This is a genomic window from Mycolicibacterium litorale (assembly GCF_010731695.1).
Lineage (GTDB): Bacteria > Actinomycetota > Actinomycetes > Mycobacteriales > Mycobacteriaceae > Mycobacterium > Mycobacterium litorale.
Window position 1 is genome coordinate 800,169 of the sequence record NZ_AP022586.1, and the last position, 922,746, is coordinate 1,722,914.

Consider the following 922,746-nt stretch of genomic DNA (forward strand, 5'->3'; position numbering starts at 1 on the left):
GGCGCGGTTCGGCGGCATGATCGGATTCGTCGACGGCACCATTCATCACCAGGACATCCGGCGCGCGCTGCACCGGCCGCGCACCGTCCCGGCCGACCGGCTGGCGCGGATCCTGCCGCTGATACCCGGCAATCCGCGACTCGGTGCGGGCCGGCGCATCAAGGGCTTGCGGCTACGGGCCACCGACGTCGACTGGAGCCACGGCGCCGGACCCGAGGTGGCCGGGCCCGGCGAGGCCCTGCTGATGGCGATGGCCGGCCGCCCGGCCGCGCTCGCGGACCTGTCCGGTCCCGGCAGAGATGTTCTCGCGCAACGGCTCTGACGCTCGGCGCGCTCGCCGCGTCAGCCGACGCGGCCGGTGACCGGCGGCAGGTCCTTGAGCGTCACGATGCCCGGCGGTGCGGCGACCACCGCGGGCACCGCGTTGGTCACCGGCATGGCGGTGTAGATCATCCCGAGGCCCATGAATCCCGGTTCGGTCCAGTCTCGCGGCGGCAGGCAGTGCAACACCGTGCGCATGTTGGGTACGCCGAACACCTGGATGACGTGGCCGTGCTCGAGCGGTTTCGGCGGGGTGACGTGGTCGCCCATGATCCAGTTGAATCCGACGCTGACGACGTTGCGGTCACCGGCCCAGCCGCGGTGGTAGCCGTACACGCCCGCGACGGTGCCCGCCGGGATCTGCATGAAACCCAGGTCGGTGTCGCCTGTGGCCGTGCTGAATTCAACATCGAAGGTCATACGGTCGAGCGTCGCGCCGATCGCGTCGGCCATCATCGCCGCGGACTCGGCGAAGACCTCGCTCTCCCGGCGGACGCTTTCGGCCAGTCCCGGCGTGTCGGGATCCTGCGAGAACCCCATCGCGGTCTGGGTGCCTGCCGACTCATAGGTCGAGCAGTCCACTGACTCGGTGATGCGGATCTCGTCGACACGCTCACAGGCACCGGACAGCACCATCCCGACCATGTTCGTCATGCCTGGATGGGCACCGCTGCCGAAGATCGTGGATCTGCCCGTCTCGCAGGCCTTCCGGATGCGGTCGAGGTCTTCCGGCGACTGCTTGCCACCGGTGATCCACGCCGCGCTGGAGCACACGTTGATCCCGGCCTCGAGCAGTCGGGTCAGCTCGTCGATGTCCGGCCACAGCGGGTTGTAACAGCAGGCGTCGGGCCGCAGCGCCACCAGCGCGTCGATGTCGTCGGTGGCGGTGACTCCGGTCGGTTCCGGCCAGCCCGCGAGATCGGCCGCGTCGACCCCGACCTTGGCGGCGCCGTGCGCGTAGACGCCCACCAGTTCCATATCGTCGCGGCCGATGATCGCGTGCAGCGACCGCTTGCCGATGTTGCCGGTGGTCCACTGGATCACGCGCAGCGGCCTGGTGGGTGTCGTCATAGGCGAGCCTCCTCGTCGAGTCTGCGATTCGCTCCTAGACACTAGGGGTGATGACGATCCGATCCTTCACTTTCACACCGGACGACGGTGTTCCTCCCGCCGTGGCCCCGTTCGCCCACGCCACCGCCGCGGCCCAGACGCTCTACGTGACCGGCCAGATGCCGACGGACCGCACCGGCGATGTCGTCGGCACGAGCATCCAGGAGCAGACCGATCAGGTGCTGCGAAACTTGTTGCGGGTCACCGAACTCTGCGGCGGTGGGCTGGACGACGTGGTCTCGGTCCGGGCGTACCTGCTCGACTGGACGGAGTACGCGGCGTTCAACACCGCCTACGCCGCGTGGTTCCCTGACCGGCTGCCGTCGCGGACGTGTGTCGGAGTCACCGGTCTGGCGGTCGGCGCCCGCGTGGAACTCGACTGGACGTGCTGGCGCGCCGACGGCTGGGGTCGCTGACAGTTCTCCACAGCGCCGCGTCTGTGCACAGCCACACCCGCTGGAGCGGCGATCGCGGCTGAGTCGACGGAGGGCGTCCCTACCGTCGGGCACATGCGGACCGAAGAGCCGGCCGAGCGGCTGCACCGACGACTCGGCGCCGAAGAGGAGCCCGACCAGAACGAGGCGCGACCCGACACCGCGCTGTCCCGGTGGCTGCCCGACACCGCCACACCCGATCGGCCGGGCTGGCTGGCGACCGTGCGCGCCGATCCGGGCCGTGCCGGCGTCGTCGGGCTCGCCGTCGTGGGCGTGCTCGCCGTACTGGTCACCGTGTTCACCCTGTGGCGTGACGACCCGCCACCGGTGGTGGCGGCGAAACTGCCCGAGGTCGAGATGGTGTCGTCGGCGGCGCCGAAGCCGGGGCCACCCGGACCGGACCAGCCGGTGGTGGTCAGCGTCGTCGGGCTGGTTCACCGGCCCGGATTGGTCACGCTCGCCGCGGGAGCCCGCATCGCCGACGCGCTGGAAGCCGCGGGGGGAGCGGTCGACGGTGCCGATCTGATCGGGCTGAACATGGCCCGAAGGCTGACCGACGGGGAACAGATCATCGTCGGGATCGCGCCCGCCCCGGGCCAGCCGGCCACCATGGGCAGCTCGACGACGGGCGCCGACGCCACCGGCGCGGCACCGTCTGATTCATCCGGTTCCGCGCCGGCCGAGAAGACCGGATCGCCGGGTGAGCCGGTGAACCTCAACACCGCGACCGTCGAACAGCTCGACACGCTGCCGGGTGTCGGGCCGGTGACCGCCGCGGCGATCGTCGCATGGAGGGACGCCAACGGTCCGTTCGGCAGCGTCGACCAACTCGGTGAGGTCGACGGCATCGGGCCGGCGAGGCTGGCCAGACTCCGTGAGCTGGTTTATGTGTGACCGACGACGCGGCGCCGCTCGATCTGCGGCTGGTGCCCGCGGCCGCGACCGCGTGGGCGGTGACCGCGGCAGGTATCCAGTGGCACCTCGCCGCCGCGATCCTGGTGCTGCTGGCAGGTGTCGCCGTGACGGCTGCGGCAGCGGTGTGGGGCAGCGGCGAGGCGACAACGACCGACGCGCTGCGGGTGGCCGCTGCGGGGTTGGCGGCGGTCTCGGTGGTGGGTGCGGCGTTCGCGGTGGCGGTGAGCGCACGCGCCGACCAGCTGCGTCACCACCCGATCGCCGCGCTTCACGGGGCGACGGCGGCGGTGACCGTCACCCCGAGCGACAGCCCGCGACCAGTCGGCGGCGCACGGCTGATGTTCCGCGCCGTCCTGCACGACGTGGACGGGCGGGCCATGGGCGGCAGGGTCGTCGTGTTCGCGTCGGTAGCGGGTTTCTCGGACGTGAGCGCAGGCCGCCCGGCCGCGTTCCGCGCGCGGATCGGCAGGCCGATGCGGAGAGACCTCACGGTGGCGGTGCTGTCGGCGACCGACGAGGCGGTGGTGGGCGAGGCGGCACCGGTGCACCGGACGGCCCAGCAGATCCGCACCGACTTCACCGACGCCGCGCGAGGGGTGCTGCCGGTCGACCAGGCCGCGATGCTGCCCGCACTCGTGCTCGGCGACACCGCGGCGGTGCCGGCTCAGACCACTGCGGACTTCCGGGCGGCCGGGCTGGCCCACCTGACCGCGGTGTCGGGGGCCAACGTGACCATCGTGTGCGGTGCCGTGCTGCTCAGCGCGGCGGTGCTGGGCCCGCGGGCCGCGGTCGCGCTGGCGGGCCTGGCGCTGGTCGCGTTCGTGGTGGTCGTGCAACCGTCGGCGAGTGTGTTGCGGGCCGCGGTGATGGGTGCCATCGCGTTGGTCGCGATGGTCACACACCGCCGCAGACAGGCGATTCCCGCACTGGCGGCCAGCGTGCTGGTCCTGCTGATCGCCGCGCCGGAATTGGCTGTCGACGCCGGCTTCGCGCTGTCGGTTGCGGCGACGGCCGGGCTGGTCGTGATCGCGCCGGTGTGGTCGCGGCGGCTGTGCGCGCGGGGCTGGCCCAAACCGCTCGCCGACGCTGTGAGCATCGCGTTGGCGGCGCAACTGGTGACCGCACCGTTGGTGGCGGGCATCTCGGGCAGTGTCAGCCTCGTGTCGGTATTGGCGAATGTGGGTGTCGCACCGGTCATTCCGCCGATCACCGTGATCGGCACCGCCGCCGCGGCGTTGTGCCCGCTGTGGCCGGCGGGTGCCGGACTGCTGATCCGGTTCACCGGGCCACAGCTGTGGTGGCTGATGAGCGTGGCCGAACGGGCGGCCGCGGTGCCCGGCTCATCCGTGCCGGTGCCCTCCGGATGGGCCGGGGTGGGGTCGGTGGCGCTGGGTGGGATCGGGCTCGTGGTGCTGTGGCGGTGGCGGTGGGCGCGGATCGCCGCGGGGGCGGTGGTGCTCGGTCTGGTGGCCTGGTCGCTGTCCGGCCACGCCGCGCTCGGCGGTGTCGGCGCGGCGTGACACCATTCTCGGGTGAGCCAACAGGTCGCAGCCCTCCATCTGGTCCTGGGTGACGAGGAACTTCTCGTCGAGCGCGCGGTCGCCGCCGTCCTCAAGAGCGCGCGCAAACTCGCCGGCACCGACGATGTGCCGGTCAACCGGTTGCGCGCCGGGGAGGTGAGCACCAGCGAACTCGCCGAACTGCTCAGCCCGTCGCTGTTCTCCGACGAACGAGTGGTCGTGCTCGATTCGGCCGCGGAGGCGGGAAAGGACGCGGCAGCGCTGATCGCCACGGCGGCCGCCGACCTGCCGCCGGGCACGATGCTCGTCGTGGCCCACTCGGGCGGGGGCCGCGCCAAGGCGCTGGCCGATCAGCTCAAGAAACTCGGCGCCGAAGTGCATCCGTGCGCCAAGATCGTCAAGGCCGCGGACCGCGCGGATTTCGTGCGCAAAGAGTTCCGTTCGCACAAGGTGAAGGTCACCGACGACACCGTCACCGCGGTGCTCGACGCGGTGGGTTCCGACATCCGCGAACTGGCGGCGGCGTGCTCGCAGTTGGTGGCCGACACCGCGGGCGAGGTGAGTGCGGCGGCGGTGCGCCGGTACCACTCCGGCAAGGCTGAGGTGAAGGGCTTCGACATCGCCGACAAGGCGGTGACCGGCGACGTCGCGGGCGCGGCCGAGGCGCTGCGGTGGGCGATGCTCAGCGGTGAGCCGCAGGTGGTGCTGGCCGACGCGCTGGCCGAGGCGGTGCACACCATCGCCCGGGTGGGCCCGCTGTCGGGTGATCCCTACCGGCTGGCCGGTGAGCTGGGTATGCCGCCGTGGCGGGTGCAGAAGGCGCAGAAGCAGTCGCGGCGGTGGACGCGGGCGTCGGTCGCGGAGGCCATGCGGCTGGTCGCAGCACTCAACGCAGACGTCAAGGGCGCAGCGGCCGATGCCGATTACGCCCTCGAGTCAGCGGTGCGCAGAGTCGCCGAACTGGCGGCCGACTAGCGGGGAGACGTGCTCAGAGCTTGTTGAGCGCGACCGCGAGCGCCGACTTCTTGTTGGCGGCCTGGTTCTTGTGGATGACGCCCTTGCTGGCGGCCTTGTCGAGCTTGCGGCTGGTCGAGGCGAGCAGTTCGGCGGCCTTGTCCTTGTCGCCGGCGTCCAGCGCCTCACGGAACCCGCGCACCGCGGTGCGCAGCGAGGACTTCACGGACTGGTTGCGCAGCCGCCGACGCTCGTTGGTGCGGATGCGCTTTTCCTGCGACTTGATGTTGGCCACGTTTAGAGCTGTCCTTTAGATCTCGGGTGGATGGTGCAAAGTCTTCGGCCGCGCCGACCGGCGGGCAGCGACTGCTCAGGTTACCAGCGCAGCAGCGGATCGACCAAAGTGAGCCCCGCTGATCTGCCGGAACCCCAGGCGTGGGGCAAAGTGTGGGGTGTGAGCCTTCGCACCCTGCCGACCGAGTCTTCTCAATCCTCCCGATCCTCCCGCCCGAACGGCGCCCGGACCAAGAAGCACGAGGGGATCTTCGCCGGTTACAACAGTGTCGGTGGCTACGACCAGGCCTTCGACGAGATGTTCGATCAGCAGGGCAACGTGCGCGGCCCCTACAAGGGCATTCTCAAGGAGCTCGCCCCGTCGGACGCCTCTGACCTGCAGGCTCGCGCGGACGCCCTGGACCGCGCGCTGGTCAACCAGGGCATCACGTTCTCGCTGTCCGGGCAGGAGCGACCGCTGCCGCTCGACCTCGTGCCCCGGGTCATCTCGGCCGCCGAATGGACCCGGTTGGAACGTGGCATCACCCAGCGCGTGCGCGCGCTCGAGGCGTACCTCGACGACATCTACGGCGAGCAGCACATCCTGCGCGACGGCGTCATCCCGCGCCGGTTGGTCACGTCCTGCGAGCACTTCCACCGTGAGGCTGCCGGCATCAACCCGCCCAACGGTGTGCGCATCCACGTCGCGGGTATCGATTTGATCCGCGACGATCAGGGCAATTTCCGTGTCCTCGAGGACAACCTGCGGTCCCCGTCCGGGGTGTCATATGTGATGGAGAACCGCCGCACGATGGCGCGGGTGTTCCCCAACCTGTTCGCCACCCACCGGGTGCGGGCGGTCGGTGACTACGCGTCGCACCTGCTGCGGGCGCTGCGCAACGCCGCCGCGTCCAACGTGGCCGATCCGACGGTCGTGGTGCTCACGCCGGGGGTCTACAACTCGGCGTACTTCGAACATTCGCTGCTGGCGCGCCAGATGGGCGTCGAACTCGTCGAGGGCCGCGACCTGTTCTGCCGCGACAACACCGTCTACATGCGCACGACGGGCGGTGAGCGGCAGGTCGACGTGATCTACCGCCGCATCGACGACGCATACCTCGATCCCATGCAGTTCCGCCCCGATTCGGTGCTCGGCGTGGCCGGACTGCTCAACGCCGCACGGGCCGGGAACGTCGTGATCTCCAGTGCGGTGGGCAACGGGGTCGGTGACGACAAACTCGTCTACACCTATGTGCCGACGATCATCGAGTACTACCTGGGCGAGAAACCGCTGCTCGCGAACGTCGACACCTTCCGGTGCTGGCTCGACGAGGAGCGCGAAGAGGTGCTCGACCGCATCGACGAGCTGGTCATCAAACCCGTGGAGGGCTCGGGCGGCTACGGCATCGTCTTCGGTTCCGACGCCTCGGAGAAGGAGCTCACCACGATCTGCAAGAAGATCCGCAACGACCCGCGCGGGTGGATCGCCCAGCCGGTGATGCAGTTGTCGACCGTGCCGACCCGGATCGGTGGCAAGCTGGCGCCCCGCCACGTCGACCTGCGGCCGTTCGCCGTCAACGACGGTGACGACGTGTGGGTGCTGCCCGGTGGCCTCACCCGCGTCGCGCTGCCCGAGGGGTCGCTGGTGGTCAACTCCAGTCAGGGCGGCGGGTCGAAGGACACCTGGGTGCTGGCGTCGCGCACCTCGGTCGCCGACCGGGAGCTCGCCGCCGCCGAGGTGGTGCGTTCGCTACCCAAGCAGGCCAAGGCCACGAAGACGGAGAAGGATGCGGACTCCCAGACAGCCGAACAGCTGCAACAGCAGCAGCAGCAGCAGTGAGGCGGTGAGGTAGTGATGCTGGCACGCAACGCCGAATCGCTGTACTGGATCGGCCGCTACGTCGAGCGGGCCGACGACACCGCGCGCATCCTCGACGTCACGGTGCACCAACTGCTCGAGGACTCCAGCGTCGACCCCGACCAGGCGTCGCGGACGCTGCTGCGGGTGCTCGGGATGGAAGCGCCCGACCACGCGCTCGACGTGTGGTCGCTCACCGACCTCGTCGCGTTCACCCGCGACGGTGTGGGCGCCACCTCGATCGTCGACGCGATCTCCGCGGCGCGGGAGAACGCCCGCGGCGCACGGGAAGTCACCTCGACCGAGATCTGGGAGTGCCTCAACACGACCTACAACGCGCTCGCCGAACGCGAACGCGCCGCCAGGCGCCTCGGGCCGCACGAGTTCCTCTCGTATGTGGAGGGTCGCGCGGCGATGTTCGCCGGGCTGGCGGATTCCACGCTCAGCCGCGACGACGGCTACCGGTTCATGGTGCTGGGCCGCGCGATCGAACGCGTCGACATGACCGTGCGACTGCTGCTCTCGCGGGTCGGCGACAGCGCGTCGTCGCCGGCGTGGGTCACGCTGTTGCGCTCCGCCGGTGCGCACGACACGTACCTGCGCACCTATCGCGGTGCGCTCGACGCCGCCCGCGTCGTCGAGTTCATGCTGTTGGACCGGCTGTTCCCGCGGTCGGTCTTCTACTCGCTGCGGCTGGCCGAGCACAACCTCGACGAGCTGCTCAACCGTCCGCACAACCGGCTGGGCGCCACCGCCGAGCCGCAGCGCCTGCTGGGCCGGGCGCGCAGCGAGCTGGAGTTCATGCAGCCCGGTGTCCTGCTCGAGTCGCTCGAACAGCGGCTGGCCGGCCTGCAGAAGATGTGCAGCGACCTCGGAGAAGCGTTGGCGCTGCAGTTCTTTCACGTCGCGCCGTGGGTGGCCTGGACTGACGCCGGCCGCAATTCGCTGGTCATCGAGGAAGGGGAGATCTGACAATGTGGCGGATGCGGGTGGTGCACGCGACGGGCTATGCCTACAAGTCGCCGGTCACCGCGTCGTTCAACGAGGCGAGGCTGACGCCGCGGTCGGACAATCGGCAGAACGTGATCCTCAACCGGATCGAGACGGCGCCTGCCACCCGGCAGTACCGCTACGTCGACTACTGGGGTACGGCGGTCACGGCGTTCGACCTGCACGCACCGCACACCGAACTCGAGGTGACGGCGTCGTCGGTCGTCGAGACCGACGTCGGGGAGCATCCCGCGGAGACGGTGACGTGGGAGGACCTGCGCTCCGAGGCGGTCATCGACCGGTTCGACGAGGTGCTCACCCCAACCGACTACACGCCGCAGAGCAAGAGGATCGCGCGGGTGGGGGAGCGCATCGCGAAATACCACGACCCGTACGAGGCGGTGACCGCCGCGGCCAACTGGGTGCACAGCGAACTCGACTACGTCACCGGCAAGACCGGGGTGTACTCGTCGGGACTCGACGCGCTGCGCGCGGGCAAGGGCGTGTGCCAGGACTTCACGCACCTCTCGCTGATCCTGTTGCGCAGCATGGGAATCCCTGCGCGCTACGTGTCCGGTTATCTACACCCCAGGCAGAAGGCCGGGGTCGGTGACACCGTCGAAGGCGAGAGCCACGCGTGGATCCAGGCGTGGACGGGTGGCTGGTGGAATTACGACCCGACCAACGACGTCGACATCAACGAGCAGTACATCAGCGTGGGCGTCGGGCGCGACTACTCCGACGTGTCGCCGCTCAAGGGCATCTACTCCGGTGAGGGGTCGACCGACCTCGACGTCGTCGTGGAGATCACCCGCCTGGCCTGACGCACACCCCGGGGTGCACCTCGACGCGGTGGAGGTCGTCGCCGAGTTCGACCTGGCGAGGGAACACGGCGGCCGCCCGCGCCCGCCAGTCCTCCTCCTGGCCGGGAGCGATGCCCGGCACGTAGTGGGTCAGCACGAGGATGCCCACGCGGGCGCGCTCCGCGGTGGCGGCGGCCTGCTCGACCGACGAGTGGTAGTCGCAGATATCACGGAAGCGCTGCTGGGGCATCAGCTCGACGAGGTCCTTGCGAATCACGGTGTGCACCAATGCGCCTGCACCAGCGGCGAGCGCATCGAGGCTCTCGCACGGCACGGTGTCCCCGGCCAGCACGACCGACGCGCCGTCGTGTTCGATCCGGAATCCGATGGTGGGGGCGACGGGCCGGTGATCGGTCGGCGCCACCCGGATCTGCACGGCGTCGTGGTCCCACACCGGGCCGTCGGTGACCTCACGCACCTCGACCGGCGGAGGTGCGGTCAGGTCGGCGTGGTGGGCGATGCGGTAGCCGATGTCGTGGCCGAACGCCGTGAGCGTCGCCTCGACGACCTCGGCGGTGCCGGGCGGGCCGATGACCGGGAGCGGCACCTGCTCGGTGAACGTCGTCACCCATCGCGTGATCAGCAGATCGCCGAGGTCGGCGATGTGGTCGCTGTGCAGATGCGTCAACAGCAGTGCGGTCAACCCGTTGGCGCCGATTCCGGCCGCGGCCATCCGCTGCTGCACTCCGCGTCCGCAGTCGACGAGGAAGGCCTGACCCCCGGCCCGCACCAGCGTCGACGGTCCGGCCCGCCGCGGATCGGGGATGGGACTGCCGGTTCCCAGGAGGGTCACCTCGATCATGGGCTCATGGGTACTCCACCCGGCCGCGGTCGGGAAGCGATTCCGCTATTCCGTCGACAGCAAAACCGATCTAGCCTGGTGTGAGCCGAATCACAACAGCGGGAGGCGGCGATGCGGATAGCGGACGTGCTGCGCGGCAAGGGTTCGGCGGTGGCCACCATCACGGAGACGACGACGGTCACCGGCCTGCTCGCGGAGCTGGCCACCCACAACATCGGGGCCATGGTGGTCGTGGGTCCCGACGGGATGGTCGGCATGGTCTCCGAACGCGATGTGGTGCGCCAGCTCCAGGTGCGCGGCGCCGACTTGCTGCGCATGCCCGTGTCGGAGATCATGACCGGCGTCGTGGTGACCTGTACGCCGAACGATCCGGTCGACGACCTGGCGGCGCTGATGACCAACAACCGCGTCCGGCACGTGCCGGTGCTCGAGAACGGCCGACTGGCCGGCATCGTGAGCATCGGCGACGTGGTCAAGACCCGGATGGAGCAGTTGCAGGCGGAGCAGGAACAGCTGCAGGCCTACATCACCGGCGGCTGAGTCACCGCGCGGCGCTGACGGGTTCGTCCGCCGGGTCGAGCAGGGTGTTGTCGCCGAACGCACCGCGGTAGGCCGCGGCCGGATGGTTGTCCGGCAATCGATCTCCGCGCCCGAGCAGTTTGTGGCGCAGTGTCCCCGACTTGTCGGTGGCGATCAGGCCCCGCTCGCGCAGCGTGGGGAACAGCCGGTCGGCCACCTCGGTGAATGTCCCCGGCACCGTGGCGTGGTAGACGTTGATGCCGTCCACACCGGCCTCCCGCCACTCCTCGAGGAGATCGGCGATCTCCTCGGCGGTGCCGACGACACGGTTCGCCCCCTCCAGCACCCAGGCGAGGTCGCGGATCGTCGGTTCGGCATTACCCGACGCCTCGGCCGCCCACCGCGCGAAACCCTGCACACCGGTGAATTCACCGAGTTCGCTCAGCGGCGTCTCCAGCGGGAACCGGCCCGCGTCCACGCCCGCATCGCCGAGCGCGTGCAGCGCGACCCCTTCGAGGTCGAGGTACCGCTTGATCTCGTCGTTGCGGCGGACCGCCTCACGGTGGGTGTCGCCGATCACGAACGACAGCCCCTGCGCGAACGTGATGTCCGCGGGATCGCGACCGTTCTCGACGGCCAGCGCCCTGGTCTCGGACGTCAGGGCATGCGCCGCAGCGGGATTCGGGCTGCTGATGTACACCCCTTCGGCGTTGCGCGCGGAGAACAGCTGCCCGGCCGGTGAGGCGCCTGCCTGGAACAGCACCGGCGTGCGTTGCGGCGACGGCGAGGTGAAGTGCGGACCCTCCACCCGGTAGCGCTTGCCGACGTGGTTGATGCGATGGATCTTGGCCGGGTCGGAGTGCACGCCGCGGGCCTTGTCCTGCACGAGTGCGCTCTCGTCCCATGAGCCCTCCCACAGCTTGAAGACGACATCGAGGTACTCGTAGGCCCATTCGTAGCGTTCGTCGTGGCCGAGAGTGCCGTCATGGCCGAAGCTGCGGAACATGTTCTCGTTGAAGCTGGTCACGATGTTCCACCCGAGCCGGCCCTCGGTGTAGTGGTCCAGCGAGGACATCCGCCGCGCGAAATTGAACGGATGGTCCTGAACGATGGAGCTGGTGAAGACGATGCCCAGCGTTTCGGTCACCGTGGCCAGCGCCGAGGCGAGCACCGACGGATCGTTGACCGGCACCTGGATCCCGCCCTCGACGGCCTTGCGCCAGTTGCCGTTCCACGGCGCCCGCAATCCGAACACGTCGGCGAAGAACAACAGGTCGTACCCGGCCTTCTCGACGGTCGTGGCCAGAGAGGTCCAGTGCCGTAGTGAGTTGAACTCGTGGTTGTGGGCACTCGGATCGCGCCACAGTCCGTGCAGGACGTGCGATGCGGTGTTCATCACGAACGCCGAGAAGTAGAGCGGCTTGCTCATGAGATCGGTCCCAGGGTGTCGCGGATCAGCTTGTTGTCGGTGGTCTCGAGGAACTCGGCGATCTTCGGGTCCTTGAAGGTCGCGATCAGTTTCTGCACGTTGGGATCGTCGAGGTGGCGGTTGCTGACCACCAGTCCGCCCTCGCTGCCCGCGGGTGCGGGATGGCGGGCCAGGATCTGCTCCTCGGTCAGCCCGGCGGCGTACACGTCGGAGATGTGCACGACGACCGCGTCGACGTCGGCGAGGCTGCGGGCGAGCTGGCCGATCGGCACCTGCACGAACCGGTAGTTCTTGGGATTCGTCGCGATGTCCCCGAGCTGCGGCAGCCCGGCCACCGTGTCCTTACCGGGTTTCAGCGTGATCTGGCCGGCCTCGGCCAGGTCGAGCAGCGCGATGGCCTGTCCGGCTGGGTCGTCGCGCAGCGCGATCCGCGCGCCGTCGGGCAGCTGCTCCCAGCTGCGGTAGCGGTCGGAGTAGGTGGCCTGGTCCCACGTGAAGGTCGGTGCGGCAAGGGTGAGTTCGAAACCGTTGGCGGCGATCGCGTCGTTGAGGAACGGCTGGTGTTCGAAGAAGTTGCCCGCGACGTTGCCGGCGTCCACGGCGCGGTTGATCTCGATGAGGTTGTCGATCTGGACGGGTTCGATCGTGATCCCGTGCGACGGTGCGATGTTGTCGGCGATGTAGCCCAGCAGGTTCTCGGCGGCGATGTCGGTGCTCCACGTCGCGACCTTGAGGTTGGGACCGAACGGCTTGTCCTCGTTGGACACGTTGGCGTAGACGATGCCGCCGGTGACGGCGGCGACCGCGACGATCGCGCCGGCGATCCACGGCCACCGTCTGCGCTTCTTGATCTCGAGGTCGATGCCGGGTCCGGCGGGCGAACTGGTGTGGCTGGTCATGGGTTTCCTTTCAGCGGGTGAGGGCCTTGACGACGCGGTCGCCGGTGAACTGGACGATCTGAACCGTGATGATCAGCGACACAGCGGTGGCGATCATGATGTTGTCGTCGAATCGGTTGTAGCCGTAGGTGATTGCGAGGTTGCCCACGCCGCCTGCGCCGATCGATCCGGCGATGGCGGAGTACTCGATCATCGCGATGGTGTTGACGGTGAGCGCTCCGGCGAGGCCGGGCAGCGCCTCGGAGAGCTGTACGGTCCTGATGACCTGCAGCGTGGATCCGCCTGAGACGAGTCCCATGTCGGCGACATCGGGCCGCACCTCGCGCAGCGCGTTCTGGACGAGCCGGGCGAAGAACGGGACCCCGGCGACGGTCATCGGCACGATCGCCGCCTGGATGCCGATCGTGGTGCCGACGATGAACCGCGTGACGGGGATGATCGCGGCCATGAGGATCAGGAACGGAAGGGACCGCCCGATGTTCACGGCCGTGTTGAGCACCGCGAAGATCCGCGCGTTGGGGTAGAGCCCGAGTTCGGAGGTGTTGTGCAGCGTGATGCCGACCGGGATGCCGATCGCCACCACCAGCGCCATCGTGATGCCGACCATCAGCCAGGTCTCGCCGTAGGCGGGCAGCAACAGATCGGGCACGTCGGCCCACGGCGTGTTGAAGTCCTCGGCGGCGAGGTAGGTCATGCCGCCGCCTTCCGCGCGGTCGCCGAAATCCGCACGTGCAGCCCGCGGTCGGTGAGGTACTCGGCGAATCCCGTTGGAGCGCCGGGGGAGATGGCCAGCACGGCGCGGCCCACCGCCACCCCGCGGATCGCCTCCACACTGGCGCTGAGCACGCTGACCTGGGCGTCTGAGATGCCCGGGACCGACTGGATCGAGGTGAGCCAGTCCAACGGCACGTCGCGCGAGGCGTAGGACACCTCCCAGACCTCGCCGTCACCGAGCAGCGGCACGCTGGGCCGTTCGGGCAGCAGTTCCCGCGCCAGCGCCGAACCGGGATCGAGGATGACGTCGGTGACCGAGCCGCTCTCGACGATGCGACCGTTGTCGATGCGGGCCACCGAGTCCGCGATCTCGCGGACCACCTCCATCTCGTGGGTGATCAGGATGATCGAGAGGCCGAACTCCTCGCGGAGGTGGCTGAGCAGCGCGAGGATCGAGCGCGTGGTGGCCGGGTCGAGACCCGAGGTCGCCTCGTCGGAGAGCAGGACCGACGGTCCGAGCGCGAGCGCGCGGGCGATGCCCACCCGCTGACGCTGGCCGCCCGACAGCTGCGCGGGGTGGTAGTGGCTGCGATCGGCGAGGCCGACGCGGTCGAGCAGTTCGGCGACCCGCTTGGTCACGGAATCATCAGTGGCGCGCAGGTATTCGAGCGGCAGCGCGATGTTCTGCGCGACCGTGCGCCTGCGCAGCAGTGGTGCGGTCTGGAAGATGACGCCGATCTTGCGCCGCGCCGCGATCAACTCGGCGCCATCGAGCCGGGTGAAGTCCTTGCCGTCCACGCGGACGGATCCGCTGGTGGGCCGTTCCAGGAAGCTCACGCACCGCGACAGCGTGCTCTTGCCCGCACCGCTGGGTCCGACGACGGCGAGGATCTCACCGGCGGCGACGGACAACGAGATGTCGTCGAGCACGGTGCGGTCGCCGAACCTCTTGGTCAGGTTCTCGATCTCGATCATGGGGGCTCGCTGGTCTTCTGGGGCAGTCGGCGCTGCACGGGTGGGTGAGGCGGAGAAGTGCGCCGGCGACCGGCGCGGGCAGACAGGCGCAAAACGTACGCAGTTTCGCGACCGCCGTACACGCTCCGGATCGCCGTGATCTGAATGACGTTGTGCTCACCCTGATTTGAACCGGTAGCCGCGATGTTGCCGAACGCGGCCGCTGCGGCATGACCATGTGCGATGGTGGGCGGGTGGTTGCTGTCGAGGTCCGTCCCGGGCGCAGACCGGATGTCCGAGTGCTGTCCGAGGTGCTCGGGCGCGCCTTCTACGACGATCCGGTGATGACGTGGGTGCTGCCCGACGATGCGGCGCGCGCCCGCGGTCTCGAGCGCATGTTCGCCACCATGACGCGCCACCACTTTCTGCGCGGCGGCGGCGTCGAAGTGGCTTCCGCCGGTGCGGGCCTGGGCGCGGCTGCCCTGTGGGATCCGCCCGGCCGATGGAAGCAGACGCGTCTCGAGGAGTTCCTGATGATGCCGGCGTTCATCCGCGCCTTCGGCAACCGGGTGGGCCACGGGCAGCAAGTCGCCGAGTTGATGAAGGAGCACCACCCTGAAGAGCCGCACTGGTACCTGGCGATCATCGGCAGCGATCCGACCGTGCGAGGCGGCGGGTACGGGCAGGCGTTGATGCGCTCACGGCTCGACCGCTGCGACGCCGAGTACGCGCCGGCGTACCTGGAGTCCAGCAATCCCGACAACATTCCGTACTACGAGCGGTTCGGCTTCGAGGTCACTGGGGAGTTGAAAGTGCCGAACGGCGGCCCGTCGCTGTGGCCCATGTGGCGGCGGCCACGGTGACGCGATAGCTCCAGAGGGGTGACTCAGCTCCAGGAGTACTCGGCGCGCAGCCGGGTGGCGACCGCCTCGAACCGTTCGCGGTCGAGGATCGCGCCTTCGCGGCGGATGCCCTCCTCGGGGACGTCGAGCACCCGGTCCAGCCGCACCCAGCTGACCCGCCCGTCGTAGTCCCAGCTGCCCGCGCCGATCGTGACCCAGTTCCGGTCGTCGTGGTGGTGGTCCTGGCTGGATAGCATCAGCCCCAGCAGCATCCGGCGGTCGCGGCCGACGACCAGCACCGGGCGGTCCTTGCCGCGGCTCGGGTCGTCCTCGTAGGCCACCCAGGTCCACACGATCTCGCCCGGATCGGCGCGCCCGTCGAGATCGGGCGCGTAGACGATCTTGCGGGCGCGGTGCGCGGTCGGGACGCTGTTCCGCGTGACCGGGCGGCCCGCGGCGATGGCCGGCGCGGACGCGGTGGAGGCGCCGGCCAGCGCCGACAGACCCACCCCGAGGCCGATCTTCAGACCCTGTTGGATGCCCTGCTGCACGGTGCGCGGCCGGTTCTCGGACTGCTGGAGCTGGCGGATCACCTTCGGTGCCTCCTGGAACACAAGCTTCTCCGCCAACCGCTGAAACGTCTTCCATTGCGACGCCATGTTTTCGAGCATAGGTGAGGACGGCCGGGCGCGATTGTGCCGTGAGGCACCTCGGTCGATACCCTTGAGGTGCGCACACGTGCCCCGTTTCGACGTTTACCAGGAGATTCCCATCAGCAGCTTCGCCGACCAGACCTTCACCGCGCCGGCGCAGATTCGGAACTTCTGCATCATCGCCCACATCGACCACGGCAAGTCGACGCTGGCCGACCGGATGCTGCAGCTGACCGGCGTCGTCGCCGACCGTGACATGCGTGCGCAGTACCTGGACCGCATGGACATCGAGCGCGAACGCGGCATCACCATCAAGGCGCAGAACGTGCGCTTGCCGTGGACGGTCAATGGCGAAGAATTCGTCCTGCATCTCATCGACACCCCCGGCCACGTCGACTTCACCTACGAGGTGTCCCGCGCGCTGGAGGCCTGCGAAGGCGCGGTTCTGCTGGTCGACGCCGCCCAGGGCATCGAGGCCCAGACGCTGGCCAACCTGTATCTGGCGCTGGACCGCGATCTGACCATCATCCCGGTGCTCAACAAGATCGACCTGCCCGCCGCCGACCCGGACCGCTACGCCGGTGAGATCGCCCACATCATCGGCTGCGAACCGTCCGACGTGCTTCGCGTATCCGGTAAGACCGGTGCCGGGGTGACCGAACTGCTCGACGAGGTGGTCCGCCAGATCCCGGCCCCCACCGGTGACGCCGACGCCCCCACCCGCGCGATGATCTTCGATTCGGTCTACGACATCTACCGCGGCGTGGTCACCTACGTCCGCGTCGTCGACGGCAAGATCACCCCCCGCGAGCGCATCGCGATGATGTCGACCGGGGCCACCCACGAACTGCTCGAGGTCGGCATCGTCTCCCCGGAGCCCAAGGCGTCGGCGGGGCTCGGCGTCGGTGAGGTGGGTTACCTCATCACCGGCGTGAAAGACGTCCGCCAGTCGAAGGTCGGTGACACCGTCACGACCGCCCGCAAGGGCGCCACCGAAGCGCTCACCGGATACCGCGAGCCCAAGCCGATGGTGTACTCCGGGCTCTACCCGGTCGACGGCTCGGACTACCCGGTGCTGCGCGACGCGCTGGACAAACTGCAGCTCAACGACGCCGCCCTGACCTACGAGCCCGAGACGTCGGTGGCGCTGGGCTTCGGCTTCCGCTGCGGATTCCTCGGCCTGCTGCACATGGAGATCACCCGCGAACGCCTCGAGCGGGAGTTCAACCTCGACCTGATCTCCACCTCGCCGAACGTCGTCTACCGCGTCGTGCAGGACGACGGCACCGAATTGGTCGTCACCAACCCGTCGGACTGGCCCGAAGGCAAGGTCCGCACGGTCTTCGAGCCCGTCGTGAAGACGACGGTGATCGCACCCAGCGAATTCATCGGCACGATCATGGAGTTGTGCCAGTCCCGTCGCGGCGAGCTCGGCGGCATGGACTACCTGTCGCCCGAGCGGGTGGAGCTGCGCTACACCATGCCGCTCGGCGAGATCATCTTCGACTTCTTCGACTCGCTGAAGTCGCGCACCCGCGGCTACGCCAGCCTCGACTACGAGGAGGCGGGCGAGCAGGAGGCGGCGCTGGTCAAGGTCGACATCCTGCTGCAGGGCGAGGCCGTCGACGCGTTCAGCGCGATCGTGCACAAAGACAGCGCGGCCGCCTACGGCAACAAGATGACCACCAAACTCAAGGAACTCATTCCGCGCCAGCAGTTCGAGGTGCCGGTGCAGGCGGCGATCGGCTCGAAGATCATCGCCCGCGAGAACATCCGCGCCATCCGCAAGGACGTGCTCTCCAAGTGCTACGGCGGTGACATCACCCGCAAGCGCAAGCTGCTCGAGAAGCAGAAGGAAGGCAAAAAGCGGATGAAGACCATCGGCCGGGTCGACGTGCCGCAGGAGGCGTTCGTGGCGGCCTTGTCGACCGACGCGGCCGGGGACAAACCCAAGAAGTAGGCCGAACGGTCGCAGGCGCGACGCTCGCGTGCTAGAGAAAAGCATGCGCACACCACGCCTGGCTCCGGTCCTGGCCGCGACGTGCGTGTTCGCCGCCGGTTGCTCGGCGACCGTCGACGGTGTGGCGGTCGAGCAGGCGCCTGCCGCCGCGCCCGGGCCGGCGCGGGCGCTCGAGGTCGTGCTGCCCACCACCGACGAACTGTCCGACGCCCTGGGCATCGCCCCCACCGGGCTGATGGGCCAACTCGTCGCGGGCGGGGCCGACACCCTGCTGCGCGGCGTCGACCGGGCCGAGGCCACCCCGGTGGAATGCGTCAGCACCACCTACCGGCTGCAGGAGGCCGTCTACGGCGCCAGCTCGGTGCGGTCGGTGGCCAGCAGGTCATGGGCGGCCGGAACCGTCGACGGCCCCGCCCTGAGCGGCTTCTTCGGCGTCGTGCAACTGGCCTCGGCCGACGAAGCGCAGGCGTTCTTCGCCGCCGCGGCGCAGGACTGGCGGGACTGCGACGGCCGGACGATGGTGCTGCAGCGGGGCGGGACGGCCGCCGGTGAACAGAGCCGTATCACCGATGTGCGCGTCGACGGACCGGTGGTGTCGGCGGTCGTCGTCCACGAGGCAGCGGGCAGCGGGATGCCGATTCAGCGGGCGCTCGGCGTGGCGGGTGACTCGATCGTCGACGTCGAGGTCACCGACATCGCCGGCGCGAGAGCCGGTGGCGCGGGCGGTGCGGTCGACGTCGCCGCGCTGATGCTCGAGAAACTGACCGGCTGACGGCAGGCGGGGGGATATGCGCACGGGCCGGATCGCGGCGGTCGCACTGGTTGCGGTGGCGCTGCTGGCCGGCTGTGCGAACACGGTGTCGGGCACGGCCGTTCGGCCGGCGGACATCGTGCCTGCGGACGTGCCGCCGCTGTCGGACACCCATCTGGCCGAGGTGCTGCTGACCATCGGCGAGCTCAACGGCATCGTTGGGTCCACCCGGATGACGATCACCAGCGATGTGGAGGAGATGACCGATCACTCCGGTGCCGTGTCGGATCCGGCCTGCCTCGGCGCGATGTTCGGCGCCGAGGAGCCCGTCTACGCCGACAGCGACTGGACGACGATGCGCGACCAGGTGGCGCGCGAGCCCGGTGAGGGCAACGAGCACTGGGTGGAGCAGACTGCGGTGCTCTACCCGTCCGAACGCGAGGCGCGACGGTTCTTCGACAGCGCCCGCGCGATGTGGGATACCTGTTCGGGCATCGAATTGACTGTCGACGACGGCGTGGTGCACTCGGTGTGGGACATGGAGTCGGTGATCGCCGACGGATCCCTCCTGACGCAGATGTCGGTCCAGCGGGACGCCGACGGCTGGGCCTGCCAGCACGCGCTGTCGGCGGTGTCGAATCTGACCGTCGAGGCGTGGGCGTGTGCGTTCACCCTCGCCGACGAAGCGGCCACCATGGCGACCGAGATGGTGGCCAACGCCGCCGAGGCGGTCCGCTAACCCGGCGCACCCGACGGGGTGGTCGGCGCGCGTCCATGGTCGCGATGCAGACCCGGGATGAGCATCGGCACGCGGCTCCGGTAGGTGCGGTATTCGTCGCCCAACTCCTCGACCAGATCGTGCTCCTCGAAGCGCAGCGCGACCATGATGTAGGCCGTGGTGGCGACGGCGAAGAGCAGGTGGCCGGCGGACATGGTCGGCGCCGCCCAGAACGCGACGATGAAGCCGAGCATGATCGGGTGGCGCACCACCCGGTAGAGCAGCAGCGTCTGGAACTTCAGGCCGGTGTACGGCTGACCCCGCCAACCCAGATACACCTGTCGTAGACCGAACAGGTCGAAGTGGTTGATCATGAACGTGGACGCGAGCACCGTCGCCCAGCCGGCCCAGAACGCGACCCACAGCATGAACCGCCCGGGCGCCCACGAGACGTCCCAGACGGTTTGGGGCATGGTCCGCCATTGCCAGAACAGCAGCAACAACAGCAGACTCGCGACGAGCACGAAGGTGCTGCGCTCGATCACCGGCGGCACCCAACGTGTCCACCGCCGCTTGAACGCGGGGCGCGCCATGACGCTGTGCTGCACGGCGAACAACCCGAGCAACACCAGGTTCACGACGACCGCTTGGCCGATCGGCGCCTCGACTCCGTGGTCGACGGTGCGCGGCACCCCGAAGTCGCCGACGAAGCCGATCGCGTACAGGAATGCGGCGAGGAACACCACATAGCTGACGATGCCGTATGCAGCGGCGAGGATCCGACTCATGATGCCCTCCCGGATTGCTGTGTCCGCGACGGCGTGACCGGCGCCCAAGGCGGCCGCATCTTCGGTGGAAAGGCGTGCCGGAGTGGAGAATCGCGCTTCGCTCCGGCCGGTACGGGGATCCGCGGTATCGGCGGCGGGCGAGATCACGTCTCGTGGCGGCCGTGGTGGCCACACGTCAACGGTAGACCGTCCGCCGGAGGTCGGGAAGCCCCGAAAGCTAGGCCGTCGGGACCCGCCGGGCGCCGCGGATCAGATCGCCCCAGACGGTGAACGCCTCGGCGTGGTCGGCCGAGGACGATCCGGCCGCCAGCGCCACCAAACCGGTTGCCACGCGACTCAATCCGAGACCCGTCTCCTTCACCACGGCGACCAGTTCGTCGAACGCCTGGCGTTCGGTGCAGCCGCGCAGGCCCACCAGGATGCCGATCGCGATGTCGATGACCCGGCGCGACGTCGCGTCCGTGATCCGGTTGTCCATGCTCTTCCCCTTACTGACAGCACCATCGTGCTGGGCCGGCGCTGCGTTTGACAAGACATCGATACACCGTGAATCTGACGCCGAGCTGAACGTTTCCTACGTCGGCGCGTTGGCGGGGACGAACACTCCGGAACTGTCGGCCTCCTCCTCGGCACGGATGACGTGGACCACCGCGTTGATCAACGCCAGGTGGGTGAACGCCTGCGGGAAGTTGCCGAGGTGGCGACCGGTGCGGGGCTCGATCTCCTCGGCGTAGAGATGCAGCGAACTGGCGAACGACAGCAACCGTTCACACAGGCGTTTGGCACGGCTGACCTCGCCGATCTCCACCAGCGCCGAGACCAGCCAGAACGAGCAGATCGTGAATGTGCCCTCCTCGCCGGCCAGTCCGTCGTCGGTCTCCTCGACGCGGTAGCGCAGCACCAGCCCGTCCTCGGTGAGTTCGTCGGCGATCGCCAGCACCGTGGCCCGCACCCGCGGATCGTCCGGCGGCAGGAAGCGCACCAGCGGCACCAGCAGCAGCGAGGCGTCCAGCGCGTCGTGGCCGTACCGCTGGGTGAACACGCCCCGGTCGTCGACGCCGTGGGCCAGGATGTCGGCCTTGATCTCATCGGCGATGTCGCGCCACTGCTGGGCGTAACTCTTCTCGCCCTCCAGCTCGGCGAGTTTCGCGCCGCGGTCCAACGCCACCCAGCACATCACCTTCGACGAGGTGAAGTGCTGCGGTTCGCCGCGCACCTCCCAGATGCCGCGGTCGGGTTCCTTCCAGTGCTTGATGGCCTCTTCGACCTGGTTCTTGAGCACCGGCCACAGCGCCTCGGGGATCTGCTCGCGCGACTTGGTGTGCAGGTACACCGAATCGAGCATGGTGCCCCAGATGTCGTGCTGCATCTGGTTGTAGGCGCCGTTGCCGATCCGGACCGGCCGCGCGCCGTCGTATCCCGAGAGGTGGTGCAGTTCCTCCTCGACCAGGCTGCGTTCACCACCGACGCCGTACATCACCTGCAGCGGGTGGCGTTCACCGTTGTTGGCGCCCGACACGTCGGCGATGAAGGCGAAGAAGTCGTCGGCCTCGCGGTCCAGGCCCAGCGTGTAGAGGCCCCACAGGGCGAACGTCGAATCGCGCACCCAGGCGTAGCGGTAATCCCAATTGCGTTCGCCCTGAGGGGTTTCCGGCAACGAGGTGGTGCTCGCCGCCAGCAGTGCGCCGGTCGGGGAGTAGGTCAGGCCCTTGAGGGTGAGCGCGCTGCGCTGCAGGTACGCCCGCCACGGGTGGTCGGGGAAGTCGCCGACGTTGATCCACTGCCGCCACGCCTCGCTGGTCTGCCACATCTTGTCGGCGGCCTCGTCGTAGTTCTGCGGCGCCGGGTGCTTCGACCAGGACAGCGCGACGAACACGTTGTCGCCCTCTTTGAGCCGGGTGCGCGCCCTGGCCTCGCGGCCTTCCAGCCCGATCCGCAGGTTGGTGGTGAGCCGCAGTGTCGGGTGTGAATCGGCGTCGCGGTTGGCCCGCGCGATCGCCTCGCCGTAGGCCGGACCCGAGTACTCCCACTCGGCGCTGACCCGGTGGTAGTCGAAGGACGGCTCGCAGTTCATCACCAGCTCGACCGTGCCGCTGACGCAACGCACGGTGCGCAGCAGGATGTGCTCGGCATCCCAGTCCATCGGCGTGCGGCGGTGCGTGCGGGAGCGCGCTTCCAGATCGTGCCAGGGGCCCATCACGAGCGCATCGCGCACGATCAGCCACCCGGTGTGGGTCTGCCAGGTGGTCTCGAGGATCAGGCTGCCCGGCAGGTAGCGCCGCGCCGCGGGCACCGTCACGCCGTACGGGCCGAGCCGGAAGTGACCGGCGCCGCGGTCGAGGATCGCGCCGAACACGCTCGGCGAGTCCGGGCGCGGCACGCACAACCACTCCACGGACCCGGCCGAGGAGATCAGGCACGTGTTCTCGCAGTCGGACAGGAAGCCGTAGTCGGCGATCGGGGGGAAGGGGTTCCGCAGACCGCCCGTCGGCGAGTACGGCACCGGCGCCGTCACCGTCAACGGGGTGTCGGGCAGATAGGCGGGCTGACCGATCGGCGCCGCCTCGTCGGTGGGCTCGGTGTGTTGCAGAACCATGCCCGTCATCATCGGCTGCCGACCTGGTCGGCGTCTACTCAAACCGCCCGCCGGACATTGCTGAACCCGAGGCAGGCAAGGGTGGGGCCGGCCGATCGCATAGTCTGGCGCGGTGGACGCATTCCTGAGTTGGTGGGACGGCGTCGAGCTCTGGCTGACCGGTCTTGGCTTCGTCGCGCAGACGGCCGTGGTGATGCCGGTGGCCTTGCTGCTGGCCTACGGTGTGGCGGTGATCCTCGACGGTGCGCTGGCCGCGGGTGTCCGTGTGCTGCGGCGCGCCCGCCACGACGGGCCGGAATCGTCATGACCGGCATGCCCCGCTCGCGGGTGACCTTGATCCTCGTCGTCCTGGTCCTGCTGGTCATCGTCGCGTGGCTGATGACTCGCTGACCGCTCGGTATCGATGACGTCCTGGGCACTTGCGCTGAGCCGTCGATCCGCCTCTGTTATTCTTCGCGCCATGCATCCGGCGTCCGGCAACAACGAGTGCCACATCTTGGCGCTCATTGCCGTGGGTCCCTGCGCGGTTGCTGACGTTCACTGTTGTCGCTGAATCCACCCGTTACGCGGTTGGGGTTCGGCGACGGCTTTCTCGATGTGCGCCTTTTCGTTGCCGCCAGCGTGTGACGGGACATGTCCTGTACTCGACGGAAAACAACCGAAAGGCCATCGATGCTCAGCTCAGTCAAGACCCCCACACGCTGGCGGGCCGCCGCGGCGCTCGCCGCGACGGCGTCCCTGCTCGCGGCCTGTGGGGGTGGTGCCAGCGACGTCGCGGGTGAGGACGGCGGTTCAGCCGCGGAGACCACGCTGACCCTCGTCGCCTACGCCGTTCCGGAGCCGGGCTGGGCGAAGGTCATCCCGGCCTTCGCGGCGACCGAGGAGGGCAAGGGTGTCGGCGTCACCGCGTCCTACGGCGCATCCGGCGACCAGTCCCGCGGCGTCGACTCGGGTAAACCCGCCGACGTGGTCAACTTCTCGGTCGAACCCGACATCACCCGCCTGGTGAAGTCCGGCAAGGTCAGCGAGGACTGGAACAGCAACGCCACCAAGGGAATCCCGTTCGGCTCGGTGGTCAGCCTGATGGTCCGCGAGGGCAACCCCAAGGGCATCCGCGGATGGGACGACCTGCTCAAGCCGGGCGTCGAGGTCATCACCCCCAGCCCGCTGAGCTCCGGTTCGGCGAAGTGGAACCTGCTCGCCCCGTACGCGGTGAAGAGTGACGGCGGCAAGAACCCGCAGGCCGGCCTCGACTACGTCAACAAGCTGGTGAGCGAGCACATCAAGCTGCGGCCCGGCTCCGGGCGCGAGGCCACCGACGTCTTCCTGCAGGGCAGCGGCGACGTGCTGCTGGCCTACGAGAACGAGGCGATCAACTCGCGCCGCCTGGGCCACAAATTCGACTACTTCAACCCCCCGCAGACGTTCAAGATCGAGAACCCGGTCGCGGTGGTCAGCTCCAGCCGGCATCTGGAGCAGGCGAAGGCGTTCGTGAACTTCCAGTACACCCCCGAGGCGCAGAAGCTGTGGGCCGAGGCCGGGTTCCGTCCCGTCGACCCCGCGGTCGCCGAGGAGTTCGCCGATGAGTTCCCCGCCCCGGAGAAGCTGTGGACGATCGCCGACCTGGGCGGCTGGCAGAAGGTCGACAGCGAGCTGTTCAACAAGGACACCGGGTCGATCACCAAGATCTACACCCAGGCCACTGGATGATCACTGCCGTCGACGGCGACACCGCCCGGGCGCCGGGCGGTCTCGCCCGGCGCCGCGGTACGGCGTCCCTTCGGGTCGGGGTCGCGACCATCTGGCTGAGCGTCATCGTGCTCCTGCCGCTGGCCGCGATCCTGTGGCAGTCCGTGGGCGGTGGTTGGGAGGCGTTCTACCGCGCCGTCACCGGCAACGCCGCACTCGAGTCGTTCCGTGTGACGCTGACCATCTCGGTCGGGGTGACGGTGATCAACGCCGTGTTCGGGCTGTTGGTGGCGTGGGTGCTGACCCGCGACGACTTCCCGGGCAAGCGGCTGGTCGATGCGGTCATCGATCTGCCGTTCGCGCTGCCGACGATCGTCGCGAGCCTGGTCATGCTGGCGCTCTACGGGCCGGCGAGCCCGGTCGACCTGCATCTGCAGCACACCAAATGGGGCGTCGGGATCGCGCTGCTGTTCGTGACGCTGCCGTTCGTGGTGCGCTCCGTGCAGCCGGTGTTGCTGGAGCTGGACAGGGAGGTCGAGGAGGCGGCCGCGTCGCTGGGGGCCAACAACTGGACCATCCTGACCAAGATCATCCTGCCCGCGCTGCTGCCGTCGCTGCTGTCGGGTGCGGGGCTGGCGTTCTCCCGCGCCATCGGCGAGTTCGGCTCCGTGGTGCTGATCGGCGGCGCGGTCCCTGGCGAGACCGAGGTGTCCTCACAGTGGATCCGCACGCTGATCGAGAACGACGACCGCACCGGGGCAGCCGCGATCTCCATTGTGCTGCTGCTGATCTCGTTCGTCGTGTTGTTGATCCTGCGCGCGCTCGGGGCGCGGGCAGCCAAGCGAGAAGAGATCGTGGGGTGAGCGCGAGATGACACTGTCGCCGGCGACGCGCTATGCGCTGCGCTTCGTCGCCCTGGCCTACATCCTGGTGCTGGTGGTGGTGCCGGTCGGTCTGATCCTGTGGCGGACCTTCTCACCCGGGCTGGGTGCGTTCATCGAATCGATCGGCACGCCCGCCGCGATCAGCGCACTGCAGCTGTCGCTGCTCGTGGTGGCGATCGTGGTGCCGCTCAATGTGTTGTTCGGCGTGCCGACCGCACTGGTGCTGGCGCGCAACAAGTTCCGCGGCAAGAGCGCGTTGCAGGCCGTCATCGACCTGCCGTTCGCGGTCTCGCCGGTGGTGGTGGGCGTCGCGCTGATCCTGCTGTGGGGTTCGGCGGGGGTCTTCGGCTTCGTGGAGAACAACCTCGGCTTCCAGATCATCTTCGGGCTGCCGGGCATCGTGCTGGCCAGCATCTTCGTCACCGTGCCGTTCGTCATCCGCGAGGTCGAACCGGTGCTGCACGAGATCGGCACCGACCAGGAAGAGGCCGCCTCGACCCTGGGCTCGCAGTGGTGGCAGACGTTCTGGCGGATCACGCTGCCGTCGATCCGCTGGGGTCTGACGTATGGCGTGGTGCTGACCATCGCCCGCACACTAGGTGAGTACGGCGCCGTCATCATGGTGTCGTCGAACCTGCCCGGTACCTCACAGACGCTGACGCTGCTGGTGTCCGACCGCTACAACCGGGGCGCCGAATACGGCGCCTACGCCGTATCGACGCTGCTCATGGGAGTCGCGGTGATCGTCCTGGTCTTCCAGGTGGTCCTCGACGCCCGTCGGGCCAGACAACACAACTGAGTCCCGGACAGCCCCGAGGCCGACAAGGAAGCGAACATGACAGACGCGATCATCGTGCGCCGCGCCAACAAGCACTACGGCGACTTCGCGGCGCTGGACAACATCGATTTCGAGGTTCCCGCCGGTTCGCTCACCGCCCTGCTCGGGCCCAGTGGTTCGGGCAAGTCGACGCTGCTGCGGGCGATCGCCGGTCTGGACCACCCCGACACCGGCACCATCACGATCAACGGCCGCGACGTCACCAACGTCCCGCCGCAGCACCGCGGGATCGGCTTCGTGTTCCAGCACTACGCCGCGTTCAAGCACCTGTCGGTGCGTGACAACGTCGCGTTCGGGTTGAAGATCCGCAAACGCCCGAAAGCCGAGATCAAGGAGAAGGTCGACAACCTGCTCGAGGTGGTCGGGCTCGCCGGGTTCCAGAATCGCTACCCCAACCAGCTCTCCGGTGGTCAGCGTCAGCGCATGGCGCTGGCCCGCGCGCTGGCGGTGGACCCCCAGGTGCTGTTGCTCGACGAGCCGTTCGGCGCGCTCGACGCGAAGGTGCGCGAGGATCTGCGGGCGTGGCTGCGCCGGCTGCACGACGAAGTGCACGTCACGACCGTGCTGGTCACCCACGACCAGGCCGAGGCGCTCGACGTGGCCGACCGTATCGCCGTGCTGAACAAGGGCCGCATCGAGCAGGTCGGCTCGCCGACCGAGGTGTACGACACCCCGGCCAACGCGTTCGTGATGTCGTTCCTGGGTGCGGTGTCCTCCCTCAACGGCACGCTGGTGCGTCCGCACGACATCCGCGTCGGCCGCAACCCGGAGCTGCCGATCTACGAGAGCGACTCGGTTCAGGCGACCGGCGTGGTCAAGGCCACGATCGACCGCGTGGTGGTGCTGGGCTTCGAGGTGCGCCTGGAGCTGACCAACGCCGCGACGCATGCGCCGTTCACCGCGCAGATCACCCGCGGCGACGCCGAGGCGCTGGGGCTGCGTGAGGGCGAGACGGTCTACGTGCGGGCCACCCGGGTGCCGGCAATCCCCGGCGGCGCCGCGTTGCCGAAGGCCGACGAGGACGAGTCGCTGACCAACGCGTGAGCCGTCAGGCCGCTGGATGTACCCAGGGCTAGGGCTGATCCCCATCGCTGTAACATCCGGCAGCGCCGCCCACCTCGTCGAGCACGAGCGTCTCGGTGGTCTCCGCGTAGCCGGGTTCCGCGTCTGCTCCGGTCTCGGTCATGTATGTGGTGTCGAGGCCAGGGTCGGTCGCGACCTGGTATTCGGCGGGCGTGCCGTCGACCACGATGTCATCAGCCCCGTCATCGATGAAGATGTTGCTTGACGCATCGGTCGATGACGACGACAGATCGACGCCCAGCGTTTCGCTCTCCACCGCGACCGTCTCCGATGCGGTCCACCGCTCCACTTCGTTGCCGTCCGCGTCCGTGCCGTATTCATAGGCGATACGCGCTGTGCCACTCACGTGGTCGGCTTCGTCGCCCAGGGTGCCGGACACCTCGTCATGCAGGATGATGCGTTCGCCGTCGGGTCCCCAGGTGTACGCGACTCCCTGTTCGGATGCCACGTCGACGACCTCGTCTCCGTCGACCTCGATGCTCGCTTCGGTGCTGTGCCGAATACCGATCGTGGATTGTCCGTCAACCAAGGAGAAGTCAACGTCGTTGCCGCTCATCACCGAACCTTCGACCGCGTCGTCGATATCCGCCGACAACCCGCTGCTTGTTCCGGCCGTCGCCTTGAAGCCGTGGTCGCCCAGGTCCTCATATCCGGCGCGATATTCGACACCCACCGGAACTCCGTCGATGACCGCCTGCGCTCCGTACTGCCCCTGCACCCGGAAACCGTCATCCGTTTCGCTGTACCGACCCTCCCAGGAAATGCCTGCTTCATCCAGGCCCACCTTGACGTCTGCGGTCAAACCGAAGTGTCCCTCGTCGTCGTTGCCGGCGTGAGCTTTCACGCTTCCGAAGGGGCCCGCTGAGAACGTGGTGTCGAATGCGCCGTTCTCGTCGACATCGACGTCGACGTGCGGCACCATCGAATAAGCGCTTTCGGCGAGATCGGCGGCAAGTCCGATCGGATCCGCTTCGGCGCGGTGAGCAAGGTCATCGACGTACTGCTCCGCGGCGTCATAGGTGGCGTCGACCGCTTCCGCGGCCGTGGCGTAGGCGGCTTGCGCCCCCTCCGCCACGGCATCGAAGACATCCACGAGGACATCGGAATCGCCTTGGATTCCTCCTGATCCCGGGTCGATGGGCTCCTCGTTGTCGGCGAAGATTCTCATGGCACTACTCCCAACTCGGACACTCAGTCCGATTCGCTGCTGCGATTGACGACCGGACACAGCCCGGTTGCACCAGCGTGAGCGGGGGGCGACGCCGTCGGTTGAGTAGCCGACTACTCGAACGCGAATTGCTCGGTGTGGCAAGGGGAGAGGCTAGGGCTTTCCCCTAGCGCCCGAGTGGCATGCACGGACCTAGCATGGGCCTGCGCCGCAATCAGCACTTCGCCTGCAAGGAAGAGCAATGGCTGTATCCGCAAGTCTGGGAACCGCACCGACCACCGAGGTCGAACACGCCGATGGCTCGACGACAACCGTCAGCGTCACACCGACCGGAGAGGTGTATCGAGCGGTTCGCTTCATCGCCGACGACGGTGCAAAGGTGTCGATCGGCTCCGACGGTGCCGGCGAGGTGACCGAAATCCACACGTACTCTGACGGTCGGGTCTACACGGAGATTACGCACGACGACGGCACCTCGTTCGCGACCGACCATCGACCAGGCAAGGACCAGTCCGACGAGACGATCAGCAGGCATCGCGACGGTTCCGTGCACACATCACGTACCGACGTGGAGCACAACGATCTTGCCCAGATCACCACGACGACGACTACGCATCCCGGTGGTGTCGACACGTTGGTCGTCACGGCGGTGCACGGCCCTGCCGGCGACCATGTCATTCGCGAATTCGAGGCTGCCGACGGTACTCGTGAGGTTCGAACGGAGTTTCCCGACGGCCAGTGGCAGGAGATCAGGACCCTCCCCGATGGATCCTCATCGAGCACCACGTTCGTCCTCGATGCCCACGGCGGTTCGAGCACAATCGAAGTGGATGCCTCGGGTGCGCAAACAGTGGTCACCCAGGAATTCGACCCGGCGACAAACACGACCACCACGACCACCCGATCACCCGACGGACACGCCGAAACTGTGCTCGACCGGGCATATGTCAAACCGGACGGCAGCAGGTTCAGCGAGCACGTCGCGGCCGACGGCACCAGAACCACTCGGCTGGAACGGCTCGACGGATCGAGCGACGAGACGACGCTGCACACCGACGGGACCACCGAGACCGCGCAGCGGGTCCTCTACCCCGACGGGAGTTCGATGCATGAAGTGGTGCACGCAGACGGTACGCGGGAGTCGACGTTGATGGTGCCGCGGCCTGACGGGTCCACCGAGACGGTCTTCAACGCATCCGACGGCACCACCGTACGGATGCGCCTGGCCGAAGACGGTAGCGTCGACAGGCACATTCACCGGGAGGACGGCTCGTCGGAGCGCACCATCCTGGGCCCGGAAGGAATGGGCACAAAGACCATCACGGCTGCCGACGGGTCGACGATGGTGCTGGACCAGTGGATCGATCCGGTGCTGACTGTGGACAGATCCCTGGTGCCCGACGATCTCACCACGACCGGCGCTGTCGACGACGCTCCTTTCGCTGACGACCCGCTGGTCCTCTGTGACCCCGGCGACTTGCCGATCCCGGATGATCTGACCCCCGTCGTGCTGGACCGTCCGCTCACCTCCGACGGCATCAATGCGGGCCCGGTCGTGAGCGATGCCTGGGAAGGACCGTTCGATGAGGCCCCTGCGCCGCATCCAGAAGCGACCAATGTGGAGCCGGACTTCAGCGTGGACGTACTCAAGATGTGCGAAGAGCCCATCGAGACGAATGAGATGAGCGACCTCGGCTACGAGCAGCCCGTGTACGAAACCACTTGCCAGGATGGGCCAGACGGGGCGGCGGTCGACTGCCTCGATCAACCTGTGGTGGGCTGACACGTCACCATCGATGAAGCACGGAGGTGTGCGAGATGACAGATCCTGCGGGTGTCGGAATCGATCTGAGCGATGCGTCGGCGGCGCGATCGACCTACGACGCGTCGAGCGGACTCACCCGAACGCTTGATTCTCATTCTGGCGTCACGCGGCACTACGACCCGCTGACCGGACTGATGAAAACCTTTGACCCCGTTGATGGGAGCCTTACCACGCTGGATACCGTGACCGGCACGTTGACGATCACCACTCACGACGAGGTGACCGGCGTGACCACGACCATCATTCCTGCCACCGGTGAGACGCGCGTGTACGACCCGGCCAGTGGCCAGGTCACGCTGACAGACATGGTCCTGGGACGCACCACAATCCACGATCCGGTACTCGGAGAGACGTCCGTCTACGATCACGCCAGCGGTGAATTGGCGGTCCACAACCAGTACACCGGTGCGACGACGACGTATGACTCTGCCGGCGACGTCACCGCCATGCGGTCGGTATCGCAAGACTATCTCGACACCGATCCGGCTCCCGCCGATGTGGACGGCGACTTCCACATGGGCGGCCAGTCGCTGCAGAACGAGCATTCGACTCCTGCGACTTCGGCCTGGCCCGCTATGGACGGATCTGCCGGCGGATCCGAATCGGAAGACGTTGATGCGCAACCCATGTGGAGGGATGATTTCAACGGGCCGTCAGACGGCGAGCTAACCGTCGATTGGTCGGACGACGGCTTCCAGTGGCCCGAATCCCACCATGATGCCACCGTGCCCGACGGTACCGAGGTCGCCTTCGACACTGCGATCCCGTTTGCGCCCGACCCACCACAGGACGGAGCAGCGGAGGCGCACTTCGATCCGCTCTCCGAATCAGCAGCAGCCGACGACATGTTCGACGAGTACGCGTACGCGGCGCCACCCGACGACTTCTCGGTGGACGACCTCCTGGACCCTGGGCGGTAGACACGAGTGCTGAAGTGCACCCGGCCCGGTGGATCCGGCTACCGGTCGTTCCGCTCGAGCGCGTGCAGACGCGAGATCAACTCGCTGCGTGAATCCGTACCCATCACGCGCTTGATCTTCGCGACGTGGTATTCGACGGTTTTCGGGGAGATGAACAGGCGCTCACCCACTCCCTTGTACGTCAGCCCCGCGACAAGCAGAGCTGCGACCTCCCGCTGACGATCGCTCAACGTGTGCATATCCGCGGTGACATGTGCGGGGACGACGGTCGAGTCGCTGCCGGGTGCCGGTTGTCCGGCGACCCGCGCAAGATGGAGGAGCTCCGCCGACATTCGATTGTCGGCGCACCGGAGGGCGGCTCGCGAAGCGAGGTTGGCCGCATCCCAGCCGTGCCCGAAGGACTGAAGCCCGGTGACGGCCATAGTAAGTTCAGCCATGTCCAGCTCAGCGTTGAGTGCCCGCACCCACGCCCGACCCGCTGCCGCCAGCGCAGCAGCGTACTCACTCTGTTCGGCGGCCGCGCGCAGTGCCCGGGCGTGCCGGGTCACGTCGCTCGGTGAATCCGATCGGATGGCGACCGTCAGTCCGTACCAATGCATCGCACACGTCCAGAACGGTGGACCGCCCAAGCTGTCAGTGAGTGCAAAGGCGTCGTCGACGAGGTGCCGTACCAAGCCGGCCTCTCCCACTCGTGAAGCGCCCGCCCACAACTCGCCGACCGGAAGCAGACTCAGCAGGTCCACCGAGTAGTCGTCGATACTTTCCCGTGCCTGGGCCAGCGCGATGTGTAGCTGCCCTACATCAGCGCGTCTGCGTGCCAGGCCGACATGGAGAGCATCAACGAAGAAGCGTTCGCGCGAAGGCAGGTCCCGTCCGCCGACCGCGGCCAGCTCGCAACCGGCCACCTCCAGGTGGCCCTCGAGCATCATCGTCCACGCCATCAAGAGGCGAAGCCGTACACTGACCGGCGCAGAGTCCGACCCGCTGTCGAGAGCCCGTCGAAGCACCGTACGCGCCTTGCGGAGGTCACCGACGTGCAACGCCGCGATCGCCGTCACTGCTGCGACGTCATCGGGTGTGACCACTCGAGTGCTTGACCCATCGAGCACCGTCAAAGAGCGGCTGAACAAGTTCAGTGTCGCCGGCCCGGGCTGTCGCAAAGACGTCAGTAGTGCCTGTGCGAGCAATCGGTGGCCGCTGACGTCGGCGGTCGGAGGCCTTGTGCCAGGGGACTCTGCCATCGCCGTCGCCGCCTTCGCGTCACCGGCACAGACGAGAAGCATTGCGGCGATTGCACCGTCCTCGCCGACCCGTTGCGGACCGAGCCAGGTGTACAGATCCGCCCCTCGCTTGAGCAGTCCCCGGGCGCACCAGGTACTGGCCGCAACCCGCGCGGCTGTGGTCACATCGGTGGACGTTGAGTCCTCGAGGGCTACCTCGGCCAATCGGAGTGCATCGTCGAAGCGGCCGATCCGGAAGGCGGCATCGGCCCGTTCGACGAGCAGGTCGCCGTCTGACGGGGCGGCGTCGATCGCCGCGCGGTAGTAGCGCTCCGCCAAACGAGGTCGACCTCCGACCTGCCGTACCGCCTCCGCCAGTAGTGCTCGGCACAGGTGGGTGTCGCGCACACCGCACTCCGCGAGATTCGCGGCTAACTCGGGGTCCAGGTGCTTCTCCTCGCCGCGTGCGCGGTAGTAGCGCTCAGCCAGCGCCGCCACCTGCGGGTGACCCAGCGCTCCGGTGACCTCGGCCGCAACTATGCGCGCCAAGTCGGTACCTGGGTGCAGCAGACCACAGTTGGTGGCCTCGTCGTAGATGGCGCACACCTGTCCGTCACCGAGTTGCAGGACTTCGCCGAGCTTCACCTCGTCCGGATCGGCGCCGAAGTTGCTGAGCGCGATGACGCGCACGACGTCGCGACCCAATCGAAGCAGCTTGTCGGCGACCGCATCTCGGACGGCTGCGGTGGCGCGTTGGGCGACGTCGCCGTGCAACCGAGGATTGGCCCGGCGGAGGCACGGCTCGACGAGATAGGACAGCCCGTCGGTGAGTGCTGAGACGGTGGACGCGAACTCGGCGGATACGGGTGCGCCGAAAAGTGCTCGCGCCGAGGCCGCCACGCCGAGTTCATCCAGGGCCGAGAGGTCCACTGTGCGGCCGACTGCCTCGAAGGTCTTCATCAACGCTGCAAGCTCGGGATATTGATACCTCGGTTGAACGGTGATCACGAGGGTGAGTTCCTCGTGATAAGCGAGGTCGGTCAGCCGGTGCAGATCGGACGGCGGGAGCAGGTGAGCGTCGTCGATCAGCAGTGCGGAGTGGCCCGCAGGATCGAACCGCCGCAGTGAATCGGCGGTCGCCACCTGTGCGGAGCGGAGTACGTGCCGGATGGCCGCGACCAAAGCGCTCTTCCCGGTGCCGCCGCCGCCGCGAACCAATACGCGCTCGGCCGCATGCGGACGTCCGGCAACGGTGCGGTACAGCGCGTAGGCGGGCGCGGCGCCCGCGACGACCGCGGGCACGGCCGCGATGGGCGACGACGTCATGGCACACTGTCCGGTGAGGGATCGGATGTTGTTGGTTGAGAAATTTCCTGTGGCACAACGGAACTCGTCTGATTGTTTGTCTCCTGCGGAGACGGCGGCGTGGTGGTCGGTGGGCTGCTCGTGGTACTGGAGCTCGGCGGCGTCGTCGTCAGGCACACGCCGTCCACCACCTCACCCGGCGGCGGGCACTCGATCACCGGCGGTTGGCATACCCCATCGATGAGCTCGTTCGGCGGTTCGCACACCGGTGGCGTCACGCAGACGCCATCGACGATCTGACTGGGCGGTTCACACGGCGCTGCGATCGGGACGCACGTTCCGTTCTCGGCTTTGGTGCCCGACGGGCACTGCTTCGGTGTAGCGGTCACGCCATCGCCGCCTGAGGTCACCTCCGAGTTCTGAGTGGTGGTCGTGATGGTCGTCGTGGGCGGTGTCGTCGTTGTCGACGTAATGGTGTTCGACGTGTTCTCCGCAGGGCCCACGAACATCGTGGCGAGCAAGCCCACGAGGAAGAACGCTGCGACCGCGGTGGTGATGAGCAGGGGGATCGACTTGCGGCTACTGCGGTTGCGCGGACGTGTGGTGTGCGTCGACGCGGGTTGACGTTCTGAGGTCCTGAAGGGTGGTGGCGGCGGCGGGAATGAGCCACTTGCTGCGCCTGTGGGACCCGGGTTCGGTCGAGGCCGAACCTGAGGCGCGGGCGTACCGGCGGTTCCTGAGGGATCGAGCCGCTCGATCACAGGACCTTGCGGACGCGTGAGCGGCGGATGCGCGTGCTGCCGGTTGGCCACAGGTGGCATCTCGGGTGGTGGTGTCGGCGGTGGCGATGCCGCCCGCAGCAGTGGCGGCTGCGCCGACATCGCGCCGAGCACCGATGTGAGTGCTGGATCCTGGTCTCTCAGTATCGGTACCCGGAATCGTGACGACAGGAATTCCGCGACCAGAGGGATCGCCCCGCCACCGCCCGACAGTACGATCGCCGACAGCGAACGTCGATCGATACCGTTGACCCTCAGCAGCTCCTCGACCAATTCGGCGCTGTGTTCGATCGGCTGACGGATGAGTTCCTGCAGCTCTGAACGGACCAGTCGAATCCCGTCAGCGAAACCGGCAAGGTCCACGTCGATGACCGTGGCCGTCTCCGTCGACAACGTCTCCTTGGCGATGCGGCACTGGTCTCGCAGATCGCCGAGTTGGCGCACCACCCCGCTGTCATCCAGATCGAGGTCGGCGGCCGATTCCTCGACCAGCGCCAGTACGTGCCGCAGGATCGCGTAATCCGCTTGCGCGACCCCGAAGTCGGTGTTGCGCACGGTGGGGCCGATCGGTGCCAGCGTGCGCGCATCGGCCAGGGACAAGCTCAGCCCGTTGCCGCCAAGGTCGTAGACGGCCAAGGGCCCGCCACTGGGAACGCCGCGCATCTGCCGCGTGCGCGCCAGGACGGCCAATATCTCAGGCACCAGTTTGGCGTGGCCAAGGCCAGCCCTCCGCAGTGCCGACCCAAACGCGTTGACAGCATTGGAGTCCCAGTGACTGGGGTGGCAGATCGCGATGTCCGGCCTACCCTCGACTGCCCCAGAGGAGTACCGCACGAGGTACTCGATTGCGAGGGCCACCAAGTCTGCCCCGCGACGCGGCGTCCCATCGGAGGCGACGACTTCGACCGGGTCATCGACCCGGTCCACGAAACCTGCGACCTCAACGTCGGCGGGCACACCGAACACCCCCGGCGCGCGCAGTTCGGGCCCTTGTCCGGACCGCCAGACGAGCACCGCCTGCCGGCGTACCGCGTTCACTGGCTGAGACTGCGCCGCTGACGTATCGGTGACTGCTGCGAAGATCTCCGACCCGACCTTCATGCTCAACGACGCCATGCCCCTACCCCCTGCCGGGTGTCCCAAGTGCTGATGCGCCCATTGAAGGCCAGGGTGGCTGGGACTCATCGAGTAGTGGACTACTCGAAATTCCCCAACAACGCACGGCAGGACCTAGGCGACCTCCAAGGGCCTATAGGGCGGGACTGCGGTCAAGACCGGAGCGGGCGCGCCGCCGCGGCGGCTGTGCGCCCGTCAGACGAGGGGGCCGCTAGGGCTTTTTCCTCGTCCCCTTGCGTGGATGCGCGACCCACCATGACCTCACAAGGAGGAGAGGACCCGTCATGCCGAGCAGCGAATCACCCACGGCGACCCCGAGCGCCGAGCCGACCACGACGCCCGCGAATGATGCGACGGCGCCACCGGAGGTCACACCTGACCCGGTGGCCACTGATGCCCAGCCCGTCGAGCCCGCCGCAGGCGAGGCAACCGATACCGCCCAGGGAACCACTACCGATGCCGCCGATCACGAGGGAACGGCAGTACTACCCGACGATCCGATGCCGACCTGGCAGTCGGAAACGGAACCCGACACCGGGGTCACCACCCACACCAACCGGGAAACCGGTGAGACCGAGACTTTCGATCCGGCGACGGGTGAGACAACCGCGTACGACCCGGCGACCGGCACCACGACCGTCACGTCCACTGATTCGGTGTCGGGCGTCGTCACCACTGTCGATGACTCGGGACTGCGTACGTCCATCGACAATTCGACGGGGATCACGACCACCTACGATCCAGCGACGAACGCCACGACGGTGTCGTACACCGACGCCGTCACAGGGGTCACCACCACCACCGATCCCGCCACGGGTTTCCGTACCACGAGTGATCCGGCGACCGGTGAGACAACCACTCATGACCCGCGGACGGGAATCGACACCACGATCGATGACGACACAGGCATCCGCACCACTTACGACCCGAACACCGGCGTGACGACGACTTACGACGCGGCCACGGGCGCTGTGACTCTGTCGACCACCGATGCCGCAACAGGACTCGTGACCACTGTCGATGCGGTGACCGGTATCCGCACCACGGTCGACCCCGCGACAAATGAGACCTCGACGTACGATCCGTCGACTGGGCACACGCTCACGACCACCACGGACTCGGAGACGGGCACGGTGACCACGGTCAACGACGTGACGGGCGAACAGACCATCGCCGCTACGGATCCCGAGACCGGAATTCAGACAGTGGTGAACCTCGACACCGGCGTCACGGTGACGACCGACCCCGCCAACGACCTCGTCACGACCTTCGACCCGGCAACGGGTGAAACGACAGCCGTCGCCGTCGAGGGCCTCACGGCGGCCGGCGACGCCAGCGTTACCGTCGGCCACGTGACCACGGATTCCTACTACGATCCGGAAACCGGGGCGGCCGGTGTCTCCATGGAGGGACACCTCCTGCATGGAAGGGTCGAAGGCGAAGTCGGTCTGGGTGGGGTCGGGACGGCTTACGGTGCCGCGGAAGCCGTTGTGGGCGAGGTAAAGGCACACGCCGCATGGGATCCGGAGACGGGCGCTTCCGCGTCAGCCTCAGCCGTCAGCGCGCGAGTCAACGCCGAGGCCGGCATCGATACGGTGCTGGGAGGTGCAGGGGTAGCTGCGGAGGCAGAGGGGCCGGGGGCCTCAGCGTCGGCGTCGATCGGCGACACGACCGGCTTCTCCGTCGGAGCCTCGGTGGGAGAGGTGGGTGTCGGAGTGGCGACCGACATCGCCGGCCTGGATCTCGAGGTGGGTGCGGAAGTAGGGCTCAAGGCCGAGCTGGGCGTCGAGTTCGGGGACAGTACCCACATCGACTTACCTTTGCTTTCGGTCGATGTGCCGACGCCCGTCGTCGGGGTCGCGCTCGGAGCTGCGATGGACCTCGTCACCGACCCGGTGGGGACCGTCACCGATGCCGCACAGGACGTCTATGCCTTCGGGAGCGACGTCGTCGACGTAGTCGGCGATGCGGGCGGCGCCGTGATCGACGTGGGCGGCGCAGTCGGGGGAGTGGCCGAGGATGCGATCGGCGCCGTAGCGACCGTCGTCGAGGATGCGGGCGGTGCAGCTATCAGTGTGGTCGAGGACGTCGGCGGCGCGATCGGCGGCGTCCTCGACGACATCTTCTGACGCGGATGACGACCATCGGTCGCGAGCTGAGCAATTTCCTCAGCCGGCTGCTCGGCGATGAGGACGCCGCGCAGCGCTACCTCCTCGACCCGGAGGCCGCGCTGGCTGATGCCGGGCTGTCAGCCGTGACGGCGTCCGAAATCATCGCGGCAACAGAAGCTTTCGAGGAGAGTATCCGCCGGACTCATGGCGACGAGAATGGCGAGCGATCACCGAATCGACACCCGCGGGTGGCAACCACATCACCAGGCAGCGGCGACACGATCCGAAACCTGTTGCTCCACAAGTACACCAGCGGCAACGCCTACCACAACATCCTGTCCGAAGGCGGCCTCAGCGATGAGTTCGGGCCTTCAGACCATGAGCGAAGGGCCAGTTCATGAACGAGCACAGCGAGCCGGCGGAGCCGGTAACTGCTACCCCCCTTGATCCGAACGAGGTCGCGTCGCGTGCCGCCGCAGCGCAGGCTATCGCTCGTCGGGCCGCGGCCGCCCACCATGCTGCTGTCCAAGCGCGGGCGACCAAGGCCCCACGTCCAGCCGACGCCACGTCCACGCCTGCGCCGGCGGCCGTGTCGAGCGCGCCGGCGTCGTCACCAGTCGGAGCCGGCCGACCAAAACCGCCTCCGACTGTGCCCGCCGCACCCAAACCGGTCAGCGAAGCGGTCAGTCGCCATATGACCGAGGCGCGTGCGGCACTCCCGGCGATGATGAAGCATCTGTGCGAGCTCGCCGAATCGGCCCGTCGGGAGGACCTCATTAGGAGCCTGGAAGCCACAAAACGCCGTTCGGCAGAGACGGCCATTCGCGTCTCATTCGTCGGCTTGCGTCGAAAAGGTAAGAGCCATCTGATCAATTCGTTGATCACTTCCGACGTGTGTGCGGTCGGTGAAGCCGGCGGCACCAAGGTGGTCACGGTCATACGGCATGCCGAGGTACCAAGCGCCCGACTGCTTGTCGAGCAGCCGGGTGAAGCAGAGCCGAGGACATTGCCCCTGCCCCTCACCGAATTGAGTTCCGACCTCGCCGCATCCAGCTATGCCGACGGCCGGACTGTCATCGCGGCTGACATCGGAGTGAAGAGTTCCATCCTCGCCGCGAACCTGGCGCTCACAGATACGCCGGGTTTCGGGGGACGCGGACAGCCGCACTCCGTCCATGTTCTCAACGAGGTCGCCGCATCCGATGCCGCAGTATTCGTCACCGACGCCAGTCAGGAGTTCACGCAGCCCGAGCTCCGCTTCCTGCGCAATGTGCGCGAACTCTGTCCGACCACCGTGATCGCGATGACGAAAACAGACCTCTACCCCGACTGGCGACGCATCGTCGATGCGGACGAGAGTCACCTGGCGCGAAGTGGACTGGAATGCAGGATCATTCCGCTGTCGTCCACCTTGAGGGGACACGCCGTTCGGCTCGGAGACAAGAGCTTGAACTCAGAGTCCGGCTTCCCGGAGCTGATGCAGTTCCTCCGAACCGGGGTGCTGGCGGACGCATCCACACGGCGGATCGCCCGGGTCATCTCGGATTTCGACACCATCGCCCAGCATCTGACACTGCCCTTGGAGGCCGAGCTCAACGCCATGCGCGATCCCGAGTTCCGTGAGCGCATGACGAGCGAACTCAAGTCGCGTAAGGAACTCTCCGATTCGAGAGCGAAGACCGCATCCTTGTGGCAGCAGACACTCGCCGACGGTATCGCCGACCTCACCGCCGAGGTGGACCACGACCTGAAGCACCGAATGCGCCTGATAGGCAAAGAAGCTGAAGTATTGATCAACGAATCGGATCCGGACAAGAAATGGCCGCAGCTCACCGATTGGGTGCACGAACAGGTGGGCAACGCCGTCGCGGACAACTTCGTATGGGCATTCGAGTCGGCCCAGGCCCTCGCGGAAAAAGTCGCCACCTCATTCGCCGAGGACGGTGAGCGCCTGGACCTCCCTGCGCTGGACGCGATCTGCGGCGGCGTAGTGATCGATCCCGAACTGACCGTGGGTCGGCTGAGCGCATCGAAGGCCTCCACCCTGCAGAAAGTCCTGGTGGCGGTTCGTGGTGGATACAGCGGCTCGATGATGGTGGGAATGGGCACCCAGATGGCTTTCGGCATGGCCAGCATGAACCCAATCGCGCTCGGCGCCGGAGTACTGCTCGGCGGCCAATCCTATCGAGAGGACCGCAACAACCGACTCACGCGCCGGCGCGCAGAGGCCCAGGCCAACGTCCGCAAGTACATCGATGAGATCTCCTTCCACGTCGGCAAGTTGTCGCGAGACCGGCTCCGTAACGTACAGCGCATCCTGCGTGATCATTTCCGATCGATCGCCGAGCAGGAGATTGCCTCGTTGCAAGAGTCGGTCAAGGCGGCGCACGATGCGGCGAATCTTGAACTCGGTGAACGGGAGAAGAAGGCCGCCGCCGCCGAGAAGAAACTTGCGGTACTCAAGAAGTGCCGCGAACAGGCCAGCCGGCTTCGAGTCGCCGGTGTCGTGCCGGCAAGCCGATGACAACGGCCGCGCCGATCGCCCGGCTGGAGCGGGTCATCGCCGACGCTCGGCAGATCTACGCCGGTCACCGCGAACTCGTCGAACGGCTGGATGCGTGCGCGGTTCGTCTCGAACAGCCGTTGCGCATCGCGGTCGCCGGGGCCATCAAGGCAGGCAAGTCGACGCTGCTCAATGCTCTCGTGGGCGAAGACATCGCCCCTACCGACGCGACAGAGTGCACTCGCGTGGTCACCTGGTTCCGCCACGGAGCCAAGCCGGCGGTCACCGCGACGGACGGACGCGGACACGCGACAGATATACCGGTTCGTAGGCGCGGCGGCGGGCTCACGTTCGACCTGGGACAACTGACCGCCCGCGACGTCGACCGTATCGACGTGGAGTGGCCGACCGCCCGGCTGGTGCAGACCACGCTGATCGACACTCCGGGCACCACGTCCCTCTCGACAGAGGTATCCGCCCGCACGCTGGATCTGCTGATCCCCGACGAAGGGAACTCCGCCGCCGACGCAGTGATCTACCTGTTCCGGTCTCTCGACGAGTCCGATCTCGACTTTCTGAGGCAGATCAGCGGGAATGTCGCCGGAGGAGCCGGACCCCTCGGCGTGATCGGAGTGGTTTCACGAGCAGACGAGCTCGGCGTCGGCCGCGTCGACGCCATGCACTCCGCACGTCAGATCGCCAAACAATTCACGCGCGAACTCGAGTTGACCGGCTTGTGTCAGACTGCGGTGCCGGTGGCCGGGTTGGTGGCCTTCACGGCGAAGACGTTGCGTCAGCACGAGTACAACGATCTCCGCGAGCTGTCGGCTGTCGCGCCCGACCAACTAGAACTGGCTCTGCTGTCCGCCGACCGCTTCGTCCGGACCGAGACGCTGCCCACCGACTGCGAGGCTCGCGCGCAGCTCATTCGTCGGCTCGGCCCGTTCGGTATCCGGATCGCGCTGACGTGCCTACGGGCCGGCGCCCCTGATTGCCAGACGCTCGTCGACGACCTCCTGTACCGCAGCGGGGTTACCGAACTGGAGCACGTCATCGATGTGCACTTCGGGCAGCGGGCCGACGATCTGAAGGCGCACAACGCGGCTCGGACTCTCAAAGACATGTTCGCCGCCCATCCAGCGACTGCGGCCGCCCCCTTGGTCAAGGCGGTTGATGAGCTCGTTGCGAATGTGCACGGCTTCCAGGAGTTGCGGCTGCTCGCCAAACTCCGGTCCACGCCTACGACACTTCGGGACGTGGAACTCACCGATATTCGGCGGATCCTGGGCAGCTATGGAACCGAGCCTGCCCAACGCCTCGACATCGATGCCTTCGCGGTGACGGGCGTCGGGATGGACCATGCCCTCGGCGAGGTCAACCGTTGGCGCGCCAAGGCGCGCCACCCCATGACCGATCAGTTCACGGCAGGCGCCTGCATGGTCGCCGCGCGCAGTGCCGAGCATGTCTTGGCCCGACTCCGGGACAGCGCAGCGGTCGGCCGCGCGTCAGGCATGTGAGGCCGCCTCGCCGGGCAGCAACCGGTGCAGCAGATCGGTCAGCGTGAGCAACCCTCGCCCTCCCGCGCCGTCGACCACCACGAGGTGGCTGCGCGTCTCCCGCATGGTGCGCAGCGCTTCGTAGACCGGCGTCTCCTCGGCCATCGTGAGCACCGGACGCATGAGCGTGCGCGCGGTGCCGGACCCCGGAAGGCTGTCGCGGACGTGCACGACGCCCACGGTGGTCGCGCCGTCGCGCACCAGCAGGCGCAGATGGCCGGTGGCGTGGGCGGTCCGCTGGATCTCCGCCGGTGTGGCGTCGGCCCGCACGTAGCTGTGATCCGCACTGCGACGGGCCACCTGCCCGACGGTCAGCGCCTCGAGTTCCAGTGCGCTGGTGAGGTTGGCGTGGTAGCGCTCGTCGAGGGTGCCGACCGTGGCCGAGTGCTCGACCAGTTGCCGCAGCGCGTCGGGATCCTGCGTGTCGGCCAACTCGTCCACCGGGATGACCCCGACTCGGCGCAGACACCAGTTGGCCACCTGGTTGAGGCCGCGCAACAGCGGGCGGGTGACGAACATGAACGCGCGCATCGGCATCGCCAGCAGCGTCGCCGAGCGTTCGGGGTGCGCGATGGCCCACGACTTCGGCGCCATCTCGCCGACGACGAGGTGCAGGAACGTGACGATCACCAACGCCAGGACGAAGCCGCCCGCGTCGGCGGCCCACGTCGGCGCGCCGAGGTCGCCCAACAGCGGTGTGATCGCATGGTGCACAGCGGGTTTGGTCACGGCACCGAGCATCAGCGTGCAGACCGTGATGCCGAGCTGGGCACCGGCCAGCAGCACCGAGAGCTCGCCGGCGCTGCGCAGTGCGGCCCTGGCCGCGGCGCTGGTGGCGGCCGCGTCCTCGAGCCGGTTGCGCCGCGCGGCGATCAGCGCGAACTCGACGGCGACGAAGAACGCGCTCATGCCGATCAGCGCGACGGTGATCGCCGCGACGACCCACGGGCTACTCATCGTCGCTTTCCTCGGACGCCGTGTCGACGGTGACGAACACGCTCGACGGCACTCGCCGCTCGACCGCCCGCACCTCGGCGACGATCCGCCGCATCGGCGGGGGACCGTCGTGCACCAGATCCGCGGTGTCGGTGGGCAATTCGATCTCGACGGTGTCGCCCGGCGCGGGCAACCCGCCGGCCTGCGCAATGACCATGCCTGCGACCGTCTCGTAGTCGCCGGCGGGCAGCGTGAGCTCGAGGGTGCGTTCGGCCTCGTCGAGAGGTAGGTCGCCGGCCAGCAGCCAGCCGCCGTCGCGGGCGATGACGTCCGCCGTCGATTCGGTGTCGTGTTCGTCGTCGATCTCGCCGACCAGTTCCTCGGCGAGGTCCTCGACCGTGACGATGCCGGCGAAGCCGCCGTATTCGTCGATGACGATCGCCATCTCGTCGCCGGCCTGCGCGAGTTCCCGCACCACGTCGGGCAGTGGGAGTGTCTCCGGCACGACCACGGCTGGGCGGCAACGGTTTCCGGCGGTACCGGTGGATCCCAAGTCCGGGCCGAGCAGGTCGTGCAGATCGATGACGCCGACGACGTCGTCCGGGCCGGAACCGGTGACGGGATAACGGGTGTGGCCGTGGGCCATCCGCTCCAGCACCTCGGACACCGCCTCGTCGGCGGCCACGACGTCGACGCGGGAGCGCGGGATCATCGCGTGTTCGGCGTTGCTGGTCGGGAAGTCGAGGATCCGGTCGAGCAGCGCCGAGAGATCCTTCGGGATCTCACCCGCCTCCCGCGACGCGGCGACGATGTGCTCGAGGTCGCGGGGTGTCGCGGAATGCTCGACGTCGTGCACCGGCTCGATGCGCAGCAGTCGCAGCAGCATGTTCGACGACTGGTCGAACAACCAGATCAGCCAGCCGAACAGCTTGAGGTACAGCGTCGTCGACAACGCCAGCCAGCGGGCCAGGGGTTCGGGCCGGGCGATGGCGAGGTTCTTCGGGAACAGCTCCCCGAACACCATCTGCACCACGGTCGACACCGCGATCGCGGCCACGCCGCCGATCCCGACCGCCACCACGGTGGGCAGGCCCGCGCCGCCGAGCACCACCTCGAGGCCCTGCCCGATCAGCGGTTCGGCGACGTAGCCGACGAGCAGGCCGGTGACGGTGATCCCCAGCTGGGCGCCCGACAGCATGAACGACGTGCGGCGGGTGACGGCCAGTGCACGGGCCGAGGCGTTGTCACCCGCTTCGGCGCGGGCCTTGAGCCTGGACCGGTCGACGGCCATGTAGGCGAATTCCTGGGCGACGAAGTATCCGGTCAACGCGGTGATCGCCAGGACGACGAAAAAACCGACAAGAATTCCGAGCACGGCGGTCAACATGTGACCGCCATGGGTCTATGGGGTTGCATCGGTCCTAACTCGGTGGGAGGGCGGAAAACGTTCCGTCGCCGTCCACAGTACCGAAGCCGGCAGAGTGCGGAATGTGTCGTGCGGGCGCGGGTGCGGTCAGGCCGCTGCGCGCGTCCCGGTGACCTCGTCGAAACGGTCGAGGACCGTGGCCGCCACCAGGTTGTGCGAGCCCAGCGGTCCCGTCATCGAAATGCCCTCGTGCGCAGAGTAATCCGCGACGCGGTCGGTGATGCGGCCGTGCGCGAGGAACCACGGCACGATGACCAGCCGCCGGGCGCCGGACCGTCGTAACGCGGCGGCGGTGTCGGCCAGGTTCGCATGCGGGCCGGTGGCGAACGCCACGCGCGACCCGGCCCACCGGGTGCCGTCCGCCAGTGCCGACGCGACCGTCGACGTCCTGGCATTGGCGGCCGCTCGCGACGAGCCGACCGCGACGGCGATCACGCCGAGACGGTCGTCGTAGGGCGACACCCCGGCCTCGGCCAGTCGCAACCGGGCCACGGTCAGCAGCGCGGGATCCTCGCCCAGCACACCGGCGGTGCGTACGGGCCGTCCCACCGCGTCGATCACCGCGGGGATGTCGACCCGCGCGTGGTAGGCGTCGGCGAGCAGGAACGGCACCACAGTGGCGTGACGGGTCTGCGCCAGCACGTCGGGCAGCGCCGGTTCGGTCTTCTCGAGGAACGCGGCGCGCACGTCGAGCCACGGACGCAGCCGTCGAATGCGGCCGGCCACCGCGTGGGTGACCGCCGCCGACCGGGGATCGACGCTGCCGTGCGCCGTCAGGACGAGGCTCGGCGGGCAGGAGCGAAGCGACCCGGGGATGTGTGCGGTCAAGACTGGTGCAGCCCGCATTCGATCTTGCCGGTGCCTGCCCAGCGCCCGCTACGCGGATCGGCGCCCTCGATCGGCTTGGCCGTGCACGGTGCGCACCCGATCGACGGGTAGCCCTCGTCGACCAGCGGGTTGACCAGCACGCCGTTGGCGTCGATGTAGGCCTGCATCTCCTCGTCCGACCACGCCGCGATCGGGTTGATCTTCACCAGCCCGAACGCCTTGTCCCAGCTGATCAGGGGAGCGTTGGCGCGGGTCGGCGCCTCGACGCGGCGGATACCGGTGACCCACGCCGAATAGCCGCGCAGCGCCTTGGTCAGCGGCTCGACCTTGCGCAGCCGGCAGCATTCGTTGGGCTCGCGGGCGAACAGGTCCTTGCCGAGCAGCGCGTCCTGCTCGGCGACCGTCCGCTCCGGGGTGACGTTGACGACGTTGACGTCGTACACCGACTCCACCGCGTCGCGGGTGCCGATGGTCTCGGCGAAGTGGTAACCGGTGTCGAGGAACAGGACGTCCACACCGGGCCGCACCTTCGAGGCCATGTCGACCAGCACCGCGTCCTGCATGTTGGACGCCACCACGTAGTTGCCCCGGAAGTTCTCGTCGGCCCAGCGCAGCAGGTCCCACGCGCTCGCGTCGGGTCCGAGTTCGGCCGCACCGCGTTCGGCCAGCTGCTGCAGGTCGATGTCAGAGAGCAGGTCAGTCATTCGTCTACCTCAAATCCGCTTCGTCGGCACGTAGTGCCCAGGTAGCGAAACGCTCTCCGTGCTCGCGTTGTTTCACGAAGTTGCGAACCACCCGCTCGATGTAGTCCCCGAGTTCGGTGGCGAGCACCTTGTGCTGGCGCAGCTTGCGCCCGAAGCCGCTGTCCAGACCGAGGCTGCCGCCCAGGTGGACCTGGAATCCCTCCTCGGGACCGTTGCCCTCGTCGACCATCTGGCCCTTGAACCCGATGTCGGCGACCTGGATACGGGCGCACGAGTTCGGGCAGCCGTTGATGTTGATCGTCACCGGCACGTCGAGCTGGGCGTTGATGTCCTCGAGACGCTTCTCGAGTTCGGGCACCAGCACCTGGGAACGGCTCCGCGTCTCGGCGAAGCTCAACTTGCAGAACTCGATGCCCGTGCAGGCCATCAGGTTGCGCCGCCAGTGCGACGGCGTCGAGGGCAGGCCCAACGCGTCCAGGCCCGCGCGCAGCTCGTCGAGCTTGTCGTCGGGCACGTCGAGCACGATCAGCTTCTGGTACGGCGTGAAGCGGATGCGGTCGGAGCCGGCGGCCTCGGCGAGGTCGGCCACCTTCTGCAGGATGGTGCCCGAGACGCGGCCGGCGATCGGTGCGACGCCGACGGCGTTGAGGCCGTTCTTGAGCCGTTGCACGCCGACGTGGTCGATCGGCCGGGTCACCGGTTCGGGCGCCGGGCCGTCGATCATCGGACGCTTGAGGTACTCGTTCTCGAGGACCTCGCGGAACCTCTCGACGCCCCAGTCCTTGATCAGGAACTTCAGCCGTGCCTTCGACCGCAGGCGCCGGTAGCCGTAGTCGCGGAAGACGCTGACGACGCCCTCCCAGACGTCGGGCACCTCGTCGAGCGGGACCCAGGCCCCGACGCGCTGGCCCAGCATCGGGTTGGTGGACAGGCCGCCGCCGACCCACAGGTCGAAGCCGGGCCCGTGCTCCGGATGCTCGACGCCGATGAACGCGACGTCGTTGACCTCGTGGACCACGTCCTGCAGACCCGAGATCGCGGTCTTGAACTTGCGCGGCAGATTCGAGTACTCGGGCTTGCCGATGTAGCGCTTGACGATCTCGTTGACCGCCGGCGTGCCGTCGATCACCTCGTCGAGCGACTCTCCGGCCAGCGGGGATCCGAGCACCACGCGGGGGCAGTCGCCGCACGCCTCGGTGGTCTGCAGGCCGACCTCGTCGAGCCGACGCCAGATCTCCGGCATGTTCTTGACGTCGATCCAGTGGTACTGGACGTTCTGCCGGTCGGAGATGTCGGCGGTGTCGCGGGCGAACTCGGTCGAGATCTGGCCCAGCGTGCGCACCGCCGCCGAGGTCAGCGCGCCGCCGTCGCTGCGGACCCGCAGCATGAAGTACTCGTCTTCGAGCATGTCGGTGTTCTCGTCACCGGTCCACGTGCCGTCGAAGCCGGGCTTGCGTTGCGTGTAGAGGCCCCACCAGCGGAACCGGCCGCGCAGATCACCCTTGTCGATGGACTCGAAGCCACCCTGGGCGTAGATGTTCTCGATGCGCTCCCGCACGTTGAGCGGGTTGTCGTCCTTCTTGGACTGTTCGTTGGCGTTGAGCGGCTCGCGGTACCCGAGCGCCCACTGACCTTCGCCGCGGGGACGCTTGACGGGCTTGGCGGGACGAGGCTTGGCCTGGGCCGGAGTCTCGGTCATGGAGGTTGGCTCCTTCTCGGAGCCGGCGTTGGGACCGCGCGCTGTCACCGGTGGGCTGACCGGCGGCGCAGATCCGGCGGCCAGCTGAAGATAGTGGTTGGGCTGGGTCCTAGATCAGGCGCGTCAAGGCAAACAGCGACAGGTACACACACGCTTGAAGTCGACATGCCGGCGTGCCACCAACGCGATGCGAGTGCGAAGGGTCGGGACGACGGTCACGCGGCCATTCTGCCACGGACGGCCGCACATGCCCTAACCGGCCTATATTTGCGCTCGCGGTGAGCAAAACTCCGCGCAGGCCGTCGGAGGCGCGTCTGGGACGATGGCGAGTATGAGCATCCGAACCGCCCCCGTGCGCGCGCCCGGACTGGCCGCCACTCCCGGGCGGCCGTTCGGCCTCTACATCCACGTGCCGTTCTGTGCGACGCGGTGCGGGTACTGCGACTTCAACACCTACACGCCCGCCGAGTCCGGCGGTGCGAACCCCGACGGCTGGCTGGTCGCGATGCGGCGGGAACTCGCGCTGGCCGCCCGCACGCTGGGGTCGGCGCCGCCGGTGCAGACCGTGTTCGTCGGGGGCGGCACGCCGTCGCTGCTGGGCGGTGCGGGTCTGCGCGCGGTGCTCGACGCGGTACGCGACCACTTCGAATTGGCGCCCGGCGCCGAGGTCACCACCGAGGCCAACCCCGAATCGTCGGGACCCGAGCTGTTCGACGCGCTGCGCGACGCCGGCTACACCCGGGTGTCGCTGGGCATGCAGTCGATCGCCCGGCACGTGCTGACGGTGCTCGACCGGCTGCACTCACCGGGGCGCGCGCTGGCCGCCGCCGGGGAGGCGCGGGCTGCCGGATTCGACCACGTCAACCTCGACCTCATCTACGGCACGCCGGGGGAGACCGACGACGATCTGCGCCGGTCGGTCGACGCCGCCGTCGAGGCCGGGGTCGACCACGTCTCGGCTTACGCGCTGGTGGTCGAGGACGGGACGGCGCTGGCCCGCCGGGTGCGGCGCGGTGAGGTCGCCGCACCGGACGACGACGTGCTGGCGGCGCGCTATGAACTGCTCGACGCTCGGCTCGCCGAGGCCGGGCTCGGCTGGTACGAGGTGTCGAACTGGGCGAGGCCCGGCGGCGAGTGCCGGCACAACCTCGGCTACTGGGCGGGCGGTGAATGGTGGGGCGCCGGTCCTGGCGCGCACGGCTTCCTCGGTGAGACCCGGTGGTGGAACGTGAAGCATCCGAACGCCTACGCGGCCGTACTCGCCGAGGGCGAGCTTCCGGTCGCCGACTTCGAGGTTCTCGACGCCGCCGCGCGCCACACCGAGGACGTGATGCTGCGCGTGCGGCTCCGCAGCGGGTTACCGCTGGACATGCTCGCCGCCGACGAACGGGGCCGCGTTCAGGCAGTGGTCGCCGACGGGCTCGCCGTGGTCGTCGGCTCCCGGCTGATCCTCACCGATCGCGGCCGGTTGCTGGCCGACGGTGTGGTGCGCACGCTGCTCGCCGACTAGACCCGGAGGTGGTCGCCCCTGATCGGCCCGGCTGTGTCACTATTGTCCGCATGGCCAGGTACTTAGGCAAGGCTAACCAGACTGTCTGGGCGTCCACAAGGGTTCGTTGAGGTGGCAAACACCGACTCCGCGAACCAGCCTGCGCCCGAACCCGTCGCCATCGTCGGCATCGGCTGCCGGCTGGCCGGCGACATCACCACCCCGGCGGACTTCTGGACCTTCCTCCTCGACGGCGGCAGCCATGTGCGCGAGGTACCCGCCGAGCGCTGGGAGCCCTACCTGCGGCGCGATCCGCGCAACGCCGCGGTGTTGCGCGAGACGACGCCGTGGGGCACCTTCCTCGACGATCTCGCCGGCTTCGACGCCGAGTTCTTCGGCGTCTCACCGCGCGAAGCGGAACTGATGGACCCCCAGCAGCGGCTCGCACTCGAAGTCTCCTGGGAGGCACTGGAACACGCCGGCGTGCCGCCACGCTCACTCGCAGGTGGCGACACCGCCGTGCTGATGGGCGTGAACTCCGACGACTACGGCAAGCTCATCATGGAGGACCTGCCGGGCATCGAGGCGTGGACCGGGATCGGCACCTCGCTGTGCGGCATCGCCAACCGCGTCTCGCATCTCCTCGACCTGCGTGGCCCGAGCGTGGCGCTCGACGCGGCGTGCGCGGCCTCCCTGGTCGCCGTGCACCAGGCGTGTCAACTGCTGCGGGCGGGGGAGACGTCGCTGGCGTTGGCCGGCGGTGTCAGCGCGCTGATCGGACCCGGCCTGACCCGGGTGCTCGACCAGGCCGGCGCCACCGCTCCCGACGGACGCTGCAAGAGTTTCGACGCCGCCGCCGACGGCTACGGGCGCGGCGAGGGCGCCGCGGTCGTGGTGCTCAAACGGCTCGCCGACGCGCTGCGCGACGGCGACCGGGTGATCGCTGTCGTGCGCGGTGGCGCCGTGGCGCAGGACGGCCGCACCGTCGGCATCATGTCGCCCAACGGCGAGGCCCAGGCCGACCTGTTCCGTCACACCTGCGAGATCTCCGGGATCCCGCCCGCCACAGTCGAATTCGTAGAGGCGCACGGGACCGGCACGCCTACCGGTGATCCCGTCGAGCTCAACGCGCTCGCCGCCGTCTACGGCGCCGGCCGCGCCGGTGGCGAGGCCTGCCGCGTGGGATCGGTCAAACCCAACACCGGTCATCTCGAGGGCGGGGCCGGTGTGGTCGGCCTGATCAAGGCGGCGATGGCGCTGCAGCACGAGGTCATCCCGCCGACCGCGGGCGTTCGTGCGCTCACCCCGGCCGTGGACTGGTCGACCAGTGGACTGCGGGTCCCCACCGAGGTCGAGGCCTGGCCGCGCCGTGACGGCAGCCCGCGCCGCGCTGCGGTGTGCAGCTACGGATACGGCGGCACCATCGCCCACGTCCTGCTCGAGGAGGCGCCGCGCCACGTCGCGTCCTCGGCGCCCGACGGATCTGCGCCCACGGTGGTTCCGCTGTCCGCGCGGTCATCGGCGCGGCTGGCCCGCGAGGCCACCGCGCTCGCCGAGTATGTTCGGCGACAGCCTGTTTCGCTGAGCGAGGTCGCCGCGACGCTGTGGACCCGACGGTCACACGAACCGGTCCGGGCCGCTGCGGTGGCGCGCGACAGCGACGAGTTCGTGGCCGCCCTCGATGCGCTCGCCGACGACCGCCGGACACCGTCGGTGGTCACCGGCAGCGTCCTGCCCGGCGCGGCCGACGGTGCGGTGTGGGTGTTCTCCGGTCACGGCTCGCACTGGTCCGGTATGGGGCGCGAATTGCTCGACGGCGAACCGGCCTTCGCCGCCGTCATCGACGCGGTGGAACCGGTGTTCGCCGCCGAACTCGGATTCTCCCCGCGGGCCGCACTGCGCACCGGTGAGCTCGGCGGCACCGACCGCGTGCAGGCACTGACGTTCGCGATGCAGGTCGGATTGGCCGCGGTGTTGCGCGAGCGCGGGGTACGCCCGGCCGCCGTGATCGGCCACTCCGTCGGCGAGGTCGCCGCCAACGTGGTGGCCGGCGTCTTCGACCTGACCCACGGCGCCGCCGTGGCCTGCTACCGCGCGCGTGGCTTCCGCGCGGTCGCGGGCGCTGGCGCGATGGCCCTGGTCCGGCTGCCGTTCACCGAGGCCGAACGGCGCCTCGGTGACCGTGCCGATGTGGTGGCGGCGATCAGCGCGTCACCGGAGTCGACGGTCATCTCGGGAACCGTCGCCGCGGTCGAGGAGATGTCGGCGCGGTGGGCCGACGAGGGGCTGATGGTGCGCCGGGTGAACACCGACGTGGCGTTCCACAGCCCCGCCATGGACACGCTGACCGCTGAACTCGCCCGTCTCACCGCGGAATTGGCACCGTCACGGCCCGCCGCGGTGCCGCTCTACAGCACCGCACTGCCCGATCCGCGATCGACCGCCCCGCGTGATCCGGACTACTGGGTGGCCAACCTGCGCGGCCGGGTGCGCTTCGCCGAGGCCGTCACCGCCGCCGCCGAGGACGGCCACCGGTTGTTCCTCGAGGTGTCCGCACACCCCGTGGTGGCGCACTCCGTTGCGGAGACGTTGAGTCATCTCGGGATTCGCGACCACGCGGTGGTGCCCGTGCTGCGCCGTGAGCAGCCGGAGCGACCCGCCGTCGCCGCCGCCGTCGGCTCGCTGTACTGCCACGGCGCACCGGTCGAGCCGGGGGTTACCGCTGAAACGCCCTGGGCGACAGATCTTCCCGGCACCCAGTGGATGCACCGGCGGCATTGGCGCACACCCACCGCGCCGCCGGGCGGCCGCGGGGTGCACGAACCCGACACCCACACGCTGCTCGGCGGTCTGATGGAGGTGACCGGCGCCGTGCCCGCCCGGGTGTGGCAGACACGCCTGGACTTCTCGACGCGCCCCTATCCCGGCGACCACCCGGTGCAGGGCACCGAGATCGTGCCCGCGGCGGTGCTGCTCAACACGTTCCTCACCGCCGCCGGAACCGATCTGGCCGACGTGCGGCTGCGCACGCCGGTGCCGCCCGGCCGGGCCAGGGACATCCAGGTGGTCTCCCAGGATCGTTCGCTCGCCCTGGCGTCCCGGCTCGTCGACGACGACGAGGCCGGCGCGGCCGACCAGGGCGCCGGCTGGCTGACGCACTGCACGGCGCTGGCCGCGCCCGGCGACGACGTGGTGCTGACCGTCCTCGACGAGGACGAGATCCGTTCACGCTGCACCGAGGCACTGCCGCCGACTTTCGTCGTCGACACACTCGCGACGCTCGGGGTGGCGGCCATGGGGTTCGGCTGGCAGGTGCTCGAACTGCACCGTGGTGACGGCGAACTCTTCGCACGGGTCGCGGCCGACGCCGACGGTTCGACACCGGCGACGTGGGCGGGACTGCTCGACGCGGCGACATCGGCGGCGTCCACGATCTTCGACGGCCCGCCGCGGCTGCGGATGCCCGCCCGGATCGAACACGTACACGTCCACGACAAACCGCCCGCGGTCGCGCTGTTGCACGTGCGACGCCGCTCCGCCGGCACCGTCACCGACGTCGTGCTCGCCGAGGAGTCCGGCGCGATCTCCGTGTCGCTGACGGGTATGGCGTTCGAGGAACTCGAGAACCCCAGCGGCCGCGACACCGTCCGCCTGCTTCACCATGTGGCGTGGCACCCGGTCGACTGGCCGGACACCGCGCCGCCGAGCGACGTGACCGTGGTCGGCGGCGACGAGGCGACCGTCGCGTTCGTCACCCGGGACCTGGCCGAAGCGGGCGTTGCGCACCGAACCGTGCCCAACGCAACGGAACTGGGCGACCTGACGGCCGGATCGGTAGTGCTCCTGCTGCCCCGCACCGACGAGGCGCCGCAAGCCTGCGCCGAATTCGTGCTGCGCACACTTCAGCACCTCGACGCGTCCGCACGCCGGGCCCGCCTGTGGGTGCTCACCTCTGAAGTGCACGAGGGGATCAACCCCGCCCACGCGCCGCTGTGGGGGATGGCCCGGGTGGCCGCCGCGGAACACCCGCAGCTGTGGGGCGGTGTGCTCGACGTGGCCGGTGACCGGTTACCGGTGCGGGCGCTGAGCGCACTGGCCGGACACGGTGTGGTGGTGGTGCGCGACGGGGTCGCGTATGCCGCGCGGCTCGCGCACGCCGGCGCCGGTGAGGCCGCACCGATGCAGTGCTCGCCGGGCGGTACCTACCTGATCACCGGCGGCACCGGCGTCCTGGGACTGCGGTTGGCGCAGCGCCTGGCCGATCTCGGCGCACGGCGGCTGGTGCTGGTGTCGCGGTCGGGGATTCCCGACCGCAGCGACTGGCCGGCGCACGCCGACCGCGAGGCCGTCGCCGTGGTGTCCGCACTCGAACAGCGCGGCGTCTCGGTGCGGGTGGCCGCCGTCGACGTCGGGGCACCCGGGGCCGTGACGGCGCTGCGGTCCGCCCTCGCGGATCTACCGCCTGTGCGTGGCGTCATCCACGCGGCCGGTGTGGAAGCCGGTGCGCTGCTTGCCAATACGACACCGGAGGATATCGGCGCGGCGATGCGGCCCAAGGTGGACGGCATGGCGGCGCTGCACGAGCTCTTCGCGCCGGGCGAGTTGGACTGGATGGTGCTGTTCTCGTCGTGCGGTTACCTCGCCGGCTTCCCGGGCCAAGGCGCGTACGCGTGCGGCAACGCCTACCTCGACGCGTTCGCCCGCCACCGCCGCCGCCTCGGCGACCGGACCACCAGCGTGGCGTGGACGGCGTGGCGCGGTATGGGCATGGGGTCGGCCTCCGGCTTCGTCGCCGCTCAACTCGACGCGCTCGGCATGGGCACCGTCGGGGTCGACGACGCGATGCGGGCGCTGGACTCGGCGCTGCGCGACGACGACGCCAACGTGGTGGTGCTACCGGTGCTGCCCGCCGCGGCGGCGGTGCCGATCCTCGCCGACGTCGCGCCCACCAGTGAGGAGGATGCCGCCGTGGGCCCCGTCGTCGAGGACCGTGGCGACATGGACGTCGCGGAGTGGTCGGCGCAGCAGGTGCTCACCGCGGTCGCGGCCGAACTCGGCTGCGCCACCGAGGATGTCGACCCCCGCCTGCCACTGGTGGAGATCGGCGTCGACTCGATCATGACCGTCGCGCTGCGGCGGCAGCTGGAGAAGCAGACCGGGCTGACCCTGCCGCCGACGCTGCTGTGGGAGTACCCCACGGCGGCGGCGGTATCGGAGCGGATCGCCGAACTGCTTATAGCCGAGGACGATTCGGCCGCTTAGTTGCTGGTGCGGTGGCGACGATCTGCGGTGCTCAAGCCGCCCGATTTTGCGGGGGTGCGGGGCCCCCGGGTTCACCGGCGTTGTCGGCAAATCGGGTCGGCGAGCCCGGCTCCACGGGCCGCGTCTCGTCGACGTCGGCCAGTGACGTGGTGGCGTCCGCCGTGCGTAGGGTCTCGCCGGTCTCGTCTGCCACCGGTGCAGCGGTCCCCTCCCTTTCGCCGATGTCGGCTTCGTCAGCCGGTTCCGCCGATGCACCGTGCACGTCGGGATCGTCGGGTGGGGCGAGGAGGCGTTCGGGTTGGTGGTAGTAGTTCAGCCGGGCTTGGCCGGTCTCCAGCCGTGGTGGGGGGATCCATTCCACCTCGTGCTGGTCGTTCATGCGGGTGGTCCACCCGTTGTCCTGGTCGACGTTGCGGTTGTCGGGCCCGCAGGCCAGGCCGAGTTCGTCGACGTTGGTGTTGCCGCCGTCAGCCCAGTCGGTGTCCACGTGATGGGCTTGGCATCCGTAGGCGCCGATGGTGCAGCCAGGTTTGGTGCATCCGCCGTCGCGCGCGATCAGCATGATGCGCTGCGCCGGGGAGGCGATTCGTTTGGCGCGGAACAGGTCGAGGGCTGATCCGGTCGCGCGGTCGAACACCGCGAGGTAGTGGTTGGCGTGGCCGGCCATCCGGATCACGTCGGCGATCGGCACGACGGTGCCGCCACCGGTGGTGCCGACCCCGGCGCGCGACTCGAGGTCTTGCAGGGTGGTGCGGATGATGACCGAGACCGGCAACCCGTTGAGGTGTCCGAGTTCGCCGCTCATCAGGGCGATGCGCCCGATCGCGAGCATCGCGTCGTGTTGACGCTGGGCCAGGGTGCGGTGGTCGTTGTCGATCTGAGCCTGTGACGGTGTGCCCGAGGTGCAGGGTTGGGGATCGTCGGGATTGCACATCCCTGGTGCGGCGTATTTGGCGAAGATCGCCTCCCATACCGCCCATGCTTCCGGAGTCAGACTTGCGCTCAGATCGACCATGCCGTCATCGCGCTGTTTGTGCTTGGTGACCCCGCGCTTGCGGGCGCGTTCGGTGTCATCGGGCTCGGGGCCGTCCTGGTCGAGCAGGAACAGCGTGAGGTCGGCCGCGTCCTTGAGTTCCTTCGGACCGACACCGACCGCGGTGCGGACCAGGGTGACCTCGAACTGCTCGCGGGTGGCGGTGTCCACCCATCCCCGGAGCTTGTCGACGGCCTTGCGGATGACCTCGACGTGCTCACCGTTGATCAGTCCCAGCGACTGTGCTGTCGCCGTCGCGGGCAGCAACGGTGGCAGCGAGGGACCGGTCAACGCTTGACGCGGCGCCAACAACGCCGCTTCGGTGAGTCGTCGGTTGGCCTCAGTGCCCGAGATCCGCCAGCGGACCATCAGCACCTCTTTCCAGGATTTGGCGCCCATCTGCTGCGGCGTCGCCTCGGATTGCAGGCGGGCCAGCAGGCGGTGGCTCATCGTGGGCAGCCGGCACCACAGGGTTTCGAGATCATCCAGCGCGGCAACGAGGTCGGGGCGGGTCAGCAAGTCGACATCACAGGCGGCCACCGCCTCGAAGGCGGCACGCAGCGCGGTCACCGCGGCCTGGAGGTCGTTGCCCGACATACTTCGAACATACATTCGACCACCGACAAACTGACCGCTGCGGGTTAGCGGCAGCTGAGGACCCGATCCGACAGGCGGAACGGACATGCGCATCACGCTGGTGGACCCGAAGATTCCTTGACCACGTCGATGCGCTCGGTTGCGTCGCGGACCCAGCACGAACCCTATGTGTGCCCTGGCTTTCGGAGCCGATCCTCACCGCGACCGACGCCGCCCAGGACACCATTGCGGGCATCGCGGGATACATCACCGCAGCGAATCGGTCTCGGTGGCCACGCTGGTCGTGTCGGCAGCGCTCAGTCCGCTCGAATGCGCGGTGTTCGTGTCGACGTAGGTGTTCGCTTCTGGCCGAGCGGCATCGGGAATGCGCCGACATCGCATTACGCCTCGGTGTCAGACCCATCCCCCAGACTTCGGCACATGGGCAAGAGCAACCGCGAGAAGCGGATGGCCAAACAGAGGCGCCGGCGCCGGTCGGCCGCTCAGCATGAGCATCGCCGGTCGAACTCCGAACCGAACCCGTCCGATTCGGAGCGGGGCCGGGCACAGATTCTCGAGAACCTGATCATCGCCTTGAGCGCGGCCGCGGTCGGTTCCGCTCCGTGGCGCGTTGCTGAGCTCCTGGAGCAGCATCGCGGCTTCGAGCGTGAACTCGACATCGCTGCCGACCTTGTCGTGCAGGAAGCGATCGATGCGGCGTGGCAGAACGGGTGGTCGCCGACGGACCTGCACGAGGTGGCGCGCCGCAGGGTCAACGCAGCCGCCGTGAGGTACCTCGACGAGGCGATCGTGTTGGAGTCGCAGCGGTACTCTGCACCGACGCTGCACCCGCGCTGGCGTGCTGAACTCGCCGCGATCACGACACGAACCGCGCCGACCGCACCGCAGATGTGGCGTTGGGCCGCTAGGAATTCCGTCGACGAGCGTGCGGTGGTGACGGTGGTCCTCGAGGTGTTACACCTGTTGGTCACGATCCCGCCCCTCCAGCGGGTGCTTCCATTGCCCGGAGAGCACCGCCACGTGTCCGGCGCGGGGACGGAGGTCGACGAGAAGATGCTCGCCCGCGTCCGCGCCCTGCTGGCCAAGGCCGAGGCCACTGAGTATCCGGACGAAGCAGAGGCGCTCTCATCCAAGGCGCAGGCGCTCATGGTGCGTCATTCGTTGAAGGAGGCGGTCGCCGATCACGGCAAGGGGCGCGCGTCAGTCGCCGCGGCGCGCAGGATCTGGGTAGACAATCCCTATGTGGCGGCCAAGGTCGCCCTGGTACAGGCTGTCGCACAGGCCAATCGGTGCCGCGCCGTCTGGATCAAGAACCTGGGGTGCGTCGTCGCCGTCGGTTCGGAGACTGACCTGGACATGTTCGATTTGCTCACCACTTCGCTGCTGGTGCAGGCCAACCGGGCGATACTCGTTGCCGGACGCCTCCACGGCGTCCGGGGGCAGACGCGCACCAAGTCGTTCCGGCTGGCCTTCCTCGTCGCCTACGCAGCTCGCATCGGTGAGCGGCTCGCCGCCGCCAGTTCGTCGGCCACCGCCGAAATGCAGCGGGACGAACGGCTGCTGCCCGTGCTGGCGGCCCGCACCCGCGCGGCGGACGAGGCCTTCGCCCGCCTGTTTCCGACGGCTGTGGGAACCCCGCTGGTGGCCTACGACCCCGTCGGCACGGACGCCGGGCGCGCGGCGGCGGACACGGCCGTGCTGTACGTCCGCGATGCGATCGCGAGTTAGGTGCCAGCGAAACAAAGGGTGAGGTGATGACGTCCCACGAACCGAATGCCGTCCCAGTCCTCACACGCGTCCATGTCAGGCATCGTGTCGACACGACATCAGCCGTCGATGTGCACAGGTGGTTCGGCGAAGTTCGGATCCGCGGGCGGCCGGCCGAGGCTCATCGGTTGGCAATGCTTGACAGGCGCAAGATAAGAGGAGGCGCCGCGGGGCACCCACTGCGCGACCACCAGGCAGCGTTCCCACGTGCCGTCCGGCTGGACGGGCCCATCGCATCTGCCGAGGGTAGGGCCGCCATACAGACAGCCGGCCGCGGCCTGGGGGGCCGCGGTGAGCAACCCCACGGCCATCACCGTCGCCGCCAACACTCCGACGATGCAGCGCTTCATGGTGGTCTCCCGCCAGCCGATGGAACGACGCTACCTCCTGTATCGGGCGATCGGCGGGTCTTTGCCCGATGAGTACCGCCGTCCGGCGCAGTCCGTCTGGTGTGGGCAGACTCACCCATGGCTTCAACGTTTCGGTAGACGGATACATCGCCGACGCCCAAGGCAACATCGACTGGTCCGTTCCGAGCGAGGAACTGCACCAGCACTGTAACGACTTCGAGCCGCCGACCGAGACCCTGACGCCACCCCGTTCATCGTCGACTTCGCTCGTGGCCGGCGCGACGCCGGCCGGGCCGATCGTGCAGGCTGGGGCTGATCGCTCCTTCCCGGGTGGCACGGTCCTACTGCGCTAAGAACCGATCACTCACTCAACTGAGTGACGATCTTCTTCTTGTCGACCTTGCCCACCGCGGTCAACGGCAGCGACGGCATCGGCACCAGCACGTCGGGCCGGGCGTGGGTGGACGCCCCGCGCTCGTCGAGGAACGCGTTCAATTCGGCCAGGGTGAGCGGCTTGCCGCGGAAAACCACTGCGGCACAGATCTTCTCGCCCAGATAGTCGTCGGGCAGCGCGACCGCCGCGGCGGAGTAGATCCCCGGGTGGGTGAGCAGGTGGTCCTCCAGGTCGGTCGCCGAGACGGTCTCGCCGCCTCGGTGGATCACGTCCTTGATCCGCCCGGTGACCTCGACGTTGCCGGCCAGCGGACCCTCGGCGAAGATCCGGACCCGGTCGCCGGTCCGGTAGAAGCCGTCGGGGCTGAACGAGCGCGCGTTGGCCTCGTCGGCGCGGTAGTAGCCGTTGAGCGTGTACGGCCCGCGCACCAGCAGTTCGCCCTCCTCGCCGGGCGCGACCTCGGCACCGGACTCGTCGACCACCCGCATCTCGTCGTGCGGCGACACCGGCCGGCCCTGGGTGTGCACCACGACGTCGACCGGATCGCCCGGGCGGGTGAAGTTCAGCATGCCCTCGGCCATCCCGAAGATCTGGGACAGGCCGGGGCTCAACCGGTCGAGGATGAACCGGGCCTCCTCGGGGCTCATCCGCGATCCGCCCACCTGGACCAGGCGCAGCGACGTCGGCAGCACCGGCTCCCAGTCACAGGCCTGCGCCCACAACTTGCCCAGCGCGTTCACCAGCCCGGTGACCGTCACCTTGTGCTTGTCGATGAGCGCGAACGCCGCCTCCGGGCTCGGATCGGCGGTGAACACCGTGGTCGCCGCGACGGTCATGGCGCCCAGCATGCCGGGGCACGCGAGCGGGAAGTTGTGACCGGCGGGCAGCGCCACCAGATAGACGTCGTCGGACGTGAAGTGGCATGCCTCGGCACTCGACACCGCGGTGTATACGTAGTCGTCGTGGGTGCGGGGGATCAGCTTGGGCAGACCGGTCGTCCCACCCGAGACCAGCAGCAGTGCGGGGGCGGAGGTGTCGACCGGTCCGCGCTGGGGCGGCTGTCCTCCGCCGTCGATCAGTGTCGACCAGGACTGGAACGGGCCCGGATCGCCGTCGACGACGACGTGCCGCAGGGCGGGGCGGTCCGCCACGAGTTGGGCAGCCATTTCGCGATAGTCGAATCCGCCCACGGCGTCGGGGATCACCATGGCGACCGCGCCGCTGACGTCGGCGAAATGGCCCAGTTCGGCGGTGCGATGGCCCGGCAGGCACATCACCGGGACCGCGCCCGCCCGGATCAGCCCGAAGAACGCGACCGCGAACCGCACAGAGTTGGGTAGCTGGAGCAGCACTCGGTCCCCGGGCCGGATGCCGAGCCCGGCGATCGCCGCCGCGGCCCTGTCGGCGCGAGCCGCCAATTCGGCGTAGGTGAGGGACCCGTCGACGTCGACGACCGCCGGGTGATGGGGCCGCCGCTCGGCCGCGTCGATCAGTAGGGACTCCAGCGGACGCCCGGTCCAATAGCCCGCTCGCCGGTACTCCTCGGCGCGGTCTTCGGGGAACGGCACGAAGCCTTCGACGAGGTCGCTCTGTACGTGCTGGAATCCGGTGCTCATGGCGCGGAATGGGCCCCTCTGGGTAGGAGTGTTCGACTCCTTGAATATAGGATAGCCTTCCTGAAGTTAGGGCAGCCTACGTTGACTTGGAGGAAACGCGGTGGAGGCCGTTGTGACGAGCTCACAGTCCGTACGCGCCGAGGTTGCAGAACTTCTCGGTATCGACGAATCCGAACTTGATCCGAACGCCGATCTCATCGCTTCCGGCCTCGACTCCATCCGCATGATGTCACTGTCCGGCCGCTGGCGGAAACAGGGCATCGACGTGCGGTTCGCGGCGATGGCGGCAAACCCCACGGTGGCGGCGTGGGCCGAACTCGTCGGGGCACACACCGCCGCGCCCGAACCCCGAACGCCGCAGGCCCAGACCGCCGCGCAGGACCCCGACGCGCCGTTCCCGCTCGCACCGATCCAGCACGCCCTGTGGGTGGGCCGCAACGAACTCACCGAACTCGGCGGGGTCGCCGCCCACCTCTACGTCGAATTCGACGGACACGGTGTCGATCCCGAGCGGCTGAGCGCGGCGGCCGCCGCGCTGGCGAGGCGCCACCCCATGCTGCGGGTCGAGATCCTCGGCGACGGTATGCAGCGCATCAGCGACCGCACCCTGCCGGTCAAACTGGCCGACCTGCGGGACCTCGACGTCGCTGCCGCCGAGGCGCAGCTCGAGGTCATCCGCGACGCCAAATCCCACCAGCTCCTCGAGGGTGAGGTGCTCGAACTGGCGCTGACGCTGCTGCCCGGCGGACGCACCCGGCTGCACGTCGACCTCGACATGCAGGCCGCGGACGCCGTGAGCTACCGCAACTTCATGGCCGATCTCGCCGCGCTCTACCGCGGTGTGCAGTTGCCCGACCTGCAGTACACCTACCGCGAATACCGCAGTGCGCTCACGGCGACGCCGCCGCCCACCGCCGACGAGGACCGCGCGTGGTGGACCGAGCGCCTGCCCGACCTGCCCGAACCGCCTGCGCTGCCGCTGGTTCCGCGCGCCGAACAGCGCAACCCGCGCCGCGGCACCCGGCGCTGGCAGTTCCTCGACGCCCGTACCCGCGACGGCCTCTACGCGGCCGCGCGCAAACGCGGTATCACCCCGGCGATGGCGTTCGCCGCGTCCTACGCCGGGACGCTGGCCCGCTGGTCGACCAGCCGGCACTTCCTTCTCAACCTGCCGATGTTCGGCCGCGAACCGTTCCACCCCGACGTCGACAGACTGGTCGGCGACTTCTCGTCCTCGCTGATGCTCGACGTCGACTTCACCGACGCGCACACCCCGGCGCAGCGTGCGCGGGTGATGCAGGACGCGCTGCACACCTCGGCGAGCCACTCCACCTACTCGGGGCTCTCGGTGCTGCGAGACCTCAGCCGCCACAACGGCACCCCCACGCTGGCGCCGTTCGTGTTCACCAGCGCGCTCGGGCTCGGCGACCTGTTCGCCGGCGATGTCACCGACCAGTTCGGTACACCCGTCTGGCACATCTCCCAGGGGCCGCAGGTGCTGCTGGACTCGCAGGTCACTCCGTTCGACGGAGGGCTGCTCGTCAACTGGGACGTGCGCGAGGAGGCGTTCCGCCCCGGTGTCATCGACGCGATGTTCGCCCATCAGCTCGCCGAACTCGAGCGGCTCGCCACCGACGACGCGGCATGGGACGCCGTCGATCCGCCCGCGGTGCCGCCCGCCCAGCTCGCGGTGCGCGACGCGCTCACCACGACCGCCGAGCGCAGCGCCGAAGCCCTGCACGACGGCTTCTTCCGCACTGCGGCAGCCACTCCCGACGCGACGGCGGTGATCAGCTCCGCGGGCACCCTCACCTACGCCGAACTGCGCGAGCAGGTGCTGGCTGTCACCGGGGCCCTGCAGGTCGCCGGCATCAAAGCGGGGGACACCGTCGCGGTGATGGGCCCCAAGTGCGCCGACCAGGTCACCGCGCTGGTGGCCATCCACGCCGCGGGCGCGGTGTACGTGCCGATCGGCGCCGACCAGCCCGCCGACCGCGCGGAGAGCATCGTGCGGACCGCCGGGGTGCGGATGGCCCTGGCATGTGGGGAGCCGCCGACCTTCCTGCCCGCGCTGACCATCGCCGAAGCGGTGCGCGTCGGATCGCGGGCGAACGGCGTCAGCCCCGCGACGATCGCGCCCGACGAGGTCGCCTACGTCCTGTTCACCTCCGGTTCGACGGGTGAGCCCAAGGGGGTCGAGGTCACCCACGCCGCCGCGATGAACACCCTCGAATTCATCAACGACCACTTCGGAATCGGCCCCGCCGACCGCTGCCTGGCGCTGTCCACGCTCGAAGGCGACCTCTCGGTGCTCGACATCTTCGGGATGCTGCGCGCCGGCGGCTCACTCGTCGTGGTCGACGAGGCGCAGCGCCGCGACCCCGACAGCTGGGTGCGGATGATCAACGAACACCGGGTCAGCGTGCTGCACTTCATGCCGGGGTGGTTGGAGATGCTGCTCGGGGTCGGCGCCTCGCTGCCCTCGGTGCGTGTCGTGCCCACCGGCGGCGACTGGGTACGCACTGAGATGGTCCGCGAATTCCGCAGGGCCGCACCGAACGTGCGATTCGCTGGTCTGGGCGGTGCCACCGAGACCGCGACGCACAACACGATCTGCGAGCCCGGCGAACTGCCTGCGCAGTGGTCGGCCGTTCCGTTCGGCCGCCCGCTGCCCAACAACGTCTGCCGCGTCGTCGCGGCCGACGGCGCGGACTGCCCGGACTGGGTGCCCGGCGAACTGTGGGTGGGCGGCCGTGGCATCGCCCGCGGCTACCGGGGCCGCCCCGACCTGACCGCCGAACGCTTCGTCGTCCACGACGGCCGAACGTGGTACCGCACCGGCGATCTCGTCCGCTACCTGCCGGACGGGCAGATCGACTTCGTCGGCCGCGCCGACCACCGCGTCAAGATCAGCGGATACCGGATCGAACTCGGCGAGGTCGAAGCCGCACTGCGGCGCGTCACCGGAGTCGACGGGGCGGTGGCCGCCGTACTGGCGGCCCCTGGCGACGGCCGTAGCCAGCAGCTCGCGGCCGTCGTGCGCCCCTCGGACCCCCGGTTGACGGTCGAGGATGTGACCCGCCGGTTGGTCGAATTCGTACCGCCGCACATGGTTCCGAGCCACCTCACGCTCGCCGAGGCGATCCCGTTCACGGTGGGCGGCAAGATCGACCGCAAGGCCGTCGCCACGGTGCTCACCCAGAGCATGGCCGAGCGCGCCCACGACGGGTCGTCGACCTACCGCGCGCCTGCCACCGCGCTGGAGCGGGCGCTGGCCGACATCGTCGCGACCGTGCTGGACCGCGACAGCGTCGGGGCCGACGACGACTTCTTCGAACTCGGTGGCGATTCAGTGCTGGCCACCCAGACCGTGGCGCGGATCCGGGAGTGGCTCGACGCGCCGGACGTCATGGTCACCGACATCTTCGCCGCCCGCAACGTCGGCGCCCTGGCACGCCGGCTCGTCGAGAACGAGTCGGGCGGCGACCGCCTCGAAGGTGTCGCCGAGCTCTACCTCGAAGTCGCCGACATGAACTCCGCCGACGTGGCCTCGGCGCTCGATTCGACGTCGGCGCAGGCTCGATGACGGCGCAGCAGCTCGAATTCGCGCCGTGGGTGAAACGCTTCCCCGCGGCGGGTGGTTCCGCGGCGGTCGTGTTCCCCCACGCGGGCGGTGCGGCCGCAGCGTACCGCGGGCTGGCGAAAGCGTTCTCGGACACCGGAATCGACAGCTACATCGTGCAGTACCCGCAGCGCGCGGACCGGTTGCGCCATCCCGCGGCGGCGGGCATCGGTGAGTTGGCGGCCGAGCTGTTCGAGGCCGGTCCGTGGGACCGGGTCGGCCCGCTCGATCTGTTCGGGCACTGCATGGGCGCGGTCGTGGCGTTCGAGTTCGCGCGGGTCGCCGAACGCCACGGTGTCGCCGTGCGCACGCTGTGGGCGTCGGCCGGTCAGGCCCCGTCGACGGTCGCCGAGGCGGCGCCGTTGCCGAGCACCGACCGCGACGTGCTCGCCGACATGGTCGACCTCGGCGGCACCGACCCGCGACTGCTCGAAGACGAGGACTTCGTCGAACTGCTCGTGATGGCCGTGCGCGCCGACTACCGGGCATTGAGCGGATACCGCTGCGGGGTCGACGAGCAGATCGCCGCCGACATCCACGCGCTGCGCGGTGACCGCGACCACCGGATCAGCCGGGAATGGTCGCAGCGCTGGGCGTTGCACACCACCGGACGGTTCACGCTGTCGACGTTCGAGGGCGGCCACTTCTACCTCAACGAACACCTGGACGCGGTCGCGGCACTGGTGAGCGGCGGATGACGGCGAGGGACCGCGCCGCCGCCGAGGACCCCGTCGTCATCGTCGGTATGGCGGTGGAGGCACCCGGCGGGATCGACACACCCGAGGACTACTGGACGCTGCTCTCCGAGCAGCGCGAAGCACTTGGCCCCTTTCCCACCGACCGCGGCTGGTCGCTGCGTGAGCTGTTCGCGGGATCGCGGCGCGAGGGGTTCAAGCCCATCCAGGATCTCGGCGGGTTCCTCACCACCGCAGCGCAATTCGATCCCGAGTTCTTCGGCATCTCGCCGCGCGAGGCCGTGGCGATGGACCCGCAGCAGCGGGTGGCGCTGCGCCTGGCGTGGCGTGCGCTCGAGAACAGCGGCATCAACCCCGACGATCTCGCCGGCCACGACGTCGGCTGCTATCTCGGGGCCTCGGCCCTCGAGTACGGGCCTGCACTGACCGAGTTCTCCCACCACAGCGGTCACCTGATCACCGGTACCTCGCTGGGTGTCATCTCCGGGCGCATCGCGTACACCCTGGACCTGGCCGGACCCGCCGTCACCGTCGACACGTCGTGCTCCTCGGCGCTGTCCGCGTTCCACCTCGCGGTCCAGGCGCTGCGCGCCGGCGACTGCGACGTCGCGCTCACCGGCGGCGTGTGCGTGATGGGCACACCCGGGTACTTCGTCGAGTTCTCCAAGCAGCATGCCCTGTCCGACGACGGCCACTGCCGGCCCTACAGCGCACACGCCAGCGGCACCGTATGGGCGGAGGGCGCCGGAGTGTTCGTCCTGCAACGCAGATCGGGTGCGGTGCGGGACGGCCGGGAGATCCTCGCCGAGGTGCGCGCCAGCTGCGTGAACTCCGACGGCCGCACTGTGGGCCTGACCGCGCCGAGCGAGCGGGCCCAGACCCGCCTGTTCGGCCGGGCGATCGAACAGGCCGGGGTGTCACCCGACGACGTCGGCGTGGTCGAAGGCCACGGCACCGGAACGCGGCTCGGCGACCGCACCGAACTGCACTCGCTGGCGGCCACCTACGGTGTCGGAACCACGGGTCGGGGGCCGCTGCTCGGATCGGTGAAGTCCAACATCGGGCACACCCAGGCGGCCGCCGGCGCCCTCGGACTGGCCAAGGTGCTCGTCGCCGCCGACCGCGCGACCATCCCGCCCACCCTGCACGCCGACGAACCGAGCGGCGAGATCGACTGGGACGCCACCACGCTGCGGTTGGCGGACAAATTGACACCGTGGCCGGCCCGCGACGGGGAACGCGTGGGCGCGGTCTCCGCGTTCGGCATGAGCGGCACCAACACCCACCTCGTCGTGGCGGTACCGGACCGGCCCCGGGAAGCGAAGTGAGCAGGCCGAACCGGTGGCCCGACGGTCGGACCCCGGTGGTGTTGAGCGCGCATGCCGCTGATCTGCTCACCGCCGACGCCCGCGCCGTCCTGGGGCACCTCGAGCGCCACCCGGACGTCTCGGTCGACGCCGTGGCCGGTCAGTTGGTGACCACCCGCCGCATGCGGCGGCACCGCGCGGTGGTGCGAGCGGCGGACCGCAACGAACTGGCCGCGGGCCTGCGTGCAGTCGTCGACGGCGCCGAACACCCGCTTGTGGCCCGCAGCGCCGAGGGTTCCGCCTCGCGCCTGGCGTTCGTGTTCCCCGGCCAGGGCACCCAGTGGCCGTCGATGGGCGCCCAGGCCTACCGCGAACTCGACGAGTACCGCGCGGCGGTCGATGCCTGCGCCGAGGCGTTCCTCGCGGCGGGGGCCGCGTCCCCGCTGCGCTACCTCACGACATCCGATGACCCGGCCACGTTCTCCGAGACCGAGATCGAAGGCGCCCAATTCGTCCACGCCGTCGCGCTGGCGCGGGTCTGGCGGTCGTTCGGGGTGCTGCCCGACCTCACCGTCGGGCACAGCCTCGGTGAGATCGGCGCCGCCCACGTCGCCGGCGCGATGACCCTGCAGGACGCGGTGTCGGTGGTGGTCGCCCGCGCCGGCGTCGTGGACCGGCTACCCGGCGACTACGCCGTGGCGGTACTCGGCGTCGATCCCGACACCGCCCGGCGGGTCATCGCCGCGACCCCGGGCTGGCTCGAGCTGTCGGTCGTGAACGCGTCCACGTCGGTGGCCGTCTCCGGTGACCGGCAGGCGGTCTCGGCGGCCGTCGTCCGCGTGCGCGAGCAGGGCCGGTTCGCGCGCGAGATCACCGTCGGCTTCCCCGTGCACACCAGCATCCTCGAACCGCTGCGCGACGATCTGCTGCGCCACCTGCCGCAGTCCGCGTTCGCCGACACGCCGGTGCAGTTCATCGGCGGCGCCACCGGTGACGTCGTCCCGGCGGGCACCTCGTTCGGCGACTACTGGTACGGGAACCTGCGCAACATGGTCCGCTTCGACCGCGCGTTCGCCGCCGCATTGCGTTGCGGTGCACGAATTTTCGTCGAGATGTCACCGCATCCCCAGCTGCTGTTCGCGATGGGCGACATCCTCGGCGACGCCACCGCCACACTCGTCGGCTCCGGCAGGCGCGACGCACCGATCACCGAATCCCTCGCGGCGAACCTGGCCACCGCCGCGGTCGCCGACCCGGGCCACCCCTGGCGGGACGTCATCGGCCGCAGTTCGCACCGGCTGTCCGGCTTCCCGAACGCGCCGATGCGGGCCACCCCGATGTGGGCGGTGTCCGAACCGCTTCCCGCCGTCACCGATCTGACCGTCGCCCGTGAGGTGTGGCAGCCGGTGGGCGCAGACCCCGCGCCCGCCCGGACGGCGCCCCTCGGGGTCGCCATCGTCGACCTCGATGCCGCCGGTGCGCTCGGTGAACGCCTGCGGGCCGCCGCCGACCGCCACCCCGGCGTGGTGCTGACGACGCCGGACGCCGCGGAGGTGATGGTGGTCGCCGCACCGCACCATGGCACCGCCGATGCCGGTGCCGCCGTCGCAGCGCTCACCGGCCTGGTCGGCGAAGGAGCGCTGCGGTACCCGGCCTCGGCCGGGCCGCGGTGCCGCGACATATGGCTGGTCACCGTGGCCGGTGAAGAGGTTCAGGCGGGTGAGCCGGTGGACATGCCCGCGGCCGCCCTGGCCGCGATGCATCGCAGTCTCGGCCTGGAACATCCCGAGTTGGGCTTCCACCACCTCGACGTGTCGGCCGACACCCCCTTCGACACCACGCTGATCGACACCCTGCTCGCCGGTGCGGGGGAGTTGGCGCTGCGGAACACCGGCGCGGCGACGACTCTGCACCGGCGCACCATGAGCGACGTGACCGTCGCGCCGGCGTGGCCGCTGGAGTCCGGCGTGCTCGACAACGTGGTGATCACCGGCGGGGCAGGCGCGATCGGCCTGCACTACGCCCACCACCTCGCCAAGCGGGGGGCGCGGCGCATCGTGCTGCTCAGCCGCCGAGCCGTCGATCCGGCGGTGTTGACGCGGTTGGCCGCACCGCACGGCGCCGAGGTGCTGTCGGTGCCGTGCGACCTCACCGACCGCGCGAGCGTCGCCGCGGCCGCCGCCGGGGCGGGCGACGCGTCGCTGCTGATCCACGCCGCGGGTGCGGCGAGCTTCGCCCCCGGTGCCCGCCTCGACGCGGCGGACGCCGCGAACACGTTCGGCGCCAAGGTCATCGGCCTGGCGCACCTGACCGAGCTGTGGCCGCTGCGCCACGACGCCGGCATTCTGCTGTGCTCCTCGGTGTCGGGTCTGTGGGGTGGCCGCGGCCACGCCGTGTACTCGGCCGCCAACCGGATGCTCGACGCGATGGCGGGGCGGCTGCGCGCGAACGGCCTGCGCGCGGTGGCCATCCGGTGGGGACTGTGGCAGTCCGACGGCGCCTCGGGCATCGTCGACGCGACCGAGACGGCCCGCATCGAACGGTCTGGGCTGCGGCCGATGGCTCCGGAGCAGGCGATCGAAGCCAGCCTGTGTGACCACGCGGTGGACCCGTTGGTCCTCTCCGCCGACATGCACCGGATGCGGATGTTCTTCGGCAGCGCCGAACCAGTTCGCGTGCAATCGGTCTCGGTGACGGCCACCGCGGAGGCGGTCGACACCACCGACGCCGTGCGCGGTGAACTCGCCGCCGTCCTCAGCATCACCGATCCGGGCGCGATCGACCTCGACGCCTCGCTTTTCGACCTCGGCGTCGACTCGCTCCTCGCGCTCGACCTCCGTAAGCGATTCAGACGTGCCATCGGCCGCACCGTTCCGCTCGCCACCCTGTTGGGCGGCATCACCGGCAGCGAACTGGTCGCCGAGCTCGACGAGAAAGTAGAGACTCAGCGTGACTGACACCACCGGACCACGGCTGGACGCCGACGCGCGCCTGGAACTGCTGCGCCGCAGGCTCGCCGAGCGCGGGCTCTCGTCGCAGACCGCCGCGGAATCGCCGACCCGGGAACTGTCCGAGGGTCAGCTGCGGATGTGGTTCGTCCAGGCCGCCGACCCGTCGGGAGCCCTGCTCAACATCTGCCTGTCCTACCGCATCCGCGGCGACGTCGACCTCGCCGCGCTGCGCGGCGCACTCGACGCCGTGGCGCGCCGCCACCCGATCCTGCGCACCACCTATACCGCCGACGACACCGGCGAACCCCGCCCCACCGTGCACGCCGACCTGCGGCCGGGGTGGGCCGAACACGACCTGACCGCACTGGCGAGTCAATCGGAACAGGCGCAGCGGCTCCGCCTCGAGGTGCTCGCACAGCGGGAGTTCGCCGCGCCGTTCGACCTGTCCACCGATGCGCCGCTGCGGATCACCATGGTGCGCACCGGCGCCCGGGAACACGTCATGCTGCTGGTCGCCCACCACATCGCGTGGGACGACGGGTCATGGGAGGTGTTCTTCGCCGACCTCACCCGCGCCTACGCCGGCGAGGACCTGGGGGAGGAGCTCACCGCGCACGTCCCGGCCGGGCCCCGCGACGCCGCCGCCGACCTCGACTACTGGCGCACGGTCATGGCCGACCCGCCCGAACCCCTCGAACTGCCCGGGCCGACCGGTTCGGCGGTGCCGACGAACTGGCGTTCGGCGCGCACCAGCGTGGCGCTCGGCGTCGACACCGTCCGGCGCGTCACCGACCTGGCGCGCGAGACGGGCTGCACCCCGTACGCGGTGCTGCTCGCGGCGTTCGGCGCCCTGATCCACCGGTACACCCACACCGACGACTTCCTGGTTGCGACCCCGGTGCTCAACCGCGGCGCAGGCACGCAGAACCGCATCGGCTACTACGGCAACACCGTGGCGATGCGGCTGCGGCCGCAGTCGTCGATGTCGTTCCGCGACATGCTCGGGCATGCGCGCGACACCGCCCTGGGCGCATTCGCCCACCAGGGCGTCAACCTCGACCGGGTGGTCCGCGAGCTCAACCCCGACCGCCGGCACGGCACCGAGCGGATGACCCGGGTCAGCTTCGGTTTCCGCGGGCCCGACCGGTTCGGGTTCACCCCGCCCGGCGTGCAGTGTGAGCGGGCCGACCTACGCAGCCACCTCACCCAGCTCCCGCTGGGCGTCATGGTCGAATTCGACGCCGACCCGACCGGGGGCGGCGCGGTCGTCGAGGTCGAGCATCTGGTCGAGATCATCGAACCGGCGCTGGCCCGGCAGCTGCTGGACCACTTCGTCGTCCTGCTCGACAGCGCGCTGGAAGCGCCGCACACCGCGCTGTCCCGCCTGCAGTTGATGGGCGCCGCCGACACCGCCTGGCTACACGAGGTGGCCCGCGGCGAGCGGTTCGACACCCCGCCCCGCACGCTGCCCGACGTGATCGCCGCCCAGGTGGATCGGACGCCGGACGCCGTCGCCGTCGCCTACGAGGGCAGGCACTACTCGTACCGCGAGATCAACGCCGCCGCCAACCGGGTCGCCCACTGGCTCATCGGCCAGGGCATCGGCGCGGAGGACCGCGTCGCGGTGCTGCTCGACAAGTCGCCCGAACTCATCGTCACCGCACTCGGAGTGGTGAAGGCCGGTGCGGTGTACGTGCCGGTCGACCCCACCTACCCCGAGGACCGGCTGACGTTCATCCTCGGCGACTGCGATGCGAAGGTCGTGCTGCGCGAACCGCTCGGCGCTCTCGACGACCAGCGGGACGACGACCCGACCGACGCCGACCGGGTGCGGCCGCTGCGGCCGGAGAACACCGCGTACCTGATCTACACCTCGGGCACCACCGGACTGCCCAAGGGCGTCCCGGTACCGCACCGCCCGGTCGCGGAGTACTTCGTCTGGTTCAAGGACGACTACCAGGTCGACGGCAACGACCGCCTGCTTCAGGTCGCCTCACCGAGTTTCGATGTCTCGATCGCCGAGATCTTCGGCATGCTGGCGTGCGGCGCCCGCATCGTCGTCCACCGGCCGGGCGGGCTCAACGACATCGGCTACCTCACCGAGCTGCTGCGCGAAGAAGGCATCACCGCAATGCATTTCGTGCCCTCGCTGCTGGGACTGTTCCTGTCGCTACCCGGGGTCAACCAGTGGCGCACCCTGCAGCGGGTGCCGATCGGCGGTGAACCGCTGCCCGGCGAGGTGGCCGACAAGTTCCACGCCACCTTCGACGCGCTGCTGCACAACTTCTACGGACCGACCGAGACGGTGATCAACGCCAGCCGGTACAAGGTCGAAGGCAAACAGGGCACCCGGATCGTGCCGATCGGCCGTCCGAAGATCAACACGCAGATGCATCTGCTCGACGACGCACTGCAGCCGGTACCCGTCGGCGCCATCGGCGAGATCTACATCGGCGGAAGCCATGTCGCGCACGGCTACCACCGAAGGCCCGGCTTGACCGCCGAACGTTTCGTGGCCGACCCGTTCACACCGGGCGGCCGGCTCTACCGGTCGGGCGACCTGGCCCGCCGCAACGCCGACGGTGACATCGAATTCGTCGGGCGCGCCGACGAACAGGTCAAGATCCGCGGTTTCCGCATCGAGCTCGGCGACGTGGCGGCCGCGATCTCGGTGGATCCCAGCGTCGGCCGGGCCGTCGTCGTGGTGAGCGACCTGCCGGGGCTGGGCAAGAGCCTGGTGGGCTACCTGACCCCGGTCAGTGGTGAGGACCGCGATTCGGTGGCGGTCGACCGCATCCGCGCACGGGTGGCCGCCGCGCTGCCCGAGTACATGGTGCCCGCCGCCTATGTCGTGATCGACGACATCCCGATCACCACACACGGCAAGATCGACCGGACCGCGCTGCCGCAACCGGAGCTCACCTCGACCACCGAATTCCGCGAACCGGCGACCGACACCGAACGTGAACTCGCCCGGCTGTTCGGCGAGCTGCTCGACCGCGGCGGCGACATCGGCGCCGACGACTCGTTCTTCGACCTCGGCGGCCACTCGCTGCTGGCGACGAAACTCGTTGCCGCCGTGCGCACCACGTTCGGTGTGGACATCGGAGTGCAGGAGGTGTTCGAACTCGCCACGGTGGCGCAGATCGCCGGACACATCGACACCCTGCGCGCGGGCGACGGCGGCCCGGCGCGGCCGCGTCTGGTGCCGCTGCACCTGGACGGGCCCGCACCGCTGTCGTCGGCGCAGCTGCGGTCCTGGTTCGCCTACCGCGTCGACGGGCCCAGCGTGGTCAACAACATCCCGTTCGCCGCGCGGCTGAGCGGGCCGTGCGATGTCGACGCACTGATGGCCGCGGTCGGTGACGTCATCAACCGCCACGAGATCCTGCGCACTGTCTACCGCGAGATCGACGGCGTGCCCTACCAGGTCGTCCTGGCGCCGGAGCCGGTGACCGTGCGCCGCGCCCGCGGTGACGGGGAGGAGTGGCTGCGCGCCGAACTCGACCGCGAACGCGGCCACGTGTTCGACCTCGAACGCGACCGGCCGATCCGCCCCGCGCTCCTGAGCGTGCCTGGCGGTCACGTGCTGTCGGTGGTCATGCACCACATCGCCGGCGACCACTGGTCGGCCACCGTGCTGTTCTCCGATCTGCTCACCGCCTATCGCGCCCGGACGTCCGGTGCGGCCCCGGCCTGGGCGCCGCTGCCCCTGCAGTACGCCGACTTCGGCGCCTGGCAGTCGGCGCTGCTCGCCGACGACGCGGGTATCGCCGGACCCCAGCGCGACTACTGGACCGAACAGCTCGCCGGGCTGCCCGAGGAGACCGGGCTGCGGCCGGACTTCCCGCGGCCGCCGGTGCCCAGCGGCCTCGCCGAGGCGGTCGAATTCCACATCGACGGCGCCACGAGGGACAAGCTGGCGGTGCTGTGCCGGGAACTCGGGGTCACCGAGTTCATGCTGCTGCAGGCCGCGGTGGCCGTGGTGCTGCACAAGGCCGGCGGCGGTCCCGACGTCCCGCTCGGCACACCGGTGGCCGGCCGCAACGAACCCGAACTCGACCAGCTCGTCGGGTTCTTCATCAACATCCTGGTGCTGCGCAACGACCTTCGCGGCAACCCCACGCTACGGGAGGTGTGCCGGCGGGCCCGCGAGATGGCGCTCGCGGCGTACGCCAACCAGGACCTGCCGTTCGATCAGGTCGTCGACGCGGTCAGCCCGGTGCGCACACTGGCCCGCAACCCCCTGTTCAGCGTTGTGGTCCACGTCCGCGAACAACTTCCTGAGAACCGGGTGATCGACCACGGGCCCGACGGCGACACGACGGTCACCGTGCTCGAGCCCACGTTCGACGCCGCGCACGCGGACCTGTCGCTGAACTTCTTCGCCTACGAGAACGGCGGGGGCTACCGGGGCCACGTCATCTATCGCCCCGAGCTGTACACCCGCGAGACCGCGCAGCGGTTCGTCGGCTGGCTCGGCCGGGTGGTGACGGCCTTCGCCGAGCAGCCCGACCTCACCGTCGGCGAAATCGAGATCGGTGCGCCCGGCGAGCAGCGGCGCATCCTCGAAGAATGGGGTGGCGGAGGCGTTTTCGTGCTCGATCAGGCACTGCGGCCGGTGCCGGTCGGCGTGGTCGGCGACGTCTACACCGCGGGCGGTCCGCTGGCCGCCGCGCACTGGAACTCCGCCGCGCTGACCGCGACCCGGCTCGTCGCCCACCCGTACGGCACGCAACCCGGGGCGCGGCTGCACCGCACCGGGGACCAGGCACGGTGGAGCGCCGACGGGGTGCTCGAACTGGTCGGCTCGGATACGGCGAGAGCCGAGCGGGGGAGCGAACCGGCGGTCCATACCGCGGGCCAGTCCGGTGAACCGCCCACCACCGACACCGAACGCGCACTCGCGACACTGCTGGGCGAGGTGCTCGATGTCGAGGTCACCGGACGCTACGACGACTTCTTCAGCCTGGGTGGGGACAGCATCCTCGCCGTGCAGCTGGCCGCACGTGCCCGCGACGCGGGACTGAAACTGACCGCGCGGATGGTGTTCGAACAGCCCACGCTGCACGACCTCGCCGCCGCGGTCGACACGGCGGGGGCGGCCACCGGCACCGCGGGCGACGCGGACACCGCCCACGCACCGATGAGCGCCTCCGGCCTGTCCCCGGACGAGCTCGCGGCGCTGACGGCGTCGTGGAGCGCATCGCGGGAGGACGCACCGTGACGCAGACCGAGACGGCCGCCAATGCCATCGAGGACGTGCTGGCGCTGAGCCCGCTGCAGCAGGGGCTCTACTCGATGACAGTGCTCGCCGGCACCGAGGCTACCGACGGCGATCCGTATGTGATCGCGATGGCCGCCGACGTCACCGGAACGCTCGACACCGCGTTGCTGCGCGACTGTGCGGCGACGATGCTGACCCGGCACCCGAACCTGCGGGCCAGCTTCTTCCGCGGCGACCTGCCCAGGCCCGTCCAGGTGATCCCCGCCCGCGTCGACCTCCCGTGGCAGCAGGTGTCGGTGCAGACCACCGAGGAGGCGGCCGGCCTCGAGGAGCGTGAACGCCGGCGGCCCTTCGACCTGGAACACGGGCCGGTGATCCGCTTCCTGCTGATCGAGATGCCGGGGCCGCGTTGGCGATTCGTGATCGTCGCCCACCACATCGTGATCGACGGCTGGTCGCTTCCGCTGTTCGTCGGCGAACTCATGGCCCTCTACCGCGCGGGTGGCGACCCGGCCGCGCTCGGCGCACCACCGCGGCCGTACCGCGACTACATCGGCTGGCTCGCCGGCCGCGACCAGGCCGCCAGCCGCACGCTGTGGCGCGAGCACCTCGCCGGCCTGGACGGTCCGACGCTGCTGACCCCGGCGTTGTCGGCCGTGGAACCTCCCCCGGGGCTGCCGGGACGCACCGAGGTGCGGCTGGACGCGGCCGCCACCCACCGGCTGGTCGAGGCGGCCCGGTCGCGCGGCGTCACCGTCAACACGCTGGTGCAGCTGGCCTGGGCGGCGATGCTCTCGGTCTTCACGGACCGCCGCGACGTGACGTTCGGGATGACGGTGTCCGGGCGGCCGGGCGAACTCGCCGGAGTCGAGACCATGGTGGGGCTGTTCATCAACACCGTGCCGTTGCGCGTCCGACTGGATCCCACCGAACCCGTTGGCGCGCAGTGCCTGTCACTTCAGCGCACCGCTGCCGCCCTGCGCGACCACAGCTACCTCGCGCACGCCGAGTTGCGCGCACTGGCGGGGGTCGGCGAGATGTTCGACTCCCTGCTGGTCTACGAGAACTTCCCGCCCGGCGGCCTGGTCGGCGGCGACCATCGATTCGAGGCCGACGGCGCCACTTTCGTCCCCGCCGCGCTGGAGAGCCTGTCGCACTTCCCGGTCACCATCGCCGCGCACATGGCCGACGAGCAGCTGACCGTGCTGGTGGAGACGCTCGAGGGCGCCCTCGGCGCGCTCACCCCGCACGGCGTCGGGCAGTGCCTGCTCGACACCGTGCAGCGGTTGATCACGTTCTGGGACCGGCCTCTTCGCGAGGTGAGCATCGCCTCCGGCCAGACCCCCACCCCGGTGGAGCCGGCGGCACCGACCTTCGCCCCGGGCGTGCACACCGCGTTCACCGAGGCGGCGCGCCGTACGCCCGACGCCGTCGCGCTCAGCTGGGAGGGCGGCGCGCTTCGCTACCGCGAGGTCGACGCCGCCGCCGACCGGCTGGCCGCCGCCCTGGCCGCGCGCGGCGTCGGCGCGGAAACACCGGTGGCCGTGACACTTTCACGCGGGCCGGACTACGCCATCGCGATGCTCGCGATCCTCAAGGCGGGCGGCATGATCGTCCCGCTCGATCCGGCGATGGCCGGTGAGCGCATCGGCGAGATCCTCCGGCAGACCGGCGCACCCGTCGTGGTCGACGATGCGCTGCTGGGCAGTGTCGGTGCGCCCGACGCGTCGTGGTCACCGGCGGCGGTCATCCCCGGCCAGGCCGCCTACACCGTGTTCACCTCCGGCACCACCGGACTCCCCAAGGGTGTGATCGGCACCCACGACGCGGTGCTGGCCTACGGCGACGACCACGCCCGTCATGTGCTGCGCCCGGCCGCCCGACGCCTGGGCCGCCCGTTGCGCATCGCCCACGCCTGGTCGTTCACGTTCGACGCCGCGTGGCAGCCGCTGGTCGCGCTGTTCGAAGGCCATGCGGTGCACATCATCGGAGACGACGTGCAGCGTGACGCCGAGGCGCTGGTCGCCAGCATCGAGCGGCACGGCATCGACATGATCGACACCACGCCGTCGATGTTCGCCCAGCTCAAGGCATTCGGGCTGCTGTCGCGCGTCCCGCTGGCGGTGCTGGCCCTCGGCGGCGAAGCGGTGGGCAGCGGGACGTGGCGGTTCATCCGCGAGGAGTGCGCACGCACCGGGATGTCCGCGTACAACTGCTACGGCCCGACGGAGACCACCGTGGAGGCCGTCGTCGCCGCGTTCACCGAGCACCCGGAGTCGGTGATCGGACTGCCCACCCGCCACACCCGCGCCTACGTGCTCGACGCGTGGCTCCGCCCCGTGCCCGACGGGGTCGCGGGGGAGCTGTACCTGTCCGGCGCCCAGCTGACCCGGGGCTATCTGAACCGCGCCGGCGAGACGTCGGGGCGGTTCGTCGCCGACCCGTTCCAGGCGGGCAGCCGGATGTACCGCACCGGCGACGTGGTGCGGCGCGACCGCACCGGCGCGCTGCAGTACCTCGGCCGCAGCGACGATCAGGTCAAGATCCGCGGATTCCGCGTCGAACCCGGTGAGGTGTGCGCGGTGCTGCAGACCCACCCCGCGGTGCGGGCCGCCCATGTCGCCGTAAGGAGCCATCCCAGCGGCCCACGGTTGATGGCGTACGCCGCCACCGGGGGCGCCGCCGTGCAGGTCGCCGAGCTGCGCCGCGTGCTCAGCACCCGGCTGCCCCGCTACCTCGTCCCGCACCACATCGCGGTCGTCGACGAGCTCCCGTTGACCCCGCACGGCAAGATCGACGACGCGGTGCTGGCCGCCCACGACGCGGTCGCAACGGGACCGGCGGCCGCCCCGGAGACCCCGACGGAGGCGGCGCTGGCCGAAGCGGTCGCCGAACTGCTCGGCACCGCGGCCGTGGACGTGAGCGCGGATCTGCTCACGCTCGGAATGGACAGCATCGTGGCGCTGTCAGTGGTGCAGGCGGCCCGAAGGCGCGGCGTCGCGTTGCGGGCCCGGCTGATGCTCGAGTGCGGCTCGATCCGCGAACTCGCCGCGGCGATCGACGCCGAGGCGGACACCGAAGTCGACCGCCAGGAGCCGGAAGACGCGTCGGCCGAACCGATCCCGGTGCTGGCCAACGTGCACTGGCTCTACGAATACGGCGATCCGCGCCGGCTCGCGCAGACCGAGGCCATCCCGCTGCCCGACGGCATCACCGCCGACGCGCTGCGCACACTGCTGCAGGCGGTCGTTGACGGTCACGAGGTGCTTCGCACCCGCTTCGACCGCGCGACGATGACGCTCGTGCCGTCCACGGACGGCACGCGCGACGACCTGCTGACCGAGGTGGCCGTCAGCGGTGACCTCACGCTCGCGGTGGCCCAGCACACCGAGACCGCTGTGCAGGATCTCGATCCAGAGCGCGGCCGGCTGTGGTCGGCGGTCTGGCTGCGGCCGGCACAGGGCCCCGGTGTACTGGTGGTGACCGCGCACGTACTGGCGATCGATCCGGCGTCGTGGCGGGTCGTGGTCGGGGAACTCGACGCGGGCTGGCACGCCGTGAGCGCCGGGCGCGCGCCGGTGCCGACACGTGAACACACCACCTACCGGCAGTGGTCGGCGCGCCTGCACGAGCGCGCGCACGCCCTCGACACCGAGGACTTCTGGCGGGCCCAACTCGACGGCGACGACCCGGAACTCGGCTCGCGCCGGGTGCGGCCGGACACCGACCGCGCCCGCGACCTGTCGGTCAGCGTCGCGGTCACCGACCCGGACGTCACCGCGCGATTGATCGCCGCATCGGAGGCCACGCCTTCGCTGCTGGCCGCGGCCGCCGCACGCACCGTGACGGCCTGGCGCCGGCATCGCGGACAACCCACACCGCCGCCGCTGCTGGCGTTGGAGACCCACGGCCGCGCCGACGGGGCCGTCAGCGACAGCGCCGACACCGGCGACACCGTCGGGCTGCTGAGCGCGATCTATCCCGTCCGTGTCGACCCGGAGGCCGGGCCGGTCGAGATCCCCGGGCACGGAATCGATTTCGGGTTGCTGCGGTACCTGCGGCCCGACACCTCGACACGCCTGTCGGCCTACCGGGAACCGCAGATCCTGCTGAACTACCTGGGCCGCGCCGACGTCGGTGGCAGCGGTGCGTTCAGCATGGACCGCGAGCTGCTGACGGCGGTCTCGGTGCTGCCCGAACCCGAACTGGCCGTACGCCACGAGCTGACCGTGATGGCCGCCGTCCTCGGCGAGGGCGGCGCGCCCGTCCTGGCCACGCAGTGGCGGACACTGCCCGACGTGCTGTCCGCCGACGAGGTCGCCATCCTGCAGTCCCTGTGGCAGGACGCGCTCCGAGAGGTTGCCCCATGACCGCCACACTGGCCGTGATCGGCGCCGGGCCGAAGGCCGTCGCCGTCGCCGCGAAGGCCGCAGAACTACGCAACATGGGCGTCGACGCGCCCGAGGTGGTGGTCGTCGAACGCAGCGGCGTCGGCGCGAACTGGACGGCCAGCGGTGGCTGGACCGACGGTCAGCACCGGCTGGGCACCAGCCCGGAGAAGGACATCGGTTTCCCGTACCGCTCGGCACTGGTACCCCGGCGCAACGCCGAACTCGACGAGCGGATGACCCGCCACAGCTGGCAGGCCTACCTGATCGCCACCTCGCAGTTCGCCGAGTGGATCGACCGCGGCAGGCCCGCGCCGAACCACCACAGGTGGGCGGCCTACCTACGGTGGGTCGCCGACGCGATCGGGATGAACCTCGTGCACGGTGAGGTGGAGCGCATCTCGGTCGGCGGCCGCGGTTGGGAGCTGCACACCCGGGATTCCACCGTCGCCGCCGACGGCGTCCTGATCACCGGACCGGGGCAGGCCGAGCGGACGTTGCTGCCGGGTCATCCGCGGGTGATGTCGATCGCCGACTTCTGGCGGCGGGCCGCCGCGCACGAGCTCATCGTCGCCGAACGCGTCGCGATGATCGGCGGCGGCGAGACCGCGGCCTCGATGCTCAATGAGCTCTTCCGCCACCGCATTTCGACGATCACCGTGATCTCCCCGCAGGTCACCCTGTTCACCCGGGGGGAGGGGTTCTTCGAGAACACCCTGTTCTCCGACCCCACCGGGTGGACGAGCCTGACGCTTGCCGAGCGCCGCGACGCCATGTTCCGCACCGACCGCGGCGTGTTCTCCGCCCGCGTGCAGGAGGCGCTGCTCGCCGACGACCGCATCCGCCACCTCCGCGGCCGCGTCGCGCACGCCGTTCCGCGCGACGGCCGGATCCGGCTGACCCTGCACACCGACCGCGCGGGCGAGCGGGTGGAGACCGTGCACGGCTTCGACCTGGTGATCGACGGCCAGGGCGCCGATCCACTGTGGTTCATGCCGCTGCTCGGCCAGGACGCGCGCGATCTGCTCGAGCTCGGACTGGGCGGTCCGCTGACCGGTGAGCTGCTGCAGGAGTCGATCGGCCACGACCTCGCCGTCGCGGGGGTCACCCCGAAACTGTTCCTGCCGGGCCTGGCCGGACTCAATCAGGGCCCCGGGTTCCCCAACCTCAGCTGCCTCGGCCTGCTGTCCGACCGCGTCCTCGGCGCGGATCTCGGCGTGGCCGCAGACAACACGAACAGGAGAAGCATTGAGCACCAACCCATTCGATGACGACAACGGCAACTTCTACGTCTTGGTGAACGAGGAGGAGCAGCACAGTCTGTGGCCCACGTTCGCCGACGTGCCCGCGGGCTGGCGCATCGTGTTCGGCGAGGCCACCCGCGCGGACTGCCTGGCCTACGTCGAGGAGAACTGGACCGATCTGCGCCCGCGCAGCCTGCGCGAAGCCATGGCCTCCGAGTGAGTCGGCCCACGCGTTAATTTTGCGCTGGCGAGCGTCAGCAAACTGATCATGCGGGCGCTCGACGCGAAGCGCTCAGGGGTCCGGCCCCGCGGCGGGTTTGGCGTGCGCAGATGATCTTGACTTCACCGTAACTTCTCTGATGTATCGTCTTCACGGTCGCTTGCGATCCGGCAGTTTCGCGAATCCGCAGCAAAAGTGAGGTACTAAGCCTGGCTGAATAAGGTTAGGCGACCCTATTGCGTCTTAGTGAAATCTCAGTTAGCGTCCGTGCGCGCCCTCAGTGGCGGCTACCCACTTTTAAGGAGATTTCGTGCAACTAGCCCTTCGTCCCGCCGCGTCATGCCCCGAGCCGCAGATGGCTCTGGCACACACCGCGCCGCGCCCCAACAAGTTGCTGCTCGCAAGCGTCGCGATGGTGGGCGCCGGCGCGATGGCCGTCACCCCCGTGGCGCCGAGTGTCTCGGACATCCAGCAGCGCGCCTACGAGATGACGGCGGACGCCAACCCGATTCTCGCGAATCCGGTTGCGGTGTGGGAGGACAACTTCGCGAACGCGTTCACCAACTTCGAGGCACTCGCGGCGTCGCTCACCGATCAGCCGTTCCCGATCCTGAGCCAGATCATCGAGAACCTCTCCACCTACGCGGACACCATCATCGGCGCGCCGGCACCGGCAGACGCACCGCCGCGGCAGCGTGGCACCGGCATCCTCGGCGCCATCCAGGGCATCGAGCGCACGGGCACCCTCTTCGAGACCCGGCTCGCCGCTGCCCAGGAATACCTCGCGTCGGGTGACATCACCGCCGCCTGGGCCGAGATCGAGAGTGCGCTGCTGATCGGCTACGAGAACATCGGCATCCCGCTGCTCGCGCCCCTGAGCATCCCCGGAGACATGCTGCAGAACGCCGCCGACGTGTGGGATTCGCTCTTCACCCGCGGCAACGCGGTGGCCATCACCCGGGGTCTGCTCGCTCCGCCGATCACCTTGAGCTTCGCGCTGGCCAACATCGCCGAGACGGTGTCCAAGGCCGTCGAGAACGGTGACTACGAAGCGGCGCTCACCGCACTGGTGAACGCTCCCGGCATCGCGACCGGCGCGTTCCTCAACGGGTACCGGCCGGTGCTGACGTACGACGAGGACGGCAACCCGCTCACCTACGCCACCGAAGCGTTCCAGGGTGTGTTCTCGCCGCTCGGCACCATCGACCAGTTCCTGGTCCGGCTGCCCCGCGCGATCGCGGCCGCTCTCGCCCCGCCCGTGACCGCCTCGACCGCCTCGACCGCCAAGGTCGTCACCCTCGACCTCCCGGCGGGTGAGGAAGCGACGGAGCCCGCTCTGGCCGCCATCGAGGCCGCCGATTCCGCGACGGCAGGCAAGGCCGGACTCGTCAACGTCGAGGTCGTTGCCGACGAGAAGGTGCCCGCCGCCGAGGCACCGGTCACCGCCGGCGACGTCGTGCTGGAGGAGGGTGCCGAGGTTGCTCCCGCAAAGGACGTCAAGGACGTCCGCGACCCGTTCAAGGCCGTCAGCGACCAGGTGGCCGCGGCAGTCAAGAACGCGCAGGACGGCTTCAAGAACGCCGTGACCGGCGGTCGCCACGCCAGCAACAAGGAAGCGACGAAGAGCGAGTCGGATTCGACGCCGAAGCACGCCAAGGACTCCGAGTCCGACTCGGAGAAGGCCGATTCGAAGACTGATGCGAAGGCCGATTCGAAGGCCGATCCGAAGTCGGACGCCACGTCCGATTCCGGATCCAGCGCCAAGTCCGGCGCCGCCGAGTAACACCCCGCAACGAGCCGGGCCCCCTCCCTTCGGAGGGGGCCCGATCTCGTCACGGGGCGGCTAGATCTGCTGGGAGTACGGCACGTCCATGTCGTAGAGCCGGGCATGGAGCACGGTGCGGTTCCGCAGCGCCGAGCGGACCGCGCGGTGTAGGCCGTCCTCCAGGTAGATCACGCCCTGCCAGCGCACCGCGTGCGGGAAGAGGTCGCCGTAGAAGGTGGAGTCCTCCGAGAGCAGCCGGTCGAGTGCCAGCACCGTCGTGGTGGTCACGATCTCGTCCAGCCGGATCTGCCGAGGCGGGATCCGCGACCACTCGCGATAACTCAGACCGTGCTCGGGGTAAGGCTTCCCGTCGCGAACACCCTTGAAGATCATCGACGCGCCTTCGGTAGCTCTGCCCCCTCCACGAGGAAGGTTAGCCGAGCGAGCGCCGCAGGGTAGGCATGCCTACCACCCACGATGGGTAACACAGCCGCTGAGCACCGTAAACTGGATACGAACTGCGCTGTGGTCCCGCGGGAGAGGTAGGTGAACAGAATGAGTAGTGCCGACGACCGTCGCTTCGAGGTACTGCGTGCCATCGTCGCCGACTTCGTCGCCACCAAGGAGCCGATCGGATCCAAGTCTCTCGTGGAGCGCCACAATCTCGGGGTGTCCAGTGCGACCGTCCGCAACGACATGGCCGTGCTGGAGGCCGAGGGTTACATCACCCAGCCGCACACCAGCTCCGGCCGGGTGCCCACCGAGAAGGGGTACCGCGAATTCGTCGATCGCCTCGACGACGTCAAACCGTTGTCGTCGGCGGAGCGGCGCGCGATCCTCAAATTCCTCGACAGCGGCGTCGATCTCGACGATGTGCTGCGCCGGGCGGTGCGGCTGCTGGCGCAGCTGACCCGCCAGGTCGCGATCGTCCAGTACCCGACGCTGTCGACCTCCACCGTGCGCCATCTCGAGGTGGTGGCACTCACGCCGGCGCGGCTGCTGCTGGTGGTCATCACCGACACCGGGCGCGTCGACCAGCGCATCGTCGAACTCGGCGACGCCATCGACGAACACGAGCTGGCGACCCTGCGCGATCTGCTCGGCCAGGCGCTGGACGGTAAGCGGCTGTCCGCGGCGTCGGTGGCGGTCTCCGACCTGGCCTCGCACCTCACCGGCAGCCCCGGGATGTCGCACCGGCTGGCCGATGCCGTCGGCCGGTCGGCCACGATCCTGGTCGAGACGCTGGTCGAACACACCGAGGAGCGGCTGCTCCTCGGCGGGACCGCGAACCTGACCCGCGCCACCGCCGACTTCGGCGGCTCGCTGCGCTCGGTCCTCGAAGCCCTCGAGGAACAGGTGGTGGTGCTGCGATTGCTCGCCGCCCAGCAGGAGGCGGGCAAGGTCACCGTGCGGATCGGGCACGAGACCGAGGCCGAACAGATGGCCGGGACGTCGGTGGTCACCACCGCGTACGGCAGTTCGGGCAAGGTCTACGGCGGAATGGGTGTGGTCGGGCCCACTCGTATGGACTATCCGGGAACTATCGCCAATGTCGCGGCGGTTGCTCTCTACATCGGCGAAGTCTTAGGCAGCCGGTAACACCGGCACGGAAACCGCCGGGAAGTCACCGGCAACTGAAAGGTCAAGCGTGGCACGCGATTATTACGGCCTGCTCGGGGTGAGCAAGGGTGCGAGCGATCAGGAGATCAAACGCGCCTACCGCAAGCTCGCCCGCGAGTTGCACCCCGACGTCAATCCCGACGAGGAGGCCCAGGCCCGGTTCAAGGAGATCAGCGCCGCCTACGAGGTGCTCTCCGATCCGGAGAAGCGGCGCATCGTCGACCTCGGCGGTGACCCGCTGGAGAGCGCGGGCGCCTCGGCGAACGGATTCGGCGGCGGATTCGGTGGTCTCGGTGACGTGTTCGAGGCGTTCTTCGGCGGCGGCGCGACCTCGCGCGGCCCGATCGGCCGGGTCCGGCCCGGCTCCGACTCGCTGCTGCGGATGCGACTCGACCTGGCGGAGTGCGCCACCGGTGTGACCAAGCAGGTCACCGTCGACACCGCGGTGCTGTGCGACCTGTGCCACGGCAAGGGCACCCACGGCAACTCGACGCCGGTGGCCTGCGACACGTGCGGCGGGCGCGGCGAGATCCAGACGGTGCAGCGCTCGCTGCTCGGTCAGGTGATGACGACCCGTCCGTGCCCGGTGTGCGGCGGTGTCGGCGAGGTGATCCCGGATCCGTGTCACCGCTGCGGCGGGGACGGCCGCGTCCGCGCCCGGCGTGAGATCAGCGTCAAGATCCCGGCCGGTGTCGGCGACGGGATGCGCGTGCGGCTCGCCGCGCAGGGCGAGGTCGGCCCCGGCGGCGGTCCGGCCGGCGACCTGTACGTCGAGGTGCACGAGAAACCGCACGACGTGTTCGTGCGCGACGGCGACGACCTGCACTGCACGGTGTCGGTGCCGATGGTCGACGCCGCGCTGGGCACCACTGTCAGCGTCGACGACATCCTCGGCGGGCCCATCGAGCTAACCATCGCGGCCGGCACCCAGCCCGGCGCAGTGACGACGCTTCGCGGCCACGGGATGCCGCATCTGCGCTCGGGGGTCCGTGGCGACCTGCACGCCCACATCGACGTCGTGGTGCCGTCCCGGCTCGACCACACCGACATCGAACTGTTGCGCCAGCTCAAGGAGCACCGCAGCCGCGACGTCGCCGAGGTCCGCACCAGCAGCTCACCGGCCTCGTCGAACGCCGGCGGGCTGTTCAGTCGGCTTCGCGAGACGTTCACCGGTCGCTGACCTTGAGCCGGCCGCTCTTCTACGTCGACGCGGTCCCGGAGCCCGGCCATCTCGTCGTCGTCGACGGCGACGAGGGTTTCCACGCGTCCAACGTCCGGCGCACCCGGCCCGGTGAACACCTGGACCTCGGCGACGGCGCGGGCGCGGTGGCGCACTGCGTGGTCGAGGAGGCCGCCAAGGGCAGATTGACCGCCCGGGTGCTGGACCGTCGGACCGTCGCGGCGCCCACCCCGGCGGTGACCGTCGTGCAGGCCATTCCCAAATCGGAGCGCTCGGAGCTCGCGGTGGAGTTGGCCACCGAGGCCGGCGCGGACGCGGTGGTCGCCTGGCACGCCGCGCGGTGTGTGGCCCGCTGGGACGGACCGAAGGTCGACAAGGGGTTGCGGCGCTGGCGGTCGGTGGCCCGGTCGGCGGCGCGCCAGTCGCGGCGCGCGCACATCCCGCCGGTCGACGGTGTGGTGACGACGGGCGAGCTGGTCGGCCGGGTGACCTCGGCGGTGGCCGACGGCGCGGCGGTGCTGGTGCTGCACGAATCGGCGACCGCGCCGCTCACCGAGCTTTCACTGGCTGCGGCGGCATCGGTGATGCTGATCGTCGGGCCCGAGGGCGGTATCGCAGACGACGAGATCGAGGCGCTGGCCGCGGCGGGGGCCAACGCGGTCCGGCTGGGTCCGACGGTGCTGCGCACCTCCACTGCGGCGGCGGTCGGCCTGGGCGCCCTAGGCGTGCTGACGCCGCGCTGGCAGTGACATCGTGAACGCCGCGCACACCTGCCACGCCAGGATCGGGTAGACGCTCGCGCGTTCCCACACCGGTGCGGGTAGCACCTCGACGCCGGCCCACGCCTGCGCGACCAGCACGGTGAGGCTGACGAGCCCGGCGCCGCCGAGCAGCCGGGAGATGCGCCGATAGCGAACCCCGCGGTGCAGCGACGCGCCGGCCACCGCGGCCGCATTGCCGCCCACGATGGCCAGCGCCGCGCCGACCAGGTGCAATGCGCCGTCACCGGCGTGCACGGTTGCGACGAGGACGTTGCCCACCGCGTTGGCCGCCGCGAAGGCCAGCAGCAGGGGGCGCCGCAGGCCCGCCGCCAGGACCGCACCCAGCAGGAACAGACCGCCCTGGACAGCGAACGCGACGTTCATCGGCGCCGCGAGAGGCTGACCGGGCACGCCGAGATCGCTGATGTAGTCGGAGGCGTAGCTGTAGGACGGCCGGTAGGCCGCGGCGGCGAGCGCCTCGGCCGTCAGGTAGACCGCCGCGCCCAGGATCCAGGCGGTCGCGGCGGCGCGGGGTCGAGGGGTCATCGGCGCCCACCAGGTTAACCATTGGGGCGGTGTCGTACCCGGCGGTAGACTGGGACCAGCAACGACACCGCCGTCGGGTCGAACAGCGCGCCAGAACAGACACAGAAAGCAGGCAGAAAGCAGCACGTGACGCCCCGCGAAACGAACGCTGACTCGTCCGGGTCTTCGCCGGCCTCCACCCCGGCTCCGACCTCCAGAACGGGCCCATCCAGCACCGGCGCCCCGGTACGCAGCAGCATCGATGTTCCGCCCGACCTCGTGATGGGCCTGCTCGGCTCGGCTGACGAGAATCTGCGCGCACTGGAGAAGCTGCTGTCCGCGGACCTCCACGCGCGCGGCAACGCGCTCACCCTGACCGGTGAACCCGCCGATGTCGCACTCGCCGAACGCGTGGTCTCCGAGCTGATCGCGATCGCCGCGGGCGGCCAGACGCTGACCCCGGAGACGATCCGGCACAGCGTCGCCATGCTCACCGGCACCGGCAACGAATCGCCCGCCGAGGTGCTGACCCTCGACATCCTGTCGCGGCGCGGGAAGACGATCCGCCCGAAGACGCTGAACCAGAAGCACTACGTCGACGCCATCGACCAGCACACCATCGTGTTCGGGATCGGTCCGGCCGGCACCGGCAAGACCTACCTGGCCATGGCCAAGGCGGTCAGCGCACTGCAGACCAAACAGGTCAGCCGCATCATCCTCACCCGCCCCGCCGTGGAAGCCGGTGAGCGCCTCGGCTTCCTGCCCGGCACGCTGAGCGAGAAGATCGACCCCTACCTGCGGCCGCTCTACGACGCGCTGCACGACATGATGGACCCCGAGCTCATCCCGAAACTGATGAGCGCCGGGGTCATCGAGGTCGCACCGCTGGCGTACATGCGGGGTAGGACGATCTCGGACGCCTTCATCATCCTCGACGAGGCGCAGAACACCACCGCCGAGCAGATGAAGATGTTCCTGACCCGCCTGGGCTTCAACTCGAAGATCGTCGTCACCGGTGACATCACGCAGATGGACCTGCCCGGCGGCGCCGAGTCGGGGCTGCGGGCGGCGATGCGCATCCTCGACAACATCGACGACATCCATTTCGCCGAGCTCACCAGCGCCGACGTGGTCCGGCACCGCCTGGTCGGCGAGATCGTCGACGCCTACGCCCGGTTCGAGGAGCCCGCACAGCTCAACCGGGCCCAGCGGCGGGCGTCCAACGGCCGGCCCCGGCGGTAGCGCGCATGAGCATCGAGGTGTCCAACGAATCGGGCATCGACGTCTCCGAAGAGGAGTTGATCAGCGTCGCCCGATTCGTCATCGACAAGATGAACGTCAACCCGGCCGCCGAGCTGTCCATGGTGCTGCTCGACACGTCGGCGATGGCCGATCTGCACATGCGGTGGATGGACCTGCCCGGGCCCACCGACGTGATGAGCTTCCCGATGGACGAGCTCGAACCCGGCGGCCGCCCCGACGCGCCCGAACCCGGTCCCGCCATGCTCGGCGACATCGTGCTGTGCCCGGAGTTCGCCGCAAAACAGGCCGAGACCGCAGGACATTCGCTCGGCCACGAACTGGCGTTGCTGACCGTGCACGGCGTGCTGCACCTGCTGGGCTACGACCACGCCGAACCCGACGAGGAGAAAGAGATGTTCGGGTTGCAGCGTGAACTCCTCGAGGGATGGGTGGCCGACCAGGTCGAGGCCTACCACGTCGACCGCCAGACCGAGCGGGACCGGCGGCTGCTGGACAAGTCCCGGTACTTCGACGAATGAGCGGACTACCGCAGCTCATCGGAGTCATCGCCCTCGTCGCCTTCGGTGGGTTGTTCGCGGCGATCGACGCCGCCCTGAGCACCGTGTCGATGGCCCGCGTCGAGGAACTCGTGCGCGACGAACGTCCGGGCGCGGTCCGGTTGTCGCGGGTGATGAACGAACGCCCCCGCTACATCAACCTCATCGTGCTCCTGCGGATCAGCTGCGAGGTGACCGCCACGGTGCTGTTGGCCGCCTACCTGGACGGCCACCTCGGTGTCAGCTGGGGACTGACCGCGGCCGCCGGCATCATGGTGGTCGCCAGCTTCGTCGCCGTCGGCGTCGGACCGCGCACCGTGGGGCGGCAGAACGCCTATCCCATCGCGCTGTACACCGCGCTTCCGTTGCAGGCGATCTCGGTGCTGCTCACCCCGATCAGCCGCCTGCTGGTGTTGATCGGCAACGCGCTCACGCCGGGTCGCGGCTTCCGTAACGGTCCGTTCGCCTCCGAGATCGAGCTGCGTGAGGTCGTCGACCTCGCGCAGCAGCGCGGGGTGGTGGCCGACGACGAACGCCGCATGATCCAGTCGGTGTTCGAACTCGGCGATACCGCGGCGCGCGAGGTGATGGTGCCGCGCACCGAGATGGTGTGGATCGAAAGTGACAAGACAGCCGGCCAAGCCACCTCCCTGGCGGTACGCAGCGGGCACTCCCGCATCCCCGTCATCGGGGAGAACGTCGATGACGTGGTCGGCGTGGTGTACCTCAAAGACCTTGTGCAGCAGACGTACTACTCCGTCAACGGCGGCCGCGACACCACCGTCGTGCAGGTGATGCGCCCCGCGGTGTTCGTCCCGGACTCCAAACCGCTCGACGAACTGCTGCGCGAGATGCAGCGCGACCGCTACCACATGGCGCTGCTGGTCGACGAGTACGGCGCCATCGCCGGGCTGGTGACCATCGAAGACGTGCTCGAGGAGATCGTCGGTGAAATCGCCGACGAGTACGACACCGACGAGGTGGCGCCCGTCGAGGAGCTGGGCAACCGGGAGTACCGGGTGTCGGCGCGGCTGCCGATCGAAGATCTCCGCGAGCTGTACGACATCGAGTTCGCCGAAGATCTCGACGTCGACACCGTCGGCGGTCTGGTGGCCTACGAACTGGGCCGCGTTCCGCTGCCGGGCGCCGAGGTCACCTGGGACGGCCTGCGCCTCAAGGCCGAAGGCGGCCCCGACCACCGCGGCCGGGTCCGGATCGGCACCGTGCTGATCAGCCCCACCGAACCCGAACCCGACGACGACGAAACCGAGGAACGCGGTGACTGAACTCGACCCCGAGGACACCAAACTCGTGGTGCTGGCCCGCGGCGCGATGGCGCGCGCGGAGGCCGGCAGCGGCGCGGCCGTGCGCGACCTCGACGGCCGCACCTACGCTGGCGCGCCCGTGGGTCTGTCCGCGTTGTCGCTGACCGCCCTGCAGGCCGCGGTCGCCGCGGCGGTGTCGAGCGGAGCCGCGGGTCTGGAGGCGGCGGTGCTGGTCGGCGGTTCGCCCGACGATGCCGGGGTGGCCGCGGTGCGTGAGTTGTCCGCCGACGCCGCGGTGATCGTCACCGACCGCGCGGGGACGGTCGTGTGAGCGAGTTCCGTTCGGGATTCGTGTGTTTCGTCGGAAGGCCGAACACCGGTAAGTCGACGCTGACCAACGCGCTCGTCGGCGCGAAGGTGGCGATCACGTCGAACCGGCCGCAGACCACGCGGCACACCATCCGCGGCATCGTGCACCGCGACGACTTCCAGATCATCCTCGTCGACACGCCCGGACTGCACCGGCCGCGGACGCTGCTTGGTCAACGGCTCAACGATCTCGTGAAAACCACCTACTCCGAGGTCGACGTGATCGGCCTGTGCATCCCCGCCGACGAGGCGATCGGGCCGGGGGACCGGTGGATCCTCGAGCAGATCCGCGCCGTCGCGCCGAGGACCACGCTCATCGCGATCGTCACCAAGATCGACAAGGTGCCCAGAGACCGGGTCGCCGCCCAGCTCGTCGCGGTCAGCGAACTGGTCGGCCCGGAGGCCGAGATCGTCCCCGTGTCCGCGACCGCCGGTGAACAACTCGACGTGCTGACCCGTGTGCTGGCCGACAAGCTACCGCCCGGCCCGGCGTTCTACCCCGACGGCGAACTGACCGACGAGCCCGAGGAAACGCTGATGGCCGAACTCATCCGAGAGGCCGCGCTCGAGGGGGTGCGCGACGAACTGCCGCACTCACTGGCCGTGGTCATCGACGAGGTCAACCCGCGCGAAGGCCGTGACGACCTGATTGACGTCCACGCCATCCTCTACGTCGAACGCGACAGCCAGAAGGGCATCGTGATCGGCAAGGGCGGGGCGCGGCTGCGTGAAGTCGGCACCGCCGCCCGCACGCAGATCGAGAAGCTGCTCGGGACGAAGGTCTACCTCGACCTGCGGGTCAAGATCGCCAAGAACTGGCAGCGCGACCCCAAACAGCTTGGCCGGCTGGGTTTTTAGGGAGACGGGGCCCACCACGCCGGGGGTTGGCGTGTCACCCAGCCGTTGATCGCCTCGAGTTCGGCGGCCAGCGAGATCAGAAGTGGCTCGCTGGCTTCGGGCCCCATCAGCTGGACACCGATCGGCAGCCCGTCCGAGGTGAAGCCGGCGGGCACGCTGATCGACGGCCAGCCCAGCAGATTCCACGGCCACGTCACCGGGCACGCCTTGATCATCGCGCGGTCGGTGGACAGTCCGCCGCGCCCGTCGAAGTCGTGCACCGGTGGTGCGGGCAGTGCCGTGGTGGGCGCCAGCACCACGTCGGCGATGTTGAACACCCAGCCGATGCGCCGCTGCGCCGCGGCCTCCTTGGCTCGCGCCTTGCGCAGCACGTGTTCGCTCAACAGTCGGCCGGTGCGCAGGTTGGCCTTCGTGCGCTTGTCGAAGACGACGTCGTGTCCCAGCCGGTCCGCCCAGTCGAGCAGCCCGGATGTGGAGCGCGACAGGAAGTTCCACGACATGCCGACGGTGTAGTCGGGGTCGGCGGGCTTCACGGTGTGGCCGAGTTCCTGCAGTTGGCCGGCCACGGTGTGCATGGCGGCGCGGATCTCGGGGTGCAGCTTGGCCCTGAACAGGGTGAACGGGAACTTCGTGGACATCCCGATCCGCAGCGGGCCGGGGGCGCGTCCGACGTAGTCCGACACCCGGACCGGTTCCGGCCGGTGCAGGTCGCCCGGTGCGTTGCCCGACGCGGCGTCGAGGACGAGTGCGGCGTCGGCGACGGTGCGTGCGAGCACGCCGTTGACGGTGATGCCGTTGAACGCCTCGGGCAGCGGCCAGGTGGAGATGCGGCCCCGCTGCGGTTTGATGCCGACGAGGTGACACCAGGCGGCGGGGATCCGCACGCTGCCCGCACCGTCGGAGCCGATCGCCGCGGTGACCAGACCGGCGGCCACGGCCGCGGCGCTGCCGCCCGACGAGCCGCCGGGGGTGTGGTCGCGCGACCACGGATTGCGGGTGTGGCCGAACGCGGGCCCACTGGTGAACGGCCACTGGCCGAGTTCGCAGGTGTTGGTCTTACCGACGATCACCGCACCGGCGGCGCGCAGCCGGCGCACCACCTCGGCGTCCTCGCGGGCCGGGCGGATGTTGCCGTCGGCACCGAAGCGGGTGGGCACCCCGGCGATGTCCACGTCGTCCTTCACCGCGATCGGAATCCCCAGCAGCGGGCGCTCGATGCCAGCGGCTCGTTCGCGGTCGGCGCGGGCCGCGTCGGCCGTCGCCTGTTCGGCCAGCACCACCCGAAAAGCGTTGAGGGAGGGTTGGCTGGCGGTGATGGCGTCCAGCGATCGGCGCACCAGTTCGGCAGCAGTGACCGCACCGCTGGCCAGCTCATACAGCTGGTCGGTCAGGGTGGGGAAGGCGGTGCGGGGCGGGCGGGAGAACGGCGAGTCGAGCATCACTGCCGAGAGTAATCGGCGTGCTTGGCGGCCTCTGTCACAGTGCGGTGAGAGACTCTACGGATGCGGCTGTATCGGGACCGCGCCGTCGTGCTGCGCCAACACAAGCTGGGTGAAGCCGACCGGATCGTCACCCTGCTGACCCGCGACCACGGGCTGGTCCGCGCGGTCGCCAAAGGGGTGCGCCGTACCCGCAGCAAGTTCGGTGCGCGGCTGGAACCGTTCGCCCACATCGACGTCCAGCTCCATCCCGGCCGCAACCTCGACATCGTCACCCAGGTGCAGGCGATCGACGCGTTCGCCTCCGACATCGTCAGCGACTACGGCCGCTACACGTCGGCGTGCGCGGTGCTCGAGACCGCCGAACGCCTCGCCGGTGAGGAGCGGGCCCCGATGCCCGCGCTGCACCGGCTGACCGTCGGCGCTTTGCGCGCGGTCGCCGACGGCAGCCGGCCGCGTGAGCTGGTGCTGGACGCGTACCTGTTGCGCGCCATGGGAATCGCGGGCTGGGCGCCGGCGCTGACCGAATGCGCCCGCTGCGCCACTCCCGGCCCGCACCGGGCGTTCCACGTCGCGGCAGGCGGCAGCGTGTGCGTGCACTGCCGGCCGTCGGGGTCGGTGACCCCGCCACAGGCGGTGCTGGACCTGATGTCGGCGCTGCACGACGGCGACTGGTCGGCCGCCGAGGCGTCGACGTCGTCGCACCGCAGCCAGGCCAGTGGTCTGGTGGCCGCGCATCTGCAGTGGCACCTGGAACGACAGTTACGGACATTGCCGCTGGTGGAGCGCGTCTACCGGGTCGATCATGCGGTCGCTGACCACCGGGTTTCACTGTTGCGGCAGGATATGCACCGTGGTGACGAACCGGGTGACCAGCTCGCGGCGGGGAGCTGAGCGAAAGAAGTCGCAATTCCCGCAGCTCGACCCACCGGCCGACGACTACCCGACCTTCCCCGACAAGTCGACGTGGCCGGTGGTGTTCCCCGAGCTGCCGCGCAATACCAACGGCAGGTTCGCCCGCCCGCCGCAACACACCAGCAAGGCCGCCGCGCCCAAGATTCCCGCCGACCAGGTGCCGCAGCACGTCGCGGTGGTGATGGACGGCAACGGCCGCTGGGCCACCCAGCGCGGTCTGCACCGCACCGAGGGTCACAAGATGGGCGAGGCGGTGCTCATCGACATCACCTGCGGGGCCATCGAAATCGGCATCAAACACCTGACGGTGTACGCGTTCTCCACCGAGAACTGGAAGCGCAGCACCGAAGAGGTGCGCTTCCTGATGGGGTTCAACCGTGAGGTGGTGCGCCGCCGCCGCGAGAACCTCAACGACATGGGCGTGCGGATGCGCTGGGTCGGGTCGCGGCCGCGGATGTGGCGCAGCGTGAGCAAGGAGTTCGACATCGCCGAGGAGATGACCGTCGACAACGACGTCATCACCATCAACTACTGCGTGAACTACGGCGGGCGCACCGAGATCGTCGAGGCCGCGCGTCAGCTCGCGCAGGGAGCCGTCGACGGCACGGTGAACCCCAGCCGGATCACCGAGGCGGCGTTCGCCAAACACCTGCACCGGCCCGACATCCCCGACGTCGACCTGTTCATCCGCACCTCGGGGGAGCAGCGGGCGAGCAACTTCCTGCTCTGGCAGTCCGCGTACGCCGAGTACGTCTTCCAGGACAAGTTGTGGCCGGATTACGACCGCCGCGACCTGTGGGCGGCGTGCGAGGAGTACGTCAGCCGCAACCGAAGGTTCGGGCGCGCCTGATGGACCTGCAGCCGCGGTTGGCCGCCGTGCTCGACGGATTCGTCGACGCGGTGAGTCGCGAACCCGACGGCGCGCTCACGGTGCGCCACGACGGGACGATCGCGTCGCTGCGGGTGGTCGAGATCGCCGAGGGCCTCGACCTGGTGTCGCTCACCCAGATCTTGGCGTGGGATCTGCCGCTGGACGCCAAACTGCGCACCGCGGTCGCCGACCATGCCCACGGCACGCTGCTGGGCACGGTGTCGCTGGCGGCCAAGAGCAGCCCGAAGGAGATCGCGGCGGGTGCGAAGCGGAACTCGAAGAAGGCCGCTGATGTGCTGCTGCGCTACAACTTCCCCGCGGCCGGGCTGTCGGACGAGGCGCTGCGCACGCTGATCCTGCTGGTGCTCAGTGCCGGGGCGGACATCCGCCGCGACCTAACGGGCTGAGCCGACCGCGCAGTCCCCGCACACCCCGAAGATCTCGATGGTGTGGCTGACGTCGGAGAACCCGTGTTCGCGGGCGATGTCGGCGGCCCACGTCTCCACCTGACCGCCCTGGATCTCGACGGTGGCCCCGCAGGTCCGGCACACCAGGTGGTGGTGGTGGTCGGCCGAGCACCGGCGGTAGACCGACTCGCCGGTGTCGGTGCGCAGGGTGTCGACCAGTCCGGCCTCGGCCATCGACTGCAGGGTGCGGTAGACCGTCGTCAGCCCGATGCCCTCACCGCGCTGTTTGAGCGCGTCGTGCAGTTCCTGGGCGGAGCGGAAGTCGTCGAGTTGTTCGAGCAGTTCGGCGATCGCGGCCCGCTGCCGGGTCGCGCGGACCGGTGCCGGGCTCACCGCGTGTCCTCGGCGGCGTGCGCGACGGCGTCGGTGACGATGTGCACCAGATGCGCGTCGACGAGGCGGTACAGCACCTCCCGGCCCGAGCGCTCACTGGCCACGACGCCCGCCTGTTTGAGGATGCGTAGATGCTGGCTGACCAGCGGTTGCGGCACGCCGAGCGCGTCGACGAGTTCGTGCACACAGCGCGCCGAATGCTGCAGGTGCAGCACGATCGCGATGCGCACCGGCGCGGCCAGGGCACGCAGCAACTCACCGGCGGTGTCGAGGACCTCGCGGGTCGGCAGTTCCGGCAGGGGTGCGGTGCCGTGCTCGTGGGAGTCCGGCGGCGCGGTTCTGGAAACCATTTTCATTATGGCTGCCACCATACATGCATCGATCTGCATGTCAACGGCTGCCGACGCGGTGGCGTTCGGCGATCTGAGCGCCCACTACGCTGTTGCACCGTGGCTCCATCTTCTTCGATCATCGACACCGTTGCGAACCTGGCGAAACGCCGCGGCCTCGTCTTCCAGTCCGGCGAGATCTACGGCGGCACGAAGTCGGCGTGGGACTACGGTCCGCTCGGGGTGGAGCTCAAGGAGAACATCAAGCGGCAGTGGTGGCGTTCGGTGGTCACCGGCCGCGACGACGTCGTCGGTCTGGACAGCGCGATCATCCTGCCCCGCGAGGTGTGGGTGGCCTCCGGTCACGTCGAGGTCTTCAACGACCCGCTCGTCGAATGCCTGAACTGCCACAAGCGACACCGGCAGGACCACATGCAGGAGGCGTACGCGGAGCGGAAGGCGTCCAAAGGAGATGACGCAGTCGATCCGGATTCCGTCCCGATGGACGAGATCACCTGCCCGGACTGCGGCACCAAGGGCCAGTGGACCGAACCGCGCGACTTCAACATGATGCTCAAGACCTACCTCGGCCCGATCGAGACCGAGGAGGGGCTGCACTACCTGCGGCCCGAGACCGCACAGGGCATCTTCGTCAACTTCGCCAACGTGGTGACCACCGCCCGCAAGAAGCCGCCGTTCGGGATCGGCCAGATCGGCAAGAGCTTCCGCAACGAGATCACGCCGGGCAACTTCATCTTCCGCACCCGCGAGTTCGAGCAGATGGAGATGGAGTTCTTCGTCGAGCCGTCGACCGCCAAGGAGTGGCACCAGTACTGGATCGACACCCGCCTGCAGTGGTACGTCGACCTCGGTATCGACCGCGACAACCTGCGGCTCTACGAGCACCCGAAGGAGAAGCTGTCGCACTACTCGGACCGCACGGTCGACATCGAGTACAAGTTCGGCTTCGCCGGCAACCCGTGGGGTGAGCTCGAAGGGGTGGCCAACCGCACCGACTTCGACCTGTCCACGCATTCGAAGCACTCGGGCACCGACCTGTCGTTCTACGACCAGGCCAGCGACACCCGCTACACGCCGTACGTGATCGAGCCCGCGGCCGGCCTCACCCGCTCGCTGATGGCGTTCCTGGTCGACGCCTACACCGAGGACGAGGCGCCCAACGCCAAGGGCGGCGTCGACAAGCGCACGGTGCTGCGGCTCGATCCGCGACTCGCGCCGGTCAAGGCGGCCGTGCTGCCGCTGTCGCGCCACGCCGACCTGTCACCGAAGGCCCGCGACCTCGCCGCCGAGCTGCGGCGGTCCTGGAACGTCGAGTTCGACGACGCCGGTGCGATCGGCCGGCGCTACCGCCGCCAGGACGAGATCGGCACGCCGTACTGCATCACCGTGGACTTCGACTCGCTGGAGGATCACGCCGTGACCATCCGTGAGCGCGACACGATGACCCAGGATCGCATCGGGATCGACGCGGTCAGCGACTACCTGGCGGTGCGGCTCAAGGGCTGCTAGGAGCGGCTGTCAGAAGCGGCCGCCGCCGCCGAGCATCCCGCCGCCTCCGCCACCGGACCCGCCGAAGGAACCCGGGCCGAACCCGCCGCCGCCGAACCCGCCGCCCCCGAAGCCGCCGCGCATGCCGCCGCTGAGGATGTTGCCGATCAGGATGCCGCCGATCATCGCGCCCATGTTGCCGCCGCCGCCCCCGCCGTAGCGGCCCATGTAGGCCTGCTGCGCGTACTGGACGTCGGCGTTGGCCAACTGCTGGGCCTGGGCGGCCAGCATGGCCGCACCGTTCGCATGCGCGATCGCCGCGGCGGGGTCGGTCGAGCGCTTGGCGTCCGCCGCGCTGATCTGGCGTACCGCCTCGGCCAGCCGGGTCCGGGCCTCGGGCCCGATGCTGCCGCGGCGGGTGTCGATGAAGTCCGACACCGAACGCACCCGGGAGCGGGCCACGAACAGCGCCTCCTCGAGCGCCCGGTTCAAGCGGTCGGCGGCTTCGCGCTCCTGTTCGACGGCGGCCAGCAGGCGGTCGAGGTCGGCGTCGGCCTCCGTCAGGTGGGTGAAGGCGCCGAGCGGGTCGGTGGCGCCGGATCGCTGCGCGGTGGCGACGGCCCCCGCGGCGGCGTCGCGTGCGGCTTCGAGCTGGGCGCCCTGCGGGACGTTGCCGCCGGCCAGCAGCTCACCGGCCTGCCGGATGCCGGCCTGGGTGTCCTCGATCACCGCGGGCAGCCGGTTCGCCGCGCGCCGGATGTCGGTGGCGGCGCTGTCGACCGCGTCGAGCAGCGAATCGGCCTGGCTCAGCGACGATTCCGCAGCGCGCACCGCATCGACGAGTTCGGACTGCGCACCGGCGACCGGCCGGGCGGCCAGTTCCCGGCCGCGGGTGATGTTCTGGTCGGCGAAGGTCAGCAGTTCTCCGGCCGCGTCGACGTTGCCCGCGACCGAGGTCAGCGCGGCCGCGTCGAACTCGGTGTGCAGCGCGGCCAGCTTCTGGCGAGCCGGTTCGATGCGCGCGGTGATGTCGACGACGCGCTGGGTCAGACCGTCCAGCCGCGACGGCGCGTTGATCACGAGCTCGCGCAGGTTCTCGAAGGCCTCGGTCTGCGCGTCGAGTTCGCGGTCGGCCTTCGCCGCGGAGACGATCACGCGGGTCAGCAGGTCGCGGCGCTGGGCCGGTGTCTCGGGGATCGCGTCGTCGAGCTGGTGGCGCACGGTGAACGCTTGGGCGAGTGTCTGTTTGGCGTTCTCGACGGCGCGGGTGAACGGTTCGGTGCGTTCGTCGCCGAACTCCTCGACGGCCAGTGCCAGCTCGTTGCTGCTGGTGCGCACGGCGTTGTCCACCTCGACGACCATCGACTTGGACAGTTCGTCGAGGGCGTCGAGCGACACCGACGCCAGCGCGTTGGGATCGCTCGGATCGACCTGGCGGGCGCGCTCGATCTCGGCCGCGCGCCGCCGCCGGCGCCGTCGTCGCGCCCACACCCACAGGAGCAGCACGGCCACCGCGATCACGCCCAGCGCGATCAGCATCCCGCCCCAGGCGATCGTTCGGGGTGCGGCCGCGTTGTTCAGCCCGTCGGCCGCGGCCACCGCGCCGCCCGCCCAGTCGCTGTCGCGCAGCGCCGGCTCGACCTGGTTGCGCCGCACCTCGTCGACCTCCGCGGCGGTCAGGTCCGAGACCGTCGAGGGCACCTGCAGCGCGTACGCGCGGTCGACGGTCGCGACGGCCAGCAGCGCGTCGAAGCTGCCCAGGTCGCTGATCTGCATGGTGCTGCGCGCCCAGTTGACCGCACCCTGGCCCGAGAAGTCGTCGACGAACACCACCCACAGCCGGATCTTGCGGTCGGTGTAGAGGCGGTCCACCGCCTCCTGGACCTGCCCGCGCTGCGCCGCGCTCAGCACACCGGCCTGGTCGGTGACGTAGCCGGGCAACCGGAACGGCGGTTCGGCGGCGGTCACCGGTGCGAGCAGGACCCCCGCCGTCAGGACGGTGGCCAACAGGGCGAGCAGTCGCGTGATGCGCATGGTCGTCAATGTAGTGCCGCACACAGCACGACCTGGATCAGACGGGCGGACGGTGCTGGCAGACTGTGCCTCGGTGAACCCACGACCGCAGGCCGGCTACGACGAGTTCGACCGCCAACGACTGGTGGCCGAACCGGCGAAGAGTGCCGTCCTCCCGGGCACGGGGACCGAGCACCGCACCGATTTCGCGCGCGACCGCGCCCGCGTGCTGCACTGTGCCGCGCTGCGCCGGCTCGCCGACAAGACCCAGGTGGTCGGCCCGCGCGAGGGGGACAACCCACGCACCCGGCTGACCCATTCGCTCGAGGTGGCCCAGATCGGCCGCGGCATGGCCGTCGGCCTTGGCTGCGACCCCGACCTGGTCGACCTCGCCGGGCTTGCCCACGACATCGGCCACCCGCCGTACGGGCACAACGGCGAACGCGCGCTCAACGACATCGCCAAATCCTTCGGCGGCTTCGAGGGCAACGCGCAGAACTTCCGCATCCTCACCCGTATCGAGCCCAAAGTGCTTGACCCGCAGGGCCGGAGCGCGGGGCTCAACCTGACCCGGGCGGCGCTGGACGCGGTGACCAAGTATCCGTGGCAGCGCGGCGACCGGACCAAGTTCGGCTTCTACGACGACGACGCCATCGCGGCCGACTGGGTCCGCGACGGCGCCCCGCCCGAACGGCCCTGCCTGGAAGCCCAGGTGATGGACTGGGCCGACGACGTCGCCTACTCGGTGCACGACGTGGAGGACGGCGTCGTCTCGGGGCGCATCGACCTGCGGGTGCTGGCCGACGACGATGCGGCGGCCTCGCTGGCGCGCCTCGGCGCCGACGCCTTCCCCTCGCTCGCGCCCGATGATCTGCTGGCCGCCGCCGAACGGCTCTCGGAGATGCCGGTGGTGGCCGAGGTGGGCAAGTACGACGGCACGCTGACCGCCTCGGTGGCGCTCAAACGGATGACCAGTGAACTGGTCGGCCGGTTCGCCAACGCGGCGATCACCGCGACGCGGGCCGTCGCCGGCGACGGCCCGCTGCGGCGCTTCGACACCGAACTGGCCGTGCCCACGCTGGTGCGTGCCGAGGTGGCGGTGCTGAAGATGCTGGCGCTGCAGTTCATCATGTCCGACCACGGCCACCTACGGGTCCAGGCCGATCAGCGGACCCGCATCCACGAGGTGGCGCTGATCCTGTGGGGGCAGGCGCCGGGCAGCCTCGATCCGTTGTTCGCGCCGCAGTTCGCGGCCGCCGAGGACGACGGCACCCGGTTGCGCGTGGTGATCGATCAGATCGCGTCGTACACCGAGGGACGGTTGGAACGAGTGCACGAGGCGCGCTCGCCCAGACCACTAGACTGACCCGGTGGCCGGGCGGATTGCAGATCGCGACATCGCGGCCATTCGTGAGCGCGTGCGTATCGAGGACGTCGTCGGCGACTACGTGCAGTTGCGCCGGGCCGGGGCCGATTCACTCAAGGGGCTGTGCCCGTTCCACGACGAGAAGTCGCCGTCGTTCCACGTCCGCCCCAACCACGGCCACTTCCACTGCTTCGGCTGCGGTGAGGGCGGCGACGTGTACGCGTTCGTCCAGAAGATCGAGCACGTCAGCTTCGTCGAATCGGTGGAGTTGCTCGCCGACCGCATCGGCTACACCGTCACCTACACCGGGGCGTCGAACACCAACGTGCAGCGTGACCGGGGCAGCCGCAGCCGGCTGATCGCCGCCAACGCCGCCGCGAGTGAGTTCTACGCCGAGGCGCTGTCCTCCGACGAGGCGGCGCCGGCCCGCCAGTACCTGATCGACCGCAATTTCGACGCGCAGGCGGCCGCGCGGTTCGGCTGCGGGTTCGCCCCGTCCGGCTGGGACAAGCTCACCAAACACCTGCTGCGCAAGGGATTCGAGTTCAAGGAGCTCGAGGCTGCCGGGCTGTCCCGCGAGGGCAAGCGGGGGCCGATGGACCGTTTCCACCGCAGGTTGCTGTGGCCGATCCGGGCCGCCGGGGGAGAGGTCATCGGGTTCGGCGCGCGGCGTATCTTCGACGACGATCCGATGGAGGCCAAGTACGTCAACACCCCCGAGACAGTGCTGTACAAGAAGTCCTCGGTGCTGTTCGGGCTCGATCTGGCCAAACGCGATATCGCCAAGGGGCATCAGGCCGTCGTGGTCGAGGGCTACACCGACGTGATGGCGATGCACCTGTCCGGGGTGACGACGGCGGTCGCGTCCTGTGGCACCGCATTCGGCGACGAGCACCTGTCGATGCTGCGGCGACTCATGATGGACGACAACTTCTTCCGCGGCGAGCTGATCTACGTCTTCGACGGCGACGCGGCGGGCCGGGCGGCCGCGATCAAGGCGTTCGAGGGTGAACAGAACCTGGCCGGGCAGTCGTTCGTCGCGGTGGCTGCAGAAGAGAAATTGGCCGGGATGGATCCGTGTGACATCCGGCTTCATTTCGGTGACGGGGCGCTGCGCGACCTGGTGGCGCGGCGAACGCCGTTGTTCGAGTTCGCGATCCGCACGGCGCTGGCCGAACACGACCTGGACAGCGCCGAGGGCCGGGTGAACGCGCTGCGCCGCTGCGTGCCGATGGTGGCGCGGATCAAGGAGCCGATGCTGCGCGACGAGTACGCGCGCCGGCTCGCCGGCTGGGTCGGCTGGGCCGACGACGCCCAGGTGCTGACGCGGGTCCGCGAGGAGGCCCAGAAGCGTGGTCTGCCCGAGCGCGGGGGGCGCCGCCGCACGGCGGGGGAGCAGCCGCAGCCGCGACGGGCGCGCGCGCCGGAGGGCGTGCGGCCGGACCCGGCCGATCCGACGCTGTGGCCGCAGCGTGAGGCGCTCAAGTCGGCGCTGCAGTATCCGGCGTTGTCGGGTCCGGTCTTCGACGCGCTGACCGTCGAGAGCTTCACCCATCCCGGGTACCAGGCCGTGCGCGCGGCGATCGAGGCGGCGGGCGGCGCGTCGGCCGGCGTCTCGGGTTCCCAGTGGATCGAGGTGGTGCGCGAGCACACCGGCAGCCCGCAGGCGGCCAACCTGGTCAACGAGCTCAGCGTCGAGGCGATCCGCGTCGAGGACGACGAGAAGCTGCCCCGGTATGTGGGCGGGGTGCTGGCCCGGCTGCAGGAGGTGTGGGTGGGCCGCCAGATCGCCGAGGTGAAGTCGAAGCTGCAGCGGATGTCGCCGGTGGACCAGGGCGACGAGTACCACGCGCTGTTCGGCGACCTGGTGGCGATGGAGGCATACCGCCGCAGCCTGCTCGAACAGGCCAGCGGCGACGACATGACTGCGTGAGGGCGTGTAACGCGATATGGTGAGCGCGCTATACACCCGTTGGGGGAACGGCGAGGGAAGGCAGCTTCTGTGGCAACCATGATTCGGATCCGGCGCTCCGTCGCGATCGGCGCATTCGCCGCGGCCGCGGTGGCCGCGCCGGTGGCCGCCGCGCTGACCTCCGCCCCTGAGCAGGCAACGCAGGCCGGTCCCGCGTGCCTGGCATGGTTCGGCAACAAGGACGACGGCAAGTGCCTGTCCTACTCGAACGGCAACGGCGTTGCCGTCGGGACACCCGAGGTCGCTTTCGGCGGAAACGGGATCGGGATCAGCACGGGTCCACTGCTGCCCGGCACGACCATCGACCGGGGCATCGGCAACTAGCCGTCCCCGCGCCTCACTTCTCGGTCTGCGCCTCGGGGTGCAGCACCGTGGTCTTCTCGTCGATCGGCGTCAGCGTGGTCAGCTGCGGATCCGGCGACACTCGCTCGGCGATCTTGCGTCGGGACGTATCGATGACCGCTCTGGCGGCCGGGCTGCTGGTCACCGCGCGATACGTGCCCGCGATCTGCTCGTAGCGGCGCCGGCCTGCCTTGGTGCCCAACACATATCCGACGGCCATCACGGCCACATACCCGATCACGAAGGCCCTTCCACTCGACGGTGCGTGCCTCCCATCCTGCCTCATGTCGGGCGGTTCACGCCGGGCCGGGGAGCGCGTTGGCGGCGGCGCCGGTCCATAGGCTAGAGTCATCCCTCGGTCCGCGCGGAAAGCTCACGCGGACAACCGCAGTCCCCTGTAGCTCAATTGGCAGAGCATTCGGCTGTTAACCGAAGGGTTGCTGGTTCGAGTCCAGCCGGGGGAGCCCATCACACGCCGGGAAGCCGGCGTGTGCTCACCGCCCGTTTCAGGCGGTGGTGTCCCGGGCGCCCATCCGCAGATGTTCGATGTGATAGATCGCCTCGTCCAGTAACTGCGCGACGTGGGTGTCGTAGAGCCGGTAGACGATGTTGCGGCCGGACCGATCGCCGGTGACCAGCCCGAGCGCGCGCAGCAGCCGCAGCTGATGCGAGACCGCGGGCTGTTCCATCCCGACCGCGGCGGACAGGTCGGTGACCGTGCACGGTGACTGACGCAGCCGCGTCAGGATCAGCAGTCGATTGGGCGAGGCGAGCGCCTGCAGCGTCTCGGCGACCTTCAGGGCCGACGCCGCGTCGAGCGTCGCGGGTGGCGTTGCCCGGCCCTCGACGCCATGTCCCATAAGCAGTCATTCAAGCACAGCCGCCGACGAGGATATGACACATGTAGAGTTCTACATGTATATATCTGTACATCCCGTTCCCGTCGGCAGAAGAGGCAGCGATGACCCTGACCACGTTCGCACCGCCCGGCGACGTCGCTGTGACACGAGCTCGGCGACCGCTCAGCGGGCTGTGGTCGGTGGCGTCGGTGCGCTGGGCGGCGCTGGCGCTGGCGTTGTTCTCGGGCGGGCTGGCCGCACAGCTGGCCGGCGCGCCGCCGCCGGTGTGGTGGACCCTCTACCTGGCCTGCTACGCCGCGGGCGGCTGGGCGCCGGCGTGGGAGGGGCTGCAGGCGCTGCGCGCCAGGAACCTCGACGTGGACCTGCTCATGGTGGTGGCCGCGATCGGCGCCGCCTCGATCGGGCAGATCTTCGACGGGGCGCTGCTGATCATCATCTTCGCCACCTCGGGCGCGCTCGAGGACGTGGCGACCAGGCGCACGCAGGACTCGGTCAACGGGCTGCTCGACCTGGCGCCGGAGCGGGCGGTGATCGTCGACACCGACGGTGCCGAGCGCACCGTGCTCGCCCGGGACGTGCGCGCGGGGGACGTGGTGGTGGTGCGGCCCGGCGAGCGGGTCTCGGCCGACGGCGTCGTGGTGGGCGGCGCATCCGACGTGGACCAGTCGTCGATCACCGGCGAACCGCTGCCGGTCGCCAAGAACGTCGACGACGAGGTCTTCGCGGGCACCCTCAACGGGTCCGGTGCACTGCGCATCTCGGTGACCCGCGACGCCTCGGAGACGGTGGTGGCCCGCATCGTCGCCCTGGTCGCCGAGGCGTCGGCGACCAAGGCTCAGACGCAGTTGTTCATCGAGAAGGTCGAGCAGCGGTACTCGGTGGTGGTCGTGGCGGCGACCCTGGCGCTGTTCGCGATCCCGCTCCTCGCGGGGGCGGACCTGCAGTCGACGCTGCTGCGCGCGATGACGTTCATGATCGTTGCGTCGCCGTGTGCGGTGGTGCTCGCGACCATGCCGCCCCTGCTGTGCGCCATCGCCAACGCCGGGCGCCACGGCGTCCTCGTGAAGTCGGCGGTGGCGATGGAACGCCTGGCGGACACCACCACCGTCGCGCTGGACAAGACGGGCACCCTGACGACCGGCAGCCCGCAACTCACCGGCATCGTCGCCCTGCGGCCCGACCGGATGGGGGCCGACGCTGTCCTCGCGCTCGCCGCCGGCGCGGAGACCGGCAGCGAGCACCCACTCGGGCGCGCCGTCGTCGCCGCCGCCCGCGAACGCGGGCTGACCATCGGGGCCGCCGAGGACTTCCACGCGCTGCCGGGCAGGGGGGTCCGTGCCCGCGTCGGCGACCGGCGCGTCGAGGTCGCGAGCCCAAAGGGGTTGTCCGGACAGCGGATTGCGGCCGTGACCGCGGCCGAGGCGCGCGGCGGCACCGCGGTCCTCGTCGTGGTCGACGGCGAACCCGCCGGCGTCATGGAACTGCACGACCGCACACGACCGGACGCCGCGGCGGCCGTGCAGGCGATGGCGGCGATGACCAACGCCGGCCCCGTCCTGCTCACCGGTGACAACCGAGCGGCCGCGACCCACCTCGGCGGGACCGTCGGCATCGACGACGTCCGTGCCGAACTGCTGCCCGAGGACAAGGTCGGTGCGGTGGCCGCGCTTCAACGCGACGGGCAGCGCGTCCTGGTCGTCGGCGACGGGGTGAACGACGCACCGGCGATGGCGGCGGCGGACGTCGCCGTCGCGATGGGCCGATCCGGTGCCGACCTCACCCTCGACACCGCCGACGTGGTCACGGTGCGCGACGATCTCGCGGCCATCCCGGCAGTCATCGCCCTGGCCCGGCGGGCCCGCCGGATCGTCAAGGCCAACCTCGTCATCGCCGCCAGCGCCATCTGCGTGCTCGTCGTCTGGGACCTCTTCGGACACCTGCCGTTACCGCTCGGCGTGGCCGGACACGAGGGTTCGACGATCCTTGTCGCGCTGAACGGCTTACGGCTGCTGACGAATCGGGCGTGGCGGCGCGCCGCGATGCCTCAGAGGCCCAGCGGCGGCTGACCCGGGCCCTGGCCCCGCTGCGGCTGGCCGGCCTGCTGCTGTTTGGCAGCCTGCGCCAGTGCGCTCATGATCGGGTTGGCGGCCGCGACCATCTGGCGCCGCTCCTCGTCGGACATCTCGTAGAACGCCCACACCCCCCAGGCGGCGGGGCGGACGTAGAGCGTCACTTCCTGGCGGTTCGCGCCGAAGACGGCGGGCACCGGGACGACCCGGTCCAGCGTCGCGGCGCTGGACATCTCCTCGGCCAGCTTCTGCCTGTCGGCCGACTCGGCCAGCTCATACATCAGCGACTGGCCGAGCTTGCTGGGCGGTCCTTGCATCGCCAGGAACCACGCCATCGGTACTCCTTCGATCGGGGATGTGTCGTGCGTCAGCGTAGGAGATCGGCCGAGGGCACGGATGCGTAGGCTCGACACATGCGGCTGGTCCTGGCAGTGCTCGTGTCCGCAGGTCTCCTCACGGCGGGATGCGGGTGGAGTCCGCCCGGTGCGGCGCCCCCGAAGCCCGATACGTGCACACCGGCGGACGGGCCGACCCCCGACACCGTGCAGCGGGCGATCAGCGGGACGCCACCGGCCGCGCCCGGGGCCACCTGGACCGAGGTGGCCAACGGGCACACCTCCGACTGCCGGTTGTACTGGGTGCAGATCGGTCCGACGGCCCCGCAGCCCGACAGCCCACAGCAGGTGCTCTTCTTCTCCGGCAACACCCCACTGGGCCCGGCCACCCCGGAGCCGCGGCCGTACATCTCGGTGCTGACCGGCGGTGAAGACACGGTGCAGGTGCAGTACCAGTGGCGACAGGGCGACGAAGCTCCCTGCTGCCCAACAGGTATCGGCACGGTGCGGTTCCGCGTCGGGCAGGACGGCAAGCTCGAGGCCGTCGACCCGATCCCGAACAGCTAGGCGGGCTCCGGCGACAGCAGCTCCTTCGGGTCCATCATCGCCGCGTACCGCAGCTGCTCGGGAACCCCGAAGCCGTCGACGAGCAACTCCGCGTACGGCCGCAGCGAGCGGCAGCGCTCGTTGATGCCGCGGGTGACGGCCTTGGCGCGTTCGGTGGACAGGAAGCGGTGCTCGATGAACCACGCCTTGTCGCCTTCGATCACCGTCAGCGCGAACAGGTCGCAGACCATGCCGAGGATGCGCTTGGCCTCCTCGTCCGGGCAGGCGTCGATGCCGGCGACGAACGCCTCGAGGACGATTCGGTCGATGTGGGCCTGCGCGGTGTGCAGCACGTGGTCCTGCACGGAGTTGAACGCGTCGAACGCCGACATCTCCTTGGACTTGCTCTGCAAGCGGCGGGCCACCGAGGACAGCAGGTACTCCTCGCGGTCCTCGAACATCTGGACCTGGGTGCCGCGGTTGAACAGGCTGCCCTCTTCCTCGTTGTCCTGGCGGGTGTCGAGGATGGTCTGCATGATGGTCTCTGCCGCAGTGCGTTTCATCACGCGGGTGCCGACGGTGTTGGCGGCGAAGCGCACCCACTCGACCGGGCTCATACCCTTGACGTCGTCGGCGTAGGCGGTCAGCAGCTCCTTGGCCACCAGCTGCGTCAGCACGTGGTTGTCACCCTCGAACGTGGTGAACACGTCGATGTCGCCACGCAGACCGATCAGCCGATTCTCGGCGAGATAGCCTGCGCCGCCGCAGGCTTCGCGCGCCTCCTGGATCGAGCGGCTGGCGTGCCAGGTGTTGGCCGCCTTGAGGCCCGCCGCACGCGCCTCGAGTTCGCGCTGCTCTTCGGCGTCCGGATCGTCGGCGGTCTGCAGCTCGTGACACTTCGCGACCAGCTCGTTCTGCGCGAACTGCAGCGCATACGAACGGGCGATCAGGGGCAGCAACCGGCGCTGGTGGACCAGGTAGTCCATGATCAGCACCTCATCGCCGTCGGGCGCCGCGAACTGCTTGCGCTGCAACGCATATCGGGTGGCGATGTCCAGGGCGACGCGGGCCGCCGCGGCGCCGCTGCCGCCGACGGTGACGCGGCCGCGGATCAGGGTGCCCAGCATCGTGAAGAAGCGCCGGTTGGGGTTGTCGATCGGCGAGGTGTAGGTGCCGTCCTCGCTGACGTCGCCGTAGCGGTTGAGCAGGTTCTCCCGCGGCACCCGGACGTTGTCGAACACGATGCGGCCGTTGTCGACACCGGGCAGGCCGCCCTTGTAGTCGCAGTCGCTCGTGGTGACCCCGGGCAGGTCGTTGCCGTCCTCGTCGCGGATCGGGACCAGCACGCAGTGCACACCGTGGTGCACGGGCTCGCCGTCCACGTGGGTGATCAGCTGCGCGAAGACCGCGGCCATCCGCGCGGTCTGCGCCGCACCGCCGATGTAGTCCTTGCGGGCGGTCGGGGTGGGGGAGTTGACGACGAACTCCTGGGTGGCCGGATCGTAGGTGGCCGTGGTCTCCAGGGACTGCACGTCGCTGCCGTGACCGGTCTCGGTCATGGCGAAACAGCCGAGCAGATCGCAGTCGATGATCCGCCGGACGTACTGTTCGTGGTGGCGCTCGGTGCCCAGGTTCTCGACCGCGCCGCCGAACAGGCCCCACTGCACGCCGGCCTTGACCATCAGCGAGAGATCGCTCATCGCCAGCATCTCGATCTGGGTGATCGCGGCGCCCACGTCACCGTTGCCGCCGTGCTCCTTGGCGAAGCCGTCCTCTGCGGCGCCCATCGCCGCCATGATCCGCAACTGTTCGTTGACCTTCGTGCGGGCGATGACGGTGTTGGGGGTGTAATGCGGTTTGAAGACCTCGTCGGACAGCCTGTCCCGCATGGCGTTCTTCACGTCGCGCCAACGGCCGTCGAGGGCGTTGCGCAGATGCTCCGCAGTGGTGGTCATACCTGACGGTAACCCGCTATCCATTCCACGAAACTGTGATGTGACAAACCCAGGTCAACCTATGTTGTCCGGGCCGCGCGCCGGGGCGTTGAATCGAGTCATGACCCAGGAGGACCGGCCCGCAGGCGTCCGGACGTGGCGGCCGCACGAATTCGACCATCGGCACGGTGACGTCAGCGGCGGCTGGCTGCGTGCCGCCACCTTCGGTGCGATGGACGGCCTGGTGTCCAACACCGCGCTGATCGCCGGCATCGGGGCGGCCGCCGATGCGCACGCGGTGATCGTCGGCGGATTCGCCGGGCTGGTCGCAGGCGCGTTCTCCATGGCGCTGGGCGAGTACACCTCGGTGCGCACCGCCAACGAGCAGATCGAGTCGGAGGTCTCGGTGGAGCGGCGCGCCTTCCGGATGCATCCGCAGGCCGAGCGCGCCGAGCTGGTCGACATGCTGATGAACATGGGTTTGGCGCGCCCCACCGCCGAACAGGCCACCGAGGAGATCCACCGCGACGAGAAGCGCGCCGTGAACTTCCACCTCGTCCAGGAGATCGGTGTCGACCCCGACGAGAAGCCATCGCCCTACATCGCGGCGATCTCGTCGTTCCTGATGTTCGCGATCGGCGCGCTCATCCCGCTCCTGCCGTACGTCCTGGGCTTCGAATCCCTGTGGGCGGGGCTGCTGTGCGGTGGCCTCGGGCTGATGGTCGCCGGTGGGGTCGCCTCACGGTTCACCCGTAAACCGCTGTGGTCGGCGTCGGCCCGCCAGTTGGTGCTCGGCGCGCTGGCGATCGCCGCGACCTACGGAGTGGGTTTGCTGATCGGCACCACTGTCACCTGAACCTAGGTCTCGCTGCCGACCGTCACCGCGCGCGCCTCGTCGGTGCGCTCGGACAGTTCGTCTTCCTCGACGTCGATGCCGCGCAGGTGTTTCCGGCTGAGCGCGAGGACACCGGCGGCGGCAAGCACCGCGGCGGCGCCGACCCAGTACGGCAGGTGCACGTTGATCTGTTCGCCCAGCACGCCGGCCAGCCACGGCGCGACCGCCGCGCCGCCGAACCGCAGGAAGCTGTACGCCGCCGAGGCCACCGCCCGCTCGACCGGGGCAGCCTTCATCACCGTCTCGGTGATCAGCGTGTTGTTGACCCCGATGAACAGGCCGGCGACCACCACGCACGTCGCGAGGACGGCCTTGCTGTCGGTGCCGATGGCCATGACGACCAGCGTCGCGGTCATCGCCAGCAGGTTGACGATCAGCGTGGGCACGGTGCCGAACCGGTGCTGCAGCCGCGGTGCGGCGACCACGGAGGTGAACGCCAGTGCCACACCCCAGCCGAAGAAGATGAACCCGATCTGCTGTGCTGACATGTCGAGCGGGAAGGGCGTGAACGCCAACAGCGTGAAGAAACCGAAGTTGTACAGCAGCGCGGTCACCGAGACGCCGAGTAGACCGCGGTGGCGCAGCGCGCGGAACGGGTCGGCCAGCGTGGTGGGGCGCGCCGCCCGCGGTGTGGCGGGCAGCAGGATCGCGGTGACAACCACCCCGACGATCATCAGGGCGGAGACGCCGAAAAACGGTCCGCGCCAGGAGATCTCACCGAGCAGGCCGCCGACGAGAGGGCCGACCGCGATACCGAGGCCGAGCGCTGCCTCGTAGAGGATGATCGCCTGGGCCACCGATCCGCGCGCGGAGCTGACGATCGTCGCCAGCGCGGTCGCGATGAACAGCGCGTTGCCCAGCCCCCACAGCGCGCGCCAGCCGACGATCTCCATGACCGTGCCGCTCATCCCGGCCAGGCCGGCGCCGGCGATGATCACCACCAGGCCGAGCAGCAGTGTGCGTTTGGGGCCGATGCGGCTGGACACCACGCCGGTGATCAGCATGGCCACGCCCATCACGGCCATGTAGCTGGTGAACAGCAGTGACACCTGGGACGGTGAGGCGTGCAGGTTGTCGGCGATCGGCTTGAGGATCGGATCGACCAGGCCGATGCCCATGAACGCCACGACGGAGGCGAAGGCAACGGCCCAGACGGCTTTGGGTTGACGCCACATCGGTGGGCGACTCCTGTCTGTCAGCTGTCGGATTGGGCGAGCAACCGCTTGATGACGTCGACGGCGGCGGCGAGCGTCTGGCGGTCTTCGGCAGAGAGTTGCTCCAGGCGCGGGTTGATCGCGGCGGCGCGGTCGATGCGCGCCTGGGTCAGCACTTTTCTGCCTTCCTCGGTGATGCGGATCAGCACCGCCCGAGCGTCGATCGGGTCGGTGGTCCGCGTGACCAGACCCGCGTCTTCGAGCCGGCGCACCTGCGTGGTCATGGTCGGTTGCGAACAGTGGTCGAGGGCGGCAAGGTCGGAGATGCGCGCCTCACCGCGGTCCTCGACGGTCGACAGCAACCGCGCCTGGGCCCAGGGCAGCGGCAACCGCGTGCGCTGGGTGGCCAACCGGTTGAGCCGGGCGACGACGGCGAGCAGATCGGCCCCGAGATCGGCCTCGCGGTGGTCGCCGCTCGCCGCTGCGGTTTCCTGGGTGGCAGGTGGGGTCATGGCGTCCATAATACATAGTTATCCTATGTAGTCGAGCGGTCGGCGCCGCGGGGGACGTAGGTCCGGCGCGGCCGACTGGCAGAATCGGGTGATGACCGCAACCCGGACGCCGAGCACCCCTCGACGCGCCGGATCGTTGCAGCCCGGAGAACTCGCGCAGGCCTCGGTGATGGCGGCACTGTGTGCGGCCACGGCCATCATCGCCGTCGTCGTCCCGTTCGCGGCGGCGTTGTCCCTGCTCGGGACGGTGCCGATGGGGCTGCTGGCCTACCGCTACCGGCTGCGGGTGCTGGTGGCCGCCACGGTCGCGGGGGCCACCATCGCGTTCCTCATCGCCGGCATGGGCGGCATGATGTCGGTGATCGATTGCGCCTACATCGGCGGGCTGACCGGCATCGTCAAGCGGCGCGGCCGCGGGACACCCACCGTGTTCGTCGCGGCCCTGGTCGCCGGAACCGCGTTCGGTGCGGCGGCCGTCGCCGCACTGGCCGTGCTGTCGCGGCTGCGCAACCTGATCTTCGATTCGCTGACCGCGAACATCAACGGCGTCGCGGCGATCCTGTCGCGCATCCCCAGCATGGAGGGCACGGCCGACCAGCTCAAACGCGACTTCGCGACCGCACTGGACTACTGGCCGCTGGTCATCGGCGGGTCCGGGATCCTCAGCATCACGATGGTCACGCTGATCGGGTGGTGGGCGCTGTCGCGGGTGCTCGGCCGGCTGGTCAGCATCCCGGACGTGCACAAGCTCGAGGCGTCCGCGGAGAAGGGGCCCGTCGCGCCCGTCCCGACCGAACTGCGCGACGTGCGCTTCCGCTATCCCAACACCGATCAGGACGCGTTGGGTCCGGTGTCGCTGGCCGTCGAACCCGGCGAACACGTCGCGATCACCGGCGCCAACGGTTCGGGGAAGACGACGTTGATGCTGGTGCTGGCCGGCCGCGAACCGACCGCGGGCGTCGTCGAGCGGCCGGGCGCGGTAGGGCTGGGGCGCCTCGGCGGTACCGCGGTGGTCATGCAGCACCCGGAGAGCCAGGTGCTGGGCACCCGCGTCGCCGACGACGTCGTCTGGGGTCTGCCGCCGGGCACCGCCACCGACGTCCCGACCCTGCTGTCCGAAGTCGGACTCGACGGGATGGAGGAGCGCGACACCGGCGGACTGTCGGGCGGCGAACTCCAGCGGCTCGCCGTCGCGGCCGCCCTGGCGCGCCGACCGGCGCTGCTGATCGCCGACGAGGTGACCAGCATGGTCGACCAGCAGAGCCGCGAGGGACTGATCCAGGTCCTGTCCGGGCTGACCCAACACCACGACATGTCGCTGGTGCACATCACGCACTACAACGACGAGGCGAACGTCGCCGACCGCACCATCAACCTGACCGGCAACGGCGGCGCGGCGGACAACGCCGACATGGTCGAGACCACCGACGCCCCGATCGGCACCACACCCGTCGCCGACACCAACGCCGCCCCGGTCCTCGAACTGGTCGGCGTCGGACACGAGTACGGCAGCGGCACCCCGTGGGCCAAGACCGCGCTGTCGGACATCTCCTTCTCGGTGCCCGAAGGTGACGGCCTGCTCATCCACGGGCTCAACGGATCCGGGAAGTCGACGCTGGCCTGGATCATGGCCGGGCTGACCGTGCCCACCACCGGCAGCTGCCTGCTCGACGGCCAGCCCGTCTCCGATCAGGTCGGCGCCGTCGCGATCTCGTTCCAGGCGGCCCGTCTGCAGCTGATGCGAAGCCACGTCGACCGGGAGATCGCCTCGGTGGCCGGGTTCTCCCATCACGACCACGACCGCGTGCTGCAGGCACTGGCGACGGTGGGGCTGGATCCGACGATGGCCTCGCGGCGGATCGACCAGCTCAGCGGCGGCCAGATGCGCCGTGTCGTGCTCGCCGGTCTGCTGGCCCGCTCACCGCGCGCGCTGATCCTCGACGAACCGCTGGCCGGCCTCGACGCCGCCAGTCAGCGCGGTTTGCTGCGGCTGATCACCGATCTGCGGCGCAACGCCGGGTTGACCGTGGTGGTCATCTCCCACGACTTCACCGGGCTCGAAGAGCTCTGCCCACGCACGCTGCACCTCAGTGACGGGGTCCTGGCACCCGCATCGGCCACCGCGGGAGGGCTGTCGTGACCGCCCCCGCCCGCAAGACCCGCCGCCCGGTGGTGCTGCTGCGTCCGGTCCCCGGACGCTCGGTCATCCATGACCTGTGGGCGGGCACCAAGCTGATCGCGGTCGCCGCGATCGGGGTGTTGCTCACCTTCTATCCGGGCTGGGTGCCCATCGCGGCAGTCGGGCTACTGGTGGTGGTGGCCGCGCGGTTGGCGCACATCCCGCGCGGGGCGTTGCCGTCGATCCCGGGGTGGCTGTGGGGTCTGCTGTTCCTGGGCGGCCTGACGGCGACCTTCGGCGGCGGGGATCCCGTCGTGGCCCTGGGTTCGGTCGAGGTCGGCCTCGGCGGACTGTTCAACTTCCTGCGCATCACCACGCTGTCGATCGTGCTGCTCGGTCTCGGCGCGATGGTCTCGTGGACCACCAACGTGGCCGAGATCGCGCCCGCCGTCGCCAAACTGGGCCGCCCGCTGCGGGCGGTGCGGATCCCGATCGACGACTGGGCGGTGGCGATCGCGTTGGCGCTGCGCGCGTTCCCGATGCTCATCGACGAGTTCGCGACGCTCTACGCCGCGCGGCGACTACGGCCCAAACAGCATCTGTCCAGCCGCAAGGCGCGGCGGCGCCGGTGGCTGATCGAGATCGTCGACCTGCTGGCCGCGGCCGTGACGGTCGCGCTGCGCCGGGCCGACGAGATGGGCGATGCGATCACCGCGCGCGGCGGCACCGGCCAGATCTCGGCGGCGCCGTCGGGTCCGAAGGCGCGCGACTGGATCACGCTGGCCGTCATCGTCGTGGTGTGCGGCGCGGCGCTGGCGGTGGAACTGACGGTGCTGCCGACGAGTTCGGCGCCCACCTGATCGACGCGGCCACGCCGGGACGCCACTACGGTGGAGGCCGTGACAGCGCCCCGACGAGTTGACGCCGACTTTCTCGCCCTGCCACGACAGCACCTGGCCGACGCCGCGTTGTCGGCTGCGCTAACGGCCGGGGCCACCTACGCGGATCTGCGGGTCCACGCGATCACCAGTGAACTCGTGCAGTTGCGCGACGGCGAACTGGAAACCGCCGTCATCGACCGGGAGATCGGGCTGGCGGTGCGGGTGATCGTCGACGGCACATGGGGGTTCGCCTCGCACGCCGAACTCGACCCGACGGTCGCCGCCGAGACCGCGCGCCGAGCGGTGCGGGTCGCGACCACGCTGGCCCCGCTCAACGCCGAACGCATCGAACTGGCGCCCGAACCGGTCTACCGCGACGTCACCTGGGTGTCGGACTACCGCGTCGACCCGTTCACGGTGCCCGCCGCGGAGAAGATCGCCGCGCTCGGCGAATACTCGGGCAGGCTGCTGGCCGCCGACGGCGTCGACCACGTGTCGGCCGGTCTGCACACCGCCAAGGAGCAGACGTTCTACGCCGACAGCTTCGGCTCGTCGATCACCCAGCAGCGGGTCCGGGTGCTGCCGACGCTGGAGGCCGTCGCCGTCGACACCGCCGCGGGCACGTTCGAGACCATGCGCACCCTTGCGCCGCCGACCGCGCGCGGGTGGGAGGTCGTCGCCGGCGACGAGGTGTGGGACTGGACCGCCGAACTCGCCCAGCTGCCGTCGCTGCTGGCCGAGAAGACCAAGGCGCCCAGCGTGGTCGCGGGGCCGACCGATCTGGTGATCGACCCCTCCAACCTGTGGCTGACGATCCACGAATCCGTCGGCCACGCCACCGAATACGATCGCGCGATCGGCTACGAGGCCGCCTATGCGGGCACGTCGTTCGCGACCCCCGACAAGCTCGGCACCATGCGATACGGGTCGCCGGTGATGAACGTCACCGCCGACCGCACCGTCGAACACGGCCTGGCGTCAATCGGTTTCGACGACGAGGGAGTGCGCGCGCAGAGCTGGGACCTGGTGCGCGACGGCGTGTTCGTCGGCTATCAACTCGACCGGGTGTTCGCCCCGCGCCTCGGGGTGGCCCGCTCCAACGGGTGTTCGTACGCCGATTCGCCGCACCACGTACCGATCCAGCGGATGGCCAACGTGTCCCTGCAGCCGGCGGCCGAGGACGTCAGCACCGAGGACCTCATCGCCCGCGTCGAGGACGGCCTCTACATCGTCGGTGACAAGAGTTGGTCGATCGACATGCAGCGCTACAACTTCCAGTTCACCGGTCAGCGGTTCTTCCGGATCCGCGACGGCCGCCTCGACGGTCAGGTGCGCGACGTGGCGTATCAGGCGACGACGACGGAGTTCTGGGGTGCGCTCGAAGCCGTCGGTGGCCCGTCGACGTGGCGGCTCGGCGGCGCGTTCAACTGCGGGAAGGCTCAACCCGGGCAGGTCGCCGCGGTCAGCCACGGTTGCCCCTCGGCACTGTTCCGGGGCATCAACGTGCTCAACACCCGTGAGGAGGCAGGCCGGTGATCGGGCCGCAGGAGGTCGTGGACACGGTGCTCACCGAGGCGGCACGCCGGGGCCGGGCCGACGAGACGATCGTGCTCGTCACCGACCGCGCCGACGCGTCGCTGCGGTGGGCGGGCAATTCGATGACCACCAACGCAGAGTCGGTCAGCCGCAGCACCACGGTGATCTCGATCGTGCGCAGGGGCGACAGCGCGCACGTCGGGTCGGTGCGCTCCAGTGAGGTGGAACCGGCCGCGATCGCCGCGTTGGTCGCCGCGTCGCAGGACGCCGCGGTGGCCGCGCCCGAGGCCCGCGACAGCGCGCCGCCGCTGCCGGCGACCCAGACGCCGCAGGATTGGGAACTGCCGGTGCCGGTCACCGGTGCGGAGGTGTTCGCCTCCGTCGCAGGAAGTCTCGCGCGCGGGTTCCGCGGTGAGGACGCGCTCTACGGGTTCGCCCGGCACGTGCTGGAGACGACGTTCGTCGCGACGTCGACGGGTCTGCGCCGGCGCTACACCGAGCCGACCGGATCGGTGGAGATCAACGCCAAGCGCAACGGGGCGAGTGCGTGGGCGGGGATCAGCACCCCCGACTTCGCCGACGTGCCAACCGATTCCATGCTCGACGACCTGTCGATGCGGCTGGGGTGGGCGCAACGGACGGTCGAATTGCCCGCGGGGCGTTACGAGACCATCATGCCGCCGTCGACCGTAGCCGACATGATGATCTACCTGACGTGGACGATGGACGGCCGCGGCGCACAGGAGGGCCGCACCGCGTTGTCAGCGCCGGGCGGCACCCGGGTGGGGGAGATGCTGACCGATCTGCCGCTGACCCTGTACAGCGATCCGGCGGCCCCCGGGCTGGCGTGTACGCCCTTCGTGGCGGCGGCGACGTCATCGGAGCGGGTGTCGGTGTTCGACAACGGGATGGACATCGACCGCGTGGACTGGTTGCGCGACGGTGTGGTCAACGCGCTGGCCTACCCGCGGGCTGCGGCCGCGGAGTTCGGGCAACCGGTCGCGGTACCGGCCGGGAACCTGTTGATGACCGGCGGCACCGCGGAGCTGGCCGACATGATCGCCGCCACCGAGCGCGGGCTGCTGTTGACCACGCTGTGGTACATCCGGGAGGTCGACCCCACGGTGCTGCTGCTGACCGGCCTGACCCGCGACGGGGTGTACCTCATCGAAGACGGCGAGGTGACCGCGGCGGTGAACAACTTCAGGTTCAACGAGAGCCCGCTGGACCTGCTGCGGCGCGCCACCGAAGCCGGGGCGAGCGAGGTGACGCTGCCGCGGGAGTGGGGCGACTGGGCCACCCGGGCGGTGATGCCGACGTTGCGGATTCCCGACTTCCACATGTCTTCGGTGAGTCAGGCGCAATAATCCGAGGGTGTCGGTAGATGCGGTGTTCGGCCAGCTGTCCGCGCTGGTGGCGATGTCGTCGGGGGATCAGCGCCTCGACGCGGTGATCCGGTTGACGTGCGGGCGGGCGGTGCAGCTGCCGCCGCTGCCCGTCGAGGCCGACTTGTTCGACGGGAAGTCGGACGTCGAGTCGGTGGTGGCGGCGTTCGCCGAGCAGTTCGCCACCGACGTCACGGGCATCGGGGAGAATCAGCGCAAGCGGTTCATGACCGCGTTGGGAGACAAGGCTTTTCGGGTGGCCGCCGCGGTCTTCGTCGCGGACTTCGTGCCCCGGGTGGGGGCCGGTCTCGACGCGCTCGGGCTGGGTCACCCCGGCCGTGACGTGCCGACCGCGTGGGACCACGAGACCGACCCTGCGCAGGTGCTGCTGGGTGAGTTCGTCCCCGCCGTCGCCCGGCTGCACGCACTGGACCCGCTGACGACGGAGGTGGTGCGGTTGCGGGGCGCGATCGCCCACAACTGCCGGCTGTGCAAGTCCCTGCGGGAGGAGCACGCCCTCGACGCGGGCGGATCGGAACCGCTGTACGCCGAGATCCAGGACTTCGAGCACTCGGAGCAGCTGAGCGCCGGACACAAGGCCGCGCTGCGCTACGTCGACGCGCTGATCTGGACCCCGTCGGCGATCTCGACGGAGGTGGCGCGCGGGGTGCGCAAGTGCTTCTCCGAGGATCAGTCCATCGAGTTGACGCTGGACGTCATGCGCAACGCCACCAACAAGATCGCCGTCGCGTTCGGTGCCGATACCCCCAGGGTGGCTTCGGGCACGGAGCGGTACCTGGTGAACGACGACGGGCAGACGGTGTTCGCCGAAACGGTGTGACGAGCGTGGCGCACCGGCAGTTCGAGGCGTACGGACCGTCGTATTGGGGCGCCATCGCACTGTTCGTGGTGGGTGCGGTGTTCTCGGTGTGGTTGGGGCGCAGGCAGAACGAGGCCCAGTCGCGTCGATTCGGGCGGATCGTCGGTGCGTTGACGGCGGTGATCTACGCGTCGGTGCTGATCTACTCGCTGGTGCCGCCGACAGTCGAGCGCTCGGTGCCGTTGCGGTTGACCGACATGGCGACGGTGGCGGCGGCGTGCGCGCTGTGGTCGCAGCGGCATTGGGCGTTCGCGCTGACCTACTACTGGGGTCTGGTACTCAGTGCGCAGGCGTTGATCTCGCCGGTGCTGGTCGGACCCGATTTCCCGCACTACTCGTTTCTCGCCTTCTGGGCGATTCATCTGCTGGTGGTGTGGGCGGCGATCTATCTGACGTGGGGGCGGGGGATGCGGCCGGGCTGGCACAGCCTGCGCCTCGTGGTGGTCGTGACCGCGGTGTGGGCGGTGGTGACCTTCGTGTTCAATCGGATCGCGGACACCAATTACGGGTTCCTCAACGGCAAGCCGGCGACCGCAAGCCTGCTGGACGTACTGGGTCCGTGGCCGGTCTACATCTTCACGGCGACGGCGTTGATCGTCGCCGTGTGGGTGCTGATGACGCTGCCGTGGGTGTCGTGGGACGATGGTCCCCGCGTTCGACGCGCCAGGGGCGGTAGCTCAGTCGGTTAGAGCCGTGGACTCATAATCCATTGGTCGCGGGTTCGAGCCCCGCCCGCCCCACTTCAGAGGTGTATTGCGTCGGGTGATGCTGGACTTTTCTATGTCGGGTGATGCCTGACAGTGTTTCGGCTGATGCTTGACAGTTGCTTCGGTTGATCCTTGACACTCCCTGAATGAGGGAGTTGAGCGTGGCCCAGCGCAGAAAGTTTGGGGTTCTAAGAGCGACTTCTGTGCTCTAGCTAACGTTCTCGCTACTTGGCGCCTAGTTGAAATTGATCGGCGTAAAGCCGCTCGCGTCGGTGTACGTGGGCGGCAGCCAGCCGGGTTCGCCCGGCACCACCGTCGCCGGTGTAACTGGGTACTTCACCTTCTCGAAAACCTTCTCGTTCTGCCAGTAGCCGCCGCTAGTGGTGCACGTGTAGGTGCCGCAGCTCGTACTGACCGGCACCTGATGCGCTGGTATCCAGACCATGCGGAATCGCACCCAGCTTCCATCTGGCTGAATTGGTCCGTCGCAGATACTGCGCGTTTGGGTTCCGAGAAACCCCCAAGGGATGCTTTCGCAGCCGAGTTGCACATCGGCATTTGCCTGTGGAGCCCAGGAGATCCCCACATAAGCTGAGATGGTGATACCCAGAGCTAATTTCCGCTTCATCGTTCTGCCCCCTTAACTGGGAATGTAGCGGAATTCGTACGCAATTGGCAACGGTGATAATTACGGATGGAGTGCGGATGGTGCCAGTGTTCCCTATGTTGCTGATGTTGTTAGCCCGAGTTCGGAGGGGTGACTTTCGGCACCGGCCGAAGCAGAGCCTGTGACCGGAGCGGCCGACCTTGCCGGAGGCGTACCAATAACGTGGGCGTTCGTCCTCATGATCGTCGACGGCCCGGTTGAGGCAACCTGGGTTGCCTCGAACTTCGTTCACGCTCGGCTTGGACGGATCGCGTGGCCCGGATTTGTCGGTGCCTCCTGCAAGGATGGTGTCATGTCCTCGAGCGCACCATCTTTCGTCCCCAGCGCGCCCCGCGCTGCGCGGCTCGAGGTGTTGTTCGAGAAGTTGGAGGAGTTGGCCGGCCAACGCAACGCCATTGACGGACAGATCGTGGAGATCGCTGCCGAGATCGACCGCGACGGCTTGTGTGGGATGACCGGCGCCCGCTCGGTGGCGGCGTTGATCGCCTGGAAGACCGGGTCCTCGTCGAAGAACGGCCACACGATCGCCGCGGTGGCCCAACGGCTCGCGGAATTCCCGCGCTGCGCCGCGGCTCTTCGCGAGGGCCGGCTGTCACTCGATCAGGTCGGGGTCATCGCCGAACACGCCGGCGCGGGCTCCGATGCGCACTACGCGGAGCTGGCCGCCAACGCTTCAGTCAGCCAGCTGCGCACCGCGATCAAACTCGAACCCAAACCCAAACCCAAACCAACACCCAACCCCGACGCGGACGACGAACCCGCACCCGACCCCGACGACGAACCCGAGCCCGAGCCGGAGCAGCGCGGGTCGATCACCGCGACCACCGACGACGAATTCACCTGCTGGACCATCAAACTGCCGCATATTGAAGCCGCGGCATTCGAGGCCGCGCTGCAGTCCCACCACGACGGGCTGATCGCGCAGTGGAAACGCGACCACGGTGACAGCCCGGCCGCGGACCGGCCCCCGATGCCCACCCGCATCGATGCCTTCAACGCCCTGGTCGAGGCCGGCTGGGATGCCGAAGCCACCCGCCGCCCCCACAGCCACCGCACCACCGTCGTCGTGCATGTCGATGTCAAAGACCGCATCGCCGCCCTGCATGTGGGGCCGCTGCTCTCGGACGCCGACCGCCGCTACCTGGGCTGTGACGCCACCGCCGAAGTGTGGTTCGAACGCGACGGAGCCGTCATCGGCGCCGGACGCACCACCCGGCTGATCAACTGCCGGCTGCGGCGCGCGCTCGAACACCGCCACCGCACCTGCGCGATGCCCGGCTGTGAGGCCACCCGCGGGCTGCACGCCCACCACATCGTGCACTGGGAAGACGGCGGACCCACCGATCTGGACAACCTCGTGCTGCTGTGCCCCTACCATCACCGGCTGCACCACCGCGGCATCATCACCATCACCGGACCCGCAACCAGCCTCACCGTCACCGACAGCACCGGCCGACAACTCCGATCCGGATCGCTGGCCCGCCCACCCAACCAACCCCCGCCCACAAGCGCGCCCTACCGCGGACCCAGCGGAGAACGCGCCGACTGGTGGTGGTACACACCCTTCCAACCCCCACCACAAGCGACCAACTGAACGGGCTGTCGCAGAAGACCTTTCGGGCGCTACCCGCCGGAACTGCATCGTGCGAACGTCACGTCCGGCAACGTGTCTGGCCGAATTGCGCGTGCTGATAGCCGGCGTCGTCAGCTCTCGCAGCCGGTTCCGTTGCCGTCGCGATCGAGGTCGTAGATGTCGTCGCCCACGACGGTCACGGGACCCGAGACGTAGGACGGACCGTTACCGCTGCCGCCTGCGCAGTCGACGTCGCTGTCCACTGGAACGCACGGGCCCGAGTAGTTGGGGTCGCACTGACTCTGCTGCAGCGGGAAGGGGTCGGCACTAGCTGCCGGAGCGAAGGTGAGCGCCGCGGCGAAGCCAATTGTCAGCGCTGTCAATTTTGCCACGGTCGCAGATGCTAGCGCATCGCGTGCGACGCGCCGCCCCCGCGCCGCCCCCCGCGGCAGTCAGCCCATCGCGATCAGTTCGAGCTGGATGTTGTCGGGGTCCCGGAACACCACGGTCGAATAGGGGAGCGGCTGCGTCTCGTCGACGACGCCCGTATGAGCCACGCCGAGCTCGTCGAGCCATTCCGTCCACGCCACCAGCGCCTCGCGTCCCGCCACCCCGAACGACACGTGATCCAACCCCGTGCGTGCCTCGTCGAACGGCTCGCCGCGGTTACCGGTGTTGGTGTGCAGCCCGAAGATCAGACCCGACTGCGGCTCGGGCAGCAACACGGCGTAGCCGGTCTCCTCCCGCCCGTAGTGGGGGATGGTGATGTCCAGTCGCTCCGTCCGGAACACCCGCTGATACCACGCGATGCTCGCGTCGAGGTCGGTCACCGTCAGCGAAACATGGTGGACGCCGCTGAAACTCGGGGAATCGCTCACCGAAGGTCTCCTCACCCGGTGGCGCGCAATCGGGCATGACACCGGACCGGCTGGCCACCGGTGATGCGCCCACGTCCAGCCTCTTCACAGTAGGCCCCTCCGTCGTGACCGGCTTCGCGATTGCCGTCTTTGCTTCGGCTGCTTTCACACCGGCACCCGCTGCCACAGATCGTTGAAGGCGATGGCGTCGAAGAACGCCGAGGCTCTGACGATCTGATCGCCTTCCAGGGTGAGGAACCAGGCATAGGTGTTGCGGTAGGGAATGCCGTCGCGTGCCACGCCCGCGGCGTCGAAGAGGACGATCACCGTGTCGCGGTCGGCGAAGATGTCGCGGATGGTCGGGACCAGTCGTTGTGACATCCGGGCGTTGAACGGCCGGATGACGTTGGTCAGGAAGTCTTCCTTGTCGACGTAGACGCGGGATGCGACGGAGTTGCCGACGATCTCCCATCTCGCATGATCGGCGAGTGAGTCATAGGGACTTCCCGTGCCGGCGCTCCAGGCGTCGAAGCCGGCCCTGACGGTGGCGAGATTGCGGAATGCGACGTCGTCGAGTGGTTGCGCCATTGCTTTTCCTACCGCATGTGTCATGAGAACGATCCAGGTGAGTGAGATGGCCGTGAGTAGATGAAGAAATCGTGTGCGGGAAAACATTTTCCGGAGTCGCTGTCAGTCGTAGACGATGACGGCTCGGCCCAGGACCTCGCCTTGCGCGATCGACTCGAGCGTCTCGTTCACATCCTCGAATCTCACGCGTGTCACGGAGTGCTTGATCTGGCCAGCCGTGGCCAGCGCCAGCACCTCGGTCAGGTCGTTGTAGTTGCCCCAGAACGATCCGAAGTAGGTGTACTCGCGCGCCACCAGAGGAAACAGCGGGACGTCGATGCGGTTGCCGATCAACCCGACCGAGGCCACCGCGCCCTCGGTCGCCAGAAGCGAAAAGGCCAGTCGGATCGCTTCTTCGGAGCCCGCACACTCGATCACCGCGTCGAGTTCGGGCCGTCCGGTCAGGGCCTCGAGTTCCCCGCGGACCGCGTCGGCGTCCTTGTCGCGCACGTTGATCGCATGGTCGGCACCGTTCTCCAGCGCGATCTTGAGCTTCTCGTCGCTGCGAGCGAAGGCGACCACGTCAGCGCCGCCGCCCAACAGTTTCGCGTACTGGGCGCCGTAACTGCCCAGCCCCCCGATCCCGCTGACGGCGAGCGTTCGCCCGGCGCCCAGCAGACCGGCCGCCCGCAGTTTCTTCAGACCACGGTATGGCGTCAGTCCCGCGTCGGTCAGCGGTGCCAGATTGTCGGGTGTCAGATCGCCGCGTCCCGGCACCTTGATCAGGTACCGGTAGTTGACCGGCATGTACTCCTGGTACCCGCCGTGCCGGCCGAACCCGGCCCAGACACCGTGGGCGCACAATTGCTCGTTGCCTTCGTGGCACTGGCGGCAGGCGCCGTCACCCCAGCTGCCGAAGACGACGACCTGGTCACCCTCGGAGAGCCCGGCCGATTTCGGCACCGCCGAACCCACACCGTCGACCCAACCCGCGACCTCGTGTCCGGGTGTGATCGGGAAATCCATGTCGAGCCCGTTGTCGAAGTAGCCGTCGATCAGCTGGAAGTCGGTGCGGCACATCCCCGCTCCGCCGACCCTGACCAGGACTTCCTCGGGGCCCGGGTTGGGCACGTCGATCTCCTCGAGGCGGAGGGGCTGCTTGTATCCGTACATGCGGGCGGCACGCATCTTCATGGAGTTCTCCTGTCCAGGCCGGTGGTCACCAGGAATCGTCGACGGACCAAGGCGGTGTTCGCATCCGCCACTGGACAGTCCGATGAGCGGGCTACCTGGCGTGGATGTCGCGCAGCGCGCCGTCGAGCTGGCTGCGCGAGCGGATACCCAGCTTCGCGAACACCTTGCCGAGGTGGTACTTCACGGTGTGAGCGCTGATGAACAGTCGCGCGCCGATCTCCGGGTTGGACAACCCGTCCCGGGCGAGGCGGGCGATCTGGACCTCCTGCGCGGTCAGCTCCGCGACGGACGGCCGCGCGCTTCGGCGCCTCGCCTTCTCTCCGGTCGCCAGCAGTTCACGCCGGGCGCGCTCGGCGAACGCCTCCATACCGATCGACTCGAAGAGGTCGAGGGCGGCGCGCAGCTGCGCACGGGCGTCGACCCGGCGGCGTTGTCGCCGTAGCCATTCTCCGTACAACAGATGGGCGCGGCCGAGGTCAGGTCGCAGACCCGCTCTGGCGAGACGATCCACAGCCTCGACGTACGCGCTTTCGGCGGCGTCGTCGCCGCTCGTCACGGCCCGTGACCGCGCCTCGACGCCGAGGCTCCAATCGGTACCGCTCGGTGTGGTCGACTCGGCCAAGCGGTCCAGGGCGGCCGATGCGACGGCGGTTTCTCCGAGACGTGTCGCGGCCTCGACGAGTTCGGTCAGCGCCCACCACGACGCCCCGCCGTCACCTCGGTAGGACGCGGCGTACGCAGCGGCCTCCCGTGCCGCCCGGTAATCACAGCGGGAGTTCGCCGCAACGGCTTTCGCCCATGCGATCACGGTCAGGCCGTGACCTTCACCTCGCCGATGCGCGTCGAGGCGCGCTTCGGCGCTGAGCGCCTCCAGTTCGGCGTGCCGACCGCGCCACGCCGTCAGGGCGATCTCACTGTAGGGAGTCAGGTTCTTGCCCATGGCGTCGATGGCGGCGCGCATTTCCTCCGTGGTTCGGGCCGCCTCGTCGAACTTTCCGGTGAACAGCAGCGGCAGGAAACGGCAACTCAGCGCCAGGGGGAGATGGCTCACGGCGCCGGCGTCGCGCACGAGCTGCACAAACCGTGCCGACAGCGAGATGTGCCGGTCCATGTCCCAGATGCGCGCGGATGCGAAGCAGGCCAGCACCATCCAGCGGAGTTCCTCCTCGGGGCTCATCCCTCGGCCATAGACCCGCAACGCCTCGGCAACAGTGGGCAACCCTTCGCCGAAGCCGTCGTCGTACAGGGTGGCTATGCCGTCGAGCAGCAGATCGCACGCCCGCGGTGAGCGCAGTCCGCGGGTCACCGCGCGGGCGGCTTCCGACACCTCCACCACGCCGCCGTCTACGGCGAGACGGCCCGCGAACAGCGCCGCGGCGAGCGCATCGAGGTAGGTCTCGCGCGCCAGCGCCGCGTCGACGGTCTCCAGGCGGCGCGCGGCGCACAGCAGCAGGGGCGCGGCATCGTTGCCGTGGTTGCCGATTGACGCGAGTTGAGCGCGAACCAGGTCGACCCGGGCCCGCTGCAAGCCGCTCAGCGGTGCGTTGTCGGCCGCTGTCAGCAGGTCCCGCGCTCGGTCCAGCTGGCCGGCCTGAACCATGGCCGACGCGGCTGCGATCGCCAGGTCGCAGCGGCGGGCCGAATCGAGTGTCAGGGTGGAGGCGCGCTCGAGGAACGCCGCCGCCGCCGAGAAACCGCCTCGCGCCTGTGCCCGGCCGGCCGAGCGCTCCAATTCACCCGCCACCTCCTCGTCCGGGCCGACCACCGCCTGGCCGAGGTGCCATGCCCGAGAATCCGGATCGGCCGCGGCGTCGGTCACCCGGGCGAGGGCGCCGTGGATGCGGCGCCGGTCGGAGAGAGGAACGCAGCGGTAGGCAGTCGAGCGGATGAGAGGGTGGCGGAAGCGCACCCTCGTGCCGATCTCGACGAGTCCCGCGTCCATCGCGGGCTCCGCGACATCCGGGTCGAGTCCGAGCACGTCGGCTGCCGACCACAACAGCGCGGGATCGCCGGCCGGCTCGGCAGCGGCCAACGCCAGCAGTCGACGCGTCGCCGGAGGCAGACTCTCGATCTGACGCCTGAAGTTGCCTTCCAGGCTGTGCGTGAATGTTGCTGGCGGCAGGCCGAATCCGCCCGCAAGGTCCGCTGAGGAAAGGGTCCGGGGTACTTCCAGCAGTGCCAAGGGGTTCCCGCGCGCCTCGGCGATGATCCGGTCGCGCACCCGAGCGTCCAACGGGCCGTCGAGAACGGCGGACAACAACGTTCGGGAGTCGTCGTCGCGCAGGCGTCCGAGGGGCAGCGTCGGCAGATCCCGAAGATCCTCACCGAAGTTTCGGGTCGCCAAGACGATGCCGAGCGATTCGGCGCCGAGCCTGCGGGCGACGAACCCCATGATCCGCGACGACGCTTGGTCGAGCCATTGCTGGTCGTCGACGAGCAGCACGAGTCCGCGATGCTGCGCGGCCTCCGACAGCAGGTTGAGGACTGCGAGCCCGACGAGGAATGGATCCGGCGTGGGTCCGTCACGTTCCCCCAGGGCTGTGCACAGCGCATCCCGTTGCGGCGCAACGATCCTGCTCATCTGATCCGAGATGGTGGCGCACAGCCGGTGCAGCGCCGAGAATGCGAACTCCATCTCCGATTCGATGCCCGCGATCCGGACCACGCGACAGCCCGTGGCCCGGTCCGCCGCCTCGTCGAGCAGGGCCGTCTTACCGATGCCGGCCTCCCCGCACACGACCAGCACCCGACTCTCGCCGGAACGCACCGCCGCGAGCAGGTCATCGATCTCGCGGCACTCGTCGCGTCGGCCGACTAGTTCCACCATGCCTCCTGGCTTGGGCGTGGGGTATCACCGGTGGTGAGCCATTGCGGACGCTACCCGCCGCGCGCCGGAGGTGTGCGCCTTCGCGCTCACTGTGTGGGGCGGAGCACCACGATTCCCGGGATCGTGCGGACGTAGTCGGACAGCGGTTCGTCGACCACCTTGTTGTTGGCCCGCAACGACGACGCATTGCGGATGACGGGTCCGTCCGGCGCGTCGACGAAGATCCCGACATGGGTGACGTCGAGGCCACCGTCCTCGGCGTAGGCCCCGATGTAGTCACCGGTCTGCAGTCCGCCGACCACGGTGTCGTCGATCGTTTCGCTCGGGATGTAGGTGACCTCCCGCGGCACCTCGGGCAGTCCGGGCAGAAACACCCCGCCGTCGTCTTTCCGGTTGAGCCGCTTGGCTACCGAGACCGATTCCGCGCCGAGGTCGGCGGTGACGTCGGTGGCGATCGGCGGCGTCGCGGCCGCCCAGTCGGTGAAGAAGTGCTTGCGGTGACGGAATCCGACGAGGCCGTCCTTGTACCGAACCTCGATCAGACGGTCGATGAACTGCTCACGGTCGTCGGCGCGTTTGAGGGCTTCGACGTAGTCGACGTAGGTGAAGCAGTCGACCGCCTCGAGGTCGACGACGAGCTCCTCGGGCTGCACCGCCGACCCGACGAGGGTGTTCGCCCGGTACGGCACGCCGAGGAACTGCCGCGAGACGATGTCCGACTTCTCCGGAACCTGTTCGTCGGCAGCGGAATTGCGTGCGGCGAGCAGCCTGTGCAGTACCTGCTCGCTGCGGCCGGCCACTCGGACGACCGGTGGCACGCGCGGATGGGCGGCCAGGTATTCGGCGACCGGGATGGGGCGGTCGGCGGAGTAGCCGACGGGCAGGACCACCTCACCCGCCGTCGAGTTGTAGTAGACGTCCCAGCGGTAGTAACCGGCGAACGCGGCAGGATCGCGGGCGAGCACCGCGGCGTAGTCGCTGACCGCGCGCACGTATTCGTTGGAGTTGTTGTAGCGCCACAGTGCGGCATCGGGGTTGCGGGCGAAATTGTTGGCGGCGAGGTAGCGGCCCGCGGCCATGATGCTGTCGTGCGGTGAGCGGATGTCGCCGCCGGCGCCGTAGGCGGCGAACGTCCCGGGCATGAATTGCATCGGGCCCTGAGCGCCCGCGGTACTCACGCCCGCGATGCGGCCGAACGCCGTCTCGACCATGTTGATCGCCGCCAGATAGTTCCAGCCGACACCGAAGGCCTTCTCCGCCTTGCGGTAGTAGCCCAGCAGCTCGTCGGCGGGCGGCGGCGCGGTGATCCGCCACGCCGGCAGGGTGGCTTTCGCGTCGCCTCGGCTCAACGAGGTCAGCTGCCGGCGCGCGCTGACATTGCGGTCGTAGATCTCCAGCAGTGGCTGCGGGATCCGTGGCCGGGCGATCGGGTCCCATTCCGGGTGGTGGCCGAGAGCGCGGTAGGCCAGCTGCTGGCGTCGCGCCGCCGCCAGCACCGTCGCCTCCGGTGCCGAGGGATCACGCAGGGCGCGTTCGTCGGCGACCAGGTCGTCGGCGATCTGTGCTGGGTTCGACGCGACCCGCAGCGTCGGCGGGACCGGGCGTGGCGGGGCGGGAGAGGGTGCGGCCGCGGCCGGCGGTGCTGTCGGCGCCGCCGGTTCGGCGGATGCCGAGCAGCCGACGGTCAACGCGATGACGGCGAGCAGCGTCGGCGCGGCTCGGCGCATACCTCGGACGTGGTGGTGCAGTCTCACTCGTGTTCACTTCCCGCGGTCACCTGTATCCGCCGCGACGAGCCCCCGCCGGCGGATGCCCCACACCCCGGTGGCCAGCAGCAGGATGACGCTGGCGACGGTGATGGCGGGCAGGCCGAATTCGGTGATGAGCGGCACGGACAGCGCCGTGATGAGCCCGCCGCCGAAGATCGGCTCGTAGGCCAGTTGCTTGTATCCGTAATCGTTGGCCGTGCTCGTGCGGCGGGCGGGGTCGACCATGTCCGCGAGCACGAAGCCGGTCGCGACATTACCCTGCGACTGGCCGAAGTCGGAACGCACGAGCCAGCCGACGGCGAACATGACGCCGAGGATCACCACCGCCAGGCCGACCGTCTGTGCGTCGGTGAGGCGGTCGATCATCGGAGCGTGTCCTCGGTGTGAGCCGGCACCACCAGCACGTCGCATCGCGCCTCCCGCATGACGTGCTGCGCGACGCTGCCCAGGAACGCATACGACACCGGCGATCGCGCGCCCGTGCCGACGACGATGAGGTCGACCGAACGGGACCGGCTGAGCTCGGCCAGTCGAGTCGGCGGGTCCCCGGGCGTGACGACGACTTCTCGCGGGCGCGGCGTCAGCGTCTCGCTCAACCGCGAAACCAGTTCGCGCTCTTGCTCGACGGTGACATCGCGCAGCTCGTCGAGCTGATCGTCGCCCACACCGGACATGCGCATCAGGCTCTCGCCGACGACGGTGCAGGCGTGCACCGCGATGTGCTCGGCGGTGGGGGTGAGCGCGCAGCCGAACCGCGCCGCGTCGGCCGAGTCCGGCGTGGTGTCGACCGCCAGGATGACCCGGCGATACGGCCCCTCGACGGGCCGTTTCGCGATCAGCACCGCTGCCGGGGACATCCGCACCACGTTCTCGGTGGTGGTGCCGAGGAAGATCTCGGTGAGGCGGCGCTGGCCGCCGGCGCCGATCACCACCAGATCGGCCCGGCGCTGGGCCGCTTCGTCGGTGATCTCGACCGCCGCCCTTCCGCGGCGGACCGTGACAGCGGCGGTGTCGGCGCCGACCATTGCGCCGAGCTGAGTGTGGACCGCGGCGCGCGCAATTTCGGTGAGGTCGGCCCTCGTCCCGGCCTCGAGTACGTGCAGGGCGGTCAGTTCGGCGCCGTGCTCACCGGCCAGTCGGGCTGCCCGGGTGACCGCCACCGCGGCGGGTGCGGACAGATCCGTCGCCGCGAGGACATGACTCGGCGCTGCGGTCGCCACGGCCATCGGGTCCCCACCTCCGATCATCGGCGACGATACGCAGAGATCGACATTGACGACCGCGCATTGCGGTGTTCGCGGCCACCTTTTGTCCCACCTGTCACATAAGTCCCAGATTTCACGTTTATCACAGGAGTATCACGGCAAGTCTCTTTGTCGAGGGCAACCTCGCAACGCAAATGGACCGGCCGAAAAGGACTCCCCATGAACACCGTCCTCTATATCAACCCCAAGGGCGTGGTTTACGAAACCCGCGCCTTCAGCAAAGCGGATATCGCTGACCTGGTGAGCGATTACGGATTGGAAAGTCTCTCCAGCGCCGACCGGCAGTTCGACTTCTGGTTCACCCCCTCCACCCGGCGCTGCCAGCGCCGAATCAACCGCAGCGCCACCGGGCTGCTGTTGTCCGCGACGGCGTTCACTGCGAGGAATGTGCCGCTTCTGCGCGGTGGCGTGGTCGTCGCAACCCACGATTCGGACGGCGACCTCGACGGCCTGAGCTGGGAGCAGCTGGATCAGCTGGCACGACTGAGCCGCTCGTTGACCAGCCGCGACCATCGCGTACTCACCCGGCGGTCCAATCGCGCCGACGGGCGTATGCAGCGCCGTCCGGCAACCCCGGTCGGGACGCCCGTGGCGATCGCGGAGCACCGCGAATCCGTCCGGCATTGAGTTGCGCGAAGACACGCGATTCGCCATCCCGGCGAATGGCGTCACCCGGATTGTGAGTGCCGGACAACTCAGCCCCGTGACCTTGTCGGGTTTCGGCTAACCCCGCGGCGGACATCTCCTGCACCATGGAATCGGCCGTTGATCGAGATGGGGATCGATTCCAGGGAGGTGGGTGATGCGCGTCGAACCTCCCGCGGTCGATCGGCACGACGACGGGTGGGAGACCTTCCGGATTGGGTTGCCCCGGTGGCCGTGGGTGCTGCGGCTGTTCAACCGTGCCCCGCTGGTGCGGACTGTCGACCGGCTCGAGGCGACCGTGGTGGCGCTGACCGTCGCGGTCGCCCTGCTCGCCGTGCCGGTGGCTGCCGCCATCGGGACCGCCGTGCACGACTCGCGCAGCGCCCACTACGCCCAAGAAGCTGATACCCGCCATCACGTGACGGCGGCGATCACCGACGTGCCCGACACCCCGCCGTTCTCGCGGACCGGGACGATCATGGTTCCGATCGAGTGGTGGGACGACGGCATCCAGCGGACCGGGACCGCCCAGGTGCACGCGACCGTGGAAGAGGGCGACACCGTCGACCTCTGGGTCGATGCCGACGGCGTCGAGGCGTCCGCACCCGCACCGGCGTCGCGGGCCGCCGTCGAGGCAGTGACGGCCGCCGTCGCGATCTGGGTCAGCGTCGCCGCAGGTGTGGCGATCCTGGCCACGATCGTCCAGCTGGCGTGCGACCGGATCCGGTTCGCGGAGTGGCAGCACGACCTCGACAGCATGGCGGGTAACGGGGGCGGCCACACCAACAGCCACCCCTGAGCGGGCGCGCCGCGCCGGGTGAACCACTACCGGGACTTGTCACCGCCCTTCGGTAGGGTTCCCGCGTGACTTCGAGCCTGACCGTCAGATCCGTAAACGCCCGTCTCGCTGAGGAACTCGCCGTCGGTGAGGGGCAGGTCGCTGCCGCCGTCCGGTTGCTCGACGAAGGCGCGACCGTGCCGTTCATCGCGCGGTACCGCAAAGAGGTCACCGGCAGCCTCGACGACGCCCAGCTGCGCACGCTCGAAGAGCGCCTGACCTACCTGCGCGAGCTCGACGACCGGCGGGCCGCGGTGCTCGCGTCCATCGACGAGCAGGGCAAGCTGACCGATGACCTGCGGGCCGCGCTGCTCGCCGCCGACACCAAGTCGCGGGTCGAGGACATCTATCTGCCGTACAAGCCCAAGCGGCGCACCAAGGCGCAGATCGCCCGTGAGGCGGGTCTCGAACCCCTCGCCGATCGCCTGCTGGCCGATCCCACCGTGGTCCCCGAGGAGCTGGCGGCGCAGTACCTCACCGACGGTGTGCCCGATGCCGCGGCAGCGCTCGACGGGGCCCGCCACATCTTGATCGAACGCGCCGCCGAGGACGCCGACCTCGTCGGCGCCGTGCGCGAGAAGTTCTGGTCCGACGGGGCCCTGCGCACCTCACCCCGGTCGGAAGATGTCGCGAAGACCCCGGCGGGGCAGAAGTTCCGCGACTACTTCGAGTACTCCGAACCGCTCCAGAACATGCCCTCGCACCGGGTGCTGGCCGTCATGCGGGGCGAGAAGGAAGAGGTGCTCTCGCTGAACTTCGACGGCGGTGAGGACGAGGTCTACCTCGCGATGGTCGCGCGGACGCTGGGCATCGACATGACGTCGACGGCCCCTGCCACCCCGTGGCTGGGGACCACCGTGCGACTGGCGTGGCGCGTCAAGCTGATGGTCTCCGCCGCCGTCGCCGCCCGGGTGCGGCTGCGGCAGCGCGCCGAGGAGGACGCGGTCGCGGTGTTCGCCCGAAACCTCAAGGACCTGCTGCTCGCCGCGCCCGCCGGGACCCGCACCACCCTGGGGCTCGATCCAGGGTTCCGCACCGGCGTCAAGGTCGCGGTCGTCGACGGCACCGGCAAGGTCGTCGACACGTGCGCGATCTTCCCGCATCAGCCGCAGAAGCAATGGGATCAGGCCAAGGCCACGCTCGCCGCGCTGGTCGCACGCCACGGCGTCGAACTGATCGCCGTCGGCAACGGAACCGCCTCGCGCGAAACCGACGCGCTGGCAGCCGAATTGATCGCCGATATCGCCGCCGCGGGCGCCAAGGCGCCGGTGAAGGCGATGGTCAGCGAGGCCGGGGCGTCGGTGTATTCCGCATCGGCCTACGCCGCGCACGAACTGCCGCATCTCGACGTGACGTTGCGGGGGGCGGTCTCCATCGCCCGCCGGCTGCAGGATCCGCTCGCCGAACTCGTGAAGATCGAGCCGAAGTCGATCGGGGTCGGCCAGTACCAGCACGACGTGACGCCGGGAACGCTCGCGCGCAGCCTCGACGCCGTCGTCGAGGACGCCGTCAACGCGGTCGGGGTCGACTTGAACACCGCGTCGGTGCCGCTGCTGTCGCGGGTCTCCGGGGTCACCGACACCCTCGCCGAGGCGATCGTCGCCCACCGCGAGAAGACAGGCCCGTTCCGCAACCGCACATCGCTTCTCGACGTTCCGCGCCTCGGCCCCAAGGCTTTCGAACAGTGCGCCGGCTTCCTGCGGATCACCGGCGGCGACGATCCGCTGGACGCCTCGGGCGTGCACCCCGAGGCCTATCCGGTGGTGCGGCGCATCCTGGACCGCTCCGGGGTCACCCTGGCCGAGATCATCGGCAACGAACGGCAACTGCGCTCACTCGAACCGGCCGAGTTCGCCGACGACCGGTTTGGTATCCCGACCGTCAGCGACATCCTCGCCGAACTCGAGAAGCCGGGACGCGATCCGCGCCCGGCGTTCTCGACGGCGACGTTCGCCGCCGGGGTGGAGAAGGTGGCCGACCTCAAGGTGGGCATGGTCCTCGAAGGGGTGGTCACCAACGTGGCGGCATTCGGTGCGTTCGTCGACGTGGGCGTCCACCAGGACGGGCTCGTCCACGTCTCGGCGATGGCCGACCGCTTCGTATCCGACCCGCATGAGGTGGTGAAATCCGGGCAGGTCGTGCGGGTGAAGGTCGTCGACGTCGATGTCGACCGCCAGCGGATCGGGCTGAGCCTGCGCCTCAAGGACACCCCGCAGCGCGACAAGGCCACACCGCGCCGTGACGCCGGCCCCCAGCGCCCGCAGCAGAAGCGAACCCCGCAGCGCGAGGGCGGCCGGCGCGACAACGGCCGTCGCGACAACGGCCGTCGCGAGAAGGCGCCGTCGGGGTCGATGGCCCAGGCGCTGCGCGACGCCGGTTTCGGCCGGTAGCGCCGCCGCGGGCTAGCGCCGAGCGAGCGCCCTCGTCGACGCCGGTCTGCGGCGCACCCGCTGCGGCCACCAGAACCACGGGCCCAGCAGCGCCGCGATCGAGGGCGTCATGAACGCGCGGATCACCAGGGTGTCGAACAGCAGGCCAAGGCCGATCGTCGTACCGATCTGGGCGGCGACGGTCAGTTCGCTGACGACCATCGACATCATCGTGAACGCGAACACCAGACCGGCGGCGGTCACCACCGAACCGGTGCCGCCCATCGCGCGGATGATCCCGGTGTTGATGCCCGCGGGGAGTTCCTCTTTGAGGCGCGCCACCAGGAGCAGGTTGTAATCGGCGCCGACGGCCAGCAGGATGATGACGGCCATCGCCATCACCATGAAGTGCAGCTCGATACCGAACAGGTGCTGCCACACCAACACCGACAACCCGAACGACGCACCGAGCGACAGGACCACGGTGCCCACGATCACCGCCGCGGCCACCAGAGCCCGGGTCAGGATCAGCATGATGATGAAAATCAGTGACAGCGCGGCAATCCCGGCGATCAGCAGATCCCAGTCGTTGCCTTCCTGCATGTCCTTGAACGCCGCCGCGGTACCGCCGATGTAGATTCGCGAACCCTCCAGCGGCGTGCCCTTGATGGCCTCCTTGGTGGCGGTCTTGATGGCGTCGATGCGGTCGATGCCCTCCACCGTCAGGGGGTCACCCTCGTGGGAGATGATGAACCGGACCGCTTTGCCGTTCGGCGAGATGAAGCTCTCCATCCCGCGTTTGAAGTCCGCGTTCTCGAAGATCTCCGGCGGCAGGTAGAACGTGTCGTCGTTCATCGCGTCGTTGAAGGCGTCGGCCATCGCCGTCGAGTCCACATCCATCGCAGCCTGCTGCTCCAACAGGCCCGACTGAGTGGAGTGCATCGACAGGATCGTCGAGCGCGCGTTCTCCAGGGTCTGAATCGTCTGCGGCATCAGCTCGAGCAGCTGCGGCATCAACGCGTCGAGCCGCTCCATGTCCGGGATGATGGCCTGGAAGTCCGCGGTCATGGTGTCGACACCGTCGAGGGCGTCGAATATCGACCGCATCGACCAACACACCGGGATGTTGAAGCAGTGCGGCTCCCAGTAGAAGTAGTTGCGGATAGGCCGGAAGAAGTCGTCGAAGTTGGAGATGCTGTCCCGCAACTCGGCGATCTTGACGGACAGTTCTTTGGACTTGTCGACCAGGTTGTGCGTGGTCGCGCTCATCTCCTGCATCAACCCGATCATCTCGGTCATCGTGTCGATGGACTTCTGTGTCTCGCCGGCTTGCGCCAGCATGGTCTCCGTCATCTCCTGCAGATACGGCCGGGTCATCGTCTGCATCACCCCGCCGAGGCTCATCTGCGCCGGGATCGTGGTGTTCTCCAGCGGCTTGCCCTGGGGCCGGGTGATCGCCTGGACGCTGCCGACGCCCTCCACGCGAAAGACCGCCTTCGCGATCTTGTCGATGACCAGGAAGTCGGCCGGGTTGCGCAGATCGCGGTCGGTCTCCACGAGCAGCAGTTCCGGGTTCATCCGGGCGACGGAGAAGTGCCGCTCGGCGGCCGCGAAACCCTCCATCGCGGGCAGGTCGTCGGGCAGATAGTTGCGGTCGTTGTAGTTGGTCTTGTAGCCGGGCAGGGTGAGCAGTCCGATCAGCGACGCCGCGATCGTCAGCAGCAGGATGGGCCCTGGCCAGCGGACCACCGCGGTGCCGAGGCGGCGCCAGCCGCGAATCCGCATCGCGCGCTTGGGTTCCAGTAGGCCGAACCGGGTCGCCACGGTGATCATCGCCGGCCCCAGCGTGAGTGCGACCAGCACGGCGACCGTCATGCCTACGGCCAACGGGATGCCCAGCGACTGGAAGTAGGGCAGCCGGGTGAAGCTCAGGCAGAACGTCGCGCCGGCGATCGTCATACCGGAGCCGAGGACCACGTGCGCGGTGCCACCGAACATCGTGTAGTACGCCGACTCCCGGTCTTCGCCGGCGCTGCGCGCTTCCTGATAGCGGCCGATCAGGAAGATCGCGTAGTCGGTGGCCGCCGCAATCGCCAGCGCGACCAGCAGTGTGGTCGCGAACGTCGACAAGCCGATCAGGTCGTGGTAGCCGAGGAATGCGACCACGCCGCGCGCCGAGGTCAACCCGAGCAGCACCATGCCCAGGACCAGCAGCACCGTGGCGATCGACCGGTAGACGATCAGCAGCACCACGATGATGACGGCGAACGTCACCATCTCGATGACCCGCACACTGCGGTCGCCGGCGATCTGCTGGTCGGCGGCCAGCGCGGAGCCGCCGGTGACGTACACCTTGACCCCGGGCGGGGGAGACAGGCCGGTCACGACGTCCTGTACGGCCTTCACCGATTCGTTGGCCAGCGCCTCTCCCTGGTTGCCGGCGAGGTAGAGCTGGACGTAGGCGGACTTGCCGTCGGTGCTCAGGGCACCCGCTTCGGTCAGCGGGTCGCCCCAGAAGTCCTGGATGTGTTCGACGTGCCTGGTGTCGGCCTCGAGCCGGTCGACCATGTCGTTGTAGAAGCGGTGGGCCTCGTCGCCCAGCCGTTCCTCGCCCTCCAGCACGATCATGACCGAGCTGTCGGATTCGAACTCCTCGAAGACCTCGCCGGCGCGGGTCATCGCGATCACCGACGGAGCTTCTTCGGGCGCCATCGACACCGACCGCATCTGGCTGACGACCTCGAGCTGCGGAACGGTGAGCGACAGCACCGCCACCAGCAGAATCCAGCCGAGGATGATCGGGACCGCGAACCGCCGGATCCATTTCGCCGGGCCCGTGCGCGGCGCGGCCTTCGGCGTGGGGTCTGACGGGGGACCGAGGCGGCGCCCAGCCTCAACGTGCGAGTTGGGCAACTTCTGGCAATCCTCCGTGCGACGTGGTGTCGCCCATGTTGATAGCAGATCGCGAACGATTTCAGTGGCCTCCCTCCGCGGCGGGCGGGGCGGCCACTGTGGGATGTCCCACGAATCCACCGCGGGGTATCCGGGAACACTGGTGTCACCGGTCCGCCCCTCGCCCCGGCGCCCGGTACGGTCGGGACGGACTGAAAGGATCTCTTCTGATGGCCACCCCGCACGGCGGCTCGCGTCTCGGTACCCGGTTCGGCCCGTACGAACTCCGGTCCCTGATCGGAGTCGGCGGGATGGGCGAGGTGTACCGCGCCTACGACACGGTCAAGGGCCGCATGGTCGCGCTGAAACTGCTGCGCGCGGAGATGGCCGCCGATCCGGGCTTCCAGGAACGCTTCCGCCGCGAGTCACGCGTCGCGGCGCGTCTGCAGGAACCGCACGTCATCCCCGTGCACGACTTCGGCGACATCGGCGGTGTCCTCTACATCGACATGCGCCTGGTCGAAGGCGCCAGCCTCAAGGACGAACTGCGCGCCAACGGGCCGCTCGACGCCAAACGCGCGGCCTCGATCGTCGCCCAGGTCGCGGCCGCGCTGGACGCCGCGCACGCCGACGGGCTGGTGCACCGCGACATCAAACCGGAGAACGTCCTACTCAACCCGGACGACTTCGCCTACCTCGTCGACTTCGGCATCGCCCACACCGGAGGTGACCCCGGGGTCACGTCCACCGGGATGATCGTCGGGTCGTCGGCGTACATGGCGCCCGAACGCTTCAGCGGCGGACCCGTCGGCCCGCCGGCCGACGTCTACTCGCTGACCTGTCTGCTCTACGAATGCCTCACGGCCAGAGCGCCCTTCGAAACCGGCGACCTGGGGCAGCTGATGAGCGCCCACATGTTCGCCCCGCCGCCGCGGCCGAGCATCATGCGCCGCGGGGTCAGCCGTGCGTTCGACGACGTCATCGCCCGTGGGATGGCCAAACAACCGGGGGACAGGTTCGCCTCGGCCGGTGAGCTGGCGAAGGCGGCGACCGCGGCGGCGATGCTGCCCGCCGCGGCCGCAGGCGCCGTCATCGCCCCGGCATCGCCACCGCCGAGCACACGCCAGTTCTCGTCGGTGTTCGCCAACCCCGCCGCCACCGGCTACACCCCGTATCCGCCTCCGGCGCCGCCGCGACCGGCGGCCGAGGCGCCGGCCAAGAAGAACACCGCGCAGGTGGCGTTGATCGCGGCGATCATCGTGATGTTCGGGGTGGCCGCCGTGCTGGCCGCGATCCTCGCCTTCACTGGGCAGGACAGCGCGCCGACCGCCCGCACCACGCTCACCCCGACGACCGCGCCCTACGACGAGAGCGTGCCGACCACCACGCGGACCACCACGCCGACGACCACCACGACCACGCCGTCCACCACGACCACGACGAGCACCACCCCGTCGACGTCCACCACCGGGCGCGCCCCCGAGGGCGTGACCGGTGCGGACGCGCAGGGATTCGTCGGCCACTACGCCCGCTGCGATTCCGGCGGCTCGCCGGCGGCGATGGTGCGCACCGCGCAGTCATTGGCGATCGTGTGCCGTGACGATGACGACAACTACTACTACCGTGGTGAGCGTCTCAGCGACGGCGCGACGATCCAGTTGGACGGTGCGAGCCCAGCGGGCGGCGGATACGACGCCGTCGATCCGTCCAGTGGTGCCCGGTACGAAGTTCGGCCCGACCGGCTCACCATCGTGAGCAACGGCCGGGCCGATACGTCAGAACGCGTTCTGGAGTACTACGCGGACTGAGAGCCGACTAGTGCGGACTAGTTCTTCGCCGCGCGCTCCTGCTGACGCTTCTCCTTCTCGGTCTCCGCGAGATCCTCGACACGGTCGGCCTGCGCCCGCTTGGCGGCCGCGGCGCCGGCCTTGTCGGCGGCATCGTCAAGCTTCTCCTGAGCCATCTTCTCGACGCTCTTCTCGGTCGCCTTGATGACGGCCTCTTCCTGGCGGCGGGCGTTCTCGGCGGACTTCACGCGCTGCGCGGCCACCTGATCGGCCTGCTCCTTGGCGTCAGCGGCCCGCTTCTGCGCGTTCTGCACGGCGTTCTGCTTGCGCTCGGACGCCGTTTGGCGCGCCTCCTTGATCTCGCGCTGCCGGTCCTGCTCGGCCTGCTCCTGCTCACGCTTGGCCTGCTCGCGGGTCTGCTTCAGTTCCGCGTCGGCCTGCTCGGCCACCTGGGTGGCGGTCTCGTCGAGCTGAGCCGCCCGGCGCAGGGCCTCACTGCGTTCGATCAGCGCCGCACCGCGCTGCTCCACGTCGGGAGCGCTGAGCGCGTTGCCGACCGCGAGGTCGAGCATGCCGAGCGAGCGCTCGTACAGCAGCCGGGCCGGCGCCTCGGAATCGAGGCGCGCGACCACGCGCTCCTCGATCACCTGCAGCGGGAAGCGGGCGATCTGGTACTGGAATCGCAGTACCGCGAACGGGAAAGTGGTGATCTTCATCGATTACTCCTGGGTCGTCTATCGCTGTTCGGGGACGTCGGCGTCGGCGGCGAGCTGGTCGGCCTCGGCCCGGATGCGCTCGGCCTCGGCCTTCGCGCTCGCGGCCGCCTCGGCGGCTTCCGCACGCTCATCGGCGGCCTCGGCGACCTCGGCGGCTGCCGAGACCTTCTCGGCGCGAGCTTCGGCCTCGGCCTGCTCGACCTTGCGCTGGGCCTCGGTCTCGGCCTGCGACGCGTCACGCGCCGCACGCTGTGCCGCGGCCTGTTCGGCGTGCCGCTTCTGTGCGGCCTGGTCGGCGCGGGCCTCGCGCTCGGCGGCAGCGGTCTCGGCGTTCACGGCGATGCGCTCCTGCGCACCTTCCCGCCGGGCCTCGGCCACCTCCTGGCGAGCCTGTTCGGCCTCGGCCTCGGCGACCGCCTCGACCGCGTTGGCGTCCTTGCGCTCCTTGGCCTGCGTCTGTTCCAGCTGTCCCTCGGCGGTCAGCGAGTCGTTACCGGTCACGGCGCCGACGACCTCTTTCGCCTTGCCCTTGACCGAGTCGATGAGGCCCTTGCGAGCCTGGTCGGACTTGTTGTTCTCAGTCATCAATTCCCCTCAGTAGGTATCGCGAGGAGCATTCCCGGCCTGCTGGCGATCAACACGTCGATGTGTCCTGGGCCACTCTCTGGGTTTTCGCCGAGCCACGCCCGCCCTGGTTAACGGGCCGCAACGCCCCGTAAAACAGCGGGGTTAGGAAATTGCAAAGCGGGGTAAGATCAGCGTCGAAGCTGTGAACAGCCTAAACAGCTTGGCGTGCGGAGGACAGCGAACATGTATACCAATGAATTTCCTGAGGAAACCCTTCGAAACAACTTTGAACATTGGTTGTGTGAAGCGATCCGCACCGGTGTCCGCAACGGGCACCTGCAACCCCTCACGCCGCTGACCACCCAGACCTGGCAGTTGATCGACGAGGTCGCCGACGCCGCCGCTGCGGTCGGTGGACAGTCCGCGCACGTCGCCCGCCTCCAGGACGTGGTCCTCGCGGCCCGTGACCAGTTCGCCCGTCAACTCGACGGAAGCCACCGCGCACCCGAGATGCTGCTCGGCCAGGTCGCCAGCTAGCCCGGAACTTCGCAAACGACAGTGCAGACGGTGATCCGCCGTCTGCACTGTCGATGTCTGTCCGCGCCGTATCCGGCAAACAATCTCGGGACGGTCACGAAGCCGTTGCGGTTCCCTCGCTGACCGCCTGACATACCTCAGGGGCCACTACTGTCACAGTGGTATCTCGCCGCGCGCGACGGGCCCGAAAGGTGTGACATGCCGGCCATTCGACGACTGGCAGCGCTGACCATCGCGTCGACGACCGCGGCCTCGCTGGTCCTGCCGCTGGCGACCAGTGCGCCCGCCGCCGCCGATCCCTGTTCGGTCCCCGTGGCCGCCGCACCGTCGGCGCGCAGTGCCACTCCCGGCGCCAACCCGGGCGTCGCGCTGCCGCGGTTCCCGGTCCTACACCTGCCGATCGGCCGCAAGCCGGCGCCGAAGACCACCCCCGCCGAGGCCGCGCAGGCCGACGCGGCCGTCGCCCCCGAGACCCAGGCGCGGGCGGCGGCCGCCCCCGCCGCGTCCGGAGCGACCGTCGTCGACACGATCGTCGGCCCGGCGTCGGACTCCTACCAGCGGTTCGGCATCTCCGGCGCCGACCTCGGGATCATGTGGGACAACGGCCAGTCCGGTACCCAACGCCAGGTGCTGATCGCCTTCGGTGACACCTTCGGCAACTGCACCCTGCCCGACCAGGAATGGCGCAAGAACACGCTGTTCCGCAGTTCGACCAAGAACCCTGCCGACGGGCTGAACGTCCCGAGCCCCGTCCCCGGCGACCGGTACGGCGGCTCGCCGGCCAACGCCGACCGACCGAACTTCTCCCGGCAGGTCATCCAGAGCCTCAACCTCGCCGCCACCGAGGTCACCGTCATCCCCACGGCCGGCATCTCCGTCGGCACCCGCCAGTACGTCAACTTCATGTCGGTCAGCCAGTGGGGTGCGCCCGGCCAGTGGTCGACGAACTTCTCGGCGGTCGCGGTCTCCGACGACAACGGGGAGACCTGGACGGTGCCGCGCACCAGCATCCGCCCCAGCTGGTTCAACACGGTGCCGGGCGTGCAGTTCGTCTGGGGCGACCAGAACTTCCAGATGGGCGCCTACGTGCGCCACAGCGGCTACGTCTACGCCTACGGCACCGGTGCCGGACGCGGCGGCATGCCGTTCCTGTCCCGCGTCGCCGAGAACGCCGTCGCGGACAAATCCGCCTATGAGTACTACACCCCGTTCGGCTGGCTGAAGGGATTCCCGTTCCTGGCCATCCAGGTGGTCTGGGCGCCCGGCAGCGAGATGTCGGTCGCCTGGAACGAGCACCTCGAGAAATTCGTGATGCTCTACACCAACACCGCGAGCAACGTGGTGATGCGCACGGCCGACAAACCCGAGGGCCCGTGGAGTTCGGCCAAGACGATCGTGACCTCCGCGGCGGTACCCGGCGGCATCTACGCCCCGTACATCCACCCGTGGTCGACGGGCAACGACCTGTACTTCACGCTGTCACGCTGGTCGGACTACAGCACGCTGCTCATGCACACGACGCTCGGTTAGACGTGCACATCGCGCAGCCCGACCGCGTTGCGCAGGCCCGAGCAGTTGTAACAGCCCACGCAGCCAACGCAATTCGCGCAGCGAGCGCATCCGAGGCAGCCGACGCACCGGACGCAGGCGAAGCAGCCGGCACACGCCAGGCAGGCGCTCATCGCGAACGACAGTGCCACCAGCGCACTTCCGGCGACCGCGGCGCTGTTGACCGTCGCGAGTGAGCCGCTGATCCCGGCGCTGTTGACGGTGCCCATCGACCCCGACACGCCGGCGCTTCTCAGGGTCGCCACCGATCCGGCCACGCCCGCGCTGTCGCGGGTCGCCTTCGACCGCACCACACCGCGGCGCCGATTCATCCGGCCGTCTTCCCGTTGTCGACCAGGTACACCGCGCCGTGCACCGCCGCGGCGTCGTCACTGGCGAGGAACGCGATGGTCTTGGCGACGTCGGCGACGTCCATCATCCCGCGGGGCGCGGCGATGCGCATGATCAGGTTCCAGTCCGCCTGTTCGGGTGCGGCGAACTCCGTCGTCTGCGGCGTGACCATGCCACCCGGGCAGATGGCGTTGACGCGCAACCGATCTGCGGTGAACTCGATGGCCAGCGCCCGCGTCAGCCCGACCAGCCCGTGTTTGGCCGCACAGTAGCCCGCCGAGTACACCTCGCCCTCGATACCGGCGATGGAGGCGACGTTGACGATGTTGCCGCCGGTCTCGAGCAGGTGCGGCAGCGCCGCGCGGCAGAGGTAGAACGGCCCGTTGAGGTTGACGGCGAGGTCGCGGTCCCAGTCGTCGTCCGACATCGACGGCGTGTGACGCATCTGGTGGTAACCGGCGATGTTGGCCAGCACGTCGAGCCTGCCGAACTCGGCGACGCAGTCGTCGACGGCGCGGCGGCAGGCCTCGGGTGAGGTGATGTCGACCGACGCGAAGGACCCGCCGGGCACGTCGGCGAACACCTCGGTCATCCGGTCGGCGTCCCGGGAGATCCCGAACACCGTCGCACCGCGCTCGGCGAACAGCTTCGCCGTCGCCGCACCCAAACCGGACGACGCGCCGGTCACCAGCGCCACCTTGCCGCTCAGCTGTGTCACGGCAACGACTGTCTCACGCCGAGGCGCGCGGCCGGGCGGGAGGCACCGCCGCCAGCAGATCCCGCGTGTAGGGCTGCTCGGGCGCGGCGAACAGCTCCGCGGCCGGGCGGTGCTCGACCGCGGCCCCGTCGCGCATCACCAGGACGTCATGGCTCATCCGCTGGATGACCGCGAGGTCGTGGCCGATGAACAGATAGGTCAGCTCGAGATCGCGCTGCAGGCGGGTGAGCAGGTCGAGCACCTTCGACTGCACCGAGACGTCAAGGGAGGCCGTGGATTCGTCGAGGATGAGCAGGTCCGGTTCGGTTGCCAGTGCCCGTGCGATGCTGACCCGTTGGCGCTGACCGCCGGACAGTTCGTGCGGGTACCGTGACGCGAACTCCGCGGGCAGTCCGACGAGGTCGAGCAGTTCGGCGACCCGCGCCCGGCGGCCGTCCCGCCCGTCCACCAGCTTGTGCACGGCCAGCGGTTCCCCGATCGCAGCACCCACCCGCATCCGGGAGTTGAGCGACGAGAACGGATCCTGGAACACCAGGCTGATCCGCCGCCGCAGCCGCTTCTCGTCGGCGCCGCGAACCCCGAACACGTCGACGCCGTCGAGCGTCGCGGTCCCGGCGTGGGGTGCCACCAGACCGGTCAGCGCAGCGGCCACCGTCGACTTGCCGGACCCGGACTCGCCGACCAGGCCGAGGGTGGTGCCACGACGGATCCCGAACGAAAGGTCCTGCACCGCATGCACCGTCGAACGGCCGGTCGGTCCGGACACGTCGAAGCGCACGTCGAGGCCGTCGACCTGCAGCAGGACAGGGGAGTCCGGATCGGCGGGTGGGGGACCGTCACCGCCGACGAGGGGGCGGGCCGCCAGCAGCTCGCGGGTGTATTCGTGGCGCGGCCGGTCGAAGACGTCGAGTACCGGAGCCTGCTCCACGGCGCTTCCGTGCTGCAGCACGGTGACGTCGTCGGCGACCTGTCCGATCACGCCGAGGTCGTGGCTGATCCACACGACCGCGGTGCCGAAGTCGCGCTGCAGGTCTCGCACCAACTCGACGATCTGCGCCTGGGTGGTGACGTCGAGCGCGGTGGTCGGTTCGTCGGCGATGAGCAGTTCGGGGTCACACGCCAGCGCGATCGCGATCATCACGCGCTGACGCTGACCGCCCGACAGCTGGTGCGGGTAAGAGTCCAACCGGCGCTGGGCCTCGGGCAGACCGACGGCGGTGAGCAGTTCCAGGGCACGGCCCCGCGCCTGCCGCCGCGTCATGTTCCGGTGCGCTTCCAGCGATTCGGTGATCTGACGTTCCAGCGTCAGCAGCGGATTGAGCGACGTGCCCGGATCCTGGAACACGAACCCGATCCGCCCGCCGTGCACGGTGCGCAGCGTGCGCGCCGACGCGTCGACGAGCTCGATCGGCGGCGCTCCGCCGAGCAGGCTGGACCCGCTGATCCGCGCCCCCGGTGCGTCGAGCAGACCCGTTGCGGCCAGCACGGTGATCGACTTCCCGGACCCGGACTCACCGACGATGCCGAGGGTCTTCTCGCGCTCGACGGAGAACGAGATGTCGCGCACGATGTCGCGGCGCCCGATCCGCACGGCCAGATCGGCGACCTCGAGGACGGGTCCGGTCATTGCTTTCTCCGCGCCTCGATCATGGTGCGCTGCTTGGGGTCCAGCACATCTCGCATCCCGTCGCCGAGCAGGTTGAACGCCAGCACGATCACGAAGATCGCCGCGCCGGGGAACACCGCCATCCACCACGCCAGCGTCACGAAACCCTGCGAGTCGAAGATCATCCGGCCCAGCGACGGCTGCGGCGGCTGGATGCCGAGCCCGAGGAACGACAGCGCGGCCTCGGAGAGGATCGCGAACGCCAGCGAGATCGAGGTCTGCACGATCAGCGGTCCCGAGATGTTCGGCAGCACATGGCGGGTCAGGATGTAGAGGTGGCCGGTGCCCATCGTCCGCGACACCGCCACATAGGGTTCGACCCGGACCGACAGTGTGCTCGCTCGGGAGACGCGGGCGAAGATCGGGGTGTAGACGATGCCGATGGCAAGGATCGTCGTGGTCACCCCCGGCCCGAGGATCGCCACCACCGCCAGCGCGAGCAGCAGCACCGGGAACGCGAACATCACGTCGACGATGCGCATGAACACCGTGTCGAGCCAGCCGCCGCGGTAGCCCGCGACCACCCCGATCGTCACCCCGACGACCACCGCGAACGCCACACTGATGACCGCGACCCGCATGGAGGCCTGGATGGCGACCAGCACGCGGGAGAACACGTCGCGCCCCAGTTCGTCGGTGCCGAGCCAGTGCGCGCCGCTGGGGGACTGCAGCGCATTCGGCACGTCGATGTCGTTGACGCCGTAGGGGATCAGCCAGGTGGCGAACGCGGATATGACGATCACCACGGCGAGGACGAGCGCGCTGACCACGGTGACGGGATTGCCGAGCAGCAGTCGCCACCCCGGAACTCGCGTCGCGGTGTTGGTCTCGTCGGCCGGGGCGGTCATGACAGCCGGATCCTCGGGTCGACGACGGCGTACAGCACGTCCACGATCAGGTTGATGAGAAGGAACAGCGCGGCCATCAACAGCACGGCGCCCTGGATGACGGGATAGTCGCGGGCGGCCACGGCGTTGTAGACCAGCCTGCCCAGGCCGGGCCAGGCGAACACCACCTCGACGACGATGACCCCGCCCAGGATCGTGGCGAGCTGGATGCCGGTGATGGTGAGAACCGGGATCAGCGCGTTGCGCACGGTGTGGCGCGCGGTGACCACGCGCGGCGGAAGACCCTTGGACCGGGCGGTGCGCACATATCCGGTCGAGGCCACTTCGAGCACCGCCGAGCGGATGTAGCGGGTCATGATCGCCGCCGCGACCACCCCGACGGTCAGTCCGGGCAGGATGATGTGGCGCAGCCACCCGGCCGGATCGTCGAACAGCGGCCGGTAGCCCGACGTCGGCAGCCATCCGAGCGTCGACGAGAACAGCGCGATCAGCAGGATACCGAGCCAGAAGTCGGGGATCGACACGCCGAACTGACTGGTGATCCGCACGATCGCGTCGCTGGCCCGGCCCTCGTGCAGCGCCGAGTAGATCCCCGCGGGCACCGCGATGAGCATCGCGAACACGATGCCGACCAGACCCAGCGACACCGTCGCGGGCAACCGGTCGAGCAGGGTGGCGGTGACCGGGTCGCCGTTGCGGAAGCTCACCCCGAGGTCACCGGTGAGCGCATTGCCCAGATAGCTGAAGAACTGCACGATCAGCGGCCGGTCCAGCCCGCTGGCCGACCGCAGCGCCTCATACGCCTCGGGCGTGTAGCGGGTCCCCAGCGCGATCCGCACCGGATCGCCGGGTACCAGCTGCACCAGCGCGAACACCACGATCAGCACACCGATCAGCACCACCAGCGAGTAGGCGACCCGCCGGGCGAGGAAGCGCACGACGGGGTGGGCGGCCAGGGTTCTCACGAGGATTCGTCCTCACCGAGGACCGCGCTGCGGAACCGGACCGCGCCGTCGCGGCGGGCCTCGTACCCGGACAGCGCGGGGGTCCAGGCCTGGATGACCGACGGGTTGTAGAGGTAGATGTAGCTGACCTCGTCGGCGATGCGGGTGGCCGCCTTCGCGTAGCCGTCCCGGCGGGCCTCGCGGTTGGTCTCGACCCGGCCGGCGTCGAGCAGCCGGTCCACCTCGGGGTCGGAGAACTTCTGGGCGTTGCTGGTGCCGTTGGTGTGGTGCTGGGCGTAGTAAAAGTCGTCGGGGTCGATGTTGCCCAGCCAGCCCATCATCAGCATGTCGAAGTTGCCGTTGTTCTGTTCGTCGAGCCAGGTGGCGAAGTCGACGGTGCGGATGTCGACGGTGATGCCCAGCGGGGCGAGGTTGTCGGCGATGATCTGTGCGGCGGTGACGGTTTCCGGGTACTCGCTGGTGACCAGCATGTCGAGTTTCCCCGGTTTCGCATTCGCCTCGGCCAACAGGCTTTTCGCCTTGTCGACGTCGTAGGAGTAGGTGTCGTACGGCGTGTACCAGGGGTTGCCCTCGGGGATCGCGAGCTGGTTGCGCGCTGCGGTGCCGTAGCTCGTCGCCGCCACGATGGCTTCGCGGTCGATACCGTAGGCGATCGCCCGGCGCACCCGCACGTCGTTCCACGGCGGCCGGGCCTCGTTGAGCGCCAGATACCAGTAGTCGTTGCTGGGCGTGACGGCCAGCCGCAGCGATTCGTCGTCGCGCAACTGCGAGACACGCTGCGGCGGGACCGAATCCGTCCAGTCCACCTCACCGGCCTGCAGTGCCGAGAGCGCCGTCGACGGTTCGGAGATGAAGCGGAACGTCACCCCGGAGATCCGCGGCGCCCCGTCCCAGTAGGACGGGTTGGCGCGCAACGTGATCAAGTCGCCGCTGGTGGCACCGGCGAACGAGAACGGCCCGGTGCCGACGGGATGGGTGGCGATGCGTCCGCTCTCGACGTTGGCCCGCGACACGATCGCCATCCCCTTGAAGCCGCCGAGGTTGGTCAGCAGGTTGGGGGTGGGCTTGTCGACGGTGATGCGCACGGTGGCCGGATCGACCGCCGTGATGTCGGTGACCGCGGCGAACTTGTCGACGTTGGTCAGCTCCTCGTCGATGATGCGGCGGTACGAGTAGACGACGTCGTCGGCGGTGAACGGCGACCCGTCGTGGAAGGTGACGCCGCGGCGCAGGTGGAACGTCCACACCCGCTGGTCGGGGCTGACCTCCCACGACTCGGCCAGCGCCGGGCGCATCTCCAGGTTCGCGTCGGGTTCCACGAGGGTGTCGAAGACGTTCTCGAGCACCTCGAACGAGAAGTACGCGCTGGTCTTGTGCGGGTCGAGCTGATCGGGTTCGCCCGCGATCGCGGCGACCAGGTTGCCCGATGCGGCGTCACCCAGGTCGACCCGCTCGCCGGTGGAGCACCCCGTCATCGCCAGCAGCAGCGCCGCGGTCAGCGCGAGGCAGGCAGCCAGCACCGCGTCACGCCGCATCACGACCACCTCAAGATCAACCGGGCATCTGGACGCTTCGTACCCCCTACAGTCGTGTCCGCAAACGTTTCGAACCGCTGACGAGCCGGGCGGCGGACTGCCATACTGACCGCGATGACGACCCTCACTCGAGTGATAGCCGCCGCGGTGCTGGCGCTCGGCGCTGCGGTCGGTGCGGCCGGCCCCGCCCAGGCCGAGCAGCAGATTCTCGAAGGCGTCTACACCTACACCCAGGCCGACGGTTTGCGCGGTGAGGTGACGATCTTCCCGTCCTGCGTGCCCACCGTCGGCGATCTACGGGAACCGCTGTACCTGCCGGTGGCCTGCCGGCTGTGGGTGCAGGCGTTCACCGGCGTCCAGGGCGGCCAGGCCAGGGTGACCAACGGCGTGTGGACGTACACCACCGCGGTCAAGGACGGCCTCAAATGCCCGGACGGCAGCCTCGGGCCGATCGTCGAGACCTACGAGATCAACACGGACACGATGTCCGGGACCCGCACCACCACCAACGTCCCGGCCTGCAACGGGGCCATGCCGGCCAACATGATCAAGACGCCGTTCACACTCGCCTATGTGCGGCCGCTGGACACTCCGGTCGATCGGTACCCGTTGATCTGCGAGCCGGGCGGGCTGCGGCGCTGCTTCTAGCGCTCAGGCGGTGAAGCCGCCGTCGACATTCCAGTTGGCCCCGGTGATGTAGCTGGCGTCCGGTCCGGCCAGGTAGCTCACCACGCCGGCCACGTCGGATGTGTGGCCGTAATGCCCGACGGCGATGAGTTGGGTTGCCGCCTCGGCGAATTCCCCGTGCTCGGGGTTCATGTCCGTCGCGATCGGACCGGGCTGGACGTTGTTGATCGTGATACCGCGCGGCCCCAGCTCGCGGGCGAGCCCGCGCGTCAGCCCGGCCACCGCGGCCTTGGTCATCGAGTACACCGACAGGCCGGGCGACGGGACCCGCTCGGCGTTGATGCTGCCGATGTTGATGATGCGCCCGCCGTCACCCAAATGCGGGACCGCGCACTGGATCGCCACGAACACCCCACGGACGTTGACCGCCACCAGCCGGTCGAACTCGTCGAGCGGGACCGATTCGACCGCGCCGAAGCTCGCCACTCCGGCGTTGTTGACCAGGATGTCGAGGCCGCCGAGGCGGGTGACCGTCTCGTCGACCGCCGAGGCGATCTGCCCGGCATCCGCACTGTCCGCCCGGATCGGCAACGCCAGGCCGCCGCCACGGGACACGTCGACGACGACCTTGTCCGCATCGGCCACCGACGACCCGTAGGTGAACGCCACCGCAGCCCCGTCGAAGGCCAGTCGCCGCACGATCTCCGCACCGATGCCGCGCGACCCGCCGGTCACCAGTGCCCGCCGCCCGGCCAGCGGGCCGCCGTTCGCTGTCGTCATGCCACCCGAATGTAGCCGCCGCGGCGCCCGCGCGCCCTAAGGTGAACCCAAGTCGACGGAAGGCGGCGCATGACCAAACGGATCGTGGTGTGGGGCACCGGCTTCGTCGGCAAGATGGTGATCGCCGAGATCGACCGGCACCCGCTGTTCGAACTCGTCGGCGTCGGGGTGAGCGACCCGCACAAGGTGGGCCGCGACGCGGGGGAGATCTGCGGGCTCGGCCGCCCGCTCGGCGTCACCGCCACCGACGACATCGACGCGCTCATCGCGCTGCGCCCCGACGCACTGGTGCACTTCGGGCCCACCGCCGCGCACGCCGACGCCAACATCGCGCTGATCACCCGGTTCCTGCGCGCCGGGATCGACGTGTGCTCGACGGCGATGACGCCGTGGGTGTGGCCGACCATGCACCTCAACCCGCCCGAATGGATCGTGCCGGTGACCGAGGCATGCGAGCTCGGGGAGTCGTCGTGCTTCACCACCGGTATCGACCCCGGCTTCGCCAACGACCTGTTCCCGATGACGCTCATGGGCGTGTGCGCCGAGGTCAAGCGCGTGCGCGCCGCCGAACTGCTCGACTACACCAACTACACCGGTGACTACGAGAACGAGATGGGCATCGGCAGGCCACCCGGGCACCGGGCGCTGCTCGAGACCCCCGACATCCTTGTGTTCGCTTGGGGTGCAACGGTTCCCATGATCGCGCACGCGGCGGGGATCATGCTCGACGAGATCACCACCACCTACGACAAGTGGGTGACGCCCACGGACCGCAAGAGCGCGAAGGGGGTCATCGAGGCGGGCAACGTCGCGGCCGTCCGGTTCACCATCAACGGCGTCTACCGGGGCGAGACGCGCATCCAACTCGAACACGTCAACCGCATCGGCAACGACGCGGCCCCCGACTGGCCGTCGGGCACCGAGAACGACGTCTACCGCGTCGAGATCGACGGCACCCCCAGCATCGTGCAGGAGACCGCGTTCCGGTTCACCGATGGCTCGGGACGCGACGCCGCCGCGGCGGGATGTCTGGCCACCGGGATGCGCGCGCTCAACGCCGTACCCGCCGTCAACGACCTGCGCCCGGGCTGGGTGACCGCCCTGGACTTACCGCTGATCGCCGGGGCAGGCACAATTCGCTGATGCCAGACGGGATAGGACTGTCGCTCGGAGCGACCGCGATGGCGGCCGTGGTGGTGGGCCGCGCCGCGGTGCGGCGCACACCGGTGCTCACGCTGTTCGGCCACCGTCCGCCCGAGGTCGGCCTGCCCGGCGAGAATCCCCGACTCGACGAGCCCGGCCTGGTCGTCACCGACTTCGTCGACCGGGTGGGGGATCCGGTCGCGATCCTGGCCGCCGACGGGACCAGTCATCGCGGGGAGGCGCTGACGGCCGACGCGCTGCGGGCCCTGCTCTATGCGCTGACCCGTGGCCGCGAGCCCGTCGACCCGATCGCGGTGAGCCACCCCGCCCATTGGCATGACGGCGCGGTCGAGGCGCTGCGCACCGCGCTCGCCGAGGTGCCGGAGTTCGGGCGCTCGGTCCCGGTGCTGCCCGATGCGGTGGCGACGCTGACCGCGTTGCGGGACGAGCCCGGGCTGCCGACCCGCGGCGTGATCGCGCTGTGCGACTTCGGCGGATCCGGCACCAGCATCACGCTGGCCGACGCCGCCGACGGCCTGCGGCCGATCGCCCCCACCGTGCGGCACCTCGACCTGTCCGGGGACGTGATCGACCAGGCGCTGCTCACCCACGTCGTCGCCGGCCTGTCGGCCGCGGGGACGGTGGATGTGTCGGGCACCTCGGCGATCGGCTCGCTGACCCGGCTGCGCGGTGCGTGCCGCGGCGCCAAGGAGCGGCTGTCCACCGAGACCGTGACGGCGCTGACCGCCGAGCTGCCCGGGCACAGTGGCGAGGTCCGGCTCACCCGCGCCGAACTCGACGACATCGTGCGCACACCGCTCGCGGACTTCGTGGCGGTCCTGCGCGGCAGCCTGGAGCGGGCCGGTGTCCGGCCGGGCGACCTGGCCGCGGTCGCCACCGCAGGCGGCGGTGCGCGCATCCCGATCATCACCACCACGCTGTCGGAGAACTTCCGCGTCCCGGTGGTCACCAGCCGGCGACCGGAACTCGCCGCGGCGATCGGCGCGGGACTGACCGCAGTCCGCGGACCCGACGACGACGCGCACACCGCGCTCGCCGCGGCCGCACCGCTGACGGCCGCCGCGCCCGTCGTCGACGACACCGCGCAGTCCAGCACGTTCCGCGCGCTGGCGTGGTCGGACGCCGACGACGTCCCCGACATCGCCCCCGCCGCCTACGACACCGAGCCGGCCGGCGATGCGGACGTGCGGCCGAAGTTCCTGTTCGGCCCGCCCGACGGGGCCGACGACAGGCGGCCCGCGACGGTGCCGTGGTACCGGCGCCCGCCGGTGGCGCTCGGGCTCGGGGCGGCCGCGGTGCTCGCGGCGCTGGTGGCGGCGGTGGTGCTCGTCAACCGCGACGACGACGCCCCGTCCTCCACGGAGCCGACCACCACCACGGTGACGACGACGGAAGCGCCCGCGCCGGCGGCGCCACCGCCCGTCGACACGCCCGCCCCGCAGGCGCCGGCACCCGAAACGGTCCGGCAGACCGCGCCGCCGCCCGCGACGCAAGCGCCACCGCCGCCGGCCCCCGAGGCGCCGCCGCCCCCGCCCGCGGAGCCACCGGCGACCACCCCGCCGCCGGCCACCACCCCGCCGCCGGCCACGACTCAGCCGCCGGTCACGACCACACAGCCACCGCCGCTGATCCCGACGCTGCCGTACACGACGATCCCCGGCCTGCCGTTCGTGCCCGCCCCGCCCGGCTTCGGCGGGTAGTCAGCCGCGGCGCACGCCCGTCACCGCCGAGCGGGGCAGGCGGCCGGCCCGCGAATGGCCGCTCATCCGGTCGCCGTCGACGACGACGTCGAAGTCGAGGTGCAGCCGCATCGGTCGCGTCACCGACTGACGCCACGTCACCCGCTGTCCGCCGACGGTGATGTCCTCCAGGGGTACGGTCTCGCTCGTCGAGGTGGCGCTGCCGCGCAGCGCTCCGCCGTCGTCGACGAAATCGTATGTGGCGGTGATGGATCCGATCGGCGTCTTGATCCGCACGTCCCATTGGCCGACGATCCCCATCACACCGCCTCCGGGACGCGGCCGCGGTTGCTCCACACCGTTCCGCGCCGCTCGTAGGCGAACAGAGATTCGACCGCGGCGGCGATCTGCGGCCCGTAGGTTCGCTCGAGCAGGTGCAGTGCCAGATCGAGTCCCGAGGTCACCCCCGCCCCGCTGACCACGTCTCCGTCGTCGACCACCCGGGCGGGGACCGCATGCACACCGGTCGCCTCGAGCACGGCCATACCGAGGTGGTGGGTGACCGCGTACCTGCCCTCCAGGAGACCGGCCATCGCCAGCGCGAGCGAACCGCCGCACACCGTGGCCACCGTGACCTGCGGATGGGCGAGGGCTCGCCGGATGAGCGGGATCGCCGCGGTTTCGCCGAAGCGGGCCAGCAGTACAGGAATCGTCACGTCGCCGTCGTCGGGATCGCCTTCGACCGGGCCCGCCGCGCCCGGCACGATCACGAACCCCGGTGTCTGCGGGTCCAATCGGGAGGTCGCCTGCAACACCAGTCCGCGACTGCCGCTGATCACCGGCCGCGGGCCCTCCGCGGCGACGAGCTCGACGGCCAGCTCACCCCCGACGGCGTCGCTGCCGGCGACGAGCACTTCGAACGGGGCGATGACGTCGAGCGGGTCGAACCCGTCGAACAGCACGATCTGGGCCTTCATGCCGATCAGCGTGCCGGGTGCGCGACGGCGACGGCAGTGGCCAGATCGCCATTGTGCGCCGACATCTTGCCAGCAGGACTGCTACTGTGCGGCCATGCACACCGTCGCGGTCCTGGCCGTGCCCGACACCATCGCGTTCGACCTCGCCACCGCCGTCGAGGTGTTCGGCCGCACCCGAAAGCCCGACGGCACACCGGGTTACGACGTGCGGGTGTGCGCCACCGCCCCGCAGGTCGACGCCGGACCGCTGCGTATCGCCACCGACCACGGCATCGACGCACTGGCCGGGGCGGACACGATCGTGGTGCCCGGTGTCAACGACATCGACACGCCCGCACCGGCGGCCGTGGTCGAGGCGTTGCGCACCGCCTACGCGGCGGGCGCCCGGATCGCCTCGATCTGCACCGGCGCCTTCACCGTGGCCGCCGCCGGACTGCTCGACGGCAGGCGGGCCACCACGCACTGGCTGGCCGCCGACGCATTCCGCGCCGCGTACCCTGCCGTGCGCCTCGATCCCGACGTCCTCTACGTCGACGAGGGTCAGGTGCTCACCTCCGCCGGTGCGTCGGCCGGCCTGGATCTGTGCCTGCACATGGTGGCCCGCGACCACGGCGCCGCCGTCGCCGCCGACTCCGCCCGCATGGCGGTCGCGCCGTTGCACCGCAGTGGCGGTCAGGCGCAGTTCATCCTGCGCAACCGGGCGGCCGCCGGACCGCTGGCCGAACGCACGGAACTCGACGCCGTGCTGGCCTGGCTCGAACAGCACGCCCACCGAGACCTCACGCTCGCCGACATCGCGCAGTACGCGTCGATGAGCGTGCGCACGCTGAACCGGCGCTTCCAGGCGGAGACCGGCCAGACCCCGATGCAGTGGGTGACCGGGGTGCGCGTCCGGCACGCCCAGCAGCTGTTGGAGACCACCAACTACGGTGTCGAACGCGTCGGCCGCGAGGTGGGGTTCACCTCGCCCGCGAACTTCCGCGAACAGTTCCGACGGCTGACCGGCGTAGCACCGTTGAGCTACCGCAACACTTTTCGCGAACGCCTCGCCGGCTGATCACCGGATCTTCGGCCGCTTGTGCAGCACCAGATGGGCCAGCGGGATCTGCGTGCCCTCTGGAGCGGCGGCCATCCGCGCGGCGATGCCCGCCTCGAGCCCGTCGGCGAACTGCCGGGCGCGCGGATCACCGGGCGCGACCTCGAGCGCCCCGACCATCGTGGCGAACACCGACGCCCGCGCGAACTGCGCCCAGTTGCGGCCGAAAGCCCTGGCGTCCTTGTCCGCCCGATACTGGCCGAAGAACCGGTCCTCACCGTCGAACACGTCGAGGTGCTCGATCTCCAGGCGTTCGAACCGACCCGAGGGGGCGAACGGCGCCATGAACTCCGCGGCGCGCCGGCCCACGGTGGGGATCGTCATGCGCCGCAGTTCGTCCTCGCGCACCAGCCCCGCCCCGGCGAGTTCGGCCAGCGCATCGGTCATCGCGGCCAGCAGCGGCCGGTACCCGTACTCACCGTCCTCGCCGATGCCCATGGTCATCACCACCAGCCGCCCGCCCGGGCACAGTTCGCGACCCCGGAACGCGATGAACTCGTGCCAGTCGTGGGCCGCCTGGCGGGCGTAGGCGGCGCGCACGGACGCGTCGGTGGTGTGGGCCACCAGGAGATGGTCGGGCACCGGGGTCGGGACCCGGCTCAGCCACTGCACCGCATAGGAACTCCAACCGAGCGTGATGCTGTTGGACGGCAGGATCTGCGAGTAGAACGACCGCCCGACCGCGGACGCGAACGCCGCGGCGTCCTTGCGCAGATACGAATCGGGGTCCTCGGTCAGCGTGCGGAACATCGCGGTGAAGTCGTTCTCGGGCACGTCGGTGTGGGCCACCAGCACCGAATGCTCACGCGTCGTGCGGGTGCGCAGCACTTTGAGCGCCGCGCAGATCGGCAGCAGCGAGTTGTGCCCGGTCGCCGCACCGTAGTCGGCGATCGCGATCGGCTGCGGGGCGTGCGGCAGCGGCACCACCCTGGCGGCCTGCTCGAACAGCGCGATCGCCGGCCGCAGCCCCGCGGCCTGCAGCCGTGACGCCTCCGTGTAGTAGCCGCTGTCCTTCGGCTGCGGGCGAACCACCACACTGGACTCGGGCACGGGCGGATTTCCTTCGAACGCAGACGACGCTATTCACCGAGTGTGCGCCCCTCGCGAGATTTCCGCTCGGAAGTCGCAGGAGGCGCACGTTCGGCGGAGTCGGTCAGTGCCCCCGGGCGACCCAGTCGTCGTAGTGGACGATCTCGTCGCCGATGGTGGTGGTGTCACCGTGTCCGGTGTAGACGGCGGTTTCACCGGGCAGCACCCCGAGGCGCCCGGAGATGGATTCCAGGATGGTGGGGAAGTCGGAGTAGGAGCGGCCGGTGGCGCCGGGTCCGCCCTGGAACAGGGTGTCCCCGGAGAACACCGCGTTCAGCTCGGGGGCGTACCAGCAGACCGAGCCGGGGGAGTGCCCCGGGGTGTGCAGGGCGCGCAGTTCGATGCCGCCGGCGCGCAGGGTGGCCCCGTCCTCGACGGTGCGGAACGGCTTGCCCGGGTGCGTCATCTGCCACAGCATGTCGTCGGCGGGGTGCAGCAGCACCGGCGCGTCGAGGGCCTGGCCGAGTTCGGGCGCCACGGTGATGTGGTCGTTGTGGCCGTGGGTGCAGACCACCGCGACGACATTGCGGCCGCCGACGGCCATCACGATCGGGGCGGCGTCGTGCGCGGCGTCGAACACCACCACATCGGTGTCGTCGCCGACGATCCAGATGTTGTTGTCGACCTCCCAGGACCCCCCGTCGAGTTCGAAGACCCCGGAGGTGACGACCCGCTCGATATTGCTCATCAGTGCTCTCCGTTCTTCGCGCGAGCGCTCATCAGTGCTCTCCGTTCTTCGCGCGAGCGCTCATCACAACACCACCACGGAGCGCAGCACCTCACCGGCATGCATCTTGTGGAAGGCGTCCTCGATGCCGTCGAGCCCGATGCGTTCGGAGACGAACTTCTCCAGCGGCAACCGGCCCTGGCGGTACAGGGAGATCAGGGTGGGGAAGTCGCGTTCGGGCAGGCAATCGCCGTACCAACTGGATTTCAGGGCGCCGCCGCGGGAGAAGAAGTCCACCAGCGGCATCTCCAGCGTCATGTCCGGGGTGGGAACCCCGACGAGCACGACGGTGCCGGCCAGGTCGCGGGCGTAGAAGGCCTGCTTCCAGGTTTCGGGGCGTCCGACCGCGTCGATGACCACGTCGGTGCCGAACCCGTCGGTGAGGTCCTGGATGGTGGCGACGACGTCGAGATCGCGGGCGTTGATGGTGTGGGTGGCGCCGAAGTCGCGGGCCCACTCCAGTTTCCGGTTGTCGGTGTCGACGGCGATGATCTTCTTCGCCCCGACCAGGGCGGCGCCGGCGATCGCGGCGTCGCCGACCCCGCCGCAGCCGATGACCGCGACGGTGTCGTCGCGAGTGATCGCCCCGGTGTTGATCGCGGCGCCGATGCCGGCCATCACCCCGCAGCCCAGCAGGCCGGCCACCGCCGGGTCGGCCTCGGGGTCGACCTTCGTGCACTGGCCCTCGTGGACGAGGGTCTTGTCCGCGAACGCCCCGATCCCCAGCGCGGGGGTGAGTTCGGTGCCGTCGGTCAGCGTCATCTTCTGGGCGGCGTTGTGGGTGTCGAAACACAGATGCGGGCGGCCGCGTTTGCAGGCCCGGCACTGCCCGCACACCGCCCGCCAGTTCAGGACGACGAAATCGCCGGGGGCCACGTTGGTGACCCCCTCGCCGACGGATTCGACGGTGCCGGCGGCCTCATGGCCGAGCAGAAACGGGTACTCGTCGTTGATGCCGCCCTCGCGGTAGGTCAGATCGGTATGACACACCCCGCACGCGATCACGTCGACGACCACCTCGCCGGGACCCGGATCGGGGATCACGATGTCGACCACTTCCACCGGCTGCTTCTTCGAGCGGGAGATCACGCCGCGCACTGTCTGACTCATGCCTACAACCTAATGCCTCGAGTCCGTCGACGAATCCCGCCGGCCTGGCGAAACCCCTGATCGAACCGGCCGGCTCGCTCTACCGTTGAACGGAGCGAGATGAACACGATCACGGATGCCCAGACCGGGCTGCTGGCCTCGGCGCGCGCGGCCCACGCGCGTCGCGACTGGCACGGCGCCTACGCGGATTTCGTACGGGCCAACACGATCGCGGCGCTGCACACCGACGATCTCGACGCCCTCTCGGTGGCCGCGTGGCGCATCGGCGAGGCGAAGGAAGCGGTGCGCATCGCCGAGCGGGTCTTCGCCCAGCTGGTGCGCAGCGATCCGAACGCCGCGGCGCGCAAGGCCGTCGAGCTGGCGCTGGCGTGGCTCACCCGCGGTGACCTCAACATCGCGGCCGGCTGGATGAACCGCGCGAGGCGACTGCTCGACGGTGTTCCGGAGAACTCGACCCACGGTTATCTCACCTACCTGGACGCGGTGGTCGCCGTACTGAGCGACGACTTCGACACGCTGGGCCGGCTCGTCGGGGAGCTGCGGGCGATGAGCGGCCGCCTCGACGTGCCCGCGCTGACCGCGCTGGCGATGGTCGCCGAGGCGATCGAGGCGGTGTACGCCGGCCGGATGGCGTACGCGGGCGGACTGCTCGACGAGGTGATGCTGCCGCTGCTGGCCGACGACGTGCCGATCGACTGGGCCGGTGACATCTACTGCATCGTGCTGCACGTCTGCCACAAGGTGGCCGACCTGCCGCGCATGCGGGCGTGGGTGCACTCCATGGAACGGTGGTGCGCCACGGCCGGTTCGGACACCTACGGCGGGGTGTGCGATGTGCACCGGCTGCAGGTGCGTGCCGCGACCGACGATTACGCGACGCTCGAGAACGAGTTGGCCGTCGCCAGCCAGATGCTCGAGAGTGTCAACTCCTGGGCCGCCGGCGAAGGCTTCTATCAACTCGGGGAGGTGCGCCGGCTGCGCGGCGACGCCGACGGCGCACTGACCGCCTACGCGAGGGCCCGCGCCTCGGGTGTCGACCCGCAGCCCGGGGAGGCGCTGCTGCGCTGCAGCCGGGGGGAGAGCCAGGCGGCGTGGACCGCGCTGCACGTCGCGCTGACCGGCGCCGGTCGGCTCGACCGGATGCGGCTGCTGCGGGCTGCGGTCGAGATCGCTTTGGCCCGTGGTCAATTCGACGACGCCGAGCGCTACTGCCGGGAACTCGAGGAGGGCGCGGCACGGTTCGGCACCGCCGGCTTCCGCGGGTGGGCGGCCCATGCCCGCGGCGCGGTCGATGTCCGGCAGGGCCGGTACGCCGAGGCGCTCGAGCGCCTCGCCGCCGCGCTGCGCGAGTACCGCACCCAGCAGTCCCGCTATGAGGCCGCCGAAGTGTACGAGTGGATGGCACTGGCCCACCGCGCGTCGGGGGACGAGGCCGCCGCGGCCGCAGATTCCGCGACGGCCGAGAGCATCTACGCGCAGCTGGGTGTCGAGTCCACGGCGATGTGCGGCAACCCCTCACCGGGCGGGCTCACCAAGCGCGAGCTCGACATCCTGCGCCGCATCGCCGCCGACGGTGCGAGCAACCGCCAACTGGCACAACAGATGTTCATCAGCGAGAAGACCGTCGGCCGCCATCTGGCCAACATCTACCTCAAGCTTCAGGTGTCCTCGCGCGCCGCGGCGGTGGCCTGGGCGCATCAGCACAACATCGTGTAGACGCCTCCGGGGCGAAATACATCGTTTTCCCGATCCGGCGCTCCCGCCCGGCGCCTAGCGTTCCAGCCATGACCACCGTTGACGACACCACCTCGGCCGAGCAGTTCGCAGAACGCATCGTCGGCGCGCTCGACAGCGCGAGCCTGACGATCCTGCTGTCCATCGGACACCAGACCGGTCTGTTCGACACCATGGCTGAACTTCCGCCCGCCACCAGCGTCCAGATCGCCGACGCCGCAGGGCTCGACGAACGCTACGTGCGTGAGTGGCTCGGCGGGATCGCCGCCGCCCGCGTCGTGGATTACGACGCCACGGCGCAGACTTTCGCGCTGCCGCGCAGCCACGCCGCCGTCCTCACCCGCGCGGCGGGTCCGGAAAACCTCGCGCGGGTCGCCCAGTTCATCCCCCTGCTCGGTGAGGTCGAACAGAAGATCCTCGACTGCTTCCGGCACGGCGGGGGACTGCCCTACAGCGCGTATCCGCGATTCCACACCCTGATGGCCGAGGAGAGCGGCGAGGTCTTCGACGCCGCGCTCGTCGATGCGATCCTGCCGATGGCGGACGGTCTCCCGGAGCGGCTTCGCGCCGGCGTCGACGTCGCCGACATCGGTTGCGGCAGCGGGCACGCGATCAACGTGATGGCGCAGGCGTTCCCGGCCAGCCGGTTCACCGGCATCGACTTCTCCGACCAGGGACTGGGCACCGGCCGCGCCGAGGCGCAGCGCCTCGGCCTGCAGAACGCGCGGTTCGTCGCCGAGGACGTCGCCACGCTGGAGGTGACCGACGCCTACGACGTCATCACCGTGTTCGACGCGATCCACGACCAGGCGCAGCCGGCCCGGGTGCTGGCCAACATCCATCGCGCGCTGCGGCCCGGCGGGGTGTTCCTGATGGTCGACATCAAGGCCTCCAGCCGGCTCGAGGAGAACATCGGGGTGCCGATGGCGCCGTACCTCTACACCGTGTCGACCATGCACTGCATGAGCGTGTCGCTCGGCCTGGACGGCGCCGGGCTTGGCACCTGCTGGGGCCGCGAACTCGCCACCTCGATGCTGGCCGACGCCGGCTTCACCGATGTCGACGTGCGGGAGATCGAGTCGGATCCGCTGAACTTCTACTACGTCTGCCGCAAGTAACATCTGCCCGATGGGCGTGCTGGACGTGATCGCGGACTGGCCGGTCGACACCGCCGCCGCGGCGGTGGTCGGGTCCGACGGGGTGCTGGCCGAACACGGTGACCTCCGGCACCGCTTCCGGCTCGCGTCGGTGACCAAACCGCTGGCCGCGCGCGCCGCGCAGATCGCCGTCGAGGAAGGTGTGGTCGAACTCGCCACCGAGGCCGGGCCGCCCGGGTCCACCGTGCGGCACCTGCTCGCGCACACGTCGGGGCTGTCGATGAACTCCGACGAGACGATGTGCGAGCCCGGCGAACGCCGCGTCTACTCCAATTACGGGTTCGGGGTGCTCGCCGAGACGATCGAGCGGGCGGCGGGCATCGAGTTCGGCCGATATCTCGCCGAGGCGGTGTTCGAGCCACTCGGCATGGGCGACAGCACGCTGGACGGGGGTGCGCAGGCCGCCGGGTACGGCGCGTACTCGACCGTCGCCGATCTGGCGGCTTTCGCCGCCGACCTGTTGCGGCCGCAGTTGGTCTCGCAGGAGATGCACGACGAGGCGATCACCGTCCAGTTCCCGGGCGTCGACGGGGTGCTGCCGGGCTTCGGCGTGCAGCGCCCGAACGACTGGGGGCTGGGCTTCGAGATCCGCGACGACAAATCTCCGCACTGGACCGGGTCGAGCAACTCGAAGCGCACTTTCGGGCATTTCGGCCAGTCAGGGACGTTTTTGTGGGTGGATCCGGACGCCGGCCTGGCGCTCGTCGGACTCGCCGACCGCGATTTCGGCGACTGGGCGTACGAGCGCTGGCCGACGATCTCTGATGGAGTCCTGAGAGAATTCGGGGCACACTAGCGCAACACAGGCCTCACAAGGCACAATAAACACGCACGACACAGTTGTAATTCGGTTTCGCCAGGCCGCTTGGGGAAGACGTCCCTCGTGGAACCGAAGGAGCAGCTATGCGTGCGTCGAACCAGTTCGCCGACGCGACGACAGGCGTGGTGTACGTGCACGCCTCGCCCGCGGCGGTGTGCCCACATGTCGAGTGGGCGTTGTCGTCGACCCTGTCGGCGCGCGCCAACTTGAAGTGGACCCCGCAGCCCGCCATGCCCGGGCAGCTTCGTGCTGTCACGAACTGGGTGGGCCCGGTGGGGACCGGGGCGCAGCTGGCGAACGCGCTGCGGTCCTGGTCGGTGCTGCGGTTCGAGGTCACCGAGGATCCGAGCCCGGGAGTCGACGGGCACCGCTGGTGCCACACCCCGCAGCTGGGTCTGTGGAGCGGTCCGATGAGCGCCAACGGCGACATCATGGTGACCGAGATGCGGTTGCGCGCACTGATGGCCTCGGGTGCCGACGTGCTGGCCGCCGAACTCGACACCGTGCTCGGCACGGCGTGGGACGAGGCCCTGGAGCCCTACCGGGACGGTGGCGCGGGCGCCGAGGTCAGCTGGCTGTCGCGCGGAGTCGGGTAGCCGACGGGCGCGAGCGTGCGCAAACTGCCACTTGCCGGCGGCGTGTCGCGGAGCAGACACGCACGCTCGCGTTATGAGGCGGGGACCAGGATCTTCAGCGCGCGCGGCACCGCTGAGACGGTGACGGGCAGCGGGCACGCGAAGTCGCCGTCGGCGTAGGCGTTGATGCCGGGACAGTCCACCTCGATGACGCGGGCGCGGGCGGTGGTCACCTCGTCGAGGTCGACGTGCGTGCCCTTGAACACCGTGGGGAACAACCGGACCAGCCGGGTGCGCGAGGCGGAATGCACCATCGTGACGTCGAGCAGCCCGTCGCCGTGGTCGGCGTTCGGGCAGATCCGCATCCCGCCGCCGTAGGTCCGGGTGTTGCCGAAGGCGGCGAGCGTGAGCTCGGTGCGCACCTCGTCGCCGTCGTCGAAGCGCAGCCGGAAGGGCAGCAGCCGCAGCTTCGACAGCTCGGCCACCATCGCGACGTTGTAGCGCATCCGGCCGTGCGGCCAGCGCATCCGGTTGGTGCGGTCGCTGACCAGGGAATCGAACCCGGCCGCCATCACCGTGCCGAACCACTTGTGCCCGCCTGCCGCGTCGTCGATGCGGCCGAGGTCGACGGTCTCGGTGTGCCCGTCGACGACCACATCGGCCGCCGCCTCGGGATCGCCTGTGGGCAGGCGGTATTCGCGGGCGTGGTCGTTGCCGGTGCCCGCGGGCACGATGCCCAGCGGGACGTCGCCGCGGGCCAGGGACTGCAGCGCCAGCGAGATCACCCCGTCACCCCCGACGACGACCAGCGCATCGGTCCCGCCGGCCAGCGCGTCGTCGACCAGGCGACGCGCGTGCGCGGCGTCGGTGCCGACGATCGCGCAGACATCGACCCCGCGCTGCTGGAAGCGGGCGACCGCGCGCTCGGCGGCGTGCGGTGCGTTGCCGTGGCCCGACAACGGATTCGTCAGCACCGTGACGTGGCCGATCGTCACTTGCCGGGTCATGGAATCAGCTTGCCCGGGTTCAGGATTCCGGCCGGGTCGACCGCCGCCTTGACCGCGCGCAGGATCTCGGCGCCGAGGTCGCCGATCTCGTCGCGCATCCAGGGCCGGTGATCGGCGCCCACCGCATGGTGGTGGGTGATGGTGCCGCCCGCACGCACGATCGCCTGTGACGCCGCGGCTTTGGCGGTGCGCCACTGCTCGATCGGGTTGCCGCGCTGGGCGGCGACGACGGTGAAGTACAGCGACGCGCCGGTCGGATACACGTGCGAGATATGACACAGCACCAGCGCCGAGGTCCCCGACGCGGTGAGCGCATCGGTGAGCGCCTGGGTGACCGCGGCTTTGAGGGCCGGGATGTTCGACCACGTGGTCGCCGTCTCGAGTGTCTCGCACAGCGCGCCGGCGGACAGCAGCGAATCACGCAGATACGGCGCCCCGAACCGCCCGTGCTCCCACGCCTTGGCGGGTTCCTCGCCCAGCGAGGCGCCGCCGTGTGCCAGCAGCAGCGCACGGGTCTCGGCGTGCCTGCTCTCGGCGTGGGCGGCGGTGCCCTCGAACACCGTCACCGCCAGACATCCGCCGGTGATGGTCTGTTCGCCGATGGTTTCGGTGGTGGCGAGGTTGACGGCGGTCTCGGCCTCGTCGGACAGCCGGATCACCGTCGGCCCGCTGCCGGTCTGGGTCACCGCGCGCAAAGCCGTTGCGCCCGTGGCGAAGTCGGGGAACGACCAGGCCTCGTAGCGCGTGACCTCGGGGATCGGGTGCACCCGCAGCCGCACCCGGGTGATGACACCGAACACGCCCTCCGAGCCGACGAGCAGCTGACGCAGGTCCGGACCGGCCGCCGACGCCGGGGCGCGGCCGACGTCCAGGACGCCGGCGGGGGTGACGGCACGCACCCCGCGCACCATGTCGTCGAAGCGGCCGTAGCCGGCCGAATCCTGCCCCGACGACCGCGTCGCGGCGAATCCGCCGATCGTGGCGTAACAGAAGCTCTGCGGGAAATGGCCGAGGGAGAAGCCCTGTTCGCCCAGGAGGCGTTCGGCGTCCGGCCCGGTGACGCCCGCGCCGAGTTCGGCCTCGCCGGAGACCTCGTCGAGCCAGTGCAGCGCGTCGAGCCGGCGCAGATCGAGCGAAACCACGGCCGCGAAGTCGCCGCGGATCGGATCGAGCCCACCCACCACGCTGGTGCCCCCGCCGAACGGCACCACGGCGATCCCGTGCACGCCGCAATATCGCAGGATCTCGGCGATCTGGCCCTCGTCGGCCGGGATCAGCACCGCGTCCGGTGCGTCCTGCCGGGCGGGGTCCCGCCGGCGCAGCAGGTCGAGCGTGGACTTGCCGCCGGCGTGCAGGAGCCGGCCGACGTCGTCGACCAGGCAGTACCGCTCGCCGACGATGCCGGCCAACGCCGCGTGGTCGTCGCGGGAGAGCGCCGACGGGCGGACGGTCACGTCCTCGACGCCGAGCGGCGCCGTCTCCCCTCGGACTCCCCGGGTGACGCCGAGTGCCTGTTCGAGAAGTGACCGGATGCCGTCGGACAGCGGTTTGGCGGCGGCCGCGTCCCCCCAGGCATCCCACTTCATGGGGGGAAGGAGGTCGGCGGGATGGTCGGATCGGCCTGACATGCGTTACAGTATTACACATGGTGTCAATCCGTAAGGATGCTCCGCGGTCGGTGGAGGAGCGCATCCTCGACGCCGCCGCGGCGTGCGTCGTGGCGTACGGGGTCAATCGGGTGACGCTCGCCGAGATCGCCCGCCGCGCGCGAGTGAGCCGACCCACCATCTACCGCCGCTGGCGCGACACCGACGCGGTTCTCGCCGCCCTGCTGACCGCCCGCATCGCCGGCGTGCTCGATGCCGCCCCCGGGGACGGGGTCGGCCGCCGATCGCTGGTCGACCGGATCGTGCGGGTGGGGGAGAAGCTGCGCAACGACGAGATCGTGATGTCGGTGATCCACAGCGCCCCGGAACTGGCGATGGTCTACATCACCGAACGGCTCGGCACCAGCCAGCAGATCCTCATCGACGCGCTGGCAGGCGAGATCAGGAGCGCCCAGGACGACGGCAGCGTCCGCCCCGGGGAGCCCCGCCAACTCGCGGCGATGTGCCTGCTGATCACCCAGTCCACGATCCAGTCCGCGCAGATGGTGGCCCCGCTGCTCGACGCCGAGAGCCTCTCGGCCGAACTCGCGCACTCGCTGAACGGATACCTGCGCCCGTGACCGCCACCTCCGAGGCGGCCCGCCGCGCGGCGCTGAACGCGGCCCGCCGCAGGGCGGAACTGGAAGCCCTCGCCGCCGGCGCCGCCATCGACGTCGTGGTGATCGGCGGCGGCATCACCGGCACCGGTATCGCACTGGACGCCGCGAGCCGCGGCCTGTCGGTGGTGCTGGTCGAGAAACACGATCTCGCGTTCGGCACCAGCCGCTGGAGCTCCAAACTCGTCCACGGCGGGTTGCGCTACCTTGCCAGCGGCAACGTCGGGATCGCCAGGCGCAGCGCGATCGAACGCGGAATCCTGATGACCCGCAACGCTCCTCACCTCGTATCCGCGATGCCACAGCTGGTGCCCCTGCTGCCCGAGATGGGCTCCTCGGCGCGGGCGCTGGTCCGCGCCGGCTTCCTCGCCGGCGACGGGCTGCGCCGGTTGGCGGGTACGCCCGCCTCGACGCTGCCCCGCTCACGCCGGGTCACCGCGCAGCGCGCCGCCCACCTCGTCCCCGCCGTCCGCCGCGACGGGCTCGACGGCGCGTTCCTCGCCTACGACGGTCAGCTGATCGACGACGCCCGGCTGGTGACCGCGGTCGCCCGCACCGCCGCCCAGCACGGCGCACGCATCCTCACCCGGGTCGGCGCCTCACACGCCACGGCCACCTCGGTCCGGCTCACCGACCGGTGCAGTGGCGACTCCTTCGACGTCACGGCCCGCGCGGTGGTCAACGCCGCGGGCGTGTGGGCCGCCGACGTCGACGACACGCTGCGCCTGCGGCCCTCGCGCGGCACACACCTGGTGTTCGACGCCGCCGCCTTCGGCCACCCAGCCGCCGCGCTGACCATCCCGATTCCCGGTGCGCTCAACCGCTTCGTCTTCGCGATGCCCGAACAACTCGGCCGGGTCTACCTGGGACTGACCGACGAGGCGGCGCCCGGGCCGATACCCGATGTGCCCCAACCGAGTCCGCAGGAGGTCGCCTTCCTGCTCGACACCGTCAACACCGCGCTCGAGACGGCGCTGACCGAGGCCGACGTGCTGGGCGCCTACGCCGGGCTGCGCCCGTTGATCGACACCGGCGGGGGCAGCACAGCCGACCTCTCGCGCGACCACGCCGTCACCGAATCGCCGTCGGGCGTGATCAGTGTGATCGGCGGCAAACTCACCGAGTACCGGTTCATGGCGCAGGACGTCCTCGACCGGGCGATCGCGCTGCGCGGCCTGTCCGCCGGACCCTGCCGCACCCGCAACCTGCCGTTGGTGGGGGCGCCGGCCAACCCGGTGTCGACGCTGCGCGCGCAGGCCGAACTGCCCGGCTCACTGGTCGCCCGCTACGGCGCCGAGGCGCCCCACGTGCTCGCCCAGGCTCGCTGCGAGCGGCCGACCGCGCCGGTGGCCGAGGGGATCGACGTCACCCGCGCCGAATTCGAGTACGCGGTCTCCCACGAGGGCGCGATGACCGTGGGGGACATCCTCGACCGCCGCACCCGCATCGGGCTCGTCGCCGCCGATCGCGAGCGGGCGCTGCCCGCGGCCGAGGAGTTCGTCGCCCCACTCGACTGAGTGACTCAGCTCACATCTGGGTACTCGTCGCTGATGACAGCAGCACCCACCCTCAAGAAGGCGCTGAATCAGCGCCAACTGCGGATGATCGCGATCGGCGGGGTCATCGGCGCCGGACTCTTCGTGGGGTCCGGAGTGGTGATCGCCGATACCGGTCCCGGCTCCTTCATCACCTACGCGATGAGCGGTGTGCTCATCATCATGGTGATGCGGATGCTCGCCGAGATGGCGGTGGCCAATCCGTCCACCGGTTCGTTCGCCGACTACTCGCGCAACGCGCTGGGCAACTGGGCGGGGTTCTCCGTCGGCTGGCTCTACTGGTACTTCTGGGTCATCGTGGTCGGATTCGAGGCGATCGCCGGCGCCAAGATCATCCAGTACTGGGTCGACGTCCCGCTGTGGGCGTCCGCGCTGGTCTTCATGATCCTGATGACGGCGACCAACCTGTTCTCCGTGAAGTCCTATGGCGAATTCGAGTTCTGGTTCGCCGGCATCAAGGTCGCCGCCATCCTGGCGTTCATCGCGCTCGGCGCGCTCTTCGTGCTGGGGTTGTGGCCGGGCAAGGACGCCGACTTCTCGAACCTCACCGACCACGGCGGCTTCATGCCGATGGGCTTCAGCGTGATCACCGTGGGGATCGTGACGGTGATCTTCTCGATGGTGGGCGCCGAGATCGCGACGATCGCCGCCGCGGAGTCCGCCGATCCCGAACGGGCGGTCGCCAAGGCCGCGAACTCGGTGATCGTGCGCATCCTGCTGTTCTACGTGGGGTCGGCGCTGCTGCTGGTCACGATCCTTCCGTGGAACGACGAGGGCATCGCCGCATCGCCGTTCGTCGCGGCGTTCACCGAGATGGGCATCCCCTACGCCGACCACGTGATGAACGCCGTGGTGCTCACGGCCGTGCTGAGCTGTCTGAATTCCGGCATGTACACCGCGTCGCGGATGCTCTTCGTCCTCGCAGCGCGGCGGGAGGCGCCACCGCAACTGGTGCGGGTGACCCGCAGGGGAGTGCCGGCCATCGCCATCCTCGCGTCGTCGGTGGTCGGTTTCCTGTGCGTGATCGCCGCGGCGGTCTCGCCGGACACGATCTTCGCGTTCCTGCTCAACTCCAGCGGCGCGATCATCCTGTTCGTCTACCTGCTGATCGCGGTCTCGGAGATCGTATTGCGCCGCCGCACACCGGATTCCCGGCTGAAGGTGAAGATGTGGCTGTTCCCGGTGCTGTCGGTGCTGACCGCCCTGGGCATCGTGGCGATCCTGGTGCAGATGTTCATCGACGACGCGCTGCGCTCGCAGCTGGTGCTGAGCCTGTTGTCGTGGGCGGTGGTGCTGCTGCTCTACTTCGCGAACAAGATGTTCCTCAAGCGGCGGCCGACCGCCCCGGACGTCTCCGGCACGGGGAAGCCGCACCGCGTGGTGGTGCTGGCCAACCAGACCGTGGACTCCGCCGAGCTGCTCGAGGAACTGCACCGCATCGGCGTGGACCGCGAGACCACCTTCTACGTCGTGGTGCCGGTCAGCCCGATCGAGACCGGGACGGCGGCCACCCACGGTCCCCTCGACGTCGAGGAGGCCACCCAGCGAGCCGCGTCGGAACGCCTCGAACACACGCTGGAAACGTTGCGCGGCCACGATTTCAGCGCTGAGGGAAGACTCGGGGACTACCGGCCGCTGCGGGCGCTGTCCGAGGCCGTCGAGGAGTTCGAGCCCGACCAGATCGTGGTCTCGACACTGCCGCCCGAACAGTCGGTGTGGCAACGCTTCGACGTCGTCGACCGCGCCCGCGCACAACACAAGGTGCCCGTGACCCACGTGGTCGCCACCACGGTCGAAGCCGCCCCCACACCATGACGATCGTCGCCGGGTTCAGCGCCAGCCGCCAGGGCAGTGCACCGCTGCACCTGGCCGCCGAACTCGCCCGGTGCACGTTCGACCGGATCATCGCCGCGGCGATCGTGGAGCGGCCGTGGCCGCCTCGCGACGACCCGGTCGAGAAGGAGTACCTGCACTACCTCACCCTGCAGGTGCGCACGTCGCTCGAGCGGGTGGTCGGGGAGATGTCCGGCGACGTGGAGACCTCGGTGGTCGTCCACAAGTCGGCATCGGTCCCGGAGGGCCTGACCGAACTGGCGACCCACCACCGCGCCGAAGCGGTCGTCGTGGGTTCCTCCTCCTCGGGTCTGCTCGGCCGTGTCGCCCTGGGCAGCGTCACCGACCGCCTCGTGCACACCGCGGCGGTCCCGGTGGCGATCGCCCCGCGCGGTTATCCGACGAGCCGCGAGCCGATCCGCCGCCTGACCGTCGCCTACGGCGGACACGCCGACGCCGTCCGATTGATCGAGACCGCGGTCGAGCTCGCCGTGCGGTGGTCGGTGCGGCTGCGCATCGCGTCGTTCTCGGTGCGCCCGGTCGCGGTGTTCGGCGGGTCCTTCGAACCGTCCGCCGAGTCCCTGGTCGTCGAACAGTGGTCGAAGCGCACCGAAGAAGAGGTGACCAGACAGCTCGACGACATCCGCGCCCGCATCGCCACCCCGGACGTCGACGTCGTCGTCGGCGTATCCCACGACTGGCGCGAAGCGGTCGAGAACGTGGCCTGGGAGCCCGGCGATCTGCTGCTGCTGGGATCGGGTGCGGCGGGGCCGAGCGCTCAGGTGTTCCTCGGCTCGGCTGCGGCAAAGATCCTGCGGCACAGCCCCGTTCCGGTGATGATCGTCCCGAAGCGCTGACTCTGGGCTAGGACGCCATCGCGTCGTACAACCGCGCGATGTCGGCCGGTGCCACGTCGACCTGGCACTGCTGCCGCAAGGCCCGCAGCGGTTGTGCGATCCGCTGCAGGTCGGCCCATTCCTGCGGGTGGGCGACGAAGTAATTCCGGATGGCGGCCTCGCCTCCGGCTCCCTGCCCGCCGGCATTGGTCACGGCGTCGTTCGCGCCGGGATGGCTGCTCAGGTATTGGCCGGTCTGCGCGGAGACGGTGCCCAGCGCGCTGCTCAGTGCCGCTGCGGTGCACTGGGGCTGGGCGGCGGCCGTCGGCAGGGCGATGGTGGCGGCGGCGAGTCCCAGGAGAGCCCCGCCCACGACTGCGCCCCCGAATCCGCGGCGCACGGCGATGCCAGGTGTGTACATAATCGAACCCCTCGATCTTGGTGGTGACCTCTCCCCGACACCACTGGCCACGCTACGCCCAACGCGGCCCGCTTCTGGGCAGACGAGAAAATCCCCGGCACGCCAAACGGCGGCCGGGGATCTCTGCGGGGGTGTTCTGCGCGGTCTGCCTACAGCGGGATGTTCTTGTGACGGCCGCGACGGGCGGGTGCCTCAGCGAGCGCCTGGGTCAGCTTGCTGCGAGTGTGGGCCGGGTCGATCTTCTCGTCCACCACGCCGATCTCGATCGCGGAATCCACCCCGCCGGCGATGCGCTCGTGCTCGGCGGCCAGTTCCTCGTGCAGCGCCTCGCGGTCTTCGGGGGCGGCGGCGGCCAGCTTCTTCTTGTGCAGGATGCCGACGGCGGCCTTGGCACCCATGACCGCGACCTCGGCGTCCGGCCAGGCGAACACCTTCGTCGCACCCAACGACCGCGAGTTCATCGCGATGTAGGCGCCGCCGTAGATCTTGCGGGTGACCAGCGTGACGCGCGGGACGGTGGCCTCACCGAACGCGTGCAGCAGCTTGGCGCCGCGGCGCACCACGCCGCCCCATTCCTGGTCGACGCCGGGCAGGTACCCGGGCACGTCGACCACGACGACCAGCGGGATGCCGAACGCGTCGCACAGTCGCACGAAACGTGCTGCTTTCTCGGCGCTTTCGGAGTTCAGGCAGCCGCCGAGGCGCAGCGGGTTGTTGGCCAGCACGCCGACGGTGCGCCCGGACAGCCGGCCGAGACCGACCACCATCGACGGCGCCCACTTGCCCTGGAACTCCTCGAACGGCACACCGTCGTCGAGCAGCGCGGTGATCAGCGGGTGCACGTCGTAGGCGCGCCGTGCCGACGCCGGCAGCAGCGCCGCGAGGTCGCTGTCCTGGGCCTCGGCCTTGGTGCGGTCGAAATGACCCTGCTGGCAGAACAACCCGACGAGGCGGCGGCCGCGCTCGTAGGCGTCGAGCTCGTCGTTGGCGACGATGTGGCAGACACCGGACTTCTTGTGGTGCGCTTCGGGGCCGCCGAGCGAGACCATGTCGACGTCCTCGCCGGTCACGCTGCGCACCACGTCGGGCCCGGTGACGAAGACCTTGCTGTCGGGGGCCATCACGATGACGTCGGTCAGCGCGGGACCGTATGCGGCGCCGCCTGCGGCGAAGCCGACCACCACAGAGATCTGGGGGATGTAGCCGGAGGCCCGGATCATGGCCTCGAACACCAGGCCGACCGCGTGCAGTGCCTTTACGCCCTCGGCGAGGCGGGCACCGCCGGAGTGCCAGATCCCGATGATCGGGCTCTGCTCCTCGATCGCGGTGTCGTAGGCGTTGACGATGTGGCGGCAGCCCTCGACGCCCATGGCGCCACCCATCACGGTCCCGTCGGTGCAGAACGCGACGCTGCGCACGCCGTTGACCGTGCCTGCCGCGGCGAGAACGCCGGAGCGGTCGCGCTCGTGCAGCAGCTCGACGGTGCCGTCGTCGAAGAACGTCTTCAGCCGCAGCAGGGGGTCGCGCGGGTCGAGCGATTCGTCGACAGCCTCGGGGGCCATGATCGTCATCTAAATCCTCCTAGTGCCCGTTCCGATGTCAGCTGACTGTCGAGAAGCTGTGTGTGTCAGTACTTCCCGAAAGCGAGCGCGACGTTGTGCCCACCGAATCCGAACGAATTGTTGATGGCGTACTGGTAGTTACCGGGCCGGGGAGAGCCTGCGACCACGTCGAGGTCGATCTCCGGATCCAGGTTCTTCAGGTTGAGGGTGGGCGGGATGACGCCGTTCTTGAGCGCCAGCACCGTCAGGATCGATTCGACCGCGCCGACGGCGCCGACCGAGTGGCCGAGCGCACCCTTGGGCGCGTAGACCGCGGGCTTGTGGCCGCCCATCGCCCTGTTGATCGCCTTGCCCTCGGCGACGTCGCCGACACTGGTGCCGGTGGCGTGCGCGTTGACGTGGTCGATGTCGGACGGTTGCAGACCGGCCTGCTGGATGGCGCGGGTCATCGCCCATCCCGCCTGCTCACCGTTGGGGTCCGGCGCCACGATGTGGTAGCCGTCCGAGGTGACGCTCGCGCCCATGATGCGGGCGAGGATGTTCGCGCCCCGCGCCTTGGCGTGCTCCTCGGTTTCGATGACCATGAGCGCGCCGGCCTCGCCGAACACGAAGCCGTTGCGGTCCTTGTCGAATGGGCGGCAGGCGCCCGCCGGATCGTCGTTGGTGGTCGACAGCACGATCCGCATCTGCGCGAATCCGGCGATCGGCACGGCCTCGATCCGGGTCTCGACACCACCGCAGATCGCGATGTCGGCTTCGCCCAGCACGATGTTGCGCCATGCCTGGGCGATGCCTTCCGAACCGGAGGCGCAGGCCGAGACCGGGGTGATGACCCCGGCCCGGGCCTTGCGCTCCAGACCCACCGCGGCAGCGGCCGCGTTGGGCATGTACATCTGCACGGCCAGCGGAGAGACCGCCTTGAGCCCCTTGGCCCGCATGCCGTCGTAGCTGAACACGAGTTCCTCGGTGGAACCCATGCCGGTGCCGATCGACACCATCAGCCGGCGCGGATCGACCTCGGGATTTCCGGCGTTGTCCCAGACCCGCCGGCCCAGCACCGTCGACATCTTCTGCAGGTACGACAGCCGACGCAGCTCGACGCGCGTCAGCTCACTGTCGAAGTCCTCCAGCAGATGGCCACCGATCTTGACCGGCAGGTCGTACTCCTCGACGAACGGATCGTCGAGTCGGCGGATTCCGCTCTGGCCGTCGAGGAGACGCTGCCAGGTGGTCTCCGCGTCGGTAGCCAACGCGGTGGTCATGGCAACACCAGTGACCACCACGTTGGGGAAGCCGTTCCCCGTAGCCAACCGTGCCATTACTGCTCCGTTGATCCTTCCGTGGGCCGTGCGTTACTCAGTAACGACCGAACGCCAAGGCCACATTGTGGCCGCCGAACCCGAACGAGTTGTTGATGGCGTACTTGTAGTCGCCATACCGTGGCTCGCCCGCAACGACATCGAGATCGATCTCGGGATCCGGCGTCTCGTAGTTCAGTGTCGGCGGAATGACGCCGTCACGGAGGGCGAGCACCGTCAGGATCGACTCGAGCGCACCCACCGCGCCGATGGAGTGGCCGAGCGCCGACTTCGGCGCGTAGACCGCAGCGTGCTCCACACCGGCGGCACGGATGGCGTTGGCCTCGGCCGTGTCACCGATCGGGGTGGCGGTGGCGTGGGCGTTGACATGGTTGATGTCCTTGGGTTCGAGCCCCGCGGTCTCCATGGCACGCTTCATCGCCTGACCGGCACGCAGACCGTCGGCCGCCGGAGCGACCATGTGGAACGCATCGCTGGTGATACCCGCGCCCATCAGACGCGCCAGCGGCTTGGCCCCACGGGCCAAGGCATGCTCCTCGGTCTCGATGATCATCATCGCGCCGGCCTCACCGAACACGAAGCCGTCCCGGTTCTTGTCGAACGGGCGGGACGCGCCGGCGGGATCGTCATTGCGGGTCGACATGGCGCGCATCATCGAGAACGCCGCGATCGGCAGCGCCTCGATGCCGCCTTCCACGCCGCCGACGACGGCGAAGTCCGCGTCACCCATAACGATCTGGCGCCAACCGTGGGCGATCGCCTCGGACCCCGACGAGCACGCCGACACCGGGGTGATGACCCCGGCGCGGGCGCCCAGTTCGAGACCGGCGACGGCCGCCGCACCGTTGGGCATGATCATCTGCACTGCGAGCGGGGACACCTTGCGGGGTCCGCCCTCGTTCATCGCGTCGTAGGTCTCGACGATCTTCTCGCCGCCGCCCAGACCCGTGCCGATGATCACGGCGAACCGGTCCGGATCGACCTCGGGCTTACCCGCGGTCTCCCAGAGCCGGCCGGAGAGCAGCTTCGACATGCGCTGCACGTAGGACATACGACGCATGTCGATGCGGGTCATGTGGTCGTCGACGTTGTCGACCAGATGACCGCCGATCCGCACGGGCAGGTCCCACTTGGTGACGAACTCGTCCTCGAGAACGCGGATGCCGCTCTCGCCAGCCAGCAGGCCCTTCCACGTGCTCTCGATGTCCGCGGCGAGCGACGTGGTGGCCTCGACGGCGGTCACCACGACGCTCGGGAAACCGCCGTTAGCAGTGGAAGGCCTGGTCACTGCGAGAACTTATCGCGCAGCGCGGCGGCAGCCTCGGGGTTCTCTTCCTCGAGCTTCTGGATGTAGGCGACCACGTCGCCCACGGTGCGCAGACCGGCGAGGTCCTCGTCGGGGATCTTCACGCCGTACTTGTCCTCGGTCTGCACCGCGATCTCCACCATCGACAGCGAGTCGATGTCCAGGTCGTCGACGAACGACTTCTCCGGGGTGACCTCGGACGGCTCGATACCGGTGACCTCTTCGATGATCTCGGCGAGGCCGGCGATGATTTCTTCCTGAGTGGCGGGCACGGTGGCTCCTTCTATATGGGTGGTGAACACGCCTCCGCGAAAGCGGAGAACTTCTCGGATTCAACGATCGATATGCGGTTGTCCCGGCGGGTTACAGCGAGGTGAGCCCGTCCAGGTCAGCGGGGGACTTGACGGCGTGCGTCGGCACCCCCCGGAGTTCGCGTTTGGCGATGCCGACGAGTGTGCCCGCGGGCGGGAATTCCACGATCGCGGCATTCTCGGCGTTCTCGAAGCGCTGCCGCATCGTTGCGGTGCAGAGATCCCAGCGCACGGGTCGGGTCAGCTGGGCGACGAGCTTGTCGATCGCGTCCGCCGCCGAGGCTACCGGCTGTCCGTCGGCGTTCGACAGCAGCGTCGCGGTCGGCTCGGCGGTGGCCACGGCGCGCGCGGCGGCCTCGTAGCCCTCGAGCGCGGAGGCCATGTAGGCGGTGTGGAAGGCTCCCGCGGTGGCCAGCTTGCGGACGCGGGCCTTGGCCGGCGGATCCTCGGCGAGCTTGTCCAACGCGGACACCGCACCGGCCGCGACGATCTGGCCGGCGGCGTTGCGGTTGGCCGGCACCAGGTCGAGCGCCTCGAGACGGGCGAGCACCTCGGCCTCGTCACCGCCGAGGACGGCGGCCATGCCGGTCGGCTCCAGCGCGCAGGCCTTGGCCATCTCGGCGCCGCGGGTGGCGGCCAGCTTGATCGCGTCGTCGGCGGAGATGACGCCGGCGATGGCGTAGGCGGCGATCTCACCGACGGAGTGGCCGGCGACGACGACGTCGGTGCCGCCGAAGAGGGCGCGTCGGGCGGATTCCTCGTGGGCCAGCAGCGTCGCGGCCACGACGAGCGGCTGGGTCACCGCGGTGTCGGTGATCTCCTCGGCGTCGGCGGTGGTGCCCAGCCGGGCGAGGTCCAGGCCGCTGATCTGTGACCATGTCGCCAGGCGCTCGGCGGCGCCGGGAAGCTGCAGCCACGGCTCGAGCATCCCGGGCGTCTGAGAACCCTGGCCGGGCGCGAGCAGCGCGATCTGGGTATGCGATTGAGGCACGTCTCTAAGAGAACACTGTGAAGTCGACTTCGCGCCGTGTAAGAGATTATGAACCTCGTCTTATGTTTTTGTAGCTACTCCACAAAACGGCATGTGATGCGACTCCACCGAGACCGCCCCGCGACATGTCATACCGTCCGGTAGAAGATCGGACTGGGCGGCCGCACCGCCGGGACCTGCGCCGATGACCCCCCGGACCGGCTGGACTGGGCGATTTGGCGGTGGAGCCGGCCGACGGTCGAGGCCACCCGCAGGACGTACGCGTCGCGGGGCAGCGTGGGGTCGCGACCGGTGAAGTCGGCGATGCGTTTCAGCCGGTACCGCACGGTATTTGGATGAACGAACAATTGACGTGCACACGCCTCGATGGCGCCGCCGGCGTCCAGGTAGGCGTCGAGCGTCTCGCTCAGCGCCGGACCGGCGTCGCCCAGGGGGCGCATCACCTCCGCCTCCAGCGCCGCGATGGCGGTCGCGTCGCCGAGCAGGGCGCGTTCGGGCAGCAGTTCGCGGGCCGAGACCGGCCGCGGGGCACCGCTCCAGCCGGCCACCGCGTTCATCCCCGCGATGGCCTCGGTCGCGGACAAGTGGGCCGCCGACAGCGTCGGCGCGGTGGGCCCGACGACCACCGGCCCGTCGGCGAACACCGCCAGCAGCTCCTTGAGGAAGCGGTCGGTGGCCGACAGCGGACCGGAGACGATCGCCACCAGCCAGGTGCCGTGGACGTCGGACAGCGCCGCCCGGTCGTTGCGGGTCACCACATCGCGGACGTCGTCGGACGCCAGGTCGATGCGGTCGGGGTGGGGCAGCCCGACGATCACGGTGGCCGGCGCGGTGGCGTCCCAGTTGAGCGTGGCCGCCTGGGACTGCAGTTCCGGGCCGACGTCCCCGCGGACCACCGCGTCGACGACGTTGGCCTCCATCCGGGTATCCCACGCGCCGCGTGCCTCGGCCGCATCGGCGTAGGCCGAGGCCGCGGCGAACGCCAGGTCGCGGCTGTACCGCAGGATGCCCGCGGTCAGCGCCGTGACCTGTTCGTCGGAACGGGCCAGCAGCGGGACCGCCTCCTCGAAGAACTCCATCGTGGTGCGCACCATCTCCACCGTCTGGCGCAGCGCGATGCGGCGCGTCAGATCCTGCGGGACGACCTCGAAGGCCTGCGCGGTGTAGCTGACGTTGCTCTGCGGATTGCGCATCCACTCGACGAAGTTGACCACCGCCGTCTGCACCACCAAGTGCACGCTGGCGCGCTGGGAGGCCTCCAGCCCGGCGAAGAACGGCAACCGGTCCTGCATCGAGGCCACCGCTTCGGTGGCCAACCGCCCGGAGTACTGCTTCAACCGGCGCAGGACGGAGTCCGGCACCGTCTGCAGCACCTCGACCGTCGACGCCGGCGGGACGTACCGATTGTCAGGCATCCCTAAAAGCTACGCCAAGAATCTGGCGGAACTCTCCAAGCCCGCCCCCGGGGGATGCTCAGGCCACCCCCGGATCCGAGGTCTGCTCCGGCGCCGCCAGCACATCGTCGATCTCGTAGCGGCGGGCCGCCTCGACGGCCACCGAGATGTCGATGTTGCCGTCGCGGGCCAGCCCCTCGAGCACCGCCACCACGATCGATTCGGCGTCGGTGTTGAAGTAGCGGCGCGCGGCGGGCCGCGTGTCGGAGAACCCGAAGCCGTCGGTGCCCAGCGTGATGTAGGTGCCCGGCACCCACGGCCGGATCTGCTCGGGCACCGCCCTCATCCAGTCCGAGACCGCCACGACCGGTCCGGCCGCATCGGCCAGCGCCTGGGTGACGTACGGCGTGCCCGCCGGCTGGTCCGGGTGGCGCAGCAGTTGCTTCTCGACCGCGACACCGTCGCGGTTGAGCTCGTTCCAGCTGGTCACCGACCACACGTCGGCCGCGACGTCCCACTCCTCGGCCAGCAGTTCGGCCGCCTTGAGCGCTGAGGGCATCGCCACGCCGGACACCAGGATCTGCGCGGTGTTCGACTTCTTCTCCGCGGCGGCCCGGTACCGGTAGATCCCACGCAGCAGACCCTCGACGTCGAGGTCCTCCGGCTGTGCGGGCTGGACGTAGGGCTCGTTGTAGATGGTGATGTAGAAGTAGACGTTCTCCGGGTTCTCGCCGTACATCCGGTGCAGACCGCTCTCGATGATGTGCGCGATCTCGTAGGCGAACGCCGGGTCGTAGGCCACCACCGCCGGGTTGGTCGACGCCAGCAGCAGCGAGTGGCCGTCGGCGTGCTGCAGACCCTCACCGACCAGCGTGGTGCGCCCGGCCGTCGCACCCAGCACGAAGCCGCGCGCCATCTGATCGGCGGCCGCCCAGAAGCTGTCACCCGTGCGCTGGAACCCGAACATCGAATAGAAGATGTAGATCGGGATCATCGGCTCGTTGTGCGTGGCGTACGACGTGCCCGCGGCGATGAACGTGCCGACCGAACCGGCCTCGTTGATCCCCTCGTGCAGGATCTGGCCGACGTCGCTCTCCCGGTAGGCCAGCATCAGTTCGGCGTCGACGGAGGTGTACAGCTGCCCGTTGCGGTTGTAGATCTTGAGGTTCGGGAACCACGAGTCCATCCCGAACGTGCGGGCCTCGTCGGGGATGATCGGCACGATGCGGTGACCGATGTTCTTGTCGCGCAGGATCTCCTTGAACGTGCGGACCGTCGCCATCGTGGTGGCGACCTCCTGCTTGCCCGAACCCTTCTTGAGCGCCTTGTAGGCGTCGCTCGCCGGCAGGGTGAGCGCCCTGGACTTGGTGCGGCGTTCCGGCACGAAACCGCCCAGCGCCCGCCTGCGGTCGAGCATGTAGCGGATCTCGGGCGCCTCCGGCCCCGGGTGATAGTACGGGGGCAGGTAGGGGTTCTCCTCGAGGGCGCTGTCGCTGACCGGGATTCGCTGCGCGTCGCGGAAGTCCTTGAGATCCTGCAGCGCAAGCTTTTTCATCTGATGGGTGGCGTTGCGGCCCTCGAAGTGCTTGCCCAGCGTGTAGCCCTTGATGGTCTTGGCGAGGATGACCGTCGGCTGGCCCTTGTGCTCCATCGCGGCGCGGTAGGCCGCGTAGACCTTGCGGTAGTCGTGCCCGCCGCGCTTGAGGTTCCAGATCTCGGCGTCGGACATGTTCTGCACCAGCGCCTTGGTGCGCGGGTCGCGGCCGAAGAAGTGGTCGCGCACGTAGCCGCCGTCGTTGGCCTTGTAGGTCTGGTAGTCACCGTCGGGCGTGGTGTTCATCAGGTTGACCAACGCGCCGTCGCGGTCGGCGTGCAGCAGCGCATCCCACTCGCGGCCCCACACCACCTTGATGACGTTCCAGCCGGCGCCGCGGAAGAACGACTCCAGCTCCTGGATGATCTTGCCGTTGCCGCGCACCGGGCCGTCGAGGCGCTGCAGGTTGCAGTTGATGACGAACGTCAGGTTGTCCAGCGCCTCGTTGGCCGCCACCTGAATCAGGCCGCGGCTCTCCGGCTCGTCCATCTCACCGTCGCCGAGGAACGCCCACACGTGCTGATCGGAGGTGTCCTTGATGCCGCGGTCGTGCAGATAGTGGTTGAACCGGGCCTGGTAGATCGCGTTCATCGGGCCCAGGCCCATCGACACCGTGGGGAACTCCCAGAAGTCCGGCATCAGGCGCGGGTGCGGGTAGGACGGGATCCCGCCGCCCGGATGGCTGTGCTCCTGGCGGAAGCCGTCGAGCTGGTCGGCGGTCAGCCGGCCCTCGAGGTAGGCGCGGGCGTAGATGCCGGGGGAGGCGTGTCCCTGGATGAACACCTGGTCGCCGCCGCCGGAGTGGCTCTTGCCCCGGAAGAAGTGGTTGAAGCCGACCTCGTACAGCGCGGCCGAGGAGGCGTAGGTCGAAATGTGGCCGCCCACACCGACTCCCGGGCGCTGCGCGCGGTGCACCATGATCGCGGCGTTCCACCGGATCCATGCCCGGTAGCGGCGCTCGACGTCCTCGTCGCCGGGGAACCACGGCTCGAGTTCGGTCGGGATCGTGTTCACATAGTCGGTCGACGTGAGCGCGGGTATCGCCACCCGTTGCTCGCCGGAGCGCTCGAGCAACCGCAACAGCAGATAGCGGGCGCGAGCCGGGCCGGAACGTTCGAGCAGCTGGTCGAAGGACTCCAGCCACTCGCCGGTCTCATCCGGGTCGATATCGGGCAGATACGATGCAACACCCTCTCGAATCACCCGGACACGGTCGTGTTCGGCTGCAGTAGAGGAGTTTTGGGCCAGATCCTGGCGCACGAACTCGGTGGTCAACTTCCGCTCCTTGTCAGGCGGTATCGGTACGTCACACCCGTGGGGAGTTTGTGACCCCTCACGCGCGCGACACCTCCATCCTTCCCTCATCGCGTCGCGGCCGCACTGCTGGGGGTGGGTGTCCCAATGAACCCGCGATCCGGCCCGTGTACCGGTAACGTCTGCAGATCGTGCTGATCGGTGGACGGCGCCGGGGGAGGCGACTGCAGGCGGTTGCCCGGATCCTCGGCGCGCTGGCCGCGGCCGCCATGATCATCGTCGGCTGCACCTCCGTGACCTCGGGCAACGGCCAGGTCGACCGCGAGGCCGCGCCGGTCTACCGCGCCTCGGTGTCGGCCTCGATCGAGGAGTCGATCGCGCAGTCGAGCGCCCGGGAGTCCAAACGCCAGGAGTCGCTGACCACCGCGGCCATCCACACCTCGTGCGAGGACCTGAGCAGTTCCAGCGTGGACGCGATCAACGCGGTCAACGCCTACGTCGACGCGGTCAACGAGAACACCGCTGAGGTGGCGGCGCGTGCCGGACCGGCCGTCGACTCGCTCAACATCAGCGCCGACCTGGTCAGCACCGGGATCTCCGATGTGCTCTCACCCGAACTGCGCGATGCGCTGAACGCCTGGGTGGGGGCGGCCCGCGATGTCGCAGGCACGATCACCCGCGATGCCGGGCCCGACGAATTCAACGCCGCGGTGACCCGGCTGAACGATTCCAGGGAGGTCGCGCTCGAACTGTGCGACGCGTCATATTGACGAACCGGGGCAGCGGCCGCACGTAACCAGTGGGGCACGTGCAACGATAGGGCTCTACAGAATCTCGACTCGGGCACCTGGCCGGATGACGGACAGCGGGCAGAAGGAGGACCGACGGTGGTCGCGGCGGCAGACGCCCCGAACTACGCCCAACGACTGGGCATCGAAAACGATCAGGTTGTGCAGGAACTGGGCTGGGACGAGGACGTCGACGACGACATCCGGGCCGATATCGAGGACGCGTGCGGCGGTGAGCTGCTCGACGAGGACGCCGATGAGGTCATCGACGTCGTGCTGATGTGGTGGCGCGACGACGACGGTGACCTGGTGGACGCGCTGATGGACGCCATCACCCCGTTGGCCGACGACGGCGTGATCTGGGTGGTGACCCCGAAGACCGGCAAACCCGGGCACGTGCAGCCGGCGGACATCGCCGAGTCGGCGCCCACTGCGGGTCTGATGCAGACGTCGTCGGCGAATCTCGGTGACTGGATCGCCAGCCGGCTGGTGCAGCCCAAGTCGAAGGCCGCGGGGCGCAGGTGATCGAGGCAGGCGCCGAGGCGCCCGACTTCACGCTCAAGGACCAGAACGGTCAACCCGTCACGCTGAGCGGCTTTCGCGGCGAGAAGAACGTGTTGCTGGTGTTCTTCCCGCTCGCGTTCACCGGCATCTGCCAGGGTGAGCTCGACGAGATCCGGGACAACCTGCCCAGCTACGAGAACGACGACACGGTGACGCTGGCGATCTCCGTCGGCCCGCCGCCCACCCACAAGGTGTGGGCCACCCAGAGCGGGTTCACGTTCCCGGTGCTGTCGGACTTCTGGCCGCACGGCGCGGTCGCCCAGGCCTACGGGGTGTTCAACGCCGACGCGGGCATCGCCAACCGGGGCACCTTCGTGGTGGACCGGTCGGGCATCGTGCGGTTCTCGGAGATGAAGGGGCCCGGCGAGGCGCGCGATCAGGCGCTGTGGACCGACGCCCTGGCGGCGCTGCGCTCGCCCTGAGGCGATTTCCGCCTGCGGCGCGCCGCCAGGTAGCCTGCCCGGCAACGGGGCGTGTAGCTCAGTGGTAGAGCTCTGGTTTTACACACCAGCGGTCGGCGGTTCGATACCGTCCACGCCCACCATCGCTCGCGACCGGACCTACTGCGCCGCCGCGGACTGCTTCGTGCCGTACACCCGTTCCATCAGTGCGGTGTCGCCGTAGATCTCCACGCGTACGGTTTTGCCGTCGCGCACGGTGAACACATCGGCGTCCTTGCTCCGTTCACCGGCGACCGAGATGTCGGTCAACGCGATGACTGTGTCCCCGTCGGCGATCAGCCGTGTCGCCCGGACATCCAAGTCCTTCTCGGCCATCTTGGCCAGGTAGGCGCCGACCTCACCCTTGCCGTGATAGGTGCCGCTGATCGTGCTGTTGCCCGGATGCACCCATTCGACGTTGTCGTCGAAGAGGCTCATGACGGTCTCGATGTCGCCGGACGCGAAGGCGTCGTAACCCTTCTTGATGACCTCGATGTTCTGTTCCTGTTCCGACATGGCCGTACCCTTTCGTGCCTTCCCATGGAATGGCTGTGCTGGCCGGGCCGGATACAGGAGGCGGTCAGACCAACGCCGCCACGTCGATTGTCGACCTGTCGCGGCGACGACGGAAGGGTGCGGACCGCAGGTAATCGGTGTTATGAGCGCTTTCAATGAAGTTGTGCCGCAACGGCTGACGGGACGGCTAACGGGACGGCGGTGCGAAGAACTCGAGCGCCACCCCGTCCGGGTCACGGAAACTCAGCCCCGACCCGTAGGCGGCATCGACGATACCGCCGTGCGAGACGCCGAGCTCGTCGAGGCGGCCCACCCACTGCTCGAGTTCGGCCCGGTCGGCGCAGCCGAACCCGACATGGTCGAGGCCCGGCTCCAATTCGCTGAAATCCGTTTCGCCGGCGCGCCGGTCGTGCTGATGGATGCCGAACAGCGTGCCGTCGCCGAACGCCCACACCAGGTGGTGGAAACCGGCGTCGGTGTGCTCGTCGAGCACGGGTTCGGTGCCGAACAGTGCGCGGTACCACGGTCCGCTCACCTGAAGGTCACGCACCGTGACGGCGACGTGGTTGATTCCGTTGACGTTCATGGCTCCACCTTCGTCCCGTCATGGGGGTCGACTTCGAGAAAACACCGTGTGAGACGCTCCCGGGGTGATTTCGCCGAATCCGCGCGCCCGCGCCGCCGGAATCGCCGTCGGCATGCTGGCCGATGCCCTGCTGGGTGATCCCCGCCGCGGCCATCCGGTGGCCGGGTTCGGCCGCGCCGCAGCGACGTTGGAGCGCATCGGATACGCCGACTCCCGGTGGGCCGGGACGGCGCACACCGGTGTCCTGCTCACCGCGCTGGCGGTCGGGGGAATCGCCGCCGAACAGGCCGCGGCCCGCCGCGGTCCGGCGGCCACCGCCGCGCTCACCGCCGCCGCCACGTTCGTCGCCGCTGGGGGCACGTCGCTGTGCCGGGTCGGCGCGCACCTGTCGGATCTGCTCGAGGACGCCGACATCGAGGCCGGCCGCGCACTGCTGCCGTCACTGTGCGGGCGCGATCCGTCCGTACTCGACGCCGAAGGGCTGACCCGCGCGGCCGCGGAATCCATCGCCGAGAACACTTCCGACGCTCAGGTGGCGCCCATGGTGTGGGCGGCCATCGCCGGCGTTCCCGGCCTGCTGGTGTACCGCGGGGCGAACACCCTGGACGCGATGATCGGCAACCGATCCCCGCGCTACCTCCGCTTCGGCTGGGCCGCAGCGAGATTCGACGACGTACTGAACTACCTGCCGGCCCGGGTGACCGGTGCGCTCACGGCGCTCTGCGCACCGCTGGTGGGCGGGTCACCGGCCGCCGTGCTGCGGGCGTGGCGCCGCGACGCCCGCAGGCATCCCAGCCCGAACGCGGGGGTGGCCGAGGCCGCGTTCGCCGGTGCGCTCGGGGTGCGGCTGGGCGGACCGACGCAGTACGCCCACGAATTGGAGATCCGGCCGACGCTGGGCGACGGACGGGGCCCCGTCGTGGGTGATCTGCGGCGCGCGGTGCGGCTCTCGCGTGCGGTGCAGATCGCGGCCGCGGTGCTGGCGGTCGCGGTCAGCGCCGCCGGCCGTAGCGGTCGGCGAGCTTGTCCTCGGGCGTCGCGGGTGCCTTGGAATCGGCGGCGGCGTCCGCGGCGGCCTTGTCGCGTCGGCGCTGGCGGATCTCGGCGTAGATGAAGTAGCCCAGGCCGATCGGGGCGATGATGCCGAACGCGATCCACTGGATCCCGTACGACAGGAACGGGCCCGCGTCCAGATGGGGTAGCCCGATGACGCCGAGCCCGCCCGGCTGATCCTCGACGAGCTGCAGATAGGAACCGGCCAGCGGGACGCCGGTCACGGCCGAGATCTGTCCGGGGTTGATCGCGTACACCTGCGGAATGCCGTTCTCCCGCAACGGCTCCTTGCCCGGCGGGACGGGTTCGGCGTCGCGCAGCCGCGCGGTGATGGTCACGGTCTCGGTGGGGGCCGGCTCGATCGGCGGCACGTCGGTGCCCCGTTCGGGTTTGACGTAGCCACGGTCCACCAGCACGGTCGGGCCGCCGTCGACGGCGAACGGCACCAGCACCTCGTACGCCGGGTCGCCGTCGATCACCCGCAGCCGCGCCAGCACCTGCGCCTGCGGCAGGTACCGCCCGGTCGCGGTGACCCGCTGCCACTGTTCGTCCGGTGCGGCCGAATCCTGCCGGGGGAGCACGTCGGTCACCGGCACGGGTTCGGCGGTCACCGAGCGCGCGATCTGGTCGTTCTCCCGGGAGGTCTTGGTGTTCTTCCCCAGCTGCCACGGCGCCAGCACGGTGAAGCACAGGTAGGCGAAGGCGAGCACCACCACGAACAGCGCGAGCCACGCCGGCCGCAACAGGAACGCCCAGCGCTTCATCAGCTCGCGAGCCCCCGTGTCGCGAGTTGTTCGTCCACCCAGTCGTGCAGGCCCGGCAGTGCCGCTTCGATCACGGCGAAGACGTCCTCGAAGTCGTCCTGGGTGCCGTAATACGGATCCTCGACGTCCAGTGGGTGCGCCGCGGAGCGCGGATCGAACGAGCGCAGCATGCGCAGCCGCCCCGCCGGCACGCCCAGTTCGGTCAGCATCCGCACGTGGTTGCGGCCCAGCGCGACGACGAGATCGGCGGACAGGTGGTCGTCGTCGACCTGGGCGGCCTCGTGGGTGGTGGGGTAGCCGTGGGCGCGCAGCACGTGGACGGCGCGCGCGTCGGCGGGGTCACCGGCATGCCAGCCGCCCGTCCCCGCGCTGCTCACCCGTACCGCCCCGGACAGTCCGCGTTCGGCGATCTGGTGGGCGAACATCTTCTCGGCCATCGGGGAGCGGCAGATGTTGCCGGAGCAGACGAACGTGATGTGCAGCGGGCCCGACTCAGACACCGAGCACCTCCCGCAGGTCGGCCACCGTCTCGACGTGCGCGAGCACCGGCATCGGGCCGGGTTCGGCGAAGTCGGCGCGGCCGTAACCCCAGCCGACCACCACGGTGTCGATGCCGTGGGCGGCGGCGCCCTCGACGTCGTGGCGCCGGTCGCCGACCATCACCACCCGGTCGGGCAGCGGTTCGAGGCGGGCCAGCGCGGACGCGACGACGTCGGCCTTGGCCGCGCGGGTGCCGTCCGGGCTGGCGCCGGCGATGACCTCGAAGAAGCCGTCGAGGCCGAAGTGGGCCAGGATGCGCTGCGCCGTCGGTTCGGCCTTCGACGTGGCCACCGCGAGGCGGACGCCCGCGGACTGTAGGTCGGTCAGCAGGGCGGGGATGCCGTCGAACGTGCGGTTCATCGACCAGCCGCGGGAGGTGTAGTCGGCCCGGTAGGCCGCGATCGCCTCGTCGGCCCGCTCGCCCAGACCGAGCGAGCGCAGCGTGTGGTGCATGGGCGGACCGACGATGCGGCTGACGAGGTCGCCGTCGGGCACCGGCGCCCCGACCTCGCCCAGCGCATGCCGGAAGCTGGCCACGATGCCCTGCGCCGAATCGGTCAGCGTGCCGTCGAGGTCGAACAACACCAGCTGCGGGCGGGTGGCGGTGGAACGGTCCAGCGTGTCGGTCACAGGTCCATTCTCCCCGACGTCCCGGGGTCGTTCGGCTTCGCGTCCCGTACGGCGCACTACTGTCGTGCTGTGCCACGTCTCGCGCCGCAGGCGACCAGGTACCACGGCGACCAGGCCGTGCGGCCCGGCATGCTCGACTTCGCCGTCAACGTGCGCGCGGGTGGGCCGCCGTCGTGGCTGGTCGAGCGCCTGGCCGACCGGCTGACCGACCTGGGCAGTTACCCGTCGGCCGCCGACGAGCGCCGCGCGGTGCAGGCGGTGGCCGCCCGGCACGGACGCGCCGAGGACGAGGTCGCGCTGCTGGCCGGCGGGGCCGAAGGATTCGCGCTGCTGGCCTGTCTGCAGCCCCGGCTGGCCGCGCTGATCGCGCCGTCGTTCACCGAACCGGACGCCGTGTTCGCCGCGGCCGGGGTGCCCGTCGCGCACGTGGTGCTCGACCCGCCGTTCGGCCTTGCCGGCGCACAGGTCCCCGCCGACGCCGACCTCGTGGTCGTCGGCAACCCCACCAACCCCACCGCGGTGCTGCACACCCGGGCGGAGATCCTCGCGTTGCGCAGGCCCGGTCGCCTCGTGGTGGTCGACGAGGCATTCGCCGACGCGGTTCCGGGCGAGCCGCAATCGCTGGCCGCCGACGCCCCGCCGGACGTGCTCGTGCTGCGCAGCCTGACCAAGACGTGGGCGCTGGCCGGGCTGCGGGTCGGCTACGCGCTCGGCGCACCCGAGGCCGTGGCGCGGCTGACGTCGCAACGGGCCCACTGGGCGCTGGGCACCCTGCAACTCGAGGCGCTGGCCGCATGCAACGCCCCATCGGCGGTGCGCGACGCCGAGGCGGGGGCCCACCGGCTGGCCGCACTGCGGGTCGAGATGGTGGCCGGCCTGACCGCTATCGGTGTCGAGTGCGTGCCCGGTGCCGCGCCGTTCGTGCTGTTCGCCGTGCCGGATGCGGAGTTGGTCCGAAAGCGATTGGCAGGTAGGGGGATCGCGGTGCGACGGTGTGACACGTTCGTCGGCCTGGACGGTGAGTACCTGCGGGCGGCGGTGCGCGCGGAGTGGCCGGTGCTCGTCGAGGCGCTGGCGGAGGCGATGCGATGAGCGTGCTGCTGCGAGACGTGATCGACGTCCTCGACGACGCCTACCCACCGCGGCTGGCCGAGGACTGGGATTCGGTCGGGCTGGTCTGCGGCGATCCGGACGAACCCGTCGAATCGGTGACCGTCGCGGTGGACCCGACCGAGGCCGTCATCGCGCAGGTACCGGAGCGGGGTCTGCTGGTGGCCCACCACCCGCTGCTGTTGCGCGGTGTGGACACCGTCGCGGCGAGCACCCCGAAGGGGGCGCTCGTGCACTCGTTGATCCGCACCGGCCGAGCGCTGTTCACCGCCCACACCAACGCCGACTCCGCCTCGCCCGGGGTGTCGGACGCGCTGGCCGCGGCGCTCGGCATCACCGTCGAGGAGGTGCTCTCGCCGGTGGCCGCCGACACCGAACTGGACAAGTGGGTGGTGTACGTCCCCGCCGAGAACGCCGACGCCGTGCGGGAGGCCATGTTCGGTGCGGGCGGCGGCCAGATCGGCGACTACTCGCACTGCAGCTGGAGCGCGTCGGGCACCGGGCAGTTCCTGCCGCACGAGGGCGCCTCGCCCGCCATCGGCAGCGTCGGGTCGGTGGAACACGTCGCCGAGGAGCGGGTCGAGGTGATCGCCCCTGCGGCGCGCCGCCGGGACCTGCTCGCCGCCGTGCGCGGCGCGCATCCCTACGAGGAGCCCGCGTTCGACATCTTCAGCATCGCGCCGATCCCCGGCGACGTGGGCATCGGCCGTATCGGCTCGTTGTCGACGCCGGAACCGTTGTCGCAGTTCGTCTCCCGCGTCAACGCCGCGCTGCCCGCCACGTCGTGGGGGGTACGGGCGGCCGGTGACCCGGCGACGAGGGTGTCGCGGGTCGCCGTGTGCGGCGGCGCGGGGGACTCGCTGCTTGCTACGGTGTCCCGCGCCGACGTGCAGGCGTACGTGACGGCCGATCTGCGCCACCATCCCGCCGACGAACACCGGCGGGCATCGCCGGTGGCGCTGGTCGACGTCGCCCACTGGGCCAGCGAGTTCCCGTGGTGCGAACAGGCCGCCGGCGTGCTGCGGGCGCACTTCTCCGAGGCGTTACCGGTGCGGGTCTGCGACCTGCGCACCGATCCATGGAACCTAGGAACTGGTAGGGAAACACGTGAAAGCTGATGTCTGGCAGCAACATTCGTTGCTGCAGCTGGCCGAGGTGGATGCCGGGCTGGCGCGAGTCGAGCACCGGGTGAAGAAGTTGCCCGAACAGGAGGAACTCGACCGGATCCGCGCCGAACACGGTGCGGCCGGTGACCGGGTGGCCACGCTCGGCATCGCGATCGAAGACCTCGACGACCAGGTGACGAAGTTCGAATCCGAGATCGAGGGCGTCCGTCAGCGCGAAGACCGCGACCGCGCGCTGCTGCAGGGCGGCAGCGTCGCGGCCAAACAGGTCGCAGAACTGCAGCACGAACTCGAAACGCTCGAACGCCGTCAGGCGAGCCTGGAGGATTCGCTGCTCGAGGTCATGGAGCGCCGCGAGGAACTCACCGCCCAGCGCGCCGACGCAGTGGCGCGCGTCGACGAGTTGCAGGTCACGCTGACGGCCGCCCAGCACGCACTGGCCGAGGCGGTGGCCGAGCTCGACCGGGCGCGGCAGGAACACCTGACCCGGCGCGACGAGCTGCTCGCGACGTTGCAGCCCGACCTGGTCGCGCTCTACGAACGCCAACGCGCCCGCGGCGGTCCCGGCGCCGGGCAGCTGCAGGGCCGCCGGTGCGGCGCCTGCCGGCTCGAGATCGACCGGGGCGAGATGGCCCGGATCACCGCCGCCCCCGACGACGAGGTGCTGCGCTGCCCCGAGTGCAACGCGATCCTGGTGCGCGCGGAGGGATTCAAGAAATGAAGGTGATCGTCGAGGCCGACGGGGGTTCGCGCGGCAACCCCGGCCCGGCGGGCTACGGGTCGGTGGTCTGGTCGGCCGACCGGTCCTCGGTGCTCGCCGAGAGCAAGCAGTCGATCGGCCGGGCCACCAACAACGTCGCCGAATACCGCGGGTTGATCGCCGGTCTCGAGGAGGCCGCCAACGTCGGCGCCACCGAGGTCGCGGTATCCATGGACTCCAAGCTGGTCGTCGAGCAGATGGCGGGCCGCTGGAAGGTCAAGCACCCCGATCTGGTTCCGCTGCACGAGCAGGCGCGGTCCCTGGCGCGGCGGTTCGACCGGGTGACCTACGCCTGGATTCCCCGGGCCCGCAACGCCCACGCCGACCGGTTGGCCAACGAGGCGATGGACGCCGCGGCGGGTATCGAATCCGCGCCCCGCAGCGCCCCAACGGTCGCGCCGACCGAGACACCGGCCTCGCCGGCCGGCTGGACCGGTGCGCGAGGGGCGCCGACGCGCTTCCTGCTGCTGCGCCACGGCCAGACCGAACTGTCGGTCGAGCGCCGGTATTCGGGGCGGGGTAACCCGGCGCTGACCGAACTGGGCCGCAGGCAGGCCGAGGCCGCGGCCGCCCACCTCGCGCAGCGGGGCGGGATCGACGCCGTCGTCAGCTCACCCCTGCAGCGCGCGTACGACACCGCGGCCGCGGCCGCCAAGGCGCTCGGACTCGACGTCGCGGTCGACGAGGACCTGATCGAAACGGACTTCGGCACGTGGGAAGGATTGACGTTCGGGGAGGCGGCCCAACGTGATCCGGACATCCATGCGCGCTGGTTGAGTGACACCAGCGTGGAACCGCCCGGCGGGGAGAGCTTCGACGCCGTCGCCCACCGGGTCCGGCGGGCGCGTAACCGCATCATCGCCGAGCACGGTGCCTCGACGGTGCTGGTGGTGTCCCATGTGACACCGATCAAGACGATGCTGCGGCTGGCGCTCAACGCCGGTGAAGGGATCCTCTACCGGCTGCACCTCGACCTCGCCTCACTGAGCATCGCGGAGTTCTACCCCGACGGCGGCTCGTCGGTGCGGCTGGTGAACCAGACGGCGTACCTCTAGGTGTGCAGGTGAACGCGCTCACCGTGGGGGCCGAAGATCACGATCGCCTCCACCGGGCCGTCGACCACCCCGAACCAGTGCGGGGTCCACGTCGAGAACTCAACGGCCTCACCGGGTTCGACGGTGAAGTCGCGCTCCCCGAGGATCAGGCGCAGCCGGCCCGAGAGCACGTACATCCAGTCCTGACCCTCGTGCACCGGTAGCTCGGCGGGTGGTTTGCGCCGCCGCGCGCTGACTCTGATCTTGAACGCGTGCAGCCCGCCCGGCGAACCCTGACGGCTCAACGGCCAGTACGTCACGCCGTGACGGGTGTGCGAATCGGCATGTACGCGAGGGTCTTCGGCCTCCGGCGGCCGCAGCAGTTCGTCGGTGCTGACCGCCAGCGCGGCGGCCAGGCGGGGGAGGTGGTCGAGCGCCAACCGCCGCTTGCCCGATTCCAGCCGGCTCAGCGTCGACACGTCGATGGCCGATCTGGCCGCCACCTCCTCGAGGGTGAACCCGCGCTGCCTGCGCAGTTCGCGCAACCGCTTGCGGACCCGCTCGTCGACGCGGTCCTCCGAGGAGCCATTTGCCTGCATGGCAAAACAGCTTGGCACTTGGGCGGTGTCCGGGGCAACCTCGGGGGCATGGACAACGTATGGGACTGTGTGATCGTCGGGGGCGGGGCCGCGGGCCTGAGCGCCGCGCTGGTGCTGGGCCGGGCGCGCCGCCGCACCCTGGTGGTGGATGCCGGCGAGCAGAGCAACGCCGTGGCACACGGCATCGGGGGACTGCTCGGCCACGACGGGCGGCCGCCTGCGGAGCTGTACGCCGCCGGTCGGCGCGAACTGCAGAACTACCCCGTCGTCGTGCGCTCGGGCGACGTGACGTCGGTGCGGCGCGGGGACGTGTTCACCGTCGAACTCGCCGACGGCACCGTCGAGCAGGCGCGGCGCATCGTGCTCGCCACCGGGATGCAGTACCGGCTGCCGGAGCTGCCCGGCCTCGCACCGCTGTGGGGGACATCGGTGTTCCACTGCCCGTTCTGTCACGGGTGGGAGGTGCGCGACGCCCCCGTCGCGGTGCTCGCCGAGGGTGCCCGCGCGGTGCACGCCGCGCTGCTGTTGCGCGGATGGACCGACGACATCGTGCTGCTCACCGGGGATCTCGGTGAGCAGCGGGCGCTGATCGAAGCCGCGGGCGTGCGCATCGACCCCCGACCGGTCGCGGAGGTGCGCGGCACCGGCGACGGTCTCGAAATCGTCTTCTCCGACGGTGCCGTGCTGCCGCGCCGCGGACTGATGGTCGCGCCGTCGGTGTGTCAGCGCTCGGCACTCGCCGAGCAGTTGGGTGTGCAGTTCGGGGAGCCGAATCCGCTGTCGGCCGAGGCGGTCTGGGTCGACGAGTTCGGCCGCACGTCGGTGCGGGGAGTGTTCGCGGCCGGGGACGTCACCGTCCAGCTGCCTCAGGTGGCCGCGGCGGTCGCGGCCGGGTCGAAGGTGGCCGCTGCGGTGGTACAGAGTCTGCTCGCCGACGAGTTCGGATTGCCGGTTCCGGCATGGAAGGAGGACGTGAATGTCTGAGACGGTGGACTTCTGGGAGCAGCACTACGGTGCGAAGGACCGGGTGTGGAGCGGCCGGGTCAATGCGCGGCTCGCCGAGATCGTCGAACCACTCGCACCGGGGCGCGCGCTCGACCTCGGCTGCGGTGAGGGCGCCGACGCGATCTGGCTGGCCCGCCGCGGTTGGCAGGTGGTGGGCGTCGATGTCTCACCGACCGCGTTGCGCCGGGCCACCGAGGACGCCGCGGCGGCCGGTGTGGGCCAGCGCATCCGGTTCGAACAGCACGACCTCGCCGAGACGTTCCCGCAGGGCGAATTCGATCTGGTGTCGGCGCAGTTCTTCCACTCGCCGCTGGACGTCGACCGCACCGCGGCGCTACGCCGCGCGGCGGACGCGGTGGCCCAAGGCGGGCTCCTGCTGATCGTCGATCACGGGTCCGCCCCGCCGTGGGGGTGGAAGGACGGTCACGAACACCACCTGCCGTCGGCGCAGGACGTGGTGGACGGGCTGGCGCCGGAGCCCGGGCGCTGGGAGCGGTTGCGGGTGGAGGCGGTCGAGCGCGAGGCGACCGGGCCCGAGGGTCAGGTGGCGACGATCTCGGACAACGTCATCCTGCTGCGGCGGCTCGGCTGACGGTCCGCCGCGGCTCACCGCCAGCGGTCACGCCCCGTCGGAACCGGAACCCGTTGCGCGCGTACGGGTTGGGTGTAGGCGTGCGGGGACACGCGCGGCGGCGCCGTCGCGGCCCGGCGGCGCCGGCTCTCTTCGTCGATGCCGTCCGACAGCCGGCCGAGATAGCCGATCAGGACCGCGACGTCGCCGTCGTCCCAGCGGCTCAGCACCGATTCCAGCCCGGCGATGTTCGTCGACCGCTGATGCTCGAAGATCGCGCGGCCGCGCGGGGTCAGCACGAAGCGCGGCGGGGCGGCGTGATCGGCGGTCGGCACCCGGCCGACGAGGCCGTCGCGGATCAGCGCCGTCAGCCGCTCCTCGACCGGCCGCGTGGGACTGTCGAGGGCGCGGGCGAGTTCGGCCATTGTCATCGGATTCGACCCGCCCAGGTAGGCGGCGATCACGTAATCGCCACGATCCAGTCGCTTGGGCATCGACGGGATCTCCAGACCCACCGCGGCCTGGCGGCCGAGCGCGGTCATCACGTTCTCCAGGCGCTGGGCACGCCGATGCAGCGGCGCCGGGGCCAGCACCGGTTCGATGACCGACGGCGCCGGCGCGGGAGCCGCGGTGGGGATGGCGGCGGCGATGAGGGCGGCGGCAGCCGCGGCGCCCGCCGCGATCAGCAGCGCCGTCCGGAATCCCGAGAGGGACGGGATGGCGTGGCCGGCGAACTCCACGGTCATCTGCACCAGTACCGCGCTCATCACCGCACTCGACACCGACGTGCCAAGGGAACGGGCCAGTGAATTGATGCCGTTGGCGGCAGCGGTTTCCGAGACCGGGACCGCGCCGTTGATCAACGTGGGGAGTGCGGCGAACGCGAATCCGACACCGACGCTGACGACGACGCTGAACGTCAGCACCCCGGCCGGGCTGCCGAGCAGCTGGGTCCCGCCGAGATAGCCGGCCGCGATCACGACGGCGCCGACGGTGAGCGCGAACCGCGGTCCGCGGGCGGCGATGATCCGCGCCGCGATCGGGGCCGAGGCCATCATCGCCAGACCGCCGGGCGCCATCCACAACCCGGCCGCCACCATGCTCTGCCCCAGCCCGTAACCGGTCGCGCTGGGCATCTGGAGCAGCTGCGGACCGATCAGCGACATCCCGAACATGCCGAAGCCGACCGCGATCGAGGCCACATTGGTCAGCAGCACCGGTGCCTTGAGCGTGGTGCGGATGTCGACCAGAGGCGTGGACGCCCGGGTCTGCCACCACCCGAACGCGCCGAGGACGGCGACCGACCCGGCCAGCAGACCGAGCGTGCCGGGACTCGTCCAACCCCAGCTGGAGCCCTTCGAGATGGGCAGGAGCAGCATCAGCAGGCCCGCGGCGAGGCCGACCGCACCCAATACGTCGAAGCGGCCCATGTGCGCGGACGGGACGATGTCGGGGACGAGGGTCGCGAAGATCAGGCAGCAGCCCAGGCCGAGGGCGGCAGCAGACCAGAACAGCGCATGCCAGCTGAGGTGCTCGGCGATCACCGCCGACAGCGGCAGGCCGAGTGCGCCGCCCACCCCGAGCGAGGCGCTCACCATACCCATTGCGGCGCCGACACGTTCGGCCGGAAGCGAGGCGCGCAGCACGCTGATGCCGAGCGGGATCACCGGGGCGCCGAAGCCCTGCAGGGCGCGGCCGATGATCAGCGGCACCAGGGTACTGGTGAGCGCGGCGACGACCGAGCCGACGGTCAGCAGCGCCGCACAGGCGACCAGAACCCGTTTGGCGCCGAACATATCGCCGAGACGGCCGAACACGGGTGTGGCAACCGCACCCGTGAGCAGGGTGGCCGTGACCGCCCACGAGGCGTTGGCCGACGAGGTGTTCAGCAGAGCGGGCAATTGGGGGACCAGAGGGATGACCAGGGTCTGCATGAGGGAGACGCTGGTGCCCGCGGCGGCCAGCGCCGCGATCAGCAGTCCGCCGCCGCGGGGCGACGCCGGGCGCTCCACCAATTGGTTAGCCATTCAAAGAATGATAATTGCTTAGTGGAACTATGCAAAATCGTCGGGCTCGCTGTCGGGCCCGTCACGCGTTGCGCGCGAGCCGCTTTCCGCCGGTGTGCCCGGTGAGGATGACCGCAAGGACGAAGGGGGTCAGCGCTGCGCACAGCAGAACCGTCGTGCCGGTGATACCGACGGCGTCGCCGAACACCAGCATCATCCCGAGCGACGCCACCATGTTGCTGCCGGCGTGCAGCATCGCGCCCGGCCACACCGACGCCGTCTCCGACCACAGCCACCCGATGAGGAACTCGAGCAGGATGCTCAGCGGGAGCCACAGCAGCATTCCCCACAGGGCGTCCGACACCGGCGCGTCGCCACCGAAGTAGCCGACCCAGGGCAGCGGCCAGTGCCACACCCCCCACACCAGACCTGTGAGGAACGTCGTCAGGATCGGGCGGCCGGGAACCAGGCGGTCGCGCAGATAGGCCGTCCAGCCGTACTCCTCACCCCAGAAGATCGGGGACAGCGCGACGCAGACGACCGGGCCCGCGGCCAGGTACAGCCACGACGACGCGCCCACCTCCATCGATCGCGGCGTCCACAGGCCCGTCGCGGCGGCGATGAGCACGGCGAGAAGCAGCACCCCCCAGGGGATGGTGACCGCCGCCGCGTAGTGCCACCACGAGCCGCTCAGGTTCAGACGCAGCCCCGATTCACCGAAGCCCTGCCGGGTGATCCACCGGCGCACCACGCAGGCGGCCAGTGCGGGAACGAACGCCGCGGTGAGTAGCTGGGTGACGGGATCGTCCAGCGACCCGCCCGCCAGATACACGGCGAACCAGGGCAGCCAGGCGCAGCCGAACGCCAGGATCAGGAACCAGCGGACCCCGCGGCGCCGCTGATCGGCAGGCTCGGCCCAGGCACTGAGCGCGGGGTGCTGTTCTCGGACGTCGGGAGGAGGGGGCACCCGTACATCATCGCCGCCAGAACAGGTGGTGGGTCACCCCGCTCGGACTCGGCACCACTTCGTGGTGGAAGCGGTCGTCCAATTCGTCGGGCGATTCCCACAGCCGCACGCCGCGGCCGATCCGCACGTCGGAGACCGCCACGTGCAGGGTGTCGACGAGGCCGGCGGCGAGGAACTCCCGGATCACCGTGGCGCCGCCGCCCAGCCGGACGTCCTTGCCGTCGGCGGCTTCGCGGGCCTGCGCCAGCACGGTGACCGGGTCGCCGTCGACGAAGTGGAACGTGGTGTCGGACAGGGTGAACGACGGCCGCGGATGGTGAGTCATGACGAACACGGGGGTGTGGAACGGCGGTTCGTCACCCCACCAGCCCTGCCAGTCGTGGTCCTGCCACGGGCCGCGCTGGGGGCCGAACTTGTTGCGGCCCATGATCTCGGCGCCGATGCGATGGGTGAAGTCGCGGGTGAAGTAGTCGTCGAGACCGCGGCTGCCGCCCGGGTCGGTGCGGTTGGGCCAGCTGGCGGTGGCGCCGGCCCAGGCGAACATGTCGCCCGGGTCGGCGTCGCCGAAGGGTCGTTCGAGGCTCTGATTCTCGCCGGCGCCGAAGCCGTCCCGCGAGACGGTGAAGTTCTGGACTCTCAGCAGTTGCATCACGTCAGTCTGACTCCGCGGACCGACGAATCTCATCGGCCGGGGCACGGGCAACGCCGCCAGGGCTATGTGACCGGCGCGTCGGCCAGCTGCGTCACGCGCACGCTGTTGCCCGAGGGGTCGCGGAACCCGGAGTCGATACCGTACGGCATCTGGTGCGGCGCCTCGGTGAACTCGACTCCGCGGGCGGACAACTCCTCGTACGTGCGCTGGCAGTCGTCGGTGGTGAGGAAGATCGTGCCGGCGAAACCCTTAGCGGTCAGGTCCAGCACCTGCCGGCGGGTGGCCTCGTCCATCACGGGTGGGCCGGGGACGGCCATCAGGACGATCGAGACGTCGTCCTGGCCGGGCGGGCCGACGGTCAGCCAACGGAACAGGCCGTCGACGTCGGGAAGCGAAACATCCTGTCGCACTTCCATTCCGACCTTCGTGGTCCAGAACTCGAGTGCGACCTGCTGGTCGTGAACCCACAGATGGGTGGTGGCGATCTTCATGACAGTGACGCTACGACTGGACCGGGCGTGCCGTCTTCTCCCCGCGTGCTGTCTTCACCCGGCTGTCGGCCGGCGGCCGGGTGTCGCGCATGAGGATGCACGACGGCACCCGGGCGTACACGGCCGCGGGCGGCAGGCTGGCCCGGTACGCGGCCGGCGGCAACCCGTAGACCCGGGCGAAGCTGGTGGTGAACGAGCCGACGCTCTGCAACCCGACCATCGCGCAGATGTCGGCGACCGAGCGGTCGGTGAAGCGCAGCAGCGCGGCGGCGCGTTCGAGGCGGCGGGTCTGCAGATAGGCCCGCGGGGACTCCCCGAAGGTGCGGGTGAACATGCGGCTGAAGTGCGCCCGCGACAGGCCGGCGGCAGCCGCCAGGTCGTCGACGGTGATCGGATCCGCGTACCGGGCGTCGACGAGGTCACGGGCCCGCTGCAGATAGCGGGCCGGCGGCACCTGCGGCATGCACATAAGGGTACGGTGATCTGCGCGGACGAGTTGGCCGGGCGGCCGCGGACCGGAAACGGTTCGAGGAAAGTCCGGACTTCACAGAGCAGGGTGATTGCTAACGGCAATCCGAGGTGACTCGCGGGAAAGTGCCACAGAAAACAGACCGCCACCGCTGGGCTTCCGGGCACGGCGGCGGTAAGGGTGAAACGGTGCGGTAAGAGCGCACCAGCACCCCGGGTGACCGGGGTGGCTCGGCAAACCCCACCCGAAGCAAGGCCAAGTAGGCCGCACCCGGTGCGGCTGCGCAGGCGTTCGAGGGCTGCTCGCCCGAGCCTGCGGGTAGGCCGCTCGAGGCACCCGGCAACGGAGTGTCCAGATGGATGGTCGCCGCCGCGTCGTCAGCAATGACGGCGCGGAACAGAATCCGGCTTACAGGCCAGCTCGTCCGCCCGTCACTTGCCCTTGGCCCCGGCCTTGCGCACCGCCTTGTCGAGTTTGCGCAGCGCCTCATCCAGCTGCTCGCGTGCCCGGTCGGCGACCTCCACCTCCAGCTGGTAGAGCAACCCGTAGGTGAAGGTGTCCTCACCGGCGGCGTGGGCGGCCTCGGCCTGCTGGGTCAGATGCGTGCGGCTGACCACGCTGTCCTGGTGGTCGCCCAGCAGCGACTGGATCGTCTTGGCCCGTTCCGAGACCTTGCCCGCGCCGGTGGCCGACGCGGTGTAGCGAAGTCGCTTGGCGCCCTTGCGGATCCGGTGCAGTGCCTCGTCGTGCTCGGCGTCCTCCGCCGCCGCGGCCGCCCGCTTGGCCGCTTTGCGGACCCGCTTGTAGGCGGAGTCGATCGAGGTCGGCGCCGGTTCGTCACCCGGCCGGGCGGGAGGCGGTTCGGCGGCCACCAGCCCCTCGAGCGCGTCGAGCAGACGGAAGTACCGCTGCGAACGCATCGCGATCAGCGACCGGCGCAGTCCCGACTGGTACCGCTTCTTCGCGCCGTCCACCAGCCGTTTGCGCACGGGCCCGCGCACCAGTTCGGGCGGCAACCCGTCGAGCGCCTTCTCGTATTTCTCGGCGAGCACCTCGGCGTCCCGGGCCACCCCGAGCACGGCGGCCAGCTGCCGCAGCTCGTCGAGTACCCACGCGTCGTCGGAGATGCCGAACACGCCGCCTGCGGACTGCAGCAGGCTGCGGATCTTGCGCGTCGTCACCCGCATCTGGTGCACCGAGTCGTACACGTCCGCCCGCACCGCACGGTCCCACGTCACCAACTGCTCGACCTGTTCGGCGACCGCCTGGTGCACCGGGTCGTCGGCACGGGTGCGCACCTCGTCGTCGGTCTGGCCGGTGTCGAGCACCCTGCCGAGCTTCGATCCGTGCCCGGCGGGTGACGCCCCCGCGTCGAGCACCCGGTTCGCCAACCGGTCGAGCAGCGCGGCGTCACCGTCGCCGACAAGTTCCAGCTCCCACTCGCGCCAGCGCTGTTCGTCACCGCCCTCGGCGGACGCCGTCACCTCGTCGTCGCAGAATTCGGCCACCGCGTCACCGTCGGGGCCGTGGAGCAGGTCGACCGTGCGCTGGGTGCTGATCCGCGCGACGGGCGCCAGAGGACGGTCACGCACGATCGCCAGCACGACGTCGCGCAACTCCTCGGGTACCTCCCACTCGTCGGAGTCCCCGAGCGGGGCGCGGACCTCGGTGCGCGCGTCGGGGCCCGCGGGGAGTTTGAGGTGCCAGCCGGCGTCGGTTCCGCCGGTGCGGCGGCGCAACGTGATCCGGTGGGCGGCGAGGTCGCGTCCCGGCGTGTCGAAGTACACCGCGTCCAGGTGCTGGACGGGCAACCGCTCGACGCGCGCGATCGCGCTGAGCCCGTCGAAGGACGGGGAGACGGTCGACGGCACGCCGTCCGATCCCGGGACGTCGAACTTGCGCTCCACCTCGGTGTGCCGGGAGGTCTTGGACTTACCTGCCATGTTCACCTTCGCTGATCAGTGGGGGACACACAGCCTGCCACATCGAGGTGAACGGCCCCGGATCCCGCGGATCGCTACAGTCCACGGGTGAGCGAATACCAGGCAGTGACGTTCGAACAGTCCGGTGCGGTGGCCCGCATCGTGTTGAACCGCCCGGAGGCGGCGAACGGGATGAACGACACCATGACCGCCGAACTGGCCGACGTCGCGGCACGCTGCGACACCCCGGCGACCAAGGCGGTGGTGCTCACCGGCGCCGGCCGCTTCTTCTGTGCCGGAGGCGATCTCAAGGCGTTCGCGGCCGCGTCGTCGCGTGGGCGCTTCATCAAGGGCGTGGCCGACGATCTGCACCGGGCGATCTCGACGTTCGCCCGCATGGACGCCGTCCTGGTCACCGCCGTCAACGGCGCGGCGGCAGGCGCCGGGTTCAGCCTCGCCGTGGCAGGCGATCTGGTGCTCGCCGCCGAGTCGGCGTCGTTCACGATGGCCTACACCAAGGTCGGGCTGAGCCCGGACGGCAGCGCGTCCTATCACCTGCCGCGACTGGTCGGGTTGCGCCGCGCCCAGGACCTCATGCTCACCAACCGCACCCTGCCTGCCGCGCAGGCCCTCGAGTGGGGACTGGTCACCGACGTGGTGGCCGACGCCGAACTCGGCGACCGCGCAACCGCGCTGGCCGAGCAGGTGGCCGCCGGTTCGGCGCCCTCGCACGGTGCGGTGAAGACCCTGCTGGCGGCCTCGTCGAAGAACGGCCTCGAAGAGCAGATGGAACTCGAGGGCCGGTTGATCGCGCAGCGCGCCGACTCCGCCGACGGCCGGGAAGGCGTCGACGCGTTCCTCGGCAAGCGGCGCGCGAACTTCGGCTAGAAGCTGTGCTCTTCGGCCGGGAACACCCCGGCCGCCACCTCGTCGGCGTACTGCGTTGCCGCACGGCGTAATTCGCCGCCGACATCGCCGAAGCGCTTGACGAACTTCGCCGTCCTGCCGGAGGTGAGGCCGGCCATGTCCTGCCACACCAGCACCTGGCCGTCGCAATTGGGGCCGGCCCCGATGCCGATGGTCGGGATGGTCAGCTTGCCGGTGATCTGGGTGGCCAGTTCGGCGGGCACCATCTCCATCACGACCGAGAACGCACCGGCCTCCTGGACGGCGATCGCGTCGGCGATGGTCTGATCGGCCGCGTCGCCGCGGCCCTGGACCTTGAAGCCGCCGAGACCGTTGACGCTCTGCGGGGTGAATCCGATGTGCGCCATGACCGGAATGCCCGCCGCGGTCAGCGTCGCGATCTGCTCGGCGACGCGTTCACCACCCTCGAGTTTCACCCCATGCGCACCGGTCTCCTTGAGGAAGCGGGTGGCCGTGGCGAGCGCCTGGGCCGGACCCGCCTCGTAGCTGCCGAACGGCAGGTCGGCCACGACCAGCGCGTGCGGGGCGCCGCGGACCACGCCGCGGACCAGTGGAATGAGTTCGTCGACCGTGACCGGCACGGTGGTGTCGTAGCCGTAGACGACGTTGGCGGCCGAATCGCCCACCAGCAGCACCGGGATCCCGGCGTCGTCGAATGCGCGGGCGGTCGAGAAGTCGTAGGCGGTGAGCATCGCCCACTTGTGGCCTTCGGCCTTCCACTTCTGCAGGTGGGTGGTGCGAACCTTGACGCGCGGCTTGTCGGCGGACTGATCGGACGCAGCGCCGTAGACACTCTGTTCAGACATCGTTGTCCCTCGTGGTGGTCGGGTAGATCCTCGAGGCCCGTCCGGGTCCCCGGGTTCGTCTGACGCCACAAGTGTGCCACCGCGGCCCACGCGGGTGAACACGGTGTTGAGTGGATTTCCTCACACCGGCGTGACGGCCACCTACGCTGAGCCCATGCAACGGCTCAGCGGGCTCGACGCCAGCTTCCTGTACCTCGAAACCGCTCAACAGCCACTGCACGTGTGCTCGATCCTCGAGCTCGACACCTCGACCATGCCCGGCGGGTACACGTTCCCCAAACTCCGTGAGGCGCTGTGCCGCCGGATCGATTCGCTGCCGCAGTTCCGCGAGAAGCTCGCCGACAACCGGTTCAACCTCGACCATCCGGTGTGGGTGGACGACAAGGACTTCGACGTCGACCGCCACCTGCACCGCATCGGGCTGCCCGCGCCCGGCGGCCGGGAGGAGCTCGCGGAGATCATCGGCCACATCGCGTCGCTGCCGCTCGACCGCGCCCGGCCGCTGTGGGAGAAGTGGGTCATCGAGGGCATCGACGGCACCGACGCCCGCGACGGGGGACCGCTGGTGGTGGTGACCAAGGTGCACCACGCCGCCGTCGACGGGGTGACGGGCGCGAGCCTGATGTCGCAGCTGTGCAGCACCGAACCCGACGCACCCGACCCCGAACCGGTCGCCGGGGTCGGCGGCGGGAACCAAGTGGAGATCGCGGTCAACGGCGCGATCAAATTCGCCACCCGGCCGCTCAAACTCGTCAACGCGCTGCCGGTCACGGTCAACACGGTGCTCGACACCGTCAAGCGGGCGCGGGCCGGGCTGTCGATGGCTCCGCCGTTCGTCGCGCCGCAGACACCGTTCAACGCCAACGTCACCAGCCACCGCAACATCGCGTTCACCCAGCTCGACCTCGACGACGTCAAGGCGGTCAAGAACCACTTCGGCGTCAAGCTCAACGACGTGGTGATGGCGCTGGTGTCCGGTGTGCTCCGGAAATTCCTCGCCGACCGGGGCCAGTTGCCCGACAGCACGCTGATCGCCGCGGTGCCGGTGTCGGTGCACGACAAATCCGACCGGCCCGGCCGCAACCAGGTGTCGGCGATGTTCTCCCGGCTCGAAACCCACATCGAGGACCCGGTCGAACGGATCAAGGCCATATCCGAAGCCAACTCCGTTGCCAAACAACACAATTCGGCGATCGGCGCCACGCTGCTGCAGGACTGGACGCAATTCGCCGCGCCCGCGGTGTTCGGCACCGCGATGCGCGTCTACGCCGCCAGCCGCCTGTCCGGGGCCCGCCCGGTGCTCAACCTCGTCGTCTCGAACGTGCCGGGGCCGCAGGTCCCGCTGTACTACCTCGGCAGCGAGGTCAAGGCGATGTATCCGATCGGCCCGATCTTCCACGGCTCCGGGCTCAACATCACCGTGATGTCGCTCAACGGCAAACTCGACGTGGGAATCGTGTCCTGCCCCGAGCTGATCCCCGACCTGTGGGACCTCGCCGACGACTTCGCCGCCGCACTCGAGGAGCTGCTCGACGCGACCCGGTGAACCGGCGCTCGCCGGGGCCGACGGCAGTTCATGGCAGCATGTGGTGCCATGAGGCTTCGGATCGGGGTCGCGGCGACCGTCATCGCACTGCCGCTCGTCGCGGGGTGCAGCAACCTGGTCGACGGTCGCGCGGTCATCGCGGTCCCTCGCCCGGGCACCCCGATCCAGTGGGCGCCGTGTCAGGCCGGTGCGCCGTCGGACGAATCGCGCATCCCGGCGGGCGCGGAATGCGGGCTGCTGTCGGTGCCCGTCGACTACGCCAAACCCGACGGTGACGTGGCGCGGCTCGCGATGATCCGGTTCAAGGCCACCGGAGACAAGATCGGCTCGCTGGTCATCAACCCCGGCGGCCCCGGCGAATCCGGTGTCGAGGCGGCCGCGTCGATGCTGTCGACCATGCCGCCGTCGGTGCGCGAACGCTTCGACGTCGTCGGGTTCGACCCGCGCGGGGTCGCGTCGTCGACGCCCGCGGTGTGGTGCAACTCCGACGCCGACAACGACCGGCAGCGCGCCGAACCCCAGGTCGACTACTCGCCCGAAGGCGTCGAGTACATCGAGAACGAGACCAAGGAATTCATCCAGCGCTGCGTCGACAAGTCCGGCAAAGAGTTCCTCGCCAACGTCGGCACGGTGAATGTCGCCAAGGATCTCGACGCCATGCGGGAAGCGCTCGGCGACGAGAAGCTGACCTACCTCGGCTACTCGTACGGCACCCGCATCGGCGCCACCTACGCCGAGAACTTCCCCGACAAGGTGCGCGCGATGATCCTCGACGGCGCGGTCGACCCCAACGCCGACCCGCTCGAGGCCGACATCCGCCAGGCCGCCGCATTCCAGACCGCGTTCAACGACTACGCCGCCGACTGCGCCAAACAGCCGGACTGCCCGCTGGGCACCGATCCGGCGAAGGCCGTCGAGGTCTACCAGAGCATGGTCGACCCGCTGGTCGACGAGCCCGCCAAGACCGACGACCCCCGCGGCCTGAGCTACAGCGACGCGATCGTCGGCACCATCCAGACGCTGTACTCACCGAACCTGTGGCGGTATCTCACCCAGGGCCTCACCGAGCTCAAGGCCGGACGCGGCGACACCATGCTGGCGCTGGCCGATCTGTACATGCGCCGAGATGCCCAGGGCCACTACAACAATTCGACCGACGCCCGGGTGGCGGTCAACTGTGTCGACCGGCCCGCGGTGACCGACCGCGAGAAGATCGTCGAGCAGGACCGCCGACTGCGCGAAGTCGCGCCGTTCATGAGCTACGGCGAATTCACCGGCCACGCCCCGCTCAGCACGTGTGCGTTCTGGCCGGTGCCGCCGACCAGCGAACCGCACGAGATCAACGTCAGCGGGCTGCCGCCGATCCTGGTGGTGTCGACCACCAACGACCCCGCCACGCCGTACCAGGCGGGCGTCGACCTCGCCCGCCAGCTCGGCGGCACCATGCTGACCTTCGAGGGCACCCAGCACACCGTGGTCTTCCAGGGCAACGCCTGCGTCGACGACATCGCCGCCAAGTACCTGATCGACGTCGTCGTCCCGCCGGCGGACACCCGTTGCCGCTGAACCTGATCACAGCCCGGTCACCTTTGCCCGCGGGCGGCGCCTGGCCGCCGCCGGCCGTGCGACCATGATCGCCATGTGGCGGGTAGGGCGGCGGTCGATGGCGGCTGCGTGGGCGACTGCGGTGGTGCTGGCGGTCGTCTCCGGCGGAGCCGCCGCCCCGGCCTCGGCCACGCCGGAGGGTGACGCCACCCAGCGCTACGGGCAGCCGCCGGTGTGGGGGAGCTGCCAGCAGATCGTCGCCGATCCGGGGCGGATCCCCACCGCCCAGTGCGGCACCGTGTCGGTGCCGGTGAACTACGACCAGCCCGACGGCGCCCAGGCGCAGCTCGCGGTCATCCGGGTCCCGGCCACCGGCGACCGTCTCGGCGTGCTCATGGTCAACCCGGGCGGGCCGGGCGCCTCGGCGGTCGACACCGTCGCCGGGATGGGTGTCGCGCTGGCCGATACCGAGATCGGCCGCCGCTTCGACCTGGTGGGCTTCGATCCGCGCGGGGTCGGGCACTCCACCCCGCAGCTGCGCTGCCGCACCGACGCCGAGTTCGACGCCTACCGCCGCGAACCGATGGTCGACTACAGCCCCGCCGGTGTCGCGCACATCGAGGGCCTCTACCGCGGGCTCGCCCAGCAGTGCCTCAACCGGATGGGCGCGGACTTCCTGGCCAATGTGGGCACCGCGGCCGCCGCAAGGGACATGGACGTGGTGCGCGCGGCCCTCGGGGAGAACCAGCTCAACTACCTCGGCTTCTCCTACGGCACCGAGCTGGGTGCCGCCTACGCCGAACGCTATCCGGACCGGGTGCGCACGATGGTGCTCGACGGCGCCGTCGACCCCAGCCTGGATCCCGTCGACGAATCCGTCGCGCAGCAGGCCGGGTTCCAGCGGGCGTTCGACACCTACGCCGCGGACTGCGCCAAGTCGGCGGGCTGCCCGCTGGGAACCGACCCCGCCCAGTTCGTCGCCCGCTACCACCAGCTCGTCGACCCGCTGGTGGCCCGACCCGCGTTCACCTCCGATCCCCGCGGGCTGAGCTACCAGGACGCGCTCACCGGCACCGGCAACGCGCTGTACAGCCCGCGGTTCTGGCCGTACCTGACCAGCGGCCTGCTCGGCCTGGCCCGCGGGACCGACGCCGGTGACCTGCTCACGCTCGCCGACGAGTACCAGCGCCGCGACGCCGCCGGTCACTACCAGAACCGCCAGGACGCCTTCACCGCGATCCGCTGTGTGGACGCGCCGTATCCGACCGACCCGGCGGTGTGGGTGCAGGCCGATCAACGCTTCCGGCAGGCGGCGCCGTTCCTGTCCTACGGCCAGTTCACCGGATTCGCGCCGCGCGACGTGTGTGCGCTGTGGCCGGTGCCCGCGACGTCGGCGCCGCGCCCCGCGACGAACCCGGGACCAGGCAAGGTCGTGGTGGTGTCCACCACCGGCGATCCGGCCACCCCGTACGAGGCCGGTGTCGCGCTGGCCCGCCAGATGGGCGCCTCGCTGGTCACCTTCCAGGGCAAGCAGCACACCGTGGTGTTCAACGGCGACGCCTGCGTGGACACGGCCGTGGTGCGGTTCCTGGTCGACGGCGCCGTGCCGCCGAACGGTCTGCAGTGCTAGTTCTAGCAGCCGTGTAACACAGAATTAACAGCCGGAACCTACGCTCGCGGTCATGGATCGCCAGAAGGAATTCGTGCTCCGCACGCTGGAAGAACGCGACATCCGCTTCGTCCGCCTGTGGTTCACGGACGTCCTCGGTTACCTCAAGTCCGTGGCGATCGCGCCCGCCGAACTCGAGGGCGCCTTCGAGGAGGGCATCGGCTTCGACGGTTCGTCGATCGAGGGCTTCGCGCGCGTCTCGGAAGCCGATATGGTGGCCCGCCCCGATCCGTCGACCTTCCAGGTGCTGCCGTGGGCGGACGGCTCCGGTAAGCACCACTCGGCCCGGATGTTCTGCGACATCACGATGCCCGACGGTTCGCCGTCGTGGGCGGATTCGCGCCACGTGCTGCGCCGCCAACTCGCCAAGGCCAGCGATCTGGGGTTCTCCTGCTACGTGCACCCGGAGATCGAGTTCTTCCTCCTCAAGCCCGGCCCGGACGACGGCACCCCGCCGGTCCCGGCCGACAACGGCGGCTACTTCGACCAGGCCGTGCACGATTCGGCCCCCAACTTCCGCCGCCACGCCATCGACGCGCTCGAGCAGATGGGCATCTCGGTCGAGTTCAGCCATCACGAGGGCGCCCCCGGCCAGCAGGAGATCGACCTGCGCTACGCCGACGCGCTGTCGATGGCCGACAACGTGATGACGTTCCGTTACGTCGTCAAGGAGGTCGCGCTCGGTGACGGCGTGCGGGCCTCGTTCATGCCCAAACCGTTCGCCGAGCACCCCGGTTCGGCGATGCACACCCACATGAGCCTGTTCGAGGGCGACACCAACGCCTTTCACAGCCCGGACGACCCGCTGCAGCTCTCCGATGTCGCCAAATCGTTCATCGCCGGCATCCTCGAACACGCCCAGGAGATCAGCGCCGTCACCAACCAGTGGGTGAACTCCTACAAGCGGCTGGTGCACGGCGGCGAGGCGCCGACCGCGGCGTCCTGGGGGGCGGCCAACCGCTCGGCGCTGGTGCGGGTGCCGATGTACACCCCGCGCAAGGCGTCGTCGCGCCGCATCGAGGTGCGCAGCCCAGACTCGGCCTGCAACCCGTACCTGACGTTCGCGGTGCTGCTGGCCGCCGGACTGCGCGGGGTGGAGAAGGGTTACGTGCTGGCCCCGCAGGCCGAGGACAACGTGTGGAGCCTGACGCCGGAGGAGCGCCGTGCGATGGGCTACAAGGAGCTGCCGAGCAGCCTGGGCGTGGCCCTGTCGGAGATGGAGAACTCCGAGTTGGTCGCCGAAGCGTTGGGGGAACACGTCTTCGACTACTTCCTGCGCAACAAGCGCGCGGAGTGGGAGACCTACCGCAGCCACGTCACCCCGTACGAGCTGCAGGCCTACCTGTCGCTGTGAGCCGGGCGCGGTAACGTCAGCAGCGTGGCGAAACCGTCGACCGAACGCTCCAGGCTGCCCAGTGCCGGGCGCCTGGGACTGGTCGAGAAGCAGGCCCCCGCGCATCTGGACCGGCTGGGCTGGACCACCGACCGCCACGTCGAACTGCTGTGGTCGCTGTCGCGCGCCCCGGACGCCGACAGCGCACTGCACACGATGGTGCGCCTCGCCGACGCGCTCGGTGACGGCTGGGACGAACTCAACCAATCGCTGCTGACCGACAAACCCTTGCGCGGACGGCTGTTCGCGGTGCTGGGCTCGTCGCTGGCGCTCGGTGACCACGTCGTGGCCCACCCGGAGACCTGGCGGCTGCTCGCAGGCAAGGTGGGACTGCCGACGGCCGCGGCGCTGCGCGAGGACTTCGTGGCGCTCGCCCGTTCCGCCGCCGACCCCGCGACCGCGATGCTGCCGCTGCGCAAGCTGTACCGCGACCGGCTGCTGGTGCTGGCCGCCCTCGACACCGCGCCCACGGTGGAGAACGAACCGGTGCTGCCGTTCGCGACGGTCGGCCAGCACCTGTCGGACCTGGCCGACGCCGCGCTGGCCAGTGCGCTCGAGGTGGCGATGAGCTCGGTGTGCGGGGACGGGGAACGGCCCCGGCTGGCCGTCGTCGCGATGGGCAAATGCGGTGCGCGCGAACTGAATTACGTCAGTGACGTCGACGTCATCTTTGTAGTGGGGGAGGCCGCCGAGTCCGACATCCGCACCACCACCCGGGTGGCCGGTGAGCTGATGCGCTTCGCCGGCGACGCGTTCTTCGAGGTCGACGCGGCGCTGCGCCCGGAGGGCAAGCACGGCCAGTTGGTCCGCACGCTGGAATCGCATGTGGCGTACTACCAGCGCTGGGCCAAGACGTGGGAATTCCAGGCGCTGATGAAGGCGCGGCCGGCCGCCGGTGACGCGGAACTGGGCCGCCAGTACATCGAGGCGCTCTCGCCGATGGTCTGGACCGCCTGCGAGCGTGAGGATTTCGTGCCCGAGGTGCAGGCGATGCGGCGCCGGGTCGAGGAGCTCGTGCCGGCAGGCGTGCGGGCGCGGGAACTCAAACTCGGCACCGGCGGCCTGCGCGACGTGGAGTTCGCCGTGCAGCTACTGCAGCTCGTGCACGGCCGCAACGACGAGTCGCTGCACGTGGCGTCGACCGTCGACGCGCTGGCCGCGCTCGGAGCGGGCGGGTACGTCGGCCGCGACGACGCCGCCAACCTGACCGCCTCCTACGAGTTCCTGCGGCTGCTCGAACACCGGCTGCAGCTGCAGCGGCTCAAACGCACCCACATGCTGCCCGAAACCGACGACGACGAGGCGCTGCGGTGGCTGGCCCGTGCCGCGCACGTGCGTCCCGACGGCCAGCGCGACGCCCTCGGCGTCCTGCGCGAGGAGCTCAAACGGCAGAGCCTGCGGGTGTCGCGGCTGCACGCCAAGCTCTTCTACCAGCCGCTGCTGGAATCGGTGGGGCAGCCGGCGCTGGGTATCGAGCCGGGGATGAGTACTGCCGCGGCCGAACGTCAGCTCGCCGCACTGGGTTACGAGGGCCCGCAGAGCGCGCTGACCCATCTGGCCGCGCTGACCGGGGAGGGCGGGCGGCGAGGGCGCGTCCAGCGGGTGCTGCTGCCGACACTGCTGGACTGGCTCTCCGACACCCCCGACCCCGACGCGGGTCTGCTGTCCTACCGCCGGATCAGCGAGGCGCTGGCCGAACAGCGTTGGTATCTGGGCACATTGCGCGACGAGGGTGCGGTCGCCAAACGGTTGATGCGGGTGCTCGGCACGTCGGCCTACGTGCCCGACCTGTTGATGCGCGCCCCCGAGGTCATCCAGCTCTACGCCGACGGGCCCAACGGACCGAAACTGCTCGACACCGAACCCGAGGCGATGGCCCGCGGACTGGTGGCCTCGGCCGGCAGGCACGCCGACCCGGTCCGGGCCATCGCGGCGGCGCGCACGCTGCGGCGCCGCGAACTCGCGCGCATCGCCTCGGCCGACCTGCTGGGCATGCTCGAGGTGACCGAGGTGTGCCGGGCGCTGACGGCGCTGTGGGTCGCGGTGCTGCAGGCCGCGCTGGACGCAGTGATGCGCGCCAACGCCCCCGCCGACGGCGCACCGGCCCGCATCGCGGTGATCGGCATGGGCCGGCTCGGCGGCGGCGAACTCGGCTACGGCTCGGACGCCGACGTGATGTTCGTCTGCGAACCGTGCCGCGGCGCAGAGGAATCCGTCGCGGTGAAGTGGGCGGTCGGCATCGCCGAGCGGGTGCGCTCGCTGCTGGGCACGCCGAGCGCCGACCCGCCGCTGGAGGTGGACACCGGGCTGCGGCCCGAGGGGCGCAACGGCCCGCTCGTCCGCACCCTGGCCTCTTACGAGGCGTACTACACGCAGTGGGCGCAGCCGTGGGAGGTTCAGGCGCTGCTGCGCGCGCACCGCGTGGCCGGTGACCTCGAGCTCGGCGAACGCTTCCTGCTGATGGCCGACAGAACGCGGTATCCGGCGGGCGGCGTCTCCGCCGAGGCCGTGCAGGAGATCCGGCGCATCAAAGCGCGTGTCGACGCCGAGCGGCTGCCCCGCGGCGCGGATCCGAACACCCACACCAAGCTGGGCCGCGGCGGCCTGGCCGACATCGAATGGACCGTGCAGCTGATGCAGCTGCGGTTCGCGCACAAGGTGCCTGCCCTGCACTGCACGTCGACGCTGGAGGCGCTCAACGCGATCGGGGCCGCCGAGCTCATCGCCGAGGGGGACATCGACCTGCTGCGGCAGGCGTGGCTGACCGCGACGCGGGCCCGCAACGCGCTGGTGCTGGTGCGGGGCAAACCCACCGACCAGCTGCCCGGGCCGGGGCGGATGCTCAACGCGGTCGCGGTGGCCGCGGGCTGGGACAACGACGACGGCGGCGAATTCCTCGACAACTACCTGCGGGTGACGCGCCGGGCGAAGACGGTGGTGCGCAAGGTGTTCGGTGGCTGAGGCGGGCGCAGGGCCGGAATGGCCGTTCGACGTGGTCAGTGGCGACGAGTACGCCCGGCTGAGCGCGCTCTACGAACCGCTGACCCAGGCGATCCGCGATCTCGTCGACGCCGGGGTGCGCACCGGCGTGGACGGCGAGACCATCGCCGCGGCGCAAGCGGCGATCGAGGAGGTCACCCGGACGCTGAACGGGCGTCGGCACGACCGCACTCACACGCTGCGCCACGCCGACACCGGGCGGCCGCTGGCTTGGGCGAATCCGGCTGTGGGACTGCGCAATGCGATCGCGCCGCCGATGCGCATCGACCGCACCGACGACGACCGGTGGGTCAGCGACTTCACGCTCGGCGCCGCTTACGAGGGGCCGCCGAACCTGGTGCACGGCGGGATCTGCGCGCTGGTGCTCGACCACCTGCTCGGCGAGGCCGCCAGCGACGGGCTGACCAAACCGTTGTTCACCGGCACGATCACGCTGCGCTATCTGCGCGGCACCCCGCTGGGGCCGCTTCACGCCGAGGCGTGGATCGACCGCACCGACGGCATCAAGACCTTCGCGCGCGGTGTGCTCCGCGACGCCGAGGGCGTGACCGTCGAAGCGGACGGCATCTTCATCATGCCGGCCTGGGCGCGTGACGCCGGATGAAGTACTACGTCAGCCCGGCGTTCGTGGAGACCAGCGAGATCGTCGACATCGCCCGTGCTGCAGACGAACTCGGATACGACGGTCTCGGTGTGCCGGACCACGTGGTGAACCTCGAGACGCTGCAGACGCCGTATCCGTACACCCGTGACGGGCAGCGGCGCTGGGAGCCCTTCACCCACTGGCCCGACCCGTGGGTGCTCGTGGGCGCGCTCGCGCAGGTCACCTCGCGGCTGCGGTTCGTCACCACGGTGTACGTGCCCGCGATGCGCGACCCGTACTCGGCAGCCAAGGCGATCGGCACCGCGGCCTACCTCGCCGGCGGCCGGGTGGAACTCGGCATCGGCGTCGGGTGGTGCGAGGACGAGTTCCGGTTGATGGGGCAGCGGTTCGACCGGCGCGGCAGACGCACCGACGAGATGCTCGACCTGTTCCGGGCGCTGTGGCAGCCGGGCTGGACCGAGTTCGACGGCGAGTTCTACCCGACGCCGCGCCTGGAGATGGAACCCACTCCGCCGCACATCCCGGTCTACGTCGGCGGCCTGTCCGACGTCGCGCTGCGCCGCGCCGCACGCAACGACGGCTGGATCGGCGATCTCATCACCACCGACCGGGCGATCGCGGTAGCCGGCCGGCTGCGTGAACTCCGCGCGGAGGCCGGGCTTTCCGTCGACGACTTCACGATCCTCACGCCGCTGACCGATGCCCTCGTGCGCGCCGACTACGACCGGGCCGAAGCCGCCGGTGTCACCCACATCCTGACCATGCCGTGGATGTTCTACACCGGCGCGAACGCGTCGCTGGCCGAGAAGATCGACGGGATGAAGCGGTTCCGCGAGGATCTCGGACTGGACCGTGCGTAGCGGAACGCGTGCGGCTCAGCCGATGTCGGTTTCGTCGCGCGTCTCTTTCGCCTCGTCGGACGGCGCGTCCGCGGCTGTGGCGCTTCGCCTCGTGAGGTACTCGAGGATGCCGGTGATGTCGAGGATCCGCTCGAAGTAGGTCGGCCGGTTGTCGAGGTGCAGGTCGATGCCCGCACCGGATGTCCGGCGCTCGATGAGCAGCAGTCCCGACAGGCCCACGGAATCGCAGAACGCCAGGTCGGCGCAGTCCAACCGCAGTTCGCGAAGATCCCGATGGGTGTCGAGCAATCGCGTTGCGGTGTCGACGAACGCGTCGGTGGTCTCGGAGTCGAGCTCACCGTCGATGGTGACGGTGGCCGACCGGCGTGCGGTGTCGACGGAGAAGGTGAGGTTCATGCGCTTGTTTCCATGTCGGCGGCCATGCGGTCCAGGGCGATCAGTGCTGCGGTCAAGAGACGTTGGGTGCGGGGGAATTCAGCCAGCTGACCCTGCAGCGACTCCAGCGCGGGGTGCAGCGAGGTGGCCGGTACCCCGCGGGCGGCGAGGATCTCGGCGGTCCACGTGATGAACCCCGTGAAGAGTTCGTCGTCGTCGATGTAGAGGGCGGTGGCGAGGAAGTCGACGATGTGGGCGATGTCCTCGGCGGTGTGCTGGCGCTGCTGTTGGGTGTAGGTCTGCATCGCCGGGAAGCGGGTCTCCACTTCGGTCACGGTGGCCTTGACCAGTTGCGGGGCGGTTCTGCTGACCATCGTGTACTCCTGGTCGCCCAGGTGCGGCAGATCGTCGACGGGACGGTGTGCCGGGGGTCGGTCCCCGCGGGTCACCCCGCGGCTGAGGCAGTCGGCGGCGGCGCGGGCGTCGGCTCCCCAGGCGTCGGCGCCCAACAGGCCGGCGTAGCGCCCGTCCGGTCCGAAGGCGGCGCCGCCGGCCAGGACGGGGACGCCTGCGGCCTGGCAGGCGGTGATCGCGGCATGCGCGGTGGGCAGTCCGGTCGGGATCGAACACGACAGCGCCACGGCGACGGGACCGTTCTGGTGCAGATGCGCGACCAGGTGCGGCGTGGGGACCTGGGCGCCGAGGAAGTCGACGTGCCAGCCGCGCAGCCGCAGCACTTCGGTGAGCAGTCGGGCGGGCAGCGCATGCCATTCGCCGTCGACGCACGCCACCGTGACCCGGCCGAGGTTGGGCCGCGGCGCGCTCGCGGGGTGGTAGGCCAGGGCCGCGATGACCCGGTCGTTGATCGCGGTGGCGGCGTGTTCCTCGGCGACGGTGATCCGGTTGGCGGCCCATTCGGTCCCGACGCGGCGCTGAACCGGCGCTATGACGTCGAGCAGCACGTCTTCGGCTGTCACGTCGGCGTCGATCGCGTCGAAAACCGCTGCGGTCGCGGAGTATTCGTCGCCGGCGAGGACGGCGGTCCACAGCCGCTCCCGCGCGGCGGGGATGGCGACGGTCATGCGGTGTACCTCCCCGCGGTGTGGCCGTCGACCGCGCTCAGGTGCGTGCGGCGTGGTGCGGCGATGGCGACGACGGCGATGTCGTCGTGCTCGCGGCGGTTCACCCACTGCGTCGCGACCATCATGATCCGTTCGACGACGGCCTCCGCGGGCATCCCGACGCACTGTTCCAGGACGGTCGAGAGCCGCTGCTCCCCGAACATGTCGGTGCCCAGCGGTCCGCCCCACGCCTCGGTCACACCGTCGGTGTAGAGGACGCAGGTCTCGCCCGGCGCGAGGACCGTCTCGAAGGTGCGGGCTTGGATCTGTTCCAGCACACCGAGCAGCTGACCGCGGGTGTCGGCCTCTTCGACCCGTCCGTCGCTGCGCACGATCAACGGCGGGCAGTGCCCGGCGCTGGTCAGCCGCAACACCACCTGCCCGTCCCGGCGGGCGACGGACGCCAGCACCACGGTGGCGAAGCGCGTGCGTTCGGCCGAGAGCAGGGCGCTGTTGAGCAGCCGCAGCACTCCGCGGTGGTCCTGCGCCAGCGGCGCGAGCGCCTGCAGCGTGTTGCGGATCTTGCCGGTCAGCACCGCGGCCTCCAGACCCTTGCCGCACACGTCGCCCAGGACGACCAACGTGTCCTGCTCGGGGGTGGCGCCGGGGTGCACGTCGTAGAAGTCGCCGCCGACGACCTGATGGTCCTCCGAGGCGCGATAGCCGCCAGCCAGTTCGAACCCGTGCAGGCGGCGCAGTTGCGGCGGGATGAGATCGCGCATCAGCGTGCGGGTGATCGCGGACTGTTCGGCGTACAGCCCCGCCGCGGACAGCGCCGCACCGGCGCGTGCGGCGAACAGTCGCGCGGACAGCTCGTCGTCCTCACCGAAGACCGGCTCGGTCGCCCGTCGCATCAGCACCAGTGCGCCGGCGGGCACGCCGAGGCCGGGAAGCGGCGTGATCAGCACGGACCCGACCGAGCCCTCGAAGGTGTCCGGGAGGAGCCATTCGGGCAGCGCGGCCGGGTCGAGCCAGCGGGACGGCACCGGCGGGAAGCCGCGCAGCGCCTCGCTGAGACCCGCCACCGTCGCGGGGTCGGCGTCGACCCGGCGCTGTTGGGTCGCACCGCGATCACCACACATGACTGGCAGCCGGTTGGCGTTGACCGGGGCGATCACGGCGGCCGCGTCGGCCAGGTGCCGGGTGGCCAGCTGGACGGTCGCGGTCATACAGCGGTCGACGTTGAGCGTCGCCATGAGCACCGCGGACGCCTCGTCGAGGAACGAGGTGCGGGCCTGCTCGCGGGTCAGGGAGCGCCGCGTGTCCCGCAGTTCGCGGCCGGTGTCCTCGAGCAGCCACCACGCCACGTCCCCGTCGAGCACGGTGGGCCGAGCGTCGAAGGTTCTTCCGTCCACCGTGCCCGATGCGATCGTGGCCTCGACATCAGACGTACCGAGACGGTGCGTGAGGTCCCGGTGCGCACGCGACAACCACGTGGGCACGGTCCCGGCCAACTCCGAACCGGGCACCGCCGACGGCAGCAACGCCTGCGCGGACACGCTCACCGCGCGGACGACCCCGTCGCTGGTCACCACGATGACCGGGTGCGGAACCGAGGACCACGCGGCGTCGGAACCCACGGCCACGCCGCTGGGTCCGTCCCCGCCCATGCAGCCTCCTCAACGGGGCCATCGGACGCGACGTCACCATGTCATGGACATGAGGTCCCGTCGACGAAGCTACCGTGCGCAGCGTCTACGGGCCAGCTAGTAGCGCGGCCTGCGGAAGCGGCTGAGCAATCCACCGCGGCGGACCGGCTGACCGGTCGCATAGCCGGCCGGTGCTGCGGTGCCGGTCACGACACGGTTCGGCGCGACCCCGCCGGCCCCGCCGGCCCCGCCGACCCGGCTGCGGCGACGGGCGTCGATCGACCAGGCGCCTGCGCCCAGCGCGGCGATCGCGAGGAAGCCGAAGCAGTACAGCAGCGCGGGTTCGCCGCCGTTGCCGCCGACGCCCTGGTCGTACGGCCAGAAACCGTTCGGCAGGTGCTGCCACAGGTAGGCCACCGCCATCTCACCGGATGCGATGAAGGCAGCGATGCGGGTGAACAGCCCGATCGTGATCAGGATGCCGGCGACGAACTCGATGAGCCCGGCCCACCAGAACGGCCAGGTGCCGACCGGGACGGCCTGGCCGAGCGGCCATCCGAACAGTTTCATCGCGCCGTGCAGGGTGAATGCCAGCCCGAAGACGATGCGGAACAGACTCAGGATGGGGGAGGAGTAGCTTGCCAGCCGAGCGTCGAAGTTGGTAGCCATGGGGACACGCTACGCGGATCGGTCCAGGATTTTCACAGCTCCAGCAGCACTGTTACCGGACCGTCGTTGACCAGTTCCACAGTCATGTGCGCGCCGAAAACTCCCGTTTCCACGACGGCGCCCAGCCCGCGCAGCGCCTCGCAGAACGCCACGACCAACGGTTCGGCGACCGGCCGCGGCGCCGCGGCGTTCCACGACGGCCGGCGGCCCTTCACGGTGTTGGCGTAGAGCGTGAACTGACTGACCACCAGGATCGGCGCGGCTTCCTCGGCGGCCGATCGTTCACCGTCCAAAATCCTGAGCTGCCAGAGCTTTTCGGCCATCTTGCGGGCGATGGCGGGGTCGTCGCTGTGCGTGACGCCGACCAGTGCGAGCAGACCCTGGTGTGTGGGTGCGATGGCGCCCACCACCTCACCGTCGACGGTCACGCTCGCCGAGGACACCCGCTGCACGAGTACACGCATGCGCCCCATCCAACGCGAAAGGGCCGGGCGGTCCCCGGTGAGGGGAGCCACCCGGCCCTTTCAGCCGACTAGACGTCGCGTCGGCGAGCCGACTACACGTCGCGTCGGCGAGCCGACTACACGTCGCGTCGGCGAGCCGACTACACGTCGCGTCGGCGAGCCGACTACACGTCGAAGTAGAGCGCGACCTCGTACGGGTGAGGACGGATCTGGATCGGCATGATCTCGTTCTCCCGCTTGTAGGAGATCCAGGTCTCGATCAGATCCTCGGTGAACACGCCGCCCTCGGTGAGGTACTCGTGGTCCTCTTCGAGGCGGTCGATCACCGCCGACAGCGAGGTCGGGGCCTGCGGGATGCTGGCGGCCTCGTCCGGCGGCAGCTCGTAGAGGTCCTTGTCGACCGGGGCCTGCGGCTCGATCTTGCGCTTGATGCCGTCGATCCCGGCCATCAGCATCGCCGCGAACGCCAGGTACGGGTTGCCCGAGCTGTCCGGGCAACGGAACTCGAGGCGCTTGGCCTTCGGGTTGTTGCCGGTGATCGGGATACGCACACAGGCGGAGCGGTTGCGCTGGCTGTAGACCAGGTTGATCGGGGCCTCGTAGCCCGGCACCAGACGCTTGTAGGAGTTCACCGTCGGGTTGGTGAACGCCAGCAGCGACGGGGCGTGGTGCAGGATGCCGCCGATGTAGTGGCGCGCCGTGTCGGACAGGCCCGCGTAGCCGGACTCGTCGTGGAACAGCGGCTGGCCGTCCTTCCACAGCGACTGGTGGGCGTGCATACCGGAGCCGTTGTCACCGAACAGCGGCTTGGGCATGAACGTGACGGTCTTGCCCTCCTGCCACGCGGTGTTCTTGATGATGTACTTGAACAGCAGCACGTCATCGGCCGCATGCAGCAGCGTGTTGAACTTGTAGTTGATCTCGGCCTGACCGGCGGTGCCCACCTCGTGGTGACCACGCTCGAGCACGAAGCCCGCGTTGATCAGGTTGGTGGCCATCTTGTCGCGCAGGTCGACGTAGTGGTCGTAGGGGGCGACGGGGAAGTAGCCACCCTTGGGGCGCACCTTGTAGCCGCGGTTGGGGCTGCCGTCGGCCTCGAAGGGCTCACCGCTGTTCCACCAGCCGGACTCGGAGTCGACCTCGTAGAAGGTGCCGTTCATCTTCGAGTCGAAGGTCACCGAGTCGAAGATGTAGAACTCGGCCTCGGCACCGAAGTAGCAGGTGTCGGCGATGCCGGTGCTGATCAGGTAGTTCTCCGCCTTGCGCGCCACGTTGCGGGGGTCGCGGGAGTAGGCCTCGCGCGTGAACGGGTCGTGCACGAAGAAGTTCATGTTGAGCGTCTTGGCGTGCCGGAACGGGTCGATGCGCGCCGTCGCGGGGTCGGGCAGCAGCATCATGTCGGACTCGTGGATCGATTGGAAGCCGCGGACAGACGAGCCGTCGAACGCCAGGCCGTCTTCGAAAACGCTCTCGTCGAACGCCGAAGCCGGGATCGAGAAGTGCTGGACGACGCCGGGGAGATCGCAGAATCGAATGTCGACGTATTCGACGGATTCGTCCTTGATCTGCTTGATGATGTCGTCGGCCGTCTTATCTGCCACTTAGTTATCTCCTTTACTGGTAACCCGCGCGTTGACGCTATGGACACGATGTTGCACGGTCGTCAACCGCATGTTGCGCCGAAGTTACGGCGGAGCATCACACCCGGGTTCGCGGTGGGCACGGCGGGCCCGCCTATCCTGACAGTATGGCCCGCGCGCTCGGGTCCTGGTTGTCCGGTCCGGAGTCGAATCGCGGACCCGGCGGCCCGGGCCAACCACCGAATGAATATCCGGGTCACCGGCTCGGTCTACCCGACACGGGCCCCGGATCGATCGCCTGGTTCGGCCGGCGGGTGGCCGCGATGCTGGTCGACTGGTTCATCGCCTACGGCCTGGCCGCGCTGGCGATGACCGTCGGGCTGATCTCCATGGGTGTGATGTCGACGGCCATCCTAGTGACCTGGTTCGTGCTCGGCGCGGTGTCGGTGCGGCTGTTCGGCTTCACCCCGGGTCAATACGCGCTCGGCCTGATGGTGGTGTCGGTGGACGACCGCCAACACGTCGGGTTCGGCCGTGCGGTGGTGCGTGGACTGCTGATCGCGCTGGTGATCCCGGCGCTGTTCACCGACGCCGATCTGCGCGGTCTGCACGACCTCGCGACCAAGACCGCCGTCGTGCGGCGCTGAACGTGAGGTTGTGCTCGAGGATCCGCGCAGAACTCGCGCACGAGCTCACGTTCGGCGGGCATCGGCCAGCGCGGCCTCCGTGCGACCGACGATGACCGCCCGCCGGTAGCGAAGCATCTCGGCGTTGACGTGGACGATGCGCCAGCCCAGTGCCGCCAGCCTGGCCCGCCGCTCGAGGTCGCGGTCCCGGACGCGGGGGTCGGTCCAGTGTTGCGGCCCGTCGTATTCGACGCCGACCTTCCATCGCGGATAACCCATGTCGATGCGGGCCACGAAGTCGTGGTGGTCGTAGACCTCGATCTGCGTATGGGTCGGTCGCATGCCGGCGGCGGTCAGGACCAACCGCGTGCGGGTCTCCTGCGGGGACTCCGCCCCGGCATCCGATAGCACCAGGGCCTGGCGGAGCTGCACGATGCCGCGGGCACCCCGATGACGATCGGCGATCGCCTCGACGTCGTCGGCCCGCAGCCGAGTCGCCTGCCTGAGCGCATCGAGTCGCACCACCGCGGTCGTCACCCCCTTGCGGCGGCCGAGGTCGAACGCCGTCCGCGCAGGTGTCGTCGTGGGAATGCCCCGCGCGAGGCAGATCTCGTCGTCGGTCAGCGTGTCGTTGTGCAGCAGGATGTTCCCGGTCTTGTGCCGACTCGGCTGGTTGAGCTCGGCGGGCAGCGTCGCGTCGATCCACTTCGTCCCGTGCAGCGCCGCGGCCGACAGACCGGCGACGGTGGCACGCCTTCCCGACCAGAGCCACGCGCCGACCGCCTTGTCGACCGGCGTCACCGCCTGCCCCTTCGGTACGTACACGTTGCGGAACAGCGCATCGTGGCGCGTCGCCAGCTGATATCGCGTGACGACTCCGGCCGCCAAGGCCTCGGTGCCGAGAAAGGGCCACTGCACTCCGATAGGACGGCGTCACCGCCCGCGGCGGTTCCGCTCGATCGAATGTGAGGTTGTGCTCGAGGATCCGCGCAGAACTCGCGCACGAGCTCACGTTCGGCGTCAGACTTCGTGCCGGATCTGACCGTTCATCATCGTCATCGCCACCGTGGTGCGGTGGATGTCGTGCGGGTCGATCTCGAAGATGTTCTGGTCGAGGACGATCAGATCGGCGCGCTTGCCGACCTCCACCGAGCCGACCAAGGCGTCCAGCCGGATCTGGTAGGCGGCGCCCAACGTGTTCGCGTGCACCGCCTCGGCCACCGACAGCTTCTGGTCGGCGGGTTCGAGCACCGGCGCGCCGGCTTCGCCGACGAGTTGACGGGTCACGCCCACCTGGATCGAGTCGAGCGGCTTGTAGGTGGAAAAGTATCCGGCCGCCGGCCAATCCGTGCCCAGGGAGATGCGCCCACCGGACTTCAGCACCGCCTGCGGCCGGTACATCAGTTCCTTGCGCGGCGACCCGTAGCGCGCCCCCATGTTCTCGATCGTGTCCGGGTCGGCCGACATCCAGTTCGCCGAGAACTGCGCAACGACGCCGAGTTCGCCGAAGCGGGGGTTGTCGCTGTCCTCGACGAACACCAGGTGGGCGACGGCGTGGCGGCGGTCGCGCGGGGGATTCGCGGCGATCGCGCGTTCGATGCCGTCGAGTGCGACGCGCGCGGTGCGTTCCCCGCAGGCGTGCACGTGCACGTCGTAGCCAGCGGCGTCCACCGCGCCGATGAGCTGGTGCCACTGCTCCTCGGTCAACGGCGACCCGCCGGTCGAGTCGGGTCTGTCGGCGTAGGGCTCGACCAGCCACGCGGTGTATCCGCCCTGCGTGCCGTCCCCGACGATCTTGACGACGTCGACCGATACGAGATCGCCGGACACCTCGCGCCGGATCGCGGTGAGCGCGTCGACCGCGCCGTCGACCGGTGCGGACCGCACCGAATACGACGCGACGACGCGGAACGGCAGCTCACCGCGCTGCTCGACGTCGGTGTAGAGGCGCAGCAGCGCGGCCTGATCGTCTCCGATGGGTGGCACGCCGGCGTCGAACACCGAGGTGATTCCCGCGGCGGACGCCTTCGGCAGCCAGCCCTCCATCAGCGTGCCCATGGTGTCGGGGGAGATCGGCTCGACGGCGTTGACGAGGCTGAGCACCGCGTTCACCTCGAGGATGTAGCCGGTCGGATCGCCGTTCGCGTCGCGGGCGTAGTAGCTGAAACCCGGTATCGGATCGGGGGTGTCGCGTGTGACGCCCGCCATCTCCAGCGCCTTGCTGTTGGCCCACAGGCTGTGCCCGTCGATGGCGAAGAAGAACGCGGGCCGGTCGGGCAGGATGCGGTCGAGGTCGGCGCGGGTCGGTCCGTCGGGTCCGAACATGTCGACGCGCCAACCGAATCCACGGACCGCGCCGGCCGGGTTGTCCTTCGCGTAGGCCTCGATCGCGCCCAGCGCATCGCCGAGCGTCGGCAGCTGCAGATCGACGCCCGAGGTGAGGAACGCGCCGAGGAACGGATGGGTGTGGCCCTCGACGAAACCCGGCATCAACAGCCGCCCGTTCAGGTCGACCACCCGGGTCGCAGGTCCGGCGAGCGCCATCGCACCCGCCTCGTCGCCGACGTGTGTGATGGTGTCGCCCTTGACCGCGACGGCCTGCGCCCACGGCTGGGGGCCCGCCACGGTGTAGACCCGGCCGTTGCGGAACACGACGTCCGCGCGGTCGTCCCCGGCGCCCGTTGCGGTGTCGGGGGTGGGGGACTGCGACGGACCGGTGGTGCACGCGCTCGCCGCGGTCACCGCGACCACCGTCGCGGCGGCCCGCAACACCGTCCGCCGGGTCGCCCGGCCACCGAACGACGCGAAGTGCGGCGCCCACTCACACGCAGTGCACATCCGCGGAAGTATGGCGGGTGGCTGCGCGGATGAGGCTGCGGCGCGCCGCTACCGCCTGCGCACCGTGCGCTGGACGCCGCGCATCTTGGCCTGAGCCGGCATCGGGCCCTTCGGCATCGCGGCCGGACCGATCTTGGTGCCCAGCGCGACCAGTCGCGACTCGAGGGCGTCCATCTGCTTGACGGTGATGTTCGCGGGAAGCTTGTTGAGGTGGCGTTCCAGCTTGGACAGCGGCACCTCACCCTCGCCGTTGCCGACGACGACGTCGTAGATCGGCGTGTCGCCGATGAGCCGCGCGGTGCGCTTCTTCTCCTGGGCGAGCAGCGGCTTGACCCGGCCGGGGTTGCCCTCGCCGACGAAGATCACGCCGGGACGGCCGATCACCCGGTGGACGGCGTCGAAGTTGCCGGTCGCGGCCACCCCGGGCGTCACCCGCCACCGCCCGCGCAGGTTGTCCAGCGCCCATGCGGCCGCACCGGTCTGCCCCTCGGCCTTGCGGTACACCGACTTCTGCGCCCGCCGGCCGAAGATGATGAACGCCACCAGCACGCCGAGCACCACGCCCAGCGGGATCAGCGTGTACATCGCGAACCCGCCCGCGAGGACGCCGATCGTCACCGACACCGCCACGATGACGACGAACGCGCCGATCATGTACGGCAGCAGCCGCTTGTCCTCTTTGCGCTGGATCTGGAACGCCTGCCACAGCTGGCTGCGACGCTGCTTGGACGCGGCCTTGCGGGCGGCCTTCGCCTCGGCCTTGGCGGCCTTGTTGGCGGCGGGTTTGCGGGTCTTCGCCATGAGTCTCAGGATACGGGTGGGGCGGCGGCCGGTTTCAACCGCGCGGCCTGCGCGTACAGCCGTCCGGCGCGGTAAGACGACCGCACCAGCGGACCGGCCAGCACGCCGGCGAATCCGAGCCCTTCGGCGTACTGCGCGAACTCGACGAATTCCTCGGGTCGCACCCAGCGTTCGACCGGGTGGTGACGCGGCGACGGCCGCAGGTACTGGGTGATCGTGACGATGTCGCAGCCCGCCTCGTGCAGGTCGGCCAGCGCGATGCGCACCTCGTCGGGGGTCTCGCCCATGCCGAGGATCAGGTTGCTCTTGGTGACCAGGCCGAAGTCGCGTGCCGCGGTCAGCACGCCGAGGCTGCGCTCGTACCGGAACGCCGGGCGAATCCGCTTGAAGATGCGCGGCACCGTTTCGACGTTGTGCGCCAACACTTCCGGACGCGATTCGAAGACCTCGGCGAGCTGGGCGGGGTCGCCGTTGAAGTCGGGGATCAACAGTTCCACGCCGGTGTTGGGGTTGAGCCGCTTGATCTCGCGCACCGTCTCCGCGTAGAGCCAGGCGCCGCCGTCGGGCAGATCGTCGCGTGCCACGCCGGTGACGGTCGAGTACCGCAGGCCCATCGCCTGGACGCTCTCGGCGACCCGGCGCGGTTCGTCCCGGTCGAGTTCTTCTGGCTTACCGGTGTCGATCTGGCAGAAGTCGCAGCGGCGGGTGCACTGCTCTCCGCCGATCAGGAACGTCGCCTCGCGGTCCTCCCAGCATTCGAAGATGTTGGGGCACCCGGCTTCTTCGCACACCGTGTGCAGGCCCTCGCGCTTGACCAGCGATTTGAGTTCTCTGTACTCCGGGCCCATTTTGGCGCGGGTCTTGATCCACGGGGGTTTGCGCTCGATGGGCGTCTGGGCGTTGCGGACCTCCAGGCGCAGCAGCTTGCGACCCTCAGGCGGCGTGACTGTCACTGTGTCGATGCTACGCCCGCGACGGCGCCGGCAGCGACCGGCAGGCGGCCGTCGAGTGCGTCACACACCTGCTCGGCGACGGCGTCGGTGACGTCGGCGACCGTGACGCGCCGGCCCAGTTCGGCGGTCAGCGACGTCACCCCGGCGTCGGCGATCCCGCACGGCACGATGGTTGAGAACGCCGACAGTTCGCAGTCGCAGTTCAGCGCGAAGCCGTGCAGGGTGGTACCCCGCGACACCCGGATGCCGATCGCCCCGACCTTGCGCGCCGGGCGCAGGGCGTCGGCGGGCAGCCACACCCCGGAGCGGCCGTCGACCCGGCCGGCCTCCAGTCCGAGGTCGGTGCACACCCGGATCAGCGCTTCCTCGATGCGGCGCACGAAGTTCACCACGTCGAGCGGTTCGGCGAGCCCGACGATCGGATAGCCGACCAGCTGTCCGGGGCCGTGCCAGGTGATCTTGCCGCCGCGGTCGGTGTCCACCACCGGCGTGCCGTCCACCGGACGCTCATGCGGCTCGGTGCGTCGGCCCGCCGTGTAGACCGACGGGTGCTGGAGCAGCAGCAGCGTGTCCCGGCCGCCCGCGACGCGCGCGTCGACGAGTGCGCGCTGCCGGTCCCACGCCTCGAGGTAGTCGACGGTGCCCAGCCGTTGGACGTCGACGGGTTCGGCCGACGACCTGATCGAAATCGCCATGAACTCGACGCTACCCGTCAGGCGTCTCGCGGGCCGGTGGCGTACGCGAGCGCCTCGCCGACGGTGTTGTGGTGGAACACGAAGCCGGCCCGCTCCAGTGCTGCGGGGATCGCGCGCTGCCCGCCGAGCAGCCCTTCGTCGGCGAACTCGCCGAGCAGCGTGCGCAACGCGAAGCCCGGCACCATCAGCGCGGTGGGCCGGTTCACCGCACGCCCGAGCGCGGTGGTGAACTCCGCGTTCGTCACCGGCGCCGGACCGGTCACGTTCAGCGGTCCCGACAGGTCGTCGTGGGCGACCGCGAACAGCGTCGCGCGCACCTGATCCTCGAGGCTGATCCACGGCATGTACTGCCTGCCGTTGCCCAGCCGCGCGCCCAAGCCCAGGCTGAACAGCGGCTTGATGCGTCCCAGGACGCCCCCGGAGGGCGAGAGCACCAGACCGGTGCGCAGCAGCACGACCCGGGCCCCGCCCGCGGCGGCCGGGGCCGTCGCGTCCTCCCAGTCGACGCAGAGCTGCGCGAGGAACCCGTCGCCCGCGGGCGCGGACTCGTCGGTGACCCGGCCGCGGGTGTCGCCGTAGTAGCCGACGGCGCTGGCGTTCACCAGCACCGGGACGCCGGCGTCGGCCACCGCGTTGGCCAGCACCTCGGTGGGGGTGATGCGGCTGTCGCGCAGGCTCTGCTTGAACGCACCCGACCAGCGCCGCTGACCGACGTTGACGCCGCACAGGTTGATCACGGCGTCCACCCCGCGCAACGCCCCGGCGTCGAACTCACCGGTGTCGGGATTCCAGTACAGCTCGTCGGCGTTCGACGGTGCCCTCCGCACGATCCGCACCACCCGGCGGTCGGCGGAGCGCAACGCGGAGACCAGCGCCGAACCGATGAGCCCCGAGGACCCCGCTATCGCGATGACGGCATCAGTCACTGCGGCTAGAGCCCCAGATCCGCCTCGAACGCACCCTCTTCGAGCCGCCGCTTGATCGTGGTGAGGAAGCGACCGGCGTCCGCGCCGTCGATGAGCCGGTGGTCATACGTCAGCGGCAGGTAGCAGACCGACCGCACACCGATGGACTCGTTGCCGAACTCGTCGACGATCACCCGCGGCCGCTTGACGATCGCGCCCGTGCCGAGCATCGCCGCCTGCGGCGGGACCAGGATCGGCGTGTCGAACAGCGCGCCCTGGCTGCCGATGTTCGTGATCGTGAACGTGCCACCGGACAGTTCGTCGGGTTTGAGGTCACCGGACCGGGCGCGCGCCGCGATGTCGGAGATCGCCCGGGCCAGCCCGCCCAGCGACAGGTCGCCGGCGTTCTTGATGACGGGGGAGAGCAGACCCTGTTCGGTGTCGACCGCGAAGCCGAGGTGCTCGGCGTCGTAGTAGGTGATCTCCTTGGAGTCCTCGTTGTAGCTCGCGTTGACGTTCGGGTGCATCTTCAGCGCGTCGATGACGGCGCGGGCGATGAACGGCAGGTAGGTGAGGTTCACCCCCTCGCGCTCGGCGAAGCCGGCCTTGGCCTTGGCGCGCAGTGCCACGATCTTGGTCATGTCGACTTCGTGGGTCTGCGTCAACTGCGCTGTGGCCTGCAAGGATTCGCGCGTCTTCTTCGCCGTCAGCTGACGGATGCGGGTGGCCTTCTGCGTGGTGCCGCGCAGGTGTGCCAGCGGCGCGTCGGCGGCGTTGGCGTTCGCCGGGGCCATCGCCGCGGCCGGCGCCTTGCCGGGTGCCTCGGCGGCGTCCTCGGTGTCGGACTTCGGCGCCTTCTTGGCCTCCGCGGCGGCGAGGACGTCCTGCTTGCGGACGCGTCCGCCCACCCCGGTGCCCTTCACGGTGCTCAGGTCGACGTCGTGTTCGGCGGCCAGCTTGCGCACCAGCGGGGTGACATAGGGGCCGCTGCCGTCGGACGGCTCGGCCTCCTGCTTCGGTTCGGGCTTGGATTCCTGCTTGGGCTCGGGCTTGGGCTCGGGTTTCGATTCCTGCTTGGGCTTCGGCTCGGGTTTCGACTCCTGCTTGGGCTCCGGTTCTGGCTCGGGTTCCGGCTCCGGTTCGGGTTCCGGCTCGGGCTCGGGCTCGGGTTCGGGCTCGGGCTCGCTGTCGGCCTGATCGGCGTCGCCGATCTTCGCGAGCTCGCCGCCGACCTCGACCGTGTCGTCCTCCTCGGCGATGATCTCGAGCAGCGTGCCCGCCACCGGCGACGGGATCTCCGTGTCCACCTTGTCGGTCGACACCTCCAGCAGCGGCTCGTCGACCTCGACACTGTCGCCGACCTTCTTCAGCCAGCGGGTGACGGTGCCCTCGGTGACGGACTCACCGAGCTCGGGCATCTTCACCGGCGTCGCCGAACCCGACGACTTCGGCTTCGACTCCTTCTTCGGCTCCGGTTCGGGCTCCGGTTCGCTCTCGGACTCGTCGGCGGCCGGCTCTTCCGCGGGCTCTTCCGCGGGCTCCTCCGCGGGCTGGTCGTCGGAGGACTCGTCGGAGGAGTCGTCGGAATCGCCCGAATCCTCGCCGCCCTCACCGATCACCGCCAGCTCGCCGCCGACCTCGACCGTGTCGTCCTCCTGGGCCACGATCTTCTGCAGCACACCGGAGGCCGGCGACGGGATCTCGGTGTCGACCTTGTCGGTCGAGACCTCGAGTAGGGGCTCGTCCTGCTCGACGGTGTCACCCTCTTGTTTGAGCCAGCGGGTGACGGTGCCCTCGGTGACGCTTTCACCGAGTGCGGGCATCTGGACAGAGACGGCCATGTGTGTTGGCTCCTTCGAACGATCAGTCGCAGGGGTGGGCGAACGTCACAAGTCATCCTTCCACGTTCGCCCCCGGCTTTCGCCGAGAGACTCGGCAACAGATCGCTCTGGCACTATCGAAAGGGGTCTGACGAGAGCCGAGGGAGACGGTGGGACTGTTCGACAAGCTGCGCGCCCGGCGCTCCGCGCGCGCCGACGGCCGCGATCCCGCGGCGGACCTGCGCTACCTGCAGCAATGGGTGGCCGAACATCGCGGCGTCGAGGCCTATGTCGAACCGAAGACCACGGTCACCGACGTGACGGTGGTGCTGGTCGCCGCCGACGGCGAGTGGACGCGGCGGCGCGCCGGGGGTGACGCCGGGGCCCGGCGGCTGTCCGACCGGCTCAAGATCCCGGTCTACGACGTGCAGAAAGTGGGCTATCCGCAGCGCATGCGCGATTATGACGCCCGACGGCGCATCGAACGCAAACGCGCCGCCCGCCGCGAACTCGAAGGGTGACACCGCCATGCCCCCTGCAATATCCCAAGCCACGCCCCGACCCGCCCCCCGCTTCGTCGACAGCACCGACGGCGTCCGCGTCGCGGTCTACGAGGAGGGCAACACCGACGGACCGACGCTGATCCTCGTGCACGGCTGGCCGGACTCACATGTGGTCTGGGACAGCGTCGTCGCCGAACTCGCCGACCGGTTCCACCTCGTGCGCTACGACAACCGCGGCGTCAGCCCGACCTCGGCGCCGAAACGCGCGTCGGCCTACACGACCGCGCGCTACGCCGACGACTTCGCCGCGGTCGCCGACGCCGTCGCCCCGGGCCGGCAGGTGCATGTGGTGGCTCACGACTGGGGCTCGACGGGGATGTGGGAGTACCTGTCCCGGCCCGAGGCGGCCGCGCGTGTCGCGTCGTTCACCTCGCTGTCGGGCCCGAGCGTGGACCACGTCTTCCGATACGTGCTGGACGGGCTCAAGCGGCCCTACCGGCTGCGCCGTCTCGGCCGCGCGCTGAACCAGTTCGCCCGGCTGAGCTACATGATCTTCCTGTCCATCCCGCTCATCGCCCCGATCTCGGTGCGCGCGTTCATCGCCGAGGGGCTCCGGCAGTTCCAGCGCTTCGGCGAGGGCATCCCGGCCGAGCGGCTGCTGCACTCCCGCACCTACCCGGCCGACGCCGCCCGCAGCGTGAAGGTCTACCGCGCCAACTACTTTCCGTCGCTGCTGTCCGCACGCTCCGCCCGCACCGTCGACGTCCCGGTCCAGCTGATCGTCAACACCCGCGACGCGTTCATCCGGCCCTATGTGTACGACGAGATCGACCAGTGGGTGCCGACGCTGTGGCGCCGCGAACTGCGCGCCGGCCACTGGTCGCCGATGTCGCATGCACCCGTGATCGCCCGCGCCGTCGCCGAACTCGTCGAGCACATCGACGGACGGCCCGCGACCCGGGAGCTGCGCCGGGCCCGCGTCGGGGTGCCGCGCGACCACTTCACGGACATGCTGGTGTCGGTCACCGGGGCGGGCAGCGGCATCGGACGTGAGACGGCGCTGGCGTTCGCGCGCGAAGGCGCCGAACTGGTGGTCAGCGACATCGACGAGGCCAGTGCGAAGGAGACCGCGAACGCGATCCAAGCGCGCGGCGGCATCGCCCACGCGTACGCGCTCGACGTGTCCGACGCCGACGCGGTCGAGCGGTTCGCCGACGAGGTGTGCGCCACCCACGGCCTGCCCGACATCGTGGTCAACAACGCGGGTGTCGGTCAGGCCGGGCGGTTCCTGGACACACCGCGCGACCAGTGGGACCGGGTGCTCGACGTGAACCTCGGCGGGGTGGTCAACGGCTGCCGCGCCTTCGCACGCCGGCTCGTCGAGCGCGGCACCGGTGGGCACATCGTCAACGTCGCCTCGATGGCGTCCTACGCGCCGCTGCAGTCGCTGAACGCCTACTGCACGTCGAAGGCCGCGGTGTACATGTTCTCCGACTGTCTGCGTGCCGAACTCGACGACGCGGGCATCGGCCTCACGACGATCTGCCCGAGCACCGTCAACACCAACATCGTGCGCGACACCCGCATCCACGCCCCGGCCGACCGCAGCGGCGACGTCGCCGGGCGGCGCGGTCAGCTGCAGAAGATGTTCGCGATGCGCCGCTACGGCCCGGACAAGGCGGCCAAGGCGATCGTCGCCGCGGTCAAGGCCAACAAGGCGATCCGCCCGGTGATGCCGGAGGCGTACTTCGTCTACGGCGTATCCCGGGTGCTGCCGCAGGCGCTGCGCAGCACCGCTCGCGGCCGCGTGCTCTAGCCGCTCGCGGCCGCGTGCTCTAGCCGCTCGCGGCTATGTCCTCGAGGACCGCGAACATCGTCCGCGTCGGCACCCCGGTGCCGCCCTTGGGGGTGTAACCCCACGGGCCGCCGGAGTTGTACGCCGGGGCCGCGACGTCGATGTGCGCCCACTCGACCCCGTCGGCGACGAACTCGCGCAGGTAGGTGCCCGCGACCAGCATGCCGGCGTAGCGCGAGCCGCTCACGTTGGCGAGGTCGGCGACCGTCGACTTGAGGTCGTCGCGCAGTTCCTCGGGCAGGGGCATCGCCCACGCGTTCTCGCCCACCTGCTGCGACAGCGTCGCCACCCGGTCGCGGAACGCGTCGCTGCCCATCACACCCGGGGTGCGCGCACCGAGCGCGACGGTCTGGGCGCCGGTCAGCGTCGAGGTCTCGATCAGGTAGTCGGGGCCGTCCTCGCAGGCCCGCACGATCGCGTCGGCCAGGATCAACCGGCCCTCGGCGTCGGTGTTGAGCACCTCCACGGTGGTGCCGCCGTACTGGGTGAGCACGTCACCGGGGCGCTGTGCGGTGGCCGACGGCATGTTCTCGGCCATCGGCACCGTGGCGATCACGTCGAGCGGCAGGTTCTGCTTCGCGGCCAGCACGACGGTGGCGATCACCGCGGCGGCGCCGCCCATGTCGGAGGTCATGTGGTGCATGTTGGCGGCCGGCTTGATCGAGATCCCGCCGGTGTCGAAGGTGATGCCCTTGCCGACGAGTGCGACTGTCTTTTTGGGGGCCTTGCCTCGCTGCTTGGCGCCCTTGTGGGTGAGCCGCACCAGCCGCGGCGGGCGTGAGGAACCCTTGCCGACCCCGACGATGCCGCCGTAGCCGTTCTTCGCCAGCGCCTTGTCGTCGAGGATCTCGACGCTCAGCCCGGCCGCCTCGCCCAAAGCCTTTGCGCGCTTGGCGAACTCGTCGGGGTACAGGTGGCTGGGCGGGGTGTTGACGAAATCCCGCGCAGTCGCGACCGCCGTCGCGATATCGGTGGCGCGCTGCGCGGCGTCACGGGCGCGGGCCTTCGGCTCCTGCGACAGCGCGGTGATCGCGCGCAGCCCGCCGTCCTTGGGCGCGGTCTTGTCGCTGCGGAACTCGGTGAAGCGGTAGGCGCCGAGGATCAGCCCCTCGATCGCCGCCTCGAGATCCAGTGCCGACAGCGTGGTCAGCACCGCCGCCACCTTGTCGAGGGAGCGGGCCGCGTTGCCGGCCACCCGGCGCACGGTGTCGGCGGGCCACTCCTCGCGGTCCTTGCCCAGGCCGATCGTCAGCACGCTCGCCACCGGCAGTGAGGCCACCACCAGGCGGTGGGTCTGACCTTCACCGCCGGTCGCGCCGAGCGCTTTGAGCGCCGACTCGATCTCGTCGACCGCGTCGCCGTCGAGGAACGGTGCCGCGGCGAGCACCGCCGCCGCGTCGTCGCGCGTGACGACCGGCACGATGAGCACGGCCTCGCCCACACCGCGGCGCGGGATGGAGGAACTGACGGTGACGATGGGGGCCTGGTAGCCGGGATCGGAGCTCACGAGAATCCACCCTAAGGTGTCAAGCGTGAGCGAACCTCTCCACGGCCCCCTGGAAGACCGGCACCGCGAGCACGGAGCGTCCTTCGCCGAGTTCGGCGGTTGGTTGATGCCGGTGTCCTACGCCGGCACGGTCAGCGAGCACACCTCGACCCGCACCGCGGTGGGGTTGTTCGACGTCAGCCACCTGGGCAAGGCGCTGGTGCGGGGACCGGGAGCGGCGGCCTACGTCAACTCCGCGCTCACCAACGACCTCAACCGGATCGGACCCGGCAAGGCGCAATACACGTTGTGCTGCAACGATTCCGGCGGAGTGATCGACGACCTGATCGCCTACTACGTCTCCGACGACGAGATCTTCCTGGTGCCCAATGCCGCGAACACCGCCGCGGTGGTGGCCGCGCTGGCCGACCGCGCGCCCGACGGGGTGACCGTCACCGACGAGCACCGCTCGTACGCCGTGCTGGCGGTGCAGGGGCCGAAGTCCGCCGAGGTGCTCGGTGCGCTGGGGCTGCCCACCGACATGGACTACATGGGTTACGCCGACGCCGACTTCAACGGCGTGGTCGTGCGGGTGTGCCGCACCGGCTACACCGGGGAGCAGGGATACGAACTGCTGCCCGCATGGGACGACGCCCCGGTGGTGTTCGACGCGCTGGTGGCCGCGGTGCGCGACGCCGGCGGTGAACTCGCCGGCCTCGGTGCCCGCGACACGCTGCGCACCGAGATGGGCTACCCGCTGCACGGTCATGAGCTGTCGCCGGAGATCTCGCCGCTGCAGGCGCGGTGCGGGTGGGCGGTCGGATGGCGCAAGGACGCGTTCTGGGGCCGCGACGCGCTGCTGGCCGAGAAGGAGGCCGGCCCCACGCGGCTGCTGCGCGGGCTGCGCGCGGTCGGGCGGGGGGTGCTGCGGCCGGACCTGACCGTCTTCGACGGCGATGACGCGGTCGGCGTGACGACGTCGGGGACGTTCTCGCCGAGCCTCAAGGTCGGCATCGCGCTGGCGCTGATCGACACCGCTGCCGACGTCGCCGACGGCACCCGCGTGGAGGTCGATGTGCGTGGCCGGCGCGTCGAGTGCGAGGTGGTGCGTCCGCCGTTTGTTGCGGCGAAAACCCGCTAGTCACCGGAGATACAATTCCTTCCATGACTGACGGCCCCCTTTCGTTCACCGTTCACCGCAACGCGGAACCGGCGACCGGCGAGGTACGGGCCGGCATCCTGGCCAACCCGGGCTTCGGTCGATTCCACACCGACCACATGGTGTCGATCGACTACACCGCCGACGCCGGCTGGCACAACGCTGCGGTGCTGCCCTACGGCCCGATCCAACTCGACCCGTCGGCGGTCGTGCTGCACTACGCGCAGGAGATCTTCGAAGGGCTCAAGGCGTACCGGTGGGCCGACGGGTCGATCGTGTCGTTCCGTCCGGAGTCGAACGCCGCCCGGCTGCGGTCCTCGGCCCGGCGGCTGGCCATCCCGGAACTGCCCGACGAGGTGTTCCTCGAATCGCTACGCCAGTTGATCGCCGTCGACGAGCAGTGGGTGCCGCCGGCCGGCGGCGAGGAGTCGCTGTACCTACGGCCGTTCGTGATCGCCACCGAACCGGGGCTGGGCGTCCGCCCGGCCAACGAGTACCGCTATCTATTGATCGGGTCGCCGGCGGGCGCGTACTTCCCGCGGGGGATCAAGCCGGTCAGTGTGTGGCTGTCGCACGAGTACGTGCGGGCCAGCCCGGGCGGCACCGGTGCGGCGAAGTTCGGCGGGAACTACGCGGCGTCGCTGCTCGCGCAGGCGCAGGCCACCGAACACGGCTGCGACCAGGTGGTGTGGCTGGACGCGATCGAACGCCGCTACGTCGAGGAGATGGGCGGTATGAATCTCTTCTTCGTGTTCGGCAGCGGCGGTTCGGCGCGGCTGGTGACACCTGAGCTGAGCGGTTCGCTGCTGCCCGGCATCACGCGGGATTCGTTGCTGCAGTTGGCCACCGACGCGGGTTTCGCTGTCGAGGAACGCAAGATCGACGTCGACGAGTGGCAGAAGAAGGCCGCTGCGGGGGAAATCAGCGAGGTCTTCGCGTGCGGCACCGCCGCGGTCATCACGCCGGTCAGCCACGTCAAGCACAACGACGGCGAGTTCACGATCGCCGACGGTGAGCCCGGCGAGGTCACGATGGCGCTGCGCGACACGCTCACCGGAATCCAGCGCGGCACCTTCGCCGACACCCACGGCTGGATGTCGCGGCTGAATTAGCGGCGCTGCGACAACCTCGACGGCTACCGGATCACCACACCCACGGCGACCAGCGTCGTCGTCAGCTCGATCGCGGCACCCAGCACGTCGCCGGTGATCCCGCCGAACCGGCGCACGCAGTGCCGCACCAGCAGCGCCGCCACCGCCACGGCGAGCACCACCACCAGCGGACCCTGCCACGCGCGGTCGGTGGCCGGAACCGACAGTGCCGCCACCGCGGTCACCCACACCGCCGGCACCCACACCGGTTGCGTGCCCGCCACGCTGCCGCCGAGCGCACTGCCCGCGGCGGCGGGAACGCCGCGCCGGCACGCCACCAGCGCCGCCACCCGGCCCGCCGTCACCGTCGCGACCACCGCGGCCGCACCCGCCCATCCGCCGGGCAGCAGCGAGAACGCGAGCGCCTGCGCGCCGACGGCCACCACCACCGCGGCCACACCGAACGGGCCCGCCGTCCCGTCGCGCATCACCTGCAGGGCGCGCTCCGGCGGGCCGTAACAGCCCAGGCCGTCGACGGTGTCGGACAGCCCGTCGATGTGCATACCGCGGGTCGCGAGCAGCAACACCGCGACCGCCAGCAGACCCGCGAGCGCACTGTGCGGGCCGAACGCCCACGACCCCGCCCACAGCACTGCGGCGGCGAGCGCGCCGAGCACCACCCCGACGCCCGGCAACGCGGTCAGGACGCCGCGGCCCAGCGTGCCGGTGCGCGCGGCAGGTACCGGCAGTACGGTTCCGAAGGCGAAAGCCCCTGCCAGCGAACGGATCACGACGAGACGCCGGCCTCGTCGAACGTGGCCATACCGGCCAGTGCGGCCACCGCGGCACGCACCACGGGCAGCGCGACCGCCGCGCCCGTCCCCTCGCCGAGGCGCATGTCCAGGTCGAGGATCGGCGTCAGGCCGAGGCTGTCGAGGGCGAGTGTGTGTCCGGGTTCGGGGGAGCGGTGCCCGGCCTGCCACCACTGCCGCGCACCCGGTGCGAGCCGGTCGGCCACCAGCGCGGCCGCGGTCACCACGAGCCCGTCGAGCAGTAGTGGGGTGCGACGCACCGCGGCCTGCGCGCAGAAGCCGGCCATCGCCGCCAGATCGGCGCCGCCGCAGACCCGCAGCAGCGCAACGGGATCCGCCGCCACGGCCCGCGCCCGGTACATGGCGTCGCGGACCGCTGCGGTCTTGCGCCCCCAGCCCGCGTCGTCGATGCCGGTGCCTCGCCCCACCACGACGACGGGTTCGGAGTTGGTCAGGATCGCGATCAAAGCCGTTGCCGCCGTGGTGTTTCCGATGCCCATATCGCCGGCGATCAGCAGGTCTGCGCCGGAGTCCACCTCGTCGTCGGCGAGCCGGCGGCCCGCCGCGAGCGCCGCGTCGGTCTCCGCGTCGCTCAGCGCGTCCTCGACCGCGATGTTGCCGCTGCCGCGCCGCACCTTGACCGCGCCGATCGCCGGCGAGAGCGGTTCGGCGCAGTCCACCGCCACGTCGGCGACCCGGACCCCGGCGCCGGCCACCTCGGCCAGCGCGTTGATCGCCGCTCCACCGGCGGAGATGTTCGCGACCATCTGCGCGGTCACCTCGGGCGGGTACGCCGACACCCCGGACGCGGCGACACCGTGGTCACCGGCGAACACCACCACCCGCGGCCGGAGGAACTGGCGGGGCGGGCAGACGCCCTGGCAGGCCGACACCCACACCGAGAGTTCCTCCAGCCGGCCGAGCGCACCCGCCGGCTTGGTGAGCCGGTCCTGACGGGCCCGCGCCTCGGCCGCAGCACCCGCGTCCGGTGGCACCACATCGGCGAATCCGGTGACGGCGAAGTTCACGACGGCTCCTTCACGCTGATCGGCTGGCCCGCGACGATCAGCACCACCCGCTCGCAGGTGGCGGCCAACCGCTGGTTGAGCACACCGAGTTCGTCGGCGAACCGGCGCCCCGCCGCGGTCCCCGGCACCACGGTCAACCCGACCTCGGGGCTGACCAGCGCAAGGGGAGCGGTGAACGCGTCCACCGCTGCCACGAGGTCATCGACGGAGCCGCTCACCGAACCGCCGGTCCACGCACCGCAGCGGTCCATCTCCGCGGTCAGCCAGCCACCGATGTCGTCGACCAGCGTCGGCAGCGCCGGACCGGAACGCAGCGCCCCCGGCACATCCGTCGTCTCCGCGGTCACCCAGTCACCCGGCCTGCGCGCACGATGGGCGGCGACCCGCCGCGACCACTCGTCGTCGCCGCCGGGGGGTGCCCCGGTGGCCACGTAGCGGACGGCGCCCGCCGCGGCGATCTCCGCCTCGGCCCACTGCGATTTACCCGAGCGGATCCCGCCGAGGACCAGTGTGCGCACCGTCGCTGGTCGCTCAGGCGACTTTGGCGCCGCGCTCGACCTGCGGCCGCGGTGCGCGCATCCGGCGCAGCTGCGAGGCCCGGCTGGCCGCGTAGAAGCCCAGCTTCCAACCCGTCTCGGTGTTGTCCGGGAACTTCTCGTCGACCATGCGGTTGACCTTGCGGCCCACGATGAAGCCGTCGATGATCATGATCAGCACCAGTACGAGCATCGCCGGCGACAGCAGCCGCTGCACCTCGATCGACGGCACGGCGAGCATCACGAAGATCAGCGCCAGCGCGGCGGGCATGAACAGCCCGAGCACATTGCGCCGCGAATCGACCACATCGCGTACGTACCGTCGCACCGGGCCCTTGTCGCGGGGGAGCAGGTAGGCGTCGTCGCCGGCCATCATCTTCTCGCGGCGCTCCGCCATCGAGGCGCGGCGTTCGATCTTCTCGGCCTTGCGCTCTTCCTTGCTCAGTTTGGGCCCGCGCAGTTCCTTGCGGCGTTTGCGCGCTTCGGCGGCCGTCAGCGGTGCGGGCGCCACCGGCCCGCGGCGCTTGGCGGCGTCGCGTTTGGGGGTCGGCCTGCCCTTCGGCGCGGTCCTGCGCTCCCTGCTGTCCGGCCCGGGGACGGAACTCGCCGGCGAATCGGCCACGGCGGCGTCCTCGGGTTGCTCGTCATCGCTTCTCCGGCCCAGCAGTTTCACACCGTCAGATTACTTGCCGGTCGACGGGCCGCGGGCCGGCGGGAGTCACCTCGGGAATAGCGCCGAAGCAAGGTACCGTTGAGGTAGTGGACCGCCAGCGGGTTTCGCCGTGCGGTCCCCCGAAACCACAGCAGGGATGCAAAGGGAGAGCAATGACTGTTCAGGACGAGTCGGCGACCGCCACCGCAACCCACGGTGTGCTGCTCACCGACGCCGCGGCCGCCAAGGCGAAGGCCCTGCTCGACCAGGAGGGCCGTGACGACCTGGCGCTGCGCATCGCCGTGCAGCCGGGCGGATGCGCCGGCCTGCGTTACAACCTGTTCTTCGACGACCGGACGCTCGACGGCGACCTGACCGGTGACTTCGGCGGCGTCACGCTGACCGTCGACCGGATGAGCGCCCCCTACGTGCAGGGCGCCACGATCGACTTCGTCGACACCATCGAGAAGCAGGGCTTCACGATCGACAACCCGAACGCCACCGGCTCCTGCGCCTGCGGCGACTCGTTCAACTGATCGTTCAACTGACGGTCTAGTACTGGCTGCCGGTGCGCAGCAGGTACGAGCAGACCAGCACGTCGTTGTTGCGGATGAGCAGCTGGGCGACCGCCTGCTCCTCCTCGTTGGGGGGCTGCTGCCCGCGGGCTGAGCCGCGGGCAGGCGCCACGCGCATCGTGAACAGCACCTGTGCCTGATTGGCCGACCACGGCACGATCGTGTCGATCGACGTCACCTCGGCGCGGCTGAACTGCTTGCGGAACGCGTCGCCGGCCAGACCGGCCAGCGCCAGATCGGACCGCTTCTCCTTCACCGCGTCGAACAGCCCGCACAGCGCATGCCGCGCGATCTGCTCGTCATCGCCGTTGGCCAACGCATCGAGATATCCCTGGATGGCCGTGCGGGCCGCCGCGTCGCTGAGCGGTCCGGAGGTCCGCGGTTCACCGCTGTCGCGGCTCGCGACGACGACCACGGCCACCAGCGCCGCCACCACCAGCGCCGCGAGCAGCGCCCACAGCAGCCGTTTGCGGCCCCGCTTCGGATACTGCACCGGCGGCGGCAGCATGCCCGGATATGCCGCAGGCACCTGGCCCGGATAAGGTTGCGGTGCACCTTGCTGCGGCGGAAGCGGTTGCTGGGGATAGGGCTCCGGATACGGGTACGGACCAGCCATCAAGAATGTCGCTCCAAGGAATTGTGAGATCAGATCGCCTGGCTACAGTGACCGCGCGGGCACTTGTACGCAGGTTAGCGCACCATCGGTGTGCCGCCCGGGGGACGACGGGTCCCAGGCCCGGCCGCTAGGGTGTGTAGTCGAGTTAACGAAACGAAGGGTGACATTTCGTGACCATTGCGGTGACCGGGTCCATTGCGACCGACCATCTGATGCGATTCCCGGGCCGCTTCGCCGACCAGTTGCTGGCCGAACACCTGCAGAAGGTGTCGCTGAGCTTCCTCGTCGACGACCTGGTCATCCACCGCGGCGGCGTCGCCGGGAACATGGCCTACGCCATGGGCGTCCTCGGCGGAGCGCCCATCCTCGTCGGTGCGGTCGGCAAGGACTTCGACGAGTACCGCGGCTGGCTGACGGCGCACGGCGTGGACTGCGACAGCGTGCTGGTCTCCGAGACCGCCTACACCGCACGTTTCGTCTGCACCACCGACGACGACATGGCGCAGCTCGCGTCGTTCTACCCGGGCGCGATGTCCGAATCGCGCAACCTCAAGCTGGCCGACGTGGTCGCCCGCACCGGCAAGCCGGACCTGGTGATCATCGGCGCCAACGACCCTGACGCGATGTTCCTGCTCACCGAGGAGTGCCGGACCCTGGGCCTGGCGTTCGCCGCCGACCCCAGCCAGCAGCTGGCCCGGTTGTCGGGCGAGGAGATCCGCAAACTGATCGACGGCGCCACCTACCTGTTCACCAACGACTACGAGTGGGACCTGCTGCTGCAGAAGTCCGGCTGGTCGGAGGCAGAGGTCATGCAGCAGATCCAGCTGCGCGTCACCACACTCGGCGAGAAGGGTGTCGATCTGGTCGGCCGCGACGGCACCTTTGTCCACGTCGATGTGGTTCCGGAGACCCACAAGGAAGACCCGACGGGCATCGGCGACGCGTTCCGCGCCGGATTCCTCACCGGCCGCAGCGCGGGGCTGAGCCTCGAGCGCGCCGCGCAGCTGGCCTCGCTCGTCGCGACGCTCGTCCTCGAAGCGCCCGGCCCGCAGGAGTGGACCTGGGACAAGGACGCCGGTCTGGCCCGCCTGTCCGACGCCTACGGCGCCGACGCCGCCAAGGACATCGCCGAGGCGCTCGCCTAGAGCCGAAGCGCTTCTCTAGAGCTGGACGGGATAGTGCGGCTCGCTGATCTGCGGGGTGACCCGACCCTCGATGAAGATCGCATGCCACAGCATGAAGATCAGCACGGTCCACAACCGGCGGCTGTGATCGCTGACCCCGGTGCGGTGCTCGTCGAGCATCGTGCGCACCGCGTCGGCGTCGATCAGGTCGCCGGTCTGTGCGGCCGCCACCGTCTCGTAGGCCCATTCCAGCAGTTCGCCGGCGCGCAACCAGTGCCGGATCGGCACCGGGAAGCCCAGCTTGGGCCGGTTGAGCACATGCGCGGGCACCACCGGTTCCAGCGCACGGCGCAGCGCGAACTTGGTGGTGGCCCTGGTGATCTTCTGTTCCAGCGGCAACCGCGACGCCACCGCGAACACCTCGGGATCGAGGAACGGCACCCGCAGCTCCAGTGAGTTGGCCATGGTCATCTTGTCGGCCTTGACCAGGATGTCGCCGCGCAGCCAGGTGAACAGGTCGATGTGCTGCATGCGCGCCACCGGATCCCAGCCGTCGGACTCCCGATAGAGCGCCGCGGTGACGTCGGTGTGCGTCCAGTCGGGGGAGAAGCGCCGCAGCACGGCCCGCAGTTGTTCGTCGGAGAAGCTGCGCGCGTTGCCGTAGTAGCGCTCCTCGAGGGTCTGCGACCCGCGGTGCAGCAGGCTCTTGCCGCGCATCCCCTCCGGCAGCGGAGCCGACGCCCGGCGTAGTGAGCGGCGCACCGGGCGGGGCAGATAGTCGAATGCGCGCAGCGACAGCGGCTCGCGGTAGATGGTGTAGCCGCCGAACAGCTCGTCGGCGCCCTCGCCCGAGAGCACCACCTTGACGTGCTTACGCGCTTCGCGGGCGATGAAGTACAGCGGCACCAGCGCCGGATCGGCCACCGGCTCGTCCAGGTACCAGACGATGGCGGGCAGCGCCTCGACGAACTCGGCCTGGCTGACGACCTTGGTGACGTGGCGGGCGCCGATCGCCTCCGCGGACGCGACCGCGACGTCGACCTCGGAGAAACCCTCGCGCTCGAAGCCGGTGGTGAACGTGATGAGCCGCGGGTTGTGCCGCATCGCGAGCGCGGCGATCGCCGTCGAGTCGATACCGCCCGAGAGGAAGGCGCCGACCGTGACGTCGGCGCGCATGTGCTTGGCGACGGAGTCCTCGAGGACCGCGGTGATCTCGTCGTAGCGGGCCTGCTCGGCGCCTGGAGCCGAACCGGCGCGAAAAGGCACCGCGTCGAAGCGCGGGGTGAAGTAGCGGGTCACCACCGGCGCCTGGCCCGGGCGCATCCGCAGGTAACTGCCGGACTCCAGCCGGCGCACACCGCGCTGCAGCGTCTCGGGTTCGGGGACGTACTGCAGGACGGTGTAGTGCTGTACGGCGCGGTCGTCGATGCCGGTGTCGAATCCGAGCTCGCCGGCCACCGCGAGCAGGCACTTCTTCTCGCTGCCGACCGCGGTGCCGCCGGGGCCGGTCGCGAGGTAGAGCGGTTTGATGCCGAACGGGTCGCGGGCGCAGAGCAGTTCTCCCTCGACGGTGTCCCACAGCGCGAACGCGAACATGCCGCGCAGGCGGGACAGCGCGGCCGGACCCCAGTGGTGGTAGGCGGCGATGATCGCCTCGCCGTCGCCGTCGGTGGCGAATTCGGCGCCGTGGCTCTCGGCCAGCTCGCGGCGCAGCTCGAGGTAGTTGTAGATCTCGCCGTTGAACACCAGGACGTAGCGATGCGGCGTCTCGGGCGGCCCCCAGCGCAGCGGCTGGTGGCTGTGCGCGATGTCGATGATCGACAACCGGTTGAAGCCCAACACGATGCCCGGGTCCGCGGTGTCGTCAGACCAGGTTCCCGGTTCGTCGGGCCCTCGGTGACGCATCAGCTCAGCAGCCCCCGAAACCGCGCCGACCAGCGCGGGGGAGGGCTGCGCGGACGGGTCTTTCAGGAACGCCAGCAGTCCGCACACGGCGCCAAGTATGCCCAATGCGTCGGCGATCGAGCACGACGGCACACAAAGGTCGGGTGTGTCGAGACCGCCACCCGGGCGTGGTCTACGCTGCGTAGTATTCAACGGTGGCATGGACCGCGCAGCGGTCGGCTTAGCGGACTCTAGGAGGCGCCAACGTGACCCCTCGCGGGCTGAAGGCGGTGGCACGAAAAGCCGCACTGGTGGTGGTTCTGGGTGCCACTGCACTGGTGCTGAGCGGCTGCAGCTGGTCAGACGTGCTCGGTCTGGGCTGGCCGAAGGGCATCACGCCCGAGGCGCATCTCAACCGGGAACTGTGGATCGGCTCGATGATCGCCGCGCTCGTCGTGGGCGGCATCGTCTACGTGCTGATCTTCTGGACCAGCGCGTTCCACCGTAAGAAGGCGTCCGACACGGAGCTGCCACGTCAGTTCGGCTACAACATGCCGCTGGAGTTGGCGCTGACGGTCATCCCGTTCCTCATCATCTCGGTGCTGTTCTACTTCACCGTCGTGGTCCAGGAGCAGATGCTGGCCAAGGAGGACAACCCCGAGGTCGTCGTCGACGTGACGGCGTTCCAGTGGAACTGGAAGTTCGGCTACAACAAGGTCAATTTCAGCGACGGCACCGTCGCCTACGACGGCGCCGACGACGAGCGCAGCGCCGCGGTCGCCTCCCGCCCGGGTGGCGAGGGAGCCGGGGCGACCGGCGAGGAGGAGACCGCCCACACCGAACACGGTGCGATCGCGGGCCAGAACCCCGAGGACCGCAGCTACCTGGCGTACGACAAGGTCGAGACGCTGGGGACCAGCACCGAGATCCCGGTTCTGGTGCTGCCGGCCGGCAAGCGCATCGAGTTCCGCATCGCCTCCGCCGACGTCGTGCACGGCTTCTGGGTGCCGGAGTTCCTGTTCAAGCGGGACGTGCTGCCGAACCCGCAGCAGAACAACTCCGACAACATCTTCCAGATCAGCGAGATCATGGAGACCGGGGCGTTCGTCGGGCGGTGCACCGAGATGTGCGGCACGTACCACGCGATGATGAACTTCGAGGTCCGCGTGGTCGAGCCCAACGACTTCAAGGCGTACATGGACCAGCGCATCGCGGGGAAGACCAACGCCGAGGCGCTGATCGCCATCAACCAGTCACCCACCGCCGTCACCACCCGGCCGTTCGACACGCGGCGCGGCGAGATGGCCCCGCAAGCGAGCAGGTAGGACTTCGCGATGCATATCGAAGCCAGGTTGTTCGAATTCCTGACCGCGTTCTTCGCGCTGTCGGCCATCGTGTACGCCACGCTGACCGCGATGTTCGGCGGCGGCGGCGTCGAGTGGGCTGGTACCACCGCGCTGGTGCTGACCACCGGACTGACGCTGATCACCGGCACGTTCTTCCGCTTCGTGGCCCGGCGTCTCGATACTCGGCCCGAGGACTACGAGGACGCCGAGATCAGCGACGGCGCCGGGGAACTCGGGTTCTTCGCGCCGCACAGCTGGTGGCCGATCCTGATCGCGATGGCCTTCTCCACCGCAGCGGTGGGCGCCGCGCTGTGGCTGCCCTGGTTGATCGTCGCGGGCATCGTGTTCGTGCTCGCCGCGGCCGGCGGCCTGGTCTTCGAGTACCACTGGGGTCCCGAGAAGCACTGACCCACGGGTCACGGCGGGAAGATCACAAATCGGGTAACACTGACCGGCGAACCGCCTGTGACGGTCGCCGGTCACCCGTCGTTGGGTAGTGTTGCCGAGGCGCGGTGAGCCGTTGAGGCCGCATGCCCGCGCCGGTGACGCAGTCGAGAAGGATAGGCGTAGATGAGCGGGCCGAACCCCCCAGGGCCGGACTCGCCGGGACCGGAGCAGCCCGAACGGGAGGGCGGCAGGCACTCGGCACCCGACGACGCGACCGAAGAGGTCGGCGCCGTCGACGAACCGGCACCCGTCACAGGTCAGACGGAGTCCTACGCGCAGGCGTACTCCGCGCCGGAATCCGAACAGTTCAGCAGCGGTCCCTACGTGCCCGCCGACGCCGGGCTGTACGACTACGACAGCTACGAACCGGTGTCGGACCTCGTCGAGGAGCAGGCCCCACCGCGCTGGCCGTGGGTGGTCGGTGTCACCGCGATCATCGCCGCGATCTCGCTGGTCGTGTCGGTGGCGCTGCTGGTCACCCAGACCGACACCGACCAGCTGGCCGACCCGTCGACGACCACCACCACAACGCCGCCGGTGCAGGACGAGATCACCACGACCACACCGCCGCCACCCCCGCCTCCGCCGACGACGACCGAACCACCGCCGCCTCCGCCGCCGCCGGAGACGGTGACGGTCACCGAGCCGCCGCCTCCGCCCCCGCCCCCGCCGACCGAGGCGCCGCCGCCGGCGCCGGAGACGACGACACCGCCGCCCCCACCGCCGCCGACCACCACCACACCGGCCGGCCCGCGGCAGGTGACGTACTCGGTGACCGGGACGAAGGCGCCCGGGGACATCATCACCGTCACCTACGTCGACGCGTCCGGACGCCGCCGCACCCAGCGCAACGTGTACATCCCGTGGTCGCTGACCGTCACCCCGATCTCGCAGTCCGAGGTGGGGTCGGTCCAGGCCTCGAGCCTGTTCCTGGTCAGCAGGCTGAACTGTTCGATCACGACGAGCGACGGAACGGTGTTGTCCTCCAACACCGGCAACGCCGCACAGACGAGCTGCTGATGACCTACAGCGACACGGCCCCCGCCCGTACCGGTGCGGCGGCCGAGAAACTCAACCGGATCCTGCTCGGGGTCTGCGCGGCCGTCTGGCTCGCCGTGCTGGGCACCGCGGTGGCGGCGATCGTGGCGCTCGCCGAACTCGGCCGCAGCCGGCCCGCCGTCTCGTCCGACGGCGACACGCCCTGGCTGCTGTACACCGTGATCGGAGTGTCGGCGGTCGTCATCATCGGAGCGGTGCCGCTGCTGCTGCGGGCCCGGCGGACGGCGCAGAGCGAGCCCGCCTCGGTGGTGCTCACCCGCGAGAGGGCAACGCCCGCAAGCGAACCGGCGACCGAGAAGATGCGCGCGGTCAGCACCGTCGCGCAGCCGGTGCCCAGCAGGCTGTCGCCAGGCGAACCGGGAGGCGCGATCGACCGGCTCTGGCTGCAGTGCGCACTGGTGCTCGGCATCGCGATGGGTGTCGCGAACATCGCGATCGGCGCCGCCACCTATCTGATGGCGGTGGGCAACGACACGATCTCCTGGGTGCTCTACGGGGTGGCCGCCGTGGTCACGCTGGCGATGCCAGTTGCGCCCTGGTGGTATCTGCGCGAGCTGCGCGCACTGCTCGAACCGTCGGTCTGACGAGGCGCTGGGCGCGGGTTGCGCCGAGCGAGCGTGCGTCGCGCGTGAGGCTGAAGCTATGCAGCGGAAGTGTGAGTGGTCGCCAGCGTGAGTTCAGTCTCGCGGCAGACCCAGGACGCCGGTGGGGGAGGGGAGCGGTCCGGACCACCGCGCAGCCGTCTCACACAAACACACACACACACAACGAAACGGCCGCCGCGACCTCCGGGTGGGAGGAACGCGGCGGCCGTCTCGTGTCGAACTAGTGGTGGCCGTTCGAGCCGTTGCCGTCGCTGTGCCCGTTCGAGGACCCGTTCGCGTCCTGCCGCTCGCGAAGAGCGGTGAGCGCGCGGCGGTGTGAGGCGTGCGAAGCCTCGGTCAGCGCCTCGTGTTCGACGAGCGGATCGGCGAACAGGAAGCTGCCGCTGCCCGGAGCGCCACCGGAGCCGAGCTTGTTCATCCGCTTCGGCAGCGGAGCACCCTGGTACTCCAGCGGAATCGGATGGCCGTGCTCGTCGACCGGTCCGAGCGGCTGGTGCAGCTCGATGTACGCACCGTGCGGCAGCCGCTTGATGATGCCGGTCTCGATACCGTGCTCGAGCACCTCGCGGTCGCTGCGCTGCAACGACACCGCCCACCGGTAGGTGACGTAGTAGACGATCACCGGCAGAACCACCATGCCGATGCGCCCGATCCACGTCGTCGCATTCAGCGAGATGTGGAACTTGAGCGCGATGATGTCGTTCATGCAGGCGAACGTCAGCAGGATGTAGAACGCGATCGCCATCGCGCCGATCGCGGTGCGGACCGGAGCGTCACGCGGGCGCTGCAACAAGTTGTGGTGGGCGTCGTCCCCGGTCAACTTCTTCTCCAGGAACGGATACACCGTCAGCAACCCGAGGATCAGACCCATCAGCACCGCGATCCACACCGGCTGCGGGATCGTGTAGTTGCCGATGTAGAACTCCCACGCCGGCCACAAGCGGATCAGGCCGTCCGTCCACATCATGTAGAAGTCCGGCTGGCTGCCCGCGGAGACCTGAGACGGCTTGTACGGGCCCAGCACCCAGATCGGGTTGATCTGCAGCAGACCGCCCATCAGGCCGAGGATGCCGACCGTGACGGCGAAGAACGCACCGGACTTCACGGCGAACACCGGCATGACGCGCACGCCGACGACGTTCTTTTCGGTACGACCGGGGCCGGGGAACTGCGTGTGCTTCTGGAACCACACGAGCGCCAGGTGGGCAGCGATGAGCGCGAGCATGATGCCCGGGATCAGCAGGATGTGCAGTGCGTAGAGCCGCGGGATGATGATCGTGCCGGGGAAGTCGCCGCCGAACAGCGCCCAGTGCATCCAGGTGCCGACCACCGGGATGCCCATCGTGATGCCGGACAGGGCGGCCCGCAGGCCGGTGCCCGAGAGCAGGTCGTCGGGCAGCGAGTAGCCGAAGAAGCCCTCGAACATGGCCAGGATCAGCAGCAGCGAGCCGATGACCCAGTTGGCCTCGCGCGGCCGGCGGAATGCGCCGGTGAAGAAGATGCGGGCGAGGTGGACCATGATCGACGCCGCGAAAAGCAGTGCGGCCCAGTGGTGGATCTGACGGACGAACAGCCCGCCACGGATCTCGAAGCTGATGTCGAGCGCTGAGGCGTAGGCCCGCGACATCTCGACACCGCGCAACGGCTGGTACACGCCGTCGTAGACGACCTCTGCCATCGACGGGTCGAAGAACAGGGTCAGCCAGACGCCGGTGATCAGCAGGATGATGAAGCTGTACAAGGCGATCTCACCCAGCAGGAACGACCAGTGGGTGGGGAAGACCTTGTTCAGCTGCCGACGGACCGCCGCCGAGGGGTGGTAGCGCGAATCGATCGCGTCACCCTGTGCGGCGAGCCTGGCGGCCACCTTGGAACCACTCTGTGCACTCATGATGTCTTCCGTTCCCAGAATGCCGGCCCGACGGGTTCGATGAAGTCGCCGTTGGCGACCAGGTACCCGTCCTGGTCAATGGTGATGGGCAACTGCGCGAGGGCGCGCGCAGCCGGACCGAATATGGGTTTCGCGAAATGCAGCGCATCGAACTGCGACTGGTGGCACGGGCACAGGATGCGGTGGGTCTGCTGTTCATACAGCGACGACGGGCAACCCAGGTGCGAGCAGATCTTCGTGTAGGCGAAGAACTCACCGAAGTTGAAGCTCTCCTGACCCTTGCGCTTGACCACCTTCGCCATGTCCTCGGCGCGGAAACGGATGAGCATCACGGGATTCCGCACGCCCATCAGGATCTCGGTGTTCTTGTGGCTCGACTCGACGGTGGTGCCGTCACCGTCGGATTCCCGCCACGGGTACACCGTCTCCATACCGCCGGCGTCGAGATCCTCCGGGCGCATCTTCGCGAAAGTGCTGCCGTGCCCGGTGTTTCCGGTCGCCCGAGCCAGGTAGATGGTCTCGCCCTGGAACCGCGGGGTCCACCCGGAGGTCCACAGCACGGCCTTGGGGCCTTCAGCGGTCGGCACGACCGGCTTCCACGGGTTCTTGATCAGGCCGCCGATGAACGCCACCGCCGTGCCGAGGCCGAACGCGCCGAGCCCGACGCCGAGCGACAGACCGATCATCTTGCGGCGCCGGATCGTCGAACCCTCGAGCGAATCACCCAGCAGCGCGGTGACGGTCTTGCGCTGGATCTCGGGGGACCGGCCGTCGTGGCGGTCCTGGATCGAGATCTCCTCGGGGATGAACCGCTTCTGGTAGAGCACCGCGCCGATACCGATCGCGAGGATCGACAACCCGAAGAGCAAGCCGTACAGCGGGGTCGCCAGCGAGTACAGGAACTCACCCTCGGAGCCGTAGGGCTGGTACTCCCACGGCCAGAACAGGAACACGACCAGAAGTGCCAGCCCGGCCACGCCGCCGATCAGCAGCCACGCCGCGACCGAACGCTCCGCACGTTTCTCGGCGCGGGTGCCGGGAACCGGCCAGCGCGGCTCCTTGAAGACGGTTTCGACGCCGTCGAGCTTGCCGCCGAGTTCGACGAGTTCCTCACGCGACATCGTCGCCAATTCGGCATCGGTGGGCTGGCCCGGCACGCCGGCGTGGCCGGGTGCGTCGGTGCCCTTCGGTGCGTCACCGGGCGTGTTGGCGGCCGCCCGACGCTCGTCGTCGCTCAGTTCGTCATTCATCCGTTCGTCACTCACGCCCGTGCCCCGATCCAGAGAGCCGCACCGATGACGGCCACCATGCCGATGATCCACGCCGCCATACCCTCGGACGTCGGGCCGAAGCCACCGAGGCCGTACCCGCCGGGGGGCGGGGTCTCGCGGGATTCCTCGACGTAGGCGACGATGTCCCGCTTCTCCTCCGGGCTGAGCTGACGATCCGAGAACTTGGGCATGTTCTGCGGGCCGGTCTGCATCGCGGTGTAGATCTGCGCCGGCGACGCCTCGAGCTCGGGGGCGTACTTACCCGACGACAGGGCGCCGCCCCGGCCGGTGAAGTTGTGGCACGACGCGCAGTTCAAGCGGAACAGGTCGCCACCGCGGGCGACGTTGTCGCCGATCAGCGACTGGCTGGCGATCTCGCCGTTCTCGTCGCGGGGGACGACCGGGCCGCCGCCGTTGGCCTGCACGTAGGCGCCGAGGGCGTCGATCTGCGCCTCGTCGAAGTCGGCCGGCTTGTCCGGCGCCTGGGCTTCGTTGCGCCGTGCGGGCATGCGGCCGGTCGAGACCTGGAAGTACACCGCCGCCTCGCCGACACCGACCAGGCTGGGCCCGCGGTCCGCCACACCCTGCAGGTTGCTGCCGTGGCAGCTCACGCAGGACAGGTCGTAGAGCTCCTTGCCGGTGCGCAGCAGCGCCGACTGGGACTCGTCTGCGACCGCGACCTGCGGTGCGGGCGTCAGCGTGGCGGCGACGCCACCTGCGACGCCAAGTCCGGCCAGCAGCAGCACCGCTGCCGACAGGCGCCGGCGGAACCGTCGGCGGGACTTGCTGGTCATCGAACCCCTTCTCATCGGCTTGCGGATCATCGAACGAAGTAGATGACGGCGAACAGCGCGATCCACACGATGTCGACGAAGTGCCAGTAGTACGACACGACGATCGCCGCGGTGGCCTGTGCCGGCGTGAACTTGCTCATCTTGGTGCGGGCGAGCAGGAACAGGAAGGCGACCAGACCGCCGATCACGTGCAGCCCGTGGAAGCCGGTGGCCAGGTAGAACACCGAGCCGTAGGCGCTGCCGGGGATCGTGGTGCCGTGCTCCACCAGGTGCAGGTACTCGTAGCCCTGGCCGAGCACGAAGAACAGGCCCATCAGGAAGGTGAGGACGTACCAGCGGCGCAGGCCGAAGACGTCACCGCGCTCGGCGGCGAACACACCCATCTGGCAGGTGAACGACGAAGCGATCAGCACCAGCGTGACGGGGACCGCCAGCGCGAGGTTCAGTTCCGTCGGCGGGGGCGGCCACTCGCCGCCTGCCTGGGCACGTGCGGTGAAGTACATCGCGAACAGACCAGCAAAGAACATCAGCTCGCTGGAAAGCCACACGATGGTGCCGACACTGACCATATTCGGCCTGTTCAGCGAATGCACGCGCGAGGTGATCGCGGTTCCCGAGGTCCCTACAGCACTCGTCACACATGAAGTATGACGCTTTGTAGTTGTCGAACTCCACCCGGGTCGCCTATTCGTCACATGTGTCGTTGGGAACGACCGGGCGGTGCTTTGGGAAGTTCCCAGCGCCGTGGGAACATCTGCGCGTGACTGATACTCCCACGTGGCCGCAGATCTTGGGGCGGTTGACCACCGGACAGAACCTGGCGACCGGTCAGGCCGGTTGGGCGATGGACCAGATCATGACCGGCGTGGCCACTCCGGCGCAGATCGCCGGCTTCGCGGTGGCGATGAAGCTCAAGCGGCCGACGCCCGCGGAGGTCACCGAATTGGCCGACACGATGCTGCGGCACGCCCGCCGGGTGCCCACCGACCGGATCGGCACCGAGACCGTCGACATCGTCGGCACCGGCGGCGACGGCTGCAACACCGTGAACCTGTCGACGATGGCGGCGATCGTGGTGGCCGCCAGCGGTGTTCCGGTGGTGAAGCACGGCAACCGCGCCGCGTCGTCGCTGTCCGGCGGCGCCGACACACTCGAGGCGCTCGGCGCCCGCATCGACCTCGGCCCGGACGACGTCGTGCGCTGCGTGGCCGAGACCGGGATCGGCTTCGCGTTCGCACCGCACTTCCACCCGTCCTACCGGCACGCCTCGGCGGTGCGCCGCGAGCTCGGGGTGCCCACGGTGTTCAACCTGCTCGGGCCGTTGACGAACCCGGCGGGTCCGCGGGCGGGGCTGATCGGCTGCGCCTGGGGTGAGCTGGCCGAGGTGATGGCCGGTGTGTTCGCCTCCCGCAATTCGAGCGTGCTGGTGGTGCACGGCGACGACGGACTCGACGAGTTGACGACCACGACGACGAGCACGATCTGGCGGGTGCAGGCCGGCACGGTCGAGCGGTTGACGTTCGACCCGGCCGCCTTCGGCTTCCAGCGGGCCGACCTGGCCGAACTGGTCGGCGGCGACGCCGAACACAACGCGGCGGAGGTCCGCGCCGTCCTCGGCGGCGCCAAGGGCGCGGTGCGCGATGCGGTGATCCTCAACGCCGCGGGCGCCATGGTCGCCCACGCCGGGCTATCCAGCGACGCCAAATGGGTGCCCGCCTGGGAGACCGGTCTGGCCCGCGCCACCGAGGCGATCGACTCCGGCGCGGCCGAACAGCTGCTCGCGCGTTGGGTGCGGTTCACTCAGAAGCTCTGACGGGTCGAGCTGTTCGGCGGCCAGCCGTGCCGAGCGGGCGGTGTCCGCCCACTCCAGCCAGCGGCCCGCCGCGCCGATCGGTGAGGCGTAGCCGGGATCGCACCGCACGATGCGCACCCCGGGTTGGGCCAGCCAGCGGGCGATGAGCCCGGTCTCCTCGACCAGTGCGCCGCCCAGCGGCGCCGGCTCGGGCAGCACGGTCTGCGCGGCGGCGGTCAGCGCGTCGACGACCGGCATCGGCGGCACGCCGCGCCGGGCACAGCCCGCAGCGGCGAGGCGCCCGTGACGGACGATGGCGAGGTCCCACCCGCCGCTGCCGTCCGGCCGGGCCGCGACCAACTCGGTCTGTTCGGCCAGCGAGCGCAGCCGCTGTCCGCGCCACAGCACCTCGATGCCCATGGCGGCGTGGTCGCGCAGCCGCGCGGCGGTCTCGTAGCGGTTGACCGCGGCCAGTGCCGCTATCCCGTCGATCACCGCGGACAGCGCCGAGTCGTCGCGGCCCTCGATGAGGTCGGCGGCGCGGCGTGGGGCGGGTGCGTACGCCGCCGCGTCGATGTCGCGCGGCGCCGGACACGGCGACAGTTCGCGTTCCGGGCAGGCCGGACCGTGCCTGGCCGCGCGGGCCAGGCGGGTGGCGCAGGTGCGCACCCCGGTGAACCGGGCGAGCAGTTCGGCGGTCTGCACGGCGTCGGCGCGGGCCCGGAACGGTCCGACCGCCGACCCGTGGCGCGGGGCGCGCACCACCGAGAAGCGCGGGAACGGCTCGTCGGTCAGCACGATCCACCACCAGCGCTGCGGGAACTTCGACCGCCGGTTGTACGGCGGCGCGTGGGCGGCCAGCAGGCGCAGCTCCCGCACCCCCGCCTCGAGGTCGTGGGCGCATTCGACGTGGTCGACGCGCGTGGCCAGCGACGCCATCTCCTTCATCCGCGTCCGTGGATCGGCTCCGCTGAAGTACTGCCCGACGCGGCGGCGCAGGTCGACGGCGGTGCCGACGTAGAGCACCTCGTCGCCGGGGCCGCGGAACAGGTACACCCCGGGCCGGTGGGGCAGACCTTCGGCGAGCCTGCGGTTGCGGCGCTGTGCCGGTGTCACGTCGGGCAGGTAGGCGCGCAGGTCGGTATAGCTGTGCACGCCCTGGTTGCCGATCCGCTCGATGAGCCCGTGCAGGACGTCCACCGTGGCCCGGGCGTCGTCGAGTGCGCGGTGCGTGGGCGTCGTCTTTGCGCGGAACAGCTGGGCCAGGGCGGACAACCGCACGCTGGGGGCCTCGTCGCGGGTGAGCACCCGGCGCGCGAGCTTGACCGTGCACAGCACCGGCGGCCGCGGCCAGGTCAGTTGGCACTGTTCGGCGGCCGCCCGCAGGAAGCCGATGTCGAAGCCGGCGTTGTGCGCCACCAGCACTGAGCCGCGGGCGAATTCGAGAAAGGCGGGCAGTACCGATTCGATACGCGGAGCGGCGCACACCATCGCGGTGGTGATCCCGGTCAGCGCGACGATCTGCGGCGGGATCGCCCGGCCGGGGTCGACCAGCGTCGCGAGCTCGCCGAGCACCTCACCGCCGCGGACCTTCACCGCACCGATCTCGGTGATCGCGTCGGGCCGGTCACCGGTGGCCCGGCCGCCGGTGGTCTCCAGGTCCACCACGACGAACGTGGTGTCCTTCAGCGACAACGCCTCCATGTCGAATGTCAGCTGTTCGGCCGGTTGTCCGGCACCGGCGCTGCGCTGACCCATGCGAGAAACGTAGGGAACCGCACCGACAGCGCGACGGTGCCACGCGGAGGCGGCGGTCTGTCGGTGGCCGTCGCTAGCGTGCGGGCAACACCGATTGAGAGGACGGCCAGATGGCACACGGCAACCACCCGCGCGGAGCGGATCCGGGCGCGGACGCGGACACGGTCATCATCGATTGCGACGACTGCGCGGTCCGCGGACCGGGATGTCAGGACTGTGTCGTCAGTGTGCTGCTCGGGGTTCCCGAGACGTTGCTCGTCGACGAGCGTCGCGCCCTGGAAGTGCTGGCCGAGGCCGGATTGGCCCCGAGGTTGCGCCTTGTTCCGATTCACCGGCAAAACAATTCGGGCGTTGCCTGAACCCCCTCCCGCGAAACGGCGGGAAGAAAAACACCCTCGACACCTGTTAAATTTGGCTCTCCTGTTGGACAAGCCCGATGCCGTTTCGTAACCTGTCTGAGACCTTCGAGCAGTTCGAGGCGGCTCGTTACGCCAGTTAAAGGACGCAAATCTTGAGGCTCGTTCGCGCGCAGTGGGGCATCCGTGTTCTTAAGCGACCCGCCGTCGGTGCGATAGCAGCGCTGGCCGTGTTCTCCTCCGTGCTGGCCGGCAATGCGCTGGCCGATCCGGCCGACGACGCACTGGCAAAGCTCAACGAGCTGTCGCGGCAGGCCGAGCAGACGACCGAGGCCATGCATTCCGCGCAGCTCGACCTCAACGACAAGCTGGCCGCGCAGCAGGCCGCCGAAGCCAGGCACGCGGCCGACCTCGCCGCTGCCGAGGAGGCCAAGGCCCAATTGGCGACGTTCCAGTCTGCGGTGAACAAGGTGGCCGCGACCCAGTACATGGGTGGCCGCACCGACGGCATGAGCGCCATCCTGACAGCAAACTCCCCGCAGCAGTTCATCGACCAGCTCTCGGTGCAGCGGGTGATGGCCGGCGAGATGGCCGCCCGCATGGCGGGCTTCCGTGATGTCAGTGCCCGCGCCGCCGCCGCGGAGGTGGCGTCCGCGAAGTCCGCGTCCGACGCCAAGACCGCCGCCGAGCAGGCCGCCCAGGTCCGCGCCGACCTGCAGAACAAGCAGAGCCGGCTGCAGACCCAGATCGCCGTCGTGAAGTCCCAGTACGAGGCGCTCACCCCGAATCAGCGCGAGGCGCTGGCCGCGCTGCCGCCCGCGCCTCCCGTGCCCGCGCCGGTTCCGGTCGCGGTGCCGCCCGCCAACGATCCCGGTGTGCTCGCGGCCCCGCCGGGGGCGATTCCGCCCGGTGACATCGCCCCGCCTGCTCCGAGCGGGCCCGGCCGCGCCGTCGCCGTCCAGGCCGCGCTGAGCCGGATCGGTTCCCCGTACTCGTGGGGCGCCTCCGGCCCCAGCTCGTTCGACTGCTCCGGGCTCGTGATGTGGGCCTTCCAGCAGGAGGGCATCTCGTTGCCGCATTCCAGCCAGGCGCTGGCCCGCGGCGGACAGCCGGTGTCGATGGACCAGATGCAGCCCGGTGACCTCGTCACCTATTACTCGGACGCTTCGCACGTCGGCATCTACATCGGTGACGGCATGATGGTGCACGCGTCGACCTACGGCACCCCGGTGCGTGTCGCCCCGGTGAACAACGCGCCGATCCACAACGTCCGTCGTTACTGAGTCCGCCGTCATCACCTCCGCCGTCAGGCCACGGCGGGTGCTGCTGGCCCTGCTGTTGGCCGAGTTCCTCGCCGGCGTCATGCTGCTCAACCGGTCCGAACCGCCGGCGCAAGTCCCGCTCGCCACGATCGTCGACCAGCCCGCCGCTACCGGGCCGGCCAGCACCACGATGCAGCTGCCCGGCGGCAGGCACGCGCAGCTGATCGCACTCGGTGGCGCGCACAGCGCTCCGCTGCTGAACCGGATCGCCGCCGAGTTGCCCGCCGCGGCCGACGCGGTGAGTCGCTTCTGGGGTCCGGACTGGCGCCGGGAGATCGTGATCGTCGCGACGGCGTCCGACCGGCAGTTCGCGGCGCTCGCGGGCGGCGGAGCCGACATCGCCGCCGCGACCACCGCCGAGCGCATCGTCTTCGCTCCCGGTTCGGCAGGCATGAGCGACGAGGCCCTGCGAATCGTGGTGCGCCACGAACTGTTCCACCACGCGGTGCGGGACGACACCGCAGCCGACGCGCCCCGCTGGCTGACCGAAGGCGTCGCCGACTACATCGCCCGACCGGCCGACGCGGCCGCCGCTGCGGACGCCGCGACCGGCCTGCCGTCCGACCGCGACCTCGACACCCCCGGCCCCACCCGGGCGCAGGCATACGACCGGGCCTGGCGGTTCGCCTCCTACGTCGCCGACCGGTACGGCCCGCCCCGGTTGCGGGCGCTGTATGTCCAGGCCTGCGGCCCCGGACATTCCGATGTGGCGACCGCGGTACGCGACACCCTGGGTGCCGACCTGGACGAGGTGCTGGCCGACTGGCGGCACTGGCCGCAGGGTTAACCTGAGCGCGATGTCCCGGGTCCTGCTGGTCACCAACGACTTTCCGCCGCGCGCCGGCGGCATCCAGAATTACCTCGAGGCGTTCGTCGACCACGTCGTGGCGGCCGGGGCACACCAGGTGACCGTCTACGCGCCTGCGTGGAAGAACGCCGCGGACTATGACCGGGCGGCCGGATACGAGGTGATCCGGCATCCCGGCACGCTGATGCTGCCCGAACCGTCGGTGGCCGGCCGGATGCGCGGGCTCATCGCCGGCCACGACATCGACACGGTGTGGTTCGGTGCGGCCGCCCCGCTCGCGCTGCTCAGCCCGATCGCCCGGCGCGCGGGTGCGGACCGGGTCATCGCCAGCACGCACGGCCACGAGGTCGGCTGGTCGATGCTGCCGGTGGCGCGAACGGCGTTGCGTCGCATCGGCGATGACACCGACGTGGTCACGTTCGTCAGCCGATACACGCGCGGCCGGTTCGCCGCGGCGTTCGGGCCGCACGCGGCGCTGGAGCACCTACCGCCCGGCGTGGACACCGACCGGTTCGCGCCCGATCCGAACGCGCGAGGGGAACTGCGGGCCCGCTACGGCCTGGGAGAGCGTCCGGTCGTGGTGTGCCTGTCCCGGCTGGTGCCCCGCAAGGGACAGGACATGCTGATCCGGGCACTGCCTGCGATCCGGCGGCGGGTGCCGGACGCGGTGCTGATGATCGTCGGCGGCGGGCCCTACCGCACGACCCTGCAGCGGCTGGCCCAGCAGCAGGGCGTCAGTGAGCACGTGCGGTTCACCGGCGGCGTCCCCGGGGACGAACTGCCCGCCCACCATGCATTGGCAGACGTGTTCGCAATGCCGTGCCGCACCCGGGGCGCAGGCCTGGACGTCGAAGGGCTCGGCATCGTGTACCTCGAGGCGTCGGCGACCGGGGTGCCCGTCGTGGCGGGCCGCTCCGGCGGCGCACCGGAGACCGTGCGCGACGGGGAGACCGGGTTCGTCGTCGACGGCACCGACGTCGGCGCCGTCGCGACCGCGGTGGGCGACTTGCTGGCCGAGCCCGCCCGCGCCGCCGCGATGGGCGAGGCGGGCCGGAGGTGGGCGCTGGAGAACTGGCAGTGGCCCACCCGCGCCGCGCGGCTGTCCGAACTGCTCTGACGATCTCTCACAAGTACGGGGTCGCCGGCTCCTCCGCATCGAGGAGGGCGGCGGCCCGCAGCGCCAGCCACAGCGTGGCCACCGCATCGGTCTCGGCGAGGTCGAGCCCGGTCAGGTCCGCGATGCGCTTGATCCGGTACAGCACGGTCTGGCGGTGCACGCACAGCGCCGTGGCGGTCAGCTGCAAGGACCGCTGGTTACGCAGGTAGGCGTCGAGCGTCGCGACCAGATTCGACTGATGCTGGTCGTCGTATGCGCGCAGCGGCGCGAGGACGCGGTCGACGAGGGCCTGCGCATCGCCGACGTTCGACAGGCCCAGCCACGGCTCCTCGCTGCCGTACCCCGAGACCGCGATGTCGCGGCGACTGGCGAGTGAGAGCGCCCACGACGCCTCGCGGACCGCCTCCGGGAACCGGCTGATCGAGCCGAGCAGCGCGCTGATCCCGATGCGCGCCGAGGGCCCCAGCGCCCGCGACAGCACGGCCTCGAAGCCCGACCGGTCGGGCACCAACGCGTAGAGCAGTCCTTCCCGCAACGTGCAGAGGTAGGGAAGGTCATTGCGCCACAACGCATTGTGGATGGTGAGCGCGCGCGCTTCGTCGCTGCGGCGTGCCGCGACCAGGACGGCGTCCGCGGGGTCGAGGCGCAGTTCGCCGAGCCGGGATTCGACCGCGTGCCGGTCGATGCGGTTCTCGAGCAGCCGTTCCAGGAGCGCGGCGCGTTCGCGTCGTTCGTGTTCGAGCGCCAGCTGCACTTCCGACAATGCGAGGCTTATCGCGGTTGCTGTGTGCTGCAATCGGATCGGATCCACCCGGTCGCCGTCGCGCGGGATCACCACCAGCGCCGCCTCGGGGTGGCGCTGGATGTCGGTGAGCATCGCCGGCTGCGCACCCGCGCCGGACAGTCCGTACACGCCGGCCGCCACGTTGGTGGAGTGCTCCGACAACTCGACGACCGCATCGCGCAGATCCGGGTCGAGCGACGGTGTCTGCGGGAACCACGGATCACCGGTACGCCGGTCGCAGACGTGCAGTTCGCAACCCAGCTCGCGGGCCAGCGTGGCGACCAGATCAGCTGGGGGAGAAGCGCTTCCGATGTGACGGCGCAGCACGTCGTAGATCCGCACGGTGCGCGACAGCCGGCTGGACTGGTCGACCAGCGTCGCCTCGGCGACCGCCCGCGAGATCGCCACGAACGGCAACGGGTAGCGGATCCGCAGGACGGGGAACCCCAACCGGTCGCTGCGGCGGGTGAACCGCTGCGTCAGTCGCGGGCAGTACATCTTCTCGCCGATCGCCAGTCCCGCGACCCCGGACTCGTCGAGCTTGGTCAGCAGTGTCTCCTGCTCGGCGGCCGTCTTCGGGAACGACAGCCCGTTGGTCATCAGCAGCTCCCCACCGGTGATCCATCGCCACGGTTCGGGCAGGTCGGAGGTGTGCGTCCAGGACACCGGCCGGCCGAGCCCGGTCCCGCCCGACAGCACCTCGAGGCCGAGGTGCGGCATCTCGAGGAGGTCACCGACGGTGAGCGCCACATGCGGCCCCTTTGTGCAGGTGCTCAAACCCCATGCGCGGATTGTGTCAAGTGTCGACTCGACACGCAGGGGCGACGGCCGCACGCTGGGGCGATGCCACCCTCAGCGAACGTGAGCTCGTGACCGATACGTCGGGCCCCGTGGGCGCCGTGCCGGCCACCGAGGTGCCCCGCTACGCCGGGAAGGGCACCTTTGCCCGCATCGCGAACATCGGAGAGGTCAGCGACTACGACATCGCCATCCTGGGTGTGCCGTTCGACGGCGGCACCTCGTACCGGCCCGGTGCCCGGTTCGGCCCGATGGGGGTGCGTCAGGCCGCCCGCACGCTGCGCCCCGGCTACCACGTGGAACTCGGTGTCGCCCCGCTGGAACGGGTGCAGGTCGTTGACGCCGGCGACGTCACCGTCACGCCCTACGACATCGCCGAGGCGTGCCGGCAGATCCAGAACCACGCCTCGGACATCCTCGGCGGCGGGGGCCGCCGGATCGTGTCGATCGGCGGCGACCACACCATCGCCCTGCCCAATCTGCGGGCGCTGCACGCCGTGCACGGCCCGGTGGCGCTGGTGCACTTCGACGCCCACCTCGACACCTGGGACACCTATTTCAACGCCCCGGTCACGCACGGCACGATCTTCCGGCGCGCGTTCGAAGAGGGTCTGCTGGTCGAGGACCACTCGATCCACGTCGGCATCCGGGGTCCGATCTACGACCGGTTCGATCTGCGCGACGACGCCGAGATGGGCTTCAAGATCATCCGTGCGGGCGACCTCGACGTCATCGGCATCGACGCCGCGGTGGACACCGTGCGCCGCCGCGTCGGTGACGTTCCCGTCTACCTGTCGATCGACATCGACGTGCTCGACCCGGCGTTCGCCCCCGGCACCGGCACCCCGGAATCCGGCGGGCTCACCGCCCGGGAACTGCTGCGGATGCTGCGCCGGTTGCACGGGCTCGACATCGTCGGCGGTGACGTGGTCGAGGTGGCCCCCGCCTACGACCATGCCGAGATCACCTGCGTGGCAGCGGCCACCGTGGTGTTCGACCTGGTGTCGCTGATGGTGAGCAGCGGCTAACGGGCGTAGAGCGCCTCGATGTCGGCGGCGAACTTCTCCACGACCACCTTGCGCTTGACCTTCAGCGTCGGGGTCAGCTCGCCGGTGTCCTCGGTGAAGTCCACCGGCAGGATGCGGAACTTGCGAATCGCCTCGGCCTTCGACACCGCCTGATTGGCCTGCTTGACCGCGGTGTCGATCTCGGCCATCAGGTCGGGGTCGGTGGCGAGGTCGCCGACCGACGCACCGCTGTCCTTGCCGTTGCGCTGCTTCCAGCCCTCGAACGCCTCGGGATCGATGGTGATCAGCGCGCCGACGAACGGCCGGGCATCGCCGACCGCCATCGCCTGGCTGATCAGCGGATGGGCCCGCAGCTGATCCTCCAGGATCGCCGGAGCGACGTTCTTGCCGCCGGCGGTCACGATGATCTCCTTCTTGCGCCCGATGATCGTGAGGAAACCGTCGCCGTCGATGGCGCCCAGGTCCCCGGTGTGGAACCAGCCGTCGGTGAAGACCTTCGCGGTCTCCTCCTCGTTGTGCCAGTAGCCGCCGAACACCACGCCACCCTTGACCAGCAGCTCGTCGTCGTCATCGAGCCGCATGCTGTTGCCCGGCAGCAACTTCCCGACCGAACCGATCTTGATGTCATCGACGCGGTTGACGGTGATCGCGGCGCTGGTCTCGGTCAGCCCGTAGCCCTCGTAGATGGTCAGGCCGACGCCACGGTAGAAGTGGCCGAGGCGGGCGCCGAGCGGAGCCCCGCCCGAAATCGCGGCACGGCAGTCGCCGCCCAGTGCCGCACGCAGCTTGCCGTAGACGAGCCGGTCGAACACCGCGTGCTTGGCACGGAGCAGCAGTCCGGGGCCGCCGGAGTCCAGGGCGCGGCTGTAGTCGATCGCGGTCGCGGCGGCGATGTCGAAGATGCGGCCCTTACCGTCGTTGCGGGCGTTCTGCTCGGCGGTGTTGTAGACCTTCTCGAACACCCGCGGCACCGAGACCACCAGGGTGGGCTTGAACACCCCGAACATCGGGACGAGGTTCTTGATGTCGCTGGTGAACCCGAGGGTCACCTTGTTGGCGAACGCCGCGATGGTGATCGCGCGGGCCAGCACATGCGCCAGCGGGAGGAACACCAGCATCCGCTCACCCTTGTCCAGCTGGGTGGGGAAGCAGCTCTTGGCGCCGCGGATCTCGTAGACCAGGTTGGCGTGGGTCAGCTGGCAGCCCTTGGGCCTGCCGGTGGTGCCCGAGGTGTAGATCATCGTGGCCGGTTCGGCGGAGCGGATGCCCGCGAGCCGGTTGTCGAGCTCTTCGGGGGCCAGCGCGCGCCCGGCCTCGGCCAGGGCCTCGAGTGCACCGGGTCCGGGGCCCTCGATGCGCAGGACAGTCCGCAGATCCGGCAGGTCACGGCGCAGCTGCTCGATCTTGTCGGCGTGGGCGTCGTTCTCGGCGATCGCCAGTACCGCGCCCGAATCGGACAGCACCCAGCGGATCTGTTCGGCCGACGAGGTCTCGTAGATCGGGACGGTCAGCGCGCCGACGGCCAGGATCGCGAAGTCGATGATCGGCCACTCGTAGCGGGTCGCCGACAACAGTGCGACGCGGTCACCCGGCTGCACGCCGGATGCGATCAGACCCAGTGCGACCGAACGGATCTGGGCGGCCGCCTCGGCGCAGGTGACGTCTGTCCACACGCCGTCGACCGAACGCCGGAAGATGACGTGGTCGGGGTCGTTGCGCTCGTGGTCGAACACGGCGCTCACGACGCTGTCTCGTTCTCCTACGGTGAACGACGCGGGCACGCTGAACTCAGGCACGCTGTTCAGCGTAGTCGGCCGCCGGGCGGGGTCCGACGGTCGTGTGTGAAGCTTGGAGGACGATGAACAGCATCCAGATCGCCGACGAGACGTTCGTTGCCGCCGACCCCGCTGACGTGGGCCGGGCGGTCGCCGAACCGGCGAACTGGCGGCGCTGGTGGCCGGATCTGCGGCTGACGGTCGTGGAGGACCGCGGCCCCGCCGGGCACCGCTGGACGGTGACCGGGGCGCTGATCGGGACCATGGAGGTTTGGCTGGAGCCGTCGCTGGACGGGGTGATCCTGCACTACTTCCTGCACGCCGAACCGGCGGGCGTCTCGGCCCGGGAGCTGGCCAGGATGAAGCTCGCCAAACTCAATCACGACCGGCGGGTGGCGGGTAAGAAGATGGCGTTCGAGCTCAAGCGGACCCTGGAGGCATCGCGGCCGGTGGGGGTGTCGCGGCTGGCCTGAGGGTGGGTTGAGCCGCGGGCGTGAGGGTACATTTCGGCTTGAGGAGGACGGGCACGTGGCGGACAAGACGGCGCAGACGATCTACATCGAGGCCGATCCTGCGACGGTGATGGACGTCATCGCCGACATCGGGTCGTATCCCGACTGGGTCAAGGAGTACCGGGAGACCGAGGTGCTCGACACCGACGCCGACGGTTACCCGAAGACGGCGCGCCTGGTGCTCGACGCCGCCGTCCTCAAGGACACCATGGTGCTGTCCTACCAGTGGCCCGCCGATCGGAACTCGGTCACGTGGACGCTCGAGTCGAGCTCTTTGCTGAAATCGCTGGAAGGCGCATACCGGTTGGCGCCGAAGGGGTCTGGCACCGAGGTCACCTACGAACTCGCTGTGGACCTGATGATCCCGATGATCGGCCTGCTCAAACGCAAGGCCGAACGCAGGCTGACCGAGACCGCGCTCAAGGATCTGAAGAAACGGGTCGAGGCTGAGTGAACCCCAGTGGCGCCGCGGCCCGCATCAGCCTCTTCGTCGGCAAGGGCGGGGTAGGTAAGTCCACGCTCGCGACGGCGACCGCCGTCCGCGAGGCGCGGTCGGGCGGGCGGGTGCTGATCGTGTCGACCGATCAGGCGCATTCGACCGGCGACGTGCTGGGCGTGACCGTCATCCCGACCGGCAAGCGGGAGCCGACCCGGATCCTCGCCGACCTCGACGCGGGCACGCCGGACGCCGGTGGCTCGCTCGACGCGCTCGCACTCGACACGCTGGCACTGTTGACCGAACGCTGGCGCGAGATCGCCGGCCCCATCTCGGCGCGCTTCCCCGACTCCGATCTCGGTGACGTTGCGCCAGAGGAGCTTTCGGCACTCCCCGGCGTTCAGGAGGTGCTCGGGCTGCATGAGGTCGCCGAGCTCGCGGGCAGCGGCCGGTGGGATCACGTGGTGGTCGACTGCGCGTCGACCGCCGACGCGCTGCGCATGCTCACCCTGCCCGGCACGCTCGGGCTCTACCTGGAGCGGGCCTGGCCCCGGCATCGCCGGCTGTCCCGGGCGGCCGACGATGCGGCCTCGGCGGCGATGGTGGATCTGGTCGAGCGGATGGACACGGCCACCCAGCGGCTGGGTGTGCTGCTCACCGACGCCTCGCGGGTGAGCGCCCACCTGGTGCTCACCGCCGAGCGGGTGGTGGCCGCCGAAGCGGCCCGCACCCTCGGCTCGCTGGCGCTGATGGGCGTACGGGTCGCCGAGCTGCTCGTCAATCAGGTTCTGCTGCAAGATGATTCGTTCGAGTACCGCAACCTGCCCGAACACCCGGCGTTCGACTGGTACGCCGAACGCATCACCGAGCAGAAGACGGTTCTCGACCACCTCGACACCGCGATCGGGGACGTCGCGCTCGTGCTGGTGCCGCACCTCCCGGGGGAGCCCATCGGCCCCAAAGCGCTCGGCGAGCTGCTCGACGCGGCGCGCAGGCGCGACGGGGCGGCGCCGCCCGCGCCCGTGCGGCCGGTCGTCGACCGCGAGTCGGGAACCGGCCTCGATGCGGTGTACCGGCTGCGGCTAGAGTTGCCGCAGGTCGATTCCGCCGAACTCACGTTGGGTCGGGTCGACGACGACCTGATCATCGGTGCGGGCGCTATGCGGCGCCGGGTCCGACTCGCGTCCGTGCTGCGCAGGTGCATCGTCACCGACGCGGCACTGCGGGGAAGCGAGCTGACGGTGCGATTCCGACCGAATCCGGAGGTGTGGCCGGCATGACCGATCATCCCGACCTCGGTCCGGAGCTCAGGGCGCTCGCGCAGGCGATCCTCGCCCGTGTCGACCCCGTGATCCGGTTCGCCGCCGCCCGCGCGAGCAGTGCGGACCAACCCGGCAGCTGTCAGCAGGTGTGGTGCCCGGTGTGTGCGCTGGCCGCACTCATCCAGGACGAGAAGCACCCGCTGCTCGACATCGTCGCCGAGCACAGCGTGGCGCTCCTCAACGTGCTGCGCGCACTGGTCGACGACATCGACGCCGCCGGGCCGCCACCCCAGCCGCCCCCGCCGCCGCCGTCGTCCCCGCCGCCGCCCGACGAGCCGCCGCCGGGCCCCGGCCGTTATCAGCACATTCCGGTGACCGTCCAGGAGTGAGGTCCGTGCTGTGGTCGTCTCCACAGCGCCTGGGTAAAGTTGTCGCAGGGCACCGTCCGGTAGGTGCGCCCGATGCGGAGGGTCCATGTGGTATTGGCTGTTCAAGTACATCTTCATGGGCCCGTTGCTGTACCTGCTCGGGCGCCCGAAAGTACAAGGGCTGGAATACCTTCCCCGCTCCGGAGCGGCGATCCTCGCCAGTAACCACCTCGCGGTGGCGGACAGCTTCTACCTGCCGCTGGTGGTGAGCCGGCGCATCACGTTCCTGGCCAAGGCCGAGTACTTCACCGGCACCGGTCTCAAGGGCTGGTTCCAGCGGTGGTTCTACACCGTCGCCGGACAGGTGCCGATCGACCGCACGGATGCGGACTCCGCGCAGAGCGCGTTGAACACCGCCCAGCGCATCCTCGACGCGGGCAAGCTGCTCGGCATGTACCCCGAGGGCACCCGCTCACCCGACGGACGGCTCTACAAGGGCAAGACCGGCCTGGCCCGGCTGGCGCTGGAGACCGGCATGCCCGTCATCCCCGTCGCGATGATCGGCACCGACGTCGTCAACCCGCCCGGCAGCAAGATGTGGCGGTTCGGCAAGGTCGAGGTGAAGTTCGGCAAGCCGATGGATTTCACCCGCTTCGAAGGGCTCGCCGGCAACCGCTTCATCGAGCGCGCCGTCATCGACGAGGTCATGTACGAGCTGATGCGGCTCTCGGGCCAGGAGTACGTCGACCTCTACGCCGCCGACGTCAAAGAGGGCACCGCGGTGGCTCAGCCGGCCGCGCGGCTGCCGGAGGCCGCCGCGGGCTGAGCCGCCGTCGCCGGTTCGGGGCGGTGGGTGGACCGTGCGGACAGCGTGCCCGCGGCCACGATGACCAGCAGCGCCCACCACACGTAGGAGCCGCCGGCCAACTGCCGCCACAGCGACGCCGTGGTCTCGCGGTGTTCGGGCAGCAGCGTGATCGGCGACCACACCATCAGCGCGAAGCCCGCCGCGGCGACCACGGCCAGCGCCCGGTGCCGGGTGCGGTAGGCCACGACCGCGGTCACCAGTACCGCCGGCAGTGACCACACCCAGTGGTGCGACCACGACACCGGTGAGACCACCAGGCCGAACATCGCCACGCAGATCAGCGCCAGCACCGGTTCGTCGGCCCGCAGCGCCCGGCGCGCCGCCCACACCGTCAGCCCCAGCACCGCGAAGCACGCCAGCACCCACACCACGAACCGGAGGTCTTCGCCCAGGCCCAGCCGGGCCAGCGCACCGGCGATGTTCTGATTGGTGTTCAGGGTGGCGGTGCCGATCCGGTCGGTGTTGCGCACCGTCTCCGTCCAGTACTCCCACGAATCGCGCCAGGCCAGCGCGAAGCCCAGCAGCGTCAGCCCGATCACCGAGGCGGCGCTCACCAGCAGCGCGCGGAAGTCGCGGCGCAGCAGGAAGTAGAGCAGGAACACCGCGGGGGTGAGCTTCAGCGCGATCGCCAGCCCCACCAGCAGACCCCGCGGCCACGGGGTGCGTCGCGGCACGCAGTCGGCGATGACCAGCGTCATCAGCACCACGTTAATCTGGCCGAAATCGAAGTTCGCCTCGATCGGCTCGAAGTGCACCACCGCGACCGCCACGACGGCCGCGGCCAGCCAGGTGCGCCGCAACCACGCCGGCTGCGTCGTCACCCTGCTGACCGCCCAGACGTCGAGCCGGGTCAGCACGATCAGCACCGCGACGATCAGCAACAGCATCGTGATCGCGGTGATCACCACGCTGGCCGCGGGCAGCGACATCACCGCGAACGGCGAGAACACGATCGCCGCCAGCGGGGGATAGGTGAACGGCAGGTCGAGCCCGCCCTGGGTGGCGAACATCGCGCCGTCGGCGTAGAGCGGGTCGCCGTCCAGCCAGGCCCGCCCGCCCATGCGGTAGACGTCGATGTCGATCCGGTACGGCGCATGCCCGAGCATCCGCCAACCGGCCCACCCGAGCCCGCCGAGGGTGATGAGGCAGAACGTCCGCCACGCGAGGGTTGGCGCCCAAGCAGGCGTCCGCCGAGTACTCATGTCGCCGACCAGAGTATCGGTGGCCTCCGGCGAGTCGGCCGGTATCCCGGTCGCGCCACGCGCAGGTCGGCGTAAGTTTTCAGCGTGCGTCTGACCCTGCAGCTGGACTTCCTCACCCTCGATCGCCTACCGCTGCTGTGCTGCCTGGTCGCCTTCATCCTCACCTTCTTCGTGACCCGCACGATCGTGCGCTACATCCGAAGTCACGCCGACAGCGATGCCCCCCGCAGATGGTGGCAGCCGCGCAACATAGCCGGCGCGGGCGGTATGCACATCCACCACGTCGTGATCGGGGTGATCCTGGTGATGGTGTCGGGGCTCACCATGGTCACCCTCGCCGTCAACGGGGGAGTACCCGAGTTCACGGCGGCGGCAATCCTTTTCGGGATCGGCGCCGCGCTGGTGCTCGACGAGTTCGCCTTGATCCTGCATCTGTCGGACGTGTACTGGTCCGAGGACGGCCGCACCTCGGTGGACGCGGTGTTCGCGGCGGTGGCGGTGGCCGGCTTGCTGATCCTCGGGTTCAACCCGCTGTCGTTCTTCGACATCGGGATCTGGCGTGACGACCACAGTGTGGCGGCGCGGGCGAGTGTGATCGCGCTGGCCGTCGCGACGCTGATGCTGGCGGTGGTGGTGCTGTTCAAGGGCAAGGTGTGGACCGGCCTGGTCGGCATGTTCATCACGCCGCTGCTGGTCGTCGGCGCCGTGCGGCTGTCGCGCCCGCACGCGCCGTGGGCGCGTTGGCGTTATACGAACCGGCCGCGCAAGATGCACAGGGCGCTCGAACGGGAGCGCTGGCTGCGCAGACCGGTGGTGCAGGCGAAACTGTGGTTGCAGGACGCCATCGCCGGGATGCCCAAGTTCCCCGACGATGCAAAGGTCGACGAACAGTTGGACCGTGAGATCCACGCCGCCCCGGCGCCGCCGCAGAAGGTTCCCGCCGTCGAGAAGGCCGCCGTCTAGTGCGGTTCTTCTACGACACCGAGTTCATCGACAACGGCCGCACGATCGAGTTGATCTCGATCGGGGTGGCCGCCGAGGACGGCCGCGAGTACTACGCGGTGTCCACCGAGTTCGACCCGGAGCGGGCCGGCACCTGGGTGCGCAAACACGTGCTGCCGAAGCTGCCGTCGCCGGCGTCGAAGTCGTGGCGCTCGCGTCGGGAGATCCGCTCCGAACTCGAGGACTTCTTCGGCATCGACGGCGACGAGCCGATCGAATTGTGGGCCTGGGTCGGCGCCTACGACCACGTGGTGCTCTGCCAGCTGTGGGGGCCGATGACCGCGCTGCCGCCTGCGATACCCCGGTTCACCCGCGAACTGCGCCAGTTCTGGGAAGACCGTGGCTCGCCCCGGATGCCGCCGCGGCCCCGCGATGCCCACGACGCGCTCGTCGACGCCCGGCACAACCTGCTGCGGTTCCGCACGATGACCGGCCTGGGTGAGCAGAACCGCTGGTGAAAGCGGGTGCGCGGACACGGTTACCATGAGTGGGTGAACTGGACCGTCGACATCCCCATCGACCAGCTCCCCGACCTGCCGCCCCTGCCGGATGAGCTGCGCCAGCGCCTGGACTCCGCGCTGGCCAAACCGGCGGTGCAGCAGCCCAGCTGGGACGCCGACGCCGCCAAGGCGATGCGCACGGTGCTCGAGAGCGTTCCGCCGGTCACGGTGCCTTCGGAGATCGAGAAGCTCAAGGCCCAGCTCGCCGACGTCGCCCGCGGCAAAGCGTTTCTGCTGCAGGGCGGCGACTGCGCCGAGACGTTCGTCGACAACACCGAACCGCACATCCGCGCCAATATCCGCACGCTGCTGCAGATGGCCGTCGTGCTCACCTACGGCGCCAGCATGCCGGTGGTCAAGGTGGCCCGCATCGCCGGGCAGTACGCCAAACCCCGGTCGTCCGACATCGACGCGCTCGGGCTGAAGTCCTACCGCGGCGACATGATCAACGGATTCGCCCCGGATGCGGCGGCCCGCCAGCACGACCCGTCGCGGCTGGTACGCGCCTACGCCAACGCCAGCGCCGCGATGAACCTGGTCCGCGCGCTGACCTCGTCGGGGATGGCTGCGCTGCAGGGCGTGCACGACTGGAACCGTGAATTCGTCCGCACCTCGCCTGCCGGCGCCCGCTACGAGGCGCTCGCCGGGGAGATCGACCGGGCGCTGACCTTCATGAGCGCCTGCGGGGTGGACGACCGCAACCTGCAGACCGCCGAGATCTTCGCCAGCCACGAAGCGCTGGTGCTCGACTACGAGCGGGCGATGCTGCGGCTGTCCACCGAGTACCCCGTCCATGCGCCGGAGCCGCGGCTCTACGACCTGTCGGCGCACTACGTCTGGATCGGTGAGCGCACCCGCCAGCTCGACGGCGCGCACATCGCGTTCGTCGAGACGATCGCGAACCCGATCGGGGTCAAGCTCGGCCCGACCACCAGCCCGGAGCTGGCCGTCGAGTACGTCGAGCGGCTCGATCCGCACAACCAGCCGGGCCGGCTGACCCTGGTCACCCGGATGGGCAACAGCAAGGTGCGTGACCTGCTGCCGCCGATCATCGAGAAGGTGCAGGCCAGCGGCCACCAAGTGATCTGGCAGTGCGATCCGATGCACGGCAACACCCACGAGTCCTCGACCGGTTACAAGACCCGCCACTTCGACCGCATCGTCGACGAGGTGCAGGGCTTCTTCGAGGTGCACCGCGCGCTGGGAACCCATCCGGGCGGCATCCACGTCGAGATCACCGGCGAGAACGTCACCGAATGCCTCGGCGGCGCGCAGGACATCTCGGACACCGACCTCGCCGGCCGTTACGAGACCGCCTGCGATCCGCGGATGAACACCCAGCAGAGTCTCGAGCTGGCGTTCCTGGTCGCGGAGATGCTGCGCGACTGACTCACAGCAGGTAGGTCACAGCAGGTTCTGCAGGTTGCTCCCGAGCGTCCACGCTGCGGCGGCCAGCAGTCCGGCCAGCGTGACGACGGCGATCACCCAGAACAGCAGCGCCCGTTTGGCGCGCTGGCGGGCCCAGTAGAACTCGTCGATGTCCACCCCGGCGAATTGCGATGCGGGATAAGCGATCTCACCCGAATCCCGGGTGAACACCCGCGTGTGCTGGCGGGGCGGGGCAGGTGCCGGCGGGCGGACGGTGGTGTCGGTGGTGGCCTGCTGGTCGGGCAGTCGGCTGTGATACAGCACGGCCGAGGCGTGCTGCGCGGAGTTGCGCGGTGCGGGCACCCGGAACGTCGGCAACCGCAGTTCCTCGGCGATCTCTTCGAGGTCGGCGCCCATCTCCAGCGCGTCGGCGTAGCGGCCGGCCGGGTCGCGCGCGGTGGCGCGCAGCACGAGCTCGTCGAATTGCGCTGGCACACCGGAGATCACCGACCCCGGCGGCGGGACGTCATTGTCCATGCGCTGGTAGGCCACGGTCAGCGGCGTGTCCCCGGCGAACGGGGTGACGCCGGTGAGGAGTTCGAAGGCCATGACGCCGACGGAGTACACGTCGCTGCGCGGGCCGGCGTCACCGGTGCCGACCTGTTCGGGGGACAGGTACGCCGCGGTGCCGAGAATCACGCTCGTCGAGGTGATCTTGGCCTCGGCGACGGCCCGGACCAACCCGAAATCGGCGATCTTGACCTCGCCGTCGTCGGAGATCAGCACGTTCTCCGGTTTGACGTCGCGGTGCACCAGTCCGGCCCGGTGGGCCACCGCGAGTCCCGACAGCACCGGCGCCAGCACGGCGGCCGCGGCGTGCGGCGGCATCGGGCCGCGTTCGCGCAACAGTTCGCGCAGTGTGCCGCCTTCGACGAGTTCCATGACCAGGAACGGGTATTGGCCGTCGATGCCCTGGTCGTAGACGGCGACCAGCCCGGAGTCCTTCAAGCGTGCCACCGCCCGCGCCTCGCGCTGGAATCGGGTGAGGAACTGTTCGTCGCCCGAGTAACGCGGATCCATGACCTTCAGCGCGACCGGACGGTCCAACCGCACGTCGAGGCCCCGGTACACCGTGGACATCCCGCCGGTGGCGATCGGCGCGTCGACGCGGTAGCGGCCGTCGAGTACGGCGCCGACGAGCGGGTCCGACTGCGGGTAGGCCTCCACCGAACACATGTTACGAGGCGCGCCGGTGGCCTTAGACTCGGTGCGGTGAGCAGTATTCCGGCCGCCGACGACGTCCTCGATCCCGACGAACCCGTCTACGACCTGCCGACGGTCGCCGACATGCTCGGTATGGCCGTCACGCGGGTGCACCACCTGTTGCGTCAGGGCCAGCTGATGGCCGTCCGGCGCGACGGCAAGTTCGTGGTGCCCAAGGCCTTCTTCGACGACCGCGGTCACGTGGTCAAACCGCTGCCGGGTCTGCTGGTGGTGTTGCGCGACGGGGGCTACCGCGACAACGAGATCGTGCGGTGGCTGTTCACCCCGGATCCGTCGCTGACCATCAGCCGCGACGGGTCCACCGAACGGCAGACCAACGCCCGGCCGGTCGACGCGCTGCGCTCGCACCAGGCCCGTGAGGTGCTCCGCCGCGCGCAGGCTATGGCCTACTGACCGCCCCGCGGTCGTGGCTTACTGACCGCTCCGCGGTCGTGGCTTACTGACCGCTCCGCGGTCGACTTTCGCCAGTGAATACCACGCCAGCACAGCGCATCCCGCGGCGATCAGCACGTGCGCCCATGAGTACATGCCGTGCGCGCCGTCGGGTTTGAAGATCACCATGATAAAGGTGGAGAACCCGGCGATCAGCGCGATCGACCGCCGTGAGGTGGCCAGCGCGGACACCACCGCCAGCGGCCACGTGTAGTACCACGGCAGTGCGGCGGGCACGAACAGGACGACCACCAGCATCACCGAGGCGATGCCGATCAGCGCCTCCCGGTCGTCGTGCCGGAACCGCCACCACAGCAGAGGCAGCGAGACCGCGATGATCGTGAGCCCGACGATGCGGGTGACGTCGATGACGGCGTAGAAGTTCACCGGCAGGAACAGCCCGCCGATCGCGTTGGTCAGGTTCGCCGCCGCCGTCGGCAGGGTCAGCCAGTTGATGATCTTGACGTTGCCGGCCGCCAGCGCGGTCAGCCAGCCCAGCCCGACGCCGGCGGCCAAGGACAGCACCGCGAACACCGCCACGAAGATCAGGACCGCGGCGGCGGTGGCCGCGGCGAAGGCGGGGACGGGACGGTAGCCGCGCCGGTCGCGCAGCTGGCGCATCCAGATCCACACCGTGAACGGCAGCGCCAGCCCGGCGGTCGCCTTCACCGCGACCGCGACCACGATCACCGCCACGCCGGCCACGGGATGCCGGTTCAACAGAAGCGCCAGGCCGGCCATCATCAGCCCGACCATCAGCATCTCGTTGTGCACCCCGCCCATGAGGTGGATGATCACCAGCGGGTTGAGCACGCAGATCCACAGCGCGGCCGCGCCGCTGGCGCCGACGTGGCGCGCCACCCGCGGCGCCGCCCAGATGAGCAGGATCAGTCCGGGCAGCATGCACAGCCGCAGCAGCATCGTGCCGGCCACGACGTCCTCGCCGACCATCATCGTGACGAACTTCGCGACCATGATGAACGCCGGGCCGTACGGCGCGGTGGTGGTCGTCCAGATCGGGCTGACGTCGTCCAGCAGGGGGTTGGGGTTGGCGATCGGGCCGACGACGTACGGGTCGAAGCCGTCGCGCAGCAGTGCGCCCTGCGCCAGATAGGAGTAGGTGTCGCGGCTGAACACCGGGACGCTCAGCAGCAGCGGCGCCAGCCAGAACCCGGTGGTGGCGACCATGGTGTATTCGTCGGCGGTGCGGTCGACCACCCGGCGGCCCAGCCACAGCCAGGCCAGCAGCATGGTCGCCACCCCGGCCCACAGCAGCACCGAGGACAGCACGAGGCCGTGGCCGAACCGCAGCCACGACAGGTGAAGCGATTCGAGAAGGGGATCGTGGACCCGGGTACTGCCTGCGCCTAGTCCGCCCGCGGTGATCAGCACCGCACCCAGGCAGCCCAGCAGCGCCGGTTTCGCCGACGCCGACGAGGCGAACGCGATCAGGCGTGAAACGTGCTGAGCTGCACTGGATTTCGGGGCCTCAGTCGGGGTGGGTGTGACCATCGTCTGTGGTGGCGTCGGACTACGCGGACCGGTTGGCGGCCAATCTGGCGAGTTCGGTCAACCCGGTCTTGGCCTGCGGGTCGATCGGCGCGGCGGCGAGCAACTCCAGGGAGCGACGGGTCAGCAGTGCGATGCGCTCCTCGACCGCAGCCAGTGCGCCGACCGACTCGATGACCGAGCACATCTCCCGCACCTGCGATTCGCTCAGATCGGTGCCGATCGAGGACCGCAGCAGCTCGGCCGCCGAAGGGTCCTTCTCGTCGGCGAGTTCGACGGCCTCGGCCAGCAGCACGGTGCGCTTGCCCGACCGCAGGTCGTCCCCGGACGGTTTACCGGTGACGGCCGGGTCGCCGAAGACGCCGAGAACGTCGTCGCGCAGCTGGAACGCCACCCCGATGTCGGTGCCCAGCTGGTGGAAGATCTCCTGCACGTCGGGCCGGTCGGCGGCCGCGGCCGCGCCCAGCTGCAGCGGCCTCGACACCGTGTACGAGGCGGTCTTGTAGGTGTTGACCTTCATCGCCGACGCGACCGACACCGCACCGCTGGCCTCCGCGAAGATGTCGAGGAACTGGCCGCCGAGCACCTCGGTGCGGATGTCGGCCCACACCCGCTGCACCCGGCGCTGCGCGTCGCGCGGCACGTCGACCGACGCCACGATGTCGTCGGCCCACACCAGTGACAGGTCACCGAGCAGGATCGCCGCCGACAGCCCGAACTGCTCGGAGGAACCGTGCCAGTGCTGCTGGGCGTGCCGGTCGGCGAACAGTCGGTGCACGGTGGGCAGGCCGCGGCGGGTGGCCGAGGCGTCGATGACGTCGTCGTGGACCAGGGCGCAGGCGTGCAACAGTTCCAGGGCGGCGAACAGGAGCAGGACGCCGCTGTCGGCGGGCCGGTCGGCGACCGCGCGCCAACCCCAGTAGGCGAAGGCCGGACGCAGGCGTTTGCCGCCCCGCAGCACGAACTCCTCGAGCGCGGCGGTCAGCTCCGCATAGTCGTTGCCGATGTAGGCGGCATCGCGGCGGCGGGCGGACAGGTAGTCCCGCAGCTGCTCGGTGACGGCTTCGGCCAACTCGGCGGCTGTCGGAGCCGCGGCATCCACGCTCAGCGGGCGCCCCTTTCTCTCGGTCGTGCGTGCGCTCAGGTGTCGGTCGTGTACGGGTCGGCGAGGGTGGGCGAACGATCCCGGCTGCGCCACGCCAGCCCGCCGATGATGCCGGCCACCACCAGCGTGGCCACCGTCAGCCAGATGGCCGCGGTGGTGAACGAACGCGCGCTGGGGTCGGTGTAGCGCGCCTGCGCGCTCAGCGTCGACACCACGCCGGGGTTCAGCTTCCACTCGACGACTTCGGCGCTGACCTGGTCCCCGTTGGTGGTGGTCACCTCGCCGGGGAACGCCACCGACATCGAGACGTCGGCCTCGGGGTCGCTCACCGAGGTCAGGTCGACGCGTCCTTCGAGGATCACCAGATCGCCGGCACGGCGCAGTGAGATGTCGACGCCCGCGGCATCGCGGTTCATGTTGGCCAGCTGCGGCAGTTCGGCGAAGGTCAGGTCGGAGAACACCGCCTGCGAGCCGACGTAGTCGTCGCGGTTGTAGTCCGAGACCGCCACCTTGGTGGCGAAGGGCAGGTTGTTGAGCAGCTGCGGACCCTTGTCGTCCGGTCCGCGCGGTTTGGACGCGGCGACGATCTGTCCGGACACCCGGTCGTCGGGGGACACCGTGATCGACGCACGTACCCGCACACACCCGACCACCATGGGCAGCATCATCAGCAGCAACACCCAGGCCACGAGGCGGGTGCGTTGTCGGCGGGCATGCACGGGGTCATCGTGCCAGATGCCGGTCTACAGCGGCAGTGCGCGGCCCAGGATGGCGAACGCCCGCGGATCACCGGCGAAGTGGTAGCCGCGGATGACGTCGGAGAACCCGAGGCGGCGGTAGAGCCGCCAGGCCCGGTTGGCCTCCCCGTTGATCTCCGGTGTGGAGAGCAGGACATGTCTCTCCTCGCGGCCGGTCAGCAGCCGGCGGGCGAGCGCCTCACCGAGGCCGTGGCCCTGGGCGTGGGGTGAGATGTGCAGTTCGGTCAATTCGAAGTAGCTGGTCATGAGCTCGTCGATGCGGTCCTGTGCGGCGCCGATCCGCTTGAGGCCCGCCACCACCTGCTGCTGCCACCACTGGTCGGGCGCCCCGCAGTACCCGTAGGCGACCCCGAGCAGCGGCGCGCCGATCAGATCGTCCGGCGTGTCGGCCGCGTCGGCCGGCGTGTCGACCGCCGCGACAGCCTTCCAGCCGTGGCGCCGGGTGTGTTCGATCCACATCGACGCGCGCTGTTCCTCGGTGCCGCGGGGGTAGCGCATGGCGTCGACATAGATGCCGAGCGCTTCGCCGAGTCGGCGCTCCATGTCGGTCGGCGACAGATCGATGAGATGAGGCGCCAATGTCGTTGCCCTTCGGTCCGTCGCGCGGTGTGTTCGCAGGAGTCGTCGGTCCCATTATCTCCGCGGACGGCCAGTGTCCTTCCGGGGGCGGCGGAGGTCATACAATCGTGGGGCGAAGTAGGTGGTACGGCTCAGATCGACCTCGTATCATGACTGTTAGAGGTCCGTGAACGCGGGCACGCACGAGTTTGAACGAATGGCCGCAGGCGGCGAGGAGGGACGAATGCCACTCTCCGATCATGAGCAGCGCATGCTCGATCAGATCGAGAGCGCGCTCTATGCCGAGGATCCCAAATTCGCGTCGAGTGTGCGCGGTGGGACTCTGCGAGCGCCGTCGGCCCGCCGCCGGCTGCAGGGCGCGGCCCTGTTCGTGGTCGGGCTGGCGATGCTGGTCTCCGGTGTCGCGTTCAAGGCCACCATGATCGGAAGCTTCCCGATCCTCTCGGTGATCGGTTTCATCGTGATGTTCGGCGGCGTCGTCTACGCGATCACCGGCCCCCGGGTGGCGGGCGGCCGCGACCGCTCGGCGCCGCAGCCCGGTGGGCCGCGGCAGAAGCGGGGGAAGGGATCGGGCGGTTCCTTCACCAGTCGGATGGAGGACCGGTTCCGCCGGCGCTTCGACGAATAGCCTGCTGACACGCTGAAGGGGTAGCCCCGTCCGGGGCTGCCCCTTTTTTCGTGCCCACCCTCAGGGCGGGTTCCCCCACAACGCCCCACCGGCATCGGTGATGCCGTGAGCTGCGGTTATCCCGGCTCGACCGCGCGTGGGCAGTCGCCGACATGGCGCAATGTCCGAGCGTTTCGGGCCCGTAGTGGGGCGTCGTGGCAATCCGGCGCCGAGCAATGGCGCAAAGTGGGGGATTGTGGGGTAAAGTGGCGTGCAGCGGAGCAACCGGAGCTCCGGGTGGCGCGGGAGGTGGCCAGGATGTTTCTGGGCACCTACACGCCGAAGCTCGACGACAAAGGGCGGCTCACACTGCCCGCCAAGTTCCGCGACGCACTGGCAGGAGGGTTGATGGTCACCAAGAGCCAGGACCACAGCCTCGCCGTCTATCCGCGTGCGGAATTCGAGAAACTGGCCCGCCGGGCCTCGCAGGCGTCGCGCAGCAATCCCGAAGCGCGCGCCTTCCTGCGGAACCTGGCGGCCGCGACCGACGAACAACACCCCGACGCCCAGGGCCGGATCACGCTGTCGGCCGATCACCGCCGCTACGCGAACCTGTCGAAGGAATGCGTGGTGATCGGCTCGGTCGACTACCTCGAGATCTGGGACGCGGCGGCGTGGCAGGAGTACCAGCAGGCCCACGAAGAAAACTTCTCCGCGGCGACTGATGAAACTCTGCGCGACATCATCTGAATCGGCCCGTGCAGCGTGGCCTCTGTCCGAACCGGCCCTGGCGTACTTCCCCGACGCCAGGTCCGCCAACTCGGACAGGGACCTCGCTGCAGGGGCACACAGCCCGGGGGTGGCGATGGAGCACATTCCGGTCCTGCTGGATCGTTGCGTCGAGCTGCTGACCCCCGCGCTGACGCGCCGCGCTTCCGACGGCAGCGGCGCGGTTCTCGTGGACGCCACCCTGGGCGCGGGCGGACATGCCCACGCGTTCCTGACCGCCCTGCCCGGACTGCGTCTCATCGGCCTGGACCGCGATCCGCAGGCCCTGCAGATCGCGGGCGACCGCCTGGCCCCGTTCGGGGATCGCGTACTGCTGGTCCGCACGCGCTATGACGGCATCGACGACGCGCTGGCCCGCTCCGGCGCGTGGGCCGAGGACGTCAGCGGATTCCTGTTCGACCTCGGTGTGTCCTCGATGCAACTCGACCGCACCGAACGCGGCTTCTCCTACAGCACCGACGCCCCGCTGGACATGCGGATGGACACCGATGCGCCGCTGACCGCGGCCGAGGTGGTCAACACCTTCCCGGAGAAAGAGATCGCCCGGATCCTGCGCGAGTACGGCGAGGAACGCTTCGCGGGGCGCATCGCCAAGCAGATCGTGCGGCGCCGGCCCCTGAACACCACCGGCGAACTCGTCGAGCTGCTCTACGACGCGATCCCCGCTCCGGCCCGGCGCACCGGCGGGCATCCGGGCAAGCGCACCTTCCAGGCCCTGCGGATCGCGGTCAACAGCGAGCTGGACTCCCTGCGCGCCGCGGTGCCGGCCGCGCTGGCCGCACTCGACACCGGCGGCCGGATCGTCGTGATGGCCTACCAGTCGCTCGAAGACCGCATCGTCAAGACGGAGTTCGCCGCGGCCACCGCATCGCGCACCCCGCCTGGCCTGCCCGTCGAATTACCGGGCCATGAGCCCGAATTCGTCGCACTCACCCGTGGCGCCGAACGGGCCACCCCGGAGGAGATCGAACGCAATCCGCGTAGCGCACCCGTTCGGTTGCGCGCACTGGAGAAGGTTGCCGGCAGGCTGGACACGGCCAGAAGGGACGCGCCATGAAGGCCAAGCGATCTGCACCGGTGCGCGGTGACGAGCGACGGCGGGCACCGCGCCAGCCGGTCCGCAAGGCGGCGCGCAGGGGAGTCGAGGCGTCCCCGCGCTCGGCGAGAACCCGGACCGGCAGACCGACCCGCGACTCGCGATCGGCACCGCAGACCGCGCCGATCGCGCGGCCCGCGGAGCTGCCGGCACGGCCGAAGAACGCCAGCCAGGCCAAGGCCCGCGCCAAGGCCCGGAAGGCCAAGGCGCCCAAGGTCGTCCGCCCGCCGCTGCGGGAGCGGTTACTGCTCAGACTGTCGTCGGTCGAACTGAACCCGAAGGCCCTGATCGCCCGGGTGCCGTTCGTGGTGCTGGTCATCGGCTCACTCGGCCTCGGTCTCGGCATCACGCTGTGGCTGTCGACCGGCGCGGCCGAACGGTCCTACCAGCTCGGCGAGGCCCGCGAGACCAATCAGGCACTGGCACAACAGAAAGAGGCCCTCGAGCGCGACGTCCTCGAGGCACAGGCGGCGCCCGCCCTGGCCGAAGCCGCCCGCAACCTCGGCATGATCCCGTCCCGCGACACCGCCCACCTGGTACAGGATCCGGCGGGCAACTGGGTGGTGGTCGGCACCCCCAAACCGGCCGAAGGTGTCCCGCCGCCGCCGCTGAACACCCCGATCCCCGACGCGACACCCGCGCCGCCGCGACCGCCCGCCCAGGCCGCGCCCCGTGCGATCGACCCGCGAGCCGTCGACCCGCGCGAGGTGCCCGTGCGGGTGACCACCAGGCCGCAGGCCCCGACCGCCGCCGCCGGTGACGTGCCGCACCTCGCACCCGGCGCCCAGCCGCCGGTCCCGGGGCCCGCCGCCGCACCTCTCGACGCGGCACCGGCACCGGTCGCCCCGGTACCGGCACCCGCGGCCGCACCTCTCGACGCGGCGCCCGCACCGATCGCCCCGGCCGACCCGGCCGTGGTGCCGTCCGCCCCGGCGCCCGCACCGGTCGACCCGGCGCTGATCGCCCCGGCGCCGGCGCCGGTACCGCTGGGCCTCGACCACCTCGCCGCACCGCAGGCGCCCGTGCAACCCGGACCGCCGGCATGAGCCCCCGCCGCGACCGGCAGCCCGGCGCGCCCCGGCGCACCCGCGCGCCCAAGGCGTCCCCGCAGGGCCGCTCGGCCAAGGCGCGCCGGACCCGCAAGGCGGTGACGAGCGACTCCGGGCTCAGCAGTTCGTCATTCGTCTTCCGGCACCGCGCAGGCAACGCGGTCATCTTCGTCCTGCTGCTCGTCGCGGGCACCCAGCTGTTCAACCTGCAGGTGCCTCGCGCGGAGGGGTTACGTGCCGAGGCGGCGAGCCAGCTCAAGGTCACCGACGTGCAGAAGGCGGTGCGGGGCAGCATCGTCGACCGCAACCAGGACAAGCTGGCGTTCACCATCGAGGCGCGGGCGTTGACCTTCCAGCCGGTCAGGGTGCGCAAGCAACTCGAGGAGGCGCGCGCGAAGTCGGAGGAGGCCCCTGAGCCGAAACGCCGGCTCGCCGAGATCGCCGACGAGGTCGCGGCACGGCTGAACAACAAGCCCGACGCGAAAACCGTGCTGCGCAAGCTCAACAGCAACGAGACCTTCGTCTACCTCGCGCGTGCGGTCGATCCGGTGATCTCGGATGCCATCACCGAGAAGTTCCCCGAGGTGGGCTCCGAGCGCCAGGACATCCGGCAGTATCCGGGCGGCTCGCTGGCGGCCAACATCGTCGGCGGCATCGACTGGGACGGCCACGGCCTGCTGGGTCTGGAGGATTCACTCGACGCGGTGCTGGCCGGCACCGACGGCTCGGTCACCTACGACCGTGGCTCCGACGGCGTGGTCATCCCCGGCAGCTACCGCAACCGCCACGACGCGGTCGACGGTTCGACGGTCCAGCTGACCATCGACGACGACATCCAGTTCTATGTCCAGCAGCAGGTGCAGATGGCCAAGGACGCCTCGGGCGCCAAGAACGTCTCGGCCGTCGTGCTCGACGCGAAAACCGCTGAGGTGCTGGCGATGTCGAACGACAGCACCTTCGACCCCAGCCAGGACATCGGTCGTCAGGAGAACCGCCAGATCGGCAACCTGCCGGTGTCCTCGCCGTTCGAGCCGGGGTCGGTCAACAAGATCATCACCGCCGCCGCGGCCATCGAGTACGGGCTGACCAACCCCGACGAGGTGCTGCAGGTGCCGGGCTCCATCCACATGGGCGGCGTCACCGTCAGCGACGCGTGGAACCACGGCACCATGCCGTACACCACCACCGGCGTGTTCGGGAAGTCGTCGAACGTCGGCACCCTGATGCTCGCCGAGCGCGTGGGGCAGGAACGGTTCGCCGAGATGCTCAAGAAGTTCGGTCTCGGCCAGCGCACCGGTGTGGGGCTACCCGGTGAGAGCGCGGGTCTGGTGCCGCCGATCCACCAGTGGTCGGGCAGCTCGTTCTCCAACCTGCCCATCGGACAAGGTCTTTCGATGACGCTGCTCCAGATGGCCGGGATGTACCAGGCGATCGCCAACGACGGCGTGCGCGTCCCGCCGCGTGTCCTCAAGGCCACCATCGCACCCGACGGCACCCGCACCGAGGAGGAGCGGCCCGAGGGTGTCCGCGTGGTGTCGCCGCAGACCGCGCAGACCGTGCGCAACATGTTCCGCTCCGTCGTGCAGCGCGATCCGATGGGGGAGCAGCAGGGCACCGGGCCCGCCGCCGCGGTCGAGGGCTACCAGATCGCGGGCAAGACCGGCACCGCCCAGCAGATCAACCCGGCCTGCGGCTGCTACTACAGCGACGTCTACTGGATCACCTTCGCGGGGATGGCCACCGTCGACGACCCCCGGTACGTGATCGGGATCATGATGGACGCGCCGCACCGTGCCGCCGACGGCTCTCCGGGTTCCTCGGCCGCCCCGCTGTTCCACAACATCGCCTCGTGGCTGCTGCAGCGGGAGAACGTGCCGCTCTCGCCGCCCGGCACGCCGCTGACCCTGCAGGCGACCTGACCGACGAGGCAGGCCGGTCGGGGCTGGGTACTGTGTCAGGGCCATGAAGCTGCGCCCCAGCCATCCCGCCGGACACGCGCTCGGTGCCCTCGCCGAGCAGGTGCAGGCGGTTCCCGCCGCCGGAGTTCCGGTACCCGACATCCGGGTCACCGGGGTGACGCTGCGCGGCCAGGACGCCGTGGCCGGCGACCTGTTCGCCGCGCTGCCCGGTTCGTCCGCGCACGGCGCCCGATTCGTCGGCGAGGCGGTCGCGGGAGGTGCGGTCGCCGTGCTCACCGATGCCGCCGGGGCGGGCATGCTGGGAGCGGACGCGACGGTCCCGGTGCTCGTCCACCCCGAACCCCGCGCGGTGCTCGGTGAAGTGGCGTCGACCGTCTACGGCCATCCGTCGCGGCAGCTGCGCGTCGTCGGCGTGACCGGCACCTCGGGGAAGACCACCACCACCTACCTCATCGAGGCCGGCCTGCGGGCGGCCGGCCGGGTGGCCGGGCTGATCGGCACCGTCGGCATCCGCATCGACGGCCGCGACCAGCCCAGCGCGCTGACCACCCCGGAGGCCCCGGACCTGCAGGCGCTGCTCGCCGTGATGGTCGAACAGGGCGCCGACACCGTGGTGATGGAGGTGTCCAGCCACGCGCTGACCCTCGGCCGGGTCGACGGCGTCCACTTCGCGGCGGGTGGATTCACCAACCTGTCCCGCGACCACCTCGACTTCCATCCGACGATGGAGGACTACTTCGAGGCCAAGGCGCGGCTGTTCGACCCGCGGTCCAGCGTGCACGCCGAGGTGTCGGTGGTGTGCGTCGACGACGACGCGGGCCGGGCGATGGCCACCCGCGCCCACCGCGCGCTGACGGTCAGCGCCGCCGGCCGGCCGGCGGATTGGCGCGCCGAGGACATCCGCGCCGTCGAGGCGGGCGCGCAGGAGTTCACCGCCGTCGACCCGGCGGGCGTGCACCACGGACTGCGGATCGGCCTGCCCGGCCACTACAACGTCGCGAACTGCCTGCTGGCCGCGGCGCTGCTCGACGCCGTCGACGTCTCGCCCGAACAGGCCGCGCCCGGTCTGCGCACCGCGACGGTCCCCGGCCGGCTCGAAGCAGTGGACCGCGGACAGGACTTCCTCGCGCTCGTCGATTACGCGCACAAACCCGGCGCGCTGCGTGCGGTGCTGGAGACGCTGCGCGGCCAGGGTTCCGGCGGGCAGGAGCGAAGCGACCAGCGGATCGGCACCGGACGGGTGGCCGTGGTGTTCGGGGCGGGCGGCAACCGCGACGCCGGCAAGCGCGAACCGATGGGGCGGGTCGCCGCCGAACTGGCCGATCTGGTGGTCGTCACCGACGACAACCCCCGCGACGAGGATCCGGCCACCATCCGGTCGGCGATCGTGGCCGGCGCTCGCGCAGTCGGCGGCAGCGCGGACATCGTCGAGATCGGAGACCGGCGCGAGGCGATCGGCCACGCCGTGAGCTGGGCGCGGCCCGGCGACATCGTGCTGATCGCCGGCAAGGGCCACGAGACCGGCCAGACCGCAGGTGGCACCACCCGCCCGTTCGACGACCGCGTCGAACTGGCCGAACTGTTGGAGAAGCGCGGGTGATCGAACTGACCCTGGCCCGGGTGGCCGAGATCGTCGGCGGTCGGCTGGCCGACATCACGCCCGAGGAGGCGGCCGCCACGCGGATCACCGGCACCGTCGAATTCGACTCGCGCGCCGTCACCGCCGGGGGGTTGTTCCTCGCGCTGCCGGGCGCCCGCTCCGACGGCCACGACTTCGCCGCCGCCGCGGTCGCCGCGGGGGCGGCGGCGGTGCTGGCCGCCCGCCCGGTGGGGGTGCCCGCCGTGATCGCCCCGCCCGCCGAGGGGCCCGAGGGCGCCGGGGTGCTCGAATTCGATACCGACGGTGCGGGTGCCGCGGTGCTGGCGGCGCTGGCACGACTGGCCGCCGCGGTCGCCGCCGAGCTGGTCGACGGCGGGTTGCGCATCGTCGGGATCACCGGATCGTCGGGCAAGACCTCGACGAAGGATCTGGTGGCCGCGGTGCTGGCCCCGCTCGGTGAGGTGGTGGCCCCGCCCGGCTCGTTCAACAACGAACTGGGCCACCCGTGGACGGTGCTGCGCGCCGACCGGTCGACGGACTTCCTCGTGCTCGAGATGTCGGCCAGGCACCCGGGCAACATCGCCGCGCTGGCGCGGATCGCGACGCCGTCGATCGCCGTCGTGCTCAACGTGGGCACCGCGCACCTCGGCGAGTTCGGCTCCCGCGAAGCCATCGCCGCCACCAAATCCGAACTGCCACAATCTGTTCCGGCCAACGGCGTGGTGATCCTCAACGCCGACGACAGCGCCGTGGCCGCGATGGCCGACGTGACCGCCGCCAGGGTGGTGCGGGTCTCGCGCGACAGCCGCGCGGACGTCTGGGCCGACGCGGTGACCCTCGACGAACTGGCCCGGCCGCGCTTCACCCTGCACACCGCCGGCGGCGAGGTGCCGGTGGAGCTCGCCGTCCACGGCGACCACCAGGTGTCCAACGCGCTGTGCGCGGCGGCCGTCGCGCTGGAGTGCGGGGCCACCCTCGAGCAGGTGGCGACCGCGCTCGGCGGTGCGGGCCCGGTGTCACGGCACCGCATGCAGGTGACCACGCGCCCCGACGGCGTCACCATCGTCAACGACGCCTACAACGCCAACCCGGACTCCATGCGGGCCGGCCTCAAGGCGCTGGCCTGGATGGCCCGCTCGGGCGATGCGCGGCGCCGGAGCTGGGCGGTGCTCGGCGAGATGGCCGAACTCGGCGACGACTCGATATCCGAGCACGACAACATCGGCCGGCTGGCGGTGCGCTTAGATGTGTCACGACTCATCGTCGTCGGAACCGGGAGGTCAGCGAGCGCCATGCATCAGGGGGCGGTCATGGAGGGATCGTGGGGGGCGGAGGCCACCCGGGTCGCTGACGCCGACGCTGCGCTGGCCCTGTTGAGCGAGGAACTGCAGCCCGGGGACGTCGTGCTGGTGAAGGCGTCGAACTCGGCGGGTCTCGGATCGCTGGCCGATGCGCTGGCCGGAGACGCCGAGCGCGACGGGACCACCGCCCGATGAGACAGATCCTCATCGCCGTCGGCCTCGCGCTGGCGGTGTCGATCCTGTTGACGCCGGTGCTGATCCGGCTGTTCACGCGGCAGGGCTTCGGTCACGAGATCCGCGAGGACGGCCCGCCGAGCCACCACAAGAAGCGCGGTACGCCGTCGATGGGCGGCGTGGCGATCCTCGCCGGCATCTGGGCCAGCTACCTCGGCACCCACCTCGTCGGAATGGCGTTCGACGGGGAGGGGCCTTCGGCGTCGGGCCTGCTGGTCCTCGGGCTGGCGACCGCGCTGGGCATCGTCGGGTTCACCGACGATCTGATCAAGATCCGGCGCGCCCGCAACCTGGGGCTGAACAAGACCGCCAAGACCGTCGGCATCCTCGCGGCCGCGCTGCTGTTCGGGGTGCTCGCCCTGCAGTTCGGCAACGCCGACGGGCTGACCCCGGGCAGCCCCGAACTGTCCTACGTCCGCGAGATCGCGACGGTCACGCTGGCGCCGCTGGTCTTCGTGCTGTTCTGCGTCGTCCTGGTCAGCGCCTGGTCCAACGCGGTGAACTTCACCGACGGACTCGACGGCCTGGCCGCGGGCGCGATGGCGATGGTGTGCGCGGCCTACGTGCTGATCACGTTCTGGCAGTACCGCAACGCGTGCGCGACCAGCCCCGGCCTGGGCTGCTACAACGTGCGCGACCCGCTGGACCTGGCGCTGGTGGCCGCCGCGGCCGCGGGCGCCTGCATCGGGTTCCTGTGGTGGAACGCCGCGCCGGCCAAGATCTTCATGGGCGACACCGGCTCGCTGGCGCTCGGCGGCATCATCGCGGGTCTGTCGGTGACCAGCCGCACCGAGATCCTCGCCGTGGTGCTCGGCGCGCTGTTCGTCGCCGAGGTCACCTCGGTGGTCGTGCAGATCCTGGCGTTCCGCACCACCGGGCGCCGGGTGTTCCGGATGGCGCCGTTCCACCACCACTTCGAACTCGTGGGCTGGGCCGAGACCACCGTGATCATCCGGTTCTGGCTGCTCACCGCGATCGCCTGCGGGCTCGGGGTGGCGCTGTTCTACAGCGAGTGGCTCACCGCCGTCGGAGCTTGAGATGGCCCGCACCGCCGTCGAACCGCTGACCCCCGGCGCCCGGATCCTGATCACCGGCGCCGGACTGACCGGCCGCTCGGTGAGCGCCGCGCTCGAGCCCACCGGCGCGCGGCTGACGATCTGCGACGACGATCCGCTGGCGCTGCAGCGGCTGGTGACGCCGGCGTCGGTGGTGACCACCGCGGAGGCGGTCGCCGGCATCGCGGACTACGCGCTGGTGGTGACGAGCCCGGGGTTCGCCCCGACCACGCCGGTGCTGGCGGCGGCCGCAGCGGCCGGGGTGCCGATCTGGGGCGACGTGGAGCTGGCATGGCGGCTCGACCGGGCGGGCTGGTTCGGGACGCCGCGGCGGTGGCTGGTGGTCACCGGCACCAACGGCAAGACCACGACGACGTCGATGCTGTACGCCATCCTGCGCGCCGCCGGGCGCCGCGCGGTGCTGTGCGGCAACATCGGCAACCCGGTCCTCGACGTACTGGCCGAACCGGCCGAGATCCTGGCCGTCGAGCTGTCGAGCTTCCAGCTGCACTGGGCGCCGTCGCTGCGACCCGACGCCGGGGTGGTGCTCAACGTCGCCGAGGACCACCTCGACTGGCACGGCTCGATGACGGCCTACGCCCGCGACAAGGCCAGGGTGCTCGACGGCCGGGTGGCCGTGGTGGGCCTGGACGATCCGATGGCCGCGGGGCTGCTGACGACGGCCGCCGCGCCGGTGCGGGCGGGGTTCCGGCTGGGCCCTCCGGTCGCCGGTGAGCTCGGGGTGCGCGACGGGTGGCTCGTCGACAACGCGTTCGCCGCCGACCTCCCGCTGGCCCGGGTCGACGACATCCACATCGCCGGGCCCGTCGGGGTGCTCAACGCGCTCGCGGCGGCCGCACTGGCCCGCGCGGTCGACGTGCCCGCCGAGGCGGTCGCCGCGGCTCTGTCGTCGTTCGAGGTGGGGCGGCACCGGGCGGAGGTCGTCGCGGTCGTCGACGGGGTGACCTATGTCGACGACTCCAAGGCCACCAACCCGCACGCCGCCCGGGCGTCGATCGCGGCGTACCCGCGGGTGGTGTGGATCGCCGGCGGTCTGCTCAAGGGCGTGTCGGTGGACGCGCTGGTCGCCGAGGTCGCCGACCGGCTCGCCGGTGCCGTGCTGATCGGCCGTGACCGCGCCGTGGTCGCCGAGGCGTTATCGCGACACGCGCCGGATGTCCCCGTCGTCGAGCTTGTGACGGGGGAGGATTCTGGGGTGCATGGGACAACTGAGTCAGGTGGGAATCGTGTGACTCGTGTGGTCGACACGGCGGGACGATCGCTACCCGATGCCGTGATGGGTGCGGCGGTCGACGCGGCACGTCGACTCGCCCGTCCCGGCGATGCTGTCCTGCTGGCGCCCGCGGGGGCCTCATTCGACCAGTTCAGCGGCTACTCCGAGCGTGGCGACGCCTTCGCCGCCGCGGTGCGCGCCGAACTCCGGTAACCGCCGTGGCGACGATCCTGACCCGGTTGCGCGGCAGGGCGGCCGGCGCCGAGGGCGCGCAAGACGCCGGGGACGCCGACGGCACCGACGCGCCGACCGCGCCCACCCCCGCGCAACCTCCGGTGGTGTCGCGCACGCGTTTCGCGGCGTGGCTGGGCCGGCCCATGACGTCGTTCCACCTGATCATCGCCGTCGCCGGGTTGCTCGTCACGCTCGGGCTGACCATGGTGCTCTCCGCGTCGGGCGTGTACTCCTACGACTCCGACGGCTCGCCGTGGGCGGTGTTCGCCAAACAGGTGTTGTGGACGGCGGTCGGCCTGGTCGCGTTCTACCTGGCGCTGCGGATGCCGGTGAAAGTGTTGCGCCGGTTGGCGTTCCCCGGGTTCGCCTTCACCATCGTGCTGCTGGTGCTCGTGCTCATCCCCGGCATCGGCAAGATCGCCAACGGATCGCGCGGCTGGTTCGTGGTCGCGGGTTTCTCCATGCAGCCCTCCGAGCTGGCCAAGATCGCGTTCGCGATCTGGGGTGCCCACCTGCTGGCCGCGCGGCGTATGGAGCGCGCCACCCTGCGCGAGATGCTGGTGCCGCTGGTGCCCGCCGCGGTCATCGCGCTCGCGCTGATCGTCGCCCAGCCCGACCTCGGTCAGACCGTCTCGCTGGGCATCATCCTGCTGGCCCTGCTCTGGTACGCGGGCCTGCCGCTGCGGGTCTTCCTCAGCTCACTGCTGGCGGTGATGGTGTCGGCGGCCGTCCTGGCGATGGCCGAGGGTTACCGGTCGGCGCGCGTGCAGTCGTGGCTCGACCCCAGTGCCGACGCCCAGGGATCCGGGTACCAGGCGCGTCAGGCCAAGTTCGCGCTGGCCAACGGCGGGGTGTTCGGCGACGGACTCGGGCAGGGCACCGCGAAGTGGAACTACCTGCCCAACGCCCACAACGACTTCATCTTCGCGATCATCGGCGAGGAGCTGGGCTTCATCGGCGCGGCCGGGCTGCTGGGCCTGTTCGGGCTGTTCGCCTACACCGGGATGCGGATCGCCCGCCGCTCGGCCGACCCGTTCCTGCGCCTGCTCACCGCGACCACGACGACCTGGGTGCTGGGCCAGGTGTTCATCAACGTCGGCTACGTCGTCGGCCTGCTGCCCGTCACCGGGCTGCAGTTGCCGCTCATCTCCGCGGGCGGCACCTCGACGGCCACCACACTGTTGATGATGGGTCTGATCACCAATGCCGCGCGACACGAGCCCGAGGCGGTCGCCGCGCTGCGCGCAGGCCGCGACGACCGGGTCAACCGGCTGCTGCGGCTGCCGCTGCCCGAGCCGTACGTGCCCACCCCGCTCGAGGCCGTCCGGGACCGGCTGCGATCGCGGCCGGGAAAGGCGGGCAAGCCGGCCAAACCCGGTAAGCCGGCCAAAGCGGCCCGCGCGCCGCGGCGCAAACCCCCGGCGGATGATCGCCGGGTGCGGGGCTCAGGGCATCATGTAGGCGGTCAGCGGACGGCATCGGGCCGGACCGGTCAGCGCCAACAGGGTCGACGAGCTCGGCCCAGGGAAGGTCAGCGTTACGGGTGAACGGCACCATCTCGGTCGTCCTCGCCGGCGGCGGAACCGCGGGGCACGTCGAACCCGCGATGGCCGTCGCCGATGCGCTGGCCACGCTGGAGCCCGGGGTCCGGATCACCGCGCTCGGCACGGAGCGGGGACTGGAGACGCGACTGGTTCCCGAACGCGGCTACGACCTCGAACTGATCACCCCCGTCCCGCTGCCGCGCAAGCTCTCCGGTGACCTGCTGCGCCTGCCGCTACGCGTCCGCCGGGCGGTACGCGAGACCCGCGCGATCCTCGACGCCGTGCACGCCGACGTCGTGATCGGGTTCGGCGGCTACGTCGCACTGCCCGCGTACCTGGCGGCCCGGCGCGTTCGCGTGCCCATCGTCGTCCACGAGGCCAACGCCAGTGCCGGCCTCGCCAACAAGGTCGGCGCGCGGTTCGCGCGCCGGGTGCTCTCGGCGGTGGCCGATCCGGGGCTCGGCCCCGTCGAGGTCGTCGGCACCCCGGTGCGGTCGAGCATCACCGAACTGGACCGCGGCGCGCTGCGGGCGCAGGCCCGCGCCCACTTCGGATTCGCCGACGACGCCCGCGTCCTGCTGGTGTTCGGTGGTTCGCAGGGGGCCCGCTCGCTGAACAACGCCGTGTCGGGTGCCGCGAAACAGCTTGCCACCGCGGGTATCTCGGTGTTGCACGCCTACGGGGCGAAGAACACCCTCGAGTTGCCGGAGCCGGCGCCTGGCGATCCGCCCTACGTCGCCGTGCCGTATCTGAGCAGGATGGACCTGGCGTACTCCGCCGCCGACCTGGCGATCTGCCGTGCCGGGGCGATGACCGTGGCCGAGGTGACCGCCGTCGGCCTGCCCGCGGTGTACGTCCCGCTGCCCATCGGCAACGGGGAGCAGCGGCTCAACGCCCAACCCGTGGTCGACACCGGCGGCGGTCTGGTGGTCGACGATGCCGACCTCTCACCGCGATTCATCGCCGAGACGCTGATCCCGCTGCTCACCGACACCGGCCGGCTGCAGACCATGACCGCGGGAGCGGCGCTCTCGGGACACCGCGACGCCGCCCGCCACGTCGCGCACGTCGCGCTGGACGTGGCACGCGAGACGGCGGGCGCGCGGAAGACGGTGCGGTGAGCACCCCGCCCCTGCCCGACGAGCTGCGCCGGGTCCACATGGTGGGCATCGGCGGCGCCGGCATGTCGGGGATCGCCCGCATCCTGCTCGACCGCGGGGCGATGGTGTCGGGCTCCGACGCCAAGGAGTCCCGCGCCGTGGTGGCGCTGCGGGCACGCGGGGCGGCCATCCGGATCGGCCACGACGCGTCGTCGCTGGATCTGCTGCCGGGCGGGCCCACCGCGGTGGTGACGACCCATGCGGCGATCCCCAAGACCAACCCGGAACTGGTCGAGGCGCGCCGGCGCGCGATCCCGGTCATCCTGCGGCCGGTGGTGCTGGCCAAGCTGATGGCCGGTCACACCACGCTGATGGTGACCGGTACCCACGGCAAGACCACCACCACGTCGATGCTCATCGTCGCGTTGCAGCACGGCGGTTTCGACCCGTCCTTCGCCGTCGGCGGCGACCTCGGTGAGGCGGGCACCAACGCCCACCACGGCAGCGGGGAGTGCTTCGTGGCCGAGGCCGACGAGAGCGACGGCTCACTGCTCGAATACACCCCCGACGTCGCCGTGGTGACCAACATCGAGGCCGACCACCTCGACTTCTTCGGCAGCGCCGACGCGTACACCGCGGTGTTCGACGCGTTCGTCGAGCGGCTGAGCCCGGGTGGTGCGCTGATCGTGTGCGTGGACGACCCGGGGTCGGCGGCGCTCGCGGAACGCACTGCGGCCCTTGGTGTTCGGGTGTTGCGCTACGGCTCGCCGGGTCGCGACGACCTCGCAGGCGCGCTGGTCAGCTGGGAGCAGCAGGGGACCGGTGCGGTGGCGCACGTCCAGCTGGCGGGGGAGAGCGACCCGCGGGCGATGCGGCTGTCGGTGCCGGGCCGGCACATGGCGCTCAACGCGCTGGGCGCGCTGCTGGCCGCCCTGCAGGTCGGGGCGAACGCCGAGACGGTGCTCGACGGGCTGGCCGGCTTCGAGGGTGTGCGCCGCCGCTTCGAACTGGTCGGGACCGCGGGCGGGGTCCGGGTCTTCGACGACTACGCCCACCACCCGACCGAGGTCGCGGCGACACTGGCGGCGTTGCGCGCGGTCACCGAGCAGGCCGGCACCGGGCGGGCGGTGGTGGTGTTCCAGCCGCATCTGTACTCCCGCACCGAGACGTTCGCGGGGGAGTTCGGCGCGGCGCTGAGCGCGGCCGACGCGGTCTTCGTCCTCGACGTCTACGCCGCCCGTGAGCAGCCCATCGCGGGGGTGAGCGGCGCGAGCATCGTCGAACACGTCGCGGCGCCGGTCACCTACGTGCCGGATTTCTCCGCGGTGGCCGAGCGGGTGGCGAGCTCCGTGCAGCCCGGCGACGTGGTCGTCACGATGGGCGCGGGCGACGTCACCATGCTGGGCCCGGAGATCCTGACGGCGTTGCAGGTCAGGGCGAATCGCACCGTGCCGGGGGCCGGATCGCGATGACGTTGCCGCCGTCCGGGTCGGATCCGGATCAGCCCGAGGCGGCGCCGGACGAAGCCACGCCGCCCGTGGTCGACGAGGCCCCGTCCCCCGATCAGCCCGCGGCACCGCCGGAGGACGAGGACTACGAGGGACCCCGCAGGCGCGCGCGGCGCGAACGCGAACAGCGCCGCGCGGTCAAGGACCGGGCGATGGCCATCGAGGAGGCCCGTCGCGAGGCCAAGCGCCGGGTGGTCAGCGGGCCCGTCCAGGAGGTGACACCGGTCCCGCGCGGCGCGGTGCGCGGGCTGAAGGTCCTGGTGTGGTCGGCGCTGCTGTCGGTGCTCGCGGTCGGGCTCGGACTGCTGCTGTACTTCACGCCGATCATGTCCGCGCGCAACGTCGTGGTCGTCGGGCTGGAGGCGATACCTCAGGACGAGGTGCTCACCGCCGCGGCGGTGGTGCCCGGGACGCCGCTGCTGCAGGTCGACACCGACGCCGTCGCCGAACGTGTGGCGACCATCCGCCGCGTCGCCAGTGCGCGAGTGCAGCGCGAGTACCCGTCGTCGCTGCGCATCACCGTCGTCGAGCGGATCCCCGTGGTGGTCAAGGACTATCCGGACGGCCCGCACCTGTTCGACCGCGACGGGGTGGACTTCGCGACCGCGCCGCCGCCGCCGAACCTGCCGTATCTGGAGACCGCGACGCCCGGGCCGAACGATCCGGCGACCAAGGCCGCGCTGCAGGTCATGCTGGCGCTGCCGCCGGAGGTGGCCGGTCAGGTCGGGCGCATCGCCGCGCCGTCGGTCGCCTCGATCACCCTGACGCTGATCGACGGCCGGGTGGTGGTGTGGGGGACCACCGACCGCACCGACGAGAAGGCGCTGAAGCTGGCCGCGCTGCTCACGCAACCGGGCCGCACGTACGACGTGTCCAGTCCCGATTTGCCCACGGTCAAGTAGAAATTCGTGCCGACACCGTCGGCGCGCCTGCATGGTTCGCGTGGACGGTCCCCCTACCGTTCTGGTTGCGCGGAACTACTTGACATAACTCTAAGCCTGTGGTTGAGGTTGAGGGTTTTTGGGGAAGGCTTCGCATGAGTACTGGCAACCAGGCAGCAGAAAGGCAACGCTCATGAGCGCTTGCGCGAAGAAGGTCGAGCGATGACCCCGCCGCACAACTACCTCGCCGTGATCAAGGTGGTCGGCATCGGCGGCGGTGGCGTCAACGCCGTCAACCGGATGATCGAACAGGGCCTCAAGGGCGTGGAGTTCATCGCGATCAACACCGACGCGCAGGCGTTGTTGATGAGCGATGCCGATGTGAAGCTCGACGTCGGCCGCGACTCGACCCGTGGCCTCGGCGCGGGGGCGGACCCCGAGGTCGGCCGCAAGGCCGCCGAGGACGCCAAGGACGACATCGAGGAACTCCTGCGCGGCGCGGACATGGTCTTCGTCACCGCGGGCGAGGGCGGTGGCACCGGCACCGGTGGTGCGCCGGTCGTCGCCTCGATCGCCCGCAAGCTCGGCGCGCTGACCGTAGGCGTGGTAACGCGCCCGTTCTCGTTCGAGGGCAAGCGGCGAAGCAACCAGGCCGAGAACGGCATCCAGGCGCTGCGCGAGAGCTGCGACACGCTGATCGTCATCCCCAACGACCGGCTGCTGCAGATGGGCGACGCCGCCGTCTCGCTGATGGACGCGTTCCGCAGCGCCGACGAGGTGCTGCTCAACGGTGTGCAGGGCATCACCGATCTGATCACCACACCCGGCCTGATCAACGTCGACTTCGCCGACGTCAAGGGCGTGATGAGCGGGGCCGGTACGGCGTTGATGGGTATCGGGTCGGCGCGCGGTGACGGCCGGGCGCTCAAGGCCGCCGAGATCGCGATCAACTCCCCGCTGCTGGAGGCCTCGATGGAGGGCGCCCAGGGCGTGCTGCTGTCGGTCGCCGGCGGCAGCGACCTCGGCCTGTTCGAGATCAACGAGGCCGCATCGCTGGTGCAGGACGCCGCGCACCCCGAGGCCAACATCATCTTCGGCACCGTCATCGACGACTCGCTCGGCGACGAGGTCCGCGTCACCGTGATCGCCGCCGGCTTCGACTCGGCGGGCCCGAGCCGCAACCCGGTGGTGAGCCCGAGTGCGGCCCCGACGCAGCCGATCGCCCCCGGGCGGGCCGGGAAGGTGGCGTCGTCGCTGTTCGAACCGCACGACGCGGCGAGCGTGCCGGTGCACACCAACGGTGCGACCGTGAGCATCGGCGGCGACGGGCGGGATGACGGGGGCATCGCGGACGACGACGTCGACGTGCCGCCGTTCATGCGGCACTGACCCGGGTCCGATACTGGCAACGTGACCGTTCGTGTGCGGCGGGTGACCACGACCCGCGCCGGTGGCGTCTCGAAGCCGCCATACGACACCTTCAACCTCGGCGACCACGTCGGTGACGATCCGGCCGCCGTCGCCGCCAACCGCAGTCGGCTCGCGAGGGCGACCGGACTCGACGGCCGCCTGGTCTGGATGAACCAGGTTCACAGCGACCGGGTGGTGCGAGTCGACGGGCCGGACGACGGTCCGGTGGACGACGCCGACGGACTGGTGACCACGACCCGGCGCCTGGGCCTGGTCGTCGTCACCGCCGACTGTGTTCCCGTCCTGCTCGCCGATTCGCGCGCCGGGGTGATCGGCGCTGTGCATGCCGGACGCGTCGGCGCCCGTGACGGTGTCGTGGTACGCGCGGTCGAGGCGATGCGCGAGGCCGGTGCGCACGCCGAGGACATCTCGGTGCTGCTGGGGCCCGCGGTCAGCGGCGGAAACTACGAGGTGCCCGAGGAAATGGCCGCCGAGGTCGAGGCGGCGCTGCCGGGCAGCCGGACGAAGACCACCCGCGGGACCGCGGCGCTGGACCTTCGGGCCGGAATCGCCCGCCAGCTCACGGATCTCGGGGTGAGGGCCATCGACGTCGATCCGCGCTGCACGGTCGCCGACCGCAACCTGTTCAGCCACCGGCGCCATGCTCCGACCGGCAGGCTGGCCTCGCTGGTGTGGATGGAGTGAGCGCCGTGGTCACCGATCGGGAAGCCGAGTTGGCCGCCTCGCTCACCGCCGTCCGGGAACGCCTCGCGCGCGCGGCGCAGGCCGCAGGCCGCGATGTGGCCGACATCCGGCTCCTGCCGGTGACCAAGTTCTTCCCGGCCACCGATGTGCGGATCCTCTACGGGCTCGGGTGCCGCGACTTCGCCGAATCCCGCGAGCAGGAAGCGTCGAAGAAGGCCGTGGAGATCGCCACCGTGCTGGCCGACGAGGTCGCCGACGACCCGGTGCGCTGGCACATGGTCGGCCGGATCCAGCGCAACAAGGCCAAGGCGATCGCCCGCTGGGCCTACGCCGCGCATTCGGTGGACAGCGCCAAACTGATCGCCGCGCTGGACCGGGGTGCGGCCGACGCGCTGGCCGACGGGGCCAGGACCGCACCGCTGCGGGTATACCTCCAGCTCAGCCTCGACGGTGACGTCGAGCGCGGCGGTATCGACGTGAACCGGCCCGAGCTCGTCGACGAGCTTTGTGCCGCAGTCGATTCCGCCGAGGCGCTGCAGTTCGTCGGGCTGATGGCCATTCCGCCGCTGGGCGCCGACGCCGCCTCGGCGTTCGCGCGTTTGCAGGCGGAATCGCAACGGGTACAGAAGGGATACCAGCAGCGACTCGAGTTGTCCGCCGGCATGTCCGGCGATCTCGAGACGGCGGTCGAACACGGCTCGACGTGTGTGCGTGTCGGTACCGCGCTTATGGGGCCCCGTCCTCTAACGTCACCCTGAGTAGTCACTCCAGTCACATCATCATCACAGACACCAAGCTTGACGGTCTTCAGAAGGGTCGCGCGATGAGCACATTGCACAAGGTCAAGGCCTACTTCGGTATGGCGCCCATGGATGACTACGACGACGAGTACTACGAGGACGACGACCGCGCCGAGCGCGGCCCGGCCCGTGGTGGTTACGCCCGTCGGCCCCGCGAGGACCGATTCGAGGAGGACGGTTACGGCCGTGACTACGACGACCGCCCTGCCCCGCGCGAATACGACGAGCCGATCTACCGCGGCGGGTACGACGAGCCGCGCTTCGAACCCCGCATGCGCGGCCCGCGCGAGTTCGACCGCGCCACCCCGCCACCGCGGCTCGGCGCGCTGCGCGGTTCGACCCGCGGCGCGCTCGCAATGGACCCCCGCCGGATGGCGATGCTCTTCGAGGAAGGCAGTCCGCTGGCCAAGATCACGACCCTGCGCCCGAAGGACTACAGCGAGGCCCGCACGATCGGCGAGAAGTTCCGCGACGGCACCCCGGTGATCATGGACCTGGTGTCGATGGACAACGCCGACGCCAAGCGCCTCGTCGATTTCGCCGCCGGGCTGGCGTTCGCCCTGCGCGGTTCGTTCGACAAGGTCGCCACCAAGGTCTTCCTGCTGTCGCCGGCCGACGTGGACGTGACCGCCGACGAGCGCAGGCGCATCGCGGAAGCGGGCTTCTACGCCTATCAGTGACATCTCGGTGACATCCAGCGTCACCCGGCGCGCGACGGCGACGGGTCGGCCCGACAGGTAGGCTGACGAGGTTGTTTTCCCACCTGTATCGAATGTCACACATCTGCCCGTAGTGAGGTCGAGCTTCCGTTGGCGCTGTTCTTCGAAATCCTTGGTTTTGCGCTGTTCGTCTTCTGGCTGTTGCTCATCGCACGGGTGGTCGTCGAGTTCATCCGCTCCTTCAGCCGGGACTGGCGCCCGCGCGGGCTGACGGTCGTGGTGCTCGAGGTGATCATGACGCTGACCGACCCGCCGGTGAAATTGCTGCGACGCATCATTCCCCAGCTCACGATAGGGGCGGTGCGTTTCGATCTGTCGATCATGGTGCTGCTGCTCGTGGCGTTCATCGGCATGCAGTTGGCGTTCGGCGCGGCCGCCTGAGCCTGGTCGCCGACGCCCCCGTGGCGTCGCCGCGGACCGTGTTCGCCGGTAATCACAATTGACGATGCGAAATTGAAATTCGCTCTTAAAATTTGACCTCCGCTGCGACCGCCGGGTCTGGTGTGACAGGATGGACGCCAGTTGCGTTCCAAGCAGGCTTTACACTTTGAGATCGGTTGACGGTCCAGACTCCAAGGGGGCAGACAATGCCGCTCACACCCGCCGACGTGCACAATGTGGCGTTCAGCAAGCCGCCCATCGGTAAACGCGGCTACAACGAAGACGAAGTCGACGCTTTCCTCGACCTGGTCGAGAACGAGCTGACCCGGCTCATCGAGGAGAACACCGATCTGCGTCAGCGGGTTGCCGAGCTGGATCAGGAGCTCTCCTCGGCGCGTTCCGGTGGCGGCTCGTCCCAGCAGGCGCAGCCCGCCCCCGTCTACGAGCCGGAGCCCGAGCCGACCCCGCCGCCGCAGCCGGTGTACGAGGCGCCCGCGGCGCCCGCGCCCACCGCGCAGCAGAGCGAGGACTCGGCACTGCGCGCCGCCAAGGTGCTCAGCCTGGCCCAGGAGACCGCCGACCGGTTGACCAGCACCGCCAAGGCCGAATCGGACAAGTTGCTCTCCGATGCACGGGCCCAGGCCGACGCGATGGTCAGCGAGGCGCGCCACACCGCGGAGACCACGGTCACCGAGGCCCGCCAGCGCGCCGACGCCATGCTGGCCGACGCGCAGAGCCGGTCCGAGGCGCAGCTGCGGCAGGCCCAGGAGAAGGCCGATGCACTGCAGGCCGATGCCGAGCGCAAGCACTCGGAGATCATGGGCACCATCAACCAGCAGCGGACCGTCCTCGAGGGCCGGCTCGAACAGCTGCGGACCTTCGAGCGCGAGTACCGCACCCGTCTGAAGACCTACCTGGAATCGCAGCTCGAGGAGCTGGGCCAGCGTGGTTCGGCCGCACCGGTGGATTCGAGCGCCAACAACGACGGCGGCGGCTTCAACCAATTCAACCGCGGCAACAACTGAGCTGGCTGCGCTGATCGATGCTGATCATCGCGCTCGTCCTCGCCGTCGTCGGTCTGGCGGCCCTGGTGACCGCCGTGGTCACCGGTAATGCACTGATCGCGTGGGTGTGTATCGCAGCCAGCGTGGTCGGTGTGGTGCTGTTGATCATCGACGCGGTGCGGGAACGGTCCCGTGGTGGCCGCTCGGCGGCGACGGGTTCCGCGGCGGCCGGCGACAGCAGGGCCGACGACGCCGAGACGACCGGCGACTTCGACGCCGACTACCCGGACGAGCCCGAGGGCGCCGAATCGTTCGCGTTGGACTCGGATGCCGACTTCGACGCCGACACCCGCGCGGTGCCCTACGACGAGCGGCATGAAGACCAGGTCGGCGCGGATCACCCTGGCGCCGATCACCCCGGCGCCGATCACCCCGAAGAGCCCACCACCCGTTAGCCGGTGGGTGTCGCCAGCAGGTCACGCACCTCGTCGTCGGTGACCTGGTGGAAATCCGCGTACACCTGGCCGACGGCCTCGAAGCCGGTCGGCGTCGTCGCGCACACCACATCATCGGCCTCGCCGCCGATCTCCCGGCACGCCGACGCCGGACCCACCGGGACGGCCACCACCACCCGCGCGGGCTGCGACGCCCGCACCGCCCGCACCGCGGCCAGCATGCTGGCACCGGTGGCGATCCCGTCGTCGGTGAGCACCACCGTCCTGTCCGCGATCGCCAGCGGCGACCGGCCCTGCCGGTAGGCGGCTTCCCGGCGGTGCAGTTCTGCCGTCTCCCGCTCGATCGCGCGCTGCAGGTCCTCCTCACTCAGGTGCAGGCGCGCCACGAGCTGATCGTTGACCACCACGCCGCCGCCCGAGGCGATGGCACCCATCGCGAGTTCCTCCCATTGCGGCACACCGAGTTTGCGGACAAGGAACACGTCGAGCGGGGCCCCGAGGTCGTGGGCCACCTCCCAGCCGACGGGAACGCCACCGCGCGCCAGGCCCAGCACCACCAGGTCGTCGCGGCCCCGGTAGGCCGACAGTTGCTCGGCCAGGACCCGGCCGGCGTCACGGCGGTCCCGGAAGGTGCGCCCGGCCGCCCTGCCGCCGAGCCTGTCCCATCCGCTCATCGCAGAAACGTCGTACCCGCCGTGCCGCGATGCAATCCACCGGGCGGGTGGCGCCGAATACTGCGAGCAGACCGGTGACAAGGAGGGCCATGGGCATCGAGTACGCGAGCGTCGTCGACCACCCGCTCGACGAGGTGTTCGCCTGGCACACCCGGCCGGGCGCGATGCCCCGGCTGGTCCCGCCGTGGCAGCCGATGACGGTGGTCACCGAGACCCCGTCGCTGGCGGACGGACAGGCGGTACTCGGTCTGCCCGGGGGACTGCGCTGGATCGCCCAGCACGACCCGGCCGGCTACGACCCGCCGCGCCGGTTCGTCGACGCGCTGTCGTCGCACGGGGTGCGAACCTGGCCGCCGCGCGTGATCGGCTGGTGGCGGCACACCCATGACTTCGCCGACGCCGGACAGGGGCGCACCGCGGTGCGGGACCGCGTCGACACCACCGTGCCGGGCGCGCTGCTGCGCCCCACCTTCGTCTATCGCCACCGACAGCTTGCCGACGACCTCGCCGCCCACCGGGACGCCGCCCGAGCCGGATGCGGGCCGATGGTCGTCGCGGTCACCGGATCGTCCGGGCTGGTGGGTGCGGCGCTGACCGCGATGCTGACCAGTGGCGGCCACCGGGTGATCCGGCTGGTGCGGCGGTCGGCGGTGGGCGCCGACGAGCGGCACTGGGATCCGCAGCGGCCCGCCCCGGATCTGTTGACCGGGGTGGACGCGGTGGTGCACCTGGCGGGCGCCTCGATCGCCGGCCGCTTCACCGCATCGCACCGCGCCGCGATCCGCGACAGCCGCATCGAGCCGACCCGCCGCCTCGCACAGCTGGCCGCCGCGGGTGGGCCCCGCACGTTCGTCAGCGCGTCGGCGATCGGCATCTACGGCTACGACCGGGGTGACGCGGTGCTGTGCGAGGACAGCGCGCGCGGCGACGGCTTCCTGGCGGGGGTGGTGGCGGACTGGGAGGCCGCGACCGCGCCGGCGTCCGACGCGGGGCTGCGGGTGGTCACCGTCCGCACCGGGATCGTCCAGGCCGCGGCGGGCGGAACGTTGCGGCTGTTCCGGCCGCTGTTCGCCGCCGGGCTGGGCGGGCGGCTCGGCAGCGGACGGCAGTGGGTGTCGTGGATCGGTCTCGACGATCTGCTCGACGTGTACTACCGGGCGCTGTGGGACGACCGCGTGACCGGGCCGGTCAACGCCGTCGCGCCCGAACCGGTGCGCAATGCGGACTACACCCGGACGCTCGCGCAGGTGCTGCACCGGCCGGCGGTACTGCCGGTCCCGTCAGTCGGCCCGAAGGTGCTGCTGGGCGCCCAGGGCGCCCGCGAACTGGCCGAGGCCGATCAGCGGGTGCTGCCGACCAGGCTCGCCGCGCTGGATCACCGGTTCCGGCATCCGCGTCTCGCCGACGCGCTGGCCCATCAGCTGGGACACGGCGCCGCCGCGACGTAGGTCAGGAACGCGTTCACCAGACCGCGGATCCGTTTCGCCGCATCGTCACCGAGTTGCCTTGTCTGCGTGAGGAGTTCGTCGTGGTCGAGGCCCAGGGCGAGGGCCTCGCCGTCGCGGTCGTCGGCCAGCCAGTCGACGAGGAGGGCGTGGTCGAGTTCGGGGTGAAACTGCAACGCCAGGCAGCGGCCGAGCACGAAGGCCTGGGAGGCGTCGGCGGTCCTCGCGATCTCGACGGCGCCGGGCGGTAGCGTCCACCGGTCGAAGTGCCACTGGAACCACGGGCCCGCGGCGACCAGTTCCGGCCGGTCGGTGGTGATGTCGTACCAGCCGATCTCGGGCACCGGTCCGCGCCCGACCGTCCCGCCGAAGGTCTGCGCGATGAGTTGCCCGCCGAAGCACACGCCGAGCAGGGCGACCCCGGCCGCGGCGGCCTCGCGCAGCATCGCCATCTCGGCGCCGACCCAGGTGTTGCGCAGCGCCTCGTCGTACACCGGCCAGCGGGCACCCAGGGGAACGATGACGTCGTAGCCGGTCGGGTCGGGGAACACCACGTCGACGGCGGGTTGGTGAGCCCGCTCCGCGGGCACCACCGTGAAGGTGTCGATGTCGAAACCGGCGTCGGAGAACGCCTCTCCCAGCAGCGCCTCGGTCGCGACGGGGTCGTTGTGGAGGAACAGGACGCGTGGTGTCACCCGGCCATTATCACCGCGGTATCGGCGGCGCGTCCTCCGGTGCGAGTCGGGCGGCGATACGTGCGAACAGCGTCTGCGCGGAATTGGGGTAGTCGCCTTTGGCGTCGAACGCCTCGGGGGCGAATGTGACCGCCACGGCGATCGCCAGCTTCCGGGCGGGCAGATACGCCTCGACGGCCCCGAGGCCGGCGAACATCGGGTCCTGCAGCAGCCAGTCGCCCGAGATCACGATGCCCAGCCCGTAGGTGTAGCGGTCGTCCATCACCAGGCAGGTGGGGCACCCGGGTTGGGTCCTGGTGCGCCCCCGCAGGTCGGTGGAGATCATGCGGCGGTAGGACTCCGGTGACAGGAGCTCGCCGGATCCGATGCCGACGGCGGTCGCCTCGAGGTCGGTGATGGTGGAGGTCTGGATCGCGCCGTGGGTGATGGTCCACGACGGGTTCCAGAACGTCGACTCTTCGTAAAACCCTGTGTTGCGAGGGATCCCGAGCGCGGTGCGGCGTTCGGAGGTGAACGCGTGCAGTGCCGGTTCGGGGATCTCGGCGGTCAGTGAGGCGCGGGTGCCGGTCAGTCCGAGTGGGCCGAGGACTCTCTCCTCGAGCAGATCGGCCATGCGCCTGCCGGTCGCCTTCTCCAGCGCCAACCCGAGCAGCACGTAATTGGTGTGGGCGTAGTTCCAGTTGGTGCCGGGCTCGTAGAGGAGGGGTTCGGGTACCGCGAAGTCGAGGAGTTCGTCGGGCGTGAAAGCCCGAAAGGGATTGGCGTACAACACTTTTTCGAACGCATCGTTACCGATCACGTAATCGTGGTAGCCCGAGGTCATCTGCGCGAGCTGGCCGAGCGTCACCCGGTCGGAATGCGCTACGTCGGGTAACCAACGTGACAGCCGGTCGTCGAGCCCGACGGTGCCGTCTTCGACGAGGAGCAGCAGCAGTGTGGCGACGTAGGAGATCGCCACCGCGCCGTTGCGGAAGTGCATATCGGGTGTGGCGGGAATCCCGGTCATCGAGTCGCCGACGGCACCGGTGACGATCTCTCGGCCGTTCTCGGTGACACGGACGATGGCCGATCTGAGGTGGGCCTCGGCCATCGTGTCGCGCACGATCTGCAGGATGCTGTCGGCGCGCTCGTCGGGACCGGAGCCGGAGGGGCCGGTGCACGAGGTGAGCAGGAGCGCCACCGCGAGCGCGCCGGCTGCGCGGCGGGGGACAGGCATGATCGATCATGGCAGAGCGGACCGGCAGCGGCACCGGTATTGACTACGATCGAGTCTCGGCGGAGGGGGTGGCATGGCGGATCTGTCCGACTGGTTCCTCACGGCCGACGAACGGGGCAACCCGTCGACCGATCTGCCTGCGTTCTGCGACGGGAACCTCGTCGAACCGCTGATCCACGGGGCGACCTACTTCGACGCGCTGGCCAGCGAGGTCGAGGCACTCGGGCCGGGGGACCACCTGTTCTTCACCGATTGGCGCGGGGATCCCGACCAGAAGATGCGCGACGACGGACCGACGGTCCGGGAACTGTTCTCCGCCGCTGCCGAACGCGGAGTCGTGGTGAAGGGGCTGGTGTGGCGCTCACACCTCGATCAGCTGTCCTACAGCGAGGCGGAGAACCAGCACCTCGGCGAGGCGATCGAACGCGCCGGCGGAGAGGTGCTGCTCGATCAGCGGGTGCGGATCGGCGGTTCGCACCACCAGAAACTGGTCGTGATCCGCCATCCCGGCGCGCCCGAACGCGACGTGGCGTTCGCGGGCGGTATCGATCTGTGTCATTCGCGCCGTGACGACGAGTCGCACCGCGGCGATCCGCAGGCCATCGAGATGTCCAAGCGCTACGGCGACAACCCGCCCTGGCACGACGCGCAGCTGCGGCTGCGGGGTCCGGTGGTCGGCGCGCTGGACAGCACCTTCCGTGAGCGGTGGAACGACCCGGCGCCGTTGGACACGCTCAACCCCGTCGCGTGGGTGGTGGACCGCCTGCGCGGCGCCGACCTGAAGGCCGACCCGCTGCCCGAGCAGCCGCCCGATCCGCCACCCTGCGGACCGCATGCGGTGCAGGTGCTGCGCACATATCCCGACGCGCACTTCACCTACGACTTCGCCCCGCACGGTGAGCGCAGTGTGGCCCGTGGATACACCAAGGCGGTGCGGCGCGCCCGCCGGCTGATCTACCTCGAGGATCAGTACCTGTGGTCCAAGCAGGTCGCCGAACTGTTCGCCAAGGCGCTCGCCGACAATCCCGATCTGCACCTGATCGCGGTGATACCGCGCTATCCCGATGTCGACGGCCGGTTGGCGCTGCCGCCGAACCAGGTCGGCCGCAGCCAGGCCATCGACGCGTGCCGGGCGGCCGGCCCCGACCGGGTGCACATCTTCGACGTCGAAAACCACCAGGGCACACCGGTTTACGTACACGCCAAGGTGTGCGTGGTCGACGACGTGTGGGCGTGTGTGGGCAGCGACAACTTCAATCGCCGGTCGTGGACGCATGACAGCGAGTTGTCGTGCGCGGTGCTCGATGACACCCGCGACGAGCGGGCCCCGCGAGATCCGGCCGGCCTCGGCGACGGTGCGCGCGTGTTCGCCCGGGATCTGCGGTTGCGCCTGATGCGTGAGCACCTCGATCGCTCCGACGACGCCGACCTGGTCGACCCGGCCGATGCGGTGCGCGAAATCACCGCCACGGCAAAGGCATTGGACGACTGGTACGAGGGCGGGCAGGTCGGGCCTCGGCCGCCCGGTCGACTGCGCGCCCACCGCACCGAGGAGCTGGGCCGGTTCACCCGGATGTGGGCGGTCCCGGTGTACCGGATGATGTACGACCCGGACGGTCGCTCGTACCGGGCACGGTTGCGTGGCGAGTGGTGATCAGTTCCCCGCGTCGAACGCGAGCGGGAGCGTCGCGGGACCGCTGATGCCGGTCAACGGTTTCCAGCGTTCGGGGGCGGTGCGGCGCGGATGGGGCATCCGCTGGGTGATCACCGTGAGCGCCTCGACGAGTTCCGTCCGGGCCAGGTGCGAGCCGAGGCAGTAGTGCATGCCGCCGCCGAAGGTGAGCATGGCGGCAGCGCCCTCACGGGTGACGTCGAGCCGGTCGGGTCGGTCGAACGCGGCGGGGTCGCGGTTGGCGGCTGCGATGTTGACGATGACCATCTCGCCTGCGGCAACCCGCAATCCCGGAAGCTCGACGTCATCCCGCGCGGTACGGATGGTGGTGAAGATGACGGGGCAGAACCGCATCAACTCGTCGACGGCGCGGGGGATCAGTTCCGGGTTCGCGGCCAGCAGCTCCCACTGGTCGGGCCGGTCACACAGCACGCCGACGGCCGCGGCGAGTTGGTTGCGCGTGGTATCGGTTCCGGCCATGAGCAATCCGCCGGCCAGCATCAGCAGTTCGTCGTGGGCGAGCCGGTCGCCGTCGACCTCGGCCCGGATCAGGTCGGAGAACAGGTCGTCGGTGAGGGCGTCGCGCCGGGCCCGGACGAGCGCGTCGTTGTAGCCATCGAGTTCGGTCCACGCGCGTTCGATGTCGTCGGCATCCTCGGCGACGTTCCAGGCGAACACCTTGAAGATGTCGTCGGCCCACGCCGAGAACCGAGACCAGTCCTCGGCGGGCGCGCCGAGCAGTGCACAGATGACCGGGATGGGGTAGGGCCGCGCGATGTCGGCGACGACGTCGACGGCGCCGGTCGCGGCATGCGGGTCGACGAGGTCGTTGATCACCTCGACGCACGTGTCACGCAGTCGCGCAGACGCTTTCGGGGTGAACGCCTTGCACACCAGCCGGCGCAGGCGGTGGTGGTCTTCGCCGTCGCGGCTGAGCAGGCTGTCGACGGCCCGGTCCCAGACGGGTCCCGACGTGATGCCCTGCGAGGCGAGGGCCAGCCCCTTCGGGATCGCGAAACGGTCGTCGCGCAGCACCGTGCGCGCGAGGTCGTAGGTCAGGATCTCGGGACCGTGTGCGCCGAGTGCGACGGGCCCACGCTCGCGCGCCGCGGCGAGGATGCGGTGCGCATCTTCGGGATCACGCTCGTTCTCGTAGTCGACGGTCGGCAACCCGACGTCCAGTGTTGTCATGCACTGTTTGTCCCTCAAGATCAGTCACCGGCGCATCAGCCAAACGGTTGAGATCATTGTCGGTGGGTGCGATTACACTCGCACATATGTTCGATAGTCTGGCGGCGGGGGAGTTGGTGAGTGCGCTTGCCGAGTCGTCGCGTGAGGAGTCGGTGTTGATCGGGCGTCGGATGGCGATGGTGGCTCAACTGTTGGCGCGGCGCACCTGGGAGGCCGAGGCGGAGGACCCGGATTGCGGGTACATGATCGTGACCGGGTTGCAGCGCACCAGCGCCGAGGTGGCGTCGGCGATGAACCTGCCGCCGGGCGCGGCGAGCACGCTGGTCGCCCATGCGCATGCGTTGGACAGCCGGTTCCCGAAGGTCATGGCCGTGCTGTGCGCGGGGGACACTGATTGGCGCACGGTGCAGATCGTCCTCACCCGCACCGGGTTGGTCGGTGATCTGTCGATTTTGGCCGCCCTGGACACCCGGTTGTCGGCGCAGGTGGCGCGGTGGTCGTCGTGGTCCCGTAAGCGGGTCATCAACGCCGTGGACGCCGCGGTACGCAATCTGGATCCCGATGCGATCCGGGAACGCGAAACCGCCGAGGACAAGCGGCGTTTCGATGTCATCCCGGCCGGAGACGGCACCGCGAAGGTCGACGGGGTCCTCGACGCCGAAGCCGCGGTCATCGTGGACGAGAAGATCGCCGCGCTGGCCGACGGGGTGTGCCCGCAGGATCCGCGCACCCTCGATCAGCGCCGCGCCGATGCGGTGGCGGCCATGGCCCAAGGGCTGAGGCTGGCCTGCCGGTGCCCGGCCTGCACCAGCGCCGGCGCACCCACGCCGGCGGTGGACGAGGGACGTGGCGTCCAGGTGGTGGTCAACGTGATCGCCGAGCGGTCCACCGTGCTCGGTGTCGGCGACAAACCCGGTTATCTGGCCGGGTTCGGGGTCGTCGATGCCGAGGTGGTGCGGCGGATGGCCGAGCGGGCCACGCTGCGGGTGCTGAGCCCGCCGAGCGTCACGCCCGAACAGATGAAGCGCTATCAGCCGACGGCGGCGGTGGAACGGTTTGTGCGGATGCGGGATCTGACCTGCCGCTTCCCTGGATGTGACCGGCCCGCGCAGCGCTGCGATCTGGACCATACGATCCCGTTCAACCACCTCGACCCGTCGGCGGGTGGGTACACCACAGCGAGTAATCTGAAATGTCTGTGCCGGCACCATCATCGGCTCAAAACTTTCCACGACGGCTGGCGGGATCTGCAACTTCCTGACGGCACCATCGTGTGGACCTCACCGACCGGGCGGGTGTATTGCACCGCGCCCGGTGGGGTGGAGTTGTTCCCGCGCCTGGGGTCACCGGCGTGTGTGGAGCCCACACCGCGGCGGCGCAACCCGTCGCGCGAGCGTGCCGACCGCATCGCGCGCCGACGGGAGAACAACCGCACGCTGCGTCCGGTCAACGCCGCGCGCCGCCGGCTCCACGCCGCCCGCACACATGAGATCGCCACCCGCCAAGACCGCAACCGCCGACGCCGCACCGCACTGCTAATGACCCGACACCGCAGAACCACCAACCCCTACACGCGCTGGCTCAACGAACCCCACCAACCCGAAACCCTCCCACCCCACTGGCGACCACCCCACCAACCCGACACCCCACCCTTCTGAAGTGCTCAGTCCGCGCGGCGGGTCAGGACGACCGGTCCATCCTCAGTGATCGCAATGGTGTGCTCGCTGTGCGCGGTGCGCGAACCGTCGGCCGATCGGATGGTCCACCCGTCGGGGTCGTACACGATCTTGTCGGTGCCGCAGGCGAGCCACGGTTCCAGCGCGAGCGTCAGTCCGGGCTGCAGCTTCAGGCCGCGCCCGGCGCGCCCCTGGTTCGAGACGTGCGGGTCCTCGTGCATCGTGCGGCCGAGTCCGTGCCCCCCGAACTGGGTGTTGACCGGATAGCCGTAGTCCGCGGCGACACTGCCGATCGCCGCGGAGATGTCACCGAGGCGACCGCCGGGACGCGCGGCCTCGATGCCGGCGGCCAGCGCGCGCTCGGTCGCCTCGATCAACCGCTGGTCCTCGGCCCGTGGTGTGCCGACGATCAGGCTGCGCGCCGAATCGGCCACCCATCCGTCGATCGACACCGCGATGTCCATACTCAGCAGATCCCCGTCCCGCAACACGTAGTCGTGGGGGAGGCCGTGCAGCACCGCGTCGTTGACCGACAGGCAGATCACGTTGCGGAACGGGCCACGGCCGAACGACGGCGCATAGTCCCAGTAGCAGGACACCGCGCCGCGGTCCTCGATCAACTGCCGGGCGCGGTGTTCGAGATCGAGCAGGTTCACCCCCACCCGGGCACGCGACTGCAGATCGTCGAGCAATTCGGCGATGAAGGCGCCAGTGGTGCGCATCGCCTCGATCTCCCGTGGCGTCTTCAGTTCCAACACGTGCTCACCCTCCGCAACTCGCCGACAATCCGGTATAGAAATACCAGACTAGAGCAGAGATCGGTATTTTCATACCGATCATGACGTATCCTCGTCGTATGGTGCGATCCCCTCTGACGCCGCAGCAGATCGCGGCCGGTAAGCGACTCGGCGCTTTCCTGCGCGAGGCGCGCGGCGACCGTAAACCCGCCGAGGTGGCTCAGGCCGCGTCGATCTCACCGGAGACCCTGCGCAAGATCGAGACCGGACGCCTGGCCACCCCGGCCTTCACGACGGTTGCGGCCCTGGCGGCCGTGCTGGAGATCCCGCTCGACGAGCTTGCCCGAATCTGCGTGCCCGAACTGAACCTCCAGCGAACCGGCTAGCCGGCAGCAGTGCGGTAACGCCGCTCAGGACGGCCCACCCCGTACTGCAGTCGCAGTTCCAACGCGCCGGTGCTGAGGTAGTGCTCGAGGTATCGGCGCGCGCTGACCCGCGAAATGCCCACCAGCGCAGCGCATTCCGCAGCCGACACCTCGCCGGCCTTGTGCACCGCGTCGAGGACCAGGCGGCCCGTCTCGATCCCGAGCCCCTTGGGCAGCACCTCGCCGCCGCTCGCGCGGCCGAACAGTGAGTCGATCAGCGACTGATCGGCGCCACGGGCCGACTCCAGGGCATCGGCACGGGCCGAGAATGCCTCGAGCTTCGCGCGCAACTGCGCGAACTCGAACGGTTTGATCAGGTAGTCCGCTGCGCCGCCGTCGAGCGCGGCACGTACGGTGTCCAGCTCGCGCGCCGCGGTGATCATGATGACGCCGACGCTGTTACCCGCCGCTCGCAACCGGTGCAACACCTCCAGCCCCGTCATATCCGGCAGGTACACATCGAGCAGGATGAGGTCCGGCGCCAGTTTCGTTGCCACACTCAGGGCTTCGTTACCCGTCCGCGCGACTCCGACAGCCCGGAAGCCGTCCACCCGCTCGACGAACCGGCGGTGGATGTCGGCGACCATGAAGTCGTCGTCGACCACCAGCACTTCACGCATGGGCGGCCACCCGGCTGCGCGGCAGGCGCACCGCGAACACCGCCCCGCCGTCGGGCCGGTCGGTGACCTCCACGACGCCGCCGTGTTGCGCGGTGACCAGCCGGACCAGCGCCAGCCCGATGCCGCGACCACCCGGCGCATCCGGCTTCGACGTCACCCCGCGGGCGAAGATCGCCTCGCGAAGATGTTCGGGCACACCGGGTCCCGAATCGGCCACCGTGATCGACAACTCGTCGGCATCGTCGATCAGCACGGTCACCCCGGCCGCGCCGGAGCCCACCGACACGTCCACCGCGTTGTCGATCAGGTTGCCCAACACGGTGATCACGTCGGTCGCCAGCGCCGGCTCCAGCGCACCGAGGTGCGAATCCGGATCCAGCTCCAATCTCACGCCGCTCTCCGCGGCCAGCGTGGTTTTCGCGATCAACAGCGCCGCCACCGCCGGATCGGCAATCCGCCGGGTCACCGCATCGCTGATCTCCGCGCGCCGCCGGGTCAGCTCACCGATGAGGTCCCGCACGGCGTCGTACTCGCCGAGCTGCACCAGCCCCGAGATCGTGTGCAACTGGTTGGCGAACTCGTGGGTCTGGGCCCGCAGGGTGTCGGTCACGCTCTTGTGCGAGGACAACTGTGCCTGCAGGGCGGCCAATTCGGTGCTGTCACGCATCGTGGTCACCGTACCGATCCACTGCCCGCCGCTCGATGCGGTGCGCCGGTTGAGCGCCAGCACCCGGGCGCGCGTGGTGATCACGACGTCGCGGCCGTCCTCCCCGGACAGCAGGAAGTCGACCACCGCCGGATCCAGCCCGACCGCATCCGCCCGCCGGCCCACCGCCGCGCCCGAGAGGTCGAGCAACTCCTGGGCGCTGTCGTTGAGCAGCGTGATCACGCCGTCGGTGTTCACGGCCACCACACCCTCACGGATGCTGTGCAGCAACGCTTCCCGGTGATCGGCCAGCCCGGCGATCTCGGCCACCTCCAGGCCGCGGGTGTGCCGCTTGATCCGCCGCGACAGCAGCCACGAGGCCAACAGGCCCAGTGCCGCGGCCAGTCCGAGGTACAGCAGCAGACGTTCGCCCGCCCCGCTGAGCAACTGCCACACCGACGGATACGGCTCGCTGACCGACGCGATCGCCAGCACCTCACCCCGGGTCGACAGCACCGGCACCTGCCCGATCAGGCTGTGCACGCCGTCGATGTCGTCGTCGCCGAACCAGGCACGGCCCTCGTCGGCGCGGGTGACGTCCAGGTCGAGACGGTTGCCCACCCGCGACGGATCAGAGGACGCCAGCACCCGCCCCGTCGGGTCGACCAGTTCCGCCAAACCCGCCCCGGACAGTGCGACGGCCCGGTCGACTTCCGGGGCCAGCACCCGCGACGCGAACGGATCGGCGAAGCGGTCCCGCACGATCGGCGTCGAGGCGACGTTCTCCGCCGCGGCGATCATCCGCTGCCCGCGCACGTCCCGGAACTCCCGGGTGGACTGCGCCACCGACACCGCCGCCACCGCCAGCAGCACCACCGCCACCACGAGCATCTGGAACACCAGGAACTGCCCGGCCAGGCTGCGGCGGCCGAAGGCGCGCACCGTACCGAACCATCGTGAACTCAACGACCAAAACGTCCTTTGCTTCCGAATCAGTGACTCACGTCACTTTGTGGGTCCAGTATGACGACCGTGATACGAAACCTGCGGGCGCTGGCCGTCGTGGTGCTCGCCGCAATAATGCTGACCGCCTGCGGGGTGACCCGCGGCGACGAGTCCGAAGGCCTGCACCGGCTGCGGATGATGGTGCCCAACAGTCCCGGTGGCGGTTACGACCTCACCGCCCGCACCGCGGTGAAGATCATGGAGGACAACGACATCACCGGGCGCGTCGAGGTCTTCAACGTGATCGGCGCCGGTGGCACGGTCGCGATGGCCCGGCTGATGAACGAGCGCGGCAACGACGACCTCATGATGACGATGGGGCTCGGCGTGGTCGGAGCCACCTACACCAACGGCTCCAACATCAAGGCCTCCGACGCCACCGCGCTGGCCAAGCTCATCGAGGATCCCGGGGCCATCTTCGTCCCCGCTGACTCGCCGTTCCAGACCGTGCAGGACTTCGTCACGGCGTGGAAGGCCGATCCCGCGAAGGTGACGATCGGCGGCGGATCCTCCCCGGGCGGGCCCGACCACCTGTTCCCCATGGAACTGGCCGAGAGCGTCGGCGTGGACCCCAAGGCCGTCAACTTCGTCACCTACGACGGCGGCGGCGACCTGCTGACCGCGCTGCTCGGCAAGAAGATCACCGCGGGCACCTCGAGCCCCGGCGAGCTGATCGACCAGATCGCCGCCGGCCAACTGCGGGTGCTGGCGGTCTCCAGCGAGGAGCGCGTCGAAGGCGTCGACGCACCCACCCTCAAGGAGTCCGGCATCGACCTCACGTTCGCGAACTGGCGCGGGGTCCTCGCCCCACCGGGCATCTCCGATGACGCCAAACAGGCGATGATCCGCGCGCTCGAGGAACTGCACGGCACCGAGGAGTGGAAGGAGGCGCTGGTCAAAAACGGCTGGACCGACGCCTTCGTCACCGGAGCGGCGTTCGAACAGTTCCTCGTCGACCAGGACAACCGGGTCTCCTCGACCCTGACCGAGCTGGGGTTGGTATGACCACGAACGACCACGTCGACAAGGCCAAGCGCGTCGACCGGGCGCAGTACCTGATCTGCGCCGTACTGGCCGTGGTCGGCGTCTTCCTCATCGTCGATGCACTACGGCTGACCGCGGGCTTCGCCAAAGTGGATCCGGTGGGGCCCAGGGCCTTTCCGATCGCCATCGGGGCCGTGCTCATCCTGCTGGCCGTCATCCTGGCCGTGGCGATCCCCCGGGGTTCGGTGGGGGAGGCCGACGCGGGCGAGGACGTCGACCCGGAGGCCCCGAGCGATTGGCGCACCGTCGGATTGCTCGTCGGGCTGTTCGTCGCCGTCATCGTGCTCGTCAAACCGCTCGGCTGGGTGATCACCGGCACCCTGCTGTTCGCCGGGGCGGTGAGTGTCCTGGGCAACCGCCACTGGGTGCGCAACATCGCGATCGGGCTGGCGCTGTCGCTGGTGAGCTTCTACGCCTTCTACTCCGGGCTCGGAATCCCGCTGCCCGCAGGCATTTTGGACGGGATCCTGTAGATGAACAACCTGGACTGGCTCCTTCAGGGCTTCGCGGAGGCCGCGACGCCGATGAACCTGCTCTACGCGGTCATCGGTGTGCTGCTCGGCACCGCGGTCGGTGTGCTGCCGGGTATCGGACCGGCGATGACGGTCGCGTTGCTGCTTCCGGTCACCTACAACGTCAGCCCGAGCGCGGCGTTCATCATGTTCGCCGGCATCTTCTACGGCGGGATGTACGGCGGGTCGACCACCTCGATCCTGCTGAACACCCCCGGCGAATCGTCGTCGGTGATCACCGCGATCGAGGGCAACAAGATGGCCAAGGCCGGGCGGGCCGCCCAGGCGCTGGCCACCGCCGCCATCGGGTCGTTCGTCGCGGGCGCGATCGGCACCGCCCTGCTCGCCGCGTTCGCCCCGCCGATCTCCCGGTTCGCCGTCACTCTCGGCGCGCCGTCCTACCTGGCGATCATGGTGTTCGCGCTGGTCGCGGTCACCGCGGTGCTCGGCGCATCCAAGCTGCGCGGGGCGATCTCGCTGTTCCTCGGACTGGCCATCGGCGTCGTCGGCATCGACTTCCTCACCGGGCAGCCGCGTGCCACCTTCGGGCTGCCGCAGCTCTCCGACGGCATCGACATCGTCGTGATCGCGGTCGCGATCTTCGCCCTCGGCGAGGCGCTGTGGGTGGCTGCACACCTGCGGCGGCGCCCCGCGGAGGTGATCCCCGTCGGACGGCCGTGGATGGGCCGCGACGACTTCCGTCGGTCGTGGAAGCCGTGGCTGCGCGGCACCGCGTACGGTTTCCCGTTCGGCGCCCTGCCCGCCGGCGGGGCGGAACTGCCGACCTTCCTGTCCTACATCACCGAGAAACGACTCTCGAAGCACAGCGAGGAGTTCGGTAAGGGCGCCATCGAGGGCGTGGCCGGGCCGGAGGCCGCCAACAACGCGTCGGCGGCAGGCACGCTGGTGCCGATGCTGTCGCTGGGCCTGCCCACCAACGCGACCGCGGCGGTCATGCTGACCGCGTTCGTGTCCTACGGGATCCAGCCCGGCCCAACGCTCTTCGAGAAGGAGCCGTTGCTGATCTGGACGCTGATCGCCAGCCTGTTCATCGGCAACCTGCTGCTCCTGTTGCTCAACCTGCCGTTGGCGCCACTGTGGGCCAAGCTGCTGCGCACCCCCCGGCCGTACCTGTACGCGGGCATCCTGTTCTTCGCCACCCTGGGTGCGCTCGCGGTCAACGTGCAGCCGCTCGACCTGGCGTTGCTGCTGGTGTTCGGGTTGCTCGGGCTGATGATGCGCAGATTCGGGTTGCCGGTGCTGCCGCTGATCATCGGTGTCATCCTCGGACCCCGCATCGAACGGCAACTGCGGCAGAGCCTGCAGCTGGGCGGCGGCGACTGGACCAGCCTGTTCACCGAACCGGTGGCGATCGTCGTGTATGTGCTGATGGTGCTGCTGCTGCTCGCGCCGCTCGTGCTCAAGCTCCTGCACCGCGACGAGGAGACGTTGCTGATCGTGGAAGACGATGTGGACCAGCAGGAGAAGGCGGCACGGACATGACGGCCGACAAGCGCTCGCGCGAGGAGCAGACATGATCGTGGTGGGGTACACGGCGGACCGTTTCGGTGAGGTGGCGGTCGAACACGGGATCGCCGAGGCCAAGCGGCGTGACACCGGTCTGCTGGTGATCAACTCGACCGCGGGGGACTCCTACGTGGACGCGGGGTTCGCGCAGGCCGGCGATGTCCGGGGACTCGAGGCACTGCTCACTGACTGCGGGGTGCCGTTCGAGGTGGAGCAGCCCGTCGGCGTCTACGCCGCGGACGCGCTGATCACCGCGATGGAGCGCGACGACGCCGAACTGCTGGTGATCGGCCTGCGCCACCGCAGCCCGGTGGGGAAACTGTTGCTGGGCAGCGTGTCTCAGCGGGTCCTGCTGGAATGCCCCAAGCCGGTGCTGGCCGTCAAACCCCACGAGGGGTGACGGCTCACCACTGAGCCTGGACGTTCTCTCCGATCTGGGCGGCGATCTTCACCGCCGAGTCCGCCGGGGCGGCGCTGCACGTGTTGACGTCGATGATGATGTTGTTGCGCAACGCGAGAGCGCGACCGCAGCCCCAGCCCGGTGCGCGCGCCTCCTGCATCATCGCGGTAGTGCTCAGAATGTGGTCCTCGTTGACGGTCTGCCCGACGTCGTACACGTATCCGCTCTGCGTGTGGGTGAACTGGCGGCAGGCCGGCCACTGGTTGACCGACATGTCGAAGAAGGCGGCGGCCTTCTCCTGGTAGGGGAACAGCACCACCGCCTGTTTGAGGTAGTGGGTGAAGTCGTCACCGTTGTTCATGCTCACACCGCGCTCGGCCCAGTACTCGCTGCCCGCGTAGACGGGGGCCTCCGCGGCCGCGTCGATGGCGAGGCACTCCGGCGGTGACACCAGGGCGCTGTTGTCGGGCATCGCCGCCTCGGTTCCGACGACGGCCATCCCGGTGGTCCCCATCGTGGCGTTCACCTCCTCGGGTTCGAGGAGCAGTCCGGGCAACTCACGCTCGACGAGCGGGCGGGGGATCATCGTGCGGGTGGTCGTGGTCGACGACGCGCTGACCGTCTGCGTGCATCCGGTGACGAGAAGGCAGGCGGCTGCGACAACGACCCGGGCTCGTGATTGACGCATAAGAGAATGGTGCGCCAGCATTCGCGCCGCCACGGCGAAATCGGCGGCGTTTCCTGATCACGATGAGTCAAGTTCCGGGTAACGATTGAGCCGCGGACCTCACCGGCTGATGCGGATCGCCCCGTTCACCGTGGTCACCGGGTAACTGCGCCGTCGATCTCGCGACCGATGACGGAAGTCGAGCGTGATGTCCTTGCACCGGCAGGGCAAAGCAGCAGCGACGAGCGGAACTGCCCCTCGGTCGCGGGCTCCCGCCCGTCGTGCCAGGGGTCGCGGTAGGCGTCGACGGACTTCTGCATGCGGGCGTCGAGGTCGGCGGCGATGCCCTCGCTGTCCTCCATCACGATCTCGCGGATCTTCTCGATGCCGATGCGCGGTACGAACGCATACGTGCGTTCCAGCCAGTTGGCGTTCTCCCGGTAGTACTGCAGGAAGCGCCCCGTCAGCGTCATCACCTCGTCGGGGGAGTCCACGGTGGCCAGCAGGTCGCCCTTGCGAATGTGCGCCCCCGCGGCGCCGCCCACGTAGATCTCCCAGCGGCCGCCGTCGATCGCGACCACTCCGAGGTCCTTGCACAGCGATTCGGCGCAGTTGCGCGGACATCCGGTGACGGCCAGCTTCATCTTCGCCGGGCTCGCCAGCCCCTTGTACCGCTCCTCGATCGCGATACCCAGCGCGGTCGAGTCGCCGACGCCGAAGCGACAGAAGTCGCTGCCCACACAGGTTTTCACGGTGCGGAAGCTCTTCCCGTAGGCGTATCCCGACGGCATGTCGAGATCCGCCCACACCGCGGGCAGGTCCTCCTTGCGCACCCCGAGCAGGTCGATGCGCTGACCGCCGGTGAGCTTGATCATCGGGATCGCGTACTTGTCCGCGACATCGGCGATGCGGCGCAGCTGCCAGGAGTTCGTGACGCCGCCCTTCATCTGCGGCACCACCGAGAACGTCCCGTCGCGCTGGATGTTGGCGTGCACCCGGTCGTTGATGAACCGCGCGTCGCGTTCGTCGACGAACTCGTCGGCCCACATCATCTCCAGCAGTGAGGCCAGCGCCATCTTCGAGCCCGCATCCTCCTTGCCGTCGGGGGCCAGCGCGGCGAACACCGACGACACCGAGTGCAGCCGCAGCTCGCGGATGTGCCGCATCAGCGTCGGCTTGTCGTAGGGAATGCCGGGCACGTACCAGGACGCCGACGGATCCTCGGTGACCGCGCCGTCGGCGGCCCATTCGACGACCTGTCCGACGAGTTCCTTACACGATCCGCATCCCTTGCCCGCCTTGGTCTTCGCCATCACCCCGGCGACCGAGGTCTCCCCGTCGCGCACGCACCCCACGAGTGTGCGCTTGGAGACCCCGTTGCAGTTGCAGACCTGAGCGTCGTCGGCCAGCTCGGCGACCCCCACCTCGACGTCGGGCGTGCCGATGTCGAACATCAGGGACACCCGCTCCTCGGGCAGCGGCAGGCCGGTGTCGAATGCCTGGGTCAGGAACGACACCTTGCTGACATCGCCGAGAAGCGTTGCGCCGACCAGCTTTCCATCCCGGATGACGATGGTCTTGTAGACACCGTGCCTCGGCTCGGAGTACTGGACGAATTCGTCGTCGGGCAGTTCGGGCGCCTTGAGCCCCATGGATGCCACGTCCACCCCGGCGACCTTGAGTTTCGTCGCGGTGCGCGACCCGTGATAGGCGGCGCCGGGGTCGGTTCCGGTGAGGTGGTCGGCCAGCACGCCGGCCTGCTCCCACAGCGGTGCCACCAGACCGTAGACCTGGCCGCGGTGCTGGGCGCATTCGCCGACGACGTAGATGTGGTCGTCGTCGACCGAGCGCATGTGGTCGTCGACGACGATGGCGCGTTCCACGGTCAGGCCGGCCCGCTGCGCCAGGCCGACGTTCGGGCGGATGCCCGCGGCGATGACCAGCATGTCGCAGTCGATCACGCTGCCGTCGGAGAACACGATGCCGCGCAGCGTGCCGTCGGGGCCGGTGCGCACCTCGGTGGTGCGTTTGGCCATGTGCACGGCGATGCCGAGGCGTTCGACCGACCGGCGCAGGATCGCGCCCGCGGTGTCGTCGAGCTGGGCGTTCATCAACACCGGCCCGGCGTGCACCACCTCGACCGCCAGGCCCCGGTTCTGTAGTCCGCGCGCGGCTTCCAGACCCAGCAGGCCGCCGCCGATCACCACCGCCTTCGTCCGGTGCTCGGCCTCGGCGATCATGCCCAAGCAGTCGTCGAGCGTGCGGAACCCGAACACGCCGTCGGCGAGGGTCTTGTCGTCGGCCCACAGCCCGGTCATCGGCGGGAAGAACGAGCGGCTGCCGGTGGCCACGATCAGGTCGTCGTAGCGCACGACGCTGCCGTCGTCGGCATGCACCAGGCGGGCGTAGCGGTCGATCTTGACCACGCGAATCCCGGCACGCAGGTCGATGCCGTTGTCGGTGTACCAGTCGAGCGGGTTGAGGTAGATCTCGTCGGTGCCGTCACTGCCGGCGAGCACATTCGACAGCAGGATGCGGTTGTAGTTGCCGTATGGTTCGTCACCGAAGACGGTGATGTGGAACTTCTCGCCGCCACCGCGGGCGAGGATCTCCTCGATGGCCCGCACACCGGCCATCCCGTTGCCGATGACGACGAGTCTGCGGCGCGCCATCAGATCTCCACCAGCCCGAGGTCGACGATCAAGGTGCCCGCGCAACCCGTCGGCGCGGCAACGGACAGTTCGAGCACCGTGTCACCGAGCAGGTCCTCGACCACGCGCAACGCCACATGGGTGGCACCCTTGGCGGCGATCGGGAAGTACCGCATTGGTTTTCCGTCGCGGAACAGGACGACCGTGACCATCTCGTCGCTGGAGTTGCCGCCGCGGAAGTACACCGGCTGGGCGATCGCCCCGGCGGGCACCACGTAGCGCAGGGCCGCGTCGATCGGCATCGGCTTGTCCAGCCCGTTGCCTTCGAACTCGAAAACGCCCTGCAGGAATCGGGGAGTGCTGCCGTCGCTCATGCCTTCGAGAAGCTAGGGCGCCGATGTTTCGCCGCCGTTTCGGCGACGAGTCCGCCGTGAGTCCCGTTCCTCACCGTCGGCTCACCGCGCGTCGACGCCCGCGGTGAGGACCAGTTTTCGTGCCGATAACGTCCAGGGAAACCAACCGGAACAGGCCGAGCCCACGATGGCCCCATGGCGGTGACCAGGACTGCGTGCTCGTACTGCGGTGTCGGTTGCGGTATCGAGGTGCACACGGACTCACCCGACGGCGCAGACGGCGCGCGCCCCGTGATCGCCCGGGTGTCCGGGGACAAGCTGCACCCCACCAATTCCGGCCGGCTCTGCACGAAGGGTGCCACCCACGCGGAGATGATGCGCGCCGACGACGGCAGGCTGAAGTCGGCGGTGCTGCGGCCGGGCCGCAACGACGAGGCGGTCCCGGTCCCGGTCGACGACGCGATCGCCGAGGCAGGCAGGCGGTTACGCGGGATCATCGAGGAACACGGCCCGGACGCCGTCGCGCTGTACGTCTCCGGCCAGATGTCACTCGAATCCCAGTATCTGGCAACCAAACTGGCCAAGGGGTTCCTGCGTACCAAGTATCTCGAATCCAATTCGCGGCTGTGCATGGCCAGCGCGGGCACCGGTTACAAGCAGTCGCTGGGTTCCGACGGCCCGCCCGGGTCCTACGCCGACTTCGACCTGACCAACCTGTTCTTCGTCATCGGGTCCAACATGGCCGACTGCCACCCCATCCTGTTCCTGCGGATGGCGGACCGGCTCAAGGCCGGCGCCAAGCTCATCGTCGTCGATCCGCGCCGCACCGCCACCGCCGACAAGGCGGACCTCTACCTGCAGATCAAGCCCGGCACCGACCTGGCGCTGCTCAACGGACTGCTGCACCTGCTCGTCGGGCGCGGCGACATCGACGACGAGTTCATCGCCGAACACACCGAGGGCTGGGACCAGATGCCGGCGTTCCTGGCCGACTACCCGCCGGCGAGGGTCGCCGAGATCACCGGCATCAGTGAATCCGACATCCGCCTGGCCGCCGCCATGATCGCCGAGGCGGGGGACTGGATGACGTGCTGGGCGGTGGGCATGAACCAGAGCACCCACGGCACCGCGAACACCACCGCGATCTGCAACCTGCACCTGGCCACCGGGGCGATCTGCCGGCCGGGCAGCGGACCGATGTCGCTGACCGGCCAGCCCAACGCGATGGGTGGGCGCGAAATGGGATACATGGGGCCGGGTCTGCCCGGGCAGCGGTCGGTCGTCTCCGCCGACGACCGGGCGTTCGCCGAACAGCGGTGGGGTCTGGCGCCCGGCACCATCCGCACCGAGTTCGGCCCGGGTGCGGTCGACATGTTCGAGCGGCTGGCCGCGGGAGAGATCAAGGCGTGCTGGATCATCTGCACCAACCCGGTGGCCACCATGCCCAACCGCAAGACCACGATCGCCGGCCTGGAAGCCGCCGAACTCGTCATCACCCAGGACACCTATCGCGACACCGCCACCAACCGCTACGCCGACATCGTGCTGCCCGCCACGCTGTGGGCCGAATCCGATGCGGTGATGGTCAATTCCGACCGCACCATCACGCTGCTGCAGCAATCCATCCCGCCCGCCGGACAGGCCCGCCCCGACTGGGAGCTGATCTGTGCGATCGCTGCCGAACTCGGCTTCGGCGAGCACTTCAGCTACCGCAGCAGCGCGGAGATCTTCGAGGAGATCCGCGGATTCACCAATCTGCGGACCGGATGGGACCTTCGCGGCGCCAGCTACGAGCGGCTCCGCCGGACACCCCTGCAGTGGCCCGTGCCGCCGGACGACCTTCCCGGTGGGACCGACGACCGTCACCCGATCCGCTACCTCAACGACGGCGTCAGCCAGCACCTGTATGTCGACGACGACGGGCACCAGCCGCGGCTGGCGTTCGCGACGCCGTCGCGGCGGGCGGCGTTCATACCGCGGCCGCACGTCGACGCCGACGAACTGCCCGACGCCGACTACCCGATCGTGCTGAACACCGGTCGGCTGCAACACCAGTGGCACACCATGACCAAGACCGGGCGGGTCGACAAGCTCAACAAACTCAACGGCGGGCCGTTCGTCGAGGTGCACCCCGTCGACGCCGTGGCCCTCGAACTCACCGAAGGGCAACCGGTCGAGCTCACGTCGCGGCGCGGGCGGGCCGTGCTGCCCGCGGTGATCACCGACCGGGTACGGCCGGGGAACTGCTTCGTGCCGTTCCACTGGAACGACGAGCACGGCGAATACCTGACCGTCAACGCGCTGACCAACGACGCCGTCGACCCCGAGTCGCTGCAACCCGAGTTCAAGGTGTGCGCGGTCAGCCTGCGGCCGGTGCACGCCGTCGACAAGCCGGTGTCGTCACACCGCATCTCGACGCCGGAACCGGTAGGAGCCTCCGACGGGCCGCTGGTGCTGTGGGCGTCGCAGACCGGCACGGCCGAGGAGTTCGCCACCGATGTGGCCGCCCGGCTGCCCGGGGCGCAGCTGGTCCCCATGGACGACCTGCCGTTACCGCGGCTGGCCGAGACTCGCGACGTCGTGGTCATCACCAGTACGTTCGGGGACGGCGGCCCGCCCGACAACGGCGCGGAGTTCTTCGACCGGCTGCAGAGCCCGGATGCGCCGAAGCTGGACCGGGTCCGCTTCGCCGTCCTGGGTATCGGTGACCGTTCCTACCGCGACTTCTGCGGGCACGCCAGATCGCTCGACGGGCGGTTGGCCTCGCTGGGCGCCACGCGACTGCACGAGCGGGTCGACTGCGAGGCCTACGACCGGGACCGGATGCAGCACTGGGCGAAACAGGTGGGCCGCCTGCTGAATCCGGACGGGGTCGAATCGCCCGGGAGTGGTGTCGCCACCATGACCCGGACCACCACGGTCACCGAACCGTTCACCCGCGCCCGACCGCTGCCCGCGCCCCTGTCGCGCAACACGCTGCTCACCCCCGCGAACTCGCGAAAAGAAGTGCGCCACTTCGGCTTCGACATCTCCGAGTACGACGTCACCTACGCCGCGGGCGACTCTCTCGGGGTCTACGCCACCAACAGTGAGACGGCCGTCGACGCCTGGCTCTCCGCCACCGGTCTCGACGGCGCGCAGACCGTCGACGTCGACGGCGCCGAACGCACCCTGCGAGAGGCGTTGACGGTGAGCTACGACTTCTGTCGCGTCACCCCCGACCTGATGCGTTTCGTGGCCGAGCAGTGTCCTGACCGGGCGGCGGCCAAGGCGCTGCGCGCGGCGCGCGACGACCTCGACGCCTGGCTGGTCGACCGTAACGGGCTCGACGTGGTGCGGGAGTTCACCGTCCGCGCCGAACCGCAGCAGTGGCAGGAGGTATTGGTGCGGCTCACGCCGCGACAGTTCTCCATCTGCAGCAGCCCGCTGGTGAGCCCGCGCGAGGTGCAGTTGACGGTGTCGGTGGTGCGCTACCGCGGCAGGGACGGCGGTGCGCGCGGGGGAGTGGCGAGCACGTTCCTTGCCGACCGGGCCACCGCACCGGCGCCGGTGTTCCTGCAACGCTCACCACACTTCCGCCCACCCCGGGATGCGCAGGCTCCGATGATCATGGTCGGTCCCGGTACCGGTATCGCACCGTTCCGCGCGTTCCTGCAGGAACGCCGCGCGCTCGGCCACACCGGTGACAACTGGCTGTTCTTCGGCGACCGACACCGTGACGAGAACTTCTACTACCGGGCCGATCTCGAGGACATGGTCGCCGACGGCTTCCTACGGCTGGACCTCGCATTCTCCCGCGATCAGCCGAAGCCGGTGTACGTGCAGCACAGGATGATCGAACACGGCACCGAACTGTGGCGCTGGTTGGAGCGCGGTGCACATCTCTACGTCTGCGGTGACGCCGGCCGGATGGCCAAGGACGTCGATGCCGCGCTCACCGCGATCATCAGAAAGCACGGCGGCATGTCGGAATCCCGGGCGCGGGAGTACAAGAAGGGCCTCATCGCCGGGAAGCGATACCTGCGCGACGTGTACTGAGGCCCGTCGGCCGATCGAGAAGTGACGGGCTCTGTCATCTGATTGCGGGTCCACATCGCTGACACGACGGGGCGATCGCTCGTCGCCGGAGGCAGTCATTTGCCACCCCGAAAGTTTGCCGACCACTTGCATCCGCACGGACTGCGGGTGCGTGCTTTCAGTGCGTAGGACAGTTTGCGGATTTGACGCGTGCAACTATTTGCTATCTCAAACGCCGACGCGTGATTCGGGTCTGAGGTGGGCATTGACGGGATTTCGTGGCGCTTAGCTCGGTCGGATCCGGCCATTCGGGACCCCATTCGAGTTTCCCAAAACGACCGGAACGTAACCTTACCGAGCAGTAATTTCCCCTCTTGACCGAACATCTTCGACGAAGAAGGGGTTTGCAATGCACGCAGCTGCACGTTCGTACCTGACCACCGGTGTGGCGCTCGTCGGGGCCGGCGCCATCGCGATCAGCCCCGTCGCACCACCGATCCCGACCGCGGACACCGCGTCGCCGGTTGTCGCGACGTCGGACCTGCAGCTGTCCGCCCTGGCCAACCCGTTCGTCGTCTACGGCCAGGTCGTGGAGAACACGCTGGAGAACCTCGGGCTCCTCGGCGAACGGGTCATCGCCGACCCCGCGCCGATTCTCGCCCAGATACTGCGGAACCAGTGGGACAGCGCGCAGACGCTGGGCGCGGCGCTGGACCGCGCGGGCCAGAGCCTCGTTACTTCGTTCTCACCCGACAATCCGTTCGGGGTGCCCGCGCTGCTACGGGCGGCCGGCGAAGACCTGGCGGCGGGCGATCTGGCAGGCACGATCAACACCCTGTGGCAGGTCGTCATCACGCCGCTGCTCGGCCCGGCCATCGAACTCATCCCCGCCATCACCTCGGTGATCCGGCAGCCGGTGCAGAACATGCTCGATGTCATCGACCAGACGCAACTGCCGATCACCCTGTTCGCGATCGGCGTGCTGAGCCCGGTCTACGCCGGTTTCGTGAAAGCCGGGGGCGCGTTCGTCCAGGACCTCTTCGACGCGGCGCGCACCGGGGACCTCGAAGGGATCGTCAACGCCTTCATCACCGGACCCGCGGCGGTCATCAACGGGTTCCTCAACGGCGACGACGTCGACGCGGGCTTTCTCAGCCCCGGGTTGGGCACCATCAGCGGGCTGCTCAACATCCGTGATGCCATCGCGCAGGCGCTCGGCCGCCCGGCGCCGACGGCCCGGGTCGCGGCGATCGATTCGACGACGACCGACGCGGCGCGGACGGTGTCGCTGAGCGTGGAGTCGCCGGAAGCGGGTGAGGGAGGCGCACCGGCGTCCGAACCCACACCGGAACCGGCAGTGGCCGAGGACGATCCGACGGAGGCCGAGGACACCGCCGAGGACCAGGCCCCGGAACAGGAGCCGGCCGAGGAGCCGGTCGACGAGGTGACCGGGGACGACGAACCGCTCGACGACACCACCGACGAGGTGACCGACGAGGAGGTGACCGATGACGAGGTGACCGACGACGACGAGGCGGGCGCCACGCCGGAAGACGGGGGTGAGGACGACCCGGACGCCACCGCGCCCGCCGACTCTGACGCTTCCGCGTCACCGTCCGATGGCAAGTCGGCGCCGGAGAGTGACACCACCGCATAGGACTCCGGAGAACGCAGCAGGCCCCCGGCTTCGCTTCGAAGCTGGGGGCCTGTCGTCGTGTCAACCGGTGTCCGAGGGGGGACTTGTCCGTCTACGACACGGGTCGTGGTCTGGCGATTGGGGCGCTGACCGCTTCGGTCAAGCACCGGTCCACGTTTTTCGCTCAATCGCAACCCTGAGGAGCTCGCCCATCGGGCGGCCAGCCGTCGGTACCGGACTCAAGCGGAATATTCAGAGATCGAAGCAGGATCGAAAAGAGCCGCCAATTGGCGATTGCTCCGACAAGTTCGACCAAAACGGCGTGATCGCTATTGAATGCCTTCTGGCACCCAGCCCAGTTTTCCTCGGAGATGACCCCGTCGCGTACCACATCATCGGTCGCTGCGAGGACCGCACGCTCGACTGGCCCGAGGCTTTCGGAATTCTGCCAGTCGCGCACCGCCAGGAGATCATGCTCAGGCACGCCGAGCAGTGTGGCGATTCGCCAATGTTGAGTCCATTCGTATTCGGAGCCAGTAATCCAGCCGATGCGCATGATGACCAGCTCGCGTAGCCGCGCGTCAAGGGAACCGCGGAAGAGTAACGCGTCTAGCAGCCCATACAGCGCAACCGCCACACGCGGCTGATGAAGTGCCACGCGGAATACCGACAGGTCTGCCAACTCTTCGGGCAACCCACATTCGGCAGCTCGCAGCTGGGCCTGCTCACGGTCGAGCATCGGTACGCGTTCCGCCATGGTCACGGGTGGCCCTCTCTGTTGAACCTCTGCCCACGCCGTTAGGGCGTGGGCAAAAAGACGTTGTGCAGCGCCCCACTTGATCGGGCACTTTCATCTGCAAGCGAAGTGAGCAGCTGCGCGAGCCCAGCGAATCCGGTTGATTCTCTGGTGATCCGGTCGAACGGCCAGCGGCCCAGGGCGAGAATCTCGAGGGCTGCCCGGTGGGCGGGATACTCCACGCCGAGTGCGCCTACGACGTGTAATTCTTTATAGACCAACAAGTCTGGTTCAAACCGGGGCGTGCCGCCTCCTCCACGGGTGCCGGCCACCACAATTGTGCCGCCGGGCCTGGCAAGGCCGACGGCATCGGCGAACGCGGAGGGTGCTTTAGCGGTGACGTCGACGACCACGTCGGCAAGCCGTCCGCCTGTCTCACGCTGGAGCGCGGTCACTGCATCGTCCTGCGATACATCGATGGGCAGGTCGACACCGAATGATCTGGCTATGGCCAGTCGTTGTTCGTCGCGTGGGCCTACGCCGGTCATCGCGACGAACGCGGCTCCCGCCTCTTTGGCCGCCACCGCCGCACAGATTCCGCGGATGCCGGGCCCCAGGATCGCTACGACGTCCCCGGCCTTGGTGTCGGGAAGAGTCGCCCCCCACTGGATACCGGCCCCGAGAGGGTTGAACAACGTGGCGAGAACGGGGTCCATGTCTTCGGCAATCGGGAGCAGCATCGCGTCCCACGGAAGCTCCACATGGGTGGCGTATCCGCCCCATAAGCCCGCGCCGACCTCCACGTCGACAAACCCGAACATGGTGGCGATGCCGTTCACCGCGCACCGCCGGTATTCGCCGCGGCGGCACTCGGGGCAGTCTCGGCAGGACCGGAACACCTCAACGGCCACGCGCTGGCCGGCTTGTACACCCCAGCGTTGGCCAGCCGCAGCGCCAACATGTTCGACGATGCCGACGATTTCGTGCCCTGGAACGAATGAGAAGCCGGCAGGCAGGTGTCCGGTGAATTGTTCGTGATCTGTTCCGCACAGACCGCATGCTTCAACTCGCAGGATCGCACCCCGGTCGCCGACGTCGGGGATGGTCATCTGGCGCCGCTGCAGACTCCGCGGTCCGGTCAGCACCATCGCCTCGGCGATCATGGAAGCTCGAACCCGGTGAACGACCCTGTGTTTCGGAGGCACACCGTTTTACCTACGTACATTTCCGCGCCCATCGCCTCGGCGATCTGCGGATCGTCGCTGCGTGCGACGACTCTTTGCCCGTCGGACAGGTGCGCGATGATCGGAGTCCATCGAGGTTGGCCGTCTCGGTCGTAGACGACGGTGTATCCGTCGACTGTCGCGCAACCGGTCGCCTCGTCGGCGCCTGCGACGGCCAGCCGCGATGAATCGATTTGAGCTTGTTCGACCGCCGTGTCGAGCAGTCGCCACCCGGCTGGTGGCGGGGTGGCCGACCACACACCGACCGAATGCTTCGTCGAATACCACCCGAGGCCGGTGACGAGTCCGGCATCGGTTGGGTCGCGTCGGCACCGTCGGACCATCTCCACGATCGAGTGGCTGACGTAATTGTTTCCGGGACCGCCGTGATAAGGCAGGCCTCCGGTTACTGTGAGGCCTCTGTCGTCGAGGGGGTCCAAGTCGAGAGCCTCGGCAGCCATCTCAATTGCCGACGGGAAGCAGGAGTAGAGGTCGAACCACCGGATGTCGTCGGTGGTCAACCGGCCCGCATCGAGAGCCTTCCGTGCCGCTACCTCGATACCCGATGAGCGGCTGAGGTCCGGCCGTTCCACGGGGAAGTACACGTCGTTGCAAGTCGCTGCTGACCAGGGAAAGACCCAACGATCGCGCGCGACGCCTAATTCGTCCGCCACCTCGGCCGCCATGAGAATGAAGGCGGCAGCCATGTCGACGGACATGATGCTGTTGAGCAGCTTGGGATAGGGCAAGCAGACCATGCGGTTTTCCGCGGTGACTTCGCTGAGTTCGGTGGCACTTCGTGCGCGTGGGAACCAGGCCTGTTCCGGATGGCGTGCCGCCTCGGCTGTGAACGGGGCCATCAGCGTGCCCAGCCACTCCCGTTGAGCATCGAAGTCGCGGCCGTGGCGCGCGGCGATCGCGGACTCGAAGATGGGATACACCTCGTGCGGCCAACTCAGACCCACCGACAATTCGGCTTGACTCAGCCCGGGGCGGGCGTCGCCCAGGGATTCGTCGTCGGAGCGGGGTGGGGGCGGCGAGTCGAGAAGTGCCCCGCCCTGAAGCTTGCGTGCGGAATGCCCGCTCTCCGCCCCGACGACCAGGACGACATCTGCACGGCCTTCGCCTATTTCGCCACCCAACACTTCGACGAGATACTGCGGGGTGTTTCCGCCGACGGGACAGCTGATGCGGCGGGCGGGACTGATGTGCATCGCTTCGGCGATCCTGCTGGCGGGATTGTCGCGCGGTATGACCAGGATGCCCGGAGTCGCGACGGTGTCGATGCGCCGCTCGACCGGGCGACTTGCGTCTTTGACCGCGCGGCGTGCGGCTTCTACCGCCAAGTCGATCGGGTCCACGAAGTCGTTCCCGCGATGGGTAACTTCGCCCACGCCGACGACAACCGGGGTACGCGCTTCTACCAACATCGGCATCGGCATCCGCTCAGGGCCACGGGGCTGACTTGAGACATAACTGCGATGGTGTCATGTGCGTGGGCAAGTCACAATGGTGTGCGCTCGCGGCATACTGGCTGTGTGTCGACGAGGTTGTTGAGATGGGGCGCCGCCGCGCCGACAGATCGTGGGTCCGCTCGCGACCGGTTGCTCGATGCTGCCGAGCGGTGCCTCGAGAGTTGCGGTGTGGTGGGCACGACCATGGAGGACATCGGCAGAACAGCGGGTGTGTCCAGGGCAACGGTGTATCGCTACTTCCCCAGTCGGGAGGCGGTGATGTCGGGTGTCATCATTCGCGCCGCCGAGCGCTATCTCGACCGCATCAGCCCGCGGATCGCGGCGCACGCCGACCTGGGCTCCGCGCTCGTCGATTTCGTGGAATACACGGTTGAGGCCGCGCGCCGCGAAGAGATCATCGGATTGTTGTTCGGCAGCGACGAGGAACTCGCCGGCGTGGGTCTCGCGGCGGGGACCTCGACGTCCCTCTTCGAAATCGTCACCGAATTTCTGCGTCCCATCTTCACCAGACACTGGAGTTGCGTGGAACCGGGCGTCTCCGTCGACGACGCCGCCGAGTGGGTTGTCCGCACGATATTGAGCCTGCTGACTGTTCGAGGGCCGCGGGAGCGCAGTCGTGACGGACTCCGGGCGTTTCTGTCGAGGTTTCTCCTTCCGGCGATCCTGGCGGGTGACCACGCTCGACCGATGTGACATCTATGGCGTAATGTCTCGACGGCAGATGAGGTAGGAGGGCCTGTGCAATTCACCACGTTCAACGAACAGGTCGCTGAGCAACTAAAGAGCGCAGCAGAAACCACGGGCGGGTTGGCCGGTTACCTCGGCTTCCGTCACACCGAATTCACTGCGGGACGGCTCGTCGCGGAGATGGACGCACGCGACGACCTGAAGACGCCTTTCGGGAACCTGCATGGGGGCTGCTTATCGGCCATGGTCGACCACTGCCTCGGAGTGGTGTTTTATCCCGTGATTCCACTGGGATCTTGGGTCGCGACAACGGAGTTCAAACTGAATCTGCTTCGTCCGGTCTCTAGCGGCACCTGTGTAGCCACAGCCGAGATCATCTCGCTGGGCAGAACCAGCGGTGTGGCGCGTATCGACATCTGCAACGACGGCAGAGCGGTGTGTGCGGCCCAGGGAACCGTCACCGTCGTCGCACCGAAGACGAGCTCCTGATGTCGGCAAAGAGAACAGGCGATTCGTCGGCTCCTGTGGTCGAGCGCGTGCCCACGGCGGACGGGCTGACGCTGGCGGTCGACCTCTACCGCTGTGATGCGCCGCGGGCGGTCGTGTTGCTCCTTCACGGCGGAGGTCAAAGCCGACACGCCTGGGACGTCACCGCCCAACGCCTGCACCAGCGGGGCTACACGGTGGCCGCGTACGACACCAGGGGACACGGGGACAGCGACTGGGACCCCGACGGACGCTACGACGGGGACCGGCTTGGATCCGACCTATTGGCCGTGCGCTCATACGCCGATTCCGGCCGCCCCGTCGCCGCGATCGGCGCCTCTCTGGGCGGCTTGACCATTCTCGGAACACACTTGCTCGCCCCGCCGGACCTATGGCAGGCCGTCGTCCTGGTTGACGTCACTCCGCGAATGGAGATGGAAGGCGCCCGACGAGTCGTAGCGTTCATGTCGGCACACCCCGAAGGTTTCGACAGCCTAGAGTCGGCCGCTGACGTGATCGCCGCCTACAACCCGCACCGCCCTCGCCCCGAAAACCTCGACGGCCTCCGAAAAGTCCTCGCCCGTCGCGAAGACGGTCGCTGGGCCTGGCGATGGGATCCAGCTTTCGTGACGTCGAATTTCCAGTTCCTGCAGGGTGATCCAGACGAAGGCGCTAAAGACTTCGACATGATGAGCGCGTTCCTTCTTGATGGTGCGAGGCAGGTGTCCGCGCCAACGCTGCTGGTCCGGGGCCTACTATCTGACATGGTCTCCGAAGAGACAGTAAAGCATTTCCTGACCGTCGTTCCGCACGCGCAAACCGTTGACGTATCGGGCGCGGGACACATGATTGCCGGCGACAACAACGACGCATTCTCGACGGCGGTCGTCGAATTCCTCGACAGGACCACATGAACCCTGCTGTCGGTTGACTGCCCATGTAGGGCTGGCGCCTATCCTGCTCCTATGCCAACTGAACCAGCGCGGGTGTCTTTCCGCCGGCATGTGCGCGAAAAGGTTTTGAGGGCGACACGAGAACTCGCCATCGAGAAGGGCTGGGATCAGGTCCGGATGAGCGAGGTTGCCGAATCGGTCGGCGTCTCCCGCCCGACGTTGTACAAAGAGTTCGGCGACAAACAGGGGCTCGGCGACGCGCTTGTGGTGTCGGAGGGCCAGCGCTTTATGGAAGGCATTCTTGCCGTCCTTGCCGAACACGTGGGCGACGTGCGGGGCGGCATCACCGCAGCGGTGCAATTCACCCTCTGTGAAGCAGAAGACAGCCCGCTCCTCAAGGCAGTTCTGACGTCCAACCCTTCGGGGAATGATCGCGGTGGCTCGTCGTCTACTGGAGTCCTACCTCTTCTGCCGACGTCGGCTTCCCTGCTTCAGCTCTGCTCCGCGGCTCTGATCACGTGGTTTAACGACCACTTCGACGATCTCGATCCCGAAGACGTTGAGGAGGTCGCAGATGTTCTGGTGCGACTGACAGTGAGTCATGTTGTACTCCCAGCCGCGGACATCGCCACCACCGGTGAGCGGATCTCCCGCGTAGCACTCAGGTACCTGGGAGTTGTCCACAGTTTGTAACTAGCAAGCTCTCGTGTCAGATCGAGCCGGCGAGGAGCTCTGAGCGGTCAACTCGGAGCTGCTGGCTGATGGCCCGCTTACTGAACATGAAATCGCGAGGACGGTTGACGCAGTCGGCGGCGATGAGTTCACGATCGCGGAAGTAGAAGCAGCTGAAGTCACGGTCACGCGACGGGTCGCCGCTGAAGACCACTTCGTCGTATCCGGTGTTGAGACCGGCGATCTGGAGTTTGAGATCGTACTGGTCGGACCAGAACCACGGAAGCGCAGCGATTGCGCTGTGTTTTCCGCAGATTGTCGCCGCAGCGATCTTGGCCTGCTCGCCGGCGCTCGATACGGATTCCAAACGAATACGCGAGCCGTATCGAGCCATGGTGTGGCTGGTGCAGTCGCCGGCGGCCACGATGTCGGGGTCGCTGGTGCGGGCCTGGTCGTCGATCACGATGCCGTTGTCGACGGATAATCCTGCGGCCGAGGCGAGCTCGGTGTTCGGCACCACACCGACGCCGACGATGACCAAGTCGGCGGGGATCGGTTCGCCGCCTGCCAGCACGACCTCCTGCACTCTGCCGTTGCCGGAGAAGGCTTCGACGAGAGCGTGTGTTCGGATCTCCACTCCCTCGCCGTTGTGGATTCGGGTGTAAAACGCGGAAACCTCCGGCGCGGTGACCCGTTCGAGTACACGCTCGGTTGCCTCGAGGACGGTGACGTTCATGCCGAGCGAACACAGCGAGGCCGCCGTTTCCAACCCGATGTAACCGCCGCCCACGATCACAACCCTCCGACCCGGTGTAGCGGCGGCACGGATCAACTCGACGTCTGCAGCGGTACGCAGGTAGTGAATTCCGGGAAGATCCACCCCTGGTGTGGGGAGTCGTCTGGCCCTTGCGCCGGTGCACAACGCGAGCTTGGTGTACGTCAGCGTGTCGCCGGTGCTCAGAGACACACGCTTGGCACTCCGGTGGATCGCCTCCACGGTCGCATTCAAGAGTCGAATGTGCTGCTTTTCGTAGAAATCAGCGCCGCGAATCAGGAGGTCGTCGAGGCCGTTCTTGCCGGCCAGGTATCCCTTCGACAACGGAGGCCGGTGGTAGGGCAGTCCCCCCTCGTCGCCGATGAGCACGACCTCCCCAGACCACCCCTCCCTTCGAAGATTAGCTGCCAACTGCGCGCCGGCGTGGCTCGCGCCGACGATCACCGCTCGTTCGGGAGTCACGCACTTGGCCTGGGAGTGAGGCGAACCATCAGCTTGCTGATACCCCTGACGAAATTCGATTGCACATACTCGGGTTCGCCGACCACCTCGATGTTCTCAAAGCGAGGGAGCAATTCCTCCCACAGGATTCGAAGCTGCAACTCAGCAAGTCGGTTTCCCATGCACCTGTGCACGCCGAACCCGAACGAGATGTGATTGCGGGCGTTGCTCCTATCGATGATCAACTCATCGGCCCGCTCGAAGACACGCTCATCGCGGTTACCAGAGGCGTACCACATCACGACCTTGTCGCCCTTGCGGATGAATTGCCCGTTCAACATGATGTCTTTTTTCGCGACTCGGCGCATGTACGCCAACGGGGTCTGCCAGCGAATGATCTCGGATACCATGTTGGGAATCAGGTCAGGGTTCGCCTTCAACTTCTCGAACTGATCGGGGAACTGGTTCAAGGCGAGAACCCCTCCGCTCATCGAGTTGCGAGTCGTGTCGTTTCCCCCGACGATCAGCAGTACCAAATTGCCGAGGAATTCCATCGGGCGGTCGATGAGATCCTTAGTGTCCTCGTTGGCCTGCAGCATCGTGATCAGATCGAAGCCCGGTCGCTCCCCGTTGGCGGTACGGGCCGCCTTGTCATGCCAGAGAGCGCTGAGACCCTTCGCCATGTCGACCATGCCACGAAACACTCTGTCGTTGTCGGAAGGACCACCATTGGCTTGCTCCATGGAGGTGGCGAGGTCCGACCATTCCACGAGCTTGTGCCGCTGCTCGTACGGGAAGTCCAGCAGGGTCGCGAGCATGCGCGCTGTCAGTTCGATGGAGACGTGGTGCACCCAATTGAACGGCTGATCCACCGGTAGATCGTCCAGCACTTCCTGGACACGCGAGCGGATCAGCCCCTCCATCTCGCGCAGGTTCTTCGGCGCGACAACCCCTTGGACGGAAGCGCGCTGCAAGTCGTGTTGTGGCGGATCCATCGCGATGAACATGGCGATGTCCATGAAGCGGGGCGGTCTCCCGATGATGATGAACGGCTCTGCGGAGAAAGCCTCGTGGTTCTTGTCGACGGCGATGATGTCCGCGTGGCGGGTCACCGACCAGAACGGGCCGAACGCACTGTGAGCCTGGTAGTGCACCGGCGCCTCGTTGCGCACGCGTTCGAAGTAGGACTTCCAGCGGCCTTGGCGGTAGAGGAACGGGTTGCTGAGATCGATGTCGGCGATATCAACGTCCTCGACCGGAGGAATGGGCGTCTCGGTGAAGATCTTCTTACCATTGGTTCCGGTTACCCACCGGCGTGTCTTGTCGTAGAGGTGTGCGCCGCGGATTTGCAGCTCCAGAGGCACGGCAGACTGGGCTTTGGCGGCCACTGCCGCGGGAATACTCATTATTGTTTCCTCCAAATCCATGACGTTGTTTCAGAGCTGGAACTCAGGTAGCTCGACCGTCAAGCCATCCCATGCCTCGGAGGCGGACATCTGGCAAGACAGCCTCGACGTCCGCTGACGCTCGGGGTTCATCGCGAGCATCTCCTCTTCGTTGGCGCCGCAGAGTCCCACCGTGTCCGACCACTCGGGAGCGACGATCACGTGGCACGTTCCGCATGCGGCTTCCCCTCCACAATCGCCGTCGATGCCGGGCACCGCGTTGTTGACCGCAACCTGCATCAAGGACTGCCCTTCGGCCAAGGGGGCTTCGTACTTCTCGCCGTCGTGAGAGACGAAGGTGACGACTGCCATGATTAACTCTCCTCAATTTGGAACTCCTCTATTTAGCGTTGTCGCGCGTGACCAGCGTCGCTAGGCTCGCAGGAGTCAAAAAGTTGTGTTTTTAGCTCACGCGCAGGGAGGCACGTGAAACTCGACGACTCGGGTATGCCAGCGCTGGCTTTCCTGCAGATGCTGGACAGTGAGGCGCTGGGGCATGACGCCAGCATTGCGCTCCGCAGCATCATGGTTCGCGAGCACGTTACCGAGTCGATGTTGGTGGGTCGCGACGCGCAGGTCCCCTTACGGTGGTTCAGGGAGATATATTCCGATTTCGATTGTGATCAGGGAACCCGTCTGGGTTTCGCGTTCGCTGAACACGCCAAACTGACGTCCTTTGGGGCACTCAGTGTTCCCTTGGTCAGCGCGGGCTCGGTAGCCGAGGTTGTCGAGTTGCTTGCTTATCTGCCGGTGATCACCACAGCCCTCAGCCCGACGTTCCATTCGACGGAACGCGGCCTCACGATCGGGCTCACCGGTCGCACCGGTGACGCGGGCCTGAACTGCCTGGCCGTCACCTACGGTGGGCTGGCGCTGTTGCGTCTGCTCGACATGCTCGCGGGTGCCGTACCGAATATTGAACTGCATTTAAGTCATTCAGCGCCGGAGTCGTGGGTTCTTCATGACGAAGTGTTGGCGGGTCGGATCTTCTTCGACGCCCCCAGCTCGTTCGTCCACGTTCCCGCGGCTTCGCTCGAGGAGGTCTGTCGATTCTCCGATCCTGTGGCGTACCGGATTGCCGTCACCGATTTGCAGCGAACTCTCGATCAACGACGTGACACGTCGGTCTCCGAAAAAGTAAGGGACCTGCTCGAAAAAGATCCCGGAAAAACGAACATCAGCCGGACGGCGGGCGAGCTTTCGATATCCCCGAGCACGTTGAAGCGGCGCCTCCGCGAAGAGGGGACCACCTTTCGCGAATTGCGTCAGTCGTTCTTGCGGGAGCGAGCAATTCTGCGACTTCTCGACAGATCGTTGTCTGTAAGCGAGATCGCGGCAGAACTCGGGTACGCGGAGCTCACGAACTTCACACATGCCTTCAAACGGTGGACCGGTCGTTCACCGCGCCACTTCAGAAAAACGCGCGACTGAGGGCTATAGATCCGCCCCGGCGTGTGCCGGGCGACCATCGGAACCAGCGGGCTTCACGATCGGCCTCATCTGTCACCTGGACATCGTCGAGAAACGACACGATCGGCGCGGGTTTCGGTCATCGCAGCACCCTCTTGGGAAGAGGCGCAAGGACATTCCAGAGAATCCATACCGCGCTAGCGGCGGGTGCGGGCGGGGGTGACGCGGACCTCTAGGCACGCTATGCTAACCGTCGTTCACGTCGGGACCGGCGTTGGACGCGTGGTCGAGAGGAGTCCGGATGCCACACGACCAGCCGGCCATCATCGGTGCCGCCGAACTCGCTCCAGGGAGAAACGTTCCGTACACCTCCACTGAATTGCATGTGCGCGCCGCGGTCGCGGCTCTCGCCGACGCAGGGGTGGTCCCAGACGAGGTCGACGGTCTGGTGTGCGCCGGGCCGATGACGAACGAGGGTTCGATCTTCCTGTCCGAGGACCTCATGGACTATCTCGGGCTGCACAATCTGAAACTTCAGATGACCTGTCAGCTTGGCGGCGGGACCCATCTCGCCATGACGCGCATGGCGAGTAACGTCATCGCCCGGGGCGAGGCCGAGACGGTGCTGGTCGTGTCGGCGGGCAAGTTTCCACCGATCCGCGATGGCGGGCGCGAACTGATGGCGCTGGTGTGTGACCACGCGTTCGAGATGCCCTATGGACCGTCCGTGCCGGCGCTCTACGGTTTGATCGCGCAGGCCTGGATGCACGAGACGGGACAGGGCAAGGCGGACATCGCCGAGGTCACCGTGTCGCAGGACCGTTGGGCCGCACTGAACCCCGCGGCTATCGCGCACGGCGCTCAACGCCTGACTGTGGAGGACGTGCTGGCGTCCCGGCCGATCGCCGGGCCGTTCCACTTCTACCACTGCTCGATTCCCTGCGAGGGCGGTGGCGCGCTGGTGCTGGGCTCGGCCCGCCGGGCTCGCGCGGGCAAGCACCGGCCGGTGCATTTGCTGGGCTTTGGAGAGGGTCACACCCACGGTTTTCTGACCTCGCTGGCCCGGCCGGGTCGTACCGGGGCCGCCCGTTCGGGTCCGATGGCCTTTGAGCGCTCCGGACGGGCGCCGGCCGACGTCGACATCGCTTTGCTCTACGACGCCTTCGCCTCCAACCCGGCGATGATCCTTGAGGAGGCGGGTTTCGTGAAGCCCGGTGGGGCAGGCGATTTCTACCGTGACGGCTGCGCCGATCCGGGGGGCGACCTTCCGGTGAACACCGACGGCGGCCTAATCCGGTTCGGGCACACCGGGACCTCCTCTGGCATTTCGCAGATCCTTGAGGGTTACTGGCAGTTGTCCGGTCGCGCCGAGGGCCGTCAGGTGCCCGGGGCGGATACCGCGTTCGTGCACAGCTACGGCTCGATGCTGTGCAGTCACGTCAGCATGGTGATGGAGGGAGCGTCATGACCGCAGCTTCGAGTTCTCTCGACGGTCTGCACGATCCTGAGGCGCTGCCGCCGCTGACCGATGTCAACCGTCCCTACTTCGCAGCAGCGGCCCGCGGTGTACTCGTCTTCCAGCGGTGCGCGAACGACCACCCTTTCCTCTACCCGCGGCTGGTGTGTCCCGTCTGCCATGACGGTGAGTTGGCCTGGGAGACCGCGGCGGGTACTGGTGAGATCGTCAGTTTCGCGCCGGTGTACCGCCCCCCGTGGGACTCGTTCCCGCGCAGCGAGCCGTACGTCGTCGTGCTCGTTCGTCTGGACGAGGGGCCGCAGTTGTTGGCCAGTCTCGAGGGCGTGGCCCCAGATGAAGTTGCGATCGGGGCGAGAGTGCGCGCAGTGTTCGAGCGGGTGAACGAGGACCTTGGGCTGGTCCGATTCAGGCTGGCGGCGTCGTGACCACGTACGGGGTCTCGGTGCTCGGCGCGGACTTGGCCACCCTTGTCGAGACCGCCGAGGCTACCGACCTCGCCGGCTTCGACGCCGCCTGGGCCTCGGAGTTCTACTCGCGCTCCGGCTCGATCTCGATGGCCGCGATGGCCGCGCGCACAAAGCGCTGCCGCATCGGGTCGTCGATCCTGTATGGCGTCGGGCGCAGCCCGCTCGTGCTCGCCACCGAGGCGCGTGACCTCGACGAGCTTTCAGGCGGGCGCGTCGTACTCGGGCTCGGCAACGGTACACGCCGCATGATGAGCGACTGGCACGGCGTGGAGGACACCTCCGCTCCCGCTCTGCGCATGGAGGAGCTGGTCCCGCTCGTGCGTCGGATCTGGAACCTGCACGAGGGCCCCGTGCGCCATGAGGGGCGCTTCTACCGGATGAATCTCGTCCCAACCGGCGACGTCGCGCCGCCGAAGCGAGCGATCCCGATCATCACCGCGGGCGTGCGTCCGCGGATGTGCGAGGTGGCAGGGCGCGTAGCCGACGGGTTGGCTGGTCATCCGCTGTTCACCACGACTTACGTCGAGGAGGTCGCCCGCCCAGCCGTCGTGCGCGGTGCGGAGCGGGCCGGACGCGATCCCGCCGACATTGAGATCGTCTCGATGGTCATCTGCGCGGTGCACGACGACCCACAGATCGCACGTCGTGAGGCCGCGCAGCAGATCGCGTTCTACTCCTCGGTGAAGACCTACGAGCACGTGCTCGACGTCAGCGGTTTCGCCAGGCAGGCAGCGGCCATCCGCGACGCGTTCGCACGGCGTGACCTGCCGGCCATGTTCGCCGCGGTCACCGACGACATGATCGACGCGATGGCGGTGGCCGGCACCGCCGCCGAGGTCCGAGAAGGGCTGCGCCGCTACGAGGGCGTGCTGGACCACATCGTTCTCTACTCACCCTCGATTGGTCTCGCGCCCGAGCGCATCGCCGAGAACCTCGGCAGCCTCATTCGCGATTGTGCGCCGGCCTTCGCCGGCGGGAAAGGTGACCAGAGTGGCTGACGCATCGCTCATCGGGACGCAACTCGGGAGGACCACGTTTCCCGTCGACCGGTCCAAAGTGCGCGAGTTCGCACTTTCGCTCGGCGACCGCGACCCGATCTACCAGGACGTCGCGGCCGCCCGCGCCGCCGGCTTCGGCGCGATCCCCGCTCCTCCGACCTTCGTCGTCTCCTCGGCTCACTGGCGCGCCGACGACGACATGTTCGGCGCCCTCGGGCTCGACCTGCGACGCGTACTGCACGGTGAGTGCGGCTGGGAGTATTTCGCGCCGGTGTTCGTCGGCGACGAGCTCACCGAGACTCGTCGGGTGTCGAACGTGACCAGCCGCGAGGGGAAGCGCGGCGGCATCATGACAATCGTGACGATCGAGACCGACTTCACCAACCAGCGCGACGAACTCGTCGTGCGCCAGACCGACGTCTTGATCGAAACCGGAGGCTCCACCCAATGACGACATCCCCCGCGCCGGTGGCGTTGGCCATCGGCGACGAGATGCCGACCTCACAGTTCGGCCCGCTGACGCGCTCGCACATCGTTCGCTACGCCGGCTCCGGCGGCGACTTCAACCCGATCCACCACGACGAAGAGTTCGCCCGCGCGGCCGGCATGCCCGGTGTGTTCGGCATGGGACTGCTGCACGGCGGTGTGCTCGCGCAGCGGCTGACCGCCTGGGTGGGGCTGGCCAACATCCGCTCGTTCCGCATCCGGTTCACCGGTCAGGTATGGCCCGGTGACCTGCTCAGCTTCGGCGGCAGGGTCACCGGCGTGCGCGAGGCCGGAGGGCAGCAGGTGGCAGACCTCGAACTCGTGGTCACGCGCCAGACCGGCGAACCCGCGATAAAGGGGAGCGCCGTCGTGCAGGTGACCCGGTGAGCGCGCCAACGAGCGACGTCACCGGCCTCGGGATGACGTTCGGGACCTTCGACGAAGGCCGGGCGTGGGTCGGTCATCGCTCCGAACCGCGGCATGCGTGGTTCCCGATCGACCGCTCGATGGTGTTGTACTACTGCTCGCTCGTCGAGGACGCGAACCCCCGTTACTGGGAGGGTGAGGACTGCCCGCCCGGGCTGCTGATGAGCCTCGGCTTCGCGCCGCAGTGGGTGCCCGGGTACCTAGCGCGTGCCGACATGATGTTCGCGCTCAGCGTCCCGTTGCCGGGCCACCACATCATCAACGCCTCGACGACGACGGAGTTCGAACGCCGGCCCCGGGTAGGCGATCACGTGTCGATCGTGGAGGAGATCGCCTCGATCTCCGAGCCCAAGACGACGCGGGTGGGCACCGGTGTGTTCATCACCACGGTGAGCACCTTCTCCGACCAGCACGGTGAGGTCATCGGCCGCAACACCAACGTGCTCTTCCGATACGACACCGCCGATAGTGAAGGCGCATCATGAACGACTCCACCGAGCGCAGCATGGTCCGCGTCCCCGTGCGGTTCGAGGACATCGCCGTCGGCGACACCCTGACGCCCGTCTCGATCGAGATCAGCTACAAGCGCATCTGCATGAACGCGGCTTCGACATGGGACTGGTTCCCCGGTCACCACGACCCCGACTACGCGCGCAGCCAGGGCCAGCGCACGATCTACCTGTCAACCCTCTTCTTCCATGGCTTCATCGACCGCGGCCTCAACGAATGGGCCGGACCCGACGCGCTCATCCGGCGCCGCAGAATCTCAATGATCCGGTCGATCTATCCGGGCCAGACCGCAACCCTGAGCGGCAAGGTCGTGGCCAAACGCGACGATGGCGGACGGCGCCTCGTCGACCTCGAGTTGCTCGTCTCGAGCGAAGATGGTCCGTGCGTGCCGAGTGAAGCCACCGTTGAGCTGGCCGACCCGTTTGTCGAGGTGCCGGGGTGAGCTGCCACTCACATGCGAGGCGACGGTGAGGGACGGAGGCTCGGTGGCCGAGCAACCGGTTCGCTACGAGGTCGTCGACAGCGTGGCCTGGCTGACGATCAACCGGCCCGAGGCGCGCAACGCGCTGAACAACGCTGTGCGCACGGGGCTTTTCGACGCGGTACGCCGCTTCAATGACGACGACGCGGCGAAGGTGCTCGTCCTCACCGGCGTGGGCGATAAGGCGTTCTGCGCCGGCGGGGACTTGAAGGAGATGGCGCAGAACGCGCTCAAGGTGCCCCCGAAGGACTTCGCTCCGCAGTTCGGCCGCAACATCGATGTCGCGAAGCCGACGATCGCGGCCGTCAACGGTGTCGCGTTCGCCGGGGGCTTCCTGCTCGCGCAGCAGTGCGACCTGGTCGTGGCTGCCGAACACGCGACCTTCGCCGTCAGCGAGGTCAAAGTCGGCCGCGGGTCGCCGTGGGCGGCACCGCTATCGTGGCTGGTGCCCCCACGCGTTGCCATGCAGATCCTGCTGACCGGCGACCCGATCACCGCCGAGCGCGCCCACCAGGTCGGCTTAGTCAATGAGGTGGTGCCGGCCGATCAGTTGCGCGAGCGTACCCGGCAGTTGGCGCTCAGCATCGCCGCGAACGCACCGCTATCGGTGCTTGCGTCCAAGCGCACCGTGTACCTCTCGGCACAGCACCACCTCGCCGCCGCCTACGACCTGGCCGACGAGATATGGGAGCCGGTCTATCTGAGCGACGACGCGCAGGAAGGCCCGACGGCGTTCCGCGAGAAGCGCGCACCACAGTGGAAGGGACGCTGACATGGCGGTGACCATGCAGTCGGTAATCGCCGACATCGAAGCCGAAACGGCCGCGTTGCGCGAACTCATCGCACCGCTGCCCGAAGGTCCGCGCGGCTGGGACGCGCCGACTCCGGCCGTGGGCTGGGCGATCCGCGACCAGATCAGCCATCTGGCGTTCTTCGACGACGTGGCGGTGCGCTCGGCCACCGACCCCGACGGTTTCAGCAGCGACTACCTGCCGATGATGGCCGACGGAAGCATCTCACCCGACGTCATCGCTGAGCGCTACCGTCAAATGCCGGCTGCCGACCTGCTCGCGTGGTTCGACACGTCGCGTGCAGCCCTCGTTGCGGCGTTCGCGGACATTGCCCCGGCGACCCGCCTGCCGTGGTTCGGGCCGACGATGAGCGCGGTCTCGTCGCTGACAGCGCGACTCATGGAGACCTGGGCGCACGGCCAGGACATCGTCGACGCGCTCGGCGCGACCCGCGAGGCCACGGCACGGCTGCGGCACGTGGCCCACATCGGGGTGGGTGCGCGCGCTTTCAGCTACCTGGCCAACGGTCTGGACCTCCCCGCGGACCCGGTACGCGTCGAGCTGACCGCTCCGGACGGCAGCGTCTGGACGTGGGGGCCAGCCGACGCCGCCAACCGCGTGAGCGGGCCGGCGCTGGACTTTTGCCTGTTGGTGACCCAACGCCGCCACCGCGACGACACCGCTTTGGTCGCCGACGGACCGCTGGCCGACCAGTGGCTCGCGATCGCCCAGGCCTTCGCGGGGCCCCCTGGCGGCGGGCGCGTGGCGGGCCAGTTCGCAGGGGGTCAGCGGTGAGCGTCCCGGTCCGCATCGGCAACTGCTCCGGCTTTTACGGCGACCGCATCGCCGCAGCCCGCGAGATGGTCGAGGGCGGACCGATCGACGTCCTGTGCGGTGACTATCTGGCCGAGCTGACCATGCTCATCCTGGCCAAGGCCCAGGCCAAAGACCCGTCCGGCGGGTACGCGCGGACTTTCCTCACCCAAATGGAACAGGTGCTGGGCACCTGTCTCGATCGTGGCATCAAGGTCGTCGCGAACGCGGGCGGGCTGAATCCCGCCGGCTTGGCCGCCGCGTTGCGCGAGCTGTCCGCACGTCTCGGCCTCACCGCGCGCGTCGCGCACGTCGAGGGCGACGACCTACGTGGCGACCTCCACGCAATCACGCCGCCCGTCGGCGACATCAAACCGGTGTCGGCCAACGCCTACCTCGGCGCCTGGGGCATCACCGAGGCGCTGCATTCGGGCGCCGACGTCGTCGTGACCGGCCGGGTCACCGACGCATCCCTCGTGGTCGGTCCCGCGGCCTGGTGGCACGCCTGGGCACGCGCCGACTGGGATCGGCTCGCGGGTGCGGTCGTCGCCGGGCACGTGATCGAGTGCGGCCCTCAGGCGACGGGCGGCAACTACGCGTTCCTCGACGAGATCACCGACCGCCGCTACCCGGGGTTTCCGATCGCCGAGGTCGCCGAGGACGGCTCTTCGGTGATCACGAAGCATCCCGGCACCGGGGGACTGGTCTCAGTCGGCACGGTCACCGCCCAGCTGCTCTACGAGATCGCTGAACCTGCCTACCTCGGCCCCGACGTCGTCGCCCACTTCGACACCATTCGCCTGGCTCAACAGGGTGAGCACCGTGTCGCGATCAGCGGTACGAAAGGCAGTCCGCCGCCGGACACGTTGAAGGTGGCGCTGAACGAGGTGGGCGGCTTCCGCAACACGATGACCATGGTGCTCACCGGCCTCGACATCGAGGCCAAGGCGGCCTTCGCCGAACAGCAGCTCTTCGACGTTCTCGGCGGACGCGACGCCTTCGACGAAGTCGACGTGCGACTGTTGCGTTTCGACGTCTCCGATGCGCCGACGAACGAGCAAGCCTGCGCGCACCTGCGTGTGACGGTGAAGGACGCCGACCCGCGAAAGGTGGGCCGAGCCTTCTCCGGCGGGGTCATGGAGATCGCCCTGGCTGGTTTCGCCGGCTTCCACACCACCACGCCACCGTCCTCGGAGACCGCGTTCGGCGTCTACCGGCCGGCCTACGTTCCGCGCTCGGCCCTCACGCACGTGCTCGTCGACGCCGACGGCAATCGGCACGTGATCCCTGACCCGCCGACCGGTGCGGTCCCGCCGGCTGGGATCGCCCCGCCCGCGAAGCTGCCGGCGCCATCCGGGCCGACGCGGCTCGCGCCGCTCGGGTCGGTACTCGGTGCGCGGTCCGGAGATAAGGGCGGCAACGCCAACCTCGGACTGTGGGCACGCGACGACCCCGGTTACGCGTGGGCGCGCGAGTACCTGAGCGTCGAGCGGCTGCGCACACTGCTCGGGCCGGAGACGGCGCACCTGCGCATCGAGCGCTTCGAACTGCCGAACCTGCGCGCGCTCAACGTGGTGGTGCACGGCTTGCTCGGTGACGGGGTGGCCTCCTCGACCCGGCCGGACGCGCAGGCCAAGGGGCTCGGGGAGTACGTGCGATCCCGAGTGGTGGACGTTCCCGAATCGCTGCTCGACACACACTAAATCCGGTGCGGGGCGCCGTCTACCTGCTGTGTAACCGCGCGGCTGAACAGCGCCGCAACGGCCGCGGCGGCCAGCATCGCCTCAATCGTCGCGTCGTCCAGCGACGCCGGCATGTACGCGGACGCGTTGAGCAATGACAGCACGGCGGCGACCAGGCCCTGTGCGCGCTCACGGTCCAGATCGCCCCGTGCTCGTACGAGCGCGTCGACCCAGAAGGACTCGTACCTGTGCTGTCGGCGTCGCAGGGCACGGGTCGCCAGCGGCGACAGCGAGCGGTGCTCGCGGGCGTAGACGGCCAACAGGCCGCGTCGTCGCGCGCCGAAGGCCGCGTGTAGGTCGACAAGGGCGTGCAGGACCTCCGTCGGTGTGCCGGCGTTGGTGGCGCGCCGGGCGCCGGCCAGCAGCTCAGTCATGGCGGCGTCGCATAACTCGCGCAGGATCGCGTCCTTGTTCTGAAAGTGCCGGTAGACGGCCGGCCCGCTCACCCCTGCTGCGGCACCGATGTCGTCGATGCCCACGGCGTGAAAGCCTTGCCGCGCGAACAGGTCGGCGGCGGCCTCGAGGAGCAGTTTGCGGCGCAAACCGGCCACTTTCAGGCCTCCTGTCGATTTGTGGTTACGTTGTTCGCCGTCCGATCCGCTGGGCCGGGCTGGGATCCTACCGGCGCTGGGGTTGCCTGCGTCGGCACCCGCCGCACCAAATCAAGGGAGGTGAACGAAACCGCTAGCCCCCGCCGATGCTGTCGCATCCTCTTCTCAGTTCATGATTTAGGGGCCCTGCTTCGAACCCGCGATGTGCAGCGGCACGACTCAGCGCAAAACGACTCCGCCCTCGATGCCCGTGAACTGCGCGCGCAGCTCGGTCTTGAGCAGCTTGCCGGTGGCATTGCGCGGCAGTTCGGCGACGAAGTGCACGTCACGCGGACACTTGAAGTGTGCCAGCCGCTCCCGGCACCACGCTACGATCTCCTCGGCGCTCGGCGCCTGTGTCGCCGGGTCGGCGACCACGACCGCGACGACGCGTTCGCCCCACTTCGCGTCCTTACCGCCGATCACGGCGGCGTCGAACACCGCCGGGTGGCGGAAGAGAACCTGCTCGACCTCGATCGGGTAGACGTTCTCGCCGCCGGAGATGATCATGTCCTTCTTGCGGTCGACGAGGGTGATGAAGCCCTCGGCGTCCATGCGCCCGAGGTCGCCCGTGTGGAACCAGCCCCCGCGTAACGCCTCGGCGCTCGCCTCGGCCTTCATCCAGTAGCCGGTGAACACATTCGGGCCGCGCACGATCAGTTCGCCCACGGTGTCGGTCGCGACGTCGCGGTCGTCGTCGTCGACGATGCGGGCGTCGACATGCATTGCGACGCGGCCGATCGACCCGGCCCGCGTGCTGACGTTCTCGGCGTCGAGGACGGTCACCAAGGGAGCGGTCTCGGTCATGCCGAAGCCCTCGGTGAAGGGCACGCCTCGCTCGCGCATGAAGTCGATGACCGTGAGGGGGACGGGCGACCCGCCGCCCATGGCGAAACGCAGCGCAGACAGGTTGAAGGAGTCGAAGTCGGGCACCTGTGTGAGTGCGGTCCACATGGCCGGCACCATGAACTGGACCGTGACGTGGTGGTCGGCCATCGCCTGTAACGTCGCTCGCGGCTCGAAGGACGGCATGATCACGCTGGTGCCGCCGACGTACAACAGCGGCAGGGTGTGTACTCCCAGCCCGCCGATGTGGAACATCGGCGCCACCGCGACGGTGACGTCCTCGCCCCGCAGGCCGATGTCGGTGCCGAGGACGTTGATCGCGTTCCATAGCAGGTTGTCGTGGGTGAGGATCGCGCCCTTGGGTCGGCCCGTCGTCCCCGACGTGTACATGATGAACGCGGGGTCGCGGCCGTCGACGTCACCGTTGAGCGGTTCGGGCGCGGCGCCCGAGACGACGTCTTCGTAGCCGAGCTCGCCCGGCGCCGGCACCCCACCGGCGCGCACGACATGGCGCACGCGGACTCCGGACTCGGTGACGGCGCTCCTGGCCTGCGCGGCGAACGGCTCGTGGAAGACCAGAACATCGGCGCCTGAGTCGGCCAGGATGTAGCCGATCTCGGGTCCGGCAAGGCGCACGTTGAGCGGAACTGCAAGTGCGCCGATTTTGGCGCAGCCCAGCAGCACCTCGATGAACTCGGTCGAATTGACCAGCAGCATCGCGACCCGATCGCCCTTGCGCACGCCGAGGGCGATGAGTGCGGCGGCGACCTGGTTGGTGCGCCGATCGAGGTCGGCGTAGGTGATGTGCGCGCCGTTGCTGATCAACGCGGTGCGCCCGCCGTTGAGGAAGGCGCGCCGGCTCACCCACTGACCGATGCCGAGTTGCATTCGATTCCCTTTCATTCCGCGGCGACTCAGTAGGACGCGGGCAGTTTCAGGCTGTGCTGCGCCACGAAGTTGAGGATCATTTCGCGGCTGATCGGCGCGGTGCGCATGAGCCGGGCCGGACCCCACAACGTGGCGAGGCCGTACTCGGTGGCCATGCCGTTGCCGCCGTGGGTTTGAATCGCCTGGTCGAGCGCCAGGATGCCCGCCTCGGCTGCGGCATATTTCGCCATGTTCGACGCCTCACCCGACCCCGGATCGCCGGCGTCGTGCAGGGAGGCGGCACGCTGAGTCATCAACCGGGCCAGCTCAACCTGGATCTTGGCGTGGGCGAGCGGGTGCGATACGCCTTGGTGCGAGCCGATCGGCGTTCCCCACACGTGGCGGTTGCGGGCGTAATCGGCGGCTTTATCCAGCGCGTAGCGACCGATGCCGTTGCCGAGCGCCGCCCCCATGATTCGCTCCGGGTTCAGGCCCATGAAGACCTGGCGCAGGCCCTCGTTCTCCGCGCCGATAAGGTTGGCGGCCGGCACGCGGACGTCATCGAAGAATAGAGTGAACTGCTTCTCTGGAGTGACCGCCTGCACCGGGATGAGTGACTTGGTGAGCCCGGGGACATCGGTGGGCACGACGAGCAAGCTGAGTAGTCCGCGACCACTGTCGTTGGTAGACGTTCGGGTGACGACCAGGATCGCTTCGGCTTCGTCGACACCAGAAATGTAGTACTTGGTGCCGTTGATGACCCAGTCGTCGCCGTCGCGTTTCGCGGTCGTGGAGATGTTGTGCGAGTTCGAGCCCGCGTCCGGCTCGGTGATCGCGAATGCCATGATCGTCTCGCCGCTGGCGATGCCCGGCAGCCACTGCTGCTTGAGTTCCTCACTGCCGAATGCCTGGATGATCGTGCCGCAGATGGTCGGCGAGACGACGGTCATCAGCAGCGGGCAGCCCGCCGCGGCGAGCTCCTCACCGACGATCTGCATGTCGTAGATGCCGCCGCCGCCGCCGCCGTACTGCTCGGAAAGGTTCACCCCGAGGAAGCCCTGTTTGCCCACGGCCTGCCACAGCTCGGTGCTCTTCCCGCCGGCCAGCGACTTTTCCAGGTAGTACTCGTGTCCGAAGTCCTTGGCGATCTCGGCGACCGCCTTGCGCAGGTCCTGACGTTCCTCTGTCTCGTGCAATTCCATGACACTCCTCACATCGGTATCGACGCGCCACCGATCGGGAGCGCGCCGGCTTCATTAGAGCTCCGTGGCGTCCGACGCCACTTCACCGCCGTCCACCGCCTCGACCACGGCGAGGACGTCACCGCTCGAGACCTGATGGCCGACCTGGACCGGCAGGGCGCTCAGCACCCCGTCGATCGGGCTCGCGACGGTGTGCTCCATCTTCATCGCCTCCAGGACGACGAGCGTTTGACCGGCTGACACCGTCTCGCCCTCGGCGACCGGTAGTCGGATCACCGAGCCCGGCATCGGCGCGGTGAGCGACCCGGGCGGGTTCAGAGTGCTCGGGTCGACGAAGCGTGGCGCCAGCCGCAGGGCGGAGTAGCCGGCGACCGAGTCGAGGTGGGCAACATCGCCGTCGAGGACGACATCATAAGTGCGGCGCACCCCGTCGACGCGCAGCACCACCCGCTCGCTACTGCCCTCGACAACCTCGACGTCGGCCAACGGCTCGTCGTCGACCTGCAGGCAGGTCCCTGTCGAACCTAACGTGTACCCGACGCGCACTTCGCGCCCGCCCTGGGTCTGCCAGGTTGTGGTCTGCGGCTGCGAAGGGTTGTTGCGCCAGCCGGCGGGCAACGTGGCCTGCAGAGTTGCGACGGCACGCCGCGCGGCCACCCCGGCCACGGTCGCCGCGACGGCGTGCAGGCGCTCGGACTGCGTGTCTGGGAGGGCAGCGCCGAGTTGGGCGACGTCGTGTCGGTCAAGGAACCCAGTGTCGGTGCCCCGCCCGGCGAACTCGTCATGGCGCAGGACGCGAACAAGCAGGTTGCGATTGGTGGTCACGCCGTGAATACGGGCGCCGGCCAGCGCCGCCGAGAGGCTGGCAAGTGCCTCGTCGCGCGTTGGTGCCCACGCGATGACCTTGGCCAGCAGCGAATCGTAGTAATGACTGATGACCGAACCGGCACGAAAACCCGAGTCAACCCGCACGCCGGCAAGCGCCGGGACATCCAAGGTGCGCAGGGTGCCGGTACAGGGCCGGTAGTCATCGGCCGGATCCTCGGCGCACAGCCGGGCCTCGACCGCGTGACCGCGAATTCGCGGGTTGTGCATCTCCTCAGGCAGCGGGCGGCCCATGGCTACGAGCAGCTGGGCACGCACCAGGTCGAGGCCGGTGATCAGCTCGGTAACCGGGTGCTCGACCTGCAGCCGGGTGTTCATCTCTAGGAAGGCGAAGGAGTCGGCTTTGCCATCCTGAGCGGCGTCGTAGACGAACTCGACCGTCCCGGCGCCTACGTAGCCGACGGCGCGCGCGGCGGCGATGGCGGCCTCGCTCATCCGAGCGCGCAACGCGTCGTCGACGACCGGTGACGGCGCCTCCTCGATCACCTTCTGGTGTCGACGCTGCACGGAGCACTCGCGCTCGAACAGAGAGACGACGTTTCCGTGCGTGTCGGCCATGATCTGGATCTCGACGTGGCGTGGGCGCTGGACGTAACGCTCGAGGAAGACGGTGCCGTCGGCGAACGCGGCGGCGGCCTCACGCGAAGCGGAGGTGACCGCTTCGTCGAGCTCGTCCGGCGACGCGACAATGCGCATGCCTCGGCCACCGCCGCCGGCGCTGGCCTTGACCAGCACGGGGTAGCCGACGTCGGCGGCCAGCTTCGCCAGCTGCTCGGCCGATAGCCCCGTCGTGTCGCCACCGGGCAGCACAGGCACCCCCGCGTCGGACATCGTCTTCTTGGCCTGCAGCTTCGAGCCCATCGCGTCGATCGCCCCGGGCGGCGGACCGATGAAGACGAGGTCGGCGGCGGCACAGGCGCGCGCGAACCCGGCGTTTTCCGAAAGGAAGCCGTAGCCGGGGTGTACTGCGTCCGCGCCGGTGAGCGAGGCAGCGGCGATGATCCGGTGGATGTCGAGGTAGGTCTCGGCGGCAGACGAGCCGGGAAGGTGCACGGCCTCGTCGGCGTCGGCGACGTGCCACGCGTCGGCGTCGGCGTCGGAATAGACCGCGACGGTGGCGATCCCGAGATCGCGGCAAGTGCGGAACACCCGCCGCGCGATCTCGCCACGGTTGGCGACCAGGACCTTGCGGATCTTGGGCATCGCCATCACATCCGGAACACGCCGTAGCCACGCTGGCCACGGACCTCGCCGTTGTGGATCACCGACAGGCAGAACCCGAGAACGGTCCGCGTATCGCGGGGATCGATGATCCCGTCGTCGTAAAGTCGGCCGCTGTTGGCCAGTGCGACGGATTCGCGCTCGATCTGTTCCTCGACGGCGGCGCGCATCTGGGCGTCGGCCTGCTCGTCGAAGGGCAGCCCGCGGTCGGCGGCGGACTCGCGCGCCACGATGGACAGCACTCCGGCCAGTTGCGCCGGACCCATCACGGCCGACTTCGAGTTAGGCCAAGCGAATAGGAAACGCGGTGAGTACGATCGCCCGCACATGCCGTAGTTCCCGGCACCGTAGGACGCACCCATGGTGATGGTCACGTGGGGGACCGTGCTGTTTGATACGGCGTTGATCATCTTGGCGCCGTCCTTGATGATGCCGCCCTGTTCGTACTCGGCACCGACCATGAAACCGGTGGTGTTCTGCAGGAAGATGAGGGGGGTGTCGATCTGATTTGCCAGTTGGATGAACTGCGAACCTTTCTCGGCCTCCTCACTGAACAGGATGCCCCGTGCGTTTGCGAGGATGCCGACCGGGAAGCCGTGGATCGAGGCCCAGCCGGTGACGAGTGACGTGCCGTAGAGAGGTTTGAACTCGTCGAAGGCCGAGCCGTCGACCACTCGGGCGATGACGTCGCGGGGGTCGAAGGGCACCTTCGGATCGACCGACGCGATGCCGAGCAGCTGATCGGGGTCGTGCACCGGTGGGTGCGGCGGCGTGGTGGGTCCGGGGCCGTTCTTCCGCCAGTTGAGCCGCGCCATGATGCGACGGCCGATGCGGATCGCATCCTGCTCGTCCTCGGCCATGTAATCGGCCAGCCCCGAGGTGCGGGCGTGCATGTCGGCGCCGCCGAGCGACTCGTCATCGGAGACCTCGCCCGTGGCCATCTTGACCAGCGGCGGACCGCCGAGGAACACCTTGGAACGGTTGCGCACCATCACGACGTAGTCGCACATGCCCGGGACGTACGCACCTCCCGCGGTCGAGTTGCCGAAGACCAGGGCCAGTGTCGGCAGCCCCGCTGCGCTGTGCTGGGTCAAGTCGTGGAACAGCTGTCCGCCGGGCACGAAGATCTCTGCCTGTGTGGGCAGGTCGGCGCCGCCAGATTCGACGATGTTGATGATGGGCAGTCGGTTCTCCCGCGCGATGGCCATGCCGCGGAACACCTTGCGGAAGGTATAAGGGTTCGATGCGCCGCCGCGGACGGTGGGGTCGTGGGCGATGATCATCGACTCGATGCCCTCGACCACGCCGATGCCTACCACCACGCTACCGCCGACGGGGAACTTACTGCCCCAGGCGGCGAAGGGGCATAGTTCGAGGAACGCCGTGTCGGGGTCGAGCATCAGCTCGATGCGCTCGCGGACAAGCAGCTTGCCCCGCTTACGGTGGCGCGCAACGTATTTCGCGCCGCCGCCGCCGTTGACCAGCGCCAGTTGCTCCGCGATGGTGTCGAGTTGCGCGCTCAGTCCTTCGCGGTTCTTGAGATAGCCGGGCGCGGTGTCGTCGACCCGATCGGGCAGGACCTGTACCAAAGTTTTCCTTCCGGGCGAGCATCGACGTCGATCTACTAGGCGCTGATGTTAGCCGCAATTAACATCAGGTGACAACGGCGCAGGCGGGCGTCGGATTTGTTCCGCGCCGTGGTTCCGTCGAATGGCGAGGATCGAAGCGGTGCGTTCGCTGCAGATCGAGCGATCGAAGGAATTGACTGGGGAGGGACGGCACACAGGGCCCGTGCGAGGTCGTATCGAGTTCCTCGTCCGGCGCGCGTGGAGTCTACGGTTCGCGATCTCGGGTGAACACCCGCAGCGATTGTCAGTGTCGCGCCATGCCCTTCAGCCAACCGAGTAGTGCATAACGCCGGTCGGCCAGAATCTATCGGGTCTCCTCGGCTTTGGCCAGCGGCGGAGCGGCCTGATCAGGCGCCTGTCCGAGGGTATACAGGCCGAGAATGCCGAGAAAACCCGCACAGTGCTCGATGAGCATTTCAGTCGAGAGGTTCAGTTGTCCATCTATCCAGCGACGGAGTATCTCGAACAGGCCCCCGACACCGTAGGTAGCGGCGAGATCTGCGACTTGGAGCACATCGCTGGGTATATCGAGGTGCAAGCGGGCCTCTCTGAGCACCAGCTCCGCAAAATCGGTCATCAGATCGCTTCGCAGCTGCCGAAGGAGGGGTTCTGCGCCCGACTCGACAAACAGTATGCGGGCCATGCGGGGATCGTTCTCGATCACCTGAACCAGGGCCTTGATCGGAGCGTAAGCCAGTTCTTGAGGAGCAACCGTGTCGTCCGGAATGGCGCTGGTTATCACCGCTTGGAAGGTAGTGGAGATCTTGGCAAATACCGCACGCAAGAGCGCGTCTCGATCGCGAAACTGTTGGTAGAAGTACCGGCTCGTCACTCCTGATTTCGCACACACGGCGGTCACGGTGCACGCGGTAGCTCCGTGGGTGCCCATGATTGAGACCGCGGCATCAATCAACATCACGCGACGCTGTGCATCGCGTTGAGTTGCGGACAGCCCGCCATAGACACGTGCTGGACTCATGTCCTACAGTCTGGCAGTCTTATCTGACAAGGCATAAAGTCAGATCCAAACTTCGAGGAAGGACCTCAAATGTCGGACGATCAAGCCCCGACCCCGACCCGGGTGCTGCCAAAACCCAGGCGCGTTCGGTTTCCGATGCCGACCTCCACGAAGCGGCAACATTTTGTCGATGGCGACCTGGTGATGAGCCATTTCATCTCGGTGCTTTCTGCGACGTTCCCGGAAGGCGAGGATTTCTTCATCCGCTCGGTCAGGAACTTCCAGAGTTCCATCGACGATCCCCAACTAGAGACAGCGGTCAAGGGTTTCATCGGACAAGAGGCCACACATCGACACCAGCATCGTCTCCTAAACGAGCGACTCCAGGTCATGGGTTATCCGACCGCGCGAATCGACCGTCATGTCGGACGCTTGATCAAGCGATTGGAACGGCGCTTTTCGCCGGAAATGCGGCTGTCCATGACCTCCGCGTTGGAGCACTACACCGCTACGCTGGCAGAAATCATTCTTACCAGCGAAGACGCCCAGAAGCTCATCGGCCAGACAGAGGTTCGACCGATTCTGCTGTGGCATGCCTTCGAGGAGTCGGAGCACAAAGCGGTTGCCTTTGATGTCTATCGGCTGGTGGGAGCAACCGAGCGCACCCGTGTACGGGGCATGCGGATCGCTTCAGTAATTCTGTTCGGCGAGCTCATTCTGCAGACTGCCTTGTCTATGGCCGCTGATAGAGCCTCATATAACCCGGTCACCCTGGTGCGCAGTCTGTACCGCTTTAGTCGCACCCCGATGTTCACCGCCGATGCGCTGCGGCGTTTCCGTTCCTACAATCGCCCGGGTTTCCATCCTGATGATTGGGACAGCGCCGCGGTCCTGGAGCATTGGAGCAAAGAACTGTTCGACCAAGACGGTTCACAGCGAGTTATCGCTTCGTCGGGATAGCAAAGATGCGGAAGTGCGGCGACGCAGGAGCACCGTTCCTGCGTCGCTCCTTCCGAACAGGGTGCGACGCGTCGGTGACTCACGGATTCGGTGCTCGGTGGCCGGTGAAGGTGGCGGTCGGACCCGCAAATGCGGTTCGCAGCGATCGCCACGGGGCTGGCTGGCCTGTTGTGAGCCTCGATCAGTCGCTGATGACATAGCGTTGAGCCAGGGTTTCAGCAAGTCTGCTGGTGTGCGCGACCACTTCTTTCTCGGTCACCGCAAGCAAACCGGAGTGCCAGGCGGTGATGACTTCGACGAATCCCCCGACAGCGATCAGGGTGTCCATGCGAAGGGCTATCTCGTCGGCATCTTGTCGGAGGTGTGGCCGGCTTGCCTCAACGACCAACTGCGTTGCTTCCTGTAGCGCCACGGCGCGGCGGTCTTGTAGCGGTGAGCTACCGACATGCTGAGCGAGGAGGATGCGTGCCCGGCCGGGATCGCGTGCGATCCGGTCGACCACGATGGTGATCGCCGCGGTGATGGTTTCGATCGGCGGCCGATTCGCACGCTCGTTGAAGAGCGCGGCGACCTCGCCGAGCATGTCATTGCGGACGCCATCCCACGCAGCAACGAGCAGCTCATCGCGCGTCTTGAAGCCCTCGTAGAAGTATCGATCGTTCAGCCCTGTGCGGGCGCATACGCCGCGCATAGTGACCGCGGCCCAACCGCTCTCACTCCAAATCTCGGTTGCGGCCTCGATCAATTGCTGCCGTCGCTCGGCACGACGCTCGGCCCCGGTCCGACCACCCCAGCGCTTGTTTCTCGACCGCACCTCTCCATCTTGACAAGGTGCTCGTTCCACCACCAAACTGGTGGCATGCGACACCAATGGTGGCTGGTGCCCCCAGATGAGAGTTTCCCCACAGCAGACGTCCATGTCGCGACCCGAAAGGCAGACGGATGAGATTGCTGCCCTTCGGCGGCGCACCAGGCAGAACGCACCGCGCCGATGCAGTCGTCACGGGCGCAGGAAGCGGTATCGGCCGCGCATTCGCCGTGGAGCTTGCGCGCCGAGGTGGACGCGTGGTGTGCGCCGACAAAGATCCCGTCACTGCAAAAGAGTCGGCAGAGTTGGTGAGGCAGGCTGGCGGCGAGGGCTTCGACATCGAATGCGATGTCACCGATCTTGAGCAGGTCCGCAACCTCGCTGATGTGAGCGAAGACTGGTTCGAGAAGGCTGCGAGCCTCGTCATCAACAACGCCGGAATCGGTGCGGGCGGCAACCGCATCGGCGCGACGTCGATCGAGGACTGGAACGCGGCGATTTCTGTCAACCTCTGGGGCGTTATCTACGGCTGCGAGACTTTTGTGCCTCGGCTCCGCAGCAATGGGCATGGCGGAGTCATCAATGTGGCGTCGGCAGCGAGCTTTGGCTCGGCCCCTCGGATGGCGGCTTACAACGTGAGCAAGGCCGGGGTGCTCGCTCTGTCGGAGACATTGGCGGCCGAACTGAGCGGTACTGACATCAACGTCACAGTGCTTTGCCCCACCTTCGTGAAGACGAACATCGTCAACAATCCTCAAATCGACGAGGCGGCTGCAAGACTCGCGGCCAACCTGATGAAATGGACCGGCATTTCGCCACAGCACGTTGCTCGAACGACGTTGAACGCGCACGATCGCGGACAAATTTATGTAGTACCCCAACTCGATGCCAAAGTCTTGTGGCAACTCAAGAGAGCCCTACCCGGCCCCTTTACTCGCACGCTGGGCCTCGTGGAGCGCATGGCCTCATGGAACGATTCAGCCGAGTAGAGGAGCAGGGAAAATGGCTTTCGCATACAGTGACATGCTCGAGACAATCAAAAACAAGCAATGGGCTCTTGCCGATATCGATTGGAACGCCCCTGGCGCGGAACTGATCACCGATGAACAGCGTCCCAAACTCAAGCAATTCATGTCCGACGTGGTGTGGATTGAGCATGTTGGAGCACGTGCCTTCGCCGCGATGGCTCCAAAGGCGCCATTCGAAGCGCTCGGAGACATTTACCGTTACTTTCACGCCGAGGAGCAGCGTCACGCCAATGCCGAACTTGCCTTGATGCGTCGCTGGGGCATGCTCGAGGAAGGCGAGAAACCGGTCCCGAACAAGAATATTCGGCTGGTCATCGAATGGCTGGACCGTTATGCGGAAGCCCTGCCCCTGACCGTCATCGGGGCCGCGATTCCGGCACTGGAGACTGCGCTCGATGGAGCGCTGCTGAAGTTTCTCCTCGATGAGGTTGACGACCCTGTGTGCGGGGAGGTGTTCAACAAGGTCAACAGCGACGAATCAAGGCATCTCGCGGTTGGCTTCCAGGTCTTGAATGACCTGGGCGCCAGCCCGATGCGAATCCACGCCATTCAAACTGCGGGTGCTCTTGTCGACCCGCGCATTCTCACCGGCGCGTTGCTGTATATCCCGCTCCTGACGCGCATGTTGATGAATCTCAACGCTATGGGTCTGTCCGAGGAGAAGTTATACAACGCAGTGACGCGGTATGCCAATGTCGGCGATCGCAGTGAGCATACGCGGAGGGTGCCCGGCTATCACATCTTGAAGGCGCACATGTCGTCGTCCATCAAGCGGTCCCAGCCTCTGCACTTCGTGTCTCAGCGCCTTGGCAATGCGATCGATGTTTTCCCTGTTCAGATTTTCGGTCGGCCGCCATCCTGGACGGACGAACTGACCTACGAACCGGTTGCCAAATGACAGGCACCACGACGACGTTGATCGTCGGCGCCGGGTTCGCAGGTATCGGTGCGGCGATCAGACTGCTTCAAGAGGGCACGGATGACTTCGTCATCCTGGAACGGTCAGATCGCGTCGGAGGCACCTGGCGAGACAATACTTATCCCGGTGCGGCCTGCGATATTCCCTCGCTTCTCTACTCCTACTCGTTCGAGCCGAATCCGGGCTGGACTCGTACCTACTCGGGGAGCGCTGAGATCCTCGAATATATCGACGATATGGTCGACAAGTACGATCTTGCCCGGTTCATCCAGTTTGATACCGACGTGACTGCCTTGGAATTCGATGAGAGTGCCGGCATCTGGATGGCCGACACGGCAGATGGAAAGCGGTATCACACCCGGTCAGTTGTGATGGCCAGTGGACCACTTGCCAACGCCAGCTTTCCCGATATTCGGGGTATTGACTCGTACGGTGGAAAAAAGATCCACAGCGCTCGATGGGACCATGGCTACGATCTCGGCGGTAAGAGGGTTGCAGTCATCGGGACAGGCGCGAGCGCGGTTCAGATCATTCCCGAGCTCGTAAAGTCGGCTGCCTCGGTCAAAGTCTTCCAGAGAACGCCCGGCTGGGTGTTGCCCAGGGTGAACTTCAGGCATCCGGCCTGGGCGCGTTCGACCTTCACACACCTGCCGGTGAGCGAACAAGCGCTCCGCGACGCGTGGTTTTGGGCCCACGAAGTGATGGCAGTGGGTATGGTCTGGAACACCGCCGCGACGTCCGCGATACAGCTGGCGGCCAAGGCTCATCTCCGTCGGCAGGTGAAAGACTCCTGGTTGAGACGTCAGTTGACGCCCCATTTCAGGCCTGGATGCAAGCGCATGCTCATGACCAGTGATTATTACCCTGCGCTACAGGCGGATAACTGCAAGCTGATCAGCTGGCCGATCGCCACATTGTCACCCAACGGTGTTCGGACCGCCGACGGTGTCGAGCACGAAGTGGACTGTATCGTATTTGCCACTGGCTTCGATGTGGCCAAACGTGGCACCCCGTTCCCGATTAGCGGCCTCGGCGGTCGGAAGCTCGGCGATGAATGGTCTCAGGGGACATTTGCCTTCAAGAGCGTGAGCGTGGCCGGGTATCCGAACTTATTCTTCACTTTCGGACCGAATTCCGGGCCAGGCCACAACTCGGCGCTCGTATATATGGAGGCTGCAATTGACTATATAGTCAAGGCGATCAAGCTCCTTCAGCAAAATGACATCGGCACTTTGGATGTGAGGGAGGATCGTCAGGACCGCTATCACTCCGAAATTCAGCGCCGCCTTCGACGAACGACTTGGAATTCGGGGTGCAGCAGTTGGTATTTGACCGAGGACGGCTACAACGGCACGATGTACCCAGGTTTCGCGACCCAGTTTATGAGAGAACTATCCCGCTTGGATCCTCATGATTACGTGATAACCCGGCGCGACGATACACACGTCGAGCTGACGCAATCACTCTGAATACAAGTTTGCAGGGCTGACCGTCAGAACGGTGAAATACAGGAATGGATCGCAAGTCCGACCGTAATTACGAGATAATTATCATAGGAGCTGGATTTTCCGGCATCGGGTCTGGCATTAGCTTGATGAAGGCGGGATTTACCGACTTCTTGATGGTTGATGACGCCGATGGCGTAGGTGGTACGTGGCACTGGAACACCTACCCGGGTATCGCTGTCGATATACCGTCGTTCAGTTATCAATTCTCATACGAAATGCGGCCCTCTTGGTCGCGCACGTACGCCCACGGCAATGAGCTCAAAGCCTATGCCGAGCGATGTGTTGAAAAGTATCGGCTCTGGGACCATATTCGTTTCAACACAACCATTACCGAGGCTTGTTTCGACGAGAACGCAACACGGTGGCATTTGACCAGTGCCAATGGTGAGGAGTTCACGGCACGCTTCGTGATAAATTGCTCCGGCGTTCTCAGTCGGCCAAAGTGGCCTGAAATCAAGGGGGTGCGAGATTTCGCCGGCGTTACGCTCCACACGGCTAGATGGGACAATGCCAAAGATCTCAGCGGGAAGAGGGTTGCAGTAATCGGTACCGGTGCATCGGCGGTGCAACTGATACCCGAAGTCGCAAAGAAAGCAGAGAGTCTGACGGTATTTCAGCGAACTCCAATTTATTGTCTGCCGAAGCCAGACTTCCCCATACCGACGTGGGGTGGAAGGCTTCTACATTTCCTGCCGGGGGCACAATTGGCGACCCGGACCGCCAGCCAGGCGTTCGTGGAAATCACTTTCCCAATCGCCGCTCACTTTCATACGGTGATACCGTTCGCCGATGTCATGGAGAGCGCCGCAAAGCGGTACATGCGGCGTGAGGTCCATGACCCGACGACGAGAGAACAACTCATTCCGCGCTACTCGTTGGGCTGTAAACGACCCAGCTTCCACAATTCCTATCTCGCAACGTACAACCGGTCCAACGTTTCGCTCGAGACGAGCGGCATAACCCATATCGACCATGCATCCGTCCATACTCGAGACGGCAAAGCTCATCCCATTGACGTCTTGATCCTGGCCACCGGCTTCAAAGTGATGGAGTCGGGCAACATGCCAACTTACGTATTGAAGGGACGCGGCGGGCTGGAGCAGGCTACATGGTGGGACGAGCATCGACTGCAGGCCTTCGAAGGGGTGAGCGTCCCGGGATTTCCGAATCATTTCAACATCTTCGGCCCGTACGGCTACAACGGTTCCTCGTACTTCACGCTCATCGAGGCGCAGAGTCGGCACATCGTCCGGTGTCTTCGTCGCGCGCGGGCGCTGGGTGCTAACTGCGTGGAGGTCAAGAAGGAGGCGAACGACCGTTATTTCGCCGAAGTGCTAAGGCGGCGTCACAGACAGGTTTTCTGGCAGCCGAGCTGTTCCAATGCCAACAGCTACTACTTCGACAGGCACGGTGACGTTCCACTCCGTCCATCAACGACTCTGGAGACCTATTGGCGGAGCCGCACCTTTCGCCTCTCGGACTACCGATTCGAGAATCGGCCCGAAGAGGTGTGTCCCCGGTGACCAGAATGGATGCCCCTGACTGGCAGCCCAGTCTTGCCAGTCATCTCGTCGCGATGTCCTCGCGAACCACGCTGCGGCCACTGGCGCAGCTGATGCCATCAAACGCCTACGGACTTGCGGTGATGGATCGCGTGCTTCGAACAGCGCTCGTAGCCTCACGGCCTCGGCGCGGCGTCACAGTGCGCAAGGTTGACACTGTATTCGCCGGAGGCCCGGTTCGTGGGGACTGGATCACCACGCCTGCCATTAATCCGCATGCCAACCCTTTGCTGTACATCCACGGCGGCGCCTATTCTATGTGCTCGCCGGAGACGCACCGCGGTCTTCTTGGTGAACTCGCCTCGGCGAGCGGGCGCCCCATCTTCGCAGTGAAGTATCGTCTTGCCCCGCGGTATCCCTATCCCGCAGCCGCGGACGATGCGCTGAATGCGTATCGCTGGCTTACCAGCGGAGGGTCCCCGGGTTCTTGTCAGCGCACCGTCGCGGTTGCCGGCGATTCAGCGGGCGGTCAGCTCACGATGGCCACGGCCTTGGGCGCACGTGCAGTTGGATTGCCGCTCCCTGATGCGATGCTGCTGATGTCTCCCGTCCTGGATCTCAGGTGCGAACTTGCCAGAGCGCGTGAAATTCGCCGCCGGGATCCTTTTGCCTCCGCTCAATCAGCGGCGCGCGCTCTTGACCTCTACGTAGGTGGCGCAGATCGCGGAGATCCGCGCCTCAGCGTGCTTGACGCGGACCTCACCTCGATGCCGCCGATCCTCATTCAGGTGGGCGGGAGAGAAATGTTGATCGATGACTCGCGCCGTCTCGCCGAGCGACTTCAATCAGCTGGATCCCACGTCGAGATCCAGGTATACCGGGGACAGATCCATGTATTCCAGGCTATGTTCCGGATTCTTCCCGAAGCCCGAGACGCGATTCATCGAGCGGGACGCTTCCTTGAAGCCTCGGAAGTCAGGTGAAAGTGTCCGAACAGGCAATGCTCCTACACCTACACCACCTCGACCGCCGCAGCGTGAAGTCAGTCGTCTCTGCCTCATGAGCAGCAACTTCGCGACGGCCTGTCGCGCATACGATCCGTCGATCGTGATCATCGGGGCCGGCTTCGCCGGGGTTGCGATGGCCCACCGGCTGAAGAAGGACGGGTTCACGAACTTCACGATCCTGGAAAAGGCTGCAGACATCGGGGGTGTTTGGCGTGACAACACCTATCCGGGAGCGGCCTGCGACGTGCCGTCAGCGTTGTACTCACTCTCGTACAAGCCCAATCCTCGTTGGTCACGGCGATATGCCGAGCAACCCGAGATACTCAAGTACCTCCAACAACTCGTGGAGAGTGGCGGACTGGCCGCGCATCTGCGTACCCAGACCGAAGTTGTCGCAATGACCTTCGATGACCAGCTAGGGCGTTGGACCCTGGTTACGAACTCGAACGAGACAATAACCTGCGATGTCGTCGTCTCGGCCGTGGGTCAGCTCTCCTTGCCCCACGTACCCGTTATTGCCGACGCAGACACCTTCCAGGGGCCGCGCTTTCATTCGGCGCGTTGGGACCGATCGGTTTCGCTTCGCGGCAAGCAAGTAGCCGTCATCGGCACAGGAGCTAGTGCCATCCAATTCGTGCCACACATCGCCCAGGAGGCGGAGCATGTCACGCTATATCAGCGCACGGCTCCGTGGATCTTGCCGAAGTGGGACAGCAGGTATGGAGTCCTTCACGACAGGGTGAGCGAGTTATTGCCGATGGCGCTGCGCCTCGAGCGTTTCGCGGTATGGCTAATTTTCGAGTTGCTCGCTGTGACGCTAGTCGACGCGAAGCCCCTCTCACGCGTCCTCGGTGCGATCGCGCGCCGCCACCTACATCGGCAGGTTGCTAGCCCATCTTTGCGCGAGCAATTGATGCCTTCGGACGCGCCAGGGTGCAAGCGAGTGCTGTTCTCGAATGATTACTATCCAGCAATCGCGAGTGATCGCGTGTCGTTGGTGCCGAAGGCTATCGCAGAGCTCTGCGACAACGGTGTCAAGACCGTGGATGGAGAGTTTCGTCCTGCAGATGTCGTGATCTACGGAACCGGGTTTCGCGCCACCGATTTTCTCGCCCCGATGTCCGTGCGCGGCTCTCGCGGAGTCTCCTTGGCCGAGGTGTGGAAGACCCAGGCGTACGCATATCTGGGCATCACTGTCCCCATGTTCCCGAACCTGTTCCTGCTTTATGGTCCCAACACGAATGTGGGCTCGGGGTCGATCCTCTACATGATCGAGTCACAAGTCCGTCACATCGCAACGCTCATCAAAGCCGTGGCTGCTCATCCGGGTCATGCGATCGATGTCAGGACGGAGAGCGCGCAACGCTACAACACGCGCTTGAGAAGGCGACTACGGAGGTCGGTGTGGGCGCTGTGTGCGAGCTGGTATCGAACCTCGAGCGGGGAAATCCCGACGAACTGGCCGGGGCCTACCTTGGTTTATCGACTCCTTACCCGGAAGCCGCACAGCGGCGATTACGTCTTGAGAAACGTCGGGCGTCTAAAGGTCTGAGACCCTGCAGAACCGAGCCTGGCCGACTAAGGGCACGAGACGCGCACTTAACCGCTAGGCCAATAATGTCTAGATATTGACATCAATGGCATCTTTGTAAAGACTGGTGGACGCCGTCAAAGCGGCCCAGCGTCCAGGAGGAACCATGACGAATCACCTTCTCGCACCTGCGCACCACGTGAAGGAGCGGTTGTCCTCTGTGATCATGGTCCCCGCGCCTCACGCCGTCGACGACAGATGGCGTCGATGGAGCCGGGACTGGCCGGTTCGTGAACTGGCACCGGCACCCGCGGGCAGTGGATTGAAAGCCGTCCGGGGGGATGCCGGACTGCCCTTCGTAGGTCACACGCTCGACTACATCCGATTCGGCTCGGATTTCAGTCGAGAGCGCTACGACCGTCTGGGTTCGGTGTCGTGGATGGGCGCGTTCGGCACCAAGATGGTGGTCATCGCCGGCCCTGACGCCACTCGAGAGGCGTTCACGAGCGAAGCGAAAGCATTCTCTCAGGATGGCTGGTCCTTCCTGATCGACGCCTTCTTCCATCGCGGTTTGATGCTCATGAGCTTCGACGAGCACTTGATGCACCGGCGCATCATGCAGGAGGCGTTTACGCGTCCGCGCCTGACCGGATACGTCGAACAGGTAACGCCATGCGTTCGCTCGGCAGTGCCTGCGTGGCCGGTGGGCCCGTCGGTTCGAATCTACCCACTGTTGAAGGAACTCACCCTCGACATCGCTACCGACGTCTTCATGGGCGGCCGCGGCAAGGACGAGAGCGATGCTGTCAACAAGGCGTTCGTCGCTACGGTCCGGGCGGCGAGTTCCCTTGTGCGTGCTCCGCTTCCGGGAACCAGATTCCGCGCTGGTGTGCAAGGGCGGCGCGTTTTGGAGGACTACTTCTTCCGGCATCTGCCGGCCGCGCGAGCCGGTGAAACGGAGGATCTGTTCGCTGCTCTCTGTCAAGCCACGACCGAAGACGGGGAGCGGTTTTCCGACGAGGATGTGGTGAATCACATGATCTTCTTGATGATGGCGGCCCACGACACCTCGACGATCACCACCACAGCGGTCACCTATTTCCTTGCCAAGTATCCGCAGTGGCAGGAGGCTGCGGCTGCGGAAGCCGCGGCCATCGGTGACGGGTTGCCGGACATCGAGGCCCTGGAGAAGATGACGGTCATCGACCTCGTGATCAAGGAAGCGCTCAGACTGCTTGCACCTGTTCCGCTGGTGATGCGCAAGACGGTTCGAGATGTCGCCATCGATGGATATCACATCCCCTCGAACACGTTATGCGCTATAACGCCTGCCGTGAATCACTTCGATCGAACGATCTGGAGTGATCCGGAGCGGTTCGATCCCTCACGTTTCGACGAGCCTCGGCGCGAAGACCAACACCACCGATTCGCCTGGGTTCCGTTCGGAGGTGGAGCGCACAAGTGCATCGGCATGCAATTCGGGACGCTCGAAGTCAAAGCAATCCTGCACAGGATGCTGCGTTCGTTCACTTGGAAGGTTCCGGAGAACTATCACGTCCGATGGGACAACACCTCGCTGCCCATTCCGGTGGACGGACTTCCGTTGGAGATGAAGCGCCGATGACCGTCGACCACAGCCCCTACCTCGAACCCACGGAGTTTCTTGACTGGCAACAAGATTCGGTACGTGACTTCGTGTCATCGGCGATCCGTGGTGCCTGCGGCGACACCGAGAAGGCCATCGCCATCTTCACCGCGGTCCGTGACTCCATTTGGTACGACCCCTACACGGTGACCGACAACCCGCACGCGTATCGCGCCAGCACCGTCGCGACCGCAGAACGGGCCTACTGCGTCCCGAAGGCCGTGCTCTTGACTGCAGCGTGCCGAGCGGCGGGAATCCCGGCGCGGCTGGGGTTCGCCGACGTCCGAAACCACCTCCAGACCAAGGCATTGCGCGAGCGGATGGGTGGTAGCGACGTTTTCGTCTACCACGGCTACAGTCTCATGTTCCTCAACGGTGCGTGGGTAAAGGCCACCCCGGCGTTCAATCGCGAGCTGTGCGCACGCTTCGGTGTCTCGCCGATCGAATTCGACGGCCGTAGCGACGCGCTACTCCATGGTTTCACCGCTGACGGCACCCAGCACATGGAGTATCTGCGCGACCGGGGAGCCTACGACGATCTACCCCTAGCAGACATCCTGCAAGCACTGAGAACGCATTACGGCACATTCATCGATCAGCCGAACAGCCGTCCCGACCTCTTCGCCTGAAAGGGCACTACACGATGCAAAGCACAATGCAAAATGTTCCGCTCACGGTGTCGGCGATCGTCCAGCATGCGGCAGCCATACACGGTGACAGCGAGGTCGTCACTCCGACCGGAAATGGATATCGGAGAACGCCTTACCGCATTGTGCTGGCGCGAGTGGCTCGCCTTGCCAATGCGCTGCGCAGTCTTGGCGTCACGGCAGACCAACGCGTGGCCACCTTCCAGTGGAGCAACCAGGAACATCTGGAGGCCTACTGTGCGATTCCCTCCATGGGCGCGGTCCTGCACACGCTCAACATTCGTTTGGCCCCAGAGCAACTGGCGTACATCGCCAATCACGCGAGCGATCAGATCGTCCTAGTCGACGCTTCGGTTGCCCCGTTGTTGGCGCGCGCGCTCCCAGCGATGGCGTCGGTGCACACCGTCATCGTCACCGGAGAGGGCGACCTTGCCCCGCTCCAGGGATGCGGGAAGACCGTTCTGCGTTACGAGGAAGTGCTTGCCGGCCAAGAAGAATCATTTGACTGGCCTGAGCTCGACGAGCTGTCCGCCGCGGCCATGTGTTATACGAGCGGTACCACCGGAGATCCCAAAGGCGTCGTCTACAGCCACCGTTCGACGTACCTTCACTCCCTGACCGCCTGCACAGCTAACGCTTTGTCAGTCAGCGAGGCCGACCGTGTGCTGGCCATCGTCCCAATGTTTCACGCCAATGCGTGGGGGCTTATTTACGCAGCGTTGATGTCCGGTGCGGATCTGGTACTGCCTGACCGGTATCTCCAAGCCGAACCGTTGGTGTCGATCATCGAAGACACCAGACCGACCTTGGCCGGTGCAGTGCCGACGATCTGGAACGATGTCGACCGATATCTGGATTCGCACCCTGAGCGGGACATTTCTTCGTTACGGCTGGTCGCGTGCGGGGGGTCTGCTGTTCCGCTTTCGTTGATGCGGGCATTCGAAGAGAAGTACGACGTGCCCATTGTGCAGGCCTGGGGTATGACCGAAACCTCTCCGTTGGCGACCGTTGCACGTCCGGCTCACAGAGCCGACGCGACGCGGCGCTGGGAGCTGCGCGCATCCCAGGGCCGACCGATCTGCGGTGTCGAAATCCGGTTGCGGGACGACGACGGGAAAGACGTGCCGTGGGACGGGCAATCAGTTGGGGAGATCCAGGCGCGCGGTCCCTGGATCACCGGGTCCTATTTCGGAAACAACGATACGGAGAAGTTCGACGAAGGATGGCTGCGTACCGGTGATGTGGGCAAGATCGACGCCGAGGGCTATCTGACACTGACCGACCGCTCGAAAGACGTCATCAAGTCAGGTGGCGAATGGATCTCCTCGGTGGAGCTGGAAAACACGCTGATCGGCCACCCTGCCGTGTACGAAGCGGCGGTAGTCGGCGTCGCGGACGATAAATGGCAGGAAAGGCCGTTGGCGCTTGTCGTCGTCCACCCCGGAACCGACGTTGACATTGACCAACTCCGATCGTTCCTTGCGGACAAAGTCGCCAAATGGTGGATTCCCGAGCGATGGAGCTTCGTGTCCGATATTCCGAGGACGAGCGTCGGAAAGTACGACAAAAAGGTCATCCGTGCGCGCCACTCTGCCGGCGAATACCTCATCGAAATCGAAACGTCATAACGTCAAATCCCTGGAATTCCAACAGTCGGAAGGTAATCATGTCCTCACCAATCTCTCCCTGGATGAATGCCGAATTACTCGAGCTTCGTGACCTCGCTGCGAAGTTCTTCTCGGCCGAATTGGCGCCGCATGCGAACCGCTTTGCAGACCAGCACCACGTCGACCGAGAACTGTGGAACCGAGCAGGCGAGCTGGGCCTGCTCTGCATGTCTATACCTGAGGAATACGGCGGAGGCGGTGGCACTTTCGCGCACGAAGCGGTCGTGCTTGAAGAGCAGGCCCGCATAGGTGACAGCTCATGGGGCGCGGGACTGCACAGCGGAATCGTCGCCCACTACATCCTGCAGTACGCGACTGAAGAGCTGCGCGCGCAGTGGCTTCCCAAGATGGCGTCCGGTGAAATGATCGGGGCGATCGCCATGACAGAACCGGGGACCGGGTCCGATCTGCAGAGCGTCAAGACAAAAGCCCTCCTGGACGGTGACGAGTACGTGATCACCGGCTCCAAGACTTTCATCACCAACGGCCAACAGGCCGACCTCATCATCGTTGTTGCCAAGACAGATCCGAGCCAGGGCGCTGCGGGCATCTCTTTGATCGTTGTCGAGGCTGACCGGGCGGGATTCCGGCGCGGCAAGGTTCTCGACAAAATCGGCCAGCGCGGCCAGGACACCTCCGAGTTGTTCTTCGATGAAGTGAGAGTTCCGCGCTCGCATCTACTGGGCCAGTCTGAGGGACAGGGCTTCATTCAGCTGATGACGCAGCTGCCACAAGAGCGACTCATCGTCGCGGTGGGGGCTGTCGCAGCGATGGAACTTGCCCTGGAGCAGACGCTCAAGTACACGCGTGAGCGGGAGGCGTTCGGTCGGCCTGTCTTTGGCTTTCAGAACACCAAGTTCACGCTGGCTGAAGCCGCGACAGAAACGCGCATCGCACGAGTGTTCCTCGACTACTGCATCGACCTGCACCTTGCGGGTCAACTCGACGTGCAGACCGTCGCCATGGCGAAGTGGTGGACCACTGAGCGAGCGATGAAGGTACTCGATGACTGTATGCAGCTTCACGGCGGATATGGCTACATGACCGAGTACCCCATCTCGAGGTTGTGGGTGGATCAGCGCGTGCAAAAAATCTATGCCGGCACGAACGAGGTGATGAAGGAAATCATCTCGCGTTCCCTATGACTCAGAGGAGTTGCCGCCCGCACGTTAGTCATCTAGAGGAGGAGGACTGATGGCATCGATGGTGGTGCCGTATCGCCACGACATGGGCGGCCACTGCGGATCGGGGGCTCTTCGGGATTTGACCGAATGGGCCGGGATCCGTTGGGGTGATGACACCCCGGACGAAGGCATCGTGTTTGCTCTCGGCGGGGCCCTCGACTTCTCGTATGTTCGCTCGGCCCACCTACGTCCACCGATCTACCTCGTTGGACGCAGCGCGGACCTCGAAGACGAATACTTGACCCGGTTGGGCGCGCGCTTCGAGTGTCGTTCGACAGACGACCCCGATCTCGGGTGGAAATGGGTGACCGAACAGATCGATGCCGGTACGCCGGTCATGGTGTGGACTGACATCGCCGAATTGCCCTATCTGAGAACGCGTCTGAGTATGAGCCGGCACGATGTCGTGATCGTAGGGTACGACGACGACGAGGAACTCGCCTTCGTGGTCGATAACGATCGCGATACACCTCAAGCCGTGCCTTACGAGAATCTACGGAAGGCGCGGGCATCGACGGGATTTCCCGTCCCCACGCGGCACACCACCTACGTAGTCGAGTGGCCCGGCGCGGCACCAGATCTCGGCAATGCTGCCCGGTCGGCCTTCCGTAGGTCCGCGGACGCGATGCAGGGTTCGTGTGTGAGCGCGCCGATCACCGAGGACTCCGATTGTGAAATTCAGGTGCGTGGGCTACCAGGGGTATCGACTTTTGTGGAGGATCTCAAGCGGTGGCCGAAGATCTTTGACGACGACACCCTCGACGGAGCCTTGTTTGCGCTGAGCGCCTTCATCGAAAAAGCCGGAACCGGAGGCGGTCTGTTCCGAGATCTGCAAGCACGTGGATGTCGGCGCGTCGCTGAAGAGTTGAGTTTCGAACCTGCGTTTAAAGCAGCGGAGGCTGCAAAGACCGCATCTGAGTTGTGGACCGCGGTTGCGCACGCCGCTTATGACCGCGGTGCAGATCCGCACCGAAGAGCGAGCGGCGCCGCGTCCGTGGCTGCGCAATTGCCGACAGCCGAACGTCGACTCGCGGAGGCGCTGAGGGAGGCAGGAGATCTACTCCTATGAGTTCTGATTGCTTCGGAGCAAGCCGAACTGGTTGCGACCCAGCAGATTTATTTGAGCGCTTTGAATTGTGTCATAGGAAGGGAGAATCACGATGGCTGTCTTCGCTGATGCGGAAGAGGTTTACCGCTACCTCGCCGGCATCTTTCGACGAGGTTTGGAGAACGAAGACCTTGCGAACAGACTTGCCGGGTCCGGGGTGGTGTTACGGATCCACTACACCGATCCGGATGCGGTAGTAACCGTGGATATGCCGGAGAAGGTCGTAGAGACCGGCGCGGACAGTGGCGTTACACCGAATGTCGAATTGTTCATGTCCGCGGATACCGGCAACAGGTTCTGGTTGGGGAAGGTGAACTTGACCATGGCGATGGCGAAAGGAACTGTACGAGCGAAAGGTCCTGTCACCAAACTGATCAAGCTCATACCGCAGGCAAAGAACCTCTTTCCGGAATACCGGGCAATCCTTGAGGCCGACAAGCGTCACGACCTGCTCAATGTGTGATGTCGGTGCGGTACCGCGCCCGGGCCCGGGTGAGCGGCGCGGGCCTCTGGGCGATGTGCCCGGAGATCATCCAGGACAGTTCGCGCGACCACCGTGCGCGGTCGGGATAACTACTCGAGAAGCGTAATTCGATAGAAGGGACTTCAACATGAAGACACGTGCGGCTGTTTTGTGGGGCTTGGAGCAGAAGTGGGAGGTCGAAGAAGTCGATTTGGATCCGCCAGGTCCCGGGGAGGTCCTCGTGCGGCTGGCGGCCACCGGCTTGTGCCATTCCGACGAACATCTGGTGACCGGCGACCTCCCGATCCCATTGCCGGTAGTGGGGGGTCATGAGGGTGCTGGCACAGTCGTGGAGTGCGGCGAAGGGGTTGAGGAACTGTCCGAAGGTGATTCTGTCATCTTGACCTTCCTTCCCTCGTGTGGGCGCTGCTCGTACTGCGCGCGCGGCATGGGCAATCTCTGTGAGTTGGGAGCGGCGCTCATGATGGGACCGCAGATCGACGGCACCTATCGCTTTCACGCACGAGGCGAGGACGTCGGGCAGATGTGTTTGCTCGGGACGTTTTCCGAGTACACAGTGGTGCCGCAGGCGTCCGTGGTCAAGATTGACGGCGGAATCCCCCTGGATCGGGCAGCCTTGATCGGTTGCGGCGTCACGACCGGTTACGGATCTGCGGTGCGGACTGGGGAGGTGCGCGCCGGGGACACCGTCGTGGTAGTGGGAGCGGGCGGAATCGGAATGAATGCGATTCAGGGCGCGCGAATCGCGGGAGCGCTGGCGATTGTGGCGGTCGATCCGGTGAAGTTCAAGCGAGAGCAAGCGAGCGGGTTCGGTGCGACGCACACCGCGGCCTCGATGGATGAAGCTTGGTCGCTGGTCAGCGATATGACGCTGGGCAAGCTGGCTGATGTCTGCATCCTCACCACCGATGTGGCTGAGGCCTCCTACACCGCGGAAGCGCTGGCCTTGGTCGGAAAGCGCGGGCGCGTCGTGGTCACGGCCATCGGGCACCCCGACGACTCATCGATCTCAGGATCACTGCTTGAAATGACGCTTTACGAGAAGCAGATTCGTGGCGCTTTGTATGGCTCATCCAATGCGCCGCACGATATTCCGCGACTGGTCGAGCTGTACTCCGCTGGGTTGTTGAAGCTCGATGAGTTGGTCACCCGCGAATACTCCCTCGACCAAATTAATGAGGGCTACCAGGATATGCGTTCAGGAAAAAATATCCGAGGGCTGGTCCGGTTCTGAAGAGCATCATGCCCACTGCTGGTCTCCATGTCCTTGCGTTGCTGCAGATCATGCGGCCGGGCCCCTTGGGTGGTTGGCGTCGGGTCCTTCTTTCCCGTCGTGAGGACGGCAAGCATCAGACACCTCATCGATCATCTATCACATTCTCTGGGAGGCTGAGATGACGGACGCTGGCACGACCACGGCAAGCAGGGATGGGGCTGCTCGTTTCGCTATCGCCCCGGAGGTGTGGACCACGCCGGAGCGACGAGCGCTGAGCCAAATGGCGCGGTCTTTCTCGGAACGTGAAATCGCGCCGAAGCTAGCGGAATGGGAGCACGTGGGTGAGATTCCGCGCGACCTGCATCTCAATGCTGCCGAGGTGGGGCTTCTCAGAATCGGGTTCCCGGAAGAAGTCGGCGGCAGCGGCGGCAATGCGATTGACTCTGCACTGGTCACTGAGGCCATCCTGGCCGCAGGCGGGTCCACTGGCGTCTGCGCCGCCTTGTTCACCCATGGCATTGCCCTTCCCCACATTGCCGCCAATGGCTCCGACGCCCTGATTCAACGATATGTCCGTCCTACGCTCGCAGGAAAGATGATCGGCTCGCTGGGCGTTACCGAGCCTGGGGCAGGCTCAGATGTCGCGAATCTGCGCACACGCGCGGTGCGCGAGGGGGACACCTACGTGGTCAACGGAGCAAAGACGTTCATCACCAGCGGAGTTCGAGCGGACTTCGTTACTACGGCGGTACGCACCGGCGGACCGGGTTACGGTGGAGTTTCATTGCTTGTGATCGACAAGAATTCGCCTGGATTCGAAGTGTCCCGCCGGTTAGACAAGATGGGGTGGCGATGTAGCGACACCGCCGAGTTGTCTTTCGTCGACGTTCGCGTACCGGCTGACAACCTGGTGGGGGCAGAGAACAGTGGGTTTTTGCAGATCATGCAGCAATTTCAGGCTGAACGGCTCGGCATCGCCGTCCAGGCGTACGCGACGGCGGGTCGGGCTCTCGACCTTGCCAAGAGTTGGGCGCGGGAACGTGAAACGTTCGGTAGACCCTTGACGGGGCGCCAGATCATTCGCCATAAGCTTGCGGAGATGGCTCGACAGGTCGACGTGGCGTGCACCTACACCCGTGCGGTCATGCAGAGGTGGCTAGCGGGGGAGGATGTCGTTGCCGAGGTGTCGATGGCCAAGAACACCGCTGTGTATGCGTGCGACTACGTGGTCAATGAGGCGGTTCAGATCTTCGGTGGGATGGGCTACATGCGTGAGTCTGAGATCGAGAGACACTATCGAGATTGCCGAATTCTCGGAATAGGCGGCGGCACCAACGAAATCATGAACGAGGTCATCGCCAAACGTATCGGACTCTAGCTACTTGATTGAATCGCCCTGACTTTCCCGGAGGCTCGGGTTATTGGATTCCGGCCAGGGGTTGGTCGGTCCCATGTGCATCGTGGAACGCGGCTTCGAACTCGGTGGGTGGGATGTCATTAAGGTAGCTGTGTAAGCGGCTGGTGTTGTGCCAGTACACCCAGCTCAGGGTCGCGAGTTCGACGTCCTCGACGGTCTTCCACGGCCTGGTGCGGACTGGCCCGTAGATCAGCTCCGCCTTGTAGTAGCCGTTCACCGTCTCCAGGGCATTATCGTAGCTGTCTCCGATCGTGCCGATCGAGCGGACCGCTCCGATCTCGGCGAGCCGTTCGCCATAGCGGATAGAGGTGAATTGCGATCCGGCATCGGAGTGACATGTCAAGCCCGGCAATGTGTTTCCGCGTGACCAACGAGCCATCTCCAACGCATCCAGCACCATGGTGGTACGCATGTGCGACGCTACCCGCCAGCCCACGATCATCGGGTCTGCTGCACCAATAGGTGACATCTGAGTTGGCTTGCCCAAAGCGGGCGGGCTGGAAGGATGTCAGTGTGCCTAGGCCCTACCCCCGTGAATTTCGCGACGACGTCGTCCGCGTTGCCCGTAACCGCGACGACGGGGTGACGATCGAGCAGATCGCCACCGATTTCGGCGTGCACCCGATGACGTTGACCAAGTGGATGCGCCAAGCCGACGTCGACGAGGGCGCCAAGCCAGGTAAGAGCACCAATGACTCCGCTGATCTGCGCGAGCTACGACGCCGAAATCGGTTGTTGGAACAAGAGAATGAAGTCTTACGGCGGGCAGCGGCGTACTTGTCGCAGGCCAATCTGCCGGGAAAAGGGTCTACCCGCTCGTAAGTGAGCTCGCCGCCGACGGGATTCCCGTCGCGGTGACGCGCCGGGTACTCAAGCTCGCCCGCCAGCCCTACTACCGCTGGCGGGCAAATCCCATCACCAATGCCGAACTCGTCGAGGCATACCGCGCCAACGCCCTGTTCGACGCGCACGGCGAGGACCCCGAGTTCGGCTACCGCTACCTCGTCGAGGAGGCCCGTGAGGCCGGCGAGCCGATGGCCGAGCGCACCGCCTGGCGCATCTGCTCACAGCAGCAGTTGTGGAGCGTGTTCGGCAAGAAGCGCGGCAAGAACGGCAAACCAGGACCGCCGGTGCACGACGATCTGGTCCAGCGCGACTTCACCGCTGAAACGCCAAACATGTTGTGGCTCAGCGACATAACTGAGCATTATACCGGCGAGGGCAAGCTCTACCTCTGCGCGATCAAGGATGCATTCTCCAACCGCATCGTGGGTTATTCGATCGACTCCCGAATGAAGTCACGCCTGGCGACCGCCGCGCTGCGCAACGCGGTCGGCCGCCGTGGGGTGGTCGCCGGCTGCGTGGTTCACACGGACAGAGGGTCGCAGTTTCGAAGTCGAAAGTTCGTCCAGGCCCTGCACCATCACGGCATGGTCGGCTCAATGGGACGTGTCGGCGCGGCCGGCGACAACGCGGCGATGGAGAGCTTCTTCAGCCTGCTGCAGAAGAACGTCCTCGACCGCCGCCGCTGGGCCACCCGAGAGGAGCTGCGGATCGCCATCGTCACTTGGATCGAACGCACCTACCACCGACGTCGCCGCCAAGGCGCCCTCGGCCGGTTGACCCCCGTCGAATACGAAGCCATCATGACCACGACGGCCAGTCAGGCCGCGTGACCGAAATTGTCACCTGATCGTGCAGCAGACCCACTTCCTGATAGAGCTTGGCACAGGCCTCTTTGGTAGGTGCACCGTCCTCGCGTGAGTCAGATGCATCGGGGTCGGGAGGCATATTAGACACGGCACGACCTTAGGACGGCGGTCTCACATGTCACGCCGACGCGCCGTTTGCTGTGGTGGGTCTGCTTCCGCAGCGCGGGGACAATATGGAGACCTTTCGGTCACATCGGTCACATCTGTCACAGGCAGCAAACACTCCGAAACGACAACAACCCTGCCTGAGCATTGCGTTTGCATGGTGCGCCGTCAGGGTTTCGAACCCCAGACCCGCTGATTAAGAGTCAGCGGCTGTCAGCGATGCCTGGGCTACCGGCGTCGCCGCGAAAACGTCAGAGTAGCTCTATCTGCTCAGGTTCCTCGACGCTAGGCCCGTTAAACTCCACCAGCGTATGACGGATCAATGGACGGTTTGTACGCCACTGGTTGGTCGAAGTCAAACAACCAGAACGCTATTTATCGACAATAGGTTGTTTGACAAGTAGTCACTGAGTAGAGTAACAGACGTGCTCTCTGCTTCGATTCCTGCCCGCTTGGTCGACGCAGGCGTGCGGATGGTGACTGGTGATGCACACAGCATCACATACCGAATCGATGGCCGCGCCGTAGTAGCGGACCTGGTTCTGGCAGAACGTGTGCCATCTCCGGCCGCAGTCCTTAGTCGTGTGCGCCGCCATCCAGGCCGCCGCGTATTCGTGGTGTGCGAGACCATCTCAGATGAGGCACGTTCAGCGCTCCTGGCTCAGGCTGACGTGGATCTCAGCGTCGGCAGCACCGGCGAACTGGTGCTCTCCGGGCGAACCTACCGAACGCCAACACCAGGACGGCCGCCCCGCGCCGCCAGCGAGCGCAGCTGGCGGCGGCGGGCGGCTGAACGGGTCTGTGTGCTTACGCGCGGTCACCTCCGCCAACGCGACATTGCCGCGGCCATCGGAGTTAGCCAGCAGGCGGTGTCCAAAATGACCGAGAAGGATCCGCTGCCGGACACGCCGATGACCGAGGCTGCGCGCCGGGAGCTCCTGGTGAAACTGGCATTGGTACCTGCGGACAGCGGACTTGTCGAAACGTACTGGTATGGAATGGATCCGGTAGTGGAGCAGGTGCGCAGTGCGACCCGACTCGGCGCCGAGCTCACCGTGCCGATCCTTGCTGGCGGCGAGGTCGCCGCCGACGTCCTGCGACCGTGGCAGGTACCAACCAGAGGTCTGGTCTATGCCAAAGAACTGGTCGACCTCTCCGAGTTCGGTTTGGTGGAGGCCACCGCCGAGGAAGCGACCTTGACTGTGCGGGTTCCCGCCGACCCGACCGTCTGGACGACCGCGGCCTGGTGGCGGCGGGTTCGTGATACGCAGCGTTCCGACATCATCACTGTGGATCCAGTGATTGCGCTTCAGGACCTCAGCGGCGGTGCCGATCTTGGCGACGGTGCACCGCAGCATCTCAGCGACTGGATCGTGCACCGGTGACCGGAACAGCATCGGTGCAAATCGCCTGCACTGCGGTGGCCGACGACAACGGAATGCGTGCACTGCGTGACGTGGCCGCAGTCACTGCCGACATCGAGTACCGCGTCATCGGCGGTCACATGGTGCGACTGCTGCGGCACGTCTACAACGTGTCGGGCATACCGCGACTGACCTCCGACGCAGACACCGGGATCGACGTCAACGTGGCGTCCACCGGGAACCTCCACGATCGACTCACCGCACTGGGGTACACCGCTGAGTGCGGCAACCGCTACGAGCGGGGTGAGCAAGCGGTCGACCTCTTAGTTCCCACCGCAGCCAAACCAGGCAAGCGGATCATCGGCGAACGAGCCTTCGACGGAGCGCCAGGGCTGCGGTTGGCGCTCGCCCTACCGCCGATCGAAGTCGCCGTCACAGCCCGACTCACCGACGGCGACACGGTTGAGTTCGAAATTCCGGTTCCCGACGTCGAGGCAGCATTCGTGTTGAAGATGCTGGCACGTACCGTTCGCGACTCCGAACGTGACCTCCAGGATATCGAGACACTACTGGAGATCGTCGCGTCACAACCCGATTACCACGCTTCGCCGTGGCGCCTGGGCGACCCCAAGATCACAAAGGCCGGCGAGCGCGGCGACGCTGCGCGTGTGGCAGCGCAGATGATCTCCAGTCCGCCGACGAGGGTGCCGGCCAGAGTGCGGGCGCTGCTCCGGCGCCATGTCGCCATCGTGTCGCGATGACGCACCAGCAGACAGTCGTTCGTTTCCGTGCGGCTACGCCGAGCGAAACGGTTTCGGTCTCGACGGAGCCGGCAAATGCTGAGCCGGAGCATTGACATGGCTGCTGGCTGCGCGGGTCCCCACGCCGGTGGCAATAACGGCTAGGTCGTTGTCGGCGGAGCGGCGTAGTCTAGTTACATGGATGTAGTTCCCGCGACGCCTGCCAACCTTGATAATGGTACGTCCTCGCCGGGACCTGGCGAATTCGCCGCGCAGGTCTATCCAGCAGCCGAGCGCGAGGCGGCTGGCCCGCGCCCCGAGCGCTTCCAGGTCCTCGCTCTCGATGGAGGGGGCGCCAAGGCGTTGTTCACTGCGCATGTGCTTGCACGTCTGGAGCAGGATCTGGGCGTTAGGATCACCGATTCCTTCGACCTCATTGCTGGCACGTCGGCGGGCGGCATCGTCGCACTGGGTCTCGGTGCGGGCCTCACGCCGAAGGAGATTGTCTCCCACTACGAAGAACTGGTCGAGAAAGTCTTTCCGGCGTCGAGGCGGCGAGGATGGCGCCGACCACGGCAGCTGAGATCGCCCATCTATGACGCAGAGGCGCTGCGGCAAGCGTTGACCGGCGTCCTCGGAGCCCGACTCCTTGGCGACAGCACGAAGCGACTCGTCATTCCCGCGTGGGATGTACAACGCGGGGCCGTGCACATCTTCAAGACTCCGCACCACACACGGCTGACCCGCGACTGGCGCATACCGATGGTGGACGTTGCACTGGCGACCTCGGCGGCGCCGCTGTACTTCCCCGCGGCGTACGTCGACGGACACAGGCTCATTGACGGCGGAGTATGGGCCAACAACCCGGCTGTCGTCGCGATCGCCGAGGCCGTCAGCATGCTCGGTGTTCCTCTCGACGCGATTACCGTCCTCAACGTCGGCACCATTGATCAGCTGACCGATCACCCCAAGCGCTTGGACCGCGGCGGACTCTTACACTGGGCAAGACCGATTGCCCCGCTGATCCTTAACGCCAGCAGCCGTGGCGGACAGGGCCTCGCCGAACACTTGATCGGCAAATCCAACTACACGCGCTTCGACGCTCTAGTGCCCGGCGGCCTCTACGCACTGGACTCGGCGGACCCAAAGGACGTGGCCGGCCTCGCTGCCTCAGTCAGCCGAGAACTCAGCCCTAGCTACACCGCGAAATTCGCTGACCACCAGGCGCCCGCATACACACCGGTGAACGGACGCCGACACCGCGACGATCCGGGCAGCATTTCACACACGGAGGCCCCCAATGCAACTCGCTGACCACTTCAACGTCTTGCTGAAAGACACGGTCAATCTCAGCCAGTTCAAACTGGACCTACTCAACCAGCGCGTCGAAGCCATCTACAAGGCACTCAAAGCCGACGTCGAAATCGGTGCGCTGATCACCGGCAAGACGCCGCAAGGCTCCTGGGCACACCGCACGATCATCAACCCCGTCGGTGACAACGAGTTCGACGCCGACTTCATGCTCGACATGAGCCAGAACCCGGACTGGGCCGACAACCCCAAGACCTACATCGATGAGGTCTACGCAGCCCTGCATCGGCACAGCACCTACGGCACCATGCCGCACTCACGTAAGTGCCGCTGCGCGCGGCTCGTCTACGCCAACTCCATGCACGTCGACATCGTCCCTCACCTCAACCTGGCCGACGGTCGAGAGGTCATCGTCAACCGCGACGACAACGAGTGGGAGCTGACGAACCCGCAGGGTTTCACCGATTGGATGAAGAAACAGGACTCTATCGCCAGCGGGAACTTACGCAAAGTGATCAGACTCATGAAATACCTTCGTGATCACAAGAATTCGTTCACCGGCACACGTTCAGTCCTGCTGACCACCATGCTGGGGGAGCAGGTAACAGACTTGCGCAAGCTCCTGGACCCGAGTTACTACAGCAACGTCCCCACAACTCTTCTTCATGTCGTGCAAGACCTCGACACCTGGTTGCAAGCGAACCCGATCAAGCCCTCCATCGCCGACCCGTCCGGTTCCGGCGTGACGTTCGACCACCGGTGGGGACCAGACCCCGAGAGCGCTCAGGCGACCTACAGCTACTTCCGTGACCGAATCCACGTGCATGCCGCCGACATCGAAGCGGCCTACGAGGAGAAAGACAAAGACCGCAGTGTCCAGCTGTGGCAGAACATCTTCGGCGACGGATTCAAGGCGCCGGCCACAACAACCGCTAGCGCGAAGTTTCCAGCAGCCACCTCTGCCGCGGACTCAACAGTGGGGCGCTCTGGTCGGGCAGGGTGACCAGACGCCACCAGCCCACGCTGACGGGCTGGCAGAAGCATCTCCTCGCCGAACTCAAAGCGCTAGCGCAACAACGTCCCAACGAAATCCAGGTCCGAGGAAGACCCACGCTCGACGCTAGCGGCGAGGCGTCGCTCCGCATCTCGCTACGCACGGCCGCCATCCCGCATCATCCGGGTGGCCTGCAACTTCAAGAGACCGAGGAGTTCATCCTTCAGCTTCGCCCCTCTTCGTACTCGCTACCGGCTATCGACGTTGATCACACTCGGTTTCTCGGCTACCCCCATGTGCTCGCGGGTCAACGACTATGCATCTATTTGGATCCTTCACGGGAATGGCAGCCGACGCTTGGTGTGGCCGGCCTACTCACCCGCCTTTGGGACTGGCTCGTCGACGCGGCCGCCGGAAACTTCGACGCCGCCACCGCCATGTACCACGCTGTTGGCGGAGTGCCGCATCAGGCACATGACACACCGACGATCGTTACCCGAGAACCCGGACCGGCGAAGCGCCACCAAACGGCTCACCTGATCGCCCGGTCAACGCACCGATACGACCTGACGTACTCGCCTGGAGCTGCCGGGCATCGCGTACCGGTAATTACCCTGGCCACCGCGCTGCCGTTCGGTGCCGCATCCACATTCGCGCTACTGCTTGCTCTCCTGGACGACCCCTACCTTGACCGCCTCGAAGGACGGGCTCCCCGGATCGCACCGCAATCGCCGGCGTTCCTCACCGCCCTCCTGGCGAGTGCGTTACGAAATCACCACGACGCCGAGCAATACTTCGTCCTCGCCGTGCCGCACCCCGCTGGAGGCCCACCCCACCTCTTGGGCGGACGGCTCCCCACCCCAACGGCGAATGCGCTCCGCGAGGTCGCGCAGCAACGGGGTGTGGGGGTTGTTCTCGACCCCGCGAAGATCAACACTGAAATCCCGATTGAGTGGTGCAGGATGTCCGACGAACGACCCGAAGTGACAACCCGCCGCGACGACGGCCGCCCCGTGAACGGATTTCAACGAAAGACTGTCCACATCTGGGGCTGCGGCGGGCTCGGATCATGGATCGCCGAATTCATCGCTCGCGCAGGAGCATCGGAGATCACCGTGTGCGACCCTGGCATCGTCACCGGCGGCTTGCTCGTCCGACAAAACTACGTCGAAGACGACATTGGCCGTTCCAAAGCCGAGGCACTCGCTGGACGGCTCCGCGCGATCCGTGATGACCTGACGGTCACCGTCGCAGAAGGGCACCTCCCAGAAGACCACACGTCATGCCTGGCAGCGGATCTCATCATCGACGCCACAGTGAACAACGGCATCACGAGCTGTCTCGATGCGTTGGCAACTGCGCCGACGCGAAAGGCATTGATCGCTCAGGTCGCCACAGACGCTCGCTCTGGCACGCTCGGCCTAGCCGTGCTGTGCGCCGCAAGCGCAACAGCGACAGTTTCCAGCATCGATCAAGACGCTGGCCGAACAATCCAGGGCGACAGCGGACTTGAGCTCTACCACACGCTGTGGCAAGAACCCAGCGATGACGAACTTATACCAACCAGGGGCTGCTCGGTCCCCACATTCCACGGCTCGGCAGCCGACCTCGTAGCGGTCGCAGCCACACTCGTCAACCTGATCGGAAGCCACCTCCAACAACCGGACTCCGCGGTTTCGGGCACACACCTCATCGCTCTGCCGCACGCGGCCAGCGGCCCCCGACACCACTTCCTCCCCGGTGTAACGCACCCCATGGATCACACAGCAGGGACAGAATGAGGGCAACGGAACGTCAACGCAATGCCCCATCAGAGGGCGTCATTGTCGAGCGTCTTCGCACCGAGGCAACCAACTGGATCAACGCCGTGGCGCTCCAATCAGGACGCATCGACCGACGCTTCAACAAGCGGCACGCCGACCACGTGGAACTCCAAACTCTTGAACGTGACCTGCACTTCTTCCTGTTAGCGGCGGTACGCCTTCGCCGCTGTATCGAGCAGGTGTCTCGATACCAGTAAAGAAAGTTCTCACATCGCAGGTCAGCGACGGTCAGGCTATTGGTCCGGCCTGCCGCTCGCGGCGTCTCGATGCGGCGAGCAGCGAGGGCAGCTGCGCCTCGTCGTGATGCCAGCGCTGTGGCCTGCGACTTAGTTCCGGCGCCGGTCGTGGGTGCATGCATGCGTGGCGGCGGACGGAGGGCGGAGCGCAGGGAGCGGCGCGGACGGGAGCGCCAGCGGACGGGAGCAGAGCGAGCGTAGCGAAGCCTGCTGGTGGCCGCCGGTTCCTGCGGGTCGCGGGTGTCCAGGATCTGCGCCATCAGCCGCGACGGGGCTGCGGCATGGTGCTGGGGCTCGTAGGCTGGCGGTTGTGAGCGTAGTTTTGGCGCAGCGTGCACGGCGCGAGGCCGAGGCGCGGCTGGCTGAGCAGCCGCGGCGGTTGGCGCATGTCCGGGGGGTCGCGACGACTGCCGAGCGGTTGAGCCGGCGTTTCGATGCTCAAACGGCGGACTGTCTGGTCGCGGCGGGGTGGTTGCACGATATCGGTTACGCACCGTCGGTGCGCCGGACCGGTTTTCATCCCCTTGATGGAGCGGAGTTCGTGCGATCGGCGGGTTTCGGGGAGCTGGTCGCTTCCTTGGTGGCCTTTCATACCGGAGCGCACGCGGAGGCTGCCGAGCGGGGCTTGTCGGGTTTGTCCGCGTTCAGCGATCCGCCCAGCAATGTCCTTGATGCGTTGACTTTTTGCGATCTGACGACTGGACCTGACGGGGCGCCGATATCACCGCGAGATCGACTACGCGACGTGTTGGCGCGTTATGGATCCGAGGACCCGGTGCACCGGGCGGTCGACGCGGGCCGCGACGAATTGTTGGCGGCGGTCCGGCGAGTACGCGACTGGCTGTAGCCCAGCGGTCAGCCGAGGTAGGGGCTGTCGCGGCGTTGCAGGTAGTGCTCGACGCGCAGTCGCATCGACGGATGCATATCCAGGCCAGCGATGTCGTCGGGGGCAGTCCAGGCGATGTCGGTGCTTTCGTGGTCGATGGCGAGGGTCCCGCCGAGCACCGTGGTGGCGAACAGTAGCGAGAATTGTTGGCGCACTTCGCCATCGGTGAACGCGACCACGTGGTGGGGGTTGGTGTAGACACCGACCAGACCCGTGACTTCGACGTCGAGCCCGGTTTCTTCTTTGACTTCCCGCACGGCGGTGTCGGCGATGGTTTCGCCGATGTCGTGTCCGCCGCCGGGTAACGCCCACAGGGTGTTGTCGCGGCGTTTGATCAGCAGAATACGACCTTGTTCGTCGGTGACGATGGCCGAGGCGGACGGAACGACACTGTTGGGCGCCGGGGCGTTGGGGTCATTGTAGTAGTCGGTGCGCATCGGGGGTCAGCCTTTCGCGGTCAGCGGTCTGGCGCGGTTCCAGACCTGGGTGAAAGCGTCTTCGAGGGTGGTCCAGAGCCTTGGCTCATGGTGACGTGACAGAACCAGCACAGGGTTGTTGCGCCCGGGTGAGCCGTAGATGTGGAAGTTGACAATCATGGCGTCATCGACCCGAAAGATCGACGTGTAGAGCGCGGTGTCGTGGGTGCGAATGTCCAGCCCCGGGGTACAAGCGTGAGGGGCGAGCAACTCCACCGACGTGCGGCAGCGGGCGATGACAGCCTCGCCGATCCCTTCCTCCTCACCGCGCAAGATCGTGGTCGCAGTGTCGGGATCCCCGACGAGAAACCGCACCGACACACCGCGGGCGGCGGCGGCGAGCAGGGTGTCGAGGAATCCGTCGAGGGTGTCGAACAGGAACGTGGCCGCGAGCACGAGGATGTCGATGCCGGTGGTGGCGTCGGCGAAATGCTGCTGCCACGTCGTGATCGGCAGCTGAGTACGGCTGGCATACAGGGTCGCGGTGAATGGCCCACCCGCAGACGCTGTTGTCACTGCACGGGGGGTAGCGGCCGGGTACTGCTTGGGCCACAGGTCATGCGGAGTGCAGTCGAGCACCTCGCTGGCGCTGCGGGCGTTGTGTTCGCGAATTCTGTAGTCGCTATCGGCCAGCCAGCGTCGCACCGACTTGATATCGACACCCACCGCGGTGGCGAACCGCTGCGAGGACAGACCTTTGGCCTGTAGCCGCTGCGCGAGGCGATCGTTGGGAGTGATGGCGGCCTCGGTGCCGTCCTGCTCGTCCATCGTGTCAGCGCACATCTTCCCGTGTCGTCCGTATCCATCCTTCAGCGCGTGGTGTCTAGTTTGCCATGCGATTGCCGCCACCCTGCGGCGATAGTGTCGGTGTGATGTCCGTGGGTATGTCCGGCCGTGTCCGAAATGCCCGTGGATGTGTCGGAAATGTCGGCACATGTCTCTCGCAACGTCCGTGATGTCCACGTGAACTGAATCCAGCGCCGGACCGGCGTCAACATCTCACGAAAGGACTAGTAGGACAATGCGTTTGAGAATCGATACGTCTGGAACTCGTTTTATCGTCACCCGCGCTCCGGAGCCACGGCTGAACTTCGAAACCGGCGCCCCGAAAGTCGACACCGCCACCGGGATGCCGATGTACGCCACCCAGGTCCTCGCGCTGGATGACTCCGGCGGCGAAGTACTCAATGTCACCGTGGCAGGAGACCCCAAAGTTACAGTCACGCAGTCTATTTCGGTGGTTGGTCTGGTGGCCATCCCGTGGGCCCAAGGTGATCGCAGCGGGGTGGCGTTCCGCGCTGATGCCCTCACCCCCGCCACCGCCAGTGGTGCTGCGCCGAGTGAGCAGACACGCCCGCAGAAGTAACCCCAAGCGGGTGTGGGGTGCGGTGAACCGATCACCGCACCCCGCCACCCCGGGCATTGCTGTTGACCACACGCTCACGGAGGGCATCTCTCATGACATCGAACAATAAGAACACCACCAACAGTGGATCAGGCGATGACGACTGGTTCGGAGAACTGGTCATGTCGCTGTTCACCGCAGCCGGGTATGTGCTCTGGTGGGCGGTGCTGTTCCCGGCGATCAACGTGCCCATCATCGCCAGCCTCGTGCTTGCCATCAGCCACGGCCCACGCGTGGGCCTGATCTGCGCGATCGTGTGCAGTGCCGGGTATGCGGGCTGGGCCTGGCTCCAACCGGGGTCATTTCGCGCCTGGGTGACCGAACCGGTACGGCGGCGCTGGCTCACGTGGTCGCGCTACACCCGCACCTGGGAATCGACCTGCACCTTGCACGGCCTGACGGCCACACTCGGCGGCCGCACCCTCACTCCCACCCTGCGCACGGTGACAATCGGTAAAACCACCGATGTGCTGGCGGTGCGCATCGTCACCGGCCAGTCCGTGGCAGATTGGCATAAACAGTCCGACGCGCTGGCCGCCGCGTGGCGCGCCGACCGCATCAGCATCACCGCCACCTCGCCTGGCGAACTGCGCATCACTTTAATGCGGGCAGACGTGCTCGCTGAACCGATCGTCCTGCCCATGCCCGCCCCGGCAACCCCGGTGGACCTGGCGCTGGTGCGGGTCGGGATCACCGAAACGCGGCATTGGTGGCAAGTGCCGCTGCTCGGTCACCATGTGCTGATCGCCGGGGCAACCGGCGCAGGTAAAGGCTCAGTGCTGTGGTCGTTGATCGCCGGCATCGCCCCCGCGGTGAAGACCGGACTGGTGCGGTTATGTGTCATCGACCCCAAAGGTGGCATGGAACTCGGTGCCGGAGCACCCCTGTTCACCGTGTTCACCCACGACGCCACCGACACCACCCTGGAGCTGCTACGCCAGCTCGTCACGGTGATGCACGCCCGGGCGAATCGTCTGCGCGGCCACACCCGACTACACACTCCCACGACGTCGGAGCCGTTGTTCGTGGTAGTGATCGATGAAATCGCAGCACTGAGTGCGTATGTGACCGACCGCAAGGTCCGCACCGAAATCGAACAACTCCTGGGCCTCCTGCTCTCGCAAGGCCGCGCAGTCGGCATCAGCGTCGTCGCCGCGGTGCAAGACCCCGCCAAAGACACCCTGCCGTTAAGGCAGCTGTTCACGGTGCGGATCGGGTTGCGCCTGACTGAAGCCACCCAAACCACTATGGTCCTGGGACAGGGAGCACGCGATGCCGGCGCCGAATGTGACCGCATCCCCGACGCGACACCGGGTGTTGGCTACATGATGGTTGACGGCACCGCCTACGCCCAGCGGGTGCGGGCCTTCCACGTCACCGACCACGACATCACCGCGCTGGCCACTCGGTTCCGCCGACCCCCGAGCCGACCGAACAAGACCCACCAGCCACACAACACCGATACCGGGCACACCGTGGGTGAGGGCAGCGGTGAATAGCTCCATGACATCGGCGCAGCTTGCCCTGCCGGGTGTTCCGGATACAGTTGATACCACCCGAGTGGTCGAGCAGATGGTGCGCCGGGCCGCGTCGATGGGATACCAATCCTGGTGGCGACGAGCAGAATCCGTCGGATTCTGCGCTCACCCCATCCAGCTGATCGGTACCGATGAGTACGGGCGTCAGCGGGTGGTGTGGACGCGGTGCAACAACCGTCGCGCCCACATTTGCCCGTCGTGTTCAGATCTCTACGCCCGCGACACCTGGCAACTCGTGCACGCCGGCGCTGCGGGAGGCCACCACGGCATGCCCACCGCGGTGGGCGATCATCCGCAAGTTTTCCTCACCCTGACTGCCCCCAGCTTCGGGGCCGTCCACACCGCCACGACGTCGGGGGACAAGAAAGCGCAGGTATGCCGAGACCAGCACCGGATCGGCGGCTACCGCCGCTGCCCGCATGGAAAACAATTGTGGTGCAGCATGTCCCATGATCATGGCGACGAGCGGGTCGGTCAGCCGCTCTGTCCGGAGTGCTACGACTATGCCGGGCATGTCCTGTTCGCCTGGCATCTTCCCGAACTGTGGCGACGCTTCACCATCACCATGCGGCGCACCCTCCGCAAAGAACTGAAAGCCACCGGTGTGGATCCGGATGCGGTGCGGGTGAGCTTCATCAAAATCGTCGAACTGCAAGCCCGCGCCATCCCACACATCCACGCCCTGATCCGCCTGGACCCCCAAGACGACCCCGATCAGACCGATTGGGAATCACCCATCGGTGCAGTCGAACTCGCCACCATCATCCAACACGCCGCCCGCACCGTCACGCTCACCATCGACGATCCGACCGCTGATACCGATGCGCGGACGATGCGTTTCGGCACACAGATCGACACCCAACCCCTCGCCGCATCCGCAAAACCAGTGAAAAGTGCTCCACCAGAACCAGAACCAGAACCAGGGTCAGGCTCAGGACGGTCCATGTCTGGCCGGCTGGTGGCACGCTATCTCGCCAAGTATGTCACCAAATCCTTGGTAGACCTCGGAATCAGCGCGCGCCGCCTATCTACGGAAGCCATACCCGACCTGGACGTGTCAGAGCATGTGCGGACCATCCTGACCACCATCAGCGATCTCGCGGACAAAGGACTGTCCGGCATCGGGCGGTGGTTGCACACCCTCGGATTCCGCGGCCACATCACCAGCAAATCCCGCCGTTATTCCACTACCATGACCGTGCTGCGCGAACAGCGCGCCATTTGGACGCGTGAAGAACGCTTGAAAAGCACTGCATACCAATACGATCCCAACTGTGACTTCGCCGGTCGCGATGATCTGGTGGCGTGGGAGTTCGAACGTGCCGGCCTCGGCAGCCTCGGCGATCGCAGTCTCGTCTATTCCGCGGCCCTCCAACGCATCCACTCCCGCCTCATCGGACTGGTAGAAGCACGTCGCCAAGCCCACAACGAACAATGGGATCCGCTAGGGGCAAGCGATGGCTGAAAGATGCCCGACTACGACACATGCTCGCTCCGAGTGTGACGTTCGAGTCGATGCTCCGAACATGTCAGAGGGAGGTGTTGAAATTGACCTGCCGAACCGGTATCGGCTCCCGCGCGAGGCCAACCGCGCGCTGGTAAACGTCATACTGGCTATGCGGGACCGGACGCCTAGATCAGGGAGGGGAGTGGCATGAGCCTCAGGTTCGCCTTCTATGGCCGAGTGAGTACCGAGGACGCCCAAGATCCGGAGGCGAGCCGCAGCTGGCAGAAACGTCGTGCCATCGATCTGATCAGTCCGCATGGCGGCGTCCTCGCCGCCGACTACTTCGATATAGGCCAGAGCCGGTCGCTTCCCTGGAAACGCAGGCCGGAGGCTTCACGTCTGCTCGCAGATGTCACTTCTCGTGGCCGTGGCTTCGATGCCGTCGTGATCGGGGAACCTGCTCGCGCGTTCTACGGACCGCAATTTGCGCTCACCTTCCCGGTGCTCACGCACTACGGGGTCGGCCTATGGGTGCCTGAAGTTGGCGGAGCGGTTGATCCCGGATCCGAGGCACACGACCTCGTGATGACGCTCTTTGGCGGAATGAGCAAGGGAGAACGTGCGCGAATCCAGATGCGCGTGCGTACCGCGATGTCGGCACTCGCGCAGGACACAACCAGATACCTCGGCGGTCGCCCACCGTACGGTTATCAACTCGTCGATGCCGGCCCGCACCCAAACCCCGCCAAGGCAAGTCTTGGGCAGCGTCTTCACCGCCTGGAGCCTGACCCCGAGACCGCCCCGACCGTCGAGCGGATCTATCGCATGTATGCCGATGGTGCTGGCTTGCGCTTCATCGCACAGCAGCTCACCGACGATGGAGTGCCATCACCGAGCCAATACGACCCGGCACGGAACCGGCATCGTGACCCACGTGGATGGTCCCATTCGGCGATCCGCGCCATTCTCGACAACCCTGCGTACCGCGGTATCCGTGTCTGGGGCAAGCAGGAGAAGTATGAGGTCCTTTTGAACCCCGATGATGTCGCCGCGGGATATGAGACTCGCATGCGGTGGCGCGATCGGGCCGACTGGATCGCACCCGATCGACGCACGCACGAAGAGCTGATCCCTGATGAGCTGGCGCAGGCTGTTCGTCTCCGGATGCAGGCGCGGCGTGGTCCCGGTCGCGTGTGCAGCAGAGAATCGACAGTGCCGTATGCGCTGCGTGGGCTGCTGTTCTGCGCCGCATGTGGACGGCGAATGCAGGGCGCCGCCCGGCCGGGGAAGCAAACAACGCGGATCCTCTACCGTTGTGAGTTCGGCAAGTCACGTTCTGTACCTGTGGACCTGAGTGATCATCCGCGCACCGTCTATCTCCGCGAAGACGCAGTGACAGCGCGACTCGACGAATGGATCGCCACTCTGGCCGATCCAGAAGACCTCGCACGCGGGCAAGACGTGGACCCGGCGGCCGGACCTGGCTACGCCGCCTTGCAGCGCCAGCTGAGCGAGGCGAATGCCAAAGTGGCTGCCTTGATCACCGCCGTGGAGTCTGGCGTGGCCGTTGAGGATCTAACTGCTGCGTTGCGTCAACGTACCGCCGAGCGCGACGAGCTGAGGGCACGCGTTGAGCGAGTGGAGCGGCCCCGCGCCATGTGTGCCGCCGAGATCAGTGAGTTAGTTAAGGAGTTAGGCGGACTGTCGGTCATCCTCGGCGCGGCAACCGGAGCTGAGCGCGCCGAGGTGTACGCAAGCTTGGGCCTGCGTCTCGACTACGACCCGCATCTTCGGCGAGTCACGGCGACTGCCGACCTGAGTCGTGTCGCCGGATGTGTCCGAGGGGGGACTTGAACCCCCACGCCCGTTAATAGGGCACTAGCACCTCAAGCTAGCGCGTCTGCCATTCCGCCACTCGGACCGTCCCACGTCTCGCGCGGGCAGCTAAGGCTATCGGATCAGGCAGCCCGAACCCAAACCCACTGCCCCTGGTACGAATGGACACTGTGACAGGACCCGCGGATGAGGTGGTCGAGCTCGTCAGCTCGCTGATTCGCTTCGACACCTCCAACACCGGAGACCCGGCCACCACCAAGGGGGAGGGCGACTGCGCCCGCTGGGTGCAGGCCCAACTCGAAGAAGTCGGCTACGAGTGCGAGTACCTCGAGGCCGGTGCCCCGAACCGCGGCAACGTGTTCGCCCGCCTGCCGGGCGCCGACGCGTCGCGCGGCGCGCTGATGGTCCACGGGCACCTCGACGTGGTGCCCGCCGAACCGGCCGACTGGAGCGTGCACCCCTTCTCCGGCGCGGTGTCCGACGGGTATGTGTGGGGCCGCGGCGCGGTCGACATGAAGGACATGTGCGGGATGATGATCGCCGTCGCCCGCCACTTCAAACGCGAGGGCATCGTCCCGCCCCGCGACCTGGTCTTCGCGTTCGTCTCCGACGAGGAGCACGGCGGCACCTACGGCGCCGACTGGCTGGTGGACAACCGGCCGGACCTGTTCAACGGCGTCACCGAGGCGATCGGCGAGGTCGGCGGATTCTCGCTGACGGTGCCGCGCCGCGACGGCGGCGAGCGCCGCCTCTACCTCATCGAGACGGCCGAGAAGGGGCTGTCGTGGATGCGGCTCACCGCGCGCGGACGGGCCGGGCACGGGTCGATGGTGCACGACGACAACGCGGTCACCGCCGTCGCCGAGGCCGTCGCGAAGCTCGGCCGCCACCAGTTCCCGCTGGTGCTGTCCGACACCGTCCACCAGTTCCTCACCGCGGTCGCCGAGGAGACCGGATACTCGTTCGACGTCGACTCGCCGGATCTCGACGGCACGATCGCCAAGCTCGGCGGCATCGCCCGCATCGTCGGGGCCACGCTGCGCGACACCGCCAACCCGACGATGCTCAAGGCCGGCTACAAGGCCAACGTCATCCCGCAGACCGCGGAGGCCATGGTCGACTGCCGGGTGCTGCCGGGCCGCAAGGAGGCGTTCGAGCGCGAGGTCGACGCGCTGATCGGCCCGGACGTGGTGCGGTCCTGGGAGCGCGACCTGCCGTCGTACGAGACGACGTTCGACGGCGACCTCGTCGACCAGATGAACGCCTCGCTGCTGGCGCTGGACCCCGACGCGCGCACCGTGCCCTACATGCTCTCGGGCGGCACCGACGCGAAGTCGTTCCAGCGGTTGGGGATTCGCTGCTTCGGATTCATCCCGCTGCGGCTGCCGCCCGAACTCGACTTCGCCGCGCTGTTCCACGGCATCGACGAACGGGTACCCGTTGACGCGCTCGAATTCGGCGCCCGGGTTCTGCAACACTTTCTCGAGCACTGCTGAGCGGTTCCCTCCACGCGAAAGGACATCATGGCTTTTCCGTACAACCCCTATGAGTTCCTCCCGAAGCTGCCGTCGTTCACGCTGACCTCCGAATCGGTCACCGACGGCCAGCCGCTGTCCAACGACCAGGTGAGCGGCCTGATGGGTGCGGGCGGCTCCGATGTGTCCCCGCAGCTGTCGTGGTCGGGCTTCCCCGAGGAGACGCGCAGCTTCGCGGTCACCGTCTACGACCCCGACGCCCCCACCGGATCGGGTTTCTGGCACTGGGCGGTGTTCAACCTGCCCGCCACGGTCACCGACCTGCCCGCCGGCGTCGGCGACGGCAGCTCCAAGGGCTTCCCGGGCGATGCGGTGACGCTGGCCAACGACGCGGGTATGAAGCGGTTCGTCGGGGCCGCGCCGCCGCCCGGCCACGGCCCGCACCGCTACATCATCGCCGTGCACGCGGTGGACGTGGAGAAGCTCGACATCCCCGAGGACGCGACTCCGGCCTACCTCGGGTTCAACCTGTTCAGCCACGCGATCGCCCGCGCACTCATCCACGGCACGTACGAGCAGAAGTAACGCCAGACCCGCGAGCAGACAGAGAATCGCGTTCTGCGGCCTCGGGTCACGCGATTCTATGTCTGCTCGCGCAGCGCGGAGCCCACCGCCTCGCTCAGCGATGCGAAACCCTCGGCGCGCAACCGGGCCGCGAGCCCGTCGTGAATCCGCTTGGCCCACAGGCCGCCTCCGTAGACGAAGCCGGTGTAGCCCTGCAGCAGTGAGGCGCCCGAGGTGATGCGCTCCCAGGCGTCGTCGGCGGTCTCGATGCCGCCCACGCTCACGAGCACCAGCCGGTCCCCGGCGCGGCGATACAGCCGGCGCAGCACCTCCAGCGACCGCGCGGCCACCGGGGCGCCGGAGATCCCACCCGGACCGAGGTCGGCCACGCCGGGCGTCTTCAGCCCGTCGCGCGAGATCGTGGTGTTGGTGGCGACGATTCCGGCCAGCCCCAATTCGATTGCCAGGCCGGCGATCTCGTCGACATCGGCGTCGGACAGATCGGGCGCGATCTTCACCAACACCGGCGTCGAGGTCTGGGCACGCACCGCGGAGAGGATGGGCCGCAACGCTTCCACCGCCTGCAGATCGCGCAGGCCGGGGGTGTTCGGGGAGCTGACGTTGACCACCAGGAACGCGGCGAGCGGTCCGAGCTGGCGGGCGCTCTGCGCGTAATCCTCGACGGCCCGGTCGGCGGGCGTCGCCTTGGTCTTGCCGATGTTCACCCCGACGGGCGCGTCGGAGGTGTGGCGGGTGAGGCGCTGCGCGAGCCGGGCGGCGCCGTGATTGTTGAACCCCATGCGGTTGAGCAGCGCCCGGTCCTCGGGCAGCCGGAACAACCGGGGCTGCGGGTTGCCGGGCTGCGGCTGGGCGGTCACGGTGCCGACCTCGGCGAACCCGAAGCCCAGCGCGGGCCAGGTGTGCAGTCCGAGGCCGTCCTTGTCGAATCCGGCCGCCAGGCCGAGCGGCCCCGGGAAGTGCACGCCGAACACGGTGCTGGCCAGGACCGGGTCGGAGGGTGCGAGCCGGCCGCGCAGCGCGCGACGGAGCGGGCCCGGTGCGGTCAGGGTGCGCAGCAGCGCGAACACCCAGATGTGGATGCGCTCGGGGGAGATCAGGAAGAGCACCCGCCGCAGCGCGTGATAGCCGCTCACTGGCCGGGCTGCTCCGCCGCACTCGCGGTCTTACGGCGTCGCAGCAGTACCCGGCGGCTGCCGTCGGTGTAGGCCCGCACCCGGGTCAGCTCCCAGCCGCGGTACTCGGCCTCGATGGACAGCCGGATCGACGCGCTGATCCTGGTCACATCGGGTGGTAGCCGCAGCGGCACCCACTCCCACTCGTCGGATGCCTCCGCGACCACCTTGTCCCAGGCCGCGGGCATCCGACCCCGTGCGCCGGCCGTCACCGTGGCACCGCCGCACCCGGGATCACCTGCACACCCGCTCCCGTTCCTGACACCACATAAAGAGTGCCAGACGCGTCGTCGTAGGCGAGGAGATTCGGTTGCTGCACGGTTCTGTAACGCACCCTCTCGACGGGTATTCCGGTGGACAGATCGTAGCCAATCACGGTGTTGGCCGCCGTCTGCGACACCCACGCCAGCTCCGGCGACCCGGTCAGTCCGTACGGGGCGCCGGGCACGGGGTAGCGCTGCCTCATGATCAGCGGATCGGTGCCGAACACCAGCAGTTCGTCACCGCGGGTGTCGGCGACCAGCACCCGGCCCTGCGGGTCGGCGGCCATGGTGGTGGCGCCCTCACCGGCGCGCAGCGCCTGCGCCGCCTTGGTCCCGCTGGCGTCGACCGTCGTCACCGAGGTCTGCCCCCGGTCGAGGACCACGGCCGTATTGCCCTGGGTGACAAGCGCGTCGACGCGCGCGAAGATCCCCAGCCGCGCAGCCACCGCCGTGTCGGAACTCAGCGTCAGCACGGCGCCGTCGGAGGTGCCGAGGACCAGCCGCCCGTCCTCGCGCCGGGCGATCGCGGTGAAGTCGGTGTCGGCCTCACCCTCCACGTCCACCGGGGCGACGGTGCCCGCCGCGACGTCCACCCGCAGGTAGCCACCGCGGGTGGCGAGGTAGAGCCCGCCGTCGTCGTCTCCGGCCATCGCCGTCGCCGGCGCGGGGGTCAACACGGTGCGTGGCGGCGCGGCCGAGGTGAACACCGTCAGCGCCGACTGCCCCTCCGGTCCCGGGCCCAGCACCACCAGCGAACGGGTGGCCGGATCGAACAGCGCCGCCGCGGTGTCCGCGCCCACCGGCCGCACGGTGCCGTCGGGCTCCCCCGTGACCGGGGGCGACGATGCGGCGGTGGCAGGCGTGATGGTCGGTGGTGGCGCGTCGACCGGACTGGACGAACAGCCGGCGAGCACCGCCAGCGCCACCAGGGCACCGGTCAGCGGCACGGGTCGGGGGTTTACGCGCAGCGGCAAGGGGTAGCTCTCGGTGTGTGCGAAGGGAAATTCTCGGCGTGGGCGGCTCGGTGCGCCAGTGTAGGCAGTGTCGGACCGACGGATTCTCGCCGTTTCCTAGACCGTCTTACATAAGTCTCGCTACGGTGACGCCATGACGCTGGTCACCGAGGGTCGCGCCGGCACCACCGCCACCGCTACCGCCTTCGAGTTCGAAGACATCTCCACGGGTGTGCACGCCAGCGGGTTCGGGCAGGTCGGCGACGGCCGCAGCTTCTCCTTCCACGTCGAGCGCCAGCTCCTCGTGGTCGAGGTCTACCGGCCGCGCCTGCGCACCCCGGTGCCCACCGAGGACGACGTGGTCGCCGCGACCACCCGCAAGCTCACCGACATCGACCTGACCGACGAGCGCAGCCTGGCGGCCGCCGTGCGCGACGCGGTGTCCTCCGCACAGCCGGTGGCGCGACCCGGTCGCTGACGCCCCGTCACGGTACGGTCGTCGTCGTGATCGACGCACCGGCCATGTCGTGGTTGCAGGTCATCGTCCTCGCCGTCGTGCAGGGCCTCACCGAATTCCTGCCGGTGTCCTCCTCGGGTCATCTCGCGATCGTGTCGCGGGTCTTCTTCGACGACGATGCGGGCGCATCGTTCACCGCCGTCACCCAACTCGGCACCGAGGTCGCCGTCCTCGTCTACTTCGCCCGCGACATCGGGCGCATCGTGCAGGCCTGGTTCCGCGGCCTGCGCCGGCCCGAACACCGCGACGCCGACTACCGGCTGGGCTGGTATGTGATCATCGGCACCATCCCGATCGCCGTGATGGGGCTGCTGCTCAAAGACGAGATCCGCACCGCCGCCCGCAATCTGTGGGCCATCGCGATCGCGCTGATCGCGTTCTCGGTCGTCATCGCCGCCGCCGAGTACTTCGGCAGGCAGGTCCGCCACGTCGAACAACTCACCTGGCGTGACAGCGTGATCGTGGGCGTCGCACAGTGTCTGGCGCTGCTGCCCGGGGTGTCGCGGTCGGGGGCGACGATCAGTGCGGGCCTGTTCCTCGGCCTCGACCGTGAACTGGCCGCCCGGTTCGGATTCCTGCTGGCCATCCCCGCGGTGTTCGCCTCCGGCCTGTTCTCGCTGCCCGACGCCTTCGCCCCGGTGGGCGAGGGGATGAGCGCGAGCGGTCCGCAGCTGCTGGTCGCGACGATCATCGCGTTCGCCGTGGGCTTCGCGGCGATCGCCTGGTTCCTGCGGTTCCTGGTCCGCCACGGTATGTACTGGTTCGTCGGCTACCGGGTGGTGTTGGGTGTGGTGGTGCTGATCCTGTTGTCCACCGGGGTGGTGGCCGCGCAATGACCGTGATCCTGCTGCGGCACGGCCGCTCGACGTCCAACACCGCGCACACCCTCGCCGGCCGCAGCGAGGGCGTCGACCTCGACGAACGGGGTGCCGAACAGGCGCGGGCCCTCGTCGGCCGCATCGGTGAGCTCCCGGTCAAGGCGATCGTGCGCTCACCGCTGCTGCGGTGCGAGCGCACCGTCGAACCGCTGGCCGCCGCGCTCGGGCTCGAACACGTCGTCGACGAACGCCTCACCGAGGTCGACTACGGCGCCTGGACCGGTCGCAAGATCGGCGACCTGGTCAAGGAACCGCTGTGGGCGGTGGTCCAGCAGCAGCCCAGCGCCGCGGTGTTCCCCGACGGCGAAGGCCTGGCGCAGGTGCAGGCCCGCGCCGTGGCGGCCGTCCGCGAACACGACCGCCGGCTGGCCGAGGAGCACGGCGGCGATGCGCTGTGGGTGGCGTGCAGCCACGGCGACGTCATCAAGGCGGTGCTGGCCGACGCCCTGGGCACGCACCTGGACAGTTTCCAGCGGATCACCGCCGATCCCGCGTCGATGAGCGTGATCCGGTACACGACGCTGCGCCCCTTCGTGGTGCACGTCAACCACAACGGCGCGGAGCTGGCCGCGGGGTTGATGCCCAAACCCGCGCCGGCCGAGGGGCAACAGGACGGTCCTGCGGAAATGCCGCCGGAGGACGCGGTGGTCGGCGGTTCCACGGGCTGACCCGCCACCCGGTATTTTGGAAGGTGCCATGGCCCGAGCAATTCACGTTTTCCGCACGCCCGACCGCTTCGTGGCCGGGACGGTCGGGCAACCCGGAAATCGGACGTTCTACCTGCAGGCCGTGCACGACAAGCGCGTGGTGTCGGTGATCCTGGAGAAACAGCAGGTGGCCGTGCTGGCCGAACGGATCGCCGCGCTGCTGCAGGAGATCAACCGCCGGTTCGGCACCCCCATCCCGCCCGACACCGGTGAGGTCGACGACCTCAGCCCGCTGGTCACGCCCGTCGACGCGGAGTTCCGGGTCGGGACGATGGGTCTCGGGTGGGACTCCGAGGCGCAGACCATCGTCGTGGAACTGCTCGCGGTGTCCGACACCGAATTCGACGCCTCGGTGGTGCTCGACGACGCCGAGGACGGCCCCGACGCGGTGCGGGTGTTCCTCACCCCCGAGTCGGCCCGCCAGTTCGCGACCAGATCCAACCGCGTCATCTCCGCAGGCCGTCCGCCGTGCCCGCTGTGCGACGAACCCCTCGACCCGGAGGGGCACATCTGTGTGCGCACCAACGGCTATCGGCGCGGCGCGCTGGCCGGAACCGACGACGATGACACCGACAGCTGAGGGCGGCGCATCCGAGGGTGCAGACGGGGTCACAGCCGACGGCACGGTGATGCGGTGCGGCGAGTTGACCGTCATCGGCCGGATCCGCTCGGCGAGCAACGCCACGTTCCTGTGTGAGGCGCATCTGGACGATGCGCAGATCCACTGCGTGTACAAGCCGGTCGCCGGAGAGGCGCCGCTGTGGGACTTCCCGGACGGCACGCTGGCCGGCCGCGAGTACGGCGCCTATCTCGTCTCGGCGGCGTTGGGCTGGAAGATCGTGCCCGACACCGTGATTCGCGACGGTCCGGCCGGACCGGGAATGGTGCAGCGGTGGGTCGACCAGCCCGGCGACGAGGGTGACGAAGACCTCGGCCCGGACCTCGTCGACCTGTTGCCTGCGGGCCGGATCCCGCCCGGCTACCTGCCGATCCTGCAGGCCTACGACTACGCCGGTGACGAGGTCACGCTGGTACACGCAGATGACAGCCGGCTGCGGCGGATGGCCGTGTTCGACGTGCTGATCAACAATGCCGACCGCAAGGGCGGCCACATCCTCGCCGGCATCGACGGCCGGGTGTACGGCGTCGACCACGGCGTCAGCCTGCACAGCGAGGACAAACTGCGCACCGTGCTGTGGGGCTGGGCGGGCAAACCGGTCGACGACGAGACCCTCGAGGTGGTGGCCCGCCTCGGCGACGAACTGCGCGACGGGGGACTGGCCGACCGGCTGCGGCCGCACATCACCGCCCGCGAGGTCGCCGCTTTGCGTGCGAGAGTCGTTGACCTGCTTGACAATCCGGTGATGCCGACGCCGGACCGGCGCCGTCCGATCCCGTGGCCGGCCTTCTGATGCAGAGCGACGCCGAGCTGGCCGCCGCGGTGGCCGTCGAGGCCGGCGAGATGCTGGTCGCGCTGCGCGAGGAATACGACTGGTACCACCCCTACGACCTCGGCGACGCCGGCGACAAACGCGCCAACGTGCTGATCCTCGACCGGCTGCGCGAGCACCGGCCCGACGACGCCGTGCTGAGCGAGGAGGCGGTCGACGACCTGGCCCGGGTGGACGCCGAACGGGTGTGGATCGTCGACCCGGTCGACGGCACCCGTGAGTATTCGCTGCCGCCGCGGTCGGACTGGGCCGTGCACATCGCGCTGTGGCAGCGCGACGGCAGCCCCACCGGCCGGCTCACCGACGCGGCCGTGGCGCTGCCGGCCCGCGGCGAGGTGTACCGCACCGACACCGTCGCACCACCACCTGAGCGCACGGACGGGCCGATCCGCATCACCGCCAGCGCCACCCGCCCGCCCGCGGTGCTGTGGTGGATCCGCGACCGCCTGGACATCGAGATGGTCCGCATCGGCTCGGCAGGCGCGAAGGCGATGGCCGTGGTCCGCGGCGAGGTCGACGCGTACCTCCACGCCGGCGGCCAGTGGGAATGGGATTCGGCCGCACCCGCTGCGGTGGTGCAGGCGGCCGGGCTGCACGCCACGCGGCTCGACGGCTCCCCGCTCGTGTACAACCGGCGCGACCCCTACCTCCCCGACCTCCTGATGTGCCGGCCGGAGTTGGCCGGAGTGCTGCTCGAAGCGATCCACTCGGCATACCGGGGGGAATGAAAGTGCCGTCGTCGTTGTCGCATTGCTCTGACACTGCGCACCAGCGGGAGGCTGCCCTGATCCAACAACCTAGAGTCGAGGTCATGGAATCGTGGCCCGCTCCGGACGTTCCGGCACTGCCGGGCCGGGGTCCGCAGCTGCGGCTCTACGACAGCGCCGACCGGCAGGTGAGGCCGGTGTCTGCGGGTGAGACGGCCACCATGTACGTCTGCGGCATCACCCCGTACGACGCCACCCACCTCGGCCACGCCGCCACCTACCTGACGTTCGACCTGGTGCACCGGGTGTGGCTGGACGCCGGCCACCGGGTGCACTACGTGCAGAACATCACCGACGTCGACGATCCGCTGTTCGAGCGCGCGGACCGCGACGGGATCGACTGGCGTGCGCTGGCCGCACGCGAGACCCAGCTGTTCCGCGAGGACATGGCCGCACTGCGGGTGCTGCCACCGCAGGACTACGTGGCCGCCACCGACGCGATCGCCGAGGTGATCGAGCTGGTGGAGAAGATGCTGGCCTCCGGCGCCGCCTATGTCGTCGACGACGCCGAGTACCCCGACGTCTACTACCGCGCCGACGCGACCGTCCAGTTCGGCTACGAGTCGAACTACGACCACGACACCATGCTCCAGCTGTTCGCCGAACGCGGCGGCGACCCGGACCGGCCCGGCAAGGCCGACGAGCTCGACGCACTGCTGTGGCGCGCGGAGCGGCCGGGCGAGCCCAGCTGGCCCTCACCGTTCGGCCCCGGCCGGCCGGGTTGGCACGTGGAGTGCGCGGCGATCGCGCTCAGCCGCATCGGCACCGGTCTGGACATCCAGGGCGGCGGCAGCGACCTGATCTTCCCCCACCACGAGTTCTCGGCGGCGCACGCCGAATCGGTGACGGGGGAGCGGCGATTCGCCCGCCACTACGTGCACGCCGGCATGATCGGCTGGGACGGCCACAAGATGAGCAAGAGCCGCGGCAACCTGGTGCTGGTGTCACGGCTGCGCGCCGACGGCATCGACCCCTCGGCGATCCGGCTCGGCCTGCTCGCCGGCCACTACCGCGCCGACCGGTTCTGGAGCGACGACGTGCTCGCCGACGCGCACACCCGGCTGGACCGCTGGCGGCGCGCCACCGCGCTGGCCGCCGGACCCGACGCGACCGATGTGCTCGCCCGGGTGCGCACCTACCTCGCCGACGATCTGGACACTCCGAGGGCCCTCGCCGCGCTGGACGCCTGGTGCGAGGAGGCACTCGAGGACGGCGGTCACGACACCGCCGCGCCCGGCATCGTCGCGACCGCCGTCGACGCCTTGCTCGGAGTCGCGCTGTCCGTGGAGTAACTTCCACGCATGACTTCGGTACGCGACAAGGTCGTGTTCATCACCGGCGGCGCCCGAGGGATCGGCGAAGAACTGGCCCGGCGGCTGCACGCCAAAGGCGCCAAGCTGGTCCTCACCGACCTCGACGAGGCGCCGCTGACCACACTCGCCGCCGACCTCGGCAACGAGCGGGTGCTGACCGTCGTCGCCGACGTCTGCGACCTCGCCACCATGCAGTCCGCCGCCGAGCAGGCCGTCACGCGGTTCGGCGGCATCGACATCGTGATCGCCAACGCCGGTATCGCCAGCTACGGCTCGGTGCTGGTCGTCGATCCCGACGCGTTCCGGCGGGTGCTCGACGTCAACGTGGTCGGCGTGTTCAACACCGCGCGTGCGACGCTGCCGTCGGTGATCGACCGCAAGGGCTACGTGCTGGTGGTGTCGTCGCTCGCGGCGTTCGCCGCCGCACCGGGGATGGCGCCGTACGACGCGTCCAAGGCCGGGGTGGAGCACTTCGCCAACGCGCTGCGCCTCGAGGTCGCCCACCACGGCGTCACGGTCGGATGTGCACACATGTCCTGGATCGACACCCCGCTGGTGCAGGACACCAAGGCCGATCTGCCGAGCTTCCGCACGATGCTCGACTCGCTGCCCGGACCGCTGAGCAAGACCACCTCGGTGCAGAAGTGCGGCGAGGTGTTCGTCAAGGGCATCGAAGGCCGCAGGGAGCGCATCTACTGTCCCTGGTGGGTGGGCGTCATCCGCTGGGCGAAGCCGCTGCTGACGACCCGGCTGGGGCAGGCGTCGGTGCTGAAGACCGCCCCGAAGGTGCTGCCGCAGATGGACAAGGAAGTGACCGCGCTGAAGCGGTCGCTGGGCGCGCGCACCCACGGCCTGAAGAAGTGATCCGCCGGCTGGTCGCCCTCGCGGCGGTCACGTTGCTGGCCGGATGTGCCCAAGGCGGTGACACCGACGCCCCCTCGGCCGCTCCGGCGACAACGCCGCCGGCGCAGGTCGGTCCGGCCGAGGCCAGGGCGATCGCCAAGGAGGCCTACATCTACGGCTTCCCGATCGTCGACAACTACCGGGTGCAGTACGCCTACTTCGTCGACAAGCAGGATCCCGAGTACAAGGGCGGCTGGAACGAGATCCACAGCACCGCACGGGTGTACACACCAGAGGACACGGCGGTGCAGACGCCGAACTCCGACACCCCGTATTCGATGCTCGGCGCGGACCTGCGCGCCGAACCGCTGGTGCTGACGGTTCCGCCGATCGAGCCGGACCGCTATTACTCGCTGCAGTTCATCAACGGCTACACCAACAACATCGCCTACGTCGGCAGCCGGACCACCGGCAACGGCGGCGGGAAGTACCTGTTTGCCGGACCCGGCTGGCAGGGCGACACACCGCAGGGCATCGACGAGGTCATCCGGTCCGACACCGACCTGGCCGGCGTCATCTACCGGACCCAGCTGTTCGGACCGTCCGACCTCGAAAGCGTCAAACGGATTCAGGCCGGCTATCAGGTGGCGCCGCTGTCGGTGTACCTCAACGCGCCACCGCCGCCCGGCGCCCCGCCGATCGACTTCGTCCCGCCGCTCACCCCCGAGCAGCAGGTGAATTCGCCGCAATTCTTCGAGATCCTCAACTTCGCGCTGCGCACCGCGCCGGTGCTGCCCGACGAACGCGATATGCGCAACCGGTTCGCGCGCATCGGCATCGGTCCGGACGGGGGTTTCGACGCCGACACCCTCACCCCGGAGATGCGACAGGCCGTCGAGGACGGCATGGCCGATGCGTGGGCCGAGTTCAACACGTTCAAGAAGAACGAGCTCGACACCGGAAAGGTGGGATCAGCCCAGCTGTTCGGCACCGCCGCGGACCTCAAGGGCAACTACCTCCACCGGATGGCCGGTGCCGTGCTCGGCATCTACGGCAACACCGCGGCCGAAGCGCTCTACCCGGGCCTGGTCGAGGATTCCGACGGCCAACCGCTCACCGGCGCCAACAACTACACCGTCCGCTTCGCGCCGGGTCAGTTGCCGCCGGTCAACGCGTTCTGGTCGCTGACGATGTACGAGCTGCCGCAGAGTCAGTTGGTGCCCAACGAGCTGCAGCGCTATCTGATCAACTCGCCCATGTTGCCGAGCCTGGTGCCCGACCCCGACGGCGGCTACACCTTCTTCGTGCAGAACGCCTCGCCCGGCGCAGGCAAGGAGTCGAACTGGCTGCCCGCGCCGAAGGGACCGTTCCAGATGGTGCTGCGGCTGTACTGGCCGAAGCCCGATGCGCTCAACGGCACGTGGAAGCCACCGCAGGTGGTGCGCGGCTAGCTCCGGAAACCCGGGCCCCTTCGCCGCAGATACCGCTCGAACTCGGCGGCCAGGGCGTCGCCGTCGATCTTGCCCAGCGCCTCGGTCATGTCGACCTCGGCGTCGCCGCGCTGTTCGAGGGAGGCGACGTACTCGGCGATCTCGTCGTCCTCGGCGGTCATCTCGGTGACCGCCTCCTCCCACTCCTCGGCCTGGGTGGGCAGGTCGGCCAGCGGCACCTCGATGTCGAGGACGTCCTCGACGCGACGCAGCAGCGCGACGGTGGCTTTCGGGTTGGGCGGCTGCGACACGTAGTGCGGCACCGCAGCCCAGAACGTGACCGCGGGAATCCCGGCCTGCACGCAGGCGTCCTGGAACACCCCGGCGATGCCGGTCGGTCCCTCGTACCGGGTCTCCTCGAGACCGAAGAACTTCGCCGACTCCGACGAGTAGGCCGCGCCGGACACCGGCACGGGCCGGGTGTGCGGGGTGTCGGCGAGCAGCGCACCCAGGATCACGACGGTCTGCACGTTGAGCTTGTCGGCGATGTTGAGCAGTTCCGCGCAGAACGTGCGCCAGCGCATGTTCGGTTCGACGCCGTGCATCAACACGATGTCGCGGTCGGCGCCGGGCGGGCGGCAGTGGGAGATCCGCATCGACGGCCACACCAGCTCGCGGGTCACCCCGTCGATCTGCCGGATCACCGGGCGATTGACCTGGTAGTCGTAGTACGACTCGTCGTCGATCTCGGCGATCGTCTCGGCCTCCCAGATCGCGTCGAGGTGCTCGAGCGCGTCACTGGCGGCGTCACCGGCGTCGTTCCAGCCCTCGAACGCCGCCACGACGATGGCGTCCCGCAACTGCGGCAGGTCAGGTCCCTTCGGGGGGCCGAAGTCCGATGGGGTCACAACGCAAGCCTAAGGCCTGCGAGGCACGCGCGAGCCCCATCGACCCACGCGGCGGTTTGCACTCACCGACTATCCTGTGCCGTGTGAGTGCCGCCGAACCGCGCGTCCGCGACACCGACCTCCTCGGCGCCCTGTCGACGCGGGTTCCGGTGGGCGACAACGTGGTCGAGACGAAATAGGTTCAACGGCGATTTGGTTAACCTTGGTAACCAAAGCATCGCGGGCAAGCGCTCCGAGGCGGGGTCGATTGCGGCGGTGAACTGGGCGTCCAGACGTCGATCGCGCGACGACGTAGACTTTCCGGGGTCGAGAGGCGTTGCAACGGGTTCTGGCGGGGTCCCTTCCCCGTCCGGTATCCGCCACGCTCGGCAGAGTCAAGGACGCCTTCCGCTACGGAAGGAGTGCGCGTGACCGCTGTCGAGGCGAACACCTTTGCGCCGAACATCCGCCCTGACTGCACCGAGGAGCTGACCGCAGCCCTGCGCCGGCGGATCATGGTGATCGACGGCGCGATGGGCACCGCGATCCAGCGGGACCGGCCGGACGAGGCGGGCTACCGCGGCGACCGGTTCACGGAGTGGCCGACCGCCCTGCAGGGCAACAACGACCTGCTCAACCTGACGCAGCCCCAGATCATCGAGGGGATCCACCGCGAGTACCTCGAGGCGGGCGCGGACATCCTGGAGACCAACACGTTCAACGCGAACGCGATCTCGCTCTCCGACTACGACATGGCCGAGCTGGCCTACGAGCTGAACTACGCCGGCGCCGCCCTGGCCCGCAAGGCCGCCGACGAGTACAGCACCCCCGACAAGCCCCGCTACGTCGCCGGCGCGATCGGGCCCACGACGCGGACCGCGTCGATCTCCCCGGACGTCAACGACCCCGGCGCCCGCAACGTCTCCTACGACCAGCTGGTCGCGGCGTACCTCGAGGCCGCCAACGGCCTGGTTGACGGCGGCGCCGACCTGCTCATCATCGAGACGATCTTCGACTCGCTGAACGCCAAGGCGGCGGTGTTCGCCGTCGAGACCCTGTTCGAGCAGCGCGGTCGCCGCTGGCCGGTGATCATCTCGGGCACCATCACCGATGCGTCCGGGCGGACCCTGTCCGGTCAGGTCACCGAGGCCTTCTGGAACGCGATCAGGCACGCCAAGCCGCTCGCGGTGGGCCTCAACTGCGCCCTCGGCGCGCCGGAGATGCGGCCCTACATCGCCGAGGTGGCACGGATCGCCGACACGTTCGTCTCCTGCTATCCGAACGCGGGCCTGCCCAACGCCTTCGGCGAGTACGACGAGTCCCCGGAGCATCAGGCCGGTTATCTCGCCGAATTCGCCGAGGCCGGCCTGGTCAACCTGGTCGGCGGGTGCTGCGGGACGGCGCCGCCGCACATCGCCGAGATCGCGAAGGTCGTGGACGGCAAGAAGCCGCGTGAGGTGCCGGAGGTCCCGGTGGCCACCCGGCTCTCAGGCCTGGAGCCGCTCAACATCACCAACGACTCCCTGTTCGTCAACATCGGTGAGCGCACCAACATCACCGGCTCGGCCCGGTTCCGCAACCTGATCAAGGCCGAGGACTACGACAGCGCGCTGTCGGTCGCTCTGCAGCAGGTCGAGGTCGGTGCGCAGGTCATCGACATCAACATGGACGAGGGCATGATCGACGGTGTCGCCGCGATGGACCGGTTCACCAAGCTGATCGCGGCCGAACCCGACATCAGCCGCGTCCCGGTGATGATCGACTCCTCCAAGTGGGAGGTCATCGAGGCGGGCCTGAAGAACGTCCAGGGCAAGCCGATCGTCAACTCGATCTCCCTGAAGGAGGGCGAGGAGAAGTTCATCCGCGAGGCCCGGCTGTGCCGCAAGTACGGCGCCGCCGTCGTCGTGATGGCCTTCGACGAGCAGGGGCAGGCCGACAATCTGGAACGCCGAAAGGAGATCTGCGGGCGCGCCTACCGGATCCTGACCGAAGAGGTCGGCTTCCCGCCCGAGGACATCATCTTCGACCCGAACTGCTTCGCGCTGGCGACCGGTATCGAGGAGCACGCGACGTACGGCATCGACTTCATCGAGGCCTGCGCCTGGATCAAGGAGAACCTCCCCGGGGTGCACATCTCCGGCGGTATCTCGAACGTGTCGTTCTCGTTCCGGGGCAACAATCCGGTCCGCGAGGCGATCCACTCGGTGTTCCTGTTCCACGCCATCAAGGCCGGCCTGGACATGGGCATCGTCAACGCCGGTGCACTGGTGCCCTACGACTCGATCGACCCCGAACTGCGGGACCGGATCGAGGACGTCGTGCTGAACCGTCGCGAGGATGCGGCCGAACGGCTCCTGGAAATCGCCGAGCGGTTCAACAAGTCGGAGAAGGCCGACGACCCTGCGGCGGCCGAGTGGCGCAGCCTCCCGGTCCGTGAGCGGATCACCCACGCCCTGGTCAAGGGCATCGATGCGCACGTCGACGACGACACCGAGGAATTGCGGGCCGAGATCGCCGCCGCGGGCGGCCGCCCGATCGAGGTGATCGAGGGCCCGCTGATGGACGGCATGAACGTCGTCGGTGACCTCTTCGGCGCAGGCAAGATGTTCCTGCCCCAGGTGGTGAAGTCGGCGCGGGTGATGAAGAAGGCCGTCGCGTATCTGCTGCCCTACATCGAGGCGGAGAAGGTGCAGTCGGGAACCACTGCCGCGAAGGACACCAACGGCACGATCATCATGGCGACCGTGAAGGGCGACGTCCACGACATCGGCAAGAACATCGTCGGGGTCGTCCTGCAGTGCAACAACTTCGAAGTGATCGACCTCGGCGTGATGGTGCCCGCCCAGAAGATCCTGGATGCGGCGAAGGAGCACGACGCCGACATCATCGGGCTGTCCGGCCTGATCACCCCGTCCCTGGACGAGATGGTCAACTTCGCGGTCGAGATGGAGCGCGAGGGCCTCGAGATCCCGCTGCTGATCGGTGGCGCGACCACCTCGCGCGCCCACACGGCCGTCAAGGTGGCGCCGCGTCGCAGCGGTCCGGTGGTCTGGGTCAAGGACGCGTCCCGCTCGGTGCCGGTCGCTGCCGCGCTGCTCGACGACCGGCAGCGGCCTGCCCTGCTGGAGGCCACCGAGAAGGACTACGCATCCCTGCGGGAACGGCACGCCCAGAAGAACGAGCGGCCGATGCTGACGCTGGAGAAGGCCCGCGCGAACCGGACGCCGATCGAGTGGGACGGCTACACACCGCCGGCTCCGGCCCAGGGCCTCGGCGTGCGCGAGTTCTCCGACTACGACCTCGCCGAGCTGCGTGAGTACATCGACTGGCAGCCGTTCTTCAACGCGTGGGAGATGAAGGGCCGTTTCCCCGACATCCTCAACAACCCGGTCTCGGGCGAGGCCGCCCGCAAGCTCTACGACGACGCCCAGGAGATGCTCGACACCCTGATCAAGGAGAAGTGGCTGACCGCCAACGGGGTCATCGGGTTCTTCCCCGCGAACGCGGTCGGTGACGACATCGAGGTCTACACCGACGACACCCGCACCGAGGTGTTGACCACGTTGCACAACCTGCGCCAGCAGGGCGAGCACCGCGACGGCATCCCGAACCGGAGCCTCGGCGACTTCGTCGCCCCCAGGGAAACGGGTCTGGCGGACTACGTCGGCGCGTTCGCCGTCACGGCGGGACTCGGCAGCCAGGACAGGATCGTCGAGTTCAAGGCGGCCAACGACGACTACAACGCGATTTTGCTGGAGTCGATCGCCGACCGGTTGGCGGAGGCGTTCGCCGAGCGGATGCACCAGCGGGTCCGCAAGGAGTTCTGGGGCTATCAGCCCGACGAGCAGCTGGACAACGAGGCGCTCATCGGTGAGAAATACCGGGGGATCAGGCCGGCCCCCGGCTACCCGGCCTGCCCCGAGCACACCGAGAAGACCACGCTCTTCGAGTTGTTGGACGTCACGGAGCGCACCGGCATCGAGCTGACCGAGTCGATGGCGATGTGGCCCGGTGCGGCCGTCAGCGGCTGGTACTTCTCGCATCCGCAGTCGCAGTACTTCGTTGTCGGCCGCATCGCCCAGGACCAGGTGGCCGACTACGCGAAGCGCAAGGGCTGGACGCTGAAGGAGGCCGAGCGCTGGCTGGCCCCCAACCTCGGCTACAACCCGGAGGATTGACCCCTGATCGCCGCGAACGTGAAGTCATGCATGAAGAATCGCCAACTTGTCGAACACGAGCTCACATTCGGCAGGGGGTTGCGGCCATGAGAGCGGTGCTGTTCGACATGGACGGGACGCTCGTCGACTCCGAAAAGCTTTGGGATGTCTCGCTTGCCGCGCTCTACGACCGGCTCGGCGGCGTGATCACCGACGAGATGCGCGTCGCGCTGGTCGGCAGCTCCGCCGAGAACACCATCCGGACCATCTTCGCCGACCTGGGTCTCGATCCGGAACCCGCGGCGATGGCCGACGCCGATCGCTGGCTGCACGAATACACCGGGCAGTTGTTCGCCACGGCGGGCTTGCCGTGGTGTGACGGCGCCCGAGAACTACTGGAACACCTTGCCCGCGAGGGTGTTTCGATGGCGCTGGTCACCAACACGCAGCGGGCGCTCACCGAGCAGGCGCTCGAGAGCATCGGCCGCCACTACTTCACCGTGACGGTCTGCGGTGACGAGGTGCCCGAAGGCAAACCCGCACCGGACCCGTACCTGCGGGCCGCCGAACTGCTCGGGCTCGATCCCGGGCATTGCCTGGCGGTGGAGGATTCGGTCACCGGCGCCCAGGCCGCCGAACTCGCCGGATGCCCGGTGCTCGTGGTGCCCAACGATGTGGTGGTTCCGTCGAGCCCGCGCAGGCGGCACATCGATTCGCTGCGAGACGTGGTCGTCGACGACTTGCGGGCGTTCCACGCCGAAATCGACGGCGCCTCCGGGAAACGCAGCGCCTGACCTGCGCCCGCGGCAGCGCGGTTTCGCGCCTCGCATCCGTGGGAACCCGCCTTGTCTCAGCCGGATCGGTGTTTGAATGTGATTCCGGTCACGCAACGCTGCGGGAAAGGATGACCCATGGCAGGTCACGGTGGCGCTCCGGTAGGCGATGACCTACCCATCGCGGACAACGAATTCTCCTCAGGGAAGACCGCGGTCCGCATCGCCTCGGTCGCCGCACTCGGTGGTCTGCTGTTCGGGTACGACAGCGCGGTGATCAACGGCGCCGTCGACTCCATTCAGGAGGACTTCGGCATCGGCAACGCCGAACTCGGCTTCGCCGTCGCATCCGCCCTGCTGGGCGCCGCGGCCGGCGCGATGACCGCGGGCCGCATCGCCGACCGGATCGGCCGCATCGCGGTCATGAAGATCGCGGCGGTGCTGTTCCTCATCAGCGCCTTCGGCACCGGCTTCGCCCACGAGGTGTGGGCCGTCGTGCTCTTCCGGATCGTCGGCGGTATCGGCGTCGGGGTGGCCTCGGTGATCGCACCCGCCTACATCGCCGAGACCTCACCGCCGAGCATCCGGGGGCGGCTGGGCTCGTTGCAGCAGCTGGCCATCGTGTCCGGCATCTTCCTGTCGTTCGCCGTCAACTGGCTGCTGCAGTGGGCCGCGGGTGGGCCGAACGAGCCGCTGTGGTTCGGGGTGGACGCCTGGCGCTGGATGTTCCTGGCGATGGCGGTGCCCGCCGTGGTGTACGGCGCACTGGCCTTCACCATCCCCGAGTCACCGCGGTATCTGGTTGCCAGCCACCGGATTCCGGAGGCGCGCCGGGTGCTGAGCACCCTGCTCGGCGGTAAGAACCTGGAGATCACGATCCACCGCATCCAGGACACGCTGGAACGTGAGGACAAACCCTCCTGGCGGGATCTGCGCAAACCCACCGGCGGGCTCTACAGCATCGTCTGGGTCGGGCTCGGGCTGTCGATCTTCCAGCAGTTCGTCGGCATCAACGTGATCTTCTACTACTCCAACGTGCTGTGGCAGGCGGTCGGCTTCAGTGCCGACGAGTCGGCGATCTACACCGTCATCACCTCGGTGATCAACGTGCTGACCACGCTCATCGCGATCGCCCTGATCGACAAGATCGGCCGCAAACCGCTGCTGCTGATCGGCTCGACGGGCATGGCCGTCACGCTGATCACGATGGCGGTCATCTTCGCCAACGCGACGATCGGCCCCGACGGGAACCCGAGCCTGCCCGGCGCGTCCGGGGTGATCGCGCTGATCGCGGCCAACCTGTTCGTCGTGGCGTTCGGCATGTCCTGGGGTCCGGTGGTGTGGGTGCTGCTGGGCGAGATGTTCCCCAACCGCATCCGGGCCGCCGCGCTGGGTATTGCCGCCGCCGGGCAGTGGGCCGCCAACTGGCTGATCACCGTCACGTTCCCGGGCCTGCGGGAACACCTCGGGCTCGCGTACGGGTTCTACGGCCTGTGCGCAGTGCTGTCCGGGCTGTTCGTGTGGCGCTGGGTGCGGGAGACCAAGGGCGTGTCGCTGGAGGACATGCACGCCGACATTATGCAGCACGACCTGCCCACGGCGGCCAAGGAAGGGTGAGGGCCGTGCCCGCACGGGGCTGACGCAACGGCGTGGGAGAATTGCAGCCCGTGAAGACCTTCGATGCGCTGTTCGACGAGTTGACCGAACGTGCGCGCACCCGGCCTGAGGGCAGCGGCACCGTGGCGGCCCTCGACGGCGGCGTGCACGGGCTGGGCAAGAAGATCCTCGAGGAGGCCGGCGAGGTGTGGCTGGCCGCCGAACACGAGAGCGACGAAGCCCTCGCCGAGGAGATCAGCCAGCTGCTCTATTGGACGCAGGTGCTCATGATCTCCCGCGGTCTGTCGCCCGCCGACGTCTACCGCAAGCTGTGAACGGCATGCTGCGCGTCGCAGTTCCCAACAAGGGCACGCTGAGTGAACCCGCCGCCGAGATCCTGTCGGAGGCCGGCTACCGCCGCCGCACCGACACCAAGGACCTCACGGTCGTCGACCCGGCCAACAACGTCGAGTTCTTCTTCCTGCGGCCGAAGGACATCGCGATCTACGTCGGGTCCGGCCAGCTCGACCTGGGGATCACCGGGCGGGATCTGGCCGCCGAATCCAATGCGCCCGTGCGTGAGCGGCTTGCGCTGGGGTTCGGCTCCTCGACCTTCCGCTACGCCGCGCCCGCCGGACGCGACTGGGCTCCGGAGGATCTCGACGGTAAGCGGATCGCCACCGCGTTCCCGAACCTGGTGCGAAAAGACCTGGCCGCCAGGGGAATCGATGCGACCGTCATTCGCCTCGACGGCGCGGTGGAGATCTCGGTGGTACTCGGTGTCGCCGACGCGATCGCCGACGTCGTCGGCTCGGGCCGCACGCTCGGCCTGCACAACCTCGTCGCCTTCGGTGAGTCGCTCTGCGATTCGGAGGCGGTGCTGATCGAGCGCGACGGCGCCGGTGACGAGAACGCTGCCGCGCGTGACCAACTCGCGGCCCGGGTGCAGGGCGTGGTGTTCGGCCAGCAATACCTGATGCTGGACTACGACTGCCCGCGCCACCTGCTGGACCGAGCCACCGAGGTGACGCCCGGACTGGAATCGCCCACCATCGCACCGCTGGCCGACCCGGACTGGGTGGCGGTGCGCGCGCTGGTGCCGCGGCGCGACGTCAACGCGATCATGGACGAGCTGGCGGCGATCGGCGCCAAGGCGATCCTCGCCTCGGACATCCGGTTCTGCCGCTTCTGAATCCCACCGGGCGCTGGGGCGCGCGTCCGGTGTCTCGCGCGCGATGCGCTGTGGGGACCGGAGTTGCGTGCTAGCGTCCGGAGGACTTCATCGGCCGGCCGGAGGTTCGCATGACGCATGCCCTAGTCCTGCTCCTGGCACTGCTGATCGGTGTGGTCGCCGGGCTGCGCGCGTTCGCCGCACCGGCGGCGGTCGCGTGGGCGGCGATGCTGGACTGGATCATCCTGGACGGCACGTGGGCGCAGTGGCTGGCCCACCCGATCACGGTGACGGTGCTCACCATCCTGGCGATCGGCGAACTCGTCACCGACCAGCTGCCCAAGACCCCCAGCCGCAAGACGCCGATGCAATTCGTCCCCCGGCTGGTCAGCGGGGGGTTCGCGGGCGCGGTGATCGGCACCGCGTGGGGCTACACGTTCGGCGGACTGGGCGCGGGCGTCGTCGGTGCCGTACTCGGCACCCTCGGCGGCTACGAGGCCCGCAGACGTCTGGTCGCGCGCAACGGCGGGCGTGACCTGCCGATCGCGCTGCTGGAGGACGGCATCGCCATCGGCGGCGGCATCCTCGTCGCGTGGCTCACCTCGGTGATCTGAGATGACCGAACAGACAACGAAATTCGACGCCATCGTCATCGGTGCGGGGCAGGCCGGCCCACCGCTGGCCGGCCGCTTGACCGAGGCCGGCCAGACCGTCGCCGTCATCGAACGCAAACTCGTCGGCGGCACCTGCGTGAACTACGGCTGTATCCCGACCAAGACCCTGGTGGCCAGCGCGCACGCCGCGCATCTGGCCCGCCGCGGCGCCGAATACGGTGTCGGCACGGGCGATGTGACCGTCGACATGGCGAAGGTCAAGGCGCGCAAGGACAAAATCATGCTCGACGACCGCAACGGCGTCGAGTCGTGGTTGAAGGGTATGGACGGCTGCACGTTCCTGCGCGGCCACGCCCGCTTCGAGGGTCCCCGCACCGTCCGGGTGGACGATCAGCTGCTCGAAGCGGATCGCATCTTCCTCAACGTCGGGGGCCGGGCCGTGGTACCCGACCTGCCCGGCCTGCAGGACATCGACTACCTCACCAACGTGGGCATCCTCGATCTCGACGCCCTGCCCGAGCATCTGGTGATCGTCGGCGGCAGCTACATTGCGCTGGAGTTCGCCCAGATGTACCGCCGGTTCGGCGCGCGGGTGACCGTGCTCGAACACGGTCCGCGGCTGACCTCGCGAGAGGACGAAGACGTGTCGGCGGCGATCAAGGACATCCTCGAGGCCGAGGGCATCGACATCGTGGTCGGTGCCAAGGACATCCGATTCAGCAAGCGCGACAACGGGTTCCAGGTCGTGACGGGTGACGGAGCGCAACCCGTCGCCGGCAGTCACCTGCTGCTCGCGGTCGGCCGGCAACCCAACACCGACGACCTCGGCCTCGACGCCGCAGGTGTGCAGACCGACGAGCGGGGCTACATCGTCGTCGACGACCAGCTGCGCACCAGCGTCGAAGGCATCTGGGCGATGGGGGACTGCAACGGCAGGGGGGCGTTCACCCACACCTCCTACAACGACTTCGAGATCGTCGCCGCGAACCTCCTCGACGACGATCCTCGCCGGGTCAGCGACCGGGTCACCACCTACGCGCTCTACATCGACCCGCCGCTCGGTCGCGCCGGGATGACCGTCGACCAGGTGCGGGCGTCCGGCCGCAAGGCGTTGGTCGGCAAGCGGCCCATGACGCGGGTGGGCCGCGCGGTCGAGAAGGGGGAGACCCAGGGCTTCATGAAGGTGGTGGTCGACGCCGAGACCGAGGAGATCCTCGGGGCGGCGATCCTCGGCGTCGGCGGGGACGAGGTGGTCCACGCGATCCTCGACATCATGACCGCCAAGAAGCCCTACACCGCGATCTCCCGGACCATGCACATCCACCCGACGGTCAGTGAACTGGTGCCGACGCTGCTGCAGGACTTGAAGCCGCTGACGTGACGCGCCGCCCGGCGGCGAACTGCGCGGCCACCCGGGCGATCCGCTCGCCCAGATGCCTGCAGGTCCGCGCGTCCGAGGGATGCACCCCGTCCGGTCCGGCGTCGACGTCGGTCTGCGCGCCGGCCCCCAGGAAGAAGCCGAGCCGATTGAGGTCGTCCGCGCTGCCCGCCGAGCTGTTCCAGCCCGCGACCAGGCCGAGGCTCACCCAGTGCATGTGGTGTTGCGCGGCGAACACCGCAAGCGACATCAGCGCGGCGACCTTGTCGCCGCTCTTGGCCCCCGAATTCGTGAAACCCGCCGCGAGCTTGTCGCGCCAGGTGCCCTCCTGGCACCGCCGCCCGGTGCGTTCGGCGAACGCCTGGAACGCCGCCGACACGTTGCCCATGTAGGTCGGCGTGCCGAACACGATCGCGTCCGCCTCGTCGAGCGTGTGCCAGTCCCGGTCGGTGAGGGCATCGAGGACGACGATGTGGACCGCGGCGCCCGCCGCCCTCGCGCCGTCGGCGACCGACTCCGCGAGCGCCGCGGTGTGACCGAAGCCGGAGTGGAACGCGACGGCCACACGCGGCGCATGGTCATCGGCGGGCATCGTCGACCTCCTGTTTGCGGGACAGCCAGTCCGGCAGCTCGGCGCCGGTCAGATGGGACTCGAGCCGGTCGAGGAATGCGTGGGTGCCGCCGAGGAAGCCCGAGGCGTTGCGAATTCCCAAGCCGCGGTGGGTGAATCGCAGCACCGTGTCGGCACCGTCGGTGCGCAGTTCGTATCGCACCACCCCGTCCTCGACGATCGGCTGGCGCCATTCGTGTTCGAAGACGTGCGGCGGATCCCAGACGAGGATGCGTCCGGTCATCCGCTTGCGGTCGTCGGGCAGCGGCGGGCCGGTGGCGACCATGTCGATGGTGCCGCCTTCGCGGGCGTCGATCGTCGTCGCGCCGAACCACTGGCCGCGTTCGTGCGGATCGGTGATCGCCGACCACACCGTCTCGATCGGGAACGGCAGCCGGCGTTCGAAGGTCAGCACCGCCCGGTCACCCTCGACGGTGAGGCGCCCGTCTCGCCCGCTCATCGCGACTCCTCAGCGCGCCGCTGCAGATGTCGCTCGAGGTCGTCGAGGTGTCCGGCCCAGAAGTGCCGGTACCGGTCGATCCACGCGCCGATCTCGACGAGCCCGTCGGCGCGCAGCGCGTAGATCCGGCGCTGGGCGTCCGGGCGCACCTCGACGAGGCCCACCTCGCGGAGCACCCGCAGGTGCCGCGACACCGTCGGCTGGGTCAGGTCCGGCAGGGTCGACACGAGTTCGCCGGCGGTGCGCTCACCGTCGGCCAGCGCGTCGAGAAGTGCCCGCCTGCTGGGTTCGGCGACTGCCTCGAAGACATCCATGGCCGAAGTATTGCACCCTGTCTATATAGATGCAAGCAAATACAACGTCAGACCCACTGGACGAACTGCACGATGATCCCGTTGGGGTCCTCGAACTGGCAGTAGCGCTCGCCCCACGGTTCCGTCTCGGGCGGGGTGACGACGGTGGCGCCGCCCGCGCGAACGGCCTCGTAGGCGGCGTCGACGTCCTCGACGACGAAGGCCAGCAGCAGGCCGTCGCCCGCGCTGCCGGCCCGGTGGGCCGGCCTGAACGTCGGCAGGCCGGTGCGCAGAAAGACGACGTTCGGCCCATCGCCAGGGGGTTGCAGCGAGACGAAGCCGTCGTCCTGCATGGCCACGGTGTGTCCGACGTGCTGGGTCAGGAAGTCGGCGGAGGCCTGCGGGTCGGGGACGTTGAGCGAGATGGCGGTGGCGGTGACGTTCATCGGATCCTTTTCTCGTATCGTGTACGTGAACGAGTATCCGTATCTTGTACCGAAAAGCAAGTGAGGTGGGGACATGGACACCGTCGACCTGCTGTGGCGCCGCGAGCGACCCCTGCCGCTGCGGCGCGGCCGCCCGCCCCGGTTCACCGCCGACCAGGTCGTCGCCGCGGCGATCGCCGTCGCCGACCGGCTGGGGCTGCCGTTCACGCTGCGCGACGTGGCGGGTGCGCTCGAGGCGCCGGTGATGACGTTGTACTCGTACGTGAGCAGCCGGGAACAACTGCTCGAACTCATGGCCGACCAGTGCCGCGCCGACATGGAGGTCACCGAACCGGCCGGCGACTGGAGAGCCCGGCTGACCGCCGTCGTCGCCGACAACCTGCGGCTGTTCGACCGGCACCCGTGGCTCGCCGAGATCGAGTCCGAGCGGGCCGTTCTGGGGCCCGGCACCCTCGCCAAATACGAGCGCGAACTCGGTGCCGTGGACGCGCTGCCGCTCGGCGATGCCGACAAGGACGCGGCGCTGACGCTGGTGCTCGACTTCGCGCGCTCCTGTGCCCGCGCGCTGGCCCACGCCCGTCGGGAACGTGAGGACGAGGCGCCGCGGCAGTGGTGGGAGCGCGAGGGCGCCAAGCTGGCCGCACTGGGGATCGACGAACGCTACCCGCTGGCCTCGCGCATCGGCACCGCCGCCGGGGAGGCCAGCGGCGCCGCCCACGACGCCGACGCCGCACTGGCTTTCGGGCTGGACGTGCTGCTCAACGGGTTGGCCGCGATACCGCCCGCAACAGCCGGAGCTGACCGATCTCGGCGACGTTCTTCGTGAGCTCGACGTGCAGCCACAGCGCGGTGTCGGCGACCGTGCGACCGCTGTCCGGCCCCCACGGAAACGCCGACGGGCGGTCGAGGTCCGCGGCGGTGAGCTGGTCGAGGATCGCGCGCCAGCGTTCGGCCAGCTCGCGGATGCGGGCCACCACCGCCGCGCCACCGGGCCAGGTCACCTCGGTGCGGTCGGGTACGGGTTCGCCGTCGAGGTGTGCCAGCGTCACCGACCACCACCAGGTGACATGCCACGTCAGCCAGCCGATAGTGGGCACCGGGATGGGATCGGGCTCCGCGTCCGACCAGTCGGGCAGCCACCGGCCGGACCCGTCCGGCCGCACTGTCCACACGGTGTCGGCGGGCTCCCACAGGAAGTCGCCGTCGTCGAGCGCGGACAGATGCAGGTCGGCCAGCGCCCACGCCAGCTCGAACTGGCCGGCCAGCCCGTTCACCGCTGCCTCTGCACGAGCAGCGTCTGTGCCGACGTCCCGATGAAGCCCCGGCGGTCGAAGATCTCGCCCGTCGTGACACCGATCCCGTCGGGCCCGATCGAACCGCGGGTGCGCAGGCCGAAATCCGACCCCTCGGGAAGGCGGTGCAGGTGCACGACGGTGTCGGTGTTCATGAACACGAACTGCTGCGGGTCGAGCGCCGCGCCGATGCCGTTGGCGGAGTCGACCACCATCGCCAGGCGCTGCAGTGCCGTCGTCGGCTCGTCGTCGACGAGCGGCACCAGCGGCGTCAGCCAGGCCACCGCCGCGGTGCCGTCATCGGGTTGGCGGCGCCAGCTGACCGTCTCGAGGTAACCGGGCGCGCCGTCCCACGCGTGCGCGACGGCGGCGGCATCGCCCTCCACCAACGGTGGATACCGGTCGGTGGCGGCGTCACGGGTGTCACTGGGGGCGAGCAACCATGCGGTCACCCGGGCGACGGCCCGGCGGCTGCCGTCCGGGCGGGCGGCGAGCATCTCGGCGGCCATCAGCGCGATCCGGTTACCGGGACGGATCACCTCCGAACGCAGCCACACCGGCGCCACCGGGACCGCGCCGAGGATGTCGAGCGTGAGCCGCCCGACGCGTAACCCACTGTCGGCGGCGAGATCCTCGACGGCCCTGGTGAGCAGCGCCAGCGGCGGCGACCCGTGCTGGATGGCCGGATCCCAGTTGCTGCGGGTGTCGGCGGTCGACTCGTATGCGGTCAGGCCTGCGCTGTCCGACGGGTCGTGCGGCAACCGGTGGTAGAGGTGTCCGATCATGCCGCCGGAATCTCCGGCCAGCCCGGATAGGGCGGCGGTGTGCCGCCGAACTCCGGGCAGAGTGCGCGGTGCGAGCACCAGTCGCACAGCCGCGACGGCTTCGGCCGGAAGTCCCCGGTCGCACCCGCCGCCCGGATGGCCCGCCAGATCGCGGTCAGCGTGCGCTCGAAGCGGGTCAGCTCCTCGAGATCGGGGGAGTAGTCGAGGATCTGGCCGTCGGCGAGGTAGAGGAGCCGCAGCCGGGTCGGCAGCACCCCACGCGAGCGCAGCAGCGCCACGGCGTAAAACTTCATCTGGAACAGCGCTTTCGCCTCGGCCAGTGCGCGGGCCTCCGGCGGCGCCTTACCCGTCTTGTAGTCGACCACCCGCAGCTCACCGCTCGGCGCGACGTCGATGCGGTCGACGAAGCCGCGCAGCAGGGTGCCATCCTCGAGTTCGACCTCCACGTGCTGTTCGCAGCACTGCGGATCGAACCTCGTCGGATCCTCCAGGCGGTAGTAGCCCGACAACAGCGCGCGGGCCTCGCCGAGCAGCGCCTCGCGGACCGCGGGTTCGATCTCGCCGGCCACCTCCGGCCGTTCGGCGACCACCCGGTCCCAGGCGGGCGCCACCAGCGTCAGCGCCGTCTCGGGTCCGCGGTCGGCCGCGGGCAGCGCGTAGAGCTGTTCGAGGGCGGCGTGCACCACCGACCCTCGCAGCTGCGCGGTGGACTGCGGTTCGGGCAGCCGGTCGATCGCGCGGAACCGGTACAGCAGCGGGCACTGTTTGAAATCGCTGGCCCGCGACGGCGACAGCGCGGGACGCCGGACCGGCGCGGGCTGTTCGCTCATGCCTGAAGCCTAGGACGGGTCACCGACAGATCTGCGCAACCCCGCGGACCCGCTGCGGCGTGCCTGCTGGCAGGCTGGGCAGCTATGCCCAGAACCGGTCCGTTCGCCGTCGGAGACCGCGTCCAACTCACCGACGCCAAGGGGCGGCACTACACGATGCTGCTCGCCCCGGGCGGTGAGTTCCACACCCATCGCGGAATGATCTCCCTCGACAGCGTCATCGGCCTGCCCGAGGGCAGCGTCGTGAAATCCACCAGCGGCGACCAGTTCCTGGTGCTGCGCCCACTGCTGGTCGACTACGTGATGTCGATGCCGCGTGGCGCCCAGGTCATCTATCCGAAGGACGCCGCGCAGATCGTCCACGAGGGCGACATCTTCCCGGGCGCCCGCGTGCTGGAGGCGGGCGCCGGCTCCGGTGCGCTCACCTGCTCGCTGCTGCGCGCGGTCGGCCCGCAGGGCCGGGTGACGTCCTACGAGGTGCGCGACGACCACGCCGTGCACGCCGAACGCAACGTCGAGACGTTCTTCGGCGAACGGCCGGACAACTGGGACCTCGTCATCGCCGACCTCAACGACTACACCGGCGGCGAGGTGGACCGCGTCGTCCTCGACATGCTCGCGCCGTGGGAGGTGCTCGACACCGTCTCGCGCCACCTCGTACCCGGCGGCGTGCTGATGATCTACGTCGCCACCGTCACCCAGCTGTCCCGTGCGGTGGAGGCGCTGCGCGCACAGACCTGCTGGACCGAGCCGCGAGCCTGGGAGAGCATGCAGCGCGGCTGGTACGTCGTCGGTCTGGCGGTGCGCCCGCAGCACACCATGCGCGGCCACACCGCGTTCCTGATCAGTGCTCGCCGGCTGGCGCCCGGCGCCGTCGCGCCGATCCCGTTGCGGCGCAAGCGCCAACTCGCCGCACCCGCCGAGACGACGGACTAGCCCGTCGCCGCTCACTCGTCGTCGCTGCGCCGCAGCACCCGTCGCACTGAGAGCAGCTCCATCTCCGGGCGCGCGGCGACCAGTCGTTCCGCGGCGTCCAGCACGTCCACCACGTGAGCGCGGTCGGCGGCCACGACGGCCAGTCCGATGCCGGCCCGCCGGTGCAGGTCCTGGGCCCCGGTCTCGGCCGCCGACACCGTGAACCGGCGTTGCAGTTCGGCGATCAGCGGGCGGATGGCCGAGCGCTTCTGTTTGAGCGAGCGCACGTCACCGAGGAGAAGGTCGAATTCCAGCCAGCCGATCCACATCTCAGCGCGGTGGGTTCTGGGCCGCGTCGACCTCCAGCAGCATGTCGGCGCTGTCACGGGTCAGCAGCCAGCCACCGTCGGGGGTGTGCGCGAACTCCATCGGAAACGTGAAATCCCCGCCGGTGCGGCCCGGCGGTGTCCGGGCGATCACGGTGGCCACCACGTCATCACCGTCGGCGTCGCCGGTCGCCGTCCACGCCAGGTCGGCCGCGTCGAAGGTCATCGGGTGGTAGCCGTTGTCGGCCAGCGCCCTGCCGAACCGGTCGAGTGCGGCGGCGTCGCCGGGGCCGGCGTCCTCGATCAGCCCGGCGCGCTGCGCGCCGGGCACATTCGGATCGGCCAGCCGGTACAGCACATCGGTCAGCGCGCTCGGCGGGGGCAGCGGCGCCGGCGGGGGCGCGACCGCGGGTGCGGCCGGCGCGGAGGTGGCGGCGGTGGGTGCCGGTGCGGGCGGCTTGTCGCTACCGCACCCGCAGAGGCCGAACGCCGCCACCAGGATGGTGACGGCGCTTCGGACTACTGCGGTCATGGTGCGTCGGGGCACCGGCGGGTGGCTCAGCCGACCGCCGAGAGCAGGTTCAGGGCCGAACCCCGCGAGATCTGCCAACCGCTCGGGCTCGGGCCCGCGGTGAACACGATGTTCTGGGTGGCGGTGCCGCCGGTGGCCGCGGTGGCGGTGACGTCGGCCGTGGCCACGCCGCCGTTCTGGTCGACGTTGGCGATCGTGAAGCTCAGCGGGAACTTGCCCTGCGCGGCGGCGTTCTGGTACGCCCGGTCGGCGGCGACCGCTTCGATCCTCCCGATGCCGCCCTGGATGAACGGCGCCTTGCCCCGGAACGACCCTGGACCGGCGAGCGCCTGGAGCGTCTGGGTCAGCGGGCCGGCCAGATCCGGAGCGGGGACCTGCGGCATCGGAACGCCGAACACGACCGGCGCCACGGCGGGTGAAGCTGCCGTGGTCGCTGCAATGGAGGTCACACCTGCCGCTCCACCTGCTACTACAGCTGCTGCTGCAACGCCGGTTACGAGGGTCTTCAGGGTCACGGGTGTCCTTTCGATCTGTCTAGCTCGGGTTCGAGGTTAACAGTGACGCGGGTGTGTCGATGTCCCTACGCCGCACACAAAGTCTGAATCGCCGGTAGCGTTGAAGTTGTTACTGCACCACTATTCGGTGTGGGAAAGGGGCGCAACATGAGTGAGTCACAGCGTCACGAAGCCAGAGAAGACGGTTTCACGACACCCCATGAGTCCGGTCTGTCCCGTGAGGACGCCGCGGAGCTGGAGGAGTTGCGCCGCGAGGCGGCGGCGCTCCGAGAGCAGCTCGAGAACGCGGTAGGCCCGCAGAGCGGTCTGCGCAGCGCCCGCGACGTCCACCAACTCGAAGCGCGCATCGATTCGCTCGCCGCGCGCAACGCGAAGTTGATGGACACCCTCAAGGAGGCGCGGCAGCAGTTGCTCGCGCTGCGCGAAGAGGTCGACCGGCTGGGGCAGCCCCCGAGCGGCTACGGCGTACTGCTGGCCGCCCACGAGGACGACACGGTCGACGTGTTCACCTCCGGGCGCAAGATGCGGCTGACGTGCTCACCCAACATCGACGTCAAGGCGCTCAAGCAGGGCCAGACCGTGCGCCTCAACGAGGCGCTGACCGTGGTCGAGGCCGGCACGTTCGAAGCCGTCGGCGAGATCAGCACGCTGCGCGAGATCCTGTCCGACGGGCACCGCGCGCTGGTCGTCGGCCACGCCGACGAGGAGCGCATCGTCTGGCTGGCCGAACCGCTGGTGTCGGTCGAGCACCTGCCCGACGCCGAGGTGGCCGGCCCCGAACTCGACGACGACCGGCCGCGCCGGCTGCGTCCGGGCGACTCGCTGCTCGTCGACACCAAGGCCGGATACGCGTTCGAGCGCATTCCGAAGGCCGAGGTCGAGGACCTGGTGCTCGAAGAGGTGCCGGACGTCAGCTACAGCGACATCGGCGGTCTGGGCCGTCAGATCGAGCAGATCCGGGACGCGGTCGAGCTGCCGTTCCTGCACAAGGAGCTCTACCGCGAGTACTCGCTGCGGCCGCCCAAGGGTGTGCTGCTCTACGGTCCGCCCGGTTGCGGCAAGACGCTCATCGCCAAGGCGGTCGCCAACTCGCTGGCCAAGAAGATGGCCGAGGTGCGCGGTGACGACGCCCGCGAGGCGAAGAGCTACTTCCTCAACATCAAGGGCCCGGAGCTGCTGAACAAGTTCGTCGGCGAGACCGAACGGCACATCCGGCTGATCTTCCAGCGGGCGCGCGAGAAGGCGTCCGAGGGCACCCCGGTGATCGTGTTCTTCGACGAGATGGACTCGATCTTCCGAACCCGCGGCACGGGCGTGAGCTCGGACGTGGAGACGACGGTCGTGCCGCAGCTGCTCTCGGAGATCGACGGTGTCGAGGGCCTGGAGAACGTCATCGTGATCGGCGCATCCAACCGTGAGGACATGATCGACCCGGCCATCCTGCGGCCCGGCCGCCTGGACGTGAAGATCAAGATCGAGCGCCCGGATGCCGAAGCGGCACAGGACATCTTCAGCAAGTACCTCACCGAGGAACTGCCGGTGCACGCCGACGACCTCGCCGAGTTCAACGGCGACCGGGCGGCCTGCATCAAGGGGATGATCGAGAAGGTCGTCGAGCGGATGTACGCCGAGATCGACGACAACCGCTTCCTCGAGGTGACCTACGCCAACGGCGACAAAGAGGTCATGTACTTCAAGGACTTCAACTCCGGCGCGATGATCCAGAACGTCGTCGACCGGGCCAAGAAGTACGCGATCAAGTCGGTGCTCGAGACCGGACAGAAGGGTCTGCGGATCCAGCACCTGCTCGACTCGATCGTCGACGAGTTCGCCGAGAACGAGGACCTGCCCAACACCACCAACCCGGATGACTGGGCGCGGATCTCGGGCAAGAAGGGCGAGCGGATCGTCTACATCCGCACGCTGGTCACCGGCAAGAGCAGCAGCGCGAACCGGGCGATCGACACCGAGTCGAACCTGGGCCAGTACCTGTAGGTCACGGCTTCGGCGGCCCGTCACCGACTTTCGGTGGCGGGCCGCTTGCCGTCCGCCGGGCGCCCGGCGCCCCCGCCACTCACCCGGGCCGCCGCCGCGTCACCTACTCTGAGGTCATGCAGCGGATCATCGGAACCGAGGTCGAATACGGTATCTCCTCACCGTCCGATCCGACCGCCAACCCGATCCTGACGTCCACCCAGGCCGTGCTGGCCTACGCGGCGGCGGCCGGTATCCAGCGGGCCAAGCGCACCCGGTGGGACTACGAGGTGGAATCGCCGTTGCGCGACGCCCGCGGATTCGACCTGAGCCGCGCCTCGGGTCCGCCGCCGGTGGTCGACGCCGACGAGGTCGGCGCGGCCAACATGATCCTCACCAACGGCGCGCGGCTCTACGTCGACCACGCCCACCCCGAGTACTCCGCACCCGAGTGCACCGACCCGCTCGACGCGGTGATCTGGGACAAGGCGGGGGAGCGCGTGATGGAGGCCGCGGCGCGCCACGTCGCGAGCGTGCCCGGCGCGGCGAAGCTGCAGCTGTACAAGAACAACGTCGACGGCAAGGGCGCCTCGTACGGGTCGCACGAGAACTATCTGATGAGCCGGCAGACCCCGTTCTCCGCGGTGATCGCCGGGCTCACCCCGTTCCTGGTGTCGCGCCAGGTCGTCACCGGCTCGGGCCGCGTCGGCATCGGCCCCTCGGGTGACGAACCCGGTTTCCAGCTGTCCCAGCGCGCCGACTACATCGAGGTCGAGGTCGGGCTGGAGACCACGCTCAAACGCGGCATCATCAACACCCGCGACGAACCGCACGCCGACGCCGACAAGTACCGGCGCCTGCACGTCATCATCGGCGACGCCAACCTGGCCGAGACGTCCACCTACCTCAAGCTGGGCGCCACCTCACTGGTCCTCGACCTCATCGAGGAGGGTCCGGCGCACGGGTTCGACCTGTCGGATCTGGCGCTGGCCCGGCCGGTGCACGCGGTGCACGTCATCAGCCGGGACCCGTCACTGCGCGCGACGGTCGCGCTCGCCGACGGCCGGGAACTCACCGCACTGGCGCTGCAGCGCATCTACCTCGACCGGGTGGCCAAGCTGGTCGATTCGCGCGACCCCGATCCGCGGGCCTCGCACGTCGTGGAGACCTGGGCCAATGTGCTGGACCTGCTCGAGCGCGACCCGATGGAGTGCGCCGAGATCCTCGACTGGCCGGCCAAGCTGCGGCTGCTCGAGGGGTTCCGCAACCGGGAGAATCTCGCCTGGTCGGCACCGCGGCTGCACCTGGTCGACCTGCAGTACTCCGACGTCCGGCTGGACAAGGGGCTGTACAACCGGCTGGTCGCCCGCGGATCGATGCAGCGGCTGGTCACCGAACAGCAGGTGCTCGACGCCGTCGACAGCCCACCGACCGACACCCGCGCCTACTTCCGGGGCGAGTGCCTGCGCCGGTTCGGCGCCGACATCGCCGCGGCCAGTTGGGACTCGGTGATCTTCGACCTCGGCGGTGACTCGCTGGTGCGGATCCCGACGCTCGAACCCCTGCGCGGCAGCAAGGCGCACGTCGGGGCGCTGCTGGACTCGGTGGACAGCGCCGTTGCGCTCGTCGAGCAGCTCACCGCCACCTAGCCGCAACCGAGGCCCGGCTATCCCCGGCAATCCGGGCGTCGACCGGTAGTGTGGAGGAACCGGTGGGTGGCTGTGAGCCCGCCGATGACAAGTGCAGGAGGCGGCGATGGCGCAGGAGCAGACCAAGCGTGGCGGTGGCGGCGGCGAGGACGACGACCTCTCCGGCGGCACGGGCGCCGGGCAGGAGCGTCGCGAGAAGCTCGCCGAGGAGACCGACGACCTGCTCGACGAGATTGACGACGTGCTCGAGGAGAACGCCGAGGACTTCGTGCGCGCTTACGTCCAAAAGGGCGGACAGTGACCTGGCCGCACTTTCAGCAGCTGGCCTTTCCTGATCTCACCCGCGATCCGTCCCGCCCTACGACCCGAGGGGTCCCTTCGGTTTCCATGGATTTGTCGTCCTTCTCCGACATGCTGCGCCGGCAGGCGCCCCACCTGTTGCCGTTCGGCGGCGACGCGCCCATGACGCCCACCGACGCGGTGCCGCACGGCACCACGATCGTGGCGCTGAAGTTCCCCGGCGGGGTGGTGATGGCCGGTGACCGGCGCGCGACCCAGGGCAACATGATCGCCAGCCGCGACGTGCAGAAGGTGTACATCACCGACGATTACACGGCCACCGGGATCGCGGGCACCGCCGCGATCGCGGTGGAGTTCGCCCGCCTGTACGCCGTCGAGCTCGAGCACTACGAGAAGCTCGAAGGCGTCCCGCTGACGTTCGCCGGCAAGGTCAACCGCCTGGCCACCATGGTGCGCGGCAATCTCGGTGCGGCACTGCAGGGTTTCGTCGCGCTGCCGCTGCTGGCGGGATTCGATCTGGACGACCCCGATCCCCAGGCCGCGGGCCGCATCGTGTCGTTCGACGCCGCGGGTGGACACAACCTGGAAGAAGAGGGTTTCCAGTCGGTGGGCTCCGGCTCGATCTTCGCCAAGTCCTCGATGAAGAAGCTCTACCACCAGGTCGCCGACGCGGATTCGGCGCTGCGCGTGGCCATCGAGGCGCTCTACGACGCCGCCGACGACGACTCCGCCACCGGCGGACCGGATCTGGTGCGCGGCATCTTCCCGACCGCCGTGCTCATCACCGCCGACGGCGCCGAGGAGGTCAGCCAGGAGCGGATCGCCGGGCTGGCCCGCGAAGTCATCCAGAACCGTTCCCGCGCCGACACTTTCGGCCCTGACGCGCATGCGCCGCGAGGTACAGATTCGTGAGCTTCCCGTATTTCATCTCGCCCGAGCAGGCGATGCGCGAGCGTTCGGAGCTCGCACGCAAAGGCATCAGCCGTGGCCGCAGCGTCGTGGCGCTGGCGTATGCCGACGGGGTGCTGTTCGTCGCGGAGAACCCGTCGCGCTCACTGCAGAAGGTCAGCGAACTCTACGACCGGGTCGGCTTCGCGGCTGTCGGTCGGTTCAACGAGTTCAACAACCTGCGCAGCGGCGGCATCCGGTTCGCCGACACCCAGGGCTACGCCTATTCGCGCCGGGACGTGACCGGCCGTCAGCTGGCCAACGTGTACGCGCAGACCCTCGGCACGATTTTCACCGAACAGGCCAAGCCCTACGAGGTGGAGTTGTGCGTGGCCGAGGTCGCCCACTTCGGCGAGTCGAAACCCCCGGAGCTGTACCGCATCACCTATGACGGGTCGATCGCCGACGAACCGCACTTCGTCGTGATGGGCGGGACCACCGAGCCGATCATCGCCAAACTCAACGACTCCTACACCGAGAACGCCGAATTGGCCGACGCGATGCGCATCGCGGTCGCGGCGCTCGAATCCGGCGGCAACGGCGCCGAACCGCGCACGCTGGGACCGTCGACGTTGGAGGTGGCGATCCTCGACGCGAACCGGCCCCGCCGGGCGTTCCGCCGGATCACCGGGACCGCGCTGGAAGCGCTTCTGCCGCAGCGGGATTCGGAGTCAGCCGCGGAGTCGACGGAGACACCCGCCGACTAGCGGGCGTCTCAGCGCTGCCAGGCGGAGTAGAGGATCGCGGTGAGCGCCGCGATCCGCGCGGACCGCACCACGCCCACCAGTGGGCGCAACGCATCGCTGGCGATCTGCACCTCCGACGAACTCTGCAGACCGATCGGCATGAGCCCGGAGCTCACCGTGATGATCGCGTCGACGTGGGCGGCGTTCTCGAGGACCCGCGCCGCCCGGCTGGGCGCATGGTCGGGCAGCCGATGGCCGCGCCCGGATTCCAGCACCTGTTCGACCAGGCCGCGCGGATCGTCGACGTCGGCGCCGGCCATCCCGGCGCGCAGCGCACCGAGGGCTTCGGCCGCCGCGCGCACCGCCGACCGCAGCTCGTATTCGGCCTCACCGAGGTCGATGTGCGGCGACGGCGGCGTCGTGGGGGCCGAGTAGACCGTCCACGACAGTGCCGACACCTCGGGGTCGAACTCGGGATCGTCGCTGCCGTCGTCGAACTCGAAATCGGGCACCAGGCCCACCGCGGTGGACGGGATGTGCGGATCGGTGACGATGAGGGCTTCGCCGACGGCGATCGCGTCGCGCTGGAACTGGGTGCCCGCGGGCAACCCGCGCACGTCGCCGGGCACCGGAAGCGCGACCGACACCGACGGACCCGACGGTGCCGGACCGGCCGCGGTGCGCAGCGTCTGCAGCAGCGACACCGCACCGGTGCCGTTGAGGTCGGGCCACGGCAGGCCGGTCCGGCCGGCGGCCGCCGAATCGTAAGCGGTCACGGAATGCTTTGGCGCCCAAGCAGAGAGCGAATCGAGCACGTCATCGGGCGCGGCGGTTCCCGCGAGCCAGGAATTGGCCCACACCGCCAGCGTTGCACTGGGACACCACATGATGCCCGCAGTGTAGTTGTTCACCGCTGCGCAAGCCCGATACACGTTAGGCTGGCCACATGCCCGTTTGGCTGATCTGGCTGATCCTCGCGATTGTGCTGGCCGGGGCAGAGGCGCTGACCGGCGACATGTTCCTGCTGATGCTGTCCGGCGGAGCGCTGGCCGCCACCGGGACCTCGTGGCTGCTGGACTGGCCGATCTGGGCCGACGGGGTGGTGTTCCTGCTGGTGTCGGTGCTGCTGTTGGCGGTGGTCCGGCCCGTACTGCGCAAACGGTTCTACTCCGGCCCCGGACTGCCCGAACCGGCGAAGGCGCTGGAGGGCAAGACCGCGCTGGTACTCGACCGTGTCGCGCAGCACGCAGGCCAGGTCAAGCTCGAGGGCGAGGTCTGGACGGCGCGCCCGCTGGACGACCACGATGTGTACGAACCGGGCGACCAGGTGACCGTCATGCGGATCGACGGCGCCACCGCGGTCGTCTGGAAGAACCCCTGAGCCGAAGGGAAGTCCGCCATGGATGGAGCCGTCGCCGGCCTGGTCCTGCTTGTGGTCCTGGTCGTGTTCGCCGTGATCGTCGTGGCCAAATCGGTCGCGCTGATCCCGCAGGCCGAGGCCGCCGTGATCGAACGACTCGGCCGCTACAGCCGCACCGTCAGCGGGCAGCTGACCCTGCTGATCCCGTTCATCGACAAGATCCGCGCCCGGGTCGACCTGCGCGAGCGGGTGGTGTCGTTCCCGCCGCAGCCGGTGATCACCGAGGACAACCTCACCGTCGCGATCGACACCGTCGTCTACTTCCAGGTGACGAACCCGCAGGCCGCGGTCTACCAGATCAGCAACTACATCGTCGGCGTCGAACAGCTCACCACCACCACACTGCGCAACCTGGTGGGCGGGATGACGCTGGAGCAGACGCTGACCTCACGCGATCAGATCAACACCGCACTGCGCGGCGTGCTGGACGAGGCCACCAACCGGTGGGGCCTGCGGGTGGCGCGCGTCGAACTGCGCGCGATCGACCCGCCGCCGTCCATCCAGGACTCGATGGAAAAGCAGATGCGCGCCGACCGCGAGAAGCGCGCGATGATCCTGACCGCCGAGGGCAGCCGGGAGGCGGCGATCAAACAGGCCGAGGGCCAGAAGCAGGCGCAGATCCTCTCGGCCGAGGGCGCCAAGCAGGCCGCGATCCTCGCCGCGGAGGCCGAACGGCAGTCCCGCATGCTGCGGGCACAGGGTGAACGTGCCGCCGCCTACCTGCAGGCCCAAGGACAGGCGAAGGCGATCGAGAAGACCTTCGCGGCGATCAAGGCGGCCCGTCCCACCCCCGAACTGCTGGCCTACCAGTACCTGCAGACGCTGCCGCAGATGGCCCAGGGCGAGGCCAACAAGGTCTGGGTCGTACCCAGCGATTTCGCCGGTGCGCTGGGCGGGTTCACCAAGCTGCTGGGTGCGCCCGGTGAGGACGGCGTCATCCGCTACACCCCCTCGCCCGACGAGGGACGGCCGCCGGCCGAGGACGACTCCGAGGAAGTGGCCGACTGGTTCTCCACCGAGACCGACCCGGAGATCAGGCGGGCGGTCGCCGCGGCCGAGGCGGAGGCCCGGACCCCGGTCCAGGGTCCCGGCCTGCTGTCGACCCCCGAGCCGCCCGGTGAGCTGAGCGCACCCCGGCACGGAAACCCGGACCTGTGAGCGCTCTGACCTCACCGCGGACCTACGCCGTGCTCGCCGCGATGCAGGCCGCCGACGCGGTGGCGTGCGTCAAACCGATCGCACCGATCAAGAAGGCGTTCGACGACGTCGGGCTCGCCGAGGAACTGCGGCCGCTCATCCCGGTCGTCAAGGCCGCCAGCGCCGTCGGGCTGCTGGGGGTGTTCCGGTGGCCCGCCCTGGCGCGACTGACGACCTTCATGCTGACGGTCTACTTCGTGCTCGCGGCCGGTTCCCACGTCAGGGCCAGGGACTGGAGCCCCGGGCTGGTCGCGTCGTCGTCGCTGCTCGCGCTGTTCGGCGCGATGACGGTGAAGGGTCCCGCGGTCAGGACGCGGTGACCGGCGCCGTCGCGCGCCGGTGCACCCGGTTCTCGTAGACCAGCACGATCACGCCGACGCTCGCCGTGGCAGCCGAGATCAGCACGAGCAGCGGGTTGACCTGGCCGGTGAGCGCGTCGCCCAGGATCACCACCGCCGCGGTGCCCGGCGCCAGCCCGATGACCGTGGCCAGCGTGTACGGGAGCAGCCGAACCGCCGACGCGCCCGCGGCGTAGTTCAGGACGGCGAACGGCACGGCCGGGATCAACCGCAGCGCGATGACCGAGGGCCAGCCGCGGCGGCGCAACCGCACGTCGATGCGGTCCACGGCGGGATGGCTGACCAGACTGCTCAGCTGCCAGCCGAGCGCGCGGATCAACAGCACCGACAGCAGTGCGCTGATCGTGCTGGCCGCCACCGCGATCGCGATGCCCAGCAGCGGGCCGAACAGCAGGCCGGCGGCGAGGGTGAACGCGGTGCGGGGGAACGGGAACGTCGTCACCACGATGTGGGTGGCCAGGAACACCAGCGGGAACCAGGCGCCGACCGAGGTGGCCCAGTCCCGCAGTTCCAGCGCATTCGGGATCGGCACCCACCACGCGAGTGCGACGAGAATCACAATCGCGGCGGCGATCGCGACCAGTCGCCGGCGGGGGACCTGCAGTGCCGCGGCGGCCACCGTGGCGCGCGCGATCCGCAGGGTCCTGACGACGGGTTTCACGTCTGCCAAGACTACGGGGCGCAGCCGTTGCTGGCCGCCCGGCACGTGGGCTGCCCGGCGGGTCACGCCGTGATCGCCATCATTTAGCCTGATGGACGGATACGTCAGTCACACGCTGCGACAACAGGAGATGCCGGTGTCTGTGCAGGGGGCCAGTGCTGTCGAGTCCGGTCTGGAGCAGTGGCGCTCCGCAGTGGCCGGGGTGCTGGCGAAAAGCACCCGCTCCGGCGCCGGGGGAGACCCCGCCGAGTTGCCCGCCGAACCCGACCGGCTGCTCGATTCGCCGACCTACGAGGGTTTCGCGATCCGTCCCCTCTACACCAGCCTCGACGCGTTGCCCGAACCTCCGCTGCCGGGGCAGTGGCCGTACGTGCGCGGCGGCGACGCCCTGCGCGACGTCAAATCCGGCTGGAAGGTCGCCGAGGCCTACCCGGCCGCGGGCAGCACCGCCGAGGAGGCCAACGGGGCGGTGCTGCTGGGCCTCACCGAAGGGGTCAGCGCGCTGGTGCTGCGCATCGGCGCCGACGGCGCGGCCGCGGCCGACATCGAACGGCTGCTGGACTCGGTGTTCCTGGACCTGGTTCCGGTCCAACTCGACGCAGGGACCGATTTCGCGGCCGCAGCCGACGCGGTGCTCGCGCTGCTGAACGGCCTGGACGACGAACAGCGCCAACGGCTTTCGGTGGACCTGGGCGCCGACCCGCTCACCGCCCCGTTCAGCGACCGGTCGGCACCGGATCTCGCCGAGGTCGTGTCGACCGCGGCGAAGGTCACCGGCTACGGCGGCCACGTGCGCGCGGTCACCGTCGACGGGCCCGCGCTGCACAACCGCGGGGCGAGCGCCTCCTGGGAACTGGCGGGCGCCGTCGCCGCCGGAGTGTCTTACCTCCGGCTGCTCGAACAGGGCGGGCTGCCGATCGCCGATGCGGTCCGCCAGATCAGCTTCCGGCTCGCCGCGGACGACGACCAGTTCATGACCATCGCCAAGCTGCGCGCCGCCCGGCAGCTGTGGGCGCGGGTGTGTGAGGTCGTCGGCGCCGCGGACGCCGGCGCGGCCACCATTCACGCGGTGACCTCGCTGCCGATGATGGCCCGGCGCGACCCGTGGGTGAACATGCTGCGCACCACGCTCGCGGCGTTCTCGGCCGGTGTCGGCGGGGCGGACACCGTGCTGGTGCACCCGTTCGACGTGGCGATCCCCGACGGATTCCCCGGCACCTCACGCGGTTTCGCCCGCCGGATCGCTCGCAACACCCAGTTGCTGCTGCTCGAGGAGTCGCACATCGGCCGCGTGCTCGACCCGGCCGGCGGCTCCTGGTTCGTCGAGGACCTGACCGCCCAGCTGGCCGAACAGGCGTGGAAACACTTCCAGGACATCGAATCCCGCGGCGGGTTCGTCGCGGCCCACGACTACCTCGCCGAGCAGATCGCCGAGGTCGCCGCCCGGCGCGCCGACGACATCGCGCACCGCCGCACAGCGCTCACCGGTGTCAACGAGTACCCGAACCTCGACGAGCCGGCGCTGCCGCCCGGTGAGGCGTTCACCGCGGTCGCCCGCTACGCCGCCGGTTTCGAGGCGCTGCGCGACCGCTCCGATGCCTTCCTCGAACAGACCGGGGCCCGTCCGCAGGTGCTGCTGCTGCCGCTGGGACCGCTGGCCGAACACAACATCCGCGCGACGTTCGCGGCCAACCTGCTGGCCTCCGGCGGGATCGAGGCCGTCAACCCGGGCACCGTGGCGGCCGGCGAGGTGGCGCAGGCGGTGACCGCCGCGGGCAGCCCGTCGGTGGCCGTGATCTGCGGTACCGACGCCCGCTACGCCACCGACGCCGCGGCCGTGGTGGCGGCCGCCCGCGAGTCGGGGGTCACCCGGGTGTACCTCGCCGGCCCGGAGAAGGCCGTCGCGGACGCGGATCCGAAACCCGACGACTACCTGACCGCGAAGATCGACGCGGTCGAGGCCCTGGCGAACCTCCTCACCCGATTGGGGGCCTGACATGACAGTCAACGATGTCGCCGGCGCGCCGGCTCCGTCCACGACCGGTATCGGCAGCTTCGCCGACGTCCCTCTGCACGGTGACCGCGCCGGCGCACCCGCGACCGAGGCCGCCGTCGCCGACCACATCGCCGCGGCGGCCGCCGCCCACGGGTACACCCCCGAGCAACTCGACTGGGTGACCCCGGAGGGCATCGACGTCAAACCGGTCTACGTCGCCGCCGACCGCGACGCCGCCGCCGCGGCGGGCTACCCACTGGACTCGTTCCCGGGGGCGCCGCCGTTCCTGCGCGGGCCGTACCCGACGATGTACGTCAACCAGCCGTGGACCATCCGCCAGTACGCGGGCTTCTCCACCGCCGCGGAGTCCAACGCGTTCTACCGCCGCAACCTGGCCGCCGGTCAGAAGGGTCTGTCGGTCGCGTTCGATCTGGCCACCCACCGCGGCTACGACTCCGACCACCCGCGCGTGCAGGGTGACGTCGGCATGGCCGGGGTGGCCATCGACTCCATCCTCGACATGCGCCAGCTGTTCGACGGCATCGACCTGTCGACGGTGTCGGTGTCGATGACCATGAACGGCGCGGTGCTGCCGATCCTCGCGCTCTACGTGGTGGCCGCCGAGGAGCAGGGCGTGCCGCCGGAGAAGCTGGCCGGGACCATCCAGAACGACATCCTCAAAGAGTTCATGGTCCGCAACACCTACATCTATCCGCCCAAGGCGTCGATGCGGATCATCTCCGACATCTTCGGTTACACCAGCGCGAAGATGCCGAAGTTCAACTCGATCTCGATCTCCGGCTACCACATCCAGGAAGCCGGTGCGACGGCCGATCTCGAGCTCGCCTACACGCTGGCCGACGGCGTGGAGTACATCAAGGCCGGCCTCGACGCCGGGCTGTCGATCGACAAGTTCGCCCCGCGGCTGAGCTTCTTCTGGGGCATCGGGATGAACTTCTTCATGGAGGTGGCCAAGCTGCGGGCGGGCCGGCTGCTGTGGAGTGAGCTGGTGGCCGAGTTCGCGCCGAAGAACGAGAAGTCGCTGTCGCTGCGCACGCACTCGCAGACCTCGGGCTGGTCGCTGACCGCGCAGGACGTGTTCAACAACGTCGCCCGCACCTGCATCGAGGCGATGGCCGCCACCCAGGGGCACACCCAGTCGCTGCACACCAATGCCCTCGACGAGGCGCTGGCACTGCCCACGGACTTCTCGGCGCGCATCGCCCGCAACACCCAGCTGGTGCTGCAGCAGGAGTCCGGCACCACCCGGCCGATCGACCCGTGGGGCGGGTCCTACTACGTCGAGTGGCTGACCCACCAGCTCGCGACCGCCGCCCGGATGCACATCGGGGAGGTCGTCGCGCACGGCGGGATGGCGCAGGCGATCAGCGACGGCATCCCGAAGCTGCGCATCGAGGAGGCCGCCGCGCGGACCCAGGCGCGCATCGACTCGGGTGCCCAGACCGTGATCGGCGTCAACAAGTACCAGGTGCCCGAGGACCACGAGATCGAGGTGCTCAAGGTCGAGAACAGCCGCGTGCGGGCCGAACAGCTGGCAAAGCTGCAGCAGCTGCGCGCCGAACGCGACGAGGACGCGACCCGCGCGGCGCTCGACGAACTCACCCGGGCGGCCGGGGCCCAGGGCCAGGTCGGCGAGGACGGACTGGGCAACAATCTGTTGGCGCTGGCGATCAACGCCGCCAGAGCCAAGGCGACCGTCGGGGAGATCTCCGACGCGCTGGAGAAGGTCTACGGCCGCCATGTCGCCGAGATCCGCACGATCTCCGGTGTCTACCGCGACGAAGCCGGGAAGGCCACCAACATCGCATCAGCCACTGAACTGGTCGAGAAGTTCGCCGAGGCCGACGGCCGCAGGCCGCGCATCCTGGTCGCCAAGATGGGCCAGGACGGCCACGACCGCGGCCAGAAGGTCATCGCCACGGCGTTCGCCGACATCGGCTTCGACGTCGACGTCGGTTCGTTGTTCTCCACGCCCGACGAGGTTGCCCAGCAGGCCGCCGACAACGACGTGCACGTCGTCGGTGTGTCGTCGCTGGCCGCCGGTCACCTGACGCTGGTGCCTGCGCTGCGCGACGCACTCGCCGCGGTGGGCAGGCCGGACATCATGGTGGTGGTCGGCGGGGTGATCCCGCCCGGCGACTTCGACGAGCTCTACGCCGCGGGTGCGGCGGCGATCTTCCCGCCGGGCACCGTGATCGCCGACGCCGCGACGGGCCTGCTGCACAAGCTCGCCGAGCGGCTCGGCTACGACATCGGCTGACCTCATCCACATGAGCCAACCGGTCGGCGACCTCGCCGCGGCGCTGCGCAGCGGCGACCGCTCGGCGCTGGCGCGGGCGATCACGCTGGTCGAGTCCACCCGGGCCGACCACCGCGAGCGGGCGCAGGAGCTGCTGCTGGAATTGACGCCGCAGGCCGGCAGCGCCCTGCACGTCGGCATCACCGGGGTGCCGGGCGTCGGGAAGTCCACGACGATCGAGGCGCTCGGGATGTACCTCATCGAGCAGGGCCACCGGGTGGCGGTGCTGGCGGTGGACCCGTCGTCGACCCGCACGGGCGGATCGATCCTCGGGGACAAGACCCGGATGGCCAAGCTGGCCGTGCACCCTGACGCTTACATCCGCCCGTCACCCACGTCGGGAACTTTGGGCGGCGTCGCGAAGGCCACCCGCGAGACCATCGTGCTGCTCGAAGCCGCCGGCTACGACGTGATCCTGGTCGAGACCGTCGGCGTCGGGCAGTCCGAGGTGACGGTGTCGAACATGGTGGACACGTTCGTGTTCCTGACGCTGGCTCGCACCGGTGATCAGCTGCAGGGCATCAAGAAGGGTGTGCTCGAGCTGGCCGACATCGTGGTGGTCAACAAGGCCGACGGCGAGCACGCCATCGAGGCCAAGAGCGCCGCCCGCGAACTGGCCGCGGCGTTGCGGCTCATCTACCCTCGCGAAACCCTCTGGCGCCCGCCGGTACTGACGATGAGCGCGTTGGAGGGTAACGGTCTGCGGGAGCTCTGGGACACGGTGCTCAAACACCGCGAGGTGCTGCGGGGGGCCGGGGAATTCGAGGCCCGCAGGCGCGCACAGCAGGTCGAGTGGACGTGGTCGATGGTGCGCGACGCGGTGCTCGACCGCGTGTTGTCCCATCCCGAGGTCCGCCGGATTCGCGCCGAGGTGGAACGTCAGGTCCGCGACGGTGAGCTGACGCCGGCGCTCGCCGCGCGCCGGATTCTCGACGCCGCCCACTGATCGTTCGCTGACCAGGTAATTAACGAGTCAATAACGCTCTGTCTCTGGGGCCTGTCGGCAGGTTAAATTCATAGCTGTGACGAACCTCTCAGCGAGGAGCCGCAGCGCCGCGCTCCCGCACGGTGTGCAGGGCGCGGCGGATGCGAATTTCGCACGCACGCTCCAGGGCTTCTCGCAGCTGTTCCCCGGCCGCCGGTTCGGGGGCGGGGCGCTGTGCATCTACCTGCACGGTGAGCCCGTGGTCGACGTCTGGACGGGGTATTCGGACCGGCGCGGTACGCAGTACTGGACGGCCGACACCGGGGCGATGGTGTTCTCGGCGACCAAGGGGATGGCCTCGACGGTCATCCACCGGCTGGTCGACCGCGGTCTGCTGGCCTACGACGCGCCGGTCGCGCAGTACTGGCCCGAATTCGGCGCGAACGGCAAGGAGAAGATCACCGTCCGCGACCTGATGCGGCACCGTGCCGGGTTGTCGCAACTCAACGGGGTCGGCAAGGACGACCTGCTCGACCACCTGAGGATGGAGCAGCGGCTGGCGGCTGCGCCGGTGAACCGGCTGCTGCACGGTCATCCGGCGTATCACGCGCTGACCTACGGCTGGCTGGTGTCCGGTCTGGCGCGCGCGGTGACCGGCCAGGGGATGGGCGACCTGATCCGCACCGAACTGGCCGCGCCGCTCAACACCGACGGACTGCACCTGGGCCGGCCGCCCGCCCACGCCGCGACGCGGGCCGCGCAGATCCTCGTCCCGCAGGGCACGCTGGCCAACCCGGTGTTCAACTTCGTCGCGCCCAAGGTCGCCGCGCTGCAGTTCTCCGGCATGTTCGGGTCGATGTACTTCCCGGGGATGAAGGCCGTGGTCCAGGGCGACATCCCGTTCCTCGATGCCGAGATCCCGTCCGCCAACGGTGTCGCCACCGCCCGCGGCCTGGCCCGGATGTACGGCGCGATCGCCAACGGCGGGTGCATCGGCGGCGAGCAGTACCTTTCCGCGCAGGTCGCGGCGGGGCTGACCGGCCGGCCGAACCTGCGGCCCGACCGCAATCTGGTCATCCCGCTGGCCTTCCATCTGGGCTACCACAGCCTGCCGTTCGGGGTGATGCGCGGATTCGGCCACGTCGGGCTGGGCGGATCCGTCGGCTGGGCCGACCCGTCGAGCGGCCTGGCGATCGGCTTCGTCCACAACCGGCTGCTGACGCCGATGCTGCTCGACATGGGTTCGTTCGCGGGGTTGAACGTGCTGATCCGGCGGGACGTGGCGCGCGCCCGGGTGCGCGGCTACCAGGTGATGCCGGATCTGGGCGCCCCGTTTGCGATGCCCGAGCCGGTTGCCGGATAGCGTTCCCGGACCCCTCTCAGCGTCCGTCAGGCCCCCTTTTGGGGGCCTTTTCACCACCTCGTGTGACAACGTTCGTTGTCCCTGGAAATGGTTGTCCAGCAGGTCATTTCGCCTTTGCCAGAATCGGCTGGTTAAGCCTGTGACACTGCTGTGTCCACCCCCTTGGAGCTTTGCTGGTGAACGGCGAAGCGACAACATCGTTATCGGGTCGTCTGTTGCCGTGGTGCGGTGGTCCTCGCCTTCGCACATATCGGCACACCGGGGGAGCGGATCGGCCGGTGCTCGGGCCGGCGCGATGTTGAGCATGCAAAAAACGCTGTGCGCTGCCGAAACAAGATCGACATTGTTCGGCCGACCGGCCGCCGCCGCGCGGAACTGGCGCTCGTCTGCGACTTACAGCAATTCCAGACAACATGCTAACTAGTTTGCTGGATTCTTGCTTAGCGAAAAACCTGAGAGAAACCCAAGAAAGTGCCAAGATTGACATTAGAGTCAAAAAACGAAATAACTGCAGGTCACAGCGTTGAGAGCCGATGAATCTGCGATCTTGTCCTTGCTCGTGTAACGTTTTGGCCGCAGACATTGATCTAGCAACAGCCGAGAGTCATTTGCTCGGTACTTGCACCAGAGTCGGTGTGAGCGGTTACGCTCCGACTCGGCGCGAACGAAGGCCGAAGAGATACAGAGGGGAGCGGACGGAGCACGCCGGAAAGTGCTGAATTTCGGAAACTATCGATTTTCTACCCGTCCCGAATCTTCCGTATCACGTTCCAGAAGAGGTTTGCACACGTGGTCGACGCACCGGTCACTCCCATCGCTGTCATCGGAATGGCCTGCCGCCTGCCCGGTGGGATCGATTCTCCCGAGCGGTTGTGGGAGGCCCTTCTCCGCGGCGACGACTTCGTCACCGAGGTGCCGCTGGAGCGCTGGGACGCCGAGGAGTATTACGACCCGGAACCGGGGGTTCCCGGCCGCTCGGTGTCCAAATGGGGCGCCTTCCTCGACGACGTCGCCGGCTTCGACGCCGAGTTCTTCGGCATCAGCGAGCGCGAAGCGACGGCCATCGATCCCCAGCACCGGCTGCTGCTGGAGACGGCCTGGGAGGCCGTCGAGCACGCCGGCATCGACCCGACGACGCTGGACACCTCGCTGACCGGCGTGTTCATCGGCATGACGCACGGCGACTACCAGCTGCTGGCCGCCGACGCGCATGCCATCGAAGGCCCCTACGGGTTCACCGGCAACAACTACAGCCTCGCCTCCGGCCGCATCGCCTACGCGATGGGCCTGCACGGCCCCGCGTACACGGTCGACTCCGCCTGCTCCTCGAGCCTGCTGGCCGTCCACATGGCCTGCCGCAGCCTGCACGACGGCGAGAGCGACATGGCGCTCGCCGGCGGCGTCTCGATCATGCTGGAGCCGCGCAAGATGTCCTCCGGCTCCGCCCAGGGCATGCTCTCGCCCACCGGTCACTGCCACGCCTTCGACGTCGACGCCGACGGATTCGTCTCCGGCGAGGCGTCGGTGGTCCTCATGTTCAAGCGCCTCGCCGACGCCCAGCGCGACGGCGACCGCATCCTGGCCGTGGTCAAGGGCACCGCGGCCAACCAGGACGGCCACACCGTCAACATCGCCACCCCCTCGCGCGACGCCCAGGTGTCGGTCTACCGGGCGGCGCTCGCCGCCGCGGGCATGGACCCCGCAACGGTCGGCATGGTCGAGGCCCACGGCACCGGCACGCCGGTCGGCGACCCCATCGAGTACGCCGGCCTGGCGCAGGTGTACGGCACCGACGCACCGTGCGCACTCGGTGCGGTGAAGACCAACTTCGGCCACGGACAGTCGGCATCCGGTGCCGTCGGCATGATGAAGGCGATCCTGTCGCTGCAGCACGCGACGGTGCCGCAGAACCTGCACTACAACCGCATGCCCGACGAGATGGCGCGCATCAGCACCAACCTCTTCGTGCCGCAGGAGATCACTCCCTGGCCGCACGGCGACGAGCAGCCCCGGCGCGCCGCGGTCTCCTCTTACGGCCTGTCCGGCACGAACGTGCACGCCGTCCTCGAGCAGGCTCCCGACGTCGCGGTGCCGGTCGCCGAGCCGACCTCCGAGGCGATGATCTTCGCGCTGTCGGCGACCTCCGCCGAGGAGCTGAGGCGCACCGCCGCGCGCCTGGCCGACTGGGTGGACGACCATTCCGACGGAAATCTGCGCGACCTGGCCTACACGCTGGCGCGCCGCCGCTCGCACCGGCCGGTGCGCACCTGCGTGTCCGCTGGCACCCGCGAAGAGCTGATCAAAGCGCTGCGCGAGATCGCCTCCGGCGAGACCCCCTACGAGCCCGCGGTCGCCAAGGGCGAGCACGGCCCGGTCTGGGTGTTCTCCGGGCAGGGATCCCAGTGGGCCGGCATGGGCAAGGGTCTGCTGGCCACCGAGCCGGTGTTCGCCGCCGCCGTCGCCGAGCTGGAGCCGTTGATCGCCCGCGAGTCGGGTTTCTCGGTCACCGAGGCGATGTCCGCGCCGGAGAAGGTGACCGGGATCGACCGGGTGCAGCCGACGGTGTTCGCCGTCCAGGTCGCGCTCGCGGCGACGATGAAGTCCTACGGGGTGACCCCCGGCGCGGTGATCGGCCACTCGATGGGTGAGTCGGCGGCCGCCGTGGTCGCCGGTGGCCTGTCGCTGGAGGACGGCGCGAAGGTCATCTGCCGCCGGTCCAAGCTGATGGCCCGCATCGCCGGATCCGGCGCAATGGCGTCGGTGGAGCTGCCCGCCCAGCAGGTGCTCTCGGAGCTGGCCGCCCGCGGCATCAGCGACGTGGTCCTGTCCGTCGTCGCCTCGCCGCAGTCGACGGTCGTCGGCGGCGCCAAGGAGGCGATCCGCGAACTGGTCGCCGAATGGGACAGCCGCGGTGTGATGGCCCGCGAGGTGGCCGTCGACGTGGCATCCCACTCGCCGCAGGTCGACCCCATCCTCGACGAGCTGACCGAGGTGCTCGACGACATCGAGCCGATGGAACCGGAGATCCCGTACTACTCGGCCACGCTCTACGACCCGCGCGACCCGGCTGAGTTCGACGCCTACTACTGGGTGGACAACCTGCGTCACGCCGTGCGGTTCTCCGCGGCCGTGCAGGCGGCGCTCGAGGACGGGTTCCGCGTGTTCGGCGAGCTGGCCCCGCACCCGCTGCTGACCCACGCCGTCGACCAGACCGGCCGCAGCCTCGATATGAGCCTGGCCGCGCTGGCCGCGATGCGCCGCGAGCAGGAGCTGCCCGACGGGCTGCTCGGCTTCGTCGCCGATGTGCACAATTCCGGTGGCGCAGTGGACTTTTCGGTCATCTACCCGGACGGGCGTCTCGTCGACGCACCGTTGCCCACCTGGACCCACACTCATCTGATGCTGACGCGCGACGGCCAGGAGCAGGCGCAGGGCGGTTCCACGGTCGCGGTGCACCCGCTGCTCGGCGCACATGTGCGCCTGCCCGAGGAGCCCGAGCGCCACGTGTGGCAGGGCGACGTCGGCACCGCCACCCAGCCGTGGCTGGGCGACCACCAGGTGCACAACGTCGCGGCGCTGCCGGGTGCGGCCTACTGCGAGATGGCGCTGGCCGCCTCACGTGCCGTGTTCGGTGAGACCGCCGAGGTCCGCGACATCACCTTCGAGCAGATGCTGCTGCTGGAGGACCAGACCCCGGTCTCCTCGGTCGCCACCGTGAAGCGGCCCGGCGTGGGCGACTTCGTCGTCGAGACCTACGACGAGGGCAACGAGGTGCGGCGGGCCACCGCCGTGCTGCACGGCGACGCCGCCGCCGAGGCCCCCGGCGCCTACGACGTCGAGGAACTGCTCCTCACGCATCCGGAGCGCCGCGAAGGCGCCGAACTGCACAGCTGGTACGCCGACCGCGGCATCTCCTACGGGCAGGCCTTCTCCGGTCTCGTCGCCGCCAACACCCGCGACGACGGCGGCGACACCGTGCTCGCCGAGGTGGCACTGCCCGGTTCCATCCGCTCGCAGCAGGGCGCCTACGGCATCCACCCGGCGCTGCTCGACGCCTGCTTCCAGGCGGTCGGTGCGCACGCCGCGCTGCAGGCCGACACCACGGGCACGCTGATGCTGCCGCTGGGTGTGCGCCGGCTCACCGCACACGCCTCCACGCGCAACGCCCACTACTGCTACGTCACGGTCACCCACGTGAGCGCCGCCGCGATCGAGGCCGACATTGAGGTGCTCGACGAACTCGGTGCGGTGCTGCTCACGGTCGAGGGCCTGCGCCTGGGTAGCGGCGCCACCGCGGGCGGACAGCGCGAGCGGCTGCTCAACGAGCGGCTGCTGACCATCGACTGGCGCAAGCACGATCGCCCGGAGGCCGCCCACGTCGACGCTGGCCGCCTGCTGCTGATCGCGACGTCCGACGCTGCGCAGCCCGACGCCGCCCGACTGGCCGACGCGCTCACCCGCGCCGACGCCACGGTGACCACGACGGTCTGGTCGGCGGACGCCGACCACGCCGCCCTCGCCGAGCAGGTGCGTGCACAGCTCACCGCCGACCACCACAGCGGTGTGGTCGTGGTGACCGCACCCGGTGGTCCGGCTGATGGCGCACCGGCGCAGGGCGCCGAGTACGTGCGCCACCTGGTCCGCATCGCGCGGGAACTGCCCGAGGTCCCCGGCGAGCCGCCGCGGCTGTTCGTGCTCACCCGCAACGCGCAGACCGTGGTCGACGGCGACGTCGCGAACCTGGAGCAGGCCGGCCTGCGCGGCCTGATGCGGGTGCTCGTCATGGAGCATCCGGCGCTGCGGCCGACCCAGGTCGACCTCGACGGCGCCACCGAGCCCGACTACGTCGCCGCGCAGTTGCTCTCGGACTCGGAGGAAGACGAGACCGCCTGGCGGGATGGCGAATTCCACGTCGCGCGGCTGTCGGTCAGCCCGCTGCGCCCCGAGGAGCGCCGCACCACCGTCGTCGATCACGAGACCGGCGGCATGCGGCTGCAGATCCGCACACCGGGCGACCTCGAGTCGCTGGAACTGGCCGCGTTCGACCGCGTCCCGCCCGGGCCGGGTGAGATCGAGGTCTCGGTCACGGCGTCGAACCTGAACTTCGCCGACGTGCTCGTCGCCTACGGGCGCTACCCGAGCTTCGAGGGCCGGCTGCCCAAGCTGGGCGCCGACTTCGCCGGCGTGGTCACCGGCGTCGGTGCCGGAGTCACCGAGCACCAGGTGGGGGACCGGGTCGCCGGCATCTCGGCCAACGGTGCCTGGGCGACGTTCGTCACCTGCGACGCCAACCTCGCGGTCACCCTGCCCGCAGGCGTGCCCGAGGACCGCGCGGCCGCGGTGCCAAGCGCCCACGCCACCGCCTGGTACTCGCTGCACGACCTGGCCAGGATCGGCGCGCGGGACAAGGTGCTGATCCACTCCGCGACCGGCGGTGTGGGTCAGGCCGCGGTCGCGATCGCCAAGGCCGCGGGTGCGGAGATCTTCGCCACCGCGGGCAGCCCCGAGCGTCGGAAGCTGTTGCGCGACTGGGGGATCGAGCACGTCTACGACTCCCGCAGCACCGCCTTCGCCGACGAGATCCGTGAGGACACGGCGGGCTATGGCGTTGATATCGTGCTGAACTCGCTTCCGGGTGCCGCGCAGCGCGCCGGTCTGGAACTGCTCTCCTTCGGTGGCCGCTTCGTCGAGATCGGCAAGCGCGACATCTACGGCGACAGCAAGATGGGCCTGTTCCCGTTCCGGCGCAACCTGGCGTTCTACGCCGTGGACCTCGCGCTGCTGACGCTGACGAACCCGGACGTCCTGCGCCGCCTGCTGGAGACGGTCTACCAGCAGATCGCCGACGGGGTGCTGCCGCTTCCCGAGACCACGCACTACCCGCTGGCCGAGGGTGCGACCGCGATCCGCGTGATGGGCGCCGCCGGGCACACCGGCAAGCTCGTGCTCGACGTCCCGCACACCGGTCAGAGCACCGCGGTGGTGCCGCCGGAGAACGCCGAGGTGTTCCGTGGCGACGGCGCCTACGTCGTCACCGGCGGTATGGGCGGGCTCGGGCTGTTCCTCGCCGAGAAGATGGCCGCGGCCGGCTGCGGCCGGATCGTGCTCAACGGCCGCTCGGCGCCCAGCGCCGAGGCGACCGCGGCGATCGACCGGATCCGGGCGACGGGTACCGAGGTCGAGGTGTCGCTGGGCGACATCGCCGACCCCGCGACCGCCGAACGCGCGATCGCCGCGGCGACCGCGACCGGACTGCCGGTGCGTGGCGTGCTGCACGCCGCGGCCGTCGTCGAGGACGCGACACTGCCCAACATCACCGACGAGCTGATCGACCGCGACTGGGCGCCGAAGGTGTACGGCGCGTGGAACCTGCACACGGCGACCACGGGTCAGCCGCTGGACTGGTTCTGCTCGTTCTCGTCGGCCGCCGCGATGGTCGGTTCGCCGGGACAGGGCGCCTACGCCGCGGCCAACAGCTGGCTCGACGCGTTCACCCAGTGGCGGCGGGCGCAGGGGCTGCCCGCCGGCGCGATCGCGTGGGGCGCGTGGGCGGAGATCGGCAAGGGTCAGGCGATGGCCGAGGACGCCGCGATGGCGATCCTGCCCGACGACGGTGCCGACGCCTTCGACGCGCTGCTGCGGCACGACCGCGGGTACAGCGGCTACGCACCGGTCGCCGGTGCGCCGTGGCTGACAGCGTTCGCGCAGACCAGCAAGTTCGCCGAGGCGTTCGCATCGATCGGCCAGAACAGCGCGGGCACAAGCGCATTCCTCACCGAGCTGTTCGAGCTGCCGCAGGAGGAGTGGCCGGGCCGGCTGCGCAAGCTGGTGGCCGACCAGATCGGCCTCATCCTGCGCCGATCGGTCGACGCCGACCGGCCGCTGTCCGAGTACGGCCTGGATTCGCTGGGCACGCTGGAGGTGCGCACCCGGATCGAGAACGAGACGGGTATCCGCATCGGCTCCACCGACATCACCACCGTGCGGGCGCTGGCGCAGCGTCTCGCCGACACGCTCGCCGGTGATTCGGCCACATCGAGTTCGTCGTGAGAGCGGCTGACATGGCGTCGACGAAGTCGCCCGGGAACACACACGAAGCACGGGAGGTCTGATGGTTGCCATCAAAGCGATCCACGACTGGATCGGCGCCCCGGGTACGCTCGTCTCCTGGGATCCGTCGGCATCGTCGCTGGCGAAGATGCAGGACGCACCGATCAGCGCGGTGCCGGTGAGTTACCAACAGGAACAGCACATCCGGGGCTACCGCAAGCACGTGTCGCAGGGCACGGACATGGCGCGGCTGAACATCCCGGCGTGGGACATGCCGGGCCAGTGCGACATCCGCGCGATGACGCATGTCATCAACGCCTACATCCGCAGGCACGACACGTACCACAGCCGGTTCGAGTTCACCGAGTCCGACGAGGTCATCCGCCGCACGATCCGCAACCCGCGCGACATCAAGTTCGTGCCGACCCAGCACGGCGAGGTGACCGCCGACCAGTGGCGCAAGCATGTGCTGTCCACGCCGGACCCGTTGCAGTGGAACTGCTTCCACTTCGGCATCATCCAGCGTGAGGACCATTTCACGTTCTACATCAGCGTCGACCACGTGCACACCGATGCGATGTTCATGGGTCTGGTGCTCGTCGAGATCCACATGATGTACGCGACGCTGGTGGGCGGCGGCGCGCCGTTGAAGCTGCCGGATGCGGGCAGCTACGACGACTACTGCCTGCGTCAGCGCGAATACACCGATGCGCTGACCCTCGAGTCGCCCGAGGTGCAGGACTGGGTGCGCTTCGCCCAGAACAACGACGGCACACTGCCGCACTTCCCGCTGCCGCTGGGCGATCCGTCGGAGCCCTGCTCCGGTGAACTGCTCACCGTGCGACTGCTGGACAAGCAGCAGGGCGAGCGCTTCGAGGCAGCGTGCAACGCGGCCGACGCGCGGTTCATCGGCGGCGTCTTCGCGTGCGCGGCACTGACCGATCACGAATTCACCGGCAACAGCGACTATTACGTCATCACTCCCACCACGACACGGCGCACCCCGGCCGAGTTCATGACCACGGGCTGGTTCACCGGCCTGGTGCCGGTCACCGTCTCGGTCGACCGCGGCAGCTTCGGCGACACCGCACGCTCGGCGCAGAAGTCCTTCGATTCCGGTCTGGACCTCGCGCACGTCCCGTTCGAGCGGGTGGTCGAACTCGCCGCATCGGCGGGCGTGCGCCCCGCCGACCCCGGCGTGCCGATGGTGTCCTACCTCGACGCCGGACTGCCGCCGCTGTCGCCGAGCGTCATCGCGCAGTGGGAGGGCATGAACGGAAAGGTCTTCGCCGACGCCCGCGCCGCCTTTCAGGTCGGCATGTGGGTCAATCGCACCGAGCGGGAAACGACTGTGACCGTGGCGTTCCCGGACAATCCGACCGCCAGGGAGTCGATCAACCGGTACCTGCAGGTGATGATCTCGTGGTACCTGCGCGTGGCGGACGGCGGCGCGGGCGGTCCGCTGTCCGGCCGGCACGGTGCGGCCGTGCGGCGTCGCGACGAATTGGTTCCCGTAGTCGGAGGTTGATGTTGTCGACGCAGATCAGGCCGGCGCGATCTCGAACCCTGCGGCCTTTTCGCGGTTTCGTGACCAAACCCGACGAGCGGCCCGACGAGCGGCTGTCGTATCTGGATCAAGCCCTGTTCCTCGGCTTGCGGGCCACGGGACAGGCCGCGGTCATGCAGTGCGTATGGGTCTACGAGCACGCCGTCGACTTCGACGGTCTGCGGCGGTTCCACCGCAATTTCGGTTACGGGCTGGCGGGCCGCCGCATCGAGCCCTCGCCGTTGCCGTTCGGCAGGCACCGCTGGGTCTCGTCGCTGGGTCCGCCGTCGAGCATCGACGTGGCCGAGACCCCGCGTGCGCGTGCGGAACTCAGTGACTGGATCGACGAGCGGGCACAGCTGCCGGTCGATCCGGAGTGGGGTCCCGCCTGGCACCTCGGCGTGTTGCCCATGACCGACGGCTCCACCGCGATCAGCCTCGTGGGTTCGCACTGCATCGGTGACGGCGGCGGCGCGCTGCTGACCGTCTTCAACGCCGTCACCGGGAACACCCCGGACTTCGGGTATCCGATGCCCGGTGCGCGCACCCGGATGCGCGGCATCGCCGCCGATGCCCGCCAGACGCTGCGCGATGCGCCGGAGATCGGCCGGACGCTGGTCGCGGCGGCCAAGCTCGCCTACCGGCGGCGCAAGGACTTCGCCAAGTCGAACCAGGTCGAGACCTCCGCCGGCGCCGCCGACGATCATGTTGTGGTGCCGTCGGTTTCGCTGTTCGTCGACAGCGATGAGTGGGATGCGCGGGCCGCCGCACTGGGCGGCAACAGCTACTCACTGCTGGCCGGGTTCGGCGCGGTGCTCTCCGAGCGGATCGGGCGCCACCAGCCCGGCGACGGCCTGGTGCCGTTCATCATCCCGATCAACGACCGCACCCTCGAGGACACCCGCGCGAACGCGGTGAAACTCGCCAACGCCAGGATCGACCCGAAGGGTGTGACCAGCGACCTCTCTGCGGCCCGGGCATCGATCAAGCAGGCGCTCAAGACGATGCGCGAGGAGACCGACGAGACACTGGCGCTGCTGCCGCTGACGCCGTTCATCCCGAAGCGGGCGGTGAAGTCCACCGCCGACGTGGCCTTCGGTTTCTCGGACCTGCCGGTGTCGTGTTCGAACCTGGGGGACCTGCCGCCCGAGATCGGCCGTATCGACGGTACGGACGCCGAGTACGTGATCTTGCGCGGCGTCGACCGCTACATCCCGCGCTCGGTGCTCGAACAGCGGCGCGGTCTGCTCACGGTGATCGGCGCCCGGGTCGGCGACAAGATGTCGATCGCGGTGATCGGGTACCAGCCCGGCGCAACGAATTCCAAAGCCCACCTGCGCGAGTTGACGACGGCGGCGCTGGCCGACTTCGGTCTCACCGCCGCGGTCATCTGAGGCGGATCCGATGGCAATCCAGATGCGCCCCAGGCTTTCGGCCTCCCGGCGGCAGGAGGGGCTGACCGTCGACGACCGGCTCGCCTACATCGACCAGGCCGCGTTCCTGCAGCTGCGGGCGACCCGTATCGGCAAGCTGGCACAAGCGGTCTGGGTGTACGAGCACCCGGTGGACGTCGACGCCCTGCGCCGGTTCCACGCCAACCTCGACCACAGCCTGCTCGGGCGGCGCGTCGAACCGTCGGCGCTGCCCTTCGGCAGGCACCGGTGGGTGGCCGCGCACGCCGGGCCGCTCGAGGTGTCCGATCCACGGCCGCGCGCCGAGCTCAGCGACTGGATAGACGAGCGCTCGGCGGTGCCGATCGACCCGGAGTTCGGGCCCAGCTGGCATCTGGCGATGCTGCCGATGGACGACGGGTCGACCGCGATCAGCCTGGCGGCCTCACACTGCGTCACCGACGGGATCGGGCTGCTGCGCTCGGTGGCCGATGCCGCCGAGGGCCGCACCCGGCTGCTCGGATACGCCCCTGCCCGTTCGCGACCCACCCTCGCGGCCCTGCGCGCCGACGCCCGCCAGACGGTGCGCGACCTGCCGGAGGTCGGCCGGACGGTCGCCGCCGCGGCACGGTTGGGCTATCGGCGGCGCAACGACTTCGCGCAGTCGGGGACGACGCGTCCGCAGGGGACGGTGGATCACGGCCGGGAGCCGGTGATCATGCCGGCCATCAACGCGTTCATCGACGCCGCCCACTGGGATGCGTGCGCGGAGAAGCTGAACGGCACCACGTACTCGCTGCTCGCCGGCTTCGCGGCGCGGCTGGCCGAACGCACCGGGCGACACCGCCCCGACGACGGTGCGGTGTCGTTGCTGATCGCGATCAGCGAGCGCACGCCCGACGACACCAGGGCCAACGCGGTCTCGCTGACCACCGTGTGCGTCGACCCGGCGCGGGTGACCACCGACCTGTCCGACAGCCGCACCGCGATCCGCCAGGCGCTCAAGACATTGCGTGAGGTGCCCGACGAGACGTTCGCGCTGCTGCCGTTGACGCCGTTCGTGCCGAAGCGAGCGGTGCGGCGCGCCGCCGACGTGATGTTCGGTGACCTTCCGGTGTCGTGTTCCAACCTCGGTGAGATCGACCCGGCGGTCGGCCGTCCCGACGGTTCCGACGCCGAGTACTTCATGCTGCGCGGGGTCGACCAGGACCTCACCCGCGACCAGATCGAACGGGCCGGCGGACAACTGGTGGTGGCGAGTGTGCGCCTGCGCGACGTGATCTCGCTCGGCATCGTGTCCTACCAGCCGGGCGGCACCAACACCAAGCGCCATCTGCGGGATCTCACCGCGCTGACGCTGGCCGAGTTCGACCTCTTCGGCGAGATCGTCTAACTGTGCCGGCGCCCGTCACGCGCCGCATCTTCGAGAAGGTCGGCCGCAGTTCCCACACTCGTGGCCGGTTTCGTCATCGCCGCGGCGGCCTCGCGGGCGCGTTCGACGTACGGCCGGCCGAGCACCTTGCGCAACGACTGGCGCAGCGACTTGCGCGTCGTGGACGAGAACCGTTGATAGTCGCCGACACCGAGGGCCCTGACGCGCGAACCCCAGATCGGTTGTTCGGCACCGACCCACAACACCAGGGTGGGGATACCGGCCCGGACCCCGGCCGCCGTGGTCCCCGCGCCGCCGTGGTGAACCACGGCCCGGCACAACGGGAACACCGCCGCGTGGTTGACGCTGCGGACGACCTTCACGTGTGCCCCGTGCGACAGGCCGGCGATGTCGAGCACCCCGGAGCAGATGAGCGCGCGTTCACCGAGATCCGCACACGCCGCCTCGATCATCGCGATCGCGTCGGCGGGGGATTTGACCGGCATGCTGCCGAAACCGAAGTAGATCGGCGGGGTCCCGGCGGCGATCCAGGACACCACGTCGTCGTCGACCTCGGTGTCCTTCTCGAGCGTGATCGCGCCCACCAGGGGGCGGTCCGGCCCCCACTCCTCGGCGAGTCCGGGGAAGAAGATCTCGTCGTACGCCTGGATTTCGAGCGCACCGGCCTCGAGCATGCGGCGCACCGCGCGGGTGCCGGCCGGGGGGAGTCCGAGTTCGCGGCGCTGATCGTCCTCGGCGCCCTTGAGGACCCGCCAGTGCGCCCACTCGCCGACCGCCCACGCCGGACCGACCACCGCGGACGGCAGGGGAACCGGCAGCACCTTGGTGTTCGGGCGCACCGGGAAGTAATGCAGTGCCGACAGCGGAATCCCGTGCGCCTCGGCCACATTGGCGGCCAGTTCCTGGTAGGTGGTGCCGGTGAGGATCAGGTCGGCGCCGTCGGCGAGCTCGTCGAGCGAGCGGCTCATCTGGGCCCAGCCCTCGACGACGTACTCGCGTGCTTCGCGCAGCACCGTGAGCGGGTTCCGCAGCTTGTACCACTCGCGGAAGATGTCGGCGTCGAGCTGCTGCTGGGAATCCACCCCGTAGGTGACCGGCGTGCCCAGTCCGCATTCGTCGACGAACGAAACGAGGTTGGGCGGCACCGCCGTACGCACCTCGTGCCCGCGCCGGGCGAGTTCGAGTCCCACGGCGGCGCACGGTTCGACATCACCGCGGGTGCCGTGGACGGCGACGACGAATCTCACCGGCGGAGCCCGCTTCGCGGGTCGGCGTGTAACGGCAACGAGAGCACACCCGATTACAACATGGATCGGGTCGACGAGTGCTCGGCGGAGCAACCGGCGCTGTGCGCTGAGCGCAACTGCGTCAGGGGTTTTGATCTTGTGAGCCGTGTAGCGTGAAAATCATGTTCAACCGCACCAGACTCCGTGGTGCGTTGGCCGACGGGGGGCTACCCCTGCTCGGCCGTTTCATCGTCCGGCATCCTGTCCTGATCATCATCGCGTGGGTCGCCACGGCCGCCGTGCTGTTCCTGCTCATCCCGCCGCTGGCGGTGGTGTCCCAGAAGAACCCGCCCGAGTTCCTGCCCAAGGACGCGCCGGTCATGGTCGCCAGCAAGCAGATGAGCGATGCGTTCAAGGGCGCGGAGGAGACCAACGCCGGCAACCTCAACGTCGTCATCCTCAGCAACGACAAGGGCCTGTCGCCCCAGGACGAGGCGACGTACAAGACGCTCGTCGAACGCCTCAAGGCCGACAAAGAGCATGTCATCTCGACGCAGGACTTCGTGGCGACTCCCGAACTGCGGCAGGTGATGACGAGCAAGGACGGGAAGGCCTGGAACCTGCCGGTGAGCCTCACCGGCAACATGGGCACCCCGAAGGGGCAGGCGGCATACCGCGCGGCCAGCAAGATCGTCAAGGAGACGACGGAGGGCACCTCGCTGCAGGCCAACATGGTCGGCGCGGCGGCGACCCTCGAGGACATCAACGCGATCGGTGCGCGCGATCAGCGGGTCATCGAGATCGCCACGGTCGGAACGATCCTGACCATCCTGCTGATCGTCTACCGCAGCATCATCGGGATGCTGATCCCGTTGCTGACGATCGGTCTGGCGCTCGGGGTGGCCAACCAGGCGGTGGCCGGGCTCGGCGAACTGGGGCTCGGGCTGGGCCCGCAGACCATCGTGCTGATGACCGGCATGCTGATGGGCGCGGGCACCGACTTCTCGATCTTCTTCTTCAGCCGCTACCACGAACTCGTGCGCGAAGGCATGGAGTCCGACGACGCGATGGTGGGCGCGCTGGTGACGATCGGCAAGGTGGTCGCCGGCTCGGCGGCGACCACGGCGATCGCCTTCCTCGGGCTGGCGTTCACCACGCTGGGCGTCTTCGCGACCGTGGGCCCCGCCCTGTCGGTGACCATCGCGATCGGCTTCCTCGCCTCCATCACCCTGCTCCCGTCGCTCATCGTGCTCGCGGGGCGCCGCGGCTGGGTCAAACCCCGCAAGGATCTGACCGGGCGGTTCTGGCGCCGTTCCGGTGTCCACATCGTGCGCAGACCGGTCATCCACCTCGCCGGCAGCCTCGTCGTGCTGATCGCGCTGGCGGCCTGTGCGGCGTTCATCCAGTTCAACTACGACGATCGCAAAGCGCTGCCCGCCGATTCCGAGAGCAACCGCGGCTACGAGGCGATGGACGACCACTTCCCGATCAGCACCACGATGCAGCAGTTCATCGTGATCCAGGCGCCCGACCAGGATCTGAGGTCGCCGCGCGCGCTGGCCGACATGGAGGAGATGGCGCAGCGGATCGCCGCCCTGCCCGACATCGACATGGTGCGCGGTATCACCCGGCCGACCGGGGAGATGCTCGAACAGGCCAAGGCCACCTACCAGGCCGGCGAGGTGGGCGGAAAACTCGACGAGGCGTCGACGCTCATCCAGGACAACGACACGAACCTCAACCGGCTCAGCGGCGGTGCACACCAGCTCGCCGACGTCCTCGACCAGATCCGCGACGGAGTCATCGGGGCCGCGGGCAGTGTGCGGGGTCTGGCCGGCGCACTCGACGACATGTCCCGCAAGTACGGCGGTGCGAAGACGCTCGACGAGATCGACCGGACGGCGTCGCTGGTCACGAACATGCGCGACCTCGGCAACGCGATCGGTGTCGACGTCGACCGGATGACCGACATCTACGCGTGGGCCGAGCCCGTGCTGCGGTCGCTGGACACCAGCCCCACCTGCGACGCCGATCCCGAGTGCGTGCAGTCGCGCGAGGACATGCGTCGCATCGTCAGCACGCGCGAGAGCCCGTACCTCAACAGCATCTCCGACCTCGGCAGCCAGCTGCAGAACACCGAGGGCTACCAGACCCTCGACGAGACCATCCAGGGACTGAGCAAGAGCCTCAAGACCGCGACGGCCGCGGCGCGTGAACTCGGCCTCGACGAGCCGGGCGGAGTCCAGAACAAGATCCGCGAGGCCACCGAGGGCGCGAACACGCTGGCCGATTCGAGCCGTCAGCTCGCCGAGGGCGTCCAGCTGCTGGTCGACCAGACCCGCAACATCGGCGGCGGCCTCGATCAGGCGTCGGACTTCCTGCTCGCGATGAAACGCGATGCGTCCGAACCCAATCAGGCCGGGTTCTACATCCCGCCGCAGATCCTCACCCAGGAGGAGTTCAAGAAGGCGGCGAACCTGTTCGTCTCCAAGGACGGACACACCGCGCGCTACCTGGTGCAGACCGCGCTCGATCCGTTCGGCACCGAGGCGATGGACCAGGTCGCCGACATCATCGACGCGGCCGAAAGCGCCCGGCCCAACACCACGTTGGCGAACGCGAACATCACCATGGTGGGTTTCTCGCCGGTGCAGAACGATCTGCGCCAGTACTACAACGGCGACATCCGGTTCATCATCATCGTCACGCTGCTGGTGGTGTTCCTGATCCTCGTCGTGCTGCTGCGCGCGATCGTCGCGCCGCTCTACCTGGTGGCGTCGGTCGTGCTGTCCTACGTGTCGGCCATCGGGATCGGCGTGCTGTTCTTCCAGTTCATCCTCGGCCAGGAACTCGCCTGGACGGTGCCGGGGATGGCGTTCCTGGTGTTGGTGGCGGTGGGCGCCGACTACAACCTGTTGCTGATCGCGCGAATACGCGAGGAGTCCCGCGACGGGATCCGCACCGGCATCATCCGCACCGTCGGCGCCACCGGTGGTGTGATCACCTCCGCGGGACTCATCTTCGCGGCGTCGATGCTGTCGCTGACCGTCAGCAGCATCGGCACCGTCATCCAGCTCGGCTTCGTCATCGGTGTCGGACTGCTGCTCGACACGTTCATCGTGCGCACCATCACGGTGCCCGCCGCCGCGGTGCTGATCGGCAACGCGAACTGGTGGCCGTCGAAACCGACGTACGACGATCTGCCGTCGCGCGATGTCCGCGGTGGCGGGGCACCCGCGCTGCCCACCACGCCGAGATCCCGGGTGCGCCAACGGCTCCTCGAGGTGGCCGCCGACTATCGTTCCTACCGCGCCCAACTCCACGACCTGCAGACCGAGCCGATCGCCGCCACCGGCGACGCGGGCGGCGAAACGGTCGCCGACTCCTCCACCAAGAGCGGTTCATGACCCGCGGGAAAGGTTCAGATGACCTCGAGCAGGTTGGCGTGACGGCGGCCCGGGCGCCGTACGTGTCCTACCTCGGCTGGCACGGCAAGGGCAACCTCGGTGACGACGCGATCTACGACGCGGTGCGGTCCCAGTTGCCCGAGGCCACCTTCCTGGACCTGCCGCGCTTCCCGCACGAGCGGATCCGGGCCACGGCAACGGGTTTGACGAAGTCTCTGCGCCAGAGCACGCAGGTCGTCGGCGGCGGAACCCTGATCGGCCGGAAGCACTGGCGGCGACTGATCGGCAGTGCGATGAAGCTGACCGGCGGGGGGAACTACGCCATCGGCGCCGGTGTCGAGGACCCCGTCTTCGTCGGCCGCAGAAGCGGATCCGGCGGCAACGAGCTCAGCCGGTGGGTGCCGTTGCTGGAGCGGTTCGACACGGTCTCGGTGCGCGGGCCGCGCAGCGCCGAACTGCTCGCCGACGCTGGATTCGAGGCGCGGGTGTCGGGCGACCCGGCGCTCGTTCTGCCGTCACCGCAGGCGCAGCCGGTCGACGGCCTCATCGGCCTGAATATCGGCTTCGGCGACGACCTCTGGGGTCACGACCCCGACCGCGTCGTCGCCCAGGTGACCGTCGCGGTCAACGAACTCGCCGCCCGGGGTCATCGCTTCGTGGGCGTGCTGATGAACGCCGACGACGAACAGTGGACCGGCAGGGCGCTCGCCGGGGTGTCCGCCGACATCGTCCGCCCTGCCGACGCGGCCGCCGCGGCGGCGCAGTTCGCCGGTTGTTCGGCGGTGATCGTCAGCCGGCTGCACGCCGGGATCCTGGCGTCGCTGTCCGGCACCCCGGTGGTCTCCCTCGAATACCAGCCCAAATGCCGCGATTTCGCGCTGTCGATCGACGACGAGAGGTCGCTGCTGCGCACCGACCGGCTGACCGGGAGTCAGCTGGTCGACCGCGTGCTGGAGACGCTGGCCGATGCGGAGGCCATCCGGCGCAGGACCTCCAGTGCCGTCGACACGCTCCGGCAGCGGCTGCGCGCCGACTACGCCGGCGTGCGCGCGCACGTGGGGCTCGGCTAACCCGCCTCCGCCACGGTGCGATAGCCGCGTACCGCCAGCGGTCCGAAGATCGCCCCGAGCACGATCAGCCACGCGCAGGTGAGCAGCAGCGGCCCCAGGACGGGGCCCTGGCCGGCCAGTCCGCGCATCGTCTCGATGGCGGGGGAGATCGGCTGGAGAGAGATGAACCACTGCAGCCACGACGGGTACATGCCCACCGGCGCCATACCGGAGCTGCAGAAGACCAGACCGATCGAGCCGGTGCCCAGCCACGTCAGCATGACGTTGTTCTCGGCGCGGATGGACAGCGCGATCACCATCATCGTGAACACCGTGACCACCGCGACCGGGATGAGCACGAACGGGATCGCCATGAGCACACCGCGTTCGAACCGCAGTCCGAGCACCACGCCGATGGCCGTGATGAGGACGGCCCCGCCCAGCGTGCGGCCGCCTTCGGCGATCAGTGTGCCCACCATCGCGCTCGCGCGGTGCACCGGCAGCGTCCAGAACCGGGTCAGCACACCGGTGTTGCGTTCGGCGGTCATGGCGAGACCGATGGCCAGCGCACCGAACATCGCACCCGCGATGGCGCACATCGGCACCAGGCCGTACACGCTGTCGGTACCGGTGATCCGCATGATGGACTTGCCGAGCAGCAGCTTGTAGGTGACCAGCAGCAGGGTCGGGAACAGCACCGCCTGAAGCGGGATCATCGGGTCGCGCCGCCACCGGGCGTACCGCCGCCCCGCGAAGACGAGGCTCTCGGTCAGCAGCGAGTTCTGGTGTGTCGTCAGCGCGCTGCTCACTGCGGCCGCCGTTGCATCCGCAGTGCGATGAACCCGAACAGCGCGAACAGCCCGACGCACCACGCCAGCGTGGCCGCCAGGTTGCCGCCCGCCACGTGGCCCGTGGACAGACCGCGGAGCGTCTCGGCGACCTGGGACACCGGTTGGTACTGCACGAACGGCTGCACCCAGTCGGGGAACGAATCCAACGGCGCCAGCCCGGTCGAGAGCAGCACCAGCATCAGCTGCGGGAACAGCAGCACCTGACTGGACGCCTCCATGTGGGAGAGCCGGGTTCCGGTCGCGTCCGCGCCCAGCGAGAGCGCGATGGTCAGGATCAGCGAGATCATCACGAAGGCCGCGGCGTAGAGCCAGCCGCCGCTCATCCGGAACCCGAACAGGTAGGCGACGGCCAGCGAGGCCACCAGGCCGAGGACGCCGCGCAGCAGGCAGTAGAGCATGCGCGCCATCAGCGGCACCGCAGCGGACATCGGCATCGTGCGCAGACGGACGCCGAAACCCGACGACTGATCGCGTGCCGCGCGGTCGGCGGTGGTCATCGAGCTGAACACCATCGCCTGGATGACGATCGCAGGCAGCACGTACTGCGGGTAGCTCATGCCGCCGGTGTCGATCACGTTGCGCAGGATGAAGGTCAGGCCGACGAACGTGGCCACCGGCGCCAGGATCGCGAACAGGAGGTCGAGGTCGCGAACGGTGCTGATGACGACCCGTTCGGTCAGCGCGGCCAGGGCGTTCACGGGGTGACCGAGGGTTTGGTCAGGTGCAGGAAGACCTCGTCGAGCGACGGCTTCCGCAGCGAGATGTCGGCCAGTTCCACGCCGATCTGATCCATCCGGCGCAACACCTCGGTCAGCGTGGCCACACCGCCGGGTGCGGGCACCGATGCCGTGTTGGCGTCGTAGTCGATCTCCGACTCGTCGAAATCGGCCAGCGCCACGTCGATCCGGGACAGGTCGTCCGGGTTCATCGGGGTCACCTGGCAGTAGCTGAACCCGACGCGGCGTTTGAGGTCGTCGGCGGTTCCGCTGGCGATGATCTGGCCCGCGTCGAGGATGATGATCGAATCGCTCAGCACGTCGGCCTCTTCGAGGTACTGGGTGGTGAGCAGCACCGTGACGTCCTGGGCCGACAGCGACGCCACCAGCGCCCACACGTCGCGGCGGCTTCGCGGGTCCAGCCCGGTCGTCGGCTCGTCGAGGAACAGCACCTTCGGCGGAACGACCAGCGCGGCGGCGATGTCGATCCGGCGCCGCATACCGCCGGAATAGGTCGACACCGGCCGGTCGGCGGCGTGCGCGAGGTCGAACTGGGTGATGAGCTCGTCGGCCCGGATACGGGCGTCGCGGCGGCGCAGGCCGCGCAGGCGGCCGAACAGGATCAGGTTCTCCCGGCCGGTCAGCAAAATATCGAGTGACGCGTCCTGTCCGGTGACGCTGATGTTCTCCCGAACCTTCCCGGGTTGGCGAACCACGTCGTAGCCCGCGACGATCGCCTCCCCGGAGGAGGGCTGGATCAGCGTCGACAGGATCTTGATCGTGGTGGTCTTACCGGCACCGTTGTGACCGAGTAATGCGCAAATCGAGCCGGTGGGAACGGAAAAACTCACATCGCGAAGCGCGGGTACTCCGCCCCCGAATGTTTTTCCGACGTTTCTCAGCTCAATCACGGGTTCATACGATACAGCGATTCCGTCGAGCTCAGCGCCAGTGCCGAATTGCCGCAACGGCTTCTGATCGCGCCATTCGGTGATGTTCCGGCCATACGGATTCTTCGATACGCAATCTTCCAGCAAACTGATGTCACGCGGATTGCGCCGGTCGGCGCCCCTTGGTGCCGGTCACGGTGAGGATTGCGGCGTTTGCTGTCATCTCATCGGTCCGACGAATTGCGGCCTCTGTCAAGCCCGTTCGGCCAATGCCCGCAGTCGTTGCACACGGTGCCGTACGGCGGCACCGCCTGGCGACACCGCACGCACGACAGCGCCGACGTTGCGCGGAGTGGGTTGGACACCGAATTCCTCGGCGATCGCCTGTGTGACCGGTCTGCCGAATCCCCCCATCCCGTTCCAGGAATGGTTCTCGCCCGTTCCGAGTCGGTAGAGGGCGGCGGGGAACGGAATCGGCCGCAGCGGTGTGCCCGCGCGCGCGAGGTCGTCGGCGATGTGCAGGTGCGAGCCGAACACCCGCTCGAGCCGGTCACCGAGCGTGTCCTGCAGCTGCGCCTGGGTGGACTCCTCGTGGAGATCCGTCAACTCGCCGAACAGATCGGTGCGCACGATATGCGCTGTGCCGCAACGGGTGTGGAACCGCCGCTGAGGTCGCACCGCCGCGCGTTCGGCGTTGTAACGCCAGCCGCGCTCCACGAACCAGCCGTTGGCGCGCGGATCGCCTGCGACCAGCCCGGACAGCCGCCTGCTGACGAAATCGTCGGCGTCGACGAACATGACGTGCGAGGCGCCGGCTCTGCGGGCCGCGAGGAGCCCGATCACGAGTTTGGTGCCCTTGTCCAGCAGGACCGCCGCCCGGCCGGTGCGCGGACCCGCCTTGGCCGACGGTGGCGGGAACCCGACCTCGACGTAGTGGACCCCGTCGGGCAGGTGAGCGGGTCGGCGATTGCCGACCACCCATATCCCGAAATCGTCGTGGTCCTGTCGCAGAAGCGATTTCAGCGTGTCATCGAGTAACCGCTCGACGCGGCCGTAATCGCCGCTGTTCTGCGGATGCCGCAGTGACGTCACAAAAGCCAGCACAACTACCCCCTTGTGGCCCACCTTATTGCAGGCGCACCCGAATCCGGTTGCGGTGTGCGCATATATGGTGGCGACGTAACACCGACTGCCAGCGCGCCCGTGGGGGACCCTTGATCATCGACTCCGAGCGGATGCCCGTCGTGGCGGCGATCCCCAACTACAACATGGGTGACCACCTCCGGCGGCTGTTACCGCAGGTGCTGGCCCAGGGCTACGACCACGTCTACGTCCTCGACGACGCCTCGACCGACGAGAGCGTCGAGGTGGTGAGCGGATTCGGCGATGCGGTGACCATGGTGCGCAGCGCCACCAACCAGGGCGCCGGCGCGAACCGCAACCAGATCATCGGCCGGGTCGACGACGCCACCGTCATCCACTTCATCGACGCCGACATGGACATCGCCACACCGCAGGCCGCGACGGTGGCCCGGGAGTTGTTCGCCCGCTACGCGCCCGACGGGGTCGGGGCGATCGGCGGCCTGGTTCGCCGTGCCGACGGCAGCCAGGAGCCTTTCAACTACGGTCCGGTGTTCTCGTTGCGCACCAACGTCACATCGTTTCCCTGGATGGTCGACCGGATCCGGCACCGCCCGCGCCTGGTCGCGCTGTTCCGGCGGACGGGCATGCCGGGGACCAGACTGTGGCCCAACATCCTGGAGACCCCGCGCCCGACCGAGACGTACTGGCTGCACGAGGGCAACATGCTCATCCACGCCGGTGCCTTCCGCGCCGTCGGCGGTTACGACCCCGCTTTCCGGTCCCACGAAGCGCAGGATCTCGCGCTGCGGCTGGACCGGATCGGCGTGAGGCGCCGCTTCGATCCGAGCCTGGAGGTCGTGCACCACTACATCGACGTGCGCGGCAAGAACCGCAGCAGATACGAACGCGAGGCCGTCCGTCACATGATCCGCAAGCACGGACTGGTCCGCTTCCTCATCGACCACTGACGGTGGGGCCTCGGCCCGGCTCAGGCGTCGAGGCGGGTGAAAGCGCCGTCGCGGTAGAGCTCGGCGCAGGAGGCGCGGCGCACCTTGCCGCTCGTGGTGATCGGGATGGACCCGCGGGGGACCAGCACCAGATCGGCCGCGCTGATGCCGTGCGCGGTCGATATCGCGCTGGTGATGCGGTTCTTCAGATCCGCGAAGTGGGCGGCGACATCCTCCGCGGTGTCTCCGCGCTTCTTGGCCTCCACGATCGCGACCAGCTGCTCGGTTCGGTCCTGTTCGACGGAGATGGCCGCGACCCGGCCGCCGGAGATCTCCTGGATCGTGCCCTCGATGTCGTCCGGATAGTGGTTGCGGCCGCGCACGATCAGCAGATCCTTGAGCCGGCCCATGATGAACAGCTCGTCGTCGGAGATGAACCCCAGATCGCCGGTGCGCAGCCACGGTCCGCTGTCGGTGCCTGCCGACGGCGAGTCGAGGAACGCGTTGAAGACCTCTTCGGTCTGCTCGGGCTTGCGCCAGTACCCGAGGCACACGTTCTCACCGCGCACCCAGATCTCGCCGACCGCGCCGGCGGACAGTTCGCGCCTGGTCTGCGGGTCGACGATCCGCACGGCGGGGGAGTCGGGGGTGCCGTAACTCACCAGCGCGGTGCCGGTTTCGCTCGCGCAGCGTTTGGCGTGCCCGGCAGAGAGCTTCTCGGGCTCGAAACGCACAACGGTGGGGGGCTTTTCGGGTGCGTCGGTCGCGACGTACAGCGTCGCCTCGGCCAGCCCGTACGCCGGGCGCAGCACCTCTTCGGGCAGGTTGAACTTGCGGAAGCGCTGTGCGAAGCGCTTGAGCGTGGCGTCGTGCACGCGCTCGCTGCCGCTGATGATGATGCAGGTGCCGCCGAGGTCGTAGCCGGCCATGTCCTCGTCGGAGGTCTTGCCCGCGGCGAGTTCGAAGGCGAAGTTCGGGCCCGCGGTGATGGCGTGCGGGTTGCTCGCCACCAGCTGCATCCACCGGGCCGGCCGGGCCAGGAACGACAGCGGGGTGGTGAACACCGTCTGCCAGCCGCCGAGGATCGGCGCGAACACGCCGAGCAGCAACCCCATGTCGTGGTAGAAGGGCAGCCACGTCACCGCCGTGGTCCCGGGCGGCGCGATACCGCCGTGGTGGGCCAGGAACGACGCCATGATCTGCTCGAAGTTGGCCGACAGGTTGCGGTAGGAGACCATGACGCCGGCCGGGGTGCGTGTCGAGCCCGACGTGTACTGCAGGTAGGCGGTCTCGGGGCGTTCCACCCGGCGCGACGCCGATTTGCGCCGGCTCTCCAGGTCCAGCAGATCCACCTCGATCAGCGCCGCCGCGGTCTCCCCGTCCTCGGGTGCGGCGTATTCGGCGACCATGGCGCCGATCGACGACGTCGTGAGCACGACGGTCGGGGCGGAATCGCGCAGCACCGCGCTGATCCGCTCGTCGTGCACTCCGGGCATGGGCGTGGACAGCGGCACCGCGATGAGTCCGGCCTGCAGTGAGCCGAGGAAGGCGACCAGATAGTCCAGGCCCTGCGGGGCGACGATGACGGCGCGGTCACCCGGCTGTGCGCGCTCGCTGAGCTCATGGGCGAGGTTGACGGCGCGGCGGTACAGCTGCCCCCAGGTGAGCGTCTCGTGCACGCCTTCGACGGCCTTCTCGTAGTCGACGAACGTGAACGCCGGGTCGTTGGGCTGCAGACTGGCGCGTTCCCGCAGCACGGTGGGAAGTGATGACGCAGTCATAGCGGGCCCTTCATCCTTGCCATAGCGAACAATGCCTCCGAGCATAAGGCAACGCATGCGGAAATCGCGTATTCGCCGGTGGCGGCGAAAAGCGGTGTGAGCGTTGCCGATGGGAGGCCCCGGCTTGGCCCGCCTACCTTCTGAAATGCCTGATTTTGATTGCTGTCGTCGCGTCCGTCAGCGACGTGCGCCGGTGAACCACTTCGTCTTGATCCGCCACGAGTGTGCGGAGGCCAGAGCAAAGCCGGCCCCGCAGAAGCAGGCGAACACCCAGACCAGCGTCCCGCCCTCGGCGGCCTGCAGCCAGGGCACGAAGGCGGTGGCGATGCGGATCGCGCACGCGATGATGCCGCTCGCCGAGGCGGCCAGGTAGATGTTCGCGATGCGGCGCGAGCGAGGATCCTTCCGCAGCACCATGAGGGCCCGGGCGCCGTAACCGAGCAGGTAGATCAGCATTCCGCAGAGCATCAGCCAGTAGGCGCTGAGCCAGAAGTCGGTGGGCGTCTTGAAGAAGTCCGCACGGTAGACGTCGGCGCCGTTGCCCGCGGAGAACGCGGCGAGCAGCAGGGGGATGCACAGCGTGGCGGGGATCTCGACGAACCGCTTGAACGACGTCTGCATCGCGTGGTCGTCCTGGAGGCGGCCCAATGTGTTGTAGACGACGGCCGAGGCCGCCACGATGTAGAGGTCGTGTGCGATGTAGTCCTCGAGGTTCCACTTGCCGGTGAGGTCGTGCAGCACATGGCCGAGAGTCTCGGAGGCCAGCGGCGACATCAACACCACGGCGCCCAGTTGCAACGCGATGTTGAGGGTGGCGGCGACCTCCCAGCGACAGTTCCACGTCACCCGGCGGATCCACAGACTCCACGCCATACACCCGACGGTGATGGCAATGAGTACCGCGAGTGTCATCGGAAGTCGCTCTCGTGCTGAAAGAGGTTCAGCAAATTGTACGACCTACAGCGGCGGCGCGTCGGGGCGCGGTGCCAATTCCGACAGTTTCGGCCGCCGGCGTGTCGTCGGCCTGGCCTCGGCAACCGTGGCGACCGTCAGATTCGAGGACTCGACGTAGTGCCACACCTCTTGCCGGCTCATGAGACCGAAGCGGATCTGGAGGTCCGGGTAGCTCAGGTCGAACCGGTCCGCGACGCGCCTCAGCTCTTCGGCGTCGGGATAGTTGTGTTCCTTGATGCGCCGGTAGTACGTGCTGCTGGAGATCCCGAGCGCGTCGTAGATCGTCTTGGCCTCGACATCCCCGTCGAGCAGGTAGTCGAGCAACGCTTTGAGCTGCCTGCCGTTCTCGTCAGTCCGTGGCATCCGTCCACGATAGACGCTGTTCCCGCGAATGGGCAGTGGCAACCACTATTCGGACGCCCCTGCCTTTATTGACATGACCGTCACAGTTTTGGCACTGGTCTCCCATTTCTGGGACACACCGCGTAGCGTATTCGCCATGGTCGCTCCCCACCTGGCTACACCGCACGACTTCGCGGCATCCGCTCTGCGCATGCGCATCACCGACCGCGACGAAGCGCTCGGCACCCAGCTCGGCAACGCCGACAAGGTGTCGGCGCCGCTGGACACCGTGCTCACCCTCGAACTCGACGGTGCCGCCTTCGCCCTCGGGATGACCGCCGACGAACTGCTGCTCGCAGCGCTCGGACGTACCGTTGCCCGCACCATGGGCGAAGGCGTGGTCGCCGTCGACGTCGTCCGGGACGGCCGCTCGGCCCCCGCGCTGGTCGAGCTGATCTGCCTCGGCGAGCGCCAGCTCGACGCCACCGCGATGGTCCACATGGCCCACCGGGTGCTGAGCGAAGCGCCCGCCGATCGCCCGGGCTACTTCGGTGGTGCGGCCGCGGACGTCCTCTTCAACTACGTCGGCACCACGCCGGCGCACACCGCCACCCCGCCGTTGGTCGGGCACGCCCTCGAACTGCGCGCCTACCGCAACGGCGGCCTGATGGAGGTGGACTGGTGGTTCGACAGCCACCGATTCGACCGGGCCACCGTGCAGGAGTTCGCCGAGCAGTTCCCGTTCGCGCTGATCGAGCTGACCTCGGAAGCGGCACCGTCGGCGTAGCCGCTAGAATCGCTGTTCAGCGGCACTGATCCGGCCATCACCGGGGAGCCTCCGGAAGAACCGTCACGCGAATACTCGCGCGGCCAGTAGAACCGGACGGGTGGGCCCGTCACAGCCTCAATCAAGCGGCGCACACCGTTGTGCGCAAGCGGGGTGGTACCGCGGCGCTCGCCCATCGGCGTGACGTCGTCCCCGTGCCGGGACGTTCTGCGGCTTCCGAGGCCGGAGGCCGCAATCAGGCACAGGAGACAACGCGAGTGACCGCCTACCCCAAACCGGCCAGTGGAGCGCCGAACTTCCCCGAGTTGGAAGCCGACGTCCTGGGTTACTGGGACAGCGACGACACCTTCCGTGCCAGCATCGCCCGCCGTGACGGCGCCCCCGAGTACGTGTTCTACGACGGGCCCCCGTTCGCCAACGGCCTCCCGCACTACGGACACCTGCTGACCGGCTACGTCAAGGACATCGTTCCCCGCTACCGCACCATGCGTGGCTACAAGGTGGAACGCCGCTTCGGCTGGGACACCCACGGACTGCCCGCCGAACTCGAGGTGCAGCGCCAGCTCGGGATCACCGACAAGGCCGACATCGACGCCATGGGCATCGAGAAGTTCAACGACGCCTGCCGCGCCTCGGTGCTCAAGTACACCGACGAATGGCGGTCCTACGTCACCCGCCAGGCGCGCTGGGTCGACTTCGACAACGACTACAAGACGCTCGACCTCGGGTTCATGGAGTCGGTGATCTGGGCGTTCAAACAACTGTGGGACAAGGGCCTGGCGTACCAGGGCGTGCGGGTACTGCCGTACTGCTGGAACGACGAGACACCGCTGTCCAGCCACGAACTGCGGATGGATGACGACGTCTATCAGAGCCGGCAGGATCCGGCGATCACCGTCGGCTTCCAGGTGCTCGACGGCCCACTGGCGGGATCGCATCTGCTGGTGTGGACGACGACGCCGTGGACGCTGCCATCGAACCAGGCGGTCGCCGTCAACCCCGATGTGACCTACGTACAGGTCGCCGTCCCGGGTGAGGTGAGCGGCAGGAAGTATGTGCTGGCCGAGGCCCGGCTGGCCGCCTATGCGCGCGAACTCGGTGAGGAGCCCGAGGTGCTGGCCACGGTCACCGGCAGCGAACTGCTCGGCACCCGCTACCTGCCGCCGTTCCCGTACTTCACCGACCGACCCGAGGCGCACAACGCCTTCCAGGTGCTGCGCGGTGAGTTCGTCACCACCGAGGACGGCACCGGCATCGTCCACATGGCACCCGCCTACGGCGAGGACGACAAGGCGACCACCGACACCGTGGGCATCACGCCCGTCACCCCGGTCGACAGCAAGGGCCGATTCGACGCCGGCGTGCCGGATTACCAGGGCCAGCACGTCTTCGACGCCAACCCGCAGATCATCCGCGACCTCAAGAACGGAACGGGCTCGGCGGCCGCCAACGGCGCCGTGCTGGTGCGGCACGAGACCTACGAGCACTCGTATCCGCACTGCTGGCGGTGCCGCAATCCGCTGATCTACCGGGCGGTGTCGTCCTGGTTCATCAAGGTCACCGAATTCCGGGACCGCATGGTCGAACTCAACCAGGAGATCACCTGGTACCCCGAACACGTCAAGGACGGTCAGTTCGGCAAGTGGCTGCAGGGCGCCCGCGACTGGTCGATCTCGCGAAACCGCTACTGGGGCACGCCGATCCCGGTGTGGATGTCCGACGACCCGGAGTATCCGCGCATCGACGTCTACGGCAGCCTCGACGAACTCGAGCGCGACTTCGGGGTGCGGCCGACGAACCTGCACCGGCCGTTCATCGACGAGTTGACCCGGCCCAATCCCGATGACCCCACCGGGAAGTCGACGATGCGGCGCATCGAGGACGTGCTCGACGTCTGGTTCGACTCCGGCTCGATGCCCTACGCGCAGGTGCACTACCCGTTCGAGAACGCCGAGTGGTTCGCGGGCGGGGGGTCCGAAGACGCCCACTTCCCAGGCGATTTCATCGTCGAGTACATCGGGCAGACCCGCGGGTGGTTCTATACGCTGCACGTGCTGGCCACCGCGCTGTTCGACCGTCCCGCGTTCAAAACCTGTGTCTCCCACGGCATCGTGCTCGGCAACGACGGCCAGAAGATGAGCAAGTCGCTGCGCAACTATCCGGACGTCACCGAGGTGTTCGACCGCGACGGATCCGATGCGATGCGCTGGTTCCTGATGGCCTCGCCGATCCTGCGCGGCGGCAACCTGGTCGTCACCGAACAGGGCATCCGCGAAGGGGTCCGCCAAGTGCTGCTGCCGCTCTGGAACGCCTACACGTTCCTGGCGCTCTACGCGCCGCAGAAGGGCACCTGGCGCACCGACTCCACGCACGTGCTCGACCGGTACATCCTCGCGAAGCTGGCGCAACTGCGCGACGACCTCACCGAGTCGCTGGACGTCTGCGACATCTCCGGGGCGTGTGACGAGCTGCGGCAGTTCACCGAGGCCTTGACGAACTGGTATGTGCGGCGGTCACGTTCGCGGTTCTGGGAGGAGGACCGCGACGCGATCGACACGCTGCACACCGTGCTGGAGGTCACCACGCGGTTGGCGGCGCCGCTGCTGCCGCTGGCCACGGAGAAGATCTGGCGCGGTCTCACCGACGGGCGGTCGGTGCATCTGACCGATTGGCCGGAGGCGGACCTGCTGCCGCACGACCCCGCGCTGGTGGCCGCGATGGATCAGGTCCGCTCGGTGTGCTCGACCGCGTCGTCGCTGCGCAAGGCCAAGAAGCTACGGGTGCGGTTGCCGCTTCCCAAACTGACTGTCGCCGTGGCAGATCCGGCGCAGCTCGAACCGTTCGCCGACCTCATCGCCGATGAGCTGAACGTCAAGGCGGTCGAGCTGACCGCCGACATCGACACCTACGGCCGCTTCGAGCTCACGGTCAACGCCCGTGTCGCGGGCCCACGCCTGGGCAAGGACGTGCAGGCCGCGATCAAGGCGGTCAAGGCGGGCGAGGGTGTGGTCAACCCGGACGGCACGCTCACCGCGGGGCCCGCCGTGCTGCGGCCCGAGGAGTATTCGTCGAAGCTCGTCGCCGCGGACCCCGAGTACACCGCGGCACTGCCCGACGGTGCCGGGCTGGTGGTGCTCGACGGCACGGTGACCCCGGAACTGGAGGCCGAGGGCTGGGCCAAGGACCGCATCCGCGAACTGCAGGAGCTGCGCAAGTCGAGCGGGCTGGACGTCTCGGACCGGATCACCGTGGTCATGTCGGTACCGCAGACCCACGAGGACTGGGCGCGCGCCCACCGCGACCTGATCGCCGGGGAGATCCTGGCGACCGCGTTCGAGTTCGGTGAACCCACCGACGGCGCCGAGATCGGCGACGGCGTGCGGGTGGCGATCGCCAAGGCCTGAGCGCTCAGCCGCGGCTGACCCGGGCCGACTCGTCGCCGAAGGTGACGGTGTCGCCCGGGTGCAGTTGCCGTCCCCGGCGGAGCTCGACCTCGCCGTTGACGGTCACCAGCCCGTCGGCGATCGCCGATTTGGCGTCCGCCCCGCTGTCGAGCAGTGACGACAGCTTGAGGAACTGGCCGAGGCGGATGGTGTCGTCACCGATCGGAACGTCGTGCGCCGCCATGCCCGTCAGGCTAACGCCCTAGCATCGGCGGGGTGGACGTGCGCTGGGTCCTGCATCTGGACATGGACGCGTTCTTCGCGTCGGTCGAGCAGTTGACCCGGCCCACCCTGCGTGGGCGGCCGGTGCTCGTCGGCGGTCTGGGCGGGCGCGGCGTGGTGGCCGGCGCGAGTTACGAGGCCCGGGTGCACGGTGCGCGTTCGGCGATGCCCATGCACCAGGCCCGCAGGCTCGTCGGAGCGCCCGCGGTGGTGCTGCCGCCGCGCGGGGTGGTCTACGGCCTGGCGAGCCGCCGGGTGTTCGACACCGTGCGCAGCCTCGTCCCGGTGCTCGAGCAGTTGTCGTTCGACGAGGCGTTCGGCGAACCGCAGGAGCTGGCGGGCGCCTCGGCGGACGAGGTGACGGCGTTCTGCGAGCGGCTGCGGGGGCGGGTGCTGGAGGAGACGGGGCTCGTCGCGTCGGTGGGAGCCGGCTCGGGCAAGCAGATCGCGAAGATCGCCTCTGGGCTGGCCAAACCGGACGGCATCCGGGTGGTGCGGCGCGACGAGGAGCGCAGGCTGCTCGACGGGCTGCCGGTGCGCAAGCTGTGGGGGATCGGTCCGGTCGCCGAGGAGAAGCTGCACCGGCTCGGCATCGAGACCATCGGTCAGCTCGCGGCGCTGTCGGAGCCCGAGGTGGCCGACATCCTGGGGGTGGCGGTGGGGCTCGCGCTGCACCGGCTCGCCAAGGGCGTCGACGATCGGCCCGTCGCCGAACGGGCCGAAGCCAAGCAGATCAGCGCCGAATCGACCTTCCCGGCGGACCTCATCACCCTCGACCAGGTGCGCGAGGCGGTCGGGCCGATCGCCGAGCACGCCCACCGGCGGTTGGTCAAGGACGGGCGCGGCGCCCGCACGGTCACCGTGAAGCTGAAGAAGTCGGATATGAGCACGCTGACCCGGTCGGCGACGCTGCCGTCGGCCACCACCGACGCGGCGACGCTCGCCGCCACCGCCCGCCGGCTGCTGGTGGACCCCGTCGAGATCGGCCCGATCCGCCTTGTCGGCGTTGGCTTTTCGGGTCTGTCGGAGGTGCGGCAGGAATCCCTGTTCCCCGACCTGGAACTGGTCGAGGACGATCCGGCGACGCGTCCGGTGCTGCCGCCGTCGGTGAGTGAGGCGGCCGCGGTGGCGCCGGCGTGGCAGGTCGGCGACGACGTCGCCCACCCCGAATGGGGGCACGGCTGGATCCAGGGCGCCGGCCACGGCGTCATGACCGTCCGGTTCGAGACCCGCAGTACCGGGCCGGGTTCGGCGCGGACGTTCCCGCACGACCTGCCCGAGATCGTCCGGGCCAATCCTGTCGACAGCCTCGACTGGCCCGAGTACGTGGGGGCGCTCGCTCAGGTCGAGTCGCCCTGAGTCAGCCCCAGCGCGCCAGCACGTCGGCGACGGGAGCGCCGGCGGCGAGCGCGGCCATCAGCAGCACGCGCGTCTGCGCGGGCCGCAGCGTCGGGACGACGAGCGCACCCGCTTCGACCAGGTCGTGTCCCGGCCCGTAGGCGGGCCGGACCCGCCCGCCCGGCACCCGGGTCGACACCGCGACCACCACCCCGGCCGCGCACAACCGGCGCACACCGTCGATCACCGGCGCGGCCGCGTTCCCGGCGCCCAGCGCCTCGAGGACGACGGCCCGCGCGCCTGCGGCCGCGCAGGCGTCGAGGGCGGTCGCGTCACCACCGGGATAGGTGGCGACGATGTCCACCCGCGGCGCGCCCGCCGCCGACAGGTCGCCCAGATACGGACGCTCCTTCGGCCCGGTGCGGGTGAACCGGCCGCCGGCGACGGTGCCGACCGCGGGCCCGTCGAAGCCGTCGAGGCTGTCGGTCGCGACCTTGCGCACCCCCAGCGGCCGGCGGACGGTCCCGGCGAAGCTGACCAGCACGCCCAGGCCGCGGGCATCGCGGTCGGCGGCCACCGTCAGCGCGTCACGCAGGTTGGCAGGCCCGTCGGCGTCGGGGGCGTCGGCGCCGCGCTGGGCACCGGTCAGCACCACGGGGATCGCGCCGTCGTAGGTGAGCTCGAGCCACAGCGCGGTCTCCTCCATGGTGTCGGTGCCGTGGGTGATCACCACTCCGTCGGCGCCGGACGCCGGCACGGCGCCGCGGATGCGGTCCCAGTCGGCCGGGGTGAGCTGCGAGCTGTCCTTGTTCAGCACGTCGATGACGCGCACGTCGTGGCCCGCGGTGTCGATGCCCGCGGTCAGCTCGGCGCCGCGGCGCTGCGGGCGGCGGACGCCGTCGGCGTCGGTGCTGGTGGCGATCGTGCCGCCGGTGGTGATCACGACGAGGCTCACGTGCGGAATTGTTCCGTATCGACCGTTTGGGATGATGGTGTGGTGACTGACGAAACATCGGGCAAGGCCGAGTCCGCGACCGGCGCCGCCGAGCCCGCGGAGACCGCTGTGACCCCGCCGCCCCCGGCGCGGCGTCGCCTCGGCCTGCTGTTGTCGGTCGCGGCGGTGATCCTGGTGCTCGACATCGTGACCAAGGTGCTCGCGGTCCGGCTGCTGACGCCCGGGCAACCGGTGTCGATCATCGGCGACACGGTGACCTGGACCCTGGTCCGCAACTCCGGGGCGGCGTTCTCGATGGCCACGGGCTACACCTGGGTGCTCACGCTGGTGGCGACGGGTGTGGTGATCGGCATCGTCTGGATGGGCAGGCGGCTGGTGTCGCCGTGGTGGGCGATCGGGCTGGGCCTCATCCTCGGCGGCGCGATGGGCAACCTGATCGACCGGTTCTTCCGGTCGCCCGGGCCGCTGCGCGGCCACGTGGTCGACTTCCTGTCCATCGGATGGTGGCCGGTCTTCAACGTCGCGGACCCGTCGGTGGTCGGCGGGGCGATCCTGCTGGTGGTGCTGTCGCTGTTCGGCTTCGACTTCGACACCACCGGACGCCGGCGGCCCGAGGACGAGACCCCGCCGGCGGCACGTCCCGCCGCCGATCCGTCATAGTGGCGACCCGGTCGATGCCCGTGCCCGAGGGGCTGGGCGGGATGAGGGTCGACGCCGGGCTGTCGCGGCTGCTCGGACTGTCGCGCACCGCGGCCGCGGCGATCGCGGAGGACGGCGGCGTCGACCTCGACGGTGCGCCTGCGGGCAAATCGGACCGGCTCACCGCGGGCGCCTGGCTCGAGGTGCGGCTGCCGGAGGCCCCTGCGCCGGTGGAGAACACCCCGGTCGACATCGAGGGCATGGCGATCCTGTACTCCGACGACGACATCGTGGCGGTCGACAAACCGCCGGGGGTGGCCGCGCACGCGACCGTCGGCTGGCACGGCCCCACGGTGCTGGGCGGCCTGGCGGCCGCCGGCTTCCGGATCAGCACCTCCGGGATCCACGAACGCCAGGGCATCGTGCACCGCCTCGACGTCGGCACCTCGGGGGTCATGGTGGTGGCGTTGTCGGAGCGGGCCTACACGGTGCTCAAACGCGCGTTCAAACAGCGCACCGTCGAGAAGCGGTACCACGCGCTGGTACAGGGCCATCCCGATCCGAGCAGCGGCACGATCGACGCGCCGATCGGGCGGCACCGGGGTCACGACTGGAAGTTCGCGGTCACCGAGAACGGCAGGCACAGCGTCACCCACTACGACACGCTGGAGGCGTTCCAGGCGGCGAGCCTGCTCGACATCGAACTCGAGACGGGCCGCACCCACCAGATCCGCGTGCACTTCGCCGCACTGCACCATCCGTGCTGCGGTGACCTCACCTACGGCGCCGACCCGACGCTGGCCCGCAAGCTCGGGCTGGAACGCCAGTGGCTGCACGCCCGGTCGCTGGCGTTCGCCCATCCGGCCGACGGGCGCCGCGTCGAGATCACCAGCCCGTACCCGGCCGACCTGCAACACGCCCTCGACGTGCTGCGCCGTCACGCCCGGTGACCGACTCGCGCCGCGACGGCCTGCTGTTCGGCACTGGCGCCTACGTCTGGTGGGGGCTGTGCCCGGGGTTCTTCCTGCTGCTGCTGCCCGCCGGATCGCTGGAGATCCTGGCGCACCGCATCGTGTGGAGCGCGGTGTTCCTGCTGCTGGTGCTGGCCGTCGCCCGCCGGGTGGGCGATCTGCGCCGATTGCCGTGGCGCACATGGCTGCAACTGCTGGCGGCTTCAGCCCTGGTGTCGGCGAACTGGGGGGTCTACATCTACGCGGCCACCCACGGCCACGTCGTCGACGCCGCGCTCGGGTACTTCATCAACCCGCTGATCAGCGTCGCCCTTGGCGTGCTGGTGTTCCGCGAACGGATCAACCGCTGGCAGCAGGCGGCGCTGGTGCTGGCCGTCGGCGCGGTGGTCCTGCTCACCGTGTCGGTCGGCGCGCCGCCCTACATCGCGTTGGCGCTCGCGGTGACGTTCGCCTTCTACGGTCTGGTGAAGAAGGTGGTCACCGCGGACCCGAGGGTCAGCGTGGCGGTCGAGACGCTGATCGCACTGCCGATCGCGGGCGGCTACGTGGTGGCGCTGGAGCTCACCCACCGTGGGCACTTCCTCAGCGAGGGGGCGGGGCACACCGGTTTGCTGCTGCTGGCCGGTCCGGTCACCGCGATCCCGCTGCTGCTGTTCGCCGCGGCCGCACAGCGGCTGCCCATGGTGACGCTGGGTCTGCTGTTCTACATCAACCCGGGTCTGCAGATGGCCTGGGGTGTGCTGATCGGCCACGAACCGATGCCGGTGGCGCGGTGGATCGGCTTCGCGCTGATCTGGGTGGCGCTGGCGCTGCAGGCCGCAGACGCAGTGCGCCGCAGGGGACCCCGGCAACGCGGGGCGCGACCCGAACCCGCGCCCCCGGCGCACGTGGCGGACCCGTCGTCGTCCCGCGAGGCAAATCCGGGCTGACCGCACACACTTGTCACGACCAGCGAACCTGGAGTTGGCATCGAGGTGTGGCAACGTCGGCCCCGCGAACGCGGATTTCGTTTGCGGGACAGTCGGTTGCCTGGCGTAGGGCTATGTCCTAGCGTTTGCTAGGTGCAGCGCAAGGGCCGGGGGAAAACGGCGGCACGCGCCCGAGGACGCCCGGTGGGCGCCGATTCTGCCCTCACCCGCAGGCAGATCGTCCGGGCCGGCCGCATGGTCGTCATCGAGCGCGGCTATTCCGGTATGACGTTCCAGGCCATAGCCGAACGGACCGGTCTGAGCCGGCCCACGCTGCACTACTACTTCAACACCCGTGAAGAGGTGTACGCGGGCGTCGTGATGGAGGTGCGGGAGGTCGTCGTCGACTGCGTCGCGCAGGCGCTGCGCCACGACCGGTTGCTGGACCGGCTCTCGGAGTTCGTGGCCGCGGTGCGCCGGGTGGACGCCCGGGACCCGTCGCTGGTGCCGTTCCTGATCAGCGCCCGCCTCGAACCGCAGCGCAACCCCGAGCTGTGGGCGATCAGCGATTCCCCGGTGCGGGCGTTCCTGAACCGGCTGGTCTCCGATGCGATCCAGCGGGGCGAACTGGACGCCGACACGGACATCGAAGGCGTCGCCGACCTGCTGCAGGTCATCCTCTACGGGTTGGCCTTCTACTCCGGTTTCACCGACGGCCCGGCCGGTCTCAGCGCGATCGTCACGCCGCTGATCGAGCTGTTCGCGCACGGCCTCGTCACGGCGCCGCAGGGGCTGGAGCCCGCCGGTGGTGGCGCGCGGGGCGACGCTGCCGAAGACACGCATCACGACACGCCGAAGGGTGTCGGAGGGCGGTCCTAGACTGGCGACCCTATGAGCGGTTCAGTCGGGCAGTCCTCGGGGTCTTTTGTTCACCTGCACAACCACACCGAGTACTCGATGCTGGACGGTGCCGCGAAGGTCAAGCCGATGCTCGCCGAGGCCCAGCGCCTCGAGATGCCCGCGATCGGCATGACCGACCACGGAAACATGTTCGGTGCCAGCGAGTTCTACAACGGGGCCACCGCCGCCGGGATCAAGCCCATCATCGGCATCGAGGCCTACATCGCACCGGCCTCCCGGTTCGACACCAAACGCGTCCTGTGGGGCGATCCGAGCCAGAAGTCCGACGACGTCTCCGGCAGCGGGTCCTACACCCACATGACGATGGTCGCCGAGAACGCGACCGGTCTGCGCAACCTGTTCAAGCTGTCCTCGCTGGCCTCGTTCGAAGGGCAGCTCGGCAAATGGTCCCGGATGGACGCCGAGATCATCGCCGAACACGCCGAGGGCATCATCGCCACCACCGGCTGCCCGTCGGGCGAGGTGCAGACGCGACTTCGCCTCGGCCACCAGCGGGAGGCGCTCGAGGCGGCCGCCAAGTGGCGCGAGATCTTCGGGCCGGACAACTTCTTCCTCGAGCTGATGGACCACGGCCTCGACATCGAACGCCGGGTGCGCGAAGGCCTGCTCGAGATCGGCCAGAAGCTCGGCATCCCGCCGTTGGCCACCAACGACTGTCACTACGTCACCCGCGAGGCCGCCCAGAACCACGAAGCGCTGCTGTGCATCCAGACCGGCAAGACGCTCTCTGACCCCACCCGGTTCAAATTCGACGGGGACGGTTACTACCTCAAGTCGGCGGCCGAGATGCGCGCGCTGTGGGACGGTCAGGTGCCCGGCGCCTGCGACTCCACCTTGCTGATCGCCGAGCGCGTCCAGCCCTATACCGAGGTGTGGGAACCGCGCGACCGGATGCCGGTGTTCCCGGTGCCCGAGGGGCACGACCAGGCGACGTGGCTGCACCACGAGGTCATGGCGGGGCTGCGGCGGCGCTTCCCGTCCGGGGTCGGCCAGGACTACATCGAGCGCGCCGAGTACGAGATCAAGGTCATCTGCGACAAGGGCTTCCCGTCCTACTTCCTCATCGTCGCCGACCTCATCAACTACGCGAAGTCGGTCGACATCCGCGTGGGGCCGGGGCGTGGTTCGGCCGCCGGTTCGCTGGTGGCCTACGCGCTGGGCATCACGAACATCGACCCGATCCCGCACGGCCTGCTGTTCGAGCGGTTCCTCAACCCGGAACGCCCGTCGGCGCCCGACATCGACATCGACTTCGACGACCGCCGCCGCGGTGAGATGCTGCGCTACGCCGCCAACAAGTGGGGCAGCGACCGCGTCGCGCAGGTCATCACCTTCGGCACCATCAAGACCAAAGCGGCACTGAAGGATTCGGCCCGGGTGCACTACGGTCAGCCCGGCTTCGCGATCGCCGACCGCATCACCAAGGCGCTGCCGCCGCCGATCATGGCCAAGGACATCCCGGTGTCGGGCATCACCGATCCCACCCACGAGCGGTACAAGGAAGCCGCCGAGGTCCGCGCCCTGATCGACACCGACCCCGACGTGCGCACCATCTACGAGACCGCCCGCGGCCTCGAAGGCCTGGTCCGCAACGCCGGTGTGCACGCGTGCGCGGTGATCATGAGCTCCGAACCGCTGATCGACGCGATCCCGCTGTGGCGCCGCCCGCAGGACGGTGCGGTGATCACCGGCTGGGACTATCCGTCGTGTGAGGCCATCGGCCTGCTGAAGATGGACTTCCTCGGCCTGCGGAACCTGACGATCATCGGGGACTGCATCGAGAACATCAAGGCCAACCGCGGCGTCGAGGTGGATCTGGAGACCCTGCCCCTCGACGACCCGAAGGCGTACGAACTGCTGGGCCGCGGCGACACGCTGGGTGTCTTCCAGCTCGACGGCGGCCCGATGCGGGATCTGCTGCGCCGCATGCAGCCCACCGAGTTCAACGACATCGTCGCCGTGCTCGCGCTGTACCGCCCCGGTCCGATGGGCATGAACGCCCACAACGACTACGCCGACCGCAAGAACAACCGGCAGGCCATCAAGCCGATCCATCCCGAACTCGAGGAACCGCTCAAGGAGATCCTCGCCGAGACCTACGGCCTGATCGTCTACCAAGAGCAGATCATGTTCATCGCCCAGAAGGTCGCCTCCTACACGATGGGCAAGGCCGACGCGCTCCGGAAGGCCATGGGCAAGAAGAAGCTCGAGGTGCTCGAAGCCGAGTACAAGGGCTTCCAGGAGGGCATGACCGCCAACGGGTTCTCGCAGGCCGCGGTGAAGGCGTTGTGGGACACCATCCTTCCGTTCGCCGGGTACGCGTTCAACAAATCGCACGCCGCCGGCTACGGCCTGGTGTCGTACTGGACGGCGTATTTGAAGGCCAACTATCCGGCCGAGTACATGGCGGGTCTGCTCACCTCGGTCGGCGACGACAAGGACAAGGCCGCGGTGTACCTGGCCGACTGCCGCCGGCTGGGGATCACGGTGCTGCCGCCCGACGTCAACGAGTCGGTGCAGAACTTCGCCTCGGTGGGCAACGACATCCGGTTCGGCCTCGGCGCGGTGCGCAACGTGGGCGCGAATGTGGTTGCCTCGCTGGTCAACACGCGCACGGAGAAGGGCAAGTACACCGACTTCTCGGACTACCTGAACAAGATCGACATCGCCGCCTGCAACAAGAAGGTGACGGAGTCGCTGATCAAGGCCGGGGCGTTCGACTCGCTCGGCCATCCCCGCAAGGGCCTGTTCCTGGTGCACACCGACGCCGTCGACTCGGTGCTGGGCACCAAGAAGGCCGAGGCGATGGGGCAGTTCGACCTGTTCGGCGGGGCCGGTGACGCCGGCGGCGCGGATTCGGTGTTCACGATCAAGGTGCCCGAGGAGGAGTGGGAGGACAAACACAAGCTGGCCCTCGAGCGCGAGATGCTCGGGCTGTATGTGTCCGGCCACCCGCTCAACGGCGTCGCCCACCTGCTGGCCAACCAGGTGGACACCCAGATCCCCGCGATCCTCGACGGCGACGTGGCCAACGACGCGCAGGTGCTCGTCGGCGGTATCCTCGCCTCGGTCAACCGCCGGGTGAACAAGAATGGATTGCCCTGGGCCTCAGCACAATTGGAAGATCTCACCGGCGGTATCGAGGTGCTGTTCTTCCCGCAGACGTACTCGGTGTTCGGCGCGGAGATCGCCGACGACGTGGTGGTGCTGGTGAAGGCGAAGGTCGCCGCCCGTGACGACCGCATCGCGCTGATCGCCCACGAACTGGTGGTGCCCGACTTCTCGAGCGCTCAGGCGGACCGGCCGCTGGCGGTCAGCCTGCCCACCCGGCAGTGCACGGTCGACAAGGTCAGCGCGCTCAAACAGGTGCTGGCCAACCATCCCGGCACTTCCCAGGTCCACCTCCGGCTGATCAGCGGTGAGCGGATCACCACCCTGGAGCTGGATCAGTCGTTGCGGGTGACGCCCTCGTCGGCGCTGATGGGGGATCTCAAGGCGCTGCTGGGCCCCGGCTGCCTCGGCGGCTAGCGCCGCTGCGGCCACGGTTCTTCGTTGCGGCGGCGCCGGTCGGCTTCGTCGGCACGGTCCTTGGCCCAGAACTCCTCGAAGCGTTCGCCGTCGCGGGAGCGCACGTTCGGCACGCGGTTCATCATGCGGCTGAGCCAGTCCGGGGGACGGGCGGGGTCCCACTGCGGCAGAACCAGGCTCAACGAGTACAGGGTCCGCAGTGCGACGAACACCCCGAAGAAGGCGGTGGGCGCGCCGGTCACCGCCACCGCGAGCATCCCGAGGATCAGCGTCAGATGGACGACGATGACGCGTCCCATCACGCGTTCGGCGGTCTGCTCCACCCGCAGGAACGGCCATGCCCGGATCAGCGGCAGGTCGACGACGAAGTCGACGACGACGAACACCAGCACGAGCAGGCATCCCGCGCCGGCGCTGCACCAGTCGACGTCGGCCAGTCCGCGGGCGCCGTTGTGGTTGAGCAACAACAGGATCACCCCGAGGAACAGCCCGTGCGCCCCGCAGAAGGCGAGGCTGACGAGCAGGAAACCGTGCAGGAAGGTGGAGTTCTGCGCGCCTGTGCGGCCGTTACCGGCCGCCCGGTACCTGAAGTGACCGCGCCGCGGGCTCAGCCGTTGGTGGACGGCGATCCGGATCGCGACGAACAGGCATACCGCCACGGTCTCGAACCAGTACACCGCCAGTGTGGTCCCGGCCGACCAGCCCTCGACGAACCATCCCGCCGCCGGAACCGCGGTGACCGCGAGCCCGAACACGCCGTGAAGGAGTCGATTCACGTGCGTCAGTGTGTGCGCCAGGATGGAAAAATGGGCGACGACACGACGAAACGACACCCCGACTCCCGGCACATCGCGGTCTGGATCGCCGCGCCGCCCGAGACGGTGTACGACCTCGCCGCCGACCCGCAGACGTGGCCCCGGTGGGCCGCCGGTCTGGCGCAGGGCGGGCTGCGCCAGTCGGAGCGCGGGTGGGTCGCGGACTCGCCGATGGGCGAGGTGGTCGTCGAGTTCTCACCGGCCAACGCCTTCGGCGTGCTCGACCACCTCGTACGGATGCCCTCGGGTGAAGCGGTCTACAACCCGCTGCGCGTGGTGCCGGCCGGGCCGGGGGAGCCGCGATGCGAGGTGGTGTTCAGCCTGCGCCGCCGCGACGGGATGAGCGACGAGGAATTCGAACGGGACGCGGCGGCGGTGGCCGCCGATCTCGAGGCGTTACGCGGTCTCGTCGAGGACTAGAGGACTAGCGGCGGTTCGAGCAGGCGATACCGAACCCCACCCAGCTGACGGTGGCCGCCGCCGCTGCGGACAACACCGCGGGTGCGGCGCTCATCGTCAGCACGCCGACCACCAGGAAGGCCACGATGCCGACGACGAGCGCGATCACCTTGTAGGCCGGCCAGGGGACACCGGCGACACTGACCTCGCACGCCGCGCGAGCGACGGTCGAGCGAAAGTTCCCGGCGGTGGTCATGGTGTCAACGATACCTCTCAACAAAGATTTCGGCCAACCGAAACTCCGGATCAGGACGACTCTGTTGTACCCGCCTAAGCTGGTTTCATGCCACTCATCGGAGAATACGAACCCAGCAGTTCCGATTGGGCCCGTGAACAGGCCGAGAAGTTCATGGAGTCGGGCGGGACGGAGGCCACCGAGCTCAACGGCAAACCGATCATCCTGCTCACCACCGTCGGCGCGAAGTCCGGCAAGCTGCGCAAGACCCCGCTGATGCGGGTCGAGCACCAGGGCGAGTACGCGGTCGTCGCGTCGCTCGGTGGCGCCCCCAAGCATCCGGTCTGGTACCACAACATCAAGAAGAATCCGCGGGTCGAGCTGCAGGACAAGACCGTCACCAAGGAGTACGACGCGCGCGAGGTGTTCGGTACCGAGAAGGCCGAATGGTGGGAGCGGGCGGTCGAGGTGTGGCCCGATTACGCCGAGTACCAGAAGAAGACCGACCGCGAGATCCCGGTCTTCGTGCTCACTCCGGTCGAGTGAAACCGGCTGTACCCTCGAAACCCGTCAGTGGCACCATTGACCGGTGTCCGCTGAACTGAGCCAACCCGCCCGTACATCGCCGATCACCGCGGCCGATATCGACGCGGCGGCGCAGCGGATTCTGGACGTCGTCGTCCGGACGCCGCTGCAGTACTCGGAGCGGTTGTCGGAGGTCACCGGCGCCGAGATCTACCTGAAGCGCGAGGACCTGCAGGCCGTGCGGTCCTACAAGCTGCGCGGGGCGTTCAACCTGCTCTCACAGCTCACCGAGGCGGAGATCGCCGCCGGCGTGGTCTGCTCGTCGGCGGGCAACCATGCCCAGGGCTTCGCCATGGCGTGCCGCACGATGGGCATCAAGGGCCGGGTCTACGTACCGGCGAAGACGCCCAAGCAGAAGCGCGACCGCATCCGCTACCACGGCCGCGAGTTCATCGAGTTGATCGCCGTCGGGGCGACCTACGACCTGGCCGCCGCGGCGGCGATCGACGACGTCGCGCGCACCGGCGCCACACTCGTCCCGCCGTACGACGACGTGCGGACCATGGCGGGGCAGGGCACGATCGCCCCGGAGATCCTCGACGATCTGGATGCCGAACCCGATCTGGTGATCGTCCCGGTGGGTGGCGGCGGATGTATCGCGGGCATCACCGCCTATCTGGCCGAGCGGACTTCGAGCACCGCGGTGCTCGGCGTGGAACCGGCGGGCGCCGCGTCGATGATCGCGGCGCTGACCGCCGGTGAACCGGTGACGCTCGACCACGCCGACCAGTTCGTCGACGGCGCCGCGGTCAATCGCGCGGGCCGTCTCCCGTTCGCCGCGCTGCGCGCCGCGGGCGACATGGTGTCGATGATGGCCGTCGACGAGGGTGCGGTCTGCACAGCGATGCTGGACCTCTACCAGAACGAGGGCATCGTTGCCGAGCCGGCCGGCGCACTGTCGGTGGCGGGACTGCTCGAGACGACGGTCGAACCGGATTCGACGGTCGTCTGCCTGATCTCCGGCGGCAACAACGACGTGTCCCGCTACGGCGAGATCCTCGAACGCTCGCTGGTGCACCTGGGCCTCAAGCACTATTTCCTGGTCGACTTCCCGCAGGAACCCGGCGCACTGCGGCGGTTCCTCGACGACGTGCTCGGACCGAACGACGACATCACGCTGTTCGAGTACGTCAAGCGCAACAACCGCGAGACCGGGGCGGCGCTGGTCGGCATCGAACTGGGCTCGGCCGCCGACTTCGACGGTCTGCTCGCCCGGATGTCGGCCTCCGACATGCACGTCGAAGCGCTCGAGCCGGGGTCGTCGGCGTACCGCTACCTGCTCTGAGCTACGCGGTCCGCACCACCGCGAACGAATGCCCGTCGAGGCGCGTGCCGTCGCCGTCGGCGGCCGGTTCGCCCCACGCCAGCACCACGTCACCGGCGACCGGCACCGTCACCGCGTCGGCGCCGAGGTTGCACGCGATCGACAGGCTGCCGCGGCGCAGTACGATCCAGCGCTGCGCCTCGTCGTAGTCGACCGTCAGGTGATCCAGCCAGGGGTCGGCCATATCGGGTTCGTCGCGGCGCAGCGCGATGAGGTCCCGGTAGACCTGCCGCAGGCGGGCGTGGTCGCCCTCGTCGACCTCGTCCCACCTCAGCTTGGACCGCAGGAAGGTCTCCGGATCCTGCGGATCGGGGATCTCGTCGGCGTCCCACCCGTGTTCGGCGAACTCCTTCTTGCGCCCCTCGGCCGTCGCCCGGGCGAGCTCCGGTTCCGGATGGCTGCTGAAGAACTGGAACGGTGACGACGAGCCCCACTCCTCGCCCATGAACAGCATTGCGGTGTAGGGGGATCCGAGCGCGAGCGCAGCCTTCACCGCGAGCTGGCCGGTGTCGAGATTCTCCGACGGCCGGTCGCCGACCGCCCGGTTGCCCACCTGGTCGTGGGTGAGCGTGTAGGCGAGCAGGCGGGTGGCCGGGATGGTGGAGGTGTCCAGCGGGCGGCCGTGGCGGCGGCGTCGGAACGTCGAGTACGTGCCGGCGTGGAAGTAACCGTTGCGCAGCGTCTGTGCCAGCGCCTCGACGCTGCCCCAGTCGCCGTAGTAGCCCTGCGTCTCGCCCGACACCGCGGCGTGGATCGCGTGGTGGATGTCGTCGTCCCACTGCGCGGTCATGCCCAGACCGCCCTGATCCCGCGGGGTGATCAGGCGCGGGTCGTTCATGTCGCTCTCGGCGATCAGCGACAGCGGCCGACCGAGTTCGCTTGCCAGCGCGTCGGTTTCGGCTGAGAGTTCCTCGAGGATGTGGATCGCGGTGGTGTCGACCAGGGCGTGCACCGCGTCGAGTCGCAGCCCGTCGGCGTGGAAGTCGCGCATCCACCGCAGCGCGCAGTCCAGGATGTAGCGGCGCACCTCGTCGGCGCCGGCGTCGGCGATGTTGATCGACTCGCCCCACGGGTTGCTGCCCGACGACAGGTACGGCCCGAACTTCGGCAGGTAGTTGCCGGACGGGCCGAGGTGGTTGAACACCGCGTCGATGAGCACGCCGAGGCCTCGGCTGTGGCAGGCGTCGATCAGCCGGATCAGCGCGTCGGGGCCGCCGTACGGTTCGTGGACGGCGTACCAGAGCACACCGTCGTACCCCCAGCCGTGCGTGCCGCCGAAGGCGTTGACGGGCATGAGTTCGACGAAGTCGACGCCGAGGTCGACGAGGTAGTCGAGTTTGTCGATGGCGGCGTCGAACGTGCCTTCGGGCGTGAAGGTCCCGGTGTGCAGCTCATAGATCACCTGACCCGTGTCGGACCCCTCGATACTGCGGCCGGCCCATGAATCGTCGGTCCACGCGTCGGCCGCGGGCGTCCACAGCTGGGAGCGCTCGTGCACGCCGTCCGGTTGGCGCGGTGAGCGCGGGTCGGGCAGCACCTTCGGGTCGTCGTCGAGGACGAAGCCGTAGCGGGCGTCCGGTGCGGCGTCCACCTCGGCGCGCCACCAGTCGTCGTCGCCTCGGGTCATCGGGTGCAGCGTTCCGTCGACGTCGAGTTGGACGCGTTCGGGCCGCGGCGCCCACACCGCGAACTCAGGCATGGTCACGCTCCAGGAGGACGGCGGGAAGCTCGGAGAACAGCTCGGCGGCGGTGACGGTGCCGCTGAATCCGGCCCCGGTGACGCGGTCGGTCCACTGTCCGTCGGGCAGGACCAGTTCGGTGTTCCCCCAACCGGTTTCGTGCAGCCTCACGGTGTGCCGGCTGACCGCGGTGAGCACGTCGTCGCCCCGCAGGAACGCCACCACGTGGTCGGCGGCCGCGCCGCGCGCCAGCAGCGGTGTGTACCCGCCCGACAGGAAGGTGTCCGGCCTGTCGCGGCGGGCGTGCAGTGCGGCACGCACCACGCGCATCTTCGGATGCCGCAGCGCCTGCAGTTCGGTGCGGCGGGAGGCGTAGTCGACCGGTCGGCGGTTGTCCGGGTCGACCAGGCTGTCCTCCCACAGTTCGGTGCCCTGATAGACGTCGGGGATGCCGGGGCCGGTCAGCGTCAGCAGTTTCTGCCCGAGACTGTCGTTGCGGGCGTGCGGGTCGAGCTGCTCGACGAGGCGGGTGAGCTCGGTGCCCACCGGACCGTCGATCACGCTGTCGAGCCACGCGTGCACACCGGTCTCGAACGCGGTGTCCGGGTCGTTCCACGTCGTGTGGGTGGCCGCCTCGCGGATCGCCTTCTCGGCGTAGGCGTGCAACCGCTGGCGCAGTTCGTCGGTCACCACGCCGTCCACCGGCCAGACACCGAAGATGTTCTGTAGCAGGAAGAGGCCGGTGCCGGCATCCGGTGACGGGGTGCGCTGCGACCATGCCTCGACGTACTGCGCCCACAGCGAGGGCACCTGCGACAGCACGCCGATGCGGGCCCGCACGTCCTCGCCGCGTTTGGTGTCGTGGGTCGACAGCGTGGTCATCGCGTGCGGCCACATGGCGGCTCTGGTCGCGGCGCGCTGGTGGAACTCGGCGATGGACACCCCGAACCATTCGGGCTCACCGCCGACCTCGTTCAGCGAGATCAGGCGGGCGTCCCGGTAGAACAGGCAGTCCTCCATGGACTTCGCGGTCGCCGCGCCGCACAGCTGCTGGAACCGCACCGCGGTCTCCCGGCTCGCCGACAGCGCCGACGAGAGGATCTGCAGTGCCGACGCGAACTGAGGTTGCTCGGTGAGGGTTTCGGCGATCGCGACCGGCAGCACCGTCGACAGTGCCGGATAGTCGGAGCGGTAGACCCCGAGGTGGCTGATCACCGCGGCGATCGCGGCGGGCAGGTCGGCATGGTCCTGGCCGGTGGCCGCCGCGATGGTGCGGCACAGCCGGGCCAGTTCGCTGCCCAGCGTGGTGGTCACCGCCTCCACCTTCAGCGCCCGGGCGGTCCGGGGTATCGCGGCGTAGTCGACGCCGGTCGACTCGTAGAGCGTGGTGAGCGCTTCGGCGCCGGCGGGGTCGATGAACACGCCGCCGGCCTCACGCAGCGCGTCGTACCCGGTGGTGCCGGCCACGGGCAGTGTCGGGTCCAGTGGCTCGCCGACGGCGAGGATCTTCTCGATGACGATCCACGCCTGTGGGCCGACGAGTTCGCGCAGCCAGGTCAGGTAGCCGGCCGGATCGGACAGCCCGTCGGGGTGGTCGATGCGGATGCCGTCGACGAGGTCCTCGGTGAACCACCGCTTGACCTCGCTGTGTGTGGCTTCGAACACGGCGGGGTCCTCCTGGCGCAACCCCGCCAGGGAGGTGATGGAGAAGAACCGGCGGTACCCGCAGATGCCGCGCTTCCAGCCGATCAACCGGTAATGCTGACGGTCGTGAACCTCGCTACCGGTGCCCTCGCCGGTGCCCGGTGCGATCGGGAACACGAGATCGCCGAGTCGCAGCGTGTCGCCGTCGACAGTGAGGTCCGCGACGTCGGAGTCCGATCCCAGTACCGGCAGCAGGATCCGGCCGTCCGGATCGGCGGTCCAATCGACGTCGAAGAAGTCGGCGTAGGCGGAGTCGCGGCCGTGGGTGAGCAGATCCCACCACCACCGGTTCTGTGTGGGCACGTCGACGCCGACGTGGTTGGGCACGATGTCGACGACCAACCCCATACCGCGGGCCTTCGCCGCCGCCGACAGCGACGCGAGGGCCTCCGCACCGCCCAGCGACGACGACACGGTGGTCGGGTCGGTGACGTCGTAGCCGTGGGTGGAGCCCTCGACCGCGGTGAGGATCGGGGAGAGGTACAGGTGTGAGACGCCCAGGTCGTCGAGATACTCGACGAGGGCCTGGGCGTCGGAGAGGGTGAACGCATGCCCACTCTCGGCGCCGCGCATCTGCAGTCGGTAGGTCGACAGCACGGGTCCGACGGTCATCACGCGGTCTTCCTCAGCACGAGCAGGGATCTGGGCTGCAGCGAGATCTTCTCGCCGGCCGGGACGACGATGTCGGTGTGACCGGTCGGGTCGGCGGTGTCGAGGTCGCCGGCCCACAGTTCGGCGTAATCACCGTCGGGGGTGACGAAGTCCTGGACGTGGTCGTGGGCGTTGAAGCACAGCAGGAACGAGTCGTCGACGACGCGTTCACCACGCGCGTCGGGGGTGGGGATGGCCTCGCCGTTGAGGAACACCGCCACGCATCTGCCCAGGCCGGTACCCCAGTCCTCGGGCGTCATCTCCTTGCCTGCTGGGGTCAGCCAGGCGATGTCGCGGACCTGGTCGCCGCTGCGGATCGGTTTGCCCTCGAAGAACCGTCTGCGGCGGAACACCGGGTGGTTCTTGCGGAAGGCGACCACCTTGCGGGTGAACTCCAGCAGGTCGGCGTTCGTCTCGCACAGCGACCAGTCCATCCACGACAGTTCGGAGTCTTGGCAGTAGACGTTGTTGTTGCCCAGCTGGGTGCGGCCGATCTCGTCGCCGTGGGCGATCATCGGCGTGCCCTGGCTGCACATGAGGGTCGCCAGCATGTTGCGCATCTGCTTGCCGCGCAGCGCCAGGATGTCCGGGTCGTCGGTGGGGCCCTCCACACCGCAGTTCCAGGAGCGGTTGTGGCTCTCGCCGTCGCGGTTGTCCTCGCCGTTGGCCAGGTTGTGTTTCTCGTTGTAGGACACCAGATCATGCATCGTGAACCCGTCGTGGCAGGTCACGAAGTTGATCGAGGCGCTGGGGCGCCGGCCGGTGGCCTCGTAGAGGTCTGATGATCCCGTCAGTCGGGAGGCGAATTCGCCGAGGGTCGCGGGTTCTCCCCGCCAGTAGTCGCGCACAGTGTCGCGATACTTCCCGTTCCACTCGGTCCACAAACCTGGGAAGTTGCCGACTTGATAACCGCCTTCGCCGACATCCCACGGCTCCGCGATCAGCTTGACCTGGCTGACCACCGGATCCTGTTGGACGAGGTCGAAGAACGCGGAGAGCCGGTCCACGTCGTAGAACTCACGCGCGAGGGTGGAGGCCAGATCGAAGCGGAACCCGTCGACGTGCATCTCGAGCACCCAGTACCGCAGCGAATCCATGATCAGCTGAAGCGTGTGCGGGTGCCGGGCGTTGAGGCTGTTGCCGGTGCCGGTGAAGTCCTTGTAGTAGCGCAGGTCGCCGTCGAGCAGCCGGTAGTAGGCGGCGTTGTCGATGCCGCGGAAGTTGATCGTCGGCCCGAGGTGGTTGCCCTCGGCGGTGTGGTTGTAGACGACGTCGAGGATGACCTCGATGCCCGCGGCGTGGAAGGACCGCACCATGGCCTTGAACTCGGCGACCGCACCGCCGGCGTGTTGGTTGGCGGCGTACTCGTTGTGCGGTGCGAAGAACCCGAAAGTGTTGTAGCCCCAGTAGTTTCGCAGTCCGAGGTCGATCAGCCGATGGTCGTGCATGAACTGGTGCACCGGCATGAGTTCGATGGCGGTGACGCCCAGCGACTTGAGGTGGTCGACGATCGCCGGGTGGCACAGCCCGGCGTAGGTGCCGCGCAACTCCGCGGGGATCGCCGGATGGCGCTGCGTCATCCCCTTGACGTGCGCCTCGTAGATCACGGTGTCGTGGTACGGCGTGCGCGGCGCGCGGTCGGAACCCCACTGGAAGAAGGGGTTGATCACGACGCTGGTCATCGTGTGCCCGAGTGAGTCCACGCACGGGGGAGTGCCGCCCGACGCCAGATCGTCGGCGTCGAGGTCGTAGGAGTACAGCGCCTGGCCGAAGTCGAAGTCGCCGTGGAACGATTTCCCGTACGGGTCGAGCAGCAGCTTGCTGGGGTCGCAGCGGTGCCCCGCCGCCGGATCCCACGGTCCGTACACCCGGAAGCCGTAGCGCTGTCCGGGGGAGACGGTGGGCAGGTACGCGTGCCAGACGAACCCGTCGACCTCCTCGAGGTTGATGCGCTCCTCGCTGCCGTCCTTGCCGATCAGGCACAGCTCGACGTGTTCGGCGACCTCGGAGAACAGTGAGAAGTTGGTGCCCGCCCCGTCGTAGGTGGCACCCAGCGGATAGGCCTCACCGGGCCAGACGGTGTGCGGGGGCACCGTCACCACCAGCCGGTGGCGGCGGCGATCTGACGTCCCAGTTCGGCGGTCATGGTGCGCATGTAAGTGGTCGAGATGTGGTGGGCGTCGTGGTACAGCAACACATTTCCCTCCACCACACGGCAGTAGTCCTCACGACACACCGCGTCGCTCATGTCCAACGGCTTGAGCATCGGGAACTGGGCGACGTAGTCCAGTGTCGGATTGTCGTCGGAGAGTACCTTGGAGCGCTCGATGCCGCAGGAGATCGCGTCGCCGCCGTCGGCCAGGCAGTCCGCGGGGATGTAGGGTTCCCCGTCGCGGACCAGCCACGGGGTGTCGCGCATGGCGAGGATCGGAATCTTGTTGCGCGACAGCGTCTCCCAGATACCGAGGTAGGTCGAGGGCATGACGTCGCCGTCCTTGATGTTCCACGGCCGCGTCGACGTGGTGAACACGTAGTCCGGTTTGTCGGCGAGCAGTTTGGGCATCACCCGCGAATTCCATTGATGGCACTTGGGATACGGGCGGTTGTCACCCATCACCAAGGGCATCTGCTCGGTGGTCAGCGGGCAGCCCATCTTCAGATACGTGACCACCTTGAAGTGGTGCGTCCGGCCGAGCAGATCGAGCGCGGTGATCCAGTGTTCGGCGTGCGACCCGCCGGCCAGCGCGATGGTGCGCGGCGCCGTCTTGTCACCGTAGGTGCAGTTGATCACCCCGACGTTGTCGAAATCGCTGATGCACCCGTCGATGGTGCTGGCGGGCAGGTCCTCCTTCGCCTCGAGCACCGTCGGGCGCATCGGCAGCTTGGGCACCTTCGCGTGGTTCACCAGCGCCGTGGCGCCGGGGTAGTCGCGCAGGGGCAGCCCGGCGAGTTCCTTGCCGCTGGCCCGCTGCACCGTGACGTGCTCACGCCAGGTGAACGACGTCGCGGTGAGCGCCACGCCCAGCAGTGCGACCACGGAGCCGAGCACGATCGTCGGCCTGCGCAGCCGCGTCCGCAGGGGTGCGGTGGCCACCATCGGCGCAGGCCCGCGGTAGCGCAGCGGTTCCTCGATGTAACGCATCGTCAGCCACGCCAGCACCGCCGAGACCCCGAGCACCCCGGCGCCCTGCCAGAAGTCGACCCTCGTCTGGCCGCTGTAGGACAACCAGAAGATCAGCAGCGGCCAGTGCCACAGGTACAGCGAGTAGGCCATCGAGCCGAGCGTCACGAACGGGGTGGTGGCCAGCAGCCGGTTCGGGGCGGGCAGCCGGCTGTCGTCGCGGTTGGCGGCCGAGAGGATGAACGCGATGGTGGCGCCGACGGGGACCAGCGCCCAGGGACCGGGGAACTCCTTGACGCCGTCGATGAACCACCCGCACGACAGGATCGCGGCGAGCGCGACGGTGGCGACGATGCCGCGCAGCCACATCGGCCACCGGATGTGGCCGACCAGTGCCCCGGCCAGCGCGCCGAGCAGCAACTCCCAGGCCCGGGCGAAGCTGTTGTAGTACGCGGTGGCCTGGTCGTCGTTGTGGGCGATGATCGCGTAGACGAACGAGGCGACGGTCAGCGCGGTGAGCAACACCACCAGGGCGGTCCGCAGGTGACGCCGCAGCACCCGCCGGAACAGCACCGCGAACCCGAAGATCAACACCAGGAAGGCGAGGTAGAACTGCCCCTGCACCGACATCGACCAGATGTGCTGCAGCGGGCTGACCGTCTCCTCCGCGCGCAGGTAGTCCGACGCGGTGATCGCCAGTTCCCAGTTCTGGTAGTAGCCGAGGCTCGCCAGGCTCTGGTCGGCGAAGGTCTCCCACCGCGTCTCCGGCTGGATCAGAATCGTCAGCACCGCGGAGGCGGCCAGCACCACGACCAGCGCGGGCAACAGGCGCCGGACAAGGCGGGTCACCTCGGGCACGGGCCGTAGCGACGCGCCCTGGGTCAGCGCCGAACGCAGCAACCGGCCGCCGAAGAAGAAGCCGGACAGCGCGAGGAAGACGTCCACACCGCCGGAGACCTTGCCGAACCACACGTGGAAGACCGCGACCAGCGCGATCGCGATGCCCCGCAGTCCGTCCAGATCGTGCCGGTAGAAGCCCGAACTCCGGATTCCCGTCGCGGAGGGCCGGACGGTACCCGGGTCGGAGCCAGCCGCCGGCCGGTGGGGGGCGAGGGTCATCATGGTCGGCGGCTAATTTACCGAATTTCTGCGGGCACCTCATGCCGCGCATGGTCTGGCCGCCGCGGCGAGCGAAGAGGTTAGTGTCGATCTCCGTGCCCGCGTTGACCCCTGCCCAGATCAGCGCCGTGGATGCCGCGCACGTCTGGCACCCCTACAGCACCATCGGCGCCGACGCCCTGCCACCGGTGGTGGCGCTGGCCGCCAAGGGTGCGTGGATCACCATCGCCGACCCCGCCGACCCGGCCGGCGGTGAGACGCTCGACGTCATCGACGCGATGAGTTCGTGGTGGACGGCGATCCACGGCCACGGCCACCCGGTGCTCGACGCGGCCATCACCGAGCAGCTGGCCACGATGAACCACGTCATGTTCGGCGGTCTGACCCACGAACCGGCCGCCCGGCTGGCGCAGCTGCTGGTGGAGATCACCCCGGCGGGTCTGGAGACCGTGTTCTTCTCCGACTCCGGATCGGTCTCGGTCGAGGTCGCGGTGAAGATGGCGCTGCAGTACTGGCGCGCGGCGGGCCGGCCGGGCAAGACCCGGCTGATGACGTGGCGCGGGGGCTATCACGGCGACACCTTCACCCCGATGAGCGTGTGCGACCCCGACGGCGGCATGCACGAGCTGTGGACCGACATCCTGACCCGTCAGGTGTTCGCCCCGCCCGTGCCCGGCGCCTACGAGCCGGAGTATGTGGCGGCGTTCGAGCGACAACTCGCCGAGCACGCCGACGACGTGGCCGCGGTGATCGTCGAACCGGTGGTCCAGGGCGCCGGCGGGATGCGGTTCCACGATCCCCGTTACCTGACCGACCTGCGCGCGCTGTGCGACCGCCACGGCGTGTTGTTGATCTTCGACGAGATCGCCACCGGATTCGGCCGCACCGGCGAGTTGTTCGCCGCCGACCACGTCAGGGTCAGCCCCGACATCATGTGCGTCGGCAAGGGCCTCACCGGCGGCTACCTGACGCTCGCCGCGACGTTGTGCACCACGCAGATCGCCCACACCATCAGCGCGGGTGAGGCCGGGGCGCTCATGCACGGGCCGACGTTCATGGCCAACGCGCTGGCCTGCGCGGTCGGGGTCGCCGCGGTCGAGCTGCTGCTGGCCGGTGACTGGCGCACCACGATCGCGGCCATCGAACGGGGTCTGGCCGACGGGCTGGCGCCGGCGCGCGAGGTGGCCGGCGTGGCCGACGTGCGGGTCCTCGGCGCCATCGGCGTCGTGGAGCTGGAGCGCCCGGTGGACATGGCGACGGCGACGGCCGCGGCCCTGGACCACGGTGTGTGGCTGCGTCCGTTCCGCAACCTCGTCTACGTCATGCCGCCCTACATCTGCACCGCCGAAGAGATCGCCCAGATCACCTCTGCGGTGGTCGGCGTGGTCCGTGCACTAGCCTGAACGGTGTTCAAGTAGATCGGAGGCAACCGTGACGCGCGCTGGTCTGTCGCCGCTGGCGTGGCTCGACGAGGTCGCCGACCAACGCCGCGCCGCCGGACTGCGCCGGTCGCTGCAGACCAGGCCGCCCACCGGCGCCGTCGTGGACCTGGCCTCCAACGACTACCTCGGACTCTCCACGCACCCGCGGGTGGTCGAGGGCGCGGTGCGGGCCCTGCGTGAGTGGGGCGCCGGGTCGACCGGGTCGCGGCTGGTGACCGGCAACACCGAACTGCACGAGGGCTTCGAGCGGGCACTGGCCGCGTTCACCGGCGCCGAGTCCGCGCTGGTGTTCTCCTCCGGATACACCGCCAATCTCGGCGCGGTGGTGGCGCTGTCCGGCCCGGGCGCACTGCTGGTGTCCGACGCGCTCACCCATGCGTCGCTGGTGGACGCCGCCCGGCTGTCCCGTTCGCGGGTGGTGGTCACCCCGCACCGCGACGTCGCCGCGATCGAGGCGGCGCTGAGCTCCCGCGACGAACAGCGCGCCGTGGTGGTCACCGATTCGGTGTTCTCCGCCGACGGAGTGCTGGCGCCGCTGCGCGAGATGCACGACGTGTGCCGGCGGTACGGGGCGCTGCTCGTCGTCGACGAGGCGCACGGGCTCGGGGTCCGCGGCGACGGTGGCCGCGGCCTGCTCGACGAGGTGGGGCTGGCCGGTGCGCCGGACGTCGTCATGACCACGACGCTGTCCAAGGCGCTGGGCAGTCAGGGCGGGGTGGTTCTCGGGCCTGCCGCGGTCCGCGAGCACCTCATCGACGCCGCCCGCCCCTTCATCTTCGACACCGGGCTGGCCCCCGCGGCGGTGGGCGCGGCGAGGGCGGCGCTGGAGGTGCTGACCGACGAACCGTGGCGCGCCCGCGCGGTGCTCGACAACGCCGCGGCGCTGGCGCAGATGTGCGGTGTGGCCGAGCGGCCGGAGTCCGCGGTCGTCTCGGTGATCCTGGGGGAGCCGGAGACGGCGCTGGCCGCCGCGACCGCCTGTCTGGACCGCGGGCTGCGGGTGGGGTGCTTCCGGCCCCCCACGGTGCCCGCGGGCACCTCCCGGCTGCGCCTGACGGCGCGGGCGTCGCTGACCGCGGACGACCTGGGCACCGCCCGGCAGGTGCTGACCGACGTGCTGACGGCGGCCCGCAGATGAGCGTGCTCGTGGTGACCGGAACCGACACCGGTGTGGGCAAGACCGTCGCCACGGCCGCGCTGGCCTGCGCCGCCCGGCTGCACGGCATGGAGGTGGCGGTCTGCAAACCCGTCCAGACCGGCACCGGACCGGACGACGAATCCGGCGACGACGACCTTCGCGAGATCGGGCGGCTGGCCGGGGTGGACGCGCTGCACCGCGGATGGCGTTATCCGGATCCGCTGGCCCCACTGGCCGCCGCGCAGCGTGCCGGTGCCACCCTGCCGACGCTAGCGGAGCTGATCGACCTGGTGCGCGGCGCGGATGCGCCGGACCGGCTGACGCTGGTCGAGGGCGCAGGCGGGCTGCTGGTCGAGATCGGCGAGGGCGGCGTCACCCTTCGTGATGTGGCGACAGAGCTGGGCGCCCCGGTCCTGGTGGTCGTCGCGCCGGGGCTCGGCACCCTCAACCACACTTCACTCACCCTGGAATCGCTCGCTGCACAAGGGCTTTCGTGCGCCGGCCTGGTGATCGGCGCCTGGCCCGCGCAGCCGGGTGTCGCCGAGATCGACAACCGCGACGCGCTGGCACGGCTTGCCCCGGTGCGCGCCGCGCTGCCCGCCGGCGCCGGATCGGTCAGCGCCGTCGACTTCGAACGGATCAGCGCGACCGCCTTCGACCCGGACTGGCTCGCGGGCCTGCGGTAGATGGTCCATTCGGTCGAGCTGCTCTTCGACCCCGCTACCGACGCGGCGGTGCGCGGGATCTGGGATGACCTCAGCGCGGCCGGAGTGCGCAGCCAGGCCGCCAACCGGTCACCCAGCAACCGCCCGCACGTGACGCTCACCGTGGCGGAGCGCATGGCCGACGGGGTGAACGACGCGCTGCGTCCGCTGCTGGCGATGCTGCCGTTCGACGGACTGATCGGAGCGCCGATGCTCTTCGGCGCCCGCACGCTGATCCTCGTTCGGCTGCTCGTCCCGTCGACGCCCCTGCTCGACCTGCACCGGGAGGTCGACCGGGTGTGCCGCCCGCACATCGACGGCGACCCGCTCCCGCACACCGCGCCCGGTCAGTGGACCCCCCACGTGACGCTGGCGCGGCGGGTGCCACCCGAACAGCTGCCCGCCGCGATGGCGGTGCGCGGCCTGAATGGCGACCTGAGCTGCCGGATCGTCGGCCTGCGGCACTGGGACGGCAACGACCGCGTCGAGTATCCGATCAGCTGACGGTGGAGATGACGCCGAGGCCGTCGATCAGCAGCCGCAGCCCGAAGCCGAACCGGCGGTCGTGGTCGATGGCCGCCACCGACTCCTGCGGGTCGAGCACCCCGGCCGAATCCCACTGCAACTTCGACTGCTCGTCGACGGTGAAGCCCAGCACGTAGTAGATGACGGTGCGCGCGGCGAGTTCGGCCTCGGCCGAGGGCACCCCGGCGTCTTCGGCGGCGGCGGACAGCGCGGTGAGGATGTCCCCGGCGGCCTGCGACTGTCCGGCGGCGAAGCTGGCCGACACCAGTTCGGCGCCGTCGGTGTGCGACAGCAGCGCATCGCGCAGCGCCGAGCACACCGCCACGATCCGCTCTCGCCAGTCGGTGACGGCGGGGACGTCGCGCGCGGGCTGCAGGATGCGGTCCGCGATCGCGCCGAGGAGCTGCTGCTTGTTGGCGAAGTGCCAGTACAGGGCACCGGGGGAGACGTTGAGCTCCTTGGCGAGCCTGCGCATCGTCAGGTCGGCGATCCCGTAAGCGTCCAGGATCGCCGTCGCCGCTTCGACCACGTCGTATTTGTGCAGTTGCACGCGGTTAGCTTAACCTGAACGGCGTTCAACCCTGAACGGTGTTCAATGGTCGGCTCGGCCGACGTGTTCAATAGTCGGCTCGGCCGACATGTTCAATGCTTTGGTGCGAGGAGGCAACCCGGTGAGCGACATTCTGGCGGTGGCGCGCGAACAGGTGCTCGAGCGCGGCCAGGGGCTGAACCAGGACCAGACGCTGCAGGTCCTGCAACTCCCAGACGATCGCCTCGACGACCTGCTCGCGCTGGCGCACGAGGTCCGCATGGCCTGGTGCGGTCCCGACGTCGAGGTCGAGGGCATCATCAGCCTCAAGACCGGTGGCTGCCCCGAGGACTGTCACTTCTGTTCGCAGTCGGGGCTTTTCGCCTCTCCGGTGCGCAGCGCGTGGCTTGACATCCCCAGCCTGGTCGAGGCGGCCAAGCAGACCGCCAAGACCGGCGCCACCGAGTTCTGCATCGTCGCCGCGGTGCGTGGCCCCGACGAACGGCTGCTGGCCCAGGTCGCCGCCGGTATCGAGGCGATCCGCAACGAGGTCGACATCCAGATCGCCTGCTCGCTGGGCATGCTGACCGCCGATCAGGTCGAGCGACTGGCCGCGATGGGCGTGCACCGCTACAACCACAACCTGGAAACCGCGCGGTCGTTCTTCACCAACGTCGTGACCACCCACACCTGGGAGGAGCGCTGGGACACCCTGCGCATGGTCCGCGAAGCCGGCATGGAGGTGTGCTGCGGCGGCATCCTCGGGATGGGGGAGACGCTCGAGCAGCGCGCCGAGTTCGCCGCGAACCTGGCCGACCTCGACCCGCACGAGGTGCCGCTCAACTTCCTCAACCCGCGTCCGGGCACGCCGTTCGGCGACCTCGAGGTGCTGCCCGCGTCCGAGGCCCTCAAGGCGGTCGCCGCGTTCCGCCTGGCCTTGCCCCGCACGATGCTGCGCTTCGCGGGCGGCCGCGAGATCACTCTCGGCGACCTGGGCGCCAAGAAGGGCATCCTCGGCGGCATCAACGCGGTCATCGTCGGCAACTACCTGACCACCCTGGGGCGTCCGGCAGAAGCCGATCTCGAACTGCTCGACGATCTGCAGATGCCGATCAAGGCGCTCAACGCCACCCTGTAGATGACGGCCGACCTGCCTGCGCCCGTGAGCGCCGGCCGCTACAACGTCTACACCGGTGTGTGCAACAGTGAAGCGGCGGGGACAACGGTTCCCACCGCGGCCCAGCTGGGGCTGGAACCGCCCCGGTTCTGCGCCGAGTGCGGCCGCCGGATGGTGGTGCAGGTGCGCCCGGACGGCTGGTGGGCGAAGTGTTCCCGGCATGGGATCGTCGATTCCAAGGACCTGGAGACGCAGCGTTGAACGAAGTTTCGGTGGACGAAGTCGCGGTGAAGGACCCTGCGCGACCGCGGTTTTCGCGGCGACGGGCCGCGTTGACCACGGTCGGCGGATTGGTGCTGGCCGGTGCCGTCACCGGCGCACTGTGGTCGGTGCTCGCCCCACCGGTCCACGGCGTCGTCGCGCTGACCCGCGACGGTGAGCGGGTCCGGGCGTATGTCGGCGGCGATGCCGACCACTTCTTCACCGCGGCGGCCCTGTTCGTCGGGATGCTCGCGGCCGTCGCCGTCGTCGCGGCGGTCTGGCTGTGGCAGTGGCGCGCGCACCGTGGCCCCGTCCTCGTCGCCGCGCTCGCGGTCGGCGCGGCCGCCGCCGCGGGAGTCGCGGCGGGTGTGGGTGCGGCGCTGGTGCGGATGCAGTACGGCACGGTCGACGTGGCGGCCGCGCCGGTCACCCCGGACAACCGGGTGCACCACGTGATCGAGGCGCCCGCGGTGTTCTTCGGGCACACGCCGCTGCAGATCGCATGCACGATCATCGTCCCGGCCGCCATCGGCGCGCTGGTCTACGCCATCTGCGCGGTGGCCGCCCCACGCGACGACCTCGGCGGCTGGCCGCCGCAGGAGTTCGAACCGCTCAGCGGTCGAAAAACGACAGCGGACGGCGCTCAACCCGTCGGCCCGCCATCACCTTCGCACTGATCACGGCGAGCCGGAGCATCCCGCGGTAGGTCGACGGGTTGAGCAGCGTGGGCCACTTGGTGCGCACGAGGTTCTCGCTCAGCGGCCGGTCGGCAAACCGGTCGCGCAGCCACCGCAGCGTCATCGGCGCCGACATCGGATGCAGCAGCATGTGCTCGCTGAACATGTCGCGGTGGTAGGTGACGTGGGCGCCGCCGCTGCTGTAGGTGTCGATCAGGGCGTCGATGTCGTCGACCGAGACGATCTTGTCGTGCACGGCCTGCACGATCAGCACGGGCGGGTTCGGGGTCGCGGTGCCCAGCTTGATGCTGTCGAAGACGTGCTGCACCTCGGGGGTCTGCAGGATCTCCTCGAGTGGCCGGTCGACCAGCTTGCCCATGTCCATGCGGATCCACCGAAGTACGGCGTGTGCCGTCGTCATCTTCTCGATGCGCAGCAGCATCGCCTTGCCGGTGTCGGTGGCGTGTTCCTGGATGACGCGGTCCAGTTCGGGGTAGCTGTGCGTCAGCGCTGCCACCACCATCGCGGGCAATCCCGAGAAGATGCTGCCGTTGAGCCGGCGGAACGCATTGCCCAGGTCGGCCACCGGTGAGCCGAGGACCGCACCGACGACGTTGAGTTCGGGCGCGTACTCGGCGCAGGTCTCCGCGGCCCATGCGGTGGCCAGCCCGCCCCCGGAGTAGCCCCACAGCCCCACCGGCGCCTGCGCCGACAGGTTGAGGCGGTCGCAGTTGAGGGCGGCCCGGACGCCGTCGAGCACGTGGTAGCCGGGTTCGAAGGGCGCGCCCCAGATGCCGTGCGGACCTTCGTGGTCGGGAACCGAGACGGCCCACCCCTCGGCGAGCGCGGCGGCGATCAGCAGGAACTCGACCTGCGCGAGCGCGCCGACGGCCTTGGCGCCCCGGCGCAGGGCGTAGGACGGGAAGCACCGCCCGGCGATCGCGTCGATCGCGCACTGGTAGGACACGACCGGGCAGGGTTTGTTCGGGTCGCGTTCCGTGGGGGTGACGACGGTGGTGACGGTGGCCTGCGGCGCACCGTGGAAGTCGGTCGTGCGGTAGAGCAGCTGGGTGGCGGTGAACTTCTGCGGGACGAGTCCCATGAACGCCAGCTCGACGTCGCGGGAGCGCAGGACCGTCCCGGGCCGCGCGTGTTCGAAACCGGCGGGCGGTTCGTAGAAGGCGTCCTTGGCCGGTACCGACGGACGGGATCCGCGGGCGATGTCCTCGTGGTGCGGCTGGCCGATCCACTCGGCGCCGGTCTCCCGCGCCACGCTGCCCAAGTCCATCCGGCCAAGGCTACTTAAGAGGTCTATGAGATTCCACTCGACTCACCCGGGCGGGCGGAACGCAGCGAATTCGTCGGTCACCCGGTAGCGCGACTCGGTGAAGCGGTACAGGGCCGGCGGCCGGCCTCCCGCCCGTCCCGAGCGGGCGGTGGAACCCGTCCTGGTGATGACGTTGCGGCGTTCGAGCACTCGCTGCAGATTCGTGGCGTCCACTTGGTACCCGAGTGCCGCGCCGTAGATGTCCCGCAGCGTCGAAAGCGCGAATTCCGTTGGCGTGAGCGCGAATCCGATGTTGGTGTACGAGAGTTTGGCCGCCAGCCGGGTGTGGGCGTGCTCGACCATCGGACCGTGGTCGAACGCCATCTCGGGCAGTTCGGACACCGGGTGCCAGCAGGTGTCGGCCGGCAGCGCGGGGGTGGCGGGGGAGGGCACCAGGCCGAGGAAGGTCGACGCGATGGTGCGCGTACCGGGAACGCGGGCCGGGTCGGAGAACACCGCGAGTTGCTCGAGGTGAGCCACTTCACGCAAATCCACCTTCTCGGCCAATTGGCGCCGCACCGAGGTGGTGAGGTCTTCGTCGTGGCCCAGTCGGCCGCCAGGAAGGGACCACCGGCCGCGTTCCGGTTCGAGGGCCCGCTGCCACAGCAGGACGTGCAGGGCGGGGTGTTCCGGGCCACCGGGGCTCACGCCGCGAATCTGGAACACAACGGCGAGCACTTCGTGCGCGGTGCTAGTATGAGCCATGTTTTCGATTGTAAGTCGAAAACCGGATCGACACCGAGATCGACGCAAGGGAGCCCCCGTGACGCTGCTCGACGACACGTCCCAGGCACATTTCGGCGACGACGTCGCGCCCACCGAGGAGTGGGCCGCCGAAGTCCGTCGGCTGGCCCGGCAGCGCGGGGCGACCGTGCTCGCGCACAACTACCAGTTGCCCGCGATCCAGGACGTCGCCGACCACGTGGGAGACTCGCTGGCCCTGTCGCGGATCGCGGCCGAGGCGCCCGAGGACACCATCGTGTTCTGCGGCGTGCACTTCATGGCCGAGACGGCGAAGATCCTCTCGCCGGACAAGACCGTGCTCATCCCCGACGCCCGCGCCGGGTGCTCGCTGGCCGACTCCATCACCGCCGACGAACTGCGCGAGTGGAAAGCGGAGTACCCCGACGCGGTCGTGGTGTCGTACGTGAACACCACCGCCGCGGTGAAGGCCGAGACCGACATCTGCTGCACGTCGTCCAACGCCGTCGACGTCGTGGCCTCGATCCCCGCCGACCGCGAGGTCCTGTTCTGCCCCGACCAGTTCCTCGGCGCCCACGTCCGCCGCGTCACCGGTCGGACCAACATGCAGATCTGGGCCGGGGAGTGCCACGTGCACGCCGGTATCAACGGCGACGAACTGGCCGAGCAGGCCCGGGCGCATCCGGATGCCGAACTGTTCGTCCATCCCGAGTGCGGATGCGCCACCTCGGCGCTCTACCTCGCCGGCGAGGGCGCCTTCCCCGAGGACCGGGTGAAGATCCTGTCGACCGGCGGCATGCTCGACGCCGCGCGCGAGAGCCGGGCCAGCCAGGTGCTGGTCGCCACCGAGGTCGGCATGCTGCACCAGTTGCGGCGCGCGGCGCCGGAGATCGACTTCCAGGCGGTCAACGACCGCGCGTCCTGCCGCTACATGAAGATGATCACCCCGGCCGCCCTGCTGCGCTGCCTGACCGACGGCACCGACGAGGTCCACGTCGATCCCGAGACCGCGCGCCTGGCGCGACGCAGCGTCACGCGAATGATCGAGATCGGGCAGCCCGGCGGCGGGGAATGACCGGCTTCTCCGGATGCGGCGGCTCCACGCACTGGCAACAGCGCGCTGACGTCGTCGTGATCGGCACCGGCGTCGCCGGTCTGGTAGCCGGGCTCGCCGCGCACCGCCGCGGCCGCAAGGTCATCGTCCTCGACAAGGCCGGCGAGCATGCCGGGGCGACGGCCACCGGATACGCCCAGGGTGGGATCGCGGTGGTGCTGCCCGGCACCGGCGATTCGGTGGACGCCCACGTCGCCGACACGCTCGCCGCGGGCGGCGGGCTGTGCGACGCCGACGCGGTGCACTCGATCGTCGCCGACGGGTACCGCGCCGTGCGCGACCTGGTGCACGACGGCGCCTGCTTCGACGAGGCCACACCCGGCCAGTTGGCGCTGACCCGCGAAGGGGGACACTCGCAGCGCCGGATCATCCACGCCGGCGGCGACGCCACCGGCGCCGAGGTGCAGCGTGCGCTCGACCAGGCGGCGCGGGTGCTCGACATCCGCCACCACCACGTGGCGGTCCGGGTGTTGCGGGACGACACCGCGGTGACGGGCGTGCTGGTGCTCAACGAGGACGGGCCCGGCGTCGTGCACGCGCCCGCGGTGATCCTCGCGACCGGCGGCCTCGGGCACCTCTACGCGGCGACCACGAACCCCGAGGGTGCCACTGGCGACGGGATCGCACTGGCGCTGTGGGCCGGAGTGCCGGTCGCCGACATCGAATTCGTCCAGTTCCACCCGACGATGCTGTTCGACGGGCACACCGGGGGCAGACGGCCGCTGGTGAGCGAGGCGCTGCGCGGGGAAGGCGCGAGACTCGTCGACGCCCACGGCGAGCCGATCACCGTCGGCGTCCACCCCATGGGTGACCTGGCGCCGCGCGATGTGGTCGCCGGCGCCATCGACGCGCGCCTGAAGGCCACCGGTGACCCGTGCGTCTACCTCGACGCCCGCCACGTCAGCGGCATCGCCCACCGCTTCCCGACCGTGACCGCCGCCTGCCGGCGGGTCGGCATCGACCCCGCGCGCCAGCCCATCCCGGTGGTGCCCGGCGCCCACTACAGCTGCGGCGGCGTGGTCACCGACGTGGACGGCCGGACCGCGCTGCCGGGCCTCTTCGCGGCCGGGGAAGTGGCCCGCACCGGCATGCACGGCGCCAATCGGCTGGCATCCAACAGTCTGCTGGAAGGGCTGGTCGTCGGCGGTCGCGCGGGTCGCGGCGCCGCCGAACACGCGGTCGCCGCAGGCCCGAGTCGTGCCGTCGCGCCCGACCGCCTCGCCGCCGCGTCGCTCGGACGCCGGGACGTGCAGGCCGCGATGAGCCGTGACGCCTCCGTGGTGCGCGATCGCCACGGGCTGACCCGGCTGCGCGACGTGCTCGCGGCGTCGACGACGCGCCCGCTGCGTCACCGCGCCGACGTCGAGGACGCCGCGCTCACGCTCACCGCACAGGCGGTGGCCGTCGCGGCGCTGCAGCGTGCGGAGTCGCGGGGCTGTCACCACCGCGGCGACCACCCCGGCGCCGACCCCGCGCAGGCGTTCAGCGGTGCGGTCGAGCTCGACGAAACTGGACACGTAGGACTGAAGGTGAGGGCCGGCGCGTGCTGCTGAGTCAACTGTCGAAGACGGAGATCGCCGAGGCGCGCGCGGTGGTGGCGCGCGCACTGGAGGAGGATCTGCGATACGGCCCGGACGTCACCACGCAGGCGACCGTGCCCGCCGAGGCGGCTACCACCGCGGCCATGCGCACCCGCGAACCCGGTGTCGCGGCCGGCGTGGACCTGGCGCTGCTCGTGCTCGACGAGGTGATCGGTCCCGACGGCTACCGGGTCACCGACCGGGTCGAGGACGGCACCCGGCTCGAGCCCGGCGCGGCGCTGCTCACCCTGGAGGCCCCCACCCGCGGCCTGCTCACCGCCGAGCGCACGATGCTGAACCTCGTCTCCCATCTGTCGGGGATCGCCACCGCGACCGCGGCGTGGGTCGATGCCGTGGCGGGGACGAACGCCAAGATCCGCGACACCCGCAAGACGCTGCCGGGCCTGCGGGCACTGCAGAAGTACGCGGTGCGGGTGGGCGGCGGGGAGAACCACCGCATGGGTCTTGGTGACGCGGCGCTGATCAAGGACAACCACGTGGCCGCGGCCGGTTCCGTGGTCGCCGCGCTGCGGGCCGTGCGCACCGCCGCGCCCGGACTGATCTGCGAGGTGGAGGTCGACTCCCTCGAGCAGCTCGACGAGGTGCTCGCCGAGGACGTCGAGCTGGTGCTGCTGGACAACTTCCCGGTCTGGCAGACCCAGATCGCCGTGCAGCGCCGCGACTCCCGCTCGCCGGCAACCAAATTGGAGTCCTCGGGCGGGTTGTCGGTCGAGACCGCCGCGGACTACGCGGGCACCGGGGTCGACTACCTCGCGGTCGGGGCGCTCACCCACTCGGTGCGCGTCCTCGACATCGGCCTCGACGTCTAAGCCGTCGCGGGACCGCGCCGCACCAGCGACAGCACCACCGCGGCCGCCGCGAACAGCCCGGAGAACACCCGGTTGAGGATGGTCTGCTGCCGCGGTGTGTGCAGCCACCGCACCAGCCGGACCGACATCGCAGTGTAGAGACCCATTACGACCAGGTCGACAGCGGTCATCGTCGCGCCGATCGCGAGGTACTGCGGGAGCAGGGGAGCGGTGGGCACCACGAAGTGCGGCAGTACCGCGAGGAAGAACACGAGGCCCTTGGGGTTGGTGGCGTTGACCAGGAAGCCGCGCACCAGCAGCGCCGCCCGCCCGCCGTCGACCACCTCGCCGACCTGTTCGCGCAGATCCACCGCCGCGGTACGCCATTGCCGCAGCGCGAGGTACAGCAGGTACGCCACGCCGAGCCATTTGATGACGTGGAAGGCGACGATCGAGTTCGTCACCACGGCGCCGAGCCCGACCGCGACGAGCGCGAGCTGAAGCATCAGGCCGACCTCCAGGCCCACAATGCTCCAGTAACCGCGCAGCACACCGTGATTCAGGCCGGTGGCCATCGACTGCACGGCACCGGCGCCCGGCGACACGCTGATCATGATCGCAGCGCCGAGGAAGGTCAGCCACAGTTCCCACGCCATGAGTCCGAGTCTGACAGGCCGCACACGAGAACGGGCGCCGACCGTGCGGTCGGCGCCCGTCTCATGTGGTGCGGTCAGGGACGATCAGACGACACCACCGGCCGCGCCGCCGGGATCGCCGTCGTTGCCGTCGTTGCCGACCACGCCGCCGGAACCGCCTTCGCCGCCGGGACCGGCGTCGTCGTCGTCGACAGCGTCGCCGCCGTCGCCGCCGTTGCCGCCGTTGCCGGCCAGCCCGGTGTCGCCGCCGTCGCCGCCGGCGCCACCCTCGCCGTCCTCGCCGAGCGGATCGAGGCCCGCATCGCCGCCGTCGCCGCCATTGCCGGCGTTGCCGACCGTCGCGTCGCCGCCCTCGCCACCGTCGCCGCCGTCACCGATGACGCTGTCGCCGCCGTTGCCGCCGTTGCCGCCGTTGCCGAAGAAACCGCCGCTACCTGCGTCGCCGCCGTCACCCGCGTCGCCGAGTGGGTTGTCGCCGCCGTTGCCGCCGTTGCCGCCGTTCCCGGCGAAGGCACCGCCGTTACCGCCGTCGCCACCCTCGCCGCCGGCGCCGCCGTTGCCGCCGTTACCGCCGTTGCCGACACCGAGACCGGCACTACCGCCGTTGCCGCCGTCACCTGCCGCGGAGTCGCCACCGTTGCCGCCGTAACCCGCCGCCAGGCCGCCGTTGCCGCCGTTGCCGGCGTCACCGAGGGTGGCGTCGCCGCCGCGGCCGCCGTTGCCGAAGCCGCCGGCATTGCCGCCGTTGCCGCCATCGCCGACGACGAGGCTCGTGCCGCCGTTACCGCCGCTGCCGAACAGCAGGCCGCCGTTGCCGCCGTTGCCGCCGTCGCCGGCGAGGAGTGCGTCGCCGCCCTCACCACCGCGGCCGATGAGGCCGGCATTGCCGCCGTTGCCGGCGGTGCCGCCGAGGACTGCCGGGCCGCCGTCGCCGCCGCTGCCGAAGAACAGGCCGCCGTTTCCGCCGTCCTGGCCCGGCAGCAGTCCGTCGGCGCCGTTACCGATCAGCAGACCGCCGTCCATCCCCGGGAGGAAGCCGTTGCCGACCAGGCCGCCGCTGAAGACGTACACGAGCGGGTTGCCGAAGAACGGGTTGTCGAGCACCAGGGTGGGATCGAACGCGAACACCGCCGCGGTGCCGATCGTGGGCGCACCCAGGTCGGGGAGGGCCAGCAGCGACGCGCAATCCGGGGTGGGCGTCGGCAGCGCGCAGGTGTCGGCGGCGGTGTCGGCGGACGCGGTGCCCGCACCGAGGCCGATGAACCCGACCGTCACCGCGGCGCCCACCATGGCACCGCCCGCGGCCCGCTTGACGACGACGCCTTTAGCTGGTGTCGCTGCGCGATGCCGACCTCGTGTAGTTGCAGAACTCATTGGATGATCTCCTGTTGTTGCCCGCGCATCATTGCGTCGCAACCTGCGCATATTTGTCATTTGGACATGCTGAGGGCACATGAGTGGCCGAATTGCCTAGCCGACTGCCCCGAATGCGCGCCTTTGCGGCCCGCGGTGAATCGACAAACCCCCTGATCTTGATCCCGCCCCGGCAGATTTGCTCGTCTTTCCGGACAAGCTGAGAGCAAGATAACAAAAGCGGTAGATCACGCATAGAACCCCAGGAAAAAAACTTATGACGAGTTTCTGGGGCAGATCTTGAATTACAAGATCAATTTGCCAGAATCGCAGTGTTGTTGCAATCGAAACAATTGTCGGAATCGGGATCCGGAATCGCTGAGTTGGCTCTGGTCGCTTTTATCGCCGCTAGGATCACGTTCATGCCGGAAACCTCAGAAAGCCAGCGATCGGTGAGCCACGCCCGTACGGATGCGGCGAAAGATCGAGGTAGCGTGCCGATCATCGTCGTTGCCGTGATTGCTGTGGCGGCGCTCGCTCTGGCCGGGTGGGCGTTGCTGCGACCGGCAGGCGGAGGGTCGGACGCCGCAGGGGAGTACACCGACGCGCAGCGCGCGGAGGCCAAGACCGCGGTGTGCACCGCGTTCAACACCGTCCGCTCGGGCGTCTCGCTGAACACCAATCTCCAGGCCCCGGGCGGTCCAGGTGACGTCGCCGGCAGCCTCGCGGTCGCCGCCAACGCCCGGCTCTCCCTCTACGACGGTGGGCAGTACCTGCTCGCGCGCCTGGCGCCGGCGACGGCTCCGGAGCTGGCGGACGCCGTCCGGACGTTCGGCAACCTCTTGATGGACATCGGCGCGAACGCGACCGCCGGAGCGGTGAACACCGAGCCGCAGCAGGCGGCGCGCTTGAAGGAAGCCGATGCGGCCAATCGCACGATCGAGGGTCTGTGCCGCTGAACCCGAGCCGCAGGCGGCGGGGTCGTCAACCGACGTCGGCGACGAACACCGCCAGATTGCGGGCCTGGCGCCGCGCGTAGGACGGTAACGCCGCGACGTCGCGCCCGTTCGGCACGATCCGGGGGTTGACGATGTGCACTTCGTCACGGAACAGCTTGATGTCGGCGGCGCCGGCGGCTTGCGCGTTCCTCGCCCAGTCGGTCATGCCGTGGCCCAGCACGATCGCCACCTCGTTGCCCTTGCGGTAGGCCGTCACCGGCGTCTCGTACCGGCGTCCGGAGCTTCTACCAGTGTGTTTGAACAGTGCGAGCCCGGGTACGCGGCCCGCCAGCGGCCTGATGACCGGGTTGAAGTACTTGACCTGGAGGCGATCCAGCCACTCCGGGAACATCTTCGGCAGCTCCGACACGACGGCTCCAATACGATTTGGCCTGCTCTGGGACAATGGACAGCGTGAATGTATCGCCGGTGACGATGGCCCGCATCGACTTGCGTGGCGAAGCGTTGTCGGCCGCGCAGTTGCGGTCGGCGCTGCCCCGCGGCGGTGTCGACGTCGACGCCGTCGTGCCCAAGGTCCGCCCGATCGTCGACGCCGTCGCCGAACGCGGCGCGGAGGCCGCCCTGGAGTACGGCGCCTCGTTCGACGGTATCCGCCCCGACGCGGTCCGCGTGCCGGCCGAGCGGCTGGCGGCGGCACTGGACGAGCTGGACCCCGAGGTCCGGGCAGCGCTGCAGGTCGCAATCGACCGGGCCCGAGCCGTCCACGCCGACCAGCGCCGCACCGATACGACGACCACGCTGGCCCCCGGGGCGACCGTCACCGAACGCTGGGTGCCCGTCGAACGCGTCGGCCTGTACGTGCCGGGCGGCAACGCGGTCTACCCCTCCAGTGTCGTGATGAACGTGGTGCCCGCCCAGACCGCGGGTGTCGACTCACTGGTCATCACCAGCCCGCCGCAGGCCGACCACGGCGGGCTGCCGCACCCCACCATCCTCGCGGCCGCCGAACTGCTCGGCGTCGACGAGGTGTGGGCGGTCGGTGGCGCCCAGGCGGTCGCGCTGCTCGCCTACGGCGGCACCGACACCAACGGCGCCGAACTGGCCCCGGTCGACATGATCACCGGACCGGGCAACATCTACGTCACCGCCGCCAAGCGGATTTGCCGTTCGCAGGTGGGCATCGACGCCGAGGCCGGGCCGACCGAGATCGCCGTGCTGGCCGATCACACCGCCGACCCGGTGCACGTCGCGGCCGATCTGATCAGCCAGGCCGAACACGACGAGATGGCCGCCAGCGTGCTGGTCACCACCAGCACCGATCTGGCCGACGCCACCGACCGCGAACTCGCCAGGCAACTGGAGACGACGGTGCACCGCGAGCGGGTCAGCACCGCGCTGAGTGGTCAGCAGTCGGCGATCGTGCTCGTCGACGACCTCGACGCGGGGGTGCGGGTCGTGAACGCCTACGCCGCAGAGCATCTCGAGATCCAGACCGCCGACGCCGCCGCGGTCGCGGGCCGCATCCGCTCCGCCGGGGCGATCTTCGTCGGCCCGTACGCGCCGGTCAGCCTCGGGGACTACTGCGCAGGCTCCAACCACGTGCTGCCGACCGCCGGATGCGCCCGGCATTCGAGCGGCCTGTCGGTGCAGACCTTCCTGCGCGGTATCCACGTCGTCGACTACACGGAGGCGGCGCTGAAAGACGTCTCGGGATACGTCATCACCCTGGCGCAGGCCGAGAACCTGCCCGCACACGGAGAAGCGGTGCGACGGAGGTTCGAACGGTGACCGTGGGGGAGCGCATCACCCTGGACGATCTGCCCCTGCGGGAGGATCTGCGAGGCAAATCGCCGTACGGCGCGCCGCAACTGCAGGTGCCGGTGCGGTTGAACACCAACGAGAACCCGCACCCGCCGAGCCAGGCGCTGGTCGACGACGTGGCCCGCTCGGTCGCCGAGGTGGCGGGCGATCTGCATCGCTACCCCGACCGTGACGCCGTCGCGTTGCGCAGCGACCTCGCCGAATACCTCAACCTGCGCACCGGTGTCGAATTGGGTGTCGAGAACCTGTGGGCCGCAAACGGTTCCAACGAAGTGCTGCAGCAGCTGCTGCAGGCGTTCGGCGGTCCGGGGCGCAGCGCGATCGGGTTCGTGCCGTCGTATTCGATGCACCCGATCATCTCCGACGCGACCCGCACCGAGTGGCTGCAGGCGGTGCGCGCCGACGACTTCAGCCTCGACGTCGACACCGCGGTGCGTGAGATCACCGCGCGCCGACCCGATCTCGTGTTCGTCACCAGCCCGAACAACCCGTCGGGACAGAGCGTTCCGCTCGACGATCTGCGGCGGCTGCTCGACGCGATGGACAGCGGGATCGTGATCCTCGACGAGGCCTACGGGGAATTCTCCTCCCAGCCCAGCGGTGTGGCGCTGATCGACGAGTACCCGGCCAAGCTGGTGGTCAGCCGCACCATGAGCAAGGCGTTCGCCTTCGCCGGCGGACGCCTCGGCTACCTGGTCGCCGCGCCGGCCGTCATCGACGCGATGCTGCTGGTGCGCCTGCCATACCACCTGTCCTCGCTGACCCAGGCTGCCGCCCGCGCCGCGCTGCGGCACGCCGACGACACGCTGGCCAGCGTCGCCACCCTGATCGCCGAACGCGACCGTGTCGCCAACGGGTTGGGCCAGTTGGGTTTCCGGGTGATTCCCAGCGACGCCAACTTCATCCTGTTCGGGGAGTTCGCCGATGCGCCCGCCACCTGGCAGCGCTACCTCGATCAGGGCGTGCTCATCCGCGACGTGGGTATCCCCGGGTACCTGCGCGCCACCACCGGGCTGGCCGACGAGAACGACGCGCTGCTGACCGCCTCCGCCCGCCTCGCCGAGACCGAACTCGCCGCACCTCTAGGAGCCTCATGACCGACATGCTGACCGGCACCCGGCGCGCCCGCGTCGAACGCAAGACCCGGGAATCCGACATCGTCGTCGACCTGGACCTGGACGGCACCGGCATCGTCGACATCGACACCGGCGTCCCGTTCTTCGACCACATGCTCACCTCGCTGGGCAGCCACGCCAGCTTCGACCTCACCGTCCACGCCAAGGGTGACGTCGAGATCGAGGGCCACCACACGGTCGAGGACACCGCGATCGTGCTCGGTCAGGCGCTCGGCCAGGCGCTCGGCGACAAGAAGGGCATCCGGCGCTTCGGCGACGCGTTCATCCCGATGGACGAATGCCTGGCGCATGCCGCCGTCGACGTCTCCGGCCGGCCGTACTGCGTCCACACCGGTGAGCCGGAATCCATGGTGGAGTTCACCATCGCCGGTTCCACCGTGCCCTACCACACGGTGATCAACCGGCACGTCTTCGAATCGTTGGCGTTCAACGCCCGGATCGCGCTGCACGTCCGCACGCTCTACGGCCGCGACCCGCACCACATCACCGAGGCGCAGTACAAGGCCGTCGCCCGCGCGCTGCGCCAGGCCGTCGAACTCGACCCGCGCGTCACCGGTGTGCCGTCCACGAAAGGCTCACTGTGAGCAGGAAAGTTGTCGTCCTCGACTACGGTTCGGGCAATCTGCGCTCGGCGCAGCGTGCCGTCGAACGGACCGGCGCCGATGTCGAGGTGACCGCCGACGCCGATGCCGCGCTGAACGCCGACGGACTGGTGGTGCCGGGCGTCGGGGCGTTCGAGGCGTGCATGGCCGGACTGCGCGAGATCGGCGGCGAGAAGATCATCAGCGAGCGGATCGCCGCGAGGCGCCCGGTCCTCGGCGTGTGCGTGGGCATGCAGATCCTGTTCTCGCGCGGTGTCGAATTCGGGGTCGAGACCGCCGGATGCGGTCAGTGGCCCGGCGCGGTGGTGCGGCTGGACGCCCCGGTGATCCCGCACATGGGCTGGAACGTCGTCGACGCGCCCGCGGGCAGCACACTGTTTCGCGGCCTCGACGCCGACACCCGCTTCTACTTCGTGCACTCCTATGCCGCACAGCAGTGGGAGGGTGCCCCGTCGGCCCGCCTGACCTGGGCGACCCACCATGTGCCGTTCCTCGCCGCGGTCGAGGACGGACCGCTTTCGGCCACCCAGTTCCACCCGGAGAAGAGCGGTGACGCAGGCGCGGCGCTGCTCCGCAACTGGGTCGAGGGGCTCTGATCTAAGGTTGTCCGTCGTGTCTGGAGTGCCCGTGTCTGAAAAGCCGTTGATTCTTCTTCCCGCCGTCGACGTCGTCGAGGGCCGCGCCGTGCGGCTCGTGCAGGGCAAGGCCGGCAGCGAAACCGAGTACGGGTCGGCGCTCGACGCCGCGCTCGGGTGGCAGCGCGACGGGGCGGAGTGGATCCACCTCGTGGACCTCGACGCCGCGTTCGGCCGCGGTTCGAACCGCGAACTGCTCGCCGACGTCGTCGGTCGGCTCGACGTGGCGGTCGAACTGTCCGGAGGCATCCGTGACGACGACTCGCTGAAGGCCGCGCTGGCGACCGGGTGCGCCCGGGTGAACATCGGCACCGCGGCGCTGGAGAACCCGCAGTGGTGCGCGAAGGTCGTCGCCGAGTACGGCGACAAGGTGGCCGTCGGCCTCGACGTGCTGATCGTCGACGGGCAGCACCGGCTGCGCGGCCGCGGCTGGGAGACCGACGGCGGGGACCTGTGGGAGGTGCTCGACCGTCTGGACTCCGAAGGATGCTCGCGTTACGTGGTCACCGACGTGACCAAGGACGGGACTCTCGAGGGACCCAACCTCGACCTGCTCGGCCGTGTCGCCGACCGCACCGACGCGCCGGTGATCGCCTCCGGCGGGGTGTCCAGTCTCGACGACCTGCGCGCGATCGGCACGCTGACCGGTCGTGGCGTCGAGGGTTCGATCGTCGGGAAAGCGTTGTACGCCGGGCGTTTCACACTGCCCGAGGCGCTGGCCGCGGTGGGGCAGTAGGACCTCGATGGCACTGGACGAGACCGACCTGCAGGGTCTGGTCGACGAGGCCGCGGTGATCCTCGACGCCGCGTCCGAACCCTTCATCAGCGGACACCGCGCCGACTCCGCGGTGCAGAAGAAGGGCAACGACTTCGCCACCGAGGTCGACCTGAAGATCGAACGCCAGGTCGTCGAGGCGTTGACGGCGGCCACCGGCATCGAGGTGCACGGTGAGGAGTACGGCGGTGCGGACATCGACTCACCGCTGGTGTGGGTGCTCGACCCCATCGACGGCACGTTCAACTACGCCGCCGGGCTGCCGACCGCCGCGATCCTGCTCGGCCTGCTGCGCGACGGTGAGCCCGTGGCCGGCCTGACCTGGCTGCCGTTCGTCTCCCAGCGCTACACCGCCGTAGTGGGAAAGCCGTTGTATCTCAACGGGATCGAGCAGCCGCGCCTGCAGGCGGGCGCGCTGTCGGACTGTGTGGTCGGCACCGGCACGTTCAACATCGACTCCCGGGGGCGGTTCCCCGGGCGGTGGCGGGTGGCGCTGCTGGAGAACCTGAGCCGCAAGTGCAACCGGATGCGCATGCACGGCGCCACCGGACTCGACCTCGCCTACACGGCCGCCGGGGTGCTCGGCGGGGCGATCAGTTTCGGCCACCACATCTGGGACCACGCCGCCGGTGTCGCGCTGGTGCGGGCCGCCGGCGGTGTCGTCACCGACTTCTCCGGAGCGGACTGGACGCCGGAGTCGAAGTCGGTGCTGGCCGGTTCACCGCAGGTGCACGGCGAGATCCTCGACATCGTCGCTGCGGTCGGCGCGCCGGAGGAGTTCTGACATGGCCGCCGACAGAGGACTCGCCGTCCGGGTGATCCCGTGCCTGGACGTCGACGCGGGCCGGGTGGTCAAGGGCGTGAACTTCGAGAACCTGCGCGACGCGGGCGATCCCGTCGAACTCGCCGCGGTCTACGACGCGGAGGGCGCCGACGAACTGACGTTCCTCGACGTCACCGCCTCGTCGTCCGGTCGCTCGACGATGCTCGAGGTGGTGCGCCGCACCGCCGAACAGGTCTTCATCCCGCTGACCGTCGGCGGCGGGGTCCGGGCGATCGCCGACGTCGACGCGTTGCTGCGGGCCGGGGCCGACAAGGTGTCGGTGAACACCGCCGCCATCGCCCGTCCGGACCTGCTCGCCGAACTGGCACGTCAGTTCGGCTCGCAGTGCATCGTGCTGTCGGTGGATGCCAGGACGGTGCCCGAGGGGGAACCGCCCACCCCGTCCGGCTGGGAGGTGACCACCCACGGCGGGCGCCGCGGCACCGGGATCGACGCGGTCGAATGGGCCGCGCGCGGAGCCGAACTGGGCGTCGGCGAGATCCTGTTGAACTCCATGGACTTCGACGGCACCAAAGCCGGGTTCGACCTGCCGATGTTGCGGGCGGTGCGGGGCGCGGTCAGCGTGCCGGTGATCGCCAGCGGTGGTGCGGGCGCGGTCGAGCACTTCGCGCCCGCGGTGCACGCCGGTGCCGATGCGGTGTTGGCTGCCAGCGTCTTTCACTTCAAGGAACTCACCGTCGGTCAGGTCAAGGCGGCGATGGCGGCCGAAGGGATCACGGTGCGATGAGTTTGGATGCCTCGATCGCGTCGCGGCTGAAACGCGACGCCAACGGCCTGTTCACCGCGGTCGCGCAGGAACGCGGCACCGGACAGGTGCTGATGGTGGCGTGGATGGACGACATCGCGCTCGACCGCACGTTGCGCACCCGCCGTGCCACCTACTGGTCGCGGTCGCGCGGGGAGCACTGGGTCAAGGGCGAGACGTCGGGCCACACCCAGTACGTGCACTCGGTGCGGTTGGACTGCGACGGTGACACCGTCCTGCTCGAGGTGGACCAGACCGGTGCGGCCTGCCACACCGGTGCGCACACCTGCTTCGACGCCGACCTGCTGCTCGGCCCGGAGTAGTCAGGCGGACTGGCGCTGCCGCAACACGGCCAGCGCCCTGTCCGCGTGGGCTTCCATGTTGAGCTCGCTGGAGAACACCTCGAGCACCGTGCGGTCGGTGTCGATCACGAACGTGGTTCGCTTGACCGGCAGGAACCTGCCCAGCAGCCCGCGCTTGACGCCGAACCGTTCGGCGACGACGCCGTCGGCGTCGGAGAGCAGCGGGTAGTCGAAGCGCTGGGTGTCGGCGAAGCGGGCCTGTTTGTCCACCGCATCGGTGCTGATCCCGACGCGCGTCGCGCCGACGGCGGCGAACTCCGCGGCCAGGTCACGGAAGTGGCAGGCCTCCTTCGTGCAGCCGGGTGTCATCGCCGCCGGATAGAAGAACAACACCACCGGCCCGTCGGCCAGCAGCGCCGAGAGGCTTCGCACCGTGCCGGTCTGGTCGGGCAGTTCGAAGTCGTCGACGCGGTCACCACGTTTCATGTGGCGTCACGCTACGCCGCCTGCGTGCTTCGCGGGTCGCGCCTGTCTGGGAGAATTGCGCTGTGCAAACGACCGCCACCCCCTCGTCGCTCGCGACCACGACCTCCCGCGACGACTTCCGGGCGCTGGCCGCCGAACACCGCGTGGTGCCGGTGACCCGCAAGGTGCTCGCCGACAGCGAGACACCGCTGTCGGCGTACCGCAAGCTCGCCGCCAACCGGCCGGGAACGTTCCTGCTCGAGTCGGCGGAGAACGGCCGGTCGTGGTCGCGGTGGTCGTTCATCGGCGCGGGTGCACCCTCGGCGTTGACGGTGCGGGACGGCGAGGCGGTGTGGCTGGGCGTCACGCCCAAGGACGCGCCCAGCGGCGGCGATCCGCTGCACGCGCTGCGGGAGACGCTGACACTGCTGGAGACCGCGCCGCTGCCGGGGCTGCCGCCGCTGTCGAGCGGTCTGGTCGGGTTCTTCGCCTACGACATGGTGCGCCGCCTGGAGCGGCTGCCGTCGCTCGCGGTCGACGACCTCGGGCTGCCGGACATGCTGCTGTTGCTGGCCACCGACATCGCCGCCGTCGACCACCACGAGGGCACCATCACGCTGATCGCCAACGCGGTGAACTGGAACGGCACCGACGAGCGCGTGGACTGGGCGTACGACGACGCGGTGGCCCGGCTCGACGTGATGACGCGGGCGCTGGGGCAGTCGTTGCCGTCGGCGGTGGCCACGTTCTCCCGGCCCGCGCCCACGCACCGGGCGCAGCGCACGGTCGAGGAGTACACGGCGATCGTGGAGAAACTCGTCGGTGACATCGAGGCCGGTGAGGCCTTCCAGGTGGTGCCGTCGCAGCGGTTCGAGATGGACACCCCCGCCGATCCGCTCGACGTCTACCGCATGCTGCGGGTCACCAATCCCAGCCCCTACATGTACCTGCTCAACGTGCCCGACGAGGATGGGGGACTTGACTTCTCGGCGGTGGGCTCCAGCCCGGAGGCCCTGGTGACCGTCACCGACGGGAAGGCGACGACGCATCCGATCGCGGGGACGCGCTGGCGCGGTGACACCGAGGAAGAGGATGTGCTGCTCGAGAAGGAGCTGCTGGCCGACGAGAAGGAACGCGCCGAGCACCTGATGCTGGTCGATCTGGGCCGCAACGACCTGGGCCGGGTGTGCGAGCCCGGCACGGTCCGGGTCGAGGACTACAGCCACATCGAGCGCTACAGCCACGTCATGCACCTGGTGTCGACGGTCACCGGGCGTCTCGCCGAGGGCAGGACCGCGCTGGACGCGGTCACGGCGTGCTTTCCGGCCGGCACGCTGTCCGGGGCCCCCAAGGTGCGCGCGATGGAGCTCATCGAGGAGGTCGAGAAGACTCGCCGCGGGCTGTACGGCGGCGTGCTGGGCTACCTCGACTTCGCGGGCAACGCCGATTTCGCGATCGCCATCCGCACCGCGCTGATGCGCGACGGCACCGCCTACGTGCAGGCCGGTGGCGGCGTGGTCGCCGATTCGAACGGACCCTACGAGTACACCGAGGCGGCGAACAAGGCCCGTGCCGTCCTCAACGCCATCGCCGCCGCCGAGACGCTGAGCGAACCATGACCCGCATCGCCCAGCTCCTGCTCGTCCTCGGCGCCGCCGTGCTGTGGGTGGCGTCGCGGCTGACGTGGGTCGACGTGCAGTCGTTCGACGGGCTGGGCCAGCCGAAGACGTCGACGCTGACCGGTGCGCAGTGGTCGACGGCGCTGATCCCGCTGGCGCTGCTGGTGCTGGCGGCGGCGGTCGCGGTGCTCGCGGTCCGGGGGTGGCTGCTGCGGATCCTCGCGGTGCTGATGGCGGCGGCCAGTGCGGCGATGGCCTATCTGGCGATCACGCTGTGGGTCGTCGTCGACATCGCCCCGCGGGCGGCTGACCTGGCCGAGGTCCGGGTCGCAGACCTGACCGGCACGACCCGCCACTTCACCGGCGCGGTGCTGACGCTGGTCGCGGCCGTCCTGGCGCTGGTCGGCGCCGTGCTGTTGATGCGGTCGGCGGTGAAGGGGTCCGCCGCCGCGGGCCGGTACGCGGCGCCCTCGGCGCGTCGCGCCACGGCGGTGAAGCAGGACGAACAGGGGGAGCCGATGTCGGAGAGAATGCTGTGGGACGCCCTCGACGAGGGTCACGATCCCACCGACCGCGACACGAAGGGGCGGTGACAGTCGATGTCCCGACTGCGACTACCCTTCGAGAAGAACCATCCGGCACCCGCCGGCGACGTACCAGAGGGGGATCGACGGGCTATGAGTTCGGCGACCGTGCTCGACTCCATCATCGAAGGAGTCCGCGCCGACGTTGCCGCCCGTGAAGCCGTTGTCAGCCTCGCCGAGGTCAAGGAGCGGGCGCAGCAGGCCAGGCCACCGCTGGACGTCATGGCCGCGCTCCGCGAACCCGGCATCGGCGTCATCGCCGAGGTCAAGCGGGCCAGCCCGTCACGTGGTGAACTCGCCTCGATCGGTGATCCCGCGGACCTGGCCCGGGCCTATCAGAGTGGCGGCGCCCGGGTGATCAGCGTGCTGACCGAGCAACGCCGGTTCAACGGGTCGCTCGACGACCTCGACGCCGTGCGCGCCGCGGTGTCCATCCCGGTGCTGCGCAAGGACTTCATCGTCCGGCCGTATCAGATTCACGAGGCCCGTGCCCACGGCGCGGACATGCTGCTGCTGATCGTCGCGGCGCTCGAACAGCCCGCGCTGGAGTCGCTGCTGGAGCGCACCGAATCGCTCGGGATGACGGCGCTGGTGGAGGTGCACACCGAAGCCGAGGCCGACCGCGCACTGCAGGCGGGCGCCCGGGTGATCGGGGTGAACGCCCGCAACCTCAAGACCCTCGAGGTGGACCGGAACTGCTTTGCGCGTATCGCCCCGGGACTGCCGTCGAACGTCATCCGCGTCGCCGAATCCGGCGTGCGGGGGCCCGCTGATCTGCTGGCCTACGCCGGTGCGGGCGCCGACGCCGTGCTCGTCGGCGAGGGTGTCGTCACCAGCCGTGATCCGCGCAGCGCGGTGGCCGATCTGGTGACCGCCGGTACGCACCCGTCCTGCCCGAAACCGTCCCGGTAGCGTGTCCGAGCTCATCGATTCGGACCTGCCGCGCTCCAGCGCCGCCGTCGCCGAACCCACCAGCCATGACCCGGACGCCCGCGGCCATTTCGGCCCCTACGGTGGGCGGCTGGTCCCCGAGGCGCTGATGGCCGTCATCGAGGAGGTCACGTCCGCCTACGAGAAGGCGCGCGGGGATCAGACCTTCCTCGACGAACTCGACCGGCTGCAGCGCCACTACAGCGGCCGGCCGTCGCCGCTCTACGAGGCCACCCGGCTCAGCGACCACGCCGGTGGCGCGCGCATCTTCCTGAAGCGAGAAGACCTCAACCACACCGGTTCTCACAAGATCAACAACGTGCTCGGGCAGGCGCTGCTGGCCCGGCAGATGGGCAAGACCCGGGTGATCGCCGAGACCGGCGCCGGCCAGCACGGCGTCGCGACCGCGACCGCGTGTGCGCTGCTCGGCCTGGAGTGCGTGATCTACATGGGCGCGGTCGACACGGCCCGTCAGGCGCTGAACGTGGCGCGTATGCGTCTGCTCGGGGCCGAGGTCGTCTCCGTCGAGGCCGGGTCGAAGACGCTCAAAGACGCCATCAACGAGGCGTTCCGCGACTGGGTGACCAACGCCGACGCGACCTACTACTGCTTCGGCACGGCGGCCGGGCCGCATCCGTTCCCGTTGATGGTGCGTGACTTCCAGCGCATCATCGGCCTCGAAGCGCGGGTGCAGATCCAGGCCCAGGCCGGCCGGCTTCCCGATGCGGTGACGGCCTGCGTCGGCGGGGGATCGAACGCGATCGGCGTCTTCCACGCGTTCATCGACGATCCCGGCGTGCGGCTGGTCGGCTACGAGGCCGCGGGTGACGGCGTCGAAACCGGCAGGCACGCCGCCACGTTCACGGGCGGCTCACCCGGCGCGTTCCAGGGGTCGTTCTCGTATCTGCTGCAGGACGAGGACGGCCAGACCGTCGAATCCCATTCCATCTCGGCCGGTCTCGACTATCCCGGGGTCGGCCCCGAGCACGCGCTGCTCAAGGACATCGGGCGCGCCGAGTACCGGCCGATCACCGATACCGAAGCGATGGACGCGTTCTCGCTGCTGTGCCGCACCGAAGGCATCATCCCGGCGATCGAATCCGCGCACGCGGTGGCCGGTGCGCTCAAACTCGGCCGCGAACTCGGGCCCGGCGCGGTGATCCTGGTGAATCTGTCCGGGCGCGGCGACAAAGACGTCGAGACCGCGGCGCAATGGTTCGGTCTGCTGGACAAAGGCGGTTCATGAGTCGGTTGGGTGGCTTGTTCGACGCTTGCCGCGCCGAGCAGCGTGCGGCGCTGATCGGATACCTGCCGACCGGGTTCCCCGACGTGCCGGAGTCGATCTCGGCGATGACGGCGCTGGTCGAATCCGGTTGCGACGTCATCGAAGTGGGCATCCCGTATTCCGACCCGGGGATGGACGGCCCAGTCATCGCCGCGGCCGCGGACGCCGCGCTGCAGGGCGGCGTCCGGGTGCGCGACACATTGGCCGCGGTCGAGGCGATCAGCAACGCCGGCGGCCGCGCCGTGGTCATGACGTACTGGAATCCGGTGCTGCGGTGGGGGATCGACGCATTCGCGCGGGACCTCGCGGCCGCCGGTGGGTTGGGCTTGATCACGCCCGATCTGATCCCCGAAGAGGCCGACGAGTGGATGGCCGCCTCGGAGGCCCATGATCTCGACCGCATCTTCCTGGTGGCACCGGCGTCCACGCCCGAGCGGCTGGCCAAGACCGTCGAGGCGACCCGCGGCTTCGTGTACGCCGCGTCGACGATGGGTGTCACCGGCGCGCGTGACGCCGTGTCGAGCGCGGCACCCGAACTGGTCGCGCGAGTGAAAGAGGTGTCGGACATCCCGGTCGGCGTCGGCCTCGGGGTGCGGTCCCGCGAGCAGGCCGCCGAGATCGGCGCGTACGCCGACGGCGTGATCGTCGGGTCGGCGCTGGTGTCGGCGCTCAAGGAGGGGCTGCCTGCCGTGCGGGCGCTGACCGAGGAACTAGCTGAGGGAGTGCGCCAGAGGGTGACGGCGTGACGTCCACGCTGGCGTACCTCCCCAGTCCGTCGCAGGGCGTCTGGCAGCTGGGCCCGTTCCCGTTGCGGGCGTACGCGCTGTGCATCATCGCCGGCATCATCGTGGCGCTGGTGCTCGGTGACCGGCGCTGGGAAGCGCGCGGCGGTGAGCGCGGGGTCATCTACGACATCGCCCTGTGGGCAGTGCCCTTCGGCCTGATCGGCGGTCGGCTCTATCACGTCTTGACCGACTGGCGGACGTACTTCGGACCCGACGGTGCGGGGCTGATCGCCGCCTTCCGAATCTGGGAGGGCGGCCTCGGTATCTGGGGGGCGGTGGCGCTCGGCGGTGTGGGGGCGTGGATCGCGTGCCGGCGCCGGAACATCCCGCTACCCGCGTTCGGCGACGCGATCGCGCCGGGCATCATCCTGGCGCAGGCGATCGGGCGTCTCGGCAACTACTTCAACCAGGAGCTCTACGGCGGACCGACGACGCTGCCGTGGGGGCTGGAGATCTACGAACGCCTCGATGCCAACGGCCAGCGAAACGATCTGATCGGGGTGTCGACGGGCCGGGTGCTGGAGGTCGTGCACCCCACCTTCCTGTACGAACTGCTGTGGAATCTGCTGGTGTTCGCGGTGCTCATCTGGGCGGACCGGCGATTCAAACTGGGGCACGGCAGGCTGTTCGCGCTCTACGTCGCGGGGTACTGCCTCGGCCGGTTCTGGATCGAGCTGCTGCGGACCGACATGGCCACGCATCTGGCGGGCATCCGGATCAACTCGTTCACGTCGATGTTCGTGTTCATCGGCGCGGTCGTCTATCTGATGGCGGCGCCGCGGGGCCGGGAGGATCCGGCGACGCTGCGGGAGGCGCCTGAGGAGGACGCCGAGGCCGAGGGTCTCGAAGCCCGAGGCTATGAGCACGGGGGCCGGGAGGACGCCCGGACCGAGGAGTTCCTCAAGGAGCTTGCGACCGGTGTCGCGGTGACGACGGGTGTCGGGGTGGCGGCGAAGGTCGCGGGAGACGAAGACCCTGACGACGACCCTGATGATGAGGCCGACGGCAATGCTGAGGATGCCGTCGCCGCAGAGGATCTTGACGCCGTTGCGGACGAGGTGACCGCGGACGACAAAGCGGAGCCGGTGGCTGAGGCTGAGGCGTTGGCTGAGGATGTGGAGTCGGCGCCGTCGGAGGACATTGCGGAGGCGGTGGCGTTCGCGGAGGCCGGTGAGGCCGCTGATCGTGAGCCGTTGACGACGGCGGGTGCGGTTGAGGGCGAGGACGCGGTCGCCGTTGAGGAGGCTGCCGAAGCGGCGCATGAGGCGGCGGTTGAGCGGGCGGAGGAAGCCGAGACCGTTGCGGATGACGTGGCCGCGGACGACAAGGCGGCGCCGGTGGCTGAGGCTGAGGCGTTGGCTGAGGACGTGGAGTCGGCGCCGTCGGAGGACATCGCGGAGGCGGTGGCGTTCGCGGAGGCCGGTGAGGCCGCTGATCGTGAGCCGTTGACGACGGCGGGTGCGGTTGAGGGCGAGGACGCGGTCGCCGTTGAGGAGGCTGCCGAAGAGGCGCATGAGGCGGCGGTTGAGCGGGCGGAGGAAGCCGAGGCCGTCGCGGACGAGGTGACCGCGGACGACGGGGCTGCTGATCGTGAGCCGTTGACGACGGCGGGTGCGGTTGAGGGCGAGGACGCCGTCGCCGCTGAGGAGGCTGCCGAAGAGGCGCATGAGGCGGCGGTTGAGCGGGCGGAGGAAGCCGAGGCCGTTGCGGACGAGGTGACCGCGGACGACGGGCTGCTGATCGTGAGCCGTTGACGACGGCAGGTGCGGTTGAGGGCGAGGACGCCGTCGCCGCTGAGGAGGCTGCCGAAGAGGCGCATGAGGCGGCGGTTGAGCGGGCGGAGGAAGCCGAGGCCGTTGCGGATGAGGTGGCCGCGGACGACAAGGCGGAGCCGGTGGCTGAGGCTGAGGCGTTGGCTGAGGATGTGGAGTCGGCGCCGTCGGAGGACATTGCGGAGGCGGTGGCGTTCGCGGAGGCCGGTGAGGCTGCTGATCGTGAGCCGTTGACGACGGCGGGTGCGGTTGAGGGCGAGGAAGCGGTCGCCGTTGAGGAGGCTGCCGAAGCGGCGCATGAGGCGGCGGTTGAGCGGGCGGAGGAAGCCGAGGCCGTTGCGGACGAGGTGACCGCGGACGAAGGGGCCGCTGATCGTGAGCCGTTGACGACGGCGGGTGCGGTTGAGGGCGAGGAGGCGGTCGCCGCTGAAGAGGCTGCCGAAGAGGCGCATGAGGCGGCGGTTGAGCGTGCGGAGGAAGCCGAGGCCGTTGCGGACGAGGTGACCGCGGAGGCCGGTGAGGCTGCTGATCGTGAGCCGTTGACGACGGCGGGTGCGGTTGAGGGCGAGGACGCGGTCGCCGTTGAGGAGGCTGCCGAAGCGGCGCATGAGGCGGCGGTCGAGGCACACGAGGAGGCCGTCGAGCTCGCGGAGGAAGCCGACGAGGAAGCCGACGAGGATGCCGACGCAGTAGCGGAGGACGACCAGCCGCAGGGCGAGGACCTCGAAGCGGCCGCGGAAAGGGCCGATGAGGCGGAGGCCGTGGCCGAGGACATCGCCCTCGCTGACGCCGAAGGCCACTTCGCCGACGAGGAGCCCGTCGACGACGGGCCCGTGAATGCCGACTCGGACGTCATAGCCGGCGAGGTCGGCGCAGCCGAGGCCGACGCGCTCGAGGATCCGGACACCCAGCGACAGGCTGAGTCCGACGACGCCGCCGAACCGATCGTCGCGGACGACGAGTTGGCCGCAAGCGTTCAGGACGCAACCGGCACCGACGTCGTAACACCCGATCAGACGCCTGCAGCCACATCACCCCCAGCGACACCGTTCGCCGCACCGAAGCGCGCCACCCGCGCGCTCCGCGAGATGTTGCGGCGCCGCCGGAAGTAGCGATCCCGACACCGCGATGTGTCAGACCCCGGCTCTACAATCGAAAGCATGTTCGAAGAGTCGCAGACGGCAGCACGGTCGCTGGTCGACCGCATCGCCGGGTCAGCCAAGGCGGCCAACCAGGCGACCGCCCGCATGCTGGTTGCCATCGGCGATCTGTATCGGCTGCGGCTGCGAGAGGTCGGCGATGCCGCCTACGCCGCCTGCGACACCGTGGACGCGGTCGCCGCCGAAGTAGCTGCCGCGCTGACCATCAGCGCAGACCTGGCCGGCAGCCACCTGCGGCACGCCGTGGCGATGCACGACCGGCTGCCGCAGGTCGGTTCGGTGTTCGTCGCCGGCGACATCGACTACTTCATGTTCCAGACCATCGTCACCCGCACCAACCTCGTCGTCGATCCCGACGCGCTGGCCGCAGTCGACGGTCAGATCGCAGCCGCAGCGTCGCGCTGGACCGCCCTGAGCAAAGGCCAGCTCTCCGCGCGCGTGGATCGGATCGTCGCTCGGGTGGATCCGGACGCCGTGCGCCGCCGGAAAGAAGCCGCCGAGCGGCGTGAGATCTGGGTCGCTGACCGCCTCGACGGCTTGTCGGACATCGGCGGGACGCTGTTCACCACCGCGGCCCACGCCCTCGACCAGCGGCTCAATGCCTTGGCGGCCACCGTCTGCGAGCACGATCCCCGCAATCGAGACCAGCGCCGCGCGGACGCGGTGGAAGCCATGGTGGCCGGCGCCGACCGGATGGCATGCCGCTGCGACAACCCGGATTGCGCCGCCGGCGGGTTGACCGCGGGTCCGGTCGTCATCCACGTCATCGCCGACCAGCCGACCGTCGAGGGGACCAGTGACAACGAGGGGTCGCTGATCGGTGCCGACGGGCTACTGCCTCCGGAAGTCATCGCCGAGCAAGCCCGGTCTTCCACGCTGCACCCGCTCACCCTGCCCGCCGACGCGCCACCGGAACCGCGGTACGCCCCGTCCCGGGCACTGGCCGAGTACGTCCGTTGCCGCGACCTGACGTGCCGATTCCCCGGCTGCGAGCGGCCCGCCGCGCGCACCGACCTCGACCACACGATTCCCCGCGGCTCCGGCGGGCCCACCCAGGCGGCGAACCTCAAGTGCCTGTGCCGGATGCACCACATGATCAAGACCTTCGGCGGCTGGAAGGATCAGCAGTTGCCCGACGGCACCGTCATCTGGGTGAGCCCCTCCGGGCACACGTACGTCACCACCCCGGGCAGCGCCCTGCTGTTCCCCGGCTTGTGCGCACCCACCGCGCCGGTCGCGGGCAAGAAGTTCGACACCGTCGCCGGTGACCGTAAGGCCAGAATGCCCCAGCGTCGCCGCACCCGGGCGCAGAACCGCGCCGCGGTTGTGGCGAAGGAGCGCGCTCACAACCGGGCGATGCGCCAGAAGAAGCGCCGGGAGACGCACGCATATCTGTCCGGCAACTCCACACCAGATCCCGGCGACGAGCCTCCGCCGTTCTGACGCCGCCGGCGACGGCACACTTTTCGGGTTTTCCACCCTTATGAGCGCTATGGCGGTCTGGCATGCTGATCACATGACCGATCCCTCGCAGTTCGGCAACACCCCTGACGGCACACCGCCCCCTCCGCCGGGAAGTTATCCGCCGCCGCCCGCCGGCACCGGATTCCCACCGTCGTCGTATCCGCCGCCGCCCGGCAATTACCCGCCGCCCTATTACGACCCGTCTGCGCCCTACGGTCGGCATCCGATGACCGGAGAGCCGTACTCGGACAAGTCGAAGTTCGTCGCCGGGCTTCTCCAGCTGGTCGGCCTGGTGGGCCTGGTCGGCATCGGCCGCATCTACCTCGGCCAGACCGGACTGGGCGTCGCCCAGCTGGTGGTCGGCCTCGTCACCTGCGGTATCGGTGCGGTCATCTGGGGCATCATCGACGCGATCCTCATCTTCACCGACAAGGTCCGCGACCCGAATGGTCTCCCACTGCGTGATGGAACCTGACGCTCCCGCACCCAGTCGCACGCCGCTGTACCTCACCCTGGGTACCGGCGCACTGTTCGCTGGTGCGCTGGCCTACATCGGGATCGCCGACCCGCACCGGCCGGGCTTCCTCGCCCCGCTCTGCCCGTTCAAAGCGCTGACGGGGTGGGACTGTCCGGCGTGTGGCGGGCTGCGCATGACGCACGACCTCCTGCACGGCGACCTCGCCGCGGCCGTCGCCGACAACGTCTTCCTGCTCGTCGGGCTGCCTTTGCTGGCGATCTGGGCGCTGCTCCGGCGGCGACAGCGCAAACCCGTGATGCCGGTACCTGCCATCGCGGTGCTCGCGGTGGCGGTGCTGAGTTGGACCGTCGTGCGTAATCTGCCCGGGTTTCCGCTGGTCCCGACTTTGCTCGACGGGTAGCCGGCCACCTGCGCTGATACACTTGAACTTCGGGCCGCCGCAGTCCCGGCAACGAATTCCGGTACTGCGGAGGTGCACCTCAATGCTCTATTCGGCTACCCCCAGCGCGCAGGGCCTCTACGACCCCGAGCACGAGAAGGACTCGTGCGGCGTCGCCATGATCGCCGACATCCAGGGCAGACGGTCCCACTCCATCGTCGCCGACGGTCTCGTCGCCCTCGAACACCTCGATCACCGCGGCGCGGCCGGCGCCGAGACCAACAGCGGCGACGGAGCTGGCATCCTGCTGCAACTGCCCGTCGAACTCTTCCGCGAGGTCCTCGACTTCGAGCTCCCGCAGCCCACGGCCGACGGCTGCAACACGTTTGCCGCAGGCACCTGTTTTCTTCCGCAGGATCCGGCCGCGCGGGCCGAGGCCTGTCGGCGCATCGACGCGGTGGCCGCCGAAGAGGGCCTCGAGGTACTCGGCTGGCGGTCAGTCCCGGTCGACCCCGACGGCGCCGACGTCGGCGCCACCGCCCTCGGCGTCATGCCTTACATGGCTCAATTGTTCGTTGCCGCACCGGAAGTCGACGGCGCCCGCCCGGGCGGCATCGAACTCGACCGGCGCGTCTACCCGCTGCGCAAACGCGCCGAGACGTCGGCCGACGTGTACTTCCCGTCGCTGTCCAGCCGCACCATCGCCTACAAGGGCATGCTCACCACCGTGCAGCTGCCGCTGTTCTTCAGCGATCTGCGTGACGCCCGCTGCACCAGCGCGATCGCGATCGTCCACAGCCGCTTCTCCACCAACACCTTTCCGTCGTGGCCGCTGGCGCACCCGTTCCGGTTCGTCGCCCACAACGGCGAGATCAACACCGTGCGTGGCAACCGCAACCGCATGCACGCCCGCGAGGCGATGCTGGCCAGCGCCAACATCCCCGGCGACCTCAGCCGTCTTTCACCGATCTGCACACCGGACGCCTCGGACTCCGCGAGCTTCGACGAGGTTCTCGAACTGCTCCACCTCGGCGGCCGCAGCCTCCCCCATGCGGTGCTGATGATGATCCCCGAGGCCTGGGAGAACAACGCCTCGATGGACGCCGACGAGCGGGCGTTCTGGCAGTTCCACGCCTCGCTGATGGAGCCGTGGGACGGCCCGGCGTGCGTCACGTTCACCGACGGCACGCTGGTCGGAGCCGTGTTGGACCGCAACGGATTACGGCCCGGCCGGTGGTGGCGCACCATCGACGACCGGATCATCCTCGCCAGTGAGAGCGGCGTGCTCGACGTGCCGTCCGGGCAGATCGTCGCCAAGGGCCGGTTGCAGCCGGGCAAGATGCTGCTCGTCGACACGGCCGCGGGCCGCATCGTCAGCGACGACGAGATCAAGCTCGAGCTGTCACAGGCCGAGGCCTACCGCGAATGGCTGCACGCCGGGCTGCTCGAACTCGCGACGCTGCCCGAGCGGGTCCGCGTACAGCCCAACCACGAATCGGTGGTGCGGCGCCAGATCGCCTTCGGCTACACCGAGGAGGAGTTGCGCATCCTCATCACGCCGATGGCGGCCTCCGGGGCCGAACCGCTGGGGTCGATGGGCACCGACACACCGACTGCGGTGCTCTCCGAACGGTCACGGCCGCTCTACGACTACTTCGTCGAACTCTTCGCCCAGGTCACCAACCCGCCGTTGGACGCCATCCGCGAGGAGGTGGTCACCAGCATGGCCCGCGTCATGGGTCCCGAGCAGAACCTGCTCGAGCCGACGGCGGCGTCGTGTCGGCAAATCCTGCTGAAGTGGCCGGTGCTCGACAACGACGAACTCAACAAGATCGTCCACATCAACGACGACGGTGAGCATCCGGGCCTGCGGGCGGTGGTGCTCAAGGGGCTCTACGACGTCGAACGCGGTGGCGAGGGGCTGGCCGAGGCGCTCGACGAACTGCGCTGTCGCGCAAGCGCAGCCATCACCGAAGGCGCACGCACGCTGGTGATCTCGGATCGCGACTCCGACCACACCCGCGCACCGATCCCGTCGCTGCTCGCCGTGTCCGCCGTGCACCACCACCTCGTGCGGACCAAGCAGCGCACCAAGGTGGCGTTGGTCGTGGAGTCCGGCGATGCCCGCGAGGTGCACCACATCGCGATGCTGATCGGCTTCGGCGCCGCCGCGGTCAACCCGTACCTCGCCTTCGAAACCATCGAGGACCTGATCCGCGAGGGTGAGCTAACCGGCATCGAAACCGCTGCCGCCGTGCGCAATTACCTCAAGGCGCTCGGCAAGGGGGTGACGAAGGTGATGAGCAAGATGGGTATCTCCACCGTCGCCTCGTACACCGCCGCCCAGGCGTTCGAGGCGGTCGGCATCGACCGTGACGTCATCGACGAGTACTTCACCGGCACGCCCACCCAGCTGGGCGGCATCGGTCTCGACGTCATCGCCGAGGAGGTCAAGCTCCGCCACCGCCGGGCGTACCCGGAGAACCCGACCGAGCGGGTCCACCGCCGGCTCGAGGTCGGCGGGGAGTACGCGTTCCGCCGCGAGGGTGAGCTGCACCTGTTCAGCCCGGAAGTCGTCTTCCTGCTGCAGCATTCGACGCGCACCGGCCGCCAGGACGTCTTCCGGCAGTACTCCGAGGAGGTCGACCGGCTCTCCCGCGACGGCGGCACACTGCGCGGGTTGTTCGACTTCAAGAAGGGCGCACGGCCCCCGGTGCCGCTCGACGAGGTGGAACCGGCCGCCGAGATCGTCAAACGCTTCAGCACCGGGGCCATGAGCTACGGCTCCATCAGTGCCGAGGCCCACGAGACGATGGCGATCGCCATGAACAATCTCGGCGGCCGCTCGAACAGTGGCGAGGGCGGAGAGGATGTCGACCGGCTCTACGACCCGAGCCGCCGCAGCGCGGTCAAACAGGTCGCCAGCGGCCGGTTCGGTGTCACCAGCGACTACCTCGTGAACGCCACCGACATCCAGATCAAGATGGCGCAGGGCGCGAAACCCGGTGAGGGCGGCCAACTCCCGGGCTACAAGGTGTACCCGAACATCGCCAAGACCCGGCATTCGACGCCGGGGGTCGGGCTGATCTCACCGCCGCCGCACCACGACATCTATTCGATCGAGGACCTGGCGCAGCTGATCCACGATCTGAAGAACGCCAACGACCAGGCCCGCGTCCACGTGAAGCTCGTCAGCAGCGTCGGCGTGGGGACGGTCGCGGCCGGGGTGTCCAAGGCCCACGCCGACGTGGTGCTCATCTCCGGTCACGACGGTGGCACCGGCGCTGCCCCGTTGACCAGCCTCAAACACGCCGGGGCACCCTGGGAGATCGGCCTCGCCGACGCCCAGCAGACCCTGGTGCTCAACGGGCTTCGCGACCGCATCACCGTGCAGTGCGACGGCGGGATGCGCACTGCCCGCGACGTGATGGTCGCGATGCTGCTGGGCGCAGAGGAGTTCGGGTTCGCCACGGCCCCGCTGGTGGTCGCCGGGTGCATCATGATGCGGGTCTGCCACCTCGACACGTGCCCGGTCGGCGTGGCCACCCAGAACCCCGAGTTGCGAGCCCGGTTCAACGGGAAGCCCGAGTTCGTCGAGAACTTCTTCATGTTCATCGCCGAGGACATCCGCCACCACCTCGCCGAGCTGGGTTTCCGCAGCGTCGACGAGGCCGTCGGCCACGCCGAGATGCTCGACACCGCAACCGGAGTGGAGCACTGGAAGAGCAAGGGGCTCGACCTCACACCGATCTTCGCCACCCCCACCAACGCGCACGACGGCGAGACGACCCAGCGGCGCAAGGTCAAAGACCAGTACCACGCCTTGGATCAGGCGCTCGATCAAACCCTCATCCAGCTGTCCGAGGGCGCGCTGGAAGACGCTCATCCGGTCACCCTCGAATTGCCGATCCGCAACGTCAACCGCACGGTGGGCACCCTGCTCGGCGCAGAGGTGACCCGCCGCTACGGCGCCGCCGGACTGCCCGACGACACCATCCGTGTCACGCTCACCGGCTCGGCGGGGCAGTCGATCGGCGCGTTCCTTCCGCCCGGTATCACGATCGAATTGGTCGGCGATGCGAACGATTACGTGGGCAAGGGTCTTTCGGGCGGCGGGATCATCGTCAAACCCGCCGACGACGTGCTGTTCCTACCCGAGGACAACGTCATCGCCGGCAACACCCTGCTCTACGGCGCCACCTCGGGTGAGGTGTTCCTGCGGGGCAAGGTCGGGGAACGGTTCTGCGCGCGCAACTCCGGGGCGCTGGCCGTGGTCGAGGGCGTCGGCGACCACGCCTGCGAGTACATGACCGGCGGCCGGGTGGTGGTGCTCGGCCGGACGGGTCGCAACATGGCCGCCGGGATGTCCGGCGGTATCGCCTACGTGCTCGGGCTCAACCCGGCCAAGGTCAACACCGCCATGGTGGAGTTGCAGCGGCTGGAACCCGAGGATCTGGTCTGGTTGCACGATGTCGTGACCCGGCACGCCGCACACACCGGCAGCACGGTGGCCACCTCGGTGCTGTCGGACTGGCCGCGCCGCAGCGCCCAGTTCACCAAGGTCATGCCCACCGACTACCAGCGCGTCCTGCAGGCCACCCGGATGGCCAAGGCCGAGGGCCGCGACGTCGACACCGCGATCATGGAGGCCAGCCGTGGCTGATCCCACCGGATTCCTGAAGGTCCCGAAAGTCGAGGCCGCCAAGCGGCCCGTCGACGAGCGGGTCGGCGACTGGCGCGAGGTCTACGAACGCCAGCCGCTGCCCGAGCGTGCCGACGAGGTGTCTCAGCAGGCGCGTCGCTGCATGGACTGCGGAATCCCGTTCTGCCACTCAGGTTCCGCCGGCTGTCCGCTGGGCAACCTGATCCCCGAGTGGAACGATCTGGTGCGCCGCGGTCGCTGGGACGCCGCCAGTGAACGCCTGCACGCCACGAACAACTTCCCGGAATTCACCGGCCGGTTGTGCCCGGCGCCGTGTGAGGCCGCCTGCGTGCTGTCGATCAGCGAGGACCACACCGGCGGCAGCGTCACGATCAAACGCATCGAGAACACCATCGCCGACCAGTCGTGGGCGCTGGGGCTCGTCGAGCCGCAGCCGGCGTCGATCAGGACCGGCAAGCGGGTCGCGGTCGTCGGATCGGGGCCGGCCGGGCTGGCGGCCGCCCAGCAGCTCACCCGAGCCGGCCACGACGTCACCGTCTTCGAACGCGACGACCGCATCGGCGGGCTGATGCGGTACGGCATCCCCGAATACAAGCTGGAGAAGAAGACACTCGACCAACGGCTGGCGCAGATGCGCGCCGAAGGCACCCGGTTCGTCACCGACTGCGAGGTCGGCGTCGACCTGACCGTCGAGCAATTGCGTGAGCGGCACGACGCGGTGGTGCTGGCGGTCGGCGCGCTGCGCGCCCGCGACAACGACGTGGAGGGCCGGGACCTCGACGGCGTGCACCTGGCGATGGAGCATCTCGTGCCCGCCAACAAGGAGTGCGAAGGAGACGGCCCCTCGCCGCTGTCGGCCCGCGACAAACACGTCGTGATCATCGGCGGCGGTGACACCGGCGCCGACTGCCTGGGCACCGCGCACCGTCAGGGCGCGACGTCGGTCACCCAGCTCGACTACAACCCGGAGCCGCCCGAGGCGCGCGACGACACGCGCACGCCCTGGCCCACCTGGCCGCTCGTGCTGCGCACGCGGCTGTCCCCGGCCCACGCCGAGGGCGGTCACCGCCGCTACCAGGTGGCCGTCCAGCGGTTCCTGGGCGACGAGCGCGGACACGTGCGGGCAATGGAGATCGCCGAGGTCAAGGTCGAGCGCGACGCCGAGGGCCGCCGCCGCATCGTCCCCGTCGGCGAGACGCTGGAGATCCCCTGCGACATGGCGCTGCTGGCCATCGGGTTCGACGGGGTTGAGCACATGCCGCTGCTCGACGGGCTCGGGCTGACGCTGAACAGCCGGGGCGCGCTGCCCTGCGGCAGCGACTGGCAGACCGACGCCCCGGGCGTGTTCGTCTGCGGCGACGCCCATCGTGGCGCCTCGCTGATCGTGTGGGCGATCGCCGAAGGGCGCAGCGCCGCACACGCCGTCGACGCCTACTTGATGGGGGAGTCGGACCTGCCCGCCCCGGTGCGGCCCGGTGCCCTCCCTCTGGCCGTCGTCTGAATCGATCAACGACTACGATGAGTCAACGTGAATAGACGCGGGAAAATCGTTTGCACCCTGGGCCCCGCCACGGCCTCCGACGAGGCGGTGCGGGCCCTGGTCGAGTCCGGGATGGATGTCGCGCGGCTCAATTTCAGCCACGGTGACTACCCCGATCACGAGGCCAACTACAAGCGGGTCCGCGCGGCTTCCGATCACACCGGGCACGCCGTCGGCATCCTCGCCGACCTGCAGGGGCCCAAGATCCGGCTGGGCCGGTTCGCCGACGGGCCGACCGTCTGGGCCAACGGAGAGAAAATCCGGATCACCGTCGACGACATCGAGGGCAGCCACGACCGGGTGTCCACGACGTACAAGCGCTTGGCCGAGGACGCCACACCGGGGGACCGCGTGCTGGTCGACGACGGCAACGTCGCACTGGTGGTCACCGGGATCGAGGGCACCGACGTCATCTGCGAGGTCACCGAGGGCGGCAAGGTCAGCAACAACAAGGGCATGTCGCTGCCCGGGATGAACGTGTCGGCGCCTGCGCTGTCGGAGAAGGACATCGAGGACCTCGAGTTCGCGGTGCGCCTGGGCGTCGACCTGATCGCGCTGTCGTTCGTGCGGTCCCCGGCCGACATCGAACTCGTCCACGAGGTGATGGACCGGGTGGGCCGGCGGGTCCCCGTCATCGCCAAGCTCGAGAAGCCCGAGGCGATCGACAACCTCGAGGCGATCGTGCTGGCGTTCGACGCGATCATGGTCGCCCGCGGTGACCTGGGCGTCGAACTGCCGCTCGAGGAGGTGCCGCTCGTCCAGAAGCGCGCCATCCAGATGGCAAGGGAGAACGCCAAACCCGTCATCGTCGCCACGCAGATGCTGGAGTCGATGATCGAGAACTCGCGGCCCACCCGCGCCGAGGCGTCCGACGTCGCCAACGCGGTGCTCGACGGCGCCGACGCCGTGATGCTCTCGGGTGAGACGTCGGTGGGCAAGTTTCCGCTGGAGGCGGTGCGCACGATGGCGCGCATCATCTCCGCCGTCGAGGAGAACTCGGTCGTCGTCCCGCCGCTGACCCACGTGCCGCGCACCAAGCGCGGCGTGATCTCCTACGCCGCCCGCGACATCGGGGAGCGATTGGACGCCAAGGCGCTGGTGGCGTTCACCCAGTCCGGCGACACCGTGCGGCGGCTCGCGCGGCTGCACACGCCGCTGCCGGTGCTGGCGTTCACCGCGCTGCCCGAGGTGCGCAGCCAGCTGGCGCTGACCTGGGGTACCGAGACGTTCATCGTGCCGCACATCCAGACCACCGACGGCATGATCCGGCAGGTCGACAAGTCGCTGCTGGAGCTGGGCCGCTACAAGCGGGGTGACCTCGTGGTCATCGTCGCGGGCGCGCCGCCGGGCACAGTAGGCTCCACGAATCTGATCCACGTGCACCGGATCGGGGAGGACGACGTCTAAGACCGCCTAGGAGGCCCAGTGTCCAGCTCCGACTTCCAGGAGCTACTCGGCATATTGGACCTCCGGCGCATGGACGACGACACGTTCGTCGGCTCGCACCCGAGCAAGAACCCGGTCCGCACGTTCGGCGGCCAGATGATGGCGCAGGCGTTCGTCGCGGCCGGCCGCACCGTCGACCACCGCATCTCGCCCAGCGCGCTGTCGGCGCATTTCATCGCAGGCGGCGACCCGGAGCGGGATCTGGAGTTCCGGGTTCACCGGTTGCGCGACGAACGGCGGTTCGCCAACCGCCGCGTCGACGTGTGTCAGGGCGACGAGCTGCTGACCACCACGATGGTGTCGTACATGAACGGCGGCCGCGGCCTCGAGCACGGCGTCGCCGCCCCGCAGGTCCCCGGGCCCGAGGAGCTGCCGAAGATCGGTGAGCTGCTGCGCGGCTACGAGGAGACCGTGCCGCACTTCGTCAACGCACTGCGGCCGATCGAGTGGCGCTACACCAACGATCCTGCCTGGGTGATGCGCGACAAGGGGGAGCGGCTCGACCACAACCGGGTGTGGCTGAAGACCGAGGGGCCGATGCCGGACGATCCGGTGTTGCACGCCGCGGCCCTGGTCTATTCGTCGGACACCACCGTGCTCGACTCGATCATCACCACCCACGGGCTGTCATGGGGTTTCGACCGCATCTTCGCGGTGACGATGAACCACTCGGTGTGGTTCCACCGGCCGGTGCAGTTCGACGAGTGGGTGCTGTACGCGACGTCCTCGCCGGTGGCCGCCGAATCGCGCGGCCTGGGCACCGGCCACTTCTTCGACCGGGCCGGTGCCCTGCTCGCGACGGTCACGTCGGACGCGATCGTGAAGTACTTCCCCGGCCGCTAACGCGTGGGCGTCACCGTCACGCTGAACTGGTCTTCGATCTGGCGCTGGAACTGCTCCTGGCACTGCTGCTGCGCCTCGGTGTCGTTACCGGCCTGCTGCAGGCAGTCGAACAGATCGCCGGCCCCGACTTCGCGGGCGAACATCACCGTCAAGGCGATCGCGACGATGCCGACCACGACGCCGAGCACACCGAGCACGATGCCGGCCAGCGCCACGCCGCCGTTGGTCGCTTCGCCGCGCTTGGCCCGGCCCCGGCCGATGACGCCGAGGATCACCGCGACGACTCCCAGCACGATGCCGCCGAAGACCGAGAGCAGACCGACGATCGCGACGATCAGCGAGGCGATGCCCAGGCCGTTCTTCGGGGCGGATTGCGCCGGGTAGCCGCCGGGCGGGTAGCCCCCCGGCGGGTAGCCGCCGTACTGTCCCTGCGGCGGTGGTGGATAGCTGCCCGGGTATGCGCCGTACTGATAGGGCTGCTGCGGTGGGTACGGGTACTGCTGCTGCGCGGGATTCGGCGGTGGCGGGGGCGGCGGCGGTGCCGACGGGGACTGTTCGGGCTTGTCCGACTCGGTCATGGTGCTGACGTTACCTGCTGGCAGCCAGATTGAGGCGCAGACAGGCAACGGCATCGTCGGGCAGGTGGTGGGTGGCCACCACGACGGTGCGGTCGGCGGGGAAAAGTGCACCGGGAGTGAGCAGTTCGGTCAGCAGCCGCGCGGCGTCGTCGGCGTCGAGGTGCTCGGTCGGTTCGTCGAGCAGGACGACGGGGAACGCCGAGACGAGCGCGCGGGCGAGCAGCAGCCGCCGGCGCTGGCCGGCGGACACCGCCGCGGCACCGCCGACCAGGAGCGTCGACAGCCCGTCGGGCAGGCCGTCGAGCCATGCGCGCAGGCCCACCTTGTCGAGGGCCGAACGGAGCTCGTCGTCGGTGGCGTCGCCGCGGGCGACCAGCAGGTTGTCCCGGACGGTGGTGCCGAACAGGTGGGCGTCCTCGGCGAAAAACGCGCGGGCGCCGGTGAAGTCGTCGGCGCGCTCGGCCATCGCCATCAGCAGCGTGGTTTTGCCCGAACCGCTCGGTCCGGTGACGGCCACCCGGTCACCGGGACTCAGGGGGATCGGCGGGACGACGGGGCGGGGCCGCGCGCCGGGTGCGGGCCGGGTGAGGTCGTGCAACCGGCGGGCGGCGATGCGGGACCGGCTGAGCTGTACCGCGGCGGCGGGCAGCGCGGTGGTCGCCTCGAACGCCGACAGCGGCAGCAGCATGAGGATCGCCACCGTCGTCGGAGCCACCGACGCGGCCAGGGCGATGCCGGCCACCGCGGAGCCCAGCACGGCGGCGCCCATCGCCGCCCCGGGGACGGCGGCGGCCAGGGCCGCGGGGGCGGCGGCGCGATCGGACGCGTCGCCCCAATCGCGCTGTCGGCGTTGGGCTTCGGCGACCACCCCGTCGAGCCGGCCGCTCACCCGAAGTTCCGGTGCGTGCTCGAGGGCGAGCATCATCGCGACATCGCGTTCGGCGCGGTGGGCCACGGCGGCGTTCTCCGCCGCGGTGACCGCCCGCGCGGCTTGTGCGGGCGCGACGACGCCGGCGACGATCAGGCAGCCGGCCAGCAGTGCCGCGGACGCCGGCGAGATGACCACGAGCACCGCGACCGCCGCCACCGACAGCACCACAGCCACCGCGATCGGCAGCACCGCGCGCACGATGACGTCGGCGAGATCGTCGACCGACGCCCCGACCCGGGAGACCAGTTCGCCGCCGGGCAGCCGCATCGACACCTCCGGCGGCGCCGCGGCGAGGGTGCGGTACAGCCCCGTCCTGGCGTTGCCCGCGGCCCGCAGCGCGGTGTCGTGTGCGGCCAGTCGCTGGCAGTAGCCGAGTACGCCGCGGGAGATGCCCAGCGCTCGCACCGCGACAGCAGCCACGCTGAGGTCGAGTACCGGCGGCATCTGCCAGGCGCGGGTGATCAACCACGCGGCGATGGCGGCCAGCGCCAGCGCGCTGCCCAGCGACAGCACGCCCAGCAGCGTGGCGAGCAGCAGTCGTCCCTTCCGAGGCCGCAGCAGGTCCACGGTCATGCGCAGCAGCGGGTCAGTGGTCGGCAAGGACATCGGCCCCCATCCGGATGACGTGATCGCCGATCGACAGCACCGGGTCACGGTGCCCGACCACCAGGACGGTCGCCCCGGCGCGGGCCCGCGCGGCGATCGCGGCCAGGACGCGCGCCTCGAGTGCCGCGTCGAGGTGGGCGGTCGGTTCATCGAGCAGCAGCACCGCGGCGGCCGATCCGAAGGCCCGCGCCAGTCCCAGGCGCTGCCGCTGGCCGAGTGACAATCCGACCCCGTCGCGGCCCAGCAGGGTGTCGAGGCCGTCGGGAAGCCCTGCCAGCACGTCGTCGAATCCGCTTTCGCGACAGGCGGATTCGAGATCAACGAGAGGCCCGAACAGCTCGAGGTTGGCGCGCACGGTGCCGGGGATGAGCACCGGCCGGTGCGGCAGCCAAGCGAGCTGCCTCCACCACTCGGTCGGATCGAGGTCCGCGACGTCCACACCGGCCACGGTGACTCTCCCCGACAGCGGGGAGGCCAGCCCGAGGATCGCCTGCAGTGTGGTGGATTTCCCGCAGCCGTTCGGACCGGTGAGCACCGTGACACGGCCGGGCAGCAGATCGGCTCGCAGGCTGTCCACATGGATCGCCGCACCGCGGGCGTCGAGGGTTCGGGTGCCCGACGGCGTCGACGCGCCCTGCTGCAGGAGGGCCAGAGCCCGGTCGGCAGCGGCCTTTCCGTCCTGGGCGGCGTGGAACTCGACGCCGACGCGGCGCAGCGGCCAGAACACTTCGGGGGCCAGCAGCAGCGCGGCGAGACCGGCGAACAGGGTCATGTCCCCGAACACCAGCCGCAGTCCGACGCTGACCGCCACCAGCGCGACGCCGAGGGTGGCCAGCAGTTCGAGGACGAGCGCGGACAGGAACGCCACCCGCAGCGTCGCCATCGCCGAGCGGCGGTGGGCGGCGGACAGTTCGGCGATGCGCTGCCCGGAACCGGCGGCGCGGCCGAGCGCGGTCAGAGTCGGGATTCCGGCGACCAGGTCGAGCAGCCGGGACTGCAGCGTCGTCATCGCCGCCAGTGCCGCCGCCGACCGCTCACGGGTGACCAGACCGATCAGGATCATGAAGATCGGGATGAGCGGCAACGCGATCAGCACGATGACCGCGGACCGCCAGTCGACCAGCGCGATCACGAATACCGCTGCGGGCGTGAGGATCCCGCTGAGGAACACCGCGGGCAGATAGCCGGTGAAGAACGGCCGCAGGCCGTCGAGACCGCGGCCGATCACCGTGGCCGCCTCGTCGCGCACCGCTGCCAGTCGCCGCGGCGGCAGCGCGGTCACCGCCCGCAGCACCTGCGCGGACAGCTCGGCGATCACCGCGGTCGCACCTCGCTGCGACAGCCGGCCCTGCTGCCACTGGGCCAGGAAGCGCAGCGTCCACAGCGCGGCGAGCAGCGCCAGCATCGGAAGCCACGCGGTCACCGACCGCGACGCCGGGTCGGTGATCACCCCGGCGACCACGCGGGCGAGCACCACCGCCGACGCGATGGTCGCGGCGGTGATCAGCACACCGCACAGCACCGACGCGGCCAGGTAGCGCCGCATCGCCGGTGACGTGCGCCAGGGGTTCAGCTCGGCCGCCTCTCGAGTCCGACGGGAGCCGGAATGCGTTCGGCCGAAATGCGTTTGCTGAACACCCAGTACGTCCAGCCCTGGTAGGCCACCACCAGCGGCGCGAAGATCAGCGCCGCCCAGCTCATGATTTTCAGCGTGTAGGGCGACGACGACGCGTTGTGGATGGTCAGGCTCCACGCGGGATCGAGGGTCGACGGGATCAACTGCGGATAGAGCGAACCGAACAGCAGCACGACCACGGCGGCCACGACGACGGTGGTGTAGGCGAATGCCCAGCCCTCACCCGTGCGGCTCCACACCCGGACGACCGCGGCCACCTGCGCGACGAGCGTGAGGGCCAGCACCCACCACGTCCAGCTCTTGCCGTAGGACAGTTGGGTCCAGACCCCGAACCCGGCGACCAGCGCGGTGGCAGGCAGTGCGAGTGCGCCGGCGAACCGCAGCGCGTCCTCGCGAACGGCCCCTTCGGTTTTCAGTGCGGTGAACACCGCGCCGTGCAGCAGGAACAACCCACAGGTGGCCAGGCCGCCGAGCAGCGTGTAGCCGTTGAGCAGGTCGCCGATCGCCAGGTGCACCTGCTTGTCGGCGTCGACGGGCAGGCCCCGCACCAGCGCGGCGAACGCCACACCCCACAGCACCGCGGGAACCCACGACCCCACGGCGATACCGATGTCGGCCCAGCGGCGCCAGCCGGGATCGTCGATCTTGCCGCGCCATTCGATGGCCACCACCCGCAGGATCATCGCGAACAGGATGGCCAACAGCGGCAGGTAGAGCCCGGAGAACATGCTGGCGTACATGTCGGGGAACGCGGCGAACATCGCGCCGCCCGCGGTGATGAGCCAGACCTCGTTGCCGTCCCACACCGGGCCGATCGTGTTCAGCGCGGTGCGCCGGTGGACCTCGGCGGCCTCGGGCCCGCGGTCACGGGCGGCGCGGCCGAAGAAGTTCATCAGCATCCCGACGCCGAAGTCGAAGCCCTCGAGGACGAAGAAGCCGAGGAACAGCGCCCCCAGCAGGAGGAACCAGAGTTCTTGCAGTCCCATTGCCGTCACCACCTCAGTACGCGAAGGACAACGGTGCGACCTCGTCGTCACCGGGCGGCTCGGGTGGCGTGGGCTCGCAGTCGTGTTCCTGGGGGCCCTGGGCGACGTAGCGCCGCAGCAGCCAGAACCAGATCACCGCGAGCACGGCGTAGACCAGCGTCAGCGTCACCAGTGAGGTCACCACCATGCCGACGGAGTGCCCGGACACGCCTTCGGCCACGGTGAGCCGCACGCTGAGGTCGCCGTCGAGGTTGGGCACCACCACCCAGGGTTGCCGGCCCATCTCGGTGAAGATCCAGCCGGCGCTGTTGGCCAGGAACGGGGTGGGAAGTGTCGCCAGCGCGAAGCGGGCCAGCCAGCGCTGATCGGCGACGCGGCCGCGACGGGTCAGCCACAGCGCCGCCGCCGCGAACAGTACGGGTACCGCCAGGAAGCCGATCATCGCCCGGAACGACCAGTAGGTGACGAACAGGTTGGGCCGGTAGTCGCCTGGCCCGAAGTCCTGCTCGTACTGCTGCTGCAGGTCTTCGACGCCCTCGAGGTGAACGCCGCTGAACTCGCCTTCGGCCAGGAACGGCAGCACGTAGGGCACTTCGATGAGGTGGACGACGCTGTCGCAGTTGTTGTGGGTGCCGACGGTCAGTACCGAGAAGTCAGGGTCGGTTGCGCTGTGGCACAACGATTCCGCCGACGCCATCTTCATCGGTTGCTGTTCGAACATCAGCTTGCCCTGGACGTCACCGGTGTAGAAGAGCGCGCCGGCGGAGGCGATCGCGACCAGGCAGCCGAGGATGGTGGCCGGCCGGTAGAGGGCGGCCGCATCGTGTTTGTCGGCCGGCGTCCGCCCGGTGCGGTGTGACCGCACCATCCACCAGGCGCACACACACGCCACGAACGTGCCCGCGGTCAGGAAGGATCCGGCCACCGCGTGGGTGAACGCGGCGATCGCGGTGTTGTTGGTGAACAGCGCGACGATGCTGGTGAGTTCGGCACGGCCGGTCTCCGGGTTGAACCGCGCGCCGACCGGGTGCTGCATGAACGAGTTCGCCGCGATGATGAAGAACGCCGACATGTTCACCGCGATCGCCACGACCCAGATGCAGCCCAGGTGCACCAGGCGGGGGAGTCGGGTCCAGCCGAAAATCCACAGCCCGATGAAGGTGGATTCGAAGAAGAAGGCCGCCAGGCCTTCCATCGCCAGCGGGGCGCCGAAGACGTCACCGACGAAGCGGGAGTACTCGCTCCAGTTCATCCCGAACTGGAACTCCTGGACGATGCCGGTGGCGACGCCGATGGCGAAGTTGATCAGAAAGAGTTTCCCGAAGAACCGGGTGAGGCGGTACCAGCTGGAGTTGCCGGTGACGACCCACATCGTCTGCATCACCGCGACGAGCGGGGCCAGGCCGATGGTCAGCGGAACGAAGATGAAGTGGTAGACGGTGGTGATGCCGAACTGCCACCGCGACACGTCCAAAGCGTCCATCTGACCCTACTTCCGCGGCAGCGCCGCCGCACTACGACAGAGTGTAGTAGTGGGCGGCGCGTACGGCCACGGGTCGGCCGGAGGCGAAGGCGTGGGTTACGTCACGGCGTCAGTGCGTGCGGTCCCGGTCGCCGACTCCCTGCGGATCCGGATGCCGGCGATCACCTCGGTCACCCCGATGACCACCAGGATGATGCCGGTGACCTGGGTCAGCGCGACCAGGCCTTCGAGCGGTGCGACGAACATGATGATGCCGGCGATCACGCTGATGACGCCGACGATGATCTCCCAGATGCGGCCGGGCAGGCTCGGGTCGCTGAACGCCGACATCGCGGTCGCCACACCGCGGAAGATGAAGCCGACACCGATCCAGATCGCCAGCAGATCGATGGAGTTGTTGAGGTTGATGAAGCACAGCACGGCGAGCACCAGCGCGGCGGCGCCGCTGACGAACAGCAGAGCCCGCCCGCCGAACGACGACCGCACGCTGAAGGCCAGGACGAGCTGGGCCACGCCGGTCACGAGCAGATACGCGCCGAAGAAGACGGCCGTGACGATGATGGCCGCGCCGGGGCGTAGGAAGATGAGGACGCCGAGCAGAACCGCGAGGACACCGGAGACCACGGTGTAGATCCACAGATGCCGCAACATGCTTGGGGCAGCGGTAGTTTGCATGCGCGCAGTGTGGCATAGCACCCGGGTGCGGGGCCGCCGATTTGGCAGTACGGCTGTGATGTCGGTGCCGGGTCGTTAATGTTCCGTTACCGGAAGTGCGTGCCGCGACGGCGATCGTTAACGTCGTCGGTTTGGAGACCGGGAACGGTCCGATGCAAGAGAAAGAGGCAACAGTGTCAGGTGGGAAGATGTGGCGTTTCGCGGCGATCTTTGCTGTGAGCGGCGCGATGGCGTTGTCCGGCTGCGCGCAGAACACTGACACCAGTGGTCCCGCGGAGGAGACCACGGCGGCGACGGCGGAGAAGGTCGACGAGATCGCCAACACCCTGCCGCAGCCGATCAAGGACCGCGGTTCGCTGATCGTCGGTGTCAACGTGCCGTACGCCCCGAACGAGTTCAAGGACCCCAGTGGCAAGGTCGTCGGTTTCGACGTCGACCTGATGAACGCGGTCGCCTCGACCCTGGGGGTGACGGCCGACTACCGCGAATCCGATTTCGAGAAGATCATCCCGTCCATCCAGGGCGGCACCTACGACGTCGGCATGTCGTCCTTCACCGACACCAAGGAGCGCGAGGAGTCGGTCGACTTCGTCACCTACTTCTCGGCCGGGATCCAGTGGGCGCAGAAGACGGGCGCCGGTATCGACCCGGCCAACGCCTGCGGTAAGCGGGTCGCCGTGCAGTCGACGACCATCGAGGAGACCGAGGAACTCCCCGCCAAGAGCAAGGCCTGCACCGACGCCGGCAAGCCCGCCATCCAGATCGTGAAGTTCGATGAGCAGGACGCGGTCGCCAACGCCGTGGTGCTGGGCCAGGCCGACGCCATGTCGGCCGATTCGCCGGTCACGGCGTACGCGGTCAAACAGAGCAACGGCAAGCTCGAGGCCGCGGGCGACATCTTCGACGCGGCGCCCTACGGGTGGCCCGTCGCGAAGGGTTCGCCGCTGGCGCAGTCGCTGAAGCAGGCGCTCGAGCACCTCATCGAATCAGGTGCCTACGAGCAGATCGCGAAGAATTGGGGCGTCGAGGACGGGATGATCGACAAGCCGGTGATCAACGGCGCGATCAACTAGCAAAGCCGACCCAACACGATGACCGATGTCGAACCGTCGCCGCGCGCCCAACCCGCCGCCATCGATGCCGTTCCGCTGCGACATCCCTGGCGGTGGGTGACGGCGGTCGTCATCGTCGTCCTGGTCGCACTGTTCGTCTACGGGGCGGCGACCAACGAGGCCTACGGGTGGTCGACCTACCGGAAATACCTCTTCGACCAACGCATTTCCGAGGCGGCCTGGAACACGCTGCAGCTGACCATCTTCTCGATGGTGCTCGCGCTGGTGCTCGGGGTGATCCTGGCCGTGATGCGGCTGTCGCCGAACCCGGTGTTCAAAGCCGTTGCGTGGGTGTACCTGTGGATCTTCCGCGGGACCCCGGTGTACGTGCAGCTGGTCTTCTGGGGGCTCTTCCCCACGCTGTACCAGAACATCAGGGTCGGCATCCCGTTCGGGCCGTCGTTCTTCGAGATGAACCTGCAGGGCCTGTCGATCAGCTTCACGCTGGCGATCATCGGCCTGGGCCTCAACGAGGCCGCGTACATGGCCGAGATCATCCGTGCCGGAATCAGTTCCGTGCCGGAGGGGCAGTCCGAAGCCTCGACGGCCCTGGGCATGTCGTGGGCGATGACGATGCGGCGCACCGTGCTTCCGCAGGCGATGCGCGTCATCATCCCGCCCACCGGCAACGAGATCATCAGCATGCTCAAGACCACGTCACTGGTGACGGCGGTGCCCTACAGCCTCGAGCTCTACGGCCGGGCCCGCGACATCGCCGGCGTGATCTTCCAGCCGATCCCGCTGCTGATGGTCGCCGCCACCTGGTACCTCGCGATCACCAGTGTGCTGATGGTCGGCCAGTACTACCTCGAGCGGTACTTCTCGCGGGGCGCGTCGCGCAAGCTGACCACCAAGCAACTCGAGGCACTCGCGCAGGCGCAGAGAGTGGGTGAACATCCGTGACGACGCCGATGGTGAAGGCCGAGAGCGTCTGCAAGAACTTCGGCGCGCTGCAGGTGCTCAAGGGCGTGACGCTGGAGGTCGGCCGCGGCGAGGTGCTGTGCATCGTCGGGCCCTCCGGTTCCGGCAAGTCGACGTTCTTGCGGTGCATCAACCACCTCGAGCAGGTCAACGCGGGCCGCCTCTACGTGGACGGCGAGCTGGTCGGCTACCGGGAACGGGGCGGCAAACTCCACGAGCTCAAACCCCGCGAGGCCGCCAAGCAGCGCCGCGACGTCGGCATGGTGTTCCAGCACTTCAACCTGTTCCCGCACCGCACCGCCCTCGGCAACATCGTCGAGGCGCCGGTGCACGTCAAACGGGTGAAGAAGGGCGACGCCGAGGCGCGGGCGAAGGATCTGCTGGACCTGGTCGGGCTGGCGGACAAGGCCACCGCCTATCCGGCCCAGCTCTCCGGCGGTCAGCAGCAGCGAGTGGCGATCGCCCGTGCGCTGGCGATGAACCCGAAGCTGATGCTGTTCGACGAGCCCACCTCCGCACTGGACCCCGAACTGGTCGGCGAGGTGCTCGCGGTGATGAAGAAGCTCGCGTCGGAGGGGATGACGATGCTGGTGGTCACCCACGAGATGGGGTTCGCCAGGGAGGTCGCCGACAAGCTGGTCTTCATGGACGGCGGCGTGATCGTCGAGTCCGGGCCGCCCCGCGAGATGATGAGCAACCCGCAGCAAGAACGCACGAAAGCCTTCCTGTCCAAGGTGATGTAGATGCCGCAGCGGGTGGACCCCGCCGCCCCGCTGTGGCGGGCGGCGCAGGTGTTCCGGCTGCTGAGCTGTCTGTACGCGCTGGGATTCCAGATCGCGGTCAACGGCGATCTCGACCGGCCCGCGGTCGCATGGACGCTGTTCGCGGTGCTGATGGCGTGGAGCTTCGCGTGCGCGTTCGCCTATCTGCAGGGCTTCGGGCGCCGGATCGGATGGGTGGCCGCCGAGATCGCCGTGGTGGTGGTGCTGATGCTGTCGACCGCACTGGTCGCCGACGACCAGTGGGTGGCCGACAACCAGTCGTGGCCGACGACGCTGTGGGCGACCAACGCCGTCATCTCGGCCGCGATCGTGCGTGGCCCGGTGGCGGGGATGGCCGCCGGGCTGGTGGTGATGGCGGCCTACGCGCTCCTCAAGGGGCATGTCAGCATCAACGTGTTCCGCAACGCCACGATCGTCATCGAACTCGCGGTGGGGCTGGTGGTGGGGATGGCCGCCCAGACCGCCCGCCGCGCCCACGCCGACCTCGAACGCGCCACCCGGTTGGCGGCCGCGCTCGACGAACGCGAGCGGCTCTCCCGGCACGTCCACGACGGCGCGATCCAGGTGCTGGCGCTCGTCGCGCGCCGCGGCCGCGAAATCGGCGGACCGACAACGCAATTGGCCGAGCTCGCGGGTGAGCAGGAGCGGGCGCTGCGGCGCCTCGTCAGCGACGCCGACACCCCCGATGCGGCCGGTACCCACGCCGACGTCGGCGCCATGCTCCGTCGCCGGGCCTCCGACCGGGTCTCGGTCAGCCTGCCGCCCGAACCGGTGTTGCTCGACGCGGACATCGCCGCCGAACTGTGCGCGGCGGCGGTGAACGCACTCGACAACGTCGCCACCCACGCCGGTCCGGACGCCAGGGCCTACGTGCTGGTGGAGGATCTCGGCGACGCGGTGACGGTCAGTGTGCGCGACGACGGGCCGGGTATCGCCCCCGGCCGGCTGGCCGAAGCGGCCGCGGAGGGCAGGATGGGAGTGGCGAAATCGATTGTGGGACGGATGAACTCTCTGGGCGGGGTGGCGGAGTTGCACACCGGACCGGATTGTGGCACCGAATGGGAGCTGACGGTGCCGCGGCGACCGCGCCAGAATGGTGCTCGTGGCTGACGACGAGCCGACCACCGTGATGGTGGTCGACGATCACCCCATCTGGCGGGATGCGGTGGCCCGCGACCTCGCCGACGACGGCTTCGAGGTGGTGGCGACCGCCGACGGTGTCGCCTCGGCGCGCCGGCGGGCCGCGGTCGTGAAGCCTGCGGTGGTGGTGATGGACATGCGATTGACCGACGGTGACGGCGCCGGGGCGACCGCCGAGGTTTTGGCGGTCTCTCCGGGGTCACGCGTGCTGGTGTTGTCGGCGTCGGACGAACGCGAGGACGTCCTCGAGGCGGTGAAGGCCGGGGCCACCGGATATCTGGTCAAGAGTGCCTCGAAAGCCGAACTGAGCGCGGCGGTCCGGGCCACCGCGGAGGGCCGCGCGGTGTTCACCCCGGGGCTCGCGGGGCTGGTGCTGGGGGAGTACCGCCGGATCGCGCAGCGGCCGGACGCCGACGCGTCGGTGCCCACCCTCACCGAGCGCGAGACCGAGGTGCTGCGCTATGTCGCGAAGGGGCTGACCGCCAAGCAGATCGCGGCCCGGTTGTCGCTGAGCCACCGCACCGTCGAGAACCATGTGCAGGCGACCTTCCGGAAGCTGCAGGTGGCCAACCGCGTGGAACTGGCGCGCTACGCGATCGAACACGGGCTCGACGAGTAGCGAAGTCGGGTAGTCCTACTCATCCGCGCCGGGTGTCGCGCGGCCACGATGAGTCCATGACCGATTCGCCCCATGCCGTCATCGCGCGACTGTCCACCGACTTCGCGGCGATCTCCCGGCAACTCGCCCGGGTGTCCTCGGACCTCACGCAACTCGACCGGCTCCTGTCCGACGGTCCGCCCGCACCACAACCCGAACCCTCGCCGCAGTACGCAACACAGCCGTGGCCGGTGCCCGCACCTCTGCCGCCCCGCCCGGTGCTGCCGCCACCGCCACCACCGCGCGTACCGCCGCCCCCGCCGGTGCCGCGCGTACCACGAGAGCGCTCGGAGGGCTGGATCGGCAAGGTGCTCGCGGTCGCCGGTGTCGCGGTGACTCTCATCGGCGTGGTGCTGCTGCTGGTGCTCGCCGCACAGGCCGGCATCCTGCGGCCGGAGATCCGCGTCGGCGCCGGCGCGCTGCTGGCCGCCGGGCTCGTCGCGGTCGGCTGCCGCGTGAACCGCCGCGACGACGGCCGGGTGGGCGGAATCGCGTTGACCGCGACCGGAATCGCCGCCGCGTACTTCGACGTCATCGCGATCACCACCATCTACGAATGGGTCGCCGCGCCCGTCGGTCTGGTGCTGGCCGCGGCCGTCGGTGGCGCCGGGCTCACGCTGGCCCGCCGCTGGCACTCCGAACACCTCGGGCTGCTGGTGCTCGTCCCGCTGATCGCACTCGCCCCGTTGCTCACCGACGGCGTGACGCTGCTGCTGGTGGCCTTCATGCTCGCGCTGTCCGCCGCGACGCTGCCGGTGCAACTCGGCCGCGACTGGATCTGGCTGCACGCCGCCCGGACGGCGGCCGTCACGCTCCCGTTGCTGGCGGCGCTCGCCGGGACGGCGTTCGACGGCGAGGACGATCTGCTGCTTGCCGCGGCCTGCGGCATCGCGGCGCTGTTGGCATTGGCCGGCGCCTTGCTGGTGGTGGCGCACACCGCCCGGGCGGCGGCGCTGGCGCTGCTCACTGCGGCGGGGGTGGCGCCGGTGCTGTGTGTGTCGGCGACCGCCGACCGCGTGGTGGCGGCGCTGATGATCGCCGCGCTGTCCGCCGCACTGCTGGCGATCGTGCTGAGCCGGCAGTGGCTGCCGGCCGTGTCCGGCATCGTCGCTCAGATCTGGTCGGCGCTGTCCGCGGTCAGCGCGCTGATCGCGGTCACGGTCGCATTCGACGGCGAAGTCGCCGCACCGCTGTTGCTCGCGATGGCCGCGGTGGTCGCGGTGGCCGGCCGGGACGACGACGTCGCACGCTGCTCGGCCCTCGGGTTCGCGGTGATCGGCGGTGCCCTGTACCTCGCCTACGCCCCGCCGACCGCGTTGGTTCGGGCGGTGTCGCTCAGTGGCCCGGATACGGTGTCCGTCCTGGTCGCCAGTCTGCTGCTGATCGCCGCGGCGGTGGCCGTCGCCCGCAGTTGGACCGGCCGGGTGCCCGATGACACCGTGCGGGCGCTGTGGGTCGCCACCGCCGCGGTGGCGGGATATGCCGTCACCGCGTTCATGGTGACCGCGGGCGTGCTCGTCGGCGGCACCGGTGGCGGTTTCTTCGCGGGCCATGTGGCCGCGACGGTCTGCTGGATGGGCGCCGCCGCGGGGCTCTTCGGCTACGCGGCCCGTCGTCCGAAAGCGCAGCGTCCGCTGTTCCTCGGCGCCGGTCTGGCACTGGTCTCCGCGGCCATGGCGAAGCTCTTCCTGTTCGACCTCGGCACCCTCGACGGGATGTTCCGGGTCACGGTGTTCCTTGTGGTGGGCCTGATCCTGCTGGGGATGGGTGCCGGCTACGCCCGGTTACTCGCCGCCCAGGACCAGCAGGGTGTGACGCCTATCACTCAGTAATCTGGATTGGTTCCAATTTAAGAGGCGTTGAACCAGTCATGAACACGACACGTCGCACCGAAGCAGAAGTACAGGGTTTCACCGCATCGCCGGAGTTCGCTGCGAATCTGCAGCGGGTCCTGGTCGACCTGATCGAACTGCACCTGCAGGGAAAGCAGGCGCACTGGAACGTCGTCGGCACCAACTTCCGCGATCTGCACCTGCAGCTCGACGAGCTGGTCGACTTCGCCCGCGAGGGCAGTGACACGATCGCCGAGCGCATGCGGGCACTCGACGCGGTTCCGGACGGCCGCTCCGACACCGTCGCGGCGACCACCAGCCTGCCGGAGTTCCCGGCGTTCGAGCGCAGCACCGGTGAGGTGGTCGACCTGATCACCGTGCGGATCGCCGCCACGGTCGACACCATGCGCACCGTTCACGATGCGGTCGACGCCGAGGATCCGAGCACCGCCGACATCCTCCATCAGCTGATCGACGGCCTGGAGAAGCTGGCCTGGTTGATCAAGTCGGAGAACCGGAAGGTCTAAACCTGCTCATGACGGGTACAAGCCCGTTGTGACTGTGACCCGAGATATCGCCGCCTCACGCCAACGCGTGTGGGATGTGATCGCCGACGGCTGGACGTACTCGCAGTGGGTGGTGGGCAACAGCCGGATGCGGGCCGTGGACCCGAAATGGCCTGCACCCGGCTCCACCATCCACCACTCGATCGGCGTCTGGCCGGTGCTGCTCAACGACGAAACCGTCGTCGAAGAGTCCACCCCGCCGGAGCGCCTGGTGATACACGCCAAGGGCAGGCCGTTCGGCGGCGCGCGAATCATTCTGCAGCTGAGCGACATTCCCAACGGATGCCGAATCCAGATGCAGGAGTTCCCGATCAGCGGCATCGGCAAGCTCATGCCCGAGCGGCTCTCCGACGCGGCGGTATGGCCACGCAACAACGAGACGCTGCGGCGGCTCGCCTTCCTCGCAGAGCGTCGAGACGACAGTGACGTCCGTGGCGCCGATGGCAGCTAGCGCCGACGCGGTCGTCATCGGCGCCGGCCACAACGGCCTGGTCGCCGCCGCGCTGATGGCCGACGCCGGATGGGACGTCGTGGTGCTCGAGGCACAGCCCGAGCCCGGCGGCGCCGTCCGCAGCGCCGAGCGCATCCCCGGGTACACCAGCGACCTGTACAGCGCGTTCTATCCGCTGTCGGTGGCGTCCCCGGTGCTGTCCGGTCTGCATCTGGAGGACCACGGGCTGCAGTGGACGCACGCCCCGGCGGTGGTGGGCCATCCACGGTCGGCCGCCGACGACGACGCGCCGGTGATCTACCGCGACATCGCCCGCACCGCCGAGGAACTCGCCCGCCACCATCCCGCCGACGGCGACAACTGGCTGCGTCTGTTCGACCTGTGGCAGCAGGTCAAGGACCCGCTGCTGACCAGCCTCTTCTCACCCTTCCCGCCGGTTCGCGGTGCGGCCGGGCTGCTGCGAAAACTCGGCACCGCCGAGGCGCTCCGGCTCGTGCACCGGCTGGTGCTGCCCGCCGGGGAGATGGCCAGACAACTCTTCGCCGGGGACGCCGCCCGGCTGCTGCTCCTCGGCAACGCCCTGCACGCCGACGTGCCGGTCGACGCGCCGGGCAGCGGCGTCATGGGCTTCATGCTGATCATGATGGCGCAGGACGGCGGATGGCCCGTTCCGGTCGGCGGCGCAGGACAACTCACCGCGGCCCTGGTCAACCGGGCCCGGTCCGCGGGCGCCGAGATCCACTGCGGCCAGCCGGTCACCGAGATCCAGGTGAGCGGCGGGCGCGCCGTCGGTGTGCGCACCGCCGAGGGCCGCACGATCGCGGCACGCCGCGCCGTGGTGGCCGACGTCTCGGCGCCCGCGCTGTACCGCCAGCTGCTGCCCACCTCGGCCGTCCCGCCCCGCGTGCTCGACGACCTCGAGCACTTCACCTGGGACACCCCGGTCCTCAAGATCAACTACGCACTGGACGCGCCGATCCCGTGGCGTTCGAAGAACCTCAACGAGGTCGGCACGGTGCACCTCGGCGCCGACGTCGACGGACTGGTGCGCTGGATGGCCGACCTCAACACCCGCACGGTTCCGGACCACCCGTTCATGCTGTTCGGCCAGATGACGACCGCGGACCCGACGCGCTCGCCGGAGGGCACCGAAAGTGCCTGGGCATACACGCATCTGCCGCGTGACGTCACCGACGACGAATCGGCCGACCGGCTGTCCGAGGCGGTCGACCGGGTGCTCGAGGAGCATGCGCCGGGCTTCACCGATCAGGTCGTCGGCAAGTTCATCCAGCGCCCCTCCGAGCTGACGGCGTCCGACGCGAACCTGGTCGGCGGGGCGGTCAACGGCGGCACCGCGCAGCTGCAGCAGCAGCTGATCTTCCGGCCGACGCCCGGATTCGGCCGCGCCGAGACCCCGATCGAAGGCCTGTTCCTCGGCAGTGCCGGCGCACACCCGGGCGGCGGCGTGCACGGGGTCTGCGGGCGCAACGCGGCCCGCGCCGCGCTCGCGAGCGACGGGCTGACCGGCTGGCCGCGCCGGCGGATCAACCAGCTGGTGATGTCACTGTTCGTCCGCTGACGGGGCGTTCGACCGCGTCGCGGACCGCTCGGTCGTCGCGGCGGCCGACGAGGTACCAGGTGTGCATCACGCCCTTGCCCTTGACGTCGACGTCGCCGCGCTCCTCGAGCACGAACGAGTGCCGGATGCGCTCATACACGTTGTGCGGCACCTGGATTCGTCCTTCGACGTCGGTGGTTTCCATGCGGGCGGCCACGTTGACGGCGTCGCCCCACACGTCGTAGAAGAACTTGCGCGCACCCACCACGCCGGCGACCACCGGTCCCGAGGCCAGACCGATGCGCAGCGGCACCGCGCGCCCGAGCGGATCCTCGAGGTCGGCGACCGCCTCGGCCATGTCGAGGGCCAGGCACGCCAGCGCTTCGGCGTGGTCCGGCCTCGGTGTGGGCACTCCGCTGACCACCATGTAGCTGTCGCCGCTGGTCTTGACCTTCTCCAGGCCGTGGCGGTCGACGAGCTTGTCGAGATCGGTGTAGAGCCGGTCCAGGAATCGGACGAGGTCGGTCGGCGAGGTGTCACTGGCCCGCTTGGTGTAGCCGGCGATGTCGGCGAACAGGATCGACGCATCGTCGTACCGGTCGGCGATGATCGTGTGCGACGGATCCTTGAGGCGTTCAGCGACCGAGGCGGGCAGGATGTTGGCCAGCAGCTTCTCCGAGCGCTGGTACTCCGCCTCCATTGCCCGTTCGGCGCGGTCGGTCTCGCGCAGCGCGTACCAGACCGTCGCGAACACCATGATCGTCGCGGACACCGCTGACAACACGAAACCGGCCGTCAGCATCCATGACGGCCGCAGGCCGCGGTCGTCGGGCACCGTCAGTTCCATGGCGATACAGGCCACGAGGCCGAGCGTGACGATCACCGCGGACATCACGATGCGCTCGATGCCCAGCACGAGCACCACCAGCGACGCGGCCACGAGGTAGTAGAACTGCAGACCGGAGTTGGTGCCGACGTTGTAGCAGATGAACGTCACCGACAGGTAGGCGAGGACGAAGAACGTCAGCGGCGCGATCAACTCGCCGAAGCGGTAGAGCAGTGGAATGCCGAGGAACAGCGCCGCGAACGCCAGGTTGAGCACGCCGATCCACCAGCCGGCGCCGCCGATCGCGACCTGCAGGGTTCCGAAGATGGCGGAGACGATCGCCGCGATCCACGTCGCGATCGTCAGCACGCGCAGTCTGCGGACCACGGCCTCGGCGTAGTGGCGGGTGCGCGCGGGCATGCGGCTCTGCAGCGCGAGCGCCACCTCCGGCACACACACTGTTCGACGGGTTTCGCTTACCGCCACCGTCGCAGCGTATCGCCGCGGGCCCCTCACTCGGCCGACATTCGCGCGGCCTCGCGGGCGCGCAGCGCCAGCCACAGCTCGAAGCGGTCCGACGCGTCGTCCATGCGGCGGCCGGTGAGGCGTTCGACCGCATCGATCCGGTTGCGCACGGTGTGCCGGTGCACCCGCAGCGCCGCCGCGGTCGCCGCCCAGTGGCCGTTGTGTTCGAGGAATCCGGATACGGTGCGCACGAGTTCCTCCGCGCGGTCGGCGGCATCGAGTGGTCCGAGCACCGCGTCGGAGTATCCGCGCAGCGATTCGGTGTCCGCGGTGCCCAAAAGGACGCGGCTGCTCGCGACGTCGTCGGCGCGCACGTGCCTGCCCTGCCGCCGGCTGACCGACAGCACCGAGCGCGCCTGCCGCAGCGAGACGGCCAGCGCCCCGGGACGCACCGCCATCCCGATGCCGGTGGGCCGGGCGGCCGCCAGTGATCGCAGCGCCCCGGCCAGGTCGGTGTCGAGCGGCACGGCCACCTCGACCACCTCACCGGCCGCGCGCACGAGCGCATCGGGCAGGGTGAGGAGCAGGTCGGCCGCGAGGTCGTCGGCGTCGTCCGGGGCATCGATCGCGGCGGCGCGGACATCGGCGTCGGACAGGCCGATCGACATCAGCCACCGCGCGGCCACATTGTCGTCGACGATGCCTCGAGACAGCCGGTCGAGCACCTGCGCGCGCCCGCGGCGCTGGGCGGTGTTCATCCCGAGGCGGCGTTCGAGCTCCAGTGTCAGCAGCGACACGAGGTCGCCCGACACCTGCTGTGCGGCGGGCGAATCCGCAGGACCGTCGATCACCAGCCACCCGCGCAGCCGTCGCGCGCCGAGGGCATGGATCTCCCTGCGCCTGCCGCCGCGGATGTCCACCGCGGCGGCGGATAACCCCTGATCCCGAACCGATGCCATCATCGGTTCGAGCGTCGCCACCAATGATGCTGCGCCCGTGCCGGATTCGGCCAGCGCCCGGCCCAGCAGATCGACGACCACACCGGTGCGGCCGGTGGCGTCGCGGTGCGCGGTCAGGATTCCCTGCAGACCGCCCGGCGTCACCGCGGCCGCGGTCAAGGCGCGCTGGGTCTGCAGCGCCCATTCGAGTTCCTGGCGCTCGACGCGGGCGCGTGCGGCGAACACCGCCTTGGTCACCGCGATGAACGGCACCGGATCCGGCACGGTCAGCAGCGGCATGCCGATCTCGTCGGCGGCGGTGACGAGCCGCGCCGGGGCGTCCTGGTGCGGCAGCTCGGCCCCCAGCCCGAGGCCCACCGCCCGCACGCCCGCCGCGTCGAGTTCGTTCAGGTACGCGCGGCAGCCGTCGACGGTGTCGGGCAGCAGCAAGCCGATCGTAAGGAGGAGTTCGCCACCCTGCAGCCATGACCCCGGGTGTGCGAGCTCCGAGACCGCCGCGGCGTCCACCTCGCGGTCGGCATGCTGCGCGCCGGCCACGAGCACCAGCCCGAGGTCGGGGTCCGTCACGAGTTCGGCCACCGTCGGCATGGACGAATTGTCCATCAGTGATCGGCGTGGTTGGCCGGTTTGTCGCTGTCGGTGTGACGTGGATCTCGACAACGCTGGGAGGATGACCACTCCCATCGGACCCGTCGACGCCACCAAGGTGCCGCGCTACGCGGGCCCCGCCACGTTCGCCCGCCTGCCCCGCATCGACGAGGTGACCCGCACCGACGTCGCGGTCGTCGGGATCCCGTTCGATTCAGGTGTGTCCTACCGGCCCGGCGCCCGATTCGGTCCGGGTCACATCCGCGCCTCGTCGAAGCTGCTGCGGCCCTATCACCCGCCGCTGGACGTGCAGCCGTTCGCCGCCCAGCAGGTCGCCGACGCCGGGGACATCGCGGTCAACCCGTTCGACATCGCCGAAGCCATCACGACCATCGAGCGCAGCTCCGACGAACTGCGCGACGGCGGAACGAAACTGGTGACCCTGGGCGGCGACCACACCATCGCGCTGCCGCTGCTGCGCTCGCTGCACCGCGACCACGGGCCGATCGCAGTCCTGCATTTCGACGCCCACCTCGACACATGGGACACCTATTTCGGCGCACCGTTCACGCACGGCACGCCGTTCCGGCGGGCCAGCGAGGAAGGGCTGCTCGATCCGGAGCACTGTCTGCACGTCGGTATCCGCGGTCCGCTCTACGCACCGACCGACCTCTCCGACGACCGCGTGCTCGGATTCCAGGTGATCGGCTCCGACGATTTCCAGCTCGACGGGCTTGCCGCGGTGATCGAACGGATGCGGGCCCGCATCGGCGAGGCGCCGGTGTACGTGTCGGTCGACATCGACGTGCTCGATCCGGCGCACGCACCGGGGACCGGGACACCCGAGGCCGGCGGGATGACCAGCCGCGAGCTGCTGCACTGCCTGCGGAACCTGGTCGGGGTCAACGTTGTCGGGGCCGACATCGTCGAGGTGGCACCCGCCTACGACCACGCCGAGATCACCGGGATCGCCGCCGCCCACGTCGCCTACGAGTTGATCTCGGTGCTGGGACGCAACCGGTGAGCCACCGCAACGGCGGCGCCGCGGTGGTCGAATCGCTGGCCGCCCACGCGGTGGACACCGTGTTCGGCATCCCGGGCACCCACAACCTCGAGATCTACCGTCACCTGCAGTCCCAGGCCATCCGCACGGTCACGCCCCGTCACGAGCAGGGCGCCGGTTACGCCGCCGAGGCCTACGCCAGGGTCAGCGGGCGTCCGGGCGTCGTGGTGACCACCAGCGGACCGGGGCTCACCAATGTCATGACCGCTGCCGCCACCGCGTACGCGGAATCGCAGCCGATGCTCGTCGTGTCGCCGGGTATGCCGACCGGCACCGAGGGCCGCGACCTCGGCCAGCTCCACGAAGCGAAGAACACCAGCGCGGCGATGGGGGAGCTGCTCGCCTGGAGCCGACGGGTGCGCACGCCCGACGAGGCCGCCGCGGCGGTCACCGCGGCGTTCGCCGGTTTCGCCGGCGGGCGGCCGCGGCCGGTGCACATCGAGATCCCCGTCGACGTGCTGACGCAGGACTGGTCCGGGCGGCCGCAGCGCGCCGAGCCGGTCCGGCCGCCCGTCGCCGACCCCGACGCCGTGGCACGCGCTGCCGAAACGCTTGCCGCAGCGCGGTATCCGTTGATCATCGCCGGCGGAGGCGCGGTCGACGCGCAGCATGACGTCACCGCACTCGCCGAGGCGCTGGGTGCGCCGGTCGCGACCACCGTCAACGGCAAGGGCGTCGTCGACGAGGCGCATGCGCTGTCGGTGGGCGCCTCGGTGCGGCTGCGGGCGCTGCAGAAAGCCGCCGCGGACAGCGATGCGCTGCTGGTGGTCGGCAGCGAACTCGGCGATTCCGACCTGTGGGAGGGGGAGATCCGTGCGCGCACCGTCATCCGCTGCGACGTCGACTCCGCGCAGCTCGACAAGAACAGCCCGGCCGATGTCCATCTGCTCGGTGAGGCCGCCGCCACCGTCGCGGCGCTGCTGAGCGCGCTGCCGGCCCGTGGCCGCGACGGCGTTGCGCGCGCCGCCGCGCTGCGGACCGCGTGCCGCGACGAAGCGTCACGCGACGCCGGCCCGTACGCGCAGATCAACGCGGCCGTGCGCGCGGCGCTGCCGGCCGACGGGATGCTCACCGGGGACAGCTCCCAGGTGACCTACTTCGGATCGGTGCACTTCTTCGACATGCCTGCACCGCGCCGCTTCTGCTATTCGCCCGGCTTCGCGACGCTCGGATACGGGCTGCCCGCCGCTCTCGGTGCCGCACTGGGCCGGCCGGCGCACCCGGTCGCGGTGGTGCTCGGCGATGGCGCGCTGATGTTCTCGGTACAGGAACTGATGACCCTGGTCGAACTCGAGTTGCCCGTACCTGTCGTGGTGGTCGACAACGGCGGCTACCGCGAGATCCGCGACCAGGAGGCTGCCCGCGGCATCGCCCCCGTCGGCGTCGACCTGCGCACCCCGGATTTCGCCGCCCTGGCCGTGGCCATGGGGGCGCACGGCGCGCGCACCTCCTCGAGCGCCGAACTCACCGACCTGGTCGCCCGCGCACTCGACGCCGACCGCCCCACCGTCATCCATTTCGACATCCGCTAGGAGCCCCGCATGGACATCGCGATAGTCGTCGTCTACCTCATCGGCATGATCGCCTTCGGCTTCTGGGGGAAGCGCCGCGCCACAACGCAATCCGACTTCCTGGTGGCGGGACGGCGGCTCGGGCCGCTGCTGTATTCGGGGACCATGGCCGCGATCGTGCTCGGCGGCGCGTCCACCATCGGCGGTGTCGGGCTGGGCTACCAGTACGGCATCTCCGGGATGTGGTTGGTGATCGCGATCGGCGTGGGCATCCTCGCGCTGAGCCTGCTGTTCGCGGGCCGGATCCAGCGGCTGCGTGTCTACACCGTCAGCCAGATGCTCGAATTGCGGTACGGGCAGGGATCATCGGTCATCTCGGGCGTCGTCATGTGGGGCTACACGCTGATGCTGTCGGTCACCTCGACCATTGCCTACTCGACGATCTTCGGTGCGCTGTTCGACATCGGCAAGGTACCCGCGATCCTGCTCGGCGGCGGCGTCGTGATCATCTACTCGACGCTGGGCGGCATGTGGTCGATCACGCTGACCGACTTCGTGCAGTTCCTGATCAAGACGATCGGGATCTTCTTCATCCTGCTGCCGGTGGCCCTGGCGAAGACCGGCGGCTGGGGCGGTCTGGCCGACAAGTTGCCGGCGGACGCGACGTCGCTGACCGCCATCGGCGGCGACACGATCCTCACCTACTTCGTCATCTACACGTTCGGTCTGCTGATCGGCCAGGACATCTGGCAGCGGGTCTTCACCGCGCGCAGCCCGGGCGTGGCGCGGTGGGCGGGCGCCGGGGCCGGCGTGTACTGCCTGCTGTACGCCGTCGCCGGGGCGGTGATCGGCATGGCCGCCAAGGTGCTGCTGCCCGCGCTGGAGTCGCGAGACGATGCGTTCGCCGAATTCGTGGAGATGCAGTTGCCCCCGCTGCTGGCCGGGTTGGTGCTGGCCGCCGCGCTCGCCGCGGTCATGTCGACCTCCAGTGGCGCACTGATCGCGACGGCGACGGTGTTCAGTCAGGACATCGTGGCCCGCCTGCGCAAGCGGGACATCGAGGGAGGCAGCGAACACGACCACATCCGCAGCAACCGCCTGTACGTGGCGGGCTTCGGTCTGGTCATGGTGGCCATCGCCTGCGTGCTGCAGGACGTGGTCGCGGCGCTGACGGTCGCCTACGACATCCTCGTCGGCGGCCTGCTGGTGCCGATCCTGGGTGGTCTGGTGTGGCGGCGCGGCACCAACGTCGGCGCGGTGGCGGCCATGGCCGTCGGCACCCTGGCGACACTGGTGACGATGTTCGTCGTCGGCGACATCTACGCCAACGAGCCGATCTACGTGGGGCTGGGCTCGGGCCTGCTGGTCTACCTGGCCGGGAGCCTCCTGTCCAAGCCGACCGATTCCGACGTGCTGGCCGAATGGGACCGCCGCAGCAGGGGTGAACCGGCCCTCGTCGACTGAGGGCCGCCGGACACGCCGCCGGTCAGGCGGCGGGACATCGCATGGCGTCCACGTCGACCCTCACGCGGGTGCCGATCGTCGCGACGGTGAGCTGCGGTGCGCCGGGTGGGGGTGGCGCGGTCGACCGGTAGTGTGCCCCGGTGGGTGTGACGAATTCGGTGGTGTGCGAACCGCTTTCAACGGTGGTGCTGACCTGCCAGCCGGATGCCTCCTTTGCGTAGTTGCAGCATTCGCACATGCCTTGGCCGTTGACGGCGCTGGTGGGTCCGCCGTCGTGGTGGGGGTGGGCGTGGTCGATGTGGCGGATCGGGGCGTCGCAGTACGGGGTGCGGCAGGTGTGGTCGCGGGTGGCGATGAAGGCGGCCAATACTTTCGGGAACCGCCGCGCCCGCGACTCCATCGCGATCAGCGCCCCGCCGCGGCGATAGAGTCGGCGCAGCGTGGCCGCCGAGCGGCGGTCGGTGACCGCGGCGGCCACCATCCTGCGGGCGATCTCGGCGGGAATCGGCCCGTAGCCGGTGACGGTGGCCGGCTCCGGGTCACCCGCGAACGCGGTGCGGTCGGCCATGACCAGGTGCACGGCCACAGGCGAGGCCACCTCGGCCGGACTCCCGGTGACACGCTCGACGAGGGTGTCGGCCATGATCTGGCCGCGGGAGCGGTCGTCGAACGTGGCGCCTGCCGCCCGTTTCAGGGCGATGCGGGCGACCAGCGCGGTACGAGTATATCGGCGACCCCGACAAGCCCCGTGATCAACTGACGCGCGCCATGCCCCTCACCACCGCACCGGGAGCTCCTCGATGCCGTAGATCTCCTGGTTGTTGCGAAACGTCAGATTCTCGAACGGTACGGCCAACCGGAGGTCGGGCAGGCGGCGAAACAGCGTGCCGAGTGCCACCTGCAGTTCGACGCGGGCGAGGTTCTGGCCGATGCACTGGTGGACGCCGTATCCGAAGCCGAGGTGTCCCTGCGTGTTCCGGTCGATGTCGAGGAGCTCCGGGCGATCGGTGAACTGCGGATCCCAGTTCCCCGCTGGCAGGTTCATCAGCAACGTTTCCCCGGCGCCGACCAGCTGCCCGCCGATCGACAGGTCCTCCAGTGCGACACGGTCGACGAGGCTGTGCACGATGCTGAGGTAGCGCATCAGTTCCTCGACGGTACGCGCGAGAACGGCGCGGTCGTCGGTCTCGCGGATCCGCCTCAGGTGATCGGGATGCCGCAGCAGAGCCAGCGTCCCGAGCGCGACCATGCTGGCGGTCGTCTCATGGCCGGCCTGCAGCAGGATCATGGCGTTTACCGCCGCGGTCTCCCGGGTGATGTGGCCGGGAACCACGTGCTCCGCGACCAGACGGCTCATCAGGTCGTCACCCGGCTCGTGCTCCTTCCGTCCGACCAGCTCGGTCATGTACTCGAACATGGCCGCACCCGCGGCGGCCTTGACCTCCTCCGAGGCGAGTCGGTCCAAACCGATCGTGCTGTGGTGCTGGAAGAACTCGTGATCGGCATAGGGCACGCCGAGTAGGAGGCAGATCACCAGTGACGGCACCGGCAGCGCGTAGGCGCGGACCAGGTCGGCCGGCGGACCGCTGCCCTCCATGTCGTCGAGGAAACCATCGACCAGACGCTGGATGTCCGGACGCATGGATTCGGCCCGCCGGTAGGTGAAATCCCTGGTCATCATGCGGCGCAGCCGATTGTGTTCGGGGTCGTCGACCCGCGGGAAGATCACGGGTGCACTGTCGTTGTCGGTGGACGGCTTCAAGTAGTCGGGCAGGGTGTCGGCACTCAGCCGGGGGTCCACCAGTGCGGCCCTGATGTCCTGGTAGCGGCTGACCACCCACGTCGGTTCGCCGCGCCACGAAACCCGTTGCAAGCCTGTCGATTTCCGCCACTTCCCGAACTGGTCCGGCGGTGCGAGCGGACACCTTGGGTCGCGCGGCGCGGGGATGACGGGCAGGTCCGTGTGGTCGACGTTCGAGTGCGGCGCCATGGGACTCCTCAGGGCGGGCCGTCCGGGGTAAGAGGCAGTCAACTGTCAGTTCTACCCCCGACCGTATCCGCCGACATTACTGGCAGTCAACTGTCGGTTGTTAGTCTGCGGGGATGGCGAACCCCGACGATCGGCGACCACGCGCTGACGCCGCACGGAACGTCGAGCGCATCCTCCGCGCCGCGCGTGCGGTCTACGCCGAACTCGGACCCGACGCCGCGCTCGACGTGGTCGCCCGGCACGCCGGGGTCGGTGAGCGCACCTTGTACCGGCACTTCCCCAACAAGGGCGACCTGGTGCGGGCGGCACTCGAGCAGGCGATCGCCGAAGATCTCACACCGGTCATCGACGAGGCCCGCCGCGCGAAGGATCCGCTGCGCGGTCTCACCCGGCTCATCGAAGCGGCGATCGCCCTCGGCGCGCGCGAACACCACATCCTGGCCGCGGCGCGCCGGGCGGGTTCCCTCACCGACGATGTGCCCGCGCCCCTCTACGACACGCTCACCGACCTCACCGAGCGAGCCCAGCGGCAAGGGCTGGTGCGCGCCGATCTGGTTGCCGCCCATGATCTCCCGCGCATCATCGCGATGCTCAACAGCGTGCTCTGGACGATGGATCTGCCCGGCGACGGATGGCGGCGCTATGTCGCGCTGATCGTCGACGGGATCTCGACCACCCCACCGCGCCGGCTGCCGAGGGTCGTGCCGTTGCGGTTCGAACCTCGGTCAGACGTCTGGCCGGGGTGAGTCACTGAGAAAGGCGCACGGACATGGGTGATCTGCGGTTCGACGATCAGGTCGCGGTCGTCACGGGGGCGGGCAGGGGCCTGGGCAGGGCGTACGCGATGCTGCTGGCCGCGCGCGGTGCCCGCGTCGTCGTCAACGATCTCGGGGGGTCGGTGACCGGTGACGGATCGGGGGAGGGACCCGCCGCGGCGGCCGCACGGGAGATCGCCGCGCGCGGAGGCGAGGCGGTCCCCGACACGCACACCGTCGCAACTCCCGAAGGGGGCCGAGCCGTCATCGACACGGCGCTCGACGCCTGGGGCCGAGTCGACATCCTCGTCAACAACGCGGGAACGGTGGACCCCGCCCCGTTCGAGGACATCACCGACGATCGCCTCCGAGGTCTGATCGACGTCCACCTCAAGGGCGCGTTCTTCGTGACCCGGCCGGCGTGGAAGGTGATGCGGTCGCGCGGATACGGCCGCGTCGTCAACACCTGCTCGGCGGCAGGAATTTTCGGCGCCCAGCGGATGGCCAACTACGGTGCGGCCAAGACGGGACTCATCGGGTTCACCCGCGTGCTGGCCGCGGAGAGCGCCGGCACGGACATCACGGTGAATGCGATCGCCCCGATCGCCGCCACCCGGATGCTCGATCACTCGCTCAGCGACGTCACCGACCCGGTGCAGCGCACGGCGGTCGACGAGGTGATGGCACCGTTCCTCGACGCGCTCGACCCCGCGCTGGTGGCGCCGGTGGTGGCGTTCCTCGCGCACCGCGACTGCCCGGTCAACGGGGAGATTTTCACGGTGGGTGGGGGACACGTGGCGCAGTTCTTCATCGGCAGGACCAGGGGCTACCGCCACCCGAATCTGTCGATCGAGGACGTCCGCGCCCATCTCGACGAGATCAAAGACCGGACCGACTACACGGTGCCGTCGGGACCGGCGGATGAGATGGCGCAGTTGTACGAAGCGCTCACGGCTTCAGGATGACGATGCAACGGGGGAGAGTGCCCTCGGTGAGATTCGAACTCACACTGTACGGGTTTTGAATCCGTTTCCTCTGCCAGTTGGGATACGAGGGCGTGCGGTCTCCCACCATAGAGGATGGCCCCGAGGTCGCTGATCGCCCGGGTTACCGCCACAATGACTCCATGACCGGCTCACCGACCGACGCACCGACGCCGCGCCGCGTCCTCATCGCCGAAGACGAGGCACTCATCCGGATGGACCTCGCCGAGATGCTGCGCGACGAGGGCTACGACATCGTCGGCGAGGCCGGCGACGGGCAAGAGGCCGTCGAACTCGCCGAAGCGCTCAACCCCGACCTCGTCATCATGGACGTCAAGATGCCGCGCCGCGACGGCATCGACGCCGCATCCGAGATCGCGAGCAAGCGGATCGCCCCCATCGTCATCCTGACCGCGTTCAGCCAACGCGAGCTGGTGGAGAAGGCCCGCGACGCGGGCGCGATGGCCTACCTGGTCAAGCCGTTCAACGTCAACGACCTCATCCCCGCGATCGAGGTGGCGGTCAGCCGCTTCAGCGAGATCCACGCGCTCGAGGAGGAGGTCGCGACGCTGTCCGAGCGGCTGGAGACCCGCAAGCTCGTCGAGCGTGCGAAGGGTCTGCTGCAGGCCAACCAGGGCATGACCGAGCCGGAGGCGTTCAAGTGGATCCAGCGGGCCGCGATGGACCGCCGGACCACCATGAAGCGGGTGGCCGAAGTGGTGCTGGAGACGCTCGACGCACCGAAGAGCGAGCCGACGGCGGGATAACCGTCGAGGAGCCCGGTGGGTAAACATCGCGTTTCGGCGCTCGCCGTTCGTCGTGATCACACCCGCGGGGGCGCGCCACGCCTTTTCCAACATCACGCACCACGGCCGGTCGTTGGCTATGTTCTACCGGAAGCGTCAGCGCCCAAGCCGAAAGGCCGCGGGAGTCGATGCCGATGACAACATCGACCAGGAGGTGAAACGTGCGCGGTCGCGTGGCACGGAACGCATTCGCTCTCGGTAGCGCGGGGCTGTTGGCGCTCGCCCTTGGCGGCTGCAGTCAGTCGACACCCGAAGAGGAAGCGGCGCAGACGAATCTGAAGATCGTCGAGCAGGTCCAGATCGACGAGAACGGTGCAGAGGTCAAGGCGGCCGAGGGCGCCTCCCCAGCCGATCCGGCCGGTGACGGCAAGGCGACCTGCCCGCCGCTGTCGATCGCGATGGCCGGCGCGCTCAACGGCCCGGACGCGGCCCTGGGCATCAACATCAAGAACGGCGTGCAGTTGGCCGTCGACAAGCACAACGCGGCCAACCCGGGCTGCCAGGTTCAGCTCAAGACCTTCGACACCGAGGGCGACCCGCAGAAGGCCAGTGCGATCGCTCCGCAGATCGTCGACGACCAGTACACGATCGGCCTGGTCGGCCCGGCGTTCTCCGGCGAGACCAACGCCACCGGTGACGTGTTCAACCAGGCCGGCCTGGTCGCCGCCACCGCATCGGCCACCAACACCACGCTGTCGGAGAAGGGGTGGCGGACGTTCTTCCGCGGTCTGGCCAACGACGGCGTGCAGGGTCCGTCGGTCGCCAACTACCTGAAGAACACGCTGGGCCACCAGAAGGTCTGCGTGGTCGACGACAGCACCGACTACGGTCTGGGCCTCGCCCAGGCGGTGCGCGACACGCTCGGGCCGGTCGCGGACGCGGGTTGCAACATCTCGGTGAAGAAGGGCGACAAGGACTTCTCGGCCGCCGTCACCCAGGTCAAGGGCGTCAGCCCGCAGTCGGTGTTCTTCAGCGGGTACTACGCCGAAGCGGCCCCGTTCGTGCAGCAGCTCAAGGACGGCGGCGTCGAGGCGACGTTCGTCAGCGCCGACGGCACCAAGGATCCGGAGTTCGTCAAGCAGGCCGGCGAATCGTCCAAGGACGCACTGCTGTCCTGCCCGTGCGGCCCGGCGACCGGTAGCTTCGCCGAGGAGTACACGCAGAAGTTCGGCCAGGAGCCCGGCACGTACAGCACCGAGGGCTACGACCTGGGCACCATCCTGGTCAAGGGCATCGACTCCGGCGCGATCACCCGCCAGGCCCTGCTGGACTACGTCCGGAACTACAACGGCCAGGGCGTGGCCCGCAACTACCAGTGGACCCCGCAGGGTGAGCTCACCACCACCCTGATCTGGATGTACAAAGTCCAGTGACTAGCTGACGAGACGCGTCCGAGACCACATGGCTCGGACGCGTTTCGTTAGAAGCCCCTTCTGCGCCGAGGAGCCCCACACACCGATGATCGCCCAGTGCGTCGACCAGTACGCCTGTCTGGCGGCCAACATCAACTTCAACCTGGAAGGCCTGCGAGACGGCTTCTGGCAGTTGACGATCGACGGCCTGTCCTGGGGTGCGATCTACGCCCTGGTGGCGGTCGGCTACACCTTGGTCTTCGGTGTCCTGCGGCTGATCAACTTCGCGCACTCCGAGATCTTCATGCTCGGGATGTTCGGCGCCTACTTCTGTCTCGACTTCATTCTCGGGTTCACGCCGTCGGGCAACGCATACAACAAGGGCATCGCTCTGACGGTGCTGTATCTGGCGATCGCGATGGTGTTCGCGATGCTGGTGTCCGGGTCGGCGGCCGTCGGTCTGGAGGCCGTCGCCTACCGGCCGCTGCGAAGACGCGGGGCCCGGCCCTTGACGTTCCTCATCACCGCCATCGGCATGTCGTTCGTGCTCCAGGAGTTCGTCCACTTCATCCTGCCCAAGATCATCAAGGGCTACGGCGGAAGCAATGCCCAGCAGCCGATCACGCTGGTGCAGCCCAAGACCCAGTTCGAGATCTTCGGGGCGTCGGTCTCCAACGTCACGCTCGTGATCATCGGCGCTGCACTGTTCTTCGCGCTGCTGACCGACATCGCCATCAACCGGACGAAGTTCGGGCGAGGTATCCGCGCGGTGGCCCAGGATCCGAACACCGCCACGCTGATGGGGGTGTCCCGCGAACGGGTCATCATGCTGACGTTCATGATCGGCGGCCTGCTGGCCGGTGCGGCGGCGCTGCTGTACACGCTCAAGGTGCCACAGGGCATCATCTACTCCGGCGGATTCCTGCTCGGCATCAAGGCGTTCTCCGCGGCGGTGCTCGGCGGTATCGGCAACCTGCGCGGCGCGCTGCTCGGCGGCCTCATCCTGGGCGTGATGGAGAACTGGGGTCAGGCGGTGTTCGGCACGCAGTGGCGCGATGTGGTCGCGTTCGTCCTGCTGGTGTTGGTGCTGCTGATCCGGCCCACCGGCATACTCGGTGAGAGCCTCGGGAAGGCGCGGGTATGACACAACGCCAAGGAGACGTCACCACCTCGGGGGCGAGCAAGCTGCTCGCTCCGGGAGACGGGCTGCGGGCCTGGTGGTCGGGATTGAGCAGGCCGGTCAAGTGGCTGTTCGGCATCCTGCTGTTCGGGTTGCTGGCCCTCCTGCCGTTGTTCACGCCGCCGTTCCTGGACACGCCGGGCATCAGCTTCGGCGGCACCATGGCGCAGTTCGCGATGGTCGCCATCATCGCGATCGGCCTGAACGTCGTTGTGGGGCAGGCAGGTCTGCTGGATCTCGGCTACGTCGGCTTCTACGCCGTCGGCGCGTACACCGTGGCCCTGCTGACCAGCCCGAGCAGCCCGTGGAATCAGGCCGGTCCGGACGGCTGGCTCGGCACCGACTGGGCGTGGCTGTTCTGCGTGCCGCTGGCGATGGCGGTGACGGCGCTCGCCGGGCTCATCCTCGGCACCCCGACACTGCGGTTGCGCGGCGACTACCTGGCGATCGTCACGCTCGGGTTCGGCGAGATCATCCGGCTGCTCGCCGACAACCTCGCCGACGTCACCAACGGCCCGCGCGGGCTCAACGAGGTCGAATACCCGCGGGTGGGGGAGAGCGAGCGGCTGCCCGAAGGCGTGTTCTCCAGCGCGAACTCGTCGGGTGACGCCAACTACGGCACGTGGTGGTTCTGGCTGGGGCTGCTGCTGATCGTCGGCATCCTGCTGCTGGTCGGCAACCTCGAACGCAGCCGGGTCGGCCGGGCCTGGGTGGCGGTCCGCGAGGACGAGGACGCCGCCGAAGTGATGGGGGTCAACACCTTCCGCTTCAAGCTGTGGGCGTTCGTGATCGGCGCCGCCATCGGCGGACTGTCCGGAGCGCTCTACGCCGGCCAGGTGCAGTTCGTGGCGCCGCCGACGTTCAACATCATCAACTCGATGCTGTTCCTGTGCGCGGTCGTCCTGGGCGGCCAGGGCAACAAACTCGGCGTGATCTTCGGCGCGTTCATCATCGTCTACCTGCCCAATCGCCTTCTCGGCGTGCACTTCCTGGGCATCAACCTCGGCGACCTGAAGTATCTGTTCTTCGGGATGGCGCTGGTTGTGCTGATGATCTTCCGTCCGCAGGGGCTGTTCCCCGTGCGTCAGCAACTGCTCACCTACGGCAAGGCCGCGCGCGACATGCTGCGCAGGGCGCCGGGCGACAGCGAAGGAGCGGTGCGATGACCATCGAGGAGCTCTCCGGCGTCCATCGGGAAATCAGCGCGGCAGAAGGCGAGACACTGCTGCAGACCCAGGATCTGACGGTGAAGTTCGGCGGTCTGACCGCACTGGACGCGGTCACCTTCGACATCCGCCGCGGCGAGATCCTCGGTCTGATCGGTCCGAACGGCGCGGGAAAGACCACCTGTTTCAACGCGATCACCGGTGTGTACCGGCCGAGTTCGGGTTCGGTCACCTTCGACGGCAAACCGCTGGGCCGGATCAAACGCCACCAGATCACCCGTCGCGGTATCGCCCGCACCTTCCAGAACATCCGGCTGTTCGGTGAGATGACCGCGCTGGAGAACGTCATGGTGGGCACGGACGCGCGGCACCTCACCTCGGTGCCCGGGGCGCTGGTCCGCACACCGCGACACCGCCGGGAGGAGAAGTCGGCGATCGAAAGATCGGCTGCACTCCTACATTTCGTAGGTATCGCCCACCGCGGCGAGGAGAAGGCCAAGAACCTACCCTACGGAGATCAGCGCCGGCTCGAGATCGCCCGCGCGCTGGCCACCGAACCCAAACTGTTGTGCCTCGACGAACCGGCCGCCGGCTTCAACCCGGCCGAGAAGGCCGCGCTCATCGAGCTGATCCGCAAGATCCGCGACGACGGCTACACCGTACTGCTGATCGAACACGACATGCGGTTGGTGATGGGCGTGACCGACCGGATCGTGGTGCTGGAGTTCGGGCGCAAGATCGCCGATGGACTGCCCGCCGCGATCCGCGAGGACCCGAAGGTCATCGCCGCCTACCTTGGAGTGCCTGATGACGAAATCGGTTGAGCCACGCAAGGTGCTGCTCGAGGTCCGCGACATCGTCGTGCACTACGGCCGCATCCGGGCCCTGCACGGGGTGTCCCTGAAGGTGCACGAGGGCGAACTGGTCACGCTGCTGGGTTCCAACGGCGCGGGTAAGACCACAATGATGCGGGCCATCTCGGGCCTGCGTCCGCTCACCTCGGGTTCGGTGTGGTTCGACGGTGTCGACGTCTCCCGCGTGAAAGCGCACCGGCGGGTGGCCGACGGCCTGATCCAGGCGCCGGAGGGCCGTGGCGTGTTCCCCGGTATGACCGTCACCGAGAACCTCGAAATGGGCTGCTACGCAAGGAAGTTCCCGACCAAGAACGAGCACCGTGAGCGACTGGACTGGGTGTTCGAGACCTTCCCGCGCTTAGCGGAGCGCCGCGCCCAGGTGGGCGGCACGCTCTCCGGCGGCGAGCAGCAGATGCTCGCGATCGGCCGCGCGCTGATGGCGCGGCCGAAGGTGCTGCTGCTCGACGAGCCGTCGATGGGCCTGGCGCCCATGGTGATCTCGCAGATCTTCAAGATCATCGCCGACATCAACGCCCAGGGCACGACGGTGCTGCTGGTGGAGCAGAACGCCCAGCAGGCGTTGTCGCGTTCGGATCGTGCCTACATCCTCGAGACCGGTGAGGTCACCAGGACCGGCGATGCGCGGGAACTGCTGCACGACGACAGTATCCGCGCCGCCTATCTCGGCGTGGCCTGACGCTCCAGCAACCGACTAGCGCGCGACGACCACCGACGAGCCGTGGCCGAACAACCCCTGGTTCGCGGTCACGCCGACCTTGGCGTTCTCGACCTGGCGTCCGGTGGCCTGACCCTTGAGCTGCCAGGTCAACTCGCAGACCTGGGCGATGGCCTGGGCGGGAATGGCTTCCCCGAAGCACGCCAGTCCGCCCGACGGGTTGACCGGTATCCGGCCTCCGATCGTGGTCGCCCCGCTACGCAACAGCGTCTCCGCCTCACCCTTGGGGCAGAGCCCGAGGTGTTCGTACCAGTCGAGCTCGAGCGCGGTCGACAGGTCATAGACCTCGGCGACGCTGAGGTCTTCGGGTCCGATCCCGGCCTCGGCGTACGCCGCATCGAGGATCTGATCCTTGAACACGCGGTCGGGCGCCGGCACCACCGCGGTGGAATCGGTGGCGATGTCGGGCAGTTCGGGCAGATGCTGCGGGTACTGCGGCGTCTGCAGGCTCACGGCCCGCACCGACGGCACGCCCTCGACCGATCCGAGGTGCTTCTCGGCGAACGACTTGCTGGCCACGATCAGCGCCGCGGCACCGTCGGAGGTCGCGCAGATGTCGAGCAGGCGAAGCGGATCCGAGACGACCGGGCTGGCCAACACGTCCTCGACCGAGGTCTCCTTGCGGAACCGGGCGTTCGGGTTCTCCAGGCCGTGGCGGGCGTTCTTCACCTTCACCGCGGCGAAGTCCTCGAGCGTCGCGCCGTAGAGGTCCATTCGGCGGCGCGCGAGCATCGCGAAGTAGACGGGGTTCGTGGCGCCGATCAGGTGGAAGCGCTGCCAGTCGGGATCGTTCTTGCGCTCACCGCCGACGGGGGCGAAGAACCCCTTCGGCGTGGTGTCCGCGCCGATCACCAGCGCGACGTCGCAGAACCCCGCGAGGATCTGCGCGCGGGCGCTCTGCAGTGCCTGTGATCCACTGGCGCACGCGGCGTAGCTGGAGGTGACGGGCACGCCGTTCCACCCCAGCTTCTGGGCGAACGTCGACCCGGCGACGAATCCGGGGTAGCCGTTGCGGATGGTGTCGGCGCCGGCGACCAGCTGGATCTGGCGCCAGTCCATGCCGGCCTCAGCGAGGGCGGCGCGGGCGGCGACCACGCCGTACTCGGTGAAGTCGTTGCCCCACTTGCCCCACGGGTGCATACCGGCGCCGAGGATGTAGACGGGTTCGGGGCTCATCGGGCGATCCTCCACGCGTGCACGATGCGTACGACGCCGTCGTCGTCGGTGTACAGCGGCATGGTGGTCAGCTCCATCTCCATGCCGACCTTCAGATCGGCGGCGAGTGTCCCCTCGACCACCTTGCCGAGCACGATCAGGCCTTCCTCCGCCAGCTCGACGGCCGCAACGGCGAACGGCTCGAAGGGATCCGGCGACGGGTAGGGCGGCGGGGGTGCGTACCGGTTCTCGGTGTAACTCCACAGGGTTCCGCGCCGGGACAGCGGGACCTGCGCGAGGTCGTCGCCGTCGCAGGCCGGGTTCGGGCAGTTGTTGGACCGCGGCGGGAAGACGTAGGTCCCGCACTGATGGCATTTGCCGCCGATCAGGTAGGCCTCACCGGAGCCTTCGGTGGCGAACCAGCCGTCGATCGCCGGTTGCGTGGAAGCTGCTGACACGCGGTCAGCGTACCCAGAGCGGGGGCAAAACTGAAACGTGTTCCAGTCAGTGGGCGGCGGCGTCGAGCAGGATGCGCACCAGATCGTCGGGGTTGTCGCGCATGAGATTGTGTGCGCCGTCCAGTTCGTGCACCGTCCACGCCGGATCGTCGCGGACGCGCTCGTAGGACCGGCGCAGCGGCGATTCACCGGGCCACCGCAAGGCGTACACGTAATCTCGCCGGCGCAGACTGCTCAGGTCGCCGGTGAGCGTGATCCGTTGAAGCAGCGACGCCAGCGGGTGCGACGAGGCGCGGTCGTCGAAGAACGGCAACGCGGGGACGCCGTAGCCGGTGTCGTCGACGCCGAGATACCACTGCCGTTCGGCGTCGTTGACCAGATCCCAACAGGATTCGCCGTCGCGCGGGACGAGGGCGTCGAGGTACACCGCGGCGTCGACGCGGTCCGGCATCCGGTCGGCCACCGCGGTGATCACCATGCCGCCGTAGCTGTGGCCCACGAGCACCAACTCGTCGTCGGGCAGCGCCGCCACCGCAGCGCACATGTCCGCGATGTGGGTGTCGAGGTTGACCCCGGCGTGGGCGAGGTGGGCGCGTTCGGCGACGCCGGTCAGCGTGTAGGCGTGCGCGCGGTGGCCCCGCGCGCGCAGCGCGTCGGCCAGATCGTCGAAACACCAGGCGCCGTGGCAGGCGCCGGGGACGAGGACGAAGGTGCTCATGAGTAACTCCTTGCGGTGTCGTGTCGGTACTGCGCGGTGACGCGCTCGAGGTCCTCGGGACGCCGGCTCGCGCCGGCGCGATGCATGGTCCGGTTCGCCGCGACGACGGCGGCGGTGTCGGCGCATCTGCGCGTCTCATAGCGGCCCAGCCCGCCCGGTCCTGCCGTGAGTTCGTCGGCCAGCACGCGGGCGTCGACGATCGCCTGCGACCCGCCGTTGGCCCCGACCGGATACATCGGGTGGGCGGCGTCGCCGAGGAGAGTCACCCGCTCGGTGCCCCAGCGCGGCAACGGATCACGGTCGACCATCGGATACTCGAAGACGTCGTCGGTGTGGTCGATCAGCGCCTCGACGTCCAGCCAGTCGAGCCGCCAGTCACGCACGTGGCGGCGCACCTCGGACCTGTCGGCGGGCCGGTTCCAGCCGGCGTCGCCGGGCAGGGGGCCGGGCCTGCCGCCGGGCACCTGCAGCACCCAGTTCACCAGGGCGCCGCCGATCGGGTAGGTGACGAGGTCGACCTCGCCGGGACCCTTGACGATCGCCATGGTGCGGCCGTCGAGAAACGGTGCCCGCCGCGCGGCGCCGCGGAACATCCGGATCCCGGACCACATCAGCGGGCCCGACTGCGGGTGGAGGATCTCGCGAACCACGGAGTCGACACCGTCGGCGCCGACGAGGACGTCGGCCCGTAGGTCGCCGCCGGCGGTGTGGGCGACGACGCCGTCGGCTCTTTCGGTGAAGCCGGTCAGCCCCCACCCCAGGCGCACGGCACCGGGGCCGAGTCGCTCCGCCACCGCACCCGCGAGCACCGACTGCAGCACACCTCGGTGCACCGAGAGTTGCGGGTGGCCGTAGCCGCCGTCGAGTCCGCGTGGTTCGCGGAACAGGTGTCGCCCGGTGCTGTCGAAGAAGGAGATGGCCGACGGCGCGGAGGCGACCGACGCGACCCGATCGGCGAGGCCGAGCCGCTCCAGTTCGGCGACCGCATGGGGGAGCAGGTTGATGCCGACCCCGAGCGGTTTGAGCTCGCGGGCGCGCTCGACGACCGCGACGGCGAAACCCCGCTGATGCAGCGTGAGTGCCGCGGTGAGCCCGCCGATTCCTGCTCCGGCGACGAGGACGCGTGGTGAGTTCATGACTCCACGGTGAGACAGCGCGGACTATAAGTCCAATACAGGTTTGTGCGACAAACTATTGTGATTCCTTATGGAACTGCGTCAGCTCGAGTACTTCGTCGCCGTCGCGGAGGAGGCGAACTTCACCCGGGCCGCCCAACGCGTGCACGTGGCGCAGCCGGCGGTGAGCGCGCAGGTCGCGCGGCTGGAACGCGAGCTGGGGCAGCCGCTGCTGGACCGCGCGCGGCGGCAGGTTCGGCTCACCGCCGCGGGCGCGGCGGTGTTGCCGCACGCGCAGGCTGCCCTGGCCGCGGTCGCCGACGCCAGGGTCGCTGTGGAGGAACTCGCCGGGCTGGTCCGCGGCTGTGTGGTGATCGGGACCGTCACCGCGCACAACGTCGACATGCCCGCGTTGCTCGCGGATTTCCACGCCGCCCATCCGGGCGTCGAGATCACGCTGAGCACCGCGGACTCCGACCGCCTGGTCGAGGGGGTGCGGTCGGGCGGATTCGATCTCGTGATCGCGTCGGTCGGTGCCGACGAGGTGCCCGACGGGCTCGAAGTCGAGGTCACCACCGATGAGGCGATCGACGCCGCAGTGGGCCTCGACGACCCGTGGCGCGACGTCGAATCGGTGCCGGTGACAGCGCTCGCCGAGCGGTCCCTGATCGCCCTGCCGGAGGGAACGGGCCTGCGGCGCCGACTCGGCGAGGCCTTCGCGTCCGCGGGCCGCACGCCGCGGATCGCGTTCGAGGCCAGCACGCCGCAGGAACTCGCCGACCTGGCCGCACGCGGCCTCGGTGTCGCGATCGTGCCGCAGTCGGTCGCCCGGCACCGCGCCGACCTGCATGCCGTCGCGATCACTCCCGAACTGCGCGGACGCCTCGTCCTGGCGTGGCGTGCCGGCGGCCCGGTCAGTCCGGCCGCGCGGGCGCTCATCGGCATGGCCCGCGAGCGCCTGCGTGTCACCGGGGATGCCTAGAGTTGTGCCCGTGAGCCCAGCCAGTACCTCCACCGCCAAGAAAACGGCCACCAACCAGAAGGCCGCCGCCAAGGCGGACGACAAGCCGACACTGATGCTGCTGGACGGCAACTCACTGGCCTACCGCGCCTTCTACGCGCTGCCCGCGGAGAACTTCAAGACCCAGGGCGGGCTCACCACGAACGCGGTCTACGGGTTCACCGCGATGCTCATCAACCTGCTGCGGGACGAGCAGCCGAGCCATGTGGCCGCGGCGTTCGACGTGTCCCGCCAGACCTTCCGCGTCGACAAATACCCCGAGTACAAGGCCGGCCGCTCCTCGACACCGGACGAGTTCCGCGGTCAGATCGACATCACCAAAGAGGTGCTCGTCGCGCTGGGTATCGCCGTGCTGGCCGAACCCGGCTTCGAGGCCGACGACATCATCGCCACGCTGGCCACCCAGGCGGAGGCCGAGGGGTACCGGGTGCTCGTCGTCACCGGGGACCGCGACGCGCTGCAGCTGGTCAGTGACGACGTCACCGTGCTCTATCCGCGCAAGGGTGTCAGCGAGCTGACCCGGTTCACCCCCGACGCGGTCCTGGAGAAGTACGGCCTCACCCCGCAGCAGTATCCGGACTTCGCGGCGCTGCGCGGCGATCCGAGCGACAACCTGCCGGGCATCCCGGGCGTGGGGGAGAAGACGGCCACCAAGTGGATCGCCGAGTACGGGTCGCTGCAGGCGCTGGTGGACAACGTCGATCAGGTCAAGGGCAAGGTCGGCGACGCCCTGCGGGCGAACCTGTCGCACGTGGTGCTCAACCGGGAACTCACCGATCTCGTCAAGGACGTCCCGCTTCCGCACACGCCCGACACGCTGCGGGTGCAGCCGTGGAACCGCGATCAGATCCACCGCCTCTTCGACGACCTCGAATTCCGCGTGCTGCGCGACCGGTTGTTCGAGACGCTGGCAGCCGTCGAACCCGAGGTCGAGCACGGGTTCGACGTGCGGGGCAAGGCGCTGGAACGCGGTGAGCTCGCCGCCTGGCTGTCCGAACACAGCCTCGGCAACCGGTTCGGGCTCGCGGTCGTGGGCACGCATCTGGCCTACGACGCCGACGCCACCGCGCTGGCCATCGTGGCCGCCGACGGCGACGGCCGCTACATCGACACCTCGGCCCTCGACCCGGACGACGAGGCGGCGCTCGCGTCGTGGCTCGCCGACCCGGGCCCGCCGAAGGCGCTGCACGAGGCCAAGCTCGCCATGCACGATCTGGCCGGTCGCGGCTGGAAGCTCGCCGGGGTCACCTCCGACACCGCGCTGGCGGCGTACCTGGTGCGGCCCGGTCAGCGCAGTTTCAGCCTCGACGACCTGTCGCTGCGCTACCTGCGCCGGGAGCTGCGCGCGGACAACCCTGCGCAGCAACAACTCTCGCTGCTCGACGACAGTGACGGCGGCGACGACCAGGCCGTCCAGACGCTGATCCTGCGTGCCGTCGCGGTGCTCGACCTCGCCGACGCGCTCGACGAGGAACTCGCCCGCATCGACTCGTCGTCGCTGCTCGGCCGCATGGAGTTGCCGGTGCAGCGGGTGCTCGCCGAGATGGAGCACGTCGGCATCGGCGTCGACATCGACCAATTGCGGCAACTGCAGAGCGAATTCGCCGATCTGATCCGCGATGCCGCCGAGGCCGCCTACGCGGTGATCGGCAAGCAGATCAACCTCGGGTCGCCCAAACAGCTGCAGACCGTGCTGTTCGACGAACTCGAGATGCCCAAGACCAAGAAGACCAAGACCGGCTACACCACCGACGCCGACGCCCTGCAGTCGTTGTTCGACAAGACCGGGCACCCGTTCCTGCAGCACCTGCTGGCGCACCGCGACGCCACGCGGCTCAAGGTCACCGTGGACGGGCTGCTGAACTCGGTGGCTTCCGACGGTCGCATCCACACCACCTTCAACCAGACGATCGCCGCCACCGGCCGGTTGTCGTCGACCGAACCGAACCTGCAGAACATCCCGATCCGCACGGAAGCTGGCCGGCGCATCCGCGACGCGTTCGTGGTGGGTGACGGATACGCCGAGCTCATGACGGCCGACTACAGCCAGATCGAGATGCGCATCATGGCGCACCTGTCGCAGGACGCCGGGCTGATCGAGGCGTTCAACACCGGTGAGGATCTGCACTCCTTCGTCGCCTCGCGGGCGTTCGACGTCCCGATCGACGAGGTGACCCCGGACCTGCGCCGCCGTGTCAAAGCCATGTCGTACGGGTTGGCGTACGGGTTGAGCGCCTACGGGCTGGCCGCGCAGCTCAAGATCTCGACCGAAGAAGCGAAGGTCCAGATGGACCAGTACTTCGCCCGGTTCGGCGGGATCCGCGACTACCTGCGCGACGTCGTCGACCAGGCCCGTAAGGACGGCTACACCTCGACGGTGTTCGGCCGCAGGCGGTATCTGCCCGAACTCGACAGCAGCAACCGCAACGTCCGTGAGGCCGCGGAGCGGGCCGCGCTCAACGCCCCGATCCAGGGCAGCGCCGCCGACATCATCAAGGTCGCGATGATCGACGTCGACCAGGCGATCAAGGACGCCGGGCTGACGTCCCGGATGCTGCTTCAGGTGCACGACGAGCTGCTGTTCGAAGTCGCCGACGGCGAGCGGGACACGCTCGAAGCGTTGGTCCGCGACAAGATGGGCAGCGCCTACGCGCTCGACGTGCCGCTGGAGGTCAGTGTCGGATATGGCCGCAGCTGGGACGCGGCGGCCCACTGACGTGCCGGTGCATCCGTTCGACGAGGCGATCGAGCTCGAACCCACGGAACTGGCCGGCCGGTTGCGTGGCCGCACCCGCCCGGACTGGGCCAACATGGTCGGTCCGTTCGGCGGGATGACTGCGGCGGTGTTGCTGCGGGCCGTCGAAGTACAGCCGGAGCGCATCGGCGAACCCCTCGCGCTGACAGTGAATTTCGCCGCGCCCGTCGCGGACGGACCCTTCGACATCGCGGTGAAGGCGGTCCGCACGAACCGGACCAACCAGCACTGGCTCGTCGAACTCTGGCAGGACGGCGCGGTCAAGACGAACGCCACCGCGGTGTTCGGTCTCCGGCGCGACACCTGGTCGGACACCGAACGGGCCGTGCCGCCGGTGCCCGCACCCGCCGACGTCGCGGAGAGCGGGCTGCCCGACATGATCGTGTGGGCGCGCAACTACGAGATGCGTTACGTCGAGGGCGGGGTGCCTGGGCCGGGAGCCCAACCTGAACCGTCATCGGTGACGACGCTGTGGGCGCGGGATCGCCGCGGGCGCGCGCTGGACTTTCCGTCTCTGACGGCGATGAGCGACATCTTCTATCCGCGGGTGTTCCTGCGGCAGGGGGCCATGTCACCCGCCGGGACGATCTCGCTGACGACGTACTTCCACGCCGATGCGCAGGCACTCCACGCCGCGGGCGGCGATTTCGTGTTGGCGCGCGCCGAGGCCAACCGGTTCTCGCGCGGCTACTTCGACCAGTCGGCCGAATTGTGGAGCGCGGCCGGCGAACTGCTGGTCACCACCCACCAGCTGGTGTACTTCAAGGCCTGATGACCGCCCCGGCCCGGTAGCCGGCCATGTGGTGCAGCGCCGGCGACGCCGCGCGGGCCGCGTACACCGCGTAGGTCTCCTCGTGGAGCAGTCCGACGACGCGCGGATCGCCGAACCCGCGGTCGATGCGGTCGCGCACGAATGCCAGTTCCACGACCTGGTGCGCGAACTTCTTGACCGACGCCTCGGCCTGCTTGCCGCCGAACCTCCTGGCCTCGGCGACGGCCTGTTTGCGCGTCCGCAGCGAGCCGAGCCACGTCGCCTCGCTGGGGGTCACCACGCCCGCGGCCACCATCCCGGGCAGTTTGGCCGCCACGACCTGCTGCTCGCGGCGCCTGCTCCTGACCGCCAGCAGGATCGCGAGCGCGAACATCGGCATCATCCAGAACACGTACAGACCGAAGTACGCCCCGACCCCGAGGAGCGACGAGCCGTTCCACATCGCGTGCAACAACACCGCTCCGGCGTAGCCGAGCAGGAGGAACCCGGTTCTGGCGGCGGCCTCGCGGCGTTGCAGGGCGAACCACACGCCGATCGCGAACACCGTGGTGAACAGCGAGTGGGCGAACGGCGCCATGACGAGCCGGAGCGCGGCGGTGAGCAGCGAGTCGGCCAGCGACTCACCGTTGGCGATGTAGAGGATGTCCTCGAGCCAGGCGAAGCCCGCCCCGACCAGGCCCGCGTACACCAGACAGTCGGTCAGCGAGTTCATCTCGTTGCGGCGCGCGCCGGTCATCATGATGAGCAGGAACAGGCCCTTGGCGGCCTCCTCGGTCAGTGGCGCACCCAGCACCAGCGTCACGGGGCTGACGCCTTCCGACCCGTCGCCGCCGAGGGCCGGGTTCACCCACGCCTCGAGGAACAGCTGCAGCACCGCCGAGATGACGACGGCCGCTGAGGTGCCCCAGAGGAACGCGAACACCAGCAGCCGCGGCGGTTCCGGTTCCCACCTGTCCAGCCACAGGTACGCCAGCACGACGACCGCCATCGCGATGCTCGACAGCACGAACCCGATCGCCGTCCCGGTCGGGTTGACCGCCGTGAGCAGGATGACGAGCAGGCCGGCCAGCGTGCCGAGGGCGATCAGCACTCCGAGTGGCGCGCCGACTCTGCGCACTTGCCGGACCCAGGGGGAGGCGTACAGCTGCGGTGGGGGCGGGGTGCCGAGGCGGGACACCTCAGCAGGCTAGCCGGAATACCGCGGCGCTTCGCGGAGTTGGCTCCATTACGAGACGGTATTGTCTCGTAATTGGACGAGGAGGATTCGATGCGCGAACTCAGTGACGACGCCCGGCGGCAACGCACCCACCGGACGATCGACCGGTTGCAGGAGGCGCTGCTCGCCCACGACATGTCGGCGTTCGCCGACCAGTGGGCGCCCGACGGCACCATGAGCTTTCCGTTCGCGCCGCCCGGGTGGCCGGAACTGCGCGGACGCGACGAAGTGCGCGGCTACCTCGCGGACTACACCGACAACGTCGACATCCACGAGATCACGCGGATGACGCGCCACGACAGCACCGACCCCGACACGGTGATCCTCGAATGGGCGGTCAGTGGTGTCGCGGTCAAGACCGGCAAGCCGTACGAGATCGCCTACGTCGCCTTCGTCACTGTCGGACCCGACGGCATCGTCGCCTACCGCGACTACTGGAACCCGCTGGCCGCGGGCGCCGCGCTCGGCGGCATCGACGAGCTGTTCGCCGCCTTCGACGCCGGGGCACCGCGGTGAGCGGCACGGTCCTGGTGCTGGGCGCCACCGGCAACACCGGAAGCGCGGTCGTCGACGCACTGCGCCGGTTCCCTGACCTCTCGGTCCGCACGGCGACGCGACAACCGGCGCCGCCCACCGCCCACGACCACCGCCGGTTCGACTGGGCCGACCGGGCGACGTGGGGTGAGGCGCTCGACGGCGTGGACCGGATGTACCTGGTCGCACCCGTCGGGGACGCCGAGCCGATGGCCGTGGTCGCGCCGTTCCTCGAACAGGCCGGCGCCGCGGGTGTGCGGCGCGTGGTCGCGCTCAGCTCGTCGGCGGTCGCCTTCGGCGAGCCGGGCCTGGGCCAGGTGGCGTCAGCGGTCCGTGAGGTGTTCGAGGAGTGGGAGGTGCTGCGCCCGTCGTGGTTCATGCAGAACTTCACCGGCGCCCACCCGGTCGCCGAGAGTATCCGTGCCACAGGCGGATTCGTGACCGCCACCGGCACCGGCCGGCTGCCGTTCATCGACGGCCGCGACATCGGCCGCGTGGCGGCGCACCTGCTCGCCGCGCGCGAACCGCAGTGCGCCGAGCACGTATTGACCGGCCCCGAAGCGCTCACGTACGACGACGCCGCGGCGATCATGTCGGAGGTGACCGGCCGCAGCGTGCGCCACCGGTCCGTCGAGCCCGAACGGTTCACCGATTTCCTCGTCGCCTCGGGTTACGACCCCGACTTCGCCGCGGTGCTCGCCGCGCTGGACGCGCTGGTTCGCGACGGCACCCAGAGCGAGGTCACCGACGCGGTCGAGCGGCTCACCAGAACACCGCCGCGCAGTTTCGCCGCATACCTGCGCGCTCTGGTTGCCGTATGACCGCCGGACGGCCGCGCGACGCCAGGGTCACCGAGGCGATCCTCGACGCGGTGCTGGCCGAACTCGCCGACCGGGGGTTCGGCGGGTTGACGATGGACGCCGTCGCGCGGCGGGCCGGGGTCGGCAAGAGCGCGCTCTACCGGCGGTGGCCGTCGAAGGTCGAGATGACGGCCGATCTGATGCGTGCGTTGAGCGTCACCGAGGAGCCCGCACCCGACACCGGATCGTTCGCGGGGGACGTCCGGGCGCTGCTCGAGGATGTGCTTGCCTGGCTGACCGACGAGCGGGTCCGTCGGGTGTACCCGGACCTGCTTGCCGAGGCGCAGCGCCACCCGGCGCTCGGCGAAGCAATGACGACCTATGTCGCGCGGCCCCGGCGAGCGCGTGCCACGGCGGTCCTCGAGCGGGCCGCCGAACGCGGCGAACTGGGCATCGGCGCTGATCAGGAGGTCATCGTGGATGCGCTGGGAGCGCTCGTCTTCTGGCGCCTGATCGCGCTCAGTCAGCCGGTGACCGCACAGCATCTGGACCGGGTGACCGCGGCGGTGTGCGCGATCGCGCGCGGAGCCGACTCGATGTGAGAACCGGGTTTGTCCTGCATGTACCGAGTCGAGTAGGCTCGACAGGTACCTGTGTGCGTGATTGCAGGTCACACAACAATCATCAGTACATCATCTGTCCCTACGAGCAAACCTGTCCGGAGCAACCCACCACATGCCAAGTCCCTCCGTCACCTCGCCGCAAGTAGCCGTCAACGACATCGGCTCGGCTGAGGATTTCCTCGCCGCCATCGACAAGACCATCAAATACTTCAACGATGGCGACATCGTCGAAGGGACGATCGTCAAGGTCGATCGCGACGAAGTCCTCCTAGACATCGGCTACAAGACCGAAGGTGTCATCCCTTCCCGCGAGCTCTCCATCAAGCACGACGTCGACCCCAATGAGGTTGTGTCCGTCGGCGACGAGGTGGAAGCCCTGGTCCTCACCAAGGAGGACAAGGAAGGCCGCCTGATCCTGTCCAAGAAGCGCGCACAGTACGAGCGCGCCTGGGGCACCATCGAAGAGCTCAAGGAGAAGGACGAGGCCGTCAAGGGCACCGTCATCGAGGTCGTCAAGGGCGGCCTGATCCTCGACATCGGCCTGCGCGGCTTCCTGCCCGCCTCCCTGGTCGAGATGCGTCGCGTCCGCGATCTGCAGCCGTACATCGGCAAGGAGATCGAGGCCAAGATCATCGAGCTCGACAAGAACCGCAACAACGTGGTGCTCTCGCGCCGCGCCTGGCTCGAGCAGACGCAGTCCGAGGTGCGCAGCGAGTTCCTCAACCAGCTGCAGAAGGGCGCCATCCGCAAGGGTGTCGTGTCCTCGATCGTCAACTTCGGCGCGTTCGTCGATCTCGGCGGCGTCGACGGCCTGGTGCACGTCTCAGAGCTGTCCTGGAAGCACATCGACCACCCGTCCGAGGTCGTCACCGTGGGCGACGAGGTCACCGTCGAGGTGCTCGACGTCGACATGGACCGCGAGCGGGTTTCGCTGTCGCTCAAGGCGACTCAGGAAGATCCGTGGCGCCACTTCGCCCGCACCCACGCGATCGGCCAGATCGTTCCGGGCAAGGTCACCAAGCTGGTGCCGTTCGGTGCGTTCGTCCGCGTCGAGGAGGGCATCGAGGGTCTGGTGCACATCTCGGAACTGTCCGAGCGCCACGTCGAGGTCCCGGACCAGGTGGTTCAGGTCGGCGACGACGCGATGGTCAAGGTCATCGACATCGACCTGGAACGCCGCCGCATCTCGCTGTCGCTCAAGCAGGCCAACGAGGACTACACCGAGGAGTTCGATCCCTCGAAGTACGGTATGGCCGACAGCTACGACGAGCAGGGCAACTACATCTTCCCCGAGGGCTTCGACTCCGAGACCAACGAATGGCTCGAAGGTTTCGAGAAGCAGCGCGAGGAGTGGGAGTCCCGCTACGCCGAGGCGGAGCGCCGGCACAAGATGCACACCGCGCAGATGGAGAAGTTCGCCGCCGCCGAGGCCGAAGAGGCCGCGCGTCCGGTGTCGAACGGCTCGTCGCGCTCGGAGGGGGAGTCGACCGGCGGCACGCTCGCCAGCGACGCCCAACTCGCCGCCCTGCGGGAGAAGCTGGCCGGCAACGCCTAGCAGTCATCTCGACGAACGCCCCGGCTCACCGCGAGCCGGGGCGTTCGCCGTATCCGGGCCCTGACAGACTGGTGCGGTGCTGAGAATTGGATTGACCGGCGGGATCGGCGCAGGCAAGTCGACCGTGTCCGCGACGTTCGCCGAATGCGGTGGCGTCATCGTCGACGGAGACGTGATCTCCCGCGAGGTCGTGGAACCCGGCACCGAGGGACTTGCCGCGCTCGTCGAGGCCTTCGGCGAGGACATCTTGCAGCCGGACGGTGCACTCAACCGTCCGGCGTTGGCGGCCAAGGCCTTTCAGGATGACGAACAGCGGGCCAAGCTCAACGGCATCGTGCACCCGCTGGTCGGCAAGCGCAGACAGGAGATCATCGACTCCGTACCCGAGGGCACGGTGGTCGTGGAGGACATCCCGCTGCTGGTGGAGACCGGGATGGCGCCGTTCTTCCCGCTCGTCGTGGTGGTCTGGGCCGACGAGGAAACCCGGGTGACCCGCCTGATCAAACGGGGGCTGCCGGAGCACGACGCCCGTGCCCGGATGAAGGCGCAGGCGTCCGATGAGCAGCGTCGCGCGATCGCCGATGTGCTGCTGGACAATTCGGGCACCCAGGAGGAGATCGTCGAAGCGGCGCGCCGGCTCTGGTACGAGCGGGTGCTACCGCTGGCCGAGAACATCCGCACCGGCGAACGGGTGCGCATCGCGCCCCGGCTGGTGCCGCACGATCCGGGCTGGGCCGCCGACGCGCAGCGGATCATCAACCGCGTCAAGGCCGCCGCGGGCGCGAAGGTGCTGCGCGCCGACCACGTCGGTTCGACGTCCGTCGCCGGCCTGGACGCCAAGGACGTCGTCGACGTCCAGGTGACGGTGGCGGCGCTCGAGGATGCCGACGAGATCGCCGGTGCGCTGGCGGCAGTGGGATATCCGCGGGTGCCGCACGTCGACTCCGACGTCTCCCACGACGACAGCGACAGGTGGGGTAAGCGGTTGCATGGCGCGGCCGACCCGGGCCGCCCCGCCAACATCCACGTGCGGGTGGACGGCTGGCCGAATCAGCGGTTCGCGCTGCTGTTCCCGGCGTGGCTCGGGGCGAACCCGGCGGCGCGCGCTGACTATCTCGAGGTCAAGCGGGCGGCGTTGACCGCGCCGGACTACGCCGACGCGAAGGAGCCGTGGTTCGCCGAGGCCTATCCGACGGCGCTGGCGTGGGCCGAGGCGACCGGCTGGCGCCCCTGACGGTCAGATCCCTGGGGCCGCGGGTGCGGGAGCGAGGTCGGCAGGATCCCCCGGAGGCGCCGGCTCGGCCGGCGGGGCGGCCTCCGCGGAGGCGACCGGCGCCTCACACGTCAGCGCGGCGTAGTCCGGGTCCTGCGGCAGGAAGCGCGGGGCGACGAAGTCGTCGGCCTGCGCGACGATCTGGCCGTCGACGAGCACCTCGCAGTGCAGGTTCGCCGAGTACGGCCACTGCACCGACACCTTCATCGTCGCCACGCCTGTTTCCGGCAGGACCGTGTTCACCTCGAACACCCGGCCCGGCACCATCGTCGGGTTGGCCGTCAGTGTCTGATCGTTCTCGGCGCTGTAGGTGATGGTGGCGCCGCGGGACACGCCGTCGATGCGGGCCCGGTAGACCACGTTGCGGAGCACCTCCGGGGTCTCCTGCGCGGCGGGCTGCGGCTCGACCGCCGGATCGGCCTGCGCGACGGCGGGACTTAACTGAAAACCACCGACGACGGCCAGCGCCACAGCACCCGCGGTCCATCCGCGCATGACGGAGTTCATGTAGATGACCTTACAATGTTCGCCACGACAGGACCATGCCGTTGCCGGCGAGCCAGCGCTGCAGGTCGTAATCGTGCCGGGCGAGCCCATCGACGGTGTTCACGGCCGTCTGGACCGCCTGCTCGCCGACCTCGGGGGTGAGCAGGTTGTGCCGGACCGCGGTCAGCAGTTCGTCCACGTCGCACAGTTCGGCGCCGATGCCCGTGCGCACCACCACGTCGAGATAGTGGTCCTCGGCCGTCCACCGGTGCGGGCCCGGTGTGTAGGTGCCGATGTCGAGGTAGAAGTCCTGATCCCGCTCGAAGCCGGGGCTGAAGTGAAACACCGACGCCCGCAGGTTGAGCGAGGGCAGCAGCCACGACTCGAGATAGTGGAACTGGGCGCGGCCGGGGGTGGGGCGGGCCATGTAGAGGCCCCAAGGCTCCACCGAGTAGACGTCGACGGCCCGCACGATGCCCTTGGGATCGGTGTTCGTGCAGGCGAGCAGGTCGAACGTCTCGTGCTTAGGTGGGTGGATACCTCAGCATAGGAGTGCGCGGCGGGCGGGGAACAAGAACCTGTCGGTGGCTGGTTCTACCCTGGTGAAATGGCTTTCGCTACCGAACACCCAGTGCTCGCGCATTCCGAGTACCGCCCTGTCGAGGCGATGGTGCGTACCGGCAACCGGTTCGAGGTGGTCAGCCCCTACCAGCCCGCCGGTGACCAGCCCGCGGCCATCGACGAGCTGGAACGCCGCATCAAGGCGGGGGAGCGCGACGTCGTCCTACTGGGCGCCACCGGCACCGGTAAATCGGCCACCACCGCGTGGCTGGTCGAACGGCTCCAGCGGCCGACACTGGTGATGGCGCCGAACAAGACGCTCGCCGCCCAGCTCGCCAACGAGTTGCGGGAGATGTTGCCGCACAACGCCGTCGAGTACTTCGTGTCGTACTACGACTACTACCAGCCCGAGGCGTACATCGCGCAGACGGACACCTACATCGAGAAGGACAGCTCGATCAACGACGACGTGGAGCGGCTACGGCACTCCGCGACGTCGAGCCTGCTGTCCCGGCGCGATGTCGTGGTGGTGGCATCGGTGTCCTGCATCTACGGCCTCGGCACGCCGCAGTCGTACATGGATCGCTCGGTGGAGCTGCGGGTCGGCGAGGAGGTTCCGCGCGACGCGCTGCTGCGCCTGCTGGTGGACGTGCAGTACACCCGCAACGACATGGCGTTCACCCGCGGCACCTTCCGGGTGCGGGGCGACACCGTCGAGATCATCCCGTCCTACGAGGAGCTGGCCGTCCGCATCGAGTTCTTCGGTGACGAGGTGGAGGCGCTGTACTACCTGCACCCGCTGACCGGGGACATCGTCCGGCGGGTCGATTCGCTGCGGATCTTCCCCGCGACCCACTACGTCGCCGGCCCGGAGCGGATGGCGCAGGCGATCTCGTCGATCGAGAAGGAACTCGAGGAGCGGCTGGCCGAACTCGAAGGTCAGGGCAAGCTGCTGGAGGCGCAGCGGTTGCGTATGCGCACCAACTACGACATCGAGATGATGCGCCAGGTCGGGTTCTGCTCCGGCATCGAGAACTATTCGCGCCACATCGACGGACGCGGTCCCGGCACGGCGCCGGCCACGCTGCTCGACTACTTCCCCGAAGACTTCCTCCTGGTCATCGACGAGTCCCACGTGACGGTGCCGCAGATCGGCGGCATGTACGAGGGCGACATGTCGCGTAAGCGCAACCTGGTCGACTTCGGTTTCCGGCTGCCGTCGGCCGTCGACAACCGGCCGCTGACGTGGGAGGAGTTCGCCTCCCGCATCGGGCAGACGGTGTACCTGTCCGCGACACCCGGCCCGTACGAGATGAGCCAGTCCGGCGGTGAGTTCGTCGAGCAGGTGATCCGCCCGACGGGCCTGGTGGATCCACAGGTGGTCGTCAAACCCACCAAGGGCCAGATCGACGACCTGATCGGCGAGATCCGCAAACGCACCGAGCGCGACGAGCGGGTGCTGGTCACGACGCTGACGAAGAAGATGGCCGAGGACCTCACCGACTACCTGCTCGAACTCGGCATCCGGGTGCGGTACCTGCACTCGGAAGTCGACACGCTGCGGCGCGTGGAGTTGCTGCGCCAGTTGCGGCTGGGAGAGTACGACGTGCTGGTCGGCATCAACCTCCTCCGCGAGGGCCTCGACCTGCCCGAGGTGTCGCTGGTCGCGATCCTCGACGCCGACAAGGAAGGGTTCCTGCGGTCGACGCGGAGCCTCATCCAGACCATCGGCCGCGCGGCGCGCAACGTGTCGGGAGAGGTGCACATGTACGCCGACAAGATCACCGATTCGATGCGTGAGGCGATCGACGAGACCGAACGCCGCCGCGCCAAGCAGATCGCCTACAACGAGGCGCACGGCATCGACCCGAAACCGCTGCGCAAGAAGATCGCCGACATCCTCGACCAGGTGTACCGCGAGGCCGAGGACACCGAGACCGTCGAGGTGGGCGGTTCGGGCCGCAACGCGTCGCGGGGTCGACGGGCGCCGGGCGAGCCGGGGCGCGCGGTGAGCGCAGGCATCGTCGAGGGCCGCGACACGTCGGCCATGCCGCGCGCGGAACTGGCCGATCTGATCAAGGACCTGACCGAGCAGATGATGACCGCGGCGCGCGACCTGCAGTTCGAACTGGCCGCCCGCATCCGCGACGAGATCCACGACCTCAAGAAGGAACTCCGCGGTATGGACGCTGCGGGCCTGAAGTGACGCGGGGTTGACCTCAACCGCGGTTGAGCCCCTAGCGTGTCGGCGTGGCTGACACCTCGCGCGTCTCGGTAGGTACGTGGCGCGATCTGCTGGGCCCGGCGCATCTGGGCGCCTCCACCGTGCTCGCGGGCGGGGTTCTGCTCTACGCCACCAACGAGTTCCTCACCATCAGCCTGATGCCGAGCGCCGTCGCCGACATCGGCGGTCAGCGGTTCTACGCGTGGGTGACGACGGTCTATCTGGTCGCGTCGGTGATCGCCGCGACGCTGGTGCACTCGCTGCTGATCCGTCTCGGCCCGCGCTGGGCGTACCTGTCCGGGCTGAGCGTGTTCGCCGCGGGCAGCCTGGGGTGTGCGCTGGCGCCGACCATGGAGTTGCTCCTGCTCGGCCGCACGGTGCAGGGCGCGGCAGGCGGCCTGCTCGCCGGCCTCGGATACGCGGTGATCAACACCGCCCTGCCGAGCCGGCTGTGGACCCGGGCGTCGGCGCTGGTGTCGGCGATGTGGGGTGTCGGTACGGTCGTCGGCCCTTCGGCCGGTGGGTTGTTCGCGCAGTTCGGCAGCTGGCGATGGGCGTTCGGCGTGCTGGTCGCGCTGACGGCGGCGATCGCGGTTCTGGTGCCCTACGCGCTACCGGGTCGCGGCGACGCCCGAGACCTGCCACGACTGCGCTTCCCGCTGTGGTCCCTTCTGCTGTTGGGCGGCGCGGCGCTGATGGTCAGCACGGCTGGGATTCCGCACGACGTGCGTGCCACCGCGGCGCTGCTGGGGGCGGGCGCGGCGCTCGTCGTGGTGTTCGTTGCCGTCGACCGTCGCGCCGCGGTTGCGGTGCTCCCGGCCAGCACCTTTCGATCCGGTCCGTTGAAGTGGATCTACGCGACGCTGGGGCTGCTGATGGCGGCCACCATGGTCGACATGTACGTGCCGCTGTTCGGTCAGCGGCTCGCCGGGATGGCTCCGGTGGTCGCGGGGTTCTTCGGCGCGGTGCTCTCGGTGGGGTGGACGGGAGGCGAGATCACCAGCGCCTCGCTGCGCCGCGTCCATGTGATCACCCGCACGGTCGCCGTCGCCCCGCTCGTCATGGCGGCCGGGCTGGCGCTCGGCATGTTCGCGCTGCGCGACGAGATGTCCTTGGGGTGGTCGGCGCTGTGGGCGGCCGGGCTGCTGGTCACGGGCACCGGCATCGGGATCGCGTGGCCGCATCTGTCGGCGTGGGCGATGAGCCGGGTGGACGATCCGGCGGAGGGACCCGCGGCGGCCGCGGCGATCAACACCGTGCAGCTCATCTGTGGAGCGTTCGGCGCGGGGTTGGCCGGTGTCGTCGTGAACCTCACCGATGCGGGCAACGCCACCGCCGCGCGCTGGCTGTTCGGTGCCTTCGCGTGTTTCGTGGCCCTCGGCGTCATCGCATCAACGCGAAGCTGCCGCGCGCCGGCGCGCTAGCCGAGGCGTCAGTCCGGGTCGTCGTCGATCTGCCGGATCGCGGTCACGCCGTCGATGGTGGCCAGCACCGACGCTGCGGCGAGGATCCGGTTGCCCGACAGAGTCAGCACCACGCCGGTGCGACCCGGACCCGCGCCCAGCGGTTCGCCGGGCACGTCGGCGGCGAGTTCGGCGAGCTGCCACTGCCGTCGGGCGCAGGCCTGCAGGAGTCGGGTGAGCACGCCCTGCCCCTCCCGGTAGGTGACGTGCAGGCGCACCGATCCGCTGAGCCGTGCGTTCAGACGCCGCGCGACCGGCATGAAACCCACGACGATCACGAAGTGCAAGGCGGTCACCAGACACGCCAGCAGCAGTAGCCCTGCGCCGGCGGCCATTCCGATCGCGGCGGATTCCCAGACCGCCGCCGCGGTGGTGAGACCGTGCACCGACCCACGCCGGAAGATGATGATGCCTGCGCCGAGAAAGCCGATGCCGGTGACGATCTGCGCGGCGACGCGGGACGGATCGACTTCGACCGTCCCGGTCGACAGCACGTCGTGGAAGCCGAACTTGCTCACCAGCAGAATGAGCGCCGAGGCCGTCCCGACGATCGTCTGTGTGCGCAAACCGGCACTCTTGCCCTGGATTTCGCGTTCGAGCCCGATCAGCGCGGTCAACCCGAACGCGACGAGTAAACCGATGATCTGCCGGGGTTCCTGGCCCGGCCCGCCGAAGAACGGATCCGCCGCCAGCATGAAATCCATAGCCGACCGTAACCGGGCGCCGCGGTCGACGAGAGGTGGCGCGCAGGGCCGGCCGGAATCACGATGAGCGAAAAGGTGGGCCGCGCAACCGGCGTGCGGCACAGTCGGTGTCGACGCGGGTGTGGCTGAGTGGCTAGGCACCGGCCTGCAAAGCCGTTTACACGGGTTCGAATCCCGTCATCCGCTCCAGCGCCCCACACGGGGCGAGGCCGTCATGGCTGTGATCTGGTGATCTGCGCCATGCTGAACTGCCACCGCTCGACCAGCCGGAACCCCCTGGTGCTCGCCACCCGGTAGGCCGCCGTGCTGCCGAGCCGGGGACCGGGGGCGAGCGCCTCGCCACGCTGATGCGGGGGGAGGGTCGCATCGCGCTCGGAGATCGTCCACAGCGACGGGCAGTCACCGAGATGTTCACCCCACGCGGCGATGGTCGCGTGCGCGTCCCACAGTGAGTCAAGCTCCGTCGCGCTGAAGAGCAGACCGGGGTCCTGCAACTTGCTGAAAGCGGCGGGTCGCGCCGCCTTCAGGGGGCCGATGAGCTTCCACGACGACGCCACGTCGAAAGCCAGGCAGTCGCCGGGCCGGGCGTGATGGGCGATGACGTCCGCCACCTGGCTGTAGTCCATGCGCTCCTTGGCGAACGGGGCACGCTGCATCACGTAGTTGAACGCGCCGGTGACCGCGAACAGCGCCACCAGACACACGATGCGGCGCCGCGACCGGGCGACGACGACGATGCACAACCCGATCAGCAGCGCGAGCGCGGGCGCGGTGAACGAGAGATACCGGGGTTGATAGATGGGTTGGCGGACAACCGAATACGCCAGCAGCGCCACGGTCGGGAAGACGATCCACACCACGGCCGTCACGGCCAGTGGCCAGTCGCGTGCCGCCGCGGCGTCGTCGTGTCGCCACCGACGTGCGGCCAGGACCGCCACGACCACGGTGAGGAGCGCGAACAGGAAGGCGTAGACGTGCGGGAAGTACTGTTCGACCGCCAGTTCCCCGAGTGTTCGGGTGCCGAGCGGGGGGATCCAGTCCACCTGTGAACTCTGCGATCGCGTGTAGATGACGAACGGCGCCATCAGCGCGGAGGTGACGGCCGAGGTGATCGCCCACGAGGTCAGCGCTCGGCGCGACGGCGACAGTGTGAGCGCTGCGGCGGCGAGCGGACCAATCATCAGGATGCAGAACACGTTCAGGGCGGTCGCCATTGCCAGGCACAGCGAGTAGGTCAGCCACAGCCACCGCTGATCACGGCGAAGCGCGGTGACACCGACCACCAGGAGCCACACGGCGGCGGCCATGGTGAATGCGTACGACCGTGCCTCGATTCCCGCTGCCGTCACCCGGGGGAGAACAGCAAACATCACGCCGGCGGTCAGTGCGACCGTTCGGGTGGACATCTGCTTGGCCAGTGCGACGACGCCGGCAGCCGCCACGCCCACCGCCAGTGCACTCGGCAAGCGCGACCAGAACTCGGACTCGGGAAAGACGGCGAACCACCCGTGCATCAGGAGGTAGTAGAGCCCGTGCACAGCGTCGATGTTGCGGGTCAGCTCCCAGAGTTCTGGCAACGATCGCGTACTACCCGAAATGGTTGCTGCTTCGTCGGCCCAGAACGAGGGGCGGCCCGACCCTGCGGCGCTGAGCGCGACCGCGAGTATCGCTATAACCACAGCATCTGACCGGTGCGACGGCCCCACGGTCCGATCGGATACGCCAGTGGTCTGGCTTCGGTTCAGTACAACGCTCAAGTCGTCAGCCCCCCAACGATTAGCTGGACACTATAAGCCAGCGACCCGTTCCGCTCGCGAAACGGCGTATCCGTCCCAACTGGAGGCGGGATCACGGCGTGTCAAGGCCTACAGCGGCTGAGGCCGCGCGTCATCGCGGCGATTCCGTTGCTTGTGCGAAGTAAACGGCGTGCCTACCTGCAGCGACCGCGCCCGGTCACCGAAGGACTTCTCATTCGCAACAGTTCGATAAACGCCAGAATTGTCGCGCCGGCCAATTCGCCGACCCGGCATACGTTCCCCCACGACGCACAGCGTCACCGGAAGCGCACAGAGAACTGAGGGAACATGTCGCGGACCACGAATCGATTGGGCGTCACCGCCCTGGCCACCGCAGGGGCCTGCTGGATCGTTCAGCTGTTCAACCCTGCGACGGCGATCGCTGACCCAGGGACCGCGAGTCCCGGCGTTCCGTGCGTCAACATCATGCAGCAACTGCTCACCGTCCCTGGTCGGTTGCCGCAGACACTGCCGGGAGCCAGCAGCGCCCTGACGAACACGACACCGCCGGCGGGTGGTCTGCCCCCGGCCGGCGCGACGAACGGCATCGCCAGCGCGACGCCGCCGTCGGTGGGAATTCCGCCGGCCGGGTCGCTCAACGGCATCGCGACCTCGACGCCGCCGTCGGTGGGGATTCCGCCCGCCGGGTCGTTGAACGGCACTGCGTCCGCGACGCCGCCGCGTCCGCCTGTTCCGCCGGCGGCCCGAGTCGACACGGCCAGCGGTGTCACGCCGCCGGTCCCGGGTGCGCCGGGTGTGCCGACGGCGACGACCGGTGCCGGGGCGACCCCGCCCGTGCCGGGTACGCCGGCTGTCCCGGCCGGCGGTGCGGGCGGGGGAGCGCTTCCGCCTGCTCCGGCGGCGCCGGTTGTTCCGGCGGGCGGTTCGGGTGGCGCCGGTGCGCCTGCCGCTCCGCCTGCTGCGCCCGCAGGTGTGGTTTCACCCGCCTCAGGCGTGGCGCCGGGCGCTCCGGTCGGCCCGCCCGCCGGTGTGGTTTCGCCGGCCTCGGGTGTGGCACCGGGCGCTCCGGCCGCGGGTCCGGGCGGCGCAGGCGCACCGGCTGCTCCGCCGGCCGTGCCCGCGGGTGTCGTCGAGCCCGCCGCCGGCGCCGCCCCGCCTGCTCCTCCGGCTCCGCCGGCTGGTGTGGTTGAGCCGGCTTCGGGGGTGGCGCCTCCGGCGCCGCCGGCTCCGGGTGGTCCGGCTGGTGGTTCGGGTGGCGGGGTGACGCCTCCGGCTCCTCCGGCTCCGCCGGCTGGTGTGGTTGAGCCGGCTTCGGGGGTGGCGCCTCCGGCTCCTCCGGCTCCGGGTGGTCCGGCTGGTGGTTCGGGTGGCGCGGTGACGCCGCCGGCTCCTCCGGCTCCGCCGGCTGGTGTGGTTGAGCCGGCTTCGGGGGTGGCGCCTCCGGCTCCTCCGGCTCCGGGTGGTCCGGCGGGTGGTTCGGGTGGCGCGGTGACTCCGCCTGCCCCTCCGGCTCCTGGTGGACCGAGCATCTCCTCGGTCGAGAACGCGACACCGCCGGCCCCGCCCGCTCCTCCTGCAGCGACCGTGGATTCAGCGAGCGGGGTGACACCTCCTGCTCCTCCGGCTCCCGGCGGACCGAGCATCTCCTCGGTCGAGAACGCGACACCGCCGGCCCCGCCCGCGCCCGGCGGACCTGCCATCAGCTCCGTCGAGAACGTGACGCCCCCGGCCCCGCCGGCACCCGGCGGTGGGTCGTCGAGCACGGTCGAGACCTTCTCGCCGCCTGCTCCGCCAGCACCTGTAACCCCTGCGGCGAACTCCGTGGAGAACGTGACGCCTCCGGCGCCTCCGGCTCCGGGTGGTGGGTCGTCGCGCACGGTCGAGACCTTCTCGCCGCCCGCTCCGCCGGCACCGGCGACTCCGGCCGCAAGCTCGGTGGAAAACGTTGTGCCGCCGGCTCCTCCGGCTCCGCCTGCTGCGGTGGTTGAGCCTGCTGGTGCGGTGGCGCCGCCGGCTCCTCCGGCTCCGCCTGCTGCGGTGGTTGAGCCTGCTGGTGCGGTGGCGCCGCCGGCTCCTCCGGCTCCGCCTGCTGCGGTGGTTGAGCCTGCTGGTGCGGTGGCGCCGCCGGCTCCTCCGGCTCCGCCTGCTGCGGTGGTTGAGCCTGCTGCGGGTGTGGTGCCGCCGGCTCCTCCGGCTCCGCCTGCTGCGGTGGTTGAGCCTGCTGCGGGTGTGGTGCCGCCGGCTCCTCCGGCTCCGCCTGCTGCGGTGGTTGAGCCTGCTGCAGGCGTGGCGCCGCCGGCGCCCGGAGCTCCCGGCGTCCCCGGTGGTGGCGCAGGGGGAGCGGCGACTCCTCCGGCGCCGCCTGCCCCGCCTGCTGCTGCGGTGCAGCCCGCCGCCGGTGTCGCGCCTCCGGCGCCGCCTGCCCCGCCTGCTGCCGCGGTGCAGCCGGCCGCCGCGGTTGCGCCTCCCGCTCCGCCCGCGCCTCCCGCCGCAGTTGTGCAGCCGGCCGCGGCAGTGGCTCCGCCTGCGCCTCCGGCCCCTCCGGTTCCGGTGGCCGCCTCGGTGCCTGTCGTCACGCCGCCTGCGCCTCCGGCGCCTCCGGCCGGTGGTTCCGGTGCGGTGAACGTCGTGACACCGCCTGCGCCGCCCGCGCCGCCGGCCAGCGGGTCGACGGCGGTCAACATCCCGACGCCTCCCTACCCGGGAGCCCCCGGTGCCTCGACCAGCGGTGCCAGCGGCACTCCGGGTGGGGTGCTCCCGCCGCTCGAGGGTGCGGCAGCGGTGTTCGACCGGCTGCTGCCGGGAGCTCCCACCCCGGGCGCTCCGGGTGCGCTGGCCAACGGCCCGTGGGATTTCATCCCGACGATCACGGTGCCGCAGATCCCGGGTCTGCCGGTTCCGCTGCCCACCGAGATCAAGCCGCCCAGCGACGGCATCTGCGCCGGCACCGGCGGTCTGTGGTCGGCAAGCGCCACCCCCGGCGTCACCCCGGCGCGGGGGCCGGCCACCAGTCCGGTGACCGACCGTCGCGACGGCTGGTGACCTGCCCCTAGGCAGACAGGGCGATCGGGCCCGGCGTGGTCACGCCGGGCCCGTCGCCGTCAGCGGGTCGCCGGGAGGCGGAGCAGAAGTCGCGCGCCGCCCATCGGACTTGTCTCCAATGATGCTGTGCCGCCGTGTAATTCGGCCTGTTGCGCGACGAGCGCCAACCCCAGCCCGGAACCGGATCGCGACGCGGTCGAGCCGCGCGAGAAGCGCTCGAAAACCAGCGTGCGTTCCTGTTCGGGCACGCCGCTGCCGTTGTCGTCGACGGCGATCTCGACGTCGTCACCGGAGCGGATCGCGCTCAACCGGACCTGGGTGGCGTCGCCGTGCTTGACGGCATTGGCGATCGCGTTGTCGATCACCAGGCGCAGGCCCGCGGGCAGGCCCAGTATCCGCACCGGCGCCGACGGCACCAGCGAGACGTCCAGACCCGGGTAGCTGCGCAGCGCATCGTGCGCCGCGCGGTCCAGTAGTTCGGTGATGTCGACCGGCACGTGATCCTCGGCCGTGGTCAGTTCGCCCTGGGCCAGCCGTTCGAGCGCGGTGAGCGTCGCCTCGATCCGGGTCTGCGTCCGCACCACGTCGCCGATCACTTCTTTGCGTTGTTCGTCGGTCATGTCGAGCGTCGACAGCACTTCGAGATTGGTGCGCATCGCCGTCAGTGGCGTCCGCAGCTCGTGCGATGCGACCGCGGCGAAGTCGCGGGCGGATTCCAGCGCCGCCTTCGTCCGCTGCTGCTCCTCGCCGATACGTGCCAGCATCCCCTCGACGGCCTCGGCGATCTCCGCGGCCTCCCACACGCCGCCGACCTGGACCTCGTCGGGTTTCGACTGCGCGTTGATGGCCCGGGCCTGCTGGGCCAACAACCGGAACGGGTTGATCATGATCAGCCACATCACCCAGCCGACGACCACGGTGCCGGCGATGACCCCGCCGCAGATCAGCACCACCCGCAGATGCAGCTGGTCGATGCGGCGCTGCGTCTCCGCCAGCGGTGCGCCCAGCGCGATGGTCGCGGGTCCGGCGGCGAATGTGCGCACCCGGTACTCGACACCGTCGATCGTCGTGTTCGCGTAACCGATGTCGAGTTTCGGCAGCACGATGTCCTCGGGCACCGAGACCGTCACCCCGCCGATCCGCGCGGTCCGCACCAGCGTGCGGTCGGGCAGCGGGTCGGTCGTCGACTCGCTGGGGTTCGCCGCGTTCAGCAGGGCGCCGAAATCGCCGAGACTCGTCACCGAGTCCAGCTCCCGATCCAGTTGGCTGTACTGGTCGTTCGTCACGCCGATCCACACCCAGGTGCCCAGCGTCAGCACCAGTACGACCACCGACAGCGCGGCGACGATCACGATGGTGCGCAACGACACGATCGGCATCGGCATCGGCATGAAGCGCCTCAGCCGTTCTTCGACGCGCACTATCGGCCCGGCTGCACGACGCCCGGCGGGCGGGGAGATGTCGCAGCGCTGTCCACGGCACTCATCTTGCCTGACCGGTTCGTCCCACTGCGGCGGCGTCCGGCATGATGCCCCGGTGCTAGGGCGAACTCTCGCGGACATCCTGACGACCCTCGACGTCGCACAGGTCGGTGACGACGAATTCGTCGCGACGCAGATGGACAATCCCGTGCACCACATCGTCGGCGGGCACATCGCGGCACAGGCGCTCATGTCGGCGAGCCGGACCGTGGCGGCCGACCGCAGCCCGCACAGCATGCACGTCTACCTGTTGCGTGCCGGTGACGCCCGGCGCCCAGTGCACTTCGAGATCACACGACTGCGCGACGGCGGTGTGCTTTCCTCGCGGCGGGTGCTCGCCCGCCAAGACGACCAGGTCCTCCTCGAAGCGCTCGCGTCGTTCACCGCCCCGATCGACAGCTTCGAACACCAGCAACCGATCCCGGACGTGCCTGCCCCGGAGTCGCTGCCGCCGGTGCAGGAGCAGTTGAGCGATTACGCGGGCGAACACCACGGACACTGGGTGCGCAAGCAACCGATCGACGTGCGTTACGTCGACCCGCCGGCCAGGCTGGCGCTCGATCTGCCCGACCCGTCGCCGCGCATCAGGTCGTGGTGGCGGCCGGCCGGACCGGTCCCCGCCGACCCCATCCTCAACAGCTGCCTGCTGACCTACGTGTCGGGCACCGCGCTGCTGGAGACCGCGATGGTGATGCGACGGACGACACCTGTCACCTCGTTCTCCGCGCTCATCGACCACGCCGTGTGGTTCCACCGGCCGGCCACCCTGACCGACTGGGTGCTCACCGACGCCGTCGCGCCCAGCGGTGTGCACGGGCGGGGACTGGCCACCGCCACGATGTACAACCGCAGCGGCGCGCTGGTCTGCACCGCGACCCAGGAGATCTACTTCGGCCGCGACCGCCGGGAATGAGGTCCTGTCACCGACCGTGACCCCGCATGAGTCCGGCGACGACGCGCAGATCGTCGGTCAGGGCCTCGAACGCCTGCTCGCGGTTCTCCGGCGGTCCCCGCAGCACCGACGACGGGTGCACCGTCGCCACCACCTGCGGGTCGATCGCGAATTCTCCGGCCGGCAGACCCAGCACCTCACCCCGGTGCTCCGTCAGCCGGAAGTCGTTGCCCAGCAATGCTTTCGCCGCAGTCGCACCGAGCAGCACCACGACGTCGGGGCGCACCGCATCGAGTTCGGCGAGCAGCCAGGGTCGGCACGCCACCACCTCGGTCCGGCTCGGCGTCTTGTGGATGCGCCGCTTGCCGCGTTCGGGCAGGGTGAACTTGAAGTGCTTGACGGCGTTGGTGACGTACACGCTGTCCCGGTCGATACCCGCGGCGACGAGCGCTTTGTCGAGCAGTTTGCCTGCCGGGCCGACGAACGGGGCGCCTGCTCTGTCCTCCTGGTCGCCCGGTTGCTCGCCGATGAGCATGACGGTCGCGGTGGCGCTGCCCTGACCGAACACGCTCTGCGTCGCATCGAGGTAGAGATCACACCCCTTGCATCCCTGTGCCGCATCCGCGAGCACCGACAGGTCGTCGGTGTCGGGAACGAACTCCTCTGCGCCGGGCACTTTCGTCGGCATGGTTGAGTACTACCCGCAGGGTGGTGCCGTCACGCCGCCGCAATGCGGATTTCGCTGTGCGCGGGTTGATCTGGATCACCGTGGCGGTCCCGGTGCGACGGTGCACGAGACCCGGCGGGGTTCGACGATTCGGTCACTGCGGCATCCGCCAACCGGTTGCCGGTCGCTACCATCGGTGCCGGTAGAACGTCGATAGCCGCACCGGTCTGGCTCGCCGGGTGTCGTCAATAGCACCCGTGTTCGTCGAGCGACGCGTTACTGTCTCGGGTGGCCTTGCAAATGACACTGGGAGGGTATGGATGAGCGCCTATCGCACCGTGGTGGTCGGCACCGACGGATCGGATTCGTCGCTGCGGGCAGTCGACCGCGCGGGCCAGATCGCTGCGGGGTCGGGCGCCAAGCTGATCGTCACCACCGCCTACTTCCCGCAGAGCGAGGATCAGCGCGCCGCCGACGTGCTCAAGGACGAGGGCTACAAGATGTCGGGCAACGCCCCGATCTACGCGATCCTGCGCGAGGCCCGCGACCGTGCCAAGGCCGCAGGCGCCGAGAACATCGAGGAGAAGGCGATCGTCGGTGCGCCCGTCGACGCGCTCGTCGAACTGGCCGAAGAGGTCAAGGCCGACCTGCTCGTGGTCGGCAACGTCGGTCTGAGCACGATCGCCGGACGGCTGCTCGGCTCGGTGCCCGCCAACGTCGCGCGGCGCTCGAAGACCGACGTCCTCATCGTGCACACCACGCCCTGATCTCGTCTTCCTGACCTCGTTCATTCCCGGCCTCCACGGTCGGCCCGAGTGCCACACTCGGGCTGACAGGGAGGTCCGGTATGACGACATCACTGCATCCCACCGGTATCTCGCCGCGGGAGAACGGCGCCCCGCCGCCGTACGTCCCGCTCGACGAGATCGACCTGGGCACGTTGGCCTTCTGGGAGTGGGACGACGACCGCCGTGACGGCGCGTTCGCGACGCTGCGCCGTGAGGCCCCGATCAGATTCTTCGAGGTGCCCGAGTTCGCCGGGTTCCCGGCCGGGCGCGGGCACTGGGCGCTGACCACCTACGACGACGTCCGCCACGCCAGCAGGCATCCCGAGGTCTTCAGTTCGATCCCCACCAGTACGGCGCTCAACGACGTTCCCGCGGAGATCGCCGAATACGTCGGATCGATGATCTCGCTCGACGATCCCCGTCATCTGCGGCTGCGTTCGATCGTCAACCGCGCGTTCACGCCGAAGATGCTGACGCGGATCGAGGAGAGCGTGCGGGACCGCGCCCGAGGGCTGGTCACCGACCTGATCGAGCATCATCGCGACGGGCGCGCCGACTTCGTCCAGTCCGTCGCCGGACCGTTTCCGCTGCAGATCATCTGCGACATGATGGGCATTCCCGAGGAGGACGAGGAGAAGATCTTCCGCTGGACCTCGATCGTGCTGTGCGGCGGCGACGAGGAGGTCGGGGGAGACCACGACACGATCGTCGGGGCGGTGCTGGCGCTGGGCGAATACGGCCTCGCCCTCGCCGAGGACCGCCGCGCCCGCCCGACCGACGACCTCACCACCAACCTGGTGCAGGCCGAGGTCGACGGCGAACGGCTCACCTCGGCGGAGATCGCCTCGTTCTTCATCCTGCTGTCCGCGGCCGGTAACGAGACCACCCGCAACGCGATCAGCCACGGTCTCGTCGCGCTGACCCGCTACCCGGAACAGCGCCGCCGGTGGTGGGAGGACTTCGACGCGGTCGCACCGACCGCCGTCGAGGAGATCGTCCGGTGGGGGTCACCGATCATCTTCATGCGCCGCAACCTCACCGAGGACGTGGAGCTGAGCGGCGTGCGAATGAAAGCGGGCGACAAGGTGTCGATGTGGTACAACTCCGCCAACCGCGACGAGCGCCGCTTCGGCAACCCCTGGCTGTTCGACGTGACGCGGTACCCCAACCCGCAGATCGGGTTCGGCGCAGGCGGCGCGCACTTCTGTCTCGGCGCGAACCTCGCCCGCCGGGAGATCCGGGTGCTCTACTCCGAATTGTGCCGTCAGGTGCCCGACATCGTCGCCGCCGACGAGCCGGCGATCCTGCGGTCGGCGTTCGTGCACGGCATCAAGCGCCTGCCGGTGGCCTGGACGGTGTGAGCCTCACCAGCCGCGCGTGCGCCACTCCTCGAGGTGCGGGCGCTCGGTACCGAGTGTGGTGTCGTCGCCGTGGCCGGGATAGACGACGGTCGAGTCCGGATAGACGTCGAACACCCGGCTGCTGACGTCGGAGAGCAGCTGTTCGAAGTCGCCCGGCTGCCACGTCTTGCCGACACCGCCGGGGAAGAGGCAGTCGCCGGTGAACAGGTGGACCGCATCGCCGGCGGCGGGGCCGCGCAGTGCCAGCGCCACCGAACCCGGGGTGTGCCCGCGCAGGTGGATGACGTCGAAGGTGAGGTCGCCGATCGTCAGGGTCTCGCCGCCGGCGAGGTAGCGGTCCGGAGTGACCGGCAGCGGTTCGGCGTCGAGTTCATGGGCGGCGGTGGGTGCGCCGGTCGACTCGGCCAGCGCTTCGAGCGCCTGCCAGTGGTCGAAATGCTGGTGTGTGGTGAGGATCATGGTGACCGTCGGGGCCAGTTGCGCGACGAGTTCGCGGAGTACGTCGGCGTCGTTGGCGGCGTCGATGAGTAGTGTTTCGCCGGTGCGGGAACAGGTCACCAAGTAGGCGTTGTTGTCCATGGGGCCCACCGACACCTTGACGATCGTCGCGCCGGGGAGCGTGCGCCTGGCCGCGGTCCGGGGTTCGACGTGTCCGGTGTAGTTGTCGTCGACGACTGTCATGGGAGCCACGGTAACGGGCTTGTCGGTAGGGACACCTAGCATGGATCAAAGTGTGTTGACCATGTCTGAGCCACGGAAGGACCGAGTTGGCTGACCGCCTGATCGTCAAGGGTGCGCGCGAGCACAACCTGCGAAGCGTCGACCTTGACCTACCGCGCGATGCCTTGATCGTGTTCACCGGCCTGTCCGGTTCCGGCAAGTCATCGCTGGCGTTCGACACGATCTTCGCCGAGGGGCAGCGCCGCTACGTCGAGTCGCTGTCGGCGTACGCCCGGCAGTTCCTCGGTCAGATGGACAAACCCGACGTCGACTTCATCGAAGGGCTGTCGCCCGCGGTGTCCATCGACCAGAAGTCGACCAACCGGAACCCGCGCTCCACCGTCGGCACCATCACCGAGGTCTACGACTACCTGCGCCTGTTGTACGCCCGCGCGGGCAGCCCGCACTGCCCGGTCTGCGGCGAGAAGATCGCCCGCCAGACGCCCCAGCAGATCGTCGATCAGGTGCTCGCGATGGACGAGGGGCTGCGGTTCCAGGTGCTCGCCCCGGTCGTGCGCACGCGCAAGGGCGAGTTCGTCGACCTGTTCGAGAAGCTGAACACCCAGGGCTACAGCCGTGTCCGCGTCGACGGGGTCGTCTATCCGCTGACCGAACCGCCCAAGCTCAAGAAGCAGGAGAAGCACGACATCGAGGTCGTGGTCGACCGGCTCACCGTGAAGGCCAGCGCCAAACAGCGGCTCACCGATTCGGTGGAGACGGCCCTGACCCTGGCCGACGGCATCGTCGTGCTCGAGTTCGTCGACCGCGAGGACGACCATCCGCACCGTGAGCAGCGGTTCTCCGAGAAGCTCGCCTGTCCGAACGGCCACCCGCTGGCCGTCGACGATCTGGAACCGCGGTCGTTCTCGTTCAACTCGCCGTACGGCGCCTGCCCCGAGTGCACCGGACTCGGCGTGCGCAAGGAGGTCGACCCGGAACTCGTCATCCCCGATCCGGATCTGACGCTGGCCGAGGGCGCGATCGCCCCGTGGTCGATGGGCCAGACCGCCGAGTACTTCACCCGGATGCTCACGGGTCTGGGCGAGTCGATGGGGTTCGACGTCGACACCCCGTGGAAGAAGCTGCCTGCCAAGGTGCGTCGCGCCATCCTCGAGGGCTGCGACGAGCAGGTGCACGTCAAGTACCGCAACCGCTACGGCCGCACCCGGTCCTACTACGCGGACTTCGAAGGCGTCATGGCGTTCCTCCAGCGCCGCATGGAGCAGACCGACTCCGAGCAGATGAAGGAGCGCTACGAGGGCTTCATGCGGGACGTGCCGTGCCCGGAGTGTGACGGCACCCGCCTCAAGCCGGAGATACTCGCGGTCACGCTGGCCGCCGGCGACCACGGCGCCAAGTCGATCGCCGAGGTGGCGGAGCTGTCGATCGCCGACTGTGCCGGCTTCCTCAACGCCCTCACGCTCGGCCCCCGCGAACAGGCGATCGCCGGTCAGGTGCTCAAGGAGATCCAGTCGCGGCTGGGCTTCCTGCTCGACGTCGGCCTGGACTACCTGTCGCTGTCGCGGGCCGCGGCCACGCTGTCCGGCGGTGAAGCCCAGCGGATCCGGCTCGCCACGCAGATCGGGTCGGGTCTGGTCGGTGTCCTCTACGTCCTCGACGAACCGTCGATCGGTCTGCACCAGCGCGACAACCGCCGGCTCATCGACACCCTGGTGCGGCTGCGCGAACTGGGCAACACCCTGATCGTCGTCGAACACGACCTCGACACCATCGCCCACGCCGACTGGGTCGTCGACATCGGCCCGGCGGCCGGTGAGCACGGCGGGCGCATCGTGCACAGCGGCACCTACAAGGAGTTGCTGCGCAACAAGGAGTCCCTGACCGGCGCCTACCTGTCGGGCCGCGAGAGCATCGAGGTCCCCGCGATCCGCCGCCCCACCGACCGCAAGCGCCAGCTCACCGTCATCGGCGCGCGCGAGCACAACCTCAAGGACGTCGACGTCGCGTTCCCGCTCGGGGTGCTGACGTCGGTCACCGGGGTGTCGGGCTCCGGGAAGTCGACGCTGGTCAACGACATCCTGGCGTCGGTGCTGGCCAACAAGCTCAACGGCGCTCGCCAGGTGCCCGGCCGGCACACCCGCATCAACGGGCTCGACCAGCTCGACAAGTTGGTGCGCGTCGACCAGTCACCGATCGGGCGGACCCCGCGGTCGAATCCGGCCACCTACACCGGCGTGTTCGACAAGATCCGGTCGCTGTTCGCGGCGACCACCGAGGCCAAGGTCCGCGGTTATCAGCCGGGGCGGTTCTCGTTCAACGTCAAAGGTGGTCGCTGCGAGGCGTGTTCGGGTGACGGCACCATCAAGATCGAGATGAACTTCCTGCCGGACGTGTACGTCCCGTGCGAGGTGTGCCACGGTGCGCGGTACAACCGCGAGACTCTCGAGGTGCACTACAAGGGCAAGACCATCGCCGAGGTGCTCGACATGTCGATCGAGGATGCCGCGGAGTTCTTCGAGCCGATCAGCTCGATCCACCGCTACCTCAAGACGCTGGTCGACGTCGGTCTGGGGTATGTGCGGCTCGGCCAGCCCGCGCCCACGCTGTCCGGCGGTGAGGCGCAGCGCGTGAAGCTCGCCGCCGAACTGCAGAAGCGGTCGACCGGGCGCACCGTGTACATCCTCGACGAGCCGACCACCGGCCTGCACTTCGAGGACATCCGCAAGCTGCTCAAGGTGATCAACGGTCTGGTCGACAAGGGCAACACCGTCATCGTGATCGAGCACAACCTCGACGTGATCAAGACCTCGGACTGGATCATCGACATGGGCCCGGAGGGTGGCGCGGGCGGCGGCACCGTGGTCGCGCAGGGCACCCCCGAGGATGTCGCGGCCCATCCCGGCAGCTACACCGGCCACTTCCTGGCGGAGATGCTCGACGTACCCGCGCCGGCTCCCAAACGGCGCAAGGTCAGCGCCTAGTCAGGGCGCGGTCAACCTTCGATCAGCGTTCCGACGCGGATACATGTGTGTGATCGAATTCAGGACGCGGCTACAGATCTGACTGTAATGTGGCGCCCTGCATTGCTTGCTCGAACGGTTGGTTCGCTAGAGGTACTCCCATGGAACGTGAATTGTCAACGGCATATAAACAATGGCTGCGGCTTAATCGTTGCCCTATATGCAACCGTTGGGCTTGGTTCTGCCACGAGTACGTCGATGGCGTGCGGATGGGCCTGACCTTCGGGCCCGCTCAACATCCATCGGCCGTCGCTGAGTGTCCAAAATGTAAAGGCACCTGGCCGGTCTGGGAGCGGGAACAAGTACTGGAGGTCTGTGAGACCGCAAGAGAGGTCACGTTCTCGCACGAGGAGGCGTTTACTCTCGACAATAGATCTGCTCGATCGTTGCTCAAGCGGACTAAGTCGATAGAACACCAATGGAGTCAGGTGTTGGAGATCGGCCGGGAAGAGAGTAAAGCTTCTGAGGTCAGCGCAAAGCTCCCAGTCGCAGGAATGGAATTCGGCGCGCTTGCCAAAAACACACTCTCGAGTACATACAAGATCACTGCCTCGCAGTCGCAGACCTTCACCGATACTTTGGAATTCGAGGTGCCACCCGGAGTCTCTCGCACGGTGACCCTGAAGTTCAAAAAGCTCTGGCAGTGCGGCCACGTTGTCCTTCGTGACCATCAAGGGGCCGAGATCGCTCGAGCGCCCTTCCGTGTGGTCGTTGGCCTAGACCTCGATGTTTCCCAGAATGACTCAACCTAACCGGCCACTTCCTGGCGGAGATGCTCGACGTGCCCGCGCCGGCTCCCAAACGGCGCAAGGTCAGCGCCTAGTCACCTCGTAGGCGTCGAGGTCGAAGCGGCGGGTCTGGTTGCGGAACCGGAACGTGAAGTCGGGCCACAGGGTGGTGTTGTTGCCGTGTGCGTCGAGGTACCAGCTCGCGCACTTGCCGGTCATCCACACCGACCCGTCGAGCGCCCGCTGCAGCCGTTCGTTGTAGACGTCGAGCGCATCCTGCTTCACCTCGACGGTGCGCAAACCCTGATCGCGCATGGTGTTCACCGCGTCGACGACGTAGTTGAGCTGCGATTCGATCATGTAGACCATCGAGCTGTGACCGAGGCCGGTGTTCGGGCCCACGAGCACGAACATGTTCGGGTAGCCGGCGACGGTGGTGCCCTTGTAGGCCCGCATGCCCTTGTCGGCGAACTTCTGGGTGAGGCTGGCGCCGTCGGCGCCGCAGACCGTGTCGAACATCGGGGAGTCGGTGACGTGGAAGCCCGTGGCCACCACGATGGCGTCGACCTCGCGGGCGGTGCCGTCGGTCGCGACGATGCGTCGGCCGTCGATCTCGCGGATGCCGTCGGTGACGAGGTCGACGTGGTCGCGGTCCAACGCCGGATACCACTCGTTGGAGATCAGCATCCGCTTGCAGCCGATGCGGAAGTTCGGGGTGACCTTGCGCCGCAGCGCCGGGTCCTTGATCTCGGTCCGGATCTTGGCCCGCGACAGCAGTTCGAACCCCTTCATCAGGTTGGGGTTCTTCGCCAGCCCGACGACCTGGACTTCTCGTCCGGCGTAGATGCCGGCCCGCGCGAGCCGCAGGAATCCCGGCACGTGGCGGAACGCCCACTGCTCGGCGCGGGTGAACGGCCGGTCGAACCGTGGCAGCAGCCAGGGTGCGGTGCGCTGGTACACGTCGAGGTGCGCGACCCGGTCGGCGATCGCGGGCACGATCTGAATGGCCGAGGCGCCGGTGCCGATGACGGCGACACGCTTGCCGGTCAGATCCGCGTCGTGATTCCAGCGTGCGGAGTGGAACATCTCGCCACCGGCCGCTCTGAAGTCCTCGATGCCCGGAATGTCGGGCAGTGACGGTTCGGCCAGCGAGCCGAACGCGGTGATCAGCACGTCGGCGGTGGCCGGCCCGCTGTCGGTCATCAGTTCCCAGCGTGCCTCGGTGGGATTCCAGGTGGCGCGGTTGACGGTGCAACCGAAGCGGTGCCGGTCGAGGACGCCGTAGCGTTCGGCGACCTCGCGCAGGTACTTCTCGATCTCCGGCTGGGCGGAGAACGAGCGGGTCCAATTCGGGTTCAGCGCAAAGGAATACGAGTACAGGTGCGATGGGACGTCGCATGCGGCGCCCGGGTACGTGTTGTCCCGCCACGTCCCGCCGACGTCGGGGCCCCGCTCGAAGACGACGAAATCCCGGTGGCCTGCCTGCTGCAGTCGGATCGCGGCGCCGAGGCCGGAGAACCCACTGCCGATGATCGCGATCTTCACCGCAACCCCTTCCGTCGGTGGGCGTAGGTTAGCCAACCCGATCCGGTTCGAACCCTGCTTTCATCACCGGCGACGGAAATCGGGGGCTCACCCGCGCGCCGTCCAGCCACGCGGTCAGGTCGTCGGCGCGTCGTTCGAGCGCTTCGGTGCCGTCGCGACCGATGTCTTCGAGTAGACGCACGACCACCCGGCCGTCCTCGTCCTGACCCCATCCCCCGACGATGCGGCCGTTCCACCAGGCGGTCGGACCGCCGTTGCCGTTCCTGTCGAACACCAGAGCGCGGTGCGGACCCAGATACCAGTCACGGTCGTACCAGCCCATGGTCGTCACGTCGAGGCCCGGCAGCAGCGCCGCCCACGGTTCGGGCTCGGGTTCGGGCTCCAGGTCGTCCGGCAGCACGTATCCGGTGCCGCCGTCCAAGCCGACCTCCACCGCACCGAGGCTCTGCAGGGTCTGGCGCGCCCAGGTCAGGGTGTGGCCGAACCACCATTTGACGTCGGTGACGGTGGCCGGGCCGAACGTGCGCAGCCAGCCTCCGACCGCGTGCAGGGCCGCCTCGTGCGCCGATACGGGCGCAACGGCGTCGTCGAGCCAGTCGTCACGCAGGGTCCAGCGGGGGCGGCTGACCGCCCATCCACCGTCGTTCGGGCCGCGGACGACCTCGCCGCGTACACCCAGCACCGTGAGCACGCGGGGCCCCAGCGGCGTCGCACCGCCCCAGGTCTTCCCGGGCGCCGGATCGTGGCTTCCTGCGAGTTCGGGCAGCGCTTCGCGCAACTCGCGCGCACTGGCCGGCCCATGCCGGCGCAGGTGGTCCAGTACCGCCGCGCAGGCGGCGTCGAGCCACACCGCACCGTCGGTCGCGACACCGGATTTCTCGGCGTCCGCGATGAGTCGACGGCGCTCGTTGGCGGCGACGCGATCGCTGGCCGCGGTCTGGATGACCGGCAGCTGGTCGCTGCGCACCACCCACAGCGTGCGCCGCATCGCCAGGTGTTTGACGACGGTTCTGCGGTCGTACAGCGCGGTGTCGAGGTGGTCGCGGCGAAAGCCCGGCACCCGCGCCCACAGCGTCAGGTAGGGAGTGGCTGGGTCGGTCGCGTGCAGTCCGACCATCTGCATGACGACCTCGTCGATCGAGGCGGCGCGGTGCTCAGGGCTGAGGAAGTGCCTGCGCCCCAGCCTGGCCCGGCGTTCGGCGGGCGTGAAAGAGCGCAGGGCTCAGTCCTTTTCGCGGTGTTCGCCGTGCATCTGGGCACGGATCTGGGCCAGCCGTTCGGCGGCCGCGCGTTGCCGTTGTTCGTACTGTTCGTCGGCGTCGCGGCCTTCGGGCGTCTCGGCGGCCAGTTCGGCGGCGCCGACCGCGCTGCCGTAGCGGCCCTCGATCTTCTCGCGCACCGAGTCGAACGTGGGCACGCCGCCCGGGGTGTATCCGGTGTCGAGGGCTTCGGCGGGCGGGGGCGGCGGCGCGGGTGTGGGCTCCGGAGCAGCCTGCGGTTCGTCGGCCATGCCGTCACCGTACTCGCGATGGGTGACAGAGGGACCCGTTCAGTGCGCGGCGCAGCCGACGTCGATGACCACTTTGCCGGTCGCGGTGCGGTTTTCGACGGCGTCGTAGGCGTCGTCGACGTCGGCGAGGGTGTACGCCCGCTCATCCAGGCGCGGTGTGAGAAGCCCTGATTCGGCCAGCAGCTTCGCGGCGCGCAGCACCTCGCCGTGGTGTTCGCGACGCTGCCCGGTCAGCAGGGGAGACAGGGTGAAGACGCCGGAGTAGGTCGCGTTGCGGAAAGACAGTGGGGCGAGGCTGTGACTGCCCCATCCGAGGGCGCTCACCACCCGGCCGGTGACGGCTTTGACCGCGTGGAAGGAGTCGTCGAGCGTCGCGCCGCCGACGGTGTCGAACACGACGTCGAAGCCCCGGCCGCCCGTATGGGTGTCCACGTAGTCGGCAACCGGCGTCGCGGTGTAGTCGATGGCGGTCGCACCTGCCGCGGCGATGGCCGCCTGGCTGGCGGCACTTCCCGTCGCGTAGACGGTCGCGCCCCGCGACGTGGCTAGCTGGACGGCGATGTTGCCGACCCCGCCCGCCCCGCCGTGCACCAGCACCTGCTGTCCCTGACGCACGGCGGCGTGGTCGACGAGCGCTTCCCAGGCGGTGATGAATGCCAGCGGCAGCGCGGCGGCCTGCCTCATCGACAGTGTGCGGGGTTTGGGGGCGAGCAGTCGCGAGTCGACCGCGATGTACTCCGCGAGGCTGCCCTGGATACCGCCGACGCCCCCGGTCATCCCGAACACCTCATCGCCGGGATGGAACCGGTCGACATCCTCGCCGACCGAGACCACGACACCGGCCGTGTCGATCCCCGGCACGGCCGGTGGAGTGGTCTGCGCGTGCGCCGCCTGTCCTCGCCGGACCTTCGTGTCCAGCGGATTGACGGCGCTGGCCATCACCTGGACGAGTACTTCTCCGGGCCCAGGTGCCGGCACGGGCATGTCGACGACGGTCAGCGGAGTGCCGAATGCGGTCAGGACTGCCGCGCGCATGTACATGACACTCTCCTCGGGAATCACCGCGGACGGGTGATGCTGTGGGTTCGTGTCGTAAGAACGCCGATTTCGCTGTGCGGCATCCGGACGGCGGTCAGCCTGGTCCGGGTGCATCCCTCGGCTGATGGTCGGCCGCCTCCAGAACCGACGCCGTGACCTGCGGTTTCGGCAGCGGCGTGGGCGCGACCCCGGGCGTGCCGAGTCGGCCAGCCAGCCACGGCAGCGCGGCGGCGAACGCCTGGTCGGCGAACGGCCAGTCGTGCATCCCGGGCTGCACGGCGACCGCGCAGTCGATGCCATGGGCGGCGCCGAGCGCGCACAGGGTGTTGGCGGCCGCCGTCTGTTCCGGGCCGGCGCTGTTCGTGTCGAACCAGCCCGCGACGTCGGTGTAGCGGCCGTGCCGGGTCATCACGGTCGCGGGGTCGTAGGCGGCCCAGGCCGCCGCGTTGCCGCCGTAGAGCCGGGCGATCGTCTGTGCCTTCGTCCCCGCATTCGGCGTGAGGTCCCCCGCGATGTCCTCGAAGGCGCTGAACAGTTCGGGATGCATGACGCTGAGATCGACCGCGCACGTCCCGCCCATCGACCACCCCACGATGCCCCAGTCCGACCGGTGAGCGCTCACTCCGAAGTGCGAGATCACGTACGGCCGAACATCCTCGGTGAGGTGGTCGGCGCTGTTGCCGCGGCTGCCGTCGACGCATTCGGTGTCGTTGTTGAACGCGCCGCCGGCGTCGGCGAACACCAGCACCGGCGCATAGCCGTGGTGCGCGGCGGCGAACGCGTCCGCGGTGGCCACCGCATTGCCCGCCCGCACCCAGTCGGCGGGGGTGTTGAACTCGCCGCCGATCATCATCACCGCGGGCAGCCGCGGCGGGGGATTGCTGGCGTACCAAGCGGGCGGCAGGTACACCAGTTCGCCCCGGTGCCGGAAACCCGATGCGCTGTCGGCGATCTGAACCGGGACGACGGTGCCGTCGGCGGGGATCACGTGCCGCTGCTGCATGGCGGTGACGGTCGCCGGGTCGACCTGGTCGCGTAACGGCCCGGCGGTCAACTGATTCCAGGCGATCTGGACGGTGGGGAAGTAGCCGGTCCACGTGTTCACCGCGAGAGCCACGGCGAGTAGGCACATCGGCACCGCCGCCAGCGACACTCCGCGGCGCCACCACGCGGCGTGCCGCCACCCGGCGAACAGGACGGCGAGCGCGGTACCGGACAGGCCGATCCACCACCACAGCGACTGCGGCGCAGGCTCACCGGCGAGTCCCTGGGAGTCGACGTACCAATAGGCGATGACCGCCGACATGGCCCCGACGAACACCGCCCATGACACCCACAGCCACCACATCGGCCGGGTGCGCCGGATCACGACCATGGCCAGCAGGACCGCGGCCGCGATCTGCACGGTCACCGGGATCCAGCCGTGCATCAGGGACAGATGAGGACGCAGCAATCCGCCGAGGCTCACGGCTCACATGGTGGCCGCCGGACCTTGGCGTGCGCTGTGGATCGGCTGCTAACGCGGTTTGGCCAGCGGGAACGGCAGCGTTTCGCGGATGCTGCGACCGGTGATCAGCATGACGACCCGGTCGACGCCCATGCCGAGACCGCCGGTGGGCGGCATCGCGTACTCCATCGCCTGCAGGAAGTCCTCGTCGAGTTCCATCGCCTCCGGATCGCCGCCGGCGGCAAGCAGCGACTGCTCCTGCAGTCGGCGGCGTTGCTCCACCGGATCGGTGAGTTCGCTGTAGGCGGTGCCCAATTCGACGCCCCAGGCCACCAGGTCCCACCGCTCGGCCACGCCGGGGATGCTGCGGTGGGGCCGGGTCAGGGGCGACACCGACGTCGGGAAGTCCTTGTAGAACGTCGGCTTCTGCGTACGGTCCTCGACCAGATGCTCGTACATCTCGAGCACGACCGCCCCTTCGTCCCAGTGGGTGAGGTAGGGGATGCCTGCGGCGTCGGCGAGCTTGCGCAGGATCGGCAGCTCGGTGGCGGCGTCGATGTGTTCCCCGAGCGCCTCGGACACCGCGTCGTGGACGGTCTTGACCGTCCAGGGTCCCGAGATGTCGACGGGTTCGAGCACACCGTCCTGGCGGGGGCGCAGGAATACATGCTCGCCGTTGGCGGCCATCGCCGCGTTCTGGATCAGCTCACGGCAGCCGTCGATCCACACGTTGTAGTCGGCGTGCGCCTGATACGCCTCGAGCAGCGTGAACTCCGGGTTGTGCGAGAAGTCGACGCCTTCGTTACGGAAGGCTCGGCCCAGTTCGAAGACCCGTTCGACCCCGCCGACGCAGAGGCGTTTGAGGTACAGCTCGGGCGCGATGCGCAGGTACAGGTCGAGGTCGTAGGCGTTGATGTGGGTGAGGAACGGCCGTGCGTTGGCGCCACCGTGGATCTGCTGCAGGATCGGAGTCTCGACCTCGAGGAAACCCTTGTGGTACAGCGTGTCCCGGATAGCGTGCAGGACACCGCTGCGCGCCCGGATCAGATCGCGCGCCTCGGTGTTGACCGCCAGGTCGACGTAGCGGGCCCGGACCCGGGCCTCCTGGTCGGTCAGACCCTTCCACTTGTCGGGCAGCGGGCGCAGGCATTTCCCGGTGAGCCGCCAGTGCCGCACCAGCAGGGAGCGGGTGCCGTTCTTGCTGTACCCCATGGCGCCGGTCGCCTCGATGAGGTCGCCGAGGTCGATGGCCGCGGTGAAGTCGGCGGTAGTGCCTCGGTCGAGTGTTGCATTGTCGAGCAGCAGTTGCAGTTCGCCCGACCAGTCCCGCAGCTGGGCGAACAGCACGCCGCCGTAGTCGCGGATGCGCAGCACGCGGCCGGCGACGCTGAGTTTGACGTCGTCGGGGGAGTCGATCGCCGCGGCGGCGGTGTGGCTGGGCGCCTGACCCACCGGATACGCGTCGATCCCGTTGTCCTGCAGCGTCTTCAGTTTCGCCATCCGGACCCGGACCTGCTCGGGCAGCCGGGTGGGCTCGTCGTCGGCGGTGTCGGTGCGCAGCGCGGAGACGTCTGGTGCGCTGCCGTCATGGTGGAGCACGCCGCTGGCGACGAGGTCCTGCGGTGCGGAGGTGTGGTGGCCGGTGTGCTGTTTGTTGCGCCGGGAGAACGGCAGCACCAGGAAGCCTTCGGCGATCACCGACGCCACCCCGACGCGGGGGACGAGCCGCGCGTCCTCGTAGCAGGCGTAGCGCGGCACCCACTGCGGCTGATACTTCATGTTCGACCGGTACAGCGTCTCGAGCTGCCACCACCGCGAGAAGAAGACCAGCAGCCAACGCCACAGCCGCGCAACCGGTCCGGCGCCGAGCTGGGCGCCCTGCTCGAACGCGGAGCGGAACATGGCGAAGTTCAGCGAGATGCGCGTGACGCCGATGTCCTCGGCCTGCAGGCACAGCTCGCTGACCATCAACTCGATGGTGCCGTTGGGCGACTGCTGGGAGCGTCGCATCAGGTCGAGTGAGGCGCCGTTGCTGCCCCACGGGACCAGCGAGAGCATCGCGACGACCTGATCGCTCTGTACGGCCTCGACCAGCAGGCAGTCGCTGTCGGCCGGATCGCCGAGCCGGCCCAGCGCCATCGAGAATCCGCGTTCGGTCTCGGTGTCGCGCCAGGCGTCGGCGTGGGCGATCACCTCGGCCATCTGCTCGGCCGACAGCTCCCGGTGGCGGCGGATGCGCACGGTCACCCCGGCCCGGCGGGCCCGTGTGACGGCCTGGCGCACGGCGCGCATGTCCGGGCCGGAGAGCCGGAAGCCGTCCGGGTGCAGGATGGCCTCGTCGCCCAGCTGGATCGCGTTGAGGCCGGCGACCCGGTACGCCTCCGCACCGCTCACGCTGGCGCCCATCACGCCCGGCGCCCAGCCGTAGGTCTCGCACAGCGCCAGCCAGGCGCCGATCGCCTGGGGCCAGGCCTTCGGGTCCCCGACCGGGTCACCGCTGGCCAGGCACACGCCGACCTCGACGCGGTAGGTGATCGCGGCGCGGCCGCTGGGCGCGAACACCACCGACTTGTCCCGGCGGGTGGCGAAGTACCCCAGCGAGTCGTTCTTGCCGTACAGCTCGAGCAGCCCGCGGATCGCCGACTCGTCCTCACCGGTGAGCGCGTTCTCCGAGCGCTGGGACTGGAACAACACGATCGCCGCGGCCATCAGCGCCAGCGCGCCGAACAGGCCGAGCATCGCGTTGATGACCACGTGCGGGTGCTGGCCGTCGAAGGCGTCGGGGTCGACACCGGCGAAGGCGAAGACCCGGTTGGCGGCATACGCCAGTCGGTAGTCGCGTTCGAGGCTGCCGGGGAACAGCTCCACCAGCCCCCAGCCGACGAGCACACCGATCGCCATCCCTGCGGCGAGCACACCCGCCGCCTTGAACAGGGCTCCGCGGCGCACGCGAGCCCAGAACAGCGGGCGCGCCAGCAGCAGGAACGCGATCGCGGCGACGTGGAACACCAGCCCGATGACCTCGCCGCTCTCCTCCACGACCGATTCGTCACCGGTCAGCAGGTCGACGATGTTCCACCCGGCCGCGGCCACCATGTAGAGCAGCAGCACCCACCAGGCGATGCGTTTGCGGGCGGCCAGCGCGCCCGCCAGCAGCGCCAGCACGAAAGCCCAGGCGAAGCTCGTGTCGGGAAAGTTGAAGATGTAATCGTTGACGAACTCCCGCGGCACCCGGATGACCCACCTCACCAGCGGGGAGACGCTCGCAATCAGCGACAGGGTCGCGATCACGCCGACGGTCCACCCGGCGGCCGCGGGAACCCAGGAGTAGCGGGAGGCGGCACGCGCCCTCGGCGGGCTGGTGACGGTCATAGGCGGGGAGAATATTCGCTCAGGGCGCCGAATGTGGGGATGCGCTCACCAGACCGGACCGGTGAATTTCTCGCCGGGCCCCTTTCCGGGTTCCTCGGGTGCAGCGCTGGCTTCGCGGAACGCGAGCTGCAGCGTCTTGAGGCCGTCGCGCAGCGGTCCGGCGTGCGGGCCCAGGTACTCCACCGAGGCGGTCACCAGTCCGGCCAGCGCGGTGATCAGCCGGCGGGCTTCGTCGAGGTCGCGACGGGGACTGTCATCAGGATCGTCGTCCGAGAGGCCCAGCTTTTCGGCCGCTGCGCTCATCAGCATCACCGCCGAACGGGTGATCACCTCGACGGCGGGAATATCGGCGAGCTCGCGCGTGCTTGGATCATCGGTCATGCCTGCTAGACTGGCATGCGCGACCGTCCTGGCTGACGTCAGGACAGCAAGTGGAGTCCCACTCCCACCGCTGACCTCCTCGGTCCAGCGGTCCGGTCACCGGCATCCAGTATGCCGGTTCTGCGCGTTCGCGCAGGCGGCGTATGCCGTGATCGGTCGGTAATGGGCCCTGCATATGCAGGGCCTTCCTGCTCTGGTGGGCAGGTGCGGATGGGCCAGTGGACTCCCGGGAGAACACAACATAGGAGGCCCCATCAGCACTGAGACCCGCGTCAACGAGCGCATCCGCGTACCTGAAGTCCGCCTGATCGGACCCGGCGGCGAGCAGGTAGGCATCGTGCGCATCGAAGATGCACTCCGCGTCGCCGCGGATGCCGATCTCGACCTCGTCGAAGTTGCACCGGACGCCAAGCCGCCCGTCTGCAAGATCATGGACTACGGCAAGTTCAAGTACGAGACGGCACAGAAGGCGCGCGAGTCTCGCAAGAACCAGCAGCAGACCGTCGTCAAGGAACAGAAACTCCGTCCCAAGATCGACCCGCACGATTACGAGACCAAGAAGGGTCACGTCATCCGCTTCCTCGAAGCCGGGTCCAAGGTCAAGGTGACGATCATGTTCCGCGGACGCGAGCAGTCGCGGCCGGAACTGGGTTTCCGGCTCCTGCAGCGCCTGGGCGCCGACGTCGCCGAGTACGGCTTCGTCGAGACGTCCGCGAAGCAGGACGGCCGCAACATGACGATGGTGCTGGCCCCGCACCGCGGCGCGAAGACTCGTGCCAAAGCGGCGGAGCAAGCCGAACGTCCCCGTGAGTCGGCCCCCGGCCCGGACGCCACGTAGTACTGACCGACACCGAACAGAATCAAGAGGACACCCATGCCCAAGGCCAAGACCCACAGCGGCGCATCCAAGCGCTTCCGGCGCACCGGCACCGGAAAGATCGTGCGCCAGAAGGCCAATCGGCGCCACCTGATGGAGCACAAGCCCACGAAGCGCACCCGCCGCCTCGCCGGCCGCACCGAGGTGTCGGCCAACGACGCCCCGCGCATCAACAAGCTGCTCAACGGCTGAGCGACGAACCCGACCTTTCCAGTCCGCAGAAGTTAGGAACCACCCATGGCACGCGTCAAGCGCGCAGTCAACGCCCAGAAGAAGCGCCGCACAGTTCTCAAGGCCTCCAAGGGCTACCGCGGTCAGCGGTCACGCCTGTACCGCAAGGCCAAAGAGCAGCAGCTGCACTCACTCACCTACGCCTACCGCGACCGTCGCGCACGCAAGGGTGAGTTCCGCAAGCTGTGGATCTCGCGCATCAACGCCGCCGCTCGCGCCAACGACATCACCTACAACCGGCTGATCCAGGGCCTCAAGGCCGCAGGCGTCGAGGTGGACCGCAAGAACCTCGCCGAGATCGCCGTCAGTGATGCCGCCGCGTTCACCGCGCTGGTGGAGGTCGCCAAGGCCGCGCTGCCCGAGGACGTCAACGCGCCCTCCGGAGAGGCCGCCTGAGCCCTGCCGTGGGCAGGAGCGGAGCGACCCGGGGTCCAGCACTGTCTGAGCGCTCCGCCCGAGTGGCGGCAGCGGTCAAACTCCACCGACACGTCGGTCGCCGCCGCGCCGCACGCTTCCTCGCCGAAGGCCCGAACCTCATCGAGGCCGCGTTGCGGCGCGGTGTCGTATCCGAGGTCTTCGCCACCGAGGCCGCCGCGCAGCGGTTCGCGGCGCTTCTCGGTGACGCCGACGTCCATCTGGTCACCGAGCGCGCGGCGAAGGCGTTGTCGGACACCGTGACCCCGGTGGGTCTGGTCGCGGTGTGCGAGATGCCCGGGGTGTCGCTCGACGAGGTGCTCGCCGGGTCGCCGCGACTGGTGGCGGTCGCGGTCGAGACGTCGGAGCCCGGCAATGCCGGCACCCTGATCCGGCTCGCCGACGCGATGGGTGCCGACGCGGTGATCCTGGCCGGCAACAGCGTCGACCCCTACAACGGCAAATGCCTCCGCGCCTCGGCGGGCAGCATCTTCGGTGTCTCGGTCGTCGAAGCCCCCGACACCGCCGGGCTGATCGCCGCGCTGCGCGGCAACGGTCTGGCCGTGCTGGCGACCACCCTCGACGGCGAGGTGAGCCTGGATGATGCGGACTTGTCCGCGCCGACGGCGTGGTTGTTCGGCGCCGAAGCCCACGGGCTGGCACCCGAGATCGCCGCGCTGGCCGACGCCCGGGTGACCATTCCGATGGCCGGCAGCGCGGAGAGCCTCAATGTCGCTGCGGCCGCGGCGATCTGCCTGTATCAGAGCGCCCGCGCGCTGCGAGCGGGCTAGGAGTCGCGCAGCAGACCCTTCGCGACGTGGGTGATCTGCACCTCGTTGCTGCCGGCGTAGATCATCAGCGACTTGGCATCCCTCGCCAGCTGCTCGACCCGGTATTCGGTCATGTATCCGTTGCCGCCGAACAGCTGTACCGCCTCCATCGCCACATCGGTCGCGGCCTGCGAGCAGTACCACTTGATCGCCGACGCCTCGGCCAGTGAGATCGGGGTGCCGGTCTGGGAGGCCTCGATCACCCGGAACAGCATGTTGCGCACGTTCATCCGGGCCACTTCCATATTGGCCAGCTTCAGCTGGATGAGCTGGAACTGGCCGATCTCCTTGCCCCACAGGGTGCGGGACTTCGCGTAGTCGACCGACAGGCGAAGGCACTCCTCGATGACGCCGAGCGCCATGGCCGCGACGCCGATCCGCTCCGCGGAGAAGCTCGACCGCGCACTGTCTCTGGAATCCTTGACGTCGCCGCCGCCGGTCTCGGTCTCCCCGAGCAGGCGGTCTCGGCCCAGTCGTACGTTGTTGAAGAAGAGTTCACCGGTGCGCGAAGAGTGGATCCCCATCTTGCGGAACGGCTTCGACTGCACGAAGCCCTCCATGCCGCGGTCGAGGACGAACGTCAGCACCTTGCGGTCCCGCTTGTCGACCCCGTCACCCTGGTCGAGCTTCGCGTACACGACGACCACGTCGGCGTCCGGTCCGTTGGTGATGAACGTCTTCTGGCCGTTGAGGATGTAGTCGTCACCGTCACGGACGACGTAGGACTTCATCCCGCCGAACGCATCGGACCCCGAATCGGGTTCGGTGATCGCCCAGGCGCCGACCTTCTCGTAGGTCACCAGCTCCGGCAGCCAGCGCTCCTGCTGGGCCAGCGTCCCGCGACTCTGGATGGTCGGAACCGTCAGCCCGAGGCTGACACCCATCCCGGTCACCAGACCCATCGAGACGCGGCACAGTTCGCTGATCACCACGAACCCCATGCCACCCTGGCCGCCGCCGAACATGCCGCCGCCACCGGACTTCGCCTCTCCGCCCTCGCGCAGCCGCGTCAGCCGCTTCTCCAGCGCCTCCTTGGCCATCGCGTCGATTCCGAAGGTGCTGAAGAGCTTCCGGATGACGGGGTAGGGCTCCATCTCGCCGCTCTCCAGAGCGTCGACATGCGGACGGATTTCTTTGTCGACGAACTCCCGGACGGCATCGCGCACGGCAAGATCGACCTCAGACCACTCGAGCATGCCCTTCAGGCTGCCTTACCGCGTCCGCGGGCTGGACGCAGCCCCGCCAAAGAGAACGTCGTGTGCACCAGCGAGCCCGCTTTGTCGAGCAGGGTCTTGCGGCTCGGGACGTAGTGCATCGGCAGGCCACGGCGGTCGGCGGGCGGCCCCGTGAACGCGGGTGCCTCGACCAGCGGTGCGTCCGCGGGGAGTTTGCCCTCGGCCCGGCGGTAGGCGGCCAGCGCGCGAGGATGCAGGCGGATCTCCTCGGGTACGGCGACGAAGGCCAGTTCGACGAGTTTGCCGAACAGGCGCAGCAGGACTTCGTCGCCCGGCGTCCAGCGCAGCCCGGCCCGTTCGCGTACGGCGGGGTCGAAGAGCCCCGCGGCGATCCATCGCTGGGCGCCCAGCATCGGTTTGAACATCTGGTCCCACACCGGTGTCGGCATCAGCACGAACCACGGTTTGGGGATGCGGATCGAGAAGATGTCGAGCGTCGCCTGATTGATCTCGAGTTCTTCCCGGCACTTGCGGTCCCAGTACTCGCCGAATTCCTCCCACGTCTTCGGCACGGGCCGCATGCTCATCCCGTACATGCGGTACCACTGCACGTGCTCGTCGAACAGCTGGCGCTTCTCTGCTTCGGTGAGACCGCCGCAGAAGTACTCGGCCGTCTTGATGATCAGCATGAAGAACGTCGCGTGCGCCCAGTAGAACGTCTCGGGGTTCAGCGCGTGGTAGCGCCGCCCGGCGTGGTCGCTGCCCTTGATCGTGGTGTGGTAGCTCTTGATCTGCTCGCCGGTCTGCGCCGCGCGGTCGCCGTCGTAGACCACGCCCATGATCGGATAGACCGACCGCGCGACGCGCTGCAACGGTTCGCGCAGCACGATCGAGTGGTCCTCGACGCCGGCGCCGAGTTCCGGGTACATGTTCTGGATCGCGCCGATCCACACGCCGAGCATCCCGGTGCGCAAGTCCCCGAAGTACTTCCACGTGAGCGAATCGGGGCCGAGCGGATCGGCGGCGGCCCCGCAGGAGCGCAGGCTGTTCGGCTTCGCGGAAGTCGGCTTCGCGGTCATCGGTTCCTCGCTGACTCGATGCTCACTGTGATCCACACCATAGTGGTGACAACAGGCGTTGTCTACGAGGCGCCGGGGCGCGCCGCATGAGCGTTGTGCACGAGAGACGCCCACGCATGCGCGCCGTGACCGACCGATGTGACGGGCCGCTCGTTGCCCGCGTTTCCGGCCGCCCCCTACGCTGACGACGTGGAGGTCGAGTCGTTCGGCGAACGATCCGGCGGTGCCGAGGACGCGGGACGGGCGCCGTCAGGCGGGTCGGCAGGGCCCCTGGGCTGGCTCTACAGCGCCAACCACAGCCCCGGCGTGGTGGAGTTCCTGCGCCGTGCCCGCCGCGCCCTGCCCGGTGATCCCGACTTCGGCGACCCGCTCTCGGCCGACGGTGTGGGCGGACCGCGCGCCGCGGCGCGCGTCGCCGACCGGCTGCTTGACCGCGAAGCCGTATCGCGGGAGGTCAGTCTCGGCGCCCTGCAGGTGTGGCAGGCGCTCACCGAACGGGTGTCGGGTAAGCCGGCCAACCCCGAGGTGACGCTGGTGTTCAGCGATCTCGTCGGGTTCTCGTCGTGGTCGCTGAGCGCCGGTGACGACGCCACGCTGCGGTTGCTGCGACGGGTGGCGCAGGTCTTCGAACCACCGCTGCTGGAAGCCGGCGGGCGCATCGTCAAACGCATGGGTGACGGATCGATGGCGGTCTTCGGCGACGCCGGGACCGCGGTGCGCGCCGTGCTCGACGCGATGAGCGCGGTCCGGGCGGTCGAGGTCGACGGCTACACGCCGCGGATGCGGGTGGGTGTGCACACCGGCCGGCCGCAGCGGATCGGCTCGGACTGGCTGGGAGTGGACGTGAACATCGCCGCGCGGGTGATGGAGCGGGCCACGCGCGGCGGCCTCGTGGTCTCGCAGACGACACTCGACGGCATCACGGCCGAGGAGTTCGAGGCGCTCGACGTCACGGTGAAACGGCAGCGGCGGCAGGTGTTCAGCCTCAAACCCGACGGGGTGCCGCCCGATCTGGCCATGTACCGGTTGCGCAGGCGCCGGTCGGTGGCCGACGACTCCGCGGACGACGACTCGTAGCGGGGAAACGCCCGCGAAGGCCGGTGATGCGATCACCTATGATCGCCGGGTGGCTGAGCAGCCCGGAGTGGCCGGAAACCTGTCCGAAGAGGCGTTGACCGATGCGGTCGACGCCGCCCGCCGTGCGTTCGGTCAGGCCGCCGATCTCGATGCGCTGGCCCGTGCCAAGACCGAACACCTCGGCGACCGGTCGCCGATCGCGCTCGCGCGTCAATCGCTGGGCACTCTGCCGAAAACCGAGCGTGCGGATGCGGGTAAGCGTGTCAACGTCGCACGGTCGGACGCCCAGCGCGGCTACGACGAGCGCCTCGCCGAACTGCGCGCCGAACGCGATGCGGCGGTGCTGGTCGCCGAGCGCATCGACGTCACGCTGCCGTCGACGCGCCAACCGGTCGGCGCCCGCCATCCGATCACGATCCTGGCCGAGAACATCGCCGACACGTTCGTCGCGATGGGTTGGGAACTGGCCGAAGGTCCCGAGGTCGAGACCGAGCAGTTCAACTTCGACGCGTTGAACTTCCCGCCCGACCACCCCGCCCGCAGCGAACAGGACACGTTCCACATCGCGCCCGAGGGGTCGCGGCAGGTGCTGCGCACCCATACCTCGCCGGTTCAGATCCGTGCACTGCTGGAACGGGATCTGCCGGTGTACATCATCTCGATCGGCCGCACATTCCGCACCGACGAGCTCGACGCCACGCACACGCCGGTCTTCCACCAGGTCGAGGGCCTCGCGGTCGACCGCGGGCTGACGATGGCGCACCTGCGCGGGACGCTGGACGCGTTCGCGCGCGCCCAGTTCGGCCCGCAGGGCGGCACCCGCTTCCGCCCGCACTTCTTCCCGTTCACCGAACCGTCGGCGGAGGTCGACGTGTGGTTCCCGAACAAGAAGGGCGGCCCCGGCTGGGTGGAATGGGGTGGGTGCGGCATGGTCAACCCGAATGTGCTGCGCGCCTGCGGAATCGACCCCGACGAGTATTCCGGCTTCGCATTCGGCATGGGTTTGGAGCGAACATTGCAGTTCCGCAACGGGATTCCCGATATGCGCGACATGGTCGAGGGTGACGTGCGGTTCTCGCTGCCGTTCGGGGTGGGCGCCTGATGCGGCTGCCGTACAGCTGGCTGCGCGAGGTGGTGGCGGCCGGGGCTCCGGGTTGGGACGTGCCCGCCGCCGAGCTCGAGCAGGCGCTGATCCGCATCGGTCACGAGGTCGAAGAGATCCTGCCCGTCGGTCCGGTGACCGGGCCCCTGACCATCGGCCGCGTCGCCGACATCGAGGAACTGACCGAGTTCAAGAAACCCATCCGCGCGGTCAAGGTCGACGTCGGTGACGCGGAGCCGCGTGACATCGTCTGCGGGGCGACGAACTTCGCGGTCGGCGATCTGGTGGTGGTGGCGCTGCCCGGAACGACGCTGCCCGGCGATTTCACCATCGCCAAGCGCAAGACCTACGGCCGCACCTCCGACGGGATGATCTGCTCGACGGCGGAGCTCAACCTCGGCGCCGACCACTCCGGCATCCTCGTGCTGCCGCCCGGCACCGCGGCGCCCGGTACGCCCGCCGCCGACGTGCTCGGCCTCGACGACGTCGTGTTCAACCTTGCGATCACACCCGACCGTGGTTACTGCCTGTCGGTGCGCGGCATGGCCCGTGAGATCGCCTGCGCCTACGACCTCGACTACGTGGACCCGGCGGACGTGCCCGCGCTGCCGGTCGACGGGGAGGCGCTGCCGGTCACCATCGAACCGGGCACCGGGGTGCTGCGGTTCGGGCTGCGGCCCGTGACGGGCATCGATCCCGCCGCGGTGTCGCCGTGGTGGCTGCAGCGCAGACTGCTGCTGTCCGGCATCCGGGCGATCTCCCCGGCCGTCGACGTCACCAACTACGTGATGCTCGAGATCGGGCACCCCATGCACGCGCATGACCGCAGCCTGATCACCGGCGGCTTCCGGGTGCGCTTCGCCGAGCCCGGGGAGACGGTGGTCACCCTCGACGACGTCGAGCGCCGGCTCGATCCGGCCGATGTGCTGATCGTCGACGACGCGGCGACCGCCGCGATCGGCGGCGTCATGGGTGCCGGCACGACCGAGGTCCGCGAGACGACCACCGACGTCATGCTCGAAGCGGCGGTGTGGGACCCGGCAGCGGTATCGCGCACGCAGCGGCGGCTGCATCTGGCCAGCGAGGCCGGCCGCCGCTACGAGCGCACGGTCGACCCGGCCATCTCCGTGGCTGCCCTCGACCGCTGCGCCGCGTTGCTCGCCGAGATCGCCGGCGGCACGGTCGAACCCGGGCTGACCGACTGGCGTGGTGATCCGCCCCGCGAGCACTGGTCAGCCGCGCCGGTCTCGATGGCCGTCGACCGCCCGGACCGCACGGCCGGGGTCGACTACGCCCCGGGCACCACCGAGAGGCGGCTCACCCAGATCGGTGCCGTCGTCGAGGTCGACGGTGACCGGCTGACCGCCGTCCCCCCGAGCTGGCGTCCCGACATCAGGCAACCCGCCGATCTCGTCGAGGAGGTGCTGCGGCTCGAAGGCCTCGAGCGGATCCCGTCCGTGCTGCCCGCCGCCCCCGCGGGCCGCGGGTTGACCGCCATTCAGAAGCGTCGCCGCGCGATCGGTAAATCGCTGGCGCTCAGCGGATATGTCGAGATCCTGCCCACCCCGTTCCTGCCCGCCGGTGTCTTCGACGTGTGGGGACTCGACGCCGACGACCCGCGCCGGGCGACCACCCGGGTGCTCAACCCGCTCGAGGCCGACCGGCCCCACCTGGCCACGACGTTGCTGCCGGGGTTGCTCGAAGCGTTGGTGCGCAACGTCTCCCGCGGCGCGGCCGATACCGCGTTGTTCGCGATCGCGCAGGTGGTCGAACACACCGAACAGATCCGCGCGGTCGAGCGGATCCCGAACGACCGCAGGCCGACCGAGGCGGAGATCGCCACCCTGGACGCCTCGCTGCCGCGCCAGCCGCAACACGTCGGCGCGGTGCTGACCGGTCTGCGCGAGCCCGCCGGGCCGTGGGGCCGGGGCCGGCCGGTCGAGGCGGCTGACGCGTTCGAGATGGTGCGCATCGTGGGGCGGGCGGCCGGAGTGGAGTTCACGCTGCGCGCCGCCCAGCACCTGCCCTGGCATCCCGGACGGTGTGCCGAGGTGCTGATCGGCGACGCCGTTGTCGGGTACGCCGGACAGTTGCACCCCGCGGTCGTCGAGCGGGCGGGCCTGCCCAAGGGCACGTGCGCGGTCGAACTCGACCTGGACGCGGTCCCGATCACCGAACTGTTGCCCGCGCCGCGGGTCTCGCCGTTCCCGGCGGTGTTCCAGGACATCAGCCTGATCGTCGACGACGCCGTCGCCGCGCAGAGTGTGGTCGACGCGGTGCGCTCCGGTGCAGGCGAACTGCTCGAGGATGTCCGGCTGTTCGACGTCTACACCGGTCCGCAGATCGGTGACGGCCGGAAATCGCTGGCGCTCGCACTGCGGTTCCGAGCCGCCGATCGGACGTTGACCGAGGACGAGGCCAGCGCGGCCCGTGACGCCGCGGTGCAGGCGGCGGCCGAGCGGGTCGGGGCAGAGCAGCGCCGCTGATCGCCGGCGGTCAGACAGAGAATCGCCCGATCCAACGGCGCGGCGCGCGATTCTGCGTCTGCTCGCGGGGAGACCTAAATGAGTTTGCAATTGACTGCATAAACATGCAGACTTCATGCATGACAACTGTCGCGGTCGCCGGGGCCAGCGGGTACGCCGGCGGGGAGATCCTGCGCCTGCTGCTCGGCCATCCGGCCTACGCCGACGGCCGGTTGACGATCGGCGCGCTGACCGCAGCGGGCAGCGCCGGAACCGCGCTGGCCGAGCATCATCCGCACCTGCTGCCGCTGGCCGGCCGAATCCTCGACCCCACCGATGTCGACACGCTGTCCGGCCACGACGTCGTCTTCCTCGGCCTCCCGCACGGCCACAGCGCCGCGCTGGCCGAACAACTCGGCGACGACACGCTCATCATCGACTGCGGCGCCGACTTCCGGCTCACCGACCCCGCCGCGTGGGAACGGTTCTACGGTTCGGCGCACGCCGGCAGCTGGCCGTACGGGCTGCCTGAACTGCCCGGCGCCCGCGACCAACTGACCGGGGCCAAGCGGATCGCGGTGCCCGGCTGCTATCCCACCGCCGCGCTGCTCGCGCTGCTGCCCGCCGTCGCCGAGAACCTCATCGAACCCGCGGTGACCGTCGTCGCCGTGAGCGGCACCTCCGGCGCGGGCCGGGCCGCCAAGACCGACCTGCTCGGCGCCGAGGTCATCGGATCGGCGCGCGCGTACAACGTCGGTGGCAAGCACCGGCATACCCCGGAGATCGCGCAGGGCCTGCGAGCCGTGACCGACAGGGACGTCACCGTCTCGTTCACCCCGGTGCTCATCCCGACCTCGCGGGGCATCCTCGCCACCTGCACCGCAAGGACTTCCGCACCGCTGTCGCAGCTGCGTGCCGCCTACGAAAAGGCCTACGACGCAGAGCCATTCGTGTATCTGCTGCCCGAGGGCCAGCTGCCCAAGACCGGTTCGGTGATCGGCAGCAACGCCGCGCAGCTCGCGGTGGCCGTCGACGAGGATGCGCAGACGTTCATCGCGATCGCGGCGATCGACAACCTGGTCAAGGGCACCGGCGGCGCCGCCGTGCAGTCGATGAACCTGGCGCTGGGCTGGCCGGAGACCGAGGGCCTGTCGGTCGTGGGGGTCGCACCGTGACCGCGCCGCTCATCCGCACTCAGGGTGTCACCGCACCCGCGGGCTTTCGCGCCGCCGGAATCGCGGCCGGGATCAAGGCATCCGGCGCGCTCGACCTCGCCCTGGTCCTCAACGAGGGTCCCGACCACACCGCTGCGGGCGTGTTCACCCGCAACCAGGTGCAGGCCGCACCGGTGTTGTGGAGCCGTCAGGTGCTCACCACCGGCCGGCTGCGCGCCGTCGTCCTCAACTCCGGCGGAGCCAACGCCTGCACCGGCCCGCTCGGGTTCCAGGACACCCACGCCACCGCCGAGGCGGTTGCCGCGGCGCTGTCCGACTGGGGTTCGGAAACCGGCGCCATCGAGGTCGCGGTCTGCTCGACCGGCCTGATCGGGGACCGGCTGCCGATGGACCGGGTGCTGGGCGGGGTCACCGAGGTGGTGCAGGAGATGGCCGGCGGGCTGTCGGGCGGAGAGGAAGCCGCCCGCGCCATCATGACGACCGACACCGTGCCGAAACAGGTTGCGCTGCACCATCCTGACAACTGGACCGTCGGCGGCATGGCCAAGGGCGCCGGCATGATGGCGCCGTCGCTGGCCACGATGCTCTGCGTGCTCACCACCGACGCGGTCGCCTCCGCCGAAGCGTTGGACACCGCACTGCGCCGCGCCGCCACCCGCACATTCGACAGGCTCGACATCGACGGCAGCTGCTCGACGAACGACACCGTGCTGCTGCTGGCCTCCGGCGCCAGTGAGATCACGCCGACGCAAGAGGCACTCGACGAGGCGGTGCTGCGGGTGTGTGACGACCTCTGCGCACAACTACAGGCCGACGCCGAGGGCGTCACCAAGCGCATCGCGATCACGGTCAGCGGCGCGCCGACCGAGGACGACGCGCTGGGTGCCGCCCGGCTGCTCGCCCGCGACAGCCTGGTCAAGACCGCGCTGTTCGGCTCCGATCCGAACTGGGGCCGGGTACTGGCCGCGGTCGGGATGGTGCCCTTCACCATCGATCCGAACCGGATCACCGTGTCCTTCAACGGATCACCGACCTTCGCCAACGGCGCGGGCGCGCCTGGAGCCCGCGAGGTCGACCTGACCGGTCCGGACATCGAGGTGAGCGTCGACCTCGGACTCGGCACCGGGCGAGCGACCGTGCGCACCACCGATCTGTCGCACGCCTACGTCGAAGAGAACTCGGCCTACAGCTCATGAGCAGCGGCACCGAGACCAGAGCGCAGGTGCTCGCCGCCGCGCTGCCGTGGCTCAAACAGCTGCACGGCAAGATCGTCGTCGTCAAGTACGGCGGCAACGCGATGATCGACGACACCCTCAAGGCCGCATTCGCCGCCGACATGGTGTTCCTGCGCAACTGCGGGGTGCACCCGGTCGTCGTGCACGGGGGCGGTCCGCAGATCAGCGCGATGCTCAAACGGCTCGGCATCCCCGGCGACTTCCGGGGCGGCTTCCGGGTGACCACACCCGAGGTGCTCGACGTGGCCAGGATGGTGCTGTTCGGACAGGTCGGCCGCGAACTCGTCGGCCTGATCAACGCGCACGGCCCCTACGCCGTCGGCATCACCGGTGAGGACGCGCACCTGTTCACCGCGGTGCGCCGGAGCGTCACCGTCGACGGGGTGGCCACCGACATCGGCCTCGTCGGCGACGTCGAACACGTCAACACCGAGGCCGTCGTCGACCTGATCGCCGCCGGCCGCATCCCGGTCGTGTCGACCATCGCCCCAGACGCCAACGGCGTGGTGCACAACATCAACGCCGACACCGCGGCGGCCGCGCTGGCCGCGGCGCTGGGCGCCGAGAAGCTCGTGATGCTGACCGACGTCGAAGGGCTCTACACCGACTGGCCCGACCGCGACTCGCTGGTCAGCCAGATCGACACCGCCACGCTGGCCGACCTGTTGCCGAAGCTGGAGGCCGGAATGGTCCCCAAGATCGAGGCCTGTCTGCGCGCCGTCACCGACGGCGTGCCCAGCGCCCACGTCATCGACGGTCGCGTCGAACACTGCGTGCTGGTCGAACTGTTCACAGACGAGGGAACCGGAACCAAGGTGGTGAGCGCATGACGCTCCAAGACCGGTGGCAGGCCGTGATGATGAACAACTACGGCACCCCGGCGCTGGCCCTGGTGAGCGGTGACGGCGCCGTGGTGACCGATGCGGACGGCAGGTCGTATGTCGACCTGCTCGGCGGTATCGCGGTCAATGTGCTCGGCCACCGCCATCCCGCGGTCATCGCGGCCGTGACGCGCCAACTCGACACGCTGGGCCACACCTCGAACCTCTACGCCACCGAACCGGGTATCGCGCTGGCCGAAGCACTCGTCGGCCATCTCGGCGCGGACGCCCGGGTGTTCTTCTGCAACTCCGGCACCGAGGCCAACGAGGTCGCGTTCAAGATCACACGGCTGACCGGACGCACCAAAGTCGTTGCGGCGCAGAATGCTTTCCACGGCCGCACCATGGGTTCGCTCGCGCTGACCGGTCAGCCGTCCAAGCAGGCCCCGTTCGAACCGCTGCCCGGCCACGTGGTGCACGTCCCGTTCGGTGACGCCGAGGCGCTGGCGGCCGCGGTCGACGACGAGACCGCCGCGGTGTTCCTCGAACCGATCATGGGGGAGGGCGGGGTCGTCGTGCCTCCGGCCGGATACCTGGCCGCCGCCCGCGAGATCACCACCCGCCACGGCGCCCTGCTGGTGGTCGATGAGGTACAGACCGGGGTCGGTCGCACCGGCGTCTTCTACGCCCATCAGCACGACGGCATCACCCCCGACATCGTGACGCTGGCCAAGGGCCTGGGTGGCGGCCTGCCGATCGGCGCGTGCCTCGCCGTGGGCGCCACGGGCGACCTGCTCACCCCGGGACTGCACGGCAGCACGTTCGGCGGCAACCCCGTGTGCACGGCCGCCGCGCTGGCGGTGCTCGAGACGCTGGCCGCCGAGGATCTCATCGCCCGCGCCGGGGTGCTCGGCAAGACGCTGAGCCACGGTGTCGAAGAGCTCAACCATCCGCTGGTCGACCATGTCCGCGGCCGGGGCCTGCTGATCGGCATCGCGCTGCGCGCCAAGGCCGCCAAGTCCGCGGAGGCCGCAGCCCGCAACGCCGGGTTCCTGGTCAACGCGGCCGCACCCGACGTGATCCGGCTGGCCCCGCCGCTGGTGGTCACCGAGCAGCAGATCGCGAGCTTTCTGGGCGCGCTGCCCGACGTCCTCGACACCGCCGCCGGAGGCGGCGATTCAACCGATGCGGCCGCGGAGGTGGCCGACACATGAGACATTTCCTGCGTGACGACGACCTGACCCCCGACGAGCAGGCCGAAGTGCTGGCCCTGGCCGCCGAGCTCAAGAAGGATCCGCTGCTGCACCGCCCGCTGGCCGGGCCGCGCGGCGTCGCGGTGATCTTCGACAAGAACTCGACGCGCACGCGGTTCTCCTTCGAGGTCGGCATCGCCCAGCTCGGGGGACACGCCGTCGTGGTCGACGGGCGCAGCACTCAGTTGGGACGCGAGGAGACACTCGAGGACACCGGGAAGGTGTTGTCCCGCTACGTGGATGCGATCGTGTGGCGCACGTTCGCCCAGGAGCGGCTGACCGCGATGGCCGCCGGTGCGACGGTGCCGGTGGTCAATGCGCTGTCCGACGAGTTCCACCCGTGCCAGGTCCTCGCCGACCTGCAGACGCTCATCGAGCGCCGGGGCGCGCTGCCCGGGTTGCGGATGGCGTACTTCGGTGACGGCGCCAACAACATGGCGCATTCGCTGATGCTGGGTGGCGTCACCGCGGGTATGCACGTGACGGTCGCGGCCCCGCACGGCTTCGAACCGCATCCGATGTTCGTCGCGGCGGCCCACGAGCGGGCGCAGCAGACCGGCGGGTCGGTCACCGTCACCGCCGATCCGCAGCAGGCCGCCGACGGCGCCGACGTCCTCGTCACCGACACGTGGACGTCGATGGGGCAGGAGAACGACGGCCTCGACCGGGTGCGTCCGTTCCGGCCGTTCCAGGTCAACTCCGGACTTCTCGACCGCGCCGGCGCGGACGCCGTTGTGCTGCACTGCCTTCCGGCGCACCGCGGCCACGAGATCACCGACGAGGTCATCGACGGGCCGCACAGCGCGGTGTGGGACGAGGCCGAGAACCGGCTGCACGCGCAGAAGGCACTGCTGGTGTGGCTGTTGGAGCGGTCAGGCACATGACGTCGGCGGCGACCAGGGCGGGACGGCAGGCGCGCATCGTGGCGATCCTGTCGTCGCACTCTGTGCGCAGCCAGGGTGAGCTGGCCGCCAGACTGGCCGACGAAGGCATCGAGGTCACCCAGGCCACCCTGTCGCGGGACCTGGAGGAGCTCGGCGCGGTCAAGCTGCGCGGCGCCGACGGCGGCGTGGGCGTCTACGTCGTGCCCGAGGACGGCAGCCCGGTGCGCGGGGTGTCCGGGGGGACTGAGCGGGTGACCCGCCTGCTGGGGGATCTGCTGGTGTCCACGGACGCCAGCGGCAACCTCGCCGTACTACGCACGCCGCCCGGTGCGGCACACTATCTCGCCAGCGCGCTCGATCGGGCCGCGCTGCCGTACGTCGTCGGCACCATCGCCGGCGACGACACCATCATGGTGGTGGCCCGCGAGCCCATGACGGGCGCCGAGCTGGCAGCCACCCTGGAGAACCTGAAGTAAGAGGAGATTGGTCATGTCCGAACGCGTCATCCTGGCGTACTCCGGCGGTCTGGACACCTCGGTGGCGATCAGCTGGATCGGCAAGGAGACCGGGCGCGAGGTGGTGGCGGTGGCCATCGACCTCGGTCAGGGCGGCGAGGACATGGACGTCGTGCGTCAGCGTGCCCTCGACTGCGGTGCCGTCGAAGCCGTCGTCGTCGACGCCCGCGACGAGTTCGCCGAGAACTACTGCCTGCCCGCCATCCAGTCCAACGCGCTCTACATGGACCGGTATCCGCTGGTGTCGGCGCTGAGCCGGCCGCTGATCGTCAAACACCTCGTCGACGCCGCCCGCGAACACGGCGGCGGCATCGTCGCCCACGGCTGCACCGGCAAGGGCAACGACCAGGTCCGCTTCGAGGTCGGGTTCGCCTCCCTGGCACCGGATCTGGAGGTCCTCGCCCCGGTTCGCGACTACGCGTGGACCCGCGAGAAGGCGATCGCGTTCGCCGAGGAGAACGCGATCCCGATCAACGTCACCAAGCGCTCGCCGTTCTCGATCGACCAGAACGTGTGGGGCCGCGCGGTGGAGACCGGCTTCCTCGAACACCTGTGGAACGCCCCCACCAAGGACGTCTACGACTACACCGAGGATCCGACGCTGAACTGGAGCACCCCCGACGAGGTCATCGTCGGCTTCGAGGCGGGTGTGCCGGTGTCCATCGATGGCCGCGACGTCACGGTGCTGCAGGCCATCGAGGAACTCAACCGCCGTGCCGGCGCCCAGGGTGTCGGCCGTCTCGACGTCGTCGAGGACCGGCTGGTCGGCATCAAGAGCCGCGAGATCTACGAGGCGCCGGGCGCAATGGTGCTGATCACCGCGCACACCGAACTCGAACACGTCACGTTGGAGCGTGAACTCGGCCGGTTCAAGCGGACCACCGACCAGAAGTGGGGCGAGCTGGTGTACGACGGGTTGTGGTTCTCGCCGCTGAAGACCGCGCTCGAGTCGTTCGTGGCCAAGACCCAGGAGCACGTGAGCGGGGAGATCCGGTTGGTCCTGCATGGTGGGCACATCGCGGTCAACGGTCGCCGCAGCGCCGAATCGCTCTACGACTTCAACCTGGCCACCTACGACGAGGGCGATACGTTCGACCAGTCGTCGGCCAAGGGCTTCGTGCATGTGCACGGCCTGTCGTCGAGCATCTCCGCGCGCCGGGACCTGGGCATCAAGTGAGTGACGTGTGAGCACCAACGAGGGCTCCCTGTGGGGCGGCCGCTTCGCCGACGGACCCGCCGACGCGTTGGCGGTGCTGAGCAAGTCGACGCACTTCGACTGGGTGCTCGCGCCGTACGATATCGCGGCGTCGAAAGCCCATGCGCGCGTGCTCTTCTCGGCCGGTCTGCTGACCGAGGAGCAGCGCGACGGGCTGCTCGCGGGGCTCGACAGCCTGGCGTCCGACGTCGCCGACGGCAGTTTCGGCCCGCTGGTCACCGACGAGGACGTGCACGGTGCGCTCGAACGCGGGCTGATCGACCGGGTCGGGCCGGAACTGGGTGGCCGGCTGCGCGCCGGGCGCAGCCGTAACGACCAGGTGGCCACGCTGTTCCGGGCGTGGCTGCGCGACGCGATCCGCCGGGTCGCCGCCGGTGTGCTGGACGTGGTGAGTGCGCTGGCGACGCAGGCCGCCGCGCATCCGACGGCGATCATGCCGGGTAAGACGCATCTGCAGTCGGCGCAGCCGGTGCTGCTCGCCCACCACCTGCTCGCGCACGCCCACCCGCTGTTGCGCGACGTCGACCGGCTCGCCGACTTCGACAAGCGGGCCGCGGTGTCGCCGTACGGGTCGGGGGCGCTGGCCGGTTCGTCGCTGGGACTCGACCCCGATGCGATCGCCGCCGAACTGGGCTTCGACTCGGCGGCCGACAACTCCATTGACGCGACCGCCGCGCGGGACTTCGCCGCCGAGGCGTCCTTCGTGCTGGCGATGATCGGCGTCGACCTGTCCCGGCTCGCCGAGGACGTGATCCTCTGGAGCACCACGGAATTCGGTTACGTCACCCTGCACGACGCGTGGTCCACGGGCAGCTCGATCATGCCGCAGAAGAAGAACCCGGACATCGCCGAGCTGGCGCGCGGCAAATCCGGCCGGCTGATCGGCAACCTGACCGGGCTGCTCGCCACGCTCAAGGCGCAGCCGCTGGCCTACAACCGCGATCTGCAGGAGGACAAGGAGCCGGTCTTCGACTCAGTGGCGCAGCTCGAGATGCTGCTGCCCGCCGTGGCCGGACTGGTGTCCACGCTGCGCTTCGACGTGGACCGGATGGCCGAACTCGCGCCGCTGGGCTACACGTTGGCCACCGACGTCGCGGAATGGCTGGTGCGGCGCGGGGTTCCGTTCCGGGTCGCGCACGAGGCCGCCGGCGCTGCCGTCCGTGCGGCGGAGGCCCGCGGTGTCGGCCTGGAAGACCTCGAGGATGCCGAACTGACCGGCATCCACCCGGAGCTGACCGGCGAGGTGCGTGACGTCCTCACGATCGAAGGGTCGGTCAACTCCCGCGACGCGCGCGGCGGCACCGCCCCGGTGCAGGTGGCCAAGCAGCTCAACGTCGTGCGCGACACCGCCGACCGGTTGCGGCTGCGGCTGCGCCGCTGACTATCCCGTTCCCGGATTGGTGTACACCCGCTGCGGGGCGACGAGCACCGCGGTGCGTCGTTCCTCGGCCATCACGCGGTCGTAGGTGTCCCAGTCGTCGTGGGTACCTCCCGCGGCGGTGAATACATCGCGCAACAGGGTCCGCAGGCCTTCGCCATCGATCTCGGGATGCGGGTCGTCGGGCCCGATCAACTCGGCACGCCCCTCGACGCTCGCCCACTGCCAGCCGGCGCGCGCGGCGATGGTGGCCCGTGGATCAGCACGCAGATTGCGCAGTTTGAGCGAGCCACCGACCGCGACGAGCCCGACCACCGGTGTCCCCGTGACCGGATGCCCCAGGACGCCGGCGTTCACGACCGTCGATTGGATGCTGCCGTCGCGCCGCAGCGTGCTGAACACGCACAGGCCGTGGTCGCGAGAGATCAGTCCGGTGAACTCCGAGAGGTCGGCCATGATCCGACGCTACCCCGGATCGTCACAGCTAGCCGATCTGCTCGGTCAGTTCGAACCAGCGGCTCTCGGCCTCGGCGACCTCGTCTTCCAGAGCTCGGATGGCGGCCACCTTGGTGGCCAGCCCCTCGAAGTCGGACTGGTCGTGATCGGCGAGCGCCGTGCGGTCGCGGTCGATCTGAGCCTGGAGCTTCTCCAATCGGCGCTCCAGGGCGGCGACTTCTTTCTGCGCCGCCCGCAACTCGGCTCCGGACAGTTCCGTCGACTCCTCGGCAGGAGCTTCGGGTGCGGTCCCGGTCTCGGCGGCGTGCGCCGCCCGCAAGCGCAGGTACTCGTCGACGCCGGCCGGTAGGTGCCGAAGACGGCCACCGAGAATGCCGTACTGCTGATCGGTGACCCGTTCCAGGAAGTACCGGTCGTGGCTGACCACGATGAGGGTGCCCGGCCACGAATCCAGCAGATCCTCCATCGCGGCCAGCATGTCGGTGTCGAGGTCGTTGGTCGGCTCGTCGAGGATCAGCACGTTGGGCTGGGACAGCAGGATGAGCAGCAGTTGCAGACGACGCTGCTGCCCGCCGGAGAGGTCCTTCACCGGAGTCGACAACTGCGCGCTGGAGAACCCGAGCCGTTCCAGCAGTTGACCCGGGGTGAGTTCCTGAGCCTTGGAGCCGGCGCCGAATGTGTATGTGGTGCGCAGACTTTCGAGGACGATACGGACGGGATCGTCCAGGTGCGGCGCGAGTTCGTCGAGGGTCTGGGTCAGCGTCGCGATCTTGACCGTCTTACCGCGCTTGACCCGGCCCGCGGTCGGCTGCACCGAACCGTCGATGAGCCCCAGCAGTGTCGACTTGCCGGCACCGTTGACGCCGAGGATGCCGGTGCGTTCGCCCGGGGCGAGCCGCCACTCGACGCCGTGGAGCACCTCGTGGTCGCCGTAGGACACCGACACGTCGAGCAGGTCGACCACTTGCTTGCCGAGCCGCGACACGGCCAACGACTGCAGTGCCACCTTGTCGCGGATCTCCGGGACGTCGGCGATCAGGGCGTTCGCCGCGTCGATCCGGAACTTGGGCTTCGACGTCCGGGCCGGGGCGCCGCGGCGCAGCCAGGCCAACTCTTTACGGGCCAGATTCTGGCGGCGCGCCTCGATCGTGGCGGCCTGGCGGTCGCGCTCCACCCGCTGCAGCACATACGCCGCGTATCCGCCGTCGAACGGTTCCACGATCCGGTCGTGCACCTCCCACGTCACGGTGCACACCTCGTCGAGGAACCAGCGGTCGTGCGTCACCACGAGCAATCCGCCGGCCGACGGCGACCAGCGCCGCTTCAGATGTTCGGCCAGCCAGGTGATGGCCTCGACGTCGAGATGGTTGGTCGGCTCGTCCAGGGCCAGCACGTCGTGATCGCCGGCCAGCAGCGCGGCCAGCGCCACCCGGCGGCGCTGCCCGCCCGACAGGGTGCCCAGCACTGCGTCCCACGCCAGATCGCCGAGCAGGCCGCCGATCACGTCACGGCCTCGCGGATCTCCTGCCCACTCGTGTTCAGGCAGATCACCCACCACCGCATGCCCGACGGTGTCCTCGTCGTCCAGGTTGTCGGCCTGCTCGAGCACCCCGATCCGCACCCCGCCACGTACCGTCACCCGGCCCGAGTCGGGGCTGAGCCGACCCGCCAGCATGGCCAGCAGGCTGGACTTTCCGTCACCGTTGCGGCCCACGATGCCGATCCGATCGCCCTCGTTCACGCCCAGCGAGACCCTGTCGAACACGACTTTGGTCGGGTATTCCAGATGGAGGGCCTCAGCCCCGAGAAGATGCGCCATGTCCTCTCAAGGCTATGCGGGTGCGGTGCCCGACATTCATGGCGGCCGACCAGCAACGCTGTGCCATGATGACGAGGCATTACGGCAGGGCAGTCGGGGGACGGGCCGCAGCGTCGATGTGAAGGGGAGCATTCGGTGGTGGACCTCTCGGCGATCACCAGGCCGGTCGGACGGCTGGTCGCGACCGCGCAGAACGGTCTGGAGGTCTTGCGCTACGGCGGTCTGGAGACCGGCGCCGTACCGTCACCGTTCCAGATCGTGCAGAGCGTGCCGATGTACCGGCTGCGGCGCTACTTCCCGCCGGATGCCCGTCCGGGCGCCAAACCGGCGGGCCCGCCGGTCCTGATGGTGCATCCGATGATGATGTCGGCCGACATGTGGGACGTGACCCGCGAGGAGGGCGCCGTCGGCATCCTCCACCGCGCCGGCCTCGACCCGTGGGTGATCGACTTCGGTTCCCCCGACAAGGTCGAGGGCGGTATGCAGCGCAACCTCGCCGATCACGTCGTCGCGCTGTCCGAGGCGATCGACACGGTCAAGGAGGTGGCCGGGCACGACGTCCATCTCGCCGGCTACTCGCAGGGCGGCATGTTCTGCTACCAGACCGCCGCGTACCGCCGGTCGCGCGATCTGGCCAGCATCATCGCGTTCGGCGCCCCGGTCGACACCCTCGCCGCACTCCCGCTGAACCTGCCCGCGGGTCTGGCGGTCGGCGCCGCCGACTTCATGGCCGACCACGTCTTCAGCCGTATCGACATCCCCGGCTGGCTGGCCCGCACCGGATTCCAGATGCTCGACCCGATCAAGACCGCGCAGGCGCGCGTCGAGTTCTTGATGCAGCTGCACGACCGTGAGGCGCTGCTACCCCGCGAGCAGCAGCGGCGGTTCCTGGCCTCCGAGGGCTGGATCGCCTGGTCGGGCCCGGCGATCTCTGAACTGCTCAAACAGTTCATCGCCCACAACCGGATGATGACCGGCGGTTTCGCCATCCACGGTCAGCTGGTCACGCTGTCGGACATCACCTGCCCGGTCCTCGCCGTGGTGGGGGAGGTCGACGACATCGGTCAGCCGCCGTCTGTGCGCGGGATCAAACGTGCGGCGCCGCAGGCCGACGTCTACGAATACCTGCTTCGCGCCGGGCATTTCGGGCTCGTCGTCGGGTCGAAGGCCTCACAGCAGACGTGGCCGACCGTCGCCGGCTGGGTCAAGTGGCTCGAGGGTGGCGGCGACATGCCCGACGGTGTCGAGCCGATGGCGCTGCAAGCGCAGGAACACATCGAAAGCGGGGTGTCGCTGACGTCGCGGGTCGCGCACGGCGCCACGGCGGCCACCGAGATGGCGTTCGGCGTCGCCCGTTCGGCGGCCGGCGCCCTGGTGTCGGCGAACAAATCGGCGCGTTCGCTCGCGGTCGAGACCGCTCGCACGCTGCCGCGGCTGGCCCGGCTGGGGCAGATCAGCGACCACACGCGGATCTCGCTCGGCCGCATCATGTCCGAGCAGGTCCGCGGCGCCCCGGACGGGGAGTTCCTGCTCTACGACGGGCGGGTGCACACCTACGAGGCCGTGGACCGCCGCATCAACAACGTCGTGCGCGGCCTCATCGAGGTCGGCGTGCGGCAGGGCACCCGCGTCGGGGTGCTGATGGAGACACGGCCCAGCGCCCTGGTGGCCATCGCGGCGCTGTCCCGGCTCGGCGCGGTGGCGGTGCTGATGCCGCCCGACGTGGACCTGGCGACCGCGGCCCGGTTGGGCGCGGTGTCGGAGATCATCGCCGACCCCACCCATCTCGAGGCGGCCCGCACCCTGCCGATGCGGGTGCTCGTGCTCGGCGGCGGCGACACCCGCGACCTCCATGTGCCCGACGACGCCGACGTCGTCGACATGGAGCAGATCGACCCCGACCAGGTCGCGCTGCCCGGCTGGTACCGGCCCAACCCCGGGCTGGCCCGCGACCTGGCGTTCATCGCCTTCAGCTCGGTGGGCGGCGACCTCGTCGCCCGGCAGATCACCAACTACCGGTGGGCGCTGTCGGCGTTCGGTACCGCGTCGGCGGCCAACCTGGGCCGCACCGACACCGTCTACTGTCTGACCCCCCTGCACCACCAGTCGGGCCTGCTGGTCAGCCTGGGCGGCGCGGTGGTCGGCGGCACCCGCATCGCGCTGTCGCGCGAGTTGCGCCCGGACCGGTTCGTCCAGGAGATCCGCCAGTACGGCGTCTCGGTGGTGTCCTACACCTGGGCGATGCTGCGCGAGATCATCGACGATCCGTCGTTCCGGCTGGCCGGTGGGCACCCGGTTCGGCTGTTCATCGGATCCGGCATGCCGACGGGGTTGTGGAAGCGGGTCGTCGAGATCTTCGAACCCGCGCACGTCGTCGAGTTCTTCGCGACCCCCGACGGTCAGGCCGTCCTCGCCAACGTCTCGGGCGCCAAGATCGGCAGCAAGGGCCGTGCGCTGCCCGGCGGCGGTCAGGTGGAGTTGGCCGCCTACGACCCCGACTACGATCTCATCCTCGAGGACGACCGGGGCTTCGTCCGCCGCGCCGCCGCCAACGAGGTGGGCGTGCTGCTGGCACGTCCGCGAGGGCCGGTCGACCCGACGGCGTCGGTGAAGCGCGGTGTGTTCGCGCCGGCCGACACGTGGGTGTCCTCGGAGTACCTGTTCCGTCGCGACGAGGACGGCGACTACTGGCTGGTGGACAACCGCGGTTCGGTGATCCACACCCCGCGTGGGCCGGTCTACGCGACGCCGATCAGCGATGCCGTCGGTTGCATCGGGGCCGTGGACGTCGCCGTGACCTACGGGATCGAGGCCGGCGGAAGGCAGCTGGCGGTCACCGCCCTGGCACTGTGCCCGGGCGGCAGCATCCCGACGGCCGAACTGACCGAGACGCTGTGCCATCTCCCGGTCGGCAATCCGCCCGACATCGTCCACGTCGTGTCCGACATCGAACTGAGCGCGTCGTACCGACCGTTGATCAGCCCGCTGCGGGCGGCGGGCGTGCCCCGTCCGTCCCGGCGTAACTCTTGGTACCTCGACACCGATACCAATAGTTACAAGCGGCTGACCGTGGCCGTGCGTGCTGAACTCACCGGAGGCCCAGACGATGCTCCTGCGCAGAACGACTCACAGTTGCAGCCCCGCGCGCAACAGTGACGCCGCGCCGCGCCGCGGATGCACTGATAGGCTCCCGCTGGCGTCGCTTCGACTGGAGGATTGATGAATTCGCAGAGCCGGAACAACCGCCCGGGCTGGCGTCGCGCCCTCACCGGCACCCTCGCCGGCGGTGCGCTTGCCGCCGCCATGATGGTCAGCGCGCCCGCCTCCCAGGCCGACGTCCTCGATCAGATCGGCGCCAGGTACATGCAGGGCGCCGGCGGCGGCCAGATCTCGGTGTTCGTCGAACAATCGCTGAACCTGCGGGCCCAGGGCTTCCGGCCCTCGCAGGAGAATCTCGTCGCGCTGCAGGAGGGTTACGACTTCCTGCCCAACCAGAGCCGGCTGCTCGACGCGCTCAAGTCGACGGTCGCCTACCAGCGCAAGGTGCAGATGCAGGCGGCGATGTCCGGCGGCGGAGGCCCCTCGGTCAAGGCGCCGGCCTGGGTGCCGCCGGGTGACAACAACCCGTGGCTCGGCCCCGAGTACGACATCAACCCCTACGACTGAGCGACGCGTGCCCCTCGACGAGAAGTTGCGAGCGATCCTCGTCTGCCCGCAGGACCGCGGTCCGCTGCTGCTGGTGGGCGACGAGATGCTGTACAACCCGCGGCTTCGGCTGGGGTATCGGATCGACGACGGGATTCCGGTCCTGCTCGTCGACGAGGCGGTCACCGTCACCGACGACGCCGAACATCAGCGTCTGGTCGACCGCGCCGAGTCTTAGACCGAGCCGGGCAGTTCGCCGGTGAGGTAGCGCTGCAGGGTTGGGCCGATGGTCTCGGCGATCTGCTCGACGGGCAGCGACGCGAACGGTTCGAGCTCGAGGATGTAGCGGGCCATCACCACGCCCAGTAGCTGCGAAGCGACGTATTGCACACGGAGCCTGCCGGTTCCGCGCGGGCTGTCGATTCGCGGGCCGATCTCGGCGGCGATCACCTCCTGCAGGAACGACCGGATCAGCGTGACGTCCGAGCCGGCGAGCAGTGACCGCAGCGTGGCGATGAAACCCTTGCCCATCTCGGAATCCCAGATCGGCAGCAGCAGCGTCGGCAGCACGTGTCCGATGCGCTCGACCGGGACGTCGCGCAAGGGGCGGATCACGGTCATCGGGTCGATGGGCGCCCGGATCGCCGCGGCGAACAACTGCTGTTTGGTGCCGAAGTAGTGGTGCACCAGCGCCGGGTCGACACCGGCGCCGGCCGCGATGGCGCGGATCGATGTCTTGTCGATTCCGTTTCGGGCGAACAATTCCCGCGCGGTTTCGAGTATCCGGTCGCGATTGTCCGACGTCCCTGGCGGGCGCCCGGGGCGTCTCCGCTCGGCGTTGGTGGTCACCGGTGCTACGGGGTCCTTCGTCGCAAGGTGGCCGCGGCGAGGCACAGGGCGGCCACCGCGAAGGCCACCACGATAGCGATGTCGCGCAGCGCCGTGCTCGTCAGCTCCGGGTGCGCGCCCACCTCGCGCAGCGCCTCGAGGGCATAGCTGGCCGGCATCGCGTTGCTGATCCACTGCAGCCACTCGGGCAGCGCCGCGCGAGGCACGATGATCCCGCACAACAGCAGTTGCGGGGCGATCACCAGCGGCATGAACTGCACCGCCTGGAATTCGGTGCGCGCGAACGCACTGCACAGCAGGCCGAGTCCGACGCCGAGCACGGCGTTGATGATGGCGATGGCGAAGACGAGCAGGGGACTGCCCGCCGTCTGGAATCCCAGCAGCCAGAACGACACCAGGCAGGCGAGGGTGGCCTGGGCGGCCGCGGCGATGGAGAAGGCCGTGCCGTACGCGGCGAGCAGGTCCACTCGGCGCAGGGGAGTGGTCAGGATGCGCTCGAGCGTTCCCGAGACCCGTTCGCGCTGCATGGTGATCGAGGTGATGAGGAACATCACGATCAGGGGGAACACGCCGAGCATGATCAGGCAGGCGTTGTTGAACTGCGGTGGGGCGCCCGGCGGGTGCGGCGCGTCGACGAACATGAAGTAGATCAGCGAGATGATCAGGCTCGGGACGACGAGGATCATCGCGATGCTGCGATGATCTGCGCGAAGCTGGCGCAAGATCCTGCCGGTGGTGGCGACGTACCCCTGCAGGCCGTACCGGCGATGCGCGGTCAGGCCGCGGTGCTGTGCCGGATGACGGACAGGAACGCTTCCTCCAGTGATGTGCATGAGGTGTCCTTCCGTAGTCGGTCCGGCGTGGACTGGGCCAGCACGCGGCCCTCGCGCATGAGCAGCAGCTCGCCGCAGTGGTCGGCCTCGTCCATCACGTGGCTCGACACCAGCAGCGTCGTCCCGCGGCGGGCCAGCTCGTCGAACTGCGCCCACAGGTCGACCCGCAACACCGGGTCGAGGCCGACGGTGGGTTCGTCGAGTACGAGCAGCTCGGGCGAGGCGACCAGCGCGCAGGCCAGCGACGCCCGGGTGCGTTGACCGCCGGACAGGTTCGCGGCCGTCGCGGTGCGGTGATCGCCGAGCCCGACGGCGTCCACCGCCTCGTTGGCGGCTCGCGCGTCGGTGCCGTAGAGGGCGGCGAAGTACCGCACGTTGTCGATGACACGGAGATCGTCGTAGATCGTCGCGTCCTGGGTGACGTAACCGACCCGTCGGCGCAGATCTGCCGAACCCGCCGGCCGGCCCAGCACGGTGACCGACCCGCTCTCGACGATCTGTGTGCCGACGATCGAGCGCATCAACGTCGTCTTGCCGCAGCCCGACGGGCCGAGGATGCCGGTGATGGTGCCGCGCGCGATGCGGACCGTCACGTCGTCGATCGCGACCCTCTTGCCGCGCACCACCCGCAGGTGCTCGATGCTGACGGCTACCTGATCCGGTAATTCATCGGGCGATGAAGTCACCATACGATGAATAGTTCTCCCCGCTGCGAGGTGTGTCAATGGGCGAAGGCAGAATCCCTGCGGTGAGTGTCGAGTTGCTCGAGGTGGATCCCCTCACGGCGGCGCGGCGGTTACTCGGGGCGGTGCTGACGGTCCGCGGTGTGAGGGCGACGGTCGTCGAGGTGGAGGCGTACGGCGGTCCACCGGACGGGCCCTGGCCGGACGCCGCGGCGCATTCCTACCGCGGGCCCGGCGTGCGCAATGCGGTGATGTTCGGTCCCGCGGGCCGGCTGTACACCTACCTCAGCCACGGAATCCACATCTGCGCCAACGTCGTGTGCGCCGAGGACGGTGTGGCCGCGGCGGTGCTGCTGCGCGCGGCGGTCGTCGAATCAGGGCATGACGTCGTCCAGCGGCGCCGCGGTGAGTCGGTGCGGGAGACCGCGCTGGCCCGGGGCCCGGGCAATCTGTGTTCGGCTCTCGGAATCACCATGGCCGACAACGGAATCGACGTCTTCGCCGACGACAGCCCGGTGCATCTGCGGTTGGGCGCGGAGCAGCCGTACGTCGCCGGTCCCCGAGTGGGCGTGAGCAAGGCGGCCGATCGGCCGTGGCGGTTGTGGCTGGCGGGCCGGCCCGAGGTGTCGGCCTATCGGCGCAGCCCGCGCGCGCCGGCGCCGGGCGGCAGCGACTGAACTCAGCGGGTACGGAAGGATCGAGGCATGAGCAGCATCCTCGACGAGCTGGACTGGCGCGGGCTGATTGCGCAGTCGACCGACCGGGACGCGTTGGCGGCCGAACTCGCCGCCGGTCCGATGACCCTGTACTCCGGATTCGACCCGACCGCGCCGAGCCTGCATGCCGGGCACCTGGTCCCGCTTCTGACGTTGCGCCGCTTCCAGCAGGCCGGACACCGGCCGATCGTGCTCGCCGGCGGTGCGACCGGGATGATCGGTGATCCCCGGGATACCGGGGAGCGCACCATGCAGACCGTCGACACGGTCGCGGACTGGGCCGATCGCATCCGCGGTCAGCTCGAACGGTTCGTCGAGTTCGACGAGTCGCCCACCGGCGCGATCGTCGAGAACAACCTCTCGTGGACCGGCGAGTTGTCGGCGATCGAGTTCCTGCGTGATGTCGGCAAGTACTTCTCGGTCAATGTGATGCTCGACCGCGACACCGTCCGGCGACGCCTGGAGGGTGAGGGAATCTCCTACACCGAGTTCAGCTACATGCTGTTGCAGGCCAACGACTATGTCCGGCTGCGGGAACGGTACGGCTGTGCACTGCAGATCGGCGGCTCGGACCAGTGGGGCAACATCGTCGCCGGGGTGAGGCTGGTGCGCCAGAAGCTGGGCGACACCGTGCACGCGATGACGACGCCGCTGGTCACCGACTCCGAAGGCAAGAAGTTCGGCAAGTCGACCGGCGGCGGGAACCTGTGGCTGGACCCGGAGATGACCACGCCGTACGCCTGGTACCAGTACTTCATCAACACCGCGGACGCCGACGTCGTCAACTACCTGCGGTGGTTCACCTTCCTGGATGCCGGCGAGCTGGCGGAACTCGAGGAGGCGACCCGCGAGCGTCCGCATCAGCGGACCGCCCAGCGGCGACTCGCGAGTGAACTCACCACGCTGGTCCACGGCGAAGGCGCCACCCGGTCGGTGGAACACGCCAGTCAGGCGTTGTTCGGTCGCGGCGAGCTGAGTGCTCTCGACGAGTCGACGCTCGCGGCCGCACTCCGGGAGGCGTCGGTGGCCGAACTCGCCCCGAACGGACCGGATCTCATCACCGACCTGCTGGTCGCGACCGGCCTGTCGGCCAGTAAGGGCGCCGCCCGCCGGACCATCGCCGAGGGCGGGGTGTCGGTGAACAACGTGAAGATCGACAGCGACGAGTGGACACCGCAGGCCTCGGATTTCCTGCACGGCAGGTGGCTGGTGCTGCGTCGGGGCAAGCGGAATATCGCCGGTGTGCAGCGCGTTGGATGAACTGGCACGGTCGTACGACTGTGCTCCTGCCGTTCACCGTCGAAAACCCGTCTTGACCAGGGGATTTGACTCCGAGTTTCCACTGACGTAACTTATTCCACGTCGCCGCGACACGGCCTCCGGGCCGGGGAGCGCGGCAGACTCCCAGAGGGACACTCACTTCGGTGGGTTCCTGACCGTCCGCACTACGTGACGCGGCTTAAATGCCGCGAGATCGTCGCGCGGGTGGCACGGGTGTGTTGTTTGAGAACTCAATAGTGTGTTTGGTGGTTTTTGTTTGTTGTTTTTGTTTTGCCGCATCTCTTTTTCCCGTTTAGGGGTGTGGTTGTTTTTTGCCAGATGTTTCTGGTTGTGATCGGATTTTCCTGATTGCCTTTTTGAGGTTTTGTTTGGAGAGTTTGATCCTGGCTCAGGACGAACGCTGGCGGCGTGCTTAACACATGCAAGTCGAACGGAAAGGCCCTTCGGGGTACTCGAGTGGCGAACGGGTGAGTAACACGTGGGTGATCTGCCCTGCACTTTGGGATAAGCCTGGGAAACTGGGTCTAATACCGAATATACCTCTTGGATTGCATGATTCTTGGGGGAAAGCTTTTGCGGTGTGGGATGGGCCCGCGGCCTATCAGCTTGTTGGTGGGGTGATGGCCTACCAAGGCGACGACGGGTAGCCGGCCTGAGAGGGTGACCGGCCACACTGGGACTGAGATACGGCCCAGACTCCTACGGGAGGCAGCAGTGGGGAATATTGCACAATGGGCGCAAGCCTGATGCAGCGACGCCGCGTGGGGGATGACGGCCTTCGGGTTGTAAACCTCTTTCAGTAGGGACGAAGCGCAAGTGACGGTACCTACAGAAGAAGGACCGGCCAACTACGTGCCAGCAGCCGCGGTAATACGTAGGGTCCGAGCGTTGTCCGGAATTACTGGGCGTAAAGAGCTCGTAGGTGGTTTGTCGCGTTGTTCGTGAAAACCGGGGGCTTAACCCTCGGCGTGCGGGCGATACGGGCAGACTAGAGTACTGCAGGGGAGACTGGAATTCCTGGTGTAGCGGTGGAATGCGCAGATATCAGGAGGAACACCGGTGGCGAAGGCGGGTCTCTGGGCAGTAACTGACGCTGAGGAGCGAAAGCGTGGGGAGCGAACAGGATTAGATACCCTGGTAGTCCACGCCGTAAACGGTGGGTACTAGGTGTGGGTTTCCTTCCTTGGGATCCGTGCCGTAGCTAACGCATTAAGTACCCCGCCTGGGGAGTACGGCCGCAAGGCTAAAACTCAAAGGAATTGACGGGGGCCCGCACAAGCGGCGGAGCATGTGGATTAATTCGATGCAACGCGAAGAACCTTACCTGGGTTTGACATGCACAGGACGCCAGTAGAGATATTGGTTCCCTTGTGGCCTGTGTGCAGGTGGTGCATGGCTGTCGTCAGCTCGTGTCGTGAGATGTTGGGTTAAGTCCCGCAACGAGCGCAACCCTTGTCTCATGTTGCCAGCACGTTATGGTGGGGACTCGTGAGAGACTGCCGGGGTCAACTCGGAGGAAGGTGGGGATGACGTCAAGTCATCATGCCCCTTATGTCCAGGGCTTCACACATGCTACAATGGCCGGTACAAAGGGCTGCGATGCCGTGAGGTGGAGCGAATCCTTTCAAAGCCGGTCTCAGTTCGGATCGGGGTCTGCAACTCGACCCCGTGAAGTCGGAGTCGCTAGTAATCGCAGATCAGCAACGCTGCGGTGAATACGTTCCCGGGCCTTGTACACACCGCCCGTCACGTCATGAAAGTCGGTAACACCCGAAGCCGGTGGCCTAACCCCTTGTGGGAGGGAGCCGTCGAAGGTGGGATCGGCGATTGGGACGAAGTCGTAACAAGGTAGCCGTACCGGAAGGTGCGGCTGGATCACCTCCTTTCTAAGGAGCACCACGAGATCCAGGCCTGCCCGCATCGTGTGGGAGTTCGGGTTCTGGGCGATTCGTGAAGATGGCTCGACCTCTGTAGTGGAGGCGGGTCGGGTGCACAACAAACATGTTCGGTCCGAAGGGAAATCGGGTCGGCGACTGAGATTGCCAGACACACTGTTGGGTCCTGAGGCAACAGGCCCGCGGGCCTCTCCTGTTGGGGAGGGGTGCCGGCTCTCAACACCAGCGCGTGCTGATCTCCTGTGGGGGTTGGGGTGTGGTGGGGGTTGGGGGTTCTGGTTGCTGCCCTGCTTTGGTGGTGGGGTGTGGTGTTTGATTCGTGGATAGTGGTTGCGAGCATCTAGATGGCGGCTTGCGCGAATGGGTTTGCTCTTCCTTTGTGGGGAGTGGGCGTGTTGGTGTGGGTGGTCATCTGTTTGTATGCAATTTCATTGTTTGAACTCATTTTTTGGTTTTGTGTTGTAAGTGTTTAAGGGCGCATGGTGGATGCCTTGGCACTGGGAGCCGATGAAGGACGTGGGAGGCTGCGATATGCCTCGGGGAGCTGCCAACCGAGCGTGGATCCGAGGATGTCCGAATGGGGAAACCCGGCACGAGTGATGTCGTGTCACCTGTATCTGAATACATAGGGTGCAGGGGGGAACGCGGGGAAGTGAAACATCTCAGTACCCGTAGGAAGAGAAAACAAAAGTGATTCCGTGAGTAGTGGCGAGCGAAAGCGGAGGATGGCTAAACCGTGCACATGTGATACCCGGCAGGGGTTGTGTGTGTGGTGTTGTGGGGTTCGTCGTTCCTGGATCTGCCGGTCTGGGCTGCAGTGAGAAAAGCGTGTGTTAGTCGAACTGGTTTGGGATGGCCGACCGTAGAGGGTGAGAGTCCCGTAGGTGAAAACATGTGCTCTGTAGTGATGTGTCCCCGAGTAGCAGCGGGCCCGTGGAATCTGCTGTGAATCTGCCGGGACCACCCGGTAAGCCTGAATACTTCCCAGTGACCGATAGCGGATTAGTACCGTGAGGGAATGGTGAAAAGTACCCGGGAGGAGTGAAAGAGTACCTGAAACCGTGTGCCTACAATCCGTCAGAGCCCTCGACTTTGTTGTGGGGTGATGGCGTGCCTTTTGAAGAATGAGCCTGCGAGTCAGGGACATGTCGCGAGGTTAACCCGTGTGGGGTAGCCGTAGCGAAAGCGAGTCTGAATAGGGCGTATCCACGCAACAGTGTGTGGTGTAGTGGTGTGTTCTGGACCCGAAGCGGAGTGATCTACCCATGGCCAGGGTGAAGCGACGGTAAGACGTCGTGGAGGCCCGAACCCACTTAGGTTGAAGACTGAGGGGATGAGCTGTGGGTAGGGGTGAAAGGCCAATCAAACTCCGTGATAGCTGGTTCTCCCCGAAATGCATTTAGGTGCAGCGTTGCATGCTTCTTGTTGGAGGTAGAGCTACTGGATGGCCGATGGGCCTCACAAGGTTACTGACGTCAGCCAAACTCCGAATGCCGACAAGTGAGAGTGTGGCAGTGAGACGGCGGGGGATAAGCTCCGTGCGTCGAGAGGGAAACAGCCCAGATCGCCGGCTAAGGCCCCTAAGCGTGTGCTAAGTGGAAAAGGATGTGCAGTCGCGAAGACAACCAGGAGGTTGGCTTAGAAGCAGCCACCCTTGAAAGAGTGCGTAATAGCTCACTGGTCAAGTGATTGTGCGCCGATAATGTAGCGGGGCTCAAGCACACCGCCGAAGCCGCGGCAATCCGCCCTTGTGGTGGGTTGGGTAGGGGAGCGTCCTGCATCCGGTGAAGCAGCCTAGTGATGGAGCTGTGGAGGGTGTGGGAGTGAGAATGCAGGCATGAGTAGCGATAAGGCAAGTGAGAACCTTGCCCGCCGAAAGACCAAGGGTTCCTGGGCCAGGCCAGTCCGCCCAGGGTGAGTCGGGACCTAAGGCGAGGCCGACAGGCGTAGTCGATGGACAACGGGTTGATATTCCCGTACCCGTGTGTGAGCGTCCCTGATGAATCAGCGGTACTAACCGCCCAAAAGGCTGCAGATCTGATCCTTCGGGAAAGGACTGTGGCCGGCTGCGCGGGACCTTCGTTGGTAGTAGTCAAGCGATGGGGTGACGCAGGAAGGTAGCCGTACCAGTCAGTGGTTGTACTGGGGTAAGCCTGTAGGGAGAAACCTAGGCAAATCCGGGTTTCACATATCCTGAGAGGTGATGCATAGCCGATTGAGGCGAATTCGGTGATCCTATGCTGCCAAGAAAAGCCTCTAGCGAGTGCACACGGCCCGTACCCCAAACCGACACAGGTGGTCAGGTAGAGAATACCAAGGCGTACGAGTGAACTATGGTTAAGGAACTCGGCAAAATGCCCCCGTAACTTCGGGAGAAGGGGGACCCACATGGCGTGTAAGCCCTTGCGGCCCAAGCGTGAGTGGGTGGCACAAACCAGTGAGAAGCGACTGTTTACTAAAAACACAGGTCCGTGCGAAGTCGCAAGACGATGTATACGGACTGACGCCTGCCCGGTGCTGGAAGGTTAAGAGGACCGGTTAACCCTTCGGGGTGAAGCTGAGAATTTAAGCCCCAGTAAACGGCGGTGGTAACTATAACCATCCTAAGGTAGCGAAATTCCTTGTCGGGTAAGTTCCGACCTGCACGAATGGCGTAACGACTTCTCAACTGTCTCAACCATAGACTCGGCGAAATTGCATTACGAGTAAAGATGCTCGTTACGCGCGGCAGGACGAAAAGACCCGGACCTTCACTACAACTTGGTATTGGAGTTCGGTTCGGTTTGTGTAGGATAGGTGGGAGACTGTGAAGCGGCCACGCCAGTGGTTGTGGAGTCGTTGTTGAAATACCACTCTGATCGTATTGGGCTTCTAACTTCGAACCGTATATCCGGTTCAGGGACAGTGCCTGGCGGGTAGTTTAACTGGGGCGGTTGCCTCCTAAAATGTAACGGAGGCGCCCAAAGGTTCCCTCAACCTGGACGGCAATCAGGTGTTGAGTGTAAGTGCACAAGGGAGCTTGACTGCGAGACGTACATGTCGAGCAGGGACGAAAGTCGGGACTAGTGATCCGGCACCTCTGAGTGGAAGGGGTGTCGCTCAACGGATAAAAGGTACCCCGGGGATAACAGGCTGATCTTCCCCAAGAGTCCATATCGACGGGATGGTTTGGCACCTCGATGTCGGCTCGTCGCATCCTGGGGCTGGAGCAGGTCCCAAGGGTTGGGCTGTTCGCCCATTAAAGCGGCACGCGAGCTGGGTTTAGAACGTCGTGAGACAGTTCGGTCTCTATCCGCCGCGCGCGTCAGAAGCTTGAGGAAATCTGTCCCTAGTACGAGAGGACCGGGACGGACGAACCTCTGGTACACCAGTTGTCCCACCAGGGGCACCGCTGGATAGCCACGTTCGGACAGGATAACCGCTGAAAGCATCTAAGCGGGAAACCCCCTCCAAGACCAGGCTTCTCACCCATTAAGTGGGATAAGGCCCCCCGCAGACCACGGGATCGATAGACCAGACCTAGACGCACAGCAATGTGTGAAGGGAACTGGCACTAACCGGCCGAAAACTTACACACACCCAAACAATGGGATGCCTCGCAACCACACCACACCAAGAATCACCCACCGATTCACACCCCACCACCAAAAAACACTTCCCCCACCACCCGTGGGGGCACTCAAAAACGAGTGAAAATAGAGTTACGGCGGTCCATAGCGGCAGGGAAACGCCCGGTCCCATCCCGAACCCGGAAGCTAAGCCTGCCAGCGCCGATGATACTACCCAACACGGGTGGAAAAGTAGGACACCGCCGAACACCCATTAAACCTCGGCCCTCCGACCACAAATCGGAGGGCCGAGGTATTTCCATTTCCGGGCCGGAATTGTCGGTGAAACACGCCGGCACGTAAACTCGCGTCGGCGGGGTGATATCGAGAGGCGGACGTGAGCGAGGACAGACAGGCCGGTGGACGCGACGAGCGTCGCCCGCGGCGGACGTCGAACTCCAGTGGGCCTCGTCGCCCGCGCGATCAGCGCGGCGCTCCGCGAGGATCCGGACCGAACCGCGCCAGGCCCACCCAGCCGAAGGCCGGCGGCGACGCCCAGCGCTCGGACGGACCGCCCATCCCGCCGGAGATCGAAGCCAAGCAGTTGGCGCCCGAAATCCGCGGTGAACTCACCACTTTGGACCGCTACACCGCCGACGCCGTGGCGCGGCATCTCGTCGCGGCCGGCGAGCTGCTCGACGAGGATCCCGAAGCGGCCCTGGCCCACGCCCGAGCCGCCCGCGCCCGCTCCGGGCGCATCGCCGCGGTCCGCGAAGCAGTGGGTATCGCGGCCTACTACTGCGGTGATTGGGCACAGGCCCTGGCCGAACTGCGTGCTGCCCGCCGTATGGGCAGCAAGTCCCCGCTCCTGCCGTTGATCGCCGATTGCGAACGGGGCGTCGGCCGTCCGGAACGGGCCATCGAACTCGCCCGTGGCCCCGAGGCCGAACAGCTCACCGGAGACGACGCCGACGAACTGAAGATCGTGGTCGCCGGCGCCCGGTCGGATCTCGGTCAGCTCGAGCAGGCACTGGCGGTGCTGTCCACGCCGCAACTCGACCCGTCGCGGCGCGGAACCACCGCTGCCCGGCTGTTCTACGCCTACGCCGAGACCCTGCTGGCTCTCGGGCGCAACCAGGACGCCTTGCAGTGGTTCCTCAACGCGGCGGCCGCCGACCTGGAGGGCGCCACCGACGCCGAGGACCGGGTCACGGAACTCAGCTGACGTGACAAGCCTTGTGCAGCAATATGACTGCCTTCTCCTGGATCTCGACGGCACCGTGTTCCGCGGCCACGAGCCGACCACCGGCGCCGTCGACAGCCTCGCCGGGCTGACCGCCCGCGTCCTCTACGTCACCAACAACGCCTCGCGCAGCCCCGACGACGTCGCGCGTCATCTCGTCGAACTGGGCTTTCAGGCGGTGTCCGACGACGTCGTGACGAGCGCTCAGAGCGCGGCCCATCTCCTCGCCGACCAGCTCCCGGCCGGATCGCGAGTGCTCATCGTGGGCACGGACGCGTTGGCCGCCGAAGTCCGCCAGGCGGGCCTGCAGCCAGTCCGGGAGTTCGCGGACGACCCGGTCGCCGTCGTCCAGGGCCATTCCCCGCAGACCGCCTGGTCCGACCTGGCGGAGGCGGCGCTGGCCATCCGGGCCGGCGCCCTGTGGGTCGCGGCCAACGTCGACCTCACCCTGCCGTCTGAACGCGGACTGCTGCCCGGCAACGGATCGATGGTGGCCGCACTCCGCGCCGCGACCGCCTGTGAGCCGCAGGTCGCCGGCAAGCCGCAGCCGACGCTGATGCGAGATGCGCTGAGCCGCGGCGACTTCCGCACCCCGCTGGTCGTCGGCGATCGCCTCGACACCGACATCGCCGGCGCCAACGCCGCGGCGCTGCCGAGCCTGCTCGTGCTCAGCGGTGTGAGTACGGCCGACGAGACACTGCGGGCGGTGCCGCAGGAGCGGCCCGACTACATCGCCGAGGATCTGCGCTCACTCGACACCCCGGCCGACGCGTTGCGGGTCGCCCCCCACCCGGGGTGGCGGGTGGACCTGCGCGACGCGGAGGTGACCGTGCACGCCGCCGGCGCCGACCGCGGAGACGAACTGTCGGTGCTGCGGGCGACCGCACATGCGGTCTGGCAGTCCGATCTGGCGGGCCGGCCGTTCGCGGTGTGCGCGGGTGACGACACCGCGGCCGCCGCACTGCAGCGCTGGTCGCTGCTCAGCGCGCCAATCGGCTAGCGTGGCTGTCGACATGAGTACCGATCCCGATCAGCTTCGCACCCAGGTGGCGGCTCTGCTGGCGGACCTGCCCGAGCCGGACAGCGCCGGTGACCTCGCCGACTGCGATATCGACACCGTCGCCGCGCGCTTGGAGGAGGCTCACGATCTGCTCGTGCAGGCGCTGGCGGCGGTCGAGAAGGGCTGAGCGGCGTGACGCGGCGCGCACGTGTCGACGCCGAGTTGGTGCGACGGGGGCTGGCCCGATCGCGTCAGCAGGCCGCTGAGCTCATCGGGGCCGGCCGGGTCACGGTCGACGGGATGCCCGCGGCCAAACCGGCCACCGCGGTCGCCGTCACCGCCAACATCGCGGTCGCCACCACCGATGAACGCACCTGGGTCTCGCGGGGCGCGCACAAACTCATCGGTGCCCTCGACGCCTTCGGCCTCGACGTGACCGGCCGCCGCGGTCTCGACGCCGGCGCGTCCACAGGCGGATTCACCGAGGTCCTCCTCGATCGCGGCGCCCGCGAGGTGGTCGCCGTCGACGTCGGGTACGGCCAGCTGGCGTGGTCGTTGCGTTCCGATCCGCGCGTGGCCGTGATCGAGCGCACCAACGTGCGCGAACTCACCGCCGACATGATCGGCGGCCCCGTCGACGTCGTCGTGGCCGACCTGTCGTTCATCTCCCTGGCCACGGTGCTGCCCGCGCTGACCGCCTGCGCGTCGCCCGACGCCGATATCGTTCCCATGGTGAAGCCCCAATTCGAGGTCGGAAAGGACCGGGTGGGCGCGGGTGGAGTGGTGTCGGAGCCAGCACTGCGCGCCGAGTCGGTGCTGTCCGTGTCGGCCAGGGCGGCCACACTGGGCTGGCACACCGTCGGCGTGACGGCGAGCCCACTGCCGGGCCCGTCGGGCAACGTCGAATACTTCTTGTGGCTGCGTGCCCAGACCGACAGCGGGCTACGCGGTGACGATCTCGAGCAGGCGGTGCAGCGCGCCGTGACGGAAGGACCGCAATGACGGCTGAACGCACCATCCTGCTGGTGGTTCACACCGGCCGAGAGGATGCCACCGAGGTCGCCCGCAGAGTGCAGAAAGTGCTCAGCGACAACGACATCGGGCTACGGGTGTTGGCCGCGGAGGCCGTCGACCGGGGCCCGGTCCACCTGTCGCCCGACGACATGCGCGCGATCGGCGTCGACATCGACGTCGTCGACGCCGACGAGCGGGCCGCCGAGGGCTGCGAGCTGGTGCTGGTCCTCGGCGGCGACGGCACCTTCCTGCGCGCGGCCGAACTCGCCCGCAACGTCGAAATCCCGGTGCTCGGCGTGAACCTCGGCCGCATCGGCTTCCTCGCCGAGGCCGAAGCCGAACACATCGACACCGTGCTGGACCACGTCGTGCGGCGGGACTACCGCGTCGAGGAACGGATGACCCTCGATGTGACCGTGCGCGCCGGAGGGCAACTCCTCACGAGGGGCTGGGCACTCAACGAGGCGAGCCTGGAGAAGGGCCCCCGCCTGGGGGTGCTCGGCGTGGTCGTGGAGGTCGACGGCCGCCCGGTGTCGGCGTTCGGATGCGACGGCGTGCTGGTGGCGACTCCGACCGGGTCGACGGCCTACGCGTTCTCGGCGGGCGGCCCGGTGCTGTGGCCGGACCTGGAGTCGATCCTCGTCGTCCCCAACAACGCCCACGCGCTGTTCGCGCGGCCGATGGTCACCAGCCCCGACGCGGCGATCGCGGTCGAGATCGAGGCGGGCGGCCACGACGCCCTGGTGTTCTGCGACGGCCGCCGCGAGATGGTGGTGCCTGCCGGCGGGCGGCTGGAGGTGACACGCTGCGGCACCCCGCTCAAGTGGGTGCGGCTCGACAGCGCGCCGTTCACCGACCGGCTGGTGCGCAAGTTCCGGCTCCCGGTCACCGGATGGCGGGGGCAGTAGCACATCGTGCTCTCCGAAATCCGCATCGAGTCCCTGGGCGCGATCAGCACTGCCACAGCCGAATTCGACCGCGGTCTCACGGTGCTCACCGGCGAGACCGGGGCGGGTAAGACCATGGTCGTCACCGGGTTGCACCTGCTGGGCGGCGCGCGTGCCGACCCCACCCGCGTCCGGTCGGGCGCCGACCGAGCCGTGGTCGAGGGCCGGTTCGTCACCACCGACCTCGGTGACGGCGTCGCCCGCCGGGTCGACGACCTGCTGGAGTCGTCCGGCGCCGATCGCGACGACGACGGCAGCATCATCGCCGCCCGCTCGGTGAGCAGGGACGGGCCGTCGCGCGCCTATCTCGGTGGCCGCAGCGTGCCGGCCAAGTCGTTGAGCACCTTCACCACCGAACTCCTCACCCTGCACGGCCAGAACGACCAACTGCGGCTCATGCGCCCGGACGAACAGCGCGCCGCGCTCGACCGGTTCGCCGCCGTCGACAAGCCGTTGAGCCGGTACCGGGCCGCGCGCGACGAGTGGCTGACCGCGCGGCGCGATCTGACCGACCGCCGCCACCGGGAACGGGAACTGGCCCAGGAGGCCGACCGGCTGAAGTTCGGCCTCGACGAGATCGAGGCCGTCGACCCGTCGCCGGGCGAGGACGACGCGCTGGTCGACGACATCCGCCGGTTGTCCGAACTCGACGCGCTGCGCGAGGCGGCGTTGACCGCACGCGCGGCACTCACCGGCGCCGACGACGATCTGGGCACGGACGCTTCCGCAGCGGCCGATCTCGCGGCGCACGCGAAGTCGGCACTCGAGGGCACTGACGACGCCACCCTGCGGTCGCTTGCGGCGCAACTCGCCGATGCGGTCGCGGTGATCGGCGACGTGGCCGGCGAACTGGGCGACTATCTCGGCGCACTGCCGACCGACGCGAGCACCCTGGAGACCAAGCTGGCGCGCCAGGCCGAACTGCGCACGCTGACCCGCAAGTACGCCGCGGACATCGACGGGGTGCTGGCCTGGGCCCAGGAATCCCGTGCGCGCCTCGACCAGCTGGACGTGTCCGAGGAGGCGCTGGCCGGCCTCGAGCGGCGGGTCCGCGAGTTGGAGTCACACGTCGTGACTGCCGCCGCCGAGCTGACCAAGGCGCGGCACAAGGCGGCGAAGGGCCTTGCCAAAGCGGTGACCGCCGAGCTGGCCGGGCTGGCGATGGCCGGTGCCGATTTCACGGTCAGCGTCGCCCCCTTGGCGGCGCGCGCGGACGACGCGGCCCCGTTGACGCTGCCGGACGGCACCGTCGTCCACGCCGGCCACGACGGCGTCGACGCCGTCGACTTCGGGTTCGCCGCGCATCGCGGAACCGACGTGCTGCCGCTGTCCAAGAGCGCGTCGGGCGGTGAGCTGTCGCGGGTGATGCTCGCGATCGAGGTGGTGCTGGCGGCGTCGGCCGAAGGCACCACGATGGTCTTCGACGAAGTCGACGCCGGGGTCGGTGGTCGCGCCGCGGTGCAGATCGGCCGACGCCTGGCCCGGCTCGCGCGTACCCATCAGGTCATCGTGGTCACCCACCTGCCGCAGGTCGCGGCGTACGCCGACGTGCACCTGGTCGTCGACAGCAGCGGGCGGGGCAAGGCCAGCCGGGTGCTGCGCATCGACGAGGACGACCGGGTGGCCGAACTGGCCCGCATGCTGGCGGGGCTGGGGGAGTCCGACAGCGGTCGGGCCCACGCGCGGGAATTGCTCGACGCGGCGCGCAAGGAGTGCGCCGACGGAGCCTGAGCTGTGGCTGGTGTGACAGGAGGTAACTTCTGAGGCCCCTGTTACGGCGCGCCTCCACCTCTACTTGAGGGTTCGCCTACAGAATCGCCGACATGAAGATGTCAGCGCTGCTCACCCGTAATGCCACGTCACGGCCGGGCGTCACCGGCACCGCCCGTGTAGATCGCGACATCGACCGCCTGCTGCGACGTATCGGACCCGGCGACATCGTCGTCATCGACGCGCTCGATCTCGACCGGATCACCGCCGACGCGCTGGTCGAGGCGAGGGTGGCCGGCGTGGTCAACGCGTCGCCGTCGATCTCCGGGCGCTACCCGAACCTGGGACCGGAGGTGCTGGTGGCCAACGGGATCGCGCTGATCGACGAGACCGGCCCGGAGGTCTTCAAGAAGGTCAAGGACGGCCACCGGGTGCGGTTGCACAACGGCGGCGTGTACTCCGGTGACCGGCGCCTGATCGCCGGCACCGAACGCAGCGACCATGAGATCCACGAGTTGATGCACGAGGCCAAGAGCGGGCTGGTCGCGCACCTCGAGGCGTTCGCGGGCAACACGATCGAGTTCATCCGCAGCGAGAGCCCGCTGCTCATCGACGGGATCGGCATCCCGGACATCGACGTCGACCTCAACCGCCGCCACGTGGTGATCGTCGCCGAGGAACCGCATGCCGCCGACGACCTCAAGGCGCTCAAACCGTTCATCAAGGAGTACCAGCCCGTCCTCGTCGGCGTCGGCACCGGCGCCGACATCCTGCGCAAGGCCGGGTACCGTCCCGCGCTCATCGTCGGAGACCCCGACCGCATGAGTGCCGAGGTGCTGCGCAGTGGCGCCCAGGTGGTGCTGCCCGCCGACGCCGACGGCCACGCCGCCGGTCTCGAGCGGATCCAGGACCTCGGGGTGGGGGCCATGACGTTCCCGGCGGCAGGTTCGGCCGCCGACCTGGCGCTGCTGCTGTGCGACCACCACGGCGCATCGCTGATCGTCACGGTGGGCCACACCGCCAGCATCGAGGAGTTCTTCGACCGCAACCGCCAGCGCAGCAACCCGTCGACCTTCCTGACCCGCCTCAAGGTGGGCGAGAAGCTCGTCGACGCGAAAGCCGTTGCCACGCTGTACCGCAGCCGCGTCTCCGGCGGTGCCATCGCGTTGCTGATCCTGGCCATGCTGGTCGCGGTGATCGCCGCCCTGTGGGTGTCGCGTGCCGACGCCGCGGTCATCGAGTGGGTGCAGCAGTACTGGAACCAGTTCCTGCTGTGGGCGCAGGGCCTGGTCAGTTAGGCGGTCGCGGTGATTTCGCTACGTACGCATGCGATCTCGCTGGCGGCGGTGTTCCTGGCGCTGGCGATCGGCGTGGCGCTGGGTTCGGGACTGCTGTCGAACACGGTGCTGTCCGGGCTGCAGAACGACAAGCAGGACCTGCAGAACCAGATCAACGTCCTCACCGACGAGAAGAACGGGCTGAACGAAAGGCTGAGCGCGGCAGGCGAGTTCGATGCCCAGATCGCCCCGCGGGTGCTCCGCGACGCCCTCGGCGGCAAATCGGTGGTGCTGTTTCGCACCCCTGATGCCTCCGACGACGATCTCGACGCGCTGACCCGGTCGATCGGCCAGGCCGGCGGCACGGTCAGCGGGACGGTGGCGCTGACCCAGGAGTTCATCGACGCCAACTCGGCGGAGAAGCTGTTGTCGGTGGTCAACTCGCCGATCGTGCCCGCCGGGAAACAACTGAGCACCACAGCGGTGGATCAGGGCTCTCAGGCCGGTGACCTGCTCGGGATCGCGTTGCTGCTCAACAAGGACCCGGCCGCGCCGGTGGTCAGCGACGCCGAACGCGAGACCGTGCTCACCGCCCTGCGCGACACCGGATTCCTGACCTTCGGCAACAACCCCGTCGGCGCCGCCAACACGGCGCTGATCGTCACCGGCGGCGGACTCGGTGACGACGCGGGCAATCGCGGTGCGACGGTGGCACGCTTCGCCGCCGGACTCGCCAAACACGGGTCCGGCACCGTGCTGGTCGGGCGGGACGGTTCGGCATCCGGCACCGGAGCCGTCGCGGTGACCCGGTCGGACGCGGCGTTGGCGGGAGCGGTCAGCACGGTCGACGACGTGGACACCGAATCGGGCCGGATCACCACCGTGCTCGCGCTGGCCGATCTGATCGGCGGCGCCCGCCCGGGTCAGTACGGAGTGGGACAGGGGGCGGGCGCGGTCACCATCGCCCCGTGACCACGGCGCGCCACCGACGACCTGTCGGAGTCGGTGTTAAGGTGGGGTTCCGTGGGTCGGCAGGCCCCAAAGCTAGGACCAAGCCTAGAAAAGTAAGCCCTGCCCGTCGTCACGGAGGTTGTTCTTGCCCGCGCTACGCAAGCATCCGCAAACGGCCACGAAGCACCTCTTCGTCACGGGCGGCGTCGTCTCCTCCCTGGGCAAGGGTCTTACGGGCTCGAGTCTCGGGCAGTTGTTGACCGCCCGCGGCCTGCAGGTGACGATGCAGAAGCTCGACCCCTATCTGAACGTCGATCCCGGCACCATGAATCCGTTCCAGCACGGTGAGGTGTTCGTCACCGAGGACGGTGCCGAGACGGACCTGGACGTCGGCCACTACGAGCGGTTCCTCGACCGCAACCTGTCGGGCTCGGCCAACGTGACCACCGGCCAGATCTATTCGTCGGTGATCGCCAAGGAGCGCCGCGGCGAGTACCTGGGCGACACCGTGCAGGTGATCCCGCACATCACCGACGAGATCAAGAGCCGGATCCTCGAGATGGCCGCGCCCGACGAGAACGGCCGACGGCCCGACATCGTGATCACCGAAGTCGGTGGCACCGTGGGCGACATCGAATCGCTGCCGTTCCTGGAGGCGGCCCGCCAGGTGCGCCACGAGGTCGGCCGCGAGAACTGTTTCTTCCTGCACTGCTCGCTGGTGCCGTACATGGCGCCCTCGGGGGAGCTCAAGACCAAGCCGACACAGCACTCGGTGGCCGCGCTGCGCAGCATCGGCATCCAGCCGGACGCGCTGATCCTGCGCTGTGACCGCGACGTGCCCGAAGCGCTCAAGAACAAGATCGCGCTGATGTGCGACGTCGACGTCGACGGGGTGATCTCCACGCCCGACGCGCCGTCGATCTATGACATCCCCAAGGTGCTGCATCGCGAAGAACTCGACGCGTACGTGGTGCGGCGGCTGAACCTGCCGTTCCGCGACGTCGACTGGACGCAGTGGAACGATCTGCTCAAGCGGGTGCACGAGCCGCACGAGACGGTCCGCATCGCGCTGGTGGGCAAGTACATCGACCTGTCCGACGCCTATCTGTCGGTCACCGAGGCGCTGCGGGCCGGCGGGTTCAGGCACCACGCCAAGGTCGAGATGCGATGGGTGGCGTCCGACGACTGCGAACTCGACAACGGTGCGGCCGCGGCGCTGGCCGACGTCGACGGTGTGCTGATCCCCGGTGGGTTCGGCATCCGCGGTATCGAGGGCAAGATCGGCGCCATCACCTACGCCCGCAAGCGCGGGCTTCCGGTGCTCGGACTGTGCCTGGGATTGCAGTGCATCGTGATCGAGGCCGCCCGTTCGGTCGGCATCACCGGGGCCAACTCCGCAGAATTCGACCCCGACACGCCCGATCCGGTGATCTCCACGATGGCCGACCAGCGCGACGCCGTGGCCGGCGCGGCCGATCTCGGTGGCACCATGCGGTTGGGTGCGTATCCGGCTGTGCTGGACGCGGATTCAATCGTTGCGAAGGCCTACGAGTCGACCGAGGTGTCCGAACGCCACCGGCACCGCTACGAGGTCAACAACGCCTACCGCGACCGGATCGCCGAGAGCGGTCTGCGCTTCTCGGGCACCTCGCCCGACGGTCACCTCGTCGAGTTCGTCGAGTACGACGCCGAACAGCACCCGTTCCTCGTCGGCACCCAGGCGCATCCCGAACTCAAGAGCAGGCCCACCCGCCCGCACCCGCTGTTCGCGGCGTTCATCGGTGCGGCGCTGGACTACAAGGCCGCCGAGCGGTTGCCGGTGGAGATCCCGGAGCACCGATCCAACGGTGTGGAACACGGCGAGAACTCAGAGGGGTTGACCGGGCAGCTGTTGCAAGAACCCGCGTCTCGTGGCTGAGCACGACTTCGAGATCGCCGGCAGCGAGACCGTGTACGTCGGCAACATCCTGGCGTTGCGCGCCGATGAGGTGCGGATGCCGGGCGGCACCACCGCCCGACGCGAAGTCGTCGAACACTTCGGCGCCGTCGCGATCGCCGCGCTCGACGAGGACGGCAACATCGCGCTGGTCTACCAGTACCGCCACCCGGTCGGCCGCCGGCTGTGGGAACTGCCTGCCGGGCTGCTGGACATGGGCGGCGAACCACCGCACCTCACCGCGGCGCGGGAACTGCAGGAGGAGGCGGGGCTGGCCGCGTCCGAGTGGCGGGTCCTGGTGGACATCGTGTCCTCCCCGGGGTTCAGCGACGAGAGCGTGCGGGTCTACCTCGCGACCGGGATCAGTGAGATCGACCGTCCGACGGCGCACGACGAAGAGGCCGACCTGATCGTCAAGAAGGTGCCGCTGTCGGAGGCGGTCCGTATGGTGCTGTCCGGCGAGATCGTCAATTCGATTGCGGTGGCCGGAATCCTGGCGGTGCACGCCCATGGCGGTCGGAATTCGGGTGCGGAGGCGCTGCGCCGGGTCGACGCGGAATGGACCGACCGGCCGCGCGCCTTCGCCGGGCGGAAAGGTCACTGATGACCACCTCAGCTGTTCGACGGTCGGCGCTCGACGATCAGCTGCAGGGTTACCTCGACCACCTCACCATCGAACGCGGCGTGGCGGCCAACACGCTCAGCTCCTACCGCCGTGACCTGCGCCGCTACGCCGAGCACCTCACCGCGCGCGGGGTGGAGGACCTGGCTGCGGTCACCGAGACCGACGTCAGTGAGTTCCTTGTCGCATTGCGGCGCGGCGATCCGGACACCGGCGCCAACGCGTTGTCGGCGGTGTCGGCGGCCAGGGCGCTGATCGCGGTGCGCGGTCTGCATCGCTTCGCGGCTGCCGAGGGATTGACCGACGTCGACGTCGCCCGCGCGGTCAAACCGCCCACGCCCGGACGCCGGCTGCCCAAGAGCCTGTCGATCGACGAGGTGCTCGCCCTGCTGGACGGCGCCGGGGGCGACAGCGAGGCCGACGGCCCCCTGACGTTGCGCAACCGCGCGCTGCTCGAACTGCTGTACTCGACCGGGGCACGCATCTCCGAAGCGGTCGGCCTCGACATCGACGACATCGACACCCACGCTCGCTCGGTGCTGCTGCGGGGCAAGGGCGGCAAGCAGCGCCTGGTGCCGATCGGCCGGCCGGCCGTCACCGCGCTGGACGCCTACCTGGTTCGGGGCCGGCCGGATCTGGCGCGCCGCGGCCGGGGCACTCCGGCGATCTTCCTCAACGCGCGGGGCGGGCGGTTGTCGCGCCAGAGTGCGTGGCAGGTGCTGCAGGACGCGGCGGAGCGGGCCGGGATCACCTCCGCGGTGTCCCCGCACACGCTGCGGCACTCGTTCGCCACCCATCTGCTCGACGGCGGCGCCGACGTGCGCGTCGTGCAGGAACTCCTCGGTCACGCGTCGGTCACCACGACGCAGATCTACACCATGGTGACCGTGCACGCGCTGCGCGAGGTGTGGGCGGGCGCCCATCCGCGGGCGCGCTGAGCCGCCGCCCGGTTTCCGCGGTAACCGCCTTCTTGTGTGGCATCGGTGCCACGATCGGGGGAAGGAGGGCGTTATGGACGGATTGATGCAGGACCGTCCGCTGCTGATCTCGTCGCTGATCGAGCATGCGGCCACGTTCCATGCCGACACCGAGATCGTGTCGCGGCTACCGGAGGGGCAGACCCGCAGGAGCACGTGGAGCGAGCTTCGCGACCACGCCAAACAGGTCGCCAATGCGATGGCCGAACTGGGTGTCACGGCCGGTGACCGGGTCGGCACACTCGCCTGGAACAGCGACCGGCACCTCGCCATGTACTACGGCGTATCCGGCGTCGGCGCCGTGCTGCACACCATCAACCCCCGGCTGTTCCCCGAACAGATCGGCTACATCGTCAACCACGCCGAGGACCGCGCGTTGTTCTTCGACACCACATTCGCTCCGCTCGTCGAACGCCTTGCCCCGCAACTGGACACGGTGGAGAGCTTCGTCGTGATGACCGATCGCGCCGGTATGCCGGAGATCGATGTGCCGAACCTGCTGTGCTGGGACGACCTGGTCGGGGTCCAGTCGACACAGTTGGCGTGGCCGGAATTCGACGAGCGAAGCGCCTCGTCGCTGTGCTACACCTCGGGAACGACGGGCAACCCGAAAGGGGTGTTGTACGCGCATCGTTCGACCGTGCTGCACGCCTTGATGGAACTGTCTCGCGACACCTTCGACATCCACAGCGGCTCCACGCTTCTCATGGTCGTGCCGATGTTCCACGCCAACGCCTGGGGTACGCCCTACGCCGCGGCGATGACCGGCGCCAAGCTCGTCCTGCCCGGGCCGCACCTCGACGGTGAGAGCGTCTACGACCTGATGCGCCGCGAGCGGGTCACCTTCGCGGCGTGTGTGCCGACGGTGTGGACGATGCTGTTCGCCTACCTCGACGAGCACCCCGAGATCGACGCGCACGAGGTGGGTCTGCAGTTGGCCGGCGTCGGCGGTGCGGCGCTGTCCCAGTCGATGCTCGAACGCCTGGAACGGGATTTCGGCGCGACCGCGCTGCAGGGCTGGGGGATGACCGAAACGAGCCCCATCGGCGTCATCGGCAGGTTGTTGCCCAAGCATGCCGGGCTGCCGCGCGAGGAACAAACAGCGGTCAAGCTCAAACAGGGCCGCGGCGTGTGGGGCGTCGACCTGAAGATCGTCGACGAGGATGGCCGGGTGCTGCCGTGGGACGGCAAGGCTTTCGGGCATCTGCACGTGCGGGGCCCGTGGATCGCCAGCGGCTACTTCAAGGGCGAAGGCGGCGACCAACTCGACTCGGAGGGGTTCTTCCCGACCGGGGACGTCGCCACCATCGACGCTGACGGCTATGTCCACCTGGTCGACCGCGCCAAGGACGTCATCAAATCCGGGGGCGAGTGGATCAGTTCGATCGACCTCGAGAACGCCGCGATGGCACACCCGACGGTCGGCGAAGCAGCGGTCATCGGGGTCCCGCACCCCAAGTGGGACGAACGCCCGCTGCTCCTGGTGGTACCGCGCCCCGGTCAACGGATCGACCGCGAAGAATTACTCGCCGATCTCGCCGGCACGGTCGCGAAGTGGTGGTTGCCCGACGACGTGGTCGTCGTCGACGAACTGCCGCACACCGCCACCGGCAAACTGCTGAAAACCGCTCTGCGCGACCAGTACCGCGATCACACGTTGCCGCGAATCACGGCGGGCCCGGACTCCGGCGCGCCGTCACGTCCAGCCGGATCGGGTCCGCCGGCGTGACCGCGATACCCCGCGCGACGCTGCGCGGGACGGGGGCGCCGGCACCGCGGTGCGGCATCCGCAGGTCGAGCAGCGTCAGAATCGTCCCCAGCGCGATCGCCAGTTCGGAGGTGGCGAACGCGGCGCCGATGCACCGGCGATGACCGCCGCCGAACGGTGCGTACTCGAACGGTGTCGGCCGGTGTGTCAGGAACCGGTCCGGATCGAACCGGTGCGGTTCCGGCCAGATCTCCGGGTTGAAGTGAAGTGCGTAGAGCGCGACGCCGACGACCCGTCCCGGCGGGTGGGTGACCCCGTCGACGGTGAGTGGTGCGGTCAGGCGTCTGAGCACGATGGGAACCGGCGGGTGCATCCTGAGCACCTCTTTGATCACCGCGCCCAGGTACGGAAGGGCGGTGATATCCGAAGGTGTTGAGCTGCCGGACAATTCGGCGTTGATCCGGGCGCGCACCGTATCGTCGCGATACACGTGGTAGAGCGCCCAGGTCAGCGAGGACGCGGTGGTCTCGTGGCCCGCCGCGAGAAGGGTCCGCAGCTGGTCGAGCGTCTCGGCGTCGGTGCGGCCGCGTCCGGATTCGTCGGTGGCGGAGAGCAGCAGGCCCAGCATGTCACCCCCGGGCGGGTTCGGTGGCCGTCGCTGCGTCACCTCTTCCGACAGCAGTCGGTCGAGGCCGTCGCGCAACCGCAGCAGCTTCGCCCACGGGCCCGCTCCGCCGACCTCACGGCGCAGCGCCGGGACGAGCATCAACGGGGCGGTGTTGGCAGCGAGGAGGTCTTTCACCGCCTGCCTGTACCGCATGCGCCGAGCGGGATCGGCGACACCGAACACCACCCTGACCGCGACGTCCAGCGTGATGTCGACGGCGAGGGCATAGACGTCGACCGAATCTCCCGGGCACAGCTGCCGGATCTGCTCTGCGGTCGCGGACGCGATCACCTCGGCATAGCTCTTGATCTGTTCGCCGTGGAACGCGGGGGTCAGCAGCGCGCGCTCGCGGCGGTGCCGCTCACCGGACAGCAGGATCAGCGAGGCCGGACCCACGACCGGCTCGACGGGGTTGGGCAGCGGTGCGCGGCACCCCTGCGTGGGCGCAGTGAGGATGTCGCGCGCCGCACTGCTGGTGCCGTGGAAGACGACGCGGCCCAGTCCTGGGAAGTGCAGGACGACCGGTCGCTGGGTGACGGCCTTGCTCGTGAAGAATCCGACCGGGTCGGCGGCGGCCGACGCGGCGCGCAGCAGCGCCGACGGAGAGGCGGTGAAAATCGCCTTCACCACGCTCCCACCTCACCCGGCGGCGGCAGAGCGAATACCCGGGGAACCTCCTGCGCCGGCGCAGCGTCATTGCGGACTGCCCGGGGGTCGATGTCTGCGTTTTTGCTGTGAATCTCGGTGCGTGCGGTTTCCACTGTTCGACGCCCGGGTATCAACGCATGATCGGTTCCCTGGGGCGCCCGACGGCGGAGTCCTGCGCTTGTGCGGCTTGCGGTCGTACCGGATCGTGTTTGCGCTGGTCGCAACGCCACAGACCGGTTCGCCGATTGTCCGCGCCGACATCTCGGTGACGACGGGCGGTCGCTGACCCGGGTCGGCGTGAGCGCCGCCGGCGCATTCTTCGTCATCACGTCGGCAGTCGGTAACCGATTTGCACCGAATGACGTTCGAATGCCGGCGGCAGAAATCAATTCAGGGATTTGTAATTTACCCCGAAGTAAATCCGGAAATAGAATTCCTGTCATATGTCCGCCTTTATCCGGGCACTCCTGCGACAATTCCGGAAGGTTTCACTTCCGACGATGTGTTTGCGAGACGGTGCCGGCATGCGGCCGTCCTGACCGATCAGGTTACGCCCGTGGTGCCGAAGGGGCGCCCGAACGCTTCAGGACGGACGGCAGACTGTGATTTGCGAGTTTCCTGCGAGCAACTCCCTCGTGTGATCGCGGTCCGTGACCGACGGTGGTTGTCGTCGTGTGAAGCACGACCAGCGGTCGCATGTTGACTGCTGATACTCCTAGTACGCAGCACGGAGCGATTCGGTTCAACAGTTTCGGTCCGCCTCGCCGACGCCCAGCCGGCGTGAGCGGCCCGGCCGGTCCCGGCGCGCCGATCCGTGTTGCTGCCGTCCGCGACTGCCCTCGGGTCCGCGGCGGCGCGTCGTGGCGGTGGCGGAGGGACGGCCGTGAACAAGAAGGGTTTCTCTGAGCTGTGGCGTTTGCCGCTTGCGAAGAAAACGGCTGGTGGCACGGCCGTCTTATCTGCCACAAAGCGAAATCGTCGTTGATTCAGAAAGCACCTCACGAATATCACGGATGATTATCTGTCGGTGTCCGATAATCGGGCGTAACGTATCGCAGCCAGAGAGGTCGACTCGCATTCCGGGGGCCGCAATTCGCGCGGAGTGGCGATGAATCGGGGTGGTTTCCATGGTTGGCAGTGAACTCGGCTCACGCGTCGTCGACCACATCGTCGACTACCTGGCCGCCGGTGGTGTCCGGCACCTGTTCGGCGTCGACGGAGCGAATATCGAAGACGTCTACGACGCCGCCCACTTCCGCAGCGACATCACCGCGGTCCTGGCCAAGCACGAGTTCTCGGCCGCCGCCATGGCCGACGGCTACAGCCGCAGCGGCGCGGGATTGGGGGTCGTCATGGCGACCTCGGGCGGCGGGTCGCTCAACCTGGTCCCCGGGCTGGGGGAGTCCTTGGCGAGCCGCGTTCCGGTGCTGGCGCTGGTCGGGCAGCCACCGCTGGCGCTCGACGGGCGCGGGAGCTTCCAGGACACCAGCGGATGTAACGGTGCGCTGGACGCCGTCGCGCTGTTCTCCGCGGTCTCGGTGTTCTGCGAACGAATCACCGAACCTGCCGACATCCTCACCGCGCTGCCGCGCGCCGTGCTAGCGGCCGCATCGGGTGGACCGGCGGTCCTGTTGTTACCCAAAGACATTCAGCAGTCGGTGCTCGACAGTGGCCGTTACCCGAGGAACGGGCGGAGGCCTGTTCCGGTAGCGCGGCAGATCGGCGATCCGCTCCCGATCGTGCGGGCACTCCGGAAGGTGAGCGGTCCGGTCACCATCGTCGTCGGCGACCAGGTGATCCGCGACGACGCCCGGGCGGAACTCGAACAACTCAGGGCCGTGCTGCGCGCCTGCGTGGCGGTGACGCCGGATGCCAAGGACGCCGCGGGCACACCCGGTATGGGGTCGTCCTCGTCGGTCGGTGTCACCGGCGTCATGGGTCATCCCGGCAGCGCCGACGCGATCGCCCACAGCGCGGTGTGCCTGGTGATCGGCGCGCGCCTTCCCGTCACCGCACGCGCCGGCCTGGACGAGGCGCTGTCGGGAACCCGCGTCCTGTCGATCGGGTCGGCCCCGCCCTATGTCCCGTGCACCCACATCCACAGCGACGACCTGAAGGCCGCCCTACCTCTGCTGACCCGAGGGCTGACCGGGCATGGTCGGCCGCACGGTCTGCGGGTTCCCGACTCGATCCCGCGCACGGAACTGACGCCACCGGCGTTCACCGGTACAGGCGTGCGGTACCGGGACGCGATGACAGCGCTCGACCGGCTGCTGCCCGCCGACGTCGACATCGTCGTGGATGCGGGTAACACCGGCGCGGCCGCCGTGCACCATCTCCCCGTGCGCCGGCGCGGCCGGTTCATCGTGGCGCTGGGTATGGGCGGGATGGGTTACAGCTTCGGCGCCGGGATCGGCGTGGCGTTCGGCCGGCGCAGGCGAACCGTGGTCATCGCCGGCGACGGCTCCTTCTTCATGCACGGTCTCGAACTGCACACCGCGGTGCAGCACCGGCTGCCGGTGACGTTCGTGCTGTTCAACAACAACGCCCACGCCATGTGTGTGACGCGCGAACAGCTGTACTACGACGGCACTTACAGCTACAACAGGTTTCAGCCCAGCCACCTCGGTGCCGGCCTGTCCGCCATGTTCCCCGGCATGTCCTCGGTGGACGTCACCCACATCGACGACCTCCCCGCGGCGATGGAGTCCGCGTTGCACCGCCACGGGCCGTCAGTCGTCTCGATCGACTGCTCGGCCGACGAGATCCCGCCGTTCGCACCGTTTTTGGTCGCCGGGAAGGCGACCGCCGCCAGCCTGCCCACCATTCACGAGGAGGAATCGATCGATGTCCCTGCCAGCGCTTGACGATATCGTCACCCACACCGGGAACCCCGGGCCGATCGACGGAGTCATCCGGATCGAGACCTCGCCACGGGAGAAGGCGACCCCGATCATCATGGACATGATGCGGTCGGTCTACCCGCACGACGAGGTGTTCGGCGACTTCTGCACGGTCAACAGCTACATCGACTGCCCGCCGGACGCGCTGTTCGACTATCTCTCCGACACCCGCAGCCTCGAGGAATGGACCTACAGTCTGCGCGGTTTCGAGCCGACCGCCGAGGAGGGGTTGTGGCTGGCATGGGACCGCCTCGGCTCCGAGACCGAGATCTACACCAGGACCGTCTTCAACGAAGCGGCCGGGACGGTCGACTACCACTGCGCCTGGGACCAGGGCAGGCATCTGTGGATGATCTACCTGATGCGCGTCGTCGACGCCCGGGTGGTGCTCGACAAGCCGGGATCGGTGGTGCTCTGGACGAACTGTCACCACCCCTTCTACGACCACAACCCCTATCCGGAGACCGCGCCGCCCGAGCGGCCGGTGTGGGTCGGTGACTTCTGGGACATGTTCGGCGCCGGACACCTGCTGGAACTGAAGAACCTCAAGGCGATCGCCGAATACCGCCACCACAACGGCCTGCCGATCAAACCGGCCTGGATGGACTGAGGCACGAAAGATGACTGTCAGCCTCGTCGATGTCTCGACCTATCTGCCCGGCGAACCCATCGGCGCCGAGTATTACGCGAACTTCGCCGGCGCGGACGAACTCCGCGAGCATCTGATGTTCCGGGCGCCGAGATTCCGCCACCACGTGGCCGAGGACGAAACGGCCGTGGACATGGTCGAACGGGCGGCGGCGGGAATCGTGGAGCGGCACGGCCACGACACGATCGCCGACGTCGACATCCTCATCACCCACACGCAGATGCCCGACATGCCGTTCTACGGCGGTGGCGGCGGGATGGCGCACCGCCTCGGGATGAAACCCCGCACGGTGATCGACCTGCACAACGGTGGGTGTGCGGCGTTCATCCTGGGCCTGCAGCTGGCCCGCACCCTCATCCTCGCCGGCGAGGGGCGCACAGCGCTGATCGCGTTGGCGCAGAACGCCGCCGGCCAGATCTTCGACCAGCCCCTCACCCGGCAGAAGGCGCAGTCGTGCGTCCCCGGTGACGGGGCCGCCGTCGGGCTGGTCGCCCTGTCCGACGAGTCACCCGTACTCGACGTGGAGTGCCGGACCTACGGCGAATACGCCGGCGATATGACGATCGCCGTCGAACCGTTCCGGAAGTGGTGGCAGCCCGGCCCGGGGGAGGGCTGCATCGGTTTCACCGAAGCCAAGATCACCAAGGTCCTCGCCCGCGGCAACCGGCAGGTGCCCGAGGTGGCGTTCGCGGTGTGTGACCGATTGGGCATCAAGTCCACCGAGCTCGACCTGCTGGTGACCAATCAGCCCAACCGGGTGTTCCTGCGCAACTGGCGCGATGCGCTGGAACTCCCGAAGGAACGTCACCGCGACACCTTCGACGAGTGCGGCAACCTGTTCGCCGTCGGGATCCCGATGAACCTCGACCGCGCGATCAGCGACGGCCAGCTCGGACACGGCGACACCGTGCTGATGGCCGCCTTCGCGCACGCCGGCGACTTCGCCGCGGCGGCGGCCGTGCGCTGGGGTGGGCGGACAGCATGACCATCGTCGCCGAATCCGGGCCCGTGTCGGCGCCGCCCAGACCCGCGGCGCGCGCACTGTGCCCACTGCCGACCGCGGTGGATCCGATGGCGTTGGCGCTCAACGAGAATCCGTTCCCGCCGCTACCGGCCGTGCGGACCGCGATGATCGAGTCGGTGCAGGCCGCCAACCGGTATCCGGAATTCCTGCCGGAGACGCTGCGCCACCTGATCGCCGATCACCTCGGCGTGCCCGACGAACAGATCGTGGTGGGGGCCGGCGCCACCGGGGTGCTGGTCCAGGTGATGCACGCCTTCACCTCGCCGGGGGACCGGGTCGTCCTGCCGGTTCCGACGTTCGAGGGCTACCCCATCGCGTCGGCGATGACGCGACTCGACGTCGTGAAGGTGCCACTGCTCGCCGACGGGCACCACGACCTGGATGCGATGGCGGAGGCGGCATCCGGTGCCCGGCTCGTCGTGGTCTGCCGGCCGCACAACCCGACCGGCACCGTGGAGAGCCTCGGGGCACTCGAGGGCTTCCTGTCCCGCCTGCCGTCGGACACCATCGTCATCCTCGACGAGGCGTACGTCGAGTTCGTCGCGCCGCAATGGCGGATCGACGCGCTCGCGCTCCTCGAGCGGTTCCCCAATGTGCTGGTCCTGCGCACCTTCTCGAAGGCCTACGGCCTCGCCGGGTTGCGGATCGGGTACGCGATCGGCTCGTGGCCGCTGACCGCCGAACTGTGGTCGATGCAGCTGCCGTTCGGGATCGCCAACATCGGGCTGGTGGCGGTCGACGCCTCGTACCGGGCGGAAAACCAGCTCCGGCAGCGCATCCGGATGATCACCGCGGAGCGGCGCAACCTGCGCACGCGGTTGCGGGCGATGGGCGTGGCGAGCATCGACGGGCACGCCAACTTCGTGTACCTACCGGGCGGGGACCGGCCGTGGCATGAGGTCTTCGACGGCGCCGACGGCGTGCGGGTGAAGCACTGCGCCGATGGCGGTGTGCGCATCACCGTGGGCGGCAGGTCATCCACCGGCGCCGTGCTGGCCGCGCTGCGCCGGGCGGAGCGGTGATGGAGGAACATCGGGTCGTCGTGATCGGGGCGGGGCCGTCCGGAGTGGCGGCCGCGCTGAGCCTGCGCGACCGGCGTCTGCGGCCGGTGCTGCTCGACCGGGCCGACCACGTCGGGTCGTCGTGGAAGGCGCGATACGACCGGCTCAAGCTCAACACCGGCCGCCGCACCTCCCACATGCCGGACCGCCCCTATCCGAAGGGAACGGGGGTGTTCCCCACCCGCGACCAAGTGGTCGAGCACCTCGACCGGCATGCCCACGAGGACGGTATCGACCTGCGGTTGAACACCACCGTCAACCGCATCGACACCCATCCTGACGGCTGGCTCCTCGACACGTCGTCGGGGGACCTGGTCGCCCGGCAGGTGGTGGTGGCGACCGGGTACGAGCACACCCCGCGGATGCCCGAATGGCCGGGCATGCACGACTTCTCCGGTGAGATCGGCCATTCCTCGCGGTACCGCAACCCTCGGCCGTACACCGGGAAGCGGGTCCTGGTCGTGGGTGCCGGATCCTCGGCGATGGAGATCGTGCACGACGTGGCCACCGGCGGCGCCGCGAGCGCCTGGCTCGCCGTGCGCACCGCACCGCACATCATGATCCGCGCACTACCCGGCGGCTTCCCGTCGGACTATCTCGCCTCGCCGCTGTACGACGCACCGACCTGGCTGGCCGACTCCGTGTCCCGCGTGGGGCAACGCTTCGACGTCGGCGACCTCACCGAATACGGCCTGCCCACACCGTCGGAAGGGGTGTTCGCCCGGGGTAAACGGCTCGGCCGCGCGCCCGTCATCGTCGACCGGGAGGTGGTGCATGCCATCAGGGCAAGGGTTTTCGAGGTGGTTCCGACCATCGACCGGTTCGACGGCGACACCGTGGTGCTGGTCGACGGCAGGCGGCTGCAACCGGACGCCGTGATCTGCGCGACCGGGTACACCCGCGGGCTCGATGCGATGGTCGGCCATCTCGGCGTCCTCGACGGGCGCGGTCTGCCCCGCGCGGGTGGCGTCACACCGGCCGCCCCGGGCCTGCGGTTCGTGGGGTTCCTGTCGCGGCCCGGCCTCATCTCCTACGTGGCCAAGCAGTCTCAGCACGTCGCCGGTCGCATCGCCGACGAGCTGGACCACGCGCGCACGCTGACTCCCTGACCCGTGTTACACACCGTCACCCGCCTGGCGATCGCCGCACCGCGGCGCGTGATCGCCGCCGCCTTCGTGGTCCTGGCGGCCTGCGCGGTGTTCGGGGTGCCGGTCACCGACAGCCTCTCCGGTGGCGGGTTCCGCGACCCGCAGTCCGATTCGGCGCGCGCGTCGGCGATCCTCGCGGACACGTTCGACCGCCCGGAGATGCAACTGCTGCTGACCGTCTCCGCGCCGGACGGGGCGATGTCCGGAGCGGGAGCCGCGGCCGGCGCCGCAATCGTCGCCGCGCTCGAGCGCTCACCGCACGTGGGGTACGTCCAGTCGCCATGGGGTGCGCCGGCGGGGGCGACCGACCTCGTCAGCACCGACGGCACCACCGCGCTCGTTGTCGCCGGTCTGGTCGGCGACGAGAGTGACGCGGCCACCCATGCGCAGGAATTGTCGGGCGCACTCACCCGCGACACCGGCGGCGTGATCGTCCGCGCCGGCGGCAGCGCCGCGGTGAACGCGCAGATCAACGAGCAGACCGAGAAGGATCTGCTGGCGATGGAGTCGCTCGCCGTCCCGTTGAGTTTCCTGGTCCTGGTCTGGGTGTTCGGCGGACTGTTCGCCGCGGTGCTCCCGATGGTGGTCGGCGCACTGGCCATCACCGGGTCGATGGCGGTGCTGCGCGGTGTCGCGATGGTGACCGACGTCTCGGTGTTCGCGCTCAACCTCGCCGTCGCGATGGGACTGGCCCTGGCGATCGACTACACCCTGCTGATCCTCAGCCGGTACCGCGACGAGGTCACCGAGAGCGGCCCGGGGGCCGACGCACTGCTGCGCACCATGGCCGCCGCGGGCCGGACGGTGGTGTTCTCCGCGGTGATCGTCGGGCTCTCGATGCTGCCGATGGCGCTGTTCCCGATGTACTTCCTGAAGTCGTTCGCGTACGCCGGGGTGGCCGTCGTCGCGTTCGCGTCGTGCGCGGCGCTGGTCGTCACTCCCGCGGTCATCACGCTGGCCGGCTCTCGCCTCGACGCACTCGACGTCCGGCGGTCGCTGCGACGGCTGCTGGGCAGACCCGAGCCGGAGCCCCGGCCCGTGGCAGCGTCGTTCTGGTACCGCAGCACCCGGGCGGTGACCCGTCGCGGTGCCGCGCTCAGCGTCGGCGTGGTGGCGGTCATGCTGCTGCTGGGCGCGCCGTTCGTCGACGCGCGGTGGGGCTTCCCCGACGACCGGGTGCTGCCCGCGGCGGCCGACGCTCACCAGGTCGGGGATCTGCTGCGGACCCGGTTCGCCGCCGATTCGGCGACGACGGTGACCGTGGTCCTCCCCGACATCTCCGGTCTGCCACCTACGGCACTGGGCGACTACGCCGCCGTGCTCTCGGAGGTACCCGCCGTGCCGTGGGTGTCGTCGCCCGTGGGCACCTACACCGCGGGTCGGCAGACGGGACCGCCCGTGGGGCCGACCGGCATCGCGCAGGGCAGCGCCTATCTCACCGTCGCCAGCACCGCCGCGTTGGATTCGGCGGCCTCCGAGGCTCAGCTCGACGCACTGCACGACGTGCCCGGGCCGGACGGACGCGACGTGCTGCTGACCGGAACCGCGCCGAGCAACCGCGACATCGTCACCGCGGTGGTGTCCCGAACGCCGTTGGTGCTCAGCATCATCGGGCTGACATCCCTCGTCCTGCTGTTCATGCTCACCGGAAGTGTGGTGCTGCCGGTCAAAGCGGTGGCGCTCAACGTGCTGTCGCTCACCGCGGCGTTCGGGGCGCTGGTGTGGATCTTCCAGCAGGGCCACCTCGGCGCTCTGGGGACGACCAGCACCGGCACCATCGGCGTCACCATGCCGGTGCTGCTGTTCTGCATCGCGTTCGGGCTGTCGATGGACTACGAGGTCTTCCTCATGGCGCGTATCCGGGAGTACTGGGTGGCCCCACCCGCTGCCCCGGCGGGAACCCGCGCGGCCAACGACGACGCCGTGGCCCTGGGCCTGGCCCACACCGGCAGGGTGATCACCGCCGCCGCGGTGATCATGTCGATCTCTTTCGCGGCGCTCATCGCGGCGGAGGTGTCGTTCATGAGGATGCTCGGGGTGGGCCTCACGGTAGCGGTGCTGATGGACGCGACGCTGGTCCGCCTCGTCCTGGTGCCGGCGTTCATGCACGTCATGGGACCGGCGAACTGGTGGGCGCCCGCGCCGCTGCGGCGGCTGCACGCCCGCTTCGGCGTCACCGAGGCGCCCTCGCCGGGACGGCACGCCCCCTGCGCGGTCCCCGATCAGGCGTCCGGCGTCGAGACCGCGCAACCCGGGTGACGAGTCCTGCGCGGGTCTGCCCATGGCGACACCCCCGCGACGTTAAACTCAACCGGATGTTCGCCCTGCGTATGGAGTGCCCGGCCCGCGGCGGTCCGGCATGACCACTGAGCCCGCAGGAGCCGACGCGCCGGTGGCGACGGGCCTGACCGGACGGCCGCACCGCTCGATCCCCGAACCCGCACCCCGCAGCACGCACGGACCGGCCAAGGTCATCGCGATGTGCAACCAGAAGGGTGGCGTCGGCAAGACCACCTCGACGATCAACCTGGGCGCCAGCCTGGCCGAATACGGACGCCGGGTGCTGCTGGTCGACCTGGACCCGCAGGGCGCGCTGTCGGCGGGGCTGGGCGTACCGCACTACGAACTCGACCACACCGTGCACAACCTGCTGGTCGAACCGAGGGTGTCCATCGACGAGGTGCTGATCAAGACCCGCGTCAACGGCCTCGACCTGGTGCCCAGCAACATCGACCTGTCGGCCGCAGAGATCCAGCTGGTCAACGAGGTCGGCCGCGAGCAGACGCTGGGCCGGGCGCTGTACCCGGTGCTCGACCGCTACGACTACGTGCTCATCGACTGTCAGCCCTCGCTCGGGCTGCTCACCGTCAACGGCCTGGCCTGCAGCGACGGGGTGATCATCCCGACCGAATGCGAGTACTTCTCGCTGCGCGGACTAGCGCTGCTCACCGACACCGTCGACAAGGTCCGCGACCGGCTCAACCCGAAACTCGACATCAGCGGCATCCTGGTCACCCGCTACGACCCGCGCACCGTGAACGCGCGCGAGGTCATGGCCCGGGTGGTCGAGCGGTTCGGCGACCTGGTGTTCGACACCGTCATCACCCGCACGGTGCGCTTCCCGGAGACCAGCGTCGCCGGCGAGCCGATCACCTCGTGGGCGCCGAAGTCGGCCGGCGCGGAGGCTTACCGGGCGTTGGCACGGGAAGTCATCGACCGGTTCGGCGCGTGAGCACCGAGGACCACGACCAGCCAGACAAGAACGGGTTCCAGGTTCGGCTGAACAATTTCGAGGGGCCGTTCGACCTGCTGCTGCAGCTGATCTTCGCCCACCGCCTCGACGTGACCGAGGTCGCGCTGCACCAGGTCACCGACGACTTCATCGCCTACACCAAGGCCATCGGCCGGCAGCTCGAGCTCGACGAGACGACGGCGTTCCTGGTGATCGCCGCCACGCTGCTCGACCTCAAGGCCGCCCGCCTGCTGCCGGCCGGGGAGGTGCACGACGAAGAGGACCTCGCACTGCTGGAAGTGCGGGATCTGCTGTTCGCGCGGCTGCTGCAGTACCGGGCGTTCAAACACGTCGCGGTGATGTTCGCCGAACTCGAGGCCGCCGCGCTGCGCAGCTATCCGCGTGCGGTGTCGCTGGAGCCGCGCTACAGCGAACTGCTGCCCGAGGTCATGCTCGGGGTCGACGCGGAGGCGTTCGCCGAGATCGCGGCGTCGGCGTTCACCCCGCGGCCGGTACCGGTCGTGCGCACCGATCACCTGCACGTGCAGGCGGTTTCGGTGCCCGAACAGGCCAAGAGACTGCTGTCGCTGCTCGAACAGCGCGGCGTCGGCGAGTGGGCCACGTTCACCGATCTGGTCGCCGACTGCGAGGGCGGTATCGAGATCGTCGGCCGCTTCCTGGCGCTGCTCGAGCTGTACCGGGCGCGGGCGGTAGCATTCGACCAGGCAGAACCGCTTGGTGTGCTCCAGGTTTCGTGGACCGGGGACCGGCCGACCAACGAACAACTGGCAACCGTCGACGCGGGAGAACAACGAGAGCAATGACCGACGAGACCTCCGATGGCAACCTCGGCGTCGACGTCGCGACCGTCCCCGAGCTCGACGATTCCGAACTGCGCCATGTGCTCGAAGCGCTGCTCCTGGTCGTGGACACCCCGGCGACCGTCGACCAACTGGCGGCGGTGACCGACCAGCCCGGCTACCGGATCGTCACCACCCTGACCGAGATGGCCGCGGAGCTGGCGGCCCGCGACAGCGGCATCGACCTGCGCGAGGCGGGCGGCGGCTGGCGGATGTACACCCGGGCGCGTTACGCCCCCTACGTCGAGCGGCTGCTGCTCGACGGCGCCCGCTCCAAACTCACCCGTGCGGCGCTCGAGACGCTGGCCGTCGTCGCCTACCGCCAGCCCGTGACGCGTGCACGGGTCAGCGCGGTGCGCGGGGTCAACGTCGACGCGGTGATGCGCACGCTGCTGGCGCGCGGGCTGATCACCGAGGCCGGCACCGACCCCGACTCGGGCGCGGTGACGTTCGCCACCACCGAGCTGTTCCTCGAACGGCTCGGGTTGTCCTCGCTCGCCGAGCTGCCCGATATCGCACCGCTACTGCCCGACGTGGACGTGATCGACGACCTGAGCGAGTCCCTCGGCGACGAACCGAGATTCGCCAAACTGGGCGGCACGCCCGCACCCACCGGACAGCCGATGTCCTTCGACGTGGACAAGGATGACCGATGACAGAACCCGATGGTGTCCGACTGCAGAAAGTGTTGTCGCAGGCCGGAATCGCGTCGCGACGCGTGGCGGAGAGGATGATCCTCGACGGCCGCGTCGAGGTCGACGGCCACATCGTCACCGAACTCGGCACCCGCGTGGATCCCGTCGAATCCGACATCCGCGTCGACGGCACCCGCGTCCTGCTCGACGACACGCTGGTGCACCTGGCGATCAACAAGCCGCGCGGGATGCACTCGACGATGTCCGACGACCGGGGGCGGCCCTGCATCGGTGATCTCGTCGAGCACCGCGTACGTGGCAACAAGGGGCTGTTCCATGTCGGCCGCCTCGACGCGGACACCGAGGGGCTGATGCTGCTGACGAACGACGGCGAGCTGGCGCACCGGTTGATGCATCCGTCCTACGAGGTGCCGAAGACCTACGTCGCGACGGTGCTGGGCACCGTGCCGCGCGGTCTGGGCAAGAAGTTGCGCGCGGGGGTGGAGTTGGACGACGGCCCCGCCCGGGTCGACGATTTCGCGGTGGTCGACGCACTGCCCGGTCGGTCGATGGTCCGGGTGACGCTGCACGAGGGCCGCAAGCGTATCGTTCGTCGACTGTTGGCGTCGGTCGGATTCCCGGTGCAGGAGCTGGTGCGCACCGACATCGGAGCGGTGTCGCTCGGCGAGCAGCGCCCCGGCAGCATCCGGGCGTTGACGCGCAAGGAGATCGGTGAACTGTACAAGGCGGTGGGAATGTGACTGACGGGATGGTGATCGCCGTCGACGGTCCCGCCGGAACCGGAAAGTCATCGGTCTCAAGGGGTTTGGCGCGGGCCCTGGGTGCACGGTACCTCGACACCGGCGCCATGTACCGGATCGTGACGCTGGCGGTGCTGCGCTCCGGTATCGACCCCGCCGACACCGACGCGGTGGCCGCGGCCGTCGACGACGTCGACCTCGCGGTCGGCTACGACCCGGACGAGGACCGGTCTTACCTTGCCGGAGAAGACGTCTCGACCGAGATCCGCGGTGACGCCGTCACCTCGGCGGTGTCGGCCGTGTCGGCCGTGCCGGCGGTGCGGGCGCGGCTGGTGGAGCTGCAGCGCCGGCTGTCCGACGGGCCGGACAGCGTCGTCGTCGAGGGACGCGACATCGGTACGGTGGTGCTGCCCGACGCCGACGTGAAGATCTTCCTCACCGCCTCCGCGGAGGTGCGCGCCCACCGGCGCAACGACCAGAACGTCGCCAACGGCCTGGCCGACGACTACGCCACCGTGCTGGCCGACGTCCGGCGCCGCGACCATCTGGACTCCACCCGGGCGGTCTCGCCGCTGCGCGCCGCCGACGACGCGCTGGTGGTCGACACCAGCGAGATGACCGAAACCGACGTGGTCGCACACCTGCAGGACCTCGTGCACCAGCGGGCAGGAGCGCGACGATGACATCACCCGAGGACGGCACCTGGGTCGACGAACGGGACTGGGGCCAGTGGGCCGACGACGCCGAAGAAGACATCGCCGAGGCGATCGAGGAAGCCGCAGCGCCGCCGCCGGTGGTAGCCGTCGTCGGCAGGCCCAACGTCGGCAAGTCGACGCTGGTGAACCGGATCCTGGGCCGGCGCGAAGCGGTCGTGCAGGACATCCCCGGCGTGACCCGTGACCGGGTGTCCTACGACGCCACGTGGTCGGGACGGCGCTTCGTCGTCCAGGACACCGGCGGCTGGGAACCCGACGCGAAGGGCCTGCAGCAGCTGGTGGCCGATCAAGCCACCGTCGCGATGCGGACCGCGGACGCGATCATCCTGGTCGTCGACGCGGTCGTCGGCGCAACGGCCGCCGACGAGGCCGCCGCCCGCATGCTGCGCAAGTCGGGGAAACCGGTGTTCCTCGCCGCCAACAAGGTCGACACCGAGCGCGGCGAGGCCGATGCGGCCGCGCTGTGGTCGCTGGGCATCGGCGAACCGAACCCGGTGAGCGCCATCCACGGGCGCGGGGTCGCCGACCTGCTCGACCGGGTGCTCGAGAAGCTGCCCGAGGTGTCCGAGGTCGGCGGCGGTGGCGGCGGGCCGCGCCGCGTCGCACTGGTCGGAAAGCCCAATGTCGGGAAGAGTTCGCTGCTCAACCGGCTCGCCGGCGACGAGCGGTCGGTCGTGCACGACGTCGCGGGCACGACGGTCGACCCCGTCGACTCGCTGATCGAACTGGGCGGCAAGACGTGGCGGTTCGTCGACACCGCGGGTCTGCGCCGCAAGGTGGGTCAGGCCAGCGGCCACGAGTTCTACGCCTCGGTGCGCACCCACGGCGCCATCGACGCCGCGGAGGTCGTGTTGGTGCTGATCGACGCCTCCCAACCGCTCACCGAACAGGACCAGCGGGTGCTCTCGATGGTCATCGAGGCCGGCCGTGCGCTGGTGCTGGCGTTCAACAAGTGGGATCTGGTCGACGAGGACCGCCGCTACGTTCTGGACCGTGAGATCGACCGCGAACTGGCGCAGGTGCAGTGGGCGCCACGGGTCAACATCTCGGCGATGACCGGGCGGGCCGTGCAGAAACTCGTCCCCGCTTTGGAGACCTCACTGCAGTCGTGGGATGCGCGCATCCCGACGGGCCGGTTGAACACGTTCTTCAAGGAGATCGTGGCGGCCACCCCGCCGCCGGTGCGTGGCGGGAAACAGCCCCGCATCCTGTTCGCCACGCAGGCCACCTCCCGGCCTCCCACCTTCGTGCTGTTCACCAGCGGCTTCCTCGAAGCGGGCTACCGTCGGTTCCTCGAGCGGCGGCTGCGCGAGACGTTCGGTTTCGAAGGCAGCCCGATCCGGATCAACGTGCGGGTACGCGAGAAGCGCGGCTCGAAGTCGCGCCAGTAGAGTGAGCTGAACCGCAGACGGAAGGAGGGGACGACGGTGGCTGAACGCGCCTTTCGTGCCGCACCCTCCCATGCCTGCGCCCTGCAGCCCTTCTGGCCGTCGCGCCGGTTGATGGCTTTCGACGAGTGGTGTTGTCCGCGTCCCTGACACGCGCCCACTGCTAGTTCAGGCTGCCTTCCTCAGGCGCCGCCGAGTCGAAAGCCGGACCCATGCGTTCGCTCCTCATCATCGCCCTCGTCGGGGTCGGCGCCCAGCTCGTCGACGGTGCACTCGGCATGGCATTCGGTGTCACCGCGTCGACCCTGCTCGTCCTGTCCGGGGTGGCCGCCGCGCAGGCCAGCGCCGCGGTGCACCTGGCCGAGATGGGCACCACGCTGGCGTCGGGCATCTCGCACTGGCGGTTCAAGAACATCGACTGGGCGATCGTCGCCAAGCTCGGCGTCCCGGGCGCGGTCGGCGCATTCCTCGGCGCCACCGTGCTGTCGGCGCTGTCGACCGAGAACGCCGCGCCGCTGATGGCGGCGATCTTGCTGTGCATCGGTCTCTACGTGCTCCTGCGGTTCTCGTTGCGGACCCCACCGGTCATCGGCGGGAGCCGCACCCAGCACACGGCCAAATTCCTTGCCCCGCTCGGCCTGTTCGGGGGGTTCATCGACGCCTCCGGTGGCGGCGGATGGGGACCGGTCACCAGCAGCACCCTGCTCTCCAGTGGCAAGACGGCGCCGCGGACGGTGATCGGATCGGTCAGCGCGTCGGAGTTCCTGGTGGCGCTGTCCGCCTCGCTGGGCTTCCTGGTCGGGCTGCGCGACGAGTTCTTCGACAATCTCGGCGTGGTCCTCGCATTGGCGATCGGCGGGGTGATCGCCGCGCCCGTCGCAGCCTGGCTGGTCAGCCGGATCAGCCCCGCGATGCTCGGCACCGCGGTCGGCGGCGTCATCGTGCTCACCAACTCCCAGAAACTGGTGCACTACTTCGGCATCGGCTGGCCGTGGTCGACGTTCATCTACGCGGTGATCGTGGTGGCATGGGCGATCTTCCTGGCGCTGGCCTGGCGGATCATGCGCGCTCCGGCCTACGTCCCGCGTGAGCTGGAAGCCGAGGTCATCGTCGTCGAACGGCCGACCGAAACAGCGGACGAGGTGCGCTGAGGCCGGTCCGAGCGGTAGCCACTAGGGTTTCCGGGTGCCCGTCATCGATATGGTCCTCATCGCCCTGGCCGGTGTCGGGGCAGGCGCCATCAACGCGGTCGTGGGTTCCGGCACGCTGATCACCTTCCCGACCCTGGTCGCGCTCGGCTATCCGCCGGTCACGTCGACCATGTCGAACGCGATCGGCCTGGTCGCCGGGGGAGTGTCGGGCACCTGGGGGTACCGCCGAGAGTTGCGCGGTCAGTGGCACCGCCTCCGGTGGCAGATCCCCGGCTCGTTGCTCGGAGCGCTGGCCGGGGCGTGGCTGCTGCTGCACCTGCCGGAGAAGGTCTTCGTCGCAGTCGTGCCGGTGCTGCTGATCGCCGCACTGCTCCTGGTCGTCCTCGGACCGCGCATCCAGGCGTGGGCGCGCAGGCGGGCCGACGCACAGGGCCGCTCCGTCGACGTCATCTCGCGGGGCCGGATGCTGGCGCTGGTCGCAGGCACCTTCGCGGTCGGCGTCTACGGCGGCTATTTCACCGCCGCACAGGGCATCCTGCTGATCGCGGTGATGGGCGCGCTGCTGCCCGAGGACATGCAGCGGATGAACGCGGCGAAGAACCTGCTGTCGCTGATCGTCAACATCGTGGCGGCCGTCGCGTACACGGTGGTCGCCTTCGACCGGATCAGTTGGGCGGCGGCTGGTCTCATCGCGATCGGCTCACTGATCGGTGGTTTCCTCGGCGCGCACTACGGCCGTCGGCTCTCGCCGAACGCGTTGCGCGCGGTCATCGTCGTCGTCGGCCTGATCGGGTTGTGGCGACTGGTGACGGTCTAGAACGTCCGTCGAGACTTCTCCTGGGTGAGCACGTCCTCGAGGTCGCCCAGGCGCTCCATGTTCTGCACGACGCGGCGGGTGCGGTTGTTGCGGGCGAGCCGGCTCTGGTGGCGGTGCACGAAGGTCCAGTAACCGGCGGTGAACGGGCAGGCGTTCTCGCCGAGCCGCTTCTTGGGGTCGTACGCACAGTCACCGCAGTGGTCGCTCATCTTGTTGATGTACGCACCGCCGGCGGCGTAGGGCTTGGTGGCGAGCCGGCCGCCGTCGGCGTGCTGGCTCATGCCGACGACGTTGGTCGGCATCACCCAGCGGAAGCCGTCGACGTAGGCGGTGGCGAACCACTCGGTCAGCTCACGAGGGTTGTAGCCGCGCTGCAGGGCGTGGTTGCCGAGCACCATCAGCCGCTGGATGTGGTGGGTCCAGCCGCGGTCACGCACACCCATCAGGGCGTGGCGCAGGCATTCGGCGGTGACGGCGTCGGCGTCGAGGTCGGCCCACCAGTCGGGAAGCGGTGCGTGGGCGGACAGTTCGTTGTTGTCGACGTAGTCCTCGCCGAAATGCCAGTAGAGGTGCCACATGTATTCGCGCCAGCCGAGGATTTGCCGGATGAAGCCCTCGACGGCGGCCAGCGGCGCCTGCTGGGTGCGGTAGGCCTGTTCGGCGGCGTGTACGGCGTCGAGGGGGTGCAGCACGCCGAGGTTGAGCGGCACCGACAGCAGCGAGTGCGACATCGCCCAGTCCTGGCCCATCATGGCGTCCTCGTAGCGGCCGAACGTGGGTAGGCGGTGCTCGACGAAGCGTTTGAGGGCTTTTCGTGCTTCGGTCGGCGTCACGGCGAACAGGCGCGGGCCGTCGGCACCGACGGTGTCGAGGTCCATGCGGTCGAGGTCGCGGCGGACTTCGGCGTCGATGTCGTCCTCGTGCGGCTGGTAGGGCGCGGGCACGGCGAGGCCGGTCTGCTTCTTCGGCGGCGGTTCGCGGTTCTCCTCGTCGAAGTTTTACCGGTTGCCGACCGGTTCGTCGCCCTGCATCAGCACGTCGAAGCGGCGGCGCTGATCGCGGTAGAAGTCCTCCATGCGGAATCGGGTGCGGGCGCCGGCCCACAGCTCGAACTCGGCGCGGGGGAGGGCGAACGTCGGGGTGGGCAGGACGTCGGCGACCAGGCCCTGCTGTTCGAGGCGGTGAACGAACTTCTCGGCGGCGAAGGACGTCGGCTGGTGGACGAGCACCGGTCGGCCGAACCGCCTCAGTGCCTCGGTGTAGTTGTCGGACCGCAGGAGGGTGGCGCGGTCGCCGAGGTCGCGGTCGGCATGGCGCAGCGCCGACAGGACCAGGTGCAGCTTCTGGCGGTGGTAGCGGCGCTTGCGCAGCGCCGAGGTGGCCTCGATGAGCAGCACCTCGCGGTGAGCGTGTTCGCCGCCGTGGACGGCCGGCCCGAGTTGGTCGGCGAAGAGCCACAGCGGGGTGTCGTCGCGTACACCGGTCATTCATCGACGCTACGAGCCGGCGTGCGTCGGGGTGCGGCGTTGCGGCGGGTGGTCACGGAATGGTTCGAACTTCGGCTCGACGCACGCTCGAGTGTGCGACCTCATACGCCTTCCGCGGCGTGTCGCGTATGGAACCGCACGACCGGGAAGCGGTTGGGATCGCGGGCCACCGGTGCGGTAGGCTCACGTGCTGCCGCAGGAGCAATCCCGCGGCAACGGGCTGTGGCGCAGCTTGGTAGCGCACTTGACTGGGGGTCAAGTGGTCGCAGGTTCAAATCCTGTCAGCCCGACGCAGGTCAGAGGCGGTTTCGGAGAGATCCGGAGCCGCCTTTCCTCATACCGCGGTGGGGTATGTACAGCAACCGGTACAGCAACCCGGGCGCTCACAGTCCGAGCGCCTCGGTCAAACCGTCGACCGCCGCGCGCGCCGTGGTGTCACTCGTATGCCCGTAGACGTCGCCCGTGATGGCGATGGACGAGTGGCCGAGAAGGTCCGCGACGGCCTTGATGTGTACGCCGCGCTCGAGCCACGCCACTGCAGCCGAGTGCCGCAGGGTGTGCACCCCGACGTCTGTGACGCCGGCCGCCTTGGCGGCGACCTCGATGACGCGCAGGAGGTTGCGCGGGTCCACCGCCCCGCCGAGTTCGGTGGTGAACACCAGGCCCGAGTCCTGCCACTGGTTCGCCGCCCGCAGCCGCTCGGCGGCCTGGGCCGCCTTGTGCTTGCGAAGCATCGCCACCACGGCGGGGGAGAGCGGGACGGTTCGCCGTGACCGTGCCGTCTTCGGCTCAGTGATCACCAGCCGGTTGCCGACCCGGCCCAGAGTGGCTGTCACCTTCAGCGTCCCGGCGGCGAGGTCCACGCGGTCCCACGACAACGCCAGCGCCTCACCCTTGCGCAGGCCGGTCGACGCGATCAGTACCAGTGCGGAGTGGTACCGCGAGTCGGCCGCCGCCTGCAGCACCCGCGTCACGTCGGCAGCGTCCAGGTGTCGGGCTTCGCGCCGTTCGACGCCTGGCCGCTTCACCGACGCGGCAGGATTGCGCGCCAACAGTCCGTCGCGCACGGCGCCGTCGAGCGCCGAGCGCAGCACCGTGTACGTCTGCCGGATCGTCGAGTCCGACAGGGCTCGCCGCGGCGGCTCGCCCTTCGTCTTCGAACGCATCGACAGCACCAGCGCCTCGACGTCGGAGGGCTTGAGGCGGTCGAGACGGATGGCGCCGAACGGTGCCGCCTCCAGGTGTCGTCGGGAGAGGTTGCCGTAGAGGTCTCGGGTGGATTCTTTGCGGTCGGAGGCGGCGAGCGTGGTGACTCGCCAATACGCGAGCCAGTCGCCGACTGTGCGGGTCGCATCCTTCACCGGGCCGCCAGCCTCGAGCCGTTCCCGTGCCTGCTTCAGCTTGTCCCGCACGTCCTGGCGAGTTCGGCCGTACACCGTGTGGCGCTTCGTCTGGCCGGTTTCGTCGAGGTAGGAGATCGCGCCCTCGTAGCGGACCGGTTTTCCGTCGCGCACCCGTTTGTAGATCGAGCCCTCACCGTTAGCGTTCTTCGACATCGTCAGGCTCTCCGCTTACCGCGTTCAGTCTTGGGTAGCAATCCGTACTTATCGCTGCGGCACATCTGCACGTACCGAGCGGCGGTTCGCTCACCAAGGCCGAACTCTGCACTGATCGCCTTGATCGGCTTGCCGTCGACATTGGCCCGATAGATGCGCGCGACCTCTGCCAGAAGTTCGGGCGTGACGGTGCGGTGGCCCGCACGCTGCGCCGCGCGAACTGCTTTTCGGCCGTCCGCGAGACCGGCTCGAGGTAGTCGGCGGCCGTCCGGACCCTCGTGCCAGATGCACTCGGTCATGATGTCTTCCACCCACCCGGCAACATCGATAGCGTCGAGGTCAATTGAGCGCAGACCGCGCCCGCCTGGCCGGGCTGCGACCCGGATCTCGACGCACTGCGGAACGCCGTCGACAATCTCGATTTTGAGCCGGCGAAGTGGTGCATTGACATCGGCCGAGAAGTCCACGAACACGATGCGCGGAACGTAGATTTTCGGCGCGAGCGCAGTCAGGCTGCCAAATTCGTAGATGGCTTGCCCGAATGGCAGCCGCACCACAAACTGCGCATCGGACTTGAACTCGCCTTCGCTGGCATATCCGTCCAGTTGAGCCGTCACCTCGCTCAAGGTCATATCAACCATGCGATCGTCGTGAGTTCGATTCTGCTGAACACGTTCTCGCCGATTCGCCATTGTCACCCTCCCTGCCACCAAGTCCGGACCGGATTGTCATAGACAAGTATGACAATCAACGTGAGTATGTCAATAGCCGCTTGATTCTGGGCGGTGTCCGGCGAACAACAGGAGTAACGGTGACTGGAGAGACGGCAGACAGGCTGATCGTTCCCTATGAGGAGGCGCGCATCGCGCTCGGTGGCATCGGCCGCACGACCATGCACGAACTGGTCAACCGCAACGAGCTGGTTCGGGTGAAGATCGGCCGACGTGCCTTCATCACCGCCAAGAGCATCGAGGACTACGTCGATCGGCTCAGTACGGCGGAAATCGCATGATCAACAACAGAACGGGGCCCCTACACGACGAAGGCCGGGCCCCCACAGACCCGACCAGCGTCGAAGCGGTCACCACACCACTCAGTGACGCCGAGTCTACAACCGATGACGACGCCGCGGAGCTCTACCGCGACTGGTGCACAAGCCGCAGCAGCGCACCGCAGGACCCGCGGAGCCGCCTTCGCCGACGCCGTGAAGCGGCGCTACGCCTGCCTCCGCTCGAATCGGGCCACCGCGACCCGCTGTTTCCGAGGTGGCGATGAGCGACTATGACGCGGCCGCCGGTAGGGCTCTCGTCGAGAGCGGCGCATACGCTCCGCTCGACGCTGCGCCGCCATGGCCCGCCGACGACCCCGGCCCACCCGAGCCCCCTGATGATCCGCGCCGCAGCAGGAACGGTCATCTGCGGAGCGTCTCCCAAACGGCAACGCCGGCGCACAAGCGGTATCCGACTGTCGATTGGCACCGCCTGTTCGAAGGCGCGCCCGACGACATCGACTGGCTGGTACCCGACCTCGTCGCGCGAGGGCAGTCTTACTCTCTGGTGTCGCCAGCCAAGGCCGGCAAGTCGCTGCTGATGCTCGATGTGGCCGCCGCGATAGCCACCGGCCGATCGGCGCTCGGCAACGCGCCACAAGTGCCGGCGCGGGTTCTCTACGTCGACCTCGAGAACTCCCGCGACGACCTCACCGAGCGACTACGCGACATGGGCTACGGCCCCGGCGATCTCGGGAACCTGCGGTACCTGTCGTTTCCCTCGCTGCCACCGCTGGACCACCCCGCCGGCGGCGCCGACATCGTCGCCGTCGCCGAGCACCACGATGCCGCCCTGGTGATCATCGACACGGTCTCCCGTGTGGTGGCCGGCGAGGAGAACTCCGCTGACACCTTCCGCGCGCTCTACCGGCACACACTGCAGCCACTCAAGGCGGCGCACCGCGCCGTCGTGCGGCTGGACCATCGCGGCAAGGGCGCCAACATCAGCGCGCGCGGATCGAGCGCGAAGAACGACGACGTGGACGTGGTCTGGCAGCTCAGCCAGTCACCTGGGCCCGACGGCGAGGCGTACATCGATCTCACCCTCGAGCGGCAGCGCGGCAGCGCCCATCCCGACCGGCTGCGCCTCATCCGCGACAGCGACCCGCATCTGCGCCACATTGCCCGGCCCCCCGAACTGTCACCCACCGAGCGGCAACGCATCGGTCAGTGCATCGAAGCGATGATTCAACTTCGGCTGCCCGCTGATACCGGCGCACGCAAGGCGCGAGTTGCGCTGCGCACGAAGGGACACAAGTTCCGCAACGACGTCATCTCGGCCGCGGTGAAGGCCCGGAAGAACGCCGGCCAAACGTGTCCCCGATCGAGCGGGGACACACAGGAGGCGCTGATATGACCGCCCAATGTGTCCCCGATTGCTCGGGGACACACCTGAAAGGCGTGTCCCGGGCGGCGTTTCCTGGCGGATGCGAAAACCGCACGTCAAACGTGTCCCCAATGGTGCGGGGACACACCGGGACACGCGCCCGTCCCAACGTGTCCCCGCACACCCCCCTCTTAAGAGGGGGTGCGGGACGCGGGACGGGCCAGCCAGCCCGGAACCGACAGAACAGGAGCGACCGCCTCGTGAGTACGTGGCTGAATCTCGCCGAACACCTCGGCGCCATCCCCACCCTCGACGGTGCACGCTGCCGCGGGCGATACGAGCAGTTCGATCTCCCCGAGCCATACGTGGCCGCCGACCCGGCCGCCGAGGACCGGTTGAACGCCGCCGCGGCGGACTGCCGACGCTGCCCCGCACTGCAGCCATGTGCGCGGTGGGTCGACGGGTTGCGTCCGCAGCAGCGGCCCGCCGGCGTCGTCGCCGGTCGCATCTTCGTACGGCCACAAGGTCGGGCCACCACCGTGGAGGTGACCCGGTGAGACTGCGCCGCCGGATCTTTCAGCCTCAAGTACGCACGACCGCCGAAGCGGGACGGCCGATCGCCGTCACTCTCGCCGGCCTCACCTTCGACTTGGCCGTCGAGGAAGCCCGACGCTTCGCCAACCAACTGACCGCCGCCGTCAACGACATTGAAGGAGAAGCGCCATGACACAACCTGACCCGTGCGGCCTGAAAGGCTGCACCAACCCGACCGACCCGGACTCCGGCTTCGGGCGCTGCATGGATTGCAGCCTGGCCTGCGAGGTCGAGTTGCTCCGGCTGGGCGAGATCGACCGGCAGCGCCGCGCCGCGGTGACCGGCCGCGCCCCGGTCGACGCGTTACTCATCGCCCGAGCGTTCCTGCGCGGCGACGAGGACACGACGGCCGTACTGCTCAAGCACTGCGACCCGCACAGCACCACGCTGCAGCTCGCCGGCTGGCTGCGCACGGCGATCGCCGCTGCGCTCGACCACGGCGCCGGCCGCGACTTTGGCGACCACACCGTCGACGACGTGCTCGACCGCTGGCTCACCCAGGTCACCTCGGAGGCCCAGTCATGACCGACAGCATCGGAGCGCAGCGCGTCGGCGACCGCCGCGGGTGGCTGGTGTTCGAGCACCTGCCCGACGACCTGCAACGCGCCGAAGACGCCACGCAGGCGGCTGACTTCGACCGCCGCGCCAGCGGCCGAGTAAGGCACACGCGCGAATTCGATCCGTATCACGGTCGGCGCGTGTGGGGCTACACCAGGCCAGCCACCGATACCGAGCGCGCGCTGCTCGAACACCTCGGCTACACGCTGCCGGCCGAACTCGAAACCCGCGTGCAATTCATCACCGAGACTCTGCGCCGCCGCCGGTGGCCGCAACTCGAGAACACCACACCAGGAGGAACAGCAGCATGACTCAACCCGCCGACACCACGCCGACAGCCGAGCAGCCGCAGCCCGACCCGTCACCGGAGCCCGGCACACCCGACCCGACACTGGAGACGCCGGAACCCGAACAGCCCGAACCCGAACAGGAGTCGCCGAACTCTGAGGCCGCGCGGTGGCGCGTCCGACTGCGGGAGACCGAGGCCGAACGCGACGCTCTCGCCGAGCGCGTCGCGGGCTACCAGCGTCGCGAGTGCGAGGCGGTCGTCGCCGACGTGCTCGAGGTGCCCGGCGACCTGTGGGAGCTGGGCCACGCGGAATTGTCCGAGTTCTACACCGACGACGGCGACGTCGACGAGAACGCCGTGCGCGCCGCGGCCGCCGCGCTCGTCGAGTCGCGACCCGGCCTCGCGAAGGGCGCCACCCTCCCGAGCCGGCACGCCACGTGGGGCCAGTACAGCAGCGCCGTCCCAGGCGAGTCGCCCGGGTGGGCCGCCGTCATCCGATAGAATCGCTGGTGACGCCGGGAAGCCGGTTGGACCGAACCGGCGTCACCAGCTCGGGCCAGGCGCCCAGCCGCACGACTCCAGGTGAGCCGCGGACCTTCTCAAATCCGTTGCAGTGCAAGAACACTCACCCTTTGGAGTCCTCATGCCTTCGAATACCACCACCTTCGCGCCGATCCTCACCCCGGCACAGGTGCACAACCTCGTCATCGTTCCGCTCATCGCGGAGTCCGTCGCCGGCCAGGTCCTCACCTCGGTCGTCACCGGCACGCACGAATACCGCATTCCCGTCGTCGCGGCGGACCCGTCCGCATCGTGGACCGCGGAGGGCGCCGAGATCGCCGTCTCCGACGCCGACGTCGACGAAGTCACCGTCACCCCGAGCAAGTTGGCCGCACTGTCGGCGATCACCCGCGAGCTCGCCAACGACTCGAGCCCCGCGGCGGCCGACGTCGTCGGCCAAGGCATCGTCCGCGATCTGGTCCGCAAGGTCGATCAGGCGCTGTTCACTGCCACCACCACCAACGGCCCCGGCGGCATCCCCGGCGTCTCCGGCATCAGCACTGTCGACGCCGGATCCGCCTACGCCAACGTCGACCCCTTCAGCGACGCGATCTACACCGCGGCCGCGTTCAACGGCAACATCACCGCGTGGGTGACCAACCCGGCCACCGCCAAGACGCTCGCCAAGGTCAAGGAGGCCACCGGCTCGAACAAGCCGCTGCTCGGACCCGACCCGACGCAGCCGGGCCGGCGGCAGATCCTCGGCATTCCGCTGCTGACGTCGCCGTACGTCACCACCACCGCCAACGCGGTGTGGGGCATCTCGCAGCCGTACGCGCACATGGTGATTCGTGAGCAGGCCGAGGTCGAGAGCGACAAGTCGGTGTTCTTCACTTCGGACCGTGTCGCGATCCGCGCCATCCTGCGCATCGGGTTCGGCTTCCCCGCGCCCGCCACCATCGTCCGCATCACCACGAGCGCCTGATGACCAGGAAACGGACACCGCCGCGACAGGGCCGAGTGACCGTCGAAGTCGCCGAACCACACGCGGTGTATCTGCGAGGCGAGCAGCGCACCGGCACCGTCGAAGACGTGCCCGTCGAGTTGGCATTGACCTGGCTTCGCCACGGCTGGATCACCTACGCCGCCGGCGACGCCCTCGACGGCAAAGGGGCGCCGGCATGACCTGGAACGTGAGCCCGACACCAGATCCGACCGGCAATCGACGGCCAGCCCCACAGACCGGCCAGTTCAACCCCGGCATCAGGATCGACACCAGCCGCGCCCGATCGTCCGGCCCGCCGCCACCGCGGCGACAACCGACGTGGGGTGACGTCCTCGAGCATTACCTGCCCGGCTTCCGGAACGGCGGCCCCGTCGACGCGAAACAGCTCAAGGCGCAGATCGAGGCGGCGCAGCGGGCACGGGTGCAGGCTGCGCAGCGGGAACAGGCCCGCGCCGCAGCCGCGCAGCGGCAGCAGTCCGCGAACTATCGGCGCGCCATCGAGGCGCAAGCCCGGCGGCAAGGACTGCGCGTCACCTGGCGGCGCTGACCGAACGTTGGCGGCCCGGCGTCAAACCCGTCAACACGGGCAAGGACCGGCCATAACGGGGTCCCTATGTCAGCCCCGAGTCAGTACCTGCGCCGGCCGCCAACCACCCACGAAAGGGACCACACGACATGGCACTTCACCCCCACCACGCCACCCGATTCGGCTGGCGTCTCTGGCTGCTGCTGCCCGAGTACTGGCGGCTGCTCACCCCGCACGGCCGGCCGAAGGCCGCGATGTGCAGCAGCAGCCTCGTCGACGCCCGATGCCCCCACGGCAACGCGGTGCCCTCATCCGATTGCGCCTGCGGGGTGCACTACATCGCCGACCTCGACGCGTTCCGGGACTACTGCGGCCACTACCTCGACCAAGGCCACATGGAACTGTTCGGACAGGACTACCAGACGTGGCGACTACCGATCGCGGCGACGTTCGGCGTCGCCTGCGGACCAGTCGAACGCGACCGCAAGGTACTCGACGCCCTCCGCACCGACCGCTACCGCATCCTCGCCGCCGTCGTCCCCACCACAATCGACGGCGACGCCCAGCAGCAGATCCGCCGCCACTACCGAGTGCCCGTGCTCGACGGCCTCACCGGAAGCGCCTGCAGCGCCGTCGCATCGGCGATGTCATCCACCGTCAGCGAGCATGACCTGCAGCGGTACGCGCAACAGCCGGCGACACCACCCGACGAACTCACCCTGCAGTGGAACGCCACGATCCAGCGCCGACCGTTCCGCGCCTTCGTCCCGCCGCGGAGCGCACTGCCCCAACACGTACAGGCGATGCTTGAGCGCGACAAACAACGCCGCCGAGCCTTCATCCCCGAACTGCCAGCCGAACTGGCCACACCATGAACGCCGCCGCTGACCGCCATGGCATCCACCCCCCGGCCGGGCGCCCTCGCCTGCCGCAACGCACTGGTACTTCCCAGATCCGCACGCATGGCCGCAGAGTTCTGTCACGGATACGGCACGCCAGTTCGGGTCGATTCCCGCTTCTCGGCTCATCGATAGGAGGGCACAGTGGCTGCGAAGAAGTCATGCCTGAAGTGCGGTAACGGGTTCATCGGCCGCGCTGACGCGTCGTACTGTTCGCCAGCCTGCAGGCAGCGTGCGCGCCGCGGCCGTGGGGGCGCTAAGCGTGACACTCCTGTCACGGATACGGCACCCGCGCCGCGGGCGCGGCGTCGCTCAGCAACTACCACCGCGGCACCGTCGGCCGGGGCTGGGCCCGGTGTGCACAGTGAGGAAGCACAGGCCGTCCTCGCGGGCCTGGACGCGGAGTTGGCGTCGAACTCGAGGCGACTCGGTCTGGCGCGGCCGCTGAAGTGGTCGACCGCCGAGGAGGCGCTGCGGGCGATGATCGCCGATCAGATCGACCGCAAGGTCGAGCTGCAGCGGCGCTGGCACGCCAGCACCGACGACCACGCACGGGTGAAGCTGTCGGCCGAGATCCGGCTGCTCGAGGGATCGGCCGCACGGCTGCTGGCCCAGGTGAAGACTGATCTTCCGGCGCCGGCGTCGCTTACGTCGGTGAAGGCCAGGCGGGCGTCGAACGCGCGATGGAAGGGTGTCCATGCCTCGGATCGATGACGACGACGACTACGCCGGCGACGGCGGGGGACTGCATGTGCCGGGGGTGCACGCGGCGTTACTTGAGCGGGAACGCGAGAATGCCACAGATCCAGGGCGGATCGATCCGCGCTGGAAGCGTCAGCATCCGGGTGAGGTACCGCCGCCAGACAGCAGCCTATGGGGCGTCAATCGGAAGAGGCTCGCCGCGCTCGAGGCCGGCGAGCCGGTGCGTCTGGTCTCGTGGGAGCTCGGCGGCCACAGCTTCCCCGACGAAGGCATCGAGCGGCGTCGCCGCCAAGACCGCAGCATCACCGGCTGGCTGGTCAGCCCGGACGACACCGTTACCGCCCTGTACGACTGACGCGCGTGTTCACCCTGGGAACTTCGCACTCCGCAACTAGGGTGACCGTCATGTCACAGTGTGCGGTGCAGCGGTGTCCTCGTGAAGCGACGTGGCCCATCAGATTGAAGGAGGCGGGAGAGGTTTCGGCGACCTTCATCGCAACCGACGTCTGTAAACCGCACTGGGACCTGCTGTCCAGCAAGTCGGTCGAGTGGATCCTCGAGATAACGAAGGACCCCCTGAACGAACGTTGGCACCAGCAGACATTGATCGTTGGTGAAGACCTCAAGCCGCTCGACGAGTTCATCGTCGAAGAGGCGACGCGCAAAGAGCGGCCCGACGTCTACTCGCGAATCTTCAGCGATAACGACCATGATGGCCCCCACATCGACCTCAAGTTGCGACGCCGGGGATGCGACGAGGTTGAGTCGGTGACGATTGTCGTCCCGAAGTCGCTGATCGCTGAATTAATCGAGTTGCTCGGGGGCACCACGCCGCCATCCTGACGGTCGCTACATTGGCATTTCGCGAAGGGGGATTGACGATGGCTGATCCATGGAGAGCTGAGCCGATCGGGGCTGGCCGGTTCCGCATAGTCAACGTGTCGGACGGCAAGCTGGCGATGATCACATTGTCGCCGTTCGGTTCTACTGAAGCGCAGGTGATCACGGGCGGTGCGAAGGAGGATCCGCACGTGGTGAAGTCTCCGATCGAGCCCGGTGACTTCTTCGTGGCGATTGTTCGCGGCGAAGGCGTGCGAGTCACCGCGACCGCGGTTCCGTCGATGACGCCGGTGTATTTCGATCTGCTGGTGTCTTAGCCGCCGGCTACCGGTGAGGGGCTCGAAAAAGGGGTGCGCCGCAGTCAGTGGTTACTAAGCCGTTCGACTTCTTCGGCGGCACAGAGGAGCGCGGCGGCGAGTTGCTTGGCCTCGTCGACGCTGAGGGCGTTGTCGATGCCTCCCTCGACCAACACCTCGCGCTCCGTGCGACCGTCCTCGTATTGGCGGCCAGTGATCCGGATCGTTGTCCCGGCGGCTTTCCGTTCGGTGCCGTAGAAGTACCTCGACCACGAACCGTCCTCGCACCAGTCGGTGTCCCAGTCGAGGCACCCGGTGCTGTCGGACGGTTCTGCGATCGCGCCGACCATGGCGGTGCCGATGTTGCCGACGACGTAGCGGCGAGCCTCGTACCGGAGGGCTCCGTCGCGGTAAGGGGAGCTGGCGCCGACGCGTTCTTCGCGCTCGAGCGCGGCCAGTTGCGCGGGGGTGAGCTGGTCCGCGAGGTCCCGCCACGTGCGGACGTTCTCGGGTGTTGTGGTCACGATGTTCTCCTATCAGAGGTGGTGGACATCCGCGCGCGTACAGCAACCGGTACAGCAACGCGGTCGATTTCTGGGGTGTCTCGGTAGGTTCGCCGATGTTCCGGCCAGCCGATCTACCAGCACTTTCCGGTCATCGGCGGTCATCCGCGGACGCCACTATTGAGCCTGGGGGTCAAGTGGTCGCAGGTTCAAATCCTGTCAGCCCGACGCAGGTCAGAGGCGGTTCTCGAGAGATCGAGAGCCGCCTTTTTCGTGATGCGAGTCAGCCCGGCCGAAAGATTGTGAACAACTATCACGGTCTTCTCAATGTTCACGGTGATATCACGAGTAACAATGGCCGTCATCAGAGATCGAACGCCGCGTCAGGCGCTTCCACCCGCGTTCGGCGACTGAAGGGGACTCAGTGCACATAGTCAAGGGATTCGGTGTGGCGCTGACCGCCGCTGCGCTGTCAGCGACATCGATCACGGTCGCCACGCCGAATGCCCATGCCAGCACGGTGAACTGGGATGCGATCGCGCAATGCGAATCGAGCGGTAACTGGGCGATCAACACCGGGAACGGTTTCTACGGCGGCCTGCAATTCCTGCCGGCCACCTGGCGCGAGCACGGCGGCGTCGGTTCCCCGGAACGCGCACCGCGCGAGTACCAGATAGCCGTCGCCGAGCGCGTGCTGCGGACTCAAGGGCTGGGCGCCTGGCCCGTCTGTGGTGCGTACGCGCTGTCGCCGAGGTCGACGGCCCCTCCCGGTACCGGCAGCGCGTGCCGCGCCATCTCCGGGATAGTGCTGGGCGTCGTCAACCTCAACAGGATGTGCGTCGCACTGACGAGCCAGGCACGCGCCGTCGCCTCCGCACTGGCCTACTGACGCCGACCGCCTCGGCTCCCGATAGGTTGGCCAGACCTGTCAGCGAGCACCACCTGTGTACGGCGAGGATGAGCGGGGCAACCCTATGGACGTGACCGGACACGACCTGTTCGCCGACCGCTACGTCCTGAAGGGGCCGCTCGGCGTCGGCGGGATGGCCGAGGTCCGCGACGCCTTGGACACCCGACTCGACCGGCCGGTCGCGATCAAACTGCTACACCCCGCGATGAGAGCCCAGCCGGAGATCCTCAACCGGTTCCGCGACGAGGCCCGCTCGGCGGCGATGCTCTCGCACCCGAACATCGTCGCGGTGCACGACTACGGCGACTACGACGGCACACCGTTCATCGTCATGGAACGCCTGCCCGGCCAGACCCTCCTCGACGTCGTCACGCGCGGTCCGATGCCGCCCGACCGGGTCCGCTCCATGCTCGACGACGTGCTGTCCGCCCTGACCGTCGCACACGCCGCGGGGCTTCTCCACCGGGACATCAAGCCGGCCAACATCCTGCTCTCGGCATCGGGGGACAGCTTCAAGGTCGGCGACTTCGGCATCGCCAAGACCGGCGGCGCCGCCCACACCATGACCGGTCAGATCGTCGGCACGATGGCGTACATGAGTCCCGAGCGCATCACCGGCGCCCCCGCCTCGGTGGCCGACGACCTCTACGCGGTCGGGGTGATGGGTTACGAGGCGGTCGTGGCCCGCCGCGCCTTTGCCCAGGACACACCCGCCGCGATGGCGCGCGCCATCATGGACGACCCGCCCCCTCCGCTGCGTGCCATTCGCCCGGACCTCGATCAGTTCCTGGCCGGCACGATCGACCGCGCCATGACCCGTGACCCGGCACAGCGCTTCGGCGACGCCGCCCACATGCGTGCGGCCCTCAACGGCGACCGTCAAGCACTCGTCGCCGGCGCCGCGCCGGCCGTGGCGGCGGTCCCACGACCGGCCACCAGGGTTCTCGACCAGCCGCTGCCGCCATCGGAGCACTACGTGATGCCGCCGCCGTCACCGCCGTCTCGATGGCGCCGGTTACCGAGCCGCACCCGTAAGGCGATCTTCGCGGCCGCGGTCCTGGCGTGCCTGACCATCACCGGTCTCGCGCTGGCCGCCGACCCGTTCTCCACTGCACCGTCGCCGCCACCGGAACCGGTCAGCACGACCACGCCGGGGCCTCCGCCGAGCAGCACCCCGCCGCCACCGACGACGCCTGCGCCCGTCGTCGAACAACCGCGAGACGAGCCCGGCGGCAAGAAGGGAAACGGGGACAAGAAGAAAGAGGAGAAGGGCGGCGGTAACGGCCAAGGCAATCGGTGAGCCCGGTCGGTCGGTCGCTGCCCAGTACGGCAGAGCTCAGGCTGCGGGGGTGAAGCCCGGATCCGTGTGGGCGTCGAGGCCGGGATGCGTCGCTGCGGCCAGCACGTCGTTCGCGCACACCGCGCAGTAATTCACACCCAACGTGGGGTACCCGCATGCCCTGCACGCAGCCACCCGCGGCATCTCTGCGAACCAACTCGCGCCCATGACGTCACACCCCTTCGCTGATGAGGCCGGGGTACCCTCCGCGGGTCAAGATCACGCAGGGCGACGGAAAAACGCCGCTGGGAGCCGGGCGGCACCGTAGTCTCACTCGCGACGCCCACAGGCAGGAGCGCAACGATGACCGCTTGGCTCGTCAGCGCCGTCCCCTCAGGGCTGTTGTTCATCGGTCTCGTCGTGGTGATCGCCGGCGGCGCCATCCTCCTGCGGATGTTCCTGCGCCGGCGGTTTTCCGCCCTGGCCCGCGACGAACACAACGACGTCACCAAGTTCACCTACGGCTTCATCGGCTTCGTCTACGCGTTCTTCATCGGATTCGTCGTCTCCGCCATGTGGGGCCAGATCAACACCGCCGACGGCGGCGCCCGCGCCGAGGGCGCGGCCGCTGTGCAGATCGCCACCGACTCAGCGGTTTTCGATGCAGCCGACCGGGACCGCATCCGGCGGAGCCTCCTCGCCTACGAGGAATCCGCCGTCGCCGAATGGGAACGGGGCGCCACCGTGCGCGATCCGGAGACCGACGGTGCGCTCGCGGGCGTCTACGCCGCACTCGGTCAGGTCCGGGCGACCACCGAACCGCAGAAGACGCTGCTCGCCAAGTCGTATGCCAACCTCGACACGCTCAGCCAGGGCCGCACGGTGCGCATCCTCACCGCCCGCGGGGACACCGGCCCGCCATGGCCACTGTGGGCCGTCATCCTGCTCAACAGCGGGCTGGTGCTGGGCACCGCGATCGTCTACGGGGTGGACCGACCGCTACTGCACTACGCCATGGTGGCGATCGTGGGGATCATCGTCGCCGCCAACCTCTTCCTGGTGATCGAACTGTCGCATCCCTACCAGGGGGTGATAGGCACGTCCGTCGACCCGCTCCGTGAGGCGGTGTCGGTGCTGAGCGCTCGCTGATCGGTCATTCAATGATGCATGATGTGCGCACGCGTTCTCCGCGAAGGTGAAGGCTGGAATCGCTTCGAATTCAGGGCCGTTGGCTGGAAGAAGTAACTGAGGGTGCGGTAACTCACTGCACATCAACAGTCATCGCCTTTGACCGGACGTACGCTCGTGGCACACGCCTCTTAGCCGGGGGGCGACCACCCCTCGGACGATTGCGTCAGGTCCGAGCTGAGCATTCACCCCTAACGCAGTTGCTTCGGCAGGCGGGGCGCAGGCGTGAACTGGGAATTGGCACCGCTGGCTATGAGCTTTGAGTCGAAGCCTCGTCGGAGGACTTGTGCGCTTAGGACGCCGGTCACTCAGGTGGCCGTGGAGGCGGCGAGTCAACTCCCTGGTTCTCCTCCGCGGACACATCAGCCTTGACGGTCTCGCCGGGGGGAGAAGTACTCGATGTCCCGCCAGGAGACTGGCCCGTCGAGGCGCTTCGCGACATACGCTCTCCGGTCGGTTTTTCGGTCCGCTTCATTCGTCCGCGCTGCAGCCAGATCAGCCGCGCCCCGCCAGCGACAGAGGCGATGATTCCGGCCCACGTGGTCCAATTGGCGAAGATCTGTGCACTTGTGTAGGCAAGCGTTCGTTCGACACGAAGCTCTAGCGGCATGTCCGTAACAAAGACGGCTCCGTTTCGGGTGGGCACTTCTATATGAACCGTCAGCAGCAAACTGTCAGTTGGTCGTTTAGGCCGGATGAACCAAGTCCACAAAAGTGCGACATCTTGAGATGTTGACGCGTCGACCGATTCACTTGGAGTGATGTCGGCATCATTGGTGTCAGCTATCAAACGCGCTCTTGTCAGTGGTCCGATTCTGACATCGCCTGCTGGTATTGACTCGGAGCTCGGCAGCAGAGCGCGAATTGTCGACGTCAATTCATCTGAGTCGCCGATTTCAAGTCCGACGCGCTCGGTTCGATCGACGACCAGACGTTCCGGCTTATGCCATCTCGCCTGCTCTTGTATGAGGCCATCGAGCTCACGCTCATTTGGTCCGAAGACTTCTGGGAGTTCGGAATTGCCGCCCGGTCCAGGTGCCCCCGCTGCGGGCAAACCTGGGCTGGCGGGGCCACCTGCTACTGGTAGACCCGGATCCGGGCCCGTCGCTCCATCAGAGTCGGAATCGTACTGAGGACCGCCGGCCCCGGTATCGGGCAGAAGCCACGGTCCGGGGGCGTCTTCGAAATGGGTCCATGCGGGTGTCTCAGGTGTGAGACCCGCCGGGGGAGGTGCTTCCCTTGGTACAGCGGAACGGGTCGGTGAGACGGGGGTGGTCGGCCTGCTCAGTGGCGGGCGCGGCGGCCGGGTTTGTGTGTCACTCATGGACTCGCCTAGCCGGCCGGTAGGCTTCACAGTGGTCGAATGCGTAGCAATGTCGCTTCGGTCCCGCAAGGAATCAGTGATGGCCGCCGCAAGCAGAAGGGCACCGGCCACGAGCAGGCATAACGCCAGAATCGAAGCCGGTGAGAACTTGGTTTGCCTCACGCGGGCCTCCCATAAAGCTGAGTCGGGTGCACGCCAGCCCGGCCGATGCGAGCACCAATCTGAGACTAGTCAGACCGATGGTTCAGAGCATCGCGCTGAGCAATTGCGTTGGCGGCTTTATTGCACACATCGCTAACGATCGTTGGGGCAGCGTCGCGGTCCGCCACAGATCGCTTCTGCGGGATCGGGTTTGATGAGCGTCGCAGCGAGCCGCCTAACCGCAATCATGCAAACCAACCGAAAAAATCTGCCGCAATTGTTGCGTCGGCAACATCCCACGGTGGGCTTGCATACCGTATTTTGGTCGGCACCGGCACCGGCCACTGCAACGGAATGTGATATCTGCCAGTCGACCCCTATTGCTGTCACCAAGTCGGAGGGGGCTGTCAGTGCAAGCGGCGCTATCGCCCCATGAGATCAAGACAGAAGCGCTGGGATGCGGCGGGGCGTATCACTGTCGCTCGGAGTCGCCTTCGATCGATGAAGGCTCGGAAAAGGGGCGGTCCTCTCAAGCGGCCGCTTAGCGCACTCGCATGGCCGCTCACCAGTCGGAAGACCATCCAGCGTGTAGATATAAAAGCTGTCGCTTCCTCAAGCGCTATTCATCGTGAGGGCCGTTGGTCCGGTCAACCTTTTCCGCGGGCCTCACGGCCGAACGCTGTGACGGCATCGCCTCAGCCGGCCGCGAGGTCTGCACAACTGAGATCCGAAAAGTCATTGGTCCGGTGCTCGGTCAAGGTGAGGTTGTTGGTGCGGCTGTCCAGTGTCGGTGCTGAGCGCTCGCTAGGCGACGGAGCCGAAAGCGGGGGACGCCGGACGTACCGGCTTCCCCCGCAATCGATCTCAGTGCCCCGGAATGTGCAACCGCTTGAGAGATCCGAGGACCAGGCGGTCGGCGGCCAACTCGTAGGACTGGCGCTCCGACAGGGACTCGACCGAGCGGAGCATCGCCCTGATCTCGTTGTGCACCCGCGGTTCTCCGGCGAGCAGTGCCCCGACCTTCTCGTTCACCGCGGCATCGAGAGCGCCGACGTCTTCGACGACCTCGTTGAGCAGACCGAGGCGCACCGCCTCGTCACCGGAGACCGGCAGTCCGCTGGCGGTGAGCCAGAACGCCGCCCGGCGGCCCACCATGTGCGGCAGCCACGCCAGCACCAGCGCGGGCGCCAGGTTGATGCGGACCTCGGGGAAGCTGAACCGTGCCGTCCGCGTCGCGACCGCGACGTCGCACAGCGCGGCCAGGCCCACCCCGAACCCCGCCGCATCGCCGTGGACCCGGGCCACGGTCACCAGCGGCGTGGCGGCCAGCGCCTCGTTGACGGCGATGAGGCGGCGCACCTCGGTGGGCAGGTCCTCGGGTGTCGCGGCGGTGCGTTCCCGCCCCAGGCAGAAGCTGTCGCCCGCCGCCGACAGCACCAGGAGGTGCACCCCCGCCGGCGGCACGGTCAGCACCGCGGCCAGCGCGTCACACATGTCCATCGACATGAGGTTGCCGCCGGGGCTGTCCAGGCGGACGGTCAGTACCGCACCGTCGCGCTCCACGGTCAGTCCCGGCACCGTCGCGATGTCGTCGGTCACCGTCATCAGTTCAGCCTCTCCAGCGCCACGCCGCCGTACCAGTCGACGTCGTCGGCGGCGGTGCGGATCGTCACCGCACGCACGTGGGTGAATTCGTCGAACGATTCGATGCCGCCCTCGCGCCCGTGTCCGCTCTCCCGGACCCCGCCCCAGGGCGAGGACGGGTCGAGCCGGTGATGGTCGTTGACCCAAACGATGCCGTGCTCCAGCTTCGAGGCGACCCGGTGCGCCCGGGCGACATCGCGCGTCCAGATCGACGAACCGAGCCCGTAGGGCGAATCATTGGCGATGGCAATGGCGTCCGCCTCGTCTGTGAAGGGGATCACCACCAGCACAGGACCGAAGATCTCCTCGCGAGCCACCCGCATCTGGTTGTTCACATCCGCCAGGACGGTCGGGGCCACGAAATAGCCGTCGAGCCCCGGCACGTCGACGGACTTGCCGCCGGTGGCCAGCGTCGCGCCTTCGGAGACACCGATCTCGACGTAGTCCAGGATGCGCTTGCGGGCCCGCTCGGAGATCACCGGGCCGAGCTGGGTGTCGGCCTGGCTCGGGTCACCGATCCGGATGCGTTCGGCTTGGGCCACCAGACCCGCCACGAAGTCGTCGTACACCGTCTCCTGCACCAGGATCCGGGTCCCGGCGATGCACGTCTGGCCGGCCCCCACGAACCCGCCGAACGCCGCACCGCGGGACGAGACCTCGGTGTCGATGTCGTCGAACACCAGCACCGGGGTCTTCCCGCCCAGTTCCACCGTCGACTTCGCGAACCGGCGCGCCGTGGCGACCGAGATGATGCGGCCCACCTCCGTGCCGCCGGTGAACACCACCTTGTCCACCAAACGGTGTTCGGCCAGACCCGCACCGGCCACCGGGCCGAGGCCCGGGATCACGTTCAGCACCCCGGGCGGGATACCGGCCTCGAGGGCGAGGTCGCCGACCAGCAGCGCGGTCAGCGGTGTCTGCTCAGAAGGCTTGAGCACCACGCTGTTCCCCGTCGCCAACGCCGGCGCCACACTCTTCGACGCGATCATCAGCGGGTGGTTGAACGACGACAACGTCGCCACCACGCCGAGCGGGAAGCGCGAGGTGTAGGAGTGGTACGGCCCTGACATGGGGACCACCGAGTCCCGGCTGGCCAGCAGCAGTGCGGCGTTGTACCGGTACCACTCGGCCAGCCGGGTGATCTGCGCCTTGGTCTCGGTGATCGGCCTGCCGTTGTTGTCGGTCTCCAGGCGATAGAGCTTGTCCATGTCGCGCTCCAGCAGATCGCCGAAGCGGTTGAGGATGCGCGAGCGCTGGTGGATCGGCATCTGGGACCACACGCCGGAGTCGAACGCCTTCCGAGCCGACACCACGGCGCCGTCGGTGTCCTCGGCGCTCGCGCTGTGGCAGCGGGCGAAGACCTGTCCGGTGGCGGGGTTGATCACGTCGAGGATCTCGCCGCCGCCGGGCCGGTGCTCACCGTCGATGAGCAGGCCGTGCACGCTGTCGCCGTTGAGCGAATGGGAAGTGGTCACAGCGGAAGTCGTAACCGATTGAGACAATTTGGATTCTTTCTCGTTTGGCAGGGTTCAGGCGCCCGCGGGAACCGCGGAACGCTGACGGGCGCTGGCTTCGAGCTCCTCGAAGCGGCGCAGGATCGACGATTCGAGCACGGCCACTTCGGTATTCGAGGCCTTGCGCGGACGAGGAAGATCGACGGTGATGTCCTCGTGGATGGTGCCCCCCGGCGCGAGCATCAGGATGCGGTCGGAGAGCTCGGCGGCTTCCTTCACGTCGTGGGTGACGAACACGACGGTCTTGCGGGTCTGTGCCCAGATCTCCTGGAGGTGCTCGCGCAGGCCCCGCGCGGTGATCGCGTCGAGGTGGCTGAACGGCTCGTCCATCAGCAGCACGTCCGGTTCGATCGACAGCGCCCTGGCGATGCCGACGCGCTGCTGCTGTCCGCCGGACAGCTGCCCGGGCCACTTCTTCTCCGCGTGACCCAGCCCGACGCGCTTGAGCGCCTCGTGCACACGCTGCTTGGCGGCGTCGTCGCGCACCGCCTGGACGTACATCAGGTTGTCGAAAATCGACCGCCACGGCAGCAGCCTCGGTTCCTGGAAGACGTAGGCGAGTTTGGCCGACTGGCCGGCTCCGCCGATGGTGACGGTGCCCGAGGTGGCGGACTCGATGCCGGCGATGATGTTGAGCAGCGTGGTCTTTCCGCAGCCCGACGGCCCGACCAGGGAGACGAAGGATTGGTCGGCGATCTCGAATCCGATGCGGTTGATGACGGTCTGCGGTCCGGTGGGAGTTCCGAACACCTTGAGCAGATCTGTCACGGTGACGTTTGCCATGAGGAATCTCCTTGAGTGAGTGGGGTCTATGCGGCCGCGGCCGCTGTGACTGCTAAGCCGCTGCCGCGGCGGTGGACTCGCCGGGTTTGGCTTCGCCGTCGCGCCAACGGAAGGCGCGCCGGGACATACGCTCGAGCAGCACGCGATCGGTGAGCACCATGAAGGCGATGAAAAAGGCGATCCACGCGACGAAGCCGGGCAACTGGTTGGCGTCGTACCAGTAGCGCGCACGGTGTCCGACACCGTCTGCCGATCCGAACCACTCCGAGAGCAGCAGTCCATTCCAGCCCGACATGACGCCGAACCGGATGCCGGCCACCACGTAGCCGGTCACCGAAGGCAACACGGCATGCCGCAACCGGCGTGCCGGCGGCACGTCGTAGGACTGCGACATGTCCAGAAGCGCAGGTGGTATCGACCGTGCCCCGGCCGCGACGTTGACCACGACGAAAGGAATCGCGGACAGGATCACCGTGAGAATCGGTGCGGTGTCGGAGAATCCGAACCACATGGCGCACAACAACGCCCAGATCACGGCGGGGATGGCCAGGCCGACGAGGTTGACGTCGCCGAAGAGATCGTCGAACACCCGGAAGGATCCGATCGCCAGGCCGATCACGATCCCGAGCACGATCGAGATGACCATCCCGATCACGAACCGCTGCATGCTGATCGCGAAGTTGAAGAAGAACTCGCCGCGTTCGATCTCCTTGATCGCGGCCTGCACCACCGGAACGGGTCCGGGGATCCGGTCGCCGAACGTGCCGGCGAGCTGCCACAGCAGCAGGAACAGCAGCCCTGCCGCCGTGGTGGCGCCCACCGGCCCGGTCAGCCAACCCGGTAGCGCCCTGCGGCGTGCGGTGACCGTGTCACCACGGTCGATCACGGGTGCGCTCATGTCAGCGGCCCCCTCTCCATGCGAAGAACCGTTGTTCGAGCCCGGCCAGGATCACGCGCTCGATCAACAGGATGAAGAGCACGAAGAACCCGGTCCAGGCCAGCACGCCGGCGACGGAAAACTCCTGGAATGACTGGCGGATCATGAATCCGATGCCGCTGCGGCCACCGAACACCTCGGTGAGCGCTTCGACCTTCCACGCCATCGCGAACCCGTACCGCAGCGCGGCGAACAGGAACGGCATGACCGACGGGAGGAACACCGACTTGATGACGTCTCCGCGCCCGCGTCCGTACACCGTGCTCATGTCGATCAGGCGGCGGTCCACCTCTTCGACACCCTGGGCGACGTTGAGGGCGACGTAGGGGAGTGCGACGAACGACACCACCACGATGGGCCCGATGGCCCCGATGCCAAACAGGATCAACGCGAACACCGCGAACGCGAGCCCAGGGACGTTGCCCAGCACCAGAAGCGGCTGCTGCCAGAAGTACTTCTGGTACCGGACGCGTCCCATCAGCAGGCCGAGGGGGACGCCGAACAGGGTGCCGATCGCGAAGCCGAGAGCGATCTTGACGATGCTGGAACCGAATTGGAGGAACGCGGTCCCGTCGGCGGCCAGATGCCACATCTCGGCACCGACCGTCCACGGTGCCGGCAGCACGTATTCGGTGAACACCACGAGCGAACAGAAGGCCCAGATCGCCAGGAGAAGAGCGTAACCGACGAAGTGGAGCCCGATCCGCCGCGCCGACGCGGCGACCGGGCTCGCCTGCGCCACCCCCGTTTCCGGGGGTGCGCTGGCCGCGTCAGCGGGTTGGCTGGTTGTCACCGTCACGACTGGCCGCCCTTTTCAGAGGGGCGGAACTTCGGAAGGGACTGGTCTTCGGCCATGAACCCGGTCTCCTTGAGGAACGGGAAGACCTTTCCTTCGTTGTCGGCCCAGGCCTGGTCGAACCGCACGTCACGCACGAACCAGTCGTGGTCGGCGATGTAGTCCTGCACGAACGAGATGTCCTCGGGCGCCTCCACCGCGAAGTGCTGCGGGTAGGTCTCGATGATCTTGGCCTTGTTGGCTTCCCACTCCGACAGCCCGCGCTGCCAGACGTCGAGGAAGAATTCGACCTTGTCCGGATTCTCCTGGGCCCACTCGTTGCCGGCGAGGAAGACGTTGATCATCGGTCCCTCGTGGCCTTCGACCACCAGGTCGGAGTACATGTCGGCGGCGGACCGGCCGTCGTAGAGGACCTTGAGCTCACCGCTGCGCAGACCCGGCGCGGCGAATTCGGGCAGGCACACGCATGCGGCGACCTCACCCTTGGCCACGAGGTCGGCCTGCTGCTGCGGATCGGAGACGATCAGGTTGTAATCGCCACCGCCGGTGCGGAAGTCGACGCCGTGCATCTTCTTGGCGTAGGCACCCCAGAGCAGCGTCGCCGACACGGCCGTGTACACCGACACGTCTTCGCTCTTGATGTCCGCCAGGCTCTTCGCGGGGTTGTCGGCCTTGGTGATGATCACGCTGCGGTCGAGGTTGTACTTGCCGATGATGATCGTGTCGCGTCCGGTCTCCTCTTCGATGACCGGCACCTCGTAGGAGGCTGAGGACACGATGTCGGCGTGTCCGCCGGCGAAGACACCGAACTCGTCCCAGGTCGATGACGCTTCGATGGTGATGCCGGACTCGGCCTCCATCTCGTCGAGGATTCCCTGATCGGTGATGTAGTCCCACACCGGATCCGGTGCGAAGGTGAACCGGATGGTCCCGCCTTCGCCGCCACCTTCACCGGAATCGGGCCGGGAAACGCACCCGGACATCGCGAGCGCGGTGGTGGCGGCGAGCACCACAGCCGTGATTCGGCGTCCCAGTACTTTCACGATTGTGTTCCCTTCACTCGGCCGCCCCTGGGCATCGTTGCGGAGGGCGCGGGGTCTTGATGGCCGCGATCGTGGTAGCTGATGAGGTCGTCACCACCGGTCGCGGACGGGTGTTCCAACAGGTAAGACAGGATGTGGTCGTGCGAGGTGGCCAGATGCTCGCGGGTGAGCTGGGCCGCGAGCGCCGGATCGCCACTTTCGACGGCGCTCAAGATCGCGGCGTGCTCGGCGTGCAGGTGCTCGGTCTGGCCGATCACCTCCAGATGCATGTAGAGGTACCGGTCGGTGAGCCGGCGTAGCTGCTCGACCAGGTCGATCATGCGGGGACGGCCGGCCCGCTTGTAGATCGCCGCGTGGAATTCGGCGTTGGCGGCCAACCAGATCGGCGTCTCGCTGCTGGACTCCATGACCGTCATCTGCTTGCGCATCATCAGGATGTCGGCCCTGCCGACCTTCGGGACCGCGATCTGTGTGGCGACCGGCTCGACCGCTTCCCGGAGCTCGTAGAGCTCCTGCAGTTCCGGGATCGACATCCCGATCACGACGGCGGTGGCGTTCGAGCTGGGGTGAACCAGACCCTCGCCGGCGAGCATCTGCAGGGCATCGCGAACCGGGATGCGACTGACGCCGAAACGCTCGGCGATGTGCAGCTGCGACAACCGCGAACCCGGGGCGATCTGGCCGTGCAGGATCTCGGTTCGCAGTTCAGCCGCGATGCGACTGGCAGCACTTGTGTATGCCATGTGAACTCCTTGTCTACCAACTCGCAAAAATGTATACATCAGTTGGTGTGCTGTCAATCACTTCTAAAGTGGAGAATGGCCGGAGTCACACCGGCTCGCTGAGCTGGTCTTTGCGCTATGTCACCAGGCAAGCCACCGCAATGCGTTGGTGCGCAGCGCGTCCTGATCGAGTCCCAACGCCTCGGCGGAGCGGACGGGGTGCGCATCGGCCATGTCGAACGGGTAGTCGGAACCCAGCGTGATCCGCTCGGGGTGAACCGTCGCGCACAGCAGTCTCCCCGCCTCCACCGAATGGGCAAGCGAGTCGGCGTAGACGTGGTTGCGGAAAACCTCGCTCGGTGCAGTGGCGCTGTCTGCCGACACGTCCGCCCGCATCCGCCACCCGTAATCCCACCGGCCCAGCAGTGCCGGTGCCACCCCGGCGCCGTGCACGAATGCGATGCGCAGCGCCGGCGCCCGGTCGAAGGTCCCGCCCAGCAGGATCGACGCGATCGCGGTCGCCGATTCCACTGGATTGCCGATCAGGTTCTGCAGATAGTGGTGGTTGAACCCGGGCCGAGGCTGTTGGGTGGGGTGCACCAGTACCGCCAGGCCTGCCTCGGCACAACTGTCCAGAACGTGGTGCAGCTCGGGATCCCCAAGCGTGAACGAGCCGACGACCGGCGGCACCGATACGCCGCGAACGCCGTCAGCGACAAGCCGTTTCACTTCGATCGCGGTGGCACTGCGGTCCTGAAACGGCAACACTCCCAGCGGCACGAGGCGGTCCGGGGCGTTCTCGCACATCCGCATCAGACCCTCGTTCACCCGGCGCGCGTAGTCCGCGGCGGCGTCTGGTTCCGCGCTGACGGCGAAGGCGTACGGCGGCGCCGACACGACCCGTACCGCGATGTCCTCGGCGTCCATGTCGGCCAGGATGCGGGGTACGCCGGAGATCTGGTCCCGCGTGACGGCGATGGGGAAGTCGCCGAGGTGCAACTCGTCGTCGGCGCGTTCCGCCAGGCGGCGCACACCGTCGGCGGCCGGGATCTCGTAGCAGTCTTCCGGCAGCAGGTGCGCGTGGATGTCGATGTGGCCCGGTGCGAGCGTGGACGGGGAGGTCACGTTTCGTCGTCTCTTTCGTGGTCGGTGGCTGAAGTTTAGGAGCCGCCGGACCGGCCTCCGTGCTCCGATCGGAGGAACATCGGGGGTCTGCACACTACGAACGGATCAACGGTCGCCATGGGCGCTGCGGCACACTGGCGGGGTGGACACGACGCTCAGCCCGCCGGATGCCGCTGAGACCCTTGGCGGGATCCCGGCATCGGACATCCTCCGCCTGCTCGGGGATCTGGTGACGGTGACGGCGCCTGCCCCCGACGGCGACCTCGGGATCCGGTCCGTGGGAGTGCTCGACGGGTCCCTGGACGAGTGCCCGGACCTGTTGCTGGTGATCGGCGCCGCGCCCGCCGATTGGGCAGGCCTGATCACCCGGTCAGCCGAAGGGGGCGTCCGCGTGGTGGTCCTGGGACCGGTATCCGGTGACGACCGGGCGCTCATCGGGGCGGCGGGACTCCAGGCGGGGGTGTGTGTGCTCGAGCGCAGGGCGGACGTGCCCTGGCTGACACTGTCCGATCTGATCCGCGAACGGATCCGGGTGGCCGACACCGAACAGATCCGGGGATCGGGCGTCGCGCTCGAAGACCTTGCCGGAGTGGCGGAATCGCTCGCGGAGATGCTCGGCGGCCACGTGATCATCGAAGACGCGAAGTTCCGGGTGCTGTCGTATTCGAGTTCCACCGGCCAGGTCGACCGCGGTCGCGACATCGCGATCCTGGGCCGCAGGATCCCCGACGACTGGCTGCGGCATCTGGAGTCTCTGGGTGTCATCGACACACTGCTCGGCACCGACGAGGTGGTGACCGTGGAGGACGGGCCCTTCGAGGCCAGGCGACGTCTGCTGTGTTCGATTCGCGCCGAACGCTTCCTGCTCGGGGTCCTGTGGGTCGCCGAGGGCGAGACGCCGCTGCCAGGTGACATCCGGGAGCGAATGATCACCGCCGCCCGCACCGCGGCGCCCTTCCTCCTGCGGCATCAAGAGGCCGGCTTCCAGCGACGGGCGGCGCAGAACCGACAGACGCGGCTGCTGCTGGATCAGGGCACCATCGCCCAGTCCACGGCCGAGGAATACGGTCTGTCGCCTGCCGACCGGTACACCGTGTTCGGTCTGCGCGCATCGCCGGACGCGTTGCTGACCAACCTCGACCGGAATCGAACCGTCGAATCCGTTGCCCTGTACTGCCAGTCGTACCGCTGGCGCGCCGCCACCACGACGATTGGACACACCGTCTACTGCGTGCTCGCCCACGATGCCGAGACCTCGGCAGGGCGGCTGAGTGATCTCGCCGCCGCGGTGGGCGAACACGTCAGGCGTGCGCTGCTGGGACGCGGCGTGCAGGTCGCGCTCAGCCGCACCGTCCGTGCGCTGCAGGACATCCCCACCGCCCGAGGCCAGGTCGACGAGGTGCTCGAAACGTGTTCGCCGGCCAAACGTCTGACGGTCACGTCGTTCGACGACGCGCTGGCGACGATCGCGCTGTCGAGGGTCGGTCAGTTCATGACCGCCAACGCGATCGACCATCCGAAGCTGGAACGGCTGCGGGCCGAGGATCAGGCCACCGGCTCCGAGTACACCGCGACGCTGACGGCGTACCTGTCGGCGTTCGGCAACGTGGTCGCCGCGGCCCGGCAACTCAACGTCCACGTCACGACCCTGCGCTACCGGTTGAAGCGCATCCAGGCGATCTCTGGTCTGGACTTCGACGATCCCGCTGAGCGGCTCCTGTGTGAGCTGCTGCTGAGGTGACCGACCACGCTTTCTCCGATAGACGAGCGGATCAGGCCAAGGTCTCGCCTATCGGAGCAATCGATCGACCGACGTGCACCGTAGATTTCGCTCGAACGCGAATCCGCGACCGCACAACACCCGGAGTCGACCATGACCACCTCTGCGCGATCCATCACCTTCGACCTCTTCCACCAGCTGTACGAGTCCTGCAACAACTGGGGGCGCTGGGGGACCGAAGATCAAAGGGGCACATTGAATTTCATCACCCCCGACGTGATCAGCGCCGCTGCGTCGATGGTCCGCACCGGGAAGGCGATCTCGCTGCAACTTCCGCTCGACGGGGCGGGGCCGCAGACCGGTGCGTTCGGCCGCGTCAACCCCGTGCATCAGATGGCGGCCACCGGCACCGACCACCTGGCGGGTACGCAGACCTACAGTGCCGATCCCCTGGGGTGGGGGTTCGCCGACGATAGCCTGTTCCTGTTTCTGCAGGGCGGGACGCAGTGGGACGCGCTCGGGCACATCTTCCGGGACGGGAAGATGTTCAACGGATTCAGCGCGGGCGAGGTCACCTCGTCGGGTGCCGCGCGCGGCGGCGTCGAGCACATGCCGACGATCGTGACGCGCGGCGTGCTGCTCGACATGCCCCGGGTCAAGGGCAAAACGCATCTGGAACCCGGAGAGGCCATCTACCCGGAGGATCTCGAGGAAGCGTGCGAGTTCCACGGTGTCACCGTGGGGCGCGGCGACATCGTGCTGATCCGGACCGGCGACATGGCCGCGCGGCGCGGTCTGCCCGGCTGGGGCGGGTACTCGGCCGGCGACGCGCCGGGCCTGTCGCTGTCGGTCGCCCGATGGCTGTACGACAAGGAGGTCGCCGGGATCGCCACCGACACCTGGGGTGCCGAGGTCCGGCCCAACGAGCTCGAAGGCACCTTTCAGCCCCTGCACCTGGTGATGATCGTGTCGATGGGCCTGCTCGTCGGAGAGATCTGGTACCTCGACGCTCTGGCCGACGACTGTGCCGCGGACGGACAGTACGAGTTTCTCCTCGTCGGGCCCCCGCTGGTGATTCCCGGCGCCGTCGGCTCGCCGGTGAATCCCCAGGCCATCAAGTGACCACCGGCGCGGTCGACGCCCTGGTCGGTGGCGCCTCGCTGGCCGGAAAGCACGCGTGGGTGACGGGCGCCGGCTCGGGTATCGGCCGCGCCTCGGCGATCGCACTCTGCCGCCTCGGGGCGGCCGTCCACCTCGTGGGCCGGACATCGGAGTCACTGCAGGAGACCGCCCGGCAGATCGCGGAGTACGGCGGCACGGCTTCGGTCCACGTCGGCGACGTGACCGAGGTGTCCCTCGTCGCCTCATTGATGAACGGTCAGCGCGTCGACGTCCTCGTCAACAGCGCGGGTCGCAACATCGCCCAACGCCTCGACGACATCACCCCGCAGACCTACGCCGCCGTCATGAACGTCAACGTCGCCGCCGCACTGTTCGTCACGCAACAGGCGGTCGCCCGCATGCGCGAACACGGAGAGGGCGGATCGATCGTCTCGATCGGTTCGCAGATGGGTCACGTGGGCGGTCCGCAGCGCACGCTCTACTGCGCCTCCAAGTGGGCGCTGGAGGGGATGACCAAGGCGCTGGCGCTCGAGCTCGCCGGCGAGGGGATCCGGGTGAACACCGTCGCACCGACGTTCGTCGAGACCGACCTGACCGCCCGCAGCCTGGCGAAACCGGAGTTCCGGGACTGGGTGCTCGGGGAGATCCCGCTGCGCAGGCTGGGCACCGTGGAGGAAGTGGCCGCCGCGGTGGCCTATCTGGCCAGCCCGGCGTCGTCGCTGACCACCGGCAGTTCGTTGCTGGTCGACGGCGGCTGGACCGCGCACTGAGCGCAGCGGTGCTCAGCCCTGCGGAGCCGGGCGCATCGACCCGAGGTAGTACGTCTCGCGGCCCGTGGGGTAGCCGCCACCGTTGGTGGCGATGTGGACGTGGTCGTAGTGGTTGGCGGTCTCGTTGCCGTAGTCGGCCGTCCAGCTCGGCGCCCCGATCCCGGGATAGAAGCCCTGACGCCAGATGACGTGCAGGACGCCCCAGCGGCGCGCATTGGCGAGCGCCAGCCCGGCGACCTGGTTGCCGAGTTCGATCCCTTCCTCGCTGCCGTGGTTCGGGATCATCACGTCGATCGCCAACCCGTTGGGGTGCCACTTCAACGGGTCCTGCCGATACCCGCCGATGGTCTTGATCTCGGGAAACATCGCGTTGATGGCGCGGGCCACCCAGATCGTCTTCACCTGCAGGCCGCCCTCCGGGGTGATGCCTTCAGGCAGCTCGATGTTGAAGTCCTGGGCGGCGACCGGTGCGCTCGCCGCCAGCAGTTCGGCCTCCGCGGGGCGGGGGGTCGGGGGCGGTGCCACCTCCGCGGTCGCCGGTGGCGCCAGTGCCGCTGCGGGCGGAGTCTCGGCGGAGCGGGGACTCTCGGTGTCGGAGGCGTAGACCATGCCCGCGGAGACCGCGAGCGACGCGGCGAGCGCCAGCCAGCGCCCCATCCCGTTCGCCGACACCGTCCTCGCCATGAGCAGACTTTAGAGTCGGAAGCGGCGCCTCACGGGCATTCTTCGCTAATTGGACACAGTTCGTGTCCCGGTTCGGTTCACCTGCAGCAGTTGGGATCGAGCACCGCGCACAGCGCCCCGACCGCGTCGCGGTGCGGACGGTGGTAGACGTTCATTCCGCGCCGGTCGGATTCGACCATCCCGGCTTTGCGCAGCTGCGCCATGTGGTGGCTGACGGTCGACTCGGTGAGCCCGAGCGCCGCCGCCAGCTCCCCGCTGTTCTGACCGTCGGAGCCTGCGCCGAAGAGCAGCGACATGATCTTCACCCGCACCGGGTCGGCCAGCGCCTTGAGTCGCAGTGCCACCTCGAGGGCGTCGGCGTCGCTCATCGGCCCCGCCGCCACCGGGGCGCAGCAGATGGGCTCGGAGGTGTCGAGAACGGGTAGCGCCTTCGGCATGACCTGATTGTGCCGACCATATTGACTTATGTCAAAGAGGTAGGCACTATCGGAAGCACCATTTCGATATATGTCTCACTATCTGGAGGGTGATCATGTCCCGAGTTCAATTGGCGCTCAACGTCGACGACGTCGACCAGGCCATCGCGTTCTACTCGACGCTGTTCAACACGCAGCCCGCCAAGGTCAAGCAGGGTTACGCGAACTTCGTCATCACCGAACCGCCGTTGAAGCTGGTGCTGCTGGAGAACCCCGGTGAAGGTGGCACCCTCAACCATCTCGGCGTCGAGGTCGACAGCAGCGCCGCCGTCCACGCCGAGATCGCGCGCCTGCGCGACGAGGGCGTGTTCACCGACGAGGAGATCGGCACCACCTGCTGCTTCGCCACGCAGGACAAGGTGTGGGTGACCGGACCCGGCGGTGAGAAGTGGGAGGTCTACACGGTGCTGGCCGATTCGGAGACGTTCGGCACCAGTCCGGGCCACGTCGACGCATCCTGCTGCTGATGCCGCCGAGCGGGACCGCCGGGGCGCAGGTGGTCGAACGGCTGTCGCTGCTCGACCGGTTCCTCCCGCTGTGGATCGGGCTCGCGATGGCCGCCGGTCTGCTTCTCGGACGGCTGGTGCCCGGACTGGGCTCCGCCGTGAATCAGATTGCGGTGGACGGCATCTCGCTACCCATCGCGCTGGGGCTGCTCATCATGATGTACCCGGTGCTGGCCAAGGTGCGCTACGACCGGCTGGAATCGGTCACCGGCGACCGCAGGCTGCTCCTCAGCTCGCTGGCGCTGAACTGGGTGCTCGGACCGGCCGTGATGTTCGCCCTCGCCTGGCTGATGCTGCCGGACCTGCCCGAACACCGCACCGGCCTGATCATCGTGGGTCTGGCCCGATGCATCGCGATGGTGGTCATCTGGAACGACCTCGCCTGCGGTGACCGGGAAGCCGCTGCGGTCCTGGTCGCACTGAACTCGGTCTTCCAGGTCGCCATGTTCGCGCTGCTCGGCTGGTTCTATCTGTCCGTCCTGCCCGGGTGGCTGGGCCTGGCCCAGACGACGATCTCCGCCTCACCGTGGCAGATCGCGAAATCCGTGTTGATCTTCCTCGGCATCCCCCTGGTCGCGGGGTATCTCACGCGCCGCTTCGCGGAGCGCACGAGGGGCCGGTCCTGGTACGAATCGACGTTCCTGCCGAAGCTCGGCCCGTGGGCCCTGTACGGCCTGCTGTTCACGATCGTCATCCTGTTCGCCCTGCAGGGGGAGCAGATCACCAGCCGTCCCCTCGACGTCGCGCGCATCGCCCTGCCGCTGCTCGCCTACTTCGCGGTGATGTGGGGTGGCGGATACCTCGTGGGGTCCTGGCTGCGGCTGGGCTACGCGCGCACCACCACGCTGGCGTTCACCGCAGCGGGCAACAACTTCGAACTCGCGATCGCCGTCGCCATCGCCACCTACGGCGCGACCTCCGGGCAGGCCCTGGCCGGCGTCGTCGGGCCCCTGGTCGAGGTACCCGTCCTGGTCGGCCTCGTCTACGCGTCACTGGCGCTGCGGCGGCGATTCGAACCGGCCCCGACCTCACGGAGCGTCCCATGACCGACGACATACCCGCGGTGTTGTTCCTCTGCACCCACAACGCCGGCCGCTCGCAGATGGCACTCGGCTACTTCACCCACCTCACGGGCGGCCGCGCCGTCGCATGGTCGGGCGGCTCGGAACCGGGGGACCGGATCAATCCGTCCGCGGTCGCCGCGATGGCGGAGGTCGGCATCGACATCACCGGCGAATACCCGAAACCGTGGACCGACGAGATGGTGCGGGCCGCCGACGTCGTGGTGACCATGGGGTGTGGCGACGCGTGCCCGTTCTATCCGGGGAAGCGTTACGAGAACTGGCAACTGCCGGATCCGGCCGGGCAGTCGGTGGCGGCCGTGCGGCCGATCCGCGACGACATCGAGAAGCGCGTCCGCACCCTGCTCGCCGAACTCGGAGTGACTCCGGCCGGCTGACCGGTCGAACTCGCGTAGTCCTACTCATCCCCGGTCCGGCCCGGCGGGGGATGCTGGACGCATGCCGGAAGTCGACACCGTTCGCGCCCGTGACCGTGCCGTTGACGTCGCCCGCCTCGCGGCCCTGCTGGTCGTGATGTTCGGTCACTGCGCGCTGCTGCTCGCCACCATCGACTCCGGCGGGGTGCGGATCGGCAACCTGCTGGGCGCGCTGCCGACCATCGCGCCGGTCACCTGGGTCGTGCAGGTGATGCCGCTGTTCTTCCTGGCCGGCGGGGCCGCCGGCGCGTACGGGTGGCACCCCGGGACGCCGTGGGGTTCCTGGCTGTTCGCCCGCGCCCAACGGTTGTGCCGCCCCGTCTTCTGGTACCTCGCGGCCTGGGTGGCCGGCCTGCTCGCGGTGCGGTGGTTCCTCGGCGCGGCGTCGGCGGACGCGCTGGGCCGGGAGAGTGTCGCGCTGTTGTGGTTCCTGGGCGTCTACCTGCTCGCGCTCGCGTTCGTGCCCGCGCTGACCCGGCTGCGCACCGGGCGGGCGGTGGCTGCCGTGATCGCCGCGCTGCTCGCCGCGGAGTGGGCAGTCGACGGCATCCGATCCGCCGTCGGCACACCCGAAGCCGGCGTCGTGAACTTCCTGCTCGTCTGGTTGATCCCGGTCGTGATCGGTGTGGCGTACGCGCGTCGGCTGATCAGCCCGCTCGTCGCGGCGGTCGTCGGGCTCGGCGCGCTGTCCGCCCAGTGTGCGCTCGCCATCACCGGCGCCTACGAAGTCGCGCTCGTTGTGACGGGCGCGGAACAGGTGTCGAACGTGTCGCCGCCGACGCTGCTGCTCGGCCTGCACTGCACGTGGATGTCGTGTGCGTTCGTGGCCGTTGCCGCACCGGTCCGGCGGTGGGCAGCACGGCCGCGGGTCTGGCAGGTCGTCGCCGCCGGCAACGGGGGCGCCATGACGCTGTATCTCTGGCACATTCCCGCCATCGCGGTCGCGGCGTTCGCGCTGCACGCCGTCGGCCTGGACGCCTACGACGTCGAGGCGCCGGACTTCTGGGGACTGCTGGCACTGCGGGCCTTGGTGTTCGCCGGAGTCATGGCCGCACTGTTCCGGTTGCTCTCGCCGCTCGAGCACCGCCCACTCCCATGGTGGGACGCCACGGCGACGGCCGCCGGCGCGCGCTCGGTGTGCACCGGTGTGCTGATCTGCGGGGCGGGTGTGGCGCTGGTGCTGACGGCCAAGCAGGGGTTGGCCGGGACCGCGGGGTGGACCGCACTCGGTGCCTTCTTCACGGCGGCGGCGGCTGCTCGGGTCTGCGCGGGCTCGGCCGTGGATGGTTCCCGGGCCCCCGAAGCGGTGACCGCTCGGTGACGGCAGGCGACGGCGCGCACTGGGACCGCAGGTATGCCGAGCTCGGCCCGGCCCCGGTGGGAGCGGTCGCGCTGCCCGGCGTCTTCGCCCCGCATTCCAGCGCCTTCCCGACCGAGGGCGCCGCACTCGACCTCGCCTGCGGACAGGGCCGGATCGGCCTGTGGCTCGCCGAGCTCGGGCTGACAGTGCACGGTTCCGACGTCTCGGCGGTGGCGATCGAACAGGCCGCGGCCGCCGCCCGGCAACGTGGAGTGTCCGACCGCTGCCGGTTCGAGGTGCTCGACCTCGACGGCGGACTGCCGGTGGGTCCGCCCGCCGACGTCATCGTCTGCCATATGTTCCGCGACGAGCGCCTCGACCGTGCGTTGGTCGCCCGTCTCGCGCCGGGAGGTCTGCTCGCGATCGCGGCGCTGAGCGAGGTCGGCGCCGCGCCCGGGCGGTTCCGGACCCGGCCCGGGGAGCTCGCCGAGGCGTTCGCCGACCTCGACGTCGTCGCTGCGGGCGAAGGTTCGGGTACGGCGTGGCTGATGGGCCGCCGGCCCCGGTCATGTTGAGGATTCGCCGGGTTCGGGTAGTCAGCCGCTATGGGTGAAACACTGGCGACGCTGCCGTCCACCGTCCGCTCGACCGTCTCGGGTGCGCTCGGTGACCCGCTGCGGGTGTTCGCCGAACCCGGTCCGGTCCACGAAGCCGACGTGGCGTTCGACGACGACGCGCGGATGCCAGGGCTCACCCAGCTGTTGCGCCCCGGCCGGCGGTACACCACGTTCGTGCGGATCGCGCCGACGAGCGGGCGACCCGTCGTGCGCACCGTGTGCGTCAAGTTCCCCGACGCCTACGGGCCAGGCAGCGACCAGGACTTCTTGTTCGCCTCCTCCGGCGACGGCGCCCCGCTGCACCACTTCGCGGTCCCGCGCTCACGCGCCGACGATCAGCTCTACTCCTCGCTGTGGCTGTACTTCGCGGGGATACGGCCGGTCGTGTTCGGGGCCTCCGCGTCGACGGGGTCGCAGTCCGGCGAGCTCGGCCGCGGTGACCGGCTCGACTTCCTCATCGGCGGCATCGTCGGGCGCTTCCATCGCATCGGTGACATTCGCCTGGGAAGTGAGATACCGCAGGCGTCGGTCGGTTTCGCGGCGAGCAACAGCGGGGGAGGGCTGCGTCCGCTGCCCCCTGCGATGTTCTACCGCGGCTGACGCGCTGCCGGTGGATAGGGCAACATGTCGGTGATGAGTGCGCTTCGACTGGTCGCCGGGCTGTGCGCCACCACCGTGCTGCTCGCGGCGGGCTGTGCCGATGCCCAGAATGCCGCGGCGACGCCGAGCGCCGATCCGCAACTGCGCCTCACGGTGCTCGGCGAAATGCCCCATGACACGACGGCATTCACCCAGGGCCTCGAGTTCGACGGTGCCGCGCTGCTGGAGACCACCGGGCTGGCCGGGCAGTCCCAGCTGCGTGAACTCGATCCTGCCACCGGCGCGGTGCGTCGTTCCGTGCCGCTGCCGGGCGGGTACTTCGGTGAGGGCATGACGGTCACCGGGAACACGGTCTGGCAGGTCACCTACCGCGATGGTGTCGCGATCGATTGGGACAGAACAACTTTCACACCGCGACGCGAGGTGCCCATCGACGGCGAAGGCTGGGGCGTGTGTTTGGACGGTGACCGGATCGTCCGCAGCGACGGCACGGACCGGCTGCGCTTCGTCGAACCCGCCGACTTCGTCGAGACAGGGAGCGTCACTGTCACCGATACCGGTGGGGCACCCGTCGCCGGTCTCAACGAGCTGGAATGCGTTGACGGCCAAGTGTGGGCGAACATCTGGCCGACCGACGAGATCGTCCGCATCGACCCGGCAACCGGGGCGGTCACGGCGTCGGTCGACGCCTCCGTGTTGCGTCAGGGTGAGCCAGAGAGCAACGTGCTCAACGGAATTGCCTACGCAGGCAACGGAGAATTCTTGATCACCGGTAAGAACTGGTCGACGATGTACCGGGTGAGGTTTGACGCGGCGCAGCCCTTGTGACCAAGGTCACTAATTGGTCTCGATCTCGGACACGTCGGCGTGGGTCCCGCGCATCGCTGGTGGAGCCACGAGACTTCTCGCATGCGGGTTGAGGAAACCATGTGGGATGTACTGCTCCCGAGGGATGTTGACGAACGCTGCGGGTATTCGCCCCGCGCCGCGCTGGCCGAACTCGTGGCCAAGCAGCTGCCCTCGTACAAGCGTCTGCTGCGTGTGGTGACCTGGTCGCCCGACGCGGGCCATCTGTTCCGGCCGACGCCGAACTTCCGGCGCTACGCCGTGTGCTACGAGGTCGAACTCGCCACCTGAACGAAACATCAGGCCCTGCCGCGGTTTTCGCGCGAACGGCGAAACGCTCACCCAGCCCAGGAGGTGGGCTGGCGGCGGCGGGCGACCCGGTCGAGCCGCGCCCGCGCCGAATCCACACTGTCGGCGAGCGGCAGTTCACCCTGCGGATCGCAGATGCGCAACATCCGTCGGACCTCCCTGCCGGGGACGATCACCCAGTCGACGTCGATCCGTGCGCAGCTCACGCTCATGTAGTGCAGCGCGCTGAAACCCTGCGAGCCGAAGAAGGTCACCGCGCTCAGGTCGACGATCAACTGCGAGGCGGTCGCGGTGTGGCGTTCGACGTAGCGGCCGAGATCGCGCCCGTTGGTGGCATCCACCTCTCCGACGGCGGTGACCACCGACAGAATCGGCGACGGCGATCGGATCGAGAAGACGGCGCGACCGCACTCCTGGGGCGCTTCCGCGGCCGAGGGGTCAGGACGGAAAACCCGGACGGTGCCGATGTCAATCATGGGTGGGACTCCCTCGATCGTGTGCCCCGATGGGTGTTCGGCGGCCACCGTGACGTCACAGCTTGCACGCCGCCGGGGGATGGCCGGCAAGCCGTCGCGAGTGACCTCGCCGCTGGCTGCTTCTTTCAACCTGTGACGCAGATTACTACGGAATACGTCGTATTACTACAACCTTAAGCAGGTTCTCAGAAAGCCGTCTACCTGCGTATTTGCAAGTGGAGCGCGTGACGTCTACGCAAATTTCGGCGATCCGCCGGGCGGTGACGACGGATTGCGTAGTTCTACAAACTCCCGCGCGCACAACGGCGACGAAGCCGGTTCCAGGGGGTAGAGTGACTGACATCCCGTCCGGGAGGCGTCACCGTTTAGTTCAAAGCGGACCGCTGTAGGCGAAGTCCGATCGAGTCAACGGTCCCATTGCCGCCGAGTCTTCGACAGGTGAAAACCCCTTCGTCGACAGCAGTTCCGAAGTCTCCCGGATAAGCAAGGCATGCGCCGTCTCACACCGGCGTTGCTTTCGCGTCCGCACCGAGTCCGGAAGGACCCGCGATGACGATTGTTGATGACACCCCCCAGTTGGCGACCAGAAGGCCGTCGACCCGCACCCAAGACGATTACGCCGACGTTCCCGACATGTTCCGGCTTCTGGCGGTGATGGCCGTCGAGTCCCCGCAATACGCCCGTCAACGTGAATGCATCGTCACCCGGTGCCTGCCCCTGGCCGATCACATCGCCTTCCGCTACCACCGCAAGGGCGAGAACCTCGACGACCTCGTGCAGATCGCCCGCGTCGGCCTGATGCACGCGGTGAACCGCTTCGACCCCGAGAACGGCGCCAATTTCCTGTCTTTCGCGGTGCCGACCATGCTCGGCGAGATCCGTCGTCACTTCCGCGACAACGGTTGGGCCATGCACGTACCACGCCGGCTCAAGGATCTGCACGTACAGATCACCCGGGCGACGCCCCGGTTGACGCAGTCGCTCGGCCGGGCGCCGACCCCGACCGACCTGGCCGTGGAGTTGGGGGCGGACCGCCAAGAAGTGGTGGAGTGCCTGGTGGCCGGTGACTCCTACAGCCTGCGCTCGATCGACAGCCCGATCTCCTCGGCGGACGACACGACCCGGTCCCTGGCCGACACTCTCGGCGAGGTCGACGCCGACATGGAACACATCACCGACCGGGAATCGTTGCGCCCCCTGCTCGCTGCGCTCACCGAACGCGAGCGAACGGTGATCAGCCTCAGGTTCTTCGCGTCGATGACGCAGACGCAGATCGCCGAACACATCGGTGTCTCGCAGATGCAGGTGTCGCGCATCCTCGCCAAGACGCTTCAGCAGTTGCGCGACGGGATGACCTGACCCGGATCAGTCGGCCAGACGCTGCCGGACCGGAATCGCGATCTCGTTGCGACGCCGGAACGGCAGCGTCCACGGCGGATCGTAGAACCATGCGGCGGGTTCGCCGTCCGGTTCGAAATCGCTGTCCCGCAGCGCCGTCAGCAGCTCATCGGTGCGACGTGAGACGGCCCGCGTCCCGCGGTCGCCGGTGAAGCTCAGCACGGCCACCGTCGCGGGCGGGGTCACCGTCAGCCGCACACGCTCGTCGTTCGGGGTGGGCAGGCTGTCCATCGTCCACTTCGAGGGCATGAGAAAACGGATCGTCCACTCGCCGGGCGAACCGGCCGACTGCGCGACCGGAGCGGTCATGGCGATGGTGGTCCCGCGCTGTTGGGCGACCGGTGCGGTCATCGCGATCTCGGCGTCGCGGTGGTTACCCCCGAAGATGTATCCCGCCAACCGGCGGAAGCCCTCGTTGCGCGCGGCCTCCTCGTCGGCCGACACCGTGGTCTCCGCCGCGATGCGTTCGTCATAGCGGCGAATCTCGACAGCACCCGAGAGCCGTTGTGTCGTGTGAGGTGGCTCTTCGGTGCCACACCGGATTCCCACCGTGGCGGCCGCCGCGTCGGCCACCTGGCCTGCTGTCCGCACTATTGCTCCGAGCATCGCGTCCCTCCTCTGGTCCGGTGCACGGTTAACCGGCGCCGCAAGCCCGCAAACGACGCTGGGCACCACGTCATGGTTGCGACATCACCCGAACGGCGGGCACCAGGTTTGGTCCATGATCACTTTTGGGAACAGAGCTTCCGAACGCCTCGGCGCGGGGCCGTTGACAGGAAGGATCAAGCCATCATGGCCGACGACAACAGCGGTAACACCGGACCCGAGGAAGCCGTCAAGGGTGCGGTCGAAGGGGTGAAGGGCAAGGTCAAGGAGGTCACCGGTGCCGTGCTGGGCCGCGACGACCTCTACCGAGAGGGCCAGGCGCAGCAGGACAAGGCCGACGCCCAGCGCGACGCCGCCAAGAAGGAAGCCGAAGCCGAGGCCGCCCGCGGTTCGGCGAAGGTCGCCGAGGAGCGGCAGAAGTCCGAGCAGACCGGACACTGACGGCTCGACCGTCGGTCAGGCTCCGAACGCTTCGCGGGCCCGGCGACGGACCGCGTTCTTGTCGACCTTCCCGTTCGTCGTCAGCGGCAGCGCCTCGACGAACAGCACGTGGCGGGGTCGCTTGAACGCGGTGAGTCGCGCCCGCACGTGGTCGATGAGGGCCGTCTGCGTGGGGTGCCTGCCGGTGGCGCGCACCACGACCGCGCAGACGGCCTCGCCCCAGTACTCGTCGGGAACACCGACCACCGCGGCCTGTTCCACGTCCGGATGATCGACGAGGACGTCCTCGACTTCGCGTGAGGACACGTTCTCTCCGCCGGTGACCACGATGTCCTTGCGGCGGTCGATCACGTACAGCCTGCCGTCGGGATCCATCCGGCCGACGTCTCCGGTGGCCAGCCACCCGTCGTCGTCCACCGGCGGCCGGTCGGGCCAGTAGCCGGCGGCGACCTGCGCGCCGCGCACCTCGATCTCCCCGGACGCCGCGATCCGCACCTCGACTTCCGGATGAGGTAGGCCCGCGCTGGCCAGCAGCTCCTGACGCCCCGCGAGGCCGCGGCGGTGATCACCGGGTCCGAGGAAGGCGACGTTCCCCCCGGTCTCGGTCATGCCGTAACCCTGATGGAAGTCGCAGTCCAGCCGATCCAGTGCGGTGCGAAGCAGATCCGCGGGAATCGCGGCGGAGCCGTAGGCGATCGAGCGGAGCGTCGGCAGCGCCCCACCCGTCGACTGCAGGTGGCCGAGCAGGGCGTGCAGCATGGTGGGGGCCAACGAGCAGGCGGTCACCCTGTGCTCGTCGATCGTTCGCGCTATGGCGTCGGGCCGGAACTGTGCAGCCAGCACCACGGTGGCGCCGACGGCGTGCTGCACCAGCATGTTGTACCCGGCGATGTGACACATGGGGAACGGCAGCAGGTACACCCCGCCCGGCGTGACGGCGCGTCCGACGACCGACCCCTGCACCGCGGCCAGTACCGAACGATGGGTGTGCACAACACCTTTGGGAGTGCCGGTCGATCCGCTGGTGAACAGCAGCCACGCCGGGTCGTCCGGGGCGGGTGAGGCAGCAGCGGATCCGGCGGGCGCGGCGGTCAGTTCCGCCGCATCTGCCGCCATGACCTGTTGCACCGACGGCACCTCGGAGCGCAGGTCGGTCAACCGGTCGAGGTAGCCGGGGTCGCCGACGACGACGGTCGGGCTGGTCGCGGCCAACTGTGCGTACTGCTCGGCGGCCCGCAGCCGCTGGTTGATCAGCGTGAGGATCCGGCCGGCGCGCGGCACCGCGTAGTACAGGCGGGCGTAGGCGGTGCTGTTGTCGGCGACGACGGCGATGCGGTCACCGGGTGCGCTGTGAGCCGCGACCCACGCGGCGACCGACCGGATCTGCTGGTCGAACCGGGCGAACGACGTCACCACAGCATCCGGTCCGATCACGGCGGGACGCTCCGGATGCGCAGCGGCGGCCGATGCCACCAGATCGTGCAGCAGCACTAGCGTGGCACTCCGAGCGCCAGCACCGCGGCGTCGTCCTCCACGCCGGCGCCCAGTTCGGCCAACAGGTTCCGCAGGGTGCCGACGATCTCGGTCGCGGTCGAAGGTGCATGCGCCCGAGCCAGTTCCATCAGCGCATCGTGGTCGTCGTAACGCTCGGCGCCGCGGCCGATGCGGGCCTCGGTGACCCCGTCGGTGTACATGACCAGGGTGTCACCGGCCCCGAGGTGCACCCGGGCCGACGCGAACCGGGCGTTGCTGAAGATGCCGACGGCCTGGCCTCCTTCGGTGCTGACCTTGCGGACGCCGCCGTCGGCGCTCAGCAGCAGCGCCGGCGGGTGGCCACCGCTTGCCAGGTGCACGTCGAAGCCGTCCCCGTGGCGGATCAGCAGGCCGAACACCACCGTGCAGAAGTGCGAACGGTCCGCGCCGTACTCGTTGATCAGCACCGTGTCCAGGTTGTGCAGCACCGCCACCGGATCGTCGTCGAACACCGCCGCAGCCCGCAGCGTGTAACGAGCGAGCGAGGCCACGGTCGCCGCGTTGATGCCCTTGCCGCAGACATCTCCGAGGAAGAACGCCGACCGGTCGTGTCCGAGCGCGAACAGGTCGTAGAAGTCGCCGCCGACTTCGTCGTGCGACGCCGCGTGCAGGTGCGCGGAGGCCTCCAGACCGGCCGGCGGGGACAGGGCCGGCGGGAGCAACGACTGCTTGAGCGTGCGCGCCAGTGCGGTCGCCCTGGCCCGCTCCTGCTCGGCACGCCGCCGCTCGGCCAGGAGCTCCTGCTCGTAGGCCCGCCGGTCGCTGGCGTCCTGCAGCGCGAGGCGGATGATCGTCGGCGTTCCCGAAGCGTCGGTCTTGACGTTGGCCGCGATCAGCGCGGGCAGCCGGTCACCGTCCGCGGTGACCAGATCGACTGTGACACCGCGGATCTCGCCCGAGAGATGCAGCAGGGGTGCGAAGTGCGTCTCGAAGTGAATCCGGCCGCCGGCGGTCAGCAGGTCGGTGAACGGTGTGCCGATCAACTCCTCGACAGACCTGCCCAGCCAGCCGGCCAGCGTCTGGTTCACCGACAGGATCCGCCGGTCGGGCCCTGTGGCGAGGTGACCGCACGGCGCCTGCTGGTACAGGTCCTCGACGGTGTGGTTCGGTGCCGGATCGGCACTGTCGGGTGGCGTCACGTCGACCGGGCGAACACGGCGATCGCCTCGGCCGTCTCCTCCGGGGCGCTCAGATGGGGACAGTGGCCGGTGGTCTCGAGGGTCAGCAGTGCGCTGCCGGGGATGTGGTCGTGAACGAACGCGCCCACCCCGCGCGGGGCGATGACGTCATACGCGCATTCGATGACCAGGGTGGGTACGTGCACGCCGGCGAGGTCGGCACGGTTGTCCGACAGGAACGTCGCCCGGGCGAACACCTGCGCCCGGCCCGGGTCGGTACGGCAGAAACTCTCGGCCAGCTCCTCCGACAGTTCGGGCTGACCCGGCGCGCCCATGATGGTCGGCGCCATCGCGCGCGACCAGCCGAGATAGTTGCTCTCCATCGAGTCGAGGAGTTCGTCGATGTCCGCCCGCGAGAAGCCGCCGCGGTAGTCGGCGTCGTCGACGTAACACGGTGACGGCGTGAGCAGCACCAGCTTCGCGATCCGGGTGGGGTCGGCGCCCACGGCGAGCACTCCCATCATCGCGGCGACCGAGTGCCCGACGAACACCACGTCGGTCAGGTCGAGCTCACGGAGCAGGTCAAGGACGTCGTCGGCGTAGCCCTGGAGCGACGAGTAGCGGCCGGCGTCCCAGGCCGCCGGATCCGAGCTACCCGAACCCACATGGTCGAACAGGACGACGCGAAAGTCGGGCGACAGGCGAGCGGTCACCTTTCGCCACAGATTCTGGTCGCAGCCGAAACCGTGGGCGAGCACGATCGTCGGTCCCTGCTCGGCCCCCACGATCCGGACGTTGTTCCGGGAGCGCACATCCATCGAGACGATCCTTTCACCTCACGCGCGTGCCGGCGGACGGTCAGAGCGGAATCTTCACCGTCAGCGTGGTACCCGCCCCTTCGGCGCTGGCGACCTCCAGGTGTCCCGACACCGCCTCGACGCGGTCTTTGAGCCCGATCAGCCCCGATCCCGCCGACGAATCGGCGCCACCCACCCCGTCGTCGGCGACCGAGAGATGTAGCGCACCGTCGACGATGCGCGCTTCGACGGTCACCTGGGTGGCGCGCGCGTGCTTGGCGGTGTTGGTCAGGGCCTCGGCGACGACGTAGTACGCCGCCACCTCTACCGGTTCGGGCAACCGCCGGTCCACGTCGAGGTCCAGGTCGACCGGGACGCTCGAGCGGCGGCTCAGCGTCTTGATCGCCGGCCCCAGCCCGCCCCGCGACAGGATCGCCGGGTGGATTCCGCGGGACAACTCCTGCAGATCATGGTGCAGGTCGGCGAGTCCGGTCACCACGCGGGTGACTGCGTCACGCTGCGGGGTGGCCTCAGGTGGCAGTGACGCCTCCAGGGCGCGCACCTCGAGACCGAGTGAGACGATGCGCTGCTGGGCCCCGTCGTGCAGATCACGTTCGAAGCCCCGGCGGGCATGGTCTGCGGCGGTGATGATGCGGGTGCGGGAGGCTTTGAGCTCGGCGCGCGTCTCGGCGTTGGCGATCGCGGTGGCGATGAGGTCGGCGAAGTCGCCCACTCGCGCCTCGCATTCCGGCGGCAGCGGGTCCGACGTGACCGAACCGACGAGGACCGCCCCTCGCACTTCACCGTCGACCAGCACCGGCGCGCCGACGCCTGCGCGGACCCGCAGATCGTGTAGCCGGGCGGCGATCGCCCCGTCGGCCGCTGCATAGTCGTCGATCCGCGCGGGCCGGCCGGTCGACCGGATCCGGCGGCTCAGACTGTCCCCGTCCATGCGGAACCGCTCACCGACCCGCAGCGCTTCGGTGTCCCTGCTGTCCCGGGCAGCCAGCACGACGCAGTGGTCGTCCCCGTCGTACTCGATGAGCGTCACGTGCTCGACGGCGAGGCCGCCGGCCAGTTCGGTCACCGCGGCCGGATACACCTCGGCGGGTTCGGCGCCCCGGGCCACGAGGGTGGCGACTCGGCGCAGCGCGGCCTGCTGGTCGGCCAGCGCGCTGACCTCGGCGTGGCTCTCGGCGAGCGCGGCGTTGATCTCCTGACGGTCGCGCGTCGCCACCAGCAGGGACTCCAGTGACGGCAGAATGCGCTCCACCCGGCGACGGGCGTCGGTGGGCAGGGCGGCGGGTATCAGCAGCGTGCCGATCGGCGCCGGACCGTCCCGCAGCGGCACCGCGTCGGACTGCGCGTCACCGGGCAGGTCGTTGAGGCTGAGCACCGCGAACGACAGTCCGAGCACTTCGGCTATCCGGCGACCGGCACTGTCCAGGGCCGCTCGCAGGTCGCCGGTGCCGAGAGTGGAGCGGGCCAGTTCGGCGGACAGGTCCGCCTCGACGCGGCGCTGTTCGGCCTCGGCGGCGCGCAGCCGGGCCTGCCCGACGAGCAGGTTGGTCAGCAGGGCGAGCGGCAGGAACACCGACACCGCGGGCGCCAGGCTGTCGGTGCCTTCGAGGTGGAAGTAGACGTACACCAGCGCACTGGCCAGTGACGTCGCCACCGCGAGGCGGAAGCCCCAGCCGGCGGACACCACCAGCACGCCGAGCAGGAACACCGCCCCGAACGCGTTCTCCGGCGCCACCCGCTTGAGTTGGAAGACCAGGAACGTCTCGAAGACGATGAACGCGATCGCCACGACGACGCCCAGCCACAGCGGGGGAGCGGTCGGGCGTAGCAGCAGCCTGAGCAGCCGGTTGGGCACCGAACGCGTTCGGCCGGTCACACTCACGGGCCGATGGTAGAGCCCCGCTCCTGAGGTCAGCTGCTGACGCTCTCGGTGGCAACCGATTTGGCCCAGCGGTAGTCGGCCTTGCCCGCCGGCGAGCGCACCACCTTCTCGGTCCGGATGAACACTTTCGGCACCTTGTATCGGGCGATCGACCGGGAGCACACCTCGGCCAGCTCCTCGTCGGTCGCGGACTCACCCTCGGCGAACTGCACGACCGCGACGACCTCACTGCCCCAGCGTTCCGAGGGCCGGCCGACCACCACGACGTCGTACACGGCGGGATGCGCCGCGACCGCCCGTTCCACCTCCTCGGCGAAGATCTTCTCGCCGCCGGAGTTGATGGTCACCGAATCGCGGCCGAGCAACTGGATGCGGCCGTCCTCCAACAGGTTCGCCCGGTCACCGGGTACCGACCAGCGCACCCCGTCGATGGTGGGGAACGTCTTGGCGGTCTTGGCCTCGTCGCCGAGGTATCCGAGCGGGACCAGATCGCGCCGCGCCAGCCACCCCTGACCCTCACCGGGCTGTAGCACGCGACTGAAGTCAGCGGACACCACCGCGGTGTCGCTCTGCGGTGTGAAGGTCGCGGCCTCGACCTCCGCGCCGGCACTGGCGTAGGTGCTCATCTGCGCACCGGACTCCGAGGATCCCACGGCGTCCATGACGATCACGTGCGGTAGCGCCGCGAGGATGCGGTCGCGCACCGTCGGCGACAGCGGGGCGCCGCCGTTGGTCAAGGTGACGAGGCCGGACAGGTCGTAGTCCCCGCGCTCGATCTCGTCGAGCAGCGGGCGGGCGACCGCGTCGCCGACCATCGGAATGCTCAACACCCGCTCCCGGGCGGCGACCCGCAGCGCGTCGTCGGCGTGCAGCCGGTCGACGTGGTCGGGGATGGCCAGCCGGCCGCCCATCGTCACCGCGTTGTACGCCGCCCACTGCGCGGCGCCGTGCATGAAGGGCGGGATCATCAGCAGCCCCATCGCACCGGCGCCGGCCCGCGCGCGCTCGGCGAGCTCCTCATACGACGACAGGAACGTGTCACTGCCGAACGGCCGGCCGCCCATCGACGACAGGAAGATGTCGTGCTGGCGCCACAGCACGCCCTTCGGCATCCCGGTGGTGCCGCCGGTGTAGAGGATGTAAAGGTCGTCCCCGGTCGGCACCGGCATCCCGCACGATGGTGCGGGCGTGGTGAGGATCGACTCGTAATCGACTGCGCCGGGCAACAATTCGTTACCCGAGTCGTCGGCGACCTGGATCAGCACCCGCAGATTCGGCAGCTGCTCGCGCACCGCCGCCACCTGGGGTGCGAACTCCGCGCCGTACACGAGCGCCTTGGCGTCGGCGTCGGTGAGCAGGTAGGTGAGTTCTTCGCCGACGTAGCGATAGTTGACGTTGAACGGTGCGACACGGGCGCGGTAGCTGCCGATCATCGCCTCGAGGTACTCGTTGCCGTTGCGCAGGTAGACGCCGAGGTGGTCTTGACCGGATTCGTGACCGAGCAGGCGGTCGCGCTCGGTGTGGCACCCCAGGCCGACCGACGTCAGATAGTGCGCGACACCGTCCACGCGCGCATTGGCGTCGGCATAGCTGAGCCGCCGGTCCCGCCACACCAGGAACGTGTTGTCGGGAACCGCCTCCGCCACCGTGGCGAATACGGTCGACAGATCAAAGCTCACACCGTCGGTCATGAGGTGACCATACAACGAGCGCTGGTTCGTATGGTCGGATGCGTCAGGCCGGGTGCAGTCCGCTGCCGGTCAGCACGGTCGGCTGCCAGCCCTGCGCGCCGACGCACAGCAGCGGGCGCCCGTCGGGAGCCTGCGCGGTGGACTGCGGACCGGGGCACGGCGCGCCGATGTCCTGCACGCCGTGCAGTGCGTAGGTCGCGGTCCAGAAGCCGGTGTAGACGGGCGGCCACTGGTTGGGGATCCACTTGCACTGCAGCGGTTCGCCGCCGCGGCCGCGGCCGAAGACGTTGCGTTCCCAGCTGTAGCAGGGGGCGCCGAGCTTCGCGTCGTAGCTCATGCCCGGCACGTCGGTGGGGTACCGGCCCGGATCGTCGTTGTAGTCGTTCGACGGGTCGGCGACCGCGCCGGGCGCCAGCGCGACAGCGGCTCCCGCGATCGAAGCGGCGACGAGAAGTTCACGAAACATGTCCACCCTCACGGCTGACTCGACGGCCTGGCGGGAAAAGCCTAGCCGGTGGCCGACGGGCGCGACCGCTTTCGGCCCTACTCGGCGGAGTCGGGATGCGCGTCGGTGTCGAGCACGCTGACCGCGATCCCATACGGCAGGAACCGGACCTTGCGGGTCGGATCGGTGTTGTTCTTGTTGGCCCGCAGCGCGTCGAGTTCGGTGGGGAACACCTGCTCGATGTGGGCGCCGCCGTCGGCGTCGACGGTGTAGATCGCCCACACGCCGACGCCGAGCCTCACCGGTGGTCTCGGGCTCGGGCCGCGGCCGGCCGAACCGGCCCAGCTCGTCGAGCAGGGCGCCCCACCCCGCGCGCTCACCCGAGGTGGTGAAGAAGCGACCGACACCCTCGAGTGCCTCGCGGGCGACGCGGTCGAGATCGTCGGGGTCGAAGCCGAATGGTCCGTTGTTGCTCATTGCCGTCCTCCTCGTGGGCCGCAACACTCACGGTACTCACTGTTCGATCCGAGGCGCGCGAGATAGGTGACCGATGACCTTCACCCGAGCGGAACTGCTGACCGCTGTCGAACGCTCACCGCAGTTGGTGGCAGAGCACGACCGCGCGGGCTGGGTCGGGCTCTACACACCGGACGCGCAGATCGAGGACCCCGTCGGCAGCCGTCCGCACCGGGGCATCGCAGAGATCGACCGCTTCTACGCCACCTTCATCGCCCCTCGGGAGATCGCCTTCCAGGTCCGCGGCGACGTGGTGGTCGACGACACCGTCATCCGCGACGCCGACCTCGAGGTGCGGATGTCCGGGGGTGTGACCATGCGAATCCCCGCCGTGCTGCGCTACGACCTCGCCGCGGTCGGCGGTGACCTGAAGATCACCCGCCTGCAGGCGTTCTGGGAACTGCCCGGCATGGTCGGGAAGTTCCTGCGCAACGGACCCCGCGCGGTGCCCGCCGGCGCCGCCCTGAGTGTCGCGCTCCTACGCAACCAGGGGCTCGGCGGCGCAGCGGGGTTCCTCACGGGGCTGCGCGGCGCGGGCACCACCGGCAAACGTCACGTCGACGAATTCCTGCGCGACGCCACGGCCGGGAACGAGGTGGCGGTGCGGCGCAGGCTCGGCAAGGGTGCGCGCATCACCGTCGGTGAGCGTCACCCGCTCACCGGAGCCGAGCTGCTCGCGCTGCTGGCCGGCGCACGCTGGGACAAGCTGATCGCCGCGGGCCGGCACGTGGTCGCCGCGATCGAGTCACCCGCCGCGGAACGGGGCGTGCTGATCGCCGACGTCGAGAGCCGGCCGTTCACCATCACGCGCCTGCGCGTCTTCGCCGGACCGGGGTTAACGGGAGTTGACCGCGGGTAGACCTGCCCCGTGAGCACACCCAGCGATGAAGCCGACAAGAGCGAATCCGACGTAGGCGACGACTCGAAGGTCGCCTCCTCCCGCGCGGGCAAGGAGGACAGCGACGAGGACGGCACCTACGTCGGCCGCACCGGCAGCGACGACGCTCTCGACGACGAGCAGAGCGGCGCCGAGGCCCGCTCGCAGCAGCAGGGCAGCTGATCCTGGGCTGGACGGCCGGGTTGCACACCGCCGGAACTCCGGCATGAGACGGTATGACGACCATGTCTGACCGCCAACACATGACCTACGAGGACTTCGGCCGTAGGTTCTTCGAAGTCGCCGTCACCGAGGAACGCGTCGGCGCGGCCATCGGCGAGATCGCCGGCGACGCCTTCGAGATGGGCCCGATGGGGCAGGGACCCGGCGGCATCGCCAAGGTCACCGCCAGGGTGAAGATCCAGCAGCCGCGCGTGACCCGCCATGTCGGCGAGATGATCACGTTCGCGATCCGCATCCCGCTCGAGATCGACATGGTGGTCGATCTGCGCATCGACAAGCCGAAATTCGTGGTCTACGGCGAGATCTCGTTGCGCGCCTCCGCGCTGGCCGCGCAACCCCTGCTGCTCATCCTCGACGTCAAGAAACCCCGCCCGTCGGACATCTCGATCCACGTGACGTCGAAGTCGCTGCGCGGCGAGGTGCTTCGCGTGCTGGCCGGTATCGACGCCGAGATCAAACGATTCATCGCCGCCCACGTCGCCGGGGAGATCGAGAGCCCGGAATCCAAGCAGGCTCAGGTCATCAACGTCGCTGAGATGATCGACGAGTCCTGGACGGGGATCTGACGCGAAGAATCCGGGCGGCTACTTCTCGAGCGTGAACTGATCGACGTCGATGTAGCCGACACGGAACATCTCGGCGCATCCGGTCAGGTACTTCATGTACCGCTCGTAGACCTCTTCGGACTGGATGGCGATCGCCTCGTCGCGGCGCGATTCGAGCGCGGCGGCCCAGATGTCGAGAGTCCTGGCGTAGTGCGGTTGTAGCGATTGCACGCGTGTGACGGTGAATCCGGCCGCGGTGGCCCGTTCCTCGACCATCGGGATCGACGGCAGCCGGCCACCGGGGAAGATCTCGGTGACGATGAACCGCACGAAGCGGGCGAACTGGAACGACAGCGGCATCCCGCGCTCGGCCATCTCGTTGGGGTGCAGCCCGGTGATGGTGTGCAGCAGCATCACCCCGTCGTCGGGCAGCACCCGATGGGCCATTTCGAAGAACGCGTCGTAGCGCTCGTGCCCGAAATGTTCGAACGCGCCGATCGACACGATCCGGTCGACGGGCTGGTCGAACTGCTCCCACCCCTGCAGCAGGATGGTCTTGGAGCGGGTGCTCGGGTCGGCGGCGAACCGGGTCTGCACGTGCGCCCGCTGGTTCTCCGACAGCGTGAGTCCGATGACGTTGACGTCGTAGCGCTCGATCGCGCGCAGCATGGTCGAACCCCAGCCGCAGCCGACGTCGAGCAGCGTCATACCCGGCTGCAGCCCGAGCTTGCCCAGCGCAAGGTCGATCTTGGCGAGCTGGGCTTCCTCGAGCGTCATGTCGTCGCGTTCGAAGTAGGCGCAGCTGTACGTGCGGGTCGGATCCAGGAACAGGGCGAAGAAGTCGTCGGACAGGTCGTAGTGGGCTTGGACGTCGTCGAAGTGCGGTGTCAGTGCGTCCCGGTCGTCCGGTGGGGTTCCCATCACGTCATCGTATGACCGGGGCCCGACGCGGGTCCGCGACGAGGGCTGCGCCTCGACGACGATCCGACAGCGCGGCCGGAATCACTCGAAAAGCCCACGGAGAGTGTTTTTCGACCGCATCGCCGCGGGTACGCCTGTGATGCGTCGATGAAAGGACCACACATGCCGAACGAACTGCAAGGCCGCAAGATCGCCTTCCTCGCCGCGGACGGCGTCGAGAAGGTGGAGCTCGAACAGCCGCGGGCCGCGGTGGAGAAGGCCGGCGGACAGGTCGAGTTGCTGTCGGTCGGATCCGGCGAGATCGAGGCGCGCAACCACGACCTCGAACCGGCGGGCAAGTTCTCGGTCGACCGCGTGGTCGGCGATGCCTCGGTCGAGGAGTTCGACGGGCTGGTGCTGCCCGGCGGCACGGTCAACCCCGACAAGCTGCGGCTCGACGAGTCGGCGGTGGCGTTCGTCCGGGACTTCGTCCGATCCGGCAAGCCCGTGGCCGCCATCTGCCACGGCCCCTGGACGCTGGTGGAGGCCGATGTCGTGCGGGACCGAACCCTCACCTCGTACGCGAGCATCCGCACCGATCTGCGCAATGCCGGGGCCACCGTCGTCGACCAGGAGGTCTGTATCGACGGCAACCTGATCACGAGCCGGTCGCCGAAGGATCTGCCCGCGTTCTGCCAGGCCATCACCGATCAGTTCGCGAACACCCCGGCGCACACCTGAGTAGAGCGGCGGGCCAACCACTTTGGCGACATCGCACGAGCGCGGCGTCATCTGCGTACAGTGAGGCCGATGACCTCGGTGGTAATCGTCGGCAGCGGGTTCACCGGTTTCGAATGCGCCCGCCACCTGGCCCGCAAGCTGCGCAAGCGTGAAGGATCCGGTTCCGGCCCGGTCGAGATCACCGTCATCTCGCCGGTCGACTACATGCTCTACACGCCGTTGCTGCCCGATGTGGCAGGCGGTTTGGTCGACGCCCGGTTCGTGACGATTCCGTTGGCCAACAGCCTGCGGGGCGTGCGAGCCGTGCGCGGCCGGGTCGACGGCGTGGACTTCGACGGGCACACGCTCACGTTCTCCGACCCGGAGGGCCGGACCCGCAGCATGTCGTGGGACCGCCTGGTGCTCACCCCCGGTTCCGTGACGCGGCTGTTCGACGTCCCGGGGCTCGCCGAACACGCCCGCGGCCTCAAGTCGACTGCCGAGGCGCTGTACCTGCGCGACCACGTCCTCGAACAGCTCGAACTGGCGAACATCGACGACGACCCCCAGCTGGCCGCGGCCAGGCGGACCGTCGTCGTGGTGGGCGCCTCGTATTCCGGTACCGAACTGGCGGTGCAGCTCCGGGCGCTGGCCGACGCCGCGGCCGAGCAGATGGGTTTCGACGCCGACAGCGTGCGGTTCGTGCTGCTGGACCTCGCCGAACAGGTGATGCCGGAGGTCGGGGAGAAGCTCGGCGCCGCGGCGCAGCGGGTGCTGCGCGGACGCGGCATCGACGTGCGGCTGGGGGTGACGCTCGAGGAGGTCCACCACGACCACGTCGTGCTCACCGACGGCACCCGGATCGACACACACACCGTCGCCTGGGTCACCGGGGTCACCGGTGCCCCGCTGATCGAGAACCTCGGCCTGCCCACCGAGAAGGGGCGCCTCAAGGTGGACGCCGACCTGCAGGTGCCCGGCCACCCCGATGTGTTCGCGGCGGGCGACGCCGCCGCCGTCCCCGACCTCACCCAGTCCGGCGCCATCACGCCGCCGACGGCCCAGCACGCCACCCGGCAGGGGAAAGTGCTGGCGCGCAACGTGGCTGCCAGCCTGGGGCACGGCACCAAGAAGCTGTACAAGCACCGGAACATGGGTCTGGTGGTCGACCTCGGACCGCGGTACGCGGTGGCCAATCCGCTCGGGGTGCGGCTGTCCGGGCTGCCCGCCAAAGCCGTCACGCGGGCTTACCACCTGTACGCGATTCCCCGGTTCGTCAACCGCTGGGCGGTGTCACTGGCCTATCTGACCGACGTGTTCTTCGCCCGGTCGGTGGTGTCGATCGGGTTGTCGTCCGCCGACGATGCGCGGTTCTCGGCCAGCGAGGGCATACCCATGCCGAAAGCGGACTGATTCAAACTCCCCGGAGCGGGAACAGTACTGCCATGGCTACCTATCGTGTGCTGGATCCGAAGGGCGATGTCGTCGAGACCAAGGACATCGAGAGTGCCGATGACGCCCACGCCTGGTTCGTCGAGCAGGTGCCCGGCAATGAGCTCGGCTACCGCATGGAGGTCAAGGTCGAGGACGACCGGTGGGACTTCGTCGACGACAGCGAAGGTGACCGCTCCTACTGATCCTCTGACGTAGTGCCGTGCCGAAATTGAGCGCCGGTCTGCTGCTGTACCGGATCACGGACGGCGTCGTCGAGGTACTGCTCGGGCATCCGGGCGGCCCGTTCTGGGCGCGGCGCGACGATGGTGCGTGGTCGATACCCAAGGGCGAGTACACCGACGGCGAGGATCCATGGGCCGCCGCGCAGCGGGAGTTCAGCGAGGAACTCGGGTCGACGGTCCCGCCCGGTGAGCCCGTGCGCCTGGAACAGGTCAAGCAGGCCGGGGGCAAGATCGTGACGGTGTTCGCCGTGCGCGGTGACCTGGACCCGGACACCGCGGTGAGCAACACCTTCACGCTCGAGTGGCCGAAGGGTTCCGGCAACCTCAGGGAGTTTCCCGAGATCGACCGGGTGGCCTGGTTTCCGGTGGCGGCGGCGCGGACGAGGCTGCTGGCCGGTCAGGTACCTGTGCTCGATCAGCTGTTGAGACACGTTGGCGCAGAACGCGAGTAGGTGAGAGGTCGATCGCGTTGACGGTCAGCGCGCGACCGTGGAACCGCCATCCCGCCGGGGTGCGCCGGTATTCGTCGTCATAACGCAGATGCCACACGACGTCGCTGACCTCACCGTCGGTGACGCTCCAGTGGTGCGCGATGCAGGTGATCCGGCCCAGGGCGTATCCGGGATCGGAGGTGTCGGCGTACACCTCACCGACGATGGCGTGCTCGGTGCGCTCCACGCCGGACAGCGCCGCCATCGCGTCGCGGACACCGTCGTGGCCGTGCAGGTGCCGCTCGGGTTCCAGGATCCGCGGGGGATCGGGCAGCCGCAGCTCGGCGGTCTCGGTGAACAGCCGCACCACGTCCTCGAAACGGCGGTCGTCGACGGCGGCGGCGTAGAGGTGCACCAGGTCGGCCACCGCAAGACGGTCGGCGGGGGTCAGGCTCACGAGATCAGCCCCAATCGCTGAGCGCACGCCGACACCACGTCGGTGGCCTCCTCGAGCGCGGTGACCGGCGGCATCGCCAGAATCGCCCGGTGGGCGCCGAGATCCGCGAGCTTCTCCGCACGCCCCTGGTCGATCTTGGCGACCATGTGCCCGAGCGACAGTTCGAGCGCATTGGGGTCGCGACCGGATTCTGTTGCGGCGGAACGCATCCGGGACACCAGGCCGGCGAGCTCGGCGCCGGCGACGCCCAGTGGCTGGAAGCCGTCACCGAAGCGGCCCGCGCGTCTGGCGGCGGCCCTGCTGTGTCCGCCGATGTGAATCGGTATGCGGGCCGCCGGTTTCGGGTAGGACATCGCATGGTCGAAGTCGAAGAACTTCCCGTGAAAGCTCGCGCCGTTCGGGGTGTCGGCCCAGAGCGTCCGCAGCACCTGGATCTGTTCGTCGGCGCGGGCGCCGCGGGTGGCGAAGTCGGCGCCGCACGCCCGCAGTTCCTCGGCGAGCCACCCGGTCCCGACCGCCAGTCGCACCCGGCCGCCCGACAACGCGTCGACCGTCGCCACCCGCTTGGCGAGCACGACCGGGTGGTGGTTGGGCAGCACCAGCACCCCGGTGGCCAGAACCAGGCGTTCGGTGTGGGCGGCGAGGAATGCCAGCAGATCCAGCGGATCGGGGACCGGGGTGTCGGCGGTGAGTTCGACCCGCCCGGACGCGTCGTACGGGTAGACGCTGGCGTACTGCGTCATCAGCACCGTGTGCTCGACCACGACGATCGACTCGAAACCGCATGCCTCCAGATGCCGCGCGAACTCCGCCATCCAGGCCGGGTCGGCGGTGACGCCGCCGGCGACCGGCGCGACCACGGCGTACTTCACGGGAACGGCACTCCGTTGCTGCGCCGGATCGCCTCGCGGCATTCCGGGCGGGTCAACCCGGTCTGCTGCATGCACACCCGCACCGGGGACTCCTCGGCGAACGGCAGCACCTCTTCGGTGGGCGCTGGTGTCACCGTGGGTTCCGGGACGTCGCCGGGAGTCAACGACCAGATGGAAGCGCCGGTGCTCTGCAGGGTTTCGCAGTACGCGGTGGTGCCGTCGGCCGTGGTCGAGGTGGTGCCCACCGGTGCGCAGTTCGCGCCGACGACGGCGGGCGGCGGGGGAGCCGCGGTGGGAGGCGTCGTGATGGGAGGCGTCGTGATGGGAGGCGTCGTGATGGGAGGCGTCGTGGTTGGAGGCGGCGGAGCGGGTGCGCTGGAGGTGGCGGTTCCGGCGGCGGCGGGTCGCTCGTCGTCGGCCCGGCGGAACTCGGTCACCGCCACGGCGACGGCCACCACCAACAGGACGGCCAGCACCGCCGGGATCAGCACCGCGGGCCGCAGCAGCGACCGGCGCGCGGGTGCGGGCGCGGCGGCGGGCAGCCACTGCTCGGTGGCGCCGGGATCGGCCCCGGCGAGGCGATGGGCCAAGGCCCGGGCGAAATCCGCACACCGTTCGAAGCGGTCCTTCGGGTCCTTGGCCAGCGCACGGGCGAACACCGGGTCCGCCGCGGCCAGTTCCGTGCGGTGCACGCCCGGTCCGGGCGGCGCCGCGGACAGGTGCTGGCTGATCACCACCGCCGGATTGGCATGGGCGAAGGGAGGCTCACCGGTGAGCAGGTGGAAGGCCGTGGCGGCCAACGCGTACTGGTCGGCCCGCCCGTCGAGTTCACCGCCCATCAGCTGCTCCGGTGCGGCATACGACACCGTGCCGACGGTCATGTTGGTGGCGGTGAGCCCGCTGATGTCGTTGACCCAGCGGGCGATGCCGAAGTCCGCCAACAGAATTCGCTCCTCACCGGAGCCGGGGCGGGCCAGCAGGATGTTGGCGGGCTTGACATCGCGGTGCAGCAGGCCGCGCTGATGGGCGTAGTCGAGGGCGTCTGCGACCGCCCGCACGATCGCGACCACCTCGGTCGGCGGCAAACCGGTCCGGTGGCTGTCCCGCAACAGTTGCGCGGCGTCGGTGCCCTCCACGTAATCCATGGAGATCCAGATCTGACCGTCGTACTCGCCGCGGTCGTGGACGCCGACGATGTGCGGATGCCACAGCGTCGCGGCGATATCGGCTTCCCGGTTGAACCGCTCTCGGTACTCGTCGTCCGCTGATACGGTCGCGGGCAGCACCTTCAGCGCGTCTCGCCGGGGCAACCGGGGATGCTGGGCGAGGTAGACCTCGCCCATGCCGCCGGTCCCCAGCAGTCGCACGATGGTGTAACCCGCGAACGTCGCCCCCTCGGCCAACGGCATGGCGCGATAGTACAGATCGGCGTTGGCGGGTGGGCGAAGGTCGACGACGACACGAGCGAAGGGCAGGTCCGTGGCAACGGTTCACGTGGGCGGGCAACCGCTACCGGGCACATTCACCAACCACTTCCTGGCGCACCTGCAGGTGGCCACGGCGGCGCGGTTCGCCTCCGGGAAGGGGTTCTTCCTCACCACCACCGATGCGGGCGACGACGGCACCGAACGGACGGTGAGCCACTGGCTCCACCCCGGCCTGCCGGTCAGCTTCGCCTTCGACGTCTCCGACGGGTCGGGTGGGCGGGTGGCGCCAGAAGCGCTGCAGGCCAACGAGATCCAGGAGATCACCGCGGCCATGGACACGCCCAACGGCGTCCGCGGCAGCGACGGCCTGTGGTGGCCGTTCACCGAAGGGTCGTAGCCGCTACAGCTCGAGCGTCAGGGTGCGGCCCTCGGCGGCACGCGACACGCAGGTCAGCATCATGCCCGCCTCCCGCTCCGGGTCGGTGAGCAGCGTGTCGCGGTGCTCGACGGTCCCGTCGAGCACTCTTGTCCGGCACGTACCGCAGAAGCCCTGCCGGCACGAGTAGGGAGCGTGCACACCGGATCGGCGCAGCGCGCTCAGCAGGCTCTCGTCCGCGGCGACCGGCACCGTCACCCCCGTCGACGCGATCGACACCGCAAACGGCGCGCCGTCGACGACCGGCGGGGCGGCGAACCGCTCGTAGTGGAGTTCCACCCCGTCGCGCCCGACGAGTGCCGAGCGCACCGCGGTCAGCAACGGCGCCGGTCCGCATGCGTACACCGTCGTTCCGTCCGGGCAGTCGCCGAGCAGATCGGCGGCCGAGGGCACACCGCTGACGTCGTCGGTGCGGATCCGAACCCGGTCGCCGTAGCCCGCCACCTCGTCGAGGAACGGCAGGCTGGGGCGGTTGCGGCCGGTGTAGACCATCGTCCACGGCACGGAGAGCCGCGCCGCCGGCGCGAGCATCGGCAGGATGGGCGTGATGCCGATACCGCCGGCGACGAAGTGCAGCCGCTGCGCGGGGGACCCGTAACCGGGCAGGGTGAGCGGAAAAGCGTTGCGGGGCCCGTGTGTTGCGACGGTCGCGCCCGGCGTCAGCTGCTCGTGCACTTCGCGCGAACCGCCCCCGCCGTCGGGGATGCGGCGCACCGCTATTCGGTAGTGGTCCCGCACCGCGGGGTCGCCGCACAGCGAGTACTGCCGGATCCGCCCGCTGGGCAGGTGCACGTCGAGGTGGGCTCCGGGATGCCAGACCGGGAGCGGGTCCGGGCCTGCGGCCGTGAGCGTGAGTGCGACGACGTCGTCGGCGACCAGTCGGCGGTCGGTGACGGTGAGCGGGATGAGCTCGTCGCGTGCCGCCGGCTCGGAGATGTCGCGGACGCGGCCCGACAGCGCCCAGAGCGCGGAGATGGCGGTGTCGGCAAGGCCGATCGACAGGTCGTGGCGCAGCCGGCCGAACGCGCTGGGCGGGGCCTGCCGGAACCGGTCGAGCAGGGGCATCAGAGGTGCGCGGCCCGCGCCGCCGGGGAGCTGGCCAGGTAGGCGACCGCCTGCGCCGTCGACCCCATCTCCTCAGGGGAGAAACCGGGCCGGAAGTACATCAATGTGTTGGCGCCGAACAACTTCCGGTATCGCGGCAGCAGGCCGAGCTTGGAATCGCGCATCCGGAGCCGGTTGAACCGCCACCACCCGATATCGGTGTTCGGGTCCGCCTTGACCAGATACCAGGCGGCGCGCTGGAAGAACACGAAGATCATCACGACGGCGATGGACATGGCCCGGATCCGGTCGAGGTAGCTGTCGTGGAAGTACACCGCGACGTCGTGGGCCACACTGCGGTGTTCGACTTCCTCGCTGCCGTGCCACCGGAACAGGTCGACCATCGTGGGATCGGCCCCGAAGTCGTCCCACGCGCAGTTCAAGGCGAAGTCACCCATCACCGCGGTGTAGTGCTCGATGGCGGCGATCAGCCACAGCCGGTCACACAGGTGGTTGAGTCTGCGTTTCGGATCGGTCGAGGTGCTCGGGGCCAGCATCCTGGTGAACACGTACTCGATCTGGTCGAGCACGGGCGCGGGATCGATGCCGTGGGTCTCGAGGTAGGAGTGCAGCACCTGGTCGTGGACGTCGGCGTGGGTTGCTTCTTGGCCGATGAAACCCCGCATGTCGTCGGCGAGTCTCGGATCTTTCACCAGGGGCAGCGCCTCGTTGAAGGTGTCGACGAACCAGCGTTCCGCAGCAGGCAGCACGATGTTGAGCAGGCTCACGACGTTCGACGCGACCGGGTGGCCCGGAATCCAGTGCAGGCCGACACCCTCGACGTCGAAGGCCACCTTGCGGGCCTGGATCTGGACCGGTCCCGGATCGATCTCCACATCGAAGCGGCGTGGTCGCAACATCGCACTCCTCCTGCTGCCGGCGACGCCCGAAGTCTACGACGATAGGTGGGAACGCAGGTTTCGGCTAAGCCCGGGTTGTCAATACGACGTGCCATGGCGGGGATCAGCGACGTTCTCGATTGGGCCAGACACCAGGTGTCGTCCCGGGTGCCGAAGGCGGACCTGGATCAGCGCGACGCCGACTACATCCGCGAGCAGTTGCCCGGCACGTGGTTGCTGGCATCGCTGTACTTCCGCGCGGACGTGCGAGGTCTCGACCGCATCCCGCGCGAAGGTGCCGTGCTGCTGGTGGGCAACCACAGCGGCGGCAACATCCCGCCCGACACGTTCGTCTTCACCTTGGCCTTCTGCTCGTACTTCGGTGTCGAGCGGCCGTTCTACCAGCTCGCCCACAACCTCGTGGTGTCCGCGCCGGGGCTGGGCTGGCTGCGCAAGTTCGGCACGGTCGCGGCCAACCACGACAACGCCCGGCTGGCCCTGGAGTCCGGTGCCGCGCTGCTGGTCTACCCGGGCGGCGACTACGAGGTGTTCCGGCCGTCGTGGGAACGCCACCGAGTCGACTTCGGTGGCCGCAAGGGGTACGTGCGGCTGGCCCGCGAGGCGGGCGTGCCGATCGTGCCCGTCGCCAGTGTCGGCGGTCAGGAGGCGGCGCTGTTCCTCGACCGCGGCCAGTGGCTGGCGCGGCTGCTGATGGTGGACAAGCTGGCGCGCTTGAAGAGTGTGCCGATCCTGCTGGCGCCGCCGTGGGGGCTGGTGATCAGCGACCTCATCCCGCGGCTGCCGCTGCCCACGAAGATCGTCATCGAGGTGCAGGAACCGATCGACGCCGCCGACATCGCCGACGCCGACGACGACGTCATCAACGACAAGGTGGTCGCCAGCCTGCAGGGTGGGGTGGACAGGCTGGCCTCGGAGCGACGCTTCCCGGTGATCGGCTGATGAGCGCTCGCGCGAAGAAGCGAGTGCCCTGATGAGCGCTCGCGCGAAGAAGCGAGTGCCCTGATGAGCGCTCGCGCGAAGAAGCGAGGAGATCGATGAGGCTCGAACGGCGGTGCGTCGTCGACGCCGACCGCGACACGGTGTGGAAGGTGGTCAGCAACCCGGACTGCTACCCGGAGTTCATGGCCAGCCTCGAGCGCTGGGAAACGGTGACCGAGGGCCCGGCCGACATCGGTTCCCGCTACACGGCGCACTGGAAGGTGGGTTCGGTCCCGATCGGCGGTGTGGTCGAGATCGTGGAGTTCGACCCGGGCCGCGACCTGGCGTGGATCGGCATCACCGGGGTGCCCATGCGGGGCCGCTTCCGGCTGCGGGACTGCAGCGACGGCCGCACCAAGGTCACGTTCCGGCTGTCCTACGAGGCGCCGGGCGGGCTGCTGGGGCTGATCGCCGACCGGGTCGCGTCGCGTCAGGTGGGGCGCACCATGGGGGAGACCGTCAAGCGGCTCAAGGCGATGGTGGAGGGCTGAACCCGCCCCGTTTCGCGGGTATCGGCGTGGGTAGTACGGCTGCATGGCTCAAGCAACGAAGCTCGCGTTGGTCACCGGAGCGTCGACAGGGATCGGGTTCGAACTGGCCAGACAGTTCGCCCAGCACGGTTACGACCTGGTCGTCGCGGCCGACGAAGCGCAGATTCACGTTGCCGCGCAAGAACTCTCGGGAACCGGCCGGAAGGTGACGCCCGTCGAGGTGGACCTGAGGACCGAGGACGGCGTCGCCGGCCTGTACCAGCAGGCCACAGCGGACGGCCGCCGGCTGGATGCCGCGGCGATCAACGCGGGGATCGGCCGCGCGGGCCGGTTCGTCGACGGCGACCTGAACGAGGACCTCGCGATCGTCGACCTCAACGTGCGGTCCACTGTGCACCTGGCGCGGCTGGTGCTGGGCGACATGGTCGACCGCGGCAGCGGGCGCGTGCTGTTCACGTCCTCGACCGTGGCCGCGATGCCCGGGTCGTACCAGAGCATCTACAACGCGTCGAAGTCCTTCGTGCAGAGCTTCGCCGAGGCGTTACACGACGAACTGCGCGACACCGGTGTCTCGGTCACCGCGCTGATGCCCGGACCCGTCGACACCGAGTTCTTCACCCGCGCCAAGATGCGCAACACCCCGGTCGGCGGTCCGCTGCCGAAGGACGACCCGGCCGATGTCGCCCGGCAGGGCTACGAGGCGTTGATGCGCGGCGATCGGAAGGTGGTCGCGTCGTCGCTGATGTCGAAGGCGCTGGGCGCGGCCAACACCGTGCTGCCCGACGCTGTCAAAGCGCGGCTCAACCGGCTGATCGCGCGGCCGATGGATCGCTGAGGATCAGCCCACCGGCGGCGGGGTGCCCGCACCGGGCGCGCCCTGGATCGGCACGATCGGGGTGGGCGTGACCGTGGTGATGCCGTTGGCGCCCACGGTGGGACCACCTGCGGGTTGTGTCGCCTTGAGCCGGTCGGCGGCCGCCTGGCTGCAGTCCAGCATCAGCAGCATCTTGCCCGCGGACGTGAGCTTCTGGGTGTCGACCAGGCAGCTGGCCTGCGGCAGGACGCTGCCGAACGAGCCGCCGAAGGTGGCCTTCACGCCCTGGGCGCGCAGGATCTGCAGTGCCTTGTTGTACGGCTCTCCGACGACGTTGTAGCTGCCACCCGGCTGGGACGCGGCCACACCGGAGCCGATCACGGCTGCCGCACCGGCGGCCAGCACTCCGGCGCCGAGCGTCACGAGCTTCTTCACATGGCCTCCGTCGGTTGTGGTGCGGCTGCGAACATATCGCAGCAGTGACGAATGTGAAACCGGAGAACACGCCTCCGGCGTTACATCGCCGGGCGCACCAACGCACCCATGACCGCGGCGAGTGCGGCTGCCCGTGGATCCCTGAACACGTCCTCGACGAGGCGTTGCCTGCCGTCGGGACCGCGCAGCGGCACCCGCCAGTTCGGATACTCGTCGCTGGTCCCGGGCTGGTTCTGGGTCTTCAGATCGCCCACGGCGTCGGCGAGTGAAAGCGCCAGCAGTTTCGACGGGCTGCGCCCGAGATAGCGGTGCAGCGCGAGGATCACGGTGTCGGCGTCGGGCTCGGCGTCGCCGTCCTCATGGGCGGGCAGCAGCTCGACCCGCCTCAGCTCGGCCAGCCAGGCGGCCTGGGCGGCCCGGTCGTCGGCGAGTTCTTCGGCGGCCGGGCGGGTGAGCAGCCCCAGTTCGTCGCGCAGCCGCACGTGTTCGCCGGCCAGGTAACCCGCGGTGGGCGGCAGGTCGTGCGTCGTCACCGCGGAGAGGCAGTACTCCCGCCACCGCTCGGCCGGCAGTGGTCCACCGCTGCCGTCGCGATCGTTCTCGAACCACAGGATCGAGGTGCCGAACAGGCCGCGGTCGTGCAGGTAGTCACGCACCCAGGGTTCGACGGTGCCGAGATCCTCGCCGACCACCACCGCCCCGGCGCGGTGCGCCTCGAGGGCGACGATGCCGATCATCGCCTCGTGGTCGTAGCGCACGTAGGTGCCGTCCGTCGGTGCGGCGCCGCGCGGGATCCACCACAGCCGGAACAGCCCGATGATGTGGTCGATCCGGACGCCGCCTGCATGCCGCAGCACCCCTTCGACCAGGGCGCGGAACGGGGCGTACGCCTGTTCGACGAGCTGGTCGGGCCGCCACGGCGGCTGCGACCAGTCCTGGCCGAGCTGGTTGAACTCGTCGGGCGGGGCGCCCGCGGTGACGCCGAGGGCCAACACCTCCTGCAGCGCCCACGCGTCGGCGCCGTTGGGATCGACGCCGACGGCGAGGTCGTGCATGACCCCGACGTCCATTCCCGCGCCGATCGCGGTGGCATGCGCGGCGGTCAGCTGTTCGTCGAGCTGCCACTGCAGCCAGCGGTGGAAGTCGACCTCGTCGGCGTTGGCGGCGGCGAACGCGGCCACCGCGTCGCCGGCCGGATGCTGCAGGTCCGCCGGCCACGCGTGCCAGTCGTTGCCGTACTTCTCGGCGAGCGCACACCAGACAGCGAAGTCGTCGAGGGCACGGCCCTGCCGGGCCCGGTAGCCGGCGTAGGCGAGTTCACGACCTGCCGAGCGCTCGACGCGATAGATGGTGGCCAGCGCCGCCCGCTTGGCCCGCCACGCCGCGTCCCGGTCGACGAGCGGTTTCCGCCGCGCGCGGGCCTGCACCTCGGTGCGGGCACGGCGCAACCGGCCGCGGTGGCGGAGTTCGGCGTACTCCGGGATCGCCTCGGGCCGCAGGTACAGCGGGTTGACGAAGCGCCGCGAGGTCGGCAGGTACGGGGAGGGCTCCATCGGGGCGGCCGGAGCGGCCGCGTGCAGCGGATTGACCAGGATGAACCCGGCGCTGTGACACGCCGCCGACCACACCGCGAGATCCGTCAGGTCGGTCAGGTCGCCGACCCCCCAGGAGCGCTCGGAACGGACACTGTAGAGCTGGGTCGCCAGGCCCCAGCTGCGACGATCACCCAGCCGCGGCGGCACGGGCAGCGTGGCGGGGGAGACGATCAGCGGGGCGTCGGCCTCGAAGGATCCCGTCCGCATGTGTACCCGGTGGTAGCCCAGCGGCAGGTCGTCGGGCAGCTCGAAGCTGGCCTCGCCGACCAGGCGGCCGTCGAGGTCGAAAGGCGGAGTGTCATTGCGCAATTGCCGCAATGCGGTACGGACCGACCCGTCGTCGAGTGCGACCCACACCTCCACGTCGTCGCCGTGGGTGACGTGCACCCAGAAAGTCGACGTACGGCCGGTGCGGCCCAGGATGGTGGGCGGCAGCGAGCGCTGCCAGTACCTGCGGTCGTGTTCGCGCAGCGCCGCGGCCCGCTCGTCGTCGTCGGCCGCCTGCACGCCGAGAGCGGCGAGGACCGCGATCAGCGTCGACTCGGGGACGGCGACCCGGGTACCGCTCCAGTCCTCGTAGTCGGTGGCGACACCGTGGCGGGCCGCGAGTTCTACCAGGGTCGGGGACAGGTCGGTCATGCCTGACCATCCTGCCGGTAGTGGCGCGGGGGCGCGGGACGGGCGTGGCGCGAAGGCGTCATAGCTGGCACGCGCGCAGGGATTCCCGTTCGGAGTGAAAGTAACCGGCGTGGGTATCGTCGCCGCCATGGCGTCCGGAGTGCTCGACGAGGCGGTGCGCGACCGGCGAGCGCGGGTCGCGGTGGGTGCGCAGTTCCTCACCAACGGGGCGCTGTTCGCGAACCTGCTGCCGCGCTACCCGGAGATCAAGGCCGACCTCGCGTTGTCCAACGCCGTGTACGGGATCACGATCGCCGCGTTCTCCGCGGGCGCGTTCGTCGCCGGGCTCACCGCGGCCGCCCTGATCCGGCGATTCACCTCGGCCCGGGTCGCCGTCGCCGGGACCGTCGCCATCGCGATCTTCATGTTCGCGGCGGGCCTGGCGCCGTCGCCGGTACTGCTGGCGGGTGCGCTGTTCCTCGCGGGCGCCTCGGATGCGGTCACCGACGTCGCCCAGAACGCGCACGCCCTGCGGGTGCAGCGCCACTACGGGCGGTCGATCATCAACTCGGTGCACGCCGTGTGGGCCGGCGGCGCCGTCCTCGGCGGCCTCATGGGGGCGGGCGCCATCGCCCTGCACATCCCGCGTGCGGTCCACCTGGGCGTGGCCGCCGCGGTGTTCATCGTGGTGGTCCTGATCGCCTACCGCTTCATGCTGCCGGGCGCCGACCACGACGATCATCCGGCGGCCGCACAGGCCGCCGCCGAACGCGTCTCCGGGCGCAAGGTGTATCTCCTGCTGACGCTGCTCGCGGTCATCGCGATCGCCGGCGCCACCGTCGAAGACGCCGGAAGCTCCTGGGCGACCCTGTATCTGCGCGACAGTGTCGGGGCGCCGGGCGCCGTCGCGGCGTTCGGGTACATCGCATTGGTCGCGTTCCTGTTCGTCGGCCGGCTGATCGGCGACCGCCTGGTCGACCGGTTCGGCGAAACCCGGGTGGCCCGCGCCGGGGGAGCGCTGGCCGCGGCCGGCATGGGCGCCGCACTGGCGTTTCCGAGCGTGCCCGCGACCATCGCCGGATTCGCGGCCGCGGGCCTCGGCGTGGCCACCGCGATCCCCGCCGCCATGCACTGCGCCGATCAACTTCCCGGCCTGCGTCCGGGGACCGGCCTGACGGTCGTCACCTGGTTGCTGCGTATCGGCTTCCTGGCGTCGCCGCCCGTCGTCGGCCTGGTCGCCGACTCCACGAGCCTGCGGGTCGGATTGCTCAGCGTCCCGCTCGCGGGATTGGTGATCGTGGTGCTCGCGGGCGTGCTGAATGTGAGGGCGCGACCGGGACCGTGAGTAGCCTGGACAAGTCGACGCCTATCGCAGGGAGGTGCTGCTGCGTGACAACGGAATCAACCGGGGCATCCGGCCGGACGGCAGCCGCCGAGCCGGTCGTCGATACCGAGCACGGACCGGTCCGCGGGACCGATGACGGAGTCGTCAAGGCCTGGAAGGGGATTCGCTACGCCGCGCCGCCGGTCGGCGAATTGCGCTGGCGCGCCCCGGAACCGCCGAAGCCGTGGAGTGAGGTCGCCGATGCGCGCCGTGTCGGTCCGGTCTGCCCTCAGCCGACGGATCCGCGGATCCCCATCGACCTCGGTGGCGTGCAGGACGAGGACAGTCTGCGGCTCAACGTGTGGGCCCCGTCGGGCACCGCCGCCGGCGACGGCAAACCCGTGATGGTGTGGGTGCACGGCGGCGCCTACGTCCTGGGCTCGGCGAATCAACCGCTCTACCACGGCCGGGCACTGACCTCGGGCGGCGACGTCATCGTCGTCACGGTCAACTACCGCGTCGGCGCGTTCGGATTCCTCGACCTGTCGGCGTTCACCACGTCGCGCACCAGGTTCGACACCAATCCCGGTCTGCGGGACGTGCTCGCGGCGTTGCACTGGGTGCAGAACAACATCGCGGCGTTCGGGGGTGACCCGGCACGCGTCACGCTGTTCGGGGAGTCCGCGGGCGGCGGGATCGTCACCACGCTGATGACCAGCCCCGCGGCGGCGGGGCTGTTCTCGGCGGCCATCGCCCAGAGTTCGCCGGCGACGTCGGTCTACAGCGCCGACCGCGGCCGGCGCACCGCCGAGCAGTTTCTCGAGCGGCTCGGGGTGGCGCCCGCCGACGCGAACCGCCTCGTCGATGCGCCGCTGCCCGCTGTGCTCTCGGCGTCCAAACGCCTCTTCGACGAGGTTCCCGTGCGCACACCCGGGACGCTGGCATTCGCGCCGATCGTCGACGGCGACGTCGTGCCCGACCTTCCGGTGAAGGTGGCCAGGGCCGGCCGATCTCTGGCGGTGCCGCTGATCATCGGCACCAACAAGCACGAGGCGGCGCTGTTCCGGTGGATGAAGTCCCCGCTCATGCCGATCACCCCGCAGGCCATCAGCTCGATGTTCGCCCAGATCGCCACCGAACAACCGGGGCTGCAGATCCCGTCGGAGGCCGACCTCGTGGGCGCCTACTCGGGGCTGCGCGGTAAGGCCCGCGGTATGGGCGTGGCCCGTGACATCGGCTTCCGCATGCCGTCGGTGTGGTTCGCCGAGGGGCACAGCACCGTCGCGCCGGTCTATCTGTACCGCTTCGACTTCGCCACGCCGATGCTGCGGCTGCTGCGCCTCGGCGCCGCACACGCGACCGAATTGCCGTACGTCTGGGGCAATCTGGTGGCAGGCCCGAAGGACCCGACGTTCAAGCTGGGCGGGTTGAAGGCGGGGACCGCTGTCTCCGACCGGCTGCGCCGCCGCTGGACCAGCTTCGCCGCCTCCGGAGCACCCGCGGGGGCACCGCAGTGGCGGCCGTACCGGCTCGACGACCGCGCCACCCTGGTGGTCGACAGCGACGACACCGTCGTCACCGACCTGGACGCCGACCTGCGCACCGCCTGGGGTGACGAGGTGCTCAGTTTCCAATAGCGCGGGCCGATAGACTCCCGCCCGGAGGTGTGGTGATGGGCGCAGTCGTCGACGCGGTCCGCGGGTTCCTGGACGTGTTGCCGCCGCAGATGCGTGAACCGGTGTTGTTCGCGATCCCGTTCTTCCTGCTGCTGCTGATCGTCGAGTGGACCGCCGCCCGCCGACTCGAACATGTCGAGGCCGACCGCGCGCCGGCCGGGGCGTACGTCGCCCGCGACGCGTGGACCAGCCTGTCGATGGGGCTGGTCTCGGTCGTGACGATGGCGGTGTGGAAGTTCGGCGCGCTGATCGGCTATGCGGCGCTCTACACCTATGTCGCACCGTGGCAGCTCCCGTCGACCCAGTGGTACACCTGGGTGATCGCGATCGTCGGTGTCGACCTGCTCTTCTACGGCTACCACCGCATCGCGCACCGGGTCCGGCTCATCTGGGCGACCCACCAGGCGCATCACTCCAGCGAGTACTACAACTTCGCCACCGCGCTGCGCCAGAAGTGGAACAACAGCGGCGAGATCCTGATGTGGCTTCCGTTGCCGCTGTTGGGCGTTCCGCCGTGGATGGTGTTCGCCAGCTTCTCGATCAGCCTGATCTACCAATTCTGGATCCACACCGAGCGCATCGGCACGCTGTGGCGGCCTTTCGAGTTCGTGTTCAACACACCGTCGCACCACCGCGTGCACCACGGCAGGGACGCGGAATATCTCGACCGCAACTACGGCGGGATCCTGATCATCTGGGATCGCCTGTTCGGCACGTTCCAAGCGGAGCTGTTCCGCCCGCACTACGGGTTGACCAAACCGGTGAACACCTACAACATCTGGCGCCTGCAGACACACGAGTACAGGGCCATCGCCCGCGACGTCCGCCGCGCCACCCGGTGGCGTGACCGCCTCGGCTACGCCTTCGGCCCGCCGGGATGGACACCGGCAGCAGCCCGACACGTGGAGGACACTGCCCCCGTTCGTGCGTGATTTCCCCGCCGGCGCAGCAAGATGAACACCATGGATGTCAAAGAGGTTCTGCTGCCCGGCGTAGGGCTGCGGTTCGAGTTCGACAACCGCGACGGTGACCGCATCGGTGTGGTCGCCCGGCGCACGGGTGAATTCGAGGTGGTGGTCTACCCGAAGGAGGACCCGGACTTCGCCCAGCAGGTGTTCCGGCTGACCGGAGAGGAAGCCGAGGCGCTGGCCCAGATCCTCGGCGCCCCGCGGATCGCCGAGCGGTTCGCCGACCTCACCCGGGAGGTGCCCGGCCTCAACGCCGGACAGGTGCTCGTGCGGGCAGGCAGCCCCTTCGTCGACCGACCGCTCGGAGACACCCGCGCCCGCACCCGCACCGGCGCGTCCATCGTCGCGATCGTCCGGGACGAGGAGGTGCTGGCGTCGCCCGGCCCGGCCGACCTGCTGCGCGCCGGCGACGTGCTGGTGGTGATCGGCACAGAAGAGGGTCTGGCCGGCGTCGAGATCATCGTCAGCCAGGGCCACGCGGGGGAGACCCACCAGCCCGGTCCGCCCGGCCGAGGCTGATCGGTGGAGGTTTCCGCGACGCTGTTGCTCGAGCTCGGCGTCATCCTCGCTGTGCTCACGGTGCTCGGCACCATCGCCAGACGCTTCGCGCTCTCCCCGATTCCGCTGTACCTGACCGCCGGGCTGGCGCTGGGCGAAGGCGGTCTTGCCCCGGTGCCCGCCGCCGGCGAGTTCGTCCAGACCGGAGCCACCATCGGTGTCGTCCTGCTGCTGCTCACCCTCGGGCTGGAGTTCTCGATCGGGGAGTTCGCCACCAGCCTGCGCAGGCACCTGCCGTCGGCCGGTGTCGATCTGGTCCTCAACGCGGCCCCCGGTGCCATCGCCGGCTGGTTGATCGGGCTCAACGGCGTCGGCATCCTGGCGCTGGCCGGCGTCACGTGGATCTCGTCGTCCGGCGTCATCGCGCGGCTGCTGTCCGACCTGCGCCGGCTCGGTAACCGCGAGACCCCCGCGGTGCTGTCGATCCTGGTGCTCGAGGACTTCGCGATGGCGGCGTATCTGCCGCTGCTCGCCGTGCTGGCCGCAGGCGGCACCTTCCTCCAGGCGCTGTTCGGGATGGCGATCGCGATCACCGCGCTGGTGCTGGCGTTCGTGGTGTCCTACCGCTGGGGTCACCACGTCGGACGCCTGGTCGCCCACCCGGACAACGAGCAGCTGCTGCTGCGCATCCTCGGCCTCACGCTGATCGTCGCGGCGCTGGCCGAGTACATCCACGCCTCGGCCGCGGTCGGGGCGTTCCTGGTGGGCCTGACCCTGACCGGCGAAGCGGCGGAACGTGCCCGCACCGTCCTCACCCCACTGCGGGATCTGTTCGCGGCCATCTTCTTCCTCGCGATCGGGGTGTCGGTGGACCCCGTCGAGCTGCTCCCGATGCTGCCGGTCGCGCTGGCGCTGGCGGTGGTCACCTCGGGCACGAAGGTGCTCACCGGCCAGTTCGCCGCCCGCCGCGACGGCGTCGCCCGCCCCGGCCAGTTGCGCGCCGGTACCGCGCTGATCGCGCGCGGCGAATTCTCGCTCGTGATCATCGGCCTGGTCGGAGCGACGGTCGCCGATCTCGAAGCGGTGGCCACCCCGTACGTGTTCATCCTGGCCATGGTCGGGCCGGTGCTCGCCCGTTTCACCGGTGGCCGCGTGCCCGCGCGGCGCCGGCCCGGTTAGTCTCCGGCTGTGCAGACGGTATTCGACGCTCCGGTCGACGCGACGCTGATCGAGTCGGCGCTCGCGCCCAGCGTCCAGGAGTCGATGTGGCTGGATGTGCCGCGGCCTCACCACGCGCCGCTGACCGGCGCGGTGACCGCCGACCTGGTGGTGGTCGGCGCCGGGTACACCGGGCTGTGGACGGCGCTGCACGCCGCCGAGCGGCAGCCCGGCCGTCAGATCGTGGTGGTCGAGTCCGACCGCGTCGGCTGGGCGGCGTCGGGCCGCAACGGCGGTTTCGTCGAGGCGAGCCTCACCCACGGCCTGGAGAACGGAAAAACCCGCTGGCCCAACGAGATCGAGTCGCTCGAACGGCTCGGTATGAACAACCTCGACGGGATGCAGGCCGACATCGAGCGGTTGGGCCTGGACGTCGACTGGCAGCGCACCGGCATGCTGACGGTGGCCACCGAACCGCATCAGGTGTCCTGGCTCGAGGACGCGGCCGCGGCGGGAGAGGGCCGCTTCCTCGACCAGACCGCCGTCCGCGACGAGGTCCGGTCGCCGACCTACCGTGCCGGGCTGTTCGCCGAGAAATCCTGTGCCATCGTGCATCCGGCGAAGCTGGCGCTGGAGCTGGCCCGCGCGTGCACCGAGGCCGGGGTGCAGATCTACGAGCACACCGCCGCCACGTCGCTGGAGACCCAGGGCTGGAGCGTGAGTGTGCACACCACGGCCGGACGCGTGACCGCACGGCATGCGGTGTTGGCCACCAACGTGTTCCCCAGCCTGCTGCGGCGCAACCGACTGCGCACGGTGCCGGTGTACGACTACGTGCTGGCCACCGAACCGCTCACCGAGGAACAGTTGGCGCGGATCAGGTGGCGTAACCGGCAGGGCGTCGGGGACTGTGCGAACCAGTTCCACTACTACCGGCTGAGCGCCGACAACCGGATCGTGTGGGGTGGTTACGACGCCGTCTACCACTTCGGCCGCAAGGTCAAGGCGAGCTACGAGGATCGCCCGCAGACCTACCGGCGGCTCGCCGCGCACTTCTTCCTCACGTTCCCGCAGCTCACCGATGTTCGATTCGACTACCGCTGGGCGGGCGCGATCGACACCAACACGCGGTTCTGCGCGCACTGGGGCCTGGCCCGCGAGGGCCGCGTCGCCTACGTCAACGGCTTCACCGGGTTGGGTGTCGGCGCCGCACGTTTCGCCGCCGACGTGTGCCTCGACCTGCTCGACGGCGCCGACACCCCGCGCACCCGGCTGGAGATGGTCCGCAAGAAGCCGCTGCCGTTCCCGCCCGAGCCACTGGCGAGCGTCGGCATCAACGCCACGCGCTGGTCGCTGGACCGTGCGGACCATTCGGCGGGGCGGCGCAACGCGCTCCTGCGCACCCTCGACGCGCTCGGGCTCGGGTTCGATTCATAACCGCCCTCTGCGTCGGTCGTGATGCTTCCGTAACGTGAACGCTCGAGGCCCCGATACAGGACACAAGCGGCCGCTGAATCGGGGTCGCACCTGCTGTAGCCGTCGGGAGGGAGCAGACGTGCGCCGACACCTGCTGAGCATGCTGGCCGCCGTCGCGGCGCCGGTGGCGGCCTTGTTGGCGCCGTTGGCGCCGGCGAACGCCGACCCGGGCGCGCTCGTCTTCCCCGGTATGGAGATCCGTCAGGACACCAACGTGTGCACGCTGGGGTTCGTCGACCTGCAACAGCGGGTCGCCTACACCGCCGGGCACTGCCGGGGAAGCGGTCCGGTCAGCGACCGGGCCGGCAGCTTCATCGGCGTCCAGACCGGCTTCCAGGACAACACGCCCGACGGTATGACCGTCGACATCAACCACCAGATCTCCGACTGGCAGACCATCGCGCTGGCGCCTGAGGCGCAGGCCAACAATCTGCTGCCCAGCGGCCGCGCCCTGGTCGCCGACGCCTCGGTGGTCCCCACCAAGGGGATGCCGGTGTGTCACTTCGGCGTGGTCACCGGAGAGAGCTGCGGCACCATCGAGGCGGTCAACAACGGGTGGTTCACCATGGCCAACGGTGTGGTGAGCAAGAAGGGCGACTCGGGCGGGCCGGTCTACACCAACACCCCCGACGGCCGCGCGGTGATCATCGGCATGTTCAACAGCACCTGGGGCCAGTTCCCGGCGGCGGTGTCGTGGCAGGCCGCCACCCAGCAGGCCGGCCAGGGCGTCATTATCACCGCCGGCGCCTGACTGGTCAGCCGAGGAGTTCGAACACCGGGATCGACGGCGCCACCGCGCGGATCTCGTCATCGCTCGAGTGCGGGGTCAGCCCGCCGACGTGCCCTTTGACCTCCCAATACCAGCGGTCGAGGTAGCGCCTCAGCAGCTCGGTCTTGTCGGCGTCGGCCACCTCCGCGATCCGCACCGTGCGGCGCCGCCAGCGCGGGCCCGTCTCGACCTCCGCCGCGGCCCGGGCGTTGCGGGCCCACTGGGTGTTGCCGCGCGGGGAGACCACGTAGCGGCGGCCGTCGACCGTCATCAGGTTCACGACGACGGTGCGCACAACCCCGGTCTTGCGGCCGCGGACGCGCAGTGCGCACGAACCCGCGATGCTGATGCCGGCCTCGGCGAGCCAGCGGATCACCTCGTTGAAGGCGCGGGCCGACGCGGCCGGTTGGTCGTAGCGGATGGTCATGGTGTTCCCCTCTCGTTGAGTGAGCAGTGCTCTCGTTTCATCCTGCACCCGCGCTGTCGAGAATGCAAGAGCAGTGATCTCTGTTGTGCGAGACTGGCGCCATGGGTGTACGCCAGGACAGCCGGGCCCGGATGGAGGCGCAGATCGTCGAGGTGGGCCGGCGGCACCTGATCACCGACGGGGCGGCCGGCCTCTCACTGCGCGGGATCGCCCGCGACCTCGGCGTGGTGTCGTCCGCGGTGTACCGCTATGTCAGCAGTCGCGACGACCTGCTGACACTGCTGCTGGTCGACGCGTATTCCGAACTGGCCGATGTGGTCGACCGGGCGGCCGCCGCGGACGACACGGGGTGGCGGGAGCGGATCGTGCGAATGGCACACGCCGCGCGCGAGTGGGCGGTGTCCCAGCCAGCGCGGTGGGCGCTGCTCTACGGCAGCCCGGTGCCCGGCTATCGCGCACCCGCCGAACGCACCACCGGGCCGGGCACCCGGATGGTGGGATCGTTCTTTCGCGCCGTGGCGGCGGGTATCGCCGCGGGCGACCTGTCGGACGACGAAGGTGTTGTGCCCGAGGGTCTTTCAACCGACTTCGGTCAGCTGCGCGAGCAGTTCGGCTTCGCCGCGGGGGACGCCGCGGTCGCGAAGACGATCACCCTGTGGGCAGGGCTGATCGGGGCGATCAGCCTCGAGGTCTTCGGCCAGTACGGATCGGATACGTTCTCCGATCCGCGCGCCGTGTTCGATCTGCACGCCGGCGCCCTGGTCGACCTGCTGACCGTGAACCCCGCCGACGCGCGAAACTAGAACACGTTCTAGCGCGGCGGAGCGCCGGGCGATATTCTCGGACCGATGGTCAACCAGACACCTGTCCAGATCGCGTGGGTGACCCCCGACATGGACGCCACCGAGCGGGCGCTGTCCGCGCTTCTCGGCGCCCGGAAATGGGTGCGGATGCCGGGCGTGCACCTCGGGCCCGACACCTGCCGCTTCCGCGGCCGGCCCGCCGACTTCGTCGCCGACGTCTCGTTGAGCTATGCCGGTGACACTCAGCTCGAGATCATCACGCCCGTGCGGGGCGAGAGCCTCTACGCCGAGTTCCTCGACCGGTGCGGGCCCGGGCTGCACCACGTCTGCCGGGAAGTGGTGGACGCCGACGCGTTCGACGCGGCGGTGCGCGACGCCGAATCCCACGGCGCGACCGTCGTCGCGGACGGTGTGATGGCCGGCGGCATGCGCTTCGCGTACGTCTCCGCCGAAGACGCCGGTGTGCCCTACATCGAGATCGCCTGTCTCTCAGACGATATCCGGACCTTCTTCGATCACGTCAAACAGGAGCAGCAGCCATGAGCACCGAGATTCCCGAAACCATCGAGGCCGGCTCGGTCACCGAGTGGTCGGATGAGGTCGACGTGGTGGTGATCGGGTTCGGCATCGCCGGCGGCTGCGCGGCGGTGAGCGCGGCCGCAGCGGGGGCGCGGGTACTGGTGCTGGAGAAGGCTGCCGCGGCGGGCGGCACCACCTCGATGGCCGGCGGCCACTTCTATCTCGGGGGCGGCACCGCGGTCCAGCAGGCCACTGGTTTCGAGGACAGCGCCGAGGAGATGTACAAGTACCTCGTCGCGATGTCGCGCGAACCCGAACACGACAAGATCCGGGCGTACTGCGAGGACAGCGTCGAGCACTTCGAGTGGCTCGAGAACCTCGGGTTCCAGTTCGAGCGCACGTTCTATCCGGGCAAAGTCGTCGTGCCGCCGGGGACGGAGGGTCTGTCGTACACCGGAAACGAGAAGGTGTGGCCGTTCTGCGAGCAGGCCGCGCCGGCACCGCGTGGGCACTCGGTGCCGGTGCCCGGAGAGCTGGGCGGTGCCGCGATGGTGATCGACCTGCTGCTGAAGCGGGCGGCCGAGCTCGGTGTCCAGATCCGTTACGAGACCGGCGTGACGAACCTCGTCGTGGACGGCGATCGGGTGGCCGGCGTTCGGTGGAAGCACTTCGGCGACAACGGTTCCGTCAAGGCCGGCGCGGTGGTCATCGCCGCCGGTGGGTTTGCGATGAACCCCGAGATGGTCGCCGAGCACACCCCGGCGCTCGGACAGAAGCGAAAGACCAAGCACCACGGTGAGGTCGAGCCGTACATCCTCGGCAACACCAACGACGACGGGCTCGGTATCCGCATGGGGATCTCGGCCGGGGGAGTCGCCAAGAACCTGGATCAGCTGTTCATCACCGCCGCCGCGTACCCGCCGGAGATCCTGCTCACCGGGGTCATCGTGAACAAGGACGGGCAGCGGTTCGTGGCCGAGGACTCCTACCACTCGCGCACGTCCGCTTTCGTTCTGGAGCAGCCGGATCAGACGGCGTACCTGATCGTCGACGAGGCGCACATGCAGATGCCCGAGATGCCGTTGATCAAGTTCATCGACGGCTGGGAGACCGTCGCCGAGATGGAGACGGCCCTGGGCATCCCGGAGGGCAAGCTGGCCGCCACGCTCGAGCGGTACAACGAGCACGCGGCACGCGGTGAAGACCCCGACTTCCACAAACAGCCGGAATACCTTGCGGCACAGGACAAGGGGCCGTGGGCCGCCTTCGACCTGTCGCTGGGACGCGCCATGTACTCGGGGTTCACCATGGGCGGGCTGACGGTGTCCATCGACGGCGAGGTGCTGCGCGAGGACGGTTCGGCGATCCCCGGCCTGTACGCGGCGGGCGCCTGCGCGTCGAACATCGCCCAGGACGGCAAGGGGTATGCCAGCGGCACCCAACTGGGTGAGGGTTCGTTCTTCGGCAGGCGTGCGGGAACGCATGCGGCGCAGCGCGGTTGATCAGAGGCGTCGGTCAGGACAGTGATGCGGCGGCCTGCCGGATGAGGGCGGCGACCGCCTCCGGTTGTGACAGGTAGACGGCATGGCTGGCCGCCACCTCGACCGTGGTGGCGCCCGCCCGCTGCGCCATGGCGAGCTGCGCGCCCATCGGGATCATGCGGTCGTCGGTGGCGATCAAGTACCAGCTCGGCTTGCGACGCCAGGCAGCCTCGTCGACCGTGCCCGTCATGGCGTCGACCGACCACGGGACCTGCGAATCGGCCAGGAACGCGGCGTCGTCGGCCGACAGATCCGCACCGAACGAGTGGTGGAATCTCGCCCGGTCCTGGAAGAGGAACCCGCCGGGTGCCGGGACGATCGGTGATCCGGGCGCATCGGGGTGCCCGCCCAGTGATCTCACCGACTCGCCGGCGTCGGGCGCGAACGCCGCGATGTACACCAGGGCCGTGACCTTGTCGTGGGTGCCCGCTTCGGTGATGACCGCGCCGCCGTAGGAATGCCCCACGAGGACGACCGGCCCCTCCTGTGCGTCGATGATCAGCCGGGTGGCCGCCACGTCGCCGCGTAACGAGAGGGTCGGATTCTGCACCACGGCCACGTGGTAGCCGTCCGCTGTGAGAAGGTCGCGAACCGCTCGCCAGCTGGATCCGTCGACGAACGCTCCGTGCACCAGAACGATGTTCGGCGTTCCCGCATGAGTACCCACGCCGGTCTCCCTCGCGCGACGTGCTGTCTACCCGGAAGGCGTCCCCGCCGCGACCGTGCCGACCTCCCACTGCCCGTCGCCGAGCAGTTTGAGCTGGCGGGTGTGGTGCTGTTCGACCGTGCTGCGATGGCTGACGCTCACCAGGATCGTCTCGGGCAGTTCGCTGCGGACCAGCCGGTAGAGCGTCAGCTCCAGGCCTTCGTCGAGGGCCGACGTGGACTCGTCGAGGAACACCGCCTTCGGCTTGGTGAGCAGCACGCGCGCGAACGCCACCCGCTGTTGCTCACCCGGCGACAGCACCTTGGCCCAGTCCTTCTCTTCGTCGAGCCGGTCGGCCAGATGCGGCAGGGCCACCTTGTTCAGGACGTCACGCAGCTCGCCGTCGGTGACCGTGCCGCTCTTGAGCGGATAGGACACAACCGCCCGCAGGTCGCCCAGCGGGACGTAGGGCATCTGGGACAGGAACATCGTGGCGTTCTCGTCGGCCGGGTACTTCAACGTGCCCGACGCGTACGGCCACAGCCGGCCGAGGCTGCGCAGCAGCGTGGTCTTCCCGCTGCCCGACGGTCCGGTGATCACCAGGCTGTCACCGGGCTCCAGGTTGAGATCGAGCGGTCGGACCAGCTGCTTGCCCGCCGGGGTGCGGACCTCGATGTCGTCGAGTTGGACACTGCCGTCCCGCGAACCCTCGACGTCGACCGACGGCAGTGCCCGGGCCTCGTCGTTGGCGATCACCAGGCCGTGGAGACGGATGATCGCCGCGCGGTAGCCGGCGAACTGGTCGTAAGCGTTACGGAAGAAGGACAGGCCGGTGAGGATCTCCCGGAACGCGCTGGCGGTCTGGTTCAGCGCACCGAGCGTGATGTCGCCGTTGTAGAACCGGGGGAACTGCACGAGGTAGGGGATGAGCTCCTGGCCCTGGGTGATGGACAGGTTCCATCCGTAGAAGCCGGCCATCCGGTTGACGTACTTCTTGTAGTTGCTCACCACCGGAGCGAACCGGCGCCGCAGCCCGGTGCGCTCGGCGATCTCGCCGCGATAGAACGCCACCGACTCCGATGCGTCGCGCAGGCGCACCAGCGCGTACCGGAACACGGCGTTGAACTTCTCGTTGTTGAACGACAGCCCGATGATCGGCCGGCCGATCCAGAACGCGACCACGGTCGCCAGCAGGATGTAGACGATGCCGATCCAGAACATCGCCTTGGGTAGTTCCACTCCGACGAACGGCAGCGTGATCGGGCCGGAGAGGTTCCACAGGATGGCCGTGAACGCGTACATCGACGTGATCGACGAGATCGCGCCGAAGACGAGGGTGGCGGTCGAGGTGTTGTTGGGCGTGTTCGGCAGTGACCCCACACCGGCGGTGAAGATGTCGATGTCGGTCTGGATGCGCTGGTCCGGGTTGTCGATCGTGTCGTCGATGAACCGGGCCCGGTAGTAGGCCTTGCCGTCGAGCCAGTCACCGGTGAGTTGATCGGTCAGCCAGGTACGCCACCTCAGCATGAATCGCTGCGCCAGATACAGATCCAGCATGATCTGCGTGACGTTGAGGACGGCGAGGACGGCGAAGATCGCCAGCGACATCCAGAAGCCGTCCGCGCCGGACTGCTTCACCGCCTCGTCGCCGGCTCCCACGCCCGACGCGACGACCTGGAAGCTGGTGAGCATGTCGCTGCCCTGGTAGGTGAACAGCACCGACAGCCGCACGCCGATCATGACCGACAGGAGCAGCACCCCGAGCCAGGCCCACACCACGACGCTCTCCGGCCCGACGAAGTAGCCGCGGGTGACGCGCCAGAATTGCCTGCCCCAGGTGGTGAACCGGACGATCAGCGCGAGGATCACCAACGTGGCGATGGCGGCGACGACCCACGCCTTCGCGATCCAGGCCAGCGACGTCCACAGCTCGCTGCCCCAGTCGAGCGTCGGGGTGAACATTTCCATTCGGGCAAGGTACCGCGACACGCTGGCGGTGGCGGGGCGGGACGCTCAACCGGAGACGGCGAGTCGGCCCAGCTGCCACCGCCCGTCGCCGAGCAGCCTCAGCTCGTGGCCGTGGAACGGTGCGACGCTGTCGCGGTGGCTCACACTGACGACCGTGGTCCGCGGCAACCGTGAGCGGAGCAGCCCGTAGAGCAGCGCTTCGAGACCCTCGTCCAGGGCTGAGGTCGATTCGTCGAGGACCACCGCACTCGGCCGCGCCAGCAGCATGCGCGCGAACGCGATGCGCTGCTGCTCGCCGAGCGACAGCGTCTGCGTCCAGTCCCTCACCTCGCCCAGCCGGATCACCAGATGCGGCAGTGCCACGGCCACCAACGCCTGTTGGATGGCACGGTCACCGACCTGGCCGTCCCGCTGCGGATAGGACGCGACGGCGCGCAGATCGCCGAGCGGAAGGTAGGGCAGCTGCGGGACGAACATGGTGTCGTCCGGCAGTTCGACCCGGCCGGCAGCGAACGGCCACAGCCCGGCGAGACTCTGCAACAGCACCGTCTTACCCACCCCGGACGGCCCGCGGATCAGCAGCGCCTCGCCCCCGGGCAGGGCCAGATCGAGGGTCTGGATCAGGGGGCGGCCGTCGGGCGTTCGCACCTCGAGGTCCTCGATCCGCACCGACCCGTCCTGTGTGGCGACGGTCGTGACGCCGCCTGAGGTGCGGGCCCTGGCGTTCTCGGTGACCAGCCCGTCGAGCCGGATCGTGGCGGCGCGGTACCCGGCGAACTCGTCGTAGGCGTTGCGGAAGAACGACAGCGAGTCGTGGATGACGCCGAACGCGGTGGCCGACTGCATGACACCGCCGAAGGAGATCTGGCCCGCGAACAGCCGCTGCGCCTGCACCACGAACGGCAGCGGATTGATCGCCTGGCTCATCGACACGTTCCAGCCGATGAACAGCAGCGTGCGGTTGAGCCAGTTGCGGTAGTTGGCCATCACCGCGGTCAGCCTGCTGTGGAGCTGTGCGGTCTCGGCGCGTTCGCCGCGGTACATCCCCACCGCCGCGCTCGCGTCCCGCAGCCGCACCAGGGCGTACCGGAATCCGGCGTTGCGTACCTCGTCGAGGTAGCTGAGCCTGATCAGTGGCCGGCCGACGACGACCGCGACGTAGGTCACCACCGCGACATAGGCGAGGACGATCCAGAACAGTGCCCGGGGCAGCGTGACGCCGAACAGGGTCAGCGGACCCGAGAGCTGCCAGAGGATCACGCTGAACGCGCCCGTCGACAGCGCCGCCTGGACGGCGCCGAAGAGCAGCACGCGGTCGGAGGTGTAGGCGGGGTTGTTGGTCTGTCGGCCGACGCCTGTGGTGAACACGTCGATGTCCTGCTGGATGCGCTGATCCGGGTTGTCGACGGGTTGGCGGGAGAACCGCCCACGGTGGTAGGCGTGGTGGTCGAGCCAATCGTCGATCAGCCTGCGGCTCAACCAGATCCGCCATCGCATGATGAACCGCTGGGTGAGGTGGAGATCCACCAGCAGCCGGAGCACCAGGCAGGCCGCCAGCACGGCGAACACCAGCATCGTCGCCCAGAAGCCCTGTTCGCCGCTGCGGGCGGCGTCGGCCGGACCGCCCTGGAAGGCGACCTGCAGCGAGGTGAACAGGTCGTTGGCGTAGTAACTGAGCAGCACACTGATCCGGACCAGCAGGATCGACGACAGCAGCAGCGCTGCCAGCGCCGCCCACACCGCGACGCTGCTTCTGCCGGTGAAATAGTCACCGGTGATGCGCCGGAACTGCCGGCCCCACTCGGTCCACCGGCCGACCGCCGCCAGCACGAGCAGCAGGCACGGTGCGGTGATGGCGAAACACGACGCCACCCACACGGTCGAGTGCAGGAGTTCGGCACCCCAGTCGATCGACGGCCTGAACATCGCGGGGTCAGCCGAAGGTGCCGTGCAGGAAGCCTTCGAGCGCCGCGATGTCGAGCCGGTGTGCGGTGAACCCCAGATACCCGTCGGGGCGGATGACGAACACCGAGGTACCTGCCGTCGAGTAGCTGCGGGCGAAGTCGCCGTCGGTGTCGCGCAGCAGCGGCAGGACCGTGCCGTCGACGTCGGCGGTCGGCGCGGCGATCAGGTACACCTCCAGCGCGCCGCGTGCGATGCCGACGGCGGTCGCGGCGGCCGCCTCGAACCGCGCCACCTCGGCCGCGGTGGCGTCGCCGTCGGCGTAGAACAGCGCAGTGTGGTTGCGACCCAACAGCGTGAACAGTCGCAGCGGTCCCGTCACGGCCGCCCGGTGCAGCCCGTTCGCGTCGGGAGCGCGCCCGCCCGGCAGCGGTTCGGGCACCGGTCCCGCCGACGAGACGATCGGGCTATCCGCATAGGCGATCAACAGCTGTGCCTCCCGGCGCATGACGTGATCGGGGTCGTCGGAGCCGGCGCCGATACCGTGGCGGGCGCTGCGGACGGTGCGGCCGACCACCTCCTCGCCGACCGGGCGCCGCTCGGCGTCATAGCTGTCGAGAAGCCTGGGCGCGGCGTTCCCGGCGACGGCGAGCGCCAGCTTCCAGGCCAGATTGTGGGCGTCCTGGATGCCGGTGTTCATCCCCTGCGCACCGGTCGGGGGATGAATGTGGGCGGCGTCGCCGGCGACGAACACCCGGCCGCGGCCGTAGGAGTCGACGATGCGATGGCTGATCCGGAACACCGATGACCAGCGCAGATTGCGTGCGGTCGTGGGTTCGGGCGCCAACCGGTCGAGCACCGCCTGGATGTGACGGAGTTCCGGTGCCCGGCCCGCCTCGAAGCCGTGCGCGACGGCGCCGCGCGATTCGGTGGCCAGTTCGTCGGGCACCAGCATCGACATCCGGTAGCGGTTGCGCCCCGGCAGCGGGATGCAGACCAGCAGATCGTCGGTCACGCCGTCGGTCTGGTGCATGGACCGGATGGCGTAGCCGCGCGGTTGCGACCAGTCGACCTCGACGTCGCCGAGCATGTACTGCTCCTCGAACGCCCCGCCCTCGAAGGTCAGCCCGAGCGTCTTGCGGACGACGCTGTGCGCGCCGTCGGCGCCGATCAGATACCGGGCCCGGACGGTGAGTTCGTCGGCGCCGGTGGAGACCGTCGCCGTCACCACGTCGTCGTCCTGGACGAATCCGGTGAGGCGCCGGCCGCGCTGTACCGACCCACCGCGCAGCGCGAGCTCCTCGCGCAGAATGCGTTCGGTCTCGTACTGCGGGATGCAGATGAACTGGAACGGAACGTCGGCGGGCAGCGAAAGGTCGATCCGCGACACCGGCGCACCGTTGACGTAGACGCACTGGCCGTTCATCTCGATGGCGGCGTCGAGGACGGCTCGCAGCACACCCATGTTCTCGAACACCTCGAGCGTACGAGGCTGCACGCCAACGGCTTTCGCATACTGAGGCGGTTCGGTCAGCGGATCGACGATGAGGCAGTCCACGCCCCGCCTGGTGAGTTCGATGGCCGCGGTGAGCCCGACGGGACCCGCGCCGGCGATGAGGACCTGGGTGTTCGCGGTGCCGGGCACAGCCAAGTATGTCGTGGCGGCGCCGCCGCGGCGGGGTTTCAAGATCTTTGTCGTCGCGCCCGGCATGCTGGGCGCATGCGGTTGCGCTTCCATTCCGACGTCGAGGACTTCGCGTCGTCGGCGGTGCCCTGGTACGCGCGCCGGCCGTTGGTGCACACCGTCGAACTGACGCTGCTGCGCGAAGGTGTGCCCTCCGACGAGGTCCCGCTGCTGATGACCGTGTGGGACGGCGCAGGAGCCGGTGCGGAACTGCTCGGCGCCGCGATCAGGACGCCGCCCCTGCCGTTGCTCTGTGGCGGCCTGTCCACCGCGCCGACCGGCGAGGTGGTCGGGGACATGGTCGCGGCGGGCCTGACCCTGCCCGGGGCCCGCGGTCCCCGCGGGGCCACCGAACCGTTCGCGCGACAGTGGTGCGACGCGACCGGCGCCGTACCGACCCCGACCTCCGCCGAACGGCTCTACCGGCTGGGGACGCTCACGGCGCCCTCCGGAGTGCCCGGCGGTCACCGCGTCGCGCGCAAAGCCGACGAACCGGTGCTCGTCAAGTACCAGTGCGAGTTCGCCGCCGAGGCGTTCGGTCACGTCCCGGACCCGGCCAGGGCCGCGGCGAGTCTGACCGCCGCGGCCGAGGCCGGCAACGCCTACCTGTTGTGGACCGCGGCGGGGGCGCCGGTCAGCATGGCCGGGGTGCGCCGTCCGGCCGCCGGGGTCTCCCGGATCGGTCCGGTGTACACCGCGCCGGAGGTGCGGGGTCGCGGGTACGGGGCGGCGGTCACCGCGGCCGCCTGCCGGTGGGCGCTGGCCGCGGGCGCCACCCAGGTGGTGCTGTTCGCCGACCTCGACAACCCGACGAGCAACCGGGTCTACCAGAGGCTGGGATTCGTGCCGGTGGGTGATTCGGTCACGGTCGACTTCCGCGTACCGTAAACGTGTGCCCAAGACGACTACACGCACCCCCGGCCGCCTGAGCGGCAAGTTCTGGAAACTGCTCGGCGCCTCCACCGAGAAGAACCAGGGCCGGTCGCTGGCACAGGTGCAAGCCGCGGCGGACTTCGAGAAGAAAGCCGCCGATCTCGACGACGAGCAGCTGCGCAAGGCCGCCAAACTGCTGCGCCTCGACGATCTCTCCGAGTCGTCCGACATCCCGCAGTTCCTGGCCATCGCGCGGGAGGCCGCCGAGCGCAGCACGTCCCTTCGCCCGTTCGACGTCCAGCTCCTCGGCGCGCTGCGCATGCTCGCCGGCGACGTCGTGGAGATGGCCACCGGGGAGGGCAAGACGCTGTCGGGTGCGATCGCCGCCGCGGGCTACGCGCTGGCCGGGCGCAGCGTGCACGTCATCACGATCAACGACTATCTCGCCCGCCGCGACGCCGAATGGATGGGCCCGCTGATCGAGGCGCTGGGGCTGAGCGTCGGCTGGATCACCGGCGAATCGACCGCCGAGGAACGCCGCAAGGCCTATACCTGCGACGTCACCTACGCCTCGGTCAACGAGATCGGCTTCGACGTCCTGCGCGACCAGCTGGTGACCGACGTGGCGGACCTCGTCTCGCCCAACCCGGACGTGGCGCTCATCGACGAAGCCGACTCGGTCCTCGTCGACGAGGCCCTCGTGCCGCTGGTGCTGGCCGGCACCAGCCACCGCGAGACCCCGCGCGTCGAGCTGATCCGCATGGTCGGCGAGCTGACCCCCGGCCGCGATTACGACACCGACGCCGACAGCCGCAACGTGCACCTCACCGACGAGGGCGCCCGCAAACTCGAGGCGAAGCTCGGCGGTATCGACCTCTACTCCGAAGAACACGTGGGCACCACGCTGACCGAGGTGAACGTCGCCCTGCACGCCCATGTGCTGCTGCAGCGCGACGTGCACTACATCGTGCGCGACGACGCGGTGCACCTCATCAACGCCTCCCGCGGCCGCATCGCCCAGCTGCAGCGCTGGCCCGACGGCCTGCAGGCGGCGGTCGAGGCGAAGGAGGGCATCGCCACCACCGAGACCGGTGAGGTGCTCGACACCATCACCGTCCAGGCGCTGATCAACCGGTACCCGACCGTGTGCGGGATGACCGGTACGGCGCTGGCCGCGGGCGAGCAGCTCCGGCAGTTCTACAAGCTGGGCGTGTCGCCGATCGAGCCGAACAAGCCGAACATCCGCGAGGACGAATCGGACCGGGTGTACGTGACCGCGGCGGCCAAGATCGACGCGATCATCGAACACATCGAAGAGGTCCACCGGACCGGCCAACCGGTGCTGGTCGGCACCCAGGACGTCGCCGAGTCCGAGGAGCTGCACGAGAAGCTGATCAAGCGTGGGGTGCCGGCGGTGGTGCTCAACGCCAAGAATGACGCCGAGGAGGCCCGCGTCATCGCCGAGGCGGGCAAGCTCGGGGCCGTCACGGTGTCCACCCAGATGGCCGGGCGGGGCACCGACATCCGGCTCGGCGGATCCGACGTAGACGAGCATGCCGCCGAACATGAACGAGTGGTCGAGTTGGGCGGTCTGCACGTCGTCGGCACCGGCAGGCACAACACCCAGCGACTGGACAATCAGCTGCGGGGCCGCGCCGGCCGTCAGGGCGACCCGGGGTCGTCGGTGTTCTTCTCCAGCTGGGACGACGAACTCGTCCAGGCCCATCTCGAACCGAACAAGCGCCCGATGCAGGCCGACGAGAACGGTCGCGTGCTGACCGACAAGGCGGCGGCCCTGCTCGACCACGCCCAGCGCGTGGCCGAGGGACGCCTGCTCGACGTGCACGCCAACACCTGGCGCTACAACCAGCTCACCGCCCAGCAGCGCGCGATCATCGTCGAACGACGAGATGCCTTGCTGCGCACCCCCACTGCCCGAGAAGAACTCGCCGAGCTCTCGCCCAAGCGTTACGCGGAGCTCTCGGAGCAACTGTCCGAGGAGCGGCTGGAAGAGATCTGCCGGCGCATCATGCTGTACCACCTCGACCGCGGCTGGTGCGAGCATCTGGCCTACCTGGCCGACATCCGCGAGAGCATTCATCTGCGTGCGCTGGGTCGGCAGAACCCGCTCGACGAATTCCACCGGATGGCCGTCGACGCGTTCGCCTCGCTGGCCGCCGACGCGATCGAAGCGGCCCAGCAGACGTTCGAGACCGCACCGTCCATCGAGGACGAACCGGGCGTCGATCTGTCCAAGCTCGCCCGGCCCACGTCCACGTGGACCTACATGGTCCACGACAACCCGTTGGCCGACGACACGATGGCAGCGCTGAGCCTGCCGGGGGTGTTCCGCTAGGTTTACCCGCATGGACGCCTCTGCGTCGGGGGAGCGGGACCGGATACTGACGGTGCCGAACGCGCTGTCGGTACTGCGCCTGGTGCTGGTGCCGGTGTTTCTGTGGCTGCTGTTCGGGGCGCACGCCAACGCGTGGGCCGTCGGTGTGCTCATGTTCAGCGGCTTCTCCGACTGGGCCGACGGCAAGATCGCGCGGCTGGTCGACAACCAGTCGTCGCGCCTGGGGGAGTTGCTCGACCCGCTCGTCGACCGCATCTACATGGTGACTGTGCCGCTGGCGCTCGCCGTCCACGGCAGTGTCCCGTGGTGGTTCGTCGTCACCCTGCTGGGCCGCGATGTGGTCCTGGCGGCGACCCTGCCGCTGCTGCGCACCCGGGGCCTGGCCGCGCTGCCGGTCACCTACCTCGGCAAGGCCGCGACGTTCGCGTTGATGTCCGGTTTCCCGCTGGTGCTGCTCGGCCAGTGGGACGCCCTGTGGAGCCGCGTGGTGCTCGCCTGCGGCTGGGGTTTCCTGATCTGGGGGATGGCGCTGTACCTGTGGTCGGGCGTGCTCTACCTGGTGCAGGTGGTGATGGTCGCCAAGCGATTGCCGAAGGTCTCCCACGGTGGTTGAGGGCAGCCGCCTGCTGGGCGGATTCGATCCGGACGCGGGGCGCAACCAGCACGATGCGAACGCACCGCAGCGAATCCCGCTGCCGTCGCTGCTGCGCTCGCTGCTGTCCGAACACCTCGATCCCGGCTATGCGGCCGCCGCCGCGGCCCGGCGCGACGGTGCCGGCCGGCCACGCGCCGTCGAGTGGGGCTGGCAGGTGGCGGCGGCGCTCGCGGTGGCCGCGGTGTTCGGCATCGCCGCCGCACAGGCTCAGACCGCCGCACCCGTCACCCGCGAGGCGCAGCAGGTGCTCGCCGGCAGCGTGCGGGCGGCCGAGGCGACCGACGACCAGCTCACCGCGCAGCGCAACGAGCTGACCGCCCAGGTGGCCGCCGAGCGCCGCAGCCGCCTGGAGGGCGACGCACTGGGCCGCCGGCTGCTGGGCGAACTCGACGTGGCCGACGTCGCCGCGGCCGCGACACCGGTGATCGGGCCCGGACTCACGGTGACCGTGACCGACCCCGGGATGTCGAAGGACCTGTCGGACGTGTCCAAACAACGGGTCGCCGGGAGCCGGCAGGTGATCCTGGACCGCGACCTGCAACTGGTCGTCAACTCGCTGTGGGTCAGCGGCGCGGAAGCGGTGGCGGTCGGCGGTGTGCGCATCGGGCCCAACGTCACCATCCGGCAGGCCGGCGGGGGCATCCTCGTCGACAACCAACCCATCAGCAGCCCGTATGTCCTGCAGGTGATCGGGCCGCCCAACACGATGGCCGACACCTTCGACCGCAGCACGGGTCTGCAGCGGCTGCGGCTGCTCGAAACCTCTTACGGCGTCGGCGTTTCGGTCAGCGCCGCCGATGCGCTCAGCCTGCCCGCCGGGTCGGTGCGGGAGGTCAACTTCGCCAGGCAGATCGGACCCTAGGGAGTCAGATGACGGGACACCGGATGATGGGACACAGATGATCGGAATCGCCGCGCTCGTCGCCGGCATCGTCCTGGGCCTCGTGTTCCGGCCGAGTGTGCCGGACTTCGTCGAGCCCTATCTGCCCATCGCGGTGGTCGCGGCCCTCGACGCCGTATTCGGCGGTCTGCGCGCTTATCTCGAGCGGATATTCGACTCCAAGGTGTTCGTGGTGTCGTTCGTGTTCAACGTGCTCGTCGCGGCGCTCATCGTGTACGTCGGCGACCAACTGGGCGTGGGCACCCAGCTGTCCACCGCGATCATCGTCGTCCTCGGTATCCGGATCTTCGGCAACGCAGCCGCCCTGCGGCGCAGACTGTTCGGCGCCTGACCATGACGGCGCCACCCGGACACGGAGCCGACCACGGCAAGGGCAGACACGAGGATCCCGCCGACCATCACGGGCGCCACGAACTGCCCCCGGATGCGGAGAACCAGCAACGGCGCCCCGGGCGGACCCAGCTGGTGTTCGGCGCGCTCGGGGCGGTGCTGTGCCTGCTGCTGGGCGTCGCGATCGTCACCCAGGTCCGGCAGAACGAATCCGGCGACAACCTCGAGACGGCCCGGCCCGCCGATCTGCTGGTGTTGCTGGACTCGCTGCAGCAGCGGGAGGCCGCACTCAACACCGAGGTGGCCGATCTGCGCCGGACGCTGGAGCAGTTGGCGGCCTCGGGCAGCAACGACCAGGCGGCCATCGAGAACGCGCAGGCGCGGCTGGCGGCGCTGTCCATCCTGATCGGCGCCGTCGGCGCGACGGGACCCGGCGTTGTCATCACGATCACCGACACCACGCCCGGGGTACCGCCCGAGACGATGCTCGACGTGATCAACGAACTGCGCGCCGCGGGCGCCGAGGCGATCGAGATCCAGGGCACCGCCGACGGGCAGCGGGTCGCCGTGCGCGTCGGGGTGGACACCTGGGTGCTCGGGCGGCCCGGAGCGCTCACGGTCGACCGGACGACGCTGAACCCGCCCTATACCGTTGTCGCGATTGGTGATCCGCCGACGCTGGCGGCCGCGATGAACATCCCGGGCGGCGCGATGGACAGTATCGAGCGGGTGGGCGGCGCGATGGCGATCCAACAGGCGGACCGGGTCGACGTCACCGCCTTGCGGCAACCGAAAGACCGCCAATACGCTCAGCCAGTCAAATAGCGCGCCGGCCACCTGGCCGGTGGCGCATCGCACGCCAGAGGAGACCCGTGACTGACATCCCAGCAGAGCTGTACTACACCGACGAACACGAGTGGGTGCTCCGCACGGGTGACGACACCCTCCGCGTCGGCATCACCGACTACGCGCAGTCCGCGCTCGGTGACGTCGTGTTCGTCCAGCTGCCCGAGGTCGGGGCCGAGCTGGCCGCGGGCGACTCGTTCGGTGAGGTGGAGTCCACCAAGTCGGTCTCGGATCTCTACGCGCCGGTCAGCGCGAAAGTGCTTGCCGTCAACGCGAATCTGGAGGGCAGCCCCGATCTGGTCAACTCCGATCCCTACGGCGAGGGCTGGCTGGTCGACCTGCAGCTCGACGCCGACGACATGGAAGCCGCGCTGGGCGGTCTCCTCGACGCGGACGGCTACCGTGGCGTCGTGACCGAGTGAGTTGTTGTTAGGGTGCTGCAGACGGTTCGACCATCTTCGGCCGAGTGAAATCAACGAGGGGCGGATCCGGCCGTGGTGGACACAGCGACGTCCACTGCGCGGTACGGTCGACGTGAAACGACGGCTGGACACCGGCCGGATACGCCACAGCAGCCAGTGAGGAGCAGCGGGTGACGGAAAAGGACATCAACTCTGGGGGCGACCAGACGTCTGAAGAAGTCACCGTAGAGACGACCTCCGTCTTCCGGGCCGACTTCCTCAACGAACTCGACGCGCCGCCGGCGGCGGGGTCCGAGAGTGCGGTCTCCGGTGTCGAGGGCCTGCCGGTCGGCTCGGCGCTGCTGGTCGTCAAGCGCGGCCCGAACGCGGGTTCCCGGTTCCTGCTGGATCAGCCGACCACTTCGGCCGGGCGCCACCCCGACAGCGACATCTTCCTGGACGACGTGACGGTCAGCCGCCGGCATGCCGAGTTCCGGCTGGAGAGCGGTGAGTTCCAGGTCGTCGACGTCGGCAGCCTCAACGGCACCTACGTCAACCGCGAACCCGTGGACTCCGCGGTGCTGGCCAACGGCGACGAGGTGCAGATCGGCAAGTTCCGCCTGGTGTTCCTGACCGGGCCCAGCACCGATGAGAACGGCCCGAGCAGCTAGGTGGCCGATGAGCGCCGGCGCGACGAGTAAATGAGCCAACCCGACAGCCCCGCACTCACCGGGATGTCGATCGGAGCGGTCCTGGATCTGCTGCGACCGGACTTCCCGGACGTGACGATCTCCAAGATCCGGTTCCTGGAGGCCGAAGGCCTGGTCACCCCGGAGCGCACCGCATCGGGGTACCGGCGGTTCACCGCGTACGACTGCGCGCGCCTGCGCTTCATCCTGACCGCCCAGCGGGATCAGTACCTGCCGCTCAAGGTCATCAAGGCCCAGCTCGACGCCCAGCCCGACGGCGCCCTGCCGCCATCCGCTCCGTCCCACCCGGCGCCGTATCCGGCGCCCCGGCTGGTGCCGGTGGGGGCCGGCGGGGATGCGGTGGCCAGTGTGGCGCCCACCCGGGTCCGCCTCAGCCGCGAAGACCTGCTCGAGCGGTCCGGCGTCGACGACGACCTGCTGGCGGCGTTGATCAAGGCGGGGGTGATCACCCCCTCTTCCAAGGCCGGCGGCGGGATTTTCTTCGACGAACACTCGGTTGTGATCGCGCAGTGTGCCCGCGCCCTCGCCGACTACGGCGTCGAGCCGCGCCACCTGCGCGCTTTCCGGTCCGCGGCCGACCGCCAGTCGGATCTGATCGCCCAGATCGCCGGCCCGGTGGGCAAGGCAGGCACCACCGGCGCGCGCGACCGGGCCGACGACCTGGCCCGCGAAGTGGCCGCTCTGGCCATCACCCTGCACACATCATTGATCAAATCGGCCGTACGCGACGTACTGGATCGCTGAGGATTAGACTCGCAACGACGGCTCGTTCGTCACGTCAGGTCGCAACATCTGACACGCAGCACCGAAGAACGACAAGCACACTGGTGCGAAAGGGCAGACACAGATGGCTGAGGTTCGTGTGGTCGGCATTCGCGTGGAGCAGCCCCAGAACCAGCCGGTGTTGCTGCTCCGCGAATCGAACGGGGACCGTTATCTGCCGATCTGGATCGGCCAGTCGGAGGCCGCCGCGATCGCCCTCGAACAGCAGGGTGTCGAACCGGCCCGGCCGCTGACCCACGACCTGATCCGCGACGTCATCGCCGCGCTCGGGCATTCGCTCAAGGAGGTCCGGATCGTCGACCTCCAGGAGGGCACCTTCTACGCCGACCTGATCTTCGACCGGGACATCAAGGTGTCGGCCCGGCCGTCGGACTCGGTGGCGATCGCCTTGCGCGTCGGGGTGCCCATCTACGTCGAAGAAGCGGTACTGGCCGAGGCCGGGCTGCTGATCCCCGACGAAAACGACGAAGAGGCGGCCGGTGCGGTCCGCGAAGACGAGGTCGAGAAGTTCAAGGAGTTCCTCGACAGCGTTTCCCCTGACGACTTCAAAGCGACCTGAGTCACGCTTTGTCACGGAAGCGTCTCACGCTGCCGACACGCGGCGCGTGTGGCGCCCGACGGCTGATCAGGCGGCCATACTTTGAGGGCGACGAGCAGTCAGGGCTCGAACCAACGCGTATGCTCGAACACAATCGGGCTGGCGTACGACGACACTGAACCGCACGTCGCGGCAGGTGGTAGCGGGCGAGTTCGATCGGCGAGAGGATTCGATAGTGGGCGACACGCCACGTCAGGGAGAGCTGGATCTGTCGACCGGCAAGAGCCACGCGGAACGGGTCGACCGGGCGCCGAGCGAACCCGTGCAGGCGGGGCTGTTCCCCGATGACTCCGTCCCCGACGAGTTGGTGGGCTACCGCGGGCCGAGTGCCTGCCAGATCGCCGGCATCACCTACCGGCAGCTGGACTACTGGGCTCGCACGTCGCTCGTGGTGCCCTCGATCCGCGGCGCGGCCGGTTCCGGCAGCCAGCGGCTCTACTCGTTCAAGGACATCCTGGTCCTCAAGATCGTCAAGCGACTGCTGGACACCGGGATCTCGCTGCACAACATCCGCGTCGCGGTGGACCACCTGCGGCAGCGCGGCGTGAGCGATCTGGCGAACATCACCCTGTTCTCCGACGGCACCACGGTCTACGAGTGCACCTCGGCCGAGGAGGTCGTCGATCTCCTCCAGGGCGGACAGGGCGTGTTCGGCATCGCGGTCTCCGGCGCCATGAGGGAACTGACCGGTGCCATCGCCGACTTCCCCGGCGAGCGGGCCGACGGCGGCGAATCGATCGCCGCACCCGAGGACGAACTCGCCTCCCGGCGCAAGCACCGAGACCGCAAGATCGGCTGAGCGCCCGCTCCACCCACCTGACGACGGCCACCGCACGGTGGTCGTCGTCCTTGTTTTCCCGCTCGTCGGCGTGGATGTGCATCTGATCCGCAGACACCTCAGCGCTGAAGGTATCGGATTTTCCGAACTGCCGTACTCCTCGCACGGCGCCGCCGCCGGCATGACGTTCCTCACTCCGGCGTGACCGGACACTTCGAGACCCGCACGGACACGACGAGACGGGCACCGGTGGGGACGCGACCGGCGGCGATGCGTCGCCGTGCCGGCAGCGCAACCCCATAGTGAAACCCGGATCTGTTAACTCCGTGTCACGGCGAAGTTCCATCTGCCGCAGTTAATTTCACGTTACAGAGCATCTGTTTGACAGATGCAGACAGTCGCTTTTGACTGTTTGACGCACGGGCGTTCGTCTCGGACTCTTGAAAACACCAGCGGCCGAGCCGCATTCGCTTCAGTCCGACCGCCGGTCGAGCCCACGAGAGGAATTACCCATGAGGCCAAGCGTCAAAACAATTGCCGCGTGCGGTTTCACCGCACTGCTGACACTGACCGCGTGTTCTTCCGGGGAAACCCAAACAGATTCGGACACAACAAAACTCACGCTGGCTGTCGAGACCAGCCAGGGTGACCCGCTGGCCGATATGCTGCTGGCATTCGCCGACGAGGTCCGAGCCGAACTCGGTGACTCCGTCGAACTCAACGTGCAGACCGGCGGTGCCATCGGTGACGAGGAGGCGGTGCTGCAGGGTCTGCGCGCCGGCGCCGTCGACGTCGCTGCGGTCAGCGGCTCGGTCGCCAACATCGACCCGATGTTCAACGTCATGGAAATGCCGTTCCTGTTCACCGACCGGCAGACCGCCGCGGAATTCCTCGACGGCGACTTCGGCGACGAACTGAGCGAATCCCTGGTCGGCACCGCCGGTGCCCGGGTAGTGGGATTCGGCGAGAACGGCTTCCGTCACATCACCAACAACACCCGTCCGATCAACACGTCCACCGACCTGCAGGGGCTCAAGATCCGGGTGCCCGGAAACCCGGCACGGGTCATGATGTTCGAGGCGCTCGGGGCGACGCCCACGCAGATCGACATCGGAGAGGCCTACCTCGCGCTCGACCAGGGTGTGCTCGACGGCCAGGAGAACCCGCTCAAGGTCATCGACGCCTTCTCGTTCTACGAGAAGCAGCGCTACCTGACGCTCACCTCGCACATCTACAGTCCGGTCTACCTGGCGGTCAACGAAAAGACATGGCAGGGAATGGCACCCGAGGTCCAGCAGGGTCTGCAGACCGCGGCCGCGGCGGCTGCGGAAACCAGCCGCAAGTCGGGTGCGGAGGCCGACGAAGTGCTGGTGGCCAAGTTCGAGCAGGCCGGCGTCCAGGTGAACGAGGCCGACGTCAACCAGCTCAGCGAGACCGTGTCCGCGGTCCGTGAGGAGATCGCCGGCGAGATCCCCGGCGACTTCGCCCAGCGGGTGCTCGCCGAGTACAACCAGTGAGCGCCGAGCACCGCCGGCGGCCGGCTCTGCCCCTCGCCGAACTCACCACCGCCACCCGAATCGGCTTGGTGTACATGGCGTCCAGCACACTGATGGAAGCCGAGATGTACGCCATGGCGACACCTTCAGCCACCGTGCACACCAGCCGGGTGACGCTGCCGTCGGTCACGGTCGACGGCATCGATGCGATGATGCGCTCGCCGGAACTGCGGACGGCCGTCGAACTCGTCGCACAGGCCCCGCTCGACCTGCTGCTCTTCGGCGGCACCAGCGCGTCCTTCCTGCACGGCACGGCCTGGGACCGGATGCTGATCGAACACCTCGAAGAGTGGAGCGGCCTGGCCGGGCGCTGTACCACGACCTCCACGGCCAGCGTCGCGGCGCTCGACGCGGTCGGTGCGGGCGCCATCGCGCTGGTCACCCCGTACCGCCAGGAGGTGATCGACCGGGCCGAGCGCTTCTTCGCCGACAACGGGCATCCGGTGGTCGCCAGTGTCGGCCTCGGCATCACCGACGACCGGGAACTCGCGCGCGTTCCCCTCGACGACGTCTACGACCTGGCGCTGGCCACCGACGTCGCCGCAGCCGACGCGGTGTTCATCAGCTGCACCAACTTCGCCAGCGTCGGCGCGATCGCCGCGTTGGAGGAGGCGCTGGGCAAACCGGTGATCAGTGCGGTGCAGGCGTCGTTCTGGTACGCGCTCCAGCTCACCGGTTCGGCGGCCGCCCGACCGGGATTCGGGCAGCTGTTCGGGGCGCGCGCGCCCGTGGCCACCTCGGGATCACGGCCGTGACCCCCGAAGCGCCCAACGCGCATACGATTTCGGGTTCAGCCGATGTCGCCGAACACCTCGATTCGACGTTCGGCGTGGAACCCGCCACGTACGCCGACACCGTCGTCGACCGCGTGCTGGAAGCGGTCGCGGCACTGCTGCTGGCGTCCATCACGCTGGTGCTGTTCGTCAACGCCGGGCTTCGGTTCGTGTTCGACTCACCGTGGGGCGGAACCGAAGAACTCGTCACCGGGCTGATGCTGTGGTTGACGATGCTGGGGTTCACGATCGGCGTGCGCCGCCGAGAGTCGATCGAGGTGCGCGCCTTCGTCGACCGGCTACCGGTCCGCCTCGCGGTGTGGCTCAAGCTGGCCACCGACCTGCTCATGGCGCTGATCCTCCTGCACCTGGCGTGGTTCGCCTACCGGTATGTCACCGAGTTCGGCGGCGATCTGACCCCGTTCCTGCGGTTGCCCCGCGGATTCTTCACCGCCGCGCTGCCCGTCGGCGCCGTCGCCGCCGCGGTGATCGTCCTCGTCCAACTGCCCGGCGTGCGCGCGGCGGTCCTGCGCCAGCGTGAGGAGTATCAGCCGTGACGATCACCGTGACCCTCGCCGTGATCATCGGGTTGCTGGTGTTCGGCACCCCGCTCATCGTGTCCATGGCCGCCGGCGTCGCGCTCTACACGATGCTCGAGGGCGGCTGGATGATGCAGTACCCGCAGCAGGTCACAGAAGGAATGGGCAGCTTCGTCCTGCTCGCGATGCCGTTGTTCATCCTCGCCGGGGTGGTGATGAACGCCGGCGGCATCGCCGACCGTGTGTTCGCCTTCGCGCGTTCACTTTTCGGTCCGCTGCCGGGCGGGCTGGCTCAGGTCGACGTCACCACCAGCCTGTTCTTCGGCGGCATGGTCGGCACGTCGGTGGCCGATCTGGCCGGCACCGGCTCGACACTCATCCCGCAGATGAAACGCCACGGCTATCCCGCGCCGTACGCCGCGGCCGTCACGGCGTCATCGTCGGGCATCGGACCGCTGATCCCCCCGTCGTCGCCGATGATCCTCTATGCCGCGGCGACCGGCACGTCGCTGGGCACGCTGTTCTTCGCCGGCGTCGTGCCCGGGGTGATCCTCACCGTCGCGCTGATGGTGACCGTCGGTGTCCAGGCCAAACGCAACGGCTGGGGCGAGAAGATCGCCTTCGACTGGCGCGAGGTGTTGCGCACGCTGCGGGCCTCGGCGCTCGCTTTCGGTGTGCCCGTGCTCATCCTGCTCGGCCTCACCCTCGGTGTCTTCACCCCGACCGAGTCAGGTGCGTTCGCGGTCGTGTACGCCATCCTGATCTCCGCGGTCGCCTACCGGTCACTGGGCCTGCGCAGGCTGTACCGCTGTCTCGTGGAGGCCGCGGTGCTGACCGGTGAGGTGATGCTGATCGTCGGGGTCTCGGTGGCCTTGGGCGCGGTGCTGGCGATGGCCGGTCTGCCGCAGGTGCTGGCCGACTTCGCCACCTCCGTGGTCCCCGGTGACACGCAGCTGGGATACGTCGTCGTGCTGACCGTGGTCGCCGTCCTCGCCGGGATGTTGTTCGACCCGCTCATCCCGGTCATCATGCCGGTGCTGCTGCCGACGATCCTGCAGGTGGGTATCGACCCCGTCTATTTCGGCGTGATCATCGTGCTGACGGTCATCGTCGGTCAGGTGACCCCGCCCGTGGCGATGTCGTTGGTGGTCGCGGCGAAGATCGCCAAGGTCGACGCATGGGCGGTGCTGCGGGCCAACACGCCGTTCCTCGTCGCGACCCTGGTCGTGCTGGCACTCGTCATCGCGTTCCCCGCGCTGGCGACCTGGCTGCCGTCCGTGCTTGGCCAGCCGTGACGAGCGTCGACCAGCTACGGGGGATCTCCCTGACACAGCTGCGGTACTTCATCCGGGTGGCCGAGCGGGAGAGCATGACCCGGGCGGCGGAGGATCTGTTCGTCGCGCAGTCCGCGGTGTCCTCGGCGGTCGCCCATCTCGAGAAGGAGCTGGGCGTCCAGCTGTTCATCCGCCGCCACGCCAAGGGGCTGATCCTCACCCCCGCGGGCCGCGAACTGCTGCTGCGTGCCAGGCAGATCCTCACCGCGCTCGCCGAGTCCCTCGAGTCGATCGCCGGTGACGCGCGGGCGTTGTGGGGTGCGCTGCACGTGGTGTGCTTCAGTCCGCTGGCGCCGTTCTACCTGCCGTCCATCCTCACCGGTCTCAAGCTCGAGCACCCGGGCCTCGAACTCCTGGTGAGCGAGGCGGTGGCCGGAGAAGTGGGTGAGTACCTGGAGTCCGGGCGCGCCGAGGTCGCGTTGACCTACGACCTCGCCCTCGCCGACGGCATCGAACGCGAGGTGCTGGCCGAGATCCGGCCGTACGTGGCCCTACCGGCCGGACACCGCCTCGCCGACGCGCCGAGCGTGCACCTGCGGGACCTCGTCGAGGAGGACATGATCCTCGTCGACCTGCCGTACAGCCGTGACTACTTCATCGGCGTCTTCACCGCCCGTGGGCTGGCGCCGAAGATCCAGTACCGATCGGGCAGCTACGAGACGGTCCGCGCGATGGTCGCACAGCACCACGGGTACAGCCTGCTGCACCAGCGGCCGGCGACCGACACCACCTACGGCGGTGGCCGCGTCGTCGCGGTACCGCTGGCCGACGATGTGGAACCGCTGCGCGTGGTGGTCGCCCACCTGGGTTCGCTGCGGCTGAGCCGTCGCGCCCGCGCCTTCACCGATCGGTGCCGGGTGGTCGTCACCGATGTCAACCCCGGCTGAATCGGAGCCCGAATGCAGACCCCACCCGTCCCCGCGTATGTGGCGACGCCGGACGGCCGGATGCACGTCGTCACGCGCGGAACCGGCCCCGCGCTGGTGCTGCTGCACCAGACGCCGCGGTGCTGGGACGAATACCGAACGCTCCTCGACCATCTCGACGGTTACCGCGTCATCGTCCCGGACCTGCCCGGCCACGGCGCGTCGGATCCAACGCAGGAGAACACCGTCGGCGCCACGGCACGCGCAGTGCTCGGGATCCTCGACGCGCTCGGCGTCCCGCGCGCACACGTGGTGGGACACCACTTCGGCGGCCTGGTGGCGTATCACCTCGCCGCGACCCACCCGTACCGGGTCGAGTCGCTCGTACTGTCCTCCACGCCCTACATCGACGCCGCAGAGCGCGAACGCAGGCGCGACGCACTGCCGTTCAACAGCGTCGCAGGCCCCGCGGACGGCGCGCACCTACACCGGCTCTGGGAACGCCGGTCGAGCTACCTCGCCACGCCCGACCCGCTGGTGTTGAGCCGTTACGTGCGTGACGTGCTGGCCCATCCCGACCCCGACCGAGGTCACGCGGCGGTGGCGGCCTACCGCTCCGAGGACGCCGTCGGCCGGTACGACGGCCCGGTGCTGTGCATCGCGTCGGCCTGCGATCCTCGGTCTTTCCCGCACCGCGGCCGGATCCTGGCGGCCTTCCCCCAGGCGACCGAACACGTGCTGGGGGGCGACATCTCGAGTCCGGAGACCTGTCCGGAAGACTTCGCCGCGGCCGTCACCGGCTTCCACCGGCGGCTGGCCGGCCGATGAGCACCGATGAGATGCGGGCCGCAGTGCTGAAGCGGGCCGGTGGACCCGACGTGCTGACGCTCGACCGGGTGCGTACGCCGGGCCCTGCGGCCGGTGAGGTGCTGGTGCGGGTGTGCGCGTTCGGGCTGAACAACGCCGAGGTGCTGCAACGCCGCGGTGCGATGCCCGGGCCGCCCGGCGGGATTCCTGGACTGGAGTGTTCGGGCGTCGTCGCTGCCACCGGACCCGGGGTCACCGGGTGGGAGCCGGGGGACCGGGTGGCGGCGCTGGCGCGCTGCGGTACGTACGCCGAGTTCGTGGCCGTCCCGGCCGGGGCGTGTATGCGCGTGCCCGACGGCCTCGACCTCACGGTGGCCGCCGCCGCCCCCGAAGCCGCCGCGACCGCATGGTGGAACCTGGTGCGCCGCGGCCGGATGCGGGCGGGGGAGCGGGTGCTGATCCACGGTGCCGCCGGGGGAGTCGGCTCCGTCGCGGTGCAGCTGGCGCGGCAGCTCGGCGGGTACGTGGTCGGTACCGCCCGCGGTGACCGGAAGACGGCGCTGTGCGCAGAGCTCGGCTGTCACGACGTGATCGACTACGGCCGCGTCGACGTATCACTGTCGGCGAGTGGACTGTTCGACGTGATCCTCGACAATCAGGGGGGACCCGCCGTTGCGGCGAACGTCTCGCTGCTCGCGCCGTTCGGCCGTCTGGTCATCGTCGGCGTGCAGGCCGGTGGGCCGGGCCGGCTCGATGCGGCCGAGCTGATGAGTCGCGCGGCCGAGGTGTCGTCGTCAAGCCTGGGCCGCCTGGATGACGATGTCCGGCAACAGCTCTGCCGAAACGTGGAACGGGAGGTCCTCCCTCGACTGGCCGACGGTGCGATCCGCGTGGTGGTCGACAGCCGGTTCGGATTCGAGGACATCGTCGGTGCGCATGAGCGGTTCAGCGCACCCGATCGCGTCGGCAAGGTGCTCGTGACGGTGACCGATGACATCTGATGATCCGATGCAGCGCAACGCAATCAACTGTTTGCACGATGATGCCGGTGCCGGAAGGATCGATAGTGTGAACACGATGCCGCTCGTCGCTCCGCACGACTTCGTCCGCGCGATCACCCGCACGGCCACCCCGGTCTCCATCGTCACCGCGCAAGGCGGTGGGGTGCGACTCGGTCAGACGGTGTCGGCATTCAACCGGGTGTCCGACGAGCCGGCGATCCTCGGAGTCTGCATCAACCGGCGCAGCCCGATCCATGCCGTGATCCGCGCCTGCGGCGCGTTCAACGTCTCAGTGCTGGCCCGTGAACACCGCGGTGTCGCAGACTGTTTCGCCGGCAGGGGCGGCCCCGACCGGGCACCGTTCACCTTCCTCGACCGGGAGTGGCAGACCGGCGTCAACGGGCTGCCGGTCTTCGCCGACGGACTCGCGGCCTTCGAATGCACGGTGCACAGCATCACCGAGATCGGTTCGCACCTGCTGTATCTCGGCGAAGTCGGCCGGGTGGTGCACCGCGACGCCGAACCCCTACTCCACCAACGCGGCAGCTATCGCACGTTGGCCCAGCAGGACACGGAAGGACACCACGCATGATCAGGACCGGAGACCAGTACCGCGACGAGATCCGCGGTGGGCGCGAGATCTACATCGACGGCGAACGGGTGGAGGACGTCACCAAGCACCCGATGTTCGCACCCATCGTCGACATCAGGGCGCGCATCTACGACCTGGCGCACGAGGCGCAGACCCAGGACGTGATGACCTACGTCGACGAGAACGGCGAGCGCAACGCGATCGCGAACAAACTGCCGTTCACGCAGAAGGATTGGCACGACAAGCGCGCCGCGATCGATCTGGTGCTCGACGAGGCGCGCGGCGTGGTGACCCGGGTCGGTGACGAGACCGTCGGCGAGATGTGGGCGCTCTACGACGGTCAGGACGTGCTCAACGAGGTCGACCCTCGGTTCGCCGAGAACATCCGGCGCCATGTCCACAAGGCCGCCACCGGCGACCCGTTCCACATCTCGGCCAACACCGATCCGAAGGGCGACCGGTCGAAGCGGCCACAGGATCAGGACCCCGACATGCTCCTGCACGTGGTGAGGGAGACCGACGACGGCATCATCGTGCGCGGCGCCAAGTACGAGACCGCCGCCCCGTACGCCACGCAGGCGTACACCAAACCCACCATCGCCAACTGGGGCGACGCCTTGCTCTCGGACTACGCCGTCGGCTTCATCGCCGACCTCAACGCCCCTAATCTGAAGTTCATCTGCCGCACCGGTTTTGCCGGTCGCCGGGATGCCGCGGACTACCCGTTGTCGAACCGGGTGGACGAGGTGGAGTCGCTGGTGATCTTCGACAACGTGCTGATCCCCTGGGACGACATCCTGTTCTACCGGCACACCAGGGCCGCGACCTTCGTCCGCAGCTGTCTGCACCGCTACAGCGCGCTGCCCTACGTACACCGCTCGATCCGGTTCGCCGACCTGATGATCGGTGCGGCGCTGTACAACGTGCGCCAGACCGGTCTGGACAAGAACCCTGCCGTACAGGAGAAGCTGGCGATGCTGGCCTGCTACCGCGAGGGCATCGACGCGCATCTGACCGCCTCGATCGCCACCGCCGAGACCAGCCCCGGCGGCCTGCTCATGCCGAACCAGTCCCTGCTCTACGCCGGGCGGGTGTGGGCGCAGACCCAGCTGCCGCAGATGATGCACTATGCGCGCGAACTGTGCGGCGGGCAGATCTGCATCACCCCGGACTCGGCCACCTTCTCCACACCCGGCGCGTCGGAGTGGCTCGAGAAGTACTACTCGATCACCGACGAATGGCAGGCCGACGACCGTCGCAAACTCCTGGCCTTCGCCCGCGACCTGCTCAACAGCGACTACGCCGGTCACCGGCTGACCTTCCAGTTGTTCGCGCAGGCACCGCCTTTCGCGCACTACCAGGCCGTGTACCGCAACTTCGACTTCGACGGGCCGCTGGCGATGGTGCGGGCCGCCGCTGAGCTGTCCGAGCGGGTGGACGGAGGCGTTTCGGCGTGACCCATCGGCGGATCCGTCCCTTCAACACCCGCGACACCTACCCGGAGCAGAACCTGGACAACGATCTGTGTCAGGCCGTCGTGGCCGGCGACACCATCTACCTGCGCGGCCAGATCGGCCAGGATCTCGACACCGCGGTCAGCGTCGGCGTCGGCGACGTCACCGCGCAGGCCGAACAGGCGATGGCCAACGTCGCCACCCTGCTGGGCGAAGCCGGGGCATCGCTGGACGACATCGTCAAGGTGACCGTCTACCTCGTCGATTCCCGGTACCGGGAGAGCGTCTATCGGGTGATGGGGCGCTGGCTGCGCGGCGTCCACCCCGTCTCCACCGGTCTGGTGGTCAGCGCGCTGGCCCGCCCGGAGTGGCTGGTCGAAATCGACGTGGTCGCCGTGCGGCAGGCGGCGTCGTGACGTTCTCGCTCGCCGCCGTCGACCGAGACACCGGCGCATTGGGCATGGTCATCGCATCGTCCTCTCCCGCAGTCGCATCGCGCTGCCTGACCATCCGCCCGGGGCTGGGGGCAGCTGCGAGCCAGAACGTCACCGACCCCCGCCTCGGCGAGAAGCTCCTCGACCGGCTGGCGGCGGGGGACAACCCGCGGGAGGCCATGTCGGCCGTCGTCGCCGGCCACGAACTGCGTGACTACCGCCAGCTGACCGTGCTGGACAGCACCGGTCGCTGTGCGGCGTTCAGCGGTGCGGGAGCACTGGGCACACACCACCACCTCGAAGGAGACGGCGTGGTGGCCGCGGGCAACATGCTCGCGGGACGCCGGACGATCACCGAGCTGGTGCGCGGCTACGAGCGTTCGACCGCAACGGAATTCGAAGGCAGACTGCTCGACGGACTGGGCGCCGCGCTGGCCGCCGGTGGGGAGGAGGGCCCTGTCCACGCGGCCGGCCTGCTGGTCTACCGCGAAGTGGAGTGGCCGGAGACCACACTGCGGGTCGACTGGGCCGACGATCCGTACGAAGCGTTGTGCGCGCTGTGGGATGTCTGGGCGCCCCAGCGCGACGACTACGTCCGGCGGGCGCTGGATCCCGCGGCGGCACCGTCGTTCGGAGCGCCCGGTGACCTCTGACCCCGCGCAGCACCGGGACGCCACGGCGCGCCGCAAGCGGGCCGCGCAGGAGTGTCTCGACCGCCGCTGGGACACGATCCGCGAGATCAGCACCGGCCTGCACGCCGACCCGGAGACCGCGTGGCACGAGGTGCGCGCCCATCGCCGGCTCACCGCGCTGCTCGCATCCGAGGGATTCACCGTCGACCCGAGGGCCGGAGGCCTCGACACCGCCTTCCGCGCCACCGCCGGCTCCGGGCCCGTCCACGTGGCGTTCGTCGCGGAGTACGACGCTCTGCCCGGGCTCGGCCACGCCTGCGGCCACAACCTGATCGCGGCGGCCTCGGTCGGCGCGGCGCTGATGGTGCGCGCCGCCGAGGACGCGGTGCCGGGGGCGGGGCTCACGGTGCACGTCATCGGCACACCGGCCGAGGAGGGCGGCGGCGGCAAGATCCTGATGCTCGAGGCCGGACAGTTCGCCGACATCGATGCGGCGATGATGATGCACCCCGGGCCGGCCGACGCCGCGCGCGCCGAGCCGTTCGCCGTCGCGCACTGGGAGGTCACCTACCGGGGTGTCGGTGCGCACGCCGCGGCATACCCGCATCTGGGGGTCAACGCCGCTGACGGGTTCACCGTCGCCCAGGTCGCGATCGGACTCCTGCGTCAGCACCTGCCGCCGACCGTGCGGGTGCACGGAGTGGTCACCGAGGCGGGAACGGCGCCCAACGCGGTGCCCGACCTCGCGACGGGCCGCTGGTACGTGCGGGCGGCAAGCCTGTCCGAACTCGACGACGTCGAGCGGCGAATACGGGCCTGTTTCACCGCGGGCGCCACCGCCACCGGATGCGAACTGCGGATTCGCGACGAATCGCCCCGCTATTCGGAGTTCCGTACCGACGAGCAGCTGCTCGGCTGGTTCGTCGACAACGCCGCGGCCCTTGGCCGGGACATGACCTCGCCGCCGCCGGACGGCGCGGCGGCGATGAGGACGGCGTCGACGGACATGGGCAACGTGTCCCAGCACGTCCGGGCCATCCACCCGTACCTCGGCATCGGCTCGCTGCCTGCGGTCAACCACCAGCGCGCGTTCGCCGACGCGGCGGTCGGACCGCTGGCCGAGCGGGCGCTGCGCGACGGCGCGACGGCGCTGGCATGGACGGCGATCGACTTCGCCGCGCATGCTGCCGCGACCTCGCGGTGCACCCACTCGGATCGAGCCCGCTAAACTGGTGCCTGCATCGCCCGTGTGCGGGAGAGCTCCGTGACCGCCAGTCACGGGCGCCGAAGGAGCAACACCTCTCCGTCAACCTCTCAGGCACCCAGGACCGCGCACGGTTTCGATGCCTCTGGAAAGCGGTGGACCAGCGGTCCACCCGCCCATGGGGAAAGGCACGGATCCCGACGGCGTCGGACCGCGCTGAATCTCTCAGGCGCCCGCCCGGGTCGACGACAGAGGGAGAGGGATCGTCCAGCGGTTCTGCGCCCGGTAGGAGATCTCACCCGTGCTCGATGCTCATCAGCCCCGTTTCGCCGACCGGCACATCGGTCCCGACTCCGACGCCGTCGCGGTCATGCTCGACACGATCGGCGTGGCGACCCTCGACGACCTCGCCGCCAAGGCCCTGCCGGCCAACATCCTCGACGCGCTGTCGGCCGACGGAGTCGCGCCCGGCCTGGAGTCGCTGCCTGCCCCCGCGTCCGAGGCCGAGGCGCTGGCCGAACTGCGCGCGCTGGCCGAGTCGAACACCGTCGCGGTGTCGATGATCGGCCAGGGGTACTTCGACACCCTCACCCCGCCGGTGTTGCGCCGCAACATCCTGGAGAACCCGGCCTGGTACACCGCCTATACGCCGTATCAGCCCGAGATCAGCCAGGGCCGTCTCGAGGCGCTGCTGAACTTCCAGACCATGGTGTGCGACCTGACCGGCCTCGAAGTGGCGAATGCGTCGATGCTCGACGAGGCCACCGCGGCTGCCGAGGCCATGACGCTGATGCAGCGCGCCGGCCGCAGCACGTCGACTCGCCTGGCCGTCGACGCCGACGTGTACCGCCAGACCGCAGCCGTCCTGGCCACCCGCGCCCGCCCGCTCGGGATCGAGATCGTGACCGCCGACCTGCGCCAGGGCCTGCCCGAGGGCGACTTCTTCGGGGTGATCGTCCAGCTGCCCGGCGCGAGCGGTGCCCTCGTCGACTGGGCGCCGCTGGTCGCCGAGGCGCACGAGCGCGGTGCCCTCGTCGCGGTGGGCGCTGACCTGCTCGCGATGACCATCGTCACCCCACCGGGCGAGTACGACGCCGACGTCGCCTTCGGCAGCACCCAGCGGTTCGGTGTGCCGATGGGATTCGGCGGTCCGCACGCCGGCTACCTCGCCGTCCACACCAAGCACGCCCGGCAGCTGCCCGGCCGTCTGGTCGGGGTGTCGGTGGACGCCGACGGCGCGCCGGCGTACCGGCTCGCGTTGCAGACGCGAGAACAGCACATCCGCCGGGACAAGGCGACCAGCAACATCTGCACCGCGCAGGTGCTGCTGGCGGTCATGGCGGCCATGTACGCCAGCTATCACGGTGCCGAGGGGCTGACCTCGATCGCCCGCCGCGTGCACGGGCACGCCCGTGCGGTCGCCACCGGTCTGGCGCAGGCCGGTGTGGAGGTGGTGCACGACGCGTTCTTCGACACCGTGCTGGCCCGCGTGCCCGGCCGCGCCGCCGAGATCCGCGATACCGCCAAGTCGCACGGGATCAACCTCTGGTTGGTCGACGCCGACCACGTCTCCGTGGCGTGTGATGAGGCGACCACCGCGGACCACGTCGCCGCGGTGCTGGCCGCGTTCGGCGCCACCCGCGGTGGCCAGCCGTTCACCGGTCCCGAGATCGCCACGCGCACTTCGCCTTTCCTCACCCACCCGGCGTTCACCCGGTACCGCACCGAAACCGAGATGATGCGTTACCTGCGGTCGTTGGCGGACAAGGACATCGCGCTGGACCGCAGCATGATTCCGCTGGGTTCGTGCACGATGAAGCTCAACGCCGCCGCCGAGATGGAGCCGATCACCTGGCCGGAGTTCGCCAGGCAGCATCCGTTCGCCCCTGAGGGTGACGCCCCGGGCCTGCGCCGGCTGATCGCCGATCTGCAGACCTGGCTCACCGGCATCACCGGCTATGACGAGATCTCGTTGCAGCCCAACGCCGGATCGCAGGGCGAGTACGCCGGACTGTTGGCGATCAAGGCCTACCACGAGGCCAACGGCGCCCCCGAGCGCGACGTGTGCCTGATCCCGTCGAGCGCCCACGGCACGAACGCCGCGTCCGCGGCGCTGGCCGGGATGCGGGTCGTGGTGGTGGCGTGCCGCGCCAACGGCGACGTCGACCTGGACGATCTGCGCGCCAAGGTCACCGAGAACGCCGACCGGCTGGCCGCGCTGATGATCACCTACCCGTCCACCCACGGCGTGTACGAGCACGACGTCGCGGACATCTGCGCGGCCGTGCACGATGCGGGCGGGCAGGTCTACGTCGACGGCGCGAACCTCAACGCCCTGGTCGGGCTCGCCCGCCCGGGCCGCTTCGGCGGCGACGTCAGCCACCTCAACCTGCACAAGACGTTCTGCATCCCGCACGGCGGCGGCGGGCCGGGTGTCGGCCCCGTCGCGGTCCGTGCTCACCTCGCGCCGTACCTGCCGGGTCATCCGCTCGCCGCGGAACTGGGTGACGACTACACCGTGTCGGCCGCCCCGTACGGTTCCGCGTCGATCCTGCCGATCACCTGGATGTACATCCGGATGATGGGCGCGCCCGGTCTGCGCGCGGCCTCGCTGACGGCGATCGCCTCGGCGAACTACGTGGCCCGCCGCCTCGACGAGTACTACCCGGTGCTGTACACCGGCGAGAACGGCATGGTCGCCCACGAGTGCATCCTGGACCTGCGCACCATCACCAAGCAGACCGGTGTCACGGTGGACGATGTGGCGAAGCGGCTGGCGGACTTCGGATTCCACGCACCGACCATGAGTTTCCCGGTGGCGGGCACCCTGATGGTCGAGCCGACCGAGAGTGAATCGCTGACCGAGGTGAACGCGTTCTGTGAGGCGATGATCGCGATTCGCGCGGAGATCGACCAGGTCGGTTCGGGTGCGTGGCCGGTGGACGACAACCCGCTGCGCGGTGCGCCGCACACCGCCGAATCGCTGTTGGTGACGGAGTGGGACCACCCGTACACCAGGGAGCAGGCCGCCTATCCGCTGGGCAAGAGTTTCCGGCCGAAGGTCTGGCCGCCGGTGCGCCGGATCGACGGTGCATACGGCGACCGCAATCTGGTGTGTTCGTGCCCGCCCGTCGAGGCTTTCGCCTGAGCGTCAGCCTCGCTCCGGCGGCTCGCCGCCGCGGTCCGCGATCCGCTGTTCGATATCGGTCACGACCTCGCTGACGTGCTCGGTGATGTAGAAGTGGTCGCCGCTGACGGTACGGACGGAGAACCCTCCGGTAGTGAAATCCGACCACGCACAAATGCTTTCGTAGCTGACCGCCGCATCGTCGGCGGCTGCGTATGCGTAGATGGGACAGGACACAGCGGTACCGGGCGGACAGCTGTAACCAGTGATGGCGCCGTAGCTCCGCAGCGTCTTCAACACGGTCGCGCCGAATTGCCCACCCACGAAACGGGAGTCGGTCCCCGTCATGGTCGCCACCATGTCGAGCAGCTCGGCGTCTGAGCCCCGGAGCTGCTCGTATCCTCCGTGCCCGGGGGCCGGCGAGGCGGAGACGAACAGGGCCTCGATGCGACCGCCCGCCTGCTCCACCCGCCGCGCGATGTCGAACGCGATCAGCCCGCCCATGCTGTGCCCGAAGAACGCGACACGGGCCCCGACCATGCTGGGCGCCAGCATCGGATGGATCTCGTCCGCCAGCGCGGAGATACTCGAGATGTCCTGGACGTCGTGTCGATCCGCGCGCCCGGGGTACTGGACCGCGATCCGCTTCGCGTCCATCGTGAAGCCACGCGCGAACGGCTTGTATTCAGCGGCCGAACCGCCCGCGTGCGGGAAGATGAAGAGGGTGTCTATCGGTGCCGGTGAAGTGCCTTCGGACGGCCTGCTCGTGGTCAAGCGCTGCCTCCCCTCCGTTGAACGACGCCAAGTTCGCGGCCCCTGCGCCCCCGTGGCGATGCCACCGATCATCGCTCAAGCCGGCAGGGTTCGGGCGACTTCGACGTGAACTCGCTATCCCTGTCGGCCGGCCTATCTGCTTACTACCTGCGGCGATGACGACCGGTTCTTGCTGCCGCAAAGTTTTGCTGGCGCGCCCGAGCCGCATCGCCGTTGCTGACGCGCGCGTAGATTCAGGCCGATAATTGTCTGGATCGTCAGCCTGCACGCAGCGGTTGATTCAGCCGCCGTATCCGACGCGCAAATGAAGTCGCGGTATTCGCCGGCCGGCGCGTGCGTGACTGCGGCAATTGCCGCGTCCCCGCGTCCCCGGCGTCCGCGGCGCCGCCGATTGACCATCGTATTGCTCGCGGCGACCATTCCACCGAGCGGTGCCACTGGCCGATGGCGGCGTTGCATTCGGCACCGGCAGCTTTGCGCTCGGCGGACAATGATCGTGAAAACCCAAGCGGCCCTTCATGATCACAGCACGGGCGTCTAGGCGAGCATGGCTGTTCGCCCGCCGCGGCGATCGCGCGTCGATCCATCTCCGCGCCATTTGGTCGCAGCGCCTTGAATGGTCGAACCGGGCAATTAACAATTCGGCATGATCGATCATGAGCGACGATTTCGCAGAAGACATGATGTCGTCGAATGCGCACGACATCAACGAAAAACGGTCGAATGGTGATGAGTTGACAGCATTACCGTCCGGCGCATGATCAAATTCGTCGTGCTGCGTCGGAGGAGTTAGCTCACACAGCTAACGACTTTGGGAGAATCGTAGCCAAACCTGACCGTCGGCGTGTCTGCCCGGCCCGGCGTCTTGCCAGACCCCGGGCGTCGCGAATCGTCCCCGCTTGCGTTGCCACTGAACACTTGGGCCGGCGTGTCGTGCCAAGCGGCCGAGGGCGTCGGTCTCCGCGTTCGGCCGCTTTCTGCCAGCCCGGCCGCAGCTGCAGGTGTGCGAATCGAGCGTCAATATCGACCTCACCCGCGCGGATCCCGCGGTCAGAACGGGCTGGCGATACCGAAATCGACGGCGTGTCGACCGGCCGACCATCGCGTACTGGGCGCTGGTCACCGCGGAAGCCGACCCTCGGCGCACCATCACAGCCCTGTGCCGGTGAGCGGACGACGCCCGCACGGCCGGTTTGCGGGCACTGGTGTCGCCCATCGGCGGCGCGGGTCGGCGCACGCGGCACAGGGGTTGCTGATTTTACGAAACGCGAACCGGTCGACGTTTGCCTGACACCCGTCAAACTGGCTGGTAGCGGCTTGGCTGCACGTGGGTGGAACGTCGCCGTAATTTGCGAAGGTAACTACCACTATATCCGGCGCGAAATTCGATGTTTAGGCGCCGGATCGGCGTTGTACGGTATGGCGGTCGACGAGCCGCAAACTGCTTAAGCGGGTACTGGAATTCGTTGGCGGGGGGATACGGGGCGACGGGATATCACACGCTTCGGCTCCGATGACGCGACCGAGCACGTCGCGTCGAAGGTGCCGACACGGACGGAGCACGGCGACATCGCCGGTTCCGGCGCACCGCTGTGGTCTGCGCGTGCCCGTCGCGGGCCACGCGGACATCGGTCTGACGAAACTGAAGGAAAAGCAGGGTGGGACAATGACGAATTCCTCGATGACAGCGCTGCTTGCAGAGCGGGCGCGCCGCCAGCCCGACGATTGCGCGTACACGTTCATCGACTATGACGTCGACCCGAACGGCTACACCGAATCGCTCACCTGGGCTCAACTGCACAACAGGGCGCAGGTGCTGGCCGAGGAGTTGACGTTGTTCGGCGCCGCCGGCGACCGGGCCGCCATCCTCGCCCCTCAGGGGCTCGACTACATCGTCGCCTTCTTCGGGGCGTTGCAGGCGGGACTGATCGCCGCTCCACTGTCGGTGCCGCAGTACGGGGTTCACGACGAACGCATCTCCAGCGTGCTGCGCGACTGCGCACCGTCGGTCATCCTGACGACGTCGGCGGTGTCGGCCGAAGTCGCCCGCTACGCGCTGGGCGCAGGTGGCCGGACCGCCACCGTCGTCGAGGTCGACTCGCTGGATCTCGACGCACCCGCACAGATGAATGCGCCGCAGGCCAGGCAGTCCAAGATCGCCTACCTTCAGTACACCTCCGGATCGACCCGGGTGCCGGCCGGCGTCGTCGTCACCCACGACAATGTGGTGGTGAACGTCGACCAGGCGTTCTCCGACTACTTCGACTGCTCCGGGCAGACGCCGCCCGGTATGACCTTCGTGTCGTGGCTGCCCTTCTATCACGACATGGGGCTGATCAAAGGGGTGTGCGCGCCGCTGGTGAGCGGGCGCTCCGCGGTGCTGATGAGCCCGATGGCGTTCCTGCAGCGGCCGGCCCGCTGGATGCAACAGCTGGCCCTCAACCCTGGATCGTTCAGCGCCGCACCGAACTTCGCGTTCGAACTGGCCGCCCGCCGGACCACCGACGAGGACATGGCCGGACTCGACCTCGGCGACGTGCTGGGCATCTGCAGTGGGAGTGAGCGAGTACACGCGGCGACCGTCAAGCGTTTCCTCGACCGGTTCGGCCGCTTCAACCTGCGGGCCGAGGCCATCAAACCCTCGTACGGTCTCGCCGAAGCCACCGTCTACGTGGCGACGTCCGACCGCGGCCAGGCGCCGAACATCGTCCGGTTCGACTACGAGAAGCTCTCGAGCGGGCACGCGATGCCCTGCGAGAGCGAAGCCGCCGGCGGCGCCGACCTGCTCGGCCACGGCACCGTGCGGTCGACCACGATGCGCATCGTCGACCCCGAGAGCGGTAGTGAGAATCCGGCCGGCAAGGTCGGCGAGATCTGGGTCCACGGCGCCAATGTGGCGAAAGGTTACTGGCAGCGCCCGAAGGAGACCGAGCGGGCGTTCTCGGGACGCCTGGTCAAGCCGTCCTCGGGTACCCCGGCGGGCCCCTGGCTGCGCACCGGTGACCTGGGCGTCGTCTCCGACGGTGAACTGTTCATCATCGGCCGCATCAAGGATCTCCTGATCGTCGACGGGTCCAACCACTACCCGGACGACATCGAGGCCACGATCCAGGAGATGTCGGGCGGCCGGGTGGCCGCGATCTCGGTGCCCAGCGCGGAGACCGAACACCTCGTCACGATCGTGGAGGTCAAGAAGCGCGGCACCGAGGATGAGCACCACGAGCGGCTGCGCACCCTCAAACGTCAACTCACCGCCGCCATCTCGACCACGCACCGGCTGCGCGTCGCCGACATCGTCTTCGTGGCGCCCGGCTCCATCCCGATCACCACGAGCGGCAAGATCCGCCGCTCGACCTGTGTCGAGCTCTACGGGCGCGGTGAGTTCGAGCGTCTGGACCAGTCGGCATGACGCCGGCCGCGCTTGACGAAGCCGGATTACGGGCCTGGTTGGTCGACCACCTCACCACCCACATCGGAGTCGAGCGCGACGGCATCGACTTCGACGCGTCGATGGCCGATCTCGGTGTCGGTTCGCGCGACGCCGTCGTGCTGTCCGGTGAACTGGCCGAACTCCTCGGCCGGACGGTCTCACCCGTCGACTTCTGGCAGCACCCCACGATCAACGGCCTGATCGGCTTCCTGAGCGCCCCGGCTCCCGAGGCGGAGATCCACGCCGATCCGGGCATCGCCGACGTGGTTCCGCAGCTCTCGGGTACAGAGCCGATCGCCGTCGTCGGGATGGGATGCCGGATGCCCGGTGGGATCCCCGGCCCCGATGGCCTGTGGCAGTTCCTCGCCGACGGCCGCTGCGCCGTGGGCGAGGTGCCCGCCGAGCGCTGGCGGCCGTTCGACGACGGTTCGCCGGAGACCGCGGCGGCGCTGTCGCGGACCACCCGGTGGGGATCGTTCCTGCGCGACGTCGAGAGCTTCGACGCCGACTTCTTCGACATCTCGCCGCGCGAGGCCGTCAAGATGGATCCGCAACAGCGACTTCTACTCGAAGTCGCCTGGGAGGCACTCGAACACGCCGGTATCCCGGCCGCCTCGCTGCGCCGCTCGCAGACCGGCGTGTTCGCCGGGGCATGCTTCAGCGAGTACGGCTATCTGGCCTCATCCGATCTACCGCGCGTCGACGCGTGGAGTAACACCGGCGGGGCGTTGAGCATCATCGCCAACCGGCTTTCCTACTTCCTCGACCTGCGGGGGCCGTCGATCACCGTCGACACCGCCTGCTCATCCTCACTGGTCGCTGTGCACCTGGCATGTCAGAGCCTGCGCTCGGGTGATTCCAACCTCGCGATCGCCGCGGGCGTGAACCTCCTGCTCTCACCGGCGGTCTTCCATGGATTCGATCAGGCCGGCGCCCTGTCGCCCACGGGGATGTGCCATGCATTCGACGCCGCCGCCGACGGGTTCGTGCGCGGAGAAGGATGCGGCGTGGTGGTCCTCAAACGACTGCCCGACGCGCTACGGGACGGCGACCGGGTGTTGGCCGTGGTCCGTGGTTCGGCGATCAATCAGGACGGTCGCTCCAACGGTCTGATGGCACCGAATCCGGCCGCTCAGATGGCCGTGCTGCGGGCGGCGTGCGCCCACGCCGGCATCGAACCGCAGGACGTGGACTATGTGGAGGCGCACGGCACCGGCACCTTCCTTGGAGATCCGATCGAAGCCAGGGCGCTCGGCTCGGTGATGGGTCGCGGCCGGCCGACGGCCTCGCCGCTGCTGATCGGCGCGGTGAAATCCAATCTGGGACACCTCGAGGCCGCGGCCGGGGTGGCCGGGTTCATCAAGACGGTGATGGCCCTGCAACGCGGCCGTATCCCCGCGAACGTCGGCTACGAGTCACCCAATCCCCACATCCCGTTCGATCAACTCCGCCTCAAAGTGGTGGATCATGAACAGGATTGGCCGTCGGTGTCGCGGGCACGGCGGGCTGGGGTGTCGTCGTTCGGCTTCGGTGGCACCAACGCTCATGTCGTTCTCGAGCAGGCTCCCGACGTCGTCGCCGTGGAGCCGGCGCCCTCCGCCGCGGTGAGCACGCTCGTGGTGTCCGGCAAGTCCCCCGAGCGGATCGCCGCCAGCGCGGCCGCGCTGGCGGCGTGGATGAGTGGTCCGGGTGCCGGGGTGGGGTTGGCTGACGTCGCCCACACCCTCAACCACCACCGTGCGCACCATCCGGCCTTCGCCACGGTCTGCGCCCGCGACGGTGTCGACGCGGTGGCCGGCCTGCAGGCGCTGGCCGCAGGCCACGAGGGCACCGGAGTCGTCGTCCCGCACGAGGGTTCGTGTGGTTCGGGGACGGTGTTCGTGTATTCGGGGCAGGGGTCGCAGTGGGCGGGGATGGGCCGGCAGTTGTTGGCTGACGAACCCGCATTCGCCGCGGCGATCGAGGAGTTGGAGCCCGATTTCGTCGAGCAGGTGGGGTTCTCGTTGCGGCAGGTGCTCGCCGAGGGTGAGGCGGTCAGTGGGGATGCGCGGGTGCAGCCGGTGATCATGGGGCTGCAGTTGGCGTTGACCGAGTTGTGGCGGTCCTACGGGGTGACTCCGGATGCGGTGATCGGTCATTCGATGGGGGAGGTCACCGCGGCCGTCGTGGCCGGGGCGCTCACCCCTGCCGAAGGCCTGCGGGTCATCGCGGCGCGATCGCGGTTGATGTCCCGACTCGCCGGACAGGGCGCGGTCGCACTGCTGACCATGACGGCCGACGCTGCCGAGGCCCTCATCGCGCACCATCCGGGTGTGGAGGTCGCGGGGTACGTGTCGCCGGGGCAGACCGTCGTCGCCGGTCCGCCGGAGCGCGTCGATGCGGTGATCGCCGGGGTGCAGAGCCAGAACCGGTTCGCCCGCCGGGTCAACATGGAGGTGGCCTCCCACACCGCGCTGATGGATCCCATCCTGGGCGAGCTGCGTTCCGAGCTGGCCGACCTCACACCGAACACGACGGCGATCCCGTTCATCTCGACGGTGGACGACAGCACCACGGCCCCCCTGTTGGACGCCGACTACTGGGTGGCCAACGTGCGCAGGCCCGTTCGGCTGAGCCAGGCTATCCTCACCGCCGGCGAGCACCACACCACGTTCGTCGAGATCAGCGCCCATCCGATGCTGACCAACGCGGTCACCGAAACGCTCGGGGAGATGCATCACCACGCGCTGGGGACGCTCTCACGCGACAGCGACGACACCGTCACCTTCCACACCAACCTGAACACCACACACACCACCCATCCGCCGCAAACCCCGCATCCACCCGAACCCCATCCGGTGCTGCCCGCCACACCGTGGCAGCACACCCGGCACTGGATGGACCTCACGGCGCCGCGACGGACCTCGACGGCGTCCGGCGATCCGTCCGCCGTGGCCGCGGGTGTGCTCCCGGCCGAGTGGAACTGCGAGTTGAGCTGGGCCAGCCGCCCCTTCGCGTCGGTGCAGACCGCGGGCGGCTCGTGGCTGGTGATCGGGAACCCGGAACTGGCCGCCCAGATCGCTCGCGAGTCCGGCGACGGGGCCGAGGTGACCGTCCTCGACGAGGCAGGCGCGCACGACGGTCGGCTCGACGAGGCGCTGGCGACGGCCGACCACGTGCTCTACGCCCCCGCGTTGCCCGCGGTGTTCGAGGCGGCGCCAGGGCGCCGGCTGTTCGACACCGCCCGCCGGATCGCCGTGGCGATGAGCGGGATGACCGATCCGGGCCGCCTGTTCCTGTTGACGCGCAACGCGCAACCGGTGAGCGAGGGCGACCGCGCGAACCCCGGCCACGCGGTGCTGTGGGGTCTGGGTCGCACCCTGGCGCTCGAGCATCCGGAGATCTGGGGCTCGGTGATCGACCTCGACGAACTGGTGCCCGACCGGCTGGCCGCGCGCTGTGTGCTGGCCGAGGCCGGTGGCGAAGACGGTGAGGACCAGGTCGTCTACCGAGCCGGTGAGCGGCGGGTGGCGCGGCTGCGCCGAGCTCCGCTGCCACAGGCGGCGGGCGCCGGACTGGATCCCGCCGGCAGCCACCTGGTGGTCGGCGCGACCGGCAACATCGGCCCGCACCTCATCCAGCAGCTGGCCGACATGGGGGCGGCGACGGTCGTCGCGGTCTCCCGCAATCCGGGCGACCGGCTGAGGGAACTGACCGACACCCTCGCCGCGCAGGGCACCGCGCTGGTCACCGTCGCCGCCGACGCCGCCGACGAAACCGCGATGCGCGCGGTGTTCGACCGCTTCGGTGCCGACCTTCCTGCGCTGGCCGGAATCTACCTCGCGGCCTTCGGCGGCGGTCCCGTCACGCTCACCGAGATGACCGATGACGACGTCACCGCGATGTTCGCTCCGAAACTCGACGCGGTGGCGGTGCTGCACAAGCTGTCGCTGACCACCGACATCCAGCAGTTCGTCCTGTTCTCGTCGATCTCGGGGTTGCTGGGCTCGCGGTGGCTGGCGCACTACACCGCCACCACCACGTTCCTCGACACATTCGCCTACGCCCGGCGGGCCGCAGGCCTGCCCGCGACCGCCGTCAACTGGGGCCTGTGGAAGTCGTTGGCGGACAACCATACCGAGCACGAACGGCAGGTCACCCTGGAGTCCGGCCTCGAGCCGATGCCCGACGAGGTCGCCATTCAGGCACTGTGGTCGGTCACCGCACCCGGTGCGCCGGCCCGCTCCACCGTGGTGGCCGCCGACTGGCCGCGGTTGGCCGCCGCCTACCGCACCCGGGCCGCGCTCCGGATCGTCGATGACCTCCTGCCGGTCGAGAGCGCCGACGAGGACGGCGCCGCGACGCCGGCGACGCAGCCGGAGACCGAATTCCGGCGCGAACTCGGCGCGTGTGCCCCCGACGAGCGGGAGCACCTGCTGCGCGGTCACGTGCGGGCCTTGGTCGCCGAGTCGATGGGCCTGACCAGTCCGCAACTGGTGGACCCATCCGCCGGGTTCTTCCAGTGCGGCATGGACTCGCTGATGAGCGTGACCCTCAAGCGCGCGCTCGGCGAGAGCCTGGGCCAGACACTGCCGGCGTCGGTGATCTTCGACTATCCCACGGTCGACCGGCTCACCGAATACCTGGCCACCGTGCTGCCCGAGCTGATCGAGGTGGCCGAGAGTGACGACGCCGACGATTACGACGAGTTCAGCGACGACGAACTCCTGCAACAACTCTCGGAAAGGCTGAGTTGAGTCTGATGGCTGTTGGTTCGTCGGATCGCCGGGCGATCATTACTGAGGCGTTGCGCAAGATCGATGATTTGTCGGCGCGGTTGGCGGTGGCTGAGCAGGGGGAGACCGAGCCGATTGCGGTGGTGGGTCTGGGGTGTCGGTTGCCTGGTGGGGTGTCGGATCCGGATGGGTTTTGGCAGTTGTTGCAGGATGGTCGGTCGGGGATTGTGCGGGTGCCGGAGCAGCGGTGGGATGCTGATGCGTTCTACAGTGCGGATAACGGTGTGCCGGGGACGATTTGCACGCGTGAGGGTGGGTTTCTGACGTCGTGGCGCCCGGATGAGTTCGATGCGGAGTTCTTCGGGATTTCGCCGCGGGAGGCTGCGGCGATGGATCCGCAGCAGCGGTTGTTGTTGGAGGTGTCCTGGGAGGCGCTCGAACACGCCGGGATTCCCGCGCAATCGTTGCGGGGCACGCAGACGTCGGTGTTCGTCGGACTGACCACGAACGACTACTCACTTCTCTTCGCCGGGAAGCTGCGTAACGAGGACATCGACCCGTACGTGCCGTTCGGGAACGCGGCGAATTTCGCGGCGGGGCGGTTGTCGTATTTCCTGGGGGTGCGGGGTCCGGCGGTGGTGGTGGACACGGCGTGTTCGTCATCGCTGGTGTCGGTGCATCTGGCGTGTCAGAGTCTGCGCCGCCGGGAAAGCGATACCGCACTCGCCGCCGGCGTCAACCTCATTCTGAGCCCCGAGAACAGCATCGCCTGTTCGCGCTGGGGCATGTTGGCTCCCGATGCCCGGTGTAAGACGTTCGATGCGGGTGCGGATGGGTATGTGCGCAGTGAGGGTTGCGGGGTCGTTGTGCTCAAGCGGCTCAGTGATGCCGAGCGTGATGGTGATCGGGTGTTGGCGTTGGTGCGCGGCTCTGCGGTCAATCAGGATGGGGCCTCCAGTGGGCAGACGGTGCCCAATGGTCCGGCGCAGCAGGCGTTGTTGCGGCAGGCGTTGGCGTCGTCGCGGTTGAGCCCGGGCGATATCGATTACATCGAGGCGCACGGTACCGGCACGGCGTTGGGGGATCCGATCGAACTCGACGCACTGTCTGCGGTGTTCGGGGACCGCCAGGGTTCGGCGCCGTTGGTGTTGGGTTCGGTGAAGACCAATCTGGGTCATCTGGAGTCCGGGGCGGGGATCACCGGGTTCATCAAGACGGTGCTCAGTGTGCGCTATGGGTATATCCCCAAGCATCTGCACTTCGAGCAGTTGACCCCGCATGCCGGGCCCGGCGCGTCGGAGTTCACGATCGCCGCTGATGGGGTGGAGTGGCCTGCGGTCACTCGGGCGCGCCGTGCTGGGGTGTCGTCGTTCGGGGTGAGTGGGACCAATGCGCATGTGATCGTCGAGCAGGCGCCGGCGCCGGTGCCGGCGGTGTGGCAGCCGGCACCTGCGGTGAGCACGCTGGTGATCTCGGGTAAATCCAATGCGCGGATCGCGGCGACCGCGGAGGTGTTGGCGCAGTGGATGAGTGGTCCGGGTGTCGGGGTGGGGTTGGCTGAGGTCGCCCACACCCTCAACCATCACCGCACCCAGCATCCGCTGTTCGCCACCGTCGCCGCCCGCGACCACGCCCAAGCCGTCGCGGGACTACAGGCACTGGCCGCGGCCGAGACGGCGCCGGGCGTCGTCGGGCCGCACGACGGACCATGCGGTTCCGGCACGGTGTTCGTGTATTCGGGGCAGGGGTCGCAGTGGGCGGGGATGGGCCGGCAACTGCTGGCCGACGAACCCGCATTCGCCGCCGCGATCGACGCACTGGAGCCCGATTTCGTCGAGCAGGTGGGGTTCTCGCTACGGCAGATCCTCGCCGACGGCGAACCCGTCACCGGGATCGAACGAATCCAGCCGGTTCTGGTCGCCGTGCAATTGGGGCTCACCGCACTGTGGCGCGCCCACGGGGTGACTCCGGATGCGGTGATCGGTCATTCGATGGGGGAGGTCACCGCGGCCGTCGTGGCCGGGGCGCTCACCCCTGCCGAAGGCCTGCGGGTCATCGCCACCCGCTCCCGGCTCATGTCCCGACTGGCCGGCCAAGGCGCGATGGCGCTGCTCGAACTCGACGCCCACGCCACCGAAACCCTCATCGCCGACCACCCGGACGTGACCGTCGCGGTGTACGCCTCACCGGGGCAGACCGTCATCGCCGGACCGCCCCACGATGTCGACGCGCTGATCGCGGTGGTCGCCGCGCAGAGCCGACTGGCGCGGCGCATCGAGGTCGACGTCGCATCGCACCACCCGACCATCGATCCGATCCTGCCGGAGCTGCGCACGGCGCTGGCCGGTCTGATGCCGAAAGCCCCGACGATCTCCGTGATCTCGACTGTCGACGGTGCGGGGACGCCGACGTTCGACGCCGACCACTGGGTGGCCAACGTTCGCAGGCCGGTGCAGTTCTGCCGCGCCGTGACCGCGGCGGGTGAGGCGCACACCACGTTCGTCGAGATCAGTCCGCACCCGCTGCTGACGCACGCCATCACCGACACCCTCACCGGCGGGCACCACCACACGGTCGCCACCCTGCAGCGCGACCACGACGACACGCTGACCTTCCACACCAACCTCAACACCGCCCACACCGCGCATCCACCGGACACCCCGCACCCGCCCGAACCCCACCACGCGCTGCCCGCCACACCGTGGCGGCACGCCAGTCACTGGCTCCAGGTGCCTGCATCGCGCCGCACCGGAGCCGACTGGGACACACCGGTGCTCAGCTTGTCCGCGGCCGACGCCGCAGGAGGCGAACCCTGGGTGGTCATCGCCGACGCACCGGTGGCGGAGCGGATCGCCGGCACCCTCGGCGATACGCCCACGGCCAGGGTCATGGCTCCGGCAGCACTGGCCGACGACGGCTCCGGGGCAGCACTTCTCGACGCCCTGGGGGCGGCGGGCAGCGTGCTCTACGCGCCGAGTGTCACACCGGACGGCTTCGACACCGACGCCGGATACCGGCTGTTCGACACCGCGCGGCGACTGACCGCTGCCCTGGTGACGACGGCGACGCCGCCCAGGCTGTACATGGTGAGTCCCGACAACCTCCTCGACGGCGACCCCGACCACCCGGCCGGTGCGGTGCTCTGGAGTCTGGGCCGCGTTCTTTCGCTCAGTCATCCGGGCCTCTGGGGTGGCATCGTCGAACTCGACGAGTCCACGCCGCTCGGTGACGAGGCCGCCGCGGATGACAGCGCTGCCGACGTCCCGGCCGGCGACATCCGGGACGTGTGGCGGACCTGCGCGCCGGCTCAGCGGTTCGAGCTGCTCCGCAACCACGTGGGTGTGCTCGTCGCGGCCGTCATGGGGTTGCCGTCCGCCCAGTCGCTCAACCCGTCCACCGACTTCTTCGATCTCGGGATGGACTCGCTGATGAGCGTGATCCTGCAACGGGCACTCGCCGAAACCCTCGGTGAACTGCTGCCGCAGACAATCGTTTTCGACTACCCGACGGTCGAACTGCTCGCCGGACACCTGGCGACGATCGGCGACGCCGAAAGCCTCGGCGAGGCGGAACTCTCGGAAAGGGTCAGTTGAGTCTGATGGCTGTTGGTTCGTCGGATCGCCGGGCGATCATTACTGAGGCGTTGCGCAAGATCGATGATTTGTCGGCGCGGTTGGCGGTGGCTGAGCAGGGGGAGACCGAGCCGATTGCGGTGGTGGGTCTGGGGTGTCGGTTGCCTGGTGGGGTGTCGGATCCGGATGGGTTTTGGCAGTTGTTGCAGGATGGTCGGTCGGGGATTGTGCGGGTGCCGGAGCAGCGGTGGGATGCTGATGCGTTCTACAGTGCGGATAACGGTGTGCCGGGGACGATTTGCACGCGTGAGGGTGGGTTTCTGACGTCGTGGCGCCCGGATGAGTTCGATGCGGAGTTCTTCGGGATTTCGCCGCGGGAGGCTGCGGCGATGGATCCGCAGCAGCGGTTGTTGTTGGAGGTGTCCTGGGAGGCGCTCGAACACGCCGGGATTCCCGCGCAGTCGTTGCGGGGCACGCAGACGTCGGTGTTCGTCGGGTTGACGGCCTACGACTACATGCTCAAGCTGTCCGACCACCTCCGCCCGGAGGACTACGACGCCTACGTGCCGTTCGGGAACGCGGCGAATTTCGCGGCGGGGCGGTTGTCGTATTTCCTGGGGGTGCGGGGTCCGGCGGTGGTGGTGGACACGGCGTGTTCGTCATCGCTGGTGTCGGTGCATCTGGCCTGTCAGAGTCTGCGCCGCCGCGAGAGTGACACCGCACTCGCCGCCGGGGTGAACCTGATGCTCAAGGCGGAAGCCAACATTGCGCTGTCCCGCTGGGGGATGCTCGCGCCTGACGGCCGGTGTAAGACGTTCGATGCGGGTGCGGATGGGTATGTGCGCAGTGAGGGTTGCGGGGTCGTTGTGCTCAAGCGGCTCAGTGATGCCGAGCGTGATGGTGATCGGGTGTTGGCGTTGGTGCGCGGCTCTGCGGTCAATCAGGATGGGGCCTCCAGTGGGCAGACGGTGCCCAATGGTCCGGCGCAGCAGGCGTTGTTGCGGCAGGCGTTGGCGTCGTCGCGGTTGAGCCCGGGCGATATCGATTACATCGAGGCGCACGGTACCGGCACGGCGTTGGGGGATCCGATCGAACTCGACGCACTGTCTGCGGTGTTCGGGGACCGCCAGGGTTCGGCGCCGTTGGTGTTGGGTTCGGTGAAGACCAATCTGGGTCATCTGGAGTCCGGGGCGGGGATCACCGGGTTCATCAAGACGGTGCTCAGTGTGCGCTATGGGTATATCCCCAAGCATCTGCACTTCGAGCAGTTGACCCCGCATGCCGGGCCCGGCGCGTCGGAGTTCACGATCGCCGCTGATGGGGTGGAGTGGCCTGCGGTCACTCGGGCGCGCCGTGCTGGGGTGTCGTCGTTCGGGGTGAGTGGGACCAATGCGCATGTGATCGTCGAGCAGGCGCCGGCGCCGGTGCCGGCGGTGTGGCAGCCGGCACCTGCGGTGAGCACGCTGGTGATCTCGGGTAAGTCTGCTGCGCGGATCGCGGCGACCGCGGATGTGTTGGCGCAGTGGATGAGTGGTCCGGGTGTCGGGGTGGGGTTGGCTGAGGTCGCCCACACCCTCAACCATCACCGCACCCAGCATCCGCTGTTCGCCACCGTCGCCGCCCGCGACCACGCCCAAGCCGTCGCGGGACTACAGGCACTGGCCGCGGGACGGCCTGCCGACGGTGTGGTGAAACCCCATGAGGGCCTGTGTGGTTCGGGGACGGTGTTCGTGTATTCGGGGCAGGGGTCGCAGTGGGCGGGGATGGGCCGGCAGTTGTTGGCTGACGAACCCGCATTCGCCGCGGCGATCGAGGAGTTGGAGCCCGATTTCGTCGAGCAGGTGGGGTTCTCGTTGCGGCAGGTGCTCGCCGAGGGTGAGGCGGTCAGTGGGGATGCGCGGGTGCAGCCGGTGATCATGGGGCTGCAGTTGGCGTTGACCGAGTTGTGGCGGTCCTACGGGGTGACTCCGGATGCGGTGATCGGTCATTCGATGGGGGAGGTCACCGCGGCCGTCGTGGCCGGGGCGCTCACCCCTGCCGAAGGCCTGCGGGTCATCGCCACCCGCTCCCGGCTGATGTCCCGACTGGCCGGCCAAGGCGCGGTCGCGTTGCTCGAACTCGACGCCCACGCCACCGAGGCCCTCGTCGCCGGCCATCCGGGTGTGGAGGTCGCGGGGTACGTGTCGCCGGGGCAGACCGTCGTCGCCGGTCCGCCGGAGCGCGTCGATGCGGTGATCGCCGGGGTGCAGAGCCAGAACCGGTTCGCCCGCCGGGTCAACATGGAGGTGGCCTCCCACACCGCGCTGATGGACCCGATCCTCGCCGAACTGCGGGCGACCCTGGCCGATCTGGAACCCACCACACCCACGGTGCAGTTCATCTCGACCGTCGCTGACGCCGAGACCCCGCCCGTGCTGGACGCCGACTACTGGGTCGCCAACGTTCGCCAACCGGTACGACTCCATCAGGCGTTCACCACGGCCGCTTCCCGGCACAGCGTATTCGTCGAGATCAGTCCCCACCCCATGCTCACCCACGCGGTCAGCGAAACCCTCGGCGAGGCACACCACCACAGCATCGGGACGCTGCAGCGCGACACCGACGACGCGCTGACCTTCCACACCAACCTCAACACCGCCCACACCACCTGCCCACCGGACACCCCGCACCCGTCCGAGCCCCATCCGGTGCTGCCCGCCACACCGTGGCTGCACACCCGGCACTGGATGGACCTCACGACGTCCCCGCGCCACACGACACCGGTGCGCCCCCGCGACCACTCAGCCGAGGAAGTGGTGCCTGCCGAGTGGAACTGCGAGCTGACCTGGCCGGCACTGCCGCAGCCGGAAACCGCGGCGGTAACCGGATCCTGGCTCATCGTCGCCGAAGCAGGCCTGACAGCCGAGCTGCGAGGGCTCCTCGGTACCGCCGCCCACGTGACGGTCCTCGACCCCGGGGCCGTCGCGGCCGGATCCGAGGCCGTCCGCACCGCCGACCACGTGCTCTTCGCTCCGCCGATGCCGGCCGACCGATTGGACGCCGCCGCCGGGCGCCGCCTGTTCCACACCGCAAAGAGCCTCGTCACGACGATGGCCGCGAGCCCGGGGCCGTGCCGCCTGTTCCTGGTGACCCGCAACGCGCAACCGCTCGCGGAGGGGGACCGGGCCAACGCCGTCCACGCGGTGCTCTGGGGACTGGCGCGCACCGTCGCGCTCGAACACCCGGAGATCTGGGGTGCCGTCGTCGATCTCGACGAGTCGGTCCCCGACGTCGTCGCCGCTCGTTATCTCCTGGCCGAAGCGGCCGGAGTCGACGGGGAGGATCAGGTGCTCTACCGCGCGGGCACGCGCCGGGTCCCGCGGCTGAGCCCGCGCACCACCCCGCCGGCGGCACGTGCCGCACTCGACCCGGACGCGAGTCACCTTGTCGTCGGGGCGACGGGCAACATCGGCCCGCACCTCATCCAGCAGCTCGCCGATATGGGGGCGGCCACCGTCGTTGCGGTATCCCGTAATCCGGGCGACCGGTTGCGCGACCTCACCGAGCGACTCGCCGGACGGGGCACCACGCTGGTCACCGTGGCGGCCGACGCCGCCGACGAGACCGCGATGCGCGCGGTGTTCGACCGCTTCGGAGCCGACCTGCCACCGCTCGGTGGCGTCTACCTCGCCGCTTTCGGAGGCGGTCCGGTCACGCTGACCGAGATGACCGACGACGACGTGACGGTGATGTTCACGCCGAAACTCGATGCGGTGTCGGTGCTGCACACGTTGTCGCTGCGGCATCCCGTCCGCCAGTTCGTCCTGTTCACCTCGATCTCCGGGTTGATCGGCTCCCGGTGGCTGGCGCACTACACCGCCACGACCACCTTCCTCGACACCTTCGCCTACGCGCGGCGGGCGGCCGGTCTCCCCGCCACCGCCGTCAACTGGGGGTTCTGGAAGTCGTTGGCCGACAACCAGTCCGAGGAATACCGGCAGGTGACCGTGGACTCCGGTCTCGAACCGATGCCCGACGAGGTGGCCATTCAGGCGCTGTGGTCGGTGCTCGGCCCCGACACCCCCGTCCGGTCGACCGTCGTCGCCGCCGACTGGAGCCGACTGGCCGCCGCCTACCGCACCCGCGCACCGCTGCGCATCATCGACGACCTCGTCACCGACGACGCCGACGCCGACGCCGACGCTGAGTGGGCCGGGCGGGACGGGTTGCGAGATCTCGACCCGATCGACGCCGAACGCGTCATCGGCGAGCGGCTCTGCTCGCGACTCGCGACGATCATGGGTTACGCGGATCCCACGGCGCTGCCCACGACCGTGCCGCTGATCGAACTCGGCATCGATTCGCTTCTGGCCGTGCGCATCCGGCAGGCGACACAGGCGGACTTCGGCGTCGAACCGCCCGTGGGAATGCTGCTGCAGGGCGGCTCCGTCAACGACGTCACCGCAGACGTCATGTCGCAGCTGGGGATCGCCGCCGGAGCGTCATCGGGCGACGCGATCCGCGACAAAGCCAACCAGCGCGCCGCTGCGCGCAGAGGTGCCGCGGTGCGGCGAAAGAGAGGACAACGCGCGTGACGCAATCACCTGCATGGGACGAGCCGGCGGCCTCGGTCGCCGTCGTCGGAATGGCGGCGCGGCTCCCCGGTGCCGATTCGGTGTCCGCGTTCTGGGACAACCTGCGCCGCGGCGAAGAGTCGATCGTCACGCTCACCGACCAGCAGCTGCTCGCCGCCGGAGTCACCGAACAGACGCTCGGCAACCCCGCATACGTCCGCCGGGCCCCCCTCATCACCGGGATCGACGAGTTCGACGCCGACTTCTTCGGGTTCCCACCGCAGATGGCACGCATGATGGATCCTCAGCACCGGCTGTTCCTGCAGTGTGCCTGGCACGCCATGGAGGACGCGGGGACGGATCCGGCCGGCTTCGACGGTTCGATCGGCGTATACGCCACCAGCGGTGCGAGCATCTACCTACTGCACAATCTGCTCACCCACCACGATCCGGACACCATTTTCGGGCAGGGTGCGACATTCGACCTGGTCAACATGTCGCTGCTCAACGACAAGGACTATCTGGCCACCCGGGTGTCCCACCAGTTCAACCTGCGCGGGCCCAGCCTCACCGTGCAGACGGCGTGCTCGTCGTCGATGGTGGCGATCCACTCCGCATGCCAGAGCCTGCTCAACGGGGAAAGCGACATGGCACTCGCGGGCGGTGTGTCCCTGCGGGTTCCGCACGAGGTCGGCTACTGGCACGAGCCGGGTTCGATGGTGTCGGGCACCGGCCACTGCCGCCCGTTCGACGCGAAGGCCGACGGCACCGTGTTCGGCAGCGGCGTCGCCGTCGTGGTGCTCAAACCTCTGCAGGCCGCACTCGACGACGGTGACCGCATCCACGCGGTGATCAGGGGCTCCGCGATCAACAACGACGGTTCGGCGAAGATGACCTACGCCGCGCCGAACGGGGCCGCGCAGGCCGACGTCATCGCCGAGGCGCATGCCGTGGCCGGCGTCGACGCGGCGTCGATCAGCTACGTCGAGACCCACGGGACCGGCACACCGCTGGGCGACCCGATCGAGATCGAGGGGTTGCGCAAAGCCTTCGGCGCGTCCGACACCCCGCGAACCGGTCCGTGCGCGGTCGGATCGGTCAAGTCGAACATCGGACACCTCGCCGAGGTGTCGGGCATCGCTGGGCTCATCAAGACGATCCTGTGCCTGAAGCACAAAGCCATTCCCGCGACGCTGCACTACACCGAACCCAACCCCGCCCTGGACCTCGACCGCGGGCCGTTCGTGATCCAGAACGAGTACACCGAGTGGGAGTGCGACGGAGTCCGCCGTGCCGGAGTGAGCTCGTTCGGGGTCGGCGGCACCAATGTGCACCTCGTCGTCGAAGAGGCCCCGGCCCCGTCGCCGCGCGAGATGACCGGCGGGACCCAGGTGTTGCGCTTCGCGGCGCGCAGCCCCGAAGCCGTCGGCGAATTCCGGTCCGCGCTGGCCGCCGAACTCACCGGCGCCGAGGAACTCGACCTCGCTGACGTCGCGGCCACCCTCGCCGGCCGTAGGCCCGAGCGGATCCGCGCCGCGGCCGTCGTCCACGACCGGCAGGACGCGGCGGCGGTGTTGCTCGCCCCGGACAGCGACAACGTGTTCGTCGGTGAGTTCGTGGACGGCTCGGAAGCCGACGAGGACCGGGTGGTCTTCCTGTTCCCTGGGCAAGGTGCCCAGCATCCCGAGATGGCCCGCGGGTTGTACGACAGCGAACCGGTGTTCGCCGCGGCGTTCGACGAATGCGCGGCCGGGTTCTCCGCCGACCTGGGGGTGAACCTGCACGACGAGATCTTCGGCGCCGCCGGCGCGGATCTCGAGCGCACCGATCGCGCCCAGTCCGCCCTGTTCACCGTCGAATACGCGCTGGGCCGGCTCATCACCTCCTACGGTGTGGAGGCGGCGGCCTACGCCGGCCACAGCATCGGCGAGTACGCGGCGGCCACGCTGGCCGGGGTGTTCGACCTGCCCACCGCCATCAGGGTCGTGTCCGCACGGGCCCGCCTCATGCACGGGTCCGCGCCGGGCGCGATGGTGGCGGTCGGGGTCAGCCCCGAGGACATCGCCCCGCACCTGTTCCCCGGGCTCGACCTCGCGGCCGTCAACGATCCCGGCAGCTGCGTGGTGTCGGGCGCGCCCGAGGACATCCGGAAGTTCCAGAACGACCTGCGCAAGCAGGGTGTGGTGGCCCGTCGGGTCCGGACGTCCCACGCCTTCCATTCGGGCCTGATGGACCCCGTGGTGCCGCAGTTCGCCGAGGTGCTCGCCGGAGTCACCCTGCACGCGCCGCGAATCCCGTTGCTGTCCAACGTCAGTGGTACGTGGATGACCGACGACGAGGCCACGGATCCGGCGGTGTGGGCGCGCCAGATCCGGGCGACGGTCCGGTTCGCCGATGAACTCGCCGCGGTGCTGTCTCATCCGCGGCGGGTGCTGGTCGAGGTCGGTCCCGGCGGCACGCTCACCGGTTCTGCGGTTCGCCATCCGCAGTGGTCCGATGGGCACCGGGCGGTGCGCCTCATGCGCCACCAGGTGCAGAAGCGTGACGACCGTGATGCGTTCCTGCTCGCCCTCGGCCAGCTGTGGACCGCAGGCGTCGACGTCGACTGGTCGGCGCTCGAGGGCGATCGGACGCGGCGGGTGACCTTGCCTGGCTACCCGTTCGCGCGCCAGAAGCACTGGGTCGAACCCGATCACGACGTTCCTCGTGCCCGGGCCGGCGCCGACGGCTCGATGCCCGCCACCGGCGACGCCGCGGGGGAGAAGGTTGCCGCGCACAACGGGCACACCGTCGAGGAGAAGCTGCAGCAGGTGTGGCGGGAGTGCCTCGGGGTGCCCCGCATCGACCCCGATCAGAACTTCTTCGAGATCGGCGGCGATTCGCTCATCGCCATCGGCATCGCGATGAACGCGACGAACCAAGGGCTCGAGCTCACCCCGCAGGACCTCTACGAGCATCCGACGGTGTCCGCGCTCGCCGCGGCCGTCACCGCGCGGTCGGCCGCCGGTGGGCTCACCGAACTGCCGCCGACCGAGTCCGTCGACCCACCGGTTCCGCCGAACATCATCCACTTCCTCGAACACGGGGTCCGCGACGCCGGTCACTGGCGCGTGCCGCTGCTGCTGCGGATCAACGCCGACGTCGGTGTGGACACCGTCCAGGCCGTGCTGACCGCTGTGACCAATCACCATGACGCGCTTCGCGTCCAGATCGTCGAGCGGTGCGGCAGCTGGGAACAACGCTTCAGCGGGCCGGTCGAAGCCGTCGACCTGACCTCGTTGTCGCTACCGCCGGGCACCAGCCGCGGCAGCGTCGAAGAACGCGAAGCAGTCCTGGCGGCCCTGGAGGCGCAGACGTCCGTCCCCGACCTCGACGGCCCGGTGCTGCGGACCGCGTATATCCGTGACGCCGAGGGCAATCCGTGCTATCTGGCCATCACCGTCCACGAGATGATCGTCGACGGGCCCTCGCGCGAGATCCTGCTGACCGACATCGTGACCGCATTCGGTCAACACCTCGCCGGACAGCAGATCGCCCTGAGCCCGGTCACCACGACCTGGCGCGACTGGTCGCAGCGTGCCGCCGCGCTCACCACCCACCCGGCGGTGCTGGCGAGCCGGGACTACTGGCTGGAGAACGCGACCAGGACGACCATGCACCTGGCCGACCACCACGTCACCGACCCGCCGCGCACCGGCGATTTTGTCCGGATCGAGTCGACGTTGCGCCCCGACCAGACCGAGGACCTCGACCGCGTTCGCCGACTTTTCCAGTCGAGCGTCGAGGGAATACTGCTCGGGGCGCTGAGCCGAACCGTCGCTCACCTGCACGGCGAAGGGGTGGTCGCGGTGACCATGGCCGGTGACGGGCGTTCGGTCCTCAAACCCGACGTCGACGCGCGCCGCGCTGTGGGCCCGTTCACCACGTTGTTCCCTTTCCCGCTGCCGTGCGTGAGCTCATCGGCGGCCCAGGTGCTCGAGGACATCCACTCGGCGCTCGACGCCGTACCGCACCACGGCATCGGGCACGGTCTGCTGCGCTACCTGTACGGGCCGACGGTCCGGGCGTTCGCACCGATCCCGACGCCCGACATGTTCCTGTCGAACGAGGGTGTCGTACCCGACCTCGCGTCGGGTGACGGGCCGGTCCAGTTCGACATCGACGCCGCCAAATCCCTGCGCGACAAACCACCCGGGCTCGGACACGCCATCGAACTGCGCATCTGCCGTTCCTCGAGCGGTGTGCACCTGGACTGGTGGCACGACATCAGACGTGTCCCGCCGGCGACGGTCGCGGCGCTCGCCGAGCACCTCCCCGAGGCGCTGAGCGAACTGCTCGGGGAGGCGTTGTCGGCAAGCGATGCCGACGCCGACATGAACGGCGTCGTCAAGGATTTCGGTCTGGTCGACCTGACCGCGGACTAGTCGTGGCCACAGTGCAACTCGTCAACGAACGAAGAAGGAACTGATGCAACAGAATCGATCGGCCTCGTCGGACACCAGCGTCGTCGTCAGCGAGATCGGCAAGTCGTTCGGCGACGTGCACGCGCTGCGCGGGGTCAGCTTCGAGGTCGGCCGAGGTGAGGTCGTCGCGCTGCTGGGCCCCAACGGCGCCGGCAAGACCACCACGGTGGACATCCTGTCGACACTCACGCGCCCGGACCGAGGTCGGGCGAGCATCGCGGGCTACGACGTGGTCAGCGAGGCGGCCATGGTCCGGCGCTCGATCATGCTGACCGGACAGCAGGTGGCACTCGACGACATGCTGACCGGCAGGGAGAACCTCGTCCTGTTCGGCCGCCTGCAGGGGCTGTCGAAGGTCGATGCGCGGGCGCGCGCGGCCGAACTGCTCAGCGAGTTCGACCTGGTGTACGCCGCCGAGCGTCGTCTCAGCACGTACTCGGGTGGAATGCGGCGGCGCATCGACATCGCGTGCGGACTCGTGGTCCGCCCCGAGGTGGTGTTCCTCGACGAGCCCACCACCGGGCTCGATCCGCGCAGCCGCCAGCTCATCTGGGACCTGGTGTCGGGCTTCAAGGAGCTCGGCATCGCGACGTTGCTCACCACCCAGTACCTCGAAGAGGCCGACGCGCTCAGCGACCGCATCATCGTCATCGACCACGGCGAGATCGTCGCCGAGGGCACCGCCGATCAGCTCAAGGAACGCACCGGCGGCAGCTACTGCGTGATCGTGCCGCGGGACCTGCACGACCTGACCGCCGCGGTCGACGCGCTCGGTGACCTGCTGCCCGAACAGCACCGCGCGGCGCTGACCACCTCGTCGGACCGGATCGCCATGCCGGCGCCCGACGGGCCGAGCACGCTGGTCGAAGCGCTGTCGCGGCTCAACGCGGCGAACATCGACCTCACCGACATCGCGCTGCGACGACCGTCGCTCGACGACGTGTTCCTCGCGCTGACAGCCGATTCCGGGCAGGAGCCCCTTCGCAGTGCGCCGTCCGTCGACGATGACGAGGCCGCGTTGGCGACCGTCGGCACCACGGACGGCGGACGGCACCGCCGCAACGGCCGCGGGGCCGAGACCCCGTCGGACGTGATGTCATGACGGCAGCGCTGACCACGCCGCGCCCGGCGCCGTCCACGTTCGGGCAGTGGTGGGTGCTCACCAACCGGCTGATCTCCCCGACGCTGCGCAACGGTGAAGTCGTCACCGCGCTGGTCGCCTCGGTGGTGTTCACGGTCGGCTGGTACATCCCGCTGAACAACATCCTCGGACCCCGCTCCGGGATGAGCACCTACGCGCAGTTCTTGATGCCGCTGGTTGCGCTGCAGGGTATTTCGTTCGCCGCGATCACCGGGGCGCTACGCGCGGCGACCGATTCGGTCAAGGGCATCAACCGGCGGTTCGACTCGATGCCGATCGCCCCGTTCACCCCGCTGGCGGCGCGCATGACCGCCGGGTTGTACCGGTGCGCGGTCGGCACGGCCGCCGCGCTGATCAGCGGTCATATCATCGGGTTCCGGTTCCACGGTGGCCTGGTGAACGCCATCGGCTTCTGCGTACTGCTGCTGGCGATCGGGCTGGTGCTGTCGTTCCTCGCCGACCTGCTGGGCAGCAGCTCGAAGAACCCGGAGGCGACGTCACAGTGGTTGATGCTGCCCCAACTGATCTTCGGGCTGATCTCGGTGGGCATCCAACCGGTGGAGCACTTCCCGGACTGGATTCAACCGATTGTGCGCAACCAGCCCATCTCGCAGTTCATCTACGCGCTGCGCGCACTCGGCGGCGACACCACACCCGGTGCAGGCGAGGTGAATTGGGCGACCATCGGTCCGTCGGTGGCCTGGCTGATGGGCGTGATGACGATCATGGTGCCGCTGTCCGTGCTGATCCTCCGGAGGAGGCCCTGATGTCCACTGCCCCCGACAAAGACACGACACCGGTCGCCGCGGTGATGCTGCGCGAGGAGCAGTTCCCGGTCATCGAGCGGCGGCACGGCGAGAACTCGCCCCGCTACCTCCTACCGCACGCCTGGATGCAGACCCAACGGCTGCTCCTGCGGTTCCTCCGCGACCCGATGACGTTCTTCTTCGGCCTGGTGTTCCCGGCCTTCATGCTGGTGGTCCTCGACATCGTGCTGGGCGATGCGATCGCCGCCGTCACCGGGCACAGCGCCCTGTACGGCAGCGTGCCGCTGATGACCGTCATCGGCGCGATGAACGGCGCCTCGGTCGGGGCGGTCGGGATCATTGGGGAACGGACCGACGGACTGCTCGCCCGGCTCTGGGTGGTCCCCGTGCACCGGTCGTCGGGACTGCTCGCCCGCATCAGCGCGGAGGGTTTCCGCGTCGCTCTCAACTCGGCCTGCCTTCTCGGCGTGGGGCTGCTGATGGGCCTGCGCTTCGAACACGGCGCCCCGGCCGCGGCGGCGTGGCTGTGCATCCCGGTGATCTTCGGCTCCGCGTTCGCCGTCCTCGTCCTGACCGTGGCGCTGTACTGGCCGAGCCCCACGATGGTCAACGCCATCGTCCTGGTGAACTCGCTGTGCCTGTTCTTCTCCAGCGGCTTCGTCCCACTCGATCAATACCCGGAGTGGATCCAGCCGATCGTCGAGCATCAGCCGGTGTCCTATGCGATCGAGGCGATGCGCGGTCTGTCCCTGGGCGGGCCCGTGCAGGAACCGGTCATCGGAACGCTGTTGTGGTCCTTCGGCATCGCCGCGGCCTGCGCGATCCCGATCGTCATCGGATACCGCCGGGCCAGCATGCGCGGGTGAGCCCGCAACCAGCCGTCCGCGACCACAGAAACGGGAGTGTCCAGGTGTATCCCACCGCCGTCGTCCGCAAGCTCGCCCCCAGCGAGGACTTCTTCGCCGAGACGCACACCTTCACCTCGGTGACGATCACCGTCAAAGGCCCGTTCGACGTCGACGCCATGTCGACCGCGTTCGACGCGTTGCTCGAGCAATACCCGGTCTATGCCGCCCACCTCGAACAGGGGGAGGACGGCCGCTACCAGATCGTCGCCGACGACCTCATGCATCCCGGGATGTGGGTGCTCGACGAGGACGAGGACGTCAGCCCCGCGGCGATCGACCAGAGCGCCGCGCTGATGAACCTGACCGTCAAACCCTCCGACGGTTTCGCCGACCTGACGCTCTACGTCCACCACAGCCTCGCGGACGGAAACCACATCGCGGGACTGCTGTTCGAGTTGTTCGACCGCTACACCGACGTGGTCGCCACCGGAGACCCCGGGCCGGTCGATCCGCAACCGGCGCCGGAGCCGATCGAAACGCTGCTCGAACAGCGGGGAGTCACCAAGGGGCAGCGCTCCGGACTCGACCGGTTCATCCCCGCGATGTTCGCCCACGAGCTACCGCCGAGACGGTCGACGGACAGCAGCAAGTTCGCCAAACCCGGGGGAGTGCCGGTCGGCCGCGGTCGGTTGAGTGTGGCCGAGACGACGGCACTGGTCCGGTTCGGACGCAAGAACCGGCTGTTCGTCAACAACCTGGTCTCCGCGGCGATCCTGATGGTGGAGTGGCGGCTTCGCGAGACCCCGCAGGTGCCGATTCCCTATGTGTACAACGTGAACCTGCGGCCGCTGCTCGACCCGCCGGTGAGCCCGACCGGGTGCACCCTTGCACTCGGGGTGGCCACGTACCTGGCGCAGATCAAGCCGCAGACCAGCATGGTCGACCTCGCCCGCGACATCGCGAGCACGCTGCAGGCAGACCTCGCCGACGGGGTGGTCCAGCAGTCGCTGCTGCACTTCAACCTGCAGTACGAGGGGACGCTGCCGGGCCTGGCCGATGTCGTGCTGTCGACAAACATCGGCAACGTGTCGGCGATGAGGACCCCGCCCGACCTGGAGGTGGTGGGTTTCCAGTCCCAGTTCCACCGCGCGTCTTCGGCGGTCATCGACGTCTACGGATTCGGGGTCGTCGGCGGTGAACTCGTCCTGGAACACCACGTCGACGCGGCCGACCCCGACAAGTCGGTGAACATGGTGCTCTCGCTGCTGCGCGCCGCCTCCCTCGAAACCGCACAACTCTGAGAAAGAACGGACCTCACATGACCTCAATGAGCTGGAAGACCCGGCGCAGCATCCCCGCTCCGCAGGGCGACCGGGTGCACGTCGAGTTGAGCGGGCCGCCGCAGACCATGCTGGACATGGTGTACGCCAAGGCTCTTGACGCCGATTCGGACCGGCCGATCCTCGGCGACACCTACGCCAAGAAACTCATCTCGCAGGTGGACTACGACCCCCGGACGAGCCCGATCACCAAACAGCGCCGCCGCCAGGTGTCGTCGATCACCGTGCGGGGCGCCCAATTCGACATCTGGGTGCGCGAATTCCTGCAGACCCATGAGCGGGCAGTCGTGCTGCACCTCGGCTGCGGGCTGGACAGCCGGGTGTTCCGGGTGGACCCCGGACCCGGAGTGGAGTGGTTCGACGTGGACTTCCCCGACGTCATCGCCCTACGGGAGCAGTTCTATCCGACGCGGGACCGTTACCATCTGGTCGCCGCTTCGGTCACCGACCCGGCGTGGCTCGACGACATCCCCACCGACCGGCCGGTGCTGCTGCTCGCTGAAGGAGTGAGCATGTACCTGCAGGAGCGCGACGGTGTCGCGCTGCTGCGCCGGGTGGTCGAGCGGTTCCCCGCCGGCGAGTTGCAGCTGGACTTCTGGAGCCGGTTCGGCACGAAAGCCATGCGCAAGAACAACACCGTGGTGCGCTGGTCGGGTTCGACGCTCGGATGGTCGGTCGACGGTCCCGAGGACATCCTGAGGGCCGTGCCCGGAGTGCGCGTCGTCAAGGCCATTTCGATCTTCGACGCCGAGACCGCACAACGGCTTCCGAGGGGTCTCCGCCGGTTCACCCGGGTGGCCTCGCACACCCCGGTGCTGCGCAAGCTCGTCGGGTTGCACCGCTACGCGTTCTGATTCCGACGATGAGCGCAGACGAACTCGACGCCATCGTCGTCGGTGCCGGTTTCGGCGGGATGGGCGCAGCCATACAGCTCAAACGCTGTGGCTACGAGCGGATCGCAATCCTCGATCGCGAGGACGACCTCGGTGGCACCTGGTATGTGAACCACTATCCCGGGCTGGCCGTCGACATCCCGTCGACCACCTACTCCTACTGGTTCGAACCGAATCCGACGTGGTCGCGGCTGCACGCACCGGGCGCCGAACTGAAGACCTACGCCGATCGCGTGGCCGACAAGTACGACCTGCGCCGCCTGATGCGGTTCAACACCACCGTCGACGGTGCCCGCTGGGACGAGGACGCCGAGCGGTGGCGGGTCACGCTCGCCGGTGGGGAGACCGTGTCGGCACGTTTCCTCGTCACGGCGACCGGATACCTCTCGCAGCCGCGGATTCCCGACATCGACGGCGTCAGCGGATTCGCCGGCACGATGATCCACACTGCACGCTGGAATGACGACTACCGGGCCCAAGGCAAGCGCATCGGGATCATCGGCACCGGGGTGACCGCGGTGCAGCTGATCCCGGAACTGGCCGCGAAAGCCGACGAGTTGACGGTGTATCAGCGCACGGCGATTTGGGTGGTGCCCAAGGTCGACTTCCCGATTCCTCCCGTGATCCGCCGGATCTTTGCGCGCTTCCCGGCGATCCAGGGTCTGCTCCGGCTGCTCACCGACGCGCTCGCCGAGGTCGGCATCTCGACGGCCGTGGTGAACTATCGGTGGACCAGACCGGTGAACTCGGTGGCTACGTGGGTGTCGAAGCTGCATCTGTTCGCGTCGGTCCGTGACAAGCGGACCCGCCGCATGTTGACGCCGGAATACGAATTCGGCTGCAAACGAACGACATTCAACAACGACTACTATCGCACGTTCACCCAGCCGAATGTGCGGCTGGAGACCGAGGGCATCGACCGGATCGAGGCCGACGGCATCGTCACCACCGACGGGCGCAAGACGCCGATCGACACGCTGGTGCTGGCGACCGGATTCGATCTGTGGGAGGCGAACTTCCCCGCCATCGAGGTGGTCGGCCGGGACGGCCGCAACCTCGGCAAGTGGTGGCGCGAGAACAGGTTCCGGACCTACGACGGTGTCACCGTGCCCTCGTTCCCCAACTTCCTGAACCTGGCCAGCCCGTATGCGTTCACAGGGGCGTCGTACTTCACGATGATGGAATGCCAGATGCGGCACATGGACCGGTTGTTCGGCGAGCTGCAGCGCCGGGGGAGCGCGACCTTCGAGGTCACCGAGGACGCGAGTGCCCGCCACTTCGAGCGCATGGCGAAACGCCTGGGCAACATGGTGTACTTCCGCGGCAACTGCGCGGCGTCGCGGTCCTACCATTTCCGCGGTGACGCGACGATCGTCCGTCCGAGTTCCCGAGGGCGCGCGCTCAGGGAGTCGACGAACTTCCCGCTCAGCGACTACGCGTTTCGCTGAAGCGGCGACCGTGGGCGCTGTCGAACGATCTTTGCTATCGACGGCCGACGTCGTTCTGGTCGGCTTTTCGCGCAAAGAGCGATGCGCCACCCCTGAGCAAACCGTTTGACTGAGGAATCAATCAGCGGGGAGCGGACGGAGTACGCGGCCGCGCCGGTGGACGTCGACGGCGTCTCGGCCGACAGCGACCTCCTTTTGCCGACGACTCCCCACTACGCAGGCCGAATACCGGATATTTCCGTAATACCGTTGGTACATGGTGGTTTCGGCGGGTGCCGGCCGAGCGATTACTTGATTGCGCCAGCGGTTTCCGGTAGCCGGATTCTTCCACAGGGCAATTCACACGGCGACCGTGGCGCGGGGTTGGAGGCCTCGGGTCACGTGCGACGATCGACGAAAATGCCGGTTGTCAGCGAAATGTATAACGCTACCGTTACGCGATGCGCTACGCTCGCCGATCAGGGGGGCATGAGTTAGCCCAAGCAGTATCACCCGGGGTGGAGGACCAACGTGGGGAATCATCGAGCGGTCGCTGTGGAGCAGCCGAAGAAGACATCGCAGCACCGTGGATCGACGGCGAAGGGCGCGACTGTCGCGTCGTTGATCACGACGGGCATGGCGATGCCGATTGCGGCCTTGTTCGGGCTCTCGTACGCCACTGACAGCCACCTCGCCGGGATCAACCCGGCCGCGGCCACGTCGATCTTCATCGACGGGACGAAGGACATTCTTCCGACCAACGATCCTCAGGGCACCGACCGCATGCGCGACGCGCTCAATGGCGCTTATGACTTGGAAGACAATGACGGCCCGAAAGGGAAGAACGTCTATATCGACTACCCGCGTGGATTCGGCGTTCTGACCGGCCTGACGGATCCCACGTATGACGAGTCGCGGGGCATTGCCAAAGACAAGACGATTCAGGCGATCAAGGACGCTCAGAACGACCCGGCCTACAAAGGTGACGCGATCTACGTCGTCGGCTTCTCGCAGGGCGCCAACGCCGCATCGGATGTCGTCGCACAGCTCGAGAAAGAGAACTACGACGCGTCGAAGGTGACCTTCGTGATGGTGGGCAACGGCGCCCGCAACGATGGCGGCTTGTGGGCCCGGCTCCCCGCAGGTGTCTACGTGCCGTTCATCGGGCTGAGCTTCGGCGCCTCCACCAACCCGGCGCCTTCGAACGACCCCAACGCGCCGCAGATCATCCTGATCAGCAAGCAGTACGACGGCGCCTCCGACGTGCCGAAGTACGTGATGAACCCGCTCGCGTGGGCCAACGCCGCCATGGGCTTCCTGTATGTCCACAACGGCTACTACCAAGACGTCGACATCAGCGATCTGGACACCAACAAGGACGGTCGGATCTCCGACGATGAGATCGCCGCGCAGCAGCTCGAGGATCCCGGCAAGTACATCATCACCAGAAACGGCAACATCACCGATGTGGTGATCAGGAACGAGGTCGGGGACCTTCCGCTGACACGACCGCTTCGCGACTTGGGAGTGCCTGAGGACGTCATCAAGGCGCTGGATCCGCTGCTGAGGGCCATCATCGAAACGGGCTATGACCGTCCTGTCGATGGCGGACTCTATCCGTCGAAGCCGGTACTCCTCGACGGAATGCCGGGCATCGATCAGTGGATCACCGACTTCAAGGCGATCGCCGCCGGGATGAAGCAGACCGAGAAGAATCTCGAGAACCTCAACAACGCCAATCTCATGCAGGCCGACGTCAAGACGGCCATGGAGAACCGTGCGATGGCGGCGCCAGAGTCCGGGGGACAGACCTCTCTTGCGCCTGCGACCACGCAGCAGGGTACTACGGGCCCGTCCGCCTACCCGGCGGACCCGACCTATAGCGCACCACCAGAGCAGCAGCTGCCGGCGGTGCAGACACAGGCGTCGCTCCCGCCGGCCCCGCCCGTCACTCCGCCGCCCGCAGGGACCGGCGAGGTCGACGGCCAAGAAGCGGTCACCAGGCCGGCGGCACCGGCACCGAACAAGTTCGTGTCCGGTATCCCCAAGGCGATCCAGGGCGCGGTCAAACAGGTTGTCGGAGCCTTCATCCCGAAACGCACGACCACCACGAAAACCACCACGCCGTCGACCCCGTCGGCCGATCCAGAGACGACCGATCCCGGACCGACCCAGACGGGTTCCGGTACCACCGACGGAGCTGGTTCCGGCACCGAGACGAATTCGGATCCCTCGACGCCCTGACGCACAGCCCAATCGACGTCTGCAGGAGGACGCCACATGCAGATCGCCATCGCGATCGTGTCCATCGGACTGGCCATCTTCATGGCCGTCGCGGGATTCCTGAACGTTTTCTTCATCGGCGATGCCCGTAAGAACCAGGCGCACCTGCGGATCTCGGTCGGCCTCACCCGCTTCATCGGCTGGTGTCAGTGGGCGTCGGTCGTCGGTTTGATCGGCGGGCTGTTCTGGCGACCGCTCGCGATCGCCGCGGCGGTCGGTCTGCTGCTCCTGCTGATCGGGGCGGTCATCGCCCACCACCGTGTCAACGACCCGGTCAAGGAGATGGTCCTCGCGATAGCGGTGTTCATCTTCTCGGCTTTCGTTCTCGCCGGGCAGATCTCACTGCTGGGTGACGATGACGGACTCAGTGTGGCGGAGCAGTCTCCGCCGACCGCGCAATATCCGCAGTGACCGCGGTGAAGGTCTGCTGGAGCTGGCCCCGCGCCATCCGATCGAAGAGCCCGGCGAAGGGACCGGTCATGATGACCCGCTCGGTCAGGACGGTTCCGTCCGCCGACCCGTCGATGACGTGTTCATAAGTCAGTGTCAGCCCCGGGAATCTCGTGACGGATGTCCAGATCTTCGGTGCGTCGACGCGGGTGAGGGTGGACTTCGTCTTGACACCGCCCTTCACCTTCACCGTCACGGTCGATCCCACTGCGAACTCACCGTCGACCGCGCCGACCTCGATGACGTCGCCGGGCCATCCCTCGGGTGCGGTCCAGACTTCCCAAACGCGTTCCGGCGCTGCGGAACACCGGGACGACCCCTCGACCGATCGCTGCTTTCTGCCCATCGGTCCATGATCGCACCGTGGCGAGCGTCGCGGAGCTGAAACCGATAGGAGTGGCGACGGTGGCGCGCACATTCGACGTGTCGATCGAATCACCGGTCCAAGTGGCCGACATCCTGTCGGCCTTCGGTGACGAGAAGTACTGGCACGCAAGGCTGGCCGCATTCGGCAATGGATCCGCCGCGTTGTCGGCTCTGGAGGTCGCTGCCGACGGTTGCGTGACGGTCACGGTGACACTGGGTCTGCTCCGCGATCGATTGCCCAAGGTGGTGACCCAGGTGCACCGCGGCGATCTCGAAATGGTGCGCACAGAGACCTGGACACCAGGCGACGAGGGGGAAGTGAGCGGTGACATCGCCATCGCGGTGACGGGTGCACCGCTGTCGGCCACCGGACGGGCGAAGATCCAACCGGCGGAGATCGGCTCGCACCTCACCTATTCCACGACGGTCGCGGTGAAGGTCCCGATCGTCCGTGGCCGCATCGAGAGCTTCATCGGCGGTTACACCGTGGACGAGATCACCCGTCTGCAGGACTTCACCACCGGCTGGATCACCGGGCGGCTTTGATCAGGCCGGCATGACGACCGGCAGGTCGATGTGCGAGGCGTGCAGCCGCCCGCGGTGCACGGCGAGCGTCGGCGGCGTGCCGTCCGCAACCGCGAAGTGGCTCGCATCCGCTCCGGCGATCGCGATGCGAAGCCGGTGCCCCCCGCGGACGAGATACGAGGTCGGCACCAGATCGAAGGTCAGTTCGGTGATCTCGTGTGCGATCAGGGGCTTCGCGTCCCCGCGGTTGAACGTGCGGTACGGAACGTCCTGACGATACGGCGGCGGGAGGGCGCTGATGGGACGGCAGGCGGCCCGGAGCAGCCCTTCGGTGACATAGGCGATCCGGCCACGGGTGTCGACGTCTTCGAGGTAGACGAACAGGTTGGCGTCATCGGCCGTCGAGCTGACGAACAGCGTGACCATCGGGTGACCCGTGACCTCGAGCGGGCTGACCAGTGGTGCGGAGGTGTAGGTCAGCAGTTTGCGGTCGGCCCCGCTGCGTTCCGGGTACCGCACCGCCTCACCGATCGCCACCTGTGTGCGCCACCGCGAGTGCTCACCGGTGCCCGCCGTCACGTCCACGCGGTACTCGTCGGCCGCGCGATCGTCCTGCGGTGCAGCGTCGGTGAGCATCCTGCCGCTCGCGAGATAGAACCTCCGGGTGGTCGCGGCCGGTGGCCACGTCGAGGCCGCCTTCCAGCGGCCCTCGCCCATCGTGAAGTAGCGCACCCTCGGTTCGGACGCCAGGCCGCTGTTCCGCTGACCCAGATGCTCGTCGAAGAACCGCAGCAGTTCGCCCTCGTGATCGAACGTCGACTTGGCCGGTGCGCGGAACGGCTCGATGTGCCATCCACCCCCGTGACTCCACGGGCCGAGAATCAGCCGGTGGACGGGGGTGGACACGGTGTGGAACCGCTTGATGGCCGAATGCGCGTATGCCCCGTCGAACCAACCGCTGTAGCTGTAGACGGCGGCGCCCGACGCCTCGACGTCACGCCAGTAGTTGTGCGGGCTGAACAGGTTGATGCTGCCCGCCTCGTCGATCGGGTTGCCGATCAGCGGCGGTGCCTCTTCGCCGGCCCGGTGGTACGGGTCCGACGGCGCGACGTCGTCGCGGAAACTGAGGGACTCGGCCTGCCGGTGGATGTCGTAGTTGGCGTCGTGCGCCGCGATCGCCTGCGCACGCAACGAGCGGTCTCGGTCACCGTCGACCGGTTGCACCCCCGTCACGAACAGCCTCACCCACCAACCGGCCGCGTCCCACGGCGCATTCCGGTCCAGCGCCGCGTTGTAGCGGCCCCACGTCTCGGTGAACCAGCGGGCGCGGACACCGCCGGGGAACGCGATGTCGCTGTAGGCGTCGAAGGGCGAGAAGCGCGGCGCCACGGCCCGAACGGCCGGGTGGCGGTTGACCAGCAGCAGTTCGGCCGCACCGCCGCTGTAGGAACTGCCCAACGCGCCCACCGCACCGTCCGACCACGGTTGGCGGATGATCCAGTCGACCACTTCCGCGCCGTCTCGGATCTCGTCCGGTGACCATTCGCAGACACGGTGGCCGAACGAGGCGCCGGAACCGCGCACGTCGACGTCCACCCAGGCGTATCCCGCCCCGACGAAACGCCGCCGGCATGCCACGGTGGACGGAATGTGGTGGAACGGTTTGCCGCGCATCGCGGCGCGCGCGGGCTGGCGCAGTTCCATGGCCCGGTAGTACCGGGTCTGGTTGATGATCGCCGGCATTCGCGCCCCAGCGGGCCGGTGCGTCGGGAGGTACAGGTTGACCGCGATCCGAATACCGTCACGCATCGTGAGATAGCGTGATTGGCAATACATTCCGGGCTTATGCGGCGGCACCGCCTGGTTCTCGTGCCACACGTGGTCAGCGTCGCTGCGCACCATCACCCTCCGGGTCCGACGGTAACGGCTCGGCAGTGGCTGCGCCAGACGGACGGCGAAGTGACGTCAGAGAATTTGTGCACGCAAGGTCCTGGCGGACGACCGGGTGATGTGGTCGGTGTTCACCTGCCAGCTCCGCGTATCCCCGGGTATCGTCCGATCTGGCAAGCGATCAGCAACGGATCCGGGGGAGACGCACGGTGACTCGAGACTTCTCTGGAGCTGTTGCGCTCGTCACCGGCGGCGGCGCGGGTATCGGCGCCGCACAGGTGAAACTCCTCCGTGCACGAGGCGCGACGGTGTGCGCGGTGGACATCGACGAGGAGGCGGCCCAGAGTAGCGGCGCCGACCTGGCGATCGGCGCGGACGTCGCTGACCGCGAGGCGATGGCCGCCGCGGTCGACCGGGTGCTCGAGCGATTCGGCAGGCTCGACGTCGTGTTCTGCACGGCCGGGATCACCCACCTGCCCGCGACGGTCCGCTCGCTGAAACCGGGTGAGGCGCAGCGGGTCATCGAGGTCAATCTGATCGGCACCCTCAACACGATCGAGCCGGCGATCGAACCACTGATCGCCGCGCGCGGTCACATCGTCGTGGTGTCGTCGATGGGTTGGCCGCCGAACACCGAATACGGGACTCTGCTGCCCGCAGTGGGCGGCGTGGCGTACTCGACGAGCAAGACCGCCGTGGAGATGCTCGGCCGCGGGCTCCGAATGGAGCTGTCCCAGTACGGCGTCGGGGTGACGATCACCTATTTCGGTCCCATCGACACGGCGATGGGCAGGTTGACGCTCAGTCCGGCGCCCAAGGCCAAGGAGCGCATCACCGTCGGGCCGGAGAAGGCGGCGGTCGCGGTGCTGCGTGCGGTCGAGCGCGGCAAGGTGCGCGCGATCATCCCCGCCCGCTGGAACTTCCTCAACATCGTGCGGCCGTTGGGTGTGCACCTCGACAACCTCTTGCTGCGCAGCAAGACTCAGCGCGAGTTCATCCGGACATACGACTCCGGCTGAGGCCGCGGCGGCCCGCGGTCGACTGCGGCGCGCTGAACCGGTGGACGAGACCGAGCGCGCGGGTGTATGTGGCGGGAGCGAGGCGGGTGACCCGCCAGCCGACTTTGGCGTCGAGTTGCGGAAAGCAGTAGACACCGCCGCGGTCATGGGTGTCGAGGCACTTTCGAACGACCCGCTCCGGCGTGATCCCGGTCAACCTCATCGCGCGCCCGCCTCGCTGGGCGGATTCCGCTGTGAGCCTGCCGGATTCGACGATATTCGTCTTGACGAACGTCGGGCACAGCGCGGTCACGTTGACCCCGGTGCCGTTCAATTCGGCGGCCAGTGTCTCCGAGAGCGACAGCGCTGCCGCCTTGGTGACGCTGTAGACGGCCAGGTTGGGGCTGGCGCCGAAGGCGGCGGCTGACGCGACATTGATGATCCCGCCGTAACCGGCGGCCCGCAGGATCGGGGCGAACACGTGGCAGCCGTGGATCGGCCCCCACAGGTTGATGCTGAGCGCCCACGACCAGTCGTCGAGCGGGGCCTCGCCGATCTGCCTCCCGCCGACCACCACGCCGGCGTTGTTGATCACCAGCGTCGGAGGCCCGCCGAACCATGCCTGCGCCTGCTCCGCCAGCTGCTCCACGTCCTCGATCCGCGATACGTCACACCGCACCGCGATCGCCTGACCGCCCCGAGCGGTGATCGCTTCCACCGTCCGGGCCGCGGCGTCGGGGTTGATGTCACTGCACACCACCCGGCCTCCCCGCGCCGCGAGTTCCAGCGCGAACGCGGCCCCGATCCCGCTGCCGGCACCGGTGACGACCGACGAGGCGCTGTAGCTGCGCCTCGCTGACTTCCGCGACACGTGATTTCCCCTCCCCGCGGTCCGCCCGAGCGAGCCTCACCCTGCCCGGCGGATCGGTTGACGCGGTGCCCGTACACCGCGGCCGGCGCCGCACGCGCACGCGGCAATGTCCGACAGCACGTCACCCTACGCAGAAGCCGCGCGGTTCGGCGGGGTTCGCGAAAAGCAGCAACCACAGCGGGCCCGCTGTCGACGGTCGCGCGCCCCGTCGAGACGGGTCAGTGCACGTCGGCGCCGCGGAGCCAATTGACCCGCCGGCGCCAGGAGTGTGCGGATCCGAACGCGAAAGCGCCACCGCAGATGCATGCGAAGGTCCACACGACAATGCTGCCGTTCACCGCTTGCAGTGGGTCGAACAACGCGGTGGTGACGCGAACTGCGCAGGCGATGACGCCGGCCGCGGAGGCCACCAGGTACACGTTGGCGATTCGACGCGACCTGGGGTCCCTGCGGAGAACCAGTAACGCGCGCGAGGCGTAGACGAGGAGATACACCAGCATGCCGCAGAGCAGCAGCCAATACACGTCAAGCCAGAAGTCGGTGGGGACGTCGAAGAAGTCGGGGCGGTACACCGCGGCACCGTTTCCCAACGTGAAGGCGGCCAGCAGGAGAGGTATGCACAGCGTGGCCGGGCACTGGATGTAGTACCTGAACTTCTCCTGCAGAACGTGGTCGTCGCCCAGCCTCCCCAGGGCGTTGTACACAACTGCCGTGGCGGCGACGATGTAGCAGTCGTGACCGATGTAGTCCTCGAGGTTCCACACACCGGTGAGGCGATACATGACCGGGCCCAACGCTTCTGAGGCCGCCGGCGACATCAGTGCCACCGCACAGGCCTGCAGTGCGATGTTGAGCGTGGCGGCGACCTCCCACCGGCATGACCACGTCACACGTCTGACCCACAGACTCCATGCGAGGCAGGCGAGCGTGACGGCGATCAGCGATGCAAGGCTCATGGACACTGCTCCGGTCGGGCAACTCTCGTGCTGCCGCGAGCATAAGCCTTTGTGAGGCAAGATCACCACGGATCGCACACCTGGTTACTTCCTGTGGCACCTCGAAGCCGCTTCACAGCGAAGCTCCATCACCGCCGGAACGCTCCCGGAGTATGACCGGTCCTGGTCGTGACGGCGACGCCCGTTCCGGACGCGAAAGTCTGGTTTCTTGGACGCTTCGTCGGGTACTGTGCCGACGTGGACGGGCACACGCCGAAGCTCTATATCTTCCCGCACGCCGGCGGGTCGGCACAGTACTACGTGCCGTTCGCCAGCGCGTTCTCCGACGACATCAAACGTATTGCCGTCCAATACCCCGGGCGAAGTGGCACCCACGAGCTGGCGTCGTTCACAGGGATTCCCGAGCTGGCCGGGCGGGTGTGCAAGACGCTGTCGCCGCTCGAATCGTCGGGGAGTGTCGCGTTCTTCGGTCACAGCATGGGTGCGTTGTTGGCCTTCGAGGTCGCGCGGCGCTTCGAAGCGCAGGGCAGCCCGGTGGCGGCGCTCTTCGTGTCGGCATGCGCCGCACCGGGCCGAGTGGGCTACGAGTACATCCCCGAGTCGGACCGCGGCTTGCTCGACGCGTTGGAAGAGATGACCGGTGCAAATCCGGAGTTCCTCGAGGACGAGGAATTCGCTGCCAAGATCTTGCCGACATTGCGCGGGCTCAAGGCGATCGCGAACTACGAATGTCCGCCCGATGCAACCGTGTCGTGCCCCATCTTCGCGTTTCTGGGTGATGAGGACGAGGTCGCCACTTACGAGAAGGTCGCGCACTGGTCGGAGCGAACGACCGCGGAGTTCGCGGCCCGAGTGTTCACCGGCCACCACTTCTACCTCAACGACCACTTGACCGAGCTGGTCAGTGATATCGAGAGCAAAATCCTGGCGTACTGCGGAGTTTGAGCGGCCGAGCGTGTGCCGGGCTCAGAGCGGCGGCAGTCCCTCGCGCTGCGGCAGCTCCGTCACGGAGGCTCCGGCGAGCGTCGACTTCTTCCGCAATTTCTTGCGGCTCTTCGTGATGGTTTGCGCGGGCACAGAATCCGGTCCATTGATCGCTTCAGCGAGCGAGGTGATCTCGATCGGGTCGATCAGCCGGTAACGGGTCAGCAGTTCGGCGCGGTTGATCCCGAGGTTTTTCGCGGCGGTGCGCAGGTTGTCCGCGTTGAGCAGCGTTCCCTTCTCCAGTTGGTCGTAGTACGTCGACCGGGGGAGCTCCATCGCTGTCCAGATCTCCTCCTTGCTCAGCGAGCGTCCGGTCAGATACGAGAGGACGGTTGAGAGCTCTTTGCGAGAGTCATCCGGAAACACCGGCTCAATGTATCCGGTTTGTCGGACATTCACAAGCATTCGTTTGGCGCCCCTAATTAACTCGTGACCGCCGCCACATCGCGGGATACGCACATGAACGCACTATGGCCTGCCGGCGGTGCGCATTTGATCATTAACCCGTCACCGAGTGCATTTTTACATCCTCAACCTCCTTCGCGCGGCGGACGGGCGCCTGGGAACGTTTGCGCACGTCCAAAGCCCTGGAACGGCGCAGAAAAGTCCGGATTATTGGACATTTCGGTGTTATTCTCGCCGCAGGTAATCAGCGCTCAAGTCAATTCGTCTGGGCGGAGTTTGCAGTCGGGGGCGACGCAACAACACATCTGACGACTGGGGAGGAGTCGTATCTTGGTCATCGAGTCGTCGATTCCAGCTGTGCTCGGCAATCTCGCACGCACGCAGCCGGATCGTTCCGCATACACCTTCATCGACTACGAGGCAGACCCCACGGGCGGCCTCGTCGAGACACTGACGTGGGCGCAGGTGTACCAGCGCTCGCGGGCCGTCGCGGATGAACTGTCGCGGTGCGGTTCGCCCGGTGATCGCGCGGCGATCGTCGCACCACAGAGCCTCGACTACATCGTGGGGTTCTTCGGGGCGATGCAGGCCGGGTTCATCGCCGTGCCACTGTCGGTGCCGCAATCCGACACCCATGACGAGCGGATATCGGCGGCGTTGCGCGACTGCTCACCGGCGGCGGTGCTGACGACGTCGGTCGCGGTCACCGACGTGGTGCCGTACGCCGTCGCCCAGTGGGGTGGCACGGCGCCGGCGGTGGTGGAGCTCGATGCGCTGCAGATCGACCCACTGGACATCCCGGATGCCGACGCGATCGATCATCCCGAGGAGGCCTATCTGCAGTACACGTCCGGCTCGACGCGCCAGCCGGCCGGCGTTGTGGTGACGCACCAGAACGTCATCGCCAACCTCGAACAGGTCTTCTCCGACTACTTCGAGAGCACCGGGAAGATACCGCCACAGGCGACGAACTTCGTGTCGTGGCTGCCCTTCTACCACGACATGGGCCTGGTCGAAGGAGTGTTCGCGCCGCTGTTGGCGTCACCGCAGACCGTCGACGACTTCCCCGGGCGGCCAGGTGTCCTGATGAGTCCCGTCGCGTTCCTCCAGAAGCCCGCCCGGTGGATGCAAATGCTGGCCGTCTACGGGCCTTCGTGGTCTGCGGCACCGAATTTCGCGTTCGATCTTGCGGCCCGCCGCACCACCGACGACGATCTCGCCGGACTGGACCTGGGCGGCGTGCTCGGCATCATCAACGGCAGCGAGCGGATCCACTCCGCCACGCTGCGGCGGTTCAACGAGCGGTTCGCACCATTCAACCTGCCCGCCACCACCGTGCGGCCCTCATACGGATTGGCTGAGGCCACCCTGTACGTGGCATCGGCACCGCTCGGCCATGCACCGGTCACGGCGCGGTTCGACACCGAGAAACTGGCCGCGGGCTACGCGATGCGCTGCGGCGCCGAAGGTGGCACCGAACTGGTCAGTCTGGGGTCACCGAGGGCATCGACGATACGCATCGTCGATCCGGAGACCCGGACGGAGAATCCCCAGGAGAAGATCGGGGAGATCTGGGTGCACGGGGACAATGTCGCCCAGGGCTACTGGCGAAATCCGCGACTCTCCGAACGCACCTTCGGAGCCGTGGTGGCCGATCCGGCGCCGGGCACTCCCGCTGGACCGTGGCTGCGCACAGGGGACCTCGGCGTCATGTCACAGGGCGAGCTCTTCATCATCGGCCGCATCAAGGACCTCCTGATCGTTAACGGGCGCAATCACTATCCGGATGACATCGAGGCGACAGTGCAGGAGATCACCGGTGGACGAGTCGCGGCCATTGCGGTGCCCGATGGCCACACCGAGCGACTGGTGGCCGTGGTGGAGTACAAGCAGCGGGGGGTCGCGGAGCACGAGATGGTCGACCGGCTCCGCACGGTGAAACGTGAGGTCACCTCGGCCATCTCGAAGTCCCACAGCCTGCGCGTGGCGGACCTCGTCCTGGTCGCGCCCGGCGCCCTCCCGACCACCACCAGCGGCAAGGTGCGGCGCTCGGCGTGTGTCGAACGGTACCGCCGCGGCGAGTTCAGCCGTCTGGATGTCGGTGTGTGATGCCGCGGCTGGGGGAGGCTGCGCTTCGGCAGTGGTTGGTCGATTATCTGGTGACCAATGTGGGGTGCAGTCCCGACGAGATCGACGTCGATCGGTCGATGCACGACTTGGGTGTGGGTTCGGCCGACGCGGTGGTGCTGTCGGGGGAGTTGTCGGAGTTGTTGGGTCGGTCGGTGTCGCCGGTGGAGTTCTGGCAGTACCCCTCGATCAGGGCGTTGGCGGCGTTTCTGACCGGAGCACGGTCCGAGGTGGCGGGTGAGGTGACCGGCCGGCGGGTGACTTCGGATGAGCCGGTTGCGGTGGTGGGTGTGGGGTGTCGGTTTCCGGGTGGGGTGGTTGGTGCGGAGTCGTTGTGGGGGTTGTTGATTGGTGGTGGTTCGGGGGTTACCGAGGTGCCGGTGGGGCGGTGGTCGGCGTTTGATGATGGGTCGCCTGAGGTTGCTGCGGTGTTGGCGGGGACGACGCGGTGGGGGGCGTTTTTGGATGATGTGGCCGGTTTTGATGCGGAGTTCTTCGAGATCTCGCCGCGTGAGGCGGTGAAGATGGATCCTCAGCAGCGGTTGTTGCTTGAGGTTTCCCATGAGGCGTTGGAGCATGCGGGGATTCGGGTTGATTCGTTGCGGCACAGTCAGACCGGGGTTTCGTGGGGCGTGTCAGGGGAGTACGGGTATTTGGCGTCTGCGGATCTGAGTCAGGTCGATGCGTGGTCGGGTACTGGTGGGGCGTTGAGCATCATCGCCAATCGGGTGTCGTATGTGTTCGATTTCCGGGGGCCGTCGGTGACGGTGGATACGGCGTGTTCGTCGTCGTTGGTGGCGGTGCATCTGGCGTGTCAGAGTCTGCGTAGCGGGATTCGGATGTGGCGTTGGCGGCGGGGTCAATCTGTTGTTGTCGCCGGCGGTGACACGCAGTTTCGATGCGGCTCAGGCGATGTCGCCGACGGGTCAGTGTCATGCCTTTGATGCTGCCGCGGATGGGTTCGTGCGTGGTGAGGGTTGCGGGTGGTGGTCCTCAAGCGGCTTGCCGATGCGGTGGGTGACGGTGATCGGGTGTTGGCGGTGGTGCGGGGTTCGGCGGTCAATCAGGATGGCCGGTCCAACGGGTTGATGGCGCCGAATCCGGGTGCGCAGATCGCGGTGTTACGGGCGGCGTGTGCCAACGGTGGGGTGGATGGGCGTGAGGTCGATTATGTCGAGGCGCACGGCACCGGCACGTTGTTGGGCGATCCGATCGAGGCGCGGGCGTTGGGCACGGTGCTGGGTCGTGGCCGTGGGCCGGATTCGCCGTTGTTGATCGGTTCGGTCAAGTCGAATCTGGGGCATCTGGAGGCCGCGGCGGGGATCGCGGGGTTCATCAAGACGGTGTTGGCGGTGCAGCGTGGTCATCTTCCGGCCAACCGCGGTTTCGGCCAACCCAATCCGCATATTCCCTTCGATGAGTTACGGCTGCGTGTGGTCGCCGCGCCCACCGATTGGCCCGCCACCGGACGGCCGCGGCGGGCAGGGGTGTCGTCGTTCGGGTTCGGGGGCACCAACGCCCATGTCGTGCTCGAACAACCCCCCACACAGCCGGTGGGGCAGACCGGCGCGGTGACCGATCCCGGGCAGCGTTGCGCGGTGACGACGTTGGTGGTCTCGGGCAAGACCCAGGCCCGGGTCGCCTCGATGGCCCAGGTGCTCGCCGACTGGCTCGAGGGTGCGGGCGCGGCTATCGGGTTGGCCGAGGTGGCCCACACGCTCAACCAGCACCGCACCCGACACGCCGTCCTGGCCACCGTGTGTGCCCGCGACCACACCGCCGCCGTGGCCGGGCTGCGTGCACTGGCCGCCGGGCACAACGCGCCCGGGGTGGTCGGCCCCCACCCCCAACCCCGCCGATCGGGCACGGTGTTCGTCTATTCCGGTCAGGGTTCGCAATGGCCCGGAATGGGCCAGCGGTTGCTGGCCGAGGAACCGGCATTCGCCGCGGCGGTCGCCGAGCTGGAAGCACCATTCCTCGAACAGGTCGGGTTCTCCCTGCAGCAGGTGCTCAGCGCCGGACAACCCGTGGTCGGTATCGCCCGCATCCAACCGGTCCTGGTCGCCATGCAATTGGCGCTGACCGCGCTATGGCGTTCCTACGGCATCGAACCCGACGCCGTCATCGGACATTCCATGGGCGAAGTGACCGCCGCGGTGGTCGCCGGCGCCCTGAGCCCCGCCCAGGGCCTGCGCGTGATCGCCACCCGCTCCCAACTGATGTCTGACCTGGCCGGGCAGGGCGCGATGGCACTACTGGAACTCGACCCCGACACCACCCACACCCTCATCCGCGACTACCCGACCTCACCGTGGCGGTCTACGCCTCACCCCGACAAACCGTGATCGCCGGCCCCCCACACCACATCGACGCCGTCATCGCCGCCGTCGACGCCCGCAACCGACTCGCCCGACGCATCGACGTCGACGTCGCCTCACACCACCCCACCATCGACCCCATCCTGCCCGCCCTGCGCACCGCACTGGCCGACCTGACCCCCCACACCCCAACCCTGCCCCTGATCACCACCACCGACCCCACCACCCCCGCCGACTTCACCGCCGACTACTGGGCCACCAACCTGCGCCACCCCGTGCAATTCACCCACGCCATCACCACCGCAGCCACCCAACACCACACCTTCATCGAAATCAGCCCACACCCCCTCCTCACCCACGCCATCACCGACACCCTCACCACCACCCACCACACCACCGCCACCCTCCACCGCCACACCGACGACACCCTCACCTTCCACACCAACCTCAACACCATCCACCCACCCCCCACCGACGGCGTCCATGAGCCCGAACCGCATCCGGTCCTGCCGACCACGCCGTGGCACCACGGCCACCATTGGGTGAACTTGGGCAGGCGGCGGGCGGCGGGTGGATCGGCACCGGCGCCGGGCACCCTGCTCGGTGAGCACATCACGCTGGCGACATCACCCCCCGCGCACCTGTGGCAGGCGCGGCTGGTGCCGGAGGCCAAGCCGTACCCCGGTGAACACCGCCTTCGTGGGGTCGACGTCGTTCCCATTTCGGTCCTGCTGCAGACGCTTTCGGTGGCGGCCGCCGAATGTGGTGCAACGGCCCTGCTGGATGTGGAGTTCGAGCATCCGATCGTCGTCGACCGCTCGAGGTCGATCCAGGTCGTCGCCGACGACCACTCGGTCACCGTGGCGTCGGCGGCCGAGCAGCAGACCTCCGGTCAGCGTTGGGTGCGGCACGCGAGTGCCCGCCTCGGCCACCGGCCCGAGCATGACGCCCCTGGTCCGGCTGCCGAGGCAGACGGTCGAGAGCTCATCGACTACGACGTGTCATCGGTCGACGAGCTCCAGCGGTCCTGGGGCGTCGAGGGGCGGCCGTTTCCATGGTCTGTCGGCCCTTGCCGGCAGACACCGTCCGGATTGCACGCGGAGGTCACCACACCGCAAGCCTCGACGGTCGCACTCCTCGATGCCGCTGTTCATCTCGCACGACTGGCGGACGGCTCGAACCCGGTCCTCATGGTGCCGGCCGGCGTCGGGCGGGTCCATCTCGCAGCGGGAGAGGTCGGCGCCTGCGGATCAGTCGAGGTGTATCGGCGCGGCGGCGGCGGTGGCGAACTCGTCGTCGACGTCGTGGTGAAGGGTCCGGACGGCCGGACGTCGGTGGACATCCGCTCGCTTCGATTCACGACTCTGGAATCAGATCCCGTACCGCAGAACGCCACCGACGCGGACCCCCGCACGTTCGTCCACGCGATCGAATGGCGTCCCTGGTCCGGGCCGTCCGGCCCGGGTCATTCCGACGGTCCGCTCGCCACGGTGGCGGTCATCGGCCGCGGTCTCGCAGCCGGCCGGCTGCGAGAGGTCCTGTCGGACAACGGCTACCGTTCAGCCGGCGCTGCCGACGCACGCTACGTCGTCTACGTGGCCGAGCCCTGCAGTACGGAGGAGACCGACGTCGGCTGCGCGGTCCGAATGTCGGGGGACGTGTCCCGACTCGTCCGTACGCTCTCGAGGCGGGACGGCCATCGGCCGGCCACATTGTGGATCGTCACCCGCGGTGTCCGGGAGTCGGGCACCGACGCCGCGGTGCGCCAGAGTTGCCTGTGGGGACTGGCCGGCGTCATCGGCGCCGAGCAGCCCGACCTGTGGGGCGGCCTGATCGACCTTCCAGACGACGACAACTCAGGACGATATGCGGCGGCCGTGTCGAGGGTGCTGCCGGTCGCGGCCGGAACCATCCTCGTGCTGCGTGACGGCGAGTTCTCGGCACCAGCTCTCGAACGGGTCTCGGGCCCTGCCGTACGAGAGCCGCTGCGGTGTCGTCCCGATTCGGCGTACCTCGTCACCGGAGGCCTGGGTGCACTCGGACTCCTGACGGCGGCGTGGCTCGCCGACCGGGGCGCCCGCCGCCTGGTGCTGGCCGGACGCACCGCCCTGCCGCCGAGAAGCGCCTGGGACAGCCATCGTGACGATCCCGTGCTGGCGCACAGGATCAGCGTCATCCGAAACCTCGAGATGCGCGGCGTCTCTGTCGAGTCGGTGGCTCTGGACGTCGGATCGCGTGAGGCGGTCCAGGCGCTGCTCGACCAGCGAGACCACCTCGGCGCACCGCCGATACGCGGGGTGATCCACGGCGCCGGCGTCGCCGAGAGCCGGCTCCTGACCGACGTGTCGGACGAGTCGCTGCGGCATGTGCTGTGGCCGAAGGTCGCCGGCGCACAGGCGCTGCACGATGCGTTCCCCGTGGGAAGCCTCGACTTCTTCTTCCTCACCGCCTCGGCCGGCGCCGTGTTCGGAGTCCCCGGCCAGGGCGCGTATGCGGCGGCGAATGCTCACCTCGACGGTCTCGCCCGAGCCCGCCGCCGACAGGGCGACCACACCATGAGCCTCGACTGGGTCGCCTGGCGGGGTCTCGGCTTCGCCGCCGGGGCCGACGTGGTGGACGAGGAGCTCCACCGGGTCGGATCCCGGCCGATCCAAGCGGAGGAGGCTTTTGCCGCCTGGGAGTACGCCCAGCGCTACGACGTGGCGCAAGCGGTGGTCGCCCCGTTGCCGGGTGCACGCGAGGAAGTCCGACCCGACGTCGGCCGCGGTCGCGGGGCGGGACGAGAGTGGACGCAGATGTCGGCCGACGAGATGCTCGACGAACTCGCGACGGGACTCAGAGCGATCCTGGCCGACGAACTGCAGATGCCGCAGACCGAGATCGAATCGGATCGGCCGTTCGCCGAGCTCGGCTTGAACTCGGTGATGGCCATGTCGATACGACGAGAAGCCGAGGAGCTGGTCGGCATCGAGCTGTCGGCGACGATGTTGTGGAATCACCCGACCATCGCGTCGCTGAGCGAATACATCGCCAACCGTCTGCGCCCCGGCGATGACGTGGCACCCGAATCCGAAACGGCGTCAGAGACCAGCGTTCTGGATGCGCTGTTCGCGGACGCGGAAACCGCTACCGCCGGCAGTGAGAGCGGTCGCTGATGACGACGAGGTGCACGGCATGACGTCCCTTCACGGTGAAGACGCTGTTCGGCAGTGGTTGGTCGATTATCTGGTGACCAATGTGGGGTGCAGTCCCGACGAGATCGACGGCGACGCCCCCCTGAGCGATCTGGCGGTGGGTTCGGCTGATGCGGTGATGATCGCCGGGGAGTTGTCGGAGTTGTTGGGTCGGTCGGTGTCGCCGGTGGAGTTCTGGCAGTACCCGACGATCAACACCCTGGCGCGGTTCCTCAGTGGTGCGCAGCACGGGGGAGAAGAAGAGACCGGCGCAGGCGGGGGGCATCGCTGGGCGGATGAGCCGGTTGCGGTGGTGGGTGTGGGGTGTCGGTTTCCGGGTGGGGTGGTTGGTGCGGAGTCGTTGTGGGGGTTGTTGATTGGTGGTGGTTCGGGGGTTACCGAGGTGCCGGTGGGGCGGTGGTCGGCGTTTGATGATGGGTCGCCTGAGGTTGCTGCGGTGTTGGCGGGGACGACGCGGTGGGGGGCGTTTTTGGATGATGTGGCCGGTTTTGATGCGGAGTTCTTCGAGATCTCGCCGCGTGAGGCGGTGAAGATGGATCCTCAGCAGCGGTTGTTGCTTGAGGTTTCCCATGAGGCGTTGGAGCATGCGGGGATTCGGGTTGATTCGTTGCGGCACAGTCAGACCGGGGTTTTCGTGGGGGCGTGTCAGGGGGAGTACGGGTATTTGGCGTCTGCGGATCTGAGTCAGGTCGATGCGTGGTCGGGTACTGGTGGGGCGTTGAGCATCATCGCCAATCGGGTGTCGTATGTGTTCGATTTCCGGGGGCCGTCGGTGACGGTGGATACGGCGTGTTCGTCGTCGTTGGTGGCGGTGCATCTGGCGTGTCAGAGTCTGCGTAGCGGGGATTCGGATGTGGCGTTGGCGGCGGGGGTCAATCTGTTGTTGTCGCCGGCGGTGACACGCAGTTTCGATGCGGCTCAGGCGATGTCGCCGACGGGTCAGTGTCATGCCTTTGATGCTGCCGCGGATGGGTTCGTGCGTGGTGAGGGTTGCGGGGTGGTGGTCCTCAAGCGGCTTGCCGATGCGGTGGGTGACGGTGATCGGGTGTTGGCGGTGGTGCGGGGTTCGGCGGTCAATCAGGATGGCCGGTCCAACGGGTTGATGGCGCCGAATCCGGGTGCGCAGATCGCGGTGTTACGGGCGGCGTGTGCCAACGGTGGGGTGGATGGGCGTGAGGTCGATTATGTCGAGGCGCACGGCACCGGCACGTTGTTGGGCGATCCGATCGAGGCGCGGGCGTTGGGCACGGTGCTGGGTCGTGGCCGTGGGCCGGATTCGCCGTTGTTGATCGGTTCGGTCAAGTCGAATCTGGGGCATGTGGAGGCCGCGGCGGGGATCGCGGGGTTCATCAAGACGGTGTTGGCGGTGCAGCGTGGTCATCTTCCGGCCAACCGCGGTTTCGGCCAACCCAATCCGCATATTCCCTTCGATGAGTTACGGCTGCGTGTGGTCGCCGCGCCCACCGATTGGCCCGCCACCGGACGGCCGCGGCGGGCAGGGTGTCGTCGTTCGGGTTCGGGGCACCAACGCCCATGTCGTGCTCGAACAACCCCCCACACAGCCGGTGGGGCAGACCGGCGCGGTGACCGATCCCGGGCAGCGTTGCGCGGTGACGACGTTGGTGGTCTCGGGCAAGACCCAGGCCCGGGTCGCCTCGATGGCCCAGGTGCTCGCCGACTGGCTCGAGGGTGCGGGCGCGGCTATCGGGTTGGCCGAGGTGGCCCACACGCTCAACCAGCACCGCACCCGACACGCCGTCCTGGCCACCGTGTGCCCGCGACCACACCGCCGCCGTGGCCGGGCTGCGTGCACTGGCCGCCGGGCACAACGCGCCCGGGTGGTCGGCCCCCACCCCCAACCCCGCCGATCGGGCACGGTGTTCGTCTATTCCGGTCAGGGTTCGCAATGGCCCGGAATGGGCCAGCGGTTGCTGGCCGAGGAACCGGCATTCGCCGCGGCGGTCGCCGAGCTGGAAGCACCATTCCTCGAACAGGTCGGGTTCTCCCTGCAGCAGGTGCTCAGCGCCGGACAACCCGTGGTCGGTATCGCCCGCATCCAACCGGTCCTGGTCGCCATGCAATTGGCGCTGACCGCGCTATGGCGTTCCTACGGCATCGAACCCGACGCCGTCATCGGACATTCCATGGGCGAAGTGACCGCCGCGGTGGTCGCCGGCGCCCTGAGCCCCGCCCAGGGCCTGCGCGTGATCGCCACCCGCTCCCAACTGATGTCTGACCTGGCCGGGCAGGGCGCGATGGCACTACTGGAACTCGACCCCGACACCACCCACACCCTCATCCGCGACTACCCCGACCTCACCGTGGCGGTCTACGCCTCACCCCGACAAACCGTGATCGCCGGCCCCCCACACCACATCGACGCCGTCATCGCCGCCGTCGACGCCCGCAACCGACTCGCCCGACGCATCGACGTCGACGTCGCCTCACACCACCCCACCATCGACCCCATCCTGCCCGCCCTGCGCACCGCACTGGCCGACCTGACCCCCCACACCCCGACCCTGCCCCTGATCACCACCACCGACCCCACCACCCCCGCCGACTTCACCGCCGACTACTGGGCCACCAACCTGCGCCACCCCGTGCAATTCACCCACGCCATCACCACCGCAGCCACCCAACACCACACCTTCATCGAAATCAGCCCACACCCCCTCCTCACCCACGCCATCACCGACACCCTCACCACCACCCACCACACCACCACCCACCACACCACCGCCACCCTCCACCGCCACACCGACGACACCCTCACCTTCCACACCAACCTCAACACCATCCACCCACCCCCCACCGAGGTGTCGCGATCAGCCACGGTGGTTGCCCCACTGTGGATCTCCCGTCTCGCCCGTGGCAGCAGTCGAGGTACTGGTTCGCAGGCAAGCCCGCCGGCAGGAAGGTCGCCGGTGGTCACCCGTTACTCGGAGTGCACGTCGAGATCCCCTCGGGCGACGGTCACGTGTGGCAGGCGGAGATCGACCCCGAGGCGACTGGATGGCTGGCTGACCATGCGGTGCACGGCCAATCCGTATTGCCCGCAGCGGGATTCGCCGAGATGGCGCTGGCCGCGGGCGCCGAAGCCCTCGGCCTGCGCGCCCACGCCGTCACGGTCGACCGGCTGGAGGTCGAGCAGATGCTCCCGCTGGACCGCCGGATCCAGGTGACGACCCGACTCGTTCGCGGTGCAGACCACGAGCACCGTTTCGAGATCTACACGCGCGCGGCCGAGGATCGATGGTGTCGGCATGCCGTCGCCCGGATCGCCGCCGCCCACGGGTCCGCTCCCCGCCCGCGGACCGATCCGTCGGAGGACTCCGGGACCGCGGTGTCGCCGACGGACTTCTACGCGGCCCAGCGCGAGGCGGGAGTGCACCGTGGGCCCGCGTTGCGCGCACTCTCACGGATCTCGCTGACGGCCGGCGGCCGGGCCGAGACCGAGATCGAGCTGCCCGAGGAAGCCGCACCGTATCCGGCCTACCGGATCCACCCGGCGATGCTCGATGCCGCGATACAGAGCCTGACCGTCGCGGTGCCGGGAAGAGGCATGGCCGATGTGGCCGACGAGCCCTATCTGCCTGTGGCACTGGGGTCGGTGCGGGTGTTCGCCGACGTCGGACGGTATGCCAGGTGCCGGGCCGATGTCGTGACCCTCGACGACGACGGCCGGGGCGCGCTGGGCCGGATCATCCTGATGAACGACTCGGGGACGGTGACCGCGGAGGTCACCGCCATCCAGTTGCGGCGAATGCCGCGCGGAGCGGTGCCGATGCCGCTGGTGCACAAGCTCTTCGACACCGTCTGGCAGCACACCGCGGTTCCCGCAGCGGCGTCCGGTCACGGTGGTGCCGCATCGACCCGGGGCTGGGTGGTGTTGGCCGGGGATGCGGATGCGAGAGCCGACGCGCAGCGGTTCGCCGACGCCGTCGGATCGTCGGGCCGCCCGGCGAACATCACGGACCTCATGGACGAGTCCGGGGTGTCCGCGGCGGTCGCCGACGCCGCTGCACGAAGCGAACGCCCGCCGGAAGGGGTGGTCGTCTTCGTCGGAGGAGGCCCCTTCGACGGTTCGGACGTCGCAGACGACGCCGATCGGACGATCGCGCGTGGGCGCGATCTGGTCTCGGCACTGTCGGTCACCGCGCGCTCGGTGGCCGGTGCGTGGCCGGGCCGGTCCCCGCGACTGTGGGTGCTCACTCGCGGCGGTCTGGTCGTCGACGGTGACGAGTCGGGCCATCCCACGACATGTGCACTCAAGGGCCTCATCCGGACGTGGGATTACCCAGGGGAAGCCGCCCGGATGCTCGCCGACGAGCCGGATGTGCGCGCGACCCTGGTGGACGTCGGCACCGCCGACGATGTCGTCGCCGCCATCACCAGCGAACTGGCGATATCGGGAGACGACGACGTCGTCGCGTGGCGCGGCGATCGGCGGTACGTGGAGAGACTGTCGCGTGTCACGCCGGAACCGCGTGAGGGTGGGCCTGCCGTGCGCACCGACGGTTCCTACATCGTCACCGGCGGTATGGGCGGCCTCGGCATGGTCGTGGTCCGCTGGCTGGTCGACAACGGTGCGGGCCGGGTGATCCTCAACGGCCGCAACGGCCCCGCCGACACACTGCGCGGCGACCTCGCCGAACTCGGGACCCGTGCCGAGATCGCCGTCGTGACCGGAGACATCTCCTCACGTGGAGTGGCTGAACGGCTGGTGGCGGCCGCCGAGGAGACCGGGTTACCGCTGCGGGGCGTCGTGCACGCGGCGGGCGTGGCCGACGACGGTGTGGTGGCCGCCCTCAACCAGGCGAACCTCGAACGGACCTGGGCCCCCAAGGCGGCAGGGGCCCTGCGGCTCCATGTGGCCACTGCGGACCGACAGCTCGACTGGTGGGTGGGCTACTCGTCGGTGTCGTCGATGTTGGGCGCCCCGGGGCAGGCCGCGTACGCCTCGGCAAATGCATGGCTCGACGGGCTCGTCGCGTGGCGGAGGGCCGCAGGGTTGCCCGCCACCGCGATCAACTGGGGTCAGTGGTCCGACGTGGGCATGGGACGGTCGCTGACACTCAGCGTGCTCGATCCCATCACCCCCGCCGAAGGCCGGGAGGCGCTGGAGGCACTGGTCGGCGGCAGCCGTGCGCGGGTCGGCGTCGCCCGTCTGCGTCTGGACCGCGCGGCGGCGGCGTCCCCGGAATTCTTCGAGAAGGGCTACTACGCCGCGCTCATCGAGGACTCGGGGTCATCGAGCCGCCACGGCGGATCGGCGACCGACGGCGAGACCCGGAGCGCCGCAACCGCACCCGCGTGGTCCGAGCTGTCCGGGAACGAGCTCCGCGCACAGCTCGCCGACGGATTGACCGACATCCTCGCGCGAGAACTGCGGATGCCACCGTCGGCGGTGGACCGCGAACGGTCCTTCCCCGAACTGGGTCTGGACTCGATGATGGCGATGGGCCTGCTCAAAGAGGCGCGTCAGTTCGTCGGTGTCGAGTTGTCGGCGACGATGCTGTGGAACCACCCGACCATCGCGGCGCTGACGGGATACCTCGCCGAAATCCTCGACACAGAAGACATGTCCGACGACAGCAGCCTCGATGTCGCATGCGAATCCGCGAGCAGTGTGCTCGATGCGTTGTTCGACAGCGTCGAGGCGGCTTCAGCCAGGAGTGAGAGCGGGATCTGATGAGAACCACCTTCGACCGGATTTCGGGTATGACCGGTACGCAGCGCGCTGCGCTGGATGATCAGTTCGACAAGGCCTCGCGCATCGCCATGGCAGAACCCATGGCGGTGGTCGGGATCGGATGCCGATTTCCGGGTGGCGCGATCGGCCCCGAGGGTTACTGGTCCGCTCTCTCCTCGGGTGTCGACGCCATCGGTGAGGTACCGGCCGATCGGTGGGACGCCGATGCGTTCTACGACGAGGACCCGCTGGCGCCCGGCCGGATGCCGTCGAAGTGGGGCGGATTCCTGCCCGATGTGGCGGGCTTCGACGCGGACTTCTTCGGTATCTCCCCGCGGGAGGCCGAGGCGATGGACCCGCAACAGCGCCTGCTCCTGGAAGTGGCCTGGGAGGCGCTCGAGCACGCCGGTGTGGCGCCGAACAGCCTCGGCGGCACCCGCACCGGAGTGATGATGGGCGTGTACTACTCGGAGTACCAGGTGGGCTCGGCGGCCGACCCGGACAGCATCGACGCCTATTCCGCGACGGGCAACGCGCACAGTGTCACGGTGGGGCGGGTCGCCTACTCGCTGGGGCTTCAGGGCCCGGCGGTGGCTGTCGACACGGCGTGTTCGTCGTCGTTGGTCGCGGTGCATCTGGCCTGTCAGAGTCTGCGGCTGCGGGAGAGCGACCTCGCGCTGGCCGGTGGGGTCAACGTCATCCTGCGGCCTGAAACACAGCTGGCACTGGCGAAGTGGGGGATGTTGTCGCCGCGCGGCCGGTGTCACTCGTTCGATGCGGGCGCCGACGGGTTCGTCCGCGGCGAAGGTGCCGGCGTCGTGGTGCTCAAACGGTTGACCGACGCCGTCCGCGACGGGGATCGGGTTCTGGCGGTGGTGCGCGGCTCGGCGGTCAACCAGGACGGCCGCTCGAACGGTCTCACCGCGCCGAACTCGCTGGCCCAGCGCGATGTGATCAACCGCGCGCTGGCATCCGCCGAGATAACCCCGGGCTCAGTGCATTTCGTCGAGACCCACGGCACGGGCACCGCGCTGGGCGACCCGATCGAGTTCGAGGCGCTCGCTGCGACCTACGGGCGCGGCGGCGATCCGTGTGCACTGGGCGCGGTCAAGAGCAACATGGGACATCTGGAGGGCGCCGCCGGTATCGCGGGCTTCATCAAGGCGGCCCTGGCGGTACAGCGGGCCCAGATCCCGCCCAACCTTCACTTCACACAGTGGAATCCGGCCATCGACGCCTCGCCGACACGACTGTTCGTGCCCACCGAGGTGGCGCCGTGGCCCACCGAGGCCGGTCCGCGGCGGGCGGCGGTGTCGTCGTTCGGCCTCGGTGGCACCAACGCGCACGTGGTGCTGGAGCAGGGCCCGGATCCGGCACCTGCGACCCCTCGGGAACCGGACGCGTCGGTGACGACTCTGGTCGTGTCCGGCAAGACACCCGAGCGGGTGGCGTCGTGGGCGTCGACACTCGCCGACTGGATGGAGGGCGGCGGCCAACGCGTGCCGCTCGTCGACGTCGCGCACACCCTGGACCACCACCGTGCGCACCATGCCCGGTTCGCCACGGTGTGCGCATGTGACCGTGAGCAGGCAGTGGCCGGACTGCGGGCGGTGGCCGCGAGCGTTCCGGCGCCCGCAGTGGTGGGTCCGCACGAGCGCCTCCACCCGTCGGGCGCGGTCTTCGTCTACTCGGGGCAGGGATCGCAGTGGCCGGGCATGGGACGACAACTGCTGGCAGACGAGCCCGCGTTCGCCGCGGCTGTCGACGAGCTCGAGCCCATTTTCGTTGCGCAGACCGGATTCTCGCTGCGTGAGGTGCTCGGCAGCGGCGATCCCGTGGTCGGGATTCACCGCATCCAACCGGTGCTGGTCGGCCTGCAACTGGCGCTGACGGCGTTGTGGCGCTCCTACGGGGTGCAACCGGCCGCGGTGATCGGACATTCGATGGGAGAGGTGACCGCGGCGGTGGTGGCCGAGGCACTCAGCCCCGCCGACGGGCTGCGCGTCATCGCGACCCGTTCCCGGTTGATGTCGCGACTCTCCGGACAGGGCGCCATGGCCCTGCTCGAACTCGACCCCGACGGCGTCAAAGCGGTGATCCGCCACCATCCCGACGTCACCCTGGCGGTCTACGCCTCACCTCGGCAGACCGTGATCGCCGGTCCGCCTGACCAGGTCGACGCCGTGATCAAGGAGGTGGACGCGCAGAACAGGCTGGCGCGGCGAATCGAGGTCGATGTCGCCTCCCACCACCCCACGATCGACCCCGTTCTCCCCGAATTGCGCTCTGCGCTGGCGGATCTGACCCCGAAGCCGCCCAAGATCCCCCTGATCAGCACGACGGGCCACAGCGCAGGCGGCCCCCCGGTCTTCGATGCCGACTACTGGGCGTCCAACCTGCGTCATCCGGTCCGGTTCAGCCAGGCGGTAGCCGCCGCGGGTGCCGACCACGCCACGTTCATCGAGGTCAGCCCGCACCCACTTCTCACCCATGCCATCACCGAGGCGCTCGCCACGGTGCGGCCGGGCGGCGACGCCCACGTGTCGGCGACGGTCACCCGTGACAACCACGAGACACTGACCTTTCACACGCATCTCGCCGCGATCCAGCCGCCGTTGGACGGCATGGCGCAGCGTGCCGACAGCAGAGGCCGGCTGGCCGACCTGCCTCCGACACCGTGGCAGCACTCCCGGTACTGGATCGCACCCCGACCGGCAGGCGGACAGTCGTCGGCCGCACACCCGTTGCTCGGGACGCACGTCGAGACACCCTCGAGCAAGGGGCACGTGTGGCAGGCGCTCGTCGGGACCGACGTGCTGCCGTGGCTGAGCGACCACAAGGTGCACGGACAACCCGTCATGCCGGCGGCGGCCTTCGCCGAGATCGCGATCGCCGCAGGCGGCGAAGCCCTCGGCAGACCCGCCACGCAGGTCGACGTCAGCCGCCTGGAGATCGAAGAGATGCTTCCGGTGGGCAGCTCCACCGGCATCACCACCGAAGTGGTCCCGACCGCGCCCGACGGCGTTCGCGTCGAGATCTTCTCCCGGACCGGGGCCGCATGGCGGCGGCACGCGGTGGCACACGTCCACACCGCAGAACCGCAGCAGGCGATCCGAGTCGAGCGGACGAACTCGCCCGGCGACGAGGTGCTCGCGCCCGCCGACTTCTATGCCGCGCTGAGACGCACGGGTGCTCATCACGGTCAGTCGTTCGCCGCGCTCAACCGGATCGTCCGGATCGCGGGTGCCTCCGCGATGAGCGAGATCGTCCTGCCCCACGAAGCCGCACCGCACCGGGGCTACCGGATCCACCCGGTCATGCTCGACGCGGCGCTGCAAACCCTCGCCGCCGCGATGCCGTCCGGATCCAACACGGACACAACGGACGTCACCTATCTGCCGGTGAGCATCGAGGGGATGAGACTGTTCGGGGACACGGGCCGGCGCGCGAGGTGCGTCGCCGAGATCATCAAGGCCGACGACGACGGCAGTGGCACGCTGGGTCGCGTCGTCCTGACCGACGACGCCGGGGAGCCCACCGCGGAGATCACCGGAATCTACCTGCGCCGCGTCCAACGCCGTGCCGTGCCGCTACCCCTGGCGCAGAAGGTGTTCGACACGGTGTGGACGGAGACACCGGCGCCGGCGCAGCCCACCACGGCCACCGCGCCGGCTGCCGGCAGCTGGCTGGTGCTGGCCGATGGGGACACCGAAGAGACGGCCGAACAGTTCATCCTGCGCTTCGGTTCGCCCAGCCGCCGGGTGCTGGCTGCCGATCACTCCGATGAGTCGGCGGTGCTCGAGGCCTTCGGTGACACCGCCGCCGACCCGGATGCGCCGCCCGCAGGGGTCATCGCGTTCATCGGATCCCACCCGTTCGACGGGACCGATCGCGACGGCGCATCGGACCGTGCCCGCGAGATGATCTGGCGCATCTCGGCGATCGCCCGAGCGATCGTGGGGGGCTGGCACGGCAGGTCACCGCGGCTGTGGCTGGTGACCAGCAACGGCCTCGCGGTCAACGGTACGCAATCCGGCGACCCCGTCGCCGGGTCGCTGCGGGGCCTCATCAGAGTCCTCGCCTACGAACACCCGGACCTGCGCACCACTCTGGTCGACCTCGACACCTCGGAGACCGCAGCGCTCACCCAGACGCTTTCGGCCGAACTCGAGTCGCCGCCCGGCGACGACGTGATCGCCTGGCGCGCAGGTCGCCGCTTCGCCGAACGACTCTCCCGTGCGGGGCTCGACGCAGGGCAGCGAGAGCCGGTGGTCCGCCGCGACGGCTCGTACATCGTCACCGGAGGTCTCGGGGGAGTCGGCATGGTGGTTGCCCGCTGGCTCGTCGACAAAGGTGCCGGGCGTGTCGTCCTCAACGGGCGATCCGAGCCGTCGGCGGCGATGCAGGACACGCTCGCCGAACTCCAGAGCCGCGCCGAGATCGCGGTCGAGCTCGGCGATATCGCCGCGCCCGAGGTGGCTCGGCGACTCGTGCGGAGCGCAGAAGCGACCGGTCGACCGCTGAAGGGAGTCATTCACGCCGCAGCGGTGATCGACGACCAGCTCGTGACCGGGCTCAGCAGGCAGGCGCTGGAACGGGTCTGGGCGCCCAAGGCGACCGGGGCGCTGCGTCTGCACGAGGCCACCGCGGATCGACAGCTCGACTGGTGGGTCGGTTTCTCCTCGGTGGCGTCGCTGCTCGGCTCACCCGGTCAGGCCGCGTACGCGTGCGCCAACGCCTGGCTCGACGCTCTCGTCGCGTGGCGAAGGGCATCGGGCCTTCCCGCCACCACGGTCAACTGGGGTCAGTGGTCCGACGTCGGAGTCGCACGTTCGCTGACGCTCAGCGTGCTCGATCCCATCACGCCCGCCGAAGGCGTCGAGGCCCTCGACGCGGTGCTCGCAGCGGACATGACCCAGGTCGGTGTCGCCCGGCTTCGCCTCGATCGGGCCGCGGCGGCGTTCCCGGAGATCAGCCGGCTCGGCTACTTCGCAGAGCTCGTCGGAGAACTCGAGGCGCTGAGCGATGACGAGGACTGGGGTGGTCCCGAGGCGCTACGCGACCTCGACGCCGCCGAGGTCGACCGCATCCTCATCACGCGGCTGCGCCGCCGGATCGCGGCGATCATGGGCTTCCCGAACGAATCGTTGGTCGACATCGATCAGCCGCTCACCGAACTGGGGATGGATTCGCTGATGGCGGTCCGGATCAGGAACACGGTACGCGGGGACTTCGGCGTCGAGCCGCCGGTGGCGCTCCTCCTGCAGGGCGCGTCCCCTCGGGACCTGTCGGTCGAGCTCATCCGGCAGCTCGGTCTGGCCGATCAGGACCACAACACACCCCATCACGCGGTTCGCGATCGGGTACAGCAACGCGCCGCAGCGCGCCAACGAGCCGCGACGCGGCGGAAGGTAGGACAACGGCTGTGACCCGCACCTTCGATGTCTCCCAGGAACCGGACGCGTTGCCCGACAACGCTATTGCGATTGTCGGCGTGGCGGGAAGATTCCCCGGAGCTGACACCGTGTCCGCGTTCTGGCGCAACCTGCGGCGTGGTGAGGAATCCATCGTCACCCTCTCGGAGGAGGAACTCCTCGCCGCCGGTGTGGGGGAGGAAGCGCTCGCCAACCATTCGTATGTGCGGCGGGCGGCCCTACTCAGCGGCATCGACGAGTTCGACGCCGACTTCTTCGGATTCACGCCGCAGGCGGCCCGGATGATGGACCCGCAGCACCGGCTGTTCCTGCAGTCGGCCTGGCACGCCCTCGAAGACGCCGGCTACGACCCACTGCGGATCGACGGGTCGGTCGGGGTGTACGGAACGAGTTCCGCCAGTGGGTATCTCCTCCACAACCTCATGTCCCATCACGACCCAAAGGTCATCATCGGTCAGGGCGCCACCTTCGACATGGTGAGCCTGTCACTGCAGAACGACAAGGATCACCTGGCCACCCGGGTGGCGCACCAGTTGAACCTCCGCGGTCCGGCTCTCTCGGTCCAGACCGCGTGTTCGTCGTCTCTCGTCGCGGTCCATCTGGCCTGCCAGAGCATCCTGGCCGGCGAATGCGACATGGCGCTGGCGGGCGGCGCGTCGATCCGGGTGCCACATCACGTCGGCTACTGGCACGAACCGGGATCCATGGTGTCGGCGACCGGGCACTGTCGGCCCTTCGACGTCAGGTCCGACGGCACCATCTTCGGAAGCGGCGTCGGGGTGGTCGTCCTCAAGCCGTTGCAGGCCGCCGTCGACGACGGGGATCGCATCCACGCCGTGATCCGGGGGTCGGCCATCAACAACGACGGCGCGACGAAGATGAACTATGCGGCGCCGAACGCCGCCGGTCAGGCCGAGGCCATCGCGGAGGCGCATGCGGTCGCGGACGTCGACGCGTCGACCGTGAGCTACATCGAGACCCACGGGACCGGGACACCGCTGGGCGACCCGATCGAGATCGAAGGCCTACGACAGGCGTTCGGCCTGTCCTCGACACCCCGCACCGGCCCCTGCTTCGTGGGGTCGGTCAAATCGAACATCGGGCACCTGGAAGCGGCGTCAGGCATCGCCGGCCTCATCAAGGCGATCCTCTGCCTCGAGCATCGCGCTCTGCCCGCGACACTCCACTTCTCCGGGCCGAACCCCGAACTCCACCTCGAGCAGGGTCCCTTCGTCGTACGCAACGAGTACGGGCCGTGGGAGTGGGACGGCCCTCGGCGGGCGGGGGTCAGTTCGTTCGGCGTCGGCGGCACCAACTGCCATGTCGTCCTCGAGGAGGCGCCCGCGATCGCGGCGTCCGACATCGATCCCGGTCCTCAGGTGCTGATGCTGTCCGCCCGTTCCGCCGAGTCCCTGCAGGAGTCGCGATCTGCGGTGGCCGCGGCGTTGAGCGAAGCGGACGAGGTCGACGTGGCCGACGTCGCCTACACGCTGTCGACTCGCAGGCAAGAGCCGATCCGGATGGTCGCGGTAGTCCGAGACCGCGACCACGCGGCATCCGTGCTGACCGCCGACGACGAGAGCGTGTTCACCGGCCAGTCGGTGCCGACCGACGAATCCCCCGCGCACCGCGTGGTGTTCGCCTTTCCCGGACAGGGCGCCCAGCACATCGGGATGGCGTCCGGCCTCTACGAATCCGAGCCGGCGTTCGCCGCGCATTTCGACCAGTGCGCCGCGGCTTTCGCCGAAGAGTCGGGCCTCGACCTCCATGCGGAGGTGTTCCGGGGAAGCGGACGGAGCCTCGAGCGCACCGACCGCGCACAGCCGGCCCTGTTCTCCGTGGAGTACGCGTTGGCGAGACTGACCGAATCCTATGGGGTCCGTCCGGCGGCGGTCGCCGGACACAGCATCGGCGAATACGTGGCGGCCACCATCGCCGGAGTCTTCGACCTGCCCACAGCCGCCCGAGCGGTGTCGATGCGCGCACGCCTCATGCATGCGTCGCCGCGCGGCGTGATGGTGGCGGTGGCGCTGAGCCCGGACGCCCTCGCCGAGCACCTCTCGACCGACGTCGATCTCGCCGCCGTCAACGACCCGGGCAATTGCGTGGTCGCCGGGGCGGCCGAGGCCATCGAACGGTTCCAGTCCCGGCTGGCCGAGCACGGAATCGTGGCCCGCCGGGTGCGCACGTCCCATGCGTTCCACTCCCGCCTGATGGATTCGGTCCTCCCGGAGTTCACGGCCTTCCTGTCCCGTCTGGCGCTCCGTGAACCCGAGCTGCCTGTGCTCTCGAACCTCACCGGCACCTGGATGTCCGCCGGCGAGGCGACCAATCCTGCGACATGGGCGCGTCAGATCCGCGGCACCGTGCGATTCTCCGACGAACTCGACGTACTGCTCGCCGACCCGGGGCGCGTCCTGGTCGAGGTGGGGCCCGGCGGCAACCTGACCTCGTCGGCGATGCGTCATCCCCGATGGTCCGACGGGCACCGCGCAGTACGCCTCATGCGCCATCAAGCCCAGAACCGAAGTGACCACGATGCGTTCCTCCTCGGGCTCGGACAACTCTGGTCAGCGGGGATCGACGTCGACTGGACTCCGCGGAGGGCGGGTCGCCGTCCCCGGCTGGTGTCGGTCCCCGGCTATCCCTTCGAGCGGCAACGGCACTGGGTGGACCACCGGGCGACCGCCCCGTGGCAGGAGGGCGCCGGCGCCACCAACGGCGCGGCGGTGGCACCGGCCGGCGGGAAGCGCAACGGTGCACACGCGCCGATGAACGGCACATCGCAGATGGAGACCACGCTGCAGCGCATCTGGTCGCAGTGCCTCGGAGTCGGTGGTATCGACCGCACCGCCAACTTCTTCGAGCTCGGCGGTGACTCGTTGATCGCCATCAGTGTCGCGATGACGGCCGCCAACGAGGGCCTCGATCTCACCCCGCAGGACCTGTACGAGAACCAGACCGTCTCTGCTCTGGCCACCGTGCTGTCCGCCCGGCTCGCCGCAGGAGGTCTCGCGCGGCAATCACCGGAGGACGCGGTGAATCCGCCTGTGCCGCCGAACATCGCGCACTTCCTCGAGCACGGCCTGCGCGATGCCGAGCGGTGGCGGATCCCGATCATCCTGCGGCTGCGCCCCGATGTGGGGGTCGAGCACGCCCAGGCTGTGCTCACCGCCCTGACCAATCACCACGACGCGTTGCGGCTGCGGATCGAAAAACGGGCCGGGACGTGGGAGCAGCACTTCGGCGACCCCCAGGACTTCGGCGAACTGCCGGTGCGGTCGCTGCCCGACGGCATCCCGGCCGGAAGCCCGCAGGAGCGAGAGGCGGTGCTGAGCATCCTCGACGAGCAGACGCGCGGCGGCACCGGCACCTGCGGGGCCCCGCTGACCGCCGTCTACGTCCGTGGCGACTCCACGGGACCGTCTCACCTGGCGATCAGCGTGCACGGGGTGGTGGCGGACAACGCCTCCCGGGACATCCTGCTCACCGACATCTTCACGGCGTTCGCCCAGCGGCTCGCGGGGGAAGAGGTCGCGCTGCAACCGGTCACGACGACGTGGCGTGAGTGGTCCCAGCGCTGTGCCGGCCTCGCTACACATCCGGCGGTCGTCGGGAGCCGCGGCTTCTGGCTCGAGACGGCGGCGACGGCGACCCTGCGTGTCGCAGGCGCCCGGCAGCGACAACCGGAGTCCGGCGACCTGACGCGGTTGTCCTCGGCGCTGAGCGTGTCCGAGACGATGGAGATCGACGATGCGCGGCGCACGCACAAGGTGTCGCTCGACGAGCTGTTGCTGGCAGCGTTGAGTCGGACGGTCGCGAACACGGTCGGCGAGGGAGTGCTCGCCGTCGACCTCGCCGGTCCCGGCCGCTCGGTGCTGAAGCCGGAGGTCGACCTCCGGCGGACGGTCGGATGGTTCACCACCCTCTATCCCGTCGCGCTGACGTGCGCTACCCGTCGAGACGCCACCGCGGGACAGCTGTTGTCCACCGTGCACGACACCCTGAAGTCCGTACCGCACTTCGGGATCGGCTACGGCCTGTTGCGGTACGCCTACGCGCCGACCGCGCGACTGCTCGGCGCGACCGCACCACCCGATGTCTTCCTCTCGCACCTCGGGGTGATTCCCGACCCGCCCCCGTCGTCCGGTGACGAACCGTTCCAGTTCGACCCCGACACGACGATGCCCGCGCGCGCTACCGCATCAGGGCTCGGCCACGCCTTCGAGGTTCGCGTGTACCGCTCGGGCCGTGCACTGCACATCGACTGGTGGGTCGATGAGCGGCGGGTCGACCCGGCGCTCGCGAAGTCACTTGTCGCGAGGTATCCGACGGCACTGACCGAAGTGGCCAGGGAAGTGCTCGCGGAGGACGAATCCGAAGTGGCCGGTGACGACCTGATCCTGGTCGATCTGTCATCGACCGACTGACATCGGCGGAGGAGTAAACGAATGGGCGGCACCGACAAGGCGGTCATCGTCAGCGGCATACGGAAGTCGTTCGGACCTGTTGCTGCGCTGCGTGACATCAGTTTCGAGGTGGCGCGAGGCGAGGTCATCGGCCTGCTCGGGCCCAACGGAGCGGGCAAGACGACGATGGTGGACATCCTGTCCACCCTGACCCGGCCCGACGCCGGCCACGCGGAAGTGGCCGGCCACGACGTCGTTTCGGATCCTGCGGGCGTGCGGCAGTCGATCATGCTCACCGGTCAACACGTCGCGCTGGACGACCTGCTGACCGCCCGCGAGAACCTCGTGATGTTCGGACGCCTGCAGGGCATGCGGAAGTCGGCCGCGCGAGCGCGAGCGGCGGAGCTCCTCGACCGGTTCGACCTGGTGGATGCGGCCGACCGGTGCGTCGGCACGTACTCCGGCGGGATGCGTCGGCGGATCGACATCGCGTGCGGCCTGGTGGTCCTCCCGGAGGTGGTGTTCCTCGACGAACCGACGACCGGACTGGATCCGCGTAGCCGCCAGACGATCTGGGCGCTGGTGTCCGACTTCAAGGAAGCGGGGATCGGCACGCTGCTGACCACCCAGTACCTCGAGGAAGCCGACGCGCTGAGCGATCGCATCATCGTGATCGACCACGGCACGATCATCGCGGAAGGAACCGCCGACGAACTCAAGGAGCGCGCGGGAACCACCTACTGCGAGATCGTGCCCCGGCACGTGAAGGACCTGCCGATGGTGGCGGACGCGCTGGCGTCGCTCTTGCCGGAGGAGAATCGGGTGGCACTGACACCTACTGCCGACCGCATCGCGATGCCCGCGCCGGACGGGCCGAAAACCCTCGTCCAGGTCCTGTCCCATCTCGACGCCGAGAACATCGAGCTCCACGACATCGCGCTGCGACGCCCGTCACTCGACGAAGTGTTTCTCGCGCTGACGGCCGATGACACGGAACGCGACGTCGACCGCAATGGGGCACAGGTGATCTCGTGATCGACACGACGGCGGTCCGGCCGGCGACGTCCGGCGTTCAGCAGTGGTGGGTGCTGACCGTACGCATGATCACACCGACGCTCCGCAATGGTGAGGTGCTCACCCTGCTTGCGGCGTCGGTCATGTTCACGGTCGGGTTCTACCTTCCGCTCAAACAGTTCATGGGCGCTTTCACCCAGGGCATCAGCAGCTACGCGCAGTACCTGATGCCTCTCATCGCGCTGAACGCGATCGCGTTCGCCGCGCTGTCGGCCGCTTTCCGGTCGGCGACCGATGCGGTCCAAGGCATCAACCGGCGGTTCAAATCCATGCCGATCAACCGCCTCATCCCCCTCGGGTCCCGGATGTCGGCAAGCATGTACCGCTGCGGTATGGCGCTGGCCGTTTCACTGGTCTGCGGTCACGTCATCGGGTTCCGGTTCTACGGCAGCGTTGGCGCCACCATCGGCTTCTGTCTGCTCGTGCTGCTCATCGGCGCGATGCTGTCCCTCCTCGGCGATCTGATCGGCGCCGCAACGGAGAACCCCGAGGCCACCATGCCTCTGATGCTGCTGCCCATCATCGTCTTCGGGCAGGTGTCGGTCGGCCTCCAACCGGTCGAACGCTTCCCTGAGTGGATTCAGGCGTTCGTTCGCAACCAACCGATATCCCAGTTCGTCTACGCGCTACGGGCGTTGGCGGGAGACAGCACACCGGCGGCCGGCGCCGTGACGTGGTCGGTCGTCGGACCTGCTCTGGCCTGGGTGGTGGGCCTGAGCGTGGTCCTGCTGCCGCTGCATGCGCTCGTCGCGGCCAGGCGGCGATGATGTCCGTCACCGCCGTGAGCGACGTGGGTGCCGCCACACCGCGACAACCGGGCCCGCCGGCTCGCCGGGACTCCTGGGAGAGCTCTCCCCGGCGACTCCTCCAGCACAGCTGGATCCTCACCACCCGCGTTCTGCGGCGGTGGAGCCGCGACCCGGCCACCGTGCTCGAATCCCTGATCATGCCCGTGGCACTGCTGGTGACGCTGAACACCGTGCTGGGGAAGGGTATTTCGGAGGCCACGGGGCACAGCGCGCTCTACGGCAGCGTCCCGTTGATCGCGATGGTGGGGGCGATGTCCGGATCGATGATCGGCGGCATCGGGTTGATGCGTGAACGTTCGAACGGCCTGCTGTCGCGGTTGTGGGTGGTCCCCATACACCGGGCGTCGGGTCTGCTGGCCCGGCTGCTCGCCGATGCGGTACGGATCGTCGTCACGACGGTGATCATTCTCTGTGCCGCAGTGGTGCTCGGGTTCCGCTTCACGCAATCGATCGTGCAGTCGGTGATCTGGGTCGTCACCCCGGTCGCGTTCGGGTTGGCGTTCTCGGCGATCGTCATCACGCTGGCGTTGTACTCGGCGAACACGCTCGTCGTCGAGGCCACCGAGATCGTCTGGGGCAGTTTGATGTTCTTCAGCACCGGCTTCGTTCCCCTGGACCAGTACCCGCGCTGGCTCCAGCCGGTGGTCGAACACCAGCCGGTCAGCTGCGCGGTCGACACGATGCGAGGACTCGCCCTCGGCGGGCCGGTGCTGGCACCGATGACCGAGATGCTGCTCTGGTCGGTCGGCATCGGCGCGTTGTGTGCGGTCCCCATGGCGATCGGGTTCCGGAGAGCGAGCATGCGCGGATGACCACCGACGTCACGACGACCGCACGCCGCGAGGGGGTATGACATGTTTCCCACGTCGGTGATCCGGACTCTGGCCCGCAGCGAGGAGATGTTCGCCGAGACACACAATTTCGTCGCCCTCACCGCCCACGTGACGGGCGCGGTCGACATCGACGCCATGTCCGCGGCGTTCGACGCGCTCCTCGAAGCTCATCCGGTCCTGGCGGGGCATCTCGAACGGCTTCCCGATGGGCGGCACCAGATCGTGGTCGATGACCTGATGCCGCCGGGGATCGACGTGGTGTACCTCGACGATGCGGCGACCGAGGCGCCCCACATGCATCTCGACCAGCGGGTGGCGCTGGCCCACCTGCGGCTTACCGTCCACAACGGGCAGGCCCGGCCGACGTTCTACATCCATCATTGCCTCGCCGACGGTCACCACCAGTTCAGCTTCGTGGAGGAGTTGTTCAGCTGGTACACCGAGCTGGTCTGCACCGGCAGCCTCCGGCCGATCGACGTGCAACCCGCGCCTGTCCCGCTCGAGGCGGTGCTCGCCGAACGGGGAATACACAAACTGCAGCGGTCGGGACTCGAGCGCTACCTGCCCGCCATGTTCGCCTACGAACTGCCGCCATCGCGGCGGGCGACGAACGAGGTGACTCCCGCCCTGCCCACACACGTTCCGGTCGCCCGCTGCCGCCTGAGCGAGCGCGAGACCCGTGACCTGATCTCGTTCTGCCGGACGCACCACCTCCGCACCAACGCCGTTCTGTCGGCAGCGATCCTGCTGGCCGAGTGGCGGATTCGCGAGACGCCCCACATCCCGGTGCCGTACATCTATCCCGTCGACCTGCGATACTTCCTCTCACCGCCGCTGGGGGCCACGGCGTGCACGAACCCGCTCGGAGTGGCCACCTACCTCGCCCGGATCGACCGCAACACCGATATCGCGGGGCTCGCCAGGGACATCGCCGACGCGTTCCAGGCCGACATGGCCGACGGCGTCATCCAGCAGTCGCTTCTGCACTTCAGCCCCCAGTACGTGGGCAATCCGCCCGGCCTGCCCGACATCGTGATGTTCACCGACAACGGCCCCATCCCCGCGGTCTCGACACCCCCCGGCATGGAGGTGACCGGCTGCCACAGCGACATGTACTTCGGCGTCGACGCCGGGATCGACATGTACTCCAGCGGGATCATCGCCGACCGGGTGTTCGTCGAACACCATTCCCACGCGCCGGCGCCCGAACGGTCGATCAACGCGATCGCGACGCTGCTCCGCACCGTCGCCGACCAGCACGCCGCGACCGGTGTGGGGTGAGGACAGTGGCTCGGCAGACGGGGTTGCGATGAACGGCAGAGTTCCGGTCGACCTCAGCGGCGCAGCGCAGACCATGCTGACGACGCTCTATCTCAAGGCACTCGACGCCGATTTCGTGCGCCCGGTGCTCGGGGACCGATACGCCAAGGGCGCGGTGGCCCGGCTCGACTACGACTGGCGCCAGATCGGTGTCACAGGACGGTGGGCGCCGCTGATCACCGTGCGCACCGCGCAATACGACCTGTGGACGCGCCAGTTCCTCGCCGTCCACCAGAGCGCGACGGTGGCGCACCTCGGCTGCGGTCTGGACAGCCGGGTGTTCCGGGTGGACCCCGGTCCCGCCGTGCAGTGGTACGACGTCGATTTCCCCGAGGTCATCGCGCTCCGCGAACGCATCTATCCGAGTCGCCGGGGCTACCACCTCGTCGCTGCGTCGGCGACCGACCCGTCGTGGCTCGAGCGGATCCCGACTGACCGCCCGCTTCTGCTGCTGGCCGAGGGCATCAGCATGTACCTCCCACAGCACGAGGGTGTCGCACTGCTCAGACGGATCACCCAACGCCTTCCGTCCGGTGAACTGCAGATCGACTTCTACAACCGGTTGGCGGTCAGATCGCAGAAGCGGCACACCCTCGTCCGGCGTTCCGGGTCGACCCTGCACTGGGCCGTCGACGGTCCCGACGAGATCCTCCGTGCGGTTCCGGGCGTCCGGCTGCTGACCGCCGTGACGTTGTTCGACGCGGACACCTTCGTCCGGGCGTCGGCGGCATTCCGGCTCGCCAAGCGGGTCGTGCCCATGGTCCCGCCGCTGCGCAACGCTCTGCAGTATCACCGCTACGCCTTCGGGCCCGCCACGAAAGCTCCTGAATCGCAACGGCACCCGTCGGCGCGAATGCTCGAGGAAGGGTTACGACGATGACGAACATCTCCAGCGTGCGGAAAGACGCACGGCGCCCGCGGATCCTGCTCGTCTACTACACGTTCACCGGGCAGTCCCTCAAGGTGCTCGAGGCAGTGGGGGAGGTGTTCGGTGACCGAGGGTGTGAGGTGCGCAAGGCGCAGATCGAGCTCACCGACCGACGGTATGCCGACCGGTTCTCGCGCTTCCCGATGCGACGCGTCTGGCCGGACATGCTCAGCGTGCTCCCGGCGCAACTGCGCCGCGCCACCGCGCAGATCCGGATCCCGGAGGCCGTGAGCGACGGAGACTACGACCTCGTCTGCATCGGCTCGCCGACGTGGTGGCGAGCCACCAGTATGCCGATGCGGTCCTTCCTGAAGTCAGACGAGGCGCGGCGACTCCTCTCCGGCACACCGTTCGTGACCTTCGTGGTGTGCCGGCGCTATTGGCGCGAGAACATCAGGACGGTGCGCAGAATCGGCCAGCGGCGAGGCGGCCGATACCTCGGCGGCATGCACTTCGAATACCCCGGTGGACAGGTTCAGTCCCTGCTCTCGCTGACCAGTTACCTGGGCTCGGGGGAGTACCGAGACCGGTATCTGGGCGTGCGGATCCCGACCACGAACGTCCAACCGGAGCAACTCGAGCAGGCGCGTGTGTTCGCCGCGAAGCTCGCCGACAAACTGTTCGGTGACGCATCGCCCCGTGGGCGACGGTCGGACGACGACGCGGTCTCGGTTTCCTCGGTTGACGCGGACGGTGGGAGGTGACATGCCGTGTCCCTTCGAGATCACCGTCGAATCCTCCGCAGGCGTCGAACAGGTCCACGCCGCCTTCGGCGACCGGAACTACTGGCGGGACCGGCTCGCGGCCTTCGCGGGTGGGGCCACCCTCGACGATCTGACCGTCGGCGCGGATGGTGCGATCACCGTGGTGACCACGCACGAGTTGCGTCATATCCCGATGCCCGATCCGTCGCCGCCCACCCACCTGACGATGGCACATACGGAAAGCTGGCAGCCCACCGACGGGCGCCGCATGCGGGGCACCGCCGAGTTCCTGGTGCCGGAGGGCTACGGAACGTGCCGCGCCACAACGGTTCTGACGCCCACGCAGCGCGGATCGCGGCTCACGTCCACGGTGACCGTGGAGGTCACGCTTCCCGTGATCGGCGGCTTCGTGGAGCGCTACCTGCGCGGCCAACTCGCCGAGCAGCTTCCCGACGTCCACCGGTTCACCGCAGCATGGATCGCCGAGCACCGGCCGCGGATCACCTGGGTTCAGTGATTCCACAATGACTGACAGGAGCCGGCAGCACGTGAGCGACCTCTCGCACACATTGCCTGTCGCGACGGGGAGCCAGGGCCTCGACATGCCACTGGTGGAGGCCATGATGACCCAGCGTGCCATCAGGCGGGTGCTGCCCGATCCGGTGGACGATGCGGTGGTGCTCAAGTGCATCGAGTTGGCGCTGCGGGCGCCTACCGGTGCGAACGGGCAGAACTGGGAGTTCATCGTCGTCAGGGACCGTCGCGTCAAGGAGAAACTGGCCAGGCGCTACCGCATGGCGTGGCGGATCTACCACCGCACGGTCATCAGGCGCGTTGCTGCGCGCGACGAGTCGATGGCCAAGACGGCGCGCGCGGTGCAGTGGCAGGTCGATCACTTCGCCGACATCCCGGTTCTGGTGGTGGCATGTCTGCGGCTCGGCGTCCGCGACGGCCGGGTGCCCTACACCCCGATGCCGCAGGCGATTGCGTCCGGCTACTTCGGTTCGATCTACCCCAGTGTGCAGAACCTCCTGCTCGCCGCCCGCGCCTTGGGTCTGGGGGCGTGCCTCATCACCCTGCCGCTGTGGAGCGCGACGTCGGCACGCCGGATTCTCGGTTTGCCACTGTCGGTGACACCGTGCTGCATCGTCCCGCTCGGGTGGCCGCGCGGACGGTACGGGCCGACGACCCGCAAACCGGTCGAGCAGGTGGCACACCTCGACACCTACGGGAACCGCGTGTGGCTGACCGAGTCACCGTGACCGTTCGGTTGCCCGGCCCCGGTTTATCGCCGAGTGCAAGCAAATAGCCGGTTAGGCGGAAAAGTCAGATGTGACGTCTAACATTCCGGACATTCCGGTGTTAGCCTGCTTCAGGGGGCGTGAGTCGCAGGGACGTCACAACATTTCCGAGGGGGCTTCTATGCACGCAGCGGTTCGTCCATATGTCACGGCAGGCGCCATCCTGGCGGGGTCGAGCATCATCGCCGCCACACCCGTTGTGGCTCCGCCGCCTGACATTCAAGTGGCGAACCCGGCCGTGCGACTTACCGCTGACTCCATTGCCAACGTCCCGATCAACCTGTTCTACGCGATTGCGAATGTGCCGTACTACGAGAACAAGGCGCTCAATTCGTGGGCGGATGCGTTGGAAGCCGGCGGCAGTTGGTGGCTGAAGACGCCGACCAACGTCTGGGGTTGGGATCCCGGTAACCCACCGATGTTGCAGGCACTGGTCGCGGTGCTCGTGCCGTTCCCCGTCATCTCCGGAGACGGTGGGCTGCCGGAGGGGATCACGCCGAACGGCCAAGGCCCCCTGGGAGCCGGCCCGAGTGAAGTGATCACATCTGAGAATTCGATTCTGGGTGGCTCGGCGAAGCCGGGCACCCTCGGCTACATGCTCAACGTGCTGATCGCAGCCGAGATGCCGATGCACGAGGGCTGCGCCTTCACCTGCCCGAACCTGGTGGAGACCGCCCAGGACTACTTCCAGGTACCGGTGTGGGATCTGGCCGACGGGTACACCTTCGGCGAAGTCGTGAACAGCAGCCAACCGGGGTACCCCGTCGCGTGGTCCGGGCAGACCGCGGCGCCCCTGAATCCGCTCGAGCCGTTCACCAACTTCTGGAACAGCCTGACGGCTGACCCGTCCGACCCGACGAGCCAGGCGTACGGCGGCATCAAACTGGTGACTTTCGACGATCTCGTCGCGACCGGCACCCGCCTGTACGACTCCGGCAACATCGCCTTCAGCCCGTGGTTCGAGGGAAGCTACCTGTTCACCGGGTTCCCGTTCTACGACATCCCGGAGAACGTCAGCGGCTGGATCGCCGGCCTGACCAAGCTGGCCTGCCCGACGTGCAGCCCGGCCACGCCGGCGCCCGTCAATTCGGTTCCCACACAAGACGCCACGACCGTCACGGTCAACACCGCGCCGACGACGACGGTCTCCGGTGGGGAGCAGGAGGCGAGCACGGGCACCGGACAACTGCAGCGCAGCGCGCAGTCGGCCACGGTGTCCACGCCCACTGCGTCGGTCGCGACGGCGACGGCCCCGACGGCCACTCAACAGTCGACAGCTCCTGCGCCGGTTGCCGGTTCGACGACGGTCAGCTCCACCGGCGGCACGAGGTCCACGGGAACCGGCAGCATCAGCGGCGGCACCTCCGGCAGCCGGGTGGCCGGCGCGGTGAAGTCGGTGACGGACCGGATCAGTTCATCCGTCACAAGAGTCACCGACCGCATCTCGGGCGGGCGCAGCACCCGTGACGCGACCGGTGGTGATGCCACCAGTGACGGTGGAGGTACCGGCGGGAGCACCGGAGCCGGCAGCGGAACCGAGTCCGGCGGAAGCACAGGCTCCGGTGGCGGAACCGGGTCCGGTGGCGGAACCGGATCCGGTGGTGGGACCGGAACCCCATAGCGGACCCCGTCTCGCGAGCCGATGGCACACCCAGTGGAGAGTCGATTCGACGCCGTCATCGTGGGAGCCGGTTTCGGCGGTATCGGGGCGGCGATTCAGCTCAACCGACTGGGTTACGAGCGCATCCTGATCGTCGACCGAGAGGACGACCTCGGTGGGACGTGGCACGTCAACCGCTACCCGGGGCTCACCGTGGATGTCCCTTCAACGACGTTCTCATACTGGTTCGAACCGAATCCGAACTGGTCGCGGATGTACGCGCCGGGCGCGGAACTGAAAACGTATGCGGAGCATGTGGCCGACAAGTACGACGTTCGCCAGTTCATGCGTTTCAATACGACCGTCGAGGGCGCCCGGTGGGACTCCGACGCGGAAGTGTGGCGGGTGGCGCTCGACGACGGCGAAACGCTCACCGCCTCTTTTCTCGTCGCTGCCACCGGGTTCCTGTGTCAACCATGCATGCCGGAGATCGCCGGCCTCGACACATTCGAGGGTCGCATCATTCATACGGCGAAGTGGGACGGTGACTATTCCTTCCACGGGCGTCGCACGGCGGTCATCGGAACCGGATCCACCGCCGTACAGGTCGTTCCCGAACTGGCCAAGGAAGCATCGGAGTTGACCGTCTACCAGCGCACGCCGATCTGGGTGATGCCGAAGTTCGACTTCGGGTTCTCACCGGCGGTGCGGCGGTTGTTCGCCCGGGTTCCGCTGGCCCAGCGGATCCTACGGTGGTTCACCGATACCGGAATGGACCTGATGATGGTGCTCGCGATGTGGAAGTTCCGGCGCTTCCGTGCGCTCAACGTTGCCGCGGAACGCGTGTCCCAGGCGCTGCGCTTCCTGTCAATCCGCGACGAGGAGCTGCGGCGCAAGTTGAATCCCGACTACGACTTCGGGTGTAAGCGGCCGACCTTGTCGAATTCGTATTACCGCACGCTCGCCGAGCCACACGTTCATCTCGAGACGGCAGGGATCGAACGCGTCGAGGGCGACGGCATCGTCACCCGCGACGGCCGCAAGAATCTGGTGGATACGCTCGTCCTGGCAACCGGCTTCGACGTGTGGGAGGCCAACCTACCGGCGATCGAGGTCATCGGACGCGAAGGTCGGAATCTCGGAAAGTGGTGGCGTGAGAACGGATTCCAGGCCTACCAGGGCATATCTGTGCCCTATTTCCCGAACTTCCTGACGATGGCCAGTCCCTTTGCGTGGGTGGGGCTGTCTTGGTTCAACACCGTGGAATACCAGATGCGGCACATGGATCGGCTTCTCGGCGAGCTGCAGCGGCGCAATGCTCAGATCTTCGAGGTCTCCGAGCAGGCCAACAGCCGATTCTTCGACCGGATGACCGAACTTCTCGACGACTCGGTCTTTCACCTGGGCACTTGCGCCACCTCGCGCTCCTACTGGTTCAGTCCGAGCGGGCAGGCACCGCTCTTCCGTCCCACATCGGTCAGGAATGCCGTGGAAGAACAACACCGTTTTCCGTTGAGCGACTACACGTTCACAAGGTCTTGAGCCGGCGGAGGACCTGCGCGAGCGGCAGGCTCGCTGCCATTCCCTTGCGCAGGCTCGGGTTCAGCTGGCTGCCGTTGATCACCATGAGATACCGCAGGCCGCAATCACGCCATTCCGCGACCTGGTCGATGACCTCGTCGGCTGTCCCGTTGAAACAGATCTCCTTCATCAGCGACGCCGGCACTTTCGCGGTGTAGGACAAGGCGGTCTCCTTGTCGATGAGCTGCGGGACGAGATCCTGCACGCCGGAGAAATCCGCTCCCAACGGATGTTCGACGCCATGGCGTCGCCACGCTTCTCCTGGCGCGGCGAGAGCCGAAACCTTCATGATCACCGAGTCGAGCGCCTCGTCCACGTCGTCGCGACTACGACCGGTCACCACGACTCGGTTCACTGCGGGGATGATCGACATCGGGTCGCGACCCGCATCTGACGCGGCGGCACGAACCGCCTCCATGCCGCGAGCGTAGTCGCCGGGCCGGACGACAACGAAGGGAACCCAGGCGTCGGCATAGCGTCCCGTTGCCCGCAGCATCCGTGGACCATGACCCGCCACCCAGATCTCGGGCCACCTCCCACGGTACGGCGGAAGGTCGAAGACGGCGTTACGGAGCGGAAAGTACTGGGACTCGCGCGAAACAGGGCTTCCGTCCGACTCCCACAACGCGCGAATCGTCGCGATGGCTTCCTCGAACCGCGCGACCGGCTTCGTCCAGTCCACGCCGTAGGGCTCGTTGCCCTCCCGTTCGCCGACCCCGATACCGAGAATGGCGCGCCCCCGGGTGAGCAGATGCAGTGTTGCGGCGGCCTGTGCGGTGACCGCCGGATTCCGCCGACCCGCGTCGGTGACACAGACGCCGAGTCGCAGCCGACGGAGCCGATTACGGGCCGCCAGGTGCCCGAGCATGGTCCACGGTTCGAGGATGGCGTCCACCTTGGGCACCAACCTCGCACCGATGCCCATATGTTCAGGCGTCGCAATGGAACGCGGGATGAGCGAGTTCAAGTGGTCACCGACCCAGAACGAGTCGGCGCCCGTCGCGGCGGCAGTCAGGAAGCCCGCACGCGGCAGCGCACTGGCCGAGATGCGGGAGTTGACAAGCCCATCGAGGAGGCCGAACCGGAATCCGTTCACATGCCCCCGGCCTGGTTCCCCGCAAGCACAACCGCCGTCATGTCACCACGGTACCCAGCGGGTGCACCAACCACTGCCTGTTCGCCAACTCTCCGTCATTTGCCGTAGGCACCCGTGGTGAGCCGCGGCCACCGGTACCGAGGCCGTAGTGACGATTACCTACACCGAAAACCGGGGTGCAGCGCTGGAACTCCCATGACAACGCCGGGAACCCACGTATTCTGTACTGCACCAGTGTCTCGACAGACCGGGTACGGAACACTTTCGCCCGCGCTGAGAAAGGCCGCCGAGTTGCCGGAAAGCCGGAAGACAAGATGCGTTCAGCAGTGGCCATCTGCGCGCTCGGACCGACGCGAACAGCATTGCTGGGCCAGTACTGGCAATGGTCAGACAACCCCGTGCGCAACATGCTCGAGGTAATCGACAAGGGGTGTGGCAGTGAGCGCCATCCTGCCCCGCTGCTCTTCGTCCACGGGGCCTGGCATGCCGCATGGTGCTGGGAGGAACACTTCCTGGGGTTCTTCGCTGACCGGGGATACCGCGCTGTGGCCGTGAGCCTTCGTGGTCACGGACGCAGCGCAACTTCGAAGCCCCTGCGCACGTGTTCGTTCGCCGACTACGTCGAGGACATCAGCAGGTGTGCCGGCAGCCTGCCACGTAACCCGATCATCATCGGCCATTCCATGGGCGGCCTGCTTGTGGCGAAGTATCTGGAGACGCACGACGCTCCTGCCGGAATTCTCATGGCGCCCACGTTCCCCCTGGGTTATCTCGGGACCGGCCTGCGATGGATTCGGCGGCATCCCTGGCATTTCGCGAAGATCGCCGCCACCGGTAAGTCTCTGGCGGTCGTCAACACTGCCGAACTCGCCAGAGAGAGGTTCTTCTCCGCACACACCCCGGAATCCCTCGTCGGTGACTACGCCGCGCGTCTGCAGGAAGAGAGCGGACGGATCGGCATCGACTCTGTAGTGAGTTTTCCGCGCCCGAAGCGGGTGAGCGCGCCGGTACTCGTCATGGGTGCCTGCGATGACCGCTCGGTCACCCGGCGCGCAGTACGTGCGACGGCGCGCGCATACCGTACCGAAGCAGAATTCTTCCCCGACATGGGTCACGACATGATGCTCGAACCGGGATGGGCTGCGGTGGCCGAACGAATCCATACCTGGCTCGGCGCAAACGGTCTCTGAGGCAACGTCAGCCGCGATGACCCTGCCAGACGGCGTCACGATAACCCGTCCGGTGTACCACGTCGGCCCTGCGTCGGTAGACCACCGCGCGGCCCCCCTGGGCGGGAGCGAACACCACGCCACGGTTGTGAGCTCGTTCGCCGGGTGTGTCGGTCGGCTCGAACCGCAGCTCCCGCAGCAGTGTCCGCAAGATGACGTCCACCTCCATACTCGCGAAGGACGAGCCGAGACAGCGGAAGATGCCGCCGCCGAATGGCACCCATGCATCCGGCTTCGGCGCGTCACCGAGAAACCGGTTCGGGTCGAACACGTGCTCGTCCCGAAAGCTCTTCTGGTGAGCCAGGACGATGCTCGGCATCAATGTGCAACCCTTCGGGATGACCCACGGGCCGAGCCGGATTCGCTGCTTGGCTCCGCGGAGGGTGGAATCGACCACCGGACGGGTCCGCTGAACTTCCGAGATCGTCGCGAGCCGCAGCTCCGAACCGCCCGCGTCGACCTCGTCGACGAGCCGGCTCAACAGTCTCGGATGCCGGCGTAACCGCTCGATCACCCAGGCCATGGTCGCCGAGGTGGATTCGTGACCTGCGGCCATCAAGGTCAGCAATTCGTCGGCGATATGCCGGTCCGGCATCGGACGACCGTCCTCGTAGCGGGCTCGCAACAACACGGCGAGCACGTCGCTACGCTCCGTGATGTCGGGGTCTACTCGCGCGTCGGCGATGAGCGAATCGACCACGGCGTCGATGCGACGGCGGTACTCCAAGAATCGCCCCCAAAGGCTCCATCTGCCGAGATCGTGCCGCACCACTGATGGCAACAGGCCGATACGGGACAGCAGCGTGACAGTCGGCGGCAGGACCGACCGCAACTCATCGAGTGCATCGCCTTCGGCCCCGAACAGCGCGCGCAGAATGCCGCCGAGCGTGATGCGGATCATCGGTTCGAGCGTCGCGAATTCCCGGCCCTCCGGCCAAGTAGCGATCTCTCGCATCACCTCTTCTTCGATGATGTACTCGAAGTTCTTCACACGCTTGCCGTGAAAGGGCGGAGCGAGGACCCTGCGACGCTCGAGGAATTCACCACCGTCCAGGCCCCAGGTGGACCCGGGGCCGATGGTCTCACCGAAAGTATGGACCGGTCGCCCCACCAGATCGCCGCTCGTACTGAACAGGTCCTTGACCAGGTGCGGGTCGCCGACCACCACGGTGGGGCCGAATATCGGTAGGTCGACGGTGAACTCGCTGCCGTAACGTCGCTGTAGTTGCGCGACCACCCTCTGTCGCGCGGTCAACAGTCCGATGCCCTGGACGGTCTTCGGGAGTCGTGGACCAGCCGGTAATCTGATCGGCTCCGCCGTGGTCACCGCCATCGACGCCTCCCTGCGCCGGTGGTTCGAACATATCGGAGGTGGACGCGTCCAGGGGTGACAATGCGTACATCATGCCGGGCAGTTGAACTCAAAATCGTGCCATTTCAATATGATTCAGGAGCCAGCGCCGTCCTGAGCAGCGTCTTCGGCGATCGGGGGTGGAGTGCTGGGCGGATCCACCTGCCGGATGCGGTGGAGCATCACGTTCACGGCCCGCATGGACAGGGACGGAGACAGGCGCTCCAAGTACCACAGCGCCTTCCACCATGCGGGCACCACGATGATCGCCTTCCCCCGCAGCACCGATCGAAGGGCGCGATCGGCGAAGACGTCGGGCGAGATCGGCCGCACCGACTCCGCGCGGCTCAAGAGTTGTTCGTCGCTGACGCCGTCGTTACGCCCATAGTGGCCGCCGGTCAGAATCGGAGTTCGCACCACGCCCGGACACAGCACGGAGACCTGCACCCCGTGTCGCTTGGCTTCCACGCGTAGTGTTTTCGAGATCGCGACCACGGCATGCTTGGTGGCGGCGTAGCTGGCCTGGCCGACGGTCGTGACCAGGCCGGCCAACGACGCGGTGTTAACGATGTGTCCGGAGTGCTGCCCGATCATGATGGGGTACACGGCCTGGATGCCGTGCACCACACCCAGCAGGTTCACGTCGATCACGTCGTACCAGTCGTCGAGCGCGTACGAGTCGACCTCACCGCCGACCCCGATACCGGCGTTGTTGAACAGGTAATCGATCCGCCCGGATCGCCGAACCGCTTCGGTCACGGCACGTTCGAAGGACGGGTAACTCCGGGCGTCCAGCTCGATCGCGTGCGCCTTGCCCGCGCTGCCGTTGTTGAGGCGGTCGGCCAACTCCTCGGCCGGGCCGATCTGACGATCAGCGATCCAGACTTCGGCGCCCTGGTCGGCCATCCTCGTTGCCAGCGCGGCACCGATGCCCGAAGCGCCACCGGTGACGAACGCACACTTCCCCGACACATTCGAGGCCATGGCCACGAGGATAACGGCGTAACTCCTCCAGGAGAAGACGTGGCCGGGGTCCCGGACCGTGATCCGTGCGTTGTCTCAAATCCGTTGCCTCGCAACTGATGATCGATCTTGATGCGTTGTCGTGTTTCACGAATCGTTGCGCTGAGAAGGACTGCGCGTCCGAGCCGAGGTGGAGTCGATTGTTGGCGCCAAACGACTTCCAGGGCGCCCCACGCTCGGATACCTTGGGATGACGGCATGGAAGGGTCACGCCATGGGATCAGCGACAACCGAGCCGGATCTGCTACCACCCGGACCGAGGGCGCCGAAAATCGTCCAGGGCCTGGCGTTCCTGGCCGCGCGACGCCCGGTCATGGCCGCTCTGGGCAAGCGGTTCGGTGGTGCCTTCACGCTCGATCTCCCCGTGCTCGGGCACACGGTGATGGTCAGCGACCCCGAACTCGTCAAAGACCTGTTCAGCACCAGCAGAGACCTGGTGGGTAGGGCTCGCCCCAATCTGGGCGAGATCCTCGGGCCCGGGTCCATGTTCAACCTCGACGGCGACGAACTGTTCGAGCGCCGCAGACTGCTGGCACCTCCTTTCCACGGCAAGCGCGTCGGCAACTACGACAGGATCATCGAGGACGAGGTGATGCGCGAGATCGCGCACTGGCCCGAAGGCCGCGAGTTCGAGACCCTCGAATCGATGATGCGGATCACCCTCAACGCGATCTTGCGCGCCGTGTTCGGTGCGGAGGGACCAGCACTCGACGAGTTGCGTCGCCTGCTGCCCCCCGCGGTCCGGCTGGGCGCCCGCATCGGCCTGCTACCGGAGGCGGTGCGGCGTGATTACGGCCCGTGGAGCCCGGGCGGGAGGTTCCGCGAACACCGCAGGCGGATCGACGCCGTCATCGAGTCACTGATCGCCGAGGCGCGCGCCGACCCCGGCTTCGCGGACCGCACCGACGTCCTCGCGCTGCTGCTGCAGGCGCGCTACGAGGACGGCGAACCGATGTCCGATGCGCACATCGCCGACGAGTTGCTCACCTTGCTCACCGCGGGGCACGAGACGACGTCGACGGCCTTGGCGTGGGCGGTCGAGCGGTTGCGCCGGTATCCCGCGTTGCTGTCCCGGCTGACCGCTGAGGTGGACGCCGGCGGGTCCGAACTGCGACAGGCGACGATCTGGGAGGTGTTACGGACGCGGCCGGTACTCGACGGCGCACTGCGCCGCACGAAGACCCGAATCCGCCTGGGGGACTGGGTTATTCCCGAGGGATACACCATCATGGCCAGCGTCCAGCTCGCCCACTCGGCAGAGGCGAGCTTTCCGGATGCGGCGTCGTTCGACCCGGACCGGTTCGTCGGCGCCGCCCCGAAGCCGGTCACCTGGATTCCGTTCGGCGGTGGCATCAACCGCTGTATCGGCGCCGCATTCGCCAACATGGAGATGGACGTCACCCTGCGCACACTTCTGCGGGAACTCCGTTTCGTCCCGACGGACGCTCCCGGTGAACGGGCCAGCAATCGAGGCGTGGCCTTCGCGCCGGCACGGGGCGCCCGGGCCGTGGTGTACCGGCGAACCGCGGGCACGTTCGATGCCGGTGACGCGGCGGCGTCGAGGGAGCGTGCCGGTCATCGAGTTCCGTCCGGCGGATCGAAGCGATAACAGAGCACCCGCGCTTTGCTCGCCACCGCCGGCACGCGGGCGCCCAACCGGCTACCGATCCGCAGCAGGGGCGGGAACAACGCCACCTCCGGTTGCCGCATGGCGCTGCTCTCCTCGACGAGTCGCATTCTCGCGCCCCAGGTCTCGGGGTGGTGCGCATCGCGAAAGCCCCGAAACTCCCACTGGCCGTACATCGTGCGGAACATCGGCTTCCTCGCCATGATGAGCTTGGCCAAGCGGTTCAGCCGGCTGACCGTGCCGTAGTCGTTGAACGCGATCATGCCGAGCCGGAAGTGTTCGGTGATGCGGCCGGCGGTCGCGGCGACGACCGCGTCGGGAAGGAAAGGGAACAGACCGTCGGCGACGACGATCGCCGGCCGGTCAGCGGGCATCACGCGGAGCCAGTCCGTCTCCGCCACCGAGGCGGCCAGCGAGTGAGACCGATAGCGGTGGGGCAGCACGCCATCGCGCAGCGCGGTCATCTCCGGCAGGTCGACGCTGAACCAGTCGACGCTCGGCGGGGGATCGACGCGGAAGACGCCGGTACTGAGTCCCGCGCCAAGGTCGACCACCACGGCATCGGGCTGCTCTGTGACGAAGCGCCGGATCATGTCGTCGAGCATCCGGGCCCGCAGCGCCACCAGACACACGACGCTGGGGGTCACCCCCAGGCCGGCGAAGTCGAAGTCGATCCCGGCGACCACCTCGTCGGCGAGGGTGTCACCGAGAATCGAACGCGGCGAACGGCTGTCGAGCGCCCGGGCGTACGCCGTGGCCAGCGCTGTCTGCTGGACGGGGCTCAACGCGCCGGCATCCATGTCCCTCCCTGGGCGGCCTATGCGACGAGTCTGCACCAGGTCGCCCAAGATCACGGTGGAACGCCGTGGGGAAGCCGCTCACACCTCAGCGCAGCATCGCGGTGATCGCCGCGGTCAATTCGGGCGAATCGGAGGTGGCCAGGTTCTGGTACTGGCCGCCGGTCGTCCGGGCGACCGACTCCCACGTCCCGCGGTCGGCGTCGTCGCCGAAGTCCACGACGTTGACCGCGACCGGGCGGGCCGGATCGAACGCGTCGCGGATGAACGCCTCGAGGCCAGGACCGTCGAGCGTCCGGTCGGTGTGCGGCCCCTGGGTGATCACCAGGACCGAGTTCGGCTGGCCGGCGCGGAACTTCGCGAGCGCGTCGTTGTAGACCAGCCGCAGCGTGGTGAACGACACCGCGCCACCGGAGGTGGACGACAGTGAATCGAGCGTCGTGGTCAGCGCGGCCGACCGCGGTTGACCATCGACCGGCTCGGACAGCGGTCCGGTGGAGACCTGTGAGGATCCGGAAGCGCCGTCGAACGTCCACAGGCCGAGCGCCGTGGTCGGCGGCAGCGCCTGCACCCGCGGGATCAGCGCGTTGACGACATTGCCCATGCGGGTGTTGGCGCCCTCCGTCGCGGGCATCGACAGATCGAGCATGATCGTCGTCGTGCTGGCCTGCGCCGGCGAGGTCAGGGCGTCGGCCAGCTTCACCCGCGCCGCATCGTCACCGACCGACAGCGGCGCGCCGAGCGCCGGGAAGTCGGTGACGTCGCTGCGCGGCGGGGTGCCGCCCGGCGTACGGAACCCGGCCTTGCTCAGCTCGGCGAGGCGGTCGGGCTCGCGCATGAACCGGGCGAACTGGCTGGCCGCGGTGACCTGTTCGCGTTCGAGCCAGTCGCCGGACAGCAGCACCGTGGGGTAGTCGGCGGTCGCCACCGGACCCGGCGGCAACCACGAGGTGAGGGTCTGCCTGGCGTTGGGCAGCGCCGCGGCACGGGCCACCACCTGCTGTTCGGTGGTGGCGACGGCGTGTACCGATGCCCTGGCCGCGTCACCCTGCAGCAGCGCCGACATGGCGGCGTCCGCGGTGTCCCCGGGCAGTTCGGGAGCGCCGGCGGCCAGCGTGTTGATCGCGGCAATCCCGTCGGTGGCCGGGGCGCCGTCGGGTGCCGTGGCCGCGGCGACGGCTTCGGCCGCCAGATACGACGCGTCGGCGTTGCCGCTGCGCGGCAGGGCGAGCTTCAGTGCGCCCCAGCCGGGCAGGCCGAGGCCGTCCAGTGCTGCCGGGTTGGTCTGCAGACCGGGCAGCGTGCCCCAGTTCTGCTGCGCCAAAGCCGGTTTGAGCTCGGGCCGAACTGCGAGCACGACCGGTGAGCTGACGAGTGTGCGGGCGTCGCTGACGGTCTTCTGGTCCGTCGCCGCCTCGAGCCTGGCCGCCGAGACACCGCTCGCCGGAATCCACAGTGCCGGGCGTTCGCCGAGGTCTGCCGGCCAGTTGTCCTTGAAGCCGGTGATCACCTGCTGCGAACCGGCCGGTTTGACCCCGACCTTGACACACCGGTCGCCGACGGGGGCGGCGTTCTCGTTGTACTGGTCGGCCAGTCCGCGAATGGTGTCGGCGATCGACGGGTCGGCCAGCACGGCGACGTCGAGGTTGCCGTCGACGCAGCGCGCCGAAGCCGCATCGCTGCGATCGGACAGCGCGTCGCCGAAGAAGCGCCACAGGATCACGCCGCCGACCACCACGACCACCGTGACGAGCGCGGCGATGACACCGAGGCTGATGCCGCGCCGTCCCGGCGTCACCGCCCGATGGCTGCCGGTCCATTCGCCGCCGTCCCATCCGGCGCCGTGCGCGGGCCCGGCCGGCCCGGTCGGTGGCGGAGGACCGGCGGCAGTCCGACCGTCGTCCCGGGCGTCCACGTCGGCCGGGTGATCGTCGGCGTAGTCGTCATCGGGGTGGTCGTCGGCGGGATAGCCGTAGCCGCCGGCGTAGTGGACGTCAGTGTGGTCGTCCTCGTAGTCGTCCGGACGCACCACGGGGAACTCACCGCTGTGCCGTCCGGACGGCCCGAAACCGGAACCGTAGCCGCCGTCGTCGATCCCGTCGTTCGGGACACCGGTCTCGTCGTCGGAGTCCTCGGGATCGGGAATGCTGTGCCTACCCACTCAGGCCCCCGTACTCGCGTCGTCGCTCGTTCATCGCTGGGTCATCGCCGTTCGCCATCCGCGCCCCGGGCAGTCTAGTCGCCCGCCGGCGCGATCTCAGGCGCCGGCAACGCTGGCTTTGTACTCGCGTCGGCGCCGGTGCAGGATCGGCTCGGTGTACCCGTTCGGCTGGGCCGCACCGGCCAGGATGAGCTCTTGGGCCGCCTGGAAGGCGATGCTGGAATCCGGGTCGGTCGCCATCGGCTTGAAGTCGGGGTCCTTGGCGTTCTGTTCGTCGACCACCGCGGCCATCCGGCGCAGGCTGGTCTTGACGTCGTCGGAGGTGATGACCCCGTGGCGCAGCCAGTTGGCGAGCAGCTGACTGGAGATCCGCAGCGTGGCGCGGTCCTCCATCAGCGCGACGTCGTGGATGTCGGGCACCTTCGAGCAGCCGACGCCGGCGTCGATCCACCGCACCACGTAACCCAGGATCGACTGGCAGTTGTTGTCGACCTCCTCGCGGATCTCCTCGGGCGCCCACGCCAGCTCCTTGGCCAGCGGGATCGTGAGCAGATCGTCGATGCCGGCACGCGTCTTGCCCGTCAGCTCCCGGTGCACCTCGTACACGTCCACCTGGTGGTAGTGCATCGCGTGCAGCGTGGCCGCGGTCGGCGACGGCACCCACGCGGTGGTGGCGCCCGCCTTGGGCTGGCCGATCTTCTGCTCGACCATGTCGGCCATCAGATCGGTCATCGCCCACATGCCCTTGCCGATCTGAGCTTTCCCGGAGAATCCGGTGGCCAGACCGACGTCGACGTTCTGGTCCTCGTAGGCCTTGATCCACGGAGTGCTCTTCATCGCGCCCTTGCGGATCATCGGGCCGGCCTCCATCGACGTGTGGATCTCGTCGCCGGTGCGGTCCAGGAAGCCGGTGTTGATGAACACCACGCGGTCGGCGGCGGCCTTGATGCAGGCCTTGAGGTTCAGCGTGGTCCGCCGCTCCTCGTCCATGATCCCGACCTTGAGCGTGTTCTGCGGCAGTCCGAGGACGTCCTCGACGCGGCTGAACAGGTCGACGGTGAACGCCACCTCGTCGGGGCCGTGCATCTTGGGCTTCACGATGTAGACCGAGCCGGTGCGGCTGTTGCGCAGCGGACCGTTCTTGTCGCTCTCCTTGAGCCCGTGGGTGGCGATCAAGCCGGTGAACAGCGCGTCCTGGATGCCTTCGAAGACCTCGTTGCCGTCGGCATCGGTGATGGCGTCGTTGGTCATCAGGTGTCCGACGTTCCGCACGAACAGCAGGCTGCGGCCCGGCAGCGTCAGCTCGCCGCCGTCCGGCCGTGTGTAGGTGCGATCCTGGTTGAGCACGCGGGTGAAGGTCTTACCGCCCTTGGCGACCTCCTCGCTCAGATCACCGCGGTTGAGGCCCAGCCAGTTGCGGTAGCCCAGCACCTTGTCCTCGGCGTCGACCGCGGCCACCGAATCCTCGAAATCCATGATCGTGGTGACGGCGGACTCCAGCACGACGTCCTTGATGCCGGCCTGGTCGGTGGAGCCGACGGGGGAGTCGGGATCGATGAGGATCTCGATGTGCAGACCGTTGTTGCGCAACAGGATCGACCACTGCGGCGAGCCGAGTTCGCCGGTGTAGCCGACGAACTGCTCGGGAGCCGCCAGCCCCGTCGCCAGCCCGTCGCCGTACTCGACGAGCAGCTGGCCGTCGTCGATCCTGAGTCCCGTCGCGTCACGCCACTGACCGGATGCCAACGGCGCAGCGCCGTCGAGGAATTCGCGGGCGTAGGCGATCACCTTGTCGCCGCGGATCTTGTTGTAGCCCGACCCCTTCTCGGCGCCGTCGTCCTCACTGATCACGTCGGTGCCGTAGAGCGCGTCGTAGAGCGAGCCCCACCGGGCGTTGGCGGCGTTGAGCGCGAACCGCGCGTTGAGGATCGGCACCACCAGCTGCGGGCCTGCGGTCGCGGTGATCTCGTCGTCGACGTCGGTCGTGGTGATCGTGAAGTCACCGGGATCCGGCTGCAGGTAACCGATGTCGACGAGGAACTGCTTGTACTCGTCGGCGTCGTGCGGCCCGATGGCGCGCTGGCGGTGCCACTTGTCGAGCTGCGCCTGGAGTTCGTCGCGGCGCGCCAGGAGTTCCTGGTTGCGCGGTGTGAGGTCGGCGACGACCTTGTCCACGCCCGACCAGAAGCTGTCCGGGTCGAGGTCGGTGCCGGGCAGCGCCTCGTTGGTGATGAAGTCGTAGAGCACCCGGGCCACGCGCAGGTTGCCCACCGTCACGCGATCAGTCATCGTCATTCCTCCTCGGCCGTGATTCCGCGCGCCATCCGGCACGCCGCCGTCGATCCAGCTTACCCATGGGTAATGGCAACGAACCCAGTGCGCACCGCCGTCGCGTCGGCCGTCGCCGATGCGGTGCGCAGCAGGTCACATCGCGCCGCCAATGTGGCGCGCAGCGGGACCGCCCGGTCGGCGATGTCCTGCTGCGCCCTGACGTATTCGGCCCGGCCCGCCGGGGTTTCGACGGCGATGGGCTCGAAACCGTAGCCCCGCAGATCATATGGACTCGCCCGCATGTCGAGCAGCCGCGCGTCGGCGGCCAGTTCCAGACAGTCCATGACCAGGTCCGAGTCCACCAGCGGCGCGAGTTTGTAGGCCCACTTGTACAGATCCATGGCCACGTGCAGACAGCCGGGCTGTTCGGTGTCGATCTGGCGGTCGCGGGTCAGCGGCTCCGCGTTGCGGCCGACCGCGGCGTCGGTGAAGAAGCGGTACGCGTCGAAGTGGCTGCAGCGCAACGGCATCGACTCCACCACCGCGTCGGTGCCCGCATGGCCGAGGCGCAACGGCACGGCATCGTGGCGGGTGTCGGGGGATCGGTACACCATCGCCCACTCGTGCAGTCCGAAGCAGTTCAGCCGCGCCGGCCTGGCGGCGGTGGCGCGCAGCAGGGCGGCCACGAAGTCCACGGTGTCGGTGCGCGAACGCAGGTGATCGACGGTCACGGCCACCCCGCCGGACACCTCGCCGTAGCCGGCGCGACCGACGTACTCGCGGGCCGCGGCGCCGCCGAGCACCACGCCGAACCCCGGATGCCAGCACCGCAGCCGGCGCGGCCGCAGGCTGTAATAGGTGAACAGGAAGTCCCACACCGGGTGAGCGCGGCCGGTGCGGCGCCGCTCCAGATGCGGGGCACAGAAGGCGTCCACCCGGTCACGGTGGGCACCCGCGCGCTGCACCCACACCGACTCATCGAGGAACTCGGACATCACCGCCGGTGAGTTCCGTCGCGCACGGTTCCGACGAGGTCCTCGACGAGATCCTCGAGCGCCACCATCGCGGTGATCGCCCCGTCCGAGGTGACCAGCGCCAGGTGGCTGTTGGTGCGGCGCAGCCGGGACAGCGCGTCGGGCAGTGGCAGTGACGCGGGAAGTTGCGGCAGCGGGCGCACCATCGACCGGTCGAGCACCGCATCGGGGTCATCGATCAGCGGCAACACGTCCTTGATGTGCAGATAGCCCAGGTACTGGCCGGAGGGTGCGGTGACCGGGAAGCGGGAGTAGCCCGTCTCGGTCAGCGCGCGCTCGACCGCGCCGGCTGTCGGGCCGCGGCCGGCGGCCGACGCCGGGATGGCGTGGATGGTGTCCAGTGGCATCGCGACGTCCTTGACCGTCCGGTTGCGGATCTGCAGGGCGCGGGTCAGCCGCGTGTGCTCCTCCGGATCGAGCAGACCCTCGGACACCGATTCCGCGATCATCTCCGACAGTTCGACGGTGGACACGTTGACGTCGAGCTCGTCCTTCGGCTCCACTCCCACCGCGCGCAGCGTCGCGTTGGCGCACCAGTTGTAGAACGCGATGAGCGGACGCGCCGCACGGATGTAGACGAGGTACACCGGGATCAGCAGCATCGCGGCGGACTCCGGGCCCGCGATCGCGATATTCTTCGGCACCATCTCGCCGAGCAGCACGTGCAGTGTGACCACCACGCTCAGCGCCACGACGAACGAGACCGTGTGCAGCACCGCGTCCGGGATGCCGAGCAAGCCGAACGGTTTCTCCAGCAGATGCGCCACCGCCGGCTCGCCGACCCGGCCAAGCAGGATCGAGCAGATCGTGATGCCCAGCTGCGAACCGGCCAGCATCAGCGACAGGTGCTCACCGGCGCGGATCACCGTCACCGCGCTGTTCTTGCCCTGCTCGGCCAACGCCTCGAGCCGGTCCCGGCGCGCCGAGATGAGCGCGAACTCGGAGGCGACGAAGAACGCGTTGGCCGCCAGCAGCAGCACGGTCAGCAGGACGCCGAACAGATCGCCACCCATCAGCGGTCCTCCTGCGGCTCGTCGTCACCGTCGTCGTCGGTGTCGCCGCGGCGCCCGAGTTCGGTCAGCTCGAGCAGGTCGATGCGGCGGCCGTCCATCTGCACGACCTTGGCCTGCCAGCGAATCGGATCCTCCAGCGGCCCGTCCGGGTCGAACGCGGTCAGTTCGACGGAGTCCCCGACCTCGGGGATGTGGCCGAGTTCCTGCAGCACCAGACCGCCGATGGTCTCGTACTCGCCGTCGGGGGCGCGGAAACCCGTTCCGGTGGCCACCTCGTCGATCCGCAGCAGACCGGAGACCTGCCAGCCCTCCCCGGCGGCCACCACGTCGGGGGTGGCGTCGTCGTGCTCGTCGCGCACGTCGCCGACGATCTCCTCGATCAGGTCCTCGACGGTGACCATGCCCGCGGTGCCGCCGTATTCGTCGACCACCAGCGCGGTCTGCAGTCCGTTGGCACGGATCTGGGTCATCACCGCGTCGCCGTCCAGCGTCGAGGGCACGGTCGCCACCGGGATCGCAATCGCCGCGAGCCGGGTGCGATCGCGGTCGCCGTGCGGCACCGCGAACACCTGTTTGACGTGCACGACGCCGATGGTCGCGTCGAGGTCACCCTCGACGATGGGGAAACGCGAGTAGCCGGTCTCGATCGCCGCGGCGATCAGGTCGGCCACGGTGTCGTCGGCCTGCAGCGCCTCGATCTCGGTGCGCGGCGTCATCAACTCCTCGGCGGTCCGCTCGCCGAACTGCAGCGACCGGTCGACCAGGACGGCGGTCACCGGATCGAGTGAGCCACTGCGGGCGGAGTTGCGCACCAGCGAGATCAGCTCCTGGACCGAGCGCGCCGAGCGCAGTTCCTCGGCAGGTTCGATGCCCAGCCGGCGCAGGACCAGGTTCGCGGTGCCGTTGGTCAGCCGGATCAGCGGCGTGAAGATCGTGGAGAAGAGCAACTGCGGCGGGGCCGCGGCGCGGGCGGTGGGCGTGGGTTTGGCGACCGCGAGGTTCTTCGGGACCAGTTCGCCGAAGACCATCGACACCGAGGTGGCGATCAGGATCGCGAGGAACAGCGCCGTGCCGCTGGCCGCCCGCTCCGGCAGCCCGATCGCGTCCAGGCCCGGGTGCAGCAGCCGCGCCACCACCGGCTCGGCCAGGTAACCCGTGGCCAGCGTCGTGATCGAGATGCCCACCTGGGCGCCCGAGAGCTGGAACGACAGGGTGCGGTGCGCGCGGCGCACGAGTTGGTCGCGGCGATCGCCGCTGCGCGCATTGGCCTCGACGGTGCTGCGTTCGAGTGCGGTCAGCGAGAATTCCGCGGCGACGAACACCGCGGTGCCGGCCGTGAGCACCACGATCGCCAGCAGCGAGAGGAGGGTGTAGGCGACGCTCATCGCGTCCCCACCATGGAGCCGGGCCGCGAGCCCGGCCGGCTAGGGGAGGGTTCGGCGTCGGATGGCTCGGCGGACGGGTGCTCGGCCCGGCAGGCCTCCGGTGCACACCGGGCCTCGGCGGGTGCCTGCGGCACGTGATCCCTTCCTCGGTCGGACGGCGGACGTCAACGGCTGACGGCGCGAAAGCTCAATCGTAACCGGGCGCCGGCGACGCGTCACCAACCGGTGGGCAGCGGTCGGCCCTCGGCGAAACCGGCCGCCGACTGCACTCCGAGCACGACCTTCTCGTGCAATTCGGGCAGAGTTGCGGCACCGACGTAGGTGCAGGTGCTGCGCACCCCGGAGGTGATGTGGTCGAGCAGGTCCTCGACACCCCCGCGCGCCGGGTCCAGGCTCATCCGCGAGGTGGAGATGCCCTCTTCGAACAGCGCCTTGCGGGCGCGCTCGAACGAACTGTCGGCGGCCGTGCGCGCCGCGACCGCCCGCTTGGAGGCCATGCCGTAGCTCTCCTTGTACGGCTGGTTGTCGCGGTCGCGCATCAGGTCGCCGGGGGATTCGTAGGTACCGGCGAACCAGGAGCCGATCATCACGTTGGCCGCCCCGGCGGCCAGGGCCAGCGCCACGTCGCGCGGATGGCGTACACCGCCGTCGGCCCACACGTGCGCTCCGAGTTCCCTTGCCGCCGCGGCACATTCGACGACGGCGGAGAACTGCGGGCGGCCGACGCCGGTCATCATCCGGGTGGTGCACATCGCGCCGGGACCGACACCGACCTTGACGATCGAGGCGCCCGCGGCGATCAGGTCGCGGGTGCCTTCGGCCGAGACCACGTTGCCCGCGGCGATCGGCAGGCCCAGCTCCAGCGAGGCCACCGCGCGGATCGCGTCGAGCATCTTGGTCTGGTGTCCGTGGGCGGTGTCGATGACCAGCAGGTCCGCCCCGACCTCGGCCAGCGCCCGCGCCTTCGCGCCGACGTCACCGTTGATGCCGACGGCGGCCGCGATGCGCAACCGGCCGTGCCGGTCGACGGCGGGGGAGTAGATCCCCGCGCGGATCGCCCCGGTGCGCGTCAGCACCCCGGCCAGCGTGCCGTCCGGTTCGGTGAGCACCGCGACGCCGACGGGGGTGTGTTCGAGCAGATCGAAGACCTTGCGCGGCTCGGTGCCCACCGGTGCGGTCACGAAATCGGTGATGGCCACGTCGCGCACCCGGGTGAAGCGGTCGACGTCCTGACAGGCCGCCTCGGTGATCAGGCCGATCGGCCGGCCCTCGAACACGACCACTGCCGCGCCGTGCGCGCGCTTGTGGATCAGCGCCATCGCATCCGAGACCGCGGCGTCCGGTTCCAGCGTGACCGGGGTGTCGACGACGAGGTCGCGGCTCTTGACGAAGTCGACGGTCTGCTGGACCGCCGAGATCGGCAGATCCTGCGGCAGCACCACCAGCCCGCCGCGGCGTGCCACGGTCTCGGCCATCCGCCGGCCCGCCACCGCGGTCATGTTCGCGACGACGACCGGGATCGTGGTGCCCGACCCGTCGACCGTGGACAGGTCCACGTCGAAGCGGGACGGGACGTCGGACCGTTGGGGGACAACGAACACGTCGTCGTAGGTCAGGTCGTATGCCGGGCGGTGGCCGTCGAGAAATCTCATCGGCCCCGAGTCTAATGACCGTCGAGACTGCGGTCAGATCGCGTTTGCGCTCGTGCTCGCGATCTGTGCGCAGTCTCGGCGCGTCAGGCCTCGACCTCGGTGCGGTCGCCGCTCCACAGCGTGTGGAACCGCTTGTCGCGATCGGCGTCGATGCGCCCGTAGGTGTGGGCGCCGAAGAAGTCGCGTAGCCCCTGGGTCAGGGCGGCGGGCAGGCGTTCGGTGCGCAGCCCGTCGTAGTAGGACAGCGCGGAGCTGAAGCCCGGGATCGGGATGCCCAGTTCGGTGGCCTTGACCACGACGCGGCGCCAGCTGTCGATCGCGGCTTCGATGGCGTCGCGGAAGTACGGGTCGACGATCAGCGTCGGCAGGTCGGCATCGTTGTCGAACGCCTCGGTGATCCGGTTGAGGAACTTCGCCCGGATGATGCAGCCGCCGCGCCAGATCCTCGCCATGTCGCCGGGGGTGATGCCCCAGTTGTATTCGGCGCTGCCCGCCTGGATCTGGTTGAAGCCCTGCGCGTAGGCGATGATCTTCGAGGCGTACAGCGCCTGGCGGATGTCCTCGGTGAACTGTGCTGCGTCGCCCGGTTTCTCGCCGAGGTTCCCGGAGGCCAGGCCCGTGGTGGCCTGCCGCTGGGCGACCGAGCCCGACAGCGCGCGGGCGAAGACGGCCTCGGCGATGCCGGTGACCGGCACACCGAGATCGAGCGCCGACTTCACCGTCCAGCGGCCGGTGCCCTTCTGTTCGGCCTCGTCCAGGATCAGGTCGACGAGCGGTTTGCCGGTCTTCTCGTCGATCTGGCGCAGCACCTGTGCGGTGATCTCCACGAGGAAGCTGTCGAGATCGCCCTTGTTCCACTCGTCGAACACGTCGGCGATGTCACCGGCGGACTTGCCGAGCCCGTCGCGCAGGAGCTGATAGGCCTCACCGATGAGCTGCATGTCGGAGTACTCGATGCCGTTGTGCACCATCTTGACGAAGTGGCCTGCGCCGTCCGGCCCGATGTGCGTGCAGCAGGGCACGCCGTCGACGTGCGCGGAGATCTCCTCCAGCAGCGGACCGAGCGATTCGTAGGACTCCTTGGGGCCGCCGGGCATGATCGACGGCCCGTTGAGCGCACCCTCCTCACCGCCGGAGATGCCGGCGCCGACGAAGTGCAGACCGCGCTCGCGGATCGCCTTCTCGCGCCGGATCGTGTCGGTGTACAGCGCGTTCCCGCCGTCGATGATGATGTCGCCTTCTTCCATCGCATCGGCGAGCTCGTTGATCACGGCGTCGGTGGCCTCACCGGCCTTCACCATGATGATCACGCGGCGCGGCTTCTCCAGTGCGGCGAGGAACTCCTCGATCGTCTCGCTGCGGACGAAGTTGCCCTCAGAGCCGTGCTCGGCCAGCAGCGCGTCGGTCTTCGCGACCGACCGGTTGTGCAGGGCGACGGTGTAGCCGTGGTGAGCGAAGTTGCGAGCGAGATTCGAGCCCATCACGGCCAGGCCGGTGACCCCGATCTGTGCGGTGCCTGCAGTGGACTTCTCGGACGAGCTCATGGGCACAGCCTTTCATTTTCTGTTGTGTGTCGCGATGTGACGAGACCAGTGGGTCTAGCGGACGAACAGCCGGTGCAGTTCGGTCAGCCACGGGACCGCCACCGCCACGGTGGGGACGACCAGCACGGCCGCGGCGGCGAGGTAGGCGGTGACCGCGAGCGCCAGACTGTTGGGCCTGCCGCCGAGACGGCGGACGCGGATCACGGTGGTCGGCCCGCCGGCGGCGAGCGCACCGGACGGGGCACGGCCGGCGGCACACGCGACCAGCGCGCGCGCCAGCGGCTTCGGGCCTGCGGTGCGCACGGCGGCGTCGTCGGCGAGCAGTTCGACCAGCAGGCGCACCGCGTCCAGCGCGCTGGCACTGCGGACGAAGCGAGGGAAGGCGGCGTGCACCGCGGTGAACATCTCGAGCACCAGGTCGTGGCGCGCCCGCAGGTGGGCGTTCTCGTGGGTCAGGATCGCGGCGATCTCGTCGTGCGAGAGCGTGTTCAGCGCCCCTTCGCTGAGTACGACGCGGCTGCGCACCCCGGGAAGGCAGTAGGCCAGCGGTTGTTTGACCTCGAGGACCCGCAGCCCGCTGGCCTGCCGGCGCACGTCGGTGGGCACCGCATCGCGGCAGAGGCCGAGCAGGTCGACCATCATGCGGTGGTGGGCGCGCCGGCGGCGGGTGGCGACGGCCACCTGCAGCACCGAGACGATCAGTCGCGCGCCGATCACCAGCGTGAGCGCGAACGCCACGACGTAGAGCAGCCACAGCTTCCAGCCGAGGACCTCGATCTCACTGGTGATGGTGGCGGTCGGCCTGCCGTCGGGACCGGGGACGAAGAGCCTGCTGGCGATGGCGATGCCGGCCGAGAAGGCCGAGAGCACACCGGCCAGTGCGATGGACTGCCAGAGCACTATCGCCGCGCGCGGAGCGCGCATCGGCCAGGTCGCGCGAGCCAACAGTGCCGGCACCGGCCCCACGAGGAGCAGCGCGACAACGGTGAAGGCCAGCGCGGACACTCCTCAATTGTCGCTCAGGCGGTACCCGAATCGCCAGCGGGCGGGGTGAGACGCTCCTTGCCCTCCAATTCGGCCAGCGCACGGCGCAGCGCAGCGGCCTCGTCGGCGCCGACGCGCTCGACGAAGTGCACCAACGCGGCCTCCCGGCTGCCGGAATCCGCGGCCTGATCGAGGGCGTCCACCATCAGCCCGGCGACGAGTTCGTCGCGGCCGTGGGTGGGGGCGTATCGGTGGGCACGGTCGTCACGGTGCTGCACCACCAGGTTCTTCTTCGCCAATCGCTGCAGCACGGTCATGATCGTGGTGTAGGCCAGGTCCCTGCGAGCGGCGAGCGCCTCGTGGACCTGGCGCACAGTCTGGGGCTCGCGGGCCGACCACAGGTGGTCCATCACCTCACGCTCGAGCTCACCCAGACGCGTCAACTTGGCCATTCTCCGTCACTCTCCTGAACAGTAGAACCAGGGTACTACCGCGCGTCGTATCCGACGCAGAGGAGCAACAGTCTTCCCCATCGCGGACATTCCCGCCCTGGTCACACGCCCTCATTGTGAAACCAATCACAGCTTCTGGTCCCCACCGGGCTCGTAGTTATAGTAAGGCTAACCTAACTCAAGCCGAGTCGCCGGGAGGTGCAGTGACGGTACTGATCGAGGATCCGCTGATCGCGGGCATGGCCATCAAGCAGCCGCTGCCGCTGCACGAATCGAGCCGTCGGCTGCGCGAGCTCTACCCCGAATGCCCGCGGGTCTACGGGGTGGCCGTCATGGGTGACCTGTCGCGGCGGCGGTGGTGGCCGCTGACCGAGGCGCTCACCGGGGACCGGCTCCGGGCGATGTTCGACCTCGCCTCGGCCGAAACCGACAACAAGGCCGCCGTCGCCCAACAGCTGGCGGCCACCCTGGCCCACGTCGTCCTCGGCCGCGTGATCCCGCTGCTCGTCCTCGAGGGCCGCGCCTGGGACACCGGCCTGGAGAACCTCTGGGTGCACGTCGACTCCGAAGGCGCCATCGACTGGGTGGGTGTCGTCGACCCCACGCTGCGCGCACTGCCGGACGACCCCTTCTTCGAAGACCGGCCCCGCGTTCCCCTCGGCGCACCGCAGGGCATCGTCGCGCTGCCCAGCGAGGCGGCGCTCGCGACGTGGGTCGCGCACCGCAGCCACCGGGCGCTCGCGCCGCTGTTCGGAAAGCTGGCCGCCATCAGCGGCGGCGCGATGTCCGTTGCGGCGATGTGGCATCTGGTCGGCGGAGCGGTCGTGGGGGCGGCCACCCAGGTGCCGCTGCTGGCCGGCTCGAGCGAGTGGACCAGCATGCGCCGCGGACAGGCCGTGCTCGACGCGCTGGTCGGCTTCGGCCTGCCGGTGCGCGGCGCGGTCCGCGGGGGAGGGAAGGTCTTGCTTAATTAGGGCAGCCTTGCCTATTCTTATGGCAGATCGATCGAGCACCACCAAATCGACCGAGAACCACCGGACCGCGCCGGAGTCCTGAGGGCTGCAGAGACCCCCGGTCCATCGAAGGACGGGCCCCGCACATCTTGTGCGGGGCCCGTCCGCCTTTTCGCCCCAACCCGTTTCGCGCCCGCCGCGGCGCGCGGTGTAGACACGACTGCTGTGACGACTCAGGTACCCGACCGACTCGGCGACGGCTATGACAGGGAACTCGGCCTCACCTATCTGGAGGTGACCCCCGACGGGGGCCGCGCGCAGCTGACCATCACCGACAAGCTCCTGCAGCCGTGGGGCATCGTGCACGGCGGCGTCTACTGCGCGGTGGTCGAGAGCCTGGCCAGCGTGTCCGCGCACGTCTGGCTCAGCGCCAACGGCGGCGGCACCGTGGTCGGGGTCAACAACAACACCGACTTCCTGCGGGCGATCTCGTCGGGCACCGTCACCGCGGTGTCCACTCCCATCCACCGCGGCCGGCGCCAGCAGCTGTGGCTGATCACGATCACCGACGAGAACGACAAGTTGGTGGCCCGCGGACAGGTACGGCTGCAGAACATCGCCGACGCCTGACGGGCGGCCGCGCGGCGAGCGCTGCTGAGCGCGCCGCGCCGTGGCAGGATCGCCCACTATGCGTTTGACCCCGCATGAGCAGGACCGCCTGCTGATCTCCTACGCCGCCGAGCTCGCGCGGCGCCGTCGTGCCCGCGGCCTGCGGCTCAACCATCCCGAGGCCGTCGCCGTGATCACCGACCACCTGCTCGAGGGAGCGCGGGACGGTCGCACCGTGGCGGAGTTGATGGTCAGCGGACGCGACGTGCTCAGCCGCGACGACGTCATGGAGGGAGTGCCAGAAATGCTGCCCGACGTCCAGGTGGAAGCCACCTTCCCGGACGGGACGAAACTCGTCACCGTCCACCACCCGATTCCGTGATCAGCGAGGAGCCGAAGGCGGATCGCGCGTCGATCGTGCCCGGAGAGGTCGTCTTCGGAGACGGCGACATCGAGATCAACGCCGGCGCCGCCCGCATCGCGATGGAGGTGGTGAACACCGGTGACCGGCCCGTGCAGGTCGGCAGCCACGTCCATCTGCCACAGGCCAACGCCGCGCTCGACTTCGACCGAGAGGCCGCCCACGGTCACCGGCTCGACATCCCGGCCGGCACCGCGGTCCGCTTCGAACCCGGTGTCGCGCAGCGTGTCACGCTGGTACCGCTGCGGGGCAGCCGCGAGGTGCACGGTCTGTCACTGAACCCGCCGGGCCGATTGGACACGACATCATGAGCGGCCTGTCACGCGAGCGCTATGCGGCACTGTTCGGACCCACGACCGGAGACCGTATCCGGCTCGCCGACACCGACCTGTTCGTCGAGATCACCGAGGACCGCAGCGGCGGACCGGGACTCGCCGGCGAGGAAGCGGTGTTCGGTGGCGGCAAGGTGCTGCGCGAATCGATGGGGCAGGGGCGCGCAAGCCGTGCGGACGGTGCCCCCGACACCGTCATCACCGGTGTGGTGATCATCGATCACTGGGGAATCATCAAGGCCGACATCGGCATCCGTGACGGCCGGATCGCCGCGATCGGTAAGGCCGGCAACCCAGACATCATGGACGGCGTCCACCCCGATCTGGTGGTCGGACCGTCCACCGAGATCATCGCGGGCAACGGACGCATCGTCACCGCCGGCGGCATCGACTGCCATGTGCACCTGATCTGCCCCCAGATCATGGAGGAGGCGCTCGGCGGGGGGATCACGACGATCATCGCCGGGGGTACCGGGCCGGCCGAGGGCAGCAAGGCGACCACCGTCACCCCGGGTGCCTGGCATCTGGCCCGCATGCTCGAAGCGCTCGACTCGTGGCCGATGAACGTCGCGCTGCTCGGCAAGGGCAACACCGTCAACGCGGATTCGATGTGGGAGCAGTTGCGTTCGGGCGCATCGGGTTTCAAGCTGCACGAGGACTGGGGCTCGACGCCCGCCGCGATCGATGCGTGCCTGACCGTGGCCGACGCCGCCGGCGTCCAGGTCGCGCTGCACTCCGACACCCTCAACGAGGCCGGGTTCGTCGAGAACACCGTCGGCGCGATCAAGGGCCGCTCGATCCACGCCTATCACACCGAGGGGGCGGGCGGCGGGCACGCACCCGACATCATCACCGTCGCCGCAGAACCGTACGTGCTGCCCAGTTCCACCAATCCGACCCGGCCGCACACCGTCAACACCCTCGACGAGCACCTCGACATGCTGATGGTGTGCCATCACCTGAACCCCAGCGTGCCCGAGGATCTGGCGTTCGCCGAGAGCCGCATCCGCCCCTCGACCATCGCCGCCGAAGACCTGTTGCACGACATCGGCGCGATCTCGATGATCGGCAGCGACGCCCAGGCGATGGGCCGCATCGGTGAGGTCGTGCTGCGCACGTGGCAGACCGCTCACGTGATGAAGCGCCGCCGCGGTGCGCTCGACGGTGACGGGCGCGCCGACAACATGCGCGTGCGCCGCTACGTCGCCAAGTACACGATCTGCCCGGCAGTCGCACATGGCCTCGACCACGAGATCGGCTCGGTCGAGGTCGGCAAGCTCGCCGACCTGGTGCTGTGGGAGCCGGCGTTCTTCGGTGTGCGGCCGCACGCGGTGGTCAAGGGCGGCATGATCGCCTGGGCGGCGATGGGGGACGCCAACGCGTCGATCCCGACGCCGCAACCGGTGTTGCCGCGCCCCATGTTCGGCGCGGCGCCTGCCGCGGCGGCCGCGACGTCCGTGCACTTCGTCGCGCCGCAGGCGATCGAGGACGGTCTTGCCGACCGGATCGACGTGCGGCGCAGGCTCGTCGCGGTCAAGGACGTCCGGCACATCGGCAAGGCCCAGATGCCGCTGAACGACGCGCTGCCCCGCATCGAGGTGGACCCGGACACCTTCACCGTGCGCATCGACGGCGACGTCTGGCAGGAGCAGCCCGCCGCCGAACTGCCCATGGCGCAACGCTATTTCCTCTTCTAGCCGATCCTGATGACACCGCTGACCACCCTGCTCACGCTGGCCGACTCCCGCCTGCCGACCGGCGGCCACGTCCACTCGGGCGGCGTCGAGGAAGCCGTCACCAGCGGGCTCGTCACGAATCTCGAGACGCTGCGCGCCTTCCTGGTCCGGCGGGTGCGCACCCAGGGTCTGGTGGCGGCGTCGCTGGCCGCCGCCGTGCACGCCGGAACGCTGACGGTCGCGGCGGCCGACCGCGAAACCGACGCGCGCACACCTGCTCCCGCGGCACGGGCGGCGTCCCGGGCGCAGGGCAGGGGACTGGCGCGGCTGGCTCGGCGCGTCTGGCCGGACCACGACTGGACCGTCCTGGGCCGCACCCCGCATCTGCCTGTCGCCTCGGGTGCGGTGGGCTCGGTGGCCGGCCTGACCCCGGAGCAGACCGCGCTGTCCGTCGTCTACACCACGATGACGGGATCGGCCACCGCCGCACAGCGGTTGCTCGCCCTCGACCCCGGGGACGTCGCCGCGCTGACCTTCGCGCTGGGCCCACTGTGCGACCACGTGGCGGCCGCGGCCGCCAAGGAGCCCGCCGACCTGTCCGATCCGCTGCTCGACGTGCTGGCCCAACGGCACAGCGACCGCGAGCGACCGCTGTTCGCTTCCTGAAAGGACTCGTCATGCCCCCACATTTCCTGGACGGTCAACCCCACGGCCACGCCGACCGCCCCAAGCGGGTGCGGACACCGGGGGAGCCGCTGCGCATCGGCGTCGGCGGACCCGTCGGCTCGGGCAAGACCGCGTTGGTGGCCGCGCTGTGCCGCCAGCTGCGCGACGAACTCTCACTGGCGGTGCTGACCAACGACATCTACACCACCGAGGACGCCGACTTCCTGCGCCGCCACGCCGTGCTGCCCGACGACCGGATCGCCGCCGTGCAGACCGGCGGCTGCCCGCACACCGCGATCCGCGACGACATCACCGCGAACCTGGACGCGATCGACGACCTGATCGCCGGGCACGACCACCTCGACCTGATCCTCGTCGAATCCGGCGGTGACAACCTCACCGCGACCTTCTCCTCTGGACTGATCGACGTGCAGATCTTCGTCGTCGACGTGGCGGGTGGCGACAAGGTGCCTCGCAAAGGTGGTCCTGGCGTGACCTTCTCGGATCTGCTGGTCATCAACAAGACCGATCTCGCCCCGATGGTCGGCGCCGATCTGGACGTGATGCGACGCGACTCGACGAAGGTCCGCGGCGACCGGCCTTTCGTTCTCATCTCGCTGACCGACGATCCGACCGCCGGACCGGTGTTGGACTGGGTGCGCGCCCAGCTGCGGGTGCCGGTGCAGGGCTAGTGCGCTCCGAGGTCTACATCGTCGCCTACCCCGGCCGCACGCCCCGTATCGAGCACACCGGCGGGGTGGCGGTGCGCCGCACCGGATCCCACACCGTGCACCTCGTGTCGGCCGCGGCGACACCGCTGGGTGGGGACGTCATCAGCGTGCGCGTCGTCGTGGAACCCGGCGCCCGGTTGGCGGTGCGCAGCGCGGCCGCCACCGTGACGCTGCCGAGCGCCGCGACACCCGAGTCGCGCACCCACTGGGACGTCGAATCCGCGGGCGAACTGGACATCGACCCGCAACCGACCGTCGTCGCCGGCGCCTCCCGGCACCTGACCGAGACACGCATACGGCTCACCGGCGCCGGCAGCATCCGCCTGCGTGAACGGATCCAGATCGGCAGATCCGGTGAGCGCGAGGGGTTCTGGTCCGGCGCCCTGCACGCCGACGTCGACGGCGCGCCGCTGCTGCGGCACCGCGTCGAACTGGGCGGCGGTTCGGTGACCGACGACGTCATCGGCCGCCCGCTGGCCTGCGTCAGCGAATTACGGTACCCGGAGGCGACTTTCGACACCGAGGCGACGGTGCTGGCGCTGGCCGCGGGCGGATGTCTGGCGACCTGGCAGGGCGAGCGGCTGACTAACTAGCCGCCTGCTCCTTCTCGCGTTCGGTCTCGGTGACCGCCGCGGCGATCTCCTCGAGCTCCTCGATGCGTGTTCGGGCGTACGCCTGCTGTTCGGTGATCGTGAGCTGACCGCGTTTGGTCGAAAGGAACGTCACCGTCCAGGAGATCAGCGTGACGATCTTCGTCTTGAACCCGACGAGGTACACCAGGTGCAGCGCCAGCCACGCGAGCCAAGCGATGAACCCGCCGAATTCCAGCGGGCCGACCTTGGCCACGGCCGAGAACCGCGACACCGTCGCCATCGAGCCCTTGTCGAAGTACTCGAACGGCTGGCGGAACTTCGGGTTGGCGCCCTTGACCTCGTTCTTGATCAGCTTCGCGGCGTAACGGCCGCCCTGGATGGCGCCCTGCGCCATACCGGGCACGCCCTCGACCGCGGCCATGTCGCCGACGACGAACACGTTCGGGTGGCCCGGGATCGACAGGTCCGGCTGCACCTTGACGCGGCCGGCGCGGTCGACCTCGACGTCCGACTGCGCGGCCAGGTCGCGGCCGAGCGGGCTGGCCGCCACACCGGCCGACCACACCTTGCACGCCGACTCGATGCGCCGCAGGTTGCCGTCGGGATCCTTGACCGTGATGCCGTTGCGGTCCACGTCGGTGACCATCGCGTTGAGCTGGATCTCGACGCCCATCTTCTCCAGCCGCGCGGCCGCCTTCTTCCCCAGCTTCTCGCCCATCGGCGGCAGCACCGCGGGCGCCGCGTCGAGCAGGATCACCCTGGCGCTGGTGGGGTCGATGTGGCGGAACGTGCCCTTGAGCGTGTAGTCGGCGAGTTCGGCGATCTGCCCCGCCATCTCCACGCCCGTCGGACCGGCGCCCACGACCACGAAGGTCAGCAGCTTCTCGCGCCGCTTGGGATCGCTGGACCGCTCCGCCTGCTCGAACGCGCCGAGGATGCGGGCACGCAGTTCCAGCGCGTCGTCGATCGACTTCATACCGGGCGCCCACTCCGCGAAGTGGTCGTTGCCGAAGTAGGACTGACCCGCGCCTGCGGCGATGATCAGGCTGTCGTACGGCGTCGCGTAGTCGTGGCCCAGGAGCTCCGAGTGCACGAGCTTGTTCGCCAGGTCGATGTGCGTCACATCGCCGAGCAGCACCTGCACGTTCTTCTGCTTGCGCAGCACCACGCGGGTGGCCGGGGCGATCTCGCCCTCGGAGATGATGCCCGTCGCCACCTGGTAGAGCAGCGGCTGGAACAGGTGGTGGGTGGTACGGGCGATCAGCTTGATGTCGACATCAGCGTGCTTAAGGGTCTTGGCGGCGCTCAGGCCGCCGAACCCCGACCCGATGATGACGACTTTGTGCCGATCCGTTGGAGTGGCTCCGGGATGGCTCATCAGTGCTCCTCGACGGGCGGGACGTGCGGAATCTCGCCCTCTACGGTAGTCGGCGGTGCCCGGCATTGGGCACTCGGTCGGTTGTGGCTTATGCCACGCGGACGGCTGGATTAAACGCCCAGCACGGGCTTCAACAAGGCGGCCACGTCGGTGATGCCCCCCGGCTGGTAGCCGTTGAGGCTGGTGACGGGGCTCAGGATCACGCTGTCGACGCCCGCGTCGAGCACCTTGGTCTTGATCTGGTCGACGATCTGCTCGGCGCTGCCGTAGACGGCCTGCTGCTTGAAGTCGTCGGGGATGACATCGCCGGTGACGTTCTCGTCGATCATCGCCACCACCAGCATGCTGGTCTCCAGCGTCGCCGGATCCCGGTCGATCTCTTCGCACCGCTGCTTGACGACCTCGATCTTGCGGGGCAGTTCGTCGAAGCCGGCGATGATGTTGAGGTGGTCGAAGTGGCGCGCGGCCAGCGGAATCGTCTTCTTCTCGCCGCTGCCGCCGATCATGAGCGGAATGTGGTCACGGAAGCGCGGCTCGGCCATCGCCTCCTTGGTGCGGTAGTACTTGCCCTCGACCGTGGGGCGCTTCCCCTCGAGCATCGGCAGGATGATCTCCAGCGCCTCGCCGAGCTTGTTGAAGCGGTCGGTGAAGGTGCCGAATTCGTAGCCGAGCGAATCGTGTTCGAGCTCGTACCAGCCGGTGCCCAGACCCAGGATCGCCCGGCCCTGACTGATCACGTCGAGCGTGGTGATCGCCTTGGCCAGCAGGGTGGGGTTGCGGTAGGTGTTGCCGGTGACCAGGGTGCCGAGCTGGACCCGCTCGGTGGCGGTGGCCAGCGCGCCCAGCGCGGTGTACGCCTCGAGCATCGGCTGGTCCGGGGTGCCGAGCCCCGGTAGTTGATAGAAGTGGTCCATCAGGAACACCGAGTCGAAGCCGGCGGCCTCGGCCTCGCGCGCCTGGGCGATGACAGTCGGGAACAGTTCGGCGACGCCGGTGCCGTAACTGAAGTTCGGGATCTGGAGTCCGAGTCGGATCGTCACTCCGTCAACCCTATCGGTCTAGCCGAAGTTCGCCAGCGCACCTCTGCTGACATGCAGGGTCTGACCGGTGATATGGCGGGCCGCCGGGGTCGACAGGAACAGCGCCAGCCGGGCGATCTCCGCGGCCACCGCGGGGGAGGTGCTGGACAGTCCGTCGTACGACGGCTCTGCGCTCTTGCCGGTGGCGACGGCGTTGACCGTGATCCCGCGCGTGCCGAAGTGCGCGGCCTGACCGGCCGTCCAGTCCGACACCGCGGCCTTGAGCGCGGCGTCGACGCTGCCCTCACGGGTCTGCGCGATGACGACGTTCTCGGGGATGACGTTGACGATCGAGCCGCCCGACCGCAGATGGTCGCCGACGATCTGGACCGTGAGCACCGCCGAGAGCAGGGTGGTGTCCAGCGCACGGCGCCATGCCGTCGCCTGCTGGTCGAGGGTGAACGTGCGCGGATCCTCCGGGGCGAACTGCGGCGCGGGCACGTTGACGAGCGTGTCGAGGTGATGCGGGAACAGCGAGCGGGCCTCTTCGAGGCTGGCCGGGTCGGTGTTGTCGAAGACGATCGAGTCGACGTCGAGTTCCTTCGCCGTGATCTCGAGATCCTCCCGGCGCGCACCGCCGATCACCACCCGATGACCGTCGTCGCGGAACCCTGCCGCGATCGTGCGCCCCAGATCGGTGTCGCCGCCGGTGACCAGCACCTCCATCGCCATGACCTCCTCGTTGGCTCGACCGCAGCGCGCGTGGGCCGCGGTCACGCGTAGATGTTACTGGACGGTAGCTACCTCGGGTTAATCGACGCGCAGACGATGCGGTATAGGCGCACGCCAGTGACCTAAGGTGCCCGGTATGGGCCCCGCGCTACCCCGGTGGATCTACGTGCCGGCCGCCGTCGGCGCCCTGTTCGTGGTCCTGCCCCTGGTCGCGGTCGCCGCCAAGGTCGACTGGCCCCGGTTCACCGTGCTGGTCACCAGCGATTCGTCGGTCGCGGCGCTGGTGCTGAGCCTGCAGACGGCCGCCGCGAGCACGGTGCTGTGCGTGCTGCTGGGTGTGCCGATGGCGATGGTGCTGGCCCGCAGTCCGTCGCGGTCCGTGCGCGCGGTGCGTCCGGTGATCCTGCTGCCGCTGGTGCTGCCCCCGGTGGTCGGCGGCATCGCACTGCTCTACGCCTTCGGCCGACTGGGACTGATCGGCCGGTACCTCGAGGCCGGCGGAATCCAGATCGCGTTCACCACCACGGCCGTCGTGCTGGCGCAGACGTTCGTGTCGCTGCCGTTCCTCGTCATCGCGCTCGAGGGGGCGGCGCGGACGGCGGGCACCGACTACGAACTCGTCGCCGCGACGCTGGGCGCCCGCCCGTCGACCGTGTGGTGGCGGGTCTCCCTGCCGCTGCTCGCACCCGGCCTGGTGTCGGGGTCCGTGCTGGCGTTCGCACGGTCCCTCGGCGAATTCGGGGCGACGCTGACGTTCGCCGGATCTCGGGAGGGCGTCACCCGGACGCTGCCGCTGGAGATCTACCTGCAGCGGGAGAGCGATGCCGACGCCGCGGTGGCGCTGTCGGTGCTGCTGGTCGCGGTGGCGGCGGTGGTGGTCGTCGGCCTGGGGAGTCGCCGCCTGCGCGCCCAGGGCTGGACGTGACCGGGCTCGCGCTGCGCGCTCGCGTCGAGCGCCGCGGCGTCGACGTCGAGTTCGCCGTCGGTGCGGGGGAGGTGCTGGCCGTACTGGGCCCCAACGGCGCAGGCAAGTCGACTGCGCTGCACGTGATCGCCGGGACGGTGCGCCCGGACGACGGCCTGGTACGGGTGGGCCAGCGTCTGCTCACCGACACCGCCGCCGCTGTGCACGTGCCGACCCACCGCCGCCGGGTCGGCCTGTTGCTCCAGTACCCGTTGCTGTTCCCGCATCTGCGGGTCGCCGCCAACGTCGCGTTCGGGTTGCGCAGCACCGGCCGCGCCAGGGCGGAAGCTGTTGCGGCAGCGCATCGTTGGCTCACCGAGGTCGGTGCCGACGACCTGGCGGGCCGGATGCCCCGGCAACTCTCGGGCGGTCAGGCGCAGCGGGTGGCGCTGGCGCGGGCGCTGGCCGCCGAACCCGAGGTGCTGCTTCTCGACGAACCGCTGGCCGGCCTCGACGTCGACGTCGCGGGCGCGATGCGCCGATTGCTGCGGCAGGTGCTGACCCGCGACGGCCGGTCCGCGGTCCTGGTCACCCACGACCTCGTCGACGTGGCGACACTGGCCGATCACGTGGTGGTGATCGACGGAGGCACGGTCGCCGAAGCCGGTCCCGCCGCGACGGTGCTGTCCGCCCCGCGCAGCCCGTTCGGGGCGCGCTTCGCCGGCGTGAACCTGGTGATCGGTTCGGCGGCCGAGGGCGGCGTCGTGCGGGCCGGCGCAACGGCGTGGCACGGCGTAGCGGCCGCCGACGTCGTGATCGGCGCGCCGGCCGTGGCGATCTTCCGCCCCGCCGCGGTCGCGGTGTACCGGCAGCGTCCGCACGGCAGTCCCCGCAACACCGTCGAGGTCACGGTCGCGGAGGTGGACCACAGTGGACCCGCGGTGCGGGTGCGGGCGACCGAGCAGCCGGGCGGCGCGCCGGGCCTGGCCGCCGACATCACGGCGGAGTCGGCGAGCGAATTGCGGTTGGCGCCGGGGGACCGGGTGTTCATGGCGGTGAAGGCGCAAGAAGTCGCGCTTCATCCGGCGCCGTAACGGCCGGGGCTGGCCGTCCGAAATAGCGTGCAGACGAGCGTTCGACGGCCCCCGGCGTGGCGGCCGCGACCGAGCCTGCCCAGCAACGCACAGAACTGCCATGTCCAGCGCAATTACAATTGCCAGCAATCTCCGCTCTGCTCCCAATAAAAGCAATTCGCACTTGCGTCACGGCGGTAACACGGTAGTTTCTTTCACCATGGATGAGCCGGACGTGATGTCGACACGACGCAGGGGCCTGTCGAGGACGCTGGCGGCCGCGGCGGCCGCCGCCACCGCGGCGGCGCTGGCCCTGCCCACGGTGGCGGGCGCGCAACCCGCACCGCCGCCACCGCCTCCACCCCCCGCTCCCGCGCCTGCGGTCCCGGGGCCTCCGCCGGGTGAGCCGGCCCCGGTTCCCCCGCCGCCGCCGGCGGATCCGAACGCGGCCCCGCCACCCGCGGCGCCGAACGCTCCGCCGCCCCCTCCGGGCGATCCCAACGTTCCGCCGCCGCCACCGGCACCGGAGCCCGGCCGCGTCGACAATGCCGCGGGCGGCCTGAGCTTCGTCGTGCCTGCCGGCTGGAAGGTCTCGGACGCGACGAACCTGTCGTACGGACAGGCGCTCCTGACGAAGATCCCGCCGGAAGGCGTGACTGATCCGCCGAACGACACCAGCGTTCTGCTGGGCCGGCTGGACCTGAAGCTGTTCGCCGGCGCCGAGACCGACAACACCAAGGCGGCCACCCGCCTGGCGTCGGACATGGGCGAGTTCTTCATGCCGTTCCCCGGCACCCGCATCAATCAGGGCACCACGCCGCTCAACGCCGACGGGATGCCCGGCGTCGCGTCGTTCTACGACGTGAAGTTCACCGACGCCAACAAGCCGAACGGTCAGATCTGGGCCGGTGTCGTGGGCAACCCGACGCCTGCCGGCGCGCCTCGTGGTCAGCGGACGCCGGAGCGTTGGTTCGTCGTCTGGCTCGGATCGGCCACCAACCCGGTGGACCGGGAGGCGGCCGTAGCGCTCGCCAATTCGATCCGGCCGTGGGCACCGCCGCCGCCCGCACCGCCTGCCCCGGCCGACCCGAACGTGCCGCCCCCGCCCCCGGACCCGAACGCGCCGCCCGCCCGTCCCGGCGTCGGCGTCGCGGTCCCGGTCGCGCCGGAGAACGCTCCGGGGATGCTGCCGCCCGCCTGACGGCCAGAACCGACCGACCCGTACGTCGGGCTGCTACGGCCCGACGTACGGGATCTGGTTTCCGAGGTTGTTGACGTTGAGCAGGTAGCAGTTGGTGCCACCGAAGCCCATGGCTCCGGCGGTCACGCACCGCTCGAACGAGCCGTCCTGCGCGATCGGCCCGTCACAGGTCGTACCGCCGCCCCAGGGCGTCCATCCACCCTGGCAGCCCGCTGCGGCGGGTGCGGCGGTCCCCAGGGCGATCCCGCCGGCGGTCAGGGCCCCGATGGTCAGAGCGGTGAGGGTCTTCATGTCAGGTTCCTTCCTACCGAGCGCCGATGATGCTGCGGGGATCGGTCACACCGCAGGCGGAGACTTTGCTCACCGACGTGTGTGACCAACGTTTCAGGTGGGGCCACAGTGGCGCATGTGACGCAATATCGGCGGCTCGAGGGCGCCGCACACCGCGCATCGCCGCGTTCTCGCTCGGTGGCGTGCGGTCGTCCCCGCCTGTCAGAGCAGTGTCACCCGTATTCACCTTCACCCCCGTCGGATCGCTCATGCGAGCTGTCGCGCTTCGCCGCGGAAGCATGAGGAACCGAACGGTTCCAGATTAATCCTCTGGAGACATTCGCGAAAGTTTGCCGAGAGCGAACGGTGACGTCACATTGCGGCGCGCGCCGCCTGCAGCCGGCCGACGAGGTCGCCGCGGCCGAAGCGGTAGAGCGGTCCGGTGCCGTCCTCGACGATGCGGCTCAGGCGGGCGAGCCCACGGACACCCAGTGGCTGCGGTGCCCGTAACCGCGCGACGACATCGTCGATGACCGGCCGTGCCGCGGCGACGTTGGTGCGGTGCACGGGGTTTCTCAGCCCACGCAGCGCTGTGCTGTCGCGGGAGTCGCTCACCGCGTCACAGAGGGTCCGTGCCATTGCCTCGCGTTTGCGGCGCGTGCTCAGTCGAGTGGCGCGCACCGCCAGCGCGGTGCCCGGTGCGACGGCTGCCCCGACCGCCAGCTCCGCATCGAGTCGCGAAGCCCGGACGGCGGCGAACAACCGTGCCTGCAGGGTCGTCATGGCACCCACGCTCCTCTCCAGTGACTACCGAAAACGCTATACCGGTCATGCTGACCGGTCAACCTATTTTGTCGGTCACGCGCGTACGCTGGGACCATGACACGGGCGCCGGGGCAGTGGACCGCTGACAACGAGACCCGCCCCGCACCCGCACCCCTCGACCGGGTCCAGGCCCTGGTCAACACCGTCGACATCGAGATCGCGCAGGATCGGTTGGCCCGGGTGGACGACGCTCGGCCCTGGCTGATCCAGCAACACCTGCTCGGGGGCGACGCTCCGCTCACCGAGGCGGACCTGGCCGGCCTCCGCGAGATCCGCGAGGCGCTGCGCGCACTGCTGGTGCACAACACCGGGGGCGCACCGCCGGGAGGCCGTGATCTGACAGTGCTGCGGCAGGTGGCGGACGCGGGCAGCGCCCGCGCGGTCATCGACGACGACGGTCACGTCCAGCTGCGCGCCGTCGGCGGCTCGATGCTCGAGCGGCTCGCTGAACTGCTGGTGATCATCCGGGACGCGCAGCGCGACGGCAGCTGGTCGCGTTTGAAAGCCTGTGCGAACGACGACTGCCGGTGGGTGTTCTGGGACCAGAGCCGCAACCGGGGCGGATCCTGGTGTGACATGGCGGTCTGCGGTAACCGGCTCAAGAACCGGGACTTCCGCGCCCGTCACCACGCGGAACGGTGAATCAGGCGGACAGGTGCCAGACCAGGGCCGCCGCCAGCGCGCCCATCCCGTTCAGCGACCAGTGCAGTGCGATCGGAGCGAGCAGGCTGCCGCTGCGCTTGCGCAGCCAGGTGAAGACGAAGCCGGCGACACCGGTCGCGACGACGGCGAGCAGCACACCCGCCACCGTGCCGGCCACGCCGCCGCCGAACAGCCGGGTGAAGCCGACGTTGCTGCTGGTGAGCCCCAGCGAGGTGGCGATGTGCCACAGCCCGAAGAGCAGGGAACCCGCCGCGGCCACGCCGCGGAAGCCCCAGGCGCGGTTGAGCGCACCGTGCAGGACCCCGCGAAAGGCCAGTTCCTCGGGGATCACGGTCTGCAGCGGGATCACGACCATCGACGCGATCAACGCCCCGGAGATGGTGGCGTAGTTGTTGTTCATGAACATCGGGCGCGTCCACGGCAGCAGCGCGCCGATGGCGATCACCGACAGCACCACCGCCACCGCCGCCAGGGCGTAGCCGGCACCGGAGCGCCAGTGTTCGCGTCCCAGGCCGAGTTCGGACCAGCCCAACCCTCGCCTGCGGACCAGGATCAGCAGACCGACCGCCGCTGCGGGCACGGTCGCGACGCTGGCCCACGGGGTGGTGAAGTGGGCGACGAGGTTCGTGATCGCGAGCACCGCGACGACCACGGCGATGTCGGCGTAGACCCGGACTCGGGGCAGCGCCGACGGTTGGGCGTGAACGGCAGTCATCCGGACCGATCGTACCGGCGGCCCCCGCGTTCGCCCGCCTCGCGAAAGCTACTCGTTGTCTGCGGTGTCCTGAGCCATCGACTGCGTGCCGCCGGGCTGGTAGCCGGCGTCCCAGGTCCATCCCGAGATCGCTGGATCGTCCTCGCCGTGCTCGCGGGTGTAGGCGCGTGCAGCGATCCGGGCGTCGGCCATCTCCTGGCGCAGTCCCGCCGCGCTGCTGCCCAGCCCCTCGACGCGGTCGATGACGTCCATGACGAGATGGAAGCGGTCGAGGTCGTTGAGCATCACCATGTCGAACGGCGTGGTGGTCGTGCCGCGCTCCTTGAATCCGCGTACGTGGAGCTGGTCGTGGTTGGCGTGCCGGTAGGCCAGCCGGTGGATGAGCCACGGGTAGCCGTGGTAGGCGAAGATCACCGGCTTGTCCTTGGTGAAGATGGAGTCGAACTCCCGGTCGGACAGCCCGTGCGGGTGCTCGGACTCCGGCTGCAGCCGCATGATGTCGACGACGTTGACCACCCGCACCTTCAGCTCGGGCAGTCGACGGCGCAGGATGTCGGCGGCGGCGACCGTTTCCAGGGTGGGGATGTCTCCGGCGCACGCCAGGACGACATCGGGTTCACCGGTCGTGGTGCTCGCCCACTCCCAGATGCCGAGTCCGCGGGTGCAGTGCGCGACCGCCTCGTCCATCGACAGATAGGTGAGCGCCGGCTGCTTCCCGGCGACGATGACGTTGACGTACTGGCGGCTGCGCAGGCAGTGGTCGGCGACCGACAGCAGCGTGTTGGCGTCCGGCGGCAGGTAGACCCGCACGACTTCGGGCCGCTTGTTGGCGACGTGATCGATGAACCCCGGATCCTGGTGGGATGCGCCGTTGTGGTCCTGACGCCAGACGTGCGAGGTCAGCAGATAGTTCAGCGAGGCGATCGGACGCCGCCAGCTCAGATGTGCGCTGCTCGACAACCACTTGGCGTGCTGGTTGAGCATCGAGTCGACGATGTGGACGAACGCCTCGTAGCAGTTGAACAGCCCGTGCCTGCCGGTGAGCAGATAACCCTCCAGCCAGCCCTGGCACAGGTGTTCGGACAGCACCTCCATGACCCGTCCCGCCGGTGCGAGGTTTTCGTCTTCGGGGCTGACCTCGGCCATCCACGCCTTGTCGCTCGCCTCGAAGACCGCCGACAAGCGGTTGGAGGCCGTCTCGTCGGGACCCATCAGCCGGAACCGGTCGGCGTTGCGGACGATGACGTCGCGCAAGAAGGTGCCGAGCACGCGGGTGGCTTCGGCGTTGTCCGAGCCCGGTTTCTCGACGGGAACGGCGTAGTCGCGGAAGTCGGGCAGGTCGAGGTCGCGCAGCAGCAACCCGCCGTTGGCGTGCGGGTTGTCGCTCATCCGCCGGGTGCCCTTCGGCGCGAGTTCCTTGAGCTCGGGGATCAGGGCACCGTTCTCGTCGAAGAGTTCCTCGGGACGGTAGCTGCGCAGCCACTCTTCGAGCTGGGCCATGTGCTCGGGATTGGTGTGGGTCTCCGACAGCGGCACCTGGTGTGAGCGCCACGTGCCCTCGACCTTCTTGCCGTCCACTTTCTCGGGGCCGGTCCAGCCCTTCGGCGTGCGCAGGATGATCATCGGCCACAGCGGGCGGCCCGCTTCGTCGTCGAGGCGGGCGGCGCGCTGGATGGCGGCGATCTGGTCGAAGCATTCGTCGAGGGCGGTCGCGAGCTGCTGGTGCACGTTGTCCGGATCGTCGCCCGCGACGGTGATCGGCCGGTATCCGTAGCCGTAGAACAGCGACTCGAGTTCTTCCTGCGGGATCCGCGAGAGCACCGTGGGGTTGGCGATCTTGTAGCTGTTCAGGTGCAGGATCGGCAGCACCGCGCCGTCGGTCACCGGGTCCAGGAACTTGTTGGAGTGCCAGCTCGCGGCCAGCGGACCGGTCTCGGCCTCACCGTCGCCGACGACGCACGCGACCACCAGATCGGGATTGTCGAAGGCCGCGCCGTAGGCGTGCACGAGCGCGTAGCCGAGCTCGCCGCCCTCGTGGATCGAGCCGGGCGTCTCCGCGGCCACGTGGCTGGGGATGCCACCCGGAAACGAGAACTGCCGGAACAGTTTTCGCAGCCCGTCGACATCCTCGCCGATGGCCGAGTACACCTCGGTGTAGGTGCCCTCGAGATAGGCGTTGGCCACCAGGCCGGGTCCGCCGTGACCCGGTCCGGTGATGTAGATGACGTCGGCGTCGCGCTCGCGGATGATCCGGTTGAGGTGTGCGTAGACGAGGTTGAGACCTGGTGTCGTACCCCAGTGCCCGAGCAGGCGCGGTTTGACGTGTTCGGCGCTCAACGCCTCCCGCAGGAGCGGGTTGTCCAAGAGATAGATCTGCCCGACGGACAGGTAGTTGGCGGCTCGCCAGTACGCGTCGATGAGCCGCAGTTGCTCATCGGGGAGCGTGGGAGACAGCGTGGATGCACTCATGGACGTCCCGTCGGTGATCTGACTGCTCATGGCGACCATTGTGGTCGCGGATGGTGAACAGCATGTGAGTTCCTGGTACCCGGTTGCGTAGCCGTTTATGTGCGGCGGCACACTGAATGATTGACACCTGTCAACTGCACACCTGTCAGCTCGCGTAGAGGAGTCTGGATGCCGTCGCCCGCTCACACCCCCGTGCTCGTCGGATATGGGCAGGTGAACCAGCACGAGGACCGGCCCGAGGTCGAGCCGGTGGATCTGATGGAGGCCGCGGCCCGCGAGGCGGCCGATGCGCGGGTGCTCGAAGCGGTCGACGCGGTGCGGGTCGTGAACCTGTTGTCGTGGCGCTACCGCGACCCGGGGCTACTGCTGGCGCAGCGGATCGGCGCGGAGAAGGCCACCACCCGCTACACCGGAATCGGGGGCAACGTCCCGCAGAGCCTGGTCAACCAGGCGTGTCTGGACATCCAGTCCGGACGCGCCGGGGTCGTGCTGATTGCGGGGGCCGAAACATGGCGCACCCGAACACGTTTGCGCGCCAGGAACGAGAAGCCCGACTGGACGCGGCAGGACGAGTCGGTGCCGGTGGCCGACGGCGCTGACGACAACGTGCCGATGGCCGGTGAGGCCGAGAACCGCATCCAGCTCGACCGTCCGTCATACGTGTACCCGATGTTCGAACAGGCGGTGCGGATCGCGGCGGGGGAGACGCCGGACGAACACCGGCGGCGGATCGGTGAGCTGTGGGCGCAGTTCTCCGCCGTCGCCGCCGACAACCCCCATGCCTGGCGCCGCGACGCCCTGGCCGCCGACGCGATCTGGCAGCCCAGCCCGGACAACCGGATGATCAGCTGGCCCTATCCCAAGCTGATGAACTCCAACAACATGGTGAACCAGGGGGCGGTGCTCATCCTGACCTCGGTCGAGACCGCCCGTCGTCTGCAGATCCCCTCGGAGCGTTGGGTTTTCCCATACGCCGGCACCGACTCGCACGACACCTATGCCATCGGCGAGCGTGCGGAGTTCCACCGGTCACCGGCGATCCGGATCGCGGGGCAGCGCGCGCTCGACCTCGCGGGCACCGCCATCGAGGACATCGACCTGGTCGACGTGTACTCGTGCTTCCCCTCGGCGGTGCAGGTGGCTGCCACAGAACTCGGCCTGCCCGTGGGGGACCCGAACCGGCCGCTCACCGTGACGGGTGGGCTGACGTTCGCCGGTGGCCCCTGGAACAACTACGTCTCACACTCGATCGCGACGATGGCCGAACAGCTGGCCGCCAACCCCGGGCAGCGCGGTCTGATCACCGCCAACGGCGGTTACCTCACCAAGCACAGTTTCGGCGTGTACGGCACGGAACCGCCTCGACACGAATTCCGTTGGGAGGACGTACAGGACGAGGTGGATCGGGAGCCCACCCGCACGCTCGCGGTGGAGTGGTCCGGGGACGGGACGGTGGAGTCGTGGACCACGCCGTACAACCGGGACGGCGTGCCGGAGAAGGCGTTCCTGGCGGTGCGCGCGCCGCAGGGTGCACGCACCCTGGCGGTGATCCGGGATGCCGACGACGCTGCGGCGACCGTCGAGGGCGATATCGCCGGCGCGAGGGTCACCGTGCACGCGGACGGCACGGCACGGCTGGCTATTTGATCGTGTAGCCGCCGTCGACCACCAGGTCGGCGCCGGTGATCATCGCCGCCGCGTCGGAGGCGAGGAACACCGCGGCCGCGGCGATCTCGGCCGGGTAGGCGAACCGCCCGACCGGGATCAGCTTTTTGAGCGCGTCGCCCTTCGGGTTGTCCCAGGCTTTGATGCCGAGGTCGGTCAGCACCACGGTGGGGGAGATCGAGTTCACCCGGATACCGCGGCCGCTCCATTCGGCGGCAAGGACTTTCGTCATCCCCACGACGCCGAACTTGGATGCGCAGTAGGCGACGTGCTCGTCGATCGCGACGGTGGCGGCCTGTGAGGCCATGTTGATGATGACGCCGCGGCCGGCGGCGAGCATCTGCTTGCCCACCGCCTGGCTCATCTGGAAGGTGCCGGTCAGATTGATGGCGATCGTGTCGTCCCAGAACTTCTGTGACAGTTCCTCGGCCGGTGCGAGGCGGGCGATCCCCGCACTGTTGACCAGGATGTCGAGCTGTCCGAAGGTCTCGGCCACCGCGTCCACGGTGGCGCCGACGGACCGCGGATCGCTGACGTCGCAGCGGAACCCGGTGCTGTCGGTCGGCAGCGCGGCCGCGGTGGCCTGCGCGCCGGACTCGTTGAGGTCGGCCACGGCGACACGGGCGCCCTTGGCGGCGAACGCCTCGGCGATCGCCGCGCCGATGCCCGACGCGCCGCCGGTGACCAGGGCGACCTTTCCCTTCAGCGAGAAGTCGAGGTCCACAGTCAGTTCGGCGTCGGTCATGTCGTCCTTTCCCGGTGGGGCGTTGGTGCGTTCACTGCAGTACCGCTCTGGCCACATCGATGTCGGTGACCAGCGAGGAGACCAGCCCTGAGCGGAGCACCGCCCGGGTGGCGGCGATCTTCTCGGCGCCCGTCGCGAGTGCGATCCTCGTCGGAATCGCCCGCAGCGTCGCTTCGGCGATGCCCATCCGCCGCTCATCGAGGCCCGGGACCCGGTTGCCGTCCGCGTCGAGCAGCAGCGCGCAGGTCTCGGCGCAGACACCGGCCGTGTCCAGCGCTCGTGTCTCCTCGGCGGGCAGCGACAAGTAGACCTGTGAGGCGCCCGGACTCCACGCGCCGACGGAGATGATCGCGCAGCTCACCTCGCGGTGGCGGGCGACGGTCTCCTGCAATTGCTGGTTGCCGCTGAGGCTTTCGGCGGTGCGCGCATCCGGCACCACGAGCGGTACGTACATGGGCCAGGACCGGCCCCCGCTGATCTCGCTGATGCGGCGCACGAGATCGGTGCCGTTGGAGGTGATTCCGCCGGCCATCCCGGTCAGCTGCACGACATCGCATTCCGGCAGCGCGGTGAGGTACGCCGCGATGTGGGTGAGCGTACGGCCGCAGTCGACACCCACCACATCCCCGGCCCGCAGGATCGACTGCAGCAGTTCGGCCATCGCCTTCGCGACCGCCTCGATGCGGTCGGCGGCGTTGGCGGTGTCGCAGGCGACGGCGTAGGCGTGTTCGAGGCCGTACCGCCGCTGCAGTTCGGTGGACAGGTCGACGTCGATCGCGCCCGGGTTGTGGATCTTGATCTCCACCATCCCGGATTCCACGGCCTCGTCGAGCATCCTGGCGACCTTGAACCGCGAGAGCCCGAACTCCTCGGCGATCTGGATCCTGGTGCGGCCCTCGAGGTAGTACCGGCGTGCGATCACGGCCCGTTGGAACAGCTCATCCGGTCCCATGCCGCCGCCTCCTTGTGAAGCCCGAGCAGTCGCGTTGCACATATGTGCACGCACATTGACATATGAGCATAGGCCATAGGATGATCCACGCCACAACCCCTCAGATGAGTAGCTCACTGTACAGATGAGCGGACCGCGACCGGAGGCCCGAGATTGCGCATGAGCCTGGATGACCCCGGTTTGACGGCGCTGGCGGGCGAGGTGCTCGCCCGCGAGGCCGCCGCGGTCACCGCGCTCACCGGAGCTGTCGAGGCGGACGTCGTGGCGGTGGCCCGTCGACTGCTCGAGGTCACCGGCAAGGTGGTCACCACTGGCGCCGGCACCTCGGGGATCATGGCCGAACGCCTGGCCCACCTGTTGTCGGTGTGCGGCACCCCCGCGGTCTATCTGCCCGCCATGGACGCATTGCACGGCGGCATGGGCGCGGTGACCTCGCATGACCTGGTCCTCGGGATCTCCAAAACCGGCAGGTCGGCCGAGTTGACCGAGCTCACCGAACGACTCGTCGAGCGCGGCGTCGACGTCGTGGCGGTCACCGAGGACGTCGAGAGCCCGTTCGCGACCGCCGCGACTCAGGTCCACGTGCTGCCCCGGACCGCACCCGACGCCGACCCCGGCGACATGATCGCGATGGCAAGCACGCTGGTCGTCGGTGCGTGGGGCGACGCGCTGGCCGTGGTGTCGATGGCGCTGCGCGGGCACACCCTGCACGACGTGGTGCACAGTCACCCGGCAGGCGGGGTCGGCGCGCGCGGACACCGCCCCGGTGACGAGTCGGTGCCGGTGGTGCGGACGTGACCGAGTCAGCCGTGCTCGGCGTGGACTCGTCGACCCAGTCGTGCAAGGTGGAGATCCGCGACCTCACCACCGGGCAACTGTTGGGCCGCGGTGCGGCACCACACCCGCCCGCCTTCCCGCCGTGCAGTGAGCAGCACCCGCTCGAATGGGTGTCGGCCCTGGCCGCCGCCACCCGCGCTGCTCTCGCCGCGTGCGCCCGGACGCCGGTCATCCGCGCGGTTTCCGTTGCCGCACAATGCCACGGCCTCGTGATCCTGGACGTGCACGGCAACCCGCTGCGCGCGGCGAAACTGTGGAATGACACCACCGGTGCCCCCGCGCTGGCCGGACTCGCCGACCGCATCGGTGTGTCGGCCTGGGTGCGGCGCACCGGATCGGTGCCGACGGCCGCGTTCACCATCGCCAAACTCGCATGGGTAGCCGACCACGAGCCCGAGGTGCTCGACCGCGCGGCGGCGATCATGCTGCCGCACGACTACCTCACCCACTGGTTGACGGGGCGTCGGGTCACCGACCGGTCCGAGGCGTCGGGCACCGGATACTTCGACATCAGCACGGGGCAGTGGATCACCGAATACCTGGAACTGGCCGCGGGCGAACGTGACTGGACTGCCATGCTCCCGACGGTCCTGGCGCCGTCGGAACCCGCGGGCACGCTTCGACCGGCCGCCGCCGACGTCCTCGACCTCGACGGTGACGTGGTGGTCGGACCGGGGGGAGGCGATCAGCACGCCGCCTACCTCGGCCTCGGTCTGCGCGACGGCGACCAGTACATCGGCATCGGCACCTCCGGCGTGGTCGCCACCTCCTCGCGCGCACCGGTTTTCGACGAGCGCGGCATGGTCGACGGGGTGGCCGACCTGACCGGTGGCTATCTGCCGCTGGTCAGCACACTCAACGCGGCGCGGGTGTCCGACGTCGCCGCCCGCCTGCTCGGCACCGATCTGCCCGGTCTGGCCGACCTCGCGCTGGCCGCCGGCGACACCCAGGGACCGGTGCTCGTGCCGTTCCTCGACGGAGAACGTAAGCCCGACCGTCCGGACGCACGGGGTGCATTCGCGGACCTGACCTCGCACACCACCCGGGAGGAACTGGCACGGGCCTTCGTGGAGGGTCCGCTGCTGTCCCTGATGAGCGCCCGCGACAGCCTGCGGGCCTGCGGGGTGGACGTCAGTGGCGCGGCCACCGCGGTGGGCGGCGGCACCCGCTCGCCGGCCACGCTGCAACTTCTCGCCGACCTGCTCGACGACGAGGTCACGGTGCTCGACGCCGACGAGGCCACCGCACGCGGCGCCTGCATCCAGGCCGCCGCCGTCGCCACCGGCCGCGATGTCGCCGGGCTCGTCGATCTCGCCAAGCAGTGGCAACCGCAGGAGCGGCACCGGGTCTCGCCCCGGCGCACCGGGCGAAACCTCGCGGCACTGCGGGCCCGCTGGGCGGAACTCGCGGCATCGGATCTGCTGGAGAACGGGGTCCGGACATGACCGCGCTCGCCCCGCTGGCGCCCTGGCACCGGGAGTTCCCGGGGCTGCTCGCCGGATCGGTGTATGCGGCGGCGCCGGGAACGCGTGCGTCGGCCGCGCGGGCGATGCGGAATGCGGGGATCGGCGTACACGTCGACGTGATGGCCGAATCCGAGGGTCTGCCCGCCGGTGTCGGTATCGCGGAACTGTCCGACATCGCCGCAGCGGTGGGCCCGTCGTCGCTCGAGGTCCACCTGATCGGCTCGGCGGCGTTCGTCGACGCCGCACTCCCGCACGTCCTGGCGCATCGACCGGCGAAGGTGTTCCTGCCGTGGGCGGCGTTCACCGAAGACCGCGCGGGCGCTGTCCGCGCCGCCGGTGGCGCGGCGTGGGTCGCGCTCTGGCAGGAGTGGGACGGGACCGGTGACCCCTCGTGGCCGGCGCCACCGGACGGTGTGCTGGTGATGCTCATCGAGCCGGGCACCCGTGACCGGTGCCGCCTCGAGCGGCTGGCCGTCGCCACCGCATGCGCAGAGCGGGTGCCGGTGATGGTCGACGGTGGGGTCACGAAAGACGTTGCGCCGCTGTGTGTCACGGCGGGCGTCGAATCGATGGTGGTCGGGCGCGCACTGCTGCCCGGCTCCGCGGACGAAAGAGGGAGTGTGAGATGACGACTGTGCAGGACGCCACCATGCGCGCGAGCGTGATGACCGGGGTGGGCACGCTGCGGATCGAGGAACGGCCGGTGCCGGCCCCGGGTCCGCACGAGGTGCTCGTCGAGGTGGCCGCGGTCGGGGTGTGCGGTTCGGACGTGCACTACTACCGCCACGGCCGGATCGGCGACTTCGTGGTCGAGGAACCGATGATCCTCGGCCACGAGCTGTCCGGCCGCATCGCGGCGGTGGGCGACGGCGTCGATCCAGAGCGCGTCGGCCAGCGGGTCGCGGTCGAACCGCAGCATCCCTGCCGTCGCTGCAAGCAGTGCAAAGCCGGCCGCTACAACCTGTGCCCGGAGATGAAGTTCTACGCGACCCCGCCCATCGACGGCGCGTTCTGCCGCTACGTCGTCATCGACGACGACTTCGCCCACGCCGTACCGGATTCCATGTCCGATGACGCCGCCGCGCTGCTCGAACCCCTGTCGGTGGCCATCACCACGATGCGGAAAGCGGGAGTGGTCCCCGGCTCCTCCATCCTGATCGCCGGCGCAGGACCGATCGGTGTCATCTGCGCGCAGGCCGCCCGCGCGTTCGGCGCCGCCCGCATCGTCGTCACCGACCTGGTTCCGTCGCGCCGCGAGAAGGCGCTCCGGTTCGGCGCCACCGAGGTGCTCGACCCCACGGCCGTCGACGTCTCGGCCATCGAGCCCGTCGACGCGTTCGTCGACGCCACCGGGGTGCCGGCGGCCGTCGTCAGCGGTATCAAGGCCGTCGGCCCGGCAGGCACGGTGGTGCTGGTCGGCATGGGAGCTGACGAGTACGCTCTGCCGGTCAGCCACATCGCGAATCTCGAGATCACCGTCACCGGCGTCTTCCGCTACACCGATACCTGGCCCGCCGCAATCCATCTCGTGAACTCCGGCGCGGTGGACCTCGACGCCATGGTCACCGGCCGCTACGACCTCGAACATGTGGCCGACGCCCTCGACAGTGACACCGACCCTGCCAGCCTCAAGTCGATTGTGAACCCCTCATGACGCAGAAGAACCCGTTCGATCTGACCGGCCGCACCGCACTGGTGACCGGGGGCAACCAAGGACTCGGCCGGGCGTTCGCCCTCGGCCTGGCCCGGGCCGGCGCCACTGTCGCGATCTCCGGCCGCAGTGCCGAACGCAACGCGAAGGTGGTGGAAGAGGCCGCTGCCGAGGGCTTCACCCTGCATCCGATCACCGCCGACATCACCAAGCAGGCCGACGTGGAGTCGATGACCGCCGAGGCGGTCTCGACGCTGGGTCAGCTGGACATCCTGGTCAACAACGCCGGCACCTGCTACCACGCCGAATCGTGGGACGTCACCGAGGAGCAGTGGGATTCGGTGTTCGACCTCAACGTCAAGGCCCTGTGGGCGTGCTCGCTCGCCGCGGGCAGGCACATGCGCGAACGCGGCAGCGGCTCCATCATCAACATCGGGTCGATGTCGGGGCTGATCGTCAACCGGCCGCAGATGCAGCCCGCCTACAACGCGTCCAAGGCCGCGGTGCACCACCTCACCAAATCCCTTGCCGCCGAGTGGGGCCCATTGGGCATTCGGGTGAACGCGCTGGCACCGGGCTATTGCAAGACCGAGATGGCGCCCGTCGACAAGCCGGAGTTCAAACAGCACTGGATCGACGACACCCCGATGCTCAGGTACGCCATGCCCGAGGAGATCGCACCCAGCGTGGTCTTCCTGGCCAGCGACGCGTCCTCGTTCATCACCGGTTCGGTGCTCGTCGCCGACGGGGGTTACACCACATGGTAGAAGTCGACGCGGTGAACCGAAGGGTGGTCGTCAGCGCTCTCGACGACGTCACCATCGAGACCGTGGACGAGGATCTCCCCGGCGCCGGTGAGGCCCGCGTGCGCACCACCGTCGTCGGCATCTGCGGCTCGGATCTGCACGCCGCGTGTGGCCGGCACCCGTTCATCGACCTGCCGTACCGGCCCGGTCACGAAGCCGTCGGCGTGATCGACGCCGTGGGTGAGGGTGTCGACGAGTCCTGGGTCGGCACAAGGGTTGCGGTCGAACCGAATCTGGCGTGTGGCCACTGCACGCAGTGCCGGGCGGGCCGGTACAACATCTGCCGCGACCTGCTGGTGTTCGGCTGCCAGACCCCGGGTGCGCTGGCCGATTCGTTCATCGTCGCCGTCGACCGGCTGGTGCCGCTGGCCGAGGATCTCGACGACCGCCACGCCATTCTCATCGAACCGCTGGCCACCCCCGTCCACACCGTGCGCCGGGCCGCCGAGGCGGTGGGCGACCTGCGGGATCGCCCGGTCGTGGTGATCGGCGCGGGCCCGATCGGACTGTTCATGCTGGTGGCCGCTCGCCACGCGGGCGCGAAGGTGGTGGTGGCCGACCTGCTGGAATCCAAGCGGGCGCGGGCGCAACGACTGGGTGCCGCAGGGACGTTCGATCCCACTGCTCCCGACGCGGTGCAGACCGCACTCGAGCTGCTGGGCGGGCCTGCGGCGGTGGTGATCGACTGCGTATCGCGGGAGAGCTCGGTGGCTCAGGCCGTCGACCTGGTCGACAAGGGCGGCGCCGTGATGATCGTCGGCGTCGCCGAGGGCGCCACCCCGGTCCCGCTGGGTCTCATCCAGGACCGCGAGCTGGCCCTGATCGGGAACCTGATGTACGTGCGTGAGGACTTCACCGCGGCCATCGACCTGCTGAGCTCCGGAGCGGTGCCGGTCGACGAGATCATCAGCGCCGAGTTCGATTTCGAACAGTCGGCGCAGGCGTTCGCCGCTTCGGCTGATCCGGAGAACGTCAAAGTGCTCGTCACGATGGGGAGTTGAGCGATGACACAAGCGCTGCTCGAATGCACAGACATCGAGAAGGCGTTCCACGGGGTGCCCGTTCTCAAGGGCATCACCCTGCACCTCGAACCCGGCACCGTCACCGCACTGGCCGGTGAGAACGGCGCGGGCAAGTCGACGCTGATGAAGATCATCAGCGGCCAGTACACCGCCGACCGTGGCGTGGTCACCGTGCAGGGCAACGAACTCACCTCGGGTAGCACCAAGGATGCCGTCAAGCACGGGGTGGCGATCGTGCCCCAGGAGCTGGCGTCGATCGAGGACATGACGGTCTACGAAAACCTGTTCGTGGGCCGCGAACTCAAGCACGGGCCGTTCCTGAACCGCAAAGCGATGATCGACGAGGCACGGGACGCGCTGGGGGTCTTCGGCGTGGACATCCCGCCGACGGCCCGGATGGGCAGCCTGCCCGTGGGTCTGCGCCAGATCGTCGAGATCGTCAAGGCGGCGCGCACCGGTGCCCAGGTGGTGATGCTCGACGAGCCCACCTCGGCGATCTCCGAACGCGAGGTCGAGGGCCTGTACTCGATCGTGCGCCGCCTGCGTGAGCAGGGTGTGGCGATGGTCTACACCACTCACAAGATGGCCGAGATCCGGGCCATCGCCGACCGGGTGGTGGTGCTGCGCGACGGCGGGTTGATCCTCGACAAGGGCATCGACGACGTGTCCGACGACGACATCGTCACCGCCATGATCGGCCGTGAACTCGAGGCCCTGTTCCCCGCGCGGCCCGCGCCCACCGACGAGACCGTGCTCGAGGTCAAGAACCTGCACGTCGAAGGGGCCAACGAGCCGGTGTCGTTCACCGTGAACGCCGGCGAGATCGTCGGGCTGGCCGGGCTGGTCGGCGCGGGCCGCACCGAACTGCTGGAGGCGATCTTCGGGGCACGGCACACCAGCGCCGGGGAGATCGTGGTGCGCGGCAAGCACGTCAAGCGCAACTCACCCGCCGCCGCCATCTCCGCCGGCATGGCGATGGTGCCCGAGGACCGCAAACTCTCCGGCGTCGTGTTGTCGATGAGCGTGCTGGACAACGGCACGTTGCCCCGGCTCTCGGCATTCTCGGTCGCCGGCTGGCTGCGCGGGAAGTCCCGCACCAAGGCGGTGGCGGACGTGATGCAGTCCGTCCGGTTGCGCAGCCGGAACCTCAACCAGGAAGTCGGCACGCTCTCCGGTGGCAACCAGCAGAAGGTGGTGCTGGCCCGTTGGCTGACCGACAGCGTCAACGTGCTGCTGCTCGACGAGCCCACCCGCGGCGTCGACGTCGGTGCGCGCAGCGAGATCTACCGCATCATCACCGAATTCGCAGAACAGGGCATGGCCGTGCTGATGGCGTCCTCGGACATGCCGGAAGTGGTCGGATTGTCGCACCGGGCGTTCGTCATGCGTGGCGGCGCACTGGTCGGCGAACTCGACCGTGACGCCCTCGACCATCCCGAGGTCCAGGAGTCGGTGTTCCGGCTGGCGACCGCGCTGGAAGCCAGACCCGACACCACGGAGCAGGAGGCAGCATCGTGACCACCAAGGAAGAGACCGCATCGGATTCCGGGGGCGCCACCGTCGTGGCGTCACCGATCACCGGTGAACCCGTCAAGCTGTTCTCCCGGGAATGGTTCGGCGCCATGGCATTGCGCTACGCGATGTTCATCATCCTGCTGATGGTGATCTTCTACTTCAGCTACCGAAGCGCCCGGTTCTCCACCGTCGACAACCTGGTGACCATCCTGGTCGCGGCCGCGCCGTTCGCGCTGATCGCCCTGGGGCAGACCCTGGTGATCCTCACCGGTGGCATCGACCTCTCGGTGGGTAGCGTCATCGCGGTCTCGGCCATGGCCGGTGCGGCCACCGCGAAAGCCAACCCCGGTCAGGTGTGGATGACCGTGCTGGTGGCGATGCTCGTCGGCCTTGCGGTCGGCTGCATCAACGGGCTTCTGGTGTCACGACTCAACGTTCCACCGTTCATCGCGACGCTCGGTACGTTGACGGCGGGTTCGGGTGCGGCGTACGTGATCGGCGGCGGTGCACCCATCAACGGCCTGCCCGCGGAGTTCGGCGCCATCGCCAACACCAAGATCCTCGGTCTGCAGATCCCCGTGCTGCTGATGATCATCGGCATCATCGCGCTGGCCGTCATCATGAAGCGGACGACCTACGGCATGCGCGTCTATGCCGTGGGCGGTAACCGCAACGCCGCCGAGATCGCCGGTATCAACGCCAAGAACGTGCTCTTCAGTGTGTACGCGTTCTCCGGCCTGCTGGCCGGTCTGTCCGGCGTCATGCTGGCCTCCCGCGTCATCTCAGGGCCGCCCAACCTCGGGCAGGGTTACGAACTCGACGCCATCGCGGCCGTGGTCATCGGCGGCGCCAGCCTGATGGGTGGTCGCGGCACCATCTGGGGAACGGCGTTGGGGCTGCTGATGATCCAGACCCTCAACAACGGCCTCGACATCCTCGTGGTGCCCGCCTACTGGCAGGACGTGATCAAGGGTGTCCTGATCGTCTCGGCCGTCGCGATCGACGTCTGGTCGTCGAAGCGACGAACGTGATGCACGTGCAGGTGTAGTACCCCGTCCATTTCACGAGTAGCGAAAGAGAAGGCCCATGAGACTGGGAACAAAGATGTTCGCCATCGCCTCCGCCACGGCGCTGGGGTTCGGCATGACGGCGTGCGGCGCGGGTGACGAGGCCGCCAACAGCGACACCACCCGCATCGGCGTCACGGTGTACGACATGAGCTCGTTCATCACCGCGGGCAAAGAAGGCATGGACCAGTACGCGAAGGACAACAACATCGAGCTGGTCTGGAATTCGGCGAATCTCGACGTCGCGACCCAGGCCAGCCAGGTCGACTCCATGATCAACCAGGGCGTCGACGCGATCATCGTCGTTCCGGTGCAGGCGGATTCGCTGGGGCCGCAGGTGGCACAGGCCAAGGCGAAGAACATTCCGCTGGTCCCGGTGAACGCCGCGCTCGACAGCCCCGACGTCGCGGCCAGCGTGCAGCCCGACGACGTGGCCGCCGGTGAGCAGGAGATGCAGATGATGGCCGACCGCCTCGGCGGGCGCGGCAACATCGTGATCCTGCAGGGCCCGCTCGGGCAGTCCGGTGAGATCGACCGCACCAAGGGCATCAACAACGTGCTGTCCCGCTACCCGGACATCAAGGTGCTGGCCATGGACACCGCGAACTGGAAGCGCGACGAGGCCGTCAACAAGATGAAGAACTGGATCTCCGGCTTCGGCCCGCAGATCAACGGCGTGGTGGCCGAGAACGACGACATGGGTCTCGGTGCGCTGCAGGCGCTCAAGGAAGCCGGCCGCAACGACGTGCCGATCGTCGGCATCGACGGCATCGAGGACGGCCTCAACGCCGTCAAGAGCGGTGAGTTCATCGGCACCTCACTGCAGAACGGCACCGTCGAGCTGTCGGCCGGCCTGGCCGTCGCGAACAAGCTGGCCAAGGGCGAGCAGGTCGACACGAAGCCGGTCTACATCATGCCGGCCATCACCAAGGACAACGTCGACGTCGCGATCGAGCACGTGGTGACCGGGCGACAGCAGTTCCTCGAAGGCCTGACCGATCTGACGAACCGCAACCTCGAAACCGGCGACATCGCCTACGAGGGCATCCCCGGTCAGAAGCAGCCCTGATCGCCATACCAGTGGTTCACAACGAAAGAGAGCGAGACAACAACAGATGACCCTGACAACGAAGTTCGGCGCGATCGCCGCCGCCGGGGTGCTGGGCTTCGGCCTCACCGCCTGCGGTGCGGGTGACACGGAGGCCAACAGCGACACCACCCGCATCGGCGTCACGGTGTACGACATGAGCTCGTTCATCACCGAGGGCAAAGAAGGCATGGACACCTATGCCAAGGCCAAGAACATCGAACTGGTGTGGAACTCGGCCAACAACGACGTCTCGACACAGGCCAGCCAGGTCGACTCGCTGATCAACCAGGGCGTCGACGCGATCATCGTCGTTCCGGTGCAGGCGGATTCGCTCGGACCCCAGGTCGCCTCCGCCAAGGAGAAGGGCATCCCGCTGCTGGCGGTCAACGCCGCGCTGGAGACCCCGGACCTGGCAGGCAACGTGCAGCCCGACGACGTGGCCGCCGGTGAGCAGGAGATGCAGATGATGGCCGACCGCCTCGGCGGGCGCGGCAACATCGTGGTCCTGCAGGGCCCGCTCGGCGGCTCCGGTGAGATCAACCGCGGCAAGGGCATCGACAACGTGCTCGCCAAGTACCCCGACATCAAGGTGCTGGCCAAGGACACCGCGAACTGGAAGCGGGACGAGGCCGTCAACAAGATGAAGAACTGGATCTCGAGCTTCGGCCCGCAGATCGACGGTGTGGTCGCGCAGAACGACGACATGGGTCTCGGTGCGCTGCAGGCGCTCAAGGAAGCCGGCCGCACCGGTGTCCCGATCGTCGGCATCGACGGCATCGAGGACGGCCTCAACGCCGTCAAGAGCGGTGAGTTCATCGGCACCTCGCTGCAGAACGGCACCGTGGAGCTGTCGGCCGGCCTGGCCGTCGCCGATGCGCTGGTCAAGGGTGAGGACGTCAAGACCGATCCGGTCTACGTGATGCCCGCGATCACGAAGGACAACGTGGACGTCGCGATCCAGCACGTGGTGACCGAACGCGCCAAGTTCCTCGAGGGTCTGGTCGAGCTGACCGAGAAGAACCTCGAGACCGGCGACATCGCCTACGAGGGCATCCCGGGGCAGACGCAGCCCCAGCCCTGACCTTCTCTAACAGAAGCGGGCCCGGTCTTTCGACCGGGCCCGCTTTTCGGTTCGCGACACTGAACTGCCGCAGGGGTCTCCTCGCACGTCCGCGGCGCGGCTTCAGTCTTGCGGTTGCCGCGCGAGCGCCAGCACCTCCTCGGCGGTGGGCGCGCTGGCAGGATGGTGAGACAGGCACAACGGCGACCGGATCTTGTGGAACGCCATGCCCTCCAGCGCCGCGTAGAACGTCCCGGACTGCAACCTGCTGATGTCGGGGATGAGTCCGCCCTTGACGCGGGCCATCTCGCGCGCCACCGCGATCTGCGTCGAGGAGTTGAGCAGACCGTAGAACTGGGTGGCCGCGTTGCCGGGGATGTGGTTGTGCAATCCCTTGGGCGCCTGGGTCGCGAAGACCAGTCCCAACCCGTATTTCCTCGCTTGCGACGACAGCGCGAGTGTGCTGTGGGTGCAGGCGGTGGTGCCGACCGACGGCACGAAGTTCTGCGCCTCGTCCATCACCAGCAGTCCGCCCAGGGCCCGGTCACCCGCCGGATGGCGCTTGATCCAGGAGAACAACGCCATCTGCAGCTGGTTGACGAATCCTTCGCGCTGCTGGTCGTTGGTCAACCCGATCATGCTGATCACCGACACCCGGGCGCGGTAGCCGTCCGACGGCGTCAGCAGCACACCGGGGTCGGCGGCCGTGCCCTCGCCGCCGAAGAGCGGATCGTTGACGATCGCCGCGCGCAGATTCTGGGCGAGTTCGGCGGCGAGGTCGCGGGCGCCGCTGAGTTCGCTGACGCCGTCCGGCAGATCCGCCAGCAGGTCGAGGAATCCCGGCAGTGTCGTGTCTCGACGAGAGCCGTAGTGGCGCAACGCCTCTCGAAGCACCGCCCGCGATCGGTTGGCCTTGGCGGTTTTACCGGCGATGAGCGCGCGCGGTTCGAGCGCCGCGACGGCGGATTCCACCGCGTCGGAGAACTCGTCGCGGTCGTCGAGCACGCTCGCGAAGTCGGGCAGCGGCTGGAACGACAGCGGCCGGCCCGCGGACCGGCTCGGCGTCCAGACCACCACCTCGGTGTTCGCGAGATATTCGGCCGCGCGCGGTGTGTCGGCCGGGTTCCAGTCCTTCGGGTACTGCGGCCACGCGCTGCCGAGCCGGGACAGGTCGTTGTTGGGGTCCAGCACGATCGACGACACCCCGCGCAGTGCGCACTCCTCGATGAGCCGGCGCAGCAGCACGGTCTTACCGGAGCCTGATCCGGCGAACACGACGGTGTGCTTGCGCAGCGCCGCCAGGTCGACGCCGAGCGGCGTCCCGTCGTCGAGGTCGATGCCGACGGGCACGGCGGCGGGGGAGTCGGCGACCGGTGGATAACCGGGCGGCGAACCCGCGGCGGGCTGTTCGGCGGTCTCTTCGGCGGCCGGTTCGGGGACCGGTTCCGGTGCCTCGCCCGCGATCTCGCCGAGCGCGGTACGCAGCAGGCGGATTCCGTGCGCCGGTCTGCGGGCGGCCAGCCAGCCGGCGAGGCCGGGGGCGTCCTCGGCGATCAGGTCGCGCAGTGCGGTCATGGTCCGCACGTCGTCGTCGGACAGGGGCAGGGTCCGCCCGCCGGCCGCTTCGAATTCGGCGACCAGTGCGGCGGTCTTGGCGCCGCTCGGCCAGGATGTGTTGCGCAGCAGGAACAATCGGCGCTTCTGGGGGTCAGTGCCCAGCCCGGTCTGCTGGACGGCGTTCCTGATGCGGGTCTGGGTGGCGATCGCGTTGGTCGTTGCGATCGCCCGGAACGCCCAGTGCCGTTCGTCGTCGAGGGCGGCGTCGAGGCTCTGGCGCAGCCTGCCGTGCAGCACCACCCGTCTCCCCGGCGGCGGGTCGAGGCGGAACGCCTGACCGGCCTCGCCGAGTTCGGTGATCCAGGCGTCCAGCGCCGCCGACAGCAGGCTCGGCATCGTGGTGTCCTCGCCGTCCGGGTCGGTCGCGGCCGCGGGCACCGCGCGACGGCGGTACTCGTTGAACTTCCGGTCGAGTTCTCCTGTGTCGGAGGGGGTTCGGTCACGGTGCTGATCGTGGCCTGCGGTCACCTCGCCGGTGAGGTGCCGCAGTTCTTCGACGGTGCCCGCATCGAGGCAGTGCCGCACATGGGCGTCGGCCCGCTTGAGCAGTTCGCGCGGGGTGAACTGCGGGGCGTCGTCGAACGCCGCCGGGAGGATCGGCCAGCTCGGATAGGGCGGTTCGAAACCCGTGCCGCGGTAGCTCGCGGTGAACCGGCGTTCGAGGATGGCCCGGCCGATGTCCGCGGTGGGCAGCGCCTCGAGCGGCCGGGTGGCGCGGAACCGGTCCTGCACCGTCGCGGTGGCGCGGTCCTGGATCGCCTCCCAGGCGGCCGGCAGGCAGGCCACCACGCTGGCGGTGCGCCGCATGGTCTGCCGGACCGACATCAAGCCGTGGGCCACGTGTTCGAGGTCGCGGTTGTCGGCCGCCTGTTCGCGGCCCGTGCTGCGTACCGACTGCGCGAGCAGCGTGTCGATCTGGTCGAGGGCCAGTACAGCGGGTCCGGCGAGGGCGACCAGCCGGGAGATGTCGCGCACGCATTCCTGCGCGCTCATCGTGGGGGCGGGCAGCCCCCAGCGGGCGCGGTCGTCGTCGACGTCGTCGTTGCCGTCGAGGAAGGCCTGCCCGACGTCTTGGAGCTGGAGGTCGGCGGCGCCGAGCAGGGTCAGCGCGCGCAGCGTGTGATGGGTCTCGCGAACGGTGGCCCGGTGCACCTTGTGCAGCGCGTTGACGAATTCGGTGAGCACCTCCGGGGTGAGGTCGTCGTCGCCGACCACCGCGCGCCGCGCGGCGCGGCCGATGTGCGCGACGGACGACAGCTCCCACAGCACGTCTTTGAGTTGCGTCTCGCGCTGGCCGCCGGGCCGGCCGAGGCTCTCCAGGATGCCGCCGCGGGCGGATTCCCAGAAGCCGGCGGCGTCGAGCAGTTCGACGAGGAAGAAGTAGCCGCCGCGCTGCTGTACCCGCTCCCGGACCTGACCGAGCAGGTGGGTCTTCCCCGAACCTGCCTGGCCGCGGACCACCACACCGAGCGGGCTGGAGCCGGGATTTCGCTCTGCGTCGCCGAAGGCGGCGAGGACGTCGTCGAGCGCGTGTTCGTGCAGTCCGTTGACGTGGAGCGCGCCCTGGGAGTGCCACAGGTCGTCGGCGGTCGGCGCCCACGCGAGTCGCAGGCCCGCCAGTGCCGCGCGGGCACGTGGATCCATCACGGCTCGATCGCGATCAGGTGCTTGTGCTGATTTCCGATGCGGATCGCGGCATCCCGGTCGGCCGGGGTGAGGGTCTTCTGGTTCTCCTCCGGAATGAGGCTCACCCCGGCGATCTGGTACATCCGGACCAGTGCGACGTCCAGCGCGTCGCGTTCCACGTCCGGCAGGTCCTCGCGCAGCCGGGTCAGGGTCACCCAGCCGCCCGGCCGATGCGCGAGCCGGCCGTAGGAGTCCCGGATGCGGGCTTCGACGGTGTCGGCGGGCGCGGGGTCCTGGGGCAGGAAGACGTCCGCCGGTCGCAGGTCCGCGCTGTCGAAGTACCGCCCGAGCGCGCGCAGCACCGTGTAGAGCGCCCGGCCCTGCCCGGACGCCCGCGCCGGCACCTCGGCGCCGAACATGCTGCGGCACACCGCCCAACCCTCGTCGGTGAGCTCGTGGACCAGGGGCCGGCCCGAGGCCGTGTCGACCAGGTTGAGCCGGTTGAGCCGTTCGCGGCTCGCCCTGTCGAGTTTGGGGCCCAACCGTTCCAGCTCGGGGTTGGGGACCGGTCGCGCCTCCGACATCAGGACGAGCAGTACCGCCTGCTCGGTTCCGCTCAACTCGTCGACCGCGACGGTCATCCGGCCCCCTCCTGTGTGTGGTCGTGTCCAGTTCTACCCGGTGGTCGACGTCGGTGGCGCGACGAACGCACCGGCCGGCACTTCGGTGTACTGGGGTGTGAAGCCCTCGGCGGAGAAGGTGAAGCCCCGCCCGCTGCGCTCGGAGAGGCACGAGACGCCGGTGGCTTCCTGCACGTTGCAGCGGAATCCGGCGACGGCGAGGACCTGGTTGAACTGCAGCACGCCGGCCGTCGCGGCGTCGGGGGTGAACGGGGCGTCGGGGAGCGCCACGAACGCCGGCTCACCGTCGCGGCCGACCACGATCGCGGTCGGCTCGGTGTCCTCCCCGGCGGCGTCGGCCACGGTGTCGGGTGCGCCCTCGATGCCGAGTGCCGCACCGTCCGCCGCCTGGCAGCCGGCCTGCACCCGGGGCACGATCGCGCACTCCCAGCGCCCCGACGGCGTGGTGAAGAAGTACTGGGTGAACCCGTCGACCGGGGCGCCGAAGTAGAACGCGTTGACCAGGTTGGTGTTGTTCAGCGGCGGGGGCGGCGGTGCGGTCGGGGTGGCGGACGCGGCCGGACCGGCGTCGTCGGTGGTCACCACCGCGGGGCCGGTGCAGGCGGCCAGCACTGTCGCGGCCAGAGCCGCCGGAATCACAGTTGATGCGCGCATGTCGGTTCCCAAGCGTGCCGCAAGCCGTCGGCGCCGTGCCCGCCGGGTCAGCTCACGCGCGCCGCCAGCAGGTGACGCAGCGTGCGGGCGTTGTGCACGGCGTGCCCGCCGAGGTCGTTGTTGAAGTACACCAACACCCTGCGGCCCTGCGCGTCCCACTCGACGATGCGGTCGGCCCACCGCTGCAGCGCCTCGTCGGGATAGGACCCGGCGTAGAGGCTTTCCTGGCTGGGACCGTGCATCCGCAGATAGACCAGGTCGCTGGTGGCCCGCGGCACGCAGCGCAGACCCGCGCCGCTCATGATCACGTAGGCGGCGCGGTGGCGTTCCAGCAGCCCGTACACCGCCGGGTCGTCCCAGGAGGGATGACGCAATTCCATCGCGACGGGGATCCAGTCCGGCATCACCGTGAGGAAGTGGTCGAGCAGGGCGTCGTCGCGCTCGATGGCGGGGTGCAGCTGGACCAGCAGGGCCTCGCGCCGGTCCCCGAGTGCGGTCCAGCACCGCTCGAAGCGCTCGACCCAGGGTTCCGGGGTGGCCAGTCTGCGGTAGTGGGTGAGCCCGCGGTGCGCCTTGACCGACATCGTGAACCCCTCGGGCAGCCGCTGCCGCCAGCCCTCGAAGGTGGCGTCGCGCGGCCACCGGTAGAAGCTGGCGTTGAGTTCGACGGTGTCGAACTCCGCGACGTACAGGCCGAGGCGTTTCGCCACCGGTGTGCGCTCGGGGTACAGCACGCCGGTCCAGTGGTCATAGGACCACCCCGACGTGCCGATGCGGATCATCCGCGCACCCGATCGAGCAGGGAGTCGTCGAGTGTCGCGCGCACCAGCCCCGCTGCGAGAGCGGCCGTGCCGTCGGGGGCCAGCCGCTGCAACTCCTCCGGATCGGTGGGCAGTCCGAGGCGTTTCGCGCCGTCGAGTGCGCGGTCGTCGAAATACGGCCGCACCCACGTCCAGGTGTCCTGCACCTCCCGCAGGAAGATGCCGGCCCCGGTATCACCGATTCCCTTGAAGCCCTTGAGCTTCCGCCGAACCGCGTCGACGTCGTGGTCGTCGGCGAGCCGCCGCAGGTCGCCGCCGTGGTCGTCTTGCACGGCGCGGGCCATCTCCACCAGCCGGGTGGCCGAGCTCTCGTCGTAGCGGGCGTAACCGGCGCGGCCGAACGCCTTGATCACGGTGCCGCGGTCGGTGTCCAGTACCGCGTCGGGAGTCCGCGCTCCCGCGGCGAACAGTTCGCGGGCCGCCCGCATCGCGACGGTGGCGTCGATGGGCTTGCTGGCGAGCATGCACAGCACCAGCAGCTGGAACAGCGGCATGGGTTTGTCGGCGAGCGCGATGCCCGCCTCCTTCGCGTAGGTCCGGCCTGCCTCGCTGCGCAGGCGCTCGACGATCTGCTCCGTTGCGCCCATGGCGGATTCATTACCCGCCTCCGGCGGCGGCGAACCGGCTACTTGGGCGGAAGCCCTTTGACGTGGTCGACGCCACGGCGCACCCAGGACTGCAACTGGCGGGTCGTGCGCACACCGTCGGCGTCGACGCGCAGCCAGCCTCGGGTCTCGCGGCCCGCCATGATCATCGGGGCGACGTGGGCGCGCTGCAGCAGCGTCTCGGTCTGGTCGGCGGGCACCCGGACCAACAGGCCGCCGCGACCGCTGGCGGCCACCGCCATGTGGCCGTTGACCATGAAGGCGAGGCCGCCGAACATGCGCTTCTCGGTCAGTCCGCGCTCGGTGGCGAGGATTTCGCGGATGCGCTCGGCGAGGTCGGCGACGGAGGACTGCTGGGAGGACACCTCGTCATTCTGCGTCGTCATTCTGCGTCGGCGGTGACGTGCCAGGAACCGACTCGCGCATAGTTCGAGTCGTAGATGTCCTGTTTGTCGCCCGGCTCGAGTTCGGTGAGGTCCTTCATCGCCCCACCCCAGTAGCGCAGAATCCGGCTCACCTCGCCGTTCACGTCGGCATCATCGGGCAGGTTGACCTCCAGCACGAATTTCACGAGCGGGGAGTACCCCAACCGCCCGGATTATCTCCCCGATATTGCCGTGAGGGTCGTGGCCCCTTTCGAGACCACGACCCTCACGGCAATGTGTGCGGACTCAGGCGGCCAGCGTCGCCTGCTGTCCGGCCGGCTCCAGTGCCTGCGCGACGATGTCGGCGACGTCGGTCATCGGTCGAACATCGAGCTCGGCCAACACCTCGGCGGGCACGTCGTCGAGATCGGCCTCGTTGCGCTGGGGGATGAACACCGTCTTCAGCCCGGCGCGTTGCGCGGCCAGCAGCTTCTGCTTGACCCCGCCGATCGGCAGCACCCGCCCGTTGAGCGTGACCTCCCCGGTCATCCCGACGTCCGAGCGCACCTGCCGTCCGGTTGCCATCGACACCAGCGCTGTCACCATCGTGACGCCGGCCGACGGACCGTCCTTCGGGACGGCGCCCGCGGGCACGTGCACGTGGATGCGCCGGTCGAGCGCCGTGGCATCGACACCCAACTGCTCGGCGTGTGCGCGCACATAGGACAGGGCGATCTGCGCCGACTCCTTCATCACGTCACCCAGCTGACCGGTCAGCTGCAGGCCCGCATCGCCGTCGGTGGATCCGGCCTCGATGTAGAGGACGTCGCCACCGAGACCCGTGACGGCCAGCCCGGTCGCCACTCCCGGCACCGCGGTGCGTTCGGCCGACTCCGGCATGAACCGCGGGCGGCCCAGGTAGCCGACGAGGTCCGGTTCGTCGATGGTGATCGGCGTGGGATCCGCGGCGAGTCTGGTGGTCGCCTTGCGCATCGCCTTGGCGAGCAGCCGTTCGAACTGCCGCACCCCGGGTTCGCGGGTGTAGTCGGCAGCGATCTTGCGCAGCGCCTCGTCGGTCACGGTCACCTCGTCGGCGGTCAGCGCCGCCCGGTCCCGCTGGCGCGGCAGCAGGAAGTCGCGGGCGATGGCCACCTTGTCGTCGGAGGTGTACCCGTCGATCTGTACCAGCTCCATGCGATCCAGCAGGGCCTGCGGGATGTTCTCGATGACGTTGGCCGTCGCCAGGAACACCACGTCGCTCAGGTCGAGATCCAGATCGAGGTAGTGGTCGCGGAACGTGTGGTTCTGCGCCGGATCGAGCACCTCGAGCAGCGCCGCGGCCGGATCGCCGCGGTAGTCGCTGCCCACCTTGTCGATCTCGTCGAGCAGCACAACGGGATTCATCGAACCCGCCTCGCCGATCGCCCGCACGATGCGGCCCGGCAGCGCGCCGACGTATGTGCGCCGGTGTCCCCGGATCTCGGCCTCGTCGCGCACACCGCCGAGGGCGACGCGCACGAACTTGCGGCCCAGCGCCCGGGCCACGCTCTCACCCAGCGACGTCTTGCCGACGCCGGGGGGACCCGCCAGCACCATCACGGCGCCGGAGCCGCGGCCGCCGACGACCTGCAGCCCGCGCTGGGCGCGACGCGCCCGCACGGCCAGGTACTCGACGATGCGGTCCTTCACGTCGTCGAGGCCGTGGTGGTCGGCGTCGAGGATCTCCCGAGCGGCCGTCAGATCCGTCGAATCCTCGGTGACGGTGTTCCACGGCAGGTCGAGCACGGTGTCCAGCCAGGTGCGGATCCAGCCGCCCTCGGGGCTCTGATCGCTGGCGCGTTCGAGTTTGCCGACCTCACGCAGCGCGGCCTCGCGCACCTTCTCGGGCAGGTCGGCGGCCTCGACACGGGCCCGGTAGTCGTCCGGGTTTTCTTCGCCCTCCGGTCCAAACTCCCCGAGTTCCTTGCGGATCGCCGCGAGCTGCTGGCGCAGCAGGAACTCCTTCTGTTGCTTCTCCATGCCGGACCGGACGTCCTCGGCGATCTTGTCGTTGACCTCGACCTCGGCGAGGTGGTCAGCGGTCCAGTCGATCAACGCGCGCAACCGCTCGACGACGTCGGGTGTCTCCAGCAGTTGACGCTTCTGCACCTGCGTGAGGTACGAGGCGTAGCCGGCGGTGTCGGCCAGCGCCGACGGGTCGGTCAGCTCGTTGACGAAGTCGATGATCTGCCAGGCCTCGCGGCGCTGCAGCATCGCCAGCAGCAGCTTCTTGTACTCCGCGGCCAGGGCGCGGGTGTCGTCGGTGATCTCGGGTTCGGGCACTTCCTCGACCGAGACCCACAGGGCCGCGCCGGGTCCGTTGACGCCGGCGCCGATGTGCGCACGGCTCTTGCCGCGGACGACGGCGGCGGTGCCGTTGCCGCCGGGGATGCGACCCACCTGCACGATCGTCGCGAGGACACCGTAGGTGGGGTAGCGGTCGCCGAGTCGGGGAGCGATGAGCAGCTCACCGGATTCGGTGGCGCGGGCCGCGTCGACGGCGGCCCGGGCGGTGTCGTCGAGTTCGATCGGCACGACCATGCCGGGCAGCACGATCGCGTCACTCGAGAACAACACCGGCACTGATGTGGCTTGAGCCATGTGATCCTCCAAAGTTCAGTCAGATCGACTCAACCTTGGCGGCGGGCGGTTTGTTCCCCGGGTCAGGGTTCCTCGGTCTGATACGGCGACCGGCTCCGGCGCGGCCGGTCCAGCCAGCGCGTGACCCGCGGTTCGAACACGGCGAGCAGCGTGGCAACGACGAACCAGAGCAGCGCCATCACCACGGTGGTGTTCCACGCGTCCATCGAGTAGCCCTCGGGGTCCTCGCTGTGGAAGTACGGGCCGACGATCCCGAACTGAATGGCCGGAGCGACGGCGATGCAGAACGCCAATCCGGTGGTGGCGCCGAATGCTCCCCGCAACAGCAGGGCCCTGGGCGTGTGGGTCGGCGGTGCGGGCCGGTGGTGGGCCAGCAGGATGAGCAGCAGCATCAGGCCGATGACCACGGCGAGCAGATCCCAGTCACCGCCCCCGAAGATGAAGGCGACGGCACCGGCGACGGTGGCCAGCGCCAGCGCGCCGGGGTCCACCCGCGGTTGCTGTTCGTACGCCGGTACGGCAGTGCCCTCGTCGACCATTGCGCCACTCTAAAGCCGCGGCCGGTCGACGAGGGGGTCGTTTGCCGCCCGACACTCCCGAAAAGGCAGGGAGCCTGCCGTGGGGGTGACGGCAGGCTCCCTGGTTGTGGGTGGTTCTACAGGCTGGGGTCAGACACGGGGATCAGACACTGCCCTGTGCGCCCAGCACCCGCTGGATGTCCGGCTTCATCTGCTGCAGCTGCTGTCCCCAGTAGCCCCAGGAGTGAGTGCCGTTCGCCGGGAAGTTGAACACCCCGTTGGTACCGCCCGCGGCGATGTAGTTGTCGCGGAAGGAGATGTTGGTGCGCAACGTGAATCCCTCGAGGAACTGGGCGGCCATCAGGTTGCCGCCGGATGTTCCGGCGTCGAGCTCCGACGGGGTGCCGGTACCGCAGTAGATCCAGACGCGCGTGTTGTTGGCGACCAGCTGGTTCATGTTGACCATCGGGTCGTTGCGCCGCCATGCCGGATCGCTGGCCGGGCCCCACATGCTCTCGGCGTTGTACTTGCCGGAGTCCTGCATCGCCAGCCCGATCAGCATCGGCCACCAGCCCTCGGAGGGGTTGAGGAAGCCCGACAGCGACGCCGCGTAGATGAACTTCTGCGGGTGGTAGATCGCGTAAGTGAGCGATGCGCTGCCGGCCATCGACAGGCCCACGACGGCGTTACCCGTCTGGGAGACACCGCGGTTGGCCTCCAACCACGCGGGCAGTTCCTGGGTCAGGAACGTCTCCCACTTGTAGGTGTAGTCCTGGCCGTTACCCCGGGACGGCTGGTACCAGTCGGTGTAGAAGCTGGACTGTCCGCCGACGGGCATGACCACCGACAGCCCCGACTGGTGGTACCACTCGAACGCGGGGGTGTTGATGTCCCAGCCGTTGTAGTCGTTCTGCGCCCGGAGCCCGTCGAGCAGGTAGACCGCGTGCGGTCCGCCGCCCTGGAACTGGATGCGGATGTTGCGGTTCATCGACTGGGAGAACACGTCGAGGTACTCGACCGGAAGACCCGGTCGCGAGAAGGCACCTGCGGTCGCCGTGACCCCTGCGAATCCCATCAGGCCCGGCAGTGCGGCCGCGGCGACCGCGACCACCGCCAACCGGCGCCTCCAGTTTCGCAACGTGCTGAGGAATTTCATAACGGCAAGCCACCCACCTTTCATCGCATGCCACAAGCATTTGCCGTCGCTTATCGGTCCCCATGAAACACGCGCCCCTCCTGTCACACACGTACCAACACGGGTCTGCGATATCGCGGTTGGCTAACGGTTTCGACTCGGCCCGTTACGAACCCGGTGCCCGTGGCTGCATGGCGTGCGCCACGGACGGGTAGTACCGGATCGTGACCGACTCCGACACCGATCCCTACGACCTCCAGCGATTCGTCGATGCGCAGGATCCCGTGTACGACACCGTGATCGGCGAGCTGCGCGCCGGGCGCAAGCGCACGCACTGGATCTGGTTCGTGTTCCCGCAGCTGCGCGGCCTCGGCCGAAGCCCGACCGCGCAGCACTACGGCATCGCCTCGCGCGAGGAGGCGGAGGCCTATCTGCGCCACGATGTCCTCGGGGCGCGGCTGAGGGAGTGCACCCGCCTGGTGCTCGCCATCGGCGGCCGCTCGATCGGGGAGATCTTCGGCTCACCCGACGATCTCAAAGTGCGCTCGTCGATGACGGTGTTCGCCCGCTGTACCGACGACGACGCGGATTTCCGCGGCGTCCTCGACAAGTTCTACGGCGGTCAGGAGGACTCCGCGACCGTCGAGCGGTTGTCGTGACCGCTCAGACCGGTGCGACGACGACCCATCCGTGCGGTGGCACGGTGACGTGGTCGACGTCCTCGGCAGGCGGCGCACCCGAACCGGCCACCACCCGTCCGCGGCCCAACGCGGTCCGCCGCAGCGACACGGCCAGCGGTTCGTCGCCGACGTTGAGGGCCACCACGAGCGCGTCGTCGCCGCGGCGCACCTCGTAGACGTACTGCTCGTTGGTCAGCTGCACCGCGCTGCTCGTCGCCCGGTGCAACCACGGATGGCGGCGGCGCAGCCCGATCAGGAACTTGTGCAGCCGGAAGATGTCACTGTCTTCGGCTGGCGGAGAGGCGAATTCGGGGCGTACCGCGTCGTCACCGCCGGCCCGGTCCTCCTTGACGCCGCGGTATCCCAGTTCGTCGCCTGCGTACACGCTGGGCACCCCGCCGATCGTGAACAGCAGCACGAGCGCGTGTTCGACGTGGCGGGGATCGGTCAACCGACTGGCGATGCGGGTGACGTCGTGGTTGCCGACGAAGGTCATCGGCGCGAACGTGGCGAGGAAATCGTTGTGCCGCTGCAACGCCCAGTCGAGTTCGTGGAAATTGGCGTCGTTGAGGCTGCTCCACACGGCCTTCCACAACTCGTACTGGGTGACCGAATCGAATCCGGCGGCCACCCGCTCGGCGTAGTCGCCGTGGATGACCTCGCCGACGAACCACGCCTGCCGATGGCGTTCCCGCACCCGCGGCAACACCTCGGACCAGAACCGGTCCGGAACGGCGTACGCGGCGTCCAGTCGCCAGCCGTCGGCCCCGCGGGCCAGCCAGTGCGACATCACCTCGACGGTGTAGTCGATCACGGCGGGATTGCGGTGGTTGAGCGCGATCAGCTCGCCGTGCCCCTCGAAGTTCGCGAAGCCGTCGCGGCCCCGGCGAAACCACGCCGACGACGGATGGTCCGGGCCGCCGTCGAGCGCCTCGCGGTAGCGCGGGAACTCGGTGCCGACGTGGTTGAACACGCCGTCCAGCAGCACCCGTAGCCCACGCCGGTGTGCCTGGTCGACCAACTCGTCGAAGTCGCCGTCGTCACCCAGTCGCGGATCGATCGCATAGTGGTCGGTGGTGTCGTAACCGTGTGTGCGCGAAGCGAACACGGGGCCGAGCGCGAGTCCGGACGCACCGAGCGCGATCGCGTGGTCGAGCCAGTCCACGATCCGGCGCAGCCGGTGTTCGCCGGCGGCGGGCGGGGGATCGGCGGGAAAAGCGCCGACGAATCCGAGCGGGTAGATCTGCCACCAGATGACGTGCTCGACCCACGCTGGTTCCGTCATGTGCCGAACTTCTCCCGGTAGAGGGCCTTCATTGCTTCGGTGAGCTCGGGCGCCGGTCCGTCGACCGGCACCGCGGGTGCGATGTCACCGATCGGCAGGGTGGCCACCGGCGGCGCGGCCGCCCCCCACTCGGCCAGCCAGCCACTCAGCTGTGCCGACGACGCGGCGTAGACGATGCGGCCCAGTCCCACCCAGGCGTGCGCGGCGGCGCACATCGGACAGTGCTCCCCGGATGTGTAGACGGTGGCGGCGGCGCGCTCGTCGGGGTGCAGGTTCTCCGCGGCCCATTTCGCGATCGCGAACTCGGGGTGTCTGGTGCGGTCGCCGCCGCTGACCCGGTTGTGGTCGGCGAAGCGGACCCGGCCGGCACGGTCGACGAGTACGGAACCGAACGGCTCGTCACCGGCGTCGAGCGCCTCGCGCGCGAGGTCCACGCAGCGGCGGAGATGGTCGAGGTCCGTCTCGCTGATCGCCACAGGCCGGAGTCTACGCAGCGGACATCGTGCTCAGGACGCGCAGCAGCCGTCGGCGACATCGAGCCGGCAGGCACACGAGGCGTTGACCGGCACATCGGCACGCGCTTTGGCCAGGGTGAGCTGCTGACCGATGATCGTCGCCTCGGCGCTGCGCCCCAGCCGGTGCAGGCACTCGTGATAGCCGTGCAGGCTCCACACGTTGCCGGGGTGCTGCGACGACCGGCTCAGCGCGGGGTCCAGGCCCAGGTCGGCGGCGTACACCGCCGCGGCCTCCTCGACTCGGCCCTGTTCGAGCAGCAGCGCACCGTAGGCGTGGCGGGTCGGTTGCATCCAGCCCCACGGTTCGTCGTAGGGCAGCGAGTCGTCCAGTTCGATGGCCCGGCGCAGATGTGCGAACGCCTCGTCGAACAGCCCTGCGCGATAGGCGATCTCACCGTCGAGCATGGCCTCGGCAACCGCGAGGATGTCCCGGCTGGTGTTGTTGAACAGGTAGCGGGACTCCGGGATCCGGGCATAGGCGGCGGCGAACGCGTCACGCTCGGCGCGCGCCTGGTCGAGGTGTCCTCTGGCGGCGTGTGCGACGCCGCGCCCGTAGTGGATCGTCGCGGTCGTGGTGCAGTACAGCGCCTGATCGTCGGGGAGGGGTTCGGCGATCAGGTCGTCCCAGCGGCCGAAGCGCACCAGAACGTGCACCCGCAGGGGAACGAAGGCCTCCAGCCAGTCGGCCATCGGAGGTGATTCGATCGCGAGCAGTTCCGGCGTCAGCTGGCCCGCGAGTTCGTCCGCGGCTTGCAGTGCGACCGCCGAGGATCCCTCGAACATCGCCGAATACACCACGAAGTGCAGATCGTGGGCGCGGTAGAGCGAGTAGAAGTTCAGCGGTCCGGCACGGTCGACGAAGCGCCGGTCGGCCTCGACGGCGGCGAGGTTGGCGGTCACCGATGCGCGGTACTGCCCGCACAACACGTCGATGTGGCTCGGCATGTGCTGCAGGTGGCCGGCGTCGGGCACCAGCCCCCGCAGCAGGTCGGCGGCGGGCAGCGCGTCCTCGGGGGTCGCCGACATCTCCATCGTGTGCAGGTACAGGTGCAGCACGCCGGGATGCTCGCGCCCCGCGGCGGTGTCGAGCGCCGCATCGAGGATCGCCTTGGCGGCCACCACCCGTGAGCCGGGCGCCGGTTCCCCGGTCCGGGTGTCCCACAGCGCCCACGCGGTGATGTTGACCAGCGCGTCGGCGGCCAGCGCCTGGACGTCGACGTCCTCGGGGTAGGCCGCCGCGAGTTCGACCATCGCGTCGGCGTAGGCCGGATGTCCGTCGTCCAGCGCCGCGGTCTGGCCCGGGTCGTCGACGGGGAACCGCGCCTGCAGCGCCTCGATCAGGCCGCGTTCGACGGCCGACGCCCGGCCGTCCGCGGCGAGTCGCAACTCCATCCGCGCCCGCGCCAGCGATGCGCCGAGGTCGACCGGATCGAACGCCTCCCACGGCTTGTTGTAGTTCGGGCCGACGGCGTACGCGACACCCCAGCGGGCGATGGCCAGATCCGGGTCGAGTTGCAGCGCCCGCTCGAAGCAGTGGACCGCCTCCTCGTGGTTGAACGCATACGCCCACACCATGCCGCGGTCGAACCACTCCTGGGCTTGCGGCGACGGGGTGTCGACGGGCCGGTGGTAGGAGCCGAGGTCGTAGTACGGCTCGGCGTCGATACCCAGAGGGATCGTCATGCCGTCTCCCGTCGGTCGGATGTCACCGTCGTCAGTGTGACGGCTCTCCATGGGAGAACGTCAAGCCAGGAGGCGAGATTCATCCGCGCGACGCGTCCGCGAACGGAGGACCGTGGCCAGCGCGGCGAGTACGCACCCCGCCGCCGCCCACGCCCCGAGCGTCAGCATGGCGGTGGCGGCGCCGTTACCGCCGAAGTACTGCAGGCTGCGCAGCAATTCCACCCCGGAACCCTGGGGCACGATGTGGGTGAACAGCCGGTAGAAGCCGGAGAGCAGCGGCCGTCCCACCGGGCCCGCGGCCGCGGCGTTGCCGACGATCACCAGGAACAGGGTGAGCACCAGCGACGCGATGGTGCCGAACGCCGCCGCCACACCGGTGACCGCACCGCCGACGGCCATCGCATACAGCCACAGGGCGCCGAACAGTGGGGCGGTGTGGCCGGTCAGTGCGCCGAGTCCGCCGTCGACATAGGCGGTCACCCCCGCGGCCAGCAGTGCCGAGTGGCCGGCCAGGCTCAGGGTGCGCAGACCCAGCGTGCGCGGAGTGCGGGCGGCACCCATCATCCTGCTCAACAGTGTCGCGCCGACCGAGGCGCCGATGGACAGGAAGATCACGGCGTAGAACTCGACGGTCCCCGACGGGTCGGCGGCGGTCGTGGGGGCGACGTCCTCGACGACGGTGTTCAGTCCGGCCCCGCCGGCGAAGGCGCGACCGACGGATTCGGCGGCGGTGACGACGCTTCGGCCGCCACCGCCGGCCACGTAGACGGTCAGCGTGCGGTCGGCGCCGACGGCGAATCCGGCGTCGGCGCGGCGTTCGTAGACCAGGTCCCGCACGCTCGCAGCGTCGGGGGATTCGGTGACCGCCAGCGCGTTCTGGCTCTCGAGCGCCTCGAGTAGCTGCGGGGGAGCGGCCACGGCGACGTCGAGGTGGCGCAACGTCGGGTTGGCGAAGGCGCCGGAATAGCTGGCGATCATCGCGACGACGAAGAGCAGGAGCGCCACCATCGCGGCTGCCGTGAGGACCAGCCGCGATCGCAGGTCGGGTCCGGCGGGATGGGACGGTGCGGCGTGTTTTGCCAAGGGAGGGAGATCCTTTCGGGAAGTCAGAGGCCGAGCAGCGCGTAGACGGTGTCGAGCGCGGCGGTCACCCTGGTACGCAGGTCGTCGCTGTGCGGGTCCTCCATCCAGGACCGCAGCACTTCCATGAAGCCGCCGACCAGGAACCGGCTGACCGCCTCCGGTGACAGGGCCGCGGCCGGGCCGAGTACCGGTGCGGCCTCTTCGGCGATCGCGGTGCAGGCGGGCAGCAGTTCGGCACGGAAGGCCGAGACCACCCGCTGGGCGACCGCGGTGCCGACCACATGGCGGTACATCGCCCGGTGTTCGGCGGCGAAGTCGAACAGCCGGAGGATCCGGGTCCGGGCGTCGCCGTCGAGATCGGTTGTGGCCGCAGCGAATGCGGCGGTGAAGGCGGTGGCGATCGCATCGTCGCGATCGCCGAAGTGCTGATAGAACGCCTGCCTGCTGACACCGGCGTGGGCGACGAGATCGGCCACGGTCAGCTCGTCGACGGGTCGCCGGGTGACCAGGGTGAGCGCGGCGTCACGCAGACGTGCGCGTAACCGCTCCGCACGCGGATCCGCGCTGTGTGTCCGTGCTGCCACCTGGAGCAGCCTAAGGTGCTTCGTAGACAGATGTCTACGAACTACGGAGGTGTTCTCCGGCACCCGTCGACGTGAAATGTGACGGACCGCGCGCCACTCGCACGTTCGTCCGGCAGTCACGGAGCGCGGACATTACGGTGACGGCATGATCCGGTGTGTGCGGCTGTGGACGGGTGAGAACGACGCGTCGCACTTCGAGATCGGCCGGCTCGACATGTGGCCCGGCCGCAACGACGACCTCGTCTCCGCCGTCATGCCCGCCACGCACGTCACCCTCGAGGAGACCGCGACCGGGGGAGCGCTGGCCTGGCACACCGCGCCGGTGCGGCAACTGGTGGTGACGCTGGCGGGTTCGCTGGTGTTCTCCACCCGCGACGGGCACGAGTTCACGCTGGGTCCCGGCGATGTGCTGCTGGCCGAGGACACCGCGGGGTCGGGACACAAGTGGCGGCTCGAGGGCAGCGATCCGTGGCAGCGGATGTACGTCGTGCTCGCGGAGAACGTCGAGGTGGCGTTCGTCGCGGCCGACTAGTGGCCCGCCACCACATCGCTTTCGTCGACGATTGCCGGGCCGGCCGCCCAGGCGACCCGCGGCGGTGGATCAGCCCGATGAACGACAGCATCGCACCCTCTCCGAGCACCTTGAGCCCGTCGTCGGCGACCCGGTGCCGCCGGCGTGAGACGCCAGGATCTCGGCAATGGACGGTCCGCTCACCGGACCCCGCGGCTCACCAGGCATACGTGCGGATTCTCAGCACGGTGATGGCGTCCGCGGGTCGACCGTGTGTCGATCTTGTTGCCATTCCGGGCCGGTGATTCGACACCGGCGGCTGGAACGTGTTCTAGTGCAGAAATGCTGGAGTACACCCACGTCGAGGGTCTCAGCTCTGCCGACGTCACCCGGTTACGGGAGATCTACGAACCCCTGACGGAGTCCGTGCGCGCGTTGATCGACGCCACCATCCGCACCGAGGTGGACGCCGAGACGGTGGCCGCCGTCAAAGCCGACGTCGACGCGGCCACCGAGCGCCTGCGCGGCAGGCAGCTCGACGGGCCGTTCGGCCTGCAGTTCACCTCGGACGGCGCTCAGATGCCGTGGGGCAACCCCGTCGTGGGCCTGCGCAACCCGATGGCGCCCCCGCTCGTCATCCACCGCGACGAGGACGACCGCGTGTACGCCGATTTCGACCTGGGTGCGGCGTACGAGGGCCCGCCCGGCCACGTCCACGGCGGGGTGGCGGCTCTGGTACTCGACCACGTGCTCGGCGAGGCCGCCAGCAATCAGCACAGGCCCCGGCTCACCGGCACCATCACGCTGCGCTATCTGCGCACCACCCGACTCGGCCGGGTGCACGCCGAAGCGCACATCGCACGGGTCGACGGCTACAAGGCCTTCGCCGTCGGCCATCTCGCCGACGACGAAGGTGTCACGGTCGAGGCCGAGGGCGTGTTCATCCAGCCCAGGTGGGCTCGGGGATAGGCGTGATCGCCGCGAGGCTGCGGGTGATCGCGGCCATCTCGGCGACCAGCACGCGGGCCCCGCTGCTGCTCTCGGTGACGGTGTGGGCCACGTCGCGGACGCGACGGTCGGCCGCGAGGAGCTCCGGCAGGTCGACCGTCCACAGCGCGGCCGGATTCGGCGGGGCGCCGCGCAACGCGTCGACGTAGTCGTCGACGGCGGCGACGAACTCCGGGCTCAGCGCAACCGGTTCGGCGGGCAGGCTGCTCTCCATCGTCGTGCACGCCCCGGTGATCGCGTTGAGCGCAGTCCGCAGCGACCGCAACCACTGCCGCTCCGTCGGGTCCTGCAACCGGGTCGCCCCGGAGGCCGCCTCGAACGCCGCGCGGGCGCGGAAGGCCCGCTGCCACGCGGTCGCCAGCGCGTCGGCCGGCCGATCGAGTTCGTGCACGAACGCCCGCATGACCATTGCGGCGTAGTCGATCTCGGTCATCAGCAGCTCACCGGCCCGCTGGCGCAGCCGGATCATCGCGTCGTCGGGCAACGTCACGTGGGTGAGCAGCGCCAGCCCGCCGCCCATCGCGACCGCCAGCAGCCGGGACAGCACCGCGGTGCCCTCGACCGGTTCGGCGATGCCGAGCAGGAACACCACGGCGGCGGCCAGCGCCGCGCTGACCGCGATGTACCCGAATCCCCACACCGCGTACGCCACCCCGACGAACGCCGCCGCGCTCACCGCCGCCACCATCCCCGTCGGCGGCCACAGCAGGCTGATCGCGGACGCGACCGCGATACCGGCCGCCAGGCCGGCCAACCGGCCCGCGCACCGCGTGTAGGTGTGCGCGGTCTCCGGCCGAAGCACCAGCAGTACGGTCAGCGCCAGCCAGTAGGGCTCGTGCAGCTCGGCGAAGCGCGCCACCGCCACACCCACCGCGGTGGCGACGGCCAGGCGGACCGCGTGGCGTAGCACCGGTGACGTCGACACCAGGTGGCGGCGCAACGCCCCGGCCGACCCCCGTAGCGAGCCGCGCAGGTCCGGTCCGCGCAGTCGGCCGAAACGCAGCACCGCCGCCTCGTGCAACTGCTCGGCGAAACGCTGGGCGGCGTTGGCGCCGGACCCCGTGACCGCCGCGGCGGCGGCGTCGACCCGTTGCAGCGCGCGGTCGGCGCCGCGGTGGGCAGCGACGCCGTGGTCGGCGATCGCGTCGAGGAACTCACCGGCAGCCGACGACAGCTCGGTGAGATCGGCGTCGGTGCGGCGCAGCGCCACCAGCGTCGCGGCGATCCGTTCGGGGAGTTGGTAACCCAGCTGGTAGGCCTTGGGTCGCTGGTGCTGCGGGATGTTGGTGAACACTTCCCGCAGCCACGTCAGCTGTGCCGGGTCGAGCGGTGTGTCCGTGTTGGCGGCCAGATTCCTGGCGTCCTGGGCCAGCGAGCGGTGGGCCCGGGTGAGCGCGTGCTGCTGGGCGCGCCAGCGCTGAGGCGGACGCAGCCAGACCAGCAACGCCTGCACCAGACCGGTGGCGACCGTCAGCACCGTCGTGGCCACGACGGCGGGCAGCGACATCGACTCCGGAGGGGTGATCACCAGCAGCCCCGCCGCCGCGGCGGCCACGAATCCGGCGTTGGCGCCCAGCGCCCACTGCATCCCCGCCAGGAAGCACCAGCCCGCCACCACGGCGACGAACAGGGCGTCGTAGTCGGTGGTCAGCGATCCCAGCAGCGCGGCCGCGCCCACCTCGGCCGACGAGATCAGCACGATCGGCAGCCGCCGGCCGGGGGTGTCCTGCAGCGCGATGGCGCCGGTGATGATGCCGGCGCCGGCGGTCCACATCGCCGCCGTCGGCGAAATCCAGTACAGCGCTGCGGCAGTCAGCGCGAGCACGCCGAGCAGACTGCGGACGACCGCGCCCACTCCCGGCGTGGTCAGCCGAACCGTGTCCATCATCCGGCTGTCGACGTGCACGCCACCATTCTCCCCCCGTGGCGCCGACGGCCCCGCGTGACGCGCGCGTGGACGCCCTGTCAGTAGGTTGCAAGCGTGGAGAAGGTGATGATCACGCTGCGCTCCCCGGCCGCCGACGACATCTGGTGTACCCGGTTGCGCACCGAAGTGGCGCCCCGATTGTCGGAACTGGGGGTGCCGGGGCTGTCGGTCAACGTGCGCGACGCGCCGGTTCGGGACTCTCTGATGACGCTCACCACCCTGGATCCGCCGGTGGTCGCCGTGGTGAGCGTGTGGACGCAGCAGTCCTACGGCGCTGACATCCGCGGTGCGATCGACGTGCTGTCGGCCGAATGCGATGCGGTGGCCGCCTATCTGGTCACCGAGTCGGTGCCGCTGCCGCCTCCGGTCACCGAACCGGGCGAGCGCACCGAGGGGCTGGCGAACATCGCGCTCCTGCGGCGGCCCGACGATCTCGACGAGTCGACGTGGCGGACCCGCTGGCAGCTGTCGCACACGCCGGTCGCGATCGCCACCCAGGCCACGTTCGGCTACGTCCAGAACACCGTCGTGCGCCCCCTCACCGACGGCGCCCCGGTGATCGCCGCGATCGTCGAGGAACTCTTCCCCCTTGCGGCGGTGTCGGATCTGCACGCGTTCTTCGGCGCTGCCGACGACGCCGACCTCACCGACCGGATGCAGCGGATGCTGGCCAGCACCGAATCGTTCGGCGCGAACCGGGACATCGACACGGTGCCCACCAGTCGCTACGTGATGCGGAGCCCGTTCGCGGCGGGCTGACGTTACGCTGCTGCGGTGACCCTGCAGATCAGCGACGCCGACGGGGTACGCACCGTCACGCTGGACCGACCGGAAGCCCTCAACGCCTTCAACGAGGCGCTCTACGACGCGACCACAGTGGCTCTGCGCGAGGCCGACGCCGATCCGTCGGTGGCCGTCGTGCTGCTCACCGGCGCCGGCCGCGCCTTCAGCGCCGGCAACGATCTCAACGAGATGGCCGCGCGCGTCACCGATCCGGACTTCCAGCCGGGCGAGCACGGCTTCCCGGGGCTGATGGAGGCGCTGCTCGAATTACGGAAACCGTTGGTGTGTGCGGTCAACGGCCTGGCCGTGGGTATCGGCACCACGATCCTCGGATACGCCGACCTCGTGTTCATGTCGACGACCGCGCGACTGAAGTGTCCGTTCACCAGCCTGGGCGTGGCACCGGAGGCCGCGTCGTCCTACCTGCTGCCGCAGCTGATGGGCCGGCAGAACGCGGCCTGGCTGCTGATGTCGTCGGAGTGGGTGTCGGCCACCGATGCCCAGCGGATGGGCATCGCGTGGAAGTTGTGCGAACCGGATCAGCTGCTCGATGAGGCGCGCACGCACGCCGCAGTGCTGGCCTCCCGGCCGATCTCGAGTCTGATGGCGGTCAAGGAGACCATCGTCGAACCGACCCGCGACGAGGTGAAGGCCGCGATCGCGCGCGAGTACGCCAAGTTCGAGGTGTTGCTGGGCAGCGCGGCCAACGCCGATGCGCTCGCCGCGTTCGCCGATCGCGGGCAGGCGTAGCGGCGATCCTCAGGCCCGCGACGGGCAACCGTTGAACTGGGTGGGGCAGCCATCGATGCCGGGCGCGACGCTGTGGGCCTCGATGATCGCCCGCAGCGTGCGGCGGCACCGGCCGCATTCACCGCCCGCTCCGCAGGCTTCGGCGATCTCCTTGGACGTGGAGGCACCCGCGGCGACGACGTCGTTGACGACGTGGCTGGTCACTCCCGCGCACAGGCAGACGAACACGGCCGTACCCCGCTATTCCTCGTCGTCCACGGTCATGACGTGGGCGAGCTTGCCCACGAAGAGCGTGGGGTAGGCGCCGAGGCCGGCCCTCGACATCCATTCGGCGGACGCGTCCGGGTGGTCGATCCACTGCCGGGCGCTGCGCTCGTCGTCGATCTCCTGCAGGATCATCACCTCCTGCCCGTCGTCGAGGGCCTGGTAGACCCACACCTTGCGGACCCCGGCCTCGCGGAAGCGGTCGAGCCCGTCGTGCACCTTCTCCATCAGCGACTGCATGTCGTCGTCGACGGAGGCCATCGCGCCGACGATGACGCCCGCGACGTGGCGTTCGGAGGACGGGCCGTCCAGATCGATCTTCTCGATCACCTCGCCGCCGAACACCGGGGGAATGTCATCGACGCCGGATATGTCGAACCATTCGAATATCGCGGGGGAGCGCAGAACCTCCCGTACTGATCGGGGATGCCGAATACCGATCGTCGTCAGAATTCGACCGGGTTCCCAGATCGATCTGTAGATGACGACATGATGCGCACCGATTGATCGAAGACCCGCTTTCTGCTTTTCGAGCCAGGTCCACATGCGCTCGGGATCGTCGACGCGGAAATCGCACGCGAGAATAAATGAGTGAAGGCTGTATTCACCCATTTCTTCCCGCCTGTCAGAGGTACGTGTCCGCATGTTAGTGCAGTCTAACCTTACTTAGGACAGGCAGTCCAGAGAACCCACTGCGGGAGCTCCACAGCAACCCGCCCCGGCACGGCGATATCTCGAAAACACGCCGCTATCAAGCCAAACGGCTCGCCCTAGGCTCGTATGACAGCTAGATTGCAGGGGTACGGCAAACATTGAGACCCCAGCCGCCCCACGGTCGTTAGGAGAGATCCATGCAAGGCGATCCCGATGTCCTGAAACTGCTCAACGAGCAGTTGACAAGCGAATTGACGGCCATCAATCAGTATTTCCTCCATTCCAAGATGCAGGAGAGTTGGGGTTTCACTGAATTAGCCAGCCACACCCGTGACGAGTCGTTCGATGAAATGCGTCATGCGGAGGCGATAACCGACAGGATTCTTCTCCTCGACGGCCTGCCGAATTACCAGCGTCTTTTCTCGTTACGGGTCGGCCAGACCTTACGCGAACAATTCGAGGCCGATCTGGCCATCGAATACGAGGTGGTCGGCCGGCTCAAGCCGGGCATCACCATGTGCCGCGAGAAGAGCGACACGACGACTGCCAACCTGTTCGAGTCGATCCTCGCCGACGAGGAGAAGCACATCGACTACCTCGAGACCCAGCTCGAGCTGATGGACAAGCTCGGGGAGCAGCTGTACGCCGCGCAGTGCGTCTCGCGCCCTCCGCAGTGAACATGTGAGCCGCCGTACCGACTGACCCGCGCCATTCGGGGGTAACCCGAGGCGCGGGTCTGTTCGTGTACGAGGTCACCTCGGGAATGAAGCGGCCTGCCGTAACTCTTATAGCCAAGCTAACGATATAGCGTTCGGCGTCCACGAAAGGCAGGTATGGCCGAATCACCCGCACCCACCGCAGCGCCGCCCGAGGCCGGCGGCGCGAACATCAGCGTGCAGCGGCGCAATCTGATCTTCGTCGCCGTGCTGCTCGGCATGCTGCTGGCGGCCCTCGACCAGACGATCGTCGCGACCGCGCTGCCGACCGTCGTCGCCGATCTCGGCGGTGCCGGCCACCAGAGCTGGGTGGTCACCAGTTACCTGCTGGCATCCACGATCGTCACAGCGATCGTCGGCAAGCTCGGCGACATCTTCGGTCGCAAGACGGTCTTCCAGGCCGCGGTGGTGTTCTTCCTCGCCGGATCGGTGCTGTGCGGGCTCGCCGGATCGATGAGCATGCTGGTCGCCGCGCGGGCGCTGCAGGGGATCGGCGGCGGCGCGCTCATGGTCACGGCGATGGCGCTCATCGGTGAGGTCATCCCGCTTCGCGACCGCGGTCGCTACCAGGGTGCGCTCGGCGCCGTGTTCGGTGTCACCACCGTCATCGGCCCGCTGCTCGGCGGCTTCTTCACCGACCACCTCAGCTGGCGCTGGGCCTTCTGGATCAACGTGCCGGTGGGGGTCGTGGTGTTCTTCGTCGCCGCAGCGGCGATCCCGGCGCTGAGCAGAGCCGGCCGGCCGAAGATCGACTACGCGGGCATCGTGTTCGTCGGCCTCGGCGCCTCCGGGCTGACGCTGGCGACCAGCTGGGGCGGCGCCGAGTACGCCTGGTCGTCGCCGGTCATCATCGGTCTGTTCGTCGCCTCGGCGCTGGCGCTCGCGGTGTTCGTCGGCGTCGAGCGGCGCGCCGCCGAGCCCATTCTGCCCATCCGGCTGTTCGCCAGCCCGGTGTTCACGGTGTGCTGCATCCTGTCGTTCATCGTCGGGTTCGCGATGTTGGGCGCGCTGACGTTCCTGCCCACGTTCATGCAGTTCGTCGATGGTGTCTCCGCCACCGAATCGGGCCTGCGCACGCTGCCGATGGTGGCGGGGCTGCTGATCACCTCCATGGGCAGCGGCGTCATCGTCAGCCGCACCGGGCGCTACAAGATCTTCCCCGTGGCCGGCACCGCGATCATGGTGCTCGGCTTCGTCCTGCTGTCCCGGATGGACGAGACCACACCGCTGCTGCAGCAGTCGCTGTTTCTGTTCGTGCTCGGCACCGGTATCGGATTGTGCATGCAGGTCCTCGTCCTCACCGTGCAGAACACCTCGACATTCGAGGATCTCGGCGTCGCCACCTCCGGGGTGACGTTCTTCCGCACCATCGGCAGTTCATTCGGCGCGGCGATCTTCGGGTCGCTGTTCGCCAACTTCCTCGACGACCGCATCGGCGCGGCACTGATGAGCAGCGGGGCGCCGCCGGTCGCGGCCCAGTCGCCGCAGGCGCTGCACCAATTGGCGCCCGACGTGGCCGCCCCGATCGTCAGCGCGTACGCGGACTCCCTCGGCCTGGTGTTCCTGTGCGCGGCCCCGGTCGCCGCCATCGGCTTCGTGGTGGCGCTGCTGCTCAAGGAGGTGCCGCTGCGGGAGATGGAGAGCGGTGCCGCGGTCGACCTCGGGGAGGGCTTCGCGATGCCGGGTTCCGAATCACCGGAGAAGATGCTCGAATCGGCGGTCGGCCGGCTGCTGCGCAATTCGCCCGACATCCGGTTGCGCGCGGTCGCCGGGCGTCCGGGCTGCGAACTCGACGTCGCGCGCCTGTGGGCGCTGCTGCAGATCTACCGCCACAACCAGGTGTTCGGATCGGCCCGGTTGAGCGACATCGCCGACCGGCTGCGCATCCCCTGTGAAGTGGTCGAGCCGGTCTTCGACGACCTGGTCACCTCCGGTTACGCGGTGCGGGCCGGGGACCTGCTGTGGCTCAGCCAGTCGGGCGCCCGACAGGTCGACGCGGTGTCGGCGGCGTTCGTCGGGATGATCGTCGACAAGCTCGCCAAATCGCCGAGCTTCGAGGGCCGTCCGGACCGGATGCAGGTCGAGGCGGCGCTGGAGCGGATCACCCATCGCATGCTGGTGCAACGGGATTGGGAATGGGACGACGAACTGGAACACGCTCCGTGAGCCGGCTCGCCGCGTAGCATGCGGCCATGAGCCGAATCGGGGACTTCGCCGACGACGACATCACGGCCTTCGCGGTCCGCTCGCCCGATCTCGGTGCGGCCATGGCGGGTTTCAGCCACGCCGTGTACACCAAGGGCCGGCTGCCCATGCGGGTGCGGGAACTGGCCCGCGTGGTCATCGCCAACGCCAACGAGTGCGTGGTGTGCCAGAACACCCGCGACTCGGAAGGTCCCGCTGCCGGAGTCGACGAAGATCTCTACCGCTACGCCCACCAGTGGCGCACCTGGCCGGGGTACAGCCCCGCGGAGCGCATCGCGGCGGAGTTCGCCCACCGGTTCGCCACCGACCACACCGGACTGCGCGAGGACGACGACTTCTGGGCCAGGGCCGGTGAGCACTTCGACGCCGATCTGATCACCGACCTCGCGCTGTCGTGCGCGATGTGGGTCGGTATGGGCCGCGTGCTGCGCACGCTCGACATCGGCCAGAGCTGCAAGCTCACGTTGTGATTCGGGGCGCCACCAGGGCGAGCGAAGCGACGGGAGATGCCGCCGGGCGCCGACCCGGTGGACAATGACTCCCATGGCCGCCAAACCGCTCGCCGCAGCCGCCATCGCGCAACTCGAGTCCGACGGCGTGGCCACGCTGATCGGCACCGTCGTCAATCCGGCGGGACTCACCCACGCCAAGACGGTTCCGCTGCGCCGCATGGGCGCCTTCGCCGACCCGGGCCTGGGCGCGAGCCCGGTGTGGCACGCGTTCACCATCGACCAGACCGGCATCGTCTTCGGTGACGGCATCAGCGTCGTCGGCGATCAGCGGATCCGCATCGACCTCGGCGGCCTGCGCATCCTGGGTGACGGATTGGCTTGGGCGCCGGGCGGATTCTTCGACCAGAACGGCGTACCCGACCCTTACTGCTGCCGTGGCGCGCTGCGCCGCGTGGAGGAACGCCTGGCCGCCGCCGGCCTGACCGCCGCGGTCGGACACGAGATTGAGTTCGTGCTCGTCGGCCCCGACGGCGGCCGGTTGCCGTCGACCCTGTGGGCGCAGTACGGGCTGGCCGGCGTGCTCGAGCACGAAGGGTTCGTCCGTGACGTCACCGACGCCGCGACGAGTTCGGGGATCCCGATCGAACAGTTCCACCCGGAGTACGGCGCGAACCAGTTCGAGATCTCGCTGCCTCCCATGCCACCGGTCGCGGCGGCCGACCTGCTGGTGCTGATCCGGATCATCGTCGGCCGGGTGGCCCGCCGGTACGGGATGCGGGTGAGCCTGTCACCCGTTCCGTTCGCGGACAGCGTGGGAAACGGGGCGCATCAACACTTCTCACTGCTCCGGGACGGTGCGCCGCTGTTCTCCGACGGCTCGGGCGCGCACGGGATGACGCCCGAGGGGGAGCACGCGGTCGCGGGACTGGTCGCCGGGCTGCCCGAGGCGCAGGGGGTCCTGTGCGGTTCAGTGCTGTCGGGCCTGCGGATGCAACCGGGGCACTGGTCGGGCGCCTACGTCTGCTGGGGGACCGAGAATCGCGAAGCGGCCGTGCGGTTCCTGCAGGGCGGGCCCGCCAACGTGCACGGCGGCAACGTGGAGGTCAAGGTCGGGGATCCGTCGGCGAACCCGTATCTGGCCTCGGCGGCCATCCTGGGCCTGGCGCTCGAGGGCGTCGAACGCGGGTCGGCGTTGCCGCCGGAGACCGGCGTCGATCCGGCGACGCTCACCGAAGACCAACGCGCACAGGCCGGTACGGTGCTACTGCCGGCCGGACAGGCTGACGCGCTGCGCGCCCTCGACCAGTCCGCGTCGATGCGCAGGATTCTCGGCGACGAGGTGATCGATGCGGTGGTCGCGGTACGGCGTTACGAGATGGAGCATTTCGGCGCGCTGTCGCCGGAGGAGCAGGCCGACAGGTTCCGGATGGCCTGGAGCGTGTGACGCCCTCGCCCGCTCAGATCATCCCCGTCGCGTCGAAAACCCAGGAGGTGTCGGCCGTCGCGAGATCCTCCAGCCACGTGGGTGGTGCCGTGGCCGTCAGCCCCGACATGTCCCAGTAGTCCTTCCACAGCGTGATCTTGCCGTCCTCGACCCGGTGGACGGTGACGAAGCGCAACACCGCGGTCTCGCCGGTCGCCCACTTCCACGTCTCGGAGTGCTCGTACATCACGTGGGCACCCTTGTCGACCATCAGGCCGTCGTGGTTCTCGTAGCCGGCGAGCGGTTCGAGCCCGACCTTGAGCCGCTTGACGATGTCCTCGGGACCGCGCGCGGCCAGTGCCGGCCCGACCGGCATGTCGGCGTAGATGCAGTCCTCGGACAGGTATGTCTTCACCGCATCCCAGTCGCGGGCGGACAGCGACTTCCACAAACCCAGAACCGTATCGTCAACGGACACCGGCGAACTCCGCGGTCGATGCGGGCAGGGCCGGCGCCCGGTGCGCGGCGCGCAGGAACCGCCCGGTACGCCGTCTGCCGACCAGTTCGGTCGGTGTGCCGTCGCGGACCACTGTGCGGCCGCCGACCAGGACTGCGCTGACCGTGCGGTCGTTGCGATTGACCATCCGCCTCAGGCCACCGTAGAAGTCGACGCCGGCCTCGGCGTACTCGTCGAGCGTCGAGTCGAGGTGCGCCGGGTCGATCACCACGAGATCGGCGCGGTCGCCGACGCGCAGGTGTCCCGCGTCGAGGCGGTACCAGTCGGCGAGTTCACCGGTGAGACGGTGCACCGCCTGCTCGACCGTCATGAACGGCCGGCCGGCCTTCTCCGCGTCGTACACGTGGCGCAGCAGGCGCAGGCCCATGTTGTAGAAGGCCATGTTGCGCAGGTGCGCCCCGGCATCGGAGAAACCCATCTGGATCCCCGGTTCGCGGGCCATCTTCTTGAGGACGTCCGGGCGGTGGTTGGAAATGGTGGTGCGCCAGCGCAATTCGCGACCGTGTTCGAGCACGAGGTCGAGAAAGGCGTCGACGGGGTGCAGGCCGCGCTCCACACCGACCTGGCCGAACGACTTGCCGACGAGTGAGACGTCCGGGCAGCCCACGATGTCGGCGTCGAAGAAGTCGCGATGCCACACCCGCACGCCCATTCTGTTCTCGTAGTCCTTGCGGAACCGGCGGCGGTAGTCCTCGTCGCGCATCAGGGCGTTGCGTTCGACCTCGTCGCGCAGGTGCAGCGCGGCCGCCCCGGCGCCGAACTCCTCGAAGACCACCAGGTCGATACCGTCGGCGTACACCTCGAACGGCACCGGCAGGTGCTGCCACCGGAAGTTCCCGCCGAGGCGGTTGACGAAGCGCGCGACGGGGCCCATCGCCCGGATGGCGTACGGATTGGACTTCACGTCGGCGGCCGAGAGCAGGCTGGTCTTGAGCGGGTTGCGGAAGATGCCGAGGGACTGGGCCACCTGGGAGCCGAGGTTCAGCGGGTTGGCGATGTCGGGGCCGGACTGCAGGACGCGGCCGCTGCGCCGCAGCAGCGATTTCAGGCGGCGCAGTTCGCGCGGTTTGGCGTACGTGGAGGGCAGCGTGCGCGAGCGGCAGGTGTCGCCGTCGAGCTTGTCGAACAGCAGCTGTTGGGAGGACATGCCGACGAAGCCGGCCGACAGCGCCTCCTCGAGCATCTCCTCCATGCGGGCCTGTTCGGCGCGCGTCGGACGCTCGGACTTGCGGGTGGCGCGGTCGAGCCCCATGACCGCGGTGCGCATGTCGCTGTGTCCGATGAACGCGCAGATGTTCGGCCCGAGCGGCCGGGCTTCGAGTGCACTCACGTACTCCTCGCACGACGACCAGCTCTTGTGCCGGTCGACCGCGGCGATGACGTGCTCGCGCGGGATGGCCTCGACGCGGCCGAACAGGTCGCCGGCGTCGCTGCCGCCGACGTGGATGGTCGACAGCGAGCACGATCCCAGCATCACCGTCGTCACACCGTGGCGCAGCGACTCCGACAGCGCCGGACCCTCGAGGACTTCGATGTCGTAGTGGGTGTGGATGTCGAGCATGCCCGGGAGCACCCATTTGCCGTCGGCGTCGATGACCTGCGGGCACCCGGTCGCGTCGAGTTCGTCGGGGGTGATCGTGACGACATGGCCGTCGCGGATGCCGATGGTGCGTACCGCAGACGGCGCACCAGTGCCGTCGAACCAGCGGCCGTTACGGATGATCGTGTCGTAGGTCACGTTGTCATAGAACAACCCGGCCGGGCGAGTGTCAACGAAATCGGTGAACAGATTTGCCGGAGTGTCTACTGAGGCTGTCGCGGCCGGTCATGGCGCCCATCCGTCGGGTTGCCGGCCGTCGATGTCGGTGAAGCCGTACTCACGCGCAAGGTCGGCCGAGGTGAGCGATCGCTGATTCCACCGGCTCCGCGCAGGGTCGGCGGCGATCGCCGCGACGGCGCGGCCGACGAACCGGGGCGTCTCGGAGTTCGCGAACCCCGGAGGTGCGGTCGGGTGACCGCCGGGGCGGTGCGGGCGCAGCGCTGCCCGCCAGTCAGCTTCGCTCACGCCGTAGTTGTCGAGCATCATCTCCGAACGCAACCAGCCGGGACTGACGGCGACCGCAGTGGCACCGAACGCGGCCAGTTCGTGCCCGTGGCTGAACGCCAACCGGTTGACGGCGCACTTCGCCAAATCGTAGAACACCGAGATCCGATACGTGGATGCATTGTATGCCGTTGTGCCATCGGTGATCTCGACGAGCAGACCGCCGGGGCGGGTGACGAGTAACGGCAGCAGGGAATGCGACGTGACGAGATGGGTGTCGACACCGAGCCGCAGGATGCGCAGTCCGTCGTCCAGGTCGTGCTGCCACATCGGGCGACCCCAGGTCGACGGCGGGCCCTTGAGTATCTCGGCGCCCCAGATGTCGTTGACGAGGATGTCGATGCGTCCGTGATCGGTGCGCAGCTTCTCGGCCAGTGCGCTCACCTGCTCGACGTCGAGATGGTCGACGGTGTGAGGGATGCCATGACCGCCGAGCGCGGTGACCAGTTCAGCGGTCTCCTCGATCGTCTCCGGCCGGTCGTAGTCGGAACCGCCGCGCCCGGAACGGCTGCTGCGGCCGGTGCAGACCACCGTGGCACCCGCCTCGCCGAGCGCGGTGGCGATCCCGCGCCCAGCGCCGCGCGTGGCGCCCGCCACCACCGCGATGCGCCCGCGCAAACCGTCCGGATCAGGACGCCATGCCATGGGGCGAGTATGGCGCGGTACGGCAATCGGTACCGGCGCTTCGACGGGGCGCGCATACTCGCGAAGATGACACCGCTGCAGCGCTACATCGCCGAAGAGATCGCGACCGACCATGTCGACGGCCTGCTGTCGCGCCGTGAGGCCCTGCGCAGACTGTCCCTGCTGGGCATCGGCACCGCTGGGGCGACGGCGTTGTTCGCCGCGTGCAGTCAGAACAAGCAACAGGAGGCGGAGGCGCCGGTGACGTCGAGCGGCGCCGCCACGGTGAGCGCCCCACCGCCCGGCGCGGAGGACGCAGTGCCGACGGAACCGGTCACCTGGGCCGGACCACGCGGCGAGTTGCAGGGGGCGTGGGCCGCCGCGTCCCAGCCGCGCGGCGCCGTGCTCGTGATCCACGAGAACAAGGGGCTCAACGACTACATCCGGTCGGTGGCGGGCCGGTTCGCCGGAATCGGCTACTCCGCGTTGGCGATCGATCTGCTGTCGGGGCAGGGCGGCACCGGGACGTTCGCCGACCCGGCCGAGGCCACCGCGGCATTGAGCAAGCTCCCACCGGAGGAGGCGGTGGCCGACCTCAAATCCGGGATCGACGAGCTGGGGCGCCGGGTGCCCGATCGCAAGCTCGCGGCCGTCGGGTTCTGCATGGGCGGCGGCATGGTGTGGCGGCTGCTGGCCGCAGGGGAGCCACGACTGGCCGCCGCGGTGCCGTTCTACGGCCCGACGCCCGAGAATCCCGACTTCTCCGGCTCGAAAGACGTTGCCGTGCTGGGCATCTACGCCGCGCAAGATCAGCGCGTCAACGCCAGTGAGCCGGTCGCGCGCGCTGCGCTGGAGAAGGCCGGCATGGTCTTCGAACTCGTCACCGAGCCCGATGCCAACCACGCCTTCTTCAACGACACCGGCGAGCGGTACAACGCCACGGCCGCCGCCGACGCATGGAAACGCGTGCAGGACTGGTTCACCCGCTACGTCGACTAGTCGGGTTCGTCGTCTGCGTCTGTGAGGTAGCGCCTCGGGTGGAAGTGGTTGTTGGTTTGGGGTTGGCCGGTGTCGAGGTGGGCCGGTGGGATCCATTGGGTGCGGCCGTTGCCGGGACGCTTGGTGGTGTAGCCGGTCTTCTCGATCAAGAGGTTGGCGGGTTGGCAGGCCAGGGTGAGGTCGTCGATGTCGGTGTGGTCGTCGAACACCGCCAGATAGTGCCGCGAGCGCGCCGCCATGCGGATGAGGTCGCGGATCGGTAGGCGGTTGCCGCCACCGGTGGCCGCCTAGCCGGCGGCGCGTTCGAGTTCGTTGACGGTGGTGGTGGCGACGATGGTGGCGGGCACACCGGCGACCCGCCCGAGCCCGCCGGATTCCACGACGTCGCGCAGGACCCGATTGACCGCGTCGTGGTGTCGTTGGTCGGCGGTGCGGTCATCGGGGCCGACGTGGTCGGGCGGCAGAATCGCGCCAGGAGCTCGAATCACCGACAAGCCACCGCGGGCCGGGGAGTTCACGGGTCGTTCAGCCGCCCGTCGACGGTCCGCCGCGAAACGCATAGACGTGTCGGGTCTCATCGAGCAGTGCGGGTGGTGCAGGTCGCGAACTTCTACGGGCCACGCTCGGGCGGGCTGCGCACCGCGGTCGACCGGCTCGGCGCGGAATACTGCGCGGCCGGCCATGAGGTGTACCTCGTCGTCCCCGGCCGCCGCACCGAAACCCAGCGGTTGCCCACCGGCGTCACACGAATCACCCTGCCCGCTCGGCTCATTCCCTTCACCGGCGGATATCGCGCGGTGTTGCCCGGGCCGGTCACCGCGGTCCTCGGTGACCTCGCACCGGACGCGATCGAGGTGTCCGACCGCCTGACACTGCGCTGCCTCGGGGGCTGGGGGAGGCGGCACGGCGCCGCGACGGTGATGATCTCCCACGAACGGCTCGACCGGCTCATCGGGCAGGTGCTTCCCGGGCGCACCGCCCGCGCGATCGCCGACGCCGCCAATCGCCGCACCGCGAGCAACTACGACACCGTCGTCTGCACAACCGCGTTCGCTCGCACCGAATTCGACCGCATCGACGCCACGAACGTCGTCACCGTCCCACTCGGGGTGGACCTCGACCAGTTCCATCCGCGCCGACGGTCCGAGGCGTTGCGGCAGCAGTGGGCCGCACGCGACCAGACACTTCTCGTGCACTGCGGACGGCTGTCCGTGGAAAAGCATGCGCACCGCAGCATCGATGCCGTTGCGGCACTACGTGGTTCGGGGGTCGATGCACGGCTCGTCGTGGTGGGCGAGGGACCGCTGCGGCAACGGCTGGAACGCCAGGCCGCAGGCTTGCCGGTGCATTTCACCGGATACATCGGCTGCCGGGACACCGTGGCGGGCATCCTGGCGTCCGCCGACGTGGCACTGGCCCCCGGCCCCCACGAGACGTTCGGTCTGGCCGCGCTCGAGGCGCTGGCGTGCGGCACGCCTGCGGTCGTGTCGCGCACGTCCGCGCTCGCCGAGATCCTCACCGCCGACAGCGGTGCTGCGGCCGACAACGACCCCGACGCGATCGCCCGCGCCGTCGGCAGCGTCATCCGGATTCCGGAATCGCTGCGCCGCACGAACGCGCGCCGGCGCGCCGAACACTTCACCTGGCCGCGGGCCGCCACGGGCATGCTGGCCGCGCTGGGGGCGGGGTGACCGCCGCCGTTTAACCGACGGTGCGGAGGGGCACTCGCAATCAGCGGGACAGTCAATAGTTGGCCATGCCCGACCTACCGAAGGAGCCGACGTGTCCACCAACACCGTCGTCTGGATCGTCATCGCCGCGGTGGTGGCGCTACTGGTCATCGCCGCGCTGGCGATGCTGGCCCGGAAACGCCGCAATCAACACCGCCACCTCGAAGCGCAACGCATCCGCGAGGAGGTCCAGGAACACCATCAGCATGTCGAGAAGCGCGATCTCGTCGCGCAGCAGACCGAGGCCAAGGCCAGGGCTGCCGAGGCCGAGGCGGAAGCCAAAGCCGCCGAGGCGGCCCGGCTGCGCAACGTCGCCTCCACCCACCGGGACGCCGTCACGACCTCGCGTCAGGAACTCGACGAGCGCCGCAAGCTCGCCGACGAGCTCGATCCCCACACGCCGAAGGCTGAGGACATGCAGCCGGATGCGCAGGGGGCGGGCAAGCACGAAGACCCCTACGGCGGTGGCCAAGGCGTCGTCCAGGGTCAGACCGTCACCGACCAGCACGGGCACCCTGTAACCGATCACCGGACCCGATGACCGACCAGCAGAGCACGGCCGGTTCCGCACCGGCCGTGCTTTTCGATATCGACGGCACGCTTGTCGACTCCAACTATCTGCACGTCCATGCCTGGCACCGCTCGTTCGCGGACGAGGGGTTGACCGTCGAGTCGTGGCGAGTGCACCGATCCATCGGGATGGACGGGTCGACGCTGCTGGACACCCTGGTGCCCGACGCCGACGACGATGCGCGGAAACGCCTAAAGGAGGGCCACTCCCGCTACTACCTCGAACGCAAGGACCTGTTGCAGCTGCTGCCGGGTGCGCGCGCACTGCTGGAACGGGTGCAGGGGCTCGGCCTGCAGGTGGTACTGGCCACCTCGGCGCCCGAGGACGAGCTCGAGGTGCTTCGCGAGGTGCTCGACAGCGAGGACGTGTTCTCCGCCATGACATCCGGCGAAGACGTCGACACCGCCAAACCGCAGCCCGACATCGTCAACATCGCGCTGGAACGCGCCGGCGTGGACGCGCATCGCGCGGTGTTCGTCGGCGACGCGGTGTGGGACATCGAGGCGTGCGAGCGTGCCGGTGTGACGTCGATCGGAGTGCTCAGCGGTGGGGTGTCCCGCGGCGAACTCACCGAGGCGGGTGCGCGCGCGGTCTTCGAGAACGCCGAAGACCTGCGCACGCACCTCGAGGAGAGCCCCGTCGCGGCCCTCTTGGACCGCACGCGCTGACGGTCAGGGCAGCGCGTACCGCAGCACCGCGGCAATCCCGTCGTCCGGGGTGATCCGCTCGTCGGTGCGGATCAGCGCCGCGCCGGTGCGGATCGCCACCACCGGGAGCGCCTCGTCGGCCCGCAGGGTCTGGCTCGGCGCGCTGCCCAGTTCCGAGAGCACGTTCTCATTCGGTGCCACCGTCATCAGATCCTCACCGGCGACGACGGTCGCATCACCGATGTCGCCGATGATCAGCGTCTCGACGGCGCCCGCCCGCAGCGCGGCGCAGACCCCGCCGAGGCCCTGGGTCGCCAGACCGGAGCCCTGACCGATGGCCTGCGAGAACTGTTCTGCCGCATGTTCGATCGCGGCCAGTCGGCGGCGAAGGAACTCCTGGTCGACGGCATGGTGCAGATCCTCGTCGGAGAATCCACTGTTCCGGGCGCCCACCTCGAGTTCCACCACCCGCTCGGTCACCCGATCCTCCAGCGTGGGCATCAGATCCGCACGCGACTGCACCTCCCCGACGACGAAGATGACTTCGGGGGAGAGCTCGTCGACCAGCGTCGCCAGCCGCTCGGCTACGGCGCGCAGGTTCTTGCGGCCGGCCTCCATGGTGCGGCGTTGCGGATCGCCGTACCCGGGGGTCTCTGCGCTGTCCGCTTTGTGAATCGGGTGGCCGCCACCGTCGACGGTGGCCGACTCGACCTTCCGGTCGCGGTGCACCTCGACGTCGGCGCCCGCATGGTCGACCGCGACGATCACGTAGGTCGAGTGCAGTGCACCGTGCTCCACCACCGGGACGAGGTACGGCAGCGATGACACCCGCACGACGGGCGTTTCGATCGGCCGGATCAGGTGTTCGTTGAGCAGGACGCCGTCCGCCGCGGCCACGAGCCCTCGGCCACTGCGGCCCACCGCGGGTGACGCGTCGAGGATCGCGTTCTCCAGCACCTCGATCAGCTCGCGCTGCGCGTTCTGGCTCTCCAATTCGTCGCGGACCGCGCGCCACTTCAGATCCCGCTGGGCGGCGGCATCCTCGGTGTCGTGGGAATCGTCGAAGTACACCGACGCGTAGGGGCCTTCCGACTCAGCCAGCGTGCGGAAACGTTCGGATTGCATGGTCCTCCATCCTGATCGAATACAACGCACCTTGAGTGCCCGCAGGCCCGTCGGACAAACGGCTCGCGTCGCGCCCAACTGCTCGATCAGCGAGTCGGCGAGCCACCGCGCATACCGGGCCGCCGACCAGCCGCGCTGGCGGACCAGGACGTCGTACGGGTGCGGATCGGTGGCCAGGAAGATCAGGTCCACCGCCTCGTCGTACGCCCGGCGCCCAGGCAGCATTCCCACCGCCCGCAGGCGGCGCGCGACCGTACGCGCGTCGGCCAGCCGCTGCGCGCGGACCGTGGTCAGCAGCGCCTGCGCCTCGGAGTCGATGCCCGCCGCCACCTCGAGCGTGCGGAACAGCTCCCCGACCCGTTCGTTGACCCCGGCCATGACGCGGACGCAGCCGCGGAGGATCTCGGCGGGATCCTCCGCGGCCAGCGCCCGCAGGATCTCATCGCGGCCGGACAACGGCACGTCGGCATCGTCACCGGCCACCGCCCAGTCCACGGCGAGGGTGAGCAGATCGATCTTGCCGCCCACCGAGGTGAACACGGTCTTGCGGCTGACACCGGCCGCGTCGGCGACCGCATCGATGGTCGTGGCGCCGTAGCCCTTCTCGATGAACAGCCGGGCGGCCGCGTCCACCACGGCGCGGCGGGTTTCCTGCGCCTGCGCCTTCCGTAGGCTCGACCGGTAGCCCCTCTTGACTTCCTCACCCATTCCAGGTCACTCTCGGAGTATTCATTGCACCCCAAGTTACCTCAATTAGGAGGCGCCATGCACGCGATCGTCGTCGGTGCGGGCCCCACCGGATTGTTCTGCGCGATCGCGCTGGCGCGCCGCGGTCACCGGGTGACCGTCGTCGACCGCGACCCCGGGCCGCCGCCGTCGGGGCCGTGGCAGCGCAGGGGAGTGATGCAGTTCGAGCACGCTCACACCTTTCGCGCACCGGTCATCGACGCGCTGCGTGCCGAGATGCCCGACGCCGTCGACGCGCTGACGGCATCCGGTGCGCAGATCGCCGCCGGACCCACCGGTCACACGGTCGCGCTCCTGTGCCGACGGTCGACGTTCGAACGCGCGCTGAGCGGCATGGCCGCGCGGCAAGCAGGCGTCACCCGCGTCGTCGGCACCGTGGAACGGCCGTATCGGCCGGGCAGCCGGGTCCACGGCGTCGTCACCGGTGGCCGTGTGCTGACCGGCGACGTCGTCATCGACGCCTCGGGCCGGGCCGCGAGATACCTGCGGGGACTGCGGCCGGAGACCGAGGGCGGCGACTGCGGCGCCGTCTACGCCACGCGGCAGTACCGTCTGCACCCCGGTGCGGAACCGGGGCCGGTGAATTCGCCGATCGGGTTGCAGTTGAGCATGTCCGGCTACGCCGCGATCGCGTTCGTGCACGACGGCGGCACCTTCTCGGTGACGTTCACCCACGACGGCACCGACACCCGGCTCCGTCGCCTGCGGGAAGACGTCGTGTTCGAGGCGGCGGTCCGCGCCATCCCGCGGTTGTCCGACTGGATCGAGCCGGGGCGATCGCATCCGCTGACCCCCGTGCTGCCCGGTGGCCGGTTGTACAACAGCTACCGCACGCAGCTCGGCCCCGGCGGCACGCCGCTCCTGCCCGGGCTGATCTCGGTCGGAGACGCGGTGTGTACGACGACTCCGCTCGCCGGCCGCGGGGTGACGCTGGCCCTCATGCAGGCCCGTGCACTACTGCACATGCTCGACGAGTACGCCGACCTCGACATCGACATCGACATCGACATCGCTATCGACACTGTGACAGCACGATTCGACGCGTGGTGCGAACGTCACGTCCGGCCGTGGTTCGATGACCACCGCTACGCCGACGGCGAGCGGGTCCGGCGCTGGGGCGGCGAGCAAGTGGACGCGACCCGGCGACTGCCGTCGGATCTGATCGTCGCGGCGGCCGAAGCGGATCCGAGCCTTCGCCCGCTGGTCGAGCCCTACGCGACGATGGCGGCGCTACCGGACAGCCTGGCGCCGGCCGAGGCGCGGGCGCGGGCGATCTTCGCCGCGGGCTGGCGGCCGGCGGTGCCGCCCGGACCGACCCGCGAGGGCCTCGCCGAGATCTGCGACGCCCACACGTTCGGCCTCACCGGGGCGGTGTCCAGGTCACCGGCAGCCGTTTGATCCCGTGGATGAACGCCGACTGCAGCCGGCTGGGCTCCTCCGCAGCGGTGATGTCGGGGATCTGTCGGTGCAGTTCCTCGAACGCCACCGTGATCTCCCGGCGCGCCAGGTTCGCCCCCAGGCAGAAGTGCGCGCCACCGCCGCCGAACCCGACGTGCGGGTTGGGGTTGCGGCGGACGTCGAAGGTCCAGGGATCGGCGAACTTGGACTCGTCACGGTTGGCGGAGCCGTACCACAGCGTGACCTTGTCCCCGGCAACGAGATTCACGCCACCCAGCTCGGCGTCGCGGGTCAGCGTGCGCCGCATGTAGCTCACCGGCGAGGCCCACCGCACGACCTCCTCGACCGCGGTCGGCGCCACCTCGTCGTAGTCGGAGAACCAGATCCGGCGTTGGTCCGGATAGCGGCTCAGGGCCAGCACACCATGACTGATGGCATTGCGGGTGGTCTCGTTGCCTGCGACCACCAACAGGATGAAGAACGACGCCACCTCGGCGGAGGTGAGCTGGTGCCCGTCCACTTCGGCGTGCACCAGGCTGGTCGTCAGGTCCTCGCCGGGATGCGCGCGCCGGTCGTCGGCCAGCGCCGTCGCATAGGCCCCGATTTCCATTGCCACGTTGATGAATTCGTCGAAGTCGGTGGTCAGGTCGGGATCGCCGAACCCGAGGATGACGTTGGTCCAGTGGAACACGCGCTGGTGGTCGTCCTCGGGGATGCCCATCATGTCGCAGATGATCTGCAACGGTAGGGGTCCCGCGAAGTCGGTGACGAGCTCGCCGTCGCCGTCGGGATGGCGAGCCACCATCTCGGCGACCAGCCGCCGGGCCCGGTCCCGCACGGAATCCTCGACGCGCGCGAGCACCCGCGGGGTGAAGGCGCTGCGCACGATGTTGCGCAGTCGGCTGTGCCGGGGATCGTCCATCGCGATCATCGAACCGAAGTACTCGTTGAGCTCGGGGGTCTGGTCGCCGATCGTGATGCCCGAGGCCGAGCTGAAGATCTCCGGGTGCCTACTGGCGTAGAACACGTCGTCGTAGCGGGTGATCGCCCAGTGTCCGCGGCCCTGCTCGACGCCCTCCTGGACGAACTCCGGGAAGTGGGCAACCGGCGCCTCACGGCGCAGGGTCGCGAACGCACCCTCGCGCATGTCGTCGTCGAGAGCCCAGAAGTCCCAGGACCCCAGGTTGATCTCGGCCAGCGGCACGTCAGGAGGAACCGCTCCGTTGACTCGAGCCGCAATGCCCACGGGTTCGAGACTAACCCTCGGGCCGGCCCTCGTGGCCGCGCCTGCCCTTGGTGCGCCGGTCCTCTTTCATCCGCGCCTCGAACACGTGCCGGTGACCCTGTTGCAGTTCGTCGCGGACCCGGCGTTCGTGGTCGCGGAACACCGACCAGTAGTTGTCGTCGAAATCCTCGACGATCTGGAAGGTCCAGCGGCCGTAGAGCACGTTGCGGCCCACCAGTTCGGTGGCCAGCCGGTCGGCGGCCTCGTCGTGGCCGGCCTCGCGCAGCTTGTCGCAGGCTTCGCCGAGCAACAGGTCGGCCCGCCCCATCAATTGATGGAAGGAGTACAGGTGACCGCGGGCGCGTTCCACCCATTCCAGCGCCTCCGACACCGAACCCACCGCCTCGACGGTGGCATCGGAGATGTCGTCGGGCAGTTTGCGGTCGTAGTCGGCGGGTTTGTCCGAAGGCTCGCTCACCGGACCCAAATACCCGCACCGCACGGGCAGAAACGTGATAGCACCGGACAGTGCGCAACCCACATGCCGGGCAACCCTTCACCGATTCGGACGAGCAGATCGCCGAGGCACTGCTCGACGTCAGCATCCCCACGCTCATGATGTCGCTGGTTCACATGTCCGGTGACGCGTCGCTGATCCGCGGACCGATCCGGCCGGCCGGGCTGTTCCTCAACGAGGTGCAGGGTTACCTGTCCGAGGAGGACAAGGCCGCGGTGCGCGCGCTCGCCCTTCCGATCATCGCGGACTACCGGGACCGCGGATGCCCCGAACCCGCCCCCATTCGCTCGGAGCTCCTGCACGAGATGATGCAGTGGCTGGTCTGCGAACCCGTGCCCGCCGAATACGTGCCGATGCTGCTCGAGGAGATGGAACTCGACGGGCGCGACACCCGCGCGGTGCCACCAGCCGACCCGGCGCGGTCCGACTTCCCGGTGCTGGTCATCGGCTGCGGCGAATCCGGACTGCTCGCGGGGATCCGGCTCAAGGAGGCCGGTATCCCGTTCACCATCGTCGAACGCAACGCCGGAGTGGGCGGCACCTGGTGGCAGAACACCTATCCCGGGGCGCGGGTCGACGTCGGAAATCACTTCTACTGCTACAGTTTCGAACCCTCCGACGGCTGGACACACTTCTTCGCCGAACAGCCCGAACTACAGGCGTACTTCCAGCGGGTGTTCGACCGCCACGACCTCGCGCCGCACGCGCGCTTCGACACCGAGGTCACCGAGGCGGCGTGGGATGAGGACACCGCGTCGTGGACCGTGCACCTGCGTGGCCGCGACGGCGCCGTCAGCAGTCTGCGGGCCCGTGCGGTGATCAGCGCCGTCGGCCAGCTCAATCGCCCGCACATCCCCGCGATCGAGGGACAGCAGGACTTCGCCGGGCCGGCGTTCCACTCCGCCGAATGGGACCACTCGGTGGACCTGCGCGGCCGTGACGTCGCGATGATCGGAGCGGGCGCGAGTGGGTTCCAGATCGCCCCCGCCATCGCGCCGAAGGTCAACCGGCTGACCGTTTTTCAGCGCACGGCTCAGTGGATGTTCCCGAACCCGAACTATCACGCATCGGTCGGCGACGGTGTCCGCTGGGCGCTGCGCCACCTGCCGTTCTACGGCAGGTGGTACCGGTTCCTGCTGTTCTGGCCGGGCTGCGACAAGGGTCTGGAGGCGGCCAGGGTCGATCCCGACTATCCCGACCCGCAGCGCGCGGTCAGTGAGGTCAACGACATGGCGCGGATGATGTTCACCGAGTGGATCACCAGCCAGGTCGGCGACGACCCCGAGCTGGTCGCCAAGGTGCTGCCCGACTATCCGGCCACCGGTAAGCGGACGCTGCAGGACAACGGCAGTTGGCTGCACACCCTCACCCGCGACAACGTGGACCTCGTCCGCACCGGCATCGCCCGGATCGAGGCGGACGGCGTCGTCACCGAGGACGGTACCCGGCACCCGGCCGACATCCTGGTCTACGCCACCGGCTTCCACGCGAACCGGATGCTGTGGCCGATGCGCGTCGTCGGCCGCGGGGGACGGGTGCTGAGCGAACAGTGGGGCGAACGCCCGTCCGCCTACCTCGGCATCACGGTGCCCGAGTTCCCCAACTTCTTCTGCATGTACGGACCGGGCACCAATCTCGCGCACGGCGGAAGCCTGATCTTCCACTCGGAATGCCAAATGCGCTACATCGCACAGTGTCTCGAGCTGCTGATCGACGGCGGCCACCGGTGGATGCACCCGCGCGCGGAGTGTGCGGAGGACTGGCGCAGACGCAGCCAGGAAGAGCTCGGCAAGCTGGTGTGGTCGCAGCCGTCGGTCAAGCATTCGTTCTACAAGAACTCACACGGGGAGATCTACACGCTCAGCCCGTGGCGCCTCGTCGACTACTGGACCTGGACCCGCCACCCGGACGCGCAGGACTTCGAGTTCGCCTAGCTCGGCTCGCCCTCGACCACATCCCGGATGCGTTCCAGCGTCTTGCGCATGTCCCGGATGTTGCGGCGCCTGCGCAGCTGGCCGCCGGCGACCGCGAAGACCCGCATCAGCGGGGAGTCGTTGAGCCGGAAGGATTCGGTGACCTCGGTGCCGCCGTCGACCGGGGTGAAGCGGTAGTGCCAGTTGTTGACCGCGCGGTCGCCCACCAGCACTTCGAACCCGAACTCGCGACCCGGCTCGCAGGCGGTGACCCGGCAGGTCGTCCAGTACACCGGGCCGATCTCGTTACGCCGGACGTGACCGCGGAACTTCGCGCCCAGCGCGGGTCCGGTGACGCCGTCGAGCCATTCGGCCTCCATCACCTCCGGGGAGAACCGACCGGTGTTGCGCACGTCGGAAACCAGCTCCCACACCTTCTGCGCCGGAGCGTTCATCGTCACGCTGACCGAACCCTGCACGGTGGATTCCTCTCTGCCGTAGGGCAAACCGGTGCGCCCACTTCCGGCAGCCTGCCAGAACCACACCCGCCGCTGCCATCGGATCGGCGATCGCGTTGACTCGGCGAGTATGAAGATCCGATTCGGCGTCGGGATCGGCGCGGAGACGTCCGCCGACCGGCTGGCGGCCATCGTCGACCACCTCGAGAGCAGCGGCGTGGACTCCCTGTGGTTGTCCGAGCTCGTCTACACCGAGGCGACCGACCCCTTCGTCGGCATGGCCTACGCACTGGGCCGCACCACCCGCCTCAAGGTCGGCACGTCGGTGGCGATCCTGCCGGGCCGTCACCCGGTGCTCGTCGCCAAACAACTGGCGTCGCTGGCCGCGCTCGCGCCGAAGCGGGTGCTGCCCGTCTTCGGTCTGCAATCGGCCATTCCGGCCGAGCGCGCGATCTTCGCGGTCCCGGCCGGAAAGCGGGCCGCGGTCTTCGACGAATCGCTGGCACTGCTGCGAGCGGTCCTCGCCGAACCCGACGTGAATTTCGACGGGGAGTTCTTCACTGTCCGCGACGTGGCGGTCGCGCCGCGGCTCGACCGGCCACTGGACATCTGGCTGGGCGGGGCGGCGCCCGCGGCGTTCCGCCGGATCGGCCGGTTCGGCGACGGCTGGCTGGGCAGCTTCCTGACGCCCGAGGAGGCCCGCCACGGACGGCAGGAAATCGAGCGCGCCGCAGAGGAAGCCGGCCGGCACATCGAAGCCGACCACTTCGGCATCTCACTCGCCGTGGCCGACGGCGAACTCACCGACCAGATGGTCGACGTGGTCCGCGGCCGGCGCCCGGATGTCGACCCGGCCGCGTTGATCGCACCCGACTGGCCGGCGCTGCACCGGCAGCTCGACGCCTACCTGGAGGCCGGGCTGACGAAGTTCGTGATCCGGCCGGCGGCGACGGTGCCGATGGAGGCGTTCGTCGAACGGTTCGCCGCCGAACTCCTGCCCAGGGAGAACTGACCGCGGTCAGCCGTTACGACGTCTCCGCAGCATCGTCCTCGCCCTCGGCCTGATCGGGCTGCGGCTGCACGGAACTCTGCTTCATCTCCGGATCGGCGTCGGGGTCCTGACCGGTGTCGGCGGGGTCGCTGCTCATGGCCTGCGAGATACCCGGGTGCGAACCGCCGAAACGTCAGCGGTCGGTCAGCCGCGGCAGCGCCTTGCGGATCTGCCCGCGGACGAACTCCGGGCTGATGGCCTTCAGCCGATCGATCCACCGGATGCTGTTCGGCACGTACCAGTGCAGCCGGGTCGGGTGCTGGTAGGCCGCCCACGCCGCCTCGGCCACGCTGGCGGCCGGCATCAACCGGAACGGCCCGCGCTTGGGCGCGGAGGCGGTGACGTCATCGGTCGCATCCGCCGAGCGGGCGGCCGCCGAGTGGTTCGGGGTCTCACGCAGGATGGCCGTGTCGATCAGGCCCGGCAGCACATCGGCCACCCGCACGCCGTGGCGCTGCCATTCGACGCTGAGCGCCTCGGTGAGGCCCTTGACCGCGTGTTTGGTGGCCGAGTACACCGCGATCTGCGGCATCCCGTAGGTCGCCGATGACGACGACGTGGAGAACATCAGGCTGCCGGGCGTCCGCTTCAGATAGGGCAGGGCAGCGTATGCGCCGGTCAGCACCGCCTTGAAGTTGACGTCGACCACCCGCATGGCCGCCTCGTAGGGCACGTCCTCGAACCAGCCCGACTCACCGACACCAGCGTTGTTCCACATCATGTCGAGACCGCGGGCGCCGCAGAAGTCGGCGAGCGCGCCGTCGAGCTGGGCCTTGTCGGTGACGTCGACCTGACGGGTCCACAGCCGGTCGCTGCCGAGTTCGGCGTCGAGCGCGCTCAGCCCGGCCTCGTTGCGGTCGACCGCGGCGACCCGCCAGCCCCTGGAGTGGAACAGTTGTGCGCCGGCCCGCCCCATCCCGCTGCCTGCGCCGGTGACGAAGATCGACTTCGGTGTCGTGGGGTCCGTCATCGTCAGCCGCAGTAGGACCGTGTCACGAACCAGAGCGCCCGGCGGTAGAACTCGTCGAGCTGCCGGGTGTCGGACACCGCCTCGGTGGCGTCGCGCACCCGGTCACCGCACTGCGCGGACTGCAGCAGCGACCACTGCGCCGCGAGCTGTTCGACCATCGCCCGGTTCAGCCCGTCGATCAGCTGACGCGACGACGCGAGGTCGGGCGCCGTCGTGGGCGCCGCGGCCGGGTCGAGCTTCCACTGCGCGAAGCGGCTGTGCTGGATGGCCTCGGTCGCCGCGATCTGGTCGGCGAAGATGCGGCGCACCCGCTGGGCGTCCACACCTCGCGCGGATGCATCGGTGGCGACCGAGGTCAGCACCTGCTCCACCCGCGCGGGATCCTCGATCGGGCCCTTGGTGTTCCACTTGTTGGCCGCCACCGGTTCGGCGGTCTGCAACCGCTGTGCGGCGGCGTCGACCAACGCCGTCAGCGGCCCACCGTCGTCAGCCTGGGCCGGGGCGGCGGCGCCGAAGGCACCGGCGACCGCCAGCCCCGCCACCAGGGCGCGCAGCATCGAGCGCGCGTTCAGCGGTCGAACTCCGGGTCGTCGTCGGACAGCGGCACGGCGATCGCCTGTTCGATGAGGTCGGCCTCGTTGGCGTCCCAGTTGGTCGAGACAGACACCCGGGCCGCGTCCAGGCCGCCTTCCTCCTCGTCGTCCACGTCGACCGGTATCAGCTGCTCGACGACGTCGGCTTCCGGGGCGTCGTCACCGAACACCGGTCCATCCGGAGTACTCACGAGCGGTCTCCCTTCCTGCTTCGACATCAGCCGAACCTCGGCCGTGCCACCACGATAGTGATGATCACCGGAGCGGGTCGCGCTGGTTTCGCCCGTGCGACGGGCTTCGCCGGTCTGACCTGGCCGGTGTGGTCCGGGCGCAGTGGCGGTTCGGGTAGTGTGCGCAGACGACGGGGGCGGCTCTCGAGACCGGGGGAGCGCCGCGCACAACCACAAACGACGACGTCAGAGGCTGTACCTTGCCAGAAACAAGCAGTGATGCCCAGGGGTTGACGCCCCACTTCGAGGATGTTCAGGCGCATTACGACCTGTCCGACGACTTCTTCCGGCTGTTCCTCGATCCCACGCAGACCTACAGCTGCGCATACTTCGAGCGCGACGACATGACGCTCGAGGAGGCGCAGCTCGCCAAGATCGACCTGTCGCTGGGCAAACTCGGCCTGCAGCCCGGTATGACACTGCTCGACGTGGGGTGTGGCTGGGGCGCGACGATCAACCGCGCGCTGGAGAAATACGACGTCAACGTGGTCGGGTTGACGCTCTCGCGCAACCAGCAGGCCCACGTCCAGCAGCTCTTGGACAAGCAGAACAGCCCGCGCAGCAAGCGGGTGCTCCTGCAGGGCTGGGAGCAGTTCGACGAGAAGGTCGACCGGATCGTGTCGATCGGCGCGTTCGAGCACTTCGGC

At 68.9% G+C, this 922,746-nt stretch carries 814 protein-coding genes, 7 tRNA genes, 3 rRNA genes, 1 other RNA gene, 13 pseudogenes and 1 riboswitch (2 of these 839 running past the window's edge); of the genes and pseudogenes, 522 read left to right on the forward strand and 316 right to left on the reverse strand.

Features of this window, described 5'->3' with window-relative positions; genetic code table 11:
- Positions 1-322, forward strand: the 3' end of a protein-coding gene (locus G6N30_RS03805; RefSeq protein ID WP_166674619.1) for a maleylpyruvate isomerase family mycothiol-dependent enzyme. The gene continues 341 nt to the left of window position 1, outside the view; only the last 322 of its 663 coding nucleotides appear in the window; its start codon lies beyond the left edge, outside the window; the stop codon is at positions 320-322.
- Positions 323-342: 20 nt separating this feature from the next.
- Here G6N30_RS03805 and G6N30_RS03810 read toward each other — a convergent pair whose 3' ends face one another.
- Positions 343-1,392: an NAD(P)H-dependent amine dehydrogenase family protein gene (locus G6N30_RS03810; RefSeq protein ID WP_134060130.1), complete on the reverse strand. Its 1,050-nt coding sequence runs from the start codon at positions 1,390-1,392 to the stop codon at positions 343-345.
- A 50-nt stretch (positions 1,393-1,442) separates the two neighbouring features.
- Between G6N30_RS03810 and G6N30_RS03815 the strand changes: the two genes are divergently transcribed.
- The 4 genes from G6N30_RS03815 to holA all read left to right on the forward strand — a co-directional run bounded on the left by G6N30_RS03815 (position 1,443) and on the right by holA (position 5,275).
- Positions 1,443-1,847, forward strand: a complete 405-nt coding sequence (locus tag G6N30_RS03815) for a RidA family protein (RefSeq protein ID WP_134060132.1) — start codon at positions 1,443-1,445, stop codon at positions 1,845-1,847.
- A gap of 93 nt (positions 1,848-1,940) precedes the next feature.
- A complete protein-coding gene (locus G6N30_RS03820; protein ID WP_134060134.1) occupies positions 1,941-2,759 on the forward strand; it encodes a ComEA family DNA-binding protein in 819 nt (272 codons plus the stop codon).
- Positions 2,756-4,300 carry a ComEC/Rec2 family competence protein gene (locus G6N30_RS03825; protein ID WP_134060136.1) on the forward strand — a complete coding sequence of 515 codons (1,545 nt, stop codon included), beginning with the start codon at positions 2,756-2,758 and terminating at the stop codon, positions 4,298-4,300. The genes G6N30_RS03820 and G6N30_RS03825 overlap by 4 nt, the downstream gene beginning before the upstream one ends.
- A gap of 12 nt (positions 4,301-4,312) precedes the next feature.
- Positions 4,313-5,275: a DNA polymerase III subunit delta gene (holA, locus tag G6N30_RS03830; protein ID WP_134060138.1), complete on the forward strand. Its 963-nt coding sequence runs from the start codon at positions 4,313-4,315 to the stop codon at positions 5,273-5,275.
- Between the two features lie 13 nt (positions 5,276-5,288).
- Here holA and rpsT read toward each other — a convergent pair whose 3' ends face one another.
- Positions 5,289-5,549, reverse strand: a complete 261-nt coding sequence (gene rpsT / locus G6N30_RS03835; protein ID WP_134060140.1) for a 30S ribosomal protein S20 — start codon at positions 5,547-5,549, stop codon at positions 5,289-5,291.
- Positions 5,550-5,795: 246 nt separating this feature from the next.
- On the opposite strand from rpsT, the gene G6N30_RS03840 reads away from it, so the two are divergent.
- The 3 genes from G6N30_RS03840 to G6N30_RS03850 are packed head-to-tail and all read left to right on the forward strand — an operon-like array spanning position 5,796 to position 9,199.
- A complete protein-coding gene (locus G6N30_RS03840; protein WP_163687870.1) occupies positions 5,796-7,367 on the forward strand; it encodes a circularly permuted type 2 ATP-grasp protein in 1,572 nt (523 codons plus the stop codon).
- Positions 7,368-7,382: 15 nt separating this feature from the next.
- Positions 7,383-8,357, forward strand: coding sequence for an alpha-E domain-containing protein (locus G6N30_RS03845; protein WP_134060142.1), 975 nt, complete (start codon positions 7,383-7,385; stop codon positions 8,355-8,357).
- Between the two features lie 2 nt (positions 8,358-8,359).
- Positions 8,360-9,199: a transglutaminase family protein gene (locus G6N30_RS03850; protein ID WP_134060144.1), complete on the forward strand. Its 840-nt coding sequence runs from the start codon at positions 8,360-8,362 to the stop codon at positions 9,197-9,199.
- On the opposite strand, the gene G6N30_RS03855 is transcribed toward G6N30_RS03850, so the two are convergent.
- Positions 9,183-10,040, reverse strand: coding sequence for a ribonuclease Z (locus tag G6N30_RS03855; protein WP_134060146.1), 858 nt, complete (start codon positions 10,038-10,040; stop codon positions 9,183-9,185). The genes G6N30_RS03850 and G6N30_RS03855 overlap by 17 nt on opposite strands.
- A 111-nt stretch (positions 10,041-10,151) precedes the next feature.
- On the opposite strand from G6N30_RS03855, the gene G6N30_RS03860 reads away from it, so the two are divergent.
- Positions 10,152-10,580 (forward strand): CBS domain-containing protein, encoded by a 429-nt coding sequence (locus tag G6N30_RS03860; protein ID WP_134060148.1) that lies wholly within the window; start codon positions 10,152-10,154, stop codon positions 10,578-10,580.
- 1 nt (position 10,581) lies between these two features.
- On the opposite strand, the gene G6N30_RS03865 is transcribed toward G6N30_RS03860, so the two are convergent.
- From G6N30_RS03865 to G6N30_RS03880, 4 genes are read right to left on the reverse strand one after another with little or no spacing between them, the layout of a single operon-like run.
- On the reverse strand, positions 10,582-11,988 hold the full coding sequence (locus G6N30_RS03865) for an LLM class flavin-dependent oxidoreductase (protein WP_134060150.1): 1,407 nt from the start codon (positions 11,986-11,988) through the stop codon (positions 10,582-10,584).
- Positions 11,985-12,887 (reverse strand): MetQ/NlpA family ABC transporter substrate-binding protein, encoded by a 903-nt coding sequence (locus G6N30_RS03870; RefSeq protein WP_134060152.1) that lies wholly within the window; start codon positions 12,885-12,887, stop codon positions 11,985-11,987. Before G6N30_RS03870 ends, G6N30_RS03865 begins: the two co-directional genes overlap by 4 nt.
- 10 nt (positions 12,888-12,897) lie before the next feature.
- Positions 12,898-13,581 carry a methionine ABC transporter permease gene (locus tag G6N30_RS03875; protein ID WP_134060154.1) on the reverse strand — a complete coding sequence of 228 codons (684 nt, stop codon included), beginning with the start codon at positions 13,579-13,581 and terminating at the stop codon, positions 12,898-12,900.
- Entirely contained in the window at positions 13,578-14,576 is a 999-nt protein-coding gene (locus G6N30_RS03880) for a methionine ABC transporter ATP-binding protein (protein WP_134060157.1), read from the reverse strand. Before G6N30_RS03880 ends, G6N30_RS03875 begins: the two co-directional genes overlap by 4 nt.
- A 215-nt stretch (positions 14,577-14,791) precedes the next feature.
- Here G6N30_RS03880 and G6N30_RS03885 point away from each other — a divergent pair, with 215 nt between their 5' ends.
- Positions 14,792-15,418 (forward strand): GNAT family N-acetyltransferase, encoded by a 627-nt coding sequence (locus G6N30_RS03885; protein WP_134060349.1) that lies wholly within the window; start codon positions 14,792-14,794, stop codon positions 15,416-15,418.
- 23 nt (positions 15,419-15,441) lie between these two features.
- Here G6N30_RS03885 and G6N30_RS03890 read toward each other — a convergent pair whose 3' ends face one another.
- Complete coding sequence (locus G6N30_RS03890) at positions 15,442-16,068, reverse strand: type II toxin-antitoxin system PemK/MazF family toxin (protein ID WP_163687385.1); 627 nt, start codon at positions 16,066-16,068, stop codon at positions 15,442-15,444.
- 22 nt (positions 16,069-16,090) lie between these two features.
- On the opposite strand from G6N30_RS03890, the gene lepA reads away from it, so the two are divergent.
- The 3 genes from lepA to G6N30_RS03905 are packed head-to-tail and all read left to right on the forward strand — an operon-like array spanning position 16,091 to position 19,500.
- The gene (gene lepA, locus G6N30_RS03895; RefSeq protein WP_163687874.1) at positions 16,091-18,010 is read left to right on the forward strand and encodes a translation elongation factor 4; all 1,920 of its coding nucleotides are present in this window, start codon (positions 16,091-16,093) and stop codon (positions 18,008-18,010) included.
- 43 nt (positions 18,011-18,053) lie between these two features.
- Positions 18,054-18,782: a sensor domain-containing protein gene (locus G6N30_RS03900; protein ID WP_134060162.1), complete on the forward strand. Its 729-nt coding sequence runs from the start codon at positions 18,054-18,056 to the stop codon at positions 18,780-18,782.
- Positions 18,783-18,798: 16 nt separating this feature from the next.
- Positions 18,799-19,500 carry a sensor domain-containing protein gene (locus G6N30_RS03905; protein ID WP_134060164.1) on the forward strand — a complete coding sequence of 234 codons (702 nt, stop codon included), beginning with the start codon at positions 18,799-18,801 and terminating at the stop codon, positions 19,498-19,500.
- On the opposite strand, the gene mddA is transcribed toward G6N30_RS03905, so the two are convergent.
- The 3 genes from mddA to G6N30_RS03920 form a co-directional block, all read right to left on the reverse strand.
- Positions 19,497-20,267 (reverse strand): methanethiol S-methyltransferase, encoded by a 771-nt coding sequence (gene mddA / locus G6N30_RS03910; protein ID WP_134060166.1) that lies wholly within the window; start codon positions 20,265-20,267, stop codon positions 19,497-19,499. The genes G6N30_RS03905 and mddA overlap by 4 nt on opposite strands.
- Before the next feature lie 217 nt (positions 20,268-20,484).
- Positions 20,485-20,745: an ANTAR domain-containing protein gene (locus G6N30_RS03915; protein WP_134060168.1), complete on the reverse strand. Its 261-nt coding sequence runs from the start codon at positions 20,743-20,745 to the stop codon at positions 20,485-20,487.
- Positions 20,746-20,841: 96 nt separating this feature from the next.
- Complete coding sequence (locus G6N30_RS03920; protein ID WP_134060170.1) at positions 20,842-22,863, reverse strand: glycoside hydrolase family 15 protein; 2,022 nt, start codon at positions 22,861-22,863, stop codon at positions 20,842-20,844.
- Between the two features lie 112 nt (positions 22,864-22,975).
- Here G6N30_RS03920 and G6N30_RS03925 point away from each other — a divergent pair, with 112 nt between their 5' ends.
- From G6N30_RS03925 to G6N30_RS03945, 6 genes are all read left to right on the forward strand, one after another.
- Entirely contained in the window at positions 22,976-23,170 is a 195-nt protein-coding gene (locus tag G6N30_RS03925; RefSeq protein ID WP_134060173.1) for a hypothetical protein, read from the forward strand.
- A gap of 153 nt (positions 23,171-23,323) precedes the next feature.
- Positions 23,324-23,416: an Ms4533A family Cys-rich leader peptide gene (locus tag G6N30_RS27420; protein ID WP_407664695.1), complete on the forward strand. Its 93-nt coding sequence runs from the start codon at positions 23,324-23,326 to the stop codon at positions 23,414-23,416.
- Positions 23,417-23,535: 119 nt separating this feature from the next.
- Positions 23,536-24,573 carry a sulfate ABC transporter substrate-binding protein gene (locus G6N30_RS03930; RefSeq protein WP_134060175.1) on the forward strand — a complete coding sequence of 346 codons (1,038 nt, stop codon included), beginning with the start codon at positions 23,536-23,538 and terminating at the stop codon, positions 24,571-24,573.
- On the forward strand, positions 24,570-25,415 hold the full coding sequence (cysT, locus tag G6N30_RS03935; protein ID WP_134060177.1) for a sulfate ABC transporter permease subunit CysT: 846 nt from the start codon (positions 24,570-24,572) through the stop codon (positions 25,413-25,415). The genes G6N30_RS03930 and cysT overlap by 4 nt, the downstream gene beginning before the upstream one ends.
- Before the next feature lie 7 nt (positions 25,416-25,422).
- On the forward strand, positions 25,423-26,235 hold the full coding sequence (gene cysW, locus G6N30_RS03940; protein ID WP_134060179.1) for a sulfate ABC transporter permease subunit CysW: 813 nt from the start codon (positions 25,423-25,425) through the stop codon (positions 26,233-26,235).
- 36 nt (positions 26,236-26,271) lie between these two features.
- Positions 26,272-27,318, forward strand: coding sequence for a sulfate/molybdate ABC transporter ATP-binding protein (locus G6N30_RS03945; RefSeq protein WP_134060181.1), 1,047 nt, complete (start codon positions 26,272-26,274; stop codon positions 27,316-27,318).
- 28 nt (positions 27,319-27,346) lie between these two features.
- On the opposite strand, the gene G6N30_RS03950 is transcribed toward G6N30_RS03945, so the two are convergent.
- On the reverse strand, positions 27,347-28,525 hold the full coding sequence (locus tag G6N30_RS03950; protein ID WP_134060183.1) for a hypothetical protein: 1,179 nt from the start codon (positions 28,523-28,525) through the stop codon (positions 27,347-27,349).
- Between the two features lie 241 nt (positions 28,526-28,766).
- Between G6N30_RS03950 and G6N30_RS03955 the strand changes: the two genes are divergently transcribed.
- Entirely contained in the window at positions 28,767-30,308 is a 1,542-nt protein-coding gene (locus G6N30_RS03955) for a hypothetical protein (protein ID WP_134060185.1), read from the forward strand.
- A 35-nt stretch (positions 30,309-30,343) separates the two neighbouring features.
- Complete coding sequence (locus tag G6N30_RS03960) at positions 30,344-31,270, forward strand: hypothetical protein (RefSeq protein ID WP_134060187.1); 927 nt, start codon at positions 30,344-30,346, stop codon at positions 31,268-31,270.
- Positions 31,271-31,308: 38 nt separating this feature from the next.
- Here G6N30_RS03960 and G6N30_RS27390 read toward each other — a convergent pair whose 3' ends face one another.
- Both G6N30_RS27390 and G6N30_RS27120 read right to left on the reverse strand, forming a co-directional pair.
- Entirely contained in the window at positions 31,309-33,816 is a 2,508-nt protein-coding gene (locus G6N30_RS27390) for a LuxR C-terminal-related transcriptional regulator (protein WP_322790009.1), read from the reverse strand.
- Positions 33,813-35,690, reverse strand: a complete 1,878-nt coding sequence (locus G6N30_RS27120) for an Hsp70 family protein (protein ID WP_163687388.1) — start codon at positions 35,688-35,690, stop codon at positions 33,813-33,815. The genes G6N30_RS27390 and G6N30_RS27120 overlap by 4 nt, the downstream gene beginning before the upstream one ends.
- Before the next feature lie 284 nt (positions 35,691-35,974).
- Here G6N30_RS27120 and G6N30_RS03975 point away from each other — a divergent pair, with 284 nt between their 5' ends.
- From G6N30_RS03975 to G6N30_RS03990, 4 genes are all read left to right on the forward strand, one after another.
- Positions 35,975-37,819 carry a ribonuclease E domain-containing protein gene (locus tag G6N30_RS03975; RefSeq protein WP_134060193.1) on the forward strand — a complete coding sequence of 615 codons (1,845 nt, stop codon included), beginning with the start codon at positions 35,975-35,977 and terminating at the stop codon, positions 37,817-37,819.
- Between the two features lie 5 nt (positions 37,820-37,824).
- Entirely contained in the window at positions 37,825-38,202 is a 378-nt protein-coding gene (locus G6N30_RS03980) for an IniB N-terminal domain-containing protein (RefSeq protein ID WP_134060195.1), read from the forward strand.
- Between the two features lie 248 nt (positions 38,203-38,450).
- Positions 38,451-40,325 carry a dynamin family protein gene (locus G6N30_RS03985; protein ID WP_163687392.1) on the forward strand — a complete coding sequence of 625 codons (1,875 nt, stop codon included), beginning with the start codon at positions 38,451-38,453 and terminating at the stop codon, positions 40,323-40,325.
- On the forward strand, positions 40,322-41,821 hold the full coding sequence (locus G6N30_RS03990; protein WP_134060199.1) for a dynamin family protein: 1,500 nt from the start codon (positions 40,322-40,324) through the stop codon (positions 41,819-41,821). The genes G6N30_RS03985 and G6N30_RS03990 overlap by 4 nt, the downstream gene beginning before the upstream one ends.
- On the opposite strand, the gene G6N30_RS03995 is transcribed toward G6N30_RS03990, so the two are convergent.
- From G6N30_RS03995 to G6N30_RS27425, 6 genes are all read right to left on the reverse strand, one after another.
- A complete protein-coding gene (locus G6N30_RS03995) occupies positions 41,810-42,817 on the reverse strand; it encodes a CNNM domain-containing protein (RefSeq protein WP_134060201.1) in 1,008 nt (335 codons plus the stop codon). The two genes, G6N30_RS03990 and G6N30_RS03995, sit on opposite strands and share 12 nt — an antisense overlap.
- Entirely contained in the window at positions 42,810-44,183 is a 1,374-nt protein-coding gene (locus tag G6N30_RS04000; RefSeq protein ID WP_134060203.1) for a hemolysin family protein, read from the reverse strand. The genes G6N30_RS03995 and G6N30_RS04000 overlap by 8 nt, the downstream gene beginning before the upstream one ends.
- Before the next feature lie 126 nt (positions 44,184-44,309).
- A complete protein-coding gene (locus tag G6N30_RS04005) occupies positions 44,310-45,068 on the reverse strand; it encodes a sirohydrochlorin chelatase (RefSeq protein WP_134060205.1) in 759 nt (252 codons plus the stop codon).
- Positions 45,047-45,754 carry a phosphoadenylyl-sulfate reductase gene (locus G6N30_RS04010; RefSeq protein WP_134060208.1) on the reverse strand — a complete coding sequence of 236 codons (708 nt, stop codon included), beginning with the start codon at positions 45,752-45,754 and terminating at the stop codon, positions 45,047-45,049. The genes G6N30_RS04005 and G6N30_RS04010 overlap by 22 nt, the downstream gene beginning before the upstream one ends.
- 4 nt (positions 45,755-45,758) lie before the next feature.
- Positions 45,759-47,453 (reverse strand): nitrite/sulfite reductase, encoded by a 1,695-nt coding sequence (locus G6N30_RS04015; RefSeq protein ID WP_134060210.1) that lies wholly within the window; start codon positions 47,451-47,453, stop codon positions 45,759-45,761.
- 123 nt (positions 47,454-47,576) lie between these two features.
- Positions 47,577-47,702, reverse strand: a complete 126-nt coding sequence (locus G6N30_RS27425; RefSeq protein ID WP_407664697.1) for an Ms4527A family Cys-rich leader peptide — start codon at positions 47,700-47,702, stop codon at positions 47,577-47,579.
- Between the two features lie 82 nt (positions 47,703-47,784).
- On the opposite strand from G6N30_RS27425, the gene hemW reads away from it, so the two are divergent.
- Together hemW and G6N30_RS04025 are read left to right on the forward strand one after the other, a co-directional pair.
- A complete protein-coding gene (gene hemW, locus G6N30_RS04020) occupies positions 47,785-48,963 on the forward strand; it encodes a radical SAM family heme chaperone HemW (RefSeq protein ID WP_134060212.1) in 1,179 nt (392 codons plus the stop codon).
- 111 nt (positions 48,964-49,074) lie between these two features.
- Positions 49,075-54,204, forward strand: coding sequence for a type I polyketide synthase (locus G6N30_RS04025; protein ID WP_134060214.1), 5,130 nt, complete (start codon positions 49,075-49,077; stop codon positions 54,202-54,204).
- Positions 54,205-54,235: 31 nt separating this feature from the next.
- Here G6N30_RS04025 and G6N30_RS04030 read toward each other — a convergent pair whose 3' ends face one another.
- A complete protein-coding gene (locus G6N30_RS04030) occupies positions 54,236-55,849 on the reverse strand; it encodes an HNH endonuclease signature motif containing protein (RefSeq protein ID WP_163687395.1) in 1,614 nt (537 codons plus the stop codon).
- Between the two features lie 405 nt (positions 55,850-56,254).
- Here G6N30_RS04030 and G6N30_RS04035 point away from each other — a divergent pair, with 405 nt between their 5' ends.
- A complete protein-coding gene (locus G6N30_RS04035; RefSeq protein WP_134060218.1) occupies positions 56,255-57,562 on the forward strand; it encodes a DUF2786 domain-containing protein in 1,308 nt (435 codons plus the stop codon).
- Between the two features lie 98 nt (positions 57,563-57,660).
- On the opposite strand, the gene G6N30_RS04040 is transcribed toward G6N30_RS04035, so the two are convergent.
- A complete protein-coding gene (locus G6N30_RS04040; RefSeq protein ID WP_134060220.1) occupies positions 57,661-57,951 on the reverse strand; it encodes a CDGP domain-containing protein in 291 nt (96 codons plus the stop codon).
- Between the two features lie 101 nt (positions 57,952-58,052).
- Between G6N30_RS04040 and G6N30_RS04045 the strand changes: the two are divergent.
- A pseudogene (locus G6N30_RS04045) lies at positions 58,053-58,234 on the forward strand (dihydrofolate reductase family protein); the annotation flags it as partial.
- Between the two features lie 77 nt (positions 58,235-58,311).
- Here G6N30_RS04045 and G6N30_RS04050 read toward each other — a convergent pair.
- On the reverse strand, positions 58,312-59,961 hold the full coding sequence (locus tag G6N30_RS04050) for a (2,3-dihydroxybenzoyl)adenylate synthase (RefSeq protein ID WP_134060222.1): 1,650 nt from the start codon (positions 59,959-59,961) through the stop codon (positions 58,312-58,314).
- A gap of 100 nt (positions 59,962-60,061) precedes the next feature.
- Here G6N30_RS04050 and G6N30_RS04055 point away from each other — a divergent pair, with 100 nt between their 5' ends.
- The 9 genes from G6N30_RS04055 (at position 60,062) to G6N30_RS04095 (ending at position 81,398) form a co-directional block, all read left to right on the forward strand.
- Positions 60,062-63,547 (forward strand): non-ribosomal peptide synthetase, encoded by a 3,486-nt coding sequence (locus G6N30_RS04055; protein ID WP_134060224.1) that lies wholly within the window; start codon positions 60,062-60,064, stop codon positions 63,545-63,547.
- Positions 63,544-64,281, forward strand: coding sequence for a thioesterase II family protein (locus G6N30_RS04060; RefSeq protein ID WP_134060227.1), 738 nt, complete (start codon positions 63,544-63,546; stop codon positions 64,279-64,281). Before G6N30_RS04055 ends, G6N30_RS04060 begins: the two co-directional genes overlap by 4 nt.
- Positions 64,278-65,606 (forward strand): beta-ketoacyl [acyl carrier protein] synthase domain-containing protein, encoded by a 1,329-nt coding sequence (locus G6N30_RS27125; RefSeq protein WP_134060229.1) that lies wholly within the window; start codon positions 64,278-64,280, stop codon positions 65,604-65,606. The genes G6N30_RS04060 and G6N30_RS27125 overlap by 4 nt, the downstream gene beginning before the upstream one ends.
- Entirely contained in the window at positions 65,603-68,542 is a 2,940-nt protein-coding gene (mbtD, locus tag G6N30_RS04070) for a mycobactin polyketide synthase MbtD (protein ID WP_134060231.1), read from the forward strand. The genes G6N30_RS27125 and mbtD overlap by 4 nt, the downstream gene beginning before the upstream one ends.
- Positions 68,535-73,763: a non-ribosomal peptide synthetase gene (locus G6N30_RS04075; protein ID WP_134060233.1), complete on the forward strand. Its 5,229-nt coding sequence runs from the start codon at positions 68,535-68,537 to the stop codon at positions 73,761-73,763. The genes mbtD and G6N30_RS04075 overlap by 8 nt, the downstream gene beginning before the upstream one ends.
- Positions 73,760-78,133 carry a non-ribosomal peptide synthetase gene (locus G6N30_RS04080; protein ID WP_134060235.1) on the forward strand — a complete coding sequence of 1,458 codons (4,374 nt, stop codon included), beginning with the start codon at positions 73,760-73,762 and terminating at the stop codon, positions 78,131-78,133. The genes G6N30_RS04075 and G6N30_RS04080 overlap by 4 nt, the downstream gene beginning before the upstream one ends.
- Positions 78,130-79,422 carry an NADPH-dependent L-lysine N(6)-monooxygenase MbtG gene (gene mbtG, locus G6N30_RS04085; protein WP_134060237.1) on the forward strand — a complete coding sequence of 431 codons (1,293 nt, stop codon included), beginning with the start codon at positions 78,130-78,132 and terminating at the stop codon, positions 79,420-79,422. Before G6N30_RS04080 ends, mbtG begins: the two co-directional genes overlap by 4 nt.
- Positions 79,400-79,615: an MbtH family protein gene (locus G6N30_RS04090; protein WP_134060239.1), complete on the forward strand. Its 216-nt coding sequence runs from the start codon at positions 79,400-79,402 to the stop codon at positions 79,613-79,615. Before mbtG ends, G6N30_RS04090 begins: the two co-directional genes overlap by 23 nt.
- Positions 79,616-79,925: 310 nt before the next feature.
- A complete protein-coding gene (locus G6N30_RS04095; protein ID WP_134060241.1) occupies positions 79,926-81,398 on the forward strand; it encodes a hypothetical protein in 1,473 nt (490 codons plus the stop codon).
- Between the two features lie 60 nt (positions 81,399-81,458).
- Here the strand turns inward: G6N30_RS04095 and G6N30_RS04100 are convergent, their stop codons facing one another.
- Positions 81,459-81,773, reverse strand: a complete 315-nt coding sequence (locus G6N30_RS04100) for a type II toxin-antitoxin system VapB family antitoxin (protein ID WP_011560844.1) — start codon at positions 81,771-81,773, stop codon at positions 81,459-81,461.
- Between the two features lie 162 nt (positions 81,774-81,935).
- On the opposite strand from G6N30_RS04100, the gene hrcA reads away from it, so the two are divergent.
- From hrcA to G6N30_RS04115, 3 genes are read left to right on the forward strand one after another with little or no spacing between them, the layout of a single operon-like run.
- Positions 81,936-82,979, forward strand: coding sequence for a heat-inducible transcriptional repressor HrcA (gene hrcA / locus G6N30_RS04105; RefSeq protein WP_134060243.1), 1,044 nt, complete (start codon positions 81,936-81,938; stop codon positions 82,977-82,979).
- A gap of 49 nt (positions 82,980-83,028) precedes the next feature.
- Positions 83,029-84,180 carry a molecular chaperone DnaJ gene (dnaJ, locus tag G6N30_RS04110; RefSeq protein WP_134060245.1) on the forward strand — a complete coding sequence of 384 codons (1,152 nt, stop codon included), beginning with the start codon at positions 83,029-83,031 and terminating at the stop codon, positions 84,178-84,180.
- Between the two features lie 2 nt (positions 84,181-84,182).
- Positions 84,183-84,929, forward strand: coding sequence for a 16S rRNA (uracil(1498)-N(3))-methyltransferase (locus G6N30_RS04115; RefSeq protein ID WP_134060247.1), 747 nt, complete (start codon positions 84,183-84,185; stop codon positions 84,927-84,929).
- On the opposite strand, the gene G6N30_RS04120 is transcribed toward G6N30_RS04115, so the two are convergent.
- Complete coding sequence (locus tag G6N30_RS04120) at positions 84,900-85,487, reverse strand: DUF998 domain-containing protein (RefSeq protein ID WP_134060249.1); 588 nt, start codon at positions 85,485-85,487, stop codon at positions 84,900-84,902. The two genes, G6N30_RS04115 and G6N30_RS04120, sit on opposite strands and share 30 nt — an antisense overlap.
- A gap of 126 nt (positions 85,488-85,613) precedes the next feature.
- On the opposite strand from G6N30_RS04120, the gene G6N30_RS04125 reads away from it, so the two are divergent.
- Genes G6N30_RS04125 through era form a run of 5 tightly spaced genes read left to right on the forward strand, consistent with a single transcriptional unit; the run spans position 85,614 to position 89,757 of the window.
- On the forward strand, positions 85,614-86,708 hold the full coding sequence (locus G6N30_RS04125) for a PhoH family protein (protein WP_134060251.1): 1,095 nt from the start codon (positions 85,614-85,616) through the stop codon (positions 86,706-86,708).
- A 5-nt stretch (positions 86,709-86,713) separates the two neighbouring features.
- Positions 86,714-87,247: an rRNA maturation RNase YbeY gene (ybeY, locus tag G6N30_RS04130; RefSeq protein ID WP_134060253.1), complete on the forward strand. Its 534-nt coding sequence runs from the start codon at positions 86,714-86,716 to the stop codon at positions 87,245-87,247.
- The gene (locus G6N30_RS04135; RefSeq protein ID WP_134060255.1) at positions 87,244-88,551 is read left to right on the forward strand and encodes a hemolysin family protein; all 1,308 of its coding nucleotides are present in this window, start codon (positions 87,244-87,246) and stop codon (positions 88,549-88,551) included. Before ybeY ends, G6N30_RS04135 begins: the two co-directional genes overlap by 4 nt.
- Positions 88,544-88,861, forward strand: coding sequence for a cytidine deaminase-like protein (locus G6N30_RS04140; RefSeq protein ID WP_134060257.1), 318 nt, complete (start codon positions 88,544-88,546; stop codon positions 88,859-88,861). The genes G6N30_RS04135 and G6N30_RS04140 overlap by 8 nt, the downstream gene beginning before the upstream one ends.
- Positions 88,858-89,757 carry a GTPase Era gene (gene era, locus G6N30_RS04145; protein ID WP_134060259.1) on the forward strand — a complete coding sequence of 300 codons (900 nt, stop codon included), beginning with the start codon at positions 88,858-88,860 and terminating at the stop codon, positions 89,755-89,757. The genes G6N30_RS04140 and era overlap by 4 nt, the downstream gene beginning before the upstream one ends.
- Here the strand turns inward: era and G6N30_RS04150 are convergent.
- The gene (locus tag G6N30_RS04150; RefSeq protein ID WP_134060261.1) at positions 89,754-91,196 is read right to left on the reverse strand and encodes an amidase; all 1,443 of its coding nucleotides are present in this window, start codon (positions 91,194-91,196) and stop codon (positions 89,754-89,756) included. The two genes, era and G6N30_RS04150, sit on opposite strands and share 4 nt — an antisense overlap.
- Positions 91,197-91,259: 63 nt before the next feature.
- Between G6N30_RS04150 and recO the strand changes: the two genes are divergently transcribed.
- The 3 genes from recO to G6N30_RS04165 are packed head-to-tail and all read left to right on the forward strand — an operon-like array spanning position 91,260 to position 93,389.
- Positions 91,260-92,090, forward strand: a complete 831-nt coding sequence (gene recO, locus G6N30_RS04155) for a DNA repair protein RecO (protein ID WP_134060263.1) — start codon at positions 91,260-91,262, stop codon at positions 92,088-92,090.
- Positions 92,065-92,961, forward strand: coding sequence for a decaprenyl diphosphate synthase (locus G6N30_RS04160; RefSeq protein WP_134060350.1), 897 nt, complete (start codon positions 92,065-92,067; stop codon positions 92,959-92,961). The genes recO and G6N30_RS04160 overlap by 26 nt, the downstream gene beginning before the upstream one ends.
- Positions 92,961-93,389: a hypothetical protein gene (locus G6N30_RS04165; protein ID WP_134060265.1), complete on the forward strand. Its 429-nt coding sequence runs from the start codon at positions 92,961-92,963 to the stop codon at positions 93,387-93,389. Before G6N30_RS04160 ends, G6N30_RS04165 begins: the two co-directional genes overlap by 1 nt.
- Here G6N30_RS04165 and G6N30_RS04170 read toward each other — a convergent pair.
- Both G6N30_RS04170 and G6N30_RS04175 read right to left on the reverse strand, forming a co-directional pair.
- A complete protein-coding gene (locus G6N30_RS04170; protein ID WP_134060267.1) occupies positions 93,378-93,782 on the reverse strand; it encodes a Fur family transcriptional regulator in 405 nt (134 codons plus the stop codon). The genes G6N30_RS04165 and G6N30_RS04170 overlap by 12 nt on opposite strands.
- Positions 93,779-94,138 (reverse strand): ArsR/SmtB family transcription factor, encoded by a 360-nt coding sequence (locus G6N30_RS04175; RefSeq protein WP_134060269.1) that lies wholly within the window; start codon positions 94,136-94,138, stop codon positions 93,779-93,781. Before G6N30_RS04175 ends, G6N30_RS04170 begins: the two co-directional genes overlap by 4 nt.
- Positions 94,139-94,231: 93 nt before the next feature.
- Between G6N30_RS04175 and G6N30_RS04180 the strand changes: the two genes are divergently transcribed.
- Positions 94,232-95,641 (forward strand): glycine--tRNA ligase, encoded by a 1,410-nt coding sequence (locus G6N30_RS04180; protein WP_134060271.1) that lies wholly within the window; start codon positions 94,232-94,234, stop codon positions 95,639-95,641.
- Between the two features lie 9 nt (positions 95,642-95,650).
- On the opposite strand, the gene G6N30_RS04185 is transcribed toward G6N30_RS04180, so the two are convergent.
- Positions 95,651-97,654 carry a TPM domain-containing protein gene (locus G6N30_RS04185; protein WP_134060273.1) on the reverse strand — a complete coding sequence of 668 codons (2,004 nt, stop codon included), beginning with the start codon at positions 97,652-97,654 and terminating at the stop codon, positions 95,651-95,653.
- A 73-nt stretch (positions 97,655-97,727) separates the two neighbouring features.
- Here G6N30_RS04185 and G6N30_RS04190 point away from each other — a divergent pair, with 73 nt between their 5' ends.
- The 3 genes from G6N30_RS04190 to G6N30_RS04200 all read left to right on the forward strand — a co-directional run bounded on the left by G6N30_RS04190 (position 97,728) and on the right by G6N30_RS04200 (position 101,295).
- Positions 97,728-98,999 (forward strand): deoxyguanosinetriphosphate triphosphohydrolase, encoded by a 1,272-nt coding sequence (locus G6N30_RS04190; protein ID WP_134060274.1) that lies wholly within the window; start codon positions 97,728-97,730, stop codon positions 98,997-98,999.
- Positions 99,000-99,003: 4 nt separating this feature from the next.
- The gene (gene dnaG, locus G6N30_RS04195) at positions 99,004-100,932 is read left to right on the forward strand and encodes a DNA primase (RefSeq protein ID WP_134060276.1); all 1,929 of its coding nucleotides are present in this window, start codon (positions 99,004-99,006) and stop codon (positions 100,930-100,932) included.
- Between the two features lie 69 nt (positions 100,933-101,001).
- Complete coding sequence (locus G6N30_RS04200; RefSeq protein ID WP_134060278.1) at positions 101,002-101,295, forward strand: DUF7155 family protein; 294 nt, start codon at positions 101,002-101,004, stop codon at positions 101,293-101,295.
- Between the two features lie 13 nt (positions 101,296-101,308).
- On the opposite strand, the gene G6N30_RS04205 is transcribed toward G6N30_RS04200, so the two are convergent.
- Positions 101,309-101,554: a hypothetical protein gene (locus G6N30_RS04205; protein ID WP_134060280.1), complete on the reverse strand. Its 246-nt coding sequence runs from the start codon at positions 101,552-101,554 to the stop codon at positions 101,309-101,311.
- 150 nt (positions 101,555-101,704) lie between these two features.
- On the opposite strand from G6N30_RS04205, the gene G6N30_RS04210 reads away from it, so the two are divergent.
- Positions 101,705-101,777, forward strand: a tRNA-Asn gene (locus tag G6N30_RS04210).
- Between the two features lie 42 nt (positions 101,778-101,819).
- On the opposite strand, the gene G6N30_RS04215 is transcribed toward G6N30_RS04210, so the two are convergent.
- A complete protein-coding gene (locus G6N30_RS04215) occupies positions 101,820-102,173 on the reverse strand; it encodes an ArsR/SmtB family transcription factor (RefSeq protein ID WP_134060282.1) in 354 nt (117 codons plus the stop codon).
- A 101-nt stretch (positions 102,174-102,274) separates the two neighbouring features.
- Here G6N30_RS04215 and G6N30_RS04220 point away from each other — a divergent pair, with 101 nt between their 5' ends.
- Entirely contained in the window at positions 102,275-104,239 is a 1,965-nt protein-coding gene (locus tag G6N30_RS04220; RefSeq protein ID WP_134060284.1) for a heavy metal translocating P-type ATPase, read from the forward strand.
- On the opposite strand, the gene G6N30_RS04225 is transcribed toward G6N30_RS04220, so the two are convergent.
- Positions 104,218-104,577 carry an LPXTG cell wall anchor domain-containing protein gene (locus G6N30_RS04225; protein ID WP_134060286.1) on the reverse strand — a complete coding sequence of 120 codons (360 nt, stop codon included), beginning with the start codon at positions 104,575-104,577 and terminating at the stop codon, positions 104,218-104,220. The genes G6N30_RS04220 and G6N30_RS04225 overlap by 22 nt on opposite strands.
- Positions 104,578-104,655: 78 nt before the next feature.
- Here G6N30_RS04225 and G6N30_RS04230 point away from each other — a divergent pair, with 78 nt between their 5' ends.
- Positions 104,656-105,144 (forward strand): LppP/LprE family lipoprotein, encoded by a 489-nt coding sequence (locus tag G6N30_RS04230; protein ID WP_134060288.1) that lies wholly within the window; start codon positions 104,656-104,658, stop codon positions 105,142-105,144.
- Here G6N30_RS04230 and G6N30_RS04235 read toward each other — a convergent pair.
- A complete protein-coding gene (locus G6N30_RS04235) occupies positions 105,141-107,078 on the reverse strand; it encodes an acyl-CoA dehydrogenase family protein (protein ID WP_134060290.1) in 1,938 nt (645 codons plus the stop codon). The genes G6N30_RS04230 and G6N30_RS04235 overlap by 4 nt on opposite strands.
- A 100-nt stretch (positions 107,079-107,178) precedes the next feature.
- On the opposite strand from G6N30_RS04235, the gene G6N30_RS04240 reads away from it, so the two are divergent.
- Positions 107,179-107,913 carry a VIT1/CCC1 transporter family protein gene (locus G6N30_RS04240; RefSeq protein WP_134060293.1) on the forward strand — a complete coding sequence of 245 codons (735 nt, stop codon included), beginning with the start codon at positions 107,179-107,181 and terminating at the stop codon, positions 107,911-107,913.
- 2 nt (positions 107,914-107,915) lie between these two features.
- Here G6N30_RS04240 and G6N30_RS04245 read toward each other — a convergent pair whose 3' ends face one another.
- Positions 107,916-109,127, reverse strand: a complete 1,212-nt coding sequence (locus tag G6N30_RS04245; RefSeq protein WP_134060295.1) for an MFS transporter — start codon at positions 109,125-109,127, stop codon at positions 107,916-107,918.
- A gap of 20 nt (positions 109,128-109,147) precedes the next feature.
- Positions 109,148-109,618 carry a MarR family winged helix-turn-helix transcriptional regulator gene (locus tag G6N30_RS04250; RefSeq protein ID WP_234880330.1) on the reverse strand — a complete coding sequence of 157 codons (471 nt, stop codon included), beginning with the start codon at positions 109,616-109,618 and terminating at the stop codon, positions 109,148-109,150.
- Between the two features lie 91 nt (positions 109,619-109,709).
- Here G6N30_RS04250 and G6N30_RS04255 point away from each other — a divergent pair, with 91 nt between their 5' ends.
- The 7 genes from G6N30_RS04255 (at position 109,710) to G6N30_RS04285 (ending at position 117,159) form a co-directional block, all read left to right on the forward strand.
- Positions 109,710-111,758: an ABC transporter ATP-binding protein gene (locus G6N30_RS04255; RefSeq protein ID WP_134060299.1), complete on the forward strand. Its 2,049-nt coding sequence runs from the start codon at positions 109,710-109,712 to the stop codon at positions 111,756-111,758.
- Positions 111,755-112,597 (forward strand): CbiQ family ECF transporter T component, encoded by an 843-nt coding sequence (locus tag G6N30_RS04260; protein WP_134060301.1) that lies wholly within the window; start codon positions 111,755-111,757, stop codon positions 112,595-112,597. The genes G6N30_RS04255 and G6N30_RS04260 overlap by 4 nt, the downstream gene beginning before the upstream one ends.
- Before the next feature lie 39 nt (positions 112,598-112,636).
- A complete protein-coding gene (locus tag G6N30_RS04265) occupies positions 112,637-114,154 on the forward strand; it encodes a TldD/PmbA family protein (RefSeq protein WP_134060303.1) in 1,518 nt (505 codons plus the stop codon).
- Positions 114,151-115,521 carry a metallopeptidase TldD-related protein gene (locus tag G6N30_RS04270; RefSeq protein WP_134060305.1) on the forward strand — a complete coding sequence of 457 codons (1,371 nt, stop codon included), beginning with the start codon at positions 114,151-114,153 and terminating at the stop codon, positions 115,519-115,521. The genes G6N30_RS04265 and G6N30_RS04270 overlap by 4 nt, the downstream gene beginning before the upstream one ends.
- Before the next feature lie 22 nt (positions 115,522-115,543).
- The gene (locus tag G6N30_RS04275; protein ID WP_134060351.1) at positions 115,544-116,380 is read left to right on the forward strand and encodes a carboxymuconolactone decarboxylase family protein; all 837 of its coding nucleotides are present in this window, start codon (positions 115,544-115,546) and stop codon (positions 116,378-116,380) included.
- The gene (locus G6N30_RS04280; protein ID WP_134060307.1) at positions 116,377-117,108 is read left to right on the forward strand and encodes a YwaF family protein; all 732 of its coding nucleotides are present in this window, start codon (positions 116,377-116,379) and stop codon (positions 117,106-117,108) included. Before G6N30_RS04275 ends, G6N30_RS04280 begins: the two co-directional genes overlap by 4 nt.
- Positions 117,086-117,159 (forward strand) — tRNA-Ile (locus tag G6N30_RS04285). The genes G6N30_RS04280 and G6N30_RS04285 overlap by 23 nt, the downstream gene beginning before the upstream one ends.
- A 202-nt stretch (positions 117,160-117,361) precedes the next feature.
- On the opposite strand, the gene G6N30_RS04290 is transcribed toward G6N30_RS04285, so the two are convergent.
- Positions 117,362-117,754 carry a CDGP domain-containing protein gene (locus G6N30_RS04290; RefSeq protein WP_166674621.1) on the reverse strand — a complete coding sequence of 131 codons (393 nt, stop codon included), beginning with the start codon at positions 117,752-117,754 and terminating at the stop codon, positions 117,362-117,364.
- Between the two features lie 331 nt (positions 117,755-118,085).
- Here G6N30_RS04290 and G6N30_RS04295 point away from each other — a divergent pair, with 331 nt between their 5' ends.
- A complete protein-coding gene (locus G6N30_RS04295; RefSeq protein ID WP_134060728.1) occupies positions 118,086-119,387 on the forward strand; it encodes an HNH endonuclease signature motif containing protein in 1,302 nt (433 codons plus the stop codon).
- Positions 119,388-119,497: 110 nt separating this feature from the next.
- Here G6N30_RS04295 and G6N30_RS04300 read toward each other — a convergent pair whose 3' ends face one another.
- From G6N30_RS04300 to G6N30_RS04335, 8 genes are all read right to left on the reverse strand, one after another.
- A complete protein-coding gene (locus tag G6N30_RS04300; protein ID WP_179965548.1) occupies positions 119,498-119,758 on the reverse strand; it encodes a hypothetical protein in 261 nt (86 codons plus the stop codon).
- A 60-nt stretch (positions 119,759-119,818) separates the two neighbouring features.
- Positions 119,819-120,244: a VOC family protein gene (locus tag G6N30_RS04305; protein WP_134060727.1), complete on the reverse strand. Its 426-nt coding sequence runs from the start codon at positions 120,242-120,244 to the stop codon at positions 119,819-119,821.
- Between the two features lie 144 nt (positions 120,245-120,388).
- Positions 120,389-120,811 (reverse strand): nuclear transport factor 2 family protein, encoded by a 423-nt coding sequence (locus G6N30_RS04310; protein WP_234880360.1) that lies wholly within the window; start codon positions 120,809-120,811, stop codon positions 120,389-120,391.
- Positions 120,812-120,913: 102 nt separating this feature from the next.
- Positions 120,914-121,984 (reverse strand): NAD(P)-dependent alcohol dehydrogenase, encoded by a 1,071-nt coding sequence (locus G6N30_RS04315; RefSeq protein ID WP_134060725.1) that lies wholly within the window; start codon positions 121,982-121,984, stop codon positions 120,914-120,916.
- A gap of 91 nt (positions 121,985-122,075) precedes the next feature.
- A complete protein-coding gene (locus G6N30_RS04320; protein WP_134060724.1) occupies positions 122,076-124,811 on the reverse strand; it encodes a helix-turn-helix transcriptional regulator in 2,736 nt (911 codons plus the stop codon).
- A gap of 86 nt (positions 124,812-124,897) precedes the next feature.
- The gene (locus tag G6N30_RS27430; RefSeq protein ID WP_407664700.1) at positions 124,898-126,565 is read right to left on the reverse strand and encodes an N-acetylmuramoyl-L-alanine amidase-like domain-containing protein; all 1,668 of its coding nucleotides are present in this window, start codon (positions 126,563-126,565) and stop codon (positions 124,898-124,900) included.
- A 6-nt stretch (positions 126,566-126,571) separates the two neighbouring features.
- Positions 126,572-126,946 carry a hypothetical protein gene (locus G6N30_RS04330; RefSeq protein ID WP_234880359.1) on the reverse strand — a complete coding sequence of 125 codons (375 nt, stop codon included), beginning with the start codon at positions 126,944-126,946 and terminating at the stop codon, positions 126,572-126,574.
- On the reverse strand, positions 126,943-127,806 hold the full coding sequence (locus tag G6N30_RS04335) for a universal stress protein (protein ID WP_163687398.1): 864 nt from the start codon (positions 127,804-127,806) through the stop codon (positions 126,943-126,945). Before G6N30_RS04335 ends, G6N30_RS04330 begins: the two co-directional genes overlap by 4 nt.
- Before the next feature lie 198 nt (positions 127,807-128,004).
- Here G6N30_RS04335 and G6N30_RS04340 point away from each other — a divergent pair, with 198 nt between their 5' ends.
- The 3 genes from G6N30_RS04340 (at position 128,005) to G6N30_RS04350 (ending at position 131,718) form a co-directional block, all read left to right on the forward strand.
- Positions 128,005-128,472, forward strand: a complete 468-nt coding sequence (locus G6N30_RS04340; RefSeq protein WP_134060722.1) for a hypothetical protein — start codon at positions 128,005-128,007, stop codon at positions 128,470-128,472.
- A gap of 175 nt (positions 128,473-128,647) precedes the next feature.
- Positions 128,648-129,289: an Rv1733c family protein gene (locus tag G6N30_RS04345; RefSeq protein ID WP_134060721.1), complete on the forward strand. Its 642-nt coding sequence runs from the start codon at positions 128,648-128,650 to the stop codon at positions 129,287-129,289.
- A 65-nt stretch (positions 129,290-129,354) separates the two neighbouring features.
- Complete coding sequence (locus G6N30_RS04350) at positions 129,355-131,718, forward strand: Tex family protein (protein WP_134060720.1); 2,364 nt, start codon at positions 129,355-129,357, stop codon at positions 131,716-131,718.
- 12 nt (positions 131,719-131,730) lie between these two features.
- On the opposite strand, the gene G6N30_RS04355 is transcribed toward G6N30_RS04350, so the two are convergent.
- A complete protein-coding gene (locus G6N30_RS04355) occupies positions 131,731-134,610 on the reverse strand; it encodes an MMPL/RND family transporter (protein ID WP_134060719.1) in 2,880 nt (959 codons plus the stop codon).
- 209 nt (positions 134,611-134,819) lie between these two features.
- On the opposite strand from G6N30_RS04355, the gene G6N30_RS04360 reads away from it, so the two are divergent.
- Positions 134,820-136,397 (forward strand): serine/threonine-protein kinase, encoded by a 1,578-nt coding sequence (locus G6N30_RS04360; protein WP_134060718.1) that lies wholly within the window; start codon positions 134,820-134,822, stop codon positions 136,395-136,397.
- Positions 136,398-136,414: 17 nt separating this feature from the next.
- On the opposite strand, the gene G6N30_RS04365 is transcribed toward G6N30_RS04360, so the two are convergent.
- Positions 136,415-137,092, reverse strand: coding sequence for an IF2 family translation initiation factor (locus G6N30_RS04365; RefSeq protein WP_134060717.1), 678 nt, complete (start codon positions 137,090-137,092; stop codon positions 136,415-136,417).
- Positions 137,093-137,110: 18 nt separating this feature from the next.
- Positions 137,111-137,677, reverse strand: a complete 567-nt coding sequence (locus G6N30_RS04370) for a CsbD family protein (RefSeq protein ID WP_134060716.1) — start codon at positions 137,675-137,677, stop codon at positions 137,111-137,113.
- A 279-nt stretch (positions 137,678-137,956) separates the two neighbouring features.
- Between G6N30_RS04370 and G6N30_RS04375 the strand changes: the two genes are divergently transcribed.
- Both G6N30_RS04375 and G6N30_RS04380 read left to right on the forward strand, forming a co-directional pair.
- On the forward strand, positions 137,957-138,196 hold the full coding sequence (locus tag G6N30_RS04375) for a hypothetical protein (protein WP_234880358.1): 240 nt from the start codon (positions 137,957-137,959) through the stop codon (positions 138,194-138,196).
- Positions 138,197-138,394: 198 nt separating this feature from the next.
- Complete coding sequence (locus tag G6N30_RS04380; RefSeq protein WP_134060715.1) at positions 138,395-139,726, forward strand: glycoside hydrolase family 183 protein; 1,332 nt, start codon at positions 138,395-138,397, stop codon at positions 139,724-139,726.
- Here G6N30_RS04380 and G6N30_RS04385 read toward each other — a convergent pair.
- Genes G6N30_RS04385 through G6N30_RS04410 form a run of 6 tightly spaced genes read right to left on the reverse strand, consistent with a single transcriptional unit; the run spans position 139,723 to position 145,827 of the window.
- Positions 139,723-140,076, reverse strand: coding sequence for a hypothetical protein (locus tag G6N30_RS04385; protein WP_134060714.1), 354 nt, complete (start codon positions 140,074-140,076; stop codon positions 139,723-139,725). The genes G6N30_RS04380 and G6N30_RS04385 overlap by 4 nt on opposite strands.
- A complete protein-coding gene (locus G6N30_RS04390) occupies positions 140,073-140,813 on the reverse strand; it encodes an SDR family NAD(P)-dependent oxidoreductase (protein ID WP_134060713.1) in 741 nt (246 codons plus the stop codon). Before G6N30_RS04390 ends, G6N30_RS04385 begins: the two co-directional genes overlap by 4 nt.
- Before the next feature lie 13 nt (positions 140,814-140,826).
- Entirely contained in the window at positions 140,827-142,440 is a 1,614-nt protein-coding gene (locus tag G6N30_RS04395) for an ABC transporter ATP-binding protein (RefSeq protein ID WP_134060712.1), read from the reverse strand.
- Complete coding sequence (locus G6N30_RS04400; RefSeq protein ID WP_134060711.1) at positions 142,437-143,327, reverse strand: ABC transporter permease; 891 nt, start codon at positions 143,325-143,327, stop codon at positions 142,437-142,439. The genes G6N30_RS04395 and G6N30_RS04400 overlap by 4 nt, the downstream gene beginning before the upstream one ends.
- Entirely contained in the window at positions 143,324-144,292 is a 969-nt protein-coding gene (locus tag G6N30_RS04405) for an ABC transporter permease (RefSeq protein ID WP_134060710.1), read from the reverse strand. The genes G6N30_RS04400 and G6N30_RS04405 overlap by 4 nt, the downstream gene beginning before the upstream one ends.
- A complete protein-coding gene (locus G6N30_RS04410) occupies positions 144,289-145,827 on the reverse strand; it encodes an ABC transporter substrate-binding protein (RefSeq protein WP_134060709.1) in 1,539 nt (512 codons plus the stop codon). Before G6N30_RS04410 ends, G6N30_RS04405 begins: the two co-directional genes overlap by 4 nt.
- A gap of 114 nt (positions 145,828-145,941) precedes the next feature.
- Here G6N30_RS04410 and G6N30_RS04415 point away from each other — a divergent pair, with 114 nt between their 5' ends.
- Positions 145,942-146,475, forward strand: a complete 534-nt coding sequence (locus G6N30_RS04415; protein WP_134060708.1) for a hypothetical protein — start codon at positions 145,942-145,944, stop codon at positions 146,473-146,475.
- Between the two features lie 3 nt (positions 146,476-146,478).
- Here the strand turns inward: G6N30_RS04415 and G6N30_RS04420 are convergent, their stop codons facing one another.
- Positions 146,479-147,234, reverse strand: coding sequence for a 3-oxoacyl-ACP reductase family protein (locus G6N30_RS04420; RefSeq protein ID WP_134060707.1), 756 nt, complete (start codon positions 147,232-147,234; stop codon positions 146,479-146,481).
- Between the two features lie 69 nt (positions 147,235-147,303).
- Here G6N30_RS04420 and G6N30_RS04425 point away from each other — a divergent pair, with 69 nt between their 5' ends.
- Complete coding sequence (locus G6N30_RS04425; protein WP_134060706.1) at positions 147,304-148,377, forward strand: NAD(P)H-dependent amine dehydrogenase family protein; 1,074 nt, start codon at positions 147,304-147,306, stop codon at positions 148,375-148,377.
- A complete protein-coding gene (locus G6N30_RS04430) occupies positions 148,377-150,098 on the forward strand; it encodes an Hsp70 family protein (RefSeq protein WP_134060705.1) in 1,722 nt (573 codons plus the stop codon). The genes G6N30_RS04425 and G6N30_RS04430 overlap by 1 nt, the downstream gene beginning before the upstream one ends.
- Here G6N30_RS04430 and G6N30_RS04435 read toward each other — a convergent pair whose 3' ends face one another.
- Both G6N30_RS04435 and G6N30_RS04440 read right to left on the reverse strand, forming a co-directional pair.
- Entirely contained in the window at positions 150,099-150,398 is a 300-nt protein-coding gene (locus tag G6N30_RS04435) for a hypothetical protein (protein ID WP_179965549.1), read from the reverse strand. It abuts the gene before it with no gap.
- Positions 150,398-151,054 carry a DJ-1/PfpI family protein gene (locus G6N30_RS04440; protein WP_134060703.1) on the reverse strand — a complete coding sequence of 219 codons (657 nt, stop codon included), beginning with the start codon at positions 151,052-151,054 and terminating at the stop codon, positions 150,398-150,400. The genes G6N30_RS04435 and G6N30_RS04440 overlap by 1 nt, the downstream gene beginning before the upstream one ends.
- 94 nt (positions 151,055-151,148) lie before the next feature.
- On the opposite strand from G6N30_RS04440, the gene G6N30_RS04445 reads away from it, so the two are divergent.
- On the forward strand, positions 151,149-152,111 hold the full coding sequence (locus tag G6N30_RS04445; protein WP_134060702.1) for a GlxA family transcriptional regulator: 963 nt from the start codon (positions 151,149-151,151) through the stop codon (positions 152,109-152,111).
- Here G6N30_RS04445 and G6N30_RS04450 read toward each other — a convergent pair whose 3' ends face one another.
- The 3 genes from G6N30_RS04450 to G6N30_RS04460 form a co-directional block, all read right to left on the reverse strand.
- The gene (locus G6N30_RS04450; RefSeq protein ID WP_134060701.1) at positions 152,112-153,200 is read right to left on the reverse strand and encodes a class I SAM-dependent methyltransferase; all 1,089 of its coding nucleotides are present in this window, start codon (positions 153,198-153,200) and stop codon (positions 152,112-152,114) included.
- 103 nt (positions 153,201-153,303) lie between these two features.
- Complete coding sequence (locus G6N30_RS04455; protein WP_134060700.1) at positions 153,304-153,927, reverse strand: MBL fold metallo-hydrolase; 624 nt, start codon at positions 153,925-153,927, stop codon at positions 153,304-153,306.
- Positions 153,928-153,990: 63 nt separating this feature from the next.
- On the reverse strand, positions 153,991-155,076 hold the full coding sequence (locus G6N30_RS04460; protein WP_134060699.1) for an S-(hydroxymethyl)mycothiol dehydrogenase: 1,086 nt from the start codon (positions 155,074-155,076) through the stop codon (positions 153,991-153,993).
- A gap of 99 nt (positions 155,077-155,175) precedes the next feature.
- On the opposite strand from G6N30_RS04460, the gene G6N30_RS04465 reads away from it, so the two are divergent.
- From G6N30_RS04465 to G6N30_RS04480, 4 genes are all read left to right on the forward strand, one after another.
- Positions 155,176-156,792, forward strand: coding sequence for a LuxR C-terminal-related transcriptional regulator (locus G6N30_RS04465; RefSeq protein WP_134060698.1), 1,617 nt, complete (start codon positions 155,176-155,178; stop codon positions 156,790-156,792).
- 68 nt (positions 156,793-156,860) lie between these two features.
- Positions 156,861-157,928: a class I SAM-dependent methyltransferase gene (locus tag G6N30_RS04470; protein WP_134060697.1), complete on the forward strand. Its 1,068-nt coding sequence runs from the start codon at positions 156,861-156,863 to the stop codon at positions 157,926-157,928.
- A 10-nt stretch (positions 157,929-157,938) separates the two neighbouring features.
- Positions 157,939-158,763 carry a serine hydrolase domain-containing protein gene (locus G6N30_RS04475; protein WP_163687400.1) on the forward strand — a complete coding sequence of 275 codons (825 nt, stop codon included), beginning with the start codon at positions 157,939-157,941 and terminating at the stop codon, positions 158,761-158,763.
- A gap of 107 nt (positions 158,764-158,870) precedes the next feature.
- On the forward strand, positions 158,871-159,383 hold the full coding sequence (locus tag G6N30_RS04480) for a DUF3145 domain-containing protein (RefSeq protein WP_134060696.1): 513 nt from the start codon (positions 158,871-158,873) through the stop codon (positions 159,381-159,383).
- Positions 159,384-159,454: 71 nt separating this feature from the next.
- Here G6N30_RS04480 and G6N30_RS04485 read toward each other — a convergent pair whose 3' ends face one another.
- A complete protein-coding gene (locus G6N30_RS04485; RefSeq protein ID WP_134060695.1) occupies positions 159,455-160,369 on the reverse strand; it encodes a diacylglycerol kinase in 915 nt (304 codons plus the stop codon).
- A complete protein-coding gene (locus tag G6N30_RS04490) occupies positions 160,366-161,955 on the reverse strand; it encodes an FAD-binding oxidoreductase (protein ID WP_134060737.1) in 1,590 nt (529 codons plus the stop codon). Before G6N30_RS04490 ends, G6N30_RS04485 begins: the two co-directional genes overlap by 4 nt.
- Before the next feature lie 59 nt (positions 161,956-162,014).
- Here G6N30_RS04490 and G6N30_RS04495 point away from each other — a divergent pair, with 59 nt between their 5' ends.
- Genes G6N30_RS04495 through G6N30_RS04510 form a run of 4 tightly spaced genes read left to right on the forward strand, consistent with a single transcriptional unit; the run spans position 162,015 to position 166,878 of the window.
- Positions 162,015-162,596 (forward strand): TetR/AcrR family transcriptional regulator, encoded by a 582-nt coding sequence (locus G6N30_RS04495; protein WP_134060694.1) that lies wholly within the window; start codon positions 162,015-162,017, stop codon positions 162,594-162,596.
- Entirely contained in the window at positions 162,593-164,149 is a 1,557-nt protein-coding gene (locus G6N30_RS04500) for a glycerol-3-phosphate dehydrogenase/oxidase (RefSeq protein ID WP_134060693.1), read from the forward strand. The genes G6N30_RS04495 and G6N30_RS04500 overlap by 4 nt, the downstream gene beginning before the upstream one ends.
- A gap of 33 nt (positions 164,150-164,182) precedes the next feature.
- Positions 164,183-166,003 carry an amino acid permease gene (locus G6N30_RS04505; RefSeq protein WP_134060692.1) on the forward strand — a complete coding sequence of 607 codons (1,821 nt, stop codon included), beginning with the start codon at positions 164,183-164,185 and terminating at the stop codon, positions 166,001-166,003.
- A complete protein-coding gene (locus tag G6N30_RS04510; RefSeq protein WP_134060691.1) occupies positions 166,000-166,878 on the forward strand; it encodes a universal stress protein in 879 nt (292 codons plus the stop codon). The genes G6N30_RS04505 and G6N30_RS04510 overlap by 4 nt, the downstream gene beginning before the upstream one ends.
- 7 nt (positions 166,879-166,885) lie before the next feature.
- On the opposite strand, the gene G6N30_RS04515 is transcribed toward G6N30_RS04510, so the two are convergent.
- The 8 genes from G6N30_RS04515 to aceE form a co-directional block, all read right to left on the reverse strand.
- A complete protein-coding gene (locus G6N30_RS04515) occupies positions 166,886-167,230 on the reverse strand; it encodes a hemophore-related protein (protein WP_234880357.1) in 345 nt (114 codons plus the stop codon).
- Positions 167,231-167,427: 197 nt separating this feature from the next.
- Positions 167,428-168,849, reverse strand: a complete 1,422-nt coding sequence (locus G6N30_RS04520) for an acyl-CoA carboxylase subunit beta (protein WP_134060689.1) — start codon at positions 168,847-168,849, stop codon at positions 167,428-167,430.
- A gap of 56 nt (positions 168,850-168,905) precedes the next feature.
- Positions 168,906-170,159 carry a 3-oxoacyl-ACP synthase KasB gene (gene kasB / locus G6N30_RS04525; RefSeq protein ID WP_134060688.1) on the reverse strand — a complete coding sequence of 418 codons (1,254 nt, stop codon included), beginning with the start codon at positions 170,157-170,159 and terminating at the stop codon, positions 168,906-168,908.
- Between the two features lie 37 nt (positions 170,160-170,196).
- Positions 170,197-171,447: a 3-oxoacyl-ACP synthase KasA gene (gene kasA / locus G6N30_RS04530; RefSeq protein ID WP_134060687.1), complete on the reverse strand. Its 1,251-nt coding sequence runs from the start codon at positions 171,445-171,447 to the stop codon at positions 170,197-170,199.
- The gene (gene acpM, locus G6N30_RS04535; RefSeq protein WP_011560748.1) at positions 171,444-171,737 is read right to left on the reverse strand and encodes a meromycolate extension acyl carrier protein AcpM; all 294 of its coding nucleotides are present in this window, start codon (positions 171,735-171,737) and stop codon (positions 171,444-171,446) included. The genes kasA and acpM overlap by 4 nt, the downstream gene beginning before the upstream one ends.
- 91 nt (positions 171,738-171,828) lie before the next feature.
- A complete protein-coding gene (locus G6N30_RS04540) occupies positions 171,829-172,767 on the reverse strand; it encodes an ACP S-malonyltransferase (RefSeq protein ID WP_134060686.1) in 939 nt (312 codons plus the stop codon).
- Positions 172,768-172,895: 128 nt separating this feature from the next.
- Complete coding sequence (locus G6N30_RS04545; protein WP_134060685.1) at positions 172,896-174,182, reverse strand: PucR family transcriptional regulator; 1,287 nt, start codon at positions 174,180-174,182, stop codon at positions 172,896-172,898.
- A gap of 58 nt (positions 174,183-174,240) precedes the next feature.
- Complete coding sequence (aceE, locus tag G6N30_RS04550) at positions 174,241-177,030, reverse strand: pyruvate dehydrogenase (acetyl-transferring), homodimeric type (protein ID WP_134060684.1); 2,790 nt, start codon at positions 177,028-177,030, stop codon at positions 174,241-174,243.
- 248 nt (positions 177,031-177,278) lie between these two features.
- On the opposite strand from aceE, the gene G6N30_RS04555 reads away from it, so the two are divergent.
- The 4 genes from G6N30_RS04555 to G6N30_RS04570 all read left to right on the forward strand — a co-directional run bounded on the left by G6N30_RS04555 (position 177,279) and on the right by G6N30_RS04570 (position 178,905).
- Positions 177,279-177,779, forward strand: coding sequence for an Rv2240c family protein (locus G6N30_RS04555; RefSeq protein WP_134060736.1), 501 nt, complete (start codon positions 177,279-177,281; stop codon positions 177,777-177,779).
- A 117-nt stretch (positions 177,780-177,896) separates the two neighbouring features.
- A complete protein-coding gene (locus tag G6N30_RS04560; protein WP_134060683.1) occupies positions 177,897-178,322 on the forward strand; it encodes a DUF3052 domain-containing protein in 426 nt (141 codons plus the stop codon).
- Positions 178,319-178,783 (forward strand): peroxiredoxin, encoded by a 465-nt coding sequence (locus G6N30_RS04565; RefSeq protein ID WP_134060682.1) that lies wholly within the window; start codon positions 178,319-178,321, stop codon positions 178,781-178,783. The genes G6N30_RS04560 and G6N30_RS04565 overlap by 4 nt, the downstream gene beginning before the upstream one ends.
- Before the next feature lie 47 nt (positions 178,784-178,830).
- A tRNA-Val gene (locus G6N30_RS04570) sits at positions 178,831-178,905 on the forward strand.
- A gap of 16 nt (positions 178,906-178,921) precedes the next feature.
- Here G6N30_RS04570 and G6N30_RS04575 read toward each other — a convergent pair.
- Positions 178,922-179,317: a nuclear transport factor 2 family protein gene (locus G6N30_RS04575; protein WP_134060681.1), complete on the reverse strand. Its 396-nt coding sequence runs from the start codon at positions 179,315-179,317 to the stop codon at positions 178,922-178,924.
- A gap of 187 nt (positions 179,318-179,504) precedes the next feature.
- Positions 179,505-179,903, reverse strand: coding sequence for a VOC family protein (locus tag G6N30_RS04580; RefSeq protein ID WP_134060680.1), 399 nt, complete (start codon positions 179,901-179,903; stop codon positions 179,505-179,507).
- Positions 179,904-179,967: 64 nt separating this feature from the next.
- Between G6N30_RS04580 and G6N30_RS04585 the strand changes: the two are divergent.
- Positions 179,968-180,936, forward strand: a pseudogene (locus G6N30_RS04585) (cobalamin biosynthesis protein); the annotation flags it as partial.
- Here G6N30_RS04585 and G6N30_RS04590 read toward each other — a convergent pair.
- Genes G6N30_RS04590 through G6N30_RS04600 form a run of 3 tightly spaced genes read right to left on the reverse strand, consistent with a single transcriptional unit; the run spans position 180,896 to position 182,890 of the window.
- On the reverse strand, positions 180,896-181,720 hold the full coding sequence (locus G6N30_RS04590) for an SURF1 family cytochrome oxidase biogenesis protein (protein WP_234880356.1): 825 nt from the start codon (positions 181,718-181,720) through the stop codon (positions 180,896-180,898). The pseudogene G6N30_RS04585 and the gene G6N30_RS04590 overlap by 41 nt on opposite strands.
- Complete coding sequence (locus G6N30_RS04595) at positions 181,720-182,220, reverse strand: low molecular weight protein-tyrosine-phosphatase (protein WP_134060678.1); 501 nt, start codon at positions 182,218-182,220, stop codon at positions 181,720-181,722. The genes G6N30_RS04590 and G6N30_RS04595 overlap by 1 nt, the downstream gene beginning before the upstream one ends.
- Complete coding sequence (locus tag G6N30_RS04600; RefSeq protein WP_134060677.1) at positions 182,213-182,890, reverse strand: HAD hydrolase-like protein; 678 nt, start codon at positions 182,888-182,890, stop codon at positions 182,213-182,215. Before G6N30_RS04600 ends, G6N30_RS04595 begins: the two co-directional genes overlap by 8 nt.
- A gap of 129 nt (positions 182,891-183,019) precedes the next feature.
- On the opposite strand from G6N30_RS04600, the gene cobC reads away from it, so the two are divergent.
- From cobC to G6N30_RS04620, 4 genes are read left to right on the forward strand one after another with little or no spacing between them, the layout of a single operon-like run.
- Positions 183,020-183,982, forward strand: coding sequence for an Rv2231c family histidinol phosphate aminotransferase CobC (gene cobC, locus G6N30_RS04605; protein ID WP_234880365.1), 963 nt, complete (start codon positions 183,020-183,022; stop codon positions 183,980-183,982).
- Complete coding sequence (locus tag G6N30_RS04610) at positions 183,979-185,118, forward strand: Nif3-like dinuclear metal center hexameric protein (protein WP_134060675.1); 1,140 nt, start codon at positions 183,979-183,981, stop codon at positions 185,116-185,118. The genes cobC and G6N30_RS04610 overlap by 4 nt, the downstream gene beginning before the upstream one ends.
- Positions 185,108-185,845: a zinc ribbon domain-containing protein gene (locus tag G6N30_RS04615; protein ID WP_134060674.1), complete on the forward strand. Its 738-nt coding sequence runs from the start codon at positions 185,108-185,110 to the stop codon at positions 185,843-185,845. The genes G6N30_RS04610 and G6N30_RS04615 overlap by 11 nt, the downstream gene beginning before the upstream one ends.
- Positions 185,842-186,939, forward strand: a complete 1,098-nt coding sequence (locus G6N30_RS04620; RefSeq protein ID WP_134060673.1) for a bifunctional RNase H/acid phosphatase — start codon at positions 185,842-185,844, stop codon at positions 186,937-186,939. Before G6N30_RS04615 ends, G6N30_RS04620 begins: the two co-directional genes overlap by 4 nt.
- On the opposite strand, the gene G6N30_RS04625 is transcribed toward G6N30_RS04620, so the two are convergent.
- On the reverse strand, positions 186,936-187,517 hold the full coding sequence (locus G6N30_RS04625; protein WP_134060672.1) for a type II toxin-antitoxin system RelB family anti-toxin: 582 nt from the start codon (positions 187,515-187,517) through the stop codon (positions 186,936-186,938). The genes G6N30_RS04620 and G6N30_RS04625 overlap by 4 nt on opposite strands.
- Before the next feature lie 48 nt (positions 187,518-187,565).
- Between G6N30_RS04625 and G6N30_RS04630 the strand changes: the two genes are divergently transcribed.
- Together G6N30_RS04630 and G6N30_RS04635 are read left to right on the forward strand one after the other, a co-directional pair.
- A complete protein-coding gene (locus G6N30_RS04630; RefSeq protein ID WP_134060671.1) occupies positions 187,566-188,501 on the forward strand; it encodes an NAD(P)/FAD-dependent oxidoreductase in 936 nt (311 codons plus the stop codon).
- Positions 188,494-189,114, forward strand: a complete 621-nt coding sequence (locus G6N30_RS04635) for an SAM-dependent methyltransferase (protein WP_134060670.1) — start codon at positions 188,494-188,496, stop codon at positions 189,112-189,114. The genes G6N30_RS04630 and G6N30_RS04635 overlap by 8 nt, the downstream gene beginning before the upstream one ends.
- Before the next feature lie 14 nt (positions 189,115-189,128).
- On the opposite strand, the gene G6N30_RS04640 is transcribed toward G6N30_RS04635, so the two are convergent.
- The 5 genes from G6N30_RS04640 to G6N30_RS04660 form a co-directional block, all read right to left on the reverse strand.
- Positions 189,129-191,120 (reverse strand): MFS transporter, encoded by a 1,992-nt coding sequence (locus G6N30_RS04640; RefSeq protein WP_134060669.1) that lies wholly within the window; start codon positions 191,118-191,120, stop codon positions 189,129-189,131.
- A gap of 61 nt (positions 191,121-191,181) precedes the next feature.
- Complete coding sequence (locus G6N30_RS04645) at positions 191,182-192,066, reverse strand: CPBP family glutamic-type intramembrane protease (protein WP_134060668.1); 885 nt, start codon at positions 192,064-192,066, stop codon at positions 191,182-191,184.
- Between the two features lie 7 nt (positions 192,067-192,073).
- On the reverse strand, positions 192,074-192,718 hold the full coding sequence (locus G6N30_RS04650; RefSeq protein WP_134060667.1) for a dihydrofolate reductase family protein: 645 nt from the start codon (positions 192,716-192,718) through the stop codon (positions 192,074-192,076).
- Positions 192,719-192,780: 62 nt separating this feature from the next.
- On the reverse strand, positions 192,781-193,209 hold the full coding sequence (locus G6N30_RS04655) for a VOC family protein (protein ID WP_134060666.1): 429 nt from the start codon (positions 193,207-193,209) through the stop codon (positions 192,781-192,783).
- Positions 193,210-193,219: 10 nt separating this feature from the next.
- Positions 193,220-193,672 carry a helix-turn-helix domain-containing protein gene (locus G6N30_RS04660; RefSeq protein WP_134060665.1) on the reverse strand — a complete coding sequence of 151 codons (453 nt, stop codon included), beginning with the start codon at positions 193,670-193,672 and terminating at the stop codon, positions 193,220-193,222.
- A gap of 29 nt (positions 193,673-193,701) precedes the next feature.
- Here G6N30_RS04660 and rnpB point away from each other — a divergent pair.
- Positions 193,702-194,105: RNase P RNA component class A (rnpB, locus tag G6N30_RS04665), an RNA gene on the forward strand.
- A gap of 4 nt (positions 194,106-194,109) precedes the next feature.
- Here rnpB and G6N30_RS04670 read toward each other — a convergent pair.
- Entirely contained in the window at positions 194,110-195,621 is a 1,512-nt protein-coding gene (locus G6N30_RS04670) for a CYTH and CHAD domain-containing protein (RefSeq protein ID WP_134060664.1), read from the reverse strand.
- 87 nt (positions 195,622-195,708) lie between these two features.
- On the opposite strand from G6N30_RS04670, the gene G6N30_RS04675 reads away from it, so the two are divergent.
- Positions 195,709-196,488, forward strand: a complete 780-nt coding sequence (locus G6N30_RS04675; protein ID WP_134060663.1) for an enoyl-CoA hydratase/isomerase family protein — start codon at positions 195,709-195,711, stop codon at positions 196,486-196,488.
- Here the strand turns inward: G6N30_RS04675 and panB are convergent.
- A complete protein-coding gene (panB, locus tag G6N30_RS04680; RefSeq protein ID WP_134060662.1) occupies positions 196,485-197,333 on the reverse strand; it encodes a 3-methyl-2-oxobutanoate hydroxymethyltransferase in 849 nt (282 codons plus the stop codon). The genes G6N30_RS04675 and panB overlap by 4 nt on opposite strands.
- Positions 197,334-197,487: 154 nt before the next feature.
- Here panB and G6N30_RS04685 point away from each other — a divergent pair, with 154 nt between their 5' ends.
- From G6N30_RS04685 to G6N30_RS04715, 7 genes are all read left to right on the forward strand, one after another.
- Positions 197,488-198,879 (forward strand): WS/DGAT/MGAT family O-acyltransferase, encoded by a 1,392-nt coding sequence (locus G6N30_RS04685; RefSeq protein WP_134060661.1) that lies wholly within the window; start codon positions 197,488-197,490, stop codon positions 198,877-198,879.
- A gap of 48 nt (positions 198,880-198,927) precedes the next feature.
- Entirely contained in the window at positions 198,928-200,445 is a 1,518-nt protein-coding gene (locus tag G6N30_RS04690; RefSeq protein ID WP_179965550.1) for an alpha/beta hydrolase, read from the forward strand.
- Positions 200,446-200,509: 64 nt separating this feature from the next.
- Positions 200,510-202,054 carry an alpha/beta hydrolase gene (locus G6N30_RS04695; RefSeq protein WP_134060659.1) on the forward strand — a complete coding sequence of 515 codons (1,545 nt, stop codon included), beginning with the start codon at positions 200,510-200,512 and terminating at the stop codon, positions 202,052-202,054.
- A 52-nt stretch (positions 202,055-202,106) separates the two neighbouring features.
- The gene (gene glnA / locus G6N30_RS04700; RefSeq protein WP_134060658.1) at positions 202,107-203,447 is read left to right on the forward strand and encodes a type I glutamate--ammonia ligase; all 1,341 of its coding nucleotides are present in this window, start codon (positions 202,107-202,109) and stop codon (positions 203,445-203,447) included.
- Between the two features lie 24 nt (positions 203,448-203,471).
- Positions 203,472-206,447 carry a bifunctional [glutamine synthetase] adenylyltransferase/[glutamine synthetase]-adenylyl-L-tyrosine phosphorylase gene (locus G6N30_RS04705; RefSeq protein ID WP_134060657.1) on the forward strand — a complete coding sequence of 992 codons (2,976 nt, stop codon included), beginning with the start codon at positions 203,472-203,474 and terminating at the stop codon, positions 206,445-206,447.
- Positions 206,440-207,090, forward strand: a complete 651-nt coding sequence (locus G6N30_RS04710) for a PaaI family thioesterase (RefSeq protein ID WP_234880355.1) — start codon at positions 206,440-206,442, stop codon at positions 207,088-207,090. Before G6N30_RS04705 ends, G6N30_RS04710 begins: the two co-directional genes overlap by 8 nt.
- Entirely contained in the window at positions 207,087-207,950 is an 864-nt protein-coding gene (locus tag G6N30_RS04715; protein WP_134060656.1) for a TIGR03619 family F420-dependent LLM class oxidoreductase, read from the forward strand. The genes G6N30_RS04710 and G6N30_RS04715 overlap by 4 nt, the downstream gene beginning before the upstream one ends.
- A 15-nt stretch (positions 207,951-207,965) precedes the next feature.
- Here G6N30_RS04715 and G6N30_RS04720 read toward each other — a convergent pair whose 3' ends face one another.
- From G6N30_RS04720 to glnA (G6N30_RS04745), 6 genes are all read right to left on the reverse strand, one after another.
- Positions 207,966-208,346, reverse strand: coding sequence for an STAS domain-containing protein (locus G6N30_RS04720; RefSeq protein ID WP_134060655.1), 381 nt, complete (start codon positions 208,344-208,346; stop codon positions 207,966-207,968).
- Complete coding sequence (locus G6N30_RS04725) at positions 208,343-209,407, reverse strand: cobalamin B12-binding domain-containing protein (RefSeq protein ID WP_134060654.1); 1,065 nt, start codon at positions 209,405-209,407, stop codon at positions 208,343-208,345. The genes G6N30_RS04720 and G6N30_RS04725 overlap by 4 nt, the downstream gene beginning before the upstream one ends.
- Complete coding sequence (locus G6N30_RS04730; RefSeq protein ID WP_134060653.1) at positions 209,404-211,056, reverse strand: PP2C family protein-serine/threonine phosphatase; 1,653 nt, start codon at positions 211,054-211,056, stop codon at positions 209,404-209,406. Before G6N30_RS04730 ends, G6N30_RS04725 begins: the two co-directional genes overlap by 4 nt.
- Positions 211,057-211,152: 96 nt before the next feature.
- Entirely contained in the window at positions 211,153-211,704 is a 552-nt protein-coding gene (locus G6N30_RS04735) for a DoxX family protein (RefSeq protein WP_134060652.1), read from the reverse strand.
- 32 nt (positions 211,705-211,736) lie between these two features.
- Entirely contained in the window at positions 211,737-212,168 is a 432-nt protein-coding gene (dtd, locus tag G6N30_RS04740) for a D-aminoacyl-tRNA deacylase (RefSeq protein WP_134060651.1), read from the reverse strand.
- 164 nt (positions 212,169-212,332) lie between these two features.
- Positions 212,333-213,769, reverse strand: a complete 1,437-nt coding sequence (gene glnA / locus G6N30_RS04745) for a type I glutamate--ammonia ligase (protein ID WP_134060650.1) — start codon at positions 213,767-213,769, stop codon at positions 212,333-212,335.
- A gap of 146 nt (positions 213,770-213,915) precedes the next feature.
- On the opposite strand from glnA (G6N30_RS04745), the gene G6N30_RS04750 reads away from it, so the two are divergent.
- Positions 213,916-214,395 (forward strand): RDD family protein, encoded by a 480-nt coding sequence (locus tag G6N30_RS04750; RefSeq protein WP_134060649.1) that lies wholly within the window; start codon positions 213,916-213,918, stop codon positions 214,393-214,395.
- A gap of 45 nt (positions 214,396-214,440) precedes the next feature.
- Here G6N30_RS04750 and G6N30_RS04755 read toward each other — a convergent pair whose 3' ends face one another.
- The 7 genes from G6N30_RS04755 to sucB all read right to left on the reverse strand — a co-directional run bounded on the left by G6N30_RS04755 (position 214,441) and on the right by sucB (position 222,407).
- Positions 214,441-215,298 carry an endonuclease domain-containing protein gene (locus G6N30_RS04755; protein WP_234880364.1) on the reverse strand — a complete coding sequence of 286 codons (858 nt, stop codon included), beginning with the start codon at positions 215,296-215,298 and terminating at the stop codon, positions 214,441-214,443.
- A 96-nt stretch (positions 215,299-215,394) separates the two neighbouring features.
- Positions 215,395-217,212, reverse strand: coding sequence for an amidohydrolase (locus tag G6N30_RS04760; RefSeq protein WP_166674630.1), 1,818 nt, complete (start codon positions 217,210-217,212; stop codon positions 215,395-215,397).
- Between the two features lie 48 nt (positions 217,213-217,260).
- Complete coding sequence (locus G6N30_RS04765) at positions 217,261-218,013, reverse strand: DUF4191 domain-containing protein (RefSeq protein ID WP_134060647.1); 753 nt, start codon at positions 218,011-218,013, stop codon at positions 217,261-217,263.
- A gap of 5 nt (positions 218,014-218,018) precedes the next feature.
- The gene (gene lipA / locus G6N30_RS04770) at positions 218,019-218,966 is read right to left on the reverse strand and encodes a lipoyl synthase (protein WP_134060646.1); all 948 of its coding nucleotides are present in this window, start codon (positions 218,964-218,966) and stop codon (positions 218,019-218,021) included.
- On the reverse strand, positions 218,963-219,661 hold the full coding sequence (lipB, locus tag G6N30_RS04775; RefSeq protein WP_134060645.1) for a lipoyl(octanoyl) transferase LipB: 699 nt from the start codon (positions 219,659-219,661) through the stop codon (positions 218,963-218,965). The genes lipA and lipB overlap by 4 nt, the downstream gene beginning before the upstream one ends.
- Before the next feature lie 17 nt (positions 219,662-219,678).
- A complete protein-coding gene (locus G6N30_RS04780) occupies positions 219,679-220,587 on the reverse strand; it encodes a TIGR01777 family oxidoreductase (protein ID WP_134060644.1) in 909 nt (302 codons plus the stop codon).
- Between the two features lie 5 nt (positions 220,588-220,592).
- On the reverse strand, positions 220,593-222,407 hold the full coding sequence (gene sucB / locus G6N30_RS04785) for a 2-oxoglutarate dehydrogenase, E2 component, dihydrolipoamide succinyltransferase (protein ID WP_134060643.1): 1,815 nt from the start codon (positions 222,405-222,407) through the stop codon (positions 220,593-220,595).
- A 149-nt stretch (positions 222,408-222,556) separates the two neighbouring features.
- Between sucB and G6N30_RS04790 the strand changes: the two genes are divergently transcribed.
- Both G6N30_RS04790 and G6N30_RS04795 read left to right on the forward strand, forming a co-directional pair.
- Positions 222,557-222,907 carry an oxidoreductase gene (locus G6N30_RS04790; protein WP_134060642.1) on the forward strand — a complete coding sequence of 117 codons (351 nt, stop codon included), beginning with the start codon at positions 222,557-222,559 and terminating at the stop codon, positions 222,905-222,907.
- Positions 222,908-222,914: 7 nt separating this feature from the next.
- Positions 222,915-224,705: an SDR family oxidoreductase gene (locus G6N30_RS04795; RefSeq protein WP_134060641.1), complete on the forward strand. Its 1,791-nt coding sequence runs from the start codon at positions 222,915-222,917 to the stop codon at positions 224,703-224,705.
- Positions 224,706-224,724: 19 nt separating this feature from the next.
- Here the strand turns inward: G6N30_RS04795 and G6N30_RS04800 are convergent, their stop codons facing one another.
- Positions 224,725-226,251 (reverse strand): leucyl aminopeptidase, encoded by a 1,527-nt coding sequence (locus G6N30_RS04800; RefSeq protein WP_163687403.1) that lies wholly within the window; start codon positions 226,249-226,251, stop codon positions 224,725-224,727.
- Positions 226,252-226,276: 25 nt separating this feature from the next.
- On the opposite strand from G6N30_RS04800, the gene gcvT reads away from it, so the two are divergent.
- Together gcvT and G6N30_RS04810 are read left to right on the forward strand one after the other, a co-directional pair.
- Positions 226,277-227,371, forward strand: coding sequence for a glycine cleavage system aminomethyltransferase GcvT (gcvT, locus tag G6N30_RS04805; protein WP_134060639.1), 1,095 nt, complete (start codon positions 226,277-226,279; stop codon positions 227,369-227,371).
- Positions 227,372-227,394: 23 nt separating this feature from the next.
- On the forward strand, positions 227,395-228,501 hold the full coding sequence (locus G6N30_RS04810) for a branched-chain amino acid aminotransferase (RefSeq protein ID WP_134060638.1): 1,107 nt from the start codon (positions 227,395-227,397) through the stop codon (positions 228,499-228,501).
- Between the two features lie 23 nt (positions 228,502-228,524).
- On the opposite strand, the gene G6N30_RS04815 is transcribed toward G6N30_RS04810, so the two are convergent.
- From G6N30_RS04815 to G6N30_RS04830, 4 genes are read right to left on the reverse strand one after another with little or no spacing between them, the layout of a single operon-like run.
- A complete protein-coding gene (locus G6N30_RS04815; protein ID WP_134060637.1) occupies positions 228,525-229,271 on the reverse strand; it encodes an adenosylcobinamide-GDP ribazoletransferase in 747 nt (248 codons plus the stop codon).
- Positions 229,268-230,320, reverse strand: a complete 1,053-nt coding sequence (cobT, locus tag G6N30_RS04820) for a nicotinate-nucleotide--dimethylbenzimidazole phosphoribosyltransferase (RefSeq protein WP_134060636.1) — start codon at positions 230,318-230,320, stop codon at positions 229,268-229,270. The genes G6N30_RS04815 and cobT overlap by 4 nt, the downstream gene beginning before the upstream one ends.
- Positions 230,317-230,838, reverse strand: a complete 522-nt coding sequence (locus tag G6N30_RS04825; RefSeq protein WP_134060635.1) for a bifunctional adenosylcobinamide kinase/adenosylcobinamide-phosphate guanylyltransferase — start codon at positions 230,836-230,838, stop codon at positions 230,317-230,319. Before G6N30_RS04825 ends, cobT begins: the two co-directional genes overlap by 4 nt.
- Positions 230,839-230,851: 13 nt before the next feature.
- Positions 230,852-231,529 (reverse strand): DUF3043 domain-containing protein, encoded by a 678-nt coding sequence (locus G6N30_RS04830; RefSeq protein WP_134060634.1) that lies wholly within the window; start codon positions 231,527-231,529, stop codon positions 230,852-230,854.
- A gap of 152 nt (positions 231,530-231,681) precedes the next feature.
- On the opposite strand from G6N30_RS04830, the gene G6N30_RS04835 reads away from it, so the two are divergent.
- A complete protein-coding gene (locus G6N30_RS04835; RefSeq protein ID WP_134060633.1) occupies positions 231,682-232,044 on the forward strand; it encodes a HesB/IscA family protein in 363 nt (120 codons plus the stop codon).
- Between the two features lie 16 nt (positions 232,045-232,060).
- Here G6N30_RS04835 and G6N30_RS04840 read toward each other — a convergent pair whose 3' ends face one another.
- Positions 232,061-232,699 (reverse strand): Rv0361 family membrane protein, encoded by a 639-nt coding sequence (locus G6N30_RS04840; protein WP_134060632.1) that lies wholly within the window; start codon positions 232,697-232,699, stop codon positions 232,061-232,063.
- Between the two features lie 170 nt (positions 232,700-232,869).
- On the opposite strand from G6N30_RS04840, the gene G6N30_RS04845 reads away from it, so the two are divergent.
- Positions 232,870-233,844, forward strand: coding sequence for a carbohydrate kinase family protein (locus G6N30_RS04845; protein ID WP_134060631.1), 975 nt, complete (start codon positions 232,870-232,872; stop codon positions 233,842-233,844).
- A gap of 15 nt (positions 233,845-233,859) precedes the next feature.
- Here the strand turns inward: G6N30_RS04845 and asnB are convergent, their stop codons facing one another.
- Complete coding sequence (gene asnB / locus G6N30_RS04850; protein ID WP_134060630.1) at positions 233,860-235,815, reverse strand: asparagine synthase (glutamine-hydrolyzing); 1,956 nt, start codon at positions 235,813-235,815, stop codon at positions 233,860-233,862.
- Between the two features lie 158 nt (positions 235,816-235,973).
- Between asnB and ctaC the strand changes: the two genes are divergently transcribed.
- From ctaC to G6N30_RS04870, 4 genes are all read left to right on the forward strand, one after another.
- Positions 235,974-237,032, forward strand: a complete 1,059-nt coding sequence (gene ctaC / locus G6N30_RS04855) for an aa3-type cytochrome oxidase subunit II (RefSeq protein WP_134060629.1) — start codon at positions 235,974-235,976, stop codon at positions 237,030-237,032.
- 9 nt (positions 237,033-237,041) lie between these two features.
- Positions 237,042-237,461 carry a cytochrome c oxidase subunit 4 gene (locus G6N30_RS04860; protein WP_134060628.1) on the forward strand — a complete coding sequence of 140 codons (420 nt, stop codon included), beginning with the start codon at positions 237,042-237,044 and terminating at the stop codon, positions 237,459-237,461.
- 162 nt (positions 237,462-237,623) lie between these two features.
- Positions 237,624-238,520, forward strand: a complete 897-nt coding sequence (locus G6N30_RS04865) for an MmpS family transport accessory protein (RefSeq protein WP_134060627.1) — start codon at positions 237,624-237,626, stop codon at positions 238,518-238,520.
- Positions 238,520-239,143, forward strand: coding sequence for a DUF2561 family protein (locus tag G6N30_RS04870; RefSeq protein ID WP_134060626.1), 624 nt, complete (start codon positions 238,520-238,522; stop codon positions 239,141-239,143). The genes G6N30_RS04865 and G6N30_RS04870 overlap by 1 nt, the downstream gene beginning before the upstream one ends.
- 241 nt (positions 239,144-239,384) lie before the next feature.
- Here G6N30_RS04870 and qcrB read toward each other — a convergent pair whose 3' ends face one another.
- Genes qcrB through ctaE form a run of 4 tightly spaced genes read right to left on the reverse strand, consistent with a single transcriptional unit; the run spans position 239,385 to position 243,758 of the window.
- Complete coding sequence (qcrB, locus tag G6N30_RS04875) at positions 239,385-241,055, reverse strand: cytochrome bc1 complex cytochrome b subunit (protein ID WP_134060625.1); 1,671 nt, start codon at positions 241,053-241,055, stop codon at positions 239,385-239,387.
- Positions 241,052-242,305, reverse strand: a complete 1,254-nt coding sequence (gene qcrA / locus G6N30_RS04880) for a cytochrome bc1 complex Rieske iron-sulfur subunit (RefSeq protein WP_163687406.1) — start codon at positions 242,303-242,305, stop codon at positions 241,052-241,054. The genes qcrB and qcrA overlap by 4 nt, the downstream gene beginning before the upstream one ends.
- 11 nt (positions 242,306-242,316) lie before the next feature.
- Entirely contained in the window at positions 242,317-243,120 is an 804-nt protein-coding gene (gene qcrC / locus G6N30_RS04885) for a cytochrome bc1 complex diheme cytochrome c subunit (RefSeq protein WP_134060624.1), read from the reverse strand.
- A 26-nt stretch (positions 243,121-243,146) separates the two neighbouring features.
- Positions 243,147-243,758, reverse strand: coding sequence for an aa3-type cytochrome oxidase subunit III (ctaE, locus tag G6N30_RS04890; protein ID WP_134060623.1), 612 nt, complete (start codon positions 243,756-243,758; stop codon positions 243,147-243,149).
- 116 nt (positions 243,759-243,874) lie between these two features.
- Here ctaE and trpD point away from each other — a divergent pair, with 116 nt between their 5' ends.
- Entirely contained in the window at positions 243,875-244,933 is a 1,059-nt protein-coding gene (gene trpD, locus G6N30_RS26985) for an anthranilate phosphoribosyltransferase (protein WP_234880362.1), read from the forward strand.
- On the opposite strand, the pseudogene G6N30_RS04900 reads toward trpD, so the two are convergent.
- Positions 244,871-246,670 (reverse strand): annotated as a pseudogene (locus G6N30_RS04900) (DEDD exonuclease domain-containing protein); the annotation flags it as partial. The gene trpD and the pseudogene G6N30_RS04900 overlap by 63 nt on opposite strands.
- A gap of 110 nt (positions 246,671-246,780) precedes the next feature.
- Here G6N30_RS04900 and G6N30_RS04905 point away from each other — a divergent pair.
- The 4 genes from G6N30_RS04905 (at position 246,781) to G6N30_RS04920 (ending at position 250,273) form a co-directional block, all read left to right on the forward strand.
- Positions 246,781-247,029, forward strand: coding sequence for a hypothetical protein (locus G6N30_RS04905; RefSeq protein WP_134060620.1), 249 nt, complete (start codon positions 246,781-246,783; stop codon positions 247,027-247,029).
- 152 nt (positions 247,030-247,181) lie between these two features.
- Positions 247,182-248,309, forward strand: a complete 1,128-nt coding sequence (gene ripC / locus G6N30_RS04910; protein WP_134060619.1) for a peptidoglycan hydrolase RipC — start codon at positions 247,182-247,184, stop codon at positions 248,307-248,309.
- 79 nt (positions 248,310-248,388) lie between these two features.
- Positions 248,389-249,135, forward strand: a complete 747-nt coding sequence (locus G6N30_RS04915; RefSeq protein ID WP_163687879.1) for a peptidase — start codon at positions 248,389-248,391, stop codon at positions 249,133-249,135.
- Between the two features lie 10 nt (positions 249,136-249,145).
- The gene (locus tag G6N30_RS04920) at positions 249,146-250,273 is read left to right on the forward strand and encodes a glycosyltransferase family 4 protein (RefSeq protein ID WP_134060617.1); all 1,128 of its coding nucleotides are present in this window, start codon (positions 249,146-249,148) and stop codon (positions 250,271-250,273) included.
- A 7-nt stretch (positions 250,274-250,280) separates the two neighbouring features.
- Here G6N30_RS04920 and G6N30_RS04925 read toward each other — a convergent pair whose 3' ends face one another.
- The gene (locus G6N30_RS04925) at positions 250,281-251,807 is read right to left on the reverse strand and encodes a PucR family transcriptional regulator (protein WP_234880354.1); all 1,527 of its coding nucleotides are present in this window, start codon (positions 251,805-251,807) and stop codon (positions 250,281-250,283) included.
- Between the two features lie 119 nt (positions 251,808-251,926).
- Here G6N30_RS04925 and speB (G6N30_RS04930) point away from each other — a divergent pair, with 119 nt between their 5' ends.
- Positions 251,927-252,883 carry an agmatinase gene (speB, locus tag G6N30_RS04930; RefSeq protein WP_134060616.1) on the forward strand — a complete coding sequence of 319 codons (957 nt, stop codon included), beginning with the start codon at positions 251,927-251,929 and terminating at the stop codon, positions 252,881-252,883.
- Here speB (G6N30_RS04930) and G6N30_RS04935 read toward each other — a convergent pair.
- On the reverse strand, positions 252,880-254,679 hold the full coding sequence (locus G6N30_RS04935; RefSeq protein ID WP_134060615.1) for an AMP-dependent synthetase/ligase: 1,800 nt from the start codon (positions 254,677-254,679) through the stop codon (positions 252,880-252,882). The two genes, speB (G6N30_RS04930) and G6N30_RS04935, sit on opposite strands and share 4 nt — an antisense overlap.
- A 62-nt stretch (positions 254,680-254,741) precedes the next feature.
- Here G6N30_RS04935 and G6N30_RS04940 point away from each other — a divergent pair, with 62 nt between their 5' ends.
- From G6N30_RS04940 to G6N30_RS04960, 5 genes are all read left to right on the forward strand, one after another.
- Positions 254,742-255,131 carry a polyketide cyclase / dehydrase and lipid transport gene (locus G6N30_RS04940; RefSeq protein WP_134060614.1) on the forward strand — a complete coding sequence of 130 codons (390 nt, stop codon included), beginning with the start codon at positions 254,742-254,744 and terminating at the stop codon, positions 255,129-255,131.
- 55 nt (positions 255,132-255,186) lie between these two features.
- Positions 255,187-255,624, forward strand: a complete 438-nt coding sequence (locus tag G6N30_RS04945) for an SRPBCC family protein (RefSeq protein WP_134060613.1) — start codon at positions 255,187-255,189, stop codon at positions 255,622-255,624.
- On the forward strand, positions 255,621-256,886 hold the full coding sequence (locus G6N30_RS04950; protein WP_134060612.1) for an ArsA family ATPase: 1,266 nt from the start codon (positions 255,621-255,623) through the stop codon (positions 256,884-256,886). Before G6N30_RS04945 ends, G6N30_RS04950 begins: the two co-directional genes overlap by 4 nt.
- Entirely contained in the window at positions 256,883-257,257 is a 375-nt protein-coding gene (locus G6N30_RS04955) for a hypothetical protein (protein ID WP_134060611.1), read from the forward strand. The genes G6N30_RS04950 and G6N30_RS04955 overlap by 4 nt, the downstream gene beginning before the upstream one ends.
- An 85-nt stretch (positions 257,258-257,342) precedes the next feature.
- Complete coding sequence (locus G6N30_RS04960) at positions 257,343-258,062, forward strand: lysophospholipid acyltransferase family protein (RefSeq protein WP_134060610.1); 720 nt, start codon at positions 257,343-257,345, stop codon at positions 258,060-258,062.
- On the opposite strand, the gene G6N30_RS04965 is transcribed toward G6N30_RS04960, so the two are convergent.
- Entirely contained in the window at positions 258,023-259,306 is a 1,284-nt protein-coding gene (locus G6N30_RS04965) for a glycosyltransferase 87 family protein (RefSeq protein ID WP_134060609.1), read from the reverse strand. The genes G6N30_RS04960 and G6N30_RS04965 overlap by 40 nt on opposite strands.
- Before the next feature lie 84 nt (positions 259,307-259,390).
- On the opposite strand from G6N30_RS04965, the gene G6N30_RS04970 reads away from it, so the two are divergent.
- From G6N30_RS04970 to G6N30_RS04980, 3 genes are read left to right on the forward strand one after another with little or no spacing between them, the layout of a single operon-like run.
- Positions 259,391-260,269, forward strand: a complete 879-nt coding sequence (locus G6N30_RS04970; RefSeq protein ID WP_134060608.1) for a hypothetical protein — start codon at positions 259,391-259,393, stop codon at positions 260,267-260,269.
- Positions 260,269-260,766, forward strand: a complete 498-nt coding sequence (locus G6N30_RS04975) for a polyadenylate-specific 3'-exoribonuclease AS (RefSeq protein WP_134060607.1) — start codon at positions 260,269-260,271, stop codon at positions 260,764-260,766. The genes G6N30_RS04970 and G6N30_RS04975 overlap by 1 nt, the downstream gene beginning before the upstream one ends.
- Before the next feature lie 33 nt (positions 260,767-260,799).
- The gene (locus G6N30_RS04980) at positions 260,800-262,197 is read left to right on the forward strand and encodes a class II 3-deoxy-7-phosphoheptulonate synthase (protein ID WP_134060606.1); all 1,398 of its coding nucleotides are present in this window, start codon (positions 260,800-260,802) and stop codon (positions 262,195-262,197) included.
- 15 nt (positions 262,198-262,212) lie between these two features.
- Here the strand turns inward: G6N30_RS04980 and G6N30_RS04985 are convergent, their stop codons facing one another.
- The gene (locus G6N30_RS04985; protein WP_134060605.1) at positions 262,213-263,412 is read right to left on the reverse strand and encodes a protein kinase domain-containing protein; all 1,200 of its coding nucleotides are present in this window, start codon (positions 263,410-263,412) and stop codon (positions 262,213-262,215) included.
- A 36-nt stretch (positions 263,413-263,448) separates the two neighbouring features.
- Here G6N30_RS04985 and G6N30_RS04990 point away from each other — a divergent pair, with 36 nt between their 5' ends.
- Positions 263,449-263,853, forward strand: coding sequence for an Rv2175c family DNA-binding protein (locus G6N30_RS04990; protein ID WP_134060604.1), 405 nt, complete (start codon positions 263,449-263,451; stop codon positions 263,851-263,853).
- An 18-nt stretch (positions 263,854-263,871) separates the two neighbouring features.
- Here G6N30_RS04990 and G6N30_RS04995 read toward each other — a convergent pair whose 3' ends face one another.
- The 4 genes from G6N30_RS04995 to G6N30_RS05010 form a co-directional block, all read right to left on the reverse strand.
- Positions 263,872-265,404 (reverse strand): alpha-(1->6)-mannopyranosyltransferase A, encoded by a 1,533-nt coding sequence (locus G6N30_RS04995; protein ID WP_134060603.1) that lies wholly within the window; start codon positions 265,402-265,404, stop codon positions 263,872-263,874.
- Between the two features lie 19 nt (positions 265,405-265,423).
- Entirely contained in the window at positions 265,424-266,503 is a 1,080-nt protein-coding gene (gene idsA2 / locus G6N30_RS05000) for a bifunctional (2E,6E)-farnesyl/geranyl diphosphate synthase (RefSeq protein ID WP_134060602.1), read from the reverse strand.
- A 38-nt stretch (positions 266,504-266,541) separates the two neighbouring features.
- Positions 266,542-267,174 carry an LppM family (lipo)protein gene (locus tag G6N30_RS05005; RefSeq protein WP_134060730.1) on the reverse strand — a complete coding sequence of 211 codons (633 nt, stop codon included), beginning with the start codon at positions 267,172-267,174 and terminating at the stop codon, positions 266,542-266,544.
- A 75-nt stretch (positions 267,175-267,249) separates the two neighbouring features.
- A complete protein-coding gene (locus tag G6N30_RS05010; protein ID WP_134060601.1) occupies positions 267,250-267,843 on the reverse strand; it encodes a GNAT family N-acetyltransferase in 594 nt (197 codons plus the stop codon).
- A gap of 223 nt (positions 267,844-268,066) precedes the next feature.
- On the opposite strand from G6N30_RS05010, the gene G6N30_RS05015 reads away from it, so the two are divergent.
- The 20 genes from G6N30_RS05015 to G6N30_RS05110 all read left to right on the forward strand — a co-directional run bounded on the left by G6N30_RS05015 (position 268,067) and on the right by G6N30_RS05110 (position 289,468).
- On the forward strand, positions 268,067-268,471 hold the full coding sequence (locus tag G6N30_RS05015) for an SCO2097 family morphological protein (protein ID WP_134060600.1): 405 nt from the start codon (positions 268,067-268,069) through the stop codon (positions 268,469-268,471).
- Between the two features lie 297 nt (positions 268,472-268,768).
- Positions 268,769-269,200 (forward strand): division/cell wall cluster transcriptional repressor MraZ, encoded by a 432-nt coding sequence (gene mraZ, locus G6N30_RS05020; protein WP_134060599.1) that lies wholly within the window; start codon positions 268,769-268,771, stop codon positions 269,198-269,200.
- Complete coding sequence (rsmH, locus tag G6N30_RS05025) at positions 269,175-270,296, forward strand: 16S rRNA (cytosine(1402)-N(4))-methyltransferase RsmH (RefSeq protein ID WP_407664704.1); 1,122 nt, start codon at positions 269,175-269,177, stop codon at positions 270,294-270,296. Before mraZ ends, rsmH begins: the two co-directional genes overlap by 26 nt.
- A complete protein-coding gene (locus G6N30_RS05030; protein WP_134060597.1) occupies positions 270,293-271,381 on the forward strand; it encodes a cell division protein FtsL in 1,089 nt (362 codons plus the stop codon). The genes rsmH and G6N30_RS05030 overlap by 4 nt, the downstream gene beginning before the upstream one ends.
- Positions 271,378-273,303 carry a peptidoglycan D,D-transpeptidase FtsI family protein gene (locus G6N30_RS05035; RefSeq protein WP_134060596.1) on the forward strand — a complete coding sequence of 642 codons (1,926 nt, stop codon included), beginning with the start codon at positions 271,378-271,380 and terminating at the stop codon, positions 273,301-273,303. Before G6N30_RS05030 ends, G6N30_RS05035 begins: the two co-directional genes overlap by 4 nt.
- 43 nt (positions 273,304-273,346) lie before the next feature.
- The gene (locus tag G6N30_RS05040; RefSeq protein ID WP_134060595.1) at positions 273,347-274,903 is read left to right on the forward strand and encodes a UDP-N-acetylmuramoyl-L-alanyl-D-glutamate--2,6-diaminopimelate ligase; all 1,557 of its coding nucleotides are present in this window, start codon (positions 273,347-273,349) and stop codon (positions 274,901-274,903) included.
- Entirely contained in the window at positions 274,900-276,399 is a 1,500-nt protein-coding gene (locus G6N30_RS05045) for a UDP-N-acetylmuramoyl-tripeptide--D-alanyl-D-alanine ligase (protein WP_134060594.1), read from the forward strand. Before G6N30_RS05040 ends, G6N30_RS05045 begins: the two co-directional genes overlap by 4 nt.
- On the forward strand, positions 276,396-277,475 hold the full coding sequence (mraY, locus tag G6N30_RS05050) for a phospho-N-acetylmuramoyl-pentapeptide-transferase (RefSeq protein ID WP_134060593.1): 1,080 nt from the start codon (positions 276,396-276,398) through the stop codon (positions 277,473-277,475). The genes G6N30_RS05045 and mraY overlap by 4 nt, the downstream gene beginning before the upstream one ends.
- A 1-nt stretch (position 277,476) precedes the next feature.
- Complete coding sequence (murD, locus tag G6N30_RS05055; RefSeq protein ID WP_134060592.1) at positions 277,477-278,940, forward strand: UDP-N-acetylmuramoyl-L-alanine--D-glutamate ligase; 1,464 nt, start codon at positions 277,477-277,479, stop codon at positions 278,938-278,940.
- A gap of 5 nt (positions 278,941-278,945) precedes the next feature.
- Positions 278,946-280,508, forward strand: a complete 1,563-nt coding sequence (gene ftsW / locus G6N30_RS05060; protein ID WP_134060591.1) for a putative lipid II flippase FtsW — start codon at positions 278,946-278,948, stop codon at positions 280,506-280,508.
- Positions 280,505-281,626: an undecaprenyldiphospho-muramoylpentapeptide beta-N-acetylglucosaminyltransferase gene (gene murG / locus G6N30_RS05065; protein ID WP_134060590.1), complete on the forward strand. Its 1,122-nt coding sequence runs from the start codon at positions 280,505-280,507 to the stop codon at positions 281,624-281,626. Before ftsW ends, murG begins: the two co-directional genes overlap by 4 nt.
- Entirely contained in the window at positions 281,623-283,077 is a 1,455-nt protein-coding gene (gene murC, locus G6N30_RS05070) for a UDP-N-acetylmuramate--L-alanine ligase (RefSeq protein ID WP_134060589.1), read from the forward strand. Before murG ends, murC begins: the two co-directional genes overlap by 4 nt.
- Positions 283,074-284,015: a cell division protein FtsQ/DivIB gene (locus G6N30_RS05075; protein ID WP_134060588.1), complete on the forward strand. Its 942-nt coding sequence runs from the start codon at positions 283,074-283,076 to the stop codon at positions 284,013-284,015. Before murC ends, G6N30_RS05075 begins: the two co-directional genes overlap by 4 nt.
- 201 nt (positions 284,016-284,216) lie before the next feature.
- The gene (gene ftsZ / locus G6N30_RS05080; protein ID WP_134060587.1) at positions 284,217-285,383 is read left to right on the forward strand and encodes a cell division protein FtsZ; all 1,167 of its coding nucleotides are present in this window, start codon (positions 284,217-284,219) and stop codon (positions 285,381-285,383) included.
- Between the two features lie 21 nt (positions 285,384-285,404).
- A complete protein-coding gene (gene pgeF / locus G6N30_RS05085; protein ID WP_134060586.1) occupies positions 285,405-286,109 on the forward strand; it encodes a peptidoglycan editing factor PgeF in 705 nt (234 codons plus the stop codon).
- On the forward strand, positions 286,106-286,867 hold the full coding sequence (locus G6N30_RS05090; protein ID WP_134060729.1) for a YggS family pyridoxal phosphate-dependent enzyme: 762 nt from the start codon (positions 286,106-286,108) through the stop codon (positions 286,865-286,867). Before pgeF ends, G6N30_RS05090 begins: the two co-directional genes overlap by 4 nt.
- A gap of 65 nt (positions 286,868-286,932) precedes the next feature.
- Complete coding sequence (locus G6N30_RS05095; protein WP_134060585.1) at positions 286,933-287,589, forward strand: cell division protein SepF; 657 nt, start codon at positions 286,933-286,935, stop codon at positions 287,587-287,589.
- Positions 287,590-287,718: 129 nt separating this feature from the next.
- Positions 287,719-288,009 carry a YggT family protein gene (locus G6N30_RS05100; protein WP_134060584.1) on the forward strand — a complete coding sequence of 97 codons (291 nt, stop codon included), beginning with the start codon at positions 287,719-287,721 and terminating at the stop codon, positions 288,007-288,009.
- A gap of 206 nt (positions 288,010-288,215) precedes the next feature.
- Entirely contained in the window at positions 288,216-289,034 is an 819-nt protein-coding gene (wag31, locus tag G6N30_RS05105; protein WP_134060583.1) for a DivIVA-like cell division protein Wag31, read from the forward strand.
- 17 nt (positions 289,035-289,051) lie between these two features.
- Positions 289,052-289,468 (forward strand): phage holin family protein, encoded by a 417-nt coding sequence (locus tag G6N30_RS05110; RefSeq protein WP_134060582.1) that lies wholly within the window; start codon positions 289,052-289,054, stop codon positions 289,466-289,468.
- On the opposite strand, the gene G6N30_RS05115 is transcribed toward G6N30_RS05110, so the two are convergent.
- Positions 289,465-290,142 carry a phosphoribosyltransferase gene (locus tag G6N30_RS05115; protein ID WP_134060581.1) on the reverse strand — a complete coding sequence of 226 codons (678 nt, stop codon included), beginning with the start codon at positions 290,140-290,142 and terminating at the stop codon, positions 289,465-289,467. The two genes, G6N30_RS05110 and G6N30_RS05115, sit on opposite strands and share 4 nt — an antisense overlap.
- 89 nt (positions 290,143-290,231) lie before the next feature.
- Here G6N30_RS05115 and G6N30_RS05120 point away from each other — a divergent pair, with 89 nt between their 5' ends.
- Entirely contained in the window at positions 290,232-291,590 is a 1,359-nt protein-coding gene (locus tag G6N30_RS05120) for a TIGR01777 family oxidoreductase (RefSeq protein WP_134060580.1), read from the forward strand.
- On the opposite strand, the gene G6N30_RS05125 is transcribed toward G6N30_RS05120, so the two are convergent.
- Positions 291,560-292,282, reverse strand: a complete 723-nt coding sequence (locus G6N30_RS05125) for a type 1 glutamine amidotransferase (RefSeq protein WP_134060579.1) — start codon at positions 292,280-292,282, stop codon at positions 291,560-291,562. The genes G6N30_RS05120 and G6N30_RS05125 overlap by 31 nt on opposite strands.
- A gap of 10 nt (positions 292,283-292,292) precedes the next feature.
- Complete coding sequence (locus G6N30_RS05130) at positions 292,293-293,498, reverse strand: serine hydrolase domain-containing protein (RefSeq protein ID WP_134060578.1); 1,206 nt, start codon at positions 293,496-293,498, stop codon at positions 292,293-292,295.
- A gap of 73 nt (positions 293,499-293,571) precedes the next feature.
- Between G6N30_RS05130 and G6N30_RS05135 the strand changes: the two genes are divergently transcribed.
- On the forward strand, positions 293,572-295,152 hold the full coding sequence (locus G6N30_RS05135; protein ID WP_134060577.1) for a phospholipase D family protein: 1,581 nt from the start codon (positions 293,572-293,574) through the stop codon (positions 295,150-295,152).
- On the opposite strand, the gene G6N30_RS05140 is transcribed toward G6N30_RS05135, so the two are convergent.
- Positions 295,153-296,361, reverse strand: a complete 1,209-nt coding sequence (locus tag G6N30_RS05140) for a cytochrome P450 (protein ID WP_134060576.1) — start codon at positions 296,359-296,361, stop codon at positions 295,153-295,155.
- Between the two features lie 86 nt (positions 296,362-296,447).
- Between G6N30_RS05140 and G6N30_RS05145 the strand changes: the two genes are divergently transcribed.
- Entirely contained in the window at positions 296,448-298,019 is a 1,572-nt protein-coding gene (locus G6N30_RS05145; protein ID WP_163687412.1) for an HNH endonuclease signature motif containing protein, read from the forward strand.
- A 5-nt stretch (positions 298,020-298,024) separates the two neighbouring features.
- Here the strand turns inward: G6N30_RS05145 and map are convergent, their stop codons facing one another.
- On the reverse strand, positions 298,025-298,795 hold the full coding sequence (gene map, locus G6N30_RS05150; protein ID WP_134060353.1) for a type I methionyl aminopeptidase: 771 nt from the start codon (positions 298,793-298,795) through the stop codon (positions 298,025-298,027).
- A 98-nt stretch (positions 298,796-298,893) separates the two neighbouring features.
- On the opposite strand from map, the gene G6N30_RS05155 reads away from it, so the two are divergent.
- The gene (locus tag G6N30_RS05155; protein ID WP_134060354.1) at positions 298,894-299,160 is read left to right on the forward strand and encodes a helix-turn-helix domain-containing protein; all 267 of its coding nucleotides are present in this window, start codon (positions 298,894-298,896) and stop codon (positions 299,158-299,160) included.
- Here G6N30_RS05155 and G6N30_RS05160 read toward each other — a convergent pair.
- Together G6N30_RS05160 and G6N30_RS05165 are read right to left on the reverse strand one after the other, a co-directional pair.
- Positions 299,157-299,819 carry a response regulator gene (locus G6N30_RS05160; RefSeq protein ID WP_134060355.1) on the reverse strand — a complete coding sequence of 221 codons (663 nt, stop codon included), beginning with the start codon at positions 299,817-299,819 and terminating at the stop codon, positions 299,157-299,159. The two genes, G6N30_RS05155 and G6N30_RS05160, sit on opposite strands and share 4 nt — an antisense overlap.
- Positions 299,812-301,431: a sensor histidine kinase gene (locus G6N30_RS05165; RefSeq protein WP_134060356.1), complete on the reverse strand. Its 1,620-nt coding sequence runs from the start codon at positions 301,429-301,431 to the stop codon at positions 299,812-299,814. Before G6N30_RS05165 ends, G6N30_RS05160 begins: the two co-directional genes overlap by 8 nt.
- Before the next feature lie 57 nt (positions 301,432-301,488).
- Between G6N30_RS05165 and G6N30_RS05170 the strand changes: the two genes are divergently transcribed.
- Genes G6N30_RS05170 through G6N30_RS05185 form a run of 4 tightly spaced genes read left to right on the forward strand, consistent with a single transcriptional unit; the run spans position 301,489 to position 304,953 of the window.
- Positions 301,489-302,475 (forward strand): Bug family tripartite tricarboxylate transporter substrate binding protein, encoded by a 987-nt coding sequence (locus G6N30_RS05170; RefSeq protein WP_134060357.1) that lies wholly within the window; start codon positions 301,489-301,491, stop codon positions 302,473-302,475.
- Positions 302,472-302,987, forward strand: a complete 516-nt coding sequence (locus G6N30_RS05175) for a tripartite tricarboxylate transporter TctB family protein (RefSeq protein WP_134060358.1) — start codon at positions 302,472-302,474, stop codon at positions 302,985-302,987. The genes G6N30_RS05170 and G6N30_RS05175 overlap by 4 nt, the downstream gene beginning before the upstream one ends.
- Entirely contained in the window at positions 302,988-304,529 is a 1,542-nt protein-coding gene (locus tag G6N30_RS05180) for a tripartite tricarboxylate transporter permease (protein ID WP_134060359.1), read from the forward strand.
- Between the two features lie 31 nt (positions 304,530-304,560).
- Positions 304,561-304,953 (forward strand): universal stress protein, encoded by a 393-nt coding sequence (locus G6N30_RS05185; RefSeq protein ID WP_134060360.1) that lies wholly within the window; start codon positions 304,561-304,563, stop codon positions 304,951-304,953.
- 4 nt (positions 304,954-304,957) lie between these two features.
- Here the strand turns inward: G6N30_RS05185 and G6N30_RS05190 are convergent, their stop codons facing one another.
- From G6N30_RS05190 to G6N30_RS05200, 3 genes are all read right to left on the reverse strand, one after another.
- Positions 304,958-305,641, reverse strand: coding sequence for a sensor domain-containing protein (locus tag G6N30_RS05190; protein WP_134060361.1), 684 nt, complete (start codon positions 305,639-305,641; stop codon positions 304,958-304,960).
- 134 nt (positions 305,642-305,775) lie between these two features.
- Positions 305,776-308,292, reverse strand: coding sequence for a nitrite reductase large subunit NirB (gene nirB / locus G6N30_RS05195; protein WP_244964985.1), 2,517 nt, complete (start codon positions 308,290-308,292; stop codon positions 305,776-305,778).
- Positions 308,292-308,645 carry a molybdopterin oxidoreductase gene (locus G6N30_RS05200; protein WP_134060364.1) on the reverse strand — a complete coding sequence of 118 codons (354 nt, stop codon included), beginning with the start codon at positions 308,643-308,645 and terminating at the stop codon, positions 308,292-308,294. Before G6N30_RS05200 ends, nirB begins: the two co-directional genes overlap by 1 nt.
- Before the next feature lie 174 nt (positions 308,646-308,819).
- Between G6N30_RS05200 and G6N30_RS05205 the strand changes: the two genes are divergently transcribed.
- Together G6N30_RS05205 and G6N30_RS05210 are read left to right on the forward strand one after the other, a co-directional pair.
- Positions 308,820-312,662, forward strand: coding sequence for a bifunctional nitrate reductase/sulfite reductase flavoprotein subunit alpha (locus tag G6N30_RS05205; RefSeq protein WP_134060365.1), 3,843 nt, complete (start codon positions 308,820-308,822; stop codon positions 312,660-312,662).
- A 388-nt stretch (positions 312,663-313,050) separates the two neighbouring features.
- On the forward strand, positions 313,051-314,298 hold the full coding sequence (locus G6N30_RS05210; protein ID WP_234880340.1) for an ICP22 family protein: 1,248 nt from the start codon (positions 313,051-313,053) through the stop codon (positions 314,296-314,298).
- Positions 314,299-314,461: 163 nt separating this feature from the next.
- On the opposite strand, the gene G6N30_RS05215 is transcribed toward G6N30_RS05210, so the two are convergent.
- Genes G6N30_RS05215 through G6N30_RS05225 form a run of 3 tightly spaced genes read right to left on the reverse strand, consistent with a single transcriptional unit; the run spans position 314,462 to position 317,666 of the window.
- A complete protein-coding gene (locus G6N30_RS05215; protein ID WP_014382408.1) occupies positions 314,462-315,040 on the reverse strand; it encodes a carboxymuconolactone decarboxylase family protein in 579 nt (192 codons plus the stop codon).
- Between the two features lie 35 nt (positions 315,041-315,075).
- Complete coding sequence (locus G6N30_RS05220) at positions 315,076-316,176, reverse strand: zinc-dependent alcohol dehydrogenase (RefSeq protein ID WP_017205332.1); 1,101 nt, start codon at positions 316,174-316,176, stop codon at positions 315,076-315,078.
- The gene (locus tag G6N30_RS05225; RefSeq protein ID WP_024445489.1) at positions 316,173-317,666 is read right to left on the reverse strand and encodes an acetyl-CoA acetyltransferase; all 1,494 of its coding nucleotides are present in this window, start codon (positions 317,664-317,666) and stop codon (positions 316,173-316,175) included. The genes G6N30_RS05220 and G6N30_RS05225 overlap by 4 nt, the downstream gene beginning before the upstream one ends.
- 213 nt (positions 317,667-317,879) lie before the next feature.
- Here G6N30_RS05225 and G6N30_RS05230 point away from each other — a divergent pair, with 213 nt between their 5' ends.
- The 4 genes from G6N30_RS05230 to G6N30_RS05245 all read left to right on the forward strand — a co-directional run bounded on the left by G6N30_RS05230 (position 317,880) and on the right by G6N30_RS05245 (position 320,470).
- On the forward strand, positions 317,880-318,404 hold the full coding sequence (locus G6N30_RS05230; protein ID WP_005114254.1) for a TetR/AcrR family transcriptional regulator: 525 nt from the start codon (positions 317,880-317,882) through the stop codon (positions 318,402-318,404).
- A gap of 45 nt (positions 318,405-318,449) precedes the next feature.
- On the forward strand, positions 318,450-318,887 hold the full coding sequence (locus G6N30_RS05235) for a PaaI family thioesterase (protein WP_011560605.1): 438 nt from the start codon (positions 318,450-318,452) through the stop codon (positions 318,885-318,887).
- Positions 318,887-319,798 (forward strand): alpha/beta fold hydrolase, encoded by a 912-nt coding sequence (locus G6N30_RS05240; protein WP_011560604.1) that lies wholly within the window; start codon positions 318,887-318,889, stop codon positions 319,796-319,798. The genes G6N30_RS05235 and G6N30_RS05240 overlap by 1 nt, the downstream gene beginning before the upstream one ends.
- Positions 319,799-319,888: 90 nt before the next feature.
- Positions 319,889-320,470, forward strand: coding sequence for a TetR/AcrR family transcriptional regulator (locus G6N30_RS05245; RefSeq protein WP_005110548.1), 582 nt, complete (start codon positions 319,889-319,891; stop codon positions 320,468-320,470).
- Between the two features lie 16 nt (positions 320,471-320,486).
- Here the strand turns inward: G6N30_RS05245 and G6N30_RS05250 are convergent, their stop codons facing one another.
- The 3 genes from G6N30_RS05250 to G6N30_RS05260 are packed head-to-tail and all read right to left on the reverse strand — an operon-like array spanning position 320,487 to position 323,422.
- On the reverse strand, positions 320,487-321,686 hold the full coding sequence (locus G6N30_RS05250) for an NAD(P)/FAD-dependent oxidoreductase (protein ID WP_011560602.1): 1,200 nt from the start codon (positions 321,684-321,686) through the stop codon (positions 320,487-320,489).
- The gene (locus tag G6N30_RS05255) at positions 321,683-323,071 is read right to left on the reverse strand and encodes a cytochrome P450 (RefSeq protein WP_011560601.1); all 1,389 of its coding nucleotides are present in this window, start codon (positions 323,069-323,071) and stop codon (positions 321,683-321,685) included. The genes G6N30_RS05250 and G6N30_RS05255 overlap by 4 nt, the downstream gene beginning before the upstream one ends.
- Before the next feature lie 30 nt (positions 323,072-323,101).
- Entirely contained in the window at positions 323,102-323,422 is a 321-nt protein-coding gene (locus G6N30_RS05260) for a 2Fe-2S iron-sulfur cluster-binding protein (RefSeq protein ID WP_011560600.1), read from the reverse strand.
- 114 nt (positions 323,423-323,536) lie between these two features.
- On the opposite strand from G6N30_RS05260, the gene G6N30_RS05265 reads away from it, so the two are divergent.
- The 11 genes from G6N30_RS05265 to G6N30_RS05315 all read left to right on the forward strand — a co-directional run bounded on the left by G6N30_RS05265 (position 323,537) and on the right by G6N30_RS05315 (position 332,672).
- Positions 323,537-324,541: a helix-turn-helix domain-containing protein gene (locus G6N30_RS05265; RefSeq protein ID WP_011560599.1), complete on the forward strand. Its 1,005-nt coding sequence runs from the start codon at positions 323,537-323,539 to the stop codon at positions 324,539-324,541.
- A gap of 280 nt (positions 324,542-324,821) precedes the next feature.
- On the forward strand, positions 324,822-325,988 hold the full coding sequence (locus G6N30_RS05270) for a thiolase family protein (RefSeq protein WP_011560598.1): 1,167 nt from the start codon (positions 324,822-324,824) through the stop codon (positions 325,986-325,988).
- Positions 325,985-326,422, forward strand: a complete 438-nt coding sequence (locus G6N30_RS05275; RefSeq protein WP_011560597.1) for a Zn-ribbon domain-containing OB-fold protein — start codon at positions 325,985-325,987, stop codon at positions 326,420-326,422. The genes G6N30_RS05270 and G6N30_RS05275 overlap by 4 nt, the downstream gene beginning before the upstream one ends.
- Positions 326,419-327,462, forward strand: coding sequence for an LLM class flavin-dependent oxidoreductase (locus G6N30_RS05280; protein WP_014382413.1), 1,044 nt, complete (start codon positions 326,419-326,421; stop codon positions 327,460-327,462). The genes G6N30_RS05275 and G6N30_RS05280 overlap by 4 nt, the downstream gene beginning before the upstream one ends.
- Positions 327,455-327,913 carry an FAS1-like dehydratase domain-containing protein gene (locus G6N30_RS05285; RefSeq protein ID WP_011560595.1) on the forward strand — a complete coding sequence of 153 codons (459 nt, stop codon included), beginning with the start codon at positions 327,455-327,457 and terminating at the stop codon, positions 327,911-327,913. Before G6N30_RS05280 ends, G6N30_RS05285 begins: the two co-directional genes overlap by 8 nt.
- Positions 327,910-328,335, forward strand: a complete 426-nt coding sequence (locus G6N30_RS05290) for a dihydroxy-acid dehydratase (RefSeq protein WP_011560594.1) — start codon at positions 327,910-327,912, stop codon at positions 328,333-328,335. The genes G6N30_RS05285 and G6N30_RS05290 overlap by 4 nt, the downstream gene beginning before the upstream one ends.
- 32 nt (positions 328,336-328,367) lie before the next feature.
- Positions 328,368-328,859, forward strand: a complete 492-nt coding sequence (locus tag G6N30_RS05295) for an FAS1-like dehydratase domain-containing protein (protein WP_017205330.1) — start codon at positions 328,368-328,370, stop codon at positions 328,857-328,859.
- Positions 328,856-329,326 carry a hotdog family protein gene (locus G6N30_RS05300; protein WP_011560592.1) on the forward strand — a complete coding sequence of 157 codons (471 nt, stop codon included), beginning with the start codon at positions 328,856-328,858 and terminating at the stop codon, positions 329,324-329,326. The genes G6N30_RS05295 and G6N30_RS05300 overlap by 4 nt, the downstream gene beginning before the upstream one ends.
- Before the next feature lie 43 nt (positions 329,327-329,369).
- The gene (locus G6N30_RS05305) at positions 329,370-330,137 is read left to right on the forward strand and encodes an enoyl-CoA hydratase/isomerase family protein (RefSeq protein ID WP_011560591.1); all 768 of its coding nucleotides are present in this window, start codon (positions 329,370-329,372) and stop codon (positions 330,135-330,137) included.
- Between the two features lies 1 nt (position 330,138).
- On the forward strand, positions 330,139-330,951 hold the full coding sequence (locus tag G6N30_RS05310) for a TIGR03084 family metal-binding protein (RefSeq protein ID WP_011560590.1): 813 nt from the start codon (positions 330,139-330,141) through the stop codon (positions 330,949-330,951).
- Positions 330,948-332,672: an acyclic terpene utilization AtuA family protein gene (locus tag G6N30_RS05315; protein ID WP_011560589.1), complete on the forward strand. Its 1,725-nt coding sequence runs from the start codon at positions 330,948-330,950 to the stop codon at positions 332,670-332,672. The genes G6N30_RS05310 and G6N30_RS05315 overlap by 4 nt, the downstream gene beginning before the upstream one ends.
- Here G6N30_RS05315 and G6N30_RS05320 read toward each other — a convergent pair.
- From G6N30_RS05320 to G6N30_RS05345, 6 genes are all read right to left on the reverse strand, one after another.
- Positions 332,669-333,262: a TetR/AcrR family transcriptional regulator gene (locus tag G6N30_RS05320; protein ID WP_011560588.1), complete on the reverse strand. Its 594-nt coding sequence runs from the start codon at positions 333,260-333,262 to the stop codon at positions 332,669-332,671. The two genes, G6N30_RS05315 and G6N30_RS05320, sit on opposite strands and share 4 nt — an antisense overlap.
- Before the next feature lie 219 nt (positions 333,263-333,481).
- Positions 333,482-335,035 carry an acyl-CoA synthetase gene (locus tag G6N30_RS05325; RefSeq protein ID WP_011560587.1) on the reverse strand — a complete coding sequence of 518 codons (1,554 nt, stop codon included), beginning with the start codon at positions 335,033-335,035 and terminating at the stop codon, positions 333,482-333,484.
- Between the two features lie 26 nt (positions 335,036-335,061).
- On the reverse strand, positions 335,062-336,216 hold the full coding sequence (locus tag G6N30_RS05330) for an acyl-CoA dehydrogenase family protein (RefSeq protein ID WP_011560586.1): 1,155 nt from the start codon (positions 336,214-336,216) through the stop codon (positions 335,062-335,064).
- Between the two features lie 54 nt (positions 336,217-336,270).
- On the reverse strand, positions 336,271-338,304 hold the full coding sequence (locus G6N30_RS05335) for an ATP-binding protein (protein WP_005116476.1): 2,034 nt from the start codon (positions 338,302-338,304) through the stop codon (positions 336,271-336,273).
- A gap of 5 nt (positions 338,305-338,309) precedes the next feature.
- Complete coding sequence (locus G6N30_RS05340; RefSeq protein ID WP_011560585.1) at positions 338,310-339,911, reverse strand: acyl-CoA carboxylase subunit beta; 1,602 nt, start codon at positions 339,909-339,911, stop codon at positions 338,310-338,312.
- A 343-nt stretch (positions 339,912-340,254) separates the two neighbouring features.
- Positions 340,255-340,929, reverse strand: a complete 675-nt coding sequence (locus G6N30_RS05345) for a TetR/AcrR family transcriptional regulator (RefSeq protein ID WP_011560584.1) — start codon at positions 340,927-340,929, stop codon at positions 340,255-340,257.
- Positions 340,930-340,998: 69 nt separating this feature from the next.
- On the opposite strand from G6N30_RS05345, the gene G6N30_RS05350 reads away from it, so the two are divergent.
- Positions 340,999-341,868: a metal-dependent hydrolase gene (locus G6N30_RS05350; RefSeq protein WP_011560583.1), complete on the forward strand. Its 870-nt coding sequence runs from the start codon at positions 340,999-341,001 to the stop codon at positions 341,866-341,868.
- A gap of 181 nt (positions 341,869-342,049) precedes the next feature.
- Here G6N30_RS05350 and G6N30_RS05355 read toward each other — a convergent pair whose 3' ends face one another.
- On the reverse strand, positions 342,050-342,613 hold the full coding sequence (locus G6N30_RS05355; protein ID WP_005131302.1) for a TetR/AcrR family transcriptional regulator: 564 nt from the start codon (positions 342,611-342,613) through the stop codon (positions 342,050-342,052).
- Between the two features lie 197 nt (positions 342,614-342,810).
- On the opposite strand from G6N30_RS05355, the gene G6N30_RS05360 reads away from it, so the two are divergent.
- The 14 genes from G6N30_RS05360 (at position 342,811) to G6N30_RS05425 (ending at position 359,500) form a co-directional block, all read left to right on the forward strand.
- Positions 342,811-343,665, forward strand: a complete 855-nt coding sequence (locus G6N30_RS05360; protein WP_011560581.1) for an SDR family NAD(P)-dependent oxidoreductase — start codon at positions 342,811-342,813, stop codon at positions 343,663-343,665.
- Between the two features lie 13 nt (positions 343,666-343,678).
- Entirely contained in the window at positions 343,679-344,602 is a 924-nt protein-coding gene (locus G6N30_RS05365) for a hypothetical protein (protein ID WP_005086594.1), read from the forward strand.
- Positions 344,599-346,092 (forward strand): flavin-containing monooxygenase, encoded by a 1,494-nt coding sequence (locus G6N30_RS05370; RefSeq protein ID WP_011560580.1) that lies wholly within the window; start codon positions 344,599-344,601, stop codon positions 346,090-346,092. The genes G6N30_RS05365 and G6N30_RS05370 overlap by 4 nt, the downstream gene beginning before the upstream one ends.
- A gap of 44 nt (positions 346,093-346,136) precedes the next feature.
- Positions 346,137-347,654 (forward strand): flavin-containing monooxygenase, encoded by a 1,518-nt coding sequence (locus G6N30_RS05375; protein WP_011560579.1) that lies wholly within the window; start codon positions 346,137-346,139, stop codon positions 347,652-347,654.
- A complete protein-coding gene (locus G6N30_RS05380; RefSeq protein WP_012296509.1) occupies positions 347,651-348,616 on the forward strand; it encodes an alpha/beta hydrolase in 966 nt (321 codons plus the stop codon). Before G6N30_RS05375 ends, G6N30_RS05380 begins: the two co-directional genes overlap by 4 nt.
- A gap of 76 nt (positions 348,617-348,692) precedes the next feature.
- Complete coding sequence (locus G6N30_RS05385; protein ID WP_017205328.1) at positions 348,693-350,192, forward strand: flavin-containing monooxygenase; 1,500 nt, start codon at positions 348,693-348,695, stop codon at positions 350,190-350,192.
- Positions 350,193-350,337: 145 nt separating this feature from the next.
- Positions 350,338-351,795 (forward strand): cytochrome P450, encoded by a 1,458-nt coding sequence (locus tag G6N30_RS05390; protein ID WP_011560575.1) that lies wholly within the window; start codon positions 350,338-350,340, stop codon positions 351,793-351,795.
- Positions 351,792-352,445 carry a transglutaminase-like domain-containing protein gene (locus G6N30_RS05395; RefSeq protein ID WP_011560574.1) on the forward strand — a complete coding sequence of 218 codons (654 nt, stop codon included), beginning with the start codon at positions 351,792-351,794 and terminating at the stop codon, positions 352,443-352,445. Before G6N30_RS05390 ends, G6N30_RS05395 begins: the two co-directional genes overlap by 4 nt.
- 26 nt (positions 352,446-352,471) lie before the next feature.
- On the forward strand, positions 352,472-354,091 hold the full coding sequence (locus G6N30_RS05400; RefSeq protein WP_017205326.1) for a fatty acid--CoA ligase: 1,620 nt from the start codon (positions 352,472-352,474) through the stop codon (positions 354,089-354,091).
- Positions 354,092-354,129: 38 nt separating this feature from the next.
- Positions 354,130-355,275 (forward strand): acyl-CoA dehydrogenase family protein, encoded by a 1,146-nt coding sequence (locus tag G6N30_RS05405; RefSeq protein WP_005086582.1) that lies wholly within the window; start codon positions 354,130-354,132, stop codon positions 355,273-355,275.
- A 49-nt stretch (positions 355,276-355,324) separates the two neighbouring features.
- A complete protein-coding gene (locus G6N30_RS05410; protein WP_005086581.1) occupies positions 355,325-356,383 on the forward strand; it encodes a BtrH N-terminal domain-containing protein in 1,059 nt (352 codons plus the stop codon).
- A gap of 91 nt (positions 356,384-356,474) precedes the next feature.
- Positions 356,475-356,885: an SCP2 sterol-binding domain-containing protein gene (locus G6N30_RS05415; protein WP_005110592.1), complete on the forward strand. Its 411-nt coding sequence runs from the start codon at positions 356,475-356,477 to the stop codon at positions 356,883-356,885.
- 148 nt (positions 356,886-357,033) lie between these two features.
- On the forward strand, positions 357,034-358,140 hold the full coding sequence (locus G6N30_RS05420; protein ID WP_011560572.1) for an NDMA-dependent alcohol dehydrogenase: 1,107 nt from the start codon (positions 357,034-357,036) through the stop codon (positions 358,138-358,140).
- A 160-nt stretch (positions 358,141-358,300) separates the two neighbouring features.
- Positions 358,301-359,500, forward strand: a complete 1,200-nt coding sequence (locus G6N30_RS05425; RefSeq protein ID WP_011856018.1) for an acyl-CoA dehydrogenase family protein — start codon at positions 358,301-358,303, stop codon at positions 359,498-359,500.
- Between the two features lie 40 nt (positions 359,501-359,540).
- Here G6N30_RS05425 and G6N30_RS05430 read toward each other — a convergent pair.
- A pseudogene (locus tag G6N30_RS05430) lies at positions 359,541-359,984 on the reverse strand (DDE-type integrase/transposase/recombinase); the annotation flags it as partial.
- A 68-nt stretch (positions 359,985-360,052) separates the two neighbouring features.
- Between G6N30_RS05430 and G6N30_RS05435 the strand changes: the two are divergent.
- The 7 genes from G6N30_RS05435 (at position 360,053) to G6N30_RS05470 (ending at position 368,671) form a co-directional block, all read left to right on the forward strand.
- Positions 360,053-361,215, forward strand: a protein-coding gene (locus G6N30_RS05435) for an IS3 family transposase (RefSeq protein WP_225323256.1) whose coding sequence is annotated in 2 segments (ribosomal slippage) — positions 360,053-360,337 and positions 360,340-361,215 — 1,161 coding nt in all. Because the reading frame shifts where the segments join, the coding sequence is not laid out codon by codon here.
- 614 nt (positions 361,216-361,829) lie between these two features.
- Positions 361,830-362,741, forward strand: coding sequence for a hypothetical protein (locus G6N30_RS26990; RefSeq protein ID WP_017205323.1), 912 nt, complete (start codon positions 361,830-361,832; stop codon positions 362,739-362,741).
- Positions 362,738-363,481, forward strand: coding sequence for a nucleotidyl transferase AbiEii/AbiGii toxin family protein (locus G6N30_RS05445; RefSeq protein WP_011560566.1), 744 nt, complete (start codon positions 362,738-362,740; stop codon positions 363,479-363,481). The genes G6N30_RS26990 and G6N30_RS05445 overlap by 4 nt, the downstream gene beginning before the upstream one ends.
- Positions 363,482-363,658: 177 nt before the next feature.
- Positions 363,659-364,774: a CBASS cGAMP-activated phospholipase gene (locus tag G6N30_RS05450; RefSeq protein WP_011560565.1), complete on the forward strand. Its 1,116-nt coding sequence runs from the start codon at positions 363,659-363,661 to the stop codon at positions 364,772-364,774.
- Positions 364,761-365,774 (forward strand): SMODS domain-containing nucleotidyltransferase, encoded by a 1,014-nt coding sequence (locus G6N30_RS05455; RefSeq protein ID WP_005110610.1) that lies wholly within the window; start codon positions 364,761-364,763, stop codon positions 365,772-365,774. The genes G6N30_RS05450 and G6N30_RS05455 overlap by 14 nt, the downstream gene beginning before the upstream one ends.
- Entirely contained in the window at positions 365,771-367,546 is a 1,776-nt protein-coding gene (locus G6N30_RS05460) for a ThiF family adenylyltransferase (RefSeq protein ID WP_011768281.1), read from the forward strand. Before G6N30_RS05455 ends, G6N30_RS05460 begins: the two co-directional genes overlap by 4 nt.
- 588 nt (positions 367,547-368,134) lie before the next feature.
- A complete protein-coding gene (locus G6N30_RS05470) occupies positions 368,135-368,671 on the forward strand; it encodes an HD domain-containing protein (RefSeq protein WP_005110615.1) in 537 nt (178 codons plus the stop codon).
- 8 nt (positions 368,672-368,679) lie between these two features.
- Here G6N30_RS05470 and G6N30_RS05475 read toward each other — a convergent pair whose 3' ends face one another.
- Positions 368,680-369,147, reverse strand: coding sequence for an NUDIX hydrolase (locus tag G6N30_RS05475; protein WP_005110618.1), 468 nt, complete (start codon positions 369,145-369,147; stop codon positions 368,680-368,682).
- A 6-nt stretch (positions 369,148-369,153) separates the two neighbouring features.
- Entirely contained in the window at positions 369,154-369,954 is an 801-nt protein-coding gene (locus G6N30_RS05480) for a hypothetical protein (RefSeq protein WP_011560562.1), read from the reverse strand.
- A gap of 253 nt (positions 369,955-370,207) precedes the next feature.
- Between G6N30_RS05480 and G6N30_RS05485 the strand changes: the two genes are divergently transcribed.
- From G6N30_RS05485 to G6N30_RS05500, 4 genes are all read left to right on the forward strand, one after another.
- Positions 370,208-370,552: an SCO3933 family regulatory protein gene (locus tag G6N30_RS05485; protein ID WP_011560561.1), complete on the forward strand. Its 345-nt coding sequence runs from the start codon at positions 370,208-370,210 to the stop codon at positions 370,550-370,552.
- A 92-nt stretch (positions 370,553-370,644) separates the two neighbouring features.
- On the forward strand, positions 370,645-372,090 hold the full coding sequence (locus G6N30_RS05490; protein WP_017205322.1) for an FtsK/SpoIIIE domain-containing protein: 1,446 nt from the start codon (positions 370,645-370,647) through the stop codon (positions 372,088-372,090).
- 4 nt (positions 372,091-372,094) lie between these two features.
- Positions 372,095-373,594, forward strand: coding sequence for a replication initiator (locus G6N30_RS05495; protein ID WP_011560559.1), 1,500 nt, complete (start codon positions 372,095-372,097; stop codon positions 373,592-373,594).
- A 189-nt stretch (positions 373,595-373,783) separates the two neighbouring features.
- A complete protein-coding gene (locus G6N30_RS05500; RefSeq protein ID WP_011560558.1) occupies positions 373,784-375,430 on the forward strand; it encodes a recombinase family protein in 1,647 nt (548 codons plus the stop codon).
- On the opposite strand, the gene G6N30_RS05505 is transcribed toward G6N30_RS05500, so the two are convergent.
- A tRNA-Leu gene (locus G6N30_RS05505) sits at positions 375,412-375,497 on the reverse strand. The two genes, G6N30_RS05500 and G6N30_RS05505, sit on opposite strands and share 19 nt — an antisense overlap.
- 76 nt (positions 375,498-375,573) lie before the next feature.
- On the opposite strand from G6N30_RS05505, the gene G6N30_RS05510 reads away from it, so the two are divergent.
- On the forward strand, positions 375,574-376,908 hold the full coding sequence (locus G6N30_RS05510; RefSeq protein ID WP_134060366.1) for a M20/M25/M40 family metallo-hydrolase: 1,335 nt from the start codon (positions 375,574-375,576) through the stop codon (positions 376,906-376,908).
- Between the two features lie 27 nt (positions 376,909-376,935).
- Positions 376,936-377,472 (forward strand): YbhB/YbcL family Raf kinase inhibitor-like protein, encoded by a 537-nt coding sequence (locus tag G6N30_RS05515; protein ID WP_134060367.1) that lies wholly within the window; start codon positions 376,936-376,938, stop codon positions 377,470-377,472.
- Positions 377,473-377,528: 56 nt separating this feature from the next.
- Here the strand turns inward: G6N30_RS05515 and G6N30_RS05520 are convergent, their stop codons facing one another.
- From G6N30_RS05520 to G6N30_RS05530, 3 genes are read right to left on the reverse strand one after another with little or no spacing between them, the layout of a single operon-like run.
- Positions 377,529-378,605, reverse strand: coding sequence for a quinone-dependent dihydroorotate dehydrogenase (locus G6N30_RS05520; protein WP_134060368.1), 1,077 nt, complete (start codon positions 378,603-378,605; stop codon positions 377,529-377,531).
- Positions 378,602-378,832, reverse strand: a complete 231-nt coding sequence (locus G6N30_RS05525) for a DUF5703 family protein (protein WP_163687885.1) — start codon at positions 378,830-378,832, stop codon at positions 378,602-378,604. Before G6N30_RS05525 ends, G6N30_RS05520 begins: the two co-directional genes overlap by 4 nt.
- A gap of 20 nt (positions 378,833-378,852) precedes the next feature.
- Positions 378,853-379,881, reverse strand: a complete 1,029-nt coding sequence (locus G6N30_RS05530) for a YncE family protein (protein ID WP_134060370.1) — start codon at positions 379,879-379,881, stop codon at positions 378,853-378,855.
- 133 nt (positions 379,882-380,014) lie between these two features.
- Between G6N30_RS05530 and G6N30_RS05535 the strand changes: the two genes are divergently transcribed.
- The 9 genes from G6N30_RS05535 (at position 380,015) to G6N30_RS05575 (ending at position 387,787) form a co-directional block, all read left to right on the forward strand.
- A complete protein-coding gene (locus G6N30_RS05535; protein ID WP_134060371.1) occupies positions 380,015-380,338 on the forward strand; it encodes a hypothetical protein in 324 nt (107 codons plus the stop codon).
- 44 nt (positions 380,339-380,382) lie between these two features.
- Positions 380,383-381,213: an undecaprenyl-diphosphate phosphatase gene (locus G6N30_RS05540; RefSeq protein ID WP_134060554.1), complete on the forward strand. Its 831-nt coding sequence runs from the start codon at positions 380,383-380,385 to the stop codon at positions 381,211-381,213.
- Positions 381,210-381,923: a histidine phosphatase family protein gene (locus G6N30_RS05545; RefSeq protein WP_134060372.1), complete on the forward strand. Its 714-nt coding sequence runs from the start codon at positions 381,210-381,212 to the stop codon at positions 381,921-381,923. The genes G6N30_RS05540 and G6N30_RS05545 overlap by 4 nt, the downstream gene beginning before the upstream one ends.
- Positions 381,924-381,951: 28 nt before the next feature.
- Entirely contained in the window at positions 381,952-382,542 is a 591-nt protein-coding gene (locus tag G6N30_RS05550; protein WP_134060373.1) for an Rv2134c family protein, read from the forward strand.
- A complete protein-coding gene (locus tag G6N30_RS05555) occupies positions 382,526-383,374 on the forward strand; it encodes an Rv2133c family protein (RefSeq protein WP_407664705.1) in 849 nt (282 codons plus the stop codon). The genes G6N30_RS05550 and G6N30_RS05555 overlap by 17 nt, the downstream gene beginning before the upstream one ends.
- Entirely contained in the window at positions 383,374-384,141 is a 768-nt protein-coding gene (locus G6N30_RS05560; protein ID WP_134060556.1) for a 3'(2'),5'-bisphosphate nucleotidase CysQ, read from the forward strand. Before G6N30_RS05555 ends, G6N30_RS05560 begins: the two co-directional genes overlap by 1 nt.
- Before the next feature lie 83 nt (positions 384,142-384,224).
- Positions 384,225-385,472, forward strand: a complete 1,248-nt coding sequence (gene mshC / locus G6N30_RS05565; protein ID WP_134060374.1) for a cysteine--1-D-myo-inosityl 2-amino-2-deoxy-alpha-D-glucopyranoside ligase — start codon at positions 384,225-384,227, stop codon at positions 385,470-385,472.
- 9 nt (positions 385,473-385,481) lie between these two features.
- A complete protein-coding gene (locus tag G6N30_RS05570) occupies positions 385,482-386,357 on the forward strand; it encodes an SDR family oxidoreductase (RefSeq protein ID WP_134060375.1) in 876 nt (291 codons plus the stop codon).
- Positions 386,354-387,787: a DUF1254 domain-containing protein gene (locus G6N30_RS05575; protein ID WP_134060376.1), complete on the forward strand. Its 1,434-nt coding sequence runs from the start codon at positions 386,354-386,356 to the stop codon at positions 387,785-387,787. The genes G6N30_RS05570 and G6N30_RS05575 overlap by 4 nt, the downstream gene beginning before the upstream one ends.
- On the opposite strand, the gene G6N30_RS05580 is transcribed toward G6N30_RS05575, so the two are convergent.
- The gene (locus G6N30_RS05580) at positions 387,784-388,674 is read right to left on the reverse strand and encodes a PAC2 family protein (protein ID WP_134060377.1); all 891 of its coding nucleotides are present in this window, start codon (positions 388,672-388,674) and stop codon (positions 387,784-387,786) included. The two genes, G6N30_RS05575 and G6N30_RS05580, sit on opposite strands and share 4 nt — an antisense overlap.
- Before the next feature lie 401 nt (positions 388,675-389,075).
- On the opposite strand from G6N30_RS05580, the gene metH reads away from it, so the two are divergent.
- The 7 genes from metH (at position 389,076) to G6N30_RS05615 (ending at position 398,345) form a co-directional block, all read left to right on the forward strand.
- Positions 389,076-392,831 (forward strand): methionine synthase, encoded by a 3,756-nt coding sequence (gene metH, locus G6N30_RS05585; protein ID WP_407664706.1) that lies wholly within the window; start codon positions 389,076-389,078, stop codon positions 392,829-392,831.
- Positions 392,832-392,917: 86 nt separating this feature from the next.
- Complete coding sequence (locus tag G6N30_RS05590) at positions 392,918-393,604, forward strand: HAD family hydrolase (protein WP_134060379.1); 687 nt, start codon at positions 392,918-392,920, stop codon at positions 393,602-393,604.
- Positions 393,605-393,721: 117 nt separating this feature from the next.
- On the forward strand, positions 393,722-395,200 hold the full coding sequence (locus tag G6N30_RS05595) for a sugar porter family MFS transporter (RefSeq protein ID WP_134060380.1): 1,479 nt from the start codon (positions 393,722-393,724) through the stop codon (positions 395,198-395,200).
- Between the two features lie 32 nt (positions 395,201-395,232).
- On the forward strand, positions 395,233-395,514 hold the full coding sequence (locus tag G6N30_RS05600; RefSeq protein ID WP_134060381.1) for a phosphoribosyl-ATP diphosphatase: 282 nt from the start codon (positions 395,233-395,235) through the stop codon (positions 395,512-395,514).
- 5 nt (positions 395,515-395,519) lie between these two features.
- The gene (gene hisG, locus G6N30_RS05605) at positions 395,520-396,371 is read left to right on the forward strand and encodes an ATP phosphoribosyltransferase (RefSeq protein WP_134060382.1); all 852 of its coding nucleotides are present in this window, start codon (positions 395,520-395,522) and stop codon (positions 396,369-396,371) included.
- A 110-nt stretch (positions 396,372-396,481) separates the two neighbouring features.
- Positions 396,482-396,964 carry a DUF4126 domain-containing protein gene (locus G6N30_RS05610; protein ID WP_134060383.1) on the forward strand — a complete coding sequence of 161 codons (483 nt, stop codon included), beginning with the start codon at positions 396,482-396,484 and terminating at the stop codon, positions 396,962-396,964.
- A gap of 1 nt (position 396,965) precedes the next feature.
- Positions 396,966-398,345, forward strand: coding sequence for an FAD-containing oxidoreductase (locus tag G6N30_RS05615; protein ID WP_134060384.1), 1,380 nt, complete (start codon positions 396,966-396,968; stop codon positions 398,343-398,345).
- Here the strand turns inward: G6N30_RS05615 and G6N30_RS05620 are convergent.
- The 4 genes from G6N30_RS05620 to G6N30_RS05635 are packed head-to-tail and all read right to left on the reverse strand — an operon-like array spanning position 398,296 to position 400,151.
- Positions 398,296-398,934 (reverse strand): flavodoxin family protein, encoded by a 639-nt coding sequence (locus G6N30_RS05620; protein WP_134060385.1) that lies wholly within the window; start codon positions 398,932-398,934, stop codon positions 398,296-398,298. The two genes, G6N30_RS05615 and G6N30_RS05620, sit on opposite strands and share 50 nt — an antisense overlap.
- Entirely contained in the window at positions 398,921-399,412 is a 492-nt protein-coding gene (locus G6N30_RS05625) for an SRPBCC family protein (protein WP_134060386.1), read from the reverse strand. The genes G6N30_RS05620 and G6N30_RS05625 overlap by 14 nt, the downstream gene beginning before the upstream one ends.
- On the reverse strand, positions 399,409-399,726 hold the full coding sequence (locus tag G6N30_RS05630) for an ArsR/SmtB family transcription factor (RefSeq protein WP_134060387.1): 318 nt from the start codon (positions 399,724-399,726) through the stop codon (positions 399,409-399,411). The genes G6N30_RS05625 and G6N30_RS05630 overlap by 4 nt, the downstream gene beginning before the upstream one ends.
- A 47-nt stretch (positions 399,727-399,773) precedes the next feature.
- A complete protein-coding gene (locus G6N30_RS05635; RefSeq protein WP_134060388.1) occupies positions 399,774-400,151 on the reverse strand; it encodes a VOC family protein in 378 nt (125 codons plus the stop codon).
- Positions 400,152-400,224: 73 nt separating this feature from the next.
- Here G6N30_RS05635 and G6N30_RS05640 point away from each other — a divergent pair, with 73 nt between their 5' ends.
- Positions 400,225-400,977 (forward strand): TetR/AcrR family transcriptional regulator C-terminal domain-containing protein, encoded by a 753-nt coding sequence (locus tag G6N30_RS05640; RefSeq protein ID WP_134060389.1) that lies wholly within the window; start codon positions 400,225-400,227, stop codon positions 400,975-400,977.
- Here the strand turns inward: G6N30_RS05640 and G6N30_RS05645 are convergent.
- Genes G6N30_RS05645 through G6N30_RS05655 form a run of 3 tightly spaced genes read right to left on the reverse strand, consistent with a single transcriptional unit; the run spans position 400,910 to position 403,058 of the window.
- Positions 400,910-401,425: a DinB family protein gene (locus tag G6N30_RS05645; RefSeq protein WP_134060390.1), complete on the reverse strand. Its 516-nt coding sequence runs from the start codon at positions 401,423-401,425 to the stop codon at positions 400,910-400,912. The two genes, G6N30_RS05640 and G6N30_RS05645, sit on opposite strands and share 68 nt — an antisense overlap.
- Positions 401,422-402,228: a thioesterase family protein gene (locus G6N30_RS05650; protein ID WP_134060391.1), complete on the reverse strand. Its 807-nt coding sequence runs from the start codon at positions 402,226-402,228 to the stop codon at positions 401,422-401,424. Before G6N30_RS05650 ends, G6N30_RS05645 begins: the two co-directional genes overlap by 4 nt.
- A complete protein-coding gene (locus tag G6N30_RS05655; RefSeq protein ID WP_134060392.1) occupies positions 402,225-403,058 on the reverse strand; it encodes a RecB family exonuclease in 834 nt (277 codons plus the stop codon). Before G6N30_RS05655 ends, G6N30_RS05650 begins: the two co-directional genes overlap by 4 nt.
- A gap of 84 nt (positions 403,059-403,142) precedes the next feature.
- Here G6N30_RS05655 and G6N30_RS05660 point away from each other — a divergent pair, with 84 nt between their 5' ends.
- A complete protein-coding gene (locus G6N30_RS05660; protein ID WP_134060393.1) occupies positions 403,143-403,994 on the forward strand; it encodes a tRNA (adenine-N1)-methyltransferase in 852 nt (283 codons plus the stop codon).
- A gap of 11 nt (positions 403,995-404,005) precedes the next feature.
- On the opposite strand, the gene G6N30_RS05665 is transcribed toward G6N30_RS05660, so the two are convergent.
- The 3 genes from G6N30_RS05665 to G6N30_RS05675 are packed head-to-tail and all read right to left on the reverse strand — an operon-like array spanning position 404,006 to position 405,346.
- Entirely contained in the window at positions 404,006-404,302 is a 297-nt protein-coding gene (locus G6N30_RS05665) for a DUF503 domain-containing protein (protein WP_134060394.1), read from the reverse strand.
- Between the two features lies 1 nt (position 404,303).
- Entirely contained in the window at positions 404,304-404,831 is a 528-nt protein-coding gene (locus G6N30_RS05670) for a lipoprotein LppK (protein ID WP_134060395.1), read from the reverse strand.
- Positions 404,832-404,857: 26 nt separating this feature from the next.
- Entirely contained in the window at positions 404,858-405,346 is a 489-nt protein-coding gene (locus G6N30_RS05675) for an MTB12 family secreted protein (RefSeq protein WP_179965551.1), read from the reverse strand.
- Between the two features lie 147 nt (positions 405,347-405,493).
- On the opposite strand from G6N30_RS05675, the gene arc reads away from it, so the two are divergent.
- The 5 genes from arc (at position 405,494) to prcA (ending at position 410,924) form a co-directional block, all read left to right on the forward strand.
- Positions 405,494-407,341, forward strand: coding sequence for a proteasome ATPase (gene arc, locus G6N30_RS05680; RefSeq protein WP_134060397.1), 1,848 nt, complete (start codon positions 405,494-405,496; stop codon positions 407,339-407,341).
- A 116-nt stretch (positions 407,342-407,457) separates the two neighbouring features.
- Positions 407,458-408,969, forward strand: a complete 1,512-nt coding sequence (gene dop, locus G6N30_RS05685; protein ID WP_134060398.1) for a pup deamidase/depupylase — start codon at positions 407,458-407,460, stop codon at positions 408,967-408,969.
- A 106-nt stretch (positions 408,970-409,075) separates the two neighbouring features.
- Positions 409,076-409,270: a ubiquitin-like protein Pup gene (locus tag G6N30_RS05690; protein WP_134060399.1), complete on the forward strand. Its 195-nt coding sequence runs from the start codon at positions 409,076-409,078 to the stop codon at positions 409,268-409,270.
- Positions 409,267-410,181, forward strand: a complete 915-nt coding sequence (gene prcB / locus G6N30_RS05695; RefSeq protein WP_163687415.1) for a proteasome subunit beta — start codon at positions 409,267-409,269, stop codon at positions 410,179-410,181. The genes G6N30_RS05690 and prcB overlap by 4 nt, the downstream gene beginning before the upstream one ends.
- On the forward strand, positions 410,178-410,924 hold the full coding sequence (prcA, locus tag G6N30_RS05700; RefSeq protein WP_134060401.1) for a proteasome subunit alpha: 747 nt from the start codon (positions 410,178-410,180) through the stop codon (positions 410,922-410,924). The genes prcB and prcA overlap by 4 nt, the downstream gene beginning before the upstream one ends.
- An 8-nt stretch (positions 410,925-410,932) precedes the next feature.
- Here prcA and G6N30_RS05705 read toward each other — a convergent pair whose 3' ends face one another.
- On the reverse strand, positions 410,933-411,790 hold the full coding sequence (locus G6N30_RS05705) for an Rv1486c family protein (protein WP_134060402.1): 858 nt from the start codon (positions 411,788-411,790) through the stop codon (positions 410,933-410,935).
- Positions 411,791-411,849: 59 nt separating this feature from the next.
- On the opposite strand from G6N30_RS05705, the gene G6N30_RS05710 reads away from it, so the two are divergent.
- Genes G6N30_RS05710 through G6N30_RS05720 form a run of 3 tightly spaced genes read left to right on the forward strand, consistent with a single transcriptional unit; the run spans position 411,850 to position 413,840 of the window.
- Positions 411,850-412,284, forward strand: a complete 435-nt coding sequence (locus G6N30_RS05710) for an NfeD family protein (protein ID WP_134060403.1) — start codon at positions 411,850-411,852, stop codon at positions 412,282-412,284.
- A gap of 18 nt (positions 412,285-412,302) precedes the next feature.
- Entirely contained in the window at positions 412,303-413,481 is a 1,179-nt protein-coding gene (locus G6N30_RS05715; protein WP_134060404.1) for an SPFH domain-containing protein, read from the forward strand.
- Positions 413,478-413,840 carry a DoxX family protein gene (locus G6N30_RS05720; protein ID WP_134060405.1) on the forward strand — a complete coding sequence of 121 codons (363 nt, stop codon included), beginning with the start codon at positions 413,478-413,480 and terminating at the stop codon, positions 413,838-413,840. Before G6N30_RS05715 ends, G6N30_RS05720 begins: the two co-directional genes overlap by 4 nt.
- Here G6N30_RS05720 and G6N30_RS05725 read toward each other — a convergent pair.
- Positions 413,827-414,540, reverse strand: coding sequence for a TVP38/TMEM64 family protein (locus G6N30_RS05725; protein ID WP_163687418.1), 714 nt, complete (start codon positions 414,538-414,540; stop codon positions 413,827-413,829). The genes G6N30_RS05720 and G6N30_RS05725 overlap by 14 nt on opposite strands.
- 130 nt (positions 414,541-414,670) lie before the next feature.
- Between G6N30_RS05725 and mutA the strand changes: the two genes are divergently transcribed.
- From mutA to G6N30_RS05765, 8 genes are all read left to right on the forward strand, one after another.
- Entirely contained in the window at positions 414,671-416,536 is a 1,866-nt protein-coding gene (mutA, locus tag G6N30_RS05730; protein ID WP_179965602.1) for a methylmalonyl-CoA mutase small subunit, read from the forward strand.
- Position 416,537: 1 nt separating this feature from the next.
- The gene (scpA, locus tag G6N30_RS05735; RefSeq protein WP_134060406.1) at positions 416,538-418,817 is read left to right on the forward strand and encodes a methylmalonyl-CoA mutase; all 2,280 of its coding nucleotides are present in this window, start codon (positions 416,538-416,540) and stop codon (positions 418,815-418,817) included.
- 10 nt (positions 418,818-418,827) lie between these two features.
- Entirely contained in the window at positions 418,828-419,802 is a 975-nt protein-coding gene (meaB, locus tag G6N30_RS05740) for a methylmalonyl Co-A mutase-associated GTPase MeaB (RefSeq protein ID WP_134060407.1), read from the forward strand.
- 76 nt (positions 419,803-419,878) lie between these two features.
- Positions 419,879-421,144: an esterase/beta-lactamase LipL gene (gene lipL, locus G6N30_RS05745; protein ID WP_134060408.1), complete on the forward strand. Its 1,266-nt coding sequence runs from the start codon at positions 419,879-419,881 to the stop codon at positions 421,142-421,144.
- Positions 421,145-421,933: 789 nt separating this feature from the next.
- Positions 421,934-428,194 (forward strand): sulfolipid-1 biosynthesis phthioceranic/hydroxyphthioceranic acid synthase, encoded by a 6,261-nt coding sequence (pks2, locus tag G6N30_RS05750; protein WP_134060409.1) that lies wholly within the window; start codon positions 421,934-421,936, stop codon positions 428,192-428,194.
- 61 nt (positions 428,195-428,255) lie between these two features.
- The gene (locus G6N30_RS05755) at positions 428,256-429,722 is read left to right on the forward strand and encodes a condensation domain-containing protein (RefSeq protein ID WP_134060410.1); all 1,467 of its coding nucleotides are present in this window, start codon (positions 428,256-428,258) and stop codon (positions 429,720-429,722) included.
- Positions 429,722-431,134 carry a hypothetical protein gene (locus G6N30_RS05760; RefSeq protein ID WP_134060411.1) on the forward strand — a complete coding sequence of 471 codons (1,413 nt, stop codon included), beginning with the start codon at positions 429,722-429,724 and terminating at the stop codon, positions 431,132-431,134. Before G6N30_RS05755 ends, G6N30_RS05760 begins: the two co-directional genes overlap by 1 nt.
- Positions 431,135-431,144: 10 nt before the next feature.
- Positions 431,145-432,524: a hypothetical protein gene (locus G6N30_RS05765; RefSeq protein WP_134060412.1), complete on the forward strand. Its 1,380-nt coding sequence runs from the start codon at positions 431,145-431,147 to the stop codon at positions 432,522-432,524.
- On the opposite strand, the gene G6N30_RS05770 is transcribed toward G6N30_RS05765, so the two are convergent.
- Positions 432,521-433,771, reverse strand: a complete 1,251-nt coding sequence (locus G6N30_RS05770) for a glycosyltransferase (RefSeq protein WP_134060413.1) — start codon at positions 433,769-433,771, stop codon at positions 432,521-432,523. The two genes, G6N30_RS05765 and G6N30_RS05770, sit on opposite strands and share 4 nt — an antisense overlap.
- Before the next feature lie 161 nt (positions 433,772-433,932).
- On the opposite strand from G6N30_RS05770, the gene G6N30_RS05775 reads away from it, so the two are divergent.
- On the forward strand, positions 433,933-437,157 hold the full coding sequence (locus G6N30_RS05775) for an MMPL/RND family transporter (RefSeq protein ID WP_134060414.1): 3,225 nt from the start codon (positions 433,933-433,935) through the stop codon (positions 437,155-437,157).
- Between the two features lie 62 nt (positions 437,158-437,219).
- Positions 437,220-438,227, forward strand: coding sequence for a polysaccharide pyruvyl transferase family protein (locus tag G6N30_RS05780; RefSeq protein WP_134060559.1), 1,008 nt, complete (start codon positions 437,220-437,222; stop codon positions 438,225-438,227).
- Here G6N30_RS05780 and G6N30_RS27140 read toward each other — a convergent pair.
- The 4 genes from G6N30_RS27140 to G6N30_RS05795 form a co-directional block, all read right to left on the reverse strand.
- Positions 438,224-439,015 carry an ABC transporter permease gene (locus tag G6N30_RS27140; RefSeq protein WP_234880341.1) on the reverse strand — a complete coding sequence of 264 codons (792 nt, stop codon included), beginning with the start codon at positions 439,013-439,015 and terminating at the stop codon, positions 438,224-438,226. The two genes, G6N30_RS05780 and G6N30_RS27140, sit on opposite strands and share 4 nt — an antisense overlap.
- Positions 439,012-439,755: an ABC transporter permease gene (locus G6N30_RS27145; protein ID WP_234880342.1), complete on the reverse strand. Its 744-nt coding sequence runs from the start codon at positions 439,753-439,755 to the stop codon at positions 439,012-439,014. Before G6N30_RS27145 ends, G6N30_RS27140 begins: the two co-directional genes overlap by 4 nt.
- On the reverse strand, positions 439,752-440,684 hold the full coding sequence (locus G6N30_RS05790; RefSeq protein WP_134060415.1) for an efflux ABC transporter ATPase subunit, DrrA-related: 933 nt from the start codon (positions 440,682-440,684) through the stop codon (positions 439,752-439,754). Before G6N30_RS05790 ends, G6N30_RS27145 begins: the two co-directional genes overlap by 4 nt.
- 231 nt (positions 440,685-440,915) lie before the next feature.
- Positions 440,916-441,767, reverse strand: coding sequence for a glycosyltransferase family 2 protein (locus G6N30_RS05795; RefSeq protein ID WP_163687423.1), 852 nt, complete (start codon positions 441,765-441,767; stop codon positions 440,916-440,918).
- Positions 441,768-441,877: 110 nt separating this feature from the next.
- On the opposite strand from G6N30_RS05795, the gene G6N30_RS05800 reads away from it, so the two are divergent.
- Positions 441,878-442,714, forward strand: coding sequence for a glycosyltransferase family 2 protein (locus G6N30_RS05800; RefSeq protein ID WP_234880343.1), 837 nt, complete (start codon positions 441,878-441,880; stop codon positions 442,712-442,714).
- A 20-nt stretch (positions 442,715-442,734) separates the two neighbouring features.
- Here G6N30_RS05800 and G6N30_RS05805 read toward each other — a convergent pair whose 3' ends face one another.
- From G6N30_RS05805 to G6N30_RS05815, 3 genes are all read right to left on the reverse strand, one after another.
- Positions 442,735-444,474, reverse strand: coding sequence for an AMP-binding protein (locus tag G6N30_RS05805; protein WP_179965552.1), 1,740 nt, complete (start codon positions 444,472-444,474; stop codon positions 442,735-442,737).
- A 177-nt stretch (positions 444,475-444,651) separates the two neighbouring features.
- Positions 444,652-445,386 (reverse strand): hypothetical protein, encoded by a 735-nt coding sequence (locus G6N30_RS05810; RefSeq protein WP_134060418.1) that lies wholly within the window; start codon positions 445,384-445,386, stop codon positions 444,652-444,654.
- A 45-nt stretch (positions 445,387-445,431) separates the two neighbouring features.
- Positions 445,432-445,791 (reverse strand): XRE family transcriptional regulator, encoded by a 360-nt coding sequence (locus G6N30_RS05815; protein WP_134060419.1) that lies wholly within the window; start codon positions 445,789-445,791, stop codon positions 445,432-445,434.
- Between the two features lie 136 nt (positions 445,792-445,927).
- On the opposite strand from G6N30_RS05815, the gene G6N30_RS05820 reads away from it, so the two are divergent.
- Both G6N30_RS05820 and ileS read left to right on the forward strand, forming a co-directional pair.
- Complete coding sequence (locus tag G6N30_RS05820) at positions 445,928-446,557, forward strand: hypothetical protein (RefSeq protein ID WP_134060420.1); 630 nt, start codon at positions 445,928-445,930, stop codon at positions 446,555-446,557.
- 257 nt (positions 446,558-446,814) lie between these two features.
- Positions 446,815-449,961 (forward strand): isoleucine--tRNA ligase, encoded by a 3,147-nt coding sequence (ileS, locus tag G6N30_RS05825; protein ID WP_134060421.1) that lies wholly within the window; start codon positions 446,815-446,817, stop codon positions 449,959-449,961.
- A gap of 4 nt (positions 449,962-449,965) precedes the next feature.
- On the opposite strand, the gene G6N30_RS05830 is transcribed toward ileS, so the two are convergent.
- Positions 449,966-450,184 carry an RNA-binding S4 domain-containing protein gene (locus tag G6N30_RS05830; protein ID WP_134060422.1) on the reverse strand — a complete coding sequence of 73 codons (219 nt, stop codon included), beginning with the start codon at positions 450,182-450,184 and terminating at the stop codon, positions 449,966-449,968.
- A 62-nt stretch (positions 450,185-450,246) separates the two neighbouring features.
- On the opposite strand from G6N30_RS05830, the gene G6N30_RS05835 reads away from it, so the two are divergent.
- Positions 450,247-451,581 carry a DNA polymerase IV gene (locus G6N30_RS05835; RefSeq protein WP_407664740.1) on the forward strand — a complete coding sequence of 445 codons (1,335 nt, stop codon included), beginning with the start codon at positions 450,247-450,249 and terminating at the stop codon, positions 451,579-451,581.
- Position 451,582: 1 nt separating this feature from the next.
- Here the strand turns inward: G6N30_RS05835 and G6N30_RS05840 are convergent, their stop codons facing one another.
- Positions 451,583-452,515: an asparaginase gene (locus tag G6N30_RS05840; protein ID WP_134060423.1), complete on the reverse strand. Its 933-nt coding sequence runs from the start codon at positions 452,513-452,515 to the stop codon at positions 451,583-451,585.
- A 39-nt stretch (positions 452,516-452,554) separates the two neighbouring features.
- Between G6N30_RS05840 and lspA the strand changes: the two genes are divergently transcribed.
- From lspA to dnaE, 5 genes are all read left to right on the forward strand, one after another.
- Entirely contained in the window at positions 452,555-453,175 is a 621-nt protein-coding gene (gene lspA, locus G6N30_RS05845) for a signal peptidase II (protein ID WP_134060424.1), read from the forward strand.
- Positions 453,176-453,189: 14 nt separating this feature from the next.
- Positions 453,190-454,104, forward strand: coding sequence for an RluA family pseudouridine synthase (locus G6N30_RS05850; protein WP_179965553.1), 915 nt, complete (start codon positions 453,190-453,192; stop codon positions 454,102-454,104).
- On the forward strand, positions 454,101-455,054 hold the full coding sequence (rarD, locus tag G6N30_RS05855; RefSeq protein ID WP_134060426.1) for an EamA family transporter RarD: 954 nt from the start codon (positions 454,101-454,103) through the stop codon (positions 455,052-455,054). The genes G6N30_RS05850 and rarD overlap by 4 nt, the downstream gene beginning before the upstream one ends.
- Before the next feature lie 183 nt (positions 455,055-455,237).
- A complete protein-coding gene (locus G6N30_RS05860; protein WP_234880344.1) occupies positions 455,238-455,912 on the forward strand; it encodes a TetR/AcrR family transcriptional regulator in 675 nt (224 codons plus the stop codon).
- A gap of 12 nt (positions 455,913-455,924) precedes the next feature.
- On the forward strand, positions 455,925-459,482 hold the full coding sequence (gene dnaE / locus G6N30_RS05865) for a DNA polymerase III subunit alpha (protein ID WP_134060428.1): 3,558 nt from the start codon (positions 455,925-455,927) through the stop codon (positions 459,480-459,482).
- Here dnaE and G6N30_RS05870 read toward each other — a convergent pair.
- Positions 459,479-460,258, reverse strand: a complete 780-nt coding sequence (locus tag G6N30_RS05870) for a DUF6498-containing protein (RefSeq protein WP_134060429.1) — start codon at positions 460,256-460,258, stop codon at positions 459,479-459,481. The genes dnaE and G6N30_RS05870 overlap by 4 nt on opposite strands.
- A 30-nt stretch (positions 460,259-460,288) precedes the next feature.
- Here G6N30_RS05870 and G6N30_RS05875 point away from each other — a divergent pair, with 30 nt between their 5' ends.
- On the forward strand, positions 460,289-460,717 hold the full coding sequence (locus G6N30_RS05875) for an SRPBCC family protein (RefSeq protein WP_134060430.1): 429 nt from the start codon (positions 460,289-460,291) through the stop codon (positions 460,715-460,717).
- 4 nt (positions 460,718-460,721) lie between these two features.
- Here the strand turns inward: G6N30_RS05875 and G6N30_RS05880 are convergent, their stop codons facing one another.
- Complete coding sequence (locus tag G6N30_RS05880; protein ID WP_134060431.1) at positions 460,722-460,952, reverse strand: hypothetical protein; 231 nt, start codon at positions 460,950-460,952, stop codon at positions 460,722-460,724.
- Positions 460,953-461,039: 87 nt separating this feature from the next.
- Here G6N30_RS05880 and G6N30_RS05885 point away from each other — a divergent pair, with 87 nt between their 5' ends.
- Both G6N30_RS05885 and ilvA read left to right on the forward strand, forming a co-directional pair.
- Positions 461,040-461,477 carry a nitroreductase family deazaflavin-dependent oxidoreductase gene (locus G6N30_RS05885; RefSeq protein WP_134060432.1) on the forward strand — a complete coding sequence of 146 codons (438 nt, stop codon included), beginning with the start codon at positions 461,040-461,042 and terminating at the stop codon, positions 461,475-461,477.
- Positions 461,478-461,520: 43 nt separating this feature from the next.
- Entirely contained in the window at positions 461,521-462,801 is a 1,281-nt protein-coding gene (gene ilvA, locus G6N30_RS05890) for a threonine ammonia-lyase IlvA (protein WP_134060433.1), read from the forward strand.
- Position 462,802: 1 nt separating this feature from the next.
- Here the strand turns inward: ilvA and treZ are convergent, their stop codons facing one another.
- The 4 genes from treZ to G6N30_RS05910 are packed head-to-tail and all read right to left on the reverse strand — an operon-like array spanning position 462,803 to position 471,117.
- Positions 462,803-464,539 carry a malto-oligosyltrehalose trehalohydrolase gene (gene treZ, locus G6N30_RS05895; protein ID WP_134060434.1) on the reverse strand — a complete coding sequence of 579 codons (1,737 nt, stop codon included), beginning with the start codon at positions 464,537-464,539 and terminating at the stop codon, positions 462,803-462,805.
- Positions 464,532-466,835, reverse strand: coding sequence for a malto-oligosyltrehalose synthase (gene treY, locus G6N30_RS05900; protein WP_134060435.1), 2,304 nt, complete (start codon positions 466,833-466,835; stop codon positions 464,532-464,534). Before treY ends, treZ begins: the two co-directional genes overlap by 8 nt.
- Positions 466,835-468,967: a glycogen debranching protein GlgX gene (glgX, locus tag G6N30_RS05905; RefSeq protein WP_179965554.1), complete on the reverse strand. Its 2,133-nt coding sequence runs from the start codon at positions 468,965-468,967 to the stop codon at positions 466,835-466,837. Before glgX ends, treY begins: the two co-directional genes overlap by 1 nt.
- 2 nt (positions 468,968-468,969) lie before the next feature.
- Positions 468,970-471,117, reverse strand: a complete 2,148-nt coding sequence (locus G6N30_RS05910) for an acetyltransferase SucT (RefSeq protein WP_163687424.1) — start codon at positions 471,115-471,117, stop codon at positions 468,970-468,972.
- A gap of 92 nt (positions 471,118-471,209) precedes the next feature.
- Here G6N30_RS05910 and G6N30_RS05915 point away from each other — a divergent pair, with 92 nt between their 5' ends.
- Genes G6N30_RS05915 through G6N30_RS05930 form a run of 4 tightly spaced genes read left to right on the forward strand, consistent with a single transcriptional unit; the run spans position 471,210 to position 474,902 of the window.
- The gene (locus G6N30_RS05915; protein ID WP_134060437.1) at positions 471,210-472,517 is read left to right on the forward strand and encodes an adenosylmethionine--8-amino-7-oxononanoate transaminase; all 1,308 of its coding nucleotides are present in this window, start codon (positions 471,210-471,212) and stop codon (positions 472,515-472,517) included.
- A 28-nt stretch (positions 472,518-472,545) separates the two neighbouring features.
- Entirely contained in the window at positions 472,546-473,694 is a 1,149-nt protein-coding gene (locus G6N30_RS05920; RefSeq protein ID WP_134060438.1) for an 8-amino-7-oxononanoate synthase, read from the forward strand.
- Positions 473,691-474,380 (forward strand): dethiobiotin synthase, encoded by a 690-nt coding sequence (gene bioD, locus G6N30_RS05925; protein ID WP_134060439.1) that lies wholly within the window; start codon positions 473,691-473,693, stop codon positions 474,378-474,380. Before G6N30_RS05920 ends, bioD begins: the two co-directional genes overlap by 4 nt.
- Positions 474,381-474,902 carry a 2'-5' RNA ligase family protein gene (locus G6N30_RS05930; protein WP_134060440.1) on the forward strand — a complete coding sequence of 174 codons (522 nt, stop codon included), beginning with the start codon at positions 474,381-474,383 and terminating at the stop codon, positions 474,900-474,902.
- Here the strand turns inward: G6N30_RS05930 and G6N30_RS05935 are convergent.
- Positions 474,895-475,473, reverse strand: a complete 579-nt coding sequence (locus G6N30_RS05935; RefSeq protein WP_134060441.1) for a TetR family transcriptional regulator — start codon at positions 475,471-475,473, stop codon at positions 474,895-474,897. The two genes, G6N30_RS05930 and G6N30_RS05935, sit on opposite strands and share 8 nt — an antisense overlap.
- Before the next feature lie 121 nt (positions 475,474-475,594).
- Here G6N30_RS05935 and bioB point away from each other — a divergent pair, with 121 nt between their 5' ends.
- From bioB to G6N30_RS05950, 3 genes are read left to right on the forward strand one after another with little or no spacing between them, the layout of a single operon-like run.
- Positions 475,595-476,590 (forward strand): biotin synthase BioB, encoded by a 996-nt coding sequence (bioB, locus tag G6N30_RS05940; protein ID WP_134060442.1) that lies wholly within the window; start codon positions 475,595-475,597, stop codon positions 476,588-476,590.
- Entirely contained in the window at positions 476,591-476,830 is a 240-nt protein-coding gene (gene bsaP / locus G6N30_RS05945) for a biotin synthase auxiliary protein BsaP (protein ID WP_134060443.1), read from the forward strand.
- A 26-nt stretch (positions 476,831-476,856) separates the two neighbouring features.
- Positions 476,857-477,507 (forward strand): DUF2567 domain-containing protein, encoded by a 651-nt coding sequence (locus G6N30_RS05950; RefSeq protein WP_134060563.1) that lies wholly within the window; start codon positions 476,857-476,859, stop codon positions 477,505-477,507.
- On the opposite strand, the gene G6N30_RS05955 is transcribed toward G6N30_RS05950, so the two are convergent.
- Positions 477,443-478,795, reverse strand: coding sequence for a lipase family protein (locus G6N30_RS05955; protein WP_134060444.1), 1,353 nt, complete (start codon positions 478,793-478,795; stop codon positions 477,443-477,445). The two genes, G6N30_RS05950 and G6N30_RS05955, sit on opposite strands and share 65 nt — an antisense overlap.
- Positions 478,796-478,837: 42 nt before the next feature.
- Positions 478,838-479,539 carry an NUDIX hydrolase gene (locus tag G6N30_RS05960; RefSeq protein WP_134060445.1) on the reverse strand — a complete coding sequence of 234 codons (702 nt, stop codon included), beginning with the start codon at positions 479,537-479,539 and terminating at the stop codon, positions 478,838-478,840.
- A 58-nt stretch (positions 479,540-479,597) separates the two neighbouring features.
- Here G6N30_RS05960 and nadA point away from each other — a divergent pair, with 58 nt between their 5' ends.
- The 3 genes from nadA to nadC are packed head-to-tail and all read left to right on the forward strand — an operon-like array spanning position 479,598 to position 483,060.
- Positions 479,598-480,611, forward strand: coding sequence for a quinolinate synthase NadA (gene nadA, locus G6N30_RS05965; RefSeq protein ID WP_134060446.1), 1,014 nt, complete (start codon positions 479,598-479,600; stop codon positions 480,609-480,611).
- Positions 480,608-482,203: an L-aspartate oxidase gene (locus G6N30_RS05970; RefSeq protein ID WP_134060447.1), complete on the forward strand. Its 1,596-nt coding sequence runs from the start codon at positions 480,608-480,610 to the stop codon at positions 482,201-482,203. Before nadA ends, G6N30_RS05970 begins: the two co-directional genes overlap by 4 nt.
- Positions 482,194-483,060, forward strand: a complete 867-nt coding sequence (gene nadC, locus G6N30_RS05975; RefSeq protein ID WP_134060448.1) for a carboxylating nicotinate-nucleotide diphosphorylase — start codon at positions 482,194-482,196, stop codon at positions 483,058-483,060. Before G6N30_RS05970 ends, nadC begins: the two co-directional genes overlap by 10 nt.
- Here the strand turns inward: nadC and G6N30_RS05980 are convergent.
- Complete coding sequence (locus G6N30_RS05980) at positions 483,057-483,695, reverse strand: LysE family transporter (protein ID WP_134060449.1); 639 nt, start codon at positions 483,693-483,695, stop codon at positions 483,057-483,059. The two genes, nadC and G6N30_RS05980, sit on opposite strands and share 4 nt — an antisense overlap.
- 84 nt (positions 483,696-483,779) lie before the next feature.
- On the reverse strand, positions 483,780-485,069 hold the full coding sequence (locus G6N30_RS05985) for a PGRS repeat-containing protein (protein WP_134060450.1): 1,290 nt from the start codon (positions 485,067-485,069) through the stop codon (positions 483,780-483,782).
- A gap of 314 nt (positions 485,070-485,383) precedes the next feature.
- Here G6N30_RS05985 and G6N30_RS05990 point away from each other — a divergent pair, with 314 nt between their 5' ends.
- Positions 485,384-486,007, forward strand: coding sequence for a hypothetical protein (locus tag G6N30_RS05990; protein WP_308204984.1), 624 nt, complete (start codon positions 485,384-485,386; stop codon positions 486,005-486,007).
- Positions 486,008-486,032: 25 nt separating this feature from the next.
- On the opposite strand, the gene G6N30_RS05995 is transcribed toward G6N30_RS05990, so the two are convergent.
- On the reverse strand, positions 486,033-486,416 hold the full coding sequence (locus tag G6N30_RS05995) for a nitroreductase family deazaflavin-dependent oxidoreductase (protein WP_134060451.1): 384 nt from the start codon (positions 486,414-486,416) through the stop codon (positions 486,033-486,035).
- Positions 486,417-486,451: 35 nt separating this feature from the next.
- Between G6N30_RS05995 and hisD the strand changes: the two genes are divergently transcribed.
- From hisD to hisI, 8 genes are read left to right on the forward strand one after another with little or no spacing between them, the layout of a single operon-like run.
- Entirely contained in the window at positions 486,452-487,795 is a 1,344-nt protein-coding gene (hisD, locus tag G6N30_RS06000; RefSeq protein WP_163687427.1) for a histidinol dehydrogenase, read from the forward strand.
- Positions 487,792-488,925 carry a histidinol-phosphate transaminase gene (locus G6N30_RS06005; RefSeq protein ID WP_134060453.1) on the forward strand — a complete coding sequence of 378 codons (1,134 nt, stop codon included), beginning with the start codon at positions 487,792-487,794 and terminating at the stop codon, positions 488,923-488,925. The genes hisD and G6N30_RS06005 overlap by 4 nt, the downstream gene beginning before the upstream one ends.
- The gene (gene hisB, locus G6N30_RS06010) at positions 488,922-489,548 is read left to right on the forward strand and encodes an imidazoleglycerol-phosphate dehydratase HisB (RefSeq protein WP_134060454.1); all 627 of its coding nucleotides are present in this window, start codon (positions 488,922-488,924) and stop codon (positions 489,546-489,548) included. The genes G6N30_RS06005 and hisB overlap by 4 nt, the downstream gene beginning before the upstream one ends.
- Positions 489,545-490,162, forward strand: coding sequence for an imidazole glycerol phosphate synthase subunit HisH (gene hisH / locus G6N30_RS06015; protein WP_134060455.1), 618 nt, complete (start codon positions 489,545-489,547; stop codon positions 490,160-490,162). Before hisB ends, hisH begins: the two co-directional genes overlap by 4 nt.
- A 31-nt stretch (positions 490,163-490,193) precedes the next feature.
- A complete protein-coding gene (gene priA / locus G6N30_RS06020; protein WP_134060456.1) occupies positions 490,194-490,937 on the forward strand; it encodes a bifunctional 1-(5-phosphoribosyl)-5-((5-phosphoribosylamino)methylideneamino)imidazole-4-carboxamide isomerase/phosphoribosylanthranilate isomerase PriA in 744 nt (247 codons plus the stop codon).
- Between the two features lie 7 nt (positions 490,938-490,944).
- On the forward strand, positions 490,945-491,760 hold the full coding sequence (locus G6N30_RS06025) for an inositol monophosphatase family protein (protein ID WP_134060457.1): 816 nt from the start codon (positions 490,945-490,947) through the stop codon (positions 491,758-491,760).
- 1 nt (position 491,761) lies between these two features.
- Positions 491,762-492,547 (forward strand): imidazole glycerol phosphate synthase subunit HisF, encoded by a 786-nt coding sequence (gene hisF / locus G6N30_RS06030; RefSeq protein WP_134060458.1) that lies wholly within the window; start codon positions 491,762-491,764, stop codon positions 492,545-492,547.
- The gene (hisI, locus tag G6N30_RS06035) at positions 492,544-492,888 is read left to right on the forward strand and encodes a phosphoribosyl-AMP cyclohydrolase (protein ID WP_134060459.1); all 345 of its coding nucleotides are present in this window, start codon (positions 492,544-492,546) and stop codon (positions 492,886-492,888) included. Before hisF ends, hisI begins: the two co-directional genes overlap by 4 nt.
- Here hisI and G6N30_RS06040 read toward each other — a convergent pair whose 3' ends face one another.
- Positions 492,889-493,353, reverse strand: coding sequence for a peroxiredoxin (locus tag G6N30_RS06040; RefSeq protein ID WP_134060460.1), 465 nt, complete (start codon positions 493,351-493,353; stop codon positions 492,889-492,891).
- 62 nt (positions 493,354-493,415) lie between these two features.
- Between G6N30_RS06040 and G6N30_RS06045 the strand changes: the two genes are divergently transcribed.
- The 14 genes from G6N30_RS06045 to G6N30_RS06110 all read left to right on the forward strand — a co-directional run bounded on the left by G6N30_RS06045 (position 493,416) and on the right by G6N30_RS06110 (position 512,280).
- Complete coding sequence (locus G6N30_RS06045) at positions 493,416-494,951, forward strand: anthranilate synthase component I (RefSeq protein ID WP_134060461.1); 1,536 nt, start codon at positions 493,416-493,418, stop codon at positions 494,949-494,951.
- The gene (locus G6N30_RS06050) at positions 494,948-495,544 is read left to right on the forward strand and encodes a TIGR02234 family membrane protein (protein ID WP_134060462.1); all 597 of its coding nucleotides are present in this window, start codon (positions 494,948-494,950) and stop codon (positions 495,542-495,544) included. Before G6N30_RS06045 ends, G6N30_RS06050 begins: the two co-directional genes overlap by 4 nt.
- A gap of 84 nt (positions 495,545-495,628) precedes the next feature.
- Positions 495,629-496,447, forward strand: a complete 819-nt coding sequence (trpC, locus tag G6N30_RS06055; RefSeq protein ID WP_134060463.1) for an indole-3-glycerol phosphate synthase TrpC — start codon at positions 495,629-495,631, stop codon at positions 496,445-496,447.
- A 1-nt stretch (position 496,448) separates the two neighbouring features.
- Entirely contained in the window at positions 496,449-497,711 is a 1,263-nt protein-coding gene (gene trpB, locus G6N30_RS06060) for a tryptophan synthase subunit beta (protein WP_134060464.1), read from the forward strand.
- Positions 497,708-498,496 carry a tryptophan synthase subunit alpha gene (gene trpA, locus G6N30_RS06065; protein WP_134060465.1) on the forward strand — a complete coding sequence of 263 codons (789 nt, stop codon included), beginning with the start codon at positions 497,708-497,710 and terminating at the stop codon, positions 498,494-498,496. Before trpB ends, trpA begins: the two co-directional genes overlap by 4 nt.
- Positions 498,493-500,289, forward strand: coding sequence for a prolipoprotein diacylglyceryl transferase (gene lgt, locus G6N30_RS06070; RefSeq protein WP_163687430.1), 1,797 nt, complete (start codon positions 498,493-498,495; stop codon positions 500,287-500,289). Before trpA ends, lgt begins: the two co-directional genes overlap by 4 nt.
- Positions 500,286-501,419 carry a hypothetical protein gene (locus G6N30_RS06075; protein WP_244964986.1) on the forward strand — a complete coding sequence of 378 codons (1,134 nt, stop codon included), beginning with the start codon at positions 500,286-500,288 and terminating at the stop codon, positions 501,417-501,419. Before lgt ends, G6N30_RS06075 begins: the two co-directional genes overlap by 4 nt.
- 48 nt (positions 501,420-501,467) lie before the next feature.
- A complete protein-coding gene (locus G6N30_RS06080; RefSeq protein WP_134060467.1) occupies positions 501,468-502,910 on the forward strand; it encodes an HNH endonuclease signature motif containing protein in 1,443 nt (480 codons plus the stop codon).
- A gap of 73 nt (positions 502,911-502,983) precedes the next feature.
- Positions 502,984-503,406 carry an NINE protein gene (locus G6N30_RS06085; protein WP_134060468.1) on the forward strand — a complete coding sequence of 141 codons (423 nt, stop codon included), beginning with the start codon at positions 502,984-502,986 and terminating at the stop codon, positions 503,404-503,406.
- Entirely contained in the window at positions 503,396-503,809 is a 414-nt protein-coding gene (locus G6N30_RS06090) for a DUF2752 domain-containing protein (protein ID WP_134060566.1), read from the forward strand. The genes G6N30_RS06085 and G6N30_RS06090 overlap by 11 nt, the downstream gene beginning before the upstream one ends.
- An 82-nt stretch (positions 503,810-503,891) precedes the next feature.
- A complete protein-coding gene (gene gltB / locus G6N30_RS06095; protein WP_134060469.1) occupies positions 503,892-508,451 on the forward strand; it encodes a glutamate synthase large subunit in 4,560 nt (1,519 codons plus the stop codon).
- Complete coding sequence (locus tag G6N30_RS06100; RefSeq protein WP_134060470.1) at positions 508,444-509,952, forward strand: glutamate synthase subunit beta; 1,509 nt, start codon at positions 508,444-508,446, stop codon at positions 509,950-509,952. The genes gltB and G6N30_RS06100 overlap by 8 nt, the downstream gene beginning before the upstream one ends.
- Positions 509,953-509,979: 27 nt before the next feature.
- Positions 509,980-511,398 carry a pyruvate kinase gene (pyk, locus tag G6N30_RS06105; RefSeq protein ID WP_134060471.1) on the forward strand — a complete coding sequence of 473 codons (1,419 nt, stop codon included), beginning with the start codon at positions 509,980-509,982 and terminating at the stop codon, positions 511,396-511,398.
- 18 nt (positions 511,399-511,416) lie between these two features.
- On the forward strand, positions 511,417-512,280 hold the full coding sequence (locus G6N30_RS06110) for an acyl-CoA thioesterase II (RefSeq protein WP_134060472.1): 864 nt from the start codon (positions 511,417-511,419) through the stop codon (positions 512,278-512,280).
- On the opposite strand, the gene G6N30_RS06115 is transcribed toward G6N30_RS06110, so the two are convergent.
- The 6 genes from G6N30_RS06115 to G6N30_RS06140 form a co-directional block, all read right to left on the reverse strand.
- Complete coding sequence (locus G6N30_RS06115; RefSeq protein WP_134060473.1) at positions 512,277-512,858, reverse strand: DUF4190 domain-containing protein; 582 nt, start codon at positions 512,856-512,858, stop codon at positions 512,277-512,279. The genes G6N30_RS06110 and G6N30_RS06115 overlap by 4 nt on opposite strands.
- Before the next feature lie 10 nt (positions 512,859-512,868).
- A complete protein-coding gene (locus tag G6N30_RS06120; RefSeq protein WP_407664741.1) occupies positions 512,869-514,362 on the reverse strand; it encodes an ATP-binding cassette domain-containing protein in 1,494 nt (497 codons plus the stop codon).
- A 13-nt stretch (positions 514,363-514,375) separates the two neighbouring features.
- On the reverse strand, positions 514,376-515,941 hold the full coding sequence (gene cydD / locus G6N30_RS06125; RefSeq protein ID WP_134060475.1) for a thiol reductant ABC exporter subunit CydD: 1,566 nt from the start codon (positions 515,939-515,941) through the stop codon (positions 514,376-514,378).
- 23 nt (positions 515,942-515,964) lie between these two features.
- Positions 515,965-517,017 (reverse strand): cytochrome d ubiquinol oxidase subunit II, encoded by a 1,053-nt coding sequence (cydB, locus tag G6N30_RS06130; RefSeq protein ID WP_134060476.1) that lies wholly within the window; start codon positions 517,015-517,017, stop codon positions 515,965-515,967.
- Positions 517,018-517,030: 13 nt separating this feature from the next.
- The gene (locus G6N30_RS06135) at positions 517,031-518,500 is read right to left on the reverse strand and encodes a cytochrome ubiquinol oxidase subunit I (protein ID WP_134060477.1); all 1,470 of its coding nucleotides are present in this window, start codon (positions 518,498-518,500) and stop codon (positions 517,031-517,033) included.
- Positions 518,501-518,596: 96 nt separating this feature from the next.
- Positions 518,597-519,175 (reverse strand): HdeD family acid-resistance protein, encoded by a 579-nt coding sequence (locus G6N30_RS06140; protein WP_134060478.1) that lies wholly within the window; start codon positions 519,173-519,175, stop codon positions 518,597-518,599.
- A gap of 152 nt (positions 519,176-519,327) precedes the next feature.
- Between G6N30_RS06140 and G6N30_RS06145 the strand changes: the two genes are divergently transcribed.
- The 9 genes from G6N30_RS06145 to G6N30_RS06185 are packed head-to-tail and all read left to right on the forward strand — an operon-like array spanning position 519,328 to position 528,216.
- A complete protein-coding gene (locus G6N30_RS06145) occupies positions 519,328-520,248 on the forward strand; it encodes an ABC transporter substrate-binding protein (protein WP_163687434.1) in 921 nt (306 codons plus the stop codon).
- Positions 520,249-520,266: 18 nt separating this feature from the next.
- Positions 520,267-521,190, forward strand: a complete 924-nt coding sequence (locus G6N30_RS06150; RefSeq protein WP_134060480.1) for an amino acid ABC transporter permease — start codon at positions 520,267-520,269, stop codon at positions 521,188-521,190.
- Positions 521,191-521,198: 8 nt separating this feature from the next.
- Entirely contained in the window at positions 521,199-521,951 is a 753-nt protein-coding gene (locus G6N30_RS06155) for an amino acid ABC transporter ATP-binding protein (protein ID WP_134060567.1), read from the forward strand.
- The gene (macS, locus tag G6N30_RS06160; protein ID WP_134060481.1) at positions 521,952-523,100 is read left to right on the forward strand and encodes a MacS family sensor histidine kinase; all 1,149 of its coding nucleotides are present in this window, start codon (positions 521,952-521,954) and stop codon (positions 523,098-523,100) included.
- A complete protein-coding gene (locus G6N30_RS06165; RefSeq protein WP_134060482.1) occupies positions 523,084-523,749 on the forward strand; it encodes a LuxR C-terminal-related transcriptional regulator in 666 nt (221 codons plus the stop codon). The genes macS and G6N30_RS06165 overlap by 17 nt, the downstream gene beginning before the upstream one ends.
- A 56-nt stretch (positions 523,750-523,805) precedes the next feature.
- A complete protein-coding gene (locus tag G6N30_RS06170) occupies positions 523,806-525,620 on the forward strand; it encodes a DUF2339 domain-containing protein (protein WP_134060483.1) in 1,815 nt (604 codons plus the stop codon).
- A 38-nt stretch (positions 525,621-525,658) separates the two neighbouring features.
- Positions 525,659-526,147, forward strand: a complete 489-nt coding sequence (locus tag G6N30_RS06175; protein WP_134060484.1) for a Dps family protein — start codon at positions 525,659-525,661, stop codon at positions 526,145-526,147.
- A gap of 28 nt (positions 526,148-526,175) precedes the next feature.
- The gene (locus tag G6N30_RS06180) at positions 526,176-526,637 is read left to right on the forward strand and encodes an SRPBCC family protein (protein WP_134060485.1); all 462 of its coding nucleotides are present in this window, start codon (positions 526,176-526,178) and stop codon (positions 526,635-526,637) included.
- Positions 526,627-528,216 (forward strand): phytoene desaturase family protein, encoded by a 1,590-nt coding sequence (locus G6N30_RS06185; protein ID WP_134060486.1) that lies wholly within the window; start codon positions 526,627-526,629, stop codon positions 528,214-528,216. The genes G6N30_RS06180 and G6N30_RS06185 overlap by 11 nt, the downstream gene beginning before the upstream one ends.
- Here the strand turns inward: G6N30_RS06185 and G6N30_RS06190 are convergent.
- A complete protein-coding gene (locus tag G6N30_RS06190) occupies positions 528,182-529,441 on the reverse strand; it encodes an adenylate/guanylate cyclase domain-containing protein (protein ID WP_179965604.1) in 1,260 nt (419 codons plus the stop codon). The two genes, G6N30_RS06185 and G6N30_RS06190, sit on opposite strands and share 35 nt — an antisense overlap.
- 92 nt (positions 529,442-529,533) lie before the next feature.
- Positions 529,534-531,033 carry a helix-turn-helix domain-containing protein gene (locus G6N30_RS06195; RefSeq protein WP_134060487.1) on the reverse strand — a complete coding sequence of 500 codons (1,500 nt, stop codon included), beginning with the start codon at positions 531,031-531,033 and terminating at the stop codon, positions 529,534-529,536.
- 82 nt (positions 531,034-531,115) lie between these two features.
- Between G6N30_RS06195 and speB (G6N30_RS06200) the strand changes: the two genes are divergently transcribed.
- Genes speB (G6N30_RS06200) through G6N30_RS06210 form a run of 3 tightly spaced genes read left to right on the forward strand, consistent with a single transcriptional unit; the run spans position 531,116 to position 535,071 of the window.
- Complete coding sequence (speB, locus tag G6N30_RS06200; RefSeq protein WP_134060488.1) at positions 531,116-532,057, forward strand: agmatinase; 942 nt, start codon at positions 531,116-531,118, stop codon at positions 532,055-532,057.
- Positions 532,054-533,628, forward strand: a complete 1,575-nt coding sequence (locus G6N30_RS06205) for a thiamine pyrophosphate-dependent enzyme (RefSeq protein WP_134060489.1) — start codon at positions 532,054-532,056, stop codon at positions 533,626-533,628. Before speB (G6N30_RS06200) ends, G6N30_RS06205 begins: the two co-directional genes overlap by 4 nt.
- Before the next feature lie 9 nt (positions 533,629-533,637).
- Complete coding sequence (locus tag G6N30_RS06210; RefSeq protein WP_134060490.1) at positions 533,638-535,071, forward strand: sodium:solute symporter family protein; 1,434 nt, start codon at positions 533,638-533,640, stop codon at positions 535,069-535,071.
- A gap of 22 nt (positions 535,072-535,093) precedes the next feature.
- Here G6N30_RS06210 and G6N30_RS06215 read toward each other — a convergent pair.
- Together G6N30_RS06215 and G6N30_RS06220 are read right to left on the reverse strand one after the other, a co-directional pair.
- A pseudogene (locus G6N30_RS06215) lies at positions 535,094-535,768 on the reverse strand (HNH endonuclease signature motif containing protein); the annotation flags it as partial.
- A gap of 78 nt (positions 535,769-535,846) precedes the next feature.
- Positions 535,847-537,061: a cytochrome P450 gene (locus G6N30_RS06220; protein WP_134060491.1), complete on the reverse strand. Its 1,215-nt coding sequence runs from the start codon at positions 537,059-537,061 to the stop codon at positions 535,847-535,849.
- Positions 537,062-537,174: 113 nt separating this feature from the next.
- Between G6N30_RS06220 and G6N30_RS06225 the strand changes: the two genes are divergently transcribed.
- Together G6N30_RS06225 and G6N30_RS06230 are read left to right on the forward strand one after the other, a co-directional pair.
- Positions 537,175-537,807, forward strand: coding sequence for a TetR/AcrR family transcriptional regulator (locus tag G6N30_RS06225; RefSeq protein WP_134060492.1), 633 nt, complete (start codon positions 537,175-537,177; stop codon positions 537,805-537,807).
- 23 nt (positions 537,808-537,830) lie between these two features.
- Positions 537,831-538,781: an SDR family NAD(P)-dependent oxidoreductase gene (locus G6N30_RS06230; RefSeq protein ID WP_134060493.1), complete on the forward strand. Its 951-nt coding sequence runs from the start codon at positions 537,831-537,833 to the stop codon at positions 538,779-538,781.
- 18 nt (positions 538,782-538,799) lie between these two features.
- Here the strand turns inward: G6N30_RS06230 and G6N30_RS06235 are convergent.
- A tRNA-Leu gene (locus G6N30_RS06235) sits at positions 538,800-538,873 on the reverse strand.
- 69 nt (positions 538,874-538,942) lie between these two features.
- On the opposite strand from G6N30_RS06235, the gene G6N30_RS06240 reads away from it, so the two are divergent.
- From G6N30_RS06240 to G6N30_RS06265, 6 genes are all read left to right on the forward strand, one after another.
- Positions 538,943-539,566, forward strand: coding sequence for a two-component system response regulator PdtaR (locus G6N30_RS06240; protein ID WP_134060494.1), 624 nt, complete (start codon positions 538,943-538,945; stop codon positions 539,564-539,566).
- Positions 539,567-539,766: 200 nt separating this feature from the next.
- Positions 539,767-540,978, forward strand: a complete 1,212-nt coding sequence (locus G6N30_RS06245) for a branched-chain amino acid ABC transporter substrate-binding protein (RefSeq protein ID WP_134060495.1) — start codon at positions 539,767-539,769, stop codon at positions 540,976-540,978.
- An 85-nt stretch (positions 540,979-541,063) separates the two neighbouring features.
- Positions 541,064-542,101: a branched-chain amino acid ABC transporter permease gene (locus G6N30_RS06250; protein ID WP_134060496.1), complete on the forward strand. Its 1,038-nt coding sequence runs from the start codon at positions 541,064-541,066 to the stop codon at positions 542,099-542,101.
- On the forward strand, positions 542,098-543,303 hold the full coding sequence (locus G6N30_RS06255) for a branched-chain amino acid ABC transporter permease (protein ID WP_134060497.1): 1,206 nt from the start codon (positions 542,098-542,100) through the stop codon (positions 543,301-543,303). Before G6N30_RS06250 ends, G6N30_RS06255 begins: the two co-directional genes overlap by 4 nt.
- Complete coding sequence (locus tag G6N30_RS06260) at positions 543,300-544,127, forward strand: ABC transporter ATP-binding protein (protein WP_134060498.1); 828 nt, start codon at positions 543,300-543,302, stop codon at positions 544,125-544,127. The genes G6N30_RS06255 and G6N30_RS06260 overlap by 4 nt, the downstream gene beginning before the upstream one ends.
- Positions 544,111-544,854: an ABC transporter ATP-binding protein gene (locus tag G6N30_RS06265; protein WP_134060499.1), complete on the forward strand. Its 744-nt coding sequence runs from the start codon at positions 544,111-544,113 to the stop codon at positions 544,852-544,854. Before G6N30_RS06260 ends, G6N30_RS06265 begins: the two co-directional genes overlap by 17 nt.
- A 15-nt stretch (positions 544,855-544,869) precedes the next feature.
- On the opposite strand, the gene G6N30_RS06270 is transcribed toward G6N30_RS06265, so the two are convergent.
- Genes G6N30_RS06270 through G6N30_RS06285 form a run of 4 tightly spaced genes read right to left on the reverse strand, consistent with a single transcriptional unit; the run spans position 544,870 to position 548,360 of the window.
- Positions 544,870-546,069: a lipid-transfer protein gene (locus G6N30_RS06270; RefSeq protein ID WP_134060500.1), complete on the reverse strand. Its 1,200-nt coding sequence runs from the start codon at positions 546,067-546,069 to the stop codon at positions 544,870-544,872.
- Positions 546,066-546,506 (reverse strand): Zn-ribbon domain-containing OB-fold protein, encoded by a 441-nt coding sequence (locus G6N30_RS06275; protein WP_134060501.1) that lies wholly within the window; start codon positions 546,504-546,506, stop codon positions 546,066-546,068. The genes G6N30_RS06270 and G6N30_RS06275 overlap by 4 nt, the downstream gene beginning before the upstream one ends.
- Before the next feature lie 46 nt (positions 546,507-546,552).
- Positions 546,553-547,224: an alpha/beta fold hydrolase gene (locus tag G6N30_RS06280; RefSeq protein WP_134060502.1), complete on the reverse strand. Its 672-nt coding sequence runs from the start codon at positions 547,222-547,224 to the stop codon at positions 546,553-546,555.
- A complete protein-coding gene (locus G6N30_RS06285; protein ID WP_134060503.1) occupies positions 547,221-548,360 on the reverse strand; it encodes an FAD-dependent monooxygenase in 1,140 nt (379 codons plus the stop codon). Before G6N30_RS06285 ends, G6N30_RS06280 begins: the two co-directional genes overlap by 4 nt.
- Positions 548,361-548,430: 70 nt before the next feature.
- On the opposite strand from G6N30_RS06285, the gene G6N30_RS06290 reads away from it, so the two are divergent.
- Genes G6N30_RS06290 through G6N30_RS06300 form a run of 3 tightly spaced genes read left to right on the forward strand, consistent with a single transcriptional unit; the run spans position 548,431 to position 552,887 of the window.
- Positions 548,431-549,321, forward strand: a complete 891-nt coding sequence (locus G6N30_RS06290; RefSeq protein WP_134060504.1) for a LysR family transcriptional regulator — start codon at positions 548,431-548,433, stop codon at positions 549,319-549,321.
- Positions 549,314-552,076, forward strand: coding sequence for a DNA polymerase I (gene polA / locus G6N30_RS06295; RefSeq protein ID WP_276026626.1), 2,763 nt, complete (start codon positions 549,314-549,316; stop codon positions 552,074-552,076). Before G6N30_RS06290 ends, polA begins: the two co-directional genes overlap by 8 nt.
- Positions 552,045-552,887, forward strand: a complete 843-nt coding sequence (locus G6N30_RS06300) for an acyl-CoA thioesterase (RefSeq protein ID WP_134060506.1) — start codon at positions 552,045-552,047, stop codon at positions 552,885-552,887. Before polA ends, G6N30_RS06300 begins: the two co-directional genes overlap by 32 nt.
- Here the strand turns inward: G6N30_RS06300 and G6N30_RS06305 are convergent.
- On the reverse strand, positions 552,877-554,064 hold the full coding sequence (locus tag G6N30_RS06305; RefSeq protein WP_134060507.1) for a PrsW family intramembrane metalloprotease: 1,188 nt from the start codon (positions 554,062-554,064) through the stop codon (positions 552,877-552,879). The genes G6N30_RS06300 and G6N30_RS06305 overlap by 11 nt on opposite strands.
- Positions 554,065-554,154: 90 nt before the next feature.
- Between G6N30_RS06305 and G6N30_RS06310 the strand changes: the two genes are divergently transcribed.
- The 5 genes from G6N30_RS06310 (at position 554,155) to coaE (ending at position 558,849) form a co-directional block, all read left to right on the forward strand.
- Complete coding sequence (locus tag G6N30_RS06310) at positions 554,155-554,619, forward strand: nuclear transport factor 2 family protein (protein WP_134060508.1); 465 nt, start codon at positions 554,155-554,157, stop codon at positions 554,617-554,619.
- Entirely contained in the window at positions 554,616-555,458 is an 843-nt protein-coding gene (locus tag G6N30_RS06315; RefSeq protein ID WP_134060509.1) for an NmrA family NAD(P)-binding protein, read from the forward strand. Before G6N30_RS06310 ends, G6N30_RS06315 begins: the two co-directional genes overlap by 4 nt.
- The gene (locus G6N30_RS06320; RefSeq protein ID WP_134060510.1) at positions 555,455-556,039 is read left to right on the forward strand and encodes a TetR/AcrR family transcriptional regulator; all 585 of its coding nucleotides are present in this window, start codon (positions 555,455-555,457) and stop codon (positions 556,037-556,039) included. Before G6N30_RS06315 ends, G6N30_RS06320 begins: the two co-directional genes overlap by 4 nt.
- Before the next feature lie 133 nt (positions 556,040-556,172).
- Positions 556,173-557,615 (forward strand): 30S ribosomal protein S1, encoded by a 1,443-nt coding sequence (gene rpsA, locus G6N30_RS06325; RefSeq protein ID WP_134060511.1) that lies wholly within the window; start codon positions 556,173-556,175, stop codon positions 557,613-557,615.
- 76 nt (positions 557,616-557,691) lie between these two features.
- Positions 557,692-558,849: a dephospho-CoA kinase gene (gene coaE, locus G6N30_RS06330; protein WP_134060512.1), complete on the forward strand. Its 1,158-nt coding sequence runs from the start codon at positions 557,692-557,694 to the stop codon at positions 558,847-558,849.
- A 3-nt stretch (positions 558,850-558,852) separates the two neighbouring features.
- On the opposite strand, the gene G6N30_RS06335 is transcribed toward coaE, so the two are convergent.
- Both G6N30_RS06335 and G6N30_RS06340 read right to left on the reverse strand, forming a co-directional pair.
- Positions 558,853-559,395 (reverse strand): hypothetical protein, encoded by a 543-nt coding sequence (locus G6N30_RS06335; protein WP_134060513.1) that lies wholly within the window; start codon positions 559,393-559,395, stop codon positions 558,853-558,855.
- A 10-nt stretch (positions 559,396-559,405) separates the two neighbouring features.
- A complete protein-coding gene (locus tag G6N30_RS06340) occupies positions 559,406-559,912 on the reverse strand; it encodes a ribonuclease FAU-1 family protein (RefSeq protein ID WP_179965605.1) in 507 nt (168 codons plus the stop codon).
- 69 nt (positions 559,913-559,981) lie between these two features.
- Here G6N30_RS06340 and uvrB point away from each other — a divergent pair, with 69 nt between their 5' ends.
- Both uvrB and G6N30_RS06350 read left to right on the forward strand, forming a co-directional pair.
- A complete protein-coding gene (gene uvrB, locus G6N30_RS06345; protein WP_134060514.1) occupies positions 559,982-562,141 on the forward strand; it encodes an excinuclease ABC subunit UvrB in 2,160 nt (719 codons plus the stop codon).
- Between the two features lie 44 nt (positions 562,142-562,185).
- Positions 562,186-563,583, forward strand: coding sequence for an MFS transporter (locus G6N30_RS06350; protein ID WP_134060515.1), 1,398 nt, complete (start codon positions 562,186-562,188; stop codon positions 563,581-563,583).
- An 8-nt stretch (positions 563,584-563,591) separates the two neighbouring features.
- Here the strand turns inward: G6N30_RS06350 and G6N30_RS06355 are convergent, their stop codons facing one another.
- Positions 563,592-564,326: an MgtC/SapB family protein gene (locus tag G6N30_RS06355; protein WP_134060516.1), complete on the reverse strand. Its 735-nt coding sequence runs from the start codon at positions 564,324-564,326 to the stop codon at positions 563,592-563,594.
- A 115-nt stretch (positions 564,327-564,441) separates the two neighbouring features.
- Between G6N30_RS06355 and G6N30_RS06360 the strand changes: the two genes are divergently transcribed.
- Positions 564,442-564,515: transfer RNA gene (locus G6N30_RS06360), tRNA-Cys, on the forward strand.
- Between the two features lie 23 nt (positions 564,516-564,538).
- On the opposite strand, the gene G6N30_RS06365 is transcribed toward G6N30_RS06360, so the two are convergent.
- Both G6N30_RS06365 and G6N30_RS27150 read right to left on the reverse strand, forming a co-directional pair.
- Positions 564,539-565,903, reverse strand: a complete 1,365-nt coding sequence (locus tag G6N30_RS06365) for a glycosyltransferase family 39 protein (RefSeq protein WP_234880345.1) — start codon at positions 565,901-565,903, stop codon at positions 564,539-564,541.
- A gap of 572 nt (positions 565,904-566,475) precedes the next feature.
- Entirely contained in the window at positions 566,476-567,960 is a 1,485-nt protein-coding gene (locus tag G6N30_RS27150) for a hypothetical protein (RefSeq protein WP_244964987.1), read from the reverse strand.
- Between the two features lie 68 nt (positions 567,961-568,028).
- On the opposite strand from G6N30_RS27150, the gene G6N30_RS27155 reads away from it, so the two are divergent.
- Together G6N30_RS27155 and G6N30_RS27160 are read left to right on the forward strand one after the other, a co-directional pair.
- Positions 568,029-568,706 (forward strand): hypothetical protein, encoded by a 678-nt coding sequence (locus G6N30_RS27155; protein ID WP_244964991.1) that lies wholly within the window; start codon positions 568,029-568,031, stop codon positions 568,704-568,706.
- Between the two features lie 5 nt (positions 568,707-568,711).
- Positions 568,712-569,125, forward strand: a complete 414-nt coding sequence (locus tag G6N30_RS27160) for a hypothetical protein (protein WP_234880346.1) — start codon at positions 568,712-568,714, stop codon at positions 569,123-569,125.
- Positions 569,126-569,184: 59 nt separating this feature from the next.
- Here G6N30_RS27160 and G6N30_RS06375 read toward each other — a convergent pair whose 3' ends face one another.
- Entirely contained in the window at positions 569,185-570,516 is a 1,332-nt protein-coding gene (locus tag G6N30_RS06375) for a sensor histidine kinase (RefSeq protein WP_234880347.1), read from the reverse strand.
- Positions 570,517-570,661: 145 nt separating this feature from the next.
- On the opposite strand from G6N30_RS06375, the gene G6N30_RS06380 reads away from it, so the two are divergent.
- Positions 570,662-571,519, forward strand: a complete 858-nt coding sequence (locus G6N30_RS06380) for an acyl-CoA thioesterase (protein ID WP_234880348.1) — start codon at positions 570,662-570,664, stop codon at positions 571,517-571,519.
- A 7-nt stretch (positions 571,520-571,526) separates the two neighbouring features.
- Here G6N30_RS06380 and G6N30_RS06385 read toward each other — a convergent pair whose 3' ends face one another.
- Entirely contained in the window at positions 571,527-572,186 is a 660-nt protein-coding gene (locus G6N30_RS06385; RefSeq protein WP_134060520.1) for a UdgX family uracil-DNA binding protein, read from the reverse strand.
- A 299-nt stretch (positions 572,187-572,485) separates the two neighbouring features.
- On the opposite strand from G6N30_RS06385, the gene G6N30_RS06390 reads away from it, so the two are divergent.
- Both G6N30_RS06390 and G6N30_RS06395 read left to right on the forward strand, forming a co-directional pair.
- Positions 572,486-572,932, forward strand: a complete 447-nt coding sequence (locus G6N30_RS06390; protein ID WP_134060521.1) for a universal stress protein — start codon at positions 572,486-572,488, stop codon at positions 572,930-572,932.
- A gap of 80 nt (positions 572,933-573,012) precedes the next feature.
- Positions 573,013-574,314, forward strand: a complete 1,302-nt coding sequence (locus tag G6N30_RS06395; protein WP_134060522.1) for a cytochrome P450 — start codon at positions 573,013-573,015, stop codon at positions 574,312-574,314.
- A 3-nt stretch (positions 574,315-574,317) separates the two neighbouring features.
- Here the strand turns inward: G6N30_RS06395 and G6N30_RS06400 are convergent, their stop codons facing one another.
- On the reverse strand, positions 574,318-574,995 hold the full coding sequence (locus tag G6N30_RS06400; RefSeq protein ID WP_134060523.1) for an MBL fold metallo-hydrolase: 678 nt from the start codon (positions 574,993-574,995) through the stop codon (positions 574,318-574,320).
- Between the two features lie 86 nt (positions 574,996-575,081).
- Here G6N30_RS06400 and uvrA point away from each other — a divergent pair, with 86 nt between their 5' ends.
- Positions 575,082-577,976, forward strand: a complete 2,895-nt coding sequence (gene uvrA / locus G6N30_RS06405; RefSeq protein WP_134060524.1) for an excinuclease ABC subunit UvrA — start codon at positions 575,082-575,084, stop codon at positions 577,974-577,976.
- Positions 577,977-578,116: 140 nt separating this feature from the next.
- A complete protein-coding gene (locus tag G6N30_RS06410; protein ID WP_134060525.1) occupies positions 578,117-578,767 on the forward strand; it encodes a hypothetical protein in 651 nt (216 codons plus the stop codon).
- A gap of 60 nt (positions 578,768-578,827) precedes the next feature.
- On the opposite strand, the gene G6N30_RS06415 is transcribed toward G6N30_RS06410, so the two are convergent.
- The 7 genes from G6N30_RS06415 to G6N30_RS06445 form a co-directional block, all read right to left on the reverse strand.
- Entirely contained in the window at positions 578,828-580,288 is a 1,461-nt protein-coding gene (locus G6N30_RS06415; protein WP_134060526.1) for a flavin-containing monooxygenase, read from the reverse strand.
- A gap of 28 nt (positions 580,289-580,316) precedes the next feature.
- Complete coding sequence (locus tag G6N30_RS06420; protein ID WP_166674629.1) at positions 580,317-581,507, reverse strand: winged helix DNA-binding domain-containing protein; 1,191 nt, start codon at positions 581,505-581,507, stop codon at positions 580,317-580,319.
- A 3-nt stretch (positions 581,508-581,510) separates the two neighbouring features.
- Positions 581,511-581,798, reverse strand: a complete 288-nt coding sequence (locus tag G6N30_RS06425) for a hypothetical protein (protein WP_134060527.1) — start codon at positions 581,796-581,798, stop codon at positions 581,511-581,513.
- Between the two features lie 39 nt (positions 581,799-581,837).
- Complete coding sequence (locus G6N30_RS06430; RefSeq protein ID WP_234880349.1) at positions 581,838-582,839, reverse strand: zinc-dependent alcohol dehydrogenase family protein; 1,002 nt, start codon at positions 582,837-582,839, stop codon at positions 581,838-581,840.
- Between the two features lie 91 nt (positions 582,840-582,930).
- Positions 582,931-584,265 carry an alpha/beta hydrolase gene (locus G6N30_RS06435; RefSeq protein WP_134060572.1) on the reverse strand — a complete coding sequence of 445 codons (1,335 nt, stop codon included), beginning with the start codon at positions 584,263-584,265 and terminating at the stop codon, positions 582,931-582,933.
- Positions 584,266-584,352: 87 nt separating this feature from the next.
- The gene (lysX, locus tag G6N30_RS06440; protein ID WP_134060528.1) at positions 584,353-587,655 is read right to left on the reverse strand and encodes a bifunctional lysylphosphatidylglycerol synthetase/lysine--tRNA ligase LysX; all 3,303 of its coding nucleotides are present in this window, start codon (positions 587,653-587,655) and stop codon (positions 584,353-584,355) included.
- A 45-nt stretch (positions 587,656-587,700) separates the two neighbouring features.
- Positions 587,701-588,036, reverse strand: a complete 336-nt coding sequence (locus G6N30_RS06445; protein ID WP_134060529.1) for a DUF1844 domain-containing protein — start codon at positions 588,034-588,036, stop codon at positions 587,701-587,703.
- A 175-nt stretch (positions 588,037-588,211) separates the two neighbouring features.
- Between G6N30_RS06445 and infC the strand changes: the two genes are divergently transcribed.
- The 4 genes from infC (at position 588,212) to G6N30_RS06465 (ending at position 590,349) form a co-directional block, all read left to right on the forward strand.
- Entirely contained in the window at positions 588,212-588,874 is a 663-nt protein-coding gene (infC, locus tag G6N30_RS06450) for a translation initiation factor IF-3 (protein WP_407664709.1), read from the forward strand.
- A gap of 36 nt (positions 588,875-588,910) precedes the next feature.
- Entirely contained in the window at positions 588,911-589,105 is a 195-nt protein-coding gene (gene rpmI, locus G6N30_RS06455; protein ID WP_134060530.1) for a 50S ribosomal protein L35, read from the forward strand.
- Positions 589,106-589,150: 45 nt separating this feature from the next.
- Positions 589,151-589,540 carry a 50S ribosomal protein L20 gene (gene rplT / locus G6N30_RS06460; RefSeq protein WP_011560372.1) on the forward strand — a complete coding sequence of 130 codons (390 nt, stop codon included), beginning with the start codon at positions 589,151-589,153 and terminating at the stop codon, positions 589,538-589,540.
- Positions 589,541-589,602: 62 nt separating this feature from the next.
- A complete protein-coding gene (locus G6N30_RS06465) occupies positions 589,603-590,349 on the forward strand; it encodes a TrmH family RNA methyltransferase (RefSeq protein WP_134060531.1) in 747 nt (248 codons plus the stop codon).
- Here G6N30_RS06465 and G6N30_RS06470 read toward each other — a convergent pair.
- Together G6N30_RS06470 and G6N30_RS06475 are read right to left on the reverse strand one after the other, a co-directional pair.
- The gene (locus tag G6N30_RS06470) at positions 590,346-591,584 is read right to left on the reverse strand and encodes an acyl-CoA dehydrogenase family protein (RefSeq protein WP_134060532.1); all 1,239 of its coding nucleotides are present in this window, start codon (positions 591,582-591,584) and stop codon (positions 590,346-590,348) included. The genes G6N30_RS06465 and G6N30_RS06470 overlap by 4 nt on opposite strands.
- Positions 591,585-591,589: 5 nt before the next feature.
- Complete coding sequence (locus tag G6N30_RS06475) at positions 591,590-592,642, reverse strand: oxygenase MpaB family protein (protein WP_134060533.1); 1,053 nt, start codon at positions 592,640-592,642, stop codon at positions 591,590-591,592.
- A gap of 189 nt (positions 592,643-592,831) precedes the next feature.
- Here G6N30_RS06475 and G6N30_RS06480 point away from each other — a divergent pair, with 189 nt between their 5' ends.
- The 11 genes from G6N30_RS06480 to argH all read left to right on the forward strand — a co-directional run bounded on the left by G6N30_RS06480 (position 592,832) and on the right by argH (position 605,766).
- Entirely contained in the window at positions 592,832-593,719 is an 888-nt protein-coding gene (locus G6N30_RS06480) for an adenylate/guanylate cyclase domain-containing protein (RefSeq protein WP_166674627.1), read from the forward strand.
- Between the two features lie 67 nt (positions 593,720-593,786).
- Positions 593,787-594,821 (forward strand): phenylalanine--tRNA ligase subunit alpha, encoded by a 1,035-nt coding sequence (pheS, locus tag G6N30_RS06485; protein ID WP_407664742.1) that lies wholly within the window; start codon positions 593,787-593,789, stop codon positions 594,819-594,821.
- Positions 594,821-597,307 (forward strand): phenylalanine--tRNA ligase subunit beta, encoded by a 2,487-nt coding sequence (gene pheT / locus G6N30_RS06490; RefSeq protein WP_134060536.1) that lies wholly within the window; start codon positions 594,821-594,823, stop codon positions 597,305-597,307. The genes pheS and pheT overlap by 1 nt, the downstream gene beginning before the upstream one ends.
- A 104-nt stretch (positions 597,308-597,411) precedes the next feature.
- Positions 597,412-598,461: an N-acetyl-gamma-glutamyl-phosphate reductase gene (argC, locus tag G6N30_RS06495; RefSeq protein WP_134060537.1), complete on the forward strand. Its 1,050-nt coding sequence runs from the start codon at positions 597,412-597,414 to the stop codon at positions 598,459-598,461.
- Positions 598,458-599,657, forward strand: a complete 1,200-nt coding sequence (gene argJ / locus G6N30_RS06500) for a bifunctional glutamate N-acetyltransferase/amino-acid acetyltransferase ArgJ (RefSeq protein ID WP_134060538.1) — start codon at positions 598,458-598,460, stop codon at positions 599,655-599,657. Before argC ends, argJ begins: the two co-directional genes overlap by 4 nt.
- A complete protein-coding gene (gene argB, locus G6N30_RS06505; RefSeq protein ID WP_134060539.1) occupies positions 599,654-600,526 on the forward strand; it encodes an acetylglutamate kinase in 873 nt (290 codons plus the stop codon). The genes argJ and argB overlap by 4 nt, the downstream gene beginning before the upstream one ends.
- Positions 600,523-601,731 carry an acetylornithine transaminase gene (locus tag G6N30_RS06510; protein ID WP_134060540.1) on the forward strand — a complete coding sequence of 403 codons (1,209 nt, stop codon included), beginning with the start codon at positions 600,523-600,525 and terminating at the stop codon, positions 601,729-601,731. The genes argB and G6N30_RS06510 overlap by 4 nt, the downstream gene beginning before the upstream one ends.
- Entirely contained in the window at positions 601,728-602,654 is a 927-nt protein-coding gene (gene argF, locus G6N30_RS06515; protein WP_134060541.1) for an ornithine carbamoyltransferase, read from the forward strand. The genes G6N30_RS06510 and argF overlap by 4 nt, the downstream gene beginning before the upstream one ends.
- Positions 602,651-603,130: an arginine repressor gene (locus tag G6N30_RS06520; RefSeq protein WP_134060542.1), complete on the forward strand. Its 480-nt coding sequence runs from the start codon at positions 602,651-602,653 to the stop codon at positions 603,128-603,130. Before argF ends, G6N30_RS06520 begins: the two co-directional genes overlap by 4 nt.
- A 13-nt stretch (positions 603,131-603,143) precedes the next feature.
- A complete protein-coding gene (locus G6N30_RS06525; protein WP_134060543.1) occupies positions 603,144-604,346 on the forward strand; it encodes an argininosuccinate synthase in 1,203 nt (400 codons plus the stop codon).
- Between the two features lie 7 nt (positions 604,347-604,353).
- Positions 604,354-605,766 (forward strand): argininosuccinate lyase, encoded by a 1,413-nt coding sequence (gene argH / locus G6N30_RS06530; protein WP_134060544.1) that lies wholly within the window; start codon positions 604,354-604,356, stop codon positions 605,764-605,766.
- Here the strand turns inward: argH and G6N30_RS06535 are convergent, their stop codons facing one another.
- Positions 605,767-606,219 (reverse strand): TIGR03618 family F420-dependent PPOX class oxidoreductase, encoded by a 453-nt coding sequence (locus G6N30_RS06535; RefSeq protein ID WP_134060545.1) that lies wholly within the window; start codon positions 606,217-606,219, stop codon positions 605,767-605,769. It abuts the gene before it with no gap.
- 28 nt (positions 606,220-606,247) lie between these two features.
- The gene (locus G6N30_RS06540) at positions 606,248-608,038 is read right to left on the reverse strand and encodes an ABC-F family ATP-binding cassette domain-containing protein (protein ID WP_134060546.1); all 1,791 of its coding nucleotides are present in this window, start codon (positions 608,036-608,038) and stop codon (positions 606,248-606,250) included.
- Positions 608,039-608,176: 138 nt separating this feature from the next.
- Here G6N30_RS06540 and G6N30_RS06545 point away from each other — a divergent pair, with 138 nt between their 5' ends.
- The 3 genes from G6N30_RS06545 to G6N30_RS06555 all read left to right on the forward strand — a co-directional run bounded on the left by G6N30_RS06545 (position 608,177) and on the right by G6N30_RS06555 (position 611,921).
- Positions 608,177-611,194 carry an acyl-CoA synthetase gene (locus G6N30_RS06545; RefSeq protein WP_134060574.1) on the forward strand — a complete coding sequence of 1,006 codons (3,018 nt, stop codon included), beginning with the start codon at positions 608,177-608,179 and terminating at the stop codon, positions 611,192-611,194.
- A 63-nt stretch (positions 611,195-611,257) separates the two neighbouring features.
- On the forward strand, positions 611,258-611,704 hold the full coding sequence (locus G6N30_RS06550; RefSeq protein ID WP_134060547.1) for a hypothetical protein: 447 nt from the start codon (positions 611,258-611,260) through the stop codon (positions 611,702-611,704).
- A 7-nt stretch (positions 611,705-611,711) separates the two neighbouring features.
- Positions 611,712-611,921 (forward strand): Trm112 family protein, encoded by a 210-nt coding sequence (locus G6N30_RS06555; protein ID WP_134060548.1) that lies wholly within the window; start codon positions 611,712-611,714, stop codon positions 611,919-611,921.
- On the opposite strand, the gene G6N30_RS06560 is transcribed toward G6N30_RS06555, so the two are convergent.
- From G6N30_RS06560 to G6N30_RS06570, 3 genes are read right to left on the reverse strand one after another with little or no spacing between them, the layout of a single operon-like run.
- Positions 611,918-612,532 (reverse strand): TetR/AcrR family transcriptional regulator, encoded by a 615-nt coding sequence (locus tag G6N30_RS06560; RefSeq protein WP_134060549.1) that lies wholly within the window; start codon positions 612,530-612,532, stop codon positions 611,918-611,920. The two genes, G6N30_RS06555 and G6N30_RS06560, sit on opposite strands and share 4 nt — an antisense overlap.
- A gap of 5 nt (positions 612,533-612,537) precedes the next feature.
- Positions 612,538-613,365 (reverse strand): ABC transporter permease, encoded by an 828-nt coding sequence (locus G6N30_RS06565; protein WP_134060550.1) that lies wholly within the window; start codon positions 613,363-613,365, stop codon positions 612,538-612,540.
- A complete protein-coding gene (locus G6N30_RS06570) occupies positions 613,308-614,054 on the reverse strand; it encodes an ABC transporter ATP-binding protein (protein WP_134060551.1) in 747 nt (248 codons plus the stop codon). The genes G6N30_RS06565 and G6N30_RS06570 overlap by 58 nt, the downstream gene beginning before the upstream one ends.
- Positions 614,055-614,089: 35 nt before the next feature.
- On the opposite strand from G6N30_RS06570, the gene G6N30_RS06575 reads away from it, so the two are divergent.
- The 17 genes from G6N30_RS06575 (at position 614,090) to G6N30_RS06655 (ending at position 634,894) form a co-directional block, all read left to right on the forward strand.
- Complete coding sequence (locus G6N30_RS06575) at positions 614,090-614,725, forward strand: DNA-3-methyladenine glycosylase (RefSeq protein WP_134060552.1); 636 nt, start codon at positions 614,090-614,092, stop codon at positions 614,723-614,725.
- Between the two features lie 27 nt (positions 614,726-614,752).
- Positions 614,753-616,024: a tyrosine--tRNA ligase gene (gene tyrS / locus G6N30_RS06580; RefSeq protein WP_134060553.1), complete on the forward strand. Its 1,272-nt coding sequence runs from the start codon at positions 614,753-614,755 to the stop codon at positions 616,022-616,024.
- Positions 616,025-616,410: 386 nt separating this feature from the next.
- A 16S ribosomal RNA gene (locus G6N30_RS06585) occupies positions 616,411-617,931 on the forward strand.
- A gap of 468 nt (positions 617,932-618,399) precedes the next feature.
- A 23S ribosomal RNA gene (locus G6N30_RS06590) occupies positions 618,400-621,517 on the forward strand.
- A 125-nt stretch (positions 621,518-621,642) separates the two neighbouring features.
- Positions 621,643-621,757, forward strand: a 5S ribosomal RNA gene (gene rrf / locus G6N30_RS06595).
- Together the 16S, 23S and 5S rRNA genes form the textbook arrangement of a ribosomal RNA operon.
- A gap of 128 nt (positions 621,758-621,885) precedes the next feature.
- Entirely contained in the window at positions 621,886-622,713 is an 828-nt protein-coding gene (locus G6N30_RS06600; protein ID WP_134061005.1) for a tetratricopeptide repeat protein, read from the forward strand.
- Between the two features lie 13 nt (positions 622,714-622,726).
- Positions 622,727-623,731, forward strand: coding sequence for an HAD-IIA family hydrolase (locus G6N30_RS06605; RefSeq protein ID WP_134061004.1), 1,005 nt, complete (start codon positions 622,727-622,729; stop codon positions 623,729-623,731).
- Between the two features lie 13 nt (positions 623,732-623,744).
- Complete coding sequence (locus tag G6N30_RS06610) at positions 623,745-623,918, forward strand: hypothetical protein (protein ID WP_166674635.1); 174 nt, start codon at positions 623,745-623,747, stop codon at positions 623,916-623,918.
- A gap of 5 nt (positions 623,919-623,923) precedes the next feature.
- Positions 623,924-624,733 carry a TlyA family RNA methyltransferase gene (locus G6N30_RS06615; RefSeq protein ID WP_134061002.1) on the forward strand — a complete coding sequence of 270 codons (810 nt, stop codon included), beginning with the start codon at positions 623,924-623,926 and terminating at the stop codon, positions 624,731-624,733.
- Positions 624,730-625,653, forward strand: coding sequence for an NAD kinase (locus tag G6N30_RS06620; RefSeq protein WP_134061001.1), 924 nt, complete (start codon positions 624,730-624,732; stop codon positions 625,651-625,653). Before G6N30_RS06615 ends, G6N30_RS06620 begins: the two co-directional genes overlap by 4 nt.
- A gap of 6 nt (positions 625,654-625,659) precedes the next feature.
- Positions 625,660-627,423 carry a DNA repair protein RecN gene (gene recN / locus G6N30_RS06625; RefSeq protein ID WP_134061000.1) on the forward strand — a complete coding sequence of 588 codons (1,764 nt, stop codon included), beginning with the start codon at positions 625,660-625,662 and terminating at the stop codon, positions 627,421-627,423.
- Between the two features lie 92 nt (positions 627,424-627,515).
- Entirely contained in the window at positions 627,516-628,700 is a 1,185-nt protein-coding gene (gene steA / locus G6N30_RS06630; protein WP_134060999.1) for a putative cytokinetic ring protein SteA, read from the forward strand.
- Between the two features lie 9 nt (positions 628,701-628,709).
- A complete protein-coding gene (locus G6N30_RS06635; RefSeq protein ID WP_134060998.1) occupies positions 628,710-629,651 on the forward strand; it encodes a copper transporter in 942 nt (313 codons plus the stop codon).
- Positions 629,652-629,775: 124 nt separating this feature from the next.
- Complete coding sequence (locus G6N30_RS06640; protein ID WP_134060997.1) at positions 629,776-631,548, forward strand: CTP synthase; 1,773 nt, start codon at positions 629,776-629,778, stop codon at positions 631,546-631,548.
- Positions 631,541-632,170 carry an NUDIX domain-containing protein gene (locus tag G6N30_RS06645; RefSeq protein WP_134060996.1) on the forward strand — a complete coding sequence of 210 codons (630 nt, stop codon included), beginning with the start codon at positions 631,541-631,543 and terminating at the stop codon, positions 632,168-632,170. The genes G6N30_RS06640 and G6N30_RS06645 overlap by 8 nt, the downstream gene beginning before the upstream one ends.
- On the forward strand, positions 632,170-633,126 hold the full coding sequence (xerD, locus tag G6N30_RS06650; protein WP_134060995.1) for a site-specific tyrosine recombinase XerD: 957 nt from the start codon (positions 632,170-632,172) through the stop codon (positions 633,124-633,126). The genes G6N30_RS06645 and xerD overlap by 1 nt, the downstream gene beginning before the upstream one ends.
- Positions 633,127-633,199: 73 nt before the next feature.
- Entirely contained in the window at positions 633,200-634,894 is a 1,695-nt protein-coding gene (locus tag G6N30_RS06655) for a long-chain-fatty-acid--CoA ligase (protein WP_134060994.1), read from the forward strand.
- Here the strand turns inward: G6N30_RS06655 and G6N30_RS06660 are convergent.
- Positions 634,833-636,170: a cytochrome P450 gene (locus G6N30_RS06660; protein WP_234880376.1), complete on the reverse strand. Its 1,338-nt coding sequence runs from the start codon at positions 636,168-636,170 to the stop codon at positions 634,833-634,835. The two genes, G6N30_RS06655 and G6N30_RS06660, sit on opposite strands and share 62 nt — an antisense overlap.
- Positions 636,171-637,315: 1,145 nt before the next feature.
- On the opposite strand from G6N30_RS06660, the gene G6N30_RS06665 reads away from it, so the two are divergent.
- The 14 genes from G6N30_RS06665 to G6N30_RS06730 all read left to right on the forward strand — a co-directional run bounded on the left by G6N30_RS06665 (position 637,316) and on the right by G6N30_RS06730 (position 652,533).
- Positions 637,316-639,055, forward strand: coding sequence for a thiamine pyrophosphate-binding protein (locus G6N30_RS06665; protein WP_134060993.1), 1,740 nt, complete (start codon positions 637,316-637,318; stop codon positions 639,053-639,055).
- Positions 639,036-639,701 (forward strand): SRPBCC family protein, encoded by a 666-nt coding sequence (locus G6N30_RS06670; protein ID WP_134060992.1) that lies wholly within the window; start codon positions 639,036-639,038, stop codon positions 639,699-639,701. The genes G6N30_RS06665 and G6N30_RS06670 overlap by 20 nt, the downstream gene beginning before the upstream one ends.
- A gap of 10 nt (positions 639,702-639,711) precedes the next feature.
- A complete protein-coding gene (locus G6N30_RS06675) occupies positions 639,712-640,725 on the forward strand; it encodes a 3-oxoacyl-ACP synthase III family protein (RefSeq protein ID WP_134060991.1) in 1,014 nt (337 codons plus the stop codon).
- Entirely contained in the window at positions 640,722-641,786 is a 1,065-nt protein-coding gene (locus G6N30_RS06680; RefSeq protein WP_134060990.1) for a pyridoxal phosphate-dependent aminotransferase, read from the forward strand. Before G6N30_RS06675 ends, G6N30_RS06680 begins: the two co-directional genes overlap by 4 nt.
- Positions 641,786-642,934, forward strand: coding sequence for a flavin-containing monooxygenase (locus G6N30_RS06685; protein ID WP_134060989.1), 1,149 nt, complete (start codon positions 641,786-641,788; stop codon positions 642,932-642,934). Before G6N30_RS06680 ends, G6N30_RS06685 begins: the two co-directional genes overlap by 1 nt.
- A gap of 3 nt (positions 642,935-642,937) precedes the next feature.
- Complete coding sequence (locus tag G6N30_RS06690; RefSeq protein ID WP_134060988.1) at positions 642,938-645,232, forward strand: MMPL family transporter; 2,295 nt, start codon at positions 642,938-642,940, stop codon at positions 645,230-645,232.
- A gap of 100 nt (positions 645,233-645,332) precedes the next feature.
- On the forward strand, positions 645,333-646,205 hold the full coding sequence (locus G6N30_RS06695) for a ParA family protein (protein WP_134060987.1): 873 nt from the start codon (positions 645,333-645,335) through the stop codon (positions 646,203-646,205).
- Positions 646,202-647,029, forward strand: coding sequence for a segregation/condensation protein A (locus tag G6N30_RS06700; protein ID WP_134060986.1), 828 nt, complete (start codon positions 646,202-646,204; stop codon positions 647,027-647,029). Before G6N30_RS06695 ends, G6N30_RS06700 begins: the two co-directional genes overlap by 4 nt.
- Positions 647,026-647,721, forward strand: a complete 696-nt coding sequence (scpB, locus tag G6N30_RS06705; RefSeq protein ID WP_134060985.1) for an SMC-Scp complex subunit ScpB — start codon at positions 647,026-647,028, stop codon at positions 647,719-647,721. Before G6N30_RS06700 ends, scpB begins: the two co-directional genes overlap by 4 nt.
- Positions 647,718-648,461, forward strand: a complete 744-nt coding sequence (locus G6N30_RS06710) for a pseudouridine synthase (RefSeq protein WP_134060984.1) — start codon at positions 647,718-647,720, stop codon at positions 648,459-648,461. The genes scpB and G6N30_RS06710 overlap by 4 nt, the downstream gene beginning before the upstream one ends.
- 8 nt (positions 648,462-648,469) lie before the next feature.
- Complete coding sequence (gene cmk, locus G6N30_RS06715) at positions 648,470-649,144, forward strand: (d)CMP kinase (protein ID WP_276027554.1); 675 nt, start codon at positions 648,470-648,472, stop codon at positions 649,142-649,144.
- On the forward strand, positions 649,141-650,568 hold the full coding sequence (der, locus tag G6N30_RS06720) for a ribosome biogenesis GTPase Der (protein WP_134060982.1): 1,428 nt from the start codon (positions 649,141-649,143) through the stop codon (positions 650,566-650,568). Before cmk ends, der begins: the two co-directional genes overlap by 4 nt.
- Positions 650,569-650,777: 209 nt before the next feature.
- Complete coding sequence (locus G6N30_RS06725; protein WP_134060981.1) at positions 650,778-651,716, forward strand: sulfite exporter TauE/SafE family protein; 939 nt, start codon at positions 650,778-650,780, stop codon at positions 651,714-651,716.
- Between the two features lie 49 nt (positions 651,717-651,765).
- Positions 651,766-652,533, forward strand: a complete 768-nt coding sequence (locus G6N30_RS06730; protein WP_179965608.1) for a sulfite exporter TauE/SafE family protein — start codon at positions 651,766-651,768, stop codon at positions 652,531-652,533.
- Here G6N30_RS06730 and G6N30_RS06735 read toward each other — a convergent pair.
- A pseudogene (locus G6N30_RS06735) lies at positions 652,530-654,020 on the reverse strand (cryptochrome/photolyase family protein). The gene G6N30_RS06730 and the pseudogene G6N30_RS06735 sit on opposite strands and share 4 nt — an antisense overlap.
- 216 nt (positions 654,021-654,236) lie before the next feature.
- On the opposite strand from G6N30_RS06735, the gene G6N30_RS06740 reads away from it, so the two are divergent.
- Positions 654,237-654,310 (forward strand) — tRNA-Pro (locus G6N30_RS06740).
- Positions 654,311-654,403: 93 nt separating this feature from the next.
- On the opposite strand, the gene G6N30_RS06745 is transcribed toward G6N30_RS06740, so the two are convergent.
- Positions 654,404-655,576 carry a tyrosine-type recombinase/integrase gene (locus tag G6N30_RS06745; protein WP_134060979.1) on the reverse strand — a complete coding sequence of 391 codons (1,173 nt, stop codon included), beginning with the start codon at positions 655,574-655,576 and terminating at the stop codon, positions 654,404-654,406.
- A 2-nt stretch (positions 655,577-655,578) separates the two neighbouring features.
- Positions 655,579-656,208, reverse strand: a complete 630-nt coding sequence (locus G6N30_RS06750) for a hypothetical protein (protein WP_163687441.1) — start codon at positions 656,206-656,208, stop codon at positions 655,579-655,581.
- A gap of 179 nt (positions 656,209-656,387) precedes the next feature.
- Between G6N30_RS06750 and G6N30_RS06755 the strand changes: the two genes are divergently transcribed.
- The 15 genes from G6N30_RS06755 (at position 656,388) to G6N30_RS06825 (ending at position 664,183) form a co-directional block, all read left to right on the forward strand.
- Positions 656,388-656,588, forward strand: a complete 201-nt coding sequence (locus G6N30_RS06755) for a helix-turn-helix domain-containing protein (protein ID WP_197906164.1) — start codon at positions 656,388-656,390, stop codon at positions 656,586-656,588.
- Between the two features lie 259 nt (positions 656,589-656,847).
- The gene (locus G6N30_RS06760; protein WP_134060977.1) at positions 656,848-657,981 is read left to right on the forward strand and encodes an AAA family ATPase; all 1,134 of its coding nucleotides are present in this window, start codon (positions 656,848-656,850) and stop codon (positions 657,979-657,981) included.
- Positions 657,982-658,211: 230 nt separating this feature from the next.
- Positions 658,212-658,508 (forward strand): hypothetical protein, encoded by a 297-nt coding sequence (locus G6N30_RS06765; protein WP_134060976.1) that lies wholly within the window; start codon positions 658,212-658,214, stop codon positions 658,506-658,508.
- Positions 658,505-658,678 (forward strand): hypothetical protein, encoded by a 174-nt coding sequence (locus tag G6N30_RS06770; protein ID WP_163687445.1) that lies wholly within the window; start codon positions 658,505-658,507, stop codon positions 658,676-658,678. The genes G6N30_RS06765 and G6N30_RS06770 overlap by 4 nt, the downstream gene beginning before the upstream one ends.
- On the forward strand, positions 658,675-659,070 hold the full coding sequence (locus G6N30_RS06775) for a hypothetical protein (RefSeq protein WP_134060975.1): 396 nt from the start codon (positions 658,675-658,677) through the stop codon (positions 659,068-659,070). The genes G6N30_RS06770 and G6N30_RS06775 overlap by 4 nt, the downstream gene beginning before the upstream one ends.
- Positions 659,067-659,414, forward strand: coding sequence for a hypothetical protein (locus G6N30_RS06780; RefSeq protein WP_134060974.1), 348 nt, complete (start codon positions 659,067-659,069; stop codon positions 659,412-659,414). The genes G6N30_RS06775 and G6N30_RS06780 overlap by 4 nt, the downstream gene beginning before the upstream one ends.
- On the forward strand, positions 659,411-659,893 hold the full coding sequence (locus tag G6N30_RS06785) for a hypothetical protein (RefSeq protein WP_134060973.1): 483 nt from the start codon (positions 659,411-659,413) through the stop codon (positions 659,891-659,893). The genes G6N30_RS06780 and G6N30_RS06785 overlap by 4 nt, the downstream gene beginning before the upstream one ends.
- Before the next feature lie 142 nt (positions 659,894-660,035).
- The gene (locus G6N30_RS06790) at positions 660,036-660,878 is read left to right on the forward strand and encodes a phage major capsid protein (protein WP_134060972.1); all 843 of its coding nucleotides are present in this window, start codon (positions 660,036-660,038) and stop codon (positions 660,876-660,878) included.
- On the forward strand, positions 660,878-661,078 hold the full coding sequence (locus G6N30_RS06795) for a hypothetical protein (protein WP_134060971.1): 201 nt from the start codon (positions 660,878-660,880) through the stop codon (positions 661,076-661,078). The genes G6N30_RS06790 and G6N30_RS06795 overlap by 1 nt, the downstream gene beginning before the upstream one ends.
- Positions 661,075-661,446, forward strand: coding sequence for a hypothetical protein (locus G6N30_RS06800; protein WP_134060970.1), 372 nt, complete (start codon positions 661,075-661,077; stop codon positions 661,444-661,446). The genes G6N30_RS06795 and G6N30_RS06800 overlap by 4 nt, the downstream gene beginning before the upstream one ends.
- 128 nt (positions 661,447-661,574) lie before the next feature.
- A complete protein-coding gene (locus G6N30_RS06805) occupies positions 661,575-662,300 on the forward strand; it encodes a hypothetical protein (RefSeq protein WP_134060969.1) in 726 nt (241 codons plus the stop codon).
- Between the two features lie 381 nt (positions 662,301-662,681).
- Positions 662,682-663,038, forward strand: coding sequence for a hypothetical protein (locus G6N30_RS06810; RefSeq protein ID WP_234880375.1), 357 nt, complete (start codon positions 662,682-662,684; stop codon positions 663,036-663,038).
- A complete protein-coding gene (locus G6N30_RS06815; RefSeq protein ID WP_134060968.1) occupies positions 663,022-663,381 on the forward strand; it encodes a hypothetical protein in 360 nt (119 codons plus the stop codon). The genes G6N30_RS06810 and G6N30_RS06815 overlap by 17 nt, the downstream gene beginning before the upstream one ends.
- 104 nt (positions 663,382-663,485) lie before the next feature.
- Positions 663,486-663,869, forward strand: coding sequence for a hypothetical protein (locus G6N30_RS06820; protein ID WP_134060967.1), 384 nt, complete (start codon positions 663,486-663,488; stop codon positions 663,867-663,869).
- A 95-nt stretch (positions 663,870-663,964) separates the two neighbouring features.
- Positions 663,965-664,183, forward strand: coding sequence for a hypothetical protein (locus G6N30_RS06825; RefSeq protein ID WP_134060966.1), 219 nt, complete (start codon positions 663,965-663,967; stop codon positions 664,181-664,183).
- Between the two features lie 44 nt (positions 664,184-664,227).
- Here the strand turns inward: G6N30_RS06825 and G6N30_RS06830 are convergent, their stop codons facing one another.
- Positions 664,228-664,686: a hypothetical protein gene (locus tag G6N30_RS06830; RefSeq protein ID WP_134060965.1), complete on the reverse strand. Its 459-nt coding sequence runs from the start codon at positions 664,684-664,686 to the stop codon at positions 664,228-664,230.
- Positions 664,687-665,095: 409 nt separating this feature from the next.
- On the opposite strand from G6N30_RS06830, the gene G6N30_RS06835 reads away from it, so the two are divergent.
- The 3 genes from G6N30_RS06835 to G6N30_RS06845 all read left to right on the forward strand — a co-directional run bounded on the left by G6N30_RS06835 (position 665,096) and on the right by G6N30_RS06845 (position 668,003).
- On the forward strand, positions 665,096-665,554 hold the full coding sequence (locus G6N30_RS06835; RefSeq protein ID WP_134061014.1) for a transglycosylase family protein: 459 nt from the start codon (positions 665,096-665,098) through the stop codon (positions 665,552-665,554).
- An 85-nt stretch (positions 665,555-665,639) separates the two neighbouring features.
- Positions 665,640-666,875 (forward strand): serine/threonine-protein kinase, encoded by a 1,236-nt coding sequence (locus G6N30_RS06840; protein ID WP_134060964.1) that lies wholly within the window; start codon positions 665,640-665,642, stop codon positions 666,873-666,875.
- Between the two features lie 342 nt (positions 666,876-667,217).
- On the forward strand, positions 667,218-668,003 hold the full coding sequence (locus G6N30_RS06845) for a bestrophin-like domain (RefSeq protein ID WP_134060963.1): 786 nt from the start codon (positions 667,218-667,220) through the stop codon (positions 668,001-668,003).
- 2,368 nt (positions 668,004-670,371) lie between these two features.
- Here G6N30_RS06845 and G6N30_RS06850 read toward each other — a convergent pair.
- The 8 genes from G6N30_RS06850 to G6N30_RS06885 form a co-directional block, all read right to left on the reverse strand.
- A complete protein-coding gene (locus tag G6N30_RS06850) occupies positions 670,372-671,112 on the reverse strand; it encodes an enoyl-CoA hydratase/isomerase family protein (RefSeq protein WP_134060962.1) in 741 nt (246 codons plus the stop codon).
- Positions 671,112-672,626 (reverse strand): aldehyde dehydrogenase, encoded by a 1,515-nt coding sequence (locus G6N30_RS06855; RefSeq protein ID WP_234880374.1) that lies wholly within the window; start codon positions 672,624-672,626, stop codon positions 671,112-671,114. Before G6N30_RS06855 ends, G6N30_RS06850 begins: the two co-directional genes overlap by 1 nt.
- A gap of 54 nt (positions 672,627-672,680) precedes the next feature.
- Positions 672,681-673,448, reverse strand: a complete 768-nt coding sequence (locus G6N30_RS06860; RefSeq protein WP_134060961.1) for an ABC transporter ATP-binding protein — start codon at positions 673,446-673,448, stop codon at positions 672,681-672,683.
- Between the two features lie 52 nt (positions 673,449-673,500).
- Positions 673,501-674,346: an ABC transporter permease gene (locus G6N30_RS06865; RefSeq protein WP_134060960.1), complete on the reverse strand. Its 846-nt coding sequence runs from the start codon at positions 674,344-674,346 to the stop codon at positions 673,501-673,503.
- A 1-nt stretch (position 674,347) separates the two neighbouring features.
- Positions 674,348-675,184 carry an ABC transporter permease gene (locus G6N30_RS06870; protein ID WP_134060959.1) on the reverse strand — a complete coding sequence of 279 codons (837 nt, stop codon included), beginning with the start codon at positions 675,182-675,184 and terminating at the stop codon, positions 674,348-674,350.
- Positions 675,181-676,224 carry an ABC transporter substrate-binding protein gene (locus G6N30_RS06875; protein WP_134060958.1) on the reverse strand — a complete coding sequence of 348 codons (1,044 nt, stop codon included), beginning with the start codon at positions 676,222-676,224 and terminating at the stop codon, positions 675,181-675,183. Before G6N30_RS06875 ends, G6N30_RS06870 begins: the two co-directional genes overlap by 4 nt.
- The gene (locus tag G6N30_RS06880; RefSeq protein WP_134060957.1) at positions 676,221-676,967 is read right to left on the reverse strand and encodes a GntR family transcriptional regulator; all 747 of its coding nucleotides are present in this window, start codon (positions 676,965-676,967) and stop codon (positions 676,221-676,223) included. The genes G6N30_RS06875 and G6N30_RS06880 overlap by 4 nt, the downstream gene beginning before the upstream one ends.
- Positions 676,968-677,087: 120 nt before the next feature.
- Positions 677,088-678,071, reverse strand: a complete 984-nt coding sequence (locus tag G6N30_RS06885; protein ID WP_163687447.1) for an amidohydrolase family protein — start codon at positions 678,069-678,071, stop codon at positions 677,088-677,090.
- 142 nt (positions 678,072-678,213) lie between these two features.
- Here G6N30_RS06885 and G6N30_RS06890 point away from each other — a divergent pair, with 142 nt between their 5' ends.
- The 3 genes from G6N30_RS06890 (at position 678,214) to G6N30_RS06900 (ending at position 681,683) form a co-directional block, all read left to right on the forward strand.
- On the forward strand, positions 678,214-679,812 hold the full coding sequence (locus G6N30_RS06890) for a PucR family transcriptional regulator (RefSeq protein WP_134060955.1): 1,599 nt from the start codon (positions 678,214-678,216) through the stop codon (positions 679,810-679,812).
- Positions 679,813-679,944: 132 nt separating this feature from the next.
- Positions 679,945-680,913 (forward strand): cyclase family protein, encoded by a 969-nt coding sequence (locus tag G6N30_RS06895; protein WP_134060954.1) that lies wholly within the window; start codon positions 679,945-679,947, stop codon positions 680,911-680,913.
- Positions 680,910-681,683 (forward strand): SDR family NAD(P)-dependent oxidoreductase, encoded by a 774-nt coding sequence (locus tag G6N30_RS06900; RefSeq protein ID WP_197906165.1) that lies wholly within the window; start codon positions 680,910-680,912, stop codon positions 681,681-681,683. Before G6N30_RS06895 ends, G6N30_RS06900 begins: the two co-directional genes overlap by 4 nt.
- 12 nt (positions 681,684-681,695) lie before the next feature.
- Here G6N30_RS06900 and G6N30_RS06905 read toward each other — a convergent pair whose 3' ends face one another.
- Positions 681,696-682,367 carry a VldE C-terminal domain-containing protein gene (locus tag G6N30_RS06905; protein ID WP_134060953.1) on the reverse strand — a complete coding sequence of 224 codons (672 nt, stop codon included), beginning with the start codon at positions 682,365-682,367 and terminating at the stop codon, positions 681,696-681,698.
- Between the two features lie 77 nt (positions 682,368-682,444).
- Positions 682,445-682,804, reverse strand: a complete 360-nt coding sequence (locus G6N30_RS06910) for an Rv2640c family ArsR-like transcriptional regulator (RefSeq protein ID WP_134060952.1) — start codon at positions 682,802-682,804, stop codon at positions 682,445-682,447.
- A 95-nt stretch (positions 682,805-682,899) separates the two neighbouring features.
- Here G6N30_RS06910 and G6N30_RS06915 point away from each other — a divergent pair, with 95 nt between their 5' ends.
- The 8 genes and pseudogenes from G6N30_RS06915 to G6N30_RS06950 all read left to right on the forward strand — a co-directional run bounded on the left by G6N30_RS06915 (position 682,900) and on the right by G6N30_RS06950 (position 688,501).
- Positions 682,900-683,310, forward strand: coding sequence for an ArsI/CadI family heavy metal resistance metalloenzyme (locus G6N30_RS06915; protein WP_134060951.1), 411 nt, complete (start codon positions 682,900-682,902; stop codon positions 683,308-683,310).
- Entirely contained in the window at positions 683,310-684,395 is a 1,086-nt protein-coding gene (gene arsB, locus G6N30_RS06920; RefSeq protein WP_179965559.1) for an ACR3 family arsenite efflux transporter, read from the forward strand. Before G6N30_RS06915 ends, arsB begins: the two co-directional genes overlap by 1 nt.
- 8 nt (positions 684,396-684,403) lie before the next feature.
- Positions 684,404-684,808, forward strand: a pseudogene (locus tag G6N30_RS06925) (arsenate reductase ArsC); the annotation flags it as partial.
- Positions 684,809-684,869: 61 nt separating this feature from the next.
- Positions 684,870-686,168: an acyltransferase family protein gene (locus G6N30_RS06930; protein ID WP_134060949.1), complete on the forward strand. Its 1,299-nt coding sequence runs from the start codon at positions 684,870-684,872 to the stop codon at positions 686,166-686,168.
- Positions 686,165-686,722, forward strand: coding sequence for a class I SAM-dependent methyltransferase (locus G6N30_RS06935; RefSeq protein WP_134060948.1), 558 nt, complete (start codon positions 686,165-686,167; stop codon positions 686,720-686,722). Before G6N30_RS06930 ends, G6N30_RS06935 begins: the two co-directional genes overlap by 4 nt.
- A 30-nt stretch (positions 686,723-686,752) precedes the next feature.
- Complete coding sequence (locus G6N30_RS06940; protein ID WP_134060947.1) at positions 686,753-687,364, forward strand: hypothetical protein; 612 nt, start codon at positions 686,753-686,755, stop codon at positions 687,362-687,364.
- A 24-nt stretch (positions 687,365-687,388) separates the two neighbouring features.
- Positions 687,389-688,192, forward strand: a complete 804-nt coding sequence (locus G6N30_RS06945) for a glutaminyl-peptide cyclotransferase (protein ID WP_134060946.1) — start codon at positions 687,389-687,391, stop codon at positions 688,190-688,192.
- Between the two features lie 81 nt (positions 688,193-688,273).
- Complete coding sequence (locus G6N30_RS06950) at positions 688,274-688,501, forward strand: hypothetical protein (protein ID WP_234880373.1); 228 nt, start codon at positions 688,274-688,276, stop codon at positions 688,499-688,501.
- A 47-nt stretch (positions 688,502-688,548) separates the two neighbouring features.
- On the opposite strand, the gene G6N30_RS06955 is transcribed toward G6N30_RS06950, so the two are convergent.
- The gene (locus tag G6N30_RS06955; protein ID WP_134060945.1) at positions 688,549-688,995 is read right to left on the reverse strand and encodes an STAS domain-containing protein; all 447 of its coding nucleotides are present in this window, start codon (positions 688,993-688,995) and stop codon (positions 688,549-688,551) included.
- 549 nt (positions 688,996-689,544) lie between these two features.
- On the opposite strand from G6N30_RS06955, the gene G6N30_RS06960 reads away from it, so the two are divergent.
- Positions 689,545-690,354 carry an RNA polymerase sigma factor SigF gene (locus G6N30_RS06960; RefSeq protein ID WP_134060944.1) on the forward strand — a complete coding sequence of 270 codons (810 nt, stop codon included), beginning with the start codon at positions 689,545-689,547 and terminating at the stop codon, positions 690,352-690,354.
- Between the two features lie 6 nt (positions 690,355-690,360).
- Here the strand turns inward: G6N30_RS06960 and G6N30_RS06965 are convergent, their stop codons facing one another.
- Positions 690,361-690,999 (reverse strand): SOUL family heme-binding protein, encoded by a 639-nt coding sequence (locus G6N30_RS06965; protein ID WP_134060943.1) that lies wholly within the window; start codon positions 690,997-690,999, stop codon positions 690,361-690,363.
- Positions 691,000-691,185: 186 nt separating this feature from the next.
- On the opposite strand from G6N30_RS06965, the gene mbp1 reads away from it, so the two are divergent.
- Complete coding sequence (gene mbp1 / locus G6N30_RS06970) at positions 691,186-691,440, forward strand: microaggregate-binding protein 1 (RefSeq protein WP_179965560.1); 255 nt, start codon at positions 691,186-691,188, stop codon at positions 691,438-691,440.
- A 15-nt stretch (positions 691,441-691,455) separates the two neighbouring features.
- On the opposite strand, the gene G6N30_RS06975 is transcribed toward mbp1, so the two are convergent.
- The 7 genes and pseudogenes from G6N30_RS06975 to G6N30_RS07005 form a co-directional block, all read right to left on the reverse strand.
- On the reverse strand, positions 691,456-692,931 hold the full coding sequence (locus G6N30_RS06975) for an AMP-binding protein (protein WP_134060941.1): 1,476 nt from the start codon (positions 692,929-692,931) through the stop codon (positions 691,456-691,458).
- Positions 692,931-694,112: a PP2C family protein-serine/threonine phosphatase gene (locus G6N30_RS06980; protein ID WP_134060940.1), complete on the reverse strand. Its 1,182-nt coding sequence runs from the start codon at positions 694,110-694,112 to the stop codon at positions 692,931-692,933. The genes G6N30_RS06975 and G6N30_RS06980 overlap by 1 nt, the downstream gene beginning before the upstream one ends.
- Complete coding sequence (locus G6N30_RS06985; RefSeq protein ID WP_134060939.1) at positions 694,109-694,909, reverse strand: alpha/beta fold hydrolase; 801 nt, start codon at positions 694,907-694,909, stop codon at positions 694,109-694,111. Before G6N30_RS06985 ends, G6N30_RS06980 begins: the two co-directional genes overlap by 4 nt.
- Positions 694,910-694,949: 40 nt before the next feature.
- Complete coding sequence (locus G6N30_RS06990; protein WP_134061010.1) at positions 694,950-696,764, reverse strand: sensor histidine kinase; 1,815 nt, start codon at positions 696,762-696,764, stop codon at positions 694,950-694,952.
- 56 nt (positions 696,765-696,820) lie between these two features.
- Positions 696,821-698,482, reverse strand: a complete 1,662-nt coding sequence (locus G6N30_RS06995; protein ID WP_134060938.1) for an acyl-CoA synthetase — start codon at positions 698,480-698,482, stop codon at positions 696,821-696,823.
- A 43-nt stretch (positions 698,483-698,525) separates the two neighbouring features.
- Entirely contained in the window at positions 698,526-698,948 is a 423-nt protein-coding gene (locus G6N30_RS07000; protein ID WP_134060937.1) for a hypothetical protein, read from the reverse strand.
- A 77-nt stretch (positions 698,949-699,025) separates the two neighbouring features.
- A pseudogene (locus tag G6N30_RS07005) lies at positions 699,026-699,404 on the reverse strand (hypothetical protein).
- Positions 699,405-699,477: 73 nt separating this feature from the next.
- On the opposite strand from G6N30_RS07005, the gene G6N30_RS07010 reads away from it, so the two are divergent.
- Genes G6N30_RS07010 through G6N30_RS07020 form a run of 3 tightly spaced genes read left to right on the forward strand, consistent with a single transcriptional unit; the run spans position 699,478 to position 701,129 of the window.
- A complete protein-coding gene (locus G6N30_RS07010) occupies positions 699,478-700,302 on the forward strand; it encodes a nuclear transport factor 2 family protein (protein WP_134060936.1) in 825 nt (274 codons plus the stop codon).
- A 9-nt stretch (positions 700,303-700,311) separates the two neighbouring features.
- Positions 700,312-700,503 (forward strand): hypothetical protein, encoded by a 192-nt coding sequence (locus G6N30_RS07015; protein WP_134060935.1) that lies wholly within the window; start codon positions 700,312-700,314, stop codon positions 700,501-700,503.
- Positions 700,504-700,556: 53 nt separating this feature from the next.
- Positions 700,557-701,129 carry a hypothetical protein gene (locus G6N30_RS07020; protein ID WP_163687450.1) on the forward strand — a complete coding sequence of 191 codons (573 nt, stop codon included), beginning with the start codon at positions 700,557-700,559 and terminating at the stop codon, positions 701,127-701,129.
- 18 nt (positions 701,130-701,147) lie between these two features.
- Here G6N30_RS07020 and G6N30_RS07025 read toward each other — a convergent pair whose 3' ends face one another.
- The gene (locus G6N30_RS07025; protein WP_134060934.1) at positions 701,148-702,029 is read right to left on the reverse strand and encodes a cyclopropane mycolic acid synthase family methyltransferase; all 882 of its coding nucleotides are present in this window, start codon (positions 702,027-702,029) and stop codon (positions 701,148-701,150) included.
- Between the two features lie 162 nt (positions 702,030-702,191).
- Here G6N30_RS07025 and G6N30_RS07030 point away from each other — a divergent pair, with 162 nt between their 5' ends.
- The 4 genes from G6N30_RS07030 (at position 702,192) to G6N30_RS07045 (ending at position 704,856) form a co-directional block, all read left to right on the forward strand.
- Positions 702,192-702,749: a type 1 glutamine amidotransferase domain-containing protein gene (locus G6N30_RS07030; protein ID WP_134060933.1), complete on the forward strand. Its 558-nt coding sequence runs from the start codon at positions 702,192-702,194 to the stop codon at positions 702,747-702,749.
- Positions 702,750-702,818: 69 nt separating this feature from the next.
- Positions 702,819-704,141, forward strand: coding sequence for an NAD(P)/FAD-dependent oxidoreductase (locus G6N30_RS07035; protein WP_134060932.1), 1,323 nt, complete (start codon positions 702,819-702,821; stop codon positions 704,139-704,141).
- 32 nt (positions 704,142-704,173) lie between these two features.
- Positions 704,174-704,365, forward strand: a complete 192-nt coding sequence (locus tag G6N30_RS07040) for a hypothetical protein (protein WP_134060931.1) — start codon at positions 704,174-704,176, stop codon at positions 704,363-704,365.
- Between the two features lie 17 nt (positions 704,366-704,382).
- Positions 704,383-704,856, forward strand: a complete 474-nt coding sequence (locus G6N30_RS07045; RefSeq protein ID WP_134060930.1) for an NUDIX hydrolase — start codon at positions 704,383-704,385, stop codon at positions 704,854-704,856.
- Between the two features lie 91 nt (positions 704,857-704,947).
- On the opposite strand, the pseudogene G6N30_RS07050 reads toward G6N30_RS07045, so the two are convergent.
- The 3 genes and pseudogenes from G6N30_RS07050 to G6N30_RS07060 all read right to left on the reverse strand — a co-directional run.
- Positions 704,948-705,319: pseudogene (locus G6N30_RS07050) on the reverse strand (nuclear transport factor 2 family protein); the annotation flags it as partial.
- Positions 705,289-706,164 (reverse strand): LLM class F420-dependent oxidoreductase, encoded by an 876-nt coding sequence (locus G6N30_RS07055; protein WP_134060929.1) that lies wholly within the window; start codon positions 706,162-706,164, stop codon positions 705,289-705,291. The gene G6N30_RS07055 and the pseudogene G6N30_RS07050, both read right to left, overlap by 31 nt.
- Positions 706,161-707,573 carry a serine/threonine-protein kinase gene (locus G6N30_RS07060; protein ID WP_134060928.1) on the reverse strand — a complete coding sequence of 471 codons (1,413 nt, stop codon included), beginning with the start codon at positions 707,571-707,573 and terminating at the stop codon, positions 706,161-706,163. Before G6N30_RS07060 ends, G6N30_RS07055 begins: the two co-directional genes overlap by 4 nt.
- Before the next feature lie 70 nt (positions 707,574-707,643).
- Between G6N30_RS07060 and G6N30_RS07065 the strand changes: the two genes are divergently transcribed.
- Complete coding sequence (locus G6N30_RS07065; RefSeq protein WP_134060927.1) at positions 707,644-707,988, forward strand: DUF7882 family protein; 345 nt, start codon at positions 707,644-707,646, stop codon at positions 707,986-707,988.
- A 3-nt stretch (positions 707,989-707,991) separates the two neighbouring features.
- On the opposite strand, the gene G6N30_RS07070 is transcribed toward G6N30_RS07065, so the two are convergent.
- On the reverse strand, positions 707,992-709,092 hold the full coding sequence (locus tag G6N30_RS07070) for a PDR/VanB family oxidoreductase (RefSeq protein WP_134060926.1): 1,101 nt from the start codon (positions 709,090-709,092) through the stop codon (positions 707,992-707,994).
- Positions 709,092-709,991, reverse strand: coding sequence for a metal-dependent hydrolase (locus G6N30_RS07075; protein ID WP_134060925.1), 900 nt, complete (start codon positions 709,989-709,991; stop codon positions 709,092-709,094). Before G6N30_RS07075 ends, G6N30_RS07070 begins: the two co-directional genes overlap by 1 nt.
- 93 nt (positions 709,992-710,084) lie before the next feature.
- On the opposite strand from G6N30_RS07075, the gene G6N30_RS07080 reads away from it, so the two are divergent.
- The 3 genes from G6N30_RS07080 to G6N30_RS07090 all read left to right on the forward strand — a co-directional run bounded on the left by G6N30_RS07080 (position 710,085) and on the right by G6N30_RS07090 (position 712,295).
- Positions 710,085-710,930, forward strand: coding sequence for a lysophospholipid acyltransferase family protein (locus G6N30_RS07080; RefSeq protein ID WP_134060924.1), 846 nt, complete (start codon positions 710,085-710,087; stop codon positions 710,928-710,930).
- Between the two features lie 95 nt (positions 710,931-711,025).
- Positions 711,026-711,460, forward strand: a complete 435-nt coding sequence (locus G6N30_RS07085) for an SRPBCC family protein (RefSeq protein ID WP_134060923.1) — start codon at positions 711,026-711,028, stop codon at positions 711,458-711,460.
- 43 nt (positions 711,461-711,503) lie between these two features.
- A complete protein-coding gene (locus G6N30_RS07090) occupies positions 711,504-712,295 on the forward strand; it encodes an SDR family NAD(P)-dependent oxidoreductase (RefSeq protein ID WP_134060922.1) in 792 nt (263 codons plus the stop codon).
- 3 nt (positions 712,296-712,298) lie between these two features.
- Here G6N30_RS07090 and G6N30_RS07095 read toward each other — a convergent pair whose 3' ends face one another.
- Positions 712,299-712,709 (reverse strand): hypothetical protein, encoded by a 411-nt coding sequence (locus G6N30_RS07095; RefSeq protein ID WP_166674633.1) that lies wholly within the window; start codon positions 712,707-712,709, stop codon positions 712,299-712,301.
- An 80-nt stretch (positions 712,710-712,789) separates the two neighbouring features.
- The gene (gene malQ, locus G6N30_RS07100) at positions 712,790-714,943 is read right to left on the reverse strand and encodes a 4-alpha-glucanotransferase (RefSeq protein WP_134060920.1); all 2,154 of its coding nucleotides are present in this window, start codon (positions 714,941-714,943) and stop codon (positions 712,790-712,792) included.
- Between the two features lie 127 nt (positions 714,944-715,070).
- Here malQ and G6N30_RS07105 point away from each other — a divergent pair, with 127 nt between their 5' ends.
- From G6N30_RS07105 to G6N30_RS07135, 7 genes are all read left to right on the forward strand, one after another.
- Positions 715,071-716,267, forward strand: coding sequence for an MFS transporter (locus tag G6N30_RS07105; RefSeq protein WP_134061008.1), 1,197 nt, complete (start codon positions 715,071-715,073; stop codon positions 716,265-716,267).
- A 44-nt stretch (positions 716,268-716,311) separates the two neighbouring features.
- The gene (locus tag G6N30_RS07110) at positions 716,312-717,883 is read left to right on the forward strand and encodes a carboxylesterase/lipase family protein (protein ID WP_134060919.1); all 1,572 of its coding nucleotides are present in this window, start codon (positions 716,312-716,314) and stop codon (positions 717,881-717,883) included.
- Between the two features lie 35 nt (positions 717,884-717,918).
- Complete coding sequence (locus G6N30_RS07115; protein ID WP_134060918.1) at positions 717,919-718,854, forward strand: sterol desaturase family protein; 936 nt, start codon at positions 717,919-717,921, stop codon at positions 718,852-718,854.
- A gap of 30 nt (positions 718,855-718,884) precedes the next feature.
- Positions 718,885-719,409 (forward strand): cation:proton antiporter regulatory subunit, encoded by a 525-nt coding sequence (locus G6N30_RS07120; RefSeq protein ID WP_134060917.1) that lies wholly within the window; start codon positions 718,885-718,887, stop codon positions 719,407-719,409.
- Positions 719,410-719,412: 3 nt separating this feature from the next.
- Positions 719,413-720,567 carry a cation:proton antiporter gene (locus G6N30_RS07125; RefSeq protein WP_134060916.1) on the forward strand — a complete coding sequence of 385 codons (1,155 nt, stop codon included), beginning with the start codon at positions 719,413-719,415 and terminating at the stop codon, positions 720,565-720,567.
- Between the two features lie 9 nt (positions 720,568-720,576).
- Positions 720,577-721,983 carry an NAD(P)/FAD-dependent oxidoreductase gene (locus G6N30_RS07130; RefSeq protein ID WP_134060915.1) on the forward strand — a complete coding sequence of 469 codons (1,407 nt, stop codon included), beginning with the start codon at positions 720,577-720,579 and terminating at the stop codon, positions 721,981-721,983.
- A 118-nt stretch (positions 721,984-722,101) separates the two neighbouring features.
- Complete coding sequence (locus G6N30_RS07135; RefSeq protein WP_134060914.1) at positions 722,102-722,773, forward strand: Rv1815 family serine proteinase; 672 nt, start codon at positions 722,102-722,104, stop codon at positions 722,771-722,773.
- Positions 722,774-722,777: 4 nt separating this feature from the next.
- Here the strand turns inward: G6N30_RS07135 and G6N30_RS07140 are convergent, their stop codons facing one another.
- On the reverse strand, positions 722,778-723,218 hold the full coding sequence (locus tag G6N30_RS07140) for a nitroreductase/quinone reductase family protein (RefSeq protein ID WP_134060913.1): 441 nt from the start codon (positions 723,216-723,218) through the stop codon (positions 722,778-722,780).
- A gap of 101 nt (positions 723,219-723,319) precedes the next feature.
- On the opposite strand from G6N30_RS07140, the gene G6N30_RS07145 reads away from it, so the two are divergent.
- The 3 genes from G6N30_RS07145 to G6N30_RS07155 are packed head-to-tail and all read left to right on the forward strand — an operon-like array spanning position 723,320 to position 726,042.
- Complete coding sequence (locus tag G6N30_RS07145) at positions 723,320-724,021, forward strand: TetR/AcrR family transcriptional regulator (protein WP_166674632.1); 702 nt, start codon at positions 723,320-723,322, stop codon at positions 724,019-724,021.
- 45 nt (positions 724,022-724,066) lie between these two features.
- The gene (locus G6N30_RS07150; RefSeq protein WP_134060912.1) at positions 724,067-724,564 is read left to right on the forward strand and encodes a VOC family protein; all 498 of its coding nucleotides are present in this window, start codon (positions 724,067-724,069) and stop codon (positions 724,562-724,564) included.
- On the forward strand, positions 724,561-726,042 hold the full coding sequence (locus G6N30_RS07155; protein WP_134060911.1) for an FAD-binding protein: 1,482 nt from the start codon (positions 724,561-724,563) through the stop codon (positions 726,040-726,042). Before G6N30_RS07150 ends, G6N30_RS07155 begins: the two co-directional genes overlap by 4 nt.
- A gap of 13 nt (positions 726,043-726,055) precedes the next feature.
- On the opposite strand, the gene G6N30_RS07160 is transcribed toward G6N30_RS07155, so the two are convergent.
- Genes G6N30_RS07160 through G6N30_RS07175 form a run of 4 tightly spaced genes read right to left on the reverse strand, consistent with a single transcriptional unit; the run spans position 726,056 to position 732,242 of the window.
- Positions 726,056-726,748, reverse strand: a complete 693-nt coding sequence (locus tag G6N30_RS07160) for an alpha/beta fold hydrolase (RefSeq protein WP_134060910.1) — start codon at positions 726,746-726,748, stop codon at positions 726,056-726,058.
- Positions 726,749-726,775: 27 nt separating this feature from the next.
- On the reverse strand, positions 726,776-728,695 hold the full coding sequence (locus G6N30_RS07165) for an ABC transporter ATP-binding protein/permease (protein ID WP_134060909.1): 1,920 nt from the start codon (positions 728,693-728,695) through the stop codon (positions 726,776-726,778).
- A gap of 45 nt (positions 728,696-728,740) precedes the next feature.
- The gene (locus G6N30_RS07170) at positions 728,741-730,621 is read right to left on the reverse strand and encodes an ABC transporter ATP-binding protein/permease (RefSeq protein WP_134060908.1); all 1,881 of its coding nucleotides are present in this window, start codon (positions 730,619-730,621) and stop codon (positions 728,741-728,743) included.
- 7 nt (positions 730,622-730,628) lie between these two features.
- Positions 730,629-732,242, reverse strand: a complete 1,614-nt coding sequence (locus G6N30_RS07175) for an FAD-dependent monooxygenase (RefSeq protein WP_134060907.1) — start codon at positions 732,240-732,242, stop codon at positions 730,629-730,631.
- Between the two features lie 75 nt (positions 732,243-732,317).
- On the opposite strand from G6N30_RS07175, the gene G6N30_RS07180 reads away from it, so the two are divergent.
- From G6N30_RS07180 to gcvP, 24 genes are all read left to right on the forward strand, one after another.
- Entirely contained in the window at positions 732,318-733,169 is an 852-nt protein-coding gene (locus G6N30_RS07180; RefSeq protein WP_134060906.1) for a GNAT family N-acetyltransferase, read from the forward strand.
- A 4-nt stretch (positions 733,170-733,173) separates the two neighbouring features.
- Positions 733,174-735,510: an accessory Sec system translocase SecA2 gene (gene secA2 / locus G6N30_RS07185; RefSeq protein WP_134060905.1), complete on the forward strand. Its 2,337-nt coding sequence runs from the start codon at positions 733,174-733,176 to the stop codon at positions 735,508-735,510.
- A gap of 10 nt (positions 735,511-735,520) precedes the next feature.
- The gene (locus G6N30_RS07190; RefSeq protein ID WP_134060904.1) at positions 735,521-736,123 is read left to right on the forward strand and encodes a CDP-alcohol phosphatidyltransferase family protein; all 603 of its coding nucleotides are present in this window, start codon (positions 735,521-735,523) and stop codon (positions 736,121-736,123) included.
- Complete coding sequence (locus G6N30_RS07195) at positions 736,116-737,027, forward strand: DUF881 domain-containing protein (RefSeq protein WP_134060903.1); 912 nt, start codon at positions 736,116-736,118, stop codon at positions 737,025-737,027. The genes G6N30_RS07190 and G6N30_RS07195 overlap by 8 nt, the downstream gene beginning before the upstream one ends.
- A gap of 37 nt (positions 737,028-737,064) precedes the next feature.
- Positions 737,065-737,397 carry a small basic family protein gene (locus G6N30_RS07200; RefSeq protein WP_134060902.1) on the forward strand — a complete coding sequence of 111 codons (333 nt, stop codon included), beginning with the start codon at positions 737,065-737,067 and terminating at the stop codon, positions 737,395-737,397.
- Positions 737,398-737,399: 2 nt separating this feature from the next.
- Positions 737,400-738,221: a DUF881 domain-containing protein gene (locus tag G6N30_RS07205; RefSeq protein WP_134060901.1), complete on the forward strand. Its 822-nt coding sequence runs from the start codon at positions 737,400-737,402 to the stop codon at positions 738,219-738,221.
- 47 nt (positions 738,222-738,268) lie between these two features.
- Positions 738,269-738,664, forward strand: a complete 396-nt coding sequence (gene gcvH, locus G6N30_RS07210) for a glycine cleavage system protein GcvH (protein WP_134060900.1) — start codon at positions 738,269-738,271, stop codon at positions 738,662-738,664.
- A gap of 170 nt (positions 738,665-738,834) precedes the next feature.
- The gene (gene garA, locus G6N30_RS07215; RefSeq protein WP_134060899.1) at positions 738,835-739,314 is read left to right on the forward strand and encodes a glycogen accumulation regulator GarA; all 480 of its coding nucleotides are present in this window, start codon (positions 738,835-738,837) and stop codon (positions 739,312-739,314) included.
- 30 nt (positions 739,315-739,344) lie between these two features.
- Entirely contained in the window at positions 739,345-740,097 is a 753-nt protein-coding gene (ftsR, locus tag G6N30_RS07220; protein WP_134060898.1) for a transcriptional regulator FtsR, read from the forward strand.
- 103 nt (positions 740,098-740,200) lie between these two features.
- The gene (locus tag G6N30_RS07225) at positions 740,201-740,695 is read left to right on the forward strand and encodes a bifunctional nuclease family protein (protein ID WP_011560235.1); all 495 of its coding nucleotides are present in this window, start codon (positions 740,201-740,203) and stop codon (positions 740,693-740,695) included.
- Positions 740,696-740,909: 214 nt separating this feature from the next.
- A complete protein-coding gene (locus G6N30_RS07230; protein ID WP_134060897.1) occupies positions 740,910-741,533 on the forward strand; it encodes a MerR family transcriptional regulator in 624 nt (207 codons plus the stop codon).
- 641 nt (positions 741,534-742,174) lie between these two features.
- The gene (locus G6N30_RS07235; RefSeq protein WP_163687453.1) at positions 742,175-743,029 is read left to right on the forward strand and encodes a TRAP transporter substrate-binding protein; all 855 of its coding nucleotides are present in this window, start codon (positions 742,175-742,177) and stop codon (positions 743,027-743,029) included.
- Positions 743,026-743,823: a maleate cis-trans isomerase family protein gene (locus G6N30_RS07240; protein WP_134060895.1), complete on the forward strand. Its 798-nt coding sequence runs from the start codon at positions 743,026-743,028 to the stop codon at positions 743,821-743,823. Before G6N30_RS07235 ends, G6N30_RS07240 begins: the two co-directional genes overlap by 4 nt.
- Complete coding sequence (locus G6N30_RS07245; protein WP_163687456.1) at positions 743,820-744,398, forward strand: TRAP transporter small permease; 579 nt, start codon at positions 743,820-743,822, stop codon at positions 744,396-744,398. Before G6N30_RS07240 ends, G6N30_RS07245 begins: the two co-directional genes overlap by 4 nt.
- The gene (locus G6N30_RS07250) at positions 744,395-745,675 is read left to right on the forward strand and encodes a TRAP transporter large permease (protein WP_134060894.1); all 1,281 of its coding nucleotides are present in this window, start codon (positions 744,395-744,397) and stop codon (positions 745,673-745,675) included. The genes G6N30_RS07245 and G6N30_RS07250 overlap by 4 nt, the downstream gene beginning before the upstream one ends.
- Positions 745,672-746,601 (forward strand): LysR family transcriptional regulator, encoded by a 930-nt coding sequence (locus tag G6N30_RS07255; RefSeq protein WP_197906166.1) that lies wholly within the window; start codon positions 745,672-745,674, stop codon positions 746,599-746,601. Before G6N30_RS07250 ends, G6N30_RS07255 begins: the two co-directional genes overlap by 4 nt.
- 12 nt (positions 746,602-746,613) lie before the next feature.
- Positions 746,614-747,408, forward strand: coding sequence for an alpha/beta fold hydrolase (locus G6N30_RS07260; RefSeq protein ID WP_134060892.1), 795 nt, complete (start codon positions 746,614-746,616; stop codon positions 747,406-747,408).
- Positions 747,405-748,388, forward strand: coding sequence for a zinc-binding dehydrogenase (locus tag G6N30_RS07265; protein ID WP_134060891.1), 984 nt, complete (start codon positions 747,405-747,407; stop codon positions 748,386-748,388). Before G6N30_RS07260 ends, G6N30_RS07265 begins: the two co-directional genes overlap by 4 nt.
- Positions 748,389-748,464: 76 nt before the next feature.
- Positions 748,465-748,980 (forward strand): flavin reductase family protein, encoded by a 516-nt coding sequence (locus G6N30_RS07270; RefSeq protein ID WP_163687459.1) that lies wholly within the window; start codon positions 748,465-748,467, stop codon positions 748,978-748,980.
- A complete protein-coding gene (locus tag G6N30_RS07275; protein WP_134060889.1) occupies positions 748,977-750,437 on the forward strand; it encodes a 4-hydroxyphenylacetate 3-hydroxylase family protein in 1,461 nt (486 codons plus the stop codon). The genes G6N30_RS07270 and G6N30_RS07275 overlap by 4 nt, the downstream gene beginning before the upstream one ends.
- The gene (locus tag G6N30_RS07280; RefSeq protein ID WP_134060888.1) at positions 750,434-750,850 is read left to right on the forward strand and encodes a RidA family protein; all 417 of its coding nucleotides are present in this window, start codon (positions 750,434-750,436) and stop codon (positions 750,848-750,850) included. Before G6N30_RS07275 ends, G6N30_RS07280 begins: the two co-directional genes overlap by 4 nt.
- Positions 750,847-751,521 (forward strand): DUF1028 domain-containing protein, encoded by a 675-nt coding sequence (locus G6N30_RS07285; RefSeq protein ID WP_134060887.1) that lies wholly within the window; start codon positions 750,847-750,849, stop codon positions 751,519-751,521. The genes G6N30_RS07280 and G6N30_RS07285 overlap by 4 nt, the downstream gene beginning before the upstream one ends.
- Complete coding sequence (locus tag G6N30_RS07290; RefSeq protein WP_407664711.1) at positions 751,511-752,728, forward strand: M20 family metallopeptidase; 1,218 nt, start codon at positions 751,511-751,513, stop codon at positions 752,726-752,728. The genes G6N30_RS07285 and G6N30_RS07290 overlap by 11 nt, the downstream gene beginning before the upstream one ends.
- 14 nt (positions 752,729-752,742) lie before the next feature.
- Positions 752,743-752,841, forward strand: a riboswitch (glycine riboswitch).
- A 164-nt stretch (positions 752,842-753,005) separates the two neighbouring features.
- Positions 753,006-755,852: an aminomethyl-transferring glycine dehydrogenase gene (gene gcvP / locus G6N30_RS07295; RefSeq protein WP_134060885.1), complete on the forward strand. Its 2,847-nt coding sequence runs from the start codon at positions 753,006-753,008 to the stop codon at positions 755,850-755,852.
- Between the two features lie 3 nt (positions 755,853-755,855).
- Here gcvP and G6N30_RS07300 read toward each other — a convergent pair whose 3' ends face one another.
- Complete coding sequence (locus G6N30_RS07300) at positions 755,856-756,605, reverse strand: thioesterase II family protein (protein ID WP_234880372.1); 750 nt, start codon at positions 756,603-756,605, stop codon at positions 755,856-755,858.
- A 1,666-nt stretch (positions 756,606-758,271) separates the two neighbouring features.
- Between G6N30_RS07300 and G6N30_RS07305 the strand changes: the two genes are divergently transcribed.
- The 13 genes from G6N30_RS07305 (at position 758,272) to G6N30_RS07365 (ending at position 786,448) form a co-directional block, all read left to right on the forward strand.
- Positions 758,272-760,014: an AMP-binding protein gene (locus G6N30_RS07305; RefSeq protein WP_134060883.1), complete on the forward strand. Its 1,743-nt coding sequence runs from the start codon at positions 758,272-758,274 to the stop codon at positions 760,012-760,014.
- Positions 760,011-764,771, forward strand: a complete 4,761-nt coding sequence (locus G6N30_RS07310; RefSeq protein WP_163687462.1) for an SDR family NAD(P)-dependent oxidoreductase — start codon at positions 760,011-760,013, stop codon at positions 764,769-764,771. Before G6N30_RS07305 ends, G6N30_RS07310 begins: the two co-directional genes overlap by 4 nt.
- 5 nt (positions 764,772-764,776) lie before the next feature.
- Positions 764,777-768,343, forward strand: a complete 3,567-nt coding sequence (locus tag G6N30_RS07315; RefSeq protein WP_163687465.1) for a type I polyketide synthase — start codon at positions 764,777-764,779, stop codon at positions 768,341-768,343.
- A 5-nt stretch (positions 768,344-768,348) separates the two neighbouring features.
- Positions 768,349-772,896, forward strand: coding sequence for a type I polyketide synthase (locus tag G6N30_RS07320; RefSeq protein ID WP_163687468.1), 4,548 nt, complete (start codon positions 768,349-768,351; stop codon positions 772,894-772,896).
- A gap of 50 nt (positions 772,897-772,946) precedes the next feature.
- Complete coding sequence (locus G6N30_RS07325) at positions 772,947-777,299, forward strand: type I polyketide synthase (RefSeq protein WP_134051503.1); 4,353 nt, start codon at positions 772,947-772,949, stop codon at positions 777,297-777,299.
- 43 nt (positions 777,300-777,342) lie between these two features.
- Positions 777,343-778,440 (forward strand): efflux ABC transporter ATPase subunit, DrrA-related, encoded by a 1,098-nt coding sequence (locus G6N30_RS07330; protein ID WP_134051498.1) that lies wholly within the window; start codon positions 777,343-777,345, stop codon positions 778,438-778,440.
- Positions 778,437-779,246, forward strand: a complete 810-nt coding sequence (locus G6N30_RS07335) for an ABC transporter permease (protein WP_134051497.1) — start codon at positions 778,437-778,439, stop codon at positions 779,244-779,246. Before G6N30_RS07330 ends, G6N30_RS07335 begins: the two co-directional genes overlap by 4 nt.
- Complete coding sequence (locus G6N30_RS07340; protein ID WP_134051496.1) at positions 779,246-780,112, forward strand: ABC transporter permease; 867 nt, start codon at positions 779,246-779,248, stop codon at positions 780,110-780,112. Before G6N30_RS07335 ends, G6N30_RS07340 begins: the two co-directional genes overlap by 1 nt.
- 44 nt (positions 780,113-780,156) lie before the next feature.
- On the forward strand, positions 780,157-781,395 hold the full coding sequence (locus G6N30_RS07345) for a phthiocerol/phthiodiolone dimycocerosyl transferase family protein (protein WP_134051495.1): 1,239 nt from the start codon (positions 780,157-780,159) through the stop codon (positions 781,393-781,395).
- Positions 781,396-781,412: 17 nt separating this feature from the next.
- Positions 781,413-782,288 (forward strand): class I SAM-dependent methyltransferase, encoded by an 876-nt coding sequence (locus tag G6N30_RS07350; protein ID WP_134051494.1) that lies wholly within the window; start codon positions 781,413-781,415, stop codon positions 782,286-782,288.
- An 8-nt stretch (positions 782,289-782,296) separates the two neighbouring features.
- The gene (locus tag G6N30_RS07355) at positions 782,297-783,775 is read left to right on the forward strand and encodes a flavin-containing monooxygenase (RefSeq protein WP_134051493.1); all 1,479 of its coding nucleotides are present in this window, start codon (positions 782,297-782,299) and stop codon (positions 783,773-783,775) included.
- 534 nt (positions 783,776-784,309) lie between these two features.
- On the forward strand, positions 784,310-785,998 hold the full coding sequence (locus tag G6N30_RS07360) for a PE-PPE domain-containing protein (protein WP_234880054.1): 1,689 nt from the start codon (positions 784,310-784,312) through the stop codon (positions 785,996-785,998).
- Positions 785,999-786,034: 36 nt separating this feature from the next.
- Positions 786,035-786,448 carry a DoxX family protein gene (locus G6N30_RS07365; protein WP_134051492.1) on the forward strand — a complete coding sequence of 138 codons (414 nt, stop codon included), beginning with the start codon at positions 786,035-786,037 and terminating at the stop codon, positions 786,446-786,448.
- Here G6N30_RS07365 and G6N30_RS07370 read toward each other — a convergent pair.
- A complete protein-coding gene (locus G6N30_RS07370) occupies positions 786,402-786,833 on the reverse strand; it encodes an SRPBCC family protein (RefSeq protein WP_134051491.1) in 432 nt (143 codons plus the stop codon). The two genes, G6N30_RS07365 and G6N30_RS07370, sit on opposite strands and share 47 nt — an antisense overlap.
- Positions 786,834-786,850: 17 nt before the next feature.
- Between G6N30_RS07370 and G6N30_RS07375 the strand changes: the two genes are divergently transcribed.
- Positions 786,851-787,399: a DUF2505 domain-containing protein gene (locus G6N30_RS07375; RefSeq protein ID WP_234880053.1), complete on the forward strand. Its 549-nt coding sequence runs from the start codon at positions 786,851-786,853 to the stop codon at positions 787,397-787,399.
- On the opposite strand, the gene G6N30_RS07380 is transcribed toward G6N30_RS07375, so the two are convergent.
- Entirely contained in the window at positions 787,400-789,283 is a 1,884-nt protein-coding gene (locus G6N30_RS07380; protein WP_407664712.1) for a CocE/NonD family hydrolase, read from the reverse strand.
- A 194-nt stretch (positions 789,284-789,477) separates the two neighbouring features.
- Here G6N30_RS07380 and G6N30_RS07385 point away from each other — a divergent pair, with 194 nt between their 5' ends.
- Positions 789,478-790,287, forward strand: coding sequence for an SDR family NAD(P)-dependent oxidoreductase (locus G6N30_RS07385; protein WP_134051489.1), 810 nt, complete (start codon positions 789,478-789,480; stop codon positions 790,285-790,287).
- Here the strand turns inward: G6N30_RS07385 and G6N30_RS07390 are convergent.
- Positions 790,262-791,137 carry an SDR family NAD(P)-dependent oxidoreductase gene (locus G6N30_RS07390; protein ID WP_134051488.1) on the reverse strand — a complete coding sequence of 292 codons (876 nt, stop codon included), beginning with the start codon at positions 791,135-791,137 and terminating at the stop codon, positions 790,262-790,264. The genes G6N30_RS07385 and G6N30_RS07390 overlap by 26 nt on opposite strands.
- A gap of 218 nt (positions 791,138-791,355) precedes the next feature.
- Complete coding sequence (locus tag G6N30_RS07395; RefSeq protein WP_134051487.1) at positions 791,356-792,093, reverse strand: hypothetical protein; 738 nt, start codon at positions 792,091-792,093, stop codon at positions 791,356-791,358.
- Between the two features lie 237 nt (positions 792,094-792,330).
- On the opposite strand from G6N30_RS07395, the gene G6N30_RS07400 reads away from it, so the two are divergent.
- Positions 792,331-793,038 (forward strand): thioesterase II family protein, encoded by a 708-nt coding sequence (locus G6N30_RS07400; protein ID WP_134051500.1) that lies wholly within the window; start codon positions 792,331-792,333, stop codon positions 793,036-793,038.
- 21 nt (positions 793,039-793,059) lie between these two features.
- On the opposite strand, the gene G6N30_RS07405 is transcribed toward G6N30_RS07400, so the two are convergent.
- A complete protein-coding gene (locus G6N30_RS07405) occupies positions 793,060-793,482 on the reverse strand; it encodes a hypothetical protein (RefSeq protein WP_134051486.1) in 423 nt (140 codons plus the stop codon).
- A gap of 327 nt (positions 793,483-793,809) precedes the next feature.
- Here G6N30_RS07405 and G6N30_RS07410 point away from each other — a divergent pair, with 327 nt between their 5' ends.
- The 17 genes and pseudogenes from G6N30_RS07410 to G6N30_RS07480 all read left to right on the forward strand — a co-directional run bounded on the left by G6N30_RS07410 (position 793,810) and on the right by G6N30_RS07480 (position 826,771).
- Positions 793,810-795,591, forward strand: a complete 1,782-nt coding sequence (locus tag G6N30_RS07410; RefSeq protein WP_134051485.1) for an AMP-binding protein — start codon at positions 793,810-793,812, stop codon at positions 795,589-795,591.
- Positions 795,591-801,082 (forward strand): annotated as a pseudogene (locus G6N30_RS27330) (acyltransferase domain-containing protein). Before G6N30_RS07410 ends, G6N30_RS27330 begins: the two are co-directional and overlap by 1 nt.
- A 19-nt stretch (positions 801,083-801,101) precedes the next feature.
- Positions 801,102-804,845, forward strand: a pseudogene (locus G6N30_RS27435) (type I polyketide synthase); the annotation flags it as partial.
- A gap of 855 nt (positions 804,846-805,700) precedes the next feature.
- Positions 805,701-806,114: pseudogene (locus tag G6N30_RS27480) on the forward strand (SDR family oxidoreductase); the annotation flags it as partial.
- Positions 806,115-806,516: 402 nt separating this feature from the next.
- Complete coding sequence (locus tag G6N30_RS27485; protein WP_456093973.1) at positions 806,517-806,816, forward strand: acyl carrier protein; 300 nt, start codon at positions 806,517-806,519, stop codon at positions 806,814-806,816.
- On the forward strand, positions 806,816-812,245 hold the full coding sequence (locus G6N30_RS07425) for a type I polyketide synthase (protein ID WP_234880062.1): 5,430 nt from the start codon (positions 806,816-806,818) through the stop codon (positions 812,243-812,245). Before G6N30_RS27485 ends, G6N30_RS07425 begins: the two co-directional genes overlap by 1 nt.
- Positions 812,242-816,681, forward strand: a complete 4,440-nt coding sequence (locus G6N30_RS07430) for a type I polyketide synthase (protein WP_134051509.1) — start codon at positions 812,242-812,244, stop codon at positions 816,679-816,681. The genes G6N30_RS07425 and G6N30_RS07430 overlap by 4 nt, the downstream gene beginning before the upstream one ends.
- A 21-nt stretch (positions 816,682-816,702) precedes the next feature.
- The gene (locus tag G6N30_RS07435; protein ID WP_134051510.1) at positions 816,703-817,695 is read left to right on the forward strand and encodes an efflux ABC transporter ATPase subunit, DrrA-related; all 993 of its coding nucleotides are present in this window, start codon (positions 816,703-816,705) and stop codon (positions 817,693-817,695) included.
- Positions 817,692-818,501: an ABC transporter permease gene (locus tag G6N30_RS07440; RefSeq protein ID WP_134051511.1), complete on the forward strand. Its 810-nt coding sequence runs from the start codon at positions 817,692-817,694 to the stop codon at positions 818,499-818,501. The genes G6N30_RS07435 and G6N30_RS07440 overlap by 4 nt, the downstream gene beginning before the upstream one ends.
- Complete coding sequence (locus G6N30_RS07445; RefSeq protein WP_134051512.1) at positions 818,501-819,355, forward strand: ABC transporter permease; 855 nt, start codon at positions 818,501-818,503, stop codon at positions 819,353-819,355. The genes G6N30_RS07440 and G6N30_RS07445 overlap by 1 nt, the downstream gene beginning before the upstream one ends.
- Positions 819,356-819,397: 42 nt before the next feature.
- Positions 819,398-820,657 carry a phthiocerol/phthiodiolone dimycocerosyl transferase family protein gene (locus tag G6N30_RS07450; RefSeq protein WP_134051513.1) on the forward strand — a complete coding sequence of 420 codons (1,260 nt, stop codon included), beginning with the start codon at positions 819,398-819,400 and terminating at the stop codon, positions 820,655-820,657.
- Positions 820,658-820,685: 28 nt separating this feature from the next.
- Complete coding sequence (locus G6N30_RS07455) at positions 820,686-821,576, forward strand: class I SAM-dependent methyltransferase (RefSeq protein WP_134051514.1); 891 nt, start codon at positions 820,686-820,688, stop codon at positions 821,574-821,576.
- On the forward strand, positions 821,573-822,328 hold the full coding sequence (locus G6N30_RS07460) for a flavodoxin family protein (protein ID WP_134051515.1): 756 nt from the start codon (positions 821,573-821,575) through the stop codon (positions 822,326-822,328). Before G6N30_RS07455 ends, G6N30_RS07460 begins: the two co-directional genes overlap by 4 nt.
- Position 822,329: 1 nt before the next feature.
- On the forward strand, positions 822,330-822,845 hold the full coding sequence (locus G6N30_RS07465; protein ID WP_134051516.1) for a DUF2505 domain-containing protein: 516 nt from the start codon (positions 822,330-822,332) through the stop codon (positions 822,843-822,845).
- 85 nt (positions 822,846-822,930) lie between these two features.
- Positions 822,931-823,590 carry a nitroreductase family protein gene (locus G6N30_RS07470; RefSeq protein ID WP_179965609.1) on the forward strand — a complete coding sequence of 220 codons (660 nt, stop codon included), beginning with the start codon at positions 822,931-822,933 and terminating at the stop codon, positions 823,588-823,590.
- A gap of 277 nt (positions 823,591-823,867) precedes the next feature.
- Entirely contained in the window at positions 823,868-825,250 is a 1,383-nt protein-coding gene (locus tag G6N30_RS07475; protein WP_134051518.1) for a hypothetical protein, read from the forward strand.
- 33 nt (positions 825,251-825,283) lie between these two features.
- Entirely contained in the window at positions 825,284-826,771 is a 1,488-nt protein-coding gene (locus tag G6N30_RS07480; RefSeq protein ID WP_244964988.1) for a flavin-containing monooxygenase, read from the forward strand.
- On the opposite strand, the gene G6N30_RS07485 is transcribed toward G6N30_RS07480, so the two are convergent.
- Positions 826,758-827,906, reverse strand: coding sequence for an LLM class flavin-dependent oxidoreductase (locus G6N30_RS07485; protein WP_134051520.1), 1,149 nt, complete (start codon positions 827,904-827,906; stop codon positions 826,758-826,760). The two genes, G6N30_RS07480 and G6N30_RS07485, sit on opposite strands and share 14 nt — an antisense overlap.
- 176 nt (positions 827,907-828,082) lie before the next feature.
- Between G6N30_RS07485 and G6N30_RS07490 the strand changes: the two genes are divergently transcribed.
- On the forward strand, positions 828,083-829,096 hold the full coding sequence (locus tag G6N30_RS07490) for an alpha/beta hydrolase (protein ID WP_308205019.1): 1,014 nt from the start codon (positions 828,083-828,085) through the stop codon (positions 829,094-829,096).
- 7 nt (positions 829,097-829,103) lie between these two features.
- On the opposite strand, the gene G6N30_RS07495 is transcribed toward G6N30_RS07490, so the two are convergent.
- On the reverse strand, positions 829,104-830,468 hold the full coding sequence (locus tag G6N30_RS07495) for a cytochrome P450 (RefSeq protein WP_134051521.1): 1,365 nt from the start codon (positions 830,466-830,468) through the stop codon (positions 829,104-829,106).
- A gap of 114 nt (positions 830,469-830,582) precedes the next feature.
- Entirely contained in the window at positions 830,583-831,470 is an 888-nt protein-coding gene (locus tag G6N30_RS07500; protein ID WP_134051522.1) for an SDR family NAD(P)-dependent oxidoreductase, read from the reverse strand.
- Between the two features lie 253 nt (positions 831,471-831,723).
- Here G6N30_RS07500 and G6N30_RS07505 point away from each other — a divergent pair, with 253 nt between their 5' ends.
- Entirely contained in the window at positions 831,724-833,118 is a 1,395-nt protein-coding gene (locus G6N30_RS07505; RefSeq protein WP_134051523.1) for a cytochrome P450, read from the forward strand.
- On the opposite strand, the gene G6N30_RS07510 is transcribed toward G6N30_RS07505, so the two are convergent.
- The 10 genes from G6N30_RS07510 to G6N30_RS07555 all read right to left on the reverse strand — a co-directional run bounded on the left by G6N30_RS07510 (position 833,085) and on the right by G6N30_RS07555 (position 846,429).
- Positions 833,085-833,936: a class I SAM-dependent methyltransferase gene (locus tag G6N30_RS07510; protein WP_134051524.1), complete on the reverse strand. Its 852-nt coding sequence runs from the start codon at positions 833,934-833,936 to the stop codon at positions 833,085-833,087. The two genes, G6N30_RS07505 and G6N30_RS07510, sit on opposite strands and share 34 nt — an antisense overlap.
- An 85-nt stretch (positions 833,937-834,021) precedes the next feature.
- Positions 834,022-836,094, reverse strand: a complete 2,073-nt coding sequence (locus G6N30_RS07515) for a hypothetical protein (protein WP_134051525.1) — start codon at positions 836,092-836,094, stop codon at positions 834,022-834,024.
- A 96-nt stretch (positions 836,095-836,190) separates the two neighbouring features.
- Positions 836,191-838,383, reverse strand: a complete 2,193-nt coding sequence (locus G6N30_RS07520) for a malate synthase G (protein WP_134051526.1) — start codon at positions 838,381-838,383, stop codon at positions 836,191-836,193.
- A 59-nt stretch (positions 838,384-838,442) separates the two neighbouring features.
- A complete protein-coding gene (locus G6N30_RS07525) occupies positions 838,443-839,360 on the reverse strand; it encodes a 3-methyladenine DNA glycosylase (protein ID WP_179965561.1) in 918 nt (305 codons plus the stop codon).
- Entirely contained in the window at positions 839,360-840,412 is a 1,053-nt protein-coding gene (locus G6N30_RS07530; RefSeq protein WP_134051527.1) for a hemolysin family protein, read from the reverse strand. The genes G6N30_RS07525 and G6N30_RS07530 overlap by 1 nt, the downstream gene beginning before the upstream one ends.
- Positions 840,412-841,797 carry a hemolysin family protein gene (locus G6N30_RS07535; protein ID WP_134051528.1) on the reverse strand — a complete coding sequence of 462 codons (1,386 nt, stop codon included), beginning with the start codon at positions 841,795-841,797 and terminating at the stop codon, positions 840,412-840,414. Before G6N30_RS07535 ends, G6N30_RS07530 begins: the two co-directional genes overlap by 1 nt.
- Positions 841,798-842,012: 215 nt before the next feature.
- The gene (locus G6N30_RS07540) at positions 842,013-843,449 is read right to left on the reverse strand and encodes a GuaB1 family IMP dehydrogenase-related protein (protein WP_134051529.1); all 1,437 of its coding nucleotides are present in this window, start codon (positions 843,447-843,449) and stop codon (positions 842,013-842,015) included.
- 83 nt (positions 843,450-843,532) lie between these two features.
- Positions 843,533-844,993, reverse strand: a complete 1,461-nt coding sequence (gene gndA / locus G6N30_RS07545) for an NADP-dependent phosphogluconate dehydrogenase (protein WP_134051530.1) — start codon at positions 844,991-844,993, stop codon at positions 843,533-843,535.
- A 54-nt stretch (positions 844,994-845,047) separates the two neighbouring features.
- Positions 845,048-845,998: a M56 family metallopeptidase gene (locus tag G6N30_RS07550; RefSeq protein ID WP_134051531.1), complete on the reverse strand. Its 951-nt coding sequence runs from the start codon at positions 845,996-845,998 to the stop codon at positions 845,048-845,050.
- A 14-nt stretch (positions 845,999-846,012) separates the two neighbouring features.
- Complete coding sequence (locus G6N30_RS07555) at positions 846,013-846,429, reverse strand: BlaI/MecI/CopY family transcriptional regulator (RefSeq protein ID WP_134051532.1); 417 nt, start codon at positions 846,427-846,429, stop codon at positions 846,013-846,015.
- A gap of 203 nt (positions 846,430-846,632) precedes the next feature.
- Here G6N30_RS07555 and G6N30_RS07560 point away from each other — a divergent pair, with 203 nt between their 5' ends.
- From G6N30_RS07560 to G6N30_RS07595, 8 genes are all read left to right on the forward strand, one after another.
- The gene (locus G6N30_RS07560) at positions 846,633-847,403 is read left to right on the forward strand and encodes an iron reductase (RefSeq protein WP_134051533.1); all 771 of its coding nucleotides are present in this window, start codon (positions 846,633-846,635) and stop codon (positions 847,401-847,403) included.
- A gap of 204 nt (positions 847,404-847,607) precedes the next feature.
- Positions 847,608-848,012, forward strand: a complete 405-nt coding sequence (locus tag G6N30_RS07565; protein WP_134051534.1) for a PaaI family thioesterase — start codon at positions 847,608-847,610, stop codon at positions 848,010-848,012.
- A 58-nt stretch (positions 848,013-848,070) separates the two neighbouring features.
- Positions 848,071-848,373 (forward strand): urease subunit gamma, encoded by a 303-nt coding sequence (locus tag G6N30_RS07570; protein ID WP_134051535.1) that lies wholly within the window; start codon positions 848,071-848,073, stop codon positions 848,371-848,373.
- A 32-nt stretch (positions 848,374-848,405) separates the two neighbouring features.
- Entirely contained in the window at positions 848,406-848,723 is a 318-nt protein-coding gene (locus G6N30_RS07575; RefSeq protein ID WP_134055037.1) for an urease subunit beta, read from the forward strand.
- Positions 848,720-850,441 carry an urease subunit alpha gene (locus G6N30_RS07580; protein ID WP_134051536.1) on the forward strand — a complete coding sequence of 574 codons (1,722 nt, stop codon included), beginning with the start codon at positions 848,720-848,722 and terminating at the stop codon, positions 850,439-850,441. The genes G6N30_RS07575 and G6N30_RS07580 overlap by 4 nt, the downstream gene beginning before the upstream one ends.
- A gap of 9 nt (positions 850,442-850,450) precedes the next feature.
- The gene (locus G6N30_RS07585; RefSeq protein ID WP_134051537.1) at positions 850,451-851,086 is read left to right on the forward strand and encodes an urease accessory protein UreF; all 636 of its coding nucleotides are present in this window, start codon (positions 850,451-850,453) and stop codon (positions 851,084-851,086) included.
- A gap of 11 nt (positions 851,087-851,097) precedes the next feature.
- A complete protein-coding gene (gene ureG, locus G6N30_RS07590; protein ID WP_134051538.1) occupies positions 851,098-851,778 on the forward strand; it encodes an urease accessory protein UreG in 681 nt (226 codons plus the stop codon).
- Positions 851,778-852,410 carry an urease accessory protein UreD gene (locus tag G6N30_RS07595; protein WP_134051539.1) on the forward strand — a complete coding sequence of 211 codons (633 nt, stop codon included), beginning with the start codon at positions 851,778-851,780 and terminating at the stop codon, positions 852,408-852,410. Before ureG ends, G6N30_RS07595 begins: the two co-directional genes overlap by 1 nt.
- On the opposite strand, the gene G6N30_RS07600 is transcribed toward G6N30_RS07595, so the two are convergent.
- From G6N30_RS07600 to G6N30_RS07610, 3 genes are all read right to left on the reverse strand, one after another.
- Positions 852,403-853,788, reverse strand: coding sequence for a type II NADH:quinone oxidoreductase Ndh (locus tag G6N30_RS07600; RefSeq protein ID WP_134051540.1), 1,386 nt, complete (start codon positions 853,786-853,788; stop codon positions 852,403-852,405). The two genes, G6N30_RS07595 and G6N30_RS07600, sit on opposite strands and share 8 nt — an antisense overlap.
- A gap of 110 nt (positions 853,789-853,898) precedes the next feature.
- The gene (locus tag G6N30_RS07605; RefSeq protein ID WP_134051541.1) at positions 853,899-854,828 is read right to left on the reverse strand and encodes an LLM class F420-dependent oxidoreductase; all 930 of its coding nucleotides are present in this window, start codon (positions 854,826-854,828) and stop codon (positions 853,899-853,901) included.
- Positions 854,829-854,846: 18 nt separating this feature from the next.
- Complete coding sequence (locus G6N30_RS07610) at positions 854,847-855,533, reverse strand: SDR family oxidoreductase (RefSeq protein WP_134055039.1); 687 nt, start codon at positions 855,531-855,533, stop codon at positions 854,847-854,849.
- A 142-nt stretch (positions 855,534-855,675) separates the two neighbouring features.
- On the opposite strand from G6N30_RS07610, the gene G6N30_RS07615 reads away from it, so the two are divergent.
- The 3 genes from G6N30_RS07615 to G6N30_RS07625 all read left to right on the forward strand — a co-directional run bounded on the left by G6N30_RS07615 (position 855,676) and on the right by G6N30_RS07625 (position 858,717).
- The gene (locus tag G6N30_RS07615; RefSeq protein ID WP_134051542.1) at positions 855,676-856,464 is read left to right on the forward strand and encodes an ABC transporter permease; all 789 of its coding nucleotides are present in this window, start codon (positions 855,676-855,678) and stop codon (positions 856,462-856,464) included.
- Positions 856,461-857,537, forward strand: coding sequence for a sulfate/molybdate ABC transporter ATP-binding protein (locus G6N30_RS07620; RefSeq protein WP_134051543.1), 1,077 nt, complete (start codon positions 856,461-856,463; stop codon positions 857,535-857,537). Before G6N30_RS07615 ends, G6N30_RS07620 begins: the two co-directional genes overlap by 4 nt.
- 199 nt (positions 857,538-857,736) lie before the next feature.
- A complete protein-coding gene (locus tag G6N30_RS07625) occupies positions 857,737-858,717 on the forward strand; it encodes an APA family fibronectin-binding glycoprotein (RefSeq protein WP_134051544.1) in 981 nt (326 codons plus the stop codon).
- A gap of 33 nt (positions 858,718-858,750) precedes the next feature.
- Here the strand turns inward: G6N30_RS07625 and G6N30_RS07630 are convergent, their stop codons facing one another.
- Both G6N30_RS07630 and G6N30_RS07635 read right to left on the reverse strand, forming a co-directional pair.
- Positions 858,751-859,008 (reverse strand): CDGP domain-containing protein, encoded by a 258-nt coding sequence (locus tag G6N30_RS07630; RefSeq protein WP_134051545.1) that lies wholly within the window; start codon positions 859,006-859,008, stop codon positions 858,751-858,753.
- Between the two features lie 351 nt (positions 859,009-859,359).
- Complete coding sequence (locus G6N30_RS07635; RefSeq protein ID WP_134051546.1) at positions 859,360-859,770, reverse strand: hypothetical protein; 411 nt, start codon at positions 859,768-859,770, stop codon at positions 859,360-859,362.
- Between the two features lie 96 nt (positions 859,771-859,866).
- Between G6N30_RS07635 and G6N30_RS07640 the strand changes: the two genes are divergently transcribed.
- On the forward strand, positions 859,867-860,454 hold the full coding sequence (locus G6N30_RS07640) for a CGNR zinc finger domain-containing protein (protein ID WP_134051547.1): 588 nt from the start codon (positions 859,867-859,869) through the stop codon (positions 860,452-860,454).
- A gap of 1 nt (position 860,455) precedes the next feature.
- Here the strand turns inward: G6N30_RS07640 and G6N30_RS07645 are convergent, their stop codons facing one another.
- Together G6N30_RS07645 and G6N30_RS07650 are read right to left on the reverse strand one after the other, a co-directional pair.
- A complete protein-coding gene (locus tag G6N30_RS07645; protein WP_134051548.1) occupies positions 860,456-861,190 on the reverse strand; it encodes a CPBP family intramembrane glutamic endopeptidase in 735 nt (244 codons plus the stop codon).
- A 48-nt stretch (positions 861,191-861,238) separates the two neighbouring features.
- Complete coding sequence (locus G6N30_RS07650; RefSeq protein WP_134055041.1) at positions 861,239-863,659, reverse strand: phosphoketolase family protein; 2,421 nt, start codon at positions 863,657-863,659, stop codon at positions 861,239-861,241.
- A 168-nt stretch (positions 863,660-863,827) separates the two neighbouring features.
- Between G6N30_RS07650 and G6N30_RS07655 the strand changes: the two genes are divergently transcribed.
- Positions 863,828-865,306 carry an acetyl-CoA acetyltransferase gene (locus tag G6N30_RS07655; RefSeq protein WP_134051549.1) on the forward strand — a complete coding sequence of 493 codons (1,479 nt, stop codon included), beginning with the start codon at positions 863,828-863,830 and terminating at the stop codon, positions 865,304-865,306.
- On the opposite strand, the gene G6N30_RS07660 is transcribed toward G6N30_RS07655, so the two are convergent.
- Positions 865,299-866,069 carry a GolD/DthD family dehydrogenase gene (locus G6N30_RS07660; RefSeq protein ID WP_134051550.1) on the reverse strand — a complete coding sequence of 257 codons (771 nt, stop codon included), beginning with the start codon at positions 866,067-866,069 and terminating at the stop codon, positions 865,299-865,301. The genes G6N30_RS07655 and G6N30_RS07660 overlap by 8 nt on opposite strands.
- 31 nt (positions 866,070-866,100) lie before the next feature.
- Positions 866,101-867,021 (reverse strand): sugar-binding transcriptional regulator, encoded by a 921-nt coding sequence (locus tag G6N30_RS07665; protein WP_134051551.1) that lies wholly within the window; start codon positions 867,019-867,021, stop codon positions 866,101-866,103.
- A gap of 159 nt (positions 867,022-867,180) precedes the next feature.
- Here G6N30_RS07665 and G6N30_RS07670 point away from each other — a divergent pair, with 159 nt between their 5' ends.
- Genes G6N30_RS07670 through xypA form a run of 10 tightly spaced genes read left to right on the forward strand, consistent with a single transcriptional unit; the run spans position 867,181 to position 877,556 of the window.
- Entirely contained in the window at positions 867,181-867,819 is a 639-nt protein-coding gene (locus tag G6N30_RS07670) for an SIS domain-containing protein (RefSeq protein ID WP_234880063.1), read from the forward strand.
- Positions 867,816-869,303 (forward strand): FGGY family carbohydrate kinase, encoded by a 1,488-nt coding sequence (locus G6N30_RS07675; protein WP_134051553.1) that lies wholly within the window; start codon positions 867,816-867,818, stop codon positions 869,301-869,303. The genes G6N30_RS07670 and G6N30_RS07675 overlap by 4 nt, the downstream gene beginning before the upstream one ends.
- Entirely contained in the window at positions 869,300-869,953 is a 654-nt protein-coding gene (locus G6N30_RS07680) for a beta/alpha barrel domain-containing protein (protein ID WP_134051554.1), read from the forward strand. Before G6N30_RS07675 ends, G6N30_RS07680 begins: the two co-directional genes overlap by 4 nt.
- The gene (locus tag G6N30_RS07685) at positions 869,950-870,978 is read left to right on the forward strand and encodes an NAD(P)-dependent alcohol dehydrogenase (RefSeq protein ID WP_134051555.1); all 1,029 of its coding nucleotides are present in this window, start codon (positions 869,950-869,952) and stop codon (positions 870,976-870,978) included. The genes G6N30_RS07680 and G6N30_RS07685 overlap by 4 nt, the downstream gene beginning before the upstream one ends.
- On the forward strand, positions 870,975-871,742 hold the full coding sequence (locus G6N30_RS07690) for an SDR family NAD(P)-dependent oxidoreductase (RefSeq protein WP_134051556.1): 768 nt from the start codon (positions 870,975-870,977) through the stop codon (positions 871,740-871,742). Before G6N30_RS07685 ends, G6N30_RS07690 begins: the two co-directional genes overlap by 4 nt.
- On the forward strand, positions 871,736-872,782 hold the full coding sequence (locus G6N30_RS07695) for a zinc-dependent alcohol dehydrogenase (RefSeq protein ID WP_134051557.1): 1,047 nt from the start codon (positions 871,736-871,738) through the stop codon (positions 872,780-872,782). The genes G6N30_RS07690 and G6N30_RS07695 overlap by 7 nt, the downstream gene beginning before the upstream one ends.
- Before the next feature lie 3 nt (positions 872,783-872,785).
- Positions 872,786-874,321 (forward strand): sugar ABC transporter ATP-binding protein, encoded by a 1,536-nt coding sequence (locus G6N30_RS07700; protein WP_134051558.1) that lies wholly within the window; start codon positions 872,786-872,788, stop codon positions 874,319-874,321.
- Positions 874,318-875,349 (forward strand): ABC transporter permease, encoded by a 1,032-nt coding sequence (locus G6N30_RS07705; RefSeq protein WP_134051559.1) that lies wholly within the window; start codon positions 874,318-874,320, stop codon positions 875,347-875,349. Before G6N30_RS07700 ends, G6N30_RS07705 begins: the two co-directional genes overlap by 4 nt.
- A gap of 55 nt (positions 875,350-875,404) precedes the next feature.
- Positions 875,405-876,454: a substrate-binding domain-containing protein gene (locus G6N30_RS07710; RefSeq protein ID WP_134051560.1), complete on the forward strand. Its 1,050-nt coding sequence runs from the start codon at positions 875,405-875,407 to the stop codon at positions 876,452-876,454.
- 46 nt (positions 876,455-876,500) lie between these two features.
- The gene (gene xypA / locus G6N30_RS07715) at positions 876,501-877,556 is read left to right on the forward strand and encodes a sugar ABC transporter xylitol/L-sorbitol-binding protein XypA (protein WP_134051561.1); all 1,056 of its coding nucleotides are present in this window, start codon (positions 876,501-876,503) and stop codon (positions 877,554-877,556) included.
- Between the two features lie 102 nt (positions 877,557-877,658).
- Here the strand turns inward: xypA and G6N30_RS07720 are convergent, their stop codons facing one another.
- The 10 genes from G6N30_RS07720 to G6N30_RS07765 all read right to left on the reverse strand — a co-directional run bounded on the left by G6N30_RS07720 (position 877,659) and on the right by G6N30_RS07765 (position 888,178).
- Positions 877,659-880,796, reverse strand: a complete 3,138-nt coding sequence (locus tag G6N30_RS07720; RefSeq protein WP_134051562.1) for a helicase HerA domain-containing protein — start codon at positions 880,794-880,796, stop codon at positions 877,659-877,661.
- Complete coding sequence (locus G6N30_RS07725) at positions 880,796-881,419, reverse strand: hypothetical protein (protein WP_134051563.1); 624 nt, start codon at positions 881,417-881,419, stop codon at positions 880,796-880,798. Before G6N30_RS07725 ends, G6N30_RS07720 begins: the two co-directional genes overlap by 1 nt.
- Positions 881,420-881,452: 33 nt before the next feature.
- Positions 881,453-882,073: a hypothetical protein gene (locus tag G6N30_RS07730; RefSeq protein WP_134051564.1), complete on the reverse strand. Its 621-nt coding sequence runs from the start codon at positions 882,071-882,073 to the stop codon at positions 881,453-881,455.
- A 47-nt stretch (positions 882,074-882,120) separates the two neighbouring features.
- Complete coding sequence (locus G6N30_RS07735; RefSeq protein ID WP_134051565.1) at positions 882,121-882,855, reverse strand: DUF72 domain-containing protein; 735 nt, start codon at positions 882,853-882,855, stop codon at positions 882,121-882,123.
- Positions 882,852-883,481, reverse strand: coding sequence for an HhH-GDP family DNA glycosylase (locus G6N30_RS07740; RefSeq protein WP_134051566.1), 630 nt, complete (start codon positions 883,479-883,481; stop codon positions 882,852-882,854). The genes G6N30_RS07735 and G6N30_RS07740 overlap by 4 nt, the downstream gene beginning before the upstream one ends.
- Positions 883,482-883,519: 38 nt before the next feature.
- Positions 883,520-883,885 (reverse strand): TfoX/Sxy family protein, encoded by a 366-nt coding sequence (locus G6N30_RS07745; RefSeq protein ID WP_134051567.1) that lies wholly within the window; start codon positions 883,883-883,885, stop codon positions 883,520-883,522.
- The gene (locus G6N30_RS07750; RefSeq protein ID WP_134051568.1) at positions 883,882-884,070 is read right to left on the reverse strand and encodes a hypothetical protein; all 189 of its coding nucleotides are present in this window, start codon (positions 884,068-884,070) and stop codon (positions 883,882-883,884) included. The genes G6N30_RS07745 and G6N30_RS07750 overlap by 4 nt, the downstream gene beginning before the upstream one ends.
- Positions 884,071-884,170: 100 nt before the next feature.
- Positions 884,171-886,504 carry an endopeptidase La gene (gene lon / locus G6N30_RS07755; protein ID WP_134051569.1) on the reverse strand — a complete coding sequence of 778 codons (2,334 nt, stop codon included), beginning with the start codon at positions 886,502-886,504 and terminating at the stop codon, positions 884,171-884,173.
- A 62-nt stretch (positions 886,505-886,566) separates the two neighbouring features.
- Positions 886,567-887,043 (reverse strand): hypothetical protein, encoded by a 477-nt coding sequence (locus G6N30_RS07760; RefSeq protein WP_134051570.1) that lies wholly within the window; start codon positions 887,041-887,043, stop codon positions 886,567-886,569.
- A 142-nt stretch (positions 887,044-887,185) separates the two neighbouring features.
- Positions 887,186-888,178, reverse strand: a complete 993-nt coding sequence (locus G6N30_RS07765; RefSeq protein ID WP_134051571.1) for an esterase family protein — start codon at positions 888,176-888,178, stop codon at positions 887,186-887,188.
- Positions 888,179-888,381: 203 nt separating this feature from the next.
- Between G6N30_RS07765 and G6N30_RS07770 the strand changes: the two genes are divergently transcribed.
- Positions 888,382-888,816, forward strand: coding sequence for a DUF1810 domain-containing protein (locus tag G6N30_RS07770; RefSeq protein WP_134051572.1), 435 nt, complete (start codon positions 888,382-888,384; stop codon positions 888,814-888,816).
- 4 nt (positions 888,817-888,820) lie between these two features.
- On the opposite strand, the gene G6N30_RS07775 is transcribed toward G6N30_RS07770, so the two are convergent.
- From G6N30_RS07775 to G6N30_RS07795, 5 genes are read right to left on the reverse strand one after another with little or no spacing between them, the layout of a single operon-like run.
- Positions 888,821-890,122 carry an alpha-amylase family glycosyl hydrolase gene (locus tag G6N30_RS07775; RefSeq protein ID WP_134051573.1) on the reverse strand — a complete coding sequence of 434 codons (1,302 nt, stop codon included), beginning with the start codon at positions 890,120-890,122 and terminating at the stop codon, positions 888,821-888,823.
- Positions 890,119-890,598: a nucleoside deaminase gene (locus G6N30_RS07780; RefSeq protein ID WP_134051574.1), complete on the reverse strand. Its 480-nt coding sequence runs from the start codon at positions 890,596-890,598 to the stop codon at positions 890,119-890,121. The genes G6N30_RS07775 and G6N30_RS07780 overlap by 4 nt, the downstream gene beginning before the upstream one ends.
- Positions 890,599-890,628: 30 nt before the next feature.
- Complete coding sequence (locus tag G6N30_RS07785) at positions 890,629-892,320, reverse strand: tetratricopeptide repeat protein (protein ID WP_134051575.1); 1,692 nt, start codon at positions 892,318-892,320, stop codon at positions 890,629-890,631.
- Positions 892,321-892,380: 60 nt separating this feature from the next.
- Positions 892,381-893,403 carry an ABC transporter permease gene (locus G6N30_RS07790; RefSeq protein ID WP_134051576.1) on the reverse strand — a complete coding sequence of 341 codons (1,023 nt, stop codon included), beginning with the start codon at positions 893,401-893,403 and terminating at the stop codon, positions 892,381-892,383.
- A 23-nt stretch (positions 893,404-893,426) separates the two neighbouring features.
- A complete protein-coding gene (locus G6N30_RS07795; protein WP_134051577.1) occupies positions 893,427-893,987 on the reverse strand; it encodes a TetR/AcrR family transcriptional regulator in 561 nt (186 codons plus the stop codon).
- A gap of 145 nt (positions 893,988-894,132) precedes the next feature.
- On the opposite strand from G6N30_RS07795, the gene G6N30_RS07800 reads away from it, so the two are divergent.
- Together G6N30_RS07800 and G6N30_RS07805 are read left to right on the forward strand one after the other, a co-directional pair.
- On the forward strand, positions 894,133-894,519 hold the full coding sequence (locus G6N30_RS07800; RefSeq protein ID WP_134051578.1) for a cupin domain-containing protein: 387 nt from the start codon (positions 894,133-894,135) through the stop codon (positions 894,517-894,519).
- Between the two features lie 321 nt (positions 894,520-894,840).
- Positions 894,841-895,467, forward strand: a complete 627-nt coding sequence (locus tag G6N30_RS07805; protein WP_166674575.1) for a PaaI family thioesterase — start codon at positions 894,841-894,843, stop codon at positions 895,465-895,467.
- Here the strand turns inward: G6N30_RS07805 and G6N30_RS07810 are convergent.
- Complete coding sequence (locus G6N30_RS07810; protein ID WP_134055043.1) at positions 895,439-897,394, reverse strand: FUSC family protein; 1,956 nt, start codon at positions 897,392-897,394, stop codon at positions 895,439-895,441. The genes G6N30_RS07805 and G6N30_RS07810 overlap by 29 nt on opposite strands.
- Positions 897,395-897,487: 93 nt before the next feature.
- Here G6N30_RS07810 and G6N30_RS07815 point away from each other — a divergent pair, with 93 nt between their 5' ends.
- Positions 897,488-898,192, forward strand: coding sequence for an EthD domain-containing protein (locus tag G6N30_RS07815; protein ID WP_134051580.1), 705 nt, complete (start codon positions 897,488-897,490; stop codon positions 898,190-898,192).
- A gap of 15 nt (positions 898,193-898,207) precedes the next feature.
- On the forward strand, positions 898,208-898,966 hold the full coding sequence (locus G6N30_RS07820; RefSeq protein WP_134051581.1) for an enoyl-CoA hydratase/isomerase family protein: 759 nt from the start codon (positions 898,208-898,210) through the stop codon (positions 898,964-898,966).
- A gap of 9 nt (positions 898,967-898,975) precedes the next feature.
- Here the strand turns inward: G6N30_RS07820 and G6N30_RS07825 are convergent, their stop codons facing one another.
- Together G6N30_RS07825 and G6N30_RS07830 are read right to left on the reverse strand one after the other, a co-directional pair.
- Complete coding sequence (locus G6N30_RS07825; RefSeq protein ID WP_134051582.1) at positions 898,976-899,194, reverse strand: (2Fe-2S)-binding protein; 219 nt, start codon at positions 899,192-899,194, stop codon at positions 898,976-898,978.
- 12 nt (positions 899,195-899,206) lie between these two features.
- A complete protein-coding gene (locus G6N30_RS07830; RefSeq protein WP_134051583.1) occupies positions 899,207-899,842 on the reverse strand; it encodes a fatty-acid--CoA ligase in 636 nt (211 codons plus the stop codon).
- Positions 899,843-900,081: 239 nt separating this feature from the next.
- Between G6N30_RS07830 and bfr the strand changes: the two genes are divergently transcribed.
- The 4 genes from bfr (at position 900,082) to G6N30_RS07850 (ending at position 904,701) form a co-directional block, all read left to right on the forward strand.
- Complete coding sequence (bfr, locus tag G6N30_RS07835; RefSeq protein WP_134051584.1) at positions 900,082-900,561, forward strand: bacterioferritin; 480 nt, start codon at positions 900,082-900,084, stop codon at positions 900,559-900,561.
- Positions 900,562-900,717: 156 nt separating this feature from the next.
- A complete protein-coding gene (locus tag G6N30_RS07840; RefSeq protein WP_134051585.1) occupies positions 900,718-902,766 on the forward strand; it encodes an MDR family MFS transporter in 2,049 nt (682 codons plus the stop codon).
- A 26-nt stretch (positions 902,767-902,792) separates the two neighbouring features.
- Positions 902,793-903,275: a carboxymuconolactone decarboxylase family protein gene (locus G6N30_RS07845; RefSeq protein WP_134051586.1), complete on the forward strand. Its 483-nt coding sequence runs from the start codon at positions 902,793-902,795 to the stop codon at positions 903,273-903,275.
- A gap of 64 nt (positions 903,276-903,339) precedes the next feature.
- Entirely contained in the window at positions 903,340-904,701 is a 1,362-nt protein-coding gene (locus G6N30_RS07850; protein ID WP_134051587.1) for a type I glutamate--ammonia ligase, read from the forward strand.
- Between the two features lie 13 nt (positions 904,702-904,714).
- On the opposite strand, the gene G6N30_RS07855 is transcribed toward G6N30_RS07850, so the two are convergent.
- From G6N30_RS07855 to G6N30_RS07865, 3 genes are all read right to left on the reverse strand, one after another.
- Positions 904,715-905,158: a nuclear transport factor 2 family protein gene (locus G6N30_RS07855; protein WP_134051588.1), complete on the reverse strand. Its 444-nt coding sequence runs from the start codon at positions 905,156-905,158 to the stop codon at positions 904,715-904,717.
- Entirely contained in the window at positions 905,148-906,935 is a 1,788-nt protein-coding gene (locus G6N30_RS07860) for an N-acyl-D-amino-acid deacylase family protein (RefSeq protein ID WP_134051589.1), read from the reverse strand. Before G6N30_RS07860 ends, G6N30_RS07855 begins: the two co-directional genes overlap by 11 nt.
- A gap of 87 nt (positions 906,936-907,022) precedes the next feature.
- Positions 907,023-907,946, reverse strand: coding sequence for an SDR family oxidoreductase (locus G6N30_RS07865; protein WP_134051590.1), 924 nt, complete (start codon positions 907,944-907,946; stop codon positions 907,023-907,025).
- A 66-nt stretch (positions 907,947-908,012) separates the two neighbouring features.
- On the opposite strand from G6N30_RS07865, the gene G6N30_RS07870 reads away from it, so the two are divergent.
- A complete protein-coding gene (locus G6N30_RS07870; RefSeq protein WP_134051591.1) occupies positions 908,013-908,924 on the forward strand; it encodes a dienelactone hydrolase family protein in 912 nt (303 codons plus the stop codon).
- On the opposite strand, the gene G6N30_RS27440 is transcribed toward G6N30_RS07870, so the two are convergent.
- Positions 908,921-909,163, reverse strand: a complete 243-nt coding sequence (locus G6N30_RS27440; RefSeq protein ID WP_234880064.1) for an HNH endonuclease — start codon at positions 909,161-909,163, stop codon at positions 908,921-908,923. The genes G6N30_RS07870 and G6N30_RS27440 overlap by 4 nt on opposite strands.
- Positions 909,164-909,211: 48 nt before the next feature.
- Complete coding sequence (locus G6N30_RS27445) at positions 909,212-909,412, reverse strand: DUF222 domain-containing protein (protein WP_234880065.1); 201 nt, start codon at positions 909,410-909,412, stop codon at positions 909,212-909,214.
- Between the two features lie 96 nt (positions 909,413-909,508).
- Between G6N30_RS27445 and G6N30_RS07880 the strand changes: the two genes are divergently transcribed.
- The 3 genes from G6N30_RS07880 to G6N30_RS07890 all read left to right on the forward strand — a co-directional run bounded on the left by G6N30_RS07880 (position 909,509) and on the right by G6N30_RS07890 (position 911,893).
- Positions 909,509-910,615: a glycosyltransferase gene (locus G6N30_RS07880; RefSeq protein ID WP_134051592.1), complete on the forward strand. Its 1,107-nt coding sequence runs from the start codon at positions 909,509-909,511 to the stop codon at positions 910,613-910,615.
- A 91-nt stretch (positions 910,616-910,706) separates the two neighbouring features.
- Positions 910,707-911,195, forward strand: coding sequence for a hypothetical protein (locus tag G6N30_RS07885; RefSeq protein WP_234880066.1), 489 nt, complete (start codon positions 910,707-910,709; stop codon positions 911,193-911,195).
- Positions 911,192-911,893, forward strand: coding sequence for an HAD family hydrolase (locus G6N30_RS07890; protein ID WP_134051593.1), 702 nt, complete (start codon positions 911,192-911,194; stop codon positions 911,891-911,893). The genes G6N30_RS07885 and G6N30_RS07890 overlap by 4 nt, the downstream gene beginning before the upstream one ends.
- Positions 911,894-911,896: 3 nt before the next feature.
- On the opposite strand, the gene G6N30_RS07895 is transcribed toward G6N30_RS07890, so the two are convergent.
- Positions 911,897-912,997 (reverse strand): Rv2629 family ribosome hibernation factor, encoded by a 1,101-nt coding sequence (locus G6N30_RS07895; protein ID WP_134055045.1) that lies wholly within the window; start codon positions 912,995-912,997, stop codon positions 911,897-911,899.
- A gap of 567 nt (positions 912,998-913,564) precedes the next feature.
- Positions 913,565-913,705, reverse strand: a pseudogene (locus G6N30_RS27190) (TetR family transcriptional regulator); the annotation flags it as partial.
- Between the two features lie 57 nt (positions 913,706-913,762).
- On the opposite strand from G6N30_RS27190, the gene G6N30_RS07905 reads away from it, so the two are divergent.
- Positions 913,763-915,142 (forward strand): FAD-dependent oxidoreductase, encoded by a 1,380-nt coding sequence (locus tag G6N30_RS07905; RefSeq protein ID WP_134051594.1) that lies wholly within the window; start codon positions 913,763-913,765, stop codon positions 915,140-915,142.
- On the opposite strand, the gene G6N30_RS07910 is transcribed toward G6N30_RS07905, so the two are convergent.
- Both G6N30_RS07910 and G6N30_RS07915 read right to left on the reverse strand, forming a co-directional pair.
- A complete protein-coding gene (locus G6N30_RS07910) occupies positions 915,105-916,388 on the reverse strand; it encodes a cytochrome P450 (RefSeq protein ID WP_134051595.1) in 1,284 nt (427 codons plus the stop codon). The genes G6N30_RS07905 and G6N30_RS07910 overlap by 38 nt on opposite strands.
- A 10-nt stretch (positions 916,389-916,398) precedes the next feature.
- Positions 916,399-916,845: a hypothetical protein gene (locus G6N30_RS07915; protein WP_134051596.1), complete on the reverse strand. Its 447-nt coding sequence runs from the start codon at positions 916,843-916,845 to the stop codon at positions 916,399-916,401.
- Positions 916,846-916,895: 50 nt separating this feature from the next.
- Between G6N30_RS07915 and G6N30_RS07920 the strand changes: the two genes are divergently transcribed.
- A complete protein-coding gene (locus tag G6N30_RS07920) occupies positions 916,896-918,818 on the forward strand; it encodes a flavin-containing monooxygenase (RefSeq protein WP_134051597.1) in 1,923 nt (640 codons plus the stop codon).
- Here G6N30_RS07920 and G6N30_RS07925 read toward each other — a convergent pair.
- On the reverse strand, positions 918,815-919,276 hold the full coding sequence (locus G6N30_RS07925) for an SRPBCC family protein (protein ID WP_134051598.1): 462 nt from the start codon (positions 919,274-919,276) through the stop codon (positions 918,815-918,817). The genes G6N30_RS07920 and G6N30_RS07925 overlap by 4 nt on opposite strands.
- A 109-nt stretch (positions 919,277-919,385) precedes the next feature.
- Here G6N30_RS07925 and G6N30_RS07930 point away from each other — a divergent pair, with 109 nt between their 5' ends.
- Complete coding sequence (locus G6N30_RS07930) at positions 919,386-920,267, forward strand: TIGR03854 family LLM class F420-dependent oxidoreductase (RefSeq protein WP_134051599.1); 882 nt, start codon at positions 919,386-919,388, stop codon at positions 920,265-920,267.
- Positions 920,268-920,280: 13 nt separating this feature from the next.
- Here the strand turns inward: G6N30_RS07930 and G6N30_RS27335 are convergent, their stop codons facing one another.
- The 4 genes from G6N30_RS27335 to G6N30_RS07945 are packed head-to-tail and all read right to left on the reverse strand — an operon-like array spanning position 920,281 to position 922,060.
- On the reverse strand, positions 920,281-920,403 hold the full coding sequence (locus G6N30_RS27335) for a hypothetical protein (protein WP_264007007.1): 123 nt from the start codon (positions 920,401-920,403) through the stop codon (positions 920,281-920,283).
- Between the two features lie 36 nt (positions 920,404-920,439).
- A complete protein-coding gene (locus G6N30_RS07935) occupies positions 920,440-921,276 on the reverse strand; it encodes an SDR family oxidoreductase (protein ID WP_134051600.1) in 837 nt (278 codons plus the stop codon).
- A gap of 2 nt (positions 921,277-921,278) precedes the next feature.
- Positions 921,279-921,833 carry a chorismate mutase gene (locus G6N30_RS07940; protein ID WP_134051601.1) on the reverse strand — a complete coding sequence of 185 codons (555 nt, stop codon included), beginning with the start codon at positions 921,831-921,833 and terminating at the stop codon, positions 921,279-921,281.
- 11 nt (positions 921,834-921,844) lie between these two features.
- Positions 921,845-922,060: an Rv3202a family protein gene (locus G6N30_RS07945; RefSeq protein ID WP_134051602.1), complete on the reverse strand. Its 216-nt coding sequence runs from the start codon at positions 922,058-922,060 to the stop codon at positions 921,845-921,847.
- Positions 922,061-922,299: 239 nt separating this feature from the next.
- On the opposite strand from G6N30_RS07945, the gene G6N30_RS07950 reads away from it, so the two are divergent.
- Positions 922,300-922,746, forward strand: partial view of a cyclopropane mycolic acid synthase family methyltransferase gene (locus G6N30_RS07950; protein WP_134051603.1) — the 5' portion only. The gene runs 438 nt beyond the window's last position; only the first 447 of its 885 coding nucleotides appear in the window; its start codon is at positions 922,300-922,302; its stop codon lies beyond the right edge, outside the window.

What these genes read in the sequence shown, in the direction of transcription:
- G6N30_RS03810 (WP_134060130.1), bottom strand. Translation starts at nt 1,392, where the DNA reads ATGACGACACCCACCAGGCCGCTGCGCGTGATCCAGTGGACCACCGGC.
- G6N30_RS03815 (WP_134060132.1), top strand. Translation starts at nt 1,443, where the DNA reads ATGACGATCCGATCCTTCACTTTCACACCGGACGACGGTGTTCCTCCC.
- G6N30_RS03820 (WP_134060134.1), top strand. Translation starts at nt 1,941, where the DNA reads ATGCGGACCGAAGAGCCGGCCGAGCGGCTGCACCGACGACTCGGCGCC.
- G6N30_RS03845 (WP_134060142.1), top strand. Translation starts at nt 7,383, where the DNA reads ATGCTGGCACGCAACGCCGAATCGCTGTACTGGATCGGCCGCTACGTC.
- G6N30_RS03850 (WP_134060144.1), top strand. Translation starts at nt 8,360, where the DNA reads ATGTGGCGGATGCGGGTGGTGCACGCGACGGGCTATGCCTACAAGTCG.
- G6N30_RS03855 (WP_134060146.1), bottom strand. Translation starts at nt 10,040, where the DNA reads ATGATCGAGGTGACCCTCCTGGGAACCGGCAGTCCCATCCCCGATCCG.
- G6N30_RS03860 (WP_134060148.1), top strand. Translation starts at nt 10,152, where the DNA reads ATGCGGATAGCGGACGTGCTGCGCGGCAAGGGTTCGGCGGTGGCCACC.
- G6N30_RS03865 (WP_134060150.1), bottom strand. Translation starts at nt 11,988, where the DNA reads ATGAGCAAGCCGCTCTACTTCTCGGCGTTCGTGATGAACACCGCATCG.
- G6N30_RS03870 (WP_134060152.1), bottom strand. Translation starts at nt 12,887, where the DNA reads ATGACCAGCCACACCAGTTCGCCCGCCGGACCCGGCATCGACCTCGAG.
- G6N30_RS03875 (WP_134060154.1), bottom strand. Translation starts at nt 13,581, where the DNA reads ATGACCTACCTCGCCGCCGAGGACTTCAACACGCCGTGGGCCGACGTG.
- G6N30_RS03880 (WP_134060157.1), bottom strand. Translation starts at nt 14,576, where the DNA reads ATGATCGAGATCGAGAACCTGACCAAGAGGTTCGGCGACCGCACCGTG.
- G6N30_RS03885 (WP_134060349.1), top strand. Translation starts at nt 14,792, where the DNA reads ATGTGCGATGGTGGGCGGGTGGTTGCTGTCGAGGTCCGTCCCGGGCGC.
- G6N30_RS03890 (WP_163687385.1), bottom strand. Translation starts at nt 16,068, where the DNA reads ATGCTCGAAAACATGGCGTCGCAATGGAAGACGTTTCAGCGGTTGGCG.
- G6N30_RS03900 (WP_134060162.1), top strand. Translation starts at nt 18,054, where the DNA reads ATGCGCACACCACGCCTGGCTCCGGTCCTGGCCGCGACGTGCGTGTTC.
- G6N30_RS03905 (WP_134060164.1), top strand. Translation starts at nt 18,799, where the DNA reads ATGCGCACGGGCCGGATCGCGGCGGTCGCACTGGTTGCGGTGGCGCTG.
- mddA (WP_134060166.1), bottom strand. Translation starts at nt 20,267, where the DNA reads ATGAGTCGGATCCTCGCCGCTGCATACGGCATCGTCAGCTATGTGGTG.
- G6N30_RS03915 (WP_134060168.1), bottom strand. Translation starts at nt 20,745, where the DNA reads ATGGACAACCGGATCACGGACGCGACGTCGCGCCGGGTCATCGACATC.
- G6N30_RS03920 (WP_134060170.1), bottom strand. Translation starts at nt 22,863, where the DNA reads ATGGTTCTGCAACACACCGAGCCCACCGACGAGGCGGCGCCGATCGGT.
- G6N30_RS27420 (WP_407664695.1), top strand. Translation starts at nt 23,324, where the DNA reads ATGCATCCGGCGTCCGGCAACAACGAGTGCCACATCTTGGCGCTCATT.
- G6N30_RS03930 (WP_134060175.1), top strand. Translation starts at nt 23,536, where the DNA reads ATGCTCAGCTCAGTCAAGACCCCCACACGCTGGCGGGCCGCCGCGGCG.
- cysT (WP_134060177.1), top strand. Translation starts at nt 24,570, where the DNA reads ATGATCACTGCCGTCGACGGCGACACCGCCCGGGCGCCGGGCGGTCTC.
- cysW (WP_134060179.1), top strand. Translation starts at nt 25,423, where the DNA reads ATGACACTGTCGCCGGCGACGCGCTATGCGCTGCGCTTCGTCGCCCTG.
- G6N30_RS03945 (WP_134060181.1), top strand. Translation starts at nt 26,272, where the DNA reads ATGACAGACGCGATCATCGTGCGCCGCGCCAACAAGCACTACGGCGAC.
- G6N30_RS03950 (WP_134060183.1), bottom strand. Translation starts at nt 28,525, where the DNA reads ATGAGAATCTTCGCCGACAACGAGGAGCCCATCGACCCGGGATCAGGA.
- G6N30_RS03955 (WP_134060185.1), top strand. Translation starts at nt 28,767, where the DNA reads ATGGCTGTATCCGCAAGTCTGGGAACCGCACCGACCACCGAGGTCGAA.
- G6N30_RS03960 (WP_134060187.1), top strand. Translation starts at nt 30,344, where the DNA reads ATGACAGATCCTGCGGGTGTCGGAATCGATCTGAGCGATGCGTCGGCG.
- G6N30_RS27390 (WP_322790009.1), bottom strand. Translation starts at nt 33,816, where the DNA reads ATGACGTCGTCGCCCATCGCGGCCGTGCCCGCGGTCGTCGCGGGCGCC.
- G6N30_RS27120 (WP_163687388.1), bottom strand. Translation starts at nt 35,690, where the DNA reads ATGGCGTCGTTGAGCATGAAGGTCGGGTCGGAGATCTTCGCAGCAGTC.
- G6N30_RS03975 (WP_134060193.1), top strand. Translation starts at nt 35,975, where the DNA reads ATGCCGAGCAGCGAATCACCCACGGCGACCCCGAGCGCCGAGCCGACC.
- G6N30_RS03980 (WP_134060195.1), top strand. Translation starts at nt 37,825, where the DNA reads ATGACGACCATCGGTCGCGAGCTGAGCAATTTCCTCAGCCGGCTGCTC.
- G6N30_RS03990 (WP_134060199.1), top strand. Translation starts at nt 40,322, where the DNA reads ATGACAACGGCCGCGCCGATCGCCCGGCTGGAGCGGGTCATCGCCGAC.
- G6N30_RS03995 (WP_134060201.1), bottom strand. Translation starts at nt 42,817, where the DNA reads ATGAGTAGCCCGTGGGTCGTCGCGGCGATCACCGTCGCGCTGATCGGC.
- G6N30_RS04000 (WP_134060203.1), bottom strand. Translation starts at nt 44,183, where the DNA reads ATGTTGACCGCCGTGCTCGGAATTCTTGTCGGTTTTTTCGTCGTCCTG.
- G6N30_RS04005 (WP_134060205.1), bottom strand. Translation starts at nt 45,068, where the DNA reads ATGCGGGCTGCACCAGTCTTGACCGCACACATCCCCGGGTCGCTTCGC.
- G6N30_RS04010 (WP_134060208.1), bottom strand. Translation starts at nt 45,754, where the DNA reads ATGACTGACCTGCTCTCTGACATCGACCTGCAGCAGCTGGCCGAACGC.
- G6N30_RS04015 (WP_134060210.1), bottom strand. Translation starts at nt 47,453, where the DNA reads ATGACCGAGACTCCGGCCCAGGCCAAGCCTCGTCCCGCCAAGCCCGTC.
- G6N30_RS27425 (WP_407664697.1), bottom strand. Translation starts at nt 47,702, where the DNA reads ATGTGCGGCCGTCCGTGGCAGAATGGCCGCGTGACCGTCGTCCCGACC.
- hemW (WP_134060212.1), top strand. Translation starts at nt 47,785, where the DNA reads ATGAGCATCCGAACCGCCCCCGTGCGCGCGCCCGGACTGGCCGCCACT.
- G6N30_RS04030 (WP_163687395.1), bottom strand. Translation starts at nt 55,849, where the DNA reads ATGTATGTTCGAAGTATGTCGGGCAACGACCTCCAGGCCGCGGTGACC.
- G6N30_RS04035 (WP_134060218.1), top strand. Translation starts at nt 56,255, where the DNA reads ATGGGCAAGAGCAACCGCGAGAAGCGGATGGCCAAACAGAGGCGCCGG.
- G6N30_RS04040 (WP_134060220.1), bottom strand. Translation starts at nt 57,951, where the DNA reads ATGAAGCGCTGCATCGTCGGAGTGTTGGCGGCGACGGTGATGGCCGTG.
- G6N30_RS04050 (WP_134060222.1), bottom strand. Translation starts at nt 59,961, where the DNA reads ATGAGCACCGGATTCCAGCACGTACAGAGCGACCTCGTCGAAGGCTTC.
- G6N30_RS04060 (WP_134060227.1), top strand. Translation starts at nt 63,544, where the DNA reads ATGACGGCGCAGCAGCTCGAATTCGCGCCGTGGGTGAAACGCTTCCCC.
- G6N30_RS27125 (WP_134060229.1), top strand. Translation starts at nt 64,278, where the DNA reads ATGACGGCGAGGGACCGCGCCGCCGCCGAGGACCCCGTCGTCATCGTC.
- mbtG (WP_134060237.1), top strand. Translation starts at nt 78,130, where the DNA reads ATGACCGCCACACTGGCCGTGATCGGCGCCGGGCCGAAGGCCGTCGCC.
- G6N30_RS04100 (WP_011560844.1), bottom strand. Translation starts at nt 81,773, where the DNA reads ATGATCTTCAAGGGTGTTCGCGACGGGAAGCCTTACCCCGAGCACGGT.
- hrcA (WP_134060243.1), top strand. Translation starts at nt 81,936, where the DNA reads ATGAGTAGTGCCGACGACCGTCGCTTCGAGGTACTGCGTGCCATCGTC.
- G6N30_RS04120 (WP_134060249.1), bottom strand. Translation starts at nt 85,487, where the DNA reads ATGACCCCTCGACCCCGCGCCGCCGCGACCGCCTGGATCCTGGGCGCG.
- ybeY (WP_134060253.1), top strand. Translation starts at nt 86,714, where the DNA reads ATGAGCATCGAGGTGTCCAACGAATCGGGCATCGACGTCTCCGAAGAG.
- G6N30_RS04135 (WP_134060255.1), top strand. Translation starts at nt 87,244, where the DNA reads ATGAGCGGACTACCGCAGCTCATCGGAGTCATCGCCCTCGTCGCCTTC.
- G6N30_RS04150 (WP_134060261.1), bottom strand. Translation starts at nt 91,196, where the DNA reads ATGCTCGACTCGCCGTTCTCCCGCCCGCCCCGCACCGCCTTCCCCACC.
- recO (WP_134060263.1), top strand. Translation starts at nt 91,260, where the DNA reads ATGCGGCTGTATCGGGACCGCGCCGTCGTGCTGCGCCAACACAAGCTG.
- G6N30_RS04165 (WP_134060265.1), top strand. Translation starts at nt 92,961, where the DNA reads ATGGACCTGCAGCCGCGGTTGGCCGCCGTGCTCGACGGATTCGTCGAC.
- G6N30_RS04175 (WP_134060269.1), bottom strand. Translation starts at nt 94,138, where the DNA reads ATGAAAATGGTTTCCAGAACCGCGCCGCCGGACTCCCACGAGCACGGC.
- G6N30_RS04185 (WP_134060273.1), bottom strand. Translation starts at nt 97,654, where the DNA reads ATGCGCATCACGCGACTGCTCGCCCTGTTGGCCACCGTCCTGACGGCG.
- G6N30_RS04215 (WP_134060282.1), bottom strand. Translation starts at nt 102,173, where the DNA reads ATGGGACATGGCGTCGAGGGCCGGGCAACGCCACCCGCGACGCTCGAC.
- G6N30_RS04220 (WP_134060284.1), top strand. Translation starts at nt 102,275, where the DNA reads ATGACCCTGACCACGTTCGCACCGCCCGGCGACGTCGCTGTGACACGA.
- G6N30_RS04225 (WP_134060286.1), bottom strand. Translation starts at nt 104,577, where the DNA reads ATGGCGTGGTTCCTGGCGATGCAAGGACCGCCCAGCAAGCTCGGCCAG.
- G6N30_RS04230 (WP_134060288.1), top strand. Translation starts at nt 104,656, where the DNA reads ATGCGGCTGGTCCTGGCAGTGCTCGTGTCCGCAGGTCTCCTCACGGCG.
- G6N30_RS04235 (WP_134060290.1), bottom strand. Translation starts at nt 107,078, where the DNA reads ATGACCACCACTGCGGAGCATCTGCGCAACGCCCTCGACGGCCGTTGG.
- G6N30_RS04240 (WP_134060293.1), top strand. Translation starts at nt 107,179, where the DNA reads ATGACCCAGGAGGACCGGCCCGCAGGCGTCCGGACGTGGCGGCCGCAC.
- G6N30_RS04245 (WP_134060295.1), bottom strand. Translation starts at nt 109,127, where the DNA reads ATGTGGCGTCAACCCAAAGCCGTCTGGGCCGTTGCCTTCGCCTCCGTC.
- G6N30_RS04250 (WP_234880330.1), bottom strand. Translation starts at nt 109,618, where the DNA reads ATGACCCCACCTGCCACCCAGGAAACCGCAGCGGCGAGCGGCGACCAC.
- G6N30_RS04255 (WP_134060299.1), top strand. Translation starts at nt 109,710, where the DNA reads ATGACCGCAACCCGGACGCCGAGCACCCCTCGACGCGCCGGATCGTTG.
- G6N30_RS04290 (WP_166674621.1), bottom strand. Translation starts at nt 117,754, where the DNA reads ATGAAGCGGAAATTAGCTCTGGGTATCACCATCTCAGCTTATGTGGGG.
- G6N30_RS04295 (WP_134060728.1), top strand. Translation starts at nt 118,086, where the DNA reads ATGTCCTCGAGCGCACCATCTTTCGTCCCCAGCGCGCCCCGCGCTGCG.
- G6N30_RS04310 (WP_234880360.1), bottom strand. Translation starts at nt 120,811, where the DNA reads ATGGCGCAACCACTCGACGACGTCGCATTCCGCAATCTCGCCACCGTC.
- G6N30_RS04315 (WP_134060725.1), bottom strand. Translation starts at nt 121,984, where the DNA reads ATGAAGATGCGTGCCGCCCGCATGTACGGATACAAGCAGCCCCTCCGC.
- G6N30_RS04320 (WP_134060724.1), bottom strand. Translation starts at nt 124,811, where the DNA reads ATGGTGGAACTAGTCGGCCGACGCGACGAGTGCCGCGAGATCGATGAC.
- G6N30_RS04330 (WP_234880359.1), bottom strand. Translation starts at nt 126,946, where the DNA reads ATGATCGACCGCCTCACCGACGCACAGACGGTCGGCCTGGCGGTGGTG.
- G6N30_RS04335 (WP_163687398.1), bottom strand. Translation starts at nt 127,806, where the DNA reads ATGGCCGTGGCGACCGCAGCGCCGAGTCATGTCCTCGCGGCGACGGAT.
- G6N30_RS04340 (WP_134060722.1), top strand. Translation starts at nt 128,005, where the DNA reads ATGAACACCGTCCTCTATATCAACCCCAAGGGCGTGGTTTACGAAACC.
- G6N30_RS04345 (WP_134060721.1), top strand. Translation starts at nt 128,648, where the DNA reads ATGCGCGTCGAACCTCCCGCGGTCGATCGGCACGACGACGGGTGGGAG.
- G6N30_RS04360 (WP_134060718.1), top strand. Translation starts at nt 134,820, where the DNA reads ATGGCCACCCCGCACGGCGGCTCGCGTCTCGGTACCCGGTTCGGCCCG.
- G6N30_RS04365 (WP_134060717.1), bottom strand. Translation starts at nt 137,092, where the DNA reads ATGAAGATCACCACTTTCCCGTTCGCGGTACTGCGATTCCAGTACCAG.
- G6N30_RS04370 (WP_134060716.1), bottom strand. Translation starts at nt 137,677, where the DNA reads ATGACTGAGAACAACAAGTCCGACCAGGCTCGCAAGGGCCTCATCGAC.
- G6N30_RS04380 (WP_134060715.1), top strand. Translation starts at nt 138,395, where the DNA reads ATGCCGGCCATTCGACGACTGGCAGCGCTGACCATCGCGTCGACGACC.
- G6N30_RS04385 (WP_134060714.1), bottom strand. Translation starts at nt 140,076, where the DNA reads ATGAATCGGCGCCGCGGTGTGGTGCGGTCGAAGGCGACCCGCGACAGC.
- G6N30_RS04395 (WP_134060712.1), bottom strand. Translation starts at nt 142,440, where the DNA reads ATGACCGGACCCGTCCTCGAGGTCGCCGATCTGGCCGTGCGGATCGGG.
- G6N30_RS04400 (WP_134060711.1), bottom strand. Translation starts at nt 143,327, where the DNA reads ATGACCGCCCCGGCCGACGAGACCAACACCGCGACGCGAGTTCCGGGG.
- G6N30_RS04410 (WP_134060709.1), bottom strand. Translation starts at nt 145,827, where the DNA reads ATGCGGCGTGACGCGGTGCTGGCTGCCTGCCTCGCGCTGACCGCGGCG.
- G6N30_RS04415 (WP_134060708.1), top strand. Translation starts at nt 145,942, where the DNA reads ATGACGACCCTCACTCGAGTGATAGCCGCCGCGGTGCTGGCGCTCGGC.
- G6N30_RS04420 (WP_134060707.1), bottom strand. Translation starts at nt 147,234, where the DNA reads ATGACGACAGCGAACGGCGGCCCGCTGGCCGGGCGGCGGGCACTGGTG.
- G6N30_RS04425 (WP_134060706.1), top strand. Translation starts at nt 147,304, where the DNA reads ATGACCAAACGGATCGTGGTGTGGGGCACCGGCTTCGTCGGCAAGATG.
- G6N30_RS04430 (WP_134060705.1), top strand. Translation starts at nt 148,377, where the DNA reads ATGCCAGACGGGATAGGACTGTCGCTCGGAGCGACCGCGATGGCGGCC.
- G6N30_RS04435 (WP_179965549.1), bottom strand. Translation starts at nt 150,398, where the DNA reads ATGGGGATCGTCGGCCAATGGGACGTGCGGATCAAGACGCCGATCGGA.
- G6N30_RS04440 (WP_134060703.1), bottom strand. Translation starts at nt 151,054, where the DNA reads ATGAAGGCCCAGATCGTGCTGTTCGACGGGTTCGACCCGCTCGACGTC.
- G6N30_RS04445 (WP_134060702.1), top strand. Translation starts at nt 151,149, where the DNA reads ATGCACACCGTCGCGGTCCTGGCCGTGCCCGACACCATCGCGTTCGAC.
- G6N30_RS04455 (WP_134060700.1), bottom strand. Translation starts at nt 153,927, where the DNA reads ATGAGCAATATCGAGCGGGTCGTCACCTCCGGGGTCTTCGAACTCGAC.
- G6N30_RS04460 (WP_134060699.1), bottom strand. Translation starts at nt 155,076, where the DNA reads ATGAGTCAGACAGTGCGCGGCGTGATCTCCCGCTCGAAGAAGCAGCCG.
- G6N30_RS04465 (WP_134060698.1), top strand. Translation starts at nt 155,176, where the DNA reads ATGAACACGATCACGGATGCCCAGACCGGGCTGCTGGCCTCGGCGCGC.
- G6N30_RS04470 (WP_134060697.1), top strand. Translation starts at nt 156,861, where the DNA reads ATGACCACCGTTGACGACACCACCTCGGCCGAGCAGTTCGCAGAACGC.
- G6N30_RS04475 (WP_163687400.1), top strand. Translation starts at nt 157,939, where the DNA reads ATGGGCGTGCTGGACGTGATCGCGGACTGGCCGGTCGACACCGCCGCC.
- G6N30_RS04480 (WP_134060696.1), top strand. Translation starts at nt 158,871, where the DNA reads ATGCGTGCGTCGAACCAGTTCGCCGACGCGACGACAGGCGTGGTGTAC.
- G6N30_RS04485 (WP_134060695.1), bottom strand. Translation starts at nt 160,369, where the DNA reads ATGACCCGGCAAGTGACGATCGGCCACGTCACGGTGCTGACGAATCCG.
- G6N30_RS04490 (WP_134060737.1), bottom strand. Translation starts at nt 161,955, where the DNA reads ATGAAGTGGGATGCCTGGGGGGACGCGGCCGCCGCCAAACCGCTGTCC.
- G6N30_RS04495 (WP_134060694.1), top strand. Translation starts at nt 162,015, where the DNA reads ATGGTGTCAATCCGTAAGGATGCTCCGCGGTCGGTGGAGGAGCGCATC.
- G6N30_RS04505 (WP_134060692.1), top strand. Translation starts at nt 164,183, where the DNA reads ATGACAGCAGCACCCACCCTCAAGAAGGCGCTGAATCAGCGCCAACTG.
- G6N30_RS04510 (WP_134060691.1), top strand. Translation starts at nt 166,000, where the DNA reads ATGACGATCGTCGCCGGGTTCAGCGCCAGCCGCCAGGGCAGTGCACCG.
- G6N30_RS04520 (WP_134060689.1), bottom strand. Translation starts at nt 168,849, where the DNA reads ATGACGATCATGGCCCCCGAGGCTGTCGACGAATCGCTCGACCCGCGC.
- kasB (WP_134060688.1), bottom strand. Translation starts at nt 170,159, where the DNA reads ATGGCACGGTTGGCTACGGGGAACGGCTTCCCCAACGTGGTGGTCACT.
- G6N30_RS04545 (WP_134060685.1), bottom strand. Translation starts at nt 174,182, where the DNA reads ATGCCTGACAATCGGTACGTCCCGCCGGCGTCGACGGTCGAGGTGCTG.
- G6N30_RS04555 (WP_134060736.1), top strand. Translation starts at nt 177,279, where the DNA reads ATGATCATCGTCGGCTGCACCTCCGTGACCTCGGGCAACGGCCAGGTC.
- G6N30_RS04575 (WP_134060681.1), bottom strand. Translation starts at nt 179,317, where the DNA reads ATGTCGGAACAGGAACAGAACATCGAGGTCATCAAGAAGGGTTACGAC.
- G6N30_RS04580 (WP_134060680.1), bottom strand. Translation starts at nt 179,903, where the DNA reads ATGAACGTCAACGGAATCAACCACGTCGCCGTCACGGTGCGTGACCTT.
- G6N30_RS04590 (WP_234880356.1), bottom strand. Translation starts at nt 181,720, where the DNA reads ATGAAGCGCTGGGCGTTCCTGTTGCGGCCGGCGTGGCTCGCGCTGTTC.
- cobC (WP_234880365.1), top strand. Translation starts at nt 183,020, where the DNA reads ATGCTCGACTTCGCCGTCAACGTGCGCGCGGGTGGGCCGCCGTCGTGG.
- G6N30_RS04610 (WP_134060675.1), top strand. Translation starts at nt 183,979, where the DNA reads ATGAGCGTGCTGCTGCGAGACGTGATCGACGTCCTCGACGACGCCTAC.
- G6N30_RS04620 (WP_134060673.1), top strand. Translation starts at nt 185,842, where the DNA reads ATGAAGGTGATCGTCGAGGCCGACGGGGGTTCGCGCGGCAACCCCGGC.
- G6N30_RS04625 (WP_134060672.1), bottom strand. Translation starts at nt 187,517, where the DNA reads ATGCAGGCAAATGGCTCCTCGGAGGACCGCGTCGACGAGCGGGTCCGC.
- G6N30_RS04630 (WP_134060671.1), top strand. Translation starts at nt 187,566, where the DNA reads ATGGACAACGTATGGGACTGTGTGATCGTCGGGGGCGGGGCCGCGGGC.
- G6N30_RS04635 (WP_134060670.1), top strand. Translation starts at nt 188,494, where the DNA reads ATGTCTGAGACGGTGGACTTCTGGGAGCAGCACTACGGTGCGAAGGAC.
- G6N30_RS04640 (WP_134060669.1), bottom strand. Translation starts at nt 191,120, where the DNA reads ATGGCTAACCAATTGGTGGAGCGCCCGGCGTCGCCCCGCGGCGGCGGA.
- G6N30_RS04655 (WP_134060666.1), bottom strand. Translation starts at nt 193,209, where the DNA reads ATGAAGATCGCCACCACCCATCTGTGGGTTCACGACCAGCAGGTCGCA.
- G6N30_RS04660 (WP_134060665.1), bottom strand. Translation starts at nt 193,672, where the DNA reads ATGCCGCAGGTGCCGCCGGCCCGCTATCTGCAGCGGGCCCGTGACCTC.
- G6N30_RS04670 (WP_134060664.1), bottom strand. Translation starts at nt 195,621, where the DNA reads ATGGCAGGTAAGTCCAAGACCTCCCGGCACACCGAGGTGGAGCGCAAG.
- panB (WP_134060662.1), bottom strand. Translation starts at nt 197,333, where the DNA reads ATGTCTGAACAGAGTGTCTACGGCGCTGCGTCCGATCAGTCCGCCGAC.
- G6N30_RS04685 (WP_134060661.1), top strand. Translation starts at nt 197,488, where the DNA reads ATGCAACGGCTCAGCGGGCTCGACGCCAGCTTCCTGTACCTCGAAACC.
- G6N30_RS04690 (WP_179965550.1), top strand. Translation starts at nt 198,928, where the DNA reads ATGAGGCTTCGGATCGGGGTCGCGGCGACCGTCATCGCACTGCCGCTC.
- G6N30_RS04695 (WP_134060659.1), top strand. Translation starts at nt 200,510, where the DNA reads ATGATCGCCATGTGGCGGGTAGGGCGGCGGTCGATGGCGGCTGCGTGG.
- glnA (WP_134060658.1), top strand. Translation starts at nt 202,107, where the DNA reads ATGGATCGCCAGAAGGAATTCGTGCTCCGCACGCTGGAAGAACGCGAC.
- G6N30_RS04715 (WP_134060656.1), top strand. Translation starts at nt 207,087, where the DNA reads ATGAAGTACTACGTCAGCCCGGCGTTCGTGGAGACCAGCGAGATCGTC.
- G6N30_RS04720 (WP_134060655.1), bottom strand. Translation starts at nt 208,346, where the DNA reads ATGAACCTCACCTTCTCCGTCGACACCGCACGCCGGTCGGCCACCGTC.
- G6N30_RS04725 (WP_134060654.1), bottom strand. Translation starts at nt 209,407, where the DNA reads ATGACCGTCGCCATCCCCGCCGCGCGGGAGCGGCTGTGGACCGCCGTC.
- G6N30_RS04730 (WP_134060653.1), bottom strand. Translation starts at nt 211,056, where the DNA reads ATGGGCGGGGACGGACCCAGCGGCGTGGCCGTGGGTTCCGACGCCGCG.
- G6N30_RS04735 (WP_134060652.1), bottom strand. Translation starts at nt 211,704, where the DNA reads ATGGCTACCAACTTCGACGCTCGGCTGGCAAGCTACTCCTCCCCCATC.
- dtd (WP_134060651.1), bottom strand. Translation starts at nt 212,168, where the DNA reads ATGCGTGTACTCGTGCAGCGGGTGTCCTCGGCGAGCGTGACCGTCGAC.
- G6N30_RS04750 (WP_134060649.1), top strand. Translation starts at nt 213,916, where the DNA reads ATGGCCCGCGCGCTCGGGTCCTGGTTGTCCGGTCCGGAGTCGAATCGC.
- G6N30_RS04760 (WP_166674630.1), bottom strand. Translation starts at nt 217,212, where the DNA reads ATGTGCACTGCGTGTGAGTGGGCGCCGCACTTCGCGTCGTTCGGTGGC.
- G6N30_RS04765 (WP_134060647.1), bottom strand. Translation starts at nt 218,013, where the DNA reads ATGGCGAAGACCCGCAAACCCGCCGCCAACAAGGCCGCCAAGGCCGAG.
- lipB (WP_134060645.1), bottom strand. Translation starts at nt 219,661, where the DNA reads ATGGCGATTTCGATCAGGTCGTCGGCCGAACCCGTCGACGTCCAACGG.
- sucB (WP_134060643.1), bottom strand. Translation starts at nt 222,407, where the DNA reads ATGGCCGTCTCTGTCCAGATGCCCGCACTCGGTGAAAGCGTCACCGAG.
- G6N30_RS04795 (WP_134060641.1), top strand. Translation starts at nt 222,915, where the DNA reads ATGCCCCCTGCAATATCCCAAGCCACGCCCCGACCCGCCCCCCGCTTC.
- G6N30_RS04810 (WP_134060638.1), top strand. Translation starts at nt 227,395, where the DNA reads ATGACTGACGGCCCCCTTTCGTTCACCGTTCACCGCAACGCGGAACCG.
- G6N30_RS04835 (WP_134060633.1), top strand. Translation starts at nt 231,682, where the DNA reads ATGACTGTTCAGGACGAGTCGGCGACCGCCACCGCAACCCACGGTGTG.
- G6N30_RS04840 (WP_134060632.1), bottom strand. Translation starts at nt 232,699, where the DNA reads ATGGCTGGTCCGTACCCGTATCCGGAGCCCTATCCCCAGCAACCGCTT.
- G6N30_RS04860 (WP_134060628.1), top strand. Translation starts at nt 237,042, where the DNA reads ATGCATATCGAAGCCAGGTTGTTCGAATTCCTGACCGCGTTCTTCGCG.
- G6N30_RS04865 (WP_134060627.1), top strand. Translation starts at nt 237,624, where the DNA reads ATGAGCGGGCCGAACCCCCCAGGGCCGGACTCGCCGGGACCGGAGCAG.
- G6N30_RS04870 (WP_134060626.1), top strand. Translation starts at nt 238,520, where the DNA reads ATGACCTACAGCGACACGGCCCCCGCCCGTACCGGTGCGGCGGCCGAG.
- qcrB (WP_134060625.1), bottom strand. Translation starts at nt 241,055, where the DNA reads ATGAGTGCACAGAGTGGTTCCAAGGTGGCCGCCAGGCTCGCCGCACAG.
- qcrA (WP_163687406.1), bottom strand. Translation starts at nt 242,305, where the DNA reads ATGAATGACGAACTGAGCGACGACGAGCGTCGGGCGGCCGCCAACACG.
- qcrC (WP_134060624.1), bottom strand. Translation starts at nt 243,120, where the DNA reads ATGACCAGCAAGTCCCGCCGACGGTTCCGCCGGCGCCTGTCGGCAGCG.
- G6N30_RS04905 (WP_134060620.1), top strand. Translation starts at nt 246,781, where the DNA reads ATGGCACACGGCAACCACCCGCGCGGAGCGGATCCGGGCGCGGACGCG.
- G6N30_RS04915 (WP_163687879.1), top strand. Translation starts at nt 248,389, where the DNA reads ATGCTGCTCAACCGGTCCGAACCGCCGGCGCAAGTCCCGCTCGCCACG.
- G6N30_RS04920 (WP_134060617.1), top strand. Translation starts at nt 249,146, where the DNA reads ATGTCCCGGGTCCTGCTGGTCACCAACGACTTTCCGCCGCGCGCCGGC.
- G6N30_RS04940 (WP_134060614.1), top strand. Translation starts at nt 254,742, where the DNA reads ATGAACAGCATCCAGATCGCCGACGAGACGTTCGTTGCCGCCGACCCC.
- G6N30_RS04955 (WP_134060611.1), top strand. Translation starts at nt 256,883, where the DNA reads ATGACCGATCATCCCGACCTCGGTCCGGAGCTCAGGGCGCTCGCGCAG.
- G6N30_RS04960 (WP_134060610.1), top strand. Translation starts at nt 257,343, where the DNA reads ATGTGGTATTGGCTGTTCAAGTACATCTTCATGGGCCCGTTGCTGTAC.
- G6N30_RS04965 (WP_134060609.1), bottom strand. Translation starts at nt 259,306, where the DNA reads ATGAGTACTCGGCGGACGCCTGCTTGGGCGCCAACCCTCGCGTGGCGG.
- G6N30_RS04985 (WP_134060605.1), bottom strand. Translation starts at nt 263,412, where the DNA reads ATGTGTTCGGTGGAGGCCTACCCGCAGTCGGACCCGCTCGTCGGCGCC.
- G6N30_RS04995 (WP_134060603.1), bottom strand. Translation starts at nt 265,404, where the DNA reads ATGGTCACACCCACCCCGACTGAGGCCCCGAAATCCAGTGCAGCTCAG.
- G6N30_RS05005 (WP_134060730.1), bottom strand. Translation starts at nt 267,174, where the DNA reads ATGATGCTGCCCATGGTGGTCGGGTGTGTGCGGGTACGTGCGTCGATC.
- G6N30_RS05015 (WP_134060600.1), top strand. Translation starts at nt 268,067, where the DNA reads ATGCCACTCTCCGATCATGAGCAGCGCATGCTCGATCAGATCGAGAGC.
- mraZ (WP_134060599.1), top strand. Translation starts at nt 268,769, where the DNA reads ATGTTTCTGGGCACCTACACGCCGAAGCTCGACGACAAAGGGCGGCTC.
- rsmH (WP_407664704.1), top strand. Translation starts at nt 269,175, where the DNA reads ATGAAACTCTGCGCGACATCATCTGAATCGGCCCGTGCAGCGTGGCCT.
- G6N30_RS05030 (WP_134060597.1), top strand. Translation starts at nt 270,293, where the DNA reads ATGAAGGCCAAGCGATCTGCACCGGTGCGCGGTGACGAGCGACGGCGG.
- G6N30_RS05035 (WP_134060596.1), top strand. Translation starts at nt 271,378, where the DNA reads ATGAGCCCCCGCCGCGACCGGCAGCCCGGCGCGCCCCGGCGCACCCGC.
- G6N30_RS05040 (WP_134060595.1), top strand. Translation starts at nt 273,347, where the DNA reads ATGAAGCTGCGCCCCAGCCATCCCGCCGGACACGCGCTCGGTGCCCTC.
- mraY (WP_134060593.1), top strand. Translation starts at nt 276,396, where the DNA reads ATGAGACAGATCCTCATCGCCGTCGGCCTCGCGCTGGCGGTGTCGATC.
- murD (WP_134060592.1), top strand. Translation starts at nt 277,477, where the DNA reads ATGGCCCGCACCGCCGTCGAACCGCTGACCCCCGGCGCCCGGATCCTG.
- G6N30_RS05075 (WP_134060588.1), top strand. Translation starts at nt 283,074, where the DNA reads ATGACGTTGCCGCCGTCCGGGTCGGATCCGGATCAGCCCGAGGCGGCG.
- ftsZ (WP_134060587.1), top strand. Translation starts at nt 284,217, where the DNA reads ATGACCCCGCCGCACAACTACCTCGCCGTGATCAAGGTGGTCGGCATC.
- G6N30_RS05095 (WP_134060585.1), top strand. Translation starts at nt 286,933, where the DNA reads ATGAGCACATTGCACAAGGTCAAGGCCTACTTCGGTATGGCGCCCATG.
- wag31 (WP_134060583.1), top strand. Translation starts at nt 288,216, where the DNA reads ATGCCGCTCACACCCGCCGACGTGCACAATGTGGCGTTCAGCAAGCCG.
- G6N30_RS05110 (WP_134060582.1), top strand. Translation starts at nt 289,052, where the DNA reads ATGCTGATCATCGCGCTCGTCCTCGCCGTCGTCGGTCTGGCGGCCCTG.
- G6N30_RS05115 (WP_134060581.1), bottom strand. Translation starts at nt 290,142, where the DNA reads ATGAGCGGATGGGACAGGCTCGGCGGCAGGGCGGCCGGGCGCACCTTC.
- G6N30_RS05120 (WP_134060580.1), top strand. Translation starts at nt 290,232, where the DNA reads ATGGGCATCGAGTACGCGAGCGTCGTCGACCACCCGCTCGACGAGGTG.
- G6N30_RS05130 (WP_134060578.1), bottom strand. Translation starts at nt 293,498, where the DNA reads ATGCCTGTCCCCCGCCGCGCAGCCGGCGCGCTCGCGGTGGCGCTCCTG.
- G6N30_RS05135 (WP_134060577.1), top strand. Translation starts at nt 293,572, where the DNA reads ATGGCGGATCTGTCCGACTGGTTCCTCACGGCCGACGAACGGGGCAAC.
- G6N30_RS05140 (WP_134060576.1), bottom strand. Translation starts at nt 296,361, where the DNA reads ATGACAACACTGGACGTCGGGTTGCCGACCGTCGACTACGAGAACGAG.
- G6N30_RS05145 (WP_163687412.1), top strand. Translation starts at nt 296,448, where the DNA reads ATGTTCGATAGTCTGGCGGCGGGGGAGTTGGTGAGTGCGCTTGCCGAG.
- G6N30_RS05155 (WP_134060354.1), top strand. Translation starts at nt 298,894, where the DNA reads ATGGTGCGATCCCCTCTGACGCCGCAGCAGATCGCGGCCGGTAAGCGA.
- G6N30_RS05160 (WP_134060355.1), bottom strand. Translation starts at nt 299,819, where the DNA reads ATGCGTGAAGTGCTGGTGGTCGACGACGACTTCATGGTCGCCGACATC.
- G6N30_RS05170 (WP_134060357.1), top strand. Translation starts at nt 301,489, where the DNA reads ATGACGACCGTGATACGAAACCTGCGGGCGCTGGCCGTCGTGGTGCTC.
- G6N30_RS05175 (WP_134060358.1), top strand. Translation starts at nt 302,472, where the DNA reads ATGACCACGAACGACCACGTCGACAAGGCCAAGCGCGTCGACCGGGCG.
- G6N30_RS05180 (WP_134060359.1), top strand. Translation starts at nt 302,988, where the DNA reads ATGAACAACCTGGACTGGCTCCTTCAGGGCTTCGCGGAGGCCGCGACG.
- G6N30_RS05185 (WP_134060360.1), top strand. Translation starts at nt 304,561, where the DNA reads ATGATCGTGGTGGGGTACACGGCGGACCGTTTCGGTGAGGTGGCGGTC.
- G6N30_RS05190 (WP_134060361.1), bottom strand. Translation starts at nt 305,641, where the DNA reads ATGCGTCAATCACGAGCCCGGGTCGTTGTCGCAGCCGCCTGCCTTCTC.
- nirB (WP_244964985.1), bottom strand. Translation starts at nt 308,292, where the DNA reads ATGGCGCGCCGCAGACTCGTCGTCATCGGCAACGGGATGGCCGGTGTG.
- G6N30_RS05200 (WP_134060364.1), bottom strand. Translation starts at nt 308,645, where the DNA reads ATGAGCGACGGCAGCACTCCCCGATTCCTGCAGGGCGTTTTCGAGTTC.
- G6N30_RS05205 (WP_134060365.1), top strand. Translation starts at nt 308,820, where the DNA reads ATGGCGGTGACCAGGACTGCGTGCTCGTACTGCGGTGTCGGTTGCGGT.
- G6N30_RS05210 (WP_234880340.1), top strand. Translation starts at nt 313,051, where the DNA reads ATGCACGCAGCTGCACGTTCGTACCTGACCACCGGTGTGGCGCTCGTC.
- G6N30_RS05220 (WP_017205332.1), bottom strand. Translation starts at nt 316,176, where the DNA reads ATGATCGCCGAGGCGATGGTGCTGACCGGACCGCGGAGTCTGCAGCGG.
- G6N30_RS05225 (WP_024445489.1), bottom strand. Translation starts at nt 317,666, where the DNA reads ATGTTGGTAGAAGCGCGTACCCCGGTTGTCGTCGGCGTGGGCGAAGTT.
- G6N30_RS05240 (WP_011560604.1), top strand. Translation starts at nt 318,887, where the DNA reads ATGTCGGCAAAGAGAACAGGCGATTCGTCGGCTCCTGTGGTCGAGCGC.
- G6N30_RS05255 (WP_011560601.1), bottom strand. Translation starts at nt 323,071, where the DNA reads ATGAGTATTCCCGCGGCAGTGGCCGCCAAAGCCCAGTCTGCCGTGCCT.
- G6N30_RS05260 (WP_011560600.1), bottom strand. Translation starts at nt 323,422, where the DNA reads ATGGCAGTCGTCACCTTCGTCTCTCACGACGGCGAGAAGTACGAAGCC.
- G6N30_RS05270 (WP_011560598.1), top strand. Translation starts at nt 324,822, where the DNA reads ATGCCACACGACCAGCCGGCCATCATCGGTGCCGCCGAACTCGCTCCA.
- G6N30_RS05275 (WP_011560597.1), top strand. Translation starts at nt 325,985, where the DNA reads ATGACCGCAGCTTCGAGTTCTCTCGACGGTCTGCACGATCCTGAGGCG.
- G6N30_RS05290 (WP_011560594.1), top strand. Translation starts at nt 327,910, where the DNA reads ATGACGACATCCCCCGCGCCGGTGGCGTTGGCCATCGGCGACGAGATG.
- G6N30_RS05295 (WP_017205330.1), top strand. Translation starts at nt 328,368, where the DNA reads ATGACGTTCGGGACCTTCGACGAAGGCCGGGCGTGGGTCGGTCATCGC.
- G6N30_RS05300 (WP_011560592.1), top strand. Translation starts at nt 328,856, where the DNA reads ATGAACGACTCCACCGAGCGCAGCATGGTCCGCGTCCCCGTGCGGTTC.
- G6N30_RS05310 (WP_011560590.1), top strand. Translation starts at nt 330,139, where the DNA reads ATGGCGGTGACCATGCAGTCGGTAATCGCCGACATCGAAGCCGAAACG.
- G6N30_RS05325 (WP_011560587.1), bottom strand. Translation starts at nt 335,035, where the DNA reads ATGCAACTCGGCATCGGTCAGTGGGTGAGCCGGCGCGCCTTCCTCAAC.
- G6N30_RS05330 (WP_011560586.1), bottom strand. Translation starts at nt 336,216, where the DNA reads ATGGAATTGCACGAGACAGAGGAACGTCAGGACCTGCGCAAGGCGGTC.
- G6N30_RS05335 (WP_005116476.1), bottom strand. Translation starts at nt 338,304, where the DNA reads ATGCCCAAGATCCGCAAGGTCCTGGTCGCCAACCGTGGCGAGATCGCG.
- G6N30_RS05345 (WP_011560584.1), bottom strand. Translation starts at nt 340,929, where the DNA reads ATGAGTCCAGCACGTGTCTATGGCGGGCTGTCCGCAACTCAACGCGAT.
- G6N30_RS05350 (WP_011560583.1), top strand. Translation starts at nt 340,999, where the DNA reads ATGTCGGACGATCAAGCCCCGACCCCGACCCGGGTGCTGCCAAAACCC.
- G6N30_RS05360 (WP_011560581.1), top strand. Translation starts at nt 342,811, where the DNA reads ATGAGATTGCTGCCCTTCGGCGGCGCACCAGGCAGAACGCACCGCGCC.
- G6N30_RS05365 (WP_005086594.1), top strand. Translation starts at nt 343,679, where the DNA reads ATGGCTTTCGCATACAGTGACATGCTCGAGACAATCAAAAACAAGCAA.
- G6N30_RS05370 (WP_011560580.1), top strand. Translation starts at nt 344,599, where the DNA reads ATGACAGGCACCACGACGACGTTGATCGTCGGCGCCGGGTTCGCAGGT.
- G6N30_RS05375 (WP_011560579.1), top strand. Translation starts at nt 346,137, where the DNA reads ATGGATCGCAAGTCCGACCGTAATTACGAGATAATTATCATAGGAGCT.
- G6N30_RS05385 (WP_017205328.1), top strand. Translation starts at nt 348,693, where the DNA reads ATGAGCAGCAACTTCGCGACGGCCTGTCGCGCATACGATCCGTCGATC.
- G6N30_RS05390 (WP_011560575.1), top strand. Translation starts at nt 350,338, where the DNA reads ATGACGAATCACCTTCTCGCACCTGCGCACCACGTGAAGGAGCGGTTG.
- G6N30_RS05395 (WP_011560574.1), top strand. Translation starts at nt 351,792, where the DNA reads ATGACCGTCGACCACAGCCCCTACCTCGAACCCACGGAGTTTCTTGAC.
- G6N30_RS05400 (WP_017205326.1), top strand. Translation starts at nt 352,472, where the DNA reads ATGCAAAATGTTCCGCTCACGGTGTCGGCGATCGTCCAGCATGCGGCA.
- G6N30_RS05405 (WP_005086582.1), top strand. Translation starts at nt 354,130, where the DNA reads ATGTCCTCACCAATCTCTCCCTGGATGAATGCCGAATTACTCGAGCTT.
- G6N30_RS05410 (WP_005086581.1), top strand. Translation starts at nt 355,325, where the DNA reads ATGGCATCGATGGTGGTGCCGTATCGCCACGACATGGGCGGCCACTGC.
- G6N30_RS05415 (WP_005110592.1), top strand. Translation starts at nt 356,475, where the DNA reads ATGGCTGTCTTCGCTGATGCGGAAGAGGTTTACCGCTACCTCGCCGGC.
- G6N30_RS05420 (WP_011560572.1), top strand. Translation starts at nt 357,034, where the DNA reads ATGAAGACACGTGCGGCTGTTTTGTGGGGCTTGGAGCAGAAGTGGGAG.
- G6N30_RS05425 (WP_011856018.1), top strand. Translation starts at nt 358,301, where the DNA reads ATGACGGACGCTGGCACGACCACGGCAAGCAGGGATGGGGCTGCTCGT.
- G6N30_RS26990 (WP_017205323.1), top strand. Translation starts at nt 361,830, where the DNA reads ATGGTGACTGGTGATGCACACAGCATCACATACCGAATCGATGGCCGC.
- G6N30_RS05450 (WP_011560565.1), top strand. Translation starts at nt 363,659, where the DNA reads ATGGATGTAGTTCCCGCGACGCCTGCCAACCTTGATAATGGTACGTCC.
- G6N30_RS05455 (WP_005110610.1), top strand. Translation starts at nt 364,761, where the DNA reads ATGCAACTCGCTGACCACTTCAACGTCTTGCTGAAAGACACGGTCAAT.
- G6N30_RS05475 (WP_005110618.1), bottom strand. Translation starts at nt 369,147, where the DNA reads ATGCGCACCGACTACTACAATGACCCCAACGCCCCGGCGCCCAACAGT.
- G6N30_RS05480 (WP_011560562.1), bottom strand. Translation starts at nt 369,954, where the DNA reads ATGGACGAGCAGGACGGCACCGAGGCCGCCATCACTCCCAACGATCGC.
- G6N30_RS05485 (WP_011560561.1), top strand. Translation starts at nt 370,208, where the DNA reads ATGCGTTTGAGAATCGATACGTCTGGAACTCGTTTTATCGTCACCCGC.
- G6N30_RS05490 (WP_017205322.1), top strand. Translation starts at nt 370,645, where the DNA reads ATGACATCGAACAATAAGAACACCACCAACAGTGGATCAGGCGATGAC.
- G6N30_RS05495 (WP_011560559.1), top strand. Translation starts at nt 372,095, where the DNA reads ATGACATCGGCGCAGCTTGCCCTGCCGGGTGTTCCGGATACAGTTGAT.
- G6N30_RS05500 (WP_011560558.1), top strand. Translation starts at nt 373,784, where the DNA reads ATGAGCCTCAGGTTCGCCTTCTATGGCCGAGTGAGTACCGAGGACGCC.
- G6N30_RS05510 (WP_134060366.1), top strand. Translation starts at nt 375,574, where the DNA reads ATGGACACTGTGACAGGACCCGCGGATGAGGTGGTCGAGCTCGTCAGC.
- G6N30_RS05515 (WP_134060367.1), top strand. Translation starts at nt 376,936, where the DNA reads ATGGCTTTTCCGTACAACCCCTATGAGTTCCTCCCGAAGCTGCCGTCG.
- G6N30_RS05525 (WP_163687885.1), bottom strand. Translation starts at nt 378,832, where the DNA reads ATGCCCGCGGCCTGGGACAAGGTGGTCGCGGAGGCATCCGACGAGTGG.
- G6N30_RS05535 (WP_134060371.1), top strand. Translation starts at nt 380,015, where the DNA reads ATGACGCTGGTCACCGAGGGTCGCGCCGGCACCACCGCCACCGCTACC.
- G6N30_RS05540 (WP_134060554.1), top strand. Translation starts at nt 380,383, where the DNA reads ATGTCGTGGTTGCAGGTCATCGTCCTCGCCGTCGTGCAGGGCCTCACC.
- G6N30_RS05545 (WP_134060372.1), top strand. Translation starts at nt 381,210, where the DNA reads ATGACCGTGATCCTGCTGCGGCACGGCCGCTCGACGTCCAACACCGCG.
- G6N30_RS05550 (WP_134060373.1), top strand. Translation starts at nt 381,952, where the DNA reads ATGGCCCGAGCAATTCACGTTTTCCGCACGCCCGACCGCTTCGTGGCC.
- G6N30_RS05555 (WP_407664705.1), top strand. Translation starts at nt 382,526, where the DNA reads ATGACACCGACAGCTGAGGGCGGCGCATCCGAGGGTGCAGACGGGGTC.
- G6N30_RS05560 (WP_134060556.1), top strand. Translation starts at nt 383,374, where the DNA reads ATGCAGAGCGACGCCGAGCTGGCCGCCGCGGTGGCCGTCGAGGCCGGC.
- mshC (WP_134060374.1), top strand. Translation starts at nt 384,225, where the DNA reads ATGGAATCGTGGCCCGCTCCGGACGTTCCGGCACTGCCGGGCCGGGGT.
- G6N30_RS05570 (WP_134060375.1), top strand. Translation starts at nt 385,482, where the DNA reads ATGACTTCGGTACGCGACAAGGTCGTGTTCATCACCGGCGGCGCCCGA.
- G6N30_RS05590 (WP_134060379.1), top strand. Translation starts at nt 392,918, where the DNA reads ATGAGAGCGGTGCTGTTCGACATGGACGGGACGCTCGTCGACTCCGAA.
- G6N30_RS05595 (WP_134060380.1), top strand. Translation starts at nt 393,722, where the DNA reads ATGGCAGGTCACGGTGGCGCTCCGGTAGGCGATGACCTACCCATCGCG.
- hisG (WP_134060382.1), top strand. Translation starts at nt 395,520, where the DNA reads ATGCTGCGCGTCGCAGTTCCCAACAAGGGCACGCTGAGTGAACCCGCC.
- G6N30_RS05610 (WP_134060383.1), top strand. Translation starts at nt 396,482, where the DNA reads ATGACGCATGCCCTAGTCCTGCTCCTGGCACTGCTGATCGGTGTGGTC.
- G6N30_RS05615 (WP_134060384.1), top strand. Translation starts at nt 396,966, where the DNA reads ATGACCGAACAGACAACGAAATTCGACGCCATCGTCATCGGTGCGGGG.
- G6N30_RS05620 (WP_134060385.1), bottom strand. Translation starts at nt 398,934, where the DNA reads ATGCCCGCCGATGACCATGCGCCGCGTGTGGCCGTCGCGTTCCACTCC.
- G6N30_RS05625 (WP_134060386.1), bottom strand. Translation starts at nt 399,412, where the DNA reads ATGAGCGGGCGAGACGGGCGCCTCACCGTCGAGGGTGACCGGGCGGTG.
- G6N30_RS05630 (WP_134060387.1), bottom strand. Translation starts at nt 399,726, where the DNA reads ATGGATGTCTTCGAGGCAGTCGCCGAACCCAGCAGGCGGGCACTTCTC.
- G6N30_RS05635 (WP_134060388.1), bottom strand. Translation starts at nt 400,151, where the DNA reads ATGAACGTCACCGCCACCGCCATCTCGCTCAACGTCCCCGACCCGCAG.
- G6N30_RS05640 (WP_134060389.1), top strand. Translation starts at nt 400,225, where the DNA reads ATGGACACCGTCGACCTGCTGTGGCGCCGCGAGCGACCCCTGCCGCTG.
- G6N30_RS05650 (WP_134060391.1), bottom strand. Translation starts at nt 402,228, where the DNA reads ATGATCGGACACCTCTACCACCGGTTGCCGCACGACCCGTCGGACAGC.
- G6N30_RS05655 (WP_134060392.1), bottom strand. Translation starts at nt 403,058, where the DNA reads ATGAGCGAACAGCCCGCGCCGGTCCGGCGTCCCGCGCTGTCGCCGTCG.
- G6N30_RS05660 (WP_134060393.1), top strand. Translation starts at nt 403,143, where the DNA reads ATGCCCAGAACCGGTCCGTTCGCCGTCGGAGACCGCGTCCAACTCACC.
- G6N30_RS05665 (WP_134060394.1), bottom strand. Translation starts at nt 404,302, where the DNA reads ATGTGGATCGGCTGGCTGGAATTCGACCTTCTCCTCGGTGACGTGCGC.
- G6N30_RS05670 (WP_134060395.1), bottom strand. Translation starts at nt 404,831, where the DNA reads ATGACCGCAGTAGTCCGAAGCGCCGTCACCATCCTGGTGGCGGCGTTC.
- arc (WP_134060397.1), top strand. Translation starts at nt 405,494, where the DNA reads ATGAGTGAGTCACAGCGTCACGAAGCCAGAGAAGACGGTTTCACGACA.
- dop (WP_134060398.1), top strand. Translation starts at nt 407,458, where the DNA reads ATGCAGCGGATCATCGGAACCGAGGTCGAATACGGTATCTCCTCACCG.
- G6N30_RS05690 (WP_134060399.1), top strand. Translation starts at nt 409,076, where the DNA reads ATGGCGCAGGAGCAGACCAAGCGTGGCGGTGGCGGCGGCGAGGACGAC.
- G6N30_RS05705 (WP_134060402.1), bottom strand. Translation starts at nt 411,790, where the DNA reads ATGTGGTGTCCCAGTGCAACGCTGGCGGTGTGGGCCAATTCCTGGCTC.
- G6N30_RS05710 (WP_134060403.1), top strand. Translation starts at nt 411,850, where the DNA reads ATGCCCGTTTGGCTGATCTGGCTGATCCTCGCGATTGTGCTGGCCGGG.
- G6N30_RS05715 (WP_134060404.1), top strand. Translation starts at nt 412,303, where the DNA reads ATGGATGGAGCCGTCGCCGGCCTGGTCCTGCTTGTGGTCCTGGTCGTG.
- mutA (WP_179965602.1), top strand. Translation starts at nt 414,671, where the DNA reads ATGCCGGTGTCTGTGCAGGGGGCCAGTGCTGTCGAGTCCGGTCTGGAG.
- scpA (WP_134060406.1), top strand. Translation starts at nt 416,538, where the DNA reads ATGACAGTCAACGATGTCGCCGGCGCGCCGGCTCCGTCCACGACCGGT.
- meaB (WP_134060407.1), top strand. Translation starts at nt 418,828, where the DNA reads ATGAGCCAACCGGTCGGCGACCTCGCCGCGGCGCTGCGCAGCGGCGAC.
- G6N30_RS05755 (WP_134060410.1), top strand. Translation starts at nt 428,256, where the DNA reads ATGGTTGCCATCAAAGCGATCCACGACTGGATCGGCGCCCCGGGTACG.
- G6N30_RS05760 (WP_134060411.1), top strand. Translation starts at nt 429,722, where the DNA reads ATGTTGTCGACGCAGATCAGGCCGGCGCGATCTCGAACCCTGCGGCCT.
- G6N30_RS05765 (WP_134060412.1), top strand. Translation starts at nt 431,145, where the DNA reads ATGGCAATCCAGATGCGCCCCAGGCTTTCGGCCTCCCGGCGGCAGGAG.
- G6N30_RS05775 (WP_134060414.1), top strand. Translation starts at nt 433,933, where the DNA reads ATGTTCAACCGCACCAGACTCCGTGGTGCGTTGGCCGACGGGGGGCTA.
- G6N30_RS05805 (WP_179965552.1), bottom strand. Translation starts at nt 444,474, where the DNA reads ATGACTGCGTCATCACTTCCCACCGTGCTGCGGGAACGCGCCAGTCTG.
- G6N30_RS05810 (WP_134060418.1), bottom strand. Translation starts at nt 445,386, where the DNA reads ATGACACTCGCGGTACTCATTGCCATCACCGTCGGGTGTATGGCGTGG.
- G6N30_RS05815 (WP_134060419.1), bottom strand. Translation starts at nt 445,791, where the DNA reads ATGCCACGGACTGACGAGAACGGCAGGCAGCTCAAAGCGTTGCTCGAC.
- G6N30_RS05820 (WP_134060420.1), top strand. Translation starts at nt 445,928, where the DNA reads ATGGTCGCTCCCCACCTGGCTACACCGCACGACTTCGCGGCATCCGCT.
- G6N30_RS05830 (WP_134060422.1), bottom strand. Translation starts at nt 450,184, where the DNA reads ATGGCGGCGCACGACGTTCCGATCGGTGACGACACCATCCGCCTCGGC.
- G6N30_RS05835 (WP_407664740.1), top strand. Translation starts at nt 450,247, where the DNA reads ATGGACGCGTTCTTCGCGTCGGTCGAGCAGTTGACCCGGCCCACCCTG.
- G6N30_RS05850 (WP_179965553.1), top strand. Translation starts at nt 453,190, where the DNA reads ATGCCCGTGCCCGAGGGGCTGGGCGGGATGAGGGTCGACGCCGGGCTG.
- dnaE (WP_134060428.1), top strand. Translation starts at nt 455,925, where the DNA reads ATGAGCGGTTCAGTCGGGCAGTCCTCGGGGTCTTTTGTTCACCTGCAC.
- G6N30_RS05875 (WP_134060430.1), top strand. Translation starts at nt 460,289, where the DNA reads ATGGGCGACGACACGACGAAACGACACCCCGACTCCCGGCACATCGCG.
- G6N30_RS05880 (WP_134060431.1), bottom strand. Translation starts at nt 460,952, where the DNA reads ATGACCACCGCCGGGAACTTTCGCTCGACCGTCGCTCGCGCGGCGTGC.
- G6N30_RS05885 (WP_134060432.1), top strand. Translation starts at nt 461,040, where the DNA reads ATGCCACTCATCGGAGAATACGAACCCAGCAGTTCCGATTGGGCCCGT.
- treZ (WP_134060434.1), bottom strand. Translation starts at nt 464,539, where the DNA reads ATGCCTGAGTTCGCGGTGTGGGCGCCGCGGCCCGAACGCGTCCAACTC.
- treY (WP_134060435.1), bottom strand. Translation starts at nt 466,835, where the DNA reads ATGACCGTCGGACCCGTGCTGTCGACCTACCGACTGCAGATGCGCGGC.
- G6N30_RS05910 (WP_163687424.1), bottom strand. Translation starts at nt 471,117, where the DNA reads ATGATGACCCTCGCCCCCCACCGGCCGGCGGCTGGCTCCGACCCGGGT.
- bioD (WP_134060439.1), top strand. Translation starts at nt 473,691, where the DNA reads ATGAGCGTGCTCGTGGTGACCGGAACCGACACCGGTGTGGGCAAGACC.
- G6N30_RS05930 (WP_134060440.1), top strand. Translation starts at nt 474,381, where the DNA reads ATGGTCCATTCGGTCGAGCTGCTCTTCGACCCCGCTACCGACGCGGCG.
- bsaP (WP_134060443.1), top strand. Translation starts at nt 476,591, where the DNA reads ATGACGGCCGACCTGCCTGCGCCCGTGAGCGCCGGCCGCTACAACGTC.
- G6N30_RS05955 (WP_134060444.1), bottom strand. Translation starts at nt 478,795, where the DNA reads ATGGACTTGGGCAGCGTGGCGCGGGAGACCGGCGCCGAGTGGATCGGC.
- G6N30_RS05960 (WP_134060445.1), bottom strand. Translation starts at nt 479,539, where the DNA reads ATGGCTCATACTAGCACCGCGCACGAAGTGCTCGCCGTTGTGTTCCAG.
- G6N30_RS05970 (WP_134060447.1), top strand. Translation starts at nt 480,608, where the DNA reads ATGACCGGCTTCTCCGGATGCGGCGGCTCCACGCACTGGCAACAGCGC.
- G6N30_RS05980 (WP_134060449.1), bottom strand. Translation starts at nt 483,695, where the DNA reads ATGGCGTGGGAACTGTGGCTGACCTTCCTCGGCGCTGCGATCATGATC.
- G6N30_RS05985 (WP_134060450.1), bottom strand. Translation starts at nt 485,069, where the DNA reads ATGAGTTCTGCAACTACACGAGGTCGGCATCGCGCAGCGACACCAGCT.
- hisD (WP_163687427.1), top strand. Translation starts at nt 486,452, where the DNA reads ATGGACAGCGTGAATGTATCGCCGGTGACGATGGCCCGCATCGACTTG.
- hisB (WP_134060454.1), top strand. Translation starts at nt 488,922, where the DNA reads ATGACCGACATGCTGACCGGCACCCGGCGCGCCCGCGTCGAACGCAAG.
- G6N30_RS06025 (WP_134060457.1), top strand. Translation starts at nt 490,945, where the DNA reads ATGGCACTGGACGAGACCGACCTGCAGGGTCTGGTCGACGAGGCCGCG.
- hisF (WP_134060458.1), top strand. Translation starts at nt 491,762, where the DNA reads ATGGCCGCCGACAGAGGACTCGCCGTCCGGGTGATCCCGTGCCTGGAC.
- hisI (WP_134060459.1), top strand. Translation starts at nt 492,544, where the DNA reads ATGAGTTTGGATGCCTCGATCGCGTCGCGGCTGAAACGCGACGCCAAC.
- G6N30_RS06040 (WP_134060460.1), bottom strand. Translation starts at nt 493,353, where the DNA reads ATGAAACGTGGTGACCGCGTCGACGACTTCGAACTGCCCGACCAGACC.
- G6N30_RS06050 (WP_134060462.1), top strand. Translation starts at nt 494,948, where the DNA reads ATGACCCGCATCGCCCAGCTCCTGCTCGTCCTCGGCGCCGCCGTGCTG.
- trpC (WP_134060463.1), top strand. Translation starts at nt 495,629, where the DNA reads ATGAGTTCGGCGACCGTGCTCGACTCCATCATCGAAGGAGTCCGCGCC.
- trpA (WP_134060465.1), top strand. Translation starts at nt 497,708, where the DNA reads ATGAGTCGGTTGGGTGGCTTGTTCGACGCTTGCCGCGCCGAGCAGCGT.
- G6N30_RS06080 (WP_134060467.1), top strand. Translation starts at nt 501,468, where the DNA reads ATGTTCGAAGAGTCGCAGACGGCAGCACGGTCGCTGGTCGACCGCATC.
- G6N30_RS06085 (WP_134060468.1), top strand. Translation starts at nt 502,984, where the DNA reads ATGACCGATCCCTCGCAGTTCGGCAACACCCCTGACGGCACACCGCCC.
- G6N30_RS06090 (WP_134060566.1), top strand. Translation starts at nt 503,396, where the DNA reads ATGGAACCTGACGCTCCCGCACCCAGTCGCACGCCGCTGTACCTCACC.
- gltB (WP_134060469.1), top strand. Translation starts at nt 503,892, where the DNA reads ATGCTCTATTCGGCTACCCCCAGCGCGCAGGGCCTCTACGACCCCGAG.
- G6N30_RS06115 (WP_134060473.1), bottom strand. Translation starts at nt 512,858, where the DNA reads ATGACCGAGTCGGACAAGCCCGAACAGTCCCCGTCGGCACCGCCGCCG.
- G6N30_RS06120 (WP_407664741.1), bottom strand. Translation starts at nt 514,362, where the DNA reads ATGACCGTGGACCTGCTGCGGCCTCGGAAGGGACGACTGCTGCTCGCC.
- cydD (WP_134060475.1), bottom strand. Translation starts at nt 515,941, where the DNA reads ATGCGGCGCTACCTGGCCGCGTCGGTGCTGTGCGGTGTGCTGATCACC.
- cydB (WP_134060476.1), bottom strand. Translation starts at nt 517,017, where the DNA reads ATGGGACTGCAAGAACTCTGGTTCCTCCTGCTGGGGGCGCTGTTCCTC.
- G6N30_RS06135 (WP_134060477.1), bottom strand. Translation starts at nt 518,500, where the DNA reads ATGGACGCTTTGGACGTGTCGCGGTGGCAGTTCGGCATCACCACCGTC.
- G6N30_RS06140 (WP_134060478.1), bottom strand. Translation starts at nt 519,175, where the DNA reads ATGCAAACTACCGCTGCCCCAAGCATGTTGCGGCATCTGTGGATCTAC.
- G6N30_RS06145 (WP_163687434.1), top strand. Translation starts at nt 519,328, where the DNA reads ATGCAAGAGAAAGAGGCAACAGTGTCAGGTGGGAAGATGTGGCGTTTC.
- G6N30_RS06150 (WP_134060480.1), top strand. Translation starts at nt 520,267, where the DNA reads ATGACCGATGTCGAACCGTCGCCGCGCGCCCAACCCGCCGCCATCGAT.
- G6N30_RS06155 (WP_134060567.1), top strand. Translation starts at nt 521,199, where the DNA reads ATGGTGAAGGCCGAGAGCGTCTGCAAGAACTTCGGCGCGCTGCAGGTG.
- macS (WP_134060481.1), top strand. Translation starts at nt 521,952, where the DNA reads ATGCCGCAGCGGGTGGACCCCGCCGCCCCGCTGTGGCGGGCGGCGCAG.
- G6N30_RS06165 (WP_134060482.1), top strand. Translation starts at nt 523,084, where the DNA reads ATGGTGCTCGTGGCTGACGACGAGCCGACCACCGTGATGGTGGTCGAC.
- G6N30_RS06170 (WP_134060483.1), top strand. Translation starts at nt 523,806, where the DNA reads ATGACCGATTCGCCCCATGCCGTCATCGCGCGACTGTCCACCGACTTC.
- G6N30_RS06175 (WP_134060484.1), top strand. Translation starts at nt 525,659, where the DNA reads ATGAACACGACACGTCGCACCGAAGCAGAAGTACAGGGTTTCACCGCA.
- G6N30_RS06185 (WP_134060486.1), top strand. Translation starts at nt 526,627, where the DNA reads ATGGCAGCTAGCGCCGACGCGGTCGTCATCGGCGCCGGCCACAACGGC.
- G6N30_RS06190 (WP_179965604.1), bottom strand. Translation starts at nt 529,441, where the DNA reads ATGCCCGCGCGCACCCGCCACTACGCCGAGGCCGTGGTCCGCAGACTG.
- G6N30_RS06195 (WP_134060487.1), bottom strand. Translation starts at nt 531,033, where the DNA reads ATGCCGACGGTGGCCGAACTCGTGACGGACCCCGACCTCGGGCTGGTG.
- speB (WP_134060488.1), top strand. Translation starts at nt 531,116, where the DNA reads ATGACCACTCCCATCGGACCCGTCGACGCCACCAAGGTGCCGCGCTAC.
- G6N30_RS06210 (WP_134060490.1), top strand. Translation starts at nt 533,638, where the DNA reads ATGGACATCGCGATAGTCGTCGTCTACCTCATCGGCATGATCGCCTTC.
- G6N30_RS06220 (WP_134060491.1), bottom strand. Translation starts at nt 537,061, where the DNA reads ATGGCGCCGCACTCGAACGTCGACCACACGGACCTGCCCGTCATCCCC.
- G6N30_RS06225 (WP_134060492.1), top strand. Translation starts at nt 537,175, where the DNA reads ATGGCGAACCCCGACGATCGGCGACCACGCGCTGACGCCGCACGGAAC.
- G6N30_RS06230 (WP_134060493.1), top strand. Translation starts at nt 537,831, where the DNA reads ATGGGTGATCTGCGGTTCGACGATCAGGTCGCGGTCGTCACGGGGGCG.
- G6N30_RS06240 (WP_134060494.1), top strand. Translation starts at nt 538,943, where the DNA reads ATGACCGGCTCACCGACCGACGCACCGACGCCGCGCCGCGTCCTCATC.
- G6N30_RS06250 (WP_134060496.1), top strand. Translation starts at nt 541,064, where the DNA reads ATGATCGCCCAGTGCGTCGACCAGTACGCCTGTCTGGCGGCCAACATC.
- G6N30_RS06255 (WP_134060497.1), top strand. Translation starts at nt 542,098, where the DNA reads ATGACACAACGCCAAGGAGACGTCACCACCTCGGGGGCGAGCAAGCTG.
- G6N30_RS06260 (WP_134060498.1), top strand. Translation starts at nt 543,300, where the DNA reads ATGACCATCGAGGAGCTCTCCGGCGTCCATCGGGAAATCAGCGCGGCA.
- G6N30_RS06265 (WP_134060499.1), top strand. Translation starts at nt 544,111, where the DNA reads ATGACGAAATCGGTTGAGCCACGCAAGGTGCTGCTCGAGGTCCGCGAC.
- G6N30_RS06270 (WP_134060500.1), bottom strand. Translation starts at nt 546,069, where the DNA reads ATGAGCCCCGAACCCGTCTACATCCTCGGCGCCGGTATGCACCCGTGG.
- G6N30_RS06280 (WP_134060502.1), bottom strand. Translation starts at nt 547,224, where the DNA reads ATGAGCACCTTCGTCCTCGTCCCCGGCGCCTGCCACGGCGCCTGGTGT.
- G6N30_RS06285 (WP_134060503.1), bottom strand. Translation starts at nt 548,360, where the DNA reads ATGAACTCACCACGCGTCCTCGTCGCCGGAGCAGGAATCGGCGGGCTC.
- G6N30_RS06290 (WP_134060504.1), top strand. Translation starts at nt 548,431, where the DNA reads ATGGAACTGCGTCAGCTCGAGTACTTCGTCGCCGTCGCGGAGGAGGCG.
- polA (WP_276026626.1), top strand. Translation starts at nt 549,314, where the DNA reads ATGCCTAGAGTTGTGCCCGTGAGCCCAGCCAGTACCTCCACCGCCAAG.
- G6N30_RS06300 (WP_134060506.1), top strand. Translation starts at nt 552,045, where the DNA reads ATGGCCGCAGCTGGGACGCGGCGGCCCACTGACGTGCCGGTGCATCCG.
- G6N30_RS06310 (WP_134060508.1), top strand. Translation starts at nt 554,155, where the DNA reads ATGCGCGAACTCAGTGACGACGCCCGGCGGCAACGCACCCACCGGACG.
- G6N30_RS06320 (WP_134060510.1), top strand. Translation starts at nt 555,455, where the DNA reads ATGACCGCCGGACGGCCGCGCGACGCCAGGGTCACCGAGGCGATCCTC.
- rpsA (WP_134060511.1), top strand. Translation starts at nt 556,173, where the DNA reads ATGCCAAGTCCCTCCGTCACCTCGCCGCAAGTAGCCGTCAACGACATC.
- G6N30_RS06335 (WP_134060513.1), bottom strand. Translation starts at nt 559,395, where the DNA reads ATGAACTCCGTCATGCGCGGATGGACCGCGGGTGCTGTGGCGCTGGCC.
- uvrB (WP_134060514.1), top strand. Translation starts at nt 559,982, where the DNA reads ATGGCTTTCGCTACCGAACACCCAGTGCTCGCGCATTCCGAGTACCGC.
- G6N30_RS06355 (WP_134060516.1), bottom strand. Translation starts at nt 564,326, where the DNA reads ATGGATTTCATGCTGGCGGCGGATCCGTTCTTCGGCGGGCCGGGCCAG.
- G6N30_RS06375 (WP_234880347.1), bottom strand. Translation starts at nt 570,516, where the DNA reads ATGCCGATGCCGATGCCGATCGTGTCGTTGCGCACCATCGTGATCGTC.
- G6N30_RS06385 (WP_134060520.1), bottom strand. Translation starts at nt 572,186, where the DNA reads ATGCCGACGAAAGTGCCCGGCGCAGAGGAGTTCGTTCCCGACACCGAC.
- G6N30_RS06390 (WP_134060521.1), top strand. Translation starts at nt 572,486, where the DNA reads ATGAGCGCCTATCGCACCGTGGTGGTCGGCACCGACGGATCGGATTCG.
- G6N30_RS06395 (WP_134060522.1), top strand. Translation starts at nt 573,013, where the DNA reads ATGACGACATCACTGCATCCCACCGGTATCTCGCCGCGGGAGAACGGC.
- G6N30_RS06400 (WP_134060523.1), bottom strand. Translation starts at nt 574,995, where the DNA reads ATGACAGTCGTCGACGACAACTACACCGGACACGTCGAACCCCGGACC.
- G6N30_RS06410 (WP_134060525.1), top strand. Translation starts at nt 578,117, where the DNA reads ATGGAACGTGAATTGTCAACGGCATATAAACAATGGCTGCGGCTTAAT.
- G6N30_RS06425 (WP_134060527.1), bottom strand. Translation starts at nt 581,798, where the DNA reads ATGGCCGACGAACCGCAGGCTGCTCCGGAGCCCACACCCGCGCCGCCG.
- G6N30_RS06430 (WP_234880349.1), bottom strand. Translation starts at nt 582,839, where the DNA reads ATGTACATGCGCGCGGCAGTCCTGACCGCATTCGGCACTCCGCTGACC.
- G6N30_RS06435 (WP_134060572.1), bottom strand. Translation starts at nt 584,265, where the DNA reads ATGCACGGCTGGATCCCGGTGACCGTGCAGATCGCGGCCGCGGTCCTG.
- lysX (WP_134060528.1), bottom strand. Translation starts at nt 587,655, where the DNA reads ATGACCGTCACCAGCCCGCCGAGGGCGCGTGCCGCCTCCCGCTACTCC.
- G6N30_RS06445 (WP_134060529.1), bottom strand. Translation starts at nt 588,036, where the DNA reads ATGACCGATGATCCAAGCACGCGCGAGCTCGCCGATATTCCCGCCGTC.
- infC (WP_407664709.1), top strand. Translation starts at nt 588,212, where the DNA reads ATGCAGGGCCTTCCTGCTCTGGTGGGCAGGTGCGGATGGGCCAGTGGA.
- rpmI (WP_134060530.1), top strand. Translation starts at nt 588,911, where the DNA reads ATGCCCAAGGCCAAGACCCACAGCGGCGCATCCAAGCGCTTCCGGCGC.
- rplT (WP_011560372.1), top strand. Translation starts at nt 589,151, where the DNA reads ATGGCACGCGTCAAGCGCGCAGTCAACGCCCAGAAGAAGCGCCGCACA.
- G6N30_RS06470 (WP_134060532.1), bottom strand. Translation starts at nt 591,584, where the DNA reads ATGCTCGAGTGGTCTGAGGTCGATCTTGCCGTGCGCGATGCCGTCCGG.
- G6N30_RS06475 (WP_134060533.1), bottom strand. Translation starts at nt 592,642, where the DNA reads ATGACCGCGAAGCCGACTTCCGCGAAGCCGAACAGCCTGCGCTCCTGC.
- pheT (WP_134060536.1), top strand. Translation starts at nt 594,821, where the DNA reads ATGCGGCTGCCGTACAGCTGGCTGCGCGAGGTGGTGGCGGCCGGGGCT.
- argC (WP_134060537.1), top strand. Translation starts at nt 597,412, where the DNA reads ATGCAGACTTCATGCATGACAACTGTCGCGGTCGCCGGGGCCAGCGGG.
- argB (WP_134060539.1), top strand. Translation starts at nt 599,654, where the DNA reads ATGAGCAGCGGCACCGAGACCAGAGCGCAGGTGCTCGCCGCCGCGCTG.
- G6N30_RS06510 (WP_134060540.1), top strand. Translation starts at nt 600,523, where the DNA reads ATGACGCTCCAAGACCGGTGGCAGGCCGTGATGATGAACAACTACGGC.
- argF (WP_134060541.1), top strand. Translation starts at nt 601,728, where the DNA reads ATGAGACATTTCCTGCGTGACGACGACCTGACCCCCGACGAGCAGGCC.
- G6N30_RS06520 (WP_134060542.1), top strand. Translation starts at nt 602,651, where the DNA reads ATGACGTCGGCGGCGACCAGGGCGGGACGGCAGGCGCGCATCGTGGCG.
- G6N30_RS06525 (WP_134060543.1), top strand. Translation starts at nt 603,144, where the DNA reads ATGTCCGAACGCGTCATCCTGGCGTACTCCGGCGGTCTGGACACCTCG.
- G6N30_RS06535 (WP_134060545.1), bottom strand. Translation starts at nt 606,219, where the DNA reads ATGGCCGACCTCTCGGAGTTCACCGGACTGATCTCTCGCGACCACGGC.
- G6N30_RS06540 (WP_134060546.1), bottom strand. Translation starts at nt 608,038, where the DNA reads ATGGCGCATCTTCTCGGGGCTGAGGCCCTCCATCTGGAATACCCGACC.
- G6N30_RS06550 (WP_134060547.1), top strand. Translation starts at nt 611,258, where the DNA reads ATGAATTCGCAGAGCCGGAACAACCGCCCGGGCTGGCGTCGCGCCCTC.
- G6N30_RS06565 (WP_134060550.1), bottom strand. Translation starts at nt 613,365, where the DNA reads ATGCACATCACTGGAGGAAGCGTTCCTGTCCGTCATCCGGCACAGCAC.
- G6N30_RS06570 (WP_134060551.1), bottom strand. Translation starts at nt 614,054, where the DNA reads ATGGTGACTTCATCGCCCGATGAATTACCGGATCAGGTAGCCGTCAGC.
- G6N30_RS06575 (WP_134060552.1), top strand. Translation starts at nt 614,090, where the DNA reads ATGGGCGAAGGCAGAATCCCTGCGGTGAGTGTCGAGTTGCTCGAGGTG.
- tyrS (WP_134060553.1), top strand. Translation starts at nt 614,753, where the DNA reads ATGAGCAGCATCCTCGACGAGCTGGACTGGCGCGGGCTGATTGCGCAG.
- G6N30_RS06610 (WP_166674635.1), top strand. Translation starts at nt 623,745, where the DNA reads ATGAGTACCGATCCCGATCAGCTTCGCACCCAGGTGGCGGCTCTGCTG.
- G6N30_RS06620 (WP_134061001.1), top strand. Translation starts at nt 624,730, where the DNA reads ATGACGGCTGAACGCACCATCCTGCTGGTGGTTCACACCGGCCGAGAG.
- steA (WP_134060999.1), top strand. Translation starts at nt 627,516, where the DNA reads ATGAAGATGTCAGCGCTGCTCACCCGTAATGCCACGTCACGGCCGGGC.
- xerD (WP_134060995.1), top strand. Translation starts at nt 632,170, where the DNA reads ATGACCACCTCAGCTGTTCGACGGTCGGCGCTCGACGATCAGCTGCAG.
- G6N30_RS06655 (WP_134060994.1), top strand. Translation starts at nt 633,200, where the DNA reads ATGGACGGATTGATGCAGGACCGTCCGCTGCTGATCTCGTCGCTGATC.
- G6N30_RS06665 (WP_134060993.1), top strand. Translation starts at nt 637,316, where the DNA reads ATGGTTGGCAGTGAACTCGGCTCACGCGTCGTCGACCACATCGTCGAC.
- G6N30_RS06670 (WP_134060992.1), top strand. Translation starts at nt 639,036, where the DNA reads ATGTCCCTGCCAGCGCTTGACGATATCGTCACCCACACCGGGAACCCC.
- G6N30_RS06675 (WP_134060991.1), top strand. Translation starts at nt 639,712, where the DNA reads ATGACTGTCAGCCTCGTCGATGTCTCGACCTATCTGCCCGGCGAACCC.
- G6N30_RS06680 (WP_134060990.1), top strand. Translation starts at nt 640,722, where the DNA reads ATGACCATCGTCGCCGAATCCGGGCCCGTGTCGGCGCCGCCCAGACCC.
- G6N30_RS06685 (WP_134060989.1), top strand. Translation starts at nt 641,786, where the DNA reads ATGGAGGAACATCGGGTCGTCGTGATCGGGGCGGGGCCGTCCGGAGTG.
- G6N30_RS06695 (WP_134060987.1), top strand. Translation starts at nt 645,333, where the DNA reads ATGACCACTGAGCCCGCAGGAGCCGACGCGCCGGTGGCGACGGGCCTG.
- scpB (WP_134060985.1), top strand. Translation starts at nt 647,026, where the DNA reads ATGACCGACGAGACCTCCGATGGCAACCTCGGCGTCGACGTCGCGACC.
- G6N30_RS06710 (WP_134060984.1), top strand. Translation starts at nt 647,718, where the DNA reads ATGACAGAACCCGATGGTGTCCGACTGCAGAAAGTGTTGTCGCAGGCC.
- cmk (WP_276027554.1), top strand. Translation starts at nt 648,470, where the DNA reads ATGGTGATCGCCGTCGACGGTCCCGCCGGAACCGGAAAGTCATCGGTC.
- der (WP_134060982.1), top strand. Translation starts at nt 649,141, where the DNA reads ATGACATCACCCGAGGACGGCACCTGGGTCGACGAACGGGACTGGGGC.
- G6N30_RS06725 (WP_134060981.1), top strand. Translation starts at nt 650,778, where the DNA reads ATGCGTTCGCTCCTCATCATCGCCCTCGTCGGGGTCGGCGCCCAGCTC.
- G6N30_RS06730 (WP_179965608.1), top strand. Translation starts at nt 651,766, where the DNA reads ATGGTCCTCATCGCCCTGGCCGGTGTCGGGGCAGGCGCCATCAACGCG.
- G6N30_RS06745 (WP_134060979.1), bottom strand. Translation starts at nt 655,576, where the DNA reads ATGTCGAAGAACGCTAACGGTGAGGGCTCGATCTACAAACGGGTGCGC.
- G6N30_RS06750 (WP_163687441.1), bottom strand. Translation starts at nt 656,208, where the DNA reads ATGACCTTGAGCGAGGTGACGGCTCAACTGGACGGATATGCCAGCGAA.
- G6N30_RS06760 (WP_134060977.1), top strand. Translation starts at nt 656,848, where the DNA reads ATGAGCGACTATGACGCGGCCGCCGGTAGGGCTCTCGTCGAGAGCGGC.
- G6N30_RS06775 (WP_134060975.1), top strand. Translation starts at nt 658,675, where the DNA reads ATGACACAACCTGACCCGTGCGGCCTGAAAGGCTGCACCAACCCGACC.
- G6N30_RS06780 (WP_134060974.1), top strand. Translation starts at nt 659,067, where the DNA reads ATGACCGACAGCATCGGAGCGCAGCGCGTCGGCGACCGCCGCGGGTGG.
- G6N30_RS06785 (WP_134060973.1), top strand. Translation starts at nt 659,411, where the DNA reads ATGACTCAACCCGCCGACACCACGCCGACAGCCGAGCAGCCGCAGCCC.
- G6N30_RS06790 (WP_134060972.1), top strand. Translation starts at nt 660,036, where the DNA reads ATGCCTTCGAATACCACCACCTTCGCGCCGATCCTCACCCCGGCACAG.
- G6N30_RS06795 (WP_134060971.1), top strand. Translation starts at nt 660,878, where the DNA reads ATGACCAGGAAACGGACACCGCCGCGACAGGGCCGAGTGACCGTCGAA.
- G6N30_RS06800 (WP_134060970.1), top strand. Translation starts at nt 661,075, where the DNA reads ATGACCTGGAACGTGAGCCCGACACCAGATCCGACCGGCAATCGACGG.
- G6N30_RS06805 (WP_134060969.1), top strand. Translation starts at nt 661,575, where the DNA reads ATGGCACTTCACCCCCACCACGCCACCCGATTCGGCTGGCGTCTCTGG.
- G6N30_RS06815 (WP_134060968.1), top strand. Translation starts at nt 663,022, where the DNA reads ATGCCTCGGATCGATGACGACGACGACTACGCCGGCGACGGCGGGGGA.
- G6N30_RS06840 (WP_134060964.1), top strand. Translation starts at nt 665,640, where the DNA reads ATGGACGTGACCGGACACGACCTGTTCGCCGACCGCTACGTCCTGAAG.
- G6N30_RS06845 (WP_134060963.1), top strand. Translation starts at nt 667,218, where the DNA reads ATGACCGCTTGGCTCGTCAGCGCCGTCCCCTCAGGGCTGTTGTTCATC.
- G6N30_RS06850 (WP_134060962.1), bottom strand. Translation starts at nt 671,112, where the DNA reads ATGACGGTGACCGACGACATCGCGACGGTGCCGGGACTGACCGTGGAG.
- G6N30_RS06860 (WP_134060961.1), bottom strand. Translation starts at nt 673,448, where the DNA reads ATGGCAAACGTCACCGTGACAGATCTGCTCAAGGTGTTCGGAACTCCC.
- G6N30_RS06865 (WP_134060960.1), bottom strand. Translation starts at nt 674,346, where the DNA reads ATGAGCGCACCCGTGATCGACCGTGGTGACACGGTCACCGCACGCCGC.
- G6N30_RS06880 (WP_134060957.1), bottom strand. Translation starts at nt 676,967, where the DNA reads ATGGCATACACAAGTGCTGCCAGTCGCATCGCGGCTGAACTGCGAACC.
- G6N30_RS06895 (WP_134060954.1), top strand. Translation starts at nt 679,945, where the DNA reads ATGACCACCTCTGCGCGATCCATCACCTTCGACCTCTTCCACCAGCTG.
- G6N30_RS06905 (WP_134060953.1), bottom strand. Translation starts at nt 682,367, where the DNA reads ATGGCGAGGACGGTGTCGGCGAACGGGATGGGGCGCTGGCTGGCGCTC.
- G6N30_RS06910 (WP_134060952.1), bottom strand. Translation starts at nt 682,804, where the DNA reads ATGCCGAAGGCGCTACCCGTTCTCGACACCTCCGAGCCCATCTGCTGC.
- G6N30_RS06915 (WP_134060951.1), top strand. Translation starts at nt 682,900, where the DNA reads ATGTCCCGAGTTCAATTGGCGCTCAACGTCGACGACGTCGACCAGGCC.
- arsB (WP_179965559.1), top strand. Translation starts at nt 683,310, where the DNA reads ATGCCGCCGAGCGGGACCGCCGGGGCGCAGGTGGTCGAACGGCTGTCG.
- G6N30_RS06930 (WP_134060949.1), top strand. Translation starts at nt 684,870, where the DNA reads ATGCCGGAAGTCGACACCGTTCGCGCCCGTGACCGTGCCGTTGACGTC.
- G6N30_RS06940 (WP_134060947.1), top strand. Translation starts at nt 686,753, where the DNA reads ATGGGTGAAACACTGGCGACGCTGCCGTCCACCGTCCGCTCGACCGTC.
- G6N30_RS06945 (WP_134060946.1), top strand. Translation starts at nt 687,389, where the DNA reads ATGTCGGTGATGAGTGCGCTTCGACTGGTCGCCGGGCTGTGCGCCACC.
- G6N30_RS06950 (WP_234880373.1), top strand. Translation starts at nt 688,274, where the DNA reads ATGCGGGTTGAGGAAACCATGTGGGATGTACTGCTCCCGAGGGATGTT.
- G6N30_RS06955 (WP_134060945.1), bottom strand. Translation starts at nt 688,995, where the DNA reads ATGATTGACATCGGCACCGTCCGGGTTTTCCGTCCTGACCCCTCGGCC.
- G6N30_RS06960 (WP_134060944.1), top strand. Translation starts at nt 689,545, where the DNA reads ATGACGATTGTTGATGACACCCCCCAGTTGGCGACCAGAAGGCCGTCG.
- G6N30_RS06965 (WP_134060943.1), bottom strand. Translation starts at nt 690,999, where the DNA reads ATGCTCGGAGCAATAGTGCGGACAGCAGGCCAGGTGGCCGACGCGGCG.
- mbp1 (WP_179965560.1), top strand. Translation starts at nt 691,186, where the DNA reads ATGGCCGACGACAACAGCGGTAACACCGGACCCGAGGAAGCCGTCAAG.
- G6N30_RS06985 (WP_134060939.1), bottom strand. Translation starts at nt 694,909, where the DNA reads ATGGATGTGCGCTCCCGGAACAACGTCCGGATCGTGGGGGCCGAGCAG.
- G6N30_RS06995 (WP_134060938.1), bottom strand. Translation starts at nt 698,482, where the DNA reads ATGACCGACGGTGTGAGCTTTGATCTGTCGACCGTATTCGCCACGGTG.
- G6N30_RS07000 (WP_134060937.1), bottom strand. Translation starts at nt 698,948, where the DNA reads ATGTTTCGTGAACTTCTCGTCGCCGCTTCGATCGCGGGAGCCGCTGTC.
- G6N30_RS07010 (WP_134060936.1), top strand. Translation starts at nt 699,478, where the DNA reads ATGACCTTCACCCGAGCGGAACTGCTGACCGCTGTCGAACGCTCACCG.
- G6N30_RS07020 (WP_163687450.1), top strand. Translation starts at nt 700,557, where the DNA reads ATGACGACCATGTCTGACCGCCAACACATGACCTACGAGGACTTCGGC.
- G6N30_RS07025 (WP_134060934.1), bottom strand. Translation starts at nt 702,029, where the DNA reads ATGGGAACCCCACCGGACGACCGGGACGCACTGACACCGCACTTCGAC.
- G6N30_RS07030 (WP_134060933.1), top strand. Translation starts at nt 702,192, where the DNA reads ATGCCGAACGAACTGCAAGGCCGCAAGATCGCCTTCCTCGCCGCGGAC.
- G6N30_RS07035 (WP_134060932.1), top strand. Translation starts at nt 702,819, where the DNA reads ATGACCTCGGTGGTAATCGTCGGCAGCGGGTTCACCGGTTTCGAATGC.
- G6N30_RS07040 (WP_134060931.1), top strand. Translation starts at nt 704,174, where the DNA reads ATGGCTACCTATCGTGTGCTGGATCCGAAGGGCGATGTCGTCGAGACC.
- G6N30_RS07060 (WP_134060928.1), bottom strand. Translation starts at nt 707,573, where the DNA reads ATGCCGTTGGCCGAGGGGGCGACGTTCGCGGGTTACACCATCGTGCGA.
- G6N30_RS07070 (WP_134060926.1), bottom strand. Translation starts at nt 709,092, where the DNA reads ATGCCCCTGCTCGACCGGTTCCGGCAGGCCCCGCCCAGCGCGTTCGGC.
- G6N30_RS07075 (WP_134060925.1), bottom strand. Translation starts at nt 709,991, where the DNA reads ATGTTGCGACCACGCCGCTTCGATGTGGAGATCGATCCGGGACCGGTC.
- G6N30_RS07080 (WP_134060924.1), top strand. Translation starts at nt 710,085, where the DNA reads ATGGCGGGGATCAGCGACGTTCTCGATTGGGCCAGACACCAGGTGTCG.
- G6N30_RS07085 (WP_134060923.1), top strand. Translation starts at nt 711,026, where the DNA reads ATGAGGCTCGAACGGCGGTGCGTCGTCGACGCCGACCGCGACACGGTG.
- G6N30_RS07090 (WP_134060922.1), top strand. Translation starts at nt 711,504, where the DNA reads ATGGCTCAAGCAACGAAGCTCGCGTTGGTCACCGGAGCGTCGACAGGG.
- malQ (WP_134060920.1), bottom strand. Translation starts at nt 714,943, where the DNA reads ATGACCGACCTGTCCCCGACCCTGGTAGAACTCGCGGCCCGCCACGGT.
- G6N30_RS07105 (WP_134061008.1), top strand. Translation starts at nt 715,071, where the DNA reads ATGGCGTCCGGAGTGCTCGACGAGGCGGTGCGCGACCGGCGAGCGCGG.
- G6N30_RS07115 (WP_134060918.1), top strand. Translation starts at nt 717,919, where the DNA reads ATGGGCGCAGTCGTCGACGCGGTCCGCGGGTTCCTGGACGTGTTGCCG.
- G6N30_RS07120 (WP_134060917.1), top strand. Translation starts at nt 718,885, where the DNA reads ATGGATGTCAAAGAGGTTCTGCTGCCCGGCGTAGGGCTGCGGTTCGAG.
- G6N30_RS07140 (WP_134060913.1), bottom strand. Translation starts at nt 723,218, where the DNA reads ATGACCATCCGCTACGACCAACCGGCCGCGTCGGCCCGCGCCTTCAAC.
- G6N30_RS07145 (WP_166674632.1), top strand. Translation starts at nt 723,320, where the DNA reads ATGGGTGTACGCCAGGACAGCCGGGCCCGGATGGAGGCGCAGATCGTC.
- G6N30_RS07150 (WP_134060912.1), top strand. Translation starts at nt 724,067, where the DNA reads ATGGTCAACCAGACACCTGTCCAGATCGCGTGGGTGACCCCCGACATG.
- G6N30_RS07155 (WP_134060911.1), top strand. Translation starts at nt 724,561, where the DNA reads ATGAGCACCGAGATTCCCGAAACCATCGAGGCCGGCTCGGTCACCGAG.
- G6N30_RS07165 (WP_134060909.1), bottom strand. Translation starts at nt 728,695, where the DNA reads ATGGAAATGTTCACCCCGACGCTCGACTGGGGCAGCGAGCTGTGGACG.
- G6N30_RS07170 (WP_134060908.1), bottom strand. Translation starts at nt 730,621, where the DNA reads ATGTTCAGGCCGTCGATCGACTGGGGTGCCGAACTCCTGCACTCGACC.
- G6N30_RS07180 (WP_134060906.1), top strand. Translation starts at nt 732,318, where the DNA reads ATGCGGTTGCGCTTCCATTCCGACGTCGAGGACTTCGCGTCGTCGGCG.
- G6N30_RS07190 (WP_134060904.1), top strand. Translation starts at nt 735,521, where the DNA reads ATGGACGCCTCTGCGTCGGGGGAGCGGGACCGGATACTGACGGTGCCG.
- G6N30_RS07200 (WP_134060902.1), top strand. Translation starts at nt 737,065, where the DNA reads ATGATCGGAATCGCCGCGCTCGTCGCCGGCATCGTCCTGGGCCTCGTG.
- G6N30_RS07205 (WP_134060901.1), top strand. Translation starts at nt 737,400, where the DNA reads ATGACGGCGCCACCCGGACACGGAGCCGACCACGGCAAGGGCAGACAC.
- ftsR (WP_134060898.1), top strand. Translation starts at nt 739,345, where the DNA reads ATGAGCCAACCCGACAGCCCCGCACTCACCGGGATGTCGATCGGAGCG.
- G6N30_RS07225 (WP_011560235.1), top strand. Translation starts at nt 740,201, where the DNA reads ATGGCTGAGGTTCGTGTGGTCGGCATTCGCGTGGAGCAGCCCCAGAAC.
- G6N30_RS07235 (WP_163687453.1), top strand. Translation starts at nt 742,175, where the DNA reads ATGCTGCTGGCATTCGCCGACGAGGTCCGAGCCGAACTCGGTGACTCC.
- G6N30_RS07260 (WP_134060892.1), top strand. Translation starts at nt 746,614, where the DNA reads ATGCAGACCCCACCCGTCCCCGCGTATGTGGCGACGCCGGACGGCCGG.
- G6N30_RS07265 (WP_134060891.1), top strand. Translation starts at nt 747,405, where the DNA reads ATGAGCACCGATGAGATGCGGGCCGCAGTGCTGAAGCGGGCCGGTGGA.
- G6N30_RS07270 (WP_163687459.1), top strand. Translation starts at nt 748,465, where the DNA reads ATGCCGCTCGTCGCTCCGCACGACTTCGTCCGCGCGATCACCCGCACG.
- G6N30_RS07275 (WP_134060889.1), top strand. Translation starts at nt 748,977, where the DNA reads ATGATCAGGACCGGAGACCAGTACCGCGACGAGATCCGCGGTGGGCGC.
- G6N30_RS07305 (WP_134060883.1), top strand. Translation starts at nt 758,272, where the DNA reads ATGACGAATTCCTCGATGACAGCGCTGCTTGCAGAGCGGGCGCGCCGC.
- G6N30_RS07310 (WP_163687462.1), top strand. Translation starts at nt 760,011, where the DNA reads ATGACGCCGGCCGCGCTTGACGAAGCCGGATTACGGGCCTGGTTGGTC.
- G6N30_RS07315 (WP_163687465.1), top strand. Translation starts at nt 764,777, where the DNA reads ATGGCTGTTGGTTCGTCGGATCGCCGGGCGATCATTACTGAGGCGTTG.
- G6N30_RS07320 (WP_163687468.1), top strand. Translation starts at nt 768,349, where the DNA reads ATGGCTGTTGGTTCGTCGGATCGCCGGGCGATCATTACTGAGGCGTTG.
- G6N30_RS07325 (WP_134051503.1), top strand. Translation starts at nt 772,947, where the DNA reads ATGGCGGCGCGGCTCCCCGGTGCCGATTCGGTGTCCGCGTTCTGGGAC.
- G6N30_RS07330 (WP_134051498.1), top strand. Translation starts at nt 777,343, where the DNA reads ATGCAACAGAATCGATCGGCCTCGTCGGACACCAGCGTCGTCGTCAGC.
- G6N30_RS07335 (WP_134051497.1), top strand. Translation starts at nt 778,437, where the DNA reads ATGACGGCAGCGCTGACCACGCCGCGCCCGGCGCCGTCCACGTTCGGG.
- G6N30_RS07340 (WP_134051496.1), top strand. Translation starts at nt 779,246, where the DNA reads ATGTCCACTGCCCCCGACAAAGACACGACACCGGTCGCCGCGGTGATG.
- G6N30_RS07350 (WP_134051494.1), top strand. Translation starts at nt 781,413, where the DNA reads ATGACCTCAATGAGCTGGAAGACCCGGCGCAGCATCCCCGCTCCGCAG.
- G6N30_RS07355 (WP_134051493.1), top strand. Translation starts at nt 782,297, where the DNA reads ATGAGCGCAGACGAACTCGACGCCATCGTCGTCGGTGCCGGTTTCGGC.
- G6N30_RS07365 (WP_134051492.1), top strand. Translation starts at nt 786,035, where the DNA reads ATGCAGATCGCCATCGCGATCGTGTCCATCGGACTGGCCATCTTCATG.
- G6N30_RS07370 (WP_134051491.1), bottom strand. Translation starts at nt 786,833, where the DNA reads ATGGGCAGAAAGCAGCGATCGGTCGAGGGGTCGTCCCGGTGTTCCGCA.
- G6N30_RS07395 (WP_134051487.1), bottom strand. Translation starts at nt 792,093, where the DNA reads ATGAGCCTTGCATCGCTGATCGCCGTCACGCTCGCCTGCCTCGCATGG.
- G6N30_RS07405 (WP_134051486.1), bottom strand. Translation starts at nt 793,482, where the DNA reads ATGCTTGTGAATGTCCGACAAACCGGATACATTGAGCCGGTGTTTCCG.
- G6N30_RS27485 (WP_456093973.1), top strand. Translation starts at nt 806,517, where the DNA reads ATGCCACCGTCGGCGGTGGACCGCGAACGGTCCTTCCCCGAACTGGGT.
- G6N30_RS07425 (WP_234880062.1), top strand. Translation starts at nt 806,816, where the DNA reads ATGAGAACCACCTTCGACCGGATTTCGGGTATGACCGGTACGCAGCGC.
- G6N30_RS07435 (WP_134051510.1), top strand. Translation starts at nt 816,703, where the DNA reads ATGGGCGGCACCGACAAGGCGGTCATCGTCAGCGGCATACGGAAGTCG.
- G6N30_RS07445 (WP_134051512.1), top strand. Translation starts at nt 818,501, where the DNA reads ATGTCCGTCACCGCCGTGAGCGACGTGGGTGCCGCCACACCGCGACAA.
- G6N30_RS07450 (WP_134051513.1), top strand. Translation starts at nt 819,398, where the DNA reads ATGTTTCCCACGTCGGTGATCCGGACTCTGGCCCGCAGCGAGGAGATG.
- G6N30_RS07455 (WP_134051514.1), top strand. Translation starts at nt 820,686, where the DNA reads ATGAACGGCAGAGTTCCGGTCGACCTCAGCGGCGCAGCGCAGACCATG.
- G6N30_RS07460 (WP_134051515.1), top strand. Translation starts at nt 821,573, where the DNA reads ATGACGAACATCTCCAGCGTGCGGAAAGACGCACGGCGCCCGCGGATC.
- G6N30_RS07465 (WP_134051516.1), top strand. Translation starts at nt 822,330, where the DNA reads ATGCCGTGTCCCTTCGAGATCACCGTCGAATCCTCCGCAGGCGTCGAA.
- G6N30_RS07470 (WP_179965609.1), top strand. Translation starts at nt 822,931, where the DNA reads ATGCCACTGGTGGAGGCCATGATGACCCAGCGTGCCATCAGGCGGGTG.
- G6N30_RS07495 (WP_134051521.1), bottom strand. Translation starts at nt 830,468, where the DNA reads ATGGCGGTGACCACGGCGGAGCCGATCAGATTACCGGCTGGTCCACGA.
- G6N30_RS07500 (WP_134051522.1), bottom strand. Translation starts at nt 831,470, where the DNA reads ATGGCCTCGAATGTGTCGGGGAAGTGTGCGTTCGTCACCGGTGGCGCT.
- G6N30_RS07505 (WP_134051523.1), top strand. Translation starts at nt 831,724, where the DNA reads ATGGGATCAGCGACAACCGAGCCGGATCTGCTACCACCCGGACCGAGG.
- G6N30_RS07510 (WP_134051524.1), bottom strand. Translation starts at nt 833,936, where the DNA reads ATGGATGCCGGCGCGTTGAGCCCCGTCCAGCAGACAGCGCTGGCCACG.
- G6N30_RS07520 (WP_134051526.1), bottom strand. Translation starts at nt 838,383, where the DNA reads ATGACTGATCGCGTGACGGTGGGCAACCTGCGCGTGGCCCGGGTGCTC.
- G6N30_RS07525 (WP_179965561.1), bottom strand. Translation starts at nt 839,360, where the DNA reads ATGTCCGAGTTCCTCGATGAGTCGGTGTGGGTGCAGCGCGCGGGTGCC.
- G6N30_RS07530 (WP_134051527.1), bottom strand. Translation starts at nt 840,412, where the DNA reads ATGGGTGGCGATCTGTTCGGCGTCCTGCTGACCGTGCTGCTGCTGGCG.
- G6N30_RS07535 (WP_134051528.1), bottom strand. Translation starts at nt 841,797, where the DNA reads ATGAGCGTCGCCTACACCCTCCTCTCGCTGCTGGCGATCGTGGTGCTC.
- G6N30_RS07540 (WP_134051529.1), bottom strand. Translation starts at nt 843,449, where the DNA reads ATGAGATTTCTCGACGGCCACCGCCCGGCATACGACCTGACCTACGAC.
- gndA (WP_134051530.1), bottom strand. Translation starts at nt 844,993, where the DNA reads ATGAGCTCGTCCGAGAAGTCCACTGCAGGCACCGCACAGATCGGGGTC.
- G6N30_RS07555 (WP_134051532.1), bottom strand. Translation starts at nt 846,429, where the DNA reads ATGGCCAAGTTGACGCGTCTGGGTGAGCTCGAGCGTGAGGTGATGGAC.
- G6N30_RS07570 (WP_134051535.1), top strand. Translation starts at nt 848,071, where the DNA reads ATGCGTTTGACCCCGCATGAGCAGGACCGCCTGCTGATCTCCTACGCC.
- G6N30_RS07580 (WP_134051536.1), top strand. Translation starts at nt 848,720, where the DNA reads ATGAGCGGCCTGTCACGCGAGCGCTATGCGGCACTGTTCGGACCCACG.
- G6N30_RS07585 (WP_134051537.1), top strand. Translation starts at nt 850,451, where the DNA reads ATGACACCGCTGACCACCCTGCTCACGCTGGCCGACTCCCGCCTGCCG.
- ureG (WP_134051538.1), top strand. Translation starts at nt 851,098, where the DNA reads ATGCCCCCACATTTCCTGGACGGTCAACCCCACGGCCACGCCGACCGC.
- G6N30_RS07600 (WP_134051540.1), bottom strand. Translation starts at nt 853,788, where the DNA reads ATGAGCCATCCCGGAGCCACTCCAACGGATCGGCACAAAGTCGTCATC.
- G6N30_RS07610 (WP_134055039.1), bottom strand. Translation starts at nt 855,533, where the DNA reads ATGGAGGTGCTGGTCACCGGCGGCGACACCGATCTGGGGCGCACGATC.
- G6N30_RS07615 (WP_134051542.1), top strand. Translation starts at nt 855,676, where the DNA reads ATGGGCCCCGCGCTACCCCGGTGGATCTACGTGCCGGCCGCCGTCGGC.
- G6N30_RS07625 (WP_134051544.1), top strand. Translation starts at nt 857,737, where the DNA reads ATGGATGAGCCGGACGTGATGTCGACACGACGCAGGGGCCTGTCGAGG.
- G6N30_RS07630 (WP_134051545.1), bottom strand. Translation starts at nt 859,008, where the DNA reads ATGAAGACCCTCACCGCTCTGACCATCGGGGCCCTGACCGCCGGCGGG.
- G6N30_RS07635 (WP_134051546.1), bottom strand. Translation starts at nt 859,770, where the DNA reads ATGACGACCCTGCAGGCACGGTTGTTCGCCGCCGTCCGGGCTTCGCGA.
- G6N30_RS07640 (WP_134051547.1), top strand. Translation starts at nt 859,867, where the DNA reads ATGACACGGGCGCCGGGGCAGTGGACCGCTGACAACGAGACCCGCCCC.
- G6N30_RS07645 (WP_134051548.1), bottom strand. Translation starts at nt 861,190, where the DNA reads ATGACTGCCGTTCACGCCCAACCGTCGGCGCTGCCCCGAGTCCGGGTC.
- G6N30_RS07650 (WP_134055041.1), bottom strand. Translation starts at nt 863,659, where the DNA reads ATGAGTGCATCCACGCTGTCTCCCACGCTCCCCGATGAGCAACTGCGG.
- G6N30_RS07655 (WP_134051549.1), top strand. Translation starts at nt 863,828, where the DNA reads ATGCCGTCGCCCGCTCACACCCCCGTGCTCGTCGGATATGGGCAGGTG.
- G6N30_RS07660 (WP_134051550.1), bottom strand. Translation starts at nt 866,069, where the DNA reads ATGACCGACGCCGAACTGACTGTGGACCTCGACTTCTCGCTGAAGGGA.
- G6N30_RS07665 (WP_134051551.1), bottom strand. Translation starts at nt 867,021, where the DNA reads ATGGGACCGGATGAGCTGTTCCAACGGGCCGTGATCGCACGCCGGTAC.
- G6N30_RS07670 (WP_234880063.1), top strand. Translation starts at nt 867,181, where the DNA reads ATGAGCCTGGATGACCCCGGTTTGACGGCGCTGGCGGGCGAGGTGCTC.
- G6N30_RS07680 (WP_134051554.1), top strand. Translation starts at nt 869,300, where the DNA reads ATGACCGCGCTCGCCCCGCTGGCGCCCTGGCACCGGGAGTTCCCGGGG.
- G6N30_RS07685 (WP_134051555.1), top strand. Translation starts at nt 869,950, where the DNA reads ATGACGACTGTGCAGGACGCCACCATGCGCGCGAGCGTGATGACCGGG.
- G6N30_RS07690 (WP_134051556.1), top strand. Translation starts at nt 870,975, where the DNA reads ATGACGCAGAAGAACCCGTTCGATCTGACCGGCCGCACCGCACTGGTG.
- G6N30_RS07695 (WP_134051557.1), top strand. Translation starts at nt 871,736, where the DNA reads ATGGTAGAAGTCGACGCGGTGAACCGAAGGGTGGTCGTCAGCGCTCTC.
- G6N30_RS07700 (WP_134051558.1), top strand. Translation starts at nt 872,786, where the DNA reads ATGACACAAGCGCTGCTCGAATGCACAGACATCGAGAAGGCGTTCCAC.
- G6N30_RS07710 (WP_134051560.1), top strand. Translation starts at nt 875,405, where the DNA reads ATGAGACTGGGAACAAAGATGTTCGCCATCGCCTCCGCCACGGCGCTG.
- xypA (WP_134051561.1), top strand. Translation starts at nt 876,501, where the DNA reads ATGACCCTGACAACGAAGTTCGGCGCGATCGCCGCCGCCGGGGTGCTG.
- G6N30_RS07720 (WP_134051562.1), bottom strand. Translation starts at nt 880,796, where the DNA reads ATGGATCCACGTGCCCGCGCGGCACTGGCGGGCCTGCGACTCGCGTGG.
- G6N30_RS07725 (WP_134051563.1), bottom strand. Translation starts at nt 881,419, where the DNA reads ATGACCGTCGCGGTCGACGAGTTGAGCGGAACCGAGCAGGCGGTACTG.
- G6N30_RS07730 (WP_134051564.1), bottom strand. Translation starts at nt 882,073, where the DNA reads ATGCGCGCATCAACTGTGATTCCGGCGGCTCTGGCCGCGACAGTGCTG.
- G6N30_RS07735 (WP_134051565.1), bottom strand. Translation starts at nt 882,855, where the DNA reads ATGATCCGCATCGGCACGTCGGGGTGGTCCTATGACCACTGGACCGGC.
- G6N30_RS07740 (WP_134051566.1), bottom strand. Translation starts at nt 883,481, where the DNA reads ATGGGCGCAACGGAGCAGATCGTCGAGCGCCTGCGCAGCGAGGCAGGC.
- G6N30_RS07745 (WP_134051567.1), bottom strand. Translation starts at nt 883,885, where the DNA reads ATGACGACGCAGAATGACGAGGTGTCCTCCCAGCAGTCCTCCGTCGCC.
- lon (WP_134051569.1), bottom strand. Translation starts at nt 886,504, where the DNA reads ATGGCTCAAGCCACATCAGTGCCGGTGTTGTTCTCGAGTGACGCGATC.
- G6N30_RS07760 (WP_134051570.1), bottom strand. Translation starts at nt 887,043, where the DNA reads ATGGTCGACGAGGGCACTGCCGTACCGGCGTACGAACAGCAACCGCGG.
- G6N30_RS07765 (WP_134051571.1), bottom strand. Translation starts at nt 888,178, where the DNA reads ATGAAATTCCTCAGCACGTTGCGAAACTGGAGGCGCCGGTTGGCGGTG.
- G6N30_RS07775 (WP_134051573.1), bottom strand. Translation starts at nt 890,122, where the DNA reads ATGACGGAACCAGCGTGGGTCGAGCACGTCATCTGGTGGCAGATCTAC.
- G6N30_RS07785 (WP_134051575.1), bottom strand. Translation starts at nt 892,320, where the DNA reads ATGACGATCCCTCTGGGTATCGACGCCGAGCCGTACTACGACCTCGGC.
- G6N30_RS07800 (WP_134051578.1), top strand. Translation starts at nt 894,133, where the DNA reads ATGATCCGGTGTGTGCGGCTGTGGACGGGTGAGAACGACGCGTCGCAC.
- G6N30_RS07805 (WP_166674575.1), top strand. Translation starts at nt 894,841, where the DNA reads ATGCTGGAGTACACCCACGTCGAGGGTCTCAGCTCTGCCGACGTCACC.
- G6N30_RS07810 (WP_134055043.1), bottom strand. Translation starts at nt 897,394, where the DNA reads ATGATGGACACGGTTCGGCTGACCACGCCGGGAGTGGGCGCGGTCGTC.
- G6N30_RS07830 (WP_134051583.1), bottom strand. Translation starts at nt 899,842, where the DNA reads ATGGGTGAATACAGCCTTCACTCATTTATTCTCGCGTGCGATTTCCGC.
- bfr (WP_134051584.1), top strand. Translation starts at nt 900,082, where the DNA reads ATGCAAGGCGATCCCGATGTCCTGAAACTGCTCAACGAGCAGTTGACA.
- G6N30_RS07840 (WP_134051585.1), top strand. Translation starts at nt 900,718, where the DNA reads ATGGCCGAATCACCCGCACCCACCGCAGCGCCGCCCGAGGCCGGCGGC.
- G6N30_RS07845 (WP_134051586.1), top strand. Translation starts at nt 902,793, where the DNA reads ATGAGCCGAATCGGGGACTTCGCCGACGACGACATCACGGCCTTCGCG.
- G6N30_RS07850 (WP_134051587.1), top strand. Translation starts at nt 903,340, where the DNA reads ATGACTCCCATGGCCGCCAAACCGCTCGCCGCAGCCGCCATCGCGCAA.
- G6N30_RS07865 (WP_134051590.1), bottom strand. Translation starts at nt 907,946, where the DNA reads ATGGCATGGCGTCCTGATCCGGACGGTTTGCGCGGGCGCATCGCGGTG.
- G6N30_RS07870 (WP_134051591.1), top strand. Translation starts at nt 908,013, where the DNA reads ATGACACCGCTGCAGCGCTACATCGCCGAAGAGATCGCGACCGACCAT.
- G6N30_RS27440 (WP_234880064.1), bottom strand. Translation starts at nt 909,163, where the DNA reads ATGGCGGCGCGCTCGCGGCACTATCTGGCGGTGTTCGACGACCACACC.
- G6N30_RS07890 (WP_134051593.1), top strand. Translation starts at nt 911,192, where the DNA reads ATGACCGACCAGCAGAGCACGGCCGGTTCCGCACCGGCCGTGCTTTTC.
- G6N30_RS07895 (WP_134055045.1), bottom strand. Translation starts at nt 912,997, where the DNA reads ATGCAATCCGAACGTTTCCGCACGCTGGCTGAGTCGGAAGGCCCCTAC.
- G6N30_RS07905 (WP_134051594.1), top strand. Translation starts at nt 913,763, where the DNA reads ATGCACGCGATCGTCGTCGGTGCGGGCCCCACCGGATTGTTCTGCGCG.
- G6N30_RS07930 (WP_134051599.1), top strand. Translation starts at nt 919,386, where the DNA reads ATGAAGATCCGATTCGGCGTCGGGATCGGCGCGGAGACGTCCGCCGAC.
- G6N30_RS27335 (WP_264007007.1), bottom strand. Translation starts at nt 920,403, where the DNA reads ATGAGCAGCGACCCCGCCGACACCGGTCAGGACCCCGACGCCGATCCG.
- G6N30_RS07935 (WP_134051600.1), bottom strand. Translation starts at nt 921,276, where the DNA reads ATGACGGACCCCACGACACCGAAGTCGATCTTCGTCACCGGCGCAGGC.
- G6N30_RS07940 (WP_134051601.1), bottom strand. Translation starts at nt 921,833, where the DNA reads ATGCTGCGCGCCCTGGTGGCGGGGCTGGCGGTCGCCGGTGCCTTCGGC.